Source organism: [Clostridium] scindens, from assembly GCF_019597925.1.
Lineage (GTDB): Bacteria > Bacillota > Clostridia > Lachnospirales > Lachnospiraceae > Clostridium_AP.
Genome location: NZ_CP080442.1, coordinates 1,739,044 through 2,661,789 on the forward strand (window position 1 = coordinate 1,739,044; position 922,746 = coordinate 2,661,789).

General features: G+C 48.0%; 867 protein-coding genes, 8 tRNA genes, 1 other RNA gene, 8 pseudogenes, 5 riboswitches and 3 other annotated features (2 of these 892 cut by a window edge). Of the genes and pseudogenes, 313 read left to right on the top strand and 571 right to left on the bottom strand.

Annotated elements, in window-relative coordinates; all coding sequences use genetic code 11:
* Together K0036_RS08385 and K0036_RS08390 are read left to right on the top strand one after the other, a co-directional pair.
* A protein-coding gene (locus K0036_RS08385) for a response regulator transcription factor (protein ID WP_025643735.1) crosses the window boundary here: on the top strand, positions 1 to 137 show its final stretch. It extends 538 nt beyond the left edge of the window; 137 of the gene's 675 nt are visible here — the last part of the coding sequence; the start codon falls outside the window, past its left edge; it ends in the stop codon at positions 135 to 137.
* The gene (locus K0036_RS08390) at positions 134 to 1,135 is read left to right on the top strand and encodes a sensor histidine kinase (protein WP_220431143.1); all 1,002 of its coding nucleotides are present in this window, start codon (positions 134 to 136) and stop codon (positions 1,133 to 1,135) included. Before K0036_RS08385 ends, K0036_RS08390 begins: the two co-directional genes overlap by 4 nt.
* 16 nt (positions 1,136 to 1,151) lie before the next feature.
* Here K0036_RS08390 and K0036_RS08395 read toward each other — a convergent pair whose 3' ends face one another.
* From K0036_RS08395 to K0036_RS08415, 5 genes are read right to left on the bottom strand one after another with little or no spacing between them, the layout of a single operon-like run.
* Positions 1,152 to 1,454 (bottom strand): Crp/Fnr family transcriptional regulator, encoded by a 303-nt coding sequence (locus K0036_RS08395; protein ID WP_220431144.1) that lies wholly within the window; start codon positions 1,452 to 1,454, stop codon positions 1,152 to 1,154.
* Between the two features lie 17 nt (positions 1,455 to 1,471).
* On the bottom strand, positions 1,472 to 1,789 hold the full coding sequence (locus K0036_RS08400; protein WP_220431145.1) for a hypothetical protein: 318 nt from the start codon (positions 1,787 to 1,789) through the stop codon (positions 1,472 to 1,474).
* 18 nt (positions 1,790 to 1,807) lie between these two features.
* Complete coding sequence (locus K0036_RS08405) at positions 1,808 to 3,619, bottom strand: aryl-sulfate sulfotransferase (protein WP_044955492.1); 1,812 nt, start codon at positions 3,617 to 3,619, stop codon at positions 1,808 to 1,810.
* 16 nt (positions 3,620 to 3,635) lie between these two features.
* Complete coding sequence (locus K0036_RS08410) at positions 3,636 to 4,805, bottom strand: NAD(P)/FAD-dependent oxidoreductase (RefSeq protein ID WP_220431146.1); 1,170 nt, start codon at positions 4,803 to 4,805, stop codon at positions 3,636 to 3,638.
* Between the two features lie 40 nt (positions 4,806 to 4,845).
* Positions 4,846 to 6,267, bottom strand: a complete 1,422-nt coding sequence (locus tag K0036_RS08415; RefSeq protein ID WP_173693213.1) for a hypothetical protein — start codon at positions 6,265 to 6,267, stop codon at positions 4,846 to 4,848.
* Between the two features lie 356 nt (positions 6,268 to 6,623).
* Between K0036_RS08415 and K0036_RS08420 the strand changes: the two genes are divergently transcribed.
* The 4 genes from K0036_RS08420 (at position 6,624) to K0036_RS08435 (ending at position 10,403) form a co-directional block, all read left to right on the top strand.
* Positions 6,624 to 7,391: an ABC transporter ATP-binding protein gene (locus K0036_RS08420; protein WP_220431147.1), complete on the top strand. Its 768-nt coding sequence runs from the start codon at positions 6,624 to 6,626 to the stop codon at positions 7,389 to 7,391.
* The gene (locus K0036_RS08425) at positions 7,384 to 9,372 is read left to right on the top strand and encodes an ABC transporter permease (RefSeq protein WP_220431148.1); all 1,989 of its coding nucleotides are present in this window, start codon (positions 7,384 to 7,386) and stop codon (positions 9,370 to 9,372) included. Before K0036_RS08420 ends, K0036_RS08425 begins: the two co-directional genes overlap by 8 nt.
* Positions 9,373 to 9,525: 153 nt before the next feature.
* Entirely contained in the window at positions 9,526 to 10,011 is a 486-nt protein-coding gene (locus K0036_RS08430; protein WP_004606339.1) for an AAA family ATPase, read from the top strand.
* A gap of 47 nt (positions 10,012 to 10,058) precedes the next feature.
* Positions 10,059 to 10,403, top strand: a complete 345-nt coding sequence (locus tag K0036_RS08435) for a cupin domain-containing protein (protein ID WP_029466413.1) — start codon at positions 10,059 to 10,061, stop codon at positions 10,401 to 10,403.
* Between the two features lie 82 nt (positions 10,404 to 10,485).
* Here K0036_RS08435 and K0036_RS08440 read toward each other — a convergent pair whose 3' ends face one another.
* Complete coding sequence (locus K0036_RS08440) at positions 10,486 to 11,589, bottom strand: pyridoxal phosphate-dependent aminotransferase (protein WP_220431149.1); 1,104 nt, start codon at positions 11,587 to 11,589, stop codon at positions 10,486 to 10,488.
* A gap of 101 nt (positions 11,590 to 11,690) precedes the next feature.
* Between K0036_RS08440 and K0036_RS08445 the strand changes: the two genes are divergently transcribed.
* The 24 genes from K0036_RS08445 to K0036_RS08560 all read left to right on the top strand — a co-directional run bounded on the left by K0036_RS08445 (position 11,691) and on the right by K0036_RS08560 (position 40,537).
* Entirely contained in the window at positions 11,691 to 15,011 is a 3,321-nt protein-coding gene (locus K0036_RS08445) for a DUF5717 family protein (protein WP_220431150.1), read from the top strand.
* A 12-nt stretch (positions 15,012 to 15,023) separates the two neighbouring features.
* Positions 15,024 to 16,313, top strand: a complete 1,290-nt coding sequence (locus K0036_RS08450; RefSeq protein WP_044955488.1) for a DUF5716 family protein — start codon at positions 15,024 to 15,026, stop codon at positions 16,311 to 16,313.
* On the top strand, positions 16,288 to 17,070 hold the full coding sequence (locus tag K0036_RS08455) for a hypothetical protein (protein ID WP_025643719.1): 783 nt from the start codon (positions 16,288 to 16,290) through the stop codon (positions 17,068 to 17,070). Before K0036_RS08450 ends, K0036_RS08455 begins: the two co-directional genes overlap by 26 nt.
* A gap of 101 nt (positions 17,071 to 17,171) precedes the next feature.
* On the top strand, positions 17,172 to 18,023 hold the full coding sequence (locus K0036_RS08460) for an amino acid ABC transporter substrate-binding protein (protein ID WP_025643718.1): 852 nt from the start codon (positions 17,172 to 17,174) through the stop codon (positions 18,021 to 18,023).
* Positions 18,024 to 18,112: 89 nt separating this feature from the next.
* Positions 18,113 to 18,763, top strand: coding sequence for an amino acid ABC transporter permease (locus tag K0036_RS08465; RefSeq protein WP_173693219.1), 651 nt, complete (start codon positions 18,113 to 18,115; stop codon positions 18,761 to 18,763).
* Between the two features lie 11 nt (positions 18,764 to 18,774).
* Complete coding sequence (locus K0036_RS08470) at positions 18,775 to 19,461, top strand: amino acid ABC transporter ATP-binding protein (protein ID WP_310593076.1); 687 nt, start codon at positions 18,775 to 18,777, stop codon at positions 19,459 to 19,461.
* 113 nt (positions 19,462 to 19,574) lie between these two features.
* Complete coding sequence (gene purC / locus K0036_RS08475; RefSeq protein ID WP_009248990.1) at positions 19,575 to 20,282, top strand: phosphoribosylaminoimidazolesuccinocarboxamide synthase; 708 nt, start codon at positions 19,575 to 19,577, stop codon at positions 20,280 to 20,282.
* Between the two features lie 12 nt (positions 20,283 to 20,294).
* Complete coding sequence (gene purF, locus K0036_RS08480; RefSeq protein ID WP_173693220.1) at positions 20,295 to 21,722, top strand: amidophosphoribosyltransferase; 1,428 nt, start codon at positions 20,295 to 20,297, stop codon at positions 21,720 to 21,722.
* Positions 21,723 to 21,764: 42 nt separating this feature from the next.
* Positions 21,765 to 23,198, top strand: coding sequence for an adenylosuccinate lyase (gene purB / locus K0036_RS08485; RefSeq protein ID WP_173693221.1), 1,434 nt, complete (start codon positions 21,765 to 21,767; stop codon positions 23,196 to 23,198).
* An 805-nt stretch (positions 23,199 to 24,003) separates the two neighbouring features.
* A complete protein-coding gene (locus K0036_RS08490; protein WP_220431151.1) occupies positions 24,004 to 25,374 on the top strand; it encodes an alanine/glycine:cation symporter family protein in 1,371 nt (456 codons plus the stop codon).
* 152 nt (positions 25,375 to 25,526) lie between these two features.
* Positions 25,527 to 25,639: riboswitch (glycine riboswitch) on the top strand.
* A 163-nt stretch (positions 25,640 to 25,802) separates the two neighbouring features.
* Entirely contained in the window at positions 25,803 to 26,189 is a 387-nt protein-coding gene (locus K0036_RS08495) for a GrdX family protein (protein WP_220431152.1), read from the top strand.
* A 73-nt stretch (positions 26,190 to 26,262) separates the two neighbouring features.
* Positions 26,263 to 27,543, top strand: coding sequence for a glycine/sarcosine/betaine reductase component B subunit (locus tag K0036_RS08500; protein ID WP_009248987.1), 1,281 nt, complete (start codon positions 26,263 to 26,265; stop codon positions 27,541 to 27,543).
* 18 nt (positions 27,544 to 27,561) lie between these two features.
* The gene (grdB, locus tag K0036_RS08505; RefSeq protein WP_220431153.1) at positions 27,562 to 28,872 is read left to right on the top strand and encodes a glycine reductase complex selenoprotein B; all 1,311 of its coding nucleotides are present in this window, start codon (positions 27,562 to 27,564) and stop codon (positions 28,870 to 28,872) included.
* A 27-nt stretch (positions 28,873 to 28,899) separates the two neighbouring features.
* Positions 28,900 to 29,844, top strand: a complete 945-nt coding sequence (gene trxB / locus K0036_RS08510; protein WP_025643681.1) for a thioredoxin-disulfide reductase — start codon at positions 28,900 to 28,902, stop codon at positions 29,842 to 29,844.
* A gap of 13 nt (positions 29,845 to 29,857) precedes the next feature.
* Positions 29,858 to 30,175 carry a thioredoxin TrxA gene (trxA, locus tag K0036_RS08515; protein WP_004606320.1) on the top strand — a complete coding sequence of 106 codons (318 nt, stop codon included), beginning with the start codon at positions 29,858 to 29,860 and terminating at the stop codon, positions 30,173 to 30,175.
* 64 nt (positions 30,176 to 30,239) lie between these two features.
* On the top strand, positions 30,240 to 30,710 hold the full coding sequence (gene grdA, locus K0036_RS08520; RefSeq protein WP_081702180.1) for a glycine/sarcosine/betaine reductase complex selenoprotein A: 471 nt from the start codon (positions 30,240 to 30,242) through the stop codon (positions 30,708 to 30,710).
* Between the two features lie 98 nt (positions 30,711 to 30,808).
* Positions 30,809 to 32,347: a glycine/sarcosine/betaine reductase complex component C subunit beta gene (grdC, locus tag K0036_RS08525; RefSeq protein ID WP_025643674.1), complete on the top strand. Its 1,539-nt coding sequence runs from the start codon at positions 30,809 to 30,811 to the stop codon at positions 32,345 to 32,347.
* Positions 32,348 to 32,359: 12 nt separating this feature from the next.
* The gene (grdD, locus tag K0036_RS08530; protein WP_025643673.1) at positions 32,360 to 33,514 is read left to right on the top strand and encodes a glycine/sarcosine/betaine reductase complex component C subunit alpha; all 1,155 of its coding nucleotides are present in this window, start codon (positions 32,360 to 32,362) and stop codon (positions 33,512 to 33,514) included.
* 116 nt (positions 33,515 to 33,630) lie between these two features.
* On the top strand, positions 33,631 to 34,584 hold the full coding sequence (locus K0036_RS08535; protein ID WP_220431154.1) for an InlB B-repeat-containing protein: 954 nt from the start codon (positions 33,631 to 33,633) through the stop codon (positions 34,582 to 34,584).
* A gap of 118 nt (positions 34,585 to 34,702) precedes the next feature.
* Positions 34,703 to 35,935: a GNAT family N-acetyltransferase gene (locus K0036_RS08540; protein WP_025643669.1), complete on the top strand. Its 1,233-nt coding sequence runs from the start codon at positions 34,703 to 34,705 to the stop codon at positions 35,933 to 35,935.
* Complete coding sequence (locus K0036_RS08545; RefSeq protein WP_025643667.1) at positions 35,932 to 36,393, top strand: threonine/serine exporter family protein; 462 nt, start codon at positions 35,932 to 35,934, stop codon at positions 36,391 to 36,393. Before K0036_RS08540 ends, K0036_RS08545 begins: the two co-directional genes overlap by 4 nt.
* A gap of 84 nt (positions 36,394 to 36,477) precedes the next feature.
* Positions 36,478 to 37,218 carry an SIR2 family NAD-dependent protein deacylase gene (locus K0036_RS08550; RefSeq protein ID WP_025643665.1) on the top strand — a complete coding sequence of 247 codons (741 nt, stop codon included), beginning with the start codon at positions 36,478 to 36,480 and terminating at the stop codon, positions 37,216 to 37,218.
* A 1-nt stretch (position 37,219) separates the two neighbouring features.
* Positions 37,220 to 38,680 carry a glutamate--tRNA ligase gene (gene gltX, locus K0036_RS08555; protein ID WP_220431155.1) on the top strand — a complete coding sequence of 487 codons (1,461 nt, stop codon included), beginning with the start codon at positions 37,220 to 37,222 and terminating at the stop codon, positions 38,678 to 38,680.
* A 9-nt stretch (positions 38,681 to 38,689) separates the two neighbouring features.
* Positions 38,690 to 40,537, top strand: a complete 1,848-nt coding sequence (locus tag K0036_RS08560; RefSeq protein WP_173693226.1) for an ATP-dependent helicase — start codon at positions 38,690 to 38,692, stop codon at positions 40,535 to 40,537.
* Here K0036_RS08560 and K0036_RS08565 read toward each other — a convergent pair.
* A complete protein-coding gene (locus K0036_RS08565) occupies positions 40,520 to 40,810 on the bottom strand; it encodes a DUF1292 domain-containing protein (protein ID WP_025643660.1) in 291 nt (96 codons plus the stop codon). The two genes, K0036_RS08560 and K0036_RS08565, sit on opposite strands and share 18 nt — an antisense overlap.
* 148 nt (positions 40,811 to 40,958) lie before the next feature.
* Between K0036_RS08565 and K0036_RS08570 the strand changes: the two genes are divergently transcribed.
* The 14 genes from K0036_RS08570 to K0036_RS08635 all read left to right on the top strand — a co-directional run bounded on the left by K0036_RS08570 (position 40,959) and on the right by K0036_RS08635 (position 55,725).
* Entirely contained in the window at positions 40,959 to 41,969 is a 1,011-nt protein-coding gene (locus tag K0036_RS08570; RefSeq protein ID WP_029467163.1) for a sugar ABC transporter substrate-binding protein, read from the top strand.
* 29 nt (positions 41,970 to 41,998) lie between these two features.
* A complete protein-coding gene (locus K0036_RS08575; RefSeq protein ID WP_025643659.1) occupies positions 41,999 to 43,690 on the top strand; it encodes an alpha-amylase family glycosyl hydrolase in 1,692 nt (563 codons plus the stop codon).
* Between the two features lie 5 nt (positions 43,691 to 43,695).
* On the top strand, positions 43,696 to 44,370 hold the full coding sequence (locus K0036_RS08580) for a TraX family protein (RefSeq protein WP_227036263.1): 675 nt from the start codon (positions 43,696 to 43,698) through the stop codon (positions 44,368 to 44,370).
* A 23-nt stretch (positions 44,371 to 44,393) separates the two neighbouring features.
* Positions 44,394 to 44,930 (top strand): DUF5662 family protein, encoded by a 537-nt coding sequence (locus K0036_RS08585; protein WP_220431156.1) that lies wholly within the window; start codon positions 44,394 to 44,396, stop codon positions 44,928 to 44,930.
* A 65-nt stretch (positions 44,931 to 44,995) separates the two neighbouring features.
* A tRNA-Leu gene (locus K0036_RS08590) sits at positions 44,996 to 45,080 on the top strand.
* A 151-nt stretch (positions 45,081 to 45,231) separates the two neighbouring features.
* Positions 45,232 to 45,822 carry a hypothetical protein gene (locus K0036_RS08595; protein ID WP_220431157.1) on the top strand — a complete coding sequence of 197 codons (591 nt, stop codon included), beginning with the start codon at positions 45,232 to 45,234 and terminating at the stop codon, positions 45,820 to 45,822.
* A 109-nt stretch (positions 45,823 to 45,931) separates the two neighbouring features.
* Positions 45,932 to 47,458, top strand: a complete 1,527-nt coding sequence (gene pap, locus K0036_RS08600; protein WP_220431158.1) for a polyphosphate:AMP phosphotransferase — start codon at positions 45,932 to 45,934, stop codon at positions 47,456 to 47,458.
* A 3-nt stretch (positions 47,459 to 47,461) separates the two neighbouring features.
* Positions 47,462 to 48,484 carry a DUF2804 domain-containing protein gene (locus K0036_RS08605; RefSeq protein WP_220431159.1) on the top strand — a complete coding sequence of 341 codons (1,023 nt, stop codon included), beginning with the start codon at positions 47,462 to 47,464 and terminating at the stop codon, positions 48,482 to 48,484.
* 23 nt (positions 48,485 to 48,507) lie between these two features.
* A complete protein-coding gene (locus tag K0036_RS08610) occupies positions 48,508 to 49,515 on the top strand; it encodes a deoxyguanosinetriphosphate triphosphohydrolase (protein WP_173693228.1) in 1,008 nt (335 codons plus the stop codon).
* Between the two features lie 47 nt (positions 49,516 to 49,562).
* Positions 49,563 to 51,338 carry a DNA primase gene (gene dnaG / locus K0036_RS08615; protein WP_220431160.1) on the top strand — a complete coding sequence of 592 codons (1,776 nt, stop codon included), beginning with the start codon at positions 49,563 to 49,565 and terminating at the stop codon, positions 51,336 to 51,338.
* A 39-nt stretch (positions 51,339 to 51,377) separates the two neighbouring features.
* Positions 51,378 to 52,493 (top strand): RNA polymerase sigma factor RpoD, encoded by a 1,116-nt coding sequence (gene rpoD, locus K0036_RS08620; protein ID WP_004606297.1) that lies wholly within the window; start codon positions 51,378 to 51,380, stop codon positions 52,491 to 52,493.
* Between the two features lie 13 nt (positions 52,494 to 52,506).
* A complete protein-coding gene (locus K0036_RS08625; protein ID WP_220431161.1) occupies positions 52,507 to 53,205 on the top strand; it encodes a tRNA (adenine(22)-N(1))-methyltransferase in 699 nt (232 codons plus the stop codon).
* 25 nt (positions 53,206 to 53,230) lie between these two features.
* Positions 53,231 to 54,022, top strand: a complete 792-nt coding sequence (locus K0036_RS08630) for a Nif3-like dinuclear metal center hexameric protein (RefSeq protein WP_220431291.1) — start codon at positions 53,231 to 53,233, stop codon at positions 54,020 to 54,022.
* Between the two features lie 35 nt (positions 54,023 to 54,057).
* Positions 54,058 to 55,725: a nucleoside kinase gene (locus tag K0036_RS08635; RefSeq protein ID WP_220431162.1), complete on the top strand. Its 1,668-nt coding sequence runs from the start codon at positions 54,058 to 54,060 to the stop codon at positions 55,723 to 55,725.
* 46 nt (positions 55,726 to 55,771) lie between these two features.
* Here the strand turns inward: K0036_RS08635 and K0036_RS08640 are convergent, their stop codons facing one another.
* The 5 genes from K0036_RS08640 to aroC form a co-directional block, all read right to left on the bottom strand.
* A complete protein-coding gene (locus tag K0036_RS08640) occupies positions 55,772 to 57,658 on the bottom strand; it encodes an extracellular solute-binding protein (RefSeq protein ID WP_220431163.1) in 1,887 nt (628 codons plus the stop codon).
* Positions 57,655 to 58,503 carry an ABC transporter permease gene (locus K0036_RS08645; protein WP_044942197.1) on the bottom strand — a complete coding sequence of 283 codons (849 nt, stop codon included), beginning with the start codon at positions 58,501 to 58,503 and terminating at the stop codon, positions 57,655 to 57,657. The genes K0036_RS08640 and K0036_RS08645 overlap by 4 nt, the downstream gene beginning before the upstream one ends.
* Positions 58,475 to 59,548: an ABC transporter ATP-binding protein gene (locus K0036_RS08650; RefSeq protein WP_025643634.1), complete on the bottom strand. Its 1,074-nt coding sequence runs from the start codon at positions 59,546 to 59,548 to the stop codon at positions 58,475 to 58,477. The genes K0036_RS08645 and K0036_RS08650 overlap by 29 nt, the downstream gene beginning before the upstream one ends.
* A 31-nt stretch (positions 59,549 to 59,579) precedes the next feature.
* Positions 59,580 to 60,119 (bottom strand): helix-turn-helix domain-containing protein, encoded by a 540-nt coding sequence (locus K0036_RS08655; protein WP_004606290.1) that lies wholly within the window; start codon positions 60,117 to 60,119, stop codon positions 59,580 to 59,582.
* 164 nt (positions 60,120 to 60,283) lie between these two features.
* The gene (gene aroC, locus K0036_RS08660; protein ID WP_220431164.1) at positions 60,284 to 61,384 is read right to left on the bottom strand and encodes a chorismate synthase; all 1,101 of its coding nucleotides are present in this window, start codon (positions 61,382 to 61,384) and stop codon (positions 60,284 to 60,286) included.
* A gap of 174 nt (positions 61,385 to 61,558) precedes the next feature.
* Between aroC and K0036_RS08665 the strand changes: the two genes are divergently transcribed.
* The 11 genes from K0036_RS08665 to K0036_RS08715 all read left to right on the top strand — a co-directional run bounded on the left by K0036_RS08665 (position 61,559) and on the right by K0036_RS08715 (position 74,861).
* A complete protein-coding gene (locus tag K0036_RS08665; protein ID WP_173693234.1) occupies positions 61,559 to 63,274 on the top strand; it encodes a L,D-transpeptidase family protein in 1,716 nt (571 codons plus the stop codon).
* 34 nt (positions 63,275 to 63,308) lie between these two features.
* A complete protein-coding gene (tgt, locus tag K0036_RS08670) occupies positions 63,309 to 64,442 on the top strand; it encodes a tRNA guanosine(34) transglycosylase Tgt (protein WP_220431165.1) in 1,134 nt (377 codons plus the stop codon).
* A 97-nt stretch (positions 64,443 to 64,539) separates the two neighbouring features.
* Positions 64,540 to 64,845 carry a preprotein translocase subunit YajC gene (gene yajC, locus K0036_RS08675; protein ID WP_025643627.1) on the top strand — a complete coding sequence of 102 codons (306 nt, stop codon included), beginning with the start codon at positions 64,540 to 64,542 and terminating at the stop codon, positions 64,843 to 64,845.
* 143 nt (positions 64,846 to 64,988) lie between these two features.
* Entirely contained in the window at positions 64,989 to 65,768 is a 780-nt protein-coding gene (locus K0036_RS08680; protein WP_220431166.1) for an ABC transporter ATP-binding protein, read from the top strand.
* Positions 65,758 to 67,803, top strand: a complete 2,046-nt coding sequence (locus K0036_RS08685; RefSeq protein ID WP_220431167.1) for an FtsX-like permease family protein — start codon at positions 65,758 to 65,760, stop codon at positions 67,801 to 67,803. The genes K0036_RS08680 and K0036_RS08685 overlap by 11 nt, the downstream gene beginning before the upstream one ends.
* Entirely contained in the window at positions 67,800 to 68,483 is a 684-nt protein-coding gene (locus tag K0036_RS08690) for a response regulator transcription factor (RefSeq protein WP_220431168.1), read from the top strand. Before K0036_RS08685 ends, K0036_RS08690 begins: the two co-directional genes overlap by 4 nt.
* Complete coding sequence (locus tag K0036_RS08695; protein ID WP_220431169.1) at positions 68,470 to 69,396, top strand: sensor histidine kinase; 927 nt, start codon at positions 68,470 to 68,472, stop codon at positions 69,394 to 69,396. The genes K0036_RS08690 and K0036_RS08695 overlap by 14 nt, the downstream gene beginning before the upstream one ends.
* Positions 69,397 to 69,468: 72 nt before the next feature.
* Positions 69,469 to 70,812 carry an ABC transporter substrate-binding protein gene (locus K0036_RS08700; protein WP_025643622.1) on the top strand — a complete coding sequence of 448 codons (1,344 nt, stop codon included), beginning with the start codon at positions 69,469 to 69,471 and terminating at the stop codon, positions 70,810 to 70,812.
* A gap of 14 nt (positions 70,813 to 70,826) precedes the next feature.
* The gene (locus K0036_RS08705) at positions 70,827 to 71,669 is read left to right on the top strand and encodes a carbohydrate ABC transporter permease (RefSeq protein ID WP_025643621.1); all 843 of its coding nucleotides are present in this window, start codon (positions 70,827 to 70,829) and stop codon (positions 71,667 to 71,669) included.
* Positions 71,669 to 72,538: a carbohydrate ABC transporter permease gene (locus K0036_RS08710; RefSeq protein WP_025643619.1), complete on the top strand. Its 870-nt coding sequence runs from the start codon at positions 71,669 to 71,671 to the stop codon at positions 72,536 to 72,538. The genes K0036_RS08705 and K0036_RS08710 overlap by 1 nt, the downstream gene beginning before the upstream one ends.
* 58 nt (positions 72,539 to 72,596) lie before the next feature.
* Entirely contained in the window at positions 72,597 to 74,861 is a 2,265-nt protein-coding gene (locus K0036_RS08715) for a glycogen/starch/alpha-glucan phosphorylase (protein WP_220431170.1), read from the top strand.
* 71 nt (positions 74,862 to 74,932) lie between these two features.
* Here the strand turns inward: K0036_RS08715 and K0036_RS08720 are convergent, their stop codons facing one another.
* Positions 74,933 to 75,454, bottom strand: coding sequence for a nitroreductase family protein (locus K0036_RS08720; protein WP_173693241.1), 522 nt, complete (start codon positions 75,452 to 75,454; stop codon positions 74,933 to 74,935).
* 128 nt (positions 75,455 to 75,582) lie between these two features.
* On the opposite strand from K0036_RS08720, the gene K0036_RS08725 reads away from it, so the two are divergent.
* The 3 genes from K0036_RS08725 to pflA all read left to right on the top strand — a co-directional run bounded on the left by K0036_RS08725 (position 75,583) and on the right by pflA (position 79,046).
* Positions 75,583 to 75,906 carry a winged helix-turn-helix transcriptional regulator gene (locus K0036_RS08725; protein WP_025643615.1) on the top strand — a complete coding sequence of 108 codons (324 nt, stop codon included), beginning with the start codon at positions 75,583 to 75,585 and terminating at the stop codon, positions 75,904 to 75,906.
* Between the two features lie 147 nt (positions 75,907 to 76,053).
* Positions 76,054 to 78,306, top strand: a complete 2,253-nt coding sequence (gene pflB, locus K0036_RS08730) for a formate C-acetyltransferase (RefSeq protein ID WP_173693242.1) — start codon at positions 76,054 to 76,056, stop codon at positions 78,304 to 78,306.
* Positions 78,307 to 78,320: 14 nt separating this feature from the next.
* Positions 78,321 to 79,046: a pyruvate formate-lyase-activating protein gene (gene pflA, locus K0036_RS08735; protein ID WP_220431171.1), complete on the top strand. Its 726-nt coding sequence runs from the start codon at positions 78,321 to 78,323 to the stop codon at positions 79,044 to 79,046.
* A 96-nt stretch (positions 79,047 to 79,142) separates the two neighbouring features.
* Here pflA and K0036_RS08740 read toward each other — a convergent pair whose 3' ends face one another.
* On the bottom strand, positions 79,143 to 80,288 hold the full coding sequence (locus tag K0036_RS08740) for a glycosyl hydrolase family 18 protein (protein WP_220431172.1): 1,146 nt from the start codon (positions 80,286 to 80,288) through the stop codon (positions 79,143 to 79,145).
* Positions 80,289 to 80,446: 158 nt separating this feature from the next.
* Between K0036_RS08740 and K0036_RS08745 the strand changes: the two genes are divergently transcribed.
* The 3 genes and pseudogenes from K0036_RS08745 (at position 80,447) to K0036_RS08755 (ending at position 84,100) form a co-directional block, all read left to right on the top strand.
* Complete coding sequence (locus tag K0036_RS08745; protein WP_220431173.1) at positions 80,447 to 80,686, top strand: FeoA family protein; 240 nt, start codon at positions 80,447 to 80,449, stop codon at positions 80,684 to 80,686.
* 172 nt (positions 80,687 to 80,858) lie between these two features.
* Positions 80,859 to 82,930, top strand: a pseudogene (gene feoB, locus K0036_RS08750) (ferrous iron transport protein B).
* A gap of 45 nt (positions 82,931 to 82,975) precedes the next feature.
* Positions 82,976 to 84,100, top strand: a complete 1,125-nt coding sequence (locus tag K0036_RS08755) for a M23 family metallopeptidase (protein ID WP_220431174.1) — start codon at positions 82,976 to 82,978, stop codon at positions 84,098 to 84,100.
* A 3-nt stretch (positions 84,101 to 84,103) separates the two neighbouring features.
* Here the strand turns inward: K0036_RS08755 and K0036_RS08760 are convergent, their stop codons facing one another.
* Positions 84,104 to 84,283, bottom strand: coding sequence for a hypothetical protein (locus K0036_RS08760; protein WP_173693248.1), 180 nt, complete (start codon positions 84,281 to 84,283; stop codon positions 84,104 to 84,106).
* 171 nt (positions 84,284 to 84,454) lie between these two features.
* On the opposite strand from K0036_RS08760, the gene K0036_RS08765 reads away from it, so the two are divergent.
* Positions 84,455 to 84,811 carry a hypothetical protein gene (locus tag K0036_RS08765; protein WP_220431175.1) on the top strand — a complete coding sequence of 119 codons (357 nt, stop codon included), beginning with the start codon at positions 84,455 to 84,457 and terminating at the stop codon, positions 84,809 to 84,811.
* 82 nt (positions 84,812 to 84,893) lie between these two features.
* Here K0036_RS08765 and K0036_RS08770 read toward each other — a convergent pair whose 3' ends face one another.
* Positions 84,894 to 85,568 carry an MgtC/SapB family protein gene (locus K0036_RS08770; RefSeq protein ID WP_173693250.1) on the bottom strand — a complete coding sequence of 225 codons (675 nt, stop codon included), beginning with the start codon at positions 85,566 to 85,568 and terminating at the stop codon, positions 84,894 to 84,896.
* Between the two features lie 191 nt (positions 85,569 to 85,759).
* Between K0036_RS08770 and udp the strand changes: the two genes are divergently transcribed.
* The 10 genes from udp to K0036_RS08820 all read left to right on the top strand — a co-directional run bounded on the left by udp (position 85,760) and on the right by K0036_RS08820 (position 96,849).
* On the top strand, positions 85,760 to 86,542 hold the full coding sequence (udp, locus tag K0036_RS08775) for a uridine phosphorylase (RefSeq protein WP_220431176.1): 783 nt from the start codon (positions 85,760 to 85,762) through the stop codon (positions 86,540 to 86,542).
* Positions 86,543 to 86,555: 13 nt separating this feature from the next.
* Entirely contained in the window at positions 86,556 to 87,254 is a 699-nt protein-coding gene (deoD, locus tag K0036_RS08780; RefSeq protein ID WP_220431177.1) for a purine-nucleoside phosphorylase, read from the top strand.
* Positions 87,255 to 87,283: 29 nt separating this feature from the next.
* On the top strand, positions 87,284 to 87,946 hold the full coding sequence (deoC, locus tag K0036_RS08785) for a deoxyribose-phosphate aldolase (protein ID WP_220431178.1): 663 nt from the start codon (positions 87,284 to 87,286) through the stop codon (positions 87,944 to 87,946).
* Positions 87,943 to 88,395: a cytidine deaminase gene (locus K0036_RS08790; protein ID WP_220431179.1), complete on the top strand. Its 453-nt coding sequence runs from the start codon at positions 87,943 to 87,945 to the stop codon at positions 88,393 to 88,395. Before deoC ends, K0036_RS08790 begins: the two co-directional genes overlap by 4 nt.
* A gap of 72 nt (positions 88,396 to 88,467) precedes the next feature.
* Positions 88,468 to 89,550, top strand: a complete 1,083-nt coding sequence (gene leuB / locus K0036_RS08795; RefSeq protein ID WP_220431180.1) for a 3-isopropylmalate dehydrogenase — start codon at positions 88,468 to 88,470, stop codon at positions 89,548 to 89,550.
* Positions 89,551 to 89,623: 73 nt separating this feature from the next.
* Complete coding sequence (ilvD, locus tag K0036_RS08800) at positions 89,624 to 91,294, top strand: dihydroxy-acid dehydratase (RefSeq protein ID WP_220431181.1); 1,671 nt, start codon at positions 89,624 to 89,626, stop codon at positions 91,292 to 91,294.
* Between the two features lie 23 nt (positions 91,295 to 91,317).
* Positions 91,318 to 92,997: a biosynthetic-type acetolactate synthase large subunit gene (gene ilvB, locus K0036_RS08805; protein WP_220431182.1), complete on the top strand. Its 1,680-nt coding sequence runs from the start codon at positions 91,318 to 91,320 to the stop codon at positions 92,995 to 92,997.
* A 27-nt stretch (positions 92,998 to 93,024) separates the two neighbouring features.
* Positions 93,025 to 94,107 carry a 3-phosphoserine/phosphohydroxythreonine transaminase gene (gene serC, locus K0036_RS08810; protein ID WP_220431183.1) on the top strand — a complete coding sequence of 361 codons (1,083 nt, stop codon included), beginning with the start codon at positions 93,025 to 93,027 and terminating at the stop codon, positions 94,105 to 94,107.
* A gap of 2 nt (positions 94,108 to 94,109) precedes the next feature.
* The gene (locus tag K0036_RS08815) at positions 94,110 to 95,273 is read left to right on the top strand and encodes a phosphoglycerate dehydrogenase (RefSeq protein ID WP_173693259.1); all 1,164 of its coding nucleotides are present in this window, start codon (positions 94,110 to 94,112) and stop codon (positions 95,271 to 95,273) included.
* 133 nt (positions 95,274 to 95,406) lie between these two features.
* Positions 95,407 to 96,849: a polysaccharide deacetylase family protein gene (locus K0036_RS08820; protein WP_259283418.1), complete on the top strand. Its 1,443-nt coding sequence runs from the start codon at positions 95,407 to 95,409 to the stop codon at positions 96,847 to 96,849.
* Between the two features lie 343 nt (positions 96,850 to 97,192).
* Here the strand turns inward: K0036_RS08820 and K0036_RS08825 are convergent, their stop codons facing one another.
* Positions 97,193 to 98,368 (bottom strand): ribose-phosphate pyrophosphokinase, encoded by a 1,176-nt coding sequence (locus tag K0036_RS08825; protein WP_220431185.1) that lies wholly within the window; start codon positions 98,366 to 98,368, stop codon positions 97,193 to 97,195.
* A gap of 154 nt (positions 98,369 to 98,522) precedes the next feature.
* On the opposite strand from K0036_RS08825, the gene der reads away from it, so the two are divergent.
* Genes der through K0036_RS08840 form a run of 3 tightly spaced genes read left to right on the top strand, consistent with a single transcriptional unit; the run spans position 98,523 to position 101,537 of the window.
* On the top strand, positions 98,523 to 99,851 hold the full coding sequence (gene der / locus K0036_RS08830) for a ribosome biogenesis GTPase Der (RefSeq protein ID WP_173693262.1): 1,329 nt from the start codon (positions 98,523 to 98,525) through the stop codon (positions 99,849 to 99,851).
* Positions 99,852 to 99,853: 2 nt separating this feature from the next.
* Positions 99,854 to 100,495: a glycerol-3-phosphate 1-O-acyltransferase PlsY gene (gene plsY, locus K0036_RS08835; RefSeq protein ID WP_220431186.1), complete on the top strand. Its 642-nt coding sequence runs from the start codon at positions 99,854 to 99,856 to the stop codon at positions 100,493 to 100,495.
* A gap of 28 nt (positions 100,496 to 100,523) precedes the next feature.
* Positions 100,524 to 101,537 (top strand): NAD(P)H-dependent glycerol-3-phosphate dehydrogenase, encoded by a 1,014-nt coding sequence (locus K0036_RS08840; RefSeq protein WP_220431187.1) that lies wholly within the window; start codon positions 100,524 to 100,526, stop codon positions 101,535 to 101,537.
* A gap of 83 nt (positions 101,538 to 101,620) precedes the next feature.
* Here K0036_RS08840 and K0036_RS08845 read toward each other — a convergent pair whose 3' ends face one another.
* Positions 101,621 to 102,508: a LysR family transcriptional regulator gene (locus K0036_RS08845; RefSeq protein ID WP_220431188.1), complete on the bottom strand. Its 888-nt coding sequence runs from the start codon at positions 102,506 to 102,508 to the stop codon at positions 101,621 to 101,623.
* A gap of 198 nt (positions 102,509 to 102,706) precedes the next feature.
* On the opposite strand from K0036_RS08845, the gene K0036_RS08850 reads away from it, so the two are divergent.
* The 5 genes from K0036_RS08850 (at position 102,707) to K0036_RS08870 (ending at position 109,297) form a co-directional block, all read left to right on the top strand.
* Positions 102,707 to 103,546, top strand: coding sequence for a sugar phosphate isomerase/epimerase family protein (locus tag K0036_RS08850; protein WP_173693266.1), 840 nt, complete (start codon positions 102,707 to 102,709; stop codon positions 103,544 to 103,546).
* Positions 103,547 to 103,611: 65 nt separating this feature from the next.
* On the top strand, positions 103,612 to 105,537 hold the full coding sequence (locus K0036_RS08855; protein WP_220431189.1) for an FAD-dependent oxidoreductase: 1,926 nt from the start codon (positions 103,612 to 103,614) through the stop codon (positions 105,535 to 105,537).
* Between the two features lie 17 nt (positions 105,538 to 105,554).
* Complete coding sequence (locus K0036_RS08860) at positions 105,555 to 106,430, top strand: shikimate dehydrogenase (RefSeq protein ID WP_173693268.1); 876 nt, start codon at positions 105,555 to 105,557, stop codon at positions 106,428 to 106,430.
* 42 nt (positions 106,431 to 106,472) lie between these two features.
* Positions 106,473 to 107,750, top strand: coding sequence for an MFS transporter (locus K0036_RS08865; RefSeq protein WP_173693269.1), 1,278 nt, complete (start codon positions 106,473 to 106,475; stop codon positions 107,748 to 107,750).
* 98 nt (positions 107,751 to 107,848) lie between these two features.
* Positions 107,849 to 109,297 (top strand): hypothetical protein, encoded by a 1,449-nt coding sequence (locus K0036_RS08870; RefSeq protein ID WP_220431190.1) that lies wholly within the window; start codon positions 107,849 to 107,851, stop codon positions 109,295 to 109,297.
* 10 nt (positions 109,298 to 109,307) lie between these two features.
* Here the strand turns inward: K0036_RS08870 and aroD are convergent, their stop codons facing one another.
* Positions 109,308 to 110,069, bottom strand: a complete 762-nt coding sequence (gene aroD / locus K0036_RS08875) for a type I 3-dehydroquinate dehydratase (protein ID WP_173693271.1) — start codon at positions 110,067 to 110,069, stop codon at positions 109,308 to 109,310.
* 179 nt (positions 110,070 to 110,248) lie between these two features.
* On the opposite strand from aroD, the gene spoIVA reads away from it, so the two are divergent.
* The 8 genes from spoIVA to rnpB all read left to right on the top strand — a co-directional run bounded on the left by spoIVA (position 110,249) and on the right by rnpB (position 115,880).
* The gene (gene spoIVA, locus K0036_RS08880; RefSeq protein ID WP_173693272.1) at positions 110,249 to 111,721 is read left to right on the top strand and encodes a stage IV sporulation protein A; all 1,473 of its coding nucleotides are present in this window, start codon (positions 110,249 to 110,251) and stop codon (positions 111,719 to 111,721) included.
* A 107-nt stretch (positions 111,722 to 111,828) separates the two neighbouring features.
* Positions 111,829 to 112,614 (top strand): SDR family oxidoreductase, encoded by a 786-nt coding sequence (locus K0036_RS08885; RefSeq protein WP_220431191.1) that lies wholly within the window; start codon positions 111,829 to 111,831, stop codon positions 112,612 to 112,614.
* A gap of 90 nt (positions 112,615 to 112,704) precedes the next feature.
* On the top strand, positions 112,705 to 113,091 hold the full coding sequence (locus K0036_RS08890) for a CidA/LrgA family protein (RefSeq protein ID WP_220431192.1): 387 nt from the start codon (positions 112,705 to 112,707) through the stop codon (positions 113,089 to 113,091).
* Complete coding sequence (locus tag K0036_RS08895) at positions 113,084 to 113,761, top strand: LrgB family protein (protein WP_220431193.1); 678 nt, start codon at positions 113,084 to 113,086, stop codon at positions 113,759 to 113,761. Before K0036_RS08890 ends, K0036_RS08895 begins: the two co-directional genes overlap by 8 nt.
* Positions 113,762 to 113,812: 51 nt before the next feature.
* On the top strand, positions 113,813 to 114,283 hold the full coding sequence (locus tag K0036_RS08900; protein ID WP_173693276.1) for a MogA/MoaB family molybdenum cofactor biosynthesis protein: 471 nt from the start codon (positions 113,813 to 113,815) through the stop codon (positions 114,281 to 114,283).
* 2 nt (positions 114,284 to 114,285) lie between these two features.
* The gene (locus tag K0036_RS08905; RefSeq protein WP_173693277.1) at positions 114,286 to 114,984 is read left to right on the top strand and encodes an MBL fold metallo-hydrolase; all 699 of its coding nucleotides are present in this window, start codon (positions 114,286 to 114,288) and stop codon (positions 114,982 to 114,984) included.
* Positions 114,985 to 114,988: 4 nt separating this feature from the next.
* A complete protein-coding gene (gene rnhA / locus K0036_RS08910) occupies positions 114,989 to 115,468 on the top strand; it encodes a ribonuclease HI (RefSeq protein ID WP_173693278.1) in 480 nt (159 codons plus the stop codon).
* A 49-nt stretch (positions 115,469 to 115,517) separates the two neighbouring features.
* An RNA gene (gene rnpB, locus K0036_RS08915) (RNase P RNA component class A) lies at positions 115,518 to 115,880 on the top strand.
* Between the two features lie 117 nt (positions 115,881 to 115,997).
* Here the strand turns inward: rnpB and K0036_RS08920 are convergent.
* From K0036_RS08920 to K0036_RS08935, 4 genes are read right to left on the bottom strand one after another with little or no spacing between them, the layout of a single operon-like run.
* Positions 115,998 to 116,438 (bottom strand): aspartate carbamoyltransferase regulatory subunit, encoded by a 441-nt coding sequence (locus K0036_RS08920; RefSeq protein WP_004606233.1) that lies wholly within the window; start codon positions 116,436 to 116,438, stop codon positions 115,998 to 116,000.
* A 14-nt stretch (positions 116,439 to 116,452) separates the two neighbouring features.
* Positions 116,453 to 117,370, bottom strand: a complete 918-nt coding sequence (gene pyrB / locus K0036_RS08925; RefSeq protein ID WP_173693279.1) for an aspartate carbamoyltransferase — start codon at positions 117,368 to 117,370, stop codon at positions 116,453 to 116,455.
* Between the two features lie 12 nt (positions 117,371 to 117,382).
* Entirely contained in the window at positions 117,383 to 117,919 is a 537-nt protein-coding gene (locus K0036_RS08930; RefSeq protein WP_173693280.1) for a nitroreductase family protein, read from the bottom strand.
* 59 nt (positions 117,920 to 117,978) lie between these two features.
* Complete coding sequence (locus tag K0036_RS08935) at positions 117,979 to 118,362, bottom strand: putative ABC transporter permease (protein ID WP_173693281.1); 384 nt, start codon at positions 118,360 to 118,362, stop codon at positions 117,979 to 117,981.
* An 85-nt stretch (positions 118,363 to 118,447) separates the two neighbouring features.
* Here K0036_RS08935 and pheA point away from each other — a divergent pair, with 85 nt between their 5' ends.
* Together pheA and K0036_RS08945 are read left to right on the top strand one after the other, a co-directional pair.
* The gene (gene pheA / locus K0036_RS08940; RefSeq protein ID WP_220431194.1) at positions 118,448 to 119,578 is read left to right on the top strand and encodes a prephenate dehydratase; all 1,131 of its coding nucleotides are present in this window, start codon (positions 118,448 to 118,450) and stop codon (positions 119,576 to 119,578) included.
* Positions 119,579 to 119,590: 12 nt separating this feature from the next.
* On the top strand, positions 119,591 to 120,880 hold the full coding sequence (locus tag K0036_RS08945; RefSeq protein WP_173693283.1) for an ATP-binding protein: 1,290 nt from the start codon (positions 119,591 to 119,593) through the stop codon (positions 120,878 to 120,880).
* A gap of 81 nt (positions 120,881 to 120,961) precedes the next feature.
* Here the strand turns inward: K0036_RS08945 and K0036_RS08950 are convergent, their stop codons facing one another.
* Positions 120,962 to 121,174: a hypothetical protein gene (locus K0036_RS08950; RefSeq protein ID WP_220431195.1), complete on the bottom strand. Its 213-nt coding sequence runs from the start codon at positions 121,172 to 121,174 to the stop codon at positions 120,962 to 120,964.
* A gap of 23 nt (positions 121,175 to 121,197) precedes the next feature.
* On the bottom strand, positions 121,198 to 121,572 hold the full coding sequence (locus tag K0036_RS08955; protein ID WP_173693285.1) for a PH domain-containing protein: 375 nt from the start codon (positions 121,570 to 121,572) through the stop codon (positions 121,198 to 121,200).
* Positions 121,573 to 122,008: 436 nt separating this feature from the next.
* Positions 122,009 to 122,092, top strand: a riboswitch (cyclic di-GMP riboswitch).
* Between the two features lie 62 nt (positions 122,093 to 122,154).
* On the opposite strand from K0036_RS08955, the gene K0036_RS08960 reads away from it, so the two are divergent.
* The 27 genes from K0036_RS08960 (at position 122,155) to K0036_RS09090 (ending at position 147,867) form a co-directional block, all read left to right on the top strand.
* Complete coding sequence (locus K0036_RS08960) at positions 122,155 to 122,394, top strand: hypothetical protein (RefSeq protein ID WP_173693286.1); 240 nt, start codon at positions 122,155 to 122,157, stop codon at positions 122,392 to 122,394.
* A gap of 98 nt (positions 122,395 to 122,492) precedes the next feature.
* Complete coding sequence (locus K0036_RS08965; RefSeq protein WP_220431196.1) at positions 122,493 to 124,367, top strand: nucleoside-diphosphate sugar epimerase/dehydratase; 1,875 nt, start codon at positions 122,493 to 122,495, stop codon at positions 124,365 to 124,367.
* A 662-nt stretch (positions 124,368 to 125,029) separates the two neighbouring features.
* Entirely contained in the window at positions 125,030 to 126,313 is a 1,284-nt protein-coding gene (locus K0036_RS08970) for a DegT/DnrJ/EryC1/StrS family aminotransferase (protein ID WP_220431197.1), read from the top strand.
* 17 nt (positions 126,314 to 126,330) lie between these two features.
* Entirely contained in the window at positions 126,331 to 127,095 is a 765-nt protein-coding gene (locus K0036_RS08975) for a sugar transferase (protein WP_310593077.1), read from the top strand.
* 5 nt (positions 127,096 to 127,100) lie between these two features.
* Positions 127,101 to 128,030, top strand: coding sequence for a glycosyltransferase (locus tag K0036_RS08980; protein ID WP_220431198.1), 930 nt, complete (start codon positions 127,101 to 127,103; stop codon positions 128,028 to 128,030).
* Complete coding sequence (locus K0036_RS08985) at positions 128,027 to 128,659, top strand: glycosyltransferase (RefSeq protein ID WP_220431293.1); 633 nt, start codon at positions 128,027 to 128,029, stop codon at positions 128,657 to 128,659. Before K0036_RS08980 ends, K0036_RS08985 begins: the two co-directional genes overlap by 4 nt.
* Positions 128,659 to 129,573 carry a glycosyltransferase family 2 protein gene (locus K0036_RS08990; protein ID WP_220431199.1) on the top strand — a complete coding sequence of 305 codons (915 nt, stop codon included), beginning with the start codon at positions 128,659 to 128,661 and terminating at the stop codon, positions 129,571 to 129,573. Before K0036_RS08985 ends, K0036_RS08990 begins: the two co-directional genes overlap by 1 nt.
* A 12-nt stretch (positions 129,574 to 129,585) precedes the next feature.
* Complete coding sequence (locus K0036_RS08995; RefSeq protein ID WP_220431200.1) at positions 129,586 to 130,122, top strand: acyltransferase; 537 nt, start codon at positions 129,586 to 129,588, stop codon at positions 130,120 to 130,122.
* Positions 130,123 to 130,147: 25 nt separating this feature from the next.
* Entirely contained in the window at positions 130,148 to 131,320 is a 1,173-nt protein-coding gene (locus K0036_RS09000; protein WP_220431201.1) for a glycosyltransferase family 4 protein, read from the top strand.
* Complete coding sequence (locus tag K0036_RS09005; protein WP_220431202.1) at positions 131,320 to 132,561, top strand: hypothetical protein; 1,242 nt, start codon at positions 131,320 to 131,322, stop codon at positions 132,559 to 132,561. Before K0036_RS09000 ends, K0036_RS09005 begins: the two co-directional genes overlap by 1 nt.
* A gap of 12 nt (positions 132,562 to 132,573) precedes the next feature.
* Positions 132,574 to 133,593, top strand: coding sequence for a glycosyltransferase (locus tag K0036_RS09010; RefSeq protein ID WP_220431203.1), 1,020 nt, complete (start codon positions 132,574 to 132,576; stop codon positions 133,591 to 133,593).
* A complete protein-coding gene (locus K0036_RS09015) occupies positions 133,590 to 134,405 on the top strand; it encodes a PIG-L deacetylase family protein (RefSeq protein WP_220431204.1) in 816 nt (271 codons plus the stop codon). The genes K0036_RS09010 and K0036_RS09015 overlap by 4 nt, the downstream gene beginning before the upstream one ends.
* On the top strand, positions 134,402 to 135,559 hold the full coding sequence (locus tag K0036_RS09020) for a polysaccharide pyruvyl transferase family protein (RefSeq protein WP_220431205.1): 1,158 nt from the start codon (positions 134,402 to 134,404) through the stop codon (positions 135,557 to 135,559). Before K0036_RS09015 ends, K0036_RS09020 begins: the two co-directional genes overlap by 4 nt.
* Entirely contained in the window at positions 135,552 to 135,959 is a 408-nt protein-coding gene (locus tag K0036_RS09025) for a hypothetical protein (RefSeq protein ID WP_220431206.1), read from the top strand. The genes K0036_RS09020 and K0036_RS09025 overlap by 8 nt, the downstream gene beginning before the upstream one ends.
* A gap of 187 nt (positions 135,960 to 136,146) precedes the next feature.
* The gene (locus K0036_RS09030; protein ID WP_220431207.1) at positions 136,147 to 137,340 is read left to right on the top strand and encodes a Coenzyme F420 hydrogenase/dehydrogenase, beta subunit C-terminal domain; all 1,194 of its coding nucleotides are present in this window, start codon (positions 136,147 to 136,149) and stop codon (positions 137,338 to 137,340) included.
* Positions 137,337 to 138,587, top strand: coding sequence for a polysaccharide biosynthesis C-terminal domain-containing protein (locus K0036_RS09035; protein ID WP_220431208.1), 1,251 nt, complete (start codon positions 137,337 to 137,339; stop codon positions 138,585 to 138,587). The genes K0036_RS09030 and K0036_RS09035 overlap by 4 nt, the downstream gene beginning before the upstream one ends.
* A 96-nt stretch (positions 138,588 to 138,683) precedes the next feature.
* Positions 138,684 to 140,006, top strand: coding sequence for a nucleotide sugar dehydrogenase (locus tag K0036_RS09040; protein ID WP_220431209.1), 1,323 nt, complete (start codon positions 138,684 to 138,686; stop codon positions 140,004 to 140,006).
* 36 nt (positions 140,007 to 140,042) lie between these two features.
* Positions 140,043 to 141,017: an SDR family oxidoreductase gene (locus K0036_RS09045; RefSeq protein ID WP_220431210.1), complete on the top strand. Its 975-nt coding sequence runs from the start codon at positions 140,043 to 140,045 to the stop codon at positions 141,015 to 141,017.
* 69 nt (positions 141,018 to 141,086) lie between these two features.
* Positions 141,087 to 141,890 carry an FAD binding domain-containing protein gene (locus tag K0036_RS09050; protein WP_220431211.1) on the top strand — a complete coding sequence of 268 codons (804 nt, stop codon included), beginning with the start codon at positions 141,087 to 141,089 and terminating at the stop codon, positions 141,888 to 141,890.
* Positions 141,891 to 142,265: 375 nt separating this feature from the next.
* Positions 142,266 to 142,451: a hypothetical protein gene (locus K0036_RS09055; protein ID WP_220431212.1), complete on the top strand. Its 186-nt coding sequence runs from the start codon at positions 142,266 to 142,268 to the stop codon at positions 142,449 to 142,451.
* Positions 142,452 to 142,560: 109 nt separating this feature from the next.
* Positions 142,561 to 142,953 carry a hypothetical protein gene (locus K0036_RS09060; RefSeq protein ID WP_220431213.1) on the top strand — a complete coding sequence of 131 codons (393 nt, stop codon included), beginning with the start codon at positions 142,561 to 142,563 and terminating at the stop codon, positions 142,951 to 142,953.
* Between the two features lie 179 nt (positions 142,954 to 143,132).
* The gene (locus K0036_RS09065; RefSeq protein WP_220431214.1) at positions 143,133 to 143,846 is read left to right on the top strand and encodes a YveK family protein; all 714 of its coding nucleotides are present in this window, start codon (positions 143,133 to 143,135) and stop codon (positions 143,844 to 143,846) included.
* On the top strand, positions 143,846 to 144,589 hold the full coding sequence (srtB, locus tag K0036_RS09070; protein WP_173693307.1) for a class B sortase: 744 nt from the start codon (positions 143,846 to 143,848) through the stop codon (positions 144,587 to 144,589). The genes K0036_RS09065 and srtB overlap by 1 nt, the downstream gene beginning before the upstream one ends.
* Positions 144,582 to 145,565: an LCP family protein gene (locus tag K0036_RS09075; RefSeq protein ID WP_220431215.1), complete on the top strand. Its 984-nt coding sequence runs from the start codon at positions 144,582 to 144,584 to the stop codon at positions 145,563 to 145,565. The genes srtB and K0036_RS09075 overlap by 8 nt, the downstream gene beginning before the upstream one ends.
* 72 nt (positions 145,566 to 145,637) lie before the next feature.
* On the top strand, positions 145,638 to 146,258 hold the full coding sequence (locus tag K0036_RS09080; RefSeq protein WP_220431216.1) for a hypothetical protein: 621 nt from the start codon (positions 145,638 to 145,640) through the stop codon (positions 146,256 to 146,258).
* Positions 146,259 to 146,354: 96 nt separating this feature from the next.
* A complete protein-coding gene (locus K0036_RS09085) occupies positions 146,355 to 147,071 on the top strand; it encodes a CpsB/CapC family capsule biosynthesis tyrosine phosphatase (protein WP_220431217.1) in 717 nt (238 codons plus the stop codon).
* A 22-nt stretch (positions 147,072 to 147,093) separates the two neighbouring features.
* A complete protein-coding gene (locus K0036_RS09090; RefSeq protein ID WP_173693311.1) occupies positions 147,094 to 147,867 on the top strand; it encodes a CpsD/CapB family tyrosine-protein kinase in 774 nt (257 codons plus the stop codon).
* A gap of 34 nt (positions 147,868 to 147,901) precedes the next feature.
* Here the strand turns inward: K0036_RS09090 and K0036_RS09095 are convergent, their stop codons facing one another.
* The gene (locus tag K0036_RS09095; RefSeq protein WP_220431218.1) at positions 147,902 to 149,641 is read right to left on the bottom strand and encodes an Rqc2 family fibronectin-binding protein; all 1,740 of its coding nucleotides are present in this window, start codon (positions 149,639 to 149,641) and stop codon (positions 147,902 to 147,904) included.
* A 131-nt stretch (positions 149,642 to 149,772) separates the two neighbouring features.
* On the opposite strand from K0036_RS09095, the gene K0036_RS09100 reads away from it, so the two are divergent.
* From K0036_RS09100 to K0036_RS09195, 20 genes and pseudogenes are all read left to right on the top strand, one after another.
* Positions 149,773 to 150,654: a YicC/YloC family endoribonuclease gene (locus tag K0036_RS09100; protein ID WP_220431219.1), complete on the top strand. Its 882-nt coding sequence runs from the start codon at positions 149,773 to 149,775 to the stop codon at positions 150,652 to 150,654.
* 19 nt (positions 150,655 to 150,673) lie between these two features.
* A complete protein-coding gene (gene gmk / locus K0036_RS09105) occupies positions 150,674 to 151,294 on the top strand; it encodes a guanylate kinase (RefSeq protein ID WP_173693314.1) in 621 nt (206 codons plus the stop codon).
* Positions 151,295 to 151,299: 5 nt separating this feature from the next.
* Positions 151,300 to 151,539 carry a DNA-directed RNA polymerase subunit omega gene (gene rpoZ / locus K0036_RS09110; protein ID WP_009249326.1) on the top strand — a complete coding sequence of 80 codons (240 nt, stop codon included), beginning with the start codon at positions 151,300 to 151,302 and terminating at the stop codon, positions 151,537 to 151,539.
* 99 nt (positions 151,540 to 151,638) lie between these two features.
* Positions 151,639 to 152,964, top strand: a complete 1,326-nt coding sequence (rimO, locus tag K0036_RS09115; protein WP_220431220.1) for a 30S ribosomal protein S12 methylthiotransferase RimO — start codon at positions 151,639 to 151,641, stop codon at positions 152,962 to 152,964.
* Entirely contained in the window at positions 152,961 to 153,503 is a 543-nt protein-coding gene (gene pgsA, locus K0036_RS09120) for a CDP-diacylglycerol--glycerol-3-phosphate 3-phosphatidyltransferase (RefSeq protein WP_173693316.1), read from the top strand. Before rimO ends, pgsA begins: the two co-directional genes overlap by 4 nt.
* 3 nt (positions 153,504 to 153,506) lie before the next feature.
* Positions 153,507 to 154,751: a competence/damage-inducible protein A gene (locus tag K0036_RS09125; protein WP_220431221.1), complete on the top strand. Its 1,245-nt coding sequence runs from the start codon at positions 153,507 to 153,509 to the stop codon at positions 154,749 to 154,751.
* A gap of 3 nt (positions 154,752 to 154,754) precedes the next feature.
* Positions 154,755 to 156,212 (top strand): GNAT family N-acetyltransferase, encoded by a 1,458-nt coding sequence (locus K0036_RS09130; protein WP_220431222.1) that lies wholly within the window; start codon positions 154,755 to 154,757, stop codon positions 156,210 to 156,212.
* 1 nt (position 156,213) lies between these two features.
* Positions 156,214 to 157,641: a GNAT family N-acetyltransferase gene (locus K0036_RS09135; RefSeq protein ID WP_220431223.1), complete on the top strand. Its 1,428-nt coding sequence runs from the start codon at positions 156,214 to 156,216 to the stop codon at positions 157,639 to 157,641.
* Between the two features lie 98 nt (positions 157,642 to 157,739).
* On the top strand, positions 157,740 to 158,432 hold the full coding sequence (locus K0036_RS09140; protein ID WP_004606215.1) for an iron-sulfur cluster assembly scaffold protein: 693 nt from the start codon (positions 157,740 to 157,742) through the stop codon (positions 158,430 to 158,432).
* A gap of 20 nt (positions 158,433 to 158,452) precedes the next feature.
* Complete coding sequence (locus K0036_RS09145; RefSeq protein ID WP_173693320.1) at positions 158,453 to 159,463, top strand: GGGtGRT protein; 1,011 nt, start codon at positions 158,453 to 158,455, stop codon at positions 159,461 to 159,463.
* Positions 159,464 to 159,614: 151 nt separating this feature from the next.
* On the top strand, positions 159,615 to 160,019 hold the full coding sequence (locus tag K0036_RS09150; RefSeq protein ID WP_227060710.1) for a transporter: 405 nt from the start codon (positions 159,615 to 159,617) through the stop codon (positions 160,017 to 160,019).
* A 42-nt stretch (positions 160,020 to 160,061) separates the two neighbouring features.
* Positions 160,062 to 160,958 carry a ComEC/Rec2 family competence protein gene (locus K0036_RS09155; protein WP_173693321.1) on the top strand — a complete coding sequence of 299 codons (897 nt, stop codon included), beginning with the start codon at positions 160,062 to 160,064 and terminating at the stop codon, positions 160,956 to 160,958.
* 120 nt (positions 160,959 to 161,078) lie between these two features.
* Positions 161,079 to 161,870, top strand: a complete 792-nt coding sequence (locus tag K0036_RS09160) for a transporter substrate-binding domain-containing protein (protein WP_025643562.1) — start codon at positions 161,079 to 161,081, stop codon at positions 161,868 to 161,870.
* 14 nt (positions 161,871 to 161,884) lie between these two features.
* Positions 161,885 to 162,565: an amino acid ABC transporter permease gene (locus tag K0036_RS09165; protein ID WP_025643560.1), complete on the top strand. Its 681-nt coding sequence runs from the start codon at positions 161,885 to 161,887 to the stop codon at positions 162,563 to 162,565.
* On the top strand, positions 162,555 to 163,289 hold the full coding sequence (locus tag K0036_RS09170) for an amino acid ABC transporter ATP-binding protein (protein ID WP_173693322.1): 735 nt from the start codon (positions 162,555 to 162,557) through the stop codon (positions 163,287 to 163,289). Before K0036_RS09165 ends, K0036_RS09170 begins: the two co-directional genes overlap by 11 nt.
* 154 nt (positions 163,290 to 163,443) lie before the next feature.
* Positions 163,444 to 164,157, top strand: coding sequence for a lantibiotic protection ABC transporter ATP-binding protein (locus tag K0036_RS09175; protein ID WP_220431224.1), 714 nt, complete (start codon positions 163,444 to 163,446; stop codon positions 164,155 to 164,157).
* Positions 164,150 to 164,914, top strand: coding sequence for a lantibiotic immunity ABC transporter MutE/EpiE family permease subunit (locus K0036_RS09180; RefSeq protein ID WP_220431225.1), 765 nt, complete (start codon positions 164,150 to 164,152; stop codon positions 164,912 to 164,914). Before K0036_RS09175 ends, K0036_RS09180 begins: the two co-directional genes overlap by 8 nt.
* Entirely contained in the window at positions 164,915 to 165,670 is a 756-nt protein-coding gene (locus K0036_RS09185; protein ID WP_220431226.1) for a lantibiotic immunity ABC transporter MutG family permease subunit, read from the top strand.
* Positions 165,663 to 166,322: pseudogene (locus K0036_RS09190) on the top strand (response regulator transcription factor). Before K0036_RS09185 ends, K0036_RS09190 begins: the two are co-directional and overlap by 8 nt.
* Positions 166,313 to 167,695 (top strand): sensor histidine kinase, encoded by a 1,383-nt coding sequence (locus tag K0036_RS09195; RefSeq protein WP_259283423.1) that lies wholly within the window; start codon positions 166,313 to 166,315, stop codon positions 167,693 to 167,695. Before K0036_RS09190 ends, K0036_RS09195 begins: the two are co-directional and overlap by 10 nt.
* 66 nt (positions 167,696 to 167,761) lie before the next feature.
* On the opposite strand, the gene K0036_RS09200 is transcribed toward K0036_RS09195, so the two are convergent.
* Entirely contained in the window at positions 167,762 to 172,018 is a 4,257-nt protein-coding gene (locus tag K0036_RS09200) for a 2-hydroxyacyl-CoA dehydratase (RefSeq protein WP_220431228.1), read from the bottom strand.
* Between the two features lie 281 nt (positions 172,019 to 172,299).
* Between K0036_RS09200 and K0036_RS09205 the strand changes: the two genes are divergently transcribed.
* The 7 genes from K0036_RS09205 to K0036_RS09235 all read left to right on the top strand — a co-directional run bounded on the left by K0036_RS09205 (position 172,300) and on the right by K0036_RS09235 (position 177,920).
* Entirely contained in the window at positions 172,300 to 173,157 is an 858-nt protein-coding gene (locus tag K0036_RS09205; RefSeq protein WP_220431229.1) for a hypothetical protein, read from the top strand.
* Between the two features lie 25 nt (positions 173,158 to 173,182).
* Positions 173,183 to 174,619: a pyruvate kinase gene (gene pyk / locus K0036_RS09210; RefSeq protein WP_025643543.1), complete on the top strand. Its 1,437-nt coding sequence runs from the start codon at positions 173,183 to 173,185 to the stop codon at positions 174,617 to 174,619.
* Between the two features lie 13 nt (positions 174,620 to 174,632).
* On the top strand, positions 174,633 to 174,881 hold the full coding sequence (locus tag K0036_RS09215) for a hypothetical protein (RefSeq protein ID WP_220431230.1): 249 nt from the start codon (positions 174,633 to 174,635) through the stop codon (positions 174,879 to 174,881).
* 4 nt (positions 174,882 to 174,885) lie between these two features.
* Entirely contained in the window at positions 174,886 to 175,041 is a 156-nt protein-coding gene (locus tag K0036_RS09220) for a hypothetical protein (protein WP_220431231.1), read from the top strand.
* A gap of 238 nt (positions 175,042 to 175,279) precedes the next feature.
* A complete protein-coding gene (locus K0036_RS09225) occupies positions 175,280 to 175,966 on the top strand; it encodes a TrmB family transcriptional regulator (RefSeq protein WP_220431294.1) in 687 nt (228 codons plus the stop codon).
* Positions 175,963 to 177,237, top strand: a complete 1,275-nt coding sequence (locus K0036_RS09230; RefSeq protein ID WP_025643541.1) for a diaminopimelate decarboxylase — start codon at positions 175,963 to 175,965, stop codon at positions 177,235 to 177,237. The genes K0036_RS09225 and K0036_RS09230 overlap by 4 nt, the downstream gene beginning before the upstream one ends.
* A gap of 44 nt (positions 177,238 to 177,281) precedes the next feature.
* Positions 177,282 to 177,920 carry a hypothetical protein gene (locus tag K0036_RS09235; protein ID WP_220431232.1) on the top strand — a complete coding sequence of 213 codons (639 nt, stop codon included), beginning with the start codon at positions 177,282 to 177,284 and terminating at the stop codon, positions 177,918 to 177,920.
* 266 nt (positions 177,921 to 178,186) lie between these two features.
* On the opposite strand, the gene K0036_RS09240 is transcribed toward K0036_RS09235, so the two are convergent.
* Positions 178,187 to 178,269, bottom strand: a tRNA-Leu gene (locus K0036_RS09240).
* A gap of 186 nt (positions 178,270 to 178,455) precedes the next feature.
* Here K0036_RS09240 and K0036_RS09245 point away from each other — a divergent pair.
* The 7 genes from K0036_RS09245 to K0036_RS09275 all read left to right on the top strand — a co-directional run bounded on the left by K0036_RS09245 (position 178,456) and on the right by K0036_RS09275 (position 186,244).
* On the top strand, positions 178,456 to 179,565 hold the full coding sequence (locus tag K0036_RS09245; protein ID WP_220431233.1) for an aldo/keto reductase: 1,110 nt from the start codon (positions 178,456 to 178,458) through the stop codon (positions 179,563 to 179,565).
* 75 nt (positions 179,566 to 179,640) lie between these two features.
* Positions 179,641 to 182,256: a DNA polymerase I gene (gene polA, locus K0036_RS09250; protein WP_220431234.1), complete on the top strand. Its 2,616-nt coding sequence runs from the start codon at positions 179,641 to 179,643 to the stop codon at positions 182,254 to 182,256.
* A gap of 12 nt (positions 182,257 to 182,268) precedes the next feature.
* Positions 182,269 to 182,859, top strand: a complete 591-nt coding sequence (coaE, locus tag K0036_RS09255) for a dephospho-CoA kinase (protein WP_025643537.1) — start codon at positions 182,269 to 182,271, stop codon at positions 182,857 to 182,859.
* A 21-nt stretch (positions 182,860 to 182,880) separates the two neighbouring features.
* Positions 182,881 to 183,678 carry an MBL fold metallo-hydrolase gene (locus tag K0036_RS09260; protein ID WP_220431235.1) on the top strand — a complete coding sequence of 266 codons (798 nt, stop codon included), beginning with the start codon at positions 182,881 to 182,883 and terminating at the stop codon, positions 183,676 to 183,678.
* A gap of 28 nt (positions 183,679 to 183,706) precedes the next feature.
* Positions 183,707 to 183,979 carry an ACT domain-containing protein gene (locus K0036_RS09265; protein ID WP_025643535.1) on the top strand — a complete coding sequence of 91 codons (273 nt, stop codon included), beginning with the start codon at positions 183,707 to 183,709 and terminating at the stop codon, positions 183,977 to 183,979.
* Between the two features lie 32 nt (positions 183,980 to 184,011).
* Positions 184,012 to 185,376 carry a PFL family protein gene (locus tag K0036_RS09270; RefSeq protein ID WP_025643534.1) on the top strand — a complete coding sequence of 455 codons (1,365 nt, stop codon included), beginning with the start codon at positions 184,012 to 184,014 and terminating at the stop codon, positions 185,374 to 185,376.
* A 13-nt stretch (positions 185,377 to 185,389) separates the two neighbouring features.
* Positions 185,390 to 186,244 (top strand): DegV family protein, encoded by an 855-nt coding sequence (locus K0036_RS09275; RefSeq protein WP_025643533.1) that lies wholly within the window; start codon positions 185,390 to 185,392, stop codon positions 186,242 to 186,244.
* Positions 186,245 to 186,320: 76 nt separating this feature from the next.
* Here the strand turns inward: K0036_RS09275 and K0036_RS09280 are convergent, their stop codons facing one another.
* Positions 186,321 to 187,604, bottom strand: coding sequence for a nucleotidyltransferase (locus K0036_RS09280; protein ID WP_025643532.1), 1,284 nt, complete (start codon positions 187,602 to 187,604; stop codon positions 186,321 to 186,323).
* 197 nt (positions 187,605 to 187,801) lie between these two features.
* Here K0036_RS09280 and mgtE point away from each other — a divergent pair, with 197 nt between their 5' ends.
* The 15 genes from mgtE (at position 187,802) to K0036_RS09355 (ending at position 204,211) form a co-directional block, all read left to right on the top strand.
* Complete coding sequence (mgtE, locus tag K0036_RS09285) at positions 187,802 to 189,139, top strand: magnesium transporter (protein WP_025643531.1); 1,338 nt, start codon at positions 187,802 to 187,804, stop codon at positions 189,137 to 189,139.
* A 115-nt stretch (positions 189,140 to 189,254) separates the two neighbouring features.
* A complete protein-coding gene (gene pta, locus K0036_RS09290) occupies positions 189,255 to 190,256 on the top strand; it encodes a phosphate acetyltransferase (RefSeq protein ID WP_025643530.1) in 1,002 nt (333 codons plus the stop codon).
* Positions 190,257 to 190,293: 37 nt separating this feature from the next.
* The gene (locus tag K0036_RS09295) at positions 190,294 to 191,484 is read left to right on the top strand and encodes an acetate kinase (RefSeq protein WP_025643529.1); all 1,191 of its coding nucleotides are present in this window, start codon (positions 190,294 to 190,296) and stop codon (positions 191,482 to 191,484) included.
* 66 nt (positions 191,485 to 191,550) lie between these two features.
* Positions 191,551 to 192,078 carry a YceD family protein gene (locus K0036_RS09300; protein WP_220431236.1) on the top strand — a complete coding sequence of 176 codons (528 nt, stop codon included), beginning with the start codon at positions 191,551 to 191,553 and terminating at the stop codon, positions 192,076 to 192,078.
* 3 nt (positions 192,079 to 192,081) lie between these two features.
* Positions 192,082 to 192,261, top strand: coding sequence for a 50S ribosomal protein L32 (gene rpmF, locus K0036_RS09305; RefSeq protein ID WP_004606185.1), 180 nt, complete (start codon positions 192,082 to 192,084; stop codon positions 192,259 to 192,261).
* A 160-nt stretch (positions 192,262 to 192,421) separates the two neighbouring features.
* The gene (gene plsX, locus K0036_RS09310; RefSeq protein ID WP_025643527.1) at positions 192,422 to 193,444 is read left to right on the top strand and encodes a phosphate acyltransferase PlsX; all 1,023 of its coding nucleotides are present in this window, start codon (positions 192,422 to 192,424) and stop codon (positions 193,442 to 193,444) included.
* 34 nt (positions 193,445 to 193,478) lie between these two features.
* Positions 193,479 to 193,712: an acyl carrier protein gene (gene acpP / locus K0036_RS09315; RefSeq protein WP_009248561.1), complete on the top strand. Its 234-nt coding sequence runs from the start codon at positions 193,479 to 193,481 to the stop codon at positions 193,710 to 193,712.
* 54 nt (positions 193,713 to 193,766) lie between these two features.
* Positions 193,767 to 194,462, top strand: a complete 696-nt coding sequence (gene rnc / locus K0036_RS09320) for a ribonuclease III (RefSeq protein WP_220431237.1) — start codon at positions 193,767 to 193,769, stop codon at positions 194,460 to 194,462.
* A 7-nt stretch (positions 194,463 to 194,469) separates the two neighbouring features.
* Positions 194,470 to 198,030, top strand: coding sequence for a chromosome segregation protein SMC (smc, locus tag K0036_RS09325; RefSeq protein ID WP_220431238.1), 3,561 nt, complete (start codon positions 194,470 to 194,472; stop codon positions 198,028 to 198,030).
* A 9-nt stretch (positions 198,031 to 198,039) separates the two neighbouring features.
* Entirely contained in the window at positions 198,040 to 198,984 is a 945-nt protein-coding gene (gene ftsY, locus K0036_RS09330) for a signal recognition particle-docking protein FtsY (protein WP_173693327.1), read from the top strand.
* A gap of 41 nt (positions 198,985 to 199,025) precedes the next feature.
* A complete protein-coding gene (ilvA, locus tag K0036_RS09335; protein WP_025643524.1) occupies positions 199,026 to 200,240 on the top strand; it encodes a threonine ammonia-lyase in 1,215 nt (404 codons plus the stop codon).
* A gap of 2 nt (positions 200,241 to 200,242) precedes the next feature.
* The gene (locus tag K0036_RS09340; RefSeq protein WP_220431239.1) at positions 200,243 to 200,767 is read left to right on the top strand and encodes a DUF3592 domain-containing protein; all 525 of its coding nucleotides are present in this window, start codon (positions 200,243 to 200,245) and stop codon (positions 200,765 to 200,767) included.
* 169 nt (positions 200,768 to 200,936) lie between these two features.
* On the top strand, positions 200,937 to 202,322 hold the full coding sequence (locus tag K0036_RS09345) for a 2-isopropylmalate synthase (protein ID WP_025643522.1): 1,386 nt from the start codon (positions 200,937 to 200,939) through the stop codon (positions 202,320 to 202,322).
* A 16-nt stretch (positions 202,323 to 202,338) separates the two neighbouring features.
* The gene (locus tag K0036_RS09350; RefSeq protein ID WP_004606172.1) at positions 202,339 to 202,992 is read left to right on the top strand and encodes a GntR family transcriptional regulator; all 654 of its coding nucleotides are present in this window, start codon (positions 202,339 to 202,341) and stop codon (positions 202,990 to 202,992) included.
* A gap of 22 nt (positions 202,993 to 203,014) precedes the next feature.
* Positions 203,015 to 204,211, top strand: a complete 1,197-nt coding sequence (locus K0036_RS09355; RefSeq protein ID WP_025643521.1) for an NADP-dependent isocitrate dehydrogenase — start codon at positions 203,015 to 203,017, stop codon at positions 204,209 to 204,211.
* Between the two features lie 319 nt (positions 204,212 to 204,530).
* On the opposite strand, the gene K0036_RS09360 is transcribed toward K0036_RS09355, so the two are convergent.
* Positions 204,531 to 204,965 (bottom strand): hypothetical protein, encoded by a 435-nt coding sequence (locus K0036_RS09360; protein WP_025643520.1) that lies wholly within the window; start codon positions 204,963 to 204,965, stop codon positions 204,531 to 204,533.
* Positions 204,962 to 205,165: a helix-turn-helix transcriptional regulator gene (locus tag K0036_RS09365; RefSeq protein WP_025643519.1), complete on the bottom strand. Its 204-nt coding sequence runs from the start codon at positions 205,163 to 205,165 to the stop codon at positions 204,962 to 204,964. Before K0036_RS09365 ends, K0036_RS09360 begins: the two co-directional genes overlap by 4 nt.
* Positions 205,166 to 205,322: 157 nt before the next feature.
* Between K0036_RS09365 and K0036_RS09370 the strand changes: the two genes are divergently transcribed.
* From K0036_RS09370 to K0036_RS09380, 3 genes are read left to right on the top strand one after another with little or no spacing between them, the layout of a single operon-like run.
* Positions 205,323 to 205,499 (top strand): DUF6472 family protein, encoded by a 177-nt coding sequence (locus K0036_RS09370; RefSeq protein ID WP_004606168.1) that lies wholly within the window; start codon positions 205,323 to 205,325, stop codon positions 205,497 to 205,499.
* A gap of 27 nt (positions 205,500 to 205,526) precedes the next feature.
* On the top strand, positions 205,527 to 206,255 hold the full coding sequence (locus K0036_RS09375; RefSeq protein ID WP_025643518.1) for a flavodoxin family protein: 729 nt from the start codon (positions 205,527 to 205,529) through the stop codon (positions 206,253 to 206,255).
* The gene (locus K0036_RS09380; RefSeq protein WP_220431240.1) at positions 206,252 to 206,950 is read left to right on the top strand and encodes an alpha/beta fold hydrolase; all 699 of its coding nucleotides are present in this window, start codon (positions 206,252 to 206,254) and stop codon (positions 206,948 to 206,950) included. Before K0036_RS09375 ends, K0036_RS09380 begins: the two co-directional genes overlap by 4 nt.
* Positions 206,951 to 206,967: 17 nt before the next feature.
* On the opposite strand, the gene K0036_RS09385 is transcribed toward K0036_RS09380, so the two are convergent.
* A complete protein-coding gene (locus tag K0036_RS09385; RefSeq protein WP_220431241.1) occupies positions 206,968 to 208,884 on the bottom strand; it encodes an ABC-F family ATP-binding cassette domain-containing protein in 1,917 nt (638 codons plus the stop codon).
* Positions 208,885 to 209,011: 127 nt separating this feature from the next.
* Between K0036_RS09385 and K0036_RS09390 the strand changes: the two genes are divergently transcribed.
* The 54 genes and pseudogenes from K0036_RS09390 (at position 209,012) to K0036_RS09655 (ending at position 265,219) form a co-directional block, all read left to right on the top strand.
* Positions 209,012 to 209,656 (top strand): redox-sensing transcriptional repressor Rex, encoded by a 645-nt coding sequence (locus K0036_RS09390; protein ID WP_025643515.1) that lies wholly within the window; start codon positions 209,012 to 209,014, stop codon positions 209,654 to 209,656.
* A 90-nt stretch (positions 209,657 to 209,746) separates the two neighbouring features.
* The gene (locus K0036_RS09395) at positions 209,747 to 211,264 is read left to right on the top strand and encodes an NAD(P)H-hydrate dehydratase (protein ID WP_220431242.1); all 1,518 of its coding nucleotides are present in this window, start codon (positions 209,747 to 209,749) and stop codon (positions 211,262 to 211,264) included.
* Positions 211,248 to 212,414: an alanine racemase gene (alr, locus tag K0036_RS09400; RefSeq protein WP_025643513.1), complete on the top strand. Its 1,167-nt coding sequence runs from the start codon at positions 211,248 to 211,250 to the stop codon at positions 212,412 to 212,414. Before K0036_RS09395 ends, alr begins: the two co-directional genes overlap by 17 nt.
* Before the next feature lie 85 nt (positions 212,415 to 212,499).
* Positions 212,500 to 212,847 (top strand): type II toxin-antitoxin system PemK/MazF family toxin, encoded by a 348-nt coding sequence (locus tag K0036_RS09405; protein WP_004606161.1) that lies wholly within the window; start codon positions 212,500 to 212,502, stop codon positions 212,845 to 212,847.
* A 24-nt stretch (positions 212,848 to 212,871) separates the two neighbouring features.
* Positions 212,872 to 213,666 carry a hemolysin family protein gene (locus tag K0036_RS09410; protein ID WP_025643512.1) on the top strand — a complete coding sequence of 265 codons (795 nt, stop codon included), beginning with the start codon at positions 212,872 to 212,874 and terminating at the stop codon, positions 213,664 to 213,666.
* A gap of 60 nt (positions 213,667 to 213,726) precedes the next feature.
* Entirely contained in the window at positions 213,727 to 214,458 is a 732-nt protein-coding gene (locus K0036_RS09415; protein ID WP_004606159.1) for a YebC/PmpR family DNA-binding transcriptional regulator, read from the top strand.
* Positions 214,459 to 214,488: 30 nt separating this feature from the next.
* Positions 214,489 to 215,250 (top strand): CFI-box-CTERM domain-containing protein, encoded by a 762-nt coding sequence (locus K0036_RS09420; RefSeq protein WP_220431243.1) that lies wholly within the window; start codon positions 214,489 to 214,491, stop codon positions 215,248 to 215,250.
* A 19-nt stretch (positions 215,251 to 215,269) separates the two neighbouring features.
* On the top strand, positions 215,270 to 216,550 hold the full coding sequence (locus K0036_RS09425; protein ID WP_025643510.1) for an O-acetylhomoserine aminocarboxypropyltransferase/cysteine synthase family protein: 1,281 nt from the start codon (positions 215,270 to 215,272) through the stop codon (positions 216,548 to 216,550).
* A gap of 51 nt (positions 216,551 to 216,601) precedes the next feature.
* On the top strand, positions 216,602 to 217,300 hold the full coding sequence (locus K0036_RS09430) for a ClpP family protease (RefSeq protein ID WP_025643509.1): 699 nt from the start codon (positions 216,602 to 216,604) through the stop codon (positions 217,298 to 217,300).
* Positions 217,301 to 217,363: 63 nt separating this feature from the next.
* Positions 217,364 to 219,754, top strand: a complete 2,391-nt coding sequence (locus tag K0036_RS09435) for an FtsK/SpoIIIE family DNA translocase (RefSeq protein ID WP_220431244.1) — start codon at positions 217,364 to 217,366, stop codon at positions 219,752 to 219,754.
* Positions 219,755 to 219,780: 26 nt separating this feature from the next.
* On the top strand, positions 219,781 to 221,451 hold the full coding sequence (locus tag K0036_RS09440; protein ID WP_025643507.1) for a formate--tetrahydrofolate ligase: 1,671 nt from the start codon (positions 219,781 to 219,783) through the stop codon (positions 221,449 to 221,451).
* 62 nt (positions 221,452 to 221,513) lie between these two features.
* Positions 221,514 to 222,839 carry a chitobiase/beta-hexosaminidase C-terminal domain-containing protein gene (locus K0036_RS09445; RefSeq protein WP_220431245.1) on the top strand — a complete coding sequence of 442 codons (1,326 nt, stop codon included), beginning with the start codon at positions 221,514 to 221,516 and terminating at the stop codon, positions 222,837 to 222,839.
* Positions 222,840 to 223,025: 186 nt separating this feature from the next.
* Complete coding sequence (locus K0036_RS09450; protein WP_025643505.1) at positions 223,026 to 224,207, top strand: iron-containing alcohol dehydrogenase; 1,182 nt, start codon at positions 223,026 to 223,028, stop codon at positions 224,205 to 224,207.
* A 169-nt stretch (positions 224,208 to 224,376) separates the two neighbouring features.
* Positions 224,377 to 225,264 (top strand): sulfide/dihydroorotate dehydrogenase-like FAD/NAD-binding protein, encoded by an 888-nt coding sequence (locus K0036_RS09455; RefSeq protein WP_220431246.1) that lies wholly within the window; start codon positions 224,377 to 224,379, stop codon positions 225,262 to 225,264.
* Positions 225,264 to 226,652: an NADPH-dependent glutamate synthase gene (gene gltA, locus K0036_RS09460; protein WP_025643503.1), complete on the top strand. Its 1,389-nt coding sequence runs from the start codon at positions 225,264 to 225,266 to the stop codon at positions 226,650 to 226,652. Before K0036_RS09455 ends, gltA begins: the two co-directional genes overlap by 1 nt.
* A gap of 162 nt (positions 226,653 to 226,814) precedes the next feature.
* Complete coding sequence (locus K0036_RS09465) at positions 226,815 to 227,591, top strand: ZIP family metal transporter (protein WP_025643502.1); 777 nt, start codon at positions 226,815 to 226,817, stop codon at positions 227,589 to 227,591.
* A gap of 9 nt (positions 227,592 to 227,600) precedes the next feature.
* Complete coding sequence (locus tag K0036_RS09470; RefSeq protein ID WP_220431247.1) at positions 227,601 to 228,224, top strand: hypothetical protein; 624 nt, start codon at positions 227,601 to 227,603, stop codon at positions 228,222 to 228,224.
* Between the two features lie 15 nt (positions 228,225 to 228,239).
* The gene (gene rlmH, locus K0036_RS09475; protein ID WP_220431248.1) at positions 228,240 to 228,719 is read left to right on the top strand and encodes a 23S rRNA (pseudouridine(1915)-N(3))-methyltransferase RlmH; all 480 of its coding nucleotides are present in this window, start codon (positions 228,240 to 228,242) and stop codon (positions 228,717 to 228,719) included.
* 122 nt (positions 228,720 to 228,841) lie between these two features.
* Positions 228,842 to 229,606, top strand: a complete 765-nt coding sequence (locus K0036_RS09480; protein WP_025643499.1) for a CAP domain-containing protein — start codon at positions 228,842 to 228,844, stop codon at positions 229,604 to 229,606.
* Positions 229,607 to 229,790: 184 nt separating this feature from the next.
* Positions 229,791 to 230,714 carry a S66 peptidase family protein gene (locus tag K0036_RS09485; RefSeq protein ID WP_220431249.1) on the top strand — a complete coding sequence of 308 codons (924 nt, stop codon included), beginning with the start codon at positions 229,791 to 229,793 and terminating at the stop codon, positions 230,712 to 230,714.
* A gap of 33 nt (positions 230,715 to 230,747) precedes the next feature.
* The gene (locus K0036_RS09490; RefSeq protein WP_259283424.1) at positions 230,748 to 231,818 is read left to right on the top strand and encodes an endonuclease/exonuclease/phosphatase family protein; all 1,071 of its coding nucleotides are present in this window, start codon (positions 230,748 to 230,750) and stop codon (positions 231,816 to 231,818) included.
* Positions 231,819 to 231,849: 31 nt separating this feature from the next.
* Positions 231,850 to 234,111, top strand: coding sequence for an EAL domain-containing protein (locus K0036_RS09495; RefSeq protein WP_220431251.1), 2,262 nt, complete (start codon positions 231,850 to 231,852; stop codon positions 234,109 to 234,111).
* Positions 234,112 to 234,132: 21 nt separating this feature from the next.
* A complete protein-coding gene (locus K0036_RS09500) occupies positions 234,133 to 235,458 on the top strand; it encodes an esterase/lipase family protein (protein WP_220429617.1) in 1,326 nt (441 codons plus the stop codon).
* 98 nt (positions 235,459 to 235,556) lie between these two features.
* Positions 235,557 to 235,880 (top strand): hypothetical protein, encoded by a 324-nt coding sequence (locus K0036_RS09505; protein ID WP_025643494.1) that lies wholly within the window; start codon positions 235,557 to 235,559, stop codon positions 235,878 to 235,880.
* Positions 235,881 to 236,028: 148 nt separating this feature from the next.
* The gene (locus tag K0036_RS09510) at positions 236,029 to 236,274 is read left to right on the top strand and encodes a YabP/YqfC family sporulation protein (protein ID WP_259283267.1); all 246 of its coding nucleotides are present in this window, start codon (positions 236,029 to 236,031) and stop codon (positions 236,272 to 236,274) included.
* An 89-nt stretch (positions 236,275 to 236,363) separates the two neighbouring features.
* Positions 236,364 to 237,553: pseudogene (locus K0036_RS09515) on the top strand (sporulation protein YqfD).
* Positions 237,554 to 237,556: 3 nt separating this feature from the next.
* Positions 237,557 to 238,549 (top strand): PhoH family protein, encoded by a 993-nt coding sequence (locus K0036_RS09520; RefSeq protein WP_220429619.1) that lies wholly within the window; start codon positions 237,557 to 237,559, stop codon positions 238,547 to 238,549.
* Positions 238,546 to 239,040, top strand: coding sequence for an rRNA maturation RNase YbeY (gene ybeY / locus K0036_RS09525; RefSeq protein ID WP_220429620.1), 495 nt, complete (start codon positions 238,546 to 238,548; stop codon positions 239,038 to 239,040). Before K0036_RS09520 ends, ybeY begins: the two co-directional genes overlap by 4 nt.
* 13 nt (positions 239,041 to 239,053) lie before the next feature.
* The gene (locus K0036_RS09530) at positions 239,054 to 240,724 is read left to right on the top strand and encodes a putative polysaccharide biosynthesis protein (protein WP_025643490.1); all 1,671 of its coding nucleotides are present in this window, start codon (positions 239,054 to 239,056) and stop codon (positions 240,722 to 240,724) included.
* A gap of 79 nt (positions 240,725 to 240,803) precedes the next feature.
* A complete protein-coding gene (locus K0036_RS09535) occupies positions 240,804 to 241,184 on the top strand; it encodes a hypothetical protein (RefSeq protein ID WP_004606138.1) in 381 nt (126 codons plus the stop codon).
* A 75-nt stretch (positions 241,185 to 241,259) separates the two neighbouring features.
* Positions 241,260 to 241,481 (top strand): DUF896 domain-containing protein, encoded by a 222-nt coding sequence (locus K0036_RS09540; protein WP_004606137.1) that lies wholly within the window; start codon positions 241,260 to 241,262, stop codon positions 241,479 to 241,481.
* Positions 241,482 to 241,518: 37 nt separating this feature from the next.
* A complete protein-coding gene (locus K0036_RS09545) occupies positions 241,519 to 242,016 on the top strand; it encodes a 5-formyltetrahydrofolate cyclo-ligase (protein WP_259283268.1) in 498 nt (165 codons plus the stop codon).
* A 26-nt stretch (positions 242,017 to 242,042) separates the two neighbouring features.
* Complete coding sequence (locus K0036_RS09550; RefSeq protein ID WP_009248536.1) at positions 242,043 to 242,225, top strand: DUF4250 domain-containing protein; 183 nt, start codon at positions 242,043 to 242,045, stop codon at positions 242,223 to 242,225.
* Entirely contained in the window at positions 242,191 to 243,630 is a 1,440-nt protein-coding gene (miaB, locus tag K0036_RS09555) for a tRNA (N6-isopentenyl adenosine(37)-C2)-methylthiotransferase MiaB (RefSeq protein ID WP_220429622.1), read from the top strand. The genes K0036_RS09550 and miaB overlap by 35 nt, the downstream gene beginning before the upstream one ends.
* Positions 243,631 to 243,736: 106 nt before the next feature.
* Positions 243,737 to 244,154 (top strand): annotated as a pseudogene (locus K0036_RS09560) (putative ABC transporter permease).
* 76 nt (positions 244,155 to 244,230) lie between these two features.
* Positions 244,231 to 246,876, top strand: a complete 2,646-nt coding sequence (gene mutS, locus K0036_RS09565) for a DNA mismatch repair protein MutS (RefSeq protein ID WP_330627122.1) — start codon at positions 244,231 to 244,233, stop codon at positions 246,874 to 246,876.
* Between the two features lie 3 nt (positions 246,877 to 246,879).
* Positions 246,880 to 248,921 (top strand): annotated as a pseudogene (gene mutL / locus K0036_RS19670) (DNA mismatch repair endonuclease MutL).
* Between the two features lie 2 nt (positions 248,922 to 248,923).
* Positions 248,924 to 249,895 (top strand): tRNA (adenosine(37)-N6)-dimethylallyltransferase MiaA, encoded by a 972-nt coding sequence (gene miaA / locus K0036_RS09575; protein WP_173693332.1) that lies wholly within the window; start codon positions 248,924 to 248,926, stop codon positions 249,893 to 249,895.
* Positions 249,859 to 250,152, top strand: coding sequence for a hypothetical protein (locus tag K0036_RS09580; protein ID WP_025643485.1), 294 nt, complete (start codon positions 249,859 to 249,861; stop codon positions 250,150 to 250,152). The genes miaA and K0036_RS09580 overlap by 37 nt, the downstream gene beginning before the upstream one ends.
* 18 nt (positions 250,153 to 250,170) lie before the next feature.
* A complete protein-coding gene (locus K0036_RS09585; protein WP_025643484.1) occupies positions 250,171 to 251,457 on the top strand; it encodes an aminotransferase class I/II-fold pyridoxal phosphate-dependent enzyme in 1,287 nt (428 codons plus the stop codon).
* 23 nt (positions 251,458 to 251,480) lie between these two features.
* The gene (locus K0036_RS09590; RefSeq protein WP_025643483.1) at positions 251,481 to 252,710 is read left to right on the top strand and encodes an NAD(P)/FAD-dependent oxidoreductase; all 1,230 of its coding nucleotides are present in this window, start codon (positions 251,481 to 251,483) and stop codon (positions 252,708 to 252,710) included.
* A gap of 199 nt (positions 252,711 to 252,909) precedes the next feature.
* A complete protein-coding gene (locus K0036_RS09595) occupies positions 252,910 to 254,559 on the top strand; it encodes an NAD(P)/FAD-dependent oxidoreductase (protein WP_220429623.1) in 1,650 nt (549 codons plus the stop codon).
* Between the two features lie 81 nt (positions 254,560 to 254,640).
* Positions 254,641 to 254,901: a DUF4321 domain-containing protein gene (locus K0036_RS09600; RefSeq protein ID WP_004606072.1), complete on the top strand. Its 261-nt coding sequence runs from the start codon at positions 254,641 to 254,643 to the stop codon at positions 254,899 to 254,901.
* Between the two features lie 36 nt (positions 254,902 to 254,937).
* Positions 254,938 to 255,630 carry a RadC family protein gene (gene radC / locus K0036_RS09605; protein WP_025643481.1) on the top strand — a complete coding sequence of 231 codons (693 nt, stop codon included), beginning with the start codon at positions 254,938 to 254,940 and terminating at the stop codon, positions 255,628 to 255,630.
* 15 nt (positions 255,631 to 255,645) lie between these two features.
* Positions 255,646 to 256,668 carry a rod shape-determining protein gene (locus K0036_RS09610; RefSeq protein WP_025643480.1) on the top strand — a complete coding sequence of 341 codons (1,023 nt, stop codon included), beginning with the start codon at positions 255,646 to 255,648 and terminating at the stop codon, positions 256,666 to 256,668.
* Between the two features lies 1 nt (position 256,669).
* Positions 256,670 to 257,548: a rod shape-determining protein MreC gene (mreC, locus tag K0036_RS09615; protein WP_025643479.1), complete on the top strand. Its 879-nt coding sequence runs from the start codon at positions 256,670 to 256,672 to the stop codon at positions 257,546 to 257,548.
* 3 nt (positions 257,549 to 257,551) lie between these two features.
* Positions 257,552 to 258,070, top strand: coding sequence for a rod shape-determining protein MreD (gene mreD, locus K0036_RS09620; protein ID WP_025643478.1), 519 nt, complete (start codon positions 257,552 to 257,554; stop codon positions 258,068 to 258,070).
* The gene (locus K0036_RS09625; RefSeq protein WP_044955455.1) at positions 258,063 to 261,005 is read left to right on the top strand and encodes a penicillin-binding transpeptidase domain-containing protein; all 2,943 of its coding nucleotides are present in this window, start codon (positions 258,063 to 258,065) and stop codon (positions 261,003 to 261,005) included. The genes mreD and K0036_RS09625 overlap by 8 nt, the downstream gene beginning before the upstream one ends.
* 37 nt (positions 261,006 to 261,042) lie before the next feature.
* The gene (gene minC / locus K0036_RS09630) at positions 261,043 to 261,633 is read left to right on the top strand and encodes a septum site-determining protein MinC (protein WP_025643476.1); all 591 of its coding nucleotides are present in this window, start codon (positions 261,043 to 261,045) and stop codon (positions 261,631 to 261,633) included.
* Positions 261,615 to 262,406, top strand: coding sequence for a septum site-determining protein MinD (gene minD, locus K0036_RS09635; protein WP_004606065.1), 792 nt, complete (start codon positions 261,615 to 261,617; stop codon positions 262,404 to 262,406). Before minC ends, minD begins: the two co-directional genes overlap by 19 nt.
* Before the next feature lie 12 nt (positions 262,407 to 262,418).
* On the top strand, positions 262,419 to 262,631 hold the full coding sequence (locus K0036_RS09640; protein WP_004606064.1) for a cell division topological specificity factor MinE: 213 nt from the start codon (positions 262,419 to 262,421) through the stop codon (positions 262,629 to 262,631).
* Positions 262,628 to 263,752 carry an FtsW/RodA/SpoVE family cell cycle protein gene (locus K0036_RS09645; RefSeq protein WP_220429624.1) on the top strand — a complete coding sequence of 375 codons (1,125 nt, stop codon included), beginning with the start codon at positions 262,628 to 262,630 and terminating at the stop codon, positions 263,750 to 263,752. Before K0036_RS09640 ends, K0036_RS09645 begins: the two co-directional genes overlap by 4 nt.
* Positions 263,753 to 263,766: 14 nt before the next feature.
* Complete coding sequence (locus K0036_RS09650; protein ID WP_025643475.1) at positions 263,767 to 264,162, top strand: methylglyoxal synthase; 396 nt, start codon at positions 263,767 to 263,769, stop codon at positions 264,160 to 264,162.
* A complete protein-coding gene (locus K0036_RS09655; protein WP_259283269.1) occupies positions 264,146 to 265,219 on the top strand; it encodes a D-alanyl-D-alanine carboxypeptidase family protein in 1,074 nt (357 codons plus the stop codon). Before K0036_RS09650 ends, K0036_RS09655 begins: the two co-directional genes overlap by 17 nt.
* 67 nt (positions 265,220 to 265,286) lie before the next feature.
* Here the strand turns inward: K0036_RS09655 and K0036_RS09660 are convergent, their stop codons facing one another.
* Entirely contained in the window at positions 265,287 to 265,487 is a 201-nt protein-coding gene (locus K0036_RS09660; protein WP_025643473.1) for a DUF378 domain-containing protein, read from the bottom strand.
* 82 nt (positions 265,488 to 265,569) lie between these two features.
* On the opposite strand from K0036_RS09660, the gene K0036_RS09665 reads away from it, so the two are divergent.
* The 9 genes from K0036_RS09665 (at position 265,570) to K0036_RS09705 (ending at position 272,855) form a co-directional block, all read left to right on the top strand.
* Positions 265,570 to 266,517: a TIGR01212 family radical SAM protein gene (locus K0036_RS09665; RefSeq protein ID WP_025643472.1), complete on the top strand. Its 948-nt coding sequence runs from the start codon at positions 265,570 to 265,572 to the stop codon at positions 266,515 to 266,517.
* Positions 266,518 to 266,539: 22 nt separating this feature from the next.
* Positions 266,540 to 267,913, top strand: a complete 1,374-nt coding sequence (locus tag K0036_RS09670) for an HlyD family efflux transporter periplasmic adaptor subunit (RefSeq protein WP_025643471.1) — start codon at positions 266,540 to 266,542, stop codon at positions 267,911 to 267,913.
* 16 nt (positions 267,914 to 267,929) lie between these two features.
* Positions 267,930 to 268,625, top strand: coding sequence for a YggS family pyridoxal phosphate-dependent enzyme (locus tag K0036_RS09675; RefSeq protein ID WP_220429625.1), 696 nt, complete (start codon positions 267,930 to 267,932; stop codon positions 268,623 to 268,625).
* A 24-nt stretch (positions 268,626 to 268,649) separates the two neighbouring features.
* Positions 268,650 to 269,204, top strand: coding sequence for a cell division protein SepF (locus K0036_RS09680; RefSeq protein ID WP_220429626.1), 555 nt, complete (start codon positions 268,650 to 268,652; stop codon positions 269,202 to 269,204).
* A 2-nt stretch (positions 269,205 to 269,206) separates the two neighbouring features.
* On the top strand, positions 269,207 to 269,962 hold the full coding sequence (locus K0036_RS09685) for an RNA-binding protein (protein ID WP_220429627.1): 756 nt from the start codon (positions 269,207 to 269,209) through the stop codon (positions 269,960 to 269,962).
* Between the two features lie 12 nt (positions 269,963 to 269,974).
* Entirely contained in the window at positions 269,975 to 270,484 is a 510-nt protein-coding gene (lspA, locus tag K0036_RS09690) for a signal peptidase II (RefSeq protein WP_220429628.1), read from the top strand.
* Entirely contained in the window at positions 270,462 to 271,376 is a 915-nt protein-coding gene (locus tag K0036_RS09695; RefSeq protein ID WP_220429629.1) for an RluA family pseudouridine synthase, read from the top strand. The genes lspA and K0036_RS09695 overlap by 23 nt, the downstream gene beginning before the upstream one ends.
* 83 nt (positions 271,377 to 271,459) lie before the next feature.
* Positions 271,460 to 272,104: an AAA family ATPase gene (locus K0036_RS09700; protein WP_025643466.1), complete on the top strand. Its 645-nt coding sequence runs from the start codon at positions 271,460 to 271,462 to the stop codon at positions 272,102 to 272,104.
* Positions 272,105 to 272,303: 199 nt separating this feature from the next.
* Positions 272,304 to 272,855 carry a helix-turn-helix domain-containing protein gene (locus K0036_RS09705; protein ID WP_220429630.1) on the top strand — a complete coding sequence of 184 codons (552 nt, stop codon included), beginning with the start codon at positions 272,304 to 272,306 and terminating at the stop codon, positions 272,853 to 272,855.
* 17 nt (positions 272,856 to 272,872) lie between these two features.
* Here K0036_RS09705 and K0036_RS09710 read toward each other — a convergent pair whose 3' ends face one another.
* The gene (locus K0036_RS09710; protein WP_173693342.1) at positions 272,873 to 273,607 is read right to left on the bottom strand and encodes a tRNA 2-thiocytidine biosynthesis TtcA family protein; all 735 of its coding nucleotides are present in this window, start codon (positions 273,605 to 273,607) and stop codon (positions 272,873 to 272,875) included.
* A gap of 162 nt (positions 273,608 to 273,769) precedes the next feature.
* On the opposite strand from K0036_RS09710, the gene K0036_RS09715 reads away from it, so the two are divergent.
* The 4 genes from K0036_RS09715 (at position 273,770) to K0036_RS09730 (ending at position 277,789) form a co-directional block, all read left to right on the top strand.
* Positions 273,770 to 274,474, top strand: a complete 705-nt coding sequence (locus K0036_RS09715; RefSeq protein WP_173693343.1) for a response regulator transcription factor — start codon at positions 273,770 to 273,772, stop codon at positions 274,472 to 274,474.
* A gap of 2 nt (positions 274,475 to 274,476) precedes the next feature.
* On the top strand, positions 274,477 to 276,042 hold the full coding sequence (locus tag K0036_RS09720; protein ID WP_220429631.1) for a sensor histidine kinase: 1,566 nt from the start codon (positions 274,477 to 274,479) through the stop codon (positions 276,040 to 276,042).
* A gap of 92 nt (positions 276,043 to 276,134) precedes the next feature.
* Positions 276,135 to 277,022, top strand: coding sequence for an ATP-binding cassette domain-containing protein (locus K0036_RS09725; RefSeq protein WP_025643464.1), 888 nt, complete (start codon positions 276,135 to 276,137; stop codon positions 277,020 to 277,022).
* Positions 277,019 to 277,789 (top strand): ABC transporter permease, encoded by a 771-nt coding sequence (locus tag K0036_RS09730; RefSeq protein ID WP_220429632.1) that lies wholly within the window; start codon positions 277,019 to 277,021, stop codon positions 277,787 to 277,789. The genes K0036_RS09725 and K0036_RS09730 overlap by 4 nt, the downstream gene beginning before the upstream one ends.
* A 5-nt stretch (positions 277,790 to 277,794) precedes the next feature.
* Here K0036_RS09730 and K0036_RS09735 read toward each other — a convergent pair whose 3' ends face one another.
* Both K0036_RS09735 and K0036_RS09740 read right to left on the bottom strand, forming a co-directional pair.
* On the bottom strand, positions 277,795 to 278,853 hold the full coding sequence (locus tag K0036_RS09735; protein WP_220429633.1) for a tyrosine-type recombinase/integrase: 1,059 nt from the start codon (positions 278,851 to 278,853) through the stop codon (positions 277,795 to 277,797).
* Between the two features lie 291 nt (positions 278,854 to 279,144).
* The gene (locus tag K0036_RS09740) at positions 279,145 to 279,504 is read right to left on the bottom strand and encodes a LysM peptidoglycan-binding domain-containing protein (RefSeq protein WP_025643461.1); all 360 of its coding nucleotides are present in this window, start codon (positions 279,502 to 279,504) and stop codon (positions 279,145 to 279,147) included.
* Positions 279,505 to 279,736: 232 nt separating this feature from the next.
* Between K0036_RS09740 and lexA the strand changes: the two genes are divergently transcribed.
* Positions 279,737 to 280,354: a transcriptional repressor LexA gene (lexA, locus tag K0036_RS09745; RefSeq protein ID WP_009248517.1), complete on the top strand. Its 618-nt coding sequence runs from the start codon at positions 279,737 to 279,739 to the stop codon at positions 280,352 to 280,354.
* 133 nt (positions 280,355 to 280,487) lie between these two features.
* Here lexA and K0036_RS09750 read toward each other — a convergent pair whose 3' ends face one another.
* The 36 genes from K0036_RS09750 to K0036_RS09925 all read right to left on the bottom strand — a co-directional run bounded on the left by K0036_RS09750 (position 280,488) and on the right by K0036_RS09925 (position 311,813).
* Entirely contained in the window at positions 280,488 to 281,333 is an 846-nt protein-coding gene (locus tag K0036_RS09750) for a MerR family transcriptional regulator (RefSeq protein ID WP_220429634.1), read from the bottom strand.
* A gap of 32 nt (positions 281,334 to 281,365) precedes the next feature.
* A complete protein-coding gene (rsfS, locus tag K0036_RS09755) occupies positions 281,366 to 281,719 on the bottom strand; it encodes a ribosome silencing factor (protein ID WP_220429635.1) in 354 nt (117 codons plus the stop codon).
* A 1-nt stretch (position 281,720) separates the two neighbouring features.
* Positions 281,721 to 282,308: a bis(5'-nucleosyl)-tetraphosphatase (symmetrical) YqeK gene (yqeK, locus tag K0036_RS09760; protein WP_025643458.1), complete on the bottom strand. Its 588-nt coding sequence runs from the start codon at positions 282,306 to 282,308 to the stop codon at positions 281,721 to 281,723.
* Positions 282,305 to 282,925 (bottom strand): nicotinate-nucleotide adenylyltransferase, encoded by a 621-nt coding sequence (gene nadD, locus K0036_RS09765; RefSeq protein WP_173693351.1) that lies wholly within the window; start codon positions 282,923 to 282,925, stop codon positions 282,305 to 282,307. Before nadD ends, yqeK begins: the two co-directional genes overlap by 4 nt.
* A 50-nt stretch (positions 282,926 to 282,975) precedes the next feature.
* A complete protein-coding gene (yhbY, locus tag K0036_RS09770; RefSeq protein ID WP_025643456.1) occupies positions 282,976 to 283,266 on the bottom strand; it encodes a ribosome assembly RNA-binding protein YhbY in 291 nt (96 codons plus the stop codon).
* A gap of 27 nt (positions 283,267 to 283,293) precedes the next feature.
* On the bottom strand, positions 283,294 to 284,577 hold the full coding sequence (gene obgE / locus K0036_RS09775; protein ID WP_173693352.1) for a GTPase ObgE: 1,284 nt from the start codon (positions 284,575 to 284,577) through the stop codon (positions 283,294 to 283,296).
* Positions 284,578 to 284,737: 160 nt separating this feature from the next.
* The gene (gene rpmA, locus K0036_RS09780) at positions 284,738 to 285,022 is read right to left on the bottom strand and encodes a 50S ribosomal protein L27 (RefSeq protein ID WP_004606036.1); all 285 of its coding nucleotides are present in this window, start codon (positions 285,020 to 285,022) and stop codon (positions 284,738 to 284,740) included.
* 5 nt (positions 285,023 to 285,027) lie between these two features.
* Positions 285,028 to 285,360, bottom strand: a complete 333-nt coding sequence (locus tag K0036_RS09785) for a ribosomal-processing cysteine protease Prp (protein ID WP_173693353.1) — start codon at positions 285,358 to 285,360, stop codon at positions 285,028 to 285,030.
* A 14-nt stretch (positions 285,361 to 285,374) separates the two neighbouring features.
* The gene (rplU, locus tag K0036_RS09790; protein WP_004606034.1) at positions 285,375 to 285,683 is read right to left on the bottom strand and encodes a 50S ribosomal protein L21; all 309 of its coding nucleotides are present in this window, start codon (positions 285,681 to 285,683) and stop codon (positions 285,375 to 285,377) included.
* Positions 285,684 to 285,790: 107 nt separating this feature from the next.
* Positions 285,791 to 286,675: a DMT family transporter gene (locus K0036_RS09795; RefSeq protein WP_227036329.1), complete on the bottom strand. Its 885-nt coding sequence runs from the start codon at positions 286,673 to 286,675 to the stop codon at positions 285,791 to 285,793.
* Between the two features lie 15 nt (positions 286,676 to 286,690).
* Positions 286,691 to 287,479, bottom strand: coding sequence for an amidohydrolase family protein (locus tag K0036_RS09800; protein WP_173693355.1), 789 nt, complete (start codon positions 287,477 to 287,479; stop codon positions 286,691 to 286,693).
* 2 nt (positions 287,480 to 287,481) lie between these two features.
* Positions 287,482 to 287,895 (bottom strand): CBS domain-containing protein, encoded by a 414-nt coding sequence (locus K0036_RS09805; RefSeq protein ID WP_025643452.1) that lies wholly within the window; start codon positions 287,893 to 287,895, stop codon positions 287,482 to 287,484.
* Positions 287,896 to 287,914: 19 nt separating this feature from the next.
* Entirely contained in the window at positions 287,915 to 289,249 is a 1,335-nt protein-coding gene (locus K0036_RS09810; RefSeq protein ID WP_025643451.1) for an aspartate kinase, read from the bottom strand.
* Between the two features lie 65 nt (positions 289,250 to 289,314).
* Complete coding sequence (locus K0036_RS09815; protein WP_025643450.1) at positions 289,315 to 289,899, bottom strand: HAD family hydrolase; 585 nt, start codon at positions 289,897 to 289,899, stop codon at positions 289,315 to 289,317.
* Between the two features lie 30 nt (positions 289,900 to 289,929).
* Entirely contained in the window at positions 289,930 to 290,418 is a 489-nt protein-coding gene (ybaK, locus tag K0036_RS09820; RefSeq protein WP_025643449.1) for a Cys-tRNA(Pro) deacylase, read from the bottom strand.
* 37 nt (positions 290,419 to 290,455) lie between these two features.
* Positions 290,456 to 291,346 carry an SPL family radical SAM protein gene (locus K0036_RS09825; protein WP_334300878.1) on the bottom strand — a complete coding sequence of 297 codons (891 nt, stop codon included), beginning with the start codon at positions 291,344 to 291,346 and terminating at the stop codon, positions 290,456 to 290,458.
* Positions 291,346 to 292,074: a TIGR03936 family radical SAM-associated protein gene (locus K0036_RS09830; RefSeq protein ID WP_025643447.1), complete on the bottom strand. Its 729-nt coding sequence runs from the start codon at positions 292,072 to 292,074 to the stop codon at positions 291,346 to 291,348. The genes K0036_RS09825 and K0036_RS09830 overlap by 1 nt, the downstream gene beginning before the upstream one ends.
* Complete coding sequence (locus tag K0036_RS09835) at positions 292,058 to 293,923, bottom strand: TIGR03960 family B12-binding radical SAM protein (RefSeq protein ID WP_025643446.1); 1,866 nt, start codon at positions 293,921 to 293,923, stop codon at positions 292,058 to 292,060. The genes K0036_RS09830 and K0036_RS09835 overlap by 17 nt, the downstream gene beginning before the upstream one ends.
* A 138-nt stretch (positions 293,924 to 294,061) precedes the next feature.
* Positions 294,062 to 295,342: a dicarboxylate/amino acid:cation symporter gene (locus tag K0036_RS09840; RefSeq protein WP_025643445.1), complete on the bottom strand. Its 1,281-nt coding sequence runs from the start codon at positions 295,340 to 295,342 to the stop codon at positions 294,062 to 294,064.
* A gap of 1 nt (position 295,343) precedes the next feature.
* Complete coding sequence (gene rfbD / locus K0036_RS09845; RefSeq protein ID WP_220429637.1) at positions 295,344 to 296,192, bottom strand: dTDP-4-dehydrorhamnose reductase; 849 nt, start codon at positions 296,190 to 296,192, stop codon at positions 295,344 to 295,346.
* 116 nt (positions 296,193 to 296,308) lie between these two features.
* Positions 296,309 to 296,611 (bottom strand): hypothetical protein, encoded by a 303-nt coding sequence (locus K0036_RS09850; RefSeq protein ID WP_173693360.1) that lies wholly within the window; start codon positions 296,609 to 296,611, stop codon positions 296,309 to 296,311.
* An 80-nt stretch (positions 296,612 to 296,691) separates the two neighbouring features.
* A complete protein-coding gene (hisIE, locus tag K0036_RS09855; RefSeq protein ID WP_220431296.1) occupies positions 296,692 to 297,975 on the bottom strand; it encodes a bifunctional phosphoribosyl-AMP cyclohydrolase/phosphoribosyl-ATP diphosphatase HisIE in 1,284 nt (427 codons plus the stop codon).
* 17 nt (positions 297,976 to 297,992) lie between these two features.
* Positions 297,993 to 298,580 (bottom strand): imidazoleglycerol-phosphate dehydratase HisB, encoded by a 588-nt coding sequence (gene hisB, locus K0036_RS09860; RefSeq protein WP_220429638.1) that lies wholly within the window; start codon positions 298,578 to 298,580, stop codon positions 297,993 to 297,995.
* A gap of 35 nt (positions 298,581 to 298,615) precedes the next feature.
* Positions 298,616 to 299,905 carry a histidinol dehydrogenase gene (gene hisD, locus K0036_RS09865; protein WP_220429639.1) on the bottom strand — a complete coding sequence of 430 codons (1,290 nt, stop codon included), beginning with the start codon at positions 299,903 to 299,905 and terminating at the stop codon, positions 298,616 to 298,618.
* 18 nt (positions 299,906 to 299,923) lie between these two features.
* On the bottom strand, positions 299,924 to 300,565 hold the full coding sequence (hisG, locus tag K0036_RS09870; protein WP_004606019.1) for an ATP phosphoribosyltransferase: 642 nt from the start codon (positions 300,563 to 300,565) through the stop codon (positions 299,924 to 299,926).
* Positions 300,566 to 300,572: 7 nt separating this feature from the next.
* Positions 300,573 to 301,826: an ATP phosphoribosyltransferase regulatory subunit gene (gene hisZ, locus K0036_RS09875; RefSeq protein ID WP_025643439.1), complete on the bottom strand. Its 1,254-nt coding sequence runs from the start codon at positions 301,824 to 301,826 to the stop codon at positions 300,573 to 300,575.
* 78 nt (positions 301,827 to 301,904) lie between these two features.
* Positions 301,905 to 302,453: a Holliday junction resolvase RecU gene (locus K0036_RS09880; RefSeq protein ID WP_044955452.1), complete on the bottom strand. Its 549-nt coding sequence runs from the start codon at positions 302,451 to 302,453 to the stop codon at positions 301,905 to 301,907.
* Positions 302,411 to 303,412, bottom strand: a complete 1,002-nt coding sequence (locus tag K0036_RS09885; RefSeq protein ID WP_220429640.1) for an RluA family pseudouridine synthase — start codon at positions 303,410 to 303,412, stop codon at positions 302,411 to 302,413. Before K0036_RS09885 ends, K0036_RS09880 begins: the two co-directional genes overlap by 43 nt.
* 24 nt (positions 303,413 to 303,436) lie before the next feature.
* Complete coding sequence (locus tag K0036_RS09890; RefSeq protein WP_025643436.1) at positions 303,437 to 304,015, bottom strand: hypothetical protein; 579 nt, start codon at positions 304,013 to 304,015, stop codon at positions 303,437 to 303,439.
* A 24-nt stretch (positions 304,016 to 304,039) separates the two neighbouring features.
* On the bottom strand, positions 304,040 to 304,822 hold the full coding sequence (locus K0036_RS09895; protein ID WP_220429641.1) for an SDR family NAD(P)-dependent oxidoreductase: 783 nt from the start codon (positions 304,820 to 304,822) through the stop codon (positions 304,040 to 304,042).
* A gap of 9 nt (positions 304,823 to 304,831) precedes the next feature.
* A complete protein-coding gene (locus tag K0036_RS09900) occupies positions 304,832 to 306,736 on the bottom strand; it encodes a YgiQ family radical SAM protein (protein ID WP_220431297.1) in 1,905 nt (634 codons plus the stop codon).
* Positions 306,736 to 307,419, bottom strand: a complete 684-nt coding sequence (locus tag K0036_RS09905) for an HAD family hydrolase (protein WP_081702086.1) — start codon at positions 307,417 to 307,419, stop codon at positions 306,736 to 306,738. The genes K0036_RS09900 and K0036_RS09905 overlap by 1 nt, the downstream gene beginning before the upstream one ends.
* A complete protein-coding gene (locus tag K0036_RS09910; RefSeq protein ID WP_025643433.1) occupies positions 307,397 to 308,122 on the bottom strand; it encodes a pseudouridine synthase in 726 nt (241 codons plus the stop codon). Before K0036_RS09910 ends, K0036_RS09905 begins: the two co-directional genes overlap by 23 nt.
* The gene (locus tag K0036_RS09915) at positions 308,122 to 309,501 is read right to left on the bottom strand and encodes an RsmF rRNA methyltransferase first C-terminal domain-containing protein (protein WP_025643432.1); all 1,380 of its coding nucleotides are present in this window, start codon (positions 309,499 to 309,501) and stop codon (positions 308,122 to 308,124) included. Before K0036_RS09915 ends, K0036_RS09910 begins: the two co-directional genes overlap by 1 nt.
* 69 nt (positions 309,502 to 309,570) lie before the next feature.
* On the bottom strand, positions 309,571 to 310,284 hold the full coding sequence (locus tag K0036_RS09920) for a M23 family metallopeptidase (protein WP_025643431.1): 714 nt from the start codon (positions 310,282 to 310,284) through the stop codon (positions 309,571 to 309,573).
* An 80-nt stretch (positions 310,285 to 310,364) separates the two neighbouring features.
* A complete protein-coding gene (locus K0036_RS09925; protein WP_220429642.1) occupies positions 310,365 to 311,813 on the bottom strand; it encodes an aminoacyl-histidine dipeptidase in 1,449 nt (482 codons plus the stop codon).
* A gap of 121 nt (positions 311,814 to 311,934) precedes the next feature.
* On the opposite strand from K0036_RS09925, the gene K0036_RS09930 reads away from it, so the two are divergent.
* Positions 311,935 to 312,861 (top strand): nucleoside recognition domain-containing protein, encoded by a 927-nt coding sequence (locus K0036_RS09930; RefSeq protein WP_220429643.1) that lies wholly within the window; start codon positions 311,935 to 311,937, stop codon positions 312,859 to 312,861.
* Here K0036_RS09930 and K0036_RS09935 read toward each other — a convergent pair.
* From K0036_RS09935 to K0036_RS09955, 5 genes are read right to left on the bottom strand one after another with little or no spacing between them, the layout of a single operon-like run.
* A complete protein-coding gene (locus K0036_RS09935) occupies positions 312,853 to 313,482 on the bottom strand; it encodes an ATPase (protein ID WP_220429644.1) in 630 nt (209 codons plus the stop codon). The genes K0036_RS09930 and K0036_RS09935 overlap by 9 nt on opposite strands.
* A gap of 3 nt (positions 313,483 to 313,485) precedes the next feature.
* The gene (coaD, locus tag K0036_RS09940; RefSeq protein WP_004606005.1) at positions 313,486 to 313,974 is read right to left on the bottom strand and encodes a pantetheine-phosphate adenylyltransferase; all 489 of its coding nucleotides are present in this window, start codon (positions 313,972 to 313,974) and stop codon (positions 313,486 to 313,488) included.
* Positions 313,968 to 314,537, bottom strand: a complete 570-nt coding sequence (rsmD, locus tag K0036_RS09945) for a 16S rRNA (guanine(966)-N(2))-methyltransferase RsmD (RefSeq protein ID WP_025643428.1) — start codon at positions 314,535 to 314,537, stop codon at positions 313,968 to 313,970. Before rsmD ends, coaD begins: the two co-directional genes overlap by 7 nt.
* Complete coding sequence (locus tag K0036_RS09950) at positions 314,534 to 316,246, bottom strand: ABC-ATPase domain-containing protein (RefSeq protein ID WP_220429645.1); 1,713 nt, start codon at positions 316,244 to 316,246, stop codon at positions 314,534 to 314,536. Before K0036_RS09950 ends, rsmD begins: the two co-directional genes overlap by 4 nt.
* 33 nt (positions 316,247 to 316,279) lie before the next feature.
* The gene (locus K0036_RS09955; protein WP_004606002.1) at positions 316,280 to 316,816 is read right to left on the bottom strand and encodes a prolyl-tRNA synthetase associated domain-containing protein; all 537 of its coding nucleotides are present in this window, start codon (positions 316,814 to 316,816) and stop codon (positions 316,280 to 316,282) included.
* 166 nt (positions 316,817 to 316,982) lie between these two features.
* On the opposite strand from K0036_RS09955, the gene K0036_RS09960 reads away from it, so the two are divergent.
* A complete protein-coding gene (locus K0036_RS09960) occupies positions 316,983 to 317,573 on the top strand; it encodes a Maf family protein (RefSeq protein ID WP_025643427.1) in 591 nt (196 codons plus the stop codon).
* Here K0036_RS09960 and K0036_RS09965 read toward each other — a convergent pair.
* Positions 317,528 to 318,331 (bottom strand): DUF3114 domain-containing protein, encoded by an 804-nt coding sequence (locus K0036_RS09965; RefSeq protein WP_259283272.1) that lies wholly within the window; start codon positions 318,329 to 318,331, stop codon positions 317,528 to 317,530. The genes K0036_RS09960 and K0036_RS09965 overlap by 46 nt on opposite strands.
* A 79-nt stretch (positions 318,332 to 318,410) precedes the next feature.
* Between K0036_RS09965 and K0036_RS09970 the strand changes: the two genes are divergently transcribed.
* On the top strand, positions 318,411 to 319,334 hold the full coding sequence (locus tag K0036_RS09970) for a cation diffusion facilitator family transporter (RefSeq protein ID WP_025643425.1): 924 nt from the start codon (positions 318,411 to 318,413) through the stop codon (positions 319,332 to 319,334).
* A gap of 15 nt (positions 319,335 to 319,349) precedes the next feature.
* Here K0036_RS09970 and K0036_RS09975 read toward each other — a convergent pair whose 3' ends face one another.
* The 31 genes from K0036_RS09975 to spoIIIAA all read right to left on the bottom strand — a co-directional run bounded on the left by K0036_RS09975 (position 319,350) and on the right by spoIIIAA (position 351,374).
* Entirely contained in the window at positions 319,350 to 320,594 is a 1,245-nt protein-coding gene (locus K0036_RS09975; RefSeq protein ID WP_220429647.1) for an aspartate aminotransferase family protein, read from the bottom strand.
* A gap of 127 nt (positions 320,595 to 320,721) precedes the next feature.
* Positions 320,722 to 321,318, bottom strand: coding sequence for a putative ABC transporter permease (locus K0036_RS09980; protein ID WP_025643423.1), 597 nt, complete (start codon positions 321,316 to 321,318; stop codon positions 320,722 to 320,724).
* Between the two features lie 102 nt (positions 321,319 to 321,420).
* Entirely contained in the window at positions 321,421 to 321,597 is a 177-nt protein-coding gene (gene rpsU / locus K0036_RS09985; protein WP_004054229.1) for a 30S ribosomal protein S21, read from the bottom strand.
* A gap of 97 nt (positions 321,598 to 321,694) precedes the next feature.
* Positions 321,695 to 323,059, bottom strand: coding sequence for an APC family permease (locus K0036_RS09990; RefSeq protein ID WP_025643422.1), 1,365 nt, complete (start codon positions 323,057 to 323,059; stop codon positions 321,695 to 321,697).
* A gap of 75 nt (positions 323,060 to 323,134) precedes the next feature.
* Positions 323,135 to 323,214: riboswitch (glycine riboswitch) on the bottom strand.
* A 199-nt stretch (positions 323,215 to 323,413) separates the two neighbouring features.
* Positions 323,414 to 326,053, bottom strand: coding sequence for an alanine--tRNA ligase (alaS, locus tag K0036_RS09995; RefSeq protein ID WP_220429648.1), 2,640 nt, complete (start codon positions 326,051 to 326,053; stop codon positions 323,414 to 323,416).
* Between the two features lie 123 nt (positions 326,054 to 326,176).
* Positions 326,177 to 327,688 carry a 4Fe-4S dicluster domain-containing protein gene (locus K0036_RS10000; protein WP_220429649.1) on the bottom strand — a complete coding sequence of 504 codons (1,512 nt, stop codon included), beginning with the start codon at positions 327,686 to 327,688 and terminating at the stop codon, positions 326,177 to 326,179.
* A gap of 135 nt (positions 327,689 to 327,823) precedes the next feature.
* Positions 327,824 to 330,211, bottom strand: coding sequence for a homocysteine S-methyltransferase family protein (locus tag K0036_RS10005; protein WP_220429650.1), 2,388 nt, complete (start codon positions 330,209 to 330,211; stop codon positions 327,824 to 327,826).
* A gap of 55 nt (positions 330,212 to 330,266) precedes the next feature.
* Positions 330,267 to 330,914: a Vitamin B12 dependent methionine synthase activation subunit gene (locus K0036_RS10010; protein ID WP_220429651.1), complete on the bottom strand. Its 648-nt coding sequence runs from the start codon at positions 330,912 to 330,914 to the stop codon at positions 330,267 to 330,269.
* An 11-nt stretch (positions 330,915 to 330,925) separates the two neighbouring features.
* Positions 330,926 to 331,795: a methylenetetrahydrofolate reductase [NAD(P)H] gene (gene metF / locus K0036_RS10015; protein WP_220429652.1), complete on the bottom strand. Its 870-nt coding sequence runs from the start codon at positions 331,793 to 331,795 to the stop codon at positions 330,926 to 330,928.
* Between the two features lie 42 nt (positions 331,796 to 331,837).
* The gene (gene glgA / locus K0036_RS10020) at positions 331,838 to 333,274 is read right to left on the bottom strand and encodes a glycogen synthase GlgA (RefSeq protein WP_025643416.1); all 1,437 of its coding nucleotides are present in this window, start codon (positions 333,272 to 333,274) and stop codon (positions 331,838 to 331,840) included.
* Between the two features lie 64 nt (positions 333,275 to 333,338).
* Positions 333,339 to 334,130: a sporulation transcription factor Spo0A gene (spo0A, locus tag K0036_RS10025; RefSeq protein WP_025643415.1), complete on the bottom strand. Its 792-nt coding sequence runs from the start codon at positions 334,128 to 334,130 to the stop codon at positions 333,339 to 333,341.
* A 113-nt stretch (positions 334,131 to 334,243) separates the two neighbouring features.
* Positions 334,244 to 335,314, bottom strand: coding sequence for a SpoIVB peptidase (gene spoIVB / locus K0036_RS10030; protein WP_220429653.1), 1,071 nt, complete (start codon positions 335,312 to 335,314; stop codon positions 334,244 to 334,246).
* A gap of 85 nt (positions 335,315 to 335,399) precedes the next feature.
* Positions 335,400 to 337,073 (bottom strand): DNA repair protein RecN, encoded by a 1,674-nt coding sequence (gene recN, locus K0036_RS10035; protein WP_025643413.1) that lies wholly within the window; start codon positions 337,071 to 337,073, stop codon positions 335,400 to 335,402.
* An 8-nt stretch (positions 337,074 to 337,081) separates the two neighbouring features.
* Positions 337,082 to 337,531, bottom strand: coding sequence for an arginine repressor (gene argR, locus K0036_RS10040; RefSeq protein WP_004605984.1), 450 nt, complete (start codon positions 337,529 to 337,531; stop codon positions 337,082 to 337,084).
* A gap of 4 nt (positions 337,532 to 337,535) precedes the next feature.
* Positions 337,536 to 338,369, bottom strand: coding sequence for an NAD(+)/NADH kinase (locus K0036_RS10045; RefSeq protein WP_025643412.1), 834 nt, complete (start codon positions 338,367 to 338,369; stop codon positions 337,536 to 337,538).
* A 17-nt stretch (positions 338,370 to 338,386) separates the two neighbouring features.
* The gene (locus tag K0036_RS10050) at positions 338,387 to 339,196 is read right to left on the bottom strand and encodes a TlyA family RNA methyltransferase (protein WP_025643411.1); all 810 of its coding nucleotides are present in this window, start codon (positions 339,194 to 339,196) and stop codon (positions 338,387 to 338,389) included.
* 8 nt (positions 339,197 to 339,204) lie between these two features.
* Positions 339,205 to 341,067 (bottom strand): 1-deoxy-D-xylulose-5-phosphate synthase, encoded by a 1,863-nt coding sequence (gene dxs, locus K0036_RS10055; RefSeq protein ID WP_220429654.1) that lies wholly within the window; start codon positions 341,065 to 341,067, stop codon positions 339,205 to 339,207.
* A 14-nt stretch (positions 341,068 to 341,081) separates the two neighbouring features.
* Complete coding sequence (locus K0036_RS10060; protein ID WP_220429655.1) at positions 341,082 to 342,026, bottom strand: polyprenyl synthetase family protein; 945 nt, start codon at positions 342,024 to 342,026, stop codon at positions 341,082 to 341,084.
* Entirely contained in the window at positions 342,016 to 342,240 is a 225-nt protein-coding gene (gene xseB, locus K0036_RS10065) for an exodeoxyribonuclease VII small subunit (RefSeq protein ID WP_025643408.1), read from the bottom strand. The genes K0036_RS10060 and xseB overlap by 11 nt, the downstream gene beginning before the upstream one ends.
* Positions 342,233 to 343,444 (bottom strand): exodeoxyribonuclease VII large subunit, encoded by a 1,212-nt coding sequence (gene xseA, locus K0036_RS10070; protein WP_029466764.1) that lies wholly within the window; start codon positions 343,442 to 343,444, stop codon positions 342,233 to 342,235. The genes xseB and xseA overlap by 8 nt, the downstream gene beginning before the upstream one ends.
* A 13-nt stretch (positions 343,445 to 343,457) precedes the next feature.
* Complete coding sequence (gene nusB / locus K0036_RS10075) at positions 343,458 to 343,856, bottom strand: transcription antitermination factor NusB (protein ID WP_025643407.1); 399 nt, start codon at positions 343,854 to 343,856, stop codon at positions 343,458 to 343,460.
* Positions 343,857 to 344,240: an Asp23/Gls24 family envelope stress response protein gene (locus K0036_RS10080; RefSeq protein WP_025643406.1), complete on the bottom strand. Its 384-nt coding sequence runs from the start codon at positions 344,238 to 344,240 to the stop codon at positions 343,857 to 343,859.
* A gap of 68 nt (positions 344,241 to 344,308) precedes the next feature.
* Positions 344,309 to 345,910, bottom strand: a complete 1,602-nt coding sequence (locus K0036_RS10085) for a peptide chain release factor 3 (protein WP_173693368.1) — start codon at positions 345,908 to 345,910, stop codon at positions 344,309 to 344,311.
* A gap of 596 nt (positions 345,911 to 346,506) precedes the next feature.
* Complete coding sequence (locus K0036_RS10090) at positions 346,507 to 347,142, bottom strand: SpoIIIAH-like family protein (RefSeq protein WP_025643404.1); 636 nt, start codon at positions 347,140 to 347,142, stop codon at positions 346,507 to 346,509.
* Positions 347,143 to 347,170: 28 nt separating this feature from the next.
* Positions 347,171 to 347,773 (bottom strand): hypothetical protein, encoded by a 603-nt coding sequence (locus K0036_RS10095; protein WP_025643403.1) that lies wholly within the window; start codon positions 347,771 to 347,773, stop codon positions 347,171 to 347,173.
* On the bottom strand, positions 347,763 to 348,113 hold the full coding sequence (locus K0036_RS10100) for a stage III sporulation protein AF (RefSeq protein ID WP_173693370.1): 351 nt from the start codon (positions 348,111 to 348,113) through the stop codon (positions 347,763 to 347,765). Before K0036_RS10100 ends, K0036_RS10095 begins: the two co-directional genes overlap by 11 nt.
* Before the next feature lie 9 nt (positions 348,114 to 348,122).
* The gene (locus tag K0036_RS10105) at positions 348,123 to 349,307 is read right to left on the bottom strand and encodes a stage III sporulation protein AE (RefSeq protein ID WP_220429656.1); all 1,185 of its coding nucleotides are present in this window, start codon (positions 349,305 to 349,307) and stop codon (positions 348,123 to 348,125) included.
* A complete protein-coding gene (locus tag K0036_RS10110) occupies positions 349,304 to 349,690 on the bottom strand; it encodes a SpoIIIAC/SpoIIIAD family protein (RefSeq protein ID WP_025643400.1) in 387 nt (128 codons plus the stop codon). The genes K0036_RS10105 and K0036_RS10110 overlap by 4 nt, the downstream gene beginning before the upstream one ends.
* Positions 349,691 to 349,705: 15 nt before the next feature.
* Positions 349,706 to 349,900: a stage III sporulation protein AC gene (gene spoIIIAC, locus K0036_RS10115; protein ID WP_004605969.1), complete on the bottom strand. Its 195-nt coding sequence runs from the start codon at positions 349,898 to 349,900 to the stop codon at positions 349,706 to 349,708.
* A gap of 11 nt (positions 349,901 to 349,911) precedes the next feature.
* Positions 349,912 to 350,439: a stage III sporulation protein AB gene (locus K0036_RS10120; protein ID WP_025643399.1), complete on the bottom strand. Its 528-nt coding sequence runs from the start codon at positions 350,437 to 350,439 to the stop codon at positions 349,912 to 349,914.
* On the bottom strand, positions 350,436 to 351,374 hold the full coding sequence (spoIIIAA, locus tag K0036_RS10125) for a stage III sporulation protein AA (RefSeq protein WP_173693372.1): 939 nt from the start codon (positions 351,372 to 351,374) through the stop codon (positions 350,436 to 350,438). Before spoIIIAA ends, K0036_RS10120 begins: the two co-directional genes overlap by 4 nt.
* A gap of 110 nt (positions 351,375 to 351,484) precedes the next feature.
* On the opposite strand from spoIIIAA, the gene K0036_RS10130 reads away from it, so the two are divergent.
* From K0036_RS10130 to K0036_RS10150, 5 genes are all read left to right on the top strand, one after another.
* Positions 351,485 to 352,669 (top strand): metallophosphoesterase, encoded by a 1,185-nt coding sequence (locus tag K0036_RS10130; protein WP_220429657.1) that lies wholly within the window; start codon positions 351,485 to 351,487, stop codon positions 352,667 to 352,669.
* Between the two features lie 311 nt (positions 352,670 to 352,980).
* Complete coding sequence (locus K0036_RS10135; protein WP_220429658.1) at positions 352,981 to 353,643, top strand: response regulator transcription factor; 663 nt, start codon at positions 352,981 to 352,983, stop codon at positions 353,641 to 353,643.
* A 92-nt stretch (positions 353,644 to 353,735) separates the two neighbouring features.
* Positions 353,736 to 354,650 (top strand): ABC transporter ATP-binding protein, encoded by a 915-nt coding sequence (locus K0036_RS10140; RefSeq protein WP_220429659.1) that lies wholly within the window; start codon positions 353,736 to 353,738, stop codon positions 354,648 to 354,650.
* Positions 354,643 to 355,434, top strand: coding sequence for an ABC transporter permease subunit (locus tag K0036_RS10145; protein WP_220429660.1), 792 nt, complete (start codon positions 354,643 to 354,645; stop codon positions 355,432 to 355,434). The genes K0036_RS10140 and K0036_RS10145 overlap by 8 nt, the downstream gene beginning before the upstream one ends.
* 16 nt (positions 355,435 to 355,450) lie before the next feature.
* The gene (locus K0036_RS10150) at positions 355,451 to 356,338 is read left to right on the top strand and encodes a sensor histidine kinase (RefSeq protein ID WP_220429661.1); all 888 of its coding nucleotides are present in this window, start codon (positions 355,451 to 355,453) and stop codon (positions 356,336 to 356,338) included.
* 70 nt (positions 356,339 to 356,408) lie between these two features.
* Here the strand turns inward: K0036_RS10150 and phnX are convergent, their stop codons facing one another.
* From phnX to gpr, 22 genes are all read right to left on the bottom strand, one after another.
* Positions 356,409 to 357,173, bottom strand: a complete 765-nt coding sequence (gene phnX / locus K0036_RS10155; RefSeq protein ID WP_220429662.1) for a phosphonoacetaldehyde hydrolase — start codon at positions 357,171 to 357,173, stop codon at positions 356,409 to 356,411.
* Positions 357,174 to 357,183: 10 nt separating this feature from the next.
* Entirely contained in the window at positions 357,184 to 358,275 is a 1,092-nt protein-coding gene (phnW, locus tag K0036_RS10160) for a 2-aminoethylphosphonate--pyruvate transaminase (RefSeq protein ID WP_220429663.1), read from the bottom strand.
* A gap of 17 nt (positions 358,276 to 358,292) precedes the next feature.
* Entirely contained in the window at positions 358,293 to 360,929 is a 2,637-nt protein-coding gene (locus tag K0036_RS10165; protein WP_220429664.1) for an extracellular solute-binding protein, read from the bottom strand.
* The gene (locus K0036_RS10170; protein WP_220429665.1) at positions 360,930 to 361,706 is read right to left on the bottom strand and encodes an ABC transporter ATP-binding protein; all 777 of its coding nucleotides are present in this window, start codon (positions 361,704 to 361,706) and stop codon (positions 360,930 to 360,932) included.
* A 336-nt stretch (positions 361,707 to 362,042) separates the two neighbouring features.
* Positions 362,043 to 362,945 (bottom strand): ketopantoate reductase family protein, encoded by a 903-nt coding sequence (locus K0036_RS10175; RefSeq protein ID WP_220429666.1) that lies wholly within the window; start codon positions 362,943 to 362,945, stop codon positions 362,043 to 362,045.
* Positions 362,946 to 363,079: 134 nt separating this feature from the next.
* The gene (locus K0036_RS10180; RefSeq protein WP_220429667.1) at positions 363,080 to 365,167 is read right to left on the bottom strand and encodes a polyribonucleotide nucleotidyltransferase; all 2,088 of its coding nucleotides are present in this window, start codon (positions 365,165 to 365,167) and stop codon (positions 363,080 to 363,082) included.
* 223 nt (positions 365,168 to 365,390) lie between these two features.
* Entirely contained in the window at positions 365,391 to 365,657 is a 267-nt protein-coding gene (rpsO, locus tag K0036_RS10185) for a 30S ribosomal protein S15 (protein WP_009248481.1), read from the bottom strand.
* 130 nt (positions 365,658 to 365,787) lie between these two features.
* The gene (locus tag K0036_RS10190) at positions 365,788 to 367,437 is read right to left on the bottom strand and encodes a Na/Pi cotransporter family protein (RefSeq protein ID WP_025643387.1); all 1,650 of its coding nucleotides are present in this window, start codon (positions 367,435 to 367,437) and stop codon (positions 365,788 to 365,790) included.
* Positions 367,438 to 367,449: 12 nt separating this feature from the next.
* Positions 367,450 to 368,376 carry a riboflavin biosynthesis protein RibF gene (gene ribF, locus K0036_RS10195; protein ID WP_220429668.1) on the bottom strand — a complete coding sequence of 309 codons (927 nt, stop codon included), beginning with the start codon at positions 368,374 to 368,376 and terminating at the stop codon, positions 367,450 to 367,452.
* 18 nt (positions 368,377 to 368,394) lie between these two features.
* Complete coding sequence (gene truB, locus K0036_RS10200) at positions 368,395 to 369,306, bottom strand: tRNA pseudouridine(55) synthase TruB (protein WP_220429669.1); 912 nt, start codon at positions 369,304 to 369,306, stop codon at positions 368,395 to 368,397.
* A gap of 14 nt (positions 369,307 to 369,320) precedes the next feature.
* The gene (locus tag K0036_RS10205; protein WP_025643384.1) at positions 369,321 to 370,280 is read right to left on the bottom strand and encodes a DHH family phosphoesterase; all 960 of its coding nucleotides are present in this window, start codon (positions 370,278 to 370,280) and stop codon (positions 369,321 to 369,323) included.
* A complete protein-coding gene (rbfA, locus tag K0036_RS10210) occupies positions 370,270 to 370,653 on the bottom strand; it encodes a 30S ribosome-binding factor RbfA (RefSeq protein WP_025643383.1) in 384 nt (127 codons plus the stop codon). Before rbfA ends, K0036_RS10205 begins: the two co-directional genes overlap by 11 nt.
* Positions 370,654 to 370,695: 42 nt before the next feature.
* Complete coding sequence (infB, locus tag K0036_RS10215; RefSeq protein ID WP_220429670.1) at positions 370,696 to 373,425, bottom strand: translation initiation factor IF-2; 2,730 nt, start codon at positions 373,423 to 373,425, stop codon at positions 370,696 to 370,698.
* Between the two features lie 14 nt (positions 373,426 to 373,439).
* Positions 373,440 to 373,763, bottom strand: coding sequence for a L7Ae/L30e/S12e/Gadd45 family ribosomal protein (locus K0036_RS10220; RefSeq protein ID WP_220429671.1), 324 nt, complete (start codon positions 373,761 to 373,763; stop codon positions 373,440 to 373,442).
* Positions 373,750 to 374,004 (bottom strand): RNase P modulator RnpM, encoded by a 255-nt coding sequence (rnpM, locus tag K0036_RS10225; protein WP_004605956.1) that lies wholly within the window; start codon positions 374,002 to 374,004, stop codon positions 373,750 to 373,752. The genes K0036_RS10220 and rnpM overlap by 14 nt, the downstream gene beginning before the upstream one ends.
* Positions 374,005 to 374,036: 32 nt before the next feature.
* Positions 374,037 to 375,233 (bottom strand): transcription termination factor NusA, encoded by a 1,197-nt coding sequence (nusA, locus tag K0036_RS10230; protein WP_025643382.1) that lies wholly within the window; start codon positions 375,231 to 375,233, stop codon positions 374,037 to 374,039.
* 18 nt (positions 375,234 to 375,251) lie between these two features.
* Positions 375,252 to 375,719 carry a ribosome maturation factor RimP gene (gene rimP, locus K0036_RS10235; RefSeq protein WP_004605954.1) on the bottom strand — a complete coding sequence of 156 codons (468 nt, stop codon included), beginning with the start codon at positions 375,717 to 375,719 and terminating at the stop codon, positions 375,252 to 375,254.
* 128 nt (positions 375,720 to 375,847) lie between these two features.
* Positions 375,848 to 376,717: an NAD(+) diphosphatase gene (gene nudC, locus K0036_RS10240; RefSeq protein ID WP_220429672.1), complete on the bottom strand. Its 870-nt coding sequence runs from the start codon at positions 376,715 to 376,717 to the stop codon at positions 375,848 to 375,850.
* 24 nt (positions 376,718 to 376,741) lie between these two features.
* Positions 376,742 to 378,979 carry a DNA gyrase/topoisomerase IV subunit A gene (locus K0036_RS10245; RefSeq protein WP_220429673.1) on the bottom strand — a complete coding sequence of 746 codons (2,238 nt, stop codon included), beginning with the start codon at positions 378,977 to 378,979 and terminating at the stop codon, positions 376,742 to 376,744.
* Positions 378,980 to 378,999: 20 nt separating this feature from the next.
* The gene (locus K0036_RS10250; protein ID WP_220429674.1) at positions 379,000 to 380,922 is read right to left on the bottom strand and encodes a DNA gyrase/topoisomerase IV subunit B; all 1,923 of its coding nucleotides are present in this window, start codon (positions 380,920 to 380,922) and stop codon (positions 379,000 to 379,002) included.
* 123 nt (positions 380,923 to 381,045) lie between these two features.
* Positions 381,046 to 382,227 carry a stage II sporulation protein P gene (locus K0036_RS10255; RefSeq protein WP_259283277.1) on the bottom strand — a complete coding sequence of 394 codons (1,182 nt, stop codon included), beginning with the start codon at positions 382,225 to 382,227 and terminating at the stop codon, positions 381,046 to 381,048.
* 76 nt (positions 382,228 to 382,303) lie between these two features.
* Positions 382,304 to 383,293 carry a GPR endopeptidase gene (gene gpr, locus K0036_RS10260; RefSeq protein ID WP_025643377.1) on the bottom strand — a complete coding sequence of 330 codons (990 nt, stop codon included), beginning with the start codon at positions 383,291 to 383,293 and terminating at the stop codon, positions 382,304 to 382,306.
* A 184-nt stretch (positions 383,294 to 383,477) separates the two neighbouring features.
* On the opposite strand from gpr, the gene rpsT reads away from it, so the two are divergent.
* Complete coding sequence (rpsT, locus tag K0036_RS10265; protein WP_009248471.1) at positions 383,478 to 383,741, top strand: 30S ribosomal protein S20; 264 nt, start codon at positions 383,478 to 383,480, stop codon at positions 383,739 to 383,741.
* Positions 383,742 to 383,826: 85 nt separating this feature from the next.
* Here the strand turns inward: rpsT and K0036_RS10270 are convergent, their stop codons facing one another.
* From K0036_RS10270 to K0036_RS10385, 24 genes are all read right to left on the bottom strand, one after another.
* The gene (locus K0036_RS10270) at positions 383,827 to 384,477 is read right to left on the bottom strand and encodes an orotate phosphoribosyltransferase (protein ID WP_025643376.1); all 651 of its coding nucleotides are present in this window, start codon (positions 384,475 to 384,477) and stop codon (positions 383,827 to 383,829) included.
* Positions 384,478 to 384,533: 56 nt separating this feature from the next.
* The gene (locus K0036_RS10275; protein WP_025643375.1) at positions 384,534 to 385,175 is read right to left on the bottom strand and encodes a phosphoribosyltransferase; all 642 of its coding nucleotides are present in this window, start codon (positions 385,173 to 385,175) and stop codon (positions 384,534 to 384,536) included.
* Between the two features lie 192 nt (positions 385,176 to 385,367).
* A complete protein-coding gene (gene ilvC, locus K0036_RS10280) occupies positions 385,368 to 386,387 on the bottom strand; it encodes a ketol-acid reductoisomerase (RefSeq protein WP_009248470.1) in 1,020 nt (339 codons plus the stop codon).
* Between the two features lie 88 nt (positions 386,388 to 386,475).
* Positions 386,476 to 386,973 carry an acetolactate synthase small subunit gene (gene ilvN, locus K0036_RS10285; protein ID WP_009248469.1) on the bottom strand — a complete coding sequence of 166 codons (498 nt, stop codon included), beginning with the start codon at positions 386,971 to 386,973 and terminating at the stop codon, positions 386,476 to 386,478.
* A gap of 99 nt (positions 386,974 to 387,072) precedes the next feature.
* On the bottom strand, positions 387,073 to 387,723 hold the full coding sequence (locus tag K0036_RS10290; protein ID WP_025643374.1) for an HAD family hydrolase: 651 nt from the start codon (positions 387,721 to 387,723) through the stop codon (positions 387,073 to 387,075).
* Between the two features lie 146 nt (positions 387,724 to 387,869).
* Positions 387,870 to 388,400 (bottom strand): hypothetical protein, encoded by a 531-nt coding sequence (locus K0036_RS10295; RefSeq protein ID WP_220429675.1) that lies wholly within the window; start codon positions 388,398 to 388,400, stop codon positions 387,870 to 387,872.
* A complete protein-coding gene (locus K0036_RS10300) occupies positions 388,390 to 388,872 on the bottom strand; it encodes an RNA polymerase sigma factor (protein WP_310593057.1) in 483 nt (160 codons plus the stop codon). The genes K0036_RS10295 and K0036_RS10300 overlap by 11 nt, the downstream gene beginning before the upstream one ends.
* A gap of 112 nt (positions 388,873 to 388,984) precedes the next feature.
* Positions 388,985 to 390,007 (bottom strand): DUF4179 domain-containing protein, encoded by a 1,023-nt coding sequence (locus K0036_RS10305; protein ID WP_220429676.1) that lies wholly within the window; start codon positions 390,005 to 390,007, stop codon positions 388,985 to 388,987.
* Positions 390,004 to 390,552, bottom strand: a complete 549-nt coding sequence (locus K0036_RS10310; protein ID WP_025643371.1) for an RNA polymerase sigma factor — start codon at positions 390,550 to 390,552, stop codon at positions 390,004 to 390,006. Before K0036_RS10310 ends, K0036_RS10305 begins: the two co-directional genes overlap by 4 nt.
* Before the next feature lie 138 nt (positions 390,553 to 390,690).
* Positions 390,691 to 391,527, bottom strand: coding sequence for a CPBP family intramembrane glutamic endopeptidase (locus K0036_RS10315; protein ID WP_220429677.1), 837 nt, complete (start codon positions 391,525 to 391,527; stop codon positions 390,691 to 390,693).
* A 3-nt stretch (positions 391,528 to 391,530) separates the two neighbouring features.
* Positions 391,531 to 393,594 (bottom strand): ABC transporter permease, encoded by a 2,064-nt coding sequence (locus tag K0036_RS10320; protein WP_220429678.1) that lies wholly within the window; start codon positions 393,592 to 393,594, stop codon positions 391,531 to 391,533.
* The gene (locus tag K0036_RS10325; protein WP_220429679.1) at positions 393,584 to 394,351 is read right to left on the bottom strand and encodes an ABC transporter ATP-binding protein; all 768 of its coding nucleotides are present in this window, start codon (positions 394,349 to 394,351) and stop codon (positions 393,584 to 393,586) included. The genes K0036_RS10320 and K0036_RS10325 overlap by 11 nt, the downstream gene beginning before the upstream one ends.
* Positions 394,352 to 394,433: 82 nt before the next feature.
* Positions 394,434 to 395,444: a sensor histidine kinase gene (locus K0036_RS10330; protein ID WP_220429681.1), complete on the bottom strand. Its 1,011-nt coding sequence runs from the start codon at positions 395,442 to 395,444 to the stop codon at positions 394,434 to 394,436.
* Positions 395,441 to 396,109: a response regulator transcription factor gene (locus K0036_RS10335; protein ID WP_220429682.1), complete on the bottom strand. Its 669-nt coding sequence runs from the start codon at positions 396,107 to 396,109 to the stop codon at positions 395,441 to 395,443. Before K0036_RS10335 ends, K0036_RS10330 begins: the two co-directional genes overlap by 4 nt.
* A gap of 126 nt (positions 396,110 to 396,235) precedes the next feature.
* Positions 396,236 to 397,771, bottom strand: a complete 1,536-nt coding sequence (gene gpmI, locus K0036_RS10340; RefSeq protein WP_220429683.1) for a 2,3-bisphosphoglycerate-independent phosphoglycerate mutase — start codon at positions 397,769 to 397,771, stop codon at positions 396,236 to 396,238.
* A 24-nt stretch (positions 397,772 to 397,795) separates the two neighbouring features.
* Positions 397,796 to 398,626: an alpha/beta hydrolase gene (locus tag K0036_RS10345; RefSeq protein WP_173693395.1), complete on the bottom strand. Its 831-nt coding sequence runs from the start codon at positions 398,624 to 398,626 to the stop codon at positions 397,796 to 397,798.
* A gap of 70 nt (positions 398,627 to 398,696) precedes the next feature.
* Positions 398,697 to 399,446: a triose-phosphate isomerase gene (gene tpiA / locus K0036_RS10350; RefSeq protein ID WP_025643363.1), complete on the bottom strand. Its 750-nt coding sequence runs from the start codon at positions 399,444 to 399,446 to the stop codon at positions 398,697 to 398,699.
* Between the two features lie 159 nt (positions 399,447 to 399,605).
* Positions 399,606 to 400,799, bottom strand: coding sequence for a phosphoglycerate kinase (locus tag K0036_RS10355; protein ID WP_173693396.1), 1,194 nt, complete (start codon positions 400,797 to 400,799; stop codon positions 399,606 to 399,608).
* Between the two features lie 134 nt (positions 400,800 to 400,933).
* Positions 400,934 to 401,947: a type I glyceraldehyde-3-phosphate dehydrogenase gene (gap, locus tag K0036_RS10360; protein ID WP_025643361.1), complete on the bottom strand. Its 1,014-nt coding sequence runs from the start codon at positions 401,945 to 401,947 to the stop codon at positions 400,934 to 400,936.
* 138 nt (positions 401,948 to 402,085) lie between these two features.
* A complete protein-coding gene (locus tag K0036_RS10365) occupies positions 402,086 to 402,871 on the bottom strand; it encodes a histidinol-phosphatase HisJ family protein (protein ID WP_173693431.1) in 786 nt (261 codons plus the stop codon).
* A gap of 24 nt (positions 402,872 to 402,895) precedes the next feature.
* Positions 402,896 to 403,981 (bottom strand): tRNA 2-thiouridine(34) synthase MnmA, encoded by a 1,086-nt coding sequence (gene mnmA / locus K0036_RS10370; RefSeq protein ID WP_220429684.1) that lies wholly within the window; start codon positions 403,979 to 403,981, stop codon positions 402,896 to 402,898.
* A 15-nt stretch (positions 403,982 to 403,996) separates the two neighbouring features.
* Positions 403,997 to 404,440 carry a Fe-S cluster assembly scaffold protein NifU gene (nifU, locus tag K0036_RS10375; RefSeq protein ID WP_173693398.1) on the bottom strand — a complete coding sequence of 148 codons (444 nt, stop codon included), beginning with the start codon at positions 404,438 to 404,440 and terminating at the stop codon, positions 403,997 to 403,999.
* 25 nt (positions 404,441 to 404,465) lie between these two features.
* A complete protein-coding gene (gene nifS, locus K0036_RS10380) occupies positions 404,466 to 405,650 on the bottom strand; it encodes a cysteine desulfurase NifS (protein ID WP_025643357.1) in 1,185 nt (394 codons plus the stop codon).
* A gap of 30 nt (positions 405,651 to 405,680) precedes the next feature.
* Positions 405,681 to 406,139, bottom strand: coding sequence for an RrF2 family transcriptional regulator (locus K0036_RS10385; RefSeq protein ID WP_025643356.1), 459 nt, complete (start codon positions 406,137 to 406,139; stop codon positions 405,681 to 405,683).
* A 128-nt stretch (positions 406,140 to 406,267) separates the two neighbouring features.
* Between K0036_RS10385 and K0036_RS10390 the strand changes: the two genes are divergently transcribed.
* Entirely contained in the window at positions 406,268 to 407,596 is a 1,329-nt protein-coding gene (locus K0036_RS10390) for a polysaccharide biosynthesis protein (RefSeq protein ID WP_173693399.1), read from the top strand.
* 23 nt (positions 407,597 to 407,619) lie between these two features.
* Here the strand turns inward: K0036_RS10390 and K0036_RS10395 are convergent, their stop codons facing one another.
* The 13 genes from K0036_RS10395 to K0036_RS10455 all read right to left on the bottom strand — a co-directional run bounded on the left by K0036_RS10395 (position 407,620) and on the right by K0036_RS10455 (position 420,030).
* A complete protein-coding gene (locus K0036_RS10395; RefSeq protein WP_227035745.1) occupies positions 407,620 to 408,159 on the bottom strand; it encodes a stage II sporulation protein M in 540 nt (179 codons plus the stop codon).
* Between the two features lie 56 nt (positions 408,160 to 408,215).
* Positions 408,216 to 408,761, bottom strand: a complete 546-nt coding sequence (locus tag K0036_RS10400) for an NUDIX hydrolase (RefSeq protein ID WP_025643353.1) — start codon at positions 408,759 to 408,761, stop codon at positions 408,216 to 408,218.
* Positions 408,762 to 408,816: 55 nt separating this feature from the next.
* Positions 408,817 to 410,013: a pyridoxal phosphate-dependent aminotransferase gene (locus tag K0036_RS10405; RefSeq protein WP_227035744.1), complete on the bottom strand. Its 1,197-nt coding sequence runs from the start codon at positions 410,011 to 410,013 to the stop codon at positions 408,817 to 408,819.
* A 268-nt stretch (positions 410,014 to 410,281) separates the two neighbouring features.
* A complete protein-coding gene (rny, locus tag K0036_RS10410) occupies positions 410,282 to 411,835 on the bottom strand; it encodes a ribonuclease Y (RefSeq protein ID WP_004606757.1) in 1,554 nt (517 codons plus the stop codon).
* Positions 411,836 to 411,907: 72 nt separating this feature from the next.
* Positions 411,908 to 412,522, bottom strand: a complete 615-nt coding sequence (locus K0036_RS10415; RefSeq protein ID WP_025643351.1) for a regulatory protein RecX — start codon at positions 412,520 to 412,522, stop codon at positions 411,908 to 411,910.
* 2 nt (positions 412,523 to 412,524) lie between these two features.
* On the bottom strand, positions 412,525 to 413,598 hold the full coding sequence (gene recA / locus K0036_RS10420) for a recombinase RecA (RefSeq protein ID WP_025643350.1): 1,074 nt from the start codon (positions 413,596 to 413,598) through the stop codon (positions 412,525 to 412,527).
* A gap of 205 nt (positions 413,599 to 413,803) precedes the next feature.
* Complete coding sequence (locus K0036_RS10425; RefSeq protein WP_227060835.1) at positions 413,804 to 414,424, bottom strand: sugar O-acetyltransferase; 621 nt, start codon at positions 414,422 to 414,424, stop codon at positions 413,804 to 413,806.
* Between the two features lie 8 nt (positions 414,425 to 414,432).
* A complete protein-coding gene (locus K0036_RS10430; protein WP_220429685.1) occupies positions 414,433 to 414,900 on the bottom strand; it encodes a YbaK/EbsC family protein in 468 nt (155 codons plus the stop codon).
* Positions 414,901 to 414,992: 92 nt separating this feature from the next.
* Positions 414,993 to 416,201: a D-alanyl-D-alanine carboxypeptidase family protein gene (locus K0036_RS10435; protein ID WP_330627128.1), complete on the bottom strand. Its 1,209-nt coding sequence runs from the start codon at positions 416,199 to 416,201 to the stop codon at positions 414,993 to 414,995.
* A gap of 70 nt (positions 416,202 to 416,271) precedes the next feature.
* Positions 416,272 to 416,850 carry an SMC-Scp complex subunit ScpB gene (gene scpB, locus K0036_RS10440; RefSeq protein ID WP_173693402.1) on the bottom strand — a complete coding sequence of 193 codons (579 nt, stop codon included), beginning with the start codon at positions 416,848 to 416,850 and terminating at the stop codon, positions 416,272 to 416,274.
* A 16-nt stretch (positions 416,851 to 416,866) separates the two neighbouring features.
* Positions 416,867 to 417,616, bottom strand: coding sequence for a segregation and condensation protein A (locus K0036_RS10445; RefSeq protein WP_025643345.1), 750 nt, complete (start codon positions 417,614 to 417,616; stop codon positions 416,867 to 416,869).
* A 74-nt stretch (positions 417,617 to 417,690) separates the two neighbouring features.
* The gene (locus tag K0036_RS10450; RefSeq protein WP_220429687.1) at positions 417,691 to 418,590 is read right to left on the bottom strand and encodes a metallophosphoesterase; all 900 of its coding nucleotides are present in this window, start codon (positions 418,588 to 418,590) and stop codon (positions 417,691 to 417,693) included.
* Between the two features lie 96 nt (positions 418,591 to 418,686).
* Positions 418,687 to 420,030, bottom strand: coding sequence for a D-alanyl-D-alanine carboxypeptidase family protein (locus K0036_RS10455; protein WP_220429688.1), 1,344 nt, complete (start codon positions 420,028 to 420,030; stop codon positions 418,687 to 418,689).
* 167 nt (positions 420,031 to 420,197) lie between these two features.
* Between K0036_RS10455 and K0036_RS10460 the strand changes: the two genes are divergently transcribed.
* Both K0036_RS10460 and K0036_RS10465 read left to right on the top strand, forming a co-directional pair.
* The gene (locus K0036_RS10460; RefSeq protein WP_025643342.1) at positions 420,198 to 420,524 is read left to right on the top strand and encodes a PadR family transcriptional regulator; all 327 of its coding nucleotides are present in this window, start codon (positions 420,198 to 420,200) and stop codon (positions 420,522 to 420,524) included.
* Positions 420,525 to 420,527: 3 nt separating this feature from the next.
* The gene (locus K0036_RS10465) at positions 420,528 to 421,268 is read left to right on the top strand and encodes a hypothetical protein (protein WP_220429689.1); all 741 of its coding nucleotides are present in this window, start codon (positions 420,528 to 420,530) and stop codon (positions 421,266 to 421,268) included.
* A gap of 91 nt (positions 421,269 to 421,359) precedes the next feature.
* On the opposite strand, the gene K0036_RS10470 is transcribed toward K0036_RS10465, so the two are convergent.
* The 17 genes from K0036_RS10470 to K0036_RS10550 form a co-directional block, all read right to left on the bottom strand.
* The gene (locus tag K0036_RS10470; protein ID WP_009248447.1) at positions 421,360 to 421,566 is read right to left on the bottom strand and encodes an alpha/beta-type small acid-soluble spore protein; all 207 of its coding nucleotides are present in this window, start codon (positions 421,564 to 421,566) and stop codon (positions 421,360 to 421,362) included.
* 70 nt (positions 421,567 to 421,636) lie between these two features.
* Positions 421,637 to 423,667, bottom strand: coding sequence for an ATP-dependent DNA helicase RecG (gene recG, locus K0036_RS10475; RefSeq protein WP_220429690.1), 2,031 nt, complete (start codon positions 423,665 to 423,667; stop codon positions 421,637 to 421,639).
* A 106-nt stretch (positions 423,668 to 423,773) separates the two neighbouring features.
* A complete protein-coding gene (locus K0036_RS10480; protein ID WP_173694504.1) occupies positions 423,774 to 425,456 on the bottom strand; it encodes a DAK2 domain-containing protein in 1,683 nt (560 codons plus the stop codon).
* 19 nt (positions 425,457 to 425,475) lie between these two features.
* Positions 425,476 to 425,835: an Asp23/Gls24 family envelope stress response protein gene (locus tag K0036_RS10485; protein WP_004606745.1), complete on the bottom strand. Its 360-nt coding sequence runs from the start codon at positions 425,833 to 425,835 to the stop codon at positions 425,476 to 425,478.
* A 158-nt stretch (positions 425,836 to 425,993) separates the two neighbouring features.
* The gene (rpmB, locus tag K0036_RS10490) at positions 425,994 to 426,182 is read right to left on the bottom strand and encodes a 50S ribosomal protein L28 (RefSeq protein ID WP_009248444.1); all 189 of its coding nucleotides are present in this window, start codon (positions 426,180 to 426,182) and stop codon (positions 425,994 to 425,996) included.
* Between the two features lie 107 nt (positions 426,183 to 426,289).
* On the bottom strand, positions 426,290 to 426,427 hold the full coding sequence (locus K0036_RS10495; RefSeq protein WP_173694505.1) for a hypothetical protein: 138 nt from the start codon (positions 426,425 to 426,427) through the stop codon (positions 426,290 to 426,292).
* A gap of 61 nt (positions 426,428 to 426,488) precedes the next feature.
* The gene (locus tag K0036_RS10500) at positions 426,489 to 426,890 is read right to left on the bottom strand and encodes a GerW family sporulation protein (RefSeq protein WP_025643339.1); all 402 of its coding nucleotides are present in this window, start codon (positions 426,888 to 426,890) and stop codon (positions 426,489 to 426,491) included.
* Between the two features lie 21 nt (positions 426,891 to 426,911).
* Complete coding sequence (locus K0036_RS10505; RefSeq protein WP_220429691.1) at positions 426,912 to 427,907, bottom strand: DUF2953 domain-containing protein; 996 nt, start codon at positions 427,905 to 427,907, stop codon at positions 426,912 to 426,914.
* 1 nt (position 427,908) lies between these two features.
* The gene (locus K0036_RS10510) at positions 427,909 to 428,232 is read right to left on the bottom strand and encodes a hypothetical protein (protein ID WP_025643337.1); all 324 of its coding nucleotides are present in this window, start codon (positions 428,230 to 428,232) and stop codon (positions 427,909 to 427,911) included.
* Positions 428,233 to 428,249: 17 nt separating this feature from the next.
* Positions 428,250 to 429,581: a peptidoglycan D,D-transpeptidase FtsI family protein gene (locus K0036_RS10515; protein ID WP_220431299.1), complete on the bottom strand. Its 1,332-nt coding sequence runs from the start codon at positions 429,579 to 429,581 to the stop codon at positions 428,250 to 428,252.
* 37 nt (positions 429,582 to 429,618) lie between these two features.
* Entirely contained in the window at positions 429,619 to 431,091 is a 1,473-nt protein-coding gene (locus K0036_RS10520; RefSeq protein WP_220429692.1) for an FtsW/RodA/SpoVE family cell cycle protein, read from the bottom strand.
* Between the two features lie 8 nt (positions 431,092 to 431,099).
* Positions 431,100 to 433,262, bottom strand: a complete 2,163-nt coding sequence (locus K0036_RS10525) for a peptidase U32 family protein (protein ID WP_220429693.1) — start codon at positions 433,260 to 433,262, stop codon at positions 431,100 to 431,102.
* 38 nt (positions 433,263 to 433,300) lie between these two features.
* The gene (gene zapA, locus K0036_RS10530; protein WP_220429694.1) at positions 433,301 to 433,714 is read right to left on the bottom strand and encodes a cell division protein ZapA; all 414 of its coding nucleotides are present in this window, start codon (positions 433,712 to 433,714) and stop codon (positions 433,301 to 433,303) included.
* Positions 433,715 to 433,780: 66 nt separating this feature from the next.
* Positions 433,781 to 434,788, bottom strand: a complete 1,008-nt coding sequence (ruvB, locus tag K0036_RS10535) for a Holliday junction branch migration DNA helicase RuvB (RefSeq protein ID WP_025643333.1) — start codon at positions 434,786 to 434,788, stop codon at positions 433,781 to 433,783.
* Positions 434,789 to 434,803: 15 nt separating this feature from the next.
* Positions 434,804 to 435,415 carry a Holliday junction branch migration protein RuvA gene (ruvA, locus tag K0036_RS10540; protein WP_025643332.1) on the bottom strand — a complete coding sequence of 204 codons (612 nt, stop codon included), beginning with the start codon at positions 435,413 to 435,415 and terminating at the stop codon, positions 434,804 to 434,806.
* A gap of 8 nt (positions 435,416 to 435,423) precedes the next feature.
* A complete protein-coding gene (locus K0036_RS10545; RefSeq protein ID WP_025643331.1) occupies positions 435,424 to 435,915 on the bottom strand; it encodes a Gx transporter family protein in 492 nt (163 codons plus the stop codon).
* 13 nt (positions 435,916 to 435,928) lie between these two features.
* Positions 435,929 to 436,300: a NusG domain II-containing protein gene (locus K0036_RS10550; RefSeq protein ID WP_029466433.1), complete on the bottom strand. Its 372-nt coding sequence runs from the start codon at positions 436,298 to 436,300 to the stop codon at positions 435,929 to 435,931.
* A gap of 138 nt (positions 436,301 to 436,438) precedes the next feature.
* Between K0036_RS10550 and K0036_RS10555 the strand changes: the two genes are divergently transcribed.
* Positions 436,439 to 437,425, top strand: a complete 987-nt coding sequence (locus K0036_RS10555) for an FAD:protein FMN transferase (protein WP_025643330.1) — start codon at positions 436,439 to 436,441, stop codon at positions 437,423 to 437,425.
* 49 nt (positions 437,426 to 437,474) lie between these two features.
* Here K0036_RS10555 and K0036_RS10560 read toward each other — a convergent pair whose 3' ends face one another.
* From K0036_RS10560 to K0036_RS10645, 18 genes are all read right to left on the bottom strand, one after another.
* Positions 437,475 to 438,044, bottom strand: coding sequence for a hypothetical protein (locus K0036_RS10560; RefSeq protein ID WP_244095258.1), 570 nt, complete (start codon positions 438,042 to 438,044; stop codon positions 437,475 to 437,477).
* Positions 438,045 to 438,105: 61 nt separating this feature from the next.
* Entirely contained in the window at positions 438,106 to 438,570 is a 465-nt protein-coding gene (locus K0036_RS10565; protein ID WP_173694511.1) for a DUF2752 domain-containing protein, read from the bottom strand.
* Positions 438,571 to 438,595: 25 nt separating this feature from the next.
* Positions 438,596 to 439,387, bottom strand: coding sequence for an RnfABCDGE type electron transport complex subunit B (locus K0036_RS10570; protein ID WP_220429695.1), 792 nt, complete (start codon positions 439,385 to 439,387; stop codon positions 438,596 to 438,598).
* 13 nt (positions 439,388 to 439,400) lie between these two features.
* The gene (gene rsxA, locus K0036_RS10575) at positions 439,401 to 439,976 is read right to left on the bottom strand and encodes an electron transport complex subunit RsxA (RefSeq protein WP_004606727.1); all 576 of its coding nucleotides are present in this window, start codon (positions 439,974 to 439,976) and stop codon (positions 439,401 to 439,403) included.
* 13 nt (positions 439,977 to 439,989) lie between these two features.
* Positions 439,990 to 440,715: an electron transport complex subunit RsxE gene (gene rsxE / locus K0036_RS10580; RefSeq protein ID WP_025643326.1), complete on the bottom strand. Its 726-nt coding sequence runs from the start codon at positions 440,713 to 440,715 to the stop codon at positions 439,990 to 439,992.
* Between the two features lie 12 nt (positions 440,716 to 440,727).
* Positions 440,728 to 441,306 (bottom strand): RnfABCDGE type electron transport complex subunit G, encoded by a 579-nt coding sequence (locus tag K0036_RS10585; protein WP_173694513.1) that lies wholly within the window; start codon positions 441,304 to 441,306, stop codon positions 440,728 to 440,730.
* The gene (locus K0036_RS10590; RefSeq protein WP_081702041.1) at positions 441,306 to 442,256 is read right to left on the bottom strand and encodes an RnfABCDGE type electron transport complex subunit D; all 951 of its coding nucleotides are present in this window, start codon (positions 442,254 to 442,256) and stop codon (positions 441,306 to 441,308) included. The genes K0036_RS10585 and K0036_RS10590 overlap by 1 nt, the downstream gene beginning before the upstream one ends.
* Positions 442,257 to 442,288: 32 nt before the next feature.
* A complete protein-coding gene (gene rsxC, locus K0036_RS10595) occupies positions 442,289 to 443,611 on the bottom strand; it encodes an electron transport complex subunit RsxC (RefSeq protein ID WP_025643324.1) in 1,323 nt (440 codons plus the stop codon).
* 181 nt (positions 443,612 to 443,792) lie between these two features.
* Complete coding sequence (rpsA, locus tag K0036_RS10600; RefSeq protein WP_025643323.1) at positions 443,793 to 444,914, bottom strand: 30S ribosomal protein S1; 1,122 nt, start codon at positions 444,912 to 444,914, stop codon at positions 443,793 to 443,795.
* Complete coding sequence (ispH, locus tag K0036_RS10605; RefSeq protein ID WP_025643322.1) at positions 444,895 to 445,752, bottom strand: 4-hydroxy-3-methylbut-2-enyl diphosphate reductase; 858 nt, start codon at positions 445,750 to 445,752, stop codon at positions 444,895 to 444,897. The genes rpsA and ispH overlap by 20 nt, the downstream gene beginning before the upstream one ends.
* Positions 445,753 to 445,776: 24 nt before the next feature.
* A complete protein-coding gene (gene cmk / locus K0036_RS10610; RefSeq protein WP_025643321.1) occupies positions 445,777 to 446,433 on the bottom strand; it encodes a (d)CMP kinase in 657 nt (218 codons plus the stop codon).
* Between the two features lie 20 nt (positions 446,434 to 446,453).
* Entirely contained in the window at positions 446,454 to 447,683 is a 1,230-nt protein-coding gene (locus K0036_RS10615) for an NAD(P)/FAD-dependent oxidoreductase (protein WP_025643320.1), read from the bottom strand.
* On the bottom strand, positions 447,676 to 448,608 hold the full coding sequence (locus tag K0036_RS10620; protein ID WP_025643319.1) for a MurR/RpiR family transcriptional regulator: 933 nt from the start codon (positions 448,606 to 448,608) through the stop codon (positions 447,676 to 447,678). Before K0036_RS10620 ends, K0036_RS10615 begins: the two co-directional genes overlap by 8 nt.
* Positions 448,609 to 448,767: 159 nt before the next feature.
* Positions 448,768 to 450,183: an oxaloacetate decarboxylase subunit alpha gene (locus K0036_RS10625; protein ID WP_025643318.1), complete on the bottom strand. Its 1,416-nt coding sequence runs from the start codon at positions 450,181 to 450,183 to the stop codon at positions 448,768 to 448,770.
* A gap of 30 nt (positions 450,184 to 450,213) precedes the next feature.
* A complete protein-coding gene (locus K0036_RS10630; RefSeq protein ID WP_025643317.1) occupies positions 450,214 to 451,368 on the bottom strand; it encodes a sodium ion-translocating decarboxylase subunit beta in 1,155 nt (384 codons plus the stop codon).
* Between the two features lie 45 nt (positions 451,369 to 451,413).
* On the bottom strand, positions 451,414 to 451,791 hold the full coding sequence (locus K0036_RS10635; RefSeq protein ID WP_025643316.1) for a biotin/lipoyl-containing protein: 378 nt from the start codon (positions 451,789 to 451,791) through the stop codon (positions 451,414 to 451,416).
* A 22-nt stretch (positions 451,792 to 451,813) separates the two neighbouring features.
* Entirely contained in the window at positions 451,814 to 452,590 is a 777-nt protein-coding gene (locus tag K0036_RS10640) for an OadG family transporter subunit (RefSeq protein ID WP_025643315.1), read from the bottom strand.
* A 14-nt stretch (positions 452,591 to 452,604) separates the two neighbouring features.
* Positions 452,605 to 454,044, bottom strand: a complete 1,440-nt coding sequence (locus tag K0036_RS10645; protein ID WP_025643314.1) for an acyl-CoA carboxylase subunit beta — start codon at positions 454,042 to 454,044, stop codon at positions 452,605 to 452,607.
* Positions 454,045 to 454,293: 249 nt separating this feature from the next.
* On the opposite strand from K0036_RS10645, the gene K0036_RS10650 reads away from it, so the two are divergent.
* Positions 454,294 to 455,649 carry a peptide MFS transporter gene (locus K0036_RS10650; protein WP_025643313.1) on the top strand — a complete coding sequence of 452 codons (1,356 nt, stop codon included), beginning with the start codon at positions 454,294 to 454,296 and terminating at the stop codon, positions 455,647 to 455,649.
* A 98-nt stretch (positions 455,650 to 455,747) separates the two neighbouring features.
* Here the strand turns inward: K0036_RS10650 and K0036_RS10655 are convergent, their stop codons facing one another.
* From K0036_RS10655 to K0036_RS10700, 10 genes and pseudogenes are all read right to left on the bottom strand, one after another.
* On the bottom strand, positions 455,748 to 457,736 hold the full coding sequence (locus tag K0036_RS10655; protein WP_025643312.1) for a 2-isopropylmalate synthase: 1,989 nt from the start codon (positions 457,734 to 457,736) through the stop codon (positions 455,748 to 455,750).
* Positions 457,737 to 457,894: 158 nt separating this feature from the next.
* The gene (locus K0036_RS10660) at positions 457,895 to 459,424 is read right to left on the bottom strand and encodes a sodium:solute symporter family transporter (protein ID WP_025643311.1); all 1,530 of its coding nucleotides are present in this window, start codon (positions 459,422 to 459,424) and stop codon (positions 457,895 to 457,897) included.
* Positions 459,425 to 459,917: 493 nt separating this feature from the next.
* Positions 459,918 to 460,394, bottom strand: coding sequence for a methylglyoxal synthase (locus K0036_RS10665; RefSeq protein ID WP_004606708.1), 477 nt, complete (start codon positions 460,392 to 460,394; stop codon positions 459,918 to 459,920).
* A 71-nt stretch (positions 460,395 to 460,465) separates the two neighbouring features.
* Positions 460,466 to 461,353, bottom strand: a pseudogene (locus K0036_RS19575) (NAD(P)-dependent oxidoreductase); the annotation flags it as partial.
* A 16-nt stretch (positions 461,354 to 461,369) separates the two neighbouring features.
* Positions 461,370 to 462,035, bottom strand: coding sequence for a UDP-N-acetylglucosamine pyrophosphorylase (locus tag K0036_RS10675; RefSeq protein ID WP_173694515.1), 666 nt, complete (start codon positions 462,033 to 462,035; stop codon positions 461,370 to 461,372).
* 21 nt (positions 462,036 to 462,056) lie between these two features.
* Entirely contained in the window at positions 462,057 to 464,096 is a 2,040-nt protein-coding gene (locus K0036_RS10680) for a DNA topoisomerase (RefSeq protein WP_220429697.1), read from the bottom strand.
* An 18-nt stretch (positions 464,097 to 464,114) separates the two neighbouring features.
* Positions 464,115 to 466,229 carry a polyphosphate kinase 1 gene (ppk1, locus tag K0036_RS10685; RefSeq protein WP_173694517.1) on the bottom strand — a complete coding sequence of 705 codons (2,115 nt, stop codon included), beginning with the start codon at positions 466,227 to 466,229 and terminating at the stop codon, positions 464,115 to 464,117.
* Between the two features lie 218 nt (positions 466,230 to 466,447).
* Positions 466,448 to 467,533, bottom strand: a complete 1,086-nt coding sequence (gene asd / locus K0036_RS10690; RefSeq protein ID WP_173694518.1) for an aspartate-semialdehyde dehydrogenase — start codon at positions 467,531 to 467,533, stop codon at positions 466,448 to 466,450.
* A gap of 18 nt (positions 467,534 to 467,551) precedes the next feature.
* The gene (argH, locus tag K0036_RS10695) at positions 467,552 to 468,931 is read right to left on the bottom strand and encodes an argininosuccinate lyase (protein ID WP_173694519.1); all 1,380 of its coding nucleotides are present in this window, start codon (positions 468,929 to 468,931) and stop codon (positions 467,552 to 467,554) included.
* 78 nt (positions 468,932 to 469,009) lie between these two features.
* Positions 469,010 to 469,618 carry an epoxyqueuosine reductase QueH gene (locus K0036_RS10700; RefSeq protein WP_025643305.1) on the bottom strand — a complete coding sequence of 203 codons (609 nt, stop codon included), beginning with the start codon at positions 469,616 to 469,618 and terminating at the stop codon, positions 469,010 to 469,012.
* A 136-nt stretch (positions 469,619 to 469,754) separates the two neighbouring features.
* Here K0036_RS10700 and K0036_RS10705 point away from each other — a divergent pair, with 136 nt between their 5' ends.
* A complete protein-coding gene (locus tag K0036_RS10705) occupies positions 469,755 to 470,522 on the top strand; it encodes an ABC transporter ATP-binding protein (RefSeq protein ID WP_025643304.1) in 768 nt (255 codons plus the stop codon).
* A complete protein-coding gene (locus K0036_RS10710; RefSeq protein WP_025643303.1) occupies positions 470,515 to 471,312 on the top strand; it encodes an ABC transporter permease in 798 nt (265 codons plus the stop codon). The genes K0036_RS10705 and K0036_RS10710 overlap by 8 nt, the downstream gene beginning before the upstream one ends.
* 87 nt (positions 471,313 to 471,399) lie before the next feature.
* Here K0036_RS10710 and K0036_RS10715 read toward each other — a convergent pair whose 3' ends face one another.
* Complete coding sequence (locus K0036_RS10715; RefSeq protein WP_220429698.1) at positions 471,400 to 474,066, bottom strand: translation factor GTPase family protein; 2,667 nt, start codon at positions 474,064 to 474,066, stop codon at positions 471,400 to 471,402.
* Positions 474,067 to 478,256: pseudogene (locus tag K0036_RS10720) on the bottom strand (EAL domain-containing protein).
* A 207-nt stretch (positions 478,257 to 478,463) separates the two neighbouring features.
* On the opposite strand from K0036_RS10720, the gene K0036_RS10725 reads away from it, so the two are divergent.
* From K0036_RS10725 to K0036_RS10750, 6 genes are all read left to right on the top strand, one after another.
* Positions 478,464 to 478,536: transfer RNA gene (locus K0036_RS10725), tRNA-Thr, on the top strand.
* Positions 478,537 to 478,721: 185 nt separating this feature from the next.
* Positions 478,722 to 479,429 (top strand): response regulator transcription factor, encoded by a 708-nt coding sequence (locus K0036_RS10730; RefSeq protein ID WP_025643301.1) that lies wholly within the window; start codon positions 478,722 to 478,724, stop codon positions 479,427 to 479,429.
* A gap of 2 nt (positions 479,430 to 479,431) precedes the next feature.
* The gene (locus tag K0036_RS10735) at positions 479,432 to 480,355 is read left to right on the top strand and encodes a sensor histidine kinase (protein ID WP_220429699.1); all 924 of its coding nucleotides are present in this window, start codon (positions 479,432 to 479,434) and stop codon (positions 480,353 to 480,355) included.
* A 148-nt stretch (positions 480,356 to 480,503) separates the two neighbouring features.
* Positions 480,504 to 481,427 carry an ABC transporter ATP-binding protein gene (locus tag K0036_RS10740; protein ID WP_220429700.1) on the top strand — a complete coding sequence of 308 codons (924 nt, stop codon included), beginning with the start codon at positions 480,504 to 480,506 and terminating at the stop codon, positions 481,425 to 481,427.
* On the top strand, positions 481,411 to 482,154 hold the full coding sequence (locus K0036_RS10745; RefSeq protein ID WP_330627130.1) for an ABC transporter permease: 744 nt from the start codon (positions 481,411 to 481,413) through the stop codon (positions 482,152 to 482,154). The genes K0036_RS10740 and K0036_RS10745 overlap by 17 nt, the downstream gene beginning before the upstream one ends.
* Before the next feature lie 9 nt (positions 482,155 to 482,163).
* A complete protein-coding gene (locus K0036_RS10750) occupies positions 482,164 to 482,799 on the top strand; it encodes an ABC transporter permease (protein ID WP_330627131.1) in 636 nt (211 codons plus the stop codon).
* 133 nt (positions 482,800 to 482,932) lie between these two features.
* Here K0036_RS10750 and K0036_RS10755 read toward each other — a convergent pair whose 3' ends face one another.
* The 16 genes from K0036_RS10755 to K0036_RS10830 all read right to left on the bottom strand — a co-directional run bounded on the left by K0036_RS10755 (position 482,933) and on the right by K0036_RS10830 (position 507,044).
* Positions 482,933 to 483,814, bottom strand: a complete 882-nt coding sequence (locus tag K0036_RS10755; RefSeq protein ID WP_173694526.1) for a mechanosensitive ion channel family protein — start codon at positions 483,812 to 483,814, stop codon at positions 482,933 to 482,935.
* 17 nt (positions 483,815 to 483,831) lie between these two features.
* Complete coding sequence (gene pgeF / locus K0036_RS10760) at positions 483,832 to 484,665, bottom strand: peptidoglycan editing factor PgeF (RefSeq protein ID WP_220429703.1); 834 nt, start codon at positions 484,663 to 484,665, stop codon at positions 483,832 to 483,834.
* 24 nt (positions 484,666 to 484,689) lie between these two features.
* Positions 484,690 to 485,046 carry a YraN family protein gene (locus K0036_RS10765; protein ID WP_173694528.1) on the bottom strand — a complete coding sequence of 119 codons (357 nt, stop codon included), beginning with the start codon at positions 485,044 to 485,046 and terminating at the stop codon, positions 484,690 to 484,692.
* 18 nt (positions 485,047 to 485,064) lie between these two features.
* Positions 485,065 to 485,724 (bottom strand): ribonuclease HII, encoded by a 660-nt coding sequence (locus K0036_RS10770; protein WP_173694529.1) that lies wholly within the window; start codon positions 485,722 to 485,724, stop codon positions 485,065 to 485,067.
* The gene (gene lepB / locus K0036_RS10775) at positions 485,717 to 486,286 is read right to left on the bottom strand and encodes a signal peptidase I (RefSeq protein ID WP_220429704.1); all 570 of its coding nucleotides are present in this window, start codon (positions 486,284 to 486,286) and stop codon (positions 485,717 to 485,719) included. Before lepB (K0036_RS10775) ends, K0036_RS10770 begins: the two co-directional genes overlap by 8 nt.
* Before the next feature lie 38 nt (positions 486,287 to 486,324).
* Entirely contained in the window at positions 486,325 to 487,173 is an 849-nt protein-coding gene (gene ylqF, locus K0036_RS10780) for a ribosome biogenesis GTPase YlqF (protein WP_173694531.1), read from the bottom strand.
* 11 nt (positions 487,174 to 487,184) lie between these two features.
* On the bottom strand, positions 487,185 to 487,778 hold the full coding sequence (gene lepB / locus K0036_RS10785; RefSeq protein ID WP_173694532.1) for a signal peptidase I: 594 nt from the start codon (positions 487,776 to 487,778) through the stop codon (positions 487,185 to 487,187).
* 64 nt (positions 487,779 to 487,842) lie between these two features.
* Positions 487,843 to 488,190 (bottom strand): 50S ribosomal protein L19, encoded by a 348-nt coding sequence (gene rplS / locus K0036_RS10790; protein ID WP_173694533.1) that lies wholly within the window; start codon positions 488,188 to 488,190, stop codon positions 487,843 to 487,845.
* A gap of 95 nt (positions 488,191 to 488,285) precedes the next feature.
* Positions 488,286 to 489,020: a tRNA (guanosine(37)-N1)-methyltransferase TrmD gene (gene trmD, locus K0036_RS10795; RefSeq protein ID WP_173694534.1), complete on the bottom strand. Its 735-nt coding sequence runs from the start codon at positions 489,018 to 489,020 to the stop codon at positions 488,286 to 488,288.
* A 47-nt stretch (positions 489,021 to 489,067) separates the two neighbouring features.
* Complete coding sequence (gene rimM, locus K0036_RS10800) at positions 489,068 to 489,574, bottom strand: ribosome maturation factor RimM (RefSeq protein ID WP_173694535.1); 507 nt, start codon at positions 489,572 to 489,574, stop codon at positions 489,068 to 489,070.
* A gap of 68 nt (positions 489,575 to 489,642) precedes the next feature.
* The gene (locus K0036_RS10805) at positions 489,643 to 489,873 is read right to left on the bottom strand and encodes a KH domain-containing protein (protein ID WP_173694536.1); all 231 of its coding nucleotides are present in this window, start codon (positions 489,871 to 489,873) and stop codon (positions 489,643 to 489,645) included.
* A gap of 24 nt (positions 489,874 to 489,897) precedes the next feature.
* The gene (rpsP, locus tag K0036_RS10810; RefSeq protein ID WP_004606686.1) at positions 489,898 to 490,143 is read right to left on the bottom strand and encodes a 30S ribosomal protein S16; all 246 of its coding nucleotides are present in this window, start codon (positions 490,141 to 490,143) and stop codon (positions 489,898 to 489,900) included.
* A gap of 65 nt (positions 490,144 to 490,208) precedes the next feature.
* Complete coding sequence (ffh, locus tag K0036_RS10815) at positions 490,209 to 491,558, bottom strand: signal recognition particle protein (protein ID WP_220429706.1); 1,350 nt, start codon at positions 491,556 to 491,558, stop codon at positions 490,209 to 490,211.
* A 1-nt stretch (position 491,559) separates the two neighbouring features.
* Entirely contained in the window at positions 491,560 to 491,904 is a 345-nt protein-coding gene (gene ylxM / locus K0036_RS10820; protein WP_220429707.1) for a YlxM family DNA-binding protein, read from the bottom strand.
* Between the two features lie 77 nt (positions 491,905 to 491,981).
* On the bottom strand, positions 491,982 to 493,874 hold the full coding sequence (locus K0036_RS10825; protein ID WP_220429709.1) for a hypothetical protein: 1,893 nt from the start codon (positions 493,872 to 493,874) through the stop codon (positions 491,982 to 491,984).
* Between the two features lie 123 nt (positions 493,875 to 493,997).
* Positions 493,998 to 507,044: a SpaA isopeptide-forming pilin-related protein gene (locus K0036_RS10830; RefSeq protein WP_220429710.1), complete on the bottom strand. Its 13,047-nt coding sequence runs from the start codon at positions 507,042 to 507,044 to the stop codon at positions 493,998 to 494,000.
* 235 nt (positions 507,045 to 507,279) lie between these two features.
* Here K0036_RS10830 and K0036_RS10835 point away from each other — a divergent pair, with 235 nt between their 5' ends.
* Entirely contained in the window at positions 507,280 to 508,494 is a 1,215-nt protein-coding gene (locus tag K0036_RS10835) for an AfsR/SARP family transcriptional regulator (RefSeq protein ID WP_220429711.1), read from the top strand.
* Positions 508,495 to 508,555: 61 nt separating this feature from the next.
* Here the strand turns inward: K0036_RS10835 and K0036_RS10840 are convergent, their stop codons facing one another.
* Genes K0036_RS10840 through K0036_RS10870 form a run of 7 tightly spaced genes read right to left on the bottom strand, consistent with a single transcriptional unit; the run spans position 508,556 to position 517,807 of the window.
* Positions 508,556 to 509,458 (bottom strand): S8 family peptidase, encoded by a 903-nt coding sequence (locus K0036_RS10840; protein ID WP_220429712.1) that lies wholly within the window; start codon positions 509,456 to 509,458, stop codon positions 508,556 to 508,558.
* A 19-nt stretch (positions 509,459 to 509,477) separates the two neighbouring features.
* Positions 509,478 to 510,188, bottom strand: a complete 711-nt coding sequence (locus tag K0036_RS10845; protein ID WP_220429714.1) for a response regulator — start codon at positions 510,186 to 510,188, stop codon at positions 509,478 to 509,480.
* A complete protein-coding gene (locus tag K0036_RS10850) occupies positions 510,185 to 512,875 on the bottom strand; it encodes a sensor histidine kinase (protein WP_220429715.1) in 2,691 nt (896 codons plus the stop codon). Before K0036_RS10850 ends, K0036_RS10845 begins: the two co-directional genes overlap by 4 nt.
* Before the next feature lie 19 nt (positions 512,876 to 512,894).
* A complete protein-coding gene (kdpC, locus tag K0036_RS10855) occupies positions 512,895 to 513,500 on the bottom strand; it encodes a potassium-transporting ATPase subunit KdpC (RefSeq protein ID WP_220429716.1) in 606 nt (201 codons plus the stop codon).
* Positions 513,501 to 513,523: 23 nt separating this feature from the next.
* Positions 513,524 to 515,596, bottom strand: coding sequence for a potassium-transporting ATPase subunit KdpB (gene kdpB, locus K0036_RS10860; protein ID WP_220429717.1), 2,073 nt, complete (start codon positions 515,594 to 515,596; stop codon positions 513,524 to 513,526).
* A gap of 12 nt (positions 515,597 to 515,608) precedes the next feature.
* Entirely contained in the window at positions 515,609 to 517,351 is a 1,743-nt protein-coding gene (kdpA, locus tag K0036_RS10865; protein ID WP_220429718.1) for a potassium-transporting ATPase subunit KdpA, read from the bottom strand.
* Positions 517,352 to 517,402: 51 nt separating this feature from the next.
* Positions 517,403 to 517,807 (bottom strand): hypothetical protein, encoded by a 405-nt coding sequence (locus K0036_RS10870; protein ID WP_025643291.1) that lies wholly within the window; start codon positions 517,805 to 517,807, stop codon positions 517,403 to 517,405.
* 197 nt (positions 517,808 to 518,004) lie between these two features.
* Between K0036_RS10870 and K0036_RS10875 the strand changes: the two genes are divergently transcribed.
* Together K0036_RS10875 and K0036_RS10880 are read left to right on the top strand one after the other, a co-directional pair.
* Positions 518,005 to 518,640, top strand: a complete 636-nt coding sequence (locus K0036_RS10875) for a J domain-containing protein (protein ID WP_025643290.1) — start codon at positions 518,005 to 518,007, stop codon at positions 518,638 to 518,640.
* A 75-nt stretch (positions 518,641 to 518,715) separates the two neighbouring features.
* A complete protein-coding gene (locus K0036_RS10880) occupies positions 518,716 to 518,964 on the top strand; it encodes a hypothetical protein (RefSeq protein ID WP_025643289.1) in 249 nt (82 codons plus the stop codon).
* A gap of 71 nt (positions 518,965 to 519,035) precedes the next feature.
* Here K0036_RS10880 and K0036_RS10885 read toward each other — a convergent pair whose 3' ends face one another.
* A complete protein-coding gene (locus K0036_RS10885; RefSeq protein ID WP_196813485.1) occupies positions 519,036 to 519,179 on the bottom strand; it encodes a hypothetical protein in 144 nt (47 codons plus the stop codon).
* Positions 519,180 to 519,309: 130 nt separating this feature from the next.
* Here K0036_RS10885 and K0036_RS10890 point away from each other — a divergent pair, with 130 nt between their 5' ends.
* Together K0036_RS10890 and K0036_RS10895 are read left to right on the top strand one after the other, a co-directional pair.
* On the top strand, positions 519,310 to 519,807 hold the full coding sequence (locus tag K0036_RS10890) for a hypothetical protein (RefSeq protein WP_025643288.1): 498 nt from the start codon (positions 519,310 to 519,312) through the stop codon (positions 519,805 to 519,807).
* Positions 519,800 to 520,084, top strand: coding sequence for a hypothetical protein (locus K0036_RS10895; protein WP_220429719.1), 285 nt, complete (start codon positions 519,800 to 519,802; stop codon positions 520,082 to 520,084). Before K0036_RS10890 ends, K0036_RS10895 begins: the two co-directional genes overlap by 8 nt.
* Before the next feature lie 90 nt (positions 520,085 to 520,174).
* On the opposite strand, the gene K0036_RS10900 is transcribed toward K0036_RS10895, so the two are convergent.
* Entirely contained in the window at positions 520,175 to 520,651 is a 477-nt protein-coding gene (locus tag K0036_RS10900; RefSeq protein ID WP_025643286.1) for an acyl-CoA thioesterase, read from the bottom strand.
* Positions 520,648 to 521,142, bottom strand: coding sequence for a hypothetical protein (locus K0036_RS10905; protein WP_220429720.1), 495 nt, complete (start codon positions 521,140 to 521,142; stop codon positions 520,648 to 520,650). Before K0036_RS10905 ends, K0036_RS10900 begins: the two co-directional genes overlap by 4 nt.
* Positions 521,143 to 521,301: 159 nt before the next feature.
* Here K0036_RS10905 and truA point away from each other — a divergent pair, with 159 nt between their 5' ends.
* The gene (gene truA / locus K0036_RS10910; protein ID WP_025643284.1) at positions 521,302 to 522,039 is read left to right on the top strand and encodes a tRNA pseudouridine(38-40) synthase TruA; all 738 of its coding nucleotides are present in this window, start codon (positions 521,302 to 521,304) and stop codon (positions 522,037 to 522,039) included.
* 21 nt (positions 522,040 to 522,060) lie between these two features.
* Here truA and K0036_RS10915 read toward each other — a convergent pair whose 3' ends face one another.
* The 3 genes from K0036_RS10915 to K0036_RS10925 are packed head-to-tail and all read right to left on the bottom strand — an operon-like array spanning position 522,061 to position 524,330.
* Positions 522,061 to 523,044 carry a bifunctional HD family hydrolase/N-acetyltransferase gene (locus K0036_RS10915; protein ID WP_220429721.1) on the bottom strand — a complete coding sequence of 328 codons (984 nt, stop codon included), beginning with the start codon at positions 523,042 to 523,044 and terminating at the stop codon, positions 522,061 to 522,063.
* Positions 523,045 to 523,047: 3 nt separating this feature from the next.
* Positions 523,048 to 523,452, bottom strand: coding sequence for a secondary thiamine-phosphate synthase enzyme YjbQ (locus K0036_RS10920; RefSeq protein WP_025643282.1), 405 nt, complete (start codon positions 523,450 to 523,452; stop codon positions 523,048 to 523,050).
* A gap of 20 nt (positions 523,453 to 523,472) precedes the next feature.
* Entirely contained in the window at positions 523,473 to 524,330 is an 858-nt protein-coding gene (locus K0036_RS10925) for a patatin-like phospholipase family protein (protein WP_025643281.1), read from the bottom strand.
* Positions 524,331 to 524,508: 178 nt separating this feature from the next.
* Between K0036_RS10925 and K0036_RS10930 the strand changes: the two genes are divergently transcribed.
* Positions 524,509 to 526,143, top strand: coding sequence for an ABC-F family ATP-binding cassette domain-containing protein (locus K0036_RS10930; protein ID WP_220429722.1), 1,635 nt, complete (start codon positions 524,509 to 524,511; stop codon positions 526,141 to 526,143).
* A 78-nt stretch (positions 526,144 to 526,221) separates the two neighbouring features.
* On the opposite strand, the gene K0036_RS10935 is transcribed toward K0036_RS10930, so the two are convergent.
* The 3 genes from K0036_RS10935 to K0036_RS10945 are packed head-to-tail and all read right to left on the bottom strand — an operon-like array spanning position 526,222 to position 528,448.
* Positions 526,222 to 526,761 (bottom strand): hypothetical protein, encoded by a 540-nt coding sequence (locus K0036_RS10935; protein ID WP_220429723.1) that lies wholly within the window; start codon positions 526,759 to 526,761, stop codon positions 526,222 to 526,224.
* 24 nt (positions 526,762 to 526,785) lie between these two features.
* A complete protein-coding gene (gene trpS, locus K0036_RS10940) occupies positions 526,786 to 527,790 on the bottom strand; it encodes a tryptophan--tRNA ligase (protein WP_025643278.1) in 1,005 nt (334 codons plus the stop codon).
* A gap of 22 nt (positions 527,791 to 527,812) precedes the next feature.
* On the bottom strand, positions 527,813 to 528,448 hold the full coding sequence (locus tag K0036_RS10945) for a histidine phosphatase family protein (protein WP_173694539.1): 636 nt from the start codon (positions 528,446 to 528,448) through the stop codon (positions 527,813 to 527,815).
* 114 nt (positions 528,449 to 528,562) lie between these two features.
* On the opposite strand from K0036_RS10945, the gene K0036_RS10950 reads away from it, so the two are divergent.
* Complete coding sequence (locus K0036_RS10950; protein WP_025643276.1) at positions 528,563 to 529,042, top strand: S-ribosylhomocysteine lyase; 480 nt, start codon at positions 528,563 to 528,565, stop codon at positions 529,040 to 529,042.
* Positions 529,043 to 529,124: 82 nt separating this feature from the next.
* Here the strand turns inward: K0036_RS10950 and K0036_RS10955 are convergent, their stop codons facing one another.
* The 12 genes from K0036_RS10955 to infC all read right to left on the bottom strand — a co-directional run bounded on the left by K0036_RS10955 (position 529,125) and on the right by infC (position 545,804).
* Positions 529,125 to 529,373: an acyl carrier protein gene (locus K0036_RS10955; protein ID WP_220429724.1), complete on the bottom strand. Its 249-nt coding sequence runs from the start codon at positions 529,371 to 529,373 to the stop codon at positions 529,125 to 529,127.
* Entirely contained in the window at positions 529,374 to 531,026 is a 1,653-nt protein-coding gene (locus tag K0036_RS10960) for an AMP-binding protein (RefSeq protein WP_220429725.1), read from the bottom strand.
* Between the two features lie 19 nt (positions 531,027 to 531,045).
* On the bottom strand, positions 531,046 to 532,572 hold the full coding sequence (locus K0036_RS10965) for an HD domain-containing response regulator (RefSeq protein ID WP_220429726.1): 1,527 nt from the start codon (positions 532,570 to 532,572) through the stop codon (positions 531,046 to 531,048).
* A gap of 23 nt (positions 532,573 to 532,595) precedes the next feature.
* On the bottom strand, positions 532,596 to 534,413 hold the full coding sequence (locus K0036_RS10970) for a histidine kinase N-terminal 7TM domain-containing protein (protein WP_220429727.1): 1,818 nt from the start codon (positions 534,411 to 534,413) through the stop codon (positions 532,596 to 532,598).
* A gap of 4 nt (positions 534,414 to 534,417) precedes the next feature.
* Entirely contained in the window at positions 534,418 to 541,767 is a 7,350-nt protein-coding gene (locus K0036_RS10975; RefSeq protein ID WP_259283283.1) for a non-ribosomal peptide synthetase, read from the bottom strand.
* A gap of 87 nt (positions 541,768 to 541,854) precedes the next feature.
* Positions 541,855 to 542,211 carry a fluoride efflux transporter CrcB gene (gene crcB, locus K0036_RS10980; protein ID WP_220429729.1) on the bottom strand — a complete coding sequence of 119 codons (357 nt, stop codon included), beginning with the start codon at positions 542,209 to 542,211 and terminating at the stop codon, positions 541,855 to 541,857.
* On the bottom strand, positions 542,208 to 542,747 hold the full coding sequence (locus K0036_RS10985) for a cysteine hydrolase family protein (protein ID WP_220429730.1): 540 nt from the start codon (positions 542,745 to 542,747) through the stop codon (positions 542,208 to 542,210). The genes crcB and K0036_RS10985 overlap by 4 nt, the downstream gene beginning before the upstream one ends.
* 77 nt (positions 542,748 to 542,824) lie before the next feature.
* Entirely contained in the window at positions 542,825 to 544,210 is a 1,386-nt protein-coding gene (locus K0036_RS10990; protein ID WP_220429731.1) for a TrpB-like pyridoxal phosphate-dependent enzyme, read from the bottom strand.
* Positions 544,155 to 544,379, bottom strand: a complete 225-nt coding sequence (locus K0036_RS10995; RefSeq protein ID WP_173694547.1) for a hypothetical protein — start codon at positions 544,377 to 544,379, stop codon at positions 544,155 to 544,157. The genes K0036_RS10990 and K0036_RS10995 overlap by 56 nt, the downstream gene beginning before the upstream one ends.
* A 311-nt stretch (positions 544,380 to 544,690) precedes the next feature.
* Entirely contained in the window at positions 544,691 to 545,047 is a 357-nt protein-coding gene (gene rplT / locus K0036_RS11000) for a 50S ribosomal protein L20 (protein ID WP_004606644.1), read from the bottom strand.
* 32 nt (positions 545,048 to 545,079) lie between these two features.
* Complete coding sequence (gene rpmI / locus K0036_RS11005) at positions 545,080 to 545,277, bottom strand: 50S ribosomal protein L35 (protein ID WP_004606643.1); 198 nt, start codon at positions 545,275 to 545,277, stop codon at positions 545,080 to 545,082.
* Positions 545,278 to 545,309: 32 nt separating this feature from the next.
* On the bottom strand, positions 545,310 to 545,804 hold the full coding sequence (gene infC, locus K0036_RS11010; protein ID WP_025643269.1) for a translation initiation factor IF-3: 495 nt from the start codon (positions 545,802 to 545,804) through the stop codon (positions 545,310 to 545,312).
* A 342-nt stretch (positions 545,805 to 546,146) separates the two neighbouring features.
* Here infC and K0036_RS11015 point away from each other — a divergent pair, with 342 nt between their 5' ends.
* On the top strand, positions 546,147 to 547,502 hold the full coding sequence (locus K0036_RS11015; RefSeq protein ID WP_025643268.1) for a sodium-dependent transporter: 1,356 nt from the start codon (positions 546,147 to 546,149) through the stop codon (positions 547,500 to 547,502).
* A gap of 72 nt (positions 547,503 to 547,574) precedes the next feature.
* Here the strand turns inward: K0036_RS11015 and K0036_RS11020 are convergent, their stop codons facing one another.
* Positions 547,575 to 548,243, bottom strand: coding sequence for a B3/4 domain-containing protein (locus K0036_RS11020; protein ID WP_252997918.1), 669 nt, complete (start codon positions 548,241 to 548,243; stop codon positions 547,575 to 547,577).
* Between the two features lie 133 nt (positions 548,244 to 548,376).
* On the opposite strand from K0036_RS11020, the gene K0036_RS11025 reads away from it, so the two are divergent.
* Together K0036_RS11025 and mscL are read left to right on the top strand one after the other, a co-directional pair.
* The gene (locus K0036_RS11025; protein WP_220429732.1) at positions 548,377 to 549,246 is read left to right on the top strand and encodes a LysR family transcriptional regulator; all 870 of its coding nucleotides are present in this window, start codon (positions 548,377 to 548,379) and stop codon (positions 549,244 to 549,246) included.
* A 119-nt stretch (positions 549,247 to 549,365) separates the two neighbouring features.
* Positions 549,366 to 549,806: a large conductance mechanosensitive channel protein MscL gene (gene mscL / locus K0036_RS11030; protein WP_173694549.1), complete on the top strand. Its 441-nt coding sequence runs from the start codon at positions 549,366 to 549,368 to the stop codon at positions 549,804 to 549,806.
* Between the two features lie 296 nt (positions 549,807 to 550,102).
* On the opposite strand, the gene K0036_RS11035 is transcribed toward mscL, so the two are convergent.
* The 39 genes from K0036_RS11035 to K0036_RS11225 all read right to left on the bottom strand — a co-directional run bounded on the left by K0036_RS11035 (position 550,103) and on the right by K0036_RS11225 (position 593,585).
* Positions 550,103 to 550,966, bottom strand: a complete 864-nt coding sequence (locus K0036_RS11035; RefSeq protein ID WP_220429733.1) for a DegV family protein — start codon at positions 550,964 to 550,966, stop codon at positions 550,103 to 550,105.
* Positions 550,947 to 552,368 carry an MATE family efflux transporter gene (locus K0036_RS11040; RefSeq protein WP_220429734.1) on the bottom strand — a complete coding sequence of 474 codons (1,422 nt, stop codon included), beginning with the start codon at positions 552,366 to 552,368 and terminating at the stop codon, positions 550,947 to 550,949. Before K0036_RS11040 ends, K0036_RS11035 begins: the two co-directional genes overlap by 20 nt.
* 701 nt (positions 552,369 to 553,069) lie before the next feature.
* Entirely contained in the window at positions 553,070 to 554,431 is a 1,362-nt protein-coding gene (locus K0036_RS11045) for a spore germination protein (RefSeq protein ID WP_220429735.1), read from the bottom strand.
* A 114-nt stretch (positions 554,432 to 554,545) separates the two neighbouring features.
* Positions 554,546 to 555,064 (bottom strand): deoxyuridine 5'-triphosphate nucleotidohydrolase, encoded by a 519-nt coding sequence (locus tag K0036_RS11050; protein WP_025643262.1) that lies wholly within the window; start codon positions 555,062 to 555,064, stop codon positions 554,546 to 554,548.
* A 107-nt stretch (positions 555,065 to 555,171) separates the two neighbouring features.
* Positions 555,172 to 555,945 carry an ABC transporter ATP-binding protein gene (locus K0036_RS11055; RefSeq protein WP_173694552.1) on the bottom strand — a complete coding sequence of 258 codons (774 nt, stop codon included), beginning with the start codon at positions 555,943 to 555,945 and terminating at the stop codon, positions 555,172 to 555,174.
* Positions 555,938 to 556,819 (bottom strand): ABC transporter permease, encoded by an 882-nt coding sequence (locus K0036_RS11060; protein ID WP_025643260.1) that lies wholly within the window; start codon positions 556,817 to 556,819, stop codon positions 555,938 to 555,940. Before K0036_RS11060 ends, K0036_RS11055 begins: the two co-directional genes overlap by 8 nt.
* Positions 556,820 to 556,843: 24 nt before the next feature.
* On the bottom strand, positions 556,844 to 557,860 hold the full coding sequence (locus K0036_RS11065; protein ID WP_173694553.1) for an ABC transporter substrate-binding protein: 1,017 nt from the start codon (positions 557,858 to 557,860) through the stop codon (positions 556,844 to 556,846).
* A 131-nt stretch (positions 557,861 to 557,991) separates the two neighbouring features.
* Positions 557,992 to 558,236, bottom strand: a binding site (T-box leader).
* A gap of 65 nt (positions 558,237 to 558,301) precedes the next feature.
* Positions 558,302 to 559,687 carry an alanine/glycine:cation symporter family protein gene (locus tag K0036_RS11070; RefSeq protein ID WP_025643258.1) on the bottom strand — a complete coding sequence of 462 codons (1,386 nt, stop codon included), beginning with the start codon at positions 559,685 to 559,687 and terminating at the stop codon, positions 558,302 to 558,304.
* 403 nt (positions 559,688 to 560,090) lie between these two features.
* Positions 560,091 to 560,987: a tyrosine-type recombinase/integrase gene (locus K0036_RS11075; RefSeq protein WP_173694554.1), complete on the bottom strand. Its 897-nt coding sequence runs from the start codon at positions 560,985 to 560,987 to the stop codon at positions 560,091 to 560,093.
* Positions 560,988 to 561,101: 114 nt separating this feature from the next.
* Positions 561,102 to 561,359 (bottom strand): hypothetical protein, encoded by a 258-nt coding sequence (locus tag K0036_RS11080; protein ID WP_025643256.1) that lies wholly within the window; start codon positions 561,357 to 561,359, stop codon positions 561,102 to 561,104.
* 28 nt (positions 561,360 to 561,387) lie between these two features.
* On the bottom strand, positions 561,388 to 562,245 hold the full coding sequence (locus K0036_RS11085; RefSeq protein WP_220429736.1) for a bifunctional 5,10-methylenetetrahydrofolate dehydrogenase/5,10-methenyltetrahydrofolate cyclohydrolase: 858 nt from the start codon (positions 562,243 to 562,245) through the stop codon (positions 561,388 to 561,390).
* A gap of 16 nt (positions 562,246 to 562,261) precedes the next feature.
* A complete protein-coding gene (locus K0036_RS11090; protein ID WP_220431301.1) occupies positions 562,262 to 562,885 on the bottom strand; it encodes a cyclodeaminase/cyclohydrolase family protein in 624 nt (207 codons plus the stop codon).
* A gap of 34 nt (positions 562,886 to 562,919) precedes the next feature.
* Entirely contained in the window at positions 562,920 to 564,326 is a 1,407-nt protein-coding gene (gene lpdA, locus K0036_RS11095) for a dihydrolipoyl dehydrogenase (RefSeq protein WP_220429737.1), read from the bottom strand.
* A 12-nt stretch (positions 564,327 to 564,338) separates the two neighbouring features.
* The gene (gene gcvPB / locus K0036_RS11100; RefSeq protein ID WP_220429738.1) at positions 564,339 to 565,778 is read right to left on the bottom strand and encodes an aminomethyl-transferring glycine dehydrogenase subunit GcvPB; all 1,440 of its coding nucleotides are present in this window, start codon (positions 565,776 to 565,778) and stop codon (positions 564,339 to 564,341) included.
* A gap of 3 nt (positions 565,779 to 565,781) precedes the next feature.
* Entirely contained in the window at positions 565,782 to 567,092 is a 1,311-nt protein-coding gene (gene gcvPA / locus K0036_RS11105) for an aminomethyl-transferring glycine dehydrogenase subunit GcvPA (RefSeq protein WP_220429739.1), read from the bottom strand.
* 21 nt (positions 567,093 to 567,113) lie between these two features.
* Positions 567,114 to 567,494: a glycine cleavage system protein GcvH gene (gene gcvH / locus K0036_RS11110; RefSeq protein WP_025643251.1), complete on the bottom strand. Its 381-nt coding sequence runs from the start codon at positions 567,492 to 567,494 to the stop codon at positions 567,114 to 567,116.
* Between the two features lie 30 nt (positions 567,495 to 567,524).
* Entirely contained in the window at positions 567,525 to 568,613 is a 1,089-nt protein-coding gene (gene gcvT, locus K0036_RS11115) for a glycine cleavage system aminomethyltransferase GcvT (RefSeq protein ID WP_220429740.1), read from the bottom strand.
* Between the two features lie 253 nt (positions 568,614 to 568,866).
* Positions 568,867 to 570,258 (bottom strand): dihydrolipoyl dehydrogenase, encoded by a 1,392-nt coding sequence (gene lpdA / locus K0036_RS11120; protein ID WP_220429741.1) that lies wholly within the window; start codon positions 570,256 to 570,258, stop codon positions 568,867 to 568,869.
* 20 nt (positions 570,259 to 570,278) lie between these two features.
* On the bottom strand, positions 570,279 to 571,301 hold the full coding sequence (locus K0036_RS11125) for a zinc-dependent alcohol dehydrogenase (protein WP_025643248.1): 1,023 nt from the start codon (positions 571,299 to 571,301) through the stop codon (positions 570,279 to 570,281).
* 14 nt (positions 571,302 to 571,315) lie between these two features.
* A complete protein-coding gene (gene rbsD / locus K0036_RS11130; protein ID WP_025643247.1) occupies positions 571,316 to 571,711 on the bottom strand; it encodes a D-ribose pyranase in 396 nt (131 codons plus the stop codon).
* Between the two features lie 24 nt (positions 571,712 to 571,735).
* Complete coding sequence (locus tag K0036_RS11135; protein ID WP_220429742.1) at positions 571,736 to 572,899, bottom strand: dihydrolipoamide acetyltransferase family protein; 1,164 nt, start codon at positions 572,897 to 572,899, stop codon at positions 571,736 to 571,738.
* A gap of 32 nt (positions 572,900 to 572,931) precedes the next feature.
* Complete coding sequence (locus K0036_RS11140) at positions 572,932 to 573,906, bottom strand: alpha-ketoacid dehydrogenase subunit beta (RefSeq protein WP_310593058.1); 975 nt, start codon at positions 573,904 to 573,906, stop codon at positions 572,932 to 572,934.
* 24 nt (positions 573,907 to 573,930) lie between these two features.
* A complete protein-coding gene (locus tag K0036_RS11145) occupies positions 573,931 to 574,887 on the bottom strand; it encodes a thiamine pyrophosphate-dependent dehydrogenase E1 component subunit alpha (RefSeq protein WP_220429743.1) in 957 nt (318 codons plus the stop codon).
* Positions 574,888 to 574,904: 17 nt separating this feature from the next.
* Positions 574,905 to 575,693, bottom strand: coding sequence for a hydroxypyruvate isomerase family protein (locus K0036_RS11150; protein ID WP_220429744.1), 789 nt, complete (start codon positions 575,691 to 575,693; stop codon positions 574,905 to 574,907).
* Positions 575,690 to 576,610, bottom strand: a complete 921-nt coding sequence (gene rbsK, locus K0036_RS11155; protein WP_220429745.1) for a ribokinase — start codon at positions 576,608 to 576,610, stop codon at positions 575,690 to 575,692. Before rbsK ends, K0036_RS11150 begins: the two co-directional genes overlap by 4 nt.
* 91 nt (positions 576,611 to 576,701) lie before the next feature.
* Positions 576,702 to 577,121 carry an RbsD/FucU family protein gene (locus K0036_RS11160; RefSeq protein ID WP_025643241.1) on the bottom strand — a complete coding sequence of 140 codons (420 nt, stop codon included), beginning with the start codon at positions 577,119 to 577,121 and terminating at the stop codon, positions 576,702 to 576,704.
* Between the two features lie 21 nt (positions 577,122 to 577,142).
* Positions 577,143 to 578,183, bottom strand: a complete 1,041-nt coding sequence (locus tag K0036_RS11165) for a substrate-binding domain-containing protein (protein WP_220429746.1) — start codon at positions 578,181 to 578,183, stop codon at positions 577,143 to 577,145.
* Positions 578,184 to 578,307: 124 nt separating this feature from the next.
* Complete coding sequence (locus K0036_RS11170) at positions 578,308 to 579,264, bottom strand: ABC transporter permease (protein WP_220429747.1); 957 nt, start codon at positions 579,262 to 579,264, stop codon at positions 578,308 to 578,310.
* 26 nt (positions 579,265 to 579,290) lie between these two features.
* A complete protein-coding gene (locus tag K0036_RS11175) occupies positions 579,291 to 580,787 on the bottom strand; it encodes a sugar ABC transporter ATP-binding protein (RefSeq protein WP_025643238.1) in 1,497 nt (498 codons plus the stop codon).
* A 48-nt stretch (positions 580,788 to 580,835) separates the two neighbouring features.
* The gene (locus K0036_RS11180; protein ID WP_220429748.1) at positions 580,836 to 581,855 is read right to left on the bottom strand and encodes a LacI family DNA-binding transcriptional regulator; all 1,020 of its coding nucleotides are present in this window, start codon (positions 581,853 to 581,855) and stop codon (positions 580,836 to 580,838) included.
* A gap of 528 nt (positions 581,856 to 582,383) precedes the next feature.
* A complete protein-coding gene (metA, locus tag K0036_RS11185) occupies positions 582,384 to 583,304 on the bottom strand; it encodes a homoserine O-acetyltransferase MetA (protein WP_220429749.1) in 921 nt (306 codons plus the stop codon).
* A 5-nt stretch (positions 583,305 to 583,309) separates the two neighbouring features.
* Positions 583,310 to 584,683: an AI-2E family transporter gene (locus K0036_RS11190; RefSeq protein WP_025643235.1), complete on the bottom strand. Its 1,374-nt coding sequence runs from the start codon at positions 584,681 to 584,683 to the stop codon at positions 583,310 to 583,312.
* A gap of 105 nt (positions 584,684 to 584,788) precedes the next feature.
* Positions 584,789 to 585,109, bottom strand: a complete 321-nt coding sequence (locus tag K0036_RS11195; RefSeq protein WP_220429750.1) for a DUF1540 domain-containing protein — start codon at positions 585,107 to 585,109, stop codon at positions 584,789 to 584,791.
* Positions 585,110 to 585,182: 73 nt separating this feature from the next.
* Positions 585,183 to 587,108, bottom strand: coding sequence for a threonine--tRNA ligase (gene thrS / locus K0036_RS11200; protein ID WP_220429751.1), 1,926 nt, complete (start codon positions 587,106 to 587,108; stop codon positions 585,183 to 585,185).
* Between the two features lie 34 nt (positions 587,109 to 587,142).
* A complete protein-coding gene (locus K0036_RS11205) occupies positions 587,143 to 587,568 on the bottom strand; it encodes an acyl-CoA thioesterase (RefSeq protein ID WP_009248566.1) in 426 nt (141 codons plus the stop codon).
* A 312-nt stretch (positions 587,569 to 587,880) separates the two neighbouring features.
* Positions 587,881 to 590,859, bottom strand: coding sequence for a bifunctional diguanylate cyclase/phosphodiesterase (locus K0036_RS11210; protein ID WP_220429752.1), 2,979 nt, complete (start codon positions 590,857 to 590,859; stop codon positions 587,881 to 587,883).
* A 34-nt stretch (positions 590,860 to 590,893) separates the two neighbouring features.
* Positions 590,894 to 592,309, bottom strand: coding sequence for an extracellular solute-binding protein (locus K0036_RS11215; RefSeq protein ID WP_220429753.1), 1,416 nt, complete (start codon positions 592,307 to 592,309; stop codon positions 590,894 to 590,896).
* Complete coding sequence (locus K0036_RS11220; protein ID WP_259283284.1) at positions 592,306 to 593,079, bottom strand: YdcF family protein; 774 nt, start codon at positions 593,077 to 593,079, stop codon at positions 592,306 to 592,308. Before K0036_RS11220 ends, K0036_RS11215 begins: the two co-directional genes overlap by 4 nt.
* Positions 593,079 to 593,585, bottom strand: a complete 507-nt coding sequence (locus K0036_RS11225) for an SEC-C metal-binding domain-containing protein (RefSeq protein ID WP_009248567.1) — start codon at positions 593,583 to 593,585, stop codon at positions 593,079 to 593,081. The genes K0036_RS11220 and K0036_RS11225 overlap by 1 nt, the downstream gene beginning before the upstream one ends.
* 90 nt (positions 593,586 to 593,675) lie before the next feature.
* Between K0036_RS11225 and K0036_RS11230 the strand changes: the two genes are divergently transcribed.
* Entirely contained in the window at positions 593,676 to 593,894 is a 219-nt protein-coding gene (locus K0036_RS11230) for a hypothetical protein (protein ID WP_025643229.1), read from the top strand.
* On the opposite strand, the gene K0036_RS11235 is transcribed toward K0036_RS11230, so the two are convergent.
* The 3 genes from K0036_RS11235 to K0036_RS11245 form a co-directional block, all read right to left on the bottom strand.
* A complete protein-coding gene (locus K0036_RS11235; protein ID WP_025643228.1) occupies positions 593,864 to 594,049 on the bottom strand; it encodes a hypothetical protein in 186 nt (61 codons plus the stop codon). The two genes, K0036_RS11230 and K0036_RS11235, sit on opposite strands and share 31 nt — an antisense overlap.
* A 205-nt stretch (positions 594,050 to 594,254) precedes the next feature.
* Positions 594,255 to 595,535: an adenylosuccinate synthase gene (locus tag K0036_RS11240; RefSeq protein ID WP_025643227.1), complete on the bottom strand. Its 1,281-nt coding sequence runs from the start codon at positions 595,533 to 595,535 to the stop codon at positions 594,255 to 594,257.
* 101 nt (positions 595,536 to 595,636) lie between these two features.
* Positions 595,637 to 596,065, bottom strand: coding sequence for a hypothetical protein (locus K0036_RS11245; RefSeq protein ID WP_025643226.1), 429 nt, complete (start codon positions 596,063 to 596,065; stop codon positions 595,637 to 595,639).
* An 83-nt stretch (positions 596,066 to 596,148) separates the two neighbouring features.
* On the opposite strand from K0036_RS11245, the gene K0036_RS11250 reads away from it, so the two are divergent.
* Positions 596,149 to 597,273 carry a serine/threonine protein kinase gene (locus K0036_RS11250; protein ID WP_220429754.1) on the top strand — a complete coding sequence of 375 codons (1,125 nt, stop codon included), beginning with the start codon at positions 596,149 to 596,151 and terminating at the stop codon, positions 597,271 to 597,273.
* Between the two features lie 76 nt (positions 597,274 to 597,349).
* On the opposite strand, the gene K0036_RS11255 is transcribed toward K0036_RS11250, so the two are convergent.
* Entirely contained in the window at positions 597,350 to 597,676 is a 327-nt protein-coding gene (locus K0036_RS11255; RefSeq protein WP_025643224.1) for a helix-turn-helix domain-containing protein, read from the bottom strand.
* A gap of 158 nt (positions 597,677 to 597,834) precedes the next feature.
* Here K0036_RS11255 and K0036_RS11260 point away from each other — a divergent pair, with 158 nt between their 5' ends.
* Positions 597,835 to 598,377, top strand: coding sequence for a DUF5067 domain-containing protein (locus K0036_RS11260; RefSeq protein WP_259283285.1), 543 nt, complete (start codon positions 597,835 to 597,837; stop codon positions 598,375 to 598,377).
* A 67-nt stretch (positions 598,378 to 598,444) separates the two neighbouring features.
* On the opposite strand, the gene cls is transcribed toward K0036_RS11260, so the two are convergent.
* A complete protein-coding gene (gene cls / locus K0036_RS11265; protein WP_025643222.1) occupies positions 598,445 to 600,007 on the bottom strand; it encodes a cardiolipin synthase in 1,563 nt (520 codons plus the stop codon).
* Positions 600,008 to 600,172: 165 nt separating this feature from the next.
* Here cls and K0036_RS11270 point away from each other — a divergent pair, with 165 nt between their 5' ends.
* Entirely contained in the window at positions 600,173 to 600,484 is a 312-nt protein-coding gene (locus K0036_RS11270) for a hypothetical protein (protein ID WP_220429756.1), read from the top strand.
* Positions 600,485 to 600,546: 62 nt separating this feature from the next.
* On the opposite strand, the gene K0036_RS11275 is transcribed toward K0036_RS11270, so the two are convergent.
* The 35 genes from K0036_RS11275 to K0036_RS11445 all read right to left on the bottom strand — a co-directional run bounded on the left by K0036_RS11275 (position 600,547) and on the right by K0036_RS11445 (position 636,335).
* Positions 600,547 to 601,944, bottom strand: coding sequence for a PLP-dependent aminotransferase family protein (locus tag K0036_RS11275; protein ID WP_220429757.1), 1,398 nt, complete (start codon positions 601,942 to 601,944; stop codon positions 600,547 to 600,549).
* 8 nt (positions 601,945 to 601,952) lie between these two features.
* Positions 601,953 to 603,620, bottom strand: a complete 1,668-nt coding sequence (locus K0036_RS11280) for a glutamine--tRNA ligase/YqeY domain fusion protein (protein WP_025643220.1) — start codon at positions 603,618 to 603,620, stop codon at positions 601,953 to 601,955.
* Between the two features lie 70 nt (positions 603,621 to 603,690).
* Entirely contained in the window at positions 603,691 to 604,389 is a 699-nt protein-coding gene (locus tag K0036_RS11285; RefSeq protein WP_220429758.1) for an NUDIX domain-containing protein, read from the bottom strand.
* A 22-nt stretch (positions 604,390 to 604,411) separates the two neighbouring features.
* Positions 604,412 to 605,767, bottom strand: a complete 1,356-nt coding sequence (locus tag K0036_RS11290) for an MATE family efflux transporter (RefSeq protein ID WP_025643218.1) — start codon at positions 605,765 to 605,767, stop codon at positions 604,412 to 604,414.
* Positions 605,768 to 605,803: 36 nt separating this feature from the next.
* Positions 605,804 to 606,784, bottom strand: coding sequence for a hypothetical protein (locus K0036_RS11295; RefSeq protein ID WP_220429759.1), 981 nt, complete (start codon positions 606,782 to 606,784; stop codon positions 605,804 to 605,806).
* A gap of 101 nt (positions 606,785 to 606,885) precedes the next feature.
* A tRNA-Thr gene (locus K0036_RS11300) sits at positions 606,886 to 606,958 on the bottom strand.
* Positions 606,959 to 607,039: 81 nt separating this feature from the next.
* A complete protein-coding gene (locus K0036_RS11305; RefSeq protein WP_173694577.1) occupies positions 607,040 to 607,651 on the bottom strand; it encodes a sigma-70 family RNA polymerase sigma factor in 612 nt (203 codons plus the stop codon).
* A 28-nt stretch (positions 607,652 to 607,679) separates the two neighbouring features.
* Entirely contained in the window at positions 607,680 to 608,432 is a 753-nt protein-coding gene (rlmB, locus tag K0036_RS11310; RefSeq protein WP_025643215.1) for a 23S rRNA (guanosine(2251)-2'-O)-methyltransferase RlmB, read from the bottom strand.
* Positions 608,433 to 608,444: 12 nt separating this feature from the next.
* Positions 608,445 to 608,891: a Mini-ribonuclease 3 gene (locus K0036_RS11315; protein WP_004605176.1), complete on the bottom strand. Its 447-nt coding sequence runs from the start codon at positions 608,889 to 608,891 to the stop codon at positions 608,445 to 608,447.
* Positions 608,876 to 610,282 (bottom strand): cysteine--tRNA ligase, encoded by a 1,407-nt coding sequence (gene cysS, locus K0036_RS11320; RefSeq protein WP_220429760.1) that lies wholly within the window; start codon positions 610,280 to 610,282, stop codon positions 608,876 to 608,878. The genes K0036_RS11315 and cysS overlap by 16 nt, the downstream gene beginning before the upstream one ends.
* Positions 610,269 to 610,982 carry a serine O-acetyltransferase EpsC gene (epsC, locus tag K0036_RS11325; RefSeq protein ID WP_025643213.1) on the bottom strand — a complete coding sequence of 238 codons (714 nt, stop codon included), beginning with the start codon at positions 610,980 to 610,982 and terminating at the stop codon, positions 610,269 to 610,271. Before epsC ends, cysS begins: the two co-directional genes overlap by 14 nt.
* 66 nt (positions 610,983 to 611,048) lie before the next feature.
* Positions 611,049 to 611,286, bottom strand: a binding site (T-box leader).
* Positions 611,287 to 611,365: 79 nt separating this feature from the next.
* Positions 611,366 to 612,301, bottom strand: a complete 936-nt coding sequence (fba, locus tag K0036_RS11330; RefSeq protein WP_220429761.1) for a class II fructose-1,6-bisphosphate aldolase — start codon at positions 612,299 to 612,301, stop codon at positions 611,366 to 611,368.
* 25 nt (positions 612,302 to 612,326) lie between these two features.
* Positions 612,327 to 613,556: a 6-phosphofructokinase gene (locus K0036_RS11335; RefSeq protein WP_220431303.1), complete on the bottom strand. Its 1,230-nt coding sequence runs from the start codon at positions 613,554 to 613,556 to the stop codon at positions 612,327 to 612,329.
* A gap of 9 nt (positions 613,557 to 613,565) precedes the next feature.
* The gene (rpiB, locus tag K0036_RS11340; protein WP_025643210.1) at positions 613,566 to 613,994 is read right to left on the bottom strand and encodes a ribose 5-phosphate isomerase B; all 429 of its coding nucleotides are present in this window, start codon (positions 613,992 to 613,994) and stop codon (positions 613,566 to 613,568) included.
* Between the two features lie 103 nt (positions 613,995 to 614,097).
* A complete protein-coding gene (locus K0036_RS11345; RefSeq protein WP_025643209.1) occupies positions 614,098 to 614,826 on the bottom strand; it encodes a FadR/GntR family transcriptional regulator in 729 nt (242 codons plus the stop codon).
* 106 nt (positions 614,827 to 614,932) lie between these two features.
* Positions 614,933 to 615,691, bottom strand: a complete 759-nt coding sequence (locus tag K0036_RS11350; protein WP_025643208.1) for an SDR family NAD(P)-dependent oxidoreductase — start codon at positions 615,689 to 615,691, stop codon at positions 614,933 to 614,935.
* 28 nt (positions 615,692 to 615,719) lie between these two features.
* Positions 615,720 to 616,655 (bottom strand): transketolase family protein, encoded by a 936-nt coding sequence (locus tag K0036_RS11355; protein ID WP_220429762.1) that lies wholly within the window; start codon positions 616,653 to 616,655, stop codon positions 615,720 to 615,722.
* A gap of 28 nt (positions 616,656 to 616,683) precedes the next feature.
* Positions 616,684 to 617,532, bottom strand: a complete 849-nt coding sequence (locus K0036_RS11360; RefSeq protein ID WP_025643206.1) for a transketolase — start codon at positions 617,530 to 617,532, stop codon at positions 616,684 to 616,686.
* An 18-nt stretch (positions 617,533 to 617,550) separates the two neighbouring features.
* Positions 617,551 to 618,834, bottom strand: coding sequence for a TRAP transporter large permease (locus K0036_RS11365; protein WP_025643205.1), 1,284 nt, complete (start codon positions 618,832 to 618,834; stop codon positions 617,551 to 617,553).
* Positions 618,834 to 619,313 carry a TRAP transporter small permease gene (locus K0036_RS11370; protein ID WP_025643204.1) on the bottom strand — a complete coding sequence of 160 codons (480 nt, stop codon included), beginning with the start codon at positions 619,311 to 619,313 and terminating at the stop codon, positions 618,834 to 618,836. The genes K0036_RS11365 and K0036_RS11370 overlap by 1 nt, the downstream gene beginning before the upstream one ends.
* Positions 619,314 to 619,329: 16 nt before the next feature.
* A complete protein-coding gene (locus K0036_RS11375) occupies positions 619,330 to 620,370 on the bottom strand; it encodes a DctP family TRAP transporter solute-binding subunit (RefSeq protein WP_025643203.1) in 1,041 nt (346 codons plus the stop codon).
* A gap of 223 nt (positions 620,371 to 620,593) precedes the next feature.
* Positions 620,594 to 621,703: a sensor histidine kinase gene (locus K0036_RS11380; RefSeq protein ID WP_220429763.1), complete on the bottom strand. Its 1,110-nt coding sequence runs from the start codon at positions 621,701 to 621,703 to the stop codon at positions 620,594 to 620,596.
* A 1-nt stretch (position 621,704) separates the two neighbouring features.
* Positions 621,705 to 622,352: a response regulator transcription factor gene (locus K0036_RS11385; protein ID WP_220429764.1), complete on the bottom strand. Its 648-nt coding sequence runs from the start codon at positions 622,350 to 622,352 to the stop codon at positions 621,705 to 621,707.
* A gap of 5 nt (positions 622,353 to 622,357) precedes the next feature.
* Positions 622,358 to 622,972, bottom strand: coding sequence for a hypothetical protein (locus tag K0036_RS11390; RefSeq protein WP_220429765.1), 615 nt, complete (start codon positions 622,970 to 622,972; stop codon positions 622,358 to 622,360).
* 176 nt (positions 622,973 to 623,148) lie between these two features.
* Complete coding sequence (locus K0036_RS11395) at positions 623,149 to 625,230, bottom strand: sensor histidine kinase (RefSeq protein WP_244095260.1); 2,082 nt, start codon at positions 625,228 to 625,230, stop codon at positions 623,149 to 623,151.
* Positions 625,202 to 625,909 carry a response regulator transcription factor gene (locus K0036_RS11400; protein WP_220429766.1) on the bottom strand — a complete coding sequence of 236 codons (708 nt, stop codon included), beginning with the start codon at positions 625,907 to 625,909 and terminating at the stop codon, positions 625,202 to 625,204. Before K0036_RS11400 ends, K0036_RS11395 begins: the two co-directional genes overlap by 29 nt.
* A gap of 252 nt (positions 625,910 to 626,161) precedes the next feature.
* Positions 626,162 to 626,671 (bottom strand): DedA family protein, encoded by a 510-nt coding sequence (locus K0036_RS11405; protein WP_025643196.1) that lies wholly within the window; start codon positions 626,669 to 626,671, stop codon positions 626,162 to 626,164.
* A gap of 427 nt (positions 626,672 to 627,098) precedes the next feature.
* Positions 627,099 to 628,121: a GNAT family N-acetyltransferase gene (locus K0036_RS11410; RefSeq protein WP_220429767.1), complete on the bottom strand. Its 1,023-nt coding sequence runs from the start codon at positions 628,119 to 628,121 to the stop codon at positions 627,099 to 627,101.
* Between the two features lie 91 nt (positions 628,122 to 628,212).
* The gene (ispF, locus tag K0036_RS11415; RefSeq protein WP_220429768.1) at positions 628,213 to 628,758 is read right to left on the bottom strand and encodes a 2-C-methyl-D-erythritol 2,4-cyclodiphosphate synthase; all 546 of its coding nucleotides are present in this window, start codon (positions 628,756 to 628,758) and stop codon (positions 628,213 to 628,215) included.
* A 3-nt stretch (positions 628,759 to 628,761) separates the two neighbouring features.
* On the bottom strand, positions 628,762 to 629,193 hold the full coding sequence (locus tag K0036_RS11420; protein ID WP_220429769.1) for a hypothetical protein: 432 nt from the start codon (positions 629,191 to 629,193) through the stop codon (positions 628,762 to 628,764).
* Positions 629,194 to 629,853: 660 nt separating this feature from the next.
* A tRNA-Met gene (locus K0036_RS11425) sits at positions 629,854 to 629,927 on the bottom strand.
* Between the two features lie 21 nt (positions 629,928 to 629,948).
* Positions 629,949 to 630,021: transfer RNA gene (locus tag K0036_RS11430), tRNA-Val, on the bottom strand.
* A gap of 133 nt (positions 630,022 to 630,154) precedes the next feature.
* Positions 630,155 to 631,489 (bottom strand): NADP-specific glutamate dehydrogenase, encoded by a 1,335-nt coding sequence (gdhA, locus tag K0036_RS11435; protein ID WP_025643192.1) that lies wholly within the window; start codon positions 631,487 to 631,489, stop codon positions 630,155 to 630,157.
* Between the two features lie 288 nt (positions 631,490 to 631,777).
* A complete protein-coding gene (locus K0036_RS11440; RefSeq protein WP_220429770.1) occupies positions 631,778 to 635,536 on the bottom strand; it encodes a phosphoribosylformylglycinamidine synthase in 3,759 nt (1,252 codons plus the stop codon).
* Between the two features lie 91 nt (positions 635,537 to 635,627).
* Entirely contained in the window at positions 635,628 to 636,335 is a 708-nt protein-coding gene (locus tag K0036_RS11445) for a TIGR01906 family membrane protein (protein WP_220429771.1), read from the bottom strand.
* 96 nt (positions 636,336 to 636,431) lie between these two features.
* On the opposite strand from K0036_RS11445, the gene K0036_RS11450 reads away from it, so the two are divergent.
* Complete coding sequence (locus tag K0036_RS11450) at positions 636,432 to 637,322, top strand: LysR family transcriptional regulator (protein ID WP_025643190.1); 891 nt, start codon at positions 636,432 to 636,434, stop codon at positions 637,320 to 637,322.
* 23 nt (positions 637,323 to 637,345) lie between these two features.
* Here the strand turns inward: K0036_RS11450 and K0036_RS11455 are convergent, their stop codons facing one another.
* The 4 genes from K0036_RS11455 to K0036_RS11470 all read right to left on the bottom strand — a co-directional run bounded on the left by K0036_RS11455 (position 637,346) and on the right by K0036_RS11470 (position 642,500).
* Positions 637,346 to 639,727: an ATP-dependent DNA helicase gene (locus K0036_RS11455; protein ID WP_220429772.1), complete on the bottom strand. Its 2,382-nt coding sequence runs from the start codon at positions 639,725 to 639,727 to the stop codon at positions 637,346 to 637,348.
* Between the two features lie 64 nt (positions 639,728 to 639,791).
* Positions 639,792 to 640,559 carry a TIGR03915 family putative DNA repair protein gene (locus K0036_RS11460; RefSeq protein ID WP_220429773.1) on the bottom strand — a complete coding sequence of 256 codons (768 nt, stop codon included), beginning with the start codon at positions 640,557 to 640,559 and terminating at the stop codon, positions 639,792 to 639,794.
* Entirely contained in the window at positions 640,537 to 641,865 is a 1,329-nt protein-coding gene (locus K0036_RS11465) for a putative DNA modification/repair radical SAM protein (protein ID WP_025643187.1), read from the bottom strand. The genes K0036_RS11460 and K0036_RS11465 overlap by 23 nt, the downstream gene beginning before the upstream one ends.
* A 92-nt stretch (positions 641,866 to 641,957) precedes the next feature.
* Entirely contained in the window at positions 641,958 to 642,500 is a 543-nt protein-coding gene (locus tag K0036_RS11470) for a TetR/AcrR family transcriptional regulator (RefSeq protein WP_009248587.1), read from the bottom strand.
* Positions 642,501 to 642,663: 163 nt separating this feature from the next.
* Here K0036_RS11470 and glgB point away from each other — a divergent pair, with 163 nt between their 5' ends.
* Positions 642,664 to 644,451, top strand: coding sequence for a 1,4-alpha-glucan branching protein GlgB (gene glgB, locus K0036_RS11475; RefSeq protein WP_220429774.1), 1,788 nt, complete (start codon positions 642,664 to 642,666; stop codon positions 644,449 to 644,451).
* Positions 644,452 to 644,517: 66 nt separating this feature from the next.
* On the opposite strand, the gene K0036_RS11480 is transcribed toward glgB, so the two are convergent.
* The 5 genes from K0036_RS11480 to K0036_RS11500 form a co-directional block, all read right to left on the bottom strand.
* Positions 644,518 to 645,351, bottom strand: a complete 834-nt coding sequence (locus K0036_RS11480) for an Mrp/NBP35 family ATP-binding protein (RefSeq protein WP_025643185.1) — start codon at positions 645,349 to 645,351, stop codon at positions 644,518 to 644,520.
* A gap of 32 nt (positions 645,352 to 645,383) precedes the next feature.
* A complete protein-coding gene (locus K0036_RS11485; RefSeq protein ID WP_004605152.1) occupies positions 645,384 to 645,761 on the bottom strand; it encodes a RidA family protein in 378 nt (125 codons plus the stop codon).
* Positions 645,762 to 645,763: 2 nt separating this feature from the next.
* Positions 645,764 to 646,714 carry an ornithine cyclodeaminase family protein gene (locus K0036_RS11490; protein WP_220429775.1) on the bottom strand — a complete coding sequence of 317 codons (951 nt, stop codon included), beginning with the start codon at positions 646,712 to 646,714 and terminating at the stop codon, positions 645,764 to 645,766.
* Position 646,715: 1 nt separating this feature from the next.
* A complete protein-coding gene (locus tag K0036_RS11495; RefSeq protein WP_025643183.1) occupies positions 646,716 to 648,119 on the bottom strand; it encodes an MATE family efflux transporter in 1,404 nt (467 codons plus the stop codon).
* Between the two features lie 82 nt (positions 648,120 to 648,201).
* Positions 648,202 to 648,846 (bottom strand): GNAT family N-acetyltransferase, encoded by a 645-nt coding sequence (locus K0036_RS11500; protein ID WP_220429776.1) that lies wholly within the window; start codon positions 648,844 to 648,846, stop codon positions 648,202 to 648,204.
* An 87-nt stretch (positions 648,847 to 648,933) separates the two neighbouring features.
* On the opposite strand from K0036_RS11500, the gene K0036_RS11505 reads away from it, so the two are divergent.
* The gene (locus K0036_RS11505; protein ID WP_259283286.1) at positions 648,934 to 649,758 is read left to right on the top strand and encodes a MerR family transcriptional regulator; all 825 of its coding nucleotides are present in this window, start codon (positions 648,934 to 648,936) and stop codon (positions 649,756 to 649,758) included.
* Here the strand turns inward: K0036_RS11505 and K0036_RS11510 are convergent.
* Genes K0036_RS11510 through K0036_RS11525 form a run of 4 tightly spaced genes read right to left on the bottom strand, consistent with a single transcriptional unit; the run spans position 649,755 to position 654,180 of the window.
* Positions 649,755 to 650,330: a DUF3592 domain-containing protein gene (locus K0036_RS11510; protein ID WP_220429777.1), complete on the bottom strand. Its 576-nt coding sequence runs from the start codon at positions 650,328 to 650,330 to the stop codon at positions 649,755 to 649,757. The genes K0036_RS11505 and K0036_RS11510 overlap by 4 nt on opposite strands.
* Positions 650,323 to 652,455: a glycogen debranching protein GlgX gene (gene glgX, locus K0036_RS11515; protein WP_256183867.1), complete on the bottom strand. Its 2,133-nt coding sequence runs from the start codon at positions 652,453 to 652,455 to the stop codon at positions 650,323 to 650,325. Before glgX ends, K0036_RS11510 begins: the two co-directional genes overlap by 8 nt.
* A gap of 16 nt (positions 652,456 to 652,471) precedes the next feature.
* Entirely contained in the window at positions 652,472 to 653,095 is a 624-nt protein-coding gene (locus tag K0036_RS11520; RefSeq protein ID WP_220429778.1) for a response regulator, read from the bottom strand.
* Positions 653,092 to 654,180 (bottom strand): sensor histidine kinase, encoded by a 1,089-nt coding sequence (locus K0036_RS11525; protein ID WP_259283287.1) that lies wholly within the window; start codon positions 654,178 to 654,180, stop codon positions 653,092 to 653,094. The genes K0036_RS11520 and K0036_RS11525 overlap by 4 nt, the downstream gene beginning before the upstream one ends.
* Before the next feature lie 146 nt (positions 654,181 to 654,326).
* On the opposite strand from K0036_RS11525, the gene K0036_RS11530 reads away from it, so the two are divergent.
* Genes K0036_RS11530 through K0036_RS11540 form a run of 3 tightly spaced genes read left to right on the top strand, consistent with a single transcriptional unit; the run spans position 654,327 to position 657,556 of the window.
* The gene (locus K0036_RS11530; protein ID WP_025643176.1) at positions 654,327 to 655,256 is read left to right on the top strand and encodes an ABC transporter ATP-binding protein; all 930 of its coding nucleotides are present in this window, start codon (positions 654,327 to 654,329) and stop codon (positions 655,254 to 655,256) included.
* Positions 655,257 to 655,266: 10 nt separating this feature from the next.
* A complete protein-coding gene (locus tag K0036_RS11535) occupies positions 655,267 to 656,409 on the top strand; it encodes an ABC transporter permease (protein WP_173694803.1) in 1,143 nt (380 codons plus the stop codon).
* On the top strand, positions 656,396 to 657,556 hold the full coding sequence (locus K0036_RS11540) for an ABC transporter permease (protein WP_173694804.1): 1,161 nt from the start codon (positions 656,396 to 656,398) through the stop codon (positions 657,554 to 657,556). The genes K0036_RS11535 and K0036_RS11540 overlap by 14 nt, the downstream gene beginning before the upstream one ends.
* 28 nt (positions 657,557 to 657,584) lie before the next feature.
* Here the strand turns inward: K0036_RS11540 and dnaJ are convergent, their stop codons facing one another.
* From dnaJ to K0036_RS11645, 21 genes are all read right to left on the bottom strand, one after another.
* A complete protein-coding gene (dnaJ, locus tag K0036_RS11545; RefSeq protein ID WP_220429779.1) occupies positions 657,585 to 658,775 on the bottom strand; it encodes a molecular chaperone DnaJ in 1,191 nt (396 codons plus the stop codon).
* Between the two features lie 101 nt (positions 658,776 to 658,876).
* Positions 658,877 to 660,763, bottom strand: coding sequence for a molecular chaperone DnaK (dnaK, locus tag K0036_RS11550; protein WP_173694805.1), 1,887 nt, complete (start codon positions 660,761 to 660,763; stop codon positions 658,877 to 658,879).
* Positions 660,764 to 660,802: 39 nt separating this feature from the next.
* A complete protein-coding gene (grpE, locus tag K0036_RS11555; protein WP_220431307.1) occupies positions 660,803 to 661,444 on the bottom strand; it encodes a nucleotide exchange factor GrpE in 642 nt (213 codons plus the stop codon).
* A 50-nt stretch (positions 661,445 to 661,494) separates the two neighbouring features.
* Positions 661,495 to 662,538: a heat-inducible transcriptional repressor HrcA gene (gene hrcA / locus K0036_RS11560; RefSeq protein WP_025643171.1), complete on the bottom strand. Its 1,044-nt coding sequence runs from the start codon at positions 662,536 to 662,538 to the stop codon at positions 661,495 to 661,497.
* Between the two features lie 103 nt (positions 662,539 to 662,641).
* Positions 662,642 to 663,394: an MBL fold metallo-hydrolase gene (locus K0036_RS11565; protein WP_220429780.1), complete on the bottom strand. Its 753-nt coding sequence runs from the start codon at positions 663,392 to 663,394 to the stop codon at positions 662,642 to 662,644.
* A complete protein-coding gene (locus K0036_RS11570; protein ID WP_227066321.1) occupies positions 663,373 to 664,356 on the bottom strand; it encodes a lipoate--protein ligase in 984 nt (327 codons plus the stop codon). The genes K0036_RS11565 and K0036_RS11570 overlap by 22 nt, the downstream gene beginning before the upstream one ends.
* A 124-nt stretch (positions 664,357 to 664,480) precedes the next feature.
* Positions 664,481 to 665,458 (bottom strand): ABC transporter permease, encoded by a 978-nt coding sequence (locus K0036_RS11575; protein ID WP_025643168.1) that lies wholly within the window; start codon positions 665,456 to 665,458, stop codon positions 664,481 to 664,483.
* Positions 665,448 to 666,950, bottom strand: coding sequence for a sugar ABC transporter ATP-binding protein (locus tag K0036_RS11580; protein ID WP_173694807.1), 1,503 nt, complete (start codon positions 666,948 to 666,950; stop codon positions 665,448 to 665,450). Before K0036_RS11580 ends, K0036_RS11575 begins: the two co-directional genes overlap by 11 nt.
* A gap of 99 nt (positions 666,951 to 667,049) precedes the next feature.
* Entirely contained in the window at positions 667,050 to 668,123 is a 1,074-nt protein-coding gene (locus K0036_RS11585) for a sugar ABC transporter substrate-binding protein (RefSeq protein WP_025643166.1), read from the bottom strand.
* Between the two features lie 413 nt (positions 668,124 to 668,536).
* Positions 668,537 to 669,937, bottom strand: coding sequence for a dihydrolipoyl dehydrogenase (gene lpdA / locus K0036_RS11590; RefSeq protein ID WP_259283288.1), 1,401 nt, complete (start codon positions 669,935 to 669,937; stop codon positions 668,537 to 668,539).
* A 16-nt stretch (positions 669,938 to 669,953) separates the two neighbouring features.
* Positions 669,954 to 670,979 (bottom strand): zinc-dependent alcohol dehydrogenase, encoded by a 1,026-nt coding sequence (locus K0036_RS11595; RefSeq protein WP_025643165.1) that lies wholly within the window; start codon positions 670,977 to 670,979, stop codon positions 669,954 to 669,956.
* Complete coding sequence (locus K0036_RS11600) at positions 670,976 to 672,529, bottom strand: DNA-binding response regulator (protein ID WP_220429781.1); 1,554 nt, start codon at positions 672,527 to 672,529, stop codon at positions 670,976 to 670,978. Before K0036_RS11600 ends, K0036_RS11595 begins: the two co-directional genes overlap by 4 nt.
* 85 nt (positions 672,530 to 672,614) lie before the next feature.
* The gene (locus K0036_RS11605; protein WP_220429782.1) at positions 672,615 to 673,292 is read right to left on the bottom strand and encodes a dihydrolipoamide acetyltransferase family protein; all 678 of its coding nucleotides are present in this window, start codon (positions 673,290 to 673,292) and stop codon (positions 672,615 to 672,617) included.
* Positions 673,285 to 673,527: a biotin/lipoyl-containing protein gene (locus K0036_RS11610; protein WP_025643162.1), complete on the bottom strand. Its 243-nt coding sequence runs from the start codon at positions 673,525 to 673,527 to the stop codon at positions 673,285 to 673,287. The genes K0036_RS11605 and K0036_RS11610 overlap by 8 nt, the downstream gene beginning before the upstream one ends.
* A gap of 38 nt (positions 673,528 to 673,565) precedes the next feature.
* Positions 673,566 to 675,083, bottom strand: coding sequence for an FGGY-family carbohydrate kinase (locus tag K0036_RS11615; protein ID WP_173694809.1), 1,518 nt, complete (start codon positions 675,081 to 675,083; stop codon positions 673,566 to 673,568).
* A gap of 28 nt (positions 675,084 to 675,111) precedes the next feature.
* Positions 675,112 to 676,161, bottom strand: coding sequence for a 2-hydroxyacid dehydrogenase (locus K0036_RS11620; protein ID WP_220429783.1), 1,050 nt, complete (start codon positions 676,159 to 676,161; stop codon positions 675,112 to 675,114).
* Positions 676,162 to 676,171: 10 nt separating this feature from the next.
* Positions 676,172 to 677,146 carry an alpha-ketoacid dehydrogenase subunit beta gene (locus K0036_RS11625; RefSeq protein WP_220429784.1) on the bottom strand — a complete coding sequence of 325 codons (975 nt, stop codon included), beginning with the start codon at positions 677,144 to 677,146 and terminating at the stop codon, positions 676,172 to 676,174.
* 11 nt (positions 677,147 to 677,157) lie between these two features.
* Complete coding sequence (locus tag K0036_RS11630; RefSeq protein ID WP_044955409.1) at positions 677,158 to 678,180, bottom strand: thiamine pyrophosphate-dependent dehydrogenase E1 component subunit alpha; 1,023 nt, start codon at positions 678,178 to 678,180, stop codon at positions 677,158 to 677,160.
* An 11-nt stretch (positions 678,181 to 678,191) separates the two neighbouring features.
* Positions 678,192 to 679,427 carry a RuBisCO large subunit C-terminal-like domain-containing protein gene (locus tag K0036_RS11635; RefSeq protein ID WP_220429785.1) on the bottom strand — a complete coding sequence of 412 codons (1,236 nt, stop codon included), beginning with the start codon at positions 679,425 to 679,427 and terminating at the stop codon, positions 678,192 to 678,194.
* Positions 679,428 to 679,574: 147 nt separating this feature from the next.
* Positions 679,575 to 680,546 (bottom strand): lipoate--protein ligase family protein, encoded by a 972-nt coding sequence (locus K0036_RS11640; protein WP_220429786.1) that lies wholly within the window; start codon positions 680,544 to 680,546, stop codon positions 679,575 to 679,577.
* A gap of 147 nt (positions 680,547 to 680,693) precedes the next feature.
* Entirely contained in the window at positions 680,694 to 680,987 is a 294-nt protein-coding gene (locus K0036_RS11645; RefSeq protein WP_004605136.1) for a hypothetical protein, read from the bottom strand.
* 165 nt (positions 680,988 to 681,152) lie between these two features.
* Here K0036_RS11645 and K0036_RS11650 point away from each other — a divergent pair, with 165 nt between their 5' ends.
* The 3 genes from K0036_RS11650 (at position 681,153) to K0036_RS11660 (ending at position 683,905) form a co-directional block, all read left to right on the top strand.
* Positions 681,153 to 681,884 (top strand): ATP-binding cassette domain-containing protein, encoded by a 732-nt coding sequence (locus K0036_RS11650; protein WP_025643156.1) that lies wholly within the window; start codon positions 681,153 to 681,155, stop codon positions 681,882 to 681,884.
* Position 681,885: 1 nt separating this feature from the next.
* Complete coding sequence (locus tag K0036_RS11655; RefSeq protein WP_220429787.1) at positions 681,886 to 682,731, top strand: ABC transporter permease subunit; 846 nt, start codon at positions 681,886 to 681,888, stop codon at positions 682,729 to 682,731.
* Between the two features lie 121 nt (positions 682,732 to 682,852).
* Positions 682,853 to 683,905 carry a helix-turn-helix domain-containing protein gene (locus K0036_RS11660; protein WP_220429788.1) on the top strand — a complete coding sequence of 351 codons (1,053 nt, stop codon included), beginning with the start codon at positions 682,853 to 682,855 and terminating at the stop codon, positions 683,903 to 683,905.
* Here K0036_RS11660 and K0036_RS11665 read toward each other — a convergent pair.
* Positions 683,902 to 684,570 (bottom strand): Crp/Fnr family transcriptional regulator, encoded by a 669-nt coding sequence (locus K0036_RS11665; RefSeq protein ID WP_025643153.1) that lies wholly within the window; start codon positions 684,568 to 684,570, stop codon positions 683,902 to 683,904. The genes K0036_RS11660 and K0036_RS11665 overlap by 4 nt on opposite strands.
* 84 nt (positions 684,571 to 684,654) lie before the next feature.
* Between K0036_RS11665 and K0036_RS11670 the strand changes: the two genes are divergently transcribed.
* Positions 684,655 to 685,248, top strand: a complete 594-nt coding sequence (locus tag K0036_RS11670; protein ID WP_220429789.1) for an ATP-binding protein — start codon at positions 684,655 to 684,657, stop codon at positions 685,246 to 685,248.
* Positions 685,249 to 685,270: 22 nt separating this feature from the next.
* On the opposite strand, the gene K0036_RS11675 is transcribed toward K0036_RS11670, so the two are convergent.
* From K0036_RS11675 to K0036_RS11690, 4 genes are read right to left on the bottom strand one after another with little or no spacing between them, the layout of a single operon-like run.
* Complete coding sequence (locus tag K0036_RS11675; RefSeq protein WP_025643151.1) at positions 685,271 to 685,633, bottom strand: metal-sensing transcriptional repressor; 363 nt, start codon at positions 685,631 to 685,633, stop codon at positions 685,271 to 685,273.
* A gap of 26 nt (positions 685,634 to 685,659) precedes the next feature.
* Complete coding sequence (locus K0036_RS11680) at positions 685,660 to 686,976, bottom strand: replication-associated recombination protein A (protein WP_220429790.1); 1,317 nt, start codon at positions 686,974 to 686,976, stop codon at positions 685,660 to 685,662.
* Positions 686,977 to 687,008: 32 nt separating this feature from the next.
* Entirely contained in the window at positions 687,009 to 687,731 is a 723-nt protein-coding gene (locus tag K0036_RS11685; protein ID WP_025643149.1) for a tRNA threonylcarbamoyladenosine dehydratase, read from the bottom strand.
* Positions 687,732 to 687,763: 32 nt separating this feature from the next.
* Positions 687,764 to 688,504, bottom strand: a complete 741-nt coding sequence (locus K0036_RS11690; protein WP_220429791.1) for a polysaccharide deacetylase family protein — start codon at positions 688,502 to 688,504, stop codon at positions 687,764 to 687,766.
* A 126-nt stretch (positions 688,505 to 688,630) separates the two neighbouring features.
* Between K0036_RS11690 and K0036_RS11695 the strand changes: the two genes are divergently transcribed.
* Positions 688,631 to 690,013 (top strand): MATE family efflux transporter, encoded by a 1,383-nt coding sequence (locus K0036_RS11695; RefSeq protein WP_025643147.1) that lies wholly within the window; start codon positions 688,631 to 688,633, stop codon positions 690,011 to 690,013.
* 52 nt (positions 690,014 to 690,065) lie between these two features.
* Here K0036_RS11695 and K0036_RS11700 read toward each other — a convergent pair whose 3' ends face one another.
* Together K0036_RS11700 and K0036_RS11705 are read right to left on the bottom strand one after the other, a co-directional pair.
* Positions 690,066 to 690,635: a flavin reductase family protein gene (locus K0036_RS11700; RefSeq protein WP_025643146.1), complete on the bottom strand. Its 570-nt coding sequence runs from the start codon at positions 690,633 to 690,635 to the stop codon at positions 690,066 to 690,068.
* A gap of 40 nt (positions 690,636 to 690,675) precedes the next feature.
* Positions 690,676 to 692,322 (bottom strand): putative manganese-dependent inorganic diphosphatase, encoded by a 1,647-nt coding sequence (locus tag K0036_RS11705; protein WP_025643145.1) that lies wholly within the window; start codon positions 692,320 to 692,322, stop codon positions 690,676 to 690,678.
* Between the two features lie 176 nt (positions 692,323 to 692,498).
* On the opposite strand from K0036_RS11705, the gene K0036_RS11710 reads away from it, so the two are divergent.
* Positions 692,499 to 693,182: a S1 RNA-binding domain-containing protein gene (locus K0036_RS11710; protein WP_025643144.1), complete on the top strand. Its 684-nt coding sequence runs from the start codon at positions 692,499 to 692,501 to the stop codon at positions 693,180 to 693,182.
* A 90-nt stretch (positions 693,183 to 693,272) separates the two neighbouring features.
* Here the strand turns inward: K0036_RS11710 and K0036_RS11715 are convergent, their stop codons facing one another.
* The 6 genes from K0036_RS11715 to K0036_RS11740 form a co-directional block, all read right to left on the bottom strand.
* Entirely contained in the window at positions 693,273 to 693,701 is a 429-nt protein-coding gene (locus K0036_RS11715) for a C-GCAxxG-C-C family protein (protein ID WP_155855078.1), read from the bottom strand.
* 5 nt (positions 693,702 to 693,706) lie between these two features.
* A complete protein-coding gene (locus K0036_RS11720) occupies positions 693,707 to 695,626 on the bottom strand; it encodes an NAD(+) synthase (RefSeq protein WP_220429792.1) in 1,920 nt (639 codons plus the stop codon).
* An 18-nt stretch (positions 695,627 to 695,644) separates the two neighbouring features.
* Positions 695,645 to 696,520 (bottom strand): Hsp33 family molecular chaperone HslO, encoded by an 876-nt coding sequence (gene hslO, locus K0036_RS11725; protein ID WP_220429793.1) that lies wholly within the window; start codon positions 696,518 to 696,520, stop codon positions 695,645 to 695,647.
* A gap of 13 nt (positions 696,521 to 696,533) precedes the next feature.
* Entirely contained in the window at positions 696,534 to 697,292 is a 759-nt protein-coding gene (locus K0036_RS11730) for a class I SAM-dependent DNA methyltransferase (protein WP_173694824.1), read from the bottom strand.
* A gap of 138 nt (positions 697,293 to 697,430) precedes the next feature.
* A complete protein-coding gene (locus K0036_RS11735; protein ID WP_025643139.1) occupies positions 697,431 to 699,713 on the bottom strand; it encodes a hypothetical protein in 2,283 nt (760 codons plus the stop codon).
* 16 nt (positions 699,714 to 699,729) lie between these two features.
* Positions 699,730 to 701,841, bottom strand: coding sequence for an efflux RND transporter permease subunit (locus tag K0036_RS11740; RefSeq protein WP_025643138.1), 2,112 nt, complete (start codon positions 701,839 to 701,841; stop codon positions 699,730 to 699,732).
* A 195-nt stretch (positions 701,842 to 702,036) separates the two neighbouring features.
* On the opposite strand from K0036_RS11740, the gene K0036_RS11745 reads away from it, so the two are divergent.
* Entirely contained in the window at positions 702,037 to 702,645 is a 609-nt protein-coding gene (locus K0036_RS11745; protein WP_220429794.1) for a TetR/AcrR family transcriptional regulator, read from the top strand.
* Between the two features lie 112 nt (positions 702,646 to 702,757).
* On the opposite strand, the gene K0036_RS11750 is transcribed toward K0036_RS11745, so the two are convergent.
* The 17 genes from K0036_RS11750 to K0036_RS11830 all read right to left on the bottom strand — a co-directional run bounded on the left by K0036_RS11750 (position 702,758) and on the right by K0036_RS11830 (position 717,739).
* A complete protein-coding gene (locus K0036_RS11750; protein WP_220429795.1) occupies positions 702,758 to 703,414 on the bottom strand; it encodes an ABC-2 transporter permease in 657 nt (218 codons plus the stop codon).
* The gene (locus K0036_RS11755; protein WP_220429796.1) at positions 703,414 to 704,259 is read right to left on the bottom strand and encodes an ABC transporter ATP-binding protein; all 846 of its coding nucleotides are present in this window, start codon (positions 704,257 to 704,259) and stop codon (positions 703,414 to 703,416) included. Before K0036_RS11755 ends, K0036_RS11750 begins: the two co-directional genes overlap by 1 nt.
* A 4-nt stretch (positions 704,260 to 704,263) precedes the next feature.
* Positions 704,264 to 704,635, bottom strand: coding sequence for a GntR family transcriptional regulator (locus K0036_RS11760; protein WP_025643134.1), 372 nt, complete (start codon positions 704,633 to 704,635; stop codon positions 704,264 to 704,266).
* Between the two features lie 147 nt (positions 704,636 to 704,782).
* On the bottom strand, positions 704,783 to 705,112 hold the full coding sequence (locus K0036_RS11765) for a cupin domain-containing protein (protein ID WP_025643133.1): 330 nt from the start codon (positions 705,110 to 705,112) through the stop codon (positions 704,783 to 704,785).
* Positions 705,113 to 705,188: 76 nt separating this feature from the next.
* Entirely contained in the window at positions 705,189 to 706,214 is a 1,026-nt protein-coding gene (locus K0036_RS11770; RefSeq protein ID WP_025643132.1) for a branched-chain amino acid aminotransferase, read from the bottom strand.
* A 39-nt stretch (positions 706,215 to 706,253) separates the two neighbouring features.
* Positions 706,254 to 707,279, bottom strand: a complete 1,026-nt coding sequence (locus K0036_RS11775) for a branched-chain amino acid aminotransferase (protein WP_025643131.1) — start codon at positions 707,277 to 707,279, stop codon at positions 706,254 to 706,256.
* A gap of 116 nt (positions 707,280 to 707,395) precedes the next feature.
* On the bottom strand, positions 707,396 to 707,908 hold the full coding sequence (gene ilvN / locus K0036_RS11780; RefSeq protein WP_025643130.1) for an acetolactate synthase small subunit: 513 nt from the start codon (positions 707,906 to 707,908) through the stop codon (positions 707,396 to 707,398).
* Between the two features lie 16 nt (positions 707,909 to 707,924).
* On the bottom strand, positions 707,925 to 709,646 hold the full coding sequence (gene ilvB, locus K0036_RS11785; RefSeq protein ID WP_025643129.1) for a biosynthetic-type acetolactate synthase large subunit: 1,722 nt from the start codon (positions 709,644 to 709,646) through the stop codon (positions 707,925 to 707,927).
* 63 nt (positions 709,647 to 709,709) lie between these two features.
* Positions 709,710 to 709,979, bottom strand: a binding site (T-box leader).
* Between the two features lie 41 nt (positions 709,980 to 710,020).
* Positions 710,021 to 711,226 carry a glycosyltransferase family 4 protein gene (locus K0036_RS11790; RefSeq protein ID WP_220429797.1) on the bottom strand — a complete coding sequence of 402 codons (1,206 nt, stop codon included), beginning with the start codon at positions 711,224 to 711,226 and terminating at the stop codon, positions 710,021 to 710,023.
* Positions 711,223 to 711,714 carry a dihydrofolate reductase gene (locus K0036_RS11795; protein WP_173694593.1) on the bottom strand — a complete coding sequence of 164 codons (492 nt, stop codon included), beginning with the start codon at positions 711,712 to 711,714 and terminating at the stop codon, positions 711,223 to 711,225. The genes K0036_RS11790 and K0036_RS11795 overlap by 4 nt, the downstream gene beginning before the upstream one ends.
* 26 nt (positions 711,715 to 711,740) lie before the next feature.
* Positions 711,741 to 712,589 carry a thymidylate synthase gene (thyA, locus tag K0036_RS11800; RefSeq protein ID WP_220429798.1) on the bottom strand — a complete coding sequence of 283 codons (849 nt, stop codon included), beginning with the start codon at positions 712,587 to 712,589 and terminating at the stop codon, positions 711,741 to 711,743.
* A 124-nt stretch (positions 712,590 to 712,713) separates the two neighbouring features.
* Positions 712,714 to 712,995: a DUF2325 domain-containing protein gene (locus tag K0036_RS11805; RefSeq protein ID WP_025643125.1), complete on the bottom strand. Its 282-nt coding sequence runs from the start codon at positions 712,993 to 712,995 to the stop codon at positions 712,714 to 712,716.
* Positions 712,996 to 713,028: 33 nt separating this feature from the next.
* A complete protein-coding gene (locus tag K0036_RS11810) occupies positions 713,029 to 713,625 on the bottom strand; it encodes a DUF3793 family protein (RefSeq protein WP_220429799.1) in 597 nt (198 codons plus the stop codon).
* 141 nt (positions 713,626 to 713,766) lie between these two features.
* Positions 713,767 to 714,198: a MarR family winged helix-turn-helix transcriptional regulator gene (locus K0036_RS11815; RefSeq protein WP_025643123.1), complete on the bottom strand. Its 432-nt coding sequence runs from the start codon at positions 714,196 to 714,198 to the stop codon at positions 713,767 to 713,769.
* A 90-nt stretch (positions 714,199 to 714,288) separates the two neighbouring features.
* Entirely contained in the window at positions 714,289 to 714,810 is a 522-nt protein-coding gene (locus K0036_RS11820) for a folate family ECF transporter S component (RefSeq protein ID WP_025643122.1), read from the bottom strand.
* 73 nt (positions 714,811 to 714,883) lie between these two features.
* Positions 714,884 to 714,985, bottom strand: a riboswitch (THF riboswitch).
* A 56-nt stretch (positions 714,986 to 715,041) separates the two neighbouring features.
* Positions 715,042 to 716,448, bottom strand: coding sequence for an MATE family efflux transporter (locus K0036_RS11825; RefSeq protein WP_220429800.1), 1,407 nt, complete (start codon positions 716,446 to 716,448; stop codon positions 715,042 to 715,044).
* A 4-nt stretch (positions 716,449 to 716,452) separates the two neighbouring features.
* The gene (locus tag K0036_RS11830; protein ID WP_220429801.1) at positions 716,453 to 717,739 is read right to left on the bottom strand and encodes a homoserine dehydrogenase; all 1,287 of its coding nucleotides are present in this window, start codon (positions 717,737 to 717,739) and stop codon (positions 716,453 to 716,455) included.
* Between the two features lie 164 nt (positions 717,740 to 717,903).
* On the opposite strand from K0036_RS11830, the gene K0036_RS11835 reads away from it, so the two are divergent.
* Positions 717,904 to 717,976, top strand: a tRNA-Gly gene (locus K0036_RS11835).
* A gap of 469 nt (positions 717,977 to 718,445) precedes the next feature.
* Here the strand turns inward: K0036_RS11835 and aspS are convergent.
* The 10 genes from aspS to scfA form a co-directional block, all read right to left on the bottom strand.
* Positions 718,446 to 720,239 (bottom strand): aspartate--tRNA ligase, encoded by a 1,794-nt coding sequence (gene aspS / locus K0036_RS11840; RefSeq protein ID WP_025643120.1) that lies wholly within the window; start codon positions 720,237 to 720,239, stop codon positions 718,446 to 718,448.
* 36 nt (positions 720,240 to 720,275) lie between these two features.
* Positions 720,276 to 721,547 carry a histidine--tRNA ligase gene (gene hisS, locus K0036_RS11845; protein WP_025643119.1) on the bottom strand — a complete coding sequence of 424 codons (1,272 nt, stop codon included), beginning with the start codon at positions 721,545 to 721,547 and terminating at the stop codon, positions 720,276 to 720,278.
* On the bottom strand, positions 721,532 to 722,989 hold the full coding sequence (gene hemZ / locus K0036_RS11850; RefSeq protein ID WP_220429802.1) for a coproporphyrinogen dehydrogenase HemZ: 1,458 nt from the start codon (positions 722,987 to 722,989) through the stop codon (positions 721,532 to 721,534). Before hemZ ends, hisS begins: the two co-directional genes overlap by 16 nt.
* Positions 722,990 to 723,001: 12 nt before the next feature.
* Positions 723,002 to 723,622: an MBL fold metallo-hydrolase gene (locus tag K0036_RS11855; RefSeq protein ID WP_220429803.1), complete on the bottom strand. Its 621-nt coding sequence runs from the start codon at positions 723,620 to 723,622 to the stop codon at positions 723,002 to 723,004.
* Positions 723,623 to 723,627: 5 nt separating this feature from the next.
* Complete coding sequence (locus K0036_RS11860) at positions 723,628 to 725,973, bottom strand: RelA/SpoT family protein (RefSeq protein WP_025643117.1); 2,346 nt, start codon at positions 725,971 to 725,973, stop codon at positions 723,628 to 723,630.
* A 39-nt stretch (positions 725,974 to 726,012) separates the two neighbouring features.
* The gene (locus K0036_RS11865; protein ID WP_173694607.1) at positions 726,013 to 726,537 is read right to left on the bottom strand and encodes an adenine phosphoribosyltransferase; all 525 of its coding nucleotides are present in this window, start codon (positions 726,535 to 726,537) and stop codon (positions 726,013 to 726,015) included.
* 89 nt (positions 726,538 to 726,626) lie between these two features.
* The gene (gene recJ, locus K0036_RS11870; RefSeq protein ID WP_220429804.1) at positions 726,627 to 728,387 is read right to left on the bottom strand and encodes a single-stranded-DNA-specific exonuclease RecJ; all 1,761 of its coding nucleotides are present in this window, start codon (positions 728,385 to 728,387) and stop codon (positions 726,627 to 726,629) included.
* Between the two features lie 84 nt (positions 728,388 to 728,471).
* A complete protein-coding gene (locus tag K0036_RS11875) occupies positions 728,472 to 730,646 on the bottom strand; it encodes a protein translocase subunit SecDF (protein ID WP_025643115.1) in 2,175 nt (724 codons plus the stop codon).
* Between the two features lie 35 nt (positions 730,647 to 730,681).
* Positions 730,682 to 732,076, bottom strand: a complete 1,395-nt coding sequence (scfB, locus tag K0036_RS11880; RefSeq protein WP_025643114.1) for a thioether cross-link-forming SCIFF peptide maturase — start codon at positions 732,074 to 732,076, stop codon at positions 730,682 to 730,684.
* Between the two features lie 119 nt (positions 732,077 to 732,195).
* Positions 732,196 to 732,339, bottom strand: a complete 144-nt coding sequence (scfA, locus tag K0036_RS11885) for a six-cysteine ranthipeptide SCIFF (RefSeq protein ID WP_004605085.1) — start codon at positions 732,337 to 732,339, stop codon at positions 732,196 to 732,198.
* A gap of 239 nt (positions 732,340 to 732,578) precedes the next feature.
* Between scfA and gap (K0036_RS11890) the strand changes: the two genes are divergently transcribed.
* Complete coding sequence (gap, locus tag K0036_RS11890) at positions 732,579 to 733,598, top strand: type I glyceraldehyde-3-phosphate dehydrogenase (RefSeq protein ID WP_025643113.1); 1,020 nt, start codon at positions 732,579 to 732,581, stop codon at positions 733,596 to 733,598.
* Between the two features lie 150 nt (positions 733,599 to 733,748).
* Here gap (K0036_RS11890) and K0036_RS11895 read toward each other — a convergent pair whose 3' ends face one another.
* Positions 733,749 to 734,123, bottom strand: coding sequence for a TIGR04086 family membrane protein (locus K0036_RS11895; RefSeq protein WP_220429805.1), 375 nt, complete (start codon positions 734,121 to 734,123; stop codon positions 733,749 to 733,751).
* A 53-nt stretch (positions 734,124 to 734,176) separates the two neighbouring features.
* On the bottom strand, positions 734,177 to 734,725 hold the full coding sequence (spoVT, locus tag K0036_RS11900) for a stage V sporulation protein T (RefSeq protein ID WP_025643111.1): 549 nt from the start codon (positions 734,723 to 734,725) through the stop codon (positions 734,177 to 734,179).
* Positions 734,726 to 734,903: 178 nt separating this feature from the next.
* On the opposite strand from spoVT, the gene K0036_RS11905 reads away from it, so the two are divergent.
* On the top strand, positions 734,904 to 735,350 hold the full coding sequence (locus tag K0036_RS11905; protein WP_025643110.1) for a GatB/YqeY domain-containing protein: 447 nt from the start codon (positions 734,904 to 734,906) through the stop codon (positions 735,348 to 735,350).
* 4 nt (positions 735,351 to 735,354) lie between these two features.
* Positions 735,355 to 736,218, top strand: a complete 864-nt coding sequence (locus K0036_RS11910) for a prepilin-type N-terminal cleavage/methylation domain-containing protein (RefSeq protein ID WP_220429806.1) — start codon at positions 735,355 to 735,357, stop codon at positions 736,216 to 736,218.
* Positions 736,219 to 736,279: 61 nt separating this feature from the next.
* Here the strand turns inward: K0036_RS11910 and K0036_RS11915 are convergent, their stop codons facing one another.
* Genes K0036_RS11915 through pth form a run of 3 tightly spaced genes read right to left on the bottom strand, consistent with a single transcriptional unit; the run spans position 736,280 to position 741,334 of the window.
* On the bottom strand, positions 736,280 to 737,389 hold the full coding sequence (locus K0036_RS11915) for a peptidyl-prolyl cis-trans isomerase (protein ID WP_323413057.1): 1,110 nt from the start codon (positions 737,387 to 737,389) through the stop codon (positions 736,280 to 736,282).
* A gap of 12 nt (positions 737,390 to 737,401) precedes the next feature.
* Positions 737,402 to 740,746, bottom strand: coding sequence for a transcription-repair coupling factor (gene mfd / locus K0036_RS11920; RefSeq protein ID WP_220429807.1), 3,345 nt, complete (start codon positions 740,744 to 740,746; stop codon positions 737,402 to 737,404).
* Positions 740,747 to 740,749: 3 nt separating this feature from the next.
* Positions 740,750 to 741,334, bottom strand: coding sequence for an aminoacyl-tRNA hydrolase (pth, locus tag K0036_RS11925; RefSeq protein ID WP_025643106.1), 585 nt, complete (start codon positions 741,332 to 741,334; stop codon positions 740,750 to 740,752).
* A gap of 140 nt (positions 741,335 to 741,474) precedes the next feature.
* On the opposite strand from pth, the gene K0036_RS11930 reads away from it, so the two are divergent.
* The gene (locus K0036_RS11930; RefSeq protein ID WP_004605076.1) at positions 741,475 to 741,909 is read left to right on the top strand and encodes a hypothetical protein; all 435 of its coding nucleotides are present in this window, start codon (positions 741,475 to 741,477) and stop codon (positions 741,907 to 741,909) included.
* A gap of 33 nt (positions 741,910 to 741,942) precedes the next feature.
* On the opposite strand, the gene K0036_RS11935 is transcribed toward K0036_RS11930, so the two are convergent.
* From K0036_RS11935 to sigG, 3 genes are all read right to left on the bottom strand, one after another.
* Positions 741,943 to 742,206: a glyoxalase gene (locus tag K0036_RS11935; protein WP_025643105.1), complete on the bottom strand. Its 264-nt coding sequence runs from the start codon at positions 742,204 to 742,206 to the stop codon at positions 741,943 to 741,945.
* Between the two features lie 33 nt (positions 742,207 to 742,239).
* Positions 742,240 to 742,887: an HAD family hydrolase gene (locus tag K0036_RS11940; RefSeq protein ID WP_259283290.1), complete on the bottom strand. Its 648-nt coding sequence runs from the start codon at positions 742,885 to 742,887 to the stop codon at positions 742,240 to 742,242.
* A 77-nt stretch (positions 742,888 to 742,964) separates the two neighbouring features.
* Positions 742,965 to 743,741 carry an RNA polymerase sporulation sigma factor SigG gene (gene sigG, locus K0036_RS11945; protein WP_004605073.1) on the bottom strand — a complete coding sequence of 259 codons (777 nt, stop codon included), beginning with the start codon at positions 743,739 to 743,741 and terminating at the stop codon, positions 742,965 to 742,967.
* A gap of 187 nt (positions 743,742 to 743,928) precedes the next feature.
* Between sigG and K0036_RS11950 the strand changes: the two genes are divergently transcribed.
* Together K0036_RS11950 and K0036_RS11955 are read left to right on the top strand one after the other, a co-directional pair.
* Entirely contained in the window at positions 743,929 to 744,351 is a 423-nt protein-coding gene (locus K0036_RS11950; protein ID WP_025643103.1) for a hypothetical protein, read from the top strand.
* A 16-nt stretch (positions 744,352 to 744,367) separates the two neighbouring features.
* On the top strand, positions 744,368 to 745,990 hold the full coding sequence (locus K0036_RS11955; RefSeq protein ID WP_220429809.1) for a Na/Pi cotransporter family protein: 1,623 nt from the start codon (positions 744,368 to 744,370) through the stop codon (positions 745,988 to 745,990).
* A gap of 74 nt (positions 745,991 to 746,064) precedes the next feature.
* Here the strand turns inward: K0036_RS11955 and K0036_RS19580 are convergent.
* The 20 genes and pseudogenes from K0036_RS19580 to K0036_RS12055 form a co-directional block, all read right to left on the bottom strand.
* Positions 746,065 to 747,674, bottom strand: a pseudogene (locus K0036_RS19580) (MBL fold metallo-hydrolase RNA specificity domain-containing protein).
* A gap of 50 nt (positions 747,675 to 747,724) precedes the next feature.
* Positions 747,725 to 748,465: an RNA polymerase sporulation sigma factor SigE gene (gene sigE / locus K0036_RS11965; protein ID WP_025643100.1), complete on the bottom strand. Its 741-nt coding sequence runs from the start codon at positions 748,463 to 748,465 to the stop codon at positions 747,725 to 747,727.
* The gene (locus tag K0036_RS11970; protein ID WP_173694611.1) at positions 748,431 to 749,258 is read right to left on the bottom strand and encodes a sigma-E processing peptidase SpoIIGA; all 828 of its coding nucleotides are present in this window, start codon (positions 749,256 to 749,258) and stop codon (positions 748,431 to 748,433) included. The genes sigE and K0036_RS11970 overlap by 35 nt, the downstream gene beginning before the upstream one ends.
* Before the next feature lie 351 nt (positions 749,259 to 749,609).
* The gene (ftsZ, locus tag K0036_RS11975) at positions 749,610 to 750,851 is read right to left on the bottom strand and encodes a cell division protein FtsZ (RefSeq protein WP_173694612.1); all 1,242 of its coding nucleotides are present in this window, start codon (positions 750,849 to 750,851) and stop codon (positions 749,610 to 749,612) included.
* Positions 750,852 to 750,988: 137 nt separating this feature from the next.
* Positions 750,989 to 751,759 (bottom strand): cell division protein FtsQ/DivIB, encoded by a 771-nt coding sequence (locus tag K0036_RS11980; RefSeq protein ID WP_025643098.1) that lies wholly within the window; start codon positions 751,757 to 751,759, stop codon positions 750,989 to 750,991.
* A 39-nt stretch (positions 751,760 to 751,798) separates the two neighbouring features.
* Positions 751,799 to 752,887, bottom strand: coding sequence for a putative lipid II flippase FtsW (gene ftsW, locus K0036_RS11985; RefSeq protein ID WP_173694614.1), 1,089 nt, complete (start codon positions 752,885 to 752,887; stop codon positions 751,799 to 751,801).
* Between the two features lie 13 nt (positions 752,888 to 752,900).
* Positions 752,901 to 754,253 (bottom strand): UDP-N-acetylmuramoyl-L-alanine--D-glutamate ligase, encoded by a 1,353-nt coding sequence (murD, locus tag K0036_RS11990; protein ID WP_025643096.1) that lies wholly within the window; start codon positions 754,251 to 754,253, stop codon positions 752,901 to 752,903.
* 10 nt (positions 754,254 to 754,263) lie between these two features.
* Positions 754,264 to 755,220, bottom strand: a complete 957-nt coding sequence (gene mraY, locus K0036_RS11995; RefSeq protein WP_025643095.1) for a phospho-N-acetylmuramoyl-pentapeptide-transferase — start codon at positions 755,218 to 755,220, stop codon at positions 754,264 to 754,266.
* Between the two features lie 66 nt (positions 755,221 to 755,286).
* Positions 755,287 to 757,011, bottom strand: coding sequence for a peptidoglycan D,D-transpeptidase FtsI family protein (locus K0036_RS12000; protein ID WP_220429810.1), 1,725 nt, complete (start codon positions 757,009 to 757,011; stop codon positions 755,287 to 755,289).
* A gap of 62 nt (positions 757,012 to 757,073) precedes the next feature.
* Positions 757,074 to 758,921, bottom strand: a complete 1,848-nt coding sequence (locus K0036_RS12005) for a peptidoglycan D,D-transpeptidase FtsI family protein (RefSeq protein ID WP_173694616.1) — start codon at positions 758,919 to 758,921, stop codon at positions 757,074 to 757,076.
* Between the two features lie 8 nt (positions 758,922 to 758,929).
* Positions 758,930 to 759,487 (bottom strand): hypothetical protein, encoded by a 558-nt coding sequence (locus K0036_RS12010; RefSeq protein ID WP_025643093.1) that lies wholly within the window; start codon positions 759,485 to 759,487, stop codon positions 758,930 to 758,932.
* Between the two features lie 36 nt (positions 759,488 to 759,523).
* A complete protein-coding gene (rsmH, locus tag K0036_RS12015) occupies positions 759,524 to 760,459 on the bottom strand; it encodes a 16S rRNA (cytosine(1402)-N(4))-methyltransferase RsmH (RefSeq protein WP_220429811.1) in 936 nt (311 codons plus the stop codon).
* Between the two features lie 11 nt (positions 760,460 to 760,470).
* Positions 760,471 to 760,911 (bottom strand): division/cell wall cluster transcriptional repressor MraZ, encoded by a 441-nt coding sequence (gene mraZ / locus K0036_RS12020; protein WP_220429812.1) that lies wholly within the window; start codon positions 760,909 to 760,911, stop codon positions 760,471 to 760,473.
* Positions 760,912 to 761,093: 182 nt separating this feature from the next.
* Entirely contained in the window at positions 761,094 to 761,348 is a 255-nt protein-coding gene (locus K0036_RS12025; RefSeq protein WP_025643091.1) for a hypothetical protein, read from the bottom strand.
* A 53-nt stretch (positions 761,349 to 761,401) separates the two neighbouring features.
* Complete coding sequence (locus K0036_RS12030; protein ID WP_025643090.1) at positions 761,402 to 762,241, bottom strand: DegV family protein; 840 nt, start codon at positions 762,239 to 762,241, stop codon at positions 761,402 to 761,404.
* Positions 762,242 to 762,360: 119 nt separating this feature from the next.
* A complete protein-coding gene (locus tag K0036_RS12035) occupies positions 762,361 to 763,518 on the bottom strand; it encodes an FtsW/RodA/SpoVE family cell cycle protein (protein WP_025643089.1) in 1,158 nt (385 codons plus the stop codon).
* Between the two features lie 87 nt (positions 763,519 to 763,605).
* On the bottom strand, positions 763,606 to 764,907 hold the full coding sequence (locus K0036_RS12040) for an ABC transporter substrate-binding protein (protein WP_259283291.1): 1,302 nt from the start codon (positions 764,905 to 764,907) through the stop codon (positions 763,606 to 763,608).
* Positions 764,904 to 767,810 (bottom strand): response regulator, encoded by a 2,907-nt coding sequence (locus K0036_RS12045; RefSeq protein ID WP_220429813.1) that lies wholly within the window; start codon positions 767,808 to 767,810, stop codon positions 764,904 to 764,906. The genes K0036_RS12040 and K0036_RS12045 overlap by 4 nt, the downstream gene beginning before the upstream one ends.
* A 209-nt stretch (positions 767,811 to 768,019) precedes the next feature.
* Positions 768,020 to 770,251: a formate C-acetyltransferase gene (pflB, locus tag K0036_RS12050; RefSeq protein ID WP_220429814.1), complete on the bottom strand. Its 2,232-nt coding sequence runs from the start codon at positions 770,249 to 770,251 to the stop codon at positions 768,020 to 768,022.
* A gap of 96 nt (positions 770,252 to 770,347) precedes the next feature.
* Positions 770,348 to 770,431: riboswitch (ZMP/ZTP riboswitch) on the bottom strand.
* 71 nt (positions 770,432 to 770,502) lie between these two features.
* On the bottom strand, positions 770,503 to 772,194 hold the full coding sequence (locus K0036_RS12055; protein WP_220429815.1) for an FAD-dependent oxidoreductase: 1,692 nt from the start codon (positions 772,192 to 772,194) through the stop codon (positions 770,503 to 770,505).
* Positions 772,195 to 772,444: 250 nt separating this feature from the next.
* On the opposite strand from K0036_RS12055, the gene K0036_RS12060 reads away from it, so the two are divergent.
* The 3 genes from K0036_RS12060 to K0036_RS12070 are packed head-to-tail and all read left to right on the top strand — an operon-like array spanning position 772,445 to position 773,607.
* Positions 772,445 to 772,726: a spore coat associated protein CotJA gene (locus K0036_RS12060; protein WP_025643084.1), complete on the top strand. Its 282-nt coding sequence runs from the start codon at positions 772,445 to 772,447 to the stop codon at positions 772,724 to 772,726.
* Entirely contained in the window at positions 772,723 to 772,992 is a 270-nt protein-coding gene (locus tag K0036_RS12065; protein WP_004605048.1) for a spore coat protein CotJB, read from the top strand. The genes K0036_RS12060 and K0036_RS12065 overlap by 4 nt, the downstream gene beginning before the upstream one ends.
* A gap of 3 nt (positions 772,993 to 772,995) precedes the next feature.
* A complete protein-coding gene (locus K0036_RS12070) occupies positions 772,996 to 773,607 on the top strand; it encodes a manganese catalase family protein (protein WP_025643083.1) in 612 nt (203 codons plus the stop codon).
* Positions 773,608 to 773,691: 84 nt separating this feature from the next.
* On the opposite strand, the gene K0036_RS12075 is transcribed toward K0036_RS12070, so the two are convergent.
* The 5 genes from K0036_RS12075 to argS form a co-directional block, all read right to left on the bottom strand.
* Positions 773,692 to 774,072: a hypothetical protein gene (locus tag K0036_RS12075; RefSeq protein WP_025643082.1), complete on the bottom strand. Its 381-nt coding sequence runs from the start codon at positions 774,070 to 774,072 to the stop codon at positions 773,692 to 773,694.
* A 128-nt stretch (positions 774,073 to 774,200) separates the two neighbouring features.
* Entirely contained in the window at positions 774,201 to 775,436 is a 1,236-nt protein-coding gene (glyA, locus tag K0036_RS12080; protein ID WP_220429816.1) for a serine hydroxymethyltransferase, read from the bottom strand.
* A 47-nt stretch (positions 775,437 to 775,483) separates the two neighbouring features.
* Positions 775,484 to 776,755, bottom strand: coding sequence for a S1C family serine protease (locus K0036_RS12085; RefSeq protein WP_220429817.1), 1,272 nt, complete (start codon positions 776,753 to 776,755; stop codon positions 775,484 to 775,486).
* Between the two features lie 92 nt (positions 776,756 to 776,847).
* Positions 776,848 to 778,002: an alanyl-tRNA editing protein gene (locus K0036_RS12090; RefSeq protein WP_220429818.1), complete on the bottom strand. Its 1,155-nt coding sequence runs from the start codon at positions 778,000 to 778,002 to the stop codon at positions 776,848 to 776,850.
* 3 nt (positions 778,003 to 778,005) lie between these two features.
* On the bottom strand, positions 778,006 to 779,772 hold the full coding sequence (argS, locus tag K0036_RS12095; RefSeq protein WP_220429819.1) for an arginine--tRNA ligase: 1,767 nt from the start codon (positions 779,770 to 779,772) through the stop codon (positions 778,006 to 778,008).
* 187 nt (positions 779,773 to 779,959) lie between these two features.
* On the opposite strand from argS, the gene K0036_RS12100 reads away from it, so the two are divergent.
* The 4 genes from K0036_RS12100 to K0036_RS12115 all read left to right on the top strand — a co-directional run bounded on the left by K0036_RS12100 (position 779,960) and on the right by K0036_RS12115 (position 782,692).
* On the top strand, positions 779,960 to 780,616 hold the full coding sequence (locus tag K0036_RS12100) for a flavin reductase (RefSeq protein ID WP_025643077.1): 657 nt from the start codon (positions 779,960 to 779,962) through the stop codon (positions 780,614 to 780,616).
* 180 nt (positions 780,617 to 780,796) lie between these two features.
* A complete protein-coding gene (locus K0036_RS12105; RefSeq protein ID WP_025643076.1) occupies positions 780,797 to 781,165 on the top strand; it encodes a GntR family transcriptional regulator in 369 nt (122 codons plus the stop codon).
* Between the two features lies 1 nt (position 781,166).
* Positions 781,167 to 781,868 (top strand): ABC transporter ATP-binding protein, encoded by a 702-nt coding sequence (locus K0036_RS12110; protein WP_025643075.1) that lies wholly within the window; start codon positions 781,167 to 781,169, stop codon positions 781,866 to 781,868.
* On the top strand, positions 781,862 to 782,692 hold the full coding sequence (locus K0036_RS12115; protein ID WP_025643074.1) for a hypothetical protein: 831 nt from the start codon (positions 781,862 to 781,864) through the stop codon (positions 782,690 to 782,692). The genes K0036_RS12110 and K0036_RS12115 overlap by 7 nt, the downstream gene beginning before the upstream one ends.
* Positions 782,693 to 782,751: 59 nt before the next feature.
* On the opposite strand, the gene K0036_RS12120 is transcribed toward K0036_RS12115, so the two are convergent.
* From K0036_RS12120 to K0036_RS12160, 9 genes are all read right to left on the bottom strand, one after another.
* Positions 782,752 to 783,084 (bottom strand): branched-chain amino acid transporter permease, encoded by a 333-nt coding sequence (locus K0036_RS12120; RefSeq protein ID WP_025643073.1) that lies wholly within the window; start codon positions 783,082 to 783,084, stop codon positions 782,752 to 782,754.
* A complete protein-coding gene (locus K0036_RS12125; RefSeq protein ID WP_220429820.1) occupies positions 783,075 to 783,782 on the bottom strand; it encodes an AzlC family ABC transporter permease in 708 nt (235 codons plus the stop codon). Before K0036_RS12125 ends, K0036_RS12120 begins: the two co-directional genes overlap by 10 nt.
* Positions 783,783 to 783,886: 104 nt before the next feature.
* Positions 783,887 to 784,516, bottom strand: coding sequence for a hypothetical protein (locus tag K0036_RS12130; protein WP_220429821.1), 630 nt, complete (start codon positions 784,514 to 784,516; stop codon positions 783,887 to 783,889).
* Between the two features lie 36 nt (positions 784,517 to 784,552).
* A tRNA-Arg gene (locus K0036_RS12135) sits at positions 784,553 to 784,624 on the bottom strand.
* A 114-nt stretch (positions 784,625 to 784,738) separates the two neighbouring features.
* Entirely contained in the window at positions 784,739 to 785,614 is an 876-nt protein-coding gene (locus K0036_RS12140; protein ID WP_220429822.1) for a DUF5688 family protein, read from the bottom strand.
* A gap of 154 nt (positions 785,615 to 785,768) precedes the next feature.
* Positions 785,769 to 786,326, bottom strand: coding sequence for an elongation factor P (efp, locus tag K0036_RS12145; protein WP_004604777.1), 558 nt, complete (start codon positions 786,324 to 786,326; stop codon positions 785,769 to 785,771).
* 92 nt (positions 786,327 to 786,418) lie between these two features.
* Positions 786,419 to 786,919, bottom strand: coding sequence for a YqeG family HAD IIIA-type phosphatase (locus K0036_RS12150; RefSeq protein WP_025643069.1), 501 nt, complete (start codon positions 786,917 to 786,919; stop codon positions 786,419 to 786,421).
* The gene (locus tag K0036_RS12155) at positions 786,919 to 787,704 is read right to left on the bottom strand and encodes a shikimate kinase (protein WP_025643068.1); all 786 of its coding nucleotides are present in this window, start codon (positions 787,702 to 787,704) and stop codon (positions 786,919 to 786,921) included. Before K0036_RS12155 ends, K0036_RS12150 begins: the two co-directional genes overlap by 1 nt.
* Positions 787,705 to 787,838: 134 nt before the next feature.
* Complete coding sequence (locus tag K0036_RS12160; protein ID WP_220429823.1) at positions 787,839 to 788,729, bottom strand: LysR family transcriptional regulator; 891 nt, start codon at positions 788,727 to 788,729, stop codon at positions 787,839 to 787,841.
* Positions 788,730 to 788,895: 166 nt separating this feature from the next.
* On the opposite strand from K0036_RS12160, the gene K0036_RS12165 reads away from it, so the two are divergent.
* Positions 788,896 to 790,899 (top strand): FAD-dependent oxidoreductase, encoded by a 2,004-nt coding sequence (locus K0036_RS12165; protein ID WP_220429824.1) that lies wholly within the window; start codon positions 788,896 to 788,898, stop codon positions 790,897 to 790,899.
* Between the two features lie 67 nt (positions 790,900 to 790,966).
* Here the strand turns inward: K0036_RS12165 and K0036_RS12170 are convergent, their stop codons facing one another.
* The 15 genes from K0036_RS12170 to sigK form a co-directional block, all read right to left on the bottom strand.
* The gene (locus tag K0036_RS12170) at positions 790,967 to 791,659 is read right to left on the bottom strand and encodes an N-acetylmuramoyl-L-alanine amidase family protein (RefSeq protein ID WP_220429825.1); all 693 of its coding nucleotides are present in this window, start codon (positions 791,657 to 791,659) and stop codon (positions 790,967 to 790,969) included.
* A 104-nt stretch (positions 791,660 to 791,763) separates the two neighbouring features.
* Positions 791,764 to 792,798, bottom strand: a complete 1,035-nt coding sequence (locus K0036_RS12175) for an aldose epimerase family protein (RefSeq protein WP_220429826.1) — start codon at positions 792,796 to 792,798, stop codon at positions 791,764 to 791,766.
* The gene (locus K0036_RS12180) at positions 792,788 to 795,820 is read right to left on the bottom strand and encodes a glycoside hydrolase family 2 TIM barrel-domain containing protein (protein WP_220429827.1); all 3,033 of its coding nucleotides are present in this window, start codon (positions 795,818 to 795,820) and stop codon (positions 792,788 to 792,790) included. The genes K0036_RS12175 and K0036_RS12180 overlap by 11 nt, the downstream gene beginning before the upstream one ends.
* A 109-nt stretch (positions 795,821 to 795,929) precedes the next feature.
* Positions 795,930 to 797,384 carry an IMP dehydrogenase gene (gene guaB, locus K0036_RS12185; RefSeq protein WP_220429828.1) on the bottom strand — a complete coding sequence of 485 codons (1,455 nt, stop codon included), beginning with the start codon at positions 797,382 to 797,384 and terminating at the stop codon, positions 795,930 to 795,932.
* A gap of 98 nt (positions 797,385 to 797,482) precedes the next feature.
* Positions 797,483 to 797,974, bottom strand: coding sequence for a DUF6106 family protein (locus K0036_RS12190; RefSeq protein ID WP_004604769.1), 492 nt, complete (start codon positions 797,972 to 797,974; stop codon positions 797,483 to 797,485).
* A 126-nt stretch (positions 797,975 to 798,100) separates the two neighbouring features.
* Positions 798,101 to 799,726 (bottom strand): chaperonin GroEL, encoded by a 1,626-nt coding sequence (groL, locus tag K0036_RS12195; RefSeq protein ID WP_025643062.1) that lies wholly within the window; start codon positions 799,724 to 799,726, stop codon positions 798,101 to 798,103.
* Between the two features lie 55 nt (positions 799,727 to 799,781).
* A complete protein-coding gene (locus tag K0036_RS12200) occupies positions 799,782 to 800,066 on the bottom strand; it encodes a co-chaperone GroES (RefSeq protein WP_004604767.1) in 285 nt (94 codons plus the stop codon).
* Between the two features lie 113 nt (positions 800,067 to 800,179).
* The gene (locus K0036_RS12205; RefSeq protein WP_025643061.1) at positions 800,180 to 800,485 is read right to left on the bottom strand and encodes a hypothetical protein; all 306 of its coding nucleotides are present in this window, start codon (positions 800,483 to 800,485) and stop codon (positions 800,180 to 800,182) included.
* Positions 800,486 to 800,552: 67 nt separating this feature from the next.
* Entirely contained in the window at positions 800,553 to 801,335 is a 783-nt protein-coding gene (codY, locus tag K0036_RS12210; RefSeq protein ID WP_025643060.1) for a GTP-sensing pleiotropic transcriptional regulator CodY, read from the bottom strand.
* 63 nt (positions 801,336 to 801,398) lie between these two features.
* Positions 801,399 to 803,483: a type I DNA topoisomerase gene (topA, locus tag K0036_RS12215; RefSeq protein WP_025643059.1), complete on the bottom strand. Its 2,085-nt coding sequence runs from the start codon at positions 803,481 to 803,483 to the stop codon at positions 801,399 to 801,401.
* A 38-nt stretch (positions 803,484 to 803,521) separates the two neighbouring features.
* Positions 803,522 to 804,601: a DNA-processing protein DprA gene (dprA, locus tag K0036_RS12220; protein WP_220429829.1), complete on the bottom strand. Its 1,080-nt coding sequence runs from the start codon at positions 804,599 to 804,601 to the stop codon at positions 803,522 to 803,524.
* Positions 804,602 to 804,606: 5 nt separating this feature from the next.
* Complete coding sequence (locus tag K0036_RS12225) at positions 804,607 to 806,142, bottom strand: YifB family Mg chelatase-like AAA ATPase (protein ID WP_025643057.1); 1,536 nt, start codon at positions 806,140 to 806,142, stop codon at positions 804,607 to 804,609.
* 130 nt (positions 806,143 to 806,272) lie between these two features.
* Positions 806,273 to 808,216 (bottom strand): DUF5107 domain-containing protein, encoded by a 1,944-nt coding sequence (locus K0036_RS12230; protein WP_220429830.1) that lies wholly within the window; start codon positions 808,214 to 808,216, stop codon positions 806,273 to 806,275.
* Positions 808,213 to 808,392 (bottom strand): ribbon-helix-helix domain-containing protein, encoded by a 180-nt coding sequence (locus K0036_RS12235; RefSeq protein ID WP_025643055.1) that lies wholly within the window; start codon positions 808,390 to 808,392, stop codon positions 808,213 to 808,215. The genes K0036_RS12230 and K0036_RS12235 overlap by 4 nt, the downstream gene beginning before the upstream one ends.
* Before the next feature lie 92 nt (positions 808,393 to 808,484).
* Positions 808,485 to 809,054 (bottom strand): RNA polymerase sporulation sigma factor SigK, encoded by a 570-nt coding sequence (gene sigK, locus K0036_RS12240; protein WP_025643054.1) that lies wholly within the window; start codon positions 809,052 to 809,054, stop codon positions 808,485 to 808,487.
* Between the two features lie 187 nt (positions 809,055 to 809,241).
* Between sigK and K0036_RS12245 the strand changes: the two genes are divergently transcribed.
* The 3 genes from K0036_RS12245 (at position 809,242) to K0036_RS12255 (ending at position 812,597) form a co-directional block, all read left to right on the top strand.
* On the top strand, positions 809,242 to 810,510 hold the full coding sequence (locus K0036_RS12245; RefSeq protein WP_220429831.1) for an ATP-binding protein: 1,269 nt from the start codon (positions 809,242 to 809,244) through the stop codon (positions 810,508 to 810,510).
* Entirely contained in the window at positions 810,507 to 811,364 is an 858-nt protein-coding gene (locus K0036_RS12250) for a response regulator (protein ID WP_220429832.1), read from the top strand. Before K0036_RS12245 ends, K0036_RS12250 begins: the two co-directional genes overlap by 4 nt.
* Before the next feature lie 186 nt (positions 811,365 to 811,550).
* Positions 811,551 to 812,597, top strand: a complete 1,047-nt coding sequence (locus K0036_RS12255; RefSeq protein ID WP_220429833.1) for a PTS sugar transporter subunit IIC — start codon at positions 811,551 to 811,553, stop codon at positions 812,595 to 812,597.
* Positions 812,598 to 812,705: 108 nt separating this feature from the next.
* Here the strand turns inward: K0036_RS12255 and K0036_RS12260 are convergent, their stop codons facing one another.
* The 8 genes from K0036_RS12260 to mtaB form a co-directional block, all read right to left on the bottom strand.
* The gene (locus K0036_RS12260; protein WP_220429834.1) at positions 812,706 to 813,932 is read right to left on the bottom strand and encodes a peptidase U32 family protein; all 1,227 of its coding nucleotides are present in this window, start codon (positions 813,930 to 813,932) and stop codon (positions 812,706 to 812,708) included.
* A 22-nt stretch (positions 813,933 to 813,954) separates the two neighbouring features.
* Entirely contained in the window at positions 813,955 to 814,599 is a 645-nt protein-coding gene (locus tag K0036_RS12265) for an O-methyltransferase (RefSeq protein ID WP_220429835.1), read from the bottom strand.
* 87 nt (positions 814,600 to 814,686) lie between these two features.
* Entirely contained in the window at positions 814,687 to 816,354 is a 1,668-nt protein-coding gene (locus K0036_RS12270; RefSeq protein WP_004604751.1) for a ribonuclease J, read from the bottom strand.
* Positions 816,355 to 816,356: 2 nt separating this feature from the next.
* The gene (locus K0036_RS12275; protein ID WP_220429836.1) at positions 816,357 to 816,839 is read right to left on the bottom strand and encodes a Fur family transcriptional regulator; all 483 of its coding nucleotides are present in this window, start codon (positions 816,837 to 816,839) and stop codon (positions 816,357 to 816,359) included.
* Between the two features lie 5 nt (positions 816,840 to 816,844).
* On the bottom strand, positions 816,845 to 817,105 hold the full coding sequence (locus K0036_RS12280; RefSeq protein WP_025643048.1) for a DUF1292 domain-containing protein: 261 nt from the start codon (positions 817,103 to 817,105) through the stop codon (positions 816,845 to 816,847).
* 22 nt (positions 817,106 to 817,127) lie between these two features.
* Positions 817,128 to 817,553: a Holliday junction resolvase RuvX gene (gene ruvX / locus K0036_RS12285; protein WP_025643047.1), complete on the bottom strand. Its 426-nt coding sequence runs from the start codon at positions 817,551 to 817,553 to the stop codon at positions 817,128 to 817,130.
* A 5-nt stretch (positions 817,554 to 817,558) separates the two neighbouring features.
* A complete protein-coding gene (locus K0036_RS12290; RefSeq protein ID WP_004604747.1) occupies positions 817,559 to 817,822 on the bottom strand; it encodes an IreB family regulatory phosphoprotein in 264 nt (87 codons plus the stop codon).
* Positions 817,823 to 817,879: 57 nt separating this feature from the next.
* Entirely contained in the window at positions 817,880 to 819,163 is a 1,284-nt protein-coding gene (gene mtaB / locus K0036_RS12295) for a tRNA (N(6)-L-threonylcarbamoyladenosine(37)-C(2))-methylthiotransferase MtaB (protein WP_025643046.1), read from the bottom strand.
* A 146-nt stretch (positions 819,164 to 819,309) separates the two neighbouring features.
* Here mtaB and K0036_RS12300 point away from each other — a divergent pair, with 146 nt between their 5' ends.
* A complete protein-coding gene (locus K0036_RS12300; protein ID WP_025643045.1) occupies positions 819,310 to 819,540 on the top strand; it encodes an HPr family phosphocarrier protein in 231 nt (76 codons plus the stop codon).
* 79 nt (positions 819,541 to 819,619) lie between these two features.
* On the opposite strand, the gene thiI is transcribed toward K0036_RS12300, so the two are convergent.
* The 11 genes from thiI to K0036_RS12355 all read right to left on the bottom strand — a co-directional run bounded on the left by thiI (position 819,620) and on the right by K0036_RS12355 (position 830,525).
* On the bottom strand, positions 819,620 to 820,801 hold the full coding sequence (gene thiI / locus K0036_RS12305) for a tRNA uracil 4-sulfurtransferase ThiI (RefSeq protein ID WP_220429837.1): 1,182 nt from the start codon (positions 820,799 to 820,801) through the stop codon (positions 819,620 to 819,622).
* Positions 820,802 to 820,840: 39 nt separating this feature from the next.
* Positions 820,841 to 821,998 (bottom strand): cysteine desulfurase family protein, encoded by a 1,158-nt coding sequence (locus K0036_RS12310; RefSeq protein WP_220429838.1) that lies wholly within the window; start codon positions 821,996 to 821,998, stop codon positions 820,841 to 820,843.
* Positions 821,999 to 822,043: 45 nt separating this feature from the next.
* Positions 822,044 to 822,781, bottom strand: coding sequence for a 16S rRNA (uracil(1498)-N(3))-methyltransferase (locus K0036_RS12315; protein WP_025643042.1), 738 nt, complete (start codon positions 822,779 to 822,781; stop codon positions 822,044 to 822,046).
* A gap of 4 nt (positions 822,782 to 822,785) precedes the next feature.
* Positions 822,786 to 823,745, bottom strand: a complete 960-nt coding sequence (gene prmA, locus K0036_RS12320) for a 50S ribosomal protein L11 methyltransferase (protein WP_220429839.1) — start codon at positions 823,743 to 823,745, stop codon at positions 822,786 to 822,788.
* A gap of 18 nt (positions 823,746 to 823,763) precedes the next feature.
* Positions 823,764 to 824,330 (bottom strand): manganese efflux pump MntP family protein, encoded by a 567-nt coding sequence (locus K0036_RS12325; RefSeq protein WP_025643040.1) that lies wholly within the window; start codon positions 824,328 to 824,330, stop codon positions 823,764 to 823,766.
* A 77-nt stretch (positions 824,331 to 824,407) separates the two neighbouring features.
* Positions 824,408 to 825,286 carry a glycoside hydrolase family 25 protein gene (locus K0036_RS12330; protein WP_081702033.1) on the bottom strand — a complete coding sequence of 293 codons (879 nt, stop codon included), beginning with the start codon at positions 825,284 to 825,286 and terminating at the stop codon, positions 824,408 to 824,410.
* A gap of 14 nt (positions 825,287 to 825,300) precedes the next feature.
* On the bottom strand, positions 825,301 to 826,260 hold the full coding sequence (gene add, locus K0036_RS12335; protein WP_220429840.1) for an adenosine deaminase: 960 nt from the start codon (positions 826,258 to 826,260) through the stop codon (positions 825,301 to 825,303).
* Positions 826,257 to 826,604: an arsenate reductase family protein gene (locus K0036_RS12340; protein WP_081702034.1), complete on the bottom strand. Its 348-nt coding sequence runs from the start codon at positions 826,602 to 826,604 to the stop codon at positions 826,257 to 826,259. The genes add and K0036_RS12340 overlap by 4 nt, the downstream gene beginning before the upstream one ends.
* A 31-nt stretch (positions 826,605 to 826,635) precedes the next feature.
* On the bottom strand, positions 826,636 to 828,138 hold the full coding sequence (locus K0036_RS12345) for an AAA family ATPase (RefSeq protein WP_220429841.1): 1,503 nt from the start codon (positions 828,136 to 828,138) through the stop codon (positions 826,636 to 826,638).
* Between the two features lie 47 nt (positions 828,139 to 828,185).
* Positions 828,186 to 829,493: a VWA-like domain-containing protein gene (locus K0036_RS12350; RefSeq protein WP_220429842.1), complete on the bottom strand. Its 1,308-nt coding sequence runs from the start codon at positions 829,491 to 829,493 to the stop codon at positions 828,186 to 828,188.
* Positions 829,494 to 829,526: 33 nt separating this feature from the next.
* Complete coding sequence (locus tag K0036_RS12355; RefSeq protein ID WP_220429843.1) at positions 829,527 to 830,525, bottom strand: leucine-rich repeat domain-containing protein; 999 nt, start codon at positions 830,523 to 830,525, stop codon at positions 829,527 to 829,529.
* Positions 830,526 to 830,637: 112 nt separating this feature from the next.
* Between K0036_RS12355 and brnQ the strand changes: the two genes are divergently transcribed.
* Positions 830,638 to 831,996, top strand: a complete 1,359-nt coding sequence (gene brnQ / locus K0036_RS12360) for a branched-chain amino acid transport system II carrier protein (protein WP_220429844.1) — start codon at positions 830,638 to 830,640, stop codon at positions 831,994 to 831,996.
* A gap of 21 nt (positions 831,997 to 832,017) precedes the next feature.
* Here brnQ and K0036_RS12365 read toward each other — a convergent pair whose 3' ends face one another.
* A complete protein-coding gene (locus tag K0036_RS12365) occupies positions 832,018 to 832,608 on the bottom strand; it encodes a YdcF family protein (protein ID WP_220429845.1) in 591 nt (196 codons plus the stop codon).
* A gap of 17 nt (positions 832,609 to 832,625) precedes the next feature.
* Complete coding sequence (locus tag K0036_RS12370) at positions 832,626 to 833,327, bottom strand: YczE/YyaS/YitT family protein (protein WP_049947217.1); 702 nt, start codon at positions 833,325 to 833,327, stop codon at positions 832,626 to 832,628.
* A 136-nt stretch (positions 833,328 to 833,463) separates the two neighbouring features.
* Between K0036_RS12370 and K0036_RS12375 the strand changes: the two genes are divergently transcribed.
* Positions 833,464 to 834,276, top strand: a complete 813-nt coding sequence (locus K0036_RS12375) for a delta-lactam-biosynthetic de-N-acetylase (protein WP_173694632.1) — start codon at positions 833,464 to 833,466, stop codon at positions 834,274 to 834,276.
* 75 nt (positions 834,277 to 834,351) lie between these two features.
* On the opposite strand, the gene K0036_RS12380 is transcribed toward K0036_RS12375, so the two are convergent.
* The 29 genes from K0036_RS12380 to K0036_RS12520 form a co-directional block, all read right to left on the bottom strand.
* Positions 834,352 to 835,398: a PD-(D/E)XK nuclease family transposase gene (locus tag K0036_RS12380; RefSeq protein WP_220429846.1), complete on the bottom strand. Its 1,047-nt coding sequence runs from the start codon at positions 835,396 to 835,398 to the stop codon at positions 834,352 to 834,354.
* 150 nt (positions 835,399 to 835,548) lie between these two features.
* Positions 835,549 to 837,699: a SulP family inorganic anion transporter gene (locus tag K0036_RS12385; protein ID WP_173694634.1), complete on the bottom strand. Its 2,151-nt coding sequence runs from the start codon at positions 837,697 to 837,699 to the stop codon at positions 835,549 to 835,551.
* 137 nt (positions 837,700 to 837,836) lie between these two features.
* Complete coding sequence (locus K0036_RS12390) at positions 837,837 to 839,018, bottom strand: ABC transporter permease (protein WP_220429847.1); 1,182 nt, start codon at positions 839,016 to 839,018, stop codon at positions 837,837 to 837,839.
* Positions 839,015 to 839,686, bottom strand: a complete 672-nt coding sequence (locus K0036_RS12395; RefSeq protein ID WP_220429848.1) for an ABC transporter ATP-binding protein — start codon at positions 839,684 to 839,686, stop codon at positions 839,015 to 839,017. Before K0036_RS12395 ends, K0036_RS12390 begins: the two co-directional genes overlap by 4 nt.
* A gap of 14 nt (positions 839,687 to 839,700) precedes the next feature.
* Positions 839,701 to 841,614, bottom strand: coding sequence for an efflux RND transporter periplasmic adaptor subunit (locus tag K0036_RS12400; protein WP_220429849.1), 1,914 nt, complete (start codon positions 841,612 to 841,614; stop codon positions 839,701 to 839,703).
* A gap of 123 nt (positions 841,615 to 841,737) precedes the next feature.
* Positions 841,738 to 843,726 carry an FUSC family protein gene (locus tag K0036_RS12405; protein ID WP_227066258.1) on the bottom strand — a complete coding sequence of 663 codons (1,989 nt, stop codon included), beginning with the start codon at positions 843,724 to 843,726 and terminating at the stop codon, positions 841,738 to 841,740.
* 47 nt (positions 843,727 to 843,773) lie between these two features.
* The gene (glmS, locus tag K0036_RS12410; RefSeq protein WP_025643025.1) at positions 843,774 to 845,600 is read right to left on the bottom strand and encodes a glutamine--fructose-6-phosphate transaminase (isomerizing); all 1,827 of its coding nucleotides are present in this window, start codon (positions 845,598 to 845,600) and stop codon (positions 843,774 to 843,776) included.
* Between the two features lie 195 nt (positions 845,601 to 845,795).
* Complete coding sequence (locus tag K0036_RS12415; protein WP_220429850.1) at positions 845,796 to 846,470, bottom strand: AroM family protein; 675 nt, start codon at positions 846,468 to 846,470, stop codon at positions 845,796 to 845,798.
* 1 nt (position 846,471) lies between these two features.
* Positions 846,472 to 847,797: an APC family permease gene (locus K0036_RS12420; protein ID WP_220429851.1), complete on the bottom strand. Its 1,326-nt coding sequence runs from the start codon at positions 847,795 to 847,797 to the stop codon at positions 846,472 to 846,474.
* 20 nt (positions 847,798 to 847,817) lie between these two features.
* Positions 847,818 to 849,098 (bottom strand): TRAP transporter large permease, encoded by a 1,281-nt coding sequence (locus tag K0036_RS12425; RefSeq protein WP_025643021.1) that lies wholly within the window; start codon positions 849,096 to 849,098, stop codon positions 847,818 to 847,820.
* 38 nt (positions 849,099 to 849,136) lie between these two features.
* Complete coding sequence (locus tag K0036_RS12430) at positions 849,137 to 849,631, bottom strand: TRAP transporter small permease (protein WP_025643020.1); 495 nt, start codon at positions 849,629 to 849,631, stop codon at positions 849,137 to 849,139.
* Between the two features lie 33 nt (positions 849,632 to 849,664).
* Complete coding sequence (locus tag K0036_RS12435; RefSeq protein ID WP_220429852.1) at positions 849,665 to 850,711, bottom strand: TRAP transporter substrate-binding protein; 1,047 nt, start codon at positions 850,709 to 850,711, stop codon at positions 849,665 to 849,667.
* A gap of 44 nt (positions 850,712 to 850,755) precedes the next feature.
* Positions 850,756 to 850,959 (bottom strand): 4Fe-4S dicluster domain-containing protein, encoded by a 204-nt coding sequence (locus K0036_RS12440; RefSeq protein ID WP_220429853.1) that lies wholly within the window; start codon positions 850,957 to 850,959, stop codon positions 850,756 to 850,758.
* A 17-nt stretch (positions 850,960 to 850,976) separates the two neighbouring features.
* Positions 850,977 to 851,519 carry a 2-oxoacid:acceptor oxidoreductase family protein gene (locus tag K0036_RS12445; RefSeq protein ID WP_227066329.1) on the bottom strand — a complete coding sequence of 181 codons (543 nt, stop codon included), beginning with the start codon at positions 851,517 to 851,519 and terminating at the stop codon, positions 850,977 to 850,979.
* A gap of 18 nt (positions 851,520 to 851,537) precedes the next feature.
* A complete protein-coding gene (gene buk, locus K0036_RS12450) occupies positions 851,538 to 852,605 on the bottom strand; it encodes a butyrate kinase (RefSeq protein ID WP_220429855.1) in 1,068 nt (355 codons plus the stop codon).
* 11 nt (positions 852,606 to 852,616) lie between these two features.
* Entirely contained in the window at positions 852,617 to 853,630 is a 1,014-nt protein-coding gene (locus tag K0036_RS12455; RefSeq protein WP_220429856.1) for a hypothetical protein, read from the bottom strand.
* Between the two features lie 10 nt (positions 853,631 to 853,640).
* Positions 853,641 to 854,570 carry a phosphate acyltransferase gene (locus tag K0036_RS12460; protein WP_220429857.1) on the bottom strand — a complete coding sequence of 310 codons (930 nt, stop codon included), beginning with the start codon at positions 854,568 to 854,570 and terminating at the stop codon, positions 853,641 to 853,643.
* Between the two features lie 10 nt (positions 854,571 to 854,580).
* Positions 854,581 to 855,576 carry a C-terminal binding protein gene (locus K0036_RS12465; protein ID WP_025643013.1) on the bottom strand — a complete coding sequence of 332 codons (996 nt, stop codon included), beginning with the start codon at positions 855,574 to 855,576 and terminating at the stop codon, positions 854,581 to 854,583.
* Positions 855,569 to 856,330 (bottom strand): thiamine pyrophosphate-dependent enzyme, encoded by a 762-nt coding sequence (locus tag K0036_RS12470; protein WP_220429858.1) that lies wholly within the window; start codon positions 856,328 to 856,330, stop codon positions 855,569 to 855,571. The genes K0036_RS12465 and K0036_RS12470 overlap by 8 nt, the downstream gene beginning before the upstream one ends.
* Entirely contained in the window at positions 856,299 to 857,405 is a 1,107-nt protein-coding gene (gene vorB, locus K0036_RS12475) for a 3-methyl-2-oxobutanoate dehydrogenase subunit VorB (protein WP_259283294.1), read from the bottom strand. The genes K0036_RS12470 and vorB overlap by 32 nt, the downstream gene beginning before the upstream one ends.
* Before the next feature lie 27 nt (positions 857,406 to 857,432).
* Positions 857,433 to 858,464: a DUF6282 family protein gene (locus K0036_RS12480; RefSeq protein ID WP_220429859.1), complete on the bottom strand. Its 1,032-nt coding sequence runs from the start codon at positions 858,462 to 858,464 to the stop codon at positions 857,433 to 857,435.
* A 194-nt stretch (positions 858,465 to 858,658) separates the two neighbouring features.
* The gene (locus K0036_RS12485) at positions 858,659 to 859,321 is read right to left on the bottom strand and encodes a GntR family transcriptional regulator (protein WP_025643009.1); all 663 of its coding nucleotides are present in this window, start codon (positions 859,319 to 859,321) and stop codon (positions 858,659 to 858,661) included.
* A 118-nt stretch (positions 859,322 to 859,439) separates the two neighbouring features.
* Positions 859,440 to 860,954, bottom strand: coding sequence for a cohesin domain-containing protein (locus K0036_RS12490; protein WP_220429860.1), 1,515 nt, complete (start codon positions 860,952 to 860,954; stop codon positions 859,440 to 859,442).
* A 41-nt stretch (positions 860,955 to 860,995) separates the two neighbouring features.
* Positions 860,996 to 862,354, bottom strand: coding sequence for an LCP family protein (locus K0036_RS12495; protein WP_220429861.1), 1,359 nt, complete (start codon positions 862,352 to 862,354; stop codon positions 860,996 to 860,998).
* Between the two features lie 98 nt (positions 862,355 to 862,452).
* Positions 862,453 to 863,373: a glycosyltransferase family 2 protein gene (locus K0036_RS12500; protein WP_220429862.1), complete on the bottom strand. Its 921-nt coding sequence runs from the start codon at positions 863,371 to 863,373 to the stop codon at positions 862,453 to 862,455.
* Positions 863,366 to 864,691, bottom strand: a complete 1,326-nt coding sequence (locus tag K0036_RS12505; protein WP_220429863.1) for an O-antigen polymerase — start codon at positions 864,689 to 864,691, stop codon at positions 863,366 to 863,368. Before K0036_RS12505 ends, K0036_RS12500 begins: the two co-directional genes overlap by 8 nt.
* Complete coding sequence (locus K0036_RS12510; protein WP_220429864.1) at positions 864,675 to 865,805, bottom strand: LCP family protein; 1,131 nt, start codon at positions 865,803 to 865,805, stop codon at positions 864,675 to 864,677. Before K0036_RS12510 ends, K0036_RS12505 begins: the two co-directional genes overlap by 17 nt.
* An 18-nt stretch (positions 865,806 to 865,823) precedes the next feature.
* A complete protein-coding gene (locus tag K0036_RS12515; protein WP_220429865.1) occupies positions 865,824 to 867,227 on the bottom strand; it encodes an undecaprenyl-phosphate glucose phosphotransferase in 1,404 nt (467 codons plus the stop codon).
* A gap of 157 nt (positions 867,228 to 867,384) precedes the next feature.
* Positions 867,385 to 868,407: an acyltransferase family protein gene (locus K0036_RS12520; RefSeq protein ID WP_220429866.1), complete on the bottom strand. Its 1,023-nt coding sequence runs from the start codon at positions 868,405 to 868,407 to the stop codon at positions 867,385 to 867,387.
* A 113-nt stretch (positions 868,408 to 868,520) separates the two neighbouring features.
* Between K0036_RS12520 and K0036_RS12525 the strand changes: the two genes are divergently transcribed.
* Positions 868,521 to 869,501: a glycosyltransferase family 2 protein gene (locus K0036_RS12525; RefSeq protein WP_220431313.1), complete on the top strand. Its 981-nt coding sequence runs from the start codon at positions 868,521 to 868,523 to the stop codon at positions 869,499 to 869,501.
* Positions 869,502 to 869,547: 46 nt separating this feature from the next.
* On the opposite strand, the gene rfbC is transcribed toward K0036_RS12525, so the two are convergent.
* The 37 genes from rfbC to K0036_RS19110 form a co-directional block, all read right to left on the bottom strand.
* Positions 869,548 to 870,156 carry a dTDP-4-dehydrorhamnose 3,5-epimerase gene (rfbC, locus tag K0036_RS12530; RefSeq protein WP_025643000.1) on the bottom strand — a complete coding sequence of 203 codons (609 nt, stop codon included), beginning with the start codon at positions 870,154 to 870,156 and terminating at the stop codon, positions 869,548 to 869,550.
* A gap of 14 nt (positions 870,157 to 870,170) precedes the next feature.
* Entirely contained in the window at positions 870,171 to 871,112 is a 942-nt protein-coding gene (gene rfbD / locus K0036_RS12535) for a dTDP-4-dehydrorhamnose reductase (RefSeq protein WP_220429867.1), read from the bottom strand.
* Positions 871,112 to 872,143, bottom strand: a complete 1,032-nt coding sequence (gene rfbB, locus K0036_RS12540) for a dTDP-glucose 4,6-dehydratase (protein WP_009248668.1) — start codon at positions 872,141 to 872,143, stop codon at positions 871,112 to 871,114. The genes rfbD (K0036_RS12535) and rfbB overlap by 1 nt, the downstream gene beginning before the upstream one ends.
* A gap of 35 nt (positions 872,144 to 872,178) precedes the next feature.
* A complete protein-coding gene (gene rfbA / locus K0036_RS12545) occupies positions 872,179 to 873,075 on the bottom strand; it encodes a glucose-1-phosphate thymidylyltransferase RfbA (protein WP_025642998.1) in 897 nt (298 codons plus the stop codon).
* 129 nt (positions 873,076 to 873,204) lie between these two features.
* Complete coding sequence (locus K0036_RS12550) at positions 873,205 to 874,386, bottom strand: MerR family transcriptional regulator (RefSeq protein WP_220429868.1); 1,182 nt, start codon at positions 874,384 to 874,386, stop codon at positions 873,205 to 873,207.
* Positions 874,387 to 874,404: 18 nt separating this feature from the next.
* The gene (locus K0036_RS12555; RefSeq protein WP_259283295.1) at positions 874,405 to 874,974 is read right to left on the bottom strand and encodes a GerMN domain-containing protein; all 570 of its coding nucleotides are present in this window, start codon (positions 874,972 to 874,974) and stop codon (positions 874,405 to 874,407) included.
* Positions 874,975 to 875,099: 125 nt separating this feature from the next.
* Complete coding sequence (locus K0036_RS12560) at positions 875,100 to 876,284, bottom strand: glycosyltransferase (RefSeq protein ID WP_220429870.1); 1,185 nt, start codon at positions 876,282 to 876,284, stop codon at positions 875,100 to 875,102.
* A 1-nt stretch (position 876,285) separates the two neighbouring features.
* Positions 876,286 to 877,422: a DegT/DnrJ/EryC1/StrS family aminotransferase gene (locus tag K0036_RS12565; RefSeq protein ID WP_220429871.1), complete on the bottom strand. Its 1,137-nt coding sequence runs from the start codon at positions 877,420 to 877,422 to the stop codon at positions 876,286 to 876,288.
* Between the two features lie 50 nt (positions 877,423 to 877,472).
* The gene (locus tag K0036_RS12570; RefSeq protein ID WP_220429872.1) at positions 877,473 to 878,438 is read right to left on the bottom strand and encodes an ATP-grasp domain-containing protein; all 966 of its coding nucleotides are present in this window, start codon (positions 878,436 to 878,438) and stop codon (positions 877,473 to 877,475) included.
* Positions 878,439 to 878,442: 4 nt separating this feature from the next.
* Positions 878,443 to 878,892 (bottom strand): GNAT family N-acetyltransferase, encoded by a 450-nt coding sequence (locus tag K0036_RS12575; protein WP_220429873.1) that lies wholly within the window; start codon positions 878,890 to 878,892, stop codon positions 878,443 to 878,445.
* A gap of 8 nt (positions 878,893 to 878,900) precedes the next feature.
* Positions 878,901 to 879,350, bottom strand: coding sequence for a pyridoxal-phosphate dependent enzyme (locus tag K0036_RS12580; protein ID WP_220429874.1), 450 nt, complete (start codon positions 879,348 to 879,350; stop codon positions 878,901 to 878,903).
* Entirely contained in the window at positions 879,341 to 879,853 is a 513-nt protein-coding gene (locus tag K0036_RS12585; RefSeq protein ID WP_220429875.1) for a hypothetical protein, read from the bottom strand. The genes K0036_RS12580 and K0036_RS12585 overlap by 10 nt, the downstream gene beginning before the upstream one ends.
* A 51-nt stretch (positions 879,854 to 879,904) precedes the next feature.
* Positions 879,905 to 881,383, bottom strand: a complete 1,479-nt coding sequence (locus K0036_RS12590) for a glycosyltransferase family 2 protein (RefSeq protein ID WP_220429876.1) — start codon at positions 881,381 to 881,383, stop codon at positions 879,905 to 879,907.
* 189 nt (positions 881,384 to 881,572) lie between these two features.
* Positions 881,573 to 884,995: an N-acetylmuramoyl-L-alanine amidase gene (locus K0036_RS12595; protein ID WP_220429877.1), complete on the bottom strand. Its 3,423-nt coding sequence runs from the start codon at positions 884,993 to 884,995 to the stop codon at positions 881,573 to 881,575.
* Between the two features lie 49 nt (positions 884,996 to 885,044).
* Positions 885,045 to 885,971, bottom strand: coding sequence for an NAD-dependent epimerase/dehydratase family protein (locus tag K0036_RS12600; protein WP_220429878.1), 927 nt, complete (start codon positions 885,969 to 885,971; stop codon positions 885,045 to 885,047).
* 12 nt (positions 885,972 to 885,983) lie between these two features.
* A complete protein-coding gene (locus K0036_RS12605; protein ID WP_220429879.1) occupies positions 885,984 to 887,216 on the bottom strand; it encodes a glycosyltransferase in 1,233 nt (410 codons plus the stop codon).
* On the bottom strand, positions 887,200 to 888,648 hold the full coding sequence (locus tag K0036_RS12610) for a rhamnan synthesis F family protein (protein ID WP_220429880.1): 1,449 nt from the start codon (positions 888,646 to 888,648) through the stop codon (positions 887,200 to 887,202). The genes K0036_RS12605 and K0036_RS12610 overlap by 17 nt, the downstream gene beginning before the upstream one ends.
* A 3-nt stretch (positions 888,649 to 888,651) precedes the next feature.
* Positions 888,652 to 889,623, bottom strand: coding sequence for a glycosyltransferase family 2 protein (locus K0036_RS12615; protein ID WP_220429881.1), 972 nt, complete (start codon positions 889,621 to 889,623; stop codon positions 888,652 to 888,654).
* A 4-nt stretch (positions 889,624 to 889,627) separates the two neighbouring features.
* A complete protein-coding gene (locus K0036_RS12620) occupies positions 889,628 to 890,185 on the bottom strand; it encodes a hypothetical protein (protein ID WP_220429882.1) in 558 nt (185 codons plus the stop codon).
* Positions 890,186 to 890,197: 12 nt separating this feature from the next.
* On the bottom strand, positions 890,198 to 890,932 hold the full coding sequence (locus tag K0036_RS12625) for an ABC transporter ATP-binding protein (RefSeq protein ID WP_220429883.1): 735 nt from the start codon (positions 890,930 to 890,932) through the stop codon (positions 890,198 to 890,200).
* 9 nt (positions 890,933 to 890,941) lie between these two features.
* Positions 890,942 to 891,718 carry an ABC transporter permease gene (locus K0036_RS12630; protein ID WP_220429884.1) on the bottom strand — a complete coding sequence of 259 codons (777 nt, stop codon included), beginning with the start codon at positions 891,716 to 891,718 and terminating at the stop codon, positions 890,942 to 890,944.
* A 311-nt stretch (positions 891,719 to 892,029) separates the two neighbouring features.
* Entirely contained in the window at positions 892,030 to 894,000 is a 1,971-nt protein-coding gene (locus tag K0036_RS12635; protein ID WP_220429885.1) for a DUF2142 domain-containing protein, read from the bottom strand.
* A 28-nt stretch (positions 894,001 to 894,028) separates the two neighbouring features.
* Positions 894,029 to 894,415 carry a DUF2304 domain-containing protein gene (locus tag K0036_RS12640; RefSeq protein ID WP_220429886.1) on the bottom strand — a complete coding sequence of 129 codons (387 nt, stop codon included), beginning with the start codon at positions 894,413 to 894,415 and terminating at the stop codon, positions 894,029 to 894,031.
* An 8-nt stretch (positions 894,416 to 894,423) separates the two neighbouring features.
* On the bottom strand, positions 894,424 to 895,113 hold the full coding sequence (locus K0036_RS12645; RefSeq protein WP_220429887.1) for a glycosyltransferase family 2 protein: 690 nt from the start codon (positions 895,111 to 895,113) through the stop codon (positions 894,424 to 894,426).
* A gap of 907 nt (positions 895,114 to 896,020) precedes the next feature.
* Positions 896,021 to 897,277, bottom strand: coding sequence for a lipopolysaccharide biosynthesis protein (locus tag K0036_RS12650; protein WP_220429888.1), 1,257 nt, complete (start codon positions 897,275 to 897,277; stop codon positions 896,021 to 896,023).
* Positions 897,264 to 897,806, bottom strand: coding sequence for a D-glycero-alpha-D-manno-heptose-1,7-bisphosphate 7-phosphatase (locus K0036_RS12655; protein ID WP_220429889.1), 543 nt, complete (start codon positions 897,804 to 897,806; stop codon positions 897,264 to 897,266). The genes K0036_RS12650 and K0036_RS12655 overlap by 14 nt, the downstream gene beginning before the upstream one ends.
* Positions 897,806 to 899,251: a D-glycero-beta-D-manno-heptose-7-phosphate kinase gene (rfaE1, locus tag K0036_RS12660; RefSeq protein ID WP_220429890.1), complete on the bottom strand. Its 1,446-nt coding sequence runs from the start codon at positions 899,249 to 899,251 to the stop codon at positions 897,806 to 897,808. The genes K0036_RS12655 and rfaE1 overlap by 1 nt, the downstream gene beginning before the upstream one ends.
* An 8-nt stretch (positions 899,252 to 899,259) precedes the next feature.
* Positions 899,260 to 900,474, bottom strand: coding sequence for a glycosyltransferase family 9 protein (locus K0036_RS12665; RefSeq protein ID WP_220429891.1), 1,215 nt, complete (start codon positions 900,472 to 900,474; stop codon positions 899,260 to 899,262).
* Between the two features lie 21 nt (positions 900,475 to 900,495).
* Complete coding sequence (gene gmhA / locus K0036_RS12670; RefSeq protein ID WP_220429892.1) at positions 900,496 to 901,071, bottom strand: D-sedoheptulose 7-phosphate isomerase; 576 nt, start codon at positions 901,069 to 901,071, stop codon at positions 900,496 to 900,498.
* A 4-nt stretch (positions 901,072 to 901,075) separates the two neighbouring features.
* The gene (locus tag K0036_RS12675; RefSeq protein WP_220429893.1) at positions 901,076 to 902,128 is read right to left on the bottom strand and encodes an acyltransferase family protein; all 1,053 of its coding nucleotides are present in this window, start codon (positions 902,126 to 902,128) and stop codon (positions 901,076 to 901,078) included.
* Positions 902,118 to 902,984, bottom strand: a complete 867-nt coding sequence (locus K0036_RS12680; RefSeq protein ID WP_220429894.1) for an NAD-dependent epimerase/dehydratase family protein — start codon at positions 902,982 to 902,984, stop codon at positions 902,118 to 902,120. The genes K0036_RS12675 and K0036_RS12680 overlap by 11 nt, the downstream gene beginning before the upstream one ends.
* 22 nt (positions 902,985 to 903,006) lie before the next feature.
* Positions 903,007 to 903,801, bottom strand: a complete 795-nt coding sequence (locus tag K0036_RS12685; RefSeq protein ID WP_220429895.1) for a glycosyltransferase — start codon at positions 903,799 to 903,801, stop codon at positions 903,007 to 903,009.
* Between the two features lie 223 nt (positions 903,802 to 904,024).
* Positions 904,025 to 904,930, bottom strand: a complete 906-nt coding sequence (locus K0036_RS12690; RefSeq protein ID WP_220429896.1) for a nucleotidyltransferase family protein — start codon at positions 904,928 to 904,930, stop codon at positions 904,025 to 904,027.
* A gap of 1,298 nt (positions 904,931 to 906,228) precedes the next feature.
* The gene (locus tag K0036_RS12695) at positions 906,229 to 908,064 is read right to left on the bottom strand and encodes a GBS Bsp-like repeat-containing protein (protein WP_259283300.1); all 1,836 of its coding nucleotides are present in this window, start codon (positions 908,062 to 908,064) and stop codon (positions 906,229 to 906,231) included.
* Positions 908,065 to 908,259: 195 nt separating this feature from the next.
* A complete protein-coding gene (locus K0036_RS12700) occupies positions 908,260 to 908,688 on the bottom strand; it encodes a GtrA family protein (RefSeq protein ID WP_330627142.1) in 429 nt (142 codons plus the stop codon).
* A 378-nt stretch (positions 908,689 to 909,066) separates the two neighbouring features.
* A complete protein-coding gene (locus tag K0036_RS19105; RefSeq protein ID WP_259283301.1) occupies positions 909,067 to 909,441 on the bottom strand; it encodes a hypothetical protein in 375 nt (124 codons plus the stop codon).
* Positions 909,419 to 910,048, bottom strand: a complete 630-nt coding sequence (locus tag K0036_RS19110; RefSeq protein WP_259283302.1) for a hypothetical protein — start codon at positions 910,046 to 910,048, stop codon at positions 909,419 to 909,421. The genes K0036_RS19105 and K0036_RS19110 overlap by 23 nt, the downstream gene beginning before the upstream one ends.
* Before the next feature lie 972 nt (positions 910,049 to 911,020).
* Here K0036_RS19110 and K0036_RS12710 point away from each other — a divergent pair.
* Positions 911,021 to 911,359 (top strand): sporulation initiation factor Spo0A C-terminal domain-containing protein, encoded by a 339-nt coding sequence (locus tag K0036_RS12710; RefSeq protein WP_220429897.1) that lies wholly within the window; start codon positions 911,021 to 911,023, stop codon positions 911,357 to 911,359.
* Positions 911,360 to 911,425: 66 nt separating this feature from the next.
* Here the strand turns inward: K0036_RS12710 and K0036_RS12715 are convergent, their stop codons facing one another.
* The 3 genes from K0036_RS12715 to K0036_RS12725 form a co-directional block, all read right to left on the bottom strand.
* Positions 911,426 to 911,797 (bottom strand): DUF2085 domain-containing protein, encoded by a 372-nt coding sequence (locus K0036_RS12715; protein ID WP_220429898.1) that lies wholly within the window; start codon positions 911,795 to 911,797, stop codon positions 911,426 to 911,428.
* A complete protein-coding gene (locus tag K0036_RS12720; RefSeq protein WP_025642971.1) occupies positions 911,770 to 912,000 on the bottom strand; it encodes a hypothetical protein in 231 nt (76 codons plus the stop codon). Before K0036_RS12720 ends, K0036_RS12715 begins: the two co-directional genes overlap by 28 nt.
* 929 nt (positions 912,001 to 912,929) lie before the next feature.
* Positions 912,930 to 913,922, bottom strand: coding sequence for a tyrosine-type recombinase/integrase (locus tag K0036_RS12725; protein WP_220429899.1), 993 nt, complete (start codon positions 913,920 to 913,922; stop codon positions 912,930 to 912,932).
* Positions 913,923 to 914,052: 130 nt separating this feature from the next.
* Here K0036_RS12725 and K0036_RS12730 point away from each other — a divergent pair, with 130 nt between their 5' ends.
* A complete protein-coding gene (locus tag K0036_RS12730) occupies positions 914,053 to 914,289 on the top strand; it encodes a hypothetical protein (RefSeq protein ID WP_220429900.1) in 237 nt (78 codons plus the stop codon).
* Positions 914,290 to 914,558: 269 nt separating this feature from the next.
* Here the strand turns inward: K0036_RS12730 and K0036_RS12735 are convergent, their stop codons facing one another.
* The 10 genes from K0036_RS12735 to K0036_RS12780 form a co-directional block, all read right to left on the bottom strand.
* The gene (locus K0036_RS12735) at positions 914,559 to 915,152 is read right to left on the bottom strand and encodes a hypothetical protein (RefSeq protein ID WP_259283303.1); all 594 of its coding nucleotides are present in this window, start codon (positions 915,150 to 915,152) and stop codon (positions 914,559 to 914,561) included.
* Position 915,153: 1 nt separating this feature from the next.
* Positions 915,154 to 916,143, bottom strand: a complete 990-nt coding sequence (locus K0036_RS12740; protein WP_220429901.1) for a hypothetical protein — start codon at positions 916,141 to 916,143, stop codon at positions 915,154 to 915,156.
* On the bottom strand, positions 916,134 to 916,946 hold the full coding sequence (locus K0036_RS12745) for a hypothetical protein (RefSeq protein ID WP_173693816.1): 813 nt from the start codon (positions 916,944 to 916,946) through the stop codon (positions 916,134 to 916,136). The genes K0036_RS12740 and K0036_RS12745 overlap by 10 nt, the downstream gene beginning before the upstream one ends.
* Positions 916,943 to 918,646 (bottom strand): phage tail protein, encoded by a 1,704-nt coding sequence (locus K0036_RS12750; protein WP_220429902.1) that lies wholly within the window; start codon positions 918,644 to 918,646, stop codon positions 916,943 to 916,945. Before K0036_RS12750 ends, K0036_RS12745 begins: the two co-directional genes overlap by 4 nt.
* A 52-nt stretch (positions 918,647 to 918,698) precedes the next feature.
* Complete coding sequence (locus tag K0036_RS12755; RefSeq protein ID WP_004605446.1) at positions 918,699 to 918,875, bottom strand: hypothetical protein; 177 nt, start codon at positions 918,873 to 918,875, stop codon at positions 918,699 to 918,701.
* Positions 918,872 to 919,438, bottom strand: a complete 567-nt coding sequence (locus tag K0036_RS12760; protein ID WP_220429903.1) for a bacteriophage Gp15 family protein — start codon at positions 919,436 to 919,438, stop codon at positions 918,872 to 918,874. Before K0036_RS12760 ends, K0036_RS12755 begins: the two co-directional genes overlap by 4 nt.
* A 5-nt stretch (positions 919,439 to 919,443) precedes the next feature.
* On the bottom strand, positions 919,444 to 919,830 hold the full coding sequence (locus K0036_RS12765) for a DUF6673 family protein (RefSeq protein WP_220429904.1): 387 nt from the start codon (positions 919,828 to 919,830) through the stop codon (positions 919,444 to 919,446).
* Between the two features lie 22 nt (positions 919,831 to 919,852).
* Positions 919,853 to 920,362: a hypothetical protein gene (locus tag K0036_RS12770; protein WP_025642963.1), complete on the bottom strand. Its 510-nt coding sequence runs from the start codon at positions 920,360 to 920,362 to the stop codon at positions 919,853 to 919,855.
* Positions 920,363 to 920,430: 68 nt separating this feature from the next.
* Entirely contained in the window at positions 920,431 to 920,856 is a 426-nt protein-coding gene (locus tag K0036_RS12775; protein WP_025642962.1) for a hypothetical protein, read from the bottom strand.
* Between the two features lie 89 nt (positions 920,857 to 920,945).
* Positions 920,946 to 921,176, bottom strand: a complete 231-nt coding sequence (locus tag K0036_RS12780) for a hypothetical protein (protein WP_025642961.1) — start codon at positions 921,174 to 921,176, stop codon at positions 920,946 to 920,948.
* 203 nt (positions 921,177 to 921,379) lie between these two features.
* Between K0036_RS12780 and K0036_RS12785 the strand changes: the two genes are divergently transcribed.
* Both K0036_RS12785 and K0036_RS12790 read left to right on the top strand, forming a co-directional pair.
* On the top strand, positions 921,380 to 921,709 hold the full coding sequence (locus K0036_RS12785) for a helix-turn-helix domain-containing protein (protein ID WP_004605440.1): 330 nt from the start codon (positions 921,380 to 921,382) through the stop codon (positions 921,707 to 921,709).
* Between the two features lie 13 nt (positions 921,710 to 921,722).
* On the top strand, positions 921,723 to 922,445 hold the full coding sequence (locus tag K0036_RS12790) for an ImmA/IrrE family metallo-endopeptidase (protein WP_259283304.1): 723 nt from the start codon (positions 921,723 to 921,725) through the stop codon (positions 922,443 to 922,445).
* A 71-nt stretch (positions 922,446 to 922,516) separates the two neighbouring features.
* On the opposite strand, the gene K0036_RS19115 is transcribed toward K0036_RS12790, so the two are convergent.
* Positions 922,517 to 922,746, bottom strand: partial view of a hypothetical protein gene (locus K0036_RS19115; RefSeq protein ID WP_259283305.1) — the end only. The gene runs 283 nt beyond the window's last position; the window shows 230 of its 513 coding nt (coding positions 284-513); the start codon falls outside the window, past its right edge — the gene reads right to left on this strand; it ends in the stop codon at positions 922,517 to 922,519.

Sequence of the window (922,746 nt, forward strand, 5' to 3'; positions counted from 1 at the left end):
TGTGGGAGAGCGACGAGTTCATTGACGAGAATACGCTGACGGTGAATATCGCGAGGCTTCGGAAGAAACTTGGCATTGCAGGCCTGGAAGACTGGATCGTAACGAAAAAAGGAATAGGATATATGGTGCAGGCATGAGATTGACAGGAAGATATATCAGGGATCATATCAGGGGAATAGGCATGTACGCCGGGATCATGGCCATATTTGCCTTGCTATTCTATTTGTATAATATCCCAATGGATGCGCTGGAATACGCCTTGCTTCTGAGTCTATTGTGGATTCTTGGATTTGTGGCGGCGGATTTTATGAACTGCAGAAGAAAGCACAGGGAACTGTTAAGGATGAAAGGAATCCTCCAGGTAAAATGGGAAGAATTGCCGAAGGCGGATACCCTGGCAGAATGGGACTACCAGCAGATAGTAAATGCGCTGTTTGAGAGCAGAAGCGAACTGGAGTCGGCGGCGCAGCTAAGCAGGCAGGATATGCTGGACTATTATGTGCTGTGGGCTCATCAGATCAAGACGCCGATCGCCGCCATGCGTATCCTTCTGCAGTCCCAGGAACTGACAGAAGAAAACGAAGAAGCGGTTAAGACTTTGAAGATGGAGCTATTTAAGATCGAGCAATATGTGGAAATGGTGCTGACCTATCTTCGGATGGAGTCCATGTCCTCGGATATGGTGCTTCAATGGTATGCCGCGGACGATATCGTGAAGCAGGCAGTCAAGAAATACTCCCAGCTGTTTATCCTGAAAAAGATCGCGCTTCGGATGGACATGCCAGAGGAGATGATCCTGACGGATGAGAAGTGGCTGGCCTTTGTCGTAGAGCAGATATTGTCCAATGCGCTGAAGTATACCAGCGAAGGGACGGTGTCTGTCTATATGAAGGAGAAGGAGCTGGTCATTGAAGATACGGGCATCGGGATCCAGGAAGAGGATGTTCCACGGGTGTTTGAAAAGGGATTTACCGGATTTAATGGACGAAGGGACAAGAAATCCACCGGCATCGGGCTGTATCTGTGCAAGACGATTCTGGACAGGCTGGGACACAGCATCCGTATAGAGTCGAAGGTGGGAGAGGGCACAAAAGTATTCCTCTATCTTGAAAGGGATATGCTTGATCCAGAGTAAGCGGCCGCCCGGCAAATCACAGAAGCTGTTCCAACGCCTGCTGATCAAGCAGGATCAATACATGGCCTTTGATGCGGAAATATCCCGCGTTCTCCATATGCTTGAGTTCCTGGTTTAAGGAAGAGCGGGATACATGGAGAGTATTGGCCCAGACTGTCTGAGATCTGGGGAGGGGAATATGCTCATCCTGGGACAGGTTATTCATGCTAAGAAGCCAGAAGGCGATCCGCTGGTGAATGGTCTGATAATGAAGGCAGTTCAGCAATGTCTGGTTCTTCATTCCCCGATGGGCGATATACAGCATAAAGGAATAGAGCATATCGTGATCTTCTTGTATCATACGCTCAAAAACAGAAGCCGGCATCCAGGCGACTTCTGTTTTTTTACGGCGATGAGGGAATAGGAATATATTTTATTCCCGGTAAAATAGAGGAACTCTGGAAAGATGTCATTATCCTCAAAGTATGCGCAGAATACATCATCGCCATTGACGGTATACTTTTCCGCCTTCAGGCAGCCATCCAGTACGATGCCGAACTCTTTGATCGCGGCACCTATTGGATGAATGACATATGCTGTCTTATAGGTTTCATAACGCAAGTATTGAGCATAGGTCTTATGATGCAGGCATTGATAGGCAAATGTCGTATCCACCAGAGTCCCTCCTTGCTTTTATACGAGTGCCTGATCCAGGAAATCACAGACATCATCGTAGTCTCGTTCTCCATTGAAACGCTGTATCTCTTTTCCGTGCTGGCAGACCATTACGACAGGTATGCCTTGTACGTTGCATGCGTCCACGATATCCTTATTCTCATCCACATTGACATAGCGGATATGGAAGCTGTCGTTAAATTCTTCATTCAAGGCTTCCTCAAGGACCGGATGAAGTGCTTTGCAGTGTACGCAGCGTTCAGCGCCGAATAAGATCAGAACAGGCTTATCGTCTTGTTTCAGTACCATGTCATTCCAATCTGACATGGAGTTGACCGGCTTAAATACATCCGTGTCAACTTGGAAGATCTTCTCTCGCTTTGACAGGTCTTCCTCGTCATCCGTCGCTACGCATAGGGCAACGTCCTGATAATAAGGAAGGGTTCCTTCTACATTGACAAACGTCTTGGCGCCAAATGATCCAGCGTTTGGCACGCGGAATTCAATGTTGTTGATCGGAGGAATCGGTATTTCCTTTGGCGCAGGCTCCTGCGGCACATAACTGTAAGGATAGCGGTAGGCGCGATAGATCATGTTGTTCTTTGGGCCGGTCTCGTTGTGCGTATAGTAGGGGGAGATCCACTCCCATACGATTTCATGATCCGTTGTTACTTCTATTATACGCCCGTCGCTTCCTTCTGTCACGAGGGTATTTCCATTTGGCAGGCGCTGGGCGCTGGAAACATAGGGACTGTAGAACTTGCTTGCATCCGTAGGGATTGCGTTTCCAAGTTCCTTGGGAGTCAGTTTCCATACGACTTCCAAAGTAACCGGATTGAATTCCAGTACGCGGCTGTAATCACGCAAGGCATTTTTCGAGCCGTTCCTGGAGCCTGGGTTTGGCACGCCATAGCCGGCCCAGCCGCCATTGTCGAATACCAGCAGATTGCCTTCTCCCGGAAGACCCTTTGGTATCATATGGAAATGATGCTGTCCGATGATCCAGCCTAATTTCCTGAGTTCGGGAGTCGCGTTAAAGTCCGGCCCGATCCTCCAGACGATATGCCCGGTCTCTTTATCCAGGATCGCCAGAATATTGGACTCGCGGCAGTCAAAGATAATGTTGTCAGGCTTGAAACGCTGGTCGCCCTGGTCATACCATTTGTTAGGCCCGAGGTAGCTCATGCAGTTGACGTGCTGATAGTCGCCAACTCCTCCGTCCGATGAACGCATATTTGGATTCCGGGCCAGGATATTAAGGGCGGCCTCGTCAAATCCAAGTTCGTCAAAGTGATCGGTGATGGACCATTTCCACAGGATGTTTCCTTCCCAGTCTACCTCGATCATGCAGTCATCCAGCAGTTTTTTGTCGGATACCTTGGGATTGTGCAGCGTCTGGTGTACCAGGATCAGAGTATTGCCTTCTAGTGGCTTTGCGTCCATGCCGGGAACATAATATCCTACCGGATTGCCTTCCCGCTGATAGTCATGGTGCTGGCGCGCCATCCAGCGGTGATCCCTTCCAGGGTCGTTGATTTCCTCAAACTTGTCAAATTCCCATATGATATTTCCGTCATAATCGATCTCGATCAGGTTGACGCCGTCCTGCATTCCATAATCAGGATGACGGTAGCCGGATAATCCCATGACGTATCCGCCGGGCAGAAGCTTAGGCGGCATGGCCTGCATATTCCACCTTCTGATCTCGTTGCCGTTCATGTCGAAGAGCAGCACGCCGTCGTTGATCAGCGGCACGATGGTGTATCCGTTCCAGCATTTCTCCGGGTTATAGACTGTTACTCCGTGAGGGAAAACACTTGGCTGTCCCATAATTCATTCCTCCATTCTATTGTTCCACTTTTATAAGTTTACCGTTATCATAGTAAGCGCAGGCCGGCGATGCATGCAGATCCAGCCGGTCATATAGTAATGTCTGCCTTGTAATGTCCTGGCGGACAATCTGATAGCTGTCCTTCAGGCTTAGTTCAATCTGGGTGGCTTTCTCGATCTGCGCGCTGTCATAAGGATTGTAGAAGATGAAAGCGATCTTGCCGCCGTCAGGGGCCAGAAGGGCATCTAGCTGCTTCTTCTCTTTTACATAGCGCTCGCTGGCGGTTGCGGCAACCGCGCCGTCGGCAGCAGAGGTGACGATCTGGCGCAGGAACGTCTGCGTGCAGTCGCCGATGGCATAGAGGCCCGGGATATTGGTTTCTTTCTTCTCGTTGGTCTTGATATAGCCTTTTGCGTCGCATTCTACGAGGTCTTTGACCAGATCTGTCTGCGGGATCATACCTACAAAGAAGAAGATACCATCCGTCTGTACTTCCGTGCTGGCTCCAGTCACTACATTTTTGATCACAAGGCTTTCTACCTTATCCTTTCCCTTGATCTCCTGCAGGGTAGAATTCCATATGAACTCGATCTTAGGGTTCTCGTATGCTGTCTTCGCCGCCACTTCATTACAGTCCAGATGCCCTTCTTCGTGCAGCACGATGATGGAGACCTTTGTGGCAAAGTCTGTCAGATAATCAGCCTCTTCAATTGCCTGATCCCCGGCCCCCAGCACGTAGATCTCTTTTCCCTTGAAGAATTCGGCATCGCAGGTCGCGCAGTAGGCGACGCCATGCCCGGCAAATTCAACTTCGCCAGGGATACCCAGGATTCTGGGTTTGGTGCCCATATCCAGGAAGATGCATCTGGCTTCAAAGTCGCCGCGCCGTTTGGTACGGACCAGAAAATTACCGTCCTCCTCCTTGAGGATCTCGGTTACGGTCGTACGCTTGAACTGATTGGTGGCATAGCTTTGGGCATGGGCCCGGAACTTTTCCATCAGTCCGGAACCGCTGTCGGTTATGGTTCCCGGATAGTTGCGGATTTCCCTTGTGTCATTGACGCGGCCGCCATAATTGCCTTTTTCGATCAGCAGCGTCTTGCGCTGCGCCCGTCCGGCATAGATGGCTGCCGAAAGCCCGGCGGGGCCTCCGCCGATAATAATGACATCGTACATCTCGTTCATGTTTACCACTCCTTTGCTTGTGTTTACAGTTACAGATATTCTACGACTTCTTTCTGCCTAAGCCTAAGGTGATCCAGGCGATACAGATAATGGTAAGGATCAGGCAGTAATAAGAAGAGACAAAGATTTGAACAGGGGTTACGAGGGGCAGCAGGCTGTCTTTTTCTGCCATTCCCTGTATTACGGTAACAGCCCCCATGACAAATGCCGAGTTGATCGGAATGATGGCCGTGATGTTTGTGGACATGGCAGTCAGGAGGATGCTTCGCCTGCTGGCCTTAATGCCGGCCTTTTGCCCAACTTCGTCCGCCACATCCTTGAACATCAGGATGCTGGGCAGGACACAGCCGGCCAGAAAGATATTGACGATCCCTACGCCCAGAGCAATGATTGATTCAGCGCCTGCCGGCTTTTTGATCATCTTGCTGGCCATGAGGAAGTTGCAGCATTTTCGCATCATGCCGCCTTCCACGGCAATCTGTATAAGGCCATACAGCAGGATTGTGGATATAATAATATCAGTAACGCTGGCTATTCCGTCGAAGAATACGCCGTGCAGCTGCTGGGTCTTCGCATCAATTGCCACCAGATCCTGCAGCTGGTAGAGGCCGCTTACAAGTCCCACCACGATTCCAGTCAGGATTCCTCCGGTCACGCCAACGAACAAGTCTTTGGTCTTAAAACAAATGATGAGCAGGACCACAATAGGAACCAGCATCAGTAGGCCTTTAACATTGGACATGGAAGCAACTTCTTCCATGTCTCCTCCTGCGCTGCCTCTTCCTCCGAGAATAAGGAAGAGGACAGCTGACAGGACGCCTGCAAACAGGATATAAGGAAGGCGTTCTCGCATTGTTTCAAGCAAGTCCGCGCTTTTTTGCGTATCAGCATCATGCTGGGATGCGATCGTGGTATGTATAACCTGGGAACTTGGCGAAAGCGCATCTCCGAAAAAGATTCCGCTCATCATGCTCCCGATGAGAATGGCAGGATTGGTACCCATCATAATGCCTGCCGGATAGAAGATAGGCACGACGGCAAGCAGCGCCGCGATAGGAGCACCGGCTCCCATGGAGATGACTGCGCTTCCGATGAAGACGAACAGGGCGAAGGTTCCTCCCTGAAGTCCCAGATGGGCGCCCAGCCAGATGAAGCCGCCTCCGATATCTCCGATTACCAGAACTTTGGAAAAAATACCAATTACCATGAAGATAAGAATCAAACGTGCATTTCCGTACTTGGCAAGCCCTCTGACTACTGCATTCCAGAAATCGATTTTATTCTTACAGAAGATGAAGCCAGCCAGGATGGAGATGATGGCAGCAAGTATCAGCACTTTCATTGAGTAGCAGTGTGTCGCGATCATGATCACGCCGCTTAGGATGACATACAAGACGATGGGTAAGACTGCCAGTCCCTGGCGGCCGTAGAACTTTAACGTATCTTCGCTATCTTCTTTCATTTTTACACCAACTCTCCTTTTGATGCCTCTATAATAGCACCCTTCTTTTTATAAAACTTGTTGGAGGTCTAACACATTGATAAAAAATTATTCTAATAATATCTTTATAAAAACGAATATAATAAGAAGCGTATTTATGATATCCTAAAAGAACAAAAAGCTGTGAAACTGAAGGAAGGAATATTACATCAGATTTCTTAAAAATCCTGTTTATAAGTAATCAAAGTGCTTATTTGTGACAAATTTGTAAGGTTGGGCCAGGAGAATGTAACCTGATTCGATGGAAGCAGAATACTGGATAATCTATAATATGATTTGTAATAAACAAAGAATAGATGAAAGGACGGGAATATGAGATGGCTTTATTAGAGGTAAAGAATGTAAAGAAAATATACACTACCCGGTTTGGCGGAAATCAGGTGGAGGCATTAAAGAATGTGAGTTTCTCCGTAGAACCAAGAGAATATGTAGCGATTATGGGAGAATCCGGCTCTGGGAAAACGACGCTTCTTAATATCCTGGCTTCTCTTGACAAGCCGACGGGAGGCAAGGTGTACTTGAAAGGAAATGATCTGGGAAAGATCAAAGAAAAAGAGATGGCGGCATTCAGGCGGCAGAATCTGGGGTTCGTGTTTCAGGACTTTAATCTTCTGGACACGTTTTCTCTTAAGGATAATATCTTCCTTCCGCTGGTCCTGTCCGGGAAGAAGTATGACGAGATGGAGAAGAAGATCAAGCCGATAGCGCAGCGCCTTGGCATTGAAAAACTGCTGGAAAAATATCCCTATGAGGTATCCGGCGGCCAGAAGCAGAGGGCAGCGATCGCAAGGGCAATCATCACAAGACCCCAGCTGATCCTGGCAGACGAGCCTACCGGCGCGCTGGATTCTAAGGCGGCAGACGAGCTTTTGACGCTTTTTAACGCCATCAACGAAGACGGACAGACCATCCTGATGGTTACCCACAGCGTCAAGGCCGCAAGCCATGCCAAACGGGTACTGCTTATTAAGGACGGGGAAGTGTTCCATCAGCTCTACAGAGGAAATCTTACAAATGAGCAGATGTTCCAGAAGATCTCTGACACGCTCACCGTGTTGACTACAGGGGGTGAGCAGGTTGAATAGTTCAGTTTATGGAAAACTTGCGGTCACCAACCTGAAGAATAACCGGAAAACCTATATTCCTTACATGCTGACGGCGATCCTTACGGTCATGATGTTCTATATTATAGATGCCCTGTCCAGAAATAAGAGCGTGGGAGACGGGAATCTGCGGCTCTGCCTTTCCTGGGCGACGGTAGTCATCATTGTATTTGCCGTAATCTTCCTGTTCTACACCAACAGTTTCCTCATCAAGAGAAGGAAAAAGGAAATCGGCGTCTACAATATACTGGGAATGGGCAAGCGGCATATTGCCAGGATGCTGACCATTGAGACTTTGATAATAGCGGTTATAAGCATTGTCGTCGGACTTGTAGCAGGAATCATATTCAGCAAGCTGATGTTCCTGGCTCTTTTGAAGATCATCCATTATGACGTAAATATGGTATTTGAACTCTCAGTAAGAGCACTCCTGAATACGCTGCTCCTTTTTACAGTCATATTCGCCATGACGCTGATCTATAATCTGCTCCAGATCCGTCTCTCCAACCCGGTGGAACTGCTAAGAGGCGGAAGCCAGGGAGAAAAAGAGCCAAAGACAAAATGGCTGCTGACCATATTTGGAGTGGTTGCCATCGGAATCGGATATTATATCGCGATCACAACGGAATCTCCGCTTACCGCGATCACGTTGTTCTTTCTGGCAGTCATCTGTGTCATTATAGGAACCTATGCGCTGTTTACAGCGGGCAGCATTGCTTTGCTGAAACTTCTGCGGAAGAATAAGAATTACTATTATAAGACCAGCCATTTTACTTCTATATCAGGCATGATCTACCGGATGAAGCAGAACGCGGTAGGACTTGCCAACATCTGTATCTTAAGTACCATGGTGCTGGTGATGATATCCACCACGATCTCGCTGTATACCGGAATGAATGACGTGCTGGAAACCAGATTCCCAACGGAATTCGAGGCAAGGAATTATAATGCCACCGAAGAGAATATGAATAAGATCGACCAGATCATTGAGGAAGAGGCCGCAAATGCAGGCGTGAAGATAAAGAACCAGGTCAGCCACAGGGAAGCAAGCCTGTCCTCCATCCGTACGGGAAGTGAGTTTTCCCTGATGAATGACGGAAACTATGCGGCGGAAGATCTGTGCTCGCTGATCTTCATCAGCCAGGATGAGTATAACAATCTGGCTGGCCAGAACATTTCTCTGGCAGAAGACGAGATGATGGTATTTGTGGATACAGAAGACACTTATGGCAAAGATACGGCAAAGATTGGATCAGCCAGCTTTAAAGTGGTCAAGGAGTTAAAGAAGTTTCCACTAGCCAAGAAGAGCCAGGGACGGCTGGCGCCTACCTTTTACATGGTTGTCAATAACGAGAATATCATGCAGCAGTTTCTAGACGAGGCATATGCTGACAGCCAGATGCAGATTGAATGGAAGGAGCAGCAGGTCAATATACATTATATAGTCACATTTGATCTGGAAGGCAGCCAGAAGGCGTGCATGAAAGCGGAGGAATCGATCAAGAGCCGGGTAGAGTCCGAGACCACTCCGTCATTCTGCGAAAGCCGGGAACTGAACCGGGAAGGGTTCTATATGCTGTACGGCGGCCTTTTGTTCATCGGCATCTATCTGGGCGTCATGTTCCTGATGGCGACTGTGCTGATCATCTACTATAAGCAGATATCCGAGGGATATGATGACAAGGAGCGCTATCAGATCATGCAGAAAGTCGGCATGAGCAAGAAAGAGGTAAGGCATTCCATCCGAAGCCAGGTGCTTACCGTGTTCTTCCTTCCTCTTATCACGGCTATCATCCATATCATCGTGGCCTTTAAGGTAATCACCAAATTGCTGGCCGTGCTGAACCTTGTGAACGTGCCGCTGTTCATGGCGTGCACCATCATCACGGTGGCAGTATTCGCAGTGTTCTATGCGATCGTGTATGGCCTGACTGCCAGGGAATACTATAAAATCGTGAATTAGAATCAATGCCGGTCATGCGGGCAGGGACATAGCATTTTGGAATCGTGCGTCCTTGCCCGCGTTTTATTGGCGTAAAAGTTTAGTGCCTTTTTATGATTTTAGTGGTATAATAATACCTACTTACATAAAACACTTAACGAAGGAGGAATTGGTATGAAATTGGTGATTACGATGAGCCGCAGATATGGTACCGGCGCGAGCGTTATTGCAGAGGAACTGTCGAAGAGGCTTGGGATTCCGGTATATGACAAGGTAAACGTGGAACAGGAACTAAGCAGGAATACCTATGAATCCGAAGTGGAGGCGATCAAAGGGCTGGCACAGAAGCCATGCATTATCCTTGGGCGGTGCGCGTCAGAGATCTTGAAAGACAGGCTTAACGTGTTCAATATCTATGTGTGCGCGGACAAGGAAGACAGGATCGAACGTATTATGAAGAAGGAATCTCTTACATACGAAGAGGCTGCCCAGAAGATTGACGCGAACGACAGGGAGCGTTCCAGGTATTATCATGAGCACACGGGCAAAGCCTGGGGCGACGTGAATAACTACCATATGATTCTGAATACTTCTGATCTGGGCGTGGAGAACTGCGCGGATATCCTGATGAGGTATTTTGAGCAGAAAGAATATATCTAATATAAATATTCTGATAAATTATGATAAGAAAGAGGAGGAACAGCACAATGACAAAAGCAGGAGAAAGAGAAGTAGTAAAGGTAGAGCGTGTAAATGGCGGAGCCGGCTTCATTATGAAGGAAGGACTTTTAAGCCAGGAGGAATTAGGAGAGCACTGCAAGATGTTCAGCAGGGTGACGGTGCCTGCCAACTGCGAGTTGGGACATCATGAGCATCATGGGGAGACAGAGACGTATTACATCCTTAGCGGAACCGGAATGTACGAAGACAATGGCAAGGCAATCCCCGCAGAGGCAGGAGACGTATTTTTCTGCAAGGACGGAGACGGCCATGGAATTAAGAATACAGGCACAGAAGACTTGACATTTGTGGCATTGATCCTTAAGAAATAAGAAGGAAAAAAGACAGGGAAGGCCGCCAAAGCGTGGAGCAGCATATCCACACTTGGCGGCCTTTCTTTTCTCGCCACCGGTCTTATTGCCGGGCCTTAAGCGCACGTTTCAGGCAGTCGAGCAGCCGGTCGTTCTCTTGTGGCATCAGGAAGCAGAAGCGGATATACTCGCCTTCCAGGGTTTCGAAAGAGGAACAGTCCCGGATCATCAGGTTCTCATGGATGGCTGCCTCAAACAGATCAAAGGAAGTAAGGCCGTCTTTCAGAATCCGTATCAGGACGAAGTTGGCATAAGGCTTATATATCTTTAATCCGTCTATGGTAGTTAACTCCTGGCAGACGCGGGTACGCTCGGAGTCGATCAGATTCCAGGTGGCCTGAATATACACGCTGTCTTTGAGCATTAATTCTCCGGCGTAGGCCCCGATGCTATTGAGGCTCCAGGGGTTCTGGTGGAGAAGGAGGGCAGAGAGGAGTTCCTTGCTGCCGGTAATTCCATACCCGAATCTTAAGCCCGGGGAGGCAAAAAACTTAGAGACGCCGCGGATTACCATAAAGTTATCATATCTGCTGGCAAGAGGGATTGCCGTAATGTCGGACGGATCGGGGGCGAACTCCGCATACGTCTCGTCAATCATGACGAAGATTCCTTTTTTCTTACAAGCGCCTATAATACGCTCCATGTCCGCTTGATGTATGGCGGAAGAGGTGGGATTATTGGGATTGCAGAGGATGACCAGCCCGATGTCATCCGTCAGCGCCTGAAGAAAATCAGGGATGTCCAGCACAAAATCCTGAGATTCCTTCAGATGGTAGTACTGTAAAGCGCCGCCGATCAGGGAAAGTTCCCTGGCATACTCTGAATAAGTGGGTCCAAGGACCAGCGCCTTCCTGGGTGAGAGCTGGCTGATCAGAAGAGAGATCAGTTCCGTAGAACCATTGCCAACCATGATATGCCCGGGATCGGCGTGGCAGTAGGCTCCGATGGTCTCACGAAGACTTGTATAATCCCGGTCAGGATAGCGGGTGATGACATCCAGATTGGCGGCAAGCTGGCTCTTTACCTTTTCTGACAATCCGAGGGGATTGACATTGGCGCTATAGCAGATGATATCCTCCTTGCGCATGTGATAATAACTTGCGATCTTTTCCAGATCGCTTCCGTGAAATTCAGGCTTCTTTTCCATATCTATACATCCTATTCATATATTTTCGAGATTTTGTATTTCCGGCATTGCCATTACTTATGAAACAATGCTATAATTCATTATAGTATGTTTTTTGAAAAATGCAACGAAAGAAGCAGGTGTCAGACTTGAAAAATAAAATCCAGAAATTTTCAAAAGGAGACTTTCAGTTAATACGACCTGATGTCATATTTGATGAAACAAATCTGGTTCTCATAATAGGAGAAGGGGACGTATACAGGGGAAGTTTTACAATGAAGACGAATAGCAAAGGGACGATACGGGGACTTGTATACCCGTCTTCTTTTCGTGTTCATTTTAAAGACCAGGGATTTGAGGGAAATCCCGCAAAAGTAGAATTTACGTATGACGGCAGGGGACTGCGCCCTGGCCATGTGGAGGAAGGCAAGTTTACCGTTGTGTGTACCGGCGGAGAGTATGAACTGTCTTTTACCGCCATTATAGAAAAGCCGTATGTCATGACCTCCTATGGGAAGGTGCAGAGCACGGATGATTTCCGGAAACTGGCGATCAAGGATTTCTCAGAAGCAGGGAGGCTGTTCCGCTCCCGGGAATTCTATGAGATATTGAAGTATGAGAATGAAAGGATATTCTATCTGTACGACAATATGCGCAAATGGTCCCTTGGGGAGCAGGCCATGGAGGAATTCCTGGTAGGCATCAAGCAGAAAGAGTGCATCTTTCTGACCCTTCCCGGGGAGGGAATGCTGTTTGAAGACATCGGGGAGCCGACGAAGGGAACGCTTACGCTGATGAAGAACACCTGGGGATATATGCCCATCCGGATCGAGGCAGAGGGAAGCTTCATCAAGGTTCTGCGCCCGGAGATCAGCACGGAGGACTTCGTGGGCAATGCCCATGAGATCGAGTATGTGGTTCGGCCGGAGCGGCTTCATGGCGGCAGGAATTACGGCGCTTTGAAGTTCGTGACTCCCTATGAGACGCTGACCTATGAGATCGAGGTGCTGCAGAATCAGGAGTATGACGAGGATCACAGAATCCCGGAACTTTTAAGCGCGCAGATATTGAAGGAATATATCGGCTATGTGGGCGGAAGGATCGAACTGAACAACTGGGTGGAGAGCGCGGTTGAGAAGATGGCCGTCCTGAGAAAAAAGGAACCCCAGAATGAAGTATACCAGCTCCTTCAGGCCCATATTTACCTGATTGGAAATAAAGTCGAGGAAGCCAAATGGATTCTGGAGAATTATAATTACAACCGGTTCGCCATCGGCAAGGATCCGGTGACGAACTGCTATTACTTATATCTGACCGCGCAGATCAGAGGCCAGGGAAACCATGTTGACCGGGTGCTTGACGAGATTGGGAAGACCTATATGCGGCATCAGGATTCCTGGGCCCTCCTTCGCATGATCCTGTATCTGGATCCGCGGTATAAAAATCCTTTTAAAAAGATCGAAGTGCTGGAACAGCAGTTCCAATATGGCATTCATGAGGTCCTGTTTTATCTGGAAGCCTATATGTGCTATCAGGAAAAGCCCACGCTTCTTAAAAAACTGGGCGCTTTTGAAATACAGGTTCTGAATTTTGCTTCCAAGTATCGTCTGATGACGAAGGAACTGGCGCTGTATGTGTCTAATTTTGCCAGCCAGCAGAAGAACTACAGCGATGCCATGTTCCGGATATTGGAACGCATCTACAAGATGTACAGCGAGCCTATGATACTGAATACGATCTGTACGTTGCTGATCAAGGGAAACAAGACGCAGCAGCGCTATTTTGTGTGGTATCAGAGGGCGGTGGACGCTGAACTTAAGATTGCCCAGCTGTATGAGTATTATATGATGACCATAGACGAGAATTCCGCAAGAGGGCCGCTTCCGAAGACCATCCTGCTCTACTTCATGCATGGGAATTCTCTGAATTACCGGAAGGCGGCATTTCTATATGCCAATCTGGTCACCTATGAAGAGACTGCGGGGGATCTGTACCTGAATTACCGGGAGCAGATGGTCGCGTTTACCTGGGACCAGCTGCTAAAGCGGCATATTACGGAGCCTCTGCGAATCCTGTACAAGAGGTTCTGCCAGGAAGAAGAGATGACGGCAGAGCGCATGGAGGCCATGCGTGATATCTGCTATTCTTATGAGATCACCACAAAGGTGCCGAACATGAACTGCGTCCTGGTGATTGAAAAGGATGGCGCCATCCGCCAGCGGGTGCCTTACGATGAGGATGAAGGTGCCGTTATCTACCTGTATGATAAGGAATCCAGAATTGTATGGGAGTCTATCGAAGGGCGTCACTATACGGATTCCATCGCCTATGAGACCAGAAGGCTGTTCTACGAGCCGAGATTCTTAGATATGTGCCGCAAGTATGCGGCATCTACCGGCGTGTGGAAGCAGGAGAACGAAAAGGAAGAGCCGACGTTTGAGAATCTTCGGATCAAAGGAATCAGCGCTTTTAATGAGAAGGATGTCTTCCGCCTGTGCAGCAAGCGGATCCGGGAAGACAACTATGAGGAAGATGAATTCCTGAATTATCTGTGCTTTGAACTGTTTAAAATGCAGCAGTATGATAAGGTGACTTTGATGTATCTGGCTAACTATTACTGCGGGGCCACCAGGGATATGAAGCGGCTGTGGAAGGTCTTAAGAGAATACGCGATTCCTTCCTATAAGGTTGGAGAGCGCATTATTACGCAGATGGTCTTTTCGGAGAACCTTTTTGCGGAGGAAAAGATATTTGAAGACTACTATCTGTCTGACAGCGTGTATTTCCGGCTGAAACAGGCCTATCTTGCGTATGTTTCCAGAGAATACGTCGTATTCGGAAGGGACTTGGACCTGTGCGTGTTCGATATGATAGCCAACGAGTGCGACAAGAAGGAGTATCTGCCGGATATCTGCAAGGTCGCGCTTCTAAAATATTATTCCAGCCGTGACTATACGGCCGAGTTAGAAGACGTGCTTCACTACGTCCTGCGGGAGATGTGCGAGAAGCAGATCGTATTTCCCTATTACCTGAAGTATAAGGAAGAATGGCTGAGGGAAGTCCAACTCTATGACAAGGTGATGATCTCCTATCAGTCCAGGCCTGGCAGCAGGGTAAAACTGTATCATAAGATGAAGCAGGGAATGCGGGAAGGACTGGGCTATCAGTCGGAAATCCTGATGCCAATGTATGAGAATCTGTATGTAAAGCAGTTTGTATTATATAAGGATGAATCCATCAATTACTATTTCCAGGAGACGAATGGGAAAGACACGATCACGACGGAGAAAAAGGAACTGCGCAATGAGAGAGAATTTCCTGACATCGGCAAGTTTGGAAGGCTGAACGGAATGGCTTTGATGGGCCCTGCGAACCGCAGGCAGGCGATGCTGGAATTCCAGGAAGAAGAAATCCTGGCGGACCAGATGTTCAAGATATATTAGAAGAAGGAGGATATGATAGTGAGAACAGGCAGTATTCTGGGGTATGACCTGAATGAAAAGCATTGTCAGATCAGTTATTACGATGAGACCAAAGACGAGCCGGAGACATTGGAAGTAGCCGTAGACAATTATCAGATTCCTCTGATGCTGGGATACTATAAAGACCACTGGGTCTACGGAAAAGAAGCCAAACGGCTGGCGACCATCAATGAAGGCTGTACCGTAGCGGACCTGTTTGGCAAGGCGGTACGGCAGGAAAAGGTGAGGGTAGGAGCCAAGACCCATGACGCGGTGTGGCTTCTGGCCAAATTCGTAAGCCTTACGCTGGAAAAATTCGAAGATATCGCATTCATTACTTTTTCGGTGCCTTTTACCAACATTGACATGTCGAAGATGCTGAAAGGAATCGGGCACCATCTGGGCGTGCCGAAGGAGTACGTGTATGTGCAGGATTATAAAGAAAGCTTCTGCCAGTATATGTTCTACCAGCCCAAGGAACTGTGGCAGTACGAGTCTGCCCTGTTCTACTGCGATGCCCAGGAGATCCGGGCGTATATGCTCAGAAAACTGAATACCATCAGCGGACGGGGAAATGATATGTTCGTAACCGTCGACGAAGTGGCAAATGCTCATATGAAAGAACTGGCCGCCATCTATCCGGTGCTGAATGTGGACAAGGCAAAGGATGCGGATGAAAGGTTCAAGGGCTTCATCCAGAGCGTGTTTGAAAAGAAGGTGGTATCTTCCGTGTATCTGACGGGGGAAGGGTTCGAGAATAACTGGTATCCCAATTCCCTGAAGGTGCTGTGTAATGGCCGGAGGGCATTTCTTGGCAACAACCTGTACAGCAGGGGGGCCTGCTATACATCCATGCGTAAGTGCAAGGATTATGATGAGGGGCCTGTATACCTGGACGATACAAAGATGACGGAGCAGATCTGCCTGCGCATGCGGGTGAATGGGCAGGAAGGATGGCATCCCATCGTCGCCTGGGGAACGCACTGGTACGAGGCGGACGGGCAATGGGAAGTGATTCTGGAGGATACGTCCGACATCGAGATTCATGTGGAGACGCTGGCAGGCGAAGAACTTCAAGTGGAGACCATATCTTTAAAAGGTCTGCCGGAGCGGCGGGACTATTCCCTGCGCCTTCAGATAGAAGCGCTGTTTATGGATGAGCGTACCTGTAAGCTGACGTTCAAGGATGTAGGGTTCGGAGAGTTCTATCCTCCGACAGGATTTCAGGTGGAAAAGGTATTACATTTAGGAGGAATCAATGGGCAGTTTAATTCTATGTCATAAGAAGCGCGCCAAACAACCCTATGAGATATCCAGGGTTCATATGAGAATATATACGATAGAGGAGTTATGTTACTATATCTGCAATAACCTCTATCTTATTGATTATACGATCATTAACAGGCAGTTGTGCGACTGGATCGGGGATGAACTGGAACTTTCCGGACTTGCGGAGACGCTGCGGGAAGAATTGCGTCAGAACTGCTCCATGGAGCAGTTCGTGCTGACCATATTGAAGGAATCTACCATATATGCAGCCGCGGACATCAATCGGATCCAGAATATTCTGGAACATCTGCAGAATCAGAAGGATGTGGAAAGGACGAAGTATAAGGCAGACAGCCTGCAGGGCAGCGGCGAGTATGAGACTGCCATACTGGTGTACCAGTCCATCATCAACAAAGAATGGGATGATTCTGTGGAAAAGACTTTCTATGGGCATGTGTATGCCTGCCTTGGAGCAGCCTATGGACACCTGTTCCTGTATGAAGAGGCGGCCCGCATGTATCAGGAAGCTTACCGCATCTGCGAGGAGCCGGATATGCTCAAATCCTATCTCTACTGCTGCTTTAGGGCATTGCCTGAGGCGCAGTACGTGAAGATGCTTTCCGGCAATCCGATCTATCTGAGTATGGATTCCGTCCTCCGGGAAGAGATTAAGAAGGCGCGCCAGGAAGTGGACATCGATATGCCGGAAGAACAGTTCCTGAAATGGAAAAAGCAGTATCGCAGGATTGACAAAAGCCGGGGAATATGCTAATATAACAGAGCAATTTAGTGTGGTAAAGTAATCAATTGATAACATGATAAAAGAGTACAGTGATTGCGATTCCACAATACTGTAATACAGGAGGAAAAGGTATGAAGAAGAGAGCAGCATTGCTGCTTGCCCTTGCCATGCTGGCGACAACGGTTCTGGCAGGCTGCGGCAGCAAGGAAGACAAGAGCGCAGACAACAAGAAGGAAGATAAGAAAGAGGCAAAGGTCGAGAACGATGACGAGACCTTGATCGTGGGATTCGACGCTTCCTTCCCGCCATATGGATATAAGGATGACGATGGCGAATATGTCGGATTTGACCTGGAACTTGCACAGGAAGTATGCGACAGAAACGACTGGAAGCTTGTAAAGCAGCCGGTTGACTGGGATGCCAAGGATATGGAGATTGATTCCGGAACCATCGACTGTATCTGGAACGGTTTCACCATGAACGGCCGCGAGGACGAGTATACCTGGTCAGACCCATATATCGACAACAAGCAGGTGATGGTTGTTGCAACAGATTCCGGTATCAATAGTTTTGATGACCTCTCTGGAAAACTGGTTGAGACCCAGGCAGATTCATCCGCATTGGCAGCTCTTCAGGGAGACCAGAAGAAACTGGCAGATACATTTGGAAGCCTGACAGAGATTGCGGAATACAATACAGCGTTCATGGATCTGGAATCCGGCGCGTGCGACGCGATCGCAATGGATATCGGCGTTGCATACTACCAGATTAATTCCAGGAAGAATCCGGATGATTACAAGGTACTTGACGAAGAGATCTCTTCTGAGCAGTATGCTGTAGGATTCAAACTTGGGAATGAAGAATTGAGAGACAAAGTCCAGGCCACATTAGATGAGATGGCGGAAGACGGAACAGTTGCAAAGATTGCAGAGAAGTATGAAGATTTTGGAGTGCCAGGATCCCTCTGCATCGGAAAGAAATAATAAATACGTGAATGACTGGCAGGGGTCAGCCCCAGATATAAGGGACTGGCTCCTTTGCCGCGTCTTTTGAGAAGTTGGAGGAAAACCTGATGGATTTTGGAACGCTTATTAGAGAGTTGAGCGGCGGAATGCTGATATCGATTGAAATATTTGTGCTGACGCTGGTATTTTCATTGCCTCTTGGCCTGGTGGTGGCATTTGGAAGGATGTCGAAGATCAAGCCGGTCCAATGGCTCGCCAAGATATACATATCAATTATGAGAGGGACGCCGCTGATGCTGCAGCTGATGGTCGTTTATTTTGGGCCGTACTATATTTTCGGAATCCGGATTTCCAGCACCTATCGCATGACTGCCGTGCTGATTGGATTTGCGATCAACTATGCCGCATACTTTGCGGAAATATACCGGGGCGGCATCGAGTCCATGTCCGTGGGACAGTATGAGGCGGCAAAAGTGCTGGGATATTCCAGGCCACAGACCTTCTTCTGCATCATCTTTCCCCAGGTGATCAAGAGAATCCTGCCGTCCGTGACGAACGAGGTTATCACGCTTGTCAAGGATACTTCTCTTGCGTTCGTGCTGGCAGTGGCCGAGATGTTTACGATCGCGAAGCAGATTGCGGCCGCGCAGACTTCCATGGTGCCTTTCGTAGCCGCGGGAATCTTCTATTATGTATTTAACCTGATTGTTGCAGTCGTTATGGAAGCGCTGGAAAAGAAATTGAATTACTATCGTTAGGAGGACATGCCATGAGCTTGTTAGAGATGAAAAATATAAAAAAGAGCTTTAACGGGGTGGAAGTGCTCAAAGACATTTCCCTTACGGTAGAAAAGGGGGAGGTGCTGGGAATCATCGGGCCTTCCGGCTCTGGAAAGTCTACGCTGCTTCGGTGCGCCACGAACCTGGAGACGCCGGACGCAGGCGAGATTCGCTATGAAGGGACGTTTGGACTGGTATTCCAGAGTTTTAATCTGTTCCCTCATTATTCCGTTATGAGAAATATCACGGATGCCCCTATCCGCGTGCAGAAACGTAAGAAAGAGGAAGTCTATAAAGAGGCCAGGGAACTACTGGCCAAGATGGGGCTGTCGGACAAGGAGGATGCCTATCCGTACCAGCTCTCAGGAGGCCAGCAGCAGAGGGTATCCATCGCAAGGGCCCTTGCGATGAATCCGGATATCCTGTTTTTTGACGAGCCTACGTCGGCCCTGGATCCGGAACTGACAGGAGAGATCCTGAAGGTAATCAAGGATCTTGCGGCAGAGCACATGACTATGGTGATCGTTACGCACGAGATGAATTTTGCGCGGAACGTATCGGATCATATCATTTTTATGGACAATGGATACATTGCCGTCCAGGGAACCCCGGATGATGTTTTTGGCTCTTCCAATGAAAGAATGCAGGAGTTCTTAGGAAAATTTGGTGATAATTAATAAAAGGCAGAATATTGCTTTTCCATCTGCCTTGTATTATACTAATACGTGCACAACGTGTCCGACGGACGCGCAAACCAGATGATAAAATTGAGAAAAGGATGGGTGTTATCATGCAGAAATTAGAACAATTGTATGAAGGCAAGGCAAAAAAGGTCTTTAAGACAGATGATCCGGATATTGTAATTGTAGATTATAAGGATGATGCCACAGCATTTAATGGCGAGAAAAAAGGAACGATTGTTGGAAAAGGCGTAATCAACAACCGCATGACAAACTACATTTTCCAGGTTCTGGAAAAAGAGGGCGTTCCTACACATTATGTAGAAGAGTTAAGCGACAGGGAGACTGCCGTAAAGAAAGTAGAGATCGTGCCATTGGAAGTGATCGTGCGTAATGTGGCTGCAGGAAGTTTTTCCAAAAGGCTGGGGATTGAAGAAGGAACAAAATTGCTGGCACCTACACTTGAGTTCAGTTATAAGGATGATGACTTGGGAGATCCATTGATCAATGACTATATGGCAATCGCGATTGGCGCATCTACAAGGGAAGAGATTGAAAAGATTACAGAATACACCTTTAAGGTAAATGAAGTCCTGAAGAAGTTCTTTGCCGATGCTGGAATCGAACTGATCGACTTTAAGATCGAGTTTGGAAGATTCCACGGCAATGTCATTCTTGCAGACGAGATATCTCCGGATACATGCAGACTGTGGGACATCAATACCCATGAGAAGCTGGATAAGGACCGTTTCCGCAGGGATATGGGGAATGTAGAGGACGCGTATCAGGAAGTATTCAGGAGAATCGGCATAAAGTAAGGAGTTGCATTCATGAACAAATTGGAGAAAGTGACAACCGGTTTGGGAGAAGAATGCGGCGTATTTGGAGCCTATGATATGGATGGGGGCGACGTTGCCCCGTCCGTATACTATGGGCTTTTTGCGTTGCAGCACAGAGGACAGGAAAGTTGTGGTATCGCGGTGACGGATACCTATGGCGAGCGCAAGGTGCATTCCAAGAAGGGCCTTGGACTGGTCAACGAAGTCTTCGATGAAGAATCCCTTCAGACATTAAAAGGCAACCTCGGGGTGGGACACGTCCGCTATTCCACTGCCGGAGGCTCCAAAGTTGAAAATGCTATGCCGCTTGTTATCAATTATGTAAAAGGAACGCTGGCAATCGCACATAATGGCAATCTGACCAATGCCATCGAACTGCGCAGAGAATTGGAATATACGGGGGCAATCTTTCAGACGACCATAGACTCGGAAGTGATCGCTTATCATATTGCAAGAGAGCGCCTGAACGTATCGACGGCAGAAGAGGCTGTAAAAAGAGCCATGGGCAAGATTAAAGGCGCGTATGCGCTGGTAGTAAGCTCGCCCCGCAAGATGATCGGAGCCAGGGATCCATTTGGCCTGAAGCCGCTGTGTATCGGAAAGAGGGAAAATACGTATTTTCTCGCTTCGGAGAGCTGCGCGGTCGCGGCGGTGGGCGCGGAATTTATCAGAGATGTAGAGCCAGGCGAGATTGTGACGATTACAAAGGATGGCATACAATCTGATCTGTCGATGGCTATTGAGCCGGAAAGCCAGGCAAGATGTATCTTTGAATATATCTATTTTGCCAGGACGGACAGTACGATTGACAAGGTAAACGTGTACCATTCCAGAATTATTGCAGGAAAAGCGCTTGCACAGTCCTATCCAGTCGACGCGGATCTGGTGGTGGGCGTGCCGGATTCGGGCCTGGTGGCTGCAAAGGGGTATTCAGAACAGTCGGGCATTCCTTACGGAATGGCTTTTCACAAGAACAGTTATGTGGGAAGAACGTTCATCAAGCCCAAGCAGAGCCAGCGGGAAAGCAGCGTAAAGATCAAGTTGAATGTAATCGCAGAAGTCGTAAAGGACAAGAGGATCGTCATGGTGGATGATTCCATCGTGCGGGGAACCACTTGTGCCAATATTATAAAGATGCTGAAAAGAGCAGGCGCGAAAGAAGTTCATGTGCGGATCAGCTCCCCGCCGTTTCTGTATCCTTGCTACTTCGGCACGGATGTACCATCCAATGAGCAGCTGATCGCCCATTCCCATACCACGGAGGAGATACGGGAACTGATAGGGGCAGATTCGCTGGGGTATATGGAGATTGATAAATTAAAGAATATGGTGGGCAGCCTGGGATACTGCGACGCCTGCTTTACCGGCAACTATCCCATGGAGGTACCGGGCAGGGATGTATCCCATGCATTCGAGTAACATGCCCGGCTTTCTATAAAAAAGATTAGGAGAACAATGACGATGACAAATGACAGATACCAAAGCCCTCTTTCTGAGCGGTATGCAAGCAAGGAGATGCAGTATATCTTTTCCCCGGACAAGAAGTTCCGCACCTGGAGAAGACTGTGGATCGCCCTTGCACAGACAGAAAAAGAACTGGGCCTGCCAATCACGGATGAACAGATTGAAGAGTTGAAAGAACATGCAGATGATATCAATTACGACGTGGCAAAGGAAAGAGAAAAGATTGTCCGCCACGATGTAATGTCACACGTATATGCTTATGGACAGCAGTGCCCGAAAGCGAAAGGAATCATACACCTTGGGGCGACCTCCTGCTATGTGGGCGACAATACGGATATGATCCTGATGTCTGAAGCCCTGGATATTGTCAGGAAGAAATTAGTAAATGTAATAGCAGAACTTGCAAAATTCGCAGATGAGTATAAGGGTCTGCCGACGCTTGCGTTTACCCATTTTCAGCCGGCACAGCCTACGACGGTGGGAAAGCGCGCTACCTTATGGATGCAGGAATTCCTGATGGATCTGGAAGATCTGGAATATGTAAAGGGAAGCCTGAAACTTCTGGGATCAAAGGGAACGACCGGAACGCAGGCAAGTTTCCTGGAGTTATTTGATGGGGATCAGGAGACCATTGACAAGATTGATCCGATGATCGCGGAGAAGATGGGATTTGAGGCCTGCTATCCGGTATCCGGACAGACCTATTCCCGCAAAGTAGATACCAGAGTGCTCAATGTCCTTGCGGGAATTGCGGCCAGCGCTCACAAATTCTCCAATGATATCCGCCTGCTTCAGCATTTGAAGGAAGTGGAGGAGCCGTTCGAAAAGACACAGATTGGCTCATCCGCAATGGCATATAAGAGAAACCCTATGAGAAGCGAAAGAATCGCGTCGCTGTCACGCTATGTAATGGTGGATGCCCTGAATCCGGCCATCACATCCGCGACCCAGTGGTTCGAAAGAACCCTGGATGACTCCGCGAATAAGCGTCTCAGCGTGCCAGAAGGCTTTCTGGCTATTGACGGCATCCTTGATCTTTGCCTGAACGTGGTGGATGGCCTGGTAGTATATCCGAAGGTGATTGAAAAGCGCCTGATGTCTGAACTCCCATTTATGGCAACAGAGAATATCATGATGGATGCAGTGAAGGCAGGAGGAGACAGACAGGAACTTCACGAAAGAATCCGCGAACTGTCCATGGAAGCAGGCAGGAATGTAAAAGAAAAGGGCCTGGATAACAATCTGCTGGAACTGATCGCTAAAGATCCGGCGTTTAACTTAAGCGAAGAAGAACTGAAAAAGACCATGGATCCAACCAAGTATACGGGCCGTGCCTGTGTACAGGTAGAGGCATTCCTTAAGAATGTAGTCAATCCTATGCTGGAAGAGAACAAGGATTTGCTGGGAATGACGGCAGAGATTAACGTGTAAGGGATATCTGGTGATGCAAGGCGTAGCTGGTTGAACAGGACATCCGGCCAAAGCGGCGGGGAGGGTTCCGACTCGCTTCGCCGGGTCTTTGTAACTTCAAAAGCCGCCAGAATGTGGTAACCGAGTCTATTCGGCGTGAAATCCTGAAAGGATTTCGCACCTCAGAGACTCTTGGTAATTTTATCTGAGATAAAATTACCATACCGCATTCTGGCGGCTTTTTCAGCAACAAAGACCATAGGCTTGCTCGACGGAATCCACCCCGCCGCTTCGGCCGGCCTGGCTGTGGCAGGCAATTACGCATCTGCATTATCGGGAGAAATTACAGTAGAGGAATAGCCGCGAGAAAATCATTGTGGGTGTTACTTAAAGAAATTGCCAACGAGGTGAAGGGAGCGGGATGGGACGGGTGGGAAATTGCGGAGGTAAGTGGAGGCGTCCGGAATATCCATGCCCGCGATGTTAGCCTGTGAAAGAGGAGTCAGCCGACGACTTTTACACAGGCTTACATCCCGGTGCATGAGATGCAGGCGCCGCAACGTCGCAGCAATTTCCCACCCGTCCCATCCCGCGTTCTCCACACCCCAAATTTCTTCCCCCAAAAATTGGAAGCTTTCCACAAATTTCATCTTCTAACATAACGTAAATTCAACATGCAATTAGCACAATTGAAGAAATCTCACCAAAAATACTCAAACGTGCAGAATGGTATTGCAAAAACATTGATAATATTTTATCATAAACGTATCAAATGATTTCAAGGAATCATCACTGATATCTATGAGAAAAGGAGGGAACTATTAACATGGAGACATTGAATAACATTGTCTTGACAATCCAGCATTATCTTGCGGATTACATTTTGATCATTGCGCTTCTTTTGGGAGGCCTGTGGTTTTCACTCCGTCTTGGCTTTATCCAGGTGAGGGGATTTGGCGAAGGCATGAGGCGGACATTTGGGGGACTGTTCCACAAGAAAGGCGAGGCGGGAGCAGACGGCATGTCTTCTTTCCAGGCGCTGGCGACAGCGATTGCCGCACAAGTAGGAACCGGCAACATCGCGGGAGCGGCTACAGCGCTGGCGGTAGGAGGCCCGGGAGCCATCTTCTGGATGTGGATCGCGGCTTTCCTTGGAATGGCTACGATCTTCGCAGAGGCCATCATGGCACAGAAGTATAAGCAGGTAGGAAAAGACGGTGAGATTACAGGAGGCCCTGTATACTATATCCGTGCTGCATTCAAAGGGACCTTTGGAAAGGTGCTGGCTGGCATTTTTGCCGTTCTGATCATCCTGGCGCTTGGATTTATGGGAAATGCCGTGCAGTCTAACTCTATCGCGGCAGCCTTCCATACAGCATTTGGTATTCCGCAGGTGGCTATGGGAGTTGTTATTGCCATTCTGGCATTGTTCGTATTTGTAGGCGGAATGAAGCGAATCGCGAAAGTAACAGAGACGATCGTTCCAATCATGGCAGCCCTTTACATAGTTGGCGCGCTGATCGTAATCATCTATAACTATAAGAATATACCATACGCATTCCACGCAATCGTAGTTGGCGCATTCAACCCGGCGGCCATTTCAGGCGGCGCTGTCGGCGCTACGATCAAGCGGGCGCTGACCAAAGGCGTGGCCCGCGGATTGTTCTCCAATGAGGCAGGTATGGGCTCGACACCGCATGCCCATGCGGTGGCAAAGGTAGATCATCCGGTTGAGCAGGGATTTGTCGCCATGGTAGGCGTATTTATCGATACATTCATCGTGCTGAACCTGACTGCCCTTGTGATCATCACGACCAAGTCAATCCCTTCCGGCAAGACGGGAGCGGAACTGAGCCAGTACGCATTCTCGACACTGTATGGGAAAGGCGGAGACATCTTTATTGCGGTATGCATGTTCTTCTTCGCATTCTCTACGATCATAGGATGGTATTTCTTTGGCCAGGCCAATGTGAAATATTTGTTCGGACCTAAGGCAGTCAAAGTATATTCTGTTCTCGTGGCCGGATGCGTAGTACTCGGATCACTTGCACAGGTTGACCTTGTATGGAACATGGCAGACTGCTTCAACTCTATGATGGTATTGCCGAATATCCTGGCATTGTTCGCCCTGAGCGGCATGATCAAGAAGGTGCACGACGATTACTATCAAAACTTTTTGAGAAATAAGAAAAAGTAATATTGCATAAAAATCCACCTAGAAATTTATGGAAAACAACTAAAATAAGTTTGATTTTCCTTTGAGGTTGCAAAAAAATTAACGATAGGTTATTATAGGGATAGGCGATAGGTTATATTCACATTGTCTATAAGTAAAATTGAAAAGTGGGATGATGTTTCTCAAGAGAGAGTTGGAATATCCAGCCGCCGAAGAGGCAAGCCGGGCGTGTGATGGTGAGCGCATGCAAGGTGAAACTTTCAGGCAAAAGGACTGGGAAACGTACCACATTCTGAATCTTGTGCTGTATGGTAAAGCGTATTTTTTAAAACATATTATCAGGGCAAAAGACAGAAAGGACGATATATACACAAGATGTGTTTAAATCGTCCTTTTTTAGTGGGCTTAAAAACCTAACGAAAATGTACCGAAAGGAGAAGGTGGATCAGATGAGTCAGGGCAATTATTTCATAATAACCAATAATCCACTGGTTTTAGAAAAGCTTGGCGAGACGCACAATGTAATATATCAAGAGATTTCCTATGAAGAGGTTCTTAAGGAAGTCAGAGACAGAATCCACGAAGGGCACTTGCTTTTATCACATCCCTTATCCGGAAGTGTGAAGCCTAATGAAACACCATACAAATCAGTTATGCTGTCAAAGGGAAAGGGGGAGATGGACGAAAGGTCATTGTCGATTATTGAAAATGCCATACAGACCTGCGGCAAGTTCCAATTCAGGTCGGACAAGTACAAGCCTGAGGTATACGCGGACTTTCAGCTGATTGACTGGACCTTGATAGAAAGTGGATTGGCATCGGCAGATGCTTGGTAGGTCTTTTTGAGAGAGGTTGTAAAGCATTGCAGCTTAAACAATATTAATATTCTTTTGAAGGAGGGAATCACAAGTGAGATTAGAAATGGGACACATTTACATTAAGGATATCCAGTTTGCTTCAGAGTCCAAGATTGAAGACGGAATCCTCTATGTATCCGAAGAAGCCGCTAAGGCGGTTGCTCTTGAAGACGAGAAGATCAAGAGCGTATCATTTGACATTGCAAAGCCAGGAGAATCAGTAAGAATCACGCCGGTTAAAGACGTTATTGAGCCACGAGTGAAAGTTGAAGGAAGAGGGGGAATCTTCCCGGGCGTTATCTCAAAGGTTGATACGGTAGGCGAAGGAAAGACATATGCATTAAAGGGAATGGCTGTAGTAACAGCAGGAAGAATCGTAGGATTCCAGGAAGGAATCATCGATATGACCGGTCCTGGAGCAGACTACACTCCATTTTCCAAGACGCTCAACCTGGTTATGGTATGCGAGCCGGTTGATGGAATCAAACAGCATGATTATGAGAAGGCCGTAAGATTCGCAGGATTTAGAGTTGCTGCCTATATTGGGGAATTGGCACGTGACCTGACGCCTGACGAGACGAAGGTATATGAGACATGCACGATCAAGGAAGGCCTTGAGAAATATCCGGAACTTCCAAGGGTTGCATATGTACAGATGCTTCAGAGCCAGGGACTTCTGCATGATACATACGTATACGGCGTAGACGCTAAGAAGATTGTTCCTACCATCTTAAGCCCAACGGAAGTTATGGATGGAGCCATCGTATCCGGTAACTGCGTATCCGCGTGCGACAAGAACCCGACTTATGTACATCTGAATAATCCGGTTGTTGAAGACTTATTCGAACAGCACGGAAAGACATTGAACTTTGTATGCCACATTATCACCAACGAGAATGTTTATCTGGCAGACAAGCAGCGTTCATCCGACTGGACAGCAAAACTCTGCAAGATGTTAGATCTTGATGGAGCTATCGTATCTCAGGAAGGATTCGGCAATCCGGATACGGACCTGATCATGAACTGCAAGAAGATCGAGGCAGAAGGCGTTAAGACCGTCATCATTACAGACGAGTATGCTGGACGCGATGGAAAATCCCAGTCACTGGCAGATGCAGATGCGGCGGCAGATGCAGTTGTAACCGGCGGTAATGCAAATCAGGTAATTATCCTGCCGAAACTTGATAAAGTCATTGGAACCCTGGACTATGTTACAAAGATTGCAGGCGCAAGCGAGGAGACCCTTCGCGAAGACGGCTCCCTGGAAGTCGAACTTCAGGTACTTACAGGTGCAACAAACGAGACTGGTTTCAATAAACTGAGCGCGAGATAAGGAAGGGAGGATAAGATAATGGCTAAAATTAAAGTTGTTCATTACATCAATCAGTTCTTTGCACAGATTGGTGGAGAAGAAAAGGCAGATTATCCGGCAGAACTTCGCGTGGGCGAGGTAGTTGGACCGGGTATGGCGCTTATGGCAAGTTTTAAAGACGAGGCAGAGATCATCGCTACGATCGTATGCGGAGACTCTTATTTCAATGAGAATCTGGACAAGGCAAAAGCAGATGTCCTTGCAATGGTAAAGGAGCAGAATCCTGACATATTCGTAGCAGGGCCTGCATTTAACGCGGGACGCTATGGCGTTGCCTGCGCGACGATCGCGGCAGCGGTACAGGAAGAACTGGGAATTCCAGCAGTAACTGGAATGCATGTTGAGAACCCTGGCGCAGATATGTTCAAGGATAAGGTATATATCGTATCTACCAAGAACAGCGCGGCAGGCATGAGGGATGCTGTAAGCAAGATGGCGCCTCTGACACTGAAGATCGCAAAAGGAGAGCCGATCGGCGCTTCCGCTGAAGAAGGGTATATCCCGAACGGCGTACGCGTGAACTTCTTCGAGAAGGAGAGAGGATCTAAGAGAGCAGTCAAGATGCTGCTCAACAAGTTAAATGACAAGCCGTATACCACAGAGTATCCGATGCCAGACTTCGACAGAGTTGATCCGAATCCGGCAGTCAAAGATCTCGCGCATGCAAAGATCGCACTGGTTACTTCCGGCGGAATCGTTCCGAAGGGCAATCCGGATCACATCGAAAGTTCCAGCGCTTCCCACTACGGAGAGTATGATATCGCAGGCGTTATGGATCTGACAGAAGAGACCTACGAGACCGCTCACGGCGGATACGACCCGGTATACGCGAACGAGGATTCTGACCGCGTGCTGCCAGTAGACGTTCTGCGCGACATGGAGAAGGAAGGAATCATTGGAGAACTGCATCACCTGTTCTACACCACGACAGGAAACGGTACAGCCGTTGCATCCGCAAAGGCATTTGCCGCTGAATTTTCTGCCAAGCTTAAGGCCGACGGAGTAGACGCAGTAATCCTCACCTCTACTTGAGGTACCTGTACTCGTTGCGGTGCAACGATGGTAAAAGAAGTAGAGAGAGCAGGAATCCCTGTCGTACACATCTGTACAGTAACGCCTATCTCTATGACAGTAGGCGCGAACAGAATCGTTCCGGCTATCGCTATTCCTCATCCTCTTGGCAATCCGGCTCTGGATAAAGACGAGGAGAAAGAACTTCGCCGCCACATCGTTGAAAAGGCATTGAAGGCCTTGACAACAGAAGTAGACGGACAGACAATTTTCGACTAGTATATAGGTGAAGGAGAATAACAGAAAATGAGCAAGATATATGACGTTATTATCCTGGGTGCAGGTCCTGCCGGCTTAGCGGCAGGACTGTACGCAGGCAGAAGCCGTCTTTCCACGCTGATCATTGAGAAGGGACAGGACGGCGGACAGATTGCGATCACAGATGAGATTGAGAACTATCCGGGACAGATCGTGGAAGGCGAGTCCGGCCCATCCCTGATCGCAAGAATGACACAGCAGGCAGAGAAGTTCGGCGCAGAGCGCGTGTCCGATACGATCAAGGAAGTACAGCTGGATGGCGATGTAAAGGTATTAAAGAGCGAAAAGAACGAATACCAGGGCAAGAATGTCATCATCGCGACAGGAGCATATTCTAGGCCGATCGGATGCAAGGGCGAGGCAGAGTTCATGGGCAAGGGCGTATCTTACTGCGCTACCTGTGATGCCAACTTCTTTGAAGATTTCGAAGTATACGTTGTTGGCGGCGGAGATTCCGCGGTGGAAGAAGCAATGTATCTGACGAAATTCGCAAGAAAGGTAACTATCATCCACAGACGGAATGAACTTCGTGCCGCAAAATCCATTCAGGAAAAGGCATTTGCAAATCCGAAGATCGATTTCTTCTGGGATTCCGTTGTAGAGGAAGTCTATGGAGATGACATTCTTCAGGGAATGATCGTAAAGAATGTCAAGACAGGCGAGACGAGAAAGGTCGAGGCTGATCCGGAAGATGGCATGTTCGGCTTGTTTGGATTCATCGGAACGGTTCCGAATTCCAAACTGTTCGAAGGCATCATCGATATGGACGAAAGAGGGTATATTAAGACGGATGAAGATATGCACACCAATATCCCGGGCGTTTACGCAGCCGGAGATGTGCGCATCAAGAGTCTGAGACAGGTTGTGACTGCAGCGGCCGATGGAGCAATTGCAGCAGTACAGGTAGAAAGAAGCATGTCAGATTATTTTTAAGGAGGATGTTACCATGTTAGATTTAACGAAGGAAAACTTTGAGGAAGAAGTATTAAAGGCAGAAGGATATGTATTCGTAGACTTCTACGGAGACGGATGCGTGCCATGCCAGGCATTGATGCCAAAGGTACATGAATTTGCTGATACCTATGGAGATAAGATGAAATTCACATCCCTGAATACGACAAAGGCACGCCGTCTTGCAATCGCACAGAAGGTTCTGGGCCTTCCTGTTATGGCTATCTATAAGGATGGAGCCAAGGTTGAGGAAGTAGTAAAGGATGACGCTACTCCAGAAAATATTGAAGCGATGATTAAGAAATACATCTAAAGGATGATTTCTGAATCATAGATAAACAACATGTTTACCACATTAGAAAGGAGAAAGCATAATTATGGCTATTTTAGAAGGCAAAAAAGCAATAATTATCGGAGACCGTGATGGAATTCCAGGCCCTGCAATCGCTGAGTGCGTGAAAACTGCTGGCGCTGAGATCGTATTTTCATCCACGGAATGTTTCGTCTGAACGAGCGCAGGCGCAATGGACTTAGAGAATCAGAAGAGAGTTAAAGAATTCGCAGAAGAGTATGGTGCAGAGAACTTAGTAGTAGTTCTTGGTGCAGCAGAAGGCGAAGCTGCAGGACTTGCAGCTGAGACTGTTACTTTAGGCGATCCAACTTTCGCAGGTCCATTGACAGGGGTCCAGCTTGGACTCGCGGTATATCACGTATGTGAACCTGAGATCAAAGAAGAATTTGACGAAGCAGTTTATGATGAGCAGATCAGCATGATGGAAATGGTTCTTGATGTAGATGACATCGTATCAGAGATGACAGCAATCAGAGACCAGGTTGAGCAGGCTTAAGTAAGCCGCGTCAGGCAATTGAGGAGGGGCAGGCCACGCGTACCCGCTAAGGGTCTGTCCCTTTTCTTATGAATGAGCTGAAGAAAGGTGGCAAACCAATGAATAGTGTAATCAAAGGAGCAAGCTACGTATTAGTACATACTCCTGATATGGTTTTATATAATGGAACAACCCAGACAACAGAGAGAATTGTGAATCCGGATTCCGAATATCTGAAAGAAGTGCCGAAGCATCTGCGCTCTTATGAGGATGCGGTAGCCTATTGGCCGAATCAGACATACATCGGCAATGTTCACCCGGACGAACTGTCAGAGGTAGAGTTCCCATGGTATGATAAGAAAAAGGAAGGCGCCCAGCGCTATGGAAAATATGGCGAGATTATGCCGGAGGAAGAGTTCCTCTTCCTGGTACAGGCCAGTGACATGTTCGAAGTAGTAAAACTGGACAAAGAATTTGTAGCAAAGTATAAAGACGCATTTGCCAAGAATCCGATCATCTCTGAAGACATCGTCGAGAAGATTACGGATGGAGTGGAACTTGCCGAGATCGAGCATCTGATGGCAGACGACCATGCAGAAGGGCTCTATTTTGAAGATAAGCTGGTAGGCTGCGTGAAGCCTGCGCACGATATCGATGTGAATTTATCCGCTCATGTAATGCACGAGAACCTGATGAGCAAGGCATCCAGCGTTCTTTCTATTCTTTATGCGGTACGCAACGCGGGAATTGACAAGGCAGACGTAGAATACGTGATCGACTGCGCAGAGGAAGCTTGCGGCGATATGAACCAGCGCGGCGGCGGTAACTTTGCAAAAGCAGCGGCCGAGATCGCAGGCCTGGTAAGCGCATCCGGATCTGACGCAAGAGGATTCTGCGCGGCTCCTACCCATGCGATTATTGAAGCGGCTGCACTGGTTAAGTCCGGCGCTTATAAGACGGTTATCGTTACAGCTGGCGGATGTACTGCCAAACTTGGAATGAACGGCAAGGATCACATCAAGAAAGGGCTTCCAATCCTGGAAGACTGCCTTGGCGGATTTGCCGTAGTTATCTCTGAGAATGACGGCGTAAGCCCTGAGATCGACTTAGGCATGCTTGGACGCCACTGCGTAGGAACAGGATCTGCGCCGCAGGCAGTTATCGGAAGCCTGGTATCAGATCCGCTTGACAGAGTCGGAATGAAACTTACGGATATCGACAAGTATTCACCGGAAATGCAGAATCCGGATATCACGAAGCCAGCAGGAGCAGGAGATGTTCCGATGGCTAACTATAAGATGATTGCAGCGCTTGCAGTAAAACGTGGCGAACTTGACAGGAAAGAACTGGCCAACTTTACGAAGGAGCATGGCCTTACCGGATGGGCTCCGACACAGGGACACATTCCGTCAGGAGTGCCTTATGTAGGATTTGCCTGCGAAGATATTAAGGAAGGCAAGATTAAGAACGCTATGATTATCGGAAAGGGAAGTCTGTTCTTAGGACGTATGACGAACCTGTTTGACGGCGTTTCCTTTGTAATCCACGGTAACACAGCTGCACAGGAAGAAGCAGCAGCCGGAGTATCCGAAGAAGAAGTCAAGGGACTGATTGCCAAGGCTATGAAAGACTTTGCTTCTACCCTGATGGCAGAGTAAGGGGTGGTGACTATGGCAAATAATATTGAAAAGATGATTGCCACCACGTTCATGGAGATGGCAGAAGGCCTGGAGACAGGAAGTTTCGGCAAGAGGCCGAAGATCGCCCTCACTGGCATGGGCAGCGAGCACGGGGAAGCGAACGCCATGGAAGCGGCAGTTGCCGCGGCAAAAGAGGGGATTGACGTATACTACATCGGTACATTGGAGGCCGAGGGAGTAACGACGGTCAAAGTGGCTAATGACGAAGAAGGCCACAAGAAGATGGAAGAACTTCTGAAGAATAAGGAAGTGGACGGTGCGGTCACCATGCATTTCCCATTCCCGATTGGCGTATCCACTGTGGGGCGTGCGATTACGCCAGCTAAGGGAAAAGAGATGTATGTGGCAACCACCACAGGCACTTCCAGCGCTGACCGTATCGAGGGCATGATCAAGAATGCCATCTACGGAATCATCGCAGCTAAGGCTTGCGGCAATGCGGACCCGACGGTAGGCATCCTGAATGTAGACGGAGCACGCCAGACGGAGATCGCGTTAAAGCAGTTGAAAGAAAACGGTTATGACATTACATTTGCAGAGTCGGCAAGAGCAGACGGAGGATGCGTCATGAGAGGAAACGATGTCCTTCAGGGCTCTCCGGACATCATGGTATGTGATTCACTGTCAGGAAACATCTTGATAAAAATGCTGTCTTCCTATACGACAGGAGGAAGCTTCGAGGCATCCGGATATGGATATGGCCCGGGAATCGGCGAAGGCTATGACCAGCTGGTCATGATCGTATCCCGTGCTTCCGGCGCGCCGCTGATCGCTGGAGCAATCCGCTATGCAGCACAGCTGGTAAGAGGCAAGATATTCGAAGTTGCAAAGAAGGAATTCGAGGCTGCCAACAAGGCAGGCCTTAAAGATATCCTTGCAGCGAGAAAGGCTGCCGATAAGCCGGCTGCAGCGCAGGAAGAAGTAACAGCGCCTCCGAAGGAGGTAGTAACCTCGCAGATCGCAGGAATCGAGATCATGGATCTGGAAGACGGCGTAAAAGCCCTCTGGAAGATCGGCGTCTATGCAGAGAGTGGTATGGGCTGCACAGGACCGATTATCCTGGTATCTGACGCGAATCTTGCAAAGGCAGAAGAAGAACTGAAAAAGGCAGGATATATTAATTAGCATTTATTCGGTGATAACACCAGATTGTTTAAGGAAAGTGGCGTCTTGAGGTGTCAAGATGCCACTTTCTTTTATCTCCTTATGGTTTTATAATAAAACCGTGAGGTATTAAGAGAATGGAAGCAGTTATAAAAATGACGGTTCCGGCAGCAAGGACCCACGTTCGCTGGAGGCAGATTGCGGACGGAGTCTTGCTTGCTGGAGTATTAGCGACCCTATATATCTATGCAAGGGTTCAGGGATTGACATATGCGGAGATGTCGGGAGGCGCTGGAAATGGATATGAAATATTGGATGCAGGAATGTCGATGCCTGTGCAGGCACTTCCGGATTCGGCGATAGGAGTGATCGATATCTCAGGGCTTGGAGGTCTGATTGCGGTTAGAAAAAGTATGGAGGAGGCTCCCGTGTCCGTGGACGAGGACAGTCAGGCGCTGCCTTTTGCGACTTCAATACCGGACATAGCCTTGCAGATGCCGGAGGCAGACTTGACCGATGGTGGCAAAGGGGAGGAAGATGATGTACCCATAACGGCTTTGGCGGTATCCGCATATGGCAATGGTGGCATTCCGGAACTTACCACATTTACGGTGGAGCCAGAGAACTTCGATGCAGCGTCCCTTGAGATTCCAAGAAGGCTTGGAAAGGAATTTGACGGATGGTATCTGGATGCTGCCTGCACAAAGCCCTTTGATGGGCTGGCAGAGAATCAGAAGGCATTAGAATTGTATGCTGGATGGAAAGAATTCGACGGATTTATCTGCAATGACAAGGGACACATTACAGATTATACGGATCTGTCCGTGGCAACGGATGGAATTCTGGCATTCCCAAGGAGCCCGGATTGCACAGGAATAGAGTATGGCTCTTTGGAAGGCCTGGAAGATATTGTGATGGAAGTCTACATCTATACCAATATTACTTATATCGCGCCGGAAACCTTTGATCATCTGTACTTTCTGATGTACATCGAAGTGGCGCCAGGGAATCCTAATTACTACAGCAAGGACGGAATTTTATATTCTTCCTCAGGGGAACTGGTGGCTTATCCCAACGGGAGGAATCTATAGAGGGCAGGATCTTTAGCAGTTTGAAAGGTCCTGCCCTAAAACTTTACAAAAATATACTATAATTTTTGGAATGCCGGTGCTATAATAGATTGGATTAAATTTTTACAGGGAGCAGGCTATGAATATTCAACTGATAACCGAAGGCAAAAAAGACTATATGGATATGCTGCTGCTGGCGGACCCGCAGGAGGATATGATTGAGAAATATCTTGGTAAAGGAGAGATGTTCATTCTGATAGATCAGGGCGAGGTCCGGACAGTCTGTGTCGTAGAACTGCTGAAAAACAGGAAATGCGAGCTGAAAAATATCGCGACCAGGGAAGGCGACCAGGGAAAAGGCTATGGAAAGTATATGATCCATTTTATCTGCGAGCATTACAGCAACCGATGCGATACCATGTATGTAGGTACAGGGAACTGCGCAAAGTCTATTGGATTCTATGAAAAGTGCGGATTTGCCAATTCCCATATTGTGGCTAATTTTTTTACGGATAACTACCGGGAGCCGATCTATGAAGACGGGGTCCTTCTTACGGATATGGTGTACTTGAAGAAGAGCCTGGATTCTGAGATAGACGTAAAGAAAGTGGTAGATATTGCCCTGGAGGCAGGAAGGATCCTGCTTAAGAATGGCGCTGAGATATTCCGCGTGGAAGAGACGATTACTAGAATCTGCCACCGGTTCCATGTGGAGCATGTAGATATATTTACCTTAAGCCATGGTATCTTCATTAGCGCGGAGAACGGCCTGGAAGAAGCCTATACGAAGGTGAAGCATGTTCCGCTGTCCGCGCCTCATCTTGGCATTGTGGCAGAGGTTAATGATCTATCCAGGGAGATCTCGAGCGGATACGTAAGTATGGAAGAGGCGGTAGAGAGACTGAAAGAGATTGACCGGATACCGCCCAAAAAGGATTATTTCCAGATCCTGGCGGCAGGAGTCGGAAGCGGCTTTTTCGGATATCTTCTTGGAGCGACGGCGCTGGAAAGCATGATCGCCTTTTGCATAGGGTGCATACTGTACATGTGGGTGCTGGCAGGGAAAAAGCACAATATGTCAAAGATCATTATTAATATTGTAGGCGGCGTGATCATCACGGCCCTTGCCATCTGCGCCAAGCATGTACCGATTTTTGGCGAGGTGAAGATGGAAGGGATGATTATCGGATCCATCATGCCCCTGGTACCGGGAGTGGCATTTGTCAATGCCATCCGGGATATTGCGGACAGTGATTTTCTGTCGGGCACGGTGCGCATGATCGATGCCATTCTGGTCTTCGTCTACATCGCTATCGGGGTCGGCTTTACTTTAAGCGTATATAATAACATGATCGGAGGGCTGGTATTATGATGCATGAGTTTATGATAAATATAGTCTGCCCTTTCATGGGAACCATGGGATATGCCGTGCTGTTCAATGTCCCCAGACGCTTTTACTTAAGCTGCGGGATGACGGGAACCGCAGGCTGGCTGGTATTCAAGGCAATGCAGGGATACGCTTCCGCGGCGGTTGCGTCTTTTCTGGGGGCTTTGGTAGTGGTGCTGATATCCCGGATGCTTACGGTTAAGATGAAGTGCCCGATCACCATCTTCCTGGTATCAGGAATCTTTCCGCTGGTGCCAGGCGCCGGCATCTATTATACGGCCTACTATCTGGTGACCAACCAGCTGGCGCTGGCGGCGCAGAAAGGCCTGGAATCGGTGAAGATCGCGTTTGGCATCGTGCTTGGAATCGTATTCATCGTATCCATTCCAAGAGAAGCATTCCAAATCAAGTATTGGAGGCAAAGAAGGCTTAGAAAAGGTTGATGTAGGCGAAGCGGATGTGCTACAATATGTTTACAATCCAGAGAGAAAGCTGGGGTTGATTACAGCAAGAAGGAGGGTGAGCATATGTTAGGAAAGACGTTAGTGCAGATACTAAAGGAAAGCAAGTATACCACGGTCTTAAGCGGAGTTGGGATGCTGCAGGAAAGCGAATATCCGGCGATAAGAGATGGCGAAGAGTCCTATGATATCGAGTCAAGATACGGATATTCCATTGAAGAGATGTTTTCCAGTTCCTTTTACTCCACGAGGAAAGAACAGTTCTACGAGTTCTACCGCAATGAATTGCTGAGTACCTTGGATAGGCCGCCGGGGAAGTGCTTTTATGAGATGGCAGAGCTGGAGCGCAGAGGAATGTTCCAATCCATCATTACGAGAAGGATCTGCGGCCTTCCCACAAGAGCCGGATGCAAGAATGTAATCGAACTGCATGGAAATGTATTTGATAATTACTGCCCGCACTGCGGACGGAAGTATTCCATGGAATTCGTCAGGGATACCGGAAAAGTACCTCTGTGCGAGGCGTGCAAGACGCCGGTGCGGCCGAATGTATGCCTGTTTGGCGAGATGGTAGACAACCGGATCATGACAAGAGCGGCAGAAGAAGTACAAAGAGCCGATGTGCTGCTGGTGCTGGGAACCAACCTGAAGTCCTATCTATGCACCCAGCTGGTAAAATACTATGACGGAGATAAACTGGTGCTGGTCAATGCGGTACCCCATTTCTCCGATCGGCTTGCCGATATTTCCATCAATGACAGGGTGGATAATACTTTGGAAAAAATATTAAAAGAATTAGGAGACTGACATGAGCAAGGTAAGAACAAGATTTGCACCAAGCCCCACAGGGAGGATGCATGTAGGAAACTTAAGAACAGCGCTTTATGCTTATCTGATCGCAAAGCATGAGGGCGGAGATTTTATGCTGAGAATTGAAGACACGGATCAGGAACGCTTTGTGGATGGAGCGTTGGAGATTATTTATCATACATTGGAAGAGACAGGGCTTATCCATGATGAAGGCCCGGATAAGGATGGCGGCGTAGGCCCTTACGTACAGAGCGAGAGGAATGCTTCCGGCCTGTATCTGCAGTATGCGAAGCAGCTGATCGATCAGGGGGATGCCTATTATTGCTTCTGCGACAAGGAGAGGCTGGACTCTTTAAAGAGCAAGGTATCTGAAGATGGCGGTACGGAGATCGTGGTCTATGACAAGCATTGCCTGGGACTTAGCAAGGAAGAAGTCGAAGCCAATCTGGCGGCTGGCAAGCCTTATGTCATACGATTCAATATGCCGACAGAGGGTACCACCACATTCCATGACGAGATCTATGGCGATATCTCTGTTCCCAACGAGGAATTGGATGATCTGATACTGATCAAGTCAGACGGATATCCGACGTACAATTTTGCCAATGTAATCGATGACCATCTGATGGGAATCACCCATGTGGTCAGGGGAAATGAATACCTGTCCTCTGCTCCCAAGTATAATAAGATCTATGAGGCATTTGGCTGGGAGGTTCCGGTATACGTGCACTGCCCGCTGATTACGGATGAGAACCACAAGAAGTTAAGCAAGCGCTGCGGGCACTCTTCCTACGAGGATCTGATCGACCAGGGATTCGTCAAGGAGGCAGTGGTAAACTATGTAGCTCTGCTGGGCTGGTGCCCTTCCGACAATCAGGAGATATTCTCTCTTGAGGAACTGGTGAAGGCGTTCGACTACCGCCATATGAGCAAGTCGCCGGCCGTGTTCGATGTCGTGAAACTGAAATGGATGAATGGAGAATATCTGAAAGCCATGGATTTTGACAGGTTCTATGGCATGGCAGAGCCTTATATCAAGGAAGTGGTTACAAAGCCTTATGACCTTAGGAAGATCGCGTCCCTTGTAAAAACGAGAATTGAGATATTCCCGGATATCCGGGAACAGATCGATTTCTTTGAGGAACTGCCGGAGTATGACATATCCATGTATTGTCACAAGAAGATGAAGACCAATGAAGAAAACTCTCTGGAAGTATTAAAAGATGTGCTTGACATTCTAAAAGGCCAGGATGACTTCAGCAATGACGGGCTGTTTGCGGCTTTGAAAGGATACGTGGATGAAAAAGGCTATAAGACCGGATTTGTGATGTGGCCGGTAAGAACCGCGGTATCCGGCAAGCAGAACACTCCTGGAGGAGCAACGGAGATTATGGAGATTCTCGGCAAAGAGGAATCTCTTGCACGTATCAGAAGAGGCATTGAATTATTAAGCAAGTAAGGGGAATCTATGAGTTTAAATCATGCTCAGGCAGAGGCAGTCGCCCACAAGGAAGGACCTTGCATGGTCCTCGCCGGTCCCGGTTCCGGGAAAACTCTTACCATAGCAAAGAGAATTGAATACCTGATAAGAAAGTACAAGGTAAGGCCAGAAGAAATTCTGGTCATTACCTTTACTAAGTATGCGGCAAAGGAGATGAAGGAGCGTACCAGGAGGCTTCTTGGCGAGGAAGCGCAGCCAGTTACCTTCGGTACCTTCCATGGCATCTATTATGGCATACTGAAATGGGCATATAGCCTGAATCAGGCAAATCTGCTGACGGAAGAGGAAAAATACGGCCTGATCAGGCAGGCTGCGGCGAAGATAGAGTGGGAAGAACTGGAAGATGCCAGTGAAGAAAAAGAAAATCTACAGGATCTGGCTATAGAGATTGGCAATGTAAAGAACAACTGCCTGGATATTAAGACCTATGAATCCATACGATTCGGGGCAGGACCGTTCCGGGAATTATACCAGGCCTATGAAGAGGCGAAGCAAAGACTTCGCAAGCTAGACTTTGAAGACATGCTGCTGATGTGCAGGGACCTCTTTTTAAAAAGGCGGGATATCCTCGAAAAGTGGCAGCAAAAGTTCCGCTATATATTGGTGGATGAATTCCAGGATGTGAACCAGGCCCAGTATGACGTGATCCGCATGCTTGCGGCGCCGGAAGACAATCTGTTTATCGTAGGGGATGATGACCAGTCCATCTATGGGTTCCGGGGGGCAAAGCCAGGCATTATGATGGAGTTTGCAAATGATTATCCGAATGCCAGACAGATTCTTCTGAATGTGAATTACCGGTCCAGCGCTCACATTGTCAATGGCGCGCTGCGGGTAATCGGACATAATAAGACCAGGTTTGACAAGGAGATCGCAGCCAAGCAGAAGGCCGGAGAAACTATCCATGTACAAGAAGTAAAAGATCCGGTAGAAGAAAGCAGATATGTGCTGGAGCGGATACAGGAATATCAAAGCCAGGGAATCCCATATAGCCAGATGGCCGTGCTGTACCGTACCAGCCTGGATGCCAGGATGCTGTCAGAGACTTTGATGGAGTATCAGGTTCCATTTACGATGAAAGAGCACTTGAATAATATCTACGAGCATTTTATCGGAACGGATATCAGCAGTTATTTTCATCTGGCTAAGGGAGAGCAGGAACGCAAATATTTCCTTCAGATCGCCAACCGCCCTAACCGGTATATCGGACGTGACAGCATGAGCGAAAGCAAGGTCACTTATGAGACTCTGCGGAATTTTTACTGTGACAAGGCGTGGATGCAGAACCGCATTGACCAGCTGGAGTGGGATATGAAGATGATCTGTAATAAGACGCCATATGCGGCCATCCAGTATATCCGAAAAAGTATGGGATATGACGAATACCTGCGTGAATACGCCGCGTATCGGCAGGTGCAGCCGGAAGAGCTGATGGCAGTCCTGGAAGAGATCCAGCAGAATTCCAAAGAGTATCAGAGTATTGACGAATGGTTCGAGCACGTGGAAAGATACAAGGAAATGCTGGCAGAGCAGGCAAGAAAATCCCGCAGCCAGGAAGGGGAAGGCGTGGCGCTGATGACCATGCATGGCGTAAAAGGGCTGGAATACGACACGGTTTTCATCATACAGGGAAATGAAGGAAGCATTCCGTATAAGAAGGCAAAGTCGACGGATGACATCGAAGAAGAGAGAAGGCTGTTCTATGTGGCTATGACGCGGGCCAAGAGAAAGCTTATCATAAGTTATGTAAAAGAAAAAAACGGGAAAAGCCTAAGCCCTTCCCGCTTTGTAAACGAACTATTCATCGTCGCCTGATTCTTCGAATTCCTGGGTATCCATCCATTCGTCGAAAGCATCGGCAGCGATCTCATATTCATCGTCATCTTCGATATTCTCAAGTTCAGGCTCGCCGTCGGCATCTTCCGTATAGCGGTAAAGATATACGTCTCCGTCCTCGGTCTCCCCGTCTTCATTCAGAGGAAGGAGGGCGATATATTCCTTGCCGCCTGCCTCAAATAAAGTGAGGATCGCGCATTCAACGACTTCATCGTTATCAAGTGTCAGTTCCACGGTCATGTATTCGTCCATAGTAGTACTCTCCTTTGCATAATAATACTTTAACTGTACCAAAGGAACCTGCAAAAAGCAAGGGGAAATGAAAAGAGTAGCCAAAACAGTAAAAATGTTGTAAAATGTACCTGTGCGTGTAAAACAATGCATAAGGAGGAAGACTATTATGATGAAAAAGAGAATGTTAGGAGTATTGGCTTTAATGCTCGTATGCATTTTCGCTTTGTCTGGATGTAAAAAGAACGTGGGTACCCCGGAGGATAATGCGGTGAAGGAAGACTCGCAGGATGGCGAAGATGCAGAAGAGGAAGAAGATACATATTCATTTGGCTTTTCAGCCATAGACATGGAGAATCCATATTTTATTACCCTGGAGGCTGCAACAAGGGAAGCGATCGAGAAGGAAGGATACCGGATGATCACCAAGGATCCGGCAACAGATCCAGACTTGCAGGCGGCGCAGATCCAGGAGATGATTGATGAGGGGATCGACGCGATCTTCCTGTGCCCGGTGGACTGGGAGGCGATCACGCCGTCCCTGAAGGCGCTTAAGGACGCGGATGTGAAGATCATCAACGTGGATGCCCAGGTAAAAGAGATGGAATATGTGGACGCCTACATTGGCTCCGACAATCAGAACGCAGGCTATATCTGCGGCGAGGATCTGATCGAGAAGGCCCCGGATGGAGGGAAGGTGGCAATCCTTGAATGCCCGACCCAGAATTCCATCAATGACAGGATTACCGGGTTTGAAGAAGCCATATCCAAAGCAGAGAAGGGCTTTGAGGTAGTGGCAAGAGAAGATACCAAGGGAGAGTTTGACAAGGCTCTGGAAGCAGCCAAATCAATTCTTGCAGAATATCCGGATGTGACCGCCATCATGTGCGGCAATGACCAGCTGGCGGTAGCCGCCAAGACAGCGGTGAACCTGGCGGGACTTGACAAAGTGATGATCTATGGGGTGGACGGCTCCCCGGATATTAAGAAGGAACTGAAGAAGCCGGAAACCCAGATTGCGGGAACAGCGGCGCAATCGCCGATTAATATTGGAAAGAAAGCCTCTGAGGTTGCCATCAGCATATTGGATGGGGATGACTATGAGAAGGAGACTTATGAAGAAGTATTCATGATCAATAAAGACAATGTGGACATGTATGGAACCGACGGATGGCAATAATCATAAACGGACGACAGGAAGGATTAGGCATGAAAGAGATAGAGGGGCGGCCCTTGCCGTTAGGCGTTACAATTTCAGAAGATGAGGTGAATTTTTCCGTGGCTGTGCCGGAGGGAAAAGAATGCCGGCTATTGCTGTACCGGGCAGGGGAGAGCGAGCCTTGCGCGGCCTATCCGATGGATATGGCTGTAGGGGAAGTGCGTTATCTTGCCCTTAAGGGGCTTGCGCCATCCGATTATGAGTATAATTATATGATCGACGGAGAAGTCGTGGCAGATCCCTATGCGAAAGCGCTTGCAGGCAGGGAAGTGTGGGGCAGGAAAAGAGAGATGCAGAACCACGAAGTCCGCGGGATCCTCTATGCCAGGGAATATGACTGGGAGGGAGACAGGCCCCTGAGGCTTCCATACCACAGAGTGATTGCCTACAGCCTGCATGTGCGTGGGTTTACAAAGCATTTTTCTTCCCAGGTAAAGAATAAAGGAACATTTCTCGGCGTAGTAGAAAAGATTCCTTATCTTACAGAACTGGGGATTAACCAGATTCATCTGATGCCGGTATATGATTTTGAAGAATGCCTGCAGTACAGGAATTACTGGGGATACGGGGATGCCTACTGTTTTGCGCCAAAGGCGTCGTATTCCGCATCCGGCGATGCTGTCCGGGAATTGAAGGATATGGTGAAGGCCTGCCATAAGGCAGGAATAGAAGTCGTGCTTGAGATGCCTTTTACTGGGACAGTCCCCAAACAGATGATCGAAGAATGCCTGCGGTATTACATGATGGAATACCATGTGGACGGATTCATCCTGAACCCTGTGGTTGCGCCCATGGAAGGGATTTACGCAGATCCGGTTCTAAAAAAGACCAAGATCATGGTCCATCAGCTGGGCTTCCAGACCGTCATGCGCCGTTTCCTAAAAGGGGACGAGGGCATGGTGCCGGAGGTCATGCATTGGCTTCGGCATAATTCCAGAGAGGAAGGAATATTTAATTATATAGCGAACCATAATGGCTTCACCTTGTGCGACCTGGTTTCCTACGATGGCAAGCACAACGAAGCCAATGGAGAGAATAACCAGGACGGGCCGGACTATAATTTCAGCTGGAATTGCGGGGCAGAAGGGCCTACAAGAAAAAAAGGCGTTCTGGAACTGCGCGACAGGCAGATGAAGAACGCGTTCGCCCTTGTGCTGCTGGCTCAGGGGACGCCCTGCATTCTGGCAGGCGATGAATTTGCCAATTCCCAGAAGGGGAACAATAACGTCTATTGCCAGGATAATCTGACGGGATGGCTGGACTGGCGGAAACTGGAACGGGAAGAGGAACTTTTTGCTTTTGTCAAAGGGCTGATCGCCATCCGCAAAGGATATCCGGTTTTCTGCCCGGAGGAAGAACTTCGGGGAATGGATCAGACCTGCTGCGGCGTGCCTGATGTGTCTTATCATGGGGAAAATGCCTGGCAGGCGCCGTCGGAGGTATCCAGCCGCCAGCTGGGCGTGTACTATAGCGGCGCAGTTCTTGAAGGAGAAGATTGCTTTGTGGCCTACAATATGCATTGGCTGAAGCATACATTTGCCTTGCCCGCGCTGCCAAAAGGAAAGAAATGGTATCAGATTGCCTCCACAGAAGATGGAATTCTTAAGAAAGCGGAATTGCTTAAAAATCAAAGAAGCGTAGAACTGGACGAACGGACAGTAATGATGCTCGCAGGCAGGTAAGGGACATGGCTAATAGCACGGAAGGCATGAATTGGAAGGCTGGAATTACTTCATATCAGTTAAAATGGATTGCCATCGTGACGATGGTCATTGATCATATGGGGGCAATCCTGTATCCTACAGAGATGGCGTTCCGATATATAGGGAGGATTTCCTTTCCCATATTCTGCTTTCTGCTGATAGAAGGGTTCTTCCATACCCGCAATATCTTCAAGTATATGGCAAGGCTGGGCGCATTTGCGCTCATATCGGAGATTCCTTACGATCTGGCTTTTAAGGGAAAAGTATTGGAATTCACGCATCAGAACGTATTCTTTACGCTTTTTCTGGGAGTGCTTATGATGTATGTCCTGGAAAAAGGCGGAGAATGGCCGCAGAAGGCTGTTGAGGTCCTGCTGGTCATGTGGCTGGCGGAGATGCTCCATACCGACTATGGATTCAGGGGAATCCTGCTGGCATTCATATTCTACAAGCTGCGGAACTTCCGATGGACGAAACTTGGATGCGGGGCGGCCTGGAATCTGATCTGGAATCGAAGCCTACAGGGATATGGCGCATTTGCCATGATCCCGATCGCATTATATAATGGAAGCCGGGGCAGGAAGATGAAGTATTTCTTCTATATTTTTTATCCGGCCCATCTTTTGATTTTGTTTGTTATTAGCAGATATATAGGATAACAGGGAAAGAAAAAGGAGTAAGTATGAAAGTTTGGCAGCATTTGCGCACGATTAATCATCATAAATCACTGGTCATGAAGCATTGCTTTAAAGTTGGGCTTTATAAACAAGGACTGCTTCATGACATGTCGAAGTATTCGCCCACAGAATTTCTGGTGGGATGCAAGTATTATCAAGGAACCAGGAGCCCGAATAACGCCGAGAGGGAGGCGACAGGCTATTCCAAAGCCTGGCTGCATCACAAGGGAAGGAACAAGCATCATTATGAGTACTGGATTGATTATAGCGTCGATCCGGGAGAAGGCATTGTGGGTCAGAAGATGCCCATAAAATATGTAATCGAGATGTTCATGGACCGGGTGGCAGCATCTAAGACTTATCAGGGCAGTAATTATACCGACCGGCAGCCGCTGGAGTATTATGAAAAAGGAGCAGCCAAGCTTGGCAAGATGATACACCCGGAGACAGCAGCATTGCTTCATTTTTTATTGAAGATGCTGGCGGAGGAAGGAGAGGATAAAACCTTCCGGTATATCCGGAGAAAAATTTTAAAAAAATGAAATTATTTATTGACATTTTAGGCCCTATATAGTAATATATTCTTCGGACGGTTCAAGCGTCACTTGCGGAAGTGTCGGAACTGGCAGACGAGCAAGACTAAGGATCTTGTGAGCAATGCGCTCGTGTGGGTTCAAGTCCCATCTTCCGCAGTTAACACCCCTAATTTACTGGATTTCCGGTAGATTAGGGGATTTTTGTATTTCATTTTGCATTTCTCTGGCCACCGCCGGCCATTCTTTTAAAGTTCCTTTTCGCCATAATCCGCATATATTGTAATAAAACGATTGGTGGTAACATGTTATGAATAATGATCCTCGTGGTATTATGATCCAGCAGGGAAACACGATGCGGATAAATAATGGCTTTGTGGAAGACGTATCCTGTTTTAATAATGCGAGAGGGCAAATCCTTGTTTCTTATGCCGTGCGGGAAAGAAACAATATAACTTCCATCCAGGATATCCAGCTGAATATTAACAGAGGCACTGTGATCCTGAATTCTTTCGGGCAGCGTATGTGCCTGTGCTGCATTCAGGCAGGATCCTGGGTAAATGCTACATTTTCCGCACGTATGACAAGAAGCATTCCGCCTCAGGCAAATGCGTTCCTGGTTACTGTACTAAGAAGCCCCAGGCCTTCGTCCTCGGTTACAATAGGCAGGATTATAATGATTGATTTTGACAATAACTTTCTGATTACGGAAGATCCCGACAACAGTGACAATCAGATGAAGTTTATCATTACAAATACGACTTCATTTACCAGCCGTTTTGGGGCGCCGATCAGATTCAGCTCGCTCTGGCCAGGCCAAATGGTTCGCATCACCCACGCAAACTTCCAGACACCAAGTATTCCGCCTCAGACTACGGCATTTAATGTCCAGTTAATATAAGATGAAGACGAATAATTCTGTATTTAATTAAAAATACTCAATTTATTGCGTATATGGTGTATAATGGGCATAAGAATCAGAAAACCTAAAGAGCAGGGAGGGAATGCCTATGCTGGAGAAACTGGATTTAACGAAGACGCTTAGCAAGTCGGAGTATAAAGAGAAGATTATGGAACTGGAGCCGAAGATCGGGAAACTCCAAAGGGAATGCAAGGACCTGGGGATTCCGGTCATGATAGCATTTGAGGGATATGACGCAGCCGGCAAGGGCGTTCAGATCGGAGAATTGATAAAGGCTCTGGATCCAAGAGGATTCGAAGTACATGCGGTTAAGAAGGAGACGGAGGAAGAGCAGATGCATCCATTCCTCTGGAGATTCTGGACTAAGATGCCGCCAAAGGGACGGATTGCCATATATGACAGCAGCTGGTACCGCAAAGTGCTGATTGACCGGTTTGACAAAAAGACCAAGAAGAAAGAAGTGGCGGATGCTTACCGGTCTATCTGCTCTTTCGAAGAACAGCTGACGGATGATGGAATGGTAATCATAAAGATATTCCTGGCGATCGACAAAAAGGAGCAGAAAAAACGTTTTGAAAAACTTTTAAGTTCCAAGGAGACGTCCTGGCGCGTAAGCGAGGGCGACTTGAAGCGTAATAAGGAGTTTGACGAGTATGAGGCGATCAATGAAGAGATGCTGATGCGCACGGACACGGAGCATGCGCCCTGTAACATCGTGGAAGCGGTCGACCGCAGGTTTGCCACGGCTAAGATCTATGCGATTGTCGCCCAGACGCTGGCCGGGAAGGTAGAGGAAGTAAGAAGAAAGGAACGCCTGGGGCAGTTTAAGGAAGAGGAGAGTACGGAACCAGAAAAGGAGACGGTACAGGATAAGAAACTGACCGAATCCATTCTTGCCAAGGCGGACTTAAGCCTGTCCTATTCCAAAGAAGAATATCGGAAGCGGCTGGAGCAGCTGCAGAAGAAGATGGAGAAGCTTCACGGAGAACTGTACCGCAGGAGGATTCCGGTGGTGCTGGGATTTGAAGGATGGGATGCAGGCGGCAAAGGCGGCGCCATCAAGCGGCTGACAGAAAAGATGGATCCGAGAGGCTATGTAGTGCATCCCACAGCCTCCCCAAATGATATCGAAAGGGCTCATCATTATCTGTGGAGATTCTGGGTGGATATGCCAAAAGCCGGGCATATTACCATATTTGACCGGACCTGGTACGGCAGGGTCATGGTAGAGCGGATTGAAGGATTCTGTACGAAGCAGGAGTGGCAGCGTGCCTACAAAGAGATCAATGATATGGAGCATGATCTGGCAAGCGCAGGCGCGATCGTCTTAAAATTCTGGATGCAGATAGATAAAGACGAGCAGGAGAGAAGGTTTCGGGCAAGGCAGGAGAACCCGGATAAGCAGTGGAAGATTACGGACGAAGACTGGCGTAACAGAGAAAAATGGGACCAGTACGAGGAGGCGGTCAATGAGATGCTGATCCGTACTTCTACGCCGGACGCGCCTTGGATCGTGGTAGAAGGAAACTGCAAATACTATGCCAGGATCAAGGTGCTTCAGACGGTGGTTGACGCGATAGAGGCCAGATTAAAGGAAGAGAAGAAAAAGAGGTAGGCTATGAGAAATCATGAGGTGACCAGAAGACAGGATCTGCTAAAAGCGGACGGCTCCTTAAGGGAGCCGGGATGGTCCAGGCAGCTGGTGCAAAGATATGACCGAAGCCAGATAAAGGCACCAAGATTCCGCATTAAGGAGTGGGATTATTATCTGGTGCTCAATGAAGAATTTGCCGGGGCATTTACCATATCGGATGACGGGTATATCGGTCTTCAGTCCGTATCGCTTCTGAACTTTAAAGAAGGATGGGAGCATACGGAGACCATATTGAACCCGTTTCCCATGGGACGGTTTGGCCTTCCGGCTACTTCTGAGGAGGGCAATACCGTCTACAGCGACAAACGGCTGAAGATGAGTTTCACAGTAGAAGATGGATCCAGGCAGATCCAGTGCGAGTTCCTGGATTTCTACAAAGGGAAGCCGTTCACCTGCGATATCAGGCTGGAACAGCCGAAGATGGACACTATGGTGATTGCCACGCCATGGAAGGAAAAGAAGACGGCCTTCTATTATAATCAGAAGATTAACTGCATGAGGGCTTCGGGCTATATGGAATATGATGGTACAAGATATACATTTTCCAGGGATACGGATTATGGGACGCTGGACTGGGGAAGAGGCGTTTGGACCTATGACAACCGCTGGTATTGGGGGTCAGGCAACGCCACGGTCGAGGGGAAGCCTTTCGGGTTCAATATCGGATATGGATTTGGCGATACCAGCGCTGCCAGCGAGAATATGTTATTTTATGATGGCGTCTGTCATAAACTGGATGATATCACCTTCCATATCCCGAAAGATGATTATAGGAAGCCCTGGAAGTTTACATCCAGCGACGGTCGTTTTGAGATGGACTTTTTGCCGGTGCTTGACCGGGCAGCGAAGACGTCGGCGCTTGTCATCGTGACAGACCAGCATCAGGTATTTGGCAAGATGAGCGGGAGGGCGGTCCTGGATGATGGAAGGGTAATTGAAGTCAGGGATTTGATGTGTTTTGCGGAAGATGTACATAACAGGTATTAGGAGACGGATGGGAGAGCAGTCCAATGACGATCAGGGAACAGTTAGAACTTAGGGAGATTGAATATTTGAGTCCTTATGCAACGCTAAGCAAGGATTCAAGAGGAAGAGACCGCGCGGAAGAAGAATGCGATATCCGTCCCGTCTTCCAGAGGGACCGGGACCGGATCCTCCACTGCAAGGCGTTTCGCCGGCTGAAGCAGAAGACGCAGGTATTCCTTCTTCCCAAAGGGGATCATTACAGGACCAGGCTGACCCATACGCTGGAGGTATCCCAGAACGCCAGGACCATAGCCAAGGCTCTTCGTCTCAATGAAGATCTGGTGGAGGCGATCGCGCTGGGGCATGATCTGGGGCATACGCCTTTCGGCCATGCGGGAGAACGGGCGCTTGACGAGGTATGCCCGCTGGGGTTCCAGCATAACGAGCAGAGCGTAAGGGTGGTGGAACGTCTGGAAAAGCAGGGCGAGGGACTGAACCTGACCTGGGAAGTGCGTGACGGAATCCTGAATCATAAATCCGCGGGTACGCCGCATACGCTGGAAGGACAGATCGTCCGCCTGTCGGATAAGATTGCCTATATCAACCATGATATTGACGACGCGATCCGGGGAGGCGTGCTCAAAGAGGAAGATATTCCGAAACCATATAGGGAGATTCTTGGAAATTCTACCAGAGTCCGCCTGGATACGATGATCCATAATGTGATCATCAACAGCATGGACCAGCCGGAGATCCGGATGTCTCCGGAAGTGGAGCGGGCTACCATGGACCTTCGCGCCTTCATGTTTGAAAATGTGTATAAGAATCCGGTGGCTAAAGGCGAGGAAGAGAAGGCCATTAACATGGTGACCAATCTTTATGATTATTACCGGAGGCATATCCAGCTGCTTCCGGATCAGTTCCTTGAAATGCTGGAGGAAGAAGGGGGTACGCCGGAGCGGATTGTCTGTGATTATATTGCGGGAATGACGGATACATACGCGATCAAGAAGTTCGAGGAATATTTTATTCCGGAATCTTGGAAAATTTAAAGGAAATCAAGTACTTTTGTCGAATATTATATATGAGGGTGTAAATTATGTATTATTCCGATGAAGTAATTGAAGAAGTAAGATCAAGAAATGATATTGTAGATGTAATCTCTGGCTATGTGAAACTTCAGAAAAAGGGAAGTTCTTATTTTGGACTCTGTCCATTCCATAATGAGAAGTCTCCCTCTTTTTCTGTGAGCCAGCAGAAGCAGATGTATTACTGTTTTGGCTGTGGGGCCGGCGGCAATGTATTCACATTCCTGATGGAGTATGAGAATTATTCCTTCGTAGAAGCGCTTAAGTATCTGGCGGACAGAGCAGGCGTGGAACTTCCGGAGCAAGAATACTCAAAAGAAGCAAAGGCCCGTGCGGACACCAAGGCTATCTTGCTGGAGATCAACAAGGCAGCCGCGCAGTATTTTTACGCACAGCTAAAAGGCAGCCAGGGCGCCCAGGCGCTCTCCTATCTTAAGAACCGGGAACTTGGGGATGACACCATCAAGGCGTTTGGCCTAGGATATGCCAACAAGTACAGCAATGACCTCTACAAATATCTTCGTTCCAAAGGATATCAGGATGAGATGATCGCAAAGGCCGGACTGATTACCGTAGATGAAAGGCAGGGGGCTTACGACAAGTTCTGGAACCGGGTCATGTTCCCGATCATGGATGCCAACAGCCGCGTCATAGGCTTTGGCGGCCGTGTTATGGGAGATGGAAAGCCCAAATACCTGAACTCGCCGGAGACCATGATATTCGACAAGAGCCGTAACCTCTACGGACTGAACCGGGCGAGGAGTACCAAGAAGTCCTATTTCCTTCTCTGTGAAGGATATATGGATGTGATATCCCTTCACCAGGCGGGATTCACCAATGCGGTCGCTTCCCTGGGAACGGCGCTTACGCCGGGACATGCATCGCTGATCAAGCGGTATGTGCAGGAAGTCTATCTTACATATGACAGCGACGAAGCCGGCACCAAGGCAGCGCTTCGGGCTATCCCGATACTGAGGGATGTGGGCATCACAGCCAGGATCATTCGGATGGAGCCCTATAAAGATCCGGATGAGTTTATCAAGAATCTGGGAGCCGAGGCTTTTGAAGAGCGGATCGGCAAGGCGAGGAATGGATTCATGTTCAGTCTGGAGATTTTGGAGAAGAATTATGACATGCATTCTCCGGAAGGTAAGACTGATTTCATGAAAGAAGTCGCCAGGCGGCTTGCACAATTCGATGAAGAGATTGAGCGCGGCAACTATATAGAGGCGGTGGCTGGCGCTTATCATGTAGGGTTCGAAGACCTGCGCAAGTTGGTGGGCAGGATGGCGATCCAGACAGGACTGGCCAAGCCAGTGGAGAGGCCGAAGAGCACCCAGGGCAAGAAGAAGGAGAAGGAAGATGGGATTCTCAAGTCCCAGAAGATACTGCTGACCTGGCTTACATCAGATGAGGCGGTATTCCGCCAGATTGAGAAGTATATCACGCCTGCGGATTTTTCAGAAGGAATCTACAGGACGGTGGCACAGCTGCTCTATGAGCAGTACGAGAAGCATGACGTGAACCCGGCAAGGATCATGAATCATTTTACGGATGAAGAAGAACACCGCGAGGTAGCCAGCCTGTTCCACACAAAGATCAAGGAACTGACGACGGCAAAAGAGCAGGAAAAGGCATTGCAGGAAACGGTTATCCGGATTAAGAATCATAGTATAGAAGAGGCGACTAAGAAGCTGGACCCCACGGATATCAAGGGTCTTCAGCAGTTGATGAATGCAAAAAGGGAACTACAGGACCTTCAAAAACTGCATATTTCTATTAATTAAGGATAAAATATAAACAAGCAATGAGAGGATGGACGCTACATGGAAGAAAACACAGTGAAATTCGAGGAGAAATTAAAAGAACTGGTATCTCTTGGAAAAAAGAAGAAAAGTATTCTGGAATTACAGGAAATCAATGATTTCTTCTCGGATATGGAACTTGAGGCCGAGCAGATGGAGAGAGTGTTCGAACATCTGGAGTCCAATAACATTGATGTCCTGCGGATCAGCGGCGACGAGGATGATGATATCGACGATGTGGATATCGTCATTGCGGAAGAAGACGATGTGGACATGGAAAAGATCGACTTGAGCGTGCCGGATGGCATCAGCATTGAGGATCCAGTCCGCATGTACCTGAAAGAGATTGGAAAGGTTCCGCTTCTGACCGCAGAAGAAGAAGTGGATCTTGCGAAACGGATGGCTGACGGCGATGAAGAGGCCAAGAAGCGTCTGGCAGAGGCCAATCTGCGTCTGGTTGTCAGCATTGCGAAGCGTTATGTTGGGCGCGGCATGCTGTTTCTGGACCTGATTCAGGAAGGCAATCTGGGCCTGATCAAGGCGGTTGAAAAGTTTGACTATCATAAGGGATTTAAGTTCAGCACATATGCCACATGGTGGATCCGCCAGGCCATCACAAGAGCGATTGCAGACCAGGCAAGGACGATTCGGATTCCGGTCCATATGGTGGAGACGATCAACAAGCTGATCCGCGTGTCCAGACAATTATTGCAGGAACTAGGACGCGAGCCTACGCCGGAAGAGATTGCGGCGCAGCTGGACATGCCGGTTGAGAGGGTCCGGGAGATTCTGAAGATTTCCCAGGAGCCGGTATCTTTGGAGACGCCTATCGGCGAGGAAGAAGACAGTCATCTGGGAGACTTCATACAGGACGACAATGTGCCAGTGCCAGCGGAAGCGGCTGCACAGACACTGTTAAAGGAGCAGCTGGATGAGGTTCTGGACACATTGACGGAAAGAGAGCAGAAGGTATTGCGGCTGCGGTTCGGAATGAATGACGGGCGCGCCCGTACCCTGGAAGAGGTTGGAAAGGAATTCGACGTAACCCGCGAGCGTATCCGCCAGATTGAGGCGAAGGCGCTGCGCAAGCTCAGACACCCCAGCCGTAGTAGAAAATTGAGAGATTATCTGGATTAAGAAAGAGGCGCCTATGGAACTATCAAAAAGACTTACCAAAGTTGCAAGTCTTGTGACAGAGGGCGCCTCTGTTGCAGATATTGGAACGGATCACGGCTATATTCCCATCTATCTGATCGAGAACAATATAGCCGCAAGGGCGATTGCCCTGGATATCAATAAAGGGCCTCTGGAGAGGGCCAGAATGCATATTGTGGGCCACGGGCTGAAAGGACAGATCGAGACCCGGCTGTCTGACGGGCTTAAGGAAGTGGAGCCTGGAGAAGTGGACACGATGATTGCCGCCGGGATGGGAGGCGGCCTGGTTATCAAGATACTAAGAGAGGGAAAGCCGGTGGTGGATACGCTTAAGTCCTGCATCCTGCAGCCCCAGTCAGAGATACATAGAGTCCGCCGTTACGTGGCGGAGAACCAGATGAAGATCGTGGCTGAGGATATGGTGGAAGAGGATGGCAAGTTCTACCCTATAATGAAAGTAGAGCATGGAAGCAGTGCGCCTTATACGGAGTGCGAATACCTGTATGGCAAATGCCTGCTGGAAGGGAAGCATCCGGTGCTTAAGAAGTACCTGGACCGGGAGATGGGCATCCGGGAAAGCATCTTTGGCCAGCTGAGCAGGCGAAAAGGCAGCGAAAGCGCTGCCAGGCGTATGGAAGAGGTACGCGAGGAGATCGTGATGCTTCGGGAGGCGCTGGAGTATTTTGACAGATAAGGCACAGGAAGAAGGGAGAATGCATATGCTGTGTAAGGATGTAATGGATGTGATCGAAGCGGCTTATCCAAGAGAGTATGCGCTGGATTGGGATAATGTAGGCCTGCTGGTGGGAAGAGATGATAAGGAAGTAAGGCGGATCTATATTGCCCTTGACGCGACGGATGAAGTCATTGACGCGGCAATCGAAAGCCAGGCTGACATGCTGGTGACCCATCACCCTATGATATTCGGCGCATTAAAAAGAATCAATAATCTGGATTTTATAGGAAGCAGGATACTGAAGCTGATCCAAAGCGACATCTCTTACTATGCAATGCATACGAACTATGACGTGCTGGGAATGGCCCGGCTGTCAGGAGAGAAGATGCATCTTTCTAAGACAGAGGTTCTGGAAGCCACCTGCGAGAATGGACCTTCGGATAACGGCGAGGAGGGGATCGGGAGAGTGGCAGATCTGGATCGTCCGGTTACCTTGCGGGAATGCGGCCAGGAGGTGAAGGATTCCTTCCGGTTGGGCTCCGTCAAGATATTTGGAGATCTTGATGCCAGAGTGCGCAGGATCGCCATCTCCCCTGGATCTGGCAAGAGCATGATAAGGGCGGCGCTTGATAAGAAGGCGGATGTCCTTATCACAGGAGATATCGGCCATCATGAAGGAATTGACGCGGTGGCCCAGGGACTGGCAGTCATTGATGCAGGTCACTATGGCATCGAGCATATATTTATGGAAGATATGAGGCAGTATCTGGGCAGTCATCTGACGGATGTGGAGGTGATGGCGGCTCCGATCGTGCATCCATTTACAATCATGTAGCAGGAAAGAAATCAAAGAAAAGAGGCGGTTATAAGATGGAGAAGAAGATGTACAGCGTGCAGATAGGGGATGAAATCCGGCAGTACGAAGCTGGAACTACATACCGCCAGATTGCCGCAGAGCACCAGAAGGACTATGAGGATGATATCGTGCTGGTATTTATCAACGACCGGCTGCAGGAACTGCATAAGACGCTGGAAGGAGACTGCGTCATGCGGTTTGAGACTACCTCCGGGCCAATCGGGCATAAGACCTACAAAAGAAGCATGAGCCTGATGCTGGTAAAAGCGGTCTATGATGTAGCAAACCACGATGATATCGATAAGGTCCGAATCCATTATTCTGTCAGCAAGGGCTACTACTGTACGATTGAGGGGACGATTCGTCTGGATCAGGAATTCCTGGAGCATGTGGAGGCGAGAATGCGCGAGATGGTGGAGATGGATATGCCGATCCATAAGCGGAGTATCCATACGGACGATGCCATCGCCTTATTCGGACAGCACGGGATGCATGACAAGGAGCGACTGTTTGAATACCGGAGGGTATCCAAGGTTAACATATATAGCATGAATGAGTTTGAAGATTATTATTATGGCTATATGGTGCCTAGCGCCGGATATCTTAGATATTTCAAACTCTATCTGTATGATGAAGGGTTTGTGGTGCAGATGCCTACCCAGCAGAACCCGAGAGAGGTGCCTCCATTCGAGCCTCAGAATAAGCTGTTCCATGTACTCAAAGAATCTACCCAGTGGGGCGATATGCAGGGGATAGAGACGGTTGGCGCGCTGAATGGCAAGATTACCAACGGCGACGGATTACAGGTGGTACTGGTTCAGGAGGCGCTGCAGGAGAAGAAGATCGCGGAGATCGCGGCGCAGATTGCCGAACGCAGAGAACGAAAGTTCATATTGATTGCAGGCCCGTCGTCATCAGGAAAGACGACGTTCTCCCACAGGCTGTCCGTCCAGCTTCGGGCCAACGGGCTGGTTCCCCACCCAATCGCGGTGGACAATTATTTTGTGGAACGGGAAGTCAATCCAAGGGATAAGAACGGGGAATATGACTTTGAATGCCTGGAGGCAGTGGATGTAGAACTATTTAACCGGCAGCTTAAGGAACTGCTGGCAGGAAAAGAAGTGGTGATCCCAAGGTTTAATTTTGTGACGGGACATAAGGAATATGGGAGCGACGTTAAGAAACTGGGAGAAAATGACGTGCTGGTGATAGAAGGCATCCATTGCCTGAATCCCAAACTGACGGAGAGTCTGCCGGATGAGAACAAGTTCAAGATATACATCAGCGCCCTGACACAGCTGAACATAGACGAGCACAACCGGATTCCCACCACGGATGGCCGCCTGATACGAAGAATCGTCAGGGATGCCCGCACCCGGGGATCTTCCGCTAAGCGGACGATCAGCATGTGGCCGTCTGTCAGAAGAGGGGAGGAGCGCAACATCTTCCCCTATCAGGAAGAGGCGGACGTTATGTTCAATTCCGCGCTGATCTATGAACTGGCGGTATTGAAGCCTTACGTAGAATCGCTGCTTTTTGGGATTGACCGGGACTGCCCGGAATATCTGGAAGCCAAGAGGCTTCTGAAGTTCCTGGATTATTTTGTGGGAATCGGAAGCGAGAATGTGCCTACCAATTCCCTGCTGCGGGAGTTCATCGGAGGTGGCTGCTTCAATGTATAAGGAATGGGGATGCGTAAGGCATCCCCATTTTTATGCGTCGATATATTTATTTTGATTTGACTTCCCGCCATAGTTCATTGTAGAGGGCGTCGTTTTCATCTCCCAGGAATTTGAAGGTCTCGCAGTTCGCCAGTTCTTCCGGATCTGGGAAGGCTATAGGGCTGTTTCGAAGCGCAGGGTCTTCGATCAGCTGTCTTCCGGCCTCGTTCGGCGTAGAGTAGGTAATGTAGTCAAAGTTCATCTTCGCGATATCCGGGCGGCAGATGAAGTTGATGAATTTCTCGGCATTTTCCTTGTGCTTGGCGTTCTTTGGAATGACCCAGGAATCAATCCACACATTGGAGCCTTCTTTTGGTATTACGTATTCCAGGTTGGGATTCTCCCACTGGGTGTAGATGGCTTCACCGGAGTAGATGACGCCGATGGCGGCCTCATTGCCAATCATCTTGTCTCGCACCTGATCGATAACGTAGGCCTGCACAAGAGGCTTCTGCTTGATCAGCAGTTTCTTGGCCGCCTCCAGTTCATCCAGGTCGGTGGAATTAAGCGAGTAGCCGAGATATTTCAGCGTGACTCCAAACGCGTCGCGCACGCTGTCCTGCATCAGGATATTATCCTTGTATTTCTCATCCCACAGTACGGACCAGCTGTCGATAGGCTCATCCACCATGGTCTTGTTATAGAGGATGCCTACCGTTCCCCAGCAGTATGGCACGGAGTATTTGTTCTCCGGGTCGAACTGCCTGGACTGCTCCATATAAGTATCGCCGATATTCTTGATATTTGGGATGTTGTCAAAATCAATCTCTGCCAGCAGGTCATTTTCTATCATTCTCTGGATCATGTAGTCGGAAGGGCAGACCACGTCATAAGCAATGGCGCCGGACTGGATCTTGGGATACATGATCTCGTTGGTCTCGTATTCCTCATAGACGACCTCGATCCCCGTCTCTTTCTCGAACATGGTGATAGCCTCCGGGTCCAGATATTCTCCCCAATTGTAGACGATCACCTGGTTATCGCCGCCTGTGGCTGCCTTGGAGCCATAGAAGAAGCCGCCCACGATTACCACCACTGCCATCATGACAGGAACGACCTTGCGAAGAAGGAAGCGGCCGGCTTTATGGCGCCTTATGCTTCTGGCGGTAACGGCTTTGTGCTTATCCGGCTTTTCATCCGGCGAGATGTTGACCAGAATGAGCAGCAGGAGCACGGACAGGAAGAGTATGGTGGACAGCGCGTACATTTCCGGCTTGATGCCTTTTCGGACTTCGCTGTATATCTTGGTGGACAGGGTGTCCACTCCAGGGCCCTTGGTAAAATGCGTGATGATAAAGTCATCCAGCGACATGGTAAAGGCCAGCAGGAATCCGGATGATACGCCTGGAAGGATATCCGGGAATACCACCTTGAAGAAGGCATATACCGGAGAAGCCCCCAGGTCCAGGGCCGCCTCGTAAGTGCTTACATTGGTCTGCTTTAGCTTGGGCATGACGCTTAATATCACATAAGGGATATTAAAGGTAATGTGAGCCAGCAGGATGGTGGAGAATCCCAGCGAAAACCGAAATGCGATAAAGAGCAGCATCAGGGAGATGCCGGTCACGATATCCGCATTCAGCATGGGAATGTTGGTAACGCCCATCATGGTGGTACGGAACTTCCGGTGCATGGCCTGGATTCCGATTGCCGCCGCCGTTCCTATGACCGTCGCGATCAGGGCGGACAGAAGAGCGATGATCAGGGTGGTATACAAGGCGTTCATAATCTGCTCGTTCTTGAATAACTCTACGTACCATTTGGTGGTAAATCCTCCCCATTTGGAGCGTGTCTTCGATTTATTGAAAGACAGCACCATCAAGGTTACGATGGGAGCGTACAGAAGCACGAAGATGAGCACCAGGTAAAAACGCTGTAAGAATTTCTTGATCAAAATGCAGTTCCCTCCCCATCTTTATCGTATTTGGCAATCAATGCCATGCTGATGATAATAAAAATCATAAGTACCAGGGACAATCCGCTTCCCACATGCCAGTTGCTTCCCTGCTTGAATTCCTGCTCGATGACATTGCCGATCAGCAGGATCTTGCTTCCGCCAAGCAAATCGGAGATGACGAAGGTGGTCAGCGCAGGCACGAATACCATGGTAATTCCGCTGATGATCCCAGGCACGCTTAAGGGCAGGATGATGCGCAGAAATGTCTGCACATTATTGGCGCCTAAATCCCTCGCGGCCGCTATGACATCCTTGTCGATCTTGGCCAGCACGTTATAGATCGGAAGGACCATGAAGGGCAGGAAGTTATAGACCATGCCCAGGACAATGGCATAAGGCGTATTGATGATCTCCAGGGCAGGAAGGTTCAGGAAATCCAGGATCACATTGATGACCCCGTTCTTCTCCAGAAGATTCTGCCATGCCAGGGTGCGTAGAAGGAAATTCATCCACATGGGCAGGATGAAGATCAGCACGATAAAACTGGACTGGTTAACGCCCAGATTGGACAGGATCATTGCCAGAGGATAGGCCAGGAGCAGGCAGATCACGGTGCTTACAAAGGAAAGCAGGAGGGCAAGCCCCAGGGCTTTCAGGTTCTCTGGCGTCGTAATCTTTGCAATATTCAATAATGTAAAAGCCCCGTCCTTATCGGTCAGCCCATAGTAAAAGATCATAAGGAGAGGGATGATGATAAAGGATACTGACCAGAAGAGATAAGGTCCGGCCAGCAGCCGCTTGAATTTTCTTGTCTTATTCCTCAATTGTAACCGCCTCCGCATCTTCAGACTCAGGTTTCTTCATAATCTGTATATCGAAAGGATCTACCTTGATTCCTACCTCTGTTCCTACCGGGAACATATCGGTGCTGTGTACCAGCCATTCGTAGTTATTGGCCAGTACTTCCATCTCATAATGCACGCCCTTGAAGATCAGATGGGTGACTACGCCTTCCATGATGCCTTCTTCCGGCTTCACCAGATCAATATCCTCCGGCCTTATAACGGCGTCCACCGGCTTGTTGCGTCCAAAGCCTTCATCCACGCAAGGGAAATTGACGCCCAGGATCTTAACCAGCCGGTCTTCTACCATGGTGGCAGGAAGAATGTTGCTCTCGCCGATAAAGTCGGCAACGAAAGCGTTCTGAGGCTCATTGTAAATGTCCTCCGGCGTTCCGATCTGCTGGATGTAGCCCTGATTCATGACTACGATGGTATCGGACATGGTGAGGGCTTCCTCCTGGTCATGGGTAACATACACGAAGGTGATGCCAAGCTCATTCTTCAGGCGGATCAATTCATACTGCATATCCTGGCGCAGCTTTAAGTCCAGAGCGCCCAGCGGCTCGTCAAGAAGAAGAACCTTAGGCTCATTGACGATGGCCCGAGCGATAGCGATACGCTGCTGCTGGCCGCCGCTTAAGGAGTCGGGAGTCCTGTCTTCAAATCCTTCCAGGTTTACCAGCTTCAGGGCATAACGAATCTTGTCATTAATGTAGGACTGGGATTTGCCCTTGATCTTCAGGCCAAATGCGATATTCTGGGCAATGGTCATATTGGTAAAGAGGGCATATTTCTGGAATACGGTGTTGAGTTGCCGCTTGTTGGGGGCCAGTTCCGTAATATTCTTTCCGTCAAAGATGACCTTTCCGGTGTCCGGGGACTCAAAGCCGCCCAGGATCCGAAGAAGGGTGGTCTTTCCACAGCCGCTGGGCCCAAGAAGGGTCAGAAATTCATTTTCACGGATATACAGGTTCAGGTCATCCAGGACCAGGTTATCTCCAAAGGATTTTGAAATATTTACAATATCGATTAATTTGTGTGACATGGTAGTCCTCCCGTATCATTTATTCTTATCTTTAGAAACTGGGCGGCGTGCTGACCCAGATGATGGTGGCGCCAGTACTGTTTGGGGCCTCTATATAATGCTCGGAATGTGGGGTGAAGTAAAAAGATTCTCCTTTTTTGGCAGTGTAGACCTTTTTCCCGATATGGATCTTAACGGTACCTTTTAGCACATATCCGAATTCCTCCCCTTCATGGGGGACATCCCGGTAGGTGGAACCGCCTGGCTTGAGCGTGAGGCGGATAGGCTCCATCATATTCTTCTGGGCGTTTGGGATGATCCACTCGGTCTTATTCAAAAGTTCCGTATCTTCTTTTTCAAAATAATCTTCATAGTGGAAGACGACCTGCTCTTCCGGGTCTTCGCTGAAGAATTCATTGATGGTAGTCCCCAGGCATTGCAGAATGTCGACCAGGGTGGCAATGGAAGGAGAAGTAAGGTCCCGCTCCAGCTGGGAGATGAATCCTTTGGACAGTTCCGCGCGGTCCGCCAGCTCTTCCTGGGTAAGATTCTTGGCAATCCGCAGTTCTCTTAATTTTGGGCCTATTTCCATAAGTACCTCCTTGTTTGCTGCATGACAGTAAAAATAAACATAAAGTTTAGTATTTCTTAACTTGCGTGCAAGGCTCATTATACTATATATTTATAAAAAATCAAGAGATTTTGGGGAAAAAGTTAAAGTCCGGGCGCAGGAGAAGCTGCGTGCCCGGACTGGGATTATTTTTGATAGATTTTCAGAAGGTTCTCCATGGTGCTGGACATGCCGGTCATTAGAAGATCCGCTATGGTGATCGCGGCCATGGATTCCACCACCACCACGGCTCTTGGGACGATGACAGGGTCGTGCCTGCCGGTGATAGAGATGGTGGTTTCCTCGCCTTTTCGGGTTACCGTCTGCTGAGGCTTTGAGATGGAGGGCGTAGGCTTGATGGCCGCCCTTAAGATGATGGGGCTGCCATCGCTTAAGCCGCCCAAGGTTCCGCCGGAATGATTGGTCTTCTTGCAGATATTGCCCTGACAGGTTAAGAAAGCGTCGTTGTTTATGCTTCCCTTAGAGGCGGCGGCCGCAAAGCCGTCGCCAATCTCGACGCCCTTTACCGCGCCGATAGACATCAATGCCCTGGCAAGGCAGGCATCCAGCTTCTGGAAGACGGGATCGCCGATGCCGGCAGGCATGCCGTCGATGCGGCATTCCACGATGCCGCCGGAAGAATCCTGCTCTTTGATGCATTGTTCCAGGTAAACGGACGCTCTTTGTGCATAATCGTCGCTGGGCATGTATAGACTATTATGGACAATGCAATCATAATCATAGGCAGATTCGGGAACCACGATGCTGCCGATCGCCTTGGTGTAGGCTCTTAGATGGATCCCAAGCTGATCCAGCATCTTGGAAGCGATGGCTCCGGCGGCAACCCGCCCGATGGTCTCCCTGCCGGAGGTGCGTCCTCCGCCGCGATAGTCGCGGAATCCGTATTTGGAATCAAAGGTATAGTCGGCATGTCCCGGGCGGTAGCAGTCCTTGATCTTCCCGTAATCCCTGGAACGCTGGTCCTGGTTACGCACCATGAGCGAGATGGGAGTACCGGTGGTGCGCCCTTCGAACACGCCGGAGAGAATCTCCACCTGATCGGATTCGCTGCGTGCAGTGGTATATTTGCTCTGTCCAGGCTTCCTGCGGTCAAGGAATCCCTGGATATCGCCTTCTGAGAGAGGAAGCCCTGCCGGACATCCGTCGACGACGACGCCGATTGCCGGCCCGTGGGATTCCCCCCAGGTAGTCATTGTAAATAAGGTTCCATAAGTTGATCCAGCCATAAGTAAGTCTCCTTCATATATAATAGATATTCTTATTATATTAGAAAGGAGGCAAGCCTGCAATTATAAAATATTCAGGAAATCTTCATTATTTTTTTGTGATTTTTCCTGTACTTTTGCATATATGCATATTATAATGTTAGCGTGTGAAATTTTGAAAGAGGAGTAATATCTATGGGTGATACAGGAAAAAGAGCAGACGAGATTATTGAAGAGACCATGAAAGAAATCTATGACGACCTCAATAGTTCTGATGCTTTTAAAGAAACGGATGATGATTATGAAGATTCCCAGGAAGAAGAAATTAATATGGAAGATGATGATAGCGCTGACGTATCTGATGCTGACGATATTCTTGAGACAGACGGATTCGATGAGTTAGACGAAGAAGGCAGTCTGGAAGAGTATGACGATATAGAAGACGAAGAATTAGAATATGATGAATTGGAAGACGGCGATATGGAAGAGACCGATATAGAGAAGGCGGAAAAGAAAAAGAAGCGCAAGAAGACGGCGGCGATCGTGGCAGGCAGCATTATCGGAGTCCTGGTCCTGATCTATGTGGGATTTGCCATATTCTTCAGCAGCCATTTCATGTTCTTTACGAAGATCAATGGGACGGACTTCTCTCTGAAAAGCGTAAGCCAGGTGGAGGCCTATATGAAGCAGCAGGTGGCGGATTATGTCTTAACGCTTGAAGAATCTGACGGCGGAAGCGAGAAGATCAGCGGCTCTGATATCTCTCTTAAGTATGTTCCGGGCGAACAGCTTGAGAAACTGGCTAAAAAGCAGAATAATTTCCTTTGGATCGCTTCCCTGTGGAATCATCCAAAGATTACAGCAGAGATTGGCGTGGAATATGACAAGGATGCCCTTGCAAAGATAACGGAAGGCCTGGAATGCCTGAAGCCGGAGAACCAGACCGCTTCCGTGGATGCCCATCCGGAATTCCAGAATGACAAGTTCGTAGTGGTTCCAGAAGTGGTAGGCACCCAGATTGATACGGAGAAGTTTAATGAGGCCGTGACCAAAGCCATCAATGGATTCAAGCCGACTTTGGACCTGTCCAAGGCAGGATGCTATATATTGCCAAGGTTTGTATCTGATTCACAGGAAGTCGTAGCGGCTACAGATGCCATGAACAGTTATCTGGGAGCAAACGTTACATATGACTTTAATCCGGCTACGGAAGTGGTGGACGCTTCCGTTATATCCCAGTGGGTAACCGTGGATGCAGATATGAACGTGACTTTTAATGAGGAAGCAGTAAGAGCCTTTATCCAGTCCCTGGCGGATAAGTACGATACCAAGGGCAAGCCCAGGACATTTACGACGGCAACCGGCAATACGGTAACTGTGGAAGGCGGAAGTTATGGATGGAAGATTGATCAGGAGGCAGAGTACAATGCGCTGATCGCTAATATCCAGAATGCGGAGACGGTTACCAGAGAGCCTAATTATGCAAGCCGCGCTGCAAGCCACGAAGGAAATGACGTGGGCAGCACCTACGCCGAGGTGGATCTGTCGAACCAGATGATGTATTTCGTTCAGAACGGCCAGGTAGTACTGCAGTCAGGAATCGTGACCGGGAATCCGAATAAAGGAAACGGAACGCCGCAGGGAGTCTATTCCCTGGCATATAAGGCGCTGGATCAGGTACTGAGAGGAACCAAGAAGCCGGATGGAACCTACGAGTATGAGACGCCGGTGAAGTTCTGGATGCCTTTCAATGGAGGAATCGGCTTCCACGACGCTACATGGCAGTCATCCTTCGGCGGATCCAGGTATCAGACCAATGGCTCTCACGGATGCGTAAACCTGCCTTATGACGTGGCATCCCAGCTTTATAATCTGATCACAGCGGGAACGCCGGTGGTGTGCCATTACTAGACTACGAAGAATATAGAAAAATGAGGATAAGATCATGTATGAATTATTAAAGAAGGATGGTCTTGCCAAAAGAGGAAGATTGCATACAGTACATGGGGTCATTGAGACCCCTGTATTTATGAATGTGGGAACAGTGGCTGCCATAAAGGGAGCCGTCTCGACCACGGATTTACAGGAAATCAAGACACAGGTGGAACTTTCCAACACTTATCATCTGCATGTCCGGCCAGGGGATGAAGTGATAAAGAAACTGGGAGGCCTTCACAAGTTCATGGTCTGGGACAAGCCGATCCTGACGGATTCCGGCGGGTTCCAGGTTTTTTCTCTGGCAGGACTTCGCAGAATCAAGGAAGAGGGGGTATATTTTAACTCCCACATTGACGGCAGGAAGATATTCATGGGCCCGGAAGAGAGCATGCAGATTCAGTCGAATCTGGCCTCTACCATCGCCATGGCCTTCGATGAATGTCCGTCAAGCGTAGCCGAGAAGGGCTATATCGAGAAGTCGGTGGATCGGACGACTCGGTGGCTGATACGCTGCAAGAAAGAGATGGAGCGTCTGAACAGCCTGCCGGATACGATCAATCAGGAGCAGATGCTCTTTGGAATCAATCAGGGAGGCATCTATGAAGATATCCGTATCCGCCATGCCAAGGAGATCGCAGATCTTCATCTGGACGGGTACGCCATTGGAGGGCTTGCTGTCGGCGAGTCCCATGAGGATATGTACCGGATTCTGGACGCTGTCGTGCCGCACCTTCCGCAGAATGCGCCCACTTATCTGATGGGCGTGGGAACGCCAGCCAATATTCTGGAGGCCGTGGACCGGGGCGTAGACTTCTTTGACTGCGTATATCCCAGTAGAAATGGCAGGCATGGCCACGTGTATACCAGCCATGGGAAGTTAAACCTTTACAATGCCAGATACGAGCTGGATGAGCGCCCGATCGAAGAAGGATGCGGCTGTCCTGCCTGCCGCACATATTCAAGAGCCTATATCCGCCATCTGCTGAAGGCAAAAGAGATGCTGGGAATGAGGCTGTGCGTGCTGCATAACCTGTATTTCTACAATTCCATGATGGAAGATATCCGCCAGGCAATTGAAGAAGGACGGTATCAGGAGTATAAAAAAGAGAAGCTGGAAGGGCTTATATCCGGTAGGGAATAAATGTAAAATTTACATGAATTATACAAAATGACTTGATGAATGCGGCATTATTGTGTATGATAGCAATAGTGTTTAATGAGATTTAGGAGGAATTAGTATGTACACATTAGCAGCACAGAGTTCAGGAGGAAGTTGGGCATTACTGATTGTAGTATATGCAGTAATCTTTGGCGGTTTCTGGTTTATCTTTATAAGGCCACAGAAGAAAGAACAGAAGAGAGTTCAGTCCATGATTTCTGAGATGGAAGTAGGGGATACCGTTCTTACGACCAGCGGTTTTTATGGAGTTATAATCGATATCAGCGATGATGATGTTATCGTAGAATTCGGAAGCAACCGGAATTGCCGTATTCCGATGCAGAAAGCAGCGATCGCTCAGGTAGAGAAGGCTTCTGCCGAGTAAGAATCGCATGATAGAAGAGAATCCTGACAGGGAGACGTTTTTAAGACGTCTCCTTTTTTATTGAAACCTTACATCGTCTGTAAGTATGATTCGGTACGGCCATTTGCTATAATAAAAACAAAGAAAGGCAAGGGGGAGAAACGATGGATTGGAACAAGATACTTCAGGTCAAGAATGTCACCAAGAATTACGGGAAGGGCGAGAGCAGGACGGCAGCGCTTCGGGGCATCAGCTTTGACGTGCTGGAGGGAGAGTTTCTTGGGATCATGGGAGACAGCGGTTCCGGGAAGACCACGCTTTTAAACTGCATAGCCACCATGACCAGGCCCACGTCAGGAGAAATACTGCTAAACGGCGAGGATATCTCTGCCTTCAAGGGAGCCAGGCTTGCAAAATACAGGGGAGGAAAGATCGGCTATCTGTATCAGGAATTTGAACTTTTGGATAACCTGACGGCGAGAGAGAATATGGTGCTGCCGTTGGCGCTTCATGGAATCACGCAAAAGCAGGCGCAGGGGAGTCTTATGGAACTGGCGGGCCGGTTGGACATTGTTCCAGTGCTGGACCGGTTCCCTTCTCAGATGTCCGGAGGACAGAAGCAGCGCGTGGCGGCTGCCAGAGCGCTGATCACGCAGCCGGAGATCCTGCTGGCGGATGAGCCTACTGGAGCCCTGGACAGCCGCAATTCGAAGATTCTGCTGGATAAGATGGCGATTATCAACCGGGAGCAGAAGAAGACGATCATGATGGTGACCCATGATGCCAATGCGGCAAGCTACTGTACCAGGATTCTGTTCATACAGGATGGCCGCCTGTTCCACGAACTCAGAAGGAATCCCCGCAAAGAGGATCGCGAATCTTTCTATGAGAGGATCGTGGCAGTCATGGCCCAGCTGGGAGGAGGAAACGCAAATGTTCTTTAGGCAGATTCGGCGAAGCGCCGCAAAGAACCGGAAGAATAACAGCCTGTTTTTTGGAACTCTGGTGGCTGCGATCGTAGCCTTCTATACTTTGCTCTCACTTGAAAGCCAGGATGTCATTCGCTTCCTCAAGACGTTGGAAAGCGATGCGATAGAGAGGCTGATGCTGCTGATTCCTGTCGTATATGCAGTATCCTTGTTCTTCGTATTTTTCCTGGTCTACTTCGCGTACCGCTATCAGATGGATGGGCGAAGGAAAGAATTCGGCCTTTACCTGATGCTGGGGATGGGCCGTGGCAGGCTGTTTGCCATGCTTATGGGAGAGACGCTGTGGAACAGCCTGGTCTCTATCCTGACCGGTCTTCCGATAGCCTTGCTTCTTACAGAAGGAATCAGCCTGGCGACAGCCAAGGTGATCGGGCTTGGCATCGTCGGGCATGAGATATCCCTGTCCTTCCCTGCCGTGCTGTGGACCGTGGCAGGATTCATCCTTGTGCAGTGTATCGCAATGCTGGCCTTGTGCGCCCAGTACAGCCGAAAAGAGCCAATGGAGCTGATGCAGGCAGTCGGGCCAGAACGGCAGGCAGCGGCGGGCGAAAAGAGGAGGAAAGCCAGCCTGATTCTTGGGCTCCTTCTTCTTTTGATGGCTTACGGGGCAGGGATCCTGCTTCTTCGTGGCCTTGGCCTGCCAGTGATCGCGCTGATCTTTCTGCTTGGAGGAAGCGGAACTTTCCTGGTGTTTCAAGGCATTGGATCCTTGATTGGAGAGCGCATACAAAGAAAGGGGCCCAGCCAGCCCGGCCTTTATACCTTTACTGGCAGACAGATCCAGGAAAGCGTGGTAGATCAGTATAAGGCATTGGCTGTAGCCTCGCTGTTGCTTCTGCTGGCGCTTGCGTGCATCTCCTTTGGCATTGGCATGGCGGCAGGAAGAGGCTCGGGCGAGACAAGGACGGCGGACTTCTCGGTCAAGGGGACAGAGGCTGAGATTCAGGAAGGCATCCGAAGGCTTGACGATCCGTCCATGATAGCGGGGTATTATCCGATGTATCTCGGACATATGGATATAGATGCGCATGCATATTCCTTAAAAGGCCTGCAGGAAGCGATCCTGAAGCAGCCAGATAGTACGCAGAAAAGCAGCCTTCAGGATCATCTGGGGTATGGACTGGAATATGTCATATCCGAGGCCAGTTATAACCAGCTGCGCGCCTCCATAGGAAAAGATCCCATAGAACTGGGACCGGATGGGATTGGGCTGTATACATCCATGAAGGATGACCGGGCATTTACAGACCTTCTGGAACACACGTTAAAGAGCAGGCCCGAAGTGAGCGTCGACGGGCAGGATTACAGGCTGGTTCCAGAACTTTACAGCGATAATGTGGTAGCGGACAGGGAAATTATGCTCTATATAGCCTTTATCGTGCCGGATGAGAAGTATCTGGCCTGGACCAAAGACGGGCAGGAGCCCTTCTGCTGGAATATGACGGTGAGCCAGGAGGCCGTAGATGAGCTAGGGCTTATGCAGGCAATTCAGAAGGTGGATGAAAGACTTTCCTCTACCGGACTGGAATATGAAAGCTATCTCAGCGGGATCGGCAGGAACCTGTTCTATACAGTGGCATCCAGTTATCTGTCCATCTATCTCGGCGTGCTGTTCCTGCTGATCTCCAATACGGTTATCGGCCTTAAGTATCTGATGCAGCAGCATGCGTGCAGGCAGCGGTACCGGACGCTGCTCATGCTGGGGGCAGGGACAGGGGAACTGTGCAGGTGCGCGGGGCGCCAGATTGGCATCTTTTTCCTGCTGGCCATTGGCGTGGCGGCCATCAACTCCATTTTTGCAGTGTGGTCCATGTTTGGCAGTTTTATGAGGCTGCCGGCGGGGACGGCTGCTTCCAAAGTTTTTTTGATGGCAGGGGTTGCATTTCTACTGTTTCTTGTGTTTGAATGGATCTATATCCATGTTGTCATAAGCGCCAGCCACCGGGAGATACGGACGCTTCGGGCAACAGACGGGAGGAATGCCTTGTGAGCAGGATTATAGTAGTGGAAGATGACAGATATCTGAGAGAAGAATTGGTAACGACATTTGAAAGGAAGGGATACTCGGCATGGGGTATCTCTTCCTTTGATGAGGCAGAAAAGGAAATCCTTGCGTACGCCCCGGATCTGGCGGTGCTGGATCTCAACCTGCCTGGAAGGTCCGGATTCGAGCTTTGCAGGCGGCTGAAGGCAAGGGCGGCATTTCCTATTCTGATTTTGACGGCCCGGGATGCCCTGGCAGATGAGCTGCATGCGTTGGGACTTGGGGCAGACGACTTTCTTACGAAGCCGTGCCATCCTGACCGGCTAATAGCCCGTGTGGCCCGCCTGATAAAGACCTATGGAAGAGTGCACGATTCCTTGCAGGCAGGGAGCCTCATCCTGGATCTGGACGCAGGCAGGGCGGCCTTTAAGGACAGGCATACGGATCTGACGGAGACAGAAGGAAAGATTCTTAAGATGCTGATGGAATATTATCCACAGACGGTTCCAAAAGAAGAATTATTCGAAAGGCTGTGGGGCGGCAGCGAATATGTGGATGACAATATCCTGCAAGTGAATATGGCAAGGCTTCGAAAGAGCATGGATCACATCGGCTTGCGGGAGGCGATCCGCACGGTGCGCGCCCGGGGCTATCGGCTGGAGGTGGAAAGATATGAGGGAGAATAGATGGAAGATCAGGCAGGAACTGCCGTGGATCATTCTGGTGGCTGCAAGCGAAGGCTTCTTTACCTTCGTACTATGGCTGACCGCGCCGGATGCCTTCGGAAGCATCGCTGTGATGGCTGCCATCTTTGCCGTGCTGGTCATCACTTCCGGGTGCATCATAGGGAAGAAGCGGCAGGAAAGGCAGATGGATGCGCTGCAGGCATGCCGCGAAGAACTGGAAGAAGCGGCAAGGAACTGTCAGAAGCAGGAAATGCAGGACTATCAGGAGTATATCGAGGCATGGACGCATGAAGTCAAGACGCCGCTATCCCTGGCTACGCTGGTGCTTAATAACCACAGGGAAGAGATGTCTCCCTATGTCTATGACCGGATGGCTCATGTCCATCATGCCATCAGCGGCAATGTGGACAGAATCCTGTACTATGCAAGGCTTCAGGCGGATCATGTGGATTATAAGTTCGAGAGGCTGGATCTGGAGACTTGCGTCAGAGAGAGTCTGGATGAGTTCCTTCCCATCGCAAAGGAACGGGGAATTGACGTAAAGACTGATATTGCGTGCATAGAAGTGATAAGCGACCGGAAGGTGCTTGCCTTCATGCTTGCGCAGATCTTCAGCAATGCTCTCAAGTATGCAGACCAGGAATCCGGCCGGGTAAGCGTGGCTGGCTGGATGGATGCCAAGGAGGAAGGCAAGGCACATCTGAAAGTCAGGGACAACGGAAATGGCGTGCCTTATGAGGATCTTCCCTTTATCTTCGATAAGGGATTTACCGGGCATAGGACAGACTTCCGGAATTCTACAGGCATGGGACTTTATTTTGTAAAGAAGTATGCGGAAAAACTGGCAATCCAGGTGAAGATCGACGAGGCATCTACGTCTGACAGGGGATTTGGGATTGAATTGATTTTATAAAGTAATATTTTCCTTGAAAACAGGAATACTTACAATATGTATTCCAAATATTTCAAGGAAGGGAGAACTGTTATGAAATTAAAGAGAATCCTGGCGGCAGGACTGATATTGTCTATGACCGCCGGCATGGCTATGACCGGATGCGGAAAGAAGGAGGAAGGAAAAGCATCCGTCTATTACCTGAACTTTAAGCCGGAGGTGGCAAAACAGTGGGAAGAGATCGCGAAAGAGTATAAGAAAGAAACCGGGGTAGAGGTAAAGGTGGTGACAGCTGCCTCCGGCACTTATGAATCAACGCTTAAGTCCGAGGTCGCCAAGAAGAATCCGCCGACCCTGTTTCAGGTAAACGGACCCATCGGCTATCATAACTGGAAAGATTACTGCCTGGATCTGGCAGATACGGAAGTCTATAATAATCTGACAGACAAGGATATGGCGATCCGTGGCGTGGATGGCAAGGGCGTCTATGGAATTCCATACGTGGTAGAGGGATATGGCATCATTTATAACGATGCGATCATGAAGAAGTATTTTGCACTGCCGCAAAAGGCGGTAGAGATCGGTTCAGCAGAAGAGATTAAAGATTTTGAAACATTGAAAGCTGTAGTGGAAGATATGACCAGGCATAAGGACGAACTGGGCATTGAAGGCGTATTCTCCTCCACTTCTTTTGCGGCAGGGGAGGATTGGAGATGGCAGACCCATCTTGCCAACGTTCCGATCTACTACGAGTATCAGGAAAGCGGCGTGACAGACAAAGAGAAGATTGACTTTACCTACAACAAGAACTTTCAGAATATCTTCGATCTGTACCTGAATAACTCTTGTACGGAACCTGGACTTGTAGGCTCCAAGACGGTGGAAGACTCCATGGCGGAATTCGCCCTTGGCAAATCAGCCATGGTCCAGAACGGTAACTGGGGATGGGGACAAGTCTCTGACGTTAAAGGCAATGTCGTAAAGGAAGAGGATGTAAAATTCCTTCCAATCTATACAGGAATGGATGAGGATGCAAAACAGGGCCTGTGCATCGGCACAGAGAACTTCTGGTGCGTCAACAGCAAGGTGGATGAAGCCAAGAGGCAGGCTGCCATTGAATTCCTGAATTGGCTGACCAATGAGGAGAAGGGCAAGAAGGAAATGGTCAAGCTTGGATTCATTTCCCCATTTAAGACGTTTGGCGAGGATGAGCAGCCGGATGATCCGCTGGCAAAAGAAGTGGTCAGATATATGAATGACAATGGACTTGAAACCATATCCTGGAATTTCACCTCATTTCCAAGCCAGACCTTCAAGGATAATTTCGGCGCGTCCCTGCTGGAATACGCTCAGGGAAGCAAGGAATGGAAAGCGGTGGTATCTGATATGAAAAAGGACTGGGCTGCGGAAAAAGCCAATTCATCGGACGGTGAATAGGGAAGGAGCAAGTTATGCAGAAGACCTTAAAGAGATATTTTCCTATTTTCGTGCTTCCGACCCTGCTGGCATTTGCGGTCGCGTTCCTGATTCCGTTCATAATGGGAATCTATCTGTCGTTCTGTAACTTTACAACCGTGATCGATGCAAGATTCACAGGCATCAGCAATTATGCCAGGATGTTCTCAAACCAGGACTTCCTGTCAGCGTTGTCCTTTACGGCAAGATTTACAGTTGTTTCAGTCATCCTGATCAATGCAGGCGCTTTTCTTCTGGCGCTTGCGCTTACAAAAGGAATCAAAGGAACCAATCTTTACCGAACCGTATTCTTTATGCCCAATCTGATCGGCGGCATCGTGCTGGGATATATCTGGCAGCTGATCATCAACGCGGTGCTTCTGCGATCCGGGGTTACCATAACCACCAGCGCAAAGTACGGCTTCTGGGGGCTGGTGATCCTCATGGGCTGGCAGATGATCGGATATATGATGATCATCTATATCGCTGGTATCCAGAACATTTCCACAGAACTGATGGAAGCGGCAAAGATAGACGGGGCTACGAATCTTCAGATATTGGGAAAGATTACGATCCCGCTGGTCATGCCCTCCATCACCATCTGCCTGTTCCTGACGCTTACCAACTCCTTCAAGCTGTTTGACCAGAATCTGGCGCTGACGGCCGGACTGCCAGGGAGGCAGACGCAGATGCTGGCGCTTGACATCTACAATACCTTTTATGGCAGAACCGGCTGGGAAGGCGTAGGGCAGGCCAAGGCAGTGGTATTCTTCGTGATGGTCGCGGCGATCGCGCTGCTGCAGCTTTATTTTACCAGACGCAGGGAGGTGGAGAACTGATGGGAAGGCCAAAAGCAAAGAAAGAGGAGGACGTAAGCGAACTGTCCCGGAGAGCAGGCGTGACGCTGACCGTGGGTATCGGAATTCTGGCGGTGATTTTCCTGCTGCCCATTCTGGTGGTGCTGCAGAATTCATTTAAAAGCAAGCTGTATATCAGTAATGACCCCTTTGCCCTGCCGATTGGCGATCTGTTTGCAGGGCTTGAGAATTACGCGGGAGGGATAGAAAAGACCGGATTTTTGTCCGCATTCGGGTATTCCTTATTCATCACGGTGTTTTCGGTAGCCCTCATCATCCTGTGTACTTCGATGACCGCCTGGTATATCGTGAGGGTTAAGAATCGCTTTACCACGGCGCTCTATTATCTGTTCGTCTTCGCGATGATCGTGCCCTTCCAGATGGTGATGTTTACGATGACGAAGATTGCCAACATGCTGTATCTGGATAATCCGGTGGGAATCATATTCCTGTACCTAGGGTTTGGCTGCGGCCTTTCGGTATTTATGTTCTGCGGATTTATCAAATCCATCCCGCTGGAGATAGAAGAGGCGGCGATGATTGACGGCTGCGCGCCTCTTCAGACATTTTTCAGGATCGTGCTTCCGATATTGAAGCCGACGGTGATCACCATCGCCATCCTAAATGCCATGTGGATCTGGAACGACTACCTGCTTCCTTATCTGGTCATTGGCAGCGACTATAAGACGATCCCCATCGCGGTCCAATATCTGAGGGGCGGGTATGGCTCCGTTGATATGGGCGCCATGATGGCAATGCTGGTCCTGGCCATTCTTCCAATCATCATCTTCTATCTGCTCAGCCAGAAGCATATCATTAAGGGTGTTGCCGCGGGGGCGGTAAAGGGATAGTGGAAAAAAACCTGGATTTGTGGTAGAGTGTAGAGGAAATGGCAAAAGGAGGAAGATTATGTTAGAAAATGAATTGACAGCCTTGGTGCAGACAAAATTAAATAAAGAGATGAAAGATGCAAGCGATAGGGAACTATATTATGTCCTGCTTGCCTATACGAAAGAAAGACTGAAAGAGACGCCGGTGATTGAGGGCGATAAGAAATTATACTATATTTCCGCGGAATTCCTGATTGGGAAGCTTCTGTCTAATAACCTGATTAATCTTGGCATCTATGAAGAGGTGGAGGAAGTCCTGAAGAAAAATGGCAGGGAACTATCCCGGATTGAGGAAGTGGAGCCGGAACCGTCCCTTGGAAACGGCGGACTAGGAAGACTTGCTGCCTGTTTCCTGGATTCCATCGCTACTTTGGGCCTTGCCGGCGACGGAATTGGCCTAAACTACCATATGGGCCTGTTCCGCCAGGTGTTTCAGGGCCATAAGCAGAAGGAAGTGCCAAATCCCTGGATAGAGCCTGAGAGCTGGCTTACGGATACGGGAATTAGTTTCGAAGTGCCATTCCGTGATTTTACCCTGACATCCAGACTGTATGACATTGATGTTGCCGGCTATGAGAATGGGAAGAACAAGCTGCACCTTTTTGATGTGGAAGGCGTGGATGAGAGCATCATCGGGGATGGCATCAACTTTGACAAGCATAATATCGGCAAGAACCTGACGCTCTTTCTGTACCCGGATGACAGCGACAAGGCAGGCAACCTCCTTCGGATCTACCAGCAGTACTTTATGGTATCCAATGCAGCCCAGCTGATCTTGAAGGAATGCAAGGATAAGGGATATGACCTTCGCCGGCTGCATGAGCATGTGGCAATCCAGATCAATGACACCCACCCGTCCATGGTGATCCCGGAACTGATCCGGCTGCTGGTGCAGAATCAGATCGACTTTAATGAAGCCATCGAGATCGTGCAGAAGACCTGTGCGTATACGAACCATACGATCCTGGCAGAAGCGCTGGAGAAATGGCCGCTGGATTACCTGGAGCAGGTAGCGCCGCAGATCGTGCCGATTATCAAGGATCTGGATATGCGCGTCAAGGGAAGATACCAGGATCCAAGGGTTGCCATTATAGATGAGCAGAACCGCGTCCACATGGCACATATGGACATCCACTTCGGGCACAGCGTCAACGGAGTTGCGGCTCTTCATACAGAGATACTGAAGAATTCCGAATTGAAGCATTTCTATGATATCTATCCGCAGAAGTTTAACAACAAGACGAACGGCATTACCTTCCGAAGGTGGCTTCTGCACTGCAATAAGGAACTGGTGCGCTGGATCAGCGGGTATGTGGAGGAAGACTTCCGAAAAGATGCCAACAAGCTGGAGAAACTGCTGCGCCACATCGACAGCGAGATCGCATTAGAGAAGCTCCTGGATGTGAAGCACCAGAAGAAAGTGCAGCTGGCAGAATATTTAAAAGAGACGCAGAGGCTGGAACTGAACCCGGATTCTATCTTCGACATCCAGATCAAGCGCCTGCATGAGTATAAGCGGCAGCAGATGAATGCCCTGTATGTGATCTATAAATATATGGAAATAAAGGCCGGAAAGAAGCCGCAGATACCGATTACCATGATCTTCGGGGCAAAGGCAGCGCCGGCATATACCATCGCAAAGGATATTATCCATCTGATCCTGTGCCTGCAGGAACTGGTAGATCATGATCCGGATGTGGCGCCATACCTCAAGGTAGTCATGGTGGAAAATTATAATGTAACCATGGCAGAGCATCTGATACCTGCCTGTGATATCTCCGAGCAGATATCCCTGGCTTCCAAGGAAGCATCCGGAACGGGCAATATGAAGTTCATGCTGAACGGGGCGGTAACGCTTGGAACGGAAGATGGGGCCAATGTGGAGATCCACGAACTGGTGGGCGATGACAACATCTATATCTTCGGCGAGTCCAGCCAGCAGGTCATTGACCATTATGCGAACCGGGACTACCGGGCAGTGGATTACTATATTCATGACGAGCAGATTCGCTCCCTGATCAACTTCATTATCAGCCCGGAGATGATGAAGATCGGCGATCCTTACCATCTGCTTCAGATTCATGCGGAACTGATCCAGAAGGACTGGTTCATGGCGCTTCTGGACCTGAAGGACTATATTGCCACCAAGAACCGCGCATACGAAGATTATGCGGACCGCAAGGCATGGAGCAAGAAGATGCTGACCAACATCGCGATGGCAGGATACTTCTCCTCCGACCGGACGATAGCGGAATACAATAAAGATATCTGGCATCTGAAATAATTTGAAATAGCAAGAATGTGGGCAGCGTGATTCGTCTTGAATCACGCTGCCCCTGTGCTTTTATAGATGGTTTAATCAAATTTTTCATAGGATACCAATTGGCTCAATGGGATACGTGCTGCCAGATGGCGTTCTGGGTCTGCCGGCGTTTCATTGGCATAGCCGACAGCCAGGATATTGATTGGCTCAAGAGAATCCGGCAGTTGAAATTCTTCTTTTATAATGTCTGGCTTGAAGAAACATATCCATACAGAACCCAGGCCAAGTTCCGTAGCTTCCAGCATCATGTGGTCTGTCAAAATAGAAGCATCGATATCCGTAGTTTTTTTGCCGTCAAAAGGACGTTTCCATGCCTTCGAATGGTCGGCGCAGACAAGGATCGCTAAAGGCGCCCCATGTAGATTGGCGGCCTTGGAAATCTTTTTTAACCCCTCTTCTTCTTGTACGACCAGCAAGCGCACGGGCTGCAGATTGGCGGCGGTAGGCGCTACATGTGCTGCATTTAAAATTTGATCAAGTTTTTCTGCCTCTACTTTCTTATCTGTATATTTCCTTACGGAATAGCGTGTTTTTGCAATATCCAAAAAATTCATAAAAAATCCTCCTTGATTTGTCGTTGTGTATCAGGTTAACCTATACTATAATTATACCTGCAATAGAGTATACGACAAGAACGCACTATTAAGTTATATACTACCTAAAAAGAAAGTATGGTGATTGGATGAATAGGAAATGCGGTGAATTTACTTGTCCTGTCGAAGCTACGATCCAGCTGATCGGCGGCAAGTATAAATCGGTCATTCTGTGGCATTTAATGGGGAAGACATTGCGTTATAGCGAGATTCACAAGTTAATGCCTAAGGCGACTGATAAGATGCTGGCCCAGCAGCTCCGTGAATTAGAAAAGGATGGACTGATAAATCGAAAGGTATATCCTGTCGTACCGCCAAAAACAGAGTATTCGCTTACGGATTTTGGCAATACCCTCTCGCCGATACTGGTCGAAATGTGTAATTGGGGCAAACAGTATTTGGACTATCAATAAATGCTATAAGTCTAAAGCATATTGCACAAAATTGCATACATGATTAGTAATGAGAATAATTATCAGAATAAGGCTTGATATTTTTATTTCCGGATGATATACTGTGCGGGAAAATGAAAACCTGATACACGAAAGGGGATAAATAGAATGGCACAGTATGAACAGTGGGAAGGGTTTAAGGGAAGGCTATGGAAAGATGACGTTGATGTAAGAGACTTTATCCAGAACAACTATGTTCCGTATGAAGGCGACGCGTCATTTTTGGCGGACGCGACTGAAGCAACCGACAGACTATGGGGCAGATTGCAGGAACTTCAGAAAGAAGAGCGTGCAAAAGGCGGAGTACTGGATATGGAGACAGAGATCGTGTCCGGGCTTACGGCTTATGGCCCTGGATATATTGAGGAAGATATGAAGGATCTGGAGCAAGTGGTGGGCCTTCAGACGGACAAGCCGCTGAAGCGCGCTTTTATGCCCTACGGCGGTATCCATATGGCGGAGCAGGCCTGCACCACCTATGGATACCGGCCAAGCGAGAGACTTCACGAGATATTTACCAAATACCATAAGACGCACAATCAGGGCGTATTCGATATCTATACGCCGGAGATGAAAAGGGCGCGCCACAATAAGATTATTACGGGCCTGCCGGATACGTATGGCAGGGGACGCATCGTAGGGGATTACCGGCGCGTGGCGCTCTATGGCATCGACTACTTGATCGAGCGCAAGCAGCAGGATTTTATCCGCGGCGAGAGGCATGGCATGAAGGGCACGGACTTCCGTCTGCGGGAAGAGATCGCGGACCAGATCAAGGCATTAAAGGAAATGAAAGAGATGGCGTCGGTCTATGGCTATGATATCTCGCAGCCGGCCAAGGACGCGAAAGAAGCAGTGCAGTGGCTTTATTTCGGCTATCTTGCGGCCATCAAGACCCAGAACGGGGCGGCTATGAGCGTGGGACGCATTTCCACATTCCTGGATATCTATATGCAGAGAGACCTGGAAAAGGGAACGCTTACCGAGACGCAGGCCCAGGAATTGATCGACCACATGGTTATGAAGTTTCGGATGGTGAAGTTTGCAAGAATCCCGTCATATAATGAACTCTTCTCCGGAGATCCGGTCTGGGCGACCCTGGAGGTGGGAGGACTCGGACAAGATGGACGCTCTATGGTGACGAAGAACGATTACCGATTCCTTCATACTCTGGAAAACATGGGCCCATCGCCAGAGCCGAACCTGACGGTGCTCTATTCCCCGCGCCTGCCGGAGAACTTTAAGAAGTATGCGGCCATGATATCCGTGACCACAAGTTCCATCCAGTATGAAAATGATGATGTCATGCGCCCGGTATGGGGGGACGACTATTCCATCTGCTGCTGCGTGTCAGCCACCCAGACAGGCAAGGAAATGCAGTTCTTCGGCGCCCGTGCCAATCTGGCGAAATGCCTGCTGTATGCCATCAATGGCGGCATCGATGTAAAATCGAGAGAGCAGGTAGCGCCAGCGTACAGGCCGATCACCTCAGAGTATCTGGATTACGATGAAGTTATGGAACGATATGACGCTATGATGGAATGGCTGTCAAAACTGTATGTGGATACTCTGAATATGATTCACTATATGCATGACAAGTACAACTATGAGGCAGCGGAGATGGCACTTATCGACACGGATGTTAGACGTACATTCGCCACCGGGATTGCCGGATTCTCACATGTGGTCGATTCCTTGAGCGCGATCAAGTATGCCAAGGTCAAGGTGATTCGGGACGCGGATGGCCTGGCGGTGGACTTTGAGACGCAGGGCGACTTCCCAAGATACGGAAACGATGACGACCGAGCGGATGAGATCGCGATCTGGCTTCTCAAGACCTTCATGCACAAGCTTAAGAAATGTCATACCTACCGGAATTCCGAACCCACAACCTCAATCCTTACCATTACGTCCAATGTGGTATATGGCAAGGCTACCGGATCGCTGCCGGATGGAAGAAAAGCCGGAGAGCCACTGGCGCCTGGGGCGAACCCATCATATGGCGCGGAGAAGAACGGGCTGCTGGCGTCCCTGAACTCTGTGGCGAAGCTTCCTTACGAACTTGCCCTGGACGGGATTTCCAATACGCAGACTATCAGCCCGGGCGCGCTTGGGCACAGCGATGAGGAGCGCACGGACAATCTGGTAGGCGTGCTGGACGGATATTTCAGCCAAGGAGCGCATCATCTGAATGTAAACGTGTTTGGCACCGAGAAACTAATTGATGCTATGGAGCATCCAGAAAAGCCGGAATACGCCAATTTCACGATCCGCGTGTCCGGATACGCGGTTAAGTTCATTGATCTGACCAGGGAACAGCAGATGGACGTTATCGCCAGAACCTGTCACGATAGAATGTAAGAAGGAGCAAGAGTATGACAAAAGGATACATTCATTCTTTGGAAAGTTTTGGCTCTGTAGATGGACCAGGCATCCGCTACGTGATATTTACCTCCGGCTGCGCCATGCGCTGCCAGTTCTGTCACAACCCGGATACCTGGAATATGAAGGCAGGAACCCCTTATACTGCGGATGAACTGATAGACAGGGCGCTAAAGTACCGCGCTTACTGGGGAAGCAAAGGCGGGATCACAGTCAGCGGAGGCGAGCCCCTTCTGCAGATCGACTTCTTATTGGAACTATTTAAAAGAGCCAGGCAGAAAGGCATTCACACGACCCTTGATACCAGCGGAAATCCATTTACGAAAAAAGAGCCGTTCTTTGGAAAGTTCCAAAAACTGATGGAGTACACCGATCTGGTGCTGCTGGATATCAAGCACATCGATGACGGGCAGCATAAGATTCTGACCGGACAATCCAACCAGAACATCCTGGAATTGGCAGAATATCTCTCGGATATAGGAAAGCCGGTCTGGATCCGTCACGTCCTGGTGCCAGGAAGAAGTGATGAAGATGCATATCTCATAAGACTTCATGACTTTATCGCGACCCTGAAGAATGTAGAAAAAGTAGAAGTCCTTCCCTACCATACGATGGGCGTATATAAATGGAAAGAATTGAGGCTTGAGTATCCTCTGGAAGGGGTCGAGCCCCCCACAACAGAACGCGTGGAGAACGCCAAGCGTATATTGAACACGTAACAAAATGAAGATGTGCACGTAACACTTTTCAAAAGTGTTACGTGCACATCTTCATTTTGTTACGTGTCAACTTGCCTCAACTGGTGCGTAAAATCGTCACAACTGGTGTGTCAAATTGAATCGGTCAGCCAGTAGGAGCCAGTTGGCCCGAAAGAGCTGCATGATCTGCCAGTAGGATACGCCCCTAAGGCCGAACTCTTCGACAAGGTCGAATTTTCCATTCAGGCTGCGGACATCTTCGAACCACACTTCGTGTTCCGTGCCGTTGGACCAGTAGCGGAAGAAAGGAGACTGGGCGATGTCGTCAAATTGGATGGCAGCGCCTTGGGAGATGGCCAGCTGCACGGCCTCCACATTGCCGATGGTACGGGCGCGGGAGGTGCCTCGGACGAAGGGCAGCGCCCAGTCATATCCATAGTTGGGAATCCCCAGATGGATCTTGGAAGGGGGGATCACGGTGACCGCATATTCCACCACCTCCCGGACCTTGTTAAGCGGGGCTACCGCCATGGGAGGCCCATAGGTGTAGCCCCACTCGTAAGTCATTAAAAGGACATAATCCGCAGTCTCGCCCAGTCTCCGGTAGTCTTTGCCCTCATAGAGAAGTCCGGTCTGGGTATCCGAGGTCTTCGGTGCCAGGGCGACGCTGGTCGGATACCCGAGGGCACTTACGGCTTCTTGCATATAGGCGACGAAGTCTACAAAGGCGTCCCTGTCTTCAGCGAGGATGTATTCGAAGTCGATGTCCAGCCCCTGGAATCCCCGGGCCGTGATCTGCTCCACAATCGCATCTTTAAGACGTCTTCTGGCATCCAGGTCATTTACAACCTGGGAAATCAAGGAATTATTAAAACGCCCGTCCGGCCCAAAAGGCGTCAAGGTAAGAATTGGCGCTGTGCCAAAGGCTCTGGCGGCCTCGATCATCCAGGCGTCATCCAGCAAAGGCTCGATCAGCTCTCCTTCCATTGTAAATCCATAGGAAAATATATAGAGATAGGAGAGATAAGGGAGCGTCTCCCGAAGAACCCACGGGCTGATAAAGGGATAGGCATATCCGCCTGCATAGATTGTAGAGCGGGGAGAAGAGATACCCGCAGGCGTTGGAAGCAGCAGGGCTTCGCCTATGGCAAGCCGGTATGGATAGGGAATCTGATTCTGATAGACGATTGTAGAAACAGGAATGCCATAGGCAGCAGCGATGCTGTCGACGGTATCTCCTGGCTTAACGGTATAGATGAGCATGGCAATTCTCCCGAAAAGTCGATTCAGATAAACGTATGAAGGTGATTGCGAATATATAACTATTATTTCGAACCCCAATTCTCTTTTTCACATATAGTAGAATAAGGCTAAAGGCTCGCATTATCGCAGAGCCTTTTACAGATATAGGAAGTGACGGGATGAAGCATTGCAGTCATATGGCGGATTTAAGCCCGGGGGAAAGGGCTATTGTAACAGACATCTGCATGAATACGGATATGCGCAGACGTCTGCAGGACATGGGGCTGATAGAAGGTACTTTGGTAGAATGCGTGGGCATCAGCCCTCTCGGAGATCCATGCGCATATTTGATTCGCAGGACGGTAATCGCGCTTCGCAAAGAGGATGCCAGCCAGGTGAGGATCAGGCTGGTCGCATAAGGGAGGGGCGCAGCATATTATGAATATTTAATTGGACCGCACAGGACAGACGTAACTTTCATATACTATTATAAGGCTATGGCCCAAGCAGGACTGCTGGGGCTTTTTGTGAAATAAGGCGGTGATCATATGATTCATTACCTGCATATGGAAGAGAGGCGGTGGTGCCAGAATGGGTAAGGTTCTTGCACTGGCGGGGAATCCTAATGTGGGAAAGAGCACGGTGTTTAACGCGCTGACCGGGCTGAAGCAGCATACGGGAAACTGGCCGGGGAAGACGGTGAGCAATGCCCGAGGCACATGCGACTATAATGGGAGGCAGTATGAACTGGTAGATCTTCCGGGATGCTATTCGCTTATGGCACATTCCGAGGAAGAGGAGATTGCGCGGGATTACATATGCTTTGCACATCCGGATGCAGTCATTGCCGTCTGTGATGCCACCTGCCTGGAGCGGAACCTGAATCTGGTGCTTCAGATTATCGAAGCAGCTGAGCAGGTGATCGTATGCGTAAATCTGATGGATGAGGCGGCAAAAAGCAGATTCATATAGATATCAAAGGACTTTCAAAAGAGTTGGGCGTGCCTGTGATCGGAATCACCGCAAGAGAAGAAATCGGCCTGGAACGCATTTTTTTAACGCTGCAGCAGATGGAAAAGCAGAAGGATCATAAGCCCCTGGCCTTTGTGTATGAAGGACCCGTGGAAAGGGCGATCGGCATGCTGGAGCCAGCGGTGGAGTGGGCGACAAAAGGAGAAGAGAACACCAGATGGTTCTGTGCCCGCCTGCTGGATGCGAACAGCAATCTTCTTTATTCCATGGAGGAATATCTGGGATATTCCCTGGTAGAGGATACGGAGGTTGCAGGCGCGCTGAAGGAGGCAGTTGAATACCTGGCCCAAGCCGGATATTCCAAGGAGAAGATCAGTGACGCCATCGCCGCGTCCTATATCCGCAGGGCAGAACAGATCAGCAGGAAGACGGTACAGTACGGGAAGAAGGATTATGACCGCAGAGACAGGAGGCTGGACTGGATCTTTACCAGCAAGAGGACCGGATTCCCGATCATGTTCCTCATGCTTCTTCTGGTGTTCTGGATTACCATCTGCGGAGCGAACTACCCGTCCCAACTGCTCTCCGATGGGCTGTTCTGGGTGGAGGATAAGCTGGTATTAGCGGTGCAGGCGGCCGGCGTTCCGAAGATGATATATGAGCCGCTGATCTATGGCGTATACCGGGTTGCCGCCTGGGTGATTTCCGTCATGCTGCCTCCAATGGCCATATTCTTTCCGTTATTTACGCTTTTGGAGGATCTGGGCTACCTTCCGAGGGTGGCATTTAATCTGGACCATTGCTTCCAGAGATGCCATGCCTGCGGCAAGCAGGCGCTGACTATGTGCATGGGATTTGGCTGTAACGCTGTGGGAGTGACGGGATGCCGTATTATAGATTCTCCCAGGGAGCGGCTGATCGCCATTCTCACCAATAACTTTGTCCCTTGCAATGGCAGATTTCCCATGCTCCTGTCCATTATATCCATGTTTCTGATTGGAAATGCGGCTGGCATATTTTCCTCCTTTTTATCGGCCTTGCTGCTGGCAGGCGTCATTGTGCTGGGAATTTTGATGACGCTTTTGGTATCCCGTATCCTGTCGGGAACCATCTTAAAAGGGCTTCCTTCATCGTTCGCCCTGGAATTGCCGCCGTACCGCAGGCCGCAGATTGGCAAAGTGATCGTACGTTCCGTGCTTGACAGGACCGTCTTCGTGCTGGGAAGGGCGATCGCGGTGGCGGCTCCGGCAGGGCTTGTCATCTGGCTGATGGCGAATTTTAAGGTAGGAGATGCTACGGTGCTGTCTTGCTGCGCCGACTTCCTGGACCCATTTGCACGGCTGATGGGGCTGGACGGCATCATACTGCTGGCCTTTATCCTGGGGATGCCGGCCAATGAGATCGTAATGCCCATTGTGGTCATGTGCTATCTGGCCCAGGGCAGCCTGCTGGAACTGGGAGACAGCCAGGCGATGTGGACGCTGCTGTCCCAGAATGGATGGACCTGGGTCACGGCAATCAGCACCATGCTGTTTTCACTGATGCACTGGCCTTGTGCTACTACCTGCCTTACCATACGCAAAGAGACGGGAAGCCTTAAGTGGATGCTCCTTTCCATTCTGGTGCCTACGGCGGCCGGCATTGCCGCGTGCATGGCATTTACGTTCATAGCGGGGCTTATCCTGGCATAGTTTTGTTATGATAAGAATAGTGCAGGTTGCGGGGGAGATAGGAAGATGCATATTAGCGAGAAACAGGGGATCATGCTGGAAGTTTTCCTTTTATGCCTTATGCTGGCAGGAGGAGGCATTTTAAGCTGGAATAGGGGGGATGCCGATACGGATAGCCAGGTAAGGAGTATCCGTCAGGAGAATACAGGAGCGGAAGCCGGGGATTCGGGCGAGCCCGGAAAGGAACCGGTACAGGAAAAAGAGAAGGATTACATTAAATGGGTGGAATTCAACGTGACCAGCGAGGCAATGAAGAAGGCGTACCAGTATGATCTGGATAGTTACGGAAAGGAGCCGCATCTTCATTGGGTGGATCTTCTGGCAATTCTAGGCGCCAGGTATGGGGGAGACTTCACCCGGTACCAGGAGGAAGATCTGGCGGACATCGCCGAAAAACTGCTGGATGGAAGCCAGACGGTTGAGGAAATGACGAAGGATATGGAGTATTATTCCTACTACCGGGAGGCATATGGCGCGGTCCTTGACGGGATGGTGGGAGAGTTCCAGTATGTGCATCCAAAGAAGAAAGTCTATGGGCTGAAGGCCTACAGCCCGATCGCAAAGGAATTTCCCTACTCGGACTATGATGACTTTGGCGTATCCAGAAGTTATGGATATAAGAGGAATCATCTGGGGCATGATATGATGGGGCAGGTAGGAACCCCTGTGATCGCCGTGGAGTCCGGCTATGTATCAGCGCTTGGATGGAACCAGTATGGAGGCTGGCGCATCGGGATCAGCAGTTTTGACGGCAGACGCTATTATTACTACGCCCACCTAAGGCAGAACCGCCCTTATGCAGAAGGATTAAAGGAAGGAGCGGTGGTGCAGGCAGGGGATGTCATCGGATATATAGGCAGAACCGGCTACAGCACGGAAGAGAATACGAATAACATTGATGAGTATCATCTGCACTTCGGCCTGCAGCTGATTTTTGACGAATCCCAGAGGGAAGGGAATAACGAGATATGGGTCAGCTGCTACGAATTGACCAGATTTCTCTCCCAGAACCGCTCGGAAGTACAGCGCGACGATGAAACGAAGGAGTGGACCCGCGTCCGACAGATAAAGGATCCGGAGGCAATTCGCTATAGGAACAGGCAAAAAGAAAAATCAGGGACAGAGCAGTAACCTCTATCCCTGAAACATATTTTCTACGTAACTGTTCATTTCCTCCCGGCTTTTGACCTGGCGGGCTCCATCCACGATCCTTTCCTGCTCCTGCTTCGGAAGAGAGGCAAAACGGCTGAGGATGTCGGAATGCTGGGCCAGAGACATGGTAAAGCCAATGGGGAGTTCTTCGTTGTCTATCATTTGCTATCACCTCATAGATAGGATGTGCAATAACAGGAAATTTATGAGGTTGAATTAAAATCAGAAATTTTATCAAAATTACATAAATAGATTGACTAAATAAACCAAAAAGACTAATATAAAGACAACAGGAGCATGTTTACCTATACAGATGAGAAAGGGGTTGTTGGTATGCCTGAAACAATTCGAATATTTGTAATTGTCACATGCGTAATCTTGATCGGAGCGCTGCTTATCTTGTATATAGGCAGCCGGGCGGATGCTAAGAATAATCTGCTTCACAGGGCCTGGAACTCCTTTTTATGTGCATACCTGAAATTGGACATCCATATGAGTTATGGAGCCGATTATCTTAAGAATGGACGCAGGTCCACATATGAGGAGGAATTCGCAGGCTACCGTCCGCAGGGAGAAGCTGGAGAGCGGATCCGCAGAAAGAAGATGCGTCTGGAAGAACTGCAGAAGATGGGAGGAAGTCCCCGGCAGGCAGGAAAGAAGGATCGATATAACCTTAAGATATTAAAATAAAGCCCTTTCAACATAGGAAGATGGGGACGTCCCCCATGATCCAAAGGATCGTGGGGGGCGTCCCCGTCTGCCAGTGGCAAGATCAGATGTCGATGGACTTGATCTGCGGGTATTCCTTTAGTAATTGAAAGATATCATAGATATCGTAGGCTTCGGGGAAGCGTACATACAGCTTGATCTCTAATGTTGCTGCGTCCACACGCTTGGCAGTGATATTGGAGATTTTTATCTTCTTGGTGGCAAAGATGTCATTTAGCAGGACCTTGATGTCCTCATTTCCTTCTACCAGCAGGGTGATCTGCTCGATGGATGAACTTCTGGGGTGGAGCAGCCGGGTATGGAACAGAAGCTGGAACAGAAGGATGAGCAGGGTGGAAGCGGCGCTTAAGATATACATGCCTGCGCCGAACGCCATGCCGATGCCTACCGTTGCCCAGATTCCGGCAGCAGTGGTGATGCCCATTACATTCATATGGCGGGTGAATATGACGCCGGCCCCCAGAAAGCCGACGGCAGTGACAACTCCGGCGGCAATACGGGAGGGGTCGAGTCCGATATGCTCCATAAAAAGTATGTCATAGAATCCATATTTGGATATGATCATCATTAAGGAGGAGGCCAGAGCCACGATAGCATGCGTACGGATGCCAGCCATCTTCATATGGCTTTCCCGCTCATAGCCGATCATCGCGCCGCAAAGTGCTGCCCCCAGAAGACGCAGTAAATAGATCAGTTGAATATTCATTGTAAAAGCCATGCAGGCACCTCCTGATTCTTGCCGGATATAATCGTTTCCAAAGTTCCATTCATATCTACTATCTATTATAAGCGAAACAGGGAGGAAAAACTACCAGTTTCGATGAATGACTGGTGGAATCAGCGGCATAATGGTATGATATAGGCAGCAAGTCTGCATAAATAAGAACATAGAAAGAGAGTGAAAAGCCTATGATTAATTACTCTGAAGATAAGGACAGGCAGTATCATATCCAGGTAGCGGGGGGAGAAGTGGGAAGATACGTGATCCTTCCGGGAGATCCGAAACGCTGCGCAAAGATCGCGGAACACTTTGAAGATCCGAAACTCATAGCTGACAGCAGGGAATATGTGACCTATACCGGCTATCTGGAAGGGGAGAAGGTAAGCGTGACCTCCACCGGCATCGGAGGGCCGTCCGCGTCCATTGCCATGGAAGAACTTGCAAGAGTCGGAGCGGATACATTTATCCGGGTAGGCACAAGCGGCGGCATGGCTTTGGAGGTAAAGAGCGGGGACGTAGTGATCGCCTCCGGCGCGATCCGGATGGAGGGAACGAGCAAAGAGTATGCCCCCATCGAATATCCGGCAGTTGCGGACATCCAGGTGACCAATGCCCTGATCCAGGCAGCAAAGAAACTGGGGCAGGATTACCACGTAGGCGTGGTACAATGCAAAGACGCTTTCTATGGGCAGCATTCGCCAGAGACCAAGCCAGTGGGCTATGAGTTGATGAATAAATGGGATGCCTGGGTCAAATGCGGATGCCTGGCATCAGAGATGGAGTCGGCAGCCCTTTATATCGTGGGCAGCTGTCTGAGAGTCAGGGTAGGCACGGTGCTTTTGGTGATGGCCAATCAGGAGCGGGCGAAGAAGAACCTCCCCAATCCGGTGGCACATGACGTGGAGGCGCCTATCCGCACGGCGATCGAGGCGCTTAAGACGCTGATCAGAGAAGATAAGAAGCAGGAATAAGGAGGAAAGATATATGGGAACGCCACATAATGCAGCAGAAAGAGGAGAGATAGCCAGCACGGTACTGATGCCGGGAGACCCGCTTCGGGCGAAATACATCGCAGATACTTATCTGGAAGATGCCAGGTGCTTTAATACGGTGCGGAACATGCTGGGATATACAGGAACTTATAAAGGCCGGGAAATCTCGGTTATGGGGGGCGGCATGGGGATGCCGTCCGTCGGAATCTATACGTATGAACTTTATCATAGGTATGAGGTGGAGGCAATCATACGGATTGGCTCTGCCGGCGCGTTAAGGGACGATATCCAGTTAAAGGACGTAGTGATCGGCATGGGAGCCTGCACGGATTCCAACTATGCCGCACAGTACCAGCTGCCCGGCACATTTGCGCCGATCGCGGATTACGGGCTGCTTGAGAAGGCGGTGAATACCGCAAGGGCCCAGGGAGTCAGCGTAAAGGTGGGAAATATCCTGTCCTCTGATATTTTTTACAATGATGACGATGAAGTAAATGCGAAATGGAGGAAAATGGGCGTGATGGCTGTGGAGATGGAAGCGGCAGCCCTTTATATGAACGCGGCACGGGCAGGGAAGAAGGCGTTATGCATGCTGACCATCTCAGACCATCTGTTCCGGCAGGAGAGCATAAGCGCCAGCGAACGGCAGTCAGGATTCGGACAGATGATGGAGATCGCGCTGGAATTATAACAGTACAAGGAAAAGGAGTGTTGGATGCTATGGAGATACAGGAAATATTAAGACATGTAGATCATACCTTGCTGTCACAGACGGCTACATGGGAAGAGATCAGGACGTTGTGCGACGATGCCATCGCCTATGGGACGGCATCGGTATGTATTCCCCCTTCTTATGTAAAGCAGGCTAAGGCATATGTAAAGGAACGCATGGCAGTGTGCACGGTCATCGGCTTTCCCAATGGATACAATACCACGGCAGCCAAAGTATTTGAGACGGCAGAGGCGGTAAAGGACGGCGCAGATGAGGTGGATATGGTCATTAATATGGGCTGGGTGAAGGATCGGGAGTACGCCCGGATCACGCAGGAGATCCGATCCGTCAAAGAGGCGGCCGGCAGCCGGATATTGAAGGTGATCATTGAGACCTGCTTCCTGGAAGAAGAGGAGAAGGTACGGATGTGCCAGGTCGTGACCGAGGCTGGTGCGGACTTTATCAAGACTTCTACCGGATTTGGAAGCGGCGGCGCGACGTTTGAAGACGTGGCATTGTTTGCGCGCCATGTAGGAGAAGGCGTGCAGATTAAGGCGGCGGGGGGAATCAGTTCCATTGCGGACGCCGAGGAATTTCTAAGGCTTGGCGCCTCCCGCCTGGGAACCAGCCGGATTGTCAAGATTGCGAAGAAAGAGGGACTTAGGGAATGAAACTGCAGGAAAGCATGAGAGAGGAACTGATCCGCCAGGCATTTGGAGCACTGGAATATGCCTATGCTCCTTACTCTAAGTTCAAGGTGGCAGCAGCCCTCCTTACGAAAAGTGGGAAGATCTATACGGGGTGCAATATCGAAAATGCGGCGTTAAGCCCGGGAAACTGTGCGGAGCGCACGGCAATCTTCAAGGCAGTCAGCGAGGGGGAGAAAGACTTTGCCGCCATCTGCATCGTGAATGAGGATGCGCAGGGGAAGCATGACTACTGCCCGCCCTGCGGCGTGTGCCGCCAGGTCATGATGGAATTCTGCGATCCTGACGAATTCAGGATTATTCTGGCGAAGGATGAAGGCGATTATCAGGCGTATATGCTGGCAGAATTGCTGCCTTATGGATTTGGCCCGGGGAACCTAAAAAAACAGACAGATGACAATTTAGTTGATTAAAGTCTTGAAACAACCATTAAAATAGGATATTATATGTTTTATAGATTTTTTAACAGAGGAAGGAAAATGAGTATGAACCTGAATATTGGAGTGATAAAAGGGGATGGAATCGGGCCGGAGATTGTGACGGAAGCAATGAAGGTTCTGGATAAAGCGGCAGAGAAATACGGGCACGCCTGCAAGTATACCCAGCTTTTGCTGGGCGGAGCCTCCATAGATGTACATGGGATTCCGCTGACCGACGAGACGGTGGAGCAGGCAAAAGCATGCGACGCGGTGCTGATGGGCTCCATCGGGGGAGATGCAAAGACCTCGCCCTGGTATCAACTGGAACCGTCCAAAAGGCCGGAGGCCGGACTTTTAAAGATTCGTAAGGAGTTAAATCTTTTCGCCAACTTAAGGCCAGCCATCCTGTATGATGAATTGAAGGGCGCATGCCCGCTTAAGGAAGAGATTACCGAGGGCGGATTTGACCTGATGATTATGCGGGAACTGACCGGAGGACTGTATTTCGGAGAGCGCAGGACAGAAGAGATCGACGGCGTCCTGACTGCCTGTGATTCCCTTACATATAATGAGAATGAGATTCGCCGGATCGCAAAGCGGGCGTTCGATATTGCCATGAAGCGCGGCAGGAAGGTGACAAGCGTAGATAAGGCAAACGTGCTGGATTCCTCCAGGCTCTGGAGAAAGATCGTGGAAGAAGTGGCTAAGGATTATCCGGAGGTTGCGCTGGAGCATATGCTGGTGGATAATTGCGCAATGCAGCTGGTGAAGGATCCGAAGCAGTTTGACGTGGTACTGACGGAGAATATGTTCGGCGATATCCTGTCGGATGAAGCCAGCATGGTTACCGGATCCATCGGGATGCTGGCAAGCGCGAGCCTCAATGAGACCAAGTTCGGACTCTATGAGCCAAGCGGCGGATCGGCTCCGGACATTGCCGGCAAGGGTATTGCCAATCCCATCGCCACCATACTGTCTGCGGCAATGATGCTGCGGTTCAGTTTCGATCTGGATCAGGAAGCGGATGCGATCGAGGCGGCAGTCGCCCAAGTCTTAAAAGAAGGCTACCGCACCATCGACATCATGTCAGAGGGCAAGACCCAGGTAGGCACCGAGGAAATGGGAAGCCTGATCGCGGAGCGTATCTAGCGGGCACAAGACAATAGGAAGCAAGGATAGCATAAGATATAGACAGATAGAGAAAGATTCAGGAGGTAGTAGGATGAGAAGCGATACAGTTACAAAGGGAAAGCAGCAGGCGCCCCACCGTTCATTGTTGAACGCCCTGGGCCTGACGCCGGAGGAGATGGAGCGGCCGCTGGTTGGAATTGTCAGTTCTTATAATGAGATCGTGCCAGGGCATATGAACCTGGATAAGATTGTAAATGCAGTGAAGCAGGGGGTTGCCATGGCAGGCGGAACGCCGATCGTATTTCCGGCCATCGCCGTATGCGACGGGATCGCCATGGGACATATCGGCATGAAATATTCTCTGGTAACCAGAGACCTGATTGCGGATTCCACGGAAGCCATGGCTCTGGCGCACCAGTTTGACGCCCTGGTCATGGTACCCAACTGTGACAAGAATGTGCCGGGACTTTTGATGGCGGCAGCCAGAATCAATGTACCTACCATATTCGTAAGCGGCGGCCCTATGCTGGCAGGCCATGTCAAGGGAAAGAAGACCAGCCTTTCTAGCATGTTTGAGGCAGTTGGAGCCAACGCGGCGGGCCTGATCACGGACGAAGATCTTCAGGAATTCGAGAATAAGACCTGTCCGACCTGCGGATCCTGTTCCGGCATGTACACGGCCAACAGCATGAACTGCCTGACGGAAGTGCTTGGCATGGGACTTGGCGGCAACGGAACCATTCCGGCAGTCTACTCTGCAAGGATCCGTCTCGCGAAGCAGGCAGGCATGAAGGTCATGGAACTGTGGGAGAAGAATATCCGTCCAAGAGACATTATGACAGAGGATGCCATCCTCAACGCCCTGACGGTAGATATGGCTCTTGGCTGCTCTACCAACAGCATGCTGCACCTTCCGGCGATCGCCCATGAGATCGGCATGGATTTTGAGATTGACTTTGCGAATGGAATCAGCGAAAAGACCCCGAACCTCTGCCACCTGGCACCGGCAGGGCCTACCTACATAGAAGACTTGGATGAAGCCGGCGGCGTATATGCGGTGATGGCGGAACTGAACAAGAAAGGACTGCTCCATACAGACTGCCTGACGGTTACTGGCAAGACGGTTGGAGAGAACATCAAAGATGCGGTGAATAAGGATCCGCAGGTGATCCGTCCCATTGACGATCCATACAGCCAGACGGGAGGCCTTGCAGTTCTCAAAGGCAACCTGGCGCCGGACGGCAGCGTGGTAAAACGCTCCGCGGTCGTAGAAGAGATGCTGGTGCATGTTGGCCCGGCAAGAGTATTTGACTGCGAGGAGGATGCGATCGACGCGATCAAAGGCGGCAAGATCGTGGCGGGAGACGTGGTAGTTATCCGCTATGTGGGACCGAAAGGCGGTCCGGGCATGCCGGAGATGCTCAATCCTACTTCTGCCATTGCAGGCATGGGACTTGGGTCCAGCGTGGCGCTGATCACGGACGGACGCTTCAGCGGAGCCTCCAGAGGCGCCTCCATCGGCCACGTATCGCCGGAAGCGGCAGTGGGAGGACCGATCGGACTGGTGGAAGAAGGAGATATGATTAAGATTGACATCCCGAACCTGAAGCTGGAACTGGATATATCCGACGAAGAGATGGCGAAGAGAAAGCAGGCATGGCAGCCAAGAGAGCCGAAGGTAACCACAGGATATCTGGCAAGATACGCATCCATGGTAACTTCAGGAAACAGAGGAGCCATCCTGGAAATACCGAAGAATTAAGATAGAATAGGAGAACAAAAGGTATGCAATTAACAGGATCAGAGATAGTAATCGAATGTTTGAAAGAGCAGGGCGTGGATACCGTGTTTGGCTATCCAGGCGGGGCTATTTTAAACGTATACGATGAATTATATAAACATAGCGATGAGATCACCCATATCCTGACCTCCCATGAGCAGGGAGCCGCCCATGCCGCTGACGGATATGCCAGGGCAACGGGAAAGGTAGGCGTCTGCTTCGCAACCAGCGGCCCGGGAGCGACGAATCTGGTTACGGGAATCGCGACGGCTTACATGGATTCCATTCCGATCGTAGCGATCACCTGTAATGTAGGCGTGTCACTTCTTGGAAAAGACAGTTTCCAGGAGATTGATATCGCAGGTATCACGATGCCGATCACGAAGCACAACTTTATCGTCAAGGATGTAAAAGATCTGGCGGAGACCATAAGAAAGGCATTCGTAATCGCGAAGAAGGACCGCCCCGGCCCGGTACTGATCGATATTCCTAAGGATGTGACGGCGAATAAGGCAGAATATAAGAAAGAGGCGATCAAGCCTGTCGAGCCTTCCAAAGACATCTGCGAAGACGACATCCAGACGGCATTAAAAATCATAACAAAAGCAAAGAAGCCATATATCTTTGTAGGAGGAGGCGCGGTACTCTCAGGCGCCAGCGAAGAACTCTATACATTTGCCAAGAAGGTGGATGCTCCGGTAACGGATTCCCTTATGGGTAAAGGCGCGTTTCCGGGCACCGATCCGTTATATACAGGCATGCTGGGAATGCACGGCACAAAGACGGCCAACTATGGCGTCAGCGAGTGCGACCTGCTGATCGTCATCGGAGCAAGATTCAGCGACCGCGTGACAGGGAACGCCAGAAAGTTTGCCAAGAACGCCAAGATCCTGCAGTTTGATATCGATGCTGCGGAGATGAACAAGAATGTACTGATCACCGACGGCGTAGTGGGCGATATCAAGACCGTGCTGGGTATCCTCAATGAGAGGATGGAGCAGCAAAATCATGCGGAATGGGTGGAGAAGATCATGGATTACAAGAAGAGATATCCATTATCCTATCATCCGGACGTACTGACCGGCCCATATGTGGTTGAGGAAATCTACAGACAGACCAAGGGGGATGCCGTCATCGTGACCGAAGTCGGCCAGCATCAGATGTGGGCAGCCCAGTTCTATAAATTTACAAAGCCAAGGACATTACTGACGTCCGGCGGCCTGGGAACCATGGGATACGGCCTGGGGGCCTCCATCGGTGCCAAGACGGGGCTGCCGGATCGGACAGTTGTCAATATAGCGGGTGACGGATGCTTCCGTATGAATATGAACGAGATCGCTACCGCCGTGCGCCACAATATTCCAATCATCCAGGTGGTCATCAATAATCATGTGCTTGGAATGGTGCGCCAGTGGCAGGATCTGTTCTACGGAAAGCGTTACTCGGCGACGGTTCTGAATGACGCCGTGGACTTCGTGAAACTTGCGGAGGCTATGGGGGCAGAAGGAATCCGTGCAACCACCCAGGAAGAATTCAAAGAAGCATTTGAAAAGGCCCTGACTCTTAACAGGCCGATTGTCATTGACTGCCAGGTAGACAGCGATGACAAGGTATGGCCTATGGTAGCCCCAGGCGCGCCGATCAATGAAGCATTCGATGAAAAGGACCTGGAAAAACAGAAATAACAGAACAAGGAAAATGGAGGAACAACAATGAGCAGAGTGTACAATTTTTCAGCAGGACCGGCAGTATTACCGGAGGAAGTATTAAAAGAGGCAGCAGAAGAAATGCTAGATTACAACGGGACCGGAATGTCCGTTATGGAAATGAGTCACCGCTCGCAGTCGTTCCAGGAAATTATTGATACAGCAGAGGCGGATATTCGGGAACTGATGGGCATACCTGACAACTATAAGGTATTATTCCTGCAGGGAGGGGAGTCCCAGCAGTTCGCTATGGTTCCTATGAACCTGATGAAGAACAAGGTGGCAGACTACATCGTTACCGGACAGTGGGCCAAGAAGGCAGCCGCCGAAGCAAAAAAATACGGAAAGGTCAATATCGTGGCATCCTCAGAGGATAAGACATTCTCCTATATCCCGGATTGCTCTGATCTTCCCATTTCAGAAGATGCGGACTATGTGTACATATGTGAGAATAATACCATCTATGGCACCAAATACAAGGAACTTCCGAATACCAAGGGAAAGACCCTGGTTGCCGATGTATCATCCTGCTTCCTGTCAGAGCCGATGGATGTGACGAGATACGGCCTGATATGCGGAGGCGTGCAGAAGAACATCGGTCCGGCCGGAACCGTGATCGTGATCATCCGGGAAGACCTGATTACCGAGGATGTACTCCCAGGGACGCCTACCATGCTCCAGTATAAGACCCATGCAGATGCCAAGTCTCTTTACAATACGCCGCCGGCATATGGAATCTACATCTGCGGCAAGGTATTCAAGTGGCTGAAAAGGCAGGGCGGCCTTGCGGCAATGAAAGAGCGCAATGAAGCGAAGGCGAAGATCCTGTATGACTATCTGGATCAGAGCAAGCTGTTTAAAGGCACTGTGGAGCCAAAGGACCGTTCGATCATGAACGTGCCTTTCGTTACGGGAAGCAGCGAGCTGGATGCGAAGTTTGTAAAGGAAGCCAAGGCGGCCGGATTCGAGAGCCTGAAAGGGCACCGCTCGGTGGGCGGCATGAGGGCTAGCATTTACAATGCGATGCCGATGGAAGGCGTAGAGGCACTGGTGGAATTTATGAAGAAGTTTGAAGAGGAGAATGCATAGTTATGTATAAATATTATTGCTTAAATCAAATATCTGAAGTGGGTATGGAACAGTTTACGGAAGATTATGCGCCGGCTGGAGATCCGGAGAATGCGGATGCCATCCTTGTAAGAAGCGCGAACATGCATGAGATGGAGTTCGGACCAGAAGTAAAGGCCATAGCAAGAGCAGGCGCGGGGGTGAACAATATCCCGCTTGATAAATGCGCAGAACAGGGCATTGTGGTATTCAATACGCCGGGGGCTAACGCCAACGGCGTGAAGGAACTGGTGATCGCGGGAATGCTGCTGGCTTCCAGAGACATCATTGGCGGCATCAACTGGGTGCAGGAAAACGAAGAAGACGGCAACATCGTAAAAGAGACGGAAAAAGCCAAGAAAGCATTCGCAGGCTGCGAATTGGAAGGAAAGAAGCTGGGAGTCATCGGACTTGGAGCTGTCGGCGTGCTGGTGGCCAATGCGGCCATGCATCTGGGAATGGATGTCTATGGCTATGATCCATACGTATCCGTTGATTCTGCATGGAGGCTGTCCAGGAATATTATCCATGCGAAGACGGTAGATGAACTGTATAAAGAGTGCGACTTCATTACCATCCATGTGCCGGCTACCACAAACACGATAGGCATGATCAATGCCGATGCCATAAGCCTGATGAAGAAAGGCGTGGTAGTCCTGAATTTCGCAAGAGACTTGCTGGTAGATGAAGAGGCCATGGTTGATGCGCTGGTGGCCGGACAGGTGAAGCATTATGTGACGGACTTCCCGACGCCTGTCATCGCAGGGGTAAAGGGAGCCATCGTGATCCCCCATCTGGGCGCATCCACGGAAGAGTCCGAGGATAACTGCGCCAGAATGGCGGCAAAGCAGATCCGCGCTTACCTGGAGCATGGCAATATCCAGAATTCCGTCAATTATCCCGACAGCGATATGGGATATCGGGGCGAGAATACCAGGATCGTCCTGCTGCATCACAATGTGCCGAACATGATCGGGCAGTTTACGAAGATTCTGGCGGATGACAATATGAATATTGCGGATATGAGCAACAAAAGCAAGGGCGGCTATGCCTACACGATGATAGACATCGACAGCCCGGTTCCTGAGAAAGTGGTAGATGATCTTAGGAAAGTCGGCGAAGTGCTGCGCGTGCGCGTAATCGAATAACCGGTTAAAAATATTTAATAATTATTAAGAATTGTTCATATAAGATTCATTGCGAAGTGTGTCGAATTACGTTATACTCAACTACATAGAATCCATAGATTGATGTTTGATGATGTGTAGGGGAGACATACAGATGACAAATGAAAGAATTAGCGAGCACAAAAAGCATATACATAAAAAAGCGAGAAGAGTGAGAGTCCCTTTGCGGATTTTTGCTCTTTTTGTAGTTTGCGCCCTTCCGTTCCTGCTTTTTCGGACTGCGGCGGCATCCCAGCAGGAGGCGGAGATATTCCTTGCGGTAAAGAGCGATTCCATATTGCAGGAGGAAGAACTTCCCAAGTTCGGGATCACGGTGGAGACCAAGGGGAATACGAAGGCCGTATTGGATGCAAGAACCGGATATAAGGTCAGCGACCTGGCAAAAGAATTAGAACAAGGGAAGCACTATACCATCGGCTGCGAGGCGGATGCGGCTGTGGAAGGAGACTATCCGGTTACTCTGAATCTGGAGGATGCGGTCAAAGGATTCCTGGAAAAGGACTGGATCGGGCTGGTCAGAATCGATACTGCCGATGGCGTCCTGACGGTCAAGAATAAGGTCGGAGAGTGGGACGGGGACAAGTTTAAGCGCTATGATGGAACCTATGTCACCAATGACTTCGTAGTCTCAAAAGGGAACACCTATTACTTTGACGGAGATGGAAAGAAGGCGTCCGGCTGGCAGGATATCGGCGGATCCAGATACTACTTTGACAAAGATGGAATTATGAAGACCGGATGGCTTGACAGCGACGATGGAAAGTATTATCTGGGTGCGGACGGCAAGGCTTCTATCGGCTGGCAGGATATTGACGGCGCTTCCTATTACTTTGGAACAGACGGAAAGATGGCGACGGGAGAGGTGTGGCTGGGGCTTACGCTGTGCGTATTTGATCAGAACGGCGTGCTAATCTCCAAGAAAGAGAGCACGATAGACCCGAACAAGCCGATGGTAGCCCTGACCTTTGACGACGGTCCTGGCCCGCGCACCGGCGAACTGGTGGAGGCGCTGGCGAGGTACAATGCCCATGCCACATTCTTTATGCTGGGAAAGAAGGTGCCTTCCTATCCAAGCGTGATCCAGAGGATGAAGGAAGTGGGCTGCGAATTAGGCAATCATTCCTACGACCATGCCGATCTGTCTAAACTGGATGCATCCGGCATACAGAATGAAGTAGGAGGGACCAATGGCAATCTCCAGAATATCGTAGGGCAGGGAGCCACCCTGATGCGTCCGCCTTACGGGGCAATCAGTTCTACGATGAAAGGATGCGTGGGAATGCCGATGATCCTGTGGAATATCGATACGCTGGACTGGAAGACCAGAAATGCGCAGGCCACGATCGATTCTGTCATGGGAAGCGTAAAAGACGGGGATATCATCCTGATGCACGATATCCATACGGAGAGCGTGGACGCAGCCCTTGCTCTGATACCGAAGCTGATAGATGAGGGTTACCAGCTGGTAACCGTCTCCGAGATGGCGAGAGCCAAAGGAGTCGAACTAAAGGACGGAGTTAGCTATACGGATTTCTAGTCTTTATGGGGCAGAAAAAGAATGTTAAAAAATACACAAAAAAGTATCAAAAAATTGGAAGAACTTTGTTAAAAAAATATCTTTACAAATAGAGTGCTAGGTGTTAATCTTTTAACGGAATGAGAAATACGAATTCAGTATAAAGGAAGTGAGTTTTGATGAAGGGTTTAATCATAGCACTCAAGGAATACTTTACCGAAGAAACCGCTTTAACCACATATATGGAGCAGCGCTAATTAAGAAAGTATTGAGAGGAACATAAAAGGATGTCTCATCGATTTAGACGAGACATCCTTTTTCTTTGTATATAAAAGATATGAGACTGCAAAGGTTGTTAAATTAATTACAAGGAATTGCGGTGCTTTTCCAATAATTTGTGAATCTTGTCTGTCGGATTGAGGACAGCGCCGATGGTGATATCGTGGTTGAATGAATCGATGATCAGCGCGATATATTTGCTCATATCCGCAATTACAAAGTAAGGCTTCTCATGTACGGCCGGCGGAAGATAAGTAAGGTTCGTGGTAATCACGCGGTCGATGTAGCCCTTTTCATAATATTCGTCAAACATATCAAATCCTTCTGTGAACAATCCAAAGGAAGTGCAGACGAATACCCGGTCCGCGCCTCTGTCCTTGATCTGTCTCGCCACATCCAGCATACTTTCCCCGGAGGAGATCATATCGTCCACGATAATGACATTCTTTCCCTTGATATCATCGCCCAGGAATTCATGGGCCACGATGGGGTTCTTGCCGTTGATCACGGTTGAGTAGTCACGGCGCTTATAAAACATTCCCATGTTGACGCCGAGAACGTTGGAGAAATAAACGGCACGATGCATTGCCCCTTCGTCCGGGCTGACTACCATCAGATGCTCCTTATCGACGATCAGTTCCGGCTCCGCCCGAAGAAGGGCTTTCATAAACTGGTAAGGAGGATTGAAGTTGTCAAAGCCGTGCAGCGGAATGGAATTCTGGACTCTCGGGTCATGTGCATCGAAGGTAAGGATGTTGGTGACGCCCATGTCGACCAGTTCCTGAAGCGCCAGGGCGCAGTCCAGGGATTCGCGCTTGGTGCGCTTGTGCTGGCGGCTCTCATACAAGAACGGCATGATGACATTGACCCGGTGAGCCTTGCCGTTTGCCGCTGAGATAACGCGCTTTAAGTCTTGATAGTGGTCGTCCGGGGACATATGGTTCAAGTGGCCATTTACGGTATAGGTCAGGCTGTAGTTGCAGACATCGACCATAATGAACAGATCTTTTCCACGGATCGACTCTCCGATAATTCCTTTGGCCTCCCCAGTTCCGAAACGGGGGCAGTGGCAGTCGATCAGGTAATTGTCCAGCTGATAGCTGGAAAAAAGCGGAGAATCCAAAGATTCTTTTAACGTATCCTGCCTGAATCTGACAATATAATCATTTACTTTCTGGCCCATCTCCTTGCATGAGTCAAGGGCCGCGATCTTTAGGGGCGCTACGGGAAGCGCCGTCTCCATTAACTTAATGTTTGGCATGATAATCTTCTGTATCTTTCGAATTTATAGTAATCACTATTAATATTTATATCACTTTTCCTATAAAAAGGTCAACTACAGATTGGACTATTTGGGAAAGGTAATGTATAATGGAGTATGGTCAACGAAGAAAGTAAGATAGAGGAGATATAAAATGAGTAAACCAGTAGTAGCAATTGTGGGAAGACCCAATGTTGGAAAATCGACCCTTTTTAATGTATTGGCAGGTGGTATGATATCCATCGTCAAGGATACGCCCGGAGTGACCAGGGACCGTATCTACGCGGATGTGAACTGGCTTGATAAGGACTTCACGCTGATTGATACAGGCGGGATCGAGCCGGAGAGCAAAGACATCATCCTGTCCCAGATGCGCGAGCAGGCACAGATTGCCATCGACACGGCAGACGTGATCATCTTCATTACTGACGTGCGCCAGGGACTGGTAGATTCGGATTCCAAGGTGGCGGACATGCTCAGGCGCTCCGGCAAGCCGGTAGTCCTGGTGGTTAATAAAGTAGATAATTTTGACAAGTTTATGCCGGATGTATATGAGTTCTATAATCTGGGAATCGGCGATCCGGTGCCCATATCCGCGGCGTCCCGCCTGGGGATCGGCGATATGCTGGATCAGGTGGCGGAGCATTTCCCGGATCATGCCGGGGAGGAAGAAGAGGATGAGCGTCCAAGGATAGCAATCGTAGGAAAGCCGAATGTAGGAAAATCCTCCATCATCAACAAACTCTTGGGAGAACAGCGCGTCATCGTATCGGATATCGCGGGGACGACCCGGGATGCGATCGACACAGATATCGTGCACAATGGGAAGGAATATGTATTCATAGACACCGCCGGCCTTCGCAGGAAGAACAAGATTAAGGAAGAACTGGAGCGCTACAGCATTATCCGTACGGTAACGGCGGTAGAGCGGGCAGACGTGGTGCTGATCGTGATCGACGCCACCGAAGGCGTGACAGAGCAGGATGCAAAGATTGCGGGAATTGCCCATGAGCGGGGCAAGGGCATCATCATCGTGGTAAATAAATGGGATGCTATAGAAAAGAATGACAAGACGATGCGGGAGTATGACAGCGAAGTCCGCCGCGTGCTGTCATTCATGCCTTATGCGGAGATCATGTATGTATCTGCCGAGACAGGGCAGCGTTTGAACAAATTATATGACAAGATAGACATGGTAATTGAAAACCAGACGCTTCGGGTAGCTACCGGCGTGCTCAACGAGATCATGGCCGAGGCCGTGGCAATGCAGCAGCCGCCGTCAGACAAAGGGAAAAGGCTGAAGCTGTATTACATTACCCAGGTGGCTGTGAAGCCTCCGACATTCGTCATATTCGTGAATGACAAGGAATTGATGCATTTCTCCTATACCAGGTATTTGGAGAATAAGATTCGCGAGGCATTTGGATTCAGAGGAACTTCATTGAAGTTCTTTGTACGGGAAAGAAAGGATAAGGATCGCTAGTTATGGAACGTTTCATATGTGTGATTATAGGATACGCATTTGGATTATTGCAGACCGGATATCTGTACGGCAAGCTTCATCACGTAGACATCAGAAAGCAGGGGAGCGGCAACGCGGGATCTACCAACGCCCTTCGCACCATGGGCTGGAAGGCCGGCCTTGTAACGCTTTTGGGCGACTGCTTTAAGTGCGTGTTTGCGGTGGTCGTGGTGCACCTGCTCTATGGGAAGAGCCAGGCGGACATGATACCGCTTCTTGCCATGTATGCGGGCATGGGAGCTGTGCTGGGGCACAATTACCCCTTCTACCTCAAATTCAAAGGGGGCAAGGGAATTGCGGCTACAGGAGGACTGATTCTGAGCACCACCAATGTGTGGATGGTACTGATCTGCCTGGTGGCGTTCGTGGGAGTCGTGGGGATCACCAGGTATGTGTCGCTTGGTTCGCTTCTGGTGGTCATCATCTATCTTGTGGAAGTGGTGATCTACGGACAGATGGGAGGATTCCATGTGGCGCAGAATTATCTCTACGAGATGTATGGGATCGCGGCATTTTTGATGCTGTCTGCCTTCTTTAAGCACAGGGAGAACATTAAGAGACTATTAACCGGCACGGAGAATAAGCTAAGTGTCGGCAAGAAATAGCACAAAGTATGAAAGGAACGTGAACATTATGGCAAATGTAGGTATTATGGGAGCAGGCAGCTGGGGTACCGCGCTGGCGCTTCTGCTCCACAAGAACGGGCACAATGTGACGGTATGGTCTATCAATGAGGACGAAGTGAAGATGCTTTCCACAAAACGGGAGCATGAGTCCAAACTGCCTGGCGTAAAGATTCCGGATGATATGGAGTTTACATCGCAGATGGAATCCGCCATCAAGGGGAAAGACTTTATCGTTCTGGCGGTGCCGTCTCCATTTACGCGCAGCACGGCGCGCAATATGAAGCATTATGTAGCAGAAGGGCAGATCATCGTGGATGTGGCAAAAGGAATTGAGGAGAGCACTCTGATGACCCTGTCCCAGCAGATTGAAGAGGAGATCCCGCAGGCGAACGTGGCTGTATTATCGGGCCCAAGCCATGCGGAAGAGGTAGGCAGAGGGCTGCCGACCATCGTCGTGATTGGCGCAAAGACAAAAGAGACGGCGGAGTATCTGCAGGATATGTTCATGAACGAGGTGTTCCGCGTGTACACCAGTCCGGATATGCTGGGGATGGAACTGGGCGGATCGTTTAAGAATGTCATTGCCCTTGCTGCAGGGATTGCAGACGGCCTTGGCTATGGAGATAATACGAAGGCGGCGCTTATTACCAGAGGCATTGCGGAGATCGCAAGGCTGGGCGTCAAGATGGGCGGGGCCATTGAGAGTTTTACCGGCCTGACTGGAATTGGCGACCTGATCGTAACCTGCGCCAGCGTGCATAGCCGTAACCGTAAGGCAGGCTATCTGATTGGACAAGGAATGTCTATGCAAGAAGCCATGGACGAGGTCAAAATGGTGGTAGAAGGGGTATATTCTACCAAAGCGGCAGTCAAGTTAGGGAAGGAATATGGAGTTTCCCTGCCAATCATCGACAAGGTCAATGAAGTCCTCTTCGAAGGAAAGGATCCGAGAGAAGCGGTCAATGAACTGATGCTAAGAGACAGCAAGGCCGAGCATACGGCGCTGCCATGGAAAGAATAGGATAAGGCATAATAAAATAAGGCACCCGGTACAGATTCGATGTACCGGGTGCTTTTGCGTGTAAAAAAATATTCCAATAGGGATTATAAATCCGCATGTTCTATCACATATTTCCTGAATTCATTTATGACTGGCGCCTGGTAGACATTCTTGAGAGTGGCCATGTAGAAGACCCTCTCCCAGGTAGGCTTTTCAATCTGTATAATCTTCACCGGCATATAGTTAAGCACCGGCATATTGGGAACCACGGCGATGCCAAATCCTGCCCCCGCAAGCCCGGCCACGGCTTGATCTTCTTCCACCGAATATACATATTCCGGCCGGCCGCCGCATTTGTCGAACAGCTTGTCTATCACAGGCCGCAGGCCGCTGCGCTTTGAGAAGGCAATCTGAGGATATTCAAGAGTTTCCTTAAGATCTATGCGATCCCTGGACTCAAGCGGGTGTCCATTCGGTACGACTAAGACCAGTTCCTGGCGGGCGATCGGCACGAACTCAATAAGCGGCTCATGATCCAGCATGGAACAGAAGGCAACGTCGTATTTCCGGTCTTTCAGGCCCTGGATCATGTCGGTAGACATACCCGTGGAGCCATGGAAATGGAAGTCGATATTCTTGTCCGGCTTGGAATCCAGGAATCCTTTTACGAAGCCGGGGACGATGATGCTGCTGAGCACTCTGAGCTGGACGATGTCAATACGTCCTTCGCCGCTTCCGGTCATCTGCAGCTTGTTGACGCTGGAATCCAGCATATCAAGCGCATGTTCCACATCAGTCAGGAAAGCCTGGCCGCATTTGGTCAGGACAACGTTGCGTCCTTCTTTTTCAAAGAGCATTACGCCCAGTTCCTTTTCCAGGGATGCGATGGCATGACTAAGGCTTGGCTGGGTAATCGCTAATATTTCCGCGGCCTTGGTATAATGCTCCAGATGTGCCAGCGTCACAAAGTATCTAAGGTGGTAAAGATTCATTATGATTTCTCCCTTGTTTTCCGATTTTGACTATATTCTAACATGAACTATAAACAAAATCTATGGATTCGGTCAATATTAACAATTTGTTTTTAATTTAACGATGGAATATAATCAAAGCATAGTAAAAATCACAAGATTGAACCAGCAAAATAGAAGAATCATGTTCAATTTTAACAATGGAAGGAGAAACGTATTATGTCAAGAAAAAATCCAATTACAGTAAGTTCATGGACATTGGGAGACCAGTGCAAATTTGAGGAACGGGTCATCGCAGCGAAAGAGGCTGGGTATGAGGGAATCGGCCTGAGGGCAGAGACCTATGTGGACGCATTGAATGAAGGACTTCACGATGAAGACATCTTAGCAATCCTGGATAAGCACGGAATCAAGGTTACCGAGGTAGAGTACATCGTACAGTGGGCAGAGGAACACCGTTCCTACGAGCAGAAGTACAAAGAGCAGATGTGCTTCCATATGTGCGAACTCTTTGGAGTAGGCCATATCAACTGCGGGCTTATGGAAAACTATTCTGTGGAGTATACGGCTCAGAAGTTAAAGGAATTATGCCAGAGGGCAGGAAAGTACATTATCGGCGTTGAGCCAATGCCATACAGCGGAATCCCGGATCTCAAAAAAGGATTTGACGTAGTTCAGGCATCCGGATGCGACAATGCGATGCTGATCCTGGATACATGGCACTGGGTAAGAGCAGACCAGTCCTACGACATCCTGACAGAAGAGCAGGCTAAGAAAGTCATCTCCATCCAGATCAACGATGCTTACGAGAGGCCATACGCAAAGACGATCTTAAGAGACGAATCCATGCATGACCGTCTCGCACCGGGAACCGGAGCAAAGGATACGGCAGGATTCGTAAAGATGATCAAGGAAGCTGGAATCGATCCTAAGGTGGTAGGCGTTGAGGTCATCTCTGACGAGATCCTGTCAAGAGGCCTGAAAGAAGCTGCAGCGCATACTTATGACAATACCGTGAAAGTATTGAAGGAAGCATGGCCGGAGATTCTGGAAGCCTAAAACGATACAGAATACATAAGTGATAATTCTTGTGACAAGCAATAAATTGAGAGCGAGGAAATGATATGAAATTTGAAAATATGTTCAAGCCAATCCAGATTGGACCAATGACTGTAAAGAACCGTTTCGTAGTTCCGCCGATGGGCAATAACTTCGCAAATGCGGACGGATGCTGGAGCGACCAGTCTGTCGCATATTATGCGGAACGTGCGAAAGGCCAGTTTGGCCTGGTTACCATCGAGGCGACTGTTGTACATAAAGGAGCCAAGGGAGGCCCGAGAAAGCCTTGCCTGTACGATGACAGCAGCATCGCAAGCCTGAAGAAGATTACGGATGCCTGTCATGCAGAGGGCGCTAAAGTCTCTATCCAGCTGCAGAACGCAGGGCCGGAAGGAAATGCAAAGAATGCAGGCGCGCCAATCCAGGCGGCAACAGCCATCCCATCTACGGTAGGAAGAGACACGCCGGAAGAAGTGCCTACCGCTCAGGTATATGAACTGGTAGAAGGCTATGCAGAGGCAGCAAGACGCGCCATGGAAGGCGGCGCGGATGCCGTAGAGATTCATATGGCTCACGGCTATCTGGTAAGTTCCTTCATGTCTCCTAGAACCAACAAGCGCGTGGATGAGTTTGGCGGAAACTTCGAGAACAGGATGCGCTTCCCGCGCCTGATCGTAGAAGCAGTGAAGAAGGCGGTTGGAGACAAGGTAGCGATCATCGCCCGCATCAACAGCGCCGATGAAGTCCTGGGAGGACTGGATGTACATGACAGCGCGGCCATCGCGGCATATTTGGAAGAATGCGGCGTTCAGGCGCTTCACGTATCCCGCGCGGTACATATCAAAGACGAATATATGTGGGCGCCTACGACGATCCACGGAGGATTCTCAGCAGATCTGGTATCCGAGATCAAGAAGGCAGTCAGCATACCAGTGATCACGGTCGGAAGATTCACAGAGCCTCAGTATGCAGAACTTCTGGTTAAGGAAGGCCGTGCCGACCTGGTGGCATTCGGACGCCAGTCACTGGCAGATCCCCATATGCCGGAAAAGGCAATGGAAGAAAGGCTTGAGGATCTGACTCCATGTATCGCCTGCCTGCAGGGATGCGTGGCCAATATGTACAAAGGAGAGCCTATCTGCTGCCTGACCAACCCATTTCTGGGTCATGAGTCAGAAGGGTATCCGAAGGCAGAGAAGTCTAAGAAGGTCATGGTCATCGGCGGCGGCGTAGCCGGCATGTGCGCGGCATTCATCTGCGCGGAAAGAGGCCACGACGTAACCTTATATGAGAGTACGGATAAACTGGGCGGCAACATGCGTCTGGCTGCGTACCCTCCTGGAAAAGGCGATATCTCCAACATGATCCGAAGCTACATCGTAAGATGCCAGAAGGCAGGCGTTAAGATCGTGATGAATCAGGAGGCAGACCTGGATCTTGTAAAAGCAGAAAAACCGGATGCAGTCGTAGTATCCACCGGTTCCAAGACGCTGATCCTTCCAATCGAGGGAATCGACAATCCTGCAATCATCCACGGCTCCGACCTTCTGGATGGCAAGAGAGCGGCAGGAGAAAAGGTTCTGGTAGTCGGCGGCGGAATGGTGGGATGCGAGATCGCAGCCTTCTTAGGAGAGCAGCAGCATCAGGTATCCATCATTGAATTCCGCGACAAGATGGGCGCAGACATGATCACCGAGCACCGCAAATATGTGATGAAGGATTTCGATGAGTATAAAGTAGAGCAGATTGTAAATGCAAAAGTATGCCGTTTCTATGATGACGGCGTGGAATATGAGTCTCCGGACGGAGAACGGCATGAGGTAAGAGGATTCGACTCTGTCGTATTATCCATGGGATTCAGAAACTACAATCCATTTGCAGAACAGCTGGAAGAGTTAGGACAGGAAGTATATGTCGTGGGAGATGCCACAAGAGCGCGCCGGGCACTGGACGCTACTAAGGAAGCATACGCAGCGGCAATGCAGATATAAGGAGGAAAGATAAGACGATGGAAAAGAGAATATCCGGACACACAGGATTAATGGGACTATTCGGAACGCCGGTTGGACATTCAGGCTCTCCTGCAATGTACAACTTCAGCTTCCAGCACGACGGGCTGGACTATGCATATCTGGCATTTGACGTGACAGAAGAGCAGATGCCAAAGGTATTTGAAACCATCCGCCTGCTGAATATGCGCGGAGGAAACTTTACGATGCCTTGCAAGAACATTGCGGCAGAACTGGTAGACAAATTATCACCGGCAGCCGAGATCATCGGAGCCTGCAACGTATTCGTCAATGACAATGGCGTGATTACGGGCCATGTGACAGACGGCGTAGGATTCGTAAAAAATCTGGAAGTCAACGGGGTTGACGTAAAAGGTAAAAAGACGGTAGTATTAGGCGCAGGCGGGGCCGCAACGGCGATCCAGGTACAGCTGGCATTAGACGGCGCAAAAGAAGTAGCCATCTTCAATGTCAAGGACAAATTCTTTGACAGGGCCGAGGGCACCAAAGATAAGCTTGCCGAGAAATGCCCGGAGTGCGTCGTTACGGTGAATGACCTGGAAGACAAGGAAAAACTTGCCGAGGCAGTAAATAACTGCGATATCGTCATCAATGCGACGACGATGGGAATGAAGCCTCACGATGATATCTCTCTCATCGACAAGTCCTTATACCGCAAGGATCTGGTCGTGGCCGATACCGTATACAGCCCGGAGAAGACGAAGATGATCCTGGAGGCGGAAGAGGCAGGATGCAAGGCAATTGGCGGAAAAGGAATGCTCCAGCAGCAGGGAGCGGTGAACTACGAACTGTTCGTAGGCAAGAAGATGCCGCTTGAGGAATATAATAAATTCCAGGCTGAGCAGGCCAAATAGCAGAATTCAAAAGAGAATGATAGAGAAAAGGAGAATGAGAGGATGAGAGCAAAGAAGTATATTCTTTCTATGGCTATGGTATATATGGCATATTTCACCCATGGCATCCAGGCAATTATTCTGTCACAGAATAAAGTAAACTTCTTCACCCAATGGGGATATACAGACGAAGTGGCAGGAGCAGCAGCAGTATCTCTGGCCATCACAGCGACAGGTTTTGGAAAATTCCTGACGGTGTGGCTTGGCGGAGAAATATCTGATAAAATAGGACGTAAGAAGATGGCGGTTGCCGGAGGCATACTCTATATCGTGTGCTTTGCTGGCCTGCTGTTCTCAACAAACTTCACGGTAGCATGCGTATGCGCATTCCTGGCAGGCGTGGCGACTTCCGGATTCTGGGATGCATCCTTATATCCGGCGGTACAGGAAGCTGTTGAGCCAAGATTTGCCGGTTCTGCGTTAATCGGAATCAAGGCATTCGTATCCGTATCCGGCATTATCTATCCATTGATGGCCGTACATTTCTCCAACTCCGGGAACTGGCACATCAATGTATGGATTCCGCTTGTGATGTCCGTTGTATGCGTCGTACTGGCAGTCATTGCTCCATTTGCCTATGACGATGATATGAAAGAGACGGTAAAGACCGCGGATGGGGAGACGAAGAACGCAGCCCAGGCCGAGATCGACGCGGCAAAAGCCAGCATGCTGGTTAAGCCGAATGGATTGGTAAACTTTATTACTATGTTCTATGGATTCCTGTGCATGTTCATCATGTATGGCGCGCAGCAATATACCAAGGCCTTTGGAATGACAAACTGCGGACTGACGGAAATGCAGGCGGCAGGCATGACATCCATCTATACGGTTGGCTCGATCATTGCCGTCGTATTCTGGGCAATCATGATGGGCAAGCTGAAATGGAATCCGCTGAAGGTAGTTCTGATTGATTCCGTGTTTACGGCAGTTGCGCTGGCGATCGTGCTTCTTGTAAAGAATGTAGGAGTCATCTATGTGGCGATTGCCCTGCTTGGATTCTTTGCAGCCGGCGGAGCGCTTCAGACAGGACTTGGCGTACGCCAGCTGATGTGCCCGGGCCCGAAGGGAAGAAATACCGGAATCTACTATACATGGATGGGACTGGCAAGCTGCTTCCTTCCATACATCGTATCCGCAATGACCAAGTCTATCGGCGAGACGTCAGCCATCTACACGATGATGGGCCTGCTGCTTGCAGCATCCGTTATCGCGACGGTGATGATGTTCTATCTGGTGGGACAGCATAAGAAAATATTTGGAAAGAGCGCAATGTCGGAATAATCCGTGCGTCACTCTGCCTTTGGTTCCAAAGGCAGAGTTCCTTATTGACTTGATTTGTTAAAAAATAGACGAAAGAAGATTAAGGAGGGTACTCGATCATGAGTGCAAGAAGAGCGAGAAAATCAAATGAACTCCCTTATATTCCTCTTGGGCCTTTCCAATGGAGAATACCAGGCGTACATTACCGCGTGGAATATGTGGAGTTCTTTCAAGGACTGATCCTGGGAGCGACAGCCCTTAGTTCAATCCCATATTTGACGGACTATCTGGGGCTGCCCTATGAACTGGCATGGAGCTGCGTTATTCTGGAAGTGGCCTTATACATGCTTCACGGCTGGCTGGGAGATCCAGTGGTGCCTGGCTGGATCACGCCGACGCTGCCATTTACCTTAGCGTTCATCAGCGGGTTCGAAAAAGGGCCGCAGCGCATCCAGGCGATGATCGCCGTACAACTTCTGGTGGCATTCATATTCTTGTTTATGGGTGTCACGAAACTGGCAGACAAGTTTGTAAGAAGCGTCCCGACCTCGGTCAAGGGGGGAATCCTTCTCGCTGCGCCGATTACCGTTATTCAGGGACAGTTAGAAGAAGGCAGCCAGCTGCTGACGGCTCCCGTAGCGACGCTGGCAGGAACTCTGCTTCTGGCATTCTTAAGCTTCTCGCCCTTCTGCGAGAAGAAGAGAGGGAAATATAAGATTCTGGATGTGATGGCTAAGTATGGAAATCTGTTCCCATACCTGATCGCCATGCTTCTTGGCGTGGCTCTGGGAGAACTGGCAAAGCCCGTTCTGGAGATGGGGTCAGTCATTAGAATTCCAGATTTTTCGAATATGTTCCATACAGTCAGCATATTCGCGGTAGGGTTCCCGCCGCTGTCCATGTTTATTAAGGCATTGCCGCTTGCACTGATCTGCTATGTCCTGGCGTTCGGAGACTTTGTAACCAGCGAGACGCTGGTAAAAGAAGCGCAGGAGAGCAGGGATGATGAGTATATTGACTTTAATTCCAGCCGCTCCAACCTGATCAGCGGCCTCCGGAACCTGATCCTTGCCATATTCGCGCCATTTCCGCCGCTGTCCGGCCCATTGTGGGTTGGCATGACGGTTTCCGTCGCAATGCGTTACCGGGAAGGAAAGAAGGCCATGAAGTCCTTGATCGGAGGCATGAGTTCCTTCCGTATGGCTACCTTCTTAAGCGTGATCCTGGTGCCGATCGTATCCTTCATGAAGCCGATCATGGGCGTAGGATCCGCCATCACGCTGCTGTTCCAGGCTTATGTCTGCGCAAGGATCGGCATGGAATACTGCAAGTCCAACACAGACAAGAGTATTGCCGGGATCATGGCTGCGGTGCTGGCATTTAAAGGATCCGGCTGGGCGCTTCTGGTGGGATTTGCCCTTAACTTCATTCTGTCTAACATGGAATTCCAGAAGAAGAGCCTGGGCGTTCCTACGACGGAAGAACTGGAAGCCATTGATCGCAAGAGAGATGAGGAAATCCGCCGCATGGCCATCGAAAGAACGGCAGAAGCGTGGAAAGAGGAGTAAAGAACTCCTCTTATAACGCCTGATGCACGGTATGGAGAACCTGGTACAGTTCCTCTGCGCCAATCTGGCCGGGAGCGGATGCCTTAGAGCCGGAGCCAAAGGTCAGGCAGGAGCCGAATACCTCGCAGGAGATACGGCTGATGCTGCCAAGCCCTGACATGGACATGGTGATGATGGGCCTGTCAGCGTAGCAGGAAGCCATCTCTTCCGTGGCGGCAAGCAAGGTTAGGACATCCTTGCGGCTCTTTGGCATGACGGCAATCTTAGGAATGTCAGCCCCCATATCCTGCATCTTGCGCAGCCGAAAGACAATGTCTGATTTGGCCGGCGTTTTGTCAAAGTCATGGTTGGAGCCAATGACTTTGGCGCCACAGGCATGGATGGACGCGATCATATCCCGGACATCTTCGTCGCCTGTGAATATCTCCACATCGATAAGGTCTGCATGACCTGAGGCAGCCACTGCCTTATTGAGCGCAATGTATGTTTCCCTGGGCATGCCGTGGACTCCGCCTTCCTTCACTGTACGGAAGGTGGCAAGAAGCGGCATGTCCTTTAATAGACTTCTGAGATTCGATAGCACGTCCAGTACCTTGTCCGTATCTTCCACATCTTCGTACCAGTCCATGCGCCATTCCATCAGATCCATGTGCATATTCCTATATTGCCCGGCGAAAGACAATATCTCATCCCGGGTCTTTCCCACATTGGGAATGCAGATGGCGGGAATGCCCGCGCCTAATTCCAGATTTCTTACTTTTACCGTATTCATAGAGTCTCTCCTTTTCGTTGCTGTATCTATTGCTTGTGCTGCTGTTATTGTAATATCAATAGGAAGGGAAAGTCAAATTACAATTATTCAGAGAAATGATAGTCTGCGCCTATAAAAACTTAGTCTAAAACCGGAATATGCGGCATACATTGATATCAGCATAACAAGGGGGTATTAGAATGAATACGTTTCAGTTGTACAAAGATATACAAGCCAGAACAAATGGAGAGATATACATAGGAGTGGTGGGACCGGTAAGGACAGGGAAGTCCACATTTATCAAACGTTTCATGGATATGCTGGTACTCCCTCATATGGAGGATGAGAACGGCAAGGCGCGGACCAAGGATGAATTGCCGCAGTCTGCCTCCGGGCGCACCATCATGACCACAGAGCCCAAATTCGTGCCAAAAGAAGCGGCGCAGATCAAACTTTCGGATGATGTGACGGTCAATGTCCGTCTGATCGACTGTGTCGGCTATATGGTAGACGGCGCTTCCGGACACGTGGAAGGCAATGAAGAACGCATGGTGAAGACGCCCTGGTTCGACTATGAGATCCCATTTACAAAAGCGGCCACCATCGGAACGCGCAAGGTCATCCACGACCATGCCACCATAGGCATCGTGGTAACCACGGACGGCAGCATTACCGATATCCCGCGGGAGGGGTATAAGGAGGCGGAAGAAAAGACCATCCGGGAACTGCAGAACATCGGAAAGCCTTTCGTAGTGCTGGTGAATTCCAAGAAGCCTTTTAATGACGAGGCGAGAGGGGTGGCAGCGGAACTGGAAGCAAACTTTGGCGTCAAAGCCATGCCGGTAAACTGCGAACAGTTAAAAGAAGAGGATATCTACCAGATCATGGAAGCGGTGCTGTATGAATTCCCGGTATCGGAAGTGCAGTTCTTTATTCCCAAGTGGGTGGAGATGCTTCCAAGGGATCATAGAATCAAGCAGGATATGCTGGTACATATTAAAGAAGTTATGGATCGGTTCGGCGAGATCAAGGACGCAGCCGCGGGAATTCAGACGCCGGATAGTCCTTATATTGACGAGATGAAGGTAGACCAGATCGAAATGGATACCGGATGCGTGAGAGTTCGGATCAGCGTGGCTGACCGGTTCTACTACGAGATGCTCAGCGAACTGACGGGCACCCATATTGCGGGCCAGTATGAGCTGATTGCGGCCATGCGGGATCTGTCCCGGTTAAAGGAAGAGTATGAAGGCGTGCGGGATGCATTTACAGCGGTGCGCATGAAGGGCTACGGCGTAGTCAGCCCCAAGAAGGAAGAGATCGTGCTGGAAGAGCCTGCCATCATCAAGCAGGGGAATAAGTTTGGCGTAAAGATTCATTCCGAGGCTCCGTCCATTCATCTGATCCGCGCCAATATCGAGACGGAGATAGCGCCTATCGTGGGAAGCGAGCAGCAGGCAGAAGACCTGATCCGCTATATCAAGGATGCCAAGGAGAGCGAAGGAGGCATCTGGAGTACGAATATTTTTGGCAAATCCATCGAAGAACTGGTGATGGATGGCATGCAGAATAAAATGGCAATGATCAATGACGAGAGCCAGGAAAAACTGCAGGATACCATGCAGAAGATCGTCAATGACAGCAACGGCGGGCTGGTGTGCATCATCATCTAGGCTCGGATGCAGGTTCATTTGACTCTGGTCGTCAAGTTGTATATAGTATACTTATACAAAAAGTGTCCGGGAAGTTTGCAGGGCAGCAAGGCGAAGGAGGAATAGGAATGAAGAAGGTACTGGTGACGGGCGCAACCCAGGGGATGGGGCTTGAGACGCTGATACGACTGGCGGGGCAAGGATATGAGGTGCATTTTACCTACCGCAGGTCCGAAGAAAAGGCAAAAGAACTGATGGAACGGTATCCGGGGCAGGTCTACGGACACAAGTTGGATCAGGGTAAGGCAGAAGAGATCGAGAAGGCGGATTTCCTGACCGAGCATGAGTGGTATGGCGTAATCTTTAACGCCGCCTTAGGCTCCGGGACGGTCAAAGAGTATACGGAGGAAGGCGGTGTTCTGAACGCCCAGGAGGACCTGGCGCTTATGACCGTGAATGCGCTGGGTCCGCTATGGATCTATAAGAAGATACAAGGCATGCTGGAAAAGAAGACGGAGAAGACGAAGATCGTATTCCTGTCCTCGGTAAACGGAGGAATCAGCGCATTTCCGAAATTTACGCCCAGCGACGGCATGAGCAAGGCGGCCGTGGCTTTCCTTGCAAGGCAGGTGGCGGTGGAGAACACCCACACGCCCATCGACGTATTCTGTATCTGTCCAGGGTCGGTGGAGACGCCCATGTTCTATTCCAGCACCCTTCAGTGGATGTCCCCGGAGGAACGCAGGAAGTTCGATGAGTCGCAGGCAAAGAAGCGGCTTACCAGGCCAGAAGAGATCGCTTACTGGGTGTGCGAGCTGATGAAGGATGAATCCACCGTTCTGCATGGGGCGATGATCGATGCCACCATGGGGCTGGGAGTGAGGCCCGGGATTCTGACGGATGCGGGGAAGTAAAGGTAAAAATGGCGTCAGGGGTAGAACCTGACGCTTTTTTTTGCTATAATAACCGGGATAGTCTTTACACAAATGAGAGAAGGAAAAGTTATGAGTGCAAAAATATTAAAGCAGCTGGGGATCATCCTGGCAATCTGTCTTGCGGCGGAATACATCGTGTCGCTGCTGCCGATCGCATTTCCAAGCAGCGTTATGGCAATCCTGATTCTGGCGCTTCTGCTGTTTACGAAGATACTGAAAGAAGAGCATATCCGGGAGACCGGAGACTTCCTGCTGTCGAATATGGCGCTGGTGTTCGTGCCGATTTCAATCGGCATGGTGGAAGATTTCGGGCTGCTGAAAGGCCAGCTGGCGGGATTCTTGATCGTGGTGTGCATCTCGCTGGTGATGACATTTCTGGGAACCTATGCCAGCGTGCGTATCGTGCAGATGTGCATGAAGAGGCTGGCGGGGAAGGGAGGACAGGCAGATGAGTAGTCTATGGTCCAATCCTTTGTTCGGAATCCTGCTGTCGGTGATGGCATTCTATATTGGAGGCGTGGCCGCAAGGAAGGCCAGGACGCCCATCGCCAACCCGCTTCTGATCGCCATGGTGATCTGCGTGCTGGTGCTCAAGATCCTGCATATATCCTATGATGACTACATGGAAGGCGCCCAGTTTGTCTCCATGTTCCTGGTGCCCGTGACAGCCATGCTGGGACTGTCCATCTACCGCCAGAGAAAGGTGCTCAAAGAGCAGTTCTTTCCTATCGTGATCGGCTGCCTGATGGGAAGCATCCTATCTATGGGAAGCACGGTGGCATTATGCAGGCTGCTGGCCCTGCACGCAGACATGATGCACTCCCTGCTTCCAAAGTCGGTGACCACGGCGATCGCGCTGGATGTGTCATCCCAGCTTGGAGGGATAGAGTCCATTACCATGATGGCGGTCATTATCTGCGGGACGGGAGGCGCCATCCTCCATCCGTTTATTATCAAGATGCTGAAACTAAAGGATCCGGTGGCCATCGGCGTGGCATTTGGAACGGCCAGCCACGCGATCGGGACGTCCAAGGCGCTTGAGATGGGGGAAGTAGAAGGAGCCGTAAGCGGAGTAGCAATGGGAGTTGCAGGAATCTGCACCGTAATCATTGCATTATTTTTGTAAAAGGGTTAATATTCTAATAGAAAACAACAGAGAAAAGTATGGAGGTACAGTATGAGGGTCGCAATTATTACAGCAAACACAGACATATACAGAGGCAGGGAAGAAAATGAAAGTGGAGAAGTAATTAAGAAGATTGTAGAGGAGGCAGGGCTTGAGATCGTATTCATGCGGGCATTGCCTACAGACCGGAAGGTACTGTCAACAGTGATGCAGAGGATGGCCGACAATCATCTGACAGACTTGATCCTGACCACGGGAGGCGCCGGATGCGGCCCTATGGACTGCACGCCGGAGGCTACTATGGACGTTGTTGAACGGCCGCTTCTAGGGATACCGGAGGCAATGCGGGCGCACACCATGAAGCTCACCAAGCGTTCCATGCTCAACCGGGCCGCAGCGGGAATCCGCCAGGATGTGCTGATCGTGAATCTCCCAGGCAAGGCCGGGGCGGTAAAGGAAAGCCTCAGATATCTGCTTCCCGAACTGGTACATGCTGTGAATGTGATCAAGGGAGAGGCATAAAAATGAAAATTACGTATCTGGAACACAGTGGATTTACAATCGAGCATGAAGACGTGGTCATGATATTTGATTACTATAAGGGGCGGCTTCCAGATATACCTGCAGAGAAAAAAGTGTATGTATTCGCAAGCCATGGGCATTATGATCATTTTAAGCGGAAGATATTCCGGTGGTCGGATGCATATGAGAATGTCAAATATATTCTGTCCAGCGATATTACGGACCGGGGGCCAAAAGGCAGAACGATCTATCTGGAGCCCCGCAAGGAGATCGAACTGGATGGGATGAAGATCCGGACGCTTCGCTCTACGGATGAGGGCGTGGCGTTCTTTGTGCGCTTCAAAGAGATGACCATATTCCACGCGGGGGATCTGAACTGGTGGCACTGGGAGGATGAAAGCGAGGCCTACAATGAGATGATGCGCCGCAATTATCAGTATGAGATAGGCAAGATCGAGGGCGAAAGGATTGACGCAGCGTTCCTTCCTCTGGATCTTCGCCAGGGCGAACAGTTCTTCTGGGGAATGGACTATTTCATGCGGCATACGGATACGAGTCATGTATTCCCAATGCATATGTGGGGGAGATATGAGGCTTATGAGCGTCTGATGGAACGGCCGGAATCGGAAGGATACCGGCAGAAGGTCATGCATATCACCAGGACGCAGCAGGTGTTTGAACTGGAAGAGAGGAAGGAGTAGGAAGATGCAGGTAAAGATATATACGGACGGGGCGGCGAGGGGCAACCCGGATGGGCCTGGAGGCTACGGCACGGTTCTGGAGTATGTGGATTCCAAGGGGGAATTACATACCCGGGAACTGTCCCAAGGCTATAAGCGGACCACCAACAACCGTATGGAGCTGATGGCGGTGATCGCCGGGCTGGAGGCGCTTAACCGGCCCTGCCAGGTGGAACTGTACTCCGATTCGAAATATGTGGTGGACGCATTCAACCAGCACTGGATTGACGGATGGATCAAGAAGGGCTGGAAGAGGGGAAAGAATGAGCCGGTGAAGAATATTGACCTGTGGCAGAGGCTTCTGAAGGCGAAGGCCCCCCACCAGGTTCAGTTCATCTGGGTCAAAGGCCATGACGGGCATCCCCAGAATGAGCGGTGCGATACATTGGCAACCACGGCTGCCGACGGGGATGCGCTGATCGAGGATGAAGGAACCCCTGCATAAATCATATTTTATTTGTTTTTTAGAAAAAATTATGATATAGTAACCAAGGCAAGTAAGACAAGTAATCGCAGCTGCAAGCGCCGAAAGGCCGCAGGTGAGGAAAGTCCGGGCTTCACAGGGCAGGATGCCGGATAACGTCCGGTGGAGGCGACTCCAAGGCCAGTGCAACAGAAATATACCGCCTGAGGGGACAGTTTGTTCCCGGCAGGTAAGGGTGGAAGGGCAGTGTAAGAGACTACCGCCTTGCTGGTAACAGCAGGGGCACATGTAAACCCCATCCGAAGCAAGACCGGATAAAGACGATGTGGCGGCCCGTCACGTCTTAGGTAGGTCGCTGGAACCTTCCGGCAACGGGAGGTCTAGATAGATGATTACTCAACGACATAACCCGGCTTATCGTCTTGCTTGCCTTTAGAATAAAAAATGAAACAGGACTATAAAAACAGGCCATGGTCTGGCAGGATGAAAAACATCTGCCGGTCCATGGCCTGTAAAGTTGTCTGCCTGCTTATGAATAAAGATGCGGCGCCTATCGGCCGTCATACTTCTCTTCGCAGTACTTGCAGCGGTAGATCTCATTTTCCTTATCCGTAAGCACGAAGATGTGATCCAGTTCCTGCTCGATGGAAGTGATGCATCTGGGATTCTTGCACCGTATCACGTTGACAATCTCCTTTGGAAGATGGAGACGCTTCTTGTCAACGATTTGGGAATCCTGGATAATGTTGATGGTGATGTTGTGGTCAATGAATCCAAGGATGTCCAGGTCAATGAAGTCTATAGGGCATTCAATCTTCATGATATCCTTCTTGCCCATCTTGTTGCTCTTGGCATTCTTGATGATCGCGACACAGCAGTCTAGTTTATCCAGATGCAGGTATTTATAGATATCCATGCATCGGCCTGCCTGGATATGATCCAATACAAAGCCTTCATCAATCCGGCCTACATTCAAAGTGTTTTTTACCATAATTGATTTCCTCCCTATACTTCGATTCCTAATAGCGTCAAGATCAATGCCATGCGTATGTATACGCCATACTGCATCTGCCTAAAATACGCCGCTCTTGGATCCTTGTCAACCTCGACGGAGATCTCATTGACCCTCGGAAGGGGATGCAGCACATACATGTCTTTTGGCGCAAGTTCCATCTTCTTGGCATCCAGGATATAGAAATCCTTCATGCGCACGTAATCTTCCTCATTGAAGAAACGTTCCTTCTGAACGCGGGTCATATACAGAAGATCCAGTTTCGGAAGCGCATCCTCCAGGCGGACGACCTCCTCATATTCCACCTGCTTCTGATCCAGCACGTCAGAGCGGATGTAGCCTGGAAGCCTCAACTCTTCCGGGGAAATGAGCACGAACTTGATTCCCGGATATCTGACCAGGGCATGGATAAGCGAGTGGACGGTACGCCCAAACTTCAAGTCTCCGCACAGGCCAATGGTCATGTGATCCAGATGACCCTTTAAAGACCGGATGGTCAGAAGATCGGTCAGAGTCTGGGTCGGGTGCTGATGCCCGCCGTCCCCCGCGTTGATCACCGGAATCGAAGAGTGGCGGCATGCCACCATAGGCGCGCCTTCCTTGGGATGGCGCATGGCGCAGATGTCCGCATAGCAGGAGATGGTACGGATCGTATCGGAAACGCTCTCGCCCTTGGCTGCGGAACTGGAGTCAGCGGAAGAAAATCCGAGGATGCTTCCCCCCAGGTTCAGCATGGCAGCCTCATGGCTGAGCCTTGTCCTGGTACTTGGCTCGTAGAAGAGCGTTGCCAGTTTCTTACCCTCGCACGCGTGGGCGTATTTTTCAGGATTTGCCTCAATGTCCCCTGCAAGATCCATAAGTTTGTCTAATTCTTCCACGGAAAAATCCAGTGGACTCATCAAATGTCTCATATAAACCTCCTCTTATCGATATGTTAATAATTCATCAACAGATTTGCGCCCGGGCGCATCCGGATGGATGTCCGGGTGGCCGATGGCGATCAGAGCAGCTAGTTCCTGGTCCTTTGGAAGATCCAGAAGTTCTGTGATGCCATCCTCATCCCAGATTCCCATAATAACGGTTCCAAGTCCGGCCTCATGGGCGGCAAGGCAGAACGTCTGTACAGCAATGCCTGCATCGAACATCTGCCAGCGGTCGCCCTTCTTTGTGGTAAAGGAGCCGTCACGCTCAAAACCGCAACAGCCTTTGACAAAGGATACAGCAATCAGCATTGGTGCCTGCCGGATAATATTAGAATTAAAATCTGGGGTGTAATTGTTTATGATTGAATTAAGAATAGAAGAATCTTCAATTGCGATATAACGGACGATCTGACTGTTCTTCCAAGAAGGAGAATAGGATGCAGTAGATATTATGGATTCTAATAGAAAATGGTCTATCGGGTCCGGCTTAAACTTCCGGATGCTTCTTCTGGTTCTAATACATTCAGTGGTATTCATCTCGTTTTCCTCCCATATTGAAAATCTTTCATACATCATATAATAAATATGAAAGATTTTCAACGTCTGCAGAGAATTTTTTCAAACAACAATCCTGCGCCGAACCAGAGAGGCGCATAGTCGAGGCGGATCAGCCCATTAACATTCAGCCGGGCTTCGCTGTAATCCCAGGGGCAGGCTTCGAATTTCCTCAGGAAAGAGCCGGTAATATATTCTCCAATAAAAATGCAGCAAGTATATACACCTCCCCGTAACACCAGACTCTTGCCTTTTAAACGTTTGCAGATGGGAGAAAGGAAACTGGCCATGCCATAGATAGGGAACATCCAGATGGAAGTATTCCCGGTAAGCTTGTGATTTTCGTTCTGCAGAGAGTGCAGGCCGGTGAACAGAATCTCCATGCACCACCCACAGGTTCCGCAGGTTAAGAAATTATGCTTCATGTGTCTTAGTATGGCAACGGAAGGTAGATTTTATACCAAAAATGTATTATAATACAACTTGATTTGTAAAGAAGGAGAAAAAGATATGCCAACGTTAGAGGAACTGAGAATAAGGTTAGACGAGGTTGATGAACAGATGGTCAGACTCTTTGAGGAGAGAATGAGCATCTGTGAAGAAGTCGGAGAATATAAGGTAAAGAATGGAAGAAAAGTGCTGGACCGCCAGAGAGAGCGGGACAAACTTCAGGATGTGGCCGGGATGGTAGCCACGGACTTCAATAAGAAAGCGGTGCAGGAACTCTATGACCAGCTGATGTCCATGAGCAGGAAGCTGCAGTATCAGCAGCTGGTCAAAGCAGGGGCCCTGGGCAGGCTTCCATTTATCGGGGTGTCCTCCCTGGATGACAAGAACGCGAGGATCGTATTTCCGGGAACGGAGGGCGCATACAGCCAGGCGGCTACTAAGAATTACTTTGGGGAGGACTGCAACAACTTTTACGTGCGGACCTTCCGGGATGCCATGGAAGCCATAGAAGAAGGAGCGGCGGACTTTGCCGTGCTTCCTATCGAGAACTCTACGGCAGGCTCTGTGGATGAGATGTATGACCTGCTGGTGGAATTTGAAAACTATATCGTAGGAGAGACGATCATTCCGATCGTCAATACGCTTGCCGGACTACCGGGAACAGAACTGGCGGATATCCAGCGGGTATACTCAAAAGGCGTGGCTCTGATGCAGGCATCCCGCTTCCTGGACGAGCACGGCGACTGGCAGCAGATCAGCGTGGCCAATACGGCGATTGCGGCAAAGAAGGTGCTGGATGAGCAGGATAAGACCCAGGCGGCCGTGTGCAGCGCCTATGCGGCCAAGGTGCATGGCCTGGCGGTGCTGGCGGATAATATCAATGATGATCATGGGAATTCCACCAGATTCATCGTGGTCACCAACCAGAAGATCTTCCTGAAAGATGCGAAGAAGATCAGCATCTGCTTCGAACTGCCGCATGAGAGCGGCTCTTTGTACCACCTGCTGTCTCATTTCATATATAATGACCTGAACATGACCAGGATCGAATCCAGGCCGGTAGAAGGGAAGAACTGGGAATACCGCTTCTTTATCGACTTTGAAGGAAATCTGGCGGATCCGGCGGTAAAAAACGCGATCCGCGGCCTGCGGGAAGAAAGCATTAATCTGAAGATACTGGGAAATTATTAAGAGGTGAGCCAAATGAGAACGAATGAACTGATGCTGTACAAACATATGGAAGAAGGCCAGATATTAAACGATATGACCTTCCTGATGGAGAACTACGCCAACGATTATTATAATATGGAAGACATGAAAGGCCTCCTCTTTGATTTGGTCAATGAGATATTAGAACTGGCTGTCAGCCACGGATTCGAAGGAAACCTGTGGCACAATTACCTGACCTACCTTCTTGCCAGCCATGAGAATGCATACAGCACCTCCTGCGAGATCGTAGGGCCGGTGGAGGGAAGCATCAACGAAGTAGCCCTTCATGACTTCGCTATCTTTAAGGAACTCTTTGACTATGATTTTCAGGCGCTGGAAGAGACCATGGGCGTGGACTGCCTGTCTATGATCCGGGACTATGCAGGTACCAGCGGACACGGCAAGATATTCAACCAGAGAATCCGGGACCGTATCTGCGACCTGAGCAGAAGCCTTGCCAAGGCGGAAACGCCGGAGGAGTTCAAGGCGATCCTGACCCAGTTCTATAAAGAATTCGGCGTGGGCAAATTCGGGCTTCACAAAGCCTTTCGGATCGAGCATATGGAAGAGGGCACCGAGATCGTGCCAATTACCAAGATCGCCCATGTGCATCTGGATGACCTGGTAGGATACGAGATTGCCAAGAAGAAGCTGATCGACAATACAAAAGCCTTCGTAGAAGGAAGGAAAGCCAACAACTGCCTGCTTTTTGGTGACGCAGGGACTGGAAAGTCTTCCTCTATCAAGGCGATCCTGAACCAGTATTATGACCAGGGCCTTCGCATGATAGAAGTCTATAAACACCAGTTTCAGGATCTGAACGATATCATCGCCCAGATTAAGAACCGCAATTATAAATTTATCATCTATATGGATGACCTGTCCTTTGAAGAATTCGAGATCGAATACAAATACTTGAAAGCCGTGATTGAAGGCGGACTGGAGCGAAAGCCGGAAAACGTGCTGATCTATGCCACCTCCAACAGGCGTCATCTGATCAAGGAGACCTTTAAGGATAAGGCGGACCGGGATGAAGAACTGCACACCAATGACACGGTGCAGGAAAAACTCTCCCTGGTGGCCAGATTCGGCGTGACCATCTATTTCGGAAAGCCGGATAAGAAAGAATTCCAGGAGATTGTCCGAAAACTGGCGCAGAAAAGCGGCATAGACATGCCGGAAGATGAACTCCTTCTGGAAGCCAACAAGTGGGAATTAAGCCACGGCGGCCTGTCCGGAAGGACGGCGCAGCAGTTTGTGGATTATCTGGCCGGAATGCAGTAAGAAGGATGAATAGAGGTACAAATAAATAAGCATAGGAAAGGAGCGTGGAAAACTGATATCCACGCTCCTTAATTGTTCTTCTTAGTTTAACGATTCCTCCACCGTGTCGACAGGCAGATCCAGAAGATCGGCCACCTTGGCGGAATCCTGAAGTTTGGAATATAATTTGCGGATGGTATCTCGCTGGGCTTTGGTTTCTGCCTTAGCACTGGCTTTAGCCTCTGCTTCTTTGAGTTCTTTTTTCATCTTTGCTTCGATGATATCATATTCGAGAATAAGACCGTCCTCCATCATATCGTTCAATCCCCTTTGCGAAGTTATAATGCAAAGGTACCAATAATCTGGCCGATCTGTACGATATTACTTCTGCCGGTAAATTCAAACTTGACTTTGCCAAGACCGCTGAAATACATTTCCAGTTCGCTGTCCATATCGAATACGCCTGCAGTCTCTACAGAAAAAGCAGTTATTTTAGAATACGGAAGGGAGGAAAAGTCTTTCTTCTTACCAGTCACTCCTTGTACGTTAACTGCGATTACCCGCTTGTTCGTAAATACACAGTAGTCTCTCATGGCTTTATAAGCGCCGATGACCTCTTCGCCATTGATTAATAGTGGCTGGACTTCTGCAAATATTGACCCGGGGTCTATCTCTTTCATTTTTACATATTCGCTGTTCTTAAAATCAATCATTCCTGTTACCTCTCTTTCGCTTATGTTTTTCATGAATTTTATGTTAGCAGTTTTATGACTGAAACTAAGTATATTATATACTATTTTGTAGAATTTGCATATATTAATAAAGCGAATTATGGAGAATATTGTTGAGAAATATAAAATCAGATGTCAAGATATGTCGATGAATTACTAACTTTTTAGTACCGATTGATTTTGTCAAAGATAAAATATATCATCAGTACGATGGCGGTACGTTTATTTGTAAAAGATTGAAATAATGTGACTGGAATAAAAAGGATAGTAGTAAATTCGAACTTTTTATGCTAAAATGAATGTGTATAGAGTCAAAGAAATTACTATTTTTGCCGCTTTTTTACAAAAAGTGAGCAAATAAGTACATAACCTCAATAAACGCTTGTCTTAAAATCTGGGCAGGTATATAATATTACAAGATTATAAAAAGCAAATTCAGTGAAAACTGATGGCGCAAAACTAGAGGGTCTAAACCGTTAAGGTACGACAGCCAGTTGCATAATTCGATATTACATAGTATTGGATCATGAGCCTCTTTGGTAACGCGCCGGGGAGGTTTTTATTGTGAATGAGGGAAGGGTGTATTTACGCATGAAAAAATATGGTAAGATGCTGGCATCATTCGGAGCATTGGGATGCCTGGCATTAGGTTCTGCCACTATTATATTTGCCCAGAATTCTATTGTGGATACTTCCAGTCAAGGAATGAGTGTGTGCATTGATCCGATAAATGCCGTGATTGCCACCGCTTTTATCGGTATAATAGGAATTGTCGCCTGTATTAAACGCCGCGGCGAGAATTAGAATATGGAGGAACTGGCTGTTGGAAGAGGGCGAGCCAGTTTTTTTCATTAGAGGGAGATTATCAGGGGCAGGCTATAGAGGGTTTGAGGTAGATAGACATGAGTGTTAAAAAGCAAAAGGGCAGCAATGTGCTCTGGGTACATAGGGCAATATTGATAATGTTTGTAGATGCGCTAAGTGTAATGATTTCATATTTCTTAGCGCTATTGTTACGTTTTGATTTTATATTTTCACGGATTCCGGTGAATTATCTGGAAGGATATCTATGGTCCATGCCATATTGGATTCTGTCCACAATTGTGATCTTTTACATCTGCAGGCTGTATCATAGTATCTGGCGATTGGCCAGCGTGGCAGAATTAAGGATGATCATCACGGCATATCTGATCTTAATGGTGGTTGATGTGGCAGGGATGCTGTTCATGCATCTTCGTATGCCGCGTTCCTATTATTTTATGGGGTATGTGCTTTGCTTCTGCATGACGGCAGGAACAAGATTTTCCTACCGTTTGCTTCGCTCTTATACAAATAGGAAGAGGCAGGATGAAGGAAAAGACGAGCAGGACAGGATTATGATTATCGGAGGCGGAGAGGCAGGACAGATTCTGATCAAGGAACTGATTAACAGCAGCCGCTTCCATACAAAGGTGTGCTGCGTGATTGACGACAATCCGAACAAAAGAGGCCGGGTATTGGAAGGGATTCCGATTGTAGGGGACAGGAATGACATACTGGAAATGGTTGAGAAATATGAAGTGAACCATATTATCTATGCAATTCCTACTTCCAGCGCGAAGACTAGAAAAGAGATTCTGAACATCTGCAAGGAAACAAAATGCCGCCTTCAGACGGTGCCAGGGGTATACCAGTTGCTGAATGGAGAAGTGAGCGTCAGCACATTAAAGAATGTAGAGATCCAGGATTTGCTCGGACGGGAACAGATCAAGGTTAATAATGAAGAGATATTAAACGCGATTGGCGATAAGATCGTCCTGGTAACAGGAGGGGGCGGCTCGATCGGAAGCGAGTTATGCAGGCAGATAGCAACCTCAAATCCTAAGCAGTTAATCATATTTGACATGTATGAGAATAATGCTTATGATATACAACAGGAGTTAATCCGGAAATATCCGGACTTGAATCTGGTGACGCTGATCGGATCTGTCAGAAACACGAATCGGCTGGCATGGCTAATGCAGACCTATAAGCCGGATATCGTATTTCATGCGGCTGCGCATAAGCATGTGCCGCTTATGGAAGACAGCCCGAATGAGGCGATCAAGAACAATGTGCTGGGTACATATAAAACAGCAACGGCGGCTGCAAGGGCTGGCGTTAAAAAGTTTGTGCTTATTTCTACGGATAAAGCAGTCAATCCGACCAACATCATGGGCGCATCGAAACGTCTTTGCGAGATGGTAATACAGATGATGAACCGGGAGTATAAGGATACCACCTTTGTTGTGGTCCGTTTTGGAAATGTATTAGGAAGCAACGGCAGCGTGATTCCTCTATTTAAAAAGCAGATCGCGGATGGCGGGCCGGTTACGGTAACGCATAAAGATATCATACGCTTTTTTATGACCATACCGGAGGCAGTATCTTTGGTTCTTCAGGCGGCGTATTACGCCAAGGGCGGAGAGATCTTCATACTGGATATGGGCGAGCCGGTAAAAATTGATGATATGGCTAGAAACTTGATAAAATTATCCGGATATACGCCGGATGTTGACATTATGGTTGAGTATACAGGACTCCGGCCAGGCGAGAAATTATATGAAGAAATGCTGATGGACGAGGAAGGCTTGGAAAGCACAGAGAACTCACTGATTCATATTGGAAAGCCAATTGAGATGGACGATGAGTGGTTTAGAGTGAAACTTAGGCAGTTAGATGAGGCTAGTTATAGGGAAGCGGTGAATATGAAAGATATTGTGGCGGAGATTGTGCCTACTTATCGGCCTGAGGAATGAGTTGGGGAATTTTAAATGAATAAATATTAAAGCGGTAGTTAAAATAGTATCAGTTTATCTAGGACAGTTATGGGTGATTGTCGAGAACTTTGTTTACAATTAAATATTAGTTAGGCAGATTTGTATAACGGCGATGCCTTGATGTTGAGATAATAGTCACATATAGCAGTTGGGAAATGATTGACAGGAACACTGAGAGGTAAACAGAAATAAAAGTAATATGTTAATCACATAAATTCACTTTATCTATGCAAAAGGAAACCACAAGGAGAGAAGCAGAATGTTTATTGAAGAAAATCACAATTTCAAAGCAAACTCAGTTAAATTGTGGTTGAGTTCACCAACGATGCATAGAGAAAGTAAAGTTTACCTATATGAGGCTTATGACACCAATTGGATGAGCACGGTGGGGATAGTGGAACTTTAACAGCATGTCCCCAATAAAATATACTTTAACAAACTAAAGCGAATTTTGTCCATATAAACTCAAATAGAAACGCTCATAGAGGAATTTAAATAGAAAGACTGTACAGAGCAAAACAGTCTAGTTGTTGTTTAAATAGGGAGCCCGACCACAGTTGAGGCAAGAAAACAAAACCTGGCCACGATAGGGAGCCTTGCCGCGTGCAGGTGGGACGGCAAGGGTAGGAAAGGGAACGAAAATGTTTATTTCAGAAAATCATAAGATAAATCCAAGCGAGACAAAAATCTGGCTCAGTTCGCCGACGATGCACCCGGAATCAAGGGTGTATATGGATGAGGCGTTTGATACCAACTGGGTGAGTACAGTTGGAAGAAATATATGGGAATGTGAAGTTATATCAGCCCAGAAGGCAGAAGTCAACTATGCAGTTGCACTTTCCAGCGGCACAGCAGCACTGCACCTTTGCGTAAAACTGGCAGGAGAATGTCTTTATGGAAAACCGGATATCGGCAAGGGCGCTGTGGAGGGCAGGCGGGTTTTCTGCTCAGATATGACATTTGATGCTACTCTAAACCCTGTTGTTTATGAGGGCGGCATTCCTGTGTTTATTGACACAGATGCTGCCACTTGGAACATGGATCCGGTAGCGTTGGAAAAGGCGTTTGAGATTTACCCGGATGTCAAGTTGGTAGTCATGGCACACTTATATGGCTTCCCCGGCGATATTAAGAAGATACGAGAAATCTGTGACAAACATAACGTACTCATCATTGAGGACGCTGCGGAGTCGATGGGAGCGACCATTGACGGACGGCAGACAGGGTCTTTTGGTGATTATGCGGCAATTTCCTTCAATGGTAACAAAATTTTGACGGGATCAATGGGAGGCTGTCTGCTAACCAACAGCCTGGAAGACGCTAATAAAGCGAGAAAATGGAGTACCCAGAGCCGGGAAAACGCTCCCTGGTATCAGCATGAAGAGGTAGGATACAACTACCGTATGAGCAATATCGTGGCAGGCATCATACGCGGGCAGTATCCGTATCTGGAAGAGCATATAAGGCAGAAGAAAGCGGTGTTTGAGCGGTATCGGGAGGGACTGAAGGGGCTGCCTGTTACTATGAACCCTATCATGGCAGGTGCGGAGCCGAACTACTGGCTGAGCTGCATTCTGATCGACAACGAGGCTATGTGTCCACAGGTGCGTGGAGACCACGATGCACTTTACAGGGCAGAGCACGGAAAGAGTTGCCCGACTGAGATATTGGAAAATTTAGTAAAGTTTAATGCGGAGGGTCGCCCGATCTGGAAACCGATGCACTTGCAGCCGATGTACCGGAACCATCCGTTTATCACGGTTGATGGAAACGGGCGGGCGCGAACCAATGCTTACATAGAAGGCGGTGTGGAGGATATTGGAGCAGATATATTCAACAGAGGACTGTGCTTGCCTTCGGATAACAAGATGACAGAGGAACAGCAGGAACTGGTGATTGAGATTATCAGAGGGTGCTTTGAGTAGTTGGAGGATTGAGGACTGTGAAAGAACCGACAATTGAATATACAGAAAAAACGTCGACAGAGGTTTTCACAGCCCAGCGTCAACGAACCCTTTATGAGCGAGTTGTAAAAAGGCCAATTGACATGATTTGCGCACTTCTGGCAATTGTCTGTTTCTGCTGGCTTTACATTATTATAGCGGTATTGGTGAAAATCAATCTTGGCTCGCCAGTTATATTCAAGCAGATGCGTCCGGGCTTAAATGAAAAAATATTTCCACTGTACAAATTCCGGACAATGACCGATGAGCGTGATGCAAACGGAGAATTACTTCCTGATGAGGTAAGACTCACGAAGTTTGGAAAATGGCTGCGTTCTACCAGTCTTGATGAACTCCCAGAGGCTTTTAACATTCTAAACGGTACCATGTCGGTCATCGGACCAAGACCGCAACTTGTGCGGGATATGGTATTCATGACTTCTGAACAGAGACAACGTCACTCTGTAAAGCCAGGGTTATCAGGTCTGGCACAGGTTAACGGACGAAACGGCATCAGTTGGGAAGAAAAACTGAATTGGGATTTGAAATACATAGGGAAGATTACCTTCCTTGGAGATTTGAAGATTATTGGACAGACTGTCATGAAAGCCTTTGTGAAACAGGAAGGAGTCATGCGGGAAGGAACCGTCAGTGACATGGATTTCGGGGATTACCTGCTGAGTAAAGGGGCAGTTGATCAAGAAGAGTATGATGAGCGACAAACGGAGGCAAAGAAACTATTGGCTATGCGGAAGATAGGGTGAGTTATATGGAAGATGCAATAGCTATCAGACCTATATATATAGAGCAGAATCAAGGTTTAGGAAATGCCTTGAGAGTGGCTCTTGACAATTGTAAATACGAGTTGGTTGCCAGGATGGATAGTGATGATGTATCCCAGCCATATCGATTCCAAAAACAACTTGATTTCCTCCGAGTGAATCCATATGTTGATATGGTAGGGGGCAATATCACTGAGTTCATTGGTGAAGAAGTTAATATTATTGGGCAACGGCAGGTGCCCGAAACTGATGCGGAAATAAAGCAATATATGAAAAAGCGCTGTGCCTTTAATCATATGGCCGTTCTATATAAGAAGTCTATGGTTTCTAAGGCAGGAGGATATAAGGATTGGTTTTGGAATGAAGACTATTACCTATGGATACGAATGATGTTGTCTGGAGCGGTGTTTGCCAATATTCAAGATAATATTGTCAATGTGCGAGTTGGCAAAGAGATGAGCGCTCGCCGTGGCGGTATGCGGTACTTTAAGAGCGAGGCGGCGCTGCAGAAGTTCATGGTGGAAAATAAACTTATAGGCTATGTACAGTACATATATAATAATGCGATTCGCTTTGCGGGTGAGGTATTAGTTCCAAATTCACTCAGGACAAAATTATTTCGATTTACCCGGAAAAGGGTTGATCCAAATATTCTGGAAGTAGAAAATGATAAAGCATTGCGAGAACAAATATCTCAAAATCGCGAGGAGTATCCTTCATTTTCCGTGGCTATGTCTGTTTACGGCAAGGATAACCCAGAATGGTTTGACCGGGCGATGGACAGCCTGATGAATCAGACTGTAAGGCCGAATGAAATCGTTCTGGTAGTAGACGGTCCAATTCCAGATTCGATTCAGTCCGTAATAGATAAATATAGCCTGATGAGCAAGCCGGGGGGGTATCCCTCACAGTTATAAAACTTGAAAAAAATCAAGGACTCGGTAATGCTCTTCGTGTAGCGGTTGAAAATAGCAAATATGAGTGGATTGCACGGATGGACAGTGATGATGTGTCCGTACCGTATCGCTTCGAGCAGCAGTTAAATTATTTTGCATCAAATCCGAACATAGATATTATAGGTGGAGATATCACAGAGTTCGTTGGTGAAGAAAGCAACGTTGTTGGTAAAAGGGCGGTGCCCGAATATGATGCTGCCATTAAAGATTACATGAAAACACGTTGTGCGATGAACCATGTGACGGTTATGTATAGAAAATCGGCTGTACAAGCAGCCGGGGGATATTTGGATTGGTTTTGGAATGAGGACTATTATCTTTGGATAAGAATGTTGGAACATGGGTGCATTTTCGGTAATACTGGTACCGTGCTTGTGAATGTACGAACTGGTACTGATATGTACAGCAGACGTGGGGGAAAGAAGTATTTTATGAGCGAATTTGGCTTGCAAAATTACATGTTAAAAAATAGTATTATAGGAATCCCAACATATATGATGAACATAGCAAAGAGAGTTGTAATTCAGTTATTGCTGCCAAACAAAGTAAGAGGCTGGGTGTTCCGAACATTGGCAAGGGAGAAGAACTGATGGCAGATTATGTTCCTGGGCTTGTGAGTGTGGTAATGCCAACTTATAGACGCTCAGAAAAATTAGATAGAGCAATAGAAAGTGTGCTAAGCCAAACATATACACAATTAGAGTTGCTTTTAGTTAATGACAATGTACCGGGAGATGAGTATACCGAAGAACTGATTAGGCGGGTGCAGAAGTACAACTGTGATCCTCGGTTTCACTTAATTATGCAGGAGAAACATATTAATGGAGCGGCAGCCAGGAATGCTGGAATTCGTAAGGCCAAAGGGGAGTATATTGCCTTTCTTGATGATGACGACTGGTGGGATGAAGATAAACTTGAAAAGCAGATAAAAACGATTCGCCAATTGAGTGATGATTGGGGCGCTGTATCATGTAAATATCGTTTTGTGAATCAAGAAGGAAAAGTGATTGGCAAATCAGAAAAATATCAAGATGGTAATATATATTTCGATATATTGACATTGATTTCAGATGTTACGACCTGTTCCCTGTTGTTGAAACATAAGAATTTGGATGACACAGGCTACTTTGATGAGGGCTTATTAAGACATCAAGATTTTCAACTGCTGGTCAATTTCACATATAAGTATAAACTGATGGAAGTAGACGAGTATTTGTTAAATATAGATGTGAGCGATACACAAAACAGACCAGATGGTGAGACTCTTTTAAATCACAAAAAAGAGTTTTTTGATTCGATAGCCCCCATTATGGATAAATTAACAAACGGTGACAAAAAATGTGTATATTGCATGCACAACTATGAGTTAGGATATATATTTTTGAAGACGGGTAATTGGTTCAAAGGTCTTAAGTATTGCTTGGCAATTTTTACATCGCCCAAAGCCACTCTTTTGGCTTCAAAAAAAACTATGTTGAAGATTCGTAGCATGATTAGACGATAGGGGGATTGCTCAGTGAAGGAGATTGGATATTTCATTGCAAAAGTAAAATCAAAACTTTCAAAAAATGAAAAAGAGTCAATATGTGAATACTTCCGAAAATCAGGCATGAGAATCGGGGAGGAGTGTACAATATGCTGCAACCTAATGACTACCGAACCATACCTAGTTGAGATTGGAAATAATGTAACCATTTCTGGAGATGTAAAATTCATCACACATGATAATAGTATTTGTAAGATAGATAAAGAGTGCTCGAATGTCTTTGGCAAAATTAAGATTGGGGACAATTGTTTTATCGGACAGAGATCCACAATCCTGTATGGGGTTGAACTGGCAAATAATATTATTGTAGCTGCTGGTAGTGTTGTAGTTGATAGTTTTTCTACCGAAAGAATCATTATTGGCGGCAATCCTGCACGAGTCATTTCCACATGGAATAAGTTTTATGAAAAAAGAAAGCCTTTTGCAATGAGTAGATATGATGCCGAGGAAATGGTTAAGGCTAATCCATGTAAACTTGTAAAGCGAAAGAACAGTGACGCATTCTAACATGATGTGGTGACGGAGGGAACTTATGAACATTTTATTATTTACAACGATATACCCTGGTGCTGAGGCTTTCGGAATTCCTTCTGATACAAAAACTGTTCACTATTTTGCGAAAGAATGGAAGAAGCAGGGACACCATGTCGAAGTTATTTACTTATACCAAAACGCAATAAAAAAGATCAGACCTCAAAATTTAAAAGAGATATTTTATAGTGCAGAAAATGTTTATGTATATGAAGGCATTTCAGTTCACCTTTTTCGGTATCAGTTGCTTGTACCCCATGCAATTGAGTTGCAGACCTTTCAAATGAGAGATTTTCAAATTAAAGTAGAAGCTTGTATAGAAAAAATAGGCTTTGATGCGGACTTGACTGTTGTCCATTTCCCAATGTCTTTTATTGGGTTTGATTATCATAGGATTTCGAACCGTGCGAAATTTGCAACACTCCATAATTGTGATTTGCAGGGACTCGGCAAATTCTCTATAGATACAAGCCAAAAGTATATGGAGCAGTTTAATTATTTTGGGTGCAGAAACAAACAAATTAGGAAGGAATTTTATAGAAAGTTCGGTATAAATTCAGAATTGATTTATTCTGGGATTTCAAGTGAATTGTTAGCAGAACCTGCATTTATACAGAAAAAGGCATCTACTAAAAAAGAAATTGTAAAAATTGTATTTAGTGGTAACCTAATACCATTAAAAAATGTAGATATACTGATTAATGCAATAAGTAAGGTTAAATTTGTATACGATTTAGAAATAGTTGGTAGTGGAAGTGAAGAAGAAAAACTTGTGAGTCTAGTGCGGAAGTTGGGTATAGGAGAACATATACATTTTAGAGGGCGAGTTTCACGCAAGGAATCGGTTAGGTACATAAAAGACGCAGATATTTTTGCAATGGTCAGTAGCCCAGAAACATTTGGCTTAGTCTATTTGGAAGCGATGGCACAAGGATGTATCGTTGTTGGAAGTAAAAATGAGGGGATAGACGGCGTAATTAAAGATGGGTGCAATGGATACTTAGTTGAACCCAGAGACATAGATGCTTTGGTATCTATACTGGAATCAATATACTCACTAGATGTAAGTGACAAACAAAAAATAATATTCAATGCATATAATACCGCACTATCGATGACTGATGGACAAATGGCTGAATCGTATCTAAATATAGTCAGGAAAGGAAATGGGTGATGGAGCAAGTAGTTTCTTTGCGAGAGAAAACATATGAATATAGAGTATCAAAGTTACTTGTTATGGTAGTTTCAATACCGCTTTTCACTAATGCAGTGGGAAGCGCATTAGCATATGTTGGGTTATCGACACAAATCTCTACTCTCATAATTTATTTGCTTGTTTTTATTTATGGATTTTTTAAAGTTATCCCTCTATCAAGAAGAAAATTGGGACAGTTGTTTTCCGCACTGTGTGTTACAGGCATCACTATGGCACTGAATTACTATTTTGTGCCCGAGAGCAGAATCTATTTTAAGGCCAATTCGATGGAATTGACTTTAATGGTTCTAATTTTTATCCCGACTGCAGTTTATGTTGTAGGCTTAAAAAGTTTTGAATTATTCTTTGAAGGAATGAGAAAGATAGCCCTAATTACACCGATTTTGGCTCTTATATCATATTATTTTTTTCATATATATAATCTGATAAATTATATGGTGTTTTCAATGATGGTGTTGCCAGGCTGCTTAGCTGCGTATTATTTCTTTAGTAAGAATAAAGGGAACAGAATTATATATTTGATCTCTTATTTAGTTAATCTGTATATGCTTATAATTTATGGTGGGCGTGCAGCCTTTTTGGCAGCTGTTGTTTATGTTCTTCTTCTTGAGGTAGAAAAGTATTTGGAACAAGACAATACAAAAAAGGTGATAATATTCTCGCTGTTAAGCGCCTTGCTCATTTTAGCAGTTGTATTTGGTGATCAATTACAAACCGCATTATTGTCTATATTAAAACCATTTGGGGCATCAAGTAGAGTTGTAGAAACCATTATCAAAGGAAGATTTTTTGAATCAAACGAAGTTGGTGGTAGGTCAACCATATATGCTTTTGCTAATGAATGCTTGTCTAATATGAATCTTTCTATTGGCGGATTATTTGGAGACAGGATTGCGCTTTCAAGATATATGTCAGTCGGCGTTTATAAAACAAATTATGTGCACAATTTTTATTATGAAGTTTTACTTTCGTATGGATGGGTTGTGGGGACAACAATTGCTGCTTGGGTTACATTAAAAAGTGTTTTTGCATTTTTTCTTCCAGAAAATACAAATCACAGAGAATTTGTTATATATATGCTTTGCTTGGAATTTGTAAGACTACTAGTATCTGGCAGTTATTTAATAGAAGGTCCGTTTTGTATATTTGTCGCTTCATTGATAATGACTAAAATACGAAAACACCGAATAGAAAGATGAGGAGAAATACTCATGAGAGTTTTAGTTGATAGTTATAACTTAGTAACGCAAAATCCTTCGGGAGGCGTTAAAGTTAGGATAGAAAATTATATTAGACATATTGAAGGGAAAGTAGAAATTAAAAGATTTGATAAATGGGTCGATAGAGTTGATGAGTATGATTTGGTTCATATATTTAAATCCAGTTCTGAAAGTTGGACGATGATGAAGTATGCACATTCTAAGGGGATCCCTGTGGTTGTGTCATCTGTTGTTCCGAGTGAGAAAAGGCTTGCAATTTGGCTAAATAGATTACTGTGTTCTAAGTTACCAGTTTATTCAGATCGATATATGAATGAACTAGTATTGAAGAATGCTGACGCAATTATCGCTCAAACTGAGATAGAGAAGCAATTTATAGCCAAAAATTTTAGGATATGTGAGAAAAAGATATACGTTATCCCTAATGGTGTTAGTCTAGATTTGGAGAGAGAAATTTCTGCAGACTATTTTTTCTCTCGAACAGGAATTGAGGGAAAATATATACTTCAAGTTGGAAGATTCGATGAGAACAAAAACCAGTTAAGCGTTATTGAAGCTGTAAAAGATACAGATATGCAGTTGGTGTTTATCGGAGGTGCTGACAAGGAATGTCCTGAATATTATGAGATATGCAAATCTTTAGCTGGAAAGAATATACGTTTTCTTGGCTGGGTAGATCATAATGACATTCTTTTACAAGCCGCTTATCGTAATGCACAAGTGGTAATTCTTCCATCACATAAGGAGATATTTGGGAACTCGTTATTTGAAGGAGGCGCTTGTGGCGCAAACTTAGTAGCATCAAAAGTTTTACCAATCAACGAGTGGGGACTATCAGAATGGTGTAGCACGATCGACCCAAAAAATATTGCAGATATCAAAAATAAACTTCAGAAAATGTATGAAGACGATAAGAATAACTTGTTGAGTGAATTTATTGTAAAGAACTTTTCTTGGGAAGCCGTAACGGATAAATACATAGAAATATATAGGAGCCTGTTAAATACATGACTAAATATGGAATTCTATCAAAACTTTATAGCATAATAACGACAATAGTGCAAAAATGTAAATGGAGTAACCAGTTGAAGCCATATACTGGGAATTGCAAGGAACTTCATATTGATAGAAAAAAAACTTTGGTAATTTCACCACACGCAGATGATGAATTGATAGGTTGCTATACATATTTAATTGAAAATACACCATTAGTTTTTCTATGTTCAATGACAGGTAGTAAACATGATGTGGAGAACAAAAGAGTTAGAGAAGAAGAATTCATTGCGTTTTGTAAGCATAAAAATATTCCTTATTGCATTTCAAATGTTGAGTTGAAAAGAGATCTGCTCAATGTGCTTCAATCATATGAACCAGATAGGGTTTTGCTACCTTCGGAAGTTGATTGGCATTATGAACACCGTTTTGCAAATAGTATTCTATTAGATTGCTTGTCTGAATTAAACAAAAAACCCGAGATTGTGTGGTATCAGATTAGTGTTCCTTTTCCAATAGAGAGAGTCAACCGAGTTTTAAAGATGTCGGATGCGATATTTAAAGAAAAGTGGAATGCATTTTTTTTGTATTACAAAAGTCAGAACAATATAAATCAACCAAGATTCAGATTTATAGAGAAAAAACAATATAACGACGGCATCTATGAGAAATATATTTGCATGTCCTTTGAACAATGGAGATGCGCTATATTAAAATTAGGTGAAATAGAATCAGACCTTGACAGCATGAAATCATACATAAATGATCTAACAAAATTGTTTCGAAAGTCAATAAGTTTTTATGATCGCATATTTGGAGGGCAAGAATGAAGAAAGTAGGAATCATAACCTTTCACGAATCAGATAATTATGGTACATGTTTACAGGCGTATGCTATTTCCTCTGCAATTTCGAATTTAGGGTATACCACACAGATAATTCCTTATGTAAGATCGATAAAAAATATAGAACTTAAGCATTCTACGACTGAAAGGATTAAGTATGTATTTCAAAATTATGGTGTTACAGACATCATGTTAAGAAATAAGATTTATGCTGAACAAGTAAAACGGACAAAACTCTTCTCCAGTTTTAGAAACTTATATTTGCCGTATGGAGATGGTAAATATACTACAGTAAGGGAGTTGGAGAATAGCAATGCTATATATGATGCTTATGTATGCGGAAGTGACATGATATGGTCACCAGATAGAACTGATGATTTAGCAGTTTATTTTCTACAGTTTGCTCAAAAAGGAAAAAGGGTGGCATATTCTCCTAGTTTTGGTTGTTCTTCATTAGAAGGCTACGCTGATATTCCGTTCGAGAAGTATATAAGTGAAATTGACTATCTTTCGTGTAGGGAAACAAGTGGCATTGATATTTTACGAAATTACACAAGTTCTTATGCTACACACACGATTGATCCTACGTTGTTAATTGAGCAAGCCGAGTGGAATAACATTGCACAGAAAACCTATAACCATCCAGATAAATATGTTTTAGTTTACTTATTTGAAGGAATTCCCACATGGGCAAGAAAAACAATCAGGAATGCAGCCAAATACATGAATGCTGAGATTGTAGAAATTCCAATGATCCCCAAACAATATGCAGCAAATATAAGGAGAGGGATTCCTGCTATTGGTCCAGAGGAATTTATTACCCTATTTCAAAATGCTGAAATGGTATTTACCAATTCGTATCATGGATTGATGTTCTCCTTATTGTATAAAAAACCATTCTACGTGATAGAACGAAACACGACTTCCTCCTGGGGAAGATATGAGGATCGCTTGTTGTCTGCCCTAAGATATTTTGATTGTACAAATCGTTATATATCTAAAGACACAAATTTTGTGGCTGATTTTGATATGGATTTTGATTACGTGAATACGATAATCAATAATAGCCGTGAAATGTCCTTGAATTATTTAGGGAATTCATTACAAAAAGCAACAGAAATTGGAGCAAGATATGAATAAAACAGAATTTAATAACTATTTAAAAACAGAAGTTTATAAATTTGTCCCGCAGAATTATATTATAAACGTCTATAGAAGGTGGCGGCAGATTCATTTAGTTCCATCCGCGCGTGCGTGTTACTTTATACGGAAAATGCAATATCACGCCTCACAAAATGGAAAAATAAATCAATATTTATCACAAATATATCATATCAGGCTTGTGAAGGACTTTGCTTGTTATGTGTCACCAACTGCCCAGATTGACTTGGGACTCCATTTACCACATCCCACTGGTATTGTCATAGGGGCAGCTGTGATCATAGGAAAAAACTGCTCGATCTATCAAAATGTAACTATTGGTGGCGCAAATATTGGGGATGCGGCGAAAAAGCAGCAGCCTCATATTGGTGATGAATGAACTTTTTTTGCGGGAAGTATGGTGTTGGGTAATATTTTTGTTTCTTCAAATTGCGTAGTTGGGGCAAACAGTGTTTTGTTAGAGGATGCTTCTTCAGGTGTATATGTTGGTAGTCCAGCAAGATTAGTTCATGCGTTGAATAGTAAATAATTTTTTAATTCAGAAAAGTCAATGGGGAAGTTAGCAGATGGATTATATATGTGAAAAAGATAAATGTGTTGGATGTGGTTTATGTAGTATAGTCTGCCCACAGAATTGCATTCAAATGGAGTATGATGATAAAGGATTTCTTGTGCCATCCATAAATACCGAATTATGCATTAACTGTAATTTGTGTATAAAGTCATGTATTGTCAATTCGAGCCATAGCAAAAATAATTATATCACAAAATATTATTTAGCGCGGCATAAATCGCGTAGAGTTAGATTTGAAAGTTCTTCAGGAGGTGTTTTTACTGCATTAGCAGAATGTGTGTTGAAAAAAGGTGGTACCGTAATAGGTGCAGCTTACAATAAGGATTTTACCGTCAGACATATTGCTATAACTAGCATTGAGCAATTAGGTTTATTACGAAAATCAAAATACTTGCAGAGCAATACAAATGTAATCTTAAACGATTTAGATGAAATTCTCTCTTCATATAACACTGTACTTTTTTGCGGAACGCCGTGTCAATGTGACGCTGTAAAAAGATTATCACACAATAACCATAAACTTATTGTATGCGATTTGATTTGTCACGGCGTACAAAGTCCCGGTTTTTTTCTAAAAGCATTAAATTATATGGAGAATATACAGAAATCAAAATGTGTCAGCATAGACTTTAGGTCAAAAATTAACGGGTGGGCGAATGCATGCACTACAGTAGTCCGGTTTGAAAACGGAAAAGTAATTAATCGACGTCTGAATGATATACCTATAGGAAGCGCTTTTCTGCATAACCTTTCGATTAGAGAATGCTGCAATGAGTGTCGTTATAGAGGATTTGAACGTGTAAGTGACATTACAATAGGCGATTTTTGGGCCGTTCGTGACAAATGGAATTTTATAAGGAAAAATGGAGATTTAGGTTATTCGAGTATTATTGTTAATTCCGAGATTGGAGAGAAATTACTACGTGAGTCTTCTAGAGAATTAAATATGGAAGAATCGACTATCGATGACATGAAGGTGGCCAATGGTCCACTTTGGAAACCTATTGAATCTAATCCAAATAGGCATCAATTTTGGAAAGACTATTGTAGCCAGCCTTTTGAATATATCGTTGAAAGGTATCTAAAGGTCGATTATAAGGCACTATTTCGTTGGCATATTCGTAAATTAGGGAGAAAAACCGGATTGAGGAATGTTTATTATTGGACTAGGGGGATGCTCAAATGAATAACCCCTTGAAGAATGATTATATTTTGAGTATTACTGCAAAACTTTCTATGGCGATAATTGGTGTTATTTCGTCTGCATTTTGCACGAGATATCTTGGTGTAGAATATAAGGGAGAATATACATTTATTCAACAAGCGGTGAGTGTTATAGCTTTGATATTAAACTTAGGCTTCTATCAGTCATATGCTTTTAACTTTCGAAAATATGGAGAAACTGTATATAAAAAATATATATCGCTGTTTTTCGCTCAATTTATAGTATATTGTACACTTGCCGTTATTATAGCTGCTGTATCGAGAAATCTTCAAATTGCCTTGATAGTTATTCTTGCACCAGTTCAGATATTAAGGATACAGATGGATAATATTATGTTAGTGCAGAATATTAGGATCAAACTTATTGCAAACATTATTAATAGTGTGGTTACTGCTGCTTGTTATGGTGTTTTTTGGGTTTTGCTTCCAGCATCCGTTTTTCCAGTTGTTATGACTGTCTTTTGCGCTGATTTGTTAATAGTGGCTATTTATTTGATAAAAGAGAAAACAAGACTGACTTTGAAGTATTTTGATGCCGAATTCTCAAAATCCGTATTGAAATTTGGCATAGTTCCAATGCTGGCCTCTCTTCTTGTGACTTTGAATTATAGTGTTGATATTTTTTTCTTAAGACGTATGGGAGAACCAATCGAACTGAGTTATTACTCTCTGGCAGCAGGTATTATGAATTATGTATGGTTAATCCCCGATGCCTTTAAGGACGTTGTTTTTTCAAGGGTCGCTAGAGAAGAGAAAAGTGCCTCGATTCCGTTTGCAATTAAATGTTCTATTATAATATTAATTGCTATGGTTGTAGGGTTTAGTCTATTTGGAAAAGTGTTCATTACAATTATGTATGGCGTTGAATTTGTGAATGCGTATTCTGTTACCATGATTCTTTTTCTTGGTGTCTTTTCCATGGTTCTTTTCAAAGTTTTGGGAATTGTACTAATTGCTGAAGGCAAAAGAATACCATATTTTCTTCTCTTGCTTGTTAGTGTAATTTGTAATGTTGTTATGAATTTAAATTTGATACCAACATATGGAATGTACGGCGCGGCAGTAGCATCAGTAATTTCTTATAATATGTGTGGCTTAATGTTTTTGTTTTACTATGCGCATGCACATCATGTTAATCCGTTTGTGTTTATTATACCTACTAGAAGTGACTTTAAGTTACTGTCTAAATTAATTAAAAGGGGAAGATAAGCATGATAAAATATTTTGTTCTTTCATCTATCGATTACAGTTAAACATTGCTCTATTTTGAATTTTCAAAAAATTATTTTAGAAAGGACTAGAATTATGAACCTGTACGAAAAAATTAAATCAAACGAAGAATCCCTCTCCTTAGTCGGCTTAGGTTATGTTGGAATGCCAATTGCTATTGAGTTTGCAAAGCGCGGCGTGAAGGTCATTGGCTTTGACCTGAATGCTGCAAAGATCGAAACCTATAAGTCTGGGAATGACCCCACCCATGAGGTAGGTGATCAGGCAATCAAAGAGACGACTGTGGAGTTTACGGCGGATGAAACAGCTCTGCGCCGGGCAAAGTTCCACATCGTTGCCGTACCGACCCCTGTGAACGATGACCACACGCCGAATCTTTCCCCTGTTGAGGGAGCAAGCCGGATCCTTGGTCGTAATCTGACCAAGGGTTCCATCGTGGCTTTTGAGTCCACCGTGTTTCCTGGCGTGACGGAGGATATTTGTGTTCCGATTCTGGAACAAGAGTCCGGGCTGAAGTGCGGCGTAGATTTCAAAATCGGTTATTCGCCGGAGCGTATCAATCCCGGAGATAAGGTGCATCGGCTCAATACCATAACGAAGATTGTATCCGGCATGGATGAGGAAACCTTGGAGAATGTGGCAAAGGTTTATGAAATTATTGTGGATGCGGGTGTACATAGGGCAGAGTCCATCAAAGTGGCTGAGGCCGCAAAGGTAATCGAAAACAGCCAGCGCGATATCAACATCGCCTTCATGAACGAGTTGTCCATCATCTTCAACAAGATGGGCATTGACACACTCGCTGTTTTGCGGGCGGCAGGTACTAAGTGGAACTTCCTGAATTTCCGTCCCGGACTGGTGGGCGGCCACTGCATCGGTGTTGACCCGTACTACCTGACCTACAAAGCGGAGGAGTTGGGCTATCACAGCCAGATTATCCTTTCCGGCCGTCGCATCAATGACGATATGGGCAAGTATGTGGCCGAGCAGGTTGTGAAGAAACTGATTGCTGCTGAACTTCCAGTGCGTGGCGCGAAGGTCGGTATTCTCGGATTTACGTTCAAGGAAAACTGCCCAGATACCAGAAATACAAAGATCATCGACATTGTTAAGGAACTGAACGAATACGGAATTTATCCGTTGATCGCGGACCCGTCTGCGGATGCAAATGAGGCAGAAACACTGTATGGTGTGAAATTCTGCGATATATCTAAGATTAAAGATTGTGATGCAGTTATTCTGGCTGTGGCGCATACGCAGTTCGCAGACTTGACAATGGAGCAGGTGGCTTCCATGTTCAAGGCGCAGGAGAATAATAAAAAGGTATTGGCGGATATCAAGGGATTGCTTGATAGAAGGGCATATGAGGATGCCGGCTACAGTTATTGGAGGCTGTAAGCATCTGGAGAGCGTCAGCATTAAGGAGGTAGCAAAATGGGATATAAACAACTGGTTTTTAATAAAGATTCATTATTTCTGGTGACAGGTGGAGCCGGCTTTATCGGCTCTAACCTGTGTGAGGCGATCCTGAATATGGGATACCGTGTCCGTTGTCTGGACAATCTTTCTACAGGTAAGCAGGAGAATGTGGATCTGCTTATTGACCACACAAATTATGAGTTTATCAAAGGTGATATTACAGATTTTGATACCTGCATATCTGCCTGCGAGGGCGTAGATTTTGTTCTAAATCAGGCAGCATGGGGCAGCGTTCCGCGTTCCATTGAAATGCCACTTTATTACGAGGAAGTCAATATCTGCGGTACCCTGAACATGATGGAGGCGGCAAGGCAGAAAGGTATAAAGAAATTCGTGTATGCTTCTAGTTCGTCTGTATATGGCGATCATCCAGTACTGCCGAAGAAGGAAGGACAGGAAGGAAATCTTCTCTCTCCGTATGCATTGACCAAGCGTGTAGACGAGGAATATGGAAAGTTATACTACAAGTTGTACGGCTTGGACACATACGGGATGCGCTACTTCAATGTTTTTGGCAGACGACAGGACCCGAATGGGGCATATGCTGCGGTTATTCCTAAATTCATCAAACAACTTTTGAATGACGAGCAGCCGACCATCAACGGCGATGGTAGACACAGCCGTGACTTTACTTACATTGAGAACGTTATCGAGGCAAATCTGAAGGCGTGTCAGGCCAGCCATGAGGCGGCAGGGCAAGTTTATAACATTGCCTACGGCGGGCGCGAGTACCTAATAGACATTTATCACACACTGACTTCCGTCCTTGGCAAGGATATCGAACCGAAGTTTGGCCCGAACAGGAAAGGCGACATCAAGCATAGCAACGCTGACATCAGCAAGGCGAGGGAACTGCTGGGGTATGACCCGGAATACAGTTTTGAAGATGGAATCAAATTGGCTATAGACTGGTATAAGGAGAATTTGTGAGGTATTGTATTATGCAGTATTTATATAATGTGAATTTGAAGGATTATACAACCTTCCATGTGGGGGGGGGTGGCTGATAGTTTTTATATTCCCGAATCGGTTAATGAATTATTAGATTTGTTATTGGAATTAAAAAAGGAACACTTATACATCCTATCTGGTGGCTCAAATTTACTGATTAACGATCAAAAAAGATATGCGCATATTATCTATATGAAAAGTGTTGATTGTTCTTTTGAAAACTATGGTAATGGACTTTTTTATATAGGAGCGTCAGTAAGGATTCAAAAAGTTATAAAAGAAGTAAATGAAGCTGGTTTTGGTGGATTTGAAGAACTTATTGGACTACCTGCCTTATTCGGTGGAGTAGTCTATATGAATGCAGGTATTGGTGGAAAAGAGCACCCGAAATTTAATATATCAGATTTTGTACTCCGTGTTAAAGTGATAGATAAAAGTGATTGGAAAATTAAATGGATAGATAGGGCAGATTGCGACTTTGATTACAGAAAGTCTGTATTTCAATTAGATGGATTCATTATTCTTGGCGCGGAGGTGCAATTAGACGAACAGATGCCTGAAATATCAAAAGAGATAATCCGAAAGCGTCAGGCAGTAATCAAAGACTCTCAGGAATTTTTGAAAGGTACATTTGGATCTATATTTGCAGAATCTAATAGAAATGTACGAAACCTTGTCGCTTTAACTCATAAGAAAAAAGGCGGCGTTAGTTTTGGGACGAAAAACACAAATTGGTTTTTGAACGATGGAAATGCCTCGTTTGAAGATGCAATATATTTGATACATAAATGCGAATCTATGCACAAATTGTTCAGACAGCCCATATCAAGAGAAGTGATAGTTTGGGAATAATTATTTCTAATTTACTTTAGGCTGATTCATTAAATGAAAAGTATAGAGTTGATTTGCTATGCGGATGTACCACAGAACATGATGTATGCTATCGTGAAAAGCATTATCCTTCAGTTAAAATTGAATCTGGTATGGTTGATGCACATCTGAAAGCAACGTGAATAACTACTACGGATAGTTGATCGAATTTTCACATATAAAACGCTAAAATCTATAGAAACAGGGGATCTTGTTATATAATATGCCTGTTCAAATCAAATAAAATATGATAAAGTTATAACTATTAGAGTACATTTCGTATATACTTATAAAAAGGATGAAGACAGCGCAGATGGCAAGCGTTAAGGGTAGAGAATCATTGGAAAGGAAATAGGGATGGGAAATTCATCAATTATCCAGAAGAACAAAATGAAGATTGACAATTATTATGTAAAAAGAGGAAATGAAAGCAGAAAAAATTCATTTTCAGATTTGCAGAAAGATGCAAGAACAACCAATAGAAAAGATGATTATCAAGCATGGTCGGTACCATATGTAGAAAAGGTAAAGAGGACTGGCTAAGTTTGATGGAAGAGTAGCAATAAGTGGATGAGTGAAAACTTTGCTAAAAGTTAAACGGACAGGGATGGATTATTGCCCTGTTCTTTTGATTTATACTGGAGGCATGCAAATGACAAATCAACAAGCAATAGACATTCTATACCAACAATTACATACCCACAGCCAACTACCCACAGTCCCAGAAAAATCCACAGGCAGTCTTCATCTCCTCCAAGACTGCCTCTGGGACGTTCTCCTGGCTTATCAGAATCACCCTTTCCAAACCGTCAAAGGCCTTGAATTCACCTATCACATCAAGGGAAACGAGATGTTCTTCACCAGAAAGGACAAGTCCGTCACTAGGGCAACCGTCAATATAGCCCTTGAAAAGGCCCTGGAGTTCCAGGATAAGACCACCGGAAATGCCGCCTGCATCGTAACAGGGCCAAAGAAATTAGGCTGCTTTGGCGCCAGTTATCTGTATCCGATTTTCATGGGGATCGGCTTGATACAGAAGAAATAGATCAATTTTCGGGCATTTTAGTGCAATAAGGCGAATGTAATTGACAGTATCTATTTTTTTGATGTATATTAGAGAGTGTTAGATTTCTAAGAAGACATCGTGATAGTTTATAATAAAAGTATGCTAGGAAAGCGGCTTTTAAGAAGCCGGAACTGTACTTACAATGAGGAGAAATAGTTATGGAAGAGATGAGAAGAGAAAATGAAGAGGTGGAGATTGATCTTCTGGAAATTGCCCATCTTTTATGGAGAAAGGCCTGGGCAATCCTTTTGTGCCTTATCATAGGAGCGGCACTTGTGGGAAGTTACACCAAGTTCCTGGTGACGCCGCAGTATTCTGCGTCATCAATGATCTATGTGCTGACGAAGACGACGACCGTGACGTCGATCACGGACCTTCAGATAGGAACCCAGCTTACCGCGGATTTTATGACGCTTACCACCAGCCGTCCGGTTGTGGAAGATGTCATTGACGATATGGACCTGGATACTACATACGAGAAACTGAAAGAGAAGATTACCGTGAACAATCCGACGGATACCCGTATTCTGGAGATTACGGCTACGGACCCGGATCCGAAGATGGCGCGCGATATTTCCAATGCAATGGCAAAGGCTACGGTTGAGCGTATTTCTGAAGTTATGGATACGGAAAAGCCGAACATTGTGGAGGATGCGGTGACGCCGACTATTCCATCCAGCCCGAGCCTGGTTAAGAATACGGCGATCGGCGCATTGCTTGGCGCGCTGCTTGCGATCGCGGTGATCGTAATCCGTCATCTCATGGATGATACGATTAAGACGGAAGAAGACGTGAAGAAGTATCTGGAATTGAATGTATTGGCAGCCGTTCCGCTTGAGAAGGGCTCTTCTAAGAAGAGGAAGTCAGCATAATGAAAAATGGACGTAAGAAGTTAGGAGTCTTGTTGCTGATCTTGGCCTTGCTGTGCATAGGATACATTGTATACTATGAGGTGAGCAAGTCTGCAAATGAGAATATCTATGCCAAGGTGCAAAAGCAGGTGGCGGAAGATAAGAAGCAAAAACTAAAGCCCGGGTATATCAGTCCCATCGACTTTGATAAATTAAAGGAGACGAACCAGGATATTTATGCATGGATCGAGATACCCGATACGCAGATTAATTATCCGGTCGTCCAGGGCGGCGATGACGATGCCTATTATCTGAACCACACCATTGACGGTACCGAAGGCTATCCAGGATCGATTTATACAGAAAGGATCAATGCCAAGGATTTTTCGGATTTTAATACGGTCATCTATGGACATAACATGAAGGACGGGTCCATGTTTATGGGGCTTCATAACTTTGAGGATCCCCAATATATGAAAGAGCATCCAAACGTAAAGATCTATACGCCGGAAAAGGAATTGACCTACCGGATTTTCGCGGCGGTGGTATATGATGATGTACATATATTGGAGGCCTATGATTTTTCATCCCAGGAATACAGGCGGCTGTTTCTGGAATCTGTCTATAACAGCCGAGACATGAGAAACTGTATTGACGAGAGCGTGGCGGTGGATGCGGATAGCAAGATCTTGACGCTGAGCACCTGCATTGGCGGGGAGAACAATAAACGCTACATAGTAGAGGCGGTATTGGTAGATGAATAAAAAGAAGTTAGGAATATGTCTGGCTGCCGTTCTTATCATGGTAGTCGTGGCGTGGGGCATATATTCGGCGGCGAAGGATAAGGCAGACAAGTCCGGGAAAACGGCAGTTGCGGATCAGGAGCCGGATAACGAGGAAAGCGATGTAATTACTTATAATGGGAAAAAGTATCGGTATAATACGGATCTAAAGACGGTCCTGTTCCTGGGCGTGGATAAGACGCAGGAGGCAAAGGTCAATTCGACGCCAGGTTACAACGGCCAGACGGATACGATCATACTATATATCCTGGATCGGAATGCCAAAACGGCAAAACGGCTGGCAGTATCCAGGGATACGATGACGGAGATCGCACTTTATGACCAGTCAGGAGAGTTTCTTGCCACGGAAAAGGCGCAGATCGCGCTGCAGTACGCCTATGGCGATGGGGACAAGAAAAGCTGCCGCCTGGTAAGCGAGGCGGTATCCAAACTGCTGTACGGCGTGCCAATCCGCAACTATATCTCGGTGTCCGTTGACGGCATCAAGCCTATCGTGGATGCCATGGGCGGCGTTACGCTGACGGTTCCCCAGGATTATACATATATTGATCCGGCGTTCCAGCAAGGAGCGCAGATCGTGCTGGATGGGGCGCAGGCGGAATCTTATGTGCGCTACCGCGATACCAGCGTCAGCGGCAGCAATACGGAGCGTATGGAACGGCAGATGCAGTTTATCTCCGCCATGTTCGAGCAGTTAAAAGCCCAGGCGTCTTCGGATCTGGGGGGATATGGAAAACTTCTGGACAGTGCCGGAGAGTACATGGTGACCAGCATGACAATGGATGAATTGAAGGAGATGTCAGAGTATGATCTGGATTCTGAGATCATCAATGTTCCGGGGGAGATGACTGGCGGAGCAGAACATGACGAATTTCTTGTAAATAATGACAAGCTGAACGAAATAATCCTGAATTTGTTTTACAAAATTGAGGATTAGTGTTATACTAAGGTAAGCATAAAACGTACAGGTTTGTGCGGAAATTATATTAAAATGCGGAGGAGTAAGACGATGAGTAAAAGAATGAAGAAGTTCTTTGGGGCAGCGATGGCGACGGTAATGATGTTCGCAATGAGCGCGACTGCTTTTGCAGCAGGAAGCCCGGTGGCAAGCGGCACGGTTAATACAGTTACTAAGGCTGTTGACAAGAACGGTAACGCTGTGAATGTTAAGATTCAGGCAATGCCGGAGGAGTACAAGGCTGTAGTTGAGGAGATCAAGAACGTTGACAACGTTAAGAAGGTATTGGGCGATGCGTTTGTTGAAGGAATGTCAGTGGTTGACGTTCAGGACGTAGTAGTAGATGGAAATGCTACATTCCCACTTACCATTACATTCAAGGTTCCTGGCGTAGTGTCTGGCACAAAGGTTGCAGTACTTCACTACAACACAGAGAAGAGTGCTTGGGAAGTAGTTGAGAGCAAGGCCGGCGACGGAACAATCACGGCTACATTCAATTCCTTATCACCGGTTGCGTTTGTCGTAGACAAGAATACAGCACCAGGCGCGAAGGATGGAGCGAAGGCTTCACCAAAGACTGGCGAAGGAATGGCAGTTCCGTTTGTAGCAACAGCAGCAGTAATCTTATTGATCGGCGCAGCAGTATGCTTCCGCAAGAGAGAAGTAAGATAAGAATCATACGTATTTAAAAGAATCTCTTTCTGAGATATTATGTTTCGGAAAGAGATTTTTTATGGTATAATCGTATTGTTGTGAGGAGCGGGGCATATGAGATTAACGGATATTCACTGTCATATCCTGCCAGGGATTGATGATGGTGCGGCAAATGGAAAAATGACTGTGTCCATGCTGAGGAAGGCCTATGCCGAAGGCGTACGAAGGATCATCGTGACGCCTCATTACCGAAGGGGGATGTTCGAGCCACCGATGGATAAGGTGTATAAGAGATACCTGCAGGTCAGAAAGAAGGCCAGCGAGATTGGCGCGTTCGGCATCGAGGTATATCTCGGGTGCGAATACCATCGGCATTCGGATATGGCGGAAGTACTGGAGAGCGGCAGAAGGCCGACGATGGCAGGAAGCAGATATGTATTGACGGAATTCTCTTCGGTGGATCCGTATTCCAGAGTCCGCGGCACCTTGTATGAATTGGTTACGGCCGGTTATATTCCGATTATCGCACATGCGGAACGGTATCAGGCTTTCTTTGAGAATATGGAGAATGTAGCGGATGCCATTGCTCTTGGGGCAATGATACAGATTAACGCGGACTCGCTAGTTGGCGAGAGCGGCTTTAAGACGAAGCAGTTTTGCAAGAAGCTGATGAAGAAAGATATGGTTCAATTTATTGCATCGGATGCCCACAATATAAAGGATCGTCCGTCCAGGCTCGGGCAATGTGCAAAATATGTTGAGCGAAAATGGGGAAGAGATAGGGCTCTTCGTATATTCGAGGAGAATCCTTCCCGAATTATCGGACGTTAGATAGGAGACAGGAAGAAACATTATGAAAAAGACAACGATAAACTTGGAGCCTTTAAGTTATGGGGTTAGAGAGGCGGTAAAGACACTTCGGACCAATATTCAGTTCTGTGGCAATGACAAGCAGGTGATCATGGTCACCAGCAGCGTTATGGGAGAAGGAAAGACGAAGATTTCTACAAGGCTGGCAGTGTCTTTGGCGGAACTGAAGAAGAAGGTGCTGCTGATTGATATGGATCTTCGGAAATCCGTGATGGTTTCCAGGCTTCAGGCACAGCATGTGGATAAGGGGCTGACGCATTTCCTGTCCGGGCAATGTATGCTGTCTGATGTCGTAATGTCCACCAATGTGCCGAAACTGCATATTATCTTCTCCGGTCCTGTGGCTCCGAATCCAACCGAACTCTTATCCGGTGAGCGGTATATGAAGATGCTGGATTCTCTGCGCGCCCTGTATGACTATATCATCATTGACGCACCTCCGCTTGGAATGGTGGTTGACGGGGCGATCATTGCCAAGAATAGCGATGGAGCCGTCATGGTATTGGAATCCGGAGGGATCAAGTACCGTATGGCGCAGGATGTAAAAGAACGGCTCCAAGGCTCTGGGTGTCCGATCCTGGGGGTAGTCCTCAATAAGGTGGACCGTAAGAAGACCGGCCGCTATTATGGAAAGTATTATGGAAAATACTATGGCAAGTACTATGGCGACAGTGAGAAAGAGATGCTGGAGCCGACGGGGGATCCCTATAGCCAGGAGAGGCTGGAGCAGGATATCAGAGATGATTTGAAGCGATAGACAAGACGTATAAGTATCAGCAAGGCCGTGCGGGTTAGTCCTGCACGGCCTTTATAGTGGAGATATCTGAATCGATCATCAGGGAATAGTTGGTATAGTATACCACGAACCCCGGCTTTGCCCCATTAGGCTTTTTCACATGCTTTTTCTCTACATAATCAATCTCTACCTTGTCGCTGCCTCTGTTCTTGGAATAGTAGGCAGCCAGCCGCCCGGCTTCTTCGAAGGTGCGATCCGGCAATTCCTCTCCATTACTTTTGACGATGACATGGGAGCCCGGCGCGCCTTTTGCGTGGAACCACCAGTCGTTTCCTGTGGCGAAAGAGAAGGTCAGTTCATCGTTCTGCAGATTGTTCTTGCCGACATACATATGGTAGCCATCGCTGGAGACATAGTGCAGAGGCTTGCTGGTCAGCTTCACCTTTTTCTTGGTGAACTTTCTTCGTACGTACCCGCTCTGGATCAGTTCTTCCTTGATCTGGGCCAGATCTGCCTCACTTAACGCAATGTCCAGGGCATTGCTGATGGATTCCAGGTATTGGATATCATCGGCGGTTTCCTGGATGAGATCTGAGAGCGCCTCAAAGGTACGTTTCTGCTTATTGTACTTGGCGAAATATTTCTGGGAATTCTCCTGGGGCGTCATGGTCGGATCCAGGGGAATGGTAACTTCCTGGCCAGTGTAATAATTAAGGGCAGCCAGGTTCTTGGAGCCTGGAGCCAGATTGTAGCCGTAAGCGTTGATCAGTTCGCCGTAGACCTTGTATTTTTCCCGATTCTGCGTATCCCTTAACTGCTTGGCCTGAAGATCGTACTTCTTACGGTTCCGTTCCAGGGCTGTCTGTACTACATGGCGTAAGTCCGCGCTTTTCTGGCGGATGCGGGTCAGGGTATTCTTGGTCGCATAGTAGGTGCTGAGCACCTGGGAGATAGAAGCAAATTCCTTCCTGGCAAGGCCGCTGTAGTGCGTCAGCGGCAGGGCGCCAAACTCCTTGGGAGCGTTCCCTTCGTAATAGATGACCGGATGGAATGCGCCTTGGCGTACATCTTCCATGTAGTAGGAAAATTGCCGGTACAGGTGAGCCATCATATCGTCGCTTAAGTCTCCGGCAGTCATGCCGGATTCCAGGCCTGCCAGATAGCAGATCTCTTCGGCTACTACCGGGCTGATTCCCGTGAGACTGGTATAGATCGCCTTGCCAAGAGGCATCGGCTTCTCCTTAAGGGCCTGGTTAAAGGAAGGCTCGGTGGTGGCAAGCGGATTGTGCTTTGCCATAGTATCCGGTATAAAATATTCCCGTCCGGGCAATACTTCCCGCACGGAACTCATCTGCGCAGAGACATGCTTGATGCTGTCGATGATTCTGCCTTGATCGTCGCAGAATATGATGTTGCTGTGCTTGCCCATAATCTCGATCACCAGTTGCTTCTTGCACAGATCGCCCAATTCATCCAGATGCTCGATATCAAGGATGATGATACGCTCCAGCTTGGGCTGGGAGATGCCGGTGATCCGTCCATTCCCAATATGCTTTCGAAGAAGCATGCAGAAGTTGGGGGCTGTCATGGGGCTAGGCTTATTCTCGTCTGTCAGATATATCAAAGGGAGGGATGCGCTGGCCGAGATATAGAGCCTTTTTTGTCCCTCCGGAGTCTTGATGGTAAGCAGCAGCTCGTCTGGCTCCGGCTGAGCGATCTTGGCGATCCGTCCGTCTGCCAGCGCGTTTTTTAGTTCCTGGACCATTGCAGCAACCGTAATTCCGTCAAATGCCATAGATATGTCCATCCTTTCTTACTGAAATAAGAAGATTATAACATAGTTGACGGGATATGCCAAATGACTTATAATTATCAGTGGCAATTAAGAGACATATAGCAAATATATTATAAGAAGAGGTTCATATCATGATAAAAAGTATGACAGGGTTCGGACGCTGCGAAGTGATGGAAGGGGAGCGCAAGTTCACGGTTGAGATGAAGGGCGTGAATCACCGCTATCTGGATGTCAATATCCGTATGCCGAAGAAACTGAATTTTTTCGAGACAGCAATCCGCGGCTTGTTAAAGCAGAGCATCCAGAGAGGCAAGGTAGACATCTTCATTTCCTATGAAGACTTTACCGAGAGCCAGATGTCCCTGAAGTATAATGAGTCGCTGGCGCAGGAATACATGGACTGCTTTGGGCGGATGAAGGAGCAGTTCTCCCTGGAAAATGATATCCGGGTATCTACGCTGTCCCGCTGTCCGGAAGTACTGACCATGGAAGAGCAGGTTATTGATGAGGAAGAACTCTGGAACGGCCTAAAAAAGGCTCTGGAAGGCGCCATCGGCCAGTTTGTGGAGACCAGGACGCTGGAAGGAAGCAACCTTAAAAAAGACATCATAGAAAAACTAGACGGGCTTCTGGATCTGGTGGGCTATATCGAGGAGCGCAAGCCGAAGATCGTGGCGGAGTACAGGGAGAAGCTGGAGACCAAGGTTCGGGAACTGCTGGAGGATGCTCAGATCGAGGAGAGCAGGATTGCCGCCGAGGTGGTCATATTCGCGGATAAGATCTGCACGGATGAAGAAGTGGTAAGGCTGCGCAGCCATATCATACATATGAAGGAGACCCTGCAGTCCGAAGAGGCCGGGATTGGACGCAAGCTTGACTTCATTGCCCAGGAGATGAACCGGGAGGCCAATACGATCCTTTCCAAGGCCAATGACCTGGAAGTATCCAACGTTGGGATTGACTTGAAGACGGAGATTGAGAAAGTAAGAGAGCAGATTCAGAATATCGAGTAGTGGGAGAGAGGAAAAGACCATGAATAAAAAAGGAATTCTTATCGTCGTATCCGGTTTCTCAGGAGCCGGCAAAGGCACGATCATGAAAGAACTGCTGAAGCAGTATGACAATTATGCGCTGTCTATCTCTGCAACCACCAGGAAGCCCCGCCCGGGAGAGGAAGAGGGCCGGGAATATTTCTTCAAAACGGTGGAAGAATTTGAAAAAATGATTGCGAAAGATGAACTGATAGAGTATGCTAGATACGTGGACAATTACTATGGGACTCCGCGTGCCTATGTAGAAGAACAGCTGGAAGCAGGCAAAGATGTGATCCTGGAGATAGAGATCCAGGGGGCTCTCAAGGTTAAGGAGAAGTTTCCGGAGACGCTGCTTCTGTTCGTGACTCCGCCGACGGCGAAGGAACTGAAGCACCGCCTGGTAGGCCGTGGCACGGAGACGATGGATGTCATCGAGTTCCGCATGAACCGGGCCAAGGAAGAAGCCGAAGGCATGGATAAGTATGATTACCTGATTGTCAATGATGTGCTTGCAGAATGCGTAGAAGAGGTGCATCGGATCATTCAGGGAGAGCACAGAAGAAGTTTTCGTAATCAAGCATTTATAGAGCATATGAAGGAAGAGTTGAAAGGAGAATAACAAGCATGTTACACCCATCTTACACAGATTTAATGAAGGTCGTTAACAAAGACGTAGAAGAGGGCGCTACCAAGGTTGTAAACAGCCGCTATTCGATCGTGATGGCCACCGCCAAGAGGGCGAGGGAATTGATAGACGGCGCTATGCCGCTGGTTGCAGCGAAGAGTGGAGAGAAGCCGTTGTCCATCGCAATTAACGAATTGAACCAGGCGAAGATCAAAGTAGTCGGCGAGGAAGAGGATTAATACGTATGACGTATGTGAATAGAAGGCAGGTGCCGGGGCGGTATCTGCCTTTCTTCTAATCCCCGGATGGGGAACAGGACTTGCCAAAAGGAGGAACGAATGAACATATTATTTATATCCCTTGGCTGCGACAAGAATCTGGTGGATTCGGAAGTCATGCTGGGACTTCTTAACGCCAAAGGATACCAGATGGTGGATGATGAGATGGAGGCGGATATCATTATCGTCAATACCTGCTGCTTCATCCATGATGCCAAGGAAGAGAGCATCCAGACGATTCTGGAGATGGCGCAGTACAAGACGGATGGAAGGCTTAAGGTGCTGGTTGTGACTGGCTGCCTGGCGCAGAGATACCAGCAGGAGATTCTGGATGAGATACCAGAAGTGGATGCGGTGCTGGGAACCACATCCTATGACAAGATTGTAGAAGCAGTGGAGGAAGCGCTGGCTGGCAAAGGACATGTGGAAGTGGAAGATATCGACGCGCTGCCGCTGGTGGATACGGGGCGACTGGTGACGACGGGCGGGCATTTTGCCTATCTGAAGATTGCGGAAGGGTGCGATAAGCACTGCACTTACTGCATTATTCCCAAGATCCGGGGCAACTTCCGAAGCGTTCCCATGGAACGCCTTATAAAAGAAGCCGGAGAACTGGCCGGGCAGGGCGTCAAGGAACTGATTCTGGTGGCCCAGGAGACCACGTTATATGGAAAGGATCTCTATGGAGAGAAGTCCCTGCACAGGCTTCTTCGGGAACTGTGCAAGATCAGCGGCATCCGCTGGATACGGATTCTCTACTGCTATCCGGAAGAGATTGATGAGAACCTGATCCAGGTCATGAAGGAAGAGAAGAAGATCTGCCACTACCTGGATCTACCAATCCAGCATGCCAATGATGATATCCTGAAGCGGATGGGAAGAAGAACGTCCAAGAAACAGCTGGAAGAGATCATCGGAAGGCTTAGAAGCGAGATTCCGGACATTGCCCTTCGTACCACGCTGATCACCGGATTCCCGGGAGAGACGAAGGAACAGCATGAAGAACTGATGGAATTCGTAGATGAGATGGAATTTGACCGTCTGGGCGTATTTACCTATTCTCCGGAAGAGGATACGCCTGCGGCAGACATGCCGGATCAGGTGCCGGAAGAAGTGAAGGAAGAGCGTCAGGCGGAGATTATGGAACTGCAGCAGGAGATTGTATTTGACCAGGCAGAGGCTATGATCGGCCGGGAAGTGCTGGTCATGATCGAAGGAAAAGTGGCCGATGAAAATGCCTATGTCGGAAGGACTTATAAGGATGCGCCCAACGTGGACGGCCTGATTTTCATAAATACAGAAGCAGAACTAATGTCGGGAGATTTTGCCAAAGTGAAGGTGACCGGCGCATTAGAATACGATTTGATAGGAGAGTTGAAGGAATGAATTTACCAAATAAGCTGACAGTATTAAGAGTGATTATGGTACCGTTTTTCGTGTTTTTCATGCTGACGGATGTAGGAGGAGCAGCCAATAAGTGGATTGCCCTGGTGATATTCTGCGTGGCCAGCCTTACGGACATGCTGGACGGGAAGATTGCCCGCGCAAGGAATCTGGTGACCAATTTCGGAAAGTTCATGGATCCGCTGGCAGACAAGCTGCTGGTATGCTCCGCCATGATCTGCCTGATCCCATCCGGGAAACTGGCTGCATGGATCGTGATCGTGATTATTGCCAGAGAGTTTATCATCAGCGGATTCCGCCTGGTGGCATCTGACGCTGGAATCGTGATCGCCGCAAGTTATTGGGGCAAGTTCAAGACGGTCTCTCAGATGTTCATGATCATCGTGCTGATCGCGGACCTGGGCGGCGCATTTGACATGATTGGAACCATACTGATCTGGGTATCCTTAATACTGACGATCGTATCTTTGTTTGACTATGTTGCAAAGAACGTACAAGTATTGACACAGGGAGGCATGTAAGAGATGACTGTAGAAATGATATCCGTTGGTACAGAGATATTATTAGGAAATATCGTGAATACCAACGCCGCGTATCTGGCGGAAAAATGCGCGCTGCTTGGATTATCCTGCTATTACCAGAGCGTGGTAGGAGACAATGAGGAGCGGCTGGAGGATGCGATCCGGCTGGGGCTTTCAAGGTCCGATATCCTGATCTTAAGCGGCGGCCTTGGACCTACCAAGGATGATCTGACAAAAGAAGTGACGGCCAAGGTGTTTGGCAGGGAACTCTATGAGGATGCCCATACCAAGGAGCGTATCCAGCAATATTTTCGCCAGGTTCACAGCAACCAGGTGACGCCGAATAACTGGAAGCAGGCATTGGTGCCGGAAGGCGCGAAGGTAGTGGATAACCATAACGGAACGGCCCCGGGCCTGATTCTGGAGGAAAATGAGAAGATCGCCATTCTCCTTCCCGGACCGCCTAATGAGATTAAGCCTATGTTCGAGCAGGACATTGCGCCATATCTGAATAAACTGCAGCCGGAAGGCATCTATTCGAAGATGGCAAAGATCTGCTCCATCGGGGAAAGCAAGGCGGAGACCATGATCTCAGACCTGATGGATGCCCAGACGAATCCGACGATCGCGCCTTATGCCAAGACGGGGGAGGTGCATCTTCGGGTGACGGCCAAAGCAGACAGCGAGGAAAAAGCACAGGAGTTGATGGCGCCTATGATGGAGGAACTCTTCCAGCGTTTTGGAGATAAGATCTATACGACGGAGGAAGAGGTGACTCTGGAGGAAGCCATCGTGCGGATGTTAGAAGAAGATGGCATGACGGTAACGACGGCGGAGTCTTGTACCGGCGGACTTCTGGCTGGTCGGATCACGAATGTGCCGGGGGCCTCCAATGTCTATAAGGAAGGCTATGTCACCTATTCCAATGATGCCAAGGAGCGACTGCTTCGTGTGAAACGGGAGACGCTGATGCAGCATGGGGCGGTGAGCCCTCAGACGGCATATGAGATGGCGGAAGGCGTGGCGCTCGCCGCCGGGGCGGATGCTTCCTTAAGCATAACGGGAATTGCGGGACCGGGCGGAGGAACCGAGGAAAAGCCGGTCGGCCTTGTCTATATCGGGTGCTATGTAAAAGGCCATGTAAGGGTAGAGGAATTCTATTTTACAGGCAACAGGGACAAGAACCGGGAATATGCGGTGGCAAGGGCATTGACGCTGCTCCGGGAGGAGTTATTGAAAAGGAGGTAGAAGATGGACGTAAGAATATTGCAGCAGCATGAGATTCTTCCGGCTCTCCATCTGGTATGGGAAGTCTTTGCAGAAGATGTGGCGCCTGCGTATACGCCGGAAGGCGTAGCGCGGTTCCAGGAATTTATTAAGTATGACAATATCAGAGACATGTACCAGAAGGGAGAGATTACCTTCTTCGGAGCCTTTGAAGGAACGAAATTATGTGGCACCATGGCGGTAAAGTCCGTGGGCCACATCTGCCTGTTCTATGTCAGAAAGGATTGCCAGGGAAAAGGCATAGGACGGATGCTGTTCCAGGCCGTCTATAACTACTGCGCGCAGAAGTTGGGGGTCAGTAAGATTACTGTGAATGCCGCTCCGGGAGCGGTTCCCAAGTATGCCCACATGGGCATGCAGGCGATAGGGGAAGAGCAGCAGGTAAATGGCATACGCTATGTTCCTATGGAGATGCAAGTGATACCGGGACTTATGCAGCCAGTGAAAGAAAAGTCAAAGGCCCCTGTGATCATCGTGACCGCGGTGTGCATCGCAATGGTACTGGCTCTGATCATCGCAGGAGTGGCCATTGGCAGAAAGGTAAGACATATGCTCCGGGAGCAGGACTTATATACGCAGCCATATGACCATAAGGACAGGGACCATGATTATGACGACCACCATGACTATGATTACTTCGGGGATGATGGTGCCGGACAGAACAGCACGGATGCCGGAGAATTGACCGGGATTGACGCAATCCCCCAGAAGATCGCGGACAGACTATCCTATGACCTTGAGGAAGATGCATATACATATCAGGATGATAAGAAACAGACTACGATGATTGACTTTAACGTTAATTATCCGGTCATCAGCGGGCTTAAGGATGCCAAAGCAGAAGAAAAGGTTAACGAGGCGTTGAAGAACTGCGCGTTACAGACGGTAGATAAGATCTATGACAATCCCTCGGACGAGATGAAGGAGCGGGTGCTGGCTTCTTCCCAGCCAGCGCTGGTAAGTTATGTAAAGTATAAGGTGACCTATGCGTCTGAAGACCTGTTAAGCGTGGCCTTCGAAGATTACAGCTATCAGGGCGGGGCCGAATATTCCGACCAGGATTTGCGGACCTGCAATATCAGCCTCAAGGACGGAAGGGTCTATGAGGTCAAGGACATCATCAGGCTGGATGATGCCTTTCTGGCTGAGTGGGCTGATATTATGAGGGACGAGGCGGACAATGACGCTTTTCTGTCTGAACTGGATAAAGATGCCATGAAAAAGACGCTGGAAGGAGATTCCCTGGATGGCGTGTATGAGGTGAATTTCTTCCTGGATGCAGATGGAATTGAGATTGGCTACAACCTGAATTACAAAGAAGGAGACGCCAACAATCTGGGCTATATCTGGGTGACGGCGCCGTTTGATTATGATGAGATCGCAGAATTCAGGACGGACAGCGATTTCTGGACGGGGTTATAATATGGAAATACGTAATATTGAAAGTACGGATATAGCCAGGGCGCTTCAAATGGCCGGGAATGTCCGGATGGAATATTCGCAGGAACAGCTGCTGCAGATGGTCGCAAAAGGCCAGGTGACGATTGCCGGCTGCTATGCGGGCAGCGAATTACTGGGGTGGGCCATGGCAGATGACAGAGGCCGGATTCTTATGGTCTATGTGGCAGAGGCGCATAGAGGGCATAAGATGGGAACGGCGCTGATAGACATGCTGTGCCAGGCCTGCAGCCAGAGATATTCTGTTCTTCGAATAACGGTGGAGGCTGCCCCCGGTATGACAGGCTTCTTTAAGCACTGCGGATTTACAGCGTATGCAGAAGAGCAGACACGGGGAGAGGCTGTTTATATCCCAATGGAGCGTATGATATCGCCGTCCCAGGTAAAGCCGCAGGGAAAAAAGAATAGGCTGGCTTTGGGCCTTATCATTGGGGCGGTCGTTGCTGCGATCGTCCTGCTGGCCGTCTGCGGCGTTTTTCTCGGCAGGAAAGTAGCAACCGAAATCCAGGCCGACAAGGCCAAGAAGACGACGGAGAGTTCCCTCCCCTCTGAAGATGCTGGCTCCAGGCCAGACGATGACGCCCAAGACGAAGAAGACTATGGGAACGATGGCTCGGATGACGGGCAAAAAGAAGCCACCGTCGATGACGTGGAGTTAGAAGATATCGAGGCTTATGTGGCAGAGAATCTTCCTTACGAAGTTGCAGAAGAGACTTATGAGGAAGAGAAAAAAGAAGGAAAGAGCAATATAAACTTCCATATCAGCTATCCTCAAGTACATGGACTTTCAAGCGGCAAGGACGCGGAGGTGAACCAGATACTTAAGGACGCGGCTATGGCTAACGCGAACCGCTTTTATCTTGTTCCCGACGAGGATATCAAGGCATATGCCAAAGAGCAGCAGGAGGCCTATCTTGCAAGCGAGGTCAAGTATAAGATTACCTATATGGATGCAGGCCTTTTGAGCGTGGCTTATGACGACCATTATTTTGCGGGAAATTATGCGGCAGAATATTCAGCCCTGCGTACCCGGGTGATCAACCTTGACACTGCAGAAGAGTACCAGGTGGAGGATGTGGTGGATGGCAATGACGCCTTCGTCAAGTCGTTGCGGGAAAAGATGCTTGCCCAAGTTCCGGATAGTTATCCGGCCAAGGAACTGTCAGACGCATATTTCAAACGCATGATGGAAGGCGAGATTGTGGATAACCGGTATCTGACCAACTTCCTGCTGGAAAAAGACGGTCTTGCAATCGGATTCACTTTTGCATTCCGAAGCGAGGATGGCGACAGGCTTTCCCGGGGGTGGATTCTTTCTGAATATTCCGGGGCTGAAATTCGACCATATATGACGGGGAATGAACTGTGGAATTTGATAGAAAGTGACAATTGACGAATATTGAATAATATGAGAAAATAAAGTAAGTATGGTGTTAAAGATATAACGAACCTTACGACAGAAAATCATGCAAATTTGAAAGGAGTTTTAAAATGATTTATTCACATGAAGTAGAAATGATGTGTCCTGTAGCTCAGGGTGCAAATCACGGGCCAGCTCCGATTCCGGAAGAGGCAAAGTGGGTACAGGCTAAGGAAGTTAAAGATATTTCAGGTTTTACGCATGGTGTCGGCTGGTGTGCTCCGCAGCAGGGTGCCTGTAAACTTTCATTAAATGTTAAAGACGGTATTATCCAGGAAGCGTTGGTAGAGACCATCGGATGCTCAGGAATGACGCACTCTGCAGCCATGGCATCAGAGATTCTTCCGGGCAAGACGATTTTAGAAGCATTGAATACAGACCTTGTCTGCGATGCCATCAATACAGCAATGAGGGAATTATTCCTTCAGATCGTATACGGAAGGACACAGAGCGCGTTCTCCGAAGACGGACTTGCGATCGGAGCAGGCTTAGAAGACCTTGGAAAGGGACTTCGCTCCCAGGTAGGAACCATGTATGGCACATTGGCAAAAGGTCCTCGTTATCTTGAAATGGCAGAGGGATATGTAACAGGAATCGCATTGGATGAGAATGATGAGATTATCGGTTACCAGTTCGTAAGCCTTGGAAAATTCACTGACTTCATCAAAGCAGGCGATACTCCGAACGATGCTTGGGAGAAAGCAAAGGGACAGTATGGACGTGTTGCAGACGCAGTGAAAATCATTGACCCGAGAAAAGAGTAGAAAATCAGGAGGACAAGTAAATGGCTTTATTTGAATCATATGAAAGAAGAATTGATAAAATCAATGAAGTATTAAATAGTTATGGCATTGCTTCTATCGAAGAGGCTCAGCAGATTACGAAGGATGCCGGACTTGACGTATACAACCAGGTAAAAGGGATTCAGCCGATCTGCTTCGAGAATGCCTGCTGGGCATACATCGTAGGCGCGGCTATCGCGATCAAGAAGGGCTGCAGGAATGCTGCAGACGCAGCAGCAGCAATCGGAGAAGGACTTCAGGCTTTCTGTATTCCAGGTTCCGTAGCTGACCAGCGTAAAGTAGGCCTTGGACACGGCAACTTAGGCAAGATGCTTCTGGAAGAAGACACTGACTGCTTCGCATTCCTGGCCGGACATGAGTCTTTCGCGGCTGCAGAGGGCGCTATCGGTATTGCGGAGAAGGCCAACAAGGTTCGTAAGAAACCGCTGAGAGTTATCCTGAACGGACTTGGAAAAGACGCAGCGAAGATTATCTCCAGAATCAACGGATTTACATATGTGCAGACCGAATATGACTATCATACGGGAGAACTGAAGGAAGTAAAGAGAATTGCTTATTCTGACGGACTCCGCTCTAAGGTAAACTGCTATGGGGCCAATGACGTGCGCGAAGGCGTTGCCATCATGCACAAGGAAGGCGTAGACGTATCCATCACAGGAAACTCTACCAACCCGACACGTTTCCAGCACCCGGTTGCAGGCACCTACAAGAAAGAATGCATCGAGCAGGGCAAGAAGTACTTTTCCGTAGCATCCGGCGGCGGTACAGGACGTACCCTTCACCCGGACAACATGGCCGCAGGACCGGCTTCCTATGGCATGACAGATACATTGGGACGTATGCACTCTGACGCTCAGTTTGCAGGATCCTCTTCCGTACCGGCTCACGTTGAGATGATGGGCCTGATCGGAGCAGGCAACAACCCGATGGTTGGTATGACGGTTGCAGTTGCGGTTTCTGTAGAGGAAGCGGCTAAGGCTGGCAAGTTCTAAGAAAAACTTATTTTATAATGATTCCAGGAATTGTGAGTTGTGCTGATAAGTTTTGAAAATGAATATGTATAGATCAAAAGCGGAAAGCAGAATGCTTTCCGCTTTTGCAGTTTTGCCATTTTTATGGTATCCTATATCAGGATGCAAATTTGTGGAGCAGCATCCAAATAAGGAAAAGGATGAAGAGAAAATGGGCGCGTTATACATGATAAGCAGGGCGATATCAATAGGGATTATTATTGGCTTCCTGGGAGGAGGCGTAAAAATGGCCGTGAAGAAGAATTACTCCGAGCGGGAGATTTTAAAGAGACGCAAATTCGTAGACAAGGCTGCATTTGTGCTGAAGTATATGACCTTTCTTCTGCTGTGCCTGGGGCTTGTCTGGTGCGTGTATTTCCTGATTCTCGGAGCCATAGCGCCGGGAAAGGCAGAATATGCCAACAATATGTCTGAATTGATTGTTGCCGTGCTTACCGTGATTTCCATTGTCTTTGCTTTTGTCGAGTTCTTAAGGCGTACGGACGATAAAGACGATAAAGACGGCAAGAAGGATTGATACATATTAGGGGGAGACAAGACAGAAAAGGGGAGTAAAAATATGAAGAACGTTAAGAAAATCGTAGCATTCGTGATTGCAGCCGCGCTGGTTGCCACGGGATATGCAAGTTTGGACGATGTGGCTGGCATGCTGGGCGAGCCGGAGGCGAAGATTGCAGATACGATCGCCGAGGGCGAGATGAAAGTCACATTCCTGGATGTAGGACAGGGAGACTGCACGCTGATCCAGGCAGGCGGACAGAACATGGTGATGGATGTAGGCAATAATGACCAGGGAGAGCGGGTGGTCTCCTATCTTAAGGAGCAAGGGATCGGGAAACTGGATTACCTTCTTCTCAGCCATCCGGACGCAGACCACATCGGCGGAGGGGATAATGTTCTGGAGAACTTTGAAGTACAGACGGTGATCATGCCGGAGGTAGCCAATGATACCATGACCTACCAGGAGGTAATGGAAGAGATCAGCCGATACGATGTGGACGTAAAGTACCCGGAGGTAGGAGATATCTTTACGCTGGGAGATGCGGAATTCACCATCCTGTGTCCCAAGCCGGAACTTTTAAGCCAGGATGACCTGAACAATTCATCCGTTGGCATCAAACTGGTCCATGGAGAGAATTCCTTCGTTATGTGCGGGGACGCCGAAGCGAAGTCGGAGCAGGAAATGGTAAAGCGCTTTGGAAGCAGTCTGGAATGCGATGTGTTAAAGTGCGGCCATCATGGAAGCAGCACGGCTACAAGCGATGAATTTCTTGCGGCTGTCAATCCCACGTGGGCAGTCATCAGCTGCGGAAAAGAGAATCGGTATGGCCATCCACATTCAGAGGTTCTGGACAAATTAGAAAATGATGATGTCCAGATCTACCGGACGGATCTAAGAGGTACCATCACGGCAGTAAGCGATGGAACCCAGATCTCGTGGAAATGTGAGAAATAGTGGGAATATTCGAAAAATTATGCTGGTGCTTTAGCACGGAACAGTGTATAATAGGAGTGTTAAATACAAAATCCATAAACTTACGGATATGAGATTTATGAAGCAGAAGGAGAGAAGAGTATGAAGAAGAAGTTATTGGCAGCATTTTTATGTCTCGCGATGGCATTCTCACTTGCGGCGTGCGGAGACAGCGATGATGCGGGAAAGACTGACAAAAAGAAGGACAGCAAAGATGACGGCAAGAAAGTGTACCAGGTTGCCACGGACACGACATTTGCCCCATTTGAATTTGAGAATGATGAAGGCGATATGGTAGGCATCGATCTGGATATCCTGGCTGCAATCGCAGAAGACCAGGGATTTGAATACGAGCTGCAGATCGTCGGATTCCAGGCGGCAGTCAACGCTCTTGAGGCAGGACAGGCCGATGCGGTGATCGCTGGCATGTCTATCACGGATGAAAGAAAAGCGAAGTATGATTTCTCAGATGAATACTATCAGTCCGGCGTAGGAATGGCAGTAAAGAAGGATTCTGACATTGATTCTTATGAAGACTTAAAGGGCAAGACAGTAGCGGCCAAACTCGGTACGGAAGGCTGTACATTTGCGGAGTCTATCGCGGACCAGTATGGATTTACGGTGACACAGTTTGAAGATTCTTCTACCATGTACCAGGATGTTATATCCGGAAATACGGTTGCATGTTTTGAAGATTATCCGGTTATGGGATATGAGATTTCCCGCGGACTGGAACTGAAGCTTCCTTTAGATATGGAAAAAGGCGCGCCTTATGGCTTCGCCGTTATGAAGGGCGAGAACGCGGAACTTCTTAAGATGTTCAATGCTGGACTTGCAAACCTGAAGGAAAGCGGCAAATATGATGAAATATTAGATACATACATTAAGAAGTAGATAGGAGTCTTACCATGGATATCATTCGAGTACTACAGGAATATTGGCCATCTTTTTGCAAAGCGCTGATGATCACGCTGGAGATGACGGTGTTTTCCCTGATCTTTGCGACGATCATCGGAACCATCGTGGGATTATTCAATGTCTCCAAGATCAAGCCGCTGCAATTCATTGCCAATATTTACATAGACATTGTCAGAGGAACCCCTCTGCTGGTCCAGGTATTTATCATGTACTATGGACTGACGCAGTTTCTGCAGTTCCAGTGGCCGGCAATCGGAGGATTTACATCAGCCTTCGTCGCAGGCGTGGTAACGCTCAGTTTTAATGCCGGAGCCTATATGGCGGAGATCATCCGCGGCGGTATTGAGGCAGTGGATAAGGGGCAGATGGAAGCAGCAAGGAGTCTGGGCCTTCCTTATAAGAAGGCAATGTGGAAGATTATCCTTCCACAGGCATTCCGCACCATGCTTCCGTCCATCATCAACCAGTTTATCATTTCCTTGAAGGATACTTCTTTGATATCTGTAATCGGACCAAGAGAACTGACCCAGAACGGCAAGATCATTGCTGCCAATTCATCCACAAGGGTTATGGCAATCTGGATTGTTGTAGCGTTATTCTATCTGGTGGTATGCACGATCCTTTCCAGAGTAGCAAAACTGGTAGAGAGGAAGGTGTCATATGGAAAGTAAGATTAGCGTAAAAGGACTGAAGAAGAATTTTGGCAAGCTTCAGGTATTGAAAGGAATGGATGTGGAGGTAAGAGAAGGCGAGGTCGTATGCCTCATCGGCCCTTCCGGCTCAGGAAAGAGCACATTTCTCAGATGCCTGAACAGGCTGGAGGATATCACGGACGGAACCGTTGTAGTGGACGGCTACCAGATATCAGATAAAAGCATTGATATCAATAAGGTGAGAGAGAATATCGGCATGGTATTCCAGCATTTTAATCTCTTCCCGCATCTGTCCGTATTGGAAAACATCACCATGGCTCCGGTAGAATTAAAGAAGATGTCAAAGGATGAAGCCGATAAGAAGGCAAAGGAACTTCTCAAGACCGTAGGGCTTGAAGAAAAGGCAGATGTCTATCCGGCGCAGCTTTCCGGCGGACAGAAGCAGCGTGTGGCGATTGCCCGGGCGCTGGCCATGAATCCGGACATCATGCTTTTTGATGAGCCGACTTCCGCGCTTGACCCAGAGATGGTAGGAGAAGTGCTGGAAGTCATGAAGCGCCTGGCCGCAGAGGGCATGACCATGGTCGTGGTTACTCACGAGATGGGATTTGCCAAGGAAGTGGCACACAGGGTGATCTTCATGGATGATGGCGTGATCGTGGAAGAAGGGAAGCCAAAAGAAGTTTTTGGCAATCCGCAGAATCCAAGAACCATTGATTTCCTGAATAAAGTATTGATCTAGCACGCCTGCACGGCAAAGCGCATAAGGGCTGGAGATGGAAGCATAATCTGCTTGCATTTCCGGCTCTTTTTTGTATCATAGGAAACTTTGCTGCATTTCCTTATAAATTCTTTAGAAATGTATTCTATACTGTCCTCATAAGGAGGAATCAGATATGAATCATACCATACTAGAAACCCAGACATTGACCAAAACATTCCGCAGCCAGGAGGCAGTAAAGAATATTTCCCTGTGCGTCCCTGAAAACTGCGTATATGGCCTGCTTGGCCCCAACGGGGCAGGCAAGTCTACGCTTCTTAAGATGATCACAGGCATCTTAAGGCCCACATCGGGGCAGATACGCTTCCAGGGCCACCCATGGTCCAGAAAGGATCTGGCAGACATCGGGGCGCTCGTTGAGACGCCGCCCGTATACGAGAACCTGACGGCATGGGAAAATCTGAAGGTACGCGCCATCATCCTGGGCGTGCAAGATGAAAGAATCGAAGAGGTGCTGGAACAGGTGGACTTAAAAGATACCGGCAAAAAGAAGGCGGGAGAATTCTCTTTGGGAATGAAGCAAAGACTTGGAATCGCCATTGCCTTGCTGAACCGACCCAAACTGCTGGTTCTGGATGAGCCGGTGAATGGGCTGGATCCCATCGGCATCCAGGATCTGCGCCAGATGATACGAAGATTTCCGGAACAGGGGATTACCGTTATTGTTTCCAGCCATATTCTAAGCGAGATCGAGCAGACGGCAGACTATATCGGGATTATTGCCGGCGGGACGCTGGGATATCAAGGGGGAATGCCAAAGAAAAACCATCTGGAAGAACTATTTATGAAGATTGCGATGGAGCAGGCGGGGAGGGAGAGAGATGCATAGATTTTATAAGGCGGAAAAACTAAAGAATCGTCATTCAGCCATCGGCAGATTAACAATTCTAATGCCGCTTATCAGCGTGATCCTGTCAGCCGTACTGACCAGCAGATTCTTCACCATTGACAGTTACAACTGGTGGTATATGATGCTGTTTCCAGGGCTCGTAAGCCTGATATGCGGACTTGCGGGACAGCGGGATAAGAAGATGGGGAACCGTTCCATCCTTACGCTGCCGGAAGATCCAAAGCATGTCTGGGACGGCAAGGTGCTATATGTCATACGAGAAGCCGCTGTGGCTCTGATCGTCATATTTGCCGCGTCCGTCGTAATTGCCGCAATCCTTCAAAGAGGCATGCAAATGTCTTTTGCAGTGTATCCGTCCCTGGGAAGCCAGGTGGCGGCGACGGCGCTGCTGCTGGTAACGTTTGTCTGGCAGGTGCCATTCTGCCTGATGCTTCAGCAGATTATGGGGATCTTCCCGATGCTGCTTCTAAATATGGGCACATACTTCGTCATAGCCGCCACGGCTTCCTTGAAGTCCTATTTCTTCCTGATCCCGCAGGCCATTGCCTCCAGGCTGATGTGCAGCGTGATCGGGGTGCTTCCCAACGGGCTTCCGGCAAGACCTGGTGAGATGACATTCTCGCCGGAACTGCTGGATACAGGCGCCCTGTTGCCAGGAATCGCCGCCTCCATGCTATGGCTTGCCGTATTCTGGATAGCCGGAAGGAAACTATATGAAAGGACGGTGAGAGGCTAAATGAGAGAAGTATTTCGTACGCTAAGGGCGGAATCCTGGAAGATGAAGCACACCTTGCTGCCGCTTCTTCATCTGCTGATTCCCGCGGCAGGAGCGGCCATCTTCCTGGGCTACTATCGTTTCGCCGCGTTTGGCGATATGGGGCAGGTCAGCGGCTATATACAGGTGCTGGCCATCGCGCTGCCTGTGGTGGCAAGCGTGCTGTGCTCCATGTCGGTGGAATTGGAGGCGCAGAATCATTTTCAAACGTTCCTGAGCACGACGACCCGCAAGCACAGCCCGCTGCTGGGGAAATGGATCGTCCTTGCCTTGTGGGGATTTGGTGCCATCTGCCTGGCGGTGGAGGGATTTGTGCTGGGATACCGGTACCTGCTGGGAAAGGCATCCGTCAGCCAGAAGGCGTATATGGCCATCATTGTGGCTATGACGGTAAGCCTGGCAAACCTGTATCTGATCCATCTATTTTTGAACTTGAAGGCATCCAAAGGCATCTCTATGTGCATAGGAATCAGCGAGTCCCTGGTGGCGGCATTGTTCCTTACGGGCCTGGGGGAAGGAATCTGGCAGTATGTCCCATGCGCTTACACTGGAAGATGGGCTTCATATCTGCTATTATATGATTCAGGGAGAAAAGAGATGGCAGCCGCAGGCCTTAAGGGAGAAACTATGCTGGTCTGCCTGCTGGTATCGGCAGGCATCTGGATCCTGGTATTCCTGTGGTTCGGACTATATGAAGGAAGGCAATGCAATGACTAGGATATTGGCGATTGACGATGAAAAAGATATACTGATGCTGATCAAGAATGCGCTGGCAAAGGAGGGCTATGACGTGACGCTTCTAAGCGATCCTCTGAAGATCGGGGAATTGAATCTGAATGCGTACCAGCTGATCCTGCTGGATGTGATGATGCCGGGGCAGGATGGGTTTTCCCTGTGCCGGGACATCCGGGACCAGGTAGACTGCCCCATCCTGTTTTTGACGGCCAAGGTTCAGGAGGCGGATATTATGGAAGGCCTTGGCATCGGCGGGGATGACTACATTACCAAGCCCTTTGGAATCGGAGAACTGCGGGCAAGGGTTGCAGCCCATCTAAGAAGAGAGGGAAGACAGAAGAAGAATGCGGTCTCGGTGGGAGACGTGCAGTTCCTGCTTCAGGCAAAGCAAGCGGTGTATGAAGGAAAGGCGCTGGAACTGACCAAAAGCGAGTATGCGATCTGCGAGTACCTGGCATTGAATCACGGATAGGTGTTTTCCAAAGACAGAATCTATGAGCATGTCTTTGGATATGACGGGGAAGGCGACAGTTCCGCGATTACAGAACATATCAAGAACATAAGGGGCAAGTGCCAGAAGGCGGGATTTGCGCCGATAGAGACCGTATGGGGGATTGGATACCGATGGAAGTAAAAAGAAAGCCAAAGACGATAGCAGCCATATTCATTCGATATATCAGCCTGTTCTGCGTCAATACGCTTTTGATCCTGGGCATCCTTTTCCTTGCCTTCAGTGTGCTGATTAATATAGGAAGCATCCGCAGGGCAGATGATATGCAGACCCGGCTGAACGAAAACGTTTCCGCCATCAAAAAAGCCGACAAGGTTACAAAAGAGATTCTTCCGGAAGGGTGCGGCTACGGGGTTTATGACAAAGACGGCACCTATCTTTATGGGACTTATGGGGAGGTAGAAGCCAAGGAAGCGTGGAAGAACTATAAGGAAGATAATATCTATGCAAGGGGCAAGGGATACTACCGTTTCATTGCCAAGGAAGATGGAGAACTCTGTATCGTTAACTATTTCATTGAGGCCAGATATACGAACGCAGTATGGAACCGTTACCTGCCAAGCCCAGCGATCATGATAGTGATTCTCTTTGTCCTGCTGTTCCTTGTTCAGACAGTTATACTGGCGCGCAGTTTTGGGAAACATCTGTCACGGAGGCTTGAGGCCATGAATGAGATGACGCAGAAGATTCAGAGGAGAGATCTGGAATTCGACGAGGAACATTCCGATATCAAGGAGATCGATCAGGTGATGGATTCCCTATACAAGATGAAATGCGCGTTAAAGGAATCCCTGGAAGAGCAGTGGAATCAGGAGAAGGAGACGCAGGAGCAGATCGCGGCTCTGGCACATGATATCAAGACGCCCCTTACGATCATCAAGGGAAACGCGCAGCTTCTGGAGGAAGGAAGCCTTGCAGAAGAGGAGCAGGAGTATAATCAGTATATTCTAAGGAATGTAGCGGAAATCGAGCATTATCTTGCCCTGCTTCGAGAAATGCTGATGTCCCCAAAAGAATCTGTCGTAGAAGAGAAAATCAGCTGTCAGGAACTGGGAGAGCGGCTGGAAGAGCAGGCAAGGATTCTTGCGGCTGCCTCCAGGCAGGAAGTCCTTTCTATAAAGGGGGAACTGGCAGGAGACGCCAGGTGCGACTACAGCCAGATTGAACGGGCATGGAACAATCTGATCGGCAATGCCTTGGAGTATAATCCCGAAGGCAAAGAGTTACGGATAGACCTCCAGATTGTCCTGGAAGAAGGGCAGGCATATCTTGCTGCAAAGGTGACGGACTGGGGCAGGGGATTTGATGCCAGAGACTTGGCCCATGCCACAGAGCAGTTCTATCAAGGCGATGAAAGCCGCCATGGCAGGAGCCATCACGGCATCGGGCTTTATACGGCGGCCAGGTTTGCCAAGGCCCAGGGGGGAAGGCTCCTGCTTTCCAACTCCGAAGAGACAGGCGGCGGGGAAGTAACGCTGTATCTTAGATTAGAATAGAAAAAGGCCATCAGATATATACGGCATATGTCTGATGGCCTTTGTTTGTACTGATAAGGAGCCAGATTATGAATTCTGGCTTGCTTCCATATTCTTATTGGCAGTGGACAGCATCAGCTTGATCCTGTTCAGCTGGTTTACTTCGCTTGCCCCTGGATCAAAGTCGATAGCCACCACGTTGGAGTTCGGATGGCGTCTCCGGAGTTCTTTGATCACGCCCTTTCCTACCACATGGTTGGGCAGGCAGGCAAACGGCTGGGTACATACGATGTTCGCGGCGCCGCTGTGGATCAGTTCCAGCATCTCTCCGGTTAAGAACCAGCCCTCTCCGGTCTGGTTGCCAAGAGATACGATCTCGGAAGCCATCTTGCCAAGTTCGTCAATCTTTGCCGGTGGATCAAAATGCCGGCTCTTCTTAAACGCTTCTGTGGCAGGCGCCCGGAACCATTCTAACGCCTTGATGCCAAGATTCCCCATGGTCGCCTTGGACTTCTTCATGCCCAGGTGGGACACTTTGAAGTTCTGGTTGTAGAAGCAGTAGAGCAGGAAGTCCAGAAGATCAGGCACCACGGCCTCGGCCCCCTCGCTCTCCAGCAGATCCACCAGATGATTATTGGCGGAGGGAAGGAACTTCACCAGAATCTCGCCTACCACGCCTACCCGCGGCTTCTTCACATCCAGCAGTTCCAGGTTATTGTCGAAGTCCTCGATAATCTCCCGGCATAATTGCTTGAACCTCCTCCTGGAAGGATAGCCTTGGGAGAGGTACTCCTTGCAGACGCCCTTCCACTTTTCGTGCATAGCATTGGCAGAACCAGGCACTGCCTCGTAAGGCCGCAACCGGTAGACGCATTTCATGAAGATGTCTCCGAAGATCGCCGCATAGATTCCACGCAGGGCCAGGGAAGGCGTAATCTTGAATCCTGGGTTGCCTTCCAGGCCGCTTAGGTTGATGGAGATCACCGGAATGTGCCCGAATCCGGCCTTTTTAAGCGCCCGGCGGATAAAGCCGATATAGTTGGAAGCACGGCATCCGCCGCCCGTCTGGCTGATAATGACGGCAAGCTTATCGGTGTTATATTTGCCGGACAGGATGGCCTCCATGATCTGGCCGACGACCATCAGAGATGGGTAGCAGGCATCATTATTCACATATTTAAGCCCCATATCTACCGCCTGCTTATTGTCGTTTGGAAGGACTTCCACATGATAGCCGGATGCCTGGAAGGCAACCTCCAGCAGATCGAAGTGGATGGGCGACATCTGCGGGCACAGGATGGTATAGTCTTTGCGCATCTCCTTGGTAAACGGAACCTTGGTGATGGCGGCAGACTGTATCTTGCGCTTATCGTTTCTCTGTTCTCTTACCCGGATAGCGGCGAGAAGAGAGCGGACACGGATTCTGGCCGCGCCCAGATTATTTACCTCGTCGATTTTCAGCGATGTATAGATCTTATCCGATTCATTCAGGATGGAAGCCACCTGGTCGGTTGTTACGGCATCCAGGCCGCATCCGAAGGAATTCAGCTGGATCAGATCCAGATTATCGGTCGTCTTCACATAGTTCGCGGCAGCGTACAGGCGGGAATGGTACATCCACTGGTCCATGACGTTGAGCGGCCGCTCCACCGGATTCAAGTGGGAGACGGAATCTTCTGTAAGCACTGCGATGTCATAAGAGTTGATCAATTCCGGAATCCCGTGATTTACCTCCGGGTCAATATGATAAGGGCGTCCGGCCAGGACGATGCCCCGGTTGCCGGTCTCATTCAGATACTGGATGGTTTCCTCGCCCTTGCTGCGCATATCCTGGCGACAGGCTGCCAGTTCTTCCCATGCCGCATGCACGGCAGACTTGATCTCTCCTTCGGAAATCGAGAACTTGGAAGATAATTCTTCCACCAGCCGGTAGGCGATAGTCTCTTCATTTAAGAGCGAGAGGAACGGATGGATGAAATCTACGTCCCCATTTACAATGGCATCAATGTTATTCTTGATATTCTCCGGGTAGGAGGTAACGATCGGGCAGTTATAATGGTTGTTGGCATCCTCGAACTCGTTGCGCTCATAAGGAACGCTGGGGTAGAAGATGTGCCGGATGCCCTGATCGATCAGCCACTGCACATGGCCGTGAGCCAGCTTGGCAGGGTAGCACTCGGACTCGCTGGGGATGGATTCGATTCCCAGTTCATATACCTTCTTGGTAGAAGAAGGAGAAAGAACCACGCGAAAGCCCAGAGTCGTAAAGAAGGTAAACCAGAACGGGTAGTTCTCATACATATTCAGGACCCGTGGGATTCCAATCACGCCGCGTTTTGCCTTCTCTTCGCCGAGAGGCTGGTAATCAAAGTAGCGTTTCAGCTTATATTCAAACAGGTTGGGAAGCTTGTTCTGTGCCTTCTCCTTGCCAAGCCCCCGCTCGCAGCGGTTGCCCGTGATGAACTTGCGCCCGCCGCTGAAATGGTTGATGGTCAGACGGCAGTTGTTGGTGCAGCCCCTGCACTTGGTCATAGTGGTGGAGTACTCTAGGGCCTCGATGTCCTCGATGGACAGCATGGTCGTGCCTTCGCAGTCTATGTACCGTTCCCTGGCTATGAGAGCGGCCCCGAAAGCGCCCATAATGCCCGCAATATCCGGACGGATGGCGTGGCAGCCTGCAATCTTTTCAAAACTTCGCAGCACGGCATTGTTATAGAAGGTGCCGCCCTGTACGACAATGTGATTTCCAAGTTCGCTGGCGTCGGATACCTTGATCACCTTGAATAGCGCGTTCTTGATGACCGAGTAGGCAAGTCCGGCGGAAATATCGGATACTTCCGCGCCTTCTTTCTGGGCCTGCTTTACCTTGGAATTCATAAAAACGGTACAGCGGGTGCCAAGGTCGATCGGATTCTTGGCGAATAACGCCTCATGGGCAAAGTCCTCCACCGTGTAGTTGAGGGATTTGGCAAAGGTCTCTATAAATGAGCCGCAGCCGGAAGAGCATGCCTCGTTTAGCAGGACATTGTCTACCGTCTGGTTCTTAATCTTGATACATTTCATATCCTGACCGCCAATGTCCAGGATGCAGTCTACATCCGGCTCGAAAAAGGAGGCGGCATAGTAATGGGATACCGTCTCTACCTCGCCTTCATCCAGCAGGAGGGCGGCCTTGATCAGGGCCTCGCCGTATCCGGTAGAGCAGGAGTGGACGATCTCGACGCCCTCGGGCAGCTTGCTGTAAATGTCTTTGATCGCGTGGATCGTCGTGCCCAGCGGGTCTCCCTCGTTATTGTGGTAGAAGGAATACAGCAAGGTGCCGTCCTCGCCTACCAGGGCGGCCTTGGTGGTGGTGGAGCCGGCATCAATCCCAAGGAAGGCCTTGCCTGTATAGGTGTCCAGATCCTTAACCGGAACCTGATGCTTCGCATGGCGCTCGGCAAATTCCTTATAATCTGCCTCGCTGGAGAATAAGGGCTCCATGCGGTCTACCTCGAACTCCATCTTGATCTTGCCTTCCAGCCGGTTCTGCATCTCCTGGAGAGAGACATCCAGATCCTTTTTCGAGTTCATAGCAGATCCGATCGCCGCAAACAGATGCGAGTTGACAGGCACGATGGCGTGCTCGTCATCCAGTTTAAGCGTACGTACGAAGGACTCCTTAAGTTCAGACAGGAAATGAAGCGGCCCTCCAAGAAACGCTACGTGTCCCCGGATTGGCTTGCCGCAGGCAAGTCCGCTGATCGTCTGATTAACGACAGCCTGGAAGATGGAAGCGGCCAGATCCTCCTTGGAAGCCCCTTCATTGATCAGAGGCTGTATGTCTGATTTGGCAAATACTCCGCATCTTGCGGCAATCGAGTACAATGCCTTGTAGTTCTTGGCATATTCGTTAAGGCCGGAGGCGTCCGTCTGAAGAAGGGAGGCCATCTGGTCGATAAAAGAGCCCGTACCGCCGGCACATACGCCGTTCATACGCTGTTCCACATTTCCGCCTTCAAAATAAATGATCTTGGCATCCTCGCCGCCCAGCTCGATGGCCACGTCGGTCTGAGGCGCATAGTGCTGCAGGGCCGTAGATACTGCGATCACTTCCTGTACGAATGGAACGCCAAGATGCTTGGCCAGCGTAAGTCCGCCGGAGCCGGTAATCACAGGAGAAGCGTGGACTGCGCCCAGCTTGAAGATGGCTCTTCCAAGCAGATCGGAAAGAGTCTCCTGAATATTCGCAAAATGCCTTTCATAATCGGAAAAGGCGATATCGTTATTCTCATCCACCAAGGCGATTTTTACCGTGGTGGAGCCGATATCAATTCCTAATGTATATAATTCTTTCTGGCTCATAATATGTAACTCCTTATTACAAATGTATATCCCACCATTGTCCGTACATGCCCGTATTTTTAAAACTGCGGCCTCGGGAAGAGGAAGGGTATCTTCTTATTAATATGTGTTTTCTTGGTTTACAACTTGTAACATTATACGACAAAATATTTGAAATGACAATTCGCAAATGTGATAGAAATATAAAAAACCTGTTAAACTTCCATGGTAGAATTGACAAACAAACCTCAAAACGGTAGAATGACTACAGTGTGAAACGAAGAAAGCAGGGAGTAGAATTTATGAATAATTGGCTGAATAAACTGGAAAAAAAGATTGGAAGATTCGCGATTCCGAATCTCATCAACTATATTGTCATACTGTATGCTTTGGGATATGTAATTGTCATGCTGAACCCAATGATATATTTTCAATACCTTTGCCTTGATCCTGTTGCGATCATGCATGGACAGATATGGAGGATTATAACATTTTTAGCGTTTCCTCCCTCAACCAATATATTCCTGTGCGCATTGCTGCTGTATGTAGATTATCTGATCGGCCAGCAGCTGGAGGCAGTGCTTGGAACGTTCCGATTCAATGTATTCGTGATCCAGGGCATCCTGCTTCACGCGATTGCGGCAGTCGTAGTATATGTATTGACCGGCATGCCGGTGGTTATGGATTCACAGTATATTATTATGTCCATGTTTTTTTTATTCGCCGCATTATTTCCGGAAGCACAGTTTATGCTGTATTTTGCCATCCCGATCAAAGGGAAATGGATTGCCTGGATTGACGCCATCTACTTTGGCTATGCGATTGTCAGCTACTTCCTGCCGTTCGGAAACGGAGGGAGCGCGAACGCGGCGCTGGCTGCCGCAGTATCCGTGATAAATGTCCTGCTCTTCTTTATGAGCGCAAGGAATACGAATCCTTATTCTCCTAAAGAGATGAAGCGGAAAAGAGAATACAAGAAGAAGGTGGAGCGGGCGCAGCGTCCCACGCACGTATATGAGAATGGGGCAAAACATAAATGCGCTGTCTGTGGAAGGACAGAACTGGATGATCCGAGCCTGGAGTTCCGTTACTGCTCGAAATGTAACGGCAACTATGAGTATTGCCAGGATCATCTGTTCACACATACACATGTAAAATAGAAATGAGAGAGGGAAGCAAAAGAATATGAAGAAAACGAAGATTATATGTACCATGGGACCAAATACCAACGATGCAGGACTGATGCGGGCGCTGGTTCAGAATGGAATGGATATTGCAAGATTTAATTTTTCTCACGGAGATCACGAGGAGCAGAAAGCCCGGATGGATATGCTAAAGAAGATCCGGGAGGAAGAAAACAAGCCGGTGGCGATCCTTCTGGATACCAAGGGGCCGGAGATCCGTACAGGGATATTAAAAGATGGGAAGAAGATCAACCTGCAGGCCGGTAACCTCTTTACATTGACGACAGAGGATATTGTAGGCGACGAGAGCAAAGTGTCTATTACTTACGCAGGCCTGGTTGAGGACGTGCAGGTTGGAAGCACGATCCTGGTGGATGATGGCCTGATTGGCCTGAAAGTAAAGGAAAAGAAAGGCAAGGAGATCGTCTGTACCGTAATCAATGGAGGAGAACTCGGGGAGCGTAAAGGTGTCAATGTGCCAAATGTGCCGGTGCGCCTGCCTGCCATTACCGATAAGGACAGAGAGGATATTCGCTTTGGCGTAGAACAGGAGATCGACTTTATCGCGGCATCCTTTGTCCGCAATGCAGAGTGCATCCTGGAGATCAAGGCATTTCTTCGGGAGTGCGGCGCGCCATATATTCCGATCATCGCTAAGATTGAGAATGCGGAAGGAATTAAGAACATCGATGAGATCATCCGCTGCGCGGATGGAATCATGGTTGCCCGTGGAGACCTGGGCGTAGAGATTCCGGCGGAGGAAGTGCCCTATCTGCAGAAGATGATGATCCAGAAATGTAATGATAATTATAAGCCGGTCATCACGGCAACCCAGATGCTGGATTCCATGATCCGTAATCCACGCCCTACCAGGGCGGAGGTTACCGACGTTGCCAACGCCGTATACGACGGTACGGACGCGGTGATGCTGTCCGGCGAGACGGCCCAGGGAAAATATCCAGTGGAAGCTCTCCAGATGATGGTGCATATCGTAGAGAATACCGAGGAACATCTGGACTATGAAACGCTGCTCAAAAAAGCAGAAGAACATCGGATGAAGAGCACGTCAAGCGCTTTGGGACATGCAACGGTCACCACGGCCAATAACCTTGGTGCAAAATGCATTATTACGCCATCCGTATCCGGCGCGACGGCAAGAGTGGTATCAAAGTTCAAGCCGAGGACCGAGATCATTGGCGTGACGCCAAATGAGGCGACTTTGAGAAGAATGCAGATCTATTGGGGCGTAAGGCCATTAAAATCCATAGAATTCAGCACCACGGAAGATATCTGCAACGGAGCCATCGAACTGGTATGTGCCAAGCAGATCGCGGAATCCGGGGATATCATCGTGCTGACGGCAGGGATCCCTTCCCCGAACGTACAGGCCCAGAAGACCAGCGTCAGCAATATAATGCGGATTGCGGTAGTGGATTAAGGAGAATTGAATTATGAAGTTGTGGCGCCGCCGGCGAGGGCAGGAGGATGATTCCTGCGACGCTTTGGCGCCTGCATCTCTTGCACGGAGTCGTAAGCCTGATGAAGAGTCGCCGATTGCGGCTCCTCTCCACCAGGCTTACGTCTCCGGCAATTCGTTGGCAATTCTTACGTGGAGTGCCTGCGTTTGGGTAAGCCGTTCGAAGTTTGGGGTGGAAGTCATGGAAAATAAAAGAAAAGAAGCCAGTACAAAGGAAGAATGAGACGATGTTACAGTCTCCCCTGGGTACTGGTTTTTATTATTATATGATTCGAGCCAATAACCGGGGCAGAATTGCCAACGAATTGCCGGGAGCGTGTCGGGAGAGGGAGGGATTCTGGAGGGAAGCGGATGGGGCGGAGAATCCATGCCTGAGATGTTAGGCCGTAGGAGAGGAGCCGCGATCGGCGACTCTCCTACAGCCTTACAGATCAGTGCATTAGTCGCAGCCCCAGTAGCGTCGCAAGAATCCCTCCCCCTCCCGACACGCATACGACAACCAAAAAGATTCAAAACATATTGACAGCCGTCTTTCTATATATTATAGTGTTCCCATAGAGAACTACTACAGAAGAAAGGCGAGGTGATCAGGTGGAAAAAATATCATTTGTAGAATATTTGATGGAATTTGGACTTACCCGGCAGGAAGCCAGCATATATCAGTGCCTGCTTGGCGAGGGCAAGGTTACAGGGTATGAGGTGGCCAAACTGACGGGCATATCAAGATCCAATGCATATAATTCATTGGCGAATATGACGGAGAAAGGCGCATCCTATCTGGTAGAAGAGGGAACCACGCGCAAATATGTGCCGGTGCCCTTGGAGGAATTCTGCAAGAACCGGATACGGAGGCTGGAGGAGTCTAAAAAATGGCTGGTATCCCATGAGCCAACGGAAAAGACTCATTTGGAAGGATACATAACGATAGAGGGCGCAAATCATATTCTGGACAAGATGCGCAACCTGCTGTCCCAGGTAGAGAAGAGAGTCTATATTACTTGTACCCGGAACTATCTGCTTCTGCTGGTACGGGAACTGGAAGAGTTGATGGAGAGCAAGAAGAAAGTAGTGATCATTACGGATCAGCCTGCGACTTTTGAGAATGCCAAGGTTTATGTAGGAGAAAACAGAGGCATGCAGATCGGCATCATCGCAGACTCCAAGTATGTCCTTACCGGCGAGTATGGGGAGGGGAGCATGAATACATGCCTGTATTCCGGCCAGAAGAACTTCGTTGAATTATACAAGACCGCGCTATCGAATGAGATAAAATTACTGTCAATACGAGAGGAGAATAAGAACGTATGAAGAAGGAGCCATTTGTAACCAAAGAACAGCTGGAAGAGATTGTAAAAGAATATCCGACGCCATTCCATCTCTACGATGAGAAAGGGCTTCGAAGAAATATGAAGGCGCTGAAGGAAGCGTTTTCATGGAACAAGGGATACAAGGAATACTTTGCCGTAAAGGCGACTCCCAATCCATTTCTAATCAATATTCTGAAGGAATATGGCTGTGGCTGCGACTGTTCCTCCTATACGGAACTGATGCTTTCAGAGGCCATTGGAGTGACGGGCGAGGACATCATGTTTTCTTCGAATGATACGCCTGCGGAAGAGTTTGCCTATGCGGAGAAGCTGGGAGCGATCATCAACCTGGATGATATCACCCATATCGACTTCCTGGAACAGACCATCGGCCATATTCCAGAAACCATCAGCTGCCGTTATAACCCCGGCGGCCTGTTCAAGATCAGTAATGACATCATGGACAATCCGGGAGACTCCAAGTATGGCATGACCACGGAGCAATTATTTGAGTCATTTAAAATATTGAAGGAGAAGGGGGCAAAGGAATTCGGAATCCATGCCTTCCTTGCCAGCAATACGGTTACCAATGATTATTATCCGATGCTTGCGAAGATTCTGTTTGAACTGGCAGTCAGGCTTCAGAGAGAGACTGGCGTACATATCAAGTTTATCAACCTCTCCGGAGGGATCGGGATTCCCTATACGCCGGACCAGGAGCCCAATGATATCCGCATGATCGGCGACGGCGTGCGCAGGGTATATGAGGAAGTCCTTACGCCGGCCGGCATGGGAGACGTGGCAATCTATACGGAACTGGGACGTTTCATGATGGGGCCTTATGGCTGCCTTGTAACCAAAGCCATCCATGAGAAGCATACCCACAAGGAATATATAGGCGTAGACGCATGCGCGGTGAACCTGATGCGTCCGGCCATGTATGGAGCTTATCACCATATCACGGTAATGGGCAAGGAAAAGATTCCCTGCGACCATAAGTATGATATTGCAGGCTCGCTGTGCGAGAACAATGATAAATTCGCGATAGACCGAATGCTTCCGAAGATTGACAAGGGAGACCTGCTGGTCATTCACGATACAGGCGCTCATGGATTCTCCATGGGATATAATTATAACGGCAAATTAAAATCAGCGGAACTTCTTCTTAAGGAGGATGGCACCGTGCAGCTGATCCGGAGGGCGGAAACGCCGGCAGATTATTTTGCGACGTTTGACTGCTTTGATGTCGGAAAGAAACTGCTGGCAGAATAATTTCAGAATTATATTGAATGAATCAGGTAAAGGAGGAAAAAGAGATGAGGAAGAAGGGATTGCTTGCGGCGCTGGTCATCCTTGCGATGATGGTGCTGGGCGGGTGCGGGATGAGCGCAGAGGACGCTCAGTCCTATGCCAAGTCAGTCTTGGACGCCAACTATAAGGGGGAGTTCAAAGACTATGTAGAATGGACCAAGTCCTCTGAGAAAGAGGCAAAAGAACTGTATGAGGAGAACATCGACACGACCATGAAGGAGTCTGGGCTTAATGACCTGGGTCTTTCCGAAGAACTGTCGGCCAATTACAGGCAGATGTTCGTCGATATGGTGAAACAGGCAAAATATGAGGTGGGAGAGGCAAAAGAGGCCGATGACGATGCCTATGCCATCGAAATAACGGTAGAGCCTTTCACAGGATTTGACGGCATTCAGGATGAAGTGACCGCAAAGGTTACGGAAGAAGTCAGGAATATGGAAGAGATACCCTCAGAAGAACAGATTAATGAACTCTTCTATCAAAGGATGTACGACATTATGGCAGAGAGGGTGAAAAGTCCGACTTTCGGAGAGAAGGAGAGCGTAACCGTTCACGTAAAGCCTGACTCTGACGGAGTATACTACATTCCGCAGGATGAACTGACCAAGCTGGATAATGCCTTGTTCCCTGCTGACAATTTGTAATTGCATGATAAATGCCGGCCTTTGGCTTGTGCGCCATGGGGATGCTAAACGGACTCGAATAGAAAAACCGCAATTTCACAGATTGGAATTGCGGTTTTTTAAATACTCCCTTGCCTATTAACATAACTCAAAAATCATGGACTATAAAGTGGAAATATATGGAAATAATTTCATATAGCATGTTTCTAAACCATCAATTTTACAGAATTAAGAACAAAAAAGCGCTAGATCTCTTCTTATAAAAGAGATCTAGCGCTTCGCCAGAATGCGGATGGTGGGACTTGAACCCACACGAGGTCGCCCCCGCAAGATTTTGAGTCTTGTGCGTCTGCCATTCCGCCACATCCGCCTGTACCGCCGTTATCTCCGGCAGCAACATGATAAATTATAACCTCAAAAGGAAGGGTTGTCAATCCTTTTGTCTGGAAATTTTATTCAAAATTTCAGCCGTTTATGGTATAATATAACGGATTTGCACGAAGTGCAGAAGAAAGAGAGACTCGGAGAGCGTGCTGCTCCGGGATGGGAGGAAGAGATGTATTACAGGCAATATGGAAATACAGGATTAAAAGTGTCGGCGATCGGTCTTGGGACCATGCGGTATGACGAGGAGGATATCAAAGCAGGGAGGCTTGAAAAATGCGCCGAGATTCCTCTTTATGCCTTTGAAAAAGGGATCAACTATTGGGATACGGCTCCGAACTATTGCCACGATAAGAGCGAGATTGTCACTGGGATCGCACTATCCCAGATAAAAAGAAGCGATGTATATGTAACATCGAAGACAAATCTGGGCACACTGGATGTAGGAGACCATCCGACAAAGGAGGATTTCCGCAGGCGGCTGGAACTTTCTCTTGAGAGGCTTAAAACCGACTATATTGACTTTTATCATATGTGGTGCATGCTCAGCCTGGAATCCTGGGAAAAGCACATGGACGCCTTGTACGGCTTTTTTGAAGAAGCCAAGAAGGACGGACTGATCAGGAATATCGTATTTTCTTCCCATATGCAGGGAAATGAGATAGAGAAAGTGGTAGATTCCGGCAAGTTTAAGGGAATGCTGATAGGATACAATGCGCTGAACTATCGTTTCCGCCAGAGCGGGATCGAGGCGGCTTACAATAAAGGCATGGGAGTGGTCGTCATGAATCCGCTGGGAGGTGGAATGATTCCCGCCAACCCGGACGCCTTCCGCTATCTGACGGAAGGGACAGATTTGACGGTTCCCCAGGCGGCGCTTCGTTTTGTGGCGTCCCATAAAGAGATCACGGTGACTCTGGCAGGGTGTACCACGAAGGAGCATATTGACGATGCGGTAAAAGCGGTGGAACATCTGGAAGAGATGCCGTCAAAAGAGATCGCCAGGGAATATGAAGGCAAGGGAGTGGCGCTAAATGACCTGTGCACAGGCTGCGCCTATTGCAAGGGCTGCCCGAAGGAAATCCCCATTCCCAAATACATGGATGCCTATAACCAGAAGATACTGACCGGGAATGACAAGGCAATCCTGGCGAGGCTTGACAATCATTGGGACATTCCAAAGGAAAAGGCGGCAGAATGCATTGCCTGCGGAAAGTGCGAAGGACAGTGCACCCAGCATCTGCCAATCATCGAACGGCTGAAAGAGATTGCCGGCATGTAGAAATAAACTCCTTTTAAAAACGAAGGATATGGTGTATAGTAATATGGTAATTTTAAAATAGGTGGAGAATCTGATATGAATAGTAAGATTGTTTTGATAGATGGACATAGCATCCTGAACCGCGCGTTCTACGGGCTCCCGGATCTGACCAATGCAGACGGGCTTCATACGAATGCCATTTACGGCTTTCTGACGATTATGTTCAAGATATTAGAAGAAGAAAAGCCGGAGTATCTGACGGTTGCTTTTGATGTACATGCGCCTACGTTCCGCCATGAGATGTATGAGGAATACAAAGGGACGAGAAAGCCTATGGCCGATGAACTGCGCCAGCAGGTGCCGGTGATCAAGGAAGTGTTAAAGGCGATGGGCATTCGGATCATCGAGCAGGCGGGGCTGGAGGCAGATGACCTGATCGGAACCTTGTCCAAGCGATGCGCGCAGAAGGGAATGGAAGTGTCCGTCATCTCCGGAGACCGGGATCTGCTGCAGCTGGCGACAGAGCAGGTGAAGATCCGCATTCCCAAGACGAAGCAGGGCCGTACGGAAGTGGAGGACTATTATGCCCAGGATGTCAAGGAACGCTATCAGGTAACTCCCACAGAGTTTATCGACCTGAAGGCGCTTATGGGCGATGCCTCCGACAATATACCAGGAGTGCCAAGCATTGGGGAGAAGACGGCGACAAAGATCATCACGGAGTATCATTCAATCGAAGAGGCGCATGCCCATGTGGACGAGGTAAAGCCGCCCAGGGCGTCCAAAGCATTAAAAGAGCACTGGGATATGGCGGTCATGAGTAAGAGGCTGGCTACGATCAATGTGGACGCGGATTTTCCATATGAGCTGGATGAGGCAAAACTTGGGAATATCTACACGGAAGAGGCCTATGCTTACTTCCAGAAACTTCAGTTTAAGAATCTGCTGCAGCGTTTTGACGTGACCGCGCCATCCAACCAGGTGGAGGATGCGTTTCGGGAAGTTAAGGATAGAAAAGAGGCGGAAGCCATATTCGCGGCTGCAAAAGGAGCCGATGAGATAGGCGCGTGCATATTCAAGGATACCCAGAATGTGCTTCCGCTTTTCGCAGGGCAGGCCGGGATTGACGGCATTGGACTCTGCTTTTCTAAAAAGGATGTCTACTGCATTCGCGCGGGCCAGGGGATTGAAGTATCCTGGCTTCTGGAGCAGCTGGAGGGCGTAGCAAAAGACGCAGGGCGCTTTGCCATGTTTGACATCAAGGAGGCTCTGGAGCATATCCGCATTGCCCGCCAGGATAACTGTTTTGACGTGACGGTGGCAGCGTACCTTCTGAATCCTCTGAAAAGTAATTATACCTATGAGGATGTTGCAAGGGAACAGCTGAACCTGATTATAGAAGATAAGCTGGATGCCTGGACGAAGGCATGCTATGAAGCCTATACGGCGTATGCCGCATCCGGGATTCTGTGGAAGAGACTGAAGGAATGCCTGATGGACAGGCTGTTTATGGATATCGAGATGCCGCTGGTATTTACCCTTTATGACATGGAAGTAAACGGCGTGAAGGTTGAGGCTGAGGCGCTTAAGTATTACGGTGACCAGCTGGGTGCCAAGATCGTGGAATTGGAGAAGGATATTTATGAGGAAGCAGGAGAAACCTTCAACATCAATTCTCCGAAGCAGCTGGGCGTGGTCCTTTTTGAGAACATGAAGATTCCAGGGGGCAAGAAGACGAAAACAGGCTATTCTACGGCGGCGGACGTGCTGGAGAAACTAGCGCCGGATTACCCGATCATCGCAAAGATCCTGGAGTACAGGCAGTATACAAAACTGAAGTCCACCTATGCGGACGGGCTTGCAGGCTATATCCAGGAAGACGGACGGATCCACAGCAAGTTCAACCAGACGATCACGGCAACCGGAAGACTGAGCAGTACGGAGCCGAACTTGCAGAATATTCCGATCCGTGTGGAACTGGGAAGACTGATTCGCAAGGTATTCATCCCGGAAGACGGATTCGTCTTCGTAGACGCGGATTATTCTCAGATTGAGCTGCGCGTGCTGGCCCATTGTTCCGGGGACAGCCATTTGATCGATGCCTACAAGGAGAAGAAGGACATCCACAGGATTACGGCGTCCCAGGTGTTCCACATTCCGTTTGACGAGGTTACCGACCAGCAGCGGCGCAATGCTAAGGCAGTCAATTTTGGAATCGTCTATGGCATCAGCTCGTTCGGGCTGAGCCAGGATTTGAGCATCACCAGGAAAGAGGCATCCAAGTATATAGAAGACTATTTCACCACCTATCCGGGCATCAAGATATTCCTGGATGATACGGTGAAGCATGCAAAAGAGATGGGGTATGTGGTAACCCTGTTCGGGCGCAGGCGCCCGGTTCCGGAACTGTCTTCCAGCAATTACATGCAGCGTTCCTTCGGCGAGAGGGTTGCTATGAATGCGCCCATCCAGGGAACAGCGGCGGATATTATCAAGATTGCGATGATAGGAGTGGGCAGGCGGCTTAAGGAGCAGAAGATGAAGTCCAGGCTGGTGCTGCAGGTTCATGACGAACTTCTGGTGGAGGCGTACAAGCCGGAACTTGACCAGGTAAAGAAGATACTGAAAGAAGAGATGGAGCAGGCAGCATCTTTGGATGTGCCGCTGGAGATAGACATGCATACAGGAGATAACTGGTACGAAGCAAAGTAGAGGTGTAGACTTATGAAGATTATTGGAATTACTGGCGGAGTAGGGGCAGGAAAGACGCAGATACTGGAGTACCTCAATAACAAATACGGAGCAACCATCTGTCAGGCGGATCAAGTGGGGAAGAAACTCCAGAAAAAGGGAACCCCATGCTTTGAGGCCATTGTGGAGCATTTCGGGACGGATATCCTGGATGAGAAGGGCGAGCTTGACAGAGAAAGGCTGGCAGAAATCGTATTTTCGAAGAAAGAAGAATTATCCGTGCTCAATGGCATTATCCATCCTGCGGTGAAGGAAGAGATCCGCAGGAAGATAGCCAAAGAGGAGCGGAAGAATACGAATCTGTTCATCGTGGAGGCAGCGCTTTTGATTGAAGATAACTATGAAGAGATCTGCGATGAACTGTGGTATGTCTATGTGGAAGACGAGATTCGTAAAAAGCGGCTGATCTACGCAAGAGGCTATGATGCCCGGAAAGTGGACGACATCATTGCCGCCCAGCTGCCAAAGGATGTATTCCTGAAGCATTGCGACAGGGTCATCGACAACAACGGCGTCTTTGAGGAGACGAAGATGCAGCTGGATCAGATTGTAGCAGATTTATAAGAAAGGCAGAATAGACAGATTATGAGATTATGCAGTATTGCCAGTGGAAGCAGCGGAAACTGCATCTACGTAGGAGATGACGATACTCATCTGCTGGTGGATACAGGAATCAGCAAGAAGAGAATTGAGCAGGGATTACATACATTAGGAATTAAGGGAGAAGAACTGAACGGCATTCTGATCACCCATGAGCATGTGGATCATATCCAGGGGCTGGGGGTATTCAGCAGGAAGTACGGGATACCCATCTATGCCACCCGGGGGACGATTGAAGGAATCCGATGCTGCACAAGCCTGGGGAAGATGCCGGAAGGACTGCTGCATGATGTCCCGGTGGATGAGACATTTTCACTTGGAGGCATGAGCATACGGCCTTTTGCGATCTCCCATGACGCTAAGGAGCCTTCCGGATACCGGATCGAGAATGAGACGAAATCCGTGGCGGTAGCGACAGACCTGGGGAAATACGACGAATACACGGTAGAGCATCTGAAGGATCTGAATGCGGTAGTCCTGGAGGCAAACCACGATATCCACATGCTTGAAGTAGGTCCCTATCCCTATCCTCTTAAAAGGAGAGTGGCAGGAGATAAAGGACATTTGTCAAATGAATTGTCAGGAAGGCTTCTTTGTGATATACTGCATGACAACCTTCAATATGTGGTGCTGGGCCATCTGAGTAAGGAGAATAATTACGAAGAACTGGCCTACGAGACGGTCAAGCTGGAGGTCAGCATCGGCGACAACCCATATAAAGGCGAAGATATCCCTATGATGGTAGCAAAGAGGGATATGGTATCAGAGATTATAACATTATAGCGACATGGCACAGTAGGAGGATAAGACAATGAAGAAATGCGTGATTACGGTTGTAGGAAAAGATACGGTGGGAATTATTGCCAAGGTTTGTACATATCTGGCGGAGACGAATATTAATGTACTGGATATATCCCAGACGATCGTCGACGGATATTTTAACATGATGGCGATCGTAGATGTTACCAAATCCAGCAAAGAGATTGCGACGGTTGCGAAGGAACTGGAAGACCTGGGCCTTACCATAGGAGTGACGATTCACTGCCAGAGGGAAGAGATATTTGAAAAGATGCACAGATTATAAGACTACTTAAGAAAGGCCAGGGCATGCAAACTATGATAAACAGATATGAAGTATATGAGACGAACCAGATGATCGAGCAGGAGAACCTTGATGTAAGGACGATTACCCTTGGCATCAGCCTGCTGGACTGTATTGATGCGGATCTTGAGAAACTCAATGAAAATATTTACCATAAGATTACGACGGTGGCAAAGAACTTGGTGTCAACCGGCGAAGAGATTGAAAGAGAGTTCGGAATTCCGATTGTAAATAAACGAATTTCCATTACCCCTATCGCGCTGATCGGAGGGGCGGCCTGCAAGAAGCAGGAAGACTATGTAAAGGTGGCGAAGACTCTGGATGCCGCGGCCAAGGAAGTAGGCGTCAACTTTATCGGGGGATATTCCGCGCTGGTGTCAAAGTCTATGACCAAAAGCGATGAGATGCTGATCCGTTCCATTCCGGAAGCGCTGGCGTGCACGGAGCGGGTGTGCAGTTCCATCAATGTGGGCTCTACCAGGACGGGCATCAACATGGACGCGGTACGCTTAAGCGGAGAGATTGTGAAAGCCACCGCCGAAGCGACGAAGGAGATGGATTCCCTGGGATGTGCCAAATTGGTGGTCTTCTGCAATGCGCCGGATGACAATCCGTTCATGGCAGGAGCGTTCCTTGGAGTTACGGAAGGAGACGCTGTCATCAACGTAGGAGTCAGCGGTCCGGGAGTCGTTAAGCACGCCATAGAGCAGGTGCGCGGCAAGGGATTTGAAAAATTATGCGAGACGATAAAGAAGACGGCGTTCAAGGTTACAAGGGTCGGACAGCTGGTGGCAGGCGAAGCGTCCAAACGGCTGGGGATTCCTTTTGGAATTGTGGATCTGTCTCTGGCGCCTACGCCGGCTGTTGGGGACAGCGTGGCCGAGATATTGGAAGAGATCGGGCTGGAGCGCGTAGGGGCGCCTGGGACTACCGCGGCTCTTGCCATGCTCAATGACCAGGTAAAGAAGGGCGGCGTCATGGCGTCTTCCTATGTGGGAGGCTTAAGCGGCGCATTCATCCCGGTCAGCGAAGACAAGGGAATGATCGACGCGGTGAAGATGGGAGCCCTTACCATGGAAAAACTGGAGGCGATGACCTGCGTCTGTTCCGTAGGACTTGACATGATCGCCATACCTGGAAAGACAAAAGCAACTACAATATCCGGAATTATCGCCGATGAGATGGCAATCGGCATGGTGAATCAGAAGACGACGGCAGTCCGCCTGATTCCGGTTATTGGCAAAGACGTAGGAGAGACGGCTGAATTCGGCGGCCTGCTGGGCTATGCCCCAATCATGCCGGTGAATGAGTATGATTGCAGCGCCTTTGTAAACAGGCAGGGAAGAATCCCTGCGCCGATTCACAGTTTTAAGAATTAGAGAGGATGTTTGGATGGGAACAATAGCAGTTGTCACGGACAGCAATAGCGGTATTACCCAGAATGAAGCGAAGGAGCTGGGGATCCAGGTGATTCCGATGCCGTTCTATATCAATGGGGAACTCTATTATGAGGATATCACTTTGAGCCAGGAAGAGTTCTATGAGAGGCTGGCGGAAGATGCGGATATATCTACTTCGCAGCCTGCGCCTGCAGATGTCATGGAATTATGGGAGGAATTACTGGAAAGTTATGATGAAGTGATCCATATCCCGATGTCCAGCGGCCTGAGCAGTTCCTGCGAGACAGCAATGGCTCTTGCCCAGGAGTTTGACGGAAAGGTCCATGTAATTGATAACCAGAGGATATCGGTCACCCAGAGACAGTCTGTTCTGGACGCGATTGAAATGGCTTCAAGGGGTCTGAGTGCAGCGCAGATCGAGGAGACTCTGATGCGCGAACGGCTGGAAGCCAGCATCTATATTACCGTGGATACGCTGAAATATCTGAAGAAAGGCGGCAGAATAACGCCTGCCGCGGCAGCGCTTGGAACGGTGCTTAATATTAAGCCGGTGCTCCAGATCCAGGGAGAGAAACTGGACTCTTTTGCCAAAGTGCGAGGATGGAAAGCGGCAAAAAAGACGATGCTGGATGCAATGGAAAAGGATATCAACGGACGTTTTGCCGGGAAAAAGGTACATCTGGAAGCAGCCTATACCTGCTCGGATGAAGAGGCGCTGGCATGGAAGTCTGAGATTGAGAAGAGATTCCCGGGCTATGAGATACAGCTGGACAGGCTGTCCTTGAGCGTAGCCTGCCACATCGGCAGTGGGGCAATGGCAGTAGCCTGCAGCCGGGTAATTGAATAGAGAAGCATAAAAAAGGCAGGCGCCAAAAAAAGAGTAATCTTTTTCTGGCGCCTGCCTTTCTGTCCAGGAAACACGTCTAGATTCTCACGATCTGATGCTGATATTCATTGATGAAAGGCAGCTTGAACTTGTTCGTAATGATGCTTTCATAGAGATTGGAGGCAAAGATGTCCTTGCTTAGCATATTTAGCCCTGCCGGGGTTAAGTCTTCCGTCTGGGTCAATTTGGTGATGATCGGCACGGAGGAACTGTTCTTCAGGCAGGAGAGGATCTGGCCGGCATCCTTGCGGAATCCCAGAATGCGTGCATACTGACAGTAGCCTTCCTCCTGATAGGAGAGCATGTCTTCATTGGTGATATCAAGCAGGATATGAAACAGGCTGCGGCTGATGCGGGTGTAGGTCATATCCCGGGTCTTGAGAAGATCGCAGAACTGGTCAAACGTGATGAAATCATTGGCATGGTTCATGATCCGGTTAGCCAGATCCTCGGTCACATCCTTGTACTTGACCAGAGTATCGCTGGTCTCGGTCAGCAGCTTGTACTTTAGAAGAAGTGAAAAGTCATTGGAGTAGATTGGATATCGGGTACGGTGCATCTCTTCCAGAAGACGGATACAGGACGGAGGCACCTGGCCTTCCAGCCGGGTCAGCACCTCGGACATGGCGGGCTCGTCAAACATGCCTTCCTCCTCCAGATGGATGGAACTGCTGGCATAGGCCAGCAACTTGCGGATGGCGGACGCGGAACTGTAGCTGCCGGTCAGTTCCTCATCGTGGTAGCCGGATACCATGCGTTTGATGGTATAAGTCTTGATGCTGCTTTTTTTCTTGTAGAGCGCCTTAATGTACTCAATGCCCAGAATGTTATTGGGCTGTTCCAGAATCACATCCAGGGAATCATCCTTTAAATAAGCCTTTAAGGCCATCTGTCTTGCCCGTGGAAAGGAGATGCCCTTTCTTAACGCCTCCTGAAGGGAGAACTTATATTCCTCCGGCTCGTCGGCAGTCACGCGGGCAATCCTTTCCAGAACTTTGTAGTCTCCGCATTCGCTGCCAAAACAGATGGAGTCTATGCATCCCAGCTGCTCAAACAGGGAGATGGCGCCCGCGGCAAAATATTCGGCGCTTCCGGAAGCGTAGCATACAGGAAGTTCCATGACGACGGGCACGCCGGCTTCGAGGGCTACCTCCGCTCTTAGATGCTTGGGCATAATGGCCGGAGCGCCCCGCTGCACGTAGTTGCCGCTCATAACAACGACTGCCGCATCCGCCCCGGATATCTCTTTTGCTTTTTGAATATGGTACAGGTGTCCATTGTGAAATGGGTTGTATTCCGTGATCAATCCTACTATTTTCATGAGAATCTCCTTGTATATCCTTTTGAAATTGATTATACTATAGAAAGATTGGGGATGCAATGAATGACAGGAGAGGAGGGGATGCATAGATGAGTGAGGATTGGAAGGCCGACCGTCAAAAGGTTGAAGATTCTGTCGAAGAATCAAAGATTATGCCGGATCTTGCAGAAACGGACTATCTGGAAGAACGGGAGGAACTGACGGAAGAACGGATACTGGAGATGCTGGAAGAGCGCCAGTATAAGGATTTAAAGGAAGAACTCGAAAATAATATGTATCCCATTGACCTGGCTGACATCCTGGAGAATTTTGACCAGAAGCATCTGGTTATGGTATTCAGGCTTCTGGCCAAGGAAGAGGCGGCAGAGACATTTACGTATATGAACAGCGATATGCGCGAGCTGCTGATCAATGCACTGACGGATTCCGAACTGGAAGAAGTCATGGAAGAGATGTACTTAGACGATACGGTAGACGTTCTGGAGGAGATGCCGGCCAATGTGGTGGACAGGCTTCTGATGGCCACGGATGAGGAGACAAGAGTCCAGATCAACCAGCTGCTCCAGTATCCGGAGGACAGCGCGGGAAGCGTGATGAACGTAGACTATATCGCGCTGAGAAAAGAGATGACGGTTGCAGAGTCCATCCTGAAGATCCGCCAGGTCGGTATCAACAAAGAGACCATCTATACCTGCTATGTCACGGAGAAGCGCAAGCTGATCGGCCAGGTAGACGTAAAGGAACTTCTTACTACCAGCGAATCCAAGACGGTGGAAGAGATCATGGACACGAATATGCTGTATGCGCATACGACGGATGATCAGGAAGACGTGGCAAGGACCATCACCAAGTACGGCCTGATCGCGCTTCCTATCGTGGACCATGAGATGTGCATGGTGGGAATCGTAACCGTTGACGATGCCATGGTTGTCCTGCAGGAAGAGACGACGGAAGATATCAGCATCATGGCCGGTGTCAATCCCAATGAGGAGACTTACTTTGGCACGACGGTATTGGAACATGTGAAGAGCCGTATTCCCTGGCTTCTGTTCTTGATGCTGTCTGCCACGGTGACGCAGATGATCATGAACAGTTATGAGGCGGCCCTTGCGGTCATGCCGCAGCTGGCGGGATTCATTCCTATGCTTACCGGTACTGGAGGCAATTGCGGCTCCCAGAGTTCCACGCTGGTCATCCGGGGGCTGGCGGTAGGCGAGATCGAGTTTAAGGATCTGTTCAAAGTCATCTGGAAGGAAGTTCGCATCGCGGTGTGCATCAGCCTGATCCTTTCGGTGGTTAACGGTCTTCGGATCCTGCTGATGGGACAAGGGGATGCAATGATGGCATTTACCATCGGGCTTACCATGGCATGCACGGTAGTGATCGCCAAGGTGGTAGGCTGTACCCTGCCTCTTCTGGCAAAGAAAGTGGGACTGGATCCTGCCATCATGGCTACGCCGCTGATTTCTACCCTGGTAGACATCAGTACCATCAGCGTATACTTTGCCATTGTCAGCACGGCATTTGCCCTGTAGGAGATTGTATGCAAAAATAGACAGAAGATTCTACAAAGAGACCTTGTTTGCATGGTCTCTTTGTATTATAATAGAAATACTGAGAAAATATGGAATGGAAAGGAGTCTATCAATCATGGGATTTATAGATGAAATCAAAGCAAAAGCAAAAACGAGCAAAAAGACAATCGTACTTCCAGAGACAGAAGACATCAGGACTTATGAAGCTGCTGAAGCAGTACTGAAAGAGGGAACCGCCAACCTGATTCTGATCGGAAGCGAAGAAGAGATCGCTAAGAACAAAGGTTCTTTCGATATTACCGGAGCAACGATTGTAGACCCTGCAACATATGAAAAAACGGATGCATACATCGCGAAACTGGTAGAACTCAGACAGAAGAAGGGAATGACAGAGGAGCAGGCAAGAGAACTGCTGCTTACCAACTACCTGTATTATGGAGTCATGATGGTTAAGATGAAGGATGCTGACGGAATGGTATCCGGAGCATGCCACTCGACAGCAGATACCTTAAGGCCATGCCTTCAGATCCTGAAGACGAAGCCGGGAACCAAGCTGGTATCTGCATTTTTCATCATGGTAGTGCCGGACTGCGATATGGGCGCAGACGGAACATTCGTCTTTGCAGACTGCGGACTGGAGCAGAACCCAGATCCAGAGAAACTGGCAGCCATCGCGCTTTCTTCCGCAGAGTCATTCAGGCTGCTGACAGAGAAAGATCCGGTAGTCGCTCTGCTTTCCCATTCTACAAAGGGAAGCGCAAAGCATGCGGATGTTGACAAAGTCGTAGAGGCTACACGTATCGCAAAGGAAAATGCGCCAGAAGGACTTCTTATAGACGGAGAATTCCAGCTGGATGCAGCCATCGTTCCATCCGTAGGAGCGTCCAAGGCTCCGGGAAGCCCGGTAGCAGGAAAGGCCAACGTACTCGTGTTCCCGGATCTGGATGCCGGAAATATCGGATACAAGCTGGTACAAAGACTTGCAAAGGCAGAAGCGTACGGACCTCTGACACAGGGAATCGCAGCGCCTGTCAATGACCTGTCACGCGGATGCAGCGCAAAGGATATCGAAGGCGTAGTTGCGATTACGGCTGTTCAGGCAATGGCAGAAGAGTAAATAGAACGGAAAATAATAAAAGAGAGGTATAGAACAAATGAATGTATTAGTTATTAACTGTGGAAGTTCATCTTTAAAGTTCCAGCTGATCAACTCCGATTCTGAAGAAGTTCTCGCAAAGGGACTCTGCGAGAGAATCGGAATCGACGGAAGTCTTACTTACCAGCCGCAGGGCGGGGAGAAGACAAAGACGGATAAGGCTATGCCGACCCACACAGAAGCAATCCAGTTCGTGATCGACGCTTTGACGGACGATAAGACAGGGGTTGTAAAAAGTCTTGACGAGATTGGGGCAGTCGGACACCGCGTGGTACACGGCGGAGAGAAGTTCGCAAGTTCTGTAGTAATCACGGACGAGGTTATGAAAGCGATCGAAGAGTGCAATGACCTGGCTCCGCTTCACAACCCAGCAAACCTGATTGGAATCAATGCTTGCCAGAAATTAATGCCAGGCACGCCGATGGTAGCGGTATTTGATACGGCCTTCCATCAGACAATGCCGGAGGAAGCGTATATGTACGGACTTCCTTACGAATACTATGAGAAATACAAGGTAAGACGCTACGGCTTCCATGGGACAAGCCACAGTTTCGTATCCAAGAGAGCGGCGGAACTTGCCGGAAAGCCGTATGACCAGTTAAAGACGATCGTATGCCACCTTGGAAACGGTGCCAGCATCTGTGCTGTAAAGAATGGCAAATCCGTAGATACATCCATGGGCCTTACGCCTTTGGAAGGCCTGGTAATGGGAACCCGTTCCGGAGATATTGACCCGGCCATCTTAGAGTTCATCGCTAAGAAAGAGAATCTTGATATTGCGGGTCTGATGAACATGCTCAACAAAAAGTCCGGAGTATATGGACTTTCCAATAACCTTTCCAGCGACTTCCGTGATCTGGATGCAGCTGCAAGCGAAGGCAACAAGCCGGCAGCCATCGCGCTGAAAGTATTTGCCTACCGCGTTGCAAAATATGTAGGAAGCTATGCGGCAGCCATGAACGGAGTAGACGTGATCGCGTTTACCGCCGGCGTTGGCGAGAATTCTGGCCCGGTTCGCGCGGATATCATGAGTTATCTTGGATACCTTGGAATCCAGCTGGATGAAGCAGCTAATGATTCACGCGGAGAAGAAGTCACCATCTCCACGCCAGATTCAAAAGTACAGGTAATGGTAATTCCTACAAATGAGGAATTGGCAATTGCACGGGAAACAGTTGCATTAGTTTAGAAGATTGGTGTTGACAAAATCATTCTACATGATATAATAGTCTAGGTGTGAATAGGAGTATTAGTTATGATATTAGACCTATCCAATGTTCTGTCCGAACAACATAGCACAATTGAAGAGTCCGTTCCTATGGAGATGACAAGTTTCCAGTCAGAAGCAGGAACGTTTCCCATCATTTGGAAGTCTCCTTTGGCCCTGTGTATCGAATATGCAGGCGATCAGGAACTTAAGATAGCAGGAAAGGGCGACGTCCGCGTGACGATTCCCTGTGACCGCTGCCTTGCAGATGTGGAAGTGGACATACCTCTTGATTTTAAGAGAAAGGTATGCCTGGACCCGGAGAATGTGGAGCGGATGGAAGAACTAGACGAAACCAATTATATTGACGGATATAACTTTGACGTAGACCAGTTAGTTTACAACGAGTTATTAGTAGGGTGGCCGACAAAAATTCTGTGTAGCGAAGACTGTAAAGGGATTTGCAATGTATGTGGTCAGAACCTGAATGAAGGTACCTGTAACTGCGAAGATACGGGCCTGGACCCTAGAATGTCAGTTATCCGCGATTTATTTAAGAATTTTAAGGAGGTGTAACCTATGTCAATTTGTCCAAAGAATAAATCTTCCAAAGCAAGAAGAGACAAAAGAAGAGCAAACTGGAAGATGAGTGCTCCAAACCTGGTAAAATGCAGCAAATGCGGCGAATTAATGATGCCTCACAGAGTCTGCAAGGCTTGTGGCTCATACAACAAAAAAGAAATCATTCCTCAGGACTAATGAGGAAGGCAAAATGCCCCGAACAGGCGCTGTCTGTTCGGGGCATTTTTTGGCATTTTTCGGCAGTGCTGCCTGTCAGTTCCTATTTTCTTTATAAAATCATTGATTTTTATAATAATGTCTAGTAGAATTAATCCTAGCAATGCTAGGAGGAATAGAAATGTCTGATATTACAAACATAGCACTGGATGCTATGGGCGGGGACAATGCCCCGGCAGAAATGATAAAAGGGGCTATAGACGCCATAGCAAAGGAACCTTTAATGAAGGTATTCCTGGTTGGACGGGAAGACGTTATTCAAAAAGAACTTGCAAATTATCAATATAATAAAGAACAGATCGAGGTGGTGAACGCTACCGAAGTGATTGAGACGGCAGAACCTCCGGTAAATGCCATCCGCAGGAAGAAAGATTCCTCCATCGTGGTAGGAATGAAGATGGTAAAGGAAGGCAGGGCTGATGCCTTTGTATCTGCCGGAAGTTCCGGCGCGATCCTGGTTGGCGGCCAGGTATTAGTAGGAAGGATCAAGGGCGTGGAGCGTCCGCCTCTCGCACCGCTGATCCCGACAGAGAAGGGCGTGACGCTGCTGATTGACTGCGGAGCCAATGTGGATGCGCGCCCGTCCCATCTGGTCCAGTTTGCCAAGATGGGATCCATCTATATGGAACACGTGCTAGGCATTCAGAACCCCAGGGTAGGGATTGTCAATATCGGAGCAGAAGAAGAAAAGGGAAATGCCTTGGTAAAGGAGACATTTCCGCTTTTGAAAGAAGAAAAAGGAATTCATTTCATCGGAAGCGTGGAGGCAAGAGAGATTCCTCACGGGCAGGCGGATGTGGTAGTCTGCGAGGCTTTTGCAGGAAATATCATACTGAAGTTATATGAAGGCGTAGGCGCAGTGCTGATCCAGAAGGTCAAAGAAGGGATGATGACAACCCTTCGCAGCAAGATAGGCGCCCTGCTGATCAAGCCGGCGCTTAAGGCAACGCTAAAGACTTTCGATGCCAGCGAGTATGGCGGAGCACCGCTTCTTGGACTGAACGGTCTTGTAGTGAAGACGCATGGAAGCGCAATGGCAAAAGAGGTAAGCAATACGCTGGCCCAGTGCGTAACCTTCAAAAGACAGAAGATTAACGAAAAGATTAAGGAATGTATTCAATCGGATGGGACATCCGTTGAATAAATACGACACTATGTATGAGAAAAGGAGAATTGGTATGGAATTTGAAAAATTGCAGGAAATCATCGCGGACGTGCTGAACGTCGAGACGGATGATATTACGATGGAGACTACATTTGTAGATGATCTGGGAGCGGACTCCCTGGATATCTTCCAGATTATTATGGGAATAGAAGAGACATTTGATATTGAGATCGACAACGAGGATGCTGAGAAGATCATGACGGTAGGCGACGCTGTCGAACAGATTAAAAACGCAACAAATAACTAGGCATTTAGAGGATGAAAAAGCCCGGTAGGGCTTTTTCATTTTATGGGGAAGATTATGAATCAGGAATTGAAAGAATTAGAGAAGAAGATCGGATATACATTCAAGGATTTGCAGCTGTTGAAAAGGGCCATGCTTCACAGTTCCTATGCAAATGAGAAGCACCTCCCCAAATACGAGTGCAACGAAAGGCTGGAGTTTTTGGGAGATGCGGTACTGGAACTGGTTTCCAGCGAATTCTTGTTCTATGAGCATGAGAAGATGCCGGAAGGAGAACTGACCAAGACGAGGGCAAGCATGGTCTGCGAGCCGGCGCTGGCTTTCTGCGCCAGAGAACTGTCATTAGGAGAGTACTTGCTGCTTGGAAAGGGAGAAGAGGCTACCGGCGGAAGGAAGAGGGAGTCTATCACATCGGATGCGATGGAGGCGCTGATTGGAGCCATATATATTGATGGTGGTTTTGCTAGTGCAAAAGAGTTTATACATCGGTTTATTCTGCAGGACCTGGAGGATAAGAAACTCTTTTTTGATAGCAAGACTATCCTGCAGGAGATCGTCCAGGCAAACTTTAAAGAGGCGATTTCCTATCGGCTGGTGAGGGAAGAAGGTCCGGATCACGATAAATCTTTCCATGTAATGGTCTGCATCGGGGAAGAGGAGTATGGTCTTGGAAAGGGCCGTACCAAGAAGGCCGCGGAGCAGGAGGCCGCCTACCAAAGCATCCTGAAACTGCATGAGAAGAACATAAAGTAGGTGAAGAATGTATCTAAAAAGTATAGAGGTGCAAGGATTCAAGTCTTTTGCGCATAAGATAAAATTTGATTTTCATAATGGTATTACCGGGATTGTAGGCCCTAACGGAAGCGGGAAGAGCAATGTCGCCGATGCTGTGAGATGGGTGCTGGGAGAACAGCGCATCAAGCAGCTTCGGGGCGGAAGCATGCAGGACGTCATCTTTTCAGGGACTGAAAACCGCAAGCCGCTCAGTTATGCGTCGGTTGCGATCACCCTGGATAATAGCGACCATCAGCTTCCCATCGATTTTGAGGAAGTCACGGTGGCGCGCAAGCTGTACCGGTCAGGGGAGAGCGAATATCTGATCAATGGAAGCGCCTGCCGTCTCAAAGATGTAAATGAACTGTTCTATGATACTGGAATCGGTAAGGAAGGATATTCCATCATCGGCCAGGGACAGATCGATAAGATCTTAAGCGGCAAACCCGAAGAACGACGGGAACTCTTTGATGAAGCCGCAGGCATCGTCAAATTCAAGCGGCGCAAGAACATGTCGGTAAAGAAGCTGGAGGAGGAACGCCAGAATCTTCTGCGTGTCAACGACATACTGGCGGAACTGGAAAAGCAGGTTGGACCGCTGGAGCGCCAGGCAGAGACAGCCAGGGAATACCTGAAGAAGAAAGAACAATTAAAGACTTACGATATTAACATGTTCCTGCTGGAGACGGACCGCATACAGGACCAGATCAGCCAGATTGACGGGAAACTTACTGTTACCAGAAGCGAGCTGGAAGCAGCCAGCCAGCAGTATGAGGACATGAAGACAGAATATGAGGCGGTAGAGGAGCAGGTGGATAGCATTGACGCCTCTATAGAGAAGGCAAAAAGCCAGCTGAGCGAGACCACCATGCTCAAGCAGCAGCTGGAGAACCAGATCGAGCTGCTCAAAGAGCAGATCCACAGCGCCCGCATGAATGACGCCCACTACGACCAGCGTGCAAGGACCATTGACTCCGAGATTGACATCCGGGAGAAGCAGTTGAAAGAACTGGAGGCCGAGCAGGATGCGATCCATGCCCAGCTGGAAGAGAAGACGAAGTTAAAAGAGCAGGCCAAGGCCGAACTGATCGAGGTACAGACCAGGATCGCCACCATTACGGCCTCCGTTGAAAAGAATAAGGGCGATATTATCGAACTGCTGAATAGCCGCGCCTCAACCAAGGCGAAGATCCAGCGGTATGACACGATGCTGGAACAGATCCAGGTGAGAAAAGCAAGGACGACCCAGCAGATGATAGAAGCCAGGAGCGAGATTCAGGAGCAGGAAGAGCGCCTGGAAGGATTTCAAAAGGAGTTAAAGGAAGTATCTGCTGAGATCATCGTCCTGTCTGAGGAGAATAGCAAGCATGAAGCGAAGATCCAGGAACTGCAAGCCTTGCTTGCCAGGCAGACAGAACAGTTCCGCATTGGGCAGACCGCGTACCACAGGGAACAGTCAAGGCTGGAATCCCTGAAGAATATTACGGAGCGTTATGACGGATATGGCAACAGCATCCGGCGGGTAATGGATAACAAAGACAAGGAGCCTGGGCTATTAGGCGTCGTAGCAGATATTATCAAAGTAGACAAGGACTATGAGATCGCCGTGGAGACGGCGCTTGGAGGAAATATCCAGAACATCGTCACTTCGGATGAGGAGACGGCAAAAAGGATGATCCAGTACTTAAAGAAGAACAAGTATGGACGCGCCACCTTCCTGCCTCTTACCAGCATCCGCGCAAACGGCGGTATCAGCAGACCGGAGGCGTTAAAAGAGCCAGGCGTTATTGGAACAGCCAATACGCTTGTCAAAGTGGATGCCAGATATCAGACCCTGTCAGACTATCTGCTTGGAAGGACGCTGGTGGTAGATCACATCGACCATGGAACGTCCATTGCCAAGAAGTACAAGCAGTCTCTGAGGATCGTGACCCTGGAAGGCGAGCTGATCAATCCGGGAGGCTCCATGACCGGAGGCGCATTCAAGAACTCCAGCAACCTGCTTAGCAGGCGGCGGGAGATTGAAGAATTTGAAAAGACGGTGAAGCAGCTGAAGCGGGAAATGGATGAGATGGAAGCCTCCTCGGAAAGCCTGAGGAAGGAACGAGCCGGATATTATGAGAAGATCGATGAGATCAGCGGCAAGTTGCAGAGAGACTATGTCATTCAGAATACGGCTAAGATGAATGCTGACCAGGCTATGGCAAAGATCAAGAATGCCAAAGAGATGTCCGAGACAGCGCAGAAGGAAGCAGATGAGCTGGATGCGCAGATTACGGATATCATAGATAACCAGGAATCCATCAATGTAGAACTGGATACATCCGAGACGCTGGAACAGGAACTGACCCGGCAGATTGAAGCAGAGCAGGAAGTCCTGGATGCAGTACACGAGGAGGAGGCCGGTAAGCTTAAGAGCAATGAGGCGATTCATCTGGAATTTGCAAGCCTGGAGCAGAAGTTCACGTTTGTGATGGAGAATACCTCGCGTATCAGGGATGAGATTGAAAAGTTCCAGTCAGAACTTGCAGGACTGGAAGAAAGCAAAGGCGGGACATCCAAAGAGATTGAGGATAAAGAAAGCCAGATTGCGGATCTGCGGCAGACGATTGAGGATTCTAAGGATCTGTTTGCCGAGATTCAGATGGAGATTGAAAAGTTTAAGCAGGAACGGGAGGACTTGAATCAAAAGCACAAAGTATTCCTGCAGAAACGGGAAGACCTGTCAAAGCATATGTCAGACCTTGACAAGGAAATTTTCCGTCTGGACAGCCAGAAGGAAGGCTACGAGGCCGCCTCGGAGAAGCAGATCAATTACATGTGGGAAGAATATGAGATCACATTTAACCGCGCAAGAGAACTGCGGGATACAAACCTTACAGACTTATCAAAGATGAAGAAGCGCATCCAGGAACTTAAAAGCGAGATCAGAGGACTTGGAAACGTCAACGTCAATGCGATTGAAGAATATAAAAACGTATCGGACCGCTATGAATTCCTGAAAGGCCAGCATGATGACCTGGTGGAGGCAGAGGCTACCCTGGAGCAGATTATCGAAGAACTGGATATAGCAATGCGCAAACAGTTCCAGGAGCAATTCCAGCTGATCGCGAAAGAATTTGATACCGTATTCAAGGAGCTGTTTGGAGGCGGAAAAGGAACGCTGGAACTGATGGAAGACGAGGATATACTGGAAGCGGGCATACGGATCATTGCCCAGCCTCCGGGAAAGAAGCTGCAGAACATGATGCAGCTCTCCGGCGGCGAGAAGGCCCTGACAGCCATTGCCCTGCTTTTTGCGATCCAGAACCTGAAGCCGTCCCCGTTCTGTCTTCTGGACGAGATCGAGGCGGCGCTGGATGACAACAATGTAGGAAGGTTTGCCCAGTATCTGCATAAATTGACGAAAAATACACAGTTTATTGTCATCACCCACAGGAGGGGAACCATGACGGCGGCCGACAGGCTATATGGAATCACCATGCAGGAGAAAGGCGTATCTACGCTGGTATCGGTAAGCCTGCTGGAAGACGAATTAGATCAATAGGAGGACTATATGGCAGAAGAACAGAAAGAAAGCATGGGTTTTTTCAAGCGCCTGGTGTCTGGCCTCGGAAAGACCAGGGATAATATCGTATCAGGCATCGACAGCATTTTCAGCGGCTTTTCCCATATTGACGATGATTTTTATGAGGAACTGGAAGAAGTGCTGATTATGGGAGATCTGGGAGTTACGGCTACCTATGATATCCTGGAAGACTTGAAGGCTAAGGTAAAAGAACAGCATATTAAAGAGCCATCCCAGTGCAGGCAGCTTTTGATCGACAGCATCAAGGAGCAGATGGATGTAGGAGAGACAGCCTACGAATTTGAAGATCAGACATCCGTAGTGATGGTCATCGGCGTCAATGGCGTGGGCAAGACCACCACCATTGGCAAACTGGCAGGAAAATTGCGGGCGCAGAATAAGAAGGTAGTCCTGGCGGCGGCAGACACCTTCCGCGCCGCTGCGGGAGAACAGTTAAAGGAGTGGGCCAGCCGGGCCCAGGCAGACTTGATCGGAGGACAGGAAGGGTCAGATCCGGCATCCGTAGTCTACGACGCGGTGGCGGCCGCTAAGGCAAGGCATGCGGACGTGCTGCTTTGTGATACGGCGGGACGGCTCCACAATAAGAAGAACCTGATGGAAGAGTTGAAGAAGATGAACCGTATCATTGACCGGGAATATCCGGAGGCCTTCCGGGAGACCCTGGTGGTGCTGGATGCTACCACAGGACAGAATGCCCTGCAGCAGGCCAGGGAATTCAATGAAGTTGCAGATATTACGGGAATCATACTGACGAAGATGGACGGAACGGCCAAAGGAGGAATTGCGGTTGCCATACAGGCGGAACTGGGAATTCCGGTAAAATATATCGGCGTAGGCGAGACCATCGAAGATTTACAGAAATTTGATGCAGACACTTTTGTCAATGCACTTTTTCAGACAAGCATAGAGTAATGTAAACCAACCAAACTAAGAGAGAAAGAGAGGGAATTGCAATGTTAACATTGGACAAATTTGAACAGGCAAGCGAAATCGTAAAAAAGGTAACCAACCCTACAAAACTGGTCTACAGCGAATATTTAAGCAGCCAGTCCGGCGGAAAAGTATACCTGAAGCCAGAGAATATGCAGTATACCGGAGCATACAAGGTGCGCGGCGCATATTACAAGATCAGCACGATGAGCGAGGAAGAACGGGAGAAGGGCCTGATTACCGCATCCGCAGGCAACCATGCCCAGGGCGTGGCATACGCTGCCCAGAAGTTTGGATGCAAGGCGACCATCGTCATGCCGACGATCACGCCTCTGATTAAAGTAAACCGTACTAAGAGTTACGGGGCAGATGTCGTGCTTCATGGCGATGTCTATGATGATGCCTGCGCGCATGCAATCCAGCTGGCAGAGGAGAACGGCTATACATTCGTGCATCCGTTTGACGACCTGGATATCGCGACCGGCCAGGGAACCATCGCTATGGAGATCGTGCAGGAGCTTCCTACGGTGGATTACATACTGGTGCCAATCGGCGGCGGCGGACTTGTAACCGGCGTATCCACCCTGGCAAAGATGCTGAATCCAAAGATCCAGGTGATCGGCGTGGAGCCGGCAGCGGCAGCCAGCATGACGGCGGCCATCAAGGCCGGGGGGCCTGTGACGCTGGATAGCGCCAACACGATCGCAGACGGAACTGCAGTGAAGCGCGTAGGAGAAACCATCTTCCCATACGCCCAGGAGAACATTGACCGTATTCTGACGGTGGAAGATGATGAACTGATCGGCGCTTTCCTTGATATGGTAGAGAACCATAAGATGATCGTAGAGAATTCAGGGCTTCTTACGGTTGCGGCGTTAAAGCAGCTGGATCTGAAGGGAAAGAAGGCAGTGTCCGTACTAAGCGGCGGCAACATGGATGTGATTACCATGTCTTCCATCGTTCAGCATGGCCTGATCCAGAGAGACAGGATCTTCTCCGTATCCGTACTGCTTCCGGATAAGCCGGGCGAACTGGTGAGAGTTGCGGCAACAATAGCCAATGCCCAGGGCAACGTCATCAAGCTGGATCATAACCAGTTTGTAAGTACCAACCGTAATGCGGCTGTGGAACTGCGTATTACGATGGAGGCGTTTGGAACCGAGCATAAGCATGAGATTATGAAAGCGCTGGAAGATGAAGGATTCCGTCCTCGCGAAATCGGCGCTAAGCTTTATTAAAAATGACGCCTGAGAATTTAGCGATTCTTATCATAGGCGGTCTGGGAGCCTTGCTGCTGGTGATCGGAATCGGGATAGCGGCGGCCCAAAAAAGCAAGATCCGTCATTGTACAAAGATGACAGCCGGGCGGGTGATCAGGCATCGATATCGTGGCGACGGACGGGTGAATCCTATGATAGAATACGAAGTAGAGGGGCAGATGTACACGGTGGCCCGGAAGTTTCGAGGAATCATCACGAAGACCAGGATATCCCCAGGGAAACTATACGAAGATAGTGGCGCATACGTGACGGAAAAGGATTATCTGTATATTCCCAGGAGCGCCGTGACGAATATAAGGCAGATGGCGCAAGACCTATGGCCGATAGGAAGCAGCATTAACGTCTATTACAATCCTCTGCGGCCCCAAGAAGCCCACGCCGAAAAAATACCGGCACAGCCGCCGGCAGAAACACGCGTTTTTGCTGGCGCCGGCATCGGGCTTATGATACTTTCCTTTATAATCGCTTTTTTCATTGCATCATAGATTGCCGCCTTCATGCGGGAATATAAAATAGCATTCAATCCATGAAAATGGGCTGGATGCTATTTTTTTCATCCAGATATTGACAAATGGTGTATAATTGTATACAATTATACATATTAAGTTTCATACTTTACTAAAACATAATACCTATAAAGGAGAGAGAAAGAAAATGGAAGATAGGAAAGTGTATCTGGATAAACATTCGAACCTGCTGCAGCTGGAAGAGCATATGTACCCCTTGGTGGATGTTGAAAAACCCAACATCTTCCGCAACCTTTTCCACTATGACGAGATCCCCAAGATCGCGTTCAATGACCGTATAGTGCCTCACAGCATGCCGGACGAGATCTGGATCACGGATACGACTTTCCGTGACGGACAGCAGTCCAGAGCGCCTTACAGCACGAAGCAGATCGTGGAGATCTACGATTATCTCCACCGTCTTGGAGGCCCGAATGGGAAGATCCGCCAGTGCGAGTTCTTCCTGTATAGTAAAAAGGACCGCGATGCCGTTTATAAATGTATGGAAAAAGGCTATGATTTTCCTGAGATTACCAGCTGGATCAGAGCAAGCAAGAAGGATTTCCAATTGGTAAAAGACATTGGACTTAAGGAAACGGGCATTCTGGTCAGCTGTTCGGATTATCATATCTTCTTCAAGATGAAGATGACCAGGCTGGAGGCCATGAACCATTACCTGTCCGTCGTCAGGGAATGCCTGGAGACGGGGATCAGCCCGAGATGCCATCTGGAAGACATCACCAGGGCAGATATCTATGGTTTCGTAATCCCCTTCTGCCTGGAATTGATGAATCTGATGAACGAGTATAAGATTCCCGTGAAGATCCGTGTCTGCGATACGATGGGCTATGGAGTGAATTATCCGGGAGCGGTGATTCCAAGGTCTATCCCGGGAATCATCTACGGACTGAGGATACATGCAGGCGTTCCCAGCGAATTGATCGAATTCCATGGACATAATGACTTTTATAAAGCAGTGAGCAATTCCACGACAGCATGGCTGTACGGAGCATCCGGAATCAATTGCTCCTTGTTCGGCATTGGAGAGCGGACAGGAAACACGCCTCTTGAGGCCATGGTATTTGAATATGCGCAGATAAGAGGAACCCTGGACGGCATGGATACGCGGGTGATCACGGAACTGGCGGAATATTACGAAAAAGAGATTGGATATAAAGTTCCTGCCCAGACACCGTTTGTAGGAAAGAACTTTAATGTGACGAAAGCAGGAATCCATGCGGACGGTCTATTGAAAAATGAAGAAATATATAATATATTTGATACAGATAAGTTCCTGAACCGGCCCCCGATGGTGGCTGTGTCCAATACTTCCGGGCTTGCGGGAATTGCCCACTGGATCAATACCTACTTCAAGCTGCCGGAAGAAAAGGCTGTGGACAAGAATTCCGAACTGGTGAAGAAGGTCAAAGAGTGGGTTGATGCAGAGTACGAGAGCGGCCGCGTGACATCGCTGACGGATGAGGAACTGCTGAAAGTCATTCATGAGACATGCCAGGAATTAGGCATAATCTAATTGGGGAGATGTAGGAATGGAAGAGTATCATGACCACTCATTGCGTGGAAGAGTATTTCAAAAAATCAGAGAGGATATCCTGACAGGCGTCTACAAAGAGCATGACGAACTGCGGGAAGTAAGTATTGGAGAAGAACTGGGCGTAAGCAGGACTCCGGTCAGAGAAGCACTGCGGCAGCTGGAACTGGAAGGACTGGTGACGATTGTACCGAACAAGGGAGCCTACGTCACGGGAATTACCCCTCAGGATGTGCATGACATCTACAAGATCCGTTCTCTTTTGGAAGGGCTTTGTGCCAGATGGGCGACGGAACACATCACAGGCAGGCAGATCGAAGAACTGGAAGAGATCATTCTTCTGTCAGAATTCCACCTGCGCAAAAAGAGTGCCGAGCAGGCCGAACAGGTGTCGGAACTGGATGGAAAGTTCCATAAAGTCTTGTACGAAGCCTCTAATAGTCGTATACTGGAACACGTATTATCCGATTTCCATAAATATGTCCAGATGGCAAGGATGATGTCCGTAGGGGCCAAAGACAGGGCCGAGCGCTCCATAGAAGAGCACAGGGACATCTTAAAGGCGATCAAGGATAAGGATCCCGATAAGGCAGAGTGGCTGGCAAATCAGCACATCATGAAGGTAATGGAAAATCTTCATATGGAAAACTAACAATAGAAGGAGAGTATGCAAGATGGCAAAGATTAAGATGACAACACCAATTGTCGAGATGGACGGCGACGAGATGACCAGGATCCTCTGGAAGATGATAAAAGAGAATCTTCTGGAGCCTTTTATCGAACTGAATACGGAATATTATGATTTGGGACTGGAGTACAGGAATGAGACCAACGATCAGGTTACGGTGGATGCCGCCAATGCGACGAAAAAATACAAGGTCGCGGTAAAATGCGCGACTATTACTCCCAATGCGGCACGCATGACCGAGTATGACCTGAAGGAAATGTGGAAAAGCCCCAACGGCACCATCCGCGCGATCCTGGATGGAACCGTATTCCGCGCGCCAATCGTGGTAAAGGGAATCGAGCCGTGCGTGAAAAACTGGAAGAAGCCGATCACCATTGCCAGACACGCATACGGCGATGTATATAAAGGCTCTGAGATGAAGATCCCGGGGGCCGGCAAGGTAGAACTGGTCTATACGGCTGAGGATGGCACTCAGACGAAGGAACTGGTACATAATTTTACGGGCGAGGGAATCGTGCAGGGAATGCATAATGTGAGCCAGTCCATCGCAAGTTTTGCAAGAAGCTGCTTTAACTATGCCCTGGATACGAAGCAGGATCTGTGGTTTGCGACAAAAGACACGATCTCCAAGAAGTATGACCATACGTTCAAGGACATTTTCCAGGAAATCTATGACGCGGAATATGATGAGAAGTTCAAATCGGCAGGCATCGTATACTTCTATACCCTGATCGACGATGCGGTTGCCCGCGTTATGAAGTCGGAAGGCGGATATATCTGGGCATGCAAGAACTATGACGGGGATGTGATGAGCGACATGGTTTCTTCTGCGTTCGGCTCTCTTGCCATGATGACTTCCGTACTGGTGTCGCCGGACGGCTATTATGAGTACGAGGCTGCTCATGGAACCGTGCAGCGCCATTACTATAAGCATTTGAAGGGCGAGGAGACGTCCACCAACTCTGTGGCTACCATCTTTGCATGGACCGGAGCGCTCAGGAAAAGAGGCGAATTAGACGGTAATTCTGAACTGATGGAATTTGCCGACAGGCTGGAGAAGGCGACCATTGATACCATCGAATCCGGAAAGATGACGAAGGATCTGGCCTTGATCACTACGATTGAGAATCCTACGGTGCTAAATAGCGAGGAGTTTATTAAGGCTATCGGGGAGAGACTTTAAGTGGCTTAATTTGTTTTTTCGAGGACGGACGTTGCGGGAAAGGGAGATACACGGCGGTAAATCCCACTTGCTTCGCCGGGAAAGTATAAGTCAAAAAAGCCTCAAATCTAAGTAACCGGACATATTCGGCGAAAAATTCTGAAAGAATTTCTCACCTCAGATGTCCTTGGATATTTTGTTTGTGACAAAATATCCATACTTAGATTTGAGGCTTTTTCGACTAACACTTTCCTTTCGGCTCGCTCTACGGACATACCGCCATGTATCTCTCTTTCCCGCACCTGACGTTCTCTGATAAAGCAAAGGAGAGGCGCTGGGGTTACATTTCTTTGCTGAATTTGTGTTTGTAGTAGGCGTAGGTTAGGAGCATGGCGATTAGGGCGGCGGCGCTTAGGAGGATGGGGATGAGGGGCGTGCGCTGCTCAATCAGGATGAAGATGATTCCCAGCATGACGTAGAGCATGACGTCAAAGGCTCTGGCTTTGGCCTGGCTGATGATGGCGATGTTACGTTCGTCGTTTTTCTCGATTAATTCCCGCACGGGCTGGCCCAGCTGGGCCTGCTTCTTGTAGATGTAGGTAGTGCCGAAATAGTTGATTCCGAAGATCATGCAGATCATCCCGGCATAGTGGAGTATAGAGAATAGGGTCTGTATGGGAGCGGAAAAGGCTCGCATGCTATCCAGCATGCCAAAGACGAAGTACAGGATAATGCCTGCTGCCAGCAGGATGATTTTATTTCTTTTTTCTTTCATTCTGATTCCTCCTCATAGATAAAAATATCTTCAATATTCATGTGGAAATACCGGGCGATCTTAAAAGCCAGAATGATGGAAGGATTGTACCGTCCGTTCTCCAGGGAGCCGATGGTCTGCCTGGAGACTTCCAGGATATCGGCCAGTTCTTCCTGCTTAAGCCCGTGTTCTCTGCGGATTTCTTCCAGCCTGTTTTTCAAGAATATCCCTCCTTATCTAATGTCAAGTTTACTTTCCATAATTCCAGTATAGCATGCAATATATAAATGTCAAGTTTGCTTTCCATAACTTCCTGCTAAGGTGGTTGAGTGGAAGATAAAATTGTGCTATACTTTTTTCCTGGAAGGAGACTTGGATATGAAAAGTAATTGCGAGTCCTGCGCTCATTATGAATATGATGAAGACTATGAATGCTACACATGCCAGATGAATCTGGATGAAGACGAACTCTATAAATTTGTGAACAATACATATCATGACTGTCCCTATTACAGTTATGGGGACGAGTATGCAGTTGTCAGGCACCAGATGTAAATGCAAAAGAAAAGGGGAGAAGACAAGATGAAGATACTGATGATTAATGGCACGATGAGAAAAGGATCTACTTATCAGGTCGGGAAATTGGCGATTGAAGAGATCATGCAGGAAGGGGACCAGCTCACAGAACTGTTCCTTCCCAAGGATATGCCGGAATTCTGCCGGGGATGCGCTGCCTGCATCCGGGAGAGCGAGACGAGATGCCTGGACTATCTTATGTACATGAAGCGGTTTACCAGAATGATTGACGAGGCGGATCTGCTTATATTTACTTCTCCGGTATATGTGATGCACGTATCCGGCGCGATGAAGGCTCTGCTGGATCATTATGGATACCGGTGCATGATTCACCGCCCGGAGGCATCTATGTTTGGCAAGCAGGCTATCTGCATCGTTACGGCTGCCGGAGGCGGCATAAGGTCTGCGCTTAAAGATATCAAAGACAGCCTGCTGTATTGGGGCGTAGCCAGAATTTACACCCTTGGAGTCAAGGTGGGAACCTCCGGCTTTGAACATATGGAACAGGCGGCAAAGGATCAGGTGACGGAAAATATCCGGAAGCTTGCCCTAAAAATACACAGAGAGCCTGCCGCTGTAAAGCCGGGGCTTAAGACAAAGATTTTATTCTATATCATGCGCAAGGTGGTTCGGGATGGAAACAATCCGGCTGACCAGAAGTATTGGGAAGAAAATGGATGGCTTGCCAAGGAAAGGCCATGGAAGAACAAGACTGGCCAGCAGGTGGAAGAATGATGGATATCAGACTTTATTATGAAAAGGCAGGGGATGGGGAGCCGTTGATATTGCTTCATGGCAATGGAGAAGACGGGACTTATTTCAAGCATCAGATGGAATATTTTTCAAAAGATTACAGAGTCATTGCAATTGATACCAGAGGCCACGGAAAATCGCCGCGAGGAGAGAAGCCTTTTACAATCAGGCAGTTTGCAGAAGATTTGAACGGATTTATGGAAGAACAGGGGATGGAAAAGGCGCATCTCTTGGGATTCAGCGACGGCGGTAATATCGCGCTCGCTTTTGCGCTCAGGTATCCGGGAAAAGTGGAAAGCCTGATTCTTAATGGAGCCAATCTCTGCCCTGCGGGCGTAAAGCCAAGCGTGCAGATTCCGATCGCCCTGGGGTATAAGATCACATCCTTTTTTGGCAGGTTTCATCATAGATCCAGGCAGAAGGCCGAGATGCTGGGGCTTATGACAACCCAGCCTGATCTAAGTCCACGGCAGTTAAAAGAAGTGAAAGCCAGAACCCTGGTGATCGTGGGGGAAAATGATATGATTAAGGACAGCCACTCTGTGCTGATTTGTGAAAGCCTGCCAAATGCCAGGCTTGTAAGAATAAAAGGAGATCATTTTATAGCGGCTAAGAACCCGGAAGAGTTCAACCGGGCAGTCAGCCGCTTTCTAAGAAATCGTGATTCTATTGTTTGAGCAGACCGTATTCTGCTTTATTCCGCAAGTTCTTCCCATTTCTGGTAGAGTTCCTCCAATTCCCCGGCGATCCTGGCCTTTTCTGAGGCCAGTTCCTGGCATTTGACGGAATTGGTGAAGATCTCTTCTTGCATCATCAGGGAGTCGATCTCGCCGTCCCGCTCTTCCAGCAGCGTGATGCGCTCCTCTGTCTTTTTCAATTCATTCTGGCGCTTGCGTTCCTTTGCCTGGGCTTCTTTTTGCTCCTGCCAGCTTAATTTGGCTTCGGATACAGTTTCTTTGGCCGCAGCGGCATCCGCGTCAGGGTCGCCAGCGTAGGCGGCTGTCAATTCGTCCTTTTTTTCCAGATAATAATCATAATTGCCGATGTAATTGACAAAGGTCCGGTTGACAAGATCCAGGATCCTGGTGGCAGTCTGATTGATAAAATACCGGTCATGGGACACGTACAGCACCGTCCCGGTATAATCATTCAATGCCCTTTCCAGAATCTCCTTGGAAACGATGTCCAGATGGTTGGTAGGCTCATCCAGGATCAGGAAGTTGGCCTCTGAAAGCATCAGCTTCGCAAGGGAGACCCGGCCTCTTTCTCCGCCGCTCAGATCGCCGATACGCTTGAATACGTCGTCTCCGGTGAATAGAAATGCAGCCAGGACATTGCGTATCTCCGTGTTGGTCAGTGTAGGATAGTCGTCGGAAATCTCATCGAATATGCTCTTTTCCATATGAAGGACATGGTGCTCCTGGTCATAATATCCCACATTTACATTGGTGCCCAGGGTAAATGTGCCGTTATCGGCCGGGATGACCTGGTTCAAGATCTTAAGCAGGGTTGTCTTGCCGGTGCCGTTATCACCGATGATGGCAACGTGCTCCCCCCGCTTGATTTCAAAACTTACATCCGAGAACAAGGGCTGGGAAGGAAAGGACTTGCTTAAGTGCTCGACGCTCAGCACATCATTGCCGCTGGTACAGGATGGCTCCAGCGTCAGGTGGATTTCCGTGTTTGCCTCCACCGGCTTTTCCACCGGCTTCATTTTTTCCAGCATCTTTTCCCGGCTTTCTGCCCGCCGGATGGATTTCTCCCGGTTGAAAGAGCGGAGTTTCTCAATGACGGCTTCCTGGTGTTTGATTGCCTGCTGCTGGTTCAGGTATTCCTTTAGCTGCGCATCCCGGATCTGCTCTTTCTTCTGGGCATATTCGCTGTAATTGCCCAGATAGGTCATCAGTTTTCCCTGCTCAATCTCCAGAACCTTGGTTACGACCCGGTTCAGGAAATACCGGTCGTGGGACACGATCAGTACGGCGCCCGGGTAGTTCAGCAGATAGGTCTCAAGCCATGCGATGGAATTCAGATCCAGGTGATTGGTTGGCTCGTCCAACAACAGGATATCGGGACGGGTCAGCAGGAGTTTTCCTAAAGAAACCCGGGTTTTCTGCCCTCCGGACAAGGTATCCACTGGCTTCTTAAAGTCGCTTTCCGAAAAGCCGAGGCCTTTGAGAACCCCGGTAATCTCACTTTCGTAGGCGTAGCCGTTCTCGCGCTCGAAAGCCGCCATCAGGCGGTTATACGTCTCAAGGCGGGAATTAAGGGCATCGCCGCTTAGATGCTTCAGTTCCAGTTCAATGGTGCGGATCTGCTTTTCCATGGCAATGATATCCGCTTTTGCAAGCCGGACTTCTTCGTATATGCTGTTGCCGCTCATCATTTCCTGATGCTGGGCCAGATAGCCCAGGCTTTTACCCTTAGTAAGGATGACATCCCCGCCGTCAGACGGCAGTTCTCCTACGATTATTTTTAAGAGAGTGGACTTCCCGGCGCCGTTTGGACCCACCAGGGCAGCCTTCTCATTATCCTCTATATGAAAAGATCCATCGGCCACGATTACCTCTTCGCCGAAGGATTTATTGATCCCGTGACATGCTAATATCATAATATCCTCCTTCATACATATCCGTTTCCATTATATCGAAAATAGGACAAAATACAACTAAAAGTTTGACTTTGCTACCACAATTCTATATAATGATTCTTAGAACGATATGGGAAGGTGAATACGAGTGGAAGATAGAGGGATTTCTCAGGCGGTGATTCGCAGGCTGCCAAGATACTACAGATATTTAGGCGAATTACTTGAAAATGGTGTGGAGCGTATCTCCTCGAATGATTTAAGCAAGCGGATGAAAGTTACTGCATCTCAGATTCGTCAAGATCTTAACAACTTTGGTGGATTCGGGCAACAGGGCTATGGCTACAACGTAAAGTATTTATATACAGAGATAGGCAAGATTCTGGGATTGGAAGAAGACCATAATATTATCATTATCGGAGCAGGTAATCTGGGACAGGCATTGGCCAACTACGCGGCATTTGAAAAGCGTGGATTCATATTGAAAGGAATCTTCGATGTGAATCCGAGACTGGAAGGCGTATCCATCAGAGGCGTGCCGATCCGTATGATGGACGGGCTGAAGACCTTCGTACAGGAGAATGACGTAGAGATTGCCGTGCTGACGATTCCAAAGGACAAAGCAATTGAAGTGGCAAATATGCTGGTGGAGAATGGCGTGCGTGCAATCTGGAACTTTGCGCACACAGACCTGAATCTGCCGGAGTATGTCATTGTGGAAAACGTCCACTTATCAGAAAGTCTTATGCAGCTATCCTACAATATCAGCAGATATAACGAAGAACATAAGAAATAGCAAGACGAAAACGTGTAATGACAGGCATGTGCAGACAGGCTGGTCTTTACACGTTCTTTTATATGTTCAATTATTGATGGAGGTGATGGAATGAGATATCTGGCTAATGGCCGGCAGATGAAGGCGGCAGACCAGTATACGATACAGGAACTGGGAATCCCATCTATGGAACTGATGGAACGGGCGGCCTTAAAGTGCGTGGAAGTGATGGAAGCGCATAGACTTGATCTTAGCAGGCCCTGCATCGTATGCGGCTCGGGAAATAATGGCGGCGACGGGTTCGCCATCGCTCGTCTGCTGAACCAGAAGGGATATCCTGTAACCGTCTGCTTTGTGGGAAATGAATCCCACCGCACGGAAGAAACCAGGAGCCAGATGCGGCTTTTAAAAGAAACAGGCGCCGATATCTGCAATGAGTATAAGCCTGGCGAATATAGTATCATAATAGATGCTATTTTCGGCGTCGGGCTTAGCAGGGAAATCATCGGACGCTATCTTAAGGTTATCCGCCAGATGAACGAGGCAGATGCCGTCAAGTTCGCTGTGGATATCCCATCCGGCGTCTCTGCGGATGAAGGAAGCATATTGGGAGTGGCATTTCAGGCGGATATTACGGTGACATTCCAGATGGAAAAGGTGGGACTTGGCCTATACCCGGGAAAAGGATACGCGGGCAAGGTCATCGTAGCAGATATCGGAATCAATACGGATAAGACCGTAGCGGATGTAGGCGTGGCTTATACTTATGAACCGGAGGAATTCCGGAAACTGCTGCCTGGAAGAATGGAAGATTCTAACAAAGGAATGTATGGCAGACTGCTGATCATAGCCGGGAGCAAGGGCATGTCAGGGGCTGCCTACCTGAATGCAAAGGCGGCTTATAAGGCAGGGGCAGGGCTGGTACAGATCTATACGCCCGAAGATAACCGAATCATCCTGCAGGAACTTCTTCCGGAGGCGATTGTTAAGACCTACGACTTTTTTGACGAGGGAGAACTTATCCGCCTGCTGAAATGGGCAGATACGGTATGTATCGGCTCAGGGATGGGAACCAGTGAAAAGTCTAAGAAAATACTGAAGACGACGCTGGAAAATCTAAGCGTCCCATGCCTGATCGACGCGGACGGCCTGAATCTGATCGCGGAGCACAGGAAATATATGGACCGGATTCCCCATGATCATTTGATTATCACGCCTCACATGAAGGAGATGTCCCGGCTTACGGGCATCAGCGTTTTAGAACTGAAAAGCCGCAGGATGGAGATCCTAAAGGAGTTTACAGAAAAGCACCATATAACCTGCGTCTTAAAGGACTCCAGCACCGTGGTGGCATCCCCCGGGGAACGCGCCTATATCAACCGCTCCGGCAACGCTTCCATGGCGAAGGCAGGCGCAGGAGATGTGCTGGCTGGCATCGTGGCCGGGCTTATGGCCCAGGGGATGGATTGCCAGGAGGCAGGGATCCTGGGGACCTACCTGCACGGCCGGGCAGGGGATCTGGCCCGTCGGGAAAAGGGCAGCTACAGCGTGATGGCGGGAGATTTAATAGAATATTTAAGTGAAGCATTTAAGGAACAGGAGGAAAAAAATTATGAACAATTATACTAGAATCTGTGCAAGGGTGGACTTGGATGCAATAGAATATAATATGGAGATGATGAAAAAGAACATCAAAGAAGGAGTGCAGATGATTTCCGTCATCAAGACGGATGGATATGGCCATGGCGCACTGCAGATCGCAAGGATGCTGGAGGGCAAGGAATATTTATGGGGCTATGCGGTTGCTACGCTGGATGAGGCAGTCGTTTTGCGAAAAGGCGGAATCAAGAAGCCGATCCTGGTTCTCGGATGCATCTTTCCGGATCAGAGAAAGGCTATGATCGAAAATGAGATCCGGATGACCGTCTATACCGAAGAGATGGCAAAAGAGGTCTCTGAACTGGCAGGAAGCATGGGAAAACAGGCATATATCCATATCAAGCTGGATACAGGCATGTCCAGGCTGGGATTTCTGATCGAGGATGAGAGCGTCGATAAGATCGAGTCTATCAGCAAGATGCCAAACTTGATCATGGAAGGCATGTATACGCATTTTGCCAAAGCGGATGAGACGGATAAGACGTTTACCCATTCCCAGATGGACGGCTATCTGTGGATGAAGAAAGCCCTGGATGATAGGGGAGTGACTTTCAAGTTCTACCATTGTTCCAACAGCGCGGGGATCATAGACGTCAAAGAGGCGAATCTGGATCTGGTAAGAGCCGGCATCTCTACATACGGGCTTTATCCTTCCAGCGAAGTAAAGAAAGAAAATGTGCCGCTGAAGCCTGCGATGGAGCTGATCAGCCATGTGGCCCATGTTAAGTGGGTGAAGGAGGGAACCCCTGTAAGCTATGGCGGAACCTTTATTACCAAGCGCCCCACCAAGATCGCAACCATACCGGTGGGCTATGGGGACGGATACCCGAGAAGCCTCTCCAACAAAGGCTATGTCCTGATCCATGGAAAGAAGGCCCCGATCCTCGGTCGGGTATGCATGGATCAGTTCATGGTAGATGTGACGGAGATTGACGACGTAAAGTACGCTGACAAGGTTACTTTAGTAGGCTGCGACGGGAACGAGAAACTTCCGGTGGAAATCTTAAGCGATCTGTCCGGACGGTTTAACTATGAGTTCGTCTGCGACCTTGGAAAGAGAATCCCAAGAGAGTTCATCCGCCACGGCGAGGTTGTGGAACAGATGGATTGGTTTGCTTAATTGCCTGATTTGCAAACTCTATGGAATACATCCGAAAAAGATGGAAATACTAATTTTATCTTAGAAAAATCGGAGTGTGAATAGAGTGCAAGTAAGACGCGGAGATATATTTTATGCAGATCTAAGCCCGGTTGTCGGGTCTGAGCAAGGCGGCATAAGGCCGGTTCTGATCATACAGAATGACGTGGGCAACAGACACAGCCCGACGGTCATCTGTGCCGCCATTACCTCAAGGATGAATAAGGCAAAACTGCCAACGCATGTAGAGATTGATGCAAAGAAATATCAGATTGTCAAGAATTCAGTCATTCTGCTTGAACAGGTAAGAACCATTGACAAGCAGCGGCTGAAGGATTTAGTATGTCATTTGGATAAAGAAATAATGAACAAAGTAGATGAGGCTTTAAAAATCAGTTTTGAGCTTCATACATAGAAAAGGAGTTTGAATTAGCAAGTTATGGAAGAGGGCGGTTTATTTCACCGGATGAAGCAGATATTCCAGGTGGAAGAAGAGATGGACGAAGACACGGTTAAGGAAGCAGCCGGTCTGATTCGCAATATATTCCGGTATATGGATAAGGACGCAAAGGATATTATGACCCACCGCAAGAACATCGTTGCGGTGGATGGCAATGAGCCGCTGGAAGTGGCGCTGAAGTTCATGCTGGAGGAGAGTTACTCCAGATTTCCAATATACGGAGAAGACATTGACGAGATTGTAGGAATCATACATCTCAGGGAGGCGATGACCTGCTATCTGGAGGAACGATTAAGGCCGGTGCCTGTGAAGGATCTGAAGGATTACATAAGGCCGGTTACATTTATTCCGGAGACGAAGAGCATTGACACCCTGTTTAAAGAGATGCAGGCGGAGAAAAACCATATCGTCATCGTCCTGGATGAGTATGGACAGACTTCGGGACTCGTGGCTATGGAAGATATTCTGGAAGAAATCGTTGGAAATATCCTGGATGAGCATGACGAGGAGGAAGTGCTGATTACAAAAAATGCCGACGGCAGCTATACCGCAAACGGCATGATGGATCTGGAAGACTTGGAAGACGTGATTTTCGTAAAATTTGAAAAGGAAGAGTATGAGACTCTGAACGGATTCCTGATAGACCAGCTGGACCGGATTCCCGGAGAAGACGAGCAATGCGTGGTCGAATACGAAGGATACCGCTTTACAGTCCTTTTTGTTGATAATAACACAATCCAGAGAGTTAAGATTGAAAAACGCAGCGAAGAGTGATAGAATAGGAAAAGTGCGAATATACAACGAAATGATAAGATATAAAGTGAGGTATGAACTATGTCAGGACATTCAAAATTTGCCAATATCAAGCATAAGAAAGAGAAGAACGACGCGGCAAAAGGGAAGATATTTACGAAGCTTGGAAAGGAACTTGCGGTAGCGGTCAAGGAAGGCGGAAGCGCCGATCCAGCCAATAACAGCAGGCTTCGTGACGTCATCGCGAAGGCGAAAGCCAATAACATGCCGAACGATACGATTGAAAGAAATATTAAGAAAGCCGACAGCGATGCCAATGCGGCAAATTACGAGCATATTACATATGAAGGCTATGGGCCAAACGGCACGGCGATCATCGTGGAGGCACTGACAGACAATAAGAACCGTACGGCCTCCAATGTAAAGAATGCGTTCACAAAAGGCAACGGAAATGTTGGAACGCCCGGCTGCGTATCCTTCATGTTCGACAAGAAGGGACAGATCGTAGTAGATAAAGAAGAGTATGAAGGCGATTCCGACGAACTTATGATGCTGGCTCTGGATGCCGGAGCAGAAGACTTCGTGGAGGAGGAAGACAGTTACGAGATTCTGACCGATCCGGAAGACTTCAGCGCAGTGCGCCTTGCAATGGAGGAGGCTGGCATTCCTATGGCAGCGGCAGAAGTAACTATGATTCCCCAGACTTATGTGGAACTTACGGATGAGAAGGATATCGCAAGCATCCAGAAGACTCTGGACATGCTGGATGATGACGACGACGTCCAGGATGTGTACCACAACTGGGATGAATAATCCGCTTTGACGGGCAACGGAGGAAGACAGATGGAAGATACGAAGAAGGCGCTGGAATCTTTATTCGACGAGATGCTGGGCAATATCAAATACTTTAAGAAGAAATCCTACCACTCCCTTTTTGAAAGCCTTTATGAAGGGCATAAGGAACTATTCGCCACGATCGCCAGGAAGTGCGAGGAGGCCGAAGAGGAGGACAAGGAAGGTCTGATAGAAGAACTGGCGTCAGTGATACCAGAATATGCCTATCTGAAGATGCAGGAAGTCCCGAAAAGGAAGAAAGAGATGTTTTCCGTGGATTATAATATGGCTATGGCCGTGTATATAGTCCCGCTGCTTACCTATTCCCGGGATCCGGAGTGCGAAAGAATCGCTGACCGGATGGTGGAACTGTGGAATAAGAAGCAGATTACATCCATGAAACTAGGAAGATCTTCTTTTGAGGATATCGCCGGAGGATTCCGGAAAGGCTTCTGCTATATCACGACCGCGGTGTGCGAAAGCCAGAACAAGCCGGATGACTGCTATGAACTGATGATGCTCAGGCACTACCGTGACAGTTACCTAATGCAGGCCGAAGAAGGAAAGCGTATCGTAGAAGAATATTATGAGATCGCTCCGCGTATCGTGCTTGCGATTGGCATGCAGAAAGATTCTTCCGGGATCTATGAAGGGATTTACAGGGATTATCTGGCTCCATGCATCCATTTTGCCGAATCCGGAAAGAATGAAGAATGTAAAAAACTGTATATGGACATGGTGCGCCATCTGCAGACCAAATATCTATCTTGAAATTCACAGGAGGAAATAAATGAGCGATTATAAGATTGAGACAAAATGCATCCAGTCCGGCTACCAGCCGGGAAACGGCGAGCCGAGGGTGCTGCCTATTTACCAGAGCACGACATTCAAATACGATTCCAGCGACCAGATGGGAAGATTGTTCGACTTGGAGGAGAGCGGGTATTTCTATACGCGGCTCCAGAATCCTACCAATGACGCGGTAGCGGCAAAGATCTGCGATCTGGAAGGCGGAGTCGCTGCCATGCTGACTTCATCTGGACAGGCGGCAAGCTTCTATGCCATTATGAATATCGTGGAGGCTGGCGATCATATCGTGTGCGCGTCTGCCCTTTATGGCGGTACATATAATCTCTATGCCCATACGATTAAGAAGATGGGCATCGATGCTACCTTTGTGGATCCGGACTGCACGGAAGAAGAACTGGACAGCGCGTTTCAAGAGAATACCAAGGCGGTATTCGGAGAGACCATCGCAAATCCTGCATTGGTCGTGCTGGACTTTGAAAAGTTTGCAAAAGCAGCCCATTCCCATGGGGTTCCATTCATCGTAGACAATACATTTGCAACGCCGATCAACTGCCGGCCGTTCGAATGGGGGGCAGACATCGTAACCCACTCTACCACCAAGTACATGGATGGCCATGCATCCTGCGTCGGCGGAGCGATCGTAGACAGCGGCAACTTTGACTGGGATGCATATCCGGATAAATTCCCGGGACTTACCACGCCGGACGAGACCTATCATGGAATCGTGTATACGAAGAAATTTGGCAAAGGCGCATACATTACAAAGGCAACCTCCCAGCTGATGCGGGACTTAGGCTCCATCCAGGCGCCGCAGAATGCGTTTCTTCTGAATATCGGCCTTGAGACGCTGCATCTGAGAGTGCAGAGGCATTGCGAGAATGCCTTGAACGCGGCCAAGTATCTGCAGGGACATGAAAAGGTAGCCTGGGTATCAAGCCCATCCCTTCCGGGAGACAAGTACTATGACTTAGCGAAAAAGTATATGCCCAACGGAACCTGCGGGGTGATCACATTCGGCCTGAAGGGCGGACGTGACGCGGCTGTACGAATGATGGACAGCCTGAAGATGATCGCCATCGTAACGCATGTTGCGGATGCCAGAAGCTGCGTGCTCCATCCGGCAAGCCATACGCACCGCCAGATGAACGACCAGGAGTTAAAAGAAGCCGGCGTTCAGCCTGATCTGATCCGATTCAGCGTGGGAATCGAAAATATCGAGGACATCATCGCTGACCTTTCGCAGGCGCTGGAACAGGTATAAAAATTGCAAATACCTCCATACTAAATGAAAAATGTATGGAGGTATTTTTTTATGGCAGAGTCAGAACGCGAAGAGAAAAAGACGGAACAGATTAAGGAGATGGGCAGCATTAATCTGAATGAAAATAAGGACAGGCACAGAATCAAGCTGCTGACGATCATAGGGGAGATCGAAGGTCATGAGGCGGTAGCCGGAAACACGAAGGCCACGAAGTACGAGCACCTTCTTCCTATGCTGGCAGAAGTAGAAGACAGCGAAGAGATTGAAGGAGTCCTGATTCTTCTGAACACCATGGGAGGGGATGTGGAGGCAGGACTGTCGATTGCGGAGATGATCGCATCTTTGAGCAAGCCCACAGTGTCCCTGGTACTTGGAGGCAGCCACTCTATCGGAGGCCCATTAGCCGTCTCCGCAAAATATTCCTTTATTGTTCCAAGCGGCACCATGATCATCCACCCGGTCCGCTCCAACGGCATGTTCATTGGAGTGGAGCAGAGCCTTCGCAATATGATCAGGACCCAGGATCGGATCACAAGGTTCCTTTCCCAGCACTCCCATATGACCCAGGAGAGAATCGAAGAACTGATGCTCAATCCTACGGAACTGGTGAAAGACGTAGGGACGCTTCTGGAGGGTAAGGAAGCTGTTAAAGAAGGACTGATAGATGAAGTGGGCGGCATGAGCGAGGCATTGAATAAATTGCACGAAATGATCGACCAAAGCAGACAGAAAAAGTATGAAAATATGTAATGACAGCCCTTTTTAAAAATGATATACTATAAATAGTATTGCCAGTAATAAGGGGGAAGTATAATGGCTGCTAAGTCCAAGAAACGCAAGAGTACAAAGCAGACGAAGAAGAACACGCAGCAGAGTTTTGTCAGGGACGAGATCATAATCTGGGTCACGCTTGCAGTCAGCATCCTGATGCTGATCAGTAATTTTGGAATCGGCGGTTTTGTAGGGGAAGCGATTTCAGATTTCTTATTCAGGATATTTGGATGGATTGCATTTGTAATGCCGTTCATCCTGTTTGGAGCGGTTGCTTTTGTCATTTCGAACAAAGGCAACCTTCATGCGTATATGAAAGTTGCGACATGCCTGATCTTAATGGTTCTGGTCTGCACTTTTCTGCAGCTGGTGGATGAGAAAGGCGGGATGCTGGGAAATATCCTTGTGGATGTCCTGGTACCTGCCATTGGTATTGCCGGTACATATGTGGTAGACGTTATCCTGATGATCATCTGCCTTGTGATCATTACCGGGAAGTCGGCCCTGAAGGGGGTAAAGGCCCAGGGAGGCAAGGCATACGACAAAGCAAGGAAGGATGCCGAGCGCAGGCGCGAGCAGGCGCAAGAGCGGAGGAAGATTAAGGAAGCGCAGCCGAAGCAGTCCAGATCTGGAAAGCGAAGCGAGAAGCATGTGGAGGGCGTCTCTTTTGATACCACGATAGCGAAGAAGTCGCCGAATGTAAAGGAATTGACCATTGACCCTATGGAAGAGGACAGGATGCAGGAGCCGGACACGCACGCTGTGAAGGAGCCGGGCTTCGTAATCAACCGGGGCGACATGCCATCCACAGTTTCGGAGCCGGAGGCAGAGCCGGTGATGGAAGCGGCGCCATTTGATGAGACGCCGGTCCCGAAGAAAAGGAGCAAGATGGCCTCTGCAGATGTGGCAAGCGAGGTGGCGGATGTGGCTGCCAGCGTAGCCGCAAGCGCTACAAAGCCAAAGAAAGCCTATCAGTATCCGCCCATATCCCTGCTAAAGCGGGGCAGCAAGCAAAGCGGGGAATCGGATGCCCACCTGCGGGAGACGGCGATGAAACTGCAGCAGACGTTGCAGAATTTTGGCGTTAACGTGACCGTTACCAATGTCAGCTGCGGGCCGTCGGTCACCCGTTACGAGCTTCAGCCTGAGATGGGCGTGAAGGTGAGCAAGATCGTGGGGCTTGCAGATGACATCAAGTTGAATCTTGCGGCCGCGGATATCCGGATCGAAGCCCCGATCCCCGGGAAAGCAGCCGTGGGAATCGAGGTGCCGAATAAGGAGAACTCGGCGGTAATGCTCCGGGATCTGCTGGAATCCAAAGAGTTTAAGAACAGCGCGTCCAAGATATCATTTGCCGCAGGTAAGGATATCGGAGGCAAGGTGGTCGTGGCGGACATCGCCAAGATGCCTCATCTTCTGATCGCAGGCGCAACTGGCTCAGGCAAGTCTGTCTGCATCAATACGCTGATTATGAGTATTCTGTATAAGGCAACCCCGGAGGAAGTCAAGCTGATCATGATCGATCCAAAGGTAGTGGAGTTAAGCGTATATAACGGCATCCCGCATCTTATGATCCCGGTGGTGGCAGACCCTAAGAAAGCAGCAGGTGCGCTGAACTGGGGCGTGGCGGAGATGACCCGCCGCTATCAGGCTTTTGCAGAATATAACGTAAGAGACATGAAGGGATACAATGAAAAAGTGGCATCCATGCCGCCGGTGGAAGGAAAGGCGCTGGAGCGGATGCCGCAGATCGTGATTATCGTAGATGAGCTTGCCGATCTTATGATGGTGGCTCCCGGAGAAGTGGAAGAGGCCATCTGCCGTCTGGCACAGCTGGCGAGAGCGGCGGGAATACATCTGGTGCTGGCAACACAAAGGCCATCGGTCAATGTCATTACAGGACTTATCAAGGCGAATATGCCGTCAAGGATCGCATTTTCCGTATCCTCCGGCGTAGACTCCAGAACCATTATCGACATGAACGGTGCCGAGAAACTGTTGGGAAAAGGAGACATGCTGTTCTATCCGTCCGGATATCAGAAGCCGGCCAGAGTACAGGGCTCCTTTGTTACGGACAAGGAAGTGCAAGGCGTGGTAGAGTACCTCAAGAATCACAACGGGGATGTTACATACGATGAGGAAATCGTAAACCACGTTAATACAAGCTCTGCGGCAGGAATGTCCGGGGGGCTTGGAGCGGAAGGTGATGACCGCGACGTGCATTTTGTAGATGCGGGCCGCCTCATTATAGACAAGGATAAGGCATCCATCGGGATGCTGCAGCGTACGTTCAAGATAGGCTTTAACCGCGCGGCCCGGATTATGGACCAGCTGTTCGAGGCTGGCGTCGTAGGCCCGGAGGAGGGAACCAAGCCAAGAAAGGTATTGATGTCCCCGGAAGAGTTTGAACGATATGTAGAGGAAACTGTCTAAAAAACAAAAGAAAGGATTGGTAGCCGATGAAAACAGATATCCAGATAGCACAGGAAGCACAGATGGCCCACATCAAGGATGTGGCCGCAACAGTTGGTATTGAAGAGGAAGAATTAGAATTTTATGGAAAGTATAAGGCAAAGCTTTCCGATGACGTATGGGAGAAAGTCAAGGACAGGCCAAATGGCAAACTGGTCCTGGTAACGGCGATCAACCCGACTCCGGCAGGAGAAGGAAAGACTACCACTACCGTTGGATTGGGACAGGCGCTGGCAAAGTTGGACAAGAAGGCGATCATTGCGCTTCGGGAGCCATCCTTAGGCCCATGCTTTGGCATAAAGGGAGGCGCTGCCGGTGGCGGATATGCCCAGGTTGTTCCTATGGAAGATTTGAATCTGCATTTTACCGGAGACTTCCATGCAATTACATCTGCCAATAACCTGCTGGCAGCCTTGCTTGATAATCATATCCAGCAGGGGAATGAATTGCAGATCGATCCCCGCCAGGTAGTATGGAAGCGCTGCCTTGATATGAATGACCGTAATCTGCGTAATATCGTAGTCGGGCTTGGAAGCAAGATGGACGGAATGGTAAGAGAAGATCACTTTGTCATTACGGTTGCATCTGAGATTATGGCAATCCTTTGCCTGGCAGATGATATCCACGACCTTAGAAGACGGCTTGGCAGAATTATCGTAGCTTATAATTTTAATGGAGATCCGGTGACTGCAGAGGATCTTAAGGCAACGGGAGCTATGACGGCGCTTCTGAAAGACGCTATCAAGCCGAACCTGATCCAGACCCTGGAGCACACGCCGGCATTGGTACATGGCGGGCCATTTGCCAATATTGCCCATGGATGCAACAGCGTCAGGGCAACGAAGATGGCGCTGAAATTAAGCGATATCACGGTTACAGAAGCTGGATTCGGCGCAGACTTAGGCGCGGAGAAATTCTTTGATATCAAGTGCAGAAAGGCAGGCTTAAAGCCGGATGCGGTAGTTTTAGTTGCAACTGTGCGCGCTTTGAAGTATAATGGTGGAGTTGCAAAGGCGGATCTGTCCGAAGAGAACCTGGAAGCGCTAAAGAAAGGCATCGTGAATCTGGAAAAGCATATTGAGAATATCCAGAAGTACGATATCCCTGTAGTCGTGACTCTCAATTCGTTTGTCACAGATACAGAAGCGGAGAATGAATTCATCCGCCAGTTCTGCCAGGAGAAAGGCTGCGAATTCGCGCTTTCCGAAGTGTGGGAAAAGGGCGGCGAAGGCGGAATCGCTCTTGCCAACAAAGTATTAGATACTTTAGAGAATAAAGAAAGCCATTTCCATACATTATATGAAGATGAGTTATCATTAGAAGAAAAGATAGAGACTATATCCAAGGAAATCTATGGAGCAAGGGGAGTCATCTATGAGCCTGCAGCGAAAAAGCAGCTGGCCAAGATAGCATCCATGGGATTTGGAAATTTGCCGGTCTGCATGGCAAAGAATCAATATTCATTATCAGACGATGCGAAGAAGCTGGGACGTCCTACGGATTTCGATATTCATATCCGTGAAGTATACGTCAGTGCGGGGGCGGGATTCGTAGTCGCGCTTACCGGCGCTGTCATGACAATGCCGGGACTTCCGAAAGTACCTGCTGCAAATGGGATTGATGTATCAGAAGAAGGTAATATTGTAGGATTGTTTTAAGGGGATTATAAAAGAAATGATAACGATGTATGATAAAACTGGCAGTAGGAGGTTATCATAAGATGAAGTGCAGGTATTGCGGACACGAGATACCGGATGGAATGTTGTATTGTGAAGAATGCGGGAAGGAAGTCCGCATTGTTCCTGACTATAATCCGTTAGATGATATGCTTACCGCTCAGGTGAAAGGTGCCATCAGTGGGGAGAATGATTATTCTGAAGATGACATCTATGAATCAGTAAGAAATACGACTGCTATGGGAAGAAGCACCGGCGCAGGAAGATATACGTCCGCAGGGCGCAGGACGGGGACAGGACGAAACGGAGTCCCGGGCAGTACTGCAGGGCGCAGCGCTACCGGCCGCAATACTGCAGGTCGTAACACTTCCGGACGCAGGAATACTTCAGGAGGCAGTCTTCCTGAGCGTGAGAGAAGGCGCAGGCAGGCGGAACGCAAGAGAGCATTGCGCCGCAAGAGAAGAAAAAGAGCGCTTATCATACTGGCAGTGCTGGCAGTCGCAGTTATCGCAGCTTGTTTTGCCATATATCAGACATCCTATGCGGGAATCGTAAATAAGGGGTATAAAGCAATAGATAGCAAAGAGTACGACAAGTCAGAACAATATTTCCAGAAGGCAATTGCTAAAAATGGAAAAAAAGCGGAAGCTTATGCGGGACTGGCAAAAGTATATACGAAGCAGGACAATCTGGATAAAGCAGAGTCCGTCTTCCTGAATGCCATTGAAAAGCAGCCAAAGAATACGGATATCTATGAAGCCTGCGTCCAGTTCTATATGGACACGGATCAGAAGGCAGAGATCCCGCTGCTTTTGGAAGATGCGCAGGACAATGTCACGGAGACGCTTGCGGGATATATCGTGAAAGGGCCGAAATTCAGCCTGGATGACAGCGAGACATTCGAAGATGTACAGGAACTTTCCTTAAAAGCGGGAAATGGATACACCATCTACTATACTACGGATGAGACGGGTCCGACGGTAAAGAGTACGAAATACGCGGAGCCAATCCAGATCGGCGAGGGCGAGACCGTAGTTTCGGCAATCGCTGTCAACAAGAAGGGAATTCCCAGCCTTCCGGTGAAGAAGACTTATACGGTGGAACTGCCGATTGAAGACGCGCCGGCCGTATCGCCATCTACAGGGCAGTATGAATCTGCTACGCAGATAGAGATTAAGGTTCCGGAAGGATATGAGGCCTACTATACGATGGACAAAAGCGATCCGACCACCGCTTCCACCAAGTATGCCGGACCGATAGACATGCCGGAGGGAGAGACCATATTCAAGGCTATTCTGGTCAATGCGAAGGGACGTACCAGCGGAGTGACTACCCGCAATTATGTATTGGAACTTTCACAAGGAGAATAGAGATGATAAAAAGAGAGCAGCCTGACTGTTTTTGCATTGGCGAAAACAGGGGCTGCTTTTTTACTGCCTGCATTTTTTGTACGAAAATAAAAACAAGAAAATTTGTAAAAATGGTTGTGTTAATAATTTAACAGATGTATAATATTGATAAATAATTAACATATCATATAAAAGGAGATGCGGACAATGAGTAGATTTACATTACCTAGGGACGTTTATCATGGAAAAGGATGCCTGGAGGAACTGAAGAACCTAAAGGGAAAGAAGGCAATCCTGGTTGTCGGAGGCGGCTCAATGAAGCGTCAGGGATTCCTGGATAAAGCCGTCGGATATTTGAAGGAAGGCGGCATGGAAGTAGAACTGTTTGAAGGCGTTGAGCCAGATCCATCTGTTGAGACGGTTATGAAAGGCGCTGAGGCAATGCGTGCTTTTGAGCCAGACTGGATCGTAGCGATGGGAGGAGGATCTCCAATCGATGCAGCTAAGGCCATGTGGGCATTCTATGAATATCCGGAGACCACGTTTGAAGATCTGTGCGTGCCTTTTAACTTCCCGGAACTGAGACAGAAGGCCAAATTCGCAGCCATACCGTCTACCTCCGGAACAGCGACAGAGGTTACGGCGTTCTCCGTCATCACAAATTATCAGACGGGCGTGAAATATCCGCTTGCAGACTTTAACATTACGCCGGATGTGGCAATCGTAGATCCGGAACTTGTGGAAGGACTCCCTGCGAAACAGGTTGCTTACACGGGAATGGATGCGCTGACTCATGCCATTGAAGCATATGTATCTACTTTGAACTGCGCATTTACAGATCCGCTTGCGTTACAGGCAATCGAGATGGTATTCGATTATCTGCCGGCTTCCTATCATGGCAATATGGTGGCAAGAGAACAGATGCACTACGCGCAGTGCCTGGCTGGAATGGCATTCTCCAACGCTTTGCTTGGAATCGTTCATTCCATGGCGCACAAGACCGGCGCGGCTTTCTCTACCGGACATATCACTCACGGATGCGCCAATGCGATGTATCTGCCATATGTAATCAGATATAATGCAAAAGACGCTACGGCGGCAAAGCGTTACGCTGAGATCGCACGCCGGATGGGGCTTGGCGGAACTTCTGAACAGGCGCTGATCAATAGCCTCTGCGAGAAGATTGATGAATTCAATGCCAAGTTTGACATTCCTGCGACATTGAAGGAATTCGGAATCAAGGAAGACGAATTTAAGGAGAAGATCGCCAAGATATCCGAACTTGCTGTGGGAGATGCATGTACCGGTTCCAATCCGAGGGCAATTGATCCCGCAACAATGGAGAAACTGTTTACATGCATCTATTATGGAACCGAGGTAGACTTCTAGGATAGGGTACAATCTTAAGTGTACATAAAAAGACGGCTTATCAAGAAAAAGATGTGCAAAAAAATCTTGATAAGCTGTTTTTGCGGATGTATAGATGTCGAATGATACTTGATATTTTCGCCCGGATACATTATGATGAAATGAGTATTAAATATTAGGAGGAAATAAGATGTACAAGATAGTAAAAGCCGAGAAACTGGCTGATGTGATTTATCTTATGGATGTAGAAGCTCCTCGTGTGGCAAGACATTGCCAGCCAGGGCAGTTTGTCATCGTTAAGATGGACGAAAAAGGGGAAAGAATCCCTCTTACAATCTGTGATTATGACAGAGAAGCAGGCACTGTAACGATTGTATTCCAGCCCGTAGGCGCATCTACCACGAAGATAGCCGGATTACAGGCAGGAGATTATTTCCGCGATTTCACGGGACCGCTTGGACGTCCGTCTGAATTCGTAGACGAAGATATCGAAGACCTGAAGAAGAAGAAAATCCTGTTTGTAGCTGGCGGCGTCGGAGCGGCACCAGTCTATCCTCAGGTCAAGTGGATGAAAGAGCATGGGATCGACGTGGATGTTATTGTCGGCTCTAAGACAAAAGATATGCTCATTCTGGAAGACGAGATGAAGGCGGTTGCAGGCAATTATTATCCATGTACGGATGATGGTACATATGGCCATGCAGGAATGGTCACGACGAAGATCGAGAAACTGGTGGAAGAAGGCAATCACTACGACGTGTGCGTTGCCATCGGACCGATGATCATGATGAAGTTCGTCTGTCTGCTGACTAAGAAGCTGGAGATCCCGACAATCGTCAGCATGAACCCGATTATGGTAGACGGAACAGGCATGTGCGGCGCCTGCAGGCTTCATGTAGGCGATGAGATCAAGTTTGCCTGTGTAGATGGTCCGGAATTTGACGGACACCTTGTTAACTTCGATGAGGCTATGAAGAGACAGCAGATGTACAAGACGGAAGAAGGGCGTGCAATGCTGAAATTACAGGAAGGCGACACTCACCACGGTGGATGTGGCCATTGCGGAGGTGACAACTAATGGCAGATGTGTTAAAAAGAGTGCCTGTCAGAGAACAGGACGCAAAAGTAAGAGCGACAAACTTCGAAGAAGTATGCTATGGATATAATAAGGAAGAAGCTATGGAAGAGGCGGCCCGCTGCCTGAACTGCAAGAACGCCAAATGCATTCAGGGATGTCCTGTGGCAATCAACATCCCAGGGTTCATCTCTAAGGTGAAAGACGGGGATATTGAAGGCGCCTATAAGGTGATCGGCGAGTCTTCCGCGCTTCCGGCTATCTGCGGACGCGTATGCCCGCAGGAGTCACAGTGCGAATGCAAGTGTATCCGTGGGATTAAGGGAGACCCGGTATCCATCGGAAAACTAGAAAGGTTCGTTGCGGACTATGCCCTGGAGCATGATATCAAGCCACAGAAGGCAGAGAAGACCAACGGACATAAAGTGGCAGTCATCGGTTCTGGCCCATCCGGCCTTACCTGCGCCGGAGACCTGGCAAAACTGGGCTATGAAGTGACCGTATTTGAAGCGCTTCATGAACTTGGCGGCGTTCTGGTATACGGAATTCCGGAGTTCCGTCTTCCAAAGGAAAAGGTTGTCAAAAAAGAGATCGAGAAAGTAAAAGAATTGGGCGTTAAGTTTGAGACGAATGTAGTGATCGGAAAATCCACTACCATCGACCAGCTGATGGAGGAGGAAGACTTCGAAGCCGTATTTATCGGCTCCGGCGCAGGCCTTCCGATGTTTATGGGAATCCCGGGCGAGACAGCCAACGGCGTATTCTCTGCCAATGAATACCTGACCAGGAGCAATCTGATGAAGGCCTTCGATGATTCTTATGATACACCGATCGTGGCAGGCAAGAAGGTCGCGGTAGTAGGCGGCGGAAACGTTGCCATGGATGCAGCCAGGACTGCGCTGCGCCTTGGAGCGGAAGTACATATCGTATACCGCCGAAGCGAGGCAGAACTTCCTGCCAGAGTGGAAGAGGTGCATCATGCTATGCAAGAAGGGGTTATCTTCAACCTTCTGACGAATCCGAAAGAAATCCTTGTGGATGACAATGGATGGGTAAAAGGCATGAGAGTCATCAAGATGGAACTGGGCGAGCCGGATGCATCCGGCAGAAGGCGTCCGGTAGAGATTCCAGGTTCTGAGTATGAGATAGAGGTCGATACGGTGATTATGTCTCTTGGAACCTCGCCAAATCCTCTGATTGCATCTACGACCAAGGGGCTTGAGACCAATAAGCGCAAGTGCATCGTGGCTGAAGAAGAAAACGGCCAGACCTCCAAAGCCTGCGTATATGCCGGCGGAGATGCCGTTACAGGAGCGGCCACCGTAATCCTGGCTATGGGCGCAGGAAAGGCTGGCGCAAAAGGAATCCATGAACTTTTAAAAGATAAATAAAGCCGGGATCAGGCTGTATCGAATAGGGGCCAGGCGCCTTAAAAAGCGCCGGGGCCTCTATTCTGCGTTTTATGGATCCCTAAAATTGAATTTCCCCCCTGTACCCGTAAGGACGGATATGGTATGATGAGGAGGAATGTTATAAGAAAAGAGGTTATAAATATGACAATATTTTGGGGCTTGATCATCCCTTTTATAGGAACTACCGCAGGCGCGGCATGCGTCCTGTTTATGAAAAATGAACTGAAGCCGGTAATCCAGAAGGCACTTCTTGGGTTTGCGGCAGGGGTCATGGTGGCTGCCTCCGTGTGGTCTTTACTGATACCGGCCATGGACATGTCCGAGCATATGGGCAAATTTGCATTTGCACCAGCTGCTATTGGCTTTATAATCGGAATCGCATTCCTGCTTCTTCTGGACCGCATCATTCCCCATCTCCATATTGGGAGCGATGAATCCGAAGGGCCGAGAAGTACGTTGAAAAAGTCCACCATGCTGGTGCTTGCCGTTACCATCCACAATATTCCGGAAGGAATCTCCGGAGGGGCTGTTTTTGCCGGACTTCTTACGAATAATGCCAATGTGACCGTAGCAGGTGCCTTCGCCCTGTCTATCGGCATTGCCATCCAGAACTTGCCGGAAGGATTCATCGTGTCTCTTCCAATCCGCAGCGAGGGCCATGGCAGGGGCAAGGCCTTCCTGTATGGCTCCCTGTCAGGCATTGTGGAGCCGATTGCCGGAGGGATTACCATATTGCTGGCAGCATACATTACGCCTATTCTGCCATATCTTCTGGCGTTTGCCGCCGGAGCCATGATCTATGTAGTAGTGGAGGAACTCATTCCAGAGTCAGCGGAAGGAGAGCATAGCAATATCGGAACGATCGGGTTTGCCGTGGGATTCGCATTGATGATGATACTGGATGTGGCGTTAGGATAAGGAGGCGTTATGCGAAAGAAGATCCGTACTGCAGATGAAGAGATGAGGAATGTTGGATACCTCGTCCTGTTTTCCATACTCTGGTATTCGCAGATCCTATCCTCGATTGCCAGAGACGGCTTTCATACTACTTTGCTGATCTTTCTGGCTGCGGGGCTGATGCCGCCTATACAGGCATTCCGCATAATCCAGAAAGCAATGTATTTTCGTAATTTTCACAGGCAATGCGTGAATGAAAGCCGGCCCCAGCAGGGGAGAATCGTGAACATTACCAGAGAATATTATGATGATTATCAGGAAAGCCGCAGATACCGCAGAACCTATTATTTCCTGATTGTCGAAACCGTGGATCCGGAGACAGGCATTGCCAATACGATAAAAAGCGAGCCTTACCGGATTCCTGTCTATAAGTATCTGGGGTCTCCCTATGTGCAAGTATACACGGACCGTACCGGCTGGAAGCATGTCATCGATGGATTCCAGTTAAAGAACAGCCGAAGCGAGCCCGACATCCCTTTGGAGAATTCCAATGTGTATTTAAAGGATTTTAACAAGACTCCATCGATCTTAAACTGGATATTCATCATTATCTTCGTGCTGATACTGCTGCAAAGTTTCGGAGTACTTAAGTAAGAGAGGAACAAAGATATGAAGATTACATTGGTAACGGTAGGAAAGATCAAAGAGAAATACCTGAAAGATGCGATTGCGGAATACAGTAAAAGGTTGGGCAAGTATTGCAAGCTGGAGATTATTGAAGTTGCGGATGAGAAGACCCCTGAGAATGCAAGCGCCACGGTGGAAGATATGATCCGGCAAAAGGAAGGGGAGAGGATCCTTAAGTATATAAAAGAAGACGCCTATGTCGTCGCTCTGGCAATCGACGGCCAGATGCTTTCCTCCGAGAAACTGGCGAAGAAGATCAATCTACTAGGAATACAGGGAACCAGCCATATCGCGTTTATCATCGGAGGCTCCATAGGCTTAAGCCAGGAGGTGCTAAGCCGCGCCGACTATCAGCTTAGCTTCTCTAAGATGACGTTTCCCCATCAGCTGATGCGGGTGATACTGCTGGAGCAGGTATACAGGAGCTACCGGATCATTACCGGAGAGCCCTATCACAAGTAATCTTAAATTGCCAATTATTACTTGTATTATTATTAAAGTTCTTGTGTTACTATCTTGCTTGTAACAAATATGTAATAAATCGATAATGAAAATGTAACATTTATCGAGAGCAAGGAGGTAATATGAAGAAATTATCAGTATTAGCAACGATTACAGCCATGGGGATTGCAGGCAGCGCAGCGCTTCCGGCTCAGGCGGCAGATATGAACCAGGTTTACGATCAATTAAAAACGAATGGATATGCAGTGATCGGCGGACAGGTAAACAGTCCGGAAGATCTGAAAAACATGATATCCAGTTTAAATGATAAGTATCCTGGTATGAATATTAACTGGGGAGACTGTCCGGTTATCACGCCGCCGGGAGAAAATACTCCTGACACGGATCAGCCAGATTCTGACGGTGGAAATACTGGTACTCCAGATATTGATCAGCCTGGGGATGGCGGCAATCAGCCAGGAACGGACACGGATCAGCCAGGGACGGATACTGAAAAGCCAGGAACGGAAGAGCGCAGTTTTGCGGAAAAAGTGGCAGACCTTGTAAATGCCGAAAGGGCTAAGGCCGGGCTGGATGCTCTTACAATTGATAAAGGGATTGAATCCGCGGCTCTTGTAAGGGCGAAGGAAATCGAGACTTCATTTTCCCACACTAGGCCAAATGGCAGTTCTTTCAGTACCGTCTTAACAGAGAATGGCATTACATTCAGAGGATCAGGCGAGAATATAGCATGGGGACAGCGCACGCCGGAAGAAGTTATGAATGGATGGATGAACAGCGAAGGACACAGAGCCAATATCTTGAATCCGAAGTTCAAGAAAATCGGAGTAGGATTCTATCAGAATGCAGAGGGTAGAAATTATTGGACCCAGCTCTTTACTTATTAAAACGGGATGTTGGAAAATCCTTTCGAAATAGAGTGAGCAATCGAAAGCATGGCGGTTTTACCGCTGTGCTTTTTCTGTACATATGAAAAACTATGGACTATAATGAAAAAAGAATAGGCAGAAATTATTTGTTAAATGTGCTATACTGTTGCTTAAGAGAGTCATAAGGAGAGGTCTGCAATCTATGAAATCCAAAGAAGAAAAGTCAAATCCGATATACCCGGAAGGTCTCAAGACAGGAGACCAGGTGTGCATTATTGATCCAGCCAACGCATTTACCGAGGAGGCATTGGATGCGGCCGCATCTCATCTTGAGGCGCGGGGGTTAAAGGTTACCGTGTCAGAAGATATGGCATTTCGCAGAGGGACGCCAAAGGAGCGTGCAGAGAAGCTTAACAGGGTGATCGAAGATCCCAGGAATCGTGGGATTTTCTGCATATGGGGAGGATATGGCACCATACCTTTGCTGGATAAGATCAATTATGACGCGTTAAGCAAGAACAGGCCCATATTCACCGGATTCAGCGACATTACGGCTATGCATCTGGCGATCGGCCAAAAGACAGGACTGGTGACCTACCATGGCCCATCCTTTTTTAGCACGAGCCGGCCGCCAACGGAAACGGCACTGTGTAATTTCCTGGATGTGCTGGCCTCGCCCGGGAAAGAGCGGGAACTTAAGAATTTTAATAGAGAAGCCTTTGCGGTTTTGAAGGAAGGCGTCTGCGAAGGACGGATTGCGGGAGGCAATATGACTCTGGTCAGCCGTCTGATGGGAACGCCTTATGAGATCGATGCCAGGGGGAAAATCCTTTTTCTGGAGGAAGTAGGAGAGAAGCCTTACCGGCTGCATGGGATGCTATACCAGCTGAAACTTGCGGGCAAGCTTGACGAGGCGGCCGGAGTCATCATAGGCAGCCTGACGGACTGCGATATCGAGGGGCGGCCAGGGAGCGCGGAGGCAATGGTAAAGGAAGTTTTGAAAGATTTGCAGATTCCAGTCGTTCTAAATGTGCGGGCCGGACATATCAAGGATCCGCTTACGATACCTATGAATGGACTGGCAAGAATCGACGGGGCAAGAGTGATCCTCTCGGAACAGATATAAATGAGAGAAAAAAGGAAGCAGGGAAGGGAAAGTATGAAGAAAAAGAGAAAAGTATGGAAGATTATCGGAGGCGTGCTTCTGGCGATCATTCTTCTGCTGGCGGCCGCTGTCGCCTATCTGACAATACGGGAATACAGGCCGGATCCGATTGAGGATATAGCGCCGGGGAAGGGAAACGCCAGGCTGAATGCCGGGGATGCATTTACGATTCTTACGTATAACACCGGATATGCGGGACTTAGCAAGGACGAGGACTTCTTTATGGACGGGGGCTCCAAGGTCGAGCCGGAAAGCAAGAAACTTGTGGAGGATAATCTGAAGGGAATCACTTCCATCCTGAAGAAGCAGGAAGCGGATATTTATTTTCTGCAGGAGGTGGACCGGGATTCCAAGCGATCCTATCATATTGATGAACAGGCCTATTATGAGGAAGAACTTGGACTTAAGGGGATGTTTGCATGTAATTTCAAATGTGACTTCGTCCCATATCCGCTGCCGCCAATTGGCAAAGTAACCAGCGGACTGGTGACGATGACGGATCTGAATGTCAAAGAGGCATCCAGAATCTCGCTTCCCGAATCCTTCTCATGGCCAGTCAAGACTTGCAACTTGAAGCGGTGCATGCTGGAGGTCAGGGTGCCTTTGGAAGGTACAGACAAAGAACTGGTGCTGATCAACTTCCATCTGGAAGCTTATGACAGCGGGGAGGGAAAGATCGCCCAGAGCAAGATGCTGGCAGAGAAGCTGGAGTCAGAATACCAGCAGGGAAATTATGTGATTGCAGGCGGTGACTTCAATCAGACTTTTGAAGGAATGGAAAAATACCCGATCCATAATAAGGATAAGTGGGTGCCTGGCATCGTAGGCGCTGATGACATACCAGAAGGATTTTCCTTTGCCGTATCCGACAATGTACCGACCTGCAGGCTGCTTGACGGGCCTTACAGCGGGAACTATGATGAATCCCAGGTATATGTATTGGATGGATTTATCGTTTCCAATAATATCAAAGTGAATAAAGTAGGGAACATTGATACGGATTTCGAGTACACCGACCATCAGCCGGTGCGTATGGAAGCCATCTGCCTTAAAGATGGACAATAGAAATAAAAAAATAGCATCAAGGATATAGATTATGAAAACCGAAAAATTAAAAACTTACTATCTGATCATAGGAATGGTCTGTCTCTGCTTCCTGACGGCAAGCGTAGGCTTTACCTTTTATTCTATGGAGGAATATGAAAAGAAGGATATCAGCCATTTCAAAGAAAATGTAGAAAGCATGCGTAATAGCGTCTCCAATATGATAAAAGGCAACATCGAGATTCTGGATGGTATGGCTTTGACTATTGGACAGATGGAGATAACGGATATCGAGCATCTGCAGCCGATCATTAAGAAGGTCAATGACAGGAATGCCTTCCTTCAGATGGGATTCGTAGATGCGGATGGAACAGGGGATATGGTGGATCTGGATGGGACGATCCATAGAGATGTGGACTTTTCCGATGAGAGTTTCTTTCAAAAGGCAATGGGAGGAGAGACGGCCATATCCAATACCTTCAAAGATGAATACACCAATGGATATCTGAATTATTATGGAGTGCCTGTGGTGATACAGGGAGAGACGGTAGGCATACTGGCCGCGGCAGATAAAACGGACAGGCTGAGAGAAGTTCTGGATGTTCCGATATTCAGCAAAGGCGGATATGCGAATGTTATAGATGATCAGGGAGCCTATGTAGTCCGTTCCATAAATTCTCCTGCGATAGAACATATTGAGGACATCGGTGATTTTACAGAAGAAGAATTAAAGAATATCCACAGGGAACTGAAAGAAGGCGAGGAGGATTTCATTCGATTCAACAAAGAAGGAAAGAAAACCTGGGCCGCGTACATGCCTCTGGGGATCAATGACTGGTATCTTTTGGGCATTGTTTCTAAAGATGCGACAGGTAGCGCCTATCACCTGTTTGCCGGCATGATCATCATCGTAACGTCAGCAATGGCCATCTTTATCTTCCTGGTCTACTGCATCACCCGGGTGCAGGTCAAGAATGAAAGAGAACTGGAAAGGCTGGCTTATCAAGACCCGCTGTTAGGAATTAATAATTATATTAAGTTTAATAAAGACCTGTCGGAGACGCTGGCGAAAGAAGGATTCCGAAAGATCGCTTTCTGGTATTGCGATATCGATAATTTCAAACTCTTTAACGAGTCCTTTGGCTATGAGGCGGGAGACCAGCTGTTAAAAAGCCTTGCGCAGCTGTTCGATGAGTGCGCCAGGAAAGATGAGTTATTCTGCCGCGAGACATCAGATCATTATGTAGGCATCCGCTATTATAAAGAACCCTCGGAACTGAAAGCCTGGTATGAGGAACTGACGGAGAGGCTGGAACATTATCATATCTTCAAGCAGCAATCCTTCCGCCTGGTACTCAGCATGGGATTCTATTGTGCGGATATGCCGGAGCATCTGCTTACGGTCAATGAGATGTACAATAGAGCAAGAATTGCCCAGAAGACCGTCAAAGAGAAGAAGAACATTAAATACGCATTTTATTCGGACAGCCTTCACAGCCAGCTGCTGCGCGAAAATGAGATCGAGGCCAATATGAACCAGGCGCTTTGCGAACATCGATTCAAGGTCTATGTCCAGCCTAAGGCAGCGTTGGCAGATGACAACCGGATATCTGGCGGCGAGGCGCTGGTACGCTGGGCAGATCCGGAAAAAGGCATGATCAGTCCGGGAGAATTTATCCCTCTCTTCGAGAAGAACGGCTTCATCGTGCCGTTGGACCGGTATATGATGGAAAGCGTGTGCCAGTGGCTGCATGGGTATATGGCTGCTGGCGGGAGGCCGATAAGGCTGGCAGTGAACGTTTCAAGGCTTGGCATATTTCAGGAGGATTTTGTAGATTATTACACCAATATGAAGAACCAGTACCAGATACCGGATGGCCTGCTGGAACTGGAATTTACAGAAAGCCTGGCCATTGAAGACAATTCGTTATTGCGCCAGAAGATCGATGAACTGACGGCCAGGGGATTCATCTGCTCGCTGGACGACTTCGGCGCGGGATACTCCTCTCTTAATACTTTGAAAGACCTTGCGATCCAAGTGTTGAAACTGGACATGCTGTTCTTTAAGCGAAGCGACAATGACGAGAAGGCCAAGATTATCATCGCAAATATCGTCCGCATGGCCAAGCAGCTGCATATCCGCGTAGTGGCGGAAGGCGTGGAAGAGCCAGAGCAGGTAGAATTCCTGAAGGAATGCGGATGTGACATCATTCAAGGATACGTATTTGAGCGTCCCATGCCCTGCGATGAATTTGAAAGACTTTTATCTAAGGATCCCCATGGAGACTGGGGAAGCGGATTTAAACGTACTTAGCCATATGGCGGGAGATTACTAATGATAATGTTTAGACGGATATGCTGGATCGGAATCATATTTCTGACAGCGAATATTCCTTTCTTAAAGGCCGGAGGAATCGGATTATTCTGGCGTGTACTGTGCGTGCCGGCCTTTATTGCGGTTAACATAATGCCAACCATTAGAAACAGGCGGATGGCGCGCTTGCGTTACCGTATCTGCGCGGACGGCTGCGAACTTCTAATATATTTTCTGGCCGTAGCCGTGGCATCCACAGTTCTTATGCTCGCTGCAATACCAGTTTGCTTTCCGGCTCAGAAAGGATTATGGCTTGCGAATCTTGGGTGTATAATCCTTGTGGAAGCGATCACCTTCTGGAACGGCATCCTGCGCGTATACTGCACTTCCTTGCAGATTGGACTGAAATGGCGGATTATCGGGGTGGTCTGCGGGTGGATGCCAGTAGTACATTTGGCTGTCCTGTGCAAGATCATACGGGTGGCATCTTATGAATGCACCTTTGAGAATGAGAAGATTTTAAAGAATCAAAGCCGTAAGGACGAGGCAGTCTGCAAGACAAGATATCCAATTCTCATGGTACATGGAGTCTTCTTCAGGGACTTTAAATATTTTAACTACTGGGGGAGGATTCCAAAGGAACTGGAAAAAAATGGAGCGACCATCTACTATGGGAATCATCAGTCTGCGGCATCTGTTGCCGACAGCGCTAAGGAAATTGCCATGAGGATTGAAGAGATTGTCAGAGAGAGTGGCTGTGAGAAGGTCAATATTATCGCCCACTCGAAAGGCGGGCTGGATTGCAGATATGCAATCAGCCGCCTGGGAATGGATCGGTATGTGGCAACGCTGACCACTGTTAATACGCCCCACAGAGGGTGCGAATTTGCGGATTATCTTCTGGATAAGATTCCAGGAGGGGCAAGGGATAAGGTGGCGGAGGGATATAATGCGGCGCTTCGGAAACTGGGGGATGAGAATCCCGATTTCATATCAGCGGTCACTGACCTGACCGCAACAGCCTGCAAGAATCTGAATGAAAAGATTCCGGATGCGCAGGGCGTTTATTATCAAAGTATAGGATCTAAGCTGAATGTAGCATCCGGGGGCAGATTCCCGCTAAACTTCTCCCATAAGCTGGTGCGGCATTTTGACGGCCCTAATGATGGCCTGGTATCCGAGACTTCCTTCCCTTGGGGGGAGTCCTATGTCTTTCTTACCACAGACGAGAGAAGGGGGATATCTCACGGGGATATGATTGATCTGAACAGGGAGGACATAAGAGGGTTCGATGCCCGGGAATTCTATGTGTCGCTGGTCAGCGAACTAAAGCAGAAGGGATATTAGAGGCGAGGTTTGTAGAAACTTGCGATATATTTTCCTACATTCTGACAGGAAAATCAGGTACAATATACTTGATATTGTTAGGAAGGGAAGTATAGAAAATGCGAGAAAAAGAGTGGACGATCTGTATCTGGATTCATCATATAGCAACATTTATCGGGCTGTTTTCCAGCCTGTATCATATTGCCGCAGGAAAGAAGCGGCCGGCGGCAAGGAGTGGCGGCCTGATTCTTTTTGCCTGCTGCCAGGCCTTTGGCGTGTTTAAGATAGTTGCCGACCTGGCAAAGGGAAGATCCCGGCTTCGGAAAAGCTTCGAGAATATACATAGCCTGTGCAGGGATAAGAGGCAGGAAAGAGGCCTGCTGTGGGTGCTGACCGCCTTGTCGGCCGTTTTTAAGACGAGCACGCCTTGCCTGTTAAAGTAAGGGGCCGCCTTTATAAAATCCAGGGCCGTCCATGCATAATCGCCGTCCATCTCTCATAGATTACTATAAATTCTATGAATGGCGCTTTTATGAAGACGAAAAAAAGGGACCAAGGCCAGAACCTGATGGCCATTCTTTCAAAAATAAAATGGCGGAATTATCCGAACTTCCCAAAGATGTGGCGCTTGGAATGCCGGTTCTGACGGTTTTAGGGCAGATGGAATTAAGCCTTGAAAATTACAGGGGGATCATCGAATATACCGATACGCTGGTAAGAATCCAGACAAAAAATGGACAGATCAAGGTGACTGGAAAGAGGCTCCAGGTGGCATATTATACCAATGATGAGATGAAAGTGAATGGACATATCGAGTCCATTGAATACCAGCATTAGAGGAGGAGACAATATTGCTGTTAAAAATCATCCGTTATATAAAAGGGTATATCCGCATCCGGGTCATAGGATATTCCGCAGAAAGATTTTTGAATGCATGCAGCCACAAAGGCATCTTTCTCTGGGGCTTGAAGCCGGTGGACGGAGCTTACGAAATGAATATTACGATAAAGGGATTCCGGCAGTTAAAGCCGATTATCAGGAAGACAGGAACAAAAGTTGTAATTGTGAGACGGTTCGGTCTTCCTTTTTTTTACACAAATATCGAAAGCGGAAACTGTTCTTCGGCGGAGCCTTTCTTTTCATTGTCATGATTATAGCGATGTCCCGGTTTATATGGAATATAGACATTACAGGCAACCAGTCGCGGACCGATGAATCCATTCTGGAATTTCTGGGCTCAAAAAATGTAGAGGATGGGATGCCAAAGTCGGATGTAGATTGCGCCCGCATTGTAAAGGATATCCGCAAGGAGTATGATGATATCATATGGGTATCTGCGTCCATAAGAGGCACCCGCCTGATCATCCAGGTAAAAGAAAATGAGGATTCCCTGCCAGTCGTCAATAAGACGGAAGAGGAAAAAGAGCAGGAAGCCAAGGAGAACGCAACGGACATTGTTGCGGACCAGGACTGCGTCATAACAGACATCGTACCCAGAAAAGGGATTGCAATGGTCAAAGAAGGAGACCAGGTGAAGAAAGGAGATATTCTGATATCCGGGCAGGTTCCCGTCAATGACGATGCCGGGGAGACGATCGCATACCAGTACCACGAGTCCGATGCGGATATCCGGGGACAGACGGCCATTTCCTACGAGGACAGCCAGGAAGTCACGTATCTGGAAAAGGAATATTTGGACGTACAGAAGGAAGAATACTATATTAGAGTCGGCGACCGTTTTCTCAGGCTGGCTACGATCAAGAACCAGTATGAGGAGTGGGAGATGCACTCCAGGGAGCGCCAGCTGCGGATAGGCAAGAACTTTTACCTGCCGGTATCCTATGGCATTCGGACTGCCAATCCTTACCGTTCCGAAGAGAAGAAGCATACCAAGAAGGAACTCCAGCAGATCTTAAGCCTTCGTTTCAAGCGTTATCTTGCGGACTTGGAGAAAAAGGGGGTAGAAATTATCGAGAATAGTGTTAAAATATACACAGGGCCTGAAAAAGCCGAGGCAAAGGGCACGCTTACGGTCATCACGCCGATAGGCACGCAAGCCCCGTCTCAATTGCTGGAGATTCCGGTGAAAGAAGAACAAGAAGAGACAGGAGAATAATGAATGGGATTAATTGAAGCGATCATGGATATACCGGCCGAGCAGCAGAGCAATGTGTTCGGACAGTTTGATGCTTATGCAAAGAAAATAGAGAGGACGCTCCATGTGACTCTGATCGCCAGAGGAGAGAGCGTAAAGATCATGGGAGAGGCTTCCAGAGTGGAGCAGGCCAGGAAGGTCTTAAGCCAGCTGGCGGAACTGTCGCGCAGAGGGAATAATGTGGAAGAGCAGAACGTGGACTATACCCTTGCCCTCGTGATGGAGGACAGCCCGGACAGCGTTCTGGAGATTGACAAGGATGTGATATGCCATACGCTGCAGGGCAAGCCGATCAAGCCTAAGACTATGGGACAGAAGAAGTATGTGGATGCGATCCGCAAGAAAATGATCGTGTTCGGCCTTGGACCTGCCGGAACGGGCAAGACCTATCTTGCCATGGCTATGGCGATCACGGCATTTAAGAACAACGAGATAGGCAGGATCATCCTTACCAGGCCTGCCATAGAGGCAGGAGAGAAACTGGGATTCCTGCCCGGAGACCTGCAGAGCAAGATCGATCCCTATCTGCGCCCGCTGTATGATGCGCTTTACCAGATCATGGGGGCGGACAGTTTCTTAAAGAACTCTGAAAAAGGCCTGATTGAAGTGGCGCCCCTGGCTTATATGAGAGGACGGACGCTGGACAACGCATTTATCATATTGGATGAAGCCCAGAATACGACTCCTGCCCAGATGAAGATGTTTCTTACCAGGATCGGATTCGGCTCCAAAGTCGTCATTACAGGAGACGCCACCCAGAAGGACCTGCCTTCCGGCCAAGTATCCGGCCTTGACGTGGCGATCTCGGTGGTAAAGAACATCGAGGATATTGGCATCTGTACGCTTACCAGCAAGGATGTCGTCCGCCATCCTCTGGTGCAGAAGATCGTAAAGGCTTATGAAGATTATGAGAGCAGAGGCAAGAATAAAGGCAGGGATAAAAGGAGAAGATCATGACACTATACTTTGAAGAAGAAGGGGAGGCAAGGCTTCCCATAGAATGCGAAAAGATAGCAAGACAGGTGATAGAGACAACCCTTGATTATGCCGGATGTCCGTATGAGTGGGAAGTCAGCCTTCTGCTGACGCAGAACGAAGAGATCCGCGTGATGAACCAGGACTTCCGCGGCATTGACAGGCCAACGGATGTGCTGTCCTTCCCGATGACGGACTATCCCGTGCCCGGGCAGTTTGAGTTTTTAGAAGACTGCGATGACTGCTTCCATCCGGAATCGGGAGAACTGATGCTGGGCGATATCGTGATTTCCAAAGAGAAGGTATTATCCCAGGCCGAAGAATTCGGTCACTCTGCTTTGAGAGAATATGCTTTTTTAATTGTTCATTCTGTGTTACACTTAATTGGATACGACCATATGCAGGACGAGGAGCGTCAGATTATGGAACGTAAGCAGAAAGAAATTATGGAAAGATTAAATATATTACGATAAGATGGAGTAGTGTATGGCTGAACAACGTAGAAAGAAAGAGAAGAATTTCCTGGTCCAGGGCTCGATCCTCGCGATTGCGGGGGTGATTACAAAGATTATCGGGGCTGTGTACCGGATTCCTCTTACCAATATAGCAGGCGCGGAAGGAATCGGATATTACAGCGTGGCCTTCTCTATTTATTCTGTGGCATTGATGCTGACTTCTTACAGCCTTCCCCTGGCTGTGTCCAAGCTGGTTTCCGCCAGAGTGGCGGTGGGGGAATACCGGAATGCCTATAAGGTATTTAAGGGGGCGATGACGTTTGCCCTGCTGGCAGGCGGATTTGTATCCCTTCTGATTTTCCTGGGGGCGGACTTTATCGCTTCCCATATCATGCATATGGATATGAGCGCTTATGCGCTTCGGGTTCTGGCTCCCTGTATCCTGATCGTCGCTCTTTTGGGCGTTCTGAGGGGATTCTTCCAGGGAAATGGCTCCATGGTTCCCACCGCCATCTCCCAGGTGGTAGAGCAGGTGGTGAATGCGGTGGCATCCATAGCCGGAGCATACTTCCTTTTGCAGGCAGGAAAGAGCATTGCCGAGACCAGAGGGAAGAAGTCCTATGGACCGGCATACGCGGCGGCAGGAGGCACGGTGGGAACCGTTTTGGGAGCCCTGGCGGCGCTGCTGTTCGTTGCGCTGATATTCTATGCCTACAAGCGGATCTTCAAGCGCCAGATGAAGCGGGACAGGACCCGCCGGAGGGAAGGCTACAAGAAGATATACAAGGTTCTGTTTATCACCATCGCGCCGGTCATCTTAAGCGCAACGGTCTACAATATCAGTGATTTTATTGATACGGCAATGTTTAATAACATTATGGCTGCCCAGGGATTTAAAAAGGTGGAATACGCGGAACTCCTCGGGATGTTCGGGGGCCAGTATACCACGATGATCAATGTGCCCCTGTCCATATCAAGCGCCCTGGCTGCCTCGCTGATCCCTAGCCTGGTAGCGACCGTGCAGACCGGTAACCGCAAGCAGATACATAACAAGATCAATATGGTATCCAGATTCAACATGCTGATCGCGATTCCATGCGCGGTAGGCTTCGTGATTCTGGCCAAGCCGCTTCTGGATCTTTTGTATTTTACCCAGGATAATACGAAGCCGGCACTGATGCTCCAGCTTGGAGCGCTGTCCGTCGTATTCTTCTGCCTGTCGACGGTTACAAACTCCGTGCTGCAGGGACTGGACGATATGATGACCCCGGTGCGCAATGCCGCCATTTCCCTGGTGATCCACGTGATTGCCCTGTTCCTTATGATGGTGGTATTCAAGTGGAACATCTATGCGGTAGTCCTAAGCAAGATCGTATTTTCCGGCGCCAGCTGCATCTTGAATGCCCATTCTCTGCGGGAACGCATCGGCTATGTCCAGGAGCGTAAAAAGACGTTCGTGATTCCGACGATTGCCGCTACCATAATGGGAGTCGTGGCCGTTGTGGTGCATCTGCTGTTTGAACTGTTTGCAGGCGCAAGGATTGCAACGGTTGTGGCAGTGCTGGTGGCAGTAATCGTATATGGCGCCGTACTGGTACTGCTTGGCGGCGTGACGGAAGAGGAACTTCTGGATATGCCAAAGGGAGCCTCCATGGTATCTTTATGCAGGAAACTGCATCTGATCCGCGGCCAATATAGGTAAAGATCGTGTAAAAATTGTCCACAAACTGTATAAATCCGGCAAAACAAACCGATACTGTACTAAAAAAGGAGTTGTCCTTATGAAAAATAAGTATGGTATTGGTTTTTTTGCGGCTGCGATTATTGCGGTGCTGGCGGTTTCCAGCGCATATCAGCTAAGTTATCAGAAGGCAAAGGAACGCGCGCAGACGCAAGTGACAAAAGAACAGGAAGAGCCTGCTACGTCCAAGTCGGAACCGACAGTCTCTGCGGATGGCCAGGCGCTAAAAGAAGACTGCTACTATCTGATGGAAGTCAACGGCTACGTGGTCGTATATCTGAGCGATAAGAAGACTGCCTACGAATATACGGATATCCTGTATGACGAACTTCCGGCAACCATCCGGGAGGAGATCCGTAACGGTAAATACATGGAAAGCACGGAGGAACTTTATGGCTTTTTAGAAAATTATTCAAGCTAGAAGTGGACTTCCAAAGTAAGATAGTGTAATATAAGTACGTAATTTCCGAATGAATCAAGAAGGAAGGACAAAACTATGGAAGAACAGAAGATTGCAAGAATCAATGAATTATATCATAAATCCAAAGCAGAGGGCCTGACGGCCGAAGAGTCAAAGGAACAGCAGATTCTGCGCAGGGAGTATATCGACTCATTTAAGAGAAATCTGCGCAGCCAGTTAAACAATATTTCCATTCAGGAGAAGGATGGAAGCATTACAGATTTGGGTGAGAAGTTTGGAAAGCAAGAAGGACATTAGGCATCGGGTTCTGGAAACTCGAAAAGAAATCAGCCCCTTGGAATGGCAGAAGGCCACGGAAGGGATAACCGCTGCGGTGACCTCCCATATGCGTTTCCGGGAGGCCACGGATATCTACTGCTATGTAGACCATCAAGGAGAAGCAGGCACCAGGCTGATCATAGAAGAAGCCTGGCGGCTGGGAAAAGACGTCTGGGTGCCCAGGGTATTGGGACGCGGGATGGAATTTTTCCATATAGAGAATTTCGGCCAGCTGCACCCCGGCACGATGGGGATTCTGGAACCCGAGGAAGGCACTTTGGCTGACGGAACAGACGCGCTTGTCATTATGCCGGGCGTGGCTTTTGACCGTGAGAGGCGCAGGATCGGCTATGGCGGCGGCTATTATGACAGATATCTTGCCGCGCATCCTTGCCTTCCCACCATGGCAGTCGCATTTGACTGCCAGGTGCTGGATGAAGTGCCCTATGATGAACACGATATCAGGCCGCAGATCCTGGTGACGGAGACCAGCGTATACGAGAACGGCAAATAGAAAGGCAAATAGAAAGGATGAGGCTTATGCAGATAGGGCTTCCCAAAGATCCTATGCTACTATTAAGCGTAGTAAATACGAAAATCAGAGATTACTATCATTCGCTGGATGCACTATGCGAGGATATGCAAGTAGAGAGAGAAGAGATTACTAATATACTGAAAGGAATTGATTATGAATACGACGAATCCAGACATCAGTTTGTCTAGCGCGGCGCCATGCGAGGAACCGCAGCGCCAGTATTATTACATAGAAAAGGCCAGAACCTACATTCAGAAGAAGTCCCTGGAGATTGGCCGTCCGCTGACCTTCTGCGTGACCACCTTCGGCTGCCAGATGAATGCCAGGGATTCCGAAAAACTGCGGGGAATCCTGGAAAGGATTGGATATGAGGAGGCACCGGAGGATGTGGCGGACTTTGTCATCTATAATACCTGCACGGTCAGGGAAAACGCCAATACAAGGGTCTACGGACGTCTTGGCCAGTTAAAGCCCCTGAAGAAAAAGAATCCCCATATGATGATCGGCCTTTGCGGCTGCATGATGCAGGAGCCGGAAGTGGTAGAGAAGCTAAAGAAAAGCTATCGCTTCGTTGACATCATCTTCGGCACGCATAATATCTTCAAGTTTGCGGAATTGATCGTGCAGAGGCTGGAATCTCAGGAGATGGTTATCGATATCTGGAAAGATACGGACAAGATCGTAGAGGATCTGCCCAATGAACGGAAATATTTCTTCAAGTCAGGCGTAAACATCATGTTTGGCTGCAACAATTTCTGCAGCTACTGTATCGTGCCTTATGTAAGAGGGCGGGAGAGAAGCAGGGATCCAAAGGCCATCATCCGGGAGATCGAGCGGCTGGTAGCAGATGGCGTGGTGGAGGTCATGCTTCTGGGCCAGAATGTCAATTCTTACGGCAAGAACCTGAAAGAGCCAATGTCATTTGCCAGGCTGCTAACGGAGATTGAGAAGATCGAAGGACTTGAGCGGATCCGCTTTATGACCTCCCATCCAAAAGACCTCTCGGACGAACTGATCGAGGTCATGGGCAATTCAAAAAAGATCTGCAAGCACCTGCATCTGCCCATCCAGTCGGGAAGTTCCAGGATTCTGGAGAAGATGAACCGCAGATATACCAAGGAGCAGTATCTGACGCTGGTTGATAAGATCAGAAAGGCCGTGCCGGATATCTCTCTTACCACGGATATTATCGTAGGATTTCCGGGAGAGACGGAAGAGGATTTCCAGGAGACGCTGGACGTGGTCCGAAAGGTACGCTATGACAGCGCATTTACCTTCATCTACTCAAAACGGACCGGGACCCCGGCCGCGGCCATGGAAGACCAGATTCCGGAAGATGTGGTAAAAGACCGTTTTGACCGGCTGCTTAAGGAAGTGCAGGCCATTGCCGCGCAAGTTTGCTCCGTCCATAAAGGGTGCGTGCAGACGGCCTTGGTGGAAGCAAAGAGCGAGCATGACGATTCTATGGTCACCGGACGGCTAAGCAACAATCTGCTGGTGCATTTTAAAGGCTCGTCAGAGTTGATCGGCCAGCTAGTTGACGTGCGCCTGTCTGAATGCAAGGGCTTCTATTATCTGGGAGAACAAGTGTAAAAGGCGGAACATCCGCGCTTGCGGCATAAGAAATATATACCACCCATATTATGAACCCAAAACGCTCAAACTATGTAGTAAGAACATATAGTGAGGGCGTTTTTACATGAAGAAATTAAGTGAGTATCTATTTTTATGGACATTCGGCGGATGCCTGTATTATTCGTTTGAAGTGATCTTCCGCGGATTTTCCCACTGGTCCATGTTCATTCTGGGGGGGAATCTGCTTTGTGTTTTTTGCGATCCAGGGAAAGATGGTGCATTGGCAGGACGCGCTGTGGCGCCAGCTGCTTAGGTGCATCGTCTTTGTAACCGCAATGGAATTCATTACCGGAATTATCGTCAATAAGTGGCTTGGGCTGGCGGTATGGGATTACAGCGATCAGCCCTTCCAGCTCTTCGGGCAGATATGCCTGCCATTTATGGTTATATTTTCCGGCCTGTGCGTTCTTGGGATCCTGTTAAGCGGCTATCTTACGCATTGGCTCTATGGGGATGAGAAGCCCCATTACCATGTACTTTGACAAATTGTATCTTTCATATTAAATCGAAAAATGCTATAATGAAATGTAAAAATGTAGACAAAAGAGGAGAAATAACGTGGCAGAATTAACACCAATGATGCAGCAGTATATGCAGACAAAGAAAGAGTACCCGGACTGCATCCTATTCTATAGATTGGGCGACTTTTACGAGATGTTTTTCGACGATGCCCTGACCGCATCCAAGGAACTGGAGATTACGCTGACCGGAAAGAATTGTGGACTTGAGGAACGGGCGCCTATGTGCGGAGTCCCTTACCATGCAGTAGACAGTTATCTGAACCGGCTGGTTTCCAAAGGATATAAGGTAGCCATCTGCGAGCAGATGGAAGATCCCGCAACAGCCAAAGGCCTGGTAAAAAGGGATGTCGTCAGGATCGTAACGCCTGGTACCAACTTGGATACCCAGTCTCTGGACGAGACGAAGAATAATTATATCATGTGCGTGGTCTACATCGCGGACCGGTATGGCCTTTCGGTGGCGGATGTGACGACAGGAGACTACTTCGTCACAGAACTGGATGACAGCGAGAAATTATTCGATGAGATCTACAAATTCATGCCCTCGGAGTTAATCTGCAATGAGGCTTTCTATATGAGCGGCATGGATCTGGACCTGATGAAGGAAAAACTGGGAATCACCATCTATTCCCTGGATGCCTGGTATTTTGACGATGCGATCTGCCAGCGTACGCTGAAGGAGCATTTCCATGTCAGCGCCATGGAAGGACTGGGCCTTAGCGACTATGATTGCGGCATTATCGCCGCCGGAGCCCTGCTTCAATATCTGATCGAGACACAGAAGCGGGACTTATCCCATATTACCAGACTCTCTGCCTACGCAACCGGCAAATATATGCTCTTAGACAGTTCCACCAGGCGCAATCTGGAATTGTGCGAGACCCTGCGGGAGAAGCATAAGAGAGGGTCTCTATTGTGGGTGCTGGATAAGACCAAGACGGCAATGGGCGCCCGGTGCTTAAGAAAATTCATCGAGCAGCCGCTGATTGATAAAAATTCCATTGAACGCCGGCTGGACGCGGTGGACGAGCTGAAGCAGAATGCCATTTCCAGGGAAGAGATCCGGGAATACTTAACGCCGGTCTATGACTTGGAAAGGCTGGTGTGCAAGATCACATACCAGTCTGCCAATCCAAGAGACCTGATCGCTTTTAAAAGTTCCCTCTCCATGCTTCCGCATATCAAGTACATATTGGAGGAGATGAAGTCTCCCCTGCTGAAAGATCTCTATGAAAGGCTGGATACGCTGGAAGACTTATGCCATCTGGTAGAAGAAGCTATTAAGGAAGACCCGCCGCTGGCAATGAAAGAGGGCGGGATCATCAGAGATGGCTATCACGAGGAGGTGGACCGGCTCCGTTCGGCCAAGTCCGATGGAAAGGACTGGCTTGCCAAGCTGGAAGCGGATGAGAGGGAGAAGACGGGAATCAAGAACCTGAAGATCCGTTATAATAAGGTGTTCGGATACTATCTGGAAGTTACCAATTCTTTTAAGAATATGGTGCCAGACTATTATACAAGGAAGCAGACGCTCGCAAACGCGGAGCGTTACATCATTCCGGAACTGAAAGAACTGGAGGATACCATCCTGGGGGCAGAAGACAAGCTGTACGCGCTGGAATACCAGCTCTACTGCGAGGTGCGGGACAGGATCGCCAAAGAAGTCCTGCGGATACAGACGACGGCGAAAGCCATCGCCCAGCTGGACGCCTTCGCCTCCATGGCCCTTGTGGCGGAACAGAGCCGCTATGTAAGGCCGAAGATTAATGAAAAAGGCGTGATCGACATCAAAGACGGGCGCCATCCAGTCGTGGAGAAGATGATTCCCAACGATATGTTCATATCCAATGATACATATCTCAACGATAAGAAGAACCGGATCTCTATCATTACGGGTCCCAATATGGCGGGGAAATCCACCTATATGCGTCAGACGGCCCTGATCGTGCTGATGGCCCAGATTGGCTCATTCGTGCCGGCTGCCAGCGCGGATATCGGACTGGTGGACCGCATCTTTACCAGAGTGGGCGCATCGGATGACTTGGCAAGCGGACAGAGTACCTTCATGGTAGAGATGACAGAGGTTGCCAATATCCTGCGCAATGCCACCAGCAAGAGCCTTCTGATCCTGGATGAGATCGGCCGGGGAACCAGCACCTTTGATGGGCTGAGCATTGCCTGGGCCGTGATCGAGCATATCAGCAGCAGGCTTTTGGGAGCCAAGACGCTGTTTGCCACCCATTATCATGAACTGACAGAGTTGGAAGGCAAGATCGACAACGTAAATAACTACTGCATTGCGGTAAAGGAAAAGGGCGATGACATCATCTTCCTTCGCAAGATCGTCAAAGGCGGCGCAGATAAGAGTTATGGAATCCAGGTTGCCAGGCTGGCTGGCGTACCCGAAAGCGTCACCAGCCGTGCCAAGGAAATCGTGGAAGAACTGGTACATGCGGATATCACCACCAGGATCAAGGATATTGCAGTCCATGGGCAAGAGCCGCCCAGGCTTAAGACCAGGCATTATGACGAGGTGGATCTGGCCCAGATGTCCCTGTTCGATACGGTGAAGGACGACGACGTGATTGAGGAGATCAAGAGCCTGGATGTCAGCAACCTGACACCGATCGACGCGCTAAATACATTGTACCAGTTACAGAACAAACTGAAAAACAGGTGGTAGGACATGAACAAGATACAAGTATTAGACCCGGTTACGATTGATAAGATCGCAGCCGGGGAAGTAATCGAACGCCCTGCGTCGGTCGTAAAAGAACTGGTGGAAAATGCCATAGACGCAGGGGCCACGGCCATCGTCACCGAGATTGAAGAAGGCGGCATCTCTATGATCCGCATCGCGGATAATGGCTGCGGCATGAATGCATCCGATGTACCCAACGCGTTCTTGCGGCATTCCACCAGCAAGATACGTTCCGTGGAGGATCTGGTACATATTGGATCCCTGGGGTTTCGAGGCGAGGCGCTTTCCAGCATTGCCGCCGTCTCCCAGGTGGAGATGATCACCAAGACAAAGGACCAGGTTCTGGGTACCCGGTACCGGATCGCAGGAGGAAAGGAAGAAGAACTGGATGAGACAGGGGCCCGGGATGGCACCACATTTCTGATCCGCCAGCTCTTCTATAATACGCCGGCAAGGAGGAAGTTTTTAAAGACTCCTATGACAGAGGCAAGCCATGTGGGGGATCTGATGACCCGAATGGCATTGTCCCATCCGGAGATCTCCTTCCAGTTCATCAATAATGGGCAGTCCAAGCTGCATACTTCCGGCAATGGCAATCTTAAGGATGTCATCTATCATGTATATGGCAGAGAGATTGCAGCCAATCTGCTGGCAGCCGATTATGAATCCCCCGGACTTAAAATCAGAGGATTTCTGGGAAAGCCGCTGATATCTAGGGGAAACCGGAATTTTGAGAATTATTTCATCAACGGAAGATATGTAAAGAGCAGCATTATATCCAAGGCCATCGAAGATGCGTATAAGGACTTTACCATGCAGCATAAATATCCTTTTGTGGTACTGCACATCGAGATTGATGGCGAGCATGTGGATGTGAATGTCCATCCTACAAAGATGGAATTGAGGTTTAATAATCAGCAGGAAGTCTATAATTCTATATATGCGGCTGTAGACCAGGGACTTCATGCGGAAGAGCTGATCCCGCATGTGGAAGTCGATGCGCCTAAGACGGCAGCGCCCAGGAAGCAGGAGGGCGGAGCGCCTCCTGCGGCGCAGAAGAAAGATAATCCAGTGGTTCTTAATAGAACTACTAGCGCACAGCCCGCACCGTCGGCAAAAAATCTGTTCCAGCGCCGGAAGAACGCACCCTGGACTATTTCATGCAGAAGATGAAGGAACGGGTTGCGGCATATCACGCCCAGCAGAATCAGGATGCGCCTAAGAAGGAGCCTGATGTTAAAGTGTCTGCCCAGCCGTCCGAAGACCGCAGGGAAGTCCCCTCGGATCGGGTTTGCGAGACGCCGGAATATACGGACCAGCAGCCCACGTTTTTAAAGCGGACGCCAAGCCCTTCAAAAAGTCCAGAGCCTCCGGCACGGGCTGCAATGCAGCCTGCGGCCCAGCAGCTGAACTTATTCGAAGAGAACCTGGTGGAGTGGAAGGTTCAGGCAGAGTATAAGATCATCGGCCAAGTCTTCGAGACTTACTGGCTTGTCGAATTTAACGACAGCCTCTATATTATCGACCAGCATGCGGCCCACGAGCGGGTGCTGTATGAAAAGACTTTAAAGAGCATGAAGACCAGGGAATTTACCTCCCAGTTCATCAGTCCGCCCATCGTGCTGGATCTGAGCATGCAGGAGGCGGAACTTTTAAACCAGTATATGGATCAGTTTACCCGTATCGGCTTCGAGATCGAGGAGTTCGGGCAGGAGTCTTATGCCGTAAGGGCGGTGCCCGGCAATCTGTTCGGCATTGCCAAGAAGGATTTGCTGCTGCAGATGCTGGATGGCCTGTCGGATGAAGTGAGCCGAAATCTTTCGCCGGATATGATCGATGAGAAAGTTGCCTCCATGTCCTGCAAGGCGGCTGTGAAGGGGAATATGAAGTTGTCAGCCACGGAAGTGGATTCCTTGATCGGCGAGCTTCTGACGCTTGAGAACCCATACCACTGCCCGCATGGACGCCCGACGATCATCGCCATGACGAAGCGGGAACTGGAAAAGAAATTCAAAAGGATTGTATAGAGATGAAGAAACCATTAGTAGTTCTTACAGGGCCTACTGCCGTGGGAAAGACAAAAGCCTCCATCGGGCTTGCAAAGGCGATCGGGGGCGAGATTATTTCCGCGGATTCCATGCAGGTATACAGGCATATGGATATCGGTTCGGCAAAGATACGGCCGGAAGAGATGCAGGGCGTGCCTCATCATCTGATCGATGTGCTGGAGCCGTCGGAAGAATTCCATGTCGTGCGCTTTCAGCAAATGGCGAAGGCCGCGATGGAGGAGATCTATTCCAGAGGACATATTCCAATGATCGTAGGCGGTACCGGATTCTATATTCAGGCAGTACTGTACGATATTGACTTTACAGAGAATGACGGCGATGACGCATACCGCCAGGAACTTGCGGACTATGCGGATGCAAATGGCCCATTAAGCCTTCATGAGCGCCTTAGGCAAGTCGATCCGAAAGCAGCGGATGCGATTCACCCCAATAACACCAAGAGGGTCATCCGGGCGCTGGAATTCTGCCATCAGACGGGACAGAAGATATCCGAGCACAATGAGAAGGAGCGGGAGAAAGAATCGCCCTATAATTTTGTTTATTTTGTCCTGAATGACGAGCGTCAGAAGTTATATGAGCGTATTGACAGGCGAGTAGATCTTATGATACAGGAAGGCCTGGTAGAAGAAGTGTCCCGGCTAAAGAAGATGGGGTATACCAGGGATATGGTTTCCATGCAGGGGCTGGGATATAAGGAGATCCTCGCCTGCCTGGACGGGGAATGCACGCTTGAGGAAGCCATCTATACGATTAAGCGTGATACCAGACATTTTGCCAAAAGACAGATCACCTGGTTTAAGAGGGAGAGACAGGTAATCTGGATTGAGAAAGAAGCATACGGCTATGATGAAGAAAAGATACTGCACACAATGATAAAACATATGGAGGGAGTACTATGTTTAGAAGATTATTCGGGGGTTCCAAATTTTTAAAAAAGATGAATACATTGATGGAATTGTATTCATGCAGTCATAACGCGCCATCTACCTACCAGCAGCTGCTGGATTTGAAGCCGCTGATCCGGACAGAAGGGGAGAGGGCCTTGTTTGAATTGAACCGGGCCGCGCTTCTGTACGACATGCGTCAATTCAGGGAGGCCGCGGACGTGGTGCTTGAGATTCGTTCGCTGAATCCCGAGTTCGATGCCAAATGTGCCGTGGTAAAGACGAAGATTATGGATGCGCTTTAGAAAGGAAGCATATACGACATGTTAGAGATAGAAGCAATATACAGACAGATTGGAATTCGGCAGAATGTTCTTGCGTTTGGCGGGCAGATTGAGAAAGAACTGAAAGAGCGTTTTGAACAGATCGATCAGATCGCGGAGTATAATCAGTTGAAAGTCATACAGGCCATGCAGGAAAACCGAGTGAGCGAGGGGTGCTTTAACTACGCCAGCGGATACGGATACGACGACCAGGGGCGGGATACATTGGAGGAAGTCTATGCCAGCGTATTCCATACGGAAAGCGCGCTTGTACGCCCGCAGATCGCATGCGGGACCCATGCCTTATCCATCGCCCTTAGCGCGAACCTGCGTCCGGGGGACGAACTGCTGTCCCCGGCAGGAAAGCCTTATGACACGCTGGAAGAAGTAATCGGCATCCGTCCGTCCTGCGGATCGCTGGCGGAATACGGGGTGTCCTACCGCCAGGTAGACCTTTTAGAGGATGGGACCTTTGATTACGATCGCATTCGAAAAGCCATAGGTCCTAAGACCAAGCTGGTGACCATTCAGCGCTCAAAAGGTTACCAGACCAGGCCCAGCTTCTCCGTGAAGCAGATCGGGGAACTGATTGCCTTTGTAAAAGAGATCAACCCAGATATCGTCTGCATGGTCGACAACTGCTACGGCGAGTTCGTGGAGGTCATCGAACCCAGCGACGTTGGGGCGGATATGGTAGTCGGCTCCCTGATCAAGAATCCGGGCGGCGGCCTGGCTCCAATCGGCGGCTATATCGCTGGACGCAAGGATCTGATCGATGCCTGCGGCTACCGTCTGACGTCTCCCGGCCTTGGGAAAGAAGTGGGAGCGTCCCTGGGAGTCATGCAGTCCTTCTACCAGGGCTTATTCCTTGCGCCGACTGTTGTAGCCGGGGCATTAAAAGGGGCGATATTTGCTGCAAATATCTATGAGAGGCTTGGCTACGCAGTGGTTCCAAATGGAACAGAAAGCCGGCATGATATTATCCAGGCAGTGGAATTTGGAACGCCGGAAGGAGTGATCGCTTTCTGCAAGGGCATCCAGGCAGCTGCCCCGGTAGACTCTTATGTAACGCCGGAGCCATGGGCCATGCCGGGGTATGACAGCGACGTAATCATGGCGGCGGGCGCATTCGTTCAGGGATCTTCTATAGAGTTAAGCGCGGACGGCCCGATCAAGCCCCCATACGCCGTGTATTTCCAGGGCGGCCTTACATGGCCTCATGCCAAGCTGGGCATCCTGATGTCTCTGGAATACCTGGTAAGGGATGGAATCATAACATTGCCATAGAAGAGGAGCAATAAGGAGTAGATATGAAACGGATTGGAATCATCGGAGGAGGGGCCTCCGGCATCGTAGCAGCGATTGCTGCGGCCAGAAGCGACGGCGATGCCCAGGTCTTTATTCTGGAACAGAAAGAGAGCATCGGAAAGAAAATACTTGCCACTGGAAATGGACGCTGCAACCTGACCAACGAGGCGATGGATGCTTCCTGCTACCATGGCGAAGATCCGGAATTTGCCAGGAATGTCCTGGAGCAGTTCGGGTATGGGGAGACTTTGGAATTCTTTGCTTCCCTGGGACTTTTCACCAAAAGCCGGGGCGGCTATATCTATCCTCGCTCAGATCAGGCGGCCTCCGTTCTGGAACTGCTGGAAATGGAACTACGCAGGCAGAAGGTAAAGGTATATACCGGAGTACGCGTAGAAGCCCTGAAACGTTCCGCCAAAGGATTTGCCATTCGTGCCAATGGCCAGAAGTTCCTTGCGGACCGGGTGATCCTTGCCTGCGGAGGGAAGGCGTCCAAAAGCCTGGGTTCCGACGGGAGCGGCTATACGCTTGCCAAGTCTATGGGCCATACGCTGTCCCCCGTGGTTCCTGCATTGGTACAGTTAAAAGTAAGGAAGCATCCTTTTGCCAAAGCCGCCGGAGTACGTACTGACGCCAAGGTTACAGCGATTCAGGGCCGCCAGGTTCTGGCAGAGGATACGGGAGAAATGCAGATTACCGCCTATGGCATCTCGGGCATCCCGGTATTCCAGATCAGCCGCCACATCGCCAAAGGATTGTATGAGGGGAAGGAAATGAAGGTAAGGGTAGATTTTCTTCCTGAGATGGAGGAAGCCCAGGTACGCAAGGCCTTTGACGCGCGTTTGGATAAATGTCCTTATGCCACATGCCAGGAATTCCTGACGGGAATCTTCCCCAAAAAATTAATCCCAAGACTGCTGGAACTGTCCCATATCCGCCAGGACTTTCCGGTATCCGAACTTAAGCCCCCACAATGGGAGGATTTGATACGCGCCTGCAAGCAGACTCTGCTTACGATCGAGGACACCAATGGATTTGACAATGCGCAGGTCTGTGCAGGCGGCGTACGTACTGGCGAAGTATATCCGGATACGCTGGAATCCAGGTACGCAGATGGCTTATATCTTACCGGCGAACTCCTGGATGTGGAGGGGATATGCGGCGGATACAACCTGCAGTGGGCCTGGGCTACCGGATATCTGGCAGGGCGCGCGGCGGCAGGAAGATCCTGACATCTACTGGAGTATCTTAACTATGAATGTCAACTTCTGACAGATCCGGTCATAAAAAAGTGCTTGTTCAATTTAAAATTGTACGCTATACTTTAAGTCGGATAGAAGAAAAGAATATAGAAGACCCGGACCAGAGGGATATTTCTTCTGCGAAGGGTCTTATTTCTTTTTGGCAGTTCAAAAAAGGAGAATGATATCTATGATTCGGATCAATCAGTTAAAGTTAAATATCAAGCATTCAGAGGCGGATCTCAAGGAGAAGATCTTAAAGGTTCTCCGTATCAGCGAAGATTCGCTTCTTTCTTATGAAATAAAAAAACAGTCCCTGGATGCGAGGAGGAAGCCGGAACTTTTCTATGTATATGCCGTGGACGTAAAGGTGAAGAATGTATCATCCGTCAAGAAAAGAGTGCGCAATCAGAATGTGCAGTTTAAGGACAAGCCCCTGTCTTACCAGATTCAGGCGGATGGAACCGAAGTCCTGAATCACCGCCCGGTTGTCATCGGAACCGGGCCGGCAGGGCTCTTCTGCGGCTACCAGCTGGCGGTCTTAGGCTACCGGCCTATTCTCCTGGAGCGAGGGGCCTGCGTAGAAGAACGGATGCAGGCGGTAGAGCGATTCTGGGCTACCGGAGAACTGGATCAGAATTGCAACGTCCAGTTCGGGGAAGGGGGCGCAGGAACTTTCTCCGACGGGAAGCTCAATACCCTGGTTCATGATTCTAACGGACGCAGCCAGAAAGTTCTGGAACTCTTCGTGGAATATGGCGCGCCAAAGGAGATTCTGCACCAGCATAAGCCTCACATCGGTACGGATGTGCTCTCCCGTGTGGTAAAGAACATCCGGGAGGCCATCCTTTCCTATGGAGGGGAGGTGCGCTTCCTCACCCAGGTTACGGACATCCTGTCAGAACCTGCCGGGAAGGGCCGCCGCCTTACCGCCCTGCAGGTCTATGATCATGCAGCCGGGAAGGAAGATACCATTAAGACGGATATCGCCGTACTTGCCATAGGGCACAGCGCCAGGGATACCTTTTCCATGCTGCTTAAAAACGAGATCCCTATGGAAGCCAAATCCTTTGCCGTAGGCGTTCGGATGGAGCATCCCCAGGCTATGATTGACGAATTCCAGTATGGAATGAAAAACGACGGCACCCTGCCTCCGGCTTCCTATAAGCTGACGGAGAATCTGGCATGCGGGAGGGGCGTATATACCTTCTGCATGTGCCCAGGAGGCTATGTGGTCAATGCTTCTTCCGAGCCCGGTCGCCTGGCAGTCAACGGCATGAGCTACCATGACCGGGACGGATTAAATGCCAACAGCGCCGTGATCGTAACCGTGACGCCACAGGATTATGGCGGGACGGGCGTGCTGGCAGGCATGGAGTTCCAGCGCAGGCTGGAGGAAGCGGCTTACCGTTTAGGTAAGGGCAGGATCCCTGTACAGCTGTTTGAAGATTTTTGCAAGAACAGGCCATCCAAAGGCCCGGGAGACATTCTTCCACAAATGAAGGGGGCCTATGCCTGGAGCAACGTCAGAGAGATATTCCCGCCGGAACTATCCCTGGCTTTGGAAGAGGGAATCCGGTCGTTTGACCGTAAGATAAAGGGATATTCCCGCCCTGACGCTCTGGTGTCAGGAGTGGAGAGTCGGACTTCCTCCCCGGTTCGCATCAGTCGGGATGAATCGATGCAGAGCACGCTTTTCGGACTCTATCCATGCGGGGAAGGAGCGGGCTATGCAGGCGGTATTACATCAGCCGCCATGGATGGACTAAAAACGGCAGAAGCCATCGTCAAAAAATACCAATCTTTCGACAAACTACCGAAAGGCTTAAGAAATTTTTAATGGGATAAGTATATACACTCTTTCCTAAATATGATAAAATGTATTGAGTTTTTTAGATAGACAAAACGAGGAGGAGTACATATGAAGGGAACAGGGAGTAAGAACGCCTGGGCTTTATTTCTGCTGATTTTAACAGGAATCGTCCTTGGTGGCTTTATCGGCATGCTGGCCGAAGGGGTACCGGCTCTTAGCTGGCTGGCCTACGGACAGTCCTTCGGACTGGATGAGCCAATCATCCTGAATCTGGGACTTCTTGTAGTCACGTTCGGCCTGACGATTAAGATAACCATTGCAAGTATTATTGGCGTGATTCTTTCCATTATTATTTATCGTTTCTTATAAGTTCTATTATGAGTGTCGTACGAATCTAAAGATAAGATGAATCAGTCAAATACCATAAAAGAGATACCCGAGATGGAACGCCCATATGAAAAATGTGAGCGCAAAGGGGCTGCCAGTTTAAGCGATGTAGAGTTGCTGGCTGTGTTGCTGCGTACAGGCACTCGCGGAGAGGATGTGCTTTCCCTGGCAAGAAGGATCCTCTATCACGCAGGAGAGCCAGGCATACTGGGCATACATCAGTTTAGTATGGAAAGACTCCTGAAGATCAAAGGCATTGGGAAAGTAAAGGCAATCCAGATATCCTGCATATCGGAACTTGCCAAGAGACTTTCCAAGGCCAGCTACCAGGATCGATTAAGTTTCTCACATCCCGCTACGATTGCCAGATATTATATGGAAGACTTAAGGCATGAAAAGCAGGAAGTGATGAAGCTTCTGATGCTGAACTCGAAATCAAGACTCATTGGCGAGACAGATATATCAAAGGGAACGGTAAATGCCTCCTTGATCACGCCAAGGGAGCTTTTTATAGAAGCATTACAAAAGAATGCTGTATCCATAGTAATCATGCATAATCACCCCAGTGGTGATCCGACTCCCAGCCGGGAAGATATGCTGACGACAAAGAGAATCCTTGATGCAGGCGCATTGATCGGAATCGAACTGTTAGATCATATCATCATTGGCAATAATTGTTATATCAGCTTCCGGGAGGAGGGATTGCTGTAGAAAGGATTATCACAGATGGCAAGAAATATATACGGATTAGATCTTGGCTCTTATGAAATCAAGGTCTACGATAAAAAGAAAGATACGATCTGGAAAGAGAAAGATGTAATTGCGATTGCAGATAAGAAAGAGATTTTTGCGGTGGGGGATGACGCTTACGAGATGTACGAGAAGGCGCCATCCAATATAGAAGTGGTCTTTCCAATGAAAGAGGGCGTAATCTCGCGGTTTAACAATATGCAGTTTCTGCTTCAGAACCTGCTGAAGAAGGACCGCCAGTTTGCCCGTGGATCCGAATATGTAATCGCGGTTCCAACCGATGTGACGGAAGTGGAGAAGAAAGCCTTTTTTGACCTGGTGATCCACTCCACGGCCCGCGCAAGAGAAGTGAATATCGTAGAACGCTCCATCGCGGATGCGGTGGGACTTAACCTGGATGTCAAGAATACGGGCGGCCTGTTCATCGCCAACTTCGGCGGAGAGACAACGGAACTGTCGGTACTGGCCGGAGGCGGCATGGTCATGAACCGCCTGCTTAAGATCGGAGGAGTCTCCTTTGACCAGGCAGTCGTCAATCTGGTGCGTCATAGCCATGACTTCCTGATCGGGCGGCTGACAGCCGAAGTTCTGAGAAAGAATTTCGGAATATTCACCAGTGATTCCGAGTCCGTATTAACCGTAGCGGGCAGGGATCTGATCACCGGCGTGCCAATGCAGAAGCCGATCTCCATCAGCCTGGTGCGTGCCGCTATGAAGGATCCTCTGCTGGAATGCGTGCGTGCCATCCATTCCCTTTTAGACAGGACGCCTCCGGAGGTCCGTAAGGCAATTCATGAGAACGGCATCTTTCTCACCGGTGGAGTTGCTAATATGGCAGGCCTTGAAACCTATATCGAGGAGATGGTTGGAATCAAGACCAGAACGGCTCTGGATCCGGACATCTGCGCGGTTACCGGACTTAAAAAAATCATTATGTCCAAAGATTTGAGAAAACTTGCATATTCAATGTTAGATGAAAATTATAGGTGGATGAGATAATATGAAAACCAAGAACCAATCTTCCCTTCCAAGTAAATACTGGCTGCTGATTCTGGCTGTGGTCTGCGTGATCCTGCTTGGAATCGAGCGTTTTGCGGACGGTGGCGGGCCTTTAAGGTTTATCGCCAACTATACCGTAATTCCCATGCAGAAAGGAATCAGTTATGTAGGACGGTTCATGAGCGACCTATCTGACAACTTTGAGACTCTAGAGGAAATGAAAAAAGAGAATAAGACCCTCCAGTCCAAGGTGGATGAACTGACCATTGACAATACGCGACTAAGACAGGAGCAGTACGAATTGGACCGCCTGCGGGAACTGTATAAGCTGGATGAGAACTATTCGGATTACAAGAAGATTGGCGCCCATGTAATCGCCAATAACGGAAGCAACTGGTTTACAGATTTTACCATAGATAAAGGCAGCAAAGACGGCATCAAGGTCAACTGCAATGTTCTTGCGGGCAGCGGACTTGCAGGCATCGTCACGGAGGTAGGCCCTAATTATGCCCGCGTCCGTTCTACCATCGATGATGCCAGCAATATAAGCGCCATGATTCTGTCCACATCAGACACCTGCGTTGTCAGGGGTGATTTGAAACTAATGGCTGACGGTAGGATCCGTTTTGAAAAACTGCCGAACAATGACAACAAGGTGGAAGTCGGGGAGCAGGTAGTTACCTCCCATGTCAGCGACAGATTCCTTCAGGGCCTGTTTATCGGCTATATCAGCGAGGTGGAAGTAGATTCCAACAACCTTACCCGCTCCGGCTATATCACGCCTGCCGTAGATTTCAGCAAGCTTCAGGAAGTCCTGGTCATCACTACGACAAAGCAGGAGATGCTGGATGCCAAGGACAAAGACAGCAAAGGAGAGTAGTCCATGAAAAGAAAGATCATAACCTTTATTATTATAGTGATCTGCTTCTTGCTGGAATGCACCATATTCCACCGGCTGTCCTTTGCGTCCATCAAGCCCAACCTATTGATTATCGTCACCTCTTCCTTTGGCTTCATGCGGGGGAAGAAGGAAGGAATGGCCGTGGGATTTGTATCCGGCCTTCTGGTAGACATATTCTGGGGCAGCGCCCTGGGCTTTTATATGCTGCTGTTTGCGGTGATCGGATACATGAACGGCTTCTTCAGACGCTTGTTCTATGATGATGATATCAAGCTGCCGATCGCGCTTATCGGCGCAAGCGAACTGATCTATGGGCTGGTGACGTATTTCTGCCTGTACATGCTCCAAGGAAATTTCGCTTTTACCAATTGTCTGACACATATCATTCTGCCAGAACTGGTATATACCATTCTGATAACATTGGTTCTGTATCAGATCATATTACACATTAACAAGAAACTGGAAGCAGAAGAACAAAGGAGTGCAAGCAAATTTGTATAGTTTATGGGACCGGATCAAATCCGGAATATATGAAGTTGTAAAATCCCGTATATTCGTCGTCATTATCGTGTTCTGCATCATGTCCGCCGTTCTGTTGCAGCGGCTGTTCTATCTACAGATTGTAAAAGGGCAGGATTATTTTGACGATTATAAGCTTCAGATCCAAAAGACCAAGGAAGTCCAGGGAACCCGCGGCAAGATCTATGACCGCAATGGCGTCCTCCTGGCTTACAATGAACTGGCCTACGCGGTTACGATTGAAGACAACGGAGATTATGACAGCATCAAGCAGAAAAATAAAGAACTGAATAAGGTCATCTCCACTGTGATTGGTATGGTGGAGTCCAATGGAGACACCGTAATCAACGATTTCGGCATTATCCTGGACAACAATAACGAGTATAGCTACATTGCGGAGAATGACACCCAGAGGCTGAGATTCATAGCGGATGTATTTGGCAAGAAGACCATAGATGAATTGTCGGACAAGCAGAAGAACATCTCTGCTGCGGGTCTCGTGGACTATCTTTGTACCGATGAGCTCAACGGCTATGGAATCAACCAGAAGAAGATGGAAAAATCAGAAGTCCTGAAATTGGTCAACGTCCGTTATGCCATGTCGTTAAACGGATTCCAGAAATACATCGCGACCACTATCGCAGAAGACGTAAGTGACGAGACGGTAGCAGATGTCATGGAGAATCTGGACACGCTTCAGGGAATCAATATTGAAGAAGAATCTTTGCGCCGCTATGCGGACAGCAAATGCTTTTCCAATATCATCGGCTACACTGGGCAGATTTCCCAGGAAGAATACGATGCGTTGAGCAAAGAAGAGCAGGAGGAGTACTCCCTGATTGACACCATTGGCAAATCAGGGCTGGAACAGACGCTTGACAGTTCCCTCCAGGGGAAAAAAGGGGAGGTCAAGCTGTACGTCAACAGTGTGGGCAAGGTGATCGAAACGGTCAAGGGGAAAGACCCCAAGGCTGGAAATGATGTATACCTGTCCATCGATGCCAACCTCCAGAAGGCGGCATACCATATCCTGGAACAGGAACTGGCAGGCATCCTTCTCGCAAAGATTCAAAATACGCTAGATTTTGACCGAAATCAGGTAGATGACGGAAGCGACGTTATCATCCCAATCGGGGATGTTTACAATACATTCATTACCAATGATATCCTGGATATGAATCATTTTGGCGCGGAGGATGCAAAGCCTACCGAGCAGGAGGTGAATTCCATCTTTACTGCGCGCAAGGAAGAAGTAAAGAACCAGCTATCGGATATCCTAAATGATCCCAATGCAGGCGCATATAAGGATATGCCAAAGGAGATACAGGCATACCTGACCTACATCGTCTCCGATGTGCTGACCGGCACCACCGGCGTGATCATGCCGGATGCCATTGACACCAGCGACGCCACCTATAAAGCGTGGAAGGATGAAGAATCCATCAATATATATACTTATCTCAATTATGCGATTTCCAAGAACTGGATTGATACATCCCTGTTAAAAGACTATGTATCATCCAAGGGAAAATATTCCGATTCTAACGAACTTTATCAGGGAATCGTATCGTATATTATGGATTACATCGATTCAGACAACAGTTTCAATAAGCTGGTGTACCGCTACATGATCAAATCAGGAGCTATCACCGGACGTCAGATATGTCTGATGCTGTATGAACAGGGGATCCTTACCTATGACGAGGCCCAGTATAACGGCCTGAATTCCGGGAGCATTGGCGCCTATGACTTTTTAAGGGGCAAGATTGAGACTCTGGAGATTACGCCTGGCCAGCTGGCGCTGGAGCCTTGTACCGGCTCGCTGGTCATGACGGATACGACAAGCGGCGAGGTATTGGCCTGCGTATCCTATCCCGGATACGACAATAACAGGCTTGCCAATACCATGGATTCCAATTATTACAGCAAGCTGGTGACCGATCAGGCCCGGCCATTCTATAATAACGCGACGCAGGAAAAAACGGCTCCAGGTTCTACCTACAAGCCTATGGTGGCAGTGGCAGGCCTTACAGAAGGCGTGATTGATAACAATACTTACCTTCCATGCCATGGAATCTACAAGAAGGTATCGCCGAACCCCAAATGCTGGATCTATCCCATGGCTCATGGCAACCTGAATGTGGAAGGCGCCATTGAGAATTCCTGCAACAGCTTCTTCTATGAAGTGGGATACCGGATGAGCCTGAAAGATAACGGCCTGTCGCAGATTGGCTCTGACAATGCAGAAGGAGGCGCGACCAATGCCTACTATTCCAGCGACCTGGGTACCGATACTTTGAAGAAATACGCAACGGAATTCGGCTTAGGAGAGACTTCGGGACTTGAGATCCCGGAATCCGAGCCGCAGATATCCGATAAGTCCTCCGTACCTTCCGCAATCGGACAGGGTACGAATAACTATACTACCAGCCAGCTTGCGCGGTATATCACCGCAGTGGCTAACAAGGGCACTGTTTACAAGCTAAGCCTGATTGATAAGATTACGTCCGTAGATGGCAAGACTGTCAAGGATTATGAGCCATCCGTTCTAAATACCATGACCGACGTGGCACCGTCCACCTGGAACGCAGTCCATAACGGAATGCGAAACGTGGTGTCAGTCGCCCACAGCAATCTGTTTACCAAGCTGAACGCCAGTGATGTCAAACTGTTCGGCAAGACTGGTACGGCACAGCAAAGCGAAACGCATCCCGACCATGCGCTGTTCGTAGGATTCGCTCCCAGCGACAGCCCGCAGGTGGCATTTGCCATAAGGATTGCGAATGGATACAGTTCGACCTATGCCGCAGAAGTAGGGAACGACGTAATGGAATACTATTATCAGATAACGCCGGAAGAAGAGATTCTTACCGGAACAGCCGCAGATATCAGTGCAGGCGCGACAGTTGGAGATTAATAAAAAGGAGAGAGAGCGACAGAAAGGATGAGCGTATGTGAAAGACCCGGTACTCATTAAGAGTAACAAATACGGCATCACCATATACTTTGATCCGGACATGCCCTATGAAGAGTTATTGCCGGAGGTGAGAGAAAAGTTCGAGTCGTCAGCACATTTTTTTAATCATGCTGACATGGCTGTCGAATTTGAAGGCCGTACTTTCACAGAAGAGGAAGAGCAGCGTATGGCAGAAGTCATACAGGATGCTGCGAAGATACGGATACTATGCATCATTGAGAAGAATACTTATACGGAACGGCTCCACAAGCGGATGCTGGATGAAAGCCTTGAAACCATCCATGAAAGAGACGGACAGTTCTATAAAGGTACGCTGAGAGGAAGACAGATTCTGGAATCTGAAAAAAGCATCGTTATCGTAGGCGACGTAGAAGAAGGCGCCAAAGTCATATCCAAAGGCAATGTCGTCGTGACGGGAACCATCTACGGAACCGTAGTTGCCGGCGCCGCCGGCGACTGCGATGCAGTCATAGCAGCACTTCATATGAGGCCCACAAAGCTTCGTATTGGAGATAATGAAGTAAAACCAGTTATAGGAGGAAGTTATTCATGGGCGAAGTTATCGTAATCACATCAGGAAAAGGCGGCGTGGGCAAGACCACGACAACCGCGAATATAGGAGCAGGGTTATCCAAATTTGATAAAAAAGTAGTCGTGATCGACACCGATCTGGGCCTTCGGAATCTGGACGTAGTCATGGGCCTTGAAAATCTGATCGTCTACAACCTGGTAGATGTCATTGAAGGAACATGCCGGCTAAAACAGGCCTTGATCCGCGACAAAAGATATGAGAACCTTTATCTGCTGCCTTCTGCGCAGACGAAGGACAAGACAGCAATCTCTCCCGGACAGATGAAAAAACTGACGTCCCAGCTAAAGGACGAATTTGACTACATACTTCTGGACTGTCCGGCAGGAATCGAGCAGGGATTCCAGAATGCCATTGCAGGCGCTGACCGCGCCATCGTGGTCACAACCCCGGAAGTATCGGCGATCCGTGATGCTGATCGCATCATCGGGCTGCTGGAGAGCAACCAGCTTAAGAAGATAGACCTGATCATCAACCGGATTCGCATGGATATGGTGAAGCGAGGCGATATGATGTCGGTGGACGACGTGACAGAGATTCTGTCCGTTCCCCTGATCGGCGCCCTCCCCGATGATGAGCAGGTGGTGATCGGCACCAACCAGGGAGAGCCAGTGGTAGGGCTTGATTCAAAAGCAGGAAAGGCATATCTTAATATCTGCAAACGTATTATGGGAATTGAGGTTCCATTTATAGAACTGGAAAACAATTCCGGATTCTTTTCCAAACTTTCACATTTATTCAAGAAAGATTAGGAGGAGTCAAGGATGTTAAGAAAGTCTTCTGTCTCAATCGCAAAGAACCGGCTGAAAGCGCTGGTCACTTCAGACCGGGTTTTCTGCACGCCGGATGCCTATGATAATATATGCAGGGAACTGTACGAATCGCTTTCGAAGTACATGGAACTTACAGAAGAGGATTTTCAGGTAGAGATTAACCGTACACAAGTAGTAATAACATTCGCAGGAGAAGAAACGTGAGATTACCCAGATTTACAAAACCATATCATTTAAAAGATTATAAATTCAATCTAGTCGTCCTGGTCATCGCGCTGTCCATATTAGGCGTGCTTGCCGTTGGAAGCGCAAAAGAAGTATACCAGTCAAGACAGATTGTCGGCATGATTATAGGGATTATCGCAATGGTCATCGTATCCTTGATCGACTATGTGTGGGTATTGAACTTTTACTGGATCATCTATGGATTCGTCGTGCTGATCCTAGGCGCTGTATTGGTGATCGGAGATAAAGTCAATGGAGCAACACGCTGGATTGATCTGGGATTCACTACCTTTCAGCCGTCCGAGCTTGCCAAGATCCTTTTGATCCTGTTCTTTGCCAAATTTATCATGATGCATGCGCAGGACATCAACGATAAGGTCACGCTGATCAAGTATGCGATACTTTCGGCAATTCCTCTGGCGCTGATTATCGTGGAGCCAAACCTTTCCACCACCATATGCACGGCCCTGGTCATCTGCCTGATGATCTATATTGGAGGATTAAGCTATAAGTTCATCGGCACGGTCCTATTGATTCTGGTGCCTGTGGCGATCATTTTCCTAAGTATCGTGGTACAGCCGGATCAGAAACTTCTGAAGGATTATCAGCAGAAGCGTATCCTGGCGTTCCTTGAGCCGGAAAAATATGAAAGCGACGAAGCATACCAGCAGAAGAATTCCGTTATGGCCATCGGCTCCGGCCAGCTGACAGGAAAGGGCCTCAATAATAATACGACCACTTCCGTAAAGAACGGCAATTTCATCTCAGAGCCTCAGACAGACTTCATCTTTGCCATCGTCGGAGAAGAACTTGGTTTCGTAGGAAGCTGTATAGTTGTTGCGTTATTATTATTAATTGTGATACAATGTATTCTAGTGGGCATACGATCGCAAGACTTAGCAGGGAGGATCATATGCTGCGGGGTAGGAGGCCTGATCGGCTTCCAAAGTTTCATCAATATTGGCGTGGCTTCAAAACTGCTTCCGAATACGGGAGTTCCTTTACCTTTTGTAAGTTATGGCCTGACATCTCTGGTCAGCCTGTACGTTGGTATCGGATTTGTTTTAAATGTCGGATTACAGCCGAAAAAATATCAATAAGGAGTTGAAAAACAATGAATATTGGCTTGATAGCACATGATTCCAAGAAGACGCTGATGCAGAACTTCTGTATCGCATACAGGGGAATCTTAAGCAAGCATGAACTGTACGCCACGGGTACTACCGGACGGTTGATAGAAGAGGTTACGAACCTGAACATTCACAAATATCTGGCCGGTCCTTTAGGAGGCAAGCAGCAGCTGGGGGCACAGATTGCCCAGAATGACATTGATGCCTTGATCTTCCTGAGGGATCCGAACAATCCGAAGCCTCATGAGCCGGATGTGAACGATGTAATACGGCTGTGCGACATGCACAATATACCCATGGCCACGAATCTGGCTACCGCGGAACTGATCATATTAGCAATTGACAGAGGGGATCTTGACTGGCGTGAAATGTATCGGTAGATTTGGAAAATGGATTCTGATGGCTTCATCGGCTGCATTCCTGCTGACCGGATGCGCCCGGATAGGACAGCAGTTTAAGGCACAGGAAGTGGTAACGGCCTATGAAGCAGAACATTACAATAAAAACCTGTACACGGGCAAACTCTTTGCCTCTGATCTTTGTGTAGCGTCTGAAAACGTAGCGTACCAGGGTGCGCCCGATCCTGCCGGACTTCATGCGGCAGGCTTGTTTGACGTAGAGGATGGGATGGTGGATTTTGCATACAATCTCCACGACAGGCTCTATCCAGCCAGCACCACGAAGATTATGACCGCGCTGGTAGCCCTTAAGAAGGGGAACCTTACGGATGTGGTAACCGTACAGGCAGACGCGGATGCTGCAAACTTTGCCGCGGATGAGAAGACCTGCGGGATCAAGGCCGGGGACCAGATGACCCTGGGCGATCTGCTGCATGGGCTTTTGATGGAATCAGGCAACGATGCTGCCGTCGCCATTGCCGACTACATAGGCGGGAATTCCGAACAGTTCGCACAGATGATGAACGAGGAAGCCCAGGCCTTGATGGCCACAAAAACTCATTTTTTAAACAGCAACGGCCTGCATAATGAGAATCATTATACCACGGCCTATGACCTCTACCTGATTTTCAATGAATGTATCAAGCACGACGAGTTTGTGGATATTATTAATACTGCGGAATATACGGCAAATATTACAGGCGCTGACAAAACAGTGCGTCAGGCGGCTTGGAAGCAGACCAATTTCTATGCGCTTGGGGAAGCCGAACTTCCGCAGAGCGCGACGATTATTGGCGGAAAAACAGGTACCACGGAACTTGCCGGGAACTGCCTGATTCTTCTGGAGAAGGATGCCTCCGGCAGGCCGTACATATCTATCGTCATGGGAGCAGATACAAAATCCCTGCTATACCAGGACATGACAGCAATCATCAATGGGATAGGGCAGCAAGAACCGGCAGCCGCGGATGCGGCTGATGGGGATGCAAAGCAGGATGAGCCTGCAGCCGCGAGTGATGTAGATAATGGAAATCCATAGGATGAATAGAGTTTAAGAGGGGCATCTCGCTATGGGATACCCCTCTTGCTATGAATGACCGTTGACGCTATGAATTGTTTCCGATTCTTCCATACAGACTAATCAGATAGAGACCGCATAAGCCAACGATTGTATAGATAATGCGGGATAGCCAGGAGAGATTGCCAAAGATGAAGGCTACTAGATCGAACCGGAATATCCCAACTAAAAGCCAGTTGATTGCACCTATAATCACGATTGTCAAAGCGGTATTATCAAACCATTTCATGTGAGTTCCTCCTTTTTTCATGCTAATCTTAGTATGCCGAAAGAGGATTGAATTATACACAGAGAAAGGAATATTTTATCAGATGGACGAAAAATTGCCATATTACCCTTATTCTGAATTTTTAAAAAATAAATATGGCGAAAAGGTATACAAACTTCCGGTAAATCTTCCCGTCAGCTGCCCCAACCGGATTGCGGGAAGCGGCTGCGCCTTTTGCGCGGAAGCAGGAACCGGATTCGAAGCCATGGATTGCATGACGCCTGTTACGCAGCAGTTAAATGTCACAAAGGAGCGTATTGAAAAGAAATATCATGCACATAAGTTTATTGCATATTTCCAGAATTATACCAATACATTCCTTCCGGTTGAGAAGTTTGAAGCCTATATGCGTGAGGCGGCCGCATTGCCATATGTTGCGGAGATTGCCATCTCCACAAGGCCGGACTGCATTACATCAGAGTATCTGGATGTGCTTCAACGAATTCAAGGGGAGCATGACATTGGCATTACGATCGAATTGGGCCTTCAGACGACCAACTGCCATACGCTGGCGTCCATCAGCCGCGGCCACACGCTGGCGGAATTTATCGATGCCGTGCTTGCCATAAGGCAATATGGCTTCGAGATCTGTGCCCATGTAATCTTGAATCTCCCCGGAGATGATATGCTGGATACGATAGAGACTTCAAAGGTCCTATCCGCGCTTCGGATTCCGGTTGTCAAGATTCATTCCCTGTATATTGCGAAAAACACACAGTTGTGCGATGACTATGAAAATGGTACAATAACTTTATGCTCAAAAGAGGAATACCTGGAACGGCTGATGGCCTTCCTGGAATATCTGGATCCCGCAACTGCCATCGAGAGGCTCTTTAGCCGCATTCCAGAAAAGGATGCCGTGTTCTGCAATTGGGGGACGAGCTGGTGGAAGCTTAGGGACGAGTTTTTAAGCCGGATGAAGAAAGAGGGAAGCTTTCAGGGCAGGAGATTCCAATATCTTAACGGAGCAGCGCTAAAGCAGCTAGACTGACAATAAATAGGGGGCTTTATTTTTGGCTAGGGACGAACTGACGAACATACAAGTTTATCGAAAAAAATGGAATATAAATATAGGCATTATCATCTTCGGCGTGATCTTTATCTATCTGGTTGTGACCGTATTGATGTATCTGACCAACAAGCATGTATCTGCCTATGAAGTCAGGGAAGGCTCCATCCTTAAGGATACTGCCTATACGGGGCTGATCATCCGGGACGAGACGGTGGTGAATGCAGAGGCAGACGGCTATGTGAACTACTTTGCGCCGGAAGGCAGCAAGGTGGGCGCCAAGACCAGAGTCTATACGCTGTCTGACAAGAAACTGGAATTTGCGGATGCTACTTCCGAATCCCAGGAACTGACTTCGGAAGAACAGTCTTCCATACTGATGAAGACCCAGTCTTTCTGCGAAAGTTTTAAAGAGCAGCAGTTTTCAGACGTTTATACGCTTAAGAACAGCGTCTCCAATATACTGGAGAGCAAGTCCAGCCAAAGCAGGCAGTCCCAATTAGATGGGATGGTCACGGAAGGCATGGAAGGGCTGCAGATCTACTCGGCGGCTTCAGACGGAGTCATCGTGTATTCTACCGACGGATATGAAAATACCACGATCAGCGATGTGACGGAGGATATGATCGCCAAGAAGGACTATCAGGCCACCGGCCTTAAGAACAATAGCCGGGTAAAAGCGGGAAGCCCGGTCTATAAGCTGATCAAAGACAATAACTGGACGGCTGTTATCTTGCTGGATGATGCTGCTGCCCAGGAAATGGCCGATATGAAAAGCGTAAAGATCCGTTTTTCCAAGGATAATGAGACCGCAGTGGCTGGCTTTTCCATCTATAATACGAAGGATGCCAACCTTGGATTTTTGACATTCGACAATTCTATGATCCGCTATGCGGAAGAAAGATATCTGGATATGGAGCTGATACTGGAAGATGAGTCGGGACTTAAGATTCCCAAGTCTTCCGTGGCGGACAAGAAGTTCTATCTGGTACCAGAAAACTATCTTACGCAGGGGGGCAACAGCAAGGAGACCGGCGTCCTGATCAATAATGGAAAAGAGGATGCCCAGTTTAAAAATGTGGAGGTCTATTATAGAGATAAAGAGAACAAAATGGTCTATCTAGACCCCAACGTATTCGACAAGAATACTTCCTTAAGGGAGCCTGACGGATCCGAGACTTATCCGCTTAAGAAGACCAAGAGCCTGAAAGGCGTATACAATATTAACAAAGGATATGCCGTATTCAAGCAGATTCATATCCTGTGCGAAAGCGAAGACTACTATATCGTGGAGGCAGGCAATGATTACGGACTTGCTAATTATGATCACATTGCGCTGGACGGAAGCGAAGTTCATGAAAATGATGTGGTATTTTAAAAAGGAGTGATTTTAAATGTTAAAGGAAAATCTGGAAGCGGTAGAGGCAAAGATTCAGGCGGCATGCCACAAAAGCGGCAGAAGCCGGGACGAGGTTACGTTGATCGCCGTCAGCAAGACGAAGCCTGTGGAGACCCTTAAGGAGGCATATGATCTGGGCGTGCGTATCTTTGGAGAAAATAAAGTGCAGGAATTGTCAGACAAGCATGATGTCCTTCCCCAGGATATTCATTGGCATATGATCGGCCATTTGCAGCGCAATAAGGTAAAATATATCATTGATAAGGTGGATCTGATTCATTCCGTAGATTCCCTGCGGCTGGCAGAGACGATTGAGAAAGAGGCTGCCAAGCGCGGTCTGGTGGCAAATGTACTGCTGGAGGTCAATGTGGCCAAGGAAGAGAGTAAATTCGGCCTTATGCCGGAAGAAGTTTTCGAATTTATTGATAAAATTGCAGGATTTTCCCATATTCAGGTAAAAGGACTCATGACAATTGCTCCTTTTGTAGATAATCCTGAGGAAAACCGCCCGATTTTCGCACGTTTGCGTAAATTATCTGTTGACATTGCAGAGAAAAACGTTGATAATATGACTATGAGTATTCTTTCCATGGGTATGACCAATGACTACCAGGTTGCCATAGAAGAGGGCGCGACGATGGTCCGCGTGGGAACCGGAATTTTTGGTGCGCGTGATTATGCTCAAGTATAAACGGAAGATAGGAGAAGTTTTAAAATGGGAGTATTAGATAAGTTTTTAGATATCATGAAGTTAAGTGATGATGACGATTACGATGACGATGATTTCTTTGACGACGACTATGAAGACGACTATGAAGAAAAGCCTAAGAAAAGTCTCTTCCATAAATCTAAAGATTATAAAGATTACGACGAAGAGGAGGATTACGAAGACGACTATGCGCCTCCGGCAAAGTCCAGATCTTCCCGATCTAACAATAAAGTAACCCCGATGCGCCAGCCTGTGAGAAGGAACAACGTCAGCATGGAAGTATGCGTAATCAAGCCTACATCCGTTGACGATGCCCGCGAGATCACGGAGACCCTTCTGAGCGGAAGGACTGTGATATTGAATCTTGAAGGCTTGGATCTTGAAGTGGCTCAGCGTATTATTGACTTTACGTCAGGCGCGACATTTGCCATCAGCGGCAATCTGCAGAAGATTTCTAATTACATATTCCTGGTAACGCCTACCAACGTAGATATTTCCGGAGACTTGCAGGATCTGCTGAATACTTCTTTTGACGCATCCTCTATGCGTTCCAGGTTCTAATCATGAACAAAGAGGAACTACTGCTTCAGAAGCGCCTGGTCGAACTTTCCAGGATCGCATATACACGGGAGATTGTTACATTCTCCGAGTTTCTAAATCTGAATGAATTAAATATTTTACATACCACGCCAAAGAATATGCTCTTATCCCAGTATAAGACTTATGGCGGATATGGCTTATCAGAGCGTCAGATGGCTGCATTTCTACCTGATGCTCTTTATTATGATTATCAGTACCCTATTCAGATTATAGAGATTTCTCCAGTTAACAGAAAATTTGCAGAGGAGTTAAGCCACCGCGATTATCTGGGAGCGGTCATGAACCTGGGAATTGAAAGATGCAAGCTGGGCGATATTCTGATCGAGGATGGAAAAACAATCCTGTTTGCCAAGGAGGAATTGGCGGGCTATATTATGGAACATCTGACCAGGATCCGGCACACTACGGTAAAGACCTCTATTCTGCCGGCATTTGAGGATTCTTATGAGCCGCGTTATGAGGAATTAAAAGGGACGGTAGCATCGGTGCGGCTGGACACCGTGCTTTCGCTGGCCTATCCTCTATCCAGAAGCAAAGTTACCGGCCTCATCGAAGGAGCCCGGGTGTTTGTAAATGGGAAACTGGTGACCAGCAATGGATACCGTCTGAAAGAGGGAGACATCCTGTCTGTCAGGAAGATGGGACGGATAGGATATAACGGCATCCTGTCTGAGACCAAGAAAGGCCGTTATATGGTATCCATCCGCAAATATATCTAGAAGAGGGAGAATATGTTGAGAGAGAAAAGCAGAACGAATCATTATATTGCAGCGGTCATAGGCATAGCTGTGCTGGTATTCCTGGATCAGCTAACCAAATGCCTGGCGATTGACAGGCTGAAGGGACAGCCCCCCTTTATTATCATCAAGGAAGTATTCCAGCTGGAATATCTGGAGAACAGAGGCGCGGCCTTTGGGCTGTTTCAGAATCAGAAGATCTTTTTCTTCCTGAGCGTCATCGTCATATGCGCGGTCGTCTTATGGTTCTATCGCAAGGTGCCTATGGAGAAGCGTTTTCTGCCGCTTCGGCTGTGCGCCGTATTTATCGTGGCGGGGGCCTTTGGAAACTGTATTGACAGAATCCGTCTGAATTATGTAGTCGACTTTTTTTACTTCAAGCTGATAGATTTTCCAATTTTCAACATGGCGGATATCTACGTCACGGTATCTGCTGTTGCCTTGATACTTCTGGTATTCATCTATTATAAGGAGGAAGACCTTGAAAGAATTTTTCACCGTTGAGAACCAGGATGGGGAACGTATTGACCGATATCTTTCCGAGGAATTGGAGGATCGTTCCAGATCGTACATCCAGAAATTAATCAAAGAGAATCATGTGACTGTGAACCAGAAGCCTGTAAAAGCCAATTACAGGCTTTCTTTGGGTGACAGGGTAGAGATAGACCTTCCAGAGGCAAAAGAGCCGGATATCAAGCCTGAGGACATTCCTTTGGACATCCTCTATGAAGACAAGGATATCATCATTGTCAATAAGCCGAAGCAGATGGTCGTGCATCCAGCGCCCGGGCACTATAGCCAGACGCTGGTCAATGCTCTGATGTACCACTGCGGCTTTGAACTGTCCGGCATTAACGGCACCATGCGGCCGGGAATCGTACACCGGATCGATATGGACACGACGGGATCGCTGGTGGCCTGCAAAAATGATATGGCGCATCAGAGTCTTTCCAAGCAGTTAAAAGAACACTCCATCCGGCGCATCTATGTCGCCATCGTCCACGGGAATATCAAGGAAGAAGATGGAACCGTAAATGCTCCGATCGGCAGGCATCCCACGGAGCGCAAGAAAATGAGCATTCACAGCAGGAATGGAAGAGAAGCCATTACCCATTATCAGGTGCTGGAGCGCTTTGGCAACTATACCTATATCCAATGCGAGCTGGAGACCGGACGGACGCACCAGATCCGCGTGCATATGGCAAGCCTGGGCCATCCGCTTTTGGGGGATATGGTATATGGGCCGAAGAAGTGCCCCTTCCCGCATCTTCAGGGACAGACGCTGCATGCCAGGACGCTTGGAATCATCCATCCAAGGACCGGAGAATATCTGGAAGTAAATGCCCCGCTTCCGGCTTATTTCATAGAATTGTTAGACAAACTAAGGAAATCCTAGCCCAAAACCATTAGAAAATTCTATGCATTTCCCTTCAATTGATATATAATAATTGTATAATTATGAAGAGGAGCGTGATTGGTATGGCTAAAACGAATACGATCATCACTATCGGCAGGCAGTTTGGAAGTGCCGGCCGGGAAATTGGCTATCAAGTCGCCAAGGACCTGGATATTAAATTATATGACAAGGAGATGCTGGACCGGGCTGCGAAAGAGAGCGGCATATGCCAGGAGTTATTCGAGACTCACGACGAAAAACCAACCAACAGTTTTTTATATTCCCTGGTAATGGACACCTATTCTCTGGGTTATTCCTCAGGAAGCTACACAGATATGCCGATTAACCATAAGGTATTCCTGGCTCAGTTCGATGCGATCAAAAAGATCGCTGATGAAGGTCCCTGCATTCTGGTAGGGCGATGTGCCGATTATGCTCTGGAAGAATACGACAACGTGCTGAGCGTCTTCATCCATGCAGATCTGGATTCCCGTATCCGCAGGATTGCCCGCATCTATGACCTGACAGACGCCAAGGCCAAAGATATGATTGTCAAGACCGATAAGAAGCGCGCCAGCTATTATAACTACTACAGCAATAAGAAATGGGGCGCGGCGGAGAGTTATGACATCTGCCTGGATAGTTCCAAATTGGGCAGGGAAGGTACCGCGGAGGCCATCGAGAGGCTGATCGAGATTAAAGAGCGCGGAGGCGACAAGAAATTATAGAAACCTACATTTTAAGTAAGAAAGGAATCTCTCATTGCTGGATTTTATTCCAGTTATGAGAGATTCCTTTCTTTTTAGCTAATTATCACCCCTGGCCTGAACCTCCGGTATTCTTCCTTGATTTTTTATTGCCGCTCTAATATAATGAACTTACATCCGCTATAACTGACAGAACGTCAAGTGAAGAAAGAGGTTTTTTATGGAATTAGGAAAAATAATTGCGTTTAATCTAAAGCGATTGCGAATGGAACGGAACTTAAGCCAGGGACAGCTGGCTAAAGAGGCGGGGATCAGCAAGGCCATGCTTTCGGATATTGAAAAAGGAGGCAGCAACCCAACCATCAACACGATCTGGAAGATAGCAAATGGCCTTAACGTGCCCTATACGAAATTAATGGATGGCATTGATGACGAGGCGACTATTGTGCAGAGGAAAGATACCATCGAACAATCCGGAGAGTCCAGCGCCTATCGGGTATACTGCTATTTCACGACAACGCCCACACGAAACTTCGAGTTATTTTACTGTGAATTAGATGGACATTCTTCGAATAAATCCATTGGCCATTCCCAGAAATCGCAGGAGTATATCTATGTCATGAATGGGGAACTAATCCTGGATACGCAAAAGGGAGAATATGTCTTACAGGAAGGCGATTCTCTCGCGTTTGATTCCTCCATCAGCCACACCTACATCAACAGGCAGGATACGCTGCTTGCATTTATCGTGATCAATTATTATCCAAACTAGTATCCGGAGTTTTATTATCAGCGTACATGGGGAATCCGTGGAGGCCATCCCTTGATGTTGCCGTTCAGTATTGCCGTGAACATCCGCTGCCTGGCTCCGGCATGCTCATCGTCCAGCTGCTTCACCAGTTCCTTTGCGTACTGGCGCTTGGTATACCCGTCAATTGGACAGCGGCTGGTCACTACGGGCAGATCATACTTCTGCTTAAATCCAATCACTTCTGCCTCGTCTACGAACATGATCGGGCGGATTACCGTCAGATCCATGCGATCCAGATAGGTCTTTGGAGAGAAGGAGTAGAAGCGTCCTTCAAATATCAGGGACAGCAGCATGGTCTCGATGATATCATCCTTGTGGTGGGCGTAGGCTACTTTGTTGCAGCCCATCTCCTTGACCGCCTGATTAAGAGCGCCTTTACGCATCTTGGCACACAGAGAGCAGGGGTTGCTTTCTTTACGCTCATCAAACAGGATATGGGCGATATCCGTCTTTACGATCTTATAGGGAACTCCCAGTTCTTCGCATAGATGAACGACCGGGGTAAAGTCGCATTCGCTGTAGCCAAGATCCACCGTAACCGCGCTTAACTCGAACTTTTTTGGATAGAACCGCCTAAGCCCATGGAGCGCGTACAGAAGCGTCAGACTGTCCTTTCCACCTGAGATTCCTACGGCGATATGATCGCCTTCGTCTATCAGGCCATATTCATCTACGGCCTTTCTGGTATAACTCAACAATTGCTGTAATTTCATCCTATGTCCGTCCTTTCCAACTTCAATGTCAGTCCACATATAGATTACATGATACATGCCTATTTTACAAGAAAAAAGAGAAGAATCTAAGCTTCTTCATTTGAAATTCATATCTTTCTGTTATAATGGCATCAATATGAATAAAAAGAGGGAGAAGTACTTATGCGAAGAATATTATTCCTGGAAGATGAGCCAACCATCAGGGAAGTATTGGCAGAATATATGAAGATGCAGCGTTATGAAGTCACGGAAGCCTGTGACGGCGATGAAGCCGTCGCTCTGCTTAAGAGCCAAAATTTTGATCTGGCGGTGCTGGATATCATCGTGCCCAAAAGAAGCGGGCTGGAAGTCCTTGCCTATATTCGGCAGGAGTATCCGGATATGGCCGTCATCATGCTGACAGCCCTGGACGATGAGCAGACGCAGGTAAAGGCGTTCAATGCCTATGCGGATGACTATGTCATCAAGCCGGTGTCCCCATTGATCCTGCTAAAAAGAATGGAAACCATCTTAAGACGCACCACGCATAACAGAACTTCGTCAGGAATTAAAGATCAGACGGACAGGGCAGAGCAAGGACTTTCCATAGACCAGGATGCCTATCAGGCTTATTATGATGGCCAGGCTCTTCCGCTGACGCTAAGCGAGTACCTGCTTCTTAGCACGCTTTATCAGGAGCCTCAGCGGGTCTTTACAAGAGAGCAGCTGATTCTTCGGATATTTAATGAAGAATATATCGGAAACGACAGGATTATTGATGCCCACGTTAAGAACCTAAGGAAAAAGCTGCCAATGAACCTGATTAAGACGGTGATCGGCGTAGGCTATCAGTATGCCTTGCCTGGCGAAAAGGATGGGAGGAATTAAAAATGCGCCTGACAAAGAAGACGCTGTGCTACAGTGTCCTGATCTCTGCAGTCCTGATGGCCTTCGTCGTAGTCTATTTCTGCTTTATGATGCCATCCCTGTACGTGGATTATGCCAAAAAGGATGACCTGAGGTCCGTAGTAGACGTACAAAAAGGCTATATGAAAAACCGCAGCTATAAAGGCCTGACGGTGAAGAATCCTACCGGTTCCATGTCCGTGGAGATTCCCCTTTCCGGAGACACGGTGTATATCGCGGGAAAGAACTTCCGGATTACGGTACAGGCGGATGAGCCCGAGTTAAAGGAATTTCTGCAGGAAATCCAGCAGGCATTTTCCTCGGGAGACGATATGGAAGATATTCAGCTGCCGGATATCGACAAAGATAGGATGAAATCTATCTTCAATCTCAATAAAGAATCCCTGAAAGATCTTCCATTCAACGTCCATCTGGAAGCGGATGACGATTTAAACGATGACTCGTTCAAGGAAAAGGCGGTGAAGACCCACGTTATCTCTGACAATATCATCGTATTTGAGGGAGGAATCATTGATGATACGAATGAATACACTTCCTATATTGCGGCGGGAAGAACTTCAGACGCGCTGATCCTATCCTTCCTTCCGGTGATGACCCCGCAGATGAATGAAATTACTCCGGTGGTATTAAGCAGCCTTCCTATGCTGATGGCTGTGGTATTCCTGATCGTGCTTATCGCTTCCCGCATGTTCTCCAGAAAGATCGTGATTCCGGTCATTCGCCTTGCACAATATGCGGAAGAAGTGAAGATGGCCGGACATATGGAGATTGAGCCGCTATCCGTCACTTCCAAAGACGAGATTGGAGAACTGGGCGCCACCTTGAACGAATTGTATGGGCAGCTGCGCCTCCAATATCAGGCCCTGGAGCAGAAGAACCAGGCCCTGGCCCAGGAGAATAAGCGCCAGGAAGTCTTTCTGCGCGCATCTTCCCATCAGCTTAAGACTCCGGTTACGGCGGCCTTGCTTCTGGTAGAAGGCATGATGAATGAGGTGGGCAAGTATAAGGATACCCAGAAGTATCTTCCCCAGGTAAAACAGCAGTTAAAGATTATGCAGAAGATTGTAGAGGATATTCTGTATCTGAACCACTGTACCGAGCATATGGAGAAGGAGTCCTTTGATCTGAAGGGGCTGGCAGATGAGATTGTCCTGGGTTACCAGGTACAGGCATCCACAAATAACCTGACTTTCCGAATAGAGGGAGCATCCGGGCCCGTCTGCACGGACCGGGATATGCTAAAGAAGATTGTCGACAACCTGGTATCCAATGCCGTATCCTACACGCCTGCCGGCAACCTGATCCAGGTTACGCTAGAAGAGAAGTGCCTGAAGATCTTTAACCATGGAGGGCACATCGAAGAGTCGCTGCTCCCTGATATCTACGAGCCATTTGTCAGCAGCGACGTACAGAAGAAAGGGCGTGGGCTGGGATTATATATCCTTTCCTACTATGCCCAGATCCTGGGCTGCGACGTAAAGATTGTCAACGAGTCCGGCGGCGTGCTGGCTATACTTAGGATTCCCTGATTTGATTTCATACAGCCTCTACGCCATATTCATCGGAAATTCATATCATCATGCTAGAATAACAGCATCAAAGGAAAAGGAGGCATATCACAATGCTCGTAACCATACAGAACTTGCAGGTGCAATATGGAAAACAGACGGCCTTGCAGATACAAAAGCCTATTGCCATCGACTCCGGAGAGCGGATAGGAATCATCGGCTCCAACGGCGCGGGAAAGACTACGCTGGTCCGCACCATCCTGGGACTGACCCATTACAGAGGAACCATACGGACCAGCCTAAGGCCAGAACAGATGGCGGCCCATCTGCAGCAGAATCATTATGCTTCAACCATGCCCGTAAAGGTCATTATGGAAACTGTTCTCAATACGGATATTAAGAAAGATGGGAAACTAAAAGAACTGATTGACTATTTTGAATTCGGCCCTTGCCTTAGAAAGCGATATTCCGCGCTTTCCGGAGGGCAGAAGCAGAGGCTGACGATCATTCTGGTGATGATGCAGGATGCGCCTCTTACCTTCTATGATGAAGTGACTTCGGGGCTGGACTTTGAAACCAGACAGCGGCTGATGGGAAAATTATCTGCCTGGTATAAGGACAAAAAGGACCATACGCTATGCATTGTATCCCACTATTATGAGGAACTAGAAATGCTGGCTGATAAACTGCTGATTCTGGATAAAGGGCAGGTCGTGGACTTCGGAAGAACGGATGAACTGTTCCGGAAATATTGCGGAAAATCGATCTTCATTGTAGACCGCACGCAGGAAAACGAACGTCTTCTTGCGTCGTTTCCCAAACTGGCTTCCCCTGCGCATCTGATCGCCCTTTCCTGCGCCAAAGAGGAGACAGAGCACAGGCTTGCAGAACTTCTCATCAACGCGAATGTGAATTTTAAGCGAAGCTGCAGCGATATTGAGATTATGTCTGCCAATGCCAAACTGGCATATGAAGGCAAGAAGGAGGCTTGTGTATCATGAACAATAAGAAAAGCACAAAAAAATTGGTAGCCTATGAAATCTATAATATCATTGGGAATCCTTTTTCTTCCTTTTTCGGAATCGTATTTCCGATTCTCATGCTGCTGATCATAACCAATGCAATCAAAGGAGATGTACCAAAAAGCATGGCTGCGCAGGCCAATACGTCCATCTTTATCACCATGTCCCTGATAACCCCGATGGCCATCATCTTTCTCGGCTATGCCGCCACCTATTCGCAGGAACTGGAGAATGATATTCCGCTTCGCATGGGGTTATTCGGCTTCTCAGAGCGTTTTATGATGCGGGCAAAAATCATTGCCCAGGTCATCGTTCTGACTGCCGCGCTTGCAATCTATACCTTGGTGTCCTACACGGCGCTGGATCTGGAAATCCCCAGTTTTTCCGGGGCTGCCACCCTGGTCATCTGCCTCTACCTGATGGGCGTCATTTTCTTCATCCTGGCTCACGGGCTGGCTAATATCTTTCGGAAGTTCGGGCCTACTTATGCACTGGCAATGATCCTATACTTTGGAATCATGGTCCTGTGCGGGATGATGGGAATACAGACGGACCAGCTTCCCGGATTCCTCCAGAAGATTGCCGCACTTCTTCCCATGTCTTACGTGAGCAGCGACTTTATTGATCTGTGGCAGGGCGGAAGCTATAACTTTATGCCCTTGATACAATCCTTCCTGTTCATGGGGGCCATAAGCGGAATCCTCCTTCTGTATGCGAACTACAAGAATCGCAGGACCGTGGGATAACAGGGTCAGCTTTCTCTTAACTTCACGGCAGACGCTGCCTTGCGGCGTCTGTCTTCATCAATGGCCGCATAATGCTTCTTCGTCGTATTTACATCCTTATGTCCCAGAACATCAGCAACAAGATAGATGTCTCCGGTCTCTTTATAAAGAGATGTGCCATAGGTGCTTCGAAGCTTGTGGGGCGTGATCTTTTTTGTCGGCGTCACCTGCCGGGCATACTTCTTAACCATATTTTCCACCGCCTGAATACCCATCCGTCTCTTCTGCGTAGAGAGAAACAGGGCATTTTCGTGGCCGGAGAGGGGAGTGGCAGCCTTTCTGTCTCCCTCAATATAATGCTTCAAAGCCTTTTCTACTTCTTCCCCAAAATATACAACCATTTGGTTGCCGCCCTTGCGCGTAACCGTAATCCCATTATTCTTAAAATCTACATCTGTAAGGTCGAGGCCGACGCATTCGGAGACACGGATTCCCGTGCCAAGAAGCAAAGTCAGTATCGCAAGATCACGGTCCTTCGTCTTCTTATAATAGTTCAATGCCTGTCCGGACAGTTCGTTTCCGCAGTTCTCTACAAAATCCAGAAGCAAGGCGACCTCATCCGCATCCAGACGGATAATCGCCTTATCATGAAGTTTTGGCATATCCACCAGCAAAGTCGGGTTCCTGGAGATAGCCTGGCGCTTGAAATAATAGTTATAGAAACTTCTAAGCGCCGACATCTTGCGGGAAAGGCCTTTCTCCCCATTGGTCACCAGTTCGTCGTCACGCTTGTAGACCTTCAGGTATTCCATATATTCCTCAATATCCACCGGCTCCAGCCGTTCAAGGTCACCTAATGTAAACTGATCTATGGAATAATTCTTATATGTAGGATTATTCTCCATAAGAAAATGAAAAAAGACCCGGATATCATAGGCATAATTAATCCGCGTCTTTGCGGATGACTTTGGCTCAATGGCCCGGAAGAAATCTTTAGCAAACGGCGGCAGCGTCTTTAAGACTTCCCTTAGCCTTATTGTCTGTTCCACCTGTATTTGTTCATGATATGACTTTGATTCAGCCATGAGGAAACCTCCTTATTGTTATTTATACCTTACAATTAATCATATTATAGCATATCCCATTTCCTCCGTCTATATCTTTTGGAAAAATCGGTATTTGTCGTATAGATGTACTTCTATCAACAGATATGATCTTATAGAGCCTTGCCTAATCAAAAGGCAAGCGTCCGACAGCAAATGAATAACTCCATCGCTGCCGGACGCCGCAAATTGGGTGAGTATAATATATATAAGATGATTAACTCCTATATACCGTAATAAATAAACAAACTATACAGACGGCATGCAAAGCGATTATCTGAACGCCGTATCATAGTATGCGACTGTAAGATACTGGCTTTCCTGAATACCATCGGATGTAAGCCCGTTAATATCTTTCAGTTCGTCGATATAAGCATAGATCGAATCATAGTCTTCATTCATATATTCCTTTGCGATATCCCATAAGGTATCGCCGGATGCAATCTCAATACTCTTATAATACTTATGTCTGACCGGAGACTCCGTGGAATTGCCATGGGCGTCTACAAATCCATTGCTTAAAATAACGCTTAAGGCCAATACAAGCGCACAGCCCGCAAAACCTAATATCAACTTCTTCATAAATACTTGTCTCTGTCTTTTTCTTGCCACGTGTAATCTGCTGGTCTCCATAGTATCCTCTCCTCCTTAATTATCCCTTATCCCCTCGTGTAAAAACATTTGTTCGTGAACATCTGTTCTATGCTTTGAATTATACAACCCGAACGCACGTTTGTCAATACTTGAAGAAAAAATATTCGAACATATTTTCTAAACATTTGTTTGCTTTTTATAATCTGCTATGATAAAATATAACCAAATAATTACAGAACGCATGATACAGGCAATATATAAGGAGGTTTCTATGGCTCAAGGTAAGATTAGTCCGAAGCAGCAGGAAATATTAGAATACATAAAATCACAGATACTGGAAAGAGGCTTTCCGCCTGCGGTGCGTGATATTTGCGAGGCTGTGCATCTCAAGTCCACTTCCAGCGTCCACTCCCACCTGGAGACGCTGGAGAAGAATGGCTACATACGCAGGGATCCGACGAAGCCAAGAGCGATAGAGATACTGGATGAATCTTTTAACTTTACCCGCAGGGAGATGGTCAACGTGCCAATGGTAGGCAGGGTTGCCGCAGGCGAGCCGCTGCTTGCCGAGCAGAACGTCGAGAACTACTTCCCGATTCCCATGGAATTCATGCCTAATAACCAGACGTTTATGCTGCGTGTCAAGGGCGACAGCATGATTAATATAGGCATTTTTGACGGAGATCTTGTTCTTGTGGAGCAAAGACAGACCGCCCGCAACGGCGAGGTGATTGTCGCTCTTGTTGAGGACGGCGCAACGGTGAAGCGCTTTTTCAAAGAAGAAGGCGTCTTTCGCCTGCAGCCCGAGAATGATGCCTTGGATCCAATTATCGTAAAAGAGGTTCAGATACTCGGCAAAGTGATTGGAGTCTTCCGTTTCCTTTCATAATCTACAACATTATTTGTTCCTAATAAAATAATAAAGAAAGCCCATAGTCCGGCAGTTACAGATCAACGATATTTAGAGATCTGTAATGCCAGATTAAGGGCTTTCTCTATTACAGGCAGCGATATTTGGATTACTATCGCAATCTGTTGTCTTTTATTGTTAATCGCTTTGAGACCGGATAGTAAATTTCTGTTATCAGACTATCCTCCTGTGCTTGCGATGGATTTGCCACATACACTTCAAAAACCGCGCTGCTGCTTACATATCCTTCCTTTTCCGCCCATTCCCTCTGTCTGGTATATACGGAAGACAGTTCCGAATAGGAGCCATACAAAGTTGTTTTCAGGCAAAGTCCCGGGCAAAAGTCTCTTGTTCCGGTGGCATGCTCTTTTACAGGAACGGCAAATTCCATATCAAGGCCTGCCGGACTGAATTCGGCACTGTGAAATAGCGCCATAGGCGGAGCGGCTGTCGTCAGGCCCAAGTCCTCGATTTTCTCAAAGATCCGTCCAAAACAATTGGCGTATTCTTCCTCGAACTCACATTCACGGACATTCTTTCGAATGGATACAAGATACATCATGGGCACTTCGACCAGGCTTACATCAATATTTTCCATATAAGACATAATGGATCTTCCCTGTTCCAAGGTTAAGATATCCTTATTCAGGCGGTCGTGAGTATCTCTTAGTTCCTGTACCATCTTCTTAAGTTCCCTTTTTTTCCTGATCAATTCCACATAAAGTTTTTCATCCTGCGGCTTCTTTGCGTCCAGAATCGCCCTAATCTCTTCTAAAGAGAAATTATAGGACTTCAGCCGGTTGATAAAAAGCATCCTTTTTAACTGTTCGATCGAGTAGTACCTGTACCCGTTCTCAGGATTGATCTCATCCGGCAGAATCAGTCCGATTTCTGCATAATAGCGAAGCGTCTTGGTTGACACCTGGCAGATGTTTGAAAACTCGCCGATAGATAACATTGCTTTTCCTCTCCGGTTCTTTTCTTATCAGTCTATAAATCTTTTATGTCGCCGAATCGTCTTCCGTCGCTCCAAATGCGCTCCAGATTATAAAATTCTCTGTTTTCATCGTCAAATACATGCACGATAATATCACCGTAATCCAGAAGTACCCAAGAGCCGCCATTTCGTCCTTCTCCCTGCTTCTGGATGAATCCGGCCTTGTGCATCTTTTCTTCCACATTGTCAACCAGGGCTTTTACCTGGCTGTCGCTGTTCCCATTGGATATAACAAAATAATCTGCAAGTACCGAGATATGCGAGATATCAATGACACAGGTGTCTTCTCCTTTTTTATCTTCCAGCGCCTCAAATGCGACGCGTGCCATTTCCTTTGCTTGTTCCATGCTATTCCTCCTTCTGATCTAATTTCTCTTTATAATATTGATATGATTTCTCTGTCATAGGGTCAATCGGGATGTTCCTGCTGTCAAGATATACCAGCGAATCCTTTAATATCCGGTACAGGCAGGCATCGATATCATGAAAAGCCAGTTTCCGTACTTCCGCCATATTTGGAAGTTCTTCCCTGCCAGGCTCGATATAATCGGCGATATAAATAATCTTCTCCAGCAGCGACATGTGCGGCCTTCCGGTAGTGTGGCTGGCAATGGCGTTCACAATCTCCTTGTCGTCAACATGGTACTTCTTTGCCGCCAGGAAAGCCCCCAGTTTCGCGTGCAGCAGGCTGGGATTGGCCTTCTCCACTTCGGAAACGCTCAGATGATATCGGCCGCAGAGCTTGATCTTGTTCTCGCCGGATATACATTTGGCGCAGTCATGGAGCAGTCCTGCCATCAGCGCCTTATCAATGTCCGCATCGTAGCGCATTGCCATGGACGCGGCAGTATACATGACGCCCAGGGTATGCTCATAACGCTCTTTGTCCAGTTCCGCCATCAGCTTACGGCGTATTCTGGTTATCTTTTGATTCATATGCTGCCATTCCTCTCATACAGATGATTTCTGATAATATAGTCTTCCACGCTGGATGGAACATAGGCTGCGATCGACTTGCCGCTTTTAATCTCTCTTCTTAGCTCGCTCGACGATACGCTCATCAAAGGCGTCGCCAATAGCCGGATATGGGCATCGTACTTTCGCGTCAGATACTGAATCTGCTCTTCCATCTCAGCCCTGGTATTGATCTCGTCACGGTAGGTGGCCAGTACGGTACAGGTTGGAAATAACCGTTCCGGATGCGCCCAAGTCTCGATGGCAAACAGCGAGTCCGCGCCGATGATAAAATAAAACTCATCCTCCGGATATATCTGATTAAAAAATTCCATCGTACTGTAGCTATAAGATACTTCCTCCCGGCATGCCTCATACAATTCCAGCCGGAATTCTTCCTTTCCGCCAATTGCCAGTCTCACCATCTCGATCCGGTCATCTACGTCGGATTCAATTGTAGTTCTGTCTTTGTGGGGAGGATGCCCATTGGGCATGAACCATATCTGATCCAGATGGAATGTTTCATATGCAGCCTGTCCCAGCATAAGATGCCCATTATGGATCGGATCAAACGTCCCTCCCATGATTCCAATCTTCATAATTATCTGCCTCGCTCTGCCACATGAAGCCTCCGTAATGCTGAGGGATATTAAGGCAGCTGTATCTTCTTATTCTTATCTTTTCCTTCTTTATATAAGACAATCTTCTTTCCGATCACCTGCACGACTTGGGATTTGGTGCGTTCCGCCATCATATCCGCCAGTTCGCGGGGATCATCGGCACAGTTCTTCAGCACGCTGATCTTGATCAGTTCCCGTGCCTGAAGCGCTTCCGCAACCGCTTTCGTAAGTTCCGGCGTCATGCTGTTCTTCCCAATCTGGAAGATCGGGTCCATTGTCATGGCAAGGCTTTTTAGGTATGCTCTTTGCTTTGTCGTCATCGTCTGTCATTCTCCTGTTCTATTTCACTATTTATAATAATCAAACTGCAGCCCGTACATCCGCACCGTGTCGCCTTCCTGGATGCCTGCGGCCTCCAGTTCATCCAGGATTCCGGTATCCTTTAAGAACTTCTGGAAGAAGGCAAAGCCTTTCTCCGAGTCCAGGTTGGTATAGCCCAGCATCTTCTCGATCTTCGGGCCTTCCACCACATAGATATCGTCTTCCTTTTCGACGGTATATGGGAGGTTCTCGTGGATCAGTTCTTCTTCCGGGAAATATTCCGGCTCGAAGATCACTGGCGCCTGATCCAGCTCGCTCAGCCTGTCGGATACAAAGTAGAGAAGTTCCTTGATTCCCGCTCCGGTAACGCCGGATATCGGGAAGACACGGATTCCCTTAGGTTCGAATTCATCTTTCAGCCTCTGGATCGGATCTTCCCCCTCCGGGTATATGACATCCACCTTGTTGGCTGCGATCACCTGCGGCCGTTTGGCGATATCCGGGTTATAGGCCTCTAATTCCGCGTTGATCTTATAGATATCATCAACCGGGTCCCGGCCTTCCGTACCAGCGGCATCTACCACATGGATCATCAATTTGGTGCGCTCGATATGGCGCAGGAATTCATGGCCCAGGCCGACTCCTTCGGATGCCCCTTCAATCAGCCCTGGGATATCCGCCATCACGAATCCTCTGCCATCAGGCAAGTCTACAACGCCAAGATTTGGATTCAGCGTGGTAAAATGATAGTTGGCAATCTTCGGATCCGCATTCGTCACCCTGGATAGAAGCGTGGACTTTCCTACATTGGGAAATCCCACAAGGCCCACATCCGCGATCACTTTCAATTCCAGATTCACCCACAATTCCTGGGATGGCTGTCCGGGCTGGGCATATTTGGGAATCTGCATGGTAGACGTTGCGAAATGCTGGTTTCCCAGGCCTCCTCTTCCGCCTTTTAAGATCACCTGCCGACGGTTGTCTCCGGACATATCGGCAATTACTTTGCCAGATTCCGATTCCTTGATGACGGTTCCTTCCGGCACCTTCAGCACGATATCTTCCGCATCCTTGCCGTGGCATCTGCGCTTTCCGCCTTGCTCTCCGTCTTTTGCGGCATATTTCTTCCTGTGCCGGTAATCCTGCAGAGTATTCAGCCCCTCATCCACTTCAAAGATGACATCGCCGCCTCTTCCGCCATCGCCGCCGTCAGGCCCGCCGTTTGGCACATAGAGTTCCCGGCGGAAACTGACGTGTCCGTCACCGCCTTTTCCTGATTTTATGAATATCTTTGCTCTGTCTGCAAACATATAATGTTCCTCTTTCTTTTTTTGCTTATTTTCCCCAATATCCTGTATATTATATCATAAGGAACGGCTATTTGCCATCCCCATCCTGACCGCTAAAAAAAAGAGTACTGCCTTATAACCAGAACCAGTTATCTGCAGCACTCTTCTTCGTAGTCTGTTATTATTTAGCAACCGGATAGATAGAAACCTGTTTCTTATCTCTTCCTTTTCTCTCAAATCTTACAACGCCATCAACCAGCGCGAATAATGTATCGTCTCCGCCGCGGCCAACATTGATTCCTGGATGAATCTTTGTTCCACGCTGTCTGTAGAGGATGTTGCCAGCTTTTACAAACTGTCCATCCGCTCTCTTAGCGCCCAGTCTCTTAGATTCAGAGTCTCTGCCGTTCTTTGTAGAACCAACACCTTTTTTATGAGCGAAAAACTGAAGGTTTAATTTCATCATGGTTGTTACACCTCCTCGAATGTTAAATCAATATATTCTGCATAGTTCTCATCATCCGCCATTTCTCTCAGACCAAGAATCATAGTCTTTAACAGCAGCGCTGCCTCCTTGGAGGGCGCGCCATTCACATGGAAGGAAACAATCCCTTCCTCCTCGTCGGAAAGTACCGACACCTCGTCATCCGTATATAGTTCAATGGCATTCATCGTGTTAATGACCAGCACGGAAACGGCTGCGCATACGATATCCTGTCCCATCTCGGCATATTCGGCATGTCCTTTGGTCTGAAAGCCTATGCATTCTTTACGGTCATTTTCATAAATGGTTACATGAATCATGGATTATCTCCAAATTAAGCATTGATTTTGTCAATTTTTACTGCAGTATACTGCTGTCTGTGACCATTTTTCTTATGGTATCCAGTTTTTCTCTTATACTTGTAAACAATGACTTTCTTTGCTTTTCCGTTTTCCACTACAGAAGCCTCTACGGTTGCTCCTTCAACGGTTGGATTTCCAACTTTTAATCCGTTATCGCTTACTGCAAGTACTTGGTCAAATGTATAAGTCTCTCCGGCCTCTACACCAAGCTTTTCTACTTTAATGATATCGCCTTCGGCTACTTTGTACTGTTTACCACCTGTTGCTATAATCGCGTACATATGGCACCTCCTATTATCATTACTCGCCAATTACGGTGTCCCTGCGGGAACTTTAAGACCTCATTGTGCGGCATACTGGTATATAATATCACAGGAATTGGCAAAAATCAAGTATTCTTGTGAAAATTTACCTGCAAAAGTATCAGGGCCGATACCACGCAGATGATGCCGATTATGTTGTACGCATCCAGCGTCTCATGATACAGCGCCACGCCAAACAAGCTGGCTGCCACCACTTCGAATGAAGCAATGATGGAGGCCTTGCTGCTCTCCATATACTTAAGCCCAATAGAATAGCTGACATAGGGAAGCGCCAGCGTCACTACGCTTCCAATGACAACCAGAGGCATCTTGGAAGGATTTGCCGCGATACGCTGTACCATAGATGCCGGCTGGCAGATGATCAGCGTTCCGACAGAGGCAAAGATGAACGTATATACGGTTACGGTAAGAGAATCGTATTTTCCTACCAGCACTTTTCCGAAAATGCTGTACAGGGAATAGCCGAATCCGGCGCAAAGGCCGATCAGCAGCGTAACCGCCCCGCTGCTTCCTGCATTGGCTCCAGACAGTCCCACTACCAGAACGCATCCGGCAAAAGACAATAGAAGGGCCACAACCTTCTGAAGCGTCAGTTTTTCCTTGAAAAAAAGAATCGACATGATCATGACAAAGAACGGCGCCGTATAAAGAAGGACCACTGCCACAGACAGGGACGCCCTCTGGACCGTCTCCGCATAAGCCAGGTTATTGATGAACAGGCTTCCCAGCCCTGTTCCTAAGAACCATTTCAAATCCTGCTTCTCAATCTTCAGTTTCCGATGGTCGGTAATCAGAAGAAACAATATCAAAACAGCAGCGGCCGAGCAAATGCGGACTGCTGCTGTCTGTCTCGTAGTAAATCCAATGTCTGCCACATATCTTGTAACAATTCCCATCGAGCCCCATAAGACTGAGGCCATCAATACGAATAACGGGGCTAATTTTTTCATAGGCATTCCCTTTCGCTAAATCGCTAATAAACTGCAGGCATTTTTGTAAAATATCTGATCCTTTTCTTCCTCTGTAAGAGGCATGCCGGACAGAAGTTCTATGAACTCTTTCTGCCCTGCCCATGGGGAGTCGGTGGCAAATAAGATCTTGTCAGCGCCATGGGTCCGGACGATCCGGACGAACTGCTCATCCGGTATCTTGCCCAGTACCACGCCCGTATCGAAGTAGACGTCTTGGCCTACCAGATACTCTTCCACGTCATCCCACATCTCATTGCCCCCAAGATGCGCAAGTACCATATTCTCGGGCGCTACCTCGCGGATTAATTCCAGCGCCATCTGAGGCGTGCAGTGAACGTCCTCCGGGCACTTTGGGTCCCGTCCGGCATGCACGACGGTGATCAGCCCTAGTTCTGAGGCGTAGGACACCAGCCTCTTGTAACGGATATCATTGAAATACATTTCCTGATAGTCCGGATGCAGCTTGATGCCTTTCATCCCAAGGCTTTTAATCTCCTGCAATTCCTGCTTGTAGTTTTCGCTTTCCGGATGGATGCCGCCAAAAGAGATCACAGGACCCTCAAGATAACTGGATGCAAACCGGTTGATGGATGGAATCTGGGACACCTTGGTAACAGCCGGCAATGCCACGGAGATGTCAACTCCCGCCCTTTCGCCGGACGCCTTCAGTCCTTCGTATGTGCCATCTGTATAGGGAGTTACCTTGCAGACCCCTTCCAGAAAGTCTAAGGTTCCTTTTGCAATTTTATCCGGAAACATATGTGTATGAAAATCTATTATCATAATTATTTGTCACATTCCTTCATTTTATCAGAGTAATAGCCGATGATATCACGCCGCGTGATGATGCCGATAAAGTGTTCCTGATCATCAACCACCGGAACGAAATTCTGTTCCATCGCCTTACCGATCAGGTCTTCCATATTCGATTCAGCGGTTACGCATTGATAGTCCAACCGGCGTTCAATCTTCATAATGCTAATATCCTCCGCATCTTTAATGCTCAGAATATTCAGCTTCTTCAATGACCACAGAACGTCGCCTTCTGTAATCGAGCCAACGTATTTCCCCTCCCGATTCAAGATCGGCACCGAAGAATACTTGTGGTATTCCATAATCTCCAAAGCCTGGCGCAGCGTATGGTAATCATAGATGTATGCCAGCTCGCTTTTCGGCTTCAAGAAAAATAAGATATTCATTTTAGACCTCCCCAAGTCTTTATATCATTGTTTTTACGAATATATCGTAGATTGCATTGACAGCGGTTTCAAAATCATGGTTCCTTACCCCGATAATGATATTAAGCTCGCTGGAGCCCTGGTCAATCATCTTGACATTGACGTTGGCATGCGCCAGAGCGGAAAAGATCCTTCCAGACGTTCCCCGGGTCGCGCGCATTCCTCTTCCCACCACGGCGACCAGAGCCAGGTCTGATTCCAGTTCCAGGAAATCCGGCTCCACAGCCCTGTGAATTCCGGCGATTACCTTCTGCTCTTTCTCCTCGAACTCATCCTGATGGACGAAGATCGTCATCGTATCGATCCCGGAAGGCATATGCTCGATGGAAATGTCATTTTCCTCAAAGACTTCCAACACCTTTTTACAGAATCCCACCTCTGAGTTCATCATGGCTTTTTCCACCGTAATGGACGCAAAATCCTTCTTACCGGCAATTCCCGTAATAACAAACCGAGGCTTTCTGCAAGTTCCCTCCACGATCAAGGTCCCTTTATCCTCCGGTGAATTGGTATTGCGGATATTAATCGGAATTCCTTCTTTGCGTACCGGGAAGATGGCATCTTCATGCAGCACCGTCGCGCCCATGTAGGATAATTCCCTTAATTCCCTGTATGTAATGACGTCGATAGATTTGGGCTTTCTTACGATCCTTGGATCCGCGATCAAGAACCCGGACACATCCGTCCAGTTCTCGTACAGATCGGCATGGACAGCCTTTGAGACAATGGATCCCGTAATGTCGGAGCCCCCTCTGGAAAATGTCTTGATCTTTCCTCCTGGCATGGAGCCATAGAATCCTGGTATAACGGCCCGCTCCGTCTTCGCCAGCCTTTTGGACAATAACTTGTCTGTCTTCTCCGCGTCAAAATTGCCGGCGGCGTCAAACAGGATGACTTCCGCGGCATCAATAAATTCGTACCCCAGATAGGCTGCCATGATTATGCCATTTAAGTATTCTCCTCTGGACGCCGCATAGTCTCTTCCGATCTTCTTGCTGAAGTTCTCGCGGATCGTCCGGAACTCATCATCCAGGCTAAGCGTAAGCCCCAGGCCGCTTATAATCTCTTCATACCGTTTCTTTATCTCAGCAAGCAGGCCCTCGAAATTCTCCTCGCACTCGTCCTCTTCCAGGAGTGCCTGCCCATAGCAGCTATACAGCAGATCCGTTACCTTTGTATCGTCCGGCGTCCGTTTTCCGGGTGCAGAAGGAATCACATATTTTCTTGCCTCATCCTTCTTAATAATCTTGCCAACTTTCTTAAACTGCTCTGCACTTGCTAATGAACTTCCACCAAACTTTACAACTATCTTCATCTCTTTTGTATTCCTCCAAACTGCTTAATCCTATGACTTCAATAAATGACTTCTATTATATTACATCATTTTTCCATCATCTGCAATGGAATATCTTTATGAAATACAATTCCCTTAATCCCAAGCCTCTGTGCGGTTTCTACATTTTCAGGGCGGTCATCATAGAACACGGCCTCTGCCGGATCGATGGAATATCTTTTTAGAAGAAGGCGGTATATCTGCTCATCTGGCTTAATGCACTTTTCTTTCCAGGAGAATATGCCGCCGTCGAACGTATCCAGAAACTTCAATTTCTCATATGCCTGCCGATGAAGTTCATAGGAGAAATTGGAAAGGTAGTAAATCTTATATCCTTGGTCCCGAAAATAGCGAATCCACGCTTCCGTATAGGATAATGGCCGGATGGTTCCCCCAAATCCGGCGAATACCTCCCGGATCTGCGCTTCGCAGGAGGGTTCATTCTCAATAAAGAGCTGCAGCCACTCTTGCGTGGATACGATTCCACGGTCGCCTTCCACCCAGTCTTCATTTCGAAATACCGCATCTGCTACCTTTTCCCGGATATCCTCCTCGTATCCAAAACTATCCAGATACGTCTTCCAGTCATAGTCAACCAATACTTTTCCGATATCAAAAATTACCGTATTCATGCCCAACCCTTTCTTCTGCTTCTTTTCGCTTCAATCATCCGTCCGTATCACATCAGCGAATTCGGCATTTGCTGCCTTTTGCAAGTCAAATGGCGATAATTTCAACTGCATGCCAAGCCGCCCTCCGCTAATATGGATCTGTTCCAGTTTCTTTGCGCTTTCCTGGATTACGGTAGGAAACTGCTTCTTCATTCCGATTGCCGTGCATCCCCCTCTGATGTAGCCCGTCACTTTTGTCAGATCCTTAAGATGCAGCATCTCCAGAGATTTTTCCTTCACCGTTCTGGCTGCCTTCTTAAAGTCTATCTCCGCCTCTATGGGAATGACGAATACATAGTATCCGCCACTTTTTCCAATGGTTACCAGCGTCTTGTAAACCAGTTCATGGGGATAGCCCAGCTTATCCGCCACCTGGACTCCGTCCGTAAATTCATCGCATTCGTAAGTCGTATACTCATAGGAAATCTTCAGCCGGTCCAAGATGCGCATGGCATTGGTCTTTACTTCCTTCTTGCTCATAATCATTCCTCCTGTCGCATGTGCATGCCGCGCAATGTTAGAATAAGCTTAACTGCTCGTATGCATAAGGCTGCCTGTAGCTGTGGATGATATCTTTCATCTGGTAAAGAATATGATGCTTCTCGCATTCTTCTTTCAAAACGTTCCACAAACTCTTGGCCTTCGGGCTTCTGCATTCATAATAAGAGCCATATCTTTTCTGATACTTCTCCACATATCCCTGTCCGGGGAACAGTTCATTCAGCTTGCCGTAATACCAGTCCCGCTGGTTGCCTCGAAGCGTCACTCCGAAAGCCGGGTAGGTAAACCTGGCTCCGGCATCCGCCGCCATTTGGACAATCTGGCGGATATTCTCCGGGGAATCCTCCAGATAAGGCAGTACCGGCATCAGTAGTATCCCTGCATAGATTCCGGCATCCGACAGTCTCCGGATCATCTGGAAGCGTTCCGAGGATGGGCCTACGCCAGGCTCGATCTTGGCGGCAAGCGCATCGTCGCTGGTGGTTATGGTCACCTTGCACAGCACCGGGGAATGTTCCTTGATATCGGATAGAACGTCTATATCCCGCGTCAGCAGACTGCTCTTCGTGGCGATGGCAATGCCGAATTCAAACGCATCGCACAGTTCCAAGGCATGCCGGGTAAGAAGCAGTTCCTTTTCATAAGGATTGTAAGGATCACTCATGGCTCCCGTGGCCACGACTCCTCTCTTTACCTTGCGGCGCAGATCGTCCCGGATGATCCGAAGCGCGTCCTCCTTAGCCATGACCTTGTCAAATTCCTGGATGCCATAGCATTCGGAGCGGCTGTCGCAGTAGATACAGCCATGGCAGCAGCCCTTATAGATATTCATATTATAATCGGCGCCAAACCATTCCCCGGGCTTTTTCATCCTCGTCACGATGGTCTTGGCGGGAATATATTCGATCACAGGCTTATTTCCTTTCCCAATGCTTCTAAGGTTACGTAGCCAGACGGCGTTCCATCCTGTCTGGCATATACCTCCAGGCGATGAAAATGAAGCGGCACATTCTGAGGCTCTTCTCCACAATACTTCAGAAATGCGTCCATCACCAGATCCGGCTTTAAGTTCTGCTCGCTTCCGGTCGCAAGGAACAGATGCCATCCATCCTTGCATGCCTCCATATTATAGATCATCGGCTTGATATCCACTTCTTTCTCGCTGCGTTTTGTCTTCTTCATCACCACGATTTCAGGAAGACCCATAAATGCTTCCGTCTTTTCGATCCAGCATTCCGGGATGTCTTCTGTTATCTCAGATGTCCTGGAAGACGCAAGCAGCGTCACCTTATAATCAGCGGCGGCAACGATCGTCATGCCGCTTGCCTTCTTCTCATCCGGAATCTCCCGGAAGCTTACGACCTCCACGCCTTCCACCATGGCCTTATTCAGCCGTTCTACTGCCTCGGCAGAGGCGATCGGCGCTTTTAATTCCACATCCATATATTCGCCGTCGCTGGTAAGACCAACGCCCAGGGGCTGGGCAAAGGACATAATCATATGAGGGCTGTACCCTCCGCTGAGTGCGATGGGAATCTGGGCCCTTCGCATTGCCTTCTGGAAAAAACGCATCATATCCAGGTGTCCGATGAATTTCATGACTCCATATTTCCGAAATTTAATTCTTGCTTTCAATGCAGACACCTCCTTTATACTTTGCGGCTCCGCACCCGGAACACTGCATCCTGCAGTTGGGCGTCACCTCTCCTGCCAGTGCGCGCTCCCATTCCTTGCGGAGGAAGGCCTTGGTAACCCCGATGTCAATAAAGTCCCAGGGGAATATTTCCGCCGCGTCTCTCTGCCGGCAGTTATAAAACTCAATATCAATGCCCGTGTTTTCAAAGGCTTTCATCCACTTATTATAACAAAACGTCTCGCTCCAGGCATCGTACAGACATCCCTGGCGGTAGGCCTCCTCAATGACCTGCCCGATCTTCCGGTCGCCGCGGGCCAGAACCCCTTCCAATACCGTAGTCTCCGCGTCATGCCAGTTATATTTCAAACTCTTGCGGTTGAGCTGCTCCTGGAACTCGTGCTTTACGATGGCGGCTCTGGCAATATACTCTTTATTGCTGTACATCCTTGCCCACTGGAATGGAGTGAATGGCTTGGGGATAAAAAAGGAGGTGCTTGTGGTGATCTGGCATTTTCCGTTTCTTTCCTCCTTGGGGATCTCGTAATATCTCCGGGCGATCTTATCCGCCAGCCTTGGGATCTCTTTCATATCCTCTTCTGTCTCCGTAGGCAGGCCGAGCATGAAATAAAGTTTTACCTTATTCCATCCTCCTTCAAATGCCTGTCCGGCCCCCTCCAGTATCACCTCTTCTGTCAGCCCCTTGTTGATCACGTCCCGCAGGCGCTGGGAGCCTGCCTCCGGCGCAAATGTCAGGCTGCTTTTGCGGACATCCTGAACCTTGCTCATGACATCCAGAGAAAAGGCATCGATCCGAAGGGACGGCAGGGAAATATTGATTCCTTCCTCCTTAAACGCTTCAATCAGATAGGTGACCAACTCCTTTAACTGGCTGTAATCGCTGGAACTCAAGGAACTTAAGGATATCTCCTCGTGGCCTGTATTCTTCAGCATCTCGTAGGCATATTCCTTCAGCACCTCTACGTCCCTCTCCCGGGTTGGGCGATACAGCATGCCTGCCTGGCAGAAACGACAGCCGCGGATGCATCCCCGCTGGATTTCCAGTACCACCCGATCCTGCGTCGCCTTGATAAATGGAACCACCGGGGCTTTGGGATAATAGGTATTGGTCACATCCGTTACCATCTGTTTCTGAATCGTGGCCGAGGCATGGGAATTATTCGGAGTGAAGGAAGCAATCGTCCCATCCTCCTTATACGCCACGTCATAGAAGGCTGGAACATAGATTCCTTCGATTTCAGCCGCTTTTTCTAAGTAGTCCTTTCTGGTACCACTATTTTTCTTATTCTCTTTATAAGCATCCAGGAGCTGATCATAGACCGTCTCCCCTTCTCCCATATAGAACAGGTCAAAAAATTCGGCCAGCGGTTCCGGGTTATAAGTGCATGGACCGCCCCCTATGACGATCGGATCTGACTCATCCCGGTCTGATGCCCTCCAGGGAATCTGGCTTAAGTCCAGGATCTGCAGAATGTTCGTATAGCACATCTCATACTGGATCGTAATGCCCAGGAAATCAAAATCCTTGATGGGATCCTGTGATTCCAGCGCAAATAGAGGAATCTTCTGCTCCCTCATTATCGCGTCCAGATCTGTCCACGGAGAATAGACCCGCTCGCACCACACATCATCCCGCCGGTTAAACATGTCATATAGTATCTGGATACCCAGATGGGACATGCCAATTTCATAGACGTCCGGAAAGCACATGGCAAACCGGATGTCCACCTTATCCTTGTCTTTCATCACCGAGTTTACCTCGTTCCCGATATACCGGGCAGGCTTCTCGATTTTTAATAATATTTCATCACTTAATGCTAATCTTCTCATGTTTTCATCCTTTATACTTTATGCATGTTACATAACGCTTTTATTATATCATCCTATGGTAGAACTTCAAGCAAATAATTTTCAATGGAAAGAAAGGAGAGCCCCACGCGGAAGGCTCTCCTTTGACAGTTTGCGGCTTTATTGAGCATTTTCAAGTACGCTTCTGTCTATTGCCTTGTTCTGATGCGCCACGATCGTCGTGCACACAGCATCTCCAGTAATATTGACCGCCGTCCTGGTCATATCCAGAATACGGTCAATGCCCATGATCAGCCCGATCGCTTCTACCGGAAGGCCTACAGAGTTGAATACCATGGTCAGGGTTACAAGCCCTACGCTGGGAACGCCTGCGGTTCCGATGGATGCCAGCGTTGCGGTTCCGATGACCGTAATATAGTCTGTCATGGTAAGATGGATGCCGAATGCCTGTGCCGCGAACACTACCGCTACGCCCTGCATGATGGCAGTACCGTCCATATTGATGGTCGCCCCAAGCGGAATCGTGAAGGATGAGATCTTCTTGGATACGCCCATCTTTTTTGCCAGCGTGTCAATGGACAGCGGAATAGTGGCATTGGACGTGGCTGTGGAAAACGCGAACGCCATCACCGGGAAGAAATTCTTAATGAATTTGATCGGATTCAGCCCCGTAAATACTTTAAGCAGTCCCAGATATACGATGAGGCATTGGATCGCCAGAGCCAGCAGCACCCCGATCATATACTTTCCAAGAGGCAGGAACGCGCTAAAGCCAATATTGGCAAATGTCCTGGAAATCAGGCAGAATACGCCGATCGGAGCCAGGCTCATGACCATCATGGTCATCTCCATCATGATATCATTGAATTGGCCGAAAAAGTTGCTGACCGTCTCTGCCCGATCGCCCAGTTTGGCCAATATCACGCCGATGATCAGCGCAAAGACGATGATCTGCAGCATGCTGCCGCTGGCCAGAGAGTTGACCGGGTTGTCCGGGATGATGTTCAGCAGGGTATCGGTAAGCGATGTAGCCTCCATCTGCGCCACATCGGCAGCGTTCGTCTTGATCGCGCTCATATCAAGCCCGACTCCGGGATCAATAATATTTCCCACCGTCAGAGCCACGGTAATGGCGAGGGCTGTTGTAAAAAGATAGAAGATCAGCGTCCTCACCCCTACCGTGCCCAGTTTTTTCGTATCCCCGATGGCCATGCTTCCACACACCAGAGAGCAGAACACCAGCGGCACCACCAGCATCTTCATCAGCCGGATGAACCCTTGTCCAATTACATATAAGATTCCTTCTACGACAATATCATCTCTGACATGCCCGGAAGGTACCAGATAGCATAGGATAATCCCGAATATTGCACCTGCGATCAGAGCGATGAAAATTTTTGTCGTTAGTCCAATCTTCTTTTCTTTTGCCGTCTTTCCCATTCTAGCCCTCCTTTCTTTCCTTCATATATTCTTCCAGTGAACGCTTCCATTCCGGCATCTCGTACACATCGATGATCCGCAGGATGAAGTTGTCAAGCACCGCGTAGGCAGGCCTTTCGGAAGATAGATCCGATTCGCTGGTCGGCACTGCCTTAAGGCTGCCTTCCTTGCCGGAAAATCTCAGAATCTCCTGGGCGAATTCAAAGCGGCTGCACACGCCCTTGCAGGTGACGTGGTAAGTGCCATACTCATTGGTCCGGATCAGATACAGGATAATTCTTGCCAGATCCTTTGCGCTGGTCGGCGAGCCAAACTGGTCGGATGCCACTGCAAGCGTCCTTCCTGCTTCCGCTGCATCAAGTACTTTTGTGACGAAATTATTCCCTCGTCCATAGACCCAGTTGCTCCTGATGATGAAGTGCTTATGGGTAAACTCTTTTACATAGTTCTCCCCTGCTCTTTTAGAGCGGCCGTACACTGTCCTTGGATTGGTATCGTCAAACTCGCTGTAGGGAGTCTTGCTCATCCCGTCAAATACGTCGTCGGTAGACAGCTGGACCATCTTAGCCCCTACTTTGCGCGCCACGATGCTTAAGTTGCGCGCGCCCAGCGCATTGACACGGTAAGCCAGTTCTGGCTCCCTCTCGCATACTTCCGTGTCCGTGACCGCCGCACAGTTAATAATAACATCCGGACGGTTGATCTCGCCAAAATTCAGCACCTCGTCCGTTTCTGTTATATCCAGTTCGTCCTTGTCCGTGTTGAACACTTCTACTTCTAATGGATTCAGGACTTCATTAATCGCAGTTCCTATCTGTCCGGAGGAACCGACTATCCAGATTTTGATCATTCTAACACCCTCCTTGGCATAGTAAAAGCGTTGATTAGTGTAAATCAACGCTTTTTTCTTCTCTCACGGAGGCTATTATATCAATTTCTTTTTCCTGTGTCAACAAATGTTGAAATCTATAGGTTCTTCCACACTTCCGCCACGTCCAGATCCGTCGTGATCTCCTGGACGATACGGTCGCTGCTTACGCTTTTTACGGTAATCCCATTATTATCCATGGCTACAAATGCTGCAAAAAGCATAAAGCACAGGAATAGGCGCAGTCCAAACGTGCCCGGCGCCATCTCCTCCTCATCTCCGTACAGCCTTGCATAGGCGAACTTGTACCTTGGATGGACTGCCGGCGGCGAATTTCTGTCACTGTATAAGGAACGGGTTTCCTCCAGAAGCTGGCGTCTTCGTTTTTCCGAATCGTTCATGCTGATCATCCTTTCTTACTTATGTAACAATCATAGCCTAAGAAAGTATATGCATGACCCATGCCTGTTCATTCCTGTTTCTAACGGTCCGCCAGTTCTTTTATGATATCTTCCCAACTGATGCCCTTTTCAACCATTAGCACCATAGCATGGTACAGGAAATCGGCCATCTCGTATTTTACCTCTTCCGGATTCGGGTTCTTGGCAGCGATCACTATCTCAGTGGCTTCTTCTCCCACCTTCTTCAATATCTTGTCGATTCCCTTGTCAAACAGGTAGTTGGTATAGGAGCCCTCTTTTGGGTTCTCCCTCCGGTCTACGATCGTGTCGTACACCGCTTCAAACACTTGGAGAGGATTGGTCTCGTCATAATCGTTGCCTACCAGCGGCTGGAAAAAGCAGGTAGGATTGCCTGTATGACAAGCCGCCCCGATCTGGTCCACTTTTGCAAGCAAGGTGTCGTAGTCGCAGTCGATGGTCAGGGACTTGACATACTGGAAATGTCCGCTGGTCTCCCCCTTGGTCCACAGTTGCTGCCTGCTGCGGCTATAGTAGGTCATCTTTCCCGTTTTAATGGTTTTATAGAAAGCCTCCTCGTTCATATATGCCAGCATCAGGACTTCCTGGGTCTTATAGTGCTGTACGACCACCGGGATCAGCCCCTGCTCATTCGTCTTGAACTGGGAGAATTCCATCATGCTTTCAAAAGATGTCATCTTAATCTCCTCCTGGCCGCATTTTTCCTTGAATTCCACGAAATCCATATCCGTCTGGCTGACAAACTTTCCAGAGAGGCCTTTGACTCCCGGGCATTTCAATATCTTGAACAGTTCCGGCTCCTCCATAGTGTCGGTTACGATCACGCAGGGCACCTCCGTCACATTCATAACAGAATTGAGATCCAGGCGATGCATGAATATGATCTCGCTGCTATAGTCATTGATCAGGTGCTGATGCTTGAACAGCGCGTCAAAGTCATTCAAGGACACCGCTATTTTCTCCTTTCCGAAGCGCTTCGCGGCATCCTCGATCAGCTTCACGCTGTCCGGCTTGGAGAAATTCAGCATGGCGCGCTTGGCACCTGCATACAGAATCTTCTTAATATCTTCCTGCCTTCTGATATTTCCGCCTGCAACCATGGGAATCCGTATCATGCGGTTCATCCGCTTCATCAGGTCTATCGCCTCGTCATGCTCCTCGTCCGAATCAGAGAGGTCGAAGACCAGCAGTTCGTCAGCCCCGTGGTCGCTGTAATATTTTGCAAGCCCGACGACGTCATCTGTCATTACCGTATCGTCGTCGAACCATTTTACCGCTTTGCCGCCTGCAATGAATATGCAGGGAATCAATCTTTTATAACTCATCATTTATGCCGCCTCCTTTATAGGCTCCCTTTTGTAGTCCATGCTTCCTGAATCCTTGGCTCAGGTAGCGTTGCCATGTCCAGTGCTTTTCCAAAACTCTTAAACAGCGCCTCTGCCATGTGATGGCTATTCTCCCCATCCAGAATGCGAAGATGGATATTCATCTTCGCGCTGTAGGACACTGCATAGAAGAATTCTTTGATCATCTCCGTATCCATATCGCCGATACGCTCTGCTGTAAACTCAGATTGGAACCTGAGATAGGGCCTTCCCGAGAGATCCACGGCGCATAAGGCCAGCGTCTCATCCATCGGCAGCATGAAATGCCCATAGCGCCGGATTCCCGCCTTGTCGCCGATGGCCTCAAGGATTGCCTGTCCCAGGACGATCCCTGTATCTTCTATGGTATGATGGCAGTCCACGTCCAGATCTCCCTTAACCTTCACCGTCAGATCGAATAATCCATGCCTGGCAAATCCATCCAGCATGTGATCAAAAAATCCAACTCCTGTGTCGATCTGCGTCTTTCCCGTGCCATCCAGATTCAGCGTAAGAGCAATATCCGTCTCTTTCGTAGTTCTTGTACAACTGGCTGTTCTATTCATGCTTCTAGCCCCCTGTCTTCGTATTTTACATCCGTCTATTCAAAGCGGACTTTGATGGAATTAGCGTGGGCAGTCAGCTGCTCCGCCTTCGCAAAGTCCTCGATATCCTCATGGATTGCCTCCAGCGCGTTTCTGGAGTATGCAATGATGCTTGATTTCTTGATAAAATCATCCACCGACAGCGGCGAGAAGAACTTGGCCGTGCCATTGGTCGGCAGTACATGGTTTGGTCCGGCAAAATAGTCTCCCAGCGGCTCGCTGGAATATTCGCCGATAAAGATAGCGCCTGCATTGCGGATCTTTGTCATCACGTCATAAGGATCCTTCGTCTGTATCTCCAGGTGCTCGGACGCGATCTCGTTTGCGGTCTCAATGGCGTCCTCCATGGAATCCGCGATCAATATGTAGCCGTAATTGTCAAGAGACTTGCTGATAATCCCGCTTCTTGGCAGTTCTTTTAAGAATGCGTCAACCTGGTCCGATACCTGTTCTGCCAGTTCCTCGCTTGTGGTTACCAGGATCGCGGAAGCCAGCTCATCGTGCTCTGCCTGCGACAGAAGATCCGCCGCCACATATCTGGGATTGGCAGATTCATCCGCGATCACCAGGATCTCGCTTGGGCCTGCAATGGCGTCAATGCTTACGTGGCCATACACGGCTTTTTTCGCCAGAGCCACATAGATATTGCCCGGGCCAACGATCTTGTCCACCTTCGGAATGCTCTGGGTTCCATACGCCAGCGCGCCGATTGCCTGGGCTCCGCCCACCTTGTAGATGGCAGTAGCGCCTGCCTCATGGGCGGCGACCAGGGTATTCGGGGTGACTTTCCCGTCCTTATCCGGCGGCGTCACCATAATAATCTCTTCTACGCCTGCCACTTTCGCAGGCATGATGTTCATCAGCACGGAGGATGGGTATACTGCTTTTCCGCCCGGCACGTATACGCCTACCCGCTTAAGCGGCGTTACCTTCTGTCCCAGCATGGTCCCGTCCGGCTTGCTGTCAAACCAGCTGTACTGCCTCTGCTTCTCATGGTAAGCCTCTATATTCTTGAGGGCCTTTCGGATAATCTCCACCAGTGCCGGGTCAGCCAGTTCATAGGCTTCCTTTATCTCATCTTCCGTTACCTTGATATTCGCGGCGCTGATGACTGCCTGGTCAAACTTACGCGTATAGTCAAAGACCGCCTCGTCCTTTTCTCTTTTGACGCGCGCGAGGATCTCTGCTACTCCTTTTTCGTACTCCCCATAATTGTTGGGGCTTCTCTTCAGCAGGTCTTCCAGAAGATTTTGTCTTGTATTCGCATCTAAACGTTGTATTCTCATGATAGCCTCTTCCTTTCTTTATATCGCGATCTGCGCGCGCAATCTGGTAAGAAGGGATTTGATCCGCTCGCTTTCCATACGCATGCTCACCGGATTGACGATCATCCTTGCAGATAGCGGGCACACTTCTTCCAGTACCTCCAGACCATTTTCCTTCAACGTGGAGCCTGTCTCCACAATATCCACGATCACTTCCGACAGCCCCACGATGGGCGCCAGCTCGATGGAGCCGTTCAGCTTGATGATCTCCACGGTCTGATGCTTGGTATTATAGAAATAATCCTTCGCGATATTCGGATATTTGGTGGCTACCCGGATCAATTCATGATGCTGCAGAAGCGGCGCTGCCTCCTTATGCCCGCAGACGCACATCTTGCATTTTCCATATCCCAGATCCAGAACTTCATGAACCTTGCGGCCCTCTTCCAGAATCGTGTCCTTCCCTACCACGCCGATATCGGCAGCGCCGTATTCGACATAAGTGGGCACATCCGGCCCCTTCGCGAGGAAGAAGCGAAGCTTCAGTTCCTCATTGGTGAAGATCAGCTTCCGGGACTCCTTATCCTTCATCTCCTCGCAGGTAATACCGATTTTTTCAAACAGTTCCAGCGTCTGGTTCGCCAGACGTCCTTTTCCCAAAGCAAATGTCAAGTATCTCATATTCGGTCTAACTCCTATCTGTGCTATTCACGATCTTATGCTCTCCGGTGACCAGATTAATCATGGTGATCTCGCCAGATTTCTTTATATAAATCAGGTTTCCGGCATAGTATTCTTTTCCATATTCTACATACTCCTCCAGCAGCTTGCCTTTGGATTTCTTGATCAGTTCCGTATTCTTAGCCTTCCGGCGAAAATCTTTGGCAAGGGCAATGGCTTCCCGCTGCTTTCCCTCATCATAGAGGATCAGCGTATTCTTCCTGGTATAAACGATGCGAACCTTCTGACGGATCAGGGCGTTCATCAGTTCATCGATCACGATGACAAAGCCGATGGATGCGGATTCCTTGCCGAACTTCTCAAGCAGATGGTCATAGCGGCCTCCCTTGACGATGGCATCCCCGGTGCCAAAGGTATAGCCCCGGAAGATAATGCCGGTATAGTATCCGTAGGTTCCGCTCATGCTTAAGTCGAAGGTCACGAATTTCTCCACGCCATAGAGTTTCAAGGTATCATAGATCTTTTCCAGCCTTTTTACTGCCATCACGCCCTTGGAATTCGGCGCGATGTTCTTCGCCTGCGCCAGGATATCGATCCCGCCTACCAATTCATTCAAGGCCGAAAACGCTTCCTTGGAGCTTCTCTTTACCTGAATGCTGTCCAGGAACTCTTCCACGCCAAAATAATTCCGGTTATTGATCAATTCCCGTACGCGCAGTTCCGCCTCCTCATCCAGGCAGGCATCCTCTATCAGGCTCTGGAAAAAGTCTACATTGCCTACGCTTAACTGGAATTCCTTAAGGCCGATGGTCAGCATAGACTCGATCACCAGCGCCAGCATCTCCGCATCCGCCTCCACGGAATCGTCTCCCATCAGTTCCGCGCCCATCTGGGTGGTTTCCCGCAGACGTCCCTGATAGTTGGAATGGTTGACGAAGGTGCTGCCGGTATAGCAAAGCCGGATTGGCAGTTCCTCATCCTGAAACAGCGTGGCCGCCGCACGGGCTATGGACGGGGTGATATCCGGCCTGAGGGCCAGCGTATTCCCGTCTTTATCGAAAAATTTATACAGCTCGTTGGAAGGAACGGTTCCAATCTCTTTGCGGAACACATCAAAATATTCAAACGTAGGCGTCTGGATATCATGATACCCATATAAGTGGAATACCTTTTTGATACGTCCTTCCAATGCTAGTTTTTTCCCACATTCTACATTATATATATCTCTGACTCCTTCCGGAGTATGTAATAATTTCTTCATATATCCTCCAAATTCATATATCCTTTACGCTTTAGCGTGCTACCATGTTAAAAACTCTATTGAATTATAAGCATTTTCCTACTCTTTGTCAAGTTCCTCCCGCAACTCCAGATCCAGATTCATAGCGTCCAGATAGGGGACGTAGCAGCCCCTCATAAATTCCAGGAAGAATCTGGAGTCCAGCTCGTCGAACCGGAAGCTTTTTCTGCCGCCTTCTTTTGCCCGCATCCAGAATCTGTGGAGTTCCTCGAACCGCATATAGTACAGAATATTCCTGGATGTATAGTAGATCAGGATAAAGGCGATTCCTCCCTGCTTCTCGAATTCCTCCATGAACGTCACCTGATGTTCATGAATATTCTGAAGCGGAAATGTCTCCGCCACGCATTCCTTGGCGTCAAAGCATGCCGGTATCCCCTGAACGGCGCCAATATAGTCGATGGTGCTCCTCTGGTCGAAGTAGGCCAGCGTAATCTGCCTGTGCTCCTTGTCCATCTTTACCGGAGTGATGGGCGTCGGTATCTTCTGCATCAGGGCAAGCCCTTTTTCCAGATACCATTCATTGGTCCGGTTGACCATCTCTTCTAATGTTGAACCTCTAAGGCCTCTTGAATTCCATGTTCCCATGTTGTCTCCTTTATCAGTCTCCAGAATAGAGGCGGAACCTTGGCTGTAAAAGTCATCCCAGATAGTTCATCCAAAGGCGCCTCCATCCGGGGAAGTTCCATCTGATATGCATGCAGCTGCTGGGCACTTGCCTGATAGCGTTCCTTAAACTGCCGGTTCCATCCTGCATCGCCGTATTTATAGTCCCCCAGAAGGGGATGCCCCTTGGAAGCAAGGTGCGCCCGAATCTGATGGGTACGCCCGGTGATCAGATGCACCTTTAGCAGGGTCATCTCCTGGTTGTATGCAATTGGAACATATTCCGTCTCGATCGGCGTATCCCCTGCCTCCTCTATCGTAACCTTGTTGGTATTTTCATTTTTGGCAAGATAGCCGTAGATATGCTCCCGTCTGCGAATCTCGCCCTTTACAAAGCAAAGATAGTATTTTTTCAGGGTCCTGTCCTTGAAAAGCCTTGCCATGGCCTGCAGCCCTATCAGACTCTTTCCTGCCACGATCAGGCCGCTGGTATTCCGATCCAGGCGGTTGCAGATGGAGGGGCGGAATGTCCGCAATTCCTCCTGCGTGATGCTCCCTTCTGCAAGCAGATAGGCGATCACATGCTCCACCATGGACACATCGTCCTTTGCGGCCTTCTGGGACAGCATCCCCGCAGGCTTATTGATAAATAGGACATTGGCATCCTCATAAATGATATCCAGATCCACGGATACCTGGTACTCTTCTTTGATAGGTGCCAGGCCGGCAAACTTCCCAATCGTGTCATCCGCCAGAAACAGCTTCACGCTGTCCCCTACGCCTAACTTCTCATTTCCTGTTGCCTTCTTGCCGTTGAGCACGATATTCTTCTTGCGCAGCATCTTATATAAGAAACTTCCCGGGGCCTTGGCGAGATATTTTTTTAAGAACTTATCCAGCCTCTGGCCTGCTTCATTCTGGCTAATTATTATTTCTTTCATAGTAGTCCTTTTCAGAAACACTCATTACATTGAAAGATTCAGAATGATATTTCTGATCTCTCTTTCCTTTTTCCTGGTATCCGCCTTTTCTATCGAGGCAATATTGTTCATCCCTTCGGCCCTGGACAAGAAGGCGACGTAATCGTGGAAGATCTTTACCGTCATCTTGTCATAGTGGCTGGCTTTCAGCATATCCTTTATATGCTTTGCAAGAAGGGTCTCGTCCGTCCTGGGGCTGCTGGCATATCCGCATACCACATGGCCGGATATTACGATCGCGTCCACTGGCATGACTTTATCCCGGCTGGTGATTACCATATCGTAGACTCTGGTAACCAGAGGCGCCTTTTCCTCAATCTCCTTGTACTTATCCGGCTCAATGCTCTTGTGGGGCGCCATCGTGATCAATTCCACCAGCATCTTGGCCGCCGGAAGGCAGCCTACGATTGCCACGATCGTAAATAAATTCATCCGCGTTCCTGTCTGCATGTATCCCAGCACGAATATGGCGATCACCACTCCAAATTCTGCAATGGTCCAGATCAGATACTTGACCTTGCGAGCCTTCACATATCCCGGCTGTCCTTTCTCAATCTTCATCATTTTGTACACTCTCCCTTATTTCCCTTATTGTCCTGATTCGCGGCTTTCTTTGTTCATCCACGCCATCGCGGACGCGATCTGCGCATCCGGCATGATCTTTGAAAGCACCCGGGCCCCTTTCATGGCTGCGCCATACACAGATGCCGGCTTTCTCCTGACTGAATCCCTTAACGCCTGCCTGACTACGCCTGTTACATCGGCCCGGACGGTCGCCTTCCAGGAATTCTTAAGTTCTCCTGCCCGATCGAAAAATTCCGTGTCCACGGGGCCCGGACACACTGCCGTGACTACTATGCCCCGGTCTTTCACTTCTTCCCGTATCGCCTGTGAAAAACTGTATACATAGGATTTTGTAGCCGCATACACGGCAAATCCTGGCTGTGGAGCGAACGCTGCCGCGGACGCAATATTAATTATTCTACTTCCTTTTGTCATATATGGCAAGCATAAGAGCGACAGCCGGGTCAGGGATCTGCAGTTTAAGTCGACCATTTCGCACTGCTCATCTATCCTCAATTCCTCCGCTGCTCCAATCTTTCCGTATCCTGCGGCGTTTACCAGCATCCGGATATCCGCGCCATATCTTTCCAATTCTTTTTCTATCCGCGAGAAGATGTAATCCCGCATCATGTCGCCATCAAAGATCCGGACGGGAACTTCCGATTTTCTCGCCAGTTCTTTCAGCCTGTCGGTCCTGCGCGCTACTACCCACAGTTCATCCAGGCTTTTATACAGCCTGGGAATCTGCCGGGCAAATTCTCTGCCGATTCCCGAGGATGCCCCGGTTATGATTGCAATTCTCATCACGCCATCTCCTTACTTCTTCTTTCTTCTATGCACATTACGGATCGTCTTCTTCTTGGTATTTGCCTGAGAATCCGCTCCTTGCTTCTTTCCTGATTTTCTGTCCGGCTTCTTATCTATCTTTCTCGGCCTGATCAGACAATGCTTTTCAAATCCCACAAGATCCATCCTGCCTTCCTTTCGCAAGGCTTCCATTACCAGATCATAGTTCTTCGGATCCCGGTATTGGATCAGCGCGCGCTGCATGGCCTTCTCATGCGGATTCTTCGGCACGTATACGGGCGACATATCCCTGGGGTCGACGCCTGTGTAATACATGCAGGTAGATATGGTTGACGGGGTCGGGTAAAAATCCTGCACCTGCTCCGGCATATAGCCCAGATCCCGGAGATATTCCGCCAGCTTGATGGCATCCTTCATAGTAGAGCCCGGATGGGAAGACATCAGATAGGGAACCAGATACTGATCCTTGGAAATCTCCTGGTTGATCTTCTTATACTTTTTTACAAATGACTGATATACGCTATTCTCCGGCTTTCCCATCTTCTTAAGGACTGCGTCCGAGACATGCTCGGGAGCCACCTTCAGCTGCCCGCTGACATGATATTTGCACAATTCCCGCAAAAATGTATCGTCTTTATCCGCCATGACATAGTCAAAGCGGATGCCAGAACGGATGAACACTTTCTTCACCTTTGGAAGCGCCCTTAATTCTCTCAGCAGCCGGACATAATCCTTATGGTCTGCCCTCAGGTTCTTGCAAGGCTTCGGAAACAGGCACTGCTTTTCCTTGCACACGCCGCAAGTCAGCTGCTTTTCGCAGGAAGGCTGCCTGAAATCAGCCGTAGGCCCTCCCACGTCATGGATATATCCTTTGAAATCCTTATCCTCCGTAAGCCTCCTGGCCTCATCAAGCAGGGATTCATGGCTTCTTGTCTGCAAGATCCTTCCCTGGTGGAAGGTAAGGGCGCAGAAGTTGCAGCCCCCAAAGCATCCCCGGTTGCTGATCAGGCTGAACTTCACTTCCGCGATAGCTGGCACGCCTCCCAGCTTCTCATAGGAAGGATGGTACGTCCTCCTATACGGATATCCGTAGACCTGATCCATCTCGGACTCATCAAGCGGCATGGACGGCGGATTCTGTACCACGTACAGATGCTCATTATACGGCTCGACCAGCCTCTTTCCGGTAAATGGATCCGTATTCTTGTACTGGGTATAAAAACTGCGCGCATACGCAAGTTTCTCTTCTTTCATTTCTTCATACCCGGGCAGGGATATGGCGTCGTAGACGCTCTCCAAACTCTTGGTCCGGTATACGGTTCCTGGAATGAACGTAATGTCCTTGATGTCGATTCCGCTCTCCAGCGCCTCGGCAATCTCAACGATAGACCGTTCCCCCATCCCATAGGAGATCAAGTCCGCGCCAGAATCCAGAAGGACGGAGCGCTTCAGCCTGTCAGACCAGTAGTCGTAATGCGCAAGCCGCCTTAGGCTTGCCTCGATCCCGCCCAGAATAATCGGCGTCTTCTTGTAGACCTGGCGGATCAGGTTGCTGTAAACCACCGTAGCGTAATCCGGTCGTTTCCCCATGACGCCGCCAGGGGTGAATGCATCCGTGCGCCTGCGCTTCTTTGACACGGAATAATGATTTACCATAGAATCCATATTGCCGGCAGATACCAGGAATGCATATCTTGGCTCCCCGAATTCCGTAATGCTTCGCTTGTCCTTCCAATCCGGCTGCGCGATGATGCATACCTTATATCCATGCGCCTGTAATAAACGGGTAATGATGGCATGGCCAAAGGAAGGATGATCCACATACGCGTCTCCTGACACATAGATGAAATCAGGCCTGTCCCATCCCAATTCTTCCATATCCTTCCTGCAAATCGGCAAAAATCCTGTTTCCATCATAATACCTCGTAAGTCTCTTTCTTGATGTCATAATAATCCTGTATGTAGTAATCCGCCAGTTTCTTCTTTTTCTCCTCCTGGGGCCTGGAAAAGTCGTCATCCACCGCGCATACTCTCATACCGGCATTTTTCCCGGCCAGAATGCCCATGGGAACATCCTCGAACACCAGGCAGTTTTCCGGGCATACGCCCATCTCTTTCGCCACCAGAAGGTAGACATCCGGAGAAGGCTTTCCCGCAGCCACTTCGCAGGCGCTTCTCACCGAGTCAAACAGTTCTTCTACCTCCAGGGCCCGAAGCGTGTCATCCACCAGTTTCCTGGCATTGCTAGTGGCAATCCCGATTTTCTTTCCCTGTCTTCTCATCTCCAGGATAAAATCACGAACGCCTTCCTTAAGTTCTACCTGGGTCATATATTTATCATACGCCATATCCATCCATTCATCCATCACTTCCTCCAGGGTGAGGTCAAGTTCCGGAAATGTGTCCAGGAAAAACTGGGCCACCTCCGTATAACTCATACCTTCCATATCTTCATGGAAACTGTCGGTCTTTGTCAAATGATACTTTGCCAGATAGTCGTCGTCTATGGAAGGCCAGATCCACATCGAATCAATCAGAGTTCCATCCATATCAAATATAATCGCTTCCACATCTTCAAGCATTTTCGTCTGCAACATCTTCTAACTCCTTCTTCGTAAGCGGCCGGTATTCCCCCGGCTTAAGCGTCTCATCCAGTTTCAGGCTGCCCATTGATTCCCGCCTCAGGTAGAGGACTTCCTTGCCCACGGCCTGGAACATACGCTTCACCTGATGGTACTTCCCCTCCTGGATAGTGAGGCGGATCTCTGATACTTCCTCACTCTTTAGAATCTCCAGCACGCCCGGCCTGGTCCATTCTTCTTTCTCTTCGGTTCCTATATTGACGCCCTCACGGAAGGCTTCTGCGTCCTCCTTCGTGACCCGCCCGGCCACCTGCGCGTAGTAAGTCTTGTCCACATGCTTCCTGGGCGACAGCAGCCGATGGGAAAGCTGTCCGTCATTCGTGATAAGAAGCAGCCCCTCCGTGTCCTTGTCGAGCCGGCCAACCGGGAAGAGGTCTTTTCGCTTCTTATCCCGGATCAGATCGACGACCGTCGTACATCTTGCGTCTTCCGTGGCAGACACGACGCCGGACGGCTTATTTAGCATATAATACTCATAGTCCGCATAATCCACTTCTCTGCCGTCAAAGGTTATCTTGCGCGCCTTTTCCTCTATTTTCGTCTCCGGCGACTTGGCAGGATTGCCGTCAATGCTCACCCGTCCCTGACGGATGTATCTTTTTACTTCCTGGCGGGTTCCGATTCCCATATCCGCCAGATACTTATCCAGACGTATCATCAGCATAGCCTCCATCCCGGCAGGTACTTATTCTTCAATGCTCCTCCGGCAAGCTTGCCCCAGCCTAAGGGATATCCGTCCACGCATACCAGGCACCATCCCTTGCTGATGGGCAGCGTCATGTCAGCAAGTTCCAGGGTCTCGCCTTTCAGATACCTTCGTACCCGTTCGTCTTCTGCCGGAAGATCAATGCAATGGGCATACTCGCTCTTTTTCAGGCACATAGCCAGCGCCTGGCTTGGCTCAAACCGGTTCTTTTTCAATTCGCCCAGAAGAAGGCCGGTTCGCAGGAAACGGATTCCCCGCACATCCGGAAGTCCTTCCGGCATATAATAAACCCGTTCTCCCCGGATATCCAGCCTTTGCGTTTCCAGATTCCAGGATACGTCACGAAAGAATTGCTCCAACTCTTCCGGCATCTTCCGGGTGTTCTTCTTTCTTAATTCTTCCGGCGCTTTCTTCTGCGCCTCGCCTTTTCTCAGAAGCGCCAGGTAATGTCCCTCCCCCTTCATTCTGTGCGGAAAGATCCGCACCGTCTTCGCAAGTTCCGGATCATTGTTCTTAGCGCACTGTGGCATTCCCTGGCAGAAGCCGGAATAAGGGCTGATCTTCAGAATCTGGAATTCGGGACAGGCCTCCCTAAGGTGCTCTATGATCCGCTCATTCTCCCTGCCATCAAAGGTGCAGGTGGAGTACAGCATCATGCCCCCGGGCTTTAGCATCCGTGCTGCCTGGAGGATGATATTCTTCTGAATGTTGCTGAAGAACTCCGGCCCATGCTCTTCCCAAGCCTTCACCATCTTCTTATCCTTGCGGAACATCCCCTCTCCCGAGCAGGGGGCATCAATCAGGATCTTGTCAAAATACTCCGGGAAATACTGTTCAAGCCTTCCCGGCTCTTCACTTAGCACCAGCATATTGCCAATCCCAAAAACTTCCATGTTCTTAAGAAGTCCCTTAGCCCTGGAACTGCTGATATCATTGGCAACCAATATCCCCTGGCCCTTTAGTCTTGCTCCCAGTTCCGTCGCCTTGCCTCCCGGCGCGGCGCACACGTCCAGCACCTTGTCTCCCGGCTCCACCGGAAGACGGCTGGCCGGCGTCATGGCGCTTGGCTCCTGCAGATAGTAAAGCCCCGCAAAGTAGTATGGATGCTTCGCCGGCGCCACGTTCTCTCCGTCATAATAGAATCCATTCTCAATCCATGGAATCGGCGTTATCTCAAAAGGGCAGATCCGTTCAAATTCTTCCACCGTTATCTTGGCTGTATTAACCCGCAGGCCATAGTATCTTGGCTCCTCGTAACAAGCTATATATTCATCAAACTCTTCTTGCAAGAGTCCTCTCATCTTTTCCTCGAATGCGCTGGGTAGATTCATTATCCATCCTCCGTCAGTAAGTATTTTTTTACATATGTAGTTAAGTATAACATATTCCATGGTATAACTCTAGGAATATGCATACTTTAATTTCTTATTTTCCAGATACAGCAGCACATAGTAAGGATTTACGCTGACTTCCCTGCCTTCTTCATAAGAATAGATTCCCACATGGAGATGCACGTCAAATTTGCCCTTCGTCCCCTCTTCCCCATATCCGGTATCCCCCATATAGCCCAGCAGCTGTCCGGCCTTCACCCGGTCCCCTTTCTGGATGTTCGCATAGGAATCCAAATGTGCGTAGTAATAATAAGTACCACTATCTGCCGTCACGCCGATCCGGTACCCGCCTTTCTCCAGCCAGCCCAGGTTTGTAATTGTTCCGTCCGTCATACTGAGCACAGGATAGACGCCTCTTTCGTTCTTCAATGCCATAATATCCGTCCCTTCATGCCCGCTGGTTCCTTTATATTTCCGTTCTCCCATCCAGCTGTCAACATAGGAGACTTTCAGCGACTTATCCACAGTGGATTCGGGGATTGGGAAATAAGTCACTTCGTTTTCCACATTAGAGAGCATCTTTCTGCACGCTTCAGACAGAAGGCCTTCGTGCTTTCTCATAGCATCGCAAAAGAATTCCCTCCGATATTCTTCGTCCTCTATCGTCTTTTTCTGGAGGGTATTGTAATGGCTCAGTTCCTTCAAATAGTCGGTTCCGAGTACTGTAAATAAGGCCAGCAGCAATATGGCCAGCAGAATTCTTCCCGGTGTTTTCTGATTCATAAGGTCAATTCCTTTTTTTATCACTATATGCAAAAGAGCCGGATCCCTATGCCTGTAGGGATCCGGCTCTTCCTGCCGGGTTATCTGCAATTTTCAAGAATTTTTTTCAAATATTCCCAGGTACGTCCGGTAGACTCAATATCCAGCCTTTCCCGGAAGGAATGGACATCCGGGATATTCGGTCCTACGGATACGCAGTCCAGATCTGGCTGCTGTCCTACGAACAATCCGCATTCCAGTCCTGCATGCATGGTTGATATAGCCGGCTTAACGCCATACAGTTCTTCATATGTATCTTCCATAATCCTTCGAAGCCTCGAATCCGGATTAAACTGCCATGCGGGATACTCCGAGGTGATCGTTCCCGTACCTCCAAGCGCCTTCACGCACTGCTCCACCTGCTCGAAGAGCTGGGTCTTCCTGCTTTCCACGGAACTTCTGATCAAATGCACGGTTCTGATATAATCGGATGCCGTCTCCACAATGCCGATATTCAGCGAAGACTCTACCACTCCTTTGAGGCTGCGGTTGAATCCCTGCAGGCCGTCTGGACAAATTTCCAGGTAAGCCACGATCCGATCCGTAGAATACTGGTCGCACACGTCCACCGTAGAATCATGGGATACCTTCATGTCCACCGCCAGATCAGGCTCGTCATTCAAGAATTCGTCATTCCAGATCCCGGCCAGCTCGCGAATCATGCCCATCGCCTTTTCCGCCTGGGATTCTGGAACAAGGATCTCTGCCACAGACTCCATGGCAATCACATTGTCCTTGGTACCGCCATTAATCTCCACCAGATCCGCAGGAATCTCCTTGGTAATACGGTATAAAAGCCGCCCCATCATCTTGTGGGCATTTCCACGCTGTTTGTGGATCTCCGCGCCTGAATGGCCGCCCTTTAGGCCATGGATCTTGACGGTGATCAGGCTGCCGGACTTCTTCTCCCTGTGGATAGGAAGCCTTGTCTCATATTGGATACCGCCTGCGCATCCCGTCGTAAGGATCCCCTCTTCCTCCGAATCGATATTGATCAGCGTCCGTCCTTTAAGCAATGACCAGTCCACCGCTTTTGCCCCTGTCATCCCCACTTCCTCGTCGATGGTGAACAGGGCCTCGATCGGAGGATGCGCAATATCGCTGCTGTCAAGCACTGCCATAACCATCGCCACCGCTATACAGTCATCTCCGCCAAGCGTAGTGTCTTTGGCCTTTACAAAGCCGTCTTCCACATATAATTCAAGGGCGTCTTTTGTAAAATCGTGGACAGATCCCGGCTTTTTCTCACAAACCATGTCCAGATGCCCCTGGAGGATTATTGGCTTTGAGTCCTCGTATCCCGGCGTCCCCGGCTTCTTGATTATGACATTTCCCACTTTGTCCTGAATCACCTCCAGGCCTCTTTCCTTCGCAAATGCTACGCAATGGTCGCTGATTCGCCGTGTATCGAAAGTGCCATGGGGAATCCTGGACAAATCTTCAAAAAATCGAAATACTTTTTCAGGTTCTACCTTCTCTAATACTGCCATCTTAGTTATCCTCTTTTCTTAAATTAACCTATATCTATGTTCTATTATGAAACAGCCCACATAAAAAATCAACCGATTCCATAGAATAAAACTAAAGAAATATGACTGGATTTAAAACCGCATGAAACGATACTTTACCTCCCTTTGCGTCATCGCGCTGTTTGTCCTTATGCTGCTGTTTCCACAGCCGGTGTTCAAAGGCGCAAGTTCCGGGCTGCTTTTATGGTTCAATGTAATTCTGCCAACCTTACTTCCCTTTATGATCATCTCAAACCTGCTGATCGGTACCCGAGCCATTGATGCCATCTCAAAAGTCTTCGGGCCAGTCATGTGCAGGCTCTTCGGCGTGACCAGATACGGCTCTTTCGCCATCATCGCGGGCTTTCTGTGCGGCTATCCCATGGGCGGAAAAGTGACTGCCGACCTGGTTAGAAAGCAGTACATCACCTGGCAGGAAGGGGAATATCTGCTATCGTTTACCAACAACACCAGCCCTATGTTCATTATCAGCTACGTCGTATGGCAGAATCTAAAGGATACGTCACGCACTATGCCTGCATTGCTGATTCTGATTCTCTCTCCGATCCTATGCAGCTTCCTCTTTCGGATCTACTACCGGCCAGGTGCGAGAATCCATTCCTCCGGATGCCCGCCGCTTCCAAAAGCAGCCGCCGCAAGCCTGATGGATTCCTGCATCATGAACGGATTTGAGACCATCACGAAGGTGGGGGGATATATTATGCTTTTTTCCATTCTGATCGCTTTGCTCCAGAAACTGCCTCTTGATCATTTCCTGTTCTCTCTCCTGCTCCTTCCATCCCTGGAAATGACCACTGGAATCCCTCTGCTGTGCGCCTCGCCCCTGTCCGCAGATACCTGCTTCGTCCTGTCCCTGGCACTTACTTCCTTCGGAGGATGGTGCAGCGTTGCCCAGACCCGGTCCATGGTGCAGGGAACCAGGCTTCCTATCACGCCCTACATAATAGAAAAGCTGATTACCACTCTGGTAACCAGCCTGCTTGCCTATACTTATATTCGATTATTCTAATTCGTCGTCTTCATCAACCAGATCGTATTCCGGTTCAGGCTCATAACTTCCGTATTCTGCCTCAAGACCTCTCTGGGACTGTTCCGGAATCTCCAGTTCCGAACGGTTGTTGCGAACCATGTCATAACACTCCTGCAAGGAATTCACAAGACCGTCATATTTGGTCGTATAACTGTCAAGCGTATGCCCGATAATGCTCTCTGCGTTTGACAGAAGATCATCTGTATACTGCATCGCGCCAATACGAATATCGTTGGCATCATTCGTTGCGTTGTCGAGGATCTGCTGCGCCTGCTCTGTGGCTGCCGTCACGATCTCATTGGCCTGGGCATACGCCTGCTGCATGATCTCGTGCTCGCTGACCAGCTCATTGGTATGGATCTGCGCTTCCTCGATCATACTGTCAGCCTTGGCCTGGGCATCCGCAAGGATCGCATCCTTGTTGGCAATAATCTTCTGATACCTCTTTATCTCATCCGGCGTCTTCATGCGAAGTTCACGGAGCAGTTCATCCATCTGATCCTTGTTCACGATAATCTTCGACGTAGACAGCGGCTGGAACTTGCAACTGTCAATATACTCCTCAATCTCTTCAATAATCTGCTCAATACGGCTGCTCATAATTTACACTCTCCTTTTATTCATCTTCTCTTCTATCAAGTCTGCAACGATTCCTGGTACAAACTGAGAAATATCCCCTCCAAAAGCCGCCACTTCTTTTACTGTGGTAGAACTCAAATACGAATAATCCAGGCTTGTGGTTAAAAATACAGTCTCAACATCAGGTTCCATCTTATGATTCGTCTGAGCCATCTGCAGTTCGTATTCAAAGTCTGTAATTGCCCTCAATCCACGTATAACCAATCCCGCATCCATCTTACGGGCAAAGTCCACCAGCAGTCCCTCAAATGGAACTACCGTCACATTTGGCATGTCTTTTGTTACTTCATTTAACATTCTAACACGTTCTTCTGCGGAAAACAACGGGCTTTTTGCTTTATTATTCAATACTCCGACGATTAATTCATCAACCAATTTTGAAGATCTTTCAATCACGTCCAGATGTCCATAAGTGACCGGGTCAAAACTGCCCGGATAGATTCCTTTTAACATATTTCTTTCCTTCCTGACGGCTCTATAAACACATGCTTATTCGTCTTATACTCTTTGGTCTTGATAATATTGAGCCCCAAGTCCTCCACATAGTCGAACTTCGTCTCTTTGAGCGCCTCTACGATGATTACGCCTTCTGCAGCCACAAGGCTCGAATCTGCCAGGTACTCAAGCACCCGATTCTCCAGTTCCTTCCCGTAAGGCGGATCCAGGAATATATAGTCAAACTGCTTTTCTCCCTCCAGCTTATATAAGGCGGTCATGACGTCCATCGTCATGGTCATGGCCTTATGCTCCAGATGGGTACGCGTAAGGTTTTCTTTGATGCAGGCCATAGCCTTCGGATTCTTCTCTACGAATACGGTCTCCATGCTTCCACGGCTCAGCGCTTCGATGCCGATGCCGCCGCTTCCCGCGAATAGGTCCAGGAACATGCAGTCATACAGGTATGGTGCCAGCATGTTAAACAAAGTCTCTTTGATCCGGTCCGTCGTCGGCCGGGTATCCATCCCGTCCAGCGTCCTTAACTGGATTCTTTTTGCGCTGCCTGCGATCACTCTCATCTTCCACTCCCCCTTAACTGCCGGTATCGGTTCAGGCAGGCGTAGATCTCCTGCTTTCTTGGAAGCGCCAGATTTCCTGCCACGCAGCCACCTTCGCTCAATACGTCAAGCCCCTGCGCTGCAAGTCTCTGATTCATCTCTTCAATGGCCTGTCCCAGGGTTCTCTTGCCGTCAAACAATTTTTCCTCCAGATATCTTACGATATTCCCCAGGCTGGTCAACTGTTCTGAATCCACCAGCTGCTCTACATATCTCAAATCAATGGTATCATGGTTCAGCATCACGCCGTCCCTGCCTAATGTCTTTAACTTGACTCTTCCTTTGCTCCTGATACCCGGATTGCTTCTGACCATGCGATCAAAGGAAGGCCGCGCAGGCTTCTCTTCCGGCAGCATTAGCTTCGGATACTCTTTGGCCGCGTCTTTCGCAAGAGCGGTAATCTCTTTTGGCACGTACCGGTCCATCTGCACCACCTGGTCAGCCACTTCAAAATATGCCCCGGAACTTCCGGCCACGATGACCGTGGATATTCCGAATATCTCATACAGATCCCTCACCCGCTCAATGAAAGGGGTGATAGGCTCCATATCCCGGTGGATGACTCTCTGCATCAGTTCGTCCCGCACCATGAAGTTGGTAGCGCTGGTATCTTCATCGATCAAGAATGTCCTGGCACCCGCTTCCAGGCCTTCCACTACATTGGCGGCCTGTGAAGTGCTTCCGCTGGCATCCTCCGTCTCAAAGGAAACGGTATCCTTGCCATTTGGAAGATCGCTTATGAACATGGAAATATCCGTCCGCTTAATGCTTCTTCCATCTTCCGCCCGTATTTTAAGCGCAGTATCTTCAGTAACCACATACTCCCTGCCATCTCCGGCGATATGCGGATATACGCCTGTTTCCAGAGCCTTTAAAAGCGTAGATTTCCCGTGATATCCTCCGCCTACGATCAGTGTAACCCCTTTGCGGATTCCCATACCCTTAATCCTTCCCCTATAGGGAAGATCCAGGGTCACTTCCATCGAAGGAGGAGATACGAAAGGTATCCCTCCCTTCATCGGACGCTGGGATACTCCGGATTCCCTTGGCAGTACTGATCCGTTTGCGATAAACGCCACCAGGCCCATCTCATCAAGATGGCTTCGGATATAAGCCTGGTCAACGGATAGTTCCATGACCCTTCTTGCCTTTTCCGGATCCAGACTGGGGTAGCACAAAGCCTTGTCCACGCAAGGCGGCAGATAATCATACAAGATCTTAATCAGTTCCCTGGCATTGATGGTCCTTCCATTTGCCGGAAAGCCTACCTCGAATCGCACCGTCACATCCCCGCTTCTTTCATCAACCTTGCAGGCAGTTCTCTCCAGGACTTCCTGTCCGCATCTGGAGATGGATATGACGCCGCTTTTCCCGGAACCTTTGGCCTGATAAGAATAATGCTCCGTCTGCCTCCAGAAATTCCGGGTCAGATAATCCTGCAGCGCGATCCGCTTATGCTTCTTGTCATACAGTTCCTTTGGAAAGGCAGCCACCTTTCCCGGCACTTTGACGCTTAATCTGGATGGCGCAGCGAAAGGATCGCCCTGCACATGGTCTATGGACAGCACATATTTGCCAAACTGGTATGCGCCCCTTGTATCTTTGTAGGCCGGATAACTCCGGTGGTCTATTCGTTCCAATAACCGTCTTAAATCTTCTGCTGTCTTCATCTGCCACTGTTCTCCTGCTCTATAAATCCAATCTTATAAATCCACGATTCTGGCTCTGTGGTGGATGGAAGGAAGGAACTTGTTAAGCAGATCCTTCGTCTTGAATTTTAAGTGGCTGGTATTGATGCCCGGATTACATCCAAACCATTCTGCCTCAGCTACTTCTTTATCCACGATTACCTGCACATAGTCGTCTTCATCCATCAGGAGCCCTGCCACGCTTGCTGAGCCTGGCGTCGTCCCTAAATGCTCCATCATCTTCTCCGGCGGCGCGAAAGACATATGGGATACTCCCAGCTTCTTGCTGAAAGATGCCGTGTCAAACGCCTTGTCCGCAGGCATTACCAGCAGAAAGAAGGTCGTCTTTTTCTGGTTGCATAAAAATACGTTTTTGCGGATCTGAGTGCCAATGGCTTTATCGATCGCCGCGCATTCTTCCATGGAAGCCGCCGGATCATTGTCCACCTGCTCGTATGGTATCTTTAACTTGTCCAGCGTGTCATACATCTTTCTTTCCAATGGCATTCTTTCATCTGTCGGAGCCGATGTCCTGATTTCACTGATATACATTTTCTTCTTCCTCCATTATCCTATTGTCCTATTTTTAACATTATAGCGAATCCTTGACGCCTTTGCAAATCCTTCGCATAATACAATGTGCATATTATATCATATTCTGCTATAATATGCACAAAGGAATCAAAATAAAGGAATTAAAATAAAAGGAGAATCATCAATGAAATACATTTTAGCCTCGGCATCCCCCAGAAGAAAAGAATTGTTAGAGCAGGCAGGATTCCGTTTTCAAGTCATCCCTTCCTCCGTAGAAGAAAAGATCACAAAAGACGCGCCTTCGGAAATCGTCATGGAACTGGCTTCCCAGAAGGCACGTGATGTATATGAACATTATGGGGATGCAGACTGCGTGGTGATCGGCGCGGATACCATCGTCGCATACAACGGGGAAATTCTTGGAAAGCCCGCCAATCAGTCAGAAGCCTATGATATGCTGGCCATGCTGGCAGATCGGACCCATCAGGTCTTTACCGGCGTCTCTTTGATCATGGCCAAAGGAGGCCAGGTCCATACCCGTACCTTCTTTGAAGCCACGGATGTCACCTTCTATCCGATCAGCAAGGAGGACCTGCGTTCCTACACAGAGACAGGGGATTCCTTAGACAAGGCGGGAGCCTACGGCATCCAGGGGCCTTTTGCCATTCACGTCAAATGCATCCGTGGAGACTATAACAATGTAGTGGGCCTTCCCGTCAGCAGACTCTATCAGGAACTGCTCCGGGAGTACGTATCTCCTTTGTCACTTCCATAATCATAGTTTTTTTTGGAAGGGCTCTTCCATCCTGAGGAGATCTGCCGTCGCAGGTCTGTATCATACCTTTGCGGCGGCTTGATATCCAGTATTTTATGCATCACATCATTGGCGTTAGCGTAATTAAAGGATTCCGTATCCATAATCTGACGCTGTGCGCCTTCCCAGTCATATGCTTCTCCTGTTTTCTGATATTTGCGGCGATAGTATGCTATGTCGCTGATGACCCTGCCTTTTTGATCTTCTTCCAGCACGTTCCACTGGCTCACAAAATTTCCATGGATATCTACAATGAATTCCGCATGGAAATCCGGCGACAGGCGCTTTTTATTTTCCCTGCCCTTCGCATACCTTTTGTAATCGGAATCGGACGGGTATTTATTGTGAAGCCGGGCAGGCTCCCGAAGCAGTCTCTGCCCTCCCAGCCCACCTGCAACTGCCGGCTTATGCACGTATAATTCCAGAGCCTCTTCATCCGTCATTCCAGGCTTCTTAAAGCGCCCTCTGATATAGCGGATATTGTGGCGGTCGATGTACATGCGGAACTGATGCAGCATTCGTGCCTGCGTGACATTCTTAAGCCCCATGATTCCCTGTTCGCCGCAATAGGCACGGATGCTTTCTGCATAATGTCCGAACGCTTCGCTGTGAGGCGGCGTATTCTTGTCAAACACGAATCCATGCCCCAGCTGCAGCATGCCATGAATATCCAGATATCCGCCGCATTTTCGAAGCAGTTCCATAGGATCCGGATACATACGCATTCCTCCCGTTCTGTCCTTGCAGCGTTTTTCTTCCTATGTTATTATATTCCATAGCAAAAAAAGGAGAATGATCATGCACTCAAGCCAGTTAAAGCAAAAATCCGAAAAATCAGCCTTAAAAATATCCCTGACCGGCAGCACCGTCTTCGTTGGACTGGAATTGCTCATGGCAATCTATACCAGTTCCCAGGCTGTCCTTCTGGATGCCGTCTACGATGGCGTGGAACTTTTGATGATCTTCGTATCCTTGTCCCTGGTTCCCCTGCTTTATAAGCCCTCCAACGAAAGCCGCCCCTTTGGCTATCTGCAGATTGAATCCTTGTTTGTCGTCGTAAGGGGCGCCATCATGGTTGCCGTAACCGTTGGGCTGATTGTAAATAATATCCAGATCATCCTTCACGGCGGCCGGCACGTAAACTTTTCCGCAGTGGCTTATTTTGAACTTGCGGCTACCGTGATCAGCTTTATCGTCATTCTTCTTTTAAGGCGTATGAACGCAGATCTCACTTCGCCTATCGTCACTATGGAGATTCAGGAATGGAAGATCGACGCGGTGGCATCCTTAGGAATGTCTGCCGCTTTCTTTCTCCCTCTGCTCATCCAGGCCGAATGGTTTGTTCCCCTTACCAAATATCTCGACCAGGCCATCGCCATCATCCTTTCGATCTTTATGCTCCCAGTGCCGGTACGCGCCGTGACAACCGGCCTTAGAGATCTGTTCCTTCTGCCGCCCGAAGAAGAGACGGTGCAGAATATCAAAGACATTATAACGCCGATACTGGATGCCTACGGCTACGACAAACTCTACTTCGACATCGTTCGGACAGGCCGTAAATTATGGATCAGCGTCTATATTACTTTTGACCGCGACGAAGTCTCCATCTCCCGGTTCCGTATCGTGCAGAAATTCATCATACAGGCCCTCTCCAAAGAGTACCAGGATTTTTATTTCGAACTGCTTCCTGACATTGAATACAATGACGAGACGGAAGTCTAAGAAAATAACAAAATCCTAGGCGGATTTTTGGCCTTTTTCGTAGTACTTTTTTGCTGCCGCGCCGATAGACTCTTTCAAGATCTCCATCAAGTCATCTACCTGCTTTTTCGTTACGGTCAGCGGCGGAATCATCCGGTTCACCTTGTCTCCAATGGCTGTGATCAAGGCATGCCTGTTCAGCACCTCATGCTTTACTTCTACTGCGATCGGCAGATCGTATTCACATCCCACAAGAAGTCCCCTGCCTCTTGCTTCTGCCACATGGGGAAGCCTTGCCATCTTCTTTAGCATATACGCGCCCACTTCTCTGGCATTTTTACTCAGGTCCTTATCTAGAATCTCCGTTACAGAAGCAAGCGCAGCGGCACATGCCAGCGCATGGCCTCCATAGGTAGAGCCGTGGGTTCCTGTCCCGAATGCGCGCGCTAATTTTTCTGTCGCGCAGCATGCGCCGATAGGCATGCCTCCGCCCATGGCTTTTGCCATGGATACGGCATCCGGCTTCACCCCATATCCCATGTATGCCATTGGTGCCCCGGTACGTCCCCATCCGGTCTGCACCTCGTCCAGCAGAAGAAGCATGTCATTGTCATCGCACAGTTTGCGCAGCCCTTCCATGAATTCCCGGGTGGCAGGATGAACGCCTCCCTCCCCCTGTACAGGTTCTATCATGATGGCAATGGTATTCTTAGTTACCTTTGACGCAAAATCCTTCAGATCATTGAATCTGGCATAGGAGAATCCCGGAAGGACAGGCCTGAATCCGTCCTGGATAGGGCCATCCGGCTGCCCTGTGGCAGACAGGGCTCCATAAGTCCTTCCATGGAATCCGCCTTTGGCTGTGATGATATGGTATCTTTCCGGGCCGTAATTGTCGACGCCATACTTTCTTGCCATCTTTATCATGCATTCATTGGCTTCCGTCCCTGAATTCTGATAGAATATCTTATCCATCCCGATCGTATCGCATATCTTCTTTGCCAGGATTGCCTGAGGCACGGTATAAGGATAGTTGAACGTATGCACGATGTCATCCGCCTGCTCCTTGATTGCGGCAATCACCTTTGGATTCCGGTTTCCGGGGCTGTTCACCGCCACGCCTCCATAGAAGTCCAGATATGCATTTCCTTCATGGTCATAGAGATACATGCCTTCTGCCCGCTCTGCGATAAAATCATAACGCTCATAAGTCTCAATCATATACTTCTCTGCTATTTCTTTTAGTTCCCGGGGTGTCAATCCTGTGTCTTTGAGTCTCATCGCCTTCTCCTCGCTTTCTTTTTCCTACATGCCGTCGAATACAAAAAGGGCGCCGTATCTATGATACGGCACCCTTGCCTTTAACGTCTCCAGTATATACTTCCATTTCTGAAAGGTCAATACTTTTTTAGGATTCTTTGGAAAACAGGCTTCTGAAACTGTCTTTCAGTTCCCAGACCTTGTCCGGGATGTCATCCTTCTTCTCTTGATACATGGTATGGAAGAAGTCGCAGATATACAATGCGATTATAAGCGTTCCTCCGATTCTGCCGGCAATGACCGGAATGGCATCCACCAGATTTACCACGACATTATGCAGGAAGAAGAACAGCATAAGCGTATAGAAGCCCCAGGCTATCGAACTTTCCATACAGATAATTCCTTTATAATTGCACGGTTTCTCCTTGTAATCCCACCAGATCTCACCGAATATCTTATTCATGATCAATGCAGTCAGAAATTCGATTGCCGTAGCCAGCACCATTCCCAGCACGAACAGCGTGAAAGGATTCTGGCTGTATGGCCGTAATATAAAGAATACCGTCAGCGCCCCTACGCCATATATCGGGCAGTAAGGCCCTTTTGCAAATCCTCTGTTGGTCAGCTTGCGGTTACAGACTGACATATAGATAGATTCCACAATCCAGCCCATAATGCTATAGACCAGAAACCAAAGCACCACATGATATGCACTCCATCCAAATATCACCTTGTTCCACCACATAATAGTCTCCTTATAGAAAAAGCGTGCAGCGATAGGAAACACCATTTCCTATTACATAAAAATAGAGTGTTGAATCGTCCAACACTCTATTTATTGCACATATTAGTTATACTTACGTTTTCTAGCAGCTTCAGATTTTTTCTTACGTCTTACGCTTGGCTTTTCGTAATGTTCTCTCTTACGAATCTCCTGCTGAATGCCAGCTTTCGCACAGTTTCTTTTGAATCTGCGTAAAGCGCTATCTAACGTCTCGTTCTCTTTAACGATTACATTTGACATAGTCTCACACCTAACCTCCCTCCAGTCCTATATTGTGCATCATACGACTGTTCGGGTATTTTTATTGCACTACATAAGATTATAGCACATATTTCCTCTACGTCAATATTTTTTCATCATTTTTCACGATATTATTTACTGATTTCCGTTTGCTGACTGCCATATAGACCGGGAGGCCGATCAGCGTCACTGCGATACTGCCTGCGGACAGCAGCGTTGACTGCAGCCCGGACATGAATATCTGGTTAATGATTACGTAGATTCCGCTTATGATCGCGATCAATGGCACCACCGGATAAAGCGGCACTTTATAAGTCCTGACCGCATCAGGACGGTCTTTTCTCAGTTTCATAACGCCGATAAAAGTAAGCGTATAGAAGGTCCAGCTGGAAAATACGGCAAGGTCCGTCAGCAGGTTGAACTGCCCGCTGATTGCATAGATACAGCCAATTCCTCCTACCAGGATGATGGAATTTGTAGGAACCTGCGCCTTATTCAGCCTTGCCAGAGACTTGCTGAATGGGAAATTGCCTTCCGCTGCCAGGGAATATGCCACTCTGGAGCCGGATAATACAAATCCGTTGCAGGCGCCAAACACGGATATCATGATGCCGACGGAAACAATCTTGCCTCCCACATCTCCAAAGATCTTCAGGGCCACCGCAGAAGCAGGCGCTGTCATTCCCGCCAGCTCGCTTGCCGGAAGAACCCAGAGGTATGAAATGTTGATAATAAAGTAGACGCCCATGATCACGGATACGCCGCCAACGATCGCAATAGGAAGATCCCTTCCCGGATTCTTCATCTCCCCGGCAATAGCGCCTACATTGGTCCATCCTTCAAAAGCAAACAGGATGGCAACCATCAGCTGCCCAAGGACAACCGCCGGGCTAAGCCCGTCTCCCACCATTGGCGTAAAGATCGGGTTTGCCCCGCCGCCCTTTATGAATCCGAATATCATTAGCAGAATCAAAGGAATCAATTTGCAGACGGTAAAGATGATCTGCACGCTGCCGCCTACCTTTGAGCCCAGGCTATTTAAAAAGATGATCAGGATGATAATGCCAATCGCAAGGGGCACCGTGAATCCATCGCCGATAAACAGTGCCGCCTGCTGGGCGCATACAACTGCCAGGGCAGACGTCATGGCCGGGTAGAACAATATGGTCTGGACCCATCCTGCCAGGAATCCTACCACCGGATTGTAAATTTCTTCCAGATACGCCACCATTCCTCCTGTCTTTGGAATCATGATAGCAACCTCCGCGAAAGTAAGCGCCGCGGCAATACTTGCAAGCCCGGTGATGATCCAGGCAATCATGCCGAGTCCCGGTGCCCCTCCTGTAGCCGTGTAGATAGCCTGCGGCTTAAAAAACACGCCGGAGCCGATGACGCAGCCAACCACGATCGCCATGGCAGTCGCAACGCCCAGATTCTTCTTCAGTCCCTTCTTCTCTTCCATAACTCTTATCTCCTTTGCTTCGTTTTAAATAATTTTTCAGATAAAAAAGAGGGTACAAGACACGCAAATAACGGTCCTGTACCCTCTGTATTTTTACCTGAAAGTTTTACTTCTACGGTGGCCTTATAAAAAAGGCTCTTTCCAGAGTCCCATCCATAGCGGGTATTGGCACCTGAAAGTTTCTCAGAGCGGTTAGGAGCCTCTCTGATTGCTTCATCGGTTTTCCGAGTGTATCATACGGAAATCTTCCTCGCTACTTCATCTGGCAATATTCATTTGTAAATAGTATATGTGAAATCCTATTTACTGTCAACCATAGTTATTTTTGTAACCTTCCTGACAAGGAACAGACAATTACGCCAGCTGGCCTTCCAGAACTTCTGCCGCTTTCGCGATTGCATCCTCCATGCCTGCAGGATTCTTGCCGCCCGCCTGGGCCATGTTCGGACGTCCGCCGCCACCGCCGCCGACAAGGCCGGCAATTGCCTTAATAAGGTTTCCCGCATGGGCTCCCTTGTCGATAGCGCCCTTTGTGGCTGTAGCCATCAGGCTTACTTTTCCGTCGGTTGCTGACGCGATCACGATGACGCCTTCGCCTAGTTTTTCCTTCAGCTGGTCGCCAAGGTCGCGCAGGCCATTCATGTCCACGCCCTCTACCTTTGTCGCAAGGAGCTTGACGCCTTTAATCTCTACGACCTGGTCCATCACATCTCCCATGGCATCCTGGGCAAGCTTGCTCTTTAAACTGTCCACCTCGCTGTGGAGCGCTTTATTTTCTGCCTGGAGATGGGTGATCTTCTCCGTCAGCTTATCCGGGGCAGCCTTTAACAGTTTCGCTGCCTCATGGAGTTTTTCTTCCAGTTCGTCATAATATTTCAACAGCCCTTTGGATGTCAATGCCTCAATCCTCCGAACACCTGCTGCGACACCTGTCTCTGAAAGAATCTTGAATGCGGTAATGACGCCAGTATTGGCCACATGCGTGCCGCCGCAGAATTCGATGGAAAAGTCTCCCATGCTTACCACACGGACGATGCTGCCGTATTTCTCTCCGAAAAGCGCTGCCGCACCAGTCTTTTTCGCCTCCTCGATGGGCATATTCTGAACCTTTACGTTCAGGCAGTTCATGATCTGCTCATTGACGATTGCTTCCACCTTCTTTAATTCTTCCTCCGTAAGGGCAGAAAAATGCGTAAAGTCAAAACGCAGCCTGTCCGCATTGACAGAGGATCCTGCCTGCTCTACGTGATTGCCCAGGACCATGCGAAGCGCCTTGTGAAGGAGGTGGGTGGCACTGTGGTTATTGGCAGAAAGCATCCGGTTATCCGGATCTACTTCCAGCGTTGCTTTGTCCCCAACCTTGATCATGCCCTTTGATACATAGCCAATATGGCCGAATTTGCCGCCCAGAAGTTTTACCACATCCTCCACGATAAATTCGCCGTCCGCGGTGCGGATGATTCCTTTATCCGCCTCCTGGCCGCCGCTGGTGGCATAGAATGGGGTCTCCTTAACAAATACGGTTCCCCGCTCGCCATCGGAAAGCGCGTCTGCCAGTTCCGTATCCGTAGCGAGCACCGTAACTTCGGACTCATAAGAAAGATTGTCATAGCCGACGAATTCCGTGGTAATGCCAGGATCGATGGACTCGTATATCGTCACGTCCGCCCCCATATAATTGGTAACCTCACGGGCCTCGCGGGCCGTCTTCCTCTGGATCTCCATGGCTTCTTTGAAGCCTTTTTCATCGACGGCCATTCCCTTCTCTTCCAAGATCTCCTTCGTCAGATCCAGCGGGAATCCGTAGGTGTCATAGAGTTTGAACGCATTCTGGCCATCCAGGGTCTTTTCCCCCTTTTTCTCGATCTCCGTCACCATATCGGCCAGAATGGACAGTCCCTGATCAATGGTCTTGTTAAACTGCTCTTCTTCTTTGGCAATTACCTTAAAGATAAATTCCTTTTTCTCTTCCAATTCCGGATATCCATCTTTGGAGCCTTCGATCACAGTCTGTGCCAGTTCAACCAGGAACTCTCCTGGAATGTCAAGCAATCTTCCATGCCTTAAGGCACGCCTCAGGAGACGCCTGAGCACATATCCCCGGCCTTCGTTGGAAGGCATGATCCCGTCAGAAATCATAAAGGTTACGGAACGGATATGGTCAGTGATGACACGCAGGGAGACATCCGTCTCTTCATCTCTGCCATATTCGGCATTTGCCAGGCGGCAGACATGATCTCTTAAGGCTTTCATGGTGTCAATGTCAAACATGGAGTCTACTTCCTGCACGATGCAGGCCAGACGCTCCAGACCCATCCCGGTATCAATATTCTTCTGCTCCAATTCCGTGTAATTATTATCGCCATCGTTGTCGAACTGGGTAAAGACGTTGTTCCAGATCTCCATATAGCGGTCGCATTCGCAGCCTACCGTACAGTCCGGTCTGCCACAGCCATATTTCTCTCCTCTGTCATAGTATACTTCGGAACATGGGCCGCAGGGGCCTGAGCCATGCTCCCAGAAATTATCTTCCTTTCCGAACCGGAAGATTCTCTCGGCCGGGATTCCAATGTCCTTGTTCCAGATCTCCCACGCTTCATCATCATCCAGATACACGGAGGGGTAGAGCCTGTCCGGATCCAGTCCGACGACCTCCGTCAGGAATTCCCACGTCCAGCGGATAGACTCCTTTTTAAAGTAATCTCCGAACGAAAAGTTCCCAAGCATCTCGAAAAAGGTGCCATGACGGGCGGTCTTTCCTACATTCTCAATATCCCCGGTGCGGATGCACTTCTGGCAAGTGGTCACCCGCTTGCTCGGCGGAATCTCCTGTCCGGTAAAATATGGCTTTAGCGGCGCCATGCCTGAGTTGATCAGCAACAGACTCTTATCATTGTGGGGCACCAGCGAAAAACTTTTCATTGCAAGATGTCCCTTGCTCTCGAAGAATTCAAGAAACATCTTTCTTAATTCATTAACTCCGTATTTCTGCATAACTTCCTCCTGCTTTCTTATTCTATATATATGTTTCATATCCTTGTATTGCAACGGTATGGCTAAGTTTTAATTATAAAGAGAAGCAGGCGGTTTGTCAACGCTCCGCCTGCTTCTTTATCCTTACTTTAATTCAATTTCTTCTAATTCTTTGGACGGTATTTTCTTCGATGAGCCGGCCACGAATTCTTTTACCTTCTTCTGAGCCTTTGCAACCTGAAGGTTGGTTCCGGCTCCCGCGACACATCCGCCCGGGCATCCCATGCCTTCGATCAAGCATCCGTTCATCTTGCCTGCCTTTGCAAGAGCCAGGATCTTCTTGCACTCGGCAAGCCCTTCCGCATGCTCGATGTTGACGTCCACACCCGGATAATATTCGTTGATGCATTTTTCAATGGCCTCTGCAACGCCCCCGGCCACCGCGTATCCTCTTCCTGCCCCGGTGGCATCATGGAAGGAGGATTCCGCCTCGTATTCTTTAAGGTCGATATCCTTGGCATCGAACATGGCCTGCAGTTCTTCGAAGGTCACCACGAAGTCCACGTCGCTTCGGACGCTTCTTCTCATTGCCTCCAGTTTCTTGGCCGCGCATGGCCCGATGAATACCACCCGCGCGTTCGGGTGTTCCTTTTTGATGGTCCGGGCAGTGGCTACCATCGGCGTCAACTCCTGGGATACCTGGTCGATCAGATCCGGGAACTGCTTTTTCGCCAGCATTGCCCAGGATGGGCAGCAGGACGTAAGCAGGAACGGAAGTTCTCCGGTACTAACCTTATTCACATAATGATGAGCCTCGGCTATCGCTCCGATGTCCGCCCCCAGCGCTACCTCATACACTTCGCAGAAGCCCAGTTCGTGAAGGGCGGCCTTTAAGTTCCTTGGCGTGATGTTGTCCCCGAATTGCCCGTAGAACGCAGGCGCGATCTCGGCCACGATCTCGTCCCCTTCCGTCAATGCCCTTGCCAGCTGGAATATCTGGGACTTGTCAGAAATGGCTCCAAACGGACAGCTGACCATGCACATTCCGCAGGAAACACATTTGTCATTATTGATATGGGCGCGTCCCATGCTGTCCGACTCGATGGCTCCTACGCCGCAGGCCTTCTGACAGGGACGTTCTTTCTTCGATATGGCATCGTAAGGACAGACGGACTTGCATTTTCCGCACTTGATGCATTTATCCTGATCTATGTAGGATTTCCCCCCTACCATGGAAATCGCGTCTTTGGGGCAGACCTCTATACAGGGATGGGCGAGGCAGCCCTTGCACATGTTGCTGACCTCGTACCCTCGTTCCTCGCAGGCCTCGCAGGCAGAAGGAATGACCTGCATAAGCGGGGGCTCGTAATATTTGTCGGATATATTGCTGGCTTCCACGCCAGCGGTCAGATGCACCGGCTTATTCTCCGGGCGCAGAGACAGTCCCATGGCAAGCCGGAGACGCTCGCGCACGACCGCGCGGGCACGGTAGACGCTCTCTCTGTATTTCTGGGTCTCTTCATTTACCATCTTATATGGAATGGCTTCCATATCGTCATTCAGCGTGTCAGCGTTGGCTTTAAATCCAAGCCTTGCCACTTCCTCGAATACTCTTCTTCTTAATCTTCTGACGGTCGTATCGATTCCTCTCATCATAAGCCGAACTTCCTCCTAAACTTTCGTAGATTCTGGTAATACTATAATTAATTGACAAAAAAATGTCAATACGTTTCCATGTTCAGGATTCCATACAATCTTACAAGATTTTACAGCAGGAATATCTTGACTTGCCTATTCATGTCCGAATATGCGCTGGGCATAATAGACAGACTGCATGGCGTCCTTGCCATAAAAGTCCGCTCCGATCATATCCGCATAATCCTGGTTCAGCACAGCTCCGCCAACCATGACTTTACAGTCCGGCTTATGCTTACGCAGCAGCCGGATCGTCTCTTCCATACTGGTCACGGTGGTGGTCATAAGGGCGCTTAAGCCTACCAGGCTTACCTCTTCCTTGATGGCCGTCTCCACGATCGTCTTAGGGGGAACATCCTTTCCCAGATCAATCACATCGAAACTATAGTTTTCCAGCAGCACCTTCACGATATTCTTGCCAATATCATGGATGTCTCCCTTGACTGTGGCCAGAATGATCTTATCCTTTTTCTCCATATCCCCGCCGCTTTTCGCCAGTTCGTCTTTTAGCACCGCAAAGGCGATCTTGGCTGCATCCGCGCTCATTAGAAGCTGCGGCAGGAAGATGGTTCCCTTCTCGAATCCTTTTCCCACCACGTCCAGGGCCGGAATCAGATACTGGTTGATAATGGAAAGCGGCTCCTGCTCCTTTAGAAGCGTCCGCGTCGCATGGTGCGCTTCTTCCTTGAGGCCTTTTTCAATGGCCTCCTTAAGGGTCATCCTGGAGCCTTCTGATGATGCGGGAAGTACAGGCTGGCTTCCATACTGGCGGATATAAGCCTCGCAGTTGCTGTCATAATTCATCAGCGCGCAGAAGGAATAATAGGAACGCATCATATCCTCTGAGGAAGGATTGATGATTCCCGCGCTCAGTCCGTTCTGCATGGCCATCGTATAAAAGTTGGAATTGATCGCTGGCCGGTATGGAAGCCCAAAGGATATGTTGGATACGCCCAGCACCGTGCGGACGCCGTAAGCCTCCCTGACGCCCTTTAAGGCATCCAGGGTCACTTTCGCTCCTTCCGGCTCCGAACTGATGGTCATGGCAAGCACGTCAATCACGATATCTTTCTTGTCTATCCCGTACTTTCCGGCCTCTTCAATGATCTTTCCTGCTACCTTGACTCTTCCTTCTGCTGTCTGGGGAATGCCCTCCTCGTCAATGGTAAGGCCGATTACTACGCCGCCATACTTCCGAATCAGCGGGAATACCTCATCCATGGATTCCTTCTTCCCATTGACAGAATTTACCATAGGCTTTCCATTGTAGATCCGCATGGCAGCTTCCATAGCCTTTGCGTCAACGGTATCAATCTGGAGCGGCAGGCTGGTCACGCTTTGGAGCTGTGTCACTACCTCCTGCATCATGGCAGCCTCGTCGATATCCGGCAGCCCCACATTCACGTCTAATATGTGGGCGCCCTTATCCTGCTGCATGATTCCTTCCTTCAGGATATAATCCAAATCATGGTCCTTTAGCGCCTGCTTGAACTTCTTCTTTCCGGTAGGATTGATCCGCTCTCCGATGATGACTGGCTTCTCTCCCAGCACGACCGCCTTCCCATAAGAGGATACGATGGTCAGGTCTTTGCGAGATGGGGGTACAACGGACAATCCTTTCGTCCTGCCAATCATGGCGCGGATATGCCCTGGCGTTGTCCCGCAGCAGCCTCCGATGACGCAGGCTCCCATATGGACAATCTTCTCCATCGTCTGGGCGAACTGTTCCGGATCCACGTCATAATAGACTTGCCCGTCCCTTTGCTTCGGAAGCCCCGCATTGGGCTTGACAATAACGGGAAGGGACGTATAGGCAAGAATCTCTTCCAGAATGGGAAGCATCTGCTCTGGCCCCATTCCGCAGTTGATTCCAAGCGCGTCCACCCGAAGGCCTTCCAGCAGGGCGACCACGGATGGCACATCGCCTCCGGTCAGAAGCTTGCCCTTCTCGTCAAAAATCATCGTTGCGAATACGGGAAGCTCCGTATTTTCTTTCGCTGCCAGCACGGCCGCCTTAACCTCGTAGGTATCGCTCATGGTCTCAATATGGATCAGGTCGGCTCCCGCCTCTTCCCCATACTTCATTACTTCCCGGAAGGCTTCATAGGCTTCTTCAAATTCCAAGTCTCCCATGGGTTTTAAGAGTTTTCCAGTGGGCCCCACATCCAGCGCCGTATAAGTCCTCCTGCCAGCGCCTGCTCCCAGGCAAGCGCCTTTCTTGACATTTTCGATCGCCGCATTGACAATCTCTTTTAAATCATAGGAGGCATCGTGGAACTTCAATGCGTTGGCGCCAAACGTATTAGCCAGCACGATATCGCTTCCAGCCTCAAAATACTGGCGGTGGATATCCACCACCTCGTCCGCGTGCTCGATATTCCATACTTCCGGAAGTTCGCCGGGCTTAAGCCCCTTGGACTGAAGCAAAGTGCCCATTCCTCCGTCAAAATATAGTAGTTCTTTTCCCAGTCGTTCTAATAACATCTATCTGCTCCTTTTGCCCTCTTATCTTCTCTGTCTGTAAATACTCTTGTCTCGTCTATGAACATCTCCGGTATACGCAGTCTGTCTTTTCACAGGCCTCGCATCCTTTGATATGACATGGCGCCTTGATCCTGCTAAGGCCGATCACCGCCGTCACAGACTTCATCGGTGTCAGCATGCCTCCGGCCGTCATCGTAAGCCCGATGGTCTTGGCGGCATCCAGCATCCGGAGGATCTCTTCCTGATGCCCGATGGAGAAGTCGCCATACCCGGGGCTGAACCGGGGCCTTAGATAAAGGCCTTCTTTCGCCATCTCTTCTTCCATCTTTCCCTGCCAGTCATCCAGGTATTCCTCCAGGATCGTGGTAGCGCAGGCCTGCAGCGTGACTACCCTCGCCATATCTGACAGGGCATGCTTTCGCATCAGCAGATCCACCTGGGCGCCCAAAGTTGCCCCCAGAACGATCGCCTTCTCGCATCCATTCATATTCTTCCTGAGATTCCTGCTTTCAATGTTCATCTGTCCGATCTGTATGCAGCCGTCATCCTGGAAATTCAAGTCAAAAATGCGATAGATGATTCTTCTGCCCGCCGCCTCTTCCAGTTCCCTGAAGGAACTTTCCACCAGCGCAAGCGTGTGATCATCTACCGCATGCCTTCCATATCCCAAGTAACGAACTGCTTCCTTCGTCCTTGTATCCATTTTCTTATCCTCTATGCCTTTATAATTGCAGAAAGATTGCTTATGATCGCCTCTGCTACTTCCGGCTTATTCATGGAGTAAATATGTATATGGTTCATCCCATTTGCGATCAGGTCAATGATCTGATCTGTGGCATATATGATTCCTGCCTGCTTCATCGCATCCGGATCCTCCCCGAAGCGGTCCAGGATCGCGCGGAATCTCTCAGGCAGCACGGTACCGGACAGATCGCAGATGCGCTTCATCTGCTTTGCGCTGGTTACCGGCATGATGCCTGGAAGCACTGGGACCGTGATCCCTTTTTCCCGGATTCGGTATAAGAAATTATACAGGATATTATTGTCGAAAAACATCTGTGTCGTGAGGAAATCCACCCCGCAGTCCACCTTGTGCTTCAGATTCATAATATCGTCTTTCTTATGCGCCGCCTCAACATGTCCTTCCGGATAGCATGCCGCTCCAATGCAGAAATCCCCCTGGCTCTTAATATCCTCTACCAGCTCGCAGGCATATCTGTAATGGTTTGGCAGAGGGAACTCCCCGTCCGCCGGGATATCGCCCCTGAGCGCCAGGATATTTTCAATGCCCTGCTCTTTCAACTGTCCGATCACCCCGCGCACCTCATCCTTGGTGGACGATACGCAGGTAAGATGGGCCAGGCTTGTAACGCCAAGGTCGTTCTTGATCTGCGAGGCGATCCGAACCGTATTTCTGCTGGTGCCTCCGCCCGCTCCATAAGTCACGCTTATGAAAGAGGGCCTAAGCGCCGCGATCTTCTCTGTTGCCGCTCTCACTCCTTCATAGCCGGCGTCCGTCTTGGGCGGAAATACCTCGAAGGATACATGGGGAGAGTTATCTTTCAGTATGTCTCTTATCTTCATGTCTATGCTCCTCTTTTTCGTATCTTTCTAATCCCATGCTTCTTAAATGCCATCGTATAATTCCTCATATTGCTTTGCGGAATTCTTCCATGAGAAATCCTGATTCATGCCGCGTTCCACAATCTTGTTCCAGTCACGCTTCTTATCATAGTAAATGCGCTCTGCATAGCGGATCGTTGCCAGCATCTCATGGGCATTATAGTTCATGAAGCTGAATCCCGTACCAGTCTTCTCATATTCATTGTATGGCTCTACCGTATCCTTGAGTCCGCCGGTCTCCCGAACGATCGGCACGGTGCCGTAGCGAAGGCTCATCAGCTGGCTTAAGCCGCAAGGCTCGAACAGGGACGGCATCAGAAACGCGTCGCAGGAAGCGTATATCTTATGGGACAAAGCCTCTGAATAATAGATATTCGCCGATACCTTGCCCGGATATTTCCATGCAAAATGCCGGAACATATTTTCGTACTTTTCATCTCCTGTTCCAAGCGCCACGATCTGGACCGCATCCTGGCAAAGTTCATCCATCACATAGGCGATCAGGTCAAAGCCCTTCTGATCTGTGAGCCTGGACACGATTCCCAGCATCATGATATGATGATCCTGCTCCAGGTTCAATTCCTTTTGAAGCGCGATCTTATTCTTTATCTTCTCCCTCCGGAAACTGTCAGATGTGTAGTTTTTCTCGATGTGGGTATCCGTGGCAGGGTCGTAATCTTCATAGTCAATTCCGTTCACAATGCCGGACAGGCAGTTCGAGCGGGCATTCATAAGCCCCTCCAACTTCTCCCCGTAGAACGGCGTCTTTATCTCTTCGGCATAGGAGTTGCTCACCGTGGTGATCCGGTCCGCATACACGATGCCGCCCTTCAGGTAATTGGCATCCTTGTACGCTTCCAGCTTGTCAGGCGCAAAATAATACTGCGGAAGTCCCGTAATATCTCTTACCCTCTTAGTATCCCATGTTCCCTGGAACTTCAGGTTATGTATAGTCATGATCGTCTTGATCCCCCGGTAATACTCATCCCCATAGCGGAAATTATCCAGATATACCGGAATCAGCCCTGCCTGCCAGTCATGGCAGTGAATGATGTCCGGCCGGAAGCCGATCACCGGGAGGGCGCTCAACACCGCTTTTGAGAAGAACGCGAACTTCTCGATATCCGCGTACATATCGCCATATGGCGCAAATCCGTTAAAATAGTATTCATTATCTATAAAATAGAACGTAATTCCATCGTACTCTAATTCTAGTATTCCTACGTATTGTTTTCTCCAATTTAAATCCATATAAAAGTGCGTATGGTAACTCAGTTTTTCTTTCCATTCTTCCTTCATACACATGTACTTAGGCAGCATCACCCGTACATCATATTTTTCTTTGTCGAAATATTTTGGTAAAGAACCAACAACGTCGGCAAGTCCTCCTGTCTTAATAAACGGAACCGCCTCCGAAGCCGCAAAAAGTATTTTTTTCATTGCTTTTCCTCCCAACCCTTCAATATACACCTATTATAGCGTATTTTTTTTAAGAAGAAAAGTATTATCTGTTTTTATATTCCAATCTGATCGTATCTGCAATCAATGCGATAAACTCCGAATTCGTCGGCTTTCCCTTGCCATTGCTGACCGTGTATCCGAACAGGTCATCCAGGGTATCCAGTTTTCCACGGCTCCAGGCCACCTCGATGGCATGCCTGATGGCCCGCTCTACCCTGCTTGCCGTAGTCTGATGCATCTTTGCCACCGTTGGATAGAGTACCTTCGTGATCGCATTGAGCACATCCATGTCCTCCACTGCCATGATAATGGCATCCCTCAGATAGTGATATCCCTTAATATGCGCCGGAATGCCAATCTCGTGGATCATATCCGTCACCCGGTTCTCCAGATTCACCTCGGGCGCTTCTTCCATCTTAAGCCCCTGGGCTGATTGCGTCTTCATCTCATGGCGTATCAGGTGATTGGCGTTCTTGATCCGGTTCAGGACCATCTCGTTGTTGAAAGGCTTCATGATATAATAGCTGGCGCCTTTCCTGAACGCATCTTCTGTGATCCGCTCCTGCCCGACTGCCGTGACGACAATAAAGTCCGGCTGTTTCTTCAAGTCTTTATCACCTCCTACCATTTCCATCACGCTTAATCCGTCCATCTTCGGCATAATCAGATCCAGCAGTACGACATCCGGCTGCTTTTCTTTTATCAGATGGTACACATCCTCTCCATTGTTCGCCTTTCCGACCAGATTTAATTCTTTATCGCTGCTGATAATTTCGCCAAGCAAGTCTAGAATTCTCTCATTGTCGTCGGCTATTGCTACGTTTATCTCTCCCATTTTTACGTATTGCCTCCCTTCCTTACATGAAAACCGTCGAGTTAAATTATATAATTTGACATATTGCAAAGCAAGAAATTGCTGTCGTAAAAACTTGACCCGAATCGACAAATTTATGACAAAGTGACATTTTTCAACATATTTTCAATAAAAATGCCATATCCCTTCGTAGAGTCCTGGACAAATACATGCGTAACCGCGCCCACGATTTTTCCATTCTGCATGATCGGGCTTCCGCTCATGCCTTGTACGATTCCGCCTGTAACTTCAAGGAGTTTCTTGTCCGTGACTTCTATGACAAGCCCTTTGTTGATCTCATCCGTATGCTTGTCGACTTTTGTAATACGAATCTCATAATCCTTCACTTCTCCTTCGACGGCGCAACGAATTGTCGCGGGTCCTTCCTCGATCTCGTCTGTGGATGCCGTCTCCATAGGCGTCTGGTCTGTAAAAAGCGCGTCAATGCGGTCGATCTTTCCAAAGATGCCGCAGTCCGTATTCTTGGTTATGCTTCCAAGCACATTATAATTGTTATAGACAATGATTCCTTCCATCCCTCCCGGCGTGCCGTTCTCTCCCTTCTGGATATCTCTGATGTTGGTCTCGTACACGGTGCCGTCATTGATCTCCAGCAGCGTATTGGTATCCACATCATGAATCCCATGTCCCAGAGCCCCGAACTGGCTGTCCGCATTCAGGAAGGTAATGGTGCCAAGTCCCTGGGCATTGTCCCTGACCCAGATCCCCAGCTTGTAATCTTTGGAGCTGCATCTGACCGGCTTTAACTTGATGTCGATCAGATCCTCTGAGCGGCGCACCTTGAGTACCACTTCCTCTTTGTCAATCTTCTTCATTGCATCCACTAATTGCGACTTGCTGCTGATCTCTTCCTCATCCAGGGCCACGATGTAATCCCCCGCCTTAACCAGGTGGGAGGCAGGCTCATACTCCATGCCGTCCATGGCGGTCACCGCGTCCGTGCCAAGCACCATGACACCCTGGGTCTCCAAATAGATGCCGATGGGCATGCCTCCGGGAATCACCATATTTCCGGACGATGTCCCGGCGCTTACTTCCTGGCGCAGCTGGCTGTGCTTGGATTCAATCAGGTAGTAGCCTCCTCCCACTGCAACCGTAAATGTAACGATCATGATCAAGATTCTCCGGTACCAGTATTTCCTCATGCTTCAAAACCTCCAAGAAAAAAATAGATACCCATTCTCGGGTATCTATCTTATTATGTGGCAATTCTCTATAAATTACTCTGGTTTATTTTGTCTGTTTCGCAAGTTCCTTCATCTCCACGGCGCTTTGTACTACCGTATCCGTAATTTTTGCGCCGCCCAGGATTCTTGCCAGTTCTTCGATGGAACGCTTCTCATCCAGCAGTTCTATGCTGGTCTTTGTATCGCCTTTCTTCGTAGACTTCTCTATCATGTAGTGATGGTCTGCCATGGCAGCGATCTGGGCAAGGTGCGTGATGCAGATGACCTGATGCTTCTTTCCGATAAGTGCCATCTTTTCCGAGACTTTCTGCGCGGTCCTGCCGCTGATCCCTACGTCAATCTCATCAAAAATCAGCGTCTCGATATCATCCCGTTTTGCCATCACCGTCTTGATGGCCAGCATGATGCGCGACAGTTCTCCTCCGCTTGCCACGCCTGCCAGCGGCTTCACCGGCTGGCCCGGATTCAAGGAAATCATGAATTCGATGTCATCCATGCCTTCAGCCGTATAGTCCTTCGTGGATTCAAACTGTATCCGGAACTTCACATTTTCAAAATTCAGGTCTTTGAGCCCCTCTTCAATCGCCTCTTCCAGTATCTTGGCCTGTTTCTTTCGAATCTTCGTAAGCCTGGCCGTAGACTGTCTTAACACCTCTTCGGCCTTGGCGCATTGGTCTTTCAGCCGCAGGATATAATTGTCGAAATCTTCCAGAATCCCGATCCGTTCTTCCCGGCTGGCACAATAATCCAGTATTTTTTCTATCGTATCTCCATATTTTGTCTTAAGATGGTTAATTTCATTCAGACGGTTTTCTGTCTCATAGAATTCTTCATCGGAAAATTCGCAGGTCTTGCTGTAATCGGCAAGTTCCCGGTTGAAGTCGTTCAGCAGGCTGTCCACTTCCACCAGCTGGCCATAGAGCTGCGCGGCCCTGTCGTCATATTCGGATGCCTCGGATAACGCGCGGATGGCACGGCTTAAGGCCTCGCTTGCATTGCCGCCTCCCTCGCTGGTATAAAGATACGCCTCGTTTACGCTGTCCGCGATCTTCTTGCTGTTCGTCATGCGGCGGTACAGGGATTCCAGTTCCTCATCCTCCCCGGGAAGCAGATGCGCTTCCTGAATCTCGGACACCTCGAACTTTAAGAATGATAATTCCTTGGCCCGCTGAGATTCGTCCGCTTCGGCCTCTTTCAGTTCTTTTTCGCAGGCTTTGTATGCTTTGTAAGCCTGTGCTGCCTTCTCCTTGTCTTCTGCCAGATATTCCTTTGCAAACGCGTCCACGATGCCAAGATGATTCTTCTTATACAGCAGAGACTGATGCTCATGCTGCCCATGAATATCAATCAAAATAGATGACGCTTCCTTAAGAAGCCCCATCTGCACCGTCTCTCCATTGATCCTGCTTACGCTCCTGCCGGCCATCAGCCGCCTTGAGAGCGTCACCATTCCTTCTTCCGGAAAGATATCCAGTTCTTTTAATTTCTTCTGCTGGCTTTCATTTTCCACCAGAAATGTCAGTTCCACGAATCCATACTCCGCGCCCTGGCGCAGGATGTCCTTGGTATAGCGTCCGCCAAGGGCAAGGCTTATCGAACCCAGGATAATAGACTTTCCTGCCCCGGTCTCTCCGGTCAGGATGTTAAGCCCATCCTTGAATTCTACCTCGATCTCGTCGATTAATGCCAGATTCTTCACATGTAAATTCTGTAACATACTGCCTCCTACAAGACAATCTTGCTAATCTTATCCATTACCTTTACCGTATCGTCCACGCTTCGGATGGCACACATGATCGTATCATCGCCCGCGATGCTTCCCACTACTTCATTCCACTGCATGGCATCGATCGCCGCGCAGACTGCCATTGCCATTCCCGCTACCGTCTTGATGACCAGAATGTTCTGTGCCATATCCATAGAGACATAGCCATCCCTTAACACCCGGATATACTTCTCGCTCATGCCGTTCTCCGCGCTCTGATGCACCGCATAGCGCTGCTTCCCGTTCTCATAGGGGACTTTTGTAAGCTTTAAGTCCCGAATATCCCTGGACACTGTGGCCTGGGTTACCTTGAAGCCTTCCTGGTTCAGGTATTCAGCCAGTTCTTCCTGCGTCTCGATGTGGTGCTTATTGATCAGTTCAATAATCTTTGCGTGTCTGTTTACTTTCATGATGTTAATTTCCTTTCATCTTTCTACGTAGCGTTTCTAAAAAGCTGACTTTGCTTAACTTCATTATCTTGGTGGACGCCTCAGATCTGCGCACCGTTACTTTATCGCCCGTGGTCAGTGCCACCGTATCCGCGCCGTCAAAGGTGGTGAATACTTCCTCCTTAGACTCATGGCGCCCCATGCCAATCTCGATCACGATCTCATCATCCGAAGACAGGACGATGCTGCTTGTATTCAGCGCATGGGAACAGATGGGCGTGATCACGATCAAGGATGCCGTAGGCTCCACGATCGGCCCGCCTGCCGACAGATTATAAGCCGTGGATCCGGTGGGCGTGGAGATGATAATGCCATCTGCCTCATAGGAGTTGAGCAGTTCCCCATTCACGTACAGCCGGAAATGAATGACCCGAAGTTCCCCTTTCCTGGAAATCACGATATCATTCAGAGACACATCCTTGGAACCGTCCTCAAAGATTCCTTCCAGCATCATCCGGTCCTCAAATGTATAGTCATTGCTTACGATCTGGCCGATGGCTTCCTCGATATTGCCAACTTCCACCTCGGTAAGATAGCCAAGGGTTCCCATATTGATTCCCAGAATCGGCACATCCCGCTCCCACAAAATCCTCGCCACTTCGATCAGGCTTCCGTCTCCGCCGATAACGATGGCGCATTCGATATCCTCCGGTATGGCTTCTTTTATAATATTTTTCTTTTCATCCTTCTGGCATAAGACGCATTTCTTGCCTTCTGTCTCCAGAAGTTCCTTTACCTTCCTGGTAATGATGTGATCTGCATCTTTGCCGTCATTGGTAACGATTAAAAACCTGTCCATATTGTCCTGCATTCCTTTTAATTTTTTGCCAGCGTGCAAAATGCCTCTTCCACTGTCTTTTCTTCATTGATTCCTTCTGCTATCCTGGCATCCTCCCCGCATTTTTCCAGATGGATCAGATATTCGATATTGCCTTCCGGTCCTTTGATTGGCGAAAACTCCAGATTCAGGATGGAAAATCCTATGGATAGGGCATACTGGATTACCATAGCGATGACTTCTATATGCGTGCGCTTATCCCGCACCACGCCCTTCTTGCCGACTTTTTCCCTGCCTGCCTCGAACTGCGGCTTGATAAGCGCCACGATCTGGCCCTTCTTTGTGAGGTAATTATGAATCGGCAGCAGCACTTTCGTAAGCGAGATAAAGGAGACGTCGATGGAAGAAAAATCTACCGGCTCCCCGATGTCTTCCGGGGTCACATACCGGATGTTGGTCTTTTCCATACAGACGACCCGCTCATCCTGCCTCAATTTCCAGTCCAGCTGGCCCCTTCCCACATCTATGGCATAGACCTTCCGGGCCCCATTCTGGAGCATGCAGTCCGTGAATCCCCCTGTGGATGAGCCAACGTCGGTGCATACCTTTCCTTCCACTGTCACATCGAAGTTTTGAAGCGCCTTTTCCAGTTTCAGCCCTCCGCGGCTTACATAAGGAAGCGTATGTCCCCTCACCTCGATCGCGGCTTCCTCCGGAAATGTGGCTCCGGCCTTGTCCTCCCTCTGCCCGTCAACAAAGACGCTGCCTGACATTATGATCGCCTTGGCCTTCTCCCTGGAAGCAGCAAGGTTTCTTTTTACCAGTAATATATCCAAACGTTCTTTCATATTAACTCCTATAATCTGCCATATGCGTCCTTTATTCTTCTTGTAATGGATTCCACGTCGATCCCGGTCTCCTTACGCAGCACGCCGATATTTCCATGCTCGACATAGTCATCCGGCAAAGCCAGCGTCAGGACTTTCACGCCCAGATCCTTCCTGCTCGCATATTCCAGTACATGCTCGCCGTATCCGCCGGTCTGCACGTTTTCTTCCACCGTCACGATCAGCCGGTGATTCCGGCACAAGGACGCGATCATCGCTTCATCGATAGGCTTCACGAATCTGGCATTGGCGAGAGTACAGCTGTATCCGCTTTCCTTCAGGCGCTCTCTCGCCTGAAGGGCGCTTTCAAACATGTGGCCAACGCTCAGGATCGCAATATCCTTTTCTTCATAGAGCATCTCGCTTTTGCCGTATACGACCGGCGCCCGGAACTGCCTGTACGCATCGAATGCGCTCCCTCTTGGATAGCGGATCGCCACAGGCCCATCATAAGACAGGGCAAAGCGCAGCATATCCGCCAATTCCCATTTATGCTTCGGAGTCATAACGACCATATTCGGTATGCTGCTCAGATAAGACAGGTCAAAAATTCCTTGATGGGTCTCTCCGTCGCTTCCGACCAGGCCTGCCCGGTCTACCGCAAGCACGACCGGAAGATTCTGAAGCGCTACATCATGGATCAGCTGGTCATAGGCCCTCTGAAGGAAGGAAGAGTATACCGCAAATACCGGCTTCATTCCTCCTGCCGCAAGGCCTGCCGCAAAGGTCACCCCATGCTCCTCGGCGATTCCCACATCAAAAAACCGGTCCGGATACATCTGCCGGAATCTGGTAAGCCCCGTGCCGTCTGCCATGGCTGCGGTAATGGCTACAATATCCGGATTCCTCCCTGCCTCGTCGCACAGGACTTTGCCGAATACATCCGTATAAGTATCCTTGTCTTTCGGTGTTTCCAGTTCGCCTGTCTCCACCTGGAACGGGCCTACGCCGTGAAATTTATCCGGCTTAAGTTCCGCAGGCTCGTAGCCTTTTCCCTTTTTTGTCATTACATGAAGCAGCACCGGACCATTGATCTTCCTGGCTTCTTTAAATGCCTTGCAAAGAAGCCCGATATTGTGCCCCGGTACAGGTCCAAGATAAGTAATTCCCATATCCTCAAAAAACATTCCCGGAACCACCAGCTGCTTGATGCTGCTTTTGGTCCTGCGGATATGCTCGATCATGGAATCCCCCACTAAGGGAACCTTCTCCAGCGCATTGGTAACGCCCTTTTTCAGCCCTGTATAGATGTCCGCCGTGCGAAGTTCTGCCAGATATTTGGACATGCCTCCTACATTCTCTGAGATCGACATATGGTTATCGTTCAATACGATAATAAAATTCGTCTTAAGAGAAGAGGCATTATTAAGGGCTTCATAGGCCATGCCTCCGGTTAAAGAGCCGTCCCCGATCACGGAAATGGCGCTGTAGCCTTCTCCTTTTAGATCCCTGGCCCGCACATATCCAAGGCCAGCGGAGATGGAAGTCGAGCTGTGGCCTGTATCAAACGCATCGCAGGCGCTTTCTTTACGCTTAGGGAATCCGCTCATCCCGCCGTATTTGCGAAGTTCGTCAAATCCTGCCTTCCTGCCGGTCAGCAGCTTATGAGTATAAGCCTGATGGCCCACATCCCAGATGATCTTATCTTCCGGAAGATGGAACATCAGGTGCATGGCCATGGTAAGTTCCACCACGCCCAGATTGGACGCAAGATGGCCGCCGGTCTTGCTGATCTTCTCGATCAGGAATTCCCGGATCTCCAAAGCCAGTTCCTCCAGTTCCTCCAAGTTCAGTTCCTTAATATCATTTTCCTTCTGTATACGCTCTAACATAATCAGTTACCCCGCTATTTCTCCCTGTGAATCAACTGGAGCAGCAGCTGTTCCAGGAATTCATTTTCTCCTGATAACTGATGCAGGAGGCTTACCGCCTGATCGGATAGTTCTTCTACCATTCTCCCTGCCTCAGCAGTCCCCATCAAGGTGACATACGTAGTCTTTTCGTTCTTTTCGTCGCTGTGGGTCGGCTTGCCAAGCACCTCCTTGGTGCTGGTCACATCCAGGATATCATCCTGGATCTGGAACGCGATTCCTACATATCTTGCAATCTTTTCTACGATCTTTACTTCTTCCTCGGAAGCGCCTCCTAAAATTGCCCCGATCATCATGGATGCCTCGATCAGCGCGGAAGTCTTTAATTCATAGATCGTATCCAGCACTTCCTTCGGTATGGAATGCCCGGTCTCTTTAACGTCAATGACTTGTCCCCCAATCATTCCGTAGATGCCGGCCTTTTCCCCCAGCACTCCCAGCGCCCTTCCGATGAGAAGACTCTCTTCCGGCTCCATGACAAACGCCTTGAAGGCCGTCTCAAAGGCATAGTTAAGCAGGGCGTCGCCTGCCAGGATTCCCATATCTTCCCCATATACGATATGGGTGGTCTTGCGTCCGCGGCGATATTCGTCATTATCCATAGCCGGCAGATCATCATGGACCAGGGAGTATGTATGAATCATCTCGATGGCTGCCATGAATGGGCGGATCAGCGGGCCTTCCCCGCCGAACAGCCGGTAAGTCTCATTCATAAGCATCGGACGCAGGCGCTTTCCCCCAGCCATAAGGCTGTAGCTCATAGCCTCCATGATGACGCTCTGGAATCCTTCCTGCCTGGGCAGGTACTCCGTAAGGATTCCTTCAATCTTTTCCACCCTATGCTTCATCTGTGTCTGAAACTGATCCCCGTTCGGGCATCCTGTATTGCCATCATTCGATAATGTATATTTAGAATTCATGAGCATCTCCCTCTTCATCTAATACCAGCATTTTCTTCTCTACCTTATCTATCTTTTCATTGCACAGCTTCAGCATATCCATTCCCTTGTGGTACAGGCTGAAAGAATCTTCCAGGGAGATGTCTTCCTTCTCCATCTTGCGGATCGCATCTTCCAGCTGCGCAAACAGTTCTTCCAGGGTTTTATCCTCCTGAATCTTTTCATCCTTATCCATGCTGCTCCTCCTTCACATCTTCCACAGTTGCCTGTAGGATTCCATCCGTCACATATATGGACAGCCTGTCCTGATTCTGGACCTGCCTGATACTCTTGATGGCCTTCTTGTCTTTTCCTTCCACGTAAGCGTATCCATGGCTGAGTTTCTGAAGCGGCGACAGGCCCTTCATCACTTCCACGTATAACGCCAGCCTGTGCCTCGCATCCCTTACCTTCCCCTCCATCAGCACCTTCATCCTGTCTTCCATCTCAGATAGCCTCTGCTGCTGTTCCTGCAGTTTGAGCCGGGGATGAAGATACTTCAGGCGGGTATGGCATTCCCTAAGTTTCAGGCGGGATACCTGTATCTTCTGATTCAGCAGCCGGTTCATCCGAAGGCGGTACTCCTGCAAACGCATCTGCACCTGCCGGTAATCATAGACGGCCAGTTCCGCGGCTGCCGACGGCGTCGGCGCCCGCAGGTCGGCCGCGTAATCGGCAATGGTGGTGTCCGTCTCATGCCCCACTGCCGAGATTACCGGAACGCTGCATTCGAAGATCGCCCGGGCCACTTCCTCTTCGTTAAAGGCCCACAGGTCTTCAATGGAGCCGCCTCCGCGTCCCACGATCATCACATCCACTCCGTATGCTTCCAGCATCCGGATTCCACGCACGATGCTCTCCTTGGCGCCTTCCCCCTGCACCTGGGCCGGATAAAGAATCAGCTGGACATAGGGATTGCGGCGTCCGGCAATATTCATGATGTCCCTCACTGCCGCTCCGGTGGGCGCGGTGACAACGCCAATTCTGCTTGCAAAGGATGGGATCGGCTTTTTGTATTCCGGTGCAAACATCCCCATCTCTTCCAGTTCTTTTTTCAGCATCTGGAATTTCTCATAGAGAAGCCCATCTCCATCCAGCCTTATCTCTTTGGCATACAGCTGGTAGGAGCCGCTTCGCTCATACACATTTACAGAGCCCAGGACCACGATCTGCTGGCCCTCGCTCATACGAAAAGAGAGTCCGCCTCGCTGCCCGGCAAACATGACGCAGGCAATCGTTCCGGACTCATCTTTTAATGAAAAATATATATGTCCCGATGTGTGATACTTACAATTAGAAACCTCGCCCTTGACGTAGATGCGGTTCAGCATGTAGTCCTGGGTAAACATATTCTTAATGTAGGCATTCACCTGTTTTACCGTATATACATTCCGAGTCATAACCTACCTCTGATTAATCTACAAGTTTTGCAAGCACGCCATTGACAAAGGAAGGGCCGTCCTCGCTGCTATACTTCTTCGCAAGTTCCACAGCCTCGTCGATGGCCACGCCTGTAGGAACATCCTCGTCCCATCTCATCTCATATACTGCCAGCCTCAGAATCGTCAGATCCACCTTGTTCATCCGGCTCGTCTTCCATCTGGTCGTATGCTCGTTAATCAGCGCGTCAATCTCTTCTACCTTCGACGCGATCTTCTGTACCTTCTCCCTGATATAGTCAAGGTCCTTTTCACCCGCACCCTCCAGCTGGCCGAAGTAGAGTTCCAGCTGCTCCGGCATATCTTCGCCAGCGTTGAATTCCACTCCGAACAGCATCTTGAAGATGTGCTCTCTTTGCTCTGTCCTCTTCACTTATGCTTCCTCCGGCACGTCTACTCCGGCGATGCGGATATTTACATCGGCAACGTCGAGGCCTGTCATATTCTCGATTGCCGCCTTTACCTTCTCCTGCACCTTCGTAGTAATATCTTTGATACTGTAGCCATACTTCAGATTCAGTGCCAGGGACACCGTCACGATCCCATCCAGCACATCAACCTTGACACCTTTGGACAAAGACTTCATGCCCAGCTTGCCAATCAGTTCCCTTGTCGCGTTTCCCGCCATGGAAGAGACGCCGTCCACTTCCATCGCGGCAAGGCCTGCAATAATCGCCACTACTTCATCCGCAATCTTCACCTCGCCGAGATTCTCATCGCCCTTTATTGTATACGTATTTCTTTCTTCTCTACTCATTACCTGAACCTCCTGTCTGGTTTTACACTTCTAGTAATTATATCAAATTTACCTACATTTGCAAAGTCTTATCTGCCGAATTCGGATAACTCAAGCCCATCGTTGCGCTCTATGGTCATGCGGATGCTCCATTCATTGATGAATAGAAGCAGCGGACGACCCTTCAAGTCTTTCACCTTCTTCATGTCGGATGTGCCTGTCAGCTTATCCAGGTCAATCTCCGTATTCTCGATCCAGCGGATATGCTCGTATGGAAGAGTGTCCATGCGTATCTCCACATTATACTCGTTTTCCAGCCTGTATTTGAGCACGTCAAACTGCAGGACGCCCACGACGCCCACGATGATCTCTTCCATTCCGGTGTTGTATTCCTGGAAGATCTGGATCGCGCCTTCCTGGGCAATCTGATTGATTCCTTTAATGAACTGCTTCCGCTTCATCGTATCTACCTGGCGCACTCTTGCGAAATGCTCCGGCGCGAATGTAGGGATGCCTTCGTAGACGAATTTGTCACTGGCATTGGTAAGGGTATCCCCGATCGAGAAGATGCCCGGATCAAAGACTCCGATAATGTCTCCTCCATAGGCTTTCTCTATCATCTTCCTCTCGCTTGCCATCATCTGCTGCGGCTGCGACAGGCGTACCTTCTTGCCGCCCTGTATATGGAAGACATCCATGCCTGCCTCGAATTCGCCGGAACAGATACGCATGAAGGCGATCCGGTCCCGGTGAGCCTTATTCATGTTGGCCTGAATCTTAAACACGAAGGCAGAAAAGTCGCTCTCTTCCATGGGATCGATCAGGCCCCTGTCAGACTTTCTTGGAAGCGGGGACGAGGTCATCTTAAGGAAATGTTTTAGAAACGTTTCCACACCGAAGTTCGTAAGGGCTGAGCCAAAGAATACCGGCGAGAGTTCGCCCTTGCTCACCAGTTCCTGGTCAAACTGCGCCCCGGCTCCATCCTGAAGCTCGATCTCCTCTTCCAGCTGCACTCTCTGGGAGTCGCTGATAAGCCATGCGATCTCCGGATCGGCGATATCTACCTTCTTCACCTCTCCCTGGGTAGTTCCCTTGCGGGTGTCAGAGAACAGTTCTACCTTCTTCGTCTCCCTGTCATAGACCCCCTTAAATTCCTTGCCTGAGCCGATCGGCCAGTTTACCGGGCAGGTGGCGATTCCCAGTTCATTCTCGATATCATCCAGAAGTTCAAAGGTATCCATTGCCTCCCTGTCCATCTTATTAATAAAGGTAAAGATCGGGATGTGGCGCATGGTACATACCTTGAAAAGCTTCCTGGTCTGCGCCTCCACGCCCTTGGACGCATCGATCACCATCACCGCGGAGTCCGCCGCCATCAGCGTACGGTACGTATCCTCCGAGAAATCCTGATGGCCCGGCGTATCCAGGATGTTGATGCAATAGCCGTCATAATTAAACTGAAGGACTGAGGAGGTGACTGAGATACCTCTTTCCTTCTCGATCTCCATCCAGTCGGACACCGCATGCTTAGCCGTGGCCTTTCCCTTGACGCTTCCCGCCTGGTTGATGGCTCCCCCGTACAGGAGGAACTTCTCCGTAAGCGTAGTCTTGCCGGCATCCGGATGGGAGATGATGGCAAAGGTCCTTCTCTTTTTTATCTGCTCTTTTACTTCATTATTTATCTGTGACATAGATTCAAACTCTCCTACAAATAGTATATCCGCATATGGACGCTATTAGACAGTATAACACACCTGGAATCAATCCTCAATTGGGAATTTTGTTTATTCGAGGGGGGGGATCGGTGATTGGCGTGTAACGCGCGGCGGACGGGTGGCGGGATTCTGGAGGGAAGCGTAAGGGGCGGAGAATCCATGCCGGATCTGTAAGCGAAGTGGGAGACGAGCCGCTATCGGCGACTCTCCCACTTCGCTTACAGATCCGTGCATTAGTCGCAGCCCCGGAAGCGTCGCAAGAATCCCGCCACCCGTCCGCCGCGCTCCCGTCAATTTACTGGCTGTCCTGGGGTGAGTGCGGGCTTTTTCGTACACCATTCGCCGGAACAGATAAAAGCCAGCCTATATAAGAAGCATAATTGCCTCCTATCAGACTGGCCTGCAAACTGGTTTATGTAGTTTTATGTATAGTCTGCAAGTGATGAGCCGCTATCGACACCTCTTCCGGCGGCGCATCTTTTCTCCGTAAGGCGTACCCTATCGCACGCGCCAAAGCGTCGCAGGAATCGCCGCCCCAGCCTCGCGGGCGGGTCGCCAATCCCCGAATCCCCCTACTTCCCTTCGGAATACACCGGCGTAATCACGATGTTCTGTGCCGCCACGCCCGTCTTGCGGGTAATGATGTCTTCGATCTGCGCCCGGTTGGCATCGCTTAATTCTGCCGCATTCACGACTACGTCTGCCGCATCCTGGGTCAGGCTTACCACGGCCTCGCTGAAGCCTTTTGAGGCCAGAAGGGTCTCGGCTGCGGCTTCTTTTTCTGCAATATCCGTCATTGCCACCATCTGATTTACCGCGTCCTGTTTCTGCTCATCGCTTAAGTTCTCGTTGTCGATGATTTCCATCAGGGACTCTTTGTTCTTGGCTCTTACTTGCTCCCTGGTCACCTTTGCTTCTGCAACTACGGCGCTTGCCTCGCCGCTTGTAAGTACAGCCTCTCCCGGCGTCCCGTCCACGCTTCCATCGCTGTCGGTGCCGTCCTGGCTCTTGATATCATCGGACGCGCTTGCCGTCACGTCCTCCTCGGATATGTCCAGAAGTTCCTTATTTGCAAGTTCTGCATTCGTCTTTTCTGCCGTATCCTTATCCCCGAATAATTTTCCGGAGTAATTCAGATATCCTGCCGCCGCAATCATTACGGCCAATGCTGCAATAATAATCTGGTTCTTTTTAAAGATTCGTTTCACTGTTCATCCTCCTACCTTGCCACATCGTTTATGAATTCTTCTTCATTATCCTAATCTTATGCGTGTCTATCCCAAATAATGCTTGAACTGCTTCAGTAATATTCTGTTTTACCACTGCATTATCTCCTCCGGAGGCTATGACTACCACTCCTTCTACCTGAGGGCTCAGTTCCTTGCTGATATAAGGCGCCTGTCCCTGGGAGCCATCTCCGTCATATACGGTGGCCTCTCCATGGCTGCTGTTCTGTGTCGTGCGCGTCCCTCCCTGGCTGTCAGACTCTGTAACCGTCTCGCTTTGTGCCTCCACATCCTTCTCTACCACTTTCTCGGCGGAGGATTGTAACGTTATCATGACGGTTACGTCCCCGACCCCGGCCATCTGTGACAGCACGCCCTCAAGGTGCCCTTCCATATAAGAAGCGTAATTGCCATATGCCGCCTCTCCTCCCCCCGCTGCCGCCGTGCTGCTCCTTGCATCTTTGGAAGCAGCATCCTTCCCCTTCCCTGTGGGAATGGCGATCACGACCAGCAAGATTCCCACCAGAAGCAGAATCAAAAGTTGATCCTTTTTCAACTTTTTAATCGAAAAATTCTTCGGAATTTCAAATCGTTTCTTTTTCTTAACGTCCAATCTCTATCTCCTCCACCTCTATCCCGGTTTTCTCATCTTCCGGTTCCTGCACGGCATCATCCGGATAGCCTTCTGGCAGCGTCTCGCCAAGATACTTGGATTCTTCCTCTATCTTTTTCATCTGCTCCTGGTACTCCTTGCTGTTATACAGGCTCCCCAGCGGATGCTCCATACCGAATATCTTAAGCAAGGGCGTGGCAAGCATGACGACCAGCACCATTCCGGTAAAGAACCGGATATACTTTTTATAATCCGAATTCGGAAGGATATGGATGACCGCTGTAATCAGCACCATATAAAACGCAATATTCTTCATCCATTCATATAAATATTCAAACATAGCCCCACCTCAGACATGACTGGTTACTGCAGACACAATGGCAATGGTCAGAAGGAACAGAAGGCCCGTAGTAAATACCACCTGCATAAGAAGCTGGCATCCGTCTCCCACCGTCTCTACACAGCCTACGATACGCTTGTCGGATACTGGCTGTATAATTGCCGCCGCCAGTTTATATAAAAAGGCGATGCAGGCAATCTGCGCCAGCGGCACCACGCAAAGGGCGATGCAGATAAGAGCCCCTGTCATCCCGATTCCATTCTTCACCAGCACCGCCGTGCCAAGCGCCACCTCCGCCACGCCGCCTATGGCGTCCCCGATGCCGGGAATGGCTTCCGCGCCTCTGGCTATGGCGCTTCTTTTCACTGAATCAATGGCCGGGCTTATCATCCCCTGGATCACGTTCAGCCCGATGATGCAAGCCAGCAGCGTCTTTAATATCCACGACACCGCAACCTGTATCAGTTCCGCGAACTTACTTAGATAATCCTCAGAGGAAAGGTAATTCAGCACCCGTACCATCATATAGATATGGATCACGGGCAAAAGGAAGCTGGTGATCAGAAGTTCTACAATAAAAATCAAAAACAGCACCAGATTATAAAACGCAATGGAAGTAACGCTGCCTTTTGCAATCGCCACTGCCAGGAAATACAAGGGGCAGAATACGCCCATGAAAGAGGTCAGGCTGTCTATCCCCTGGCTTACCCACTCCACCACTATCTGGAATGAACTTAATGCCAATGCAATCAGCAGCAGATACAGGGCATAAAAACTAATTTCCGATATCTGGCGGCTCTGGAATACGTTTGAGAAATTGCTGAATACGGCCGCAATGACTGCGATCAGAAGGATATGTACCAGATTGTCCTTGCAGCTTCCAAACGCATATCCCAGCTGTTCCGTTACCAGCCGGTTCAGCAGCTGGGCGGAAAATGTCAGATCCCCGGAAATGACTCCCATCAGCGTTTCCTTAAAGTCCAGCTTTTCTTCCGGGAACAATTCCTTTAAGGAATCGTCAATTTCCCCAAAATCGAACTCTCCGATCAAGTCCTCCTGCATCCCGGAACTCTCTGCCTTATCCTCCTTAGTTCCCGACTGCCTGGCCTCTTGGGCCTGTGCCGGCAGCGGAGAAAATATTAGGAGCAGGATCACCCACAGGATGGCTGCCTGTACTATTTTTCGCCGCCTCATGACAGAAATTCCTTTATGGTATTTAAAAGCGCCATCAGAACCGGCATGCTTAATACCAGAACCGCCAGCTTGCCGAATATCTCGATCTGCAGCGCAATCGTCTGATAGCCCGCGTCCTTGCAGATGCCCGCGGAGAATTCGGCCACATAGGTAATCCCCAGCATCTTGATCAGCGTACCGATATAGGCGGTATCCATATTGATATAATTGGCGATGGTCCGCAAGGCATCGATGATCACTTCCAGCCGCCCGATGATGGCAAAGAAGATGACCAGGCTAAGCGCCACGCTGATATAGATGCCATACTCAGACTTTCCGCTTTTAAACTGTACGGCCAGCAGGGTGCCGGCGACCCCGATGATCCCGATCTGTATCATATTCATGGGTATTCCTTCTTTCTACAGCGAAAATAAATGCTGGATGGATTCAAACAGGTCATAGATGTATGGCACGATCCAGAACAGCACCAGCAGAAGTCCCGCAAGGCTTGTAAGGAATGCCTGCTCTTCCCTTCCGCTGTGCTTTAAGACCTGGCTTAAGACGGAGACCAGGATTCCCACCGCAGCTATTTTAAATATTAGATTTACACTCATGCACGCCTCCTCTATATTAACAGGACGGTAATAAATATCCCGCTCATCACGCCCAGGCAGTGGCATAATCTCACCTTTGCCTTCATCCCGCCCCGCATCTCTTCCATGGAAAGGCTCATTTCCTCCAGGTAGAGGTCGAGAGTCTTTACCTGCATCTCGATATCCGCGACCCCCAGCTGGCCTCCAAGATTTATCAGTTTGTCCAGTTCCTCCTCCGGAAGGCCGGATGCCCCCAGATATTCTCTTGCCGTATCTTCCCATATATCCTCCAGCGTACCCCTGTTCTTATGCTCCAGCCTGTCGTATATTTCCAGAAGCCATCCTTTATATGGCTCCCTGGAAGATGTCCCAATATGACGGAACGCTTCCCCCAGATAAGACCTGGCATACCGTATCTCGCTTCTCAACTGGTAGACCAGCTTCTTGAGATACTGCATCTGGACATACTGGTCGTTGATACGGTCTGCCGCCCGGATGCCCCATAAAGAGGTGGCTCCTATGATCAGGACAGCCCCGAAGGTCTTGACCATGGCCGTCATCTGGTATCTTCCCTGTACAGAAGGCTGCCCCGGTGATCGAAGATGCCATCAATCTGCCCTACGTGCCCGCGGTTTCCCAGAAGGATGTACCGTTCAAAGCGTCCCTGGGCGATCATCTGGTCAAGGAGAGGCTTCTTTCTTAATTCTTCCATGGAGCCTGCATGGACAGTGGCCAGCATCTTGCAGCCACAGTGCATTGCGTATTCGATGGCATGTACATCTTCTGCCGAGCCAATCTCATCCACGGCAATGACCTCCGGCCCCATGGAGCGTATCAGCATGATCATGCCTTCCGCCTTGGGGCACCCATCCAGCACGTCCGTGCGGATTCCAAGATGGTTCTGGGCGACCCCCATATAGCAGCCTCCAATCTCCGACCTCTCATCCACCACTCCCACAGCCATGCCCCTGACCCAGTCATTTCCATCGGAGATCTGACGGATCATATCCCGAAGAAGCGTTGTCTTGCCGCATCTTGGAGGCGATATGACCAGCGTATGGTAAAGGCTTCTGTTATTGGCAATATAGGGAAATACTTTATCTGCGCATCCAAGCACTTCATGGGACATCCGCACATTGACGGATGAGATATGCTTCAGGTTCTTTACTTTGCCGTTCTCTATGATTGCCTGTCCTGTCATTCCTACCCTGTGTCCTCCTTCAATCGTGATAAACCCCTGCTTCATTTCTTGCTCGTATGCATATAAGGAATAATTGCTGATATATTCCAGCATCTCCCTTACATCTTCTTTTGTAACCATATAAGGCTTGCCACGCTGCCCGCCCAGGATCAGTTCCTCGCCCCTGTAGATCAGAAGCAGCGGCTTTTCCACCCGCAACTTGATCTCCTGCAGATACTCATACTGCAGCTGCTCCTTATGGAGCAGAATGCGCACGCTGCGCGGCAAGACATTCAAGATTCTGTTTTCCTGCATATTTGTCCACCTCTTTACACCAATATATGAGACGACTTTCAATTTATTCCCAAATATGTTACAATCCGTATATTCAAGTATCAGATTTCTACGGAAAGGATGAATTTTCTATGATCGCTGTATTACTCGCGCCTGTCTACCTCCTATTGAATGCTTATATTTTCCGCTGGCTGATCCGCTATATGGGAGCCTGCACGCATCATTTTAAGAAGACTTGGGTCAGGCTGGTCGTTCTGGCCGTCTACGGCTTTTTGGCCTTATCCATCCTGCTGGCCTTTTTCTGGCCTGCCAGATGGCTGATCTACCTTTCAAATATCTGGTTTGGCACCCTCTGCTATATTCTGCTTACCGTCCTGGCTGCAGATGGCATACGCCTGATTGCAAAGCTGATCGTCAAGCGCGGGAAGAAGCGGGAATGGAAGGAATCCCGGAGGCTCTTCGTCGTCAGCGGCACGTTCTGCATTGCACTGATCCTCTCCCTGTCCGTCTATGGCTATCTGAATGCCCGCCATATACATACCACAGATTATTCCGTAACCATTAACAAGACTTGCAAAAATCTGGATTCCATGAGAGTCGTCCTGGTAGCGGACCTCCACCTGGGCTACAGCGTGGGAAATGCGCAGATGTCCCAGATGGTTAAAAAGATCAATGCCCAGGAGCCGGATCTGGTGGTAATCGCGGGGGACATCTTCGACAATAATTACGATGCCTTGAAAAATCCAGATAAGATCGCCCGCACGCTACGTGGTATTAAAAGCAACTACGGCGTATATGCCTGCTACGGCAATCACGATATCCAGGAAAAGATTCTGGCTGGCTTCACGTTCAGCCACGACAAGAAAAAAATGAGTGATCCCAGAATGGATCAGTTTCTTAAGGATGCCCATATCCAGTTTCTGCACGATGAGGGCGTCCTGATCGATGACTCCTTCTATCTCTTTGGCAGGGCTGACAGGGAGCGCCCCGGACGTGGCATCTCCAAGCGTTTAAGCCCAAAGGAGCTGACAGAGGATATGGATCAGGACAGGCCGATCCTTGTTATCGACCATGAGCCGGATCAGCTGCAGGAGCTTGCCGATGCAGGCGTAGACCTGGATCTGTGCGGACACACCCATGATGGCCAGATGTTTCCGGGCAATCTGACGATCAAGCTGCTCTGGGAGAATCCTTGCGGCTATCTGAAAAAAGATCGGATGCACAATATCGTCACCTCCGGCGTGGGCGTATTCGGGCCTAATATGAGGGTGGGAACTAAGAGCGAGATCTGCGTGATAGATGTGGGGTTTCAGTAGAATTATTGGGATTGGAGGACGCCAGCGTGCCGGCAGGAGGCAGTTCCTACGACGCTCCGGCGTCCTGCATCTCTTGCACTGATCTGTGAGGCTGCGGAAGAGTCGCCGATAGCGGCTCCTCTCCCACAGCCTAACATCTCAGGCAAGGATATTCCGGACGCCGCCGCTTCCCTTCGGAACTGCCTCCTGCTGGCCCGCTGGCTGACTGCAATCCGATGGTAATTCTTGATGGGTGAGACGCTTTATTTTATTGGCTTATGGCGGGGATTTTTATATATGCATAAATTTGTGAAGGATGGATTTTCGTTTTTATGAGACATGTGTTGATCGTGGATGATGATGTTTTTATTAATCGTATGCTTGAGGAGGTTCTTGTGAAGGAGAATTATCGGGTTTCTCATGCTTATTCGGGGACAGAGGCTTTGCTTTTGCTTTCTTCTTGCAGGCCGGATCTGATTCTTCTTGACCTGATGCTTCCGGGCTTAAGCGGGGAGGATGTGCTCTCACAGATATGCGGCATTCCTGTAATCGTCATGAGCGCTAAGGCAGAGGTTGGCAGCAAGGTCTCACTTCTTCTTGGCGGCGCGGCCGATTATATTACCAAGCCATTTGATATCGAGGAACTGCTGGCAAGGATCACCGTCCAGTTTCGCAAAACGTCTGCCGGTGCATCTTCTGTCCTGAAGCATGATGATCTTTCTTTAGACATTGTTACCCGTACAGTTGCCATAGGCGATAAGAATATAAGGCTTACCAAGACGGAATTTGCGATATTAAGACTTTTAATGGAGAATCCTGCCCAGGTAATCCCCAAGACGGTCCTCCTTGAGCGCATCAGCGAAGACACGCCTGACTGCATGGAGAGTTCCCTGCGGGTACATATCAGCAATCTGCGGAAGAAGCTGCGGGACGTCTCAGGCAAGGATTACATTGAAGCGGTTTGGGGAATTGGCTTTAAAATGGCTGAAGAATAAAATATTTACTATTTCTTAACACTTTTCTTAACAGCTTCCTTAACTATCATCGGTTAGAATAGCAGCATCAAATAAAAGGAGGCTTTCATATTATGGAATACGCTTTGACAGCAAATCATCTGATGAAAAAGTATGGGCGTTCCAACGCGCTGGACAATTTTTCCATGCAGGTTCCCAAAGGAGCAATCTATGGGTTTGTAGGAAAGAACGGGGCGGGCAAGACGACGCTGATTCGTCTGGCCTGCGGGCTTCAATCACCAACGTCCGGGACCTTTACGCTATATGGGGTCAAAAATACCCAGAAGGGAATCCGGAAAGCACGCCGCAGAATGGGGGCCGTCGTAGAAGCCCCTTCGATCTATCTGGATCTGTCTGCCGCGGATAATCTGAAACAGCAGTACCATGTACTGGGACTTCCCTCGTTCGATGGCATCCCGGAACTGCTGAAATTAACCGGTCTTAATGATACCGGGAAGAAAAAGGCGAAAGATTTTTCCCTTGGCATGCGCCAGCGGCTTGGAATCGCCATAGCCTTGGCTGGCAGGCCGGATCTGCTTATTCTGGATGAGCCGGCCAATGGCCTGGATCCACAGGGAATCATCGAGATCCGCGAACTGATCCTTAGGCTGAACCGGGAGCAGCAGATCACGGTATTGATTTCAAGCCATATCCTGGACGAACTTTCACGCCTTGCTACCCATTATGGCTTCATAGATAAGGGACATATGGTGAAGGAAATGACGGCCAAAGAACTGAAGACCGCCTGTCGGAAATGTACCCGGCTAACGGTAACTGCCACCGCCATCCTTGTCCGCACGCTGGACAGGATGGGCCTGGATTATGAGGTCATATCGGATACGCAGACGGATATTTATGGAGAATTTCCTGTCACGGAACTGACTTTGGCTTTGGCAAAGGAGCGCTGCAGCATACTGTCCCTGCATGAGCATGACGAATCACTGGAAAACTATTATATTAATCTGGTGGGAGGTGACAAGTATGAATAAGCTTTTACGCGCAAATTTTGCCCGCCTCTGGAAAAACCGTCCATTTCTAGTCGGCCTGGCATTTATGTTCCTGGCCGGAAGCGCATATGTCTTAAAGCAATACCAGCAAATCAAGGTATACCAGATTCCCGTAAGCCTGGAATCTACATTTTTCACTTACGCGATGCTGATCGGCGTCCTTAGCGCCATCTTCTGCTCTCTGTTCCTGGGGGTAGAATACGGGGACGGAACCATGCGAAATAAGATCATCGCCGGACACAAAAGAACGGATATTTACCTTTCCAATCTGATCACCAATCTATCCGCTTCCCTTCTCATGTGCCTGTCATACATCTTGTCAAACGTGGTTCTTGGCATTCCTCTGCTGGGATTTCAGAAGGCCAGCCTCTCTGATATACTGCTATTGATATCGGGAAGCTGCGTCACGGTGGCTGCGCTTTGCTCGGTCTTCACTATGATCAGCCTTCTGATTCAGAACAAGGCTCTGGCGCCTATCGTCTGCATTGTAGGAATGTTTCTGATGCTGGGCGCCGTATCAGAGATTAAGCGGATGCTGGACCAGCCAGAGTATTACTATGACAATGTAAAAAATAAAAATTACCTGGACGGGGAGATCCGTGAGAAATTCGAATTCTGTTATAATTTTCTGCCAGCAGGACAGGAAATGCAGTACGCAGCCATGAAAACTGAGAACATTGGCGGGATGTGTCTGTATTCTCTTGGCATCACGGCTGTCACAACAGGTATCGGAACCTTCTTCTTCCGAAAAAAGGATATAAAATAAGCAAAGAGGTATTGGCATGAATATTTGGATCTGTCTATTATGGGCTGCACTTATCATCATCGTTATACTATTGGTCAAGCTCCATCTTCTTAGAAAGGCCGCACAGGAGATCCGGGTGGCGGTCTGCGAAAAACTAAAGGAAGAGACGAACACATTGATTGACATTTCCAGCCATGACGCCCAGATGCGCCTGCTGGCCGACTGCCTCAACCAGCAGTTAAAGGAACTCAACGCCAGAAGGCAGCGCTATGAGCAAGGCGACCTGGAACTGAAGGAGGCTATCTTGAATGCGTCCCATGACCTTCGAACCCCATTGACAGCCATCTCTGGATATCTGCAATTGCTAAAGCAGGAGGAATGCTCGGAAAATGCCGGAGACTACCTCGCCATTATCGAGAATCGTACAGCGGCGCTGCGTTCTCTCACAGAAGAACTCTTCCGCTATACGATTGCTGTCTCGGATGCCGAAGCCCTCACGCTGGAGGAGGTTTCCATCAATAGCGCGCTGGAGGCCAGCATCGCTTCTTACTATGGAGCCTTAAGCCAGAAAGGAATCACGCCAAAGATATCTTTGCCGGAAAAATCAGTCATGCGGACCCTGAACAAGGACGCTTTATCCCGGATCTTCGGCAATATTATCTCCAACGCGATCAAGTATAGCGACGGGGATCTGCGTGTTACGCTGACGGAAGCCGGAGAGGCCATATTTACAAACCATGCGTCTGCCATGACCGAAACGCAGGTAGGCAAGCTCTTCAACCGCTTTTACACGGTAAATACCGCCCGGCATTCCACCGGCCTTGGACTTTCTATCGCAAAGGCGCTTACGGAACGGATGGGAGGAACGGTGACCGCAAATTGTAAAGACAATCTTCTAAGCATCCATGTGATCTTTCCAGATTAAAAAGGCTGCGATTCATCCTCCTGGCTTGAGGAAAACGCCAGGAGGATGAATCGCAGCCTTATCAAATTTTCTACAGTTCCAGCAGGCCGCTGATGTCCTTGATCACATGGTCTGCTCCTGCTTCTTTATATATGTCGGTAACTCTCTGGCATTCTGCCATTCGCTTTGCAGGCGTAAGGGATTCATACTCTTCCTTCGTATACCCCATCACCGAACTTCCCTCAATCACGCCCACCGTGATAACGCCGGCATTCACTCCTTCTTTGATATCCGCAACGGTGTCGCCTACTTTGATGACCTTCCGAACGGAAGTGACGCCCAGTGCCTCCATATTGCGGAACATCATATAGGGGTATGGACGGCCCGCATTGCCGACGGCGTTCGGGCTGACCCACAGATCCGGCGCATAGCCGTTCTCTTTGGCAATGGGGGCTACAATGTTCATCATCTCATCCGTATACCCTGTGGTGGAGCCTATCTTGATTCCCTGATCCCGCAGCTCGCTAACCGTCTCTATCACATGGGGCTTGATATCTACAAATTTGGGGAGAATCTCAAGCGTCTTCGCCTCCATGATGTGGTAAATGTCATTTACATCCTCTTCATTCCACGCTCTACCCGTCGTTCTTTTCCACAGGCCACCGATCCGATCCATCTGCATCATGGTACGGATATGGTCGATCTTCAGCATTCCCATAGGTTTTCTTACTTCTTCCATAGTCGGCTCGATTCCAAAACTCTTAAATGCCTCTACAAAGGCCTGTACCGGAGCAAAGCATCCATAGTCCACCGTCGTGCCCGCCCAGTCAAAGATTACTGCTTCTATACGTCTCATCTGGCACCTCCTAATGTTCTGCGAAGAACTCTTTCAATATATCCGCAAGTTTTAAAATATCCTCTTGATAGACCTCTCCGATATTGCCGATGCGGAAGGTATCGGCCTGCGTCACCTTGCCCGGATAGATGGCATATCCTCTCTCCTTGATATAGTCATACATTTCCTGGAAGGAAAAATCATGGCGGTCTGGATAGAAAAAGGTGGTGATGATCGGGCCCTGATGCGCGGCGTCTATGTATGGGCGGATTCCAAGTTCTTCCATCTTCTCGATCAGCAGCTGGTTATTCTCTCGGTAGCGTTTTTCCCTTGCCAGGATTCCGCCTTCCTTCTTAAGTTCCCGGAGGGCCTGGGCAAAAGCAAGCACCACATGGGTTGGCGACGTAAACCTCCATTTCCCGTCCACATGCATCGTCTTCCACTGATCATACAGATCCAGCGAGAGACTTCTCGCCTTTCCCGCGCTGGCGATCAGATCCGCCCGATTACAGATGATAAAAGAGAATCCCGGAACTCCCTGTATGCACTTATTCGCGCTGCTTACGAGGTAGTCGATCCCCAGTTTCTGGACCTCGATATCCACGCCGCCAAAACTGGACATGGCATCTACGATAAAGATTTTCCCGGCTCTTTTCACTACCTCCGCCACGGAAGCGATATCATTGAGGATCCCTGACGTGGTCTCGCTATGTACCATAGCCACATGGGTGATGGATGGATCCTCCCGCAGATACTCTTCTATCTTCCCGGCGGAAGGCATCCTGTCATAATGCTCATGATAAGCGGTGTAAGAGAGCTGATTGTGCCTGGCAATATCCTCCATCCTCTCTCCGTATGCTCCGTTGGCCGCAATCAGCAGTTTGTCATCTTCTCCGATAACACTGGATAATACGGACTCCACTCCGAACGTCCCGCTTCCCTGCATCAGGACGACCGTATATATCTCATGATCTACATGGGCAAGATCAAGAAGTTCCTCCCTGATCTGCTGGGTAATCTTCTTATAATCGTCATCCCAGGTGCAGTGGTCGAACAGCATTTCTTCTTTCACCGTATCCGTAGTCGTAAGCGGCCCCGGAGTAAGTAGTTTATAATTCTTCACTTTCCAAAACCTCCTTTTTATTTGCACTCTTCTGAAAGTGCCTGGTGCTTTTCCAGCAGTTTTACAGATAGTTTTTCCGGGAAGGCCTTCGGATTGCCTGACTTATTGGCATCATCCACCTTTTCGCCTTCATATAGAGGAATCGGATATGTCTTAAGCAATTCCTCTCTGCCGTTAGCAATGATGCACTCCGCCATCTTCATGGCCTCCTCATTCTTTTCATCCTTATTATTGACTACTGCCACAGATTCTGTCAATGTAAAATTTCCTTCTTCTGGATCCACATAATCAATCGGGAGTTCTTCTTCCTTATCCGCAACCGCCTGATGCCTCAGGCCAAATCCGATTGCCACTTCCCCGGCTCTTACCTTCTTAATGGGGCCAGATCCGGAATCCTCGATGTGGGCGCCTGCATTTTCATAAATATCCGCCAGGATATCCTTTGCCTCTTCCTCCCCATATTCGCTGACCAGCGCCTGGATCAGAAGCCATGCGGTGGAGGAACTCTGGATGTCCGTCACCGATATCATGTCCTTGTAGACGGGATCTGCCAGGTCCTTGATGGATGCCGGCACTGGAAGGCTATTCTCCTTCACCATCTCCGTGTTATAGATAATCGCCCCTTCCTGGGCAGTGATTGGCGTATAATAAGACGGATATTCATCCAGCGCGCCTGTCTCAAATTCTAAATCCTGAAACATCGGATGCTCTTCCTGCGCGCTTTCCAGGTAAAAAGAACTCATGGTAACCAGGTCTGCCTCGATATCGGCCCCTTCTGCCAGAAGCTTGCCTCCAAGTTCCGATGTTCCAAAGGTCTGCACGATGTATTTCCCCTCATAACCATTGGAGTCGAGCGCGTTCTTCATGGCCTCCACCGCCTCGTCGTCCGCATTGGTATATAGTATTACCTGTTCCCCGGCTGCGTTACCGCTGCCGGCACAGCCCGTCAGCGCGCTGCCTGCAAGCAGCGTAAAAGCCATTCCCACAAATGCCGCTTTTTTTATTTTTCTCATCCTTCTTTTCTCTCCTTTACTTTCTCTCCATTTTCTATCTGCCAGGAGCGTAAGCAGTAGCTTCCCGGCCAGATTCGTAAATAATATCAGCAGTGACAGCACAAAGATCTCATTGAACTTCGCAAAGTGCTGCAGTTCCTTAATCTTCGTCGTAATAACCATGGTCCTTGCCCCCGCCAGGAAGATGATGGCACTGACCGTCACCATGGCATTCACAAAATAGTAGCTGAATACTTCCAGAAGGGATGACGCCGCATTGGGCGTTACTACCCTTGCCAGCGTCTTGATCCAGCTGTCCCCCATCAGCCTTGCCGTCTTCTCCCAGGACAGGCTCATCTTCGCCAGAGAATTCTTCATCATCATGTATGGGGTAGCGAAGAAATGCACCAGATTACAGATGATGATCAGGGCAAACGTATTCTGAAGTCCGGTCCCTGTAAAGGCCAGCATGAACGCGATTCCTAAGACCATTCCCGGAATCGTATTCGTGATGGATGCGATGCCCTCGATGATGTTCTTCGCCCGGTTGTCCATGCTGCTTCTCGCCGTAACGATCGCAGCCCCATAAGCCATGAGAGTACCGAGGGCTGCCGTCAGGATTGCCGTAAGAAGCGAATTCTTATACACCATTGTAAGCGATGGGTCCGCAAGTGCATTTCTTACATGCTCCATGGTAAAACGCATCTCATAGGGCCACCCTTTGACAAAAGGCACGATGAAGATCACCGCGAATATGGCCAGGACTCCCAGAAGAATCAGCGCCGTCAGAATCGCGCAGATGACATCCCGCATCCGGCTCTTCTTATTCTCCATCTGCGTAATCTTACTGTACCGTACGTTATATCTCTCTAAATACGCGACTACGGATATACTGACGATGGAGGGCAGCAGCATGATGACCGCCACAACGGCTCCATTGTTAAAGTCCGGCACGCTTCCAAGCATCTGGGCGTAGAGAACCGAAGCGATGACTTCCACTCTGCCTCCTACGGATGCTGGTATGCCAAAGTCGGTAAAGCACAGGAAGAAGCATTGGATAAATGATACCGCCAGCGTTCCTGCCAGCGGGCGCAGCAGCGTTTCCCTGAATGTCCCCCAAGCGCTGTCTTTCATAACTCTGGATACCACCATGAATTTCTTGTCGATGTATCCCATGGTATTGTTGATTAGCATAAATGAGATTGGAAGCGTATAGATGACATAGCCGATCAATAGGCCGCAGATTCCATAGATATCAAAGGCCTGCCTGCCAAGTAATCTAGTGAAAAGCCCCTGCTTTCCGAACGAATAGATAATCGCGAATCCATAAGTGATCGTAGGCAGAAGCATCGGCAGCAGGGCCAGCGTTTTAAGCGTCTTCTTGTATCCGTTCCCGACGTTGGTATAATTGACCGTATAGGCCATGATGAACGCAAGGCCTGTGGCTATGGCCGCTCCCAGCGCTGATATAGCCAGACTGTTGCGAAGCGCCTTTAAGAATCCTTTTGCAGCAAAGATCTCTTTATAGTTCGCCAGGGAGATGCCCCCATCCGCCTGAAAGGATTTCAGCAGAAGCAGTATGAGCGGGAATGCCAGAAATACCATAAAAATGAGCATGATCACCGTCCATACAGCCCTTGCCTCCGTATTCTTCTTTGCCATCTAGCCCACCTGCCATGTCTGTCTTAGAGGTCTTTCCTTGCTAAACAGGGAGAAGATATTGTTCTTCTTTACCTCCAGCTGCTTCAGAATAAATTCTTTTACAAACCGGTTGCCCGGAGCTTCGATAATCTCCTCTGGCCTCCCATACTGGGAAATGCTGCCCTCATTGATGATCAGCACCCGGTCGGATAAGGTCAGCGCCTCTTCGGGATCATGGGTGACGATGATCGTTGTCAGGCTGTATTCTTTTGCGATCATCTTAATCCTGTCCTTAATAGACTCTTTGATGACGCCGTCCAGGGCGCTGAGCGGCTCATCCAGAAGCAGAATCTTCGGCTTCATGACCATAGTTCTTGCAAGCGCCACCCTCTGCTTCTGGCCTCCTGAGAGCTGGTCAATCTTCTTGTCCAGATGTTCTTCCAGGCCCAGCAGGCTGATCAGTTCTTCTACTTCTTCCCCGGTAGATATATCCGGCTTATTTCTCAGCCCATAGGTAATATTTTTATAGGCATTCAGATGCGGGAACAAGGCATAGTCCTGAAATACGATATTGAATCCCCTTTCTTCCATAGGCACATCCGTCAAATCTTTTCCTTCAAAAATAATCCTGCCGCTATCTGTCTGCGTAAGCCCCAGGATCAAGTTAAGCAGCGTCGTCTTTCCGCTTCCGGAGGGTCCCAGGATGGATACGATCTCGCCTTTTTCAATCTCCAGGCTGATATCCTTCAGGATGGATACTCCGTAAAATGATTTACTGATTTTTTCTAATTTCAACATTGCGGAAACTCCTTTCTCTTTCATTCTTCTGTTCGAACAAGACTACTTTAACTATTTCGAACTTCAAAAACAACAAAATCCAGGTAAAACTTGTGTAAAGCCATATCCAAGCGGCTCCTGCCACCCTTTTTCCCTGCGCAAAAAAGGCCTTCCGCCAGGAAAATCCATTCGATTCTCCGGCGGAAAGCCTCTTTTTATCTCTTATTATATTGTTCTATTTTTGTTCGCTTTGGCCTTAAAACATTTCCTATGACTTATTGTAAGCCGATATTTTACCAAAAATTATTCTTTTATATCTTACTTGCGTGTATTTTTCTCCTATCTGTACAAATTCACTTAATATTCTTTTTCTATTTCCTGTACCATCTGATAGAGTCTTTCATTTGCAGGGACCGGTATCTGATGTTTCTTACCAAGTTCAATCACCGTGCCCGCAAACATCTCTACCTCAGAGTGCCTCCTGGATACCCGGTCCTGAGCCATAGATGGAATGCCCTCAGGATCCAGCGTCTCAAGCAGCCCTACATAATAATCCCGGTCCGCCCCGGTAAGCGCGATGCCTTCCGCATTTCCAAGCGCGATCACCTCTTCCATGGCTGCGATCATCGTATCATGTGCCTCGCCTTCCCGAAGAACGCCCGCATAGTTGGTTCCATAAGTCATGCAAGTCTGGTTTACGCCTACATTCAGCATGAACTTGCCCCAGATGCGGTGCATGATGTCTGCGTCTTTCTGATAAGGCATCTGGATCTCGTCGAAGTACTTTGATACTGCCTCTACATTCTTCTCCTGCTGTGGCAGTTTTGCTCCGATGCGTAGTTCTCCCATCTGCGTATACTTAAGCTCGTTGCCGAACTTCATGGCATCCATCCCCTGAGCCACCGTGTAGATCATCTTGTCTGCTCCATACTGCGCTGCAATCCGGTCATCACTGCTGATGCCGTTCATCACCGACATAATAATGGTGTCATCTCCCACGCAATGCTTCATGGTCTCTACCGCAGAAGCGAGGCCATTGTATTTTACCGCCACGATCACAAGATCCGCCTTTTCCGCCTTCTCGCTGTCCTCCATACAAAACGTCTGCTCCTTTTTGTTGCATAAGAATACCTGGCCTTCATACCTTTTAAGCCTGGAACTGTCCATCACAAAACATACGGCATCCTCGCCTGCGCGTTCCTTTATGTAATTCGCGTACATCACTCCGAGTGCTCCCATTCCGATAATCTTAACCTTCATATGACATCCTCCTTTATGTTTGATTCATTTTTGCACGGGTATTTTTCAATTTTGCACACCAGTTATGTAAGTTGAGCACGTAACATTTTTCAAAAATGTTACGTGCTCAACTTAAAAATGTTACGTGTTCTTTTTTATTTTGCCACGTCTTTCATGCTGAAGGACAGTCTGCCCATTTTGTCTTTGCCAAGGCATACCACCTTAACTACATCGCCAAGCGTCAGCACGTCTTCTACATGGTTGATTCTTTCCTTCGATATCTTGGAAATGTGTACCATTCCTTCTTTTCCAGGCGCGAACTCCAGGAATGCGCCGAATTCCTTGATGCTTACGACCTTTCCTTCCAGTACCTGGCCTGCCTCGAAATCGGTCACGATGATCTGGACCAGTTTCTTTGCCTCTTCCATGCTGTCAGCATCGGTTCCGCAGATAGATACGGCTCCGTCATCGGTAATATCGATCTTGACTCCGGTCTGGTCGATGATTGCATTGATCGTCTTTCCGCGCTGTCCCACTACATCTCCGATCTTCTGTGGATCGATCTGCATCTGGATGATCTTCGGAGCATACTGGCCTACTTCCGGTCTTGGCTCTGCGATGGTCTTGGACATTACTTCATCCAGGATGTAGGTTCTTGCTTTCTTCGTTGCCGCAATCGCTTCCTCGATAATCGGCCTTGTCAGGCCATGAATCTTGATATCCATCTGGATGGCTGTGATTCCCTTATGAGTTCCAGCCACCTTGAAGTCCATGTCTCCAAAGAAGTCTTCCAGGCCCTGGATGTCTGTCAGTACCAGATAGTCATCGTCTAAATCGCCCGTCACCAGTCCTGCTGAGATTCCTGCCACTGCGGCCTTGATCGGCACACCGGCTGCCATTAAGGACATTGAGGATGCGCAGATGCTGGCCTGGGATGTAGAACCGTTGGATTCAAATGTCTCGGATACGGTACGGATCGCATATGGGAATTCCGCCTCACTTGGAAGTACCGGTATCAATGCGCGCTCTGCCAATGCGCCATGTCCGATCTCCCGTCGTCCCGGGCCTCTGGACGGCCTTGTCTCTCCTACGGAGTAAGACGGGAAGTTATAGTGATGCATATATCTCTTAGAAGTCTCTGCCTCATCCAGGCCATCCAGCCTCTGAGCCTCTGCAAGCGGAGCCAGGGTGGTGATGGTGCAGATCTGAGTCTGTCCTCTTGTAAACATAGCTGAGCCGTGAACCCTTGGAATCAGGTCAATCTCTGCAGCAAGCGGCCTGATCTGGTCGATGGCTCTTCCGTCCGGACGCTTCTGATCCTTTAAGATCATCTTGCGCACCGTCTTCTTCTGGTACTGGTATACAGCCTCTCCAAGCACATTCAGCCATTCTTCATTGTCTGCAAATGCCTCTTCAAGTTTTGCCGTGATCACGCGGATATTTTCTTCTCTGGTCTGCTTGTCATCCGTAAATACGGCTTCTTCCATCTCAGACGGAGGAACAATCTCCTTGATTGCGGCAAACAGTTCTTCTGGAACCGCACAACTTTCATATGTGTGCTTCGGCTTTCCGCACTCTGCCACGATCGTCTCGATGAACGCGATGACCTTCTGGTTCAGCTCATGGGCAGCAAAGATCGCGTCGATCATCTTCTGCTCCGGCACTTCATTGGCGCCAGCCTCGATCATGATCACCTTCTCTTTTGTAGAGGCAACCGTGAGCGCAAGATCGGAAGCTTCCTTCTGCGCTGCAGTCGGATTAAATACGAATTCATCATCCACCATGCCTACCTGGGTCGTAGAGATCGGTCCGTCAAACGGAATATCGGATATGGTAGTGGCAATTGCCGCTCCGAGCATTGCCGTGAGTTCCGGAGAGCAGTCCTGGTCTACGGATAATACCAGGTTCTCTAATGTCACGTCATTGCGGTAGTCCTTCGGGAATAAAGGCCTCATCGGACGGTCAATGACACGGCAGGTAAGAGTTGCATTCTCAGATGCCTTTCCCTCTCTCTTATTGAACCCTCCCGGAATCTTTCCTACGGAATATAATCTCTCATTATATTCAACGCTGAGCGGGAAAAAGTCGATTCCCTCTCTCGGCTTCTCGGAAGCCGTTGCCGTACATAACACGGTGGTGTCGCCGTAATGCATCAATACCGCGCCATTTGCCTGCTTGGCAACCCTGTCCACATCTACGCGCAGAGTCCTGCCCGCAAGTTCCATCTCAAATTTCTTATACATAGTGTTCTCCTTTAATTCTTGAAATTACCTGGGAGAGGAACACCGAAACTACTGAAAAATATACTTATCCGGCTATCCACCAGGGCAAATATGCTTTTCAGTGGTCTCGGGTGTAATTTCCTCACCCATAGTCTTAAATATTATAACATATATGATAAAAATGTGCCACCATTAAATTAAAAGAGGCGTTCTTTTGAACGCCCCTTCCTATCACTGCATGAAATTATTTTCTTAATCCAAGTTTTTCAATCAGTGCACGATATCTTGCGATATCAGACTTCTTAAGATATGCCAGAAGACCTCTTCTCTGTCCAACCATCTTCAGAAGACCTCTTCTTGAATGATGATCCTTCGGATTGCTCTTGAAGTGATCTGTCAGATCATTGATTCTTGCTGTCAGGATTGCAATCTGAACTTCCGGTGACCCTGTATCTCCAGGTGTCCTTCCGAAATCTTTTACAATCTGTTCTTTCTGCTCTTTTGAAATCATTGTCATTTCCTCCTATAATTCTTTATTAAACGCCTGATATTAAGCAATGGTTGGAGATTCCATTTACCGAACACCGGCTATTCATACCCAATTAGTATAGCACAGCAGCCTTGTCTTGTAAAGGCAAAAATTATTCCTCGTCCTCATCTTCCATGCCCTCGTCAGGCTCCAGGATAGCAAACGCGATGTTGGTGGCATGATCCGCCACACGTTCCAGTCCGGAGATGGTATCTGAAAATATCATTCCCGCTTCTGGCGTGCATTTATTCTTCGTCAGCCTCTTGACATGCGCGCGCTGCAGCTTCTTCTCCCTGTCATCGATCTCGTCTTCCAGATTTAGGATCTCCTGCATATGCTCCTGGTTCCTGTTGGAGAACATATCCAGCGAGTATTCCAGAATCTCAATGACCTTTTCCGTCATGTCCTGCAGCTGCTTTATTGCCTTGTCGCTGAACTCCACCCCATCATCAATCCGCATTTTTGCCGAATCCGCAAAGTTCTCCGCATGGTCGCCGATACGCTCGATATCATTGACCACATGGAACAGCCCGCCAATCAGTCTTGCGTCGGCAATCGGAAGCTCGATTTCATTGACCTTCACCAGATAATCCGTAATCTTGCGGTTCATGAAGTCGATGTATTTTTCCTTGTGGTATACCGCATCGATTTCTTCCTCATTCAAGCTGCAAAGCGCATCCATACCCTTTTTCAGATTGCCGATGGCGATCTTTCCCATGTGCTCGATTTCCCGGATTCCATCCAGCACTGCCGTTGTCGGCGACAGGATCGAGCCCCCGCCTATGTAGAGCAGTTCGTACTCGTCCTCCGGCGTGGCGTCTTTTCCGGGAACCACCATGTAGGTTGCCTTGACGATCCATCCCATGAACGGGAACAGTACGACCACTTCGAACACCTTCATAAGCGTATGGGCATTGGCCACCGCCCGGGCCGTATTTCCTCCGGACAGGTGCAGGATGCCCTGGGTGATCGGATCCAGCGCTACCATCAGAATAATGAAGGCAATAGCCGATCCTACGACATTAAACAGAAAATGAATCATGGCCGCGCGTTTTGCATCCTTCTTTCCGCCAAGACTGGCAAGAAGCGCAGATACGCAGGACCCGATATTACATCCCAGGATCAGGAACGGGCAGATTGCAAATGCCAGCAGTCCCTGGGATGCCATCAGGATTACGATGCCGACGGTTGCTGAAGAACTCTGCAGGATCGCCGTAATCACGAATCCCACCAGGATCGCCGCAAATGGATTGCGCAGCGTCCGCAGCAGTTCTACAATGTGCGGAGATTCTTTGATCGATGTCATAGCATCTCCCATGATGCTCAGTCCCATAAACAGGATACCGAATCCCAGCACGACTTCTCCTGCCCTCTTGATGCTCAGTTTCTTGCAGAACATGACCATGATCACGCCCGCCATGACGAACAGTGGCGCGATATCCGACAGGTTGAATGCGATCAGCTGCCCTGTCACCGTGGTACCGATATTGGCTCCGAGTATGACCCCGGAAGCCTGAAGCAGATTCATCAGCCCGGAATTTACAAAACTGACTACCATGACCGTAGTCGCGCTTGAAGACTGCACCACGGCTGTAAACAAGATACCTACCAGCATGCCGATAAACCGGTTCTTCGTGAAAAACTCCAGAATGCCGCGCATCTTGGCGCCGGCAGCTTTCTCCAGCCCTTCGCTCATCAGCTTCATGCCAAACAGGAATAAGCCTAGTCCCCCAAGCAACATAAAAAATGTTGTGATACTCATTCGTATTCTCCTTTACTTATCCATCCCGAAGAAATGCTTTCCCGCTTCGATGTCCCTGTCAATACATGCCTTCATCTCTTCAATACTGTCAAACTTTTGTTCCGGCCTGCACATGGAAAGCAGTTCAATGGTCACTTCTTTTCCATAAGCGCTTCCTGCATAGCCAAATAAAAAACTCTCTATCAGCAGCCGATTCTCACTGGTCACCGTAGGCTTCACCCCTACATTGGCGATTCCGTGATATCTGGTCCCGTCTACAGCCACATCGCAGAGGTATACGCCGTTAGGCGGCGCGATCTTCGCTTTGGGCCAGGCCACATTAAAAGTAGGAAATCCTAGCGTCCTTCCCAGTTTCTTTCCATGCTCCACGATTCCGGTCAGGCCGTAAGGATAGCCCAGCAGCCGAAAAGCCAGCTTCATGTCTCCCGTCCTTAACACTTCTTTTACATAAGTACTGCTGATAATACGGTCTTCATATCGTTCTTTCTCCACTACCACCAGTTCATATCCGCACTCTTTTTCATAGGCTGCAAGCATGTGAATATCTCCTTGCTTATCATGCCCGAAGCAGAAGTCGGTTCCTACTACCACATAATCCGCGTGAAAAAGTCCTTTGATGATATCCTTAATAAATTCTTCTGCCGGGATCTGGCTGAACTCTCTGGTAAAAGGGCATTTGATCAGATAATCCACCTGCCCCTCCAGATGCATCTGCCGCTCTTTGTCATTCATCAGGACTTGCGGATTCAGGCCCTTTTCTTCCCACAGAGGCCGCATGTCGAACGCGCATACTATACTGTTGATCTTATCCTTTTCTCCATATTCCCGTACCTTCTTCACCAGTTTCTGGTGGCCCTTATGCAGGCCGTCAAACTTTCCAAACGTAACTGCTGATTTCCCGCTGTCATTATAGTTAGACAGTCCTCTAATATATTGCATACTTGTCCCTCTTAACCGTTAGATATATTCGTTAAAAAACATCTTTACGATGTGATATTCTTTTCTCTCTTCCTTCCAGGCGTAGATTGCGATAAACTGTCCAGCCTCGTTATACAGCCTCACGTCTTCCCCGTCTGCTATCCCTTCCCCGCCAGTCACCGCCTTCGGAGGCAGGGAATTTCCATTTCTGGCCAGGGATATCCGCGGCTCCTTTACTACAATCTTCCGATATCCGCCAAACATGGCATCTACCGGCACCAGGACTTCCCCTAGCGTTCCTTCCTGCATCCTCTTATGGATGTCCGCAAGCGTCAGACTGTCTGACAAGAGAAAACTGCTGACTTTTGTACGAACCAGTTCCTCCATACAGCCGCCGCAGCCTAGCTTTTCACCGATATCATGGCATAGTGTACGGATATAAGTCCCTTTGGAACAGGAGACTTCCATCCATACCCTGGGAAGATTCATCTTAAGCACGCGAATCTGGTAAATGTCCACCGGACGTGCCTTTCGCTCCACCACCTTGCCTTCTCTTGCAAGTTCATATAATCTCTTCCCGCCTACTTTCAGCGCCGAATACATCGGCGGAACCTGGCTGTATCCTCCCACGAAGCTTTGGATTGCCTCCTGGACCTCTTCTTCGCCAATGCCTGCTGTATCGGCCGTTCCAAGAACCTCGCCCCCTGCATCCTGCGTATCGGTTGATACGCCCAGCAGAAGAACGGCTTCATAGGTCTTGTCCTTATCCGTCAGCATATCGCACAATTTCGTGGCTTTTCCCAGACATACCGGCAGGACGCCGGTAGCATCCGGGTCCAGCGTGCCCGTATGCCCGATCTTCTTCTGCCCTGTGATTCCTCTGAGTTTCGCCACAACGTCATGGGATGTATACCCTTTTTCCTTATACACATTTAACACGCCGTGTATCATATAGTTCTCCCATCCTATTTATCTAATGTAGTTTCAATCTGAAGTTCAATCTGTCTTGCCAGATTGCAAAGCACATCGTGGGGCGTTCCTGTCATCGTAAGTCCTGCCGCCTTCTTGTGGCCGCCGCCGCCAAAGTATTGTGCTACTTTGCTTACATCCACGTCATACTTGGAGCGCAGGCTGACTTTATATACATTGGTCTCCAGTTCGTACATAAATATCGCCACTTCCACGCCTTTCGTAACACGCAGCTGGCTTACCACCCCGTCCAGATCCTTGGGATCTACGCCATAGAAATCCATGGTGTTTCTTGTGATATAGGATGCAATGCATCTGCCTTCCATGAATAGAATGCTTTCCAGCAATGCCCTGCCAAGAATCTGGTTCTGGGCATAGGTCTTCTCGTAATACGTATCCTGGATGATACGCGGCGCATCCACGCCCTTTTCCAGCAGTTTTGCCGCTGCCCGGAATGTAGAAGGGCCCGCGCAGGAATACTGAAACACTCCAGTATCATGCACGATTCCAAGATACAGGGCCTCTGCCACCCCAAGCGTAATCTTCTCTTCATCCAGCAGATTATAGATCAATTCCGATGTGGAACTGGCATCCGGCACGATATAATTAAAGTCGGCAAATTCCGTATTGCTGATATGATGGTCGATACAGCAGGTGCGTACTGCCTGCTCAAGCAGCAAAGCCGAGAATCCAAGCCGTTCCTTGTCGCCGCAGTCCAGGCAGATGAACAAGTCATATTTTGTATTTTCCGGCAGTTCATGCTTAATGTCTTTTGTGGCCTCTATGCACCGGTAGGCCTGCGGTATCTCCTCCAGATAGACGTCTATGCGCCTGTCTTTATAATTCTCCTTAAGGTACTGATAAAGCCCCATGCAGGAGCCTACGCAGTCCCCATCCGGACGCACGTGGCCGCCAATCGCAATGCGAGAGGCCTCGCCAAGAATATTATTCAGCATCTGCATCACCCTCTGATTTTAATCCCTTTGTCACTTCGTCGATCTTCTTGGACATATTTACTCCATATTCAATCGACTGATCCAGCACGAACCGAATCTCCGGCGTATTGCGCAGATTCAGCGTGCGTGCCAGTTCCCGTCGGATATATCCCTCCGCGCTCTGCAGCCCTTTGATGGTCTCTTCCTGCTCATGCGCATCGCCCAGCACGCTGATATAAGCCTTGCAGGTCTTCAAATCCGGAGCCACTTCTGCTGCGACCACGGAAGTCCAGGGCGCTACGCGCGGATCTTTGATTCCGCCTCTTATGATATTGCTCAGTTCCCGCTGCACTTCTGTGCTGACTCTTGTATTCTTTATGCTTCTTTTTCTCATTTTACTCCCTCTTTTCCGCAGGGAGACGGCCAGACCCCCATATTATCTGGGAATCTCGACCATCTTGAATGCTTCGACGATGTCGCCTTCCTTTACATCATTAAAGTTGGCAAATACAAATCCGCATTCATATCCTGCTCTAACCTCTTTTACATCATCTTTAAAGCGCTTCAGAGATGCCAGAGGACCTTCGAATATGACGATTCCATCCCTTGTAATGCGGACAGAGCAGTCTCTTTCAAACGTGCCATCCTGGACATAGGACCCGGCTATGGTTCCCACTCCGGAAGCCTTGAAGATCTGGCGGACTTCCGCGTGGCCCAGAACCTTTTCTTCAAAGACTGGATCCAGCATTCCCTTCATCGCTGCTTCTACATCTTCAATCGCGTTATAGATTACGCGGTACAGGCGAAGGTCTACGCCCTCGCGGTCCGCAGTCTCCTTTGCCGTAGCATCCGGGCGGACATTGAATCCGATAATGATGGCGTTGGATGCGGAAGCCAGGCTTACGTCCGACTCATTGATCGCGCCTACGCCGCCATGGATGATCTTGACTACGACTTCATCGTTGGACAGTTTCAGAAGGCTCTGCTTGATCGCCTCTACGGAGCCTTGAACATCTGCTTTTACAACGATGCCAAGTTCTTTTAAATTGCCCTCCTGGATCTGGGTAAACAGATCATCCAGGGACAATTTGGATTTGGTATCTTCCAGCAGTTTTACCTTGCTCTGAGAGATAAATGTCTCCGCAAAGCTTCTTGCTTCTTTATCATTTGCACATCCCACGAATACCTCTCCTGCATTTGGGACGTCATTAAGGCCAAGGATTTCCACTGGCATGGATGGTCCGGCTTCCTTCACGCGCCTTCCCTTGTCATCCATCATGGCCCTTACCTTGCCGTGGGCGGAGCCTGCCGCGATGGAATCGCCGACTCTTAAGGTTCCTTTTTGTACCAGAACTGTGGCTACAGAGCCTCTTCCTTTATCCAGTTCGGCTTCCAGGACAAGTCCCCTTGCGCGGCGGTTCGGATTGGCTTTCAATTCCATAACCTCGGCAGTAAGGACGATCATTTCCATCAGATCCTCCAGGCCTTCTCCTGTCTTGGCAGATACCGGAACAAAGATGGTGCTGCCGCCCCAGTCCTCTGGAATCAGCTCGTACTCGGTCAATTCCTGTTTTACGCGGTCGATGTTCGCGCTTGGCTTATCAATCTTATTAACGGCAACCACGATCTCTACGCCAGCAGCCTTTGCATGGTTGATGGCCTCTACCGTCTGCGGCATTACGCCATCGTCCGCGGCAACTACAAGAATCGCGATATCCGTGGAGCTTGCGCCACGCATACGCATAGCCGTGAACGCCTCATGTCCCGGCGTATCCAAAAACGTGATCTTTTCTCCGTTTACTTCTACTACATATGCTCCAATGTGCTGCGTAATTCCGCCGGCTTCCCTGTCGATTACATTGGTATGGCGGATCGCATCCAGAAGGGAGGTCTTGCCGTGGTCAACGTGGCCCATGACGCAGACTACCGGAGGACGCTTCTTCATCTTCTTCTCATCCTCTTCTTCTTCCTTCAGAAGTTCTTCAATTACGTCTATAACCTCTTCTTTTTCGCAGAGGACATCGAACTCCAGCGCGATCTCTTCCGCGGTCTCATAATCAATCTCCTGATTCACCGTAACGATTTTGCCCTGTAAGAACAATTTCTTTACAATCACGGAAGGAACGATCTTCATCTTATCTGCCAACTCCTGAATCGTAAGTACTTCCGGAATAATGATCGACTTAATCTGCTCTTCCACTTTCTGCTCTCTTTGCTGCGGCTTCTGAAGCGGCTGCTTTGGCTCGTTCTTTTTCTTGCCCTTTCCAAGCCCGTCTTCTTCCCCGCGGCGGTACTCCTTCTTCTTATGATCATCTTTGCCCTTTACCTTGCTGCGCTGCGGCTTCTGTGCCGGAGTCTCAGGCGCTGGAATGGCATCATTGCTTCTCCTGTCGTTATTGCGCCTGTCCGGCCTTTCGCCTGGCTTGCGGCTCTGGTTTCTGTCGCCTTGCGGACGATCCTGGCGATTTCCCTGTGGACGGCCTCCCTGCTGCGGGCGGCTTCCCTGCGGGCGATCCTGGCGATTCCCCTGTGGGCGGCCTCCCTGCTGCGGGCGGCTTCCCTGCGGGCGATCCTGGCGATTTCCGGAAGTTCCTCTGGAATCCTGACGGCGGTCATCGCTTCTTTCCTGGCGTCTTGGCGCCTGGCTTCTGTCTGTTGCCGGCCTATCTGCCTGCCTCTCCTGTGTCTGGACTCTTTCCTGGCTTGCGGCAGCCGGACGTCTTGCCTGCTCGAAGGACTTATCTGCCGTTCTCTCTTGCGGCCTTGCCTGCTGGGTAGGCTCCTGGGCTGGCGCTGCCGGACGGGCCTGCTGTTTTGCAGGGCGTCCATTATTGACCTGCATTGGCCTTCCCTGCTGCGGTGTCTGACGGTTGGGCTGCGGGCGTCCCTGTCCTTGCGGCCTTCTGCCCTGCTTTGCGCCATTCTGGGTATTCTGGGGCCGGAACACGTGAACAATGTTCTTCTTTTTCGGCGCCTCGGCCTCCGGCTTCGCTGCTGCATCCTTATTGCCTTTTGTCAAGGCCTTTCTTGCCATATCGGCATCTGCATCCTCCAGGGAACTCATGTGGTTCTTTACTTCTATATTCTTTCCACCAAGGAATTCGATGACTTCCTTGCTTGGAACGTCCAACTCCTTTGCTAATTCATATACTTTGATTTTTGACATACTAACTACCTCCTCTATGCAATTGTGTTCTCTTCTGTATCCATATGCTTCCTGATTCTTTTTGCAAATCCCTCATCCAATATCGCAAGGGACGCCCGGAACTGTTTTCCCATTGCATGCCCCAAGGTATCTTTATCTTTATAAAAATAGATTGGCACGTGATAAAAGTCACACATGTTTTTGAATTTCTTCTTCGTGTTATCAGACGCATCATCGGCAACGATCACCAGGGCTGCCCTGCCGGATTTTACTTCCTTTTCCGTACTGAACTCCCCGCTTACCGTCCTTCCGGCCTTTGTGGCCAGGCCAATGAGCGACAGTATCTTATTCTGATTCAAGTATATCCATCTCCTTTTCCAGCGCATCATACACTTCTTCCGGAATGGACTGCTTGAATGAACGTTCCAGGCCTTTGCTCTTCCTGGCTTTTTCCAGGCATTCTTTGGCCGGACAGATGTATGCTCCACGCCCGTTCTTCCTGCCGGTGGAATCCAGAAGAAATTCTCCCTCGGCAGTCCTGATGACACGAATCATCTCTTTCTTACTCTTCATTTCCTGACAGCCCACGCACTTGCGCATGGGCACCTTTTTATTTCCGCTCAAACAATCACCTATTCCTCTGTATCATCTACTTCTTCAAATTCTATCTCATCTTCCGGATACGCGTCTTCCTCATATCCTTCCTCGTAATCTTCCTCATAAGGCTCTTCGTACATCTCTTCTTCATAGACGCCTTCGCTTAATTCCATATAGTTTTCCGGAAGCTCGCCTGACTCGATGGCCTGCGTCTCGCTCTTGATGTCGATCTTATATCCCGTAAGCCTTGCAGCAAGCCTCGCGTTCTGCCCTTCCTTGCCGATCGCCAGCGACAGCTGGTAATCCGGTACGATGACGCTGGCCGCCTTCTCATCCGGATCGGCCATGACGGAAATAACCTTTGCCGGGCTTAACGCATTCTCGATCAAGATAGCCGGATTGTCGCTCCAGTTGATAATGTCGATCTTCTCGCCCCGCAGTTCATTGACGATGGCATTGACCCTGGCCCCGTTCATGCCGACGCATGCGCCCACCGGATCTACGTCCGGATCGTTGGACCATACGGCAATCTTCGTCCTGCTTCCTGCCTCTCGCGCAATACTCTTGATCTCCACGATTCCTTCCTTAACCTCGGTCACCTCGGATTCAAACAGACGCTTTACCAATTCCGGATGCGTGCGTGAAACCAGAATCTTTGGCCCCTTGGTCGTGTTCTTTACTTCCACTACGTATAATTTGATACGTTCGGTAGGCTTGAATACCTCGCCCTTCACCTGCTCGTTTTCTGTCAGCATCGCGTCCGCCTTGCCAAGATTGATGCTGATATTCTTGCCAACATAACGCTGAACAATACCTGTGACGATATCTTTCTCCTTCTCGAAATACTGGTCATACACGACTTTTCTCTCTTCCTCGCGGATCTTCTGCAGAATCAGGTTCTTGGCATTCTGCGTGGCAATACGGCCAAATGACTTGGACTCGATGGGGATCTGCACAATATCTCCCAGTTCATACTGGCTGTCGATTTCTTTTGCATCCTCCAGGCTGATCTGCTCCAGCTTATCCTCCACTTCTTCCACTACCGTCTTCTCAGCAAAGAGCTGATAGTCGCAGGTGGTTCTGTCCATGATTAATTTGATATTATCAGCCTTGCCAAAATGATTCTTGCAGGCATTCAGCAGAGAATTCTCGATGGCATCCAGCAAAGTCTCTTTGCTGATATCCTTTTCCTCTTCCAAAATATTCAACGCTTCTAATAATTCTGTGTTCATTACTATTCTCCTCCTAATTTAAAAATCAAACGCCAGACGAATAAGCGCGATATCGCTTTTTTCAAATGTTTTCAGTGTCCCATCCTCCATCTCGATGGTAACAGTCGCATCATCGTAATCCTTAAGCAGTCCGGTAAATTCCTTCTGCTTCTCTATCATGCGGTATGTCCTCACATCCACTTCTTCTCCCAGGCTTCTCTTGAAATCCTTTTCTTTCTTTAGGGGCCTTCCAAGGCCTGGGGAACTGACCTCCAGAATGTAGGCCTCCTCAATGTAGTCTTTCTCGTCCAGGATGTCTGACAGCCTGCGGCTTACCACCTCGCAGTCATCTACGTTGATCCCGCCCGGCTTATCAATGTAGGCCCGAAGATACCAGGTACCGCCTTCTTTTACATACTCTACATCCACCAGCTCGAATCCGTGCTCCTCTACAATTGGCATCAGAATCGCTTCTGTCTTCTGTTCGTAAATTTCTCTTTTTGACAAATAAATTTCCTCCTTATCAACAAAGAAGAGTGAACTTTGCGTTCACTCTTCTGCCGATTTCTTTATGTAACCGTTGTTCAGTATAACACCATATCCTGGCAAAAGCAAGGGATTTTCATATATTTCTCTTATTTCCTGCCATTCTTGAACGCGATCATCATCTCATTGGTGAGGCTTAAGTCATCCTCCTTCACCGGAATCTCCTCCCGCTCAAACCACTGGGCAAGCGCGAGTTCCTCTTGATCCAGCGTGATCTTATCCTCTCCGTCCAGCTCGCAGAAGAATCCCAAAAGCAGCGTATCGGAAAAAGACCAGGGCTGGCTCTTATAATAGGTAATATTCTTAACCTGAAGGCCGACCTCTTCCATGACTTCTCTCTTTACCGTCTCCTCTATGGTCTCTCCGATCTCGTTGAATCCTGCCAAAAGGGCGTATTTCTTATATTCCCGCCCGGCATACTTGGACATCAGGATTCTGTTGCCATCAGTCACCGCGATGATGACCGCCGGCGATATCTTCGGATATTCCATCAAATGGCACTCGGGACAGAACATCATCCGTTCTTTAGCGTCCTTTACCATTGGGCTTGCGCATCTTCCACAGTATCTTCTGCTGGTATACCATCTGTGCAGCTGCCATCCGGTGACTCCGGCAAAGTTCAGGTACTTTGGCCCTCCCTCCCGAAGAGTCTGGGTATCCAGCATTTCATATCCTTTGATCGTCCTGAAATCGATCTCCTGCTCTTCTTCTGAGATGCCCAGCGGATTTCCCAGATAGAATCTCATCCCGTCAATGGCAAATAGATAGGTATAATCTTCGTATAGTTTCTGCCTGTCCATATAGGCTTCCATTTCGCCAAATGTAGGGAAACGAATCTGCCGCCCTTCCATCGCCGCCAGGATAGTCCTGCCACTGTAGGCGAGGAAGATGCTGTCTTCATCCGGCGGCAGCGGCTGGTATTCATTCCGGTATTCATGTGGTTCAATATCCTGTATCATATCTAGTGGTCTCCTTATGTTTTTTTATCTGGCCTTTGTGCCGTTCCCGTCTCTTTTTGCCACTTTGAGACGGTTAAGCGTCACTTCCTTTTCTCCAAAGATGATCTTGGCCTCCGTGCCTTCCTCAAACAGGTACGCGTGCTCCAATTCATCATTCTTCCGCAGTTTGATCCCTCTGACGCCGATGGCTCCTTTCTTCTTCTCGGACACTTCCTGTGCCGGGAAGCGGAGGAAATAGCCCTCTTTGGTCTGCAGGACGACCTGCTGGTTGTCGGTAATCACCTGCACGCTGATCAGCTCGTCCTCCGGCTGAAGCTTGGTAGCCGCGATGGTGCGCTTAGCCACCTGAAATTCATTTCCTTCTACTTTTTTAATCATCCCCTGCTTCGTCGCAAAAAGCAGCCTTGCGTAGCGCATCTGTTCCGCGTCGCAGATATAGACGATGTTTTCCTGGGTGCTGTCGTAATTGCTTACATTATCGATGGGAAGCCCCTTGTCCCTGAACTTTCCATAAGGCAGATCCAGCACCTTGACTTGATGCATCTTCCCAGTATTTGTAAAGATGCACAGTTTCCCTGTGTTCATGCAGGAAAGCACATGCTTGTTCTCCGCATCCGCGGCTTCTTTGTTCCGCTCGTAGATATTCGTATCTACCGTCTTGGCATAGCCAAATCGGTCCATCAGGAATACGACTTCCTGCTCCTCGATCTTATTTTCCTCATAAACAGCCTCTTCGGCATTCTCAATGGCTGTGCGCCTCTTTCTGGCAAATTCTTTTTTAATCTTGTCCAGATCCGCTATGATGACTTCCGCCATAGAATCATAGTTGTTCAGGATATCTTCATACCTGGCGATGTTCTTAAGCGTCTCTTCATGCTCTTTCATCAGGGCTTCCAATTCCAGGCCGATCAATTTATATAAGCGCATCTCCAGGATCGCCGTGGCCTGTCTCTCTGTAAAGCGCAGCATGGCTGCCATCTTCTTTGATATGCTGGACTTGAACTTGATATTCTCCGTCACCCCGTTGGTCAGGCAGGCTTTGGCATCTTTTACGGACTGGCTTCCCCTTAAGATCTCGATGATCAGGTCAATCACATCGCAGGCCTTGATCAGCCCTTCCTGGATCTCTTTTCTGTCCTGCTCCTTTTTCAGAAGATTCTGGTATTTCCTGGTAGCCAGTTCAAACTGGAAGTCCACGTGGTGCTCGATAATCTTCTTAAGCCCCATCGTCTCCGGCCGCCCGTTCGCAACCGCCAGCATATTAACGCCAAAGGTGTCTTCCAGGCGGGTCTTCTTATAGAGCATGTTGGTCAGATTCTCCACATCCGCGCCCCGCTTCAGTTCAATGACGATGCGGATGCCCTCTTTGGATGACTGGTTGGATATGTCCACGATGTCGCTGGTCTTCTTGCTCTCCACCAGAGCGCAGACGTCGTTGAGGAACTTGCCGATACCCGCGCCGATCATGGTATATGGAATCTCTGTGATGACCAGGCGGTTCTTGCCGCCTTTCATCTCCTCGATCTCTACTTTGCCGCGGATCTTGATCTTTCCGCTGCCTGCTTCGTAGATATTCAGCAGTTCGTCCTTGTTGACCACGATTCCCCCTGTCGGGAAGTCTGGTCCCTTGATATATTTCATTAACTGCTTCGTGCTGATATCGTCATTCTTCATATAGGCTTTGACCGCCTCGATCACTTCGCCCAGATTATGGGTGGGGATGCTGGTCGCCATTCCGACTGCAATCCCTTCCGCCCCGTTGACCAGAAGATTGGGTATCCTCACCGGAAGCACCTCCGGCTCCTTCTCCGTCTCGTCAAAGTTGGGCATGAAGTCCACGATGTCCTTGTCCAGATCGGCAAGATACGCCTCCTGGGTGATCTTGGCCAGGCGCGCCTCTGTATAACGCATGGCTGCAGCGCCGTCCCCTTCTATGGATCCGAAGTTTCCGTGCCCGTCTACAAGGATCATTCCTTTTTTGAATTCCTGGGCCATGACGACCAGGGATTCATAGATGGAACTGTCTCCGTGGGGGTGGTATTTACCCATGGTATCCCCCACGATACGGGCGCATTTCCTATAGGGCCTGTCATACCGGATACCCAGCTCGTACATGTCGTAGAGCGTGCGCCTCTGAACCGGCTTAAGCCCGTCCCGTACATCCGGAAGGGCCCTTGCTACGATGACGCTCATGGCATAGTCGATGTATGACTTCTTCATCACATCAGAGTATTCGGTTCTTATGATTTGTGAATCCTGCATCTTTTCCTCTCCTTACCTCGCTATATATCCAGTTCTGCTTCCGTAGCATTTTCATAGATAAATGTCCTTCTTGGGGGAACCTCGGTCCCCATCAGCATCTCTGTCACGCCGGATGCCATCCTGGCGTCCTCGATCTCCACCAGTTTGAGCATCCTGGTCTCCGGATTCAAAGTGGTCTCCCAGAGCTGCTGGGCATCCATCTCTCCAAGTCCCTTATATCTCTGGAGGGTGAACGGGCCGTCGTGGGTCTTGCGATACCGCTCCAGCGCCTTGTCGTCATAGAGATACTCTTCCTCTCCCTTTTTCGGCATAGCCTTATACAGAGGCGGCATGGCAATATACACATGCCCTTCATAGATCAGTTCCGGCATAAATCGGTAGAACAAGGTTAATAGCAGCGTAGAGATGTGCGCGCCGTCCACATCCGCATCGGCCATGATGATGATCTTGTCATAGCGCAGCTTCGTAATATCGAAATCATTGCCATATCCTTCGGAAAAGCCGCACCCGAAGGCATTGATCATCGTCTTGATCTCCGCGTTGGCCAGAACCTTGTCTATGCTGGCCTTTTCTACATTTAAGATCTTTCCCCGGATGGGCAGGATCGCCTGGTACATCCGGTCTCTGGCCGTCTTGGCCGAACCTCCGGCCGAGTCTCCCTCCACGATGAATATCTCGCACTTCCCGGCGTCCTTGCTCTCGCAGTTTGCCAGTTTCCCGTTACTGTCAAAAGAATACTTCTGCTTTGTTAGAAGATTGGTCTTGGCCCTCTCTTCCGTCTTGCGGATCTTCGCCGCCTTCTCCGCGCAGCCGATCACCTTCTTCAGATTATCCAGATTCCGGTCAAAGTAACGGATGATCTCATCATTGGTCACCTTGCTACACGCTTTTGCCGCGTCAGGGTTGTCCAATTTCGTCTTCGTCTGTCCTTCAAATCGGGGATCCGGATGCTTGATGGAGATGATCGCCGTCATACCGTTTCGGATATCCGCGCCTGTGAAGTTCGCATCCTTCTCCTTCAAGATCCCCAGTTCCCTGGAATACTGGTTGATGACTGTGGTAAAGGTCGTCTTGAATCCGGTCAGGTGGGTTCCGCCTTCCGCGTTATAGATATTGTTACAGAAGCCCAGGACATTTTCATGGAATTCATTGACATACTGGAATGCCACTTCCACCTCGATACCATCGGACTCGCCTTTGAAATATACGGGCTCGTGGACAGCTTCCTTCTTGGAATTGAGGTCTTCTATGAATCCTAAGATTCCCTCCGGCTCATGGTATACGATATGCTCCGTCTCGCTGCCCCGCTTATCTTCGAATATGATCGTAAGTGCAGGATTCAGATATGCGGTCTCATGCATGCGGCTTTTGACTTCTTCGGCCCGGAACCTGGTCTTCTCAAATATGGCGTCATCTGGAAGAAAGTTTACCTTCGTCCCTGTCTTGCGGGTCTTGCCTATGGGGGGGAGCAGTCCGTCCTCCAGTTCGATCACCGGCTTTCCTCTCTCATACCTGTCATGATGGATATAGCCGTCACGGCTGACTTCCACATCCATATACGTTGACAGCGCGTTGACTACGGAAGATCCGACACCGTGAAGCCCTCCGCTGGTCTTATAAGCAGAATCATCGAATTTTCCTCCGGCATGAAGCGTCGTATATACCACGCGCTCTGCGGAAACTCCGGTGGCGTGAAGATCTACCGGAACGCCTCGCCCATTATCCGAGATGGTCGCCGACCCATCCTTTTCAAGCGTCACCCGGATCTCGCTGCAGTAGCCTGCAAGATGCTCGTCCACCGCATTGTCCACAATCTCGTAGATCAGATGGTTCAATCCTTTGGTGGAAACGCTTCCTATATACATTCCCGGCCTTTTCCGTACCGCTTCCAGTCCTTCCAGTATGGAAATACTGTCTGCATCGTATGTATTTTTCTTAGCCATTCTCATATATCCTTTCCAATGTATATTCCTACCTATTCTAGAACGTGGAAAAGTGCCCCATTGGGCACACTTTTCCATACTGCCAATATATTAGCACGAAATATTGTATTAATCAAACAATATTTATTTTGCAAGTACATGATCTAGTGTATCTGCCAGCACTTCCATGGCATTGCGCATTTCCTCCACTGTATTTGTCTGGGCTCCAGCCTCTATCAGCAGAGTCTTTGGCTTTAAATGCATGTTATAGCGGTAGGCTCTCAGATAGATATGCCGGGTAAATCCCGGATACTTGTTGGCTGCCGCAATCTGCATCTGCAAAGAGAATGCCAGGTTATCCTCTATGTATGGATTGGCCAGATAACTGATATTGCCATTGGCCTTGGTACGGCTAAGCCCATTAAAGAACATGATCTGCGCCGTAGGCCTGCCGTTGATCTCCGTCACCAGATGAGTCCCTTCTGCCACGCCGTCCCGGTGAAGGTCAATGACCACTTCGATGCTGGGATTCTCGGCAAGAATATTCTGGATCTGCGGCTCCGCCAGCTGGTATGCCATGCTTCGGTCCAGTTTTCCGTCCACCAGGTCATACACTCCTTCGTGGTGCAAAGTCTCGATCCCGTATGTATTGTTTAACAGGTCTGAGAGATAGGCGCCCATCCCCATGATGGTGGTGCTGGTATCGCCTTCTGTCGAATCCGCAAACGCCTCCTGGGAATGCGTATGGTAGATGAGCACCTTCGGGCCTCCTTTAGATTGGTCGATCTTCAGATCTTTCCCCATAAGTTTTTCTGCATTGAGCAGGTCCCCGTCTGCCATCGTATTTCCATCTATCGTATAGAAGTTTCCCACCAGGTATTCAAAATTTTTCAGATTTTCCATGGAGGTATCAATTGGCGTTCCAGATGTCTGGGCGACTTCCTCTTCCTTGTCATCGCCTCCCAATAGCTGCCCGTTTTCATCCACCGCGTTTTCATCATTGGCCTGCTGGGCCAGGATCATCGCGTATGTCTCCTCATCTTCCACATCCGTATGGACGGATGCCTTGCCCTCCACATAGGTTCCAAGAGGCACCAGTTTCATGGCGCTTTCGGTCACCCAGTCTGAGAAGGATGCCTCTTTGTCGCCTTCCAGATAGGCGAACCCGGTCAGATACGTTTCTTCTGATTTCTCCATCAGGAAACGGTTGATCCCATCCTGCACCTTCTTTACCGGATGCAGAGGTACCTGCATGAACGCATACAGAACCAGGATGCCTGCGATGACCGCTATCATGATACGGCTGATCCGCTGTTTTTGTCCCACATTATCCACTCCGCTTTAAGAAAACGCTGCCCGCTGCATAAAGCGGGCAGCACATCATATATTTTGTGTCTTAATACTATATGACGCTATTTTCCTTAATATGTGCATGTCCTTTGGAAAACAGCAGATTCAATGCCTCGGATATGGTGAAGCTGATGCGCTTTACCGTCTCGTCGATGTCCTTTGGCGTTACAAACAGGCCGTTTAGGTGCGGCGAGATCAGTTCTTTGACCAGTTCATACTTTTCCGCCGCATTATAGCCCTGCATGACCACGCCCACCCCTCTTAAGGTCTCCGAACTTTCCAGAGCAGCTATCAGATTCTCCATGGTATCATTGACGATCGTAGCCGCATCCACGACCGTGGGAACGCCGATTGCAATGACCGGGACGCCTACCGTCTCTTTGGTGATGGCATTGCGGTGATTGCCTACGCCTGATCCAGGATTGATGCCGGTATCCGCAATCTGGATGGTTCGGTTCAGCCTTCTGGAACTTCTGGCTGCAAGCGCGTCAATGGCAATGATGATGTCCGGCTTCGTCTCTTTGACGATGCCCTTGATGATCTCTACCGTCTCCATGCCTGTCTGCCCCATGACTCCGGGGACGATAGCGCTGATTAAGTTGACCGCATCTTCTCCCATGGCATATTTGCCATATTCCTTGATGATGTGCCGGGTAATATTCAGATTATCCACCACGTACGGCCCAAGGGCGTCCGGAGTCACTTTCCGGTTGCCAAGCCCCACCACAAGCACGGAATATTCTTCCTTGTCGCTTTTTATGAACCGCTCGAGGAATTTTGCCAGCTCGTTTGATATCTCCTGGTGATAGTCTTCATCCGGCACCGCCATATTCGGTGCCTCCATGGTGATGTACGTGCCGACCGGCTTTCCCATCGTCTTAGCGCCATTCTCCGTCTCGATCTTTACGGTGGTCACCTTGATCTCCCTCTCCTCGTCGTAATCTTCTTCCAGCACGACGCCTTGTACTTCTACATTGTCCGACTCGAATCGCTCTTTCTGCTCAAGAGCCAGGTCTGTTCTGATGCTATACTTCTCAATCATCCCTTACATCCTCACTTTAGTCATAATTTATTTGCTAGTTTTTGCAATATTTTGAGAAATATGTATTGACAGAATTCTTTCTGTGTCCTAAAATAAATTAGTGTGTTTCGTTAGAACGTCCGTGTCCGGCTCTAACGAACTAGAATCGAGAAAATCGAAATATAGGATATTGGAGGTGGACAAATTGGCTAATATCAAATCTGCAAAGAAAAGAATTTTAGTAAACGAAACAAAAGCTGCTAGAAACAAAGCAATCAAATCTAAGGTAAAAACTTGCGTAAAGAAAGTTGAAACAGCTATCGCAAACAAAGATGCTGAAGCTGCTAAAGCAGCATTAAAAGTTGCTATCGTTGAAATCAACAAAGCAGGAAGCAAGGGTGTTTATCACAAAAACACATGCTCTAGAAAGATTTCCCGTTTAACAAAAGCCGTTAACGGAATTGCTTAATAGATAGAGAGTCGCATGCAAAAAACAGCCATACCGTCAATGGCTGTTTTTTTATGCGACAGGAAATCGCATTTCCTCATATCTGCTACAGTTTGGAATATCCAAAACTGTTGACGATCGCCTCTACTCTCTGGCCTGCCTTGCACATTGGGCAGTCGCTGGGTTCATAAGCCCTGTAATCCGGAATGTCCTTGCTGGTGAATATGGTCTTGATCTCCATGCCTGCCACCTTCGTAACGGCGCTGAAGATAGCGCTGACTCCGCACACGGTTCCTCCATAGTATAGGATGGACTCTATAGCCTTGCTAATCGTCTTGCCCGTAGTGACGGAAGCGGCAAGGATCAATACCTGCTGATTTTCGATCATGCGCTGCTTGTTATCCCGGAACATGATCTGTCCCAGAGCGTTGTACTCCGGCGTTATAACAGAGATATTATTGTCGGCGCTGAGCGACAGCCTGCTGGTGTCAGCCAGTTCCTCCGCCAGAAATGTTCCGATCACTTCCGTCTCATCCAGGCACACGATCGTGTTCACATAAGTATTGTTCAGATACTCATTGGCCAGCACTCTGGCTGCCTCCCTGGAATTGTGATGCCTGGTCTTGACGGTAGACATATCGATATAAGTATTCAGATGCGAATTGCTTGTTGCGAAATGCCCTTTCATTACCTTGATGCGCGCTTTCGGGTTCTTATTAGAGCGTAGGTCTTCAAACCCTTCCATTGTCTTGTCCATTGGTCTTTCCTCCCTGTAAAATATGATAGTTTATTGACATAAAATGCATGCGGCGCCTATAGTTCGGAATATCCGTAACTATTGACGATGGCATCCACCTTTGCTCCTGCTTTGCATAGCGGGCAGGCATGGCTTGGGTATACCTGGTAATCCGGGATATCCGCCGTAGTGAAGGCAGCATGGATATCCAATCCTGCAACTTTTGATGCCGCGCTGAATATCGCGCATACGCCGTTCACATTCCCGCCGTAATAAAGGATGGTATCAATTGCCTGAAGCATCGTCTTCCCGGTATTTAACGAGCCAGCCAGAATCAGCACGTTCTGTCCACCCACCATGCGCTTGGTATTGTCCCGGAACATCATCTGTCCCAGCTGGTTTGATTCGGGTGCTACAATAGAGATATTCTTCCCCTGGTTTACCGACACCGGGCCTGGCGCGGCGAGCAGTTCCGCCATGAAAGCGCCTACCACTTCCATTCCGTCCAGGCATACGATGGTATCCACTTCCACCGATGACAGAAATGGCTCCGCCAGCATCCTGGCCGCTTCCCTGGCGTGGTCGCACCTGGATTTGATGGTGGAAATATCAATGTAGGTATTCACATGGGAATGGCTCCTCGCAAAATGTCCCTGCATGATCTTGATGCGCACTTTTGGATTCCTGGCTGACCGAAGATCCCGTAAATTCACGTCCATAGTCCACTCTCCTTTCTCTTCTATTGTCATCCGTTCCTGATCTGTTACCTTCATTTTAGCATACTGATATCAGAAATACAGCAATATTTCTTCATTTTTCAGAATCTTCTATATCCTGGCCTGCATCCATTACAAAAGCCCCATACTCCATTGGAGTACGGGGCCGGTTCTTATATGTACCTTTTATGCTTCCTAGTTGTTGATCAACTTCTCGGAGTCGCTCCAGCTGTAAAGACTTCTGACTTCCTTGCCGACTTTTTCTGACGGATGCTCTGTAGCCAGTTTTCTCATAGCTCTGAAGTGCGCCTGTCCGCCTGCCTGTGACATATCCAATAGGAACTCTTTTGCAAATGAGCCGTCCTGGATGTCTGCAAGTATCTTCTTCATTGCCTTCTTTGTCTCATCTGTGATAATCTTTGGTCCTGTGATATAATCGCCATATTCCGCCGTATTGGAGACAGAATATCTCATTCCTTCAAATCCAGACTCATAGATCAGGTCAACGATCAGCTTCATCTCGTGAACACACTCGAAGTAAGCATTTCTCGGGTCATATCCTGCTTCTACCAATGTATCGAAACCTGCCTGCATCAATGCGCATACGCCGCCGCAAAGTACTGCCTGCTCGCCGAAAAGGTCTGTCTCTGTCTCTGTCCTGAATGTAGTCTCAAGAACGCCAGCTCTTGCTCCGCCGATTCCAAGCGCATATGCAAGTGCCTTATCAAGAGCCTTCCCTGTATAATCCTGCTCTACCGCAACAAGACAAGGGGTTCCTTTTCCAGCCTGGTATTCGCTTCTTACCGTGTGTCCCGGAGCCTTAGGAGCGATCATTGTCACATCTACATTTGCCGGTGGAACGATCTGTCCGAAGTGAATCGCGAAACCATGCGCGAACATCAGCATATTGCCTTCTTCCAGGTTTGGCTCGATGTCTTTTTTGTACATTGCCGCCTGCTTTTCATCGTTGATCAGGATCATGATGATGTCTGCCTGCTTTGCCGCCTCGGCTGCGGTGTACACCTTCAGTCCCTGTGCCTCTGCCTTAGCCCAGGACTTGCTTCCTTCGTAAAGGCCGATGATAACGTTGCATCCGGATTCCTTTAAGTTGAGCGCATGTGCATGTCCCTGGCTTCCGTAGCCGATAATTGCGATTGTCTTACCTTCCAGTAATGATAAGTTACAATCTTCCTGATAATAAATTCTTGCTGCCATATTAGCATTCCTCCTACTTTTGATTAAATTGAATTTGTATTGTTAAATAAGGGCGGACAAATCATCTGCTCCCATTTAAAATGCGCCTCTAGTCGATGTATGTAACATCCTTGATTCCCCGGGAAAGCCCGGTAATTCCCGTCCTGGCAAGTTCCAGGATCTCGTAGCCGTCCAGAAGATTTAAAAAAGCGTCCAGCTTAGACTGGTTGCCGGTAAGCTCTACCATCAAAGACTCCTTCTCCACATCTACGATCTTAGCCCGGAATATGTCCGCGATTGAGATGATCTCTGATCTCTGGGCCGCATTGGCACGGATCTTGACCATGATCAGTTCCCTGTAGACAGACTCGCTTGGCTTAAGCACCTTGATCTTGATGATATCTTCCAGTTTCCTTACCTGTTTTTCAATCTGGGACAAGATCAACTCATCTCCGCTTGCAACAATGGTAATCCTTGTAAATCTCGGATCTGCCGTCACGCCAGCCGTGATACTGTCAATACTGTATCCGCGCCTGCTGAACAGTCCTGCGATACGGCTTAGAACACCGGGATTATTGTCGACGATTAATGAATAAACTCTTTGCATATTGCACCTCTTTCCCATTTGCGTTTTCAAAAACAGAGTGCGTTCTGTTTTTTAATCATAACAACATCTTTTAGATTTGTCAATAGGATGGCGGAGATTTTAACGAAATTCCAATATTCCTTCTACATCCTCCGTGATATAGTCCGCGCCAGCCGCCTCCAGTTCTTCGCGGCTCCCGAATCCATACAGCACTCCCAGGCAGTGGATATCATTTTCCCTCGCCCCGGCCACATCATGCTCCCGGTCGCCGATCATCAGCACCTTGGATCGCTCGGATGTCTGGCAGTTTGAAAGCGCATAACGGATCACCTCCGCCTTCGTGCCCCGGCCGCCATCAAGCTCCATCCCTGCCACGTAGTCAAAATAAGGCGACAGCCCGAAGTGCTCTATGATCTGCCTCGCAAAGGGCTCCGGCTTTGACGTGGCCACCACCAGCGTCTTTCCATCTTCCTTCAGTTTGCTTGCCACCGCCTCGAATCCATCGTATACCCGGTTTTCAAAGATTCCTCTGTCTTTATAGTACTCCCGGTAGTAGCCGATCGCCTCCAAGGTCTGTTCCTCGGAGAATCCATAGAATCTTGGGAAAGAATCCGTAAGCGGCGGACCGATGAACTTGTACAATTTGCGCCTGTCCGTCTCCACGATCCCGTATTTTTCTAATGCGTACATCACGGAATTCGTGATTCCCAGGGAAGAATCCGTGATCGTCCCATCTAAATCAAAGAAAAATGTATCATATCTACTTTCCATCTTAACTCCTTCCTTTTGCCTGACATGTAATCTGACCTTGATTATAGTATGTTCCCGCTGCTTCTGCAAGCAGCAATTCTGCGTCCGGCTGCCGCAAAAATAGCGGGAGCCTCCGTTTGCCGGAAGGTTCCCGCTATCCCATCTTCTTACTGCAGTTCTACTTTCATCTGCGCCGTCTCTAATTCTCCCTGGATCGTAACGCCGTACGTCTTGCCTTCATAGGTATATTCCGTCGTATATACGCCGTCTTCCAGCAATTCTTCCGTAATGTCGATCTCCTGGCCGCCAATCGCCAGTCCCAATGACTTGCTGTCTTCGTGGTACACCAGTTTTGGATTCTGTTCATCCTGATCAATAGCGATGTACGTCCCGTCTTCCGCCCGAAGCACCATATGATCTTGCGTTGAAGCCTCTTCATCCAGCGTAAGATTCCGAAACCACACGCTTACCTTGTCCTTCACTTCCTCTACGATCTTGCCGTCCGTAGCCGCAACCGACACGATGGATACGGATAGCGTCAGTGCCAGCACGGCTGCCAGCGTAACGAATGCCTTCTTCTTGCGCCATGGCCTTTTCCCCGGCTCTGCCATATTCACGACCTCCTGTTCTGCCTGGAAGGAGGGTTTCAGGGCGCTGCACACTCTCCTGTATTCTTCTTCTGGAAATCTATCTTCCATATATTCCTGCCTCCTCCAACGATATTTTTAAATGCTTCCTTGCCCGCATCAGCCGCGTCTGTATGGTGGAAGGATTCTTCTTTAGCAGGATGGCGATCTCCGCCGCCTGGTATCCCTCATAATAATACAGGTAGACCGGCACTCTGTATTTCCTGGGCAGAGCCATGACTGCCTGAAGAATCTCCTGATCCCTCCTTGCTTCCTCTGAATCAAAGCCCCAGGCCGCGCCTTCTTCGGGAAGGTATTCCCGGCATTCCTCATGCTTCTTCCAGGGGGAGACGAACATCCGCCTGCATTCATTCACCGTCACCCGTATCAGCCAGTTCTTCAGGTGCTCCGGGCTTTCAAATGCCACCGCTGAGCGGTACAGTTTGAGAAACACGATCTGCATAATGTCTTCTGCATCGTGCCGGTTCCGGCAGTCATGCAATGCGATCCGGTATACCATATCCTTATTCGTTTCAACAGCCACAATATATTTTCCTTCTTCCAACAGCCACACCCCGCAAGCAGTTTCTTCTTTTTTGAAAAGCCTTTCACCTATCATACCTTGCAGAAGGAGAAAATATCTCATTTTTTAAATATTATTTTATGTCATATTCCGTATCGTTGATCATAACCTTGTCGATCTTGTCAATGTCCAGCGCTTTTCTGAATTTGACCATATATTCTATCTTCATCTTTCCGTCTCCTCCCTCGCTATAACTTCCGCTGGCGCCCCCGGATGGATGTGTCCTGTCCGTCCCGGCCTCCTCATATCCCATGTTGCCATTCATGATTTTGACGCTGGTTCCATCCTCAAGCACTGCCGTAACGGTGGGGTAATAATACTCCCATCCTCCTATGCTGCCGGAACTGTCATCCGCCTTTCTCGACTCCCCGGCGACCCTGACGCTCATCCTGCGGATCTCCACCCTGTCAAAGCCTATATGATCAGGGAATTGGTTCTTGTATGGAACGACCGCGATGGCCTTATCCTTTTTCATATGCAGCTTAAAAGATATCTTCAGAATCTCGTCGCCATGCTCATCGAGCCAGTCCTGACCTGGCATGGAGGGCATTCCATCCGCATACAGGATCGTACAGTTGCTGCCCGCGCTGTTCCACTCGAACATGAAGTATTTCTTCCCATCGTCCGGGTATTGGTCATATTCATATGCACCTCCTCCTGAGCCAGTGCCTTTCTTCGAATCTCCGGTAATCCGGATGACGGGGAATGTCTCGCTCTCCTTAAGCGCCTTCTGGCTGTCTGCATTCAAGGCCTCCACTGAGACGAGAATATACTTGATATCTCCATCTGCCAGCACATCCTCCACCCGCAGACAGTAATCCTTATTCCTGGCTTCATGGTACTGCTCCTGCATCAGATCCTTTTCCATCTGTCCGTCGCCGCTGCCAAAATACGTTTTAAACAGGTCCGGGTGCTTGATCGCCGCGTACCCTGCCGTTCCCGCAAACAGGCAGAGAAGCCCGATCACCAGGACTGCGGCCCATTTGGGAATATAGATTCCTTTCTTCCTCCCATGGCCATTTCCTTTCTGAACTTCTATCTCATCCAGCAGTTCTACAGGAATATCGTCAAACAGGTCTGTAATCTTCTCTTTCATTGACATATCCCCCTTTCCCTCAGATGGATCTTAAGCTTCTTCCTTGCGCGCATCAGTTTGGACTTCACCGTATTCCTCCTGAGATCCATCTCGCCTGCAATGGTCTCTGTCGATTCATAGTAGAAATAATAGCGGATCATGATCTCTCTTTCATCTCTCTTCAGCATGTCCAATGCATCCTTCAAGATCTTCGCCCGTTCCTCCTTCTCCAGGCCCAGACAGAAATCCGTCACTTCCACCTGATCCGTCTCCTGGATAAGAAGCGTCTGCGTCTTATGCTCCCGGAGTTTATTTTTTGCCTTGTTCCTGGCAATGGCGGCCAGGTATGCTCTAAGGCTGCCTTTATCAAGATCGATCCGTTCTGCATTTACCCACAGGCTATAGAATGTATCATTGACCACTTCCTGCAGATCTTCCCTTGCCATCGCGCTGCCGATAATGCGGAAAACGATGGCTGATATGTACGCCTCATAGACAGAAACCGCTTCTTCAAGCGCAATTTCATTCCGTCCTTTTAACTGTTCCAGTAATCGTTGCTCGTCCATTCTATCACCTGCCTTCTCTTTATTATAGTATACACAACATCCGGCCAGACGGTTGCACAGATAGAAAAAAATCGAAAACTATAGCGTGGTACCTTTTGATACCACGCCGTTTCATTACCAAGTTTTTCTGTTCTTACGCTATCTCTTTAATCTCTTTCTTCGTATCATGCTATACGCAACTGCCGCCAGCCCCGCATATGCCATCATGGCTATGACCGATGCCTCTATTCCGAAATCCCCTCCAGTGAGCAGGGGATTCTTTACCTCCAGCACATAACTGAAGATGGACGATGCATCCGCCTCCGGGCCGATATGCAAGATCTGGCTGACCATAAACAGATTCCAGACGCCGTGTACCAGCGCGCCGCTCCAGATGCTGCCGCTTTCATAAGCGATCAGTGCAAACAGGATTCCGACTGCCGTACCGGCCAGAAGCAGCTGCACAGCTGACACGAGGCTTAAACTTGCTCCCAGCATATGGACTGCCCCGAATAAGACCGACGAGGCCAGGACCGCTACCTTTCGGTTCCATCTGCTCTCCAGGCTTTTGAGGATGGCCCCTCTGAATACGGCCTCCTCCACAACCGCCGCCGCGATCCCATAATAGGCCGCGCCGCTTAAGATCAAGACAACGTCCGCCTGCCTAGCTGTAACCGCTTCAAAGTGTCCAGGCAGCAGCAGGCAGATGCCGCATACAGCCAGCGGAAGCAGAACTGCCGCCACGCCCCATGCCGGCCGGATCCTGACTGGTGAAAGCCCCAGGGAGGAAGGACGCATCTTAAGTCCCTTCCTCCCAAGCACGCGGATTCCCCACAAAGCAAGGGCTGCATAGAGCAGGGCTGCCAGGATATTTCCCGCCGGAACCGGCAGCCCTGCAGCACAGGCTGCACTTGCGATCAGCACAGAGACCGTCTGCGCTGCGACCAGAATCAGGATGGATATCAGGATGCAAACCCAGATATTTTTCTTATGCATATCCTAGCCCTCCCTACTTTCAACATTTCGCTTAAATCCGACATAAGTCGTCAGGAAATACAGAATATAGATTCCCATAAACAACGCCAGGGAGATGGCAAAATACTGGAACACAGAGGTGCTTACGCCTGTATAGAAAATGAAGATATTACTGATAAATACTGCCACGATGCCGCTGATCAGCGCCGCAAAGAGCGCCGGGCATAGGTAATATCCGAACAGCTGCTTCAGGATCAGCCTGGATACCTCCCTTTTACTCAGCCCGATTTTTTTGAGCACGCCGTACCGGAACTTATACTTTGCGGAATCGCTTAACTGGTGAACGGACAGCACCGTCAAAGCCACGCACAGGAACACCAGGCCCACATAAAACGCAGGGAATATGATGGAGGACAGCATATACTTTACTTCGGGTATCAGATTATCCCGTACCAGGTTCACGGCATTGTATGTGACAATGGTATCCGTCCCATAGCAGTTATTCCCTTTCATCTCGGCATGGCCACCAAAATCAGTATTGTCGCTCAAATCATCCAGCTGATTCCCCAGGCCTTCCGGCGCCTCCCCTCTGATATCTACCGCAAGTTCGCTGTAGTAGGGAGTCATGCCCGCAATCACCTGATCCGGGACGATGATGACATAGTCCCCTCCATTATGGCCATCCTGGGAGAAGGCTTCCATATAGTAGCCTGCAAAACGCAGTTTCCCATTCTCCCCATTGATAGATATAGCATCCTCAAGGCCTTTTGCCTGATCTTTCAGGCGCTGCTTGATGTGTATGGCAAACTGGCCGTCCGATAGCGTCACCTCTTTATATCCCAGCATCCTTCTAAGATGGTTGTAATCCGATAGTCCCATATAGGTATCATAATTGCAGTAGCATTCTTCCGGATTTTTCTCAATCTTTTTCAGATTCGGACTTCCATCGCTGTTCAGATAAGAGTCCCCGAATATTTGCAGATGCGTATACAGCCACGCGTTTGCCTGATTGGTCTGGCCTGCATAGATGTGGTAGATAAAGGCATCCTCTATATCCGATTCTTTGCCGATGATCTTCAGTTCGTCCTGGAAGTCATCATTGACGTCAGCGCTGTATACCTGCACGTCAAAAGGAAACTTATCTCCCAGTACCTGATTCTGCCAGTCGCTGAACATCATGGCAATGGAGCAGCCTAAGAACGCGATGGTAAAAAGGGAGGTCAGCGTCCCCATGGTAAAACGCATGGTCTTAAGCTTGGAGGAAAACTGCCTGAGCAGAAACAGGTTCTGGCCCTTATAGATTCCTTTTCCCTTTGCCCGGACATAGCAGATGATCCAGGAGGAAAGTCCGGTATAAAACAGATAGATTACCAGGATGAGTCCCACCAGAAACAGGATTACGCTCCCGGCATTATTAATCAGGCCGCAGAACAGGAAGACTCCAAATGCCAGCATGAACAGAATGGAAACCGGAAGAAGCCATCTTTTTAACTTCTCGTTGGATTCCTTAATCTCCTCATTCTGCTTATTGGCATTCATCAAGTCATGGATGTTCATTTTCTTAAATCTTCTGCGGCATCTGAAAAGCGCCAGCAGGTAACAGCCTGCATAGCATGCGGCAGTCATCAGAATGCAGTATCTGTTGAACTCCAGATGGAGGTCGTATTTCATCTGGATCATGCTGTAGAGAACGGACATGATGATCTGCTGAAGCAAAGTCCCAAGGAGCATTCCCAGAAAGAATGCGCCCGTTCCCATCAACAGATTTTCACGCATGTACAGACTTGCGATCTTCTTTTTCTTCATCCCCAGCAGCAGATAGATGCCAAATTCCTGGCTGCGCTTCTCCAGCATGAATCTTATCATATAGTTGATCAGCCAGGCCACGATCAGTACGATAAAAAATGTGGCAATCCCCACCATAGCCGCCATCAGCCCTGCAACTTCGAACAGTTCCTGGACATCCCTGGAAAACAGGATGCTGTTGAACGCGAACATAAGGGCCGTCACAAAGGTCATGGTGAGCACATATACCAGATAGTCTTTGACGGAACGTTTCACATTACGAAAGGCAAGTTTACCGAGCATCGGATAACTCACCTCCCGTCAGCGCCAGGACGTCCAGAATCTCATTGAGGAACTCCCTCCTGCTTTTGGAGCCGCGCATCAGTTCGTGAAAGATCTTTCCGTCCTTTAAAAACAGGATGCGTCTGCAGTAGCTGGCTGAGAATGCATCATGGGTCACCATCAGGATGGTGGCCTTAAGCGACGCGTTCATATTAGAAAATGTCTCCAGAAGCGTCTGGGCTGATCTGGAATCCAGCGCCCCGGTCGGCTCATCTGCCAGAATCAGGCGGGGATTATTGACCAGCGCCCTGGCGCAGGCGCAGCGCTGCTTCTGCCCGCCTGAGACCTGATAGGGAAAGTTATCCTTAATCTCCGTAATCTCAAGCAGGCGCAGCATCTGGGCGCATTTCTTCTTGATCGAATCCCTTCCTTCTTTGTGAAGCGTCATGGCAAGCACGATATTTTCCTCAATCGTAAGCGTATCCAGCAGATTGTAGTCCTGGAATACGAATCCCAGATTATCCTTGCGGAAATCAGACAGGCCATCCTCCGACAGTTCCGTGATATCAACGTCTCCGTAATAGATATGTCCCGCAGTCACGCGGTCTATGGTGGACATCATGTTAAGCAGAGTCGTCTTTCCCGAGCCAGAGGCCCCCATGACTCCCACGAATTCTCCCTTTGCCACCTGGAAGCTGACCCGGTCTATAGCCTTCGTCACATTGGAGCCATTCCCGTAATATTTTTCCACGTCGCACACGCGTATATAGTCATTCATATTCCTGTCACTCCTTTTTCTTTGATACTATGACTATATCAGATACTTCCCGGCGTTTGTATCAGCCTGCCTTGCAGTTATCTTACAGTTTTGAAAGATAGCTGCTGACCGGAAATTCCAGGATCATCTGCGTGCCAGCGCCTTCCTGGGATCTGGCAGAAATGTCGATGCCCAGCCTGCCGCACAGTTTTCTGCAAAGGTAGAGTCCCATGCCGGTAGAGCGTTCATGGGTTCTTCCATTGCTTCCTGTAAATCCCTTGTCATAGATTCTCCCCAGTTCTTCTTCCTTGATCCCAATTCCATTGTCGCTTACCAGCAGACGGACGCCATGCGCATACTCCTGCGTCTCGATTCTTATGCATGCGTTTGAATCCCTCTTATACTTGGTAGCGTTTAGTACCAGCTGGTTCAGGATGAAAGAGATCCATTTCTTATCCGTAAAGGTCCGGTGCCTGCAGTCAATCTCCGCCTGTATCCCGTTCTGGATCAGATAATGCTTATTCTTCGCCAGCACCTCCCGGGCTACCTCCTGCAAGTCTGTCTCCTGTATTACATAGTCCTTATACACTTCCTCTGATCTTGCATAGTACAGCGCCATATCCACGTAATTCTCGATCTTCTGGTTCTCCAGGCTGATGCGCCTGGTAAGTTCGTCCCGGTGGTTCTCGCACATCAGCGAAATGCCGGTGATCGGCGCCTTGATTTCATGAACCCAGCTTTCAATATATTCCCGGTAATCCTTCTGTTCTGCCTCGATCTGGCGGATCCGCTCTATCACCGACTTGTTGGACTTGCGTATCATATCCTGGTAAATGTGATCTTCCAGCCGGAAAGATTCCGGCATCAGTTCTCCCAAAAGATACCGCTGGTCTACATGCTCCAGCACCTCCTCCATCTGCTTGAAATAACGTTTCCGCCTGTAGTATTCCACTGCCAGATAAGCCAGCAGCACAAGGAGCCAGCACAGGAAGATTACCGCGCCATACGCGGTCGGATATCCGGTGGCATAGAGGAACCCTGCCAGGAGGAACATGGCGAATCCCTGAAGCAAAAGGAGCATCACCCGATCTTTGATAAAATCAATAAACTTCATATCCGATACCCCATTCCTCTCCGGGTCTCTATGAAGCCCTCCACTCCAATCTCCTCTAGCTTGCTTCGGATGCGGGTCATGTTAACACTCAGCGTATTGTCATCAATAAATACCTGATTATCCCACAGGTATTCTATAATCTCTACTCTGGGGACGATCTCCCCCTTCTTCTTAAAAAGACAATGCAGAATCTTCAGTTCATTTTTGGATAATTCCGTCTGCCTGCCCTGGAAACTTATGTATCCTCTGGCAACATCCAGTTCCACGCCGTTATGGCTAAGCCTGGCCGACTCCCCTACTGCTTCTTTCCGGGCGCGCTTCAGCACCGCCGCAATGCGGGCCAGCAGAATTGGAGGCTGGAATGGCTTGGTAATATAGTCATCCCCGCCTTTGAGCATTCCAGTCAGCTCGTCCATCGAATCCGTACGGCTGGTCAGGAAGATGATGGGCACCTCCGATACCGCCCGCACCTTCGTACAGATATCAAACCCGGACTCCTCCGGCAGATTCAAGTCCAGAAGGACGATGTCCGGGTCCGCCTTCCATATATCGGTGGCCACGTCCCCGAAGACGTCAAGCGCCGTCACCTGATACAGCGCATTTTCCAGCAATTGCTTCAGTTCCTGGCGGATGGCAGCGTCATCCTCCACAATCAAAATATGCATTGATTTCACCTCTTTTTCAATTTTACACAGGGGTTTGAACAATTTGACACATAGCAAAATGCACTTTGACACGTAACACTTTTCAAAAGTGTTACGTGTCAAAGTGAAAAATGTTACGTGTTAAGTTTACACCAGCAGTGATTTTCCGGTCATTTCTTTTGGCTGTTCCATGCCCATCAGTTCGATCAATGTGGGGGCGATATCCGCCAGGCATCCGCCTTCTCTTAACTTGTAAGACGGATCGGCGTTAACGAGGATGAACGGCACCGGATTGGTGGTATGTGCCGTAAACGGCTCGCCTGTCTCGCCGTCAATCAGCTGTTCCGCATTGCCGTGATCGGCGCAGATAAACATCTGTCCGTCCACTTCCTTGATAGCATCCACTGCCTTGCCCACGCATTCGTCCACGGCCTCGATAGCTTTAATCGCCGCGGCTTCCACGCCGGTATGGCCTACCATATCCGGGTTGGCGAAGTTGATGATGATGACATCGTATTTTCCTGACCGGATGGCATCCGTAAGTTTGTCGCATACTTCATAGGCGCTCATCTCCGGCTTCAAGTCATAGGTTGCCACCTTCGGGGATTTTACAAGGATCCTGTCTTCTCCTTCGTTTGGCTTTTCCACACCACCGTTAAAGAAGAAGGTTACATGCGCGTATTTCTCTGTCTCTGCGATACGCGCCTGTTTCTTGCCGTTCTTTGCCAGGAATTCTCCGAAGGTATTGGTAATCTCATCTTTTACGAAGGCAACCAGTTTGTTTTCAATGGTGATATCATATTCCGTAAAGCATACAAAGGTGGTCTTGATCCGCTCGCCTCTGTCAAAACCTTCAAACTTATCATCACAGAAGGTTCTGGTAATCTCTCTGGCACGGTCCGGGCGGAAGTTAAAGAAAATAATGGAATCATCGTTCTTTACCGTTGCCATCGGAACGCCGTCCTTTTCTACCACCGTCGGAAGCACGAACTCATCCGTGGTATCCTTATCGTAGGAAGCCTGGATCCCTGCCGGGCCGCTATCTGCCCGCTCGCCTTCGCCGAACACCAGCGCCCGGTAGGCCTTTTCCACGCGGTCCCAGCGATTGTCACGGTCCATGGCATAGTAGCGTCCCATAACGGTCGCCACTTGTCCCACGCCGATCTCCTGCATCTTCGCTGCCAGCTGCTCTACATATTCCTTTCCGGAAGCCGGAGGCGTATCACGGCCGTCCAGGAAGCAGTGTACGTATACGTTCTCGATTCCCTGTCTCTTAGCCAGTTCCAGCAGCCCGTAAATGTGCTCGTTATGGCTATGGACGCCGCCATCTGACACCAGTCCCATCAGGTGGAGGGAAGAATGATTCTTTTTTACATTCTCACATGCGGCTAGAAGCGCCGGATTCTCGAAGAAGTCCCCGTCCTTGATCGCCTTTGTGATCTTGGTAAGGTCCTGGTATACGATGCGGCCAGCGCCCATATTCAGGTGTCCTACCTCGGAGTTTCCCATCTGTCCATCCGGAAGGCCTACCGCCATCCCGCTGGCATTGCCTTTTACAAACGGGCACTCTGCCATCAATTTATCCATAACCGGCGTCTTGCCCTCTGCTACGGCATTTCCGGTAGTATTCTCATTTAACCCATATCCGTCTAAAATCATAAGTACTGTTGGTTTTTTACTCATCTTTAATCTCCTTCAATCCAAAATCTATTGCGCGCCTTTGCACAAGCGGCCAAGCCAGGCGTCTGCCAGCCCGATCCATTGTTGGCATTCTTCCTGAACGCCGGAGCCATCCGCCCTTTCTACCAGTTTGCTGGCAAGACTCAGTCCATGCTCTCCGTCTGGGAATACATGCAGTTCTACTGGCACGCCGGCCTTTCTAAGCGCCATCGCCATTAACAGGGAATTTTCTACAGGAACGGTATCATCTGCGGCCGTATGCCAAAGAAAGCATGGCGGCGTTTCTGCTGTTACCTGCTTTTCCAGAGACATCTCTTCCAGCATCGCCTCATATTGGTCTCCCAGAAGATTGGCAAAACTTGGCAGATGCCCTGTGGCAGCATCGGATGTGATTACCGGATAACTGAGCATCAGTCCTGCGGGCCGAAGCGTCTCCGGCGCCACTTTCAGCATCTTTCCGAGCCACTTCTGATGCCAGAATACGCCCAGGCTTGCAGCCAGATGGCCTCCTGCGGAGGCTCCGTGCAGGATGATCTTATCCGTATCCACCTGCCAGTCTTGGGCATGCTCATGGATTAGCTTCATGGCCATTCCCAGTTCCAGAAGCGCTGCCGGGTATCTGGACGGCACCACGGAATATCGAAGCACGCAGGCATGATATCCCTGGTTCATAAAATGGACAGCCAGAGGCTCCCCCTCCCGGTAACTCAACTTTTCATATCCGCCGCCGGGGCAGATGATCACCATAGGCCTTCTGGCAATCCGGATCTTGTCGGCAGGCGTATCCAGTATATAGGTTTCTAGTCTTGCATAAGGCTGCGAACATTCTGTCCGAACCGGAATTTCCATATATCTCATAATCAGACCTCTAAGCATAAGGACCGCTGCAAAGTTACCAGCGGTCCTTATGTTATTGCACTCTTCCTGCCTATTTGTAGTTTACGATCTTGCCAAAGTCAGCCTTCAAAGAAGCGCCTCCTACAAGGCCTCCGTCAATATCAGCCTGCGCAAATAATTCTGCAGCGTTTCCTGCGTTTACAGAGCCGCCGTACTGAATGCGGATTGCCTCTGCAGTCGCCTCGTCATAAATCTCAGCGATGCATGCGCGGATTCCTGCACATACTTCTTCTGCCTGCTCTGTCGTAGCAGTCTTGCCTGTTCCGATAGCCCAGATAGGCTCATAAGCGATTACAGATGCCTTTGCCTGGTCAGCGGTCACTCCCATGAATCCAACCTTAACCTGCTGGCGGATGAAGTCCATGGTCACGCCCTGCTCCCTCTGCTCCAGCGTCTCGCCGCAGCACATGATTGGCGTAATGCCGTGCTCGAATGCCTTGAGCATCTTCTTATTTACAGTCTCATTGGTCTCTGCGAAATATTCTCTTCTTTCAGAATGTCCAAGAACTACGTATTTTACTCCTGCATCGGTAAGCATGGCCGGAGAAATCTCTCCGGTATAGGCTCCGCTCTCTTCAAAATACATGTTTTCAGCTCCAACCTGGATATTGGTTCCCTTGCATGCTTCTACTACAGGAATAATATCAATTGCGGGTACGCAGAATACCACATCGACATCCTCGCTTGCTACTAATGGTTTTAACTCTTCCACCAGGGCAACCGCCTCGCTTGGAGTCTTGTTCATTTTCCAGTTTCCTGCTACAATTTTCCTTCTTGCCATCTTCTTTTCTCCTATTCTATTCATAATCCTCGCACTGAGCTCGAAAATACCTCGCCAAGCTTTATCATGGGGATGTTCCCCTTACTAGGCTCGCATAATACCTCGCCAAGTGCGGCGAACCAAGTAAACGCTAGGCTCGACAATACCTCGCCAAGCTTTTTACTTGTCGTTTGCTGCTGCTACGCCTGGGAGTTCTTTTCCTTCCAGGAATTCCAGGGAAGCGCCGCCGCCTGTGGAAATATGTGTCATCTTATCGCCGTATCCCAGCTGGTTTACCGCCGCCGCGGAATCGCCGCCGCCGATGATCGTGGTCGCATCCGTATCTGCCAGGGCTTTTGCCACTGCCTCTGTTCCGTGTGCAAAGTTAGGCATCTCAAAGCATCCCATCGGTCCGTTCCATACGACAGTCTTTGCGTCCTGAACGGCGTCACAGAAGATCTTCTCTGTCTCAGGACCGATGTCCAGTCCTTCCCAGCCATCCGGAATCTCGCCGCGTGGCACGACCTGGGTATTAGCGTCATTCGAGAAATCGTCTGCAATCACATTGTCTACAGGCAGTAACAGTTTTACGCCCTTTTCCTCTGCCTTTTTAAGCATATCCAGGGCATACTGGCAATAGTCTTCTTCCAGGAGGGATTTTCCTACATTTCCGCCCATAGCCTTGCTGAACGTATAGGACATTCCGCCTCCGATAATCAAGGTATCTACTTTATCAAGCAGGTTCTCGATTACGGAAATCTTGCTGGATACCTTTGCGCCTCCAAGGATAGCTACAAAAGGCCGCTCTGGATTATTGACTGCATTTCCAAGGAAATCGATCTCCTTCTGCATCAGATATCCTACGACTGCCGTATCTACAAACTGCGTAACGCCTACATTTGAGCAATGAGCCCTGTGTGCGGTACCGAAAGCATCATTTACGAATACGTCGCACAGAGAAGCAAGATCTTTGCTGAACGCTTCTCCGTTCTTCGTCTCCTCGATCCTGTATCTGGTATTTTCAAGAAGGATAACCTCTCCGTCCTTCATCGCCTCTACAGCTGCCTTTGCATTTGGCCCTACTACTTCTCTGTCAGCGGCAAACTTTACTTCCTGTCCGAGAAGTTCTGAAAGGCGCGCCGCAACCGGCGCTAAAGACAGTTCCGGAACCGGCTCTCCCTTTGGCTTTCCAAGGTGGGAGCAAAGGATTACCTTTCCTCCGTCCGCAATCAGCTTCTTAATGGTCGGAAGCGCTGCGACAAGACGGTTTTCATCTGTAATCTTGCCATCGATAAGAGGAACGTTAAAGTCGCATCTTACCAGTACCTTTTTTCCTTTTACGTTGATATCGTCTACTGATTTTTTATTAAGCATATGGCTGCCTCCTCAGTTATATTTTTAAGGGCATGTCCCTTATCATCCAAGAACTGGTTCTCAATTATAAAAAGGATCCGGTCCAATAAGACCGGACCCTGCGTGAGTCTTAATATATTGCTAAGCGCTCTGTGTTAAGCCAGTTCAGAGAAGTATTTGATTGTACGAACCATCTGGCTTGTGTAAGAATTCTCATTGTCATACCAAGATACAACCTGAACTTCTGTAGTTCCGTTATCTAATGGCAGTGCCAGTGTCTGAGTAGCGTCAAATAATGAGCCGTATCTCATACCGATGATGTCGCTGGATACGATCTCGTCTGTGTTGTATCCGAAGGACTCTGTCTCTGCTGCTTTCATTGCTGCATTGATCTCATCAACCGTAACGGTTCCGTCAACAACTGCCGTAAGGATTGTCGTAGATCCTGTTGGCGTTGGAACACGCTGAGCAGCGCCGATTAATTTTCCATTTAACTCTGGAATAACAAGACCGATCGCTTTTGCAGCGCCTGTGCTGTTTGGCACGATGTTAAGCGCAGCTGCGCGGGATCTTCTTAAGTCGCCTTTTCTCTGCGGTCCGTCAAGAGTCATCTGATCGCCTGTGTAAGCGTGGATCGTGCACATGATTCCTGATTTGATCTTAGCAAGGTCGTTAAGAGCCTTAGCCATTGGCGCTAAGCAGTTTGTCGTGCAGGAAGCTGCGGAGATAACGGTATCTTCCGGCTTCAGTGTTTCGTGGTTTACATTATATACGATAGTTGGCAGGTCGTTTCCAGCTGGTGCTGAGATAACGACTTTTCTTGCTCCTGCTTTTACATGTGCAGATGCTTTTTCTTTTGATGTGTAGAATCCTGTACATTCAAGAACAACGTCAACGCCGATCTCTCCCCATGGAAGTTCTTCAGCATTAGCCTTTGCGTAGATTTTGATCTCTTTTCCGTCTACGATGATAGAATCTTCTGTAGCCTCTACTTTGTCAGCCAAAGCATATTTGCCCTGAGAAGAGTCATATTTTAACAAGTGGGCAAGCATCTTAGGAGATGTCAAGTCGTTGATCGCTACAACTTCATATCCTTCTGCTCCAAACATCTGTCTGAACGCAAGACGTCCAATACGTCCGAATCCATTAATCGCTACTTTTACTGCCATGATTAATTCCTCCTAAAGTTTGTATTAACTGGTTGCACAGTCTTATATTTTTGAAATCCCTCAACCTTCGTTAAAGAATCATCAACCGTATTTTATTGTACTAAATTTGATACAAAAATTCAAGGACTTTTCCCATTTTTATGGAAGTTGCTTAAAATGCGGCTTCCGTCTGGAAAATTCTGTATAATATTTAAAGCCGCAGCCCTTCAGGATGTCCGATGCCTTCTGAAAATCATAGGCAATATGCTCCGGCCTGTGGGCATCCGCGCCAATGGTTATGATCTCGCCGCCCATTTCCTTATAACGCTTCAGCACATCCTGCTGCGGATGCGCAAAAGGAAGGCCGTATTTCAGGCCCGCCGTATTTAATTCCAGTCCCTTGCCCTTTTCAATCAAGGCTTTCAGAATCTGGTCTATCACATCCGCGTATTTTCGATAGGAATACTGCTTCTCTCTTTCTTTTCCATATCTGACCACATAGTCCAGATGTCCCAGCACGTCAAATCCGTCGAATCTTTGGATATCCGTCAATGTTTCTTCAAACGCTATACGATAGGCTTCTTCATCCGTCTTGTCCTGGAACAGTTTCCCGGATGCCGGGTCCGTAGACTGGATGCTGTGCACGGAGCCGATAATGAATTCAAATGGATAGGTTTCCACAAACTCCCGGTAATAGTCCCCCAGATAGGGACGCAATCCTAATTCCACGCCTATTCTGACGTCAATCTTATCCTGGTATTTTTCCTTAAGAGGCTCAAGGACCCTGAAGTATTCTTGCGGATCAAAGATGCTTTCCGGTCCCCATTCCACGTCATCCTTATCATAATGATCGGTAAAGCAGATCATCTCAAGCCCTTTCCCAATGGCCCCCTCAATCATCTCCTTTGGCGCGGCCTCAGAATCATGGGAAAATAATGTGTGCATATGCACGTCAGATTTTATCACTTTCTACTCATCTCCTATAATTGTTCCTCCGCCCAGCACATACTCTCCGTCATACAGGACTACCGCCTGCCCCGGAGTGACTGCCCTCTGCGGCTCTTCAAATATGCACAGGATCTCGTCTTCTCCTGTCTTCTCCACCGTGCACCATGCGCCCCGGTGGTTATATCTTATCTTTGCCCAGACTCTCTTCTTATCAGCAAGATCCTCTATGGACATAAAGTTGATTCTGTCTGCCCTGACATGGCGGGTCATGGACTCTTCATTGGTCCCTACGACAATCTCATTCGTCTCCGGCCGGATGTCAAGCACAAATACGGGGTGTCCAAGAGACAGCCCCAGTCCTTTCCGCTGGCCAACGGTATAATGAACGATTCCCTTATGCTGCCCCACCACCGTTCCATCGGAAAGCACAAAATTTCCAGGCAGGATCCTGGCCCCGGAATTCGCTTCTATATATGAAGCATAGTCCCCATCCGGCACAAAGCAGATATCCTGGCTGTCCGGCTTATCCGCCACATTAAGGCCAATTTCCCCAGCCAGCTTGCGAATCTCATCTTTCGTATATTCCCCCACCGGCATGAGGGTCCTTTTCAGCTGTTCCTGGGTCAGGCTATACAGCGCGTAAGTCTGATCCTTCACGCTGGTGGCCGACGTGCGCAGGGCATAACGCCCGTTACCGAGCCTCTCGATACGGGCGTAATGTCCAGTGGCAATATAGTCTGCTCCAATCTCCATGCTCCTTTTAAGAAGGGACTCCCACTTTACATAGCGGTTGCAGGCGATACATGGATTCGGAGTTCTTCCATGCAGATACTCATCCATGAAATAGTCTATGACATAGGTCTTAAATTCCTGCTTAAAATTCATGACATAATAGGGGATTCCAAGGGATGCCGCCACGCGCCTTGCGTCATCCACTGCGCTCAGTCCGCAGCATCCCCCTTGCTCTTCCTCTATGATGCGTTCTTCATCCTGCCAGATCTGCATCGTAACCCCGATCACATCATATCCTTGTTCTTTTAATAGCCAGGCGGCCACGGAAGAGTCCACGCCTCCGGACATCCCGACTACGACTTTTTTCTTCTCCATAAACTCTTCTCCGGATTAATATTCCTCTTCTTCCTCTTCCTCGCCTTCATGGATATCTGACTTGGGCTTCTCAAGGCCTTCTATCTTGATGTCGTGCTTCTCGGCATAATCCCACAGTGCCGCATGAATTGCCTCTTCCGCCAGAAGAGAGCAGTGCACTTTCACCGGCGGCAGGCCATCCAGCGCTTCCATGACCGCCTTGTTTGTCACTTCCATCGCTTCCTGGATCGACTTGCCTTTTACCAGTTCCGTAGCCATGCTGCTGGTGGCAACCGCTGCGCCGCAGCCGAACGTCTTAAACTTCACGTCGCGGATGATCTGGTCATCGTCAATGTCCAGGTAAATGCGCATGATGTCGCCACATTTGGCATTTCCTACCGTTCCCACGCCACTGGCATTCTCTATCTCCCCAACATTCCTGGGATGCTCAAAATGATCCATTACCTTCTCTGAATACATAATTCTTCCTCCAATCTATCTACTGCTATTTCTTCTGCTTGTTCATAAAATCTTCATACAGCGGAGACATTTCCCTTAAGTGGCCTACGATCTCTTTTAAGGAGTCCACCACGTAATCGATATCTTCCTTTGTTATCTCCTCATTCAGCGTTAGCCTCAAAGACCCATGGGCAATCTCATGAGGCAGCCCGATGGCCAGAAGCACGTGGGACGGGTCCAGGGATCCTGATGTACAGGCAGAGCCGCTGGAACCACAGATCCCTTTCATATCCAGCTTGATCAGGAGAGACTCGCCTTCGATAAACTGGAAGCTGAAGTTGGCATTATTCGGAAGCCTCTTCGTCCTGTGTCCGTTAAGCCGGCAATGCGGGATCTCGTCAAGCACCCGGTTAATGAGATAATCCCGAAGTTCCGTCTCCTTGCCGGTCCGCTCTGCCATCGTATCCGCAGCGCGCTTTACGGCCGCCCCAAGGCCTACGATTCCAGGAACATTTTCCGTTCCCGCCCGGCGCTTTCTTTCCTGTCCGCCTCCGTGCACGAAGGAACGGATCTTGACGCCAGTGCGGATGTATAGGAATCCGATTCCTTTTGGCCCGTTCAGCTTATGGCCGCTGGCGCTGAGCATGTCAATATGGCATTCGTCTACATGGATGGGAACCTGCCCGAATGCCTGAACCGCGTCCGTATGGAACAGGATTCCATGCTCATGGGCGATCTCGCCGATTTCCCGGATCGGCTGTATGGTGCCGATCTCATTGTTGGCATACATGACGGAAATCAGGATCGTCGTCGGCCTGATGGCGGCTTTTAATTCGTCCAGCTTTACCACGCCGTCCTCGTCTACATCCAGATAGGTCACTTCATACCCTTTCTTCTCAAGGTATTCGCAGGTATGAAGGATGGCATGATGCTCGATCTTCGTGGTGATGATGTGATTGCCCTTGCCCTCGTAGGCTTCTGCCGTGGCCTTTAATGCCCAGTTGTCAGCTTCAGAGCCTCCTGCGGTAAAATAGATTTCATTGCCCTTAGCCCCCAGCACGCCCGCGATCACATCCCTCTGCTGGCTGATTACTTCCTTATTCGCTGCGGCAAATCCATAGACGCTGGATGGATTTCCATACCTTTCCGTAAAATACGGCAGCATTGCCTCCACTACCTCCGGCGCCGTCTTCGTTGTCGCTGCATTGTCTAAATATATAAGTCTTTCCATATTCGTACCTCCTTATCTTCTCTTAATATTCTATTGATTGCATCTGGGATTCTCACAGTCGCCCTCCGGATTGATCATCTTGCTTTCCCGTACCAGCTCGTCCAGCATGATCTCATCCACCGTCTTATTGATGCTGTCATTAATCTTCTGCCATACATATTTAGTCACGCAGCCATCTGCGGCCATACAGCCTTCATCGGAATAAAACGCGGCACATTTCACCGGCTCCAGGCTCCCTTCCAGAGCCCTTAGCACATCGCCTACCGAGATCTCCTCCGCTTTTTTCGCAAGCACGTATCCCCCAGTTGCCCCGCGGATGCTCTTTACCAGCCCAGCCTTCTTAAGCAAGGCCACCAACTGTTCCAGATACCGTTCGGATATATCCTGCCTTACGGAAATATTATTGATGGACACAGGCTCTTCCTCACTATATCTGGCCAAATCTATGAGCGCGCGCAGTCCATATCTTCCTTTGGTCGAAAGTTTCATTATGCTCACCTTCTTTTCAATTCCTAGCAATTTGCTAGGATTTCTCTTTCTGTAGAATAGCACTGCTTTTTAGTTCTGTCAAGTATCTATTTTGAATATGTTATAACAATATCTCTAAGGAGTCTGCCATGTCTCGAAAACGCGCCATTATCAAAGGCACTTTCATATTGACCATTACCGGTTTCGCCACCAGGTTCATGGGATTTTTTTACCGTATCTTTCTAAGCCATGCCTTTGGGGAGGAAGGCGTGGGCCTGTACCAGCTTGTCTTTCCAATCTATGCCCTCTGCTTCTCCCTTACCTCCGCAGGGATCCAGCTGGCACTGTCCCGCTGCGTGGCAAGATGCATGACCCAGGGCAAAAAGAAGGAAGCCCGGGAGCTTTTGTGCACCAGTCTGGTTCTTACGGTTGCCGTCTCCTGTATTGTGACGGTAATTCTTCAGAAATATTCGATATTTATTGCCGATACCTTCTTAAAAGACTCAAGATGCGCCCAGCTGCTGGTAATCCTTTCCTATGCGTTTCCATTCGCCTCCATCCACAGCTGCATCTGCGGATACTATTTCGGGCTAAAGCAGACCGGCATCCCCGCTACCTCCCAGATGATCGAGCAGATAGCAAGAATCTTAAGCGTGTATCTGATCTACATATATGGTATGAGGCACGGCGTCCGCTTCGGCGTATCCATCGCCGTCGCGGGCCTGATCGCTGGAGAGATCCTTTCCTCCCTGTTCTGCCTGCGCTCCATCCTTGGCAAAGGAGGCTTTGGGAAATGGCCCAGAATACGCCTCTCGTCCTGCATGAAGCATGGGCGCGAACTGATAGCGCTGTCCATCCCGCTGACCGCAAGCCGGGTACTTCTAAATGTCCTTCAAAGCATAGAGGCAATCTCCATCCCATTGAAGCTCCAGACCTATGGAATGTCGGTTGCCGAGGCGCTGAGCATCTACGGGGTTCTGACCGGAATGGCCCTTCCCTGCGTGCTCTTCCCTTCCGCGATCACCAATTCCGTATCCACCATGCTGCTTCCCGCGGTAGCCGAGATACAGGCCATGGAGAATCACAAAGAACTGTCCGCGCTGGTGAAAAAGGTTACTTACTCCTGCATTTTCCTGGGGAGCATCTGCTGCGTGCTGCTGCTTACGTTCGGCAATTGGATTGGAACCGTGCTATTTCACAGTCCTATGGCCGGAGGGTACATCGTCACTCTGTCCTGGATGTGCCCGTTCTTATACACTAACAATACCTTGATCAGCATCGTAAACGGGATTGGCAAGACTACCTTGTCTTTTATAATCAATTCTGCCAGCCTCGGAATCCGTATCGCCAGCGTTCTGCTCTTCATCCCCGTTTTTGGGATCCAGGGGTATCTCTGGGGCATGCTTGCAAGCCAGCTGTGCATCTTCCTATTCTGCCTGATCTATCTCAATTATTATCTGAAAAGGGAAAGGGAGTGAATTGGCCTTCGCCAATCACTCCCTCATAACGTCTTCAAGAACATCTGCATAATTACCGGATTCACATAGCACTCCAGCAGAATCCCTACGGCGATAAAGAGCAGGAAGCTGACCGTCTTGGACAGATTCCATCTGGATTCCGGATAAGAGAAGAAATACCACAGAAGGATCAGATACCCCGCTATGTAGAAAATAAAATGCGGCGTCAGCGCGATCAGGCACAGGATGATTCCCTTTACGCCCATCTTAAGCACCGACGAGGTCATGATCATCCCGCTGGAAAAGCCTGTCCATAGCAGAAACAGCGCAACCACCAGCTTCCTCAGCCTGGTACATCCCAGCGCGCAGATTACGGCTACCGGCGCGACCCTTATCCGTACCACATACCAGATATATTCCGCAACATCCACATCTGCCTGCATATACTGGCTTAAAAAAAATTCATTGAAGATCCCCATGCTTGTAATATAGTCTTTGGACATCAGATTCGCATAGACGATTCCAATAAAAAAGCCCAGCATATAAAACAAGATGAAATGCTTCTTGTTCTCACGTATCCTCACAAATGTTCCCCCTTTGCCAAGATACTTCATTATATGCCGGGCATTTTGATATATTCTTATTTCTGTTTTAAATATTTGGACTCATAGGCAAGAATTGCCGCAATGGTCTTGGAATCTTCAATCGTTCCGCCAAATATCATCTCCTTAAGTTCCTCTATGGCATAGGCCTTTACGTCCACGTATTCATCCTCGTCCAGATGCTGGCTGGCAGCCGTCAGGTTCTTTGCCACATAGATCTCAATCTTCTCGTCGCAGAAAGCGACGGTGGTACGGAGGGTAATCAGCCATTCCAAACTGTCTGACCGATAGCCGGTCTCTTCTTCCAGTTCCCTTCCTGCACACAGCCTGCCTGGCTCATCCGGCCTGTCCAGTTTTCCGGCCGGTATTTCCAGGGTATGCCGCTCCAGCGCATTCCTATACTGGGACACCATCAGTATCCTGCCATCAGGAAGTACGGGGACGACCGCGGCCGCCCCGTCATGATGGATATAATCCCAGTCCGCATGGTTGCCATTGGCAAATTCCATATGGTCTTTATAGACTTCAAGGATTGCTCCTTTATATACTAGTTCTCTGCCTACGCGTCTGACTTCTTCACTCATTGTTCTTAGATCCCTGCTCTTTCCTCCAGCCTTTTACAAAGCGAGCTTTCCGCTCCTACAAAGAAGAGACGAATTCCTCGATGCGATCCAGGCCTTTTTTAATGTTTTCCATGGAAATAGCATAAGACAGCCTTATGAAATTGTCAAATCCAAAATCCTGGCAGGGAACAACCGCAACTTTGTAGTCTTCGATCAAGATCTCCGCAACGCGGCTCGCCGTGCCAATACGCACGCCTTTATACGATTTTTCCAGTACATCCGTAAAATCTACGAAGGTATAGAAAGCGCCTTCCGGCTCAAGCGCATCTACAAGCGGCATCTGGCTGACACGCTCATACATGTATTTCCTTCTCTGGTCAAATTCCTCCCTCATGGCCGCCACTGCATCCTGAGGTCCCTGAAGCGCTTCCAGGGCAGCCTTCTGGGCGATGGAGTTAGGATTGGAAGTCTGATGGCTCTGAATGCTTCCCATCAGTTTCGCGATCTCTGCGCTGGAGCCTGTATATCCGATTCTCCATCCAGTCATAGAGTAACTCTTTGACAAGCCGCTGCAGGTAATCGTTCTCTTATAAATCTCTTCTCCAAGGGATGCAATGCTTACATGCTTCTTATCCCCATAGATCAGGTTCTCATACATTTCATCTGCAACCACATAAATATCATTTTTGACCGCCACGTCTGCAATGGCTCTTAGTTCTCCCTCAGAATAAACCATTCCGGTAGGGTTATTTGGCGTATTGAGGATCACCGCCTTCGTCTTATCCGTGATCGCATCCTCAATCTGCTTTGCGGTCACCTTGTACCCAGAGTCTTTGGTACCATAGACATATACCGGAACACCGTCGCAGAGTTTTACGATCTCTGGATAAGTCAGCCAATAAGGCGCCGGTATGATCACTTCGTCTCCAGGGTTCATAATTGCCTGGAATACATTGGTCAAAGAATGTTTTCCGCCGTTGCTGATTACGATCTGATCCGTTCCATAATGCAGTCCGTTAAACTCTTCGAACTTCCTGCTGACCGCTTTTTTAAGTTCCGCGGTTCCTGAGGCCGGCGTATATTTTGTAAATCCGGACTTGATCGCGGCAATCGCAGCCTCATTAATATTTTCCGGCGTATTAAAATCTGGCTCTCCTGCCCCAAATCCTACTACATCAATTCCCTCTGCTTTTAATTCCTTTGCCTTCGCAGTAATTGCTAATGTTGAAGACGGCTTAACCTGAGCCGCTTTTCTTGATAATGTCAACGCCATAGTTTCATCCATCCTATCTTTCATATTCTTGAATTTGCATTCTGATTACATATTATAATATAGAACAGTCATTTTTGCAAGATTTATTTTTTTCAAATTCTCATTTTTCTTTTCACCCCTCATTTTGCGTTGATGCCTTGTCTATTTTTGCAAGTTTTCATTTTAAATCCTGCATTATAGCCAAATCAACCGATAGCAGCCTCCTTTGAATGCAGGGCACAAAAAAACAGAGCCGGCTATATTGCCGGCTCTGCCACACATTTATCTTCTACTTGGCATAGTCAGTAACTCGTGACTCACGTATTACATTGACTTTGATCTGCCCCGGATATTCCAGCTCATACTCGATTTGCTTCGCAATATCCCTGGCCATCAATACCATGTCTGCGTCAGATACTTGTTCTGGAACTACCATAACACGAATCTCTCTACCTGCTTGAATCGCAAAAGATTTATCAACACCCTTGAATTGGTTGGTGATATCTTCTAATTGTTTTAACCTGTTTGTATATGTTTCTAATGTTTCTCTTCTTGCACCCGGCCTTGCCGCGGATATCGTATCCGCCGCCTGTACGACGCACGCAATCAGAGTCTCCGGTTCTACATCGCCGTGATGAGCTTCAACCGCATTAATGACCGTCGCGGATTCCTTATACTTCCTACAGAGATCCACGCCAATCTGAATATGTGATCCTTCTACATCATGATCTATAGATTTGCCGATGTCGTGCAAAAGTCCGGCACGTTTGGCGATTCTGACGTCCAGGCCAATCTCGCCTGCCAGAAGTCCCGCCAGCTGGGCTACTTCTATAGAATGCTTCAATGCATTCTGTCCGTAGCTGGTTCTGAACTTCATACGTCCGAGAAGCTTGATAAGTTCCGGATGGATTCCGTGAACTCCTACTTCAAGAGCCGCCGCCTCGCCTTCTTCACGAATCATGGCGTCTACTTCTTTCTGCGCCTTCTCAACCATCTCCTCAATTCTTGCCGGATGGATACGTCCGTCAACAATCAATTTTTCCAGCGCAATTCTCGCGACTTCTCGTCTTATTGGATCAAAGCCTGATAATACAACGGCTTCCGGAGTATCATCGATAATCAGCTCTACGCCTGTCATCGTCTCCAGGGTACGGATGTTCCGTCCTTCCCGTCCAATAATCCTTCCTTTCATTTCATCACTTGGAAGCTGTACAACCGAAATTGTAGTCTCCGCAACATGATCTGCCGCGCATCTCTGGATTGCAGTGACGACATATTCTTTTGCCTTCTTGTCTGCATCTTCCTTCGCCTGCGCTTCCATTTCTTTAATCATCTTCGCAGTATCATGCTTCACATCTTCTTCAACAGTTTTTAACAAATATTCTTTTGCTTGTTCGGAGGTAAGTCCTGAGATTCTTTCTAGTTCCTGTACTCTCTGCTTACTCAGCTCTTCAACTTTCGCCTCGCGCTGCCTAAGCTGTTCTTCTTTCGCTGTAAATCCTGCTTCACGCTTCTCAATTGCATCTGCCTTTTTCTCTAAAGCCTCTTCTTTGGAAAGAACGCGTTTCTCGTATCTCTGCAATTCTGCCCTACGTTCCTTAGTCTCTTTCTCAAGCTCATTCTTGTTCTTGATAGACTCTTCCTTAATTTCCAAGAGAGACTCCTTTTTCTTGGCCTCAGCTGTCTTAACCGCATCATCAATGATCTCTCTGGCTTTGCTATCTGCATTTCCAATCTTAGATTCTGCATTCTTCTTCAGATTAGAAACCGTCACAAAGTGGCTGATGACCGCTGCAGCTATGATAGATACAATGATTACAGCAATTGCTATTCCTATCGGCACAGGAGCACCTCCTTATTTAATTTTCATTGTACAAATACAACACTTAAATTTTATACTGTTTTCACAAAGATGTCAAGCATTCCACTCAGAAACTTGTATCACTTGACGGATGTCTTCATAATGAAAGCCTTTGCGTACCAGATAACCCAGTATTTTCTGGGTTTGCGCATGGTCTGCCGTACGCGGATCATACTTTTTCTTTTGCAAAATCGCCTCGATTGCCGCCCGGGAATCCTCATTTCCATAACATTCCTCAAAGGCCTGCTCGATCAATTCCTTCTCTACGCCCTTCTGGCTCAAGGCTGCATACAGTTCTTTCCGGCTCTTCTTATCCTTCCGGCTCTCGATGAAACTTCTCGCATACTCCATATCATCGATGTACCCAAAAGATTTTACATACTCCACAGCCTCTCCGACAATATCTTCCGGATACCCGCCAAGCGCAAGCTTACTCCTTAACTGGGACTCGGTACGCCCCATATCGGTCAGCAGATGCATGGCCCGTAGTTTGGCCCGCTTAAGCACGATATCATTACGTATCTTCTGATACTGCGCTTCCTCAAGGCTGCCTTCTTCCTCTATATGATAGCGGGACAGTTCGCCTTTGTATAATACAAAGGCGAACTGTCCGTCCAGATATATCTTATATTTTGACTTCGTCACCGGCTCTATCTTCGTCACCGTCATCCTTATGCTTCCTCTTTGGCCTTTCTGCCTGTTGCCTTCTTCTCCTCCGGCTTCTCTTCTTCTGCAGCAGATGACGGATCCCGGTCAAGGTCATAGTATTCCCGGATCTTCTTCTCCAACTCTTCCATCACTTCCGGGTGCTCGGCCAGATATGACTTGGCGTTCTCCCTGCCCTGGCCGATCTTATCGCCATTGTATGCAAACCAGGCGCCGCTTTTGTTGATCAGGTCAATGCTTACTGCCAGATCCAGGATGTCACCCTCCTTGGATATGCCTTTTCCAAACATAATATCAAATTCTGCTTCCTTAAACGGAGGCGCGATCTTATTCTTCACAATCTTGACACGGGTCCTGTTCCCCACCATCTCGCCGCTCTGCTTCAGAGTCTCTATCCTTCTGACATCCATACGGATGGAAGCATAGAACTTCAGCGCCCGGCCTCCCGTGGTCGTCTCAGGATTGCCGAACATAACGCCTACCTTCTCTCTTAACTGGTTGATGAAGATCACGACGCAGTTAGACTTGCTGATAACTGGAGTCAGCTTGCGCAGCGCCTGGGACATCAGCCTTGCCTGGAGTCCTACATGGCTGTCCCCCATATCTCCTTCGATCTCCTGCCTTGGAACCAGAGCAGCAACCGAGTCTACCACTATGATATCCATAGCGCCGGATCTTACCATGGTCTCAGCAATCTCAAGCGCCTGATCCCCGCTGTCAGGCTGCGAAATATATAACTCATCTATATCAACGCCGATATTCTTGGCATAGGCCGGATCCAGGGCATGCTCTGCGTCAATGAATCCAGCGATTCCTCCGCGCTTCTGAACCTCTGCAATCATATGTAATGCAACCGTCGTCTTACCACTGGATTCCGGGCCATATACCTCGACCACGCGCCCCTTCGGAACGCCGCCAAGCCCCAGCGCCAGGTCAAGGCTTAAGGAACCTGTGGGAATCGTCTCCACTGCCACCTGAGCCGCGGGATCGCCCAGCTTCATAACCGTGCCTTTTCCAAAATCCTTCTCCAACTTTGCTATCGCTGCATCCAATGCCCGCTTCTTATCATCACTTGCCATAACATATTCTCCTTCTCGCTTATCGAACGAACGTTCGTTCTATGATTAATATACTATTATAATTGCTTCAAAATGTCAATATAAAATTCCTTAAAACATTGGAAACGCCCATACAGAACTGTACGGGGCAGAAAACACGAATATCACCCGAAATCACTATTAAAATATCATACTTCTCCCCTATCCGTCAACAGGCAGCCGCAAATTACGGCTGCCCGATTCTCTGATAGTATTTTTCTCTTTCTTTCTCCCAGTATATTTTGTCTTCTTCGTTAATCTTTCTCAAGACTCTGCATGGATTGCCCACTGCGACCACATGGTCCGGGATATCTTTTGTCACTACAGAGCCAGACCCGATCACCACGCCGCTTCCAATAGTAACGCCCGGGTTGATCACCGCATTTCCTCCAATCCACACATTGTCTCCGATAATCACCGGCTTGCCGAATTCCAGGCCTTCATTGCGCACGGCCGCATCAATCGGATGCCCTGCCGTATAGATCCCTACGCGCGGGGCAAGAAGCACATTGTCTCCGATGATTATTTCACAGACATCCACCATAATACAGTCATAGTTGGCGTAGAAATTCTCTCCCACGCTGATATGGCATCCATAATCGCAGTGAAACGTCTGCTCTACGTGTACATTCTCCCCGGTGGATTTAAAGAGTTCCTTGATGATTTCTTTCCGCTCTTCCATCTGTTCCTCCGTCATGGAATTGAACAGCCTGGTCAGTCTCCTGGCCCGCATAAAGTCTTCATTCAGTTCCTTATCATCGTTCAGCTTATAGAGTTCGCCCATCAACATTAATTCTTTATTTGTCACTACCCTTCCTACCTTTCTTTGCAGACATCCACCCACTCCTTGTAATGGCTGTATTCTTCCAGTTCTTTGATATTCAGCTCGATCATGCTGTTCCCGCTGCCTGCGGCCGGGAATACCGTATCAAATCTTTGAAGGGAGACATCCAGATAGACCTCTATGCCCGCATGGATGGCAAATGGGCAGACGCCCCCTACGGCATGTCCGATCATGCTTTCTACATCTTCTATCTTCAGCATCTGCGCCTTGCATCCGAATTGGGCGCGGTACTTTTTATTGTCGATCTTCCGATCCCCGGCGGTCACCACCAGGATCACGGAATCGCCCAGATAAAAGGACAGAGTCTTGGCAATCCTTTTCGGCTCGCACCCCAGTGCCATAGCCGCCGCCTCCACGGTAGCGCTGGATTCCTCAACCTCGCGCACCCTGTCTTCTATGCCATACTGCCGGAAATACGCTCTTACTTTTTCTATAGACATGTTCTTATCCTCCTTATAAATCATGCTGCCATATAAATCATGCTACCATTATAAGATTACAGAAGAAGAAAAGCAACCTTGCGGCTGCTTTTCTACAGGCATACTCTTTGAAGCGCCTGATGAAGGCACCAGAATACGCTTCTTTTTTCTACTTTTCCATCCGTCACCACATCAAAGGACGCAATCTCTTCTCCTTCCAGAAGATACTGGATCTCCCCTACCTTCTGCCCCTTCTTTACCGGGGCCTTGAGGCGGTCTTTTACCTTCTTTTTGACCTCTGCCTTTTCATCTGTCTTCAAAAGGACGTTAATTTCTTTTTCTCCCCCTTTGACTACAGCCTGCACTTTGGATTCTCGCTTATATGGATTCCCGGCCGATACTCCTTCCTGAACTATGATCTTGGAAAGGGCGGGTTCCTCCCACACATTCCGGTACTCATAATTGGCAAGCCCATATTCCATCAAGGCCTTGGTATCCTTCCACTTATAGCCCTTGTTATTGGGCCATCCGCAGGCCAGCAGAGCCACGATAAACGTCTTGCCGTCCTTTCTTAGCGCGCCTACATAACAGTAGCCCGCATCGCCGGTAAATCCTGTTTTTCCCGTCAGAGCGCCATCCATCATATCCAGGAATGCATTGTGGTTATTGCAGGAGAATTCACGGTCTCCTGCCACATTGGTAAAATGATAATTCTTTGTACCTGTGATCTCAAGGAATTCCTCCTTTTTTGGAGATTCCATGATACAATAGCGCATAATAGAGGCCAGATCCCTGGCCGTTGTAGAGTGGGTTCCTCCATCATCGTAAGCGTCAAGCCCGTTGGGCGTCACAAAATATGTATCCTTGCATCCGATCTCCTTGGCCTTCTGGTTCATCAGTCCTGCAAATGCTTCCACGGAGCCGGCGATTCCTTCCGCAACCACTACAGCGCTGTCATTGTGGGATTCCAGCATCAGAGAATACAGAATATCCTTCAGATAGTACTCTTCCTTTCCCCTGACTCCCAGCCTGACTTTGGGCTGGCTGGCCGCATAGTCGGAAGCCGCCACGATCTGTCCCTCTTCCATATTCTCCAGAGCCAGTATGCACGTCATAATCTTTGTCGTGCTGGCCATTGGCTTTGCCTCGTTCTCATTCTTGCCAAATAAAACACGCCCACTGTCAGCATCCATCAATACTGCTGACTGGGCGTACAGATTATCCGGCTCGTCCGCGGCATCCTGCTCTTTGGCCTGGGTGCTAAAGGGCTGGATCAGCAAAATACAAGCAAGGAGAATTCCTAATAATCGTTTCTTTCTCATCTGCCACACCATACATCACCATGTTATTGCAATATATGTAGGCCGGGTTAAGACTATTCTTAAAGACGCATCAGATATCTAATTTTAACTGGATCTCTTCTTCCGCCTCTTCCTTAAAACTTTCCATCTGCTCAGGATTCAGGCTTGGAAGATCCTCTACCGACTGGATGCTGAACCTTCGAAGGAACTCTTCCGTCGTGCCAAACAAGATTGGCTTGCCAGGAGCATCCATCCTGCCTCTTTCGCACACCAGGTTATACTCCACCAGTTTATTCACGGCATGGTCTGATTTCACGCCCCGGATCTTCTCGATCTCCAGTTTCGTAACCGGCTGCTTATAGGCGATGATGGACAGCGTCTCCAGCAGGACGTCTGTCAGCACGTACTTCTTAGGCTGCTTCGCCACCCGGATCAGATACTCGTACATCTGCGTCTTCGTACACATCTGAAACGCGTCTTCAAGCTCGATAATCCTGACGCCCCTGTCTTCTGCATCATACTTGTCCATCATTCTATGTATAATCTTTCTGGTCGTTTCTTCGTCATGCTCGATAGCGGCCGCAATCTTATTCAGTTCCACCGACTCGCCCATGGTGAAAAGAATCGCCTCTATCACGCCTTCTAATTTGTTGATTTCCACTTCTTCCATACTACCTTTCCCACACTTAAGATTCACATTTCGACAGAATCATAATATCGTCAAATGGCTGTTCCTGCCGGATCATGATCACGCCTTCCTTCATCAGCTGCAAAATAGCAAGGAACGTTACCACGATCTGCGTTTTGGAACTCTGCTTTTTTAGCAGTTCCCGGAAACTGAATCTGCCATGGCTTTTCGCATATTCCGTGACATAATCAAGCTTATCCGGCAATGTGACCTCTTCCTTTTCGATCTTGCCAAACTTGCTGCGGACAGGGTCGATCTTATCCACCTGTTTCTTCATCACATCCTTAAAGATGCGGTTTAACTTGGAAAGGGTCAGATCCCCCAGCAGGGCATCCAGATCTACTGGCTCTACATAGCCCAGCACTTCCTGTGGAATCGTAGGCGCCTTATACATCACCTGCTCGCCCTCCACCTGCCTGTCCCGCAGTTCATAGGACATATACTTGTACATCTTGTACTCCAGCAGCTGCTCCACCAGTTCCTGCCTGGGATCCTCTTCTTCTCCCTCCTCATTGACTTCCTTCGGAAGAAGCATTCTGCACTTGATATCCAGAAGTGTCGCAGCCATCACAAGGAACTCGCTCATGATGTTCAAATCTTCCTTGTCCATGGCCTTGATGTAGTCCATATACTGGCTCGTGATCTCCACGATCGGAATATCATAGATATCGATCTTATTTTTATCTATCAAATGTAGAAGCAGATCCAGCGGTCCTTCGAAGACCTGCAGTTTTACCGGAATTCCCATAGATATCCCTCACACTCTATCTTTTATCGTCACAATTGTATTATTATACAGGATTTTCCTGCTTTTCACAAGTTTTAATCCCCATTCAGCACAAGAACTACCATTTCCGCCGGATTTAACAGACGGATGGGGACGGAGTGGGCACCTAAGCCCTTGCTTACGACTACCGTAGCATCCTCTTCCCTGTAGATGTCTCCCGAGTATTTGGGAAACAGGGTAAAGTCCGGAGCGATCACGCCGCCGATTCCCGGAATCCTTACGATTCCGCCGTGGAGATGTCCAGAAAGTATCAGATCTGCTCCCCATTTTCTATATGCCGCCACATAGGCAGGATTATGGGCCAGCAGTATCTGGTAGGAAGAATCCGCCGTCCCTACCCTGGACTCGATCTCTTCTTCTTCCATCGGCCGCCTTCCAAACTTCCGGTAGCCGTCAAGCCCGATCTCAAGTCCGGTAATGCAGATGCTCTCGCCATCCCATGGAATCCTTACGGACTCATTTTCAAGAAATACGATCCCAGCGCTTAAAAGCCGGCTCTGATAGTCTTCATAGGACTGGCTATATGCTTCCGGCCGTTCTTTTAACTTCTGCTCGTGGTTTCCATTGGCATAGAATACCTTGCAGATGGACGGAAGGCGGCAAAGAAAGCGAAGCGTGTCTTCATAGGAATTTCCGTCCTTTCTTACCAGCATGTCCCCGCCAATCAGGATCAGATCCGGCCGGGCTCTGATAATTGCCTGAAACAGCCTCCCATTCTCCTCTCCATAACTGTAGTTATGCAGATCGCTCAAGAATACGATCCGCTTCTCTTCCTGCAGCCCCGCCAGCTTAGGGGATGCAATATTATATACCGTTGTTCTGAATCCATGCAGTTCCCGGATATTTTCAACGATCATTCCCAAGATGATGATTACAATAGCAATGATTAGAATATTCAACCTATCTTCTCCTTTAACTCCTGCAGCGGCCGCCATCCTTACGGCATGTCCGCCTTAACCATTATATAATTAATCTTTGGAATTTGCAATCTTCTGTATAGACAGCAAAGATAGGGGAAAGCCCCCTATCTTCTACAGCAGGAATTTTTTGACGGTGTCTCCCATCGCGCTTTTATAACTGATCTCATCCACTGATTCAGCAGCCACGATGTCTATACTGCCAATCTCTTTTCCACTTAGGAAATATTTTGCTTTTCCCACTTTGTCGCCTTTCTTGACAGGTGCCTTGATCTTCTTGTTCAAGGCCACTTTGCGCTCAATAGTCTTAAGGTCCGCTCCCGTAATATCTATATAGGCAAAGGGCGCCTTCTGCCGAACCTTTACCGTCGCCGCTACGCCCCGTGATACTTTGGCAGGCTGAATGGATTTTGCCTTCTCTTCCTCATACTTATTGCATCTGCCAAACCCGTAATTGAGCAGCGTGGTAGCGTCCGTAAAGCGCTGCTTGTGATCCGGGGCTGCCATGATCACTGCGATCAGTTCCATCCCGTCTTTCTTGGCGGTTGCTGACACGCAGTATTTGGCCTTATCCGTGGAGCCTGTTTTCAGGCCCGTGGCATATTCGTACTGCCTCACCAGCTTGTTGGTATTGGTCAGCCCGAATTCCGTGGTTCCTTTTTTGGTCGTATGCGTAATGTTCTCCATCCATATCATGGAGTAGTCGTGGATCTGCGGATATGTAGTGATCAATTCTCTTGACATCAGCGCGATATCATGGGCAGTGGTCAGATGCCCATCCGTATCCAGCCCATTGCAGTTTATGAAATGCGTATTTTCCATTCCCAGGCCTTTTGCCCTCTGATTCATCTGCTTTACGAATTCTTCTTCATTGCCGCAGATGTACTCGGCCATTGCCACGCAGGCATCATTGGCGCTGGCAACTGCGATGCATTTGATCATCGTGTCTACCGTCTGCGTCTCGCCCGGTTCCAGGAACACCTGGGAGCCTCCCATGGAGGCGGCATATTCGGATGTGGAGACTTCATCTTCCAGGCTGATCTTTCCGGAATCCAGAGCGTCAAAGATCAGAAGCAGCGTCATGATCTTGGTCACGCTAGCCGGTGGCCTCTGTTCATCTGCATCCTTTTCATATATGATCTGGCCGGTGGACGCTTCCATCAGAATTGCGGATGGAGCGCTGACCTGAGGTCCGGCCTCATTTCCTGCGCCGGCGGCATCCTGCCCCTCGGCAGAATCTTGGGTATCGGCGGCATCCTGCCCCTCGGCTGTGCCTTGGGTATCGGCGGCATCCTGCCCTTCGGCGGGTTCCTGCGTATTGGCGTTCTTTTGCGTATCATCATTATCTTCTGCTTCTCCCTGTACATCCGCATACAAGACCGGTTCCCTGACCGGCATTGCAAATACGGGCTGTACAAAGAGCAAGGCGCTTAAAATTGCTGCCAGAATCTGTTTCATGCGACAACTCCTCGTAGGTATCAGTCTATTATTACCATTGTAATGGGCAGCCTCTAAAAATATGCCAATAGTCGAAAAAGTAATTCGCCTTTCTTATGGTTGACATCCGACTACTATGTGGTACAATATAGTTAGATACTATTATGCGGTACAATGTAGGTGGGAATATGTATGATAAGTCTCAATTAATGCGCGGGACACTGGAGGGCTGCATTCTGAAAATCTTGTCAGACCAGACGACTTACGGCTATGAGATCGTAGCCAATCTGCAGGACTACGGATTCGAGGACGTCAAGGAAGGCACCATCTATCCGCTCCTGGTCCGTCTGGAAAAGAAAGGGATCATCTCTTCTGAATTCCGTCCTTCCCCTCTTGGTCCCAGCCGCAAATACTATACGATAACGGAATGCGGCGCGCAATATTTGGAAGAGTTCAAGCAGCATTGGAAGCAAGTCGTACGGTCAATGAATGCCATATTTGGATTGGAGGAATGAACTATGATGGAGAATACTGTCAGCCTGGAAACTTTGAAGGTAGAAAACTACTCTATGGAATCGGGACTTACTCCTGTAAACAGACGGACTGTGGATAAGATGTTCCATTACATCCACTCTTTCCCGCTGGATGAGTACGATGTGGAATTAATCCGCAAAGACATCATAGGCATGGCTATGGAAGGCGAGCAGAGAAACGAGCCCCTTCATATGATGATTGGCAAGAAGCCCAGGGACTTCTGCAATGACCTGATCTATGCCATCGCCGGCTTCACCGTTCCCGGAGGACGCGCATTCCTATTTGCTGCCGGATGGTTCTACCGTATCATGGGAGGGCTTTACTATCTCTTTGCCGGATGGAGCATCCTAAGCCTCCTGCTTGGATGGCTGATGAACCGCGGTACCAAGGATGCCATACCACTGGGCAATATTGGCCTTCTGTTATTTTTTTCCGTGATATTCATTGCCATCGGCTGGCTTTACAGAAAGGCTGGGTATATCGCGAAAAAGTATTGCGGGGATGCCGCCCATGCGAACCTGTGCATGAAATGGGGCAAGGGCATTTTAGGCTTTGAAATCGGATTCATGATTTTAAACAATGTTTTGAACTTTACTGCCGGCATCGCGGTGGATGCTACCCATACCTCCGCCAATCCGGCTGCCATCCAGATATTCAGCCTGATTCCTTATGTTTTTCTCGCTTTCTATATTATCGGCGCCTACAAGAATAAAAAAAGCGCATAGATGAGCGCATATAGAAAAAAGCACCCGACAGGTCTTATTTCATCCTGTCTGGTGCTTTTTCTAATCAGTTGTTGCTAAACTATGATCCTGCTTATTTGCCAGCCATCTGCTTCTCTTGCTGTTCGATCATTTTCTTAACCATATATCCGCCGACAGAACCATTCTGTCTAGATGTCAGGTCTCCGTTGTATCCGTCTGTTAACGGTACTCCTAATTCGTTTGCAACCTCATATTTGAATTTGTCCAATGCACCCTTTGCTTCAGGTACGGCTGCTCTGTTTGATGAACGACTTGCCATTGTCATACTCCTCCTTCTTGTAACTTTGTAACTTTTTACTTTGTTGTTACAACCATAGTATATGGAGGAATCAGATAATTACACTAGAAGTTCCTTCATGTTTTGGAAGATTTTTCAACCAGTCGTTTTCAGCGTTTAAAAGGAGGTCCGCGGCCTCATTTGCCATCTTTAGCACCTTTGCATCCTGGAATATGTCGCCCAGCTTAAAGTCCATCATGCCGCTCTGGCGGATACCGAATAGATCGCCCGGGCCTCGAAGCCTCAAGTCTTCGCTGGCAATCTTGAAGCCGTCATTGGATTCATTCAGGATGTTCAGCCTTTCCCGGGTTTCTTTCGCCTTGGAGCTGCTCATGAAGATACAGTAGGACTGGTGCTTTCCTCTTCCCACCCGGCCTCTTAGCTGATGAAGCTGGGCCAGTCCGAACCGCTCGGCATTCTCGATCATCATGACCGTAGCATTGGGCACATCGATTCCTACCTCGATCACCGTGGTGGATACCAGGATCTGTATCTCGCAGCGTCCGAACCGTTCCATAATATCATCCTTCTCGGCCTGGCGCATCCTCCCATGGAGGCAGGATACCACAATGCCTTCTCCCATCTCTTCCTGCAGCATGGCCGCATAGTCCAGCACATTCTCCACTTCCAGCTGCTCGCTTTCTTCCACCATCGGACAGATTACATAGCATTGCCTGCCTTCACGAACCTGCTTTTTCATAAATGTATAAGCCGTATTCCTGTAACTGGTATCTACCACGCAATTCTTGATTGGCAGACGGTTCGCCGGAAGCTCGTCGATCACGGAGATGTCGAGGTCGCCATACAGGATGATTGCCAGCGTCCTGGGGATCGGCGTCGCGCTCATGACTAGCACATGGGGCATTCCGCCTTTCCTTGCAAATGCCTCCCTTTGCTTGACTCCGAACCGATGCTGTTCATCCGTGACTACCAGCGCAAGGCAATCATAATAGACCCGATCCTGGATCAGCGCGTGGGTGCCGATAATGATCCTGGCATATCCGCATTCGATCCGGTCATAGGCTCGCCTCTTTTCTTTTGCCGACATGGATCCGGTGAGAAGTTCTACTTTGATCTTTATCCCGTATTCTTCCAGCAGCCGGGTAATCGAATCATAGTGCTGCCGTGCCAGCACTTCCGTCGGCGCCATCATGGCTCCCTGATATCCATTTAGCGCAACGCTGATAAGAGCCAGCACCGCCACGATCGTCTTCCCGGAACCTACATCTCCCTGCACCAGCCTTGACATAGCGGTATCCGATGCCATGTCATGGGCAATCTCATCCCATACTTTCTTCTGGGCTTTCGTAAGTTCATATGGCAGCCTTCCAATCAATTCATCCACTTCCGGCTTCCTCTGGACGATGTATTCATTCACGATCCTTTCATTCTTATCCTTCATCTTTCGGATAGACAGGATGAACTCTAAGAATTCCTCGAATACAAGCCGCTCCCTGGCATGATAGAACACTTCCTTGTCCTCCGGGAAATGAATGCCCCGGATGGCATAGTTATATTCGGCAAGCCCATACTTGAGACGAAGCTCGTCCGGAAGTGTTTCACGGGTCAGGTCCAGCTGGGACAGCGCCTGATGCATAGCCTTGGCCACTATATTATTGGACAGGCCTGCCGTCAGCCCATAGACCGGCTGCAGCGTGTGAATCTTCTCCTCATACTTCCCGGCCGGATAGAAGATTTCCGGGTGCTCCATCGCAAGGCCGCCCTTGCGGTTTGTAACCCTGCCTCTAAGTATGATCTTTCCGCCCCCCGCGAGCGTGTTCCGCAGAAAAGGCATCCGGAACCAGACTGCCTTGATGGTACCGGTCAGATCTTTGACATGGATGGTCGTCACCTGCATATTACGGTTTCCCGATACCTGGACCCTTCCGAAGATAGCTCCGGCCACCGTCTGGACCTTTCCTTCCTCCACTTCGCTGATCGGCACAGGATCTTCATAGACATCATAGCTTCTGGGATAATACCTGATTAAGTCTCCTACCGTAGAGACTCCTACCTTTTCAAATAGTTTCTGGGTCTTTTCGCCTATTCCCTTTAATTCTTTTATGCTTGTGTTTTCAATCATATCCGCTCCATCATAAAAAGAAGCCAGCCCCCGGTTCCAAAGGGACAATACCCTATGGCCTTAAGAGGTCTGGCCCTATCTTATATTCTGCCTGAAAATAATCCGTTTATTCAACCGCCAGCACATAATAGTAGATCGGCTGGCCTCCAAAATGTGCATCTACGTCTACGTCAGGATACAGGCTCTCCACTTCTTCGGTAAATCGCTGCGCGTCTTCTTCTCTTACTTCTTCTCCGTAGTAAAGGCTGATGAGTTCTGAATCCTCGTCTACCAGCTGGGACAGCATCTCCTTCGTCGTCTCTTCGATTCCCTTGCCCACTGCCAGAATGCCGCTGTCGCCGATGCCCATGATGTCTCCCTCATGGATCTCCTTGTCGTCAATCTTCGTATCCCTGACAGCATAAGTCACCTGCCCGGATTTGACATTCTTGATCTCTTCCAGCATCGTCTCTTCATTCGTCTTTGCATCCGCATCCGGAACAAAATTAATAATCGCAGTAATTCCCTGCGGAACCGTCTTGGTTGGAATGACGATAATCTCCTTGTCCTTCACGAGCGCCTTTGCCTGATTCGCAGCAAGCACGATATTCTTGTTGTTAGGCAGGATGAAAATACTGTCGGCATTCACCTGATCAATGGCATTAAGCATATCCTCGGTACTCGGATTCATAGTCTGTCCGCCCTCGATAATATAGTCTGCGCCTAATTCCTTGAATATCTCATTCAACCCTTCTCCGATGGAGACCGTGATGAATCCCATCGCTTTTCTTGGCTCTTCAGGCTTCTTCGGCATTTCCTTTGCCGCGTCCTGCGCTGCCAGTTTTTCTGCGTCCTTAATCAATTTTTCCTGATGCTCTTCCCGCATATTGTCTATCTTCATGCGGGACAGCTGGCCGAATGTCAGGGCCTTCTGGATCGCAAGTCCCGGATCATTGGTGTGCACGTGCACTTTTACCACGTCATCATCCGCTACACAGACGATGGAATCACCGATGGAACTTAAGTATGCCTTGAACTCCTGCTCATTGTCTTCCGTAAATTCCTTCTCTGTCAGAATAATGAATTCTGTACAGTAGCCGAACTTGATATCCACCGGCTCCTGCGCGCTGATCTTAACTGCTCCCGCTGATGCTGACGCATTCTTGGGCGCTATCGCGCTGTAGTCGATTTCCTTGCCCTGGAAGGCATCGTAAGCGCCTTTGATTACTTCAAGAAGACCCTGGCCGCCGGAATCCACTACGCCGGCTTCCTTCAGTACCGGAAGCATATCCGGCGTCTTCTCAAGCACTGCCGCGGCATGCTCGATGACTGCAGGGATGAACTCTTCCAGGTCTTCCGTCTCTCCTGCCATCTCCGCCGCTTTTTCAGCAATTCCGCTGGCAACGGTAAGGATGGTTCCCTCCTTTGGCTTCATGACTGCCTTATACGCCGTATCTCTTGCCCTGGCGCAGGCAGCTGCTAATGACAGCACGTCTATCTCTTTCTCTTCACGGATCGACTTGGTGAATCCTCTGAGCAGCTGGGACAGGATTACGCCCGAATTCCCTCTTGCCCCGCGCAGGGAGCCTGATGATATGGCCTTCGCCAAATCCTTCATATCTGGCTTCTCAAGCGCCATCACTTCTTTCGCCGCCGCCATGATCGTAAGGGACATATTGGTTCCCGTATCCCCGTCTGGTACGGGGAATACATTTAATTCATTGATAAATTCCTTCTGTGCTTCGATATTCTGCGCGCCTGCCAGAAACATCTTAGCAAGCATATCCACATTTATAGTTTTTGTAGCCACTTTTAATGCTCCTCCTTAACTAATCGATGACTCTGACGCCTTCAATGTAGATATTGATCTTATCTACCGGCATACCGGAAAATTCTTCTACCTTATATTTTACGTTACTGATCAGATTCTCAGTAACTGCCGAGATGCTTACGCCATATGCAACAATAATATGGAAGTTAATGCTAATATGATTATCGTCGGATATTCCTACCTGGATTCCTCTTGTCAGGCTTTCTCTCTTTAACAGATGGACAAATCCATCCTTCATATTCACTGCAGCCATGCCTACGATGCCAAAGCATTCAACGGCTACGGTTCCTGCATATTTTGCAATCACTTCAGGATCAATCGTAATAATGCCAAGATCTGTACTCATACATCCCTTCATATCTAAAAACCTCCAATTCTTGTATCCTTATTTCCACAATATCAATACATAATAATAAGAGTATTATACTCTGTTTTCCTCTATATTACAACAAAAAAGCCCTTGTGAGGACAACAAAAAACCCAGATTCCATAGTGAAATCTGAGTTTTAATTTTCCTTACGCACGCTCAACTCTGCCTGATTTTAAACAAGAAGTACAAACATACATCTTCTTTGTAGCTCCGCCCTCTGTTTTCACGCGAACTGATTTTACATTTGATTTCCACATCTTTGGTGATTTTCTATGAGAGTGGCTTACGTTGTTTCCAAAGTGAGCACCCTTTTCGCAAATAGCACATTTAGCCATGACTGCACCTCCTAACGCTCATAATAAGTTCTATTCCGAACTCGCAACAATAGTTATTTTACCAGAAGAGCAATCAAATTGCAAGTACTATTTCTCATTTTCTTATACTAGCAGCAAAACAAGTTATATCCAGCCAGTATGCATAAAGCGATGCACAGCACTTCCACAAACGTGTTCGGCAGTATCATTGCCAGAATGATGCCAACCGCCACCCAGAACAGGGCGAATCCTACTACCCGCTTCATAATTATTGCCACCCCTGCCCTTGTTTTATAATATTCTATGCGCATAGGGGGAAATCCATGACTATTCTTTGGAAGAATCAGCCTCATCAAGGATATCTTTTACGTCATCTTCCGTCATCTTGCCTTCCTTAGAAGAACTGAACTTGTCTACCACATCCGGTATCATATCAAGGATCTTGGTCATCGTATCCTGATTCTTGATATTCACAAGCCTGGTATGCCCATTCTGAATTACAAGCACGGCGCTTGGCGTCATCTTGCCTCCGATGCCTCCGGCTCCTTTTTCCTTTTTGTCTCCGTTGAACGCGCCAGCCCCTACCGCAAATGAGACATCCACCAGAGGGAGAATGATCGTATCTCCTATATGAATTGCATCTCCTACCACCGTCTTAGATGAGACAACTCCGTCCATCCCATGAAACAGGGCCTCCACCGTTCCTTTAAAATTGTTATTCTCTGCCATATTTTTGCTCCTCCTACCCGCTTATAATTCAAACTCTTTCACATGACGGTATGTCATACGCACTTCTTTGCACCATGCCAGGTTCCACATAAGCCTGACAAAATGGATGATGCGGATCCTGCCCTTGATGTACAGGCTGCCCTCCAGGACCTTCTGCTCAAAATCCGGGGTGATGCTTACATGCTCGCCCCAGAATGGATACAGCATGCTAAGCCCCGCCAGTATCTGCCCGGTCGTACAGGGATCTTCAAATCCATAATGGAGATCTGCCGCAAGCTTCTTAGGCTTCAGGCGGCGAAGCAGCTTGAATGCCTCGTCCTTAGCCTTAAAGAATGCCTTCCTATGGACTTCGTCAGTAATAAACTCTGCCAGTCTTTCCTTTTTCTCCAGCAATAATTTTATTTTATCACAGAACGCAAGGAATGTACATTTTATCTTCTGATACAGAGCCTTTGCCTTTTCCCATAGCCCTTTTGCCTTCCGTCCTATGCCCTCTTTACCTTTCGTACCTTTGCTGTCGCGTTCCTTAGTTTCCTGGACAGCCCCGGCTTCTGCCTTTTCCATATCTTCTTCAGTTTTTTGCAGCTGCGTTTCAGTTCTTTCAGGTAATCCGGGTTCTTCCTCATCTTCCTTCGGATGGCCTTTACGCTCCTTCGGAAGCTCTTCCACCTCTTCTTCCAGTGCTTTCCACTCTTTTTCCAGTTCTTCGTCATATTCTCCCACCTCTTTTTCGATTGTCTTCTTATCATCCTGTCCGCTCTTCATCGTCTTCCACGCTATCCGGACGCTCCATGACAGTTCCTGGCCTTCATACCCGGCTATTGCCTTAAAAAGGCGCGCAAGCCATGTCACTTTCACCCTGGCCTTTACTCCCTTAAGCGTGCCGTCAAACTCCGCCCTTGCCTCATACCGGATCGGCACGAAAAGAACAACGCAAACTAACAATACCAGTATCCCCAGTATTGCTGCTATTATGATCCCTATGATTTTCAAGATTAGCAATAGAATATGTAGCATCTTACTCTTCCTGTTCTTTTTTTAATATATAAGAGCGGATGTCAGCTCCTTTTGTCTCATTATACACTTCCTGGACAATTTGTTCTACCAATTCTACCGCATCTTCATATCCTTTTGCAATTCCCACCACAAAGAAGTCCTCATGGGGATAATCCGGCTGCAGAAGCAGCACGGAATTATAGATCTCCAAGTGGTTCTTCTCGTTCTGGGACAGCGTAATGATATGGATATTCGCCTGGAACTTATTCTCTTCCAGTTTCCGGATGATTCGGCCTTTCTTCTTCTCCAGTCCTTCCATCAGGTAGAGATGCTTATAGTACCTCATTCGCATTTTCCTCTTTTCTAATAGTAATAGGCATCAAAAACCTGTTTCGCCACATTGACCGCCTTGGCAGACCCGTCGGAGGACTCGATGATCACGCTGATGGCCAGTTCCGGATTGTCCACGTTGGTCATTCCAATAAACCAGGAGTGATCCTTTTCCTTATCTGAACTGTATTCTGCGGTTCCCGTCTTTCCGGCGGCCGTATAGCTCTGCCCGCTCAAGACGGACGCGGTTCCATAGTCCACTACGGCTGACATGTACTGCTTTAACTTGGCCGCTTCCTCGGAAGTCATCAGGCTTTTATACTTTTCCGGCTTATTCTTGTCGATGACCGCGCCGGTGTAATTGGTGACAGAATCCACCAGATATGGCTTCATCAAGGTGCCACCATTGGCGATAGCAGAAGTGATGAGCGCCATATGATACGGGCTTACCTGGGTCTTTCCCTGCCCCATGGCGGTCATCATCTTATCCGCGCTCCCTGCCCCCGGCTCCAGCGAGAAGGAACTCTTGCTGTAAGGCAGCACGGAAGGAAGCTTGGAATTAAACAGCAGCTCTTTGGATGTTCCTCTAAAATTCTTGATGTCTAATGACAGGCCGATGTTGGAAAAAGAGGTATTGCAGGAGTAGGCCAGACTGTCCTGGAAGCCTACCTGGCCATGTACATGCCCGTTATAGCAGTGGATGGTCACCCCATCCTGCTCGATGGCCCCGGTACAGTTGTAGCCATAATTCTCGTAATCCGGATTCTCTCTCATATACTCAAGAGCCGTAACCACTTTGAATGTAGACCCCGGCGCATACTGGCCCTGGGTCGCGCGGTTCAGTAACGCGCTGTCCTGGTCGGTATTCAGGAAATCCCAATTCTCGGCAACCGCATTTGGGTCAAAGTCTGGCTTGGATACCATAGCCAGGATCTTTCCCGTGCTCGGCTCCATCACGACCACGGCTCCCTTATAATTTCCAAGGGCATCATAGGCCGCCTCCTGAAGTTTGAGATTTAAGGTCGTCACCACGCTGTCGCCTATATTTTTCTTATCCTGGAATTCATTCTTTATCTTTTCCAGGAAAAACGCATTGGAAGTCAGAAGTTCAAAGTTCTCCACAGATTCCAGGCCTGATTTGCCCTGCACGCTGTATCCTACTACATGGGCAAACATATTTCCGTAAGGATACTCCCTCGTCTCCGTGCCGTCTTCTGATACGTTCGTCTGAGCCAGCACGTTGCCGTCCTTATCCAGGATCTTTCCCCTTACTACCCGGTCAGCATAAGAATCCTGTCTTGCATTATAAGGGCTTCGGATGATGTCCCGGCTTCTTGCCACCTGGAAATAGGTGATATAGCCCATAAGTACCAGGAATAAGGCGACGAAGATGTAGGTTACCCTAGCGAATTCTTTGTTCCTTGCGCGCTTTGCCTTGGCCTTTTGCTTGTCCTTTCGGCTGGCTTCTTTGCGCTCTTTCCGGGACATCTCCCGTCTTTCTTGGTCTCTTTTTATTCTCTTGTCCGCTTCTCTTTGCTCGTAGCCTTTCCTTTTTCTTTCTTTCAATATCTTCTTTCTCGTCTTCCCTTAATATATACAATCCTTGAATAATCGCAAACATGATCAGCGTACTAAGCAGGGAACTTCCTCCGTAGCTGACCAGCGGAAGCGTTACTCCCGTGGAAGGGATGAACTTGGTCACGCCGCCTATGGTTAGGAATACCTGGAATATATAGCAGGTTCCAAGTCCCAACGCCACCATTTTATAAAACATGTTGTGAAGCTGCATGGCAATATTCAGGAACATGACATAGCAGCTGACGCAGACCAGTATCATGCACAGCGCGAATATCAATCCCAGTTCTTCCGATATGGCTGAGAAAATAAAGTCTTCATCCGCTACAGGGATGGTATCCGGCTCGCCCTGGAAAAGTCCCATTCCAAACCAGCCTCCTGTGCCAATGGCAAATAAGGATTGGGCAACCTGGTATCCCCCATTGTCATAGGACGCAAATGGATCTTTCCACACGATGACACGCGTCCGGACATGTCCAAAAAGATAATAGGCCGCCACCGACGCTACGCTTCCCGCGCCAAGTCCGGCCGCGAGATACAGCGGCTGGCGGGTAGCCACATAGAGCATTGCCAGATAAACGACAAAGATGATCAGCGCGGCCCCAAGATCCTTGGATGCCACCAGAATCAGCACATGGAATGCCGCCAAAGCCGTGGTGATCACAATATTCCGGAATTCCAGCGACCGCTTGAAACTTGCCGCTACAAAAAATACGAAGATGATCTTCACCAACTCCGAAGGCTGGATGCTGATGCCGCCTACCGTAAACCCAAGTTTCGCGCCATAGGACACCTGGCCTACCACGGCCACGATCGCAAGCGATACAATCCCTGCAATGGCATACAGGTTCCTCCATTCCGACAGTTTCTTAAACTTGCGGATGATGACCGGAACCACGAAACTGACTACGATGGCTCCTGCCGCTATGACATACTGCTTGACCGCCTTTTCATAGTTCAGCCTGGTCAGCATGATCATGCCAATACAAAGGAGCATGCACATATTATTTACGACCAATCTGGATACCTTTGGATAAATAAACGTATACAGCAAAATGGTAGTCCCAAAAAGTACCACTTGCATCAGATAAAAGGCAAGCAGCTTGATATCCTGCTTCTCCAGATACATCACCAGAAATGCGATGATATGTATCGTGAACATCAGCACGTTCTGCCTCCTAAGCATCCGCTTCTTCTTATCCGGATCATAGTAGCCAAAGATACTGAAGCAAAGGTACGTATACATCGTCATCAATATAATGATCAGATATTTGGATAGTTCAACAATTATATTAACCAATTCTTCACCTACTTTACTCCCCTTTTGAAATGTCCCCGGGTATATTCCATATCCGGCGCCTGTACCTCTTCCCGCCGGATGATTCCCCTGACATAGTCCAGAATGATTCTGCGCATCTGATCCCGGCCTTCCATAGAGAAATCAAGACGGACCTCTCCCGGCCCAAGGCTAAGGATTTCTTCCGCCTTATCCGCCAGATAAAGCGGCGAGGAATTATAGATTACATTATAACAGTATGCACAGCATTTTTTAACTGCAAACTTCTTTTTATATCGATCCTGGATCTTTAGCCAGCCTTCTTTCGCATCGCATTGATCCATGGTCTTTCCAATACAGCCGGCCGTAATCATGACAGGCTGATATCCATAGGCGATCAAGGACTGTCCCCGAATATCCAGTTCCTTCAGTTCCCTGGCGTTTAACTCTACCGGCGCAGTGAACTGGCTGATGCCGCCATCCTTCATAAACTTCTTGGCAAAACGATTGCAGGCATAAAGATTATAATCTCCCCGTATCTCCTTATCATATGCATGCTCAAAAAGCCATTGGAGGCTCTCCCAGTTCCGAATCAGTACGCCGTCAAAGGATGACCGGATCATCTCATAGGCCTTTTCAAGCCTAAGAGCCGCATCTTCCCGGAATATATAAGGCATGGCAAAATAATGCTTTTTCACGGAATGATCCGACCAGATCATCCTCCCCGCCTCTTTTATCTCCTGCGGCGGCAGATCTATATAGATGCATTCTGCATCCTTGCATTCCACTGCCTCCTTAAGCTGGCTTAAGGAGCGGACTAAGAGAGCGAGCCGCGGGTCTTTTGATACCTTTCCTGGGCTGGCGTCCCCGCAAGCCGTTCTTTCTCCGGACGACGCTGCCTCTTCCTTCACTTCTTGCGTCTTCTTTGCCTTTCTGCGGTAATCCGACAGCACGCGATCTGACAAGGCCGCAAGTCCGTCTCTTCGCAGCTCGTTGAGCGCCTGCATCGGCAGGAACAAGTCTGCGTCCATGCACACTTCCATCCGCTCAAACGCAAACTGCGTATTCCCGGTCTTTCTCATCTGCTGTTCCACTCTGGATGCTTGAAGCGGCTGGCGCATGGCAGGCTCCGGCTTAGGGCCTTCACACTCTATGCGGTATGTCTTGTATTCCAGTATTAGTCTAGCACTCTGGCCCAAAGAAAGTATTAATTTCCCATTAATTTTTTCTTGTATTTTATAATCCGGACATGTTTCTATCTCTTCTTCCCGGCCCGGCGGGCGTCTGAAAGATATCATTTCCTTCCCATTATGCTGCCGGTAGTATCCTTCGCTGTAACCCCTTCTCTGATACGCGCCAAGCAGTCTTTCTCTATCCTCTGTTAATACCTGGTATCCTGCTCTGCCTTTCCGGCAGTACAGGTCTGCGTACTTTCGGTATAAGCTTGTTACCGTATACACATAATCTGGCTGCTTCATCCGCCCTTCAATCTTGAAGGAGTCGATCCCCGCCTCCATCAGTTCTGGAAGCAGATCAATGGTACATAGATCCTTCAAGCTCATCAGATCGCAAGGCCTGCCTCCCTCCACGCTGTAAGGAAGCCTGCATGGCTGCGCGCACTGGCCACGGTTGCCGCTTCTGCCTCCAATCATGCTGCTTAGGAGGCACTGGCCTGAATAGCAGTAGCAAAGCGCCCCGTGTACGAAGCATTCTACTTCAAGCCCTGTCTCCTCTTTCATGATATGGATTTCTTCCAGAGACAGTTCCCTGGCCGGCACCACGCGTACGATGCCCTGGCTCTTCATAAAAGAAGCGCCTCTTCTTCCTGTTATGGTCATCTGGGTGCTTGCATGGACCGCAAGGCCTGGGAAGTACTCCCGGATATAGGATGCCGCTCCTACATCCTGGACGATGACGCCGTCTAGCCCTCTTTCATAGTAGGGCTTCAGGTATTCATAGAGTTGGTCGATCTCCTTGTCCTTTAGCAGGGTATTGACCGTCAGATAGACTTTCCTTCCATGGATGTGCACATAGTCAATGGCTTCTTCCAGTTCTTCCTGTGTCAGATTCTTGGCATAGGCTCTCGCCCCAAACTGCATGCCGCCGATATAGACTGCATCAGCTCCGGCGCACACCGCGGCCCTGAGGCTTTCATAAGAGCCGGCTGGCGCCAATATTTCAACGTGTCTGTTCATATCATTCTTTCCTTTAAAAAAGGCTGTCCACAGACAGCCTATTTCTTACGATTATTCTTTATCTCTGTTTCCAGCTGGACAATCTTCATCTGAAGATCCTTGTTCTCTTCCTTTAACTTGTCCATCGCCTTTTCTGCATTCTCCAGCTTGATCTGAACAGATATCAATTCATGCTTCAGATCATACATCTCTTTATCCTTCGCTTCTATATCGCTTTCCAAAGTGCCGCCCTGCTTCTTTGCCTTGAAATAATCATCGGCGATATTCAGCGCAAGCAAGATGTTTCTTGTCTCCGCGCTCTGCTTCCTGTATCCTTCGCTGTTGCTGCACTCTTCAATCTTATGATTCAGATAAGTGGATACTTTCTGCAGGTAGTCTTCGCTTTCGAAGCCGCTGAGGGTGAACACCTTTCCCCCTATTAATACTTCTGTATAGTTTTTTGATGATGCCATTAGAAGCCTCCTCGAAATTTCATAATATCTGTAAACTATTATAAACTAAACTGATGTAAAAACCAACTACTTTTCTTCATTTTCATGTGAAATTCCAAGATGACGGTACGCGCTGTCTGTCACCACGCGGCCTCTCGGCGTCCGCTGGATGAATCCGTTCTTCAAAAGATAGGGCTCATATACATCCTCGATCGTCCCCGCATCCTCGCCGATTGCCGCAGCCAGCGTATCAAGTCCAACCGGGCCTCCCTGGAACTTTTCGATCATGATCAGAAGCAGGCCCCTGTCCGTCTGATCCAGCCCCTCCTTATCCACATCCAGAAGATCCAGGGCGTAATTCGCCACCTCTTCTGTGATATATCCGTCATATTTTACCTGGGCAAAGTCCCGCACCCTCTTAAGAAGACGGTTGGCAAGCCTTGGCGTGCCTCTGGACCTTCTTGCAAGCGCGTAAGCTCCACGCTCATCGATGCCTACCTCCAGCACCCTGGCTGAGCGCAGGATGATGGTCTTTAATTCCTCTACCGTGTAGAACTCCATCCGGTTGACGACGCCGAAACGGTCCCGAAGAGGCGCCGTCAGCATCCCTGCCCTGGTCGTTGCGCCCACCAGGGTAAACTTCGGCAGATCCAGCCGTATAGAGCGCGCGCTGGCCCCTTTGCCGATCATGATATCGATCGCATAGTCCTCCATCGCCGGATACAGCACTTCTTCCACTTGACGGTTCAAGCGGTGGATCTCGTCCACGAACAGGACGTCTCCCTCCTGCAGGTTATTGAGAATCGCCGCCATCTCTCCCGGCTTCTCGATTGCAGGACCTGAAGTAATCTTGATATTCACATTCATCTCATTGGCAATGATCCCAGCAAGCGTCGTCTTTCCCAGCCCCGGAGGCCCGTAGAACAACACATGGTCCAAGGCCTCGCCTCTTGCCTTGGCCGCCTCAATATAGATCTTAAGCGTCTCTTTTGCCTTCTCCTGGCCGATATAATCTTCCAGCATCTGCGGCCGCAGATGATTCTCAATTTTGATGTCCTCTTCCAGGTTCTCTGTTGTAATAATTCGTCTGCTCATCTATCCCACCCCGCATTAAAACATCATCAGCTTCAACGCCTGCTTTAACACTTCTTCTACTTCCATATTCTCCGTTATGTCCACCTGCCTTACAGCCTTGAGGGCCTCCGTGCTTCCGTATCCCAGCGCTACCAGAGCCTGGACGGCATCGCTTTGTACTTCTCCCTGGTAAGCAGCCGCGCCCTGCACCTCATTTTCGGAAGCCAGATGCTCCAATGCATCCTCCAGGCGCAGTTTGTCTCTGAGTTCCAATATCAATTTTTCTGCCGTCTTCTTCCCTATGCCTGGCGCCTGGCAGATTGCCTTGACATCGCTTGACATTACCGCAAATCTTAGTTCATCCGGGCTTAGTGCCGACAGCACGCCCAGCCCTCCCTTGGGGCCGATCCCGTTGACTCCGATCAGCAGTTTGAAGACTTCCAGGTCATCCTTCGTCAGAAATCCATACAGCTGCATGGCATCTTCCTTTACATTCAGATAGGTATGGATCTTTACCTCCTTGCCAATTGATGGCAGAAGGCCCATAGCCTGTCCGGACATGAACACCCCATAGCCGATTCCCCCTACATCGATCACTACTTTATCCTCTTCCAGCGCTTCCAGCGTCCCCTTAAGATAAGATATCATAACTCCTCCTATAATTGTATATTCACAAGCCTTTTCAGCATCTCGTTCGACACGATCCCAATGAGGAGCCCGGTAAGCATCCCTGCGATCAAAAGCACCGGGACATAATAGATGACGCTGAACGTCTCCACCACCAGCATGGCCACCGCCAGCTGCCCGATATTATGGAAGACCCCGCCCGCTATGCTGACTCCCATAATGCTGAATCCGCCTTTCTTCTTCATGAAGGCCATAACCGTCAGGCTCAGGATCCCTCCAGCAAGGCTGTAGATGATGCTAAAATAATTGCCAAATATAAATCCCGCAAGCAGGACCCTGACTACCGACAGCAGATAGGCCTCCCTTAAGCTCATCTTGTAAAGGGCAATCACGATGATCAGATTTGCCAGCCCCAGCTTTACGCCGGGTATCCCAAAATTAAAAGGGATCAAAGTCTCCACATAACTGAAGATCAGCGCCAGCGCCGTAAACACGCCGAAATATGCCACTTTGCTTCTCACCTGTGCTTCCTCCTTAGTTCGTCACCGCATCATACTTGCTGTTCTCGCTGCTTTCCACCTCGACAACCACCTTGTTGGGCAGGCAGATGATGCTCTCATGGTTCTTAGATACCGCTTTCTGATGCATGCACAGCTTATCCGGGCAGTCGGCCTCGATCATCTTGGCCTTGCCGTTCTTTATCTGGAGGACGTTGCTGCCGTCATTAATCTTAATCTCCCTGTCTTCTGACAGGCTGTAAGTCCCTTCTATCTCGCCATTTACCTTGATCGTCACCTGGCTTGCGCCCTTGCCTCCGATAAATTCATGGGCCAGGAATGCCAGTCCCGCGACACATATGATGATAATGATCAGAATCCAGTCTTTTTTCTTTAAATGAATCTTCATACTCTCCTACCTTCTTCATTTCTATACGCTCTATTCTAACACAACAAATCTTTTGCTTCAACCACATGTTCGATTGCATATCCTGTTTTTCATGTTATAATAACAGAGACTGAAATTATATAGAATAAGAGGTGCTTTATGAAATATAAAAGATTAACCGCATTGCTTTCGGCATCCATTCTTCTCTTATCCGGATGCTCCGGGCTTCCCAGAGAAAGGAGCCAGACCTATACGGACACGCTGTTTGACACCGTCATCAGCGTCCAGATCTTTGATTCCGTAGATGAAGACGTTCTGAAAGGCTGCGAGAAGCTTTGCAAGAAGTATGATTCCATGTTCTCCAACAAGATTGAAGACAGCGAGATCTCCCGGATCAATTCTGCCGGCGGGAATCCCGTAGAAGTGTCGAAGGAGACCATCAAGCTGATTAAGAAGGGCATCTATTACAGCGAGATGTCGGACGGCGCTTTCGATATCACCATCGCCCCGGTATCCAGCCTCTGGGACTTCAAGGCCGAGACTCCTTCTGTCCCTTCCCCGGAAGCCATCGCAGAGGCGGTAAGCCATGTGAATTATGAAAACATCATCATCCGGGATAATACGGTTAAGCTCGCCGACCCGCAGGCGGGCATTGATCTGGGAGCGATCGCCAAAGGATATATTGCGGACCGGATCAAAGATTACCTGGAAGAGGAAGGCGTCAGGCACGCCATGATCAATCTGGGAGGAAATGTGCTGGCCATGGGCAGCAAGCTGGACGGCTCCGATTATAATATCGGTATCCAGAAGCCCTTTGATGAGACCGGAGAGCCTATAACCTCCGTCAAGATCTCGGACAAATCCGTGGTAACTTCCGGCATATACCAGCGCTACTTTAAAGCGGACGGCAAGATCTACCACCATATCCTGGATCCCAATACCGGATATCCTTGCGAGAACAACTTATACAGCGTGACCATCCTGACGGACTCGTCGCTGACTGCCGACGCTCTGAGCACTACCTGCTTTCTTCTCGGCTACGATCGAGGCATGAAGCTGATCAATCAGCTGGACAATGTGGATGCCGTATTTATCACGAATGACAATCAGATCCACTATTCAAAGAATTTTCAGAATAATCAATAAGAACGTTAAAAATCCCCTCTGTTCAAATGAACCGAGGGGATTCGTTTATTTAGTAGTAACCCACCGAACTGAAGGCGGCAACGCCGAATATCACCATAAAGATGATGTAAATGACCACTACCACGCCTGTAATGATCAAGGAGGCACGGCAATAGTTCCTGCGGTTTACATTGCCGTTCTTCCCGAACGCCCATACAAAATATAGCACGATGCCTGCGCATGGTATGCACAGGGCAAGTATGGTAAGTACCCAGTCTCCCAAAGACATTGGGCTGGTATCCATGCCAGTGTCATAGGTTCTGTTATATCCGGTATTATTTCCCACATTATAATTGTAATTATCCTGATAGTTATAGCCGCCCTGCTGGCCGGTTCCATTCTGGTACTGCTGGTAGTTATACTGCTGATTCTGATTCGCATTGCCATAGTACTGCTGGCCTGCATTGGCATCTGTATAAGACTGGCCTGCATTCGGGTCTGTATAGGACTGGCCTGCGCCCGCCTCTGTATTAGTCTGGCCTGCATTCGGATCCGTATACTGCTGGCCCGCATTTGGATCGCTGTAAGTGTCTTTTGGCATATCATTATTATCTGGCGTATTGTCAAAGTTGTTTTCCATTGTAATATCCTCCTTATTGCTATTCATTGATATTCTACCACGGCAAGATGCGAATTGCAATCTATTCATGCGTAAGGAGGCTGCGCGCCATATTCAGCAGATTGCGGGAATAATAGCTCATAGGCGGATTGTCGGGGAAATACAGGATCATTCTCCATACATAATAGAGGATCATGCCTGCCATGATCCCTGCCAGCGCCAGTCTAAGAATCCTGCCCATTTTTCTTTGCAGAATATACCGGTTTACCGCAAAGGCTGCCATGTACGCCACCACCGCATAGATGAAAGGGTGGATGGAAAAAGCCCCTTTAAAATCCATCCTGAGCAGGCAGAAGGCCGCCCGGGTCATGCCGCACGCAGGGCAGGGATATCCTGTCAGCAGCACGGATGGGCACGTGCTGTATAAAAAGTTTTTCATGAACGCAAAATAGGCGATTATGAAAATAATCACCCATTTTGCCTGCTTGATATCGTTCCACAGCAATGCATACGCATCGCGCATTATTTGCTTTAGAGTACGTTTCATCCGATATACGCCTTTATTATATATCTTATAATATGATCTTCTTTGGACATTTCTGTGCGCATGCGCCGCAGTTCGTACATTTCTCAGGATCAATATGCGCAATATTGTCTACCACTTTGACCGCGTCAAACTCGCAGACCTTCTCGCACATCTTGCATCCGATACATCCCACTGAGCATGCCTTCATGACATCCTTGCCCTTATCCTTGGAACTGCACTGTACCAGATGCTTCTGGTCGTACGGAACCAGCTCGATCAGATGCTTCGGGCATACGGCGATACACTTGCCGCAGGCCTTGCATGCTTCTTTATCTACCACGGCAACGCCGTCTACCACATGAATCGCGTCAAACGGACATGCCTTTACGCAGTTTCCTTCTCCAAGACATCCATAATTACAAGCCTTCGGTCCGCCGTCCTGCATCATGTTTGCCATAATACAGTCTCCCAGCCCGTGATACTCGTATTCCTGCTGTGCCTTGTCACAAGTGCCCGCGCATTTAACGAATGCAACCTGGTGAACCTGCTCTCCTGCTTCCTGGCCCATAATCTCGCCAATCTTTGCAGCCACCGGAGCGCCTCCTACCGGACATCCGCCAACCTCTGCCTCGCCTTTGACGATCGCCGCAGCTAGTCCGGAGCATCCTGCGTAGCCGCAGCCGCCGCAGTTATTCCCTGGAAGAACGCCGAGGATTGCCTCTTCTCTTTCATCTACTTCTACTGCAAATTTCTTGCCTGCAATTCCAAGGAACACACCAATGAATAATCCGGTGCCGCCTACGATTGCAGCAGCAATAATAATACCTGTTATACTCATAGCCTGCTCCCTCCTATATCAGTCCTGAGAATCCAAAGAACGCGATTGCCATAAGGCTTGCCGTGATCAGCACGATCGGGGTTCCCTGGAAAGACTCAGTCACATCGTTGTATTCCATCTTCTCGCGAAGACCTGCCAGGATAACGATCGCAAGCGCGAATCCGGCAGATGTTCCAATACCGTTGATTACGCCCTGGGCAATGGAATATTCCTTCTGTACATTGGTAAGCGCAACGCCGAGCACCGCGCAGTTGGTCGTGATCAAAGGCAGATACACGCCCAGCGCATTATATAAGGCCGGCATGGCTTTCTTTAAAAACATTTCTACAAACTGAACCAGCGCCGCAATGACCAGAATAAATACGATGGTCTGCAGATATTCGAAATGCAGCGGTATCAGTATAAACTTATAAATCAGTCCTGCAATAAAGGACGCGATCGTAATAACGAAGATAACTGCGCCACCCATACCGGATGCAGTCTCAACCTTTTTGGAAACGCCAAGGAATGGACAGATTCCCAGGAACTGGCTGAGTACGACGTTATTAACAAGAGCTGATCCTATTGCAATAATCAATAATTCTTTCATCTATGTACTCCTCCTACTCTTCGTTTCCTGTCGGGAAGACCTTCCCGCTGCATGCGCCGTTGCTGCATGAAGCGCATCCTTCTCCGCATGACGCTGCCTCTGTTACTTTCTTGCCCTTCTTAGCCGCATTATTCTTCACCTTGTTCTGAAGGGCTGTAAGTCCTGCAAGCACAAGGAAAGCGCCAGGCGCAAGGATAAAGATCGTAACCGGGACATAGCCGGCCTTGCCAGCCGCTTCGTCAGCCAGCGGAATCAGCTGGTATCCGAAGATCTTGCCGGATCCGATTAATTCACGCACGATACCGATCGCTGTAAGGCCTACCGTAAATCCAAGGCCCATGCCAATGCCGTCAAAGATGGATGGCAGAACCGGATTCTTGGAAGCGTAGCTCTCCGCACGTCCCAGAATAATACAGTTAACAACAATCAAAGGAATGTAGATTCCCAAAGCATCATAAAGGCTTGGGACAAAACCTTCCAGCAAGAATTGTACAATTGTTACGAATGATGCCACGACTACGATGAAAGCCGGGATTCTCAGGGAATCCGGAATAATCTTGCGCAGCATGGCGATCAGCATATTAGATAATACTAATACGACTGTTGTAGAAAGACCCATACCCAGGCCATTGATAGCGGATGTTGTTACGGCAAGCGTAGGACACATGCCCAGCATCAGGACGAAGGTAGGATTCTCTTTTACTAAACCGTTATAAACTCTTTCGGTACATCTATTCATCTTAACTACCCCCTAAAACGCATTCTGGTAATAGCCTAAGGCAGCGTTTACCGCTCCGGTTACCGCTCTTGATGTGATCGTCGCTCCGCTCAGCGCATCAATCGGCTCTCCGTCCCCGCCGTCTTTGGATACTACAAATTTTTCAGCCTGTTTTCCCTGGTACTGCTCATAGAAAGCCGGCTCCGTCGCTCTCATTCCAAGACCCGCGGTCTCAGTGATAGACAGAATGGAGATTCCATTGATCGTACCATCGGCTGTAATGCCTACCGTGATCTTGATGTCGCCGCCATAGCCTTCCTTATCTGTTACGGTAACGACATAGCCTTCCTCTCCTACTGTGCAGACTTCATCGATGGTGGCCTTTACGCCCAGATCTTTGATTGCCTTGTCGGCAGCCTTCTGGTCTACGTCGATGAGTTCAAAATCATTTGCGTCTGCATCCGGAAATACTTGCTGCCATGCTTCTTTCTTGGCAGCATCCTGGGCCTGGGCGATAGGCTCCTTCGTGATCTCATAGACCGCGCCCAGACAGATTCCTGCAATTAAAGTAATTAAAGTCAGAATGACCGTATTCTTAATAATCTTATTCATTATTTCTCTCCTCCTTTACCAAATGGTTTTGGAAGAGTAACCCTTTCAATCAACGGTACAAAAAGGTTACTGATGATGATTGCATAAGATACGCCTTCCGCAGAGCCGCCAAAGAGACGGAACAATCCGGTCAGTATACCCAGCAGGGCTCCGTATACATACTGTCCCTTCTTCGTAATCGGCGATGTGACATAATCAGTAGCCATGAACCATGCGCCAAGCATCAGTCCGCCTCCGCACAGGTGAGCGGTGATGTACTGAGGATCGAAGAATCCCACGCCAGCCTTGGTGAAGTGGCCAAAGATGCCTACGAAGATCACGAATGTGACAATATAGGTTCCCGGAATCCGAAGATCGATGGCTCCTACAAGGATCAGGAAGATCGCTCCGATAATAATAGCAATGACAGAAGTCTCGCCGATAGTTCCTGGAATCTTTCCAATCAGCATATTCATCGTATCAACGGTCTCGCCGTCTTTCAGAAGTGCTAATGGAGTAGGTCCGCTGACGCCGTCATAGATAAACTTCGTCATTGGTCCTGTAAATGAAATCAGCAGGAAGCATCTTGCTCCAAGAGCCGGGTTCATGAAGTTCTGTCCCAGTCCTCCGAACAGCTGCTTTACGATCAGGATGCCAAATACGCTTCCCAATGCGCCCATCCACCACGGAGCGGATGCAGGCATATTAAGTCCCAGCAGCAAGCCGGTTACGACAGCACTGAAATCATTGATCGTAACCTTCTTATGCATTAATTTTTCATATATGTATTCAGTCAGAACTGCGGATATAGTCGTGCTAAGCAGCATGACAAGGGCCGGCAGTCCAAAGTTCCATACACCAAAGGCAGAAGCCGGCAACAGTGCAATGGTTACCATAAGCATGATATTTCCTGTGGTAACTTTGGAACGTATATGTGGTGAAGATGACACTTTCAATTTGTTTTCACTCACGTTTGTTCACCTCTTCCTCTTTTCTCTCTTATTTATTTTTTCTTCTTGCGGTTTGCCATCGCAATCTTTCTCATTGAGCCAATTGCCTGTTTCAACTGACGTTTTGCAGGACATACGAAACTGCAAGAACCACATTCCATACATTCCAGTCCTTCATGGGAAGTAAATGCTTCCTCATTGTGGTGCTCCGCGTAATCTGCAAGCCTTGACGGAATCAGCCTGCTTGGACAGGCATCTACGCAGCGTCCGCAGTTGATGCATGCGGAAGGCTCGAACTGCGCCACTTCATCTTTGGTAAATCCAAGAATGGAGGATGAAGTCTTTGTAACCGGCACATCCAGCGTAAACATGGCAAAGCCCATCATCGGTCCGCCTGATATCAGTTTTTCCGGCTCAGTCTTAAATCCGCCTGCAGCCTCTACCAATTCTGCCTGATTCATTCCGAATGGAACCCTGAAGTTTCCTGGCTCGTTCACTGCGTTGCCGCTGACGGTAACCACGCGCTCCATAGACGGCTTTCCTTCCACTACCGCCTGATAGATGCTCACCATCGTCGCAACGTTGTCTACAACGCATCCTGCGTCCGCAGGAAGCATGGCTGAGTTGATTGCCCTGCCCGTAGTCGCGTAGATGAGCTGACGCTCGCCTCCCTGCGGGTACTTGGTCTTAAGCGCAAGTACTTCCATGCGAGGCTCGTCTTTCGTCAATTCTTTTAATTTCTCAATGCAATCTGGTTTATTATCTTCTACGCCAAAAATGCCCTTCGCATTATCAAATAGCTTCAGGACAATCTTCATTCCGCCCACAAGCTTCTCGGGCGTCTCCATAATAGTTCTGTAGTCTGCCGTGATATACGGCTCGCATTCCGCGCAGTTTGCAATAATATAATCAATCTTCTCTGGTTCTTTTGGTGACAGTTTTACTCTTGTCGGGAAACCTGCGCCACCCATACCAACAACTCCGGCATTTCCGATGATATTAAGTATCTCTTCCTTGCTCATCTCATCCAGAGGCTTAACGGCAGGATACTCAACTTCCTCATATTCACCGTCATTCTCGATTACGATACTGTTAACGGTTCCTCCTGTCGGATTTAAATGTGGTGCGATCGCTTTCACTGTACCTGAAACCGACGCATAGATAGGTGCGGACACGAATCCTCCGGCTTCTGCTATCATCTGGCCCTTTAAGACGCGGTCGCCAACAGCCACAACCGGGTTCGCCGGTGCACCGATGTGCTGGGAAACTGGATACACCAAATCCCCTTTGGGTTTTACTTCGACAATCGCCTTGTCTTTTGCCAGGCTTTTGCCGTCATCCGGGTGGATGCCACCCTTAAATGTTAACAATGCCATCCCTTTTTCCTTCCTTCCTTTTTACTCTTTATATACTATACATGAAAATGCCCAGTTTATCCAGTGGATATCGGGCAAATTTTTGTATATTTCCACGAACATCTTGTCGAATTTTTAACACATAAAAGATAGAGGCCACCGGGCCTCTATCTCCTATCTTCTATTATGTTCGACCTTTTGCCTATTCTGCTGAATCCTCTTCTGCAACTTCTTCCACGCTTTCTGTGCCCGGCTGTGCCTTCTCATCATTCGCCGGCTCTAACGCTTTCATGCTCAGGCTGATCTTCTTCTCTGACTCGTTCAGGTCTACGATCTTCGCTGTGATCACCTGGCCTACGGACAATACGTCTGATGGCTTATCTACATGAGCCTTGGAGATCTGAGAAACATGAAGCAGGGCGTCCACGCCTGGCGCTAACTCTACAAACGCGCCAAAGTCTGTCATCCTTGCTACCTTTCCTTCAATGACTTTGCCTACCGCGAAATCATCCGCAGCATTCGCCCATGGATTCGTCTCCGGGAACTTCAGGCTCAAAGCGATCTTCGTATCATTGATATCTTTGATCAGAACCTCTACCTTCTCGCCAACCTGGAATACCTTCTTTGGATTCTCAACACGTCCCCAGGACATCTCAGAGATATGAAGCAGTCCGTCAACTCCGCCAAGGTCGATAAATGCGCCGAAGTCTGTTACATTCTTAACAGTTCCTTCCATTCTGTCTCCAACCTGAAGCCTTGCAAACAACTCTTTCTGCTTCTCAGCGCGCTCAGCCACAAGAAGCTGTCTTCTATCGCCGATCACCCGGTTTCTTCTAGGATTGAATTCGCTGATGACAAACTCGATCTCCTGATCCTGGTATTTGCTCAGATCCTTCTCATAAGTATCCGACACAAGGCTCGCAGGGATGAATACTCTTGCTTCATCAATCACTACGCTTAATCCGCCGCCAAGAATCTGCGCAACAGGCGCTTTGAGCACCTCGTGATTCTCATACGCCTCTTTCAGCCTCTCATTGCCTTTTTCAGCCGCAAGTCTCTTATACGTCAACAGCACCTGACCTTCGCCATCGTTAACTTTCAGGACTTTGGCAGTCATCTCATCGCCTACGGAAACCATTGTGGTCAAATCTGCATTGGCCTCATTGGTGTATTCGCTTCTTGTGATGATGCCATCTGCCTTGTACCCTATATTTAAGATGATTTCATCGGGCTTTACATCGATGACCGTACCATCTACGACCTCTCCATTCCTTATTGTCTTAAAAGACTCTTCTAACATTTGTTCAAAAGTTAATTCTGACATTATTTTGAACCTCCTCAATTATATTGTTGGGCGTGGATGCCCCTGCTGTAATACCTACTGTTTCCACGGACCTTAATTGATTCATATCAAAATCGTCAAGTGTCTGTATATAGTACGTATTCAAACATGCCTTTCCGCAAATTTCAAATAACTTCTGAGTATTTGAACTACGCTTATCTCCGATGACAATCATAGCATCTACTCTCTCTGCAATCTGACGGGCTTCTTCCTGCCTTTCTTTGGTCGCATTGCAAATCGTATTTAAAACAATTATATCATACTCTTTTTTTGTGATTATTTCAACTAAATCTTTGAATTTATTGTAATTAAATGTCGTCTGGGAGACTACGCATATTCTCCGGGCTGTATCCGGGGGCCGAAAATGCTGCGCATCTTCTGCTGTCTGGATAACCGTCACGTCATCTCCTGCCCAGCCTTTGATGCCCTCCACCTCCGGATGCTCGCTATTGCCGATGATGACAATGTGCGATCCTTTCTGACTTTCTTCGGCCACGATATTATGGATTTTCTTTACGAAGGGGCAGGTAGCATCCACGCAGTCTAAGCCCTTCTCTTCCAGTTTATCGCATATGGCCTTGGGGACTCCGTGGGAGCGGATGATCACGACTCCTTCTTCGAGTTCTTCCAGTTCTTCTTCCGAACCGATGACTTCCACGCCCTGGCGCCTCAGATCCTTGATCACCTCTTCATTATGGATGATCGGTCCATAGGTGTAGATCTTCTCACCCTGATGGAGTTTTACCTGTTCATATACCGTCTCAACTGCCCGCCTTACGCCGAAGCAGAATCCTGCGGTCTTTGCCAACTCAATCTTCATCCTTCATCCTCTTCTCATCTATGCTTATCTGCACAGTTTCACGATGGCCGCAACCACTTCTTCTATCGTCATATGGGAACTGTCGACCAGCACCGCATCCTCTGCCTGCTTAAGCGGGGCGATTTCCCTGGTAGAATCTCTCTCATCCCGCTCTTTGATGTCCCGTGCGATCTCATTCAGATCGCAGGCAACGCCCTTTTCTGTCAATTCGTCGTAACGACGCTTTGCCCTTGTCTCCACGCTGGCTGTCAGGTATATCTTTACATCCGCATCCGGAAGAACGCAAGTACCGATATCCCTGCCGTCCATGATCACATCCTGCGTGCGGGCAAGGCCTTTCTGCAGTTCCAGCAGTTTCTGGCGGACCTGGGGGATCGCCGAGGTCAGGGACGCCATCTTGCCAACCGCTTCCTCCCTGAGCCTGTCCGTAATATTCCTGCCGTTCAGGTAGACTTGCTGGAGGCCCTCTTCATAACGGATCGTAACCTCTGCGTCTTTCAAGGCATTCACGATCTTATCCGTCTCTTCCGCCCGGATGCCCTTGTCGAGGAAATGAATCGCCATTCCCCGGTACATAGCCCCTGTATCAACATAGATATAGCCCTTCTCCTTTGCCACAAGTTTGGCGATGGTGCTCTTTCCTGCCCCTGCCGGACCATCAATCGCAACATTATAACCCATTGTATCTCTCCTCGCTTCTTTTACTTTATACTGCTTCCTGCCGCATATGCGGTAGACCACGCGATCTGCAGGTTGAACCCTCCGGTAAGCGCATCCAGATCCAGCACCTCGCCTGCAAAGTACAGGCCTTTTACCTGCTTTGACTCCATGGTCCCAGGGTCAACCTCCCTGGTGCGGATGCCGCCTTTCGTGATAATCGCCTCATTGTAGCCGCGAAGCCCGGTCACTGTCATCGGCAGATGCTTGATCAGATGTACGAAGGCACGCCGTTCTTCTTTGGAAATGACGTTTACCTTTTTCTCCGGGTCAATTCCGCTTAATTGTATCATAACAGGAATCAATTTGGACGGAAACAGCCTGCCTAACGCGTTCTTAAACTGTTTATTGGCGTTCTCTTCAAAGTCCCTGAGCACTCTGTGATCCAGCTGATCTTCATCTAGCGCCGGCTTTAGATCAATCTCCAGGCGCAAGTTTTGTTCCTTTAACTTCTTGCCGACATAACTGCTGGCGCTGATGATAATGGGACCGCTGACCCCATAATGGGTGAACAGCATTTCCCCAAATTCCTGGTAGACATCCTTTCCGCCCTGATATAAGGTGACCGTCACATTTCTGAGGGACAGGCCCTGGAGGCTGGATATCCACGGCTCATTAATCTCCATTGGCACGAGGGAAGGCATGCATTCCGTAATTCCGTGACCGTTTTCCTTCGCAAAACGATAGCCGTCTCCCGTTGAACCGGTGGACTGGTAGGACAGGCCTCCTGTAGCAACGATGCAGGCATCTCCCGACACCTTCCTGCCTCCGGACAGTTCGATATGGTCAAACCTTCCTTCCACGGACCGGACGGCTGTCACTTCGGCATGCAGTTCTGTCTTCACGCCAAGACGTCTCATCTCCTTCTCCATGGCCCTGATGACATCAGAAGAATGGTCTGACGCGGGGAACACCCTCTCGCCGCGCTCAATCTTAGTCCGAACGCCCAGTTCTTCAAAGAAATCGATGACATCCTGGTTGCTATATCCGTAAAAACTACTATACAGGAACTTGGAATTGCTGACAACCGATGAAAATAGAATATCCATATCGCATGCATTGGTAATATTGCATCTTCCCTTCCCCGTAATGAAGAGTTTCTTGCCCAGTTTCTCATTTTTCTCAAAGACCAGCACTTCATGGCCGCCTCTTGCAGCCGCAATGGAAGCAAACATGCCTGCCGCGCCTCCTCCTACAATCAAGACCTTACTCATCTTCTTCATCCTCCTGCTCGCCGGGGACGGATAATTCAACCTTATCATTCACCATATTAAGTTCATCCTTGCTGTACACCTGATATTCATCCCATATCTGCTCAAGGGTCTCAAGCGTAGAGATGACTTCCTTCTGCTTTTTCATGCACAGCGCGACTACCAAGGCATTCACCACGCTCAGTGGAGCAACCAGAGAGTCTACGATGGATGCCATATCGCTTCTGGCGATCAGATTGCAGGAGGAATATAAAGTGATGGGAGAATGCACGCTGTCCGTCAAGGTAATGACCTTGGCCTTGCGGTTGCTGGCAAATTCCAGCGCTTTCAGCGTCCGCATGGAATACCTCGGAAAACTGATTCCGATAATAACATCCTCCTCGCTGATTCGGATAATCTGCTCGAATATCTCGCTGGATCCATTGGTATTGACTACTGTCACGTTCCCGCAGACCAGATTCAGGTAAAAACACAGGAAATTAGCCAGCGGGGCGCAGCTTCTGATGCCGATCACATAGATCCTTCTGGCATTGAGAATGGTATCCACCGCAAGTTCAAACACTTCATGATCAATGGATGCCATGGTCATCTTGATCTTCTCAATATCCGACTGCAGGACGGATGTAAGGATCTCTCCCTGGCTGATCCTGCCATAGGTAACTTCCATGCGCTGGATGGAATTCAGCTTCGTGCGGACCAGTTCACCCAGAGCCTTCTGAAAGCCAGGATACCCATCATATCCGAGGGCAGTGGCAAAACGGACTACGGTAGATTCGCTGACGCCTACTTCCTCTCCCATCCTGGCCGCCGTCAAAAAAGCAGCCTTGTCGTAGTCTTCCCGAATAAAGTCTGCCAGTTTTTTCTGGCCCTTGCTGAACTTCGGATAGCCTTCATCTATTTTCTTCAACAACTCATTCTTGCTTCCCATATAGCATATTCCTCTTCTCAAATTAACATTGTTTCCATTATATATCCTAATTCCGGGATATTCAAGTAAATTCATGAGTTGTCCACCCTGCAATAATATAAGCCCGGGAGGTAGGGACTGTTATCAGTGACTATCTCCCGGGCCTGGCTTTACGCTTGTCTAAACTGGATAGCTGCCATTCTTCGTATCCGCTATGGTCTGATCCACTTTTGTCTGCTGTGCTTCCCTGTATTTAAAGAAGTCTGTCGCCACCTGCGGGAACAGCGCGTAGGTCAGCACGTCCTCATCCTGCTGGATCCACTGCTCGCACTCTTTGCGCAAGGTGTCTAATTCATCTGGAATCAGGTCTGCTGGACGGCAGGTAATGATTTCCGCATCTTTGCCAAGTACCTTCTCCCTGACCTCTTCATTGAACGGCTTGGCTGTCGCGCCATATTTTCCGCTTAATACGTCTTTTGTCTCTTTGGTTGCCATCTTATATCTCTCGCCCATCAGCACATTGAATACGGCCTGCGTTCCAACGATCTGGGATGACGGAGTGACGAGCGGCGGCTCGCCCAAGTCTTTTCTTACTCTTGGCACTTCTTCCAGCACATCGTAGAACTTGTCTTCCGCTCCCTGCTCCTTTAACTGTGAGGTCAGGTTGGAGAGCATTCCTCCAGGAACCTGGTAAAGCAGCGTCTTGATATTAACGCCCATATTCTTTGGATTCAGAAGGCCGCTTTCCAGCGCCTGATCACGGATCGGGCGGAAGTAGTCTGCGATCTCTGACAGCAGATTCTGGTCAAGGCCCGTATCGTATGGCGTTCCCTTAAAGGTCTCTACCATAACTTCCGTTGCCGGCTGGCTCGTTCCCATTGCAAATGGAGACATGGCCGTATCGATGATGTCTGCGCCCGCCTCGATTGCTTTCATGTAGGTCATTGCCCCTACGCCTGACGTATAGTGGGTATGCATCTCGATCGGAATATCCACCGCTCCCTTAAGCGCCGTCACCAGTTCGGTTGCCTGGTATGGACACAGGAGGCCTGCCATATCTTTTACACAGATAGAATTGGCACCCATATCCTCGATTCTCTTGGCAAGGTCAACCCAGTAATCCAGGGTGTAGGCGTCTCCAAGGGTGTAGGACATAGCGACCTGGGCCTCGGCCTTTTCCTTGTTTGCCGCGCTGACGGCCGTCTGCAGGTTGCGGATATCATTCATACAGTCAAAGATACGGATGATATCAATTCCGTTCGCTACGGATTTCTGAACAAAATATTCTACCACGTCATCCGCGTATGGACGGTAGCCCAGAATATTCTGCCCACGGAAAAGCATCTGCAGCTTCGTATTCTTGAATCCGTCGCGGAACTTGCGGAGTCTGTCCCATGGATCTTCCTTCAGGAAGCGAAGGGATGCGTCAAAAGTAGCGCCGCCCCAGCACTCTACCGCATGATATCCTACCTTGTCCATCTTATCCACGATGGGTAGCATCTGCTCGGTAGTCATACGTGTGGCGATCAATGACTGATGCGCGTCACGCAGGACGGTTTCTGTAATCTTTACCGGTTTTTTCTCTATTTCTGCCATTTTATATCCTCCTAATATTCAACTTTACATTTATATGCCTACGCCAAAGATCGCCATGAATGTACCGGCCGCAACTGCCGTGCCGATAACGCCCGCCACATTTGGCCCCATCGCATGCATCAGAAGGAAGTTGGTCGGATCTGCCTCCGCTCCCACCTTCTGGGATACCCTGGCTGCCATCGGAACCGCAGATACGCCTGCTGAGCCGATCAGCGGGTTTACCTTTCCATGAGTAAAGAAACACATCAGTTTTCCGAACAATACCCCGGCAGCTGTTCCGAATATAAATGCTGCAAGTCCCAGGGCCACGATCTTGAGCGTGTCCAGATTAAGGAATGCCTCCGCGCTTGTGGTCGCGCCTACAGAGGTTCCCAGCAAGATTACTACGATATACATCAATGCATTGGATGCCGTCTCGGTAAGCTGCCTTACTACTCCAGACTCGCGGAACAGGTTGCCAAGCATCAGCATGCCTACCAGCGGAGCCGTCGTAGGAAGGATTGCGCATACCACGATCGTAACGATGATCGGGAAGAGGATTCGTTCCAGCTTGGAAACAGGCCTTAACTGCTCCATCTTAATCTTCCGTTCTTTTTCCGTCGTCAGAAGCTTCATGATCGGCGGCTGGATAATCGGGACTAGCGACATATAGGAATATGCCGCAACCGCGATTGGTCCTAATATCGCCGTCTGCTGAAGTTTTCCGGCCAGGAAGATGGATGTCGGCCCGTCCGCTCCTCCTATGATGGAGATCGCCGCTGCCGCTTTATCTGAGAATCCCATCCACATTGCCCCAAGGTAAGCGGCAAAGATTCCAAACTGCGCTGCCGCTCCCAGAAGGAAGCTCTTAGGATTCGCAATCAGAGGCCCGAAGTCTGTCATAGCGCCTACGCCAAGGAAGATCAAGGACGGAAGGATCGACCACTCATCCAGAAGATAGAAGTAGTAGAGAAGTCCGCCGGTTCCATTGGCTGCATCTTCCGCATGCAGCATAATATCCGGATAGATATTTACGAGCAGCATACCAAACGCAATTGGTACCAGGAGCAGAGGTTCAAACCCATGTCTGATTGCCAGGTATAGGAAAAAGCATGCAACTGCAATCATAATTACATTGCCCCATGTAAGACTGAAAAATGCTGTCTGATGCACGAGGTTTCCTAATGTTGTTGTTATATATTCCATTTTTTAACCTCCAGTCGTGTTAGTTAGACATAGCCAGACTATGTCCTAGTTTAAAGTAGCCAATACTGCGCCTGATTCTACTGCATCTCCTACAGCTACATCAATGCTTGCTACCGTTCCGTCTTCCGGTGCCACAACTGGGATTTCCATTTTCATTGCTTCAATAATTACGACTGCGTCGCCCTTCTTTACACTCTGTCCAACGCTTGCTTCCAGCTTGAATACTTTGCCGGCAGCTCCTGCCTTTACCTGGATAGAGCCTGCTCCTGCCGCAGGTGCCGCTGCCTTTGGAGCTGCTGGCGCTGCCTTAGGCGCTGTGGCAGGTGCTGCCGCTCTTGGCGCTTGTGGTGCTGCTCCTGCTCCCTTTTCCTCTACGGTTACATCATATACGTTGCCATTAACTGTGATTGTATAATTTTTCATCTTTCTAATCCTCCTGTTTACATTATGAATTCCATTTATTCGATGGACGGCGTCTGATGCTTCGCACAATGAATCCATCCGTGCTGGTGCCTTCCGCTGCTGCGATCGCTGCTGAAATCACCGCAATCAACTCTGTATCATCTGTTTCAGAAACCTGTGCCTCTTTCGCTGCCGGTTCTTTTGCAGGCACGCTTTCCTTTTTCATCTCCGCTGCCGGTTTTCTCTTGAATGCATTTTCAATCGCAGGGATAAATCTGAATAAGGAGATAATCAGCGAAATGAAAATCAATACCACAAACACTGTTCCCATTCCAAGCACCGTATTAAGTCCTGCTTTTTCCAATATCTCGCCCGTCGTATATTCGGCATCGACGGTCATGCTGTCCAGATACAGCCTATCGTCAAATACGAACGTGATCGTCGCGTCACGGTCTTTGAACTCTGCCTCTGTAGATACCTTTACTTCCTTGCCGGAAGCCTCATAGGTATAGTCGCCATGGCTCACATAATCGCCGCATTCCTTCACAGCAGCCTTCCATGCATCCATGGTGGAGATAAAACTCCCCGGCTCGATCGGAAGGCCTGCCTGCGTCAGCTGCAGGTTCATGTTGAACTCAGACATGTCGCTCCACTGCTCCATCATGGCATCATCGGCATTGGAGCAATATTCAATCAAGAATTCTGTCACTTGTTCCATGCTGGCTTCATCATATTCAACCGCCTCTTTGCTGCTTCCGCATGCGGTAAAGCAGAGCATTGCTGCAAGTACACAGAGTAATAAGCTAATTTTTTTCCTCACTTTGCCTCACCTCTCTAAACCGTACCATGCTTTTTCATCGGACGGTCTTCTCTTTTTGTGAACAACATCTCGAATGCTCCGATTACATATTTTCTCGTATCCGCCGGCTCGATGATGGTGTCCACATATCCTCTTCTTGCTGCAGATAATGGGCTTGACTGCAATTCTTTATATTCTGCCGCTTTTTCCTTGATCGTGTCTGCATCGGAATCCGCATACATGATCTTGGCCGCAAGAGAGGCTTCCATCATGCCAATCTCGGCATCCGGCCATGCATATACCATGTCCGCTCCGATAGACTTGCTGTTCATGGCTACATATGCGCTACCGTAGGCTTTTCCGATGATGACGTTTACCTTCGGGACCGTCGCATTGGCAAACGCGTACGCAAGTCTTGCCGTATCTTTGGCCAGGTGCTTTTCTTCGTACTTGCCTGCCTTGAATCCAGACACGTTGGTAAGGGTAAGTACCGGAATATTGAAGGCATCGCAGAATGTAATAAAGTCAGCGGCCTTCTCTGCTCCTTTCGCAGACAGGGAGCCGTCAAACTCTTCTACGACTTCTGCCTCTTCGTTATATACTTTTGAACGGTTTGCCACAGCGCCCACCGTCATGCCGTTCAGACGGATGAAGCCGGTGACCATATCTTTTGCATAGTGCTTCTTTGCCTCGAAGAAGATCTGGCTGTCGGATATCTGTGTCAAGGCAATCGCCGTATCCTCAGCTGCATTCTCGATCCCTTCGCAGACACGGTTCAAGTCATCCGCGCATTCATCATAAGACGCATCTTCTTCATTATTACATGGCAGCATGCAGACCAGGGAGCGAATACTCTCAAGAATCTCCTCCTCTGATCCGATCTCATCTACAAGGCCAGACTTCTCGCTCTGGAATTCTGCAGAAGACGTGTCCAGCTTAGCAGCCGTATTGCCGGGAATCGCATTGGGCGAATTCACGAATAGCTTTCCTGCGCCTTTTTCCATGAAGGTAAAATCAGACAGTGCCGGAACCACGGAGAGTCCTCCTCCACAGTTGCCAAAAATCGCTGTAATCTGCGGAATCACGCCTGAAGCCATGGTCTGCTTCAGATAGAGGCTTCCAAAAGCCTCCAGCGCATCCGTCGCTTCCTGGAGCCTGAAGCCGGCACAATCAACAAGGCCTATCACTGGCGCACCCATCTTCATTGCCATATCGTAGATATTCGCAATCTTCTTAGCATGCATCTCGCCCATCGCACCGCCTAATACGGATGCATCCTGGCTGTACACATACACCAAATTCCCATCAATCACTCCATAGCCGGTTATTACGCCGTCAGCCGGAGTTTCTTTTTGTTGCATGTTGAAATCCGTATTTCTGGCAGTTACTGCCCCGCCGATCTCAACAAAGCTGCCTGCATCAAGCAAAGAACTGATTCTTGCGCCTGCTGCATTTTCTGTTGCCATGTTGCCCATAGTCTAGCCCTCCATTTTCTTACATATTTTAAATAGGTTTTTACCAAAAATTTTAAAAGTAAAACCAAATTTTTGCCAATTATATTATATCTATTTTTATAAGAAACTGCAATAGTTATTGCTTATTTTTTGTTAAAAAATTGACGTTCCTCTTTCTCCGCAACTTTTCGCCAGAACCGTATATATTTCCCGTGTTTATCCCAAAATATATTAGACCCACAAAAACACTTACAGATTTGGAGGATAATAATGGAAACTGCAGTTAGCAAAAAGAAACGCCCCTTTGGCTTCTACGTATGCGCCATAGGCTTTACATTCGAACGCTGCGCGTTCTATACAGTCAAATATCTCCTGGCAATCTGGATTGCTACCAATGCCGCTGGAGGCGGCCTGGGACTTACAGATGCAGATGCCTCCCTTGTGGCTGCGCTCTTCGTGGCCTTCACTTATATCACGCCTGTCATTGGCGGATATGTGGCGGATTACTGGCTTAGCCCGAGAATTTGCGTTGCCGCCGGCATGATCCTGATGGGACTGGGCTATCTATGCACCTGGAGAGCTGATTCTATGTTCCTGGTATGGATGATGATCATACTCGTGTCCATAGGCACGGGACTCTTTAAAGGGAACCTATCCGGCGTAAACGGACTGCTGTTCGAGGATAAGGATGAACTCAACAGCGCCTTTTCTATCCAATATTCATTCGTGAATATCGGATCGTTCATCGGCACGACGTTTATCGCCATCCTGCCGGTAACGTTTGGATTTAGCTTTAATTTTGTATTTCTTCTGTGCGCCATCTTTCTATTTGCAGATGCCATCTGGTTTATCTCCAACCAGCGCTTTTTAGGCAATGCGGGGAAAAAGCCATTTAAGAACGACCAGCGCCAGTTCGTAAGCAAGGGCAAGAAAGAAGCAGAAGAAAACAAGCCCTTGACTTCCGGGGACAAGAAGCGCATTGCCGCCATCATTCTTGTGACCTTGTTCTCCGTCGTTTTCTGGATCGTCTGGTATATGGCATATATGCCCGCCTACTACTACTTTGGCTGGGGAAACGGCGAGAATTTCCTCAACCACGCCAACTGGATGATTGGCTCCTTCCACGTTCCTACCTCCTGGTTCGACTCCGTAAATGCCCTGACCTGCATCGTACTGGGTCCGGTCTTTGCCCTTCTGTGGGCCAGGATGGCCATTCGCCCGCAAGGAGACATCAGCATGTTCAAAAAAACAGCGATCGGCATGATCCTCGTAGGCGTTGCTTTCGTAGTCATGGTCTGCGCGGACATCGTAAGAGGCGATGGCCAGTGCTCCCTTCTGTGGATCGTTCTGGTATCCCTTCTGATGTCCATCGGAGAGATGGTATTCTCGCCTCTTGGGAATTCCTTTATCACCATGCTGGCTCCGGCCAAAGTCATGGGCGCGCTTCTCGGGTTCTGGCCAATTGCCGTATTTTTCGCGACGCTGATCTATCCGAAGCTCTATGCGTACCTTAAGACCGTTCCCTTCCAGATCGGTTATGGGATCGTGGCTGCCGTCGTCATTGTGATGGGAATCATCCTCTGGCTGTTAAGCAGCAGGCTCGATCAGCTGGCTAAGGCAGAATAGGGTGTATTTCAAATCAGCAGACACAAAAAGGCCGTTGGGGCTGCAGACTGATATTCTTCCGAAAATCAGCCAGCCGCTCCCCGGCCTTTTCATTTCTTCTACTTCTGATTCCTGAATTGCATCGGAGTCATATTGTACGCCTTCTTAAACAGGCGGTTAAAATGTTCTACGTTCTGGTAGCCCACGGACAGCGCGATATTCTCTACCGTCATGTTGCTGCTCTTTAACAATGCTTTCGCCTTCTTCATCCGGATCTTCTTGACCAATTCGCCAAATGTCATTCCTGATTTTTCCTTGATGTATTTTGACAGATATGGCTTTGACAGGAAGAACTTCTCCGCAAGGTCATCCAGGGTAATGTCAATATAATTTGCCTGGATATAGTTCATGATCTCAATCATTCTCGCATCCCTGCAGGCATCTGCATTTCCAATCTCCTCGATCTTATTCACCGCCACGATCAGCGCTTCAATGGATGCCCGAATAATATCGGCATCGATTCCTACTCCCCAGAAGGTCTTGCCTTTGCAGATAATGCCCACATAGGCTACTGCCTTGGAGGAAGAACCTTTTGTCAAAGAGTGTTCCTCGTAGAATGTCAGTTCATAACTGATATTAAAGTACTGCTTGATGGCGTTGCTTACTGCGTCCAGGCGTCCATTTCCCATGGCAGTGATGGCTCTGCTCTCCCCTCCATGGTTGATCGTAACTTCCGCCGTAATGCCATCCAGCTGCTGGAAGTGACATTCATCAATGTGGAACACCGGCTTCGTATTAATGTAATTATCAGAGAATATCTGGTATACCCATTCTGGAGTTAGTTCCTTATGCGCCTTGTCGGATACATCTTTTACAAGATATCCTACCTCCTCGCGCATCTGCTGCGGGAGATTGATTCCATGGCTCTGCTTCAGGATGTAGTTTACGCCGCCTTTTCCAGACTGGCTGTTAATACGGATGACGTCGGAATCGTATTTTCTTCCCACATCCTGCGGATCGATCGGAAGATACGGAACCGTCCATTTGTCACGCTGCTTCTCCTCTCTCCATGCCATCCCCTTGGCGATGGCATCCTGGTGGGAGCCGGAGAATGCGGTAAATACCAAGTCCCCCGCATAAGGCTGCCGTTCATATACATGCATGCGGGTCAGCCGTTCATAGGTCTCCCGGATGCGTTTCATATCCGAAAAATCAAGCCCGGGATCTACGCCGTGGGAATACATATTAAGAGCCAGCGTTACGATATCCACGTTTCCGGTCCGTTCGCCGTTGCCGAACAAAGTGCCTTCGATCCGGTCCGCCCCTGCCAGAATGCCAAGTTCCGCAGTCGCGACGCCGCAGCCCCTGTCATTATGCGGGTGCAGGCAGAGAATCACGTTATCGCGGTAATTCAGGTTCTTATCCACATATTCCAGCTGGCAGGCAAACACATGCGGCATCGCATTCTCCACCGTCGTCGGAATGTTGATGATCGCCTTGTTATCTGCCGTGGGCTTCCATACATCCAGCACCGCATTGCAGACATCCACCGCATAGTCGACTTCCGTACCCGGGAAACTCTCCGGGCTGTACTGGAAAGTGAAGTTCCCATCCGTCTCGGATGCAAGTTCCAGCAGCAGTTTCGCGCCGTCCACCGCGATCTTCTTAATCTCTTCTTTGCTCTTTTTAAATACCTGCTCTCTCTGAGCAACGGATGTGGAGTTATATAAATGGATGACCGCATGTGGCGCTCCCTTGACCGCTTCAAAGGTCTTCTTGATAATATGCTCTCTCGCCTGCGTAAGTACCTGTACCGTCACATCATCCGGTATCATGTTCTTTTCGATCAACGTGCGCATAAACTGGTACTCCGTCTCGGACGCAGCCGGGAATCCCACTTCGATCTCCTTAAATCCGATATCCACCAGCAGCTGGAAAAACTCCAGTTTTTCTTCCAGGCTCATTGGCTCTATCAAGGCCTGGTTGCCATCCCGCAAGTCTACGCTGCACCAGATCGGCGGCTTCTCTATAGAGTCCTTCCTTGCCCAGTCGTAAGTAGCAACTGGAGGCATAAAATACGATTTCTCATACTTCTGATAATTTTCCATGTGATTTTCCTCTCCTTCTATCATAATTTCGAATAATAATCATCAATTTTATTGTCGTTTTTTAATACTCCCTTATCCTAACATATGAATAAGAAAAAGGAAAGTGACATTATTAATCACTTTCCTTGATCTATTTTATTCTATTTTCCCTCTGCTGCTTAATTAGCTTCCAGCGAACGTTTCTTTGTAATGGTTACCTTCTCTTCGTAGCAGCTGAAGATATCCTCTACCCGCTCCTTCTTAAGCTTTGGCGTTACCACGCTGACTACCGGCACTACCACCAGTCCTGCGATCATAGCGATGGCTCCTGCATTGATCGGGGATGCAATATAGTGGAAGAACATGTTGGATACGGTAATGCCTACACCAGCAATAAAGCTGGCCCATACTGCAGCCTTTGTCACGCCCCTCCAGTACAGTCCGTACAGGAACGGCGCAAGGAACGCGCCTGCCAAAGCCCCCCAGGAGATTCCCATCAACTGGGCGATAAAGGTCGGCGGATCTAATGCGATCACTACAGAAACAACGATAAAGAATACGATCAGCACCTGCATGGTCCGCACCTGCTTCTTCTCGCTCATATCCTTCATCACATTATCCTTCAGGAAGTCCAGCGTAAGCGTAGAACTGGACGTCAGTACCAGAGATGCCAGAGTGGACATCGAAGCCGACAGCACCAGCACCACGACGATGCCGATCAGAATATCCGGCAGGGATGACAGCATATGCGGGATGATCCTGTCAAACACCACATTCCCCGTCTCATCATAGATCGCCTTACCGTCAAACAGGCGTCCGAATCCCCCCAGAAAGTAGCTTCCGCCGGCGACCACGCAGGCAAATAGAGTCGAGATCACCGTTCCGGTATTGATCGCCTTCTCGTCCTTAATGGCATAGAATTTCCCGATCATCTGAGGAAGTCCCCAGGTACCCAGGGAAGTAAGGATTACCACGCCAAGCAGGTTCAGAGGATCTGGTCCGAAGAAAGAAGTAAATGCCCCCGGCTGTCCCATGGTGACCGGAACATCGCTGGGAAGTTCTGCCATCTTCCTTACCGCCTCAATGAAGCCTCCCTGCCCGCTAAGCACGGCGGCAATCACAGCCACAATGCCAATCAGCATGATGATTCCTTGTATAAAATCGTTGATCGCCGTAGCCATGTATCCTCCAAGAATTACATAGATCCCTGTAAATACGGCCATCACCACTACGCAGTATGTATAAGGTATGTCAAAGGCCATCTCAAATAATCTGGAGAGCCCGTTATAGATAGATGCCGTGTAAGGCACCAGGAACACGAATACGATGGCAGACGCCATAATTTTAAGCGCCTTGCTTCCATATCTTTCGCCGAAGAAGTCTGGCATCGTCTTAGACTTCAGATGCTGGCTCATAACCTTGGTACGGCGCCCCAGCACGACCCACGCCAGCAGACTCCCCAGCACGGCATTCCCAATCCCGATCCAGGTAGATGCCAAGCCATACTTCCATCCAAACTGTCCGGCATATCCGACAAACACAACTGCAGAGAAATATGAGGTCCCATAAGCAAATGCTGTGAGCCACGGCCCAACAGAACGCCCTCCCAGCACGAATCCGTCTACGCTTCTTGCATGCTTCCTTGAATAAAGCCCTACTGCCACCATAACAACAAAAAATACAATCAGCAGCGTCAACTTAATACCCATAATCTTTCCCTCGCCTTTCATTTCAGTCTATTCGTCGCTTTAAACCGTTGCGCTTTAAAGCGTTAAAGTTTAATGCCTACTTAGAATACCACACCCTCATCCCCCTGTCAATACCAAATTCACAAAACCTCATCAGATTTCCTCAATAAAACTCTCAACTATATTCCCCGCAGATTTCCCCAATAGAATTTCATGGAGGATGTAGATGTCAGGTCTTAGGAGGATGCGCTCCAGCCTGTTTTCGTCGAACAAGCCTTAAACTTTGTTACTAAAAATACAGCCCAAATATAGAATGGGGATTTTGCATCAGGCAAAATCCCCAAGAGCCTCTGAGATGGGAAATTATCAAAATTTCCTATCGAATAGGCTCGGTTTCTATATTTAGGCTGTATTTGAAGTTACAAAGTTCTGGCGAAGAGAGTCGAAGGCAGGCCGGGGTGCATCCTCCTAAGACCGTCCATCTACCGTCTCTCCCAATTCAATCCCCAAAATCTTACTTCATCTTCTCCACCCGCTCCTGGATCGTCTTATTGAAATTCTCCACCCTGCGGCTGTAAGTATCATTCATAAACTTGGAATTCAGCATAAAGTCCGCGGTAGCCAGGTTGTTGGCAATCGGGATGTCATATACGACTGCGATCCTAAGCAGAGCCTTGACATCCGGGTCATGAGGCTGGGCCTCAAGAGGATCCCACAGGAAGATCATGAAGTCAATCTGGCCTTCCACGATCTTGGCGCCGATCTGCTGGTCGCCGCCCAGCGGGCCACTGTTGTATCCTTTGACCGGGAGGCCTGTCCTCTCCGCGATCAGTCTGGCCGTGGTTCCGGTTCCGCACAGGAAGTGGCTTTTCAGCACATCCTTGTTCTTGTCGCACCAGTCTACCAGTTCCTTTTTCTTGCCATCATGGGCTACCAGTGCAATATGCTTTGCTTTGCCTATTTCAAATGTTACATAATTATCTTCTAACATGTTATCACTCCTTTCATCGTGTACGTCTCTATCTTACTATACTTTCCCGGGCATTACAAGAACAGCGCCTCTTAGGCCTGGGATTCCTCATAGTATTTCATCAGGGCCTGGGTTCCCAGATCCCCGTAGCCTTCTGCCTCCAGTTCTTCATAGTTGGCCAGCACCTGGCTTAATACATCCAGGCATAACTCGCTCATATTTGCTTCTGTAAGAGCCAGCTTCATATCTTTGATAAAATGCTTCATGAAGAAGCCGGGCGCATAATCCTCAGCCAGTATCTTCGGTCCGAAGATGTCCAGCTGCTTGCTGCCCGCCGCCCCTGTAGAGACGGATCTAAGGACGGTTGGAAGATCCAGCCCCTTGGCTTTTGCATAGGTAAGAGCCTCGCACACGCCGGAAAGGGTTCCCGCAATCATGATCTGATTGGCAAGTTTGGCATGCTGGCCGCAGCCTGCCTCCCCCTGGTAGTTGATATTCGTGCCCATTGCCTCAAACAAGGGCTGGCAGGCTTCGTAATCTTCCCTCCGGCCGCCTGCCAATATGGACAAAGTTCCGGCCTTTGCTCCGGTATCTCCGCCTGTTACCGGGGCATCCAGCACATGGAATCCCTTTTCTGTCCCAACTTCATATATCTTCTGCGCCAGCATCGGGCTGGTGGTTGTCATATCGATCAGGTAGGCCCCTTTTCTTGCGCTGTCTAAGATATTGCCTTTCTCAAAATAGACTTCTTCCACATCTTTCGGGAATCCGACTATGGTAATCACTGCCTCGCAGTCTTTAACACATTCGCTGATCGATTCATGAAAGGCCGCCCCCTCGCTGATTACGTCTTCCACCTTTGACTTAGTGCGGGCATAGATATGCAGTTCAAAGCCTGCCTTCATCAAATTTCTCACCATGGACTTGCCCATAATGCCTACGCCGATAAATCCTATTTTCTTCATCTGATACCTCCTGTCCGAAAGGACGCTTCTTTTATATCTTCTCCACTACTTCTCCCTGCTTCTTGTATATGCTCCCGGCCGGAACGTAGCCTCTTACGCTGGAAAGCGGATAGATATTGGTGTGTTTTCCGACTACGCTTCCCGGATTCAGGACGGTGCCGCATCCTACTTCCACCTCGTCCCCCAGCATGGCCCCGAATTTCTTGATTCCCGTCTCAATATTTCCGTTCGGAGTCTTTAGAACCACCAGCTTCTTGTCTGACTTTACATTGGATGTGATGGAGCCTGCGCCCATATGGGCCTTATAGCCGAGAATGGAATCTCCTACATAATTGTAATGGGGAACCTGTACCTTATTAAACAGGACTACGTTCTTAAGCTCGGTAGAATTTCCCACGACGGCTCCTTCGCCGACAATAGCATTTCCACGGATAAAAGCGCAATGCCTGACTTCCGCGTCCTTGCCGATGATCGCTGGCCCATGGATATAAGCCGACTCGAATACTTTGGCTGACTTGGCTATCCATACATCTTCTCCCACCTTGTCGTATTCCTCCTTAGGAAGGGTGGCTCCCAGTTCCAGGATAAAGCCGCTGATCTTTGGAAGCACTTCCCAGGGATATTCTACCCCTTCAAACAAGTCCTTTGCGATGGTTTCCTCAAGTGTGTACAAGTTGGCTACTGTTAATTCCTTCATGCTGCTTTAATCTCCTCTCTGCTATTTAGATTCTTTTTTTGCTGCCTTCTTTGCCTGCGCCGGCTTCTTGTAAAACTGCGCCGTCCTGTCGTAGCAGGCCCGCAGCTGGCTCTGGTTATACAAGCCTTTGACCCCCTGGGTCCTGCTTACGATAAAATGCCTGAGTTTTTCCATATATTCATCTGGCGTGATCTCTCCTTCTGCAACGTATGTAAGCCCCTTCTCCCAGCTGGCTGTCAGTTCCGGGTTCAGAAGCGACCGGATGGAGTTCGCCACCACGTCGAAGATCATCTCTCCTAGCATGGTAGGCGTCACAATCTGCGTCTTCTTATTCAAGGCAAGATATTTGTTATGGAAAAGTTTCTTTAAGATCTCGCCTCTGGTTGCGCTGGTACCGATGCCGCTTCCTTTGATCTGGGCGCGCAGTTCCTCATCCTCGATCAGCTGCCCCGCATTCTCCATTGCCAGAATCAGCGATCCTGAGTTGTAACGCTTTGGCGCAGAGGTCTTCCCTTCCTTAATATCTAATGACTGGACCTTAAGAATCATGCCCTTTTTTAAGGACTGTATTTTCTCAAAAAACGCCGCGTCCGTATCCCTCTCTGCGTTTTCTTCTTCTGCCTCCGCCGCGTTTTTCTTTACTGGGGGAAGTCCTGCCACTTTCAGGTATCCTTCTTCTGCCAGCACTTTAAAATTAGAGAAAAAGGATTCTTCCTTAATCCTGGTCACAATGGCCACCTTCTGATAGACGGCCGGAGGGTAGAAGATACAAAGGAAACGCTTTACGATCACATCATAGACCTGGCTGGCCAGATGGTTCAGCGAGCCCAGCGTGTTAATGCCCTGGCCCGTTGGAATAATCGCGTAATGGTCAGTAATCTGCTTATCGTTGACATATCTGGTCTTTTCAAGGCCCTTGTGGCTTCCCAGAGCCACGATATCCTGAAGAAACGGTACGGCTGGCCCATACTTCATAAGCCCGTTCAGATTCTTATGGATCTCCTTTGCCACTGCCGTTGACAAGACTCTGGCATCCGTCCTTGGATAGGTGACCAGCTTCTTCTCGTACAATTCCTGCACGATGCGAAGCGTCTCGTCCGGGCTGATCTTGAAACGCTTGGAGCATTCATTCTGAAGTTCCGCCAGGTTAAATAAAAGCGGCGGGTTCTTCTTTTCCTTCTTCTTCTCAATGGATACGATCTGGCACTGGATGGGCTTGGGATCGCTCAGATACGTGATCAGCTGTTCTGCTTTCTCCCGTTCTTTAAAGCCGTTCTCTTTGTAGAGGTCAAAAGATTCAAACCATTTCGATCCCTTTATGGCTCTCCATTCTCCCTCGAAACTCTGCCCCGTCTCGCCAATCGTGCTGATCACACGGTAGAAAGGCGTCTCCACGAATTCCCGGATCTCCCGCTCTCTTCGGACCACCATGCCAAGGACGCAGGTCATGACCCGGCCCACAGAGACGACGGAATAATTGGTATGAAGATAATTGGAAATGCTGTTCCCATATTTCAAAGTAAGGAGCCTTGAAAAATTAATTCCCATCAGGTAATCTTCCTTTGCCCTCAGATACGCGGACGCCGAAAGGTTATCATATTCCTCCAGGTCTTTCGCCTCCCGGATCCCCCTTAATATCTCATCCTCTGTCTGAGAGTCGATCCAGACTCTCCTGCGTGCTTTCCCGTGGACTCCTGCCTGCTGCTCCACCAGACGGTAGATATACTCTCCCTCCCGCCCTGAGTCGGTGCACACGTAGATGGTGTCCACGTCTTCCCTGTTTAAAAGTCCGGCAACGATCCGAAACTGCTTGGACACTGCCGGAATCACTTCATATTTGAATTCCTCCGGTATAAAAGGCAGAGTCTCCAAACTCCACCTTTTCAGATTTGTATCATATTCTTCCGGATAGCTCATCGTTACCAGATGCCCTACGCACCAGGTAATGATGGCTTCCTCTGACTCCAGGTATCCGTCTGCCCTTCTTGTCTTGATCTTCAGTGCCTTGGCAAATTCCTGTGCCACACTGGGTTTCTCAGCAATATAAAGTGATTTCCCCATAAATATTATCAAACTCCTTTATCTCTTAAAGAACGCCCGAAGCCACGCTCCAATCGACTTTTCTTTTACAGGCGCGCTTCGCTTTGCGTGGATCGCTTCTTCCATGAACACTGCCTGCGAATCGATCGGCGGCTTTTCTTCATTTTTCTTGCAAAACGAGCCATCGCTTTGAAGCACCCTTGCCTTCACATTGTCGCTAAGCATGACCCTCATATAGTGGTTGATCTGACGCCGGATACTCTCATCAAGCACCGGACATGCCACTTCGACGCGCTTCTCTGTATTTCTTGTCATCATGTCCGCAGAGCCGATATAGATCTTCTGCTCTACGCCAGTACCGAAACTGAAGATACGCGGATGTTCCAGGTAGCGTCCCACCACGCTCATGACTCTTAAGTTGTCCGTGTATCCCGGTACTCCTGGAAGTATACAGCAGATTCCCCTTACAATCAAGTCTACTTTTACTCCCGCCTGGGATGCCCTTGCCAATTTCTCAATAAAATCCACATCCGTCAGCGAATTCATCTTCATCACGATACGGCCGGATGTTCCCTTGCGAATCTCCTCGTCCATAAGATAGAGCACCTTCTGCTTCAGGCTTGTGGGCGACACGATCAGGTGGTCATAGAGTCCATTCAGATTGCCGATGGACATATTCTTGAAGAATTCCGCCGCATCCTTTCCAATCGCCTTGCTGCCCGTCATCAGGCACAGGTCTGTATAAAGGGCCGCTGTCTTCTCATTGTAATTGCCGGTACCGATCTGGGTAATATACTGGATCTCATTCCGGTTGCGGTATGTGATCAGACAGATCTTCGAATGCACCTTATATCCTTCAAAGCCATAGATGACCCTGCAGCCTGCCTCTTCCATCCGCTCAGACCAGTCAATGTTATTCTGCTCGTCGAATCTTGCCCGAAGCTCGATCAGCACCGTAACTTCTTTCCCATTCTCCGCCGCGGCACACAGATATTCCACCAGCCTGGCCTTCTTGGCCAGCCGGTATATGGTAATCTTGATGGTCAGCACATTCGGATCTGTGGACGCCTCCTTGATCAGGCGCAGGAAGGGATTCATGCTCTCATACGGGTAAAACAGCAGGATATCGTTCTTTTTCACCTGCTTCATGACGCTGCCTTCCTGCACATGGGGGGAATTTTGTGGTGAAAATGGGGGATAGATCAGGGAGCGCTTCATGGATTCCGGCAGATTCCCGCTGATCGCGAACACATAATCCAGCTTCATCGGCATCTTAGTCCTGAACACCTGGTTCGGCTTGATGTTGAACTTGTCGCAGAAATACTTTTCCATATCCGGGCTGAACTTTTCTGCCACTTCCAGACGCACCACCGCCATCCTGCGGCGCTTGTGCAGCGTCTCCTTCATAAGATAGCGGAAGTCGTCGCTGACTTCCAGCGCCTCATCGTCCGGCGCGATATCCGCATTCCTGGTCACGCAGATGTAATTGACATCCGACACTTCATACTGCCCGAACACGATATCCACATATTCCATCAGCACTTTTTCCATACGGATATAGCGGATATCATGTCCCGGAAGATAAAGGATATCGGAGACAAATTCGGGTACCGGGACGATGCCAAGCATCGTCTTTTCCTTGGTCTTATCCTTATATTTCAGGCTGGCGGTCACATACAGCGCCTTATTAAGCAGATGGGGAAACGGATGGTTCGCATCCACGATCTGCGGAGATAGAATGGGAAGAATCTGCTCCTTAAAGTATTTTTTCACGTATTTCTTCTCGGACTGCTCCAGTTCTTTAAAATCCAGTCCGCACACGCCATATGGATGCAGCTGCTTCTTAATGTCTGCATACGTCTTGTCCCGCTCCTTGTAGAGAGGGGCTACTGCTTCAAATATCTTATCGAGCTGCTCCCTTGGAGTCATGCCGGAACGGCTGTCCACTGTATTCGCATCCGTCTGCGCCATGTCGAATAGGCTTCCGACACGGATCATAAAAAATTCATCCAGATTGCTGGTGAATATCGCGACAAATTTCATGCGCTCCAGAAGCGGCACTGTTGGATCCTGCGCTTCCTCCAGAACCCTCTGGTTGAACTTAAGCCATGACAGTTCCCTGTTCTGCGTATAGTTTAAGATATCTTCCTTCATAATTTACACCCCTCTTTACCTATCATCTCATTCGTACGCCTCTATCATACCAGACAACAGGCTCTCCTTTATTAGATATAAGTTAAACTTTGGTAAATCCTTTAAAAATTTGGTCTGCGCATAATCTTTGTTTTATTTTAACACTAACCGGCATTGTTGAAAAGGGAAAAAGGAACCCGGATGCCTGCGAAAGGCCCGGATTCCTTCTTTCTCTATCTCTATTTGCTCTTAATATATCCCTTTGCCGTCAGGGCCTCTGCGCAGAGTACTGCGCCGCCTGCTGCGCCGCGGACTGTATTATGGGAAAGTCCGATAAACTTGTAGTCATAGATCGTATCTTCCCTGAGACGTCCGATAGACACTCCCATGCCATTCTCATAGTCTACATCCAGCGTAACCTGCGGACGGTTCTCTTCCTCCATATAGCGCACGAACTGCTTAGGTGCGCTAGGAAGACCTGCCTCTTGCGGAAATCCCTTATAACTCGTCAATTTCTCAATCAGCTGCTCTTTCGTCGGCTTCTTCTCAAAGTTAATGAACACGGCAGCCGTATGTCCGTTCAATACAGGAACCCGGATACACTGGCAGGTAATCTTTGGAAGCTGTGCCTTAACGATCTGGCCATCTTCTACTTTGCCAAGTACGCGAAGCGGCTCCTGCTCGCTTTTTTCTTCTTCCCCGCCAATAAATGGGATGATGTTCTCTACCATCTCCGGCCAGTCCTTGAAGGTCTTTCCTGCGCCTGAGATTGCCTGGTAGGTAGTGGCAACCACCTCTTTGGGGCCAAATTCCTTCCATGCAGCAAGACAAGGGGTATAACTCTGGATGGAACAGTTTGGCTTGACTGCGATGAAGCCGCGCTCTGTTCCCAGACGCTTCTTCTGAGACTCGATCACATCAAAATGCTCCACGTTAATCTCCGGCACCACCATCGGAACGTCCGGCGTCCAGCGATGAGCGCTGTTGTTAGATACGACAGGGGTCTCTGTCTTGGCATAGGCCTCCTCGATCGCCTTGATCTCTTCCTTGGTCATATCAACGGCGCTGAATACAAAGTCAACCGTTTCCGCCACCTTTTCCACTTCATTTACATTCAGGACAATCAGGCTTTTAACGCTCTCCGGCATCGGAGTATCCATCTTCCAGCGCCCGCCTACGGCCTCTTCATAAGTCTTTCCTGCTGATCTCGGGCTTGCGGCCACCGTAACGACTTCAAACCATGGATGATTTTCCAGCAATGAGATGAAACGCTGTCCAACCATGCCTGTTGCTCCTAAGATACCTACTTTTAATTTCTTTTCCATCGTCAATGTCTCCTTATCTTAATATTCCTCCATGTATTTTTTATACATGGCCAGTGTCTCTTCCATTGCCATCCTTCCCGGCGCCCCGGTCGTGATTCTCTTGTTCACGCAGGTCTCCAGGCTGATCGCGTCGTATATATCTTTTTCAAAGGCTGGGCAGATCTTCTGGTATTCTTCCAAAGGAAGCTCATCCAGCGCGATCTTTTTGTCAATGCAGGTCAGTACCAGCTGTCCTACAATGCTGTGGGCATCTCTGAAAGGCACCCCGTGATTCACCAGGTAATCAGCGGCATCCGTCGCATTGGTAAACCCATGCCTTGCACTGTCCTTCATGCGCGCTTTGTTAAACTGCATGCTCCTTAACATCCCCGCAAATAATGTCAGGCACCCCTTGGCGGTGTCTATCGCGTCGAATGCCCATTCCTTATCTTCCTGCATATCCTTATTGTATGCCAGCGGAATTCCTTTCATGGTCGTAAGAAGCGCATGCAAGGCACCATATACCCGGCCGGTCTTGCCGCGGACCAGTTCCGCGATATCCGGGTTCTTCTTCTGGGGCATGATGCTGCTTCCCGTGCTGTAAGCATCATCAATCTCTACAAACTGGTATTCATTGGAATTCCAGATGATCACTTCCTCCGAGAATCTGCTTAAATGCATCATCATGATGGAAAGGGATGACAGCAGTTCCAGAAGATAGTCCCTGTCGGACACCCCGTCCATACTGTTTAGCGTAGGCCCTTCAAATCCCAGAAGCCTTGCCGTATATTCCCGGTCCAGCGGATAGGTGGTCCCTGCCAGCGCGCCTGAGCCCAGCGGGCACGTATTCATCCTCCGGTACAGGTCTGTCAGCCTTTCATGGTCTCTTTTGAACATCTCGAAGTATGCCCCCATATGATGAGCCAGCGTAATCGGCTGAGCCTTCTGCAGATGGGTAAATCCCGGCATGTAGGTATCAATATTCTCTTCCATAATGGTCAGGATCGCGAGCAGTATCTCTTCCACCAGATTATCCAGCATATGTACTTCATCTCTTGTATAAAGTTTCATATCAAGAGCCACCTGGTCATTCCTGCTCCTTCCGGTATGCAGCTTCTTGCCAGGCTCGCCAATCCGGTCGATCAAGGTAGCCTCCACAAAGCTGTGAATGTCCTCGTATTTGTCTGATATGACGAGTTTGCCCTGCTCCACGTCATCCAGGATGCCTTCCAGCCCTTCGATGATCTTTTCCTTCTCGATATCCGTAAGGATCCCTTGTCTCGCAAGCATCATCACATGCGCGATGCTGCCCCGGATATCCTGTGCATAAAACCTCTTGTCAAACGATATTGATGCATTAAAATTGTATACTAACTGGTCTGTTTCTTTTGTGAAACGACCTCCCCACAACTGTGCCATATGGATTTTCTTCCTTTCGTATTGAATCGCTGTCTACGATTTTATCATATTTCTGCATAAAATCAAACAATTATTGCATTATTTTACATTTCTTATGGAAAACTCGCATCCGCAGTAGTCCTGCCTGTAGAGCCCGAATTCCTTCGACAGTTCGATGGACCGCTTATATCCGTTCCTTTTTTTGAAGTCTGACTGCAGGTATTTTACGCCGTATTCATTCGCAAGCCTGGTCCCGATCTCGTTTAAACGGTCCGCATTCTTAAGCGGGCTGATGCTCAGCGTAGTCGTATAATATTCAAATCCGCCTTCTTTCGCAATCTTAGCCGCTTCCCGAAGTCTTAACTCGTAGCACTTCAGGCAGCGCTCGCCGCCTTCTTTCAGATGTTCCATTCCCCTTGCCATCTCGTAAAACCGTTCCTTATCATAGTGCCCGGCAATAAATGATACCGGATGCTTCACCTTCATCTCGCCGATCAGCATCTGCTGCTCCAGTATCCTCTTGGTATATTCGCTCTCCGGAAATATATTGGGATTATAATAGAAAACCGTAATATTAAAATAGTCGCTCAGATATTCCAGTACATAACTGCTGCAAGGCGCGCAGCAGCTGTGCAGCAATAAGCTTGGCGCTTTCTCTTCCTTTTTCAGGCGTTCGATCAGCCTGTCCAGTTCCTTCTGATAATTCATCCTGACCCATCCCCTTGATCGTTCTTGGTGTTGTACTTATGAATTATAACTTCTTCTTACTATTCTGACAAGTGCAATCCGTCACTAATTCCCCATATTCACATAAAATAGTATATAGTCATTACAGGAGGTTCCTATGGAACAAGTATTAGAATTAAAACATATTCATTACGCCTACCATAACCTGGAAGGAGAAACGCCTGCTCTTATCGACATCTCCTTTGCATTGAACAAAGGGGAGTTCGTATCCATAGTAGGACCTTCCGGCTGTGGCAAATCTACACTTCTTTCTCTGATCGCAGGGTTGATCACTCCGGAAAAAGGCCTGATAAAAATTAACGGCAAGTACTTAAGAGAGAGCACCACGAATGTGGGATATATGCTTCAGCATGACGAGCTTTTTGAGTGGCGCACGATCTACAACAACGTAGTACTGGGGCTTGAAGTGCAGCACATGCTCACGGCCAGGACCAAGCAGCGCGCCCATGAACTTCTGGATGTCTATGGCTTGAGCCAGTTTGAGAATGCCCGCCCGTCCGAACTGTCCGGCGGCATGCGCCAAAGGGCCGCTCTCATTCGGACGCTGGTTCTGGAACCTGACCTTCTGCTTCTGGATGAGCCTTTCTCCGCCCTGGATTATCAGACTCGGCTGAATGTGGGCGATGACATCGGCCAGATCCTCCGGCAGGAGAAGAAGTCCGCCCTTTTGGTGACCCATGACTTGTCGGAGGCAATCTCTCTGGCTGACAGAGTCATCGTCTTGTCGGGCCGGCCGGCCACCATCAAGCAGACCATCCCCCTCATATTCGATCTGGATTCCGATACGCCCCTGAACCGCAGGAATGCGCCGGAATTCAAGACCTATTTCAATCTCATCTGGAAGGAGCTGAACACCAATGAGTGACCTATCTGCAGGACAGAAAAAATACCTTCTCCAGCATAAGAAGCATAAAAGGATCGTCCGCATTTCCAGAATTCTGATTCTTTTAAGTTTTCTTTTTATCTGGGAATTCACCGCGAACGTAGGAATCATAGATTCTTTTATCTTCAGCAGTCCTTCTAAGATTGCACTGTGCTTCTGGGGCATGGTGCTGGATAAAAGCATCTTTCTACACATCGGAGTCACGCTGTATGAGACCATCGTCAGTTTCCTGCTCGTAATTGCCATCAGTATCCTGGTGGCAGTTGCGCTCTGGTTCAGCAGCAAGCTCTCCGAGATCCTGGACCCTTATCTGGTAGTCCTGAACAGCCTGCCCAAATCGGCACTGGCGCCTCTTTTAATCGTCTGGCTGGGGGCTACCAAGACTACCATTATCGTGGCCGGAATGTCTGTCGCGATCTTCGGCAGCATCCTGAGTCTTTACACCAGTTTTACCATCGTAGATCCAGGAAAGATCAAGTTGATCTATACCTTAGGAGGAAGCAGGTTCCACGCTCTGACCAAGGTCGTTCTCCCCAGCACCATTCCTACCATTATTAGTAATATGAAAGTCAACATCGGTCTATGCCTGGTAGGGGTAATCATCGGAGAATTCCTGGCGGCAAGAGATGGGCTTGGCTATCTGATCATTTACTCAAGCCAGGTCTTTAAGATGGATTGGCTGCTGATGTCCATCGTTCTGCTCTGCATCATGGCAATGGGGTTGTATTCGCTGATAAATCTTCTGGAAAGAATCTATCACAAGCGGGTATGACTTTGTCGCTAAGAGCCCGTTCTATGGCAAGGCAGCAAAAAAGCAGCTGCGGTTTCCCGCAACTGCCATACATATTAAATCGCTTCCTCATTCCGGCATATCTTCGTTACGCATTCTGTCCACATATTCTGTCATCTCATCCGACGCTTCATCAAAAAGATAACGCTTTCCTTTTGAAGTCTTTTCCAGATGTTCTTCCCGCAGTTCTCGTTTCGCCAGCAAGATCTCGTTTTGCAGGCCTTGTGCCGATATCCGGTGCCCGCCCTGCCCCAATATGATCACCTGTTCCAGCGCATCCGACGTGGCAACGGTAACATGGTGTTTACGCCCGATCTTATGCACCGTCTTCTCAATATACTGGTCCGCCGTCTCTGCTTCCTTCGTGTACACCACATAGATATTATGGTATTTGAATATGGTGCCAGGATTTCCTTCCACCTTATAGGCATCAAACACGAGAATCAGCGTCATCTTCCGGAATCCCTGATAATCGCTTAAGATATCCATCAGCTTGTCCCTGGCGCTCATGATATTGTCTTCTGCCAGTTGCTTTAGTTCCTCCCAGGCAAAGATGATATTGTACCCGTCTACCAGCAGATATGCTTCCTCATCTTCTGTTTTTTTCTTTCTGCCAGTACTTTGTCCGGAATAATAGACTTCCGGGCTTCCTGCAATCTTCTTTCGCTGCGGCGCGCTCTTACGTCTGATCGGACCATACGTGCGCTCGAATATCTCCTTTAGTTCTTTCTCATCCCCTAAGATATCCCTGGATTCTTGTCCGGCTGCGTGCTGCGCGCTCCCTGCCGCTTCCTCCCTTTGCTTTTCTTCCTGCGGCCTCCAGCCACTGTCCACATGCATCAGTTCCTCTACCTGATCCCAGCTTGCCACATAGCCTGCCCCGTGGGCGCAGAATACGGAACCTGTAGGATTATCCAGATCGCGCTCCGAGTCATAGCCGATCGCTTCGATCACCTCTTTTGCATTGGCACAAGGAGAATAGCCCTTTAACATGCAGAAAAGCTTTCCTCTGCCCTTGGTATAAGATATGACTTCCGTCTGATAGCCCCGCATTGCAGCCACTGGCGCGCTGCCTGACAGCACCGACATGTCTCCTTCCTTAACAGGCGGATCAAAGCGCCCGTTCATCCTCTGGATATCTGCCATTGCCCGGCCCACATTCTCCGTAGGCACTTCCAGGCGGAATGTATAGTAGGGCTCCAGCAGGATGCTCTGCGCCTTCTTAAGCCCCTGACGCACGGCCCGGTATGTCGCCTGCCTGAAATCCCCGCCTTCCGTATGCTTCTGATGGGCCTTGCCCGCAATCAGCGTGATCTTCATATCCGTGATCGCAGATCCGGTAAGCACCCCCAGATGCTCTTTTTCCTCCAGATGGGTTAAGATCAGTCTCTGCCAGTTGACATCCAGTACATCTGAACTGGCCCCGGACGCGAACACAAGCCCGCTTCCTTCTTCCAGCGGTTCAAGCAGAAGGTGGACTTCCGCATAATGGCGCAGCGGCTCGAAGTGCCCCACGCCTTCCACCGGGCAGCGTATGGTTTCCTTGTACACGATGCTGCCCGTATCAAACTGCACGGCCATCCCAAACCGGTCCCAGATCAGCCTTTTTAATACGTCTATCTGGACTTCTCCCATCAGTTTCGCATGAATCTCTCCCAGCCTTTCGTTCCAGACAATATGAAGCTGAGGCTCCTCTTCTTCCAGCATTTTAAAATTCCTGAGGCTGGCCTGTACATCGGCATCTTCCGGCAATACGATCCGATACGTCAATACTGGCTCCAGCACCGGCATATCCGAAGCACTTTCATAGCCCAGCCCCTGGCCGGGATAGGTGTGGTCAAGCCCGGTGACCGCGCACACCATTCCTGCTTCCGCTTCCATCGCCAGTTCATGCTTATTCCCGGAATAAATGCGGATCTGGTCTGCTTTGCCTTCCCCGATCACATCTTTTACCCTTAGTCTTCCACCCGTAATCTTCAGATACGTCAGCCTGGCTCCCTGGCTATCCCTTGCGATCTTATAAACCTTAGCCCCGAATTCGTCCGGATATTTCTTTGCTGTCGTATATGCCGCAAGCCCTTCTAATAATTCCTCCACCCCGGTCAGCTTTAGGGCAGATCCAAAATAGCAGGGGAATACTTTCCGCTCTTCGATCAGCCTGGCAATGGACTTCGTCTCAAGATGTCCGTCTGCCAGGTAGTGTTCCAGCGCCCTCTCGTCGCATAGCGCCACCTGCTCATAAAACTCCTGCTTCTCCCCTTCCTGCCCAAAGTCTATGCACTCTCCGCCAAACCTGGCATGGATCTGTTCCAGAAGGCTGCCCCGGTCTGTTCCTTCCTGATCCATCTTATTGATAAACAGGAAGGCTGGGATTCTATATCGTTCCAGGAGCCGCCACAGCGTCTCTGTATGTCCCTGAATGCCGTCCGCGCCGCTGATCAATAAGACGGCATAGTCCAGCACCTGGAGCGTACGCTCCATCTCCGCCGAAAAGTCCACATGTCCCGGCGTATCCAGAAGCGTTATCTCCATATCGCCCGCATGAAATACCGCCTGCTTGGAAAAGATGGTAATTCCTCTCTCCTTTTCCAATTCAAACGTATCTAAAAAAGCATTTCCATGGTCTACCCTGCCAAGTTTCCGCAGGCTGCCGCAAAGGTACAGCATTCCTTCCGACAAAGTGGTCTTCCCTGCATCCACATGGGCCAAAATACCTAAAACAATTTTTTTCTTCATCTATCTGTCTTCCCTGCTTGCTAGTTCATATCGTATTTCTTTCATTGATGAATCATATTTCCTATAGGAGCTTTTCCCGTCTAATTTGGCGGTAAACAGAGCAATATCCGCCTTTCTGTATAGTTCGTCAAATTCTCTGCCTTGCACCGGAATCATAACATATCCCGCCGAAATCGTAAACGTGATCTTCCTTATGCCATTATCATAAGTCGTAATCATAGAGCCTATTATCTGCTCCAGCTTCTTATCTACATCAGATTCCCGGATTCCTTTGCAAAGGACGAGAAATTCATCTCCGCCGATCCGGCAGATAATATCCCTTTCCCGGAAGAATTTTTTAACTTTCCTGCATTTTCCGTAATCATAGCATCGCCATATGCGTGACCGAAGACATCGTTTGCAAGTTTGAAATTATCCAGGTCAAACATCAGAAGCGCCGCCGTCTCATCTTCCTCCATCTTCTTCAGGTAATTCTTGATCTTTGGAATCGCCGCCTGCCGGGTATACAGGCCTGTCAGTCCATCACGCTGAAGTTCCTTGATATTCTTACTATTTTCAAGGGCTTCCAGCTTCTGTTCCGTAATATCAATGTAATATCCAACGGCGCGGATCGTATTTCCATTCGGATCCCGGATCGGAGTACAGACTGCCCGGATCCACTCCACCCTTCCATCCGGCGCTGTAAGCAGCAGCTCGCAGCCCAGATTCTTCTTCTCAGATCCATGGCGGATTTCTTCTATGTATTCCCAATACCGCTTCTTGTCCTTTTCTCCAAGATACCCCTTGTCCTTATAAGCTTCTGGAAAATGATCAATGATTTTCCGTGTGCCCTTTATACCCAGAATCTTTGTGATCAGACTCTGCTCACAAGTATTATCCAGGGTCAGACGGTGGTTTTTAATATCCCAGTCCCAACTGTTGATTTCTGCCTGTCTCAGGACGTTTTCCAGTTTTTCGCCCAGCAGCCGCAATTCCTCTTCCCTCTTCTTATTCGCGGTAATATCGCTCAGGACGCAAAGATATTGAATGCCGTACGGTCCGTCGGCTATATGCCTGCCTTCAATCGAGATAAAATATTCCCTGCCTTCCTGGGCGGACATCCGTATCACTTCCCGGAAACTTTCCCGATTCAAAACAGCCCGGTACATGCTTTCCTTTACCTTCAGAGCCTCTTTTCTTAAAGTGGCGTCACGGAATTTTAATTCATTCAGGGTTCTTTCGCATTCTTCTTTTGTATATCCCATTTTATCAAAAAGTCCGTTGGCAATCACTCTGAACTTCGGGTGATTTTCCTTCCATTCCAATAAAATGATATTCTCTGGAGTATTGTCTATCAAAAGACGCATATCTTCCATCTGTTTCAGGAGCCTTTCATTATAGCTTGCAAGCCCCTGCTGTGCAGTCATGGCCTCCGATATATCAATGCACACGCTGATAATCGCAAGCCTCCCGTCCTCTGCCTGGACGACTTTGCCTCGGTCCAGGACCCAGATCCAGGTTCCGTCTTTTTTCGGCATCCTGTAAGAAGTCGTATATTCCAATCCGGCATAATATTGCGGTCCTATATCTCTTGCCACGTTTTCGCGGTCCTCCGGATGGATCGTATGGATCACCTGATACTGGATGGCCTCCGCAAACTCTGTATAGCAATCGTAGCCAAGCAGCCTTACCATCTCGGAATTGGCAAAGTATAGCGGAAAGCCGTCCTCGCAATATCCGCCAATCATGCCGCCGGGCATCATCTGGTATGCCTCCAGCTGTCTTTCCCTGTCCCTCTGCTTGGTCACATCCGTTATGGAAGCATAATACAGATGCTTCCCTCCCTGCTCCTTCAGGTAATAGGCATGAATCTGCAGCCAGATTTCCGAGCCGTCGGCACGAATCTTGCGCACGACATCCGCTGCTCCTTCTAACTGGTTCTGATATGCTCTTCGGAAGATATCCAGCATTCGTTCCTTATCATCCGCATGGACTCCGTCCAGTATCCTGTCTTTGCCAGCCGCAAGTTCTGACGGATTGCTGCCAATGATCCTGTAATACTTTTCATTGACACGCACCACCTCTATCTGGGTATCCGATACGCTGTAAAACGCAATTCCGCCCAGAATATTATTCATTACATTGGAGATAAATGCATCTTCGTCCATCAAGTCCTTGATTTTAATATCTTCAATCTGCGCGGCCTTCATCCCTGCAAAGTCTATTTTGCTTTCATCTGCCATCAATTCCTCCAGTTCTTCCACTGGCATTGGATGGTAGAAATAATAACCCTGACCATACACGCAGCCTATTTCCAGCAGGATATCCACCTGTTCCTTATTCTCTACGCCTTCTGCGATCATCCGAAGTCCCATGAGCCTCGCCATGCTGGTGATCGTCTCCAGGATTCCGACGCCCTTCCCAGCGCTCTGCTCATTCATAGCAAGAAATTCCATATCCAGCTTCAGTATGTCTACCGTCACGTCTTTGAGCATATTCAAAGAGGAATACCCATTTCCGAAATCATCCATCAGCACCGTAAAGCCTGCGCTTCTAAGCCGCTCCACTACTTCTGTGATGATCTGATATTCTTCTGCATATGCCGTCTCCGTAATCTCAATTTCCAGGAGTTTTGGCGGAAGGGAGTATTTCTCTACTAATCCTTCAAAGACTTCTACGATATCAAGCGTATAGATATCTACCCTCGATACATTGACGGAGATCGGAATCGCCTTGTGCCCCCGCCGAATCCAGCTGCTAAGCAGACTACAGACCTTCTCCCAGATATACCGGTCCACATTGGATATAAATCCATTTCTCTCAAGCAGCGGAATAAACTCCCCCGGACTGACCACTCCTTTTTCAGGATGTATCCATCTTACCAAAGCCTCCAGCCCTACGATCTTTCCGGACACCATGTCGCATTTGGGCTGGACGTAGCAGGTGATCTCTTCCTGCTCCAGGGCTTTTTGAATCTCTGATAGCATCTTATGGTTATCTTCCATCTTCTGCTTCATTCCCGCATCATACCAGCAGATACGTCTCGCATAGTTGCCTTTTACCGAATCAAGGGCAATCGTAGCCAGATCGTACATCGTATTGACAGGAATCGACCGATCCTTAATCTCGTAGACGCCAAAGGCAGTAAGAAAGCCTGCATTTCCTTTATCCTGGCGAATATACCGGCAGATTCTCTGCTGCAGGCCCTCCAGCCTCTCCCGGTCATCCGGGAGGATGACGCAGAAATCATCCGCGCCCATATACCCTGCTATTCCATCGGCCCTGGCCTCTTCTTCCAGATATGCGCTGATATTTTTAAGAAACTGATCCCCGGCTTCCATCCCGTACCATTCGTTAAACAATTTGAAATGTTCTATGTCAACGGCTACCAGGCAGTACTTCTGATCTCCCGCATTTTTAAGAAAGGCCTTTGCCGCATCCCAAAAAGTATTTCTCCGATACAGCCCGGTCAAGGGATCAAAGACTTCTTCCTTTCCAAGATCAAGATATTTTTTTTGCTCGTCAATATCCTGGATAAAGCACATAACGATAATATCGGAATCCTGATCCTGCCTGACTGGCACCACCTTTTCTACAACCCAGCAATATCCGCCTCTTTCCAGCCTTTTGCGGAATTCCCCATGGAGAATCTTCTCTTCATTCCTATTCATCCGCTCTGTAATGTCGTCCAGATTCCAAAACTTAAGGAATGCTTCCCGGTCATCCGGATGTACCATGCCTTCCGATTCTTTGGCAAACAGTCTGCTTAAGCACCCCTCTTCGGCAGGAATCACATATTTTCCTTCCTTGTGGTAGAGAATCTTGTATGTATCTTCGGTAAGGTTCAATTCAAACAATTCATCGTAGGCAGAATCATTGGTAAGGTTATACAGCAGATTTTTATTTCCCTCATGAATAGACTTTGCCATCAGCATATGGCATTGCCCCGCACCTGGCCAATCCACCTGTCCTGTACTTACTTCCACCCATCTTTGGAGATTCTTATTATAGAATATAACACTGTCGGCATTCTCCTCGAAAAGCGGACATTTCTCGCACGGCGTATCTTCAGCGCTCAGTGCCTGATAACAGTATTCGCCGCATCTTAATTCCGGAAACTTGCTTTTAAGCGTCTGGTTAAAATATTGTATCTTATAATCATTATCCACTACATATATGCTATTTTTTGAACCGCCTGAAAATGTACCCATAACTACATCTATCTCCTTCGCTTCCGCATTTTCTGTATATGAACAACTAAATTTATTATAGTCTTTTTTTTATGCCCAAGTCAATATTCTTACAATTTTATCAGACATTTCACTCAAAAAACTAACTTTTAAACTTTTTAAAAAAGTTCTTGCAAATATTGTAAAATTCGTTATAATATTACTTGTGGCTGTTACAAAACGGCACGCGCTGGAATAGCTCAGTCGGTAGAGCACTTCACTCGTAATGAAGGGGTCGTCGGTTCAAATCCGATTTCCAGCTTTTAATCAAAAATAGCGCTCGTCTTAAAAATAAGATTATGAAATGAGTTGATAAATGAATAGTTCTTCATTTATCAACTCACTTTTTTGCATATATAAAGACTGTAACTGCTATGGAAACTGTGTCTGTGGACACATATAGCATCATTGCGTAATTGAACATTATCCAAGAATAGGAGCTGCAATATGAATCGGGTTTTAATCATTGATGATGATAAAGAACTTTGTGCTTTAATGAAAAAATGTATCGAGCAAGAAAATTTAACCGCTTTAGTAGCATATTGCGGGGCCGAGGGGTTGCGCCTCGTTGATGAAAATAAAGATGACCGTTCTCTTACTCTTATAATTTTAGACATCATGCTGCCAGATATAGACGGGTTTCAAGTTCTGAAAAAAATCAGGGAAGGAAATAACCTCCCCATACTTATGCTGACAGCCAAAAACAGCGAAGATGATAAAGTTTCCGGACTGCGGCTAGGCGCAGACGATTATCTGACTAAGCCTTTTAGCATCAATGAACTTATGGCACGTGTCAATTCTCTAATTCGGCGCTACACGGCATTAAATCCAACTTTTTCTGTAGAAACAGAGTGTCTGGCGTTAAAAGGCATGACGATCGACAAGGCAGATCGGATTGTTAAAGTGAATGATGTCCCTGTTGAACTTACCAGCAGGGAATTTGATTTGCTGGCCTTCCTTGCTTCCAACAAAGGACGAATCTTTACAAAAAAGCAAATTTATACGCAAGTATGGGAAAATGAGTATGCGTTCGATGATAGCAATATTATGTCTTTTATCAGCAAATTGCGTAAAAAGATTGAGCCAGACCCTGACAATCCGTTTTATATTTTGACAGTCCGGGGCGTTGGCTATCGTTTTAACAAGGAGGCTTAAGTATGGCCATCAATCATTATCTTCTTGCAGGCCTTGTGTCTGCCCTGGCTATCATCCTGTATCTTGCCTTGAAGCTATACCACGTCCGGGAACAGATTGCATTTATCAAAGACGTATTGGAAGATTTAAAAAAAGGGAACTTAAACAGACGTATTCTGACACACAAAAAAGACATGGCAAGGCAAATCTGTTATGACATAAATCAAATCGCAATAAACAGCCAGTCACAGCTTATTCGCCAAAAGCAATCAGAACAGGCGTACAAACGATTAATGACAAGCCTTTCTCATGATGTTAAAACCCCTCTTGCTTCTTTGGTTGGATATCTGGAGGCCATTGAAAGCCAGATTGTGATTGGAGAAGAAAAAGACGCATATATCCATGTTGCATTTGAAAAATCCCAACACCTGAAACATTTTGTAGAAGATTTGTTTGAATGGGTAAAATTAGACTCAGGAGAACAGGCTTTCCATTTCGAAAAAACCGATTTGAATGAACTGTCCCGCAATATACTGGCTGATTGGGTTTCTGTCTTAGAAGGCTGTCATTTTAAATATGAAATTGACATCCCCGAGAAAGAGTGTTTCATACGCATTGACGCAAACGCATATACCCGTATCATCAACAATCTGCTGCAAAATATTATTGTTCATAGTGAGGGCGATGAAGTCATGCTGCGCGTTCTGGACGATCAGCAGCAAGTACAAGTCATAATCAAAGATAACGGGAAGGGTATTCCTTCTGATCATCTTCCACATATCTTTGAGAGATTATATCAATGTGATGATTCACGTTCTGCTACAGGAAATGGATTGGGGCTTGCAATTGCAAAAGAACTTGTCCACATACACAAAGGAACTATTGTCGCAGACAGTACCCCTGGCGCTGGAACAGAATTTATCATATCCTTACCGAAAGCCCTGTAGAAATACGGGGCTTTTTGTTATGAAAGCAAGACAAAAACAAGATTCTGGCAAGGTTTTGGCAAGGTTCTTACGATATAATCCCTATTGTAAATGGCAATGCGATTCGTCTGCCATATTACAGGACAGTATATGAAAGCGAGGTATTTATATGAATGATACTGTGATCAAAACAATACAGCTGACAAAAAAATATGGGAATCAGACTGTGGTAAACAAGGCAAATCTCCATGTAAAACAAGGACGGATTTACGGACTATTAGGGCGCAATGGTGCCGGTAAAACAACGATAATGAAAATGATTTTGGGATTGACCCCTATTACCTCCGGAAATGTGGAGGTGTTTGGAATGAACATTATTGGTAAGGAAAAAAGAATTTATCCCCGTATTGGCGCTATTATAGAAACTCCGGGATTTTATCCTAACCTGACAGGAACTGAAAATTTAGAGATCTTTGCCAGACTGCGGGGTACCGCTTTCCCGAATGCCGTAAAGAACGCATTGGAAACCGTTGGCCTGCCTTATAAAGATAAAAAAACATTTGGCAAGTATTCTCTTGGTATGAAGCAGCGTCTTGGTATCGCCAATGCTATTCTTCATGACCCGGAACTTTTAATTCTAGATGAACCGACTAACGGTCTTGACCCCATTGGCATTGTCGAGGTCAGAGAGTTTATTAAAAAACTAAGTAACGAATATGGAAAAACGATCCTGATATCCAGTCATATTCTTCCAGAAATATCATTACTGGCCGATGATATCGGAATCATTGACAAGGGCGTTCTCTTGGAAGAAAGTAGTATGAGCGAATTAGAAAGACGCAATCGTAAATATATTTCATTACAAGTTTCAGATATTCCTAAAACAACGATGATATTGGAGCGCCAATATCACGTGACAGATTATTCCGTTCAGGATGAGCAAACGATATGGATCTATGATGTTGATTTGAATATGGGGGAAATCAATAAAACTCTTATTATGCAAGATATAACGGTAATCAGTTCTGGAATTCGTAATGATACATTAGAAGATTATTTTAAAAAGATCACAGGAGGTGAGGGAATTGCTTAAACTGGTTAAAATTGAATTTTATAAGCTGCGCCGTAAGAAACTCATTTGGCTTATGCTGCTATCTGCATTTGTTATGCCCTTCTTTGCCTTTCTGTATTTCGGTTATTTGGGCCAGACAGACATCGCCCCTGCCATCTTTTATAAATGGTCTGCTTTTGGATTTACGCTGTTCATTATCCTGCCGTTTATTTTAGGCTTATTTGGCACTATGCTCATGCACGACGAAAATAGATACGATATGCTAAAACAGCTTTGGATTGTTCCAGTAAGCAAAATGGGATATTTTTTCAGCAAGTTCTTCGTCGTGCTAATTTATTCTATCTGCTTTATGCTTATAAATGCATTTGCTTCCGTATTATTCAGCGTAATTCCTAATTATGTATCATTTGACTGGGGCAGTATAATGTTCCTATTGGAAAGGTGCATCGAAATTGCTGTACTAGCTGCATTTGCGGTCCTTCCAATCTTGGCAGTCTCTGCTTCGCAAAAAGGGTACCTTTTCCCTGTCGGCGTTACATTGGTTTATGTTTTTGCCGGATTTTTAATAACTCCGGTAAATTCCTTCTTGCACCCACTATCTTGCATTCTTGTTATTATCGCAAGAAATTGGGCAATTTCAGATCTTGCACTTCCACAGGCTCATATTCCTCTTGCATTTGCCAGCATATGCATATGGAGCATCCTATCAGTTTTACTTGCAAATATTAAATTAGGCAAGAGAAAGTGAGGTGGAAACATGCGCATATTATTATGGGCGGAATTTCAAAAACTCCGTCGCTCCAATATAATTCTGTTCACTATTTTTGCAGCAATTTTAATAGCGGTTATTGTTTTTATATGCGGGCTGACAACTTTTTCCGACGACCAATTAACAGCAAATACCGTCGGCTGGTATATGACGATCACACAGGTACTGGCAACGATATTCGTTCTTCCTTCTGTAATCGCTCTTTTGGGAAGCTATATGATTTGCCGCGAAGAACAGGACGATACAATTAAGTCTTTGCGGCTTATTCCCATAAATGAAGCAAGATTGACCGTTGCAAAAATGATGGTTACTTTTATTTTCAGCGTTTTAGTCTATTTATTGCTCTTTATGATTACATTTTCAGCAGAGGCTGTTCTACACTTTTCCGATTTATCTTTCGGAATGATTCTTAATTTCTTGAAAATGTATCTTTTAGATGGTATCGGCGTGTTTCTGGCTGTTGCGCCTATTATTGCACTGGCGCCGTATTTAAAAAAAGAGTTACTGGCTCTCATTGGTATTAGCCGAAATATACTCATTTGCAGGAATGTTCATGAGCATGTCCAATATGCTGAAAACATTTTATCCTATTACAGCAATATTTGGTGTTTCCGGCTATTATGATACAGCAACTCAAGATTGGATTTATAGTTTCATTGTATTATTGGCATGCGGCTGTCTTTCGGTTCTTCTTTTGAATGGCTTAAACCATAAGAAGAAAGGATAGGCGAGCAAGGAAGATTGAACCGGCTGCCTCTCAATTTCCTTTAGGCATATGGACCGTCAGCTGCGGATATGGTATCTCCACGCCATGCTCGTCAAGCGTCAGCTTGATGGTCTCCAAAAGCCGCCATCTGGTAGGCCAGAATTCCTCGTTCTTCACCCATGCCCTGGCGCCGATCACGACGGCGCTGTCTGACAGATCATCCACAAACACCACGATCTCATCATCTTTCAGGATGCTCTCATCCTGGCGTATAATATTTTCAATCAGCATCTTCGCCTTTTTAAGATCCGCGCTGTAGGAAATGGATAGTTTCAGGTCCAGCCGCCTCTCATCCTTTGCCGTGGCATTGGTAAGGCTGTTGTTGGTCAGCATTCCGTTCGGTATCACGATCGTCTTGTTGTCAATGGTGCTGAGTTTAGTATAAAATATCTGAATTTCCTTAACGGTTCCTTCCTTTCCGTTGGAATCCTCAATGATGTAATCTCCCACTTCAAATGGCTTCAACAGAAGGATCAGCACTCCGCCGGCAAAGTTAGACAGGCTTCCTTGGAGGGCAAGGCCGATCGCCACGCCGCCGGATGCGATCAATGCCGCCACGGATGTGGTATCTACGCCAAATTTGGATGCAATGCTGAAGATAAGCAGAAAGTACAGCGCGAATTTTAACACGGAATCTACGAACTGCTCCACGCCTTTATCCGCGCTGGACCTCTCGATGGAACGCCTTACGATCTTGCGGATCCATTTGATCAGGATCCGGCCGATAAAGAAGAATACCAGGGCCAGAAGAACCCGGATTCCAAAGCCGATCAGCGTCGGGATATTGTCTTGTATATATTGGGCAAAACGGCTGACTTCTTTCACCGTCTGCTGGGTCACTTCGGTAACTTCGTTGGTCGTCTCTGTTGTCATATTTATCCTCCTTGTCTCTACTTTAAGGCAAGAAATGCGCTAAGATTGCCCCTCTTCTCTCCTGTAGCCCGGTGCGAGAACAGCACCTCCTGATTGCAATGGGTGCACAGGTTGGTAACCGCGAGATTCTCTCTGCGGATTCCCGTTTCCAGAAATACCTCTTCGTTGGCCCGCCACAGGTCCAGCTGGTACTTTCCATTTTCTTTTCTATAGAACAGTTTGGGCCAGACCGCCTCATTAAAGCTGTCTCGGAATCTGTCGATTACATCCTCGCTGACCTCATAGCAGTCCTGACAGATGGAGGGGCCGATGGCTGCAACGATATCTTCCGGCCTTGAGCCATATTCCCTCATCATAGCCTGCACGGTGACCTTTCCCATCTTGCCCACCGTTCCTCTCCATCCGGAATGGCTCAGGCCAATGGCCTTTTTTACCGGATCCACCAGAAAGAGCGGCACGCAGTCCGCATAGAAGGTTACCAGGCAGATCCCCGGCACATTGGTCACCATGCCGTCCGTTTCCAGAAACCTCCGCCCTCTGTCTTCTGCCCGGACGACTGCCACATTGGTGGTGTGTGTCTGATGCGTGTAGGTCATATCCTCCGGCCGCACGCCGATGGCCGCCCCGATTCTGCGCCGATTCTCAGCCACCGCCTCAGGGTCGTCGCCCCTGGTGGTGCTGATGTTCATGGTGGCACAGCTGCCTGTGCTGACTCCTCCCAGTTTCGTCGAAAACCCATGCTTTACTGCGCCGGTTTCCTCAAGCAGCGGGTAGGAAAGGTATGGAACCCCATTTACCACATTCTCGTCAAATATATGTTCCTCATTCTTATAGGTTAAGCCTAATCTCATGATTCTATCCTCTTCCTTGTCATGCTAGCCAATATAGTCAAACGCGTTCTTGTATAAAGTGATCTCGTCTCCTTCTATGCTGACCACGTCAAAACGGCATTCGATTCCCTGAAGTCCCTTAGCGGCAAGGTAGTACAGGGCGCATTTTGAGATGATTCTCTGCTTCTTTTCATCCACGGCCTCTGCCGGATGTCCGCTTCCCGGGCCGCTGCGGTATTTTACCTCGCAGAATACGAGGCATTTTCCGTCTCTTGCTATAATGTCAATCTCGCCCATCCTGCACCGGAAGTTATACTCCTGTATTACATATCCTTTGGCTTCCAGGTAAGCGCCGGCCTTTCTTTCATATTCTGTGCCGATCTTTCGTGTATTGTATCCCATACTGCCGCCTTCTTCTCGCTATACAAAGTTCTTAATAAATGTAGCCCTGTGGATCGGGGAGGGCCCCAATTCCCTAATTCCCGCAATGTGCGCCTTTGTCCCATATCCCTTATTGCTGGCAAAGTCGTAGCCCGGCAGCACCTGGTCATATTCTACCATCAGCCTGTCCCTGGTTACTTTTGCGATAATGCTGGCCGCCGCTATGGAAACGCTTTTGGCATCTCCCTTGATGATCGGGACTTGCGGGATGGCCACCTGCGGGATGGTAACGGCATCATTCAGCAGGATATCCGGCTGCACCTTAAGATTGGAGATCGCCATGCGCATTGCCTCATATGTGGCCTGCAGGATATTGATCTCATCGATCCTGGCCGGTCCTACGATGCCGATGCCTGTGGCAACCGCCCTCTCCATAATCTCCTCATACAGCGCCTCCCGCTTCTTTTCCGAGAGTTTCTTGGAATCATTCAGATACAGGATCGGATTGTCTTTAGGCAGGATCACCGCGCCTGCCACAACTGGCCCTGCAAGCGGCCCCCTGCCTACTTCATCAATTCCGCATATATACTGGCACGCCCCGTATTCCTTCTCATATACGCTCATAGCCTCGGTGCGCGCCCGTTCCTTTTCCAGCCTCTCCTGCTGCTTTCTAAGCCTTTCCTCTTCCCGTTTATTCATGCTTGATCACTCCCATTTTATCAAATGGATAGATGCGGATCCAGGCTCTTCCCATCAGGTCCTTCCTCTTCAGAATTCCTACGCTTGGATCCCGGCTGTCAGAACTGTGGTTCCGGTTGTCCCCCAGGACAAAATACTCATCCTCTCCCAGGGTGATCGGCTCGGCAGCAATTCCCGCCGACTCCATTACTTCCGCGCCATAAATGTCGCCTGCAAGCTGTTCCCCATTGATATACGTATACCCGTCGATCACCTGGACCGTCTCTCCAGGAAGTCCGATGATGCGCTTGATATAGTATGTATTTTCCTCATATTTATAAGGAAATACGATAATATCATACCGCTTCGGCTCCTTGAAATGATAGGTCAGCTTATCTACGATCAAGTTGTCTCCATTGCTCAGCGTCGTCTCCATGGATGAGCCGCTGACTCTTGTTCTCTGCCCTACAAAAGTGATAATCAAGTAAGTAAGGCCAATGATAATCAGTATATATAGAAGCCATCCTCCCAGTTCCCGGAAAATGCTTCTTTCTTTCGTCTCTTCTCTTGTGCGTCTTGCCATCTGCTGCAATCCCCTTTCTGACTCCTCACTAGATTCTATCACACTTCCTGCGGATATTCCAGTGTAAGCCTTCCCAGTTTTCCATTCCGGAAATCATCCAGCAAAAGGAGTGCCGCCTTTTCCGTGTCCAGCTCGCTGCCCTTCAAGAGACAGTTTCTGCTTCTTGCGATGCCGGCAAGCAGGACGTAGGCGTCGTCTGATGGTTCCACGCCATATTTTTCTTCCAGCACGCCCGGATAGTTCGCGTTCAGGAACTTGATCAGCTCGGCTGCCAGTTCTTCCGTATTCAGGATCTCGTCTTTGATGGAGCCGATAAAGGCCAGTCTCAGTCCCACTTCCTGATCTTCAAACTTCGGCCAGAGGATTCCCGGCGTATCCAGAAGTTCCACCTGCTTATTCAGGCGGATCCACTGCTTACCCTTGGTTACTCCCGGCTTGTTCCCGGTCTTTGCGCAGGCCTTCCCCGCCAGCGCATTGATAAAGGTGGATTTCCCCACATTGGGAATTCCCACTACCATGGCCCTAACCGGACGGTTGAGGATCCCTCTCTTCCGGTCCCGTTCCATCTTCTCTTTGCAGGCCTCCTGGATAACGCCCTGGATGGACTTTAATCCGCCGCCTTTTTTGGAGTTCACTTTGACAACGAAGAACCCCTTCTCCCTGAAGTATTCCGCCCAGGCATCATTCCACTTATCCTCTGCCAGATCGGCCTTATTCAGAAGAATCAGCCTCGACTTGTTCTTACCCAATTCATCAATATCCGGATTCCTGCTGCTCACCGGAATTCTGGCGTCCACCAGCTCGATTACCAGATCAATTAATTTTATATTCTCCTGCATCATACGCTTTGCTTTTGTCATATGACCCGGATACCATTGAAAATGCATACATTATCTCCTTATCTAATCAATCCAAAATCTTTCTTCGGGGATATGGTAAGCCATGCTTTCCCATATATATACTCCCGCTTTACATTGCCCACATCCGCATTCCTGCTGTCCTCGCTATTCTGGCGGTCATCCCCCAGCACAAAATACTCATCTCCTGCCAGATGTATCTTCTCATTGGCAATTCCCACATCGTCTATATCCGTCGTCTTATAATCCTCTTCCAGCTTCTCCCCGTCAATATAGATCCGGTTCTCGATAATCTCAACCGTCTCTCCCGGAAGCCCTACGATTCTTTTGATGTAATAGTGGGCATTTTCATTCCCTTTGGGCTTGAATACGATAATATCGCCTCTTTTGGGAGTCGTGGCATTGTATACGATACGGTTCACAAGGACGACATCGCCATTATGAAGCACCGGGTTCATAGAATCCCCTACGGTGCTGACTCTCTGGCCGAAATACCAGACAGCCACGAAAGCCAGAAGGCATACGATGGCAATCTTGAATATCCAGATTCCGACAGCCGGAAGATATTCAAGGTTGATGCGGATTCTTTTTCTTCTTGGCCTTGAAAATCCCAGGCCCTTTCGTCTTCGTCTCATATTTTCCCCTTAAAACAGAAAAAGGACAATATACAATATGTACTTGTCCTTTTCTCATTGTCTCTTATTTTACTAATTCTTTTACTTTGGCTCTCTTGCCGACACGGTCTCTTAAGTAGTTCAGTTTCGCTCTTCTTACCTTACCTCTTCTAACTACTTCGACTCTCTCAACATTTGGTGAGTGTACCGGCCAAGTCTTCTCAACACCGATTCCGTTAGAATTCTTTCTTACGGTAAATGTCTCTCTTGCTCCGCCGCCCTGTCTCTTCAGTACGGTTCCCTCAAATACCTGGATTCTCTCGCGAGCGCCTTCTTTGATCTTTCCGTATACCTTTACCGTATCTCCAACATGGAACTCCGGAGCCTGCTCTTTTAACTGCTCGGCTTCAATATTCTTAATAATATCGTTCATTCTGTGTGACCTCCTTATTTACTTGGATGTTCTTAATACATGCGTACCAGAGGACCATCTCTCTCTTCACAACATGCTATAGTTTAGCATATTTATCAATCTATTGCAAGACTTTTCTTGGCAATTTCCAGTTCTTTCTCCGTCAGATTCGCCTTTTCAAGCAGATCCGGCCGGTTCTTTGCCGTGCGTATGATGGACTGTTCCCTTCTCCATGCTTCGATGTTGGCATGATGCCCGGAGAGAAGCACCTGAGGCACCTGCTTCTCATGCCATATCTCCGGCCTCGAATACTGGGGATACTCCAGCAGATTGTCCTGGAAGCTTTCGAACTCTGCGGACACATCATTATGCAGCACGCCGGGCACCAGCCTTGAGATGGCATCTACCATGATCATTGCAGGCAACTCGCCTCCGGTCAGCACATAATCGCCTATGGACACATAATCTGTCACGATCTCTTCCAGTACCCTCTCGTCGATGCCTTCGTAATGTCCGCACAATAGCACCAGTTCTTCTTCCCTGGCATACTCCTCGGCCATCGTCTGGCAGAACGTCCTGCCCTGGGGCGACAGATACACGACTCGCGGACGCTTCCCGCTTTTCTGGCAGATTGCCTCATAGGTCTGATAGACCGGCTCCGCCTGCATCAGCATCCCGGCCCCGCCTCCATAGGGATAGTCGTCCACGCTGTTGTGCTTATTATACGCATAATCTCTTATATTAACCGCGTCAATGCTAAGCAGGCCCTTTTCTATCGCCCTGCCGGTAATGCTGGTGTTCAGGCCATTCATTACCATGTCAGGAAATAACGTCATAATATAAAAATGCATGTTTCCTATCTCCTTAAATCACTTCGTCTATGCCTTTGACCGCAGGCTTATACAAGGCCTGCCATCACATGAATCTTCATCTGCCTGCCGGGGATGTCCACCTCCAGGATACACTCCTTGATCGCCGGAACCAGCACTTCCCCGCCATCAGATCGCTCGATCACATAGACATCATTGGCGCCTGTCTCCATTACATCCTTAAGGGTCCCAAATTCTTCCCCTTCATCCGTGATGACCTTCATGCCGATCATATCGGCAATGAAATATTCATCCTCTTCCAGTTCTACCGCGTCTTCGCGCTTTACATAAAGCGGACATCTCTTATATCTTTCTACATCGTTTATATTATCAATGCCTTTAAACTTCAGGATGACAAACTGTTTAAAAAATTTCACCCCTTCGATCTCCAAAGACAATGTCTCTTTCCCTGTATCCAGCATCACATCCTTCAGTTCCCTGAATCTCTGCGCGTCATCCGTGGTCGGAAACACTTTGACCTCCCCGCGGATTCCATGCGTAGACGTAATGACGCCAACCTGTAATAACTCTTCCATATGAATCTCCTCTTTCCGGGACGAATAAGGACAGGCCTGTCCCCAAGTCTGTCCCGCTCATATTCGTATTAATCCATGATATCTACGATAACTTTCTTATCTTCCTTCGCAGCCGCTGCCTTTACCACAGAGCGGATTGCTTTGGCGATACGTCCCTGCTTTCCAATCACCTTGCCCATATCGGAATCGGCAACATGTACTTCCAGGATCGTCGTCTTCTTATCCTCGCGCTCATTGACAACAACGCTGTCAGGATCGTCGACCAGCGCTTTCGCGATAACCTCAACTAATTCTTTCATATCGTGCACCTCCAAAGGCATGTCTTATTTCTCAATGCCAGCTGCTTTAAGAATCTTGCTTACTGCTTCTGTAGGCTGTGCACCATTGCTTAACCACTTCTTAGCTGCTTCCTCGTCAACCTTGATTGCGCTAGGATCACAGTTCGGATCGTAAGTGCCGATCTCATCGATGAACTTGCCATCTCTTGGTGATCTGGAATCAGCAACGATGATTCTATAGAAAGGAGCCTTCTTCTGTCCCATTCTTCTTAATCTGATTTTTACTGCCATAGTATTTCACCTCCATAATATTTTTTCATTATCTATATAACGCGCGTCTGCGCGGTATACCAACTTTAGAACGGCAGGCGGAACTTTCCTTTTCTGCCGCTTTTTCCTACCATCTTCATCATCTTCTTCATCTCGCCGAATTGCTTGACCATCCGGTTGACTTCGCTGATGTCTACCCCTGCTCCTCTTGCAATCCTGTGCTTTCTGGAAGGATTCAGAAGATCCGGATTCCTTCTTTCCTCGGGCGTCATGGAATAGATCATGGCCTCCATCCTTGCCATATTCTTCTCTGCCTGGGCCGTCTGGTCGTCGTCCAGATCCTTCATCTTGCCCATGCCTGCGCCCAGCGCGGGCATCATGCTCATGATACTGCCAAGGCCGCCCATGTTCTTCATCTGCTTTACGCTTTCCAGATAATCTTCAAAATCGAACTGGGCTTTTTTCAATTTCTGGGACATCTGCTTTGCTTTCTCTTCATCGATCTCGGCCTCTGCCTTCTCGATCAGGGTGAGCACGTCTCCCATTCCCAGAATACGGGATGCCATTCGGTCCGGATAGAACTGTTCCAGATCTGAGAGTTTCTCTCCCATACCAACATATAGAATCGGCTTTCCGGTAACTGCCTTTACAGACAGCGCCGCGCCGCCCCTTGTATCGCCGTCAAGCTTGGTGACGATGACTCCGTCTACGCCAATCTTTTCATTAAACTCTTTGGCTACGTTCACCGCGTCCTGGCCTGTCATGGCATCGATCACCAGAATTGTCTGATGGACATTCACCGCGTCCTTGATCTCTGCCAGTTCCGCCATCATGTCTTCATCAATGTGAAGGCGTCCGGCTGTATCCAGGATCACGATCCGGTTGCCGTTCTTCTGCGCATGCTCGAGCGCCGCTTTGGCAATGTTGGCCGGCTTATGGCTCTCGCCCATGGCGAACACTTCCACACCCTGCTTCTCGCCGTTAACCTGCAGCTGCTTGATCGCCGCCGGACGGTATACGTCGCAGGCCACCAGAAGAGGGTTCTTGCCCTTTACCTTATACTTCCCTGCCAGTTTGGCAGTGGTCGTCGTCTTACCAGCGCCCTGAAGGCCCGCCATCATGATAACCGTGATGGCGCTTCCCGGCTGAAGCGCGATCTCCGTAGTCTCGGAGCCCATCAGCTTCACCAGTTCTTCGTTGACGATCTTGATCACCATCTGGCCCGGATTCAGCCCGTTCATCACATCCTGGCCTATGGCCCGCTCCTGAACGTTCTTAATAAAATCCTTAACAACCTTGAAGTTGACGTCCGCCGCAAGCAGCGCCCTCTTGATCTCTTTGAGGGCTTCCTTTACATCATCTTCGGTCAGTCGGCCTTTGCTTCTTAAGTTCTTGAAAATGTTCTGAAGTTTTTCTGTCAAACTGTCAAATGCCATTCTACAACTCCTCTATGATCTCGCCGGATATCCTGCGGATCTTCTCTATAATCTCATGGATATCGCTTTCTTGATATCCATCCAGCAAATCGTCAATCTGCTTCACCTTATCCTTGATCGCCACGAATTTTGCTACCAGCTGCAGCTTATCTTCGTAGTCCTTAAGCGTCTGGTTGCATCTCTTGATCAAGTCATGCACGCCCTGGCGGCTGATACCTGCCTCTTTCGCAATCTCTCCCAAGGATAGGTCTTCCAATACGAACTGTTCATAGATTTCCTTCTGATGCTCGGTCAGAAGTTCTCCATAAAAATCGTATAGCAATGCCTGTTCTAATATCTCATTCATTTTCTCACCTGTGTTATCATATAACAAAAAAATAAGGGTGTCAAGTATTTTTTCTTGACACCCTGAAAATCTTTTTATTAATTGCTTCCGTCTCCGGCTGCATCTTCTTTTTCATTCTTCTTTTTCCAGAAGAAGTATCCTGCGATACCGATCATTGCCAGCAGCGCCGCAAGGATTACGCCCGTCGTAACCGGATGGCTTGCTGCCGCCCCAAGGATTCCTCCTTTTGAGCCGTCGATATTGGCAAGCGGCACATCCTCGTCCTCAGAAGTCACCAGGCCGTTATCGTCTTCATCATCTGTCTGGGTATTGGCAAGCGGCACGCCTTCGTCATTTAAAGTCACCGTTGTGCCTGTGGTCGCATTGGTCAGCACCGTCGCCGTCTGCGTCCCGTCATCCACCAGGTTCTCGGAAGTCACCACATCCTCCTGCGTTACCACGGTATCCACATTCTGCTCATCGTTGACGTCCCTGTAATAGATGGTATAGGTTCTCTGGGCAGAGTAGAAATCATGATTCACTACATCGCTCTGTCCGCTCAGCCTTACATACCGCTTCCCGTTCGCCTCATAATTCTGGGGAGAAGCAACCTGCGCGCTTCCTGCTTCCGCCGTCACGGCAGTCTTATCTGTATAAAGCATGGTATTATCTGATACGCTCATATACTGGATCGTCAGGTCATAGGATGCCGGAAGCTCGCTGCTTTCCTGATGGTAATAAATGTTCTGGATCCGGCTTCCCTGGTTATAGGTGTGGGTATACTCTCTTTCCATCTTGCTGTCCAGAAGATACTTCACTCCGTCCGCTTCAATCTCAGTGGCTGCCTTATAAGCCTCCGTAGTTCCCGCGTCCACCATCTTTACTTCTTCTTTCAGGATCTTGCCTGTCTCGGCATCGATCAGGCGGATTGACCATTCATAAGGCTCTTCCTCGGCATACTTCTGATATCCCACTGTATAGAGACGTTCTTCACCCTTCGGAGCCTGGGTAATGGTCGCATTGCTGACTACTTTGTAATAAGTCTCGCTTCCTGCTTCCTGATTTCTGATTCTGATCGTCTGCGGCGCGTTAAAAACATAGTCGCTGTCTGCATTGGTATCCTGTGTAAAATAGGTGTTTCCAAGGAATGTGACCGGCTTGCCGGCTGCATCCACTTCCCAATATTCTACGGTCACCGTATAAGGTCCCTCTTCCTGCTGTGATACGGAGCGGTAAGAAATCTCGTAATCCAAGACATCATCCATATAACTGATGGTCAGGCTTCCGGTGAGCGTGTCATCAATCTCATATTTGCGTCCGTTTACTTCCAGTTCGCCTGGCAGATCGAAAGTCACCTGACCTTTTCCCTGGTTATAGGCAATGGACTTGGACTGCCTCTTCAGGACATTTCCATATTCATCTACGAATGCGACGGATGCGGACACCGGGCCCGGATCATATGCCACGTAATTGAAACTGTAGTTTTCCGTCCCATATGCCACCGTTCTGGATGCATTCTCTGAGGCTGCCAGCTGCCACTCATTTCCATTTGCGTCTACATAGAAGGAATCGGCAACAAACTCAAAGGAGTCTCCCTGCTGGATTACTCCGGTCTCAACCACCTCGCTTCTTCCTCCCAGGTTGTAGGATACGGTATAGTTATGCTCTCCTGAACTGACTACATAGGCATATTCATTTCCTGAAACATCGCCTGTTACGATCAATTCAAGATATAAAGACTTATCCGCGGTGATCGTCGTGCTCCCGCCTGGCGCAACCTGCTGTTCGGACCCATATCTGGAACCGCCTACCACGTATACGTCGCACCATACGGTCTCGCTGCTTCCATTCGAGATGTAGAAGGCCTGTGATCCGCCGCTCATTCCCCAGCTGGCGCTTACGCCCCCGGCTGCTTTTACTTCCTGTGACGGGAGGCCGATGCCGATAAGCATTGCCAGCACCATAATAAATGCTAATATTCTTTTCTTCATTATTCTTTCCTCCTGTTCGACTTATATGAAAGGTTTTGTAATCTGTTTTATATCTATACCATAATATGGCACCGTCACACCACCGTCACAAAACCTTTCATTTTTATAAAGTCCCGGATTTTTTTACACCCCTTTCTTCTTTTTCCGCTTCCAATACAAGGTTCCTGCCGTCCCGCCGGATGCGGCCAGCAGAAGCGCATACAGCGCCAGATTGGATACGTCGCCGGTTCTTGTTCTTCTGGCTCTTCGCCTTGTCGTCGTCCGCCTTGTGGTCTTTCGTACCACCCGGGTCTGCGGCTTATATATGCCGGCATCCCAGGTAGGATCCTGGGTATCCTCATTCAGATAGAAATGCCTGCTGTAATAAGAATTCCCCTCCGCTCTTCTTGACGCGTCAGAATCCACGGCGTTTCCATTATCCCCGGTTCCCCGGTTATACTTGGTTGCCCGGTAGCCGTCCGGGATATAATAGCGTACCCGGTAATAGCCAGGATTCAGGTCGGCAAACCAGTAATAGCCGTTCTCATCCGTATATGTGGTCCGGATCTCTGACCAGGAACCGTTGTCTCCGGTTCTGCCGGATTCATTATACTCCAGCGATACCTTCACATTCGGCACGCCTTTTTCTCCGTCATCCTGGATTCCATTATAGTCGTCATCATACCAGACGTAATCGCCCAGCGCTGAAAGCACCGGTATGACTCCGCAGTCCCAGGTCATGTCTTCCTCGCCGTAGCCCGGCTTGATATTGGCCGTCACATAGCCTCCTGTCGACTGTGGATTCAGCAGCGTGCCGTCGATAATTCCGGCCTCGTATTTGCCGATGGCATCGGAATCATTGGTGCTGGCTTTATTTCCCTCGGAAACATTGAGCGTAGTCACCTTTCTTGTCGGCTCCAGCGCAAATACGACGCGGTAGTCCTTACTGATCCATTCGCTGCTCTCCAGGTCTTTAAATACATAATATCCAGTCTCGTCGGTTGTCGTCTCTCCCGCATACTGCCATGGGGACTGCTGGTCATCCCGGAACTGCAAGACGACTCTGACGCCCGGGATCGGGGTCTCCGTCCTGTCCTGCAATCCGTTTTTGTTGGCATCTATCCACACATAGTCGCCAATGGCGCTATATTTTCTGGCGCCAGCATCCCAGGTTGTGGAGATGGTCGCCGGATACAGCCGGATCTGCCTGATATATCCAATCCGCCTGTTGGTCACGCCTCCCACCGTAGAAAATTCATTGACATCCGAGTCAATGGTGGAATCATTGGCCGCTTTGGTATCGTATGCGCCGTCATCTCCGTCAGGATCCTGGTTCGCCTGCACTCCCGTATATCCCTCAGGGTACTCGAACCGTACGGCGTAATCCTGATAGGTTCCATCCGGTATCAGCAAATGGTCAAAATAATATCTTCCATCTGCTCCGACTACCGTCTCGGCAATCGGCTCCTTCTCCCGGTTTCCTGACGCGTCAATCTTATACAGCGCCACCTTGGTGCCGCTAAGCGGGATATTCAGGCTGTCAAGATGCAGGTCATTGTAGTCTGCATCGTCAAACACGAACCCGCCCAGAGCGCTGTACTCTACCAGGCCGGCATCCCATCGGTCATCCATGTTATCCTGGATGCCCGCGGCCGTAAGATCGTTCTTCGTGAGCCAGATCGTCCTGGTTCGGCGGATGCGCCCGTTCTCGCCCGCATCTTCCTGTGCATCGGAATCGCTGTTATTCTCGTTGCTGTAATCGGCTTCCTTGCCATCCTCATCGACTTTTAGTACCTTCGTAAAATCGTACTGATAGGTATAGCCGGAGGCATTGGTCTCATGCGTGAGCGTGGAGGTATCGAATTCTACGACATAATACCCCTGGAGCAAGCCGTCAAATTGGTAATGGCCCTCTTTGTCCGTTACTGTACTGGCAATTGGAGCATCGCCGTCCTGCACGCGTCCATCCTTGCCTTCCACTTTATACAGCCTTACAGAGACTCCTTCCACGCCTTTTTCATTGTCGTCCTGGACTCCATTGCTATTGGTATCCTTCCATACATAATCGCCGATGGCGTAGGCGTTTACAAGGCCGGCGTCGATGTCCGTGCGTTTCTCTCCGTGAAGCTTGCCGGTATCCGGATCTCGGCTTACCCACAGTTCAACCGGATCGGTGGTGCCGTCCGGGTTCACATTCGAATCCTTCTCATCCCTCTCATTGCCGTTTGCATATTTGGCCGTCGGCGTATATTTGGAGCCGTCCGGCAGCACGAATTCTACATAGTAGGAATAAAATTCATTTCCTATATAATTGTCTGGATTGGTCTGATCCGTCTTGCCGCTTTCCAGATAATTGCACGGCAGATCGGTAAACTCATAGTAGCCTTTTCCTGCCCCTTCCTTCGACCGGGTCTCAGTGGTCTTTAGGACCACGTCTCTGGACTGGATCTGTCCATTCGCCCGGTAGGTGATCCTCTGGTGCAACTTGACTGTGATGCCGTTCAGACCGGGATCATATGGATTGCCTTCTAGATCCTTGGTATCATTCTGGATGCCATCCTGGTTGGCGTCAAACCATACATAGTCGCCGATGCTGCCTGTCGGAAGGTTCAGCGTACAGATGACCTTGTTTGGCTCAGTCCTGTTCTCGGACGGAATAGCATCCCCGGCTGCTCCTTTGAGAATTACAGCAGAAGCAGCGGAATTCGCCATAATCTTTCCATTATACTCGCTCATCTGCTCCACCGTGTACTCAGGAGCATTCATCACCAGCACCACCTCATAGGAGTCTCCTGGCTGAAGGCCTTTCTCCCCGAATGTCACATTCACGCCCACGGCGGAGATATTGCGCTCCTGGGGCTTCACTGTGGACCAGCCGTCGGACCATGCTGATCCGTCAGTCCCCGCACTGTAAAGCATCTTAAGCGCCCCATCCGCTTCGTCGGTTCCCGGCGCCTTTCCCTGCCAGCTGTTTGCATAGGCATCCGGCTCTGCGTAATAATACACGGTAGGCTCTGCCTGCACCGCTTCGCCGTTTACGCCTCCGGATGTCCCGGCTGCCTCCACGCTTGCCAGCGTCATCTCGTCATGGGATGCGTCAGATGCCGGCGTAGTCGTGCCTCTGTCCGTACCGGTCAGCGTCATCCGGTCTCCGTTAAACGGAAGGATGTCTGTCAGGCGAATCTCTGATAAAGTGTTGCTCGAATTGTTATAAAGCGTCAGTTTGTAGTAAACCTGATCGCCCGCGTTCACGCTGACATTGCTTCCCCAAAGGCTGCGGTCCGTGGATATCTCCTTTAAAAGCTGGACGCTTGTGGCGCTGGACACCGTCGCCTGGGCTGGCTGGTTCAGATATTCCAGTTCTTTGTCTACCGCAGCGTCAATGACCGGCTCTTCGGTAACCATGCTGTTCTCGGCTGCCGGCTTATAACTCAGGCCTTTCTCATTCTCCACCGTCGGCGGAAGCGTATAATTGCTGCTCAGGTAGGCTGGACAGATCAGTGCGTTTAAGTCTGTCTTCTGCGCGTAAGAGATCGTTCCGGTAAAGTCAATGAATATCTGCTCTCCTTCGCCCAGTTCGAAGTTCTTGAATACAAACGTATACTGCTTCGTCGTCCGGCTCTCATCTTCCACGTAATTCCCATCTGCATCAATTGAGACATAAGGATGCACGTCGCTTGCCACGATATCGAAGCTTGTAGACGGAATCGTGATCAGCTGGCCGTCCCGGTTCCGGTAATATACGCTGAATCCGCTGGATAGCTGGGAAGTGCTCTGTACCAGCGTCGTGTCCGCTGGCATGCGGACGGATATCACTGGTTCCTTGAATACCTCTTCCTGATTCTCCACATCCACATTTTCCGCCATCACCTGATACTTGATATCTTCTCCGGAAAAGAATCCGCTGGCTTTCTGGTTCTGGATCGTGTTCGTGATCCGTACTTCCGGGATCTTCTCAATATAGGACGGGATCTGGGCAAACACGATCTGGGAATTTTGGCTTCCCATATGCGCGCCCGTCTCCAGCGGATCGCCGTTTTCATCCAGCTGGCTGTCTTTCCATGCGATGCTGGCCTGGTTGCTGATCTGGCGGAGTTCATTGATCTCCCGGCTGGACCATGAACGGTTCAGGAAGGTCGTATGAATCACCAGTCCCTCGCTGTAAAATCCGGCCAGTACATTGGTATACTCTACCTTGACGCCGATCACATGCTCGCCTTCATCGAATTCAACCTTCACGCCGTCTTGCGGACTCAGGTCCTCAATCACCTTATATGGCTCTGCCGGCCACTCATCCTGCTCTTTCTGCGCCAGCGTCGTCTGTACGTATACTTTCGCGCCAACCGTCTGTTCCTTGATCCCATCATTGTATGGGCTGTCATTCCAGGAATGCCCCAGCGTAACGCTGTTCATCCGGTAATCCTTGATCACCGAACTTCCCGGATCCGTCGTCACGTCCATCTCTTTATAATCGGTTCCTGCCATTTCTTTCGTGGCCTTGCTGTACAGCTTTATGTCGTTGTCCGTGACCACGAATTCACTGGCGCCCACTTCATTGCTGCCATCCGCATAGCCATCCACCTTGAAGTTTACAGGATAGTCGTACCCTTCCTCCATCAGGCTCTGGCCGGATGTCACCGGCGCATCTTTCTTGTAGCCCTCGTCATCATCGCTGATCTCTTTTTCAATCTTTGCCTGGAATCCCTGTACCTCATCCGCCTTTTTATTGGTGAACGCGACGAGGTTTACGTCTGCTTCCGGCACATGGTTCGGCCAAACGGTCACCATCTGCTCCAGGTCATAGAATCTGTCATCCAGCGTATAGCCTGCCGGTGCTTTGACTTCCACCACCTTGTACGTGGTTCCCTTGGCATCTGCCTTTAGAAGGCCGGACAAAGTCCCGTCTGCCGAATCCGTGGTGGTCACCGTCATCTGCGTATCCACCCACGTATCCCCGCTCTTCTTATAGATCTTAAACTCTGCTCCTGCCAGGATGTTTCCATCTTTATCCGTCTTTTTCACCCGGATTCTGCCGGCAGCGGATGCGTCCAGCATGGAGGCCTCTTCCACGAGGAGACCCGGGTCCTGCTTAATGGCATTGATTGTAAGCCCTGCGGTCACCGTAACTTCTACGGCTTCCTCCATCACTTGATATCCTGCCGCTTCCACCGTTCCCTGGCCATCCTGGGTTTCTTTGATATAGTAAGTGCCCGGCGCAAGATCCTCCCATGCGCACAGCCCCTGTGCATCCGTAGTCCTTAAGGAGTTTCCTCCCAGGGCTTCCGCCTTGCATGCCTCATCCGTATACAGACGGAAGGTGGCGCCTTCCAGTTTCTCATCTTCAGCGTCAATCTGCCCGTTATGGTTGGTATCTCCGTACTTGGTGAACCGAATGCTGCCATTCGGACTGTTGTGCGCCTTCAGAGACAGGGTTTTTCCTGCATTCTCTTCATTGATCGTAAACTTGATCTCTTCCTGGGACGGAGCACAGTAGATGGTATGGCTTATATTGTTTTCCGTATAGGTATAATACGGCTTTGACTGCTGCAGATCTTCCTGGATCATATAGTCGCCGTAAGGCAGGTACCAGGACGTGTAGCCGTTCTGGGACACCTCGAAGGTATCCTTCTGGGTACTGCCGCCTTCATAGAGTTTCCATGTCCCGTCCGCTTCCTTTTGGTAGAGTTTGAATACCGCGCCGCTTAACGCCGTCAGATTCCCCTCCGGCTCGCTGGCATTGCCATCATACTTCTTAAGCAGGAAGCGTCCGCTCTGGGCTCCATTCATAATGGCTGCCCCAGAAGAGGTATATCCTCCCTGAGCGTCTTTTGTATCATAGGCTGTGACAATCTGGTTATCCTTTACCTCGAACCAGTAGAGCGTATCGCTAAGTCCATAGCCTGCCGGTGCTTCCGCCTCTTTTACTACGTACCATCCGGCATCCAGAGGAACGCTTAACGCCGTTCCGTCCGCGCCGGTAACCAGGGTTGCGCAAGACTCGCCGCTTGGGCTGTCTCCACGTTCTTCCACCGCATAGATCTCGAACTTCGCTCCCTCCAGCCTCTCAATGCCGGTAATACCGCTGGCATCCGTCCATGCGCCTTCTTTTGTTATGCTAATCTTGCCTTTTCGGTCATTTGCGATCGGGCTATCCAGCGTTGCCACCGTCTGATCCTTGTCGTAGGATATGGTTACCGGGTAGATGGTCTCATTCATCAGATATGCTTCTCCGCTTACCTCCGGTGCCTTCAGTTCCTTGACATAGAAGGTACGGGAAGATACTGCCTTTCCATCCCCGTCTTCCAGAAGCAGTTTTTCAAAGACAGCGACCGCCTTCTGGCTGTTGCCGCTTTCTTGAATCGTTGTCGTGCTCTTTCGCTCGGATGGCGTATTCTCCAAGGTTCCCTTCTCTGCCGCCTCTTCGGAATCGTAAAGTCCGAAAATGGCTCCCGCAAGCGGCGAGTGATCCGCTGCCGCCACCTTTTCAATCTGGACAGTGAAATACTTCTTATTTGCAATCTGCCCCTGAGCTTCATTGCTATAATCCGCAAGCGTTTGCCCGGTTACGGCATAGGGGCCATAGTAGACATCTGCAGGCGTTTCATAGCCGGATGGGGACTGGGTTTCCTTGAGATAATATTCCCCTTGCGGAAGCAGTCCGGTTACCACCGTGCCATCAGCGCTGGTGGTCAGTATTGTGTTGGAATACTTCTTATAAGAGCCGTCCGCTTTCTTTGTGTAGATCTGGAATTTTGCGCCGGACAGGCCGGTTCCATCATTCGCGTCTACCTTCTTAATCTTGAATCTTCCATAAGAAGACTCATTGATAATCCTCTGATCGCCGGTCAGTTCCAGCGTCTTGCCTATTTCTACCGTAATGGGCATTGCTGATTCCACACCTCCGGCCTGGTACTCCGGCGCGTTATTCCCGACGCTGCTTTCAACCAGCCAGTAGTTGCCTGCATCCAGTTCCCAGTTAGTTATATTTCCTCCTGAGGTTACCTTTGTGTCAATATAGTTCTCTTTGACGCAATCGGCTTTCTTATCGTCAGACACTCTTTTGTATAGTTTGAATTCTACATTGGAAAGCGGCCGCGTTGCCAGTTCTCCCTTGTCATTGACATACCTTCCCGCTTTCCGGATCGTCAGGTAGCCCTTGTGGTCATTGGAGAATAGGATCGGGGAATCTTCTGCGTTGCCATAGATGATGTTCCCGTTTCCATCCATGCCGGTTACCTTCCCTGCGCGGATCTCAAACTGAATCACCGAAGCATTCACCGTGTAGCCTGGCATCTTCGTCTCGCTGATCCGGTAGGTTCCAGCTTCCAGGTCTTTCGACAGATAGATGTCGCTGGCCGAAGTATTCTTCTTAACCGTTACCGGAATCTCTTCATTGACCACTTCCCACTGATTTTTCTCTAAGTCTATTGCTTTCTCCAGCTTAAATGTGGCGGTAACATCCTCTTGATTGACATAGCCATTATTTACAACCTGCTTCTGCAGCGTGAACTTGCCTACCTTGGCCGTATTCACGAAGGTTCCGGCATCCGTCGTCTCATCTTCCTTCACCTCGGCGTGATAATACCCTGAATTTGGAGTCTTTCCCTTATCGGCAGAGCCGATCTCGATGATCGTCGGCGCCGGATGCGCCGCTTCGGTATATTCCTCCGCGTCCGCTTCTTCCACGATATAGTGTCCGGCCGGGAGAAGCACGGACTTAAAGATGCCCTGCTCATCCGTATATCCGGTATATAATACGGCGCCGGTCTTTACATACTGGCCGTTTTCCAATATGGCCGCATATACATTGTACTTAACGCCCGCCACCGGATACTCTTTATTCCCGATCATCGTCACCTTTTCAGCCGTCAGATAGCCCATCAGATGATTGACAGCCGTGACAGGAGAATAGACGATCTCTCCCTTGTCGTCCACGCTTACTACCAAAGTATTGACCGTGTTAAAATCATACGCATACCCATCTGGCGGCAGTACTTCTGCCACGTAATAGGTGCCTGGCGCCAGATTCCTGAAAGCAAAGGAGCCATCCGCCTTCGAGACGGCAACCTGTAAGATATGATTGAATCCATTGGCATCATAGATGCCGGTAAACTGATAATCCGGATCATTCTTCTTTTTCTCCAGTACCGTCTTTAATGCCGCGCGCTTTGCGGCATCCGTCTCATACTGGTTCTGCTGCAGATACAGATTCACCATCCCGGCATCCGCCGCGGTACGATACACTGCCATATATGCGCCCGATAGCGGCTTCCCGCTGGCATCCGTCTTCTGTCCCACAATCGGCGTCTCTGGATAGTTGACGGCTGTGACTATCGTCTCCTTCCCTTCTTCTACTACATATGGGCCATACCATTCCTGCCCCATATAATAGCCGTCAGGAGCCTTGGTCTCTTTCAGCCAGTAGGTATCTCCTGCCTTCAGGGTTGTCGTCGCTGCCGTTCCGTTTGCGTCCGTCTGCATCATGCTGCCGGAGGCATCCGAACTTTCTGACACCTTCGCTTCTACCAGATATACCGTCTTTCCCTGGCTGGTGGCAGTTTCTTTTTGATCCGCTGGCGCCTTCTGGTACTCTTCTTCGGATACCTCTCTGTAGATCGTAAATTCAGCGCCCATTAAAGGCGTTCCCGCAGGACTCGTCTTGTTGACTCTTAACTTGCCCCGCTTCGTCTCATTGGCGATCGTAATCTGGTTCGCATCCGTCTTCGAAGTCTCTCCGCTTACGACGGATATCTTGTAAGTATTCTGCATGCGCACAGCCAGATCATCTAAGGCCATGGCTTGGTCCGTCCCGTTCAGGTGGTATCCTTCCGGCGCAGCGACTTCTTCGATCCAGTAGTCGCCTTCCGGCAGAAGGCCGGACTCCCAGGAGCCGCCTGGCATGGTAAAGGTATCTAATACAGGGTTCTTTTGAATATCTGCTTCTTTATTGCCTTCTCCGGTACACTTAAAGATTCGGATCTTCGCGCCAGACAGCGGATAGGTGACGGAGTCCGTCCCTGACACCGCGAACTTGGCGACCTTGTCGACAAACAGTCGGCCCATCTTCTTATTCCCGATAGGATTTTCCAGGTAGGTCCGGTTCGTCTCTCCTGCGGTGATCGTAAATGCATGGGGCGTCGTATCCCGCTCATAACTGCTCAGTTCATCCGGAAGTTCCTGTTCTACCAGGACATACGATCCCGGCTCAAGCCACCCGGAAATCGCGTTGCCATCCTGATTCGTAGTTAAGGTCGCGATAACTTCCTTGCCGCTATAATCGGTCACTCCGGCCTCTTCCTTGTAAATTGAGAATGTGACATTGGCCAGCCTCGCTCCTGGCTCATTGGCATCAGCCTTGGCTATGGCTACTTTGCCGTCCTTGGCCTGATTTTGGATCTCATCCACCTGTTCCAGGTCCGGATATCCCGCCGTGTTCTGTCCGGGCTTTACGCTCACCCGTCTGGGATTCTCTGCCATCAACTGATGGCCTTCGGCTGTAATCTCCTTCAGCCAATATTCCCCTGGCAGCAGTCCCGTCCACTGGGCATTTCCGCCTTCATCCGTAGTCTGGGCAGACACCAGGTTCTTCTCCACGCAGTCTGCCGCCGCATCCGGCGTATCCCCGCATTGATACAATTCAAAGACCGCGCCGCCAAGCGGAACATTTGCTCCGTTGCCGTCAAAATCCGTGGTCTTATAAATCTTATAGGTTCCAAGAGGCACATTCTTCACCACTTCGCTGTAGATAAGACCCTCGCCGTAGCCATCTTCTTTGATGGAGGGCAGCGTCACTACTGTCACCAGCGTCCCGTTTGCAAGATCCGCCGGCACGTAGCCTGCCGGACTTTTAAACTCATAGATCTGGTAAGCCTTTCCCGGCACCAGTCCAGTGAAGACAACGACGCCGTCCGTCGTTACCGCCGGGTCTGCCTGCACCCACTGCCACACGCCGCCGTCATCTTGCGCCTTCAGGCGGAAGGAGGCCGTATCCTCTGTTATGACATTGCCTGTTACGGAATCGGTCTTTTGAATCTTAAGCGATACCTCTGGGTCGTTGGAAACCTCGATCTCTGTCTCCTGGTTCTCGCCCACATCCGCCTGGATGACCGTCTTGCTCATCACATGCCCCTTGGGCGCCTCGATCTCCTTGAGCCAGTAGGTGCCTTTTGGCAGCAGGGGAGAATAGGCAATTCCGTTATCCGCCGAAGTCAGCACTACCGGATTCCCTTTGCTGTCCGTCACTGGCTGCTTGCATGCACTGTCCATAAAGATCTGGAACTTTGCGCCTGCAAGCGTCTGTCCGCTATGGGAATCCTTCTTTACCAGCTTGATCCTTCCATAGTCCGCCGTATTCACTACGGTGATATCCTTCGTCTCTTCTCCCCGGCTCACCGTAAACTCTGTACGGGTATTTCCATCCGGCGTCTGGAAGCCTTCCGGCGCTTTTGTCTCGATATAATAATAGGTGCCCGGAGCAAGCTGCGCATATTCGGTATATGGATTTCCGGTACCGTCCACTGCCGTGACCAGCTTGGTTCCCAGAGTCCCCTTCGGGTTCCCTTCTTCTCCGCCATAGAGGCAGGTTCCTCCGGTTAGCGAATCCCAGATCTCGAATTCTGCGCCCGTCAATTGCGCGGAATCGGTGACCGTCACATTGCCGACCTTTCCTTCCTTCAGAAAACGGACCTTGATCTTCGGCGTATTTTGAACCTTCAACTCTGTAGTGGCAATATTCGCGGCGACTTTTACCTGTGCCATTCCATTTTCAATAATTGCATATCCGTCCGGCTCTTTCGTCTCTTTCAGGACATAGTAGCCTTCTTCAAGCGCGATGGAAGTTGCCATTCCATTGCTGGTGCTCATCTCATAGGCGGAGCCATCCGCCTTTTTCACCAGTTTCTGCATCCATTCCTGCGGAATCTCCGTCAGTCCGTTGATGTTCTGCTCCGTCTCGAACGGTCCATACAGCTGGAAGGTGGCGGGGCTGCCGGTGATGATATGCCCTTTCTCATCCGTCTTCTTTAACTGAAAGCGGCCTTTCGGGGATACGTTCACATACCCGGGATTTGCAAGCGGCCCTGTGGACTCGGAAGATGTAAAGGCCGGGGATGCGATCTGCCCTGCCGTCACCGTCACGGTACCGATCACGCCTGGCGCAGCGACGTATTCCCCGTTGCTGCCCACGCTGGTTTCCCGGATCTCATATAAGCCCGGCTCTACGCCCTGGAATCTCACCCGGCCGTCTTTTTCCGAGACCGCCGTATACTTTGGCGTCTCATCTCCTGGCAAGGTCAGCGCAAATTTAACTCCTTCCAGAGGTTCCACTTTTCCATTTGCGTTCTTGCCATATTTATAGAACTGGACCATTCCATATTTATCCGTCGTATTCACGATCTTCAGACCATTGCCATCCAGTTCGGCTGTATACCCATCGGCATCGTCCAAGGCCAGCTGGCCATTCTTTACCGTCACCTTGATCTTCTTCCCGGATGGCACGCGAAGTCCGGAATCATCGCTTACGATTTCTTCTATATAATAGGTGCCCCGGTACAGATTCTGGAAGGTGGCGCTGCCATCCTTTCCGATTGCTATCGTAGAATCTGCCAGTTCATTTCCATTAGCATCCTTTAGGGCATTTCCCTCGATGTCAACTGCGGGCTGGCCATCTTCGTCATAGAGTTTAAACGCAACGGTGCCTGTATGGAACTTTGAAGAAGTCTCTTCATCCATCGGCAGCAGTTCTGTTCCCACCTGAAGGTATTTATTGATCACGATGGACTGCGGATCTGCCGCCTTCTCCTTTTCCCCAAGCTGAATCTGCGCCGTATCCGTACTTGGAGCCTGGGCCGTTCCCAGAAGGGCATAGTCAAGCTGGGCCGTGTTGGTAAGCGTCCATTTATTCAGCACTTTATTGCTTTCCACAATATATGGATTCCTGTGATACTTAAGGGTAACCGTATAAGTAGTAGGCATCATGGAGCCTTCTGTAATGTTTGGGTAATCCGCCACATCTGTCTGCGTTGCTTTCTCATACGTGCGGATCTTTAGGGACTTCACGGTATCCCCTTCTTCCACCACATCATAATCCGTTCCTTTTACAAGCGGCTGGCCGCCCATGGTCACCGCAGCCACCTCATAAGGCTGGCCGCCGTCCGGATATCCGTCGTAACTTCCGGCAGACGCCAGCGTAGGCAGGATATCCGTCAGAAGATAATCTGTCACCGCCATGCGCCCGTTCGAATTGAAATTCGCTTTCGTACTGTCTACATTGATGGTGTAGGTTGCTTCATAGGACTTCGCGTCATTCGATATTCTTACGTCTCTATCCTGGCTGATAGACTTTGAGACCTTCCAGCCATCCTTCGCATTCACCGTCACCACCGGCCGGCTTGCCTCCTCGATAGAGCCGGTTACCGTAACGCCTCCGGCTATGCCTTCCATCGTCGGGTTTAAGATGATCTGCGTGCCATCTGCCATCTGGAAGTTCTCCGTCTTGAGCACGATGGAGATATCGCTTCCCTGTCCGGCGTTCAGTCCCGTATCCATCGTAATGCTCAGCGTATTGACGCCGTCTACTTTGGATAGCCTGACTCTGGCGATCTTCTGTCCGGTTACGGCCAGCCCCCAGCTCTGGGAACTGTCTTCTGCTACGGATACATGATCCGGAAGCGGAATTTTGATCGTAACCGCATTGTAGGTCGCGCTGCTTCCCAATGCCGGAAGGTTATATCCCAGGATATACCGGAACGTCTCTCCGGAAGCCACGGATGCAGCCGGCATATCGTTGTTCACCTTTGCGTTCAGTTCAATCTTCTGCGTGCTGTCTGCTGCAAAGGTGCTGATGCCGTCTGTCTCTAAAGCGCCTGCCGCGTCGCCAATATCATTGCCGTTCGCTGCATCTGTCCCGCTGTCTGCGCCAAAATTGTCCTGATTGGAAGGCGGCGTCTGTACTTCCGCTTCCTGCTGTCCTCCTTCCTGATTTGTCGTATCTCCGGCACCGCCTTGCTCCTGACCAGAGATGTCCTCTTGGTCTACGGTTCCGGAAGACTGCCCCTCTCCTCCGGCGGCCTCTTCAGCCTCAGATGCCTGATTCGCCGCATCCATGCCGAATGCCTGATACACGCCCGTATCGGATGTGGCAATCATCAAGACCGCCAAAAATAAGGCAATAATTCTTTTCCCCTTTTTCATCGTATGATCCTCCTTTTTCCAGTCATTCATATCACTAGCCTTTGATCGCATAACATCGTCGTACATTATATAAAATAAAGTTTTGCATAGAATATGCATGTTAATATATCATATACCCTCCCCGTCACCTGCGCGTCACAAGAGTCGAAAATGTTACAAATGAGCGGCATTTTATGCTTTTATATTTACTTTTTTTAAATCACCTTTATATTTATTATATTAGGAGGAATCGCAGATGATTAATCAGACACAAGCAGACGAGGAACTAGAACCACTAAAGATCCACATGTTCGGTGAATTTACCATAGAGAATTCGAACTATGTCATGACTACTTCTAAGAAAAGCGGCCTGACTTCATTCTTATTAACGGCCTATCTGATCGCCAACCGGGGAACCGATATTACTTCCGATTCATTGATCGACGTCCTATGGCCCGAAGGCAATATCAACAACCCTGCCGGAGCCCTGCGGACGCTTTGCTACCGGACCAGGAAACTGCTAAGCAAGTTCTATCCCGGAAAAGACGTGGAACTTCTTGTCCGGGTAAATAATATCTATTCCTGGAATACAGACATTTTGCAGGATATCGACATCTATCAGTTTGAGCACCTGTGCCACGAGGCTTTCCGGGAACCAGACCCTGCGCGTCAGTATGCGCTTTTAAGCCAGGCTTTTGAATTATACAAAGGGGAGTTTCTTCCCCTGTTCGCCAATCAGTCCTGGGTACTGTTTCGCAGCAATTATTATGGCAATCTCTATATCAAATGCGTCAACAAGATGTGCTATTTTTTAAACTGCCAGGGGCACTATTATGAGACGCTCTCTTTATGCAACAAGGCTCTGGAACTGGCGCCCTCGACCGACGAGTCGCTGCACAAGCAGAAGCTATACGCGCTTCTCAAGCTTCAGAAAGTGCAGGAGGCCCTGGATTACTACTACTCCATCCTCACGCTGTTCAGCCAGAAATATGGCTTGGATATTACGGATTCCATGCAGGATATATACCAGGAAATCCTAGGCCATATGCCTAACCAGTATCAGACGCTGGCCTCTCTGGAGCAGAACCTTAAGAAAAAGGAGACCCAGCCGGGAAGCTTTTACTGCAATTTTGACATTTTCCAGAATATCTATCAGGTGAACCTCCGGTCCGTGCGGCGTTCCCAGAGCCGCCACTACCTGATACTCCTGACCTTGTCAGATACCGATAACGGCTCCCTGATCAGCAACGAGATGAAAGAAGAGATGGATATCCTGCAGCAGGTCATGGAAAAGCGGCTTCGAAGCAACGATGTCTATACAAAATCCAGCATCTGCCAGTTTTCTTTGATCATTGCCGTTCCAAATGAAAATGGGCGCAATGTCGTTATACGGCGTCTGGAAGAGACTTATAGCAAGAAATGCCAGCACCCGAATATTATCCTCACGATAGAGTCCAGCGAGATCCACTGAAAAAATACCGGACGGCCCACTTATCCTATGGCCTCCGGCATTTTCTTTTTTGTCTTTTCTTTTATTCCCCTTCCTTTTCCTTCAGCAGCTTCTCTACGTTCAGGATTCCCCAGCCATAGAAGGGCATCTTATCCCCGGCCCGATCGCACCGCTCCCTTAGCAGCAGCTTGATCTCTACATTTCCCGCGTCCGGATATTTGGACAGGTATAGAGCAATCGCCCCTGCCACCATTGGCGTTGCCATAGATGTCCCGCTCTTCATAACATAAGGTCTTCGATCCTTTGGATAATCTGCGTTGCAGGACATAATCTGATAGCCCGGCGCCACCAGGTCAGGCTTGACAATGCACTGCTGGGTGGGGCCAAGTCCGGAACAGTTATTCTTTACCTTGGAATTTCCCATTGCCCCCACGGTAATTACTTTCCGGCTGTTTCCGGGTACTGCCACCGTCCCTTCTCCCGGCCCGTAGTTTCCGGCAGACACCACTACCGCAATACCCGCATCCCACAACTGCTCCACCGCCTGCAGCAGTTCATTCTCCTTAGTCTCCTCCAGGCCTGTCTTTGCTCCCACCGATAGATTCACCACATGAATGCCATACTTTAGCCTGTTCTGAAAGATCCACCGGATTCCCTCCAGAATCTGCCGAATACTCCCCTCCCCGCCTTCATCCAGAACCTTGACGATAATCAGTCTGGCCTTGGGAGCCATCCCCCCATAGACGCCTCGATAGGCGCGCCCGTCCCCGGCCAGGATTCCCGTCACATGGGTGCCATGGCCGCTGTCGTCATATAAGCCGTGCCGTCCGTTCACGCAATCTTTAAAGTCCATGACCCTTCCGGTAAAATCGGGGTGCATGGCAAGTCCTGTGTCCAGTACGGCCACGCATACGTCTCTGCCGTTATTAATTGCTTCTATCGTATCACTGCACCAATAATGCACTGCCTGTTTCACATGATTCATGTTAAAATATCCTTTTTTATCAGGATATTCGAATCATCCGGTATCCGACACCAATATGCGTCTGAATATATTGGGGGTGGTTCTTGTCTTTCTCTATCTTCTTTCGAAGGGAAGCCATATAGACTCTTAAGGAAGACCTATCGCTCTCAATGGCATTGACCCATACTTTATCCAGGATGAACTGATAGGTAAGCACCTTCCCCACGTTTTTGGCCAGGAGGCATAATAGGCTATATTCCAAAGGCATCAGGTGAATCTCATGCTCTCCGATAGATACCGTTCCCGCGCCATAATCAATCGTCAGCTCGCCATTATGGAAAATGCTTGCATTTCCCTCCTCCTTCTGCATCAGATACTGGACGCGCCGAAGCGTTGAGCGCAGCCTCGCCAGCAGTTCCTCTACGCTGAAGGGCTTCGTCAGATAATCGTCCGCCCCCGCGTCCAAGGCATCCACCTTGTCACGATCGTCGCTACGGGCGCTGATCACGATAATCGGCGCTACGGACCAGGTCCGTATCTTCTTGATCACGTCCACGCCGTCCATATCCGGAAGTCCCAGATCCATCAGAATAATGTCCGGGCTTCCAGATGCCGCGGACATGACTGCCTGATTCCCATTGGCAGCAGCCATATACTTATAATTCTGTGATTCCAGCGTCGTCGTAATCAGGTTCCTTACAGGAGCGTCATCTTCCACCACCAGAATATACGGTTTTTCATTCGTCATCATATCTTCACATCCTCCACTTTCAGTTCAAACCGGAATATGGTTCCTTGGGGCACATTGTCATATACCTTGATTTTGCTTCCATGGGCGCCTACAATGGCCTGGCAGAGCGTAAGGCCAAGCCCCATACCCCTCCTGCCGTCCGCCACGGAATGATTGACGGTATAGAACATGCGGAACAGTTCTTCCTTCTGGTCATCAGGAATCCCAGATCCGTTATCAGAGACGGAGATGACCGCCTGGTCCCCGAACCGCTTCGCCTTAATGCTGATTATGGAAAGCGGCGGCGTGTACTTGATGGCATTGTCCACCAGATTGATGATCACCTGCATCATCAGTTTCACATCTACCCTGACCATCAGGAATTCATCGCAGTCCACTTCAATCTCCTGCTTCTTTCCCCTGCGGTTCACATGCCTTAGAGCCTCCATGATCACATCTTCCATGATCTCGCCCTGCAGGTTCAGTTCCATAGAGCCATTCTCGATCCTGGTCACCGACAGCAGATTCTCAACCAGATTGATCAGCCACATGGAGTCATCATAGATATCCTGATAGATTGCGTTCTTCTGCTCTGTTTTAATCTGCTCTCCATTTCCCAGCAAGGTCTCCGCATTACCGGAAATGCTGGTGAGAGGCGTCCGCAAATCATGGGAAATGGATCTTAGAAGATTGGCTCTTAACTGCTCTTTCTGCAGTCTTACTGCGGACTCCTTGCTGGAGAGCCTCCATTCCTCCTTCTCAAGGGCAAATGCGCACTCATTCAGAATCGCCCCCATGATCCCCTCTTCAAAAGCCGGAATCTCCTGCCGCTCCATGTCGATTCCTACCACCGCGAAGACCTTGTCTGTGCTGCGCACTGCCATGCACAGACATCTGGCTCCGGGAAGAGTCTGCGTGGTATATCCGGCATGCTTGTTATTGCGGTAGGTCCACTGGGCTACTGCAAGTTCCGTATCATCCAGAATCTCCGGCGCATCCTCATGAACCTTATAGACAATCGGCGCATTATCTTTCTCTGGTTTTCCCAGATAAAAGTAAATATTCCGCTCCAGCAGCATCCCCAGCTGTTCCGCCGTCTTCGCGGCAATGTCCTCCAGCGTGGATGCGTCCTGCAGCTTCCTGCTGGTTTCCAGCAGGATCTCTGTCCGATACGCCTTGCGGGCATTCGATCTTGCGTAATCCTTGACCTTGCGGGTCAGCGTAGAACTGATAACCGCTGTAATAAACATGACTCCGAAGGTGATCAGGTACCCAGGATCATTGACTTGAAGCGTTCGAAACGGCTCTGTAAAGAAAAAATTGAATACCAGGATACTCAGCACGCTGGCAATCGCTCCCCAGATCTGCCGGCTGGCAAATATGGCGCAGGTCAGCACGCTCAGCATATACACCATGACGATATTCGCCGCACTGAATCCAAATATACGGTTCAGGGCAAATGCTGCGATTGTGGAGCCTGCCAGGCTTGCTATGCAGATCATCAGATCTTTTCCGGTATTCTTTCTGCCCTTGGCCTGCTTGCGTTTTTTCTTCCCTTTCAGGTACTTTTTATCATAGGCATCCGGGATCAGGAAGATCTCCAGGGAAGGGGCCTGCCTGCTCAATTGCTCCGAAAAACTGTCCCGGATAAATAGCATTCTGCGCTTGGTATACGTCCTTCCAAGCACCAGTTTGGAGACCCGGGAGACCTTGGCATATGCCCCGATCTCTTCCACGATATCGCTTCCATAGGAAGTTACTACCTTGGCGCCCAGCTGTTCTGCAAGCCTGGTATTCTCATTTAACTGCCGGATATCTTCCTTGGTCATGCCAGAAGCATCTGGCGTCTCCACATACAAGGCGGTAAACTTTCCGTGGAATGCCCCGGCCATCCTTGCCGCCTGGCGGATCACCTTCTGGTTGGAGGGCGACGGCGACAGGCAGATCAATATATGCTCCACCGTCTCTGCGCCCCCGTTGGATATGGCTTCCTGGGCCAGATTTACCCGGTCTGCCATTCTACGCAGGGCAATCTCCCTTAAAGACACCAAATTTTCTTTCGTGAAAAAATGATACATGGCCCGGCTGGCTTGCTTCTCCCCATAGATCTTTCCCTGCTTCATGCGCTCCAGCAGTTCTTCCGGCTCGATATCCACCAGTTCCACCTGGTCAGCCTCGTCGAACACGGAATCGGGAATGCGCTCTCTTACCATAACGCCGGTTATACCCGCGATGGAATCGTTCAGGCTCTCCAGATGCTGTACATTGACGGTTGTATACACATTTATGCCTGCTCTTAAGAGTTCCTTGATATCCTGGTAGCGCTTCTCATGCCTTGAGCCAGCTGCATTCGTATGAGCAAGTTCATCCACCAGCAGAATCTCCGGCCTTCTAATTAGCGCCGCCTCCAGATCGAATTCTTTCAGTTCTATATGATTATAGGAAATCTTCCTGGGCGGAAGCATCTCAAGTCCTTCCGTGAGGGCCATGGTCTCCGGCCTGGTATGCGGCTCGATATATCCGGCCACCACATCAATCCCCGATTCTTTCGCCTTATGCGCAGACGACAGCATGGCATAGGTCTTCCCTATGCCTGCTGCGTATCCGAAAAATATTTTTAGTCTCCCTTTTTGGCTCTGCTCCTTCTCGCTTTCCATAATCTGCTTCAGGAACAGATCGGGATTTCTCTTATCTTCATATAAGTTCATCTTTTCCACCGCACCTATCTTACTTCAAAATGCCATCTAATGCAAGGTTGACCTGCAGCACATTGACCGTATTTTCTCCAAAGATGCCTAAGAATCTGGCTGTCGTATACTTGTCAATGATCTTCTCCACCTCTTCTTCCTGCATATCCCGCTCTTTTGCGATCCTTGGCACCTGGTACTTGGCTGCGGCGGTGCTGATATGAGGATCCAGGCCGCTCCCCGAATTTGTGACCAGATCTACTGGAATGGCCTCCTCCTTCGCGTCTGGATTGGCCTTCTGGATCATGGCGATCCGTTCCTTCACTTGTTTTTCATAGTCCTGGCTTGCCGGTGATTTGTTGGAGGGACCTGCATATATCGTGGCATTTCCTTTTTCATCCGTGAAGGTCTCCGTGTTCGTGCTCATGATGCGTCCCCACATATATTCCTTGCCTGTAAATTCCTGTCCCAGAAGCTCGCATCCATACTTGACCCCGTCCACTTCTATGATACTCCCATTTGCCTTGTCATGAAAGAGCAGCTGGGAAATTCCGGTAACCGCCAGAGGATATAGAATCCCACACAATATAGTAAATGCCGCCAGGACTGCCAACGCCTTTCCTGTTACTGATCTTAATATTTTCATATCGCCCACACCTCTTTCTTCATTTATGCCAGGAATCCTAATGACACAATCAGCATATCAATCACTTTGATACACAGAAATGGCGCAACGATGCCGCCTGCTCCATAGACCAGAAGGTTCCTTCTAAGCAGTTTTCCTGCTGATACTTCCCTGTACTTGACGCCCTTAAGCGCCAGCGGGATCAATGCGATGATAATCAGCGCATTGTATAGGATCGCCGAGAATATGGCGCTCTGCGCGCTGTGCAGATCCATGATATTAAGCGCTGCCAGTCCCGGATACAGCCCCATGAACAGAGCCGGGATTATCGCGAAATATTTTGCAAGATCATTGGCAATGCTGAACGTTGTCAGGCTCCCTCTCGTCATGAGCAGCTGTTTTCCAATTCGCACGATATCGATCAGCTTCGTCGGCGAGGAATCCAAATCTACCATATTGCCCGCTTCTTTTGCAGCCTGGGTTCCGGTATTCATGGCAACTGCCACATCCGCCTGTGCAAGCGCCGGCGCGTCATTCGTTCCATCTCCGGTCATTGCCACCAGATGCCCCTTTCTTTGCAGTTCCCGGATCATATCCAGCTTGCCCTCCGGCGTGGCCTGCGCCAGGAAATCATCCACGCCTGCTTCTGCTGCGATCGCCGCTGCAGTCATCGGATTGTCTCCGGTGATCATCACAGTCTTAATCCCCATCTTTCGAAGATCTGCAAACTTCTCCTTCACGCCGGACTTAATAATATCTTTCAAATAGATGACTCCGATTACCAGATGGTTCTTTGCGACGACCAAGGGCGTGCCCCCCTTTCCCGCAATCCTTTTTACAACATCTTCGCATTCTTTGCTGAAGATGCCTCCCCCTGCTTCCACATATCTTTTAATTGCCTCTGCAGCCCCTTTGCGAATCTCCATTCCTTTTGCATTGACGCCGCTCATGCGGGTCTTGGCGGTAAATGGGATGAATTCCATCTCTAAGTCCTCAAGATTCCTCCCACGTATTCCAAATTCATCCTTGGCGAGAATGACGATGCTGCGGCCTTCCGGCGTCTCATCCGGAAGAGAGGACAGCTGGGCAGCGTCAGCCACCTCCAAAACGGTGTGGCCGTCTACTGGAATAAATTCGCTGGCCTGCCTGTTTCCAAGCGTGATGGTCCCTGTCTTATCCAGAAGAAGCGTGTCTACGTCCCCGGCCGCCTCAATGGCCCGGCCGCTCATAGCCAGCACGTTCGCCTCGTTCAGCCTGCTCATTCCCGCAATACCAATGGCAGACAGCAATGCGCCGATGGTGGTTGGAGCAAGGCAGACCAGAAGCGCGATCAGCGAAGTGATGGAAGTCGGATTCTCAATCCCCGCCTGATCTGCACAGAACAGGGAGTACGCGTACAGCGATACAGTAACCAGGATAAAGATGATCGTCAGGGCAATCAGGAATATCTCCAGCGCGATCTCATTGGGCGTCTTCTTTCTGGATGCCCCTTCAACCATTGCAATCATTTTGTCCAGGAAACTCTCTCCGGCCTCGCTGGTGACACGCACTACGATCCAGTCTGACAGCACGGTGGTTCCTCCTGTTACTGCGCTTCTGTCGCCGCCTGCCTCCCGGATTACCGGCGCCGACTCTCCTGTGATGGCGCTTTCATCGACGGATGCAGCACCTTCGATGACTTCCCCGTCTGATGGTATCTGCTCTCCGGCCTTGACGATGACCAGTTCCCCTTTCTTAAGGAACGCAGACTTTACATCTTCCACCTGTTCCTTCTTTGTAATGGAAGGAATCTTGTGGGCCGTCACATCTTTCTTGGATGCCCTTAAAGCGTCTGCCTGGGCCTTTCCTCTTCCTTCGGCAATCGCCTCCGCAAAGTTAGCGAAAAGAACGGTGAACCACAGGATGATCGCCACTCCGCAGATGAATCCTGCCGGTGCATCCTGGATTCCCGCGAGTGCCAACACAAACAGCCCAGTTGTCAGAATCGCTGAGACGTATACCAGGAACATGACCGGATTCTTCGCTTCCGTCATCGGCGATAGTTTTATGAATGAATCTTTGATGGCTCTTTTCATCATCTTTCCATCTGCAAGACTGATTTTTTTTACTTTTTCCATACTTAATGCCTCCTACCCTATCATCTGTAAATGTTCTGCGATCGGCCCCAGTGAAAGTGCCGGGAAGAAACTCAATGCTCCAACCAGCAGAACAATGAAGATCAATAATCCTACGAACATCGCATTGCAGGTTGACAGAGTGCCTGCTGTCGTCGCTACATGCTTCTTCCTTGCAAGGCTTCCCGCAATGGCCAGCACTGCCATCATAGGCACGTATCTCACCAGAGCCATTATCATCCCCAGCGAAAGATTGAGAAAAGGCGTATCTGCGGCAAATCCCGCAAATGCCGAACCATTGTTGCCCCCGGCTGATGAGTAGGCGTATAGTATCTCGGATAATCCATGTGCGCCCGTATTATTCAGGCTATAAAGAACCTGTGGAAGAACTGCGGCAATGCCGCTTCCGATCAATATGGCTACCGGCGTGGCAAGGCATACGACGCAGGCCATCTTCATTTCAAAAGGCTCGATCTTCTTGCCCAGATATTCCGGCGTCCGCCCCACCATAAGGCCTGCTATAAAGACGGTCATGATGGCGAATCCAAGCATGCCATATAATCCGCAGCCGGTACCTCCAAATACGACTTCTCCAAGCATCATAAGAAGCATGGGGATCGCGCCGCCTAGAGGGGTATAAGAATCATGCATGGAGTTAACGGATCCATTGGATGCAGCCGTCGTAAATACCGCCCATGTAGAACTGGCCGCGATTCCGAACCGGGATTCCTTTCCTTCCATGTTACCGCCGCTCTGTCCATCTGTCGCCTCAATATTGACCTGCCCGTCTGCCATAAGCTGCGGCGTCGCATTCTGTTCGGCTATGGCAACGCCTGCAAGCGCCAGCACCAGCATGATCGCCATAGCCGCAAATATGGCACGGCCCTGCCGCTTATCCTTCACCGCTTTTCCAAATGTAAAGCATAACGATACCGGAATTAGCAGTAACGAGAGCATTTCGATCAAGTTGGAAAAAGGCGTAGGGTTTTCAAGCGGATAGGCTGAATTGGTTCCAAAGAATCCGCCTCCATTGGTTCCCAGCTGCTTAATGGCAATCTGGCTTGCCGCCGGTCCCATCGGAACGGTGGCTTCCGTTATCTCTTCTCCATCCTCCGTCTGGACCGGCTCGAGAAGCTGGACCGTCTCATATTCCTTCATATTCTGAACGACTCCCTGAGAAGCCAGGCCCACGGCAACTACAATGGACAACGGGACCAGCACATATAATACGATTCTGGTAAGATCCGCCCAGAAACTGCCAAGCCCTTCCTTCTTCGCTTTGATGAAACCGCGGATCAGCGCGAACAGCACTGCGATTCCTACCGCTGCGGATACAAAATTCTGCACCGTAAGCCCGGCCATCTGTGAAAAATATGAAAGGCCAGTTTCTCCGCTGTATGCCTGCCAGTTGGTATTGGTCACAAAACTGACGGCCGTATTGAATGCAAGATCCGGACTCATGCCGGAAATCTTCTGGGGATTTAAGGGCAGGAACCCCTGGCACATCAGTATGGCGAACAGCAGAAGGAAACTGAAGATGCTGAACATCCCAACGCTTGCCGCGTATTTCTTCCAGTTCATCTGTTCCTCTTGGTCCACCTTAAGAATCTTGTAGATGAGATTCTCCACCGGGGAGATAATTTTGCCAAGCCATACTTCCTCTCCGTTCATAACCTTTGCTATGTAGCCCCCCAGCGGGATGGCCAGGGCAACAAGTATTACAAGGTAAAGTACATATTGGATAATTGAATTTGTCATTTTATTCTTTCCTCCTTACAGCGTATTGCTTATATAGCAGCTATTTCTGGCCTATGCCGCCTGGACCTTCCTTTTGCCCGTCCACAGGCGTCTCAGAAAAAAAACGGATTTCTCTAATAGGGTTGGCTGCCTCTCTGGCAGGCAGTCATCCACCGTATAGGCCGGCTTGACGTCCTTCTCGCTGTCATAGAGGGAATAGGCATCTATATTCTGGCTTGCTGGCAGGAATGTCGGATCCAGCGACCATGCCGCGCGGAAATGCCGCATTGCATCGGGATGATGCCCCTGGCTCTCCAGTACGATTCCCAGCAGGTTATGAGGTACCGCGCTGTTGGGGTACCGTTCCATATATCTTGGAATCAATTCCATACAAGAATCCCAGTCCTTTTCTTCTATATATTTTTTCACCTTCATGCACAGGTCTGTCATCACTTCGTCATACGCTTTCTTTTTCATATTGATTACCTCCTGATCTCTTATCTTCCTTTCCTTAATCTCAAGATAGCATGACGCATATAAAATGGGTGTTAAAGGGATGCCCGTTCGTATTAAAATGAAATTAAAAGATTTCTTTGAAATAAAATTGATTTATTGCCAGATTTGTCGTAAGATAATTATGTTCTAGGTCCATGTATTGATAAGGGGAGGATATAATGGAGAACAAGAATTATTATGATATTTTAGGGGTATCTGTGAAAGCCACGATGGATGAGATTACCGCTGCCAAGAACCTTCTGGCCAAAAGATACCATCCTGATGTAAATATGAAGCTGGGAGTTGACACGACGGAGCAGATGCAGGAGATCCTGGAGGCCTACCGCATCCTTTCAGATCCCAGGAAACGTTCCGAATATGACAGGGAGATTACCGGGCGTACAGCTGTGATGCAGACCTTCGATCTGCGTAATGAGGAGGAGCCCGAGGAGGATTGTGCCCCTACTTTTGTTACATACTGGAAGGCTGCCAGCGCGCTGTACGATATTATTGTAGAAAGCGACGCCCTTTTCAAGGAGAAGGACCGCTCAAGCAGGCTCGCCCAGCTGTCCATGCAGGCTATCAAATACGTCATCTTGCTGCGCGGCGCCAGCATTCCGGAAAAGTACTGGCATCCTGATATTATGAACTGGCTTCTTTTTACCTGGTATAAAAACCGGAACCTTACCATTGCCTATCTTCTCACGCTTTACGATGACTATGTAAAAGAGAAAATCCCAGTGGTTGAAAAGTTAAGGCTGCAGAAGAAAGCCTTCCATTTCCAGCACTCTGTAAAGCGGCTGGTAAAATATTAATTCAAATCATCTCACACATTGGAAACCCCCGCATATTATGTACTGTAAATATCATCATAAACGGAGGATTTCAATATGAGCGATTTAAGTGCTACGAACTGTGGATGTGGCTGTGATTCTGTAGGAAGAGGAGGAGACTGCGGATGTGGCTTTGGCAACAACAGCTGTATCTGGATCATCCTGCTTCTCTGCTGCTGTGGCGGCTTCGGCGGCAACGGCAATGGATGCGGCAATGACAGCTGTATCTGGATCATCCTGCTTCTTTGCTGCTGCGGCGGCTTCGGCGGCAATAACAATGGATGCGACTGCGGATGCGGATGCTAATCCTTTTCTGACGAAAAAGAACCCTGCCCATAGGAAAATCCTATGGGCAGGGAAAAAGGAGACGGAGTATATCACTCCGCCTCCTTTCTTTTATCCTGATGTGAATTCTTTGGCTCATCCTCTTTGCGTTTCTCTTCATCGAGACGTTTCTTCAGCATGCATTCCTCATCAATCTCATATACTGCGTTTCCGTCAATGATTAATTTCCTGTTCATGGACCTGTCTCCTTTACATACTTCATTCCTACCTTATAATATATGGAAATCTTTATATTTAGTTTGGGCATATTTCATAAATCCCATTCTCGTAACATATATATTTACAACGTTATTTTAAGGAGTGCCTATGGAACGAAAACCACCAAAGCCGATGACCCCTTTTGACAGCATGGTCACGCCGCCTTATCTGTATTCTTTAAAACTGCTGCTTCCATACACTCCCCAATCCACGCAGCGTTTTATGGCGATCTATATAAAGTTTCTGGAATTAAGGCACACTATGGAATATTTCCACGGATTTTCCTCCCATGGTCCTTCTTTTAGAATGATAGAGGAACTGAAGCCTTTCATGGAGCCGGGAGAAAAAGAAATGATGGAACAGATGGAAGCCATGATGAATATGATGGAAATGATGCAGGGAATGCAGGAAATGTCCGAGGCTGCTTCCCAGAATTCGGATGGCTCCGCAAGCCAGGGCTTTGGCGCCTTTAATCCCATGGATCTGATGAAAGGCATGCTAAGTCCCGACCAGCAGGAAATGTTCAATGCGTACAGCAGCATGTTTGACGAAGAAATGAATCAAGCCAATTCGGACAATCAGAAAGGAGAATCAGACAATGAATGATTGGATCAACCATCCCGCAATGAAGAATATCGACCCGGTGAAGCTGGAACTGATCAAGACCGCGTCCAAGCAGACCCAGGGCAAGTCAGGCAAGTCCCTGGCTCCCGTGATGATGGCGCTGATTACCAGCGCCAACAAAAAAGGCGTCCGTTTTACCCCTGATGAGATGTCCTTGATCATCGCCGTTCTCAAAGAAGGGAAGCCCAAAGAAGAGCAGGAGCAGATTGAGAACATGGTAAAGATGGTGACCACCTACATGAAAAAGGGCGGTGCCTAGGCAGTGTCCTGATACCGCCGGGCAGCCCCGCCCTTTCCAAGCGTTTCAAAAAAGCAAGGCGTGCAGTTTGTACGCCTTGCTTTTTTATATCTAGAAGCCTTCTTCCTTTCGCATCATGCGGATTTCGCGTCTTTTTTTCGCTCTCTCCCACTCTTCCCGCTCTTCGTCAGTCTCCAGTTCAAGCCTTGGAACCTGAGTCGGCTTATCGTTTTCATCCAGCGCCACCATTGTAAAGAAAGCATGGTTGATCGGCGTGCGTTCTCCCTCCAGGGATTCCTTATAGGTATCTACCTTGACTTCCATGGAAGTATTTCCCACATACGTCACCTGCCCAATGATGACTACCACGTCTCTTTGGTAAGCGCCTCTTAAGAATCTTAAGTTATCAACAGAAGCGGTGATCACGTTCATATGGGTATGCCGTTTTCCCACCAGTCCGGCCACCTCGTCAATCCACTGCATCAGCATGCCTCCAAACAGACGGCCTGCCGCGTTCAGGTGGTTAGGCCGGACCATATGAACGGTCTGCACCATTGATTCTGATACTTTTTTACTCTTTATACTCATTTATGACACTCCAATCCATATACTTTGGCAAGTTCCATGTATTCCTGCAGATTTGCTTCATTATCGCAGAATATCGGAAATTTCAAATCATAGTTTCCCCACAGCATCGCTTTTTTATCAGCAAAATAAAATGTTGAAAACAGCCAGTTCCTGGCTGTGGCCATCACAAGGAAGTCCAGCATCCATTCCTCTTTAAGCGGGTAATATACCTGTCCGTCGGATGCCTGGAACGCTTCTGCCATTTTAAGCTGCGGACCCTCCAGGCATGCCCGGAATCTTTCCTGGGACTGCGCATCCAGAACCGGATAATAGAAGTCCGCAAAAACAGCCCCCTTATTCTCGCTATATAGTCTCCTGATGAAAACAAGCATATCGGATTCGTTATTTGCAGATATAATCGCGCTTCTGTATAACGCAAATGCCTCATCCAGCTTCCCGGCATGCAGGCACCCTGCCTTCAGCAGTTCTTCCTTCGATATTGAATGTACCATGACTTGCCCTTCCCTACTGTTTCCTACAATTTCTTTCTATTCTTTTCTTGCCAGACTCTTTCATTATAGCACAAGATTTGATATACTTAAATTAATTTTATGTACTTTCCATTGTACAATGATACAGATAGATGACAGATGATCAAAGGAGAAACGCGAATGAGGAATATCAAATTAACGATAGAATATGACGGCAGCCGCTACCAGGGCTGGACCCGCCTTGGCAAGGAAGAATCCAATAATACGGTATCCAACAAGATAATAGAAGTTTTAAGAAAGATGAGCGGCGAATATCTGATCGAGCTGAACTGCGGATGCCGCACGGAAGTAGGCGTCCATGCCTATGCCCAGATCGCCAACTTCAAGACGGAGTCCAAGATGGATGTCCTGGAGATCAAGCATTATCTCAACCGCTATCTTCCCATGGATATCGCCATCACGGAGGTTGAGGAGGTATCGGATCGTTTCCACGCCCAGTTAAATGCCACCTCCAAGACTTACGTTTATCGCATGACCATCGATGACGTTCCAAGCGTATTTGACCGGAAGTACACCTACCACTGTTTTAAGATACCCGATAAGCGGGTGATGCAGCAGGCTGCCATGCTTTTGATCGGAAAGCATGATTTCAAGAACTTCTCCACCGCGAAGAAGAGCAAGTCCACGGAACGACAGATATTTGAGATCGAGGTATATGGGGATACGGAGGAGATGCAGATTCTGATACATGCGGATGACTTCCTGCACAATATGGCGCGCCTCATCATAGGCACGCTGATGGATATCGGCTTTGGCACCAGAAGAAAGGAAGATATCGAGGAGATTTTCGCGGGCAGACAGCCGGCAAGCGCTCCCTGCGACCCCAAAGGACTTTATCTTCAGGAAGTCGCCTATTAAGTCATAAAAAGGGAAGCCTTCCTATCTGGCTTCCCTTATCATAAGCGTCTTATCTTCGCCGCCTACCACTTTATAACCATAATTTTCATAAAATCTCACCGCATCCCTGGTACGAAGGATTCCTCTAAGATGTCCTTCCTCTTCTATAATCTTATCCATCAGGATGCTTCCCAAGCCCTGGCGGCGTAATTTCTCATCAATAATCACATCGCATAAATAGAACATGCTGACTTCATCCGTGATCACTCTTGCGTATCCTGCCATATATCCATCCGGATCATACAGGCCATAGGCTTTGGACTGCTCCATGCCCTTGCGGATCATCTCCTCGGATCGGTCTTTGGCCCAGTAGGACTGCCGCATCAATTCTACCACCCTTTTAAAGTTCAGCTTCCTTCTGTCGGAACTGGCTGCATATCCGGCCTCCACGGAGTCCTGCCTTGAACCTTCTCTTTGGATCTTATCGCGTACATCCCGGGATATGGCATCCCGGAGTTCCTTCATATATGGAATATCACGGCACTGCTCCTGCCCATGCGTAAGCTGAAGCTGGTACTCTAACGGCAGCCAGGTGTCAATCGAAGCCTCGTTGTGCTGGATGACCGCCTCCAGCTTATCCAGGGCGCAGGCCAGCCTGGACTCGGGAGTCTGCTTCTTGTGTATCTCCCTGAATATTTCCTGAAGTTCCTCTTTATATGGGTAGGGAAGCATATCCGCGATTTTCTCAAGCGCCTCCTCTTCCCTGCGTTCGTCCTTTTCATCTTTCCAAAAGCAGGGCACATCCCCGGTCACCGCCTCTCCCAGATCGTGGAACAGGCAGAGTCTGATTACCCGGTCCATGTCGTATTGGGGGAACTCCTCCTTTACAAGCCAGGCGAACACACACAGGCGGTAAGTATGCTCTGCCACGCTTTCCTGTCTCCCGCCGGAAGTCCAGGAATGCCGCGTGTAACACTTTAATTTTTCTGCAAGCGCCAGAAACTCTGATAATGTGCGGTAATCCATCTTCTATCCCTCTATGATCTTGACATAGAATGTACGGTTCCTTGGTCCGTCAAATTCACAGAAATACACATCCTGCCAGATGCCAAGCACCAGTTCTGCGTCATGCAGGATCAAAGTCTGGGACGGCCCCATGAAGCTGGTCTTAATATGCGCGTGGGAGTTGCCTTCCATGTGCTGGTAATACCGGGTCCTGGTAGGAAATGATTCTTCAAGTCCATAGAGCATATCATGCACGACATCCGGATCCGCGTTCTCATTAATGGTAAATCCCGCCGTCGTATGGGGAGAGTAAATTACGACGATTCCTTCTGATATGTGACTCTTTTTAATATCTTCCCGGATCATATTGGTGACTTTGGACATCTGCTGGGAATCGTTTGTCGCTATGTGGTGTTCGTAGAGATTCATCTTCTTTCCTCCTTCTTCTGCTAGGCTTCCAGATATTCTATCAGCGCCTTGTATTCTTTCTTCATAGCCTTATAGCCATGCTCATAGAAATGCATCAGCGTATCATAATCCTTCTCAAGCCTTGACACTGTAGGGATCAGCGGCCTGAGCACGAATATTCTTCCTTCTTCCTCCAGCCGTTCTACCAGTTCCATCTGCCTGTTATATACATGATTGCGCCGTATGGTGGTACGTACCAGATTCGGATACTTTTTATAGGCTCTCCGGTACAGATTGGCTACCGCCTTCGTGGTAGGCTTCTTGCGGTATCCCGGATTCCTGGTCAGGATCAGGACAATCTTATCATTTCCCTTCTCAAGCGCCCTTTTAATCGGAATCGAATCCGCCAGTCCTCCGTCCAGATAGGGAATCCCGTCCACATTCACGATAGGGGATACCAGCGGCATGCTGCTGGAGGCCCGGCACAGTTTCATAAGTCTGTCTCTGTCGCCCTCTTCCTTCATATATTCTGCCCGTCCAGTCTCACAGTTCGTAGTCACGATCTCGCACTCCATCTCCGAGGCAAAATAGGTTTCAAAGTCAAAGGGAAACAGTTCATTGGGATACTTGTCAAATACCATATCCATATCTAGCAGGCTCTTTTCCCGTATGAACTTAGTAAATCCATAATAATAGTTATACTCTTTCTCCTTGTGTATCATACAGTCCCTGGTTCTGCCGGGCTGCTTGGAAACATAGTCCACTCCATTGCAGGAGCCGGCCGATACGCCGATCACATGGGACAGATACAAATCCTGCTCCATCAGATAATCCAGGGCGCCTGAAGTAAACACTCCCCTGGTAGCCCCTCCCTCAAGTACAATCGTTGCTGTCGTCATAATTTTATACCCCGCTTTCTTACTTGCTATTATATACCCATTTTCACTGGAAATGAAACTGTATCTTCTCCAAATCTCTCAATTTCCAGAAATTAATTGCTATTTCACATGATATTTGTTAAGATAGGCTGGGTATATAATATGAAAAGATCAAATATATAAGGAGCATACAGATACTATGATCAGTACAAGCAATGTGACGCTACGGGTCGGCAAGAAGGCCCTGTTTGAAGATGTTAATATCAAGTTTACCGAAGGAAACTGCTATGGCCTGATTGGCGCCAATGGCGCGGGAAAATCTACCTTTCTAAAGATTCTCTCCGGACAGCTGGAGCCAACCAAGGGCGATGTCATCATCACTCCGGGGGAGCGTCTGTCTTTCCTCCAGCAGGATCACTTCAAGTATGACGAATATCCCGTCCTGGACACTGTAATGATGGGAAACGCCAGACTTTATGAGATTATGAAGGAAAAGGAAGCCATCTATGCCAAAGAAGATTTCTCCGATGAAGATGGCATAAAAGCCAGCGAGCTGGAGGCGGAATTCGCCGCCATGAACGGATGGGAGGCAGAATCCGATGCCGCTACTCTTCTGAACGGCCTTGGCATTTCCACGGAATATCACTATGAGATTATGAAGAACCTGAATGGCCCGGAAAAGGTCAAGATTCTTCTTGCCCAGGCACTGTTCGGCAACCCGGACATTCTGCTTCTGGATGAGCCTACCAACCATTTGGATCTGGACGCCATCGCCTGGCTGGAAGAATTCCTGATCAATTTTGAGAATACAGTCATCGTCGTATCCCATGACCGGTATTTCCTGAATAAGGTCTGCACCCAGATTGCGGATATTGACTATGGAAAGATCAAGCTCTATGCCGGAAACTATGACTTCTGGTATGAATCCAGCCAGCTTCTGATCCGTCAGATGAAGGAAGCCAACAAAAAGAAGGAAGAAAAGATTAAGGAACTCCAGGAATTCATCTCCCGGTTCAGCGCTAATGCTTCCAAATCCAAGCAGGCGACTTCCAGAAAGCGGGCTCTGGAAAAGATCCAGCTGGATGATATCCAGCCATCCAGCCGTAAATATCCGTATATCGACTTCCGCCCGAACCGCGAGATCGGCAACGAAGTACTCACTGTCGAGGGACTCAGCAAGACCATTGATGGCGAAAAAGTGCTGGATAATATTACTTTTACTCTGAACCGCGAAGACAAAGTAGCCTTTGTGGGGGGCAACGAGCAGGCAAAGACCACGCTCTTCCAGATTCTCACCGGCGAGATGGAGCCGGATGAAGGAACTTATAAATGGGGCGTTACCACATCCCAGGCCTACTTCCCGCTGGACAGCGGAAAAGAATTTGAAAATGAGTATACCATCGTAGAATGGCTGACCCAATACTCCGAAATCAAGGACGTAACCTATGTCCGGGGCTTCCTGGGACGTATGCTCTTCTCAGGGGATGACGGCGTCAAGAAGATAAAGGTACTCTCCGGAGGCGAAAAAGTCCGTTGTCTTCTGTCCAAGATGATGATCTCCGGAGCCAACGTGCTGCTCCTGGACGAGCCTACCAACCACTTGGATATGGAAGCGATCACGGCGCTCAATAACGGGCTGATCAAGTTCCCGGGCGTGATCCTGTTCACCTCCCATGACCATCAGATCGTGCAGACCACTGCCAACCGTATCATGGAGATCGTGCCGGGCGGCAAGCTGATCGACAAGATCACCACATACGACGAGTATTTGGAAAATGACGAGATGGCCAGAAAGAGACAGACCTACACCGTCCAGAGCGAAGAAGACGATTAGGAATTATACCAAAAAATCGCTGAAGTCTCACGACCTCAGCGATTTTTCTTTAGGGGTGTTTTTTACAGCCCCGTTTATTTATCTTTCCCGCAAGTTCCGTCTGCCCAGCCTCTCCTTCAGCGTCTCGTAGACCCGGTCAAACTCCCGCTGCATCCCGTCTCCTTTGGCAGTGGATATGATCTCATGGCGTTTTCCCTGCCGGTCTGCAAGGAAGAGCACCTTTTTTACCTCTCCCTGGATTCCTACCTCCACCTTTCCCATATCTGCAAAAGCGTAGATGAATATGTCCTCTTTAAAAACCAGAATATAATCTCTGGCAATGATAACATGGCAGTCCGGAAATTCTGCCACATCGGGAGCGGTAAGCTGGCGGAAGAACTCTTCTTTATCCTCGATCTGATCCAGCTTGCCTTTCAGCCCGCTCCTGGCTTTTATATTCGTCATTGCAAGAAAGGCTCCGGCCACTGCCAGAATAGCCGCAATTACGATATTGGAAAACAAGCAGATAAAGGCCAGGGCCAGAAGGCTGCCCCAGACAATCATGCCCGTCTGCAGCCTCTTAGCCCTCTCCTGAATAAAATCATAGTATTTCTGCTCTCCTGCCGTCTGAATTCTCATCGTAGATTCCTCTTTAGATCCTGCCTAGCGGATTCGTTCCGGGAAGCCGATCTTTTTATGGACTTTCCGCAGCGTCTTATTGGCGAAGTATCCTGCTTTTTCCGCATTCTCCTTAATAATTCCGTCAATATACGCCTTGTCTTTCTCAAGCCTTGCCACTTCGTCCTGCAGAGGCTTCAGCACAGATACGACTGCCTCTCCTACCGCTGTCTTGAAGTCTCCGTATCCTCTTCCATCGAACTCTTTTTCTACTTCTTCCGCCTTCTTGCCGGTACATGCGCTGTAGATATCGATCAGATTCTTGATTCCCGGCTGTGCATCCCGGTATAGAACCTGGGCCTCGGAATCCGTCACAGCGCGTTTGCACTTGCGCATGATGGTATCCGGATCATCCATCAGATAGATGCTGGCATTGGGATTCTCGTCGGACTTGGACATCTTCTTGGATGGTTCCTGAAGGCTCATGATTTTTGCGCCTACTTTTCCGATGTATGCTTCCGGTACGGTGAATACATCCCCATAAATATTATTAAACCGCTCGGCAATGTCTCTTGTAATCTCAAGATGCTGCATCTGATCCACTCCTACTGGCACCACATCTGCCTGGTATAGAAGAATGTCCGCAGCCATAAGTACCGGGTAAGTGAAAAGTCCGGCGTTGATATTATCTGCATGCTTTGCTGACTTATCCTTGAACTGGGTCATCCGGTTCAGTTCGCCCATATAGGTAAAGCAGTTCAGGATCCACGCCAGTTCCGCGTGAGCGGATACATGCGACTGGTAGTAGATGCAGTTCTTCTTTGGATCAAGCCCTGCCGCTATATAGAGCGTAAGAAGCGCTCTCGCCCTCTTTCTCAAAGTCGCAGGATCCTGTCTTACCGTGATGGAATGCATATCGACAACACTGTAGAAGCATTCATATTCATCGCTCAGCGTAACCCAGTTCTTGAGTGCCCCCAGATAATTGCCAAGCGTCAGATTTCCAGTCGCCTGCATGCCGCTAAATAATACTTTCTTATCGTTCATCATCTTCTCTTCCTCCACGTCTTTTCTATTCTTCCCATGGCTCTATCTCATCGTCATAATAGGCCACATTCTCTGATATGATCCGGGGTATGCCGTCCGTCACTTCCACTTCCGTCACGGCACAATTTTTGTGGACTCCCACGCCCCAGTACCGGGACAGTTCCTCACCCCGGATATTGTTCAGCAGCCCAGCCAGCGCTGCTCCATGAGTCGTGATCAATATGTTGCTCAGCTGATACTGCCTTCTGCCGCAGATATCCCTAAGGAACTCGCCGGTACGCTCTCTGACGTCCATAAAATCTTCCCCTCCGCAAGGGGCTTCATAGTGCGCCGGGTCATCAAAGAACCTCCGAAACTTCTCCGGCAATTCCCAGTTGCTCTTTGAGCAGCATTTGCCTTCATAATCTCCGAAGGACATCTCGATAATTCTCTGATCCTCCAAAATCGGCGTCTTTCTGCCTTCCAGAATCAGTCTGGCCGTCTCCTTTGCCCTGCCAAGCGGGCTGGTATAGCATACTTCAAATGGTATGCCCGACAGTCCCTTTGCCGTCTTCCTCGCCAATGATCTTCCAAAATCATTGAGGGGAATGTCCACCTGGCCCTGAATTCTCCTCTTTTTATTCCAATCCGTCTCGCCATGCCTGACAATATATAACTTCATCATATGCCTCCTTAACGTACCTTGTTAGTATATCATACCTTCGAATGTTTTTCATAGTAAATTCACGTCAAAAATGCTATAATAACAACGAAAAAGAAAAGGAGCGTGTAAGTTATGGAAAAAATCACAAGTTTTACAATAGACCACCTTCGCCTGGTTCCAGGCGTGTATGTGTCCCGGATCGACTATGTAGAAGGCCATCCGGTGACCACCTTTGACCTGCGCATGACCAGCCCTAATGACGAGCCGGTGATGAACACTGCCGAAGTCCATACCATAGAGCATCTGGCAGCTACATTTCTTCGCAACCATGAAGAATATGCAGACAAGACGATCTATTTTGGTCCTATGGGATGCCGGACCGGCTTCTATCTGATTCTGTCCGGGGAATATCAGTCCCGGGACATCCTGCCTCTCATGAAGGAAATGTTTGCCTTCATAGCAGGCTATGAAGGGGATGTTCCAGGTGCCAGCGCCAGAGACTGCGGCAATTATCTGGATATGAATCTTCCAATGGCAAACTATCTGGCCCGCAAGTATCTGGATGAAGTACTGGAGAGCATCACCGAAGACCAGCTTCATTATCCCGAATAAAAGAACTGCGGCGAAGCAGGCCGGATGCCAGTCATCCTTGCCCCGCTTCGCCGTAATTTTACGATGCAGCACTGCACTTCTCTCAGTCCTTTTCCTCCATCAGGCCGTGGTCCATGATATAGCGCACCACATCTTTCACCTGAACCATATTCTTAACGTCCCGTATATCGATCTCCTTATCGCATCTGGCCTCAAACGCACAGACCATATTCGCCAGATCCATGGAATTAAATGCCAGATCATTGACAAATTCCGTGTCCATAGTAAGATTGCCTATGCCTGTGACTTCGTAGACTACCTCACGGAGGACCTCCAATACTTTTTCTTCCATCTATCCCGTCACCTCCCTGCGTTTTTTCTTCTGGATGGATGTCTTCTTAAATTCCGACTCTGTAAGCTTGACTGACTGGATCCTCTTATAATCAGGAAGCCGGTTATTTAATTTCGTAATTTCCTCCTGAACCTGTTCCAGCAGCTGGAAGGTATCATTCGTGTCAGCCCGTTCCTCATCAATGCAGATGAGCGCGGACAAGGTGACATCGTCTATGGCGGTCCCGGCCGATGCCCCATATACCATGACTTCCTTCACCAAAGGGATCTCCTGGATATAGCCTTCCAGTTCTTCCGGCACAACCTTTTTGCCATTGCTGAATACGATCAGATTCTTTTTTCTTCCGCAGATATGAAGATAGCCTTTTCTGTCCTTGTAGCCGATATCCCCCGTATGGAACCACCCATCGGTAAAACTCTCCTCTGTCAGCAGGGTATTCTTATAATATTCTTTAAAGACAGATGGGCCTTTTACCAGAATCTCTCCGTCGTCCAGCCGGATCTGCGTCTGCGGAATCGGAAATCCTACAGAAGCGGGGTTATTCTTTTTATTCATATTGCTGCCTATGAGCGGGCTGCATTCTGTAATTCCATATCCCTGATAGACTCCGACACCATACGCCTGCAGTTCTTCTGCAACTTTGACGCTTAACTGGGCGCCTCCGCAGGGGATAAACTTAAGGTTCGGCCCTACCAGCTGCTCCAGCGCCTGCTCATGATACGGACTGCATGGAAGATGCATCCTCTTCCTTCTCGTATACTTTTCAACCGCCTGCATCGCCCGTTCCCTGGTACCGGCAATTTCCTGGCGCCGATGCACTTCTTTCAGAAGATTTTCCATAATCATCGGCACTGCAACCAGTGTATCCGGCTCATAGAGCCTTAGATCCCTCATCAGCGTCTTAAGGCTCGTATTCATGCAGATATCCGCCCCCTGGGATATCCCGTCCAGCACTCCGCACACGAGGGAGTAAGTATGATAAAGAGGCAGCGGGTTGAACAGCCGCTCTCCCACCTTCACCAGCGACTGGGTGTGGCAGGCATTGAACATCATGTTGTACTGAGACAGCACCACCGGCTTGGATACGCTGGTGGTTCCTGACGTATAGACAATAGCCAGCGGATCGTCTTTTTCCACTTGCGGGCAGAATGAAAAGTCCTTCCACTGATTCTCCTTTTGCAGCTTCTCCCCTTCTTTGAGCAGGCGGTGATAGGAATCCTCTGCTCCTTCGCCGCGCATGATGACATACTGCATCTGGCTTCCCTTAAATACGTCAAGAAATGCCGCATCCACAAACACGCAGCAGGCATCCGCAAATTCTGTCATTGCCAGAATCTCATCTCCGGCCTGGTCTATGTCCACTGCGATAGCTATGCCTCCGATACAGCCTATCGCGCAGAAGGCAACCACCCATTCATAGGAATTCTCTCCTACGATGGCCACGTGCTTCCTGGCCAGTTTCTTCGTCAACAGCGAACCAGCCATTGCCCGCACGTCTGCTACGAATTCCTCGAACTTCACGCTGTGCGCCTGTCCTTTTAAGTCATAGGTGGTAATTACGCTTTTCCCCCGGTGCCTCTGCTCTACATCCATCAGGCACTGGGGCAGCGTCTGGTATTCTGTTACCTGGTTATAAATGATTTTCTGTCCCATATTCTTTCCTCTTTATCTTTTATGCATAAGTCCACTGTAATTCTTCGCTGATTGCATCATATCTTTCCAGTACCTTCAAAAATGCCTCCACCAGTTCTCCATCAAACTGCGTCCCGCTTCCGTCCTTCAGCTGCCTTATGCAATCCTCATAGGGCAGCCTCTTTCGGTAATGCCGGTCCGACATCATGGCGTCAAACGCGTCCGCGATGGATAGGATTCTCGCCTCTTCCGGTATATCCTTTCCTTTCAGTCCCTTGGGGTATCCTGACCCATCATAGCGCTCATGATGGGCGCATACGATAGCGCCCAAGTTATCAAACATGGTCATGCAGGAAAGGATCTCCTCCCCCACTCCCGGATGTTTCTTAATGCTTGCGTACTCTTCTTCCGTCAGTTTATCCGGCTTGCACAGTATGGCATCCGAGACTCCGATCTTGCCAATATCATGTAACAGGCCTGCCACCCGTACCTGGGTGATAAATTCTTGACTCCTTCCCAGTTCCTTAGCCAGCTCCACGCTGTAACGGGACACTCTGTCAGAATGGCCTCTTGTGTACAGATCCTTGGCATCCACCAGAAGCCTGAGCGCCTCCACCGTCTGCATATAACTGTTCTGTATCTTCATATTTGCTTCAGACAGGCACTTATTATTGGCGTTGATCAGCAGACGAAGCAGATTATTATGCAGCGCCGCACTTACCTGTTCCGCATAGACACTCAGCAGTTCCATAAGGGTCGGATCCTTTTCGCCCGGCTTGCTGATCCCCAGGATTCCTAAGACGACTTCCTTCCGATCCGATAGCGGGATCATAAGCCGATCATCATCCGCTATTATCTGTCCGCTTTCCATACTTTCATAGATGGCAGCGATATCCCCTTCATATTTCTCCTTTGTGATCTCTTCAAAGTCCTTGTCATAGCAGCCTTTTCCCTGAAATATATTTTCCGGCAGATCCAGCAGTTCTATATCCGTCAGTACATTATCCGGCTTGATCCAGACGAATGCGTCCTTGCAGCCAGACAGCTTCGCCAGTTCTTCCAGTATCCCCTGTGCGATCTCTTCTATGGGAAGCATCTTGTGCATCGGCGGGATAGAGGAAAGAATCTGTGACAGCCCTTCCTTATAGCGGTATATGGTATTCATATGCTGAATAGACTTTACGCAGCTTTCCACCAAAAGCTCCAGCTGGTCATAACGGTCGCTCTTCTCGCAGTACCCCTGTATATCCAGTTCCCGGATGGTGTTAAGCGGCGGAGCCAGTTCTTTATGCCCGGTCAGCATGATCACGAATATCTTCCGGTCAAATTTCCGCAGCCTTGCCACCACTTCATCCCCACAGATAGGACTCATAATAAAGTCCAGCAGAAGGATGTCATAATGCCGGATCTTAAGCTGCTCCAGCGCCCGCAGCGGATTGGACTGGGTCTCTACTTCATAGCCCATAGACCGGAAATTTGCCCCCAGCGCATCCAGTATATTCTGATCATCATCCAGGATCATCAGTGTATATCCATTTTTCTTTTCTCCAGTTTTGTTTTTGCGCATCTTTTTATCCTCTTCTTCGTAACTTACTCGCCTTCCATCGGTATCGCGGCATAGAACGTAGCACCACCTTCTTGATTATTCTCAAACCACATCTTGCCGCCGAACTTTCCTCTGACAATCTCCTCCGAACTGTACAATCCTAATCCGGTCCCCTTAATGCCTTTCGTCGTGTACATAGATCGGAACAGTTTTCTGCCTACTGTCTCGGATATCCCCGGACCGGAATCTCTGACCGAAAGAATGACCTCTTTCTCCTCTTTGACTGCCGTCAGAATAATATTTCCCCCGTGCTCCTCCATTGCATCGCAGGCATTGTCCACCAGGTTATTCAGAACCTGTACCAGATTGTTCACATCTCCCCGGATCACCGTGTTTTCCGGCAATTCGTCCTTAATCATAAGGTGGCAGCCGTTCTTGACCAGTTTGCCCTTCAAGAACATCTGTACCCTTTTAAGCGCCTCTTCAACGGTGAATTCGCTTTCCGAAGACGTGCTGAGGTTCGCGGCCATACCTTTTACCGTGGTGATAATATCTGACATATACGAGCAGCATTCCTGGATCTTTCCCAGCCACTCTTTCATTTCCCCGGCAATCTCCTGATGATCCTCGGGGGTCACTTCCGGGTCGCCGATGCTGTCATAATATTCCTTTACCAGATTATCCAGAGCCTTTACATCTCCCGAGATTGCCATGATGGGAGTCTTTAGATTGTGGGATATGCTGCCGATCATCTGTCCAAGAGAAATCAGCCGCTCTCTTTCCATGGCACGGCTTAAGCTCTGCTGCTTGCGCTTCATCTCCTCCTTAAGGCTGGTAACGTCCCGGAACATGGCCACAACGCCAATCAGGCGGTGCTTCTGCAAAATAGGCGTAAGCTCCACGGAGTAATAGATCTTCCCTTTATCGCCCAAAACTGCCTGCTCATAGGATATGGCATGAATGGATTGCTTGCACACGTCAAAGAAATTCAGAAGATTGTAGATGACATTCTTCTTTCGCTCTTCCAGTTCATCTACAATGACGTTCAAATAAGAATTCACGCTCATTTGATAGGAAGCTCCGAATATATCATCGAACACCGCATTCGAATATATGATGCAGCTGTCTGCCGACAGGATGACATAGCCTTCCGAGATATTATCCACCATATTCTGGAGGGCAAGCGGCTTGATGTTCAGGAAATTCAGGTAATAAACTGCAATTCCATGGCAGACTATGGTAAATAGGAATGCGATCGGGGTTGCGGCGATCGACAGATACACAATCTTTAATGTAACCAGCACGTTTACCGCCAGTGGAGCCAGAAGTCCCCCGATATACAGGCTTACCTGTCCGAACACTCTTCTGTGCCGGTTCCGGAACCCATAGCGCATCATGATGAATACGGACAGAATACAGTAGATATAATACTGTCCTCCCGACAGGATAAACAGCGGGCCAAACCGCACCTCCGAAGCATAGATGGAAAAATGCTTATAAAACAGATGGTGAAGCGGGTTCGTAAACACAATCAGCGAAGTGATGACCGGCAGCACATAAATCAGCCAGTAACACCTGGGAATCTTCACCAGATTCTTCGTATAGGTGATGGATGTCATCAGTATGGTCACCACCATCAGTGCTGAGCAGGCGCAGGTGATGGCATCCAACACCTGCAGGCTTCCCAGGCTGTTGGTGATAGTCATCCCATTGATTGCGATCAGCCAGATCAGAAGGCAGATTGCAGAGAATAAGTAAAGTTTCTGGACAACCAGCAATTTCCCCTTGATAATGCAGCTGATAATGAAAAATGCCAAGATTGCCACGGCAATATCTATGATATGGGCCGTCAATGTCGTCATAGCCTCACTCACCTCTGCTTTCCATAAAACATATCTTTAATATCTCCGGATCCGGCTCTGGCCAGCAGAATCCGATCTTTGCCAGCGCCTCCTGGGTCTTTCTGCAATCCATAATCATATGGGAAGCGGCCAGTTCGCCTGAGAACCAGCTCTGCGAAAGTGCCTGTATATAAGGCGAATCCGACGAAGCACCTGCGATCTCAAGTTCCCGCTCGAACTCCCGGCGTCCTACTGCCTGAATCTCCCCGCAGCCATCCAGTATCTTCCGGATGGATATTTCCTTCGGATTAAATATATGAAATGCTCCTCCTGTCTCTTCTGAGAGTCCTACAATGGCTTTGGCAGCCAGATCCACATAAGTGGTCTCCAGACCTATATCACCTAGTTCCTCCGGCATCTTTCCGAATTCCAGCAGTCCCTTAATCAGCCGGTAATATGCATTGCTTTCCTGATTTTTCTGGAACTTCCCTGAGTAAGAATTGCATACCACTCTGCCTACCCGGAATATTCTGGCCGCCAGCCCCTCTTCCTGAGCCTTCGTCACCTCATACTCGGCAAGCATCTTGCTCTTGGCGTACGGATTCTCCATCCAGTTCTGGCCTACATCCAGATCCTGTTCCTCAAAGATGGCCTTTGCCTGCGGCGCATCCAGCAGATATTCCCCTGCCACGCTCACCGTAGAGATATGCATGTAAGATGCGCGGGCTTCCCTCGCGAATTCAATGGCTCTCTTGGTTCCTGTCACATTGGTCTTAAGCAGTTCATCCTCCGGCGCGAAATGCCTGACATCCGCCGCACAGTGATATACCACGGCTGCCTCGTCTGCAAGCCTTGCGAAGTTCTCGTCATCCAGTCCGAAATGTTCCTGGGTGAGGCTGCCGACTACAGGAATCAGAAGGTGTTGATGCTCCCGGCAGAATTGGGGGCCAAAATGCCACTGCAGCGAATCATACAGCCGTTTCTCGTCGCCCCTTACCAGGCAGTAGGCCTTCTTCCCGGCATCCGCCAGTTCCTTGACCAGATAGCTTCCCAGATATCCGGTTGCCCCTGTGACCAGCGCCGCGCCTTCTTTTACAGGAATGCACGGAACTGTAGGCAGGTATCTGGGGAGTCTTGGCATATCCATGCCATCCGAGGTCGCCTTCTTTTCTTCTTCCGGCTCTGCCTGCCTTTTGCAAAGCCTGTCAATCTGCTCTCTCAGAGTCGGATAATGATAGAAATCATTGATGGAAAATGCCAATTGTCTCTGATGATACTGATTCAATATAATAATTGCCGTAAGGGAGGTCCCTCCCTGCTGGAAAAAGGATACGTCAGGATCCGGATCCTTACCCAGAACCTCGCTCCAAATTGCATTCAGCGCACCTTCTTCTGTCATGGGCTTCGCCTCGCAGGCCTTCTCGCCGGCTCCTGGCATTGCCTCCTGCTTCTTCTCCATAGCCGCCAGCTGGTTCAAATCCGTCTTTCCGCTGGCCGTCCTTGGCAGTTCATCTAAAAGGATGATTTCGGACGGAAGCATATAGTCCGGAAGCCGATCCTCAAGATAAGCGCGCATCTCCTTTTCCTGGTATTCCTTCTTTGGAACCACCGCGCCTCTAAGGAATCTGGGAATTCCATCCTTCATGATGGGAACCACCGCTGCCTCCTTAGCCAGCCCGGATTGAAGCATGACGGTTGCAATCTCCACTGGCTCAATCCTGTGTCCATTTAACTTCAGCTGGGTATCCACCCGCCCGATACACTGCCAGTTTCCATCAGCCCGCTGTCTTCCCCGATCCCCGGTCTTATACATCTTTTCCTTCGGATTCTGGATATCCGGGACGAAAACTTCGCTGGTCAGTTCCGGCTGGTTGATATACCCGGCCGACAGGCACTCTCCGGCAATATAGATCTCTCCCACTGAGGTGGGAAGCACCGGCTTTTTCTCCTCATCCAGAAGATAATAGCGGCAGTTCCCGATCGGCTTCCCGATATGAATGCTGCGCTCCATGCGGATCTCTCCCTGACAGTTATGCACCGAAGTCTCCGTAGGTCCATAGATATTGAATATCCGCGCTTCAGTAAGGGCGCAGAGCCGGTCTTTTAGTTCCATGGTCCATGGCTCTCCAAGGAGGATGATGATCTGAATGTCCGCCAATGCCTTGCAGAAACTTTCATCGTTCAGGCACATCAATATCCTTGACGGAGTCAGCTGCAATATGGAAACCTTGTCTCTTCGGATTCTTTCTGCCATCTTCCATGGAAGCATCATCTCTTCCTCATCGGCAATGCTGATTCCGTGTCCCTTTGCGGATGCCAGGATGGTCTCCGTCGTAAATACGTCAAATACACAGTTGGACGCACATAAAATCTTCTGCTCCTGTCCTCCCAGAAGCGGATCTAAATGTGCCATCAAGTTGGACAGGGACTTATGAAGCATCTTTACCCCTTTGGGCTTTCCGGTAGATCCGGAAGTGAAGATGACGTTGGCTACATCTTCCGGGGAGTTTGCGGGAAGCGCTGTTTTTGTCACTTCCTGCGGCCCTTCATATTTTAAGACCTGGCAGGGCATATCATCTAATGGCTCTGTCTCCTTGTCGTACACAGCCACTTTCACGTCTGCCTGCCTGAGCATGTAGCGTATCCGTTCCTTTGGGAACATCGGATCTATGGGAACATATGCGGCCCCTGCCTTCAGGATTCCAAACATCATTACCAGCATGTCGCCATTTCGCCTGGTCAAAAATGCCGCCTTATCTCCCGGCAGGACACCTTTGACAAGCAGCATGGCTGCCAGATTATCCGACCGCTCCTTCAATTGCCGGAAGGTATAATATCTGCCTTCTCCCCATTCCACGGCTCTCTTATCCGGCATCAGATATGCCATATCATCCATAGCCTGATCTACAGTGGCGCAGTCATAGGGAGTCCGCATACGGTTTGGCTGTTCGACAAGCCTCAGCCGATCCTCGTATCCAAGCCATGGAATGTCTCCCACCATGGATACGCCTCCATTAAGGACTGCGCGTATTCCCTGGATCAGGCATCTTCCATAGAATGCAACTGTCACCTCATCAAACAGGGAGGCCGCATATTCTATCGAGAACCGATAATGACCATCTATACAGGTAGCCTCCAGATGCAAGTCGATCTTGACCGAATGCGTGTCATAAGGCACATAGGAAAGTTCCGCCTCGCCTAAGACCGTCGTAAGACATGATACCGGAGTCAGGCTGAACAACGTGCTATACAGCGGATTGCGCCCCTGCTCGCGCTGCTCGTGGGCCAGGCCAATTATCTCTTCCAGGGAAATATCCTGATAATCCTGAATCCCTGCAACCAATTTCCTGACCTTCCCAAAGTAATCTTCTATCGTCTGTGCCCCCTCGACATCCAGAAAGATTGGCAGCGTATTGACGAAAACGCCCGTCATCTTCTCAAGTCCCGGATTACGCCTTCCTGAAAATGGAGAGCCTATGGCTGCGGTATCTTCGCGGGCAAAACGCCCCTGCATCATAGCGAATACTCCCAGCAGGAACATATAAGGCGTAATCTTCTTATCCTTGCAATACATCTTGAGGCTCTCATCCAGTTCTTCCGGCAGTTCAAATCCATATCTGCCTCCGGCCCCGTCGAATTCGGAAGGCCTGGGCCTGTCCGGCACAAAAGCGCTCTTTGGGATCTTTTCCGGGAGAATCTTCTTCCAGTATTCCCTGCACTCCACGCCGGCTGTCTCCTTATTTTCATTTACCCACCATGCAAAATCTACATAGGAGAGTTCCGGCAGATGAACCTCTTTCTGGCAATAGTAGTCATGAAGACGCTCAAATATGATCTGGCTGCTGATTCCATCCGATATAATATGGTGCATGTCAATGATGATATAGGGCTCATTTCCTTCCGCCTTCACCATTGCTGCCCTGAAAAGCGGCGCCTTCTTAAGATCAAATGGCCGGACGAAGTGTTCCATGGCTTCCTCTATACGGCCGCACTCCATCCATTCCAGCTTAAAGTCTGCCTGGCTGCTGATCCTGGCGATCAGTTTTCCCTCCTGCATCTCAAACTGTGTCCGCAGCAGTTCATCCTCTTCTATCATCCGGGCCGCTGCCTGCTCCAGGCGCCCAAAGTCCAGCCAGGCGCTGGCCTTGAAGGCTGCCGGCATATTGTAGCCTACCTTTGTGGCATCCTGACTGTGCATGACGAAAAATCCGGACTGTACCGGAGTCGGCGGATACCAGCCTCTCTCCCTTGCCTTAGGAATCCTGCGGCCTTTTAGGATGCTCTCTTCAAGACCGGCTCCGCGAAGGAGGCAGGCAAACCTTCTCACCGTGCTATTGGCATACAGGTCCTGTATCTGAATCACTTTCCCGAATTCTTTCTCTGTCTCGGTCAGCATAAATACCGCATTCAGGGAATCCCCTCCGGATAAGAAATAATCCGAATGAATGCCAAGGCCGGGCTTTTCCAGGATCCTCTGCCAGATGGCAAGAATCTTTTCCTCCCATTCATCAGCCGGGGCTTCTTCCATGTCGGGTAGTTCCGGCTTCGGAAGCCTTCCAACATCAATCTTTCCATTACCGGTTACCGGCAATTCTTCTACCCTTGCGGCATATACCGGCAGCAGATACCTGGGCAGATAAAGGGCTCCGTAGGAAAGAAGGGCCTCCCCTTCCAGTTCCTCTTTTGCCATATAATAAGCGATCAGCTGGCTCTCGTATACGGTCACTGCAACCGCGTTTACCAGCGGATGCCTCCCTAATACGGACTCTACTTCCGCCAGTTCGATTCTATGTCCCAACAGCTTCACCTGGCTGTCATTGCGGCCAAGATACAGGATACTTCCATCATCCGTCCATTTTCCGATGTCACCCGTCTTGTACATGCGTTGCCCTTCCATAAATGGATCTTCTACGAAGCGCTCCCTGGTCAGTTCCTCCCGGTTATGGTACCCTCTCGCCAGGCATTCCCCGCCAATATACAATTCTCCGGCTGAGCCCACTGGAAGCGCATTCCTGTTTTCGTCCAGGATATAGATCCTGCAGTTGGAAAGGGGACGTCCGATCGTAACCGGTCCTTTTCCGTCCACTGCCGCATGGCTAACGGCAACGGTTGTCTCCGAAGGACCATACTGGTTATAAAGGGTCGCCGACGTATAATCCCGCAGTTTAAGATAGGTGTCCGGTCCCAGGACCTCCCCGCCGCAGATCAGCGTCTCTATATGGGACAGGGAGCGCAGGAATACCTGATCGTTCTGGTAGGCTTTAAGCCTGGAAGGAGTCAATGCCATGAATCCCACATCGTAGTCCATGATCAGCCTTCCAATCTTCTGCGCGTCATTCATCTCTTCTTCCGTAGCCATCACGATAGTGGCCCCATTCAGAAGGGCAATGACGCTCTCCAGAAGAAATGCGTCAAACCCTACATTGCAGATAGACAGTACTGCCCCCTTTGGGTACAGATCCTTAATCGCCTCTTTTAGATTCATCACGCTGTGCTGTTCTACTTCCACGGCTTTGGCGCTCCCTGTGGTCCCGGAAGTATACACAAGGTATGCCAGGTCTGTCGGCTTTTCCTCTGGCGGAAGTATCTCTATCCTCTGGCTGCCATACAATTCTTTTAGAGTCCTTGCCGCTATATCCGTACCAGGCCAGGCTAGAAAATCGTCGGTAATACAAAGCGCCGCCTGACTGTCTTTTAATAAGTCCGCGATCCTTCCCTGAGGCTGCGCCGGATCCATCAGCACCCAGCTGTTGCCGGACAGGATGATTCCGCACAAGGCTGCAAGCAGTCCTTCCTCCCGCCGTAACAACAGGGCAACCGTATGCCTGCCTTCCGGCAGAAGCTGTCGGATTCCTCCTGCGATACAGGCTGCCTCATCCATCAGCTGTTCATAGGAAATCCGCTTCCCCCTGCAGATCAGCGCGATCTTCCCTTCATTCTCTCTTGCTGCCTCCAGAAGGCTCTCTCCAATCCCGGCGTTCCTGTCATACCAGGCATCCGTTTTATTAAAGTCAAAGATTACACGTTCTTCCTCTTCTTCTTCCAGGATGGGAAGTTTGCCCACAGGCAGGTCCGGATTCTTCAGCGCCTCTTTCAGGATCTTTACCAGGCGGCCATGCAGCGCGTCAATCTCAGACGCAGAGAATATCTGGGTCAAGTAATCGTAATCCACTACGAACTGATTGCTGGCATCCCTGCTGCTTAAGTGGATGCACAAGGTCTCGTTCTGGTAGCCGCAGTACATCCATCGGCCCTCCAGCGTCACGTGGGCCCCTCTCAGATGATCCATCTTGCCATTCTGGTAAGAAAGAACGATCTCGAACAGCTGGTCTGACGCCACCTCATTTCCCGCGTTAGCCAATTTCTTAATGTCCTCGAAAGGCAGCCTCTGATGATACAGCAGATGAAACCAATCGTCTTTTAACTTATCATTGAACTCATTCCAGGTAGATGCCGTATCCAGTTCATTTACAAAAGGAAGCGTATTGACAAACATTCCTCCTGACTGCTTTTCCTTGTAGTTCAGCCTGTTGATCGTAGGAACCCCGATACAGAATCTCGCCTGTCCTCTTACCCGCCTCAAATAGATGGCAAGAGCCATATAGAACACTGCAAACGGGGATACCTTCTCCTGCTGGCAATACCTTGCGATCATGCGGTTCAGGCGGCCGGGAAGCGGATAGGACCTTCGAAGTCCCACGGGGCTGATATGGGCGCACTGATGCTCCTTAGCCAGTGCCGGCAAGATATCTCTTAACTGCTCCTTCCAGTAATCCCGGTCCCTCTGATAAACCTTCGACTGCATATATTTCTGCTCAGATTCAATATGAAGCCTGTAATCAGGCGCAATCTGACACTGTGTCTCTTTATTCTGCAATAATTGAAAATAGTTATAAATAATATGATTTGTCACAAGCGCATGCGACCATGCATCCGCAACAATATGATGGACTCTTGTCAATATTCCGCCTGAACTGTCTGACCGCTTAAATATAAGCATTTGACAAAGCGGAGAATCACATAGCGTAAAATGTTCTCTTGCCACAGACTGATACCAGGTATCAATCCCCTGTTCATTCGTTCCTGTAAAATCGAAAAATTCCGCTCTCCCGGGAATCTCTTCCGAGATATATTGGCACGGTCTGCCATCCCTTACGGTAATTCTAAGCCGCAGGGTTGGGAATGCCTTGTATGCAAGTTCTATACATCTCTGAAGGTATTCAATATTCAAATTTCCCTCTATCTTAAGCGCCGTGCAGATATTATTCATAGGCAGGCCTGGATGTGCCGATTCCAGGTTCCAGATATTCTGCTGGCTATATGATAAAGGAAAGAAATCTACTGGCGTCCTCTCATTTTCTTTTCGTCTCTCCATCGTCTGCCTCATCCTCTAGTATATAAAATCTCTCATTATCAGTAATGTATTTATTATATAACAAACCTATGGAAAGCACCAGATGATTTACGTCAATTTTTCTCCCAGCCACACCCCCACGATACATCCGGCCACGCTGAGCAGTATATAAAGCAGGGCAGCCGCCCTCTGTCCTTGTTTAAGCATTCTTAACGATTCCAGGGAGAAGGTGGAAAAAGTAGTGAAGCCGCCGCATACTCCCGTTTTAAGGAACAGGACGGCGTAAGGGCCAGCCTCGCGCTTTGCCGCCAGACCCACGACAACTCCGATGAGAACGGCTCCTGCCAGATTCGTCACCAGCGTCAGCACCGGGAAATCGCCTTTCCAGGGAATGAGACTGATGATATATCTGAAAATGGCCCCAATCGCCCCTCCTAATCCCACCCATAAGAATCGGGCCATCATGCCTTAAGCACCTTGATCTGGCACATCTGCATCGCCTTCAACGCATTCTCATGGCTCTCTTTCGTAACTCCGGCGCAGCAGGCAGCATCCACAATGACCGGCACTTCCGGCAGGAATGCCTTTGCAATCATGGCATTGGAGATTACGCAGATATCCGTACACAGGCCTACGAATGTAATGGATTCGATACCAGTCTCCCCTTTTGCCTTTAAGTCCTGATCCTGGGCCCGAAGCAGGGGGCCTAACGCATCGCTTCCAAATGTACGCTTGTCAATGGGCATCTCTTCTCGCTCCGCTTCAATCTCTGGATGAAGTTCCCATCCTTTGGTTCCCTTGATGCAATGGGGAACCGGAAGGTTCCTGCCTTCCTGGGTATCCAGGTAGTTCTCGCTATGGGTGTCCCTGGTATAAAGGATACGCCCTTTAAATCCTTTGATCTTCTCCACCACTTTTGGCACGATCGCTACCGCTTCTTTCGTTCCCAGCGCTCCGTCAATAAAATCATTCTGCATATCTACTACCACTAAGATATCCATATTCCTGCCTCCTTTTCAGATTGTCTACTGCTTCTATTATATACGAGATCGCGCCAAAAGCAATTCCTTTTAAATTCCTACTGCATATTTCCCGGGAACCTGGGAATTCCATCAAAGCCCTTTTTCAAGTCCTCGTCGGTAGGGATATAGTCGGTCATCTCTTTGTTGTGGAACTTTTCATATGCCATCATATCAAAGTATCCAGTTCCGGTCAGCCCGAACACGATGGTCTTCTCTTCCCCTGTCTCTTTGCATTTGAGCGCCTCGTCAATGGCAACTTTGATGGCGTGGCTGCTCTCCGGCGCGGGGAGGATTCCCTCCACTCTCGCGAAACGCTCGGCGGCCTCGAATACAGCCGTCTGCTCCACAGACCGGGCCTCCATATATCCATCCGCATACAACTGGGAAAGAATGGAACTCATGCCGTGATAGCGAAGTCCTCCTGCATGGTTCGCAGATGGTATGAATCCGCTTCCCAGAGTATACATCTTTGCCAGCGGGCATACCATTCCGGTGTCGCAGAAATCATAGGCATATACGCCTCGGGTGAGGCTCGGGCAGGAAGCCGGCTCTACGGCGATAAAGTGATACTCCTTCTCTCCCCTTAATTTCTCTCCCATGAACGGAGAAATCAGGCCTCCAAGGTTCGAACCGCCTCCAGCGCACCCAATGATGATGTCCGGCGTAATTCCATACTTGTCAAGAGCAATCTTCGTCTCCATGCCGATGATCGACTGATGCAGAAGCACCTGGTTCAGCACGCTTCCAAGTACATAACGATACCCTTCGCTTCCAACCGCCACTTCCACAGCCTCTGATATGGCGCAGCCCAGGCTTCCAGTCGTGCCTGGATGCTCTGCCAGAATCCTGCGTCCCACCTGTGTCTCTTCCGATGGGGACGGTGTGACGCTGGCTCCATAGGTACGCATCACTTCCCGTCGGAAAGGCTTCTGCTCGTATGAGCATTTGACCATGAATACCTTGCAGTCCAGATCCAGATAAGAGCAGGCCATGGAAAGAGCGGTTCCCCACTGTCCCGCGCCCGTCTCCGTGGTCACTCCTTTAAGCCCTTGCTTCTTGGCATAGTAGGCTTGCGCGATGGCGGAGTTAAGTTTATGGCTTCCGCTGGTATTATTTCCTTCAAACTTATAATAAATCTTCGCCGGCGTATCCAGTTTCTCTTCCAGGCAGTATGCCCGTATCAGAGGCGCCGGACGGTACATCTTATAGAAATCAAGTATCTCCTGCGGGATATCGATATAACGGTTATCATTGTCCAGTTCCTGAGCTACTAGTTCCTCGCAGAATACGGCGGACAGTTCTTCTGCCGTCATAGGCTTTAAGGTTCCGGGATTCAGAAGCGGGGCCGGCTTATTCTCCATGTCCGCCCGCACATTGTACCATGTCTTAGGCATCTCGCTTTCTTCCAGATAGATTTTGTAAGGGATCTGCTTTTCTTTCATCACTTTCTTCTCCTTTCAATGCTGGGTTTCGGGACATGGTATTTTCAATGCCCGCCTGATCGGCGAAAGCAAAAAAAATACCCTTATCCCATACAATAACTATTGCAGGGACAAGAGTAGTATTATCAAAACTCCTGCGGTGCCACCCGGCTTGGTATATCTGATCCATATACCCACTCATGCGTACCATCATACGCGGACTTTGTTAACGGAGTACTCTCTCCGGCTCGCCTACTAAATATCTTCAACTTGCCCTCAGAAGCCCATTCCCTCTGGATTCAGCCTGCTGCAATCCCACCATCTGCAGCTCTCTGTGTGATGAATTTCCAAAAGTACTTACTCTTCCTCATCGGTTTAGTGACAATTTATCACGATAATTTGCTGCTGTCAAGAACTTTTTTCAGACTTTTCTCTTATTGCATAAAAAGACCGGATACAACATGTGTATCCGGCCCTCATTCTCTTTCTAATCCGCTATAATTAAGCAACCTTAGCCTTTGCAAGTTCTGCCAGTGTTGCGAATCCTTCTGCATCGTTTACAGCCAGTTCTGCCAGCATCTTTCTGTTCACGTCGATGTTAGCCAGTTTTAAGCCGTGCATGAATTTGCTGTAAGATAATCCATTCATTCTTGCTGCAGCGTTGATACGTGCGATCCAAAGCTGACGCATCTGGCGCTTGCGCTGCTTTCTTCCTGCATATGCAGATGTGAGCGCTCTCATAACAGACTGTTTTGCAACTCTGTACTGCTTAGAACGTGCTCCTCTGTATCCTTTTGCTAACTTTAATGTCCTGTTGTGTCTTTTCTTAGCGTTTAATCCGCCTTTAATTCTTGCCATGTCCTATTTCCTCCTTCAAATCATCCCACATCTTACAGATATGGAAGAACTTTCTTCATGTTCTTTACGTTGGTTGCATCAGTAATGATTGGCTTTCTAAGATTTCTTTTTCTCTTTGTAGATTTCTTAGTTAAGATATGGCTCTTATAAGCTTTATTTCTTTTTAATTTTCCTGTACCTGTTTTTTTGAAGCGCTTTGCAGCTGCTCTATTTGTTTTAATTTTTGGCATGATAAGTTCCTCCTTAGATTTGTAATTTATTTTTAACGTTTTTCAGTTAAAACCATACTCATACTTCTGCCTTCCAGCTTCGCCGGCTTTTCAACCACTGCCACATCCTCAAGCAGTTTTGCAAAATCATCCAGAATGTGCTTGCTCTGCTGCATATGTGCCATCTCGCGTCCTCTGAAACGCAGGGTAACCTTTACTTTATTCCCTTTGCTGATAAACTTCTTTGCATTATTCACTTTCGTATTAAGATCGTTGGTCTCAATATTCGGGGAAAGACGCACTTCCTTTACTTCAACGGTTTTCTGCTTCTTCTTTGCCTCTTTTTCCTTTCTTGCAAGTTCATATCTGTACTTTCCATAATCGATGATCTTGCAAACTGGTGGCTGGGCTTTTGGAGCAATCTTCACCAAGTCTAACTCTGCTTCCTGTGCAAGTTTCATGGCTTCTCTTGATGACATAATGCCTAATTGTTCTCCATTCTCTCCAATCACTCGTACTTCCTTGTCTCTGATCTGCCCATTAATCATTAAATCGCTAATTGTCGTGCACCTCCATCATAAAATAAAAATAAGTGAATAGTTTACAGACTATCCACTTGCATACCCGCATAAAATGACCCTCTACGAGCCTTTATACTCAATATCAGACCAATAGTCACCCGATCGTGCTATGGTGAGAGTGGATACTCTACTTTGTTTATTGCTTCACGCAAGTTATAATTTACCACACCCAGTGTGGGGTGTCAACTGGTTATTTTACATTTTTTCCGCAGAAGTTACTGTTCTTCTTGAAAAATTTGTCCATTCATGTAATAATAGAGCATAATCTATTTTTTGGGATGACAGACTATATTGAGGAGGTTTTTAAACATGCAAAAAAGGAGCAACTTTTCCAGCAAATTGGGATTCGTGCTGGCTGCTTCCGGCTCAGCGGTAGGCTTGGGAAATATTTGGAGATTCCCTTACCTTGCGGCTAAATATGGAGGCGGAACATTTTTATTGATTTATCTGATTCTGGCGGTGACATTCGGCTTTGCGCTTATGACTGCCGAGATCGCTCTGGGACGTAAGACCGGATTAAGCGCTATCGGCGCTTTCAAGTCCCTGGATAAGCGTTTTGGCTTTTTAGGGGTACTTGCATCCATTGTTCCTATTATTATCTTTCCTTATTATTCCGTAATCGGAGGATGGGTAATCAAGTACTTTGCCGTATTTATCAGCGGCGGCTCAGCAGCCTCAGCCGGAGATACCTACTTCTCCGACTTCATCGGCGGCACTTTCGAGCCTTTGGGCTGGTTCTTCCTGTTCATGGCATTGACTGCGGTCATCGTATTGTTCGGTGTTGAAAAAGGAATAGAGAAGGTCAGCAAAGTCATGATGCCGATCCTGGTCGTTCTTACCGTTATTATTTCTGTATATGGCCTGACACTGGATGGAGCCATGGAAGGCCTCGTATATTACATACAGCCGCATATGTCGGATGTATCAGCCAAGACGATCCTTGCCGCTATGGGACAGCTCTTCTACTCCATGTCTCTGGCAATGGGAATCATGGTTACCTATGGCTCTTATATGAAGAAGGATAATAATCTGGAAAGTTCTGTTCGCCAGATTGAAATGTTTGATACCGGCATCGCTTTCCTTGCAGGCCTTATGATCATTCCTGCCGTATTCGCGTTCTCCGGCGGCGACCGTTCCGCGCTCAGCGCAGGTCCTGGACTGATGTTCATTACGCTGCCGAAAGTATTTGCCAGCATGAAATTTGGAGGGGCGATCGGCACGATCTTCTTCCTGCTGGTATTCTTCGCGGCTTTGACATCCGCAATCTCCCTGATGGAGACCATCGTATCCATCTTCCGGGATAAGTTCCACTGGGGACGAAGGAACGCATGCCTTTTCGTGGCAGTTCTTGCGCTGATCTTAGGCGCTCCGTCTTCACTGGGCTTTGGACCGCTAAGCTTCATCAGCTGGATGGGCATGTCCGTACTTGATATCATGGACTTCGCAAGCAACAGCGTCCTGATGCCGATCGTCGCATTAGGCACCTGTATCTTCGTCGGATTCATTATCCGTCCAAAGACGATATCCGACGAAGTAAAAGAGACCGATGGCAAGTTCAAGGCAGAGAAATTGTTCAGTGTCATGATCAAATGGGTTGCCCCCATCTTCCTGGTACTGATACTTGCAAGTTCCGTAGCAAGCGGCCTTGGCTGGTTCTCAATTTAACAGATTAATCAACTGGATTAGAAGGGCCTGATGGAAGGAATACCTCCATCAGGCCTTTTTTATATCCTGTCCCTATTCCACGATCCACGCTTCTATGTCTGTAGCCTTGGCATACTGCTCCATATATTTCTTCCCATACTCCAGCGCTTTTTCCAGATCCTCATTCCGGGAGAACGAATAGATCAGCGTCAGAACCTCCTTTGCGCTGTCCGTGATCATAGCCCGCTCGGAATCGCTTGTGGAACTTCCGATCGCTCCTTTCTCATCAGCCAGCACCGGCAGGTATTCTATATTGATCTCCTCCTTGCCGATTCCTTTATAGGTCTCGCCTTCCCGGCCCACCCGGAATACCAGTTCATCTTCTATATTCGCCGTGTCATAAGAGCCTACGGAAAATCCCGACTCAATGGAGATCAGATTGTTGACGTCCACCACGGTATTCACTTCATAAAGCCCTTTTCCCTGCCCGATTCTGCGGATCAGTGCCTCAGAAGACACTCTGTAGCGGCTTGGATCCTTGCCAAAAGCCTTATAGGCGGCCCTGGATTCCTTAATATTCGGAATCTCGTTGATTCCATAATCGAAGATATCATCTTTTGCCTTCTTAAAGATATCTTTCTTTAAATACTTCCACATCTCCTCATTCTTCTTTTCAACCTTGACTTTATACTGCAGGCAGCCCACTCTGACCGCCGGCCATAATTCCTTCATTTCCTGGTCAATCTTTAGATTCTTCCTCATTCTATGTCCCTCCTGCTGTCCATTTGGTTTTATTATACTGCTTTTTTTCTCCCCCACAACTTGTTTTTGAGCGAAAATACCTGTACTATAGAGTTAGAACCTATCGGAAACAGCATCAAAAGGAGTTGACACAATGGATCTTAGAAAATGGAGCGTACTGCTCGCAGTCGTTGACTACGGGAGTTTTACCAAAGCCGGTGAGGAACTTAACTATACCCAGTCCGGCATTACGCATATGATGAAATCCCTGGAACAGGAAGTTGGATTTCCGCTCTTTAACAAGGGCCACCACGGCGTCTCGATCACGAAGGAAGGAAAAGCCCTTCTTCCGGCAATACGGAATCTTCTCTCAGCCAACGAGTCGCTGAATCAGGAGATATCCTTCCTCAAGGGAGCCAAGAAAGGTACCTTGACCATCGGAACCTATATCAGCTGTTCCATACACTGGATTCCCGAAATCATCCAGGAGTTCCAGAAAGAGTACCCCGGCATTTGTTTTGAGATCAGCGAGGGCCATGAAGGCGATCTGATCGACTGGGTGGAGAACCACAAGGTAGATATTGGGTTCATCAGTTATCACGAGCATCAGCCTTACGAGTTCATCCCGGTCTGCGACGATCCTATGATGGCCGTGGTACCAAAAGGCCACCCCTTTGCCCAATATAACGAAGTACCCATCGAGTGGTTTGAAAATGCGCCTTTCGTCTGCTCTGAGTATACCTACGGCAACGATGTCCACCGAATCCTGAAGACCGCTGGAATAAAGCCGGATATCAAGTATACCACCAGCACGGATTTCTCGATCCTGTCCATGATCGAGCACAACCTGGGCATCAGCATACTGCCTGAGCTTGTTCTTCGCGGCCAGAGCGGTAATTTTGAGACGCGGCCTCTAAAGCCCCTCTCTTACCGGCGGCTGGGCATGGCTGTATCCTCCTTCCGGGATATGTCGCCTGCCATGAAAGTCTTCATCAAATATGCGCGGGACTATCTTCTGTCCTGACGTACATCGCCTATAATCCTTTTTCTCTACTCAAATAGTAATTGCAATTCCTACATTTCTACACTAAAATTGTAGAAAAAGGTTTTACCAGAAACCGTACATAAGAAAGGGAAAATACTATGGCAAAAAAAGGCTTAATCGGCGAATTTAAAGATTTTATCAGCCGCGGGAACGCAATGGACATGGCTGTCGGCGTTATCATCGGCGGCGCTTTCTCCGGCATCGTAACTTCATTGACTGAGGATATCATCTCGCCCATCCTGGGCTTATTCGGGGGCATGAATTTCGATCAGCTCTCTGTAAATATCCTGGGCGAGGTCACTTTAAATTATGGCAAGTTCATCACCGCTATCGTCAATTTCCTCATCATGGCATTGATCATCTTCTTTATCATGAAGGCAGTCAATACCTTAGAGGCTCAGGCAGTAAGATTAGCCCGTCTGGGCAAGGAGCAAGAGGCTCCAGCGCCCACCACGAAGATTTGCCCTTTCTGCAAATCAGAGATCCCCATCGACGCTACCAGATGCGCCCACTGTACCTCTGAGTTGGAGCAGGCGTAAGAGATCTTTCACACGCCGCCCAAATCCGACGGGGCATTGCCCATAAAAAAAGACAGTCACAGACTTATCTGTAACTGTCTTTTTTGGTTGCCTTAGTTCTCGTGTCCTTCTTTATGAAAAAGGCTTGTTGCGCCATACAGCGCTCCTATAGCAACGATTGCCCATCCAATCAAATTCAACATCTGTCAGCACCTCCTCGCAGAAAAACTATTACTCTCTTCGTACTTTTAGTATAAATCTTTTTTCCGCTCTTGTGAAATGAGGCTTATTTATGCTGACATTACACTTCTTCATGTTTATCTCGACTGTCCCATGCTGAACACGGCAACGACGCCCGGACCCGTATGGCTTCCAATAACCGTGCCGATATTGTTGATCAGGATATTGGTGACGCCCATCTTCTCTTCCACCAATTCCGCCACATACTGGGCATCTTCTATACAGTCTCCATGGGTGATCATAACGATGTCGTTTTCCCATCCCTCTGCCTGTTTTGCAGCCATATCCACAATCTTGTTCAGAGACTTCTTTCGCCCTCTCTCCTTGCCGATCACCTGAAGGTATCCCTGGTTATCCACATGAATGACTGGCTTGATCTGTACCATGGTTCCCAGAATAGCCGTCGTCTTGGATACGCGGCCTCCCCTTTGCAGATGGTTCAGATCATCTACCGTTACAAAATGGCAGACATGCAGTTTATTTTCCTCCACCCACTTTGCAACCTCTTCGATCGTCTTTCCTTCTTCTTTCAGCTTCAGTGCATAATAAAGCAGAATTCTCTCTCCCAGACAAGCGCAAAGCGAGTCAATCACGATGATCTTCCTGTCCGGATACTTATTCTTAAGTTCCTCTCCGGCGATACGCACGCTGTTATATGTTCCGCTTAACCCGGATGAGAAGCCCAGATGCAGCACATCCTTGCCTTCCTGTAGCATGGGCTCTAATGCGGCTTTGGCCTCGTCAGGATTCACCTGGGAAGTAACTGCCATCTTCCCCTCCCTGAGTTTCTGGAAGAATTCCTTGGACGACAGGCCGTTCATATCTTCATAGGTCTCTCCGTCAATCGTATATTTTAATGGAATGACCGGGACATTCCTCTCAGTCAGCCATTCCTTCGGCAAATCTACCGTGCTATTTACACTAATTATATAGTCGCTCATTCGTTCCACCTTCCTTTCCTTGGTCTGCACTAATCATATCATTGTTCCCCATATTTCGCAAAACTTTTTTCACCGTAATGACAAAGAGCACGCTTGTTGTAAGCACTGAGATGATGTCTGCCACCGGCTCGGCTCTGTAGATGCCTATAACGCCCATGAACTTAGGCAGGATGATTGCAAGTGGAATCAGCAGGATCACCTTCCGAAGCAGCGCAATGAACAGGGACACTTTTGCCTGCCCCAAGGCCAGGAATGTTGACTGGCACGCAGACTGAATGCCAAAGATCGTGATACCGAAGAAATAAATCGGCATAACCTGGCAGGTCAGTTTCACCAGCTGGTCATTATTGGTAAAGATTTCTGCATAAACGCCCGGTGCAAAGACGGCAACCCCCGCAAGGACGATCGTTGCCAGAAAGCAGACCACGATCAGCCGAGTCATTGCTCCTTTGACCCTGCTTTTGTTTCCTGCGCCGTAATTATAACTGATGATCGGCTGTACGCCCTGCGTAATTCCCTGTATCGGAATTACGATCAGCTGCATGATGCTCGTCATAATGGACATGGTACCTACATACAAGTCCCCTCCGTACTTCTGAAGTCCGGAATTTAACGTAATGTTAACCAAGCTCTCCGTGCTTTGCATGATAAATGGGGAGATTCCAAGCCCTCCGATATGCTTGACTACATCCCCCTTCAGGCGCATATTCTTTGCCTTCAGACGAATCACGCTTTTCTTGGAGGTCAAAAACTTGATTACCCATGCCGCGCTGACAGCCTGGGAAATGATCGTCGCCAGAGCAGCGCCCTTTACCCCCATTCCGAATACAAAGATAAATACCGGATCCAGGCAGATATTGATAATTGCTCCGATCAAGACGGAGAGCATGGCAATCCTGGCTTCTCCCTGACCGCTGATAAATGTATTAAGTCCCACAGCGAACTGGACGAATATTGTTCCCAGCAGATAGATTCCAATGTAGCTTTCCGCATACTGGATCGTCGTCTCGCTGGCCCCGAAGGCATACAGGACCGGCGTCTTAAATATCGAAAAGGCTATGGTCAGCACCACCGAGAATATCACCAGCAGCCCTGCCGAATTGCCCAATATCAGTTCCGCCCGGTCGTAATCGTGCTTTCCAAGCTGGATTGACGCAAGCGGCGCGCCGCCCATTCCCGCAAATGCGCTGAAAGCCGCGATCAGCATGATGATCGGAAACGTAACCCCGACCCCCGTCAGGGCCATATCTCCATATCCTTGGATATGTCCGATATAGATCCTGTCTACGATATTATATAATACATTGATTAACTGGGCCGCGACCGCAGGAACCGCGAGCGATACCATCAGCTTCCCCAAATGCTCGCTGCCAAGTCTCTCATCCTTCGTCGTTTCTTGCATTATGTACACCTCTCTTTAAAAAATACGCACTATTTATTATTTTAACACGGTCTGGGGATAATGTAAAATGGGATTTTTTTTATTTTGGTGATCGCGGGCGGGGATGGGGGTGGGATTTCTACGACGCTTTGGCGCCTGCATCTCTTGCACGGTTACGTAGGGCCGCTTAAGAGTCGCCGATAGCGGCTCCTCTCCAACGGTCCAACGTCTCCGGCAAGGATATTCCGGACGCCGCCGCTTCCCTCCAAAATCCCACCCCCATCCCCGCCCGCTACGCGCAAATTCGCTGGTAAAATCTACGTGTGTGCTGGCGTTTTTTGTACGCCTTACGCAGGAGATATATAACAATAAAAGCCGGTTTGAAAGAACTTTTATTCCTTTTCAAACCAGCTCTATACCTGCAACTGTTTATAAATTATATCCTCTTGCAAAAACGACCCTGCATACGGTGTACGCTTCCGCCTGTACTTCTCCCGGATTGCCGGCGAAGTGCCGCCAGCCGGAGAGTGGGGGAGGCGTTTCCGAAGGGAAGCGTCGGCGTCCGGAATATCCTTGCCGGAGACGTTAGGCTGGTGGAGAGGAGCCGCTATCGGCGACTCCTAAGCAGCCTTACGACTCCGTGCAAGAGATGCAGGCGCCAGAGCGTCGCAGGAAACGCCTCCCCCACTCTCCGGCGTCCAGCACTTCCACCAAAATCCCCCTTAATTCAGCTTCACATTGAGATAATTCCTGCCTGACAGTGTCTTATTAAAGCAGATGCTTATAATTACTATAATGCAGCCTGCCGCAAATCCAATCCAATTAAAGAGCGCCGTAAGAATCAGAAGCTGAAGCCTCATAAATTTCAGCGCATAGCCCAGTTCGAAATTAGGCTGGGTATAGTTGGCCACGGCTACGAACGCCATATACAGCATGACTTCCGAATTAAACCAGCCGGACTGTACTGAGAATTCTCCCATAACCAGACCGGCGATTACGCTCAGCGGCGTACTCAGCATGCTGGGGGTATTAAGCGCTGCCAGCCGCAGCCCATCTATGGCGATTTCCAAGATCAGCAATTGGAAGATCAGCGGTATATTAACCATATCTTTTACCGCCACGAATTCAAATGCTTTCGGAAGCCAGTTGAGGTTCTGCATAAAAAGCAGGAACACTGGCGTCAGAAATACGGTCATAATGGTAATCAGCGTCCTGGAAAACTTCAGATACAGTCCGGTCAGCGTTGGAAAGTAGTAATCATTGGCTTCCTCGATCATATCAAAGATAGAGGTCGGCAGAATCATGGCAGATGGAGAATTATCCACCATAATCACTACTTTTCCCTCAAGCAGGCATGCGGCAGCCGTATCCGGCCGCTCTGTAAACTTGAATTTCGGGAATGGGTTATACCATTTTCTCTTGAACAGGCATTCCGCCAGGCTTTGCTGGTTCATCCTCAGATCATCCGTCCGGATGCTTTTGATACGCTGCTGCACCGTATTTAGCAGTTCCTGGTCTACCCGGTCGCCCATATAGCAGATAGCCACGTCGGTTCGGGAAGTATCGCCAACTTCTGTCATTTCCATAATCAGGTGAGGATCCCGGATCCTTCTTCTCATCAGCGCCGTATTAAATACGATCGTTTCCACAAAACCGTCTCTGGATCCTCTCAGAGACTTATCCTTATCCGGCTCTTCTACGCTTCTTGCCGGATAAGTCCTGCAGTCAATCGCTATGCAGGCTTCATAGCCTTCTATAAACAGACAGGTAACGCCGGATAAGACATTTCTCAGCACATCATCAAAATCCCCTAGGATATCCACTTCCACATAGGGGATGCACTCCCTGGAAAACTGCGTGGCATCCGCCGGCATATTCTCCTGCGTTACCTTGAACAGCGAATCCATTATTTTGAGCATAACCTCATCCTTGGTAAATCCGTCTATAAAATAAAAAGAAGCCATCCGGCCGCCAATCAGCATATCTCTTTGAATAATGTCAAAACTATCCTGCACCGGAAGAACCTGATTCATGTAGGCTGCATTCTCTTCCCTGGACGCAGTCACTTTCCTGTTATCTGGCATATTCCTACCTCCGCTCATTTACTTGCTTTGAGGAATAGACTGCCCAGATTTTCCGTTAAATATGCAGTCAGGGACGCTGCACTTTAAAAAATGCCGCGTCCCTGTATGGGAAATCTATTGATTTGTAGTACTGCCAAATCCTCCGTTACGAACCGCTGTCACTTCATCGTCCAATGTGATGCCGTATTCTACGAAGATTCCCTGCATGAATCCAGTTCCTGCCTGTAATTCCACTACTTTACCCTCATTGGTATCGTTAGTGATCTTCGCAAAAATATGCCCCTCATTATCCGAATAGAAGTAATCGCTGTCAATGATGCCCACCGTATTATTTAACTGCAGGCGGTATTTAAATCCAAGGCCGCTTCTCGGATAACATTTAAGCACCCAGTTTTCTTCCATCTCCACACGGATTCCAGTCGGAATCTTTACCGTCTTTCCCGGGTGCAGCACGATGGATACCGGTGTATAAAAATCATAACCCGCGGAACCTGCCGTGGCTCTTTGAGGTAATCGGACGCCGTCATAAGCCTCCTTGATCTTCTCTTCTTCGATCGGCCCGAAGGAGTCCATAAATCCTTCCAGGAACTGTTCGAAACTTACCTTGTGGAACTTTGCAATTCTTCTAGCCATAGATGTTTCTCTCCTGTCTCTTCTGTATTTTTCGTTTACGTCAGAAAATCATTTAATTATATTATCATCCGCTTCGCAAAGCGTCAATGCAATTAGGTCAAATTCATCTAATTTCCACATTCTATGCTGATCTCATTGAACAGTTTCAGAATCTCATCTACCGTCATCTGCTGTTTCTCTTCTTCTTTTTTATCCAGGATCACCTGGCCCTGATGCATCATGACCAGGCGGTTTCCATATTCCACCGCATATCTGAGGTTGTGCGTTACCATAATTGTCGTCAGTTTCTTTTCCCGGACAATCTGATCCGTCAATTCCATGATCAATTCTGCCGTCTTAGGATCTAGGGCAGCCGTATGCTCATCCAGGATCAAAAACTCGATAGGCGTCATGGTAGACATCAGTAGCGCCATCGCCTGGCGCTGTCCGCCTGAAAGTGAGCCTACCTTTACATCCAGCTTATCTTCCAATCCCAGATTCAGCTGGCTAAGCTGCTCCCTGTAGTAGGCAATGCGGGCCTTATTGGTCCCTCTTCCCAGTCCGTAGAGTTTCCCCTTGTTATCTGCCAGGGACATATTTTCCAGTATCGTCATGGATGGACAGGTTCCCATCGCCGGATTCTGATATACACGGCCAATCCTCGCATTTCTCTTATACTCTTTTTCCCTGGTAATATCCTTGCCGTTGATCAGTATTTTCCCCGCCTCAAGCGGAATGCTGCCGCAGATGATATTCAGCATGGAGGTCTTGCCGGATCCATTGCTTCCCACCACGGACAGGAAGTCTCCCTGCTCAATCTTCATGCTGAAATTATCGAACAGGCACATTTCGTTAATGGTACCGGGATTATAGTATTTGTGGATTCCGCTAAGTTCAAGCATTCTTATTCACCTTCTTCTTTCTTTCCATGCTGATGACCAGGATTACCAGGAACAGGACCGCCGTAATCAGCTTCATTGCCTGCGGCTCAAAGTTACGTAGGGCAACCGCAACGCAGGCCTTATAGATGATCGAGCCAATTAGTACGGCAGACGTGGCCTTAAGGAACGTTATCTTCTTAAAGATGCTGGTTCCGATGATAACGCTTGCCAGGCCAATTACGATTGCCCCCGTACCCATGGATATCTCAAATACCCGTTCTTCCTGGGCAAATACGCAGCCTGCTAAAGACACCAGCCCGTTTGCAATGGCAAGGCCCAGAATCTTCACATTGCCTTGATCCTTTGCAAGGGAGGTGACCAGCGTATCATTATCGCCTACCGCCCTGAGAAGAAAGCCGGATTTTGTCTTCAAATACAGATCCAGCAGCACTTTGCATAGGATTGCCAGCACCAGGACGATCAGAAGCGTCGTATATCCTGAGACGCTGTCTGGTATCAAGCGCTTCATAAAATCGTTCTTAAATATTGTTTCCTGGGAGAACAGCGGAACATTTGCCGTCCCTGCAATATACAGGTTGATGGTCCACAATGCCGTCATCATAATGATTCCTGACAGCAAGTCGCGCACCTTGCATTTCACATGGATCAGGCCAGTACAGATGCCCGCCAGCACCCCCGCCCCAAAGGAGAGCGGCAGGGTCAGATAAGGATTCATCCCTCTCGTAATCAAGGCCGCCGTGATCGCTGCTCCCAATGGAAAACTTCCGTCCACCGTCAGATCCGGGAAATCCAGTATCTTGTATGTGATATATACTCCCAGCGCCAATATCCCATAGATCAGGCCCTGTTCCGCAATTGTTACTATAAAGTCCATGAAAATGCCTCCCAAATTCTTTCTTTACTCTGCAATAATATCGTCAAAACTTTCAACCGCGCCGGATGCCAGATCTTCCGGAACGGTAATGCCCAGATTTTCCGCAACCTTTGTATTTACGTAGAATCCCGGCTCTGTGATCAGTTCAAAGTTCATTTCAGATGCCTTCTTTTCACCCTTTAATACCTTTGCCGCCATCTGTCCCGTCTGCTTTCCAAGAGCAATATAGTCAATTCCTTCTGCCGCAAGGCATCCGATCTTCACCTGCTCGATCTCGCTGCCAAATACAGGCACCTTCTTATCATTTGCTTTTTCCAGGATGGTCGGAAGCGATGCGACCACCGTATTGTCCGTCAGATTCGTGATGCAGTCTACTTCGCTTAACAGGTCATCTGCAGCAAGTGCCACATCTGCGGTTGCCGTAATTCCCTTTGTCACCAGTTCGAATCCGTAATCTTTTACCAGATCTTCATATTCTGCAATGGCAGATACGGAATTGGCCTCGCTGGTCGTATACATGATTCCAAGTTTCTTGGCATCTGGAAGCATCTCACGCATCATTTCCAGTTGCTGCTTGATCGGAAGCTTATCGGATGTACCTGTCACTTCTCCTACTGGCTTTCCATCCTTATCAGACAGTTCCGCCGCTACCGGGTCCGTTACCGCGGTATATACTACAGGAATATCTCTGTCCATGGCCGCATTGAATGCACTCTGGGCGCTGGGCGTTGCGATGGCGCAGATCATATCCACTTTATCCGATACGAAGGAGTCGGATATCTGTCCTGCCGTCCCCATATCCGCAGCCGCATTCTTATACTTGACCGTCAGGTTGTCGCCTTCTTTGATGCCTTCCGCTTCCAGTCCCTTCAGGAATCCCTCCCTGCAATTGTCCAGAGATCCATGTTCGGCAAACTGCTCAATTCCGATCGTGTACTCTTTTTTGGAACTTCCTTCTGACCCGGATGACTTTCCGCATCCTGCTGTCATAACTGCCACCATTGCTACTGTTAATAATCCTGCTACTACTTTTCTTTTCATTGTTTCATTCTCCTTTTTCTTGTTTTTGATATCCGGACTGCAGATAGCCAGCCATCCGGTACTGCTGTTAGGAGAGAAAACTTGTGGGCCGCGGTTTCTGCCAGCACGCAAAAACCGCCCCAAACCACTAGGTTTGAGGCGGTAATAAACTACATTATCGCGGTACCACTCAAATTGACGAATCGTCCACTTTTCTCATGTACTAACATACACTCCTGATTGATAACGGGTTCGGTTCCCGACAGGCCATACTCCCTTACGGTTTCCGGCTGCCCTCGAAAGGCCATTCAATTATCAACTCCATACGGCAATCCCACCACCAGCCGCTCTCTTTGATGTCATTCGATAATCTACTCTTCTTTCTCAACGGTTTTATCTTATTTACATTATTAACTTTAATTCAACAAAGTGCATTTGTCAAGACAAAGTTTTGTTTATTCGTTAGTCTTTTATTACTGGAACCGGAGTACTATCCACCTTATCCAGATCGTTTATGTACATCTTCGTTTCTTTTACGATGACATTCGATAACAGCAATACGGCAACTAAGTTCGGAATTGCCATCAAAGCATTCAGGATGTCAGCCAGCGTCCAAACGATGTCAAGCGCTACTACCGGGGCAATTGCTGCAACCAGACAGTAAACAAGACGGTAAGGAATCAGGCCCTTTCTTCCTGCCCAGTACTCAACGCATCGCTCGCCATAATATGCCCATCCAAGAATCGTGGAGTAAGCAAATGAAATGATGCCGAGTGTCAGGATAATTGGTCCAAGGTATGGAATCTGAGAGAATGCCATGGATGTAAGAACACCACCATTGGAAATCTCATTCGCATTGATTGTCGGGTTCTTCATAATTGTTGTTACAAGAACAAGACCTGTCATAGCACAAACAACTACTGTATCCCAGAATGTTCCTGTAGAGGAAACCAGTGCCTGGCGAACCGGGTTTCTTGTCTGGGCTGCTGCTGCTGCGATAGGAGCAGAACCAAGACCAGATTCATTAGAGAACAGACCTCTTGCAACACCAAACTGGATCGCCATTCTGATACCGGTACCAACAAGGCCGCCGGCTGCCGCGCCTGGCGTAAATGCAAGTTTGCAGATAACTCCGAGAGCCGGGATGATGTAATCATAGTTCATTACTAAAATGATGATACATCCCAATACATAGAAGATTGCCATAAATGGAACCAGTTTCTCGCATACGCTTGCGATGGATTTGATACCGCCGAAGATAACGATTGCGGTAAGGATTGCTACGATGATTCCTACGATCCACATTGGGATTCCGAAGTTCTCATTACATACGGTCGCGATCGCGTTAACCTGTGTAGCGCAGCCGATTCCGAATGAAGCGAATCCTGCAAAGATCGCGAACAGCATGCCCAGCCATTTTAAGTTGAGGCCTCGGGACAATGCGTACATCGCTCCACCTTGCATACGGCCGTCTTCCGTCTTAACTCTGTACTTAACAGCGATCAAGGACTCAGAATACTTTGTCGCGATACCGAACACGCCGGTGAGCCAGCACCAAAGAACTGCTCCTGGGCCGCCAAGCGCGATCGCGGTACCTACGCCGATGATATTACCGGTACCGATGGTAGCCGCCAGCGCCGTAGTCAGGGCTCCGAACTGGGAAACCTCGCCTTCTGCGTCAGGATCTTTTGATACAGATAACTTAATACCTTTTGAAATCGTCTTCCTCTGGATGAATCCCAGACGGACTGTCATGTAGATATGAGTACCCAGCAATAAGATAATGAGCCACCAGCCCCATACCAATCCATCAATCTTGGTTATAACTGCACTAATACTGTCTAGCATATTATTCCCCCTTCTCTTTCCTTTGCTTTTTAATATGCACTTCATGTTAAAAATAGTACTACGATAAAAACAAATGGCGGCGGCATATCTAAACCGCCCTCTGTATCACCTAAAAACATTGTACATGAATTTGTAGAAAATAGCAACTATCGTTATAAAATTGACATTCAATTGGTCATAATGACGAAATAATAAAGATTATTCTTCATTTTTCAATTCGTTAATTAAATAACTAACACTTTTTTCTCACAATTTAAGGTGCTTTCAGAAACCTGCAGAAATAGAACAGGCACTCAGGCTTTTATCCTGCCTGAGTGCCCGTTATGCAACTTTCACAAATTGTGTTTTTTGAATCGTTTCTACTGCCCGTCCACAATATGTGGTACCAGCACTCCTCTATTTCTTATGGGGGCTCTATCTTTAGTTTTACCAGCCTGCCCGCTTCTCTTTGTAATGCTTCCTTATAAGAAATGTTCTGATATCTTTTAATCTGGATTCTCGTTGTCCCCATCTGGCGGGCCACTTGTTCCGAGGAAGCCTCGTATGCAAACAGAGTACATCCGCAACTGTTCCGGATGCTCTGCGCACTGTAAGAAGGTATGCCTGCTTTCTTGGAATATTTTTTCATCATTCTGCTGATATACATGGTATTGAGCGGATTCCCTCTACTATTATAAAAAAGATACGGGTTGTCTTTTCTTTCTGCCAAATACTTCTCAAGAATCTGAAATGCGTCTTCCGGGATATAGCATAGGTCCCTCCGGCCGGCTACCGATGCATAAATTCCGTCCCCATAGATGCCTATATCCTCCGGCTTAAGCCCTGTGATTTCCGTGGAGCCTAGCCCCGCCCGATACATCAGCACAATAATACAGTACGCTATCAGATCTTCCTTGGCGGCCTCAAGTAGCCGGTCGATGTGGGAAGGAGGGATATTTTTTACAAATTTCTCCTGCTTTGCCACCATCTTAAGGTACGGATAATAATCATCCTGGTAGCCCTCATCTACCTGATACCGCTCCTTATTCTCGCAGATATACGCCGCAAAAGAATGAAGTTCGCGGAACTTTTTTGCCATGGTTCCAGGAAGGATCTCTCCCCTGGCCACACGTTCCTTAAGCCAACGGAAATATACCCCTGCATCCTCTCCATTGATTTCCAGAAAGTCTTTATGAAAATAATCCATAGCTTCATCAATATCCGTCTGGTAGGAAGCCTTTGAGGTGCTGCTTTTAAAATGGACGGTAAAATCTCTCCAAATGACTTGCTTTAGGACTTTGGAAGCGTATATGCTTTTCATCTGTTCCTGCCTCCTTGTCTGTCGTCCGCGAAGCGGACTCCCCTATTAGGTTATAAGTATATTTCATACTATAACATAATTAAGAGGAATCGGCAATCTCTCGATTGCCTTAATTTATTTACGGATGAGATATTTCGCCTTTTTATAGTCCTCTTTATGCACATATACTTCATATTCGTACTGGTAGTCTTTATTCTGTCCGAAACTTCCGGTACGTCCCCGGCTCGTTCCTTCTAAAGCCCATGAACCGGCATGATTGTTCACCTTCTGGGCATAATCAATCTGATTTGCCACCAGGATCTCTCGTATCCGGTTGAATTCCTGCAGATCAAATCCTATATAGACGTTTTCCCTGTTAAATACCGTAATCATCTAATCCCTCATTTCCTATCCCAGAACATCATCTTTCCAAAGACAGATATTCCGCCGCTTTAAGCACATGTTTTGCCAGCACGGAGGAAGTGACGCTTCCAACGCCTCTTGGCACCGGGCTGATGTAGGATGTCGCTGGCTCTGCCGCTTCAAAATCCACGTCGCCGCACAGATTGCCTTTGTCGTCTACATTGATGCCTACATCGACTACCACTGCTCCATCTCCTACCATATCCGCAGTGACCATCCTCGCTTTTCCGGCTGCTGCCACCAGGATCTCTGCCTCCCTGCAGGTAGCAGTAAGATCTTTGGTGCGGGTATGGCAGATTGTGACCGTGGCATGCCTCTTAAGAAGCATCATGGATAGCGGCTTGCCTACCACCATACTTCTTCCAATCACGGTCACCTTCTTGCCTTTCGGATCAATTTTATAATAATCCAGCATTTCCATGACTGCCTCCGGCGTGCATGGCGCATGGCCTGTCTCATCCCCGGAAAATACTTTTGCAATATTTACGGGACACATGCAGTCCACATCTTTTAGCGGATTGATCCGCGATACCACGGGCCCTTCATCCAGATGCCCCGGCAGGGGACGGAACAGGAGGATCCCATGTACCTTCGGATCCTCGTTTATCTTGAAAAAGGTCTTTTCAAATTCAGCCTGGGTAATCGTTTCGGGCAATTCTACTACCTTGCACTCGATCCCGATCATCTCCATCCGCTTTCTGGCTCCCCGCTCATAGGCAAGATCATCTGGCCTTGCCCCAACCCTTACGATTGTCAGGCTGGGAAGGATTCCTCTGTCTTTCAGCCTGCGTGCCTCGCCTGTCAAGTCTTCCTTCATGGTCTTGGCCACGTCAGCGCCTTTCATCAATATGCTCATATAAGATTCCTCCTGTCTACTGGATATGGCCAAGGACGTCCCGATAGATGATTTCCTTCCATTCCCTGCCTTCCGCAATCATAGATTCCGTCTTCTGGTTCAGTTTCTCTGCCCGCCCCCGGTCTTTCATCAATTTCGTATTGATAAACACATTGAGGGAGGCTCCTTCCAGCGCTGCCTGGGCAAATAGTACTCCTACGCCCACGTCACTGACCGCGATGCGGCTCCCCTTCTCTCCCAGGATCTTAAGAAGCCGCATCACCTCCAGCACCGTCTCCATAATCTCGATAGGAACCACGCTGGCATCATACAGCGCGCCTTCCATAATTCTGGCTTTTGCGGCCTTTTGTTCCTCCGTATCCTTCGGAAGCCCATAGGCTGCCGACAGGGGCGCGAATGCTTCGGCATCCTTGTCTGTAAGGTCAATCAGTTTGTCTTGCAGTACTTTTAACTGACTCCTTACGGACTGGATTTCCTCCTCTACATCCGCATACTTCTTCTTGCCAACCGTCAGATTCACAACCATCATTCCAAGTGCCGAGGCAAACGCGCCTACTGCTGCCGAGGCTCCTCCGCCGCCCGGCACCGGCTCGGCGGAAGATAACACCTCCAGGAATTCTGTCGTCTTCTTTTCTAGCATCATGTTGTCATTTCCTCCTTTGGCAGCGGATTCATCACCGCTTTTTTCTTGGCATCACGTGCACCGCTTCGCCTGTCGCGGCTTCCAACGCTTCCGCAACGCCTTCATTATAAGTCGGATGGGCTCTCATTGCAATCAGAAGCTGTCCTGCCGTCATCTTATTTGCTACGGCTGTCCCGAATTCCCCGATCATGTCCGTGGCCCTCGCGCACATCATCTGCGCGCCCAGTACTATCTCTGATCCGGCCTCCACGATCACCTTGATAAATCCGCGCTCCTCCTTAGTTATCAGGGATTTCCCGTTGGCGCCCATAATGAATTTCCCCGTCTTGATCTCGATGCCGCTTTCGTTGGCTTCTTCTTCCGTCATTCCAACGGAAGCGATCTCCGGATCCGTATATACACAGCCCGGCACGATATCCAGCCTGACCGTCGGTGTTCTTCCTGACAGTCCTTCCGCTACATAGATTCCCTGGGCGCTTGCCAGATGCGCAAGCTGCATGCCTTTTACCAGATCCCCGATAGCATACACGCCATCCATACTGGTCTGCATCCGTTCATCCACTACGATACGTCCGCGTTCCATCATTAGAGAAACGCCTTCTCCAAACAGCCCGTCCGTATTCGGACGCCTGCCAACTGCACATAGCACGTACTGGGCCACAACTTCTGTCTCTTTCTCTTTTTCAAGGAAGCGGCAGGCATAGAGTCCGTCCTTCTCTGCTATTTCCTGGACTGCTGCCGAGGTATGGATATCCACCCCTCTTTTCTTTAGAATCATCTTCAGATTTTGAGAGATCTCTTTATCCATCCCCGGCACCAGCCTTGGCATAGCCTCCACAATGGTCACGCGGGTGCCAAAAGCCGCAAATGCTGTGGCAAATTCTACGCTGATTACGCCTCCGCCGATGATGGCAAGGCTCTTGGGCGCTTCCTTTAACTGCAATAACTCGTTGCTTGTCAGCACTCCTTTAAGATCCATCCCCGGAAGGGGAAGAAGCATGGGCTTTGATCCTGCTGCCAGAATCACATTCCCAGCCTCAAACGTACGAATCCCTTCCTCGGATGCAACCGTCACTGTACGGTCTTTCTCAAGCCTTCCTTTCCCATACAGCAAGGTCACTGTGTTGCCTTTCAGAAGCTGCTCCACTCCCTGGCATAACTGTTCCGTAGTTTCCTCTTTATAGGCAAGAACTTTGGCGTAGTCGTAATTCACCTCTTTCGCCAGAATTCCGTATTTCTCGCCATCCAATGCCTGACGGTATAGCGAAGAAGCATGTATCAGGGCTTTTGCCGGAATGCACCCTCGATTCAGGCAGGTGCCTCCTACTGCATCTTCTTCCACCACCGCCACCTGCAATCCTGCTTTCGCCGCCTTGATGGCCGCCACATATCCTCCCGGCCCTGCTCCGATGACGATCAAGTCAAATTTCTGTTCCATGTCCAGTCTCCTTTAAGTTCCTGATTCTTCCGGCCGGTATCTAAGTACCGGATGCCTTGCAGCGCCTACCTCGTCCAGCCTTGTCACCGGAGTTGTCACCGGCGCTTCATGCAGGCTCTCCGGATCCTTCCCTGCCAGTTCATACAATTCCCGGAAGACCTCTATCGCTTCATCCAGCGTCTCTTTGGACTCGGTTTCCGTCGGCTCTACCATCAGCGCCTCCTCCACGATGAGAGGAAAATACATGGTCGGCGGATGAATCCCATGATCCAGAAGTCCTTTGGCAATATCCATGGCCGAAACTCCCGTCTGCTTCTTCAAATCCGCCAGGCTCATGACGAACTCATGCATGCACACTTCATCACATGCTATCGTATAAAGATCCTTTAACTTATGCATCATATAATTCGCGTTGAGGACCGCATTCTGACTGGCTTCCAGCAAGCCTTCCCTGCCAAGGGTCAGGATATAGGTCAATGCCCTTACCACTACCAGGAAGTTTCCATAGAAGTTCTTTACTGCTCCAATGCTGTTTTCCGGCTTTACAAAGGTCAATTCCTGATCGCCTTCTACCAGTACGGATGGAAGGAATTCAGCCAGGTTCTCCTTGCAGCCCACCGGTCCGCTTCCCGGGCCTCCTCCTCCGTGAGGCGTAGAAAATGTCTTGTGCAGATTCAGATGGATCACATCGAATCCCATATCTCCCGGACGCACGACTCCCATAACCGCGTTCAGATTAGCGCCGTCATAGTAGCACAGCCCGCCGCAATCATGCACGATACGGGTAATCTCCAGTATATTCTTGTCAAAAAGCCCTACCGTATTGGGGTTCGTCAGCATCAGTCCTGCAATGTCATCCCCTGCTGCCTCCTTCAGTTTTTCAATGTCCACGCACCCATCCTCGCTTGATGGAATGCTGACCACGGAATAGCCTGCCATGGCCGCGCTGGCCGGATTCGTGCCATGGGCGGAATCCGGTACGATGATCTTCGTACGCTTCGTATCTCCTCTGCTTACATGGTATGCCTTCATCAGCAGAAGCCCTGTAAATTCTCCATGGGCGCCGGCAGCTGGCTGGAATGTCATACGGCTCATTCCCGTGATCTCGCACAGGTATTTTTCTGCCAGCTTCATGACCTCCATGCATCCCTGTACCGTATGTGCGGGCTGGAGCGGATGAATCTCTGTAAATCCCGGCAGAGCCGCCATATCCTCATTGATTTTCGGGTTATACTTCATAGTACAGGAACCAAGCGGATAGAATCCGTCATTCACGCCATGGGTCTTCTTGGCCAGTTCCGTGTAATGGCGGCTTAACTGGGTCTCCGACATCTCTGGCAGAGGCAATGCAAGTCCTCTTCTATCCTTTTCCTCAGGAAGCACTTCGTCAACGTCGCATGGCGGCAGAAGGGATAGTTCCCTGCCTGGCCTGCTTTTTTCAAATATCAACATGCACTACACCTCCTTTAAGATGCGGATCGTTTCATCAATCTCTTCTTTACTGTTCATCTCTGTACAGCACCATAGGATTCTTCTGTCATCCAGCGGATATCCTCCCAGGATCCCTTTTTCTTCCAATGCCTTTAGCGCCCTGTCTGACGAAGTCTGGGATACGGTGACGAATTCATGGAAGAATTCCGCCTTATTCTCAGTCTGGTAGCCAATCTTCTTTAGTTCTTCCGCCATATAGTGGGCTTTGGAAGTACACTGGACGGCGGCATTGTGAAGCCCGCCTGCTCCCATGGCTGCCAGATATACGCCTACAGCCAGCGCGCATAGCGCCTGGTTGGAGCAGACATTGCTGGATGCTTTTTCCCTCCGAATATGCTGCTCTCTTGCCTGAAGCGTCAGCACATATCCGATCTTTTTATTTCTGTCCGTGGTCTGCCCGACGATCCTGCCCGGCAGTTTCCTGGTCATGCCTTCGATACATGCCATAAATCCAAGATACGGGCCTCCGAATGCGATGGATAGTCCCATAGGCTGTCCTTCCCCAACGGCCACGTCCGCCCCATACTCTCTGGGCGTCTTCATAATTCCAAGAGATATGGGATTTACCCCCATGATATATCTTGCCCCTGCGTCATGGACGGTCTTGCCGATTTCTTCCGCCGGCTCCAGGCTTCCATAATAATTGGGATGCTGGATATAGACGCATGCCGTCTGGTCATCGATATTCTCTTCCAGGAACTTCACATCCGTGATCCCGTCTTTTTCCGGAATCACCACAAGTTCCATCTCATTTCCAAAGCAGTAGGTCCTGACCGTGCTTAAGACATCCGGGTGCACGGTGGAGGATATGAAAGCCTTCTTTCTTTTTCTCTCCCTGCACATGGCAACGGCTTCAGCCGCCGCTGTCGCTCCGTCATAGACGGAAGCGTTGGATGCATCCATTCCAGTCAGCTGGCAGATCATTGTCTGATACTCAAAAATGGACTGCAGGATGCCCTGGCTAATCTCTGCCTGATATGGCGTATAGGCCGTAAGCAGGTTCTCCTTGGAGATCACGCTCTTTACAATGGAAGGTATAAAGTGCCTGTATGCTCCTGCTCCTCGGAAAATTGTCCCAAACACCTGATTCTTTCCCGCAATCTTCTGCATCTTCCTGCGTACTTCTAATTCGGACATCCCCTTCGGTATTGCAAGACTTCCCTTCACCTTTACTTCCTCAGGAATGTGTCCGAACAAATCCTCCTTGGCCTGAAAACCAATCTCTTCTAACATTTTCAGTTGCTCTTGTTCTGTATTCGGGACATATCTTCCCATGGCCTCGCACCGCCTTTCTTCTTACTCTTGCTCGCTGTCTACAAACTTCTCATATTCCGCGGCAGTCAGAAGTTCTTCTTTCTCCGTGATTTCTCCCACCTTGATAAGCCATGCGTCATAAGGCGTCTCGTTAATGGCTTCCGGCGTATCCAGAAGTTCCTCATTGACCTCGCATACGGTTCCTGATACCGGTGAATACACATCCGAGACTGCCTTGACAGACTCCACATCTGCAAATGCCTCTCCGACAGTGACCTCATCTCCCTGTTCCGGAAGATTTACGAATACCAGATCTCCCAATTCTGACTGGGCATAATCCGTAAGGCCGATTACAACGGCATCTCCTTCCTCCTTTACCCACTCATGTGATTTCGAATATAGCAATCCTTCCATTAATTCCATGACAATCGTCTCCTTTCATCTTTTCTTTACTTATTTGCTTCTTTTATAAAATGGTAATGCTACCACCAAAGCCTCAACCATCCGTCCACGGACTTCTACTTCCACCTTGGCTCCCTCTTCTGTATATGCGGCATCCACAAGCGCCATCCCAATGGGATAGCCAAGGAATGGGCAGTGGGTTCCTGACGTGGTATGTCCGATGACCTTTCCATCTACGTATACGTCCTGATGCTCCCTTATGATTCCCCGTCCGGTTACTTTAAGTCCGATCCGTTTTCTCTTTGGCTCTCCCCTGGCAATCAGCGCATCTCTGCCGATAAAGTCTTCTTTTGCCATCTTTACGGCAAATCCAAGCCCGGTCTCCAGAGGGGTTACCTCGTCATCCATCTCATGTCCATAAAGCGGCATCGCCGCCTCCATGCGAAGCGTATCTCTGGCGCCAAGGCCGCAGGGAATCAGGCCCTCTTCCTTACCTGCCTCAAGCAGGATATCCCACAATTTTTCGGCAAGGCCGGCATCCAGATATAATTCCACGCCATCCTCCCCGGTATACCCGGTCTTTGAAATAATGCACGGGATACCGGCCACTTTCCCCTCGAACACCGCATGATAGTATTTCTTTGGTATGTCCTCTTCTTCTGCGATCTTCCTAAGGATTTCCATTGCCTTAGGTCCCTGAAGCGCAAGCTGCGCATACTGGTCGGATACGTCCTTAAATGTCGCCTTACCAAGCTGATGCGCAAGCATCCATTGATAGTCCTTATCCTTATTGGCTGCGTTTACTACGATAAAATATTGATTGTCTGCCTTCTTATATACAATCAGATCATCCACGGTTCCGCCCTTCTCATTGCACATCGGGCTATACCTTGCCTGGCCATCTTTCATATTATCAAAATTGTTGGTCAGGATCATCTGGAGATTCGCCAGCGCATCCTCTCCCTCGCACAGAATCTCTCCCATATGGGATACATCAAACAGTCCTGCCTGTGTGCGGACTGCCATATGCTCTTTGATTACGCCTGTTGGATATTGTACAGGAAGAATATATCCCCCAAAAGGCACCATCTTGCCTCCGGCCTTTACATGCGCATCATACAGCGGAGTCTTTAATTCCATTCATTTTCCTCCTTTTCCTCTGATCTCTGCCCCAATATCTGGAAGGATAAAAAAACAGGGAAATATAACCATCCCTCCCTGGATCTTATATCTCCCTGTCATCCTTTCCCCTAAGCATCGTTCAAATCACTTACTTTTAATTGCTTGATTTAATTTGATTTCATTATACTCACGAGGAAATATTCTGTCAATATTTGTTTTATTTTTCACACTGTGATACTATTGACGCAATTTTCACAATTAAACAAAATACTTATCGGTTCATAATGTGAATTGCTCTATTCTGGGCTCCCATAGCGCACTCCCGTATTGCTTCCGATAAAGTAGGGTGCGCATGGATGGTGGTAATCAGTTCATCCGCCGTCACTTCCAGACCAATCGCCAGTGCCAGTTCGCCGATCATATCCGTTGCTCTTGGTCCTATTATATGCGCGCCCAATATCTCGCCAAATTCTTTTCCAAATATTAATTTTATCATACCTTCTTCTCCGCCCATAATCAATGCCTTCCCGTTTGCTGCTAAGGGGAAGCGCGAGATATTGATTGGTATGTTTTCTTGAACTGCCTCTTCTTCCGTCAATCCTACGCTTGCAGTTTCTGGCATCGTGTATATACAAGAAGGACTCGTTCTTCCTTCATAGCGGGAATTCTTCCCCATGGCGTTTTCTGCCGCGATCTCGCCTTGCCTGGATGCTGTATGTGCCAGCATTACCTGTCCCAGGCAGTCGCCTGCCACATAGATTCCAGGCACGCTTGTCTCCATTTTGCTATTCGCCACAATGCGTCCATGGTCATGAAGGATTCCTGCTGCATCCAGGTTCAATCCTGTCGTATTGGCACGGCGGCCTGTCGCAATTAAGACCTTATCAACAATAAACTGGGCATCTCCATCGGTTTTTTCTACGGATACGCAGGCGCCATCCCCCATTTGCTCTATTGATTTTGCCCGGGTATTCGTATATACCTCGATCCCCTTTTTTTGTATGATGGATTGATAAAGGCTGCTCAATTCTCCATCTATCATTGGAAGCAATCTGGTCATAGACTCAATCACAGTGACTCGGCTGCCCAAGGCGTGGTAAGCCGCTGCTAGTTCCATCCCGACCACCCCGCCTCCAATAACCAGAAGACTCCCGGGAACTTCCGAAAGCGCAAGCGCCTCCGTAGAGTCCATGCATGCAGGAGTATCTTTTATTCCGCTGATCGGCGGTATAGCCGGTACAGATCCTGCTGCCACGATAATCTTATCCCCTTTGATCCGCTTGGCTTTCCCGTTCGGAACTCTTACCTCCAGCGTCCGTGCATCCACAAATGCTGCTGTTCCAGAAATCACCTTTACTTTATTGGCTCTCAAAAGCCCGGCGACGCCAGAGGTAAGCTGCTTTACTATTTTTTTCTTCTTTTCCTGCACTTGCTTCCACTCTATATAGGGCGCGTCCACTCTTACCCCCCATTGGCTTCCATCTCGTATCTGCTCCAGCAGTTCAGAGACATGCAGGATCGCCTTGGTAGGAATACACCCTTCATTCAGGCAGGTGCCGCCCAAAAGGTTTCTTTCTATCAGAGTGACCTCTCCGCCTAGCTGGGCTGCCCGGATCGCAGCCACATATCCCCCTGGACCGCCGCCGATTACTATAATTTTCATAACCTTCCTCCTACATCTGATCACGCTCTTATCCTTGGATCTACCAAGACTTCTACACCTTCCCCGCGCCTTAATATGTCGATCGCCTCATGGATCTCTTCCAACGGCAGTGTATGCGTCACCAGGAAGTCCAGTTTCAGCACTCCGCTTGCCAATATCTTTATTGCGTGATCAAAAGACGCATTTGCTAGCCAAGTTCCAAGAACTCTGGCTTCTTTATAAGTAATCTGGCTTTGTATGACCGCGGGAATCGCAGCTGCGTTGTTTCCAAACAGTAGGACTGCCCCGCCTTTTCTGATCGCGTGGATCGCAGCCATCATCTGCGATCCTACCACATCAATCGCATAATCTGCGCCAAGGCCTGTCTGATCCATGATAAATGCCTGCGCATCCTCCGCTATCGGATCAATCGCATAATCCGCCCCGCATTTCAGGGCATATTCGCGCCGCACGGCATTTGGCTCCACAGAGATGATCGGATAAGCCCCGGAAGCCTTCATCAGCTGTATAAATAACATGCCTATCGGTCCCGCTCCAATGATAGCAACGCTTTCTCCTGGATTGACATTTATTTTTCTGGATGCATAGATGACGCATGCCAGAGGCTCCGCAAATGCAGCGATATGCGCGGGCATGTCTTCCGGGATCTTAAACGCCATTTTTTCGGCAACCCTTACGTATTCCGCGAATCCGCCGTCCACATCAATTCCCATTGCCTGTATGTTCTGACATTCGTTTGGAAGGTTTTTCCTGCAATAGACGCAGTTACCGCAATATTCATTGGGGTTTACCACAAATCTGTCTCCCTCTTTAAAGGCTGTAACGCCTTCTCCCACTTCTACGACCTTTGCCACCAGTTCATGTCCCAGTATGGTTCCCGGTGTTGCCGGATATCCCGGCGGCACATTGGTCATATGCACATCGGTTCCGCAGATAGAGCACACTTCAATTTCACCGATAATCTGGTCCGCTCTTTCTATGACCGGCTTTTTTACATCTTTTAATACTAATTTTCCTTCTCCTTCAAATACCGCAGCTCTCATGTCTTTCACCCTTTCTAAAACGTAACGCCGGACTGCAAGATAATGTTGGCATAGGGTCTATATTCCCCCGTCCTGATCACCGCTTTGCTCAATTTTGTCTTCTCTTTGAATTCTTCATGGGGAATCTCCTCTATCTCAATATCGGCAAACACGTTCTTAAGCGTGCCATATAAATCGGCATTTTTCGCTTTTATCTCGCTGGCAATGATGACTTTTTCCACGCACAGTTCTTCCAGTACGACTTTGAGGGTATCCTCAAATGTTGGAACGCCTTTTTTTAACGCCAGGTCAATCCTTCTTACATTCTCAGGAACTGGCAGTCCGCAGTCGCCAATCGTAAGCATGTCCGTATGTCCCATGCCTGCAATGACGCTGGAAATTTCCTTATTTAACAAACTTCCTTTTTTCATTGTTCTCCCTCTTTTTTAAGTTGATTAAAGAGCCAGCCAGGCAACCTCTTCCAGCACCTCGCTGATTCGGGCCATGAATTTTGCAGCCGTCTCTCCATCAATCAGCCGATGATCGAAGGACCCTGTCAGAGTCATCATCGGCCGTATGACGATCTGCCCGTCAATTACAGCTGGCTTTTCTTTAATCGCTCCGATTGCCAGTATGCCTGCCTCCGGCGGATTGATGATAGCCTGAAATCCATCGATCCCTGCCGCCCCCAGATTACTCACGGTAAACGTGCCATCCTCGTACTCTTCAGGCATCAATTTTCCGTCCCTCGCCTTCTTTGCAAGTTCGAATGCCTCCTTTGATATTTCTAAAAGGCTCTTTTCTTCTGCATTCCGGATGACAGGCACCAGCAAGCCATTTTGAACGCTTACCGCCATTCCCAGATTTACGTGTGGAAAATATGCGATCCTATCATCAGACAGACGAGCATTGATGTCCCTGAATTCTGCCAGGACAAAAGCCGTACACTTTAGTATGAAATGGTTGATTGTGAGTTTATTGCCATTCTTTAGCAGGGCCCTATCAGAAAAAATTTTTTTCGCATGGAGCAATTGTGTTGCATCCACCTCGTTCTGGAAATACACATGCGGAATCTCTCTCTTGCTCTCTGCCAGCCTTTTTCCAATGGTCTTGCGCATAGCGGAGACTGGCCTATATTCCGCCACCTCCGGCTTTCGCTTCTCTATACATTCGATTTCCGGCTCACTTTTCCTTTCATCAAGAAAGGCCAGAATATCTTCCTTTTGTATCCTTCCTCCTGCGCCGCTGCCTTTTATATTTGTATAATCCACGTTATATTCTTTGGCCATTTTCTTGGCCAGCGGCGTTATAGATACTGGCGGCTTCTCAGAAATCTTTACCGGCGCTGGGCTTTGCGTTTCTTCCAGACGCAAGGCCTCTCCTTCTTCCCCGACATAGCAGCAAGGCTTGGTAATCTCTATCTCTTCCCCCGCCTGGGCCACAATTTTCAGCACGATTCCCGTCGCAGTGGCCTCTACATCCGTTACAAGCTTATCCGTCTCAATCGCAAATACCGGCATTCCTATTTCAACTTTATCTCCTTCTTTTACATACCACTCCGTTATAAGCCCGCTATGCATCTGCAATCCTAATTTGGGCATATTTATCGATACTGCCATATGATCACTTCTCCTTTTTTCGTGTACAGCATTTAGAACATTTCCCGTACGGCTTTCACGATTCCTTCCACGCTTGGCAGCACAAAGCTCTCAAGATCAGGGCTAAAAGGCGCGGGACAATCGGGACTTCCCAGCCTCTTTACGGGCGCATCAAGATAATCGAAAGCCTCATCCGCTATGATTGCCGCTACTTCCCCGGCAACGCCGCAAGTTAGCCATGTTTCCTGCAGGCATAGCACTCGGTTCGTCTTCTTCACAGAATTCAGGACCGTCTCTTTATCCATTGGCTTGATGCTTCTTAGGTCGACTACTTCAACATCGATTCCTTCTTCTGAAAGTATTTCGGCAGCCTCAAGCGCAAAATGAACCATATAGGAATAGGTTACGATCGTAATATCCTTTCCTGTACGCTTGACGTCCGCGCTTCCCAATGGGACGATAAATTCCGGGTCATCCGTAACTTCTCCCTTTTTCTCATAACATTGCCGGTGTTCCAAAAAAATAACGGGATCATCCGATCGGATTGCGGCCTTTAGCATCCCCTTCGCATCTTGCGGTGTCGATGGACACATGACTTTTAATCCAGCCACGAAGGCAAACCAGCTCTCAAACATATGGGAATGCTGCGCCGCGGCTGCCCCGAATCCTCCGCAGGGGAGCCTCATAACCATAGGAACCGAAAGCGCGCCTCCTGACATATATCTCATATTTGCGGCTTGATTCACCAGTTGATCGGATGCAATCGTTACCCAGTCCCCGAATTGCAGTTCCACAATGGGCCTTAAGCCTGTTGCCGCTGCTCCGACAGCAACTCCCGTATATCCAGCCTCCGCAATTGGCATATTTACAATGCGTTTTTCGCCAAACTCTTCGCACAGGCCAGTGGTAACGCCAAATGCGCCTCCATAGTACTGAAGATCCAGTCCCAGGCAGAATACATTCTCATCACGCCTCATTTCCTCCGCTATTGCTAGTCCCAGTGCTTTTGAATACGACATGTAACTCATAATCTTACCTCCTTTGCTCTCCGGCTAATTTGCATATACATCGTCAAATACGGTATCCGGACTTGCTTTCGGGCTGTTTTCAGCATAAGCGACAGCAGCCGCGACCTCTTCATTTACCTCGTTTAAAATGTCATCCAGCTTCTCTTTTGTTGCCATGCCCTGTCCGATCAGCCGTTCTCCATATACTTTTAGTGGATCTTTTTCCATCCATTCCAGAACCTCTTCTTTAGGCCTGTAGTTATCCGGCTCGCCTACAAAATGAGTATAATGCCGATAGGTCTTGCATTCTATCAGAGTCGGCCCTCCGCCTTCTCGCGCTTTTGCTATGGCTTCTTCTCCAGCTTTCTTGACCGCTTCAACGTCATTTCCATCTACAATCACTCCCTCTATGCCATATGCTTTTGCCCGATCGGCGATATCTGCCACTTTACGCACCTTTCCTTGATAAGTGCTCACTCCGTAAAGATTATTCTCACAAACATACACCACCGGCAGATTGAACGACGCGCCGATATTGATGGCTTCGTGAAATGTTCCCTGGCTTGACGCCGCATCTCCAAAGAATGAGACTACGACCTTTCCATCCTCTTTATATCTTGATGCAAATGCCGCGCCAGTCGCTATAGGGATTCCTGCTCCTACAATTCCATTGGCGCCCAGCATTCCAACCTCAGGTGCCGCGATATGCATGGAACCGCCTCTTGCCTTGTTATATCCCGTCTCCCTCGCAAAAAGTTCTGCCATTGCCCGATTCATATCCGCGCCTTTAGCCAGTAGATGGCCATGTCCCCGGTGCGTGCTTGTGATATAATCATCCTTATGCAAATTGGCACAGATGCCGACGGCAATTGCTTCTTCCCCTACATACAAGTGGAAAAATCCCGGAATTCTTCCGGCCATCGACAAATCCCTGACCGTCTCCTCAAAACGCCTAATTCTTAACATCTCTTTATACAAGTGCAATCTGTTCTCCGTATCCATATTCTCCCTCCTGCTTTCTACTTCAAGTCTGCCAGCGTTCTTGTGCAGGCTTCCATGCTCTCTATCCCTGACGCCGCAAATTCGAATCCTATGTACTTATCGTATCCGCTTTCCTTTAATTCCTTAATAATTACAGGATAATTAAGTTCCCCAGTGCCTGGCTGACATCTTCCGGGCACATCCGCAATATGGAAATATCCAAATGTGTCTTTCAGTTCCCGGATCGTAGATATGATATTTCCTTCCATAATCTGCATATGATAAGCATCATACAGCAACCGGATCTTCGGATGGCCGACGCTTCGTATCAGTTCCGCCCCGTCCCTGCTGTGGCACAACGAATACCCTCTGTGATCTACAAGCGTATTCAGCGGCTCTATTACAAATGTAATTCCGCTTTCTTCCGCAATTGGTACAAGCGCTTTTAATATCTCAAGCGTTGCCTCCATCTTCTCTTCTTTTGTAATTACGTAGTCCGTCTCAAGTACCGAGCGGTCTTCTTTCATAATATCCGACATAAGGAATAAATTCTTGGCGCCCAGATATTGCGCTGTTTTTACGGATTCTCTGACTCCCTCCATATAGATGTAGAAATCATTTGCGTCTACCATGCGCCCTTCTATATTTCCCTGCATAATTGCCAGTTCCATGCCTGTCTCATTTAACGCCTTCTTAATGCCGTCAATATCTTTGTCCTGCCAGCACCAGAATTCAATACAGTCAAACCCTGCCTCTTTGGCCTTATAAATTCTTTCTACAAACTCATACTCTGTGAACAATAGTTCAATACAGCAAGAATATTTCATATCCCACGACCTCTCTTTAAATCATTCATGAATAATTCAACTTCTTTATGCGTTGGCATCGAGTCCTGCGCCCCCATTTTAGTTACTGCAAGGGCTCCCACCGCATTTGCGTATTCCAATGCTTTCCTGTCCTCATATCCTTTCGCACGAGCCACTGCAAAGCCTGCGTTAAAAGAATCCCCGGCGCCGGTAGTATCTGCCGCCTTTACCTTAAACCCTGCGATATAATCCATTCGATCTCTATTTATAAAATAACATCCTTTCGCCCCTGCCTTCTTAATGACATTCTTTACGCCGGCGTCTAACAGTTTCCTTGCCCCTTTTTCCATATCGTCTTCACAGGCTATTTTTTTCAGTTCTCCTTCATTCGGCGTAATAAAGTCAATACATCGCAGCAACTGGCCATCGCATGGTGCGGCGGGCGCCGGATCTAGAATGACTTCAATCCCTTGTTCGGCACAGTATTGCGCGGCCCTCTTTACGGTTTCCATCGGGATCTCCAGCTGCAGCAGCACCAGGCCGCATGTATCCAGGAACGGCTGGATCTTTTTTATATAATCAATGTCGACATGCTTATTGGCCCCTTCTTGGATAACAATATAGTTTTCGCCTTCTTTATTGACGTGTATGACTGCAATCCCTGTGTTAACGCCTTGGCACGTCTCGACATGCCTTATATCTACGCCGGAGTTTTCCAGTACTTGTAATGCCTGCTTTCCGTAAATATCATCCCCGACTTTACCGAACATGACGACATCCGCGCCCAGCCTTTTGGCAGCCACCGCCTGATTTGCCCCTTTTCCTCCGGGACAAGTACGAAATTCCAGCCCTTTCACCGTTTCCCCCGGCTCTGGAAATTGCATTACGCTCGAGACAATATCCATATTAATGCTTCCGATTATTGCTATTTTTTTCATATTTGCAGCTCCTTTTTGTTTTTATGACAGTGGAGAGAAATTCCCTCCGCTGTCATTGGCAAAAAGTAAAAGAGTATTCAATAAGCCTCCTTTATTTTGTCCTTACTCCGACCGTAAGAATGATACAGCAGTAAAGGCGCAAATCCCCAGTCTGGATTAAAAGTCCTGTTTCTGGCTTCATGCATTCCGCGCGGAAGTCCCATCTCTTTAATTTTTTAATCTCCATGCCTTCTGGAAGTATTTCCCTGTACTCCGGAAAGACAGGCGCATCTTCCATCGTATCCATGACTGGCGCAGCGGCCGATTCGATATTGACCGCCTTAACGATCTCTTTTAGCACATCCGTAACTTTCATTTTATCTGGTGCAAGATTTAAGAATACTTTTTTCGCCGTATCCGGAACGCCTATATCCGCCGGAAAATTTCCATCCGCAATTACGATATTCGTGCCATGTCCTGCCTCTGACAGCGCCTTAAGTATTTCGGGATGAATAATGTCGCCATAAATCATAATAATCTCTCCTTTGCTACACTACTTGTCGTAATTTTCAATAAACAGATCCACGTTATCTTTGGTTACTTCAATATAGCCTGTATTGGTATTTCTTGGGATGCATGTAACGCCTGCCTGCTTATCATCCTTCGTCAGAGGGATGTTATTATGTACGTAATCATATAGATATTGTCCGCCGAGCCATCCAAACAGTTCTCTTTTCTGTACGATAAGCTTTGAAATCACGTCAGGCTTTACTAAATCCAAGTGCTCTGGCTGGCCGTCTACGCACGTAATCTTAATCTTGCCTACCTTATCAGCCTCTTTGACCGCCTGGCCGATTCCAGGTCCAGATACGGATGCAAATCCGGCAATGCCAGCGATATCCGGGTATGCGCTCATAATATTATTCGTTGCCTCTGCTGCGCCTTCTACGGTTGCATTATCCGTAAATGTGCCTACGATCTTAATATCTGGATATTCTTTTTCCATCGTATCTGTAAACCCTTGGAATCCTTGTGACTGATTCTGAAGCCCTACTACGCCGATCATCGCAACTTCGCCCTTTTCTCCAATCAATTCTGCCATTGATCGTGCCTGCGCTACGCCAACTTCGTACCAGTCTGAGCCGATATGTCCAAGCGGCTCTGCTCCTGGCACTTCTCCATCAAATGTTATAATCGGAATACCTGCCTTGACGGCGGAATTAACAGCCACCGCGATCTGCGGGTCAGATCCGTTGCAAAGGATGCCGGCCGGCTTGCTTGCGATTACCTGCTCCAATGAGGTTACCTGTTCTGCCACATCCCATTCCGTAGGCCCAACGATGGAAGTCTTCACGCCTCTTGCCTTCCCCCATGCTTCAAATGCCTTATACTCGTGATCCATAAAGAGCGGCATCGTCGTCTGTACGCTTACAAGAACATATTCTTCATTCGAATCCGCTTTTTCCTCCGTCTTTTTGTCTGATGCATCCTGCGCATCTCCTCCTTTTTGCTCGCACCCGGCAAGTGCAGCCAGACACAGGCATAATGCTAACAACATTGCCATTACGCTTCTTAACGCTTTTTCTTTCCTCATACCTTTTCTCCTTTTCATCTTAAATACTTTTTGTTTCTTTATCCTTCGTACGGAAAATCGCCAATTCCCGATCCCCCTTTCCCAGATTTATTCTCGCCTCGCCTGGCGAAAGCCAGCCCGTACGTTACGCTGACTTACGGTTTACAAAGGAATCCAGGCTGACCGCCAGAATCAGAATGATTCCAAGGACAATATCCTGCCAGAACACCGTGACTCTTGCAATAATCATGATGTTATTCACGAGTCCCATAAAAACACTGCCCAGCACTGCTCCCAGCACCGTCCCTTTTCCTCCCTGCATGCTTGCTCCACCCAATATTGCAGCCGTTATAGCCGTCATCTCAATTCCCTGGCCAGCCGTCAAATTGGCCGCTCCCATTCTGGATGTAAGAATAATTCCGGCCAGTCCGGACAAAAAAGCGCAAAGCACAAAACCTATAATCTTCATTTTCTTTACGTTAATTCCTGATAAGAACGCCGCTTTGGGGTTGCCGCCTATGTAATAATATCGTTTAAAAAATACGGTTTTCGAGCTTAGCACCCCGAGTAATACCGCGATCACGATCATATACCAGATTGGCAGGCGCAGGCCTAGAAATTTTCCCTGCCCGATCGCATTAAAGGCTTCTGGGAATCCCATGATCCCTCTGTCAACAGTGATAAGCGTCAGCCCTCTGACAATTCCCATCATAGCTAATGTCTGAACCATTCCATTAATTCCTACTTTCGTTATCAGCAGCGCATTTGTCAGGCCGACCAGCACCGCGCATATGAGCCCCGCAAGCGTCGCAAGGAGGAAATTCGCATTTACCTCTACCATTAACTTTGCAGCAACGCCGCCGGATAACGCCATCACGGATCCGACTGAAAGATCAAAATCTCCGGAAATCAAAAGAAGCATCATTCCTATTGCTACTATTGTATTTGTCGCGACTCCCAGCAGAATCCTGGAAATATTGTCAAAGGTCGCAAAACTTATGGGCCAAATAATCGCCGACGCGATACAAATAACAACAACCGTGATTCCCAGCGACATCGTCCGTTCTTTCAATAACTTGACTGCAATTCCTTTTTTACTCATGTCTAACCCTCCACAAAACTATCTCTTTACAATCCTGAGGCATACCTCATGATTTCTTCTTCCTCAACTGCATGTCCCTTTCCACACCGCAATTCTCCTGTCACTTCCCCATTCCACATAACCAGCATTCTATCGCTTAAGAGCATGGCTTCCGGAAGTTCGGATGAAATCATTAATATTGCAGTTCCATCGCTCGCCAATTTCCTCAAAATCTCATAGATCTCCTGCTTCGCCCCTACGTCCACGCCCCGTGTCGGCTCATCTACAATCAATATCTTTGGATTCACAAGCAGCCATTTCGCTATTACTACCTTCTGCTGGTTTCCACCACTCAGATTAATAACCCTTCCTTTTATAGATGGCGCTGCAATATGCAGTTTTTCCTTATATTCTTCCGCGATAGCGGATATTCTTCGCTTATCGATGAATCGCCTTTTTATGATTCTTTTTAGGTTGCCGGACACGACATTCTCCTCAATGCTCATTTCCAGAAATAGTCCCTGCAGCTTGCGATCCTCCGGCAAGTATCCGATACCATTTTTTATGGCTTCAAGCGGGGATCCAATCTGCACTTTCTTTCCTTCCACATATATCTCCCCTGTACAGCTTTTATCTGCCCCGAATATTGCCATTGCAACTTCTGTCCTGCCTGCTCCGGCGAGGCCGACGAGAGAAAGTATCTCTCCTTTTCTCAATGAGAAATTAATATTGTGAAACCGACTTCCTCTAAGAGATTTGACATCCAGAACCACTTCATCCCTGACTGTCGACTCGAACTCGTGTTTTTCCAGCTTCCTTCCAACCATCATCCGGATAATCTCGTCGATATTAATATCGCTGGCATTTGTTGTTCCCTGGCACTTTCCATCCCGCATTACGGTAATCCTGTCTGCCACCTCGAACACTTCTGTCAGCATATGCGATATGTATATGATGGATACGCCCTTGCCAGTGAGTTCCTTTATGAGCGAGAACAATAATTCCTTCTCTGTTTCTGTAATCGTCGCAGTCGGCTCATCCAGCAGAAGAAGCTGTGGATCCTGCGATAAAGCCTTTGCGATCTCTACCATTTGCTGCTTCGCCGGAGGAAGTTCCCCGACCAAAGTTTTGGCGCTGATGTTTCCAAGATTAAGCGTTTCTAAAAACTGTTCCGTCATTGCGGTTAATTTTTTAGAGTCTATAAGCTTGAATCGATTGACAGGCTGGCGCGCGGCAAAAATATTTTCTGCTACATTCAAGCCATCGATCAGGCTTCTTTCCTGATATACGATCGATATTCCAAGATCCTGCGCACTTTTCTGACTTTCTATCTGAACTTCTTTCCCTTTCCAGAAAATGCTACCTTCGTCCGCTTTATAATTTCCGGATATGATATTCATCAGCGTACTCTTTCCAGCGCCATTCTCTCCAACCAATGCATGGACTTCTCCTTTCTTGATATCTATGCTTACATGATCAAGCGCTTTTACGCCGGGAAACGATTTGCTTATCTGTTCTAAATGTAAAAGTATTTCCTGCTCCATATTTCTCCTTCCTTTCCATACAACCCTCTAACTTTTACGGTGTCCGTTTCATGTGCCTGGCTTAGCCGTACTTTTTCTTACGATCAGTTCCGGCTGGAATGTAATGCTGGAATAATTCTTTTTGGGACTGTAAATCGCCTGAATGATCAGATTCAAGGCATCCTGCCCCATCTTATATGCAGGCTGGTGTACCGTGGTTAGCGGCACTTCCATCAGTTCTGAAAACTGCAGATCATCATATCCCACCACCGATAAATCTTCTGGTATTTTTCTGCCGCAAAGCCTTGCCTGCTGATAGATGCCATATGCCATCAGATCGTTGCATGAGAAGATTGCCGTGATATCTTCCTCAAACAGTTCCTTTGCCAGCGCAAATCCAGACTTCGTATGATAGTCTCCCTCCTTGATATAGCCGGTGTTAAAAGCAACATTATACTCAATCAAGGCTTTCAGGTATCCATAGTATCTCTGCTTGGATGATTGGGCACCCAAAGGCCCGGTAATACATCCGATCTTACGATGCCCCAATTCCAGCAGATGCTTGGTTGCCAGATAGCCTCCTACTTCGTTATCCGTAATCACATATACAGAATCATGGTGCGGCACTACCCGGTCCAGCAGGATTACTGGCTTTTCATACTGGCTTAAGATCTCAAAACAGTCTTTTGCCTTGTTGTCTTCTGCATTGACCGCCATCGCAAAAATAATGCCATCTACCCCTCTGCTGACCAGCATGTTTACGTATTCCACATCGCTTGACGGATTGTCGTTGGTATTGCATAGTATCAGATTGTAGCCCAGCCTCTGGCATTCTGCCTCTGCCCCCTTTGCGATTTCCGCAAAAAACATGTTCGTTACATCTGGTATGATCAGGCCAACAGTTTTTGTCTTTTGGGTAACCAGGCTTGCGGCCATCTGGTTCGGCATATACTGCAATTCATTTGCAACGTCCCATATTCTCTTGCAAGTATCCGGAGGTATTCGATGGTTCTTATTATTAAGAACTAAAGATACGCTTGACACCGAGACGCCTGCCTTTTTTGCTATATCTTTAATCGTTACTCTCACCTTTGTCCCTCCTTTCTTTTTATTATCCTTTTCGGCTTAAATAATCTTCCTTGAATAGTTTGAATATTTCATAAATATTCGGTAAAACGTTTTATCCAATTATAAATTGTTAAAACATTTTTGTCAATGGTTTATTTTGATATTTTTGTGCATTTTGCCTTAAATTTCAATTTTTATCTTATATATTTATACTATTTTACCAACTATTTTTTCCTCTATATGCCCATTTTGCACTATTTTTAAGGATTATTTTTAAATTTTTCCGTCATTTCGTTTACCAACAGTGGTAAACAAATTTTACTAATTTTCAGTTTATTTTTTGAGTTTTCTTTTATTATCCACATTTCAAATTCGCGCAAAAAAAGAACCCTGAAAATTCAGAGTTCCTTCAAAATCCGACAGATACTATTTTTTACTCCTATTTATCCCTGGTTTATACCCCCATTGTACTCCCAAATTTACGATAAACGATGATATTTTACGGTATTTTATAAAAATCTAAAATTTTATAACCCTTAGAAATCCCCCTTAAAACGGCGTTCCGTCCAAATCATAGGGCGTAATCTGGTAAACGTAATAATTCAGCCAGTTGGTATACAGATTGTTGGCTGTGGCACGCCACGTAAGGAGCGGCTTATTCTCCGGATTGTCATCCTCGTAATAGTTCTTGGGCATCTCGATCGGCAGGCCCTTGCTAAGATCCCTTTTATATTCCCCGTCCAGAGTCACGCGGTCATATTCCGGATGGCCCATAACGAAGATCTGACGGCCTTCTTCTGCCATTGCAAGGAACAGCCCTGCTTCTTCTGATTCAGCCAGCACAGTCAGGCGGGGTTCCGCATGAATCTTCTCCATCGGCACATCCGTATGTCTGGAATGCGGGGCAAGGAATACATCATCGAAGCCTCGAACCAGCGGAATCTTGCGGTTCATCACCTTATGCCAGAACACGCCGAACAGTTTGTGGTCCAGTGCCACCTTATCGATTCCATAATGATAGTAGAGGCCTGCCTGGGCTCCCCAGCATAGGTGGAGCGTAGATGTCACATGGGTCTTGCTCCACTCCATGATTTCCTTAAGTTCCTGCCAATAGTCCACGTCTTCGAAAGGTATCTGCTCCACCGGCGCTCCAGTAATGATGAATCCGTCAAACTTCTTATCTCTTACTTCACTGAACTTCTGGTAGAATTTATTCAGATGGCTGGTTGGCGTATTCTTGGACTCATGGCTGGATACGGTGATAAACGATACGTCCACCTGAAGGGGCGTATTGGATAAAGACCTCAGTATCTGCAGTTCCGTGTCTTCCTTAAGCGGCATAAGGTTAAGAAGGCCGATCTTGATCGGCCGTATATCCTGATGCGTTGCCCGATGTTCATCCATCACAAATATATTTTCTCTTTCCAATATCTCCTTTACCGGGAGATCATTCTGAACTCTGATTGGCATAGTCTTTATTCCCCTTTTTCTTTGTTATTGTCTTCGTTTCCATCTCCATCCTCCTCGGAATGGTAATACTTCCCGTCGTCATCCACATAACTCATGGCATCATAGAAGTTGGAGTTGGCAGGCAGCTTCTTGCGCTCCAGGCGATAATTCATTATCATCTGCACAATATAATACAGCACGGCAAAGGTAGGCACGCCCATGATCATTCCCACGAATCCGAACAGGCCTCCTCCAAGAAGGATTGCCACGATTACCCAGAATGCTGACAGGCCTGTCGAATTGCCCAGGATCTTCGGCCCCAGGATGTTGCCGTCAAACTGCTGCAGCAAAAGAATGAATATGATAAAATACAGTCCTTTGATCGGATCCGCCAGCATAATGAGGATCGCGCTTGGAATCGCTCCGATATACGGTCCGAAGAATGGGATTACATTCGTTACTCCTACGATCACGCTGACCAGCACGGCATAAGGCATATTCAATATGGTGAGCCCGAAAAAGCACAGTACCCCGATAATGGCGGAATCAATAATCTTTCCGATAATAAAGCCGCCGAATATCTCGTTGCTTTTCGTCGTCAGATGCAGCACCATATTGGCATGCCTGGGAGACAGGATCGCATAGACGCATTTCTTCGTCTGGCGGATAAAGGTCTCCTTGCTGAACAATATGTACACTGAAATGATGATTCCGATCAGTGCATTGAATATTTCGTTTAGGATATTGATCACGCCTACCGTCAGGTTGGACATAATCTCATTGGCGCGTCCCAGCAGATCCGTTCTAAGCCACTTCTGCAGCATGTCCGTTCCTTCTTCAATAGCGGCCTTAATAAGCGTGCCGGTAGTAGAATCGTCGATCTTTATAGTGTTGAGCTTATCAACCAAATCATTGAGCTGTCCCGGAAGGGTGAACACCAGGTTCCGGATGCTTGAATAAAGTTCCGGAATCAGCATGTTGCAAAGAGTCACCACCAGCACCAGCAAAAGGATCAGAGCCATCAGGATTCCGATTCCTCTGGCAGTCTTCTTTGCCCTGCCCGGAGTCTTTAGCTTCTTCTCCAGTACAGGGGCCAGGTACTTGTCCGCCTTCTTCACGATCGGATTCAGCAGATAGGCGATGACGCAGCCATAGACTACTGGCTTAAGGACCTGGAATATCTTTGAGAACCCTTCGGACAGGTTCGTCACTCTAAGCAGGGCAAAATAAAACAGGATGCTGGCGGCCACCACCAGAAAATACGTCATTCCCCGGCTAAACTGCTGCCGGAGTTTTGATGGGCCGCTTCCGCCCAATTTCGGCCGGCTGGAATAATATGCGTTCTGGCCGCGCTCTTTCTCCTTTTGGATGCTGTCTACGCTTGCTTCTTCTTTATTCATTCTATCTTCCTCTTCTCTTACACAGATAAAATAATTATAACCGTTGAACAAATATGCGTCAACCAAAAAGGAAGCCCGAAGGCTTCCCTTTTTCTGCTCTGCTTCTTAGTTGCATCCACACTTGAATGTGGCGCATTCGGTCTGCTCGCACTGGCAGGCATTGCTTCCTTCCACGCCGATCTTTCCTGCGTGGCACTCGCATTTCTCATTGTAAATACATTCGGTAGCCTTGCAGTCGATGCAGCTGCATGCAGATGCCTGTCCATTCACATCACTGTAGGAATCACCCTTGCGCTCCTCAAAGCTGTCGCAGCATGTTTCTTCTGAACGCTTTGCTGAACTTCCTCCTACGATAATGCGCTCCAAATCACAGTAGAAATTCTTGTTGTGCGTACATGTCTGTACTGTACATTTCAATTCTGGCATAATATTACCTCCTAATCATTCAAGAATATCGAGATTTATTATGCCCTGTTTTTTTATTTCTACTCTGTACTTCTTAATCCTCTTTCGTAACTTCGCGCTGAACCTTTGCCTGTATCTCTTCTTTGATCGCATCGATGAATGAAGCGATGTCCTTCTGGCCTTCATCCCCGGCAAATCTGCTTCTTACGGATACCAGATTCTGCTCTTCTTCTTTTGCCCCCACTACGAGCATGTATGGGATCTTGTTCATCTGCGCTTCCCTGATCTTGTAGCCGATCTTCTCAGCCCTCTCGTCCAATTCTGCGCGGATCCCCGCTTCTTCCAGCTGTGCCAGCACCTTCTTTCCGTATTCCAGATGCTTCTCAGATATTGGAAGAACCTTTACCTGGACTGGCGCAAGCCATGTTGGGAAAGCCCCGGCAAAATGCTCGATCAGAATTCCGATAAAACGCTCGATCGATCCGAATGCTACACGGTGGATCATGATCGGGCGATGCTTCTCTCCGTCAGCCCCGGTATACTCCAAGTCAAAACGCTGCGGCATCTGCATGTCAAGCTGGATGGTTCCGCACTGCCATGTCCTTCCGATGGAATCTTCCAGATGGAAGTCGATCTTTGGCCCATAGAATGCGCCGTCTCCTTCATTTACCATATAATCAAGCCCCAGATCATCCAGAGCGCCTCTTAAGCCTTCAGTCGCCATCTCCCAGTCTTCATCGCTGCCCATGCTGTTCTCCGGCCGCGTAGACAGTTCTACGTGGTACTTGAATCCGAACAGGCTGTAGATCTCGTCAATCAGCCGTGCTACGCCTTTGATCTCGTCTCTGGTCTGCTCCGGAGTCATGAAGATATGGGCATCGTCCTGGGTAAAGCAGCGGACGCGGAACAGGCCGTGGAGAGCGCCTGACTTCTCGTGTCTGTGTACCAGGCCAAGCTCGCCCATGCGAAGCGGAAGGTCTTTGTAAGAACGCGGCTCGGACTTGTATACCAGCATGCCGCCCGGACAGTTCATAGGCTTGACCGCATAGTCTTCCTCATCGATCATGGTGGTGTACATATTGTCTTTATAATGATCCCAGTGCCCGGAATTCTCCCACAGATGCCTGCTCAGGATAATAGGCGTGGATACTTCCACATATCCGTTTTCTTTGTGCAGTTCTCTCCAATAATCCAGAAGCGTATTCTTAAGAACCATTCCTTTTGGAAGGAAGAACGGGAATCCAGGGCCTTCGTCGCACATCATGAACAGGCCAAGCTCCCTGCCAAGTTTTCTGTGGTCACGCTTTTTCGCCTCCTCCATCATGTGGAGGTATTCTTCCAGGTCTGCCTTCTTCGGGTAGGAAATGCCATAGATTCTGGTAAGCATCTTGTTCTTTTCGCTTCCGCGCCAGTATGCGCCTGCAAGGCTTGTCAGCTTGAAAGCCTTAACCGCTTTTGTAGACATAAGGTGCGGTCCTGCGCACAGATCTACAAATTCGCCTTGCTTGTAGAAGCTGATCTCCTCGCCTTCCGGCAGATCTTCTACCAATTCTACTTTATATGGTTCGTTATTTTCTTTAAAATATGCGATGGCTTCTTCCCTTGTCTTGGTAAAGCGTTCGATAGGCAATGCTTCTTTGACGATCTTTTTCATCTCCGCTTCGATTTTTTCCAGATCTTCCGCGACAAATGGCGTCTCGCGATCCAAATCATAATAGAATCCATTGTCAATGGATGGGCCGATGGCCAGTTTTGTCTCCGGATAGAGACGCTTGATCGCCTGGGCCATAATATGGGATGTGGTATGCCAGAATGCGCCCCGTCCGTCTTCAGAGTCGAATGTCAGCAGTTCCAGCTCGCAGTCCTTGGAAACGTCCGTCCTCAAGTCAACGATATCCCCGTCTATCTTTGCGCAGGTCGCTGCCCTTGCCAGCCCTTCGCTGATATCTTTTGCAATATCCAATACGGACATGCTTCTTTCATACTCTTTTACAGAGCCATCTTTCAGTGTAATCTTCATAATCTGTACCCTCTCTTTTCTTTCTTGATATACTCTATTTATTTTTGTGGTCTTCCAGACCTTTTACAAACATGTTGTGGAACTCCAGGCACGTCTGCTTTAGCGCAAGCGGCTTTCCCTCCCGGTTAATGAAGCAATGCCTGGTGATTCCCCGGCAGTGGACCATCTGGGTCTTGTCCGAGATCACTTCGTATCCCACGGTCAGCTTGATGCCATTGTACTCCTTGACGAAGGTTTCTATGGTCACCGTCTCCCCGAAATGGACCATCCTCAGATAATCTGCTTCAACGGACAGCACCGGGCTTAGAATTCCCTTTTCTTCCATCTGGTCATATCCCAGTCCCATCTGCTCCATATAATCGGTCCGTGCTTCTTCAAACCAGCGGATATAGTTGGAATGATGCACAATTCCCATCTGATCTGTCTCATAATACTGTACCTTGTGCTTGTAAGGCTTCATCTTTCCCGTCCTTTCCTGCCTTTCGGGCATGTCATAGCATGGAATAAAAAAGTCCCTTACAGCCTGCATGCTGTAAGGGACGAGTTCATCAAGTCTCGCGGTTCCACCCTGCTTGAACTGGCGTATTCGCCAGAACCACTTCTTTCATGATGATAACGGAATCACCGGACTGTTTTGCAGCCACTCGGAGGTAGTCTTCAGAAGGTTCCGCAATAAGGAGCTTGCAGCCTTTGGCTCCTCTCTCTGTAATTCTTCCCCAACCTACTCGTCTCGTCAACGTGTTTTGATATATGTTACCATTATAACACTGTCTTATTCTTTGTCAACACAGAGTTTCTGCAATTCCAGAATTTTCTCCCGCAAAGACTCCCTGACAGGCCGGGCCACAAGGTCCGGACGTCCCAGGTAATACCCCTGCATATAATCCACGCCTAAGCGTATCAGCGTCTCCATCTCATCGTAAGTCTCCACGCCTTCTCCGATGATCTTGATATTTCTCGTCTTGCAGTATTGGATCGTGCTGGCTACAAGCGCCTGCCGGTTTACATCCTTATCCACATTTCTTACGATGCTCATGTCAATCTTTACATAGTCAGGCGACATATACAGCAAAGTCAGTTCCGAACTATAGCCTGAGCCGTAATCATCAATCGCAAGGCCTGCTTTCATCTTCCGGATGATATCGATCTTCTTTTCCATGACGCCTGCGTCCGTCTGCTCATTCTCTATGATCTCCACCACAAGTTTATTCGGCTCAAGCCCATATTTTTCCTGGAATTTGGCGATCACTCCATAGTCTATCAGCTGGTTTGGTATCGAGTTGATAAAGATCCTCGCATCCCCAAAAGCCTCCCTCTGACGCTGGTAATCCTTAAACGCCTGGGTAAAAGTAAGTTCTTCCAGTTCCGGAAGCCTGGACTGGACGGTAGCCAGCCTGAGCACATCCGACGGATTGGACAGTTCTCCAAGTCTTGGCCGCATCAGCGCTTCATAGGCATGCACCTGCCCGCTCCTTGCGTCCACGATTGGCTGGAACGCATAGTCTACCATCCGATCCTCGATCAGCCTGTTGATCTGCTCCCTGCCCCGCAGCAGGTAAGAATCTTTCTCATAGACCCGCTGGTCGAATTCCTTGACTGCTCCCTTGTAACTGTTCTTTGTATCATACATGGCAAAATCCGCGTACTTCTTGAGCATCTCATAGGTGATCCCGTCATCCGGATACCACGCAACCCCGCCGGATGCGCGGATTGCCAGTTCTTCTCCGTCCGGCATGATAATCTTGGTAGCATTCAGCTTGTTCTTTACCTGATTCAAAAGATCCATCAGTTTCTCCTTGGAGCCGCAATTCGGCACGAAGGCCAGAAACTCATCTCCGGCCATACGGCCTACGATAGCCCCTACAAGGGACAGGCCCGCAAACACGCCTGCCGCTTTCTGGATATACTGGTCCCCATAATCATGCCCATAGGTATCGTTGACATACTTCAAATTGTCCAGATCCCACATAACCATGGCGCTTAAGCCAAGGCCGCTTGCCGGCGCGCCACTTAAGATTTCCTGTATCCTGCGTTTGAATGCCCGGCGGTTCAGCAGATGAGTCAAGATGTCATAATCTCTCTCGTACTCGATCTTCTGCCTGGTATAGACATCTTTGGTAATATCCATTACGGTAACCAATGTCCTGTCCTTATCAATCAAGGATCTGATGTTCAGCCACCTGGACGGAATCTCCCCATTCACCTGGTACTCTCTTTCAATCTCTGTTACAAGGGCCTCCTCAAGGCCCGCCCTTTCCCAATATCTCTCAAAGTACTTTTTCTCGATGAATCCGTCTTCAAACCGATCCTGGCTCATCCCCAGCATACCGATCACCTTCGGCGTACAGAAAACCTTCGCGTCTTTTTTCCGGTATTCGATAATCCCAAGAGGAAGGTCTACCAGTTCAATAATCTTTGATACCTTGGATGCATTATCCCGCACCTTCTCATTAAGACCCGTCACCGCGTCCGAGAGTTCATCGACTTCTTTGACTCCTGTGGAAGGCATGGTAAGCCGCTGATTCCCATCTACCCTTTTCAGGGTATTGACCAGCTTAAGGATTGGCCTGGCAAAACTATAACTCCCGATCAGCGCCCCCAGGATTCCCAGGGCAGCCGAGAGAAGCGCCGCCAGCATAATGGAGGAGCGCAGCTGTTCCGGCCCGCGGTACAATGTCTTTGACGGCAGTATCCCGATCAGCGCCCACTTGGTATTGTAATAAGGCGATCCCACGTTATAGCTGCCAATCTCCTGCACGCTCCCATAACTCTCTTTGTGGGTATTCACCTCATATACTTTGTTCTCCAAAGGCTCCCTGGCCAGTTTAAGTTTCTGGCCCGCCTCTCCAAATTCGCTCTCCATGATGCCCGCCGTATACATTGGCGTATACTGCGTCCCATTGTTCGTGACGGCAAGCATATAGGAACCTGCATTTTTGCTGTCAAGCTCGCCGAAGGGCAGAAGGCTTCCCAGATAGTCCTCGGACACTGTGATTCCCAGAACGCCGTAGGCCTCTCCATCTTCTACCAGCGGCATAGCATATGAGATCACGCTGATATCGTTCTTGTTCCACTTATAGAACCTGCTCCAATACCCCAGATCCGAAACCTCGAACTCTGGATATTTTTCCACGGATTCCATAGGGACATCATAAAAGGACGTGTCCTGTCCATCCTGTCCAAGTTCCATTTTGGATGTCCAGTAAGAGTCCATCGCAATCCCCAGGTGTCTGGATATCTCCGTTGGCCCGGTCTCCATAAGAAGGCCCTCGCGGCTTATGCTCATCGTCTGATTCAAATTACGGATGCACAGGCCGCAGTGGCTGTCTGTATCCGTTTTTCCCCCATAGCCCTGCAAAATGATGTAGGCCTCCGTCGTAGAACTATAGCGCAGCATATCCACAATCTGATTTGACACCTCGAGAAGGATCTCATTATTCAATTCTTTATTTTCCTCAAGATCTAAAACCGTCTTATGCCTCTGATCCAATTGCGTGTGGATCGAATCCTGAATCGCCTTCTGATACTCCTTCAGGTTCGACCACTTATTGGTGATCAGGTTCTCCAGCGTATTCTTTCTGGCTTTTGTGGTATTAATCAAGGTATTATCGGCGCTCTTCTTCAATTGCTCGAAACCGCCGTTGAAGCCTACTGCCACAAAGCAGAATACGCCCTGAAGCAGCGCTACTGCCAGCATGATGATAAGCAGCTTGTTCCTGATTGATATCTTCTTCCTCTTCCTACCTGCCATACTTTCAGCTTCCTATCTAACTCTTATAATCCGGTTATCTGCATGCGTCCTCTAATTCCGCGCTCAGCGACTGGAGCCACTCCTCGAAGTTCTCATCCGTATCAAGCGCCGCCGCAGCGATCTCCTGGCTTGCGATCCTTTCACGGTCCGCCACTGCTTTCTCCTGCATAGAAGCGCCTACTATGTTCCTGCATGCGTTGCTTCCCTTAAAAGGAGTCATTGTATAGAGTTCATAAGAATTGCTTTCTTCAAACGCTACTTCCATGGTATCTTTGATCATATCATTCCACTCTGCATCCGAATCAGTGGCAATGCCCTCCAGATATTCAATCTGGTTTGCCTCCTTCTTCACCGGAAGGTAGGAGGAAGCAAGGCAGAATTCGCTGTTGACCTTGGCGCCGGTGAACCACTTGATAAATTCAGCCGCGGCTTCTTCCGTCTTCTTGTCAGACTTCGTCACTGCCAGATCCGCCCCCTGCTGGACAACGGCCGAAGCCGTGCCTTCAAATCCAGGCACTGGGAGCACCATCGTCTCAATCTGGTATGGTTCTTCATCTCCCACCGTAACTTCCTGCGCATAATAGGATCCTGCGGATGAGGAACCAATCGCTGCGATCAGATCGCCCGTCTTCATATCGTCCGAGCGGTATCTTCCATTGCTGGTATAGTATCCGTAGATATAAGGCACATAATAATTGTCCCAAAGTTTCCGAAGCGTCTCTTTATTCAGATTCAGGCTTACCTTTCCATCTTCCACCGGGAACATATCTTCTCCCAGCTGGTATGCTCCAACCAGCATATAATTGGCAAATGCGTCTCTTCCGAACATCGCCTTGCCGCCGGTCCACTCATAGTAGGCCTTGGAGGTGTCTGTCACGCCTTCCCAGGTACTTAAGTCCTCCAGGCTTGCCCCAGTCTCCTGGGCAAACTTATCCCAGTCAGTCTTGTTAATAGTCATGACTTCCACGGATTTGGCCACTGGAAAGAGGATCAGTGAGTCGTCCTTGCCAATCCTGCCTTGCTCTACATAAGCATCGATGTATTCATCTAATTCCTTCTCTGTAAAATAGTCATCCATATCCGCCAAAAGTCCCTGCTGGTCAAACTCTATGGCATCCGTCCCGTAACAGCAGAAGATGTCGGGAAGATTTCTCTCCTCCTCCGGCTTCTTCAATTCTTTTCCAAGGCTTTCAAACAGTTCCGTCATATCCCCCATGCTGCTCGCCTTTACATAGATTCCCTTCTCATTTCCGACCGTGTTGTTGAATTCTGTAACCAGCTTGTCCAGCGCGATCTTGGCAGCCCCATTATAATAGGTCTCCATCTGCACAACTATCGGGTCCTCGTCATTCTCTTCCTGCTTGCCTGTGTCTTTGCCGCACCCTGTAGCCATTGTAGCCAATAGCGCCAGTATCAGGGCTGCGCTGATCCCTCTTTTTCCTTTTCTCATCTCATCCTCCCATAAAAATAGCAATGTGTCATATGGATACTATAACACATTGCTTCCTCAAAATCAAAAAACAGCCACATCTTCCACACGGCAAAGCATTCTCTGACCATGTAATTTACAAGCAGCGCCGGATGGCAGCTGGCCGCCAGCGGGTATGGATGGCCGTATCCAAGCCGCCTGGCATAAGCACAGGCCCGGTACAGATGAAAATTATTGGATACGATTCCAACGTCCGCCTCCTTGCAGTTCATATAGCGCTTGGAGAACTTCAAGTTCTCCTGGGTCGTGGTGGATGCGTCCTCCTTGATGATACGATAAGACGCGATTCCCTGCGCGATCAAATAGTCTTCCATCGCCTGGGCTTCCGTGACGTCTTCTCCTTTGCCCTGTCCCCCGGATACGACCACCTTGGTCCCAGGATGCGCCTTTAGATAAATCAAAGCCTTGTTCAGGCGGCGGTACAGGGAATCCGTGATTTTCCGCCCTTCTACATGGGCGCCCAGAATAATCAGATACTCATATTCCTTCTGCCCCCGCGTAACCATCCCCATGACAATCCTGAGTTCTGTCACGGCAAACACGGCAACGGGCAGGAGAAGCGCCTTCCTGGCCGCTGCTTCCATCCCAAGCAGGCTTGCCGCATAGTCATACAGCCAGAGCCCCAGGCCTGCCGCCAGCCAGAATCTTGAAAATGTGGAATCCCATTTCTTTAGCGCCACGCATAGGACGGCATAGTACAAAAGGCATGCTGCCCCCAGAAGCGTCAGCATTATCTACCACAACATTTCTTATACTTTTTACCGGAGCCGCATGGACACGGATCATTACGCCCTACCTTCTTGCCCTTGCGGATCGTCGTGGACTCCTTCTGCTCCTTGTACAGTTTCTTCAGTTCTTCCTCTGAATAGATCTCCTTCCACTGTGGAAGTTCGTACAGCCAGTCCGCTTTGGCTGCCACCATGTTCTTATATAATTTTTCCTTATCAAAGGCAAGGCTGACTACGGTATCTTCCTCCATCGTCTCAATCGGATTCTCTTCCTTCAGGCTTTCATTGATTCCATCCAGGAATCCAACCATGGTAAGCACTTCCTGGCCATACTTCTCTGCCAGTTCCTTGACGGTGCCCTTTACCTCCTCGTCCGGGTTAGACAGCAGTTTTTCATAGATTTCCTTCTCAATCTGGAAATAGGTGCCCCAGAAATTCTGCAGCTGGCCCCTGTCTGCCTGCTCATCATAGGCAATATCTCTCCATTGATCTAATAATGTACGACTCATATTCATATACTCCTTTGTATTCATTTGCAATTTTCTCTTGCTCTTTATATAATATACTAAAGTCTTGATTGGATGTAAAGGATGATTCTGATGAAAAAAGTAAAACGTATACTGGCTTTGGCAGGCGCAGTCCTACTATTCTGCATGTATGCAAGCACCCTGGTGTTCGCCCTGACCGACCATTCGCAGACAATGGGCCTTTTGAAAGCGTCCATTGCCTGCACCATAATTCTTCCAGTGTTATTATATGCCTATACGCTGGTATATAAGGTCACTCATCATGACCAGGATGATGATGACACTAAATAGTACTCAAAAGGCGTCAGTCCTCTTGCTCCCCGTAGCAGGTCTGACTCTTTTTTGGCGTGCTTTTTTTCCTTTTCCCTTATCTTTTTTCTCTTGGCAAGGTATTCTTCCATTGAAATCACTTCTGGCTCTGGATATTCCCAGTCTCTCTTATGCATAAACGATACCTCCATTTCCATTATTTATACTCGTTTTTTTGTTAAAACTCCGAACTCCCGACTCTATTATTATATTGCTACAGATCACATTATATGACTCTTTTGTGTCAATACTATGGCGATTATCTAAAATAATGGTGATGGTTTCCTTAAGAATTTCAAAAGGCGCCCTGCCTAAGATTCCTTAGACGGGCGCCTGCATGTCTTACACATTCCTATATATAATATCATTTCTTCCCGGGCCATTGGATACCATGGTGATCGGGTATCCGATCTGCGCTTCAATAAATTCCACATACTTCCTGCAGTTTTCTGGAAGGTCTTCATACTTTGTGATGCCCCGGATATCGCTCTTCCATCCCGGAAGCGTCTGAAGCACCGGCCTTGCCCGCTCAAGAAGATGCGTCGTGGGGAAGTCGGTGGTAACCTCTCCGTCAATCTCGTAGCCTACGCACACCGGAATCTCATCTAAGTATCCCAGCACGTCCAGAACCGTGAATGCGACGTCGGTCGTTCCCTGCATTCTGCATCCGTATTTGGAAGCCACGCAGTCAAACCAGCCCATTCTTCTTGGACGCCCTGTGGTGGCTCCGAATTCGCCGCCGTCTCCGCCGCGGCGTCTGAGTTCGTCCGCTTCATCTCCAAAGATCTCGCTTACAAATGCTCCCGCGCCTACTGCGCTTGAGTATGCCTTGCACACGGTAATGACCTTTCTGATCTCGTATGGCGGAATCCCTGCTCCGATGGCTCCGTAAGCAGCCAGCGTCGAAGAAGAGGTAACCATTGGATAGATGCCATGATCCGGGTCTTTTAGGGATCCCAGCTGGCCCTCCAGCAGAATCTCCTTCCCTTCCTTCAGCGCATTGTGAAGATACAGCGAAGTGTCGCATACATAAGGCTCCACCATCTTCTTATAGTCTTGCAGTTCTTGGTAAAGATCGTCAGGATTGATCACTGGCTTGTGGTACAGATGCTCAAGCAGTACATTTTTCTGCTGTGCCACCCTTTTTACCTTGTCCCTTAGCAGTTCGTCGTCGAACAGCTCGCTTACCTGGAATCCTATTTTTGCATATTTATCCGAATAGAATGGAGCAATCCCCGACTTGGTAGAGCCAAAGGACTTTCCTCCCAGTCTTTCCTCTTCATAAGCGTCAAAGTTCTTATGATAAGACATTACCATCTGGGCACGGTCTGATACCAGGATCTTGGGCATAGGCACGTCCTTGTCGATGATGGACTGGATTTCCTGAAAGAGAACCGGCACGTCAAGAGCCACGCCATTGCCGATAATGCTGGTCGTATGGCTGTAGAATACGCCCGATGGCAGCGTATGCAATGCGAACTTGCCATAATCGTTGATGATGGTATGGCCCGCATTGGCTCCTCCCTGAAATCTTACAATGATGTCCGCCTGCTGGGCGAGCATATCGGTAATCTTTCCCTTGCCCTCATCGCCCCAGTTAGCGCCTACTACTGCTTTAACCATTTTCATTCCTCCTGCGATCTATATATACTTTAACCTTCAACTTTTGCATTATACTATATTTTTTTTCTCCTGTAAAATGCATTTTAATTCAAATTTTTCTATTATTCGATGATATTTTCATGCATTTCATATAAAAGTTCGTTTACCTCTGAAAGGGATGCCTTCTTCTTTAGTCCGAACAAAATGATGCTGTCTCTTTTGTTCTTTACATACAGAATCGGATATTCTGATATCTTCAGCATCTTCTGCATCTCTTCTATGGACAGCTCCATCCCAAATCCAAGGGCAAGAAGCTTATCCCGGTTGGGCTTTCGCGTGCCGGAGAATATCTGGTACGCATAGATTCTGTCCAGCTGGGACTTACGGATGACATCCGCCTTTTTAAGTCCTTTTATTTTCATCACTTCTTCCAGGTACTGGGGAAGTCCCATATCTACAAACTCCGGCCCTTCCTGCAAATATTCATCAAAACTTTTCTTCTGCTTTAAAAGTTCCAGCAGTTCATCCGTGGTTTTTCGGCTTGTCTCCATATTTTCACCTTCCGTTATTTACAAATGCACAACTTATGATAAAATAAATATCAGAAAATTGCAAGAACAAAGGATGGAGTACTATGGGGAATCTGAAAGCCGAATATCTGGAACAAACCTATATTGACCTTGCGCCTCTTAAGGATGCCGAAGACTGCCGCACCTATCTGACGCGCAGCCAGGTTGACGGAAGCCTGGCAGTACGCAAGGAGATCAGCGCCCTTCAGTACCCATTGTACCAGCAGTTAATCGACCTTTCCCACCCCAGTCTGGCAAGGGTGCTGGATACTTATGCCAAGGATGGAAGATACTTTGTACTGGAAGAATATGTCAGCGGGTCTACCATAGGCTCCTACTTGAAAAGGGGGTATCATTTCCAGGAAGAGGAGATCTTAAGCTTCATATCCCAGCTGTGCTCTGCCCTCTCCTTCCTTCATGCCCATAACATCATCCACCGGGATATCACGCCGGAAAACCTGCTGATCTCCACGGACAATGTGCTCAAATTGATCGACTTTGGAATATCCCGAAGCAAAAAAGAGGGGCAAAGCCAGGATACCACTCTCCTTGGCACGGTCGGATACGCGGCTCCGGAGCAGTTTGGCTTCGGACAGACGGATGAGCGGACCGATATCTATGCCACAGGCGTCCTGCTTAATGTCCTGCTGACCGGCAGCCTTCCCAAGGATGATCTGCCTTTCGATCCCCGTTACCGCCAGATCGTCTTAAAGTGTACCAGCCTATCCCCCGCAGACCGTTATTCCTCCGTATCTGAATTAAAGAGCCAGGTTATGGCCATAAAGCCGACGCGGATGTACCAAGAGGAAATCGTAGAGCAGGCGGCCAAAGCGCCGCGCAAAGACTCCCTGATCCGCCGCTTTTTCCGCCACGTACCGGGATTTCGTACCGGCAATCCGGGAAAGATGATCGTGGCCATCATCGGCTACTTCCTGATGATCCTCTTCGTTGTCGTGAATGGTACCCGCCCTTTGGAGCCAGGAGATATCCGCTCAGAATATTGGACCATCAATTATTTCTTTGTCGGCGTCTGGGCGGCATACGCAAACCTGGGCAATTACTGCGGCCACATAGAAGCCTATGATAAGGTAGGGCCTCTCACCAGGCTATTGCTGCGGACGGCCGTCGCGCTGGCGGTCTTTCTTACCACCGGCCTTCTCCTTTATATTGAAAACTATTTCCTGAAATAAAATGTTCCCCTTGTATGCTCGATGCATACCAAAGAAAAAAGGGACTTCTGTATATTATATACAGAGGTCCTTTTTGCTATTTATCATTATAACTTAATAGAATCTTCGTCAGATTGACCACCAGTTCCTGCTCTTTGGGGGTGGCCTCTGACAAAAGGCCGGTCCATATGTCCTTATAGGACACCTGGTCTTGGATGATAGATTCCTGAAGAAGATAGTCTACCGTAACGCCCAGGCAGTTTGTAATATTAATCAGGCTGTCCAGCGTCAGTTTCCGTTCTCCTCTTTCAATCTGTCCGATATAAGATGTGGAAAGATTCACCTCTTCGGCCAACCGTTCCTGGGTCATATTCAATTTTAAACGTTCTTCTTTTATTCTTCTTCCTAGGGCAATATAATCCATACGCTATTCCTCACATTCTATTATAAGCAATTTTACAATGATTGCACCATAGTTTTAACATGCTATTAGCGTTATTTATATTCTCTATTAGTTGTATTTTAATATGCAAAATGTTATACTTAAAAAAAGAAATTTTAGTAAAAGAGAGGGAATTCATTATGAAAAAAAGATTGTTAACCGTATTGCTTGTAGCATCCATGTGCCTGTGCCTGACCGCCTGCGGCGGGTCTTCCGACGACAAGAAGGATGACAAGAAGGATGACAAGAAGACAGAGGAAACGGACGCCAAGAAAGACGACAAAAAGGATGAGAAAAAGGATGAAGAGCCGGATGACGGAATCATCAACTTCGATGGCAAGGATTATAATGTGACCTACACAAGGCACGAGGTCGGCACCGACTATGAAGGCAATCCATGCCTGTTCTACTACTACAACTACACCAACAACGAGGACAAGGCTTCCAGCGTGATGACGGCAGCTACGATCAAGGCTTTCCAGAACGGCGTGGAATGCGACAGCGCATACGTCACGGAAGAAAATGAGGCTATCACCAATTATATGAAAGAGATACAGCCGGGCACAACCTTGGAGATCTGCCAGACCTTCAAACTGTCCGATACGTCCGAAGTAACGATTGAAGCATCCGATTTTATTTCTCTTGATGACAAGAAGGACACCCAGATCATCGCCCTTCAATAATCATCGCCCGGATATAGCAAAACCGGCACGCAGGTTCTTCTTAACAGTTCCTGCGTGCCGGTCTTTTTTACATCAGCGGGGCAACCAGCCTCATCACCTGCCCGGCTATCTTTGTCAGCATGCTCCTATTCTTCACTTCTATGAGCGTCACCTTATGGCATCGGGCCAGCGTCTGCTGGAAATCCCGCTCGATCTTATCCACTTCGGAATTATTATAGATAAATGCCCCGCATTCAAAATGCAGATATAGGCTCCGGTAATCCAGATTGATCGTGCCAACGGTGGCCGTGTCGTCATCGGATACAAACACCTTGGCATGGACGAAGCCCGGCGTGTACTCATAGATCTGGACGCCGCCTTCGATCAATTCCTTATAATAGGTCTTCGCAACCGCGAATGCATACCATTTATCCGGAATATGGGGCATGATGATAATGACCTCGATTCCGCTTTTCGCCACCCTGGTGAGGGTAGTGATCATCTCATTATCCAGGATCAGGTATGGCGTCATTATATGTACATACTTCTTCGCATGGTTCAGGATGTGGAAATACACTTCCTCCCCAACATTCTCGTTGTCAAATGGGCTGTCCGCATATGGGATGACATAGCCCAGTTCCCTTCTTAGCCCCGGATACTTGGGCGTCAGGTATTTTCCATATCCTTCTGCCCGCCGTTCATCCACGTTCCACATTTCCAGGAACATCATGGTCAGGCTTTGAACCGCATCCCCTTTCAGCATGATCGCGGTGTCTTTCCAGTGTCCGAATCTAACCTTCTGGTTAATATATTCATCCCCCAGGTTGATGCCGCCGGTATAGCCTACCTTGCCGTCGATCACGCAGATCTTCCTGTGGTCGCGGTTGTTCTGGGTGGTGGACAGGAAAGGCTTGACGCTGTTTGCCATCTTGCACTTGATTCCATAACGCGCGATCTGTTCCGGATAATTGTAGGGCAGCATGGAGATGGCGCACATCCCGTCGTACATGAACCTCACTTCCACCCCTTCCCGGACCTTCTCCTTTAAGATGTCCAGGATCGTCCCCCACATGTGGCCTTCTTCTACAATAAAATATTCCATGAAGATAAACCTTCGGGCCTTCTTAAGCTCTTCTACCATCGATTGGAATTTATACTCCCCAAGCGGAAAATACTTCACCTGCGTATTGCGGTAGGTAGGGAATCCCAACTGGTGCGACAGATAGTAGGACAGCTGGGCATTGGCCGACTTGCTCGCCCATATGGCGTCCACCACATCCGGATCCTGCTGCATGTAGGGCGCCGTCTCCAGTTTCAGCTTGCCCAGGCGGTTCTTCATATACCTGGTTCCGAACTGCATCTTGACATAGATGTAAAACAGGGTTCCAATCACAGGAAAAGCCAGCACGCACAGCATCCATGTCATCTTAAAGGCCGGATTGCCTTCGGAGTTGATGATGTATATCAATACGATGACTCCCAAAATAGTCAGAATCCCATAAATATAGGTCATATATTCTTCCAGGTAGAATGCCATTCCAAGAAAGACTCCTGCCTGAAGAAGGATCAGCAAAAGGATGATCCCCGTTCTGCTGAATACGATGCGGAAAAAGCCTTTTTTAGCGGTTCCCGGCGCTTTATTCTTACTCATACTTTAGCCTCTTTCCTTTGCTTTCTTGCGAAAATATATCATACAGTTTATCATAAATTCGGGCGTATCTCAACTTTCATGTATTTTATTTCGATTTTTGAGGAAAAATGATACGATATGTGCTATTATAATCCTATACTATAATCGAAAGGAGTTATAACTATCATGGCAAAATGGTGTAAAAAATTGTTAGGGCTTGCTGCCATCGGCACTGCCGTTGCCGGCCTTATCTATTACTTTAAAAAGAATGATACATGCGAAGATGATGAATTCTCAGAGGACTTCGAGGATGAGGATTTCGATCTGGACAGCGACTTAAAGCCAGTATCAGATCGCGAATATGTTCCATTGACACCCTCCGCAAAGCCTGAAGATGGGTCAGGGGATGAAGATACAGAGGCTCAAAAAGAGGAAGATGCTCCAGAAGAAGCGGATGCCTCCCAGGCAGCCAAAGACGATGATGAGGATGATGAATAACTGTAATTATAAGGCAAGGGCGGGAAACTCTAAGGATTCCCGCTCTTCTTTTCTGTACATTTCTATTCAATCCAGCAGTCTCTAAGCAGCTTTGCTGCCTTTCTGATCTGCTCTTCCGTAAGGTTGGCATATCCAAGCAGTATGGTTGCCTTCTCCTTACAGTTCTCCTTGATCCGGTAATCGGACAGTCCATATACGCGGATATCCTCTTTTGCAGCCCGGTCAATCAACTCCTCCTCGGTCATTCCATTTTGAAAGGTAAGAAGCAGATGCACGCCGGCATTCTCCCCTGATATGGTACAGATATCTGCCATTGGACGCAGTTCTTCGATCAAGACATCATGCCTGCTTTTATAAAGCGCTCTTGTCTTGTTCAGATGTCTTTCATAATACCCTTCTTCAATGAACTTCTGTACGATCAGCTGATCTACTTTGGAAACGGTCGAATTGACAAACCTGGCCTTCTGCTCATATGCCTCCAGCAATGGTTTGGGCAGGACCATATAGCTAAGACGGATCGCCGGAGCAATGGATTTGGAAAATGTGCCCAGGTATATGACTTTCTCACTGGCATCATACCCTTTGAGGGCAGGAATCGGCTTTCCTTTGTACCGGAACTCGCTGTCATAGTCATCTTCCACGATATACCTTCCCTGTGCCTCGCAGGCCCATTTAAGCAATTCCATCCGGCGGCGGATGGGCATGATGACTCCGGTAGGATACTGATGGGAAGGCGTCACATAAGCAATGTCGGCGCCTGACTTTTCAAGTTCTGTCACTTTCATCCCATTCTTGTCCATAGAAACCGGTATGCAGTTATAAGACATGCCCCCTGCCATCCGGTAGGCCTGCTTATAAGTAGGATCTTCAAATGCAATGGTATGGTCCATTCCCAGAATCATTCCCAGCAGCATCAGGATATAATCGCTTCCTGCCCCTACAATGATCTGATCCGGCGTACAATCCACTCCCCTTGCCTGATAGAGGTAGCTGCAGATGGCGCTGCGGAAGCCGTACTCGCCCTGAGAATCACCGGACCGGAATAATTCCGTCCGATCATCCATCAGAATATCTTTTGACAGCTTCCTCCACACATTATAGGGAAAACTTTTCAAATCCACGCCATTGGGCGTAAAATCATAGCGGTATCTACGGGCTTCCTTCCTCTCCCTCTGGGGCTGCGGCTTATCCTTCTTCAGATGATACAGTTCGTCAATCTGGGCCACGAAAAAGCCCTTATAAGGAACGGACTCGATATATCCCTCCGACAGAAGCTGCTCATAGGCCAGTTCTACCGTGCTCCTGCTTACCTCCAAGTGCTTCGACAGGAATCTAGTGGACGGCAGTTTCTCTCCATAAGGAATCCTCCCGCTCTGGATATCCGTCTTAATATAGTCATAGATCTGTTCGTACAGGGGGATCCTGGAACGGGTATCCAGGCTGATCGTCAATTCATTCATAATTCCTCTTATTTTGGCAGTTTAAAGGAACTCTTCAAAGATACGATCCGGTTGAATACCAGCGCATCCGGTGCGGAGTCCTTGGAATCGATGCAGAAGTAGCCGTTTCTTACAAACTGGAAGCTGTCACAGGCCCCGGCATCCGCGAAACTGTCCTCTACATAGCAATTTTTGAGAATCTTCAGGGAATTCGGATTCAGGTTCAAAGATCCATCCTCCTTGTTATATACGCCCTTCTCTTCATCAATCAGGTTCTCATACAATCTTACTTGAGCCTGTTTTGCATAAGGCGCGGCCACCCAGTGGATCGTGCCTTTTACTTTTCGTCCGGTGAATCCGGATCCGCATTTGGTCTCTGGATCATAGGTTGCATGGACGACCGTCACGTTGCCGTTTTCATCCGTCTCATATCCTTCGCATTTGACAAAATATGCATGCATCAGACGCACTTCATTGCCAGGGAAGAGGCGGAAATACTTCTTGGGCGGCTCGATCATGAAATCCTCCCGCTCAATATACAGTTCTCGGCAGAAGGGAACCTTGCGCATTCCAAGTTCCGGATTCTCCATATTGTTGTCTACTTCCAGATACTCTACTTCCCCTTCCGGGTAATTGTCGATCACCAGCTTGATGGGGTCAAGGACGGCCATCATACGGGGCTTCTTAAGTTTCAGATCCTCCCGGATGCAGTATTCCAGCATAGCATAATCCACGGAACTCTGGCTTTTGGACACGCCGCACATATCCACGAACATCTTGATGGATTCCGGCGTAAATCCCCGCCGCCTTAAAGCCGCGATGGAAACAAGCCTGGGATCGTCCCAGCCATCTACGATGCCATCCTGCACCAGTTTTTTAATGTAGCGCTTGCCGGTCACTACATTGGTCAGATACAATTTTGAAAACTCAATCTGTCTCGGCGCCGGATCAAACTCGCATTCGCGGACCACCCAGTCGTACAGAGGCCTGTGATCCTCGAATTCCAGAGTACAGATGGAATGGGTGATCTTCTCGATCGCGTCCTCGATCGGATGGGCAAAGTCATACATCGGATAGATGCACCATTTATCCCCTGTATTGTGGTGGGACATATGGGCAACCCGGTAGATGACAGGATCTCTCATATTAATATTCGGAGATGCCATGTCTATCTTGGCCCGCAGCACCCTCTTGCCATCCTGGCACAGTCCGTCTTTCATCTCTTCAAACAGCTGCAGGTTCTCTTCTACGGACCGGTCCCTGTATGGGCTGTTCTTGCCAGGCTCCGTCAGGGTTCCCCGATAGGCGCGGATTTCTTCCGCACTCAGGTCGCAGACATAGGCCTTTCCCTTCTTGATCAGTTTTATGGCGCACTGGTACATCATATCGAAATAGTCGGATGCAAAGTACAGGTGATCCTTCCAGTCTGCCCCAAGCCATTTCACATCTTCCTTGATCGACTCTACGAACTCCATATCTTCTTTGGTCGGGTTCGTATCGTCAAATCTTAAATGAAAGGTTCCATTATATTTCTTCGCGAGCCCATAGTTCAAAAGGATGGACTTGGCATGTCCGATGTGAAGGTATCCGTTAGGCTCCGGCGGGAATCTGGTGCATACTTGCGTATAGACCCCTTCTGCCAGGTCCTTATCTATTTCCTGCTCGATAAAATTTTTGGAAACTGTTTCTTCTTGCATGTTTTTCCTCCTTATAGGTACTTACATTCTGCCCCCTATATTATCATAAATAATGTAGCGAAACAAGGCGTTACAGACGTTTTTTAAGCAGTGCGAGGGCCTGGACGATGATCGCCGCGTGGTCAACTGCGATCAGCCCTGGCTGAATCACTTTGAATTTCTTATCCCGGATCAGCCCGCAGCCTTCCTCTTCCTCCACCAGCGCTTCGGTCTTAAGGTTCCGCTCCTCATTTTCCACTTTCAGGCTGTACGTATTCCAAACCCTGCCGTCTTTTTGGACAGACTTCAGGCACTCAAGGCTTACGCCGCACCATACGGCGTCTGCTGCATCATCTCCTGCTTTGACGCTTACGTCTCGTTCATCCACCAGCGCCATATAGGCTGTCGTAATCACCCTGGATCTGGGATCCCGGTCATAATCCCCGTAAGTGGCGATCTGCTCCATGACAACGCCCTTTACGCCGGTCTCCTCTTCTAATTCCCGCATAGCCGTATCTTCCAGGTTCTCCCGCAAGTTGATAAAGCCTCCCGGCAGCGCCCACAGCCCGATGCTTGGATGATTGCCTCGCCGAATCAAGAGGACTTTTAGGCCTTCAAGCAATCCGTCCGGCTTCCCCGGACAGGCAAAGATGACCGCATCCGTAGTACAGCTGGGCGTCTCATACTTATAAGGGTCATACTCCCTTAAGAACTCTTCCAACGTCTGGCCCTTGGCGTTTTTTTCCCCAGTTCCATAAAATCTAGATATATCTTTTAAAAATGATGGCATAAGTCCCTCCTTCGGTTTTGTCTCATTGCGCCTGCTTCTTATAATAACTTGCAGGCATCCATTTGCCCTTCCACGCATACAGAAGAATCAGCAGTGCCCCTACTACCCAGGAAAGCGGATAAGCCACCATGACCTGGAAGATCTCGTGTGATACGGCAAGCGCTCCCCAAATCCACAATACACGGAAAATGCACAAAGACAGCAGGAATATCAGCATGGTCTGCAGCGTCTTGCCGGTCCCTCTGATGGTGCCGCTTGCCACCTGCAGGATTGCCAGGATCCAGTAAAACGGGCAGAAGAACTTCATAATATATACGCCGTAAGCTACCACATCCTGATTGTTGGTAAAGACGCCGATAACCTGGGGCGCGAATACCAGAAGAAGGATTCCCGTCATCACCGTGTAGAAGATTCCCATCCCTACCGATACAAGCATGCCCTTTTTTACCCTGTGGTACTGCCCGGCTCCTATATTCTGTCCGGCAAACGTGGTGGCAGCCATACTGAAACTGAGTACCGGAAGAATATTGAACCCGTCAATCTTAATGTAGGCTGCAAATCCCGCCATGGCAACCGCGCCGAAACTATTGACGCTGGACTGGACGATGACATTGGAAAATGAGATGACGATATTCTGGATTCCGGTGGGGAGGCCAATCTTGACGATCTTGGAAAACAGATGGTCATATAATCGGATATCCCGGATCTTCACATGGTATACATCCTGGCTCCTCGTCAGAAACAGCATGATAAAGATGCAGGAAATCAGCTGGCTGATATCCGTCGCCAGGGCTGCTCCCACGATGCCCATCTTAAGCGCCACCACGAACAGAAGGTCCAGAAAGATATTGGAGATCGCGGCGATCATCAAGTACAGCAGGGATCGCTTGGAATTTCCCACCGCATTGAGGATTCCGGCGGACATGTTGTAGATCACGGAAAAAAGAATTCCTCCGAAATATACTTGAAGATAAGTGACTGCCTGTCCGAACACCTCCGCCGGCGTCCCCATGGCCCTGAGGATCACCGGAGCCAGAAGGATGCCCGCTGCCGTCAGGATGATCCCTGCTCCGATCGCGATCGCGATCGTCGTGTGGACTGCCTTCCTTACGCCTTCCTTATCCCGGGCGCCGAAAAACTGGGAGATGACGACGCCGGCGCCGGCAGACGCGCCAATGCAGAATCCGATCAGCAGATTGATGATGGATCCGCTGGAGCCTACGGCTGCCAGCGCCTCGCTTCCTATATAGTTTCCTACAATGATGGAATCCACCGTATTATACAACTGCTGGAATAGATTCCCCAGAATCAGCGGAATGGAAAAAAACAATATCTTCCGCCAGATAGGCCCTTCCGTCATTACCGTTGACTTATTCATATGTCATGTTCCTCTCTCTGCCTGTCAATTAAACTTCTACAGCATGTATCTGCTCTTGAATATATTGATCAGTTCCTCATAATGTTCAAAACTTCTGGGCACCGCGATGCTTCTTTTAAAGGTGCTCCCATCCTCTCTTGCAAGTTCGCAGAATATGCGTACTGTCCTACTTCCTTCCCGGATCTTCGATACGTTTACGATCGGGAATCCATATGGGTGAATCTGTCCCCTTTCCATAATGCGTTCCATGACATGATGGCTTTCAATCTCCTTGATCATCTTTGCGTCCTGCCTGTTATTGATCAGATACGAAGCCGTGCCGGCTACGCTTGAGGTCCCCGTAATCTGGATCCTTGCATGTCTTTGAAATGCCGGATTATGATAATCAAAGAAATAGATTCTCCCATCTTTTCCTCTGGCAAACGTCATCATCATTCCGGCTGTGACGCGTCCAATATTCATTGCTCCCGCCACCATAAGCACGGTAATAAGGAGTACCATAACGAGATACAGCATCTTTCTGGACTCCGGAGCCAGAACATTCATTCCAAGCCAGACACACAGCGCCACTAGCGCGATCCCTGACAGGATCATGCCAAAAAAGTAGAGGTTCCGGTAGCGGGAAAAAAGCCGCTCCAATGCGATGTCTTTTTTATACTTCCATATATAGATTCCCTGGGCCGGGACATAGGCGTTTTCATATGCCTGCTGCTCTGAAACCATATCCTCCTCCGGCCTGCCAGACTTTTCCTGCCTTTTTAGCCTCTCCTGTTCCTTTCGCCTTTCCTGTTCTGTAAAGCCTAGTTTTTCTTCTGCGACGGCTTTTCGAATCCGGCGTATTCCCGACGTCAGGCAGGCTACAGCCGGAACCGCGAATAGAAGGATCTCGATCAGCCATACTGTGCTATCTCCTCCCCAAGTCATTGTGTCTTTTACCGCCATCCGGATCGTCAGAAGCGCCAGAACCGCAAGTAGCGCGCCGATAGCAGTCAAGATTACGCCGCCAAATTTTTTCATACTCTTCCTCCTTCGTAACTATATTATTGTATGCTTCCGCCTCTTTTGACGCAAAAAAAGACTTTCAGAAGATGTAATCTCCTGCAAGCCTCTGAATATCAAGCTGCCGAGCGGAATCGAACCGCCGACCTCCGCCTTACCAAGGCGACGCTCTACCGACTGAGCCACGGCAGCATGCATATGTGATATGCAACGTTAATAATATACAATATATTGGGTAGATTTGTCAATATCCTTTCGACGATTTTCCAACTTTTATTTTTCCAGTTCCTTTTCCAGTATCTTTTCCGTCTTGTTCTTAATCCGCTGGAGCGCATTGTCAATCGTCTTGGGGCTCTTGTCCAGGAGTTTTGCAATTGTCTTATAATCGGTACCCAGAAGATGCAGGTACAGCACCCGGTTCTCCAGGGCGCTTAAGTTCTCTTCCAGCTTGCTTTCCAGCAGCATGGCATATTCCCTGCTGACCAGCAGTTCCTCCGGGTTGCTCTCGCCTCCTGCTTCCATGGTCTCAATCAAGGATACCTTCTCATCATTCTTCTCATAGAAAGAGACATAAGTGTTCAAAGGACTGTGCTTTTTCCGCTTGGATGCCTCGATAGCCGAATACATCTGACGGGTAATGCAGAGTTTGGCAAAACTGTAAAATGACGTCTCCTGCCGTACATCATAATCCTGCACAGCCTTAAACAGGCCGATCATGCCCTCCTGGATCAGGTCGTCATTCTCTCCGCCCAGCAGATACATGGCGTTCGCTTCTTTCCGTACCAGGTTCTTATATTTTTCCATGACATAGTCGATCACGGTCTTATCACCGTCACGGAGCCTGCAGATCAGCTGCTCGTCCGTCATCTGCTCGAATTTAGCCATACTTATCCTCTCTTTCCAGCCAGGATCCCTACTTTCTTCTCTGTCTGACGATTTCATAAGCCAGTACGCCTGCCGCCACCGATGCATTCAGGGAATCGATGTCCCCATTCATCGGAATCCGGGCGGTAAAGTCGCAGGTCTCCTTTACCAGGCGGCTGACGCCCTCGCCCTCATTGCCTATTACCAGGCCGATGGGGCCGGTCAGGTTCAAATCGTACATTTCCTCCCCGCCCATATCCGCGCAGACAAACCATAGTCCCTTTTCCTTCAGGGATTCCATCGTCTTGGCCAGATTGGTCACCTTGGCCACCGGCGTATAGTTAAGCGCGCCTGCGCTTGTCTTTGCCACCGTGGCTGTAAGCCCGACCGCGCGGCGCTTCGGAATGATGACTCCATGGGCGCCTGCCAGATTAGCCGTACGGATGATAGCGCCCAGATTATGCGGGTCCTCGATATTGTCCAGCAGGATCAGGAACGGATCCTCCCCCTTGCTTTCGGCTAATCTAAGCATATCCTCCACGTCCGCGTACTCGTAGGCCGCCGCATAGGCGATAACTCCCTGATGTCTTCCCGTCTCGGATATCTGGGACAGCCTTTCTTTGGTGACGAACTGAAGAATGGTATCATGCTTTTTGGCCTCCCGGACAATCGTCCTGATCGGCCCGTCCTGGCATCCATCCAGCACGAAGAGCTTGTCAATGGGCTTGCCGGAGCGGAATGCCTCCAAAACCGCATTGCGCCCTTCTATGATATTTTCATTTATTTGCTTTTCTTCTTTCATTCTCAGAACTCCTTATATACATTCATCCATGCTCTCTAATCCTATTTTAACCAGTTCCAGCATTCTTTTCCACTCTTTTTTCAAATATAGGTAACCCATCAACGCCTCAAAGCCGGTAGCCCTCCGGTAATCAGTGATGGACTGGTTCTTAGCCGGCGACACGCTCTTGGCATTTCTTCCCCTTTTAAAGACCGCATGCTCCTCCTCCGTCAGATGCTCCTGAATGGCGCGCATCATCTTAGACTGGGCGGATGCCTGAACCCTCATGCTGGTCTCCTTATGAAGTTTCTGGACCTGCCGGTTGCCTTCATTGACTACCAGCGACTTGATGATCAGGTCATAGATGCTATCCCCGATATACGCTAAAGTAAGAGGTGAATATTCCTTAATATCCACCTCTTTCATCTGGAACAGTTCCTGCATATAAGTGTCAAACTCCCACTTTACGCTTTTTTCCATTTTACCCCTTCTCTTGTGTCTTCCAGCACAATGCCTTTTGCCAGCAGTTCATCCCGGATCGCGTCTGCCCTTACAAAATCTTTTGCCTTGCGGGCTGCCTGACGCTCTTCGATCATCTTCTCGATATCCTCGGCCAGCATCTCTTCCTTCTTATCCACGATCAATCCCAGCACGTCCGTCAGCTTCACCAGAAGATCGAAGAGGTTCTGAAGGAACTCCTTGGACTTATCGGCATCCGCCGTCGTATTGATATATTTTACCAGGTCGAACACGGACGCGATGGCATCTGCCGTGTTAAAATCATCATCCATTGCCCGTTCAAATTCCTGCACATATTCCGACGTCTTCGCAAATGCCGCTTCTTCTTCCTGCGTCATAGACTCCGACTTGGCATTTCCAAGCAGGAACTTCAGGTTGTCAGCAGCATTGACGATCCGCTCCAGTCCGCTCTTGGAAGCTTCCATCAGATCCGCGCTGAAATTCAGCGGGCTTCTGTAGTGGGCGCTCAGCATGAAGAATCTCAGGATCTGAAGATCATACTGCTGGCTGATCTCCCGCACGGTGCGGAAGTTGCCCAGTGATTTGCTCATCTTGCGGTTGTCTATATTCAGGAATGCGTTGTGCATCCAGTATTTTGCGAATTCCTTGCCATTAGCAGCCTCGCTCTGGGCGATCTCGTTTTCATGGTGAGGGAATACCAGATCTTCCCCGCCTGCGTGGATATCAATCTGCTCGCCAAGATATTTCTTGGACATCTCCGAGCACTCGATGTGCCATCCCGGACGGCCATCGCTCCATGGAGACTCCCATGCAGGCTCCCCTTCCTTCTTTGGCTTCCACAAAACGAAGTCCAATGGATCTTCTTTTTCATCCTCGCCTGTTACCAGAAGGGAACGCTCTCCGGAACGCAGGTCATCCAGATTCTTGTGGGACAGTTTGCCATATTCTTCAAATTTCCTGGTGCGATAGTATACGGTGCCGTTCTTCTCATAAGCATATCCTTTGTCAATCAGGGTCTGGATCATGTCAACCATGCCGCAGATCTCTTCCGTAGCCAGAGGATTCTTGGTGGCCGGCTTAATATTCATGCCATCCATATCCTTCTTGCATTCCGCAATATAACGCTTGGAAATCTCGTCGGAAGATACCCCTTCTTCAATCGCCCTTTTGATAATCTTGTCATCGACATCCGTAAAGTTGGAAACATAATTCACATCGTAGCCTTTGTATTCAAAATATCTCCTCACCGTATCAAATACGATCATAGGCCTTGCATTTCCGATGTGGATGAAGTTATATACGGTAGGCCCGCATACATACATCTTTACCTTTCCTTCCTCCAAAGGCACGAATTCTTCCTTCTGCTTGGACAGCGTGTTATACAGCTTCATATCTACTTTCTTCCTCCTTGTCTAATACTTCTATATTTTCCTCTTTCATGCACTTCATACGTCTTTCCATCTCCTGAAGCCTGGTGTGCAGCCTGAGATTGTCTGCCTGCAGTTCCCGGATGTCATTGCTGATCGGGTCCGGAAGATGGATCTGATCCATGTCAAGCCTTGGGATCTTCTGATCACCCATCTTCACGATTCTTCCCGGGACTCCCACCACCGTGCAGTTGGGCGGAACCTCTTTGAGCACGACGCTTCCTGCGCCGATCTTCGAATTTTCCCCAATGGTAAAGGATCCCAGGACTTTGGCTCCCGCGCTTACCATTACATTGTCCTTAAGAGTCGGGTGGCGCTTCCCCTGTTCCTTTCCCGTTCCACCAAGGGTGACGCCCTGGTACAAGGTGACATTGTCCCCTAGTTCTGCGGTCTCGCCGATGATCACGCCGCTTCCGTGGTCGATAAAAAGGCCTCTTCCGATGGTCGCGCCCGGATGGATCTCAATTCCGGTCTTCCTCACCGCCCGCTGGGACACCCAGCGCGCCAGGAAATAATGCTTTTTCAAATACAACTTGTGAGCCACCCTGTAACGCAGGATAGCCTTGAAGCTGGGATACAGGAACACTTCCATATTCGACTTGATGGCCGGATCCCGTTCCCGGATCACCTGAATCTCTTCCTTGATGTAGGATATCATGCCCATAAAATCCTCTCCTTCTAATCATAGGGAACTTTGTCCCCCATTGCATAAAAAAACTCCGTCTCTTTTGCAAGAGACGGAGTATATCCGCGGTTCCACTCTTATAGAGGACATCCGTGCACAAAATATCCTCCACCTTGGTACACGTAACGTGTGTAATCCCGTACCTGGCTACTTGCCGCATGCGTTCGCCAAATCGACTCCCGGATGCACTTCACAGATACTTCCCTTAAAACTGCTTTCAGCCGGTGACAGTTTCTCTCTTTCAGTTCCATAGCCTGCTACTCTTTCCGTTCAGCGTCTTTTTTCTGTATAGGATATATAATATGTGAAAATGTATTATTTGTCAACACAATTTTCTCAAGACGCGTTTCCTCTATCTTTTTCTATGCTTTGTAGTCGCTTCCCAGCACATTCCTGATCTTATGCTCAACCAGTTCCTTCACATTGGCCCTTCCGACTTTCAGATATTCTCTTGGGTCAAATGCTGCTGGCTTCTGCGCAAGCACCTGGCGGACGCCTGCGGTCATAGCAAGCCTTAAGTCGGAGTCGATGTTGATCTTGCAGACGGCAGACTTGGCAGCGCGGCGCAGCATATCTTCCGGGATTCCGATAGCATCTGCCAGTTCTCCCCCATTTTCCTGAATAATCTTAACGCATTCCTGAGAGACGCTGGATGCTCCATGAAGCACGATTGGGAAATCTGGAATCTTGCGGCTAATCTCCTCCAGGATATCAAAGCGCAGCTGCGGCTTCTGTCCTGGCTTGAATTTAAATGCGCCATGGCTGGTTCCGATCGCGATGGCCAAAGAATCCACGCCCGTACGCTCCACGAACTCCTGCACTTCGTCCGGATGCGTGTACATGGCGTCTGACGCATCCACCTTTACATCGTCTTCCACGCCTGCCAGTTTCCCCAGCTCGCCCTCTACCACGACGCCTTTTTCATGGGCGTATTCCACTACCTGCCTGGTAATCTCTACGTTTTTCTCGAAGTCGTACTGGGAGCCGTCAATCATAACTGAGGTAAACCCGCCATCAATACAAGCCTTGCATGTCTCAAAATCCGGGCCGTGATCCAGGTGCAGCACCATCGGTATATCATGTTCCATTAAGGCCGCCTCTACCAGCTTGACCAGATAAGTATGGTTGGCATATGCGCGCGCGCCTTTTGATACCTGGAGGATGACCGGAGAACGAAGTTCTCCCGCTGCCTCTGTGATTCCCTGCACGATTTCCATGTTATTGACGTTGAAGGCGCCGATCGCGTAGCCTCCTTCGTAAGCCTTCTGAAACATTTCCTTGGTTGTTACTAATCCCATAATTCATTCTCCTTTTTCTCGAAATCTATGATCTGCGGCAGACGAAGAGCGGTAGCCCGTCTTCATCCTCTGTTGCCTGTACGTTTCCTTTTACCAGCGGCCTTGCATACTCCTGGAACTCCTGGCTAAGGTCAGAGCCGTCTTGCGTGATCCACGCAAGAGGCACAGTCTTTTCTTTGTTACAGATATCATCCACATCTTCCAGCCCGCAGTCGATGCGATAAGGCGCATTTGCCGCGCGCACGAAAGATATCATCTTGCCTGTCTCCCCTTTTAATGCCGCGCGTACGCCATATCTTCCCGCCATGACCGCCTCCTGGCGATCCGTGTCTGACATCATGGACACAGAGCAGCGCTGGCTGACATTCAGTTCTACGGATCTGGCTTTTACGCCAAGCCTTCCCCTTACCAGACGCTCCAGATATTTGCCGCAGCCGGCCAGCATCTTATGTCCAAAACTGTCCGTGCCTGCCTCGCTGTCGTATTCGCAGATAAACACGCCTTCCTGATCCCGGATGCCTTCTGATACGCAGACTACCACGGCTTTCGAAACCTCAAAGCATGCTTTTAAGCGCTCCAGGAATGCCTCCTGATCAAAAGCAACTTCCGGAAGATAGATCAAAAGAGGATTGTCTCCTTCATACTTTCTTGCCAGTACTGCGGCAGCCGTCAGCCAGCCTGCGTGACGCCCCATGATCTCCACAATCGTCACGGACTTCGTCTCATATACGCTGGCATCCGTGGCAATCTCCCGAACGGTAGAAGCTACATATTTCGCAGCGCTCCCAAATCCCGGCGTATGGTCTGTAAGCACAAGATCGTTGTCTATAGTCTTGGGTTCGCCGAGAATGGCTATGCTGCTTCCTATCTTCTTTCCATATCGGGATAACTTGCTTACCGTGTCCATGGAATCATTTCCTCCTATATACAGGATATATCCGATTCCTAGTTCTTCAAACTTTTCAAATAATTTCTGATACACCGGATCTTCCAGATCCTCCGGCAGCTTATAGCGGCAGGAGCCTAAGTAAGCGCCCGGGGTTGTCAGAAGCCCGTCTAAGCGTTCCCCTGGCAGTTCTTTTTCAAAATCCAGTACCTTTCCTTCCAGGAATCCTTCAATTCCATTCACCATTCCATAGATTCCCGCAATCTCATCCCTATGGCATCGCGCCTGCGCAACCACGCCGTACAGGCTGCTGTTGATGACAGCGGTAGGGCCTCCGGACTGCCCTGCCAGTAATCCTTTTTTTCTCATGATCATTTCCTACCCTTCTATCAATTCAATCCTTCTCCTGTGCCGTTCATCCCCCGAAAAATCCGTATGGAGGAATGTATCGGCGATCTTTACCGCCAGCCCTGGTCCCACCACGCGTGCTCCGAGAGCAAGTATATTGGCATCATTATGCTCTCTTGTTGCCTGTGCGCTGAAACAGTCTGCGCAAAGCGCCGCACGGATTCCCGCAATCCGGTTGGCCGCGATGGAAATCCCGATTCCAGTGCCGCAGATCAGGATTCCTTTTTCACATGCTCCATCCTTCACCGCTTCCGCCACTTTTCTCGCATACACTGGATAATCAACGGATTCCCGGCTATAACAGCCATAATCCGTATATTCTATATTCTGTTCTTCAAGATAACGGAGAATCTCCTGCTTCAGGTCATATCCGCCGTGATCGCATCCGACTGCTATCATAATTTACACCTCGTTTTCCATTTAAAAAAGGACTGCCGCAGAATTCTATTCTTTCGCAGCAGTCCTGCCAATCAACAACAGGCTGTATGAGAAGCGTAGCGATTTAATCTTCTCTGTTGGCAAATGGGATTTCAGAAAAATAAGTTTTTCTTACAGCCATGTTAAGATTGTCCGTAACTTTATTCTCAATCATCTCGTAGATCTTCTGGTGCGCCTCGTATAACTCCTGTCCCCTTCCCGTCTTGATCATCGTCTCAACGGTGGTGAAACGCATGGAATACGTCAGGACCCGCACCACCTGGTTGATTTTATTTACCAGGGGGTTCTTCCCTATATTACATATGGCATCATGGAATTCGTTGTCAGCCCAGAAGGCATTCTCCACATTTTCAGAGCCTGCTTCAATGGCAGTCTTCATATGTCCCAGTTTTTCCTTAAGAGACTTCAGTTCCTCTTCCTGGACCTTTGCCATGGCAAGCTGGAGTACGCCTACCTCGATCATTTCACGAAGCTCCATGAGATTCTCGTAAGAATCCTCTTTATCCAATATAATGCCATAAATCATGGGGTCGATCATGCTCTCGGAAAATCCTTCGCAGACAAACGTGCCTTCCGCTCTCCTTATTTCCAGCACTCCCAGATACACCAGGATCTTAATGGCCTCCCGTATGGAATTTCTCCCAACGCCCATGTTCTCAGCCATCTCCGCCTCTGTCGGGATCTTGTCTCCCGGGCGAAGTTCTCTGTTGATCATGGCGTCTGTCAGCGCATTGATCACCTGCTGCACTACTGATTCACTGCTTACTTTTTTCAAATAACTGATGGTTTGCATTCTCGTCACCCCTTCATTCTTCGTTGCCTTATCCTACAACCAACATACTACCATAAAACTCAAGCTTTGTCTATTATTTGTCAGGCATAAGGTGGGGTGTTTTTCATTAATCCATGTGAGATCCGCCGTTGATGTCGATTTCTTCTCCTGTAATGTAGGATGCTTCCTTGGATGCCAGGAATACGATCGCGTTCGCAACTTCCTGTGTCTCTCCCGGGCGTCCCATCGGGATTCCGTCAATGATCTTGTCAGCGTCTTCCTTTGGAAGGGATTTCCAGATCTCTGTATTGATCAGGCCAGGGCAAACGCTGTTGATCGTAATTCCCTCTGCCGAGATCTCTCTGGAAAGATTCTTGGAGAATGCCAGCACTGCTGCCTTAGATGCGGAATAGTGCGCGCCTCCGAATACGCCGCCCCCTCTTTTTCCAGATACGGAGGACAAGTTAACGATTCTTCCGTATTTCTGCTGACGCATGACCTTCATGCATTTCTGCGTACACAGGAACAGCCCGAACATATTTACTTCAAAGATTTTCTTCATATCCGCAAGCGTCATATCTTCCACCGTTACCTTCTGGGAGATCCCTGCGTTATTGACCAGCACATCAATGCGTCCGTATTCTTTCATAACGTCGTCTACCATCTTCTGAACGGATGCCTCATCCGTCACGTTTACCGTTACGCCGAAAGCTTCGCCGCCCAGTTCTTTAATCTCCTTAACCGTGTCCTGCACGCCCGCTTCATTCATGTCTGCAATGACAACCGCTGCCTTCTGCTTTGCGAACGTCTTGGCAATCGTCTTTCCAATTCCCTTTGGGGATCCGCTTCCTGTTACAATTACTACCTGACCATCAAAATCCAACATCTTTTTATTCCTCCTGCTATTTCCCTATTTATTTTACTAATTCTTTTGCTGTTGCTACAATATTTTCTACGGTGATACCATTGATTGCCAGCAGTCTCTCATATGGCGCGGACTGCCCGAACTGATCCTGGATGCCGATACGCTTAACGACGCATCTTCCTGTCTCGGCAGCCACTTCGCTGACCGCGCTTCCAAGTCCATTCATAACATTATGATCTTCCACGGTTATGATTCTGCCGGTCTCGTTGACGCATTCTAAGGCTGCTTCATTATCCAGAGGCTTGATGGTATGCATATCAAGCAATTTTACGGATATGCCTTCTGCTTCCAGAAGTTCTGCTGCCTTGATCGCGATGGAGACGGTGTCTCCGTTTGCTATGATGGATACGTCTTTTCCTTCTTTGAGCTTGTTGGCCTTTCCAATCTTGAATTCTGCATCTTCTGGATAGATCACCGGAATTGCATCCCTCGTAAACCGAAGATATACCGGTCCTTCATATTCTGCGGCTTCCTTTACCAACTTCTTTGCGGAGTTATAGTCCGCAGGCATCAGCACGGTCATATTCGGAATCGTCCTCAAAACGCCCATATCCTCAATGCTCTGGTGGCTGGCGCCATCGTTTGCAGGTGTCACGCCGCCATGCGAGCAGGCGATCTTTACATTCAGCTTTGGATAGCAGACCTCCTGGCGGATCATTTCGCACATGCGCAGGGAGCCGAATACCGCATAGGTTACGATAAACGGGACTTTTCCGCATGTTGCAAGGCCTGCTGCCACGCCGGCCGCGTTCTGCTCCGCAATTCCCACATTCAGATACTGCTCCGGAAGCTGCTTGCGAAATTCTCCTGTCTTGCAGGACTTTCCGATGTCTACGTCTACTACATAAATATCGTTATCCAATTTTCCAAGTTTTACGATCTCCTCGCCAAAACCATCTCTGGTTGCTTTCTTAACTTCACTCATCTTATTCTCCTCCATCCGCTTTTACTGATTATCTGGCTTCCAATTTTTTCAACTGTTCATCCAGTTCTTTCATTGCCTGCTCATACTGCTCATCGTCAGGCGCAACACCGTGCCATCCACACTGGTTTTCCATAAAAGATACGCCTTTTCCTTTTACCGTATTGGCAAAGATGCATTTGGGCTTTCCATTCTTTCTCATGCGGATGCGATCCAGCGTATCCACGATCTGCTTCATGTCATGGCCGTCAATCTCGTATGTATCAAAGCCAAATGCCGCAAACTTCTCGCCCAGATTAATGTTCGGCATTACCTCGTCCGTCGTTCCGTCCAGCTGCAGGTTGTTGTTGTCGACGAATACCACCAGATTATCCAGTTCGTACTTGTGCGCAGTCTGGGCTGCCTCCCAGATCTCGCCTTCCTGGCACTCGCCGTCTCCTACCACGACGAATACTCTGTAATCCTTTTTATCCTTCTTGGCTGCGATTCCCATTCCTACGCCGCAGGCAAGGCCCTGTCCCAAGGATCCGGTGGAGATGTCGATTCCAGGACATTTCTTCATATCCGGATGCCCCTGGAGAATGGAACCTTCCTGGCGAAGCGTATCCAGCACGGACTCATCAAAGAATCCCAGCGTGGCAAGCGCTGCATACTGGACCGGGCATACATGCCCTTTGGATAATACGAACCGGTCCCGGTCCTCCCATTTTGGATTCTTAGGGTCAATATCCATCTCACGGAAATACAATGCGGTCACAAAGTCTGCCGCTGAGAGGGATCCGCCGGGGTGTCCGGATTTGGCCTTATGTATCATGGTGATTACTTTTTTTCTTAACTCAATACTCTGTTTTTCCAGTTCTTCCACACTTACATTTCTCATAATCTTTCTTGCTCCTTCTTAAATAAATAGTAGTGAAATCTTAGGTATATAGGTTACCAGCAGCAATACGATCAATGCTGCAAGAATCAAAGAGACCACTGCCTTTGATATCTGCTTCAGGTTGACATTTCCTACCCCGCAGGCTACGTAGAGGTTGACGCCTACCGGCGGCGTAAAGAGTCCGATTGCCAGGTTTACGATCATGACAACGCCTAAATGGATCAGATCTATGCCCAAAGCCTGAGCGACCGGTACGAACAGCGGCGTAAAAATATACAGCGCCGATGTTGAGTCCAGGAAGCATCCTGCGATCAATAGGATGATGTTAACAATAATAAAGAAGATAATTACGCTTCCGCCCGTGGCATTTTCAAGCGCCGAGCTGATCGTCACGTCGAGTCTTGCCCTTGTAAGCACATAGGCAAACAGGCTGGCTGCCATCGTAATAAACATGACGGTCGCCGTGGTTGATGTAGTGTCCATCAGAATCGCGTAGAACTCTTTGAAGCGAATCTTCTTATAAATAAAGACTCCTACGAAAAGCCCATATACAACGGATACTGCCGCTGCCTCGGTCGGGGTAAAGATTCCGCCATATATGCCGCCCAGGATGATAACCGGCATCATCAGGCCCCAGAACGCATCCTTAAACGCTGCCCAGCGTTCTTTTTTGCTGGCTTTTGGAAGCGTCTTTAGATCCGATTTTCTGCCTACCACCAACGCTACGATCATCAAGCCGATTCCCATAATAATTCCGGGAAGGAGTCCTGCGATAAATAAGTCTCCGATGGAAGTATCGGCTATAGAGCCGTATACGACAAAGGTAATGGACGGAGGAATGATAACTCCTATGGCTCCTGCCGCTGCCATCAGCGCTGCCGAGAACGCCGGCTTGTAACCGGACTTGATCATTGCCGGTACGATAATGACTCCAAGGGCCGCCACGGTAGCCGGGCCAGATCCGGAGATCGCCGCAAAGAAGCAGGCAACGATCACGCACACGATGGCCAGTCCGCCTCTGATGTGTCCTACGCAGGCCTCCGCCAGCTTGATCAATTTCTCTGAGATTCCAGCCTTCTCCATAATGTTTCCTGCCAGAATGAAGAAGGGAATCGCAAGTAATACAAACTTGCTGGTGGATGCAGATACGATCATCGGCAGGCTGCTCATCACCGTCTCAAGCGGCCGTCCGGCTCCCTGCGCGATCATTGCCGCCACGCTTGATATTCCGAGGCATACCGCGATAGGCGCGCCTATCAGAAGCAGTATGGCAAATGTTATAAATAGAATTGCTGCTACCACTATTCACGTTCCTCCTTTTCTGGATTTCTTCTAATTTCTTCTATCAGTACCTGGATAAACCGTACCGTAGCAAAGAATGCCCCGATGGGGACAAAGGATCCGAAAATCCATTCCGGCCACTGCATGCCCGCCGTAACCTGTCCAAGCATTCTCTGATTCATCACCATGCGGATCCCGTAGTAAAAGATGGCTCCGGTAAATAGCACAGCCGCCACGTAGCCGATGATCCGCAGTATCTTCTCTGCCTTCGGGCCAACAGCATCCGTCACGATGCTCAGTCCCAGGTGCGCCCGGCGCTTTGCCGCGATGGCGGTTCCAAGCATGCTCAGAAGGACGAACAGGTAAGTCGTAATCTCTTCTGAGAAGGAGAAGGACGCACTGAACAGATATCGGGCTATAACATTGGCAAATGTAAGGATTGCCATGACAACCAGGCATACCGCCGCCAGTATTTCTTCTATCTTGTCAAATATCTTCATAGCAACTTCCTCCTTCCTATTCCTCTTCAATGTCAAAAGCCTCGCAGGCTTTCTCGCCGTATTTCTTAATAAACTCCTGCTTCATGCCGCTTATCGACTCTTTGAAGGCATCCAGTTCTTCCTCTGTCAGTTCTGTCACGTTCATTCCTTCTGCCTCAAACTCTTTTACAATATCCGCCTCTTCGGCCTCCAGCGTGTCTCTTCCCCACTCGCAGGCTTCCCTTGCCTTTTCCTGAAGCATCTTTCTCGTCTTTGGCTCCAGGGATTCCCAGATCTCGGTATTGGCCACGAACAGGTCGTTCTCGTATGTATAATTCCACAATGTAAGATAATCCTGTACCTCATCCATCTTCGCCGATTCCGTAATGCAGATGCCGTTCTCCTGCCCGTCTATCGTGCCTTGCTGGATGGCTGTGAACACTTCGCTCCAGCTCATAGCCACGGGATCCGCCCCCAGCGTCTTGAAGAACTTCATATATACCTCGCTGCCTGGCACTCTGATCTTCAGCCTTTTGACATCTTCCGGCGTCTTCACTTCCCGCTTGCTATTCGTGATCTGACGGAAGCCGTTGTGGAAGGAGCCCAGATATGTAATGCCTTTCTTTTCCAGGCGCTCTGCGTAATACTCTCCACCAGTCCCGTCGATGGTCTCTCTTGCATCCTGGTAATCCTCGAATATCCATGGAATCGTAGCTACCGACAGCTGCTCGTCAATGACTGCCATAACGCAGGTCGCATAAGCAGCCAGATCTACGCCTCCTCCCGCGATCATCTCAATTCCTTTCGTAGAGTTTCCTCCCGCAAGCTGGTCATTGGGATAAACGGCGATCGTAACATTTCCATCCGTCTCTTCTTCAACCAGTTCCGCAAACTTGTCTGCCACTCTGGCATCAATCTGGATATCCGTTCCGTTTACAGCCATTACCAGTTCAATCTTCTGGTAACTGTCATCTTTTTTCTCATTTGCCGCCTTATCCGATGAACTTTTGCCGCATCCGGTCAGCGTACTGATGATTACGGCCCCAGCAATCAGCAAACTCAATGCCCTAACCTTCATAAAAGCCTCCTTTTTTCTCTTCACCCAACATCCTACGTTGGTTGTTATTTGGTAGTTAAAGACTAACATCCTACGTTTGAAAAGTCAACCTTATTTTGTATTTTCGACCAAACACACAATTTTGCAAGTGTTTTTTCTGTCGTTATGCACAAAAAAAATCCTCATCCGGATAAACATGATTTATGTCTATCCGAATGAGAATCTGCTATTTTGCTATGCGGGCTCATAATATAATCCGGGCCGTGGTTCCTTCTTCTCTGGATGATTCATATACCAGCCGCCATCCATGTACCGCCGCGATCTCCTGACACAGGCGGATACCGTAGCCATGCCTGCCTTTGCGCTTACCGGGCATCTTAAGGTTCTTGTTGACTGCCTTTAATTCCTTTTCCCCGATATACGCTCCGTTATTCCAGATGCTGATGGATCCTTTATTCAGGATAACCTTCACTTCGTCTCCCGCGTGAATGGCATTGGAGAGCAGGTTTTCAAAAAGGCATTCGATCAGTACCGGGTCGCCCCATAGGCGGCCTGTCCTTCCCGTAATCTTTACCTGCGGGTATTTCGTCCTTAGTTTATCCGCCAGGCACATCAAATCGACGTTTTCCATGCTTACCGTGCCTTCTGCCAGATTTCCCATGATCAGAAGTTTTTCTACCACATCTTCCAGATTCTTCGCGCTTTCTACGATCTGGCCAGCAGCATAGAATCGTTCTTCCTCCGTGATATTGGCCATCATGATGTATTCCGCATATCCCCGGATGCCGGTAAGGGGCGTGCGAAGTTCATGGGCTGCCTGGCTGACGGGACGGTTGATCCTTAACATGGTAGCGTAGAGCAGCAGGCCCGCCATAGCGGAGAAAAGAATTCCTATGCCCGCAAACGCCAGCAGCCGCTCGTTCTGCATCCGGTACATAGATTCCAGGCTTTCCATGTATAGGACCTCCACAGATTCTCCTTCTATCATCATCCTGTCCGCAATTACCAAAAACTTGCCTCCCTTGTGCTCTACGATCTGCGAATGGTCCCTTAATTCAAGGCCCTCTGGCACATGCTTGGCCATGCGAATCCCATCTATGGTGATATTCATATAGATTCCTGAGTTTCGGTATTTTTTGGCAGCATAGTCAATATTCATGGACATCTGTTCTTTATCTTCGCTATAGAATCCCTCCACCAGGTAGGCTGCGCTTTTCTCTCCTTTCCATGCCCGCTTGCTCCACTGCTCCAGCTCATGATTCCACATATAGCCTTCCAGAAAAAGAAGGCCGCCAAAGATTACTGCCAGAAGCAGGAAATAAATGGCCAGAAAATTCTTTTTCCATAACTGCATCTTATATCTCCAATCGATATCCATATTTAAAAATTGTCTTGATAGATTCTTCCATTCCCAGTTTCTGCCTCAGCCTGCGTATATGTACATCAACAGTGCGTTCTTCCCCCTCATAGTCCATCCCCCAGGCCAGATCCAGAAGGCGGCTTCTGGACAGCGCGATATTCTTATTCTCCAGCAGCGTCTTCAATAGTCCATATTCCTGGCTGGCTAGTTCCACTATGGCTCCATTCCTCTTGACAATGCCGCTTTTCAGATCAATCTCCGTGTCACCGATTCGGTAGAGCGTCTGTTCCTTGTGATTTCTTCGCAGAACTACCTGGATCCTGGCAATCAGTTCTTCCAGGGCAAATGGCTTGACGATATAGTCTTCCGCGCCGCCCATCAGCCCTTTTACCCGGTTTGACACTTCGCCTTTGGCTGTCACGCATATGACGGGGATACCGTCAAACTGCTTCATCAGCGAAAGGCCGTCCGCATCCGGAAGGCCAATATCCAGAAGAATCAGATCTGGCCGATTCTCCTGCGCCGCTTTAAGGGCTTCCCGGCCGGAAAAAGCCGTAAGCCCTGTGTGTCCCGACATTGCGAGAGTCCTGCGTATCAATTCATTGATCTTTCTGTCATCTTCTACAATCAATATAACTGCCATGTCTTTTATCCTTTTGGATGGTCTGAAGTTTCATATGCCTTTTCGCCGATCTGGACCAGCTGGTCTGCCGTCAGATTGGATACTGCTGCCTGTCCGGGATCGATTCCGAACGTGCTGCACGCTTCTTCGATGACTTCTTTCGCTTCCCCGAATGCATACAAGTCGTCAATATAGACTTCCAGGCATTCCAGCGCCAGAGATTCCTCAGGTTTCTTTTTATCATCTACGTTCTTTTCAAGCAGCGGCTTATCGCCCATATTTTTTAAGAGCCAAAGGGCTTCCTCATAATTCCGCATCTCTCTGGTTACGTCTTTTATCAATACCGTCTCGTAATCCAACTGATACTTCTGGCATACCTGTCTTGCGATCTCTTGATCCTCCGTTACATCCTTATACAGGGAATCCTCTGATATGCCCCATGCAGACTCCGCTATCTCCTGCTCGTCCTGCATTTCTTTTTCGGCCTCGCTATTTGCGGCCTTCACCACATTTCTTTCAGCCACGTTCCTTGACCACGCGGCACCGAAAAAGAAGGCTGCAGTCATGCAGATCACCATGCCGGCCGCGATGATCACCACCTTGCTCCTTCTCCATATCTCCTTCATTCTTGCTTTCATCATCTCTTCCCCTTTCTACCGATTATACAGGCAACGGCTTAAGTCGTCAAAGCCTGTTCTTTCTTTACGCTCTTATTCTAGCCAGAAGATGTTTCCAACTTATTACGGGAGATAAGGAAAATCAAGAAAATGCAGATGGGGATGCAGCGCTTAAAAACGCCGCATCCCCATCCAGATTTTTATTTTAATCGGAACCGCAGTTCTACCTTGAACAGGTCTGCCTCTGTCGATATCTTAAGTTTTCCGCCCTGCAGTTCTGTAAAACTCTTGACGATTGCAAGGCCCAGGCCGCTGCCTTCCGTATTTCTCGCGGAATCGCCCCGCACGAATCGTTCCGTGATCTCTTCGGAATCAAAATTTAGTTCCGCAGCAGAGATGTTCTTCATCTTCACGACGGCTTCCTGCCCTTCCCGGACGATCTCGATATAGACTCTTGTATTCGGCATAGAATACTTGATGATATTTACCAGCAGATTCTCAAAGATCCGATAGGTCTTCTGGCTGTCCAGCGGAGCGATCAGCTTCTCCTCGGGATAGGAACATCGAAGTTCCAATCCTGCCCCCTGAATCTTATCTTCCAGTTCCAGCTTCACCTGCTTGAACAGATTGGATACGTCTATGTCCATGATATCCAGCGTGACATTCTTGCTGCTGGCCTTGCTGATCTCGAAAAGATCCTCGATCAGCACCTTCAGCCGGAGGGACTTTCTCTCCAGAACCTGGGTATAATCCTGTCGCTTTTCCTCATCCTTTTCCTCTTTCAGAAGATTGACATAGGTTATGATCGCCGTCAGCGGCGTCTTCAGGTCATGGGAGACGTTGGTGATCAGCTCCGTCTTCATGCGCTGGCTCTTCACCTCTTCGTCCACCGCTTTCTTGAATCCTGACTGGATCTTCTCTATCTCCGCCTTAAATGGGTTGAATACGCCCAGATCGTCGGTAATGCTGACATCCAGATTGCCTTCCGCAATCTCGTTGGTAGACTGTAGCAGCAGCGCATACTTTTCCTTCAAATCATTAAAGTATTTCCTCAGTATGAAGAACAGCAGCACCGAATAGATGATCAGCGCCATGATTCCAAAGAACCACATCGAGCAGATGAACACAAGAATCACAAAGTTGCAGGCAACAATCTTCAATATAGTCCTGTTATTCTTCTCGCTGAAATCAATGTTATCGAAGGAGTGATAAAGCCGATCCAGCCAACCCTTCACCTTGCCCGCTATCCAATACCATCCCCGCTTGATATATTTCCAGGATGGAACGAGGAAGGTACGCTCCCTTACATAACGTTTTCCTCCAAGGACGAACACCTGGCGGAGGCATCCCGCCGTCCAGTATACGATGCCGAATATCACGATCCAGCACAGTCCATCGATAAACATCACGCGGCCTTCATTTCTGATAAACATGTAGCCGCAGTTGTTGACAAGCGTTGTGGCCATCAAGCCAAATACGATCGCTACTGCCTCAAAAGGCGCCCTGAATACCAATTCATTTCCGGTATTAAAAGATTTAAGAAATGGGTACAGAAAGGCTGCTAGCGCTACAACTGCCATAAGGATCATAATCAGGCTGACTGCCTCTCCCGGCGTATAGAAGCCGCTGTAGTATTCATTATCCATATATTTATCAATATTTTCTTCGGTCATTGCGTAGATATAGGTTCTGTTCTTCGGCCGCTCCAGATCATGCTCGTTTTCAAGCCTGGAAAAAATATTGTCATACTCGGAATCGTCCATATTGCCAATCACCTTGCGCATCTCGATACTCTGGTCTTCCTTGTATTCCCCCTTTGCGATCTTGGCGTCAATGGTGCCATTCTTATCATAGGTGATCACAATTCCAAGCGCATAAGAGGAAAGCGTCTTATCCGTCAGGCTGGTTCCGGAATTTGCCGTGCTTTTTGTCACCAGCTTCCCGTCCTCATCTTCCACCCGGTAGTCAAGATACGGGTACAGTTCTTCAAAATCATTCAAAAATGTCGGCTCATTTTCCCCCAGCATTTCTTTGACTTCTTCTGCCGTATCTTCCCCGTCTTCCTCGCTGTTCTCCGTATTATAGAGAAGATACCCGGCTCCTATGAATTTCTCCATGAAACTGCTGGAACAGACGGCTGATTTATCTATGCTTTCCTGGACCTTCGCGGTCTGCCTGTAATATTTCGGATATTGCTGTATCACAGCCATTGCAGGCAAAAATATGGTTAATGCGATCAGTATGACTGCAAGTTTATGCTTGTTTTTCAATTTTGTATCCAACTCCCCACACCACCTTCAAATATTTTGGCTCTTTCGGATTGATTTCTATTTTCTCACGAATATTTCTTACATGAACCATAATGGTATCCGTATTTACCGCCCGCTCATTCCACACGCGCTCGTAGATCTCTTCCGCGGAGAACACTCTTCCTGGATTCTTCATCAGAAGCAGCAGTATCTTGTACTCCATAGGCGTCATCTTGACCGGCTCGCCATCCACCGTCACCTCTACCGTATCTTCGTTGATCTCAAGGCCCCCTATGGTATACACGTTTGAGGGTGTTTCCCTCTGGTTCAGCTTCTCGGCAAACTTGCGGTAGCGCCTCAGCTGGGAATTGACCCTGGCTAACAGTTCCATCGGGGTAAACGGCTTGGTCACATAATCGTCGGCTCCCATATTAAGTCCCATGATCTTATCCACTTCTTCTGATTTGGCGGACAGGAAAATTACCGGAAAGTCGTACTTTTCCCTCAGCTTGATCGTCATCTGGATGCCGTCCATCCTTGGCATCATCACATCCACGATAGCCAGATGGTTCTCTTCTCTCTCGATCATCTCCAGCCCTTCCACTCCATCAGCAGCCTGAAACACCTGGTAACCCTGGCTCTTCAGATATATCTCCACACCTTCGCGTATCTCCTTGTCATCTTCTACTATCAGCACATGATTCATTTCCATCTCTTTACATATTCCTTTCCCTGTCTTTTCGGTCGTCTATTTTAGCCCGCCTGCTGCCATTATACTACATTCGGACTCTTTCTGGTATCCTCTTATTCCAGGCGCCTTCTGACAGGAGGCAGCGCCATAGCCGTCGAAACGGCCCGTGTTCCAGGAAAACGGAAGCGGGATATGGCCTCTTTTATCGTTCTCGCTTTCTCCATATCCATATTTTTCTACCCTCCTTTCTAATGGCAAGTATCTTATTATTTCCTAAGCCAGAAGGCTCCAGACGGAATCTCCCAGGAAATATCCGGCCCCGATAAATATCAGATTCCACAGCGCCACTCCCATCAGGGAACTGATGGTATACTTGGTGAAATTCATAGAAATCATCCCGGCCGGAATGGAAATCAATGTTCTGGCCAGTGGAAGAAGCTTGCTGATAAACACGCCAATCGAACCCTTGCGCCGCAGCACTTCCATGTTCTTCTCCAACAGTTCCTTCTGCTTTGGAAATTTCTTTATATAGAACCGGAAGAATGCATCTCCGCCAAGCCGTCCAAGGAAATATAATATCCAGCTGCCCAGAAGCCCTGCCGCAACCGATAATGCCATCACCGTCAAGAATCCTATCTGGCCCCTTGATGCCCATACGCCTGCCATAGGCATAATGATGCCGGCCGGGAAGCCGGGGAGATTCATATATTCCAGCAGCACAATCACAAACACGAATATCGCGCCATACTGCGTAAAATACTGTGTAAGTTCCTGTATTCCCATCTGTAGTACCTTCCTTTTTCCTGATGGTATAAGCATACCCGGGAATTCTTAAGAGACCCGCCAAAAAAATCTAAAGATATTCTAAAGATGACACGTAACAGTTTTCACTTTTGCACGTAACACTTTTCAAAAGTGTTACGTGCAAACCTTACACAACTGGTGCGTAAAATTAACGTTACTCCTGTGCAAAATGAAAAAGCCCTGTCCCTAAATGGAACAACGCTTTTCTCTTATATATACAGTCAGCATGTCAAAACAAAAAGTAACAATTTTCCCGGCATGCTGCCTTCTATATTAATTTTTTATATTACACACCACTATTTGCAATTTTACACAGGAGTTTGATCAATACTGCGCACCAGTTAGGTAGGTTGGACACGTAACAGTTTTCACTTTTACACGTAACACTTTTCAAAAGTGTTACGTGTCACACCACCTCATTCAGATATATCTTCGACAGGGGAATTATTTTTCCTAATTCTTCCTTCATCCGCTCCGACATCTGAACGTCTTTTTCCTGACACGCTTCATCTACGGTCTCTGCTCCGAATATGAGGCTTGCAAGTGCTGCTATAGTAATGGTTCCTTCGCTATTTTCCGGCTTTCCTTCCATCAGCATAACGCCGGAGAACTCTGTGCCGGTCAAAAGCAGGTAGCGGTTATTTTCTTCTATGATAGGGTCTGTCACCTGAAAGCAGACGCCCATAAGGGATCTGAGGCTTAATGACATCAAGATCCTGCGGACATCTACAATCCTAATCATAATCTTAGGAGGCTCTTCTAATACTTCCTCCCCTTCTGCTACTTTTTCCCCTCCCGGAATGCATATCTTACAATCCACAATCCTGCCATCCTTGCGAAAGATTATGAGACTTCCGCCATCGCTTTTATATTCTTTTAAAAGCCTTTGATAATAGGCTTCATCGCGGATCGCGAAGATCTGGAAATGTTCCGCCAGATACTTATTGGCAAATTCCGCCAGTTCCTTGCAGTCGGCGTCCGTGGCTTCTTTTACGCAAAGGTCTTCCAAAGGCTCTTCCTGACGATAGTATCGTTTTTTCTGCTTATATACCGTCCGGAAGTCAAAGGGCAGATAAATGCTTTCTGATGCTGGCATCAAAAATGTGAAGGCTTCTCCTGCCTGATACATATCTTCAAGGGACTTTTTAAGAAGCGATGCCATATATCCTCTCTTCCGGTATTCCTTCTGGGTAGCAACAGCAACAATATAATTAGCCTCTTTCCTGCTCCCATTCACCCACAGCGAATAGGGATTCAGATGCAGCATCGAACGAATCCTTCCATCGTCTTCTATCACATAGATCTGGTTATCTTTTGTTTTCTCTGTATAATAATATTCTACAAACCGCTCACTATCCTCGTTGAATACTTCTTCATATAATGATTGGCTTGCCTGATGTTCCTGGGGTTCCAACTTGCGTAATCTCATTTTCTCACCTTCAAATATTTCAAGTCAATTTATTGAAATGTCCTGACCCAGTTATTTAAACCGAATTCGTCTGATCAGCCGGCCCGTACTCCTATCTGGCATGAGGACAGCCGCCGCATCCGGCGCATCTTCCCTCTTCTGGTCCAACCGCATAACTATAGTTGGCAATCGTATCCAGGCTGGCGATGGCCTGGGCGGATATTCCCTCCCCGCTGCCGGTAAATCCCAGCCCTTCTTCGGTGGTTGCCTTGATATTTACCTGGTCAATATCAATATGCAGCACGTTTGCCACATTTTCCCTCATCGTTTCAATATGAGGAGCCATTTTGGGGCGCTGGGCAATGATAGTTGCATCTATATTTCCAATGACGTAAAGCTTATCTTCAACCAGTTTTCCCACGTGCTCCAATAGTTTCAGGCTGGATGCCCCTTTGTATTCAGGATCTGTATCGGGAAAATGCCGCCCTATATCTCCAAGCGCCGCTGCCCCGAGAAGCGCATCCATAATGGCATGCACGAGGACATCCGCATCCGAGTGCCCTAATAATCCTTTATCATAAGGGATTTCCACGCCTCCAAGAATCAGTTTTCTGCCCTCTGTCAACTTATGAACATCGTATCCCATTCCAACACGCATAGCCTAATCCTCTTTTCCTGAATTCTCCTGCTCGATAGTCTGCTCTTCCCCGCAAGAATTTATTCCATCTGATTCATCGGATATCTCGCTTACTTTTGGGAAAATATTTTCCTTTTCCTCCACAGAGATGAGATCATCTGACGGCTTTTCGGCGGATTCGTCTGCATCACTTTTAGACGGCTCTGCATCTTCTTCAGACGCCTCATCCTCTTCTATCGCGTCCTTAAATGGATCTCTGTATTCATGCTTGATATACTTCTTCAGGTTAAACAGACAGCAGGCCGCGCCAATAATTAAAAACAGCACCCCTACGACTGTATACAGAATATAATTCTCCGGTTTTTCTTTCATGGCATCCGTGACAAGCCCTCCACCAAGATAGGCAAGATAGCCGCCCGCAATTACCATCAGCATAATTCGCCCTTTCGTTTGCATATCTATGTTCCTCCTTTTGCTTCTTTTTCCTATGTGCTTTGTTTTACATGCGACTGACGTTTTTCTTCCACATGTTTTGTATTATATATGATTTGACATTTTTTGTATAGTGATGATTGCATAAAAAGGGCTTGCCTTATAAATACAAAAAAAGAAAAAGCCTATGCTTACCATTGGAATTTAATTAATGAAAACCATATTGGCATTAGCCTCTCTTTGTTTGGATTTCTTTATTATATTTTTTGTATGATTAATACAGTTCTTCTTCATTATTAAAAAATGATAGAATCTACTCTTTTTCCAAATCATCTTCGCATATTGCCAGAAAATATCTTCTGTAAATTCGCTTCCTTCACAATATTTTGCAATATTTTTCCAACTAGCGGGATTTTTCCAACCAGGCGGCTGAACGAGTACTTAATAAAAATAGGATGGAACGATTTACATTCCATCCTATAAATTTTCACTATATGGGTTTACTATTCTTCGATAGAGAATGCCTGGATTTCATGGTCTGCAATTGCTTGACTGTTATTCGTTTTGTTTACGACTTATTAGTAAAAAAATCAATCTTCAATTAGGGTAGAAACACTAGAACGCATTCTAGTTGTAAAATTCCAGACATAAAGAAAAGCCCATGTTTACAGGCTTTTCTTTCAGTAGCGGGAACTGGATTTGAACCAGCGACACCACGGGTATGAACCGTGTGCTCTAGCCAACTGAGCTATCCCGCCATATGCTATTTTAGGTATATATGGGACCAATAGGGCTCGAACCTATGACCCTCTGCTTGTAAGGCAGATGCTCTCCCAGCTGAGCTATGATCCCATATCCTTGCGGGTCCTTATCTCGAACCCGCTTTGCTATTATACTATTGAAATCCATTAATTGTCAACACTTTTTTTAATTTTTTTACAAAATCCGAAAATAAATTCTATGTAGTGCAAAGGATACGCCTGTATTAAACGATTCCCTGCGCGTTCATAGCCTCTACAACCTTCTCAAATCCTGCAATATTAGCGCCCATGACATAATTTCCTTCTGCGTCATAGCGTTTTGCGGCATCTGCCATATTGTGGCAAATATTTATCATGATGCCCTGAAGCTTAGAGTCTACTTCTTCAAAAGACCAGCTTAATCGCTCGCTGTTCTGAGACATTTCAAGAGCGGATGTGGCAACGCCGCCGGCATTCGCCGCCTTTCCTGGAGCGAACAGTATGCCATTCTGCTGCAGATATTGCGTTGCTTCCAGCGTTGTAGGCATATTTGCGCCTTCCGCTACTGCAATGCATCCATTCTCCACCAGCATCTTTGCGTCTTCCAGATGAAGTTCGTTCTGGGTTGCGCAAGGAAGGGCAATGTCAACCTTTACAGACCATACGCCGCGTCCTTCATGATATTCTGAATTCGGGCGGTAGTTCTTGTATTCCGTCAATCTTGCACGCTTCACTTCTTTGATTTCTTTCAATGCTTCTACGTCAATTCCTTCTGGATCGTATACCCATCCGTTGGAATCACTGACCGTCACTACCTTTGCGCCAAGCTGGAAAGCCTTCTGGGTAGCATAGATCGCCACATTTCCAGAACCGGATACGGCAATCGTCTTTCCTGCGATATCATGCCCATTGATCTTCAGCATCTCTTTTGTCAGGTACAGAAGGCCGTATCCTGTTGCTTCAGTCCTCGCCAGAGAGCCGCCGTAGCTTAAGCCCTTTCCGGTAAGCACGCCTTCATATACGCCTCGGATTCTCTTATACTGGCCAAACATATAGCCGATCTCTCTGGCGCCTGTTCCGATATCTCCAGCCGGAACATCCGTGTCAGCGCCAATATATTTACAAAGTTCTGTCATAAAACTCTGGCAGAATGCCATTACTTCCCTGTCTGATTTACCCTTCGGATCAAAGTCGGAACCACCTTTTCCTCCTCCGATAGGAAGGCCTGTCAATGAATTCTTGAAAATCTGCTCGAATCCAAGGAACTTGATAATTCCAAGGTTGACAGATGGGTGAAGGCGAAGGCCTCCTTTATAAGGTCCGATCGCGCTGTTGAACTGAACGCGGTAGCCTGTGTTCACCTGGACTTGCCCTTTGTCATCTACCCATGGCACACGGAATTTGAACTGTCTCTCCGGCTCGACCAGCCTCTCCAGCAGGGCATCCTTTTTGTATTTTTCTTCATTTGCTTCTACCACTACTCTCAATGATTCCAATACTTCTTTTACCGCCTGGTGGAATTCCGGCTCTGCTGGGTTCTTCGCCACTACTTTTTCCAGGACTTCATCAACATATGACATACTTTTCTACCTCCTAAAACTTAATTACAAAAGCGGGCAGACAAAGTCTACCCGCCTGTACGATGCTTTTGTCCTTTACTATTGTAAAGGAATTCTATATAGAACACAAGAATTTTTTTAAGAATTTTTTCCATTTCTGCAATTTTGAATTTGATTTCCTGCAAATAGATGATTTTTTTGTGCAGTTTTTCCCATTCTTATCCAGAATATCTGCAACAACTCATCGTCTATGTTTCATTTTGCATACTTTCTTAGTATTCCAGACATCGTGGTATTCTAAGCATCCGATTATTTGAAGTAGTTCACGCCGGATTCAAAGATCTTCAGATCCTGCTCTCCATAAATGTTCATGGCTACGGAGCGGGCGCGTCTCTCTGAATGGGCCATCTTGCCAAATACCCGGCCGTCCGGGCTTGTGATTCCTTCGATCGCACAGTAGGAGCCATTTACATTCCATTCCTCATCCATGCTGATATTTCCGTTTGGATCACAATACTGGGTTGCAACCTGTCCATTTGCAAAAAGCCTGTCGATCCACTTCTTGCTGGCCACGAATCTTCCTTCTCCGTGGGATGCAGGATTGGTATATACGCCGCCTAGTTCCGCCTGTGCAAGCCATGGGGACTTGTTGGTCACTACCTTGGTATAGACCATCTTGGAAATATGGCGGCCTATGGTATTATAAGTCAAGGTCGGTGACTCCTCTGTCTGGCCGGTGATCGCGCCATTCGGAACCAGTCCAAGCTTAACCAGCGCCTGGAAGCCGTTGCATACGCCCAAAACCAGTCCATCTCTTTCATTGAGAAGCTTCTCTACCGCCTCTTTCATCTTTGCATTCTGGAATGCGGTTGCAAAGAACTTGGCAGAGCCATCCGGCTCGTCGCCTGCGCTGAATCCGCCTGGGAACATGATCATCTGCGCCTGGCCGATCGCTTCCTCGAATACGCTGACAGAATCCAGGATATCCGTTGCGCTCATATTCTTGAATACCTTGGTGATTACGTTCGCTCCTGCCCGTTCAAATGCCCTTGCGCTGTCATACTCGCAGTTGGTTCCCGGGAATACCGGTATGAATACGGTTGGCTGGGCGATCTTATGGCTGCAGATATGGATGTCAGAAGTCTCATACAGTCCCGTCTCAATCTTCTCTTCCTGTCCTTCTGCCCCGGAATTGGTGGGGAATACCGGCTCAAGCGTTTCCTTCCATGCGCGCTCTGCCTCGGCAAGGCTGATCTTTTCATTTCCGTAAGAGAATGTGGCATCTTCCGTTACTTCTCCGATTACCGTATACGTAATGCCAAGTTCCCCTACCTTGTCTGCCGGCACTTCCGCGATGATATCGCCAAAAGCAGGGGCAAAGAGATCTCTTGCATCTATATTGTGCTCGATCTTTACGCCCATTCTGTTTCCAAAGGCCATCTTGCTCACAGCCGCGATGATGCCGTGCCTGTCGAGGGCATAGGCTGCCACAATCCTGCCGCTGTGAATATCTTCCGTGAACTTCGCGTATTGCTCCATCACTTTTTCATATTTCGGAATATCGTACTCGTCCGTCTCGATGCTAAGCCAAACCAGCTTATTTCCTGCCTGCTTCAGTTCCGGCGTAATGATATCCTTTTCCGCAGCCACATCCACTGCAAATGATACCAGGGTCGGAGGAACGTCGATATCCTCGAATGTTCCAGACATGCTGTCCTTGCCGCCGATTGACGGAAGCCCGAATCCAAGCTGGGCATTGTAGGCGCCGAGAAGCGCTGCAAAAGGCTGGCTCCATCTGTGCGGATCCTCTGTCATCCTGCGGAAGTATTCCTGGAATGTAAAACGAATCTTCGTGTAGTCTCCGCCCGCTGCCACGATCTTCGCCACGGATTCCGTCACTGCATAGATGGCCCCGTGGTATGGGCTCCAGGTAGAAAGGTAAGGATCGAATCCATAACTCATCATCGTCACCGTATCGCAGTCTCCCGTCAGTACTGGCAGTTTCGCAACCATAGCCTGCGTCTCCGTCATCTGGTACTTTCCTCCATGAGGCATAAATACAGAGGACGCCCCGATAGAGCCGTCGAACATCTCCACAAGGCCTTTCTGAGAGCATACGTTCAGGTCTTTCAATGTATCAAGCCATTTTTCCTTCACATTCTTTACTTCTTCTCTTCCAAGGATGCTGTCCGCACGGCTTGGAATATCTACGGCAACGCTGGTCTCCTGGTGCGCCCCGTTGGTATCCAGGAAAGCGCGGGAAAGATTGACGATCTCTTTGCCTCTCCAAGACAGCACAAGCCTTGGCTCCTCCGTTACGACCGCTACTTTGGTAGCCTCCAGGTTCTCTTCCTTTGCGTATGCCATGAATTCGTCCACATCTTTCGGATCAACCACTACCGCCATACGCTCCTGGGACTCGGAGATGGCAATTTCCGTTCCGTCCAGGCCCGCGTATTTCTTCGGAACCTTGTCAAGGTCTACTCTCAGGCCGTCAGCCAGTTCCCCGATCGCCACGGACACGCCGCCCGCGCCGAAGTCGTTGCACTTCTTGATCAGCCGGCTTACTTCTTCCCTTCGGAACAGACGCTGGATCTTACGCTCTGTAGGCGGGTTGCCCTTCTGCACTTCCGCGCCGCAAGTCTCAATGGACTCTTCCGTATGTACCTTGGAAGATCCGGTCGCGCCGCCGCAGCCATCACGCCCTGTACGGCCGCCCAGAAGGATGATGATATCGCCAGGATCAGACGTCTCCCGGATGACCGCGCGCCTCGGCGCTGCTCCCAGGACTGCTCCAATCTCCATCCTCTTAGCCACATAATTCGGATGGTAGATTTCCTTTACCGCTCCTGTGGCAAGACCGATCTGATTTCCATAAGAACTGTATCCGTGTGCTGCCTCTCTTACCAGCTTCTTCTGGGGCAGCTTGCCCTTCATCGTATCATTGACGGACACGGTAGGATCTGCCGCGCCTGTCACGCGCATTGCCTGATATACATAGGTACGCCCGGACAGCGGGTCACGGATCGCTCCGCCCAGGCAGGTTGCGGCACCGCCGAAAGGCTCGATCTCCGTTGGATGATTGTGGGTCTCATTCTTAAAGTTCACCAGCCACTCTTCTTCCACGCCGTCTACCTTGATCGGCACGACAATACTGCAGGCATTGATCTCGTCAGACTCTTCCTGGTCGTTTAGCTTGCCTTCCTTCTTCAGCTTGCGCATCGCCATCAGGGCCAGATCCATCAGGCACACGAACTTGTCCTCCCTGCCTTTGAATATCTCGCTGTGATCGCTTAAATACTGCTTATAGGTATCTTCTATGGGCTCCCTGTAATCGCCCTCGCCAAAAGAAACATCCTTAAGTTCTGTTGAAAACGTCGTGTGGCGGCAATGATCAGACCAATAGGTGTCCAGCACGCGGATCTCTGTCATAGAAGGGTCCCGGTCCTCTTCCTTGCGGAAATAATTCTGAATATGAAGAAAATCCTTAAAGGTCATGGCAAGCCCCAGCGAGCCATACAGTTCCATTAACTGATCCTTTTCCATATCTTTGAAGCCCTCAAAGATGATGACATCCTCCGGCTCGTCAAACTTCGTCACCAGCGTCTCCGGCTTCTCGGCACCGGTTTCCCTGGAATCCACAGGATTGATGCAGTGCTCCTTGATCGCCTCGAACTGCGCATCCGTAATATCCCCTTCAATCACATAGGTGGTAGCCGTCTTAATAACAGGCTGTTCGTCTTCTTTGATAAACTGCACGCACTGTACCGCAGAATCCGCGCGCTGGTCAAACTGCCCCGGAAGGAACTCTACGGAAAATATCCTGCTTCCCGGCGCACTCTGGAACTCCTCTTCATACAAAGTGTCAACCGGCGGTTCTGCAAATATGCCGTTGCATGCTTTCTTAAAAGTATCTTCGGAGATATTTTCCACATCATAGCGGATCAATACCCGGACATTCTGAATATCCTTAATCCCCAGATAACTCTTCACCTCATGCTTCAGTTCCTCCGCCTGCACCGCAAATCCCGGCTTCTTCTCGACGTACACTCGTTTTACATTGCTCATAAATCTTCCTCCATCCATGAATTTTGCGCTTTTTATAGTTCTATTGTATCATATGTTGTGTTATTAATTAAATTAATATAACTTAACCTTCTTATAATCTTTGCTTATTAATACCCTTCATTGCCACCCTCCAAATGCGGAAGATTCCCCACAGAATCATCAGCATGACAAGGAAGGCAATTCCTATCCGTAGTACCATGTCTGAAAAGAAGCCTTCCGGAAGCATCCGTATCATATAGTCTGTAGCCGAATCAAACATCCAAAGGTCATTGGTAAAGAATATTTCATGGAAAATGGTAAAGCACTTTGTGAAATCTATGGCAAACGCGATTCCCAAGAAGGCAGCAATCGCAAGAAATATTACAAGAGCAGCCGAATATGCCCTGGGTATCAGAAATTTCCAGTCCGCGTTCGTCAGAATCAGGATCGCCAGAAGAACCAGCGCCAGCATAAGGCAGGCAGTCCTTACCTTAAGCCCTCCAAGGAACAGATTCTTTACGTCTGCCATATGAAGCCTGTCCTGCTCATTGAAGAAGTCCTTCTTCTCGCCTTCCACCGTGGTTATCACGGACAGTTCCTCCTCCTCGCCGATCAGATATGCCATCATATGCTCCGTCACCTGCATGACATCCTCCATCTTCATTCCAAGCGCATCGCAAACCGTATATTTCTCATACTCCTTCTGATAAAACTTATACTCCGGATCTCCATAAATCACCAGCTGGAAGCTGGTGATCAATACCGATATAATGATAAGCAGCATGGCCGCCGCTGCCATCAATTGCTGTGTTTTTTTCATGTCTTGACTCCTCCACCCCCATTCTATCATAATAGGAGTTGTAATTCACTCCCTTTTGACTTATAATACTTAGTAATTTTATAAGGAGGACTTATGATGGATGTTAATTATGAATTATATAAAGTGTTCTATTTTGTAGCCACAACCCTCAGTTTTTCAGAAGCTTCCAAACTGCTGTTCATCTCCCAGTCAGCGGTCAGCCAGTCCATTAAGGCTTTGGAGAAGAAACTGGACCAGACTTTGTTCATCCGCAGCACCAAAAGGGTACGCCTGACCCCTGAAGGGGAGATCCTGCTGCGTCATGTGGAGCCGGCGATGAACCTGATCAAGCGGGGAGAGGCGCAGCTGATGGAAACCAATTCCAAAGGAGGGCAGATAAGAATCGGGGCGAGCGACACCATCTGCCGGTACTTCCTGGTTCCTTATCTGGAAAAATTCCACAAGGAATTTCCTGGCGCCCATATCAAGGTCACCAATGCCACTTCCATCCGCTGCGTAGAACTGCTGGAAAGCGGCCAGGTGGATCTGATCGTAGTCAACTACCCCAATCCTTACCTGGGAAATATTACCGGTGTCAGAAAGATCCGGAAGTTCAGGGATGTCTTCCTCGCCAACGAGTCTTTCGCCGAACTAAGGGGCAAGAAACTGGATCTGGAGCAACTGCTTAAGTATCCGATCCTCATGCTGGATAAACGGAGCACCACCAGCGAATTCCTGCATTCCCTGTTCCAGCAGCGCCAGCTGGATCTGGTGCCGGAGATCGAGTTAAGCAGCAATGACCTGCTGATCGATCTTGCCAGCATCGGCCTGGGGATCGCCTTCATTCCGGATTACTGCCTGCCAAGAAAAAGCGACAGCCTCTTTATCGTTGAGACCAGCGAGGAACTGCCCTCCCGTGAATTGGTCATTGCCTACAATGAACAGATTCCGGCCTCCAAGGCCACCCTGGAATTCTTAAACTTCTTTCCCGGGGCAAAGGCCTCTTAGCGAACCGGCTGTTTTTGGAGGGCTCAGGCCTTGTCCATCCCATCCCAGAACGTTTCGATCATCCCGGTCACGTTCCCGGAATCGCACCATCCATACTGGCTCCATTCCCGGGGGAAGGTATCCTGATACCTTCCATCCCGGAACCGCTCATCCAGAAGCAGGATGATCCCGCTGTCCTGATCGGTCCGTATGACCCTTCCTGCGGACTGCAGGACCTTGTTCATGCCCGGATAGAGATAGGCATAGTCAAATCCTCTTAACCCGTGGGAATCAAAATATGTTTTTAGCAGTTCCCGCTCCCTGCATACCTGGGGCAGTCCTGTCCCAACGATAATGGCTCCGATCAGCTTGTCCATAGCCAGATCAATGCCTTCTGAAAAGATGCCGCCCATTACGCAGAAGCCCATCAGGCTATGATCTTTGTCTTCCTCAAAATTCTCCAGGAATATCTCCCTTGCCTCCTCCGACATGTATCTGGACTGCATCACATACTCGATCTCCCGGCCCCCATAGCAGGGCACGCTCTCCAGCAAAGATACAAAAACTTCATAGACCTCTTCCATAAAATAGTAGGAAGGAAAAAAGGCAATATAGTTTCCTTTCCTGCTCCTTGCCACCTGAATCAGATATTTGGCATACCGCCGGTACATTGCCTCTCCACGGCTTGTATACTTGGTACTGACATCCGTGCCGATCAGCAGAAGGCGCTTTCTTGCGTCAAATGGAGACTCTGCATAGATGGCGTAATCTTCCTTTGAATTACTCAAAAGTTTCTTATAATAGTGGATAGGGAGCAGCGTTGCGGAGAAGAATATGGTGCTGTTTCCCTTATCCAGGAACTGGGCGAGACAGTTGGCCGGATTCACGCAGAACAGACGCAGTTTGAACCTCCCCTCTTCCTCCAGTTCCGAATAGATCAGATAATTCTCATCCAGTCCCTCATGAATGCTCACGAACATGCGCACCGCAAAATAGAGTTCCAGCACTTCTTTGCGGATCTCCTCGTTGCGGCACTCTTCGAGGTAACGCTCCATCTCCGTCATCAACGCAAGCAGTTTCAGGTAGATATGGGCTACGCTGTCCAGTATCTGGTAATCCTCGCACTCCCGCTTCAGCGCCAGAAGCTGCTTGTTGCACTCATCCAGCCGGCTGGCCAGCCGACTGTCTTCAGTTTTTACCAGACGCTTGATCTTAAGAAAATCCTCTTTATAGATGCTGGCGCTGTACATCTCCCGTCCCCGTTCCACCAGATTATGCGCCTCGTCGATCAGAAACAGATACTCGCCTTTATTTCCCTCGCCGAAGAACCGCTTCAAATGCGCATTGGGATCAAAAACATAATTATAGTCGCAGATAACCGCATCCACCCACAGCGACACGTCCAGCCCCATCTCGAACGGGCACACGTTCCATTTTCTCGCCTGTTCTTCCAGTGCCTCCCGGCTCATCTCATCGGTGGAGGCCAGCAGTTCATACACTGCGTCATTTACCCTGTCAAAATGCCCCTTGGCGTAAGGGCACTCATCCGGATTGCAGTTTGTCTCCTCGCAGAAGCAGATCTTCTCCTTGGCGGTGAGCACGATCACTTTCATGCGCAGATCCTGGGCTTTCAGGGAGTCGAATGCCTGCCATGCCACCGTTCTGGTAATCGTCTTGGCCGTCAGGTAGAATATCTTCTCTCCCAGCCCTTCCCCCATGGCTTTTACAGCCGGAAACACCGTAGAGATCGTCTTTCCCACTCCTGTAGGAGCCTGTATGAACAGTTTCTTCTTACGGAGGATGGTGCGGTAGACGCTGGTAACCAGCTCCTTCTGTCCCTCCCGGTAAGAAAAGGGAAATTCCACCTGCCGTATGGATGCATTGCGCTTCTTTCTCCACTCAATCTGATAACGGGCCCATCTCTCATAAGAAGCTGTCAGTTCCTGAAACCAGGCTTCCAGATCCTCGAAGGCATATGTGCTTTCAAATCGCCTGATCTCCTCCGTCTCCATATTGCAGTAGGTCATCTGCACGCCAATTTCCTCCAGGCCATTCTGCCTGGCATAGATATAGGCGTAGCACTTTGCCTGGGCCAGATGCACCAGGATGGGCTCTTTCAATGTATCCAGTTCCTGAAAGATTCCCTTGATCTCGTCCACCACGGGGCCCTGCGGCGTATCCATGATGCCGTCTGCACGCCCCTCGATCAGCAGCAGGAATCCATCGCAGGCAACCTCCTGCTTCAGGGAGACCTCTGCATGATAATCGGCACCCATCTGCCGCTGGATCTTCCGGTGGATCTTGCCTCCAAGCAGCATGGCGTCCTTGTCCGTTCCTGCTATTCTATTGTCAATATCGCCGCCGCGCAGTATAAATTCCACCAGGCTGCGCACGGAGATTCGAATCACTGGCTGTTCCAAATCCATAGTCCTTTTCGTCCTTCATCTACATTTCTTCCTATTGTACCATAGATTTTCCTTCTGTCGCAGCCTAATTCGTAAATTCCACCATATTGGGGCGAAACCGCAAGGGCAGATGCTGCAGTTGGCACCTTCTGTTGGCGCGGGATTCTATGGCAATGGTCTTGCAGAAGTCCTTCCACAATCTGGAATACTGGGCTTCCTTTTCCGACACTTCAAGATTCCCCTTCCTATCCAGCATATCGTCCCATATCAGAACCCATTTCTTCTTTGCCTCATGCACCACGAACATATCATGGCTCTTGTCATGGATCATCCAGTTCTCCAATGGCAGGCGGTCCGCAAAATGAGGGGCCAGGCAGGTAAGCACCTGAGACTTGGGCGTAATCTGCGCATACAGGATGCCGCTTTTTAATTCCTGGAATCTGAGGAATCCTTTTAGCGCATGGGCCTCTCCTCCAACGGTACGGCTCAGTTCAAATACTTTCTCCACCTTGGGATGGCTTAAATGCTCCATGATCCTGGTGCTGTCAGGAAGCGTCCTTGCCGCCAGCATGGTGCCAAGGATCGCGTCCCCCTTGTCTTTATCCGCCGCCAGCACGGCATGATAGATATCCCAGTATGCCTGTCTTCCCAGATGCTTCTTGATCAGATTCTCCACGGCGATCGCCTTATGCTCCGTCTCTTCCACTTCCACATAGTCGCAGAACAGCTCCTGCTCCAGCATCCCGCGAAGGGCAATGGCGCAATCTGCTTCCCCCCGGCCCGTCTTCCAGGCATCATAGATGCCGGAGAATATCCCCGTCACCGTATCGCTACACACATAGACCGTCTTCATAGAACTTCCCTCCGAACCTTACATCGTCGAACAGGGACAGCTGCCGGTAGTTCATGCCGTCAATCCCTTCCGGCAGCCTCTCCCTCGCATTCAGCAGATTTCTCGTAATATAGTCTTCCTCAATCTTGGTCGGATACATCATCTTTCCGCCGCAAGTGATAAAATACAGCGCCCGCTTCAGCACTACGCCCATCTTCTTTATATCCTGGAAGTCAAGGCTTCCCAATCTCCTGGCCTTGACAATCCGGGCGGCCGACTTATAGCCGATCCCCGGCACCCGCAGAAGCATCTTATAGTCTGCCCGGTTGATCTCCACCGGAAAATACTCCAGATGCTTCAGCGCCCAGTTGCACTTGGGATCAAACAGCACGTTGAAGTTCGGCGATTCCTCCGACAGCAGCTCGTCTGCCTGAAAATGGTAGTACCGCAGCAGCCAGTCCGCCTGATATAGCCGATGCTCCCGAAGAAGCGGCGGCCCCTCGTCCGTGCGCGCGGGTAGCGTGGCATCCTCATTTACATGGACAAAAGCCGAAAAAAACACTCTTTTTAACTCGAACTTCTGATAGAGCGCCTCTGTCACCTGCATAATCTGATAGTCTGTCTCAGGGGTCGCCCCGATGATCATCTGGGTGCTCTGCCCTGCCGGAACGAACCTGGGCGCATTGCGGTATACCTGGATCTCCTGCCGATTCTGGGCCGCCTTGCTCTGCACCAGGCGCATGGGAGCAAGGATATTCTTCCTGCTCTTATGGGGCGCCAGAAGCCTCAGGCTCTCTGCCGTAGGAAGTTCCAGATTGACGCTCATCCGGTCCGCCAGAAACCCGATCCTGTGCACCAGTTCCTGGCTGGCGCCCGGAATGGCCTTTACATGGATATAGCCCTGGAAATTCCATTCTCTGCGCAGCTTATACAGCGTGGCATAGATCAGTTCCATCGTATAGTCCGGGCTATTCAGAATACCGGAACTCAGGAACAGACCCTCGATATAATTGCGCCTGTAAAACTCCATAGTAAGCGTGCACACTTCATCCGGCGTAAAAGATGCACGCCGGACATCATTGGTCCTCCTGTTGATGCAGTATTTGCAGTCATAGATGCATTCATTGGTATAAAGAATCTTAAGAAGAGAGATACACCTTCCATCCGCCGAAAAACTGTGGCAGATTCCGGTCTGCTCGCAGCTGCCCATGCCGGTTCCATCATTGGCCCTGGCAGTTCCGCTGGAAGTGCAGGCCACATCATACTTGGCAGCGTCCGTCAGAATATTCAGTTTCTCGTACATCGTCATGGATTCCTGGATTCTCATAGTCATCCGCCTTTCAAAAACGCAATAAGAACATATGTTTGTTTTTTACTATTATACAAACACATGTTCTTATTGTCAATAGGATTCCTATGCTAATATTCCGCCTCATATAGCGGCTTTACCACTTCTGTCAGGTCGCTGATCACGGAGATCAGCGTCTGCATATCCTTATCCCGGTTCCTTTGGAACGCATGATACCCGCCCTGTATGCAGTAGCTTAGAATAATATTCCTGACCCTGTCCTTACGGTACTCCGGATGCTTCCGGAATATCATTTCCTTGATGCTGGTCTCAATCCTGTCCGCGAGATGATTCCTCTGGCTTCCGGAAAAAAGTATGGTGATCAGCGAATTCTGAGACAGATAGGCCAGAAATAATTCCCTGGTGAATTCTGCCGGATTTTCCATAATATATTCTGGATGCGAGATACTATTGGTAATGGATGAGACGACTTCCTCTTCCATCCGCTCCGACAAGTCATAGATATCCTTATAATGGGAATAAAACGTAGACTTATTGATGTATGCATGCTCGCACAATTCCTTAATGGTGATCTTCTCCAGGGGCTTCCTGGAGCGAAGCTCGATAAAGGCATTGCGTATCCCTTTCTCCGTTTTCTCAATCCGAAGATCCATGGCATTTCCCCCTTGTAATCCGACGGTTTCATGAATCCGTCGGTTATACGCCTCTTCCTCTATATTGTTGGTGGATAGGCGCTTTTTCATCTTGTATAATCATTATAGATCAGATAATCAACTACTGTCTATTATTTTCAAAAAATAAATTGGAGGATCATTTATGGACTATTATGGATTTTATACCGGAAAAGTATTCGACGCCTACCGCTATCTTGGCGCCCATGCAGAAAGGGAAGGCGTCACCTTCCGTACCTTTGCCCCCAGCGCCCAGCGCATCTCGCTGATCGGGGAATTTAGCAGTTGGGAAGAATGTCCCATGCACAAGGTCTATGATGGCAACTTCTGGGAATGTTACATCCCGGATGCCAGGCCCGGCATGATGTACAAGTACCGCATCTACCAGCAGTCCGGATTCTTTATCGATCACTGCGACCCTTACGGATATGGCATGGAGCTGCGTCCCAAGAATGCTTCTATTATCCGGGACCTCTCTACCTACCATTTTAAGGATTCGAAATGGATGGAACAGCGTACGGATCACAGGAACCAGCCTTTGAATATCTACGAGCTGCATTTCGGCTCCTGGAAGAAGCCTTCAGAGGAAGAAGAGGACTGGTATTCCTATACCGAACTGGCAGATATCCTGCTGCCTTACCTCAAGGAAAACGGCTATAACTATCTGGAGATCATGCCGCTAAGCGAGCACCCTTGCGATGAATCCTGGGGATACCAGAATACCGGTTTCTACAGCCCCACCTCCCGGTACGGAACCGCCCAGGAACTGATGGAGTTCATCGATGCCTGCCACCAGAACGACATCGGCATCATTATGGACTTTGTCCCCGTACATTTTGCTGTAGATGGCTATGCGCTTGCCAACTATGACGGCACTGCGTTATATGAATACCCCAATATAGACGTGGGACGAAGCGAGTGGGGCAGCTGCAACTTCATGCATTCCCGCGGCGAAGTTCGAAGTTTCCTACAATCTGCCGCCAATTACTGGCTCACCGACTACCATGTGGACGGCATCCGCATGGATGCCATCAGCAATATCATCTACTGGCAGGGAGACCCGGCCAGGGGCGTGAACAAGTCAGCCGTAGACTTTATCCGGGAGATGAACCGGGGCTTGAAGCAGATGCATCCTTCTGCCATCCTCTCGGCAGAAGACTCCACCTCCTACCCCGGCGTGACAAAAAGCACGGCCGAAGGCGGCTTAGGGTTCGACTATAAATGGGACATGGGCTGGATGAATGATACCTTGGAATACTTTCGTACTGCCCCCCAGTACCGTACCAGGGATTATCACAAGTTGACCTTCTCCATGCACTATTTTTACAGCGACTCCTTCCTGCTGCCCTTGTCCCACGACGAGGTCGTTCACGGGAAGGCTACCATCCTCCAGAAAATGCACGGGGAATATGAAGAGAAGTTTCCACAGGCCCGTGCCCTGTATATGTATATGTACGCTCATCCAGGCAAGAAGCTCAACTTTATGGGAAATGAGTTCGGACAGCTGCGGGAATGGGATGAGAAGCGGGAGCAGGATTGGGATATCCTGAAATACCCCATTCATGACGCCTTCCATCGCTTTATGAAGGATTTGAACAGACTTTATCTGAAGCATCCGTCCCTTTCTAACTGCGACTATGTACCTGAAGGCTTCGCCTGGCTGGACTGCCATCAGGAAGAACGCTGCATCTACGCTTTTTTGCGCACCGATGGAAAGGAACGTATCGCCGCCGTCTTTAACCTGTCTGATCAGGTTCAGGAAGGCTATCGGCTGCCGGTAAAAGGCACCGCCCAGGCTTCCATCCTTCTGGCCAGCGATATGGAGAAATATGCCGGCGGCCGTAAGTATGAGGATCTGGAATTAGCGGCCGATGATGGAGCCATCCAGCTCGATCTTAGCCCCTACAGCGCTCTCTATCTTCTTCTCCAATAACAGCAAAAACGGGCGGTGAACGACAAGAAAGATACGCTTGTCGTCCACCGCCCATATTTTTTTAATCTAAAACTTATTAACTGCTGCCGCAAGGTACTCATTGCTGACTTCCGAGAACCGTTCATTCTCCACAGCCTCTGCGAGCACCGCATCAATCGGCATCTTCCCTAATACCGGAATGTCCAGTTCCTCTGCCACCTCATCCACATGGCTCTCTCCAAATACGGAAATCTTCTTTCCGCAATCCGGGCATACCAGATAACTATAGTTCTCCACGATTCCCAGTACCGGAATGTCCATCTTCTTCGCCATATTGTAAGCCTTCTTGACAATCATCTGTACCAGATCCTGTGGAGATGTGACGATCACGACACCATCTACCGGAAGGGACTGGAATACGGTCAATGGAACATCGCCTGTTCCGGGAGGCATATCCACGAACAGATAGTCCAGGTCTCCCCACATGACATCCGTCCAGAACTGGGTTACGACTCCTGCGATCACAGGCCCTCTCCAGATAACCGGATCCGACTCGTTCTCCAGCAGAAGATTGACGGACATAATCCTTGTCCCGTCCTTAGCCTCGCATGGGAACATCCCTGCTTCACTTCCCTTGGCCCCCTCATGGATGCCGTACATCTTAGGTATGGATGGCCCGGTAATATCTGCATCCAGGATGCCTACCGAGAATCCCTGCTCTCTCATCAGTCTTGCCAAAGAGGCCGTCACCATGGACTTTCCTACGCCTCCCTTGCCGCTGACAACCGCGATCACCTTTCCGATATGTGAAAATGGGTTCGCGGGCTCCTTCATATCCTGTGGCTTGCTGCTGCAGGAATCTGCATGCGCGCATCCGGCGCAGTCAGATGGAGAGCAGCCATTCTGTTGTTCTTCTGACATGATCTATATACCTCTTTCCAAATTAAATTACTCTATTCTTCTACTGCCGCAATAACCTCGATCTCGCACAGCAGGTTCTTTGGCAGCGTCTTTACTGCTACGCAGCTTCTGGCTGGCTTGGATGTAAAGTATTTTGCGTAAACTTCATTAAATGCCGCAAAGTCTCCCATATCCGCAAGGAAGCATGTGGTCTTTAACACCTTGTCGAAGGAAGTTCCTGCCTCTTTGAGGATCTCGCCGATATTCTTGCATGCCTGTTCTGCCTGTCCCTCGATCGTATCCGCCTCTACCGTATCCGTCGCAGGATTGATTCCGATCTGTCCTGCGGAATAGAGGATTCCTCCATGTACATATCCCTGTGAATATGGTCCCAATGCCTTTGGCGCTTTCTCTGTTGATACTACTTTCATAATTACCTCTCCTTTGCCTGTTCTAATATTTTTTGTGCGATACATACGTCAAAAAGCCCCATTCCCACTGATTTGAAATAGGTGGTCTTTCCGGCGCCTGCTTCTTCATCCGCTCCTGATGCCAGATACTCGTGCATCAGCATGACCCGGTCCATGGTAAGGCGTCCTTCCGAGAGCGGCTGGCTTAAGTCCCCGCATTCTTCGCATGCATAAGGGAGCTCGATATATACCTTATCCACAAGATCCCAGATCACATCCGGTATTTCCCGCATATCAGGAGTATAGGAACCGATCGCGATAATGCATTTTCCTTCCAATAACGCTCTGTCATTAGGAAGCACCGGTGTCGTAGAAGGCGTTGTCGTGCAGATGATATCGCTTTTTTTCGCTAATTCTTCTACTGTCTTACATTGTACTACCTTTGTGCCTTCCTTATCAATAACTTTTTCCAATCTGCCCAGATAATCTGTCAAGTCCCGGCTGCTGTGATTATAGACGTATACGGTATGGATATCCCTGGCCGCGCATGCATAAAGCGCCTGGTAAAATCCCTGCACGCCCGCGCCAATGATCCCTACCGTATGGCTGTCCTTTGCCGCCAGATGCCGGATTCCCACGCCTCCAACGGCGCCGGTCCGCCACGCGGTAACCGTCTGTCCATCCAGTATGGCCAGCGGCTTGCCAGTCTGATAGTCGTTTAAAAGCATCACGCCGTCAATGGACGGCAGGCCCAGCTTGGCATTGTCGGGAAAGATGCTCAATATCTTGGTCCCGATCATTTCCTTTGTATAGCAGGGCATGTACATCATAGACTTATTGGCATCCTCCACGGCCTGCCTGGGCGGCATGTAATAGTCTCCCTCTCCGAATATCCGGTAGGCCTCCTCAATCTGATCCATCATCTGATTCAAGTCTATCAGCGATTCGATTTCCTGCTTCTCTAATACGATCATGCTATGCTCCCTCCAATTCTTCTTTTTCCCTGGTTACATTTTTCAGCCATTTATAGCTGAGATACCGCTTTATGGTAATCGGCACCTTGATCAGTTCGTCACTCATCAATATGACATAGACGATCGGCACGCTTGCATGAAATACGAAGGCGGCCACCGCGCCCAGCAGTATGGAGAATCCCCACATGGTAGACACGTCCATGATAAGCCCGAACCTGGTATCCCCGCCGGAACGGAAGATTCCTACCACCATCGTGCAATTTAAGGACTGGGCGATCGTGAAATAGGACATGACGAAGAACATGAATGTCAGATATCCTTTTGCATCCGGACTGAGCGCCAGCGTAGCGTTGGCAATCGGCGCGGCCGCCAGGATCACCAGCGCGCCTGCTGCTCCCAGAATCAGGCTGAGATAGATAAACCGCTTGGCATACGCCTTGGCGTGCTCCAGCTTCTGCTCTCCGATGGTCTTGCCAAGATAGATCGCTGTAGCATGAGAGATGCCGAACACCACGACGGTCGCCAGCTGCCTGGCTACCTGGGCCACGGAATTGGCTGCTACGGCCGCGCTTCCAAGGTGGCCGATGACCGCTGTATTAGCGGAACTTCCCAGTCCCCACATCAGTTCATTGAGGACCACCGGCATCGCGTACACCATATAGTCCTTTAAAAGCACCTTGTCCACATGCACCATATCCCCGATCCTGATACGCACCACCCGGTTCTGAAAGTATGCATAGCACAGCACGATGACCATCTCCACGATTCTGGCGCACAGCGTTCCGATAGCAGCGCCGCGGATTCCCAGAGCCGGGAATCCCAGAAGCCCGAAGATCAGCAGCGCATTCACGGCAATATTTACGATCAGTGAGATGCTGTAGACAAAGGTAGCAATCAATACCCGCTCGATGCTTCTCATGATGTTTAAGTAGACCTGCGTCACTGCCATGAACAGATAGGAAAAGCCGACAATCCTCAAGTACCGGATGCCCTCCGCGATCACCGCAGGATCCGAGCTATAGATGCGCATCAGCGCCTCCGGAATAAAGAGAGCAGCAGCCGCAAACGCCACGGCCGTAATCAGCCCCGCCGCAAGTCCCATCCCCAGCACCTTCTCGATGGTCCTTGTATCCTTCTTCCCCCAGTACTGGGCCGTCAGGACGGTAGCCCCGGAAGTAATGCCCATGAAGATCAGCGTCATGATAAACTGAATCTGTCCGGCTAAAGATGCGCCGGAGAGCACCTTCTCCCCCACTCGTCCCAGCATGATCACGTCTGCTGCCGTCACCCCCACATTGATCAGATTCTGAATGGCCATAGGGATGACCAAGGCAAATACATTCCGGTAAAAACTTCCCCAATTTATATTCAGGCGTTTTGCTGCCTCCTGTCCTGGTCTCTTCATTCGTAAGTCCTCCCAATTATCCAGTCTGACAATTATTGTACCAAAACAACGGCAGGATGGCTAGAGCATCCCCATCTTTTTCTCAATTATTTCCCATCTCGCGGCAAAGCCCGTCGTACAGGAAAAATGTCATCGGCACCTCCTGTCCCTCTATCTGGAAAGCATAGGTTCTCTGCGCGCGCCGATGCATCTTCTGATGCTCATAGAAGGGGTAGTTGCATGTGGTATCCGTATACAGGAAGAACTCGTTGATTCCCTCCGCCTTAAAGTAGTCCATCAGGCTGCAATACATCTTTTTCCCAAGGCCTCTTCCCCGGAACTTAGAACGGATGGCAAAGAACGCCACCTCCCCTTGATAGTCCTTCCCGCTTTCTTTCAGCAATTCCCCGTCAATCTCATTTACGGCGGAAAATATTGAAGACACTCTTCTACCCTCCCGGTCAAGCAGCAGCCCGGCCACGGCCCTGATCTGATTCAGCCGGATTTTAAGCGGACACCTGTGATGCCTGATGTTCTTGCCCATGATCACTCCCGCCACCGTTTTGTCACATATTGCTACCTGCTTGTAAGTCTGGTTGGCCAGGCATCCGTACAAGTATGCCTTTGCCATCTTACGGGCAGCCTGCGGGGTCGTCAGCTGGTCATAATTCCAAGTCTCGCTGATGATCTCCTCTATGGCTTCATAATCCTCGTCCCTCATTTCTCTAAGCATGATCTCTTCCTGCATGATATATCTCCTTTCTCTTTTGCACATGTTCGTGTATAATGAGCATAAAGTATACAGTAACTGTAGAGTCAAGGAGGAAGATTCTCTATGAAAAATTTGAATGCCAGGCCTATCCGGCTCACCACCGCCCAGTTCGCGCAGCTGCATGGAATCAATAAGCGGACGCTGCATTATTACGATGCCATCGGACTGTTCTCTCCCATTTATAAAGGCGATAACAACTACCGGTATTATGACTATTCCCAGAGTATAGAGTTGGAATATATTCTCATGCTGAAGGAACTTCACATGAGCCTTGAGGAGATCAAGGAATATATGGACCAGCCGGATACGTGCCGCTTCTATCGCATCGCCGACAGCAAGCTGGAAGAGATCGACCAGGAGATCCGACGCCTGAAAAAGACAAAGGATATCCTTAAGCGCCAGAAGCAGCAGCTGGACTTATGCCGCAGCATAACGCACCAGGAACTTCGGATTGGCAAATGTCCGGATGCCTGGCTTGCGACCATCCCCTATGCCTTCGCAGACGATGATGCCGTCAAAGCCCTGCGCCATCTGAGGAACTCCTTCGACACAGCACAGTGCCGGATGGGATTTGGAAGTTATATTACGGTTGAAAATATAAGAGAAGGGAATTTTGAAGAATATGGAGGCCTGTTCGTCCCCGTAGAAAAGAAGAAACAAAAGCCCGGCCTCCTATTGCGCCCGGAAGGCACCTACCTCTATGGCTATTCCATAGGAGACTGGAGCGCTCTTCCTTCTCTTTATAAGAAAATGCTTGCTTATGCCAGCGAGAACCATCTGATCCTGACCGGCAATGCCTATGAGACCGGATTGAATGAGATTGCCATCTCTTCCATAGAAGAATACGTCACCCAGGTTATGATTCGGATCCTGCCTGCAGATTCCTAAATTCTTTCCAGCAGAAGTTCAAATGGGATGCTAAAGAATATAAAACCTAAGAATGACACCAGAATGCCTGGCACCAGTCCTTCAAAGCGCCGGATCCGAAACATTTCGGGGTTCTTGGGATTCTGCCATATGGTGCAGGCGTCCGTCTCTCTCATATGCTTTTTGATATAACTCTCCGTATAATGATCTTCGGATGCTCTCTCCATCACCTTCCCGTCCGCCATAAAACGTACCACGATTCTGTAGTATTCCGTGCTTCGCTCCATGCCTGAATAAGCTGCCTTTATAAACTGTCCTTCGCCCCGCTTTCTATAGATCAAGCAGTCGGCCAGCATGGACAGCCCCATCGCAATCTGGAACCCTCCGAAAGGAACCGCGATCACAAACACCAGAAGAAGATCTGCCTTCATAACGCAGGCAAATCCAAACACCGCTCCAAAGATCAAAAACCCGGCCGCCACGATATATCCCGCCTTGCGGCTATATGCCCAGCCGTTTGCCGTAGCGGCCAGGCAGATAATGCCCAATAACAGGCTAAGGAAAACAACGATAATCACATTCAGATCATTCATAATGCCCTCCTACCAACACCATCACAGACCTCTCCCCGGCAAGAACCTCATCCTGCGTCAAAGGCACTGGTTCCTCGTGGTACCCCACGCCTTCCTCGCCGGTATTCGCCGCAATGCTCCACTTCATATCTCCCGGCAGGGTGGGGAGCGTGACCGTCATGGCCTCCCAGTAGGCATTGATCAGAATATAGACGATGTCGTCTTTCTTTCTTTTGCTGTCAAATCCCGCAAACATTGCCGCTATGACCTTGGCGTCCTCCCCAAAGTCCCCCTCAAAAGGCCGTACCCCATGAAGGCTCACATCCATAAGGCCGCAGGTCGCCGGCTGGCACAGGCCGTGGATGGCAGGGTGCTTCTTGCGGAAATGGATCATATACCGGAAGAACTGGTAGATATCCTGGTTCTTCTTAAGCAGCCCCCAGTCAAGCCACGAGATCTCATTATCCTGGCAATACGGATTGTTGTTGCCAAACTGGGTATTGCAAAATTCGTCTCCCGCAAGGAACATAGGCGTCCCTCTGCTTGTAAGGAGCGTCGCGCATGCATTCTTGATCATCCGCTTTCTTAGATGAAGAACCTCTGGATCGCTGGTTACGCCCTCCGCTCCGCAGTTCCAGCTGCGGTTATCGTTGCCGCCATCCGTATTGCCCCAGCCGTTAGCCTCGTTGTGCTTCTCGTTATACGAGTACAGGTCATACAGCGTGAATCCGTCATGGCAGGTGATAAAATTGATGGAGGCATCCTTTCCCCGGATATTTGGATCGTAGATATCCGGCGACCCGACCAGGCGCTTGGCCGCATACTTGCCGCACCATAGGCCTCCCTTCAGATATTCCCTCATATCATCCCGGTACTTGCCGTTCCACTCGCACCACCGCTTAAATGCAGGGAAGTCTCCCACCTGGTATAATCCCCCGGCGTCCCACGCTTCGGCGATCAGCTTCGTATCAGCAAGAATCGCATCCTGGGCCAGCGCCTGTAGAAGCGGAGGCTTCCTCATCGGCGTGCCGTCTTCGTTGCGTCCAAGAATAGACGCAAGGTCGAACCGGAATCCGTCAATCCGGTACGTGGTGACCCAGTACCTGAGACAGTCGATGATCATCCTCTGTACCACCGGATGATTGCAATTCATGGTATTGCCGCAGCCGCTGAAATTATAATAATAGCCATCGGGAGTCAGGAGGTAATAAATATTATTGTCAAAGCCTTTAAAAGATATGAAAGGCCCGTTCTCGTTCCCTTCTGCCGTATGATTGAATACCACGTCCAGGATAACCTCGATTCCGTTCTCATGCAGGGATTTTACCAGCTGCTTCAGTTCCGTCCCCTCCCGGTTATACTCTACCGCAGATGCATAGCTGGTGTTGGGCGCGAAGAAGCTGACGGAATTATAGCCCCAGTAGTTCAGAAGTTCTCTTCCATCCACTACCCTCCGGTCGCTCAGCTCGTCAAATTCGAAGATGGGCATCAGCTCGATGGCATTGACCCCCAGGTCCTTCAGATAAGGGATCTTCTGTCGGATTCCCTCAAAGGTTCCAGGCGCGCTGACCCCGGGATCCATCATGGTAAATCCCCGGACATGCATCTCGTAGATGACCAATTCTTCCATTGGAATCTTGGGCCATACTTCCGTGCCCCAGTAGAAATTGTTCCTCACCACCCGGGCCCGGTATCCGTCATCGCTGACCTTCCGTCCCCAGGTACTCTGTCCGGTCACTGCCTTGGCGTAAGGATCCAGAAGAATATTCTTCTTGTCAAAGAGGAGGCCCTCCTTTGGATTATAAGGCCCATCCAGCCGGTATGCATATTCGAATTCCTCCACATTCAGGCCGAATACCACCATGGAATAGACATTTCCAATCTTATAATTGTCCGGAAATGGAATCACCGCATAAGGCTCGGACTCCTTCCTGTGATAGAGGAGCAGCTCGCAGGAAGCTGCCCCCTGGGACTGCACCGTAAAGCAGACTCCCTTAGGAATCGGGGTTGCTCCGTCAAACATATAGAAGCCTGGCCTTACATCAAATCCATTGACCCGGTCCAGGGGTTCCATATGCTGTATCTCCATGTCCAGGGGCGTGGTGGCCGTCAATAGTTCCATCGTCTTATCCTGTTCGCTGTTCATAGGCATTCCTTTCTTACTACCGCGTAGTATTCAGATAATAGACCGCCAATTGCGTGCGGTCTCTTAGTTCTAATTTGTCCAGTATGCTGCTGATATAATTGCGCACCGTACCCTCGCTTAAGAACAGGCGCTTCGCAATCTCTTTATTGCTCAGGCCCTCCGCCACCAGGGAGATTACTTCCAGTTCCTTTTCGCTGATCTCATGCGCCTCCCAGTCAAACGTCTTCTTCTCCTGCAGAAGGTCCGGTATCTTGGCGATAATCTCCGTCCCAAATACCGTCTGCCCTGTTTTTACCGCCTGCAGTGCCGGCAGGATGCTGTTGTAATCCTGCTTCAGCAGATAGCCCTTCACGCCATATTTCAACGCCTTTACAATATATTCATCGTCGGAAAAGGTGGTAAGAAGCAGGATCTTCGCCTCGGGATACGCCTTTAGTATCTCCTGGGAAGCAGTCAGCCCGCTTATATTCTTCATGCGGATATCCATCAGAAGTACATCCGGCTTGTGCTCCCGGTATAATTCTAACGCCTCGCTCCCATCCTGCCCCATGCCAGATACCCGGATCTCTTCACTCGACTCCAGTATGGTCTTCAACGCGCTGGAAACCAGCACGTCATCGTCTACAATTACAATATTCAACTCCCTACCTCCTTTTTCTTAGGCACCGTGATGTAGATGCGGAATCCCCGCTCCCTTCGGATCTGTATGGTCCCATCCAGCGCCTCGATCCGCTCCTTCATATTCTGTATCCCGATTCCCCGGGCGCCATCCTTTGCTTCTTCCGGACCGCTGACGCTTCCGTTATCCTCGATTACCAGCTGATACAGCCCCGGATGCTCTCTTGCAAGAACATTCACCTGAGTGGCGTTGCTGTGCTTCATGACATTGTTAAGCGCTTCTTTTACGATCGTGATAAAACTATACTTGATCTCCCTTGGGACATCGTATCCCATATCATATTCCAGCTGGGCCTTGCAGAAGGCAAAGTCGCCCACCAGTTCCCCCAGCACCTCCTCCATGTTGATGGATTCGTCGTGAAGGTCGTGGACGCTTCGCCGCACGCTGCTCATCGCGGCATTCAAGGTATCCTCCAGCTGGAGCAGCGGCTCTTTTAGGTTCTCTTCCCTGCTGATGGCCTTCATAGCTCCCACCATAAGAATCGACCGGGACAGCATATGGCCCACATTATCATGAATCTCCCGCGCGATCCGGTTGCGCTCCCTCAAGGTGGCTGTATAGATCTCATAGTCCTGCTTCTCCAGCAGATTCTGGTTCTTCTCCTTCAGAAGAAGATTTAGTTCTGTGCCGTCATCCCTGGTCTTTCGGAACTTATGCTCCAGTTCTTCAAATTTTCCAGTCTGATACTGGATCAGCATCGCCACCAGGCAGCCAAGCGCTATCAAGCACGTAATTTCCGGCTCCTTTGGGCCATAAGAGATCAGATAAAGCACCGCCAGGACAGCGATCAGAATATACTGTCGGTAGTCCAGCAGGCTATATAAGACGAGCGGGGTAAAAAGCAAAAGCTGCGGGATCGCGATTGATATCGCAAGAAAAACGATGGCGGATGCAAGATTCCACTTCCGGGAATCCCGGTAGAGATTGGATGCCCCATAGATAATGGCCGCAAGAAGCGCCACAAGAAATGCCGTATCAGCTGGCACCAGCAATACGGTGGTAAAGCAATATATTAGCAAGACTGTCTGGTCGATCGTTCTCTTCATAAATATACGTTTCCTCAAAACTGCCCAAAAGGGCATGACATTTGTCACTTGCCATCCTGACAACTGACACTTACATTATAAACGCCAGGGCTTTATACTACAAGTAACAAATCACAAAACAGAATGATCCATAAGGAGGAACACCCATGATCCACATTGAAAATCTGGTAAAAAGATATGGAGACCTGGTGGCGCTTGACCACTTAAGCCTTAATATACAAGAGGGAGAGATCTTCGGCCTGCTGGGCCCCAACGGGTCCGGCAAGACAACAGCCATCAACTGTCTGCTCGCGCTGTTAAAATATGACAAGGGTACCATCACCATATTTGGGAAGCCCATGCGTCCCAACAGTTATGACATCAAAAAAGACATCGGGGTGGTCATGCAGAACGTGGCAGTCTTTGAACAGATGACCGTCCGGGAGAACATCGACTACTTCTGCGGCCTGTACGTCAAAGACAAGGAAAAGCGAAGAAGCCTGGTGGAGGAAGCCATCGCGTTTACCGGCCTGGAAGACTTCGAGAAAATGAGGCCCAAAAAACTATCCGGCGGGCTCCTTCGCAGGCTGAATATTGCCTGCGGCATCGTGCACAAGCCTAAGCTTATCATCCTGGATGAGCCTACCGTAGCCGTAGATCCCCAGAGCAGGAACAAGATCCTGGAAGGCATTATGGAACTGAACCGCCAGGGTTCTACCATCATCTACACCTCCCACTACATGGAAGAAGTAGAGCAGATCTGCTCCCGCATCGCCATCATTGACCATGGAAAGGTCCTTGCCACCGGAACAACGGAGGAATTAAAGAGGATGATCAAGACCGGGGAGACCATCACCATCGAGGCCATCACGCTGACTGATCTGGAACTGGCCGAGATTCGCCAGCTGCCTCATGTATTCGATCTCTCTTACGAGGAGCAGATGCTGACGATACGCCTAAGCAGCGCCAAGCATAACCTGGTGCGCGTACTGGATTATCTGAAGGATAACGACGTCTCCTTCGGCCGGGTATTCTCCGAACTCCCCACCTTGAATGACGTATTCCTTGAAATCACCGGCAAAGAGTTAAGAGATTAGGAGGCGCGCTATGCTACACTTACTGAAATACCGATTCATACAGACTGTAAGAGACTATCCCATTATGTTCTGGGCGCTGGCCTTTCCTTTGATCCTTGGAACCTTCTTCTACTTCTCTTTCGGCAGCGCCGGCCTTGATGGAACCGGAGACTACGAGTGGGATCCTATCAAGGTGGCCATCATCGAGGAAGACTTAAGTTCCAAGAATGCCGAATCTTTCCAGGCATTCCTTGAGGAACTGGAGCCCGACACGCTGGACATCCAGGATATTTCTTCCGAATCTGACGCAATCAAAGCCTTGAAAGAAGAGACCATTCTTGGAATCTACTACGTAGACGATACCCCTTCTCTCTCCGTAGGGAAAAACGGGATCAATGAAAGCATCCTGTCTTCCCTTCTGAAAAATTATAATCAGAACGCGGCCATGATCCAGAAGATCGCAATGACTCATCCTGAAAAGATGGGCGCGGCTATCGAGGCAATGAAGGATTATCATCCGGAGACCAGGAACGAATCCCTGGGCGGAAAAACGCTGGACCCTAATGTACAGTATTTCTTCGCATTGATTGCCTATGCGTGCCTCTCCGGAGCGTTTCTGGGCGTCCGCTCCAGCCTTGACAGCCAGGCCAACCTGTCTGCGCTTGGCGCCAGGCGCAGCATAACCCCTACCCATAAGTTCAAGCTGATCCTGATAGACATGACGGTGCTGTTCATCATCCATTTCATCAACATTCTGGTTCTCAACCTGTATCTTATAAAAGTTCTGGGAATCAGCCTTGGAGATAACATCGGCGCGCTTCTGGTCGTGGACTTCATGGGAAGCATGATCGGCGTAAGTTTAGGAATTGCCTTCGGGTGCCTCAGCAAGCTGTCTACGGATATGAAACTGGGACTTACGGTCGCCATCACCTTGATTCCGGGATTCCTGGCTGGACTGATGTTCGGCAATATGAAGAATATCATCGAGCTTCACTGCCCGATCATCAACCGGCTGAATCCGGCCGCCGTATTAAGCGATGCCTTTTACTGCATGAGCGTGTATAATGACGCGCATCGCTTTGCAAGAAGCATCGGCATTCTTGCAGTCATGAGCGCGCTATTTCTATTCATCGCATACCTGGGCATAAGGAGGGAACGATATGACAGTATTTAAAGGTTTTATGACCATCACCAAACGCAATCTTAATATTTTATTCCTGTATATCTCCATCTTTCTGGCCATATGCTTTGCCATCCAGAAGATGGATGTCCAGAACACCGCCAAGTCCTACAGCATGGAAAGCCTGGATATCGCGGTCATCGACCGGGACGGCGGGGAACTGGCTAAGGGAATGGCCTCCTACCTGGAACAGTACCATACCATTAAAGATATGCCCGATGACAAGTCGGTCATCCAGGACCGCCTCTTCTACCGGGAAATCAATTATGTAGTAACGATCCCGAAGGATTTTGAAAGCAGATGCCTGAATGGAACAGAGACGCTTCCCGTTATCAAGGTCCCCGGGAGCACTACCGGCTACTATGTAGACCAGCAGATCGACACCTTCCTGAATAACGTGCGGGTCCTGACTGCCAGCGGATTCTCTCTCCCCGAAGCCATTGCCGAAGTGAAGGAGAATGCAAAGGAGCCGGCGGACATAACGCTCATCGACAAGAATGGGCATGGAGGCCAACGGACCATGTACTCTTTCATGTACCAGTATATGCCCTATATCCTCCTGTCCATCCTGTGCTATTCCTTGACCTATATCATGATCGCCTTTAATAAGCCGGATGTCAAAAGGCGGATGCTGTGTTCCGCCGTGTCCGGCAAACGGCAGAACGCTCAGCTGATATTAGGCTATGCAGTCATTGGCCTTGCAGTCTGGGGGGTGTGCACTATGCTGCCGGTCCTCATGTATGGAAAGGAATTTTTAAAGGATCCGCACCTGCCCCACTATCTGTTCAACAGCTTCCTGATGATGCTGGTATCCCTTTCGATCGCATTCCTGGTGGGAAGCATGGTACGCAAGGAAGAGATGATCAGCGCAGTGGTCAACGTGGTCTCTCTTGGCCTGTCCTTTATCAGCGGGGTTCTGGTAAGCCTGGAGGTTTTAAGCAAAGGAATCAAGACCGTTGCACGCTTCCTTCCGATCTATTGGTATGAGACCGGCAACAACTTGATCGCCAACAACCACACGTTCAGCAGCACCCAGCTGAAATCCCTGTATACAGGGTACGTCATCCAGATTCTGTTCGCCCTGGCATTCTTATTCATAGCCTTGGTGATCATTCACAACCGGCAGCAAAGCGCGAATTAGCAAGAGAAAGAAGAAGCCTTTGATGAACTTAATCATCAAAGGCTTCCTTTACTTTATCCATAAATCCTTTTTTCTTCTTGCCGCTCTTGGGCTCGGAATCGCTCTCAGACGCTGTTCCCAGCGTATTGCCGGTCAACTCGTCGAATCTTCGAAGCGCTTCTTTCGCCTCCTGGCTTAGATGCTCCGGAGTCTGGATTACCAAAGTCACATAGTGATCGCCCCGTACCTGGGAATTGCGAAGGGATGGAACCCCTTTTCCTTTCAGCCGCACTTTCGTATCCGTCTTCGTGCCTGGCTTCACATTATACAGGACTTCCCCGTCTACCGTCTTGATCCGGATGTCCGCGCCGATTGCCGCCTGGGCAAATGAGATCGGCACAGTGGAGAAGATATGCATATCCTGGCGTTGGAATATGGGATGCCTGGATACATTAACCTCTACCAGCAGATCTCCTCTCGGGCCGCCGTTTACGCCCGGCTCTCCTTTATCGCGGATACGCACGCTCTGACCGTTGTCAATGCCTGCCGGTATCGTAACCGCAATCTTCTTCTTATTGGATACATATCCTGTTCCACTGCAATCCTGGCATTTTTCCCGAATGATCTTGCCGGTTCCGTGACAGTCCGGACAGGTCTGAACATTCTGCACAGTTCCAAAGAAGGACTGCTGCGTATATACTACCTGGCCTTTGCCGCCGCATTTCGGACAGGTCTCCGGGGATGTTCCCGGCTTCGCGCCTGTGCCGCTGCACTTCGGGCATGGATCTTTTAAGATGACCTCGATCTCTTTCTCACAGCCGAATACTGCCTCTTCAAAGGTAATCCTTACGCTCTTGCGGATATTCATGCCCTTCATAGGACCCTGGCCTGCACGGCCCCTGCGGCTGCCACCGCCGAACAGGTCGCCGAATATGTCGCCGAATATATCGCTGAAGTCTGCCCCGCCAAAATCAAATCCGCCGAATCCGCCGGCGCCTCCAGCGCCTCCTTCAAAGGCAGCATGGCCAAACTGGTCATACTGGCGCCGTTTCTCCGGGTCACTCAAGACTGCATAGGCTTCGGACGCTTCTTTGAACTTCTTCTCTGCTTCAGCGTCTCCGGGATTCATATCAGGATGGTATTTCTTGGCAACCTGTCTGTATGCTTTTTTTAATGTAGCGTCGTCGGCATCTCTGCTGACGCCAAGCACTTCATAGTAATCTCTCTTTGATTCTGCCATCTTTTATCCCTTTCTTTCATGTACATAAGGAAGTTCCGCGAGACTAAGCTTAAGAATAAATAATCTCGCTTGAGTTTCGCGGAACAGTATTCGCACTGGGCTTATACTTCCTTATAGTCACCGTCTACAACGTCATCTCCCTGGAAGCCGTCCGGTGCAGGGCCTGCTCCCGGATTCGGGCCTGCCCCCATGTTCGGGTCTGCTCCCTGTGCTCCGGCTGCTGCTCCGGCCTGTTCATACATCTTAGTAAATAATTTCTGCGCGCTCTCCATCAGTTTCTCTTTGCCTGCCTTGATCTCGGCAATCTGCGCGTCTGACATGTCATCCATGTTTACTTTTTCAAGAAGTTCCTTCAATGCCTTGCAGTCCGCCTCAACGACAGCCTTATCTGCAGCATCAATCTTATCTCCTACCTCGCCCAGGGCTTTTTCCGTCTGGAATACCAGGGCGTCCGCATCATTCTTCGTATCAATGCCTTCCTTGCGCTTCTTATCCTGCGCCTCGAATGCCGCTGCTTCTTTTACCGCCTTGTCGATCTCGTCATCAGACATGTTAGAGCCTGCCGTGATGGTGATATGCTGCTCTTTGCCTGTTCCAAGGTCTTTTGCGGATACATTTACGATGCCGTTCGCATCAATGTCGAATGTAACTTCGATCTGCGGTACCCCGCGTGGAGCCGGCGGGATTCCATCCAGCCTGAACTGTCCCAGAGACTTGTTATCTTTGGCGAACTGTCTCTCTCCCTGTACGACATTGATATCTACGGCTGTCTGGTTATCTGCCGCTGTGGAGAAGATCTGGCTCTTCTTGGTAGGAATCGTCGTATTTCTTTCAATCAGTCTTGTTGCAACACCGCCCATCGTCTCGATTGACAGTGACAGCGGAGTTACATCCAGAAGAAGGATGTCGCCTGCGCCCGTATCTCCGGCAAGCTTGCCGCCCTGAACGGATGCACCAAGCGCTACGCACTCATCCGGGTTCAGAGATTTGCTTGGCTCCTTGCCTGTCAGCCGCTTCACTTCTTCCTGGACAGCAGGGATACGCGTGGAACCGCCAACCAGAAGTACCTGGCCCAGTTCGGAAGCAGTAATGCCTGCGTCAGAAAGCGCTCTCGTTACTGGCTCTGATGTCTTTGCCACAAGGTCATGCGTCAGTTCATCAAATTTTGCCCTTGTCAGGTTCATGTCAAAATGCTTCGGGCCTTCCGCTGTTGCTGTAATAAATGGAAGGTTGATATTTGTGGTCGTTGCAGAAGACAGTTCCTTCTTTGCCTTCTCTGCCGCTTCTTTCAGTCTCTGAAGCGCCATCTTGTCGGCTGACAGATCTACGCCTTCCTGCTTCTTGAATTCAGCGATCATATAATCCGTGATCTTCTGGTCGAAGTCATCTCCGCCCAGCCTGTTGTTACCTGCGGTAGATAATACCTCGATAACGCCGTCGCCGATCTCGATGACGGATACGTCGAAGGTACCGCCGCCAAGGTCATATACCATGATCTTCTGTTCCTTCTCATTGTCAAGCCCGTAAGCAAGCGCTGCCGCAGTAGGCTCATTGATAATACGCTTTACATCAAGGCCCGCGATCTTGCCTGCATCCTTTGTAGCCTGGCGCTGAGCGTCATTAAAGTAAGCTGGCACGGTAATAACCGCCTCTGTTACCTTTTCTCCCAGGTATCCTTCCGCATCTGCCTTAAGCTTCTGAAGGATCATTGCGGAAATCTCCTGTGGAGAATATTTCTTATCGTCAATCGTCACTCTGAAATCAGAGCCCATCTCTCTTTTAATAGAAGAGATCGTCCTCTCAGCGTTTGTCACTGCCTGACGTTTTGCAGGCTCGCCCACAAGACGTTCCCCTGTTTTTGTAAATGCTACGACGGATGGCGTCGTCCTGGCACCTTCCGTATTTGCGATGACCGTTGGCTGGCCACCTTCCATAACAGCCACGCAGCTGTTCGTGGTTCCTAAATCAATACCAATGATTTTGCCCATTATAAAGACCTCCTGTTTTATTTTCTAAATTATCTGGAATTAGTTTGCTACTTTTACCATGCTGTGCCTCACTACGGAGTCACGGTACATATAACCTTTCTGGAATTCCTCGGCTATGATATTCTCGCCAAAGTTCTCATCTTCCACATGCATCACTGCATTGTGGAGATTCGGGTCGAATTCTTTGCCTACCGCTTCGATCGGCTTAACGCCCAATTCTCCCAGCACAGTCATTAACTGCTTATACACCATCTCCATTCCCTGGATAAATGGGTCTTCCTTGTCTTCTTCCTTGACAGCGTCAAGCCCTCGCTCAAAGTTGTCGACTACCGGAAGAATCTTTTCTATGATATCTTTCGCTCCTATCTCGTACATCTGGGATTTCTCCTTTTCCGTACGCTTGCGGAAGTTATCAAACTCTGCCATTTGACGAGTGATCCTGTCAGTCAGTTCCTCAATCTTCTCGTCCTTTTTATCTTTCTTATTCTTTTTGCCAAATAGTTTCTTGCCAGACTTTTTATCTTCGTCTTCCTCATCCGGCTCTTCTTCCTCGTTCTCGGAGGCTTCTTCACCTTCGGATGCCTCTTTGGCACACTCTTCTTCTGCCTGATCTTCCCCGGGCTCGCCTTCCGGCTGTTCCCCGGCCGATTTTTTGGCTTCTTCCACCGCCTCTTTTACCATCTCTTCCTGGCTCTTTTCCTGATTATTCTCCAAGGGTTCTTCCACCTTTCCTATTCTTTTCTATGAAACATTTCATCCAATTCGCTTTGAAGCCGCTTCATGGATTTTAATACATGCTCATAATCCATTCTCTTTGGCCCGATAATACCTATGGTTCCCTTCATGCCGTCGCCTAATTCATAAGTGGCGGTGACAACGCTGCAGTCCTTCATGGTCTTGACCGGCGTCTCATCACCGATGTAGACCTGGATCCCTGTATTATCTTCCTGCGATAATGTCTGCGTTACCAGCTCGCTAAGCTGCTGTTTTTCCTCAAACGCGCTGATGATCTCCTGGGCGCTTTGATTATCGCTGAGTTCCGGATACTTGAAGATGTTCGTGGCTCCGCTTGTATAGATCTGCATGTCGTCATCCACTTGGATGACATCCGCCACCGCATCCAGAACGTTTCCAATCACCTCGCTGTGTATGCCTGCCTGCTCCTTCAGCCTTGCGATCAGTCCAAGATTGATCTCCTCGATAGACATGCCATTCAGCGTCGTGTTTAAAAGCATATTCAATTTCAACAGATTCTCATTGCTGATTGGCTCGTCAATATCAATGATCTTATTCTTGATCACATTGCCTCCAAGCACGATTACCGCGATGATCTGCTCGTCGTCTACCATGGACAGCTGAATGAACTTGAGTTTGTTCGCATTGTTCATGGGCGTGGATACCATCGTCGCATAGTTCGTACTGTTAGCCAAAACCTTTGCCGCCTGTCTCAGAAGCTGATCCATCTTATCCGCCTTATCCAGCATCTGTTCCTGCATCTCGCTCAGTTCCTGTTCTTTTTCTTCCATCAGCATATCTACATAGAGTCTGTAGCCTTTATCCGAAGGAATGCGTCCGGCCGACGTGTGAGGCTGCATGATGTAGCCCATCTCTTCCAAGTCCGCCATCTCGTTACGGATGGTTGCAGAACTTAAGTTCAGATCCGTATACTTTGATATGGTTCTGGAACCAACCGGCTCGCCTGTCTCCAGATAGTTCTGGATAATCGCATGAAGGATCTTAAGCTTGCGGTCGCTAAGTCCATGTTCTGATACCATCTATCCTCCTCCTTTCGGATTTTGCTGTTAGCACTCTACATTTTTGAGTGCTAACATCTTCGATTATTAATTTAGCACTCCCTTTTTCTTTTGTCAACACTATTTATACAATTTTTATAACTAGCTCCTGGCCGAGTTCGTTTCCATAGATGATCCGGGGAATTCCTTCCTCCTTTTGCGCGGCATTCAGAATCTCCCGAAAGCGCGTCCCATCTTTTCCGCCCGCAGGCAGATGGATTGCAAATACCTGGCGCGCTCCCAGCACTTCTTCCAGCTGCCTTCTGGCAAACCGGAGGGTGATATAGGCAAACGGGCTGATCAGAAGATCTGCCTTCATCCCCAGTTCCGCCGCCTGCCTCAGCAAATACCGGGGATCTGCATCCCCGGTAATCAATATCCTATATCCCCGATACTCCAGCAGGAAGCTTAGGTTCACGATCGCATCGTACTGACGTCCCATATGCCTGCTGCTAAAGGCAGTGATCAACGTCTTTCCTGCCATGATCTTCTGCTTCCTTCCTCTTCCTATGGCCGTCAGCCGGTCTTCCTCTATGCAGGGGCGCAGGCGGCTTACGACTGCCTCGTTAGAGATGATCTTCATCTCTTTATGGATCCTTGCATAGCGCCGCATCCTTTCTTCGGAGAAATGATCCGGATGCTCATGCGTGATCAGGCACGCTTCCGGCCATTCCTCAGGCTCTGCCTGATACAGTTCCTCTATCGCTGCTTCATCTGCCGTCATGTATTTGCCATATCCATGGGCACATAGAATATCCGTGCAGATCCAAGTGTCTCCCAGACGGATCAGAACCCCTGCATTGTCTACCTGCCGGATTAAGATATCCCTGCAATCCAATCAATTACCTCCTTCACCTGCTTCTGCCTTTCTATGGCGGATTCTCCTTCTGCCGCGTCCGTGGCTACGTCTGACAGATCATAACGCCTGCCTCTGAATGCCTTCTCGATCGCCTGCGGCAGGCCGATGTCCAATGCGTCCGTATATACCTTTATCTCCTTGATAACGAGGTTTTCCAAGTGCATCTGAACCTCTACTTCTCCCCAGACGAACCGTTTCTGATGAACGATCTCGCACGCCGGAGACTGTCCATATACCCATTCCCAGGAACAATAGGATTCATAGATCTGCCGGATCTTCTCTTGATCCTCCCCGCCTAGTTTCAGAATCTGCGCCGTACCATATTCCTTCTGAAAACTTTCCGCCATCTGCTCCATGATTCCCTGTGTCGTAATTTCCTGATTCAAGTCCCTTAGGTTGCACACCCGGGATCTGACAGAATCGACGCCTTTCGCCTTCATCTTCTCTTTAGACGGCGTCAGATAGCGGGTCATCCTCTCCTTGTCCACGTCCACCATCAGCGTTCCGTGCTGCACATTGCAGCTGGCTGTCTTGGAATACGCATTGCCGGAAAATTTCAGTCCTTCCTTGGTCAGGATATCATTCCGTCCGGAAGCCTGCGTCTCAATTCCGTAGAATCTGCACGCATCCGCAATGATCCCGGACTGTCTTTTCAAGTCATACATCTCTGGAGACGCAAGAAAGGTGAAGCAGACATTTCCCATATCCTGGTAGACCGCGCCGCCCCCCGTCGTCCGACGGGCCACATAGCCGCCTTCCTCTTCCAGTAGCCTGGCCCTGCATTCTTTCAGGATATTCTGATTCTTTCCTATTACTACAGTATGCTCATTCTGCCACAGGTACAAAATGACATCCCCTTCTTTTACCAACGTCTGCAAGTGGGCTTCCACTGCCAGATTGTATCTTGGATCATTCGATTCTGCCCATACGATATAATTCATAGCTTTCCTCCTCATTCTTATATAAGAAACGGTTATCAGATTACTGTCTACGCAAAAAAGATCTTCTATGAAGTCTATTCTAACATAGGAGATCTTTTTCTTAACCATCTTTTTTATGATCGTCTTATTTTACTTTCTTTTTATTCCTGATGATGTCCATATAGATGGCAAGGATAATGATTACGCCTTTCGCCACATCCTGCCAGTAAGAGCTGACGCCCATCAGGTTCAGTCCGTTGTTCATGACTCCGATGATCAGGGCGCCAATCAGGGTTCCGCCAAGGGTTCCGGATCCTCCTGTCATCATGGTACCGCCAAGCACGACTGCCGCGATCGCATTCATCTCCGCGCCTTCTCCCATGGATGGAAGCGCGGAATACAGTCTCGCTGCCGTCAGGACTCCGGCAAATCCGGAAACGGTTCCTGAGATGATATACGCGGTCAATTGAACGCGGTTAACATTAATTCCTGAAAATCTTGCAGCCTCGATATTTCCGCCAGTCGCATACAGATGGCGCCCATACTTGGTATAATTCAGCACGACGAACAGAAGCGCAAAGATGATCAGCATATAGACTGCCTGCAAAGGCACATTCTCCAGCAGCTTGCCGTTACCTATAATAAGCAGCCTGTCGTCCTGTACATAGATGGGCTTTCCGCTGGTGGTGATAAGCGCGAAGCCTCTGGCTATGTTCATCATTGCCAGCGTAACGATGAATGCCGGCATATTGACCTTTGTAATGAAGAATCCGTCAATCAGGCCGATCACAGTTCCGATCAGGACGCCTGCGAGAAGCGCCGGTACCAGGCCCCAGCCGGATCTGGCCATCAGGGCCATAGACATTACGCCTGAGAGCGCGACTACCGATCCTACCGACAGGTCAATGCCTCCAAGCAGGATTACGTATGTCATGCCGAACGCGATCATTCCGTTCGTAGATATCTGCTGCAGAACGTTCATGATATTCTTGCTTGTCAAAAATGCAGATGTGGCAAAGGATAAGACCACGCACAATGCGACCAAGGCGACCAGAATTCCCAGATTCCTCTTTATCGCTTTCATGGCACCGCCACTCATGATGGTATTACTGTTATTTTTCATTTTGTCCCCCTCCTGTTGCATGCTTGATAATTAATTCCTGATTCAAATCTTCGCCGCTGAGCCGTCCTCCCATTCTTCCTCTTCTCATTACGTAAATGGTGTCGCATACCCTCATAAGTTCAGGCAGATCAGAGGAAATCATAAGCGTGCTCATTCCCTGGCATGCCAGTTCATCAATCAGCTTGTAGATTTCAGCCTTGGCGCCTACATCTATTCCACGAGTGGGTTCATCCAAAATAAGCAATTTAGGGTTGGTTGCCAGCCATTTGGCAAGAACAACTTTCTGCTGGTTTCCGCCACTTAATTTTCCTGTTTCCTGGTCTCTTGACGAGACTTTGATATTGAATTTCTTGATCAGATCATCCGTAACCTGATTCATCAGTTTAAAATTAACGCCCACAAACTTAATGAATCTGTCAAGAATCGTAATGGTTGCATTCTCTTTCACCGTCTGTCCCAGAACCAGCCCCTGCTCCTTGCGGTTTTCCGGAATCAGGACGATTCCTCTTGATATGGCATCATTTGGCTTATTAATCTTTATGACTTCCCCGTTCAGCAGGATCTCGCCTTCATACCCATTGTCGATGCCTGCGATGACCCTGGCTGTCTCGCTTCGTCCTGCGCCTACGATGCCTGCGATTCCCACGACTTCTCCTTTTCTGACGGAAAAACTGACATCCTGCACCATTCTGCCTCTTGACAGTCCTTTTACTTCAAGGACTACCTCTTCCTTTACCTCATGCTCTCCGTAGTGTTCCTCGATCGCCCGTCCGACCATCATCTGGACCAGATCGTCTTCCGTTACGTCCGCAAGATTCTTCGTGCCTACATATTCTCCATCCCTTAAGACGGTAACCCTGTCTCCCAGCCGGAACAGTTCCTCCATACGATGGGATACATAGATAATGGAGATCCCCAGTTCTTTCAGCCTGTCTATACTTTCATAAAGGTGTTCTACTTCTTTTAGGGACAAAGAGGCGGAAGGCTCGTCCATAACCAGTATCTTTGCATTGTTGGAAAGTGCTTTTACAATTTCTACTACCTGCTGCTGGGAAACGCTTAAGTTTGCCATCAAGTCATCCGGCTGGATATCCGAACCGAAAGCCTCCAGTGCATCCCGTGTCTCTTTCCTTATACGCTTGGAGTCAATAAGGCCAAGCTTATTGGTATATTCTCTCCCCATAAAGATATTGTCGGCTACCGTCATCATCGGGGCAAACGACAGTTCCTGATGCACGATGCTGATCCCATAATTGTTCGCCGTATCTACGCTGTCAATATCCACTTCTTTGCCATCAATGAGAATGCGGCCCTCATTCTTTTTATGTATTCCGCCCAGAACCTTGATCAATGTAGACTTTCCAGAGCCATTCTCGCCCAGAAGCGCATGCGTCTCGCCTTCTCGGAGTTCGAAGCTAACGTCTTTTAACGCTGCTACAGGGCCAAAACGCTTCGTAATATTCTCCATCTTTACAATCATTTTTTCACTCATATTCGTCTTCCCTACTTTAACGTATCGATTATTGTCAGCCATATTGCAGGGAGCAACCTTAGCACTGCTCCCCGCATTTTTTGTTCGTATCAGTCTCTCTTACTCAAACTTGTAGTCAGGATCGCCGTTGTAATACGTTTCTTTTCTTACTTCTGCGTTATCCTTGGTGATGACCTTGTAAGGCGTATACTTGATAGCCGCTCCTATGTCTTCTCCCTTAAGTGCTTTGTAGAGATCAAGCGCTGTCTGCTTGCCCATTTCATATGGCTGCTGGCCAAGAGAAGCTGCTTCCTGTCCCTTGAGGATGAATTCGATCGCCTCAGGCGCTCCGTCAAATCCATAGCATTTTACTTCATCTGCCCGGCCTGCAGATTCCGCTGCTGTATATGCGCCAATTGCCTGCTCGTCATTGGAGCAGATGACTGCGTCGATCTTATCATTTGCCTGAAGGAGATCCTGCATGACGGAGTTAGCAAGTTCTACTTCTCCGCCGCCATCGCCGTCAAAGATGATGTTCATTTTATTCTTCTTGCATACGGTACGGAAACCATCTGCTCTTGCCTGGGAGCCTGAGTTCGGCGTTGCCAGGATGACTACGTTGGCACCTTCTCCAACATCTTCAAACATCTTCTCTGCCAGCACTTCTCCTGCCTCCTCGTTCGGAGTCATGGTCTGTGAGCAAACCAGGTCTTCAAAGCCTTCTCCAAACGGGAAGTCTGCGGATGCCACCATAACGCCTGCATCTACTGCATTCTGCGTACATGTGATCAATGCCTTTCCATCGATGGTCTCGCATACGACGCCAACGCATCCCTGTGCTACGAAGTCATCAATGTTGCTGGCCTGTACCACTGCATCAAATCCCGGATCCAGAATAACAGCCTCATCGCCGTTTTCTTCAATTACTGATTTTGCGCCTTCGATAAATGCCTGGCAGTGCGGGATAACATTGTCGATTACCGTGATTCCCACCTTATTCTTTTCGCCTTCTTTGTAGAGCTCGCTGGCAGATTCATAAATATCCGTATGCTTGCCGGAATCAGACTCCGTCTTTTTCTTGGAATCCTTCTTGTCCGCGTCCGAATCCGACTTTCCAGAACATGCTGTCATGCCCAGGACCATTGCCAGGACTGCTGCCACTGCAACTACCTTTGTAAACCTTCTCCTTTTCATTTCATCTTCCTCCTATACTAAAATTTTGTTTTTCGAAATCCTCAGGCTTTTTTCCAGCCTAAAGATTTTCTATTCTTAAAAATCACCTTTCTTTTGCCGGCGGCGATTTTTAATTCTGTTTTTAGTGTAATTGTACATTTTTGTGCTTATTTCCTTTGTTCCTCTTGTGATTTTGCATATATTGATTATAGCATCAGTCATGAATAATTGCGTTTCACTCACATACGCAAGTTCTGTAATTAATGTGTATTATTATGCGTTAAAGATTCAAGACACCTCAAATATTTTCACATGATTTTCACCAAACTGCCCTTATAGACGGATTTTTCTGATATTTTTTTCACAATAGTTCGACAAAAATAGCAGGATTTGTGCTTGTTTGCAAACACCAATCCTGCTACATTCTGGCCTGTCTATTTATTTGGTATATGTATTGCCAAATGAATGGATGAGAGCGCGCCCTCCCGGATCGCCTCGCTGAGGGTGGGGTGTGCATGGATCACATTTGCCAGATCCTCTATGCTTGCTCCCATGCCGATGGCGATCGCGGCCTCCCCAATCAGATCCGTCGCCCTGCTTCCAAGGATATGGACGCCGAGAATCTTGTCTGACTCTTCTTCCACGACAAATTTCACGACACCCTCTCCGTTATTCATGATCAGCGCCTTGCCATTGGCCTTCAGAGGGAACTTCCCGATCTTGTACTTGTACCCCATCTGGGCTGCTTTCGCCTCCGTCAGTCCTACCCCCGCAAACTCAGGGCTGGTATAGACGCAGGAAGGACATGTGGACTCATCGTAGGAACGTTTCCCATTCATGGCGTTCTCCGCCGCAATCTCGCCCTGAGCCGAAGCCACATGGGCCAGCATCGTGCTTCCGGTACAGTCGCCGATGGCATAGATGCCTGGCACATTGGTCTCCATCCTGTCATTAACAAGAATGCGGCTGCCGTCATATTCGATGCCGGATTCGTCCAGATTCAGGGTATCCGTATAACTCTTTCGTCCTACGGTTACCAGCACTTTCTCAGCCAGAAGCGTCTTTTCTTCTTTCCCGTCCGATATCGTCACTTCCACCTCGTCATCCTTATCTTCCACCGATAGGACGGAGGTGCTGGTCATGATCTTTATCTTTTTACGGCCCATCCTTCTTGCCAGGAGTGTTCCCAGTTCTTCATCCATCAGCGGCAGGATCTTGGGCATGGCCTCGATTACCGTAATCTCGCATCCTAGCTGGCTGTAAATCGTCGCCATCTCGATTCCGATCACGCCTCCGCCTATGACGATCATAGACTTCGGCACCTTTTCAAGGCTTAGCGCCTTTGTAGAATCGATCCATCCTTTGGATTCCTTCAGCCCTTTGATCGGGGGAACCGCTGGCACGGAGCCCGTTGCAATGATAATCTTATCCGGCGTAAATTTCTTCTCGCTCCCATCCTCAAATACCACTTTCAGTATCTCTGGCGAGCAGAAGCTGGCTTTTCCTTTCAGTACTTCGATACCGTTGCTCTTCATCAGGCCTGTCACGCCTTTTACCAGCTGGCCTGTGATCTTTTCCTTCTTGCCCTGAAGTTTCTCCCAGTCAAATCCTTCTTTATTCAATTGAATTCCAAAGTCTGCCGCTTCTGCGTCCGCCGACATCAGTTCGGCGGCATGCAGCAGGACCTTGGTAGGGATGCAGCCTACGTTCAGGCAGGTGCCGCCCATCTTATCCTTTTCTATAAGCGTAACCTGGGCGCCCAGCTGGGCAGCCCTGATGGCAGCCACATAACCGCCTGGGCCTCCCCCGATTACCACAATATTGATATCATTCAAAATAATACCTCCTCCATCAATCAGACACCTTCACCAGAACATGCGGATACAGCCCTGTTTCAGTATCTTTATAAGCCATGATCGCATCCTTGAAGTCATATACCTTCGTAATCAGCGGCTTTAATTCTAACTTGCTCATGATACTCTTGATTCTTGGCAGGATATACGGAGCCATGTAATAGGGAATCAGCGATGCCTCTTTTAAGTACAATTCGGAAATGCTGATCGGCAGATTGGTATTGATTCCGTATATGCTTGAAAACAGCAGGCTCCCATGGCGCGCCAGCAGCCTGGTTGCAAGGCTTAGCATGGCAATATTCCCGGATGTCTCGAAGATTACGTCATAGCCAAGCCCTTCGGTAATCTGCGACACGATTGCCGCCACATTTTCATGAACCGGATCAATCGTATACTCAGCTCCCAGGGAAGACGCCAGCTGCCGGATCGTCTTTTCCTGGTCGATCATCGTAATCTTGCTGGCACCTTGCATCTTTACCATCTGAAGCATCAGCTGCCCGTTCAGCGTTCCGCCGATGATCAGCACCTTGCTTCCGATGCTGATCTTGGCACGGTCAACGCCGTGGATGGCATATCCGATTGGATCCGTTAAGCATCCTTCCTCCATAGATACAGAAGGAGGCAGCACCATCAGCTGCCTGGCATTCCAGACGATATACTCGGACAGCGTCCCCTGGGCAGGAACCAGATTCAGGCAGTGGCTTTCCCTTCCCGTCTTGCAGTAATAGCATTCCCCGCATTTGTTCCAGGCATAGCCGCTGACTCTGTCTCCTACCTTGATGCCGCTTCTCGCCGCATCCTGCCCGCATTCCACAACGACTCCTGACATCTCATGGCCATTCAGGGGAAGAAGATTGCTTCCCCAGGCCAGCATATCCCGGTCCCTTCTGAAAAACGGCATATCATCTACGCAGATTCCGGCATACTTTACCTGGATCTTTACATCCCGGGAACTTGTAAGGTGAGGCTCGGGCCTTTCAAAGAACTCCAGCTGCCTTGGCCCTACCAGTTTCAGTGATTTCATACGCCGCTTCCCCCTTCATCATGCTTCTCAAGCAATGCTTTGTATTCCGATGGGGATATGCCTGTGCTCTTTTTAAATACTCTGCTGAAATACCGGTTGTCGGAGAAGCCGACATCAATGGCGATCTCATGAATCTTGCGCCTGTTTTCATACAGCATCCTTTTCGCCGCGACGATACGGATCATCGTCAGATAATCACTAAAGGTCAGCTGCATCTCTTTCTTGAACAGATGGCTCAGATAGGTGGTTGCAATATTGACCTCTTCTGCCACCGACTGAAGCGACAAGTCGCCGCTATACCCTTCCACCAATATGGTGATAATCTTAAAGATCAGGCTGTTGATCTTCTTATCCGACTTCTGTATCAGTGCCTGCAGCGTCATGAATTCCCTTAAGAACGCTTCTTTTTCATCTTCAATGGTATGGTATGCCTGATCAAAGACGCTTGCGTCAAGTTCCCTGGAATCCTGAAATCCATACAGGCATATCAGGGAGTGATAGAAGAGTTCCAGCGCATGGCGCCAGAGATAGAGTTCCTCCATATTCATGGATTTCTTCAAATAGTCCATATAAAGCATCTTGAAAGCCGCCTGCAGTTCTTCATCCTCACCGCCGGTCATAGCCTCCACCATCATCTGGTAGAATGACTGGCTTTTCTTATCCTTCTTTACCAGGCTCTTCGTCACGATGTACTCCTTTTTCAGAATTTGAAGCTCGCTGCGGAAATACCCATAATCGTACAGTTCCCGGTAGGATCCATATTCCTTTTCCAGTTTCCTGAGGGAAATCGGGTTGCTCAGTATAAATGTCCACTGCATCGAGTATTCATTCATCAGCGTCCTTCTCAAGTCAAAGAGCAGATTCTCATACACCCTCTCCGTAGACGAGCTCTGGATATCATTGATCAGGATGCACAGCACGCCGTCATCCATCACGAACACTTCTCCGCCACTATTTTCGCTTAGAATATTCCAAATGGATTTAAGCAGGTTTTTTGAATAGGGCTTATCCAAAGGCTCTACCGGCCTTGGAAGCAGGATGCTGACTTGCGGCGTAAGCAGAAGCCCCGCGTTATCTCTGAGTTCCTGCAGCCTTGCAATCGTAAGTTCTCCTGCCCCCAGCAGATTCTGCAATGTTTTGAACCGTTCTTCCATATCATATTCCTCTGTCTTGTCAAAATTCTTGTTCAAAGATCCCACTGCATCCAGAACTGTCTGCTTCAATTCCTCCGGCTCTACCTTGGACTTATCAATCACCCTGTATATATTTTGTATATTGGAAATTGAAGTTTTCAGATCATCCAGCAGAATGACCAGGAAGTCCGGGCATACCTTCGTCATCTCCTCCACGAACTTGTCTGTCCCAATAATGGGGACCATCGAATCCAGAAGTATGATCCGTGGCTTGAAGTAGGCAAACTGCTCCAGGCCGATGGCCCCATTATACTCTACCGACACGATCTCCATACCGCAGGAAGACCAGTCAACCATCGTTCTTATCTCTTCTGCGAAGTGATAGCTGCTTGTTAAAATCATCATTTTTTCGACCATTACATATCCCTCCAAACATACAGTCAGTTTAGCATAGGCCTCTGGGTTTATCAATAAATAATGGTTCGTTGGCAATTATCCCCTTTTAGAAGTTTTCATCCGGATGTTCCAATCTTTCTACCAATGCCGTCAAGAATTTTGCCCCTGTCGTTCCGTCTGTGACTCTGTGGTCTACGGTCAATGTCGGATGCATCATGTATACAACATTAATATCATTATCCTCTCCCACAGCCACTGTTTTCTGCATTTTTCCTACTGCCAGAATACCTGCTTCCGGAGCATTTACGATAGATCCAAACGAGTTTACCCGGTACATTCCCAGATTGCTGATCGTAAATGTGCCTCCCTGCATCTCTTCCATCGTAAAGTTTCCTCTGGAAGATTTTTCCTTCATCGCATTCAGTTCTTCCATGATTTCTTCCAGAGATTTCCTGTCCGCGTTGGATATTACAGGCACCAGAAGACCACGTTTCGTATCTACTGCAATCCCGATATTGATGTCTTCATGTTCTACAATGTGATCTCCTGCCCAGGAGGAATTAAGCCTGGGGAATTCTGCCAGGGTATCCGCTGCTGCTTTGGCCAGAATCGCCGTATAAGACAGCTTGTAGTCCTGCTTCTTGCGAAAAGCCATCATTGCTTCGCAATTGACTTCCGATTCCAGCTGGAACTGCGGAACATCCGTCCAGCTGGCGATCATCTTCCTTGCCATGGCTTTCTGCAGGCCAGTCAATTTTACGTCTTTATCATTCTCGCTACTCATTTGTCTCAATCCAGGCTATAGTCTTGGTAATCTCTACTACAGCCCCCTCCTCTGCCACGATTTCTTTTAATGTTCCGCTTACGGCCGCCTCTACTTCCGTAGTCGCCTTATCTGTCTCGATCTCTACCAGGGCTTCTCCTTCTTCTACAGAATCTCCTGCCTGCTTAAGCCAGGTAAGAATCGTCCCTTCTTCCATATCCAGCCCGATCTTTGGCATAATTACTTCTTTTAACATATCATTTCCTCCTTCAATCTTCTTAATCTCTTGATTTTCTATCTGTTTCCCCATATTTGCTGGCGCTTATCCCATATATCCCAGGCACTGTGGTAGATGTCTTTATAAATTTCATAATTCTGCTGATAGATTCTGACGTTCTTCTCCACCGGATAGAATGCCTTCTTCACCTTTACCATCTCCTGAATGGCTTCCTGGATATCGGTAAAATATCCTGCTGCGACGGCTGCCAGCAATGCAACGCCTCTTGCTCCGATTTCCGTTCCGCAGGTAATCTCGATGGGAATGTCGATATTATCCGCGAACATCTGCACCCATTGCTCGCTGTTGCTTCCCCCGCCTGCCAGCCTTACCATATCCGGCCTGACTGGGAAGTGCTCATAGCAGTCCTTCATGGAGAGCGCAACGCCTTCATAGACTGCACGAAGCATATGCGCCTTGGTGTGCGTCGTCTTAAGCCCGAAAAATTGCGCGCATGCAGATGGCTTGATGAACGGGGCCCGCTCTCCTCCAAGCCCTATGTACGGATGATAGATCAGCCCTTCTGCGCCTGGACCCACGGAGCCCACAAGAGCATCCAGTTCCTCAAATGGCACTGTAACGCCATCCCTTGTAAAAAACTCTTTGAGAATCCAGTCCAGATTGGGCGCTCCTGCCATCGTGCCGAGGGACAAGATCCATTGGTTTGGATTGATGCCGCACACGACCGACACGTTCTCATACTTCGGATCCTGCCGGTATGCAAGGGAATCCGTCAATATTTCATTAAATAGCGTAGTCCCCACAATGGAGCAGCCCATATGCTTCTTGACCACGCCATTTCCTACCACTGAGGCTATGATGTCGATCATGCCGTTGACCACCGCGGTTCCTTCGCGAAGTCCAGTCTGCTTTGCTGCCTCCTTCGTCACCTTTCCGATGATCTCATCGCTTTTTCTGATCTCCGGCAGAAGATCTTTAAATGCGCCTATCCCAAAGGCATCAAAATGCTCCTGGTTATAGACCGGATTGTTTACTTCCACCAAAGATGCGTCCGACAGATCCGTGACATCCGTTACGATATTTCCTGTCAGGCAATATTTGATCCAGTCTTTGCAAAATACGGCTTTTTTGGCCTTTTCCATAACCTTAGGCCTGTGGTCATACATCCACGCCGCAAATGCCAGCATGGAGCCATTGAACACGACCCTTCCGGATCGATTGATGATCTTTTCTTTTTCCCATTTCTCGATATAGGAGCTGGCCCTCCCATCAATCCACAGAATCGCGTCTTCCACGGATTTCCCATCTTCGTCCAGGAGCCACAGTCCATCTCCTTGTCCGGTCACGCCCACTGCCTTGACCTCTCCGTACTGCCTGCTTGCCTCCACGACTGTCCGGATGGTTTCCGCCGCGATATTCCAGTGGGATTCCATATTCTGAGTAACCAGCCCATCTTCGGAATAATTGGGATGCGGGAGATTGTGGGCCACCTTCAACTCTTTGCCTTTTGAATCAAACACGACCGCTTTGATCTTCGTCGTGCCTGCGTCAATTCCTAAAAATAAATCTTCCATAGGCGTTCTCCCCTCTTCCTTTCCTAATTTATTTCTTTAAAGAATCCGGGTTATAGATCCGCTTAGGCTCCTCATTCTTAAAGAATCTGTCCAGATCCTCAAGGAGCATCGTGTATGACCTGTCATAAGGATCCAGGCTGCAGCCTGCGATATGAGGCGTAAGTACTACATTGTCCAGGTCAAGAAGCGGATGATCGTGCGGCAATGGCTCGATCGGATATACATCCAGCGCTGCTCCCTGAATCTCTTTTTTCTGAAGCATATCAATCAGCTTGTCATAATCCAGCACAGCCGCGCGTGCATTGTTGATCAGATATGCGCTCTTCTTCATAAGCGCGAGTTTCTCTGCGGATATGATTCCTCTGGTTCCGTCGTTAACCGGCAGATGAATGGAAACGAAGTCAGAAGTACTCATCAAGGTATCCAGATCCACCATCGTCACATCCTGCTTCACATCTTCCTGTTTTACGAATGGATCAAAGGCAATGACCTTCATGCCAAATGCCAGCGCACGCTTGGCTGTCTCCCTGCCGATCGCGCCATATCCCGCAAGACCCATCGTCTTTCCTGAGAACGTAGGCCCTTTATACTGCAGATATGCAAACTTCTCCGGCGTAGAACCCACCCAGTTAATATCGGTAGCGCAGAATCCGTTCTCCACATAAGTCTTGTCATCGGTGATGATCCGATTCTTAATCAGATGATGGCCTTTTGCCAGTCCTCTGCTGATTGCCACCATCATGCCGATGGTAAAGTCAGCTACGGTATCCTGATTTCTTCCCGGCACATACAGAATCGGGATGCCAAACTCTGTAGCGGCAGCAACGTCCACGTTGGCATGGGCGCCTCCTCTGACAGAGGCAATGACCTTTAACTTTTTCGCGCTTTCTAATACTTTTCTGGTCAGTGGATCAAATTCTACAACGATGGCATCTGCGTCCGCAATTTCCTGAATCAGCTCGTCTTCCGTAAGGATTCTGTCTATCTGCATCATTCCTACGAATTTGATCTCATCAAACATTTTCTTAAATTCTTCCACATATTCTTCCTGCATGTAGGATGTAACTAATAATTTCATATTCCTCTCCTTATTTCTTCAATGATTTTTTTACTGCTTCGATCACTTGTTCCGGCTTAGGCACATAGGATTTTTCAAGATCCACCGCAAATGGCACCGGTACATTTGGGGCTGCCACGCGTAAGATCGGACTCTCCAGCGCTTCCAGCGCATGTTCCTGAACCTGCGCGATGATCTCAGCTCCGAATCCGACTTTTTGACAAGCCTCGTGTACGACCACGGCGTGCCGCGTCTTCTTAACGGAATTTACGATCGTCTCTGTATCCAGAGGCTCTAACGTGCGGATATCCACTACCTCCGCCTCGATTCCTTCCTCTGCAAGCTGTTCTGCTGCCTTTAATGAGACATCTACCATAGCTGAGTAAGTAACGATGGTGACATCCTTTCCTTCCCTCTTGATATCGCAGCAGTAGTCAATCTCGTATGGCTCTTCCGGAACCTCGCATTTGCGCTTGTACAAGGCCTTATGCTCCACAAACACGACTGGATTGTTATCACGGATCGCATGCAGAAGGAGGCCTTTCGCATCATACGCATTGGATGGCATGACCACGCGGATTCCAGGAACATGTGCAAGGATCGCCTCCAGGGACTGGGAATGCTGGGCGCCGTTGCCTAGCCCTGCCCCGCACTGGGTACGGATTACCAGCGGTATATTCACGCGTCCGCCGTACATATAGCGGATTTTTGCCGCCTGATTTAGAATCTGGTCAAAACATACGCCGATAAAATCCATATAGGACAATTCCACTACCGGCCGCTTTCCAATCAGGGCCGCGCCAATGCCTGCCCCTACGATTGCAATCTCTGAGATTGGCGTATCCCTTACCCTGGATCCTCCGAAGTTGTCCAGCAGGTCATAGCTGCATCTTAACTGTCCGCCATACGTGCCGATGTCCTCGCCAATCGTAAATACATTCTCATCACTGTTAAATGCTGTGTGAAGCGCTTCATTTACCGCTTCACGCATAGATATTTTTCGCATCTTGCTCCCTCCTACTTTGCCGCTTTCTTATCAAATGCTACCCAGGTGATATCTGCTAATTCCGGATCATACAAATCCTCCGTCAAGTCTTCTACCTTTGGCTCCGGATTCTGCTTTGCCCGTTCGCAGGCTTCAAGAACCTGAGCCTTGATATCTTCCCTAAGTTTTGCGATCTCTTCTTCATCCACTCCATAGTCCTCCATCAGAAGGTTCTTGCAGCGCAGGATGGGATCTTTGTCCTTCCAGGCATTTACTTCTTCTTTTGTGCGGTAATTCTGGTTATCCCCGAAGTAGTGGCCCGTCATCCTGTAGGTATCCATCTCGATCAGTACCGGGCCTTTTCCTGCCCTTACATCCTGAAGCACTTCCTCAAGGAGGCAGTAAATGCCAGCCACGTCATTGCCATCCGTCTTATACCCTTTGATTCCATATCCGACTGCCCGGTCAGCCACGCTTTTTACATGCATGGACTTGCTGACAGGCGTGGAGATGCCATACTTGTTATTCTCACAGATGAAAATCACCGGCAAGCCCCATACGGATGCCATATTCAGGGATTCATGGAAGGAGCCTTCATTGGATGCCCCGTCCCCGAAGAAGCAGACGGACACCCGGTCCGTGCCGTTTAGCTGAATTCCAAGCCCGGCACCCATGGCGATCGGAATTCCGCCGCCTACGATGCCGTTGGCTCCCAGGTTGCCGGTATCTAGATCCGCAATATGCATGGATCCGCCCTTGCCTTTGCAGTAGCCGTCTTCTCTTCCCATCAGTTCGGCAAACATCTTATATAGGTCTGCCCCTTTTGCGATACAGTGGCCATGCCCCCTGTGGGTGGATGTAATGTAGTCGTCCTTTGTAAGATGGGCGCATACGCCGGCTGCAATGGCCTCTTCGCCCTGGTATGTATGAACCGCCGCCCTTGTTATATTTCCTTTTGCAAGTTCGATGGCTTCATTTTCAAATTCCCTGATGGTTACCATAACCCGGTACATATCCATCAGAGTTTCCTTTGGTATCCTTTTATCCGTGCTCATTGCTCATCCTCCTACTTTGCCCAAAACTTAAGTGCCGCATCCAATTCTGCATGGGTGTTTGCCGCGTCTTTGACCGCCTCGCCTGCCATGACTGCCTCAATAGCCTGCAGGATAGCCTTGGCGCCTGCCTCTGCTCCCATTGGATGGCCATAGATGCCGCCGCCTGCCATAAGAATGGTGTCGTTTCCAAGCAGGTTCATCAGGTATTCAATGGTACCAGGATGCACGCCGCCTGCAACCGTCGTAAACGCACGGTTGATACGTCCCATTGGAGCCGTTGCAGCGCTGTGAGTCTCAACCAGCTCGTTCTGGGAGATTCCGAAGCGTCCGCTGTCCGGATAAACCAATGGCATATCCATACCGATCAGACGGGCAAGCTTGCCGCATCCAAGCGCAGTAGAGATACCGTTAGTCTTAGAGCGATAATATGCGCCCATGCCGGCACAATGTCCGAATACCGGGATCTTGATATTCTGTCTCTTCAGTTCCCGGATCAGGTCTTCTGTAGCACCCCATCCAAGCGCCTGATAATTTACCACGATCGCGTTGGCGCCTGCATCAATAGCCGCCATTGCGCGGTCCTTTACATTTTCTCCTGTAACGTTTACTGCAAAGAGAGACGTCTTGTCTTTTCCGGCATCCCGAAGCGCCTTCATAACCGCCTTCAGCCGTTCCAGCATTGGAGAGTATTCCGGATCGCTCTGCAATTCATCATCCTTTATAACATCCGCTCCTCCTAATGCTGCCTTCAATGCGCCTTCTGCGCTTACCTCTGGCGGAACTCCAATACATGGCTTCAGGATCGCGCCTACCAGAGGCCTCTCTTTTACTCCAAGAAGTTCTCTTATGCCTTCTACTCCAAGGATTGGTCCTGGCAGTTCATTGAGTACGGGATCCGGGAATTCAATATCTACCAGACGGATTCCATCCTGGCCAAGCACATTTCCTGCTACCGTGCTTAAGATCATCGGCATATAGAATGGGAAGTTTCTGGTAGGAAACGCAATCCTGGCCACGCATGCATTCTCCCCTGCCATAGGAATGATGCTGATTACTTTGGCGCCGTATTTTTCAATGACTTCCGGGCTCTCGCCTTCTACATGGGTCCATGTGCCTGCGCTCTGGTCTGCAGCCACCAGTTTTACCCAGTCATATAAGTCTGGTTCTTTCTGGGAGTTCATGTAATACGTTGCAATCAAATACTCCTCTTTAATGCCTTCTGGTAAAGCCATTGTCTCAAATTTCATATCATTTCCTCCTTGTAATACGTTTTTTCATAGTCAGGTGATTACTATGTCTAAATTATAGTACAGCGCAAAAATAGCACAACGTATCTGCGTTGTGCTATTAAGAGAAAACTATTGTCAAATTATGCTACGCTATTTTTCTAAATCTCAATTTAATCCACATATTGTTTCCAGGATTGCATTCTTCGTCTCCCTATTAAGCGACTCTTCCTGGTGCAGTATTTCCCGGATCCTCTGGTATCCGAATCTTATTCCGGATAACTTTTCCTCGGCCGGTTTCAGGCGTATCTCCCCTCTTGCGATGCTGCATTCTTCGATCAATCCCTTGCGTATCTGGATTCTTATGCTTATCTTTTCCTCCCCTTCTCCTTTCTCGCAAACCAGCGTGCTCTTGGGAGATTTGCCGTAGTTCCATTCCCATGTTCCATACTTTTCTTTTGCAAGCTTCCCGATTGCTTCTTCCTCCTTCCCCGACAGTTCAATTTTCTCCACATTGCCGCTGCAGATTGATTTTGCCAGAAAATCTTTAAATTGTCCTATGGTCATGTTCTTGTCATCCACATAGTCCCTGATATTAGCCACCTGGCTTCTTACAGACTTGACCGACTTTGACTCTACCATATAGCCAGGCGGCCTTAAGTATCTCCTAAGCCGGTTAAGGTCGGCATCATACAGCAGCGTCCCATGGTGTAGCACCCTTCCTTTCTTCATGCATTGGGCACTCCCTGATATCTTTTGTTCCCCGATCGCGATATCGCAGACTTTCCGCTTGCCTGCCTTTACTCCCAGACTGCGAAGCGCCTTTATGACGGGCGCAAGGAACTCGTCATATTCGATCTGTCCAAGTCCCCCTGCATCCGTCAAGAATGAAAAATTGAGATTTCCTTCATCATGGAATACGGTTCCTCCTCCGGATATCCTGCGCACGACAGGAATCTGATCCTCTTCTACCGCTTTCAGGTTCAGTTCTTCAAATGCATTCTGATACTTTCCCATAATAATGCTGTCCTTATTGCTCCACAAAATCAGGTATGCCCCTTCTTTACGGGTTTCCATGATATATTCTTCCAGTGCCAGATTATAGCAGGGGTCCTGACATTTCCCTTCAATATAATACATCCCTTCACCAGCCCTTTCTCCAATTGTATAACATCATTATAGTACAGCATAAAAACAGCACAATGCCCATGCATTGTGCTGTTTGACTGATAAAGCTGCAATATTATGTGATTTTCATTCGGGCCTTCGCATCATTGTGCAACGGCGCTAGCTTAATTCGACTTTCTGCGCTTCTTCTGGCTTAAAATCATTCTCCAAGTCATAGATGTTGTGCCCTGTAGATTCACTGAGCACCCTGCCTTCCAGAGAATAGCAGCGGATGAATCTCTTTCCGTCCACGCTTGACCAGTGCTCCACGTCCCAGCTCATGTATCCGTCCTCGTCGCTTTTCTTTTCTTTCAGATACAGATCCACCTGGCGTCCGTCCTTCATCTGCTGAATCAGTCCCTTGGTTCCGTCCACTTCCACTTCTACCTTATTTACTTTGTCATAAATCTTCATAGCATTCCCTCCGCTAATCTCATATTAACTTACGGTATGATTATACCTTTAATAAGAAGAAAAAACAATACTTGTACATCCGCTCTTGACAAATCGCTTTTTCTATCGTATTATTGTACTAAGTTGATAATACAGTAATACATTAGTACAGAAGGAGGCAATCTCATGACTGCAATATTAAGAACCAATCATCTGACCAAGCGATATAATAACCGGGCGGTCGTAAATGACCTATCCATGACGATCCATGAAGGAGATATCTATGGATTCATCGGCAAGAACGGCGCGGGCAAGACCACTCTCATCCGTATGATCACCGGACTTGCATCTCCCAGCGACGGGAATATCCTGCTGTTCGGAAGTCCCGAACTTAAGGAAGGACGCTCAGCCATCGGAACCGTCATCGAATCTCCCGCCTTATATCCGGGTATGACCGCAAGACAGAACCTTATTGTCCAGTGCAAGCTGCAAGGCATCCGTGACGAATCCCAGGCAGATGCCATTCTGACTCTGGTGGGGCTTGATGATACCGGACATAAGAAAGCCAAAGACTTCTCTCTGGGAATGCGTCAAAGGCTTGCAATCGCCATTGCACTGATTGGAAGCCCCAGACTTCTGATACTGGATGAGCCAACCAATGGACTGGATCCGGAGGGAATCAAAGAGGTGCGCGAATTAATCCTGAAGCTGAACCGGGACCGTAAAATCACCGTACTGATTTCCTCCCATATCCTGGGAGAACTGTCAAAATTCGCAACCCGCTACGGCATCATCCATCACGGAAAGCTAATTGAAGAATTTACGGAAAATCAGCTTTGGGAACGCTGCAGTTCCAAAGACGGGACCAGGCAGATGGACCTGGAAGATTATTTCTTAAGCAGAATAGGAGGAAGATAGCATGCTGAACTTATTAAAAAGTGATTTCTACAAACTCGGGAAGGCAAGATATTTCTGGGTATGCCTGATCCTTACCATGGCCCTGGCTGCCGGTACTGTCTTCTTAATGGACTTTACCTATAAGATGGCCGGAGAGCAGATGGCCCAGCAAGTGGAACAAAAGCAGCAGGCCATGGATGAAAACGGAATCAACGTTACTACCCAGGGCGTTCCGGCAAGCCGCGAGGAACTGTCAGCCTCCCGTCAGATGGTAGCCTTTTTTGCAGGCAATACCACGCTGATCCTGGCGGTTCTCATCTCTCTGTTCGTCGGCAGCGAATTCAATCACGGTACCATCAAGAACATTGCCTCTAAGAATTATAGCCGCTCCCAGATCTATGCGTCCAAACTGGCCGCCGGCGTTCTCTGCGGGATCCTGTTTACCTTCATCTATGCTGCCGTCTCCATGGCCACGGCAACTATCCTGTGGGGCTTCGGGAATGTAGCCGCAGGCTTTTGGCCGGATGCCCTTAAGTCTGTCGGACTGGAATTGCTGCTGACCTGCGCCTTTGTATCCATCTTCGTAATGTTCAGCATGCTGATCCGCCAGAATGGAGGCTCGCTTGCCGCTAATATTTGTTTTCTGGAATTTGTCTCACTGATCGTGATGCTGGGAGAGATGCTGGTCAAGAAGATCAGCGGAAAAGAAATTATCCTGAGCAATTATCTGATTGACACGAATATGAACGCTATCGCGGCGGGCCTTAATAAAACCATCGCTGTACGAAGCCTGTGCGTGGCTTTTGGCTTTTTCCTGGCTGCCATGCTAATTGGAATGTTAAGTTTTCAGAAGCGCGACATCAAATAAAATTAACCGCCGGTTCATTTATTGTCCCATTAGTTAACTTTCCCTCCATTGTCTGAGGCCGGAAGCTCTGCTATGATATTCTTAATCCGAAGATGCACAGATGAATAGGAGGAACAACGATATGAAAATCAATGAAATGATACGTACCAGACGCAAGGAGATGAATCTGACCCAGGAGCAGGTGGCTTCCCGCCTTGGCGTGTCCGCCCCGGCCGTCCACAAGTGGGAAACCGGGAGTTCTTATCCGGACATCACCCTGCTTCCTGCCCTGGCAAGGCTTTTGGGCACAGACCTTAACACCCTGCTCTCTTTTCAGGAGGATCTAAGCAGGAAGGAGGTGGACCAGTTCTGCGCCGATCTATGCCAGATGATCGAGGAGAAAGGATTCGCAGCCGGCTTTGAATCTGCCATGGATATGACTGCCCAGTATCCCAACTGTGATGCCTTGGCGTACCTGGCTGCCGCCACGCTTGAGGGCTACCTGCATCTGTTGTCCGGCGAAGATGACGGACCATACTTGGGACGCATAGAAGAACTGTACGAACGGGCTTCTCACAGTGATGATAGGACGATTCGGGGCCTGGCCAGAGCCATGGTGATCAGCAAGTCCGTATCCCGCGGGGAATATGCAAAAGCCCAGGAACTGCTGGATGAGGACAAGGAAGTTCCCAAGTCATCCTTCAACCATGTATTTCTGCAAAGCAATCTCTACATTCGACAGGACAAGGTTCTGGAAGCCTCGCAGCTGCTGGAGAGGGAATTGCTTGGAAGCGCCGGCAATATCCAGTCAACGCTTCTCCTCATGCTGGATATCGCGCTAAAGGAACAGGATATGGAGGCTGCCTCCTATATAGCCAAAGTCTCTGAACAGACTGCCTATCTATATGACCTGTGGACTTATAACTCCTATGTGGCAGGCTTCCAGCTGGCCGTATCAGAAAAAGATGAATCCAAGACGCTTGAGTTCCTCCAAAAGCTTCTGGAAGCGTCCCAAGCCAGCTGGGATATAAGTGCCTCCCCGCTATACCGCCACCTGCAGGAAAATGGAGGGACATTCCTTAAGGACCATCTCCCTTCAAGCCTGGCTGATTCCATGAAGACAGACGAATGCCTGGCGTTTCTCCACGGCAATCCAAAGTTCTGGGATCTGGTTAAAAAGTATGCCCAGGATTAATCCTGGCCGGACAGCCAGAACTCGTGCTTCTTATAATCCAGGATGCCATCGCCTTTTAATCTGCTAAGTTCCGCCGACATGGCGCTTCTTTCCACGCAGAGATAGTCTGCCAGTTCCTGCCTGTTAAATGGGATAAAGAAGTGCCGGCTTCCAGCTTTTTTGGACTGTGACGACAGATAAGACAGTAATTTTCCCCGCGTGCTCCTTTTCGAGATATGGCCGATCTTCTCACTGAGCATCACATTCTTTCTTGCCAGAATATATACCATGTTCTCAACCATCTTCTGATGGAAGGGGCAGGCCGTCGGGCAGACGGAAAGGATACGGCCAGCCTCGAGAAAGAGCACCTTACTCTCAGATATGGAAGTGATGCTGACCGGGCTGTCCGTTATGCCTGCAAAGGCATACGCGGCCCCGAACAGTTCGCCCGGCTCCAGCTTCTCCTGAATATTCCGATTCCCGAATACGTCTTCACTTTCCACCTGCACGCATCCATCCAGGATCACCCCCACTCTTTTAAGCGTCTCCGCCTCCGTAAGGATCCGCTCATTCTTTCCATAGGTCTTTACCTGGCCATTCAGGCAGGATATCATCTCTTCCATATCCTGCTCTTTCACCCCTTTAAATAGCGGGGACATCCGTAAAATTCTCAGATCATTTTTCATTTTCTGCCTCTTTCGTTGGAAATACAACATAACTTTTTCTAACATTGTAGTAGACTAAGCCTATCAAATCAAGGAGGTAAGACAATGATCAGAAAAATCATTCGAATAGATGAAGAGAAATGTAATGGATGCGGCGCCTGCGCAGATGCCTGTCACGAAGGCGCGATCCAGATGATAGGCGGGAAAGCCCGCCTGACCCGCGAGGACTACTGCGACGGCCTTGGAGATTGCCTGCCGGCCTGTCCCGCGAACGCCATCACCTTTGAAGAGAGGGAAGCCCCGGCCTACGACCAGGCAGCCGTAAAAGAACATCTGGCTAAGACTCAGAATCAATGGCCCGTGCAGCTCAAACTGGCTCCCACCCAGGCTCCCTATTTTGACGACTCGGATCTGCTGATTGCGGCCGACTGCACCGCCTATGCTTATGCCGACTTCCACAGGCAGTTTGGCAAAAACCGGATTACCTTGATCGGCTGCCCCAAGCTGGATGCTGTCGATTATTCGGATAAGCTTGCCGAGATCCTGAAATCCAATGACATACGAAGCCTTACTGTCCTGCGCATGGAAGTCCCCTGCTGCGGCGGCATCGAATACGCCGCAAAAGAGGCGCTTAAGGCAAGCGGCCGATCTATCCCCTGCCAAGTAGTCACCATCGGGATCAACGGCGCGATCCTCTAGTCAAACTATTCTTTCAGATATTTTACTTCATGAATTTGTCTATGGCCTGGTTCAGCCGCTCAATGGCTTCCAGGTCATTTTCTTCCACCGCTTCCACGATGCAGTGGTTCATGTGATTCTTTAAGACCACCTTGCCCGTATTATTGATGGCCGAGCGTACTGCTGCCAACTGAATCAGCACGTCGCTGCAGTCGGCATCCTTCTCTACCATCCGTTTTACGGATTCCAGGTGGCCGATGGCTTTTGACAGGCGATTGATGACCGCCTTCTTTTCCTGCTGGCTATGCACGTGGCCATGCTCATGGCTATGGTGCTCATGCTGATGATCATAAAGTCCATCCTCATGGCTGTGGGGCGTCATCTGCTCTTTCTCTGTATGTTCCATAGTGTTTCATCCACCTTCTTATACTTCTATCCTTTTTTCAAATACTCCATCCACTCTTTGATCTCTTTTTCCTTCCCATTGTCCCCCGGCTCATAGAACCTGGCATCCTTGATCTCTTCGGGGAGATACTGCTGCTTCACATAGTGGCGGGGATAATCATGGGCATACTTATAGCCGATGCCGTGGCCCAGATTCTTGGACCCTTTATAATGAGCATCCTGAAGATGAGCCGGTACGCTGGTCTTCTGGCTCTTTACGTTTTCCATGGCCCCGAAGATCGCGTTGGTGGCCGAATTGCTCTTAGGCGCGGTTGCCACGTATAGCACTGCCTGGGACAGGATGATCTGCGCTTCCGGCATCCCAATCCGCTCGACTGCCTGTGCCGCGGACACCGCCACCGTTAGCGCCATAGGGTCTGCATTTCCCACATCCTCGGAAGCGCAGATCATAATCCTCCTTGCGATAAACTTGATATCTTCTCCCGCATACAGCATCTTCGCAAGATAGTATACGGCAGCATCCGGGTCAGATCCCCGCATGCTCTTGATAAATGCAGAGATGGTATCATAGTGGTTGTCCCCTGTCTTATCGTAGCGGACTACCCTTTTCTGGATGCACTCCGATGCCACAGAAAGCGTGATATGAATCTTTCCGTCCTCGCTCCTTTCTGTGGTAAGAATCCCCAATTCAACGGCATTCAACGCATTTCTTGCGTCTCCGCCAGAGATGTCAGCCAGAAATTCCAGCGCGTCTTCCTCGATCACCGCATCATAGCTGCCCATGCCCTTTTCCACATCATAGACTGCGCGGCGGATCACCGTCTTGATATCCTCCTTGTCCAAAGGATGCAGTTCAAAGATGCTGGAACGGGAGATTAATGCGCTGTTCACTTCGAAATATGGATTCTCCGTAGTGGCCCCGATCAGGATGAGGGTCCCGTCTTCCACGAATGGAAGCAGGTAATCCTGCTGGCTTTTATTAAACCGGTGAATCTCATCCACGAAAAGGATGGTCTTCTTCTGGTACATGCCCAAGGTTTCTTTGGCCCTGGCTACCACCTCTTCCATATCTTTTTTCCCGGCAACCGTAGCATTGATCTGGGTAAACTCGGCGCTGGTAGTATTGGCGATCACCTTGGCAAGCGTCGTCTTCCCAGTTCCCGGCGGTCCGTAAAATATGATAGAGCTTAGCTTGTCCGCCTTGATCGCGCGGTAAAGCAGCTTGTCTTTTCCTATTATATGCTGCTGCCCCACCACCTCTTCCAGCGTGGACGGCCGCAGCCTGGAAGCCAGCGGTGCTTCCTTGTCCATATTCTTTTCTCTAACGTAGTCAAATAAATCCATCTTCCATTCCCTCTTTCACAATCTTACGCCTGTTATTCCTGTTCTGCAAGCAGATCCCGTATGGCTTCGCCTGCAATCAGAAGCCCCGCAACCGGAGGAACGAAGGATATGCTCCCCGGAAGGGCTCTGCGGCGCCCCGCGTCTTCTTCTGTCTCCCGGTCTGATACATCCACTGGCATTTCCTTGGAATATAATACCTTCAGATGCCGGATTCCCCGTGCTTTCAGTTCCTTACGCATCACCTTGCACAGCGGGCACACGGAAGTCTTGCTGATGTCAGCAATCTCAAACATCTCGCCATGCAGCTTATTCCCGGTTCCCATGCTGCTGATAATCGGAATCCCGCATTCCAATGCCTTCTGTGCCAGGGCTATCTTTGCCGTCACCGTATCGATGGCATCGATGATATAGTCAGGCCGCTCTTTAAATATCTCTTCCAGATTCTCCGGAAGAATGAATGTCTCATGTGTAGTCACCTGCGTTTCCGGGCAGATATCTGCGATCCTTTCTTTCATCACTTCCGTCTTATACCGGCCAATCGTACTGTGGTAAGCGATGGACTGCCGGTTGATATTGGTCAGCGAGACCTTGTCATTGTCAACCAGTATCAGCCTGCCAACCCCGCTTCTTGCCAGCGCCTCTATGCAGTGGGAGCCCACGCCCCCCACGCCAAGCACCATGATGCAGGTCCTGCGAAGCTTTAAAAGTCCTTCTTCTCCGATTAATCGTTCTGTTCTTGAAAATTCATTTATCATTTCTTTCTACCATCTATACCTTTTCATCTTATCTAATCCAGGATCAGTTCATCCACGGTTACAAATTCGAACCCCTTCTCCATAAGGATATCTACAATGCGAAGGGCAGCGTCCACGCTGGAATCATAACAGTCATGCAATAGAATAATATCATTTTCCTCGGCTTCCGTCACTACTTTATTCACAATTTCATCCACATTCTCTGTGGTCCAGTCCAGCGGATCTATGCTCCACATGACCGGCAGCACTTCCAGGTCTAATTCCAGCCTGCGCTGCCAGATGCCAAAAGGCGGCCTCATGTATTCCACATGCTTTCCCGTAATGGAATAGATGACCTCATCCGTATCCAGGATCTCCTTTTTAGCCTCGTCATCCGACACTTTGGCGATATCCACATGGTTGTATGTGTGGTTTCCGACCAGATGCCCTTCTTCAAACAGCCGTTTCACAAGTTCGGGATTTTCCTTGGCATTCTTTCCGATCAGAAAGAAAGTGGCTTTTACATTCCTTTCCTTCAGTCCGTCCAAGAGTCTTCCCGTGCAATGGGCGCTTGGCCCGTCATCGAATGTGATGGCGATCTTCGGAGCCTCCGCTACCATAGAAGAACTTACATACTCCACCGCATCCGGCACGGCTTCCTCCTCTTTGGATTCCTTTGCAGGCTTGTTTTCATTCTGCCCGGTATGCATGGATATACCCAGCAGATTGAACAGGCAGAAGGTATACAGCAGCCCGCATAATATCTTTATTTTATGCCTCTTGATTCTCTCCATCCGGCACTACCTCTGATGATCTGCGCTTCATTTCATGTATATGAGGATAGGCAAAGCAGTATGTAAACCATTGCAATATATATTGGAGAATGTTATAATAGCCAATGTTGTTTAGGAGGAAAGAATATGTCAGATATACAGACGAAAGAATATCCCGAAAGGGAAAATAAGATGGGAACCATGCCGGTTCCGAAACTATTGATCACTATGTCTCTGCCCATGATGATTTCTATGCTTGTGCAGGCACTGTACAATATTGTAGACAGCATGTTTGTTGCCCAGCTGAGCGAGGACGCCCTGACCGCAGTGTCGCTTGCCTTTCCGATTCAGACGCTGATGATCGCGGTAGCATCCGGTACTGGCGTCGGCATCAACGCGCTGCTTTCCAGGAATCTGGGAGAAAAAAATTTTGAAGGCGCTGACAGTGCCGCCAAGAATGGCCTGTTTCTTGGAATTGCAAGCTGTATCGTATTTGCAGTAGTTGGGCTTCTAGGCTCCCACTTCTTCTTTGCATTGCAGACGGATAACCAGACCATCGTCAAATACGGCACGGAATATCTTACCATCATCACGCTGTGTTCCGCAGGAATCTTCCTACAGATTACCTTCGAGCGCCTGATGCAGTCGACCGGAAAGACGATCTACAACATGATCACCCAGGGAACCGGAGCCATCATCAATATCATCCTGGATCCCATCATGATCTTTGGACTGTTCGGCTTCCCCAGGATGGAAGTTGCCGGGGCCGCCTTGGCTACCATAACCGGACAGGTGGTGGCAGTGTCCATGTCCTTTTATTTTAATGCTACCAGGAATAAAGAGATCAATATTAGCCTGAAGGGATTCCGTCCCCACGCTAAGACCATCGCCATCATCTATGAAGTAGGCATTCCTTCTATTATTATGCAGGCCATCGGGTCTGTCATGACCTTTGGAATGAATAAGATCCTGCTGATGTTCTCTTCTACGGCTGCTGCCGTATTCGGCGTGTACTTCAAGCTGCAGAGTTTTATCTTCATGCCGGTATTTGGATTGAATAATGGAATGATTCCGATCATCGCCTACAATTACGGTGCCAGGAATAAGAAGCGGATCACGCAGGCCGCCAAGCTAAGCGTCCTGATCGCTGTGACGATTATGATCATAGGCCTGATCATCTTCCAGACCTGCTCCGGATTCCTGCTTAAGAATCTGTTCGACGCTTCCGAAAACATGCTGTCCATCGGCGTGCCCGCGCTTCGGATCATCAGCCTTAGTTTCCTGTTCGCAGGCTACTGCATCATCGTTGGCTCCGTCTTCCAGGCGCTTGGAAACGGCGTGTACAGCCTGATCGTATCGGTTGCCAGACAGCTTGTAGTCATCCTTCCGGTTGCCTACCTGTTCGCCAGGTTTTTCGGGCTTTCCATGGTGTGGTGGTCCATCCCGATCGCGGAGATCGTCTCCGTTATCCTGTCCACCTTGCTCCTTCGGCGCATCTACCGGCTGAAGGTAAAGCCATTGGAAGACTGATAGAGCAAAAAGGATATGTCCTGCCATTTTGTGCAGGACATATCCTTTTTTGCTATTTTTTCTTTTTCACGCTCCATCCGAATTTTCCAAGAGTCTTCCCGAGACTTAGGTATTCTCCATGGGAATAGGCCAAAAGCCCTGTGGAATTCAGTTCGAATTTTCCGTTCTTTTTCATATATGCTTCATCTACCTGGACGGCCGCCACTTCTGCCAGGAACATATGATGCGTTCCCAGTTCCTTCACTTCTGTCACCTTGCATTCGATATTCACCGGACTTTCCTGTATAATCGGCGCATAGCGAAGCTTCTCGGCCGCTCCTTTTGTCAGATGCATCTTTGTCCATTTATCCACATCTTTCCCGGATCTGACGCCGCACCAGTCTGTAGCATAGGCCAGCGACTCTGTGGTCAGGTTGACCACGAATTCGCCGGTCTCCTTGATCATGTGATAGGAATAACGCTCCGGCCTGACGGAGATATAGAGCATGGCTGGGTCTGAACAGACCGTTCCCGTCCATGCCACCGTCAATATATTGGCATTTCCTTCCTTATCCGCCGAGCTTACCATCACCGCGGGCAGCGGATACAGCATATTGCCCGGCCTCCACACCTGTCTTCCCATTCTTTCATTCCTTCCTGTCTTTTTCATATTTCCTGTATGCCTATTGCTGAAGCGCTCCTACCAGAGTCGGAATCAGCTGTTTCTTTCTGGATACCACGCCTTTCAGGATAATCTTATCCGCATCTTCTCTCAGATCATAGGCATCTATGATATACGCCTTTGCCCCATTGCCAAAGCACAGCAGTTCCGTAGATTCATCCAGGATATCCGTCAGCATGAAATAGATCATCTGCAGCTTATGGGATTCCAATACCTTCGGCAAATGCGGCATCAGAGTCTCTTTGATCTCTTCTAGCTCATCCCGGTTCATGGAGTTGATCTGCCCCACGCCGAACACCATGTCATTGACGGTAAACTGCTTGAAGTCCTGGAAGCAGATGTCCTCCGCGCTCTTTCCCTTCAGGCTGCTTCCTGCCCGGAACATCTCCTGAGCCATCTGCTCCAGGTTGATGTCTGCGATCTTGGCCAGTCTCTTTGCTGCCTTCTCGTCCACAGCAGTGCAGGTAGGAGAACGAAACAGCAGGGTATCGGATATGATCGCGGAGCACAGAAGTCCGGCGATGGTTGGCGTGATCTTAACGCCAGCCTCCTCGTACATCTGATAGACGATCGTCGCCGTACAGCCAACCGGCTGGTTCCGGAAGAATACCGGCCCCATAGTCTCAATATTCCCCAGTCTGTGATGATCAATAATCTCCACGATATCGGCTTCTTCGATGCCGTCCACTGCCTGGGACTTCTCATTGTGATCCACTAGGATCACCTTCTTCTTGCTTACATCCATGAAGCGCCGCCTGGAGATAAAGCCTTTAAAGCGGCCATGCCGGTCCAGTATGGGGAAGTCGCGGAACTTTTTCTTTGTCATGACTTCCTTGATATCTTCCACGTAGTCGCTCATACGGAAGGTAACCAGAGGCGTCTTGCTCATAAAATGCTTGACCGGGATGCTCTGGTTGATCAGCCTGGCTGCCGTAAATGTATCATGAGGCGTGCTGATAATGACGATGCTTCTCTCTTCCGCCTTCTGCACCAGTTCTTCCGATACCTTGGCTCCCTGGCAGACCACCAGGCAGCTAGCGTCGATATCCACTGCACAGGCCTGGGATTCGTACCGGTTTCCCAGTATGACCAGATCATCCTTCTCAATAAACTCAGCCATCAAGTCCGGATTGGAAGCCCCGATCGCCACCTTCCCTTTTGTAAAATAGCCGTGCTCATTGCCAGTGACCAAGGTGCCGTCCAAGGTCTTTATGATATTCTTGTACTGCGTCTTGGCGTCTGAAAGTACCCGATTATCATAGACATCCATATAAGATGTGGCAATGTCCCCCGTCGAGATGACGCCGACCAGTTCCTCATCCTTCAGGATCGGTATGGTCTTTACATTGTTTTCCTTCATCTTTGCCCAGGTGTCTTTGATGGACACATTTGGCTCAATCCCGTCAATCTTATGTATATCCATATCCTTGACCTGAAGCTTGACATTCTGAAGCAGATCCGGCGCGTCTACCTTGAATTTCTGCAGCACGTAATGCGTCTCTTCATTGATCTGTCCTGCTCTTCTCGCAACATATTCATTCCCCGTAACTTCGCGTTTCAAGTGCGCGTATGCAATAGCCGAGCAGATGGAATCCGTATCTGGATTCTTATGTCCCACAATGTATACCTTGCTTGATTTCTTTCCCATAGTTCAACATCCCCTAATCATAAGTTCTTAAAGTAAGAGTGCCATCTTTTTAGGGTTTCGTCAACCACAAATTCCAGAATATGTGTTTTTTTCTTTGAACATACCGCCTATTATATGCTATACTAGAAACAGCATGTGAAAACATATGAGTCTTACTATTAGGAAGGGATAATACTATGAGCGAAGAATTATTACAAGAAGAAGCAAAGCAAGAAGAAACAATGGCAGATCTGGAGGAACATTTCGACGATGCCAATCCATGGAATCTGGTGCAGTCATATATGGACAACAAGACCGTTCTTCCGGTAAAGGTAGAAGGTATCGTTAACGGCGGCGCCATTGCCATGGTAGAGGGACTGAGAGGATTCATTCCTGCATCCAAGCTGTCCTTATCTTATATCGAGGATCTGGAGACGTATCTTTTAAAGGATATCGAAGTTAGGGTCATCGACGTAGACCAGGCAAACAACCGCCTCGTGCTGTCTGCCCGCGAAATCCTCAAGGAGAAAGAGAAAAAGGCCATGGAAGAAAAGATTGCCAATGTCAAAGTAGGAAGCGTCTTGACCGGCAAGGTAGAAAGCCTGCAGACCTACGGCGCGTTCGTACGCCTGGAAGATGGCCTGTCCGGCCTGGTGCATATCTCCCAGATCAGCCAGAAGCGCGTGAAATCTCCAAAAGACGTGCTGACGGAAGGCCAGGAAGTAAACGTTAAGATCATTGGCGTAAAAGACGGCAAGATCAGCCTCAGCATGAAGGCTTTGGAAGAAGTACAGGAAGAACCGGTAGAAAAAGTGGAGATTCCTAAATCTGAGAACATCGGAACCAGCCTTGGAGATCTGTTCAAGGATCTCAAGTTCTAAGAAACGAATAGAAAAAAGAATACGGCCGGAATCGGCGCCTGCCATGGCGTCAGATTCCGGCCGTATTTTCTTAAAAAACTTTCTATTCTGCTATGACTCTTGTCCAAATTCCATCTCATCAATCAGCGCGGCCGCATCCTCCACGCATTGGGTACAGCAGATCAGCGGCTGGGGCCCGTCCATATTCTTAAGATCCCGGCAATAGATGGAGCCGTTCTTTTCCGTAAACTTCCTGGCGGCCTCCCGGAATCTGGCATAGGTATCCATCTTGGTCTTCAAAGGATGTTCCATATCGCCGGCACTGTTTGCCAAACTTATCACCAGGAACATTCCCGTTACAGCCCCGCAGGTATCCCGAAGGCCGCCCATGCCAAGGCCGAACCCTTCGGTCAGCCGGAAGACATCCTCCTCCTTGATTCCCAGTTCCTCGCAGTATGCGCAGGCCACTGCCTGGCAGCAATTATAACCTTGCTTAAACTTTTTGACAGCAAGTTCTTTGTTGCCCTTCATTCCATTCATCTCCTTTACCTCTTGCATTCCTTTTCTAATTCTTCCAGCCATATATCTGAGCAGGCATCGCTTGGCATTCTCCAGTCGCCCCTCGGCGAAAGGGCCACGGTTCCTACTTTCGGGCCATCCGGCAGGCAGGAACGCTTGAACTGCTGGGTGAAGAATCTCCGGCAGAAAGTGTGAAGCCACTTATAGATGGTCTCCTCATCGTATTCACCTTCAAAGGAGCGTTTTGCAATCCGGTATATCTTTCCCGGCTCATATCCGAATCTGAGCAGATAGTACAGGAAAAAGTCATGCAATTCGTAGGGTCCAACCAGATCTTCCGTCTTTTGCGCGATCTCTCCGTCCTTTGGAGGAAGCAGTTCCGGGCTTACCGGAGTATCCAGCACATCATAGAGCACGGCTTTTAGTTCCGCATCCTCGCAGGAGTCCGCATAGTAGTGAACCAGATGCCTTACCAGAGTTTTGGGAACGGATGCATTTACTCCATACATGGACATATGATCTCCATTGTAGGTCGCCCATCCCAAGGCCAGTTCCGACATGTCTCCGGTACCGATCACGATCCCGCCTGCCTGGTTGGCCACATCCATCAGCACTTGGGTCCGCTCCCTTGCCTGGGAGTTCTCATAGGTGACGCTGTGGTCGTCAAGGTCATGGCCGATATCTTTAAAATGCTGTTCGACGGATGCTCCGATCGGGATCTCTCTCAATGTGGCTCCCAGCTTGCGGGACATCTTGCAGGCATTCTGATACGTCCTGTCTGTGGTGCCAAAGCAGGGCATGGTCACCGCGACAATGTCTTTGCGATCCATCCCAAGGGCGTCGAATGCCTTTGCGGTCACCAGCAGCGCCAGGGTAGAATCTAAGCCGCCGGAGATTCCGACTACCGCGCTTTTCGCCCTTGCATGGGAGATCCGCTTCTTAAGCCCCATGGCCTGGATCATCAGAATCTCCTCGCAGCGCCGTGCCCGCTCGCCTTCTTCTTCCGGCACGAAGGGCCTGGAAGGAAACGTCCTGGTAAGCGCGGTCTCCTCCTTGCAGATCGTAAATGGTATGCGGATCAGTTTTGGCTCTTTCGCAGTCTGGAAGGTGGTATTCTTCCTTCTCTCCCCAAGCAGGCGCTTAATATCTATCTCCGTGTAGATAACGCCATTTTCAAAGCGCCTGCCTTCTTTCAGCACGCTCCCGTTCTCGGCGATCAGATTATGTCCGCCAAATACCAGATCCGTGGTAGACTCCCCTTCCCCTGCATTTGCATAGAGATAGCCGCAGATCAGGCGGGCAGACTGTCCTTCAATCAAATTTCTTCTATAGGTAGATTTTCCGACGGTCTCATCGCTGGCGGAGCAGTTCGCGATGATCACTGCCCCTTCCCTTGCGGCCTCTATGCTGGGAGGAACGCTGGACCAGGCATCTTCGCAGATCTCTGCGGATACCACCAGCGATTCCATAGAATCTGCCACGAACAGAAGCTGCGGTCCGAAGGGCATCTTCTCTCCATCAAAGAGAATCTCCCTTGCCGCAGATGGTCCCTCGGTAAACTGGCGCATCTCATAGAATTCTCCATAGTTTGGAAGGAAGCTTTTGGTGGTCAGGCCTAAGATCTTTCCCTGGTTCAGGGCAGCCGCCACATTGTACAGTTTTCCTTCCACCGCCACAGGGACGCCGACGAAGATCAGCGCATCCTTTCCTTTTGTATGGCGCGCGATCTTATGGAGGGCTGCCCTAGCCTCCTTTAGCAGTACTTCCTGGGCAAACAGGTCGCCGCAGGTGTATCCCGTCACGCACAATTCCGGAAATGCCACCACCTTGGCTCCTTCCTTGACGGTCTCGTCAATCAGGCCGCAGATCTTCTGCGTATTATAGGCAACATCCGCCACCCTGATATCCGGAGTGGCTGCCGCTACCTTTACAAATCCATGTCTCATCTTCATCCTCCCGCTTTCTTATTTGCTCCGTTTTATGATTTCTTTCAGTTCATCCACCGAATACTTATATGCTGCATTACAGAAATGGCATTTTACTTCAATCTCTTCTCCGTCATCGATCATCTTCTGGATCTCCTTCTTGCCTGCGCTTACGATCGCCTTTTCTACCCGTTCCTTGGAACAGTTGCAGTAAAACCGGGTCGGAATGGTATCCGTAATCTCAAGGTCCAGGCCAGCCAGGAGTTCTTCCAGCAGCTGCTGGGGCGTATAGCCTTGATCCAGCAGTTCGGTCACGGAGGTGACATTCTTAAGATTCTCCTCCAGCCTGGCGATCGTCTCTTCCTGGGCAAACGGCATCAGCTGGATGATGAATCCGCCGGCGCGGCGCACCGTATTGTTCTTATTCATCAAGACTCCAAGCCCCACAGAGGATGGCACCTGCTCAGAATTGGCAAAATAATAGGTCAGATCCTCCGCGATCTCGCTGCTGACCAGAATCGTCTGCCCAGAGTATGGCTCTTTGAGTCCCATATCTTTGATCACCTGCAAAAGTCCGATACCGACAGCGCCTCCTACATCCAGTTTCCCGTTTTTGGCCGGAAGCAGCACGTCAGGATTATTGACGTAGCCTTTTACATTGGCCTTACTGTCCGCTGTAACGGTTATTCCGCCCAGAGGCCCGTCCCCCCGGATCTGGAGGGTCAGCATGTCCGTATCATTCTTCATCATGCTTCCCATCATAGCGCCTGCACTCAGCAGACGGCCGAGTGCCGCCGTAGCCACAGGGCTGGTGTTATGATGCTCCCTTGCCGTCTCTACCATTTCTCTTGTTGTAGCGGCAAATGCCCGGATCTGGTTATTTGCCGCTGTCGCTCTTACAATATAATCTTCCATTCTCATACTCCTTTTATTTTCCATATTCCTGGGCAATCACGCAGATGCGCTCGCTGTCATACATGGGCACATCCCTGGTATAGGCATCATAAGCCGTAAGGTATCTAAGCCCTGCCCGCTCGATCAGATTCTTTATCTTTTCCAAAGTATACGCCTTCTGGTAATGCGCCTCCTGGTATTTCCGATACAGTTTCGGATCTTCCTGGCTCTGCACAAACAAGGTCAGTTCATATTCATTGATCCCTTGCTCCTCGTCATAATAATTATCCCAGATGAAGCTGCATTCCTCCCGCTCTTCCGCGAATGTCCTATCTCCCAATACTTCCCGGTATTTATATTCTGTATTAAAGTCAAAGATAAATATACCCTGGGGATCCAGATAATTATTTACCAGACAGAATACTTCCTGCAATTCTTCTTCATCCGTCACATAATTCACGGAATCGCAGACGCTTAGCACCGCCCTCACCGTGCCATACAGTTCGAACTCCCGCATATCCTGAAGCAGGTATAGAATATCATGGCCACTGTTCAGACGCTTTTCCATAGCAATTTCCAGCATATCCTCGGAATTATCCACGCCTATCATATCATAGCCCTTTGCTGAGAGCAACTCTGTCATGCTTCCTGTGCCGCAGCCAAGTTCCAGCACCAGCCCGTCACTTATCTGGTACTCCTTCAACATTCTCTCTATATAATCTGCCCACTCGTCATAAGGCACATTGTCCATAAACGTATCATACACTTCGGCAAAATTCGTATATGCTTCCATCCCTTCACTCCTTTTATCCTGACACTCCAATACCATATATAGTATAACAGAATTATCCAAAAAGTGTATAGGCTTATGCACAGAAGATGCCCGGAAAATCAAGAATGATTCCCCGGGCATCCTGCCTGCGTCTTACGATTATTTCTCTGTGACAAATACGAACTTCACTTCTCCGTCCATGCCGTCCGAAATACCGGCGAAGTTCTTATACTCCTTGGAGGCATCCAGCATGCCATTTAACTTGTCAAGCATTCCGGATATATCTCCGTCAAATGCGCTCACCAGCTTCTTGATGCCATCCTCATTGAACTGGATCATGCCTTCGCTTAAGGCTCCTGCCCCGTCATCCAGTTGTTTTACGCCGTCTACCAAAGCGCCTGACCCGGTCTTTAATGTGCCGATTCCTGATGCGAGTTCTCCTGCTCCGCTGTTTAGATCTTTTGCCCCGGAGGATAGCTTTGTCGTTCCTGTCACAACATCTCCTGCTCCGGCTGACAAGTCATTCAGGCCCTTGGACAGCGCCAGTACGCCGCTCTTTCCATCCTTGCCGCGAAGCAGCATGCCTGTGCCGCCTTTGAGGCTTGCCACGCCATTATTCAGCTGCTCTACCAGGCCGCCCTCGCCATTGACCTGGGCATCCAGGGCTGCCGTGCCATCCCTTAAGCATGTGAACTGGCCTTCCACGCTGGTATTAAGCGCCGCATTCAATTGGGAGGAGCCTGATTTTACCGTACCGTCTGCCGTTGAACTTAAGGTTCCATACAAATTGGTAATTCCGGCTCCAATCGCTCCCGCTGCTGTGCCTTCTGTGCTGGAAGTATTGAGGGCTGCGCTTAGGCCAGACAGTCCATCTGCAACCTTCTGTGCAGTATCCCCTATAGTCGCCTCCAAAGATACGCTCTGGGTTACCGGCACCTGCTGCGGAGCCTCCAGCTGGCTGATGATATTTTCAATAGCCTGCGCATTTTCCTCCGTCTTAAGCGCCCTTAACTGGGCGATGGCATTGCTGTTATCATTAAAAGCCGCCACAGAAACCTCCGTGTTAACGGTAACCTGGCCGTTGTTCTTTACATAATTTGCAACCTGCTGCGCCGCTCCTGCCAGCTGGCCTGCCGTATTGGATGCGTCCTGAATGCCATTCTTTAACTGGCCTGCTCCCTGGGCCGCCGCATCAACGCCTGCATCCAGCCTCTTAGCCCCGTCTCCCGCCGCGGCCGCACCCTGGCTTAATTGCCTCACGCCTTCGGATAACATTGGAATCCCCTGACTTAGCTGGCTTTGCATATCGGATACGCCCTGATCCAGCATCTGTACGCCCGGAACCAGCTGCTTTGCCGTACTGTCCGCAGCACTGGCGGCTCCTGCGGCCACCTTGCCTGCGCCGTCCTTTAATTCGCCAGTTCCCGTCTGAAGCGTATTGGTTCCATCCTTCAATTTCTTGCTGCCAGTTGAGAGCTGGTCTATGCCGCTGATCAAAGTCCCGGAAGATGACAGCAGCGTGTCAAGCCCGGATTTGAGTTCGCCGGAGCCGCTGACCAGCTGATTAGCAGCGCTCTCAAGCTGCCCCATGGAATCGTTCAGGTCATCCAGGCTGTCAAACTGGTCTGTATCCAGCTGGTTGAATAAGTCATTGGTCGCAACGGTAATCCCTTCTATGGTGTCATAATCCGTCACGTCCGCCTCCACTACGAAGGAATCCGGAATATCCAGGTCCTCTACTCCTAATTCTTCCTTCATCTTTGGAATTCCCATGCCGATGGCCAGGTCTTTGTTTCCGTCGGATACGATCTTTCCATTGTCAATGGTCACATTGGTGAATTTCTCTGTATCCAGCATCAGCCCGGTCACCATAAGAAACGGCGTGTATGCCTGATCCTGGTCTGCCGTGGTGTTCTCATATTCATAGTGGATGGACAGATGGCCGCTCTTTCCTTTCAGCTCTTTTTCGCTGATATCCTTTCCGTCCAGCTGGTAGGAGATCCGGATGCCTACCGGAAGTTCCTTATCCGTTGTCCCCTGATAGCAGATATCCTTATGATCCCCGGACCATACCAGGCTGTCTCCCAGCTGCTTGAACTTCTCGTCGCCCTTCACATTTTCTATTTCCTTAAGATCAGACACATCCTGGATCTGTTTTTGACTGCTGACATTTTTCAACTGATCCGAAACCGTGATGCTTGTCACCTGCCCGCTGCCGTCCACTTTCGCGAATACGGTCTCATCTTTTCTGGCATTGGCGTCAGAAATGTTCTTACTATCTGGCTCCTCTTTCTTATCTGTATCCGCCGCCGTCTTTGCTTCTGATACTACTGCGGTATTCTCTTTTGCATACACGTAAGAAGGCGTCCCCTTCACGCTGCTTACTACCAGTGACATCATCAAAGCGAATGTCAACAATGCTCTATATTCTCTGTTCTTCATGATTCCTACCTCCTGATTAAGCTTTTACCACGCTATCTTTTACTTTCTTCGTCTTTTTTACCTTGCCTCTCATATCCAGAGTCGTCTTGCAGATCGCCCCGTCAAATACCATCAGCATGGATGGGAGTATGAAGATAACCGTAAACATGCTGATAATCGCTCCCCTGGCCATCAACGTACATAAGGCTGAGATCATATCAATGTCTGAATAAAGCCCTACTCCGAATGTAGCCGCGAAGAATCCAAGGGCTGACACGATGACGGATGAGATGGACGTAGAAAGCGCTATACGGATTGCCTCTTTCTTTTCCTGTCCTCTGCACCGTTCCTTCTTATAGCGGGTCGTCATCAGGATCGCATAATCAACCGTTGCCCCCAATTGGATGGTACCGATTACAATGGATGCGATGAACGGCATCTTGGTCCCCGTGTAATAAGGAATTCCCAGGTTGATGAAGATTGCAAATTCAATGACTGACACCAGGATCACCGGCAGTGATATGGACTTGAATACCAGGGCAATGATAATAAAGATTGCCACAATGGATATAGCGCTTACTACTTTAAAGTCCTTATCCGTGATCGTGATCAGATCCTTCGTGCAAGGTGCCTCGCCAATCAGCATGGCGGACGAATCATGTTTCTTAATAATATTATTTAACTTCGTACACTGCTTATTGACCGCGTCCGTCGCCACTTTATACTCTGACTGCACCAGGATCAGCTGATAATTTCCCTCCCGCAGCGCATCCGTCAATTCATCCGGAATCACATCCCGCGGGATTGCAGGCCCCAGAAGACTGTCAAGTCCCAGCGCGAATTTAACGCCCTTTACGTCGGACATCTCATCCAGCATGGCTTTGGCCTCCTTCGGCGCAAGATCCGCGTCCGCCAGCACCATATGGGTGGCATTCATATCGAACTCCTTGGACAGTTTTTCATTGGCTTTGATACTGTCTAAATATTTCGGAAGGGTGGCATCCAGATTGTAGTAGACCTCTGCCTTGGTATAGCCCCAAAGCGCCGGCCCCAGCACGATCAGGAAGATAGCGATAAATACGCCGTAATATTTGGAAATCATCCTGGCCGGCTTTTCCATCTTTGGCATCAGCGATCTGTGGCTCGTTTTCTGAATTGCCTTGTCAAAGATCAGAATCATGGACGGAAGAAGCGTCACGCAGCTGATAACTCCAAAGATCACGCCTTTTGCCATTACGATACCCAGGTCTTTTCCAAGGGTAAAACTCATAAAGCAAAGGGCAATGAACCCTGCCACCGTGGTAATAGAACTGCCAACCACGGAAGAGAAGGTATTGGATATGGCATGTGCCATGGCCCTCTCCTTGTCATCCGGGAAACGCATCTGATTCTCCTGATAGCTGTGCCACAGGAAGATGGAGTAATCCATGGTAACGCCCAGCTGCAGTACCGCGCTCAAGGCTTTGGTAATGTAGGATATCTCCCCGAGGAAGTAGTTGGTTCCCATATTATATAGGATCGCCATTCCGATGCTTGCAAGGAAGAATACCGGGATGATCCAGCAGTCCATGAATAAGGACAGCACTACGCAGGATAAGACGACCGCGATCAGCACATACAGCGGAGTCTCCTTTTCAGACAATGCCTTGATATCGGTCACCACCGCCGACATGCTGCTTAGATAGCACTGCTTGTTCGTAATGCTCCTGATTTCTGTAATGGCATCCATAGTACTGTCGGCTGATGTGGTATCATCAAAGAATATGGCCATCAGCGTGGCATCCTTCGTATTGAATACGTCTTTGATCTCGCCCGGCAGCGCATTGATCGGAAGTTCGGACACATCGGCAATGGAATCATACCAGATGACTTCCGCAACTCCGTCCACCTTTTCAATCTTATCCTTGACCTGGGCCTCCTGCTTTGTGGTCATGCCTTCCACGACCTCCATCGCAAATGCCCCTTTGCCAAAGTCCTTCATCAGGATATCCTGCCCTTTCATCGTCTCGATATTATCCGGCAGATAGTACAGGATATCATAGTTGACTCTTGTCTTCAGGTATCCCATCGCTGATGGGATCAGCAGCAGCAGGCCGAGCACAAATATGACAACCCGGTACTTTACTATCTTCTTCCCGATTTTCACCATCATGACTAACCCTTCCTTCCATTCTTTTCATAGTTTGTATCAATTATGACCGATAGTCATTTATCACTGTAAGAACTATACACCAAAAATGACTAACAGTCAATACTTTTTTTGACTTTTAGTCATTTTTCTGTTATACTATTCGCAGACAAAGGAAAACTCTGGTTATAATAGAAGCCAAGGAGCACTGATATTATGGGAAAAGTAGACGAAAACAAGAAAAAAAAGAAGGAAGCACTTTTTAATACCGCATATGAACTGTTTACCACCAAAGGCATCAACTCCACCGCAATTTCGGATATCGTAGAAAAAGCCGGGGTTGCCAAAGGTACCTTCTATCTGTATTTTAAGGACAAATACGATATCAAGAACAAGCTGGTAGCCCATAAGACCCACGAATTATTCGACAAGGCAGGGGATGCTCTGGAAAAATCAGGCATCCGGGGATTGGAAGAACAACTGATCTTCATCATCGACAATATCATCGATGCCTTGGTAGATAACAAGCCCCTTTTGAACTTTATCTCCAAGAACCTGGTAATGGGCGCCCTGCGCTCCGCCCTGATTACGGGCGAGGATTCGGATGGAGATTTCTATGACAAGTTCTTAGGCCTGGTCACGCAGGATGAGTATGACTATGAAGACGTAGATGTCATGCTCTTTACCATTGTGGAACTGGCCGGTTCCGCCGGATATAATTCTATCCTTTTTGGGGAGCCGCTGCCAATCGAGCAATACAAGCCCTTCCTGTACCGGACCGTGCGGCTGATCATCGCAAGCCACCGGACGAGCCAGACGACATAGCCGCCGCCTGCAATAAATGCGGATGATAAAAGAATCCGGGCGCAAAAAGCCAGCCGGAAGTCAGGGACATTTATCGTCTCCATCCTTCCGGCTGGCTTTTTATTCGTTCTCTTTAAAACTGCTTCTTCTTCACGATCCTAAGGGAGATGCTGTAGGATATCCCTATAGCCGCCACGGCTGCCGCACACAGAAATGCCAGAAATACTCCCGGAGTCATCTCGGCTACTCTGTCAATGACTGCACTCAGATCTATATGAAACGCCTCAAAGATCTTCGCTGCCGCATACGCAACGAGAACTGCGCAGCCTACTACGGCAATCAGGGCGATCCGGCTTCTTTCCGCGCCGAACTTAAACTGTATCGGTATGGTTATGGCAAGCAGCAGCAGAGCTACTGCCAGATAGGTCACGGCAATGACCAGCCACTGTCTGAGATCTATCTCTATCTGCCGGTAATAGGTTGCCCCCAGAGCCGCCGCGGTGAATACGACCCATGCCAGCATGGTCGTGATCAGGCCAAAGACATACTTCTCCATGGTGTAGCTCTGCCTGCTGATGGGCAGCGTAAAAAGATAGGCTGCTCCATTATCATGTTCATCATAGGAAATCGTACTCAATGTAAAGATAGAAAACATCAGCGTCATATAGGTAATGACAAAAGATGGGTCATTACTCGTCACCAGAAAGAGCGTGCCAATGATACAGATAACCAGGAAAAACTGCTTCTGGTTCTTCAATAGTTTCACATCCTTGATCAATAAACCTTTCATTACATTTCACCTCGAATCATCATAGTCATTACTTCGTCAATATTTCCTTTTTCAATGGCAAGCCCCGGATAGTTCTCCATATAGAACTGCTTCTGATCCGTCAGGCAGCTGTAGCCATATTCTTCTTTTTTGTGCCGGATGATATACTCTTTCTCCAGTTTCTGATACTGGTCATCCGTCACCTTCAGCAGTCCATAATCGCTAAGGAGGATATCCGTCTCCGTATGCATTACGATCTTGCCGTCATCAATCATGTACACATCGTCGCATAGCCCTTCCAGATCGCTGGAGATATGCGAACTGATCAGTATCGCCCTTTCGTCCTGCTCCATATATTCCCGCAGAAGATCCAGCAGTTCATCTCTTGCTATGACATCCAGGCCCGCGGTAGGCTCATCCAGGATCAGCAGTTTCGCTTCATGGGATATAGCAGCCAGCACCTGCAGTTTCCGCTTCATACCGGTTGAAAACTCTTTTATTTTCTTGTCCAGTGGAAGTCTGAATTTTTTACATTTCCTCAGGAACTCCTCCTCGCGAAAATTTGCGTACATCTTGCGAAGCATGCATATCAGGTCCTTGATCGTCAGATAGCCGCTGAATCCGGAATCCGACAAGACCACTCCGATCTGCTCCCGATCGCTTATGCTAAGTTTCTCTACCGGCTTTCCAAATACCTCAATCTTGCCTCCATCCGGATAGATCAGCCCAAGAATGGCTTTAAATGTCGTACTCTTGCCTGCCCCGTTCTTCCCGATCAGGCCGGTTACACATCCTGCCTGTACCTCCAAAGAGCACTCCAGGCTGAATTCGCCATAATGCTTTTTTACATTCTCTAATCTTAACATGACACTAATCCTCCAAAACGATATTAAATAATTCCGTAATCTCCTGGTTACTCATTCCACAGCTTCTGCCTTTTCGGATGGCCTTTTCCAAATCAGCTTCTACTTCCTTCTTCTTCTCCTCAAGCATCAAGTTCTGATTGGCACAGGCTACGAAACTTCCCTTGCCATGTACCGTATTGACAAATCCTTCCTGCTCGAGGGCATCGTATGCCTTTTTGACGGTCAGTGCACTGACCTTAAGATCTTTAGCTAAAGTACGAACTGATGGGAGCATCGTCTCTTCCGTTAATTCCCCATGCATGATCTTCTCTTTCGTCTGTTCTACAATCTGTTCATAGATTGGCTGCATGGAGGAATGGTTGATAATCAACTTCATTTTACCCCTCCTTCGTTATAAACAGTATATAACAGTAGTTAACTGTTGTCAACTGTTTTATGGTGTTTATTCTTATAAATTTTTTTGCAAAAAAAAGGCCAGCTGAATCCAGCTGGCTCTTCCTCTTTCTTCTGTTTTTGGCTGCTGCTAGAATACTACCATCAGCAGCATCTTAAACCGCTCCTCCCCGTAGACCGCATGAGGCTTCCTGGCTGGCATGACAATGCTCTGCCCGGCTTCTAGGATATGCTCCCTGCCATCAATCGTAAAGCGCCCGGCACCCTCCAGCACGGTAACCATAGCGTCTCCGCCGGATTCGTGGGTGCTGATCTCCTCATCCTTTTCAAAAGCGAACAAGGTCACGCTTACCGCGCTATTCTGCACCAGCGTTTTGCTGACTACCTGTCCCTCCTGATACGCTACCAGATTTTTCAGTTCCAATATTTCTTCCTTATCAATATTCTTATATCCTGCCATTGTCTGTCCCTTTCTTGTGATATTTTTAACGGGACACGTAACAAAATTGCATTTTGTTACGTGTCCCGTTATTTCCTTAACAAATTCTGCAGATCCATCCTTCCGGCGCCTCGATCTGGCCCATCTGGATTCCTGTCAGCGTCTCGTACAGTTTCTTCGTGACCGGTCCCATCTCTTCCATTCCGCTGGGGAAGCAGATCTCCCTGCCATGGTCTACGACCTTTCCTACCGGCGAGATGACCGCTGCCGTGCCGCACAGGCCGCATTCCGCAAACTCTTCCAACTCGGCCAAAGGCACTTCCCGCTCCTCTACTTCAAGCCCCAGATAGTGCTCCGCCACGTACATCAGGGACCGCCTGGTGATGGACGGAAGGATCGTGTCGGACTTCGGCGTTACCACCTTGTGATCCTTGGTCACGAAAAGGAAGTTGGCACCGCCGGTCTCCTCCACCTTCGTCCTAGTCGCCGCATCCAGGTACATGTTCTCGTCGTATCCCTCCCGGTGCGCCGTCATGATGGCGTGAAGGCTCATCGCGTAGTTAAGCCCGGCCTTTACATGGCCGGTTCCACGAGGCGCCGCCCGGTCGAAGTCGCACACCTTGATGGTGATCGGCTTTGCGCCGCCCTTGAAGTATGGGCCTACCGGCGTGGCAAATACCCGGAACTGGAATTCATCCGCCGGCTTTACCGCGATCACCGGATTGCTTCCGAACATATAGGGCCTGATATAGAGGGTCGCGCCGGAGCCATAGGGCGGCACGTACGCCGCATTGGCGGCCACCACCTGCTTGACGGCCTCTACGAATCTCTCCTCCGGAAATGGCGCCATCTCAAGCCTTTTGGCCGTATCTGCCATCCGCCTGGCATTCAGGTCCGGCCGGAACGTGACGATATGGCCATCCTCCGTCGTATAGGCCTTCATTCCCTCAAAGCAGGTCTGCGCATACTGCAGCACTCCTGCGCTTTCATTTATCACAACATTGGCATCGGAGGTAAGCATTCCTTCATCCCACGCTCCATCCTTATAGTTTGCCACATATCTTTTATCGGTACAGATATACCCGAAGCCAAGATTTGACCAGTCAATATTCTTCTTATCCATTTCTATTTTCCCCCAACCTCTAATGACTTATTCTTTCTATTAGCAGATTTTGCAGATCCAGCCTTCCGGCGCCTCGATCTGGCCCATCTGGATTCCTGTCAGCGTCTCATACAGTTTCTTCGTGACCGGTCCCATCTCTTCCATTCCGCTGGGGAAGCAGATCTCCCTGCCATGGTCCACGACCTTTCCTACCGGCGAGATGACCGCTGCCGTGCCGCACAAGCCGCATTCCGCAAACTCTTCCAACTCGGCCAAAGGCACTTCCCGCTCCTCTACTTCAAGCCCCAGATAGTGCTCCGCCACGTACATCAGGGACCGCCTGGTGATGGACGGAAGAATCGTGTCGGACTTCGGCGTTACCACTTTGTGATCCTTCGTCACGAAGAGGAAGTTGGCACCGCCGGTCTCCTCCACCTTCGTCCTGGTCGCCGCATCCAGGTACATGTTCTCGTCGTATCCCTCCCGGTGCGCCGTCATGATGGCGTGAAGGCTCATCGCGTAGTTAAGCCCGGCCTTTACATGGCCGGTTCCATGGGGCGCTGCCCGGTCGAAGTCGCACACCTTGATGGTGATCGGCTTTGCGCCGCCCTTGAAGTATGGGCCTACCGGCGTGGTAAATACCCGGAACTGATACTCGCTTGCCGGCTTAACGCCAATCACCGGACTGCTTCCGAACATATAGGGCCTGATATAGAGGGTCGCGCCGGAGCCATAGGGCGGCACGTACGCCGCATTGGCCGCTACCACCTGCTTGACTGCCTCTACGAACCGGTCTTCCGGAAACGCCGGCATTTCAAGCCTTTTGGCAGAATCCGCCATCCGCCTGGCATTCAGGTCCGGCCGGAACGTGACGATATGGCCATCCTCCGTCGTATAGGCCTTCATCCCCTCAAAGCAGGTCTGCGCATACTGCAGCACCCCTGCGCATTCACTAATCACGACATTGGCATCGGAGGTAAGAGTCCCTTCGTCCCACGCACCATCCTTATAGTTGGAAACGTATCTCTTATCTGTGGGCAGGTATCCAAAGCCCAGACTAGACCAGTCAATGTTTTTCTTATCCATTTTAAATTCCTCCGTCCTTTTATAACTAATTTTTCCTTTTTTTATTATAATACCGGCTTTTCCAAAATTCAAGAGCGCGCTCTGTTTTTTCATTGAAACAATCTGTATCAGATCTGCTAGCGCTCCATCATGCTGATAGATTCGATTCCAACGCTTCCTCCCCGGACTACTTCGATGCTGGCGAATTCTTCCTTCATCAGCTTGATTACCGCATCGTTCTTGGTGGCCGTCTGCACAAATTCCAGCAACAGACTGTCTTTGCCATAGTCGATCACCTTTGCCTTGAAGGTCTCTGCTATCTGGAAGCACTCCACCTTGTCTTCCGGCGTGCATTTGCGCACCTTTACATAGAGAATCTCCTTCATCCGGACAAATACATCCGTAAAATCAATGACCTTTATTACTTCCACCAGCCGGTTCAGCTGCTTCTTAATCTGCTCAAAAGTCTCATCGTCGCTGACCGTCGCGATGGTCATGCGGGACACGGTAGGATCCTCTGTGGTTCCCACCGTCAGACTGTCCAGATTATATGACTTTCCCGAGAACAGGCCCGAGATCTTTGACAGTACGCCTACTTGATTTTCTACATACAGCGAAATCCAACGCTTCTTCATTCCATTTCCATTCATATTCATATCCTCCCTTCTAGCAATCCAGTATCATATCTTCCAAAGTTCCGCCCGGCTGAATCATCGGATATACCAGATCTTCCGGATCAATCTCGAACTCAATGACGATCGGCGTCTTCGTGCTCTTCATTGCCTCCCGGAATGCGGGCTCGATCTCTTCCTTTTTCGTTACCCGGATTCCCTTCGCTCCATAACTTTCCGCCAGTTTCACGAAGTCAGGCGTGTACGTAGGGCATTCTACCTCCCCGCATTTGCCGCGGCATGCTGCTCCGGAACGCAGGCAGGTCATGGAATAGCGCTTTCCATAGAAGAGTTTCTGCCACTGACGCACCATACCAAGGTTATTATTGTTGAAAATGCAGGATATGATCGGAAGTTCTTCTAGCACGGCTGTTGCCAGTTCCTGGATATTCATCTGCATTCCGCCGTCCCCTGATATGGAGATCACCGGCATGTCAGGATTGCCAATCTTGGCTCCGATGGCTCCCGGAAGCCCATAACCCATGGTTCCAAGCCCTCCGGACATCAGAAGCTGCTTATTGGCATCCAATTCCATGAACTGGGCAACAAACATCTGATGCTGGCCTACATCCGTAACCACGATGGCTTTTTCAAATACCCGGTTCATCGTCTCCAGGATATCCTGTGGCGTCATGATCGGCTTCTTTTTCATCTCCATAGGGTGCTCCTGCTTCCACTGGCCCACTTCCTCCAGCCATTTCTGCGTATTGCACTCCGTCACATATTCCAGCATCTTCTCGATCGCCTCTTTTGCGTCTGCTACGATGGGCACGTCAACCTGCACGTTTCTGGAGATGGCTGCCGTATCGATATCAATATGCACGATCTGGGCATGGGGGGCAAATGAATGCAGTTTTCCGGTAATACGGTCATTGAACCTCGTGCCGATCGAAAACAGCAGATCGCATTCATTGACAGCCATGTTGGAAGCATATGCCCCATGCATTCCCAGGTTGCCGATATACAGCGGATGGCTGGTAGGTATGGCGCCTCTTCCCATTATGGTAGTAACTACCGGAACCCCTGTCTTTTCTGCCAGCTGAGTAAATTCCTGGCTGGCATGGGCGATATTTACGCCGCCGCCTGCCAGGAAAAGAGGACGCTGCGCCTTCCCAAGCATCTTGATGGCCCTCTTTAACTGTCCGATATGTACATGCGTGCTCGGCTTATAGCCTCTGATATTGACCTCCGTCGGATAATCTGCGCTTCCAAGCTCGGCCATTACATCCTTCGGAAGATCGATAAGCACTGGTCCCGGACGCCCTGTCCTGGCGATATAGAACGCCTCCTTGAGGATCCTTCCCAAGTCTTCCCGGTTACGCACAGTTACCCCGTATTTGGTAATGCTTCTGGTAATCCCTACGATGTCAACCTCCTGGAACGCATCATTTCCGATCAGATGCCTTGCCACCTGGCCGGTAAAGCATACCAGCGGCACGCTGTCGTAGTTGGCCGTCGCAAGGCCTGTTACCAGGTTGGTTGCCCCAGGCCCGCTGGTTACCAGGCATACGCCAACCTTGCCTGTAGAGCGCGCGTAGGCATCTGCCTCATGTACAAGCGCGATCTCCTGTCTTGGCAGGATGACCTTGGTATAATCCTGCTTGTATAATTCATCGCTGAGATCAATGGTACAGGCGCCCGGATAGCCGAACATGGTATCTACGCCTTCCTCCCTCAATGCCTTTACCAATAATTTGTTTCCGCTGATTTTCTTCATATACATACCTCCTGTTTGCAAATGACGTGTGCTACGTAGCGAAAAAAACGCCCTAAGCCTGACGCTTAGGGCGAATAATGCATCCGTGTTACCACCTAAATTCAAAGAGTCTCCTCTTTGCTCTCTGCCGATACGGGAATCCTGCTAAAGCGCGCTTCCGATACCGCTCCCATATAACGCCGGGAATACGTTGAAGTCTACTCGGATCAGATAACTGTCCTTTCGGTCCACTGCTCAAAGGCTACTTCCATAACTCCATCACGAAGATTCCCACCGTCCATCTTCTCTCTTGGCATCAGGATATTATGTACTCCTCCTTGTCATAGCATTTCTCTGATAATTAATGCTATTATAGTAGATTTACCTCACAGATGTCAACTGCTTTTCAATATTTCCTTACAAATATTCTTCCAGGACAGATGGGACAGATCCACCCTTCTCTGCCCTTCTTCCCTGGCGCACTCCTCTATCTTGGCGGCCAGCTGCTTCTCAAAGGCCGGCAGAGACTCTGATACTGCCTCGTCGGTATTGCGCATGGCAGGCAATGGCACATACTTCACCACTGCGCCGGGCGCCTGCTCTTTCAGCCAGTCCTGGATCCCCGGAAGGTCTGTGACTACCACCTTGTCCCCGCAGGCAATCGCTTCGATCACCGTCAGCGGAAGCCCGTCAAAAAAGGATGGCAATACAAAAATATCGCTCCTTTGATACTCCTTTGCCAGTTCCGGCTGAGGAAGCTTCCCCAGAAACTCTACCGGATAGGGCGCCTTCAATGCCAGTTCTTCAATCTCCTGGTACTCCGTTTTATTTCCTGCACCGCCTGCAAGCGAAAGTTTCAGCCCATCCCTTGGATAAGGCAGATAGGAAAGGCTCTTGATCAGACTCTTGACTCCCTTTTTCTCCGCAATCTTTCCTGCATAGATCAGGCGGATCGCTCCGTCTTTCCCCCTGGCTGCGTTATCAGGCTTTTCCGGGCCGCAGAAAATCTCCTGGCTATACCCCATCCCCAGAATCCGGATCTTCCCGGCACCAATCCCGAATATCTCCATCACGCCCTCCTTCTGGGCTGACTGAGGAACGAAGATGGCATCCAGTTCGCTGATCTGCTCCCGGATATAGTCTCTCCAAAGTCCTGTCTTTTTCATCTGCCGCAGATCCGTATTATGGCAGAATCCATAGATCTTCTGCTCTTTGAACCGCTCCCTTGCCATTGCGGTCAGCAGGTACAGGTGATGGCACAGGATCAAGTCCGGCTCAAGCGCATCCACCGCTTTTTCGATAGCCTTTAGAAATGCATCTTGAAACTGCCGCGTCATCTCCCGTGTCATGTCACAGTAGCGCGTACTTCTATAGGGCATCTCATCCGACATCCCGACGATAGGATAGGGGAGTTCCCTGCTCTCAAACAGCACCGGGAAGAACCCTACGCCTTCCGGCAATTCTATCCGGTCTTCTTCATATACGCCGGCCACTACCGCCTGTTCGTGCCCGTCTCTAGCAAACTGCCGCACCAATTCCGTCAGATAGACGCCGCTTCCCGTACTGTTAGGCTTCTGAGCCGTAATGCTTAGAATCTTCATGATATCCTCTCGTAAATCGTAAATACATATTCCAGATCAAAATAGGTCTGCTCATCGCTGATCTTGGTCATCTCCCATTGCGGATCGGCATCCAGGTCCGGAAAATGAGTATCGGCATCATATGCGTGATCTATCCTGGTAACATAGGCCTTGCTGCAGTAGGGAAGCAGCTGGCGATAGATGCTCTCCCCGCCAATCACAAAGATATCTTCCGATGCATATTTCTTTAGTTCTGCAAGCATCTGCTCTATTGTATGGACAATGACCGCGCCGTTCGCCTTATAGTTCTGGTCCGTAGTCAGCACGACGTTCACCCGGTTCTTAAGGGGCTGCCCTCCCGGGAAGCTTTCCAGCGTCTTTCTTCCCATGGCAACCACCTTTCCCTTGGTCGTCTCCCGGAAAAACTTCATATCCTGCGGAATGCTCACCAGCAACTTGTTGCCATTCCCAATGGCCCAGTTCTTATCGACTGCAACTATCAAATTCATCCTACTATACCCTCCTGTCTCTTCGCTCACACCGCAACCGGAATATCCTTGATCTGCTCATGCGTCTCATAGTCGATCAGCTTCACATCATTCCTCGTAAATTGGTAGAAGTCTTTTATTTCCGGATTCAGCCAGAATTTCGGCGCCGGAAGCGGCTCTCTTTTTATCAGTTCTTCAATCATCGGAACATGCCTGTCATAGATATGGGCATCCGCGATCACATGCACGAACTCGCCCACCTGCATATCGCACACCTGGGCAAGCATATGAAGCAGTACGGCATACTGGCATACATTCCAGTTATTTGCCGCCAGCACGTCATTGGAGCGCTGGTTCAGGATTCCGTTAAGCGTCAGCCTGTCGCTCCCCCGCTCCTTGGTCACATTGAACGTCATACTGTAGGCGCAGGGATACAGATTCATCTCATGGAGATCCTGGTGCACGTAGATATTCGTCATAATCCTCCGGCTGTAAGGATTATGCTTCAAATCGTAGATCACCCGGTCTACCTGATCGAACATCCCCTCTTTATACTTGTGCTTTACTCCCATCTGATAGCCATAGGCTTTTCCGATCGAGCCGTCTTCATCCGCCCAGCTGTCCCAAATGTGGCTGTGCAGCTCGTGAATATTATTGGACTTTTTCTGCCAGATCCACAGCAATTCATCCGTACAGCTTTTGATAGCAGTCCGGCGAAGAGTCAGGGCCGGAAACTCTTTTGAAAGGTCATACCGGTTCACCACGCCGAATTTCTTGATGGTATAGGCCGGAGTCCCGTCCTCCCATACCGGACGCACCTTTTCTCCTCTGGTATCTGTCCCGTGGTCAATAATATCCCGGCACATATCAATAAATACTTTATCTGCATAACTCATCCGCTAAATCCTCCTTCTGTTGCCTTTTGCAGGAGCCTTCCGCCCGCGTATACCACATTGTACCATGTTTCGGCCGTAAAAAAAAGAGGGACTGCTCCCTCTTAGATATCTGACGGCCCTTCGCTTACCGGCAGCACTCCAGAAGCACATTTTCCAAAGCGCTGGCGCTGCTGCTGTGGGCGCGCTCAACCGGAATATTATAGCGCTGTGCTTCCTTTAATGCGCAGTGTACCATTTTATGGGCCACCGTCGAAGTAAATAGAATGATCAGATCCGGCTGCCCGATCTGCGTCTTGAGGTTTCCCGACATTCTGGTAAACACCTTTGCCTTGCATCGGTAACGTTTGCATATCTGCTTATACTGCTGTTCCATCCGTTCATTTCCGCCTATAATCACGACGCTCATAAACCACCAATCCTTCCTTTTCGTCTTTGCCGTCTATGCTGCCTTGCATACAATATCCCGTATCCTTTTTCCGGCCAGGAATTCATTGACCGCGCTGATCTTCGCCTTATCGTAGGCCAAAAATATCATCCTGGCTCTTTCCGGATTATGATAGACCTTCCAGTAGCCGGTCATTAGGCAGTCCTGTCCCCTTTTGTCGATAAAGCATTTGACATCTTCAATCGGATAGTCCAGAAACGCCCCGATTTCATGGGGAAAGCCCCTACCGTCACAAGAATATTGACAGACCCTTGCAGAAAGTTTTTGAAGAATCCAGTCCAAATCTTTCTTGTCATATCCATACGGCTCCAGAAATCCTCTGACCTCCCTGCGTCGCAAGTATTCTTTTAATGCAGCCTCCCGGTAAATAAAGACCATGCATCTTTCCTGGCTGACTGTAAGAATCTTACCATCAATCCCGGTTCCGTCAAGCACCCGCCAAAATTCCTTTAAATGCCGCCTGTCAACATTCGTGATACTGGCGACCTTTATTCCTTTTAAAAACGGAGCGCACTGAAGGATCAGCTGGAACCCAATACGCATCCTGATATCCTTGTTAGACAGCATGTAAGAAACAACCTCTACTGGCATGAGACCTCCCTGGTTTTTATTTTATGATTTTGATTATCATTTGCATTAATAGTGTATCACATTCCTTCTGCTTCTGGCAATACCTTCCTACCTAGTATTTTCTCAAATCCGTTCCTTTATTACACAAATATAGCCGAACCATTACGGTTCGGCTATATTATAAAGCACCCGATCCAGCATCTTTTCCAATGCTGCCACCTCTTTTTTATTCATTCCCAAAGTCAGCCTTTTATCAATCTTCTTCCGATCCGCCTCCATCCGCTTCTGGATATCATAGGCCTTTTCGGTCAGGTAGATATTCTTGCACCGCTTATCTTTGTTGCTTGGCACGGATAATATATACCCCTTTTCATCCAGGCGCTTCAGCAGGCCTGTCACCGTGGGATTCTGAAGGCTTAATGCTTTCTCGATATCCTTCTGGTTCACCTCTTCTTCCCTGCTGTGGAACAGGTAATCCAGCACGGCGCACTGGGAGGCTGTAATTCCCAGCGTCTTCAGCCTGTTATTAAAATCCTTCTCATATACATTGTTAATCTGCTTAAACATAAAGCCAATTGGCATCCGTTCTTTCATCTATTCATCCCCTTGTAGCCGGACTCTCCTCTGCTGCTAAATATAGCATGCTATATTTAGCCTCTCTTGTCAAGATGCCAAATGGATTCTTTAGCTTGCCTGAAAACTGCCGGTTGCTACTCTTGTCACCGCGCTTTTATAAATCACATATGAAAGCACGGTACATACGGTAGCATTTACCAGATACTGCGGAATGCGGCTTGCTACCAGCGCAAGGTAAGGAGAGCCGTACAGCATGGACAGGGCCCAGGACGCGATAAACAGGGTCGTAATCATATATGAGCCCCCTATCAGAATTCCCAGCCTGGCGATTCCGGGCTTCTTAAGGAACCAAGGCCTTCCAAGCCCGATCAAGATTCCAAGCACGATCGGGGAGATCATAAGCGGCGGGTAGAAGCCGGTCCCTGCAATCAGGCATCCCAGCGTATCCGCGATGCCTCCCACCAGCGCCCCTTCCACGGGCCCGAACCACAGTCCGGCCAGTATGATGAACACGCTGCCAAAACTAATTCTGATCGTCAATGCGCTGAACCCCAGGAATCTTGTTGCCACGATATCCAGCGCAATCAATACTCCCATCATGGAAATGTTTCTGATATTCAGTTTTTTCATAAAAATAATACCTCCTTTGCAGTAGTCCTTAAAGCTACGCACAGCAGGTATTACAGTCTATCTGTCTATGTGTAGCAGCGGGATGCGAAAAACGTACCGCAAGTAATCCTTACTTTTCGTCCCGCCGGCAACTCCCCGTCCGGCTGGCACTTAACGCACGTTTTCCTACTCTGCTTTATCTTTATCTATTCGTTACGGCTTCATTCTATCACATTCAATGACGTAAAGCAATTAGAACTTCTCCGTCCTCGCCTCTTCTTCCTGCCGGCGCTCTGATTTCTGCATTCTCCGAAGTTCCCTGATCGCAAAGGCGATTGCCACTGCCGCTGCCGCGCCATCCGCGATAGGCCCGGCGTACATCACCCCGTCAATCCCCATAAAAAGGGGAAATATCAGGATCAGCGGCAGGAGGAAGATTACCTGTCTGGTCAAAGAAACCACGATTCCAAGCCTGGCCTCTCCAATGGATGTAAAGAAGCCGGAAGACATAGGCTGGATGCCATTAATAAATGTCATAAGCATAAAGATGCGGAAGTACCGCTCCGCAAAATGGAAGTACTCCTCGCTTCCTGTCCCGAACACGCTCACCAGCTGGCGGGGGAAGAACTGGAAGCATAAGAAAAATATGATGCCGACCAGCAAGGATATCTTGAATGCCATCACAAAGGTCTTCCTTACACGGCTAAATCTGCCCGCCCCATAGTTAAAGCCCCAGATTGGCTGGCATCCCTGGGATATTCCGATACAGATTGCCATGAACACCATATTGACTTTTGAGATAACGCCTACGCATGCCAGCGGTATATCCGTGCCATAAATGGAAGATGCCCCATAATGTCTCAATGTATTGTTCATCGTGATCTGCACGATAGCCATTGCGATCTGGTTGATGCAGGCGGCTAAGCCAAGAGAGGCGATCGCCTTTAGCATCGCTCCCTTCGGCCTCAGCATATCCCTGGTCAGTTCCAGATTGCGGAATTTACAGAAATATAGGATCACCAGAAAGCCGGATATGACTTGTCCGATCACGGTTGCCCAGGCCGCTCCCTTGATTCCCCAGTGGAACCCAAAGATAAACAAAGGATCCAGGATCGTATTGATGATTGCCCCTGTCAGCATGCAGGCCATCGAATAAGTAGGGCTTCTGTCTGCCCGGATCAGATGGTTCCCTCCTGTCGTCAGAACGAGGAAGGGAATGCCAAATGCGGTGATTCCTGTATAATCCTGGGCAAAGGGCAGCACGTCCGGCGTAACGCCGAACAGATGCAGAAGCGGGTCTAAAAATACCAGGACAATTATGCCAATGGATATGCCGCTGATGATCAGCACTGCCAGCCCGGTTCCGACAATCTGGCTGGCCTTCTTGCTATTCCCTGCCCCGGATTCCAGATTATAGTTTGACGCGCTCCCGATTCCAAGCAGAAGCGCCGTTGCCGTGCAGATGATAGATACCGGAAATGCGATATTTGTCGCCGCATTTCCCAGCATCCCCACGCCTTGCCCGATAAAAATCTGATCCACGATATTATATAGCGAACTGACCAGCATGCTGATGATTGCCGGTATCGCAAACTTTGCAATTAATTTTCCGATCCTCTCGGTCGCCAGAGGATTTTCCTGTACTGCTGTCTCACTCATTTTACTAATACTCTCTGATCACGCTGCTTATTTCGCGGGTCGTATCCATATCCTTCAGATGTTCAAGCGCATCCTCCATATGGTATTCCTTTACCGCTTCTGTTACAATGACAAGTTCTGCCACTCCATCCGTAATTACCTTCTGGATCACCTTGGATATGCTAACCTTATGCACGCCAAAAACGCTCGCAATAGCAGCCAGCACGCCCGGCTTATTATCTACCTGCATACGCAGGAAGAACTTGTTCTTAACGTCCTTGAATTCCTTCACCATCGTATCCCTGTAGCAGGTACAGCTGATTCTGCCGGTACACTGATACTGGATATCCCTGGCCACATCGATCACGTCACCCATAATAGCGCTTGCCGTAGGAAGTTCTCCCGCTCCGCGTCCATAGAACATCACATCGTCCACGGCATCTCCGTGCAGGAATATGGCGTTGAAAGAATCCCTGACGGATGCAAGGGGATGATCCTGGGCAATGATCATCGGATGCACGGCCACTTCAATCCCTCCCTCTGTATTATGGGCAACCCCCAGAAGTTTTATTACGCTGTCGAACTCTTTGGCATAGCCAATATCCTTCGCGGATATCTTTGTGATCCCTTCTGTATATACATCTGAAAACGTGACCCTGGAATGAAAGGCGATAGACGCCATGATCGCCACCTTCCGGCCTGCATCCAGACCCTCGATATCCGCGGTCGGATCTGCCTCCGCATAGCCAAGTTCCGTGGCTTTTGCCAGCGCCTCCTCAAAATCCATCCCTTCCTCAAACATCTTGGTAAGGATATAGTTGGTCGTCCCATTAACTATGCCGATTACCTCGTCAATCTCATTGGATGCCAGACATTGCTTTAGCGGGCGTATAATCGGAATTCCTCCGGCAACAGCTGCCTCAAACAGAAAATCTACCTGATTCTTCTGAGCCGCGTCCAGAAGTTCCCTTCCGTACTCTGCCACCAGATCCTTATTTGCCGTTACCACGTTCTTTCCCGCATTGAGCGCTTCCAGAATCATGGTTCTGGCCGGCTCGATACCGCCCATCACCTCGATAACGATCTCGATCTGCGGATCTTCGATAATCTCTTCCCACTTATCCGTCAATAAGGACGCATCCACGCCCGTTCTTTCTTTTTTCATATTATGGACAAGTATCTTTACAAGTTCCAGGCTGGCGCCTGCCTTATCGATCAGTTCTTCCTTCTGGCGCTCAAGCAGCTTATACACGCCGCCTCCAACGGTTCCAAGGCCCAGCAGTGCAACCTTTACGCTTCTTTTTTCTTCCATATATTCACTTCCCTTGCTCTATTCGTATTGGATTAGTATACCACAGAGATATCGGATTTTTCAATTTCTTTCTTTTTCTAGATTTTTTTCAAAAAAGTTGTTGACAAATTATGGCTTATATAGTATATTAATTATTGTTCTGAGGAACACAAAACACAAGATATGCGACAGTGGCTCAGTTGGTAGAGTACGACCTTGCCAAGGTCGGGGTCGCGGGTTCGAGCCCCGTCTGTCGCTCTTTTAAAAGGAATTGCATGGATATGCAGTTCCTTTTTTTACTTTCCTCTCATACTATATATAGATTCATATAGACAGTTCGTCACGAAAATATTTCAGGCAGCTGAACTTATATCTTCTATTATATTCTCGTCTATGTATTTTTTAACGACAAATCTTTAATTATTATCACCTTTGTGTAATCCAGACCAGATGTATGGTCCCTTGAACGTTTTGAATGTTTGAAATGATATGCATACTTATGATTGATTTCAGACCTATATAGAATACAAATAAAGAAATCATATATTCATTTTTCTCCTTAGTTTGAAAAGTGAGAGGCCATAAAGCCTCTCACACATCTCTTCGCACGGTCACTTTTATTTTTCCAACGAGTCAGAACCGTCGCTCGTTCTCTTCAAGAAATCTATGACTTCTATAAAATAATTATACTATATCCGGCTGTCCACTATAACATCTAAATTTTTTCTTATTCCGGATCTTCTTCTTTTAACGCCAGCCCCAATTCATCCAGCTGTTTTGCGTCAACCAGATTAGGCGCCGCGGTCATCAGACAAGAGGCATCCTTTACCTTCGGGAATGCCATTACATCACGGATGCTGTCTTCCTTAGCCATCAGCATCACCAGGCGATCAAGGCCATAGGCAAGCCCTGCATGCGGCGGAACGCCGTATTTGAAAGCATCTAGCAGGAATCCGAACTGCTCCTGCGCCTGCTCCTTGGTGAAGCCCAGCGCCTCGAACATCCGCTCCTGAACGTCATCCTGGAAGATACGCACGCTGCCTCCGCCAATCTCATTGCCATTCAAGGTAATGTCATAGGCTTTCGCGCGCACGCGTCCGGGATCACTCTCCAGATAGATAAGGTCTTCCTCCATCGGCATCGTAAATGGATGGTGCATGGCTACATAACGATTCTGCTCCTCGCTCCATTCCAGGAGCGGGAACTCCGTAATCCACAGGAATTTATACTCGTCCTTGTTGAGAAGTTCCATCTGCCTTGCCAGTTCCAGCCTTAAATTGCCAAGAACGTCCCAGACCACTTTATTCTTATCGGCGGCAAAGAGCAGCAGGTCTCCGGCTTCTCCCTCCATTGCCTGGATCAGCGCATCCATCTGCGCTTCGCTCATGAATTTGGCGAAGGAAGATTTGACATTTCCGTCTTCCTGGATTGCAATATAGGCCAGCCCCTTTGCTCCGAAGTCTTTGGCAAAGTCCACCAGCTTGTCGATCTTCTTTCTGGCCATGCCTCCCTGGCCTTTGGCATTGATGCCCCGCACAGTTCCGCCATTTTCAATGGCTCCTTTAAATACGACGAACTCACAGTCCTTCACGACTTCCGTCACATCGTTCAGTTCCATTCCAAAACGGGTATCCGGCTTGTCTGAGCCATATCTGTCCATTGCTTCCTGCCAGGTCATCCTTGGGATTGGCAGAGAAACTTCCACGCCCAGCACTTCCTTGAACAGTTTTGCAAGAAGTCTTTCATTGACATCGATGACATCATCTACATCCACAAAAGACAGTTCCATATCGATCTGCGTGAATTCCGGCTGCCGGTCAGCGCGAAGATCCTCATCCCGGAAGCATTTGGCAATCTGGAAGTAGCGGTCGCATCCGGAACACATCAGCAGCTGCTTGAACAGCTGCGGAGACTGCGGAAGTCCATAGAACTGTCCTGGATGCACGCGGCTTGGAACCAGATAGTCTCTTGCGCCTTCTGGCGTGCTTTTTCCTAAGATCGGCGTCTCAATCTCCAGAAATCCTTCCTCGGAAAGGAACTGCCTGGTCAAGGTAGCCACCCTGCTGCGAAGCAGGAGGTTTCTTTGAAGATCAGGCCTTCTTAAGTCCAGATAGCGGTATTTCAGGCGAAGTTCCTCCTTCGTCTTGGAATTCTCCTCAATCGGGAACGGAGGCGTTTCTGCCTCGGACAGTATCCGAAGTTCCGTCGGAATCACCTCGATCTCGCCGGTAGACAGGTTCTCATTGACTGCCCCAGAGCGCTTTGCGACCGTGCCCACGATTGCAACCACGTATTCTGAACGCAGCCTCGCTGCCTTTTCGATCAGCGCCGCATCCGTGCTGCCTTCTTCAAATACCACCTGGATGATGCCGCTTCGGTCCCTGACATCGATAAATACCAGGCCTCCCTTATTCCGGTTCTTCTGTACCCATCCCATGATCGTGACTGTCTCGCCTACATTGGCTATAGACAGTTCCCCGCATCTATGTGTTCTCTTTAATCCATTCATTGACTCTGCCATATTGCTCTTCTCCTCTTATCCTATTCTTTTGCCACTTTACAGCTGATCTACAGAATCTGCATAACAGTCGATGATTTCTTCATAGCCTTCTGCCTGCAGCTGCTCCTTCTGGAACTTCTTGTTCTTCTTCATGTTGACGATCAGTACCTGTTTTCCTGCTTCCCGGTCCGTTTTTGCCATGGATAATACCTTGAGCATTCCTTCCTTTGGCATATTCTTTTCAAGCAGATAGGCCTTCTTAGCGCCTTTTCTTGGAACCTCGTATCCATTTTCCAGCAGCAGCATGACGATCCGCTCAAACCCAATAGAGAATCCGCAGGCCGGCGTATCCTGGCCGGTAAACTTCCCGATCATCTTGTCATAGCGTCCGCCGCCTGCCACGGAGCCGCCGAAGTCGTCCATCGTCACCTCGAATATCGTCCCTGTATAATAGGACTGTCCCCTTACCAGCGTCGGATCGAACCGGATGCCAAACTTTGCTTCCCTGGCTTCTTCCACGCTTGAGATGATCGTCTCCATCCCCTCAGCTGTCTCTGACGAAAGGCAGCTGCCAAGCTTCTCTTTCAGATAGCGGATGCCTTCCACATCCGGCGTTACCTCGTCGAACAGGCCAAGGTAGGCCTCCACGCTTTCTTTGCCATACCCCAGTTCCTGCAGTTCCGCAGCCACGCCCTCTTTTCCAATCTTGTCCATCTTGTCAAGGACAATAAAGACTTCGTCATAATCTTCTTCCTTGAACCCGCTGTAGGCGGCCATTGCCTTCAGGATGTTCCTGTCATTGATGCATACGGTAAAATTCTGAAAGTTCAGTTTCCCCAGCATAGCCGTGGTGGCGAGAATCAGCTCGATCTCTGCCAGTATGCCCGGCTCGCCTAAGATGTCGATATCGCACTGCATAAACTGGCGGAACCTGCCCTTCTGCGGACGGTCAGCCCTCCATACATTTCCAATCTGCATTGCCTTGAATGGCGATGGCAGTTCGCTCATATGATTTGCATAATATCTTGCAAGAGGCACGGTCAAATCATACCTCAGGCCTCCGTCGACCAGATCATTTTCCTCTTTTGCCTCGTCTATCTTCAATTTCTCGCCGCGCTTTAAGATCTTGAATATCAGTTTTTCATTGTCCCCACCCTGCTTGCTGCAGAGATTCTCGATATGCTCCACGCAAGGGGTTTCCATTGATGAGAATCCATAAGTCTTGTAGGTTTCTTTTATGAGGTGGATCACATAATCACGAATCTCCATTTCTTTTGGAAGCATGTCCTTCATTCCGGTAACCGGTTTCTTCTTTAATGCCATAGCCATTCTCCTTTTCGTTCTATCATTTCATCAATCCGGTCTATATAGGCATCGATCGCCTTTACATTCTCGATCCGCATCAGCCTCGTCATCTTTTTCTTTCTGCTGCCAGGCATGGGTATCATGTCTTTTAGCACGATCTTCGTAGATGCGCCCGCGCCAGCGGCAACTATGGATTGCTTTTCCTCCATAATAAGTATATTGTATATTCCCGCTTTGTCAACCTTTGCATAGCCAACATTTTCGAAATTCCCCGCAATATTCTTCTGGCGATACAGATAATATGGGGCCAGTCCCATCTTCCTTGCCATGCGCTCTGCTGACCGAATCATGCCTGACATGACTTCATTTGTCTTCCCGTCCTCCCGTTTCAGATCTTCCATTTCCATCCTTGCCGCCCTTTTGATGGCAAGGGAATGCACCGTCAGGCTGTCTGGCATAAGTTGGCCAATCTGCCTCAGGGTATCTTCCATATCCTGGAGTTCCTCTCCCGGAAGCCCTGCGATAATATCCATATTAATATTGTCAAACCCTAGCTCCCTCGCCATGCCATATGCCGTTACGATCTGCTCTACGCTGTGCCTGCGCCCGATGGCATCCAGCGTCTTTTGCTGCATGCTCTGCGGATTAATGGAGATCCGGGTGACGCCGTGACGTCTGATCGCTTCTAGTTTCTCCCTGGTAATGCTGTCCGGCCGTCCGGCCTCCACCGTATATTCCAGAAGATGCTCCCTTGAGAAGTTCTCATCAATACAGCACAGGAGGCGTTCCAGCTGTCCCGCCGTAAGCGTGGTAGGCGTACCCCCTCCGATGTAGATGGTATTCAGTTTCTTTAAGGAAGACTTCTGCGCGATAAACTTCAACTCTTTGCACAAGGCATCCAGATAATCCTCTACCTTGCTCTCCCAGTCGGCTAAGGCCCCGGAACCAAAGGAACAGTAGCTGCACACGGTGGGACAGAACGGGATACCCACATAAAGGCTGTACCCATTGTCATAGTCCAGCCGCTCTAGCAGTTCCTTCTCCCTTCCGGCAATCTCCCATGCCAGAGAAGCCTTCTCATTGCTTACCATATAGGTCTCGTGAAACCAGGAGATAAATGCCGTCTCGTCCATCCCCTCTTCCAGCTTCTTCATGGCAATCTTCGTGGGCCTGACCCCGGTAAGAATCCCCCAGGAAAGAGAGTTCCCCGTCTCTTCTTCAAGCAGTCCGTATAACTTTACATCAATCTGTCGTTTGATCTTAGCCTCTTTCTCTGTACCTGGAGCTTCGACCGGCATATCCGCCGCACCCACCGTGATCTTCCGGCCATCTTCCAGCAGCACCGTTACATAATTAGAGGCTTTTTCCTCCACCCGGCACACAGCCTGTGCCGATGGATAAAAAGCCTTAATCATATGGTACGTATTATAAGTATATGCCTCGCTGTTACATATAATCTGAATCATTCTTATACCCCGCTACAGAAATGGATTGTGCGTCTTCTCATGACCAATCGTAGTCTCGCCCATATGCCCCGGATATACAAGGGTCTCATCTGGAAGAACCATCAGTTTCTCCTTCACGGCCCGCACCAGGTCGGACATGCTTCCGCCTGGAAAATCCGTACGCCCGATCGAATTCTGGAACAGCGTATCCCCGCTGAATAAGACGTCTTCGGACCTGACATAATAGCAGCATCCGCCCTTGGTATGGCCCGGCGTGTGGAACACCTCAAAGTCATAGCCAGCCAGTTTCAGAATCTGTCCTTCCCTGATGCTCCTAGCTCCTTCATAAGTATATCCCCCGGTATAGACAGAAGACTGGTTCAACTTCGGATCCGTCATTGCATCCGCGTCTTCTTCATAGACATAGACCGGCACATGGAATTCGTCCACAAATCCGTCAATCCCCATAATATGGTCAAAATGGGCATGCGTCAGTAGAAGAGCCTCTATCTTGATTCCTTCCGATTTGATGTGGCTTAGAAGATAGGATGGGCAGGCAGCCGGATCAACCACGACCGCCTGTCTTGTATCTTCATTTATCGCCAGATAACAATTAGTGCTGATAATTCCAGTAACAAATCTCTCTACTTTCATCTTTTCTATCCTGTCGTCCTTTCAATATCAATTACGCCTTCCACCTGACGAAGCTTCTTCACGATCCTTGTCAGTTCTTCCCTGCCATGCACGATAAATCCCGTCTCAATGGTAGCGGTTCCCTGCTTGCTGGTGCGCACATTCATGGACTTGACATCCACGTCTCCTTCCGTAAAGATCTTTGACATCTCCATCAAAAGGCCTTGCCTGTCATGGGCAAACATCTTGATCTCAGCCAGATACTGCCCGCCGGCCTTCTCTGCCACGTCGCTTTCCCACTCCGCATCAATCAGGCGGGCGCGCTCGGATTCTGTCAGATGGATCATGTTCACACAGTCCGTGCGATGGATGGAAAGGCCTCTGCCTCTGGTAACGAAGCCCACAATCTCATCCCCGGGCACCGGATTACAGCATCTGGAGAAACGTACGGCCATATCGTCAATTCCCTTGACCACGATTCCGCTCTTGGACTTGGCAATATGCACCTTGTTCTTGGACGCTTCTGCAACCCGCTCCAGAACCACTTCATCCGTGATCTCCTGCTTGTGCTCTTTGTCATACTCTTCTACAAGTCGGTTTACCACCTGGCCTTCCTTCAGCCCCCCATGCCCTATGGCAGCCAGCACCGCTTCCCAGTCCTTGAATCCATATTTCTTCTGCACCACGTCCTGATATTTCGGATTCATGATATTGCTCAAATTAATGGATTTGGCTTTACAATAAGAGGCAATCATCTCTTTTCCCTTAATGATGTTGCTTTCCTTGAATTCTTTCTTAAACCATTGATTGATCTTGTTCTTTGCCTGGGTGCTCTTGACGATTCCCAGCCAGTCCCGGCTGGGGCCTCTGGAGTTCTGGGAGGTCAGGATCTCGATCCTGTCCCCGTTCTGTATCTTGTATTCAATATTCACCAGCTTGCCGTTTACCCTGGCGCCTACCATCTTATTTCCCACCGCGCTGTGGATGGCGTATGCGAAATCAATCGGCGTAGAGCCATTAGGCAGATTCTTCACATCCCCCTGGGGCGTAAAGCAGTATACATCCTCTGCAAACAGGTCCAGATCGCCCTTGATGAGGCTTAAAAATTCCCGGTTATCCGACATGTCTCTCTGCCATTCCAGTATCTGGCGCAGCCAGCTAAGCTTCTCTTCTTCCTGCGCCTCCACGCTCTTCTTGCCGTCATTGGATTCTTTATACTTCCAGTGGGCGGCGATACCGTACTCTGCCGTCTTATGCATTTCCTGCGTCCTGATCTGGATCTCAAAAGGCTGCCCCACGGAACTCATCAGCGTCGTATGCAAGGACTGATACATATTGGGCTTGGGCATCGCGATATAGTCTTTGAAGCGTCCCGGTATCGGCGTATACATCTCATGGATGACGCCCAGCGCTGCATAGCAGTCCTTTACCGAGTCCACGATGATCCGTACCGCGAACAGGTCATAGACCTGGTCCACCGTCTTATCCTGATTGACCATCTTCTTGTAAATGCTGAAAAAATGCTTGACACGCCCGTTCACATCCGCTTTGATGCTGGCGTTCTTCATGTGGGTGGACACTTCATCCACGATCTGCTGGACGAATTCTTCCCGCTCCGTCTTCCTTGCGTTAATCTGATTTACAAGGTCAAAGAATACTTCCGGCTGCGAATACTTAAGAGCCAGGTCATCCAGTTCCGTCTTAATCTTGGATATACCGAGCCGCTGGGCGATCGGCGCATAGATATCCATGGTCTCTTTGGCTTTCTCCTTCTGCTTGGCCGGCGTCATAAACTCCAGCGTGCGCATGTTGTGAAGGCGGTCGGCAAGCTTGATAATGATGACCCGGATATCCTTTGCCATTGCCAGGAACATCTTTCTTAAATTCTCCGCCTGTACCTCCAGCTTGTCAGAAGAATAGGAAAGTCTTCCCAACTTGGTGACGCCATCTACCAGAAGCGCTACTTCCTCGCCAAATTCCCGTTTAATATCCTCTTCGCTTACTTCCGTATCCTCGACAACATCATGAAGCATGCCGGATACGATCGTCTCTTTATCCATCTCCAGGTCCGCCAGTATGATGGCTACCCACAGAGGATGCACGATATACGGCTCCCCGGACTTGCGGCACTGCCCTCCATGGGCTTTTTTCGCAAGCTGGTATGCTTTTTCAATCATAGAAACATCCGTAGAAGGGTGATACCTTCGGATGCGGGCAATTAACATTTCATATAAGAGATCCGGATTTTCATAGTCTCCCGGCGCTTTGACGGCATGACCGTCAACGACTTCCAGTCCTGCGGATGTATCTGCCGTCAGCGATTCTGGCGCAATACGCCCGTCAATTGCCTCATATGTGGTTTTTTCTGACATATTAACGCCTCCTTCCTGTTACATATTTTTCTTTTGTCATTATTTACCAGGATATGCAATTACAGACTCAACGTCATATCCTTTTAATTTATCTCTACCCTTAAGGCCCTCCAGCTCCATCAAAAATACGGTCTTTACGACTTCTCCTCCCAGGCCTTCCACCAGTTTGATCATAGCCTCATTGGTTCCTCCCGTGGCGATGAGATCATCGATAATAACCACCTTCTGGCCAGGCTTTATCGCGTCACGGTGCATTTCCAATTCGGCAACGCCATACTCCAGCTCATATTTGATTGAAACCGTCTCACATGGAAGTTTTCCCTTTTTCCGGATTGGAATGAATGGCTTATGAAGGTTATAGGCAATGGGGACTCCAAAGATAAATCCCCGGGACTCCGGCCCCACAACCACATCGAACTCCACATCTTTTAATTTTTCCTGCATAAGGTCTATGGCAAGCGCCAGCCCGTCGGCATCCTGAAGCACGCTGGTCACATCTCTGAATATAATCCCTGGTTCCGGAAAATCCGGAATACTCCTTACGTATTCTTCAATCGGTTTCATACACAATCTCTCCATTCTCACTAAAATACCTTATAAGTATAGCATTAGTCTACGTAATTTTCAAACAATTCTAGACATTTCCCGCGCCATTACTGGTAGTGCGTAATCACAATCTGAACTGTACGCTTTCCCATATATTCATTCATGTCGGGATAATAAGTGACGGACAGTTTCATCTGGCTTCCTCTTCCTTTCATCAGAAGATCCACAGCCTCTTTCCCATACCGCTCTTCCAGAAGGGAAAGCATCTGCTCTGCTCCCCGGAAGCACACGGCCTCCATTGCCGTCTGGCTGGAATCTTTTACCTGAAGCTTCAGTACATTTCTATTCTTGCCAAGAATCCGCCCGCTTATAAGTTCTACATTTCTGGCGGCAAAGACCGGCTTTGTATTCCCTTTTCCGAAAGGCTCCAAAAGAGTCAGTTCCTCCACCAGTTCCTCTGTCACGCAGGAAAACGGCAATTCCATATCTATCACTACTTTTTCTGCCATGTCTTTTGGCTCCAGCCGGCAGTTATCATTGAGCGTCCTTCGAAGTTCTTCTATGTTTTCCTTGGCAAGGGACATTCCTGCCGCCAGCTTATGCCCTCCGAACTTGGTAAGGAGATCCTTGCAGCGGCTCAGTTCTTCGTACATATTATATGCCTCTATGGAACGACCCGAACCTTTAATGCCTTCTTCGGCATCCGTCAGTATGATGGCAGGCCTGTAATACCGCTCCCGGATCCGGCCTGCCACGATTCCGGCCAGGCTTTCATGGCAGCCGGGCAGATAGAGGACCAGAACCCGGTCTTGCCCCGCCTTCGTCGTGTCCACGATCTGCCTTGCCTGTTCCACCGCGATATCCGTCATCTCTTTTCGGCTGTCGTTCAGCGCCTTCAGATCCCCTGCCAGTATGTCCGCCTCTTTTCCGGCTTTCGCCCGCAGCAGATCAAGCGTCCGCTTTGCCGTATCCAGCCTGCCGCTTGCATTCATACAAGGCCCAAGAACGAATCCGATATGGTAGGCGCCGATTCGATCCTTATCCACTCCCGTGCACGCGATCAAAGAACGAAGTCCGGGACTATGCGTCCGCTTCAGCATCTGCAGGCCTTCCTTTACGAAAATCCTGTTTTCGTTTTCCAGTTCCATCACGTCGCCCACGGTAGCGATCGCCACATTTTCGATCAGATAATCCAGATCCTCCGCGTCGCCGCCCGTGGCCTCCCACAGGGCTTCCACCAATTTATAGGCGATGGCTGCCCCGCACAGCCCTTTAAATGGATATTCGCACCCTGGCTGCTTTGGATCAATGACAGCATCTGCCGGCGGAAGCAGATAGTTTTTCCCGTCCTCTTCTTCCTCGAAGGGCACCTCATGATGATCCGTCACCACGATCGTCATCCCAAGGCGCTTTCCGTAAGCAATCTCCCCAGCCGCCGCAATGCCATTGTCGCAGGTAATGATCGTATCTATTCCATCCCGGTATGCCCGTTCGATTAATTCGACGTTCAGCCCATACCCATCCTTCATGCGGCTGGGAATATCGCTGTCCACTTCCGCTCCCAGCTTCTCCAGACCCTCCAGCAGAATGTAGGTGGCATTCACTCCGTCAATATCGTAATCTCCGATGACCCGGATCCGCTTCTGCTCGGCAATCTTCTCTCTTAAGATGTCCACTGCCTTGTCCATATCCTTCATCAGCATGCCGTCATAAAGGTCGGCAATCGTGCCATTCAGGTACTGCGCGATTGCCTCATCGCCGATCACATCTCTGTTACGGATTAAGCAGGCAAGCCTGGGGCTGATCTGAAACCTTTTCCCAATTCCTTCAAAATCCGCGCCTTTTCTTAGAAGCACCCATTGTTCCATCCTCTGTCCTCCCTATGTATCTTGAAAGCAAAAAGCAGCCACGTCATATAAATATGGCTATGGCTGCTTCATCGTTTCTCTCTATTATTTCTTTTTCTTCTTGCTTGACTGGGCAGCTGGTTTCTTGCCAATCTTTGTCTTCATAACATACCACAGCGCTCCTGTGATGCACACGGATGAATATGCTCCGCATACAATTCCCACGATCAGCGGCAACGCGAATTCGCGGATGGAGCTTACTCCCATTACGTATAGCACCGCCACCATAATGAAGGTGGTCAGTGAAGTATAAATACTTCTGGTAAGCGTCATTGTAATACTCTTATTTACCACTTCTGCAAGATCTGTAGACTTGGTCTGGTAATGAAGCTCCTCACGGATACGGTCAAATATGACGATCGTCGCATTGATGGAATATCCCACGATGGTCAGCATACAGGCGATAAATGTATTGCCCACTGATATTCTTGCAACCGCATAGAATGCAAGCACGACCAAAACGTCATGCAAAAGAGCTGTTACCGCGCTGGTTGCAAAACGTATATCTTTGAAGCGGAACCAGATATACAGAAGCATGAATATGGTTGCGACAATAACTGCGACAACCGCGTCCTGCCGCATCTCGTTACTTACTGTAGAACTGATATTCTCTGCAGTAATCTTGGATTCATCCACGCCGAAATTATCTGCCATAGCCTGATTCAGTTTTTCACGCTGGTCAAGTTCCAGCGTAACCGTCTTGATGATTACCTGGTTGGTACCTGCCACCTTCTGCGTCTGGACATTGTGATCGCCGGTCACTTTTTCTACTACAGGCACGATCTCTTTGTCAATCTCTTCAATCGTATAATCTTCATTAAATGTCACGTTGGTGGATGTTCCGCCTTCAAACTCGAGGCTGTATGCAAATGCTCCATTCCCCTTGGAGGAATTCACGCCCATGAAGATCAGTCCTGCGGCAATGACTGCCGTAGATACGGTAAAGAACCATTTCTTCTTTCCGAGGAAGTCAATGGTGCTCCTTTCCTTCTTAGCACGATAGTATAACTTTTCCTTCCGAAGCCCTACCGCATAGAACGCATACACGATCATACGGGTAATGACAAGGGCGGTAAACATGGATACAATAATACCGATTGCCAGAGTCTGGGCAAATCCCTTTACCGTTCCCGAGCCCTTGAACCAGAGGACAGCAGCCGCGATCAAAGTGGTGATGTTGCCATCCACGATCGCTGACATAGCCTTCTGGAAGCCCGTCTTTAATGCATTCTTCACGCTCTTGCCGCGGGACATCTCCTCGCGCACCCGGGCGAAGATGATGACGTTAGCATCCACCGCCATGCCGATACTCAGGATGATACCCGCAATACCCGGCAGGGTAAGAGTCACGTTAAACGCATTTAATATAAGAAGCACAAGTTCCGTATATATAACCAGCGCAAGGCTTGAAGCAAGTCCCGGCAGAAAATATACAAAAATCATAAAAATGAATACAATGGCAAGTCCAATCGCGCCGGCCTTCAGACTGGTGCTGATTGCCTGTTCTCCCAGCTGGGCGCCCACCACGTTGGAGCGGAGTTCTTCCAGTTCCAGCTTCAATCCGCCGATACGGATGGTTGATGCCAGGTTTTCTGCCTCATCATACGAGAAATTTCCTGTGATGTATGCCTGCCCTCCGGTAATCGCTGTCTGGACTCTCGGGCTGCTGATCGCCTCTCCGTCGTAGATGATGGAAATGGTCTTTCCTACATTGGCCTCTGTGGCATCCGCAAACTTCTTTGTGCCTTCCTTATTCAGGCTCAGTTCCACGGAGTACTCCTTATTGCCCATATCATCCTCGCCGGCCTTTGCCGTAGCGGTCTTGACATCGGATCCGGTGATCACCGTCTCTCCGTCTTCCGTCCTGAATTCAAGGGAGCCGGGTTTTCCAAGCTCATCCAGGATCGCATTGGCATCCGTAACGCCCGGAATCTCAATGTTGATCCGGTCGTCGCCTTCCTGGTACACGCTTGCTTCCGTGCTGTACTGTTCCACACGCTTCTGAAGCTTATAAATGGTGTCGCTCATCTCTTTTTCTGTCGGATTGTCATCCTTAACCTGATAGGTAATGCTGACGCCGCCTGCCAGATCCAGGCCAAGCTTAATGTTCTTCATTGCGCCGGTTCCCGTCTTGCCAAAACCGACCAGAACCGTAAAGCCAAGCAGCACGACCAGCACGGCGGTCAGAATCAGGCTCAGTATGCCTTTGTTCTTCTTCATGGTTTACTTCCTTTCTGTCTCTTCTTAATCCCTTTTTATTCTTCTGCAAGCGCCGCTTTCATCATAATCGCGCATTCCACGCGCTTACGCTGCATCTCGCAGCCAATATCATATGTATCGTGAATGGTCCCGTGGAAATTGTAAGAATTCGCCATACATCCTCCGCTGCAATAGAATTTGGCAAAACAGTCCCTGCACTTATCCTTGGAGTACACGTTGCAGCTGCGGAAATCATCCGCAATCTCTGGTCTTACGATTCCTTCGTCTACATTTCCCATCAGGAATTCTTCCTGCCCCACGAACTGATGGCAAGGATAGAGATCTCCCCAAGGGGTCACGGCCAGATATTCCGTCCCGGAGCCGCATCCGGACAGCCTTTTCGCCACACAGGGCCCACCGTCTAAGTCTATCATAAAATGGAAAAAATTAAAACCTTTTCCTTCCTTTTCACGTTCGATCATTATCTTTGCCAGTTTATCATATTCTTCATTGATCATCGGGATATCTTCTTCCCGGATCGCGTAGGGATCGCTTTCATCTCCCACCACCGGCTCTATGGACATCTGCTTGAACCCCAGATCCGCGAAATGCAGGATATCGTTGGAAAAATCCAGATTATCGCGGGTAAACGTTCCCCGCACATAGTACCGCTCCTGGTTTCTGCTCTTTGCCAGTTTCTGGAACTTGGGAACGATCAGGTCATAACTTCCCTTTCCATTGCGGAAGGGACGCATACGGTCATTGACATCCTTGCGGCCGTCCAGGCTTAAGACAACATTGTCCATCTCCTTGTTCACGAACTCCTGCACCTCGTCGTTTAACAGGACGCCATTGGTGGTAATCGTAAACCGGAAATGCTTGTCGTGGATCTTTTCCTGCTCTCTTCCATAAGCCACCAGGTCTTTCACCACCTGCCAGTTCATCAGCGGTTCTCCGCCGAAGAAATCCACTTCCAGATTATGCCTGTTCCCGGAATTGGCGATCAGGAAATCCAGCGCTTTCTTTCCCACTTCAAAACTCATAAGGGCGCGCCTGCCATGGTACTCCCCTTCTTCCGCGAAGCAGTATTTGCAGGCCAGATTGCAGTCATGGGCAATATGAAGGCATAGTGCCTTTACCACCGTCTTTCGCTTCTTTACTTCCTCGATCATGCATTCATAGGCATCCTCAACGAAGAGCCTTCCTGCTTCCGTCAGTTCGATTACGTCCGAGAGGGCATCTTCAATCTCGCTCTCTTCGTACTTCTGTCCCAACTCTTTCTTAAGGCCCTTAAGCACGCATGGCTCTTTTAGCGTCATAGCGGTATGGGCTTCATTTTCTTCGCTTAATTTCGCGATCACGTCATAGCACAGTTCGTCCACTACATGGACCGCGCCGCTGTACACATCCATGACGATATTGTATCCATTATTCTGGTATTGGTGAATCAAGGCTATATACCCCTTTCCTATATACATTATCAGGGGCCGCCCCCTGCATCCATTCTTATGAACAACAAGAAACAGCGACCCTTAAGACCGCTGTCCCGAGTATTCCATATAATTCAAAACTATTTCTTCTGTTCGCAAGTCTGGTTTCCTACTGTACAGGAAGTCTTACATGCTGACTGGCAAGATGTCTGGCATTCTCCGCATCCGCTCTTCTTCAAATTGCTGTTCATAGTCTGTGTATTTAATGTTTTTACATGTTTCATGCTCTATTCCTCCTTACCTTTGCTTAACTTATGCTATTATACCATTTCATTATTATTTTCGCAATCATTTTATATCTCTTGTTAAAACTTTAATTACTCCCCATTCTATGGCCTTTTTACGGCAGTTATGATACACTATCGGTGGATTACAGCGCGAACGCCAGGTACTGCTATCTATTGCCATAGTCTTTTTAAGAAGTATTATTACAAATGTATGTCTTATAGGAGGTAATTGTACAATGGCAATTCAAATTGGCATCAACGGATTCGGCCGCATCGGCAGAGTCGCATTCCGTATCGCCATCAGTCAGCCTGAACGCTTCCACTTGTGTGGAATCAATGTCCGTAACGCAGATCTTGATTATATGGTATATATGATCCGGTACGATACCATATTCGGCCGCTTCCGCGGTGAACTTGGCACTTACGAGAAGGGGATTACCGTAAATGGAAAGAAGATCCCTGTCTTTTCCGAGAGCGATGCTTCCTGCATCCCATGGGAAAGCTGTGGCGCCGAATATATTATCGATGCAACCGGCGCTTTCTGCACCACTGCAAAAGCAATGTCCCATATCAAGGCCGGGGCAAAAAAAGTCATCATCTCGGCTCCAGCCAAGGATGAGGAGACCCCCACGTTCGTCATGGGCATCAACCACACCAATTACTCGCCGGATATGAAGGTCATATCTAACGCTTCTTGTACCACGAACTGTCTGGCGCCCATCTGCAAAGTCCTGGAGGACAATTATGGCATCGAATATGGCCTGATGTCCACAATCCACGCGGCAACCGCCAAGCAGAAAGTAGTCGACAGCCGGTCTTTGAAGGATTGGCGCACCGGCCGGGCAGTTTTTGGCAATCTGATTCCTTCCACCACCGGAGCAGCGAAAGCAATATCCTTGGTCATCCCTTCTCTGAAGGATCGGATGAACGGAATCTCTTACCGGGTTCCTACTTCGGACGTCTCCATCGTCGATCTGAACGTAGCGCTTAAGAGCCCCGCATCCTACGAGGATATCTGCAGCAAAGTCCACGAGGCCTCCATGACATATTTGTCCGGCATCCTGGATTACGTAGATGACGAAGTCGTGTCCTCTGATTTTATCGGAGACTCCCACGCCTCCATCTTCGATGCGCGGGAAGGGATACAGGTTAATTCCCATTTCTTTAAGCTGATCTGCTTCTATGATAATGAGTGGGGCTATACCAGCCAGATTTTCAGACTCATAGAATACATGGACCAGATTCATCAGCAATAACAATTTCATATCGTTTCTATGGCAGCGATAGATAGCCGCAGTTACTGTAATCACCTTTCTGTAAGGGACATATGCATTCGTAATTACGATTATGAACCATACAAAACTATGCCAAAAGAGACAGACACTTTTTTGAAGTGTCTGTCTCTTTTACGATATCATTCCGCCGGCCATTCCGCCGCCCGCGCATAAGATAAATGTGGTCACGAGATTGGCGCCGTCTCCGTTCAGCGTATGGTACACCCCCAGCGTGATCAGCAGAAGCAGGGCAAAATACGCGATGCCAAGACCAAGGCCCCATATGAACCGCTTCACTTTGGCCATCTTGCCGATCAGAATTCCTCCGATCAAGGTCGCCATGACATAGATAGCTACGATCGCCGCCGATACCATCTTCTCGTTCAGCTCCATCTTATATAGCGCCATCGTAAGCAGCAAAAGCAATATCCCCGTAACAATATAAGAAGCCAGCAGCGCCTTCAGCACCCACATAACCTTTGAGTCTTTTCGAACCTGTCTTTCCATCCCATCCCTCCTTGTCTATCACAAGTTATGATGGAACTTCCAGGTTTATTCCACTATTGTTCCATTTGCCTTCCTAAAAATCCTGCGGCACAGGCTGCCATCTTCTGCTCCAGTTCTCCCAGCTTCTTCTTCGCGTCCTTGGACAGCAGGATGACGCCGCCGATCACATCGCCTTCGCAGATGATAGGGCAGATGATCTCATATTCGTATTCTTCTTCCTGGCTGTCGGTTATGGCAACATACTTCTTATCGCCAAGTGCGGCCATGATCTGGCTTCTGTCTCCCAGCTGCTTCTCCAGCGGCCTGCTGATATATTTATCCTGCAGATCCTTTTTGCCTGTGCCTGCTGACGCAATGATCTGATCCATATCGCAGACGCATACCAGGCAGCCCATTGTCTGGGCAAGGCTCTCTGCATACTGTTTTGCAAATGCGGAGAGTTCTCCGATGGGAGAATACTTCTTCAGTATGATTTCCCCCTCCCTGTCCGTAAATATTTCCAGAGGGTCGCCCTCCCTGATTCTAAGAGTTCTTCTTATTTCCTTTGGAATAACCACCCTTCCCAGATCATCTATCCTTCTTACGATTCCAGTAGCTTTCATATAAGTTTTCCTCCGTTTACAAATCTATCCATTTTCTTGTATGGTGGTAGTCTTTGTAAAATCAAGTTTTTTATACCTGCGGCCAAAATAAATATCATTTATATATCCTACTTTGGGCTGGATATTTAAAGCACAGTTCTGTATAATAATAAGAAGTATGAAATTAGGAGGGATAAAGATGAGCAAGATTGAAGAAGTCCGAGGCGATATGGTGAAAGCCATGAAAGCCGGAGACAAGGAAACCAAGGAGACTCTGTCCATGCTGCTGGCTGCCCTTAAGAACAAGGCCATTGACAAGCGGGAAGACTTGACGGAAGCAGAGGAAATCCAGGTGATCTTAAAAGAAATAAAACAGACAAAAGAAACACTGGATATGACCCCTGCGGACCGGACCGAGATTATTGACGAGTGCAACAAGCGCCTGTCCGTATTGGAGCAGTATGCCCCGAAGATGATGGGCGAGTCAGAGATCAAGGACGTAATCGAGGCTACTTTAAAAGAAATTGGCCTGGATGCGCCAACTGCTAAAGATAAAGGAAAGATTATGAAAGTTCTGATGCCAAAGGTAAAGGGAAAGGCCGACGGCAAACTGGTTAACGAACTTCTCATGACCTATATGGGATAAAATTATGAAACGGAAAAGCAAGCAGAAAGGATTTACCTTAGTAGAACTGATTGTCGTAATCGTAATCATCCTGATTCTTGCAGCGCTTCTCATCCCCTTCCTGCTTCGCTATGTAGAGAAGGCCAAAGAGGCGAACTGCAGGTCAGGCATGAGTTCTCTGCTGACGGAATATTCCGCTGGCGTAGCGGAAGGAGTGATCGATCCGGACAAGGATCAGGACATCGGCGACCTTCAGAAGTCCGGCCTTATATCCGATTTTTCCTGCCCCAGCGACGGGGAACTCTATATCAAGCAGGATAAGGATGGAGTCATCACGATCCGGTGTACATACCACGACGATGGCAAGAAAGATTCCGGAAGTTCCGGCAAATTCCCCGGATCCGATACATTTAAAAAACTTCAGGAATTTATCGAGACGGATTGGTCCGGGAAAAGGATAAATAATGACAACATTTTAAGAGAGTATTTTAAAAAATATGGGAAAAATCTTGAAAATGTGAAAGTAGACGATGCGATCAGTTCATCCCAGCGCGAGAAACTGATTGACGAAATTGCAAAAAAGACCGGTATTTCCCGTGATACGCTGACTTCTGCCTTTGACGCATTTCAGGGAAAGGAATATAGTGCTGTTCCTTATGTAACAGGAAAAACAGGGGAAGTTATCATGTATTACTCCACCAACGGACTGGAGAATGACCGCACCCACGATCCGACGAACCTGCTGTATTATAATGGATCATGGTATTTTTATCCGAATATGAACGGAAGCAAAAATCAATTCTCGCCAGGCTATATCCTCCCATCCTTAGGTAACTCCGATGATGTTCAAAAAACGCTGGAGGCAAACGGATGCATTAAAATACAATAGACATACAGCCAATGACTCAAACGGCAAAAGCCGCTGCCCTATAGGGCAGCGGCTTTTGAACTTACTGTGCCTCGCTATCCGTATCCACCTGATCATCCGTCTTGACATCATTCGCATACGGCTCCTGCTCTTCTACCTTCATAGTAACGCTTAGATCATTAAAATCAACTTTCTTCCAAACGCTCTTATTGACCTTGATATCCGCCTTCTTAAGCCACTTCTCGCAGGTCTTGGTGTAAAGATCCGTCTTTCTGTCATTTACGATAGACTGCTTCTTGGTATCCGTGGCCTCTCTGTCAAACAGGCTGGTGACCTTTCCAATATAGCATCCATTCTCAGCCTCGATCATCTCCGTCACTTCGCCTTCTCCCAGCTTGTCTGCCGCCGCGATCAGATCTGCTGACGGAGTGGATGAATCCTTGTCAAATGTTATTGTGCTTGCTTCCACGCCTTGTTCTGTGGCAAGCGCGCCGAAGTCTTCCGCCGTCTTGGCTGCTTCCGCAAAATTCTCTGCCTTGCTCTTGACCTCTGCCTTCTCTTCATCAGACAGATCTACGGATTTGCCCTCCTCATCCTTAGTCGTATAAGGGAACAGCACGTACTGCATGCTCTTCTGGGCTGCCTCTTCATCGGATACTTCCGTATCAGCGCCGGCCTGAATTGCCTCCGTCATCTTCTGCTGGATCGCCATAAGCGTCATCACGCGCTTCACCGTCTTTAACGAGCCACTGATTTTTTCCTTGTCTTCCAGGGCATTTGCCTCGTCAAACTCTTTTGCAGTACTCTCTATGGCATTCTTTTCCTTGTCAGACAGAGAGACCTCATAGTCTCCCATATGCTCTTCCAGAAGAATCATAGTCTCCAGCTGCTTGAGCACGGAGTCTTTGACGGATTCTTCGTAAGTCTGGCCTTCCGTCGCTTCGGAATTCCACATGTCTTCTCCCAGATATCCTGCGTAATAAGTCTCATACTGAGCCTGTGTATATCTTGCATAGAAATTAGCAATGTCGGCTGTGATCTCTTTGTCGCCTACCGTGGCAACCACATCGTCGTCTTTGAACGATCCGCAGCCGGTAAGGGAAGTCACTGCAAGCATCCCTGCCATTGCGAGTATCAATATCTTTTTTTTCATATTCTTGTATACCCTCCTTAGTACCGTTAACTTCTCTATTATATCCTTTTTTTACTGGTCAATCAATCCTTTAATTCCAATTAGCACATTTTTCACAACCGCCAGCACATCCGTATTTTTCTCTTTTTTATTGCGGCTCTTCTTCTCATATAAGAAGCAAGGGTTCTCTGCATCTGCCTTAAAGGTCAGATCCCCTTTAAACTGCTCCAGAAGTCCGGGAATCTTCTGGGGCTGGACTTTGGCCTTCTCATACATGGAGAAGGTAAATCTTTCCCCTTTCTGCTCCACCGCCGTCACGTAGGCGCTGTGAGCGATCGCTTTCAGGCTTGCGACAGCCAGGAGAGTCTCCACCTTTTTGGGGATGTCTCCGAAACGGTCAATCAGCTCTTCCAGCATGTCTTCCATCTCTTCTTCATTTTCAATGGCCGCCACCCGCTTATAGATATCCAGTTTCTGGTACTCGTTGGGAATATAGGAATCCGGGATATATGCATCCACGTTCAGATCCATCGTAGTGTTAAAGGTCTCTTCTTCCATCTCGCCTTTTAAATGCTTCACTGCCTCATTGAGCATTTTACAGTATAGGTCGTATCCCACAGCCTCCATATGGCCATGCTGCTCAGCGCCCAGAAGATTGCCGGCTCCCCTGATTTCAAGATCCCGCATGGCAATCTTGAATCCTGATCCCAAGTCTGTAAACTCCCGGATCGCGGCCAGCCTTTTTTCCGCAACTTCCCGGAGGAGCTTATCTCTCCGGTAAAGGAGAAAGGCATAAGCCATTCGGTTAGAGCGCCCTACCCTTCCCCGCAGCTGATAGAGCTGGGACAGGCCCAGATGATCGGCGTCATGGATAATCATCGTATTTACATTGGAAATGTCCAGCCCAGTCTCAATAATCGTTGTGGATACCAGCACGTCTATCTCTCCGTTGATAAAGTCGTACATGATCCTCTCCAGCTGGTGCTCCTTCATCTGCCCATGGGCGTATTCCACCGTGACATCCGGAACCAGCTTCTGGATATGGCCTGTTATCTCCGCTATATCCTCCACCCGGTTATAGACATAGTATACCTGTCCCTGCCTTCCGCATTCTCTCTCGATCGCTTCTCTTACCATCTCGTCGTTATACTCCATGACATAGGTCTGGATCGGCATCCTGTCGTTGGGGGCCTCTTCCAGCACGCTCATATCCCGGATTCCGATCAGGCTCATATGAAGCGTCCGCGGAATCGGCGTTGCCGTCAGAGTCAATACATCCACATTTTCCTTCAATTTCTTAATCTTTTCCTTATGCTGGACGCCGAAACGCTGCTCCTCATCGATGATCAGAAGTCCCAGATCCTTGAATTTCAGATCGTCGCTTAAGACCCTGTGGGTACCGATCACAATATCCACCAGGCCTTTCTTGGTATCCTCGATGGTCTTCTTCTGCTGGGCCGGAGTCCGGAATCTGCACATCAGATCCACCCGAACCGGAAAGTCCTTCATCCTCTGGGCAAATGTATTGTAATGCTGCTGGGCCAGGATCGTGGTGGGTACCAGATAGACGACCTGCTTATCCTCCTGTACTGCCTTGAAGGCTGCCCGGATGGCAATCTCCGTCTTTCCATATCCAACGTCCCCGCAGATCAGGCGGTCCATAATCTTATGGCTCATCATATCCCGCTTGACGGCCTCGATGGCAAGCAGCTGGTCCTCCGTCTCTTCAAAGGGGAACATTTCCTCGAATTCCCTCTGCCAGACTGTATCCTCTCCATATACGTAGCCTTCCTGCTCCTGTCTTGCAGCGTACAGCCTGACCAGATCTTTCGCGATCTCTCTTACTGCCCCTCGGACTCTGGTTTTGGTCTTCGTCCATTCCTGCGTGCCCAGACGGTTTAATTTGGGCTTCTTGGCATCCGCGCTTGCATATTTCTGAATCAGGTCCAGCTGGGTAGCCGGGATATATAGGTTGCCTCCCTGGGCATAGGATATCTTCATATAGTCTTTAGATATCTTATCTACCTCGATCTTCTCGATGCCCTGGTATATCCCCAGGCCATGGTTCTCATGAACCACATAATCTCCGACCTTAAGTTCCGCAAAACTCTGTATCTTTCGCCCTTCATAGGTCTTACGCTTCTTCTTTTTCTTCGTCTTTCCGAAGATATCCGTCTCCGAGATCACCGTAAACTTCAGCATCGGATACTCATAGCCATATGCCACATGTCCATAAGCCGTCATAATCTCTCCGGGCGCCACTTCCCGGTCCAGCTCATCGCTGTAATAGCTGCTCAGATTATAATCCCTTAAATCCTCCGCCAGACGCTTCGCCCTGGTCCTGGATCCGGATAGGAGAACCACCCTGTATCCATTCCTTTTCAGACGCTTCAAATCCTGCGTCAGCATGTCAAAACTGCTGTTATAAGGATTGACGCTTTTCGTCTGAAGACTGAAGGAGGCTTTTGTCTCCAGTCCCCTGCACTTCATATCCAGGGCAAAAAAGCCGACGCTGCTATAAGCGTTCATTTTCTTTAGGATCTCTTCCGTATGATACAGCTGCACTTCCGCGTCCGTAACTTCGTATCCGCTTTCCACCCTCTTTTTCTGGGCTTCCAGAAACTCTTCTTCCACTCCCTGCCCTTTTTCAATCAGGCGGACCGGCTCATCTAAGAACAGGATCGTCTCTTCCTTTGGAAAATAGTCCAAAAAGGAGACGCCCTTCTCCCCTTCCTGCGGAAATTCCACCGCCGGACAGATCGACACCTCTTCCAGATTCTCGATGGATCTCTGGGTCTCCACGTCAAAAGTACGGATCGAATCCACTTCATCTCCCCACAGTTCTATCCGGATCGGAAGTTCTTCTGTAAGCGGATAGACATCCAGTATGCCGCCTCTTACCGCAAACTGGCCAGGAGCCTCAATCTGCACTTCCCTGTCATAGCCCAGCGCCACCAGCCTGGACCGCATCTCTTCCAGATGAAGGGTACTGTCATTTGCAATCCGCACCGTCTTTTCAACAATTACATCCTTGGGCAGAAGGGAGTCCATGAACGCATCGAAACTGGTGACCACCGTAGCCTCTTCGCCTGCTGCCACCGCCTGGATCACTTCCATCCTCTGACTTACCAGTTCCTTGCTCCTTAAGTCTGCCTGGTAAAAGAGCAGGTCTTTAGCCGGATACAGATAGGTATTCGGATCCAGGAAGCGATACTCTTCATAGACTTGTTTTGCCTTGGATTCACTTGAACAAGCGATGACTCTGTAATTACAGCCATCGCTCAACGCATACATCATATGGGTTTTCTGGGAATTCACGCATCCGCAGACTCGTATCATCCCTGCGCCTTTTCTTATGTCCCTGCTAATTTCTTCAAATTCTGCTAATTCATTCAATGGCCTGATTAAGGCTTGCATATCTTAGGCCTCCTTAGGCTTTACTTTTCTGTTAAACTTATTCATGGCCTCATCCATCTCTCCTCTGAGGATCATCTCCACCGCTTCCACAGCCTTCTGGTATCCTTCCTCCATGATGGCGCGCTCTTCTTTCGAGAAACGACTGAGGACATAGTCTGCCAGATCATATTTCTTCGGCTTTTCTCCTACGCCAACCTTGATTCTTGGAAATACTTCCGTCCCAAGATGGCTGATAATATTCTTCATTCCATTATGGCCGCCGGCGCTTCCTTTTTTACGGATTCTAAGTTGTCCGACATCCAGACTGATATCATCGTAGACAACCAAAAACTCGCTCTCTTCATCAACCTTATAATAATCCACCAGGCCGCCCAGGCTCTCGCCGCTAAGATTCATGTAGGTCTGCGGCTTAGCCAGAATTACTTTCTTCCCCTCTATGATTCCTTTTCCAATCAGGGCTCTGTTCTTCCTGCCGTCTACAGATATATTATATTTGCCAGCCAGCGTATCTATGACATCGAAGCCGGCATTATGCCGCGTGCCTTCGTATTGTAATGTAGGGTTTCCAAGTCCCGCTATAATAAACATTCTTCTCACCTCAGTTTCTATTCCTTTCCATTCTACAAGAAGCCGTCATATTTGTCACGTAAAAGAAATGAATAATTTGCTGTCTTTTTTCATACATTATAGAAAGTAAAAAATATCATACACAATACAGGAGGGTCTCAATGAGTTCCAAAACAAAAATCGTCGTATTGCATATGAAGGAGATTATTTACACGGCAGTCTTCGCCGCACTGGCAATCATACTTATCCTGCTGCTGGTATTCATGTTCCTTCCCAAAAATAAAGAGTCCAAAACCAACGAGGAGAAATACATGCCAGGAGTATACACATCCACCGTCACGCTTAACAACACCGCCCTGGAGGTGGAAGTGACCGTGGATGAGACACATATCAATTCCATCCGCTTCTCCAACCTGGATGAGTCGGTAACTACCATGTTTCCTCTGATCCAGCCGACTATCGAGGACATTGCCGAACAAGTATATGACTCCCAGTCTCTGGATAACATTCAGTTGTCCGAAGATAGCCCCTATACTTCCCAGATTATTGTAAATGCCATTGACGAGGCATTGAAAAAAGCCGAAACTACCAAGTAGTTGCGGCTTTTTATATGTTCTTCATAATGATTCCTATCCTTCTACGATCAGATATCTTCCACCCGGAAGCGGGAATACTTCTGATGCTTCCTCAATCTCTTCAAGAGACATGCTGTCTACATCCAGACCTTCCTCTTCTAGAAACTCCTTCACTTCATCGATGTTCTCCACGACCGCTGCCATGCAATCCTCCAGGAATGCTTCCGCCTCTTCCAGCGTCTCCGCGACCGGCTCATCAAACAACTGTGCCTGGTTTTTCAGGAACGTCTTCAGGCACTCCTCATCGTACTCATACATTTCTCTAACCTCCCTTAATTTCTTTTCCTTGCTTCATACGAACTGCATCAGTTTTTCCGGACTGTCTATGATAGTTCCGGCGCCTGCAGCCTTCAATGCTTCTCTTGACCGGAACCCCCAGGATACGCCCACCATGCGAACCCCTGCGTTTCTGCCTGTCTCCACGTCCACTTCGGAATCCCCCACATACAGGCATTCTTCCCTGCCAGCCTGCATCTCCTCCAGCAGTCTGTAGATTCCGTCAGGATCCGGCTTTCTCGCAATTCCTTCCTTCTGTCCCTGCACGCAGTCAAACACATCTTCTCCAAAGATACGCTCTACCACTTTCTGCGTCTGCTGATGGGGCTTGTTGGAGAGAACTGCCAGCTTTATTCCCTTGTCTTTCATCTGCTTAAGCGTTTCGGTGATGCCTTCATAGGGTGTTACAAGATATGTACAGTTTTCATCAAATATACGTCCGTATACCTCCATTCCTTCCTCAATTCTTGAAAGTTCCCTATCTCCAGCTGCCTCTAAGGCACGTTCCATCAGATATCTCGCGCCGTTGCCTACAAAACTGCGGCACTCATCAGTAGTAATCTGGGGAAGTCCCATCTCTTTTAATGTCTCTTTCACCGAAAAAGCCAAGGATTCCAATGTATCGGTCAAAGTTCCGTCAAGATCAAATATACAAGTTTTCATAATACATATATCCTCCATGCAATAATCATAGTATGACTATAGGAAAAATTCAAGGGGAATTTCGCAATCCATTCCCCTTAAGTGAGATACTGGCGCATCAGCCGCAGCGCATTCTTTTCCAGACGGCTTACCTGGGCCTGGGAAATCTTGATCTCATCGGCAACTTCCATCTGCGTCTTCCCCTCAAAGAACCGCAGTTTGATAATATACCGTTCCCGTTCTCCCAAATGCTGCATCGCCGCTTCTAATGACAAGTCCTCCACCCACTTTTCTTCCTTATTCTTTGTATCGCTGATCTGATCCATTACATACAGGGCATCGCCTCCGTCATTATATACCGGCTCCTGAAGGCTCATGGGAACCTGAATGGCGTCCAGGGCAAACACGATATCCTCTTTGGATATTCCGATCTCTTCCGCAATCTCCTGGACTGTGGGTTCTTTTAGGTTCTGCTTGATATAATTCTCTTTTGCATAGATTGCCTTATACGCCGTATCACGAAGCGACCGGCTGACACGGATGGAATTATTGTCCCGCATATAGCGCCTGATCTCGCCGATGATCATGGGCACCGCATAAGTAGAAAACTTCACATCCAGTTCCGTATTAAAATTATTGATCGCCTTGATCAGGCCGATGCAGCCGATCTGGAACAGGTCATCCGGATTCTCATTGCTTCCTCCAAACCGCTTTATCACGCTGAGCACAAGGCGTAGATTTCCTTTGATATATTCTTCCTTCGCCTCTGCATCCCCCGCTTTTATGCGCGCAAACAAAGCTTCCTTTTCCTCTTCTTTCAGGATTGGAAGCTTTGCCGTATTCACACCACATATTTCAACTTTTCCCTGTGCCATTGTCAGAACCCTCCTACTAGATGAATGAATAATTAATATCTAGTAAAATGATTCTCCATAAGCTCTTTTGTTATTCTTTACACCGCCAAAATAAAAAAAGTTTTAGACCTTGACAAAACATTGAAACCCAAAAAGCCACATGCTATAATTATAAAAATTATTGAAATCATTTTGAAAGGCGGCCCCTATGAAAAGATTCCAGATGCTACTACTCTTATTGCTCATCTTTTTTGCCGGGCTGTTTTTTGTTTCTATTGATAACAATTCTCACAATGCATCCTCTTACAAAGAGCGGCCTGCCTCCCATGCAGAGGGCTATATCTGCCAGCCGGCGGCTATCACGCCTTATATGGAAGCCTCAAGCGTATATCCGGGTTCTCAAAAAAAGGCGTCTTTCAGAAGAGGAGGCTCCCTGATGCTGCGTCTTCCTGTCCTGTACGCATGCTGCCGGATTCCTTACCTCCTGGGGCTTTCCGCAAAGTACAGTCGTCTTTTTCACCCGACAGGTAGCCTCTTGGCTTCTATGATTTTCATGCTCCAGATTTGGATCATTCACCAGGCAGATGGAAAAAAGCGTTCTCCTTTGTATAAAACCAGCAATTTTATATAAAGGAGAATAGAATACTATGGAAATAAACGATCTCTTAATGCTGCTTGGCGGGCTGGCTCTATTTTTGTATGGCATGCAGATGATGAGTACCGGTCTTGAGACCGCCGCAGGCAACAAGATGAAGACGATCCTTGAGAAACTGACCTCCAATCGCTTCAAAGGTGTTCTGGCAGGCGCTGCCATTACAGCTGTCATCCAATCTTCTTCCGCCACCACCGTCATGGTCGTAGGCTTCGTCAATTCTGGCCTTATGACTTTAAGCCAGGCCGTATGGGTAATTATGGGAGCCAATATAGGAACCACGATTACCGGACAGCTGATTGCGCTGGATATCGGGGCGATCGCGCCTTTGATCGCATTTATAAGCGTTGCCGTCATATTGTTTTCCAAGAATGATAAAGTAAAGCATATCAGTTCCATTTTTGCGGGACTGGGCGTACTGTTTATCGGCATGGATATGATGGGCGAGGCGATGGCGCCGCTGCAGTCGTCCCCTGCTTTTCTGAAGCTTATGACTACCTTCCAGAATCCACTTGCGGGCATACTGATCGGTGCCGCATTTACTGCTATCATCCAGTCTTCCTCCGCTTCGGTGGGAATCTTGCAGGCTCTGGCGGCCACGGGGACAATCCCCTTATCCGGCGCTGTCTATATCCTGTTCGGACAGAATATCGGCACTTGCATTACCGCTGTCCTGGCTTCCATCGGCACAAAAGTCAACGCAAAGCGTACCACAGTGATCCATCTGCTGTTTAACATCATAGGCACGCTGATCTTTACCTGCATCTGCATGGCAACACCTTTCGTATCCTTTATGGAGACGCTGACTGGCAATCCTGTGGCACAGATAGCCAACGTTCACACCACGTTTAATATTGTAACCACGCTGATCCTTCTGCCCTTTGGCGGCCTCATGGCCAAGGCAGCCGTCCGGCTGCTCCCGGATACAAAAGCCAGCGAGCCTCAAAAAAGGAAGCTGGAATACATTGCGCCTTTTGAAGGCCATTATTCCATGGGACATGCCGCCGTTGTCCTCTCCCAGCTTAGCAATGAAGTGTCCAGAATGTCCGGCATGGCAAAAGACAATGTAGAAGCCGCTTATGACGCGCTTTTAAATGGTGACTCGAAAGCCCTGGAAGCCATAGAAGAACGGGAGTCCTACATAGATTACCTGAATGAGGAGATTGCAAAATATATCGTAAGCCTGATGTCTGTGGAGATGTCCGAGAAAGATTCCAAGTGTATCAATAATTATTACATGATCATCAGCAATATAGAAAGAATCGGAGACCACGCGATGAACATCGCTGAATATCTGAAGTCTTTGAAAAAATGGTCCGTGCGCTTCTCCGATAACGCCATCTCGGAGATACGCAAGATGAAGCAGGTGAGCCTTAAGATCCTGGAATGTCTGGAGCGTGCGGATGAGGAAAACAGCCAGTTTCTTCTGGAGCAGGCCGCGAAATATGAAAATCTCATCGATGATATGCAGAAGAAATACCTGAAACGGCAGATAAAAAGGATTCGCAAAGGAAATTGCAAGGCGGAGGCCGGCATCCTCTTTTCCGAACTGCTCACGGACTTTGAGCGAATTGGCGACTATGCCCTTAATCTGGCTGAATTATATGCTGATATGTAGAATAACAAAAGATGGATTTGCAGCAATTTGCTGCAAATCCATTATTTTTCCCAATATCCCGGATTGGAGGCACATCAGTCGCGATCCCATTTATCCGCAAGATTTTGGATCTGATTCTCAAACTTCGCAAGATCCTTGTTGGCAATGCCTTCGTTCTTATATACCACGTCAAGCAGCCGCTTCGCCGCAGCGACCACTCGCCCAAATGCCGCCGTCGCCTTGGCTCTTGCCGGCTTCTCTGCCGCCTTCTTAGGCATCTTCACGCCTTCGCTTAGGATCTCGTTGGAGGCAAGATCCACGCATCCGCCTGAATACGGCGCAAAGGTCGGACAGCCGATCGTGTCTTCCACCAAGTCCGCGAAGTGATCCGTCACCGTATCTTCGCCGTGCACTACGATCACCCTGTCAGGCTTCTGAGTAAATCCTTTCAGCCAGTTCAGCAGCCCGTTCATATCTGCGTGGCCGCTGATTCCTTTCACATCCACGATCCGCGCATTCACCGTAATATTCTCGCCAAAGAGCTTGACGCTCTGCGCGCCCTCGATCAGCTTGCGCCCCAGCGTTCCTACTGCCTGGTAGCCTACGAAGCATATCGTACACTCGCGCCGCCACAGATTATGCTTCAGATGATGGCGGATACGGCCAGCCTCGCACATTCCCGATGCAGAGATGATAACCTTGGGCTTATCATCAAAATTGATCATCCTGGACTCGTCGCTTGTAATCGTAGTCTTAAGTCCAGGAAAGATCAGCGGATTGATTCCTTTCTCCACCAGAGCCATCGCCTCTTCATCAAAGCAGGATTTCACATTCTTATTAAATACGTTGGTGGCTTCAATCGCCAGCGGGCTGTCTACATAGACTTCGAATCCCTGGTACTGGGGCAATAGCCTTTTTCCTTGATCTCTCTGATAAAATATAGCAGTTCCTGGGTTCGGCCAACCGCAAAAGACGGAATGACCACATTGCCGCCCTGATCAAAGGTCTCCTTCAATATCTTCGTAAATTCTCCGATATAATCCGGCACCTCATCGCCATGGGTCCTATCTCCGTAAGTGGATTCGATCACCACGTAGTCTGCCTCGGCTACCTTCTGCGGATCTCTGATAATGGGCTGGTTGGTATTTCCTACGTCTCCTGAAAATACTATCTTTTTAGAAATCCCATCTTCCGTAATCCACACTTCAATGCTGGCGGATCCAAGCAGATGCCCCATATCATTGAATCGGACTTCCATGCCTTCGCATAATGTGATCTTTTGCCCGTAATCGCAGGGCGCCAGCAATTTGATGGCCGCATCCGCATCTTCCATAGTATAGAGCGGCTCATACGTCTCCTCGCCGCTTCTCTTAGCCTTGCGATTTCTCCATTCCGCTTCTGATTCCTGGATGTGCGCGCTGTCTCGCAGCATGATGTTGCACAGATCCGAAGTAGCGAAGGTCGTCACAACATCGCCTTTGAATCCCTGCCTGCAAAGAAGCGGAATCTTTCCGGAATGATCAATATGCGCATGGGTCAGAAGAATATAGTCAATCTCCTTTGCCGTCACAGGAAGTTCCTGATTCTCATACAGATCAGGCCCCTGCTCCATACCACAGTCGATCAAGATATTTTTCCCGCATGCTTCCAACAGATGACAGCTTCCAGTTACTTCGTGGGCTGCACCAATACAGCTAAGCCTCATATACCCAACCCCTTTTTTTCTTCTATTGTATCATCTTTTCAGGGCCTGCGCTATGAATACTTTACCATCTCCCGTTTTAACCGCTGCATGATCTTTTTCTCAAGCCTTGAGATGTAAGACTGGGAGATCCCAAGCATATCTGCTACTTCTTTCTGGGTCTTCTCCTCGCCATCCGGCGTTCCCAGACCAAACCTCATCTTGATAATGGTCCGTTCCCGCCCGGACAGGCGGCTGATGGCTTTGACCAGAAGCTTCCGTTCCACTTCGTTCTCCAAATCTTTATAAATGGTATCCTCGTCCGTCCCCAGAATATCCGAGAGCAGCAGTTCATTCCCGTCCCAGTCCACATTCAGTGGCTCATCGATGGATACCTCCATCTTGGTCTTGTTGTTCCTGCGAAGATACATCAGGATTTCATTCTCTATGCACCTGGAAGCATAGGTTGCCAGCTTGATATTCTTCTCCGGATTAAACGTATTAATTGCTTTTATCAATCCAATCGTGCCTATAGAAATCAAATCCTCTACTCCGACTCCCGTATTGTCGAATTTCTTCGCGATATACACCACCAGCCTCAGGTTATGCTCGATCAGCGTCTTCTTTGCTTCCTCTTCGTCCTCCGATCCCAAGTCATTGATAGCCGCCGTCTCTTCCTCCGTATTAAGGGGCGCAGGCAGTATATCGGAGCCGCCTATGTAATGGACATCCTTCTTGTCCGGGAAAAGCAGCGCTTTGAAGTCGGGTATTACCTTTAGTTTAAATTGATGCGGTACTGCTACTTTTATCATCATCATCTATTCCTCCTACCAAAATCTCAGGATTTATAATCATCTTATATTTATCAGCGGTCATCTCATTCTCGCAAATAGCCACCATCGGTTCTGCAATCCATTGCTTTTTGTCATTGCGTATGCACATTTTATCCAACGTCACAAGAGGCATGACCCCTTCCTTCTTGCCGATGGAATGATAGGGAATGTAGCGTAATCTGACTGCCTCGCTCCCCGCGAGAAGCTCTCTTGCCACATCCTGGTCCAGAATGCATACCGGATTTCCTGTCAGTTCATCCCTCAGGCTGTTTCCCGTATCAATCAACGCCTGTACCTGACATTTTCTTCCATTCATATAAAGTTCTGCCTGGCATCGGTACTGGTTCTGCCTGGAAAGATAGGAAATCAGGCTCCAGATGCCGGATACCGCATAGTAGCTGGCTACTGCCAGTACAAAGAACAGGCTTCCGATCCGCATATACTGTCCGAGGAATTGAAATACCCCACCTGTCAGGAACCCGCTGATATACAGCAGTATCCATGCCCTCAGCATATCTGATCCCCACTTGACTAAAAGCCCTGCCCTGATCATTAAAACATTCACCATGCCATGGAACAGTACGAATTTGACAAACGTATAGGGAACTGGAAGAATTATAACCAGACAAGTCAGTGCTGATCCGAGGAGCGCTCCTAATGCAATGCGTCCATACTTGACTGGACATTTCAGCATCTTCCTTACAGCCGCAAGAAGGATATAATCCATCGTAAAGTTCACCGTGAAAAACACGTCTATGTACAATTCATAATACACGTTCCACCTTCTTTCTCTTTGGGTATACTAAATCGATTTGGTACGTGGGCAAGATTCATTATACGAGTTGCTCCAAAAAGATTTTGTCAGATGATGGAGTCCATTTTTATTTTCGTTCGACAGCACCTTCAAGACACAAGATATAGATTCCCATAAGATGATTTTTTCGGATTTGTCTTATGCTGGCATACAACACTTTGTATCCTTCATTGGCATAAAAGAAAGAATTTTGTGGAATAAAAAAAGAATTTCTTGACAAAACTTGTCGTAATAAGAGGATATATAGAAAAATAGAACGGAAAATAGAAAAAAAGCCAGATACATGAAAATCATGCATCTGGCTTGCTATTATTATTTCTTGAAGAAATCCGGTATCTTGATAGACTGTTCCTTCACCTTGCTAGTTGGGGTTCTTGGCGTCTCTAAGGATGGCGTAGTTCCTCCTACCGGACGCTTTGCCGCATTGGTAGTGCCGCCGCCTTTCGTAGGCGCCATGCCAAAGTCGATCCTTGGAGATGCCTGGGAAGTCTGCGCCGGCTGTACCGGTCTTTCATATCCCTGGGCATGCGTCGCCGCTGTATGCGGCACGGAAGAAACTCTTGGGTTTTCAAGTCTTGCTTTTAGTTTGGAAGCGCTTCCTCCCACATTGTGAAGGCCTGTGGCAATAACCGTAATGGTCGCCTCATCCGCCCTGGAATCATCATACATGGCACCGAAGATGATGTTGGCATCCTCTCCTGCCAGTTCCTGTACATACTCTGCCGCATCCGATGCATCCATAAGGGTGATATCGCCGGATACGTTAATGATGACATGAGAAGCTCCGGCAATGGTTGTCTCAAGAAGCGGACTGGCAACAGCCTGCTTAACTGCCTCAAGAGCCTTATCATCGCCACGTCCCTGTCCGATACCGATATGCGCGATTCCTTTGTCCGTCATAACCGTCTGGACATCGGCAAAGTCAAGGTTGATAAGCGAAGGTACATTGATAAGGTCTGTAATACCCTGGATACCTTGCTGCAATACTTCATCCGCCTTCTTAAGGGCTTCCGGCATAGTGGTGCGTCTATCTACTACTTCCAGCAGTTTATCATTCGGGATAACAATCAGAGTATCCACGCTTTCTTTTAATTTTTCAATTCCCGCAAGGGCATTGTTCATACGTGTCTTTGACTCGAAGCGGAAAGGCTTTGTCACAACGCCTACCGTCAGCGCACCCTGTTCTTTCGCAATCCGCGCAACTACAGGCGTCGCTCCGGTACCTGTGCCGCCGCCCATGCCGCAGGTTACGAATACCATATCCGCGCCTTTTAATGCGGCTGATATCTCCTCTGCGCTTTCTTCTGCTGCCTTTTCTCCAATCTCGGGCCTTGCGCCTGCTCCCAGTCCTTTGGTAATCTTGTCCCCAATCTGCATAAGCGTCGGAGCCTTACATAACTGCAATGCCTGTTTATCTGTATTAATAGCTATAAATTCAACACCGGCAATCTGCTCGTCGATCATTCGGTTGACAGCGTTATTTCCGCCCCCTCCGACTCCAACAACAATTATTTTTGCCGCTGCTTCTGATTCGTTCGTTTTAATTTCTAGCAAGGGTTTCTCCTCCTTTGTTATCCTTATTATATATTATACATCCCGTATATAAAGCAAATGAAAAAAGTTCAGTCTGCCATATATAGTATATAATATAGACTTTTGTATAAAATATCAATAGAATTACAGTATTTTTCTTATTTTTCTTCCGGAAATTCTCCAATATCAAAGGTAATTGTCTCAGTTGTCTCGGAATAATTTTCTAAATGAAGAGTTCCTTCCTGATCTCCCAGTTTTTCCATGATTGGGGCAATCTGCGCAATCTGCTCGGAAGATACGTTTTTTCCCAGGCTTACGCATACTTTTCCGATATACAGATAGATCTTGTCATCCTTACATACGATACGATCCGTAGACAGCTGATACTTCACGACTTCCTTGGACGTCTCCAGTATTTCTTCAAATATCCTGGTATCATCGCTCCTTAACTGCTTGTACAGCTTAATATCCTTTACCTCGATCCCCTCAATGCATGGCAGGCCCTCAATCAGGGATGACGACTCCGAAACCACCAGCCCCGCCTTGTCAAAATATGCATAATCCTCTCCATTACGCACATATCCTACGATGGGCTTCTCCTTCACCGTAACCTTGAGTACCCAAGGAGCCTTAAGTCCAACTTCCATGCTTTCCAGACAGGGGAGCTGCTCTCCGTATCCCAGCGCGTATTTTCCCAGAATATACAGCGTATTAATGGAATATTTATCACTTTGCACCGTATCGACAATCTCCTGATCCGTGCAATATTCATTGCCGCTGATCTCTATCTTCTGTACATAAAAAAGAATCAGAACGCCCAGCGCGATAATCGCGATTCCCAGCAGAAGGACCACCAGCGCGTACAGGCGATGGGACTTCTTCTTTCTTTTTCCCGGCTTTTCCTCTTTCTGACGCTTTTCTTTTCCCATGGTATATACTCCCTTTTTATTCTTTTCATCTTATCTGTTCTATTTTACCAGAGAAGACACGCTTAGTACAAGCCCCATTTCCAAAAGCAGGAACACCACCGACGTTCCCCCGTAGCTGACGAAGGGAAGCGTAATTCCCGTATTGGGTATGGTATTGGTTACTACTGCTATATTAAGGATGACCTGAATCATCATATGCGCCATGGCTCCCGTCGCGATCAGGGCTCCGAATAAGTCCCTGGCGTGAGTGGCGATCACGAAGAATCTCCAGATAAGGATCAGGAACAGGATTAAGACAAATCCTGCTCCAAACAGGCCCAGTTCTTCGCAGATGATCGAGAATATCATATCATTCTGAGCCTCCGGGACGAAACCGAGTTTCTGGACGCTCTGGCCAAGCCCCCGTCCAAACAGGCCTCCAGAGCCAATGGCGTAGAGTCCCTGCAAAGTCTGGTATCCTTTCTCATATGCCTCCGGATTCCTCCAGATGGCGAGACGCTCCAGACGGTAGCTCTCAAGCGCCAGGAAGATCGTCATGAATCCAATGCCCAAAAGCCCCATGAACACAAACTGCCCGTACTTAGGGCTGGCCACGAATACCAGGATGACTCCGATTCCCAGAATGATGATGGCCGTGCTCAAGTTGCTGGCTCCTACGAGGCCGACGATAGGCAGGATCATAGCCATCACCTTGATCATCGTACGCATCTTTCCCATATTCTTTATATCCTTCGTTATCACATGGGCCAGAAACAATATCACCGCAACCTTGGCAAATTCGGAAGGCTGAAAAGAAAAAGGCCCCAAAGACAACCATCTTTTGGACCCATTATACTCATCGCCTACAAATATGACTGCAACCGACAGAAGGATTGCCGTAAAGTATCCCAGCACAGCCACATGCCTCCACCAGTGATAGTCCATATTGGCTACCACAAACATCCCGGCAATACCCAGAAGCATGGCAAAAGCCTGCTTCTTTAAATAGTAAAATGAATCATGGAACTTTACTTCTCCGTTGTATGCACTTGTACTATACAGGATCACCAAGCCCATGATGATAAGAAGAAGTAACGCAGCAAGAAGCGTATAATCATGCTTCGAATTTCTTTTTTTAGATTGTGCCAATCTATGCCACTCCTTATAAGGAATTTACAATCTCTTTGAACTTCTCTCCGCGTACTTCATAACTTGGGAACATATCCCAGCTTGCGCATGCCGGCGATAGCAGTACTGCATCCCCTGGCATGGCGATCTTCGCTGCCGTAAGCACCGCATCTTCAAATGTATCTGCAAACAGGTAATCCTTGAATCCGCAGGCATCCGCATCTTTTGCGATCTTTTCCTTCGTTGCCCCAAGAAGCACCAGTTTTTTCACTTTTCCGTCAAAACTTTCAATCCAATCCGTGTAGGCGGAATCCTTGTCGTATCCTCCTCCGATCAGCACTGTCGGCCTGTTCATGGCCTGGATGCCTTTGATCGCGGCATCTGGGTTGGTACCCTTGGAATCATTGTAATAGGCGACCCCGTTCTTCTCCGTCACATATTCGATCCTATGCTCTACTCCTCTGAACTCCTTGATGCTTTTGCGGATCGTCTCCATAGGCACGCCATAGACATAAGCCATAGCAACGGCTGCCATCACGTTCTCGTAATTATGGGTTCCAAGAAGCTGCAGTTCATCTACACGGCATACGCTGACTTCTTCGCCGTTTCTATAGATGATATTGCCATCCTCAAGATAGATTCCCTTTTCTAGTTTACGCTGGCTGCTGAAATATAGAACCTGTGCTTTGACTTTCTTTCCAAATTCTCTTGTCAGGCTGTCTTCATAATTCAGGATGCAATAGTCCTGCGGCCCCTGATTTCTGGCAATGTTCTTTTTCGCGTTCACATAGGCTTCCATGGTATGGTGTCGATTGAGATGATCCGGCGTAAAGTTAAGAATCGCGCTCACCTTCGGGCGAAAGTCCACGATGCTTTCCAGCTGAAAACTGCTCATCTCGGCTACCGTAATCGTATTTTCATTCATCTGTCCTGCCACGGCCGTATAGGGATTGCCTATATTGCCGACAATGTATACATTATCCTGATAATTCTTCATGATCTCGCCCAGCAGGGAGGTCGTCGTGGTCTTTCCATTGGTGCCGGTGATTGCCAGAACATCGCCTTTGCCAAACGCATACGCAAGTTCTACCTCGCCGATTACCTGGATGCCCCGCTTTCTCATCTCTACTACCACGGGAAGGTCTGTAGGAACGCCGGGACTTAAGATTACCATATCCAGGCCATCCAGCAGTTCTTCCGGAAAACTTCCCAGTACCACCGATGTCTTCGGGCCTCCTCCAAGGCTGCTTAGCAGTCCTGCTTTATCCAATTTCTCATTGCCGTCATACAGCACCACCTGCGCGCCATGCTGCGCAAGCAGTTTTGCTGCTCCTATTCCGCTGATTCCAGATCCAAACACCAGGACTTTTTTCTCTTTTACTTCCATAGATATCCTCCTACATAGCCATTAATGCAATCAGGCACAGGATTGCCGTAATAATAGAAAATACTGCCACTACCTTTGTCTCAGACCATCCGCACAGTTCAAAATGATGATGTATCGGCGCCATCTTAAAGAACCTCTTGCCGCCGGTCTTTTTAAAATATGTCACCTGGATCATGACAGACGCCACTTCCACCAGATACACCAGGCCTACAATAATGATAAATATGGGCATCTGCAGCATATATGCCGTGGATGCCACGAATCCTCCCAATGCCAGGGAGCCTGTATCTCCCATGAACACGCTGGCCGGATATACATTAAACAGCAGGAAGCCAAGAAGCGCTCCTACTACCGCGCACGTGATTGGCGAGATGCCGCTCTTGGTTCCGATCGCAACCACCGTGAAGAATGTGGCTACCAGCACGGTTACGCTGGAAGCAAGGCCATCCAGGCCGTCCGTAAAGTTTACGCCGTTTACGGTTCCGATTACCGCAATGAACATGACCGGAACTGCAAGCCAGCCTATATTCAGATATTTTCCGCCGGAAAACGGAAGCAGCATCGCAAGGGATACATCCGTAAATTTCAGGATATAGAATGCAAAGATAGCGGTAACAACAATCTGCAGGGCCATCTTCTGCTTCGGGTACAGTCCGTCCGAACGCCTCATCACTACTTTCAGGTAATCATCCAAAAAGCCAATCAGGCCAAATCCCAAGGTTACAAATAATATAGGAAGGATCTTTGGATAATCCTTGATGTAGAACACAGAAGTAATCACAATACTCAGGAGTATGATGACGCCTCCCATGGTAGGCGTCCCTGCCTTCTTAAGATGGGACTTCACGCCGTCTTCCCGCTCTGTCTGGCCCATTTTCAGCCTTCTTAATATCGGTATGATCACCGGCCCCATAATTACGCACAATGCAAAGGATATCAACACTGGTATAAATACTTTATAATCCATAATCCACCTCTTCGTCTCTTTTGTTAATCAGGCAATTTCTTAACCTTACCTAGTATACTTCATTTCCTATTGTTTTTCAATGCCAAGATAGGGCAATATATTCTCAAATATATTCCCTACGACAGGCGCTGCGATCGTCCCGCCATAATAGACTCCCTGCGGATTATATATGACGCACATCCCCAGCACCTGCGGGTTATCCGCCGGTGCAAACCCAATGAACGAAGAGATATATTTATTGGCGCTTCGCGGCAGTGTCTGGGAGGTTGCTGTCTTTCCTCCGATCCGGAAGCCTTCCACCTTGGCGTTTTTTCCGGAGCCTTCGGATACTACGCTCTCCAGAAGCATGCGCATAGTAGCGGAAGTCTCTTCTGATACGATATTCTTCTTTTCCTTGTAGCGAAATTCTTCTACTTCTTTTCCTTTCGAATCCAGGACTCTTACTCCGAAGTGGGGCGTCACTCTTCTTCCTCCGTTGATCAAGGAACTGACCGTCGTTGCCATCTGCATCGGCGTAATCTGGAAGGACTGGCCAAAACTCATCGTCGCCAGTTCCACAAGCCCTATATTCTCCTTCTTATGCATGATCGTGCCCGCCTCGCCCGGAAGGTCTACGCCCGTCATATCCATCAGGCCGAACTGCCCGAAATAGTCGTAGAACCGATCCACGCCCAGCCTCAGCCCGATATCAATAAACACCGGATTGCAGGAATTCTGGATGCCCTGGACAAAAGTCTCTGATCCATGCCCTCCTACTTTGTGGCAGCGGATCTTACGGTCCTCCACCACCCGGTATCCGGGACAGCTAAACGTATCATCCAGATGAACCACGCCTTCCTCCAGACAGGCGGATGCAGTGATGATCTTAAAGGTGGACCCCGGCTCGTAGGTATCATTGATGCATCCATTCCTCCACATCTGATTCAGCGCATCCTGCTTCTTCTCGTCCGTCATGGACTCGCCGTTTTCTTCGGTGTTCAAGGTGAAGGGCTCGTTCAGGTTGAATTCGGGCACATTTACCATGGCAAGGATCTCCCCGTTCTGTGGATTCATAAGCAGGATAGCCACCTTGTCTGCCTGCTTTTCTTCCATTACCTTTTCCGCCATCTGCTGGGCATACATCTGGATATTATAATCCAGGCTTACCTGAAGCGTATTTCCTGCCACCGGCTCCACCCGATCTTCCGCTACCCCGTCAAGTTCCACGCCTCTGGCATCCGTTGTCGTCAATATCGTTCCATTAATTCCCTTTAAATATTCCTCATATTTTACCTCAAGTCCGATAATTCCCTGGTTATCTCCTCCGGTAAATCCAAGGACTTTGGAGGCCAGCTCGTTATAAGGATAGTATCGTTTGAAATCTTCATCTACCTTCACGCCTTCCAATTCCAGGTTCCGAATCTTATCCCCGGTGGCCTTATCCACATTCGCCTTGATCCGCTCCATAGAAGACACCTTCTCTACCCTGGCCCTCACCGTCGCCTCGTCCATCTCAAGGGCAGCGGAAAGTTCCCGGATTACGGTTTCCGGATCCTTTACCTGGCTATGGATCACAGAGATGGTGCAGACCGTCTTATTGGTAGCCAGGACGGTGCCTCCCGCATCCACGATCTCCCCTCTGGCTGCCTTGATCTCCCGCTCCCTCTCATGAAGGGCTTCCGCCTTCTTCTGGTAGTATTGGGCATCAAATACCATCAGATAGACCAGCCTCCCCACCAGCGCCAGAATAATTGCAGCCGCGCAGATGAATACTACGAATATCTTTTTCTTGTTATACGTTTTATTCTTCATATTGAAAAAACCTCACAAAAGCCGTTTCTATAATTTATTATGGCTTTTGTAAGGTTATTCAGCTAATTTCCCTCAGCGTCCGCTGATTTCTCTATTCCCAGATAAGGGAAGATCTCCGTCATGATCTTGGAGGACAGTTCTGTGGCATAGGAACTGGAGGCCTGTCCCGGCACGTTTGGCTCATCTACGACTACATATACCACGACCTCCGGATTTTCCTGGGGTGCATATCCGATGAAAGATACCAGATACTTTCCGTTACCCCTGGGCAGCTTCTCAGCGGTTCCTGTCTTACCGCCCACATCATAGCCTTCTACAGCCGCCAGGGAGCCGGTACCTTCCTGAACAACGCCCAGCATATAATCTTTCAGGATATCGCTGGTCTCCTTGGAAACCGTCTTCTTCATCAATACAGGATCCCGGTTCTCCGTTACGTTGCCGTTGTCATCCTGTATCTGCTTTACCACATGCGGCTTATAATAGTCCCCTCCATTGATCAGGGAGCTGAAAGCAGCCACCATCTGGGTCATCGTCACATTAAAGTTCTGGCCAAATGCGTTGGTAGCAAGGCTGGCCGCATCCATATTCTCAGGCGTATACAGAAGTCCTTCGGTAGATCCTTCTCCTGGAAGGTCAATCCCGGTATATTCTCCAAATCCAAATAGTTTCTGATAACGGCAGAATTCTTCCGTGCCAATACTCTGGCCAATCTCCATCAGCGCAACGTTACAGGAATTTTCAAGAGACTGCTTCAACGTCTGCGGGCCGTGTCCATCCCTGTTGCTACAGTGGATGTCGTGGTCGCCTACATGAAGCACGCCGCCACATACATAATTCTCGTCCCCGGTCAGAATCCCGGTTTCCAGTCCTGCGGCAATGGTAAATGGCTTGAATGTAGAGCCCGGCTCGTAGGTATCGCTGATGCAGAAATTATTCCACAGTTCATTCAGTTTTTCGATCTTTTCATCATCCGACATTGCGGCGAGTTCTTCTTCCGAGTAATATTTTGATATATCCCTTGGATTGTTCAAATCATAATTCGGATAGGAGGCTTCTGCAAGGATCTCCCCATTTTGAGGGTTCATTACGATAACCGCCGTGTTCTTGCTTCCCTCGCCCGGAGTCGTCTCATTCTTGTGCGCATCATTAAATTCCAGAATGTGCTTTTCCACGATATTCTGCACCTGGAGGTCAATGGTAGAGACCACCGTGCTGCCATTATCAGCCTCTTTGACCGTACGCTCGAAGGAGGAACTGTCATCCAGATACCCATACTCTCTTCCATCCGTTCCGTTGAGGATGGAATTATAGGATGCCTCGATCCCATTGCTGCCCACATTCCCATCGACGGTAAAGCCGATAACATCGCTGGCAAGCGTGCTGTAAGGATAGGTCCTGATATAATCTTCTTCCAGCCAGATTCCTTTCACATCCGGATATTTCTTGTCATCCTTGTCTATTTTCTCAAATTCTTTCGCCTTGGCGTAATCCACGCCTTTCTGCAATATATTATATCTGCTGGACGGGCTCTTATCCATCAGTTCCCGCACCTTGTCTTCTTCGATTCCAAAACAGTCCTTCAGCACTTCAATCGTCGGCTCGATATAATCCTTATCGCTCATCATCACCTTCACATCCAGGATCACGTTATAGACCCTTTCGCTGGTTGCCATCTTCGTGCCGTTGCGGTCCACGATATCTCCCCTTTTAAAAGGAATGGTCCGGCTGTCATACTGCTGCTGATCCAGGACCACCTTCGTGTATTTGTCTCCGCTGGCTGCGTTGATATAGGTGATTCTGCCAACTAAGAAAACAAAAGCTAGTACAATTGCCACGAAGAGCATTACTAGCTTTTTTTGCATTAGTTTGGAAAATCTTTTCTTAAAGAAAGTTTTTGTCTGTTTTGCCATATTTCCACCTATTTAGAATTCTTGTCTGACTGGGCTAGCACGCCGTCTTCTGGAATGTTCTCATACTGCTTCACATAATCTGTGGCAGGATTGTCATATTCTACAACCTGCTCCGGCGAAGCATATACCATTCCCAGATCCGTCTGTGCTTTATCGCGTATCTCGTCCAGATTGACGGAATCCATAATCGCATTATACTTGGTATTATTCTCTTCTTTCATATCCGCCAGTTCTTCCTGCATCGCAGTAATGTTCTTGGAACGGCTGGTAATCCTGGACTGAAGCTGGACATAATTGACACACACGATCAATGCCATCAATGCTGCCACTGTCAGGAAAACCACGTATGCGGAACTCATACGGAGGGCTTGTCTCCTATTTCTGCGCACCTGGCGGCTTGTCCTTTTCTCTGGTCTTTCGGGCGACTTTTCATGGCGTCTCGGCTCATATGCCGGCTTTGTTACCACATTGCCATATACATACATCTGTGCGGACGCGCTGTTTCTTTCACTGCTTCTTCTTGCGTACTGCTGTCTGCCTGCTGAATAATTCTGTCTTGCTGCCATGTCTGTCACCCCTTTCTATCTTCTATCTATCGGCACTTATCTTCTCTCAAAGATGCGAAGCTTCGCGCTCTTTGAGCGGCTGTTTGCCTCCATCTCTTCCTCGCTTGGAAGGATGGGCTTTCTAGTAACAATACTCCCCTTTGATACATTCCCGCATACGCACACGGGAAAATCCGGCGGACAGGTGCAAGGATTCTCATTCTTCTTGAATGCGCTCTTTACAATCCTGTCTTCCAGCGAGTGGAACGTGATAATGCATAGCCTTCCACCCGGATTCAATAGTTCGATCATGTCGTCCAGCGTATCTCTTAGAACCTCCAGTTCCCGGTTCAATTCAATGCGGATAGCCTGGAACGTCCGCTTAGCCGGATGTCCAGACTTCTTCTGGTACTTCATTGGTATGGCCCCTCTGATAATCTCTGTCAGCTGGCCTGTCGTCTCGATGGGACCTTTGCCGCGCTGGGCTACGATATGCTTGGCAATGTTCTTGGCAAACTTATCCTCCCCATAATCTCTGATCACACGGTAAAGGTCCATCTCGCTGTAGTCATTGACGATGTCCCTGGCTGTCATCTTCTGACGTGTATCCATCCGCATGTCCAGAGGCGCATCTTCTCGATAGGAAAATCCACGTTCTGCCGTATCCAATTGATAAGATGATACGCCCAGATCCAGGATGATTCCGTCGACCTTGTCAATTCCCAATTCATGGAGCCGCGACTTCATATCACAATAGTTGCTCCTGACTATGGTGACTTTCTCCCCGAAGTCTTTTAAGCGGGCGCCTGCAGCCTCGATGGCCGCTGCGTCCTGGTCTATTCCTATAATACTCCCCTTTGTTCCGAGGCATGTGCATACTTCATAGGCATGTCCGCCTCCACCAAGCGTCCCATCTACATAGATGCCATCCGGCCTGATGTTTAATCCATTGATTGTCTCATCCAGTAATACTGACTTGTGTTCGAATTCCATATCTTCTCCCTCTAGATACTGAATCCGCTGGCTTCCATATCAGATGCAATATCTTCAATGTTAAGTTCCACTTCAGCATTCTTTTCATCCCATCTTGCTTTGTCCCAAATCTCGGCACGCTTCCCCATGCCGATGAACACTACTTCTTTATCCAATTTGGCAAAATCTCTCAGAACGGAAGGAATAAGCGTTCTCCCCTGCTTATCCAGATCTCCGTCGGTTGCGCTCCCTATAAAGAAGTAAGCAAGCGCGCGGGCTTTTTTATCTGTGGTCGTGGGTAAGGCGTTAAGTTTCTCTTCAAAGGTGTTCCATTCGTCTTCCGGGTATACATAGAGGCAATTTTCCATTCCTTTTGTTATGACGAAATGCTCCCCTAAATCGTCACGAAACTTGGCCGGAATGATCAATCTGCCTTTTGTATCAATATTATGACTGTACTCCCCTTTCAACATAAGAACTCACCTTCTCCCAGTGGTCTTCCACTTATCTACCACTTTGCTCCACTTCTCACCACTTTCTACCACTTGAAACCATTGTAAACTACTTTTTTATTGTTTTCAAGCCCTTTTTATAATTTTAGGCAAAAAAATAACGGGCAGAATTTCTTCTGCCCGCAATCGCGTCTGTCTTGCTGCTATTCACCTGCTTCAGCCGCATCGGCAAGGTTCTGCGTCAGATCATTGACAGCAGTATAGTCAATCTGCACCTTATCCTTCGGCTTGTTGGATTCATACGTTCCATAGGCGGAATACCCGATCCACCCGATCAATACAAGTCCCACGACTCCCACCACGCATTTGCGCAGGATGTTCTGGAACTTTTCTTTTTTCAAATTCTTCTTACGGTTTGCTTTTTCCTTCTTATATCTATCTACTTTTTCCTGACTCATAATTTCCGGCTCCTTCTTTCCAGGCTAGAAATATTCTATCACAATCCTGCGGATTATACAACCACAATTATGCCTCCATCGGATGCATACATGCTGCTGATTCCCGCCGTATCAAGGATCACCACATCCCTGAACTGCGCCTTTGCCATCAGCATCTCTTTCACATATTCCGCTCGGTCCGGGCAGTTGCAATGGGAAATCGCCAATATCTTATCCTTGGAATTCTTCAGATTCTCCACCACGTGATCCGCCATCTTCATCAGCGCTTTCTTGACTCCTCTGGCCTGTCCCAGCTGCTTGATCACTCCATCCGCAGTAGCGCCCATAACCGGCTTGATGTTTAGCGCCGTGGCCACGATTGCCTTAAGGCCTGTAAGCCGTCCGTTCTTTCTTAGCGTCTCCAGAGTCTCCAGTACAAAATATGTGTCCTGCTGGGCGATATATGCTTCCACTTCGTCTACGATATCCTGAAACTCCATGCCTTTTTCCTCGCACTCGGCAATCTTCATGGCTATCAAAGTCTCTCCCACTGATGCGGACCGTGAGTTAAACACATAGATATCTTTTTCTCCATGCTCTTCATGATACAGATTCTTCCCCAGCATGGCGCTATTGTAAGAACCGCTTAATTCTGCCGATAAGGTTACCGCGTATACATGATCCGCATCACAGCAGTACCCTTGCATATATCTTTCCGGAGATGGGCAGGATGACTTGGGACATTCCGGCGATGATGCCACCAGTTTCAGAAAGCCCGCCTGGTCAAATGACTCGTCATCAATAATATGACGTCCTGCTACATCTATCTCTAATGATGCCGTCTCAAAATACCCGGACGCCTTCATATCTTCTGTCAATTCTCCACAACTGTCAACAATGATCTTATAACTCATATCGTTCCTCCCGGCATGCCGACATCTATACATTTTAGCATGTCATCTATTTCTATTATATGTAGTTTTGAATACTACATTATTCATCATAGCATATTTATGCCAGAAAGAAAAGTATTTTATTCGCTGATTTTGATTCTCTGCGATACCCCCAGCGCAATCCCCATCTCCGCCATCAGAAACAGAATCGAGGTTCCTCCGTAACTGATAAACGGAAGCGTGATTCCCGTCGTAGGAATCAGATTGATGACAACTGCCACATTCAATACTACCTGGAGGGCGATATGGGCAAAAATTCCTGTTACGATCAAGGATCCATAAAGGTCCGGCGCATTCTGGGCAATAAACAGAAGCCGAAACAGCAGCATTCCGAATAGCACCAGGACGATGATCGCTCCAAACACGCCCAGTTCCTCACATATAATAGAAAGAATCATATCATTCTGCACTTCAGGAATGATCATCTTCTGCGCGCTGTTGCCCAGTCCCTTTCCAAAGAATCCTCCGGAACCAATGGCATAGAGAGCCTGCATGATCTGGTATCCACCCTCTGAGGCATGGTCTTCCGGATTCAGCCATACCAGAATTCTTCGCAGACGGAAGTTCTCGCTGGTTGCAAGCGCCATTCCCAGTATCTTCACTCCTACCAGAATCACTGCCAGTCCGGCAATAACGATGGCAATAAAGGGCTTCGTCTTTGGATGCACGACGAATACCATGATGCATGAGATTCCCATAACGATAATGGCAGTACTTAGGTTATCTGTAAGAAAAAGAACGCAGGCTGCAGAGAAGCCGCCCCACAGGAGAACCTGTCCAATACCTCTTAGCGTCTTTATCTCCTTGCCCATCTTGCAGATCAGCACCGGTATGAACAGAATCACTGCAATCTTCGCAATCTCCGATGGCTGCAGCTGCTGGTCAAATGGAAGCTTGATCCATCGCTTGGCGCCATTTACTTCTTTCCCGAGAGGCGTCTTTACCAGAAGCATCATGAATACGGAGAAGAAATAAATCGGCTTTGCCCATTTAATATAGACATGATAGTCGATCTTCATAACGATATACATGCCGATAAATCCAACGATGCAGAACAGGATCTGCCGCTTAAAATAATGCATGCTGTCCCCATAGCTTACCAAAGCGCTGTAGGCGCTTGTGCTATACAGCATCACCAGGCCAAAGCAGGACAGGAATATCAGCACGGCCAGCAAGCTATAGTCAAAATAACTGACGGTATTTGTTCGCTTTTTTCTTGTTTCTTTTTTTCTAGCCATATTTTACACTCCAATCGTCTCTATTATACTCAGATACAGAGGTAAAAACAACTAGGAATTTGGATGCCGCTGTCCTCGCGGCCCTGCTTACTCGTTGCCATACAACGCGATTTCTTCTGCCTGGAGCGCGTCATATTTGCTGCACACGTCATCTACACTTGCGCCCTGGTACAGTTCCAGGCACAGTTCCTTGATGGTGTTCCAGGTGTTAAAATGAAGCGTAAAATCCTGGTTGGGTATCTGCCCGCCTTTTGCCACGCAGGATACAAAACTGTCCGCCTGAGGCAGCGTTGAGGCTTGATTTCCTTGGGCGGAGGAAATCTTCCCCAGTTTTTTGGCAAATTCATTCAGTGTCTCCGGCGTACAAAGGTTTTCCACTATGGTCAAAGCTTCTTTTAAGTGCTCCGAGTTGGGATTCACCGCCACCCTCTGATCTGCTCCCACAACGCATACAGCCCCCTTGGGAAGTACAGGAAGAGCAGTCATCTCAACCTCAAAGGCATAGTCATCTCGAAAGGCTTTTTCGCGGCATAGCGAACTGATGAACGCACATTTCCCTTCGGCAAAAAATGCCGCTTCCTCCTCACTGCTTGGCAGCGTATTCAAGGCTTGATCCAGATCCAGATATCCTTTATCAACCATGGTCTGAAGAAATTCGAACCCGTCCCTCATATAAGTGCTGATAGGCGTCTTGCCGCTTGCCAGCTGTTTTACCAGTTCCTCGCTCTTTGGATCCTGGTACACTGGTCCCAGGCCCGCGCACATAGCAGGAACACTGAGTCCAAAATCCTTATTGGCCCCATAAGGAAGAATGCCATTGCCTTTCAGCGTCTCGCAGACTGTATAGAACTCTTCAAGATTTCCCGGCACCTCTAATCCATTCTGGCGTAGCATATCCACGTTCCAGATCAGTCCAAAGCCCGTGTAAGACAGCGGGACCGAGAAGACTTTATCATTATATATGCTCTGGCATAATGCATCTTCTGAAAGATTGTCAATACAATCCAGATCGGACAGGTCATAGATAAAGCCTTTCTGGTCAAACTCCAGCACATCCTCCGCCGGGATGATGTACAAGTCGTCTGACTGCCCGCTTTCCATCCGCTTCAGCAAAAGTTCCCTGTAAGACAAGCCTTCCTCCGCATAATAATTTGCATAATCGCTGTACAGGATAATATTGCCCTGGCTTTTGGGATTGATCACCTCGCTGCAGCAATCATTAATAGCTTCCGATATCTCTTCCCCTTGGGTAAATAAAGAGATTACCACATCCGGCTCGTTCTCATCGATATAGACATCCGCCTCCTCTTTTTTGCCTGCACATCCTCCACATAGAAGAATGCAGGCCATGCCTGCTGCCATCCGTCTTGCATGCTTTGCTTTCATCATTTTACTTCCTCGCTTTCTTCTCCCCAATAAGACCGGATGACCTCAAACACCCGTTCCATATTGATCGGTTTTGGAATATGGGCATTCATTCCGGCGTTTTTACATCTCAGGATGTCCTCTTCGAAGGCGTCCGCGGTCATGGCAATAATTGGAATCCGATCAGCGCCTTTCCCGGGAATCTTCCGTATATTCTTTGTAGCCGCAAAGCCATCCATCACTGGCATATGAATATCCATAAAGATCATATCATAATATCCTTCTTCGCTCTGCTCCATTTTCCGAACGGCCTGCAGGCCGTTCTCTACGCTATCCACCCATATGCCGGCACTGCTTAACAGTTCTATGGCAATCTCCCGGTTCAGTTCATTGTCCTCGACCACCAGCACCCGCAGCCCATCGAACCGGCCTGCTGTGCCTGCATCGTCAGGAACTTCCTGCGCTTTTGCAGAAGAGCCCGCGATATAAAAACGCAGTTTCTGCACCAGTTCGGATCGGAAGATGGGCTTTGTCAGGAATCCATTGATTCCTGCCTCCAGCGCTTCCTGCTCCACCTCTTCCCAATTGTAGGCGGACAGAAGGATAATGGGTATATCCCTTCCAAGACTTGCGCGGATGCTGCGGGCAGTCTCAACTCCATCCATCTGAGGCATCTTCCAATCCAATATGACCGCAAAGTAGTCCTGGCCCTTAAGATGCGCGCTGGTTGCCGCTTCCACAGCGGATCGGCCATCCAATGTCCAATCCACGTGTACGCCGACCTCCTCCAGCATGATCTGGATGCCTTCGCAGGTATCCGGGCTGTCATCGACAACCAGAACCGTATGGCCCGCCAGGACTGCCGCTTCTTGATCACGGGTCTCTGATAATTGCATAGGAAGAGTGACCGTGAATCTTGATCCCGCGCCCGGAGTGCTTTCCACACGGATCGTCCCTCCCATCATATCCACAATATTCTTGGTAATAGCCATGCCCAGGCCAGTACCGGTAATCTTGCTCAGGCGGTTGTCTTCCGCCCGCTCGAATGGACTGAACATGCGTCTCATAAAATCTGGCTCCATGCCGATTCCATTGTCTTCCACCTGGAATATAATGTCCACCATCTGGCTGGACCGGCGCCTTTCATTAAGCCGGATGGTAATCTCGCCGCCCTCCGGCGTATACTTCACCGCATTAGACAGAAGATTTATCAGAATCTTCTGTATATGCAGGGCGTCCCCTATTACCGTATCATAATCCAGAACTGAAGACTTGACATGCATCGTATGCCCTTTTTTCGCGAGTTCCGTCTTAATCAGAAGCAGTACGTTGGAGATCAGTTCCGGCAAGTTTACAGGCTCCTTCTTCAGGCTGAGTTTGCCGCTCTCTATGCGGGACATATCCAGCACCTCATTAATGAGGGCAAGCAGATGATCCGAAGCAACCGATATCTTCTCCAGGCTGTCCTCCACCTTCGTCGGATTATTCAGATTTGCCTTGGCAATGGCCGTCATGCCTATGATTCCATTCATAGGCGTACGGATATCGTGGGACATGGATGAGAAGAATGCCGTCCTGGCACGGTTGTTCTCTTGAGCCTGGCGCAGTGCCTCCGCAAGGTCATCCCGCATATGATGCTCCACGGTGGTATCATGCATCACAGCCAGATACTGCCCGTCATCAGCCGGAATAAAATGTACTTCCGTCCAGCGCTGCAGTTCATTGTCTGTACCCGTCTTATACTCTTTGCGGACTTTTTCCTTCAGCGCGCCTTTAAAGAATGCCTTTCTTTCCGGATCCTGTCTAGGCACTCCGCAATGATCAAACAGAATATCCGGCCCGGCCGCCACCTTCCCAGGCTCCACATCAAACAGCAGGCCCACATTGTCGGAAACCATCTCCACGCTCTGCTTGGCAGGAGCATAGACCAGAAATGCAAAATCGATATTGGCTGATATGTTCTGGAAAAGCCGCTCTCTGTAAATGCGGCCCTGCTCCCGGCCTTTCATAGCCTCCCGGCTCAAAAGAAGCGCCGTAATCAAAACCAGCGCAATCGTCAGTTCTGCAAAAGTAATGCCTACCATCCGTATAATTTCAGAAGATTCCTGCTGTAGAACACTTTTCGGCATGATGGAGATAAGATACCAGTTATAAGAATTCTCCATAGGAAGGAAGCACAAAAGGCTGCTCTCCCCTTTAAACTCCAGGCTTATGGTTCCTGCCTCTCCATTCTTCATCAGCTGCTGCAGTTTTTCTTTTACTTTCTTGCTATTATTCTCCCGATCCAGAAACTCATAGATATCTTCCGTGTTCGATCCCGTGCTCTCTATGATCCACGAGCCCATGCATCCGTCTACCACATAGGCATTTCCCGATCCTCCGCTGAATGTAAAAAGCGCAGGATCGTTGTATCTGGAAAGCGTCTTGTCCGCGTAGAGGGCTCCCACCTGCCTGCCATCCGACAGTACAGGCGCCTGAAACGTAACCTGAAGCCTCCCGCTATCCCCCACATAGGCATCAGAATAACTGCGTTTTCCCTTGGAAAGCGCAGTTTCTTCAAAAGGCAGGGCTGCCGCATCGACTCTTTCCCCGTCACTGTTGATTCCGGTGCCGTTTAAATCTATGTAATAGAATCGGAAGAATTCCGTCGCAGCCGCATAATTGGCAAGAGTCTTCGCCGCATCCTTCTCCCCGCCGCTCATGACGAACAGGCTGGCAGAAGACTCGATCTGCTCCATGTCATTTTCAAGTTCGCTGCTGATGCTGCTCTGGATCATACGTGTGGAATTCATCAGCGACTGGCTGGAACCCTGGTTCATCTTTGTGGTAATGCTGTTCAGCAAAGAAAGCATAAAAACGATGATAAGTGCCAAAAGGCAGATTACGCTGACTAAGATTATAATAGAACGCTTTTTATATTTCCTCATACTCTCCCCTTGGCTTTCCTCTAACTTTGCTATGATTCTATCACAATTGGCATCATCCTGCAATCTTCGCTACTGGAATCCAGAAATCTCGACGGATAACGCGCTATATACCCTCCCTTTAAAAACAACAGAACCGGAAAACAGGGTTCCTCTGCTTCCGGTTCTGCATTTCTCTATTCTATCTTCATAATCTATTCTGTCTTAACTTGCTACATTCTCTCATGGAATGTCCGGGAGATCACTTCTTTTTGCTGTTCTTTTGTCAGCTTGTTAAAGTTAACCGCATATCCGGAAACCCGGATCGTAAGGTTTGGATACTTTTCCGGATTGTTGTAGGCATCTACCAGCGTGTCGCGGTTTAAGACATTTACATTCAGGTGGTGCGCCATCTGTCCAAAGTAGCCATCCAGAACCGCGGTCAGATTCGAAAGCCGCTCTTCCTCCGTCTTGCCCATAGCCTGAGGCACGATGGAGAAGGTGTTGGAGATGCCATCCTTGCAATATTGGTAGGAAAGCTTGGCCACAGAGTTCAGGGATGCCAGCGCGCCGTTTCTGTCTCTTCCGTGCATTGGATTTGCCCCGGGGGCAAACGGCTCTCCTGCTTTTCTCCCGTCAGGGGTGGCTCCCGTTTTCTTCCCGTACACCACGTTCGACGTGATGGTCAGGATCGATAGCGTCGGCTCTGCATCTCTGTACAGTTTCTGCTTCTTAAGTTCTTCATAGAACAGTCTTACCTGCTCGCTGGCAATCTGGTCTGCCCGGTCGTCATCATTTCCAAAGGCCGGATACTCCCCGGTAATCTCATAATCGGTAATCAGCCCCGTCTCCTCATCGCGGATACATCTGACTTTTGCATGCTTGATGGCTGACAATGAGTCTGCAAGCACGCTCATTCCCGCAATGCCAAATGCCATATACCGATGCACGTCCGTATCATGAAGCGCCATCTGGGTCTTCTCATAGGCGTACTTGTCATGCATATAATGAATCACATTCATCGTATTGGCATACATATTCGCAAGCCAAGGCCGGTAGATATCGAGCAGTTCCATAACCTTGTCATATTCCAGATACTCGCCCTGGTATGGCTCATGTTCCGGTCCCACCTGCATATTATGCTTCTCGTCTTTTCCTCCGTTGAGCGCCATCAGAAGCATCTTGGCCAGGTTCGCCCTTGCGCCGAAGAACTGCATCTCTTTTCCAATTCTCATTGCTGATACGCAGCAGGCGATACCATAGTCATCCCCGAACTGCGGACGCATCATGTCATCGTTCTCATACTGGATGGCATCCGTATCGCAGGATACTTTTGCACAGAAGCGCTTGAAATTCTCCGGCAGATTCTTAGACCACAGTACGGTCAGGTTTGGTTCTGCGGATGGCTTCAGGTTATAGAGCGTATGCAGCATGCGGTAGCTGTTCTTGGTCACCAGCGTACGTCCGTCTTCGCCCATGCCTCCTATGGATTCCGTAATCCACATGGGATCTCCAGCAAATAAATCATTGTATTCCGGCGTTCTCAAATGCCTGGCCATGCGAAGCTTCATCACGAAGTCATCCACGATCTCCTGAACCTGCGTCTCATCTAAGATGCCTCTTTCAAGATCCCTTTCAAAATAAATATCCAGGAAGGTAGAGGTTCTGCCCAGGCTCATCGCTGCGCCATTCTGTTCCTTGATCGCTCCCAGATACGCAAAGTAGAGCCATTGAACCGCTTCTTTTGCATTCCGGGCCGGCTGGCTGATATCATAGCCGTACATGGCGGCCATTTCCTTTAATTTTCCAAGGAAATTAATCTGCTGATACAGTTCCTCCAGCTGGCGGATGTGATCCACATCCATCGTCTCCATACTGATTCGGTCTTTATCTTTCTGCTTTTCTTCAATCAGGCGGTCCACGCCGTAAAGGGCCACTCTTCTATAATCTCCGATGATGCGTCCTCTTCCGTATGCATCCGGAAGGCCTGTGATCAGCCCGCAGTGCCTTGCCGCCTTGGTGGCTTTGTTATAGACGCGGAACACCCCGTCATTGTGCGTGGTCCTGTATTGAAACTCGTCTTCTACCTTCTGGGACAATTCGTAGCCATAGGCCTTGCAGGCTTCTCTTGTCATCCGAAGTCCGCCAAAAGGATTGACGCCGCGCTTTAACGGCCTGTCCGTCTGCAGCCCCACGATGATCTCCTTGTCTTTGTCGAGATAGCCGGGCTTATAGTTCAAAAGAGAGGTAACCGTATGGGTGTCAATGTCCAGCACTCCGCCAAACTCTCTTTCCAGCACCAGCAGATTCTCGAATTTGTGCAGCAGTTCCTCCGTGCGTCCGGTAGCCGGCTTAAGGAACTCTTCGTTTCCTTCATAAGGCGTATAGTTCCTCTGGATAAAGTCGCGTACATTGATCTCTTCCTGCCATTTTCCTGTCTGAAATCCTTCCCATTGTGTAAACATCTGATACTTCCTCCTATATTCTGAATATGGCATCCATTCGCTGCTGCTCTCCTTTTATCCTGGTAATGATGGACAAAAAAGAGCAGCATCAAAAAACGATGCTGCCCAGACGGTCGGCTTGATTACAGATCTTCATTCCCTTGTGGTACTCCACATTATCCGTCAGTAATGAAGACCTTTGTCTACTTGTATGAGGAGTATAACATCAGAAAGCCTCAAGTGTCAACTCGTCATTTTTACTAAATTTTATGTTACAGCATCTCTCTCTGGCAAGCTGTGCGGGCGGCAATTCGTCCAAAGCACAGGGCATGCCCAAGGCTGTAGCCGCATGCAGGAACACCGTGGCCAAAATTGCCTGTATTCGCCACTTCTCCTGATGCAAACAGTCCGGGGATGATTCGTCCCTCCTGATCCAGGACTCTTCCTGCAATGTCAATCTGAAGGCCGCCAAATGTTATGGAGGTAGCCGGCTTTAAGAATACCGCATAATAATCAGGGCCTTTCAATTCATGCATCTGGCTTGCCGGCTTTTCGAAGTCTTCGTCAAATCCTGCGCGGCATAGCTCATTATAGCGATTCACCGTATTTTCCAGAACCTCCGGGTCAACGCCCATCTTTCCTGCCAGTTCCTTTATGCTGCCGGCCTTGGGGGTATCTGGCAGGGTAAGCGCATAATTCAGCAGCTGGAAGGGCTCGTCGCCGCAGGTAATATACCATGCGCCAGCGCTTCCCGTACGCGCAAGCTCGGCCCCAACCAGGCTGTGGAACTGATATTCATTGCAGAACCGTTCCCCGCTGCGGGTCACGATCAGCCCTGACTCTTCATTGACGCCTGCCCCGCTTCGATCATGAAGCAGCATGGTCTGGAGATAGGGATGCTGGTAATTTTTCGCCCCGATGGCTTCAGCAGCCCAGATTCCATCTCCCTGGCTGGAATCCGGACAGTTATAATAGTAGTCCTTCATCCATGGGAACTTAGATTCTACCAGTTCCCTGTTGGCCGCATATCCGCCGGTCCCCAGAATTACTCCCTGGCTGGCATGGAAAGTCACGGTACTGCCATCTTGCGTATCTACCGCTTTGGCTCCAACGACTCTTCCATCTTCTCTGATCAGTTCTGTCAGCGCCGTATTCAGAAGCGTAGTGCCGCCCAGTTCATGGAACCGGTTATTCAGCGGAACAATGAAACTGCCGCCCCATCCCATGGTCTGCCCGTCTCCGCCGACGCAATTGTGTATCCTCCATGGCAGCTGAGAGCCATGGGGCGCCTCTAAATCCTGTACCTCATGCCCCAGCTTGATCAGCCATTCCAGGTTCTCATTGGCATGATAGCAGAAATAGTTGATCTTGGGATCATCCAGGAAGCCGCCAGCTGCATTTTTCAAGAAGCCGAACAGTTCCTGTGGAGAGTCATAGATTCCCTGCGCTCTTTGCATACGGGTATCTGCCGCAATGAGCTTGCCTCCGGATATTGCGGAAGAGCCTCCCACGATCCCCTGCTTTTCCACCAGAACAACCTTGGCTCCGCAATCTGCGGCTTCCACGGCCGCGGACAGTCCTGCCAGGCCGCTGCCGAATACGACCACATCCGCGTCAATCGTACGGTCTGGCTTCTTCGCCGGAACCGGTACCGGAACCTTCTTTAAGGCATCTGCATCCCCTCCGGCCTGCTCTACGCATGAGGCGACCGCATGCACGATAGCGCCGCACACCACTTCCGCTCCCACCACCATAGGAACTGCCAGCGACTGATGCTCGATAATCTTAGGAATGTAATGTTCAAAAGGAGAACTCTCCAGGCCATATGCCTGCCCGTAGATTTCCTTATGCTTAACAATCTTAATGTCCGTGATCCGATCCTCTGAGAATGTAACCTCCAATATCACCTTTCCTCTTACTCCGTAGCCTTTTCCGGTATATGTCCCGGGTGTATAACTTGCCATTTTATCCGCTCTCCTTTCTTCCTCTCTTCTATGTTATAAATCCACCATAATTTCCTGGGATTGCAAAGTCAACAGGCTTGCAAAGAATCATATACTATGCCGTTTTTTTGTCGCTTCCCTATACGCTAAATATGTAGAAACTGTCATCTGCCGCTGGCTTTTTGATCTCGCCTCTTCCGCCAGAATGCTCACATCTTATCGGTTTTTCCATACACTATTATTGCAAACGTTTATGGAAGGAGCAAAGCATATGCCTAATTATCGCTATAACACATCTGATTGTACAAGACGCGGCCAGAGCGGCTGCAGCCGACAGCCTGCGGCTGCTTCTGTCCCACCGATGCCAAGCAAGCCGGCGTGCTGCGACGACAGAGCAGAATATGATGAGCTTAATGGCCTGCCAATCGCTATGGCTTACGTGCCGTGGCAGCAATGGCGGGCAATTTATGAAGTGGAAAAAGGATTCCACAGGGGTACGATATTCGAAGAATTAGATAAGCCATTCAAAGGAATAGGAGGTTGCTGCAAATGACAGATAACAGGCCTTGCCGCAAAGATTTATTAGACTGGATCAACGTAGTCAGTTTTGCAGTAGATGACGTGAAACTGTTCCTGGATACGCACCCCTGCAACAAAGAGGCAATGGAATTCTTCGACGAATTCAAAAAGCAGCGCGTCCAGGCGCTGAAGGAATACGCCAAATATTATGGTCCTCTTACGCTTGATACCGCAAGCACTTGCACCGAACGCTGGAATTGGATCAACGAGCCATGGCCATGGCAGGAAGGAGGATGCTAATATATGTGGAATTATGAGAAAAGACTCCAACATCCCGTAAGAATCACACAGACCAATCCCAAGATCGCTCAGGTCATCATCAGCCAGTTTGGCGGGCCTGATGGGGAACTGGCCGCATCTATGCGATATCTCTCTCAAAGATATACGATGCCTTATAAAGAGGTAACCGGCATCCTGACCGATATCGGTACGGAAGAACTGGCACACATGGAAATGGTATGCGCCATCGTCCATCAGCTGACCAGGAATCTTACCCCGGAAGAGATTGAGAAATCCGGCTTTGACAAATATTATGTAGACCATACGCTGGCTTTATGGCCACAGGCCGCAAGCGGAACGCCATGGACTGCCACCTACTTCCAGTCCAAAGGCGATCCTATCACCGATCTGCACGAAGACATGGCAGCGGAGCAGAAAGCAAGAACAACATACGACAACATCCTGCGCCTCGTAAAAGACCCTGAAGTCTGCGAGCCGATCCGCTTCCTCCGGGAACGGGAAATCGTTCACTACCAGAGATTCGGCGAATCCTTAAGGATCGTGCAGGACAATCTGGACAGCAAGAATTTCTACGCCATCAACCCAGAGTTTGATATCAGGCCCTGCGGCAAATAATTGCCCTGCCTCTAATGCCGCTACTTTGCGGCAAAAAAACGATGCCGGTACTTTAAAAGTATCGGCATCGCATTCATTTATCTTTTATTTCAACAGCATAAATATGATCAGCGCGGCTACGATCAAAATAGCGATCGCAAGGATAATGATCGGCGCTTTGGACATCTTCTCTTCCTCTTCATAGTCATAGAAGTCGTCATCCGGCTCTTCCTGGCGTCTTGGCTTCTTCTTTCTGCTCTTGCCATCATCGACAGCCAGCATATCGTCATAGGCTTTGCGCATCTCGTCTTCACGTTTCTTCCGCACATGCTTCGGCGGAATGTTGGAATATCTCTGCTCTTCTTCCTCTTTCTGCTGCATCTTTTTTTGCGGAACCTTGAATTTCTTCTTGCAGTTATAGCATAAAAGATAGTTCGGATCCTTTTTTCCTGGTCTTAGTTCCTGACCGCATATTGGACATTTCATCGGAACGTGTCCCTCCTCGTATCGTGATAGTATTCTTACAGTCCTCAGGCTGCTTTCATATGCAAATATGATTTCATAGGGACATTATAATACATCCGACACAAAATATCAAAAAAAATCTGAAAATATTAGCATAAAGGATATTTTTCCGTCAGTTCTGCCACCATCTCCCTGACCTTTCCAACATTTTCTTCGCTCTTTTGTACAAGGAAGATACATTCTGCAATAACGTCCATATCTTCCTCGGTCATTCCTCTGGTGGTGACTGCCGGAGTGCCAAGCCTGATGCCGCTGGTCACAAACGGAGACCTTGGCTCATTGGGTATGGTATTCTTGTTGCAGGTGATATGCGCATCATCCAGACGCTTTTCCAGTTCTTTTCCCGTCACCTCTTCTTTGCTCAGATCTACCAGCATCAGGTGATTGTCCGTTCCGCCGGATACGATCTTCACGCCTCTTTGCATCAGCCCTTTGCAGAGCGCCTGTGCGTTCTTCAAGATCTGCTGCTGGTATTCCTTGAATTCCGGCTCCAGTGCCTCCTTGAAGCATACCGCTTTGGCAGCAATTACATGTTCCAGCGGGCCTCCCTGGGTTCCTGGGAATATCGCCTTGTCGAAGTTAAACATTTCCTGCGCCTCCTGGTTCCAGAGCATCATTCCTCCCCTGGGGCCCCTCAGCGTCTTGTGCGTCGTGGTTGTCGTCACATGGGCATAGGGAATGGGGCTTGGATGAAGTCCTGCTGCCACAAGGCCTGCAATGTGCGCCATATCCACCATAAGATAAGCCCCTGCCTCATCTGCAATTTCCCGGAAACGCTTAAAGTCAATGGTCCTTGCGTAAGCGCTGGCTCCTGCAATGATCAGCTTCGGCCGCTCTTTTAAAGCGATCTCCCTTACCTTATCATAATCTATAAAGCCATCATCATTGACTCCGTAAGAGACGATCTCAAAGTATTTGCCGGAAAGGTTCACCGGAGAGCCATGGGTCAGATGGCCGCCATGATCCAGATTCATTCCAAGAACCTTATCTCCGGGCGTCAGCATCGCAAAAAACGCTGCCAGATTCGCCTGGGCGCCCGAATGCGGCTGCACGTTGGCATAGTCGCATCCATACAGCTTCTTCGCGCGTTCTCTTGCCAGATCCTCTACAATATCAATACACTGGCAGCCTCCATAATACCTTCTGCCCGGATACCCCTCTGCATACTTGTTGGTCAGCGGGCTTCCCATAGCTGCCATAACTGCCTTGCTTACCCAGTTTTCAGATGCAATCAATTCGATATGGGAATTCTGTCTTTCCATCTCTTTCTTGATTGCATCTGCAATCTCGCTGTCTACCTTTTTAATCTCGTCAAAATCATACATTCCAGTACCTCCTAAGGTGTGTTTCCTAGTTGGGTACTATTATAGCATTATTGCGCATTGGTTCCAAGAGTAACTTCTACATCATTCTTCTCATATTCCCCGTTCTTGCCAGGAGTCTGGACGGTCAATGTAACTTTTTCGCCCGCCTTATAATACTGCAGCTGTTCCTGCAGGGTACTCATGCTATCGATCTCCGTCCCGTCAAGGCCTGTAATGACCGCCCCTTTGGAGATGCCTGCCTTCTGTGCGGCTCCGCCTGAGATCACTTCTGATACGTATACGCCTGTAGGCATATTGTACATCTCGGCGCTGTCGGCCGTAACATCCACGCCTTGGATTCCGATATAGCCTCTTTCATTTTCCGCAACCTTCGTCTTGGTCTTCTGGTTCATAAGGTTCGTAATAATATCGCTTGCATCAGAGATCGGGATTGCATAGCCCATGCCTTCTACAGTATCCGTAGCCACTTTGGCGGAATTGATCCCGATGACCTCTCCTTTGGCATTGAGAAGCGCGCCGCCACTGTTGCCGGGATTGATTGCCGCATCCGTCTGGATCAGCTTGCCGTCAAAACCGTTTAATTCCCTGTTGGTTGCTGAGATGATGCCGGTTGTCACAGACTGCCCATAACCCAGGGCGTTCCCGATAGCGATGGCCGGCTCGCCAACCTGAATCTGCGTGGAATCCCCGAGGGTAGCCACCGCAATCGCATCCATAGTAGAATCCTTAATATCGCTAAGTTTCACCGCTACTACTGCCAGATCCTTTGCCGCGTTGGTTCCTTTGACATTCGCCTCCACGCTTTCCTCATCAATAAAGGAAACGGTCAGCGTATCATTTCCTGCCACAACGTGGTTGTTTGTAACGATCAGAAGTTCTGTATCATTCTGTCCGATAATAATGCCGGAGCCTACGCTCTCGCTTTTCTGTTCCTGCACGCCGCCAAAGAAATTCTGCACCTGCTGCACGCTCATGTTCGTGATCGAGACTACGGAAGGCATTGCGTTTTTTGCAATGTCGGCAATATCCGAGGACACCTTGCTATCCGCTGACGTGGTAAGCTTGGTGCTGTCCACGGTAGCCGTCTGCTTTGCCTTTTTGGCGCTGTCCGAAGTGCCGATAATCTTTCCCGCAACGATGTTGCTGGTCTGGAATGCCGCGCTTGCCACCAGGCCGAACACCAGGCCGAGGCAGGCTGCCTTAACCCACTTCGGGGCGCCTTTCTTATTCTTCTTATGAGGCTCTTTTAAGTCTGGGCCTCCTGCATTCTGATTATTTTCATCCTGTTCCGGTGTATAATAAGTATATTGATTTTCCATATAAAAGTCTCCTTTCATCTATTTATCTTTGTCTATGTATGTAGTCTACTGCCAAATTGTGTTTAAATTGTGATGAAAGAATGACGAAACGATTAAATCCAATTCCCTATTAAATCCCGTATCTTTTCCTCGCTGCCCTTCATAGAACCCTGCGCCATTTCCGGCTTTCCGCCGCCTCTTCCCTCAAATGCCTCATTCAGCATCCTGCACAGAGGACGGACGTCTTCCCTTCTGCTCCCTATGACATAACGGTAGCCCGCTTCATCGGTTCCTGTAAACACTGCACATACTGCCGCGCCTCTTCCCAGCAGCAGGTTCATAAGATCTCTTGGAGCATTCCCGGAAAGCGAAGGGTCGAATACAGCCGTCACCTTATCTTCCACAGGAATCTGTGCCGCCTGATAAGACAGCAGTTTCTGCTGGAAGGAGGCCAGTTTGCCCTTCAGGCTGGCCTGTTCTTCCTTCATACGCTCCACCGCGTCAGCCACTTCATATTCCTTGGCACACAGAAGCGCGGATATCCTCTTGGCATTTTCATCCTTGATCTCGTAATCCAGAAGCGCTCTGCTCCCGCAGAGCATGCTGATGCGTTCTCCGCCTTTATACTTGACCATGCCTACCAGCTTGATCAGCCCAATCTCCCCAGTCCTCTTCACATGTGGCGCGCAGCAGGCGCACACATCGTATCCTGGTACCGTCAAGATCCGGACCTGGCCGTCAATTTCAATCTTGCTGCGGTAATCGAGTTCTTTTAATTCCACTTTGGACGGATAGCTGATCTGGATATCTAGATTCTGAAAGACCGCCCGGTTAGCCTCCTGCTCGATCTCTTTTAACGCTTCCCTCGGAATGGGCCCGTTAAAATCCATGGTACAGTAATCGCTGCCCAAGTGAAAGCCAACATTGTCATAGCCAAACCGCCGATGGATCAGGCCGGAGACTATATGCTCCCCCGTATGCTGCTGCATCCTGTCGAATCGCTGCTCCCAATCGATTCTGCCTGCCACCGTTCTTCCGGTATCCAGCGGCGCTGCCGTCGTGTGGAAGATCACATCTTCCCTCTCCTTAACATCCAGCACTTCGACGTCATCCAGATAGCCGGTATCGGCATACTGGCCGCCCCCTTCCGGGAAAAAGGCGGTGCGATCCAGCACCACCTCATACTTGTCTTTTACCGGACGGCAGTCCAGCACCTTTGCTTCAAATTCCTTCCTATGGCTGTCATTATAATATAATCTGTCCGTCACGTCCTACATCCTCTCCGGTGCTTCAAATCCCAGCACGTCTATGCATGCTTCCAGCACTTTTTTTGCCAGTATCAGCAAGGCAAGGTAACTCTTCTGCCTGGCCTCGTTCTCTTCTGACAGAATCTTCGTCTCATGATAGAAGCGGTTAAATGCATTGGCCACGTCATAGATATATGCGCACACCTTATGAGGCGCCAGTTCTTCATATGCCGTCTCCATCACCTCATTGTATTTTGCCACTTCCAGCATCAGAGCCTTCTCGCTCTCATTATGGGCGCTCTCGATCACAAGTCCTTCAAGGGATTTCCCTTGTGCCTGATATTTATTCAGGATGGACTTGATTCGAACGATGGTATACAGGATGTAAGGCCCTGTGTTGCCCTCAAAAGAAGTGAACCGGTCCACGTCGAATACATAATCTTTGGATGCCTGGTTTGACAGATCCCCATACTTGATTGCCGACATGCCCACGATCTTTGCCGTCTCTTTTGCCTCATCCTCTGCCACAGTACGGTTCTCGGCAATCTTTTTATACATCTCCTCTTCAATCTCTGCAATCAGGTTCTCCAGGCGCATGACTCCGCCCTCCCTGGTCTTAAAAGGCTTTCCATCCTTGCCGTTCATCGTGCCAAAGCCCAGGAATCTTAACTGCGTCTCCTCCGGCACGATCCCCGTCTTCTTAGCAGTGCGGAATACCTGCACAAAATGTAATTCCTGGCGCTTGTCCACGACATAGATGATCTTATCCGGATGGTAATCCGCTTCCCTTTGCACCAGGGTCGCCAGATCCGTCGTTCCATATAAGGACGCTCCGTCGGACTTCTGTATCATGCAAGGCGGCACTTCCTTGGTGTCCGTCTCTTCCTGGACATCAATCACCAGCGCCCCTTCATCAATGTGCGCGTATCCTTCCTTTTTCAGTCGCTCGATCATGTCCGGAATATAGGCCTGGGCATCTGCCTCGCCCTTCCACAGGTCGAATTCTACATTCAGGTTGGCATAGTTCTTCTTCAAATCGGCCACCGATATCTTCATGATATGATTCCACACTGCCGTATAGCCCCGGTGCCCATTCTGCAGCAGATAAGTCGCATTTAGCGCCTCTTCTCTATATGCCTCATCTTCTTTTGCCTTCTGGCTCGCCGTCGGATAGATCTCTTCCAGCTCGCTTATGGTAAAAGGCGCCTCGCTCGGATACTCTCCCTGGAAACGATCATCAAAATACGGAAGCTGGGGCTTACGCTCCCGAAGTTCCGTTATGATCAGTCCCATCTGGTATCCCCAGTCGCCCAGATGAATATCTCCCAAAACCTCATGTCCCATCTTTCTGGCAATCCTCTTGATGCTCTCCCCGATGATCGCGGAACGCAGATGGCCTACATGAAGCGGCTTCGCCACATTAGGCCCGCCATAATCTACCAGGATCATCTTTGGCTCTTTTGCTTTTTCTACTCCCAGCTCGCCGTCTGCCCCCATATCATTCAGGAAGCCGGCCACATAGTCTTTCCTGAGCTTCATATTAATAAATCCTGGCTTTACTGCATTTACTTCCTCAATGCATCTGCTGTCCTTTAAGTTCTCTGCCACAGCCTCAGCGATCATGATCGGCGCCTTTTTATATGCCTTTGCCCCCGCCATAGCGCCGTTACATTGATATTCGCACAAATCCGGGCGGTTCGAAAGGGTCACCTTTGCATAGGACCTGTCATATCCGGCTTTTTCAAATGCCTCCGCCAGTTCGTCTGCAACGAGATCTATTATTTTCTTCATCTTGATTCCTCCTTGTTGATCTGAATAATATCTTTGAAATCCAGCATACTATTACAGTCTCATCTAGTTATTCTATCACAAGGATTTCCAGGCAACAACCATATCTTAAAACTCTTATTGCAAAAAATCCAGGAACGTGCTATATTATTAATAACAATTACTATTATTATATAAAGGAGGATTTTTTATGAACCCAAACGTTTTCCGCAACCTGTCCTATGGCGTCTATGTAGTGTCTTCCCTTGATGGAGACCGCAATACTGGCTGCATTGCCAACAGCATCATGCAGATCACTTCATCCCCCGCGACAATTGCTTTAAGCATGAATCACGATAACTATACCAACTCCTGCATTGCAAGGACCGGCAAGTTTGCCATATCCATTCTGTCGGAAACTTCCGACCCAGGCCTGATCGGATGCTTCGGCTTCCGCACAGGAAGGGATGTCAATAAATTCGATGACATCGATTACACCGTCAAAGAAGGACTTCCTATCGTCAAAGATTCCTGCGGCTACATTGTCTGCCGCCTCATTGATAAGATGGAGACCTCGACTCACACCGTCTTTTTAGGCGAAGTCATCGACGGGGACGTCATTGGCTCAGATCCTGCCATGACCTATTCCTATTACCATAAGGTTGTCAAAGGCAAGAGTCCCAAGAACGCTCCTACTTATCTTCCGCAGGAGGACGAGCCAGCCAGCGGCTCTGGCGCAAAGTGGGTATGCAGCGTCTGCGGATATGTCTATGATGGAGATATCCCCTTCGAAGAACTTCCAGATACCTACACCTGCCCAATCTGTCATCAGGGAAAAGACAAATTCCGCAAGACAGGTAATTCATAATTACAGACGCGCGGACGGTATGCCGGCCGGAAGGGAATCCCTCCTCTTTGAGGTTCCTTCCCGGCCGGTTTTTTTCGGCCTTCTCCCACTCATATTTCATCTTACCCTTGACATTTTCCCATATATGTATTATTGTACTATATAGATAGTACAATAGTTCTCAAAAGCGAGGTGAAGAGAATGCCATGGGATTTAGATAATGACCGCCCAATCTATCTTCAGCTGATGGAAAAGATCCAGCTAGATATCGTGGCCGGCGTATATAAGCCAGGGGACAAGCTGCCCTCTGTCAGGGATCTTGCACTGGAAGCCGCAGTCAATCCCAATACGATGCAGAAAGCCCTGTCCGAGCTGGAGCGCAATGGCCTTGTACATTCCCAGCGGACCAGCGGCAGGTTTATTACGGAGGATGAAAAGATGCTGAAACACTTAAAAGAGAGTCTCGCCAGCGAGCACATCCGGGAATTCATAGAAAAAATGAAGCAGCTTGGCTTTCAGGAGGAAGAGACTCTGCGGTTAATACAGGATGCTATAAAGGGGGAACACTAATATGAATCCAATCTTGGAATGCGTTGGCCTTTCTAAGAAATATAATAACAACTTTTACGCCCTCAATAATCTGAACCTTACCTTGGAGCAAGGCCAGATCGTAGGGCTGCTTGGGCCAAATGGAAGCGGAAAGACTACGCTGATCAAGCTGATTAATGACGCGCTGATCCCTACTCAGGGAAAGGTGCTGATCGATGGGAAGGAGCCCGGAGTCGCTACTAAGAAGATGATCTCCTACCTTCCTGAGCGCACCTATCTGGACGATTCCATGAAGGTCAGGGATATCATCCAATACTTTGCTGATTTTTATGACAACTTTGTGACAGACCGGGCCTATCAGATGCTGACGGATCTGGAGATCAATGCCAACGCCCGTTTAAAGACCTTATCCAAAGGCACGAAGGAAAAAGTACAGCTGATTCTGGTCATGAGCAGGGATGCAAGGCTATACATCCTGGATGAGCCGATCGGCGGCGTAGATCCCGCTGCAAGGGACTATATCCTTCACACGATTCTCAGCAATTACAATGAGAATGCCACGATTCTTATCTCCACGCATCTGATCCATGACATCGAGAACATTCTGGATCGGGTGCTCTTCATCCGTCAGGGCCAGGTAGTGCTCAATACGACGGTAGATGAAATACGCCTGGAACAGGGCAAGTCTGTTGACGGGTTATTCCGGGAGGTGTTCAGATGTTAGGAAAACTGATAAAATACGACATGAAAGCACTGAACCGCTTTCTGATCCTTATCCATGGGTTCCTTCTGTTTGCCGCGCTGCTGGTACGTTTCTTCCTGACGGGGCGCGTGCTTGTGGAGACGCCAAAGGACGGTACCTTGCTGGGCCTCTCCTTCCTGCTGTTCTTCCTGATTATTATGAGCGTATCATTTGGAACCTTCATTGTGATTGCCGTCCGTTTTTACAAGAACCTGTTCTCGGATGAGGGCTACCTTACCCGCACGCTTCCGGTCACCAGCGGCCAGCATCTGCTGTCCAAGACGATTGCCGGCAGCATCTGGGCGAGCCTTGACATGATTCTGCTGCTTGCGTCCTTTTATATTATTTCTGCCACCCCGTTCGTGGTAGACGCATTCAACAGTAATAAGGACCTGATTCTCAGGGAATTAGGGGTGACTGGCAAATATGCCGGTGTCTCTATGGGCGCTATTACAGCCGGGACGATTTTCTTCCTGGTCATCAGCGCTATCACCAGCGTGATCACGATCTACGCTTCCATCATACTTGGACAGTTATTCTCCGGCCATCGTATCCTTGGAGCCGTAGTTTCCTATTTTGCCCTTACCACGATCGTATCCGTCATTTCCTTTGCCGTCATGGCAATCTACGGATTGTTCTCGGATACGTTCCTGATTGCAAGCAGTTCTGCCCCGCCGGCAGACTTTAACTTCATCGCCTACATGATCGATCTGCTGAAGGTAACCACCGTCTTGTCGGTGGCTGTCGATGTAGTCTTATACATCTTGTCCTACTACATTATGAAAAAGAAGATCAACTTAATCTAATCAGCCAAACAGGCCATGGGATCCGCGAGGACCTCATGGCCTGTTTTATAAATTTCTTATTAGAATACAGCCTGGATCAGTACCATATAGAGGATCGTCCCTGCGCCGATGCTCAGAAGATTGTTCCGCTTCCAGACATGCAGTCCGGCTGTAACCGCCACCGCTATGGCCTCCGGCAGTCCATGAGGCGCATCCATCACGGGCGTAGCCTTCAGGCAGTATACCACCAGCATCCCGATTACTGCCGGAGTCAGTACCTTTCCCAGGTACTGGATCACAGCCGGAATCTCTTTCCCCTTCGGGAAGATCAGAAAAGGAACCACTCTGGTCGCAAACGTAGTCAAGGCGACCGCCAGGATCACAAGAAATGACATTGCTGCACTTATTGGCATGTCTCATCCACCTGCCTTTCCAGCCTGGTCCTTGCGATAAACAGGACCAGAACGATCAGAATCATGGACGGCAGCACGAAACTGTCCATCCCGAATACCTGCAGGCAGATAAAGGATGCGGCCACGCCGATCATCTCCGGGATGCGGTTCTTACGATCCATCCACTGCTCTACAAATATCACCACGAACAAGGCTGTCATGGCAAAATCAATCCCTTCTGAATTGAAGGGAATCAGCGCGCCGGCAAGCCCGCCGATGGCGGAGCCGATCACCCAGTAGGACTGGTTCATGATGGATATGGCAAACAGGAATTTCTCTTCCTCCACCCCTTCCGGGACGTTTGTCGTACAAAGAAGGGAATAGGTCTCATCCGTAAGCCCGAATATCATATACCAGCGTTTCTTTCCCATATTATGAAATCTCTCCAGCAGCGATATTCCGTAGAATATGTGCCGCACGTTCACCATCAGCGTCATGAATATCACCTGGATAAATGAAATCCCAGGTACAAAAAAATTCACAGCCAGATATTGTCCTGATCCAGCGTAGACTAGCAGGCTCATCAGCATTGCCCAGAGAAAGGAATATCCCTTCTCTGCATACATCACGCCAAATGCTATCCCGATAAACAGATAGCCGGTCAGTACCGGAATCGTATACGGGAAAGCCTTCTTAAATGCCATTTTATAACCAGACATATGCTCCCATCCTTCGTCTCTTATTCCTTCTTAAGTATAAAACATCGTAAAAAGGGGCAGTCCCCTGCATATTCCACAAGGGCCAGCCCCCTCCAAAACCTTGATCAGCTTCCGGTAGAGTCTTCATAAGCATTTTTTAAATCCATCAGCGCTTCCTGAAGAAGTGCATCCGACTGCACAGCCTCATGATACGCCGTCTGCGTCTCTTCAATCAGAGCCTGTACATCTTCATGCTGTGCGATTTCATTGATATAGGACTTTATATCCTCCTCTTCTACGGCTGCACTGACTTGATACCCTCCATCCTTGTCTTTGCAGACATATACGGTGCCAAGTCCCGGAACCTTTGTATAGATATCCTTTATCTTCATCTCATATCTGGCAAATGCCACATATGTATCCTTATACTTTCCAAGCTTCGTATATACCTTGATATTATCATAGGCTTCTACAAAACTTGCCTTATCTCCCAGCGACTGGTAATACTTGTCCACTACGCTGGTAATCTCCGGATATTCATCCATCCGAAGCGGATTGAGCTCCATATTGGCGCATCCTCTGTTCTCCGTCTTCAGATCTTCTGAATTTGTCTTTTGTGCTTTCCGGGCTTTCTCGTCGGTAAGGCTGAATCCTGCTACTCCGATCACCAGTACAAGTACGGCCAGGGTTATGATGATGCCTGCCCTTCCCCGAACCTTGCGTCTGGCGGAATAGTCTTTGCTTCTTCCTTCCATAAGACTACCTCCACTTATAAGCACTTAAAAAAAGTACACACCCGGGCGGATTCGAACCGCCGCTCCCGCCTCCGGAGGGCGGTGCTCTATCCCCTGAGCTACGGGTGCATGTATGATTACCTTTATGAAATTGCCTTTGTAATATTAACACATTTATTCCAAAAAGTAAAGGAAATGATTACGACATTTCCTTTACTTTTTTATTTCAGGCGATTTTTCAAGCTAGATCTGCAATTTTTTCTGCTTTCGGTCATAATAGTACGCATGGTTTGAAAGCACTTCCTCCGGGTCCACCTGCGTCTCATTGATCTCTTTCACCAGCCTGCTTAATTCCGCCTGTGCCGGCGCTTCGCTCTCCGGCACGATGATCACCTCATGGACGCTGCTTGGCAGCACATAATAATTTTCCTTAAGATAATCGCCGATCCTTTCAAGCCTTCCTTCGTAGAGGATCGCCGCTGCGCCGTAACTGCGGATCTCATTGCTTAAGATATACATCCTATCCTCTTTCCCCGTTTCTTCCATGCCCGTCAATTCCTCGATCACCGCCCGCATGGTCTGGAATTCATCGGGGAGCAGCACGCGGGTATTCCTGCATGCCCGCCTGTACACGCCCTCCATGGTCTCGCCCCACATAGCAAGATGCTCATTTCTTATCATCATGGATGCCGTACCATAGGGAGTCACTTCCAGCAGTACATAGAAGATCACAGCCAGGTCCAGATATAACTTATGCGGCGTGTTTTTAAGCATCTGACGATTGGATTCGCGGTTGACCAGATGATATATGATCTTCCCTCTGACACGCTCATAGTCTTTAATATAATCGCCTTCGAAAGAACTTCCAAATCGCACTTGCGCATACAGCCTTAAGATATCTCCCGCAATCTCCTCCACCGTTCCTCCATGCTGGAACTGCTGGTAGTACTCTTCCAGATAGATGGTGGGGGATATATTGATTCCCTGCTCCACGATATTAAGCCCCTGCCTCCTTGTGCCGTTATTCTTGACCGCGGTATGGATGGAAACGGTCACATTCTCTTGGATCCTCTCCTTTACTTTCACTTCCACTGCCTGGATAAACTGGTAATAAGTCATAGAACTCCTTTCCTTATGGCAGCATAGTATTTTTTCATGGTAACGCGGCACGAACGCGCCTTTGAATAGATAGAAAAATATGAGTTGATTGATTATGGTATTACAATTATAAAAAAGCCCCGCAAAAATTGCAAGGCTTTTTTTACAATTAGCATTATACTCTGGAAAGATAGTCTCCTGTACGCGTGTCGATCTTAATCTTCTCGCCGGATTCAACGAACAGAGGAACCATTACCTGCGCGCCCGTCTCAACGATCGCCGGCTTTGTAGCGCCTGTTGCCGTATCACCCTTGAATCCAGGCTCTGTCTCCGTAATCTCAAGTTCTACGTTCAGAGGCGGCTCTATGGCAAATACGCTGCCCTGGTAAGAACTAAGCTTGACGTTTTCATTCTCTTTTACAAACTTCAGAGAATCCCCTACTGTGTCGTTATTGACAGCAATCTGGTCATAGGTCTCTGTGTCCATGAAATAGTAAAGATCTCCGTCGTTGTAGAGATACTGCATCTCTTTTCTGTCAATATGCGCGTTCTCAAACTTTTCTGTTGGGCGGAATGTCTTCTCAACAACGCCGCCGTTAATAATATTCTTTAACTTTGTACGTACGAAAGCCGCACCTTTTCCCGGCTTTACATGCTGGAATTCCAGAATCTGGAATACATTTCCCTCAATCTCTACAGTAAGGCCGTTCTTAAAATCTCCTGCTGATACCATTCTATAATCCTCCTTAGTCGTGCCCGGATGGCACTATACGTTCTTTCACTTTTTTCATTCTATAATAGATTACGCCTTTTTTCAACCCTTTTTTACCGCATAAGACTCCTGCGGTAAAAGAATAGCACGATTTTCTCCAAATACCGCTTCAGAACGATCTGAATCTCTTCTTTTGGATGGATCGGCTTTACCAGAATATTATGGATTCCAGCCCTCTTAGCACCCCATACATCGGTAAAAAGCTGGTCACCGATAAACAGCGTGTTGCTCCTATCTGTCCCCATGATCTCCATGGCCTTAATATAGTTCTTCGTGGACGGCTTATGGGCATTGTATACATAGTCCGTCTGGATATCCTGATTGAACATCTTGACCCTTGGTTCCTGGTTATTGGAGATCAGGCAGCTCCTGAAACCGATCTTTCTAAGCCTGTCAAACAGCGCTATCGCCCTGTTGTCCGCCGGAGCCCCATGGGGGACTAGCGTATTGTCTATATCGAAGATCAGGCCCCTGTAGCCTTCTTCATACAATTTTTCAAAATCTATGACATAGGTAGATGCAATATACCTGTCGGGATAAAACATATCAAACATTAGCGTTCTTCCATTTCCGACAGCCGCTGGATTAGTTCCTCGCAGATCTGCAGGACTGTCTTGTCATCCGTATTAATTACGATGTCTGCTGCCGCTTCATATTTTTCACGACGCTGCTCCATAAGTTCAGAGATGCCCTTTACATTCTTCCTTCCGTTGAGCACGGGCCTGTCATCGCTGTCCTTCACCCTTTCATAGATGGTCTCCGGACTTGCAGTCAGAAGCACTACCCTGCCGTTCTTCTTCATCTCCGCTACGTTCCTCTCTCTCAAGGCAGCGCCCCCGCCGCAGGAGATCACCGTATTCTTATGAGACTGCATTTCGATCAGCAGATTTGTCTCCAGATCACGGAAGTATTCTTCCCCGTATGTAGCAAAGATATCAGGAATACTCATCTCTTCCCGTTCTGCGATCACTTGATCCATTTCGATGATGTCCATGGCAAACATGGTGCTCAGGTAATCGGATATGGTGGTCTTTCCTGCTCCCATAAATCCAATCAGCACAATATTGTAATCAAATAATTTTCTTGCCTGGATTCTCTTGCTGTTACGCAGAATGCAGCGGAAAACATCATAGATTTCCTCTTTGTACTTGTTATCGGCAAGTTTCTCTTCCAGCCTCATCTTCTGCTTTGCCTCCTGCTGCGGCTGCAGGATCGGCATTCCATACGTTTCCTTATATGCCATGATCTTCTCAATGATCGCATTACGCTCTACCAACGCGTCAATAATCTTGTCATCGCACAGCCCCAACTGCTCTCTGTACATCTCTAAATCATTCATGTCTTATCTCTCCTACTTCCTATCTACTTTCAAACTGTTCACAAGCGTATCTGCGCCCTTTTTTCGTAGGGCATACATGGTATACACACTCGTGTATTATATCAATATTCCCGCACTTTCGCAAGAATTTCCGTCTATTTTTTCAAGCCATGCCGCGACTTGACATAGTCTATAAAATCCTTTGCTATTGGGGCCAGATATTTATTCTTGCAGGTAACCATATAGATCAGCCTCCTATAATCCAGATTCTCTATTTCCAGGAATGCGGCACGCATGCTGCGAATGGCCGGCACGTCCGGCACGATTCCAACGCCGAAGCCTTTTGCCACCAGCCCTACAAGCGCGCTGTCTTCATCCACCATGTACCGGATATCCGGCTTTTCTCCATGTTCTCTGAATATCTGGTCTATCACGGGCCGCAGGCCGCTCTCTTCATTAAAGAAAATCTGGGGGTAGGCTGCCAGTTCCGCAACTTCCACGCTGCCCCGTCCTGCCAGGGGGTGTCCTAATGGAACCGCCGCAATCAGTTTCTCCTGCGCCACAGGAAAGAACTCCAGATCTTTCTGCCCCTCTTTCATAGAGCAGAAGCCTACGTCGTATTTTTCTTCCCTGATTCCCTTTAAGATATCCTCCGTCACGCCATTGTGAAAGCCGAATTCCACCTCCCTGTCCGGGTTCTCATTCAAGAAGCCTTTCACCACCTCCGGTATGAATTCTCCTCCCTGTGTATAGATGTATCCCATGTCCATGTGTCCGCTGGTTTCGCTCGTCATCGCTTTCGTCTTGCGTATGCCTGCATCCAGAATGCTTAACGCTTCTTCGGCATATTCCATAAATAGCCTGCCATACTTGGTCAGGACAACATTGCGTCCCTGCTTTTCAAACAGATAAGTCCCTAGCTCATTTTCTAACGAGGAAATCGCATGACTTAAACTTGGCTGCGTGATCGACAGTTTTTCCGCTGCTCTTGTGTAATGCTCCATATGTGCAAGTGTCACAAAGTACTGTAGCTGATTTAAGTTCATATTTTATCCTCCTTTGTCGATTTTTACCAAGTATAGCACAATCCATAGACAAATTCTATCATCTTCGCCAAAAACATGAATTTGTTTTATATTTAACGATGAATTATAATCCAGATAAAGAGTTAAACCAACGGTTTACCAACTGAAAAAATTGGAGGATGATACTATGAAGAATAACTATCCACACGTTTTTTCCCCACTTTCCTTAAGGGGAATGACCATGCGAAACCGAGTTGCGATGATGCCCATGGGGAGCGATTTTGCAGGGCATGACGGCCAGTTAAGCGACGAGCATATCAAATACTATGAGTTAAGAGCCCGGGGCGGCACAGGCCTGATCATCGTAGAGAATATCTGCGTCAGATATCCAGAGGGCTCCAATGGGACTACCCAGCTGCGGATCGACAAGGACTGCTATATCCCCCGCCTGTTTACGCTCACGGAAGCCTGTCACCGTCACGGCGCATGCATGGGCATCCAGATTAACCACGCCGGCGCGTCCGCTATGGCGTCCCGCATCGGCATGCAGCCGGTCTCCGCATCCAATCTTCCTTCCAAGGCCGGCGGAGACATTCCGCGTCCCCTTTCCAAGGAAGAATTAGAAAGCATTGCCAAGGACTACGGCGCTGCCGCAAGACGCGCCGTTAACGCGGGGTTTGACCTGATCGAGATTCACGCCGGCCACTCCTACCTGATCAGCCAGTTCCTGTCGCCTACCATGAATAACCGCACCGATGAATTTGGCGGCTGTGCCAAGAACCGCGCAAGATTCTGCCGCATGGTCATTGACGAAGTAAGAAAAGCCATCGGGCCAAGAGTTCCCATCTCCCTTCGTCTCAGCGTTGATGAATTGGTGGAAGGCGGCAATACCGTGGATGACTGCCTGGAATACCTGGAATATCTCAACGATGAAGTAGATCTTTTTGATACCTCTTCCGGGCTGAATCCTTCGATCCAATACCAGATTGATGCCAACTATCTGGAAGACGGCTGGCGCGCTTATATGGCCAAGGCTGTCCGGGACAAGTTCGGCAAGCCCACGATTGCCATCGGCAATATCCGCAATCCCCAGGTTGCGGAGGATATCCTGGCAAGAGGCGATGCGGACTTGATCGGCATGGGCCGCGGACTGATCGCCGATCCTGACTGGTGCAACAAAGCCAGATACGGGGATGTAAGAGACATCCGCAAATGCATCTCCTGTAATGTCGGATGCGTAGGAAACCGTATCGGAGGCAACAAGCCCCTTAGATGCACCATCAATCCGGATCTCATCAATGGAGAATCCTATCAAAAGGCAGCCGTCAAAAAGCCTTGCCGCGTAGTCGTCGTAGGCGCAGGAACCGCTGGACTGGAAGCCGCCTGCACCGCGGCGGAGGTCGGATGCAATGTTACGCTGCTGGAAAAGAAGGATTCCATAGGAGGCCTTTCTGTAGAAATCTCCAAGATTCCTGCCAAGAAAAGGCTTGCGGACTTCCCTGCCTACTTGAAGCACCGCGCCTCCAAGCTGGAAAACCTTGAAATCCTCACCGGCGTGGATGCTACCTTGGACGTGATCAAGGAACAAAACCCTCAGCTTGTTGTCAATGCGACAGGCTCGATCCCCCTTCTTCCTCCGATTGAAGGGCTTCATGAAAGCCTTAAGAATGAGGAGGCCTGCGTATACTCTATTTTGGACATGATTGACCAGATAGACTCCTACCCCGAAGACATGATCGGCAAAAAAGTGGTCGTCATCGGCGGCGGGGCAGTCGGCCTGGATGTGGTGGAATTCTTCGCTCCCCGCGGGGCAGATACTGCCATCGTCGAGATGCTTCCGATGATCGGAAACGGGCTGGATGCCTCTTCTACCGCCAGCATGAAAGAATGTATGGAGAAGCACCAGGTCAGACAGATGACGAACACCGCGCTGATGAAAGTAAATCCTCATTCCTTCCTGGTAAAATACGATGGCAAAGAGGAAGAACTGCACTTTGATTATGGATTCGTATGCCTGGGTATGAAGGCAAACGCGCCAATCTGGGACGCGATCGCAGAAGGGTTCGAGGGTACGGATACGGAAATCATCAATATCGGCGACTCGGTCCGTGCAAGACGCATCATCGACGGAACGGACGCTGGCCGCCACCTGGTGTTGAATACGCTGGAGCGGCTTGGCTATCTGGACTAGCAAAGCGACAAACGAAAAACAGCATGGGAAATTGCCCATGCTGTTTTTCTAATCTTCTATCTAACTTTTATTTAAGTCTATCCAGCTGCTTTCCTACGTCCTTTCGGAATCGCTCCCATGCCTTCTCATTTTCCACGAAATACTTTGGACAATCCTTTCCGGTCACATCATAGTGGCGTATCACGTCATTTTCATCCAAATCGAACTTCAGACACAGCCAGGCACTTAATTCCACCATAGATTGATAAGTCTTATCGTTAAACTTCCCAGACTCATCCGGATGGCAGCACTCGATGGATACCGTGTCAATGTTCCGGCTGTTGGACGCATAGGCCTCCTCCCAGGTGGGAACGCACTGGACGATCTCTCCTTCCAGGCCTACCACAAAGTTGCTGCTCACCTTGGTCTCGTGGCTGTCTTTGAGGTTTTCAAAATAATTCCGGTTGTCCATGGCTGTCGCTCCGGGATTGGCGGTATAGTGCACGACAACGCCTGTAATCTTTTTCGACTCCGTTCCCGGCCTGGAATACGGGTTCACCGTCAGAAGTTCCACGTCGATGTCCGGCCTTGCCGCATCGATATCCTTCCCTTTCAGTTCCACATATTCGTCCGTAAACCAGGCAGGCTTGACAAGCCTCAGTATTCCAAATAAGACTGCCAGGACTAATAATATAAGAAGCCCCAGGCGGATATTACGCTGGATCTTTCTCTTTCGCTGCGCATCCGTTAATTTTCTATGGTAATTCCTCTTCTTTCTCATTCATACTCTCCGTAAACTTTTCATTCGTTTATCTGGTATTATCATACCATATAATCCGCAGCTTTTTATGAAAAGTTACTTATGATTTTCTGAAGATTCACAGGTTATTCCCCTTTGATAAACCGATACGCCGTTGTCGTCTCATATATCTCCCCGGCCTTTACTTCCGGGCCTTCAAAGTGATCCTTGTGCACTGCGTCCGGGAAATACTGGGTCTCAAAGCAGGCTGCCTGGCGCATGTTATAGACTGCCCCTTCCTTGCCCTTTTCATGATCCACAAAATTAGCCGTGTAGAATTGCAAGCCCGGAAGGTCCGTGTATACCTCCATGGCAATCCCGGACTCCTTCGAGCGCATAAAAGCCGCCTTGCGATACCCCTTTTTGTTCAGTACCCAGTTATGGTCATAGCCCTTGCCGAATTCCAGCGCCTCATAGGCTTCATCTATCTCTGCCCCTATAGGCTTTAACTGCCTGAAGTCCATCGGCGTGCCGCTAACCGGCACGATCTCTCCCGTAGGAATGGACTGGCTGTCTGCCCTGGCATAGGCATCCGCATCCAGCATCACTTCCTGGGCAAGCACGGTGCCGGATGCATGGCCGGACAGATTAAAATAACTATGGTTGGTCAGATTTATCAAGGTATCCGCATCCGGAACTGCCCGGTAATGAATCTTTATCTCGTTGTCCTTCGTCAATGTATACGTCACGCTGATCTTTACATTCCCCGGGAATCCCTGGTCTCCGGAAGGACTGTCCAACAGAAATTCCACATAGTCTTCCCCAGTCTTCCCGGTCTTCCATATTCTTTTATTGTAAAAATCCCTGCCGCCGTGGAGGGCGTTCTGCCCATCGTTACGCGTCAGTTCATAGGTTCTTCCGCCCAGCTGGAATACTCCGTTTCCAATACGGTTTGCGACCCTTCCTATCGTAGCGCCGAAAAATGCATTCCCCGCCTCATATCCTTGTACCTCATCATAACCCAGCACCACATCCAGAAGTCTTCCTTCCTTGTCAGGAACCCTTACCTGTACCAGCGCAGCCCCATAATCGGATACTTTTATCTCCATGCCCTTGCCATTCTGAATCGTAAAAAGTCTTGCCTCTTCTCCCTTAGATGTCATTCCGAAACTATGCGTCATCTCTTTGCCTCCTTTGAATTACAAATCTGAATTCCCTGTTTCCATCTGACGGCAGACGGTATTCCTCATGGACGGGAGCGCCCCAGCTGTCATCCCCTCCTACCCCCATCTGCGCGCCCATAATGCGTACCCAGGTATAATGAGGAATGGGCAGCTCCTCCAAGTGGGTGGCCATCTCCAGTTCATATTCGCTGCAGGGGAGCACGCTCTGCGCAAATGGCGCATCCTCGCAGGCAAAACGTATTCCGTTTCCCTGCTCATCCGTCACTTCCATCCACCGGACTCCCATACGGCCCGCGCACTCCTGAGGAATCAGGTAGCCGGATAGATTCTCGCTGGCCGTTCCTTCATAGACGCCAAGCCTGGCGCCTTCCATGCGGTCTGCGTAATTTTCCTCCGGGCCATAGCCATAATACCTGATCTTATGATATCTTTCTTTCAGGCGAAAGTCCATACTGAAAGCAGGCATATCCGCAAGTCCGCTGGCTCCCTTGTAAAGAGCATGGATATGGATCGCTCCGTCCCCGCTGACCTTATAGGATGTATACGCCTTTGTTGCAGGATTGGTGGGAAGCAGATGCTCAAATACTATGCCTGCCTCATCGTCCGCTTTGGATACAATACAATCGCCAGTCTTCTGGAACAAGCCTGCCGTCATCCACTGCGCCGCTTCATACCCGAAGCCTGCCCCTCGGTCATTGTCTGTCATCGCGCGCCAGAAGGAGAGTCTGGGGGCTCTGGTGATATACTCTGCCCCGTCGTAGCACAGCGAGGAGATTCCCCCCTCCGCCTTAGAGAACATGACGCTGAATCCTTCGCCTCTGACTCCGATATTCGCATCCCCGTTTATAATCTCCAAAGACTTTCTCTTATAGAATCTTTCCCCTTCGATCTTCTTGACGTGCTGCCCAAAACAGATCTCATGCCCCTTATTTGCCCAGGCCGTATCCTCTTCCAGCCGGACAGATACTTCATACACATACTCTCCCGGATGATCCATGCCTGGATACTTCATCTTCACATACCGGGTGGAGCCAGGCATAACTTCCTCTTTCATTTCCTTCTGAAACAGGCAGGTTCCCTCACGCATGATCCTGCATACAAAGACATAGCCCCCGGTGGAAAGGAATAGATTCTCATTTTGAACCTCAAATCCTTCTTCATCCGGCCTGACCTTTACATTGGAATACAGAGCCTTCACTTCCTGCGCTTTGGGCGAGGCCTTTCTTGTAGCGTAGACGATGCCGTTTGCGCAGAATTCATAGTCTGTCGGCCGGTCATCGTAATCGCCGCCATATGCCTGCACTTCTTCGCCCTGCTCATTCAGCCTTAAGAGGGACTGGTCGATATAATCCCAGATAAATCCGCCCTGATACCGTTCATATTTTTGCTCCAGCCGGGTATACAGCCCCAGTCCTCCGGTGGAATTCCCCATGGAATGCATATATTCGCAGCTGATATAGGGCTTCTGCGAGTTATGTTTAAGGTAATCTTCGATCTCGTCAGGCTTGGCATACATCCGGCTCTCCATATCGCTGATATGGCTGTATGCGCGGTTCCAGAACACGCCCTCATAGTGTACCAGCCTGGATTGGTCATTCCTATGAAAATACTCCGACATCGCCTCTATATTCTTTCCCGCATAGGATTCGTTTCCACAGGACCAGATCAGGATGCAAGGATGGTTCTTATCCCTTTGGAACATAGACTTCGCCCGGTCAAGGACAGCGCCCCTCCACTCGGGAAGGTCTCCCGGCACATGACAGGATGGGTCGCATGTCCCCATCTTCTGCCAGGAGCCATGGCTTTCCAAGTTGGCCTCATCCATCAGATAGATGCCGTATTCATCGCACAGGCGATACCACAGACTTTGGTTTGGATAATGGGATGTCCTTACGGCATTGATATTATGCTGCTTCAGGAACCGGATATCCCACAGCATATCCTCCCGGGTAATGGCGCGTCCTCTTCTGGCATCAAATTCATGACGGTTAATTCCTTTGAATAGGATTCTTTTTCCATTGAGGCACATGACATTGTCAATCAGCTCGAACCGGCGAAAGCCAATCTTCTGAGGGACCACCTCTATCAGTTCTCCCTTCCTGCTTCTAAGGCAGACAAGAAGGGTGTAAAGCCGTGGGATCTCCGCGCTCCAGGGCTGTATCTTTAATCCTTCTTCCCGAAATGCAAGACTTAGGGCGCCTTCCTGATTCTTCTTAAGCAGTTCCCTTCCCAGGCTATCCTGAAGGATCAGCTGCACCTGGCAGTCTGCATCCCCCAAAAGTTCTAAGGATACCGCCAGGGTTCCTCCTTCATACGCATCGTCCAGCCCTGCCTCCACGTGCAGATCCCTTACATGCGTCCTTGGCACCCCATATAAGTATACTTCCCGGAAAATTCCGGAAAAACGGAAGAAATCCTGATCCTCCAGCCAGCTTGCGCTGCTTCTTTTATATACTTCCACGGCCAGCTTGTTTATGCCGTCTTCCAGATAATCGGTCACTTCAAACTCCGCCGGCGTAAAACTGTCCTCGCTGTAGCCGACGAATCTTCCATTCAGCCAGACATAGAACGCAGTCTCCACGCCCTGGAAGGAGAGGAACTTCCGCTTTCCTTCCAGGTTTTCCTGCAGGGTAAAATATTTGACATAACTGCCCACCGGATTATAGCGGGAGGATACCTGGGGCGGGCTTAATTCCTCTGCTCCGTCCCAGGGATACATGACATTGACATACTGGTTCCTGTCATAGCCTTGCGTCTGTATATGTCCGGGAACCTGTATACAATCGAAGCCGTGGCAGTCATACTCCCGTCTGTAGAATTCTTGGATACGCATAGCCGGATTACTGGCATAGGCAAAATACCAGATCCCGTCCAGACTCTGCCTAAGAGGCATCTTCTCCTCCCTGCCGGTGTCTGGCATCTCTTCATAGAAAAAATGGTCGGAATGCGCTTCTATACGGTTTACCGCATAGACCTGCGGGTCTTCCAGCCATGAAAGTGCTGCTTCCTGCGCTGTCATATTTATTATCCTCCTGTCCTGACGATCCATGGGGGTTTAAAAAAGACGCCCGGCGGATGTTTCCCTTACGGACGTCTTTTATATGGCTCTTAACTATATCGCTTCTTTTTTACTCATCTACGCTGTAGTTTGGCGCTTCCTTCGTAATATGGATATCGTGAGGATGGCTTTCCTTCAGGGATGCGGAAGATATCTTCACGAACTGTCCCTTCTGCTTCAGATCCTCAATTGTCGGCGCGCCGCAATATCCCATGCCAGAACGTAATCCGCCCATCAGCTGGAATACCGTATCTTCCACCGTGCCTTTATAGGCAACACGGCCTTCCACGCCTTCCGGAACCAGTTTCTTCGCATCCGTCTGGAAATAGCGGTCCTTGCTTCCGTTCTCCATCGCTGCAATGGATCCCATCCCACGGTATACCTTATATTTCCTTCCCTGGTACAGTTCAAAGGTTCCGGGACTTTCATCGCACCCTGCAAAGATGCTTCCCATCATGCAGACATTCGCTCCTGCCGCAATTGCCTTTGTCATATCTCCGGAGTACTTGATTCCTCCATCGGCAATAACCGGCACCCCATACTTGTCTGCCGCCTCGTAGCAGTTCATGACAGCCGTAATCTGAGGAACTCCGATTCCTGCAATAATGCGGGTGGTACAGATAGACCCCGGTCCGATTCCCACCTTGACCGCGTCAGCGCCGGACTTAATCAGCGCTTCCGCTGCTTCTGCGGTAGCCACGTTTCCTGCAATCACCTGCAGATCCGGGAACTTGCTCTTGATCATGTCAACCGTATGCAGAACATTTGCGGAATGGCCATGAGCGGAGTCCAGAACTACCACGTCGACTTTTGCGTTCACCAGTTCCTGGGCCCGGTCAAGGCAGTTTGCCGTAATGCCGATTGCCGCGCCGCACAGCAGACGTCCCTGTCCATCCTTGGCTGACAGCGGATACTTGATCTGCTTCTCGATATCCTTGATCGTGATCAGTCCCTTCAGGTTAAAGTCCTTATCCACGATCGGGAGTTTTTCCTTTCTTGCCTTTGCCAGAATCTTCTTGGCCTCGTCCAATGTGATTCCCTCCGGAGCTGTGATCAGCCCTTCGGAAGTCATGGATTCTTTGATCTTCTTTGAAAAGTCTTCTTCGAATTTTAAATCACGGTTCGTGATGATACCAACTAATTTCTTTCCTTCGGTAATCGGAACGCCGGATATCCGAAACTTCGCCATCAGATTATTGGCGTCCTCCAGCGTATGTTCCGGTGACAGGTAAAAAGGATCTGTGATTACGCCATTTTCAGAACGCTTTACCTTGTCCACTTCTTCTGCCTGCTGCTCAATAGACATGTTCTTATGAATAATACCGATGCCCCCCTGTCTTGCCATCGCGATTGCCATACGGTGTTCCGTAACCGTATCCATTCCCGCGCTCATCATCGGTATGTTTAACTTAATCTTCTTGGTCAGGTAGGTTGATAAATCCACTTGGTTCGGAATCACTTCTGAATAGCCCGGAACTAAGAGCACATCATCGAATGTAATCCCATCTCCAATTATCTTTCCCATGATTATATCCTCTCTTTCTCTTTTCAAATTTTACGATTAACTGCTATGATAACCAATCTGCGCACTATTTGTCAACATATTTCGACCACTTTTTCAATTTACTTGCGCACGACCTTCCTTGGGGCCATCATATAAAATCCTTCTACAATCGTATCATTCGGTTCAAATATAATCTTCTTCTGCTCGCCCCTCTCGGATACTACAAGCGCATAGAGGGCGGCTTGTCCGCTCCCGGAACTGTAATTATAAGTCTTGGCCTTCTGGTACTGGCGTACTTCGATAGAATCAGCGGGTGCCAGAATCTCAAGATCATTGACGTTAGCGGAAAACATCCGCTTGCGCTTTGCCTTATTCATAATCTTGTCAATATCCAGATCCCCATTCACAAACAGGTACTCATACTCCACATTCAACCTCCGGAACATGAGCACATCCAGAATAACCGCCAGGACCGGCAGGATAATTCCGAATGGAAACAGAAACACGATCAGGACAGAAACGATCGTCACCGCAACCAGCGCCGCCTTTATTACAATGTCCTTCATGCCCGCCTGCTTCTTCACTAACTGTTCTGTATAATAGTCGCTCATCTTTTATTCCTCCACAATCTATACTGAATGCCATTATTGTACCATACTTTCAGACAAAAAGAAAACTCCCCGTCAGAGGAGTTTTCAAAAATTTCACACTTTATATATTCACGGAAATGATTTACATTACATCATGCCCATTCCAGCCCCTGCTCCTGCAGGCATTGCCGGTGTCTCTTCCTTAATGTTGGCAACGACAGACTCTGTCGTAAGCAGTGTAGATGCAACGCTGGTAGCGTTTTGAAGAGCGCTTCTTGTAACCTTTGCAGGATCCAGGATTCCGCTCTCTACCATATCAACATAGTTTTCTGTCAGCGCGTCGAATCCGTATCCCGGATCAGACTCTTTTACCTTGTTGATAATTACGGAACCTTCCAGTCCGGCATTTGCAGCAATATGATACAGCGGAGACTCCAGCGCCTTCAATACTACGTTCGCGCCAGTCTTCTCATCGCCTTCCAGGCTATCTGCCAATGCTGCCACTTCTTTTGCCGCGTGGATATATGCAGATCCGCCTCCTGCGATAATGCCTTCTTCAACTGCCGCTCTTGTGGCATTCAGGGCATCTTCCATACGCATTTTTGCTTCCTTCATCTCAGTCTCGGTTGCTGCTCCTACACGGATTACCGCTACGCCGCCTGCTAGTTTTGCAAGTCTTTCCTGTAATTTCTCTTTATCGAAATCAGATGTAGTCTCTTCAATCTGAGCCTTGATCTGAGCGACACGGTCAGCAATCTCTTTCTTGTCTCCCATGCCATCCACAATAACGGTATTCTCTTTCTGGATCTTGACGGATTTTGCGCGTCCTAACTGATCCATCGTAGTCTCTTTCAGATCCATTCCCAGTTCATCAGAGATCACCTGTCCGCCTGTCAGGATCGCGATATCTTTGAGCATCTCTTTTCTTCTGTCGCCATATCCAGGTGCTTTTACGGCTGCTACATTGAAGGTTCCACGCAGTTTGTTTACGATCAATGTGGTAAGAGCCTCGCCCTCGATATCCTCAGCGATGATCAGAAGCCTTGCTCCAGACTGTACGATCTGCTCTAACAGAGGAAGGATATCCTGGATATTGGAAATCTTCTTATCTGTGATCAGGATATATGGATCTTCCAGATTTGCCTCCATCTTATCCATATCCGTTGCCATGTATGCGGAAACATATCCGCGGTCAAACTGCATACCTTCTACCAGATCCAGTTCTGTCTTCATCGTCTTGGATTCTTCGATCGTGATTACGCCGTCATTGGAGACTTTCTCCATTGCATCGGCTACCATCTCTCCAACTTCTACATCGCCTGCGGAGATTGCCGCTACTTTTGCGATCTGATCTTTGTCCTTTACTTTGCTGGACATCTTGGCGATTGCCTCAACTGCCTTGTCAGTTGCCTTTTTCATGCCTTTGCGAAGGATGATCGGGTTTGCTCCTGCAGCCAGGTTCTTCATTCCTTCCTGAACCATTGCCTGCGCAAGCACGGTCGCTGTAGTTGTTCCATCACCAGCCACGTCGTTGGTCTTGGATGCAACTTCCTTGATCAACTGCGCTCCCATATTCTCAAAAGCATCCTCAAGCTCGATTTCTTTAGCGATCGTTACGCCATCGTTCGTGATAAGCGGCGCGCCGAAAGATTTATCCAGTACTACATTGCGTCCTTTTGGTCCAAGCGTTACTCTTACAGTATCTGCCAGCTGGTTAACTCCTGTTTCCAATGCGCTTCTTGCCTCAGCGCCATATTTGATTTCCTTTGCCATGATTACATTCCTCCTGCTCTTTCTATGCTATAATCTTTTTTCAAACTTCACTTCTTTATTCAACGATTGCAAGGATGTCATCCTGTTTTACGATGATATACTCTTCATCATCAATCTCAACCGTTGTTCCTGCATATTTAGAATAAATAACTTTCTGGCCTGTCGCGACATTCATCTTAACTTCCTTGCCATCAACTGTTCCACCAGGTCCAACAGCGATTACTTCTGCCTGCTGCGGTTTCTCTTTGGACTGTCCAGGAATCACGATTCCGGATTTTGTAGTCTCTTCTGCTACTAACTGTTTTAATACGACTCTGTCTCCCAATGGTACTAATTTCATATTTATTCCTCCTTAATATTATCTATATTTGTTAGCACTCATAAAAAGAGAGTGCTAAAAGACTCTAGATATAAAATAGCACTCTCTCGTTATTTTGTCAACAACCTTTATATTTAGTTTACAAGATTTTTATAAAATCCATTCTGAATCTGGAATTTTATGATTCTCCCAACCTTATTCCAATACCTTTCCCTGATGGTTCCGCTACATCCGATCACGCCCTTGGGCGTGTCGATCCTGCATTCGTAGATGCCATCCAGGGAGAAGACCGGAAGCTGCGTCTCATCTGATAACAAATATATACATTCTTCTTCCGGATTATACGTGATTATGCTGCAATGGTACGTTGCCTTATCAAAGAACCCTTCTTTCAAGATCATGCGGGTCATCCTGATATCAGCGGAACACTCCTCATACATGCCTGCTTCTCCCTTCCTAAGTTCAAATAAGGGTATCAGTCGCCCGATACCCCTTTATCCGTCTTTCTTATTTTGCACGTTCTGCCTTGATATGTTCCAGTTCCGTAAATACATAATCATTTACGACCTTGATATAGGTTCCCTTCATACCGGAAGAGCGTGACTCGATCACTCCGGCGCTTTCAAATTTCCGGAGCGCATTAACAATCACGGATCTGGTAATCCCTACCCGGTCTGCGATCTTGCTGGCAACCAGGATTCCCTCCGTGCCATCCAGTTCCTCAAAAATATGGATGATCGCTTCCAGTTCTGAATAGGACAGGGTGCTGATAGCCGACTGGACGATATGCTCCTTCCTGGTCTCTTCAGCGCTCTCCTCATTTACGGACCTGAGCATCTCAAGTCCTACTACCGTTGTTCCATATTCACTTAAAATAATGTCATCAATTTCATACATCTGGTCTCTCTTATAGATAAATAATGTTCCCAGACGCTCGCCTGCAATATCAATGGGGGTGATGATGGCCTGATAGCCCTTCACCGCCTCTTCCGAAAATCCAAGGGTCTGCAGGTTTACATTCTCCTTGGTGGATAAAATACTCAGCAGGCGCTCATTCAGCATATCGTCGATATGCCTCCCGACTTCCTGCTCCAGCAGTTCCTTGATAATTGGAACTCCCTCGCAATTACTGCCGCCCAGCACTTTTCCCTTTTTACTGACTACCAGGACATTGGAATCCAGTATTTCAGTAAGCACTTCGCAGATATCATTGAATACGACCTTGCTGGAATTATTATTATGCAGTAATTTGTTGATTTTTCTGGTTTTATCTAACAATTGTACACTCATTGCCATTCCTCCATCCTTTGATTGTTATATTATCATACAATTCCATAACATTCAATGAATTTCCTAAATATTTTTAATAATCTCTTTATTTTCCACATATCCGCATTGTTCATCACTGCAAAGCAGCTTATTTCCCTTTTCTACCATATGGCTTCCACACCTCGGACATTTCTTCGTGGATGGCTTCTGCCAGGACATAAATTCGCAATTCGGGTTGTCTTCGCACCCATAATATTTTCGTCCCTTCTTCGTCTTGCGGATCACCACATCCTTGCCGCAGACTGGGCAAGGCACGCCGATCTTTTCCAGATAGGGCTTGGTATTCCTGCACTCCGGGAATCCCGGGCAAGCCAGGAAACGTCCGTGTGGTCCGTATTTGATGACCATATTGCGGCCGCACTGGTCACAGATCACATCCGTAACCTCATCTTCTATCTTGACTGCTTCCTGTTCCTTCTCCGCTTTTTCGACGGCTTCCTCAAGATCCGGATAGAAGTTCTCGATAATCGTCTTCCATCCTACCTTTCCCTCTGCCACCCCATCAAGAAGGCTTTCCATATTGGCTGTGAAGTTCACATCCACAATGCTGGGGAAGGACTGCTTCATAATATTATTGACCACTTCGCCGATCTCTGTAAGATAAAGATTCTTATTCTCCTTGGCCACATATCTTCTGGCAATAATTGTAGAAATTGTAGGCGCATAAGTACTTGGGCGGCCGATGCCCAGTTCCTCAAGCGTCTTTACCAGCGCCGCCTCCGTATAATGGGCTGGCGGCTGGGTGAAATGCTGCTTTGACTCAAAACTTTCTTTGGCAAGCTTGGAATCCATATCAAGGCCTTTCAGCAGCACATTGCTTTCTTCCTTCTCTTCTCCTGCCTCCGTATATACAGAACGGAATCCTTCGAAGACAATCTTGGACGCTGCCACCGTAAACCGATACGTTCCTGCCGCGATCTTTACGGACGTGGTCTCATATCTGGCAGGACGCATCCTGCTGGCAACAAACCGTTTCCATATCAGCTGGTACAGACGGAACTGGTCCCTGGTCAGGGAATCCTTCATGGCTGCCGGCGTACGCGATACATCCGTAGGCCTTATCGCTTCATGGGCATCCTGGATGATCTTTTTATCAGCCCCTGCTTTTGCTTCTCCTGCTGCCACATACTCTTTTCCGTAATTAGACGCAATGTATTCTCTTACACTGGCGTCAGCCTCTTCCGATACTCTGGTGGAATCCGTACGCAGATAAGTAATGATTCCGACGGTTCCATTCCCTTTGATGTCAATTCCCTCATAGAGCTGCTGGGCAATCCTCATCGTCTTTGAAGTGGCAAAATTCAGCGCTTTGGATGCTTCCTGCTGGAGCGTGCTGGTGGTAAAAGGAACCGGAGCCTTTTTAATCCGCTCGCCCTTTTTAATGTCTGCCACGGAATAATCGGCCTGATCCACTTCTTTTAGTATCTGTTCCAGTTCTTCCTTGGAACGGATAGTCATCTTCTTTTTCTCTGTGCCGTAGAATTTCGCGGTCAGAAGTTTTTTCTCGCCTTCTACTTTCAAGTTGGCATCCAGCGTCCAGTATTCTTCCGGGATGAATGCATTGATCTCTTCCTCCCGGTCTGCAATAATACGAAGCGCCACCGACTGAACCCGCCCGGCGCTTAATCCTCTCTTGACTTTGGCCCACAAAAGAGGGCTGATCCTATATCCGACAATTCGATCCAGAACCCTTCTCGCCTGCTGGGCATCAACCAGATCCATATCAATTTCTCTTGCGTTTTTAAGGGATGCTTTTACTGCGTTCTTTGTAATCTCATTAAAGCTAATGCGGTAGGTCTTCTTATTCTCAAGTTTCAAGGCCTGGCTCAAATGCCACGAAATAGCCTCTCCTTCCCGGTCCGGGTCAGTCGCGAGATACACCTTATCTGCTTTTTTCACTTCCTTGCGCAGATTTGCCAGTATCTCTCCTTTCCCCCGTATTGTAATGTACTTTGGCTCATAATCATGCTCAACGTCAACGCCCAGCTGGCTCTTGGGCAGATCCCTGACATGCCCGTTGGATGCGGTAACCACATAATTACTTCCCAGAAATTTTTTAATTGTCTTCACCTTTGCAGGTGACTCCACGATTACAAGATAGCGTGCCATATAACTGCTTCCTCCATAAAAAACGACTTGCCGGTCTTTCACCGGATTCTTATATAATAATTTTTAGATACCTCTTTAATATATCCCTCTAATTCCAGAGTTATCAGCCTCTCCAGAAGTTCCTTCGGACACAGTCCAGTCTCTTCTAATAATTGGCCAATGCTCTTGGGGAACAAACCGAGACAACTATACACCATATTTTCAGGACTTTCAAGCATTTTTTTATTTTCGTCAGAATTTTGCCCCGGATTCACATTGCTGATTTCCAATTCCATCAATATATCTTCCGGTGACAGGAGAATCCCCGCGCCTTGCTTGATCAGCCGGTGGCAGCCCTGGCTTGCAGGGCTTGTTACGGGGCCCGGCAGCGCATAGACATCCTTCCCCTGTTCCAAGGCCATATCCGCGGTAATCAAGGAGCCGCTTCTTTCTTTTGCTTCTATTATAAGAACTGCATCCGACAGGCCGCTGATGATCCGGTTCCGCTCCGGAAAATATGCCGGCAGCGGCGGCTGTCCCGGACTCTGCTCCGATATCAGGCCTCCATTTTCCTGAAGGTCCATATACAGTCCGATATGCTCTCTTGGATAACAGACATCGACGCCGCATCCTAATATACCATATGTTTTTCCTCCTCCGTTTAATGAGCCTCTTTGCCCTGCGCCATCGATTCCTTTCGCCATGCCGCTGATCACTTGTACTCCTGCTTTTGCAAGTTTCTCTCCATAGGCAAGCGCCATCTGCTCTCCGTAAGGAGTGCAGCGTCTGGCTCCTACGATCGCTACGCTGGGAGAATCTTCTTCTGGGAGGCTCCCCTTTACATATAGTGCATAAGGCGGATTGGGAATATGCTTCAGCTTCTCCGGATATTCCATGGAAAAATAAGGAATGAACCGTATCATTTCCTTTTCCAGCCTTGCCCACCTCTCTTCTATCTTCTTATCTCCTTGCGCCTTCCTGATTGTTTCCACATCCTTCGCGTTCAGATACTCCTGAAAATGAAGTTTTGTTTCTTCTATATAATACACAGCCTTTCCGCTTCCAAAAGTTTCCCTTAGCATCCTCTTTTTCTTTGGCTGAAGCGGTTTTATGGATGCAAGCCAGTATTCATATACCACGATTTCTACCTCCCCCAATATTTCTTGTCTATCGTCCGGTAGCTGATTGCCTCTTTCAGATGATGCTCCCGGATTCTTTCGCTCTCCTCCATATCCGCAATCGTACGTGCCACCCGCAATATCTTATGGTAGGTTCTTGCCGTCAGACCCATTGCCAGATACGCGCGCTTCATCAGCCGTTCTTCAGCTTCCCCTAATTGGCAGTACTTCTCCAGTTCTCTGACGCCCAGCAGCGCATTCGATGTTATCCCGGTTCCTGCATAACGCATGTTCTGGATGTTTCTGGTCTTTACTACCCTCTTTCGTATCTCTTTTGAACTTTCCTGGGGCTTCCGGACGCTTAAGGCTTCATACTTGATCCGGGGCGCTTCTATACACAGATCCATCCGGTCCAGAAATGGCTGGCTGATCCTCCCCAAGTAATGCTGGATCTGTCCTGGCGTGCAGGTGCATTTTTCTAAATTCGGATAATTGCCGCAAGGGCATGGATTCATTGCGGCAACCAGTATGAAATTGGCCGGGAACACATAGGTTCCATGGCTGCGGGCAATTCGAATCTGCTTTTCTTCCAGAGGCTGTCTTAATACTTCCAGAACATTCTTTTGAAATTCCGCCAGTTCATCCAGAAACAGCACGCCTTCATGGGCCAGGCTGATCTCTCCTGGAACCGGAATCAGCCCGCCGCCTATCAATGCAGCCTTCGTCACCGTGTGGTGAACACTTCTCACCGGTCGGCCAGTAATCAATGGATGGTCCTTATCCACCATTCCAAGAACACTGTAAATCTTCGTGATCTCCATGCTCTCTTCCGGCGTAGGCGGCGGAAGAATGGTGGGAATTCTTTTCGCCAGCATGGATTTCCCGCTTCCCGGAGGTCCCACCATAAGAAGATTATGTCCGCCTGCAACCGCGACTTCTGCCGCTCTTTTTACTGCCTCCTGCCCCTGGATATCTCCAAAATCCACGGACAATTCCGCTCTCCCTCCGTCCATCTTCTCATCCTGTCTTACTTCTTCCTTAAGCGCCACCTCTCCATTCAGGTAATCACAGGCTTCTTTCAAATGCCTGACTCCTAAGATCCTGATTCCATCCACCAGAGCTCCTTCCGGTGCATTGCGTATCGGAAGGATGCAGGCGCGACATCCTGCCTTCCTGGCTTCCAGCAGCATTGGAAGGATGCCTGGAACCTCCTGAACCCTTCCATCCAGGCCCAGTTCCCCAATTACCAGCGTACGCTCCAGCTTCTCCCCCTCGATTTCCCCCAAAGCCGCCATCACCGCCAGGGCAATTGGCAAGTCAAAGGAAGCCCCCTTTTTTCTCACCGTAGCCGGGGCCAAATTCACTACCACCTTCCTGGCTGGTATCTGGATGCCTGCGTTTCGGATCGCTGTTCTTACCCTTTCAGATGCTTCCTTTACCTCAGAGGACAGATATCCTACCATATGGAACACGGGAAGTCCATTGCTTACATCCGCCTCAACATGAACCATCTCCACGTGCAGCCCTTGGATGGAGGCGGATAATACCGTATGAAATGCCATTCGCATCCTCCTTTCTCATTCTTGGTAATCATTGTTCCATAATCTGTGATATACGGCCGAAACGGCCTGATAGAAGCCAAAGGGAAAAGACTTGCCAGACTGGCAGTATCGTCTCTTCCCCAGGCGTGAATTATAAAGAATAAAAGTTCCATTGACGAGGAATCTCATCCGGCTTTCGCCCGTGCACCGCTTCATAGGCACTGCTCCAAAGTTCGGAAATGCTATCCTCGCCTTCTCTTAAGTCATCCAGCACGTAATCCGGATGCGCCGCAAAGTATGCAAGCACTTCCTGACACCTGCCCTCATGGGAAAGGGCCGTCAGATAATCGAATACGACCCGGCTTTCTGTCCGCGTCTTTTCCGGAAGTTCCTCGCAGATCCGGATGACGCTGCGGTATTCCTTCGTCTTCAGGATAAGCCGCAGCCCTTCTTTGACATAAGACAGATCCGCCTTCCTCATGCCAATCCCCTTTTCCAGCCAGTCCGCCGCCTCCGCGGACTGTTCCTTTTGCATCGCAAGCACCCCCAGGCCATGGCAGGCCCATGGGTTCTCTCTCAAACTGAAGGAATAAAGAAATGCTTCCCGGGCTGCTTCTTCTTTCCCATAATACAGATGCATGACTCCCAGCTGGTAGCTGGCATGCCAGTCCAGATCTTCTTCCTTTATGCACTTTAACCTCTCATAGTAGCAGGAATCACACATAAATTCGTCCGGCCTGTCCCTGTCCTCTCCTTGCCCAAGTCTTCCTTCCTTTAAAAGCATGGCCCAGTTCTCCAGGGATTCCCCCGTCATATGGTACTCCAGATGGGGCGACATAGGCCTTTCGCCGGCCAGATCCCTCCGGAGGACTTCCAGCGCCCCAAAACCGCTCCCTTCATACACGGCAATCCCCTTTCGTCTAGCCATGGCTCTTGTCTTTCTAAGCCTTTCTTCCAGCTGCTCTTTTTGGATTCTTGCGGCAACCTTTCCTGCAAGCGCGGCACTTAATTCTTCAAACCCCAGCCGCAGTTCTTCCGGCGGAACCTGGATGCTTCCATACCGTTCCAGCCATTCCCACGCGCTGTGGGGAGGCATCGGGATACAGCCATACTGGGTCTTTCCAAGGCCTGCCTGGATCTCCACATATCTGCCGGCATCCTCTGTCAGAAATTCCTGCCACCGGTCTGCTCCCTCCTTATGTCCCCAGGAAAATAATTTTCTTCCCCTGAGTCTTTTGGTAGAATACTGAAGCAGTCCATAGCCTTCCTGGTTCAGATTGGCTATAAACTTAGGACTTTCTTCCGGTATATGAAAGAAATAGTCGATCTGGGAAGGAATATTCTCGTATCTGGTTATATCGACTCCCTCCACTTGCGGAATCGAAACCTTAGAAACTTTGGCCTCCCTGCTGGTATATGCTTCTTTGGCCGGAACCACGATTCTTCCGCCTGCGTATTCCGGCGCCGCCATATTGCTCCACCAATACATCGGCACCACCTGGCTTCCCGAATTGACGATGCGCATCCGGCAGTTCAGGCAGGCATCCTTCTCCTCCAGCCAGAAATCCATCTGGTATTCTACGCCCCGGATTCTCTCGTATTCATACATGCGCAGCACCGGAATGCCCGCCTCCTCAAGCCGGGCCGTATAAAGCGGGCGGACAGTAAATGGCGAATGCCCGATGATGCCAGGGTTCCACTCGACGCCTCCGCTGAACCAGGCATTGCACGCTGCCAGATTGCTGAAGCGTATCACATCATTGGTGTACAAAAGGTTTTCCTGCCGCCTCTTATCCCAAAGTTCCCACAGCCTTCCTCCGTATTCCGGGAGAAAAACCGCCCGGAGACAGTCGTTTTCCAAAACAGCAGTCTTCACCCGTCGTTCTTTCAGTTCGCGGCTATATGCCTGGTACTGTCGGTAAGGATAAGCGTTCCTTCTGGTTCCATATGCTTCAAATATCTCATCCTCCTCATCCAAGTCAAACTCCAGATCATTCTGAAGGATCGCGCTTCCTGCAATATCCGGCACGCTGCTTTCCTCCCCCAGGCTGCATGCCCGCATTCTCTTTGTCTCAAATCTCAGTTCTGGCTTCATACCGTTCCTTTTCCCTCCTCTGTCAGCATCTGGATTGCCTGCCTCAATGCTTCGGACTTGGCAATCTTCATCTTCTCGCAGTAGGCATCCAGACGCTCTTTGGTCTCCTTATCCATCCGCATGGAACAGATTACGTCCTTATTATTGGTTCCTCTGGGCCTTCCCGGTCTTCCCATATTCCCACATCCTTTTCGTCATTTCCGTAATACATTTATATTCCTATTGTAATATATGTATTACACTAATGCAAGTAAAAACTGCGCAAGTATTAGAAATACTCGCGCAGTTTTTCAATGGCACTCTTTTCGATTCTCGAAACATAAGAACGAGAGATGCCTAACTGTTTAGCAATCTCCCGCTGCGTATACTCTTCTTCGTTATACAGTCCATACCGCATCTTAAGTACCAGCCTCTCTCTGGGCGACAGTTCCGACTCCACCCGGTAATACAGCATCCGGATATCGTCTCTTAGTTCTACCTTCTTGTGCGCGTCATCCTCTTCTGTCTCTATAATATCGAAAAGCTGGATCTCGTTTCCTTCCCTGTCGGTTCCGATCGGCTCATACAGGGAGATTTCTCTGGAAGATTTCTTTTTTGCCCGAAGATGCATGAGAATCTCGTTTTCGATACATCTGGCCGCATAAGTGCCAAGCCTGACACATTTATCGGGGTTAAATGTGACGACCGCCTTAATCAGGCCAATAGTGCCGATAGACAGCAGATCCTCCGTATCTTCTTCGAAAGACTGATACTTTTTCACGATGTGTGCAACGAGGCGCAGATTCCGTTCTATCAGAATATGTTTCGCTTCAAGATCACCCTCCGTATATTTTTGCATATAATATCTTTCTTCCGCGGCAGTGAGGGGTTGGGGAAATGATTTCAAGAAAAGCACCTCTAAGCGTATTTGATATAGTCTATGTGAAGTGCGGTCTTTTTGTGCTTTTCCATTAAAATTTCTCTATACAAAACACCGGGGAGAAGTTATATTAGGTATAGAAAATAATTGTAGATTGAGGTATGTCATGAAAAAAACAATGGGGAAAGTCCTCTTTTTCAGCTTGCTCATCATACTGGCGGCTCAATTGAGCATGAATCTTTTTATTGCGGATTTTAAGATTTCCATCGCCGTCATCTGTATCCCGGTATTTCTCTTTCTGACCGAAGGGTTTCCTCTGATACCGGTTACCATCTGCTCCGCAATCGGCGTATTTGCCTTGCGGACGCTCATGTACTGGTTCCAATACGCAAGCCTGGACCGTACGGCCTTCTTTCTTCCGGAAGCAGGATTCTATATTTGTTATGGGCTTCTTCTGTTTGGCTGCACCCGGACCCTGAAAGGAACATTCCTGAACAAGAATCTGGCCGTGATTCCACTGATCTTTATCGACTATGGAGCCAACCTGGCAGAACTGCTCCTTCGGATCCGGATGGATGCCTTTGAGCCAAAGGCACAGGCAGGAATCCTGCTGGTGGCCCTCCTTCGGACTGCGGTCATCTGGTGTATCCTGACTATATTCGAGCGCTATCGCCTGCTGCTGCTCAAGCAGGAGCATGAGGAAAGGTACCATAGGCTTTTGATGCTGATCTCGAAACTTGACGGAGAAGTCATATGGATGCGTAAAAACACGGCGCTGATCGAAGAGACCATGCGTACATCCTACAAATTATTCGAAAACCTGAGGTCTTCCGGCGCAGAGCCAGGGCTTGCGTCCTCTGCCTTGTCCGTGGCTAAGGACATCCATGAGATCAAGAAAGAATATCTGCTGATTATGCGTGGGATCTCGGAAGCACTGGATGAAGAACTGAAAAGCGACGGCATGCATCTGGAAGAACTGCTGCTTCTTCTAAAGGATGCCATGGCGCTCGTCGCCAAAGAGCAGGATAAGGAACTCCTTCTTACGCTGGAATACGCAGACAATCCTTATACGGACAGGCATTATGCATTGATGTCCATCTTCCGCAATCTGTTCATCAATGCCATTGAGGCAGCAGCGGATCAACAAGTTCGGATCGTGCTTAGCGAAGCGTCCCGGGACGCAGATTATATTTTTTCCATTACCGATTATGGAACGGGGATCGAGCCGGATTATATGGATCAAGTCTTTCATACTGGCTTCTCCACAAAGATTAATTACACGACCGGGGAAGTAAACCGGGGACTGGGCCTGAATCTGGTGCAGGATCTGGTGGAGAACAGTTTCAGCGGACACATCGCGCTGGAATCCCGTCCCGGAAAGACTACGTTTACCATTACCATTCCCAAAGTACAGCTGGAGGTGACAGCAACATGAAATTTTATCTGATTGATGATGATCCAAATATTCTAAACATATTAAAATTAATTATAGACAACCGGGGCCTTGGCAGCGTCTGCGGCACCGGAAGCACCGGCGTCGAAGGCCTGGAAGACATACGCGTCCTGAAGCCGGATATCGTGATCGTGGATCTTCTGATGCCGGAGATGGACGGCATCTCCTTCGTGGAGAAAGCCCGCCCGCTCCTTGATAATACTGCCTTCATCATGCTCTCCCAGGTATCTTCCAAGGAAATGATCTCTTCTGCCTACGAGGCAGGCATTGAGTTCTTCATCCAAAAGCCGATCAACAGCGTGGAGGTAGAGACGGTGATCAAGAAGGTATCCTCTTCCCTGACGATGAAAAGGACCTTGCATAAGATGCAGAATATCTTTATGGAAGACCTCCATCCGCAGCCAGCCAGGAATGCCGCAGATTCCGTCCCTTCCACCCCAGAGACATCCTCTGCCCTTACTGCCGTGCTTCAGAGGCTGGGCATCATCGGAGACATCGGATGCAAGGATATTATTACCGTCGTGGAATATCTGACCAGCCATCCGGGCCAGATGAACGAAGCCACCTTAAACGAACTTTGCAGCAAATTCAGCGATTCTCCCAAATCCATGGAACAGCGTATCCGCCGCACCGCCAATGCCGGCCTCGTGAACCTGGCCCACCTTGGGATCGAGGATTATGGCAACGAGATATTTACCGAATACGCGAACACGCTCTATAATTTTGAGCAGGTTCGCAGGGAGATGGATTATATCCGGGGCAGGAGCGAGAAGCACGGAAACGTGAAGATCCGTAATTTTCTGAATGCTCTGGTGGTCTATAGCATGAATAACTAGCCTTATCTCCGTAATAATTAACAGTATCATTGATTCATTTTTGTGAATTATCACAAAATTTCAATGATACTTATTTTTTTTGCGTCTGTTCTGATACCATTTGTAACTTTTTGAAACCTGGCATATATATTAATCCCATCAATAACGGATCTGAATTATCAATAAAAGAAATGTGAGGGAATGCTTATGTTAACAATCGTATCTGGAGTGGGGCTTCTTTTGGTGACGCTGGCAGGATTCTCCCTGTTCAGCCTGAAGATGCCCAAGGGCCAGCTTGCCATGTCGGGTATGGCAAACGCTGCCATCGCAACGTTTCTCGTCGAGGCGGTACACAAATATATTACCGGAGATCTGCTGGGGCTTGATTTCTTTCGCACGGTCGGCTCTACTTCCGGAAGCCTTGGCGGCGTGGCCGCCGCAATCATGGTGCCCATCAGCATGGGAACCAGCCCTGTCCTTGCCGTCGTGGCTGGAGTCGCCGTAGGCGGTTACGGAATCCTTCCCGGATTCATCGCCGGATATGTGATCGGTCTGATTGCCCCGGTCATTGAAAAGAAACTGCCGGAGGGCTTAAATATCATCGGAGGCGCGCTTTTGATCGCCCCTATGGCACGTTTGATCGCTCTGGCCGCAGATCCGGCTGTAAACGTCGTTCTGGCGCGTATCGGTGGCACGATCGCCGCTGCCACGGAACAGTCTCCCATCGTCATGGGATTCCTGCTGGGCGGCATCATCAAGATGATCTGTACCTCCCCGCTAAGTTCTATGGCGCTGACTGCCATGCTGGGCCTTGACGGGCTTGCCATGGGAATCGCCGCCATCGCGTGCGTAGGAGGCTCCTTTACCAATGGGCTGATATTTGCAAGGTTAAAATTAGGAGACAGAAGTAATATCATAGCTGTAATGCTGGAGCCCTTGACACAGGCAGACATTATTACCTCCAATCCTATTCCAATATATTGTTCCAATTTCTTTGGAGGCGGATTTGCCGGGATTTCTGCCGCAGTCTTCCACATCGTGAATAACGCGCCTGGAACTGCGTCCCCGATACCAGGACTTCTGGCACCGTTCGCATTCAATCCCCCAACCCAGGTGCTGCTGGCCGTGTTCTTTGCCGTACTCGGAGGCTGCGCGGCCGGCCTGGCCGGAAGCATGATCTTCCGCAAAAGAATACAGGTTCCAAAGGCTGATGCCCTAGCGTCAAAAGATGCCGGAATGGAACTGGAATTCTAATCACAATTTATGCCGCGCTTTTTCAAGCAGCGCACGAAAATCAGGGCCTGCAAAGCGCTATGTCTTTGCAGGCCCTGATTCTTTTGTTCCTTAATTTTCTCCCATCAATTACTCCGCTCTTCTGAGGATGTCATACTGGCTGGCTTCATGATCCAGCTTCACATACAGTACTTGCTTCGGATGAGGAGCGCTTTCCTGCTCATTTCCTTCCTCATCTACAATTCTCTTGACCGTCGTCTCGATGTTTCGTCCGTCCGGCTTCATGATCTCGATCGTCTCGCCCACCGAAAACTTATTCCTCTGCTCGATCCGGTACAGGCCGTCCTTTTCGCCGCCGATGATCCCAAGATAAGTATATTCCTTTACATAGGTATTGCTGTCATAAATCTGGCTTTCATCCCCCGGCTTTCCAAAATAAAAGCCCGTGGTGAACTGGCGGTAGGTACAGTTGGATATCTGATCCAGATACCAGGGCATGTTCTTCTGGTAGAGCTGCGGATCAGCAAGGTAATCGTCGATGGCCTTCCGATAAGTCCTGGCCACCGTGGCCACATAGAGGGCCGTCTTCATGCGGCCTTCAATCTTGAAACTGTCGATTCCCGCCTCGATCATCTCCGGGATATGCCCGATCATGCACAAGTCCTTGGAGTTAAAGATATACGTTCCCCGCTCATTTTCATAGACCGGCATGTACTCTCCCGGCCTGGTCTCTTCCACGACCGCATACTTCCAGCGGCAGGGATGGGTGCAGGCGCCCTGGTTCGCATCCCTGCCCGTAAAATAATTGCTGAGCAGGCACCTTCCAGAATAGGAGATGCACATAGCACCGTGGATAAAACTTTCAATCTCCATTTCTTCCGGGATGCGCTCCCGGATTTCCTTTATCTCCTTTAAGGACAGTTCTCTTGCGGATACCACGCGTTTCGCGCCCTGCTTCCACCAGAACAGATAGGTTCCATAATTGGTATTGTTAGCCTGGGTGCTGATATGGCGCTCGATCTCAGGACAGATGTCTTTTGCCATCTGAAAAATGGCAGGATCAGCGATGATCAGCGCATCCGGGCCGATCTCTTTTAACTCTTTCAGATATTCTTCCACTCCCGGAAGATCGTCATTGTGGGCCAGGATATTTACCGTCACATGAACCCTCGCGCCATGGGCGTGGGCGAACGCGATTCCCTCCTTCATATCTTCCATGGAAAAATTCTTGGCTTTGGCCCGCAGGCCAAATGCCTCGCCGCCGATATATACGGCATCAGCGCCGAAAATAACTGCCGTCTTTAATACTTCCAGGCTGCTGGCCGGGATTAGTAATTCCGGGCGTTCTCTTCTCATTGTATCTTCTCCTATCGCTGTGTTATTTCTTCTTTATGCTAAGGGCCACTCCATCTCCCAGTGGAAGGATGGATGTCTGAAGCCGCTCATTGTGCTTCAGTTCATAAAGGTACTCCCTCATGCGGCTGTGAATGGTCCGGTTGCGCCGCTCCACGGCAAACCTGGACTCTATCACGTCCCCGTCCTGAAGCACGTTGTCCGACATCAGCACGCCTTCCGGCGCCAGAAGCCGGATGGCCTCCGGCAGATAATGGATATACTGCCCCTTGGCCGCATCCATGAAGATAAAGTCAAAAGGCTCCTCAAGGGACTTCATGATCTCCAGCGCATCCCCTTCCAGCAGCGTGATCCGGTCCGCCACAGCGGCCCGGCTAAAATTCTCCCTGGCAATGGGGATCCTTTTTTCATATTTTTCAATCGTCGTGATCCGTCCATCCTTCGGCAGATAATGGCTCATAAGTATGGCTGAATAGCCAATTGCGGTTCCCACCTCCAAAACACGCACGGGCTTCTTCATCAGCAGCAGTACTTTCAGAAAACTCTGGGTCTCCTTGCGGATGATCGGGACAAAAGTCTCCTTGGCTTCCTGCTCGATCTGCTCGATGATCGGCTCTTCCGGCGTCTCTAAGGAATGGATATAAGTTACCATCCGCTCGTCAACAATCATTTCGGGCCACCTCTTTTCTTTCTTTTGCATATCGCCAATCGTAATTTGGGACGTAACACTCTCAAAATGTTACGTCCCCTTTTTATCTTATACGTCCATAATAATTGGCAGTATCATTGGTTTTCTCTTGGTGCGCTTCCAGATGAATTCATTCATGGTATCGCGGATCACCAGCTTGATCTTGCTCCAGTCAGCATTGCGCTGGTGCATCAGGCAGTCTTCCACCGCATCCTGCAGCACCTGCCTTGCCTCTTCCATCAGCCCTTCGGACTCCCTTACATAGACAAATCCTCTGGATACGATATCCGGCCCTGCCAGCAGCTGGTTGCTTCCCTTTTCCAAGGTCAGCACCACGATCAGAATTCCGTCTTCCGCCAGATGCTGCCTGTCGCGAAGCACGATATTTCCTACATCTCCTACGCCTAAGCCGTCAACAAGAATCTCTCCGGTATGGACCTTGTCCACAACCTTGGCCTCTTTATCGCTGACTTCAAACACATCGCCCGAGTTCAGGATAAAGATGTTTTCCTTTGGAATTCCCAGATTCTCGGCAAGAGCCGCGTTGGCCTTCCGGTGGCGGTACTCGCCATGGATCGGGATCGCATACTTAGGCTTTACCAGGGAATAGATCAGTTTCAATTCTTCCTGGCAGGCATGTCCAGATACATGGGCATCCTGGAAGATGACATTTGCTCCCTTGGCTGACAGTTCATTGATGACCTTGGATACGGATTTCTCGTTGCCCGGGATCGGGTTGGAACTGAATATTACCGTATCTCCCGGCATGATGGTCACCTTCTTATGCACATCCGCCGCCATGCGGGACAATGCCGCCATGGATTCTCCCTGGCTTCCCGTGGTGATAAGAACCGTCTTCTCCGGCGGGTAGTTCCTGAGCTGGTCTATCTCGATCAGCGTCTTGTCCGGCACGTTCAGATATCCCAGTTCCCTGGCAACCTGAATGATATTTACCATGCTGCGCCCTTCTACCACCACCTTGCGGTCGTACTTGCAGGCTGAATTGATAATCTGCTGCACGCGGTCGACGTTTGACGCGAACGTGGCTATAATAATCCTGGTATTCTGGTGTTCTGCAAAAATATGGTCAAATGTGATTCCCACCGTGCGTTCGGACTGGGTAAATCCCTTCCTCTCCGCATTCGTACTATCTGACATCAGCGCCAGCACGCCCTTCTTGCCGATCTCCGCAAAACGCTGCAGATCGATGGCGTCGCCGAATACCGGCGTATAATCTACTTTAAAGTCTCCCGTATGCACGACGATTCCAGCCGGGGAATAGATTGCCAGAGCCGCTGCATCCTGGATGCTGTGGTTTGTCTTGATAAACTCGATCCTGAACTGGCCCAGGTTGATGGACTGGCCGTGTCTGACCACTTTCCTTCTGGTGCTTCGCATCAGGTTGTGTTCTGTAAGCTTCTTCTCGATAATACCCATGGTAAGCTTTGTGGCATAGATTGGAAGATTCATCTCCCTCAATACATAAGACAATGCTCCGATATGGTCTTCATGTCCATGGGTAATGACGAATCCCTTAACCTTCTGGATATTGTCTTTCAAATAAGTGATATCAGGAATCACAAGATCGATTCCCAGCATGTCGTCTTCCGGGAATGCCAGTCCGCAGTCCACGACAATAATACTGTCTTCATATTCGAAGGCAGTGATGTTCATTCCGATTTTTTCCAATCCTCCGAGCGGAATGATACGCAATTTTCCATTGTTTTCTTTTTTCAAATTTACACCTCCACGTGCTTTTCCGTACTATTTTGCCTCTCCAGGCATTCTTTGCATTGTCCATAGAACTTTAATTCGTGGTCTAACACATGGAATCCGGTAGCGTCCTCAATATGACGCTCCAGCTCGTCCAGAAGGTCATCCTTAAAAGGAAGAACCTTTCCACAAGTCTTGCATATCAAGTGGTGATGGTGATGATGCCTTTCTTCCCCATCGAAGAATTCTCCGATCTCATAACGCACGCACCCGTCATCAAGATTGATACGATCCACCAATTGCATTTCTAATAACAATTGCACAGTCCGGTAAATTGTGGCCAGCCCGATCTCCGGGTAGTCCTCTTTTACCAGTTCATAAATGTCTTCCGCAGTCATATGCCTGTCACGGTGATCTGCGAGCGCTTCTAATACAAGCAACCTTTGATTGGTTACCTTAAGACCCTTTTCTTTCAGCATTTCCTTGAATTTCTCTTTACTGATAGACATAAGTTTTACCTTTCAATCTCTACATCTTCAAGCAGTTCCTCAAACACCTTCGCTATGGCTGTAAGTTCCACATCATCGTCTACGATCTCATAGACGCTCTCAGGCGCGTTTTCTTCTGATGTATCCTTTAATATCAGACATTCCGCATCGTCTTCTTCCGAATCCGTGACCAGAATATAGGATATTCCATTTACCTTCGTCTGCTCAAGTACAAAAAAATCTACTTCTTCCTGCATTTCTTCAGACATGAATTTAATTTTTTCCATATAAACACCTCAAGAATGATTCTTAGTTCTTGCAGATCGAGTCCAGATATCCTTGCAATATAAAAACTGCCGCAATTTTATCAATATATTTTTTGCGGTCTTCACGTCTTACCTTATTCTCAATTAAAGTCCGTTCTGCCTCTACCGTAGTCAGACGCTCATCCCACATCACGACCTCAAGGCCGGTCCGCCGGCTAAGCATCTTCCCAAACTCCAATGATCTTTCCGCTCGATCTCCAATATCGTTATTCATATGCTTCGGAAGGCCGAGCACAATCCGCTCCACCTTGTACTCCTCGATCAGTGCTTCAATCCGTGCACAGGTTTTCCGCAGCTTATTCTCGTCCTTACGGCAAATAGTCTCTATTGCCTGGGCAGTAATCCCGAGTGGATCGCTGATTGCGACTCCTACGGTCTTAGATCCATAATCCAGTCCCATAATTCTCATAGATATTATACCCAGCCATTATGCTCAATATACGTCTTGAGCATCTCTTCCACTAATTCATCCCGTTCCATCTTCATAATCAGGCTTCTCGCGCCATTGTGGCTTGTGATATACGTCGGGTCTCCTGACATAATATATCCCACAATCTGATTCACCGGATTATATCCTTTTTCACTCAGTGCCTTGTACACAATCTCAAGTATATCTTTCGCTTGAATCTGTGGACCGCTTTCTACCTGAAAAAACTGAGTGCTGCTTAAATCTTTCATATACTCACGTCCTCCAAAAATACTTCAACTTCATTCTACCTTATTACAAATGAAAATTCAATGTAATATTTGCAAATGGCTCTCAATTTCTACATTTATCAACTGATTTGTCAAGTTTTCTTCCGTTTTTTGACCAATTTTTACATATTCTTTCGTATGTCCCACCTGATATTTTTCTCCCTGGCAGACCATCTCCTCTTCCATCAGCACCTCCTGGGTGGTCCCGATCAGCGCCTCTTCATAGGATGCCTGCTTCCTTCTCGTCAGTTCCAGGAGTTCATTGCTCCTTATCGTCTTCACGCTTTCCGGCACCTGTTCTTCCATCTGCGCCGCCCGGGTGCCTTCCCTCTTGGAATATTTGAATACATGGGTCTCATAGAAGTCCACTTTGTCGATGAACGCCTTGGACTGTGCGAATTCTTCCTCCGTCTCTCCCGGGAAGCCCACGATCACATCGGTGGTCAGCGCAGGATTGTCGAAATACTTGCGCAGCAAAACGCATTTTTCATAGTATTCTTCCGATGTATAACGCCGGTTCATACGTTTGAGCGTCGCGTCGCACCCGCTTTGCAAGGATAGATGGAAGTGGGGGCACATCTTGGGAAGGCCTGCGATGGTCTTTGCAAATTCCTCCGTGATGATCCTGGGCTCAAGCGATCCCAGACGGATTCTGCGTATTCCTTCTATCTCATGGATAGAGAGGATCAAAGACAGCAGGTCATCGCCGGTATCCACTCCATAGGAACTTAGGTGGATGCCGGTAAGCACCACCTCTTTATATCCATTCCTGGCAAGTTCCTCTACCTCCCGTATCACGCTGTCATGGCTGCGGCTTCTGACCCTTCCCCTCGCATAAGGGATGATGCAGTAAGAGCAGAACTGGTTGCAGCCATCCTGCACCTTGATATATGCCCTTGTATGTTCCGCCGTCCGGCTCAGATGCAGTTCCTCATACTCGTTAATATGGTTGATGTCTACCAGTTCCTTTTGTACGCCTTCCTGCATTGCCTCATGTTCCCTTAATATCTCTATAATATCCTTCTTCCGGTTATTTCCCACCACAATGTCAATGCACTCATCAATCTCGTCCCGTTTTGCCTGGACATAGCAGCCGCAGGCAACCACGATAGCGCCGGGATTCATCTTCCTGGCCCTGTGCAGCATCTGCCTGGACTTACGGTCAGCCATATTCGTTACCGTGCACGTATTGATGATATAGACATCCGCGCCCTCCTTAAAAGGCACAATCTCGTATCCATGCTGTTCAAGCAACTCCTGCATGGCTTCCGTCTCGTATGCATTTACTTTGCAACCCAGATTATGTAAGGCTACTTTCTTCATATCCTATTCCAATCCTTTCTATGCACATTGTTGTAACATCTAACGAAATTCTTACAAATTCTTTGGCAATTTGTTCCTTGACTTTTATACCCCTTGCTCTTAAGATATTTATAGAACATGAAAAGAAACCAAGGAGGGTATGTCCAATGAAATCAGTACAGATTTGTTTAAATTCTATCGATAAGGTAAAATCTTTTGTAAATGATATTTCAAAATTTGACTGCGATTTTGACTTGGTATCCGGCAGATATGTGATAGACGCAAAGTCTATTATGGGAATCTTCAGCCTGGATCTGTCCAAGCCGATCGAACTGAACATCCATGCAAATGATGGTGCAGAAGAAGTTCTGGCAGCATTACAGCCATATTTAGTTTAATTTATTTGTTTGATTTATATGTTTGAAAGAAAAGGGCCATCCCGTAACTTGACAGGGACTGGCCCTCTTTTTTTCTTTTCTATTTCACTTCTATGACTTCCACCGTATCGATGGCTTCTCGCACCAGCTGGTCAATCTTTTCCGCCAGTTTTTCCTCCGATCGCCGGATCACTTCTACATTGGGCTTGGTTACCGGATGCTTTGCCACAAAGATGGTACAGCAGTCTTCAAATGGCTGGATCGAAGTCTCGTAAGTCCCGATCTTTTCTGCGATGTCAACGATCTCCTGCTTGTCAAAGCCAATGACCGGACGGTACACTGGCACGGTGCATACATCATTGGTAGCCGCAAGGCTCTGCATAGTCTGGCTTGCCACCTGTCCGATGCTCTCTCCCGTGATCAGTCCCAGGCATCCGTCCTTCTTTGCAAAATGCTCCGCAATCCGCATCATATAACGGCGCATGATGATCGTCAGTTCATCGTGCGGGCACTGGTCATAGATATAGAGCTGGATATCCGTAAAATTCACGACGTGCAGTTTCACGGGCCCGGAATATCTGGATACGATCCTGGCCAGATCCACCACCTTCTGCTTGGCGCGCTCGCTTGTATACGGCGGCGCATGGAAATACGTAGCCTCGATTCCCACGCCTCTTTTTGATATCATATAGCCTGCCACCGGGCTGTCGATTCCGCCGGAAAGAAGCAGCATGGCTTTTCCATTGGTGCCTACCGGCATGCCTCCCGCGCCGGGAATTATCTGCGAATATACATAGATCTCATTTCTAATCTCCACATTCAGCATCACATCCGGATGATGGACATCCACCTTCGTCTCCGGAAATGCTTCCAGAATTACTTCTCCCAGATCGCAGTTGATCTCCATGGAGGTCTTGGGATAAGTCTTCCTGGCACGTCTCGCCTCTACCTTGAACGTCAGGTTCTTATCGGGGTACATCTCATCCATATACGAAACGACGTCTTCTTTGAGTTTCTCAAACCCCTGGTCTTCCATACGCACTACCGGGCAGATTCCCACGATGCCGAACACCCGCTTCAGGTGCTCCACCGTGTCCTCATAGTCGTAATCGCCCTCGCAGTCCACATAGATTCTGGCCTGGGACTTATGCACGTCAAACTGGCCGTCCACGTCCTTAAGGGCAAACCGTATCTGCCTGACAAGCGCATCTTCAAACAGATACCGGTTCTTTCCCTTAATTCCAATCTCTCCGTACTTTAACAAAAATGTGTGAAATCTCATCTTATCTATTCTCCTAATCTAATCTTCCTACAGATTCTTTTAGCGTCTGGTATATTTTCGAAGCATCGGTACTATATTATATAGTGTATCCAGGGTATAGTCAATCTCTTCACGGGTTGTAAATTCTGACATGCTGAATCGCAATGTGGCATCTAAGAATTCCTGCCTTGCCCCGATTCCTTTCAGGACGCCGCTCACCTGCGGATGGTTCGAGGAGCAGGCCGAGCCAGAAGATACATAGATTCCCTTTTCTGCCAGGGCATGGAGAAGCACCTCGCTTCGGATTCCCCCGAATCCTACGCTGATAATGTGAGGCGCGGACGTCTCATCATACAGTCCATGAATCGTCGTGTTCTCAATCTGACCGATGCCCTCGATAAAATGCTGCTTAAGCCTGCGCATCCTAGCCACCTTCACGTCCAGATCCTGGTAGATGGTCCTGGCTGCCAGGGAAAGCCCCGCGATCCCTGGAACATTCTCCGTTCCTGAGCGGATATTCTTCTGCTGCTCTCCGCCAAATACGATCGGCTTGATCTTTACATTTTCTCCTATATATAAAGCGCCTGTTCCTTTAGGACCATGAATCTTGTGGCCGCTGATGGAACACATATCTACCTTCAGCCGCTTCGGATAGATGCGGTATTTGCCGAACCCCTGCACCGCATCCACATGGAACAGAATGTTCCTGTTATAGGCCTTCACGATGCTGGCGGCCTCCTGGATCGGCTGGACGGAGCCCACTTCATTGTTGACGTACATGATGGATACCAGGATGGTATCTTCGCATAATGCATCCTTCAGGGCATCCAGCTTCACCCTTCCATATCGGTCCACTGGCAGGAAGGTTATACGGAATCCTTCTTCTTCCAGATAGCGCATGGTATTGATAATAGCCGGATGCTCAATGGAGGTCGTGATCAGATGCTTTCCTGCCCTCTGATTGGCCCTCGCCGCGCCAATCAGCGCAAGATTGTCGCTCTCTGTCCCACCGGAGGTGAAGAATACCTCTTTATCCTGCACCTTCCAGATCTTTGTCAGAGTCTCTTTCGCCTCTTTTATATACTGCTCCGCTTCCACGCCTTTCGTGTGCCTGGAAGACGGGTTTCCATAATCTTCGCACATGACCTTTCGCACCAGTTCGCCCACGCTGTCATACGCCCGGGTGGTGGCGGAATTGTCCAGATAGATTTCTTTCATGCTTTCCACTTCCTATTTCTATATTCTTACTACTAGAGTATGTTCCTACCCTTCCAGATGGAACATTAAGATGGATAATATGGCAAGCCCCGCCGTCTCTGTGCGCAGGATCCTCCTGCCAAGCGTGATTGCCTTAGCCCCTTGACGGATAGCCGCATCGACCTCTTCCTTTTCGAATCCGCCCTCCGGTCCGATAAAGATTCCTACAGACTGTCCCTGCGCAATGGATGCTACCACTTTTCTGGCCTCCTCCATCCCTTCCGCCAATTCATACGGAATCAAAAGAACGTCCAGTTCTCCTGCCATTTGAAGCGCCTCCGGGTAGGACAGGACGGAAGATACCTGCGGGATATATCCCCGGCCGGCCTGCTTAGCCGCGCTTTCGGCAATCTGCTGCCACCGCTGCGTCTTTTTTGCGGCCTTCTTTTCATCCAGTTTTACCACCGACCGCCTGGTGGCCACCGGCACCACCTGGCTTGCCCCCAGTTCCACCGCCTTCTGCACGATCAGTTCCATCTTATCCTGCTTAGGCAGTCCCTGGAACAGGGTGATACGGCAGGGAAGTTCTGTATCCACCGGCATTCTCTGCTGTATCGCAAGGACCGCGCGGCCTTCTTCATACCCTTCGACCAAGCACCGGTATTTCAGGTTGTCGCCGTCGCTGATTTCTACTTCCTCTCCCGGGCGCATGCGCAGTACGTTCTTCATATGATTCACATCCGAGCCTTCAATATAGATCCTCTCGCCCTCCACCTGGGAAGGCGTTACAAAAAAATGCTGCATCTTGCTACTCCTGATTCTTTCTGGCTGTTACGGATACCCATTCTCCCTGGTGGTTCACCTCCAGCACTTCAAGGCCTGCCTCCTTCACTGCCTGGACCACCGTCTCTTCCTTATCTTCGATAATTCCGCTGGTAATGTAGATTCCGCCAGGCTTCATCTGGTTCACGATAACTGGCGTAAGCGGTACCAGCACGTCAGCCAGAATATTGGCCGCCACGATGTCGTATTTTTCGTACCCTGCCTTATCCTGTACGTCCTTGTCGTCGATGATGTTGCCAATCATGACTTCGTATTGGTCTTTTCGGGTTCCGTTGACCTCCATATTCTCATGGGTCGCGTCGATCGCGCATGGATCCAGATCCGTACCCACGGAATACCTGGCTCCGAACTTCAGCGCCAGCATCCCCAGAATGCCGCTTCCGCAGCCTACATCCAGGATCACCGTATCATCTTTCACATACTTTTTGAGCTGGCGGATGCATAACTGCGTAGTCTCATGCATGCCTGTCCCGAACGCAGTGCCGGGATCTATATGGATCACCAGCTTATCGCTGTCTTTTTCCTCTACCTTTTCCCAGGAAGGGATGACGAGAATATCATCGATGTAGAACTGGTGGAAATACTGCTTCCAGTTGTTGACCCAGTCCACATCCTCCGTCTGGGATTCCTCGATCATGCACGCTCCTACATCCAGATAAGCGCGCATCTTATCCAGTTCCTTCCTTATGTTCAAAAGGATCGTTCCTTTATCCTCTTCTTCGTCCAGATAGAAGGTCAGATAAGCCGTGCCGTCATCTTCCGGAATATCTGGCAGGATGTCCACGAACATCTGCTCCTTATCTTCCTTCGTAAGAGGCACCTTGTCCTCGATCTGCACGCCCTGGATTCCCAGATCCATCAGCATGCTGCTGACGATGTCCTCCGCCTGCGTCGTCGTCTGTAGCCGAAACTGATTCCACTTCATAATTCGTCCCCTTTCATCTTATATAATGCCCAGATGGTCCAGCAGGATCTTGCATCCCATCAGTATAAGGATGACGCCTCCTGCCAGTTCTGCCTTGGACTGGTATTTCGTCCCAAATATATTGCCTATTTTAACACCTGCCACGGATAAAGTAAATGTAATTGCCCCAATAAAACTTACCGCAGGCACAATCTCCACCTGCAGGAAGGCAAATGTCACCCCTACCGCCAGAGCGTCGATGCTGGTTGCGACAGCCAGTCCCAGCATGGTCCTGACATCCAGTGACGCATCCGCGTCCTGGCACTCATCGCAGGAGCCAAACGCCTCGCGTATCATATTGACGCCGATAATTCCCAGCAGGATAAAGGCGATCCAATGGTCTACCGAAGTAATCACATCTTTAAACTGGACTCCCAGAAAGAAGCCTATCAGCGGCATCAGCGCCTGAAACGCGCCAAAATATAAGCCTACGATACCTGCCTTGCCCCATGTGCAGCGCTTCATCGCAAGACCCTTACAGACGGATACTGCGAACGCGTCCATGGAAAGCCCTACTGCTATCAGGAATAATTCTATTATATTCATGTCCTTTCTCCTAACCTTTTTCTCATGGTACAGAACAAAGAATGTGCTCTGCACATTCTTGCGCCTTCTGCGGACGGCTACTCTGAGCCAAATCTGTCAAAGCAGAGGTTCAGATCTACGTTTCCTTCAATTCCTGGCACCTTGCCCTTTTCCGTATACTGCCACATGGAAAATTCATAAGGGCACTGGGGAAGGGGCTCGTAATCCGCGTACCATTTCTTATATCCTGCCAGTTCGTTCAGATCAAGCGTAAATGCCATCCATTTCATATTGGCATAGATCATTGTCTCATATCCGGCTTCTTCAACCGCGTCACAGAATGTGATGCAGTTTGCGGTGAACTGCTCTTTTTTCAGATGATCTGTCCTGGCTTCATCATTTTTGATTTCTTCGGTATCGAATATCACCGGATAAGTGATAGCGTAAGGCCGGATTCGTTCCAGTACGAACTGCGCCTCTTCATAAGCCTCTTCTTTGTCTACCGCCTGCGAGAAGAAGTAGACTCCCACGTCAAGGCCTGCCGCAAGCGCGCCCTCTATGTGACTTTTGAACATGGCGTCTTCCACAAGTTTTCCTTCCTGTCCATATCCCCGAAAGCCTACGCGTATGATCGCAAAGTCTATGCCGCTTGCCTTCACTTTAGCCCAGTCTACGGACGGCTGATATTCGGACACGTCTATCCCGACCTTGGAAATAATGTTTCCCGCTTCGTCGGTATAGTGCTGGTATCCGTCTTTCTTTTTTATCCGTTTCAGATCGTATGTATTTTTCGGCACCGCTTCCAGAAGTTCGGCCTCATACTGCTGCCCCAGCACATCTACAAACTGGTAGACCTCCTTGTTTCCATCCGCCTGGTCTTTCGCTTCTTCCTTCTTATCCGTGTCCTGGCACCCTGCTGCAAGCAGGACCGCCAGCAATACAAACAATGTCTTAATCCATCTCTTTTTAATCATCATGACCCTTCTATCTCTTACGCTTCAAAAGCCGCAAAATGGGCATTGGCAAGCAGTTGTTCTGCTTCCGCTTCCGTCAGCCCATAAGAATCCGCCAGGTATTGGAATTCCTTCCCTACCCAGGTATCTGATACCGTCATATTGTCGCTGTTTACCGTCACCTTGATTCCCCGCCTCAGATAGGTTCTCAAAGGATAATCAGTTATCTTTTCTACTGCCTTGGTCTGCAGATTGCTGATAGGGCACATTTCAAGAGGAATCTCCCGGCTTGCCAGCAGTTCCATCAGTTCCTCGTCCTCAATTGCCCGGACCCCATGCCCAATCCTGGCCGCGCCAAATTCTACCGCCTTGCGGATGCTGGCAGGCCCTGCCGCCTCCCCTGCATGGATGGTAAACGGAACCCCAAGTTTCCTGGCAAGCGCAAATTCTTCTTCATAATCTGCCGTGGGAAACAAGGCTTCCGCCCCCGCCAGGTCAACGGCTACCACTCCCTTGCCCAGATACCTGGAAGCCAGACGCACCGTCTGAAGGTTCGCTTTCTTATTATCCTGTCCCCGCATGCAGCATAGAATTGTCCGCAGCCGGATATCGCTGTCTTCCTGCGCCTTAGAAAGCCCAGACAGCACCGCTGTGACCGCCTGTTCCTGGCTCATGCCTTTCTGGCAGTGCAGCTGCGGGGCAAAACGCACCTCGGCATAACGCAGCCCTCTCACCTTAAGGTTCTCGCCCAGTTCCCTCGCGGCCTGGCATAGTCCACGTTCCGTCTGCAGGACCTTCAGCACAGTATCAAAGCATCTCAGATATTCATTCAGGCTTTTGCAGTCCATCCCCTCACAGATATAAGGCTTTAATCCCTTCGCCGTATCTGCCGGAAGCCTGATTCCTTCTTCCTTCGCGATCCGCAATATGGTCTCTGCCGGCAGGGAGCCATCCAGATGAAGATGCAGATCTATCTGTCCAAACTTTGACATATTCATAGAAGTTCTTCCCATTCTTTTTCTTTAAAGCCTGTCAGAACCGTATCCTGTGTCACAAGAATCGGGCGTTTTACCAGCATGCCGTCCGAAGCCAGTACCTCATACTGCTCTTCTTCCGTCATCTGGGGCAGGCGTTCCTTTAACTTCTGCTCTTTATACAGCATGCCGCTGGTATTAAAGAATCTCTTAAGCGGCAGGCTGCTCTTTTCATGCCATTCTTTCAATTCTTCCTTGGTTGGATTCTGAATCTTGATATCTCTTTCTTCAAACTCCATTCCCTTCTCCTGAAGCCATTTCCTGGCTTTCTGGCAGGTTGTTCATTTTGGATAGCATACGAATAACATCTGTACATTCCTCCTTCTATTTATCTAGGCTTTATTTCAGCGCCGTGTTCAAATCCTGCTCCACTTCATCCAGTTCCTTGAGGATCTCCTGCTGCTGCTCGTCAAACAGCAGGCGCTTATTGTAACGGTAATATTTGTCGCAGTCGTTTTCCTTCAGGAATTGGATGCTGTAATAACTGGTGTTCAATTCCGTTACAAAGGCCACCATCTCCTGGCTGTCTCCAAAAGCATCCTCCATAAAGTCAAAGGCATGATCAAGTGCATTTGCCGCTTTCTCGATCATCCGTTCCCTCTCGTCCGTCTCTTTCGTAAATTCTTCCTTCACCCGGTCAAATGCCGCCTCTTTATCAAGATGTTCCGCCTTCTCCAGCTGGCGGTATCCCTCCAGGGTATCGGAGACCTTTCTTCGAATCCGGTCTTCCTGCCTGGTCAGCTGCTCCGCCTTTCTTAAGCGTTCATAGGCTTCTGCAAACTCCTGAATCGCGCCGGGAAGATCCAGATCCTCTTTATAACGGCGAAGGACATCATATAGAATGGTTACATAGCGATCCGAGACATAGCACTCCTTGAACAAGCCTCCCAGCTGGCCCAGCAGCATGTTGACCACGCTCAGGCGCTCATCGAAGGATGCGTATCTTAACTGCTCCAGCGTATCTTTGTCATAATAGCCTTCCAGTATCTTCTCCAGGCCATAATCCTTTTTATACTTCTCATATAATTCCAGATAATTCGCGAAATCCTTCGCAATCTTCCAGTGCTGGATATACTGGTGCACCACTTCCCGGTCTGCCTTCTTGTGGAGCGCCTCGTAAGACTTCAGAAGCTGCGACAGGTCCTCCCATCCTCTGGCCGTTGCAAACATCTTGCCGTCTACCGTAGTCTCGATGCGGTAGAAATGGTCTCTTCGTATCTCCAGATAAGAGAGAATAGCCGGATGGATCTCTGCCTGATAAGCATACTCCTTCCAAACATCATAATTTTCTTCCACATCTATCTTCTTAATTCGATCCAGCGTTACCACGTCAAAATCCCTTACCGACTTATTATACTCCGGAGGATTGCCCGCTGCAACGATAATCCAGCCTTCCGGCACCTTCTGGTTTCCGAATGTCTTGCACTGCAGGAATTGGAGCATAGTAGGGGCCAGCGTCTCGGATACGCAGTTGATCTCGTCGATAAACAGGATGCCTTCCGCAATCCCGGTGGCCTCGATCTTTTCATAGACGGACGCGATGATCTCGCTCATCGTATATTCCGTCACGGAATACTTCTTCCCTCCAAAAGTCTTTTCCTGTATAAACGGAAGCCCGATGGCGCTCTGCCTGGTGTGATGCGTAATGGTATAGGCAACCAGGCCAATCTGGCACTCCTTGGCAATCTGCTCCATAATCTGCGTCTTCCCGATCCCCGGAGGCCCCATCAGCAGGATCGGCCGCTGCCGGATTGCCGGTATCATATAATCCCCATAGACGTCTTTTTTAAGATATGCCTCTATGGAATCTTTAATTTCCCTCTTCGCTCTTTTTATGTCCATTGTCTTGTAATCCTTTCTCTTCTTCCTTCCTCAGTCTCTGGCGGCGCTTATGGCCGTTGCAGGTCTTCTTCTTCAATCACCAGCTTCATGGCCCACGGTGGAACGTCTACATCTTCATAGTCTTCCTTCATGAACACAAAGGCAGTCTCATATGGGGGCATCTTAGACGGATAGGCGCCTCTTCCATCCGTAAAATACAGCAGTCCTTTTAACCGCTCAAACGCATGCTGCTTCATCAGATTCTCCACATAGGCAAAAGCCGGGCGAAAATCCGTTCCGCCTTCTCCTTTCAGTTCCAGGTGCTCCATGTAATTCTTCAAGTCTTCCTCGCTTTCAATCTTTTGATCCGTCTGTACCTGATCATCGCACTGGATGATATGAATGTTCACCTTCCTGAAGAAACTGTCATTTTCGCTTAAGACCCCGTAAGTCTCCTCCAGGAATTTCTTGACCAGCTCGCCGGAGCAGGACATGGACGTGTCAATCACAATGGCAAATTCCTCTACCTTCTGCACTTCCTTCCACTCCTGAGGCTCGATCAGCGGCATGTTCCCGTATAGGGAAAGGCCATAACTGTAGAATACATAGTCAAACGTATCTTCATCCACTGCCATCTCTTCTTTCAGAACCGAGAATTTCCGCAGAAACTGGCGGTAGTCAAACCGTACCCGGTTCTCCACTTTTACCTGATCGATCAGATGGCCGGATTCCTGTGATGCTTCTTTGGAAAATGTCTCCATATCCGTCTCCATCTGCTCGCTGATATCCTGCCACTGGTTCTCGATCTGGCTCTGCTTCTTCTGATCATCATCTGCCGGCCAGTAACTATGGTCATCCACCCGGAATTCGCCTGCCAGGCGCGCAAAATCTGCTTCTTCAAGATTCCATCTCTCCAAGGCGCCATAGACTTTTTCCGCCGTCAGCACCTTCATCTCTTTCCCAAGTCTTCGGTAAGTCTCTCTTCTGAGCCAGGATCGGCTTTTTAAGACGCACCGGTGCTGCATGCCGTCGATGATCGACTCTGTCACGATATCGCAGGCCAGGCTGTATCGTTCCTCCTCCCTGCCCTTTCGCCGGATCATATGGCGGAATATGCCATGAAGCACCAGATGTAGGTAAATTCGGTTCACCATGATCCGGTCCTCCCGGTACAAACCGCCCAGATACTGAGGGTGGTAATACAGATACAGCCCATCGGTTCCCATCCCGCAAGCCCCCTCGTCCAGGACAAAGATTAGGCTCGAAAGCGCCACATCCATGAACCGCATCTTGAGATACAGTTCATTGCGGGCTGCAGCCAGAATCTTTCTGCCTATGCTATCCAGTTTTTCTCCCATATCGATTTTATTTTCCATTGTCACTTCCATACACCTATTCTATCGATTCAATTACAAATCAAATGTCTTTTTCTTCTTAGGATGCAGCCTTTGCTTCTCATCCATAAGGAGACTGAGCATTTCTGTCTTCTTGCTTTTTGCCGCCCATTCCAGGGCATAATCCAGAGCAGTTACCGTCAGATACCCCTGCCTGGCAAGGAATTTTATGCCTTCCATATCATCTGTCTCTACTAAAAATTCCACCGCTTCTTCCCGATGGGCGCATAGATAGGAGACGTATGCCTCCCTTCGGTCTTCCGCCAGCCGAAAAGGATGCCTCAGCCTTCCAAGCACCAGTTCCGCCGCCGTCTGCAAAGATTCTTCCGCCACCGTCCGGTACAGCAGCTCGTCGTACTTCTTATAGTCCAGCTCCCGGTTATAAAAGCACTGCCTGTAGTATCCGCCAGCTCCATGGTGACGCGTCTCCAATATCCTGGCAGGCGTATTCTCCACCGCCTCTTCATAGTGTTCTGGAAATAATACCTCTGCCGTCTCTATATATTCTTCTCTGCCTGCCTCTTTCTTATGATAATAAAGTTTCGCACGGATTGCAAACCGAATCTCATCCACGATAGACTTCAGGCAGCTTCTCTCTCCCTGATAGAAATGGATCTCCACTTCTTCCAGATGGCAGCCGGTAAATGCCCCTCCTCCGATATCCAGCAGGCTGTCCGTAAGGATCAGCCGTTTTAAGTTCCTGCATCGGTAAAACGCGTATCTTCCAATCTCCGTCACCTGGGAGGGAAGCCATATCTGCGTTACCTGGGATGCGCAGACCCTGCTCTCAGCGCCGGATAGACTGCCGCCTTCACTGACGAATACATATTCTCCTTCTTCCTCGGGCTTTTCGGCAAACGCATAGTCTGCAATCCTGGTAACCGGAATCCCTTCTATCTCATCTGGAAGGATCAGTTCGCCCTGGGTACCATAGCATCCTGTAATCTCGACTCCCTGATCCGTCTTTTTATAATGAATCTTTGGACATATCTGTCCCGTTTCTTTTTTCCACATAAAACCAACCTCGCAATATATTAAACAGGTATTATTGTACCACAAAATCTGCTATAATGATAACCATGGGAATATTTACATTCTAGAATCAAAAGAAAAGAGAGAGAAAATCATGAAGCGTAAACTTACATTTCAACAATATATCGCTGTGGCCAGCATGCTGTTCGGCCTTTTTTTTGGTGCAGGAAATCTGATATTTCCCGTTTCCATGGGGCAGATGGCCGGGCGCAACGTATGGCCGGCTATTCTCGGATTTCTGATCACCGGGGTGGGACTGCCCCTTCTTGGAGTGGCTGCCCTGGGCATGAGCCGCTGCAATGGCCTGGCACAGATGAGCCGGAGGATCGGAAAAAAGTATGGCACCTTCTTTACCTGCGCCCTCTATCTGACCATTGGGCCTTTCTTTGCCATTCCCCGCTGCGCCACCGTTCCATTTGCCGTGGGAATCGAGCCGATTCTCGGAAAAGGCTCCTCGGATGCCTTGCCGCTGGCTGTCTTTTCCTTGCTCTTTTTCCTTGCGGTCTTATGGTTCTCCTTAAGGCCAGGCAAGATTCTTACCTGGATCGGCAAGATCTTGAATCCGATCTTCCTTGCCGCGCTTGGACTGCTGGTGATCACTGCCCTTCTTCGCCCTATGGGAGATATCGGAAGTATCGCTCCCCAGGCTGGCTATGCTTCCCACGCCTTCTCCCAGGGCTTCCTGGAAGGCTACAATACCATGGATGCATTGGCAGGGCTGGCTTTTGGGATCATCGTGGTAAATGTCATCAAAAGCCTGGGTGTAGAGAATTCCGGCGATGTGGCAAAATGTACGGTAAAAGCCGGGCTTTTCAGCACGATCCTAATGGCCGTCATCTATCTGCTGGTTACGATCGTAGGAACCCAGAGCCGTGGGATGTACGAGGCCAGTTCCAATGGAGGAGAAGCGCTTCTTTTGATCGCAAGCCACTATTATGGCAGGGCTGGCGCTTTCATCCTTGCCTTCACCGTCACTTTTGCCTGCCTTAAGACTTCCATCGGACTGATCACCAGCTGCAGCGAGACTTTCTGCGCCATGTTCCCCCGGACGCTGAATTATAAGAAATGGGCCGTCCTGTTTTGTGCGCTCTCCCTGCTGATTGCCAACCTGGGCTTAAATTCTATCATCGCCTACTCTCTTCCGGTATTGATGTTTTTATATCCCCTGGCGATCACGCTGATCTTCCTAAGTTTGGCCGGAAAGTTCTTTGCCGATGATAAGAAGGTCTATATCAGCGTCACTGCCTGCACCATCTTTGCCGCAGCCTTGGACTTTCTCAATGCCCTTCCTGAGGGCCTTAAGAACCTGCTGCATCTGAAGCCGCTGCTGGCCGGGGTCTCCAGATACCTGCCTCTTTTTGAGCAGGGAATGGGCTGGATATGTCCTGCCCTTCTGGGCCTGGCCATCGGAATCTGCCTTCACGCCCGAAAAAAACAGAGCCTGCCCTCTTAGGAGCAGGCCCTGCGGGTCTGTCTAATAATATCCCTTCCACATATTTACATACATGTGGATATCCGTCTTGAGATAGAGGCCGATCGTCGTTAGAAGGCCATCCCCTTCCGGCCGTTTGGAAGCCGCCATTACATATTTGACGCCAGCCTTCCTCGCATAGTGGTCTGCCTTTCGCAGATGCCATCCATTGGTAACTACTACGCAATCTTTAAATCCGCAGTGTTCCATCATCTGGCTGGCATACAGTAGATTATGATATGTGCTGACTGCCTGCTTCTCTTCCAGTATGTATTCTTCCGGGACTCCCAGTTCCATTGCATAGCGCTTCATGACCGATGCCTCTACAAACGTGTTGGATACTGCTGCTCCGGACATAATCAGATACTTTACCTTCTTATCTTTCCATAGTTCTACTGCTTTTTCCACGCGGGCAGCAAGCCTCTTAGAAGGCGTGCCGTCCGCCCCTACCTGGCAGCCGCAGACAACCGCGCAGTCATAGGCATCCTGTTCCCACCGCTTCTTTGGCTTTCGGAACATCAGGCCAAACAGCGCCAAGTTTGCTGCCGCAAACCCGGAAGTTATCCGCAGAAGCCGATATTCTCTATTTTTCATCTAATCTTCCTCCACTCTTAATCCAAGGTTCCTTCCATATCCACGGGACCTTCCATTTGCGCTTCCTGGGGAAGAAGTCCCGCGAGCCGGTCCAGCCTCTCTTTCCAGAAATAATTGAACAAGGCGATGAATCTTCCAACCCCGACCATAGCAATCACCGTGCCAATGCCAATTGCCTCCAGTCTTCCCGCAATGGCAAGTCCCAATACCAGGGAGATTCCCACGCTGGTAAAATCAATCACATTCTTCCCAAATCCGACGCCTCTATGAAGCACTTCGCCTACCGTCTGGGCCAGTCCGTCCGCAGGATTAGGCACCAGTTTCATGTTTACCGTCATCACCACGCCCAGGGCTGTGACCACGATTGCCGCCAGAAGCAGCAACAGGTTCTGCCACAGGCTGTCATACTTGATATCCAGCAGATCGCCAAAGACATTCAGCAGCATGCTGAATACAAAACTAATCGGAGCCTGCAGAAGGATCAGCCAGTTCTTTCCCTTCAGTGCCAGCTGGATCCCCACAAATATAAAATAGATGACAAAAGTAGTCATTCCAAAGTCCGTATGCCATATCGTCGATATCGTAAACGGAATGGATATAATTGGCGATACGCCCAGCCCGGTCTTGGTATTCAGGGTAATTCCTGCCGCCAGCACTACCATTCCTGCCGTATAAATCAACAAGCGCCAAATCCATTCTTTTTTCATATTATCATTCATAAAATCACTCTCAATTCATGCATAGTCTTTATATATTTTACTCCTATTTCCTCTATTTTTCAAGACCAGCCTGCTTTTGTGGTAAATATGCAAAATTCCTCATATATATGTTGTAAAAATATATATCGGAGTTCCTATGCCATCCAGAAATAAAATCTTTAAGGCCGCAGGCGTCATCCTCCTATTCACCATAGCTTTTTTCGGAGGAAGGCTGGCTGCCGCCAGGTTCGCCCCGGCAGATTCTGCCCGGATCGTGCCTGCCCCTGAAAACTGGGGGCTGGGCTTCCAGGAAGACGGGAAGCTTCCAACGGGCAATGCTACCATTGATGAATTAAAAAAATACGATGCCTACTACGCTGAAGATACCCAGGAAAAGGTCCTTTATCTGACCTTTGACTGCGGTTACGAAAATGGAAATATCGAGCCTATGCTGGATGCCCTGAAAAAGCACAAGGCGCCAGCCACCTTTTTCGTAGTCGGCAACTTCCTCTCTACCAGTCCGGATATCGTCAAGCGTATCAATAAGGAAGGCCATACAGTAGGCAACCATACATACCATCACCCGGATATGTCCAGCATCTCCACCAAGGACGCGTTTGAAAAAGAATTAAAAGGTGTGGAGGATCTGTATAAAGAAATCACTGGCGAAGCCATGACCAAGTACTACCGTCCTCCGCAAGGAAAATACAGTATCGAAAACCTTCAGATGGCCAAGGATATGGGCTACCATACCTTTTTCTGGAGCCTGGCTTACGTGGATTGGATTGAAGACGAGCAGCCAAGCAAGGAAGAAGCCTTTGACAAACTGCTAACCCGTATCCATCCGGGCGCCGTCGTGCTGCTTCACAGCACCTCCAAGACCAATGCGGAGATTCTGGATGAGTTGCTAGCCAAATGGGAAGAAATGGGATATACGTTTAAGTCGCTGGACCAGCTGATTGGCAAATAATAAAAAATATTGAAAAAGTCCGCAGAAGATGCAATCTGCTCTTCTGCGGACGAATCCACACACTGCCAAGCCCGCTTATATTTCCAGCCGCTTCTTTAATTCTTCAATCTGCTTTCTCAATTCTGTATTTTCTGACTTGCTTTCTTCCAGTTCCCGGCCTTTTTCCTCCAGTTCTTTGGCCTTTCCTTCCAGTTCCTTGGCCTTTCCTTCCAGTTCTTTGGTCTTTCCTTCCAGTTCCTCCTGCATCTCATCAATCATATACTGTACTGTATTGCGATCCAGTTCGCGCAATTCCTTGGAAAACATATTCATCACCTTCTCCGTATTCCTGCACATCTCATATACCTCTTCATACATAGAGCGAAAATAGGGATATTTCTCTACCAGATCTACAATCACTTCTGGATCATCTATGCTAAAAAAGGCCAGCCATGCATCCAACTTGTTTCTGATACCTTTATTGTGCTGGTTTTTACGAAAGATGTCAAGTGCCACAAAAACGAATTCTTGGAGTAGTTCTAATTCTATTCCCGTATCAGACATCTGTTTGCTCCTGTGGATATATATATCTGAAAAACTATGGAATTCTCTCGTACTCTTCTCAAATAGAATAACCGTATAGACTTTCTTTATATCTCTATAACTAAAAGATTTTTTCTTTTCACTCTTTACTCTTTTGTACTGCCTTAACAATAAATCGGCCGAATAGCAGGCACTGCGCTGGCCTGGAAACAGATAGCCGACTTTTTGCACCTCTACATTTGCAATACTTCCGTCCTCTAACTCTATTACAATATCCATGATCAGAAGTGAGCCTTCTGATGCAATCCTCCCTGATTCATTCGGAAGCATCTTTAATATCTTCACCTTATGTCCAATTAGCAGAGACAGGAACTCCTCCAGCCTTTCTGGCGCTGTATCCGGATTCATAATTTCTTTAAAAAATGAATCATAGAGTAATTTTACTCCCCGGACTCCCGTGCATATATCCAGAAATTCCCTCTGCTCCTTTTCTGTCCAGTTTTCAAAGATTATACGCAATTCCTTACTGCTTTGAATATCATACAGCACTTCCTGTGCAGTACGAATAGCAGGAAAATATTTTTGCATACTTTCAGCCATACAGATTGCCTCCTTTTCCTTCCTAAAACTTTGTTTTACTTAATTTCACGATTGGGTAATTGCTTCGATTTCGAAGTTTGAGAATGAAAGATATCTGGCGGCAAGAATGCCGCCATTTGATATGATTAGATTAACACAAATATTTTCAGACTACAAGTCCATTTTTTTCTCCCACTCATGCAACCTTTTTGCTGCCTCCGGGTTCTGCTTTTCCAGACGGCGCTCCAGCCTGGCCCTGCTGGCCTTGAGTTTTTCGAGTACATCCGGATTCTCTCTTCTAAGCTGCTCCATAATCCGCCGTCTTCTCTTCTCGATCAATTCCAGCACCACCGTCCGGTTATCTTCTTCCGTCATATTATCCGGCAATTCATCCATATGAAGTTCCATACGCCTGAGGATTTCATCTTCATCTATGGCTCCCAGGCTATGCCAGGTCTCCAGGCGCTTCTCCAATCCTTCTTCCGCTAATTCTTCCAGATCCGGCAGCTGGTGGATGCCTTGCAGGACATGATGCACCCGCTTTTCAATCTGGGCCACCGTATCGTCTCCGAATGCCCAGGCGAATTCCTCCAACGTATTCTCAGCCTCCGCAGGAATGCTTAAAATGAGCCTTCGTTCCTTCTCATCAAGCCCTTCCAAGGGATAAGGCTCCACAATTCCCGCATCATGAAGAGCCGCCGTGATCGTCCTTCTCACCCGTCCTTCTTCAATCAGATGACCGATGCCAAGTCCCCGCATCTGGGCATTCACCGTATCCCTGTGCTCTGTCATATAGAAACGGATTTTCCGTTTTCTAAGGCTTTCCGCCAGCATTTCCAGACGGTCTGCCGCTGTAATGTCTATGTTGGTAACGCCACCGGCGTCCACGATTACTACTTTTGTATCCTCCCGGATACTGTTTTCAATATCTTCCTGGAACATCTTGATATTTGCAAAGAACAGGCTTTCGCTGAACTGATAGATTACTACATGTTCAATCTCATAGGCATACCGGTTCTTGCCCATATCATAGAATCCATCCCTCCCCGGAATCACCCCCAGAAAGGCTCTGGGAGGGTTGGTAGCTTTCAGGATCACGGCCACAAAGGAGAGCAGGATTCCGATAATGACGCCATAGATGGTTCCAAGCATCAGTACGCTTAAGAAGGCTGCAACGAAGATATAGAATTCATTCCGGCTTACCCTGTACAGTCGTTTGGCCAGATCAAATTCTACTACCTTCATCAGCGCTGATATCACAATCGCCGTCAATACAGGTACCGGAAGATAGCCGATAAACCCTGTGCCAAATAGAAGAAGCGCTGCCATGGATAATCCTGCGACGATTGACACGGCCTGGGTCCTGCCTCCATACTGATCATTCATGGAAGTCCTTGAGATGCTTCCGTTCACCGGACAGCAGCCGACCAGGGAAGCCGCGATATTTCCGGCGGCACAGGCCAAAATCTCCTGATTGTCATCAATCTTGTAGCCATTTCGAAAGGCAAAGTTATTCTCTGACAGCAGCGTTTCTGCCATCACCACCACTGCCACCATAAGGCCCCGTCCTGCCACCTGGCTTAAATCAACGTCTCCAAAAGCCGGAAGCACCAGTCCTGGCATGCCCGGCTCTACTTCGGACAGCAGCCTTACCCCGTGCTGATCCACATGTCCTACGCAGGTAAGCAGCACGCCTGCTGCCATAATGACCACCGCCATAGGAAACTTCGGCATGAATCTTCTGGCTGCCACGATGATCGTAAGCGATACGCCTCCAAGCGCAACGGACAGCAGATTCACATGTCTAAGCGCTTCCAGTATATCTTCAAGCAGTTCCAGAAGTTCTCCCGAGCCAGAGCCGCTTCCCAGAACCTTCGGAATCTGCATCAGGATGATGGTAACCGCGATTCCGCTGATAAATCCGCCCATAACCGGCGTAGAGATGAAGTCCACCATACGTCCTGCCCTCAGAAAATAGAACAAAAGCAGCCATAGTCCGGCAAAAAGAGCCATCATAGGCACGTATTGCATGGCTTCCTGCGATCCCGCCGGAATCCCGAGCGTAGCCATCGCAGCCCCCACGATAGCGGCAGGCGCGGCATCCACCCCAAAGATAAACTGGGGAGACGTAGAGAACAGGGCAAATAGAATAATCGGAAATACCGATCCATATAAGCCATAAATAGCCGGAATCCCTGATACTTCCGCATATCCCATGGAAATTGGGATCGAAACTGCTGCTATTATAATTCCTGTCAGGATATCCTTCGGAAGATCCTTAAGGTGATAGTTATGTAATGTATGGAATACTTTTACTTTCATATCGTCGTTCCTCCTGTACAGGCTATATTCTACCATATTTTTCAAAAAGATGGATAAGGAAACTGTATTCAGGAGGAAGACTTGACATCATGGCAGCGGCCTTCACTGCCAAAGCGGCCTTTCTCAGGCAAAAGGAATCAACCCACGTACCGCAGCGCGTCTATCGGCTTCTTCTTAGCCGCCTTGTTCGCCGGATAGATTCCAAAGATAACCCCTATCCCTATGGAAAATACAATGGCAATCCATACAACGCCTACAGATAAGGCATAATTGGCGTCCTCTCCGCCCACACCGGAGATGATCCGCAGCGTTCCCCAGGAAAAGAATATCCCTATGGCGCATCCAATCAGGCTGATTAGCAACGCCTCAATCAGGAACTGAAGCATGATTGTCCCTCTCCCTGCGCCAATTGCCTTACGGATCCCGATCTCCCGGGTACGCTCCGTCACGGATACCAGCATGATATTCATAATGCCGATTCCGCCCACCAGCAGAGAGATCGCTGCAATGCCCCCAAGAAGCAGGGCCAGCGTATTGGTAACGTTCTCCATCGCCTCCATAATGGTGGACTGGTTCCTGATTGTAAATGCATCCTCATCCTGTCCAAAACGCTCCAACATCATACGTTCAAGCACCGTCTGCGCATCCTCCAGAGAATCCTGGCTTGTGGCGGAGACGCAGAATGTAGACACCTCCGGGGAAACGCTGTCTGTAAGACGGATCAGCGACGTATAGGGAATATACGCCTCATAATTTTCCGTGGTAGATGAATCACTCTCATCTGCTGCCAGAACTCCGACGATCAAGTATTCCACTCCATCCAGTTTTATGCTTTCTCCTACCACATCCATTCTTCCCATCACTTCTTTGGCAAGTCCCGCATTTATGACCGCCACATTCGTATGGTTCTGTACATCCGTGCCTTTTAGGAAACGGCCCTGGGCCAGTTCCAGATTCTGTATATTTTGGTATGCTCCCGTGGTTCCGTATACTGTGGCGTCTTCCTCAGAATAGGTACTGGACGCGGTCGTGTTTGCCTGGGACACAGGAGCCGCTTCCTCTATCTCATCCTCCTCGGTAAGCGCGGATATGTCCGACAGTTTTAAAGGATTTCCCTTATCATCCTGTATGTTCACCGTCAAAAGATTGCTCCCCATGCTGGAAATCTGGTCTGTCACAGAATCCGTGGTGCCGCTTGCCAGAGATACCAGAACGACAAGCGACATTACGCCTATGATAATGCCCAGCATGGTCAGAAAAGAGCGCATTTTATTGGATGCGATTGACTTCCACGCCATCTTTACTGCCTGAAGAATCATAATTTCTCCTCCTTCACCTGTCCGTCCAGAATGTGGATGCTGCGGCTGGCCTGGCCTGCCACAGCCGAATCATGCGTAATCAGCACGATGGTGCTGCCTGCATCATGCAGTTCATGGAATAGTCCCATAATCTCCGCCCCTGTGCTGGAATCCAGATTGCCGGTGGGCTCATCCGCCAGAAATATAGATGGCCTGGCCGCGATTGCCCTGGCGATCGCCACTCTCTGCTGCTGCCCACCGGATAGCTGGTTGGGCTTATGAAACCCTCTCCCTTTAAGCCGAACTTTTTCCAGTGCCTCTTCTGCCCGTTCTTTCCTTACGCTTTTAGGCAGTTTCTGATAGATTAAAGGGAGTTCTATATTTTCCTGTGCCGTCATATTCCCAATCAGGTTAAAACTCTGGAAGATAAAGCCGATCTTATGATTCCGGATTCTCGCAAGTTCCGTCTCCGTATACTCTTCAATCGCCTGACCATCCAGCAGATACTGGCCTTCGTCCGCCATATCCAGGCAGCCGATAATGTTCATCATCGTAGACTTTCCGCTGCCTGACGGGCCTATAATGCTGATAAATTCCCCATCTTCGATCTGCATGCTGGCATGATAAAGCGCCTTTACTTCTACTCCCCCTACATGGTAAATCTTCGAAACATCATTGAATCTGATCATCCTCATGCCCTCCGCTACTGTGACTGTCTTCCCTGGCTTCCTTGTCCGCTGCCGCCTGGAGCGTTTCCATTCGGCATCTGCATGCCATCTGGCATCTCTCCTCCAAATCCTTCTCCATCTGGCATGGCCTTCTCCTGTCCTCCCGCCATGTCGAATCCTTCGCTGCTATCCGTGCTCTTCGCTTTCAGGTAATAGACGGTGTCTCCTTCCTCCAGACCGCTGATAATCTCTACCTGGCTTCCGTCCGATAATCCAGTCTCCACTTCCACCTTGTCGGTCAGATTTCCATCGGAATCCTGCCCAGTATATACGAAGGCGCTGTCGCCCTTTTCCTGGAGCGCATTGACAGGGATCAGCACAGCGTCTTCCGATTCATCAATATGAATGGTTGCAGATGCGCTCATACCCAGCTTCATATCTTCTGTCTTCTTAAGGGTAATCTTCACCGGATATTTTGCGCTGCTGCTGCCAGAAGATGCCGTTCCCGCCACATAGGTAATCGTCCCTTCAAACGTCTCCCCCTCAAGGGCGTCCAGAGTGACGGCAGCCGTCTGACCTTCAGCCACGGATAGAATATCCAGTTCATCTACATTGATGGAAACCGTCACCTCTTCATTGGAAGCAATGGTAAACGCAGCCGCTTCATAGACGCTGTACGAAATCTCAGATGAGGCGCTGCCGCCGTCGCCAGAGGATCCGCCAGATGAGGCGCTGCCGGTTCCGGATGCGGATGCTCCCGACGACCCGGATGCCAGATTCCCGCCGGAATCTCCTGATACGGATCCCTGGGCCGTATTTCCTGACTGTCCATTTGTCTGGCTGTTTCCGCTATCTACGCTTGCCCCTGTCTTTGCAAACTTCGCTTTCACCTGCAGGAAGCTCTCGCCCGCATCGCTTGTAATCACCTCGCTTGTAACATCCGCTCCCTTTACTTCTGGCAGAATGCTGGAGGAAAACGCATATCCTTCCTTGGCAGTCAGCTTGATGGTTGCCGTATATACCGTATTCTCCTGAAACGTGTCCGTCGTGCAGTTCCAGGAGATCGTCCCCTTATATCGGTCTGTATCTTCAATCTTTGTCTGCGGCTTGCTTCCTGCTTTTGGCGCTTCCACGTCAATACTGCACTCGGATATGGCAGCCCCGGATGCCGCCATCGCGCTTTCTTCTCCTACATCTGCAGACAGTAGGAGGATTCCTGTAGCGCTTTTTTTGCCGGACATCTGGCTTGCGCCGGAGGAATTGCCTGAGGTAGCGGCATCAGAGCCGGAAGAACCGCCGGTAGCGTTTCCAGAATCGCTGCTTCCGGATGAAGATGCGCTGCTCTGCGTAATCTCCGTGTCAGCTGATACGTTCACGCCGTCAACCGTACCGGCACAATCAGCCGTAATCGCCTGGGTCTCCAGCAATGTCTCCAGCGCGGCTTCTACCTCATTCAACTCTGTCCATTGGCCGTTTAGCACCTTTGCCTCCAGGTATTCCGTGGAATCAGGATCCTGCGCGTCATCCGACAGGCTCTCCATCTGCTCCTGTACCTCTTCCATGCTTTCTTTCACTTCCAGCAGCTGACTGGCAATAGACGCCTCATCCAGCGTGGCAAGAATCTGCCCTGCCTCTACCATGTCGCCGCTTTCCACCAGCACCTCCTTTACCTTGATTCCGGCAGGAACTACCACATCCGTGGAGGCCCCGCCTGCCAGCGTTCCTGTTCCTACCACCGTAGTGCTGATGCTCCCCTTCGCGGCCTCTGCCGACTGTACCGTTATCTCCGCCTCCTTTGCACTGCCTCCTCTTGCCCGCGCGATCAATCCCACGATCAACGCTGCCACCAGCACGGTGGCAATCACAACGGCAGCCCAGAATGATCTCTTTTTTCGTAGCAAACGAACCGTATTCTGGATGCCTCTTTTTGCTGATCCTTGATTTTCCATGATTTCCTCCTGTTTCCGCAATTTTCCTGTTACTGACTCCGTTTATTCTATAGGAAAATTAAGAGGATTCTGTGTGAGAACTGTGAAAGATATGTGAAAATAAAAGATGAGGAATAATCCGTTCTATTCCTCATCTTCCTGCCCCTGAATATTCTGATTAAGCAAGGCCACTATGTTATTCGTCGTTTCCAGGCAGTTCAGCGCCAAGTTATTAAAATACAGAGCATCATCCATGGATCCATAGGTCTTTTCTTCCATTCCCGTCATGATAGAACTGCTCAATTCCTTCTTCGTATAACTTTTCCGAATCTTCTTAAATGCCCGCTCAATGTTTCTTAAAATCTCATTCAGGATAATATTGCCCTCCAAAGGCGCCTTATTCTCCCGAATATATGAATCAATCTGCTCAATCTCCGTCACCAGGCGGCGGTTCAGAGGAAGGAACTGTTGGTAGAATTCCTGTTCCTCCTTATTCATATTCCGTTTTATATAGTTTTCTATATCCTCTGATGCCAGATTAAACTGCACCATCAGTTCCCGCAGCATATTCCGATCGCTCTGGCAGGCCATGCTTTTTCTTACTTCCCGCACCATTGCCTCATCGATATCCAGCAGCGCATTCACGCTTTTCAGGAATTCTTCCTTGGCCGTATTGGGCAGAATGAACCGGTTGGCCAGCAGTACGGTAGCCACGGCCGCAAGCACATATACCAGCCGAAGTTCGATGGCCTCCCCCTGCGGAAGGCTCAAAGTCGTAAGCGACAGCCCATAGCAGGTGCTGTACATGCTCATCGTCCATGACGTAGCCGGCGCCGCATACATCAGGCAGGTCATAATCAGCAGAATCACAATATGGGCATTCAGGGACTTGAATATCCCTGTCAGGAAAAACGTGACAAATAATCCCCCGACCGTTCCAATCACCCTGTTATTGATCTTCATGACGCTCTCTTCCGAATACGGCATCAGCATCAAAAACGCGCTCATTGGGTACCAATAGCTGTGTTCCAGATTGGTTGCCCTGCAGAAAGAAAAGGTAATGCATAGGACAATTGAAAGTCTTAGAGCAAAGCGGATATGAAACTGGCTCAGATGAAACTGGCCTTTAGCCCCTTTGATCTTATGGGTGATGTCTGGAATCTTCCACTCCTTTTCCGATCTGTTCTTGCTGACCTCGGTCATCTTCAAAAGGGCAAAAGACAGCAGTCTCAGGATCTTCATCATCCCTTCATTCACTCTTTCGCTGTCCAGGCTTTCTTCTGCCAGGATTTTCTGTACCTTGCGGGCCAAAGCGCTGTTATCAGACTGATTGATTTCCTTTTCTATCTCATAGAATACGCCGCTTAGTTTACGGAAATATGACTGATTTTGTTCGCTCCCAAGGCTGGCATCATCCAGGACATTTTCCACAAAATAACGGAAACGCTGGAAGACCAGCATAAAATAATAATTGATTCTTCCATATCCGGTAGCCAGATAATTATAATTCCTGCTGGAATATATCACCTGGTTCATGTGGTACATCATCTTGACGAGTTCGTAAGTATCTGCCGGATCTTTTTGGCCATCCGCCAGTTTTTCCAATTGTATTGCGAGATTATTGATTCCTTTTCTTACCGTCCCGTAATTCCTTCGTTTCTTGATCACCTTGGAATAAAAGAAAAGCGCCAGCGTTACAAAGGAATAGCCATACAGCAGTGCCAGAAGCCTGGCCGGAATCTGTCCCCTGGCAATGGGGACCATCTGCAGAAGCACAAACTCCATGCCATATACAAAGTAAGCCTTAGGGTTAAACTTATCTGTCAGCAGAAAGACCAGAAGAAATGGGACGACAAGATTCAAAATAATACAGAAAACCAGATTGAGCGTCGCAAGATATGCCACGATAAATAAGACAAGCTGAATTAGATAGCACCGGAGCAGTTCCCATATATCGAACCCCTTGCTGCTTCTGATCCGGAATAATAGCGTAAGGAATGATACCAGGATAATCTGGGTTATGCCAAATATCCGGTAGATTGTCAGGAATAAAAAGATGGATACGAAAATGGTCGGAAACGCATCCGCCCATTTTCTTCCCATCAGCAGCAGCTCTTTCTTTAACTTGCTCAACAGCCATCCCTCCAGTTCTTTCTATGTCGGCCGTTATAGAATTTTTACTACTCTACCGTAACCGACTTTGCCAGATTTCTCGGCTTATCTACATCACAGCCGCGTCCCACCGCAATATAATACGCAAAAAGCTGCAGCGGAATAATGGCCAGCGAGTTGGTAAAGTATTTGTTTGTCTCCGGAATGTAGATGACATAATCGGCGGCACGCTCCACCTCCGTATTGCCCTCCGTGGTCACCGCCATGACGAAGGCACCCCGGGTACGCACTTCTTCCATATTGCTGATCATCTTCTTATATAAATCCTTCTGGGTCAGCACGGATGCTACCAGCGTGCCGTCCTCCACCAGGGAGATGGTGCCATGCTTTAATTCTCCTGCCGCGTATGCCTCAGAATGGATATAGGATATCTCCTTTAACTTCAAAGATCCTTCCATAGAGATGGCATGGTCGATTCCACGTCCGATAAAGAACACATCCCTCGCTGCCAGATAACGGTTGGCAAACTTCTGGATATTCACCTTATTATTGAGCAGCATCTCCACCTGTGCAGGAATGGCCTTCAGATCTTCCAGCATTCCTGCAAGGCCTGCCTCGTCTAGCATCCCTTTAACATGGGCAAACTTCATTGCCAGAAGATAGAGCGCGATCAACTGCGCGGAGTATGCCTTGGTCGTGGCAACCGCAATCTCAGGTCCTGCCCAGGTATACATGACATTGTCTGCTTCCCTTGCAATGGAACTTCCAACCACATTTACGATCCCAAGGACCCTTGCGCCCTTTTCCTTAGACTCGCGCAAGGCTGCCAGCGTATCCGCAGTCTCCCCGGACTGGCTGATCACGATGACCAGCGTATGTTCATCCAGAATCGGATCCCGGTAGCGGAATTCAGAAGCAACATCTACTTCCACCGGAATCCGTGCCAGTCCTTCAAATATATATTTGCTGGTATATCCGGTATGGGAGGCAGAGCCACAGGCCACGATCTGGATCTTTTGGATCTTCAGAATCTCCTCATCCGTCATCCCCAGTTCCTCGATCACGATCTTCCCCTCCTTGATCCTCGGGGAAAATGTATCTGTGATGGCTTTTGGCTGCTCATACATCTCCTTCAGCATGAAGTGCTCATATCCGCCCTTTTCCGCTGCATTCACGTCCCACTCGATACGGGTAGCCTGCTTTTCTATAGGCTCTTCATCCACATTGAAAAACTCCATGGAATCTTCCGTCATGCGAACGATCTCTTCATTCTCAATAAAGAATACGTCTCTGGTATACTTAAGGACTGCCGGGACATCTGACGCCAAAATGCTTCCCCCGTCCGTATGTCCTACGATCAGCGGGCTATCCTTGCGGACGGCATATAATTCTCCCGGATGATCCTGGAAAATAATTCCCAAAGCATAGGACCCCTCCATCCGGTGCATGATTTTCGTCACTGCCTGCAGCGGATTACCATGATAATAATAGTCCAGAAGATGGGCGATCACCTCTGTGTCCGTCTCCGATACGAATTCATAACCATGACTTTCTAACTTTTTCTTTAACTTCAGGTAATTCTCAATAATTCCATTGTGCACTACCACAATGCTTTTATCCTTGTTAAAGTGTGGATGCGCATTGATATCAGACGGTGATCCGTGGGTCGCCCATCGCGTATGTCCGATTCCCAGAGTGCCTGGAAGGGTTGCCCCGTCATGGGTCAGCTCATTTAACACTTTCAGCCGGCCCTTGGACTTTACCATGTCAATCTCATTTCCATTATAGACAGCGATACCGGACGAATCATACCCTCTGTATTCCAGTTTGGATAAACCGTCCAAAAGAATCGGCGCTGCCTGCTGGTTGCCTATGTATCCTACTATTCCACACATGTTTTCTACTCCTTGCCTTGTATTTGCACAAATTACCACTTTTTTTGCATTTTCATCCTGTATTGTAGCAAACTATTAAGGATATGTAAATAAAAGCCTTGAAATAAATGAAAAGATAGGACGCGGTAAAGCGCCCTATCCCAAGCAAAGTAATTGATAAAATATGCAAAATATCTGGGGGACATATGCATATATCTAACCTATTCCCAACATATCGTGAATTGTACTGACAATAACCGTCCTGGGGTGTATCACCGGAATTCCCAGATTCCGGACAAAATAATCCCTGCATTCATAAGTATAGCTAATACAGTCTAAAACCAGCATATCTGCCCTTTGTTTTTTAAAGAAATCCAGGTACCTTCCCCTGTCCAGTTCTTTTGGAGCCATACATTCGTAAGTGACATCCACGCCATCTCTAATCCAGCTTTCTTTCATTTGCTCTGCGAACTGTCTAAATGGGAATAATGCGCCTACCCTGCAGTCTGACCTCACCGCTGCCGTCATCTTATGTAGAAGATCAAAAGGAACAATAATTGGCACGCGGCTATGCAGCCTGTCAGATACGTTGGTACACAATATTACAATCATTGCCACGCCTTCCTCTTCCTCTCTGCGGATTGCCTGAAGAAGCAGCGGCATGACTTTCTCTTTCGAAAAGTCCATCATCTCGCCATTTGACAGTCTTGATGTCATAACTGCTTCTTTGGGCACCGGCGTCAAATGATCTTTTACTTCCCTGATGCTTAGACTATCCAGCGCTCCTAACTGGCGTACTTCAATTTCCTCCGATAGATGGCTCTGTAATTCATCCATAATATCTTCTCTGGGCGAATGGCCAACCGTTACAAATGAAACTTTTTTCTTCATCTTATCCCTCTTCCTTTTTGATTACGCAGAATCTTTTAAGTCCAGTCTTATGAAACAGGCAGTATACTATAAAGCCGATTATGATCCAGGCGGTTCCGATCAGTATTGCCTTTCCATCCATTCTTGTCACCATAAAGATGCTGAGGATAATGGCAATTACCGGAGTCACCGGATAAAAAGGTACATGGAATGCCGGAACTACCTCCGGACGGTTTTTCCTCAAGGCAAAGATGCACAGGCAGGAGATCACCCAGGAAAATGCCGTAACAAACGCAACCATTTGTAATATTATGCTTACCAGTCCTGTCCAGGCTAGAAACAGCATTCCCAGCATCGTTACGCCTAAGGCAGTCACAGGCGTGCCGCTCCTTGGATTTACTTTTCCAAGCATCTTAGGCAGAGAACCTTCCTTTCCCATTGCATATATCATTCTGGAGCCACTCATCATTAAGCCATTCAAAGTTGAGACTGCAGCAAAAATCCCGCCCATCGCTATAATCAATGCGCCTTTGGAAGTAAATGTCGCAGCCGCAGCCGCAAGAGGCGCGCTTTCTTTGGCTAATTGCGCATAAGGCATCAGGCCATTCATAACCACCCCTATGATTCCAAAGGTTACCCCGCAAGTAACCAGGGATAGGATCATGCTCCTTGGCACATCCTTGGCAGGATTTCTGAATTCGCTGGACATATTGGGGATGGCAGACCAGCCCCCATAAGTTGCCCAACATAGGGTCGCAGCCGATAAGACCGAGCCAAATCCTTTTGGCATAAACGGAGTCAGCAGTTTTCTATCTACATTCGCCCCTCCCCATATGATGAAAATAAGCAAGGCTGCAATGACTGCAAAAGTAGATACCAGCTGGATCGCGTTGCCAAGTCGAGTATCTATCATATTTGCAATTCCAAATACCAGTATCGTCAGAATTGCAAATACATTTGTCCCAACCGGAAGTCCTACTCCAATCAGATTCAGCGTCCACTCTACATAAAAGGCACACGTCAGTGCCAATACTGCCGAGCCTAGTCCCTGCCCCCCGTAAAAGGCCCATCCCGTAAGAAAGGATACAGACTCCCCTGCCTTTCCCATCGTTTCCTTAGGATAGATATAGGCGCCTCCTGAACGGGGAAATGCCGAACTAATCTCGCAGTAGCAACTTGCAATAATCAGTGTGACTGCTGCCGCTATAACGAAAGATAAGGAAGATGCCGGACCGGCCACGCCTGCCATCAGCCCGCTTGCAACGAAAACGGTTGCCCCTATCATTGCTCCTGTTCCCATCGCCCATCCATCAAGAGTCGTTAATTTCTTTTGTTTTTCTTTTCCCAATCTGATTCCCTCGCTTCCTCTTACTGAAATACGCCCGGCAGCCATAAGGATATCTCGGGGATCAGTACAATAAAGGCAAGTCCAATCAGGAATGCGACAATAAATGGGATTGCCTCCCGGGCTATCTTATTGATCGACAGCCCGGAGATGCTGGAAGCCACAAACAGATTAATCGCCACAGGCGGCGTAACCATTCCAATTGCAAGGTTAATGGTCATAATGACGCCAAAATGAATCGGATCGATTCCCAGTGGCAGGATAACCTGGTATAGCACCGGTGCCAAAATAAGAATGGCCGCTCCTACATCCATACACATGCCTACAACCAGCAGGAACAGATTAATGATCAGCAGAATGACATACTTGTTTGTAGAGATCATCTGGATTCCAGTCGCTATCTGTGCCGGCACCTGCAGCATCGAAAATACGGTCCCCAGGGCTGTCGCTGTTGCAATGGTGATGGCAACAGCCCCAAATAATACGCCGTTTTTTATAAAAATCTTTGGCAGATCCTTAAACTTTAGTTCCTTGTAAACAAATTTCCCTACAAAAATGCCATAGACTACGGCCACAACAGCGGCTTCCGTAGGCGTAAATACGCCTCCGTATATGCCTCCGAGGATGATCACAGGCACCAGCAATGCCCATTTTGCATCCCAGATGGCTTTTAACAGATTCTTTAAGCTAAATGCCTTTCCATTTCCCTTATATCCACGTTTTCTACAGATTACGCTGGATACCAGGATCAGCAGCATGGCGATTAAAAATCCTGGTACAATGCCTGCCATGAACAAGGTCCCGATCGACTGATTTGTCGACAAGCCATAGAATACAAACGGAATACTGGGCGGTATAATGACTCCCAGGCCGCCGGACACTGCCGACAGTCCGGTAGAGTATTCCTTAGAATAATGCTTGTCCACCATAGCCGGGATCATAATTGTCCCGATCGCAGCCACCGTTGCAGGCGCAGAACCAGAAATCGCGCCGAAAAACAGACACGTCACAATTGTTACGATTGCCAGGCCGCCGGTAAAACGGCCAACTAGTTCTTCTCCCACCGCAATCAGACGCTTTGACAGTCCTCCTGTCTCCATGACCGATCCGGCAAGCATGAAGAATGGAACCGCAAGCAAAGGAAAACTAACCATGCTGGTAACCATCGTCTGCCCAACAAATGCTAATGAAGTAACCGGCGTAATAATTAAGGTAATAATTATTGACAGGCCGATTGACACTCCAATTGGCACGCTCAGGCACATAAATAGGACAAATAGCCCCATTAGCAAGCCAACTTCCATATGAGCCTCCTCTCTCTTCCCTTAGCCTCTTTAAAGGTTTATGCCTCTTCCTGGCCAAGTTCTTTCATTTCGCTAATTGTACGTACGAAATCCTGTATCATCCGTATCAGCATCAGAAGAAATGCCACCGGCACTCCTGCATAAGGAATCCACTTTGGAATCTCCAGCACTGCCGTAACCTGTCCCCTCTGTAAAATATCTGCTGTAAGGAGTGTCACATGATATAGCACAAATACAGCAAACGCAAAGAACAGTACAAGGGATATCAAGTCAAATACCTTTTTGGCCTTGGGCCTCAAAAAGTTTGTGATAATCTCCATCTTAAGATGCTCTCTTTTCTTAATTGCCAAACTGCACCCAAAATAGCACAGCCAGACCATGGAATAAAGGCTGATCTCCTCCACCCAGGCAAGAGGCAGATTCAGGACGAAACGGAACAGTACCTGAAGGAATAATAGGATCGTCATTATGGAAGTCAGGATAACTACCATATATTCTTCCAAATGCTCATCCAGCCACCTTACTGTTTTCATAAGCGCTCCTCTCCAGGCTAGCCTGGCCTGGAATTAATATTCCTGGCCAGCTGCCTTAACTACCTTTTTAAACAGGTCCTTGCCACACTTGTCAGCGATGGTATCCCAAACAGAAGATGTTTCTTTGCGCATCTCCGCCTTCTGGTCTGCCGACAATTCCGTAACTTCGACTCCTGCGTCTTTAATCGTCGCAAGCGCATCCTCATTCGCCTTATTGCAGATTTCGCGCTGCTGCTCGATTGCGATCTGCGCGCTTTCTTCTACCGCTTTTTTCTCTTCTTCATTTAATCCCTCATAAAAAGAATTGCCCATGTGCAGTCCCAGGAATCCATATACATGCTCCGTCAGCGTCAGGTATTTCTGTACTTCATAAAACTTCGCATCCACAATCGTACTGTTAGGATTCTCCTGACCATCTATGGTTCCTTGCTGAAGGCCGGTAAATACCTCTGCATAAGCCATCGTCGAGGGGTTTGCCCCAAGACATGTCAGCATATCCAGATACACGTTATTATTTAAGGTACGGATTTTAAGTCCCGAGAAATCCGCGGCGCCTTTGATTGGCTTCTTGCTGTTAGTCACGTTACGGAAGCCATAATCCCAATATCCAAGAAGTTTAATATCCGTGTCTTTCAGATATTGCTCCGCCATAGCCTTCCCGGCTTCTCCGTCCACGGTGGACAGCGCCGTATCCCTGTCCTCGAACAAGAATGGGGCATCCAATGGCAGAAAAGCCGATGTATATTCCGCCACATTTCCTACGGAAATGTCACTGAACTGGATAATCCCATTTTGCATTCCCCCGATACACTGGTCGGCGCTGGTTCCCAGCTGCCCATTAATGAACACCTGCACGTCCACATTATCCAGGCGCTTCTCAATCTCTTTTTCAAATATGTACCATCCTTGCGTAGTAGGATTCGTCTCACTTCCTATTGCAGAGACCTTCCATACGGCTGACCGGCCCGCATCCGCTTTCGCGTCTTTTCCTCCGCCACCTCCGGAAGCATCCTTATCTTTGTTTCCGTTACACCCAATCAACAGCGACATTACCATTACTACAATTATCGTTACGCTCATTAACTTTTTTTCATATGTTTTCCTCCATATTCATTGCGCTGCTGTTACTTGTACACCGTAATCGCTACATCTGGGCATACTATATAGCATAATCCACAGCCTATGCACTGTGTTCTCTCTTTAAACTCCACATAATCATAGCCGCTCGAGTTGCTAAGGCCGGACAGGCTCAGACAATTCTGCCTGCATACTTCCATGCATCTTTGGCATCCTTTGCAATAACTTGGGTCTACTTTTACATATGCCATTTTCTCCCTCCTTCCACTTATGCGATCTTATATCCCTCATTTAGCGCTTGCTGATTCATCTCCACGACTTTTGGCTTTGTATCAAATTTTCTCACTACGCTTAGTTTTAGCCGTTCTAAGTCAAGGGCGCTGCTGTGTTTCGCGTAGGCTCCCAGCATCACCATATTGGCGCATTTGACGGAACCCAGACGAATTGCAATGTCTGTGGCATCTACTTCTATGATCATTACATTCTTTAATATCGACTTCTGCTCTTCCGTCAAATGAACTAAAGAAGTATTTACGACTACCATTTTGGCACTCTTCAAATTATCCAGGAATTTATTCAAAGATGCCTGGTTCATAATGATCGCATTGGTCGGCTCTAGAAAGTACGGGCTTAGTATCTTCTCATTGGATGTCACCACCAGGCAGTTGCATGTTCCTCCTCTCATTTCAGGCCCGTAGGAAGGAAGCCAGGATGCCTCCAGATGATTCTCAACGCACGCATCTGCCAATATCTTTCCTATGGATAGAATTCCTTGTCCCCCGAATCCGGCGAACAATATTTTTTCCAACATTTTCACATTATCACCTCATTACTTTATGTATTGTTTTATCTGTTCCGTTCCTTCCAGCGCTCTTACCCCTCCCATGGCCAGCCCTTCCATTTCAAATTCTCCCGGGTACACATAGACGGGGGCAATGAATTCGATAGCGCGCTTCAAGCTGCTTGTAATATATTTGCTCTTGGCAATTGCCCCTGTGATTCCTATTGCATCCAGATTCCATTCGCATATGGTCGCATAAGCCGCCACTTCCTTTGCGACCATATAGCACATTCCATCCAATGCGTTCCTGGCTTCCTGATCTCCATTTCCCATCCGCTTTTCAATTTCCAGTACGTCATTCGTGCCAAGATATGAGACCAGCCCGCTTGCTTTTGTAAAAAACTTCTTTATATCCGTTTCTTTCCTCTGTTCCAGATACTTTAACAGTTCCAGTACCGGAAGTCTTCCGCATCTCTCCGGGGAGAAAGGGCCGTCGCCACCGGACCCAAACGTGTTATCCACACACCTTCCGTGTTTCTGCGCTGTTACAGAGATTCCGCTTCCCAGATGCACGGTAATGACATTAATATCCTTCAATTCTTTGCCCAGTTCACCGGCAATATAACGTGCGACTATCTTCTCATTTAATGCATGAAATGCACTTCTTCTCTTAATGTCTTTATATCCTGACAGACGGGCAACCTCATCAAATTCGTCGATCAAAGGAGGGTCCACCACATAGCATGGCACTTTGTATTCCTGCGCGAACCTTAATGCCAGCTGGCATCCCAGATTGGCCGGGTGTTCTGAATATTTCGCTGTCCTGCAGTCTTCCAGCATATCCGCATTAACCGAATATATCCCTCCTTCCATCGGCCGCAATGCTCCTCCTCTTCCGACGACCGCATCCAGTTCTTCTAAGTCTTCCTGCTTCTCTTTTAAAATATCGCAAATCATCTGATACCTATAATCCAGTTGTCCCTGTACGCTTCCGAATGATTCCAGCAGGTCGTTCGTATGGGTTATGCCAGATATAAATTCCATTTCCCGGCCATTAAAAATCGCGATCCTTGTGGAGGTAGAGCCTGGATTAATACATAAGATACGTTTCTTCATCAAGTACCTCCTTAATACTCATATAAAGGGCATGCATACGTCCCTAGCTGTTTTGCGGCCTCCTCCATCCATTCTTCTACTCTTAAATCTGGAGTCGTGAAAACCGGCGCAATTTTTTCCACCCTTTTTTCTATCAGTGCAGATATTCTTTCTGACTCCATTCCCCTGCCTGCAAGCAGGATGGCATCCACCTTTCCTTTTAATACCAGTGTAGAGCTTCCGATCCATTTTGCCACCTGATAGGCCAGTGATTCACATGCGACTTTAACCGCCTCATTTTTGCAGTATTCCTTATCCAGCATCCTTATATTGCTGATACCCGTATACTGTCTAAGGCCACTGGAGCAAAGGAGTAGGTCTTCTATCTTCTCATATGTGCTTCCCATACTTTGAAAATATTCTGCTGCCTTGGCCACCGGTATATCGCCGGAAGAGTTAAGCCCCATAGGGCCTTCCGCGCCAATACAGTCATTCACATCCAGGCAGATTCCTCTCTCATAGGCCCCGACGCTGGTAAGTTCATCAACATATGCAATAATACAGTTTCTATCGTCCATCCTGGCTTTTAGAATTTCCTCGAGTCTTCTTAGCCCTGCCTGATGTTCCAGGGCATGGTAACGGCTATATTTTTTTATGAATGCATTACTGGTAATCCTGTTAAGCGGAAGCAGTTCATCACAGGACATCGGGTACATCATAACTGCCGGAAGGCCACATGCCTTTCCGATCTTATATGCAAGAACCGTAAGCCAGTTATAGACATGTTTTCCATAGGAATTTCCCTCTGCTTCCATAGCTGCCTGATCATTGATGATATAGCATCCCTTTTTTAATGGTTTAAGAACTGCTCCGGGACATGCGATTATTTTTGTCATCTCCAGCAAATGGCTTCTCTTTAGCCACTTTATAATCTCTTCGGCAATTTTCTCCAGATCCCTTCGTACAAACTTCTCTTTCTTTTGATCTCCGGCTCTGACTGTAACGGCGTTCTCATGCCAATAGATCACTACTGCTGTTTTTACCATCCTTCGCCTCCTACACTTGAATGAACTGGCTGATCAGACTGGACAGGACGATCGAATAATACTTTGTATCATGATCATCTCCCCGCGATGTAAGAATCAGCGGAACCAATGCTCCCATCCCGACACCCGCGACTCTGATATCATTCGTCAGATACATAAGCCCTTTGATCAGGATATTTCCAGCCTCCAGATCCGGTACCAGCAAGATGTCTGCATCTCCTTTGATCTTTCCCTGAAATTTCTTGATCTTTGCCGCATGCGGACTGACTGCAATATCCATAGATATTGGCCCTTCTACGATTCCAGGCTTTCCATACTGGCCTCTTTCATTCATCTTGGACAGAAGCGCTGCCTGAATCGTAACTGGCATGTCCTTCTCTTTTACATGTTCATGTGCGCAAAGTACTGCTGCCTTTGGCCTGTCAATTCCCATTGCCTGGGCCACCTCCATGCAGTTTTCCAATATGCTTTTCTTAATATCCAGGTCTGGAGCAATATTCGTCCCTACATCCGCCAATACAAGCAGCCGGGATATGGCCTGGCTCTCTATAGCCACCACAGAGCACAGTCGCTTCTCACTCCTTATTCCCGTCTCTCTATTTAGTACGGCTTTTAGAAAATCTCCGGTTTCAAGCAGGCCCTTCATCAGCAGCTGGGCTCTTCCCTCCTTTACGGCTGCAACCGCCCGAATGGCCGCTGCCTGTGGCTCCTCCACTTCCTCTGTCTCATATTCTGATAATAGAATTCCGTTCCTTTGGCAGATTTCTTCTATTTTCTGACAATCTCCGATTAATAAGGCATCGACAATTCCTTTCTTTCTTGCGTACTCTACCGCAATTAAGACTTCTTCGCTCTGGGCTGCTGCCACAGCGATTTTCTGTTTTCCCTGCCTTAAAACCATTTCCTCCATCTCTTTAAAATTCTGCAGTTTCTCTCCCATGTGCACTCTCCTATTCCAGTTTCACCTTCTCTAACACGTCCGGATTGGCAATATCCTTCGGCCTTTTTCCACTCAGGACATCTACAATCGACCTTGCCACGCTTTGTCTTAGCCGAATCAACGCTTCCGTGGTAGCCGCGCCTATATGCCCCGTTGTGATCACATTGTCCAGCCTGAATATCTCATCTTCCGGATCCGGCGGTTCAAACTCCAGCACATCCAGCCCTGCAGCCGCAATCTCCCCCTCTTTGATCGCTTTAACCAGAGCCTTTTGATCGATTAGCGCCCCTCTTCCTGTATTCACCACTATAGTCGTATCTTTCATTCTGTGGAATTCATCCGCTCCAAGCATATGAACGGTCGATGGAAGCAGTGGCACATGCAATGATATATAATCGGCATTTTCAATCAATTCCTCAAAAGTGACTGACTCGACTCCAAGTTCCTTGCACAGTTCCAGATTCATATAAGGATCGTAAGCGACAATCTTCATGCCGAATGGCTTGATATAAGGCACCACTGATCTGGCAATTGCTCCAAAGCCTACAAGTCCAAATACCTTTCCCCTTGGGCTTCTAGCTCCCTCGATCACATTTACAGTATCGGCCCAATTCCCTGCTTTTACGGTTTTATCTGCAATCAGCAACTTCCTGTCGCATGCCAGTATCAGTGCAAGCGTGAGCATTGCCACCTCTTCCTGGCAGTAAACCGGAACATAGGTCACGACGATTCCTTTCGCTGTGGCCGCCGTCAGATCCACGTTATCAACGCCCACTCCATAGCGTCCGATCACCTTGCATTTTTCAAGCCCGTCAATCGTTTCTTTCGTAAATTTTCCTCCTACCGTCATAATAGCATCTGCGTCTTTTGCCACTTTAATAATTTCTTCTGGCGCGATGGCGTCGTACTGGCTTACTGTACAGCCAAATTCTTCTATAATTTCTTTTTCATACTCAGAAATTGGGAGAATCTTATCTACAAACACAATTTTATAATCTCTATTCATTTACAGCCTCCCTTTCATCCATGTCCTTAAACTTCTTTAGCCCGTAAAACGGCAGTATTTCCTTTGCGATTCGCTTGTAAGCATCATTTGGCGACAGGCCCCACTGAACCGGGCAAGGACTGATCACTTCAATAATCGAAAAGCCTTTCTTCTCAATCTGATACTGGATTCCCTTCTGAATGGCCTGCTTTGTTGCGCGTATATGGGCAGGGGTATCAATTGTAACCCGTTCTGCATAGCATACGCCATCCAACTGCGAAAGCATCTCTGACATTCGAATCGGCTTTCCGTGATATTCTCCATCCCGTCCATTTACGCAGGTAGTCGCCTTCTGTCCGATCAGTGTAGTAGGAGCCATCTGACCGCCCGTCATTCCATAGATTCCATTATTTACAAATATTACCGTTATTTTTTCCCCCCTGGCAGCCGCGTGTATAATCTCCGCCGTTCCAATTGCTGCCAGATCTCCGTCGCCTTGATACCCGATTACGATATTCTCCGGGCGTACCCGCTTAATGCCAGTAGCAACTGCAGGAGACCGTCCATGGAGGGGGAATGCAAAATCCACATTGAAAAAATCATAGATCATTCCTCCGCATCCTACGTAGCAGACGCCTATGGTCTGCTCTGCAATTTTCATTTCATCGATCACTTCCGCAAGGAGACGTTGAATCAGTCCATGTCCACAACCTGGGCAATATGTATTCACTTTGTCATTTAAACTAGAAGGCCTTCCATAAACCTTGTTTTCCATCCAATTCCCTCCAATCATTCTTTTCTTCCAAAAGCCCTATGATTTTTTCTTTCACCGTCAGCGAATTAATAATGCTTCCACCCATCCGACCATGGAAATACACCGGCTTCTTTTTTCCCAAATACATACGGATATCATTGCACATCATCCCTGCATTGCCTTCCAGCACTACCACTGACTTCGCATTCTTTGTCGCCTCCGCAAGTCCTTCTTCATCAAATGGCCATAAGGTGACAGGCCTGAATAATCCTACTTTCCGTCCTTCCTCTCTAAGCCGTGCCACCATCTCATGGGCAATCCGTGACACAAATCCAAAAGCCACAACTACGATCTGCGCATCTTCCGTCATAATGCTTTCCGAGCGTTTCTCCGTCCTAGCAGCCTGACTGTACTTCTCTTGCAAGACAATATTATGCTTTTCCAGATCTTCTGCAGAATTCTTAGGTTCCGCCTTTCTAGGTGCCCTATTCACACATCCTGTCAAAGCAAAATTCCGTTCTGGTATCTCATTTGGATTGATTGGTTCAGGAAATTCCACCAGTTCCACCATCTGTCCAATCGTACCGTCCGCAAGCACCATGGCCGGATTCCTATACTTATCAGATAACTCAAAGGCAAGCCTGGTAAGATCTGCCGCCTCCTGTACAGAATTGGGAGCCAGCGCGATAACATGATAATCACCAGTCCCGCCTCCTTTTGTAGCCTGATTATAATCCCCCTGAGTTGCCAGTATATTCCCCAGGCCAGGACCGCCACGCATCATATCAACAATGACCGCCGGTATCTCGAGATACGCCAGATGGGAGATTCCTTCCTGCTTCAGACTCATCGCCGTGCTGGCAGATGATGTCATAGCCCGGAATCCTGCTACGGAACTTCCAAATACCGCATTGATTGCTGTTATCTCGCTTTCAGTCTGAATAAACACGCGGCCTTTTTCCTGCATGTTCTTCCCCATATACTCAGTCAATTCATTCTGAGGCGTTATTGGGTATCCATAGTATGCCATACATCCGGAGCGAATCGCAGCCTCGCCAATCGCCTCATTTCCTTTCATAAAAACCTTTTCAGACAAATCTTCTCCTCCTTCCAGTATATCTAGTTATTTATGGCCGATCAGCATGCCCGGAACCGTTGCAGACATTGCCCTGATCTCCTCCTTGGATACGCCTTGTGCTAATAACGTCTTGATAAAACTCCGGACCCCCGGAATATATTCATGGCCGGGCTGTCCGCTGTCCGAGGCAAGCACCAGGTGATCCGTACCCTTCTTCTTAATCAGCGATTTAATCAGGCGGAACGAATAATCAAAGTTGATGATCCAGTTTTGCATGCCAGTCCATGGTACGCAACTGGTTTCGCAAAACTGCAGATAGGCGCCCAGCTCTATCATCTCCAGACATTCCTCTTCCGTTGCGATCGTCAGTTCCTGCGTAATATGGTCTATCACTACATCGATGTCCATCTCATTCTTTTTGATATAGCGCAGAAGATCAAACTTTTCTCTATTGGATACATGGCACGCAGCTAATACGCATCTGGCACCTTCCGTATTGTCGTTATATTCGGCAATGACATCCAATACTGCTTTCATATCGCCACTTAGTTCTCCGTTCTCGGAAATGTAGATTCCTCCATCCGTTCCCATTAACTTTCTCTGATATCCGGAATCCAAAGAAGGAAGCCATACGGAGACGCAGTCTCCATAGCCAAGAGCCGTGCGTACCGTCTTCACATTTATTCCACCCACTGGCTCATTTAATGTTACCCCGCCGTATATCCTGGTTGGAGTAAATTCAAGCCCCCGGGCTTCTTTTTCTTCCTTCAGCCTCTGCATTAACTCATTTACAATAATGGCACAGTTATTATTCATACAGTTATGATCCTTAAATACTAATGCTGCCATATGACTATTGGATGCATCAATACTGTTCTGTACCATAGTCGGCCTGCCCTTCAGCCACGCCCCGGCAGGAGCGCCATGAACATGGATATCAATAAATCCTTTCAGCAATTCATCGACTTCTTCCGTATCAACAGGCTTTCCTGGATCAAATATTTTATATGGCCATACAATACTTGACCGGTCCTTCAGTTCCTGTTCCGTTAGCACAGTTCCAAATTCTTCACTCATTTTCATACCTCCTCTGTTTTCGTATACTATTTATCTTCATTATTGCTTAATTAAAGCAAAAATGGTATTTTTAGAATACTGTATACCGTTTTTTATTAAAAAAAACATATACTATACGTATTTAAAGATTTCTCTTCGTTCCAAACCAGTATACAGTATACCGTATTATCAAAAAATAATATCTCTTTTTAAAACTAAAAAGAGGATATCATTTTTTTTATATAACTAATATGTTCTTTCGCATACTTTTCAGCGCCAATCTCATCTCCAATTACTATGGCATCCATAATATGTCGATGTTGCCTGGAGCAGACATCCATTAATTCTGTATTCGCCGAGTGGGTAGATATATAAAGCCTTATCTGACGGTCATGCAGGGAGTCGCTGACCATCAACATCTTGGAATTTCCTGCGATTTCAAAAATAACCTTATGGAATTCAATATCGGCATTGCTAAATTCAGCTGCCTTCTCTTCTCCTTCCAGTTCATATACCTTATCCATCAGACTAATGGCCTTCTTTAACTTTCGTTTGCCTTCTTCGTCAATATTCATCGCCGCCATCCTGGAAGCCTCGCTCTCCAGAATACTGCGCACATGAAGAATTTCTATGGCATCTTTCTGGGTAAACATACTTACTACAAAACTTGAATTAGGCGTTAGTTTTACAAAACCTTCCGTGTAGAGAATTCTAAGCGCCTCTCTTACCGGCGTTCTGCTGACCCCCAGTTCCTTCGCCAGTCCAGTCTCCGATACCTTTTTCCCTGGCTCCAACTTTTCTGCAATAATTGCATCCTTAATCGTATTATAGACGCAAGTACTCAGTAATGAATAATTTCCTTCCAGTTTCAATTCCATGCATATCCCTCGCTTTTGCAGATAGTATACCATTTTATGTAAAACTTGTCAATATATAGGATATTTTAACTAAAAACCGCCAAAATGGTATACCATTTTGGCGGTTTTAACATTTCTCTTAATCCAAATCAATAAAATCGACTTTAAATGTATCGTCTTCTTCCATATGACCCCGCTTCTTACTTGGCTGGCTGCTCAGCAATTCATCCAGGTCATCAATCAGTTCCTCAGATTCATCGCTGTCATTATCAAATCCATAGTCTTCCTCATAATCCACTTCGTCATACTCTTCTTCGAGATCTGCTTCTTCTCCAAAATCGTCAAAGTCGTCATCCTCAAACTCCTCGAAATCGTCAAAGTCATCCTCGTCTTGAACCTTGGCCTTCTGAACAGGCTTTCTTACAGCAGGCTCGCCCTTTGCTGCAACCGCCTTTGCTTTCTTGCCTTTGCCCTTTGCAGGAACCGCTTCTTCCTCGTCCAGATCGATTCCATATTCATCATACAGGTCATCCAGTTCCAGATTGCGGTGGTGTAGTTTCACGCCGATTACAATCAATACCACAACCAATACAAGGAAGGCCGCGATCGCCACGATAACCAGAATGTCCAGAAAATCTTCAATAAACTGAAGGATCTTCCCCCAGAGTCCCTTTGCCGATGCCTTATCGGCTGTATCATCGGTACCGGAATGCTTCAGGTATCTCTGATAAGTCTTATCTACCGTATCATACTGGTACAAGCCCTTCTGTCCATCTTTATTCAGGGCGTACATCACATAATACTCTGCATTATCCGTATCCTGCCATGCTGTAAAGTCCTTGCCATTCAAGGTAAATGTAGTCTTCTGATACTGCTTTGGAAGTTTGACGCTTCCATCGTCTCTCAATAAGACGATATAACTCTCCTGAGATATCTCAATTTCTTCAAAAGGAGAGAAGGAGCCGTCATTGCTGTTATAGAGGAAAAAGTCGCCGTCTCCGCCATCTACCGGTACCAGATACATGGCCGACTCGCCGCTGGCTTCCTGGGTAACTACCTGGCAAGTTGCGCCTTCGAATGTCGTCTCGCCTCTGACAAATCCTTCCGGGATCAATGCATCCGTAAAATCATTGCTGATCTTGTACTGTACGCCGTCAACCTCAACCTGTGATCCATCGCCGGTCGGAGCCGCAGTTCCTTCATCCTCGTTCTGAATCAGGGATGGATCTCCAGGGCCAATGGTTACTGAAGAACTTCCCTTTGTAATCTGAAGCGCTCCGCCGGATGCATCCGTTCCGGAGGCATCTGATACCTCCACCTTCGCGGTTCCCTCTGCCAGCGCCTGGAAGGTTATCTTATATTCCAGCGTGGTTCCGGAGCCGCTGCCCGAGATATTCAGGGTCCCATCGCCGCCGGATACGCTGTCTCCGCTGATGAATTTCAGCATGCTGGAGTCATAAGTCAGTGTCGCATCCAGAGACTGAAGATTGGAAGATGATGTTAACTTTGCTGTTACTTCTACCTCTGCCCCTACCGTTGTAGAAGGGTCTGTAAATCGTAATTCCGCAGATGCCGCATGGACAATCATGGAAATGCACGGACTTAGCATGCACACCACAGCGAATGCCGCAAGTGCTTTCTTAATTCTCCTCATGTATTCTACCTCGTTTTCTCTATACTCCATTTTATGATCAGCTATTGGGTGCCTGCATCCGGGGTGCCTTCCGACCCGCCGCCGGATGTCTCGCCTCCACTTCCGCCTCCGCCGCCATCATCTGGACCAGGCTGCGGCTGCGGGTCTGGCTCCGGCGTAGGGGTTGGCGTGGGCGTAGGAGTCGGCTGGCTGCTTCCGCCGCCACTGGTGCCGCCACTCGTGCCGCCGGAAGATGGCGTCTTCGTTCCGCCACTGGTGCCGCCACCTGTATAACTTTCATCCGGCTGCTGCATGACTCCCTGGCTTGCTTCGTCCGTATCCGCCTGCCGGTCTCCGGCCTTAGCCACAATCTTTCCACTGATCGTATTCACCGTGGAGGACGGCGAATATGTATCGCCTTCTCCATAGAAGAATTTATGAAGCTGCTCCACATTCTTATCCAGCGTGACAGGAATGACGACGCTTCCAATGTTGGCCAGTGTATCCGTAGTCTTATCAAATGGAAAGCCGATGGTCTCTCCTAACTTATAATCAAATGCATCCTTTGCGTATTCCAATATCTCCGCTAATGTGAAATTCGTGGATACCTCAGGAAATACCTTGTCAATAATCTTATTAATCTGCGCAAGGCTGGCGCCCTGTAATTTTCCTACAATCTTCGTCAGCACATCCCTCTGACGTTCTGCCCGCTTGAAATCGTCGCCCGCGGTATAGCGGATCCTGGCATAGGCTGTCGCCTGGATGCCATTTAATGTCTGCAGTCCCGGCTCTGTAACCCCGGCCGATTCTTTGCCCGTCACACGCATGATTTCCATCGCATAGCCGCAGATATAAGGAATCTCTTCTTCCTGTACGTCAATCTCCACGCCTCCGACAGCGTCTATGACATCAATCAGGGAGTTAAAATTCACCGTAACATAATGCTCGATATCCATATCAAGATTCTTATTCAGCATAGCAATTGCCGCTTCCGGCCCGCCAAAAGAATAGGCTGCGTTCGCCTTGTTAAGCGTCCCGTCGCTTTGTTCTAAAAGCGTATCACGGTATACGGAAGAAATCTTCACTTCCATGGTCTCCCGGTTAAGGCTTGCGATCATGATCGTGTCGCTCCTTGTATCCTTCTCCAGTTCATTATCCCGTGAATCAACGCCGAACAACGCTACATTCAGATATCCGGTTCCCCTTTGCCTGGCTTCCTCGGATACATTAAGCGCCTCCGGATCCAGTTTCGTCGTCTCTATCTTGGAGAGTTTGCTGGCCAGAATCACCGCTCCGGCTGTGGCAACCAATGCTACCGTTCCACCAAGAATGGCTCCAATCTTCTTACCCAACGACCAGGAAGCAAATCCACGCCTCTTGGATCTGCGCCCGCGTCTGTAATGTTTTCTCGTCTTTGCCATTATCCAATATCCTTTCTTCTCACCTTGCTTATGATAACACCTTACACTATATTACCCTATTTCCTGCCAAACTTCAATTAAAAATCCAGGTTTTTCGCCTATTTGCCCCAATATGTCGTGCTCATGGAACACCACTTTACTACCCATTGAGGAAGTTTTCTATAATTTTGTCCTAATTTGTATCCCAGATACTTGCATCCGCTCTTATATACGAGAACTGGTATCAGATATGGCTTCCTGCTCTTTAACAGATATCCCATGGTATTCTTTACCAGCCGGATCCCCTCGCTCTCTGAGCGAACCTGGGAAAACACCTCCGGGTTATCCGCCTGAGACACTGCCAAGTCGAAGTTCCTGTGAAACTGCTGCAGTCCCGAATAATTATGGGAATGAATCACCCTGGCCTCCGCCGCATAGGCGACCTTATACCCTGCCTGAACCATTCGGCCCGCCAGAATCATGTCTTCATTAAAAATCGTTCTCCTTGAAAACCCTCCCAGCGCTTCATATACGTCCCTGCGGTACGCCGCGCAAACGTTGGAACAGAAAAAAGTTTTGATCCCCAGTTCCGGGATGTCTTCTCTTCCCTTGATCCGGCTTTCCTCCGGATAGTTGAACTTCCTTGTATATCGCTCTATGAAATCACAATCGCCAGCCGGAAGCTGCCGTGCGTAGGATACCCCCACAAGTTCCTCCCCCAGCGGCTCGATCAGGTTCTCGATCAGCCTGGAATCTGCCGGCATGGCATCCTGGGTCATGAAAACCACGATCTTGGCATCTGACATGGAAAAGCCCAGGTTCCTGGTAGCCCCATGGTCAAAGTCCTCCTGATCAATATGCGAGACGATGACTCCCGGGATATGCTCGACATCCTCGGGAAAACGATCTGATCGTGTATTAATGACATAGATATGCCTGATGGGATAGTTCTGCTTTCCAAGCCTTTTCAACAGTTCTTCCAGCCTCCCATCCGGCCGGTAGGTTGGTATGACTACATCTACCCGCTCTGGATTATTCATCTTTTTGTTCATCCCTTTTCTTATTCTTATCGTATCCTACAAACCAGCACATCATTCCTGTAAGAATCAGCCAGAACCAAGTCGTAGGATTGCTGAACCAGGTGGTAAAAAATGCAAGCCCCAGATAGATCGCTATCTGCCCGTAGAACAGATAGGATACCGGGTTCTGGCTCTTCTTTACAACGCTCATTAAAACCTTCGCAACCGCTCCTATAATCACCGCAAATATAAATACGCCGACAATTCCAAAGTCATAATAGGCATCATAGAACATGGTCAGCGTGGTCAGTTCCTTCTTCGTCAGAAAAATGGGGAAAGACACCAGCTGAGGATAGAGAAACTTTAACCCGGTCAGCGCAAAAAACGGGAACAGCATCTTTAATCCATAGGTATGCTCCGTCAACTGTGCTACCATGCAGTTAAAATTCTCAAAGTTATTGGCCACATACATGTAGGGCTGGGTGATAAAGATGGGCATCTTGCTATATTTCATCTCGAATATGCTATTTAAGTATGTCACATCATGGTGGCGGAACACCGTCAGTATAATATATACAGGCACCAGCGCCACCAGAAGTATTACCATCGTCCGAAGCCGGATCCTTTTATTTACCATGATATATGTAACTACCGCAAATCCTACGGCAAACAGAAGCTGGAATCTGGATACGCATAAGAACGGCACTGCTACGGCCGTAAAGTTTGCCAGTACCAGTGCTGCTATTTTCTTCCATCCGATGTGTCTGCTCACTTTTAGGTACAGGATCGTGATGGCCGGTATCAGAATACAGCTGATGGTAAAATAGTGAACTCCTGATACATGGAAATATGAATAGGCATGAGGCTCGTCGGAGAATAGGGGGATAAATCCCACCTTAATCGCTTCGAAAACAAAACATGCGATCGAGACCGCCATCAGCCCTATAATGCAGAGGAATAGCCTTCCTGATTGGAATTCGTTCTTTTCCAGTTCCCGCTCTTCTACCTTTCCATACTTCCGTCCCCATTCATATCCGATGCCAAAACCAATATAGATCAGGAAGAAACTCAGCCAGGTAATATACTGCCAGTCACTCTGCAGCTTGCTCAGCTGCATGCAGGCGATTCCCTGTCCGCCAACCCAGGCCAAAGTAAAAAGCGCCCGAAGCTCGACCAGGCTTCCGGTCTCCCTTACCCAGTGGACATAAAGGTAGAGGGCCTCGCCCATCAGCAATATGCCTGACAGGTAATAAAGCCCTGCCAGGGAAGCAATATAACTGGCCAGAAACACCAGCATATATGTGCCATATTCCATTATAATGTTATTGCGCTCCCTCATTGCTTATGTCTCCTTCAAACGTGGTATTCATCGCATCCGTATCTTCCGTAACTCCGGTAAGATAGATGATGTCGTCATTAATCTGCGTTACCTTCTCCGATGGCTCGTAGGAATCCTCTTTAAACAGGTTCTGGTGAAGCTGCGTTACGTTATTGGCAAATCCGATCGGCACGACATAAGAGCCTTCATGATTCCTTACGTCCTCCCTGGTGGTTACCTGATAAGGGAATCCACCGGTCTGCACGATATTATAATTCAAAGCGTTGGCTGCAAATCCCAGCAGATCCTGGGTGGAAAAACTGGTAGAGATCATCGGGAAGATCTCATCGATCATCTTGTTCAATGTCAGCAGGTTCGCCTTCTTAGCCTTTTCCGCCGTCTTCTCCAGAACGATTCGCTGGCGCTCCGTCCGCTTAAAGTCCATGCCCTCGGTATACCGGATTCTGGCGTAGGCCACTGCGTGCACGCCGTCCACCTTCTGGGTTCCATCTTTTACTTCGATATCCTCCCAGTCCTTTCCAGCCACTTCCGCAGTCTCCACCGCATACTTGTTGCACCAGTCGGCCTCTTCCGCGGTCATATCCAGTTCCAGGCCGCCAAGCAGGTCGATGGTATTTACCAGCGCGGTAAAGTTCACGCTGACATAATTGTGGATGTCCAGGTCGAAATTCCGGTTCAGAAGACTGATCGCCTCTTCCGGGCCGCCCCGGTTATACGCCGAGTTGGCCTTCTCATATGTTCCGTCTTTCTGCTGAAGCAAGGTATCCCGGTAGATGGAGGTCAATGTCACATCGCTCGTATCATTGTTGATGCTTGCAATCATAATACAGTCGCTCTGTACCCCGCCGTCCAGTTCATCGTTTCTGGAATCCAGGCCGAACAGGGCGATATTCGTATACGGCCCGGTATCTTTATACGCCTCCAGGTTCTTGTCATTCAGGATATTAAAATCCAGCTTATCCAGTTTGAATATTCCGTAGGCCGTCACGCATAAGGCCGCCAGGATCAGCACCTCTGTAACCAGAAGGGCGATTCTCTTCCTGCGCCTCTTGCGCATTAATTTCTGTCTCTCTGCACGTGTCATTCTGTTCTTCATGCGCTTCTTTTTACTCATACGTATCTCCCTTGCGGATTAATATGCGTTCTTGTTCACAAATCCCTTGAAAAATGTCAGAAATAAAATCTTAAAATCGAACCCCAACGTCCAGTTCTCAATATAGTACAGGTCATGCTCGATCCGTTTCCGAATTGACGTATCCCCCCGAAAACCATTGACCTGGGCCCATCCTGTCAGCCCCGGACGTACCTGGTGCTTCACCATATATCTGGGAATCTCTTCCCTGAATTTCTCCACAAACTGCGGACGCTCCGGTCTTGGCCCCACCAGGCTCATATCCCCTTTGAGCACGTTGAACAGTTGAGGAAGTTCATCTATACTCGTCTTGCGGATAAATTTTCCTATGGGCGTCACCCTGGGATCATTCTGCACCGTCCATTTTGCCTTCTCCGACGCCGCATCCTGCACTACCATGGAGCGGAACTTATACATAGGAAAAGGCTTATTCTGAAGGCCAATGCGCTCCTGTTTAAATATCAGAGGTCCAGGCGAAGTTGCCTTGATGATCACAGACACCACAGCCATAACCGGCGAAAATAGAATCAGCGCCACAATGGCACCAAATAAGTCCACGCAGCGCTTGGTAAACGCATTCAGCGCGTTGCTAAGCGGCACATGGCGGATATTGATGACCGGAAGGCCAAGAAGGTCTTCCGTATAAGGCTTGGTCGGTATAATATTGTTATAATCCGGGATGAACTTGGTATGCACGCCGGACTTCTCGCACATGCTTACGATATGCTCCAGCTTATGATATTCTGCCAGCCCCAGGGTAATGGCAATCTCGTCCAGCTTGTTCTCCGGCAGAATGATGGTCAGGTTTTCCACCCTTCCAAGCACCTTAATCCCCCGGTACTCCGTGCCTCTAGGCTTATTGTCCGCCAGAATTCCCCTGACGATATATCCCCATTCCGGATTAGACAGGATCCTGTCGATATACTGTTCGGCGGCACGGCTGTAGCCAATCAAAAGGATATGCTTCTGGTTGTACCCTTTCTTTCGCATATTCCGCAAACCTTCGCGGATAATATTGCGCACCGTCACCTCAGAAAAGACATTTACGCAGAAAAACACGAAAAACATCGTTCTGGAAAAATCAGACTGCTTCGTCAAATACAGAAACAGGATATACGCCATCAGGCCGATGGTATTAGCCTGAACGATATGCCAGGCTTCATAACGCCTGCCCTGTACCCGCTTCGGCGTATATAACTGAAAGGCATAGTACAGGATCAGATATCCCGGCACGATAATAAGCAACGCCTTCATGTACTCCTGCAAAGATAAGAACCAGGGATCCAGTTCAAAGATGCCGCTCTTGAACCTGAGGTACCACGCCGCTGTATATGAGAATATAATTACCAGCGCATCTATCACTACATGAAGTCTATTTAACAATTTCTGATTGTCCTTAATCACTTTTCTCCACCCGATTTTCACTAGATATTGTGGCCGCGCAGATGTCAATTCCACATCCGCTACTGGTCATTACACTTTATAATACAATAATTTGCCAGAATCGACAACCCGTTGCAGTACACTTTTTCTTAACATTTCTTTAATATCTCTGAAACATTTACCGGTTTCCGGAAAGAATCTTCCATATTCCCGGCGTATATCTCGCCATAAAGCGACTTGTATAATAGCAGAATACGACGACCACGACAGGCAGGACCACAAAGAGAAGCATGCCGATATACATGCTGTCTCCTGCCATTTTATGGACGACTTTGTTGCCAAACTGGATGATCATGAAATGCACCGCATAGATGTAAAAGGTATTCCCCATCCATTCTCTTGCCTGCGGCAGTCGGATCAGGCATAGCAGATACCAGATCAGCATGGCTCCGCTCAAATAATACAGCAAGGTCCAGTAAAGGCTCGGATGCTGCTGGAGCATGATAAAAGAAAGGACAGAGCAGATGCAAAGAACTGCCGCGATCGCCTTTTGATGCAGCCCCTCTTCGATCGTCTGCCTCCAATGCCTTCCGATATAGGCTCCTGCCATATAGATAAACAGCCAGTTCGCCATGGCAGACACCGTACCGCTGTAAGCATCCAGACATTGGCTGGACGCAACGAAGTATAAGATTATGATTCCCGCCAGTCCGGTCCATCTATTCCGAATGATCAGATAAATCAATGGACATATGTAGATAAATACGATCAGAAACTGTAGAAACCAGAATACTGGATTATACGTATAAAACAAGAGGGCCTCCAGAATCTCTCGAAGATTCAAAGTAATCGCCTCATTTCCGAATATGCCGCTTAACACCGGAACCTTCGTCAGGACGTAATGTAAAAGGAAGTACAGCAGATTCCATACCCCAAAAGGAATCACGGTGCTGAAAAAACGGCTTTTCCACTTTGCCCCCAGTTTGTCCATCGTAAAATTCCGGTAGAACAGATATCCGGAGCAAAGGAAGAAGCCCGCGATAGCCAGTCTGGCAAATTTCTCCACCACAATGTATTCTATTGTATTTAGCATTTCCACGCGCTCCAGAAATATCCCTGAGTTCTCTGCATGAATCAAAATCACCAGGATACACAGTATAAAGTTATAATATTTGATACGATTGCTGAATTCCTGCTTCATATTTACTCCTATAAAAAGACATTCCTTTACAATACCGTAAGTTAATATAGCATATATCCTGAAATTTTGCTATAATAATGCAGTAATTGAAATTAAGGAATCGGAGTATGTATATGAAAGTAACGATCGTAATACCGAATTATAATGGCAAGCACTTCATGGAACCTTGCCTGGCTTCTCTGGAAAGGCAGACATGCCATGATTTTAAGATACTTGTGGTAGACAATGCCTCTACCGACGGGAGCCTGGAATATATGAAGGAGAATTATCCGGATATCGAAGTGATCGCCTTAGATAAGAACTATGGCTTCAGCAAAGCGGTCAATGTCGGCATCCGCCACTCCCGGACGCCCTACGTAATCTTGTTGAACAATGATACTACCGTAGATCCTCATTATGTTGAAGAAATGGTAGGCGCTATTGAACGCTCCCCCAGAATCTTCTCGGTCAGCAGCAAGATGATCCAGATGTATCACCCGGAACTCATCGACAGCGCCGGAGACCTGTATACAGTGATCGGCTGGGGTATCTGCCGTGGCACTGGAAGGCCTGTGGCCAATTATACCAAGGCAGATGAGATATTTACCGCCTGCGCCGGCGCGGCAATCTACCGCCGTTCGGCTTTTGAAAAGATCGGATATTTTGATGAGAGCCATTTTGCCTATCTGGAAGATATCGATGTGGGCTACCGCGCCAAGATCTATGGCTATAAAAACATGTATTGCCCGACCGCGCTGGTCTACCATGTGGGAAGCGGAACAAGCGGCTCTAAGTATAATTCCTTCAAGGTAAAACTGTCCGCCCGCAACAGCGTGTATCTGAATTATAAGAACATGCCGCTGCTTCAGCTGATCCTGAATCTTATCCCGCTGGTATTGGGATATCTGGTAAAATATGCGTTCTTTCTGAAAAAAGGTTGGGGAAAGGATTATAAAGAAGGCGTAACGGAAGGCCTGAAGACGATGAAGGCTCAGAAAAAAGTTCCCTTCCGCCTGAAGCACCTGCCCAATTATCTGATGATTGAAATTGAATTAATCGTGCATACCTTTTCCTATGCGAAGGATTGGCTTACACGGAAACTTTTGAAACGATGACAAAAACACCACCAGACTTTAAATAGTCTGATGGTGTTCTTTCATTTTAGAAATGAAACGTATCTTTCACTCCTACCCAAAGCTGGTCCTTATCGCTTAAGTTCAAAGCCGTGCCATCCTCCAGATGGTATCCTTCTGCGGAAGCACTTCCTTGATATTCGCCCACTAACTGTGGCCACTTGATTCCAATCTCAGGATCGTTCCACGCAAGTCCGCCTTCATCTCCAGGATGGTAGAAATCCGTACACTTGTAGCAAAATTCTGCGATCTCGCTTAATACCAGGAATCCATGGGCAAAGCCCTCCGGTATATAGAACTGCTTTTTATTCTCTTCTGTCAGTTCGATGCCGAACCATTTTCCATAAGTCTCGCTATTGCTTCGCAGGTCAACCGCGACATCGAATACCGACCCTTTTATCGCCCTTACCAGTTTCCCCTGGGGGAATTCCTTCTGGAAGTGCAGCCCGCGAAGGACCCCTTTTGTGGAGCAGGACTGGTTATCCTGGACAAAATTCATGGTAAGTCCTGCCTCTTCCATGTCCCTCTGATTATAGGTCTCCATAAAATATCCTCTGGAATCCCCGTGAACAGCAGGCTCGATGACGCAAAGCCCTTCGATTCCGCCTACGTTCTTCTCAACTTTTATCTGTCCCATGTCAATCGATCTCCTTAAAATTCAATTTCTTTCAGATATCTATTCAAGGCATCCTGCCATGTAGGAAGCGGGGTAAATCCGTTTTCCGGCAGCTTGCTCTTATCCAGCCTGCTGTTAAATGGCCTTGCCGCCTTAGATGCGCCATATTCCTGCGTTGTCACTGGAATGACGTTCACCTTGTCTTCCGAATATTCCTCATGTCCAAGTTCCACTGCCTGACGGAAGATCTCTTTGGTAAAATCATACCAGCTGATATATCCGCCTTCATTGGTAGCATGATAATATCCATACTTGTCGGTCTCAATCATATCCACCAGAAGCCTCGCCAAGTCAAAAGTATATGTGGGCGTTCCGATCTGATCATTGACAACCGTGATCTTGTCATGCGTCTTTGCGATATTCAGCATCGTCTTGATGAAATTCTTACCGTTCTTTCCAAATACCCAGGCAATCCGCACGATAAAATATTTGGACAATGTCTCTGATACCGCCAGTTCCCCGGCAAGCTTCGTCTCGCCATATACATTCAGCGGCTTATAATCCTTGCAATCCGGCTGCCAGGCTTCGGTTCCCTGGCCGTCGAATACATAGTCGGTACTGAGATATACCATCTTGCAATCCAGTTCTTTGCAGATATCCGCGATATTCTTTGTTCCAGTCGCGTTCACCGCATATACGATCTCTTTCTTATCCTCGTCTTCCGCCAGGTCTACGGCTGTCCATGCCGCACAATGTACAACCACATCCGGCGCTGCGTCTGCAAGCACTTTCCTGACTGAGTCTTCATCCGTGATGTCCATCTGGACATACGGCATGCTTACCACTGCCGTCCCGTCCTGGATGCCGCTGTAGGTTTCCTTGATATCGGAACCAATTCCTTCATACCCACGCCTTGCCAGTTCGTTCATTACGTCGTGGCCCAACTGTCCTGCTACTCCTGTCACTAAAGCCTTCATTATTTCATCCCCTCTCGGCTGCCATACATCTCGTCATAATAATTCTGATATTCTCCGGAGATGATCGTCTCCCACCATTCCTTATTATCCAGATACCATTTAATCGTTTTCTTGATTCCATCTGCAAACTTCGTCTCCGGAAGCCATCCCAATTCGCTGTGGATCTTGGTCGGGTCGATGGCATAACGCATGTCGTGGCCCTTGCGGTCCTCTACATAAGTAATCAGGCTCTCCGGCTTTCCTAATTCTTTACAGATAATCTTGACAATATCGATATTCGTCATCTCGTTGTGTCCGCCGATATTGTAGACTTCGCCTACACGGCCATTGTGGATGATCAGGTCGATCGCCTTGCAGTGATCCTCTACATACAGCCAGTCACGGACATTTTCGCCCTTTCCGTATACCGGAAGCGGCTTGTCATTCAGCGCATTGGCAATCATCAGCGGAATAAGCTTCTCCGGGAAATGATATGGTCCATAGTTGTTGGAACATCTGCTGATCGTCACCGGAAGTCCATAAGTCCTATGGTAAGCCAGCACTAGCAAGTCTGCTGCCGCCTTGGAAGAACTGTATGGGCTGCTGGTGTGAATCGGAGTCTCTTCTGTGAAGAATAAGTCCGGCCGGTCCAGCGGAAGATCGCCGTATACTTCATCTGTAGAAACCTGATGATAACGCTTGATTCCATATTTTCTGCAGGCATCCATCAAAACTGCGGTACCCTTGATGTTGGTATCCAGGAAGACCTCCGGATTCTCGATGGAACGGTCAACATGGCTCTCTGCCGCAAAGTTGACGATGATATCCGGGTGCTCCTCTTCAAATAATTTGTAGACCGCCTCACGGTCTGTGATGCTCTCCTTCACGAAACGGAAATTCGGGTTCTCCATCACCGGCGCCAGCGTTGACAGATTGCCCGCATAGGTCAGGCAGTCCAGGCACACGATGCGGTAATCCGGGTATTTATCCAGCATGTGAAATATAAAGTTGCTTCCAATGAATCCGGCTCCGCCGGTTACAATAATCGTCATAATCTCTAATCTCCTTTTGTCTCTTTTCATTTTGTCTAGTATAGTCCGTCTACGAATTTTCCGTCCAGTACGTCCTTCAGGTACTGGCCGTACTGATTCTTCTTAAGCACTTCGTACACATCCAATACATCCTTTTCCGTGATCCAGCCATTCAGATAAGCGATCTCTTCCAGACATGCGATCTTACGGTGCTGATGAGATTCTACCGTCTTAACAAAATTGGTTGCTTCCACCAGGCTCTCATGCGTCCCGGTATCCAGCCAGGTAAATCCCTGCCCAAGCAGTTCCACATTCAGCTTGCCCTCTTCCAGATACACGCGGTTCAGATCGGTAATCTCCAACTCCCCGCGGGCGCTTGGCTTCAGATTCTTTGCATATTCCACAACCTTGTTGTCATAGAAATATAATCCGGTCACACAGTAATTGCTCTTTGGCTTCTCCGGCTTTTCTTCTATGGATTTGGCTTTTCCCTCATGATCGAATTCTACAATTCCGAAGCGTTCCGGGTCATCCACATAATAGCCGAATACGGTCGCTCCTCTTCCGGAATCTGCGTTCTCCACAGCGGCTTTCAGACGCTTCTTTAAGCCATGGCCGGCAAAAATATTATCTCCCAGAACCATCGCTACCGGCTCGTCGCCGATAAACTCTTCTCCGATGATAAAGGCCTGTGCCAGTCCGTCAGGACTTGGCTGCACTTCATAGGAAAGATTCACTCCAAACTGCTGCCCGTCTCCCAGCAGTTCCTTAAAGCGAGGCGTATCCTGGGGCGTAGAGATGATTAAAATGTCCCGGATGCCTGCGTTCATAAGTACGGACATCGGATAATAAATCATTGGCTTGTCATAAATCGGCAATAACTGCTTGGATGTCACCATGGTCAGAGGATAAAGGCGCGTGCCGGAACCTCCCGCTAAAATAATTCCTTTCATGTGGAACCTCCTTAGTATCTTTTATAAGATTAGTATTCTCTTTCAGTCATATTTCATTAGCATAATTGCATTATAAAAGGTGACCCAAGGTCACCTTCAAGTACTTTTTTTCAATTTCACTAAATTTGTCTATTTTTCACAAATAAATATCCCTGCATCCTTGGTAATATAGAAGCCTCCGTCCGTCTTCTTTTTTACGTAAGAACGGAATTCATTGTAGTGATCCAGAATATACTGGCTTTGATTGCCATGGCAGGAAAGGACATAAGAGATCAGCGGTTCCGGATCAGGAACAACCAGGGAATCCTGATAAGACATCCACTCTACCTTGCAAAAATCCTGTCCAAGGATATTCCCGCCATTTTCGCGGCCAAACCTCTCATACAACTTATCCGCGGACAACACGATTCTTTCATCAAATCCCTGCACGAGCCGGCTGACTTCCATCATGTGCCTGCACCCATATGTGCTGCAGACGAATCTTCCGTCCCGTTTGAGCACTCTTTTGACTTCTCTGGCAACTTTCGGGATATCTTCGCAATAAAACAGCACATGATTGGCAATTACCAGATCAAAGTCCCCTTCTTCATAAGGGATCCTATGGCAGTCGAAGACATGGAATTCAAATCTCTTATCCTCCGCTCCAATGGCGCGCCTTGCATCCCGCAACATTCCCTCTGAAATGTCAGACAGCACGATGTGAATATCTTCCGGAAGGACTGAACGTCTGTCCTTCCAAAGCGTTCCGTCCCCACATCCAATTTCCAAAATGCGCATTCCTGGTCGGATCTTCAACTGTTCGTAGATCCATGGAAACCATCCCTGCTCATTCTGCGAATACAGGCTGTGAAGATTGATACGAGCGGAGATATTAGATGCATTCTGATACTGGTTTTTCAGACTCTTCTCCATGCCTGTCAGGTGAATCAGATTCAGCATCTGGCTCCAGTCAATCGTATGCTCTGCCTGGATCGCATCGGCAGTATCCTGAATAGCCTTCTCCACCAACTGCATCTGCTCTATCCGGTCCTGAACCAGTTTCAACTGGATATTCAAGGAATTCAGCATAAAATGATAGTCGGAATCCGCAATCGTCATCTCCCGGATATCGTCCAGGGAGAATCCCAGGTATTTCAGCAGCAGGATCTGCTGGAGACGGGCAAAGTCCTCATCCGTATAAAATCTTGCCCCCGCATCCGTTACATACGAGGGCTTTAGAATATTCTGTTTGTCATAGTAGCGAATTGTCCGCAGGGTTACGTGGGCCATGCGGGCGAATTCGCCGGAGGAATAGTAGCCTGGTTTTTTCATTTTATTTATGTCTCTCTTTTACTCAAACGCCGTCAGGTAGCCTGGGTACTCTGCATGACCGGTGGTGAGAGTTTGTCCTTCTACAGTTATTTTAATCTGCTCACAGTTATAGGCATTAAGGAACGTATTGCATACGCTGCCAATAGCAAAGTACTCTCCCGTTGAACCCATGTTAGTTACAAAGGTCGAAAATGCAGGGTTGAAGTCTATCTCTACACTTGGCTTATTGTCTACCGTAACCGTATTAAATGCCAGTATCTGGACATCTGCTGCCACAGCACCTTTCGAAATAAGAGCATTCAGTACCGCTTCTGGAGTTAGTGCATCAATTTGAACTTCTTCGGAGACGAAGGCTGTTGCATCATCATTACTAAAATAGATATTTAATATTGACTTATCTGTCTCCTGCGTCTGCTCTTGTTTCAATTCTTCATCTTCTTTCTGTTTTTGGTTCTTATCATTCTTTTTATCCTTATTCCCTTCTTCAGACTTATATAAGTCTTGCTTTTCTGTCTGCTCAATTACTTCAGAACTATTTCTATTACAAGCAGTCATATTCATAACTAATAAAAAAAATAATACAGCCAATCTAATTCTTCTAGACTTATTCATACCTTCATTTTCACTTTCTTTGAATATAGTACCCAATAGACTTGCTTACAATCAACTTAAGAAAATTTATCCTACAATTATTAAAACTAAAAACATGACACCTAATTTAATATTTCATCAAATTCTATATTTCCTTCTATTCTAATAGTTTGTATATTTTTAATTTGTTGTGGTGATATGGATAAAAGAAATATAGGGTCTTTAGTGTCAAATCTTATTTTTCCTTGCATTTTTTTACCGTTCTCAGCTATAATTGGTATCTCTATTTCATCGGCAAAACAAACACAATACTTAAAAGAACAGGTATAGCCCTCTTCTGGATCATATCGAAGTGCCTTTATATTTTCCTTTGGTAAAGTATTCAATTCAACCTCCACCCAAAAACTTGTTTTATCTTCAAACATAGTATAGACTATTTGGCTCTGCTCTTCATTAAAACCTCTACCAGTATCATAATAGATTTTTCCCATCATAGGGATTCTCACCCATTTCTCCGAAAATTTGGATAATTCATACAAATATTTATTTGGATAATGTTTATGCATATAACGTATCCTTTGCGTAATGGTGCTTTCTTTCCCCTTTTCTATTCTTCTTTCTCTATTACCATTCCATACGCTTTGGTTATGCACTCGATAAACACTTATTGGCTCCTTTAAAGAGTATATATTTCCTTGCTGCGAGATTAACAAATTCACAAACCAATCATCTACATACGGCTGATCCAAAAAATCTATTGGAATCTGTTTTAAAGAAACTATGCGATACATATTTGACGAAAAATTTCCAGTATAGTTATCTTCTGCCTGCATTTCAGAAGTAATATACGGGCTACAATGGATTTTTTCAGGATATTGGCGAACAATAAAAAAATTATCTTCCTGATTATACATTAACAAATAATTGTTCGTTAATGAAATGGCTTCATCTACTTCCATTGGTTCTATATGCTTTTGTATCCAAAATGGGCTAGCCCAATAATCATCTCCTTCTAGAATACAGCCATAATCTGCCTCTGAATTCATCAGCAATCGGAGTATACGTTTCGTATTTTCAGGCATCCCTTGATTATCTTTATTAGAATAATCTTTTATTGACCATCCATTTGGTAATCCCCTTCTGTCAATAATTGACTTAATAATTTTTATAGTTCCATCATCAGAGGCGTCATCACATATTAAAATTTCTACTTTTGCCTTACATTTTTGAGCCAAAAGATGTTCTATACATTCTTTTATATACAATTCTTGATTATAGCATGATAGAGCTACACATACTTTTTTCATTTTAGTTGCCTTTCTTTTTATATTTTAATCGTTTTATAATCATACAAATTTTTTCAACATCCTCCATTTTTAAGTCTGCATATAGTGGCAACGTCAATATTTGTTTGGAAACATGTTCAGCAATTGGTGTATTACCTAAATATCTTCCTTTATAACATTCAAACTGACTTGTCAAAGGGTAAAAATACTTTCTAGCAAAAATCCCTTCATTTTTTAACTCCTCTAGAACTATGTCTCGTCCTACACCAAATATTTCTTCATCAAATCTTACTGGAAAATATGAATAATTTTCTTTCACATTAATTTGTTTTTTACAAAATACTATTCCTGGAATCCCATTTAATAATTCAAGATATTTCCTAACTACCCTTTTTCTTTTTTTTATCTCTTGATCAATATAGCGAAGATTACAAATTCCCATTGCTGCCTGGAATTCATTCATTTTCGCGTTAGTTCCAACCCAATCAACAATCTCAGGTCCCCTAATTCCAAAATTTTTTAATCTATACAAGTTTAGACCCAATTCTTTATCTGTATAAGCCACTGCACCTCCTTCAATTGTATTGAAGACCTTTGTTGCATGAAAACTAAAAATAGATGCATCTCCATACTGCCCTATCCCCTTCCCCTTATAGGCCTCCCCAAAGGCGTGAGCTGAGTCATAGATTACTTTCAGATTATATTTTTGAGCAATTTTTTCTATTTCTTCAACTTCACAAATATTTCCATAAACATGCACAGGGATTATTGCAGATGTTTTATCAGTAATTAACTCTTCAATTTTATTAACGTCAATTGTATAATCAATCGGATTTATATCACAGAACACTGGAGTCAATCCATTTCTTACAATAGCATGTGTGGTAGAAGCAAAGGTAAAAGGTGTGGTAATAACCTCCCCTGATAAATTCATCGCCTGTATAGTCAATTCTAATGCCATATGCCCATTAGAGAACAGAGAAAGTTCCTGGACCTCTAGATACTCTTTTAATTTACCTTCTAATTCTTTATGCTTTTCCCCCATATTGGTTAACCAATGATTATCCCACAATCCCTTAATTTCTTCTATATATTCATCTATCGGTGGCATTGAAGACCTTGTTACAAGTATTTTATTATTCTTTTTTCTTTCATCCATGTTTTCTAACCTCTTCAAATTGTTTCCTTCTACTATTAAAAATCATTATCTTATTCAATATAAGTAACAAACTCTTCATATTTTCTTGCAATATATTGATTATTAATTTGAGGCGCCGCATCAATTCTTTCGCCGCAAAAACAGTGCATATGATTTTTTACACAATCATAGCCAGCAATACACGAAAACTCTACCCCTCCCGAAAAACGCGGATTACATTCTAATAAATAGTAATCATTTCGACTATCTACGATAAATTCAAAATTTACACATCCAGCAATATTTAAGGCATTGGCTAAATTTATACACTGATTTTCCAGTTTCTGTTCTGAAAATACATAAACGGATGTGCCCGCACCATTCAGCGTCCTTAATAGTTCTTTTCGCGCTATCGCAACTGTATCCTTTTCAGAAGGTTGACGCACAACGTCAACCGTTACTATATGACCTTTAATATAAGGTTGAACTATTATTCGCTTCTTATCTGCTTCAGTAATATAAGCATTCCATTCAGAAATATTATTTATATATTTTAATCCCTGGCTACTGCGTCCATCAAATGGTTTACATACAACAGGGAATTCATTGGGTAGTCCCTGAAAATCTTTAAGCAACTTGGAAGGAATTGTATTAATTCCAAATTTACCACAGACAAAGGATTGTAGTGCCTTTTTATTTCTACATATATCTAATGTCTCTTTTGGTGACATACACAAACATATAGTTCTCTCTTCAAACCACTCTCTATGGTGATTAAGCACATCTACCTCAACATCTGTCAGAGGAATAATATATTTAATGTCTTCCTTAATACAGACTCTTTGAATAAAAGATAAATATTTTTCTGTATCATCCACATAAGGTGCCTGATAAAAATTATCCACCTGACTCGCATCAGCGATCCATTCTTTTGGATAAATATCACAACCTGTAATCTTATATCCTTGTTTATGCAGATTTTTAATTACTATATCTGCCGAAAAAGAACCAATAGCAGTTACCAAAACGTCTTTCATTACGTTACCTCACAGTTTTTATATAATAAATGTAACCTTCGTCCGAAACTTTTCGTTTCTCAAATCCAAATTTTTCATATAAACCTATTGCCTCTATATTAGTTTTATAAGTATGCACTTCTATTTGCTTCATTCCACTTGCTTTACATTTTTGAATAAAATCTTCCAGTAAATGTTTGCTAATTTTATTTCCTCTAAAGGCCCTATCAATGATAAGAACTGAAATATACCCTTTTTTTGTCTCATGGTTATTACAATATCCACCTAACAGCCCCACAATCTTATTTTGATATAAGGCACAAATTACACTTCCCTTCCCACAAAGTTTAACAGTATATTTGTCAAGATCAACTCTTTCCGATAATGGAGTCGGAAATTCCTTGTCCATAGCCTTTAAAAAAGAAATGATTTCATTAATATCTAGTTTTGTACAAGCAACAATTTTAATATTCATTTCTTACCTCACACTATTTTGTCAATATTATCGAAAAATAATGGTAATCCACCCGTATGAATAAAAAGCACATTTAACGGCCGAAGTTTTTGCTTCTGCAAGAAATCAATCATTCCGTAAAAAGCTTTCCCTGTATATGTTGGATCCAAAGCAATACCATTAATTTTATATACGTCTCTTATTATCTCAATAATTTCCTTGCCATAAATCCCATATCCGCCAAATAAGTAATCATCAATGACATTTATTTCAGATTCACTAATTAAGTCAACAGAAATATTTTGGAAATAAGCATCTATGTACTTTCTAATAACCTTACGTTCATCAAGCGATGGCCTTGCTACTGAAATTCCTACTATTTTCTCTGTGCCACCTTTAATTGATCTGCCAGCAATCAATCCTGCCTGAGTCATTCCTGTCCCTGTTGCATAGAAGATATAATCAAATTCTATTCCCATGCCACTCTTTTGTATATATATATCTCATTGTATACCTTTTCATATGCTCTTACAGGAACTGCTTCATTTCCCTGTCCGTATTTATCGCCATATATATAATATGGATCAAGACCATCCTTTTGGCATTCATCCAATACTCTCTGAACAGTTTCTGCCACGTTCTCTTTTGTACAAGTATGGAATATAGCCTCACAAGCATTTACCAGTTTGCTATTATTAGTATAAGTGCGCTGACCATTTGGGTCTGCCGGAGATATAATATGGCATATTCCACCTCTGTTGTAATTCATATTCGCCAGTACTCTGCATAAATTAGATCGAGCATTCCCATAGCCAATCATACAGTTTTTACCCTTTGTATCCATGTCTCGAAAATATTCTTGCGCAATTCTTACTTTATTCCCTCCAAATGAAAAAGGTAATAAATCATCACGTTTTATATATAAATGAACACCCGTCAAATCTGTATTCATTTTCATAATTGGTGTAGTAAATTTCTCCATTTAAAATAATCTCCTATTATAATAAGAAGTAACTTTTGTTCAACTATTTTATTACCCTTTAAGTCGTTTAACCCGACTATAAAGTTTCCAGAATTTACTTTCTTTTATTTTATCTAACTCTGATAATAATTCACTTTTTTGTTGATTGACATTATTATAATATTGTTCTATCTCTTGTAATTCTATCAATTCAGTATATACTTCTACCTTTAATTCTCCTGGTTCTAAACTGGATAAAAAGTACTGGGGATCGGAAGTATAAAAAGTATCCCACTCTTCTTTTTTTATGCAATTTGATCCTAAAATATCGACTTTTTTACCATTATTATTGAGAGATACTATGTTAAATCTTCGGTATCGCCCTTCGTCTAAATCCAAGCGAGTTTCAACCACATCATTACATTGAAAATCGTCTAATTGTATTGTAAATATACATCTACCTAAGTGTTGAATAAATACTTTCTTCTTTATACATTCCTTTATGTTATATCCTTTTCCTGTATTAAAGAATAAAGTAACATCTAAACATCGGTCTGGATTAATTATATTAAACAAATCATACTTTTGTTTATCTATATTAAAACTCTTGCTAGAATAATTATATTTTTCTTGTATTAACCTTACTTTCTCTCTATCTTGAAAAATTTCATACAAGATTTCTAGTCCTATCAGCCAGTGCGCATGCCCTGGTCCTGTCAAAAACATTTGTGCAAGAGCAAATTCCTCCACCATTTCTCCATTAATAATATACTTTTTACATTCAGGAAAGACATTTAATACTTCATGACTTTCCAACAAGCCTTTATATTCCCTAAGAACAAAGATTTCTTCAGTATGAATTCTCTTTATGTTTTCCATCCTTTCTCCACTAGTATTGGATTCATCTCTATGTTTCCTAAAGCCTACTAATCTTTCTTGTATAATATAAATTTCTGCATACTTACAAAGCCTCACCCATTGAAAAAAATCAGGATACCCGTGTAACCCACTTGATATTATACCATACTTAATATATACTTCCTTTCTTATAAGAACACTAGGATGACATAAACAGTTACGATGATAAAAGAAGTAATGCAACCACTCAAATCTATTTCTATTGGGTTGTTCAAATATATTAAATTCCTGGTCAAATTCTTGTGAATATTCTATTCCCTCATCATCAATAAATTTTACCTTGGTAAAACATGCTGCTATCTCTTTATTATTATCTAACACTCTAATTTGCTTTTCTAACTTCGTATTTTCCCAAATATCATCACTGTGCACTATAGCAATATATTCTCCAGGCAAATTTTCGACTTGATCTTTCAGTCCAGATCCCCCTTGGTTAAATTCATGTCTTATAACTGTAATTCTTTTATCTAATTTTGCATATTTAGTAATTATATTCCAACTATTATCACTCGAACAATCATCAACAATAAATAACTGAAAATCTTTATATGTCTGATTTAAAACACTTTCTATGCATGGGCCTAAAAATCTTTCATGGTTATATGAAGTTAGCCAAATCGTTACTTTTTCCACACTATTATCCTCCAATTTAACATTAATTCTAAATACACACTTAAATCAAGAACTAAGACCAATTATACATCTAATCGGGATTCTCATCAATCATCTTTTATACCATGCCTATTTTTTATTCCTATTAATAAACAAAGGGAGAATCCTCGAAAGTTTTAATGTCTCATTGAAGATTCTCCCCTTATTAAACTAATAACTTAATAATTTTGCCATATAGCCATTTATGATACTGTAACCATATCCTTTTGCCATAGCCCAGCCACAATTAGGATTAGGGTTTTCCTGAATTCCCAGCCATTCTATATATGGCGCGCTACCTTTTTTAACATACTGGTATCTTGGATCCACACACTCGCTATTAAGTCCTGCACTAGATGCATATGCCTTTAAATGTTGCACATGGGCTCTAATTCCAATTTGCACATTTTTAAAACTATTGCCAGGTACACCGTTTCCTGTTGCGCCTAAACCTGCAAAGTTAAATTGTCCTATCTTGACATCCCCAGTATAGCGCAAAAAGTTTGTTTCTTTCATCGCCTGAGAAAAAGCAACTTCAGTCTTTATACCTTCACGCTTACACTCTAAATCGTACAGTTCACAAAAACGTGTAATATTAGGTGCATCCGTGTTTGCATAAAATGCTGGATATTGGGCGTTCGAATTATAATATTTAACCATTTGCTGAACTGTTGTTTCTGTTTCTCCCATTATCATATGGTAAAATGCCGTCTTGCCATTTCTTCCTTCATTCAGTCCAAAATTCATATAATGCCAAACATACAAACTATTGTTTTCACCATATAAATTGCGCAAATCGGCATAGTTGTTTTTATAAATATTTACGCAGAAATCTTCACACCCCTGTCGTCCTTCGGAAATACCGAAATTAACAAAATGCCAGATGGCTCCTAAATCATCATTTTGATAAAGTTTTTTAATATCAGGATATTTATTTATATAGTATTTAAAGTTATAAACGGACGAATAATCCACTCCTTCATACTGAGTTATAGCCCCAATAATTTCAGTAGTACCAATTGCACTTCTGCCCTCATCTTTTCCAAAATTCATATAATGAATATAATAAGACGTCCAATTATTTCCAAAACTCTTTCTCAAATCTGGATATCTATTCCAATAAGAAATCACGTCAAATTCTTTATTTCCTGTCCTCTTTTCTGCCATGCCAAAATAAACAAAATGCGCGATGGCTCCAACATCATCATCAGAATATGCTTTTTTTATATCTGAATACTTCTCTGCATAGTATTCAAAATCATATACTGCTGAATAATCTACTCCATTATATTCTGTAACAGGATTTGTGATCTTTGATACCCCAGTTGCTTTTCTTCCTTCCTTTTTACCAAAATTCATATAATGAGTGTAGTACAAAGACCAATTTTTGCCGAAAGATATCCTTAAATCTTGATATTTATTCCTATAAGATTTAACATCAAAGGTTGATATCGATGCTCTGCCCTCAATGATTCCACAATTAACAAAATGTGCAATAAGTGCATCATAATCCGTCCCATATATCTTTTTTAAATCTGGATTTTTATCTAAATAATAATCCGGATCATAAATATCTGAATAATCCACTCCATTATATACTGTCGTTTTATCGACTACCACATCTGTATTTCCAGTAGCTATTCTTCCTTCCTTCTTGCCCATGGTAATATAATGTATGTAATATGTCTTCAAATCATTTCCATATGCTTTTCTTATATCCGGATATCTATTTTTATAACTAAAAACATTAAATTCTTCACTAGCCTGCCTACCTTCTGCCATTCCAAAGTTAACAAAATGTCTTAACGCCCCAACATCATTATCTGAGTATGTATCCCGCAAATCGGCCTGTCTATTCATGTAGAAATCATAATTATACACATCAGAATAATCTCTACCCTCATATACCGTAACTGGTGTTTGTTTAATATCTCCTGTAGCTTTTCTCCCTTCATTTTTTCCAAAATAGATATAATGGAAATAGTATTGCCTATAGTCATCCTCATACATTTTTCTTAAATCTTGATATCTATTTTTGTATGATACTACATTAAATTCAGCATTTCCTTGTCTTTTTTCCTTCATGCCAAAATTTATAAAATGTGCCAGGGCACCTTCTTCGTCATTACTATAAGCAGCTTTAACATCTGCATACCTATTTATATAATATTCAAAATCAAATACTGGAGAGTAATCAACTTTAGATATCTTTAAATAATTTGCTATACCAGTGGCATCCGCTTTGCCCAAAGTTTGTAAAAAAGACTCACTTTTTAATTTAGCGGCATCTGTAGCGTTAGTTATAAAAGCATGTTCAACAATTATTCCAGGAAAACCATTAAGCTTACTATTTTTTATTACACTATAATAATCTGCAATAGAGCCGTCTTGATAACGTGTATTTGACTCTGAATTACGGTAGTGAACACCTCTATCACCTAGTCCTAAAGCCACCAATTGAGATTGTATTTCTTCTGCCAAAGCTTTTCCTTCATTATAGACCGAGGCATTATAACTTGAGTTAGGGTACCATACTTCTGCTCCATTAGGACTTGCAGATGTTGTAGAATTATTATGTATACTTACAAAAAAATCTGCTCCATAACTCTTTGCGATAGCAACACGTTCTTCTAGCCCAACATATGTATCATTATATCGTGTCATATATACAGTTACGCCTCGATATTCTTCTAATTCATTTTTGCAATATTGAGCTATTTTAAGATTAAGTTCTTTCTCTACTAACCCATTTGCCACGGCACCAGATTCGCTTCCACCATGTCCAGGATCAAGCACTACTACAGTATTTCCACTTTTTGCTGTCCGCATACGAGATTTTACATTTGAATCTCCCGTTTCTTTCAATGTGGTCTCTACTTCCTCTGATACTTTTTCTTCATCATCCGTATCAATAGAAGCAACTGATATTTCAATAGAATTTTGATTTAGATTTCCATCATCTACTGTCTGCGGAATTTCAACATCAACTCCAAACCTAGCTACTATTCCAATAGATTCTAGATCCACGCTAATCATTTCACCATCTTGCAAAAATGTAAGTAATTCTGGCGTATATACTCCACTTTCGGCATCTGTAAACGTCTTTGAAAACCGAAAAATATTATCTTCCTTGCTTTCCATCGACAATTCGATTTCATTACCATCATCTTTAATCAATGACAATTTTAAATCAGAAACATTCTCAGATCCCTCACCCAATGAAACCAAAATATATTGCTCCTGAGGCGATTGTAAGTAAGTCTCTCCAACACATAAATAGTTTATAAGACAACTTGCATTTGACACAAAACCATTATCTTCATTACTATTTATAGCATCGTCCGCATTTCTTATACTTGTATCATACTCCGCCTGCTTTTCATTCCCTCCCTCTTCGCTATCAATAATCTCCTCACCATTAATTGTTTCCTCATTCTCTATATTCTCCTGAGTGCCTTCAATCTGCTCTTCTGTATTCTCTGCCCCTTCTTTTGCAGTCGGATCCTGTGCATAAACATCAAAACCTATACTTGTGGTAACAAGTATATTTATAATTAACAATAAAGTAACCAATTTTTTTAATTTTTTCATCATACGCTGCTCCCTTTGACAAATTCATTAAGTAGTCTAAAGTTTTCCATTTTTAATGTTTCAAATCTAATGTCTCTTTAATATAATTATAATACTTTGTCATACCTTCATGAAAAGTCAATATTTTGTCTGTATAAATTTGTTTGATTTTTGAATTATCCAGTATAGTTTTTTCAACATCAACACTTCGTTTTTCTTTATACTCAAGATCAAGAGATATTCCTAAATTCTGCAATTCTTTAATAACGTCATTTTGACTAACTCCCTGGCATGTGCTTATATTAAAGACTTCTTCATCCCCTTCATAATATACAAGTGACTTAATCATTTTGCAGACATCTCCTATATATACATAATCTCTAATAATCTCTCCATTTCCCCATATCTCAAGAGGCTCCTTATTTAAAGCCTTTTTTATAGCAGCATCAATAAAACCAACACCTTTGTGATAATCTTGGCCCGGTCCATACGGATTTGCAATCCTGACAATTCTCATTTTTGTATGTAATTGAGTATTAAAGGTTCTAATTACGTTCTCAATACATAACTTTATACTTCCGTAATGGTTAATGGGTACTGGCAGCGCAGTTTCCTTTATAGGCTGGATTTCCTGAATTCCATAAACAGTCCCACCGGATGACAAAAAAATCATATTACTATTTTGCTCAATCAGCATATTACATAACTTAACTGTTTGTATAAAATCTCTACCATAACCTTGCATAAATCTTTGATTTGAATTCCCAGGATTAACTGTACTGATAGCATGAATTATTAAATCCTTTTCTTTTATCATATCTCTCAAAACAAGATCGTCAAAAAAGTCTCCTGCTAAATACTCGACCCCTTCTACTGGTTCCTTAGGCAAATTAAGATCAAAACTATATATTTCCAAATCATTTTGTTTGACTAATTCCCTCGCCAGATTATTACCAATAAAACCATTTCCACCTATTATCAAAACGCTTTTTCTACCCATATTTTACCCCTTTTATTTTAAATATTGCTCTTTATCTTGTACTATCCACTTTATTAAAGCATCTCTAACCTTTTCTGCCTCTTGTGTCCAAGATGTTTTAGACGCAAACTCAACTCCCTTTTTTCGAATTTCTTTCAATTTATCAAGGTGATTCAAATAATACTCTAAAGTATCAGCAATTTCTACGGGATCATAGTCAACTAATATCGCATTACAAGAGTTTACCAGCCATGCGCTATTTGGCCCTTTTGAACAAACAGCAACCGAGTTAGATGCCATAACTTCTAAAGGAAGTAAGGATAAATTAGTATTAGATATAATCAAACATAGGTCACACTGTGAATATATATTAGACAATTTTTCAATATTTACTATTCCTAAATTTTGATGTTTAAAAGGAATAACATATTTACTAATATCCTCCCCGGCAAAAACAATCTCTACATCTTTTATTCTCTTAGTTATTTCCTCTAATGCTAACAACCCCAATTCAAAATCTCTTCTCGCTGTATATGGCCGTGCATAAAAGAAAATTCTTTTTTTAGAAGTCTTTTTCTCTTGAGGCTTATATAAATCTTTATCATATGAAAACCCAAAACTTTCCGTATCCATACCATACTCATCGTGTAATTTTTCCTTCAGCCAATCTCCTGCTGTTATCCCTTTTAAGCCGAACTTATACGTATTCTCAGCAAATTGGTAGCATGATCCCATCGGGTAAAAATATGGCTCAAAGTCTTGAACAAAATAGCATTTTGTAATAGTGTTTTTGTAATTTCTAAGGAAATAGGCTGTTTGCCAAGAAGTTGCAATTGTCGCATGCGCAAAATTAATCTCGGAAACATCATAAAAAAGTTCTACTTTTGAATCTAATATACTAAAATGTTCTTTAGTAAATTTCCTAACAGATTCATTATCTCTATAATTCGGTGATAAATATAAGTAAACTCGACTATGAAATCCCATCTTTTCTAAATTACTTATAAATCTAAAAATGTTAATATGTCCCCCAGATCCAATTCCCATCTCAGGTATTATCCAATTTAAAAGAAAAATTTTATCGTCCTTGTGTAATTCGAAATCTTTTCTTTCAAAAGGTATTTCCTTCCTGTCCATAATAAATTCTAAATGCTTAAGTACCTCGACTTGGGGAGTAGTTACTTTCATTTTTTCAAGTACTCCTCGGAGCCCTCTTCTTCTTATAAAACGAACAGCCTTTTTAATAAATTTAAATAAATTTTTCATATAATTCAGTTATCCTTTCTTCATTAGGTAATTGCATTAAAAAAGACTTTAATCTTTCTTTTTCCATACTCTCTAATGAATCTACAGCATCCTTTTTAATAAACGGATCTCCTAATAACAAAAATTCATATGGTAACTCATTTTGGGGTGAATCAGTATGAACCCATTGATCAATATATTCACTCTCATGAATAAAAGTTTTAAAAGAATAACCTTCTTTCATTAGATTTGCATACAGATATTGACATAATCCTTCTGGCTTTTTTTCTAATTTCCAATCCCTCTCCCAAATACTTGATTCCAATATCTTTTTATTTAAAACCAAAAAATAAATAGGTTTTGCCAACATACTCCACATATCGACTTCTTGGCTATCCATAATTTCAAAAATATTTTCTAAATCATCAATTGGTCCTAAACACGACTCATCAACAAAAACTATTTGCGAGTATTCTTTTAATATGTCTATCGACAAATTCTCATAACTATGCCGATAGACTTTTCCGTATTCCTCTAACTGCTTTTCCATACCACTTCCTGAATAAACAAAAAGCCTGTTATACGAACTTCTGCTTTTCTTATCATTCTTCGTAATTTTGTTTACACATATTCTATAAGAATATCCTTGAGCCTTCATTAAATAAATCCACAAACGTTCTATAGAATGCGCCAAAGTAAGGTTTAATTGCCCCTCTTCATTCGGGAAATCCTTCATTGTATAGCCTACTTTAAAAAGTGGTTCTATGGCTTCGCAACGAGCCCAAAACATATTTCCAGTTGGAAATATTGGTTCATTAGGCAAATCAATATCCAAGCCTATTTTATTAATTATCTCTTTTACAGAGTCTTTTGCCCCATCCCATTTTACATACTCTTTTATAACAGGATAAACATCCGGCATAATAAATCCCAAATCTGGATTTGCCTCAAACAGATTAAAAACACCTTTTACATATTCGGGACTCCCCATTAAATGCCTCAACAAATATTTTCTCCAATCCTCGCCAAAATCTGTATGTAAAGATCGCTTGGTATGGATATGGCCTATATACTTATATTTTTTAATTACAGGCTTTATCTGACACAAAAAGGGAGCAACATCACGTCCTCTATTCTCAATATTTTCAACGATTATATTTTTTGCATTACAGAATGGAACAAATTGTTTTTCTATTATTTCTTTTTTCTCTACTGTATCAGTAGAGATATAACAATCGAATGGATATATAATATTATTTACCGCCTCTAACATCTCATCCATTAATTCCACAAAATATATATGAACCTGGATGGCAATTTGAGGCTTTTCAAGTAACTCATTCTCACTAGTACCAGAAGTAATTACTGTTGGAAAGGCTCGCAACATATAGTCATCATCTTGACAAGTTTTATTATTTCTTTTTTTTAATAACCTTTTAAAAAATCTATTCATAAATTATGCCTTTCTTTGTTTATATTGCTGCGAAAATCTTTTATCAAGTTTTTCTTGCTTTCTCTTAGAATATCTAGTGTACCTTCCTCCCTTATAGCCCCCAAAATATCTCCCATAATTTCTACATATACTATAATATATCCAATATATTTTTTCCCGTGTAGTAATAGGAAGCAAATGTACATATTTACAATCTCGATAAATGTGTTTTAGCCATAAAAATGGTAATTCAATCCAACGGTTTGCCACCACATACCCATGAATACTATAAAGCCCTTTATACTCATCATAGTATCTTTGGTAATAAGTTGCTAGACTAAAATTATGTGAATGATAAACTGCTGCATAAGGACAATAAACTTTCTTGTATCCCAATTCCATCATCTTCCGCATCCAAATCTGATCTTCTGCAAAATCAACATCTGGGTAATTATACAATTCCCATATGCTTCTTCTAATACAAGAATTATTATCTGAGAAATATGCTAAATGCTGCATATACGACGGTTCTTTATTATATCGGTCCCAGTCTTCGATGTAAGAAATAGTGTTATCTGTCCCCCAATTTCTAAAATGAGCCAATAAGTCCCTTCTGTCAAAGATATTACAATCCTCATAAGGATAATGAATACCAAATCCTCCAGCTATTTTTTCATCTAACTTCATAGCATTAACTAACTCTTGTAGCCAATTCTCATTTGCTGGTGCTGCATCTTGTGTAATGAATACTATAAACTCTCCATTACCTTTCGATGCCCCAAAATTTCTGGTTTTCCCATGTCCGAATTCTTCTGGTAAAATTTCATAAACTTTACATGGATATTTATTTAAAACATTTAACGTTCCATCTTTTGATCCAGAATCCACACATATTACCTCATAAGAGTATTGAGTCTTTTGTTTAAAAACCATATCCAATACTCTTTCTAAGATTTTCCCAGCGTTCTTCGTTGGAATCACAATTGTAACATCCATTTTTCTACTCCCTAAACAACTTAAATAACAATTTCATGAAAAAGAAAATATATAAGCAAAAACTGCAGCCAATAACAAATGTCTCCAAATCAAACCTAAATACATAATATTTCATAACAAGATTATTATTCGCCTGATATAAACTAACTGCATTAGTTGAATCAATATTTTCTACACTGGTTCGAATAATAAATTTTTTCCCTTTAGTTTCCTCAATTCGTTTAATCTTCAATTTATTAAACTTATTATTCTTTATCTGATTCCCTTGGATTTCTCCTGCTCCAACCTTTTCCCCCTGTCCATTACGGATTTCATATTTCAAAACGACATTTTCAAGACTTTCTCCTGCAGTAGCAATTTTCACATTTATACCATCTAGTTTATCCTCTCCACATATAAATGTCTGCTCATATATTTTATTTTCTTCCATTCCTATTGCTACATAATCGCTTGGATCAATATCTACATTATACATACAATGCATTTTATTTATATGCGCATATGCAAAACACGACGCTAACAAAACACTAATAATTATTATCCATTGCAAATACCTTTTCATTTCTAATCTCCCTTATGAATTTTTATATTCATTACAAACGTCTTTGACATTTCCTATTCTTTTAACGCATCCGCTATCTAACCATACAATTCTATTGCACAGTTTTTCTACTTGGGAAATACTATGTGAAACAAATAATATAGTAGTGCCTTTATCAATCATATTTTGAATTCTACGCTCACATTTTTCCTGAAATCTAAAATCACCAACTGATAAAACTTCATCTACAATTAAAATATCCGGCGTTCCTATCGTTGCTATTGCAAAAGCCAGTCTAGAAACCATGCCTGATGAAAAATTCTTTACAGGTACATTCATGAATTCACCCAATTCAGAAAATTCCACAATCTCTTCATAATGTTTTTCCATTTCTTTTCTAGGATATCCTAATATCGCGCCATTTAAATAAACATTTTCTCTAGCAGTCAGATCCATATCAAATCCTGCCCCTAACTCTATTAAAGGGGCCACCGATCCATAAACCTGTACTGAGCCCTTTGTAGGTTTTAAAACGCCAGCAATTACTTTCAGCATCGTGCTTTTACCTGAACCATTTAATCCAATTAGTCCCAATGCATCTCCTTTATCAACAGTAAAAGAGACATTCGTTAATGCCCAAAACTCATCATAAGTCACTTGATGCTTTAATGTCTTAATTACAAATTCTTTAAAACTATCTAACTTTTCTGATGCTAAATTAAACTTCATTGAAACATCGTCGACAACAATCATATGCTCTTTTTCCATAATCTGCTCCTAAACATTTAATATAAAATCATCCTGGTTTTTATAAAATACCCACATTCCAATGGCAACCATGATCACAGCCTCAATGATAGATATCATCAAGTTTTTAACCCCCGGTAATGAATTATACATGATAGTATCTCTGAACATCATTACCATGTTAGTAATTGGATTTAATAAAACAATCTTAGACAACCATTCTGGTAAAATATTCATTGGATAAATTACTGGAGTTAAATACATCAGTGCTGTGACAAAAACAGAATACAAGTGCATAATATCACGAAATTTAACTGTTAATGCTGCTAAGAGCAACCCCATTCCTACCGAAAATACCACTAAAACAGTAAGTGGGATCCACGACAATAAAACTGTCCAATTCAATTCTGATCTTGTTACTACCATGACAACGATCAGTGCACAGAAAGAAGCGCCTAAATTAATCACACTGGAAACTATTCTAGATAGAACAAACAAATATTTAGGCATATATACCTTCTTAATTAAAGAAGCATTTCCTATAATGGCTCCCATTGAAGAGGTTGTAGACTCAGAAAAAAAGTTAAAGACAACTTGACCACATAATAAGTACAGCGGAAAATTATCAACTGCAAATTTAAATAAATTCATATAGACTACTGAAAGAACAGCCATCATACAAAGAGGGTTCAATAATGTCCAAAAAACTCCCAAAATGGATCTGCGATATTTAATTTTTATATCCCTAGCAACAAGTTCACTTAATAATGGTCTGAACTTCAAAAAATTTTGTACATATTGTGTCACATTGTACCTCCTAAAATTATTAACTATTTTATTTTTAATCTTAAATATGAAATAACACAAACTAGCAGTATCTAACGATACTGCTGGTTAATCAAATTAATTAATAACTATTACTGTTTTACAATTAAATAACATTTTAAAACCACTCTTCATTTAAAAGATACTTATTAAATTCAAATCCTGACTTTTTATTAAATTTAATTCTCAGAATAATCTTTTTAATTATAGCACCCTTAACAAAGATTATCAACTTACATTTTTTACTTACTATATGCAATGATAAAAAATTACAAGTTTAATTTAAATAATCTTTATCTCATTACAATTCTTCTAATTATATGCTGAACAACATAAAACTGAAGCATCATGCTTGACCATATCATAAAATCATTCAAGGATTTCTTTAATACAACTGTATTATTTCTCATTATACCTATTGCAAATATTGGAAGAAATGGCAGGAAGTACCTGCCCTGTACCCCTTCAACAACCTTCCCTCCTAATTGTGTATAGTCAAGCATAAGCACTGTCAGGATTGCGAAAAACATTAATATACAGATAGCAATATAAAAAACTCTTTGACTGGAATCTATGAGCAATACATCTTTTTCAGTTTTTATTGCTGATAATAAAATTAACAGGAAAAAGCCAATAGCAATTACTATTGGTATTTGTATATCTAACCACCCCAAGTTTGCCCCCAACATACTGGAAAAATAAAAATCAATCTTTTCCTCTAATGTAGAATAAAAAATCCATAATGTTTTCAAAGGGTTTTTAACAATATGACCTAGTGTGTAATGACTTACCGCTCCCTCGCTACCAATACCGATAGTATTACCGCCGTTTAAGATCCCCAACATTCTACTTAATTGGGTAGCACCTACACTAATTATTCCTGCCAATGCAACTATTATACAACTTGTCTTTTTTCTTATACACTTAGCATTGTTTATAAGAAGACACATCATAGGTATAAAAATATAGACTATCTTTATAGCAGACAAAATGATACATAAACAAGACAAAACCACCCAGTCTGCTATTTGAACTTTTTCCTTAGTATAAATCAAATAAAAATTGTATGCTATTGTAAAAAATGACAGTGTAATTAAAAAACTATCATATGAATAAGAAGTCCCTAATTCTAATGTCATTGGCAATAAAGAAGTTAAATAAATCACCATTTTCCCAAAAGGCATCAATTTTATTGCGTATCTTATCACAAAAGCATACGTAAATAAAGAGAATACTCTTCCAAATATCATTACACTAAATGCATTTAAAGAAAGAATCCTAGCCAGAGTTATCCCTAATATTTGCGGTAAATAAAAGATTAAGCCCCTATCTATAACAGAAGCGGCCTTAAGGCTCTCTTCTGTATGCGTGTTAGGTGCATCCCAATCTTCGTAAAGATCTATATAAGAACTTTTATTAGGATGTGTGTATAAGGAGTACCCTTCCTCATATAAAATCGCATTGCCATTACTATCTATATTTTCAAGTCCTAGCAACTTACTTGATTCAGAATACGTAGACGCAAAATGCGTTCTACCATCTGGCACAGTACCTGTTGGGAATATGAGAATATATGTCAAGCCAATTCCAAGAACCATTACTAGAAAAATATTTTCAGTCTTAAATTTTTTAATTATTCCCCAAATTCCTAAACCTAATGTAGAAAACAATAGTATTAGACAACATACATAGACTTTTTTAATAATATCATTTCCTTGTGCAACAATAGAGAGATTAAGTCCTCCTTTTATATAAGTCTCATTTTTTTTCAGCCCTAGAGACTCATTTTTCTCAGAATACACAACACTTATACTGCCAGAGGCTGCCTCGTTTACATATATTTTCAAAAGATACGATTCATTAATACTTTTTAATGGCTTTTTTAATTCAAAAGTACTAATTGCATCTACTGGTAAATCTCTTATTTGATTTTCCCAACTTTGAATTAATTCATTATTCTCTTTCTTATAGATAGAGATATTTATATTACCACTATATTTTTTACTATTCTTTTTTCTAAAGCATAATTTTATCCTAGACATATTGCCATCAGCAATGTATATCTCTTGGCTTATCGTTTCACCATGTATTAAGTCAATTTCATTATCATTCTCTGTCCACCCAATAAGATTTTTTCCTTCAACACTAGATGGAATAATAGACTCTTTATATGTATATAAAGAGGTGGCAATTAATATTAGAATCGAAACTATTATTAAAATTATTTTTTTTATCTTTTTACTATACTTTTCCCAATTTAACACCACATCTTCTTCCTCTCTTAACCCTTCCTTATCGCTTTGTTAATTCTTGATCAATTGTTTTACGCTCGTTTTCTTCATTATTTTTACTTTCTTTTTCAAATAAAGCCAGTTCTTGCGCCAGGTTTTTAACCTTAATTGACATTCTTGAAACAGCAATTGTCAATATAAATATTATACCAAGAGAAAAACAAAAGCCCAAAAAGAATAACATATTAACCGGCACGCCTATTCCCACAATATTTGCCATCCAAGTAATTAATTGTGGAAACATATCAAGAATAAAAATACTGATACCCACCAATAACCAAGCAAGTGCATATCTCAATTCCAAAGATTTTTTCCGTATCATATTAATTATAATAACCAATGCAAGTATAATAAAAAGAGCAACAAAAACTTGTATTTTTATATTCATTTCCCCACCTACTTTCTAACACATTCGATTAAAATTGCCAAAGATACCTTCACCATATAATATATTGATTTCTTTACAGAAATGGAAGAAATCCCCCCACTTCGCTCCCTCATTATTACAGGAATTTCTTCCACCTTCATTCCATTTCTTAAAATTGCCACAACACTCTCTGGTTCGGGATAATCTTTTGGATAGTCTTCCGCAAACATTTTCATTACCTTTAGATTTACCATTCTTAGTCCTGAAGTAGGGTCTGTGATTTTTCTTCCTGTTAGCAGCCTTATCAACCCTGTAAAATATTTTATTCCAATTCTTCTTGTACTTGATGACTGGAACCCCTCTTTATTAATAAAGCGAGATCCAATTACCATATCCACTTCTTTATCCTTCATATAATCAGACATACTTTCCAAAAAACCAGCATCATGCTGCCCATCGCCATCTATTTGGACTGCCAAATCATATCCCTCTTTAATTCCATATTTGTATCCTGTCTGAACAGCTCCGCCAATTCCTAAATTTACAGGTAAATTAATAATATTATAACCATTATTTTCGCAAACTTTCCTTGTATCATCTACAGAGCAATCATTTATGACAACATAATCAAAGTCTTGCGCCTTTTTCTTTACCTCTTCAATAGTCTCTTTTATACTCTCACCTTCATTATATGCAGGTATAATAATTAACTTTTTCATCAGTTCCCCCTAATTCGCTAAAGACATTAATAGTTTTCCTACCCATTTATCGAAGAAATTCTATTTCTCCAACACTTTACCTTTTTGCCTATACCTATTCAGTATATCAGAAACATTTAATTTAATAAATATTCCTTTTCACACGTATTCTATTATAAAACAGTATAAAAGCACAATAGTGACACTCAAAATTATATAATGCAATACTAGTTACTGCTTCCTAATTGCTGTAATGAAATTATCTTTTTACACATAAAACCTCTAAAATTGGTAAATTGATACAAAAATATACTACAAAAGTTAAATCAATAAATTTAAATAACAAAAACAAGCATAAGAAACTCCAAATACAAATACTGTAATATAATTATAGAAAAGTCCATCATTTTGCATAGTTCTTGACAAATCTCTAGACAATATTTTGAATATCAACTAAGATGCAATAAGAACTAGAATAAAAATCACAAAGTAACACATAACTTTCCAATATAAATCTCTGTTCAACTCCCTATTCACTAAACAAATTAACATAAAAACGAAGAAATCATATTATTACAGGCACCGTTGTCAAAATTTGATTTTCTCTATAAGTCATTCCTAACATCACATTAAGTTTAAATACTATTTATTAGATATTGACAAGCAATATATTATAATACAAATAAAAATGACAGTCATTAAAAACAATATCACATATTGGAACAGATTCCTTGTCGTTTAAAGACATACTATCGTTTAAATAAACTTACACAAAATAAAAAACAACAAGTAACTTTATGACTTGAATAATCTATTATCATCTGTTAGTTTGCATAATCTATCCTACTCGTACGCACAAACACCAGAAATAATATCTCGAAAAATTATATTGACGTATAACGCTCTACTTGTTTTAACTATATTATTACTATTGGCAAGCCATTGACTTATGTATTTTATAACTCTCAATAAATATGGATCCTCCAAATAGTATACAAAGTAAAACTACTGTCACAAAGAAACTTATTGAAGCGCCTCGGATTCCATCTAATCTAACTAAAGGACCTGATATTATGCCTGCTACAATAGCAACAACAATATAATCCACTAAAACACTTTTCATACATCTCATTATTGTCAATATATAATACATAGTAAAGCCAACGGCATTAATTCCACCTGCAAAAAGTAAAAAGACCAAAATCCCTTTATATGGGGTTAAATTGCATCCAGATAGCATAGAAAGAACTGGTATCCCTAGTAAAAATCCACCTATCATACAAACCAAAGTAATAACGCCCATCCCCAAAAACACTTTCGTCAGAATCATTTTAAAATCATGGAATTTTTTAGTATAAAAACTTTCAGACAACCGTGGTAACAATGGCCTAAGAACAAATCCTGCAAATAGATTTATTACTGAAACCGGCATGAATATAATCTGATAATATGCCTGATATTTATTCGTCATATTCCCATCTATTGCTATTCTTGACGCACTTAAAATATAAGTCCAACAGAACACTCCAATAAAAAGGGGAAAACAACTCCTGATTATTTTAACTATTTTACTTATATCAAAACTCACTTCTATTTTACAAAACATCTGCATTCTTCTTATATCATAATACCAAACACCAAATATCGCTATTATATCAGCAATAACTAATGATATAACTAATTTCCCTGATAATAGTAATCCCACAAGCAATACTAAAACAAATAAAATTGTCCTATACGCCAGGGACTTTCCTGCCAGATCCAATCTACCAATTTTTTGGAAATGTGATTCATAAACATCTGCGTAACCATCAAGCAACCGCAAGAAGCATACAAGCATAACTATAATGGATTTTTCAAAATTATAATTCTTTATTAGGATATATCCTAGAGATACTATGAGCATTATAACACATAAGATAATTTTGGCCATATGATATTCCGAAAATTTAAACTCATTCTTCGAATCTGTAATCTGATATGTTCTCATTTCAAAATAAGCTATATAGACAAGCATTTGGCTAAGAGTTAATGCAATTGAAAACATCCCACCTTCTTCAGCGCCTACTATATTAATTACAAATAAAGATAAAAGCATTGATGAAGCGGAATATACACCACTGCCAATCATATTCCATATAAAATTTTGTTTATCTGTTGGTTCTATATCTTTAATAACTTTCATGATTTTTGAAACCCACTATATCTTTAGCCGCAGACAACAAATTATTGCAAATTATAATATTCTTATCCTTTGCAATAATTTTCTTTTCTGCGTTTATCAAATATCCTTTAACTGGTTCTTTTTCACATAGTGCCAAATCCCTCAATTTGTCACCAATCACATATGATTTTGCAAAGTCTAAGTCAAATTCCTTCTGTGCTTGATAAAATAATTTCAATTGAGGTTTTCTACACTCACATCCATTCAAATGAGGGCAATAATATATTCGACTTATTACAACTCCTTCTTCCGCTAATTTATCGAGCATATTTTTATGAAACTCCTCCATTTGTTCTATTGAAAAAAAACCTCTAGCAATACCCGATTGGTTTGTCACAATAATTAATTTATAGCCTGCAGCCTGAAGCAGTTTTAATCCTTGTACAGCTCCGTCAATAAATTGCAATTTTTCTTTTTCGTAAACATAGCCATAATCTACATTAATTGTCCCATCCCTATCAAGAAAGACTGCTGAAACTCCTCTTTTCATTAATTATATACCTCGGATATTCTGTTGATTATATTAGTAGTTGAGAGACCTTTTTCCAAATCTATAAATATCATACTTCCTCCATAGGACTCTATAATCGTCTTCTCAGGCATCTCTTTTCCTTCCCAGTCTTTCCCCTTTACTACTATATCAGGTTGCAAAATCTTAAGTATTCTTTCTGGTGTCGTGTCATCCATGACTACAACATAATCCACACACTCTATACTACATAACATTTTTATTCGATTCTCTTGACTTATAATAGGTCGTTTATCGCCTTTAATTTTTTTTACTGATGAATCACTATTTACTGCAACAATTAAAACATCTCCAAATTTTTTTGCTTGCAAAAAAGAATGTATATGACCTGCATGAAGCAGATCAAAACACCCATTTGTAAATACCAGTTTTTTCCCTTTTTCATGCAATCCCGACACGATATATTTAGCCACTTGTAGATCAATTTCTTTAAATTCACCACTAGTAATAATACTGCTTATTAATTCATTTAAAGATAGCGTTGATGTTCCAAATTTTGAGCATACTATTGATGCTGCAATATTTGCAACAATGCAACACTCTTCTATTGTATATCCAACTCCTAAGCATACAGCAACAACCGATACCACTGTGTCACCAGCACCTGTAACATCTACAACATCTTTTTCAATTGCCGGAAAGTCCTTTTTTATATTTTCATTCCCGATCAACGATATACCTTTTTCAGATCTAGTAATCATTAAGTTTTTTATTTGTAATCCTTCTTTTAGTTTTCTTCCATTCTTTTCAATTTCTATCTCAGTTTTTATATTTTTTCTACTAACCTGCCGCAATTCATTCATATTTGGCGTACAGACAAACGCACCACTGTATTTTGTATAATCTGTACCTTTGGGATCAACAACACTAACTATATGTTTTGTATTTGCATATCTAATTAATAGTTGCGCTATATCTTTTCGAATAGTTCCTTTCCCATAATCTGAAATAATTAACACATCTACCTGTTCAAATATACTATCTATATTCTCTGAAACAAAACCATAAAATTCATCAGAAGCATCTTGGATCACCTCTTCATCACAACGTAAAAATTGTTGCTTTTTAGAAACCAAACGCGTTTTCACAATAGTCTTGACATTTTCACTTTGCATAAGGAAATTTGTATCTATATCTTTCGAATTCAATTCTCCTTTTATCCATTGACCATCAATATCTAACCCTATGCATCCTACAGTTCTAACCTTCGCTCCTAACATCGCTATATTATTTACTACGTTCCCTGCCCCTCCAAGTTTACTTATTTTATTCGTGACTTCGAGCACTGGAACAGGTGCTTCGGGAGAAATTCTGCTAACATTGCCCTCAATATATTTGTCAACCATAAAATCTCCAATTACTAATATATTTAAAGTTTTTATATTATGCAAAAATTCAGCATTCATATTTTTTACTACTCCTTCGTTAACATTTTACTTACAACATCCCAAGCCATCTCTTTTGTAATATTTTCAATACAAGGGAAAATTTCTTTGTTGCTATATCTACAATAATTATTACAATCATAACACTCCATCTTATTGCAAATCAAATTAGGATTTTTATACCCTTCTTTAGCATAGTCATAATTTGCATATCGAGTATAAGTGTATCCTCCGCAAATCAAAGCCACATCGCATTGTTTGGCTACCGCTATGTGGTAAGCGCTAGTATCATTTGTAACAACCAAAGATGCTCTTCCCACTAATTCAACGAACTCACAAATATCTGTTTTTCCAACAAAATTCATTTTGTCTACTTCAGGAATCAATTCAATAAATTGTTTAATAATTGGCCAATCATGATTGGTTCCACAAACAACCAGTTTCATTCCTGTCTTGTTCTGGATTTTTTTTGCTAAATAAGCAAACCTATCTAGCGGCCAGCGTTTTACTGCCATACTAGCAGTAGGGAAAATTATAAAAAACTTTTGTGGTAAGTCTAACTTTAATTTAACAGTTGGGAAATTCGCCGGATGAGGAATGCATGTTTCATCCCCTAGTTTTTTAATAAATTCAGCATAAAATTCTATAAGATGCATTTTATGTCTATCCAGTTCTATAACCTTATCATATATTCTATTTCTCATCCACTTTGGACATTGGACATGTGGAAGGGTACTATCAATCACTCCTATTTTGAATTTTCCTAACGCAGCACGTGTTATAAAAACATTTGTTGTACAACTATCACAACCTACAGGATCTATTATAATATCATAAGTTTGGGACCTAATCCTCTTAAATAATATTTTTCTCTTTTTTAAGTTTAATATTGCATCGGCAAAATCAAACGGAAGTACATAATCAAATAATCCAGTTTTTTCATACAAAGATTTAAAAGCACTTTGGCAAGCTATAGATAATTCATACTTGTCTTTTGGGTACAATTTCCTATAATGATGAGCAATTCCCAAAAACATAATCCCATCTCCCAAAGCCATATTATATACGATTAGCACCTTCTTTTTGCTCGATAAACCTATACTCTTCTTCTTGTTTAAACCTATAAGCAATATTCTATCGATAAAGTAAAACAGACTTCTTATTCTCTGTAAAGAAGATACTCTCCAAAGTGTTTGATTAATTTTCAAAAAAACATTAGAAATATTATATGAATTATCTTTCATTCTTAATTCCTCATATACCCATTAATATTCTTTAAATGCTTGATCCACAAATGAACAAATAATATGGATACACATTTCATGTAACTCCTGTATTCTCGCCGTTTTATCTGCAGGTACTATCAATGACAAATCACAGGCTTCGCATAACTTTCCTCCATCTTTTCCCAACAATCCTATTGTAAATATTCCCTTATCTCTAGCCAGGCTAACACTTTTAATAATATTCTCAGAATTACCACTTGTTGATATGCCAATAAATGCATCTCCCTCTTGAGATATTGCTTCTAACTGTCTGGAAAATATATTCCCAAACGAATAATCATTTGCCACGCTTGTAAGAATAGATGTATCAGTAGTTAATGCAATGGCAGGCAGCCCTCGTCTTTCCGTCTCAAAGCGTCCAACTAATTCTGCTGCAAAATGCTGTGCATCAGCTGCTGATCCCCCATTCCCCGCGATTAATAATTTATGTCCTGCTTTCAATGTATTAATTACACTTTCCGAAATTTGAACAATCTTTTCTATATAATAATCGCTTTGCATTTTTTCTAAACATATCTTTTTCTCATCAATTACATCTTTAATATACTCTTTCATAATTCTAATCTCTTTCTGCTTTTAATTTATTTAAATTCTCTGATACTCTTTTTTCTATGGTTTCATAAAGCAAAATTGCAATAAAAATAATAATCGGTATAGTGATAATCATATTAATATATGGATTCATTCTTCCTCCATTTATTGCAACAACTGCCTGTTGGATTGGAAATCCGCATAGATACATCGCATATGACCAATTGCCACTTTTCCACATATGAGGAAATAATTCTCTACTTCCAAACGCAATATATATTAAACTATAAGAAAAGAACAAAACAAATCCTAATTTCAAATATCCCAGGTACCCCAAGATGCCAAAAAGAACTAAAGGCACTATAAACCAACAATAATTCATTATAATACAGTCTCTATAAATTGCAAAAAGCACTCCTACACAAAAACATAACACAGGAAAAAGAACAGTTGTCAACATAGGCATTTCTACCTTAGCGGCAATATAACACGTTCCTAAACTCCCCAATATAACAAACGGTATTGTCATCCACAGTCTACCTTTTACTAATATTTTTAGTTTATGCCCACCAAAACATATAACATAACACAAAAACTCTACCGGCAATGTCCATAATGCTCCATTAACCGTCGCAGTATAAATATTATCTTTAAATACCCCTGGTAGATCATGCTGTAAAACAAAAATTGAATTCAGAAAATATTTATAGGTATTTATATCTTTAAAATATTCAGTAAGACTAACTTGGGTCATCAGCGGTCCAAGTATTATTACGGATAAACTAACTGTCATAAACAATAGTGGAAAAATCCTAGCACATCTTACTACAAAAAATTCTTTTCCCGTTGGAGCCTTTTTAAAACCTCTTGTTATTAAAAATCCTGAGTACAAAAAGAAAACTCCAACAGCAAAGGCTCCCATTGTTACTTGTCCACCCGAATAATGATAAAACCATTCCCCTTCAAAATTTCCTGAAGATAATGCAAAAGAATGACTCATAATTACTAGAATCGCCGCAGCAAATCTAAAAAAATGTAGATTATGACTCATTCCTTGCACTTCCCCTAACCTAACACTCACTATTTTCGATTCCTCCTGTGTTTCGGTAATTCTCTATTATTTTTTTAATCTTACTATTATCCCCCCATATTTCCGGCGAATCATATGGCCTTTCCGGAAAAGCACCATATTGTAATTGTATCTTAAAACCTTTTTTTCTCAAAAATTCTTCTACTTTATCTCCCAAACTTACAGGTACTCCAGAGCAACAATTAATTACTCCGCTAATCTCTTTCTGCATAGCTGTTAATGCTATCTGTTCTGATAGTTCATTTACATCTATAAAATCATATTTATTTTTACCTGTTGTAAATGGAAAAACTTTTTTTCCTTCATTTTCAGCCTCTATAATTTTAGTAAAAATGGAATGATTTTTCATATCATCTCCTAAAATATAGAATGCTCGTATCCATTGATATGTCGCTCCATATTCTTTACATAATTCTCTAGTAGCTTCTCGCAAGGCATTCTTTGCTATTCCATAATATGATAATGGATTTGCAGGTGTCTCTTCCGTAACAGCGCCTTCCCAATATCCTACTTCATGCATTGACCCCATCACAACTATTTGAGGCAATCCGCCTGAAAGCATATTTCTTATAAAAACATAATGACTAGATAGATTCTCCATATGTGAATGGGCTTTATGGGAGAAGCCATCTTTCCAAGCCAAATGTATGCATATATCAGGACGGTCCATTTCATTATAAATATTAACGTTGCCATCAAATAAAGGGATGTCCATTTTTGTAACTTCATCTCCATAGCAGGACATATCTAGATCTGTCACAAAGACCTGCTGTCCTTTTTTAAGCAAAGTTTCCACGATATGTCTACCAATATATCCAGATGCCCCAGTAACCAATATTTTTTTCATTTCTTTCTCCTTTACTAATTTACTATACTACATTACTTTTTTCACTAATTGCATATAACTTATTAATTAAATATGCGATTGGCCTTGGCCATAATGTAGATAATATTTCAAAATCTTCTTTCTTACGTATATTTTCACTAAGATTCAATGTTGTCGCTGATTCCGGATATATCCTATGTAATAGTAACTTTTGAGGTATATAAACAAATCCCCCTTTTTCCTTTGCCAAATCAACCCACGTCTTATAATCACAACTATTTTTATAATATGTGTCAAAAATATCATTTCCAAGTTTTGTTTTTACAAATGTAACAGTGGGACAACAAATCGCGCATCCTAATCCCAACAATCTTCTTCTAAGCCAGACTACGTTTTGTAGCACTTTGAATTTCAAAGGAAAATTCATAATTCTTTTTATTTTTAACAACAAATTTGTTGTCTCTTTTTTTCCCTTTTTCAATTCACAATAATCCGTAAAACTCAGGAGGGGATCAGTTGCAGAATTTAAAGCCTCTAATGTTCCTTTCAAAAAATCTTTCGCATATAAATCATCTTGATGGGCAATCGTCACCAACGGAGTGTTTACCTGATTGTAACCATAATTCCAATCATCTCCTGCTAAGTGTGGTTCAGAATTAATTATGATAGGAATATTATATTTTCCACAAATATTTTTAATATAATCATTAGGAGTAGAAGTTGAAAGCACGACTCTACTCTTAACAGATTGACTCAATAAAGTTTTTATTGTGTTTTCTAAATATGCATTTTCCTTATATGCACATATTACAAACGTATGATCTGCTCCTGTAAACATATTGTTATTTCCTTTCTCCCCCAAAATACCATGATTTATTATATTAAATAATAAGTTAAAAGTCAAACCCTAGCAAAAACGAAAATTTTATTATTATATAAAGATAAAATTTAATAAAGACACTATCGGTAGCAATCTTAACCACCAATAGTGATCCTTATTAATCTTAATATTTTATTAAACAGCCAAACCAATATTTGCTCAATTGGTTTCCTCTCTATGTCTACCTGTTTTCTATATTCAACTTACGTATTGCTTCCATAACTTCAATCTTATCTTCTTTATAAGTAACTCCAAACCATTTATCTGAAGATTCTAATACTTTCACTTCAATAAGGCCATTTTCTAACATTTCTCCAATAATAGTGGGCAGCAAATATTCAGTCTTTAGATCTTCTTCTTGCAATTCACTAAGGAATTTTTTAAACCCCAAAGATAAACTTTCAAAAAAAGTCGGGGTAAACCCCCACATATTCATAGACACCACTGAATCTATATCTATTGGTATACTGCAATTCCCTTTTTCCACCTGTGCACCAGCCGTTGTTTTAACTATATTATGTGTTTCCACAATTTCTGAAAGCATATGCTTTTTATCCACTGTACAAACACCTCGTGTAACACCACCATTTTCACTTAAGGTATTTTTTAACACAAATCCTATCATACAGGCAGATAATTTCTTAACATTTTGATTATTTTTTAGTTCAATTAAATACTCATAAGATATCCTATAGGCTTCTTTGCCGTAATAGTCATCCGCATTTATAACCAAGAATGGCTCCTGAATAACATCCTTACAGCAGAGAATTGCCTGACCTGTTCCCCATGGTTTTTTACGATTTATAAATTTAGTTTTAAATTCTCTGGGTATATCATCTACTTCTTGATATGCATATTTAACTTCAATATTTTTCTCAATACGTTTTCCTATTATTTGTTTAAAATCTTTATCAATATCTTTTCTAATAACGAATACTATTTTATTAAAACCAGCCTCTAACGCGTCTTTAATCGAATAATCCATAATAATCTCACCATTCGGTCCAACAGGCTCTAACTGTTTTATCCCTCCTCCAAAACGGCTTCCAATACCAGCCGCCATTATTACTAATGTTGCCTTTCCCATTATCCTTCCTCCAATTACTAGTCTTTCCTGAATTATATTTCAAAACGATTGTATCACATCCATTTCGATATGTCGAATGTGTCCCTTTTATTACCTATATTACTTACAAACCTTTCAACATTCATATTTAACAAACAAGCCTTAACGTAAAATTGTTTATTTGTAAATGTAATATGCTTAATTCCTAACGTTCTCCAATAGTTTTGTATTTTATTACCCGTTTCTTCCTTATTTTTTGCATCTTCTCATAAATGGCCCCCTAACCATAGTGGAAATGTATATAGGTTTCCAATTTCCAGGTATAAATACAGGTGTAACAAAATTAAGTATCCATCAATAAAACCTCCTGTCATCTAAGTGCATATATAACTCCTCGACAAGTACTTTTTTAAGAAAAACGAATTAAGAAATATTCTCTCTTTTACGCAAGCACAAAAATTCCTCTCCTCTACAAATCGTATATCTTTCAGTCGGTCAATAGTAATGTTTTCTAAAATCCAAAACAATTCCTCGAGTAAGATTCCTAACTTACAAAGAATTCCTTCCCCACTGTCCCTATCCATTATCAAGCAGCATATGTATAAGTGACAAAACCCTTTTTTAAAGTGCAACGCCTTTTTGTAACAGCATTTTCCATAGATAAGAATAAAAGATTGCCATATCAAACCATCTCATAAGCATTCGTGATAATTGCCATTAAACCTTCATTACTTTTACACATATCTGTACGGCCTGTTACCAGAAGAACCTTGCCCCCAGGCGGGTTGCCTAACACATTTTACGCAAGCAGAGTGTTACCGACAACCTCTGTACCTGATTGCTCTTCAATTTCTATACAGATACCCTGCATTTCCAGACAAAAATTAGCATATAGAAATATTTTGATATAGATGGGATACATCATTCTTTCCAGAACGGGATCAGAGTAACCTCCTGATTTGGCATATTCGTAGTGATTGTTATATGAGCGAAACATCAATCTTCCACAGTTTTTGATATAAATAATATGCACTAGCAGCACTCCCATTTAAAAAAACAATTACCTATCAATTTGCATGACACCATATAATCATATCCAGCCAATATTAATTATTTAATATTTTATTCATTTGATCGAATTACTCCAATGTAAGACTTTGAAGAAATTTAACATAACAAAACCAGCATAGGTATAAGAATTCTAACATCCAAAAAAATCAAGAACTGGATATAAGGTGAAATACCCCAAACACTTAAACTACCTTAATGATAGTTCTAATTATCTATTAACATTCAAAGCACCTAGAAATTGTAACCACTCAATTCACATAGCCAATAGTAGTGCCAACAAAAAATTGTTCTCCTGAACCGTTTACAGTATAAGCCTGAACAAAATATGGTCCAGTTTCATAATTAAAATTTGGTACATTAATATTTGCATAATACGTCCCATCATCTGCCAAATCCATCTGTATCCATTGTAAATTACTTTGATCTTCTTTTGTCCACACTGCTATAAGAATCTTTTTTATATCTTGTACATTTTTAATGTTTGTAACAGTTATTGGAAGTATGCCTAATTCAAACTGATAATCACCAGCATATATACTTGCCACTGGATCTCCAGATTCCTTTTCTTGAATCTTCCCCTTTTGATCTTTATCATCCAATTTTGCAAGTTCTTTAATTCGTTTTGATTTTTTGTTAAGTTCATTTTTAACTTTATTTATTCCGAATCTCTCCGTTAGCGTTTGTTCTGACGAGAAAAGATTAGTCCCTAACCCTAAACGATTATTCTGAATCTCAACTCCAATAGCAGCCAATGTAGTTGGAAAATAATCGAAGGTTGAATAACTTCTTTTTTCTTTACAATCAGTGTCAACAGATGCATTTATATAAGAAGTATACACCTTTCTATCATAATTTTTAGCAACATTCTCGCAAAAATCACTATCCATTGTTGGATGATCTCCCACCAATACTATTGTCGTATTCTCATAAAAATCCTGTTGCTGTATCCATTTTACAAAATCATTAATCTGCCTGCTTGAACACGCTAACACATTAGCATATTGATTATCCGCAAAATCATTTCTACATCTTTCACAAATATATCCATCTTCTGAATGCGTATCCACTGTTAACAGCGTGAAATTGAAAGGTTCTTTTTGTTTTGCTAGTTCTAACAATTTTTCTTTAGCAAAGTTGAATAATTTCTGATCTTCATATCCCCACCAAACTCTATAGTCCTTCGGAATCATTTCTTCATCTAAAGCATAATTATAATCCAGAATATTATAATTTCCATGCTCTGTAAAATAAAGTCTTCTTCCTCCAAACGTTGCATCCGAACCAATCATTAACGTTTGAGAATAACCTGCTTGCTCCAAAATATCTCCTAATGTTACCGTATTCCCAAAAAATGATTCCTGTGTATCCATACCGTTTGGATCTATAGATATGTTAAGCGGTAACCCTGAGGTCTGAGCAAACATAGCTGCAATTGTCCATGTGGCCCCAGGCATCGCATAGCCACCATTTAATTCATTATCTGTGCCCGAAAAATCTTCGTTTTCTTTTGCTAGTTTGGAAAGTTCCGGTATTATATTTTTTCTAAGTCCTCCTCCGTTTTGTTGATCGGTAAAAGTTATTTCCATAGATTCTAAAAAAATATATATTAAATTTCTTTTTTTCTCGGGAAATATAATTTCCGTGTCCGCAGGGTCAACATAATAATTATCAACAAAAGTTGAATATACGCCTTGCGCTTTAACATAACTTCCTGCGTCTAATTGCTCCCATGCACTATATATAAAAAAAGCAGACAATATCAAAGCCAAAAAGGTACCACCTCCCATAATAACAAAATATTTCTTCTGCTTCCTATATGTAATAAAAAGTATAAGAAATAGTATAAATACTAATATCGCTGGCACAATACTATAATTTATATATTCTTTTATCATTTCTAGATTCGTGCCATCTAGAGGTGCTGATAGATGATACAACAATTCATCTATTGTTAAATTACTCCAAGTATCAAACATCCATCTAATACTTAAACACAGTACCGTAGCTAAAACGGTTAAAATCAAAACAAAAACTGTACCTAGAGAATTTATTAATTTTATTAATGGTTTTCTAATCTTTTTCACTCTTTTCTCACTCTTTCGTAAACATATTTTTTATGATTTATCAACTTTTTATGCACCACTATGATAAAACTTACTTATCTTTTAATTATATCAGATATCCTAAGATTTTACGTCAGAATTTCCTATATTAATATCTAAAATGAAAGGTGATAAAATTTACTTTTTCAATATAATCAATAGACTATTCTATCTTCTTTATCTCTGTTTCCTAAATACAATCCACCGTTGACCAAAATAATTTAATAAAACAAATACTCCCATTCCAATCAACATAGAAACATTTTCCTGCACTACTTTCTCATATTTATCTAATATCCATAACGTCAGTGGTTTAGCAAATCCATATGCCATCACATAACATACTGATATATTAACCACAAATACGACTACTTGCTTCCAAGACTTTTTTTGATCTTGGAAAGTAAAATATTTATTTAAAAAATAACTAAGCATGCTCCCAACAACATAATTGGATGCCGATGAAATCCAATAATTAAAATGAAACATATTATATGCCGCAAACATAACAACCGTTCCGACAATCGTATTCGCTATTCCTACTAAGACAAACTTCCAAAATGTAGTATCCAATACTTTACATAAATGATTATTCTTCCTCATCATCTGTCCTTTCGCTTATTATATTTTTTCGACGTGCTTTCATCTCCAAATAAATTTTACAAATATCCTCCCCGGTTACTCTATGACACACCCATTAAATTCCTCCAATAAAACAAACCAATGTGCATGTACTTGTCCTTGTAAGGTATTGCCCATAAAGGAACTAATTAAAGTCCAAATAATAAAAAAATACACAAAAGAAGCAAATATCCCCAGACTAGTAATAATGCGTATTGGCTTTATACTTAAACTTTTTATTCCATCAAAAGCAGCGATAACATCTTGATCATAGTATACCGAGATACTTTTGAATCCACAATGGGCACCATTTCTCTCAAGAATTTACCATAAGTTAAAATGTAATCAATATTACACTTTTATCTATTCATAAGTTCGTTTAGATTGTAAAAAATCACCTAGCCTTTTACTAAACTCATTTCCCAGTTCTCCCGACATATGACCTTCATAATCCAAGTATCCTTTAATGCTTCTGTTAAAACCGTTTAATTTAATGAAATTGAAGTCATAAAAAGGGACTCGATGCTTTTCCATCATTTTATTGTAATACTCATGTGCCCTTTCAAAAGTTTGAGAATACAATTCTAATGTTTCTTGAGGTACTGGTGTTGTAATTACAATCAATTCAATACTTTTTTCTTTACAAAAATTCACAAGTTTAAGGAAATACTTTTTTTCGACTTCTAATATCTTGTCTTCATTCCATAAAATAATATTAGGACTCCCCCTTATCTGCATTGGGATCCGCCACTTGATACATATAGCCTTCCTTCGTATATTGCTGAGTTCCGGAATTAAGTGGTTTCATATCATAGTTTTTATATAACTTGCTTAATTTCATTCTAAATGTATTGACAAACTGTGGAATCTTATTCCTATAATAAAACCAAGGCGCTAACGTTACTCTGGCATCCATTTTTTTTATTTTTTGATTAAAATATTCCATTTTAATTTTTGAAAAAGGAAACTCCTTGTAAATATACACGGAATTTGCTCCATCATTCTGTCTCGTAGACCAGTAGGATGGATCCAATTCGTAAATAATTCTTTTTGGTTTATGAAACCTGCACGCTTCCTTTACCAGAAAATAAGAATCTATTATATGTTCATCAGGCATGCAGATATTTGTGCTTTTCCTTCCCGTCACCTGATCTACAATTTGCGGATTAATAGCGCTAAGGCCATGCGACGTGCCCACAAATATATCATCATATTTCTGTGTCGTAATCCTATGAACATTTACTCTGGCAATATTATACTGTAGCGAGCCAAAATTCAGTAAGCCTGTTAATACACAACATACAACTATAAATCCCAAAGTTTTAATGACCTTATATCTCCACATGCTTCTCCTCTTTATCACACTTTTATAGTAATCCTACAATTTCCTTTTTAGGCATATATGCATGCCGGAAACGCTCAACCTGATTAAGACTCTTAATCGCTTAACTTTCCTCTTATTATACCCATGGTTTTAAATGAATTCAACAATTCTGTATATTTTATTTGAGTCAGGGGATGCCAAGATTCTATAACTCATCATTAATCCGTACTAAATCTTTATGCACTCAAATAAAACAAAACACCATTCACAAACGAATCCTTCATAATCTTCGTTTATGAACAGTGTTTTAATCTCACCCTATTACCAACTTATCCAAACTGGGTTTTATGCTTCCAGCAGCGACATTTGTGCAGCAGCAATTGCAGCCGCAACAGCCTATGAATTTGCTAGGCTTGCCAGATTTCTGCCTGCAATTCTTACAATATCATAATTTTAATTCAGCATCTAGGCATCAACCCCATAATATATATTTGGCGCGCCTGTGTCCATAATATTGGTTCCCGGCGTTCCACCCAACTCAATCAGATTACAACAAGCCTTTACATAATCCACATTAATGCATGCTGATTTACAATATTGAATGGAGTAATATGTCGAATCTCTCTATCACTTTTTATGTGACATCTTTGCTCCCCAAGTTTCTGTTTTCCTTAATAAAAAGGTCGGATCATCTTTTTAAATGTCACTGCCCGATCCCACTATTCTATAATAAAAAAACTCCAAGAAACTCATTATATTTAGGCTAACTCAATAATCTTATAAATCATACATACACCAGAATTGTTGACTCTTTTTTACACAATATCAAAAATAAAGAACCATTTATAAATAAATCATATCTATTTTGATACATTAACTCTTCTATTACATTTCGAATAATATACTATTTTGTCGAATTTTATCCATTTATTTCCATTAATTAAGGTTTATGTTTACAATATCTCAATCTAATACTTTTTAGGAGGATATTTTATGGATAAAATCAAACAATTAATATTACGTCTCGGCATACGTTCTACCTACAAAGGATTCCTTTATCTTGCCTACGCTTTAACTCTTTGTATACAAGATGATAGTTATCTTTTGTCAATATATACTCGTTTATATGCCGATGTAGCAAAACATTACAACGTTAATAAAGATAACGTTGAGCACTGTCTGCGAACAGTTGTATCTACTTGCTGGGATAAAGGTGACCGTAAATTTTTAATCAAAATATCCGGTTATAATATGACTCAAAAACCAACAAATGGGGAGTTCATTGACATATTGTACCATTATTTAACCCTCCACGAAGAAATATCTTTATAGTTTATAGTAACAACTATTATGGCGGAACGATATGCGTCATCCTTATATGGCGCTATCGTTCCATATTTAGTTTTTCTCCATGTTTTTAGAAGTAATACATTCTTTAAAAATTCGTACTAAAACAGAGTAAAAGCCAAATCCCCCTAAAAATCCTGTTATCAAACGCCGAAAATTTGTTGATTCTTTAATCCGGCTCTCCTGAAGCCCCCAATCACTTCCCATAACCGCCAAACATAAAAACGCTTTCCTAAATGATATATCTTTAAATTTTCCTATAATCAAAGCCACACTTTGACCAATAATCACTCCAGTGCATCTTGCACACACTGGAAATTGCTTGCCTTTATAAAAAAAACTTCGTTCTGGCATTTGATGACAACCGGAATAATTTCCGATCATTCTAATCGTTTCTAAAACTGATTGCCGCAATCCTGACATACATTAATCACCTTAGTTTCCGAAGTCGTCTTGCTTTTTCCTTTTCCCATGCCACATAAGCCACATAAAAAGCCAAATGGTCCTGCAATCAAAGTTCCTAAACATGCTTTAATCCAGCCAAATCCTTTCGTCTTTCCCTCAGTTGTTTGTTCCGTAACAGCATGGCTTGTTACGTTGTTGCTTCCGCATTTTGGACAAATCATTTTTCTTCCTCTCTTTCCCCTATGTATTCACTGCTTTATTATTCATTTTCTTCACCATTATAAGCAAATACACTCTATTAGTCAATATAAATATACTCTAATAGCATTTTTCAAATTTACTTTTGATAGGCAAACCTGAATTAAATAGAAAATTGGATCAAGAATCATCGACAAAGGTCATGGGATTTTCATTTTTGCGCCGTGGAAACGAAGTATTAATGACACATAACAGTATTCTTGAAGTCGTTGAGGCTGGCCATGTCTACACTAATCAGGGGTCCATCCCAATGGGATACCGTCCAGTTCTTGATCTTTCCGCTATCCCGGGACTAATTACAGACGGAAATAACAAGATTAGAGGTACTTGGTGGCTCGTCGCAAATTCCACAGGCAGCATTAATGTGATAAGTTCCATCACACATAGTGATCCTCTCAGCTACGTTACTTCTGCCAGTTGGCCTACATCAGATGTAATCAACCTATAGTTTATTTGATTCCTATCAACATCCAACTGCTAAACGTCCAGCCATTTACAGTCCAGTTACCCATAACAAACGATGTAGTAGATGCAAACCGTACGCTTCCACCAATACTATAACCTGTATTTGTTCCTACTCTCCCAAATTCAAGGTTTTTACCGATAAAAGAATCATTAAACAGCATGATATGTGGGTTGAGTTCAGTCAAAAAGTATGTACCGGAATAAAAAAATGCTAGATACATTGTTTTAAACTGTGTGATATCTTTGATTGGAAATGTACCGCTTGTTACAGCGTGTGCCAATATCTCAATGCTTTTAAAACTACTTTCTAATTTTCTAATTAATTCAGTATCCCTCTTTGAAACTTGTTATTAGTTACGTCTATAAAAGCGTACAACAAAAACACCCGACCCTCGCCGGATGTAAAAATATCCTTATTCCCCTCTTGCTATGCGCTTAAATACTTCTGATGATGATACTTGATGCCTTCCTGGTCCACCGTGCAGTAGCCCATCGTCGTCTCCGGCTTCGCATGGCCCGCCATGACCATGGCCTCCTGCAGCGGCATCCCCCGGTTCAGGGCGTTGGTCAGGGATGTCCTGCGGAACCGGTGCGGGTGGGCCTTATCGACTCCCGCCCGCTGGCCCGTTCGCCGGATGATGTCCTCGATCCCCGTCTTCGACAGACGGCTATGCGGCCTCCTAGTGGATACGAACAGCGCCGGGCTCCCATCCGTCCGGCTGTCCAGATACTCCTTCATGTACAAGTTCGTCCTGTCGTTCAGGTAGACCCGCCTTTCCTTGCTTCCCTTCCCGAATACGATCAGGTCCTTGCTGGTGAAGCGGATGTCGTCGCGGTTCAGGGCTGCCAGTTCCGAGACCCTCACCGCCGTGCTGTAGAAGAACTCCATCATCGCCTTATCCCGGAGCGTGCTGCAGTTCCGTAGCAGCATCTCCCTCTCCTCGTCCGTGTAGGGCTTGCGGATCTTCTGCTCCACCTTGATCGCCTCTACCAGGGCCATGGGATTCCTCCGGATCCGGTCCCGGTCCCGCAGCCATGCGAAGAAGCTGCTGTAGACCGCCCGGACGTTCTTGAGCGTCTGGTTGGACACCTGGCGGATCGCCTTGTAGGCCCGCATGTACCCGGAGATGTCCCCCTCCGTAATGTCCCGGACTGCCTTGTTCACATAGGACAGCAGCCTCTGCAACTCGTAGCGGTATCGGTCCACCGTCCCGGGGGACTTTCCCTCCAGGGCCTTCGACATCAGGTATTCCTCCAGGTCTATGGCCCAGCTCCTGTCTGAAATCCGCAGTTCCCGCTTCTCCTGCGAGATCTCGCACCCCTCGAACACCACCTGAAGGACCGTCTTAAGGTCCCTCAGGCATGCCTCGTCCAGAATGGCCTGCATCCTCCGCAACACCTCCATAATCTTCTGTTCCATCATTCCAACTCCTTTTTGCTTTCCATTGTAGCAAATATTGCTGGCTATTCCTGAACTAAATAGAAATATATCTGATGTAGCAACTACTTTAGATACTCAACCAAATGTTATTATTCACAAAAGAGGTACTATGGTTGCCGTACAAGGTGTAGTAGCCATGAATTCACAAAGAATTAGCATTACGTTGCCATACAAGGCAATAGAACAGACCTGGTTTCCTGTCATCGGTTTAAATAGTTCATCTGAACCAACAACTGGCTATACTGGACGCGGAGTTATAACAAAAAATAATAACGCAATGGATATAGTATTAGCAGGAGCGAATACATTCGGATGCCTAAACTTTTCTTATAAAACAAAAGGCTAACCTATAGTTTAAGATAATGAATACAATAGTTGACTCGTATCGGGGACGATGTCGCAGGATAAAAATACTGAAAATATGCATTATTACTTCCCCACCATTCTGGGGCATAGAAATGAATAGCAGCAGCGTTTCCATCCCCGTTATTGGTAGTGATGACACATTTTCTTTCGTCAAAATTACTGATAGATGGATCATAGAATTTTAATTTAGACAGCAAGTCCGAAGCTAAAAACAATTGTCTATAATCCGCATTTGCGCCTTGCAATACGCTAGTCCCCATAATCATGATGTGGTGTGCATATTCCCGCTTCGCTGCTGTTTCGGCGCTTAAATACAAATTTTCTATTTAATTCACCAACTTCATCCTTCACCTTCCCCAAATTCGGCAGCACTTCAAACAGCGGTTCCACCGCTTCCACATTCAGTCCATTCAGTTTCACCCGATACAGCGGATACTGCCTGAGCGTCTCGCCTTCATACACATTTCCTGCGGTATAATCCGGGTCTTTTGCCACTTCTCCCGGTACTCCCTGGATATAATGGAGTTTCATGTTTTCAATGGCTCCATTTGCTTCTATCTGCGCGACTACCAGATCATTCCGCAACTGATTCTGCGTGCCATTATTAATCGTAATGTCCTCATATTCCCCAAACGGAATGCGTCCGACTGCTCCTCCTACTACCAGTGCTCCGTCATATACCCGAAGCAGGTTATTGGAGATCAAAGTTGCTTTTAACTTCTGTCCTACATTTACGACTCCATCCATACCGATAACTGCTTCCCATATGGCTCTGTCGTCTGCTGCGTTAATGTGTGCTTCCGCCTGAGGCGGCGTTTCAATTGTAATTCCTTTTAATCCCATATTATTCACCAACCTTATATTCTATAGTTTTATTGTTAACATCGAGTTTCAATATTTTGCCTGTTACAGGCTGTTTCATGTACAATCCTGTGATTCTCTCGCGGCCGCCCACGATATCTCCGACTGCCACTTCGATATCCTGGATTGTTATACTTAGTTCCTTATAGTTTCCTGCATCTTTCAGTTTTTCCGTACCGTCTTCAATCATCTTTGCCCGGTCGGATTGGCTTGTTACCTCATACACTGCCGCCCTTTCGTCTGCTCCGAAGAAGGACTGCTTTTCGCTGACATTTCCTTCTTCATCCGCATACAGATGGACTGTGATTAATTTTTCTTCCTTATCCTTGCCATAGCAGACCAGATGATTGGTTCCCATCTGATAATCCCGTGTGGTAAAATGCACTTTATTGTCATTGCTATATTCTATATTTTCTGAATAATCCACGATGGGCACCGCCCGGATCACTACGCATCCGGAAAACTTCTGCTGTTCATAGACAAGTTCCAGTTTTGCTCCTGCGGACTTCAGCATCCCGGTCAATCCTTCCAGACCATCCACGTAGCCATCCATCTCATAGCCTTGTATCTGGATGCCGCTGTCAACATCATCTACCTGCATCAGGCCGTCAAACCATCCTTCTGTCAGGACTGCCAATACTTCATTGGCTTCTCCAGATATGGTTAGTTTTTCCTGTCCCTTTTCTGGGCAAATGATTTTCTGCTGCATCAGTCCTCTCCAGGTATAGCCTCTTAAGAATACGGAGTCTTCATAAGTCGAGGTCTCTTTATCTTCGATTAGACCTCCGTATTCGGTGCCTGGCAGGTAGATCCGATCCCCCAGCTGATATCCTAGATTCATATATTCGGAAAACGCCATCTGGAGTTCAAAATCATTGGTATCTCCCAGATCAATGTCCAACTGTGCAGATTCTGTCAGAAATCCTTTTTCCTGCCCTCTGCTGTTGGCAATAATCATATCTTTTATGCACATCTTGGCTGGCTCCTTTCCTGGAACAGGATAATGTCAAATCCAAAATCCCCGTTCCATTTTACCCGGCTCATGCCCTGTGGAATTCTGGCAAAGATATTCTGTTCTTTCTCTCTGCTGTTAAATGCATTTTCCCTGCTGCCGTCTGTCTTCGTAAGTATAATCGTTCCCTGGGAACTATCTATTGTCACGTACTCTCCTGCCTCGATCTTCATATTCACCTGATATAACTGGTCTCCTATGAAAACCGCCGGGCTTATGGCAGGTCCGAATATCACCATGCGGAAATCCGTTTCCGTATAATGTTCATTTAGTATTGTCATATCTGACAGACCGTTAGAGTAGCGGTATGGATAACGCAGTGGATATCTCTTGTTATCCCTTGACATGGTATCTGTCGGCTCATAATGCATCTCTTTTTCCTCTATCCAATAAGGATAGTCCGTGGTCACCGCAAGTTCTGTCACCGCAAGCACATCCGACTCCCATTCCGTCTTTTTGGACTCAGTAATGTAACATTTTAGATACTGCTGGTTGAAGTACAGCCTGCCTGGCACGCCGGCCAGTATGTCTTTCTCAAATATCTCTGTCACCAAGTCCAGTGCTCTGTGATATTCCGCTTTTGACGCAAATACCTCAAAGGTAACACTTTTCTCATGGATCTCCTTTTCAAACCCGGTAATCTGGTTTGCAGATGACAGGGCGTTCCACTTATAATCCAGCAGATCTCCCGCCAGCAAATGATAGGGTCCGCTCTTTAGATCCACCACCTCGCCAAAATGATTCTTATAATACACATTCATCATACTGTCACTGGCACTCCTTTCTTTAATGCTCTGTTTACCTGACGTCCATTCAGGAATACAGGCCTGTCTGTTCTTTCATTGTTGATCTTTCTCTGCCGGCGTTCGAACTCATCAAAGTCGAATCCCTGCATTGCGCTGCCGCCGGACAGGATGGAATTCTGATAAGAGATTCCGCCTCCAAAGGTGGACATAGCCACGCTTGCCTGGCCTTCCAGCGTCTTTAACGCCTGCCCCAGTCCTTTCTTCATTTCTCCCAAAGGAACATTGGATTCAAATCCGATTCCCATGCCTAATGCCATCATCTTGCCTATTTTGTCACGGAAAACTCGGGATGGGGAATTGATTTTAAATAAGTCTCTTATTGCGTTAAATGCTTTGTGTCCCACATCCACTACCATATCGAGCAGCATGGAGGCAGCCTTTCCAATACCATTCTTGATACCTTCGATAATATCGTGTCCTACCGCCCCCCAATCAACGCTGCTAAAGGAAGATTTTATTGAATCAATAATCTGCGGTATCGCATCAATAATTTTCGGTATCGCCTCCACCAATCCAATAGCCAACTGACCAATCAACACTATGCCTGTCTGGATAATCTGAGGAATCATCGTCAATATTCCAGTCAGCAGACTCTGAATTATGCCCGGAGCCATTGCAATCAATATTGGTATTGCGTTAATCAGTCCTTGCGCCAATCCCATAAGTAAAGTTAGGCCCGAACTGATCAACTGCGGGATATTGTCAAGCAGTCCTTGGATCAATGTTAGTATTAATGTAATCGCTGTCGGTACCAGCATAGGGAGTTGTGCCGCAATTCCTTCAATCAGCCCGGATAGTATACTGAATCCTCCTGCTAAAAGGGCCGGTAGATTGGCCGTTATCGCCAACATCAGGCTATTAAGAAGTAGTGCTCCTTGTTCCATCAATGCGGGCAATGCTTCTACAATTCCATTGCACAGATTTGTAATAATCTCAGGACCTTTTGTCATCATCATCTCCAGCAATCCATCAATCTCATCACCATATGCCTGGTGCAACAGGCCTAAACCAGCGACAACCAGTCCGATACCTGCGCCTATCCCCATTAATTTGAGGAACCCCATCCCAAAACTAGCTGCTTTATCCAAAACAACTGAAAAAGACGAACTAACCTCCGTTCCCCATTTTCCTAAATAGGAGCCTATTTCCCCTAACTTGCCTGTAAGTCCTTGGAATTTGGATAAAACTTTCCCACCAAAGGCTCCAACTTTCTCCCCTATTGATGATACGGTTGAGCCTATTTTATTCGCAGTCTCTATCACTTTAGGGGCAAAGTCTTGTATCGGCTTTATCAGTACTTTTGTAAAATCTGAAAAACTAGATCCTAAAAGTCCTATCTTATCTCCAATTCCCGAAAATATCTCTGGGATTTTCATCATTCCCTTACCTATTTTGTCTACTGCTCCTATCGCATTGCCAATGCCACCAGTCACAATCCCTACTGCACCTTTTACACTTTCATAACCTGCAATTACGCCTAATATATTCGGCATTACGCCTGCCATGTCTGAACTGAGCGTATCAAATGATACTCCGGTTTTTGACAATGACTCTGCCAATTGGGCAAATATGGTATTTGCGTTTGTTACAATCTTTCCCATATTATCTACTATGCCGGTAATGTCATCTAACGCTTTGTTTGTCTTTTCTTCTGCCATGTTATCATCCTTTCTTGATTAACACGGCTCACTGGCTCACATATGTCTTCTTCTAATTTTTTATTCTGATTTCTACCTCTCTCCCGCACTTCTTGCATCGGATATACACTCCGCTGCACTGTGCGGTGTTGTCATATATCAATAGTTTCTGCCCGCATTCTTGATTGGGGCAGCGGTACCATTTCCGCACAACCGGAATCTTCAGCACCTTTTCAATCTGCTTTGTCATGAGAATAATTCTCCTATCTCATAATCGGATACGCTGCCCTTCTTTCTGTGGAGCGCGACCCGTTTCTTGATCTCTTTTACCCGCTTTCTTTCTTCCTTGTCTTTAATCGAATTCAGATCTGCTTTGCGGTACATCATTCTTTGCTTAATCTCCGCCTGCTCCGGCAGGCCTTCGAATAGAATCAGGAATTTCCACCAGTGCATGTACCTCACCCGTTCAAGGTCAATGCCATAGTACTCCAGGAAAGCAGCGAAGATGCAGCCGGCATCTTCGGTGTATGAAAACACCGGCTCGCTTTCGCTTTTTGAGGAATCAGTCTTCTTTGGCTCAGGGTAAAGCACATTGCCTGCCAGGAACTCTCCCAGTTTATATATTGCTTCTTCCGTATCTTCCGGGCAGTCGATATACCACTGCAATAAGAGTTCTGCCTTCTTTCTGCCGGGAACTCCCTCGTCATCCAGAAGTTCTACCAGTTTGATCCATTCCCGGAAATCTGTCACAATGCGGTACCGCTTGCCTCTGACTTCCACATAGTCAGGAAACTTTTCATATAAAGGGTTCATAGGAATCACCTGTTATGATGCTGCCCTTTCTGGCCGCCTTGCCTCTGCTGCGTATTACGGTTCGCAGTTACATAATATTTGCTATAGCTTTGATCCATCCGTCCGCCTTCCTGTTCTCCAAACCGGGAAAATGATTCTGCTGACTGGATCGCCAGTTCCAGGCTGACTCTTCCTTCATACATCTTTTCACTGGTTCCCGGGCCAAATATATGGTCAAAGAACTGGGCAAAACAGTCTACCTGCGCGCGGATAATGTCGCTTTTCTTTCCCACCTTTGGGGTTTCTTTGCTCTGGATGACCAACTGCTCCTGGGCTTCCTCCAGGGCGTCCATGAAGTCCGCATCTGTAAAGTCAATCTCTTGTTCAAATGTTCCGAATTTCCACAAACTCATCTAACTGATTCCTCTCTTTCTCTTAGGCTTCTGCCGGGATCTCGCCCTCTACGAATGTGCATGTCTGCCATTTATCTGTCGTTGTGCAGTATCCTTTTACGATTTCAGATACAGCCTTAAAGTTTCCGCTGTAGATCAGGGCATCCGTGCCGTCTCCTGTCGTATCAGGAACTACGCTGTATGTACGCTTTCTGGCCGGATATTTGCCTCCTGCCTTCTCCTCGAATACATCCACGCTTACGATCTCTACCTGCGCGTCTACGCCCAGAAGCTCGTCGTCTGTAATATTGGCGATCTTTTCATGTACTGCATTGTTGGTATAGCGGTCAAATGCATACTCGATTCCGGTAGCATAGCCGACTACGTCAGTCCTCTCCGTTGCCTCATCGATATACTGGCGCGCGTATTCTTTTGCCTCCTTGCCCTCGATCAATGAGGTGAATCCGGTAATCCTGTCATAAGTTCCTTCTGCTCCTACCTTCATAAAGGCCAGTCTCTTGTGTCTTCCTACTAATTTCTGATTGTTTGTCATAATTCTCTCTCCTTCTACTTTTAAAAAATTTTTGCTGTCTTTTTTGCTGTCGCCATTTTTACATTCGCCTATCTGTTGTCAAGATAGACCATCCTGCATTCCATCAGATACTTCACGTATCCGGCTTCCCTGGAATCCAGGTATCCACTTTTTACCGTGTCGATTCTGACCGGCGTGACTCCTTCCATTTCCGGAAGGCTTCCATCCTGGCTCTGCTTCTCGAGCCATTCCTCCAGATACTGGCAGTTCCCGATGCCGTCAACCGTACGGCTTGCGTCTTCTGTATCCAGCGCTTTCATAGTTACGGTAAACCAGTACTGTTTCAGTACCTTCCCATCTGCATACTTCTTATAAACTGGCTCTCCTTTTGCCGTATTAACGGAATAGCCTTCTCCATCGGGAAGATAATCCTTATGGATAACGCTTCCGCTAAACACCGGACAGGTCGTCAGATATTCCCGTATGCTTTCCAAAATCGTCTTTTCCTGCGCCAACTCACCACCTCCGTATCATGCTTTTTACTTTTGGCAATATTGCTAATTGACTCTCCAGTTACATAATGCTATATTGTTTTTATCGAACATTAGTTCTGATCAGGTGATGGGTCATATCTTGTAAACAGCCATCGGAAGTTGTACTTTTCAAACAGGGTCTTGTGGATCTTATATGCATCCTCATAATAGAATCCCTTTTTGGTAGAGCCGTTCACGATGCTGCTGACCGTCTGATATTGACAGTCCAGAAGTTTTCCCATCTGCAGAAATGTAACTTTTTCTGTTTTCATTGCCTCAAGCAGATTTTGATAAACCAGCATTTTTTACTCCTTTCCAAGATTATTCAAATTCGTAGTTCCGAATTTGTTAACCTGATTATATTCTTTATTTCGTATTATGTCAATACGATAAATTCTGATTTCCGTATTTATTCGGTTTTCCGAATTTTATCATTTACAAAATATGTTCAAGAGTATATAATGAATCTATATACCTTGGAAAGAGTATAAAATGAGGTGGAATTATGGATAAAGCAAGAATCCTAGAACAGTTGATCAAGGAACAGGGCTATAATCTAAAATCTTTCGCCGCCAAGTGCGGCATGCCCTATACAACCTTATATGGGATTATTAAGAACGGAGTAGGACGCGCCAGCGTCAACAATGTCAACCTAATATGCCGGAATCTGGGAATCGAGATGAAAGACTTGGAGGCAATGGCAAAGGGTACCCCTGTCAAAGAATACGAGCCTACTTATGAAGATGTGGAACATCTGATCGCAAGGAATGGAAAGGAATTTTCCACAGAACAGAAGATGCGCCTGATCAAGCTGCTGTCCGAAATTGATTCATAAAGGACTGGTTTTATTGGCTGATACAAAGATTATCGCCGCAACTTTAGAAGTGTTTCAGGAGTGCGAAGTGCGCTCTTTTCCGGTGGACTGCTGCAGTCTGCTTCGGCACTATGGATATAAGGTATACACCTATAAGGAATTAAAAATGAAGAATAACGAATTGTATGAGATGTGCATGGGCTATTCCGACGATGCATTTCAAGATGGATGCACCGGCATCATTGCCTACAATCAGGACAAGCCTGCCGGAAGAAGCCGTTTTTCCTTGATGCATGAACTGGGCCACCATGTCTTTGCACATGTAGGCAATTCTGCCCGGAATGAGCGGGAAGCCAATGCCTTTGCCAGCAATCTTCTGGCTCCACGCATGGCAATTCACCACGCCCATTGCCATTCTGCTTCCGATGTGGCACATATTTTTGAACTTTCCTACGAGGCCGCTTCCAATGCATTTGCCGACTATCAGAAATGGCACGCAAGGGTTGCCCGCTATTCCATGACCACGCTGGACCAGCAGATGTACCAGCACTTTTACCATTCATCCGCAGGACGGTTCGTCTGGAATATCCGTAGATGCCCTTCTTGCGGCAAGGCACTGTACAATCGGCAGGAATGCGGCTGCCAGCTAACTGCTTATCCGGAGTACATCCCTGCCTATAGGGCAGAAGATTCTTGGGACAGGGACAACGACCGGCAATTCAAGAAAGCGGTAAGCCGATGGCTGTATGAAGAATAGAAAACGGCTTTTCCACACTTCAACTTGTGGAAAAGCCGTTTGAATATTATGATCTGTCCATTGTTCTAACTTTATAGCCCATATTCCCGGTACATCAAAGCACGGAACGCCTCATCCTCGCTCACCCTTCTTATATCCTCCACCCGGTTGTCGTTAAGCAGCCTATAAATTAATGAGGTCAAACGCTTCTCTCTTTTCTTAGCCTCTTCCTCCAATTCGTCTGCAAACAGTTCCTTTAACGCATCGCACATATCTCTCGCCTCCTTCATCGCCTTCTGGTTTGCTCGTACCACCAGGTCCA

Bases quoted from the DNA above. Each gene is read 5' to 3' on its own strand.
- K0036_RS08390 (WP_220431143.1), top strand. From the start codon at position 134: ATGAGATTGACAGGAAGATATATCAGGGATCATATCAGGGGAATAGGC.
- K0036_RS08395 (WP_220431144.1), bottom strand. From the start codon at position 1,454: ATGCTCTATTCCTTTATGCTGTATATCGCCCATCGGGGAATGAAGAAC.
- K0036_RS08405 (WP_044955492.1), bottom strand. From the start codon at position 3,619: ATGGGACAGCCAAGTGTTTTCCCTCACGGAGTAACAGTCTATAACCCG.
- K0036_RS08410 (WP_220431146.1), bottom strand. From the start codon at position 4,805: ATGAACGAGATGTACGATGTCATTATTATCGGCGGAGGCCCCGCCGGG.
- K0036_RS08415 (WP_173693213.1), bottom strand. From the start codon at position 6,267: ATGAAAGAAGATAGCGAAGATACGTTAAAGTTCTACGGCCGCCAGGGA.
- K0036_RS08420 (WP_220431147.1), top strand. From the start codon at position 6,624: ATGGCTTTATTAGAGGTAAAGAATGTAAAGAAAATATACACTACCCGG.
- K0036_RS08430 (WP_004606339.1), top strand. From the start codon at position 9,526: ATGAAATTGGTGATTACGATGAGCCGCAGATATGGTACCGGCGCGAGC.
- K0036_RS08435 (WP_029466413.1), top strand. From the start codon at position 10,059: ATGACAAAAGCAGGAGAAAGAGAAGTAGTAAAGGTAGAGCGTGTAAAT.
- K0036_RS08440 (WP_220431149.1), bottom strand. From the start codon at position 11,589: ATGGAAAAGAAGCCTGAATTTCACGGAAGCGATCTGGAAAAGATCGCA.
- K0036_RS08445 (WP_220431150.1), top strand. From the start codon at position 11,691: ATGCAACGAAAGAAGCAGGTGTCAGACTTGAAAAATAAAATCCAGAAA.
- K0036_RS08450 (WP_044955488.1), top strand. From the start codon at position 15,024: ATGATAGTGAGAACAGGCAGTATTCTGGGGTATGACCTGAATGAAAAG.
- K0036_RS08455 (WP_025643719.1), top strand. From the start codon at position 16,288: ATGGGCAGTTTAATTCTATGTCATAAGAAGCGCGCCAAACAACCCTAT.
- K0036_RS08460 (WP_025643718.1), top strand. From the start codon at position 17,172: ATGAAGAAGAGAGCAGCATTGCTGCTTGCCCTTGCCATGCTGGCGACA.
- K0036_RS08465 (WP_173693219.1), top strand. From the start codon at position 18,113: ATGGATTTTGGAACGCTTATTAGAGAGTTGAGCGGCGGAATGCTGATA.
- K0036_RS08470 (WP_310593076.1), top strand. From the start codon at position 18,775: ATGAGCTTGTTAGAGATGAAAAATATAAAAAAGAGCTTTAACGGGGTG.
- purC (WP_009248990.1), top strand. From the start codon at position 19,575: ATGCAGAAATTAGAACAATTGTATGAAGGCAAGGCAAAAAAGGTCTTT.
- purF (WP_173693220.1), top strand. From the start codon at position 20,295: ATGAACAAATTGGAGAAAGTGACAACCGGTTTGGGAGAAGAATGCGGC.
- purB (WP_173693221.1), top strand. From the start codon at position 21,765: ATGACAAATGACAGATACCAAAGCCCTCTTTCTGAGCGGTATGCAAGC.
- K0036_RS08490 (WP_220431151.1), top strand. From the start codon at position 24,004: ATGGAGACATTGAATAACATTGTCTTGACAATCCAGCATTATCTTGCG.
- K0036_RS08495 (WP_220431152.1), top strand. From the start codon at position 25,803: ATGAGTCAGGGCAATTATTTCATAATAACCAATAATCCACTGGTTTTA.
- trxB (WP_025643681.1), top strand. From the start codon at position 28,900: ATGAGCAAGATATATGACGTTATTATCCTGGGTGCAGGTCCTGCCGGC.
- trxA (WP_004606320.1), top strand. From the start codon at position 29,858: ATGTTAGATTTAACGAAGGAAAACTTTGAGGAAGAAGTATTAAAGGCA.
- grdC (WP_025643674.1), top strand. From the start codon at position 30,809: ATGAATAGTGTAATCAAAGGAGCAAGCTACGTATTAGTACATACTCCT.
- grdD (WP_025643673.1), top strand. From the start codon at position 32,360: ATGGCAAATAATATTGAAAAGATGATTGCCACCACGTTCATGGAGATG.
- K0036_RS08535 (WP_220431154.1), top strand. From the start codon at position 33,631: ATGGAAGCAGTTATAAAAATGACGGTTCCGGCAGCAAGGACCCACGTT.
- K0036_RS08540 (WP_025643669.1), top strand. From the start codon at position 34,703: ATGAATATTCAACTGATAACCGAAGGCAAAAAAGACTATATGGATATG.
- K0036_RS08545 (WP_025643667.1), top strand. From the start codon at position 35,932: ATGATGCATGAGTTTATGATAAATATAGTCTGCCCTTTCATGGGAACC.
- K0036_RS08550 (WP_025643665.1), top strand. From the start codon at position 36,478: ATGTTAGGAAAGACGTTAGTGCAGATACTAAAGGAAAGCAAGTATACC.
- gltX (WP_220431155.1), top strand. From the start codon at position 37,220: ATGAGCAAGGTAAGAACAAGATTTGCACCAAGCCCCACAGGGAGGATG.
- K0036_RS08560 (WP_173693226.1), top strand. From the start codon at position 38,690: ATGAGTTTAAATCATGCTCAGGCAGAGGCAGTCGCCCACAAGGAAGGA.
- K0036_RS08565 (WP_025643660.1), bottom strand. From the start codon at position 40,810: ATGGACGAATACATGACCGTGGAACTGACACTTGATAACGATGAAGTC.
- K0036_RS08570 (WP_029467163.1), top strand. From the start codon at position 40,959: ATGATGAAAAAGAGAATGTTAGGAGTATTGGCTTTAATGCTCGTATGC.
- K0036_RS08575 (WP_025643659.1), top strand. From the start codon at position 41,999: ATGAAAGAGATAGAGGGGCGGCCCTTGCCGTTAGGCGTTACAATTTCA.
- K0036_RS08580 (WP_227036263.1), top strand. From the start codon at position 43,696: ATGGCTAATAGCACGGAAGGCATGAATTGGAAGGCTGGAATTACTTCA.
- K0036_RS08585 (WP_220431156.1), top strand. From the start codon at position 44,394: ATGAAAGTTTGGCAGCATTTGCGCACGATTAATCATCATAAATCACTG.
- K0036_RS08595 (WP_220431157.1), top strand. From the start codon at position 45,232: ATGAATAATGATCCTCGTGGTATTATGATCCAGCAGGGAAACACGATG.
- pap (WP_220431158.1), top strand. From the start codon at position 45,932: ATGCTGGAGAAACTGGATTTAACGAAGACGCTTAGCAAGTCGGAGTAT.
- K0036_RS08605 (WP_220431159.1), top strand. From the start codon at position 47,462: ATGAGAAATCATGAGGTGACCAGAAGACAGGATCTGCTAAAAGCGGAC.
- K0036_RS08610 (WP_173693228.1), top strand. From the start codon at position 48,508: ATGACGATCAGGGAACAGTTAGAACTTAGGGAGATTGAATATTTGAGT.
- dnaG (WP_220431160.1), top strand. From the start codon at position 49,563: ATGTATTATTCCGATGAAGTAATTGAAGAAGTAAGATCAAGAAATGAT.
- rpoD (WP_004606297.1), top strand. From the start codon at position 51,378: ATGGAAGAAAACACAGTGAAATTCGAGGAGAAATTAAAAGAACTGGTA.
- K0036_RS08625 (WP_220431161.1), top strand. From the start codon at position 52,507: ATGGAACTATCAAAAAGACTTACCAAAGTTGCAAGTCTTGTGACAGAG.
- K0036_RS08630 (WP_220431291.1), top strand. From the start codon at position 53,231: ATGCTGTGTAAGGATGTAATGGATGTGATCGAAGCGGCTTATCCAAGA.
- K0036_RS08635 (WP_220431162.1), top strand. From the start codon at position 54,058: ATGGAGAAGAAGATGTACAGCGTGCAGATAGGGGATGAAATCCGGCAG.
- K0036_RS08645 (WP_044942197.1), bottom strand. From the start codon at position 58,503: ATGCGGAGGCGGTTACAATTGAGGAATAAGACAAGAAAATTCAAGCGG.
- K0036_RS08650 (WP_025643634.1), bottom strand. From the start codon at position 59,548: ATGTCACACAAATTAATCGATATTGTAAATATTTCAAAATCCTTTGGA.
- K0036_RS08655 (WP_004606290.1), bottom strand. From the start codon at position 60,119: ATGGAAATAGGCCCAAAATTAAGAGAACTGCGGATTGCCAAGAATCTT.
- aroC (WP_220431164.1), bottom strand. From the start codon at position 61,384: ATGGCTGGATCAACTTATGGAACCTTATTTACAATGACTACCTGGGGG.
- K0036_RS08665 (WP_173693234.1), top strand. From the start codon at position 61,559: ATGGGTGATACAGGAAAAAGAGCAGACGAGATTATTGAAGAGACCATG.
- tgt (WP_220431165.1), top strand. From the start codon at position 63,309: ATGTATGAATTATTAAAGAAGGATGGTCTTGCCAAAAGAGGAAGATTG.
- yajC (WP_025643627.1), top strand. From the start codon at position 64,540: ATGTACACATTAGCAGCACAGAGTTCAGGAGGAAGTTGGGCATTACTG.
- K0036_RS08680 (WP_220431166.1), top strand. From the start codon at position 64,989: ATGGATTGGAACAAGATACTTCAGGTCAAGAATGTCACCAAGAATTAC.
- K0036_RS08685 (WP_220431167.1), top strand. From the start codon at position 65,758: ATGTTCTTTAGGCAGATTCGGCGAAGCGCCGCAAAGAACCGGAAGAAT.
- K0036_RS08695 (WP_220431169.1), top strand. From the start codon at position 68,470: ATGAGGGAGAATAGATGGAAGATCAGGCAGGAACTGCCGTGGATCATT.
- K0036_RS08700 (WP_025643622.1), top strand. From the start codon at position 69,469: ATGAAATTAAAGAGAATCCTGGCGGCAGGACTGATATTGTCTATGACC.
- K0036_RS08705 (WP_025643621.1), top strand. From the start codon at position 70,827: ATGCAGAAGACCTTAAAGAGATATTTTCCTATTTTCGTGCTTCCGACC.
- K0036_RS08710 (WP_025643619.1), top strand. From the start codon at position 71,669: ATGGGAAGGCCAAAAGCAAAGAAAGAGGAGGACGTAAGCGAACTGTCC.
- K0036_RS08715 (WP_220431170.1), top strand. From the start codon at position 72,597: ATGTTAGAAAATGAATTGACAGCCTTGGTGCAGACAAAATTAAATAAA.
- K0036_RS08720 (WP_173693241.1), bottom strand. From the start codon at position 75,454: ATGAATTTTTTGGATATTGCAAAAACACGCTATTCCGTAAGGAAATAT.
- K0036_RS08725 (WP_025643615.1), top strand. From the start codon at position 75,583: ATGAATAGGAAATGCGGTGAATTTACTTGTCCTGTCGAAGCTACGATC.
- pflB (WP_173693242.1), top strand. From the start codon at position 76,054: ATGGCACAGTATGAACAGTGGGAAGGGTTTAAGGGAAGGCTATGGAAA.
- pflA (WP_220431171.1), top strand. From the start codon at position 78,321: ATGACAAAAGGATACATTCATTCTTTGGAAAGTTTTGGCTCTGTAGAT.
- K0036_RS08740 (WP_220431172.1), bottom strand. From the start codon at position 80,288: ATGCTCATCTATACCGTTAAGCCAGGAGATACCGTCGACAGCATCGCT.
- K0036_RS08745 (WP_220431173.1), top strand. From the start codon at position 80,447: ATGAAGCATTGCAGTCATATGGCGGATTTAAGCCCGGGGGAAAGGGCT.
- K0036_RS08755 (WP_220431174.1), top strand. From the start codon at position 82,976: ATGCATATTAGCGAGAAACAGGGGATCATGCTGGAAGTTTTCCTTTTA.
- K0036_RS08760 (WP_173693248.1), bottom strand. From the start codon at position 84,283: ATGATAGACAACGAAGAACTCCCCATTGGCTTTACCATGTCTCTGGCC.
- K0036_RS08765 (WP_220431175.1), top strand. From the start codon at position 84,455: ATGCCTGAAACAATTCGAATATTTGTAATTGTCACATGCGTAATCTTG.
- K0036_RS08770 (WP_173693250.1), bottom strand. From the start codon at position 85,568: ATGGCTTTTACAATGAATATTCAACTGATCTATTTACTGCGTCTTCTG.
- udp (WP_220431176.1), top strand. From the start codon at position 85,760: ATGATTAATTACTCTGAAGATAAGGACAGGCAGTATCATATCCAGGTA.
- deoD (WP_220431177.1), top strand. From the start codon at position 86,556: ATGGGAACGCCACATAATGCAGCAGAAAGAGGAGAGATAGCCAGCACG.
- deoC (WP_220431178.1), top strand. From the start codon at position 87,284: ATGGAGATACAGGAAATATTAAGACATGTAGATCATACCTTGCTGTCA.
- K0036_RS08790 (WP_220431179.1), top strand. From the start codon at position 87,943: ATGAAACTGCAGGAAAGCATGAGAGAGGAACTGATCCGCCAGGCATTT.
- leuB (WP_220431180.1), top strand. From the start codon at position 88,468: ATGAACCTGAATATTGGAGTGATAAAAGGGGATGGAATCGGGCCGGAG.
- ilvD (WP_220431181.1), top strand. From the start codon at position 89,624: ATGAGAAGCGATACAGTTACAAAGGGAAAGCAGCAGGCGCCCCACCGT.
- ilvB (WP_220431182.1), top strand. From the start codon at position 91,318: ATGCAATTAACAGGATCAGAGATAGTAATCGAATGTTTGAAAGAGCAG.
- serC (WP_220431183.1), top strand. From the start codon at position 93,025: ATGAGCAGAGTGTACAATTTTTCAGCAGGACCGGCAGTATTACCGGAG.
- K0036_RS08815 (WP_173693259.1), top strand. From the start codon at position 94,110: ATGTATAAATATTATTGCTTAAATCAAATATCTGAAGTGGGTATGGAA.
- K0036_RS08820 (WP_259283418.1), top strand. From the start codon at position 95,407: ATGACAAATGAAAGAATTAGCGAGCACAAAAAGCATATACATAAAAAA.
- K0036_RS08825 (WP_220431185.1), bottom strand. From the start codon at position 98,368: ATGCCAAACATTAAGTTAATGGAGACGGCGCTTCCCGTAGCGCCCCTA.
- der (WP_173693262.1), top strand. From the start codon at position 98,523: ATGAGTAAACCAGTAGTAGCAATTGTGGGAAGACCCAATGTTGGAAAA.
- plsY (WP_220431186.1), top strand. From the start codon at position 99,854: ATGGAACGTTTCATATGTGTGATTATAGGATACGCATTTGGATTATTG.
- K0036_RS08840 (WP_220431187.1), top strand. From the start codon at position 100,524: ATGGCAAATGTAGGTATTATGGGAGCAGGCAGCTGGGGTACCGCGCTG.
- K0036_RS08845 (WP_220431188.1), bottom strand. From the start codon at position 102,508: ATGAATCTTTACCACCTTAGATACTTTGTGACGCTGGCACATCTGGAG.
- K0036_RS08850 (WP_173693266.1), top strand. From the start codon at position 102,707: ATGTCAAGAAAAAATCCAATTACAGTAAGTTCATGGACATTGGGAGAC.
- K0036_RS08855 (WP_220431189.1), top strand. From the start codon at position 103,612: ATGAAATTTGAAAATATGTTCAAGCCAATCCAGATTGGACCAATGACT.
- K0036_RS08860 (WP_173693268.1), top strand. From the start codon at position 105,555: ATGGAAAAGAGAATATCCGGACACACAGGATTAATGGGACTATTCGGA.
- K0036_RS08865 (WP_173693269.1), top strand. From the start codon at position 106,473: ATGAGAGCAAAGAAGTATATTCTTTCTATGGCTATGGTATATATGGCA.
- K0036_RS08870 (WP_220431190.1), top strand. From the start codon at position 107,849: ATGAGTGCAAGAAGAGCGAGAAAATCAAATGAACTCCCTTATATTCCT.
- aroD (WP_173693271.1), bottom strand. From the start codon at position 110,069: ATGAATACGGTAAAAGTAAGAAATCTGGAATTAGGCGCGGGCATTCCC.
- spoIVA (WP_173693272.1), top strand. From the start codon at position 110,249: ATGAATACGTTTCAGTTGTACAAAGATATACAAGCCAGAACAAATGGA.
- K0036_RS08885 (WP_220431191.1), top strand. From the start codon at position 111,829: ATGAAGAAGGTACTGGTGACGGGCGCAACCCAGGGGATGGGGCTTGAG.
- K0036_RS08890 (WP_220431192.1), top strand. From the start codon at position 112,705: ATGAGTGCAAAAATATTAAAGCAGCTGGGGATCATCCTGGCAATCTGT.
- K0036_RS08895 (WP_220431193.1), top strand. From the start codon at position 113,084: ATGAGTAGTCTATGGTCCAATCCTTTGTTCGGAATCCTGCTGTCGGTG.
- K0036_RS08900 (WP_173693276.1), top strand. From the start codon at position 113,813: ATGAGGGTCGCAATTATTACAGCAAACACAGACATATACAGAGGCAGG.
- K0036_RS08905 (WP_173693277.1), top strand. From the start codon at position 114,286: ATGAAAATTACGTATCTGGAACACAGTGGATTTACAATCGAGCATGAA.
- rnhA (WP_173693278.1), top strand. From the start codon at position 114,989: ATGCAGGTAAAGATATATACGGACGGGGCGGCGAGGGGCAACCCGGAT.
- K0036_RS08920 (WP_004606233.1), bottom strand. From the start codon at position 116,438: ATGGTAAAAAACACTTTGAATGTAGGCCGGATTGATGAAGGCTTTGTA.
- pyrB (WP_173693279.1), bottom strand. From the start codon at position 117,370: ATGAGACATTTGATGAGTCCACTGGATTTTTCCGTGGAAGAATTAGAC.
- K0036_RS08930 (WP_173693280.1), bottom strand. From the start codon at position 117,919: ATGAATACCACTGAATGTATTAGAACCAGAAGAAGCATCCGGAAGTTT.
- K0036_RS08935 (WP_173693281.1), bottom strand. From the start codon at position 118,362: ATGAAGCATAATTTCTTAACCTGCGGAACCTGTGGGTGGTGCATGGAG.
- pheA (WP_220431194.1), top strand. From the start codon at position 118,448: ATGCCAACGTTAGAGGAACTGAGAATAAGGTTAGACGAGGTTGATGAA.
- K0036_RS08945 (WP_173693283.1), top strand. From the start codon at position 119,591: ATGAGAACGAATGAACTGATGCTGTACAAACATATGGAAGAAGGCCAG.
- K0036_RS08950 (WP_220431195.1), bottom strand. From the start codon at position 121,174: ATGATGGAGGACGGTCTTATTCTCGAATATGATATCATCGAAGCAAAG.
- K0036_RS08955 (WP_173693285.1), bottom strand. From the start codon at position 121,572: ATGATTGATTTTAAGAACAGCGAATATGTAAAAATGAAAGAGATAGAC.
- K0036_RS08965 (WP_220431196.1), top strand. From the start codon at position 122,493: ATGAGTGTTAAAAAGCAAAAGGGCAGCAATGTGCTCTGGGTACATAGG.
- K0036_RS08970 (WP_220431197.1), top strand. From the start codon at position 125,030: ATGTTTATTTCAGAAAATCATAAGATAAATCCAAGCGAGACAAAAATC.
- K0036_RS08980 (WP_220431198.1), top strand. From the start codon at position 127,101: ATGGAAGATGCAATAGCTATCAGACCTATATATATAGAGCAGAATCAA.
- K0036_RS08990 (WP_220431199.1), top strand. From the start codon at position 128,659: ATGGCAGATTATGTTCCTGGGCTTGTGAGTGTGGTAATGCCAACTTAT.
- K0036_RS09000 (WP_220431201.1), top strand. From the start codon at position 130,148: ATGAACATTTTATTATTTACAACGATATACCCTGGTGCTGAGGCTTTC.
- K0036_RS09005 (WP_220431202.1), top strand. From the start codon at position 131,320: ATGGAGCAAGTAGTTTCTTTGCGAGAGAAAACATATGAATATAGAGTA.
- K0036_RS09010 (WP_220431203.1), top strand. From the start codon at position 132,574: ATGAGAGTTTTAGTTGATAGTTATAACTTAGTAACGCAAAATCCTTCG.
- K0036_RS09015 (WP_220431204.1), top strand. From the start codon at position 133,590: ATGACTAAATATGGAATTCTATCAAAACTTTATAGCATAATAACGACA.
- K0036_RS09020 (WP_220431205.1), top strand. From the start codon at position 134,402: ATGAAGAAAGTAGGAATCATAACCTTTCACGAATCAGATAATTATGGT.
- K0036_RS09025 (WP_220431206.1), top strand. From the start codon at position 135,552: ATGAATAAAACAGAATTTAATAACTATTTAAAAACAGAAGTTTATAAA.
- K0036_RS09030 (WP_220431207.1), top strand. From the start codon at position 136,147: ATGGATTATATATGTGAAAAAGATAAATGTGTTGGATGTGGTTTATGT.
- K0036_RS09035 (WP_220431208.1), top strand. From the start codon at position 137,337: ATGAATAACCCCTTGAAGAATGATTATATTTTGAGTATTACTGCAAAA.
- K0036_RS09040 (WP_220431209.1), top strand. From the start codon at position 138,684: ATGAACCTGTACGAAAAAATTAAATCAAACGAAGAATCCCTCTCCTTA.
- K0036_RS09045 (WP_220431210.1), top strand. From the start codon at position 140,043: ATGGGATATAAACAACTGGTTTTTAATAAAGATTCATTATTTCTGGTG.
- K0036_RS09055 (WP_220431212.1), top strand. From the start codon at position 142,266: ATGGGAAATTCATCAATTATCCAGAAGAACAAAATGAAGATTGACAAT.
- K0036_RS09060 (WP_220431213.1), top strand. From the start codon at position 142,561: ATGACAAATCAACAAGCAATAGACATTCTATACCAACAATTACATACC.
- K0036_RS09065 (WP_220431214.1), top strand. From the start codon at position 143,133: ATGGAAGAGATGAGAAGAGAAAATGAAGAGGTGGAGATTGATCTTCTG.
- srtB (WP_173693307.1), top strand. From the start codon at position 143,846: ATGAAAAATGGACGTAAGAAGTTAGGAGTCTTGTTGCTGATCTTGGCC.
- K0036_RS09075 (WP_220431215.1), top strand. From the start codon at position 144,582: ATGAATAAAAAGAAGTTAGGAATATGTCTGGCTGCCGTTCTTATCATG.
- K0036_RS09080 (WP_220431216.1), top strand. From the start codon at position 145,638: ATGAGTAAAAGAATGAAGAAGTTCTTTGGGGCAGCGATGGCGACGGTA.
- K0036_RS09085 (WP_220431217.1), top strand. From the start codon at position 146,355: ATGAGATTAACGGATATTCACTGTCATATCCTGCCAGGGATTGATGAT.
- K0036_RS09090 (WP_173693311.1), top strand. From the start codon at position 147,094: ATGAAAAAGACAACGATAAACTTGGAGCCTTTAAGTTATGGGGTTAGA.
- K0036_RS09095 (WP_220431218.1), bottom strand. From the start codon at position 149,641: ATGGCATTTGACGGAATTACGGTTGCTGCAATGGTCCAGGAACTAAAA.
- K0036_RS09100 (WP_220431219.1), top strand. From the start codon at position 149,773: ATGATAAAAAGTATGACAGGGTTCGGACGCTGCGAAGTGATGGAAGGG.
- gmk (WP_173693314.1), top strand. From the start codon at position 150,674: ATGAATAAAAAAGGAATTCTTATCGTCGTATCCGGTTTCTCAGGAGCC.
- rpoZ (WP_009249326.1), top strand. From the start codon at position 151,300: ATGTTACACCCATCTTACACAGATTTAATGAAGGTCGTTAACAAAGAC.
- rimO (WP_220431220.1), top strand. From the start codon at position 151,639: ATGAACATATTATTTATATCCCTTGGCTGCGACAAGAATCTGGTGGAT.
- pgsA (WP_173693316.1), top strand. From the start codon at position 152,961: ATGAATTTACCAAATAAGCTGACAGTATTAAGAGTGATTATGGTACCG.
- K0036_RS09125 (WP_220431221.1), top strand. From the start codon at position 153,507: ATGACTGTAGAAATGATATCCGTTGGTACAGAGATATTATTAGGAAAT.
- K0036_RS09130 (WP_220431222.1), top strand. From the start codon at position 154,755: ATGGACGTAAGAATATTGCAGCAGCATGAGATTCTTCCGGCTCTCCAT.
- K0036_RS09135 (WP_220431223.1), top strand. From the start codon at position 156,214: ATGGAAATACGTAATATTGAAAGTACGGATATAGCCAGGGCGCTTCAA.
- K0036_RS09140 (WP_004606215.1), top strand. From the start codon at position 157,740: ATGATTTATTCACATGAAGTAGAAATGATGTGTCCTGTAGCTCAGGGT.
- K0036_RS09145 (WP_173693320.1), top strand. From the start codon at position 158,453: ATGGCTTTATTTGAATCATATGAAAGAAGAATTGATAAAATCAATGAA.
- K0036_RS09155 (WP_173693321.1), top strand. From the start codon at position 160,062: ATGAAGAACGTTAAGAAAATCGTAGCATTCGTGATTGCAGCCGCGCTG.
- K0036_RS09160 (WP_025643562.1), top strand. From the start codon at position 161,079: ATGAAGAAGAAGTTATTGGCAGCATTTTTATGTCTCGCGATGGCATTC.
- K0036_RS09165 (WP_025643560.1), top strand. From the start codon at position 161,885: ATGGATATCATTCGAGTACTACAGGAATATTGGCCATCTTTTTGCAAA.
- K0036_RS09170 (WP_173693322.1), top strand. From the start codon at position 162,555: ATGGAAAGTAAGATTAGCGTAAAAGGACTGAAGAAGAATTTTGGCAAG.
- K0036_RS09175 (WP_220431224.1), top strand. From the start codon at position 163,444: ATGAATCATACCATACTAGAAACCCAGACATTGACCAAAACATTCCGC.
- K0036_RS09180 (WP_220431225.1), top strand. From the start codon at position 164,150: ATGCATAGATTTTATAAGGCGGAAAAACTAAAGAATCGTCATTCAGCC.
- K0036_RS09185 (WP_220431226.1), top strand. From the start codon at position 164,915: ATGAGAGAAGTATTTCGTACGCTAAGGGCGGAATCCTGGAAGATGAAG.
- K0036_RS09195 (WP_259283423.1), top strand. From the start codon at position 166,313: ATGGAAGTAAAAAGAAAGCCAAAGACGATAGCAGCCATATTCATTCGA.
- K0036_RS09200 (WP_220431228.1), bottom strand. From the start codon at position 172,018: ATGAGCCAGAAAGAATTATATACATTAGGAATTGATATCGGCTCCACC.
- K0036_RS09205 (WP_220431229.1), top strand. From the start codon at position 172,300: ATGAATAATTGGCTGAATAAACTGGAAAAAAAGATTGGAAGATTCGCG.
- pyk (WP_025643543.1), top strand. From the start codon at position 173,183: ATGAAGAAAACGAAGATTATATGTACCATGGGACCAAATACCAACGAT.
- K0036_RS09215 (WP_220431230.1), top strand. From the start codon at position 174,633: ATGAAGTTGTGGCGCCGCCGGCGAGGGCAGGAGGATGATTCCTGCGAC.
- K0036_RS09220 (WP_220431231.1), top strand. From the start codon at position 174,886: ATGTTACAGTCTCCCCTGGGTACTGGTTTTTATTATTATATGATTCGA.
- K0036_RS09225 (WP_220431294.1), top strand. From the start codon at position 175,280: ATGGAATTTGGACTTACCCGGCAGGAAGCCAGCATATATCAGTGCCTG.
- K0036_RS09230 (WP_025643541.1), top strand. From the start codon at position 175,963: ATGAAGAAGGAGCCATTTGTAACCAAAGAACAGCTGGAAGAGATTGTA.
- K0036_RS09235 (WP_220431232.1), top strand. From the start codon at position 177,282: ATGAGGAAGAAGGGATTGCTTGCGGCGCTGGTCATCCTTGCGATGATG.
- K0036_RS09245 (WP_220431233.1), top strand. From the start codon at position 178,456: ATGTATTACAGGCAATATGGAAATACAGGATTAAAAGTGTCGGCGATC.
- polA (WP_220431234.1), top strand. From the start codon at position 179,641: ATGAATAGTAAGATTGTTTTGATAGATGGACATAGCATCCTGAACCGC.
- coaE (WP_025643537.1), top strand. From the start codon at position 182,269: ATGAAGATTATTGGAATTACTGGCGGAGTAGGGGCAGGAAAGACGCAG.
- K0036_RS09260 (WP_220431235.1), top strand. From the start codon at position 182,881: ATGAGATTATGCAGTATTGCCAGTGGAAGCAGCGGAAACTGCATCTAC.
- K0036_RS09265 (WP_025643535.1), top strand. From the start codon at position 183,707: ATGAAGAAATGCGTGATTACGGTTGTAGGAAAAGATACGGTGGGAATT.
- K0036_RS09270 (WP_025643534.1), top strand. From the start codon at position 184,012: ATGATAAACAGATATGAAGTATATGAGACGAACCAGATGATCGAGCAG.
- K0036_RS09275 (WP_025643533.1), top strand. From the start codon at position 185,390: ATGGGAACAATAGCAGTTGTCACGGACAGCAATAGCGGTATTACCCAG.
- K0036_RS09280 (WP_025643532.1), bottom strand. From the start codon at position 187,604: ATGAAAATAGTAGGATTGATCACGGAATACAACCCATTTCACAATGGA.
- pta (WP_025643530.1), top strand. From the start codon at position 189,255: ATGGGATTTATAGATGAAATCAAAGCAAAAGCAAAAACGAGCAAAAAG.
- K0036_RS09295 (WP_025643529.1), top strand. From the start codon at position 190,294: ATGAATGTATTAGTTATTAACTGTGGAAGTTCATCTTTAAAGTTCCAG.
- K0036_RS09300 (WP_220431236.1), top strand. From the start codon at position 191,551: ATGATATTAGACCTATCCAATGTTCTGTCCGAACAACATAGCACAATT.
- rpmF (WP_004606185.1), top strand. From the start codon at position 192,082: ATGTCAATTTGTCCAAAGAATAAATCTTCCAAAGCAAGAAGAGACAAA.
- plsX (WP_025643527.1), top strand. From the start codon at position 192,422: ATGTCTGATATTACAAACATAGCACTGGATGCTATGGGCGGGGACAAT.
- acpP (WP_009248561.1), top strand. From the start codon at position 193,479: ATGGAATTTGAAAAATTGCAGGAAATCATCGCGGACGTGCTGAACGTC.
- rnc (WP_220431237.1), top strand. From the start codon at position 193,767: ATGAATCAGGAATTGAAAGAATTAGAGAAGAAGATCGGATATACATTC.
- smc (WP_220431238.1), top strand. From the start codon at position 194,470: ATGTATCTAAAAAGTATAGAGGTGCAAGGATTCAAGTCTTTTGCGCAT.
- ftsY (WP_173693327.1), top strand. From the start codon at position 198,040: ATGGCAGAAGAACAGAAAGAAAGCATGGGTTTTTTCAAGCGCCTGGTG.
- ilvA (WP_025643524.1), top strand. From the start codon at position 199,026: ATGTTAACATTGGACAAATTTGAACAGGCAAGCGAAATCGTAAAAAAG.
- K0036_RS09340 (WP_220431239.1), top strand. From the start codon at position 200,243: ATGACGCCTGAGAATTTAGCGATTCTTATCATAGGCGGTCTGGGAGCC.
- K0036_RS09345 (WP_025643522.1), top strand. From the start codon at position 200,937: ATGGAAGATAGGAAAGTGTATCTGGATAAACATTCGAACCTGCTGCAG.
- K0036_RS09350 (WP_004606172.1), top strand. From the start codon at position 202,339: ATGGAAGAGTATCATGACCACTCATTGCGTGGAAGAGTATTTCAAAAA.
- K0036_RS09355 (WP_025643521.1), top strand. From the start codon at position 203,015: ATGGCAAAGATTAAGATGACAACACCAATTGTCGAGATGGACGGCGAC.
- K0036_RS09360 (WP_025643520.1), bottom strand. From the start codon at position 204,965: ATGAAAGAAAAAAGAAATAAAATCATCCTGCTGGCAGCAGGCATTATC.
- K0036_RS09370 (WP_004606168.1), top strand. From the start codon at position 205,323: ATGAAAAGTAATTGCGAGTCCTGCGCTCATTATGAATATGATGAAGAC.
- K0036_RS09375 (WP_025643518.1), top strand. From the start codon at position 205,527: ATGAAGATACTGATGATTAATGGCACGATGAGAAAAGGATCTACTTAT.
- K0036_RS09380 (WP_220431240.1), top strand. From the start codon at position 206,252: ATGATGGATATCAGACTTTATTATGAAAAGGCAGGGGATGGGGAGCCG.
- K0036_RS09385 (WP_220431241.1), bottom strand. From the start codon at position 208,884: ATGATATTAGCATGTCACGGGATCAATAAATCCTTCGGCGAAGAGGTA.
- K0036_RS09395 (WP_220431242.1), top strand. From the start codon at position 209,747: ATGAGATATCTGGCTAATGGCCGGCAGATGAAGGCGGCAGACCAGTAT.
- alr (WP_025643513.1), top strand. From the start codon at position 211,248: ATGAACAATTATACTAGAATCTGTGCAAGGGTGGACTTGGATGCAATA.
- K0036_RS09410 (WP_025643512.1), top strand. From the start codon at position 212,872: ATGGAAGAGGGCGGTTTATTTCACCGGATGAAGCAGATATTCCAGGTG.
- K0036_RS09415 (WP_004606159.1), top strand. From the start codon at position 213,727: ATGTCAGGACATTCAAAATTTGCCAATATCAAGCATAAGAAAGAGAAG.
- K0036_RS09420 (WP_220431243.1), top strand. From the start codon at position 214,489: ATGGAAGATACGAAGAAGGCGCTGGAATCTTTATTCGACGAGATGCTG.
- K0036_RS09425 (WP_025643510.1), top strand. From the start codon at position 215,270: ATGAGCGATTATAAGATTGAGACAAAATGCATCCAGTCCGGCTACCAG.
- K0036_RS09430 (WP_025643509.1), top strand. From the start codon at position 216,602: ATGGCAGAGTCAGAACGCGAAGAGAAAAAGACGGAACAGATTAAGGAG.
- K0036_RS09435 (WP_220431244.1), top strand. From the start codon at position 217,364: ATGGCTGCTAAGTCCAAGAAACGCAAGAGTACAAAGCAGACGAAGAAG.
- K0036_RS09440 (WP_025643507.1), top strand. From the start codon at position 219,781: ATGAAAACAGATATCCAGATAGCACAGGAAGCACAGATGGCCCACATC.
- K0036_RS09445 (WP_220431245.1), top strand. From the start codon at position 221,514: ATGAAGTGCAGGTATTGCGGACACGAGATACCGGATGGAATGTTGTAT.
- K0036_RS09450 (WP_025643505.1), top strand. From the start codon at position 223,026: ATGAGTAGATTTACATTACCTAGGGACGTTTATCATGGAAAAGGATGC.
- K0036_RS09455 (WP_220431246.1), top strand. From the start codon at position 224,377: ATGTACAAGATAGTAAAAGCCGAGAAACTGGCTGATGTGATTTATCTT.
- gltA (WP_025643503.1), top strand. From the start codon at position 225,264: ATGGCAGATGTGTTAAAAAGAGTGCCTGTCAGAGAACAGGACGCAAAA.
- K0036_RS09465 (WP_025643502.1), top strand. From the start codon at position 226,815: ATGACAATATTTTGGGGCTTGATCATCCCTTTTATAGGAACTACCGCA.
- K0036_RS09470 (WP_220431247.1), top strand. From the start codon at position 227,601: ATGCGAAAGAAGATCCGTACTGCAGATGAAGAGATGAGGAATGTTGGA.
- rlmH (WP_220431248.1), top strand. From the start codon at position 228,240: ATGAAGATTACATTGGTAACGGTAGGAAAGATCAAAGAGAAATACCTG.
- K0036_RS09480 (WP_025643499.1), top strand. From the start codon at position 228,842: ATGAAGAAATTATCAGTATTAGCAACGATTACAGCCATGGGGATTGCA.
- K0036_RS09485 (WP_220431249.1), top strand. From the start codon at position 229,791: ATGAAATCCAAAGAAGAAAAGTCAAATCCGATATACCCGGAAGGTCTC.
- K0036_RS09490 (WP_259283424.1), top strand. From the start codon at position 230,748: ATGAAGAAAAAGAGAAAAGTATGGAAGATTATCGGAGGCGTGCTTCTG.
- K0036_RS09495 (WP_220431251.1), top strand. From the start codon at position 231,850: ATGAAAACCGAAAAATTAAAAACTTACTATCTGATCATAGGAATGGTC.
- K0036_RS09500 (WP_220429617.1), top strand. From the start codon at position 234,133: ATGATAATGTTTAGACGGATATGCTGGATCGGAATCATATTTCTGACA.
- K0036_RS09505 (WP_025643494.1), top strand. From the start codon at position 235,557: ATGCGAGAAAAAGAGTGGACGATCTGTATCTGGATTCATCATATAGCA.
- K0036_RS09510 (WP_259283267.1), top strand. From the start codon at position 236,029: ATGGCGGAATTATCCGAACTTCCCAAAGATGTGGCGCTTGGAATGCCG.
- K0036_RS09520 (WP_220429619.1), top strand. From the start codon at position 237,557: ATGGGATTAATTGAAGCGATCATGGATATACCGGCCGAGCAGCAGAGC.
- ybeY (WP_220429620.1), top strand. From the start codon at position 238,546: ATGACACTATACTTTGAAGAAGAAGGGGAGGCAAGGCTTCCCATAGAA.
- K0036_RS09530 (WP_025643490.1), top strand. From the start codon at position 239,054: ATGGCTGAACAACGTAGAAAGAAAGAGAAGAATTTCCTGGTCCAGGGC.
- K0036_RS09535 (WP_004606138.1), top strand. From the start codon at position 240,804: ATGAAAAATAAGTATGGTATTGGTTTTTTTGCGGCTGCGATTATTGCG.
- K0036_RS09540 (WP_004606137.1), top strand. From the start codon at position 241,260: ATGGAAGAACAGAAGATTGCAAGAATCAATGAATTATATCATAAATCC.
- K0036_RS09550 (WP_009248536.1), top strand. From the start codon at position 242,043: ATGCAGATAGGGCTTCCCAAAGATCCTATGCTACTATTAAGCGTAGTA.
- miaB (WP_220429622.1), top strand. From the start codon at position 242,191: ATGAATACGACGAATCCAGACATCAGTTTGTCTAGCGCGGCGCCATGC.
- miaA (WP_173693332.1), top strand. From the start codon at position 248,924: ATGAAGAAACCATTAGTAGTTCTTACAGGGCCTACTGCCGTGGGAAAG.
- K0036_RS09580 (WP_025643485.1), top strand. From the start codon at position 249,859: ATGTTTAGAAGATTATTCGGGGGTTCCAAATTTTTAAAAAAGATGAAT.
- K0036_RS09585 (WP_025643484.1), top strand. From the start codon at position 250,171: ATGTTAGAGATAGAAGCAATATACAGACAGATTGGAATTCGGCAGAAT.
- K0036_RS09590 (WP_025643483.1), top strand. From the start codon at position 251,481: ATGAAACGGATTGGAATCATCGGAGGAGGGGCCTCCGGCATCGTAGCA.
- K0036_RS09595 (WP_220429623.1), top strand. From the start codon at position 252,910: ATGATTCGGATCAATCAGTTAAAGTTAAATATCAAGCATTCAGAGGCG.
- K0036_RS09600 (WP_004606072.1), top strand. From the start codon at position 254,641: ATGAAGGGAACAGGGAGTAAGAACGCCTGGGCTTTATTTCTGCTGATT.
- radC (WP_025643481.1), top strand. From the start codon at position 254,938: ATGAATCAGTCAAATACCATAAAAGAGATACCCGAGATGGAACGCCCA.
- K0036_RS09610 (WP_025643480.1), top strand. From the start codon at position 255,646: ATGGCAAGAAATATATACGGATTAGATCTTGGCTCTTATGAAATCAAG.
- mreC (WP_025643479.1), top strand. From the start codon at position 256,670: ATGAAAACCAAGAACCAATCTTCCCTTCCAAGTAAATACTGGCTGCTG.
- mreD (WP_025643478.1), top strand. From the start codon at position 257,552: ATGAAAAGAAAGATCATAACCTTTATTATTATAGTGATCTGCTTCTTG.
- minD (WP_004606065.1), top strand. From the start codon at position 261,615: ATGGGCGAAGTTATCGTAATCACATCAGGAAAAGGCGGCGTGGGCAAG.
- K0036_RS09640 (WP_004606064.1), top strand. From the start codon at position 262,419: ATGTTAAGAAAGTCTTCTGTCTCAATCGCAAAGAACCGGCTGAAAGCG.
- K0036_RS09650 (WP_025643475.1), top strand. From the start codon at position 263,767: ATGAATATTGGCTTGATAGCACATGATTCCAAGAAGACGCTGATGCAG.
- K0036_RS09660 (WP_025643473.1), bottom strand. From the start codon at position 265,487: ATGAAATGGTTTGATAATACCGCTTTGACAATCGTGATTATAGGTGCA.
- K0036_RS09665 (WP_025643472.1), top strand. From the start codon at position 265,570: ATGGACGAAAAATTGCCATATTACCCTTATTCTGAATTTTTAAAAAAT.
- K0036_RS09675 (WP_220429625.1), top strand. From the start codon at position 267,930: ATGTTAAAGGAAAATCTGGAAGCGGTAGAGGCAAAGATTCAGGCGGCA.
- K0036_RS09680 (WP_220429626.1), top strand. From the start codon at position 268,650: ATGGGAGTATTAGATAAGTTTTTAGATATCATGAAGTTAAGTGATGAT.
- K0036_RS09685 (WP_220429627.1), top strand. From the start codon at position 269,207: ATGAACAAAGAGGAACTACTGCTTCAGAAGCGCCTGGTCGAACTTTCC.
- lspA (WP_220429628.1), top strand. From the start codon at position 269,975: ATGTTGAGAGAGAAAAGCAGAACGAATCATTATATTGCAGCGGTCATA.
- K0036_RS09700 (WP_025643466.1), top strand. From the start codon at position 271,460: ATGGCTAAAACGAATACGATCATCACTATCGGCAGGCAGTTTGGAAGT.
- K0036_RS09705 (WP_220429630.1), top strand. From the start codon at position 272,304: ATGGAATTAGGAAAAATAATTGCGTTTAATCTAAAGCGATTGCGAATG.
- K0036_RS09710 (WP_173693342.1), bottom strand. From the start codon at position 273,607: ATGAAATTACAGCAATTGTTGAGTTATACCAGAAAGGCCGTAGATGAA.
- K0036_RS09715 (WP_173693343.1), top strand. From the start codon at position 273,770: ATGCGAAGAATATTATTCCTGGAAGATGAGCCAACCATCAGGGAAGTA.
- K0036_RS09720 (WP_220429631.1), top strand. From the start codon at position 274,477: ATGCGCCTGACAAAGAAGACGCTGTGCTACAGTGTCCTGATCTCTGCA.
- K0036_RS09725 (WP_025643464.1), top strand. From the start codon at position 276,135: ATGCTCGTAACCATACAGAACTTGCAGGTGCAATATGGAAAACAGACG.
- K0036_RS09730 (WP_220429632.1), top strand. From the start codon at position 277,019: ATGAACAATAAGAAAAGCACAAAAAAATTGGTAGCCTATGAAATCTAT.
- K0036_RS09735 (WP_220429633.1), bottom strand. From the start codon at position 278,853: ATGGCTGAATCAAAGTCATATCATGAACAAATACAGGTGGAACAGACA.
- K0036_RS09740 (WP_025643461.1), bottom strand. From the start codon at position 279,504: ATGGAGACCAGCAGATTACACGTGGCAAGAAAAAGACAGAGACAAGTA.
- lexA (WP_009248517.1), top strand. From the start codon at position 279,737: ATGGCTCAAGGTAAGATTAGTCCGAAGCAGCAGGAAATATTAGAATAC.
- K0036_RS09750 (WP_220429634.1), bottom strand. From the start codon at position 281,333: ATGTTATCTATCGGCGAGTTTTCAAACATCTGCCAGGTGTCAACCAAG.
- rsfS (WP_220429635.1), bottom strand. From the start codon at position 281,719: ATGGAACAAGCAAAGGAAATGGCACGCGTCGCATTTGAGGCGCTGGAA.
- yqeK (WP_025643458.1), bottom strand. From the start codon at position 282,308: ATGAATCAAAAGATAACCAGAATACGCCGTAAGCTGATGGCGGAACTG.
- nadD (WP_173693351.1), bottom strand. From the start codon at position 282,925: ATGAAGATTGGAATCATGGGAGGGACGTTTGATCCGATCCATAATGGG.
- yhbY (WP_025643456.1), bottom strand. From the start codon at position 283,266: ATGACGACAAAGCAAAGAGCATACCTAAAAAGCCTTGCCATGACAATG.
- obgE (WP_173693352.1), bottom strand. From the start codon at position 284,577: ATGTTTGCAGACAGAGCAAAGATATTCATAAAATCAGGAAAAGGCGGT.
- rpmA (WP_004606036.1), bottom strand. From the start codon at position 285,022: ATGATGAAATTAAACCTTCAGTTTTTCGCTCATAAAAAAGGTGTTGGT.
- K0036_RS09785 (WP_173693353.1), bottom strand. From the start codon at position 285,360: ATGATTCATGTAACCATTTATGAAAATGACCGTAAAGAATGCATAGGC.
- rplU (WP_004606034.1), bottom strand. From the start codon at position 285,683: ATGTACGCGATTATAGCAACAGGTGGTAAACAGTACAAAGTAGCCGAA.
- K0036_RS09795 (WP_227036329.1), bottom strand. From the start codon at position 286,675: ATGAAAAAATTAGCCCCGTTATTCGTATTGATGGCCTCAGTCTTATGG.
- K0036_RS09800 (WP_173693355.1), bottom strand. From the start codon at position 287,479: ATGATAATAGATTTTCATACACATATGTTTCCGGATAAAATTGCAAAA.
- K0036_RS09805 (WP_025643452.1), bottom strand. From the start codon at position 287,895: ATGAATATCTTATTTTTCTTGAAGCCGAAAAGCGAGCTGGCATACATC.
- K0036_RS09810 (WP_025643451.1), bottom strand. From the start codon at position 289,249: ATGAAGATAGTTGTAAAGTTTGGTGGAAGTTCATTAGCAAGTGCAGAG.
- K0036_RS09815 (WP_025643450.1), bottom strand. From the start codon at position 289,899: ATGAATACGGTAATTTTTGATATCGGAAAAGTATTGGTTGACTATGAC.
- ybaK (WP_025643449.1), bottom strand. From the start codon at position 290,418: ATGAGCAAGAAGGAAGTAAAGACCAATGCCATGCGCATCTTGGACCGG.
- K0036_RS09835 (WP_025643446.1), bottom strand. From the start codon at position 293,923: ATGAGAAGATTAGCATTAAGTGATGAAATATTATTAAAAATCGAGAAG.
- K0036_RS09840 (WP_025643445.1), bottom strand. From the start codon at position 295,342: ATGGGAAAGACGGCAAAAGAAAAGAAGATTGGACTAACGACAAAAATT.
- rfbD (WP_220429637.1), bottom strand. From the start codon at position 296,192: ATGATCAAAATCTGGATAGTCGGTTCCTCCGGACAGATAGGAACTGCG.
- K0036_RS09850 (WP_173693360.1), bottom strand. From the start codon at position 296,611: ATGAACGATTCGGAAAAACGAAGACGCCAGCTTCTGGAGGAAACCCGT.
- hisIE (WP_220431296.1), bottom strand. From the start codon at position 297,975: ATGAGTTATAAAAGATTGATTCCCTGCATATTCATTGCAGGCGGCAAA.
- hisB (WP_220429638.1), bottom strand. From the start codon at position 298,580: ATGAATAGAACAGCCAGTTGTACAAGAACTACGAAAGAGACGGATATT.
- hisD (WP_220429639.1), bottom strand. From the start codon at position 299,905: ATGAGAATACAACGTTTAGATGCGAATACAAGACAAAATCTTCTGGAA.
- hisG (WP_004606019.1), bottom strand. From the start codon at position 300,565: ATGAGATACTTGACATTTGCTTTGGGAAAAGGACGTCTGGCGAACCAG.
- hisZ (WP_025643439.1), bottom strand. From the start codon at position 301,826: ATGAAGAAATTATTACATACTCCGGAAGGAGTCAGAGATATATATAAT.
- K0036_RS09880 (WP_044955452.1), bottom strand. From the start codon at position 302,453: ATGGGAACATGGAATTCAAGAGGCCTTAGAGGTTCAACATTAGAAGAG.
- K0036_RS09885 (WP_220429640.1), bottom strand. From the start codon at position 303,412: ATGAAAGAAATAATAATTAGCCAGAATGAAGCAGGCCAGAGGCTGGAT.
- K0036_RS09890 (WP_025643436.1), bottom strand. From the start codon at position 304,015: ATGATGAAGATTGAGAAAGGACAGCCGGGATATGTGAAGGCTCGCAAG.
- K0036_RS09900 (WP_220431297.1), bottom strand. From the start codon at position 306,736: ATGGAAACAGGATTTTTGCCGATTTGCAGGAAGGATATGGAAGAATTG.
- K0036_RS09905 (WP_081702086.1), bottom strand. From the start codon at position 307,419: ATGTTGCAGACGAAAATGCTTGAAGATGTGGAAGCGATTATATTTGAT.
- K0036_RS09910 (WP_025643433.1), bottom strand. From the start codon at position 308,122: ATGATACGTCTGGATAAGTATCTGGCGGATATGGGAATCGGAACCCGC.
- K0036_RS09915 (WP_025643432.1), bottom strand. From the start codon at position 309,501: ATGAATCTACCCAGCGCATTCGAGGAAAAGATGAGAGGACTCTTGCAA.
- K0036_RS09920 (WP_025643431.1), bottom strand. From the start codon at position 310,284: ATGAATCAGAAAACACCGGGAAGAATTCTGCTGGCCATATTGCTGCTG.
- K0036_RS09925 (WP_220429642.1), bottom strand. From the start codon at position 311,813: ATGGCAGTATTAGAGAAGGTAGAACCTGAAAAAGTATTTCGATTTTTT.
- K0036_RS09930 (WP_220429643.1), top strand. From the start codon at position 311,935: ATGAAACGATACTTTACCTCCCTTTGCGTCATCGCGCTGTTTGTCCTT.
- K0036_RS09935 (WP_220429644.1), bottom strand. From the start codon at position 313,482: ATGAGCAGCCGTATTGAGCAGATTATTGAAGAGATTGAGGAGTATATT.
- coaD (WP_004606005.1), bottom strand. From the start codon at position 313,974: ATGTTAAAAGGAATCTATCCGGGCAGTTTTGACCCGGTCACTTATGGA.
- rsmD (WP_025643428.1), bottom strand. From the start codon at position 314,537: ATGAGAGTGATCGCAGGCAGCGCAAAAAGAATCCAGTTAAGGACGCTG.
- K0036_RS09950 (WP_220429645.1), bottom strand. From the start codon at position 316,246: ATGAAGACAGCAGAAGATTTAAGACGGTTATTGGAACGAATAGACCAC.
- K0036_RS09955 (WP_004606002.1), bottom strand. From the start codon at position 316,816: ATGTATATCAGTGAAATCAGGACATCGGCTCCGACAGATGAAAGAATG.
- K0036_RS09960 (WP_025643427.1), top strand. From the start codon at position 316,983: ATGAAATACATTTTAGCCTCGGCATCCCCCAGAAGAAAAGAATTGTTA.
- K0036_RS09965 (WP_259283272.1), bottom strand. From the start codon at position 318,331: ATGTATCCGGATCCTATGGAACTGCTTCGAAAATGCGGCGGATATCTG.
- K0036_RS09970 (WP_025643425.1), top strand. From the start codon at position 318,411: ATGCACTCAAGCCAGTTAAAGCAAAAATCCGAAAAATCAGCCTTAAAA.
- K0036_RS09975 (WP_220429647.1), bottom strand. From the start codon at position 320,594: ATGAGACTCAAAGACACAGGATTGACACCCCGGGAACTAAAAGAAATA.
- K0036_RS09980 (WP_025643423.1), bottom strand. From the start codon at position 321,318: ATGTGGTGGAACAAGGTGATATTTGGATGGAGTGCATATCATGTGGTG.
- rpsU (WP_004054229.1), bottom strand. From the start codon at position 321,597: ATGTCAAATGTAATCGTTAAAGAGAACGAGACGTTAGATAGCGCTTTA.
- K0036_RS09990 (WP_025643422.1), bottom strand. From the start codon at position 323,059: ATGGAAGAGAAGAAGGGACTGAAGAAGAATCTGGGCGTTGCGACTGCC.
- alaS (WP_220429648.1), bottom strand. From the start codon at position 326,053: ATGCAGAAATACGGAGTTAATGAATTAAGAAAGATGTTTCTTGAATTC.
- K0036_RS10000 (WP_220429649.1), bottom strand. From the start codon at position 327,688: ATGATGAGAGGAATCGATACGACCGTCAGAAGATTAAGAAGAAGAGTA.
- K0036_RS10005 (WP_220429650.1), bottom strand. From the start codon at position 330,211: ATGTTATTAGAACGACTGGGAAAAGAACTACTATATTTTGACGGAGGA.
- K0036_RS10010 (WP_220429651.1), bottom strand. From the start codon at position 330,914: ATGGATACAAGGACGAAGGAAGCAGTTCGTTACTTGGGATATGGAAGG.
- metF (WP_220429652.1), bottom strand. From the start codon at position 331,795: ATGAAGATAAGAGACATACTGAAAGATAACTCTCCCCATGTATCCTTC.
- glgA (WP_025643416.1), bottom strand. From the start codon at position 333,274: ATGAAAAAAATACTTTTTGCGGCTTCGGAGGCGGTTCCGTTTATTAAG.
- spo0A (WP_025643415.1), bottom strand. From the start codon at position 334,130: ATGGGAGAGATAAACGTAGCAATAGCCGACGACAATGAGAGAATTCTA.
- spoIVB (WP_220429653.1), bottom strand. From the start codon at position 335,314: ATGAGGAAATACTGGTACCGGAGAATCTTGATCATGATCGTTACATTT.
- recN (WP_025643413.1), bottom strand. From the start codon at position 337,073: ATGTTACAGAATTTACATGTGAAGAATCTGGCATTAATCGACGAGATC.
- argR (WP_004605984.1), bottom strand. From the start codon at position 337,531: ATGAAAGTAAACAGACACGCAAAGATTATTGAACTGATCAATAAGCAC.
- K0036_RS10045 (WP_025643412.1), bottom strand. From the start codon at position 338,369: ATGGACAGGTTTTTAATCGTTACCAATGACGGCAAAGATGCAGATCAC.
- K0036_RS10050 (WP_025643411.1), bottom strand. From the start codon at position 339,196: ATGAAAGAACGTTTGGATATATTACTGGTAAAAAGAAACCTTGCTGCT.
- dxs (WP_220429654.1), bottom strand. From the start codon at position 341,067: ATGTTAGAGCGTATACAGAAGGAAAATGATATTAAGGAACTGAACTTG.
- K0036_RS10060 (WP_220429655.1), bottom strand. From the start codon at position 342,026: ATGAATTCTAAATATACATTATCGAATGATGGCAATACAGGATGCCCG.
- xseB (WP_025643408.1), bottom strand. From the start codon at position 342,240: ATGGATAAGGATGAAAAGATTCAGGAGGATAAAACCCTGGAAGAACTG.
- xseA (WP_029466764.1), bottom strand. From the start codon at position 343,444: ATGACTCGGAATGTATATACGGTAAAACAGGTGAATGCCTACATTAAG.
- K0036_RS10080 (WP_025643406.1), bottom strand. From the start codon at position 344,240: ATGAGTAGAGAAGAAAGAAATACGTATACAATAAAGGGCGATGAGAAT.
- K0036_RS10085 (WP_173693368.1), bottom strand. From the start codon at position 345,910: ATGTCACAGATAAATAATGAAGTAAAAGAGCAGATAAAAAAGAGAAGG.
- K0036_RS10100 (WP_173693370.1), bottom strand. From the start codon at position 348,113: ATGTTTGAATATTTATATGAATGGATGAAGAATATTGCGTTTTATATG.
- K0036_RS10105 (WP_220429656.1), bottom strand. From the start codon at position 349,307: ATGAGGCGGCGAAAAATAGTACAGGCAGCCATCCTGTGGGTGATCCTG.
- K0036_RS10110 (WP_025643400.1), bottom strand. From the start codon at position 349,690: ATGAATATGATACAGATCGGGATCATCGGGGTCGCCGGCACCCTGCTG.
- spoIIIAC (WP_004605969.1), bottom strand. From the start codon at position 349,900: ATGAGTGTAAATCTAATATTTAAAATAGCTGCGGTGGGAATCCTGGTC.
- K0036_RS10120 (WP_025643399.1), bottom strand. From the start codon at position 350,439: ATGACGGCCATGGTCAAGACCTTCGGGGCTGTCCTGATCATAGGAGCC.
- spoIIIAA (WP_173693372.1), bottom strand. From the start codon at position 351,374: ATGCAGGAAAACAGAATCTTGAATGTCTTGCCGCGCAGCGTGCGCATT.
- K0036_RS10130 (WP_220429657.1), top strand. From the start codon at position 351,485: ATGATCGCTGTATTACTCGCGCCTGTCTACCTCCTATTGAATGCTTAT.
- K0036_RS10135 (WP_220429658.1), top strand. From the start codon at position 352,981: ATGAGACATGTGTTGATCGTGGATGATGATGTTTTTATTAATCGTATG.
- K0036_RS10140 (WP_220429659.1), top strand. From the start codon at position 353,736: ATGGAATACGCTTTGACAGCAAATCATCTGATGAAAAAGTATGGGCGT.
- K0036_RS10145 (WP_220429660.1), top strand. From the start codon at position 354,643: ATGAATAAGCTTTTACGCGCAAATTTTGCCCGCCTCTGGAAAAACCGT.
- K0036_RS10150 (WP_220429661.1), top strand. From the start codon at position 355,451: ATGAATATTTGGATCTGTCTATTATGGGCTGCACTTATCATCATCGTT.
- phnX (WP_220429662.1), bottom strand. From the start codon at position 357,173: ATGAGACGTATAGAAGCAGTAATCTTTGACTGGGCGGGCACGACGGTG.
- K0036_RS10165 (WP_220429664.1), bottom strand. From the start codon at position 360,929: ATGGCAAAGAAGAATACGGAGGCAAGGGCTGTATGGACGGTGATCATG.
- K0036_RS10170 (WP_220429665.1), bottom strand. From the start codon at position 361,706: ATGTTGAAATTAGAAAAAATCAGTAAATCATTTTACGGAGTATCCATC.
- K0036_RS10175 (WP_220429666.1), bottom strand. From the start codon at position 362,945: ATGAAGGTTAAGATTATCGGAATGGGAGCACTCGGAGTGATGTACGCG.
- K0036_RS10180 (WP_220429667.1), bottom strand. From the start codon at position 365,167: ATGTATAAGAAATTTGAGATGGAACTTGCGGGCAGGACTCTGCGCGTA.
- rpsO (WP_009248481.1), bottom strand. From the start codon at position 365,657: ATGATTTCAAAAGAGCAGAAAGAACAGATTGTAAAAGATTTCGGAAGG.
- K0036_RS10190 (WP_025643387.1), bottom strand. From the start codon at position 367,437: ATGAGTATCACAACATTTTTTATGTTGCTTGGGGGACTAGGCTTATTC.
- ribF (WP_220429668.1), bottom strand. From the start codon at position 368,376: ATGCAATATATTAGAGGACTGTCTAACTATAATGACAGCGGGAAATCA.
- truB (WP_220429669.1), bottom strand. From the start codon at position 369,306: ATGATACACGGCGTGTTAAATGTGTATAAGGAAAAAGGGTATACATCC.
- K0036_RS10205 (WP_025643384.1), bottom strand. From the start codon at position 370,280: ATGCTGAATAATATTCTTGGCGAGGCCTCTCGCATTGCGATTGGCGGC.
- rbfA (WP_025643383.1), bottom strand. From the start codon at position 370,653: ATGAGAAAAAGAAGCATAAAGAATACAAGAGTCAGCACAGAAGTGCAG.
- infB (WP_220429670.1), bottom strand. From the start codon at position 373,425: ATGTCAAAAATCAAAGTATATGAATTAGCAAAGGAGTTGGACGTTCCA.
- rnpM (WP_004605956.1), bottom strand. From the start codon at position 374,004: ATGCGCAAGTGCGTGGGCTGTCAGGAAATGAAGAGTAAGAAAGAGATG.
- nusA (WP_025643382.1), bottom strand. From the start codon at position 375,233: ATGAACACAGAATTATTAGAAGCGTTGAATATTTTGGAAGAGGAAAAG.
- nudC (WP_220429672.1), bottom strand. From the start codon at position 376,717: ATGATACAGGATATTGAACCACATGAATACCGGAATGAATACCAGCCG.
- K0036_RS10245 (WP_220429673.1), bottom strand. From the start codon at position 378,979: ATGCAGGATTCACAAATCATAAGAACCGAATACTCTGATGTGATGAAG.
- K0036_RS10250 (WP_220429674.1), bottom strand. From the start codon at position 380,922: ATGGCTAAGAAAAATACATACGATGCAGACAGTATTTCCATACTGGAA.
- gpr (WP_025643377.1), bottom strand. From the start codon at position 383,293: ATGATTGAGAAGTATAGCATCAGAACAGACCTGGCTCTTGAGCAGAAA.
- K0036_RS10270 (WP_025643376.1), bottom strand. From the start codon at position 384,477: ATGGACAAGACAATGGAAGGGTTTGAAGACCTACGCTCTAATAAGAAC.
- K0036_RS10275 (WP_025643375.1), bottom strand. From the start codon at position 385,175: ATGGACGTGAATTTACGGGATCTTCGGTCAGCCAGGAATCCAAAAGTG.
- ilvC (WP_009248470.1), bottom strand. From the start codon at position 386,387: ATGGCAGCAAGAATTTATTATCAGGAAGATTGTAACTTATCATTACTG.
- ilvN (WP_009248469.1), bottom strand. From the start codon at position 386,973: ATGCAAAGAGTTTATTCATTAATCGTCGACAATAATCCCGGTGTTCTA.
- K0036_RS10290 (WP_025643374.1), bottom strand. From the start codon at position 387,723: ATGGAAAGTAGATATGATACATTTTTCTTTGATTTAGATGGGACGATC.
- K0036_RS10295 (WP_220429675.1), bottom strand. From the start codon at position 388,400: ATGGAAGATAGATTTCCAGAAGAAGAATACAGGAGAGTGTGCAGCGCC.
- K0036_RS10305 (WP_220429676.1), bottom strand. From the start codon at position 390,007: ATGAAAGAGAAGATTACAGACCTGTTTGACGATATTCCTGTAGAACTG.
- K0036_RS10310 (WP_025643371.1), bottom strand. From the start codon at position 390,552: ATGGACGAGCAACGATTACTGGAACAGTTAAAAGGACGGAATGAAATT.
- K0036_RS10315 (WP_220429677.1), bottom strand. From the start codon at position 391,527: ATGCATAAGAAAAATATCTGGGTTTGCATCCTGATATCCATCCTGATT.
- K0036_RS10320 (WP_220429678.1), bottom strand. From the start codon at position 393,594: ATGCTCGGTAAACTTGCCTTTCGTAATGTGAAACGTTCCGTCAAAGAC.
- K0036_RS10325 (WP_220429679.1), bottom strand. From the start codon at position 394,351: ATGAATGACTATATACGCGTGTGCGACGTGGAAAAATATTACGGGAAT.
- K0036_RS10330 (WP_220429681.1), bottom strand. From the start codon at position 395,444: ATGAAGTTTATTGATTTTATCAAAGATCGGGTGATGCTCCTTTTGCTT.
- K0036_RS10335 (WP_220429682.1), bottom strand. From the start codon at position 396,109: ATGCATATTTTGATTGTGGAGGATGACGCTGCCATCCGCCAGGAACTG.
- gpmI (WP_220429683.1), bottom strand. From the start codon at position 397,771: ATGAGTAAAAAACCAACAGTACTTATGATTTTAGACGGATATGGGTTA.
- K0036_RS10345 (WP_173693395.1), bottom strand. From the start codon at position 398,626: ATGAGATATATGGAAATTCCGGTTCGGACAGAATGTTCGCAGCCTTAT.
- tpiA (WP_025643363.1), bottom strand. From the start codon at position 399,446: ATGGCAAGAAGGAAAATTGTAGCAGGAAACTGGAAAATGAACAAGACT.
- K0036_RS10355 (WP_173693396.1), bottom strand. From the start codon at position 400,799: ATGCTTAATAAAAAATCAGTAGACGATATCAACGTAAAAGGAAAAAAG.
- gap (WP_025643361.1), bottom strand. From the start codon at position 401,947: ATGGCAGTAAAAGTAGCGATTAATGGATTCGGACGTATTGGACGTCTT.
- K0036_RS10365 (WP_173693431.1), bottom strand. From the start codon at position 402,871: ATGCACACATTATTTTCCCATGATTCTGAGGCCGCGCCAAAGGAGATG.
- mnmA (WP_220429684.1), bottom strand. From the start codon at position 403,981: ATGGAGAAGAAAAAAGTCGTAGTCGGGATGTCCGGAGGCGTGGACTCT.
- nifU (WP_173693398.1), bottom strand. From the start codon at position 404,440: ATGTATTCAGAGAAGGTAATGGATCATTTTGAGCATCCCAGGAATGTT.
- nifS (WP_025643357.1), bottom strand. From the start codon at position 405,650: ATGGAAAGACTTATATATTTAGACAATGCAGCGACAACGAAGACGGCG.
- K0036_RS10385 (WP_025643356.1), bottom strand. From the start codon at position 406,139: ATGAAACTTTCGACCAAAGGAAGATATGGACTGCGCGCGCTCATAGAT.
- K0036_RS10390 (WP_173693399.1), top strand. From the start codon at position 406,268: ATGTCTCGAAAACGCGCCATTATCAAAGGCACTTTCATATTGACCATT.
- K0036_RS10400 (WP_025643353.1), bottom strand. From the start codon at position 408,761: ATGAGTGAAGAAGTCAGACGCGTAGGCAGAGAACTAGTATATAAAGGA.
- K0036_RS10405 (WP_227035744.1), bottom strand. From the start codon at position 410,013: ATGGCGTTGACATTATCAAGAAAAGCGGCTCAGGTTAAGCCGTCTTCA.
- K0036_RS10415 (WP_025643351.1), bottom strand. From the start codon at position 412,522: ATGACGGTGACGAAGATAGAGCCGGTGACGAAGTCAAAATATAAGATA.
- recA (WP_025643350.1), bottom strand. From the start codon at position 413,598: ATGGCAAGTGATGATAAGAAGCGGGCATTGGATGCAGCGATAGCAAAG.
- K0036_RS10430 (WP_220429685.1), bottom strand. From the start codon at position 414,900: ATGTCTATAGAAAAAGTAAGAGCGTATTTCCGGCAGTATGGCATAGAA.
- K0036_RS10435 (WP_330627128.1), bottom strand. From the start codon at position 416,201: ATGAGAAAGAAACGATTATTAGGAATTCTCCTTGCTTGTATTTTGCTG.
- scpB (WP_173693402.1), bottom strand. From the start codon at position 416,850: ATGGAAGAAGTGGAAATCAACAAATTAGAAGGCGTGATAGAGGCGATT.
- K0036_RS10445 (WP_025643345.1), bottom strand. From the start codon at position 417,616: ATGGGAATTCCGGTAAAACTGCAGGTCTTCGAAGGACCGCTGGATCTG.
- K0036_RS10450 (WP_220429687.1), bottom strand. From the start codon at position 418,590: ATGGCGGCCGCTGCAGGAGTTAAAGGAGAAGATAGGTTGAATATTCTA.
- K0036_RS10455 (WP_220429688.1), bottom strand. From the start codon at position 420,030: ATGAAACAGATTCTGGCAGCAATTTTAAGCGCCTTGCTCTTTGTACAG.
- K0036_RS10460 (WP_025643342.1), top strand. From the start codon at position 420,198: ATGTATGATAAGTCTCAATTAATGCGCGGGACACTGGAGGGCTGCATT.
- K0036_RS10465 (WP_220429689.1), top strand. From the start codon at position 420,528: ATGATGGAGAATACTGTCAGCCTGGAAACTTTGAAGGTAGAAAACTAC.
- K0036_RS10470 (WP_009248447.1), bottom strand. From the start codon at position 421,566: ATGGCAAGTCGTTCATCAAACAGAGCAGCCGTACCTGAAGCAAAGGGT.
- recG (WP_220429690.1), bottom strand. From the start codon at position 423,667: ATGATTGAAAACACAAGCATAAAAGAATTAAAGGGAATAGGCGAAAAG.
- K0036_RS10485 (WP_004606745.1), bottom strand. From the start codon at position 425,835: ATGAAGGGATGTATGAGTACAGATCTTGGCATTATTACGATTGATCCT.
- rpmB (WP_009248444.1), bottom strand. From the start codon at position 426,182: ATGGCTAAATGTGCTATTTGCGAAAAGGGTGCTCACTTTGGAAACAAC.
- K0036_RS10495 (WP_173694505.1), bottom strand. From the start codon at position 426,427: ATGAAGCGGGTAGTAGGATTCGCCCTGTTCTGGGTGGCGGTTGGCATC.
- K0036_RS10500 (WP_025643339.1), bottom strand. From the start codon at position 426,890: ATGGCAGAGAATAACAATTTTAAAGGAACGGTGGAGGCCCTGTTTCAT.
- K0036_RS10505 (WP_220429691.1), bottom strand. From the start codon at position 427,907: ATGCTACATATTCTATTGCTAATCTTGAAAATCATAGGGATCATAATA.
- K0036_RS10510 (WP_025643337.1), bottom strand. From the start codon at position 428,232: ATGAGGTACTATAAGCATCTCTACCTGATGGAAGGACTGGAGAAGAAG.
- K0036_RS10515 (WP_220431299.1), bottom strand. From the start codon at position 429,581: ATGGGCTATATCACCTATTTCCAGGTGGCAAGAAGCCGGGACATCATC.
- K0036_RS10525 (WP_220429693.1), bottom strand. From the start codon at position 433,262: ATGAACAGACACGTTGAAATATTGGCGCCAGCCGGCTCTTATGAAAGC.
- zapA (WP_220429694.1), bottom strand. From the start codon at position 433,714: ATGGCATCATCAAAAAACTATACAGAAGTATTAATAGGGGGAAAGGTG.
- ruvB (WP_025643333.1), bottom strand. From the start codon at position 434,788: ATGAGCAGACGAATTATTACAACAGAGAACCTGGAAGAGGACATCAAA.
- ruvA (WP_025643332.1), bottom strand. From the start codon at position 435,415: ATGATATCTTATCTTAAGGGGACGCTGGAAGCGCTGGAAGAGGATAAA.
- K0036_RS10550 (WP_029466433.1), bottom strand. From the start codon at position 436,300: ATGAAGATTCATTTAAAGAAAAAAGACTGGATTCTGATCATTATCATC.
- K0036_RS10555 (WP_025643330.1), top strand. From the start codon at position 436,439: ATGAAATATAAAAGATTAACCGCATTGCTTTCGGCATCCATTCTTCTC.
- K0036_RS10560 (WP_244095258.1), bottom strand. From the start codon at position 438,044: ATGGAAAACAACTTTGACAATACGCCAGATAATAATGATATGCCAAAA.
- K0036_RS10565 (WP_173694511.1), bottom strand. From the start codon at position 438,570: ATGAAACGTACTCTAAAGCAAATAATGCGCGATGCGTATGCATTGCTG.
- K0036_RS10570 (WP_220429695.1), bottom strand. From the start codon at position 439,387: ATGAGTATAACAGGTATTATTATTGCTGCTGCAATCGTAGGCGGCACC.
- rsxA (WP_004606727.1), bottom strand. From the start codon at position 439,976: ATGAAAGAATTATTGATTATTGCAATAGGATCAGCTCTTGTTAATAAC.
- rsxE (WP_025643326.1), bottom strand. From the start codon at position 440,715: ATGAATAGATGTACCGAAAGAGTTTATAACGGTTTAGTAAAAGAGAAT.
- K0036_RS10585 (WP_173694513.1), bottom strand. From the start codon at position 441,306: ATGAATAAGATTATTAAGAATACGGTCATTCTGACTTTAATTACTTTA.
- rsxC (WP_025643324.1), bottom strand. From the start codon at position 443,611: ATGGCATTGTTAACATTTAAGGGTGGCATCCACCCGGATGACGGCAAA.
- rpsA (WP_025643323.1), bottom strand. From the start codon at position 444,914: ATGTCAGAATTAACTTTTGAACAAATGTTAGAAGAGTCTTTTAAGACA.
- ispH (WP_025643322.1), bottom strand. From the start codon at position 445,752: ATGAAGATTGAGTTGGCAAAGACCGCAGGATTCTGCTTCGGCGTAAGG.
- cmk (WP_025643321.1), bottom strand. From the start codon at position 446,433: ATGGGTTATAATGTTGCGATTGATGGTCCGGCAGGGGCAGGAAAGAGC.
- K0036_RS10615 (WP_025643320.1), bottom strand. From the start codon at position 447,683: ATGAGTAAGGTCTTGATTGTAGGAGGAGGCGCGGCAGGCATGTTTGCT.
- K0036_RS10620 (WP_025643319.1), bottom strand. From the start codon at position 448,608: ATGGGAAGCAAGAATGAGTTGTTGAAGAAAATAGATGAAGGCTATCCG.
- K0036_RS10625 (WP_025643318.1), bottom strand. From the start codon at position 450,183: ATGGCAGAAATAGAGAAAAAACCGGTAAAGATTACAGAAACCGTCCTG.
- K0036_RS10630 (WP_025643317.1), bottom strand. From the start codon at position 451,368: ATGGAATATATAACAACAACATTAGGAAACCTCGTGCATCAGACAGCA.
- K0036_RS10635 (WP_025643316.1), bottom strand. From the start codon at position 451,791: ATGAAAAATTATACAATCACAGTTAATGGCAACGTATATGATGTAACC.
- K0036_RS10645 (WP_025643314.1), bottom strand. From the start codon at position 454,044: ATGGGCAACATGGCAACAGAAAATGCAGCAGGCGCAAGAATCAGTTCT.
- K0036_RS10650 (WP_025643313.1), top strand. From the start codon at position 454,294: ATGGAAACTGCAGTTAGCAAAAAGAAACGCCCCTTTGGCTTCTACGTA.
- K0036_RS10655 (WP_025643312.1), bottom strand. From the start codon at position 457,736: ATGGAAAATTATCAGAAGTATGAGAAATCGTATTTTATGCCTCCAGTT.
- K0036_RS10660 (WP_025643311.1), bottom strand. From the start codon at position 459,424: ATGGGTATTAAGTTGACGCTGCTGATTGTATTTTTTGTTGTTATGGTG.
- K0036_RS10665 (WP_004606708.1), bottom strand. From the start codon at position 460,394: ATGTTAGAAGATAATTATGTAACATTTGAAATAGGCAAAGCAAAGCAT.
- K0036_RS10675 (WP_173694515.1), bottom strand. From the start codon at position 462,035: ATGAAGGAATTAACAGTAGCCAACTTGTACACACTTGAGGAAACCATC.
- K0036_RS10680 (WP_220429697.1), bottom strand. From the start codon at position 464,096: ATGGGGAAATCACTTTATATTGCTGAGAAACCCAGTGTGGCACAGGAA.
- ppk1 (WP_173694517.1), bottom strand. From the start codon at position 466,229: ATGAAGGAAGATATCTTAAACTATACGCAGAACAGGGAACTGTCATGG.
- asd (WP_173694518.1), bottom strand. From the start codon at position 467,533: ATGGAAAAGAAATTAAAAGTAGGTATCTTAGGAGCAACAGGCATGGTT.
- argH (WP_173694519.1), bottom strand. From the start codon at position 468,931: ATGGCACAGTTGTGGGGAGGTCGTTTCACAAAAGAAACAGACCAGTTA.
- K0036_RS10700 (WP_025643305.1), bottom strand. From the start codon at position 469,618: ATGAATTATCAGAAGGAACTGGACAGGCTGATCGAACGCCTGAAAAAG.
- K0036_RS10705 (WP_025643304.1), top strand. From the start codon at position 469,755: ATGGAACAAGTATTAGAATTAAAACATATTCATTACGCCTACCATAAC.
- K0036_RS10710 (WP_025643303.1), top strand. From the start codon at position 470,515: ATGAGTGACCTATCTGCAGGACAGAAAAAATACCTTCTCCAGCATAAG.
- K0036_RS10715 (WP_220429698.1), bottom strand. From the start codon at position 474,066: ATGAAGAAAAAAATTGTTTTAGGTATTTTGGCCCATGTGGATGCAGGG.
- K0036_RS10730 (WP_025643301.1), top strand. From the start codon at position 478,722: ATGAATCGGGTTTTAATCATTGATGATGATAAAGAACTTTGTGCTTTA.
- K0036_RS10735 (WP_220429699.1), top strand. From the start codon at position 479,432: ATGGCCATCAATCATTATCTTCTTGCAGGCCTTGTGTCTGCCCTGGCT.
- K0036_RS10740 (WP_220429700.1), top strand. From the start codon at position 480,504: ATGAATGATACTGTGATCAAAACAATACAGCTGACAAAAAAATATGGG.
- K0036_RS10750 (WP_330627131.1), top strand. From the start codon at position 482,164: ATGCGCATATTATTATGGGCGGAATTTCAAAAACTCCGTCGCTCCAAT.
- K0036_RS10755 (WP_173694526.1), bottom strand. From the start codon at position 483,814: ATGACAACAGAGACGACCAACGAAGTTACCGAAGTGACCCAGCAGACG.
- pgeF (WP_220429703.1), bottom strand. From the start codon at position 484,665: ATGAGATTAGGCTTAACCTATAAGAATGAGGAACATATATTTGACGAG.
- K0036_RS10765 (WP_173694528.1), bottom strand. From the start codon at position 485,046: ATGGGATACAATACACGAAAGATCGGCACAGAATATGAAAGAAAGGCC.
- K0036_RS10770 (WP_173694529.1), bottom strand. From the start codon at position 485,724: ATGAATAAACGGGAAGAGGAAAGGCTTAGAAAGCAGCAGGAGAGGCTG.
- lepB (WP_220429704.1), bottom strand. From the start codon at position 486,286: ATGGCAAGACGCACAAGAGAAGAGACGAAAGAAAGAAGCATTTTCCGG.
- ylqF (WP_173694531.1), bottom strand. From the start codon at position 487,173: ATGCATTTTCAATGGTATCCGGGTCATATGACAAAAGCAAAGCGTATG.
- lepB (WP_173694532.1), bottom strand. From the start codon at position 487,778: ATGAGACGAAGACGAAAGGGCCTGGGATTTTCAAGGCCAAGAAGAAAA.
- rplS (WP_173694533.1), bottom strand. From the start codon at position 488,190: ATGAACGATATTATTAAGAATATTGAAGCCGAGCAGTTAAAAGAGCAG.
- trmD (WP_173694534.1), bottom strand. From the start codon at position 489,020: ATGCATTTTTATATTATGACGTTATTTCCTGACATGGTAATGAATGGC.
- rimM (WP_173694535.1), bottom strand. From the start codon at position 489,574: ATGGAAGAGTTATTACAGGTTGGCGTCATTACGTCTACGCATGGAATC.
- K0036_RS10805 (WP_173694536.1), bottom strand. From the start codon at position 489,873: ATGAAAGAATTAGTTGAGGTTATCGCGAAAGCGCTGGTCGACGATCCT.
- rpsP (WP_004606686.1), bottom strand. From the start codon at position 490,143: ATGGCAGTAAAAATCAGATTAAGAAGAATGGGACAGAAGAAGGCTCCT.
- ffh (WP_220429706.1), bottom strand. From the start codon at position 491,558: ATGGCATTTGACAGTTTGACAGAAAAACTTCAGAACATTTTCAAGAAC.
- ylxM (WP_220429707.1), bottom strand. From the start codon at position 491,904: ATGAATGAGATATTAGAACAGGCATTGCTATACGATTTTTATGGAGAA.
- K0036_RS10825 (WP_220429709.1), bottom strand. From the start codon at position 493,874: ATGAAGAAAAGAATATTAGCATTTATTATGGTGCTGGCAATGCTTATC.
- K0036_RS10830 (WP_220429710.1), bottom strand. From the start codon at position 507,044: ATGAAAAAGGGGAAAAGAATTATTGCCTTATTTTTGGCGGTCTTGATG.
- K0036_RS10835 (WP_220429711.1), top strand. From the start codon at position 507,280: ATGATTAATCAGACACAAGCAGACGAGGAACTAGAACCACTAAAGATC.
- K0036_RS10840 (WP_220429712.1), bottom strand. From the start codon at position 509,458: ATGAATCATGTGAAACAGGCAGTGCATTATTGGTGCAGTGATACGATA.
- K0036_RS10845 (WP_220429714.1), bottom strand. From the start codon at position 510,188: ATGATGACGAATGAAAAACCGTATATTCTGGTGGTGGAAGATGACGCT.
- K0036_RS10850 (WP_220429715.1), bottom strand. From the start codon at position 512,875: ATGAACTTATATGAAGATAAGAGAAATCCCGATCTGTTCCTGAAGCAG.
- kdpC (WP_220429716.1), bottom strand. From the start codon at position 513,500: ATGAAAATATTAAGATCAGTAACAGGAAAGGCGTTGGCAGTCCTGGCG.
- kdpB (WP_220429717.1), bottom strand. From the start codon at position 515,596: ATGGAAAAAGTAAAAAAAATCAGTCTTGCAGATGGAAAGATGATGAAA.
- kdpA (WP_220429718.1), bottom strand. From the start codon at position 517,351: ATGACAAATTCAATTATCCAATATGTACTTTACCTTGTAATACTTGTT.
- K0036_RS10870 (WP_025643291.1), bottom strand. From the start codon at position 517,807: ATGAAAAAGAAAGCGTATGACGAAGTGATGACAGACCTGTGCATGAAG.
- K0036_RS10875 (WP_025643290.1), top strand. From the start codon at position 518,005: ATGGAGAACAAGAATTATTATGATATTTTAGGGGTATCTGTGAAAGCC.
- K0036_RS10880 (WP_025643289.1), top strand. From the start codon at position 518,716: ATGAGCGATTTAAGTGCTACGAACTGTGGATGTGGCTGTGATTCTGTA.
- K0036_RS10885 (WP_196813485.1), bottom strand. From the start codon at position 519,179: ATGAACAGGAAATTAATCATTGACGGAAACGCAGTATATGAGATTGAT.
- K0036_RS10890 (WP_025643288.1), top strand. From the start codon at position 519,310: ATGGAACGAAAACCACCAAAGCCGATGACCCCTTTTGACAGCATGGTC.
- K0036_RS10895 (WP_220429719.1), top strand. From the start codon at position 519,800: ATGAATGATTGGATCAACCATCCCGCAATGAAGAATATCGACCCGGTG.
- K0036_RS10900 (WP_025643286.1), bottom strand. From the start codon at position 520,651: ATGAGTATAAAGAGTAAAAAAGTATCAGAATCAATGGTGCAGACCGTT.
- K0036_RS10905 (WP_220429720.1), bottom strand. From the start codon at position 521,142: ATGGTACATTCAATATCGAAGGAAGAACTGCTGAAGGCAGGGTGCCTG.
- truA (WP_025643284.1), top strand. From the start codon at position 521,302: ATGAGGAATATCAAATTAACGATAGAATATGACGGCAGCCGCTACCAG.
- K0036_RS10915 (WP_220429721.1), bottom strand. From the start codon at position 523,044: ATGGATTACCGCACATTATCAGAGTTTCTGGCGCTTGCAGAAAAATTA.
- K0036_RS10920 (WP_025643282.1), bottom strand. From the start codon at position 523,452: ATGAATCTCTACGAACACCACATAGCGACAAACGATTCCCAGCAGATG.
- K0036_RS10925 (WP_025643281.1), bottom strand. From the start codon at position 524,330: ATGACGACAGCAACGATTGTACTTGAGGGAGGGGCTACCAGGGGAGTG.
- K0036_RS10930 (WP_220429722.1), top strand. From the start codon at position 524,509: ATGATCAGTACAAGCAATGTGACGCTACGGGTCGGCAAGAAGGCCCTG.
- K0036_RS10935 (WP_220429723.1), bottom strand. From the start codon at position 526,761: ATGAGAATTCAGACGGCAGGAGAGCAGAAATACTATGATTTTATTCAG.
- trpS (WP_025643278.1), bottom strand. From the start codon at position 527,790: ATGATGAACGATAAGAAAGTATTATTTAGCGGCATGCAGGCGACTGGA.
- K0036_RS10945 (WP_173694539.1), bottom strand. From the start codon at position 528,448: ATGAAGTTATATATTGTCAGGCATGGCGAGACGGATTGGAATAAAAAG.
- K0036_RS10950 (WP_025643276.1), top strand. From the start codon at position 528,563: ATGGAAAAAATCACAAGTTTTACAATAGACCACCTTCGCCTGGTTCCA.
- K0036_RS10955 (WP_220429724.1), bottom strand. From the start codon at position 529,373: ATGGAAGAAAAAGTATTGGAGGTCCTCCGTGAGGTAGTCTACGAAGTC.
- K0036_RS10960 (WP_220429725.1), bottom strand. From the start codon at position 531,026: ATGGGACAGAAAATCATTTATAACCAGGTAACAGAATACCAGACGCTG.
- K0036_RS10965 (WP_220429726.1), bottom strand. From the start codon at position 532,572: ATGCGCAAAAACAAAACTGGAGAAAAGAAAAATGGATATACACTGATG.
- K0036_RS10970 (WP_220429727.1), bottom strand. From the start codon at position 534,413: ATGACGACATTGACGGCCCATATCATAGATATTGCCGTGGCAATCTTG.
- K0036_RS10975 (WP_259283283.1), bottom strand. From the start codon at position 541,767: ATGGAGAGACGAAAAGAAAATGAGAGGACGCCAGTAGATTTCTTTCCT.
- crcB (WP_220429729.1), bottom strand. From the start codon at position 542,211: ATGATGGCCCGATTCTTATGGGTGGGATTAGGAGGGGCGATTGGGGCC.
- K0036_RS10985 (WP_220429730.1), bottom strand. From the start codon at position 542,747: ATGGATATCTTAGTGGTAGTAGATATGCAGAATGATTTTATTGACGGA.
- K0036_RS10990 (WP_220429731.1), bottom strand. From the start codon at position 544,210: ATGAAAGAAAAGCAGATCCCTTACAAAATCTATCTGGAAGAAAGCGAG.
- K0036_RS10995 (WP_173694547.1), bottom strand. From the start codon at position 544,379: ATGGATCAGATATACCAAGCCGGGTGGCACCGCAGGAGTTTTGATAAT.
- rplT (WP_004606644.1), bottom strand. From the start codon at position 545,047: ATGGCAAGAATTAAAGGCGGATTAAACGCTAAGAAAAGACACAACAGG.
- rpmI (WP_004606643.1), bottom strand. From the start codon at position 545,277: ATGCCAAAAATTAAAACAAATAGAGCAGCTGCAAAGCGCTTCAAAAAA.
- infC (WP_025643269.1), bottom strand. From the start codon at position 545,804: ATGATTAATGGGCAGATCAGAGACAAGGAAGTACGAGTGATTGGAGAG.
- K0036_RS11015 (WP_025643268.1), top strand. From the start codon at position 546,147: ATGCAAAAAAGGAGCAACTTTTCCAGCAAATTGGGATTCGTGCTGGCT.
- K0036_RS11020 (WP_252997918.1), bottom strand. From the start codon at position 548,243: ATGAGGAAGAATCTAAAGATTGACCAGGAAATGAAGGAATTATGGCCG.
- K0036_RS11025 (WP_220429732.1), top strand. From the start codon at position 548,377: ATGGATCTTAGAAAATGGAGCGTACTGCTCGCAGTCGTTGACTACGGG.
- mscL (WP_173694549.1), top strand. From the start codon at position 549,366: ATGGCAAAAAAAGGCTTAATCGGCGAATTTAAAGATTTTATCAGCCGC.
- K0036_RS11035 (WP_220429733.1), bottom strand. From the start codon at position 550,966: ATGAGCGACTATATAATTAGTGTAAATAGCACGGTAGATTTGCCGAAG.
- K0036_RS11040 (WP_220429734.1), bottom strand. From the start codon at position 552,368: ATGCAAGAAACGACGAAGGATGAGAGACTTGGCAGCGAGCATTTGGGG.
- K0036_RS11045 (WP_220429735.1), bottom strand. From the start codon at position 554,431: ATGCCAGATAACAGGAAAGTGACTGCGTCCAGGGAAGAGAATGCAGCC.
- K0036_RS11050 (WP_025643262.1), bottom strand. From the start codon at position 555,064: ATGGCTAGAAGAATTGCAAAGTTCCACAAGGTAAGTTTCGAACAGTTC.
- K0036_RS11055 (WP_173694552.1), bottom strand. From the start codon at position 555,945: ATGCTTGAACTTAGCGGAATCCACAAATACTATAATCCCGGTACCATT.
- K0036_RS11060 (WP_025643260.1), bottom strand. From the start codon at position 556,819: ATGGACTTTATAGTAACAATTGCGGAACAGGGCCTGATCTATGGGATA.
- K0036_RS11065 (WP_173694553.1), bottom strand. From the start codon at position 557,860: ATGAAAAGAAAAGTAGTAGCAGGATTATTAACAGTAGCAATGGTGGCA.
- K0036_RS11070 (WP_025643258.1), bottom strand. From the start codon at position 559,687: ATGCTAGACAGTATTAGTGCAGTTATAACCAAGATTGATGGATTGGTA.
- K0036_RS11075 (WP_173694554.1), bottom strand. From the start codon at position 560,987: ATGAAAAGCATATACGCTTCCAAAGTCCTAAAGCAAGTCATTTGGAGA.
- K0036_RS11080 (WP_025643256.1), bottom strand. From the start codon at position 561,359: ATGATTACGGTATTTAACAGGGAAAACGTCTATATAGGATTTGATCTG.
- K0036_RS11085 (WP_220429736.1), bottom strand. From the start codon at position 562,245: ATGAGCATATTGATGAAAGGCGCTGACGTGGCCAAGACCATGAAGGAA.
- K0036_RS11090 (WP_220431301.1), bottom strand. From the start codon at position 562,885: ATGCTAGAAAAGAAGACGACAGAATTCCTGGAGGTGTTATCTTCCGCC.
- lpdA (WP_220429737.1), bottom strand. From the start codon at position 564,326: ATGGAACAGAAATTTGACTTGATCGTCATCGGAGCAGGGCCGGGAGGA.
- gcvPB (WP_220429738.1), bottom strand. From the start codon at position 565,778: ATGTTGATATTTGAAAAAAGCAGGCCAGGCAGGGAACTATCCCTTCTG.
- gcvPA (WP_220429739.1), bottom strand. From the start codon at position 567,092: ATGGGAAGATATGTCCCGAATACAGAACAAGAGCAACTGAAAATGTTA.
- gcvH (WP_025643251.1), bottom strand. From the start codon at position 567,494: ATGGAATTAATGGAAGGATTGCTATATTCGAAATCACATGAGTGGGTA.
- gcvT (WP_220429740.1), bottom strand. From the start codon at position 568,613: ATGGAATTAAAGACTCCGCTGTATGATGCGCATGTAAAGGCCGGAGGC.
- lpdA (WP_220429741.1), bottom strand. From the start codon at position 570,258: ATGAAAATTATAGTAATCGGCGGCGGTCCAGGGGGATATGTGGCTGCG.
- K0036_RS11125 (WP_025643248.1), bottom strand. From the start codon at position 571,301: ATGAGAGCTGCGGTATTTGAAGGAGAAGGAAAATTAGTATTAAAAGAT.
- rbsD (WP_025643247.1), bottom strand. From the start codon at position 571,711: ATGAAAAAAGGAAGTTTGTTAAATAAGGAAATTTCCAGCGTCATTGCA.
- K0036_RS11135 (WP_220429742.1), bottom strand. From the start codon at position 572,899: ATGGCAGTATCGATAAATATGCCCAAATTAGGATTGCAGATGCATAGC.
- K0036_RS11140 (WP_310593058.1), bottom strand. From the start codon at position 573,906: ATGAGTTACATGTCGTATTCAAAAGCACTGGGACTAGCAATAGCGGAG.
- K0036_RS11145 (WP_220429743.1), bottom strand. From the start codon at position 574,887: ATGGATACGGAGAACAGATTGCACTTGTATAAAGAGATGTTAAGAATT.
- K0036_RS11150 (WP_220429744.1), bottom strand. From the start codon at position 575,693: ATGAAATATTCTTGCTGTATTGAACTATTGTTCACAGAGTATGAGTTT.
- rbsK (WP_220429745.1), bottom strand. From the start codon at position 576,610: ATGAAAAAAATAGCAATAATCGGAAGCATTAATATGGATATTGTCTCG.
- K0036_RS11160 (WP_025643241.1), bottom strand. From the start codon at position 577,121: ATGATTTATGGCGACATTATTCATCCCGAAATACTTAAGGCGCTGTCA.
- K0036_RS11165 (WP_220429746.1), bottom strand. From the start codon at position 578,183: ATGAGGAAAGAAAAAGCGTTAAGAAGCGTAATGGCAATGTTGTTAGCA.
- K0036_RS11170 (WP_220429747.1), bottom strand. From the start codon at position 579,264: ATGAGTAAAAAAGGAATTGCAGTCAAGTTATTGAAAGAACGGACGATG.
- K0036_RS11175 (WP_025643238.1), bottom strand. From the start codon at position 580,787: ATGGAGCAGGAAATACTTTTACATTTAGAACAGATAAGCAAATCGTTT.
- metA (WP_220429749.1), bottom strand. From the start codon at position 583,304: ATGCCAATCAGAGTTCAGAATGATCTCCCGGTAAAGGAGATATTGGAA.
- K0036_RS11190 (WP_025643235.1), bottom strand. From the start codon at position 584,683: ATGAATAAAGAAGAAGCAAGCGTAGACAGCATCCAAAAGGAGAAAGAG.
- K0036_RS11195 (WP_220429750.1), bottom strand. From the start codon at position 585,109: ATGCCAGAATTGAAATGTACAGTACAGACATGTACGCACAACAAGAAT.
- thrS (WP_220429751.1), bottom strand. From the start codon at position 587,108: ATGAAGATTACACTGAAAGATGGCTCTGTAAAAGAGTATGAAAGAAGC.
- K0036_RS11205 (WP_009248566.1), bottom strand. From the start codon at position 587,568: ATGAAGCCTTACAAGCACAAGGTACAGTATTATGAGACAGATCAGATG.
- K0036_RS11210 (WP_220429752.1), bottom strand. From the start codon at position 590,859: ATGGCAGGTAGGAAGAGGAAGAAGATATCAATCAGGAACAAGCTGCTT.
- K0036_RS11215 (WP_220429753.1), bottom strand. From the start codon at position 592,309: ATGAGAAAAGGAAAAAGAGGGATCAGCGCAGCCCTGATACTGGCGCTA.
- K0036_RS11220 (WP_259283284.1), bottom strand. From the start codon at position 593,079: ATGCTGACGCTTCTGGGGGCAGCATGCCTTTTGTACTATGCCGTCCTA.
- K0036_RS11225 (WP_009248567.1), bottom strand. From the start codon at position 593,585: ATGAGTCGTACATTATTAGATCAATGGAGAGATATTGCCTATGATGAG.
- K0036_RS11230 (WP_025643229.1), top strand. From the start codon at position 593,676: ATGAAAAAAGTAAAACGTATACTGGCTTTGGCAGGCGCAGTCCTACTA.
- K0036_RS11235 (WP_025643228.1), bottom strand. From the start codon at position 594,049: ATGCATAAGAGAGACTGGGAATATCCAGAGCCAGAAGTGATTTCAATG.
- K0036_RS11240 (WP_025643227.1), bottom strand. From the start codon at position 595,535: ATGGTTAAAGCAGTAGTAGGCGCTAACTGGGGCGATGAGGGCAAGGGA.
- K0036_RS11245 (WP_025643226.1), bottom strand. From the start codon at position 596,065: ATGGAGACAAGCCGAAAAACCACGGATGAACTGCTGGAACTTTTAAAG.
- K0036_RS11250 (WP_220429754.1), top strand. From the start codon at position 596,149: ATGGGGAATCTGAAAGCCGAATATCTGGAACAAACCTATATTGACCTT.
- K0036_RS11255 (WP_025643224.1), bottom strand. From the start codon at position 597,676: ATGGATTATATTGCCCTAGGAAGAAGAATAAAAGAAGAACGTTTAAAA.
- K0036_RS11260 (WP_259283285.1), top strand. From the start codon at position 597,835: ATGAAAAAAAGATTGTTAACCGTATTGCTTGTAGCATCCATGTGCCTG.
- cls (WP_025643222.1), bottom strand. From the start codon at position 600,007: ATGAGTAAGAATAAAGCGCCGGGAACCGCTAAAAAAGGCTTTTTCCGC.
- K0036_RS11270 (WP_220429756.1), top strand. From the start codon at position 600,173: ATGGCAAAATGGTGTAAAAAATTGTTAGGGCTTGCTGCCATCGGCACT.
- K0036_RS11275 (WP_220429757.1), bottom strand. From the start codon at position 601,944: ATGAATGAATTGACGATCAGCCTGGATACCCGTTCCAGGATCCCCCTG.
- K0036_RS11280 (WP_025643220.1), bottom strand. From the start codon at position 603,620: ATGCAAGAAGAAACAGTTTCCAAAAATTTTATCGAGCAGGAAATAGAT.
- K0036_RS11285 (WP_220429758.1), bottom strand. From the start codon at position 604,389: ATGCCATCATTTTTAAAAGATATATCTAGATTTTATGGAACTGGGGAA.
- K0036_RS11290 (WP_025643218.1), bottom strand. From the start codon at position 605,767: ATGAATAAGTCAACGGTAATGACGGAAGGGCCTATCTGGCGGAAGATA.
- K0036_RS11295 (WP_220429759.1), bottom strand. From the start codon at position 606,784: ATGAAAAAATTTGGCGGCGTAATCTTGACTGCTATCGGCGCGCTACTT.
- K0036_RS11305 (WP_173694577.1), bottom strand. From the start codon at position 607,651: ATGGCTAAATTCGAGCAGATGACGGACGAGCAGCTGATCTGCAGGCTC.
- rlmB (WP_025643215.1), bottom strand. From the start codon at position 608,432: ATGAAAGAAGAAAAGCAAATAAATGAAAATATCATAGAAGGGCGCAAT.
- K0036_RS11315 (WP_004605176.1), bottom strand. From the start codon at position 608,891: ATGGAAAAAAGCGTAAAGTGGGAGTTTGACACTTATATGCAGGAACTG.
- cysS (WP_220429760.1), bottom strand. From the start codon at position 610,282: ATGAAGCTGTATAACACGCTGTCCAAGCAGAAGGAAGAATTCGTGCCT.
- epsC (WP_025643213.1), bottom strand. From the start codon at position 610,982: ATGGGCATGATATCCTACATCAAGGAAGAGATTCAGGTGATCCGGGAA.
- fba (WP_220429761.1), bottom strand. From the start codon at position 612,301: ATGGGATTAGTAACAACCAAGGAAATGTTTCAGAAGGCTTACGAAGGA.
- K0036_RS11335 (WP_220431303.1), bottom strand. From the start codon at position 613,556: ATGAGAAAAAAAGGATTACTGGCAGGGCAGTCCGGAGGCCCTACCGCT.
- rpiB (WP_025643210.1), bottom strand. From the start codon at position 613,994: ATGATAGCAGTCGGATGCGATCACGGCGGATATGACCTGAAGCAGGAG.
- K0036_RS11345 (WP_025643209.1), bottom strand. From the start codon at position 614,826: ATGCAAACCATCAGTTATTTGAAAAAAGTAAGCAGTGAATCAGTAGTG.
- K0036_RS11350 (WP_025643208.1), bottom strand. From the start codon at position 615,691: ATGTTGGATTTTGATGGTCAGGTAGTAATTGTAACAGGAAGCGGATCC.
- K0036_RS11355 (WP_220429762.1), bottom strand. From the start codon at position 616,655: ATGAGTGAAGTTAAGAAAGCAACCAGAGATGGTTTTGGCGAGGAGATC.
- K0036_RS11360 (WP_025643206.1), bottom strand. From the start codon at position 617,532: ATGAGAAATGTAAGTGTGGAAGAACTGGAAAAACAGAGTATTGAGTTA.
- K0036_RS11370 (WP_025643204.1), bottom strand. From the start codon at position 619,313: ATGAAGATATTTGACAAGATAGAAGAAATACTGGCGGCGGTATGCCTG.
- K0036_RS11375 (WP_025643203.1), bottom strand. From the start codon at position 620,370: ATGAAGGTTAGGGCATTGAGTTTGCTGATTGCTGGGGCCGTAATCATC.
- K0036_RS11380 (WP_220429763.1), bottom strand. From the start codon at position 621,703: ATGCAGTTATGGAAAAAGAATTTTCTGGCCATTTATTTCCTGCTTCTG.
- K0036_RS11385 (WP_220429764.1), bottom strand. From the start codon at position 622,352: ATGGCAGTTATATTGATTGTAGAAGATGACAGAAAGATCAATGAATTG.
- K0036_RS11390 (WP_220429765.1), bottom strand. From the start codon at position 622,972: ATGATGAAAGCAAGAATGAAGGAGATATGGAGAAGGAGCAAGGTGGTG.
- K0036_RS11400 (WP_220429766.1), bottom strand. From the start codon at position 625,909: ATGGAAATGAATCATGTGCTGATAGTAGAAGATGACAAGGAGATACGC.
- K0036_RS11405 (WP_025643196.1), bottom strand. From the start codon at position 626,671: ATGGGAATACAGGAACTTACACAGTATTTTACGCAGTATGGCGCGATA.
- K0036_RS11410 (WP_220429767.1), bottom strand. From the start codon at position 628,121: ATGAGATTACGCAAGTTGGAACCCCAGGAACATCAGGCAAGCCAATCA.
- ispF (WP_220429768.1), bottom strand. From the start codon at position 628,758: ATGCGTGTTGGAATGGGATACGATGTTCATAAGTTGACAGAGGGCAGA.
- K0036_RS11420 (WP_220429769.1), bottom strand. From the start codon at position 629,193: ATGCAAACGAAAGGGCGAATTATGCTGATGGTAATTGCGGGCGGCTAT.
- gdhA (WP_025643192.1), bottom strand. From the start codon at position 631,489: ATGTCATATGTTGATGAAGTCCTGGAAAAAGTAGTGGCGAAGAACCCA.
- K0036_RS11440 (WP_220429770.1), bottom strand. From the start codon at position 635,536: ATGAGCAATGTAAAACGAGTGTACGTCGAGAAGAAGCCGGGATTTGCG.
- K0036_RS11445 (WP_220429771.1), bottom strand. From the start codon at position 636,335: ATGAAAAAAACACAGCAATTGATGGCAGCGGCGGCCATGCTGCTTATC.
- K0036_RS11450 (WP_025643190.1), top strand. From the start codon at position 636,432: ATGGATGTTAATTATGAATTATATAAAGTGTTCTATTTTGTAGCCACA.
- K0036_RS11455 (WP_220429772.1), bottom strand. From the start codon at position 639,727: ATGGATTTGGAACAGCCAGTGATTCGAATCTCCGTGCGCAGCCTGGTG.
- K0036_RS11460 (WP_220429773.1), bottom strand. From the start codon at position 640,559: ATGAAGACGGTCTATGTGTGTAGCGATACGGTGACGGGGATATTCTCC.
- K0036_RS11465 (WP_025643187.1), bottom strand. From the start codon at position 641,865: ATGAGAATCCAGGAATCCATGACGATGTACGAGAAACTGAATATTCTG.
- K0036_RS11470 (WP_009248587.1), bottom strand. From the start codon at position 642,500: ATGGATCTTCGGATTGAGAAAACGGAGAAAGGGATACGCAATGCCTTT.
- glgB (WP_220429774.1), top strand. From the start codon at position 642,664: ATGGACTATTATGGATTTTATACCGGAAAAGTATTCGACGCCTACCGC.
- K0036_RS11480 (WP_025643185.1), bottom strand. From the start codon at position 645,351: ATGTCAGAAGAACAACAGAATGGCTGCTCTCCATCTGACTGCGCCGGA.
- K0036_RS11485 (WP_004605152.1), bottom strand. From the start codon at position 645,761: ATGAAAGTAGTATCAACAGAGAAAGCGCCAAAGGCATTGGGACCATAT.
- K0036_RS11490 (WP_220429775.1), bottom strand. From the start codon at position 646,714: ATGATCGTATTAGAGAAGCAGGAAATCGAATCGCTGATAGACTTGAAT.
- K0036_RS11495 (WP_025643183.1), bottom strand. From the start codon at position 648,119: ATGAAGAGACCAGGACAGGAGGCAGCAAAACGCCTGAATATAAATTGG.
- K0036_RS11500 (WP_220429776.1), bottom strand. From the start codon at position 648,846: ATGCAGGAAGAGATCATGCTTAGAGAAATGAGGGACGAGGATTATGAA.
- K0036_RS11505 (WP_259283286.1), top strand. From the start codon at position 648,934: ATGAAAAATTTGAATGCCAGGCCTATCCGGCTCACCACCGCCCAGTTC.
- K0036_RS11510 (WP_220429777.1), bottom strand. From the start codon at position 650,330: ATGAATGATCTGAATGTGATTATCGTTGTTTTCCTTAGCCTGTTATTG.
- glgX (WP_256183867.1), bottom strand. From the start codon at position 652,455: ATGAACAGCGAACAGGATAAGACGATGGAACTATTGACGGCCACCACG.
- K0036_RS11525 (WP_259283287.1), bottom strand. From the start codon at position 654,180: ATGAAGAGAACGATCGACCAGACAGTCTTGCTAATATATTGCTTTACC.
- K0036_RS11530 (WP_025643176.1), top strand. From the start codon at position 654,327: ATGATCCACATTGAAAATCTGGTAAAAAGATATGGAGACCTGGTGGCG.
- K0036_RS11535 (WP_173694803.1), top strand. From the start codon at position 655,267: ATGCTACACTTACTGAAATACCGATTCATACAGACTGTAAGAGACTAT.
- K0036_RS11540 (WP_173694804.1), top strand. From the start codon at position 656,396: ATGACAGTATTTAAAGGTTTTATGACCATCACCAAACGCAATCTTAAT.
- dnaJ (WP_220429779.1), bottom strand. From the start codon at position 658,775: ATGGCAGAATCAAAGAGAGATTACTATGAAGTGCTTGGCGTCAGCAGA.
- dnaK (WP_173694805.1), bottom strand. From the start codon at position 660,763: ATGGGCAAAATCATTGGTATTGATTTAGGAACCACGAACAGCTGCGTG.
- grpE (WP_220431307.1), bottom strand. From the start codon at position 661,444: ATGGTAAAAGAGGCGGTGGAAGAAGCCAAAAAATCGGCCGGGGAACAG.
- hrcA (WP_025643171.1), bottom strand. From the start codon at position 662,538: ATGGTATCAGAACATGGACTTAGCGACCGCAAGCTTAAGATCCTTCAT.
- K0036_RS11570 (WP_227066321.1), bottom strand. From the start codon at position 664,356: ATGAATTATATCGTATGGGCAGAATCGAATGATCCAAGATACAATCTG.
- K0036_RS11575 (WP_025643168.1), bottom strand. From the start codon at position 665,458: ATGAAAAATAACAGTAATACCATCATGAGTGGCGGTGCCATGAAAGCG.
- K0036_RS11580 (WP_173694807.1), bottom strand. From the start codon at position 666,950: ATGAGTGAAAAAATGATTGTAAAGATGGAGAATATTACGAAGCGTTTT.
- K0036_RS11585 (WP_025643166.1), bottom strand. From the start codon at position 668,123: ATGAAAAGGAGAAGGTTTACAAAGGTAGTTGCAGTGGCAGCAGTCCTG.
- K0036_RS11595 (WP_025643165.1), bottom strand. From the start codon at position 670,979: ATGAAATCACTGAAACTGGTAGGGCCAAGGCAGCTGGAGTTCTTTGAA.
- K0036_RS11600 (WP_220429781.1), bottom strand. From the start codon at position 672,529: ATGGTCGAAAAAATGATGATTTTAACAAGCAGCTATCACTTCGCAGAA.
- K0036_RS11605 (WP_220429782.1), bottom strand. From the start codon at position 673,292: ATGAGTAGCGAGAATGATAAAGACGTAAAATTGACTGGCCTGCAGAAA.
- K0036_RS11610 (WP_025643162.1), bottom strand. From the start codon at position 673,527: ATGTTAAAAGAAGTAATTATGCCAAAGATCGGGCTGGATATGGAAGAA.
- K0036_RS11615 (WP_173694809.1), bottom strand. From the start codon at position 675,083: ATGGAAGATTTATTTTTAGGAATTGACGCAGGCACGACGAAGATCAAA.
- K0036_RS11620 (WP_220429783.1), bottom strand. From the start codon at position 676,161: ATGAAATTATTAGTTACATCCTACATGCAGGAAGAATATGTGGAAGAA.
- K0036_RS11625 (WP_220429784.1), bottom strand. From the start codon at position 677,146: ATGCGAAAAATATCTATGCGTGAAGCGGTAAATGAAGCGCTTCACACA.
- K0036_RS11630 (WP_044955409.1), bottom strand. From the start codon at position 678,180: ATGAGCACGGATAAAAGGATACCAAAGGAAACTCTGATGGATATGTAC.
- K0036_RS11635 (WP_220429785.1), bottom strand. From the start codon at position 679,427: ATGAAATTTGAGACAATGGCTTTACCAGAAGGCATTAAAGAGGAGTAT.
- K0036_RS11640 (WP_220429786.1), bottom strand. From the start codon at position 680,546: ATGTATTATATTGAAGGGAAATGTCAGGACCCCTGCTATAATCTGGCA.
- K0036_RS11645 (WP_004605136.1), bottom strand. From the start codon at position 680,987: ATGAAGATTTATGACAAAGTAAATAAGGTAGAAGTGGAAGTGGACGGA.
- K0036_RS11650 (WP_025643156.1), top strand. From the start codon at position 681,153: ATGACTGCAATATTAAGAACCAATCATCTGACCAAGCGATATAATAAC.
- K0036_RS11655 (WP_220429787.1), top strand. From the start codon at position 681,886: ATGCTGAACTTATTAAAAAGTGATTTCTACAAACTCGGGAAGGCAAGA.
- K0036_RS11660 (WP_220429788.1), top strand. From the start codon at position 682,853: ATGAAAATCAATGAAATGATACGTACCAGACGCAAGGAGATGAATCTG.
- K0036_RS11665 (WP_025643153.1), bottom strand. From the start codon at position 684,570: ATGAAAAATGATCTGAGAATTTTACGGATGTCCCCGCTATTTAAAGGG.
- K0036_RS11670 (WP_220429789.1), top strand. From the start codon at position 684,655: ATGATCAGAAAAATCATTCGAATAGATGAAGAGAAATGTAATGGATGC.
- K0036_RS11675 (WP_025643151.1), bottom strand. From the start codon at position 685,633: ATGGAACATACAGAGAAAGAGCAGATGACGCCCCACAGCCATGAGGAT.
- K0036_RS11680 (WP_220429790.1), bottom strand. From the start codon at position 686,976: ATGGATTTATTTGACTACGTTAGAGAAAAGAATATGGACAAGGAAGCA.
- K0036_RS11685 (WP_025643149.1), bottom strand. From the start codon at position 687,731: ATGATAAATGAATTTTCAAGAACAGAACGATTAATCGGAGAAGAAGGA.
- K0036_RS11690 (WP_220429791.1), bottom strand. From the start codon at position 688,504: ATGGAGAGAATCAAGAGGCATAAAATAAAGATATTATGCGGGCTGCTG.
- K0036_RS11695 (WP_025643147.1), top strand. From the start codon at position 688,631: ATGTCAGATATACAGACGAAAGAATATCCCGAAAGGGAAAATAAGATG.
- K0036_RS11700 (WP_025643146.1), bottom strand. From the start codon at position 690,635: ATGGGAAGACAGGTGTGGAGGCCGGGCAATATGCTGTATCCGCTGCCC.
- K0036_RS11705 (WP_025643145.1), bottom strand. From the start codon at position 692,322: ATGGGAAAGAAATCAAGCAAGGTATACATTGTGGGACATAAGAATCCA.
- K0036_RS11710 (WP_025643144.1), top strand. From the start codon at position 692,499: ATGAGCGAAGAATTATTACAAGAAGAAGCAAAGCAAGAAGAAACAATG.
- K0036_RS11715 (WP_155855078.1), bottom strand. From the start codon at position 693,701: ATGAATGGAATGAAGGGCAACAAAGAACTTGCTGTCAAAAAGTTTAAG.
- K0036_RS11720 (WP_220429792.1), bottom strand. From the start codon at position 695,626: ATGAGACATGGATTTGTAAAGGTAGCGGCAGCCACTCCGGATATCAGG.
- hslO (WP_220429793.1), bottom strand. From the start codon at position 696,520: ATGGAAGATTATATTGTAAGAGCGACAGCGGCAAATAACCAGATCCGG.
- K0036_RS11730 (WP_173694824.1), bottom strand. From the start codon at position 697,292: ATGGAAGCATATACGAATTTTGCCGAAGTGTATGATACGTTTATGGAC.
- K0036_RS11735 (WP_025643139.1), bottom strand. From the start codon at position 699,713: ATGAAGAACAGAGAATATAGAGCATTGTTGACATTCGCTTTGATGATG.
- K0036_RS11740 (WP_025643138.1), bottom strand. From the start codon at position 701,841: ATGGTGAAAATCGGGAAGAAGATAGTAAAGTACCGGGTTGTCATATTT.
- K0036_RS11745 (WP_220429794.1), top strand. From the start codon at position 702,037: ATGGGAAAAGTAGACGAAAACAAGAAAAAAAAGAAGGAAGCACTTTTT.
- K0036_RS11750 (WP_220429795.1), bottom strand. From the start codon at position 703,414: ATGAAAGGTTTATTGATCAAGGATGTGAAACTATTGAAGAACCAGAAG.
- K0036_RS11755 (WP_220429796.1), bottom strand. From the start codon at position 704,259: ATGTTAAGATTAGAGAATGTAAAAAAGCATTATGGCGAATTCAGCCTG.
- K0036_RS11760 (WP_025643134.1), bottom strand. From the start codon at position 704,635: ATGAAGTTGATTATCAACCATTCCTCCATGCAGCCAATCTATGAACAG.
- K0036_RS11765 (WP_025643133.1), bottom strand. From the start codon at position 705,112: ATGGCAGGATATAAGAATATTGATAAGGAAGAAATATTGGAACTGAAA.
- K0036_RS11770 (WP_025643132.1), bottom strand. From the start codon at position 706,214: ATGGATAAGAAGAATATTGACTGGTCAAATCTTGGCTTCGGGTATATC.
- K0036_RS11775 (WP_025643131.1), bottom strand. From the start codon at position 707,279: ATGGATAAGAAAAACATTGACTGGTCTAGTCTGGGCTTTGGATACCTG.
- ilvN (WP_025643130.1), bottom strand. From the start codon at position 707,908: ATGAATGGAAATGGAATGAAGAAGCGTTGGATTTCGCTGTATGTAGAA.
- ilvB (WP_025643129.1), bottom strand. From the start codon at position 709,646: ATGAAGAAAATCAGCGGAAACAAATTATTGGTAAAGGCATTGAGGGAG.
- K0036_RS11790 (WP_220429797.1), bottom strand. From the start codon at position 711,226: ATGAAGATTCTAAGCATTACGGCTCAGAAGCCTAACAGTACGGGAAGC.
- K0036_RS11795 (WP_173694593.1), bottom strand. From the start codon at position 711,714: ATGAATTTGATAGTTGCAGTCGATAAGAACTGGGCCATTGGGAATGGC.
- thyA (WP_220429798.1), bottom strand. From the start codon at position 712,589: ATGAGTTATGCAGATAAAGTATTTATTGATATGTGCCGGGATATTATT.
- K0036_RS11805 (WP_025643125.1), bottom strand. From the start codon at position 712,995: ATGAGCGTCGTGATTATAGGCGGAAATGAACGGATGGAACAGCAGTAT.
- K0036_RS11810 (WP_220429799.1), bottom strand. From the start codon at position 713,625: ATGCCAGTAGAGGTTGTTTCTTACATGCTGTCTAACAAGGATATCAGG.
- K0036_RS11815 (WP_025643123.1), bottom strand. From the start codon at position 714,198: ATGAAAGAACGGATGCCAATTGGCTTTATGTTTAAGCAGATTAACAAT.
- K0036_RS11820 (WP_025643122.1), bottom strand. From the start codon at position 714,810: ATGAAAAAACTGAATATCAGAAACATTTCCATGATGGGAGTATTGATT.
- K0036_RS11825 (WP_220429800.1), bottom strand. From the start codon at position 716,448: ATGAGTGAGACAGCAGTACAGGAAAATCCTCTGGCGACCGAGAGGATC.
- K0036_RS11830 (WP_220429801.1), bottom strand. From the start codon at position 717,739: ATGGAAGAAAAAAGAAGCGTAAAGGTTGCACTGCTGGGCCTTGGAACC.
- aspS (WP_025643120.1), bottom strand. From the start codon at position 720,239: ATGGCAGAGTCAATGAATGGATTAAAGAGAACACATAGATGCGGGGAA.
- hisS (WP_025643119.1), bottom strand. From the start codon at position 721,547: ATGGCTATGGCATTAAAGAAGAAACCGGTTACCGGAATGAAGGACATG.
- hemZ (WP_220429802.1), bottom strand. From the start codon at position 722,989: ATGATTCAGATTATATGTAACAGCGAGGCATATACTTATAATACGTAC.
- K0036_RS11855 (WP_220429803.1), bottom strand. From the start codon at position 723,622: ATGAAAGTAGAGAGATTTGTTACTGGAATTATCAGCACTAATTGTTAT.
- K0036_RS11860 (WP_025643117.1), bottom strand. From the start codon at position 725,973: ATGTCAGAAAAAACCACATATGAGGCAATTGACGGGCGTATTGCGCCA.
- K0036_RS11865 (WP_173694607.1), bottom strand. From the start codon at position 726,537: ATGAAACCGATTGAAGAATACGTAAGGAGTATTCCGGATTTTCCGGAA.
- recJ (WP_220429804.1), bottom strand. From the start codon at position 728,387: ATGGAACAATGGGTGCTTCTAAGAAAAGGCGCGGATTTTGAAGGAATT.
- K0036_RS11875 (WP_025643115.1), bottom strand. From the start codon at position 730,646: ATGAAGAAGAACAAAGGCATACTGAGCCTGATTCTGACCGCCGTGCTG.
- scfA (WP_004605085.1), bottom strand. From the start codon at position 732,339: ATGAAACATGTAAAAACATTAAATACACAGACTATGAACAGCAATTTG.
- gap (WP_025643113.1), top strand. From the start codon at position 732,579: ATGGCAATTCAAATTGGCATCAACGGATTCGGCCGCATCGGCAGAGTC.
- K0036_RS11895 (WP_220429805.1), bottom strand. From the start codon at position 734,123: ATGGAAAGACAGGTTCGAAAAGACTCAAAGGTTATGTGGGTGCTGAAG.
- spoVT (WP_025643111.1), bottom strand. From the start codon at position 734,725: ATGAAAGCTACTGGAATCGTAAGAAGGATAGATGATCTGGGAAGGGTG.
- K0036_RS11905 (WP_025643110.1), top strand. From the start codon at position 734,904: ATGAGCAAGATTGAAGAAGTCCGAGGCGATATGGTGAAAGCCATGAAA.
- K0036_RS11910 (WP_220429806.1), top strand. From the start codon at position 735,355: ATGAAACGGAAAAGCAAGCAGAAAGGATTTACCTTAGTAGAACTGATT.
- mfd (WP_220429807.1), bottom strand. From the start codon at position 740,746: ATGCAAGCCTTAATCAGGCCATTGAATGAATTAGCAGAATTTGAAGAA.
- pth (WP_025643106.1), bottom strand. From the start codon at position 741,334: ATGTTTATTATAGCGGGACTTGGAAACCCTACATTACAATACGAAGGC.
- K0036_RS11930 (WP_004605076.1), top strand. From the start codon at position 741,475: ATGAGTTCCAAAACAAAAATCGTCGTATTGCATATGAAGGAGATTATT.
- K0036_RS11935 (WP_025643105.1), bottom strand. From the start codon at position 742,206: ATGTATGAGTACGATGAGGAGTGCCTGAAGACGTTCCTGAAAAACCAG.
- K0036_RS11940 (WP_259283290.1), bottom strand. From the start codon at position 742,887: ATGAAAACTTGTATATTTGATCTTGACGGAACTTTGACCGATACATTG.
- sigG (WP_004605073.1), bottom strand. From the start codon at position 743,741: ATGGCACAGGGAAAAGTTGAAATATGTGGTGTGAATACGGCAAAGCTT.
- K0036_RS11950 (WP_025643103.1), top strand. From the start codon at position 743,929: ATGAAAAGATTCCAGATGCTACTACTCTTATTGCTCATCTTTTTTGCC.
- K0036_RS11955 (WP_220429809.1), top strand. From the start codon at position 744,368: ATGGAAATAAACGATCTCTTAATGCTGCTTGGCGGGCTGGCTCTATTT.
- sigE (WP_025643100.1), bottom strand. From the start codon at position 748,465: ATGATGATAAAAGTAGCAGTACCGCATCAATTTAAACTAAAGGTAATA.
- K0036_RS11980 (WP_025643098.1), bottom strand. From the start codon at position 751,759: ATGGGAAAAGAAAAGCGTCAGAAAGAGGAAAAGCCGGGAAAAAGAAAG.
- murD (WP_025643096.1), bottom strand. From the start codon at position 754,253: ATGGAAGTAAAAGAGAAAAAAGTCCTGGTGTTTGGATCTGGAATCAGC.
- mraY (WP_025643095.1), bottom strand. From the start codon at position 755,220: ATGGATTATAAAGTATTTATACCAGTGTTGATATCCTTTGCATTGTGC.
- K0036_RS12000 (WP_220429810.1), bottom strand. From the start codon at position 757,011: ATGAAGAATAAAACGTATAACAAGAAAAAGATATTCGTAGTATTCATC.
- K0036_RS12005 (WP_173694616.1), bottom strand. From the start codon at position 758,921: ATGGCAAAACAGACAAAAACTTTCTTTAAGAAAAGATTTTCCAAACTA.
- K0036_RS12010 (WP_025643093.1), bottom strand. From the start codon at position 759,487: ATGGCAGCAAGACAGAATTATTCAGCAGGCAGACAGCAGTACGCAAGA.
- rsmH (WP_220429811.1), bottom strand. From the start codon at position 760,459: ATGGAATTCGAACACAAGTCAGTATTACTGGATGAGACAATCAATGGA.
- mraZ (WP_220429812.1), bottom strand. From the start codon at position 760,911: ATGTTGAAAGGGGAGTACAGTCATAATATTGATACAAAAGGCAGATTG.
- K0036_RS12025 (WP_025643091.1), bottom strand. From the start codon at position 761,348: ATGAGTCAGGAAAAAGTAGATAGATATAAGAAGGAAAAAGCAAACCGT.
- K0036_RS12030 (WP_025643090.1), bottom strand. From the start codon at position 762,241: ATGAGTTATAAGATCATTGTTGACAGTTGTGGAGAATTGACAGAAGAT.
- K0036_RS12035 (WP_025643089.1), bottom strand. From the start codon at position 763,518: ATGGCTAGAAAAAAAGAAACAAGAAAAAAGCGAACAAATACCGTCAGT.
- K0036_RS12040 (WP_259283291.1), bottom strand. From the start codon at position 764,907: ATGATGAAAGCAAAGCATGCAAGACGGATGGCAGCAGGCATGGCCTGC.
- K0036_RS12045 (WP_220429813.1), bottom strand. From the start codon at position 767,810: ATGAGGAAATATAAAAAGCGTTCTATTATAATCTTAGTCAGCGTAATC.
- pflB (WP_220429814.1), bottom strand. From the start codon at position 770,251: ATGTTTACACAATGGGAAGGATTTCAGACAGGAAAATGGCAGGAAGAG.
- K0036_RS12055 (WP_220429815.1), bottom strand. From the start codon at position 772,194: ATGGCAAGTTATACACCCGGGACATATACCGGAAAAGGCTACGGAGTA.
- K0036_RS12060 (WP_025643084.1), top strand. From the start codon at position 772,445: ATGCCTAATTATCGCTATAACACATCTGATTGTACAAGACGCGGCCAG.
- K0036_RS12065 (WP_004605048.1), top strand. From the start codon at position 772,723: ATGACAGATAACAGGCCTTGCCGCAAAGATTTATTAGACTGGATCAAC.
- K0036_RS12070 (WP_025643083.1), top strand. From the start codon at position 772,996: ATGTGGAATTATGAGAAAAGACTCCAACATCCCGTAAGAATCACACAG.
- K0036_RS12075 (WP_025643082.1), bottom strand. From the start codon at position 774,072: ATGAAATGTCCAATATGCGGTCAGGAACTAAGACCAGGAAAAAAGGAT.
- glyA (WP_220429816.1), bottom strand. From the start codon at position 775,436: ATGTATGATTTTGACGAGATTAAAAAGGTAGACAGCGAGATTGCAGAT.
- K0036_RS12085 (WP_220429817.1), bottom strand. From the start codon at position 776,755: ATGGAAAATCAATATACTTATTATACACCGGAACAGGATGAAAATAAT.
- argS (WP_220429819.1), bottom strand. From the start codon at position 779,772: ATGAAGAAAATAATAGATCTCGTTGCAGACGAACTGGCGGAGGCATTT.
- K0036_RS12100 (WP_025643077.1), top strand. From the start codon at position 779,960: ATGAACCCAAACGTTTTCCGCAACCTGTCCTATGGCGTCTATGTAGTG.
- K0036_RS12105 (WP_025643076.1), top strand. From the start codon at position 780,797: ATGCCATGGGATTTAGATAATGACCGCCCAATCTATCTTCAGCTGATG.
- K0036_RS12110 (WP_025643075.1), top strand. From the start codon at position 781,167: ATGAATCCAATCTTGGAATGCGTTGGCCTTTCTAAGAAATATAATAAC.
- K0036_RS12115 (WP_025643074.1), top strand. From the start codon at position 781,862: ATGTTAGGAAAACTGATAAAATACGACATGAAAGCACTGAACCGCTTT.
- K0036_RS12120 (WP_025643073.1), bottom strand. From the start codon at position 783,084: ATGCCAATAAGTGCAGCAATGTCATTTCTTGTGATCCTGGCGGTCGCC.
- K0036_RS12125 (WP_220429820.1), bottom strand. From the start codon at position 783,782: ATGTCTGGTTATAAAATGGCATTTAAGAAGGCTTTCCCGTATACGATT.
- K0036_RS12130 (WP_220429821.1), bottom strand. From the start codon at position 784,516: ATGGAAGGAAGAAGCAAAGACTATTCCGCCAGACGCAAGGTTCGGGGA.
- K0036_RS12140 (WP_220429822.1), bottom strand. From the start codon at position 785,614: ATGACTTATTACCAGTTTATCCAGGCAGTGGAAGTGAAAGTAAAGGAG.
- efp (WP_004604777.1), bottom strand. From the start codon at position 786,326: ATGGTATCAGCAGGAGATTTTAAGAACGGCCTTACTGTAGAGATTGAG.
- K0036_RS12150 (WP_025643069.1), bottom strand. From the start codon at position 786,919: ATGTTTGATATGTTTTATCCCGACAGGTATATTGCATCTACCTATGTC.
- K0036_RS12155 (WP_025643068.1), bottom strand. From the start codon at position 787,704: ATGAATGATTTAGAGATGTACAGAGAGCAGTTGGGGCTGTGCGATGAC.
- K0036_RS12160 (WP_220429823.1), bottom strand. From the start codon at position 788,729: ATGAACTTAAATCAGCTACAGTACTTTGTGACACTTGCACATATGGAG.
- K0036_RS12165 (WP_220429824.1), top strand. From the start codon at position 788,896: ATGAAGAATAACTATCCACACGTTTTTTCCCCACTTTCCTTAAGGGGA.
- K0036_RS12170 (WP_220429825.1), bottom strand. From the start codon at position 791,659: ATGAGAAAGAAGAGGAATTACCATAGAAAATTAACGGATGCGCAGCGA.
- K0036_RS12175 (WP_220429826.1), bottom strand. From the start codon at position 792,798: ATGACGCATAGTTTCGGAATGACATCTAAGGGAGAAGAGGCAAGACTT.
- K0036_RS12180 (WP_220429827.1), bottom strand. From the start codon at position 795,820: ATGACAGCGCAGGAAGCAGCACTTTCATGGCTGGAAGACCCGCAGGTC.
- guaB (WP_220429828.1), bottom strand. From the start codon at position 797,384: ATGGGAAAGATAATTGGAGATGGGATTACATTCGATGATGTGCTCTTA.
- K0036_RS12190 (WP_004604769.1), bottom strand. From the start codon at position 797,974: ATGAGCGACTATTATACAGAACAGTTAGTGAAGAAGCAGGCGGGCATG.
- groL (WP_025643062.1), bottom strand. From the start codon at position 799,726: ATGGCAAAGGAAATCAAATATGGCGCTGAGGCAAGAAGCGCATTGGAA.
- K0036_RS12200 (WP_004604767.1), bottom strand. From the start codon at position 800,066: ATGAAATTAGTACCATTGGGAGACAGAGTCGTATTAAAACAGTTAGTA.
- K0036_RS12205 (WP_025643061.1), bottom strand. From the start codon at position 800,485: ATGTATGAGGAGTGTTCCGCTGATATCAGGATGACCCGCATGATCTTG.
- codY (WP_025643060.1), bottom strand. From the start codon at position 801,335: ATGAGTGTACAATTGTTAGATAAAACCAGAAAAATCAACAAATTACTG.
- topA (WP_025643059.1), bottom strand. From the start codon at position 803,483: ATGGCACGCTATCTTGTAATCGTGGAGTCACCTGCAAAGGTGAAGACA.
- K0036_RS12225 (WP_025643057.1), bottom strand. From the start codon at position 806,142: ATGGCATTTCATACGGTATTATCCGCCTCCATCCAAGGGCTGCACGTG.
- K0036_RS12230 (WP_220429830.1), bottom strand. From the start codon at position 808,216: ATGAAGCCAGAACTGAGATTTGAGACAAAGAGAATGCGGGCATGCAGC.
- K0036_RS12235 (WP_025643055.1), bottom strand. From the start codon at position 808,392: ATGGGAAGACCGGGAAGGCCCAGAGGAACCAATAATAAGGACGTAATC.
- sigK (WP_025643054.1), bottom strand. From the start codon at position 809,054: ATGCAAAAATATACGGAGGGTGATCTTGAAGCGAAACATATTCTGATA.
- K0036_RS12245 (WP_220429831.1), top strand. From the start codon at position 809,242: ATGAAAAAAACAATGGGGAAAGTCCTCTTTTTCAGCTTGCTCATCATA.
- K0036_RS12250 (WP_220429832.1), top strand. From the start codon at position 810,507: ATGAAATTTTATCTGATTGATGATGATCCAAATATTCTAAACATATTA.
- K0036_RS12255 (WP_220429833.1), top strand. From the start codon at position 811,551: ATGTTAACAATCGTATCTGGAGTGGGGCTTCTTTTGGTGACGCTGGCA.
- K0036_RS12260 (WP_220429834.1), bottom strand. From the start codon at position 813,932: ATGAGAAGAGAACGCCCGGAATTACTAATCCCGGCCAGCAGCCTGGAA.
- K0036_RS12265 (WP_220429835.1), bottom strand. From the start codon at position 814,599: ATGATTGTTGACGAGCGGATGGTAACTTATATCCATTCCTTAGAGACG.
- K0036_RS12275 (WP_220429836.1), bottom strand. From the start codon at position 816,839: ATGTCTATCAGTAAAGAGAAATTCAAGGAAATGCTGAAAGAAAAGGGT.
- K0036_RS12280 (WP_025643048.1), bottom strand. From the start codon at position 817,105: ATGGAAAAAATTAAATTCATGTCTGAAGAAATGCAGGAAGAAGTAGAT.
- ruvX (WP_025643047.1), bottom strand. From the start codon at position 817,553: ATGAGAATTATGGGACTGGATTATGGATCTAAGACCGTAGGAGTCGCA.
- K0036_RS12290 (WP_004604747.1), bottom strand. From the start codon at position 817,822: ATGAAAGATTTAAGCAGCACTCAGTTTTTTCAGGTAGAAAGCGGTCCA.
- mtaB (WP_025643046.1), bottom strand. From the start codon at position 819,163: ATGAAGAAAGTAGCCTTACATAATCTGGGTTGCAAAGTAAATGCATAC.
- K0036_RS12300 (WP_025643045.1), top strand. From the start codon at position 819,310: ATGAAATCAGTACAGATTTGTTTAAATTCTATCGATAAGGTAAAATCT.
- thiI (WP_220429837.1), bottom strand. From the start codon at position 820,801: ATGAGATTTCACACATTTTTGTTAAAGTACGGAGAGATTGGAATTAAG.
- K0036_RS12310 (WP_220429838.1), bottom strand. From the start codon at position 821,998: ATGAAAGAAATCTATCTGGACAATTCCGCCACCACCCGGGCGTATGAC.
- K0036_RS12315 (WP_025643042.1), bottom strand. From the start codon at position 822,781: ATGCAGCATTTTTTTGTAACGCCTTCCCAGGTGGAGGGCGAGAGGATC.
- prmA (WP_220429839.1), bottom strand. From the start codon at position 823,745: ATGAAGTGGAATCAGTTTCGGCTACAGACGACGACGCAGGCGGAGGAC.
- K0036_RS12325 (WP_025643040.1), bottom strand. From the start codon at position 824,330: ATGAATATAATAGAATTATTCCTGATAGCAGTAGGGCTTTCCATGGAC.
- K0036_RS12330 (WP_081702033.1), bottom strand. From the start codon at position 825,286: ATGATGATTAAAAAGAGATGGATTAAGACATTGTTTGTATTGCTGGCG.
- add (WP_220429840.1), bottom strand. From the start codon at position 826,260: ATGAATATGTCAAAGTTTGGACAGATAGATCTGCATCTTCATCTGGAT.
- K0036_RS12345 (WP_220429841.1), bottom strand. From the start codon at position 828,138: ATGGACATAAAAAGAGCGAAGAGGGAAATTAAAGATTCCATAGAGGCA.
- K0036_RS12350 (WP_220429842.1), bottom strand. From the start codon at position 829,493: ATGGAAAATAAAATCGATATGGGAGAAAAACTGGATAGCATAGGCAGA.
- K0036_RS12355 (WP_220429843.1), bottom strand. From the start codon at position 830,525: ATGTGGAAAAAAGAAACGGGACAGATATGTCCAAAGATTCATTATAAA.
- brnQ (WP_220429844.1), top strand. From the start codon at position 830,638: ATGAAGCGTAAACTTACATTTCAACAATATATCGCTGTGGCCAGCATG.
- K0036_RS12365 (WP_220429845.1), bottom strand. From the start codon at position 832,608: ATGAAAAATAGAGAATATCGGCTTCTGCGGATAACTTCCGGGTTTGCG.
- K0036_RS12370 (WP_049947217.1), bottom strand. From the start codon at position 833,327: ATGAATGATAATATGAAAAAAGAATGGATTTGGCGCTTGTTGATTTAT.
- K0036_RS12375 (WP_173694632.1), top strand. From the start codon at position 833,464: ATGCCATCCAGAAATAAAATCTTTAAGGCCGCAGGCGTCATCCTCCTA.
- K0036_RS12380 (WP_220429846.1), bottom strand. From the start codon at position 835,398: ATGGCTGAAAGTATGCAAAAATATTTTCCTGCTATTCGTACTGCACAG.
- K0036_RS12385 (WP_173694634.1), bottom strand. From the start codon at position 837,699: ATGAAAGTAAAAGTATTCCATACATTACATAACTATCACCTTAAGGAT.
- K0036_RS12390 (WP_220429847.1), bottom strand. From the start codon at position 839,018: ATGATTCTTCAGGCAGTAAAGATGGCGTGGAAGTCAATCGCATCCAAT.
- K0036_RS12395 (WP_220429848.1), bottom strand. From the start codon at position 839,686: ATGATCAGATTCAATGATGTTTCGAAGATTTACCATGTAGGGGGAGTA.
- K0036_RS12400 (WP_220429849.1), bottom strand. From the start codon at position 841,614: ATGGAAAATCAAGGATCAGCAAAAAGAGGCATCCAGAATACGGTTCGT.
- glmS (WP_025643025.1), bottom strand. From the start codon at position 845,600: ATGTGTGGAATAGTAGGATACATAGGCAACCAGCAGGCAGCGCCGATT.
- K0036_RS12415 (WP_220429850.1), bottom strand. From the start codon at position 846,470: ATGAAGAAAAAAGTTTCATTTGTAACGGTTGGCCATTCGCCCAGAGAA.
- K0036_RS12425 (WP_025643021.1), bottom strand. From the start codon at position 849,098: ATGGAAGTTGGCTTGCTAATGGGGCTATTTGTCCTATTTATGTGCCTG.
- K0036_RS12430 (WP_025643020.1), bottom strand. From the start codon at position 849,631: ATGAAAACAGTAAGGTGGCTGGATGAGCATTTGGAAGAATATATGGTA.
- K0036_RS12435 (WP_220429852.1), bottom strand. From the start codon at position 850,711: ATGAGCGTAACGATAATTGTAGTAATGGTAATGTCGCTGTTGATTGGG.
- K0036_RS12440 (WP_220429853.1), bottom strand. From the start codon at position 850,959: ATGGCATATGTAAAAGTAGACCCAAGTTATTGCAAAGGATGCCAAAGA.
- K0036_RS12445 (WP_227066329.1), bottom strand. From the start codon at position 851,519: ATGTTGGAAAAAATATTGTTCGCCGGATTCGGGGGACAAGGAATTCTA.
- buk (WP_220429855.1), bottom strand. From the start codon at position 852,605: ATGAAGAAACGTATCTTATGTATTAATCCAGGCTCTACCTCCACAAGG.
- K0036_RS12455 (WP_220429856.1), bottom strand. From the start codon at position 853,630: ATGGTAAAAACAGCAGTAGTGATCTATTGGCATGAGAACGCCGTTACA.
- K0036_RS12460 (WP_220429857.1), bottom strand. From the start codon at position 854,570: ATGGGAGAGAAACTGCAGAATTTTAAAGAGATGGAGGAAATGGTTTTA.
- K0036_RS12465 (WP_025643013.1), bottom strand. From the start codon at position 855,576: ATGAATAGAGATTATAAAATTGTGTTTGTAGATAAGATTCTCCCAATT.
- K0036_RS12470 (WP_220429858.1), bottom strand. From the start codon at position 856,330: ATGGAAAACAAGGTTTATGGAAGGCCTTCTAGTTTAAATGACAAAGTG.
- K0036_RS12480 (WP_220429859.1), bottom strand. From the start codon at position 858,464: ATGAGTGAAGAATTTGGAACTGTGCTAACGGAACAGGAACTGAAGGAC.
- K0036_RS12485 (WP_025643009.1), bottom strand. From the start codon at position 859,321: ATGGAATTGAAACTGGAAGGAAATTATTCATTACTGAGTACTTGCGTC.
- K0036_RS12490 (WP_220429860.1), bottom strand. From the start codon at position 860,954: ATGAGGAGAATTAAGAAAGCACTTGCGGCATTCGCTGTGGTGTGCATG.
- K0036_RS12495 (WP_220429861.1), bottom strand. From the start codon at position 862,354: ATGGCAAAGACGAGAAAACATTACAGACGCGGGCGCAGATCCAAGAGG.
- K0036_RS12500 (WP_220429862.1), bottom strand. From the start codon at position 863,373: ATGAATAATCCAGAGCGGGTAGATGTAGTCATACCAACCTACCGGCCG.
- K0036_RS12505 (WP_220429863.1), bottom strand. From the start codon at position 864,691: ATGAGGGAGCGCAATAACATTATAATGGAATATGGCACATATATGCTG.
- K0036_RS12510 (WP_220429864.1), bottom strand. From the start codon at position 865,805: ATGAGTAAAAAGAAGCGCATGAAGAACAGAATGACACGTGCAGAGAGA.
- K0036_RS12520 (WP_220429866.1), bottom strand. From the start codon at position 868,407: ATGAAGCAGGAATTCAGCAATCGTATCAAATATTATAACTTTATACTG.
- K0036_RS12525 (WP_220431313.1), top strand. From the start codon at position 868,521: ATGAAAGTAACGATCGTAATACCGAATTATAATGGCAAGCACTTCATG.
- rfbC (WP_025643000.1), bottom strand. From the start codon at position 870,156: ATGGGACAGATAAAAGTTGAGAAGAACGTAGGCGGAATCGAAGGGCTT.
- rfbD (WP_220429867.1), bottom strand. From the start codon at position 871,112: ATGAAGGCTTTAGTGACAGGAGTAGCAGGACAGTTGGGCCACGACGTA.
- rfbB (WP_009248668.1), bottom strand. From the start codon at position 872,143: ATGACGATTATTGTAACCGGCGGAGCCGGATTCATTGGAAGCAACTTT.
- rfbA (WP_025642998.1), bottom strand. From the start codon at position 873,075: ATGAAAGGAATTATTTTAGCGGGAGGTTCCGGCACGCGCCTTTATCCT.
- K0036_RS12550 (WP_220429868.1), bottom strand. From the start codon at position 874,386: ATGAAAAAACCAGGCTACTATTCCTCCGGCGAATTCGCCCGCATGGCC.
- K0036_RS12560 (WP_220429870.1), bottom strand. From the start codon at position 876,284: ATGAAAAAAGTATGTGTAGCTCTATCATGCTATAATCAAGAATTGTAT.
- K0036_RS12565 (WP_220429871.1), bottom strand. From the start codon at position 877,422: ATGGATGAAAGAAAAAAGAATAATAAAATACTTGTAACAAGGTCTTCA.
- K0036_RS12570 (WP_220429872.1), bottom strand. From the start codon at position 878,438: ATGAAAGACGTTTTGGTAACTGCTATTGGTTCTTTTTCGGCAGATATA.
- K0036_RS12575 (WP_220429873.1), bottom strand. From the start codon at position 878,892: ATGAATATTAAAATTGTTGCTTGTACAAAACTAGATATTAATGAAATC.
- K0036_RS12580 (WP_220429874.1), bottom strand. From the start codon at position 879,350: ATGGGAATAGAATTTGATTATATCTTCTATGCAACAGGGACAGGAATG.
- K0036_RS12585 (WP_220429875.1), bottom strand. From the start codon at position 879,853: ATGGAGAAATTTACTACACCAATTATGAAAATGAATACAGATTTGACG.
- K0036_RS12595 (WP_220429877.1), bottom strand. From the start codon at position 884,995: ATGATGAAAAAATTAAAAAAATTGGTTACTTTATTGTTAATTATAAAT.
- K0036_RS12600 (WP_220429878.1), bottom strand. From the start codon at position 885,971: ATGGGTAGAAAAAGCGTTTTGATAATAGGTGGAAATGGTTTTATTGGT.
- K0036_RS12605 (WP_220429879.1), bottom strand. From the start codon at position 887,216: ATGAAAAATTTATTTAAATTTATTAAAAAGGCTGTTCGTTTTATAAGA.
- K0036_RS12610 (WP_220429880.1), bottom strand. From the start codon at position 888,648: ATGAATAGATTTTTTAAAAGGTTATTAAAAAAAAGAAATAATAAAACT.
- K0036_RS12615 (WP_220429881.1), bottom strand. From the start codon at position 889,623: ATGGATGTTACAATTGTGATTCCAACGAAGAACGCTGGGAAAATCTTA.
- K0036_RS12620 (WP_220429882.1), bottom strand. From the start codon at position 890,185: ATGAAAAGGTATTTGCAATGGATAATAATTATTAGTGTTTTGTTAGCG.
- K0036_RS12625 (WP_220429883.1), bottom strand. From the start codon at position 890,932: ATGGAAAAAGAGCATATGATTGTTGTCGACGATGTTTCAATGAAGTTT.
- K0036_RS12640 (WP_220429886.1), bottom strand. From the start codon at position 894,415: ATGAATATAAAAATACAAGTTTTTGTTGCTCTTTTTATTATACTTGCA.
- K0036_RS12645 (WP_220429887.1), bottom strand. From the start codon at position 895,113: ATGAAAAAGTTAATTATTATACCTGCATATAATGAAGGTGAGAGTATA.
- K0036_RS12650 (WP_220429888.1), bottom strand. From the start codon at position 897,277: ATGAAAGTTATTAAAGATATAGAACCAACAGATAAACAAAATTTTATA.
- K0036_RS12655 (WP_220429889.1), bottom strand. From the start codon at position 897,806: ATGAAAAGAGGAGTTTCAGCAGTCTTTCTTGATAGGGATGGGACAATT.
- rfaE1 (WP_220429890.1), bottom strand. From the start codon at position 899,251: ATGAATGCTGAATTTTTGCATAATATAAAAACTTTAAATATATTAGTA.
- K0036_RS12665 (WP_220429891.1), bottom strand. From the start codon at position 900,474: ATGAAAGATAATTCATATAATATTTCTAATGTTTTTTTGAAAATTAAT.
- gmhA (WP_220429892.1), bottom strand. From the start codon at position 901,071: ATGAAAGAGTATATTAAAGATGTAATTGATGAGAAAAAGATATGTTTA.
- K0036_RS12680 (WP_220429894.1), bottom strand. From the start codon at position 902,984: ATGAAAAAAATATTGGTTACTGGGGCATCTGGATATATTGGTAGACAT.
- K0036_RS12685 (WP_220429895.1), bottom strand. From the start codon at position 903,801: ATGTTTACAGGAGCAGATCATACGTTTGTAATATGTGCATATAAGGAA.
- K0036_RS12690 (WP_220429896.1), bottom strand. From the start codon at position 904,930: ATGGGAAAGGCAACATTAGTAATAATGGCGGCTGGTATTGGAAGCCGT.
- K0036_RS12700 (WP_330627142.1), bottom strand. From the start codon at position 908,688: ATGATGAGGAAGAATAATCATTTATGTAAAGTATTGGATACTACATTT.
- K0036_RS19105 (WP_259283301.1), bottom strand. From the start codon at position 909,441: ATGCAGATAAGGGGGAGTCCTAATATTATTTTATGGAATGAAGACAAG.
- K0036_RS19110 (WP_259283302.1), bottom strand. From the start codon at position 910,048: ATGTGGAGATATAAGGTCATTAAAACTTTGGGATTTATAGTTGTATGT.
- K0036_RS12710 (WP_220429897.1), top strand. From the start codon at position 911,021: ATGGATAAAATCAAACAATTAATATTACGTCTCGGCATACGTTCTACC.
- K0036_RS12715 (WP_220429898.1), bottom strand. From the start codon at position 911,797: ATGTCAGGATTGCGGCAATCAGTTTTAGAAACGATTAGAATGATCGGA.
- K0036_RS12720 (WP_025642971.1), bottom strand. From the start codon at position 912,000: ATGATTTGTCCAAAATGCGGAAGCAACAACGTAACAAGCCATGCTGTT.
- K0036_RS12725 (WP_220429899.1), bottom strand. From the start codon at position 913,922: ATGGAACAGAAGATTATGGAGGTGTTGCGGAGGATGCAGGCCATTCTG.
- K0036_RS12730 (WP_220429900.1), top strand. From the start codon at position 914,053: ATGGTTGCCGTACAAGGTGTAGTAGCCATGAATTCACAAAGAATTAGC.
- K0036_RS12735 (WP_259283303.1), bottom strand. From the start codon at position 915,152: ATGGGATTAAAAGGAATTACAATTGAAACGCCGCCTCAGGCGGAAGCA.
- K0036_RS12740 (WP_220429901.1), bottom strand. From the start codon at position 916,143: ATGTGCATAAAAGATATGATTATTGCCAACAGCAGAGGGCAGGAAAAA.
- K0036_RS12745 (WP_173693816.1), bottom strand. From the start codon at position 916,946: ATGATGAATGTGTATTATAAGAATCATTTTGGCGAGGTGGTGGATCTA.
- K0036_RS12750 (WP_220429902.1), bottom strand. From the start codon at position 918,646: ATGGCAGAAGAAAAGACAAACAAAGCGTTAGATGACATTACCGGCATA.
- K0036_RS12755 (WP_004605446.1), bottom strand. From the start codon at position 918,875: ATGACAAAGCAGATTGAAAAGGTGCTGAAGATTCCGGTTGTGCGGAAA.
- K0036_RS12760 (WP_220429903.1), bottom strand. From the start codon at position 919,438: ATGAACCCTTTATATGAAAAGTTTCCTGACTATGTGGAAGTCAGAGGC.
- K0036_RS12765 (WP_220429904.1), bottom strand. From the start codon at position 919,830: ATGAGTTTGTGGAAATTCGGAACATTTGAACAAGAGATTGACTTTACA.
- K0036_RS12770 (WP_025642963.1), bottom strand. From the start codon at position 920,362: ATGACAAACAATCAGAAATTAGTAGGAAGACACAAGAGACTGGCCTTT.
- K0036_RS12780 (WP_025642961.1), bottom strand. From the start codon at position 921,176: ATGCTGGTTTATCAAAATCTGCTTGAGGCAATGAAAACAGAAAAAGTT.
- K0036_RS12785 (WP_004605440.1), top strand. From the start codon at position 921,380: ATGGATAAAGCAAGAATCCTAGAACAGTTGATCAAGGAACAGGGCTAT.